Annotated in this window: 834 protein-coding genes, 14 tRNA genes, 3 rRNA genes, 1 other RNA gene, 17 pseudogenes and 4 riboswitches (2 of these 873 running past the window's edge); of the genes and pseudogenes, 519 read left to right on the plus strand and 350 right to left on the minus strand. The window is 65.3% G+C overall.

All coding sequences use genetic code 11. The features are described from left to right. Positions 1-99, plus strand: the 3' portion of a protein-coding gene (locus NIBR502772_RS03435) for a glycerate kinase (RefSeq protein ID WP_141139088.1). It extends 1,026 nt beyond the left edge of the window; the window shows 99 of its 1,125 coding nt (coding positions 1,027-1,125); its start codon lies beyond the left edge, outside the window; it ends in the stop codon at positions 97-99. 95 nt (positions 100-194) lie between these two features. Here the strand turns inward: NIBR502772_RS03435 and NIBR502772_RS03440 are convergent, their stop codons facing one another. Then, entirely contained in the window at positions 195-857 is a 663-nt protein-coding gene (locus NIBR502772_RS03440; RefSeq protein ID WP_141139089.1) for a DUF6766 family protein, read from the minus strand. A 53-nt stretch (positions 858-910) separates the two neighbouring features. Continuing rightward, positions 911-1,402: a DUF6328 family protein gene (locus tag NIBR502772_RS03445; protein ID WP_141139090.1), complete on the minus strand. Its 492-nt coding sequence runs from the start codon at positions 1,400-1,402 to the stop codon at positions 911-913. Positions 1,403-1,545: 143 nt separating this feature from the next. Here NIBR502772_RS03445 and NIBR502772_RS03450 point away from each other — a divergent pair, with 143 nt between their 5' ends. The 3 genes from NIBR502772_RS03450 to NIBR502772_RS03460 all read left to right on the plus strand — a co-directional run bounded on the left by NIBR502772_RS03450 (position 1,546) and on the right by NIBR502772_RS03460 (position 3,662). Next, positions 1,546-1,863: a hypothetical protein gene (locus tag NIBR502772_RS03450; RefSeq protein WP_141139091.1), complete on the plus strand. Its 318-nt coding sequence runs from the start codon at positions 1,546-1,548 to the stop codon at positions 1,861-1,863. A gap of 123 nt (positions 1,864-1,986) precedes the next feature. Continuing rightward, positions 1,987-2,805, plus strand: coding sequence for a GAF domain-containing protein (locus NIBR502772_RS03455; RefSeq protein ID WP_141139092.1), 819 nt, complete (start codon positions 1,987-1,989; stop codon positions 2,803-2,805). Next, positions 2,802-3,662: an SGNH/GDSL hydrolase family protein gene (locus NIBR502772_RS03460; protein WP_141139093.1), complete on the plus strand. Its 861-nt coding sequence runs from the start codon at positions 2,802-2,804 to the stop codon at positions 3,660-3,662. The genes NIBR502772_RS03455 and NIBR502772_RS03460 overlap by 4 nt, the downstream gene beginning before the upstream one ends. Positions 3,663-3,691: 29 nt before the next feature. Here the strand turns inward: NIBR502772_RS03460 and NIBR502772_RS03465 are convergent, their stop codons facing one another. Together NIBR502772_RS03465 and NIBR502772_RS03470 are read right to left on the minus strand one after the other, a co-directional pair. Beyond that, positions 3,692-5,044 (minus strand): uracil-xanthine permease family protein, encoded by a 1,353-nt coding sequence (locus NIBR502772_RS03465; RefSeq protein ID WP_141139094.1) that lies wholly within the window; start codon positions 5,042-5,044, stop codon positions 3,692-3,694. Positions 5,045-5,121: 77 nt separating this feature from the next. Continuing rightward, complete coding sequence (locus NIBR502772_RS03470; RefSeq protein ID WP_141139095.1) at positions 5,122-6,291, minus strand: serine hydrolase; 1,170 nt, start codon at positions 6,289-6,291, stop codon at positions 5,122-5,124. A gap of 233 nt (positions 6,292-6,524) precedes the next feature. Between NIBR502772_RS03470 and NIBR502772_RS03475 the strand changes: the two genes are divergently transcribed. Next, positions 6,525-7,130: a malonic semialdehyde reductase gene (locus NIBR502772_RS03475; RefSeq protein ID WP_141139096.1), complete on the plus strand. Its 606-nt coding sequence runs from the start codon at positions 6,525-6,527 to the stop codon at positions 7,128-7,130. Between the two features lie 119 nt (positions 7,131-7,249). On the opposite strand, the gene pgm is transcribed toward NIBR502772_RS03475, so the two are convergent. After that, positions 7,250-8,920: a phosphoglucomutase (alpha-D-glucose-1,6-bisphosphate-dependent) gene (pgm, locus tag NIBR502772_RS03480; RefSeq protein ID WP_141139097.1), complete on the minus strand. Its 1,671-nt coding sequence runs from the start codon at positions 8,918-8,920 to the stop codon at positions 7,250-7,252. Between the two features lie 288 nt (positions 8,921-9,208). Here pgm and NIBR502772_RS03485 point away from each other — a divergent pair, with 288 nt between their 5' ends. After that, positions 9,209-10,135, plus strand: a complete 927-nt coding sequence (locus tag NIBR502772_RS03485; protein WP_141139098.1) for a nuclease-related domain-containing protein — start codon at positions 9,209-9,211, stop codon at positions 10,133-10,135. A gap of 78 nt (positions 10,136-10,213) precedes the next feature. Continuing rightward, entirely contained in the window at positions 10,214-10,837 is a 624-nt protein-coding gene (locus tag NIBR502772_RS03490) for a DUF4190 domain-containing protein (protein ID WP_141139099.1), read from the plus strand. Between the two features lie 367 nt (positions 10,838-11,204). Here NIBR502772_RS03490 and NIBR502772_RS03500 read toward each other — a convergent pair whose 3' ends face one another. Together NIBR502772_RS03500 and NIBR502772_RS03505 are read right to left on the minus strand one after the other, a co-directional pair. Further along, positions 11,205-12,659, minus strand: coding sequence for an amidase (locus tag NIBR502772_RS03500; RefSeq protein WP_141139100.1), 1,455 nt, complete (start codon positions 12,657-12,659; stop codon positions 11,205-11,207). After that, entirely contained in the window at positions 12,652-13,395 is a 744-nt protein-coding gene (locus tag NIBR502772_RS03505; RefSeq protein ID WP_141139101.1) for a peptidase E, read from the minus strand. The genes NIBR502772_RS03500 and NIBR502772_RS03505 overlap by 8 nt, the downstream gene beginning before the upstream one ends. Positions 13,396-13,506: 111 nt before the next feature. Here NIBR502772_RS03505 and NIBR502772_RS03510 point away from each other — a divergent pair, with 111 nt between their 5' ends. The 3 genes from NIBR502772_RS03510 to NIBR502772_RS03520 all read left to right on the plus strand — a co-directional run bounded on the left by NIBR502772_RS03510 (position 13,507) and on the right by NIBR502772_RS03520 (position 15,145). Continuing rightward, positions 13,507-13,833 (plus strand): rhodanese-like domain-containing protein, encoded by a 327-nt coding sequence (locus tag NIBR502772_RS03510; RefSeq protein WP_056347663.1) that lies wholly within the window; start codon positions 13,507-13,509, stop codon positions 13,831-13,833. A 39-nt stretch (positions 13,834-13,872) separates the two neighbouring features. Then, positions 13,873-14,811 (plus strand): prephenate dehydratase, encoded by a 939-nt coding sequence (gene pheA, locus NIBR502772_RS03515; RefSeq protein ID WP_141139102.1) that lies wholly within the window; start codon positions 13,873-13,875, stop codon positions 14,809-14,811. 124 nt (positions 14,812-14,935) lie between these two features. Continuing rightward, the gene (locus tag NIBR502772_RS03520) at positions 14,936-15,145 is read left to right on the plus strand and encodes a hypothetical protein (RefSeq protein WP_141139103.1); all 210 of its coding nucleotides are present in this window, start codon (positions 14,936-14,938) and stop codon (positions 15,143-15,145) included. Between the two features lie 12 nt (positions 15,146-15,157). Here NIBR502772_RS03520 and NIBR502772_RS03525 read toward each other — a convergent pair whose 3' ends face one another. Beyond that, on the minus strand, positions 15,158-16,216 hold the full coding sequence (locus NIBR502772_RS03525) for a diacylglycerol kinase family protein (RefSeq protein ID WP_141139104.1): 1,059 nt from the start codon (positions 16,214-16,216) through the stop codon (positions 15,158-15,160). Between the two features lie 90 nt (positions 16,217-16,306). On the opposite strand from NIBR502772_RS03525, the gene serS reads away from it, so the two are divergent. After that, positions 16,307-17,587 carry a serine--tRNA ligase gene (gene serS / locus NIBR502772_RS03530; RefSeq protein ID WP_141139105.1) on the plus strand — a complete coding sequence of 427 codons (1,281 nt, stop codon included), beginning with the start codon at positions 16,307-16,309 and terminating at the stop codon, positions 17,585-17,587. Positions 17,588-17,615: 28 nt separating this feature from the next. Here serS and NIBR502772_RS03535 read toward each other — a convergent pair whose 3' ends face one another. After that, positions 17,616-18,659 (minus strand): hypothetical protein, encoded by a 1,044-nt coding sequence (locus tag NIBR502772_RS03535; RefSeq protein WP_141139106.1) that lies wholly within the window; start codon positions 18,657-18,659, stop codon positions 17,616-17,618. Between the two features lie 274 nt (positions 18,660-18,933). On the opposite strand from NIBR502772_RS03535, the gene NIBR502772_RS03540 reads away from it, so the two are divergent. After that, entirely contained in the window at positions 18,934-19,794 is an 861-nt protein-coding gene (locus NIBR502772_RS03540; protein ID WP_141139107.1) for an HAD family hydrolase, read from the plus strand. A gap of 36 nt (positions 19,795-19,830) precedes the next feature. Here the strand turns inward: NIBR502772_RS03540 and NIBR502772_RS03545 are convergent, their stop codons facing one another. From NIBR502772_RS03545 to NIBR502772_RS03570, 6 genes are read right to left on the minus strand one after another with little or no spacing between them, the layout of a single operon-like run. Continuing rightward, the gene (locus tag NIBR502772_RS03545) at positions 19,831-21,597 is read right to left on the minus strand and encodes a beta-galactosidase family protein (RefSeq protein ID WP_141139108.1); all 1,767 of its coding nucleotides are present in this window, start codon (positions 21,595-21,597) and stop codon (positions 19,831-19,833) included. Positions 21,598-21,605: 8 nt separating this feature from the next. Then, entirely contained in the window at positions 21,606-22,331 is a 726-nt protein-coding gene (locus tag NIBR502772_RS03550; RefSeq protein WP_246848678.1) for a hypothetical protein, read from the minus strand. Positions 22,332-22,336: 5 nt separating this feature from the next. After that, entirely contained in the window at positions 22,337-23,257 is a 921-nt protein-coding gene (locus tag NIBR502772_RS03555; RefSeq protein ID WP_141139110.1) for a carbohydrate ABC transporter permease, read from the minus strand. Further along, positions 23,257-24,195, minus strand: a complete 939-nt coding sequence (locus NIBR502772_RS03560) for a carbohydrate ABC transporter permease (RefSeq protein WP_141139111.1) — start codon at positions 24,193-24,195, stop codon at positions 23,257-23,259. The genes NIBR502772_RS03555 and NIBR502772_RS03560 overlap by 1 nt, the downstream gene beginning before the upstream one ends. After that, entirely contained in the window at positions 24,192-25,475 is a 1,284-nt protein-coding gene (locus NIBR502772_RS03565; RefSeq protein WP_141139112.1) for an ABC transporter substrate-binding protein, read from the minus strand. The genes NIBR502772_RS03560 and NIBR502772_RS03565 overlap by 4 nt, the downstream gene beginning before the upstream one ends. Positions 25,476-25,529: 54 nt before the next feature. Then, the gene (locus NIBR502772_RS03570) at positions 25,530-26,543 is read right to left on the minus strand and encodes a hydroxyacid dehydrogenase (protein ID WP_141139113.1); all 1,014 of its coding nucleotides are present in this window, start codon (positions 26,541-26,543) and stop codon (positions 25,530-25,532) included. A 175-nt stretch (positions 26,544-26,718) separates the two neighbouring features. Here NIBR502772_RS03570 and NIBR502772_RS03575 point away from each other — a divergent pair, with 175 nt between their 5' ends. Genes NIBR502772_RS03575 through NIBR502772_RS03590 form a run of 4 tightly spaced genes read left to right on the plus strand, consistent with a single transcriptional unit; the run spans position 26,719 to position 32,726 of the window. Continuing rightward, positions 26,719-28,893, plus strand: a complete 2,175-nt coding sequence (locus NIBR502772_RS03575) for a heparinase II/III family protein (RefSeq protein ID WP_246848679.1) — start codon at positions 26,719-26,721, stop codon at positions 28,891-28,893. Then, complete coding sequence (locus NIBR502772_RS03580) at positions 28,890-30,041, plus strand: substrate-binding domain-containing protein (RefSeq protein ID WP_141139114.1); 1,152 nt, start codon at positions 28,890-28,892, stop codon at positions 30,039-30,041. The genes NIBR502772_RS03575 and NIBR502772_RS03580 overlap by 4 nt, the downstream gene beginning before the upstream one ends. Continuing rightward, on the plus strand, positions 30,038-30,757 hold the full coding sequence (locus NIBR502772_RS03585; protein WP_246848680.1) for a ThuA domain-containing protein: 720 nt from the start codon (positions 30,038-30,040) through the stop codon (positions 30,755-30,757). Before NIBR502772_RS03580 ends, NIBR502772_RS03585 begins: the two co-directional genes overlap by 4 nt. Positions 30,758-30,785: 28 nt before the next feature. Then, a complete protein-coding gene (locus NIBR502772_RS03590) occupies positions 30,786-32,726 on the plus strand; it encodes a DUF2264 domain-containing protein (RefSeq protein WP_246848681.1) in 1,941 nt (646 codons plus the stop codon). A 63-nt stretch (positions 32,727-32,789) separates the two neighbouring features. Here the strand turns inward: NIBR502772_RS03590 and NIBR502772_RS03595 are convergent, their stop codons facing one another. From NIBR502772_RS03595 to NIBR502772_RS03640, 10 genes are all read right to left on the minus strand, one after another. Next, entirely contained in the window at positions 32,790-33,539 is a 750-nt protein-coding gene (locus tag NIBR502772_RS03595) for a ThuA domain-containing protein (RefSeq protein WP_141139115.1), read from the minus strand. Beyond that, the gene (locus NIBR502772_RS03600; RefSeq protein WP_168223601.1) at positions 33,539-34,633 is read right to left on the minus strand and encodes a Gfo/Idh/MocA family protein; all 1,095 of its coding nucleotides are present in this window, start codon (positions 34,631-34,633) and stop codon (positions 33,539-33,541) included. Before NIBR502772_RS03600 ends, NIBR502772_RS03595 begins: the two co-directional genes overlap by 1 nt. Before the next feature lie 86 nt (positions 34,634-34,719). Further along, entirely contained in the window at positions 34,720-35,634 is a 915-nt protein-coding gene (locus NIBR502772_RS03605; RefSeq protein ID WP_141139117.1) for a carbohydrate ABC transporter permease, read from the minus strand. Continuing rightward, on the minus strand, positions 35,631-36,608 hold the full coding sequence (locus NIBR502772_RS03610; protein WP_210412384.1) for a carbohydrate ABC transporter permease: 978 nt from the start codon (positions 36,606-36,608) through the stop codon (positions 35,631-35,633). Before NIBR502772_RS03610 ends, NIBR502772_RS03605 begins: the two co-directional genes overlap by 4 nt. 2 nt (positions 36,609-36,610) lie before the next feature. Further along, on the minus strand, positions 36,611-37,972 hold the full coding sequence (locus tag NIBR502772_RS03615; RefSeq protein ID WP_246848682.1) for an ABC transporter substrate-binding protein: 1,362 nt from the start codon (positions 37,970-37,972) through the stop codon (positions 36,611-36,613). 144 nt (positions 37,973-38,116) lie between these two features. Continuing rightward, on the minus strand, positions 38,117-39,115 hold the full coding sequence (locus NIBR502772_RS03620) for a LacI family DNA-binding transcriptional regulator (RefSeq protein WP_141139118.1): 999 nt from the start codon (positions 39,113-39,115) through the stop codon (positions 38,117-38,119). Positions 39,116-39,255: 140 nt separating this feature from the next. Beyond that, a complete protein-coding gene (locus NIBR502772_RS03625) occupies positions 39,256-39,555 on the minus strand; it encodes an antibiotic biosynthesis monooxygenase (protein ID WP_141139119.1) in 300 nt (99 codons plus the stop codon). Further along, the gene (locus NIBR502772_RS03630) at positions 39,552-40,019 is read right to left on the minus strand and encodes a cupin domain-containing protein (protein ID WP_141139120.1); all 468 of its coding nucleotides are present in this window, start codon (positions 40,017-40,019) and stop codon (positions 39,552-39,554) included. Before NIBR502772_RS03630 ends, NIBR502772_RS03625 begins: the two co-directional genes overlap by 4 nt. A 12-nt stretch (positions 40,020-40,031) precedes the next feature. Beyond that, positions 40,032-41,414 carry an NAD-dependent succinate-semialdehyde dehydrogenase gene (locus NIBR502772_RS03635; RefSeq protein ID WP_141139121.1) on the minus strand — a complete coding sequence of 461 codons (1,383 nt, stop codon included), beginning with the start codon at positions 41,412-41,414 and terminating at the stop codon, positions 40,032-40,034. Between the two features lie 22 nt (positions 41,415-41,436). After that, entirely contained in the window at positions 41,437-42,900 is a 1,464-nt protein-coding gene (locus tag NIBR502772_RS03640; protein WP_371706762.1) for a CitMHS family transporter, read from the minus strand. A gap of 123 nt (positions 42,901-43,023) precedes the next feature. Between NIBR502772_RS03640 and NIBR502772_RS03645 the strand changes: the two genes are divergently transcribed. After that, on the plus strand, positions 43,024-43,743 hold the full coding sequence (locus NIBR502772_RS03645; protein ID WP_141139122.1) for a GntR family transcriptional regulator: 720 nt from the start codon (positions 43,024-43,026) through the stop codon (positions 43,741-43,743). A 3-nt stretch (positions 43,744-43,746) separates the two neighbouring features. Here NIBR502772_RS03645 and NIBR502772_RS03650 read toward each other — a convergent pair whose 3' ends face one another. Then, the gene (locus tag NIBR502772_RS03650; protein WP_210412385.1) at positions 43,747-44,067 is read right to left on the minus strand and encodes a putative quinol monooxygenase; all 321 of its coding nucleotides are present in this window, start codon (positions 44,065-44,067) and stop codon (positions 43,747-43,749) included. 106 nt (positions 44,068-44,173) lie between these two features. Here NIBR502772_RS03650 and NIBR502772_RS03655 point away from each other — a divergent pair, with 106 nt between their 5' ends. From NIBR502772_RS03655 to NIBR502772_RS03665, 3 genes are all read left to right on the plus strand, one after another. After that, a complete protein-coding gene (locus NIBR502772_RS03655) occupies positions 44,174-45,259 on the plus strand; it encodes an Ldh family oxidoreductase (RefSeq protein WP_141139123.1) in 1,086 nt (361 codons plus the stop codon). A gap of 153 nt (positions 45,260-45,412) precedes the next feature. Continuing rightward, positions 45,413-46,297 (plus strand): AraC family transcriptional regulator, encoded by an 885-nt coding sequence (locus NIBR502772_RS03660; protein ID WP_246848683.1) that lies wholly within the window; start codon positions 45,413-45,415, stop codon positions 46,295-46,297. Positions 46,298-46,382: 85 nt separating this feature from the next. Beyond that, on the plus strand, positions 46,383-46,760 hold the full coding sequence (locus NIBR502772_RS03665) for a DUF1761 domain-containing protein (protein WP_141139124.1): 378 nt from the start codon (positions 46,383-46,385) through the stop codon (positions 46,758-46,760). Positions 46,761-46,782: 22 nt separating this feature from the next. Here NIBR502772_RS03665 and NIBR502772_RS03670 read toward each other — a convergent pair whose 3' ends face one another. After that, positions 46,783-47,382, minus strand: a complete 600-nt coding sequence (locus tag NIBR502772_RS03670) for a hypothetical protein (RefSeq protein ID WP_141139125.1) — start codon at positions 47,380-47,382, stop codon at positions 46,783-46,785. 143 nt (positions 47,383-47,525) lie between these two features. On the opposite strand from NIBR502772_RS03670, the gene NIBR502772_RS03675 reads away from it, so the two are divergent. Beyond that, entirely contained in the window at positions 47,526-49,967 is a 2,442-nt protein-coding gene (locus NIBR502772_RS03675; protein ID WP_141141919.1) for a phosphoketolase, read from the plus strand. On the opposite strand, the gene NIBR502772_RS03680 is transcribed toward NIBR502772_RS03675, so the two are convergent. The 3 genes from NIBR502772_RS03680 to NIBR502772_RS03690 all read right to left on the minus strand — a co-directional run bounded on the left by NIBR502772_RS03680 (position 49,964) and on the right by NIBR502772_RS03690 (position 52,651). Further along, on the minus strand, positions 49,964-50,716 hold the full coding sequence (locus tag NIBR502772_RS03680; protein ID WP_141139126.1) for a DUF429 domain-containing protein: 753 nt from the start codon (positions 50,714-50,716) through the stop codon (positions 49,964-49,966). The genes NIBR502772_RS03675 and NIBR502772_RS03680 overlap by 4 nt on opposite strands. Beyond that, entirely contained in the window at positions 50,713-52,068 is a 1,356-nt protein-coding gene (locus tag NIBR502772_RS03685) for a carboxylesterase family protein (protein ID WP_246848684.1), read from the minus strand. Before NIBR502772_RS03685 ends, NIBR502772_RS03680 begins: the two co-directional genes overlap by 4 nt. 94 nt (positions 52,069-52,162) lie before the next feature. Beyond that, entirely contained in the window at positions 52,163-52,651 is a 489-nt protein-coding gene (locus NIBR502772_RS03690) for an inorganic diphosphatase (protein WP_056347687.1), read from the minus strand. A 153-nt stretch (positions 52,652-52,804) separates the two neighbouring features. On the opposite strand from NIBR502772_RS03690, the gene dacB reads away from it, so the two are divergent. The 25 genes and pseudogenes from dacB to NIBR502772_RS03815 all read left to right on the plus strand — a co-directional run bounded on the left by dacB (position 52,805) and on the right by NIBR502772_RS03815 (position 77,841). Continuing rightward, complete coding sequence (gene dacB / locus NIBR502772_RS03695) at positions 52,805-54,301, plus strand: D-alanyl-D-alanine carboxypeptidase/D-alanyl-D-alanine-endopeptidase (protein WP_141139127.1); 1,497 nt, start codon at positions 52,805-52,807, stop codon at positions 54,299-54,301. A 794-nt stretch (positions 54,302-55,095) separates the two neighbouring features. Then, positions 55,096-55,791, plus strand: a complete 696-nt coding sequence (locus NIBR502772_RS03700) for a hypothetical protein (RefSeq protein WP_246848685.1) — start codon at positions 55,096-55,098, stop codon at positions 55,789-55,791. A 132-nt stretch (positions 55,792-55,923) separates the two neighbouring features. Beyond that, positions 55,924-57,057, plus strand: a complete 1,134-nt coding sequence (locus NIBR502772_RS03705; RefSeq protein WP_056347689.1) for a zinc-dependent metalloprotease — start codon at positions 55,924-55,926, stop codon at positions 57,055-57,057. Between the two features lie 96 nt (positions 57,058-57,153). After that, complete coding sequence (gene tilS, locus NIBR502772_RS03710) at positions 57,154-58,215, plus strand: tRNA lysidine(34) synthetase TilS (protein ID WP_141139128.1); 1,062 nt, start codon at positions 57,154-57,156, stop codon at positions 58,213-58,215. Positions 58,216-58,245: 30 nt separating this feature from the next. Next, positions 58,246-58,797 (plus strand): hypoxanthine phosphoribosyltransferase, encoded by a 552-nt coding sequence (gene hpt, locus NIBR502772_RS03715; RefSeq protein ID WP_141139129.1) that lies wholly within the window; start codon positions 58,246-58,248, stop codon positions 58,795-58,797. Between the two features lie 261 nt (positions 58,798-59,058). Continuing rightward, positions 59,059-60,336, plus strand: a complete 1,278-nt coding sequence (locus NIBR502772_RS03720) for an ABC transporter substrate-binding protein (protein WP_141139130.1) — start codon at positions 59,059-59,061, stop codon at positions 60,334-60,336. A gap of 65 nt (positions 60,337-60,401) precedes the next feature. Beyond that, positions 60,402-61,289 (plus strand): carbohydrate ABC transporter permease, encoded by an 888-nt coding sequence (locus NIBR502772_RS03725; RefSeq protein ID WP_141139131.1) that lies wholly within the window; start codon positions 60,402-60,404, stop codon positions 61,287-61,289. Positions 61,290-61,339: 50 nt separating this feature from the next. Beyond that, entirely contained in the window at positions 61,340-62,257 is a 918-nt protein-coding gene (locus NIBR502772_RS03730; protein ID WP_246848686.1) for a carbohydrate ABC transporter permease, read from the plus strand. A gap of 27 nt (positions 62,258-62,284) precedes the next feature. Beyond that, positions 62,285-63,652 carry a right-handed parallel beta-helix repeat-containing protein gene (locus tag NIBR502772_RS03735; RefSeq protein WP_141139132.1) on the plus strand — a complete coding sequence of 456 codons (1,368 nt, stop codon included), beginning with the start codon at positions 62,285-62,287 and terminating at the stop codon, positions 63,650-63,652. Between the two features lie 90 nt (positions 63,653-63,742). After that, on the plus strand, positions 63,743-64,786 hold the full coding sequence (locus NIBR502772_RS03740; protein ID WP_141139133.1) for a LacI family DNA-binding transcriptional regulator: 1,044 nt from the start codon (positions 63,743-63,745) through the stop codon (positions 64,784-64,786). Positions 64,787-64,861: 75 nt separating this feature from the next. Next, positions 64,862-66,409, plus strand: coding sequence for a glycoside hydrolase family 32 protein (locus NIBR502772_RS03745; protein ID WP_141139134.1), 1,548 nt, complete (start codon positions 64,862-64,864; stop codon positions 66,407-66,409). Between the two features lie 176 nt (positions 66,410-66,585). Next, on the plus strand, positions 66,586-68,652 hold the full coding sequence (ftsH, locus tag NIBR502772_RS03750; protein ID WP_141139135.1) for an ATP-dependent zinc metalloprotease FtsH: 2,067 nt from the start codon (positions 66,586-66,588) through the stop codon (positions 68,650-68,652). A gap of 10 nt (positions 68,653-68,662) precedes the next feature. Then, positions 68,663-69,307, plus strand: coding sequence for a GTP cyclohydrolase I FolE (gene folE / locus NIBR502772_RS03755; protein ID WP_141139136.1), 645 nt, complete (start codon positions 68,663-68,665; stop codon positions 69,305-69,307). A 10-nt stretch (positions 69,308-69,317) separates the two neighbouring features. Next, positions 69,318-70,238, plus strand: coding sequence for a dihydropteroate synthase (gene folP, locus NIBR502772_RS03760; RefSeq protein WP_141139137.1), 921 nt, complete (start codon positions 69,318-69,320; stop codon positions 70,236-70,238). Positions 70,239-70,249: 11 nt separating this feature from the next. Next, on the plus strand, positions 70,250-70,609 hold the full coding sequence (gene folB / locus NIBR502772_RS03765; protein ID WP_141139138.1) for a dihydroneopterin aldolase: 360 nt from the start codon (positions 70,250-70,252) through the stop codon (positions 70,607-70,609). After that, a pseudogene (gene folK, locus NIBR502772_RS03770) lies at positions 70,606-71,144 on the plus strand (2-amino-4-hydroxy-6-hydroxymethyldihydropteridine diphosphokinase). Before folB ends, folK begins: the two are co-directional and overlap by 4 nt. Before the next feature lie 3 nt (positions 71,145-71,147). Continuing rightward, positions 71,148-71,681 (plus strand): DUF3180 domain-containing protein, encoded by a 534-nt coding sequence (locus NIBR502772_RS03775; RefSeq protein ID WP_141139139.1) that lies wholly within the window; start codon positions 71,148-71,150, stop codon positions 71,679-71,681. Further along, positions 71,662-72,174: a PH domain-containing protein gene (locus NIBR502772_RS03780; RefSeq protein WP_141139140.1), complete on the plus strand. Its 513-nt coding sequence runs from the start codon at positions 71,662-71,664 to the stop codon at positions 72,172-72,174. The genes NIBR502772_RS03775 and NIBR502772_RS03780 overlap by 20 nt, the downstream gene beginning before the upstream one ends. Then, entirely contained in the window at positions 72,171-73,736 is a 1,566-nt protein-coding gene (locus NIBR502772_RS03785; protein WP_141139141.1) for a PH domain-containing protein, read from the plus strand. The genes NIBR502772_RS03780 and NIBR502772_RS03785 overlap by 4 nt, the downstream gene beginning before the upstream one ends. Beyond that, positions 73,729-74,619, plus strand: a complete 891-nt coding sequence (locus tag NIBR502772_RS03790) for a Rossmann-like and DUF2520 domain-containing protein (RefSeq protein ID WP_141139142.1) — start codon at positions 73,729-73,731, stop codon at positions 74,617-74,619. The genes NIBR502772_RS03785 and NIBR502772_RS03790 overlap by 8 nt, the downstream gene beginning before the upstream one ends. Before the next feature lies 1 nt (position 74,620). Then, positions 74,621-75,547, plus strand: a complete 927-nt coding sequence (locus NIBR502772_RS03795) for a pantoate--beta-alanine ligase (protein WP_141139143.1) — start codon at positions 74,621-74,623, stop codon at positions 75,545-75,547. Between the two features lie 292 nt (positions 75,548-75,839). Beyond that, positions 75,840-76,061, plus strand: a complete 222-nt coding sequence (locus NIBR502772_RS03800) for a hypothetical protein (RefSeq protein WP_141139144.1) — start codon at positions 75,840-75,842, stop codon at positions 76,059-76,061. Beyond that, positions 76,042-76,299, plus strand: coding sequence for a hypothetical protein (locus NIBR502772_RS03805; protein ID WP_141139145.1), 258 nt, complete (start codon positions 76,042-76,044; stop codon positions 76,297-76,299). Before NIBR502772_RS03800 ends, NIBR502772_RS03805 begins: the two co-directional genes overlap by 20 nt. Before the next feature lie 126 nt (positions 76,300-76,425). Then, positions 76,426-77,121 carry a GAF and ANTAR domain-containing protein gene (locus NIBR502772_RS03810; RefSeq protein WP_141139146.1) on the plus strand — a complete coding sequence of 232 codons (696 nt, stop codon included), beginning with the start codon at positions 76,426-76,428 and terminating at the stop codon, positions 77,119-77,121. A 9-nt stretch (positions 77,122-77,130) separates the two neighbouring features. Then, positions 77,131-77,841, plus strand: coding sequence for a GAF and ANTAR domain-containing protein (locus NIBR502772_RS03815; RefSeq protein ID WP_141139147.1), 711 nt, complete (start codon positions 77,131-77,133; stop codon positions 77,839-77,841). A 9-nt stretch (positions 77,842-77,850) separates the two neighbouring features. On the opposite strand, the gene NIBR502772_RS03820 is transcribed toward NIBR502772_RS03815, so the two are convergent. Continuing rightward, positions 77,851-78,132: a hypothetical protein gene (locus tag NIBR502772_RS03820; protein WP_141139148.1), complete on the minus strand. Its 282-nt coding sequence runs from the start codon at positions 78,130-78,132 to the stop codon at positions 77,851-77,853. Between the two features lie 127 nt (positions 78,133-78,259). Between NIBR502772_RS03820 and NIBR502772_RS03825 the strand changes: the two genes are divergently transcribed. After that, positions 78,260-78,892 carry a TetR/AcrR family transcriptional regulator gene (locus NIBR502772_RS03825; RefSeq protein WP_141139149.1) on the plus strand — a complete coding sequence of 211 codons (633 nt, stop codon included), beginning with the start codon at positions 78,260-78,262 and terminating at the stop codon, positions 78,890-78,892. 67 nt (positions 78,893-78,959) lie between these two features. Here the strand turns inward: NIBR502772_RS03825 and NIBR502772_RS03830 are convergent, their stop codons facing one another. Next, positions 78,960-79,934 carry a serine hydrolase gene (locus NIBR502772_RS03830; protein ID WP_246848687.1) on the minus strand — a complete coding sequence of 325 codons (975 nt, stop codon included), beginning with the start codon at positions 79,932-79,934 and terminating at the stop codon, positions 78,960-78,962. A gap of 231 nt (positions 79,935-80,165) precedes the next feature. On the opposite strand from NIBR502772_RS03830, the gene NIBR502772_RS03835 reads away from it, so the two are divergent. Continuing rightward, positions 80,166-81,632 carry a DHA2 family efflux MFS transporter permease subunit gene (locus tag NIBR502772_RS03835; protein ID WP_141139150.1) on the plus strand — a complete coding sequence of 489 codons (1,467 nt, stop codon included), beginning with the start codon at positions 80,166-80,168 and terminating at the stop codon, positions 81,630-81,632. 90 nt (positions 81,633-81,722) lie between these two features. On the opposite strand, the gene NIBR502772_RS03840 is transcribed toward NIBR502772_RS03835, so the two are convergent. From NIBR502772_RS03840 to NIBR502772_RS03850, 3 genes are read right to left on the minus strand one after another with little or no spacing between them, the layout of a single operon-like run. Continuing rightward, positions 81,723-82,553 (minus strand): alpha/beta fold hydrolase, encoded by an 831-nt coding sequence (locus NIBR502772_RS03840; RefSeq protein WP_141139151.1) that lies wholly within the window; start codon positions 82,551-82,553, stop codon positions 81,723-81,725. A gap of 34 nt (positions 82,554-82,587) precedes the next feature. Further along, positions 82,588-83,451, minus strand: a complete 864-nt coding sequence (locus NIBR502772_RS03845; RefSeq protein WP_371706763.1) for an alpha/beta fold hydrolase — start codon at positions 83,449-83,451, stop codon at positions 82,588-82,590. Between the two features lie 36 nt (positions 83,452-83,487). Continuing rightward, positions 83,488-84,372, minus strand: coding sequence for an alpha/beta fold hydrolase (locus NIBR502772_RS03850; protein ID WP_141139153.1), 885 nt, complete (start codon positions 84,370-84,372; stop codon positions 83,488-83,490). Positions 84,373-84,439: 67 nt separating this feature from the next. Here NIBR502772_RS03850 and lysS point away from each other — a divergent pair, with 67 nt between their 5' ends. The 4 genes from lysS (at position 84,440) to NIBR502772_RS03875 (ending at position 88,404) form a co-directional block, all read left to right on the plus strand. After that, positions 84,440-85,972 carry a lysine--tRNA ligase gene (lysS, locus tag NIBR502772_RS03855; RefSeq protein WP_141139154.1) on the plus strand — a complete coding sequence of 511 codons (1,533 nt, stop codon included), beginning with the start codon at positions 84,440-84,442 and terminating at the stop codon, positions 85,970-85,972. 2 nt (positions 85,973-85,974) lie between these two features. Next, on the plus strand, positions 85,975-86,154 hold the full coding sequence (locus tag NIBR502772_RS03860; RefSeq protein WP_141139155.1) for a hypothetical protein: 180 nt from the start codon (positions 85,975-85,977) through the stop codon (positions 86,152-86,154). Positions 86,155-86,298: 144 nt separating this feature from the next. Beyond that, the gene (locus NIBR502772_RS03865; protein WP_104060154.1) at positions 86,299-86,628 is read left to right on the plus strand and encodes an Lsr2 family protein; all 330 of its coding nucleotides are present in this window, start codon (positions 86,299-86,301) and stop codon (positions 86,626-86,628) included. 465 nt (positions 86,629-87,093) lie between these two features. Further along, positions 87,094-88,404 carry an ISL3 family transposase gene (locus NIBR502772_RS03875; protein ID WP_246848688.1) on the plus strand — a complete coding sequence of 437 codons (1,311 nt, stop codon included), beginning with the start codon at positions 87,094-87,096 and terminating at the stop codon, positions 88,402-88,404. A gap of 198 nt (positions 88,405-88,602) precedes the next feature. Here the strand turns inward: NIBR502772_RS03875 and NIBR502772_RS22305 are convergent, their stop codons facing one another. Further along, positions 88,603-89,082, minus strand: a complete 480-nt coding sequence (locus NIBR502772_RS22305; protein WP_168223481.1) for a DUF1772 domain-containing protein — start codon at positions 89,080-89,082, stop codon at positions 88,603-88,605. A gap of 153 nt (positions 89,083-89,235) precedes the next feature. Between NIBR502772_RS22305 and NIBR502772_RS03885 the strand changes: the two genes are divergently transcribed. The 5 genes from NIBR502772_RS03885 to dhaM all read left to right on the plus strand — a co-directional run bounded on the left by NIBR502772_RS03885 (position 89,236) and on the right by dhaM (position 94,950). Then, positions 89,236-91,728 (plus strand): ATP-dependent Clp protease ATP-binding subunit, encoded by a 2,493-nt coding sequence (locus NIBR502772_RS03885; RefSeq protein ID WP_141139157.1) that lies wholly within the window; start codon positions 89,236-89,238, stop codon positions 91,726-91,728. 122 nt (positions 91,729-91,850) lie between these two features. Further along, a complete protein-coding gene (locus tag NIBR502772_RS03890) occupies positions 91,851-92,366 on the plus strand; it encodes an amino-acid N-acetyltransferase (protein WP_141139158.1) in 516 nt (171 codons plus the stop codon). Positions 92,367-92,609: 243 nt separating this feature from the next. After that, entirely contained in the window at positions 92,610-93,611 is a 1,002-nt protein-coding gene (gene dhaK, locus NIBR502772_RS03895) for a dihydroxyacetone kinase subunit DhaK (RefSeq protein WP_141139159.1), read from the plus strand. Positions 93,612-93,613: 2 nt separating this feature from the next. Beyond that, positions 93,614-94,246, plus strand: a complete 633-nt coding sequence (dhaL, locus tag NIBR502772_RS03900; protein ID WP_104060148.1) for a dihydroxyacetone kinase subunit DhaL — start codon at positions 93,614-93,616, stop codon at positions 94,244-94,246. Continuing rightward, positions 94,243-94,950 (plus strand): dihydroxyacetone kinase phosphoryl donor subunit DhaM, encoded by a 708-nt coding sequence (gene dhaM / locus NIBR502772_RS03905; protein ID WP_141139160.1) that lies wholly within the window; start codon positions 94,243-94,245, stop codon positions 94,948-94,950. The genes dhaL and dhaM overlap by 4 nt, the downstream gene beginning before the upstream one ends. 17 nt (positions 94,951-94,967) lie before the next feature. Here dhaM and NIBR502772_RS03910 read toward each other — a convergent pair whose 3' ends face one another. From NIBR502772_RS03910 to NIBR502772_RS03930, 5 genes are all read right to left on the minus strand, one after another. After that, a complete protein-coding gene (locus NIBR502772_RS03910) occupies positions 94,968-95,261 on the minus strand; it encodes a DUF3040 domain-containing protein (RefSeq protein ID WP_141139161.1) in 294 nt (97 codons plus the stop codon). A gap of 132 nt (positions 95,262-95,393) precedes the next feature. After that, positions 95,394-95,888, minus strand: a complete 495-nt coding sequence (locus NIBR502772_RS03915) for a hypothetical protein (protein WP_141139162.1) — start codon at positions 95,886-95,888, stop codon at positions 95,394-95,396. 36 nt (positions 95,889-95,924) lie between these two features. Beyond that, on the minus strand, positions 95,925-96,356 hold the full coding sequence (locus tag NIBR502772_RS03920) for a DUF3592 domain-containing protein (protein WP_141139163.1): 432 nt from the start codon (positions 96,354-96,356) through the stop codon (positions 95,925-95,927). A 3-nt stretch (positions 96,357-96,359) separates the two neighbouring features. Beyond that, positions 96,360-96,791, minus strand: a complete 432-nt coding sequence (locus tag NIBR502772_RS03925; protein WP_141139164.1) for a DUF3592 domain-containing protein — start codon at positions 96,789-96,791, stop codon at positions 96,360-96,362. 65 nt (positions 96,792-96,856) lie between these two features. Beyond that, on the minus strand, positions 96,857-97,846 hold the full coding sequence (locus NIBR502772_RS03930) for an A/G-specific adenine glycosylase (RefSeq protein ID WP_141139165.1): 990 nt from the start codon (positions 97,844-97,846) through the stop codon (positions 96,857-96,859). 152 nt (positions 97,847-97,998) lie between these two features. Here NIBR502772_RS03930 and NIBR502772_RS03935 point away from each other — a divergent pair, with 152 nt between their 5' ends. Beyond that, positions 97,999-98,682 carry a hypothetical protein gene (locus tag NIBR502772_RS03935; RefSeq protein WP_141139166.1) on the plus strand — a complete coding sequence of 228 codons (684 nt, stop codon included), beginning with the start codon at positions 97,999-98,001 and terminating at the stop codon, positions 98,680-98,682. A gap of 84 nt (positions 98,683-98,766) precedes the next feature. Here NIBR502772_RS03935 and disA read toward each other — a convergent pair whose 3' ends face one another. Continuing rightward, positions 98,767-99,843, minus strand: coding sequence for a DNA integrity scanning diadenylate cyclase DisA (gene disA / locus NIBR502772_RS03940; RefSeq protein ID WP_104060140.1), 1,077 nt, complete (start codon positions 99,841-99,843; stop codon positions 98,767-98,769). A 254-nt stretch (positions 99,844-100,097) separates the two neighbouring features. Beyond that, positions 100,098-100,640, minus strand: a complete 543-nt coding sequence (locus NIBR502772_RS03945; protein ID WP_141139167.1) for a TOPRIM nucleotidyl transferase/hydrolase domain-containing protein — start codon at positions 100,638-100,640, stop codon at positions 100,098-100,100. Positions 100,641-100,947: 307 nt separating this feature from the next. Between NIBR502772_RS03945 and NIBR502772_RS22310 the strand changes: the two genes are divergently transcribed. The 3 genes from NIBR502772_RS22310 to NIBR502772_RS03960 all read left to right on the plus strand — a co-directional run bounded on the left by NIBR502772_RS22310 (position 100,948) and on the right by NIBR502772_RS03960 (position 104,363). Continuing rightward, positions 100,948-101,265 carry an N-acetyltransferase gene (locus tag NIBR502772_RS22310; protein ID WP_168223482.1) on the plus strand — a complete coding sequence of 106 codons (318 nt, stop codon included), beginning with the start codon at positions 100,948-100,950 and terminating at the stop codon, positions 101,263-101,265. Positions 101,266-101,513: 248 nt separating this feature from the next. Then, positions 101,514-103,127 (plus strand): peptide chain release factor 3, encoded by a 1,614-nt coding sequence (locus NIBR502772_RS03955; RefSeq protein WP_104060136.1) that lies wholly within the window; start codon positions 101,514-101,516, stop codon positions 103,125-103,127. A gap of 6 nt (positions 103,128-103,133) precedes the next feature. Further along, on the plus strand, positions 103,134-104,363 hold the full coding sequence (locus NIBR502772_RS03960; RefSeq protein WP_141139169.1) for a beta-ketoacyl synthase: 1,230 nt from the start codon (positions 103,134-103,136) through the stop codon (positions 104,361-104,363). A 4-nt stretch (positions 104,364-104,367) separates the two neighbouring features. On the opposite strand, the gene NIBR502772_RS03965 is transcribed toward NIBR502772_RS03960, so the two are convergent. Further along, positions 104,368-104,733 carry a hypothetical protein gene (locus NIBR502772_RS03965; protein WP_141139170.1) on the minus strand — a complete coding sequence of 122 codons (366 nt, stop codon included), beginning with the start codon at positions 104,731-104,733 and terminating at the stop codon, positions 104,368-104,370. 36 nt (positions 104,734-104,769) lie between these two features. On the opposite strand from NIBR502772_RS03965, the pseudogene NIBR502772_RS03970 reads away from it, so the two are divergent. Next, positions 104,770-105,471 (plus strand): annotated as a pseudogene (locus tag NIBR502772_RS03970) (zinc-binding dehydrogenase); the annotation flags it as partial. 10 nt (positions 105,472-105,481) lie between these two features. On the opposite strand, the gene NIBR502772_RS03975 reads toward NIBR502772_RS03970, so the two are convergent. The 3 genes from NIBR502772_RS03975 to NIBR502772_RS03985 form a co-directional block, all read right to left on the minus strand. Then, the gene (locus tag NIBR502772_RS03975; protein ID WP_141139171.1) at positions 105,482-107,155 is read right to left on the minus strand and encodes a cell wall metabolism sensor histidine kinase WalK; all 1,674 of its coding nucleotides are present in this window, start codon (positions 107,153-107,155) and stop codon (positions 105,482-105,484) included. A 71-nt stretch (positions 107,156-107,226) separates the two neighbouring features. Further along, positions 107,227-108,600, minus strand: coding sequence for a DNA repair protein RadA (gene radA, locus NIBR502772_RS03980; protein ID WP_141139172.1), 1,374 nt, complete (start codon positions 108,598-108,600; stop codon positions 107,227-107,229). A 125-nt stretch (positions 108,601-108,725) separates the two neighbouring features. Then, positions 108,726-109,853 (minus strand): aromatic acid exporter family protein, encoded by a 1,128-nt coding sequence (locus NIBR502772_RS03985; RefSeq protein ID WP_141139173.1) that lies wholly within the window; start codon positions 109,851-109,853, stop codon positions 108,726-108,728. A gap of 235 nt (positions 109,854-110,088) precedes the next feature. Between NIBR502772_RS03985 and pstS the strand changes: the two genes are divergently transcribed. The 4 genes from pstS (at position 110,089) to pstB (ending at position 114,218) form a co-directional block, all read left to right on the plus strand. After that, complete coding sequence (gene pstS / locus NIBR502772_RS03990) at positions 110,089-111,210, plus strand: phosphate ABC transporter substrate-binding protein PstS (RefSeq protein WP_141139174.1); 1,122 nt, start codon at positions 110,089-110,091, stop codon at positions 111,208-111,210. A 102-nt stretch (positions 111,211-111,312) separates the two neighbouring features. Beyond that, complete coding sequence (gene pstC / locus NIBR502772_RS03995) at positions 111,313-112,245, plus strand: phosphate ABC transporter permease subunit PstC (protein WP_141139175.1); 933 nt, start codon at positions 111,313-111,315, stop codon at positions 112,243-112,245. After that, positions 112,246-113,358 (plus strand): phosphate ABC transporter permease PstA, encoded by a 1,113-nt coding sequence (gene pstA / locus NIBR502772_RS04000; protein ID WP_141139176.1) that lies wholly within the window; start codon positions 112,246-112,248, stop codon positions 113,356-113,358. Positions 113,359-113,438: 80 nt separating this feature from the next. Then, positions 113,439-114,218, plus strand: a complete 780-nt coding sequence (gene pstB / locus NIBR502772_RS04005) for a phosphate ABC transporter ATP-binding protein PstB (protein ID WP_141139177.1) — start codon at positions 113,439-113,441, stop codon at positions 114,216-114,218. Positions 114,219-114,243: 25 nt separating this feature from the next. On the opposite strand, the gene NIBR502772_RS04010 is transcribed toward pstB, so the two are convergent. From NIBR502772_RS04010 to NIBR502772_RS04020, 3 genes are all read right to left on the minus strand, one after another. After that, positions 114,244-115,257, minus strand: a complete 1,014-nt coding sequence (locus NIBR502772_RS04010; RefSeq protein WP_141139178.1) for an inorganic phosphate transporter — start codon at positions 115,255-115,257, stop codon at positions 114,244-114,246. 1 nt (position 115,258) lies between these two features. Beyond that, on the minus strand, positions 115,259-115,876 hold the full coding sequence (locus NIBR502772_RS04015; RefSeq protein WP_141139179.1) for a DUF47 domain-containing protein: 618 nt from the start codon (positions 115,874-115,876) through the stop codon (positions 115,259-115,261). A gap of 269 nt (positions 115,877-116,145) precedes the next feature. Further along, on the minus strand, positions 116,146-116,805 hold the full coding sequence (locus tag NIBR502772_RS04020; protein WP_056347859.1) for a hypothetical protein: 660 nt from the start codon (positions 116,803-116,805) through the stop codon (positions 116,146-116,148). Positions 116,806-117,010: 205 nt separating this feature from the next. Here NIBR502772_RS04020 and NIBR502772_RS04025 point away from each other — a divergent pair. Continuing rightward, positions 117,011-117,083 (plus strand) — tRNA-Lys (locus NIBR502772_RS04025). A gap of 98 nt (positions 117,084-117,181) precedes the next feature. On the opposite strand, the gene NIBR502772_RS04030 is transcribed toward NIBR502772_RS04025, so the two are convergent. Further along, complete coding sequence (locus NIBR502772_RS04030) at positions 117,182-118,099, minus strand: ANTAR domain-containing protein (RefSeq protein WP_246848689.1); 918 nt, start codon at positions 118,097-118,099, stop codon at positions 117,182-117,184. A 434-nt stretch (positions 118,100-118,533) separates the two neighbouring features. Here NIBR502772_RS04030 and NIBR502772_RS04035 point away from each other — a divergent pair, with 434 nt between their 5' ends. Beyond that, positions 118,534-119,118, plus strand: coding sequence for an HhH-GPD-type base excision DNA repair protein (locus NIBR502772_RS04035; RefSeq protein WP_104063023.1), 585 nt, complete (start codon positions 118,534-118,536; stop codon positions 119,116-119,118). Positions 119,119-119,124: 6 nt separating this feature from the next. Further along, the gene (locus tag NIBR502772_RS04040) at positions 119,125-120,129 is read left to right on the plus strand and encodes a LacI family DNA-binding transcriptional regulator (protein WP_141139180.1); all 1,005 of its coding nucleotides are present in this window, start codon (positions 119,125-119,127) and stop codon (positions 120,127-120,129) included. Positions 120,130-120,153: 24 nt separating this feature from the next. On the opposite strand, the gene NIBR502772_RS04045 is transcribed toward NIBR502772_RS04040, so the two are convergent. The 4 genes from NIBR502772_RS04045 to NIBR502772_RS04060 form a co-directional block, all read right to left on the minus strand. Further along, positions 120,154-121,134, minus strand: a complete 981-nt coding sequence (locus tag NIBR502772_RS04045) for a carbohydrate kinase (RefSeq protein WP_246848690.1) — start codon at positions 121,132-121,134, stop codon at positions 120,154-120,156. Positions 121,135-121,214: 80 nt separating this feature from the next. Further along, a complete protein-coding gene (locus tag NIBR502772_RS04050; RefSeq protein ID WP_141139182.1) occupies positions 121,215-122,009 on the minus strand; it encodes an ATP-binding cassette domain-containing protein in 795 nt (264 codons plus the stop codon). Further along, positions 122,006-123,052 (minus strand): ABC transporter permease, encoded by a 1,047-nt coding sequence (locus NIBR502772_RS04055; RefSeq protein ID WP_141139183.1) that lies wholly within the window; start codon positions 123,050-123,052, stop codon positions 122,006-122,008. The genes NIBR502772_RS04050 and NIBR502772_RS04055 overlap by 4 nt, the downstream gene beginning before the upstream one ends. A gap of 112 nt (positions 123,053-123,164) precedes the next feature. After that, positions 123,165-124,277, minus strand: a complete 1,113-nt coding sequence (locus NIBR502772_RS04060) for a substrate-binding domain-containing protein (protein WP_141139184.1) — start codon at positions 124,275-124,277, stop codon at positions 123,165-123,167. Between the two features lie 164 nt (positions 124,278-124,441). Between NIBR502772_RS04060 and NIBR502772_RS04065 the strand changes: the two genes are divergently transcribed. Then, positions 124,442-125,443, plus strand: a complete 1,002-nt coding sequence (locus NIBR502772_RS04065; RefSeq protein WP_141141924.1) for a LacI family DNA-binding transcriptional regulator — start codon at positions 124,442-124,444, stop codon at positions 125,441-125,443. A 50-nt stretch (positions 125,444-125,493) separates the two neighbouring features. Then, a complete protein-coding gene (locus NIBR502772_RS04070) occupies positions 125,494-125,787 on the plus strand; it encodes a putative quinol monooxygenase (protein ID WP_141139185.1) in 294 nt (97 codons plus the stop codon). Between the two features lie 103 nt (positions 125,788-125,890). On the opposite strand, the gene NIBR502772_RS04075 is transcribed toward NIBR502772_RS04070, so the two are convergent. Further along, entirely contained in the window at positions 125,891-128,371 is a 2,481-nt protein-coding gene (locus NIBR502772_RS04075) for a GH32 C-terminal domain-containing protein (RefSeq protein WP_371706861.1), read from the minus strand. A gap of 466 nt (positions 128,372-128,837) precedes the next feature. Here NIBR502772_RS04075 and malQ point away from each other — a divergent pair, with 466 nt between their 5' ends. Next, the gene (gene malQ, locus NIBR502772_RS04080; RefSeq protein WP_141139187.1) at positions 128,838-131,099 is read left to right on the plus strand and encodes a 4-alpha-glucanotransferase; all 2,262 of its coding nucleotides are present in this window, start codon (positions 128,838-128,840) and stop codon (positions 131,097-131,099) included. Positions 131,100-131,144: 45 nt separating this feature from the next. Here malQ and NIBR502772_RS04085 read toward each other — a convergent pair whose 3' ends face one another. Continuing rightward, positions 131,145-133,970 (minus strand): FAD-binding and (Fe-S)-binding domain-containing protein, encoded by a 2,826-nt coding sequence (locus tag NIBR502772_RS04085; protein WP_141139188.1) that lies wholly within the window; start codon positions 133,968-133,970, stop codon positions 131,145-131,147. After that, complete coding sequence (locus NIBR502772_RS04090) at positions 133,970-135,718, minus strand: L-lactate permease (protein ID WP_141139189.1); 1,749 nt, start codon at positions 135,716-135,718, stop codon at positions 133,970-133,972. Before NIBR502772_RS04090 ends, NIBR502772_RS04085 begins: the two co-directional genes overlap by 1 nt. A gap of 142 nt (positions 135,719-135,860) precedes the next feature. Here NIBR502772_RS04090 and NIBR502772_RS04095 point away from each other — a divergent pair, with 142 nt between their 5' ends. After that, on the plus strand, positions 135,861-136,553 hold the full coding sequence (locus NIBR502772_RS04095; protein ID WP_141139190.1) for a GntR family transcriptional regulator: 693 nt from the start codon (positions 135,861-135,863) through the stop codon (positions 136,551-136,553). Positions 136,554-136,557: 4 nt separating this feature from the next. On the opposite strand, the gene NIBR502772_RS04100 is transcribed toward NIBR502772_RS04095, so the two are convergent. Beyond that, a complete protein-coding gene (locus NIBR502772_RS04100; RefSeq protein ID WP_246848691.1) occupies positions 136,558-139,620 on the minus strand; it encodes an alpha-amylase family glycosyl hydrolase in 3,063 nt (1,020 codons plus the stop codon). Between the two features lie 256 nt (positions 139,621-139,876). Between NIBR502772_RS04100 and NIBR502772_RS04105 the strand changes: the two genes are divergently transcribed. The 7 genes from NIBR502772_RS04105 (at position 139,877) to NIBR502772_RS04135 (ending at position 146,341) form a co-directional block, all read left to right on the plus strand. Continuing rightward, entirely contained in the window at positions 139,877-140,704 is an 828-nt protein-coding gene (locus NIBR502772_RS04105) for a putative protein N(5)-glutamine methyltransferase (protein WP_141139191.1), read from the plus strand. Positions 140,705-140,775: 71 nt separating this feature from the next. Beyond that, on the plus strand, positions 140,776-141,000 hold the full coding sequence (locus NIBR502772_RS04110; RefSeq protein WP_371706765.1) for a hypothetical protein: 225 nt from the start codon (positions 140,776-140,778) through the stop codon (positions 140,998-141,000). A gap of 220 nt (positions 141,001-141,220) precedes the next feature. Then, entirely contained in the window at positions 141,221-142,345 is a 1,125-nt protein-coding gene (chvE, locus tag NIBR502772_RS04115; protein ID WP_141139193.1) for a multiple monosaccharide ABC transporter substrate-binding protein, read from the plus strand. A 109-nt stretch (positions 142,346-142,454) separates the two neighbouring features. Next, positions 142,455-143,984 carry a multiple monosaccharide ABC transporter ATP-binding protein gene (gene mmsA, locus NIBR502772_RS04120; protein WP_141139194.1) on the plus strand — a complete coding sequence of 510 codons (1,530 nt, stop codon included), beginning with the start codon at positions 142,455-142,457 and terminating at the stop codon, positions 143,982-143,984. Between the two features lie 4 nt (positions 143,985-143,988). Beyond that, entirely contained in the window at positions 143,989-145,299 is a 1,311-nt protein-coding gene (mmsB, locus tag NIBR502772_RS04125) for a multiple monosaccharide ABC transporter permease (RefSeq protein ID WP_141139195.1), read from the plus strand. Between the two features lie 37 nt (positions 145,300-145,336). Next, on the plus strand, positions 145,337-145,546 hold the full coding sequence (locus NIBR502772_RS04130; RefSeq protein WP_104063012.1) for a hypothetical protein: 210 nt from the start codon (positions 145,337-145,339) through the stop codon (positions 145,544-145,546). A gap of 204 nt (positions 145,547-145,750) precedes the next feature. Next, positions 145,751-146,341, plus strand: coding sequence for a DM13 domain-containing protein (locus tag NIBR502772_RS04135; RefSeq protein WP_246848692.1), 591 nt, complete (start codon positions 145,751-145,753; stop codon positions 146,339-146,341). Positions 146,342-146,490: 149 nt separating this feature from the next. On the opposite strand, the gene NIBR502772_RS04140 is transcribed toward NIBR502772_RS04135, so the two are convergent. From NIBR502772_RS04140 to NIBR502772_RS04180, 9 genes are all read right to left on the minus strand, one after another. Beyond that, positions 146,491-146,928, minus strand: a complete 438-nt coding sequence (locus tag NIBR502772_RS04140; protein ID WP_141139196.1) for a hypothetical protein — start codon at positions 146,926-146,928, stop codon at positions 146,491-146,493. A 110-nt stretch (positions 146,929-147,038) separates the two neighbouring features. Further along, positions 147,039-147,305 carry a GlsB/YeaQ/YmgE family stress response membrane protein gene (locus NIBR502772_RS04145; protein ID WP_058930334.1) on the minus strand — a complete coding sequence of 89 codons (267 nt, stop codon included), beginning with the start codon at positions 147,303-147,305 and terminating at the stop codon, positions 147,039-147,041. 134 nt (positions 147,306-147,439) lie between these two features. Then, the gene (locus NIBR502772_RS04150; RefSeq protein ID WP_141139197.1) at positions 147,440-148,273 is read right to left on the minus strand and encodes an aldo/keto reductase; all 834 of its coding nucleotides are present in this window, start codon (positions 148,271-148,273) and stop codon (positions 147,440-147,442) included. Positions 148,274-148,301: 28 nt separating this feature from the next. Further along, complete coding sequence (locus NIBR502772_RS04155; RefSeq protein ID WP_141139198.1) at positions 148,302-150,857, minus strand: rhamnogalacturonan lyase; 2,556 nt, start codon at positions 150,855-150,857, stop codon at positions 148,302-148,304. Positions 150,858-150,991: 134 nt separating this feature from the next. Continuing rightward, on the minus strand, positions 150,992-152,035 hold the full coding sequence (locus NIBR502772_RS04160) for an NAD-dependent epimerase/dehydratase family protein (RefSeq protein WP_141139199.1): 1,044 nt from the start codon (positions 152,033-152,035) through the stop codon (positions 150,992-150,994). Next, entirely contained in the window at positions 152,029-153,000 is a 972-nt protein-coding gene (locus tag NIBR502772_RS04165; RefSeq protein WP_141139200.1) for an aldo/keto reductase, read from the minus strand. The genes NIBR502772_RS04160 and NIBR502772_RS04165 overlap by 7 nt, the downstream gene beginning before the upstream one ends. A gap of 90 nt (positions 153,001-153,090) precedes the next feature. Beyond that, complete coding sequence (locus NIBR502772_RS04170; RefSeq protein ID WP_141139201.1) at positions 153,091-153,912, minus strand: aldo/keto reductase; 822 nt, start codon at positions 153,910-153,912, stop codon at positions 153,091-153,093. Between the two features lie 251 nt (positions 153,913-154,163). Continuing rightward, positions 154,164-154,373, minus strand: coding sequence for a dodecin (locus tag NIBR502772_RS04175; RefSeq protein WP_141139202.1), 210 nt, complete (start codon positions 154,371-154,373; stop codon positions 154,164-154,166). Positions 154,374-154,478: 105 nt separating this feature from the next. Next, on the minus strand, positions 154,479-155,183 hold the full coding sequence (locus NIBR502772_RS04180; protein WP_058930326.1) for a FadR/GntR family transcriptional regulator: 705 nt from the start codon (positions 155,181-155,183) through the stop codon (positions 154,479-154,481). 147 nt (positions 155,184-155,330) lie between these two features. On the opposite strand from NIBR502772_RS04180, the gene NIBR502772_RS04185 reads away from it, so the two are divergent. From NIBR502772_RS04185 to NIBR502772_RS04235, 11 genes are all read left to right on the plus strand, one after another. After that, positions 155,331-156,812, plus strand: a complete 1,482-nt coding sequence (locus NIBR502772_RS04185; RefSeq protein ID WP_141139203.1) for a four-carbon acid sugar kinase family protein — start codon at positions 155,331-155,333, stop codon at positions 156,810-156,812. A 27-nt stretch (positions 156,813-156,839) separates the two neighbouring features. Beyond that, positions 156,840-157,739 carry an NAD(P)-dependent oxidoreductase gene (locus NIBR502772_RS04190; protein WP_141139204.1) on the plus strand — a complete coding sequence of 300 codons (900 nt, stop codon included), beginning with the start codon at positions 156,840-156,842 and terminating at the stop codon, positions 157,737-157,739. Between the two features lie 148 nt (positions 157,740-157,887). After that, positions 157,888-159,354, plus strand: coding sequence for a GntP family transporter (locus tag NIBR502772_RS04195; protein ID WP_141139205.1), 1,467 nt, complete (start codon positions 157,888-157,890; stop codon positions 159,352-159,354). Then, entirely contained in the window at positions 159,354-160,205 is an 852-nt protein-coding gene (locus tag NIBR502772_RS04200; RefSeq protein ID WP_141139206.1) for a class II fructose-bisphosphate aldolase, read from the plus strand. Before NIBR502772_RS04195 ends, NIBR502772_RS04200 begins: the two co-directional genes overlap by 1 nt. 38 nt (positions 160,206-160,243) lie before the next feature. Then, the gene (locus NIBR502772_RS04205) at positions 160,244-160,648 is read left to right on the plus strand and encodes a DUF1304 domain-containing protein (protein ID WP_141139207.1); all 405 of its coding nucleotides are present in this window, start codon (positions 160,244-160,246) and stop codon (positions 160,646-160,648) included. A 120-nt stretch (positions 160,649-160,768) separates the two neighbouring features. Next, positions 160,769-162,148 carry an acyltransferase gene (locus NIBR502772_RS04210; protein ID WP_141139208.1) on the plus strand — a complete coding sequence of 460 codons (1,380 nt, stop codon included), beginning with the start codon at positions 160,769-160,771 and terminating at the stop codon, positions 162,146-162,148. After that, entirely contained in the window at positions 162,145-162,477 is a 333-nt protein-coding gene (locus NIBR502772_RS04215; protein WP_104062996.1) for a GNAT family N-acetyltransferase, read from the plus strand. Before NIBR502772_RS04210 ends, NIBR502772_RS04215 begins: the two co-directional genes overlap by 4 nt. A gap of 299 nt (positions 162,478-162,776) precedes the next feature. Then, on the plus strand, positions 162,777-164,423 hold the full coding sequence (locus NIBR502772_RS04220; RefSeq protein ID WP_141141927.1) for an aspartate aminotransferase family protein: 1,647 nt from the start codon (positions 162,777-162,779) through the stop codon (positions 164,421-164,423). Further along, positions 164,420-165,847: a lysine N(6)-hydroxylase/L-ornithine N(5)-oxygenase family protein gene (locus NIBR502772_RS04225; RefSeq protein WP_141139209.1), complete on the plus strand. Its 1,428-nt coding sequence runs from the start codon at positions 164,420-164,422 to the stop codon at positions 165,845-165,847. Before NIBR502772_RS04220 ends, NIBR502772_RS04225 begins: the two co-directional genes overlap by 4 nt. Next, positions 165,844-166,437, plus strand: a complete 594-nt coding sequence (locus NIBR502772_RS04230) for a GNAT family N-acetyltransferase (protein ID WP_141139210.1) — start codon at positions 165,844-165,846, stop codon at positions 166,435-166,437. Before NIBR502772_RS04225 ends, NIBR502772_RS04230 begins: the two co-directional genes overlap by 4 nt. Next, positions 166,434-168,314 (plus strand): IucA/IucC family siderophore biosynthesis protein, encoded by a 1,881-nt coding sequence (locus NIBR502772_RS04235; protein ID WP_371706768.1) that lies wholly within the window; start codon positions 166,434-166,436, stop codon positions 168,312-168,314. Before NIBR502772_RS04230 ends, NIBR502772_RS04235 begins: the two co-directional genes overlap by 4 nt. Before the next feature lie 14 nt (positions 168,315-168,328). Here NIBR502772_RS04235 and NIBR502772_RS04240 read toward each other — a convergent pair whose 3' ends face one another. After that, complete coding sequence (locus tag NIBR502772_RS04240) at positions 168,329-169,576, minus strand: RNA polymerase sigma factor (RefSeq protein ID WP_141139211.1); 1,248 nt, start codon at positions 169,574-169,576, stop codon at positions 168,329-168,331. A gap of 33 nt (positions 169,577-169,609) precedes the next feature. Next, on the minus strand, positions 169,610-170,029 hold the full coding sequence (locus NIBR502772_RS04245) for a YciI family protein (RefSeq protein WP_056347932.1): 420 nt from the start codon (positions 170,027-170,029) through the stop codon (positions 169,610-169,612). Positions 170,030-170,236: 207 nt separating this feature from the next. Between NIBR502772_RS04245 and NIBR502772_RS04250 the strand changes: the two genes are divergently transcribed. Together NIBR502772_RS04250 and NIBR502772_RS04255 are read left to right on the plus strand one after the other, a co-directional pair. Next, positions 170,237-170,464: a VOC family protein gene (locus NIBR502772_RS04250; protein WP_141139212.1), complete on the plus strand. Its 228-nt coding sequence runs from the start codon at positions 170,237-170,239 to the stop codon at positions 170,462-170,464. A gap of 18 nt (positions 170,465-170,482) precedes the next feature. Next, a complete protein-coding gene (locus NIBR502772_RS04255; protein ID WP_141139213.1) occupies positions 170,483-171,250 on the plus strand; it encodes an SDR family oxidoreductase in 768 nt (255 codons plus the stop codon). Here the strand turns inward: NIBR502772_RS04255 and NIBR502772_RS04260 are convergent. Continuing rightward, the gene (locus tag NIBR502772_RS04260; RefSeq protein WP_246848765.1) at positions 171,216-172,295 is read right to left on the minus strand and encodes an FUSC family protein; all 1,080 of its coding nucleotides are present in this window, start codon (positions 172,293-172,295) and stop codon (positions 171,216-171,218) included. The genes NIBR502772_RS04255 and NIBR502772_RS04260 overlap by 35 nt on opposite strands. A gap of 257 nt (positions 172,296-172,552) precedes the next feature. Further along, positions 172,553-174,151, minus strand: a complete 1,599-nt coding sequence (locus tag NIBR502772_RS04265) for an MFS transporter (protein WP_141139214.1) — start codon at positions 174,149-174,151, stop codon at positions 172,553-172,555. Between the two features lie 491 nt (positions 174,152-174,642). Between NIBR502772_RS04265 and NIBR502772_RS04270 the strand changes: the two genes are divergently transcribed. Continuing rightward, the gene (locus tag NIBR502772_RS04270; protein ID WP_056347939.1) at positions 174,643-174,855 is read left to right on the plus strand and encodes a hypothetical protein; all 213 of its coding nucleotides are present in this window, start codon (positions 174,643-174,645) and stop codon (positions 174,853-174,855) included. Between the two features lie 71 nt (positions 174,856-174,926). Then, positions 174,927-175,187: a hypothetical protein gene (locus NIBR502772_RS04275; RefSeq protein WP_141139215.1), complete on the plus strand. Its 261-nt coding sequence runs from the start codon at positions 174,927-174,929 to the stop codon at positions 175,185-175,187. A gap of 127 nt (positions 175,188-175,314) precedes the next feature. On the opposite strand, the gene NIBR502772_RS04280 is transcribed toward NIBR502772_RS04275, so the two are convergent. Then, entirely contained in the window at positions 175,315-177,858 is a 2,544-nt protein-coding gene (locus NIBR502772_RS04280) for an ATP-dependent DNA ligase (protein ID WP_141139216.1), read from the minus strand. Positions 177,859-177,898: 40 nt separating this feature from the next. On the opposite strand from NIBR502772_RS04280, the gene NIBR502772_RS04285 reads away from it, so the two are divergent. Then, entirely contained in the window at positions 177,899-178,903 is a 1,005-nt protein-coding gene (locus NIBR502772_RS04285; protein WP_141139217.1) for a Ku protein, read from the plus strand. 42 nt (positions 178,904-178,945) lie between these two features. Here NIBR502772_RS04285 and NIBR502772_RS04290 read toward each other — a convergent pair whose 3' ends face one another. Further along, complete coding sequence (locus NIBR502772_RS04290; RefSeq protein ID WP_141139218.1) at positions 178,946-179,212, minus strand: Rho termination factor N-terminal domain-containing protein; 267 nt, start codon at positions 179,210-179,212, stop codon at positions 178,946-178,948. A 260-nt stretch (positions 179,213-179,472) separates the two neighbouring features. Between NIBR502772_RS04290 and NIBR502772_RS04295 the strand changes: the two genes are divergently transcribed. Together NIBR502772_RS04295 and NIBR502772_RS04300 are read left to right on the plus strand one after the other, a co-directional pair. Beyond that, positions 179,473-180,318: a class I SAM-dependent methyltransferase gene (locus NIBR502772_RS04295; RefSeq protein ID WP_141139219.1), complete on the plus strand. Its 846-nt coding sequence runs from the start codon at positions 179,473-179,475 to the stop codon at positions 180,316-180,318. Further along, entirely contained in the window at positions 180,318-180,605 is a 288-nt protein-coding gene (locus NIBR502772_RS04300) for an SRPBCC domain-containing protein (RefSeq protein WP_141139220.1), read from the plus strand. Before NIBR502772_RS04295 ends, NIBR502772_RS04300 begins: the two co-directional genes overlap by 1 nt. A 98-nt stretch (positions 180,606-180,703) precedes the next feature. Here the strand turns inward: NIBR502772_RS04300 and NIBR502772_RS04305 are convergent, their stop codons facing one another. From NIBR502772_RS04305 to NIBR502772_RS04330, 7 genes are all read right to left on the minus strand, one after another. Beyond that, positions 180,704-180,982, minus strand: a complete 279-nt coding sequence (locus NIBR502772_RS04305; protein WP_056348975.1) for an HPr family phosphocarrier protein — start codon at positions 180,980-180,982, stop codon at positions 180,704-180,706. 66 nt (positions 180,983-181,048) lie between these two features. Beyond that, positions 181,049-183,085: a fructose-specific PTS transporter subunit EIIC gene (locus NIBR502772_RS04310; protein WP_141139221.1), complete on the minus strand. Its 2,037-nt coding sequence runs from the start codon at positions 183,083-183,085 to the stop codon at positions 181,049-181,051. 2 nt (positions 183,086-183,087) lie between these two features. Then, the gene (locus NIBR502772_RS04315; RefSeq protein ID WP_141139222.1) at positions 183,088-184,083 is read right to left on the minus strand and encodes a 1-phosphofructokinase family hexose kinase; all 996 of its coding nucleotides are present in this window, start codon (positions 184,081-184,083) and stop codon (positions 183,088-183,090) included. Next, positions 184,080-184,883: a DeoR/GlpR family DNA-binding transcription regulator gene (locus NIBR502772_RS04320; RefSeq protein ID WP_141139223.1), complete on the minus strand. Its 804-nt coding sequence runs from the start codon at positions 184,881-184,883 to the stop codon at positions 184,080-184,082. Before NIBR502772_RS04320 ends, NIBR502772_RS04315 begins: the two co-directional genes overlap by 4 nt. A 226-nt stretch (positions 184,884-185,109) precedes the next feature. Beyond that, positions 185,110-185,367, minus strand: coding sequence for a DUF6458 family protein (locus NIBR502772_RS04325; protein WP_056348963.1), 258 nt, complete (start codon positions 185,365-185,367; stop codon positions 185,110-185,112). A 97-nt stretch (positions 185,368-185,464) separates the two neighbouring features. After that, positions 185,465-185,623, minus strand: a complete 159-nt coding sequence (locus NIBR502772_RS22315; protein WP_168223483.1) for a hypothetical protein — start codon at positions 185,621-185,623, stop codon at positions 185,465-185,467. 9 nt (positions 185,624-185,632) lie between these two features. Beyond that, entirely contained in the window at positions 185,633-185,869 is a 237-nt protein-coding gene (locus NIBR502772_RS04330) for an NAD(P)/FAD-dependent oxidoreductase (RefSeq protein ID WP_141139224.1), read from the minus strand. 101 nt (positions 185,870-185,970) lie between these two features. Here NIBR502772_RS04330 and NIBR502772_RS04335 point away from each other — a divergent pair, with 101 nt between their 5' ends. The 3 genes from NIBR502772_RS04335 (at position 185,971) to NIBR502772_RS04345 (ending at position 190,325) form a co-directional block, all read left to right on the plus strand. Further along, a complete protein-coding gene (locus NIBR502772_RS04335) occupies positions 185,971-186,597 on the plus strand; it encodes an alpha/beta hydrolase (protein WP_141139225.1) in 627 nt (208 codons plus the stop codon). Positions 186,598-187,136: 539 nt separating this feature from the next. Then, the gene (locus NIBR502772_RS04340) at positions 187,137-187,901 is read left to right on the plus strand and encodes an HAD family phosphatase (protein WP_141139226.1); all 765 of its coding nucleotides are present in this window, start codon (positions 187,137-187,139) and stop codon (positions 187,899-187,901) included. Positions 187,902-187,982: 81 nt separating this feature from the next. Then, positions 187,983-190,325, plus strand: a complete 2,343-nt coding sequence (locus NIBR502772_RS04345) for a glycoside hydrolase family 65 protein (RefSeq protein ID WP_141139227.1) — start codon at positions 187,983-187,985, stop codon at positions 190,323-190,325. 47 nt (positions 190,326-190,372) lie between these two features. Here NIBR502772_RS04345 and NIBR502772_RS04350 read toward each other — a convergent pair whose 3' ends face one another. Then, positions 190,373-191,725, minus strand: a complete 1,353-nt coding sequence (locus NIBR502772_RS04350; RefSeq protein WP_141139228.1) for an MFS transporter — start codon at positions 191,723-191,725, stop codon at positions 190,373-190,375. A 151-nt stretch (positions 191,726-191,876) separates the two neighbouring features. Between NIBR502772_RS04350 and NIBR502772_RS04355 the strand changes: the two genes are divergently transcribed. Beyond that, complete coding sequence (locus tag NIBR502772_RS04355) at positions 191,877-192,680, plus strand: hypothetical protein (protein ID WP_141139229.1); 804 nt, start codon at positions 191,877-191,879, stop codon at positions 192,678-192,680. Then, positions 192,670-193,419 carry a LamB/YcsF family protein gene (locus NIBR502772_RS04360; protein WP_141139230.1) on the plus strand — a complete coding sequence of 250 codons (750 nt, stop codon included), beginning with the start codon at positions 192,670-192,672 and terminating at the stop codon, positions 193,417-193,419. The genes NIBR502772_RS04355 and NIBR502772_RS04360 overlap by 11 nt, the downstream gene beginning before the upstream one ends. 29 nt (positions 193,420-193,448) lie before the next feature. Here NIBR502772_RS04360 and NIBR502772_RS04365 read toward each other — a convergent pair whose 3' ends face one another. Beyond that, a complete protein-coding gene (locus NIBR502772_RS04365) occupies positions 193,449-194,798 on the minus strand; it encodes a DUF445 domain-containing protein (RefSeq protein WP_141139231.1) in 1,350 nt (449 codons plus the stop codon). Between the two features lie 50 nt (positions 194,799-194,848). On the opposite strand from NIBR502772_RS04365, the gene NIBR502772_RS04370 reads away from it, so the two are divergent. From NIBR502772_RS04370 to NIBR502772_RS04395, 5 genes are all read left to right on the plus strand, one after another. Continuing rightward, complete coding sequence (locus NIBR502772_RS04370) at positions 194,849-195,757, plus strand: glycerophosphodiester phosphodiesterase family protein (protein ID WP_141139232.1); 909 nt, start codon at positions 194,849-194,851, stop codon at positions 195,755-195,757. A gap of 48 nt (positions 195,758-195,805) precedes the next feature. Continuing rightward, a complete protein-coding gene (locus tag NIBR502772_RS04375) occupies positions 195,806-196,291 on the plus strand; it encodes a hypothetical protein (RefSeq protein WP_104062969.1) in 486 nt (161 codons plus the stop codon). Further along, the gene (locus NIBR502772_RS04380) at positions 196,288-197,106 is read left to right on the plus strand and encodes an AzlC family ABC transporter permease (RefSeq protein WP_141139233.1); all 819 of its coding nucleotides are present in this window, start codon (positions 196,288-196,290) and stop codon (positions 197,104-197,106) included. Before NIBR502772_RS04375 ends, NIBR502772_RS04380 begins: the two co-directional genes overlap by 4 nt. Continuing rightward, the gene (locus NIBR502772_RS04385; RefSeq protein WP_141139234.1) at positions 197,103-197,414 is read left to right on the plus strand and encodes an AzlD domain-containing protein; all 312 of its coding nucleotides are present in this window, start codon (positions 197,103-197,105) and stop codon (positions 197,412-197,414) included. Before NIBR502772_RS04380 ends, NIBR502772_RS04385 begins: the two co-directional genes overlap by 4 nt. A gap of 427 nt (positions 197,415-197,841) precedes the next feature. Beyond that, the gene (locus NIBR502772_RS04395) at positions 197,842-198,150 is read left to right on the plus strand and encodes a hypothetical protein (RefSeq protein WP_141139236.1); all 309 of its coding nucleotides are present in this window, start codon (positions 197,842-197,844) and stop codon (positions 198,148-198,150) included. 24 nt (positions 198,151-198,174) lie between these two features. Here the strand turns inward: NIBR502772_RS04395 and NIBR502772_RS04400 are convergent, their stop codons facing one another. Together NIBR502772_RS04400 and NIBR502772_RS04405 are read right to left on the minus strand one after the other, a co-directional pair. Beyond that, on the minus strand, positions 198,175-198,393 hold the full coding sequence (locus tag NIBR502772_RS04400) for a hypothetical protein (protein ID WP_141139237.1): 219 nt from the start codon (positions 198,391-198,393) through the stop codon (positions 198,175-198,177). Between the two features lie 162 nt (positions 198,394-198,555). Then, on the minus strand, positions 198,556-199,191 hold the full coding sequence (locus NIBR502772_RS04405; protein WP_141139238.1) for a TetR/AcrR family transcriptional regulator: 636 nt from the start codon (positions 199,189-199,191) through the stop codon (positions 198,556-198,558). 120 nt (positions 199,192-199,311) lie between these two features. On the opposite strand from NIBR502772_RS04405, the gene NIBR502772_RS04410 reads away from it, so the two are divergent. The 3 genes from NIBR502772_RS04410 (at position 199,312) to NIBR502772_RS04420 (ending at position 200,938) form a co-directional block, all read left to right on the plus strand. Then, entirely contained in the window at positions 199,312-199,635 is a 324-nt protein-coding gene (locus NIBR502772_RS04410) for a thiamine-binding protein (protein ID WP_141139239.1), read from the plus strand. A 77-nt stretch (positions 199,636-199,712) separates the two neighbouring features. Beyond that, positions 199,713-200,390 (plus strand): O-methyltransferase, encoded by a 678-nt coding sequence (locus NIBR502772_RS04415; protein ID WP_141139240.1) that lies wholly within the window; start codon positions 199,713-199,715, stop codon positions 200,388-200,390. A gap of 98 nt (positions 200,391-200,488) precedes the next feature. After that, on the plus strand, positions 200,489-200,938 hold the full coding sequence (locus NIBR502772_RS04420) for a Dps family protein (RefSeq protein ID WP_141139241.1): 450 nt from the start codon (positions 200,489-200,491) through the stop codon (positions 200,936-200,938). 44 nt (positions 200,939-200,982) lie between these two features. On the opposite strand, the gene NIBR502772_RS04425 is transcribed toward NIBR502772_RS04420, so the two are convergent. From NIBR502772_RS04425 to NIBR502772_RS04440, 4 genes are all read right to left on the minus strand, one after another. Continuing rightward, positions 200,983-202,101, minus strand: coding sequence for a YihY/virulence factor BrkB family protein (locus tag NIBR502772_RS04425; protein ID WP_141139242.1), 1,119 nt, complete (start codon positions 202,099-202,101; stop codon positions 200,983-200,985). Between the two features lie 118 nt (positions 202,102-202,219). Further along, positions 202,220-202,828 (minus strand): DUF3618 domain-containing protein, encoded by a 609-nt coding sequence (locus tag NIBR502772_RS04430; protein WP_141139243.1) that lies wholly within the window; start codon positions 202,826-202,828, stop codon positions 202,220-202,222. After that, entirely contained in the window at positions 202,825-203,256 is a 432-nt protein-coding gene (locus NIBR502772_RS04435; protein ID WP_141139244.1) for a phage holin family protein, read from the minus strand. The genes NIBR502772_RS04430 and NIBR502772_RS04435 overlap by 4 nt, the downstream gene beginning before the upstream one ends. Beyond that, positions 203,256-204,011, minus strand: coding sequence for a hypothetical protein (locus tag NIBR502772_RS04440; protein WP_371706770.1), 756 nt, complete (start codon positions 204,009-204,011; stop codon positions 203,256-203,258). The genes NIBR502772_RS04435 and NIBR502772_RS04440 overlap by 1 nt, the downstream gene beginning before the upstream one ends. Positions 204,012-204,409: 398 nt before the next feature. Between NIBR502772_RS04440 and NIBR502772_RS04445 the strand changes: the two genes are divergently transcribed. Both NIBR502772_RS04445 and NIBR502772_RS04450 read left to right on the plus strand, forming a co-directional pair. Continuing rightward, entirely contained in the window at positions 204,410-204,913 is a 504-nt protein-coding gene (locus NIBR502772_RS04445; protein WP_141139246.1) for a hypothetical protein, read from the plus strand. Between the two features lie 111 nt (positions 204,914-205,024). Further along, the gene (locus NIBR502772_RS04450; protein ID WP_141139247.1) at positions 205,025-205,975 is read left to right on the plus strand and encodes a spermidine synthase; all 951 of its coding nucleotides are present in this window, start codon (positions 205,025-205,027) and stop codon (positions 205,973-205,975) included. 28 nt (positions 205,976-206,003) lie between these two features. Here the strand turns inward: NIBR502772_RS04450 and NIBR502772_RS04455 are convergent, their stop codons facing one another. Beyond that, entirely contained in the window at positions 206,004-206,921 is a 918-nt protein-coding gene (locus tag NIBR502772_RS04455; RefSeq protein WP_141139248.1) for a LysR family transcriptional regulator, read from the minus strand. Positions 206,922-207,050: 129 nt separating this feature from the next. On the opposite strand from NIBR502772_RS04455, the gene NIBR502772_RS04460 reads away from it, so the two are divergent. Together NIBR502772_RS04460 and NIBR502772_RS04465 are read left to right on the plus strand one after the other, a co-directional pair. Continuing rightward, positions 207,051-208,433 (plus strand): MFS transporter, encoded by a 1,383-nt coding sequence (locus NIBR502772_RS04460; RefSeq protein WP_141139249.1) that lies wholly within the window; start codon positions 207,051-207,053, stop codon positions 208,431-208,433. Between the two features lie 61 nt (positions 208,434-208,494). Further along, on the plus strand, positions 208,495-209,244 hold the full coding sequence (locus NIBR502772_RS04465; protein WP_141139250.1) for a 3-hydroxybutyrate dehydrogenase: 750 nt from the start codon (positions 208,495-208,497) through the stop codon (positions 209,242-209,244). Between the two features lie 14 nt (positions 209,245-209,258). Here the strand turns inward: NIBR502772_RS04465 and NIBR502772_RS04470 are convergent, their stop codons facing one another. Both NIBR502772_RS04470 and NIBR502772_RS04475 read right to left on the minus strand, forming a co-directional pair. Then, positions 209,259-209,459, minus strand: coding sequence for a hypothetical protein (locus NIBR502772_RS04470; protein ID WP_141139251.1), 201 nt, complete (start codon positions 209,457-209,459; stop codon positions 209,259-209,261). Between the two features lie 261 nt (positions 209,460-209,720). Further along, positions 209,721-210,122: a helix-turn-helix domain-containing protein gene (locus NIBR502772_RS04475; RefSeq protein ID WP_141139252.1), complete on the minus strand. Its 402-nt coding sequence runs from the start codon at positions 210,120-210,122 to the stop codon at positions 209,721-209,723. 123 nt (positions 210,123-210,245) lie between these two features. Here NIBR502772_RS04475 and NIBR502772_RS04480 point away from each other — a divergent pair, with 123 nt between their 5' ends. Beyond that, on the plus strand, positions 210,246-211,109 hold the full coding sequence (locus NIBR502772_RS04480; RefSeq protein WP_141139253.1) for an SDR family oxidoreductase: 864 nt from the start codon (positions 210,246-210,248) through the stop codon (positions 211,107-211,109). Positions 211,110-211,232: 123 nt separating this feature from the next. Here NIBR502772_RS04480 and NIBR502772_RS04485 read toward each other — a convergent pair whose 3' ends face one another. Together NIBR502772_RS04485 and NIBR502772_RS04490 are read right to left on the minus strand one after the other, a co-directional pair. Beyond that, entirely contained in the window at positions 211,233-211,868 is a 636-nt protein-coding gene (locus tag NIBR502772_RS04485; RefSeq protein ID WP_141139254.1) for a LysE family translocator, read from the minus strand. Between the two features lie 8 nt (positions 211,869-211,876). Then, positions 211,877-213,368 (minus strand): annotated as a pseudogene (locus NIBR502772_RS04490) (amino acid permease). Positions 213,369-213,620: 252 nt separating this feature from the next. On the opposite strand from NIBR502772_RS04490, the gene NIBR502772_RS04495 reads away from it, so the two are divergent. From NIBR502772_RS04495 to NIBR502772_RS04515, 5 genes are all read left to right on the plus strand, one after another. Continuing rightward, positions 213,621-214,010 carry a hypothetical protein gene (locus NIBR502772_RS04495; RefSeq protein ID WP_141139255.1) on the plus strand — a complete coding sequence of 130 codons (390 nt, stop codon included), beginning with the start codon at positions 213,621-213,623 and terminating at the stop codon, positions 214,008-214,010. Positions 214,011-214,123: 113 nt separating this feature from the next. Beyond that, a complete protein-coding gene (locus NIBR502772_RS04500) occupies positions 214,124-214,576 on the plus strand; it encodes a hypothetical protein (protein WP_246848693.1) in 453 nt (150 codons plus the stop codon). Next, positions 214,570-214,803, plus strand: coding sequence for a helix-turn-helix transcriptional regulator (locus tag NIBR502772_RS04505; RefSeq protein WP_058930270.1), 234 nt, complete (start codon positions 214,570-214,572; stop codon positions 214,801-214,803). The genes NIBR502772_RS04500 and NIBR502772_RS04505 overlap by 7 nt, the downstream gene beginning before the upstream one ends. After that, entirely contained in the window at positions 214,800-215,771 is a 972-nt protein-coding gene (locus NIBR502772_RS04510; RefSeq protein ID WP_141139256.1) for an NAD(P)-dependent alcohol dehydrogenase, read from the plus strand. The genes NIBR502772_RS04505 and NIBR502772_RS04510 overlap by 4 nt, the downstream gene beginning before the upstream one ends. A gap of 202 nt (positions 215,772-215,973) precedes the next feature. Beyond that, the gene (locus tag NIBR502772_RS04515; RefSeq protein ID WP_141139257.1) at positions 215,974-217,446 is read left to right on the plus strand and encodes an HNH endonuclease signature motif containing protein; all 1,473 of its coding nucleotides are present in this window, start codon (positions 215,974-215,976) and stop codon (positions 217,444-217,446) included. Positions 217,447-217,538: 92 nt separating this feature from the next. On the opposite strand, the gene NIBR502772_RS04520 is transcribed toward NIBR502772_RS04515, so the two are convergent. Next, on the minus strand, positions 217,539-218,357 hold the full coding sequence (locus tag NIBR502772_RS04520) for a GNAT family N-acetyltransferase (protein ID WP_141139258.1): 819 nt from the start codon (positions 218,355-218,357) through the stop codon (positions 217,539-217,541). Positions 218,358-218,630: 273 nt separating this feature from the next. Here NIBR502772_RS04520 and NIBR502772_RS04525 point away from each other — a divergent pair, with 273 nt between their 5' ends. The 4 genes from NIBR502772_RS04525 to NIBR502772_RS04540 all read left to right on the plus strand — a co-directional run bounded on the left by NIBR502772_RS04525 (position 218,631) and on the right by NIBR502772_RS04540 (position 223,361). Beyond that, entirely contained in the window at positions 218,631-219,485 is an 855-nt protein-coding gene (locus tag NIBR502772_RS04525) for an IclR family transcriptional regulator (protein ID WP_246848694.1), read from the plus strand. Positions 219,486-219,670: 185 nt separating this feature from the next. Further along, entirely contained in the window at positions 219,671-221,374 is a 1,704-nt protein-coding gene (locus tag NIBR502772_RS04530) for a urocanate hydratase (protein ID WP_141139259.1), read from the plus strand. Continuing rightward, the gene (hutH, locus tag NIBR502772_RS04535) at positions 221,371-222,963 is read left to right on the plus strand and encodes a histidine ammonia-lyase (RefSeq protein WP_141139260.1); all 1,593 of its coding nucleotides are present in this window, start codon (positions 221,371-221,373) and stop codon (positions 222,961-222,963) included. The genes NIBR502772_RS04530 and hutH overlap by 4 nt, the downstream gene beginning before the upstream one ends. A gap of 161 nt (positions 222,964-223,124) precedes the next feature. Then, complete coding sequence (locus tag NIBR502772_RS04540) at positions 223,125-223,361, plus strand: hypothetical protein (RefSeq protein ID WP_056348863.1); 237 nt, start codon at positions 223,125-223,127, stop codon at positions 223,359-223,361. 130 nt (positions 223,362-223,491) lie between these two features. Here the strand turns inward: NIBR502772_RS04540 and NIBR502772_RS04545 are convergent, their stop codons facing one another. The 5 genes from NIBR502772_RS04545 to NIBR502772_RS04565 form a co-directional block, all read right to left on the minus strand. Then, positions 223,492-223,749 (minus strand): hypothetical protein, encoded by a 258-nt coding sequence (locus tag NIBR502772_RS04545; RefSeq protein WP_141139261.1) that lies wholly within the window; start codon positions 223,747-223,749, stop codon positions 223,492-223,494. A gap of 192 nt (positions 223,750-223,941) precedes the next feature. Further along, positions 223,942-224,343: a universal stress protein gene (locus tag NIBR502772_RS04550; RefSeq protein WP_141139262.1), complete on the minus strand. Its 402-nt coding sequence runs from the start codon at positions 224,341-224,343 to the stop codon at positions 223,942-223,944. Positions 224,344-224,453: 110 nt separating this feature from the next. Further along, positions 224,454-226,067 carry a tripartite tricarboxylate transporter permease gene (locus NIBR502772_RS04555; protein ID WP_104063138.1) on the minus strand — a complete coding sequence of 538 codons (1,614 nt, stop codon included), beginning with the start codon at positions 226,065-226,067 and terminating at the stop codon, positions 224,454-224,456. After that, a complete protein-coding gene (locus NIBR502772_RS04560) occupies positions 226,067-226,579 on the minus strand; it encodes a tripartite tricarboxylate transporter TctB family protein (protein WP_141139263.1) in 513 nt (170 codons plus the stop codon). The genes NIBR502772_RS04555 and NIBR502772_RS04560 overlap by 1 nt, the downstream gene beginning before the upstream one ends. Then, positions 226,576-227,586 carry a tripartite tricarboxylate transporter substrate binding protein gene (locus tag NIBR502772_RS04565; RefSeq protein ID WP_141139264.1) on the minus strand — a complete coding sequence of 337 codons (1,011 nt, stop codon included), beginning with the start codon at positions 227,584-227,586 and terminating at the stop codon, positions 226,576-226,578. Before NIBR502772_RS04565 ends, NIBR502772_RS04560 begins: the two co-directional genes overlap by 4 nt. A 238-nt stretch (positions 227,587-227,824) precedes the next feature. Here NIBR502772_RS04565 and NIBR502772_RS04570 point away from each other — a divergent pair, with 238 nt between their 5' ends. Continuing rightward, positions 227,825-229,402 (plus strand): sensor histidine kinase, encoded by a 1,578-nt coding sequence (locus NIBR502772_RS04570; protein WP_141141932.1) that lies wholly within the window; start codon positions 227,825-227,827, stop codon positions 229,400-229,402. Then, a complete protein-coding gene (locus tag NIBR502772_RS04575; RefSeq protein WP_058930259.1) occupies positions 229,399-230,064 on the plus strand; it encodes a response regulator in 666 nt (221 codons plus the stop codon). Before NIBR502772_RS04570 ends, NIBR502772_RS04575 begins: the two co-directional genes overlap by 4 nt. On the opposite strand, the gene NIBR502772_RS04580 is transcribed toward NIBR502772_RS04575, so the two are convergent. Next, entirely contained in the window at positions 230,061-231,503 is a 1,443-nt protein-coding gene (locus tag NIBR502772_RS04580; protein ID WP_141139265.1) for an NCS2 family permease, read from the minus strand. The two genes, NIBR502772_RS04575 and NIBR502772_RS04580, sit on opposite strands and share 4 nt — an antisense overlap. A 119-nt stretch (positions 231,504-231,622) precedes the next feature. On the opposite strand from NIBR502772_RS04580, the gene NIBR502772_RS04585 reads away from it, so the two are divergent. Then, positions 231,623-234,016, plus strand: a complete 2,394-nt coding sequence (locus NIBR502772_RS04585; protein WP_141139266.1) for an excinuclease ABC subunit UvrA — start codon at positions 231,623-231,625, stop codon at positions 234,014-234,016. A 114-nt stretch (positions 234,017-234,130) separates the two neighbouring features. Further along, positions 234,131-234,760 (plus strand): copper resistance CopC family protein, encoded by a 630-nt coding sequence (locus NIBR502772_RS04590; protein WP_141139267.1) that lies wholly within the window; start codon positions 234,131-234,133, stop codon positions 234,758-234,760. Here the strand turns inward: NIBR502772_RS04590 and NIBR502772_RS04595 are convergent. Further along, positions 234,757-235,389 carry an FAD-dependent oxidoreductase gene (locus NIBR502772_RS04595; protein ID WP_104063146.1) on the minus strand — a complete coding sequence of 211 codons (633 nt, stop codon included), beginning with the start codon at positions 235,387-235,389 and terminating at the stop codon, positions 234,757-234,759. The genes NIBR502772_RS04590 and NIBR502772_RS04595 overlap by 4 nt on opposite strands. 417 nt (positions 235,390-235,806) lie before the next feature. On the opposite strand from NIBR502772_RS04595, the gene NIBR502772_RS04600 reads away from it, so the two are divergent. From NIBR502772_RS04600 to NIBR502772_RS04630, 5 genes are all read left to right on the plus strand, one after another. Beyond that, positions 235,807-236,844: a universal stress protein gene (locus tag NIBR502772_RS04600; protein ID WP_104063147.1), complete on the plus strand. Its 1,038-nt coding sequence runs from the start codon at positions 235,807-235,809 to the stop codon at positions 236,842-236,844. Between the two features lie 25 nt (positions 236,845-236,869). Further along, complete coding sequence (locus tag NIBR502772_RS04605; protein ID WP_141139268.1) at positions 236,870-239,608, plus strand: PEP/pyruvate-binding domain-containing protein; 2,739 nt, start codon at positions 236,870-236,872, stop codon at positions 239,606-239,608. Between the two features lie 100 nt (positions 239,609-239,708). Further along, positions 239,709-241,187, plus strand: a complete 1,479-nt coding sequence (locus tag NIBR502772_RS22690; RefSeq protein WP_246848695.1) for a hypothetical protein — start codon at positions 239,709-239,711, stop codon at positions 241,185-241,187. 74 nt (positions 241,188-241,261) lie between these two features. Continuing rightward, positions 241,262-242,218: an ABC transporter ATP-binding protein gene (locus NIBR502772_RS04625; protein WP_141141933.1), complete on the plus strand. Its 957-nt coding sequence runs from the start codon at positions 241,262-241,264 to the stop codon at positions 242,216-242,218. Between the two features lie 130 nt (positions 242,219-242,348). Further along, complete coding sequence (locus NIBR502772_RS04630) at positions 242,349-243,155, plus strand: ABC transporter permease (protein WP_210412439.1); 807 nt, start codon at positions 242,349-242,351, stop codon at positions 243,153-243,155. Between the two features lie 62 nt (positions 243,156-243,217). On the opposite strand, the gene NIBR502772_RS04635 is transcribed toward NIBR502772_RS04630, so the two are convergent. From NIBR502772_RS04635 to NIBR502772_RS04645, 3 genes are all read right to left on the minus strand, one after another. Then, positions 243,218-244,633 carry a C40 family peptidase gene (locus NIBR502772_RS04635; RefSeq protein WP_141139270.1) on the minus strand — a complete coding sequence of 472 codons (1,416 nt, stop codon included), beginning with the start codon at positions 244,631-244,633 and terminating at the stop codon, positions 243,218-243,220. A gap of 210 nt (positions 244,634-244,843) precedes the next feature. Further along, positions 244,844-245,764, minus strand: coding sequence for a cation diffusion facilitator family transporter (locus NIBR502772_RS04640; RefSeq protein ID WP_141139271.1), 921 nt, complete (start codon positions 245,762-245,764; stop codon positions 244,844-244,846). Between the two features lie 10 nt (positions 245,765-245,774). Beyond that, positions 245,775-246,203 carry a metallopeptidase family protein gene (locus tag NIBR502772_RS04645; RefSeq protein ID WP_141139272.1) on the minus strand — a complete coding sequence of 143 codons (429 nt, stop codon included), beginning with the start codon at positions 246,201-246,203 and terminating at the stop codon, positions 245,775-245,777. A 72-nt stretch (positions 246,204-246,275) separates the two neighbouring features. Here NIBR502772_RS04645 and NIBR502772_RS04650 point away from each other — a divergent pair, with 72 nt between their 5' ends. Then, positions 246,276-246,902 carry a class I SAM-dependent methyltransferase gene (locus NIBR502772_RS04650; RefSeq protein ID WP_210412388.1) on the plus strand — a complete coding sequence of 209 codons (627 nt, stop codon included), beginning with the start codon at positions 246,276-246,278 and terminating at the stop codon, positions 246,900-246,902. Positions 246,903-246,908: 6 nt separating this feature from the next. Here NIBR502772_RS04650 and NIBR502772_RS04655 read toward each other — a convergent pair whose 3' ends face one another. Together NIBR502772_RS04655 and NIBR502772_RS04660 are read right to left on the minus strand one after the other, a co-directional pair. Then, the gene (locus tag NIBR502772_RS04655) at positions 246,909-247,853 is read right to left on the minus strand and encodes a DMT family transporter (RefSeq protein ID WP_141139274.1); all 945 of its coding nucleotides are present in this window, start codon (positions 247,851-247,853) and stop codon (positions 246,909-246,911) included. A gap of 53 nt (positions 247,854-247,906) precedes the next feature. Further along, positions 247,907-248,952 (minus strand): annotated as a pseudogene (locus tag NIBR502772_RS04660) (PHP domain-containing protein). Positions 248,953-249,119: 167 nt separating this feature from the next. Between NIBR502772_RS04660 and NIBR502772_RS04665 the strand changes: the two are divergent. From NIBR502772_RS04665 to NIBR502772_RS04770, 22 genes are all read left to right on the plus strand, one after another. Beyond that, positions 249,120-249,192: transfer RNA gene (locus NIBR502772_RS04665), tRNA-Glu, on the plus strand. A 90-nt stretch (positions 249,193-249,282) separates the two neighbouring features. Further along, positions 249,283-249,356: transfer RNA gene (locus tag NIBR502772_RS04670), tRNA-Asp, on the plus strand. Positions 249,357-249,404: 48 nt separating this feature from the next. Then, positions 249,405-249,480, plus strand: a tRNA-Phe gene (locus NIBR502772_RS04675). A 378-nt stretch (positions 249,481-249,858) separates the two neighbouring features. Continuing rightward, a complete protein-coding gene (locus NIBR502772_RS04680) occupies positions 249,859-250,962 on the plus strand; it encodes a LacI family DNA-binding transcriptional regulator (protein WP_246848696.1) in 1,104 nt (367 codons plus the stop codon). Between the two features lie 78 nt (positions 250,963-251,040). Continuing rightward, entirely contained in the window at positions 251,041-252,714 is a 1,674-nt protein-coding gene (locus NIBR502772_RS04685) for an ABC transporter substrate-binding protein (protein WP_141139275.1), read from the plus strand. 109 nt (positions 252,715-252,823) lie between these two features. Further along, on the plus strand, positions 252,824-253,801 hold the full coding sequence (locus NIBR502772_RS04690) for an ABC transporter permease (RefSeq protein ID WP_141139276.1): 978 nt from the start codon (positions 252,824-252,826) through the stop codon (positions 253,799-253,801). A gap of 8 nt (positions 253,802-253,809) precedes the next feature. Next, complete coding sequence (locus NIBR502772_RS04695; RefSeq protein ID WP_141139277.1) at positions 253,810-254,835, plus strand: ABC transporter permease; 1,026 nt, start codon at positions 253,810-253,812, stop codon at positions 254,833-254,835. Further along, entirely contained in the window at positions 254,832-255,794 is a 963-nt protein-coding gene (locus tag NIBR502772_RS04700) for an ABC transporter ATP-binding protein (RefSeq protein ID WP_141139278.1), read from the plus strand. Before NIBR502772_RS04695 ends, NIBR502772_RS04700 begins: the two co-directional genes overlap by 4 nt. Beyond that, entirely contained in the window at positions 255,791-256,843 is a 1,053-nt protein-coding gene (locus tag NIBR502772_RS04705) for an ABC transporter ATP-binding protein (RefSeq protein WP_141139279.1), read from the plus strand. The genes NIBR502772_RS04700 and NIBR502772_RS04705 overlap by 4 nt, the downstream gene beginning before the upstream one ends. Then, positions 256,840-258,399: a glycoside hydrolase family 32 protein gene (locus NIBR502772_RS04710; protein ID WP_141139280.1), complete on the plus strand. Its 1,560-nt coding sequence runs from the start codon at positions 256,840-256,842 to the stop codon at positions 258,397-258,399. The genes NIBR502772_RS04705 and NIBR502772_RS04710 overlap by 4 nt, the downstream gene beginning before the upstream one ends. A gap of 456 nt (positions 258,400-258,855) precedes the next feature. Further along, positions 258,856-260,451 (plus strand): glycoside hydrolase family 68 protein, encoded by a 1,596-nt coding sequence (locus NIBR502772_RS04715; RefSeq protein ID WP_141139281.1) that lies wholly within the window; start codon positions 258,856-258,858, stop codon positions 260,449-260,451. Between the two features lie 120 nt (positions 260,452-260,571). After that, positions 260,572-262,248, plus strand: a complete 1,677-nt coding sequence (locus NIBR502772_RS04720) for a glycoside hydrolase family 32 protein (protein ID WP_141139282.1) — start codon at positions 260,572-260,574, stop codon at positions 262,246-262,248. A gap of 71 nt (positions 262,249-262,319) precedes the next feature. After that, positions 262,320-262,802, plus strand: a complete 483-nt coding sequence (locus tag NIBR502772_RS04725; RefSeq protein WP_141139283.1) for an Asp23/Gls24 family envelope stress response protein — start codon at positions 262,320-262,322, stop codon at positions 262,800-262,802. Next, positions 262,799-262,990 (plus strand): hypothetical protein, encoded by a 192-nt coding sequence (locus NIBR502772_RS04730; protein WP_111907359.1) that lies wholly within the window; start codon positions 262,799-262,801, stop codon positions 262,988-262,990. The genes NIBR502772_RS04725 and NIBR502772_RS04730 overlap by 4 nt, the downstream gene beginning before the upstream one ends. Further along, on the plus strand, positions 262,987-263,364 hold the full coding sequence (locus NIBR502772_RS04735) for a hypothetical protein (protein WP_141139284.1): 378 nt from the start codon (positions 262,987-262,989) through the stop codon (positions 263,362-263,364). Before NIBR502772_RS04730 ends, NIBR502772_RS04735 begins: the two co-directional genes overlap by 4 nt. A gap of 74 nt (positions 263,365-263,438) precedes the next feature. Beyond that, positions 263,439-264,023, plus strand: coding sequence for a DUF6286 domain-containing protein (locus NIBR502772_RS04740; protein WP_246848768.1), 585 nt, complete (start codon positions 263,439-263,441; stop codon positions 264,021-264,023). Further along, positions 264,020-264,631, plus strand: a complete 612-nt coding sequence (locus NIBR502772_RS04745) for a hypothetical protein (protein ID WP_141139285.1) — start codon at positions 264,020-264,022, stop codon at positions 264,629-264,631. Before NIBR502772_RS04740 ends, NIBR502772_RS04745 begins: the two co-directional genes overlap by 4 nt. Before the next feature lie 105 nt (positions 264,632-264,736). Next, positions 264,737-265,108 (plus strand): hypothetical protein, encoded by a 372-nt coding sequence (locus tag NIBR502772_RS04750; protein ID WP_141139286.1) that lies wholly within the window; start codon positions 264,737-264,739, stop codon positions 265,106-265,108. 286 nt (positions 265,109-265,394) lie between these two features. Then, the gene (locus NIBR502772_RS04755; protein ID WP_141139287.1) at positions 265,395-266,732 is read left to right on the plus strand and encodes an ABC transporter substrate-binding protein; all 1,338 of its coding nucleotides are present in this window, start codon (positions 265,395-265,397) and stop codon (positions 266,730-266,732) included. 93 nt (positions 266,733-266,825) lie between these two features. Then, complete coding sequence (locus NIBR502772_RS04760; protein WP_056348751.1) at positions 266,826-267,791, plus strand: carbohydrate ABC transporter permease; 966 nt, start codon at positions 266,826-266,828, stop codon at positions 267,789-267,791. After that, positions 267,788-268,765, plus strand: coding sequence for a carbohydrate ABC transporter permease (locus NIBR502772_RS04765; RefSeq protein WP_141139288.1), 978 nt, complete (start codon positions 267,788-267,790; stop codon positions 268,763-268,765). The genes NIBR502772_RS04760 and NIBR502772_RS04765 overlap by 4 nt, the downstream gene beginning before the upstream one ends. A 145-nt stretch (positions 268,766-268,910) precedes the next feature. Further along, positions 268,911-269,963: a LacI family DNA-binding transcriptional regulator gene (locus NIBR502772_RS04770; protein WP_141139289.1), complete on the plus strand. Its 1,053-nt coding sequence runs from the start codon at positions 268,911-268,913 to the stop codon at positions 269,961-269,963. Positions 269,964-270,000: 37 nt separating this feature from the next. Here the strand turns inward: NIBR502772_RS04770 and NIBR502772_RS04775 are convergent, their stop codons facing one another. Continuing rightward, entirely contained in the window at positions 270,001-270,999 is a 999-nt protein-coding gene (locus NIBR502772_RS04775; protein WP_141139290.1) for a hypothetical protein, read from the minus strand. A gap of 34 nt (positions 271,000-271,033) precedes the next feature. Next, the gene (locus NIBR502772_RS04780) at positions 271,034-271,840 is read right to left on the minus strand and encodes an exodeoxyribonuclease III (protein WP_141139291.1); all 807 of its coding nucleotides are present in this window, start codon (positions 271,838-271,840) and stop codon (positions 271,034-271,036) included. Between the two features lie 274 nt (positions 271,841-272,114). On the opposite strand from NIBR502772_RS04780, the gene NIBR502772_RS04785 reads away from it, so the two are divergent. The 4 genes from NIBR502772_RS04785 to NIBR502772_RS04800 all read left to right on the plus strand — a co-directional run bounded on the left by NIBR502772_RS04785 (position 272,115) and on the right by NIBR502772_RS04800 (position 276,474). After that, positions 272,115-273,614: a CoA-acylating methylmalonate-semialdehyde dehydrogenase gene (locus tag NIBR502772_RS04785; RefSeq protein WP_141139292.1), complete on the plus strand. Its 1,500-nt coding sequence runs from the start codon at positions 272,115-272,117 to the stop codon at positions 273,612-273,614. Next, positions 273,614-274,696 (plus strand): enoyl-CoA hydratase/isomerase family protein, encoded by a 1,083-nt coding sequence (locus NIBR502772_RS04790; RefSeq protein ID WP_141139293.1) that lies wholly within the window; start codon positions 273,614-273,616, stop codon positions 274,694-274,696. Before NIBR502772_RS04785 ends, NIBR502772_RS04790 begins: the two co-directional genes overlap by 1 nt. Next, positions 274,689-275,603: a 3-hydroxyisobutyrate dehydrogenase gene (gene mmsB / locus NIBR502772_RS04795; RefSeq protein ID WP_141139294.1), complete on the plus strand. Its 915-nt coding sequence runs from the start codon at positions 274,689-274,691 to the stop codon at positions 275,601-275,603. The genes NIBR502772_RS04790 and mmsB (NIBR502772_RS04795) overlap by 8 nt, the downstream gene beginning before the upstream one ends. Positions 275,604-275,697: 94 nt before the next feature. Next, positions 275,698-276,474 carry an enoyl-CoA hydratase gene (locus NIBR502772_RS04800; RefSeq protein ID WP_141139295.1) on the plus strand — a complete coding sequence of 259 codons (777 nt, stop codon included), beginning with the start codon at positions 275,698-275,700 and terminating at the stop codon, positions 276,472-276,474. 7 nt (positions 276,475-276,481) lie between these two features. On the opposite strand, the gene NIBR502772_RS04805 is transcribed toward NIBR502772_RS04800, so the two are convergent. After that, on the minus strand, positions 276,482-277,456 hold the full coding sequence (locus NIBR502772_RS04805; RefSeq protein WP_141139296.1) for an NAD(P)/FAD-dependent oxidoreductase: 975 nt from the start codon (positions 277,454-277,456) through the stop codon (positions 276,482-276,484). 66 nt (positions 277,457-277,522) lie between these two features. On the opposite strand from NIBR502772_RS04805, the gene NIBR502772_RS04810 reads away from it, so the two are divergent. Then, on the plus strand, positions 277,523-278,101 hold the full coding sequence (locus tag NIBR502772_RS04810) for a helix-turn-helix domain-containing protein (protein WP_141139297.1): 579 nt from the start codon (positions 277,523-277,525) through the stop codon (positions 278,099-278,101). Between the two features lie 33 nt (positions 278,102-278,134). On the opposite strand, the gene NIBR502772_RS04815 is transcribed toward NIBR502772_RS04810, so the two are convergent. Continuing rightward, positions 278,135-278,641: a MarR family winged helix-turn-helix transcriptional regulator gene (locus NIBR502772_RS04815; protein WP_141139298.1), complete on the minus strand. Its 507-nt coding sequence runs from the start codon at positions 278,639-278,641 to the stop codon at positions 278,135-278,137. Between the two features lie 2 nt (positions 278,642-278,643). After that, positions 278,644-280,380 carry an AMP-binding protein gene (locus NIBR502772_RS04820; RefSeq protein WP_141139299.1) on the minus strand — a complete coding sequence of 579 codons (1,737 nt, stop codon included), beginning with the start codon at positions 280,378-280,380 and terminating at the stop codon, positions 278,644-278,646. A gap of 163 nt (positions 280,381-280,543) precedes the next feature. Between NIBR502772_RS04820 and NIBR502772_RS04825 the strand changes: the two genes are divergently transcribed. Continuing rightward, positions 280,544-281,677 carry an acyl-CoA dehydrogenase family protein gene (locus NIBR502772_RS04825; RefSeq protein WP_141141936.1) on the plus strand — a complete coding sequence of 378 codons (1,134 nt, stop codon included), beginning with the start codon at positions 280,544-280,546 and terminating at the stop codon, positions 281,675-281,677. Between the two features lie 77 nt (positions 281,678-281,754). Here NIBR502772_RS04825 and NIBR502772_RS04830 read toward each other — a convergent pair whose 3' ends face one another. From NIBR502772_RS04830 to NIBR502772_RS04840, 3 genes are all read right to left on the minus strand, one after another. Further along, positions 281,755-281,958, minus strand: coding sequence for a cold-shock protein (locus NIBR502772_RS04830; RefSeq protein ID WP_013599688.1), 204 nt, complete (start codon positions 281,956-281,958; stop codon positions 281,755-281,757). A 170-nt stretch (positions 281,959-282,128) separates the two neighbouring features. Further along, the gene (locus NIBR502772_RS04835; protein WP_141139300.1) at positions 282,129-282,755 is read right to left on the minus strand and encodes a response regulator transcription factor; all 627 of its coding nucleotides are present in this window, start codon (positions 282,753-282,755) and stop codon (positions 282,129-282,131) included. Then, positions 282,752-284,014 (minus strand): sensor histidine kinase, encoded by a 1,263-nt coding sequence (locus tag NIBR502772_RS04840; protein WP_141139301.1) that lies wholly within the window; start codon positions 284,012-284,014, stop codon positions 282,752-282,754. The genes NIBR502772_RS04835 and NIBR502772_RS04840 overlap by 4 nt, the downstream gene beginning before the upstream one ends. Before the next feature lie 262 nt (positions 284,015-284,276). Here NIBR502772_RS04840 and NIBR502772_RS04845 point away from each other — a divergent pair, with 262 nt between their 5' ends. Beyond that, positions 284,277-284,876, plus strand: coding sequence for a heme-binding protein (locus NIBR502772_RS04845; protein WP_141139302.1), 600 nt, complete (start codon positions 284,277-284,279; stop codon positions 284,874-284,876). A 10-nt stretch (positions 284,877-284,886) separates the two neighbouring features. Beyond that, the gene (locus tag NIBR502772_RS04850; RefSeq protein ID WP_141139303.1) at positions 284,887-285,624 is read left to right on the plus strand and encodes an ankyrin repeat domain-containing protein; all 738 of its coding nucleotides are present in this window, start codon (positions 284,887-284,889) and stop codon (positions 285,622-285,624) included. An 84-nt stretch (positions 285,625-285,708) separates the two neighbouring features. Here the strand turns inward: NIBR502772_RS04850 and NIBR502772_RS04855 are convergent, their stop codons facing one another. The 3 genes from NIBR502772_RS04855 to NIBR502772_RS04865 form a co-directional block, all read right to left on the minus strand. Beyond that, positions 285,709-286,905, minus strand: a complete 1,197-nt coding sequence (locus tag NIBR502772_RS04855) for an acetyl-CoA acetyltransferase (protein ID WP_141139304.1) — start codon at positions 286,903-286,905, stop codon at positions 285,709-285,711. Next, a complete protein-coding gene (locus tag NIBR502772_RS04860; protein ID WP_141139305.1) occupies positions 286,902-287,576 on the minus strand; it encodes a CoA transferase subunit B in 675 nt (224 codons plus the stop codon). The genes NIBR502772_RS04855 and NIBR502772_RS04860 overlap by 4 nt, the downstream gene beginning before the upstream one ends. Positions 287,577-287,647: 71 nt before the next feature. Then, entirely contained in the window at positions 287,648-288,385 is a 738-nt protein-coding gene (locus tag NIBR502772_RS04865; protein WP_141139306.1) for a CoA transferase subunit A, read from the minus strand. A 198-nt stretch (positions 288,386-288,583) separates the two neighbouring features. On the opposite strand from NIBR502772_RS04865, the gene NIBR502772_RS04870 reads away from it, so the two are divergent. Further along, the gene (locus NIBR502772_RS04870) at positions 288,584-289,366 is read left to right on the plus strand and encodes an IclR family transcriptional regulator (protein WP_141139307.1); all 783 of its coding nucleotides are present in this window, start codon (positions 288,584-288,586) and stop codon (positions 289,364-289,366) included. 148 nt (positions 289,367-289,514) lie between these two features. Here the strand turns inward: NIBR502772_RS04870 and nadE are convergent, their stop codons facing one another. Together nadE and NIBR502772_RS04880 are read right to left on the minus strand one after the other, a co-directional pair. Further along, positions 289,515-290,336, minus strand: coding sequence for an ammonia-dependent NAD(+) synthetase (gene nadE / locus NIBR502772_RS04875; RefSeq protein WP_141139308.1), 822 nt, complete (start codon positions 290,334-290,336; stop codon positions 289,515-289,517). 146 nt (positions 290,337-290,482) lie between these two features. Then, positions 290,483-291,499, minus strand: a complete 1,017-nt coding sequence (locus tag NIBR502772_RS04880; RefSeq protein WP_141141937.1) for a LacI family DNA-binding transcriptional regulator — start codon at positions 291,497-291,499, stop codon at positions 290,483-290,485. Positions 291,500-291,721: 222 nt separating this feature from the next. Here NIBR502772_RS04880 and NIBR502772_RS04885 point away from each other — a divergent pair, with 222 nt between their 5' ends. The 17 genes from NIBR502772_RS04885 to NIBR502772_RS04965 all read left to right on the plus strand — a co-directional run bounded on the left by NIBR502772_RS04885 (position 291,722) and on the right by NIBR502772_RS04965 (position 313,841). Continuing rightward, positions 291,722-292,582 (plus strand): sugar phosphate isomerase/epimerase, encoded by an 861-nt coding sequence (locus NIBR502772_RS04885; RefSeq protein ID WP_141139309.1) that lies wholly within the window; start codon positions 291,722-291,724, stop codon positions 292,580-292,582. After that, positions 292,579-293,592, plus strand: a complete 1,014-nt coding sequence (locus tag NIBR502772_RS04890; RefSeq protein ID WP_141139310.1) for a Gfo/Idh/MocA family protein — start codon at positions 292,579-292,581, stop codon at positions 293,590-293,592. The genes NIBR502772_RS04885 and NIBR502772_RS04890 overlap by 4 nt, the downstream gene beginning before the upstream one ends. Positions 293,593-293,785: 193 nt before the next feature. Continuing rightward, positions 293,786-295,312: an ABC transporter substrate-binding protein gene (locus tag NIBR502772_RS04895; protein WP_141139311.1), complete on the plus strand. Its 1,527-nt coding sequence runs from the start codon at positions 293,786-293,788 to the stop codon at positions 295,310-295,312. 116 nt (positions 295,313-295,428) lie between these two features. After that, complete coding sequence (locus tag NIBR502772_RS04900; protein WP_141139312.1) at positions 295,429-296,370, plus strand: ABC transporter permease; 942 nt, start codon at positions 295,429-295,431, stop codon at positions 296,368-296,370. After that, the gene (locus tag NIBR502772_RS04905; RefSeq protein ID WP_141139313.1) at positions 296,367-298,256 is read left to right on the plus strand and encodes a dipeptide/oligopeptide/nickel ABC transporter permease/ATP-binding protein; all 1,890 of its coding nucleotides are present in this window, start codon (positions 296,367-296,369) and stop codon (positions 298,254-298,256) included. The genes NIBR502772_RS04900 and NIBR502772_RS04905 overlap by 4 nt, the downstream gene beginning before the upstream one ends. Then, complete coding sequence (locus tag NIBR502772_RS04910; protein ID WP_305775670.1) at positions 298,253-299,158, plus strand: ATP-binding cassette domain-containing protein; 906 nt, start codon at positions 298,253-298,255, stop codon at positions 299,156-299,158. The genes NIBR502772_RS04905 and NIBR502772_RS04910 overlap by 4 nt, the downstream gene beginning before the upstream one ends. A gap of 47 nt (positions 299,159-299,205) precedes the next feature. Continuing rightward, a complete protein-coding gene (locus tag NIBR502772_RS04915) occupies positions 299,206-300,066 on the plus strand; it encodes a sugar phosphate isomerase/epimerase (protein WP_246848697.1) in 861 nt (286 codons plus the stop codon). Positions 300,067-300,158: 92 nt separating this feature from the next. Beyond that, positions 300,159-301,325, plus strand: coding sequence for a Gfo/Idh/MocA family protein (locus tag NIBR502772_RS04920; protein ID WP_141139314.1), 1,167 nt, complete (start codon positions 300,159-300,161; stop codon positions 301,323-301,325). A 107-nt stretch (positions 301,326-301,432) separates the two neighbouring features. Beyond that, the gene (locus NIBR502772_RS04925; protein WP_141139315.1) at positions 301,433-302,494 is read left to right on the plus strand and encodes a LacI family DNA-binding transcriptional regulator; all 1,062 of its coding nucleotides are present in this window, start codon (positions 301,433-301,435) and stop codon (positions 302,492-302,494) included. Positions 302,495-302,575: 81 nt separating this feature from the next. Continuing rightward, positions 302,576-303,982 (plus strand): glucuronate isomerase, encoded by a 1,407-nt coding sequence (uxaC, locus tag NIBR502772_RS04930; protein ID WP_141139316.1) that lies wholly within the window; start codon positions 302,576-302,578, stop codon positions 303,980-303,982. After that, positions 303,979-305,415, plus strand: a complete 1,437-nt coding sequence (locus NIBR502772_RS04935) for a mannitol dehydrogenase family protein (RefSeq protein ID WP_246848698.1) — start codon at positions 303,979-303,981, stop codon at positions 305,413-305,415. Before uxaC ends, NIBR502772_RS04935 begins: the two co-directional genes overlap by 4 nt. A 261-nt stretch (positions 305,416-305,676) precedes the next feature. Continuing rightward, entirely contained in the window at positions 305,677-307,107 is a 1,431-nt protein-coding gene (uidB, locus tag NIBR502772_RS04940) for a glucuronide transporter (protein ID WP_141139317.1), read from the plus strand. A gap of 45 nt (positions 307,108-307,152) precedes the next feature. Beyond that, complete coding sequence (manD, locus tag NIBR502772_RS04945) at positions 307,153-308,382, plus strand: D-mannonate dehydratase ManD (RefSeq protein WP_141139318.1); 1,230 nt, start codon at positions 307,153-307,155, stop codon at positions 308,380-308,382. Positions 308,383-308,438: 56 nt separating this feature from the next. Further along, a complete protein-coding gene (locus NIBR502772_RS04950; protein WP_141141941.1) occupies positions 308,439-310,706 on the plus strand; it encodes a gluconokinase, GntK/IdnK-type in 2,268 nt (755 codons plus the stop codon). A 151-nt stretch (positions 310,707-310,857) separates the two neighbouring features. Beyond that, entirely contained in the window at positions 310,858-312,147 is a 1,290-nt protein-coding gene (locus NIBR502772_RS04955; protein WP_141139319.1) for an FAD-dependent oxidoreductase, read from the plus strand. A 10-nt stretch (positions 312,148-312,157) separates the two neighbouring features. Then, positions 312,158-312,730, plus strand: a complete 573-nt coding sequence (gene pyrE / locus NIBR502772_RS04960) for an orotate phosphoribosyltransferase (protein WP_141139320.1) — start codon at positions 312,158-312,160, stop codon at positions 312,728-312,730. A 70-nt stretch (positions 312,731-312,800) separates the two neighbouring features. Then, positions 312,801-313,841, plus strand: coding sequence for an alpha/beta fold hydrolase (locus tag NIBR502772_RS04965; protein ID WP_141139321.1), 1,041 nt, complete (start codon positions 312,801-312,803; stop codon positions 313,839-313,841). Here the strand turns inward: NIBR502772_RS04965 and NIBR502772_RS04970 are convergent. Beyond that, complete coding sequence (locus NIBR502772_RS04970) at positions 313,838-314,668, minus strand: HAD-IIA family hydrolase (RefSeq protein ID WP_210412389.1); 831 nt, start codon at positions 314,666-314,668, stop codon at positions 313,838-313,840. The two genes, NIBR502772_RS04965 and NIBR502772_RS04970, sit on opposite strands and share 4 nt — an antisense overlap. A 61-nt stretch (positions 314,669-314,729) precedes the next feature. On the opposite strand from NIBR502772_RS04970, the gene NIBR502772_RS04975 reads away from it, so the two are divergent. From NIBR502772_RS04975 to NIBR502772_RS04990, 4 genes are all read left to right on the plus strand, one after another. Next, entirely contained in the window at positions 314,730-315,413 is a 684-nt protein-coding gene (locus tag NIBR502772_RS04975) for an RNA methyltransferase (protein WP_141139323.1), read from the plus strand. Positions 315,414-315,559: 146 nt separating this feature from the next. After that, positions 315,560-316,816 (plus strand): lipase family protein, encoded by a 1,257-nt coding sequence (locus NIBR502772_RS04980; protein ID WP_141139324.1) that lies wholly within the window; start codon positions 315,560-315,562, stop codon positions 316,814-316,816. Positions 316,817-316,942: 126 nt separating this feature from the next. Continuing rightward, positions 316,943-317,962, plus strand: a complete 1,020-nt coding sequence (fbaA, locus tag NIBR502772_RS04985) for a class II fructose-bisphosphate aldolase (RefSeq protein WP_056348649.1) — start codon at positions 316,943-316,945, stop codon at positions 317,960-317,962. Between the two features lie 2 nt (positions 317,963-317,964). Next, positions 317,965-318,387: a DUF3151 domain-containing protein gene (locus NIBR502772_RS04990; RefSeq protein ID WP_141139325.1), complete on the plus strand. Its 423-nt coding sequence runs from the start codon at positions 317,965-317,967 to the stop codon at positions 318,385-318,387. A gap of 81 nt (positions 318,388-318,468) precedes the next feature. On the opposite strand, the gene NIBR502772_RS04995 is transcribed toward NIBR502772_RS04990, so the two are convergent. From NIBR502772_RS04995 to NIBR502772_RS05005, 3 genes are read right to left on the minus strand one after another with little or no spacing between them, the layout of a single operon-like run. Then, a complete protein-coding gene (locus NIBR502772_RS04995) occupies positions 318,469-319,293 on the minus strand; it encodes an ABC transporter ATP-binding protein (RefSeq protein ID WP_141139326.1) in 825 nt (274 codons plus the stop codon). Next, entirely contained in the window at positions 319,290-320,339 is a 1,050-nt protein-coding gene (fepG, locus tag NIBR502772_RS05000; protein WP_141139327.1) for an iron-enterobactin ABC transporter permease, read from the minus strand. Before fepG ends, NIBR502772_RS04995 begins: the two co-directional genes overlap by 4 nt. Continuing rightward, positions 320,336-321,442 carry an iron chelate uptake ABC transporter family permease subunit gene (locus tag NIBR502772_RS05005; protein WP_141139328.1) on the minus strand — a complete coding sequence of 369 codons (1,107 nt, stop codon included), beginning with the start codon at positions 321,440-321,442 and terminating at the stop codon, positions 320,336-320,338. Before NIBR502772_RS05005 ends, fepG begins: the two co-directional genes overlap by 4 nt. Positions 321,443-321,529: 87 nt before the next feature. Here NIBR502772_RS05005 and NIBR502772_RS05010 point away from each other — a divergent pair, with 87 nt between their 5' ends. Next, the gene (locus NIBR502772_RS05010; protein WP_371706773.1) at positions 321,530-322,594 is read left to right on the plus strand and encodes an ABC transporter substrate-binding protein; all 1,065 of its coding nucleotides are present in this window, start codon (positions 321,530-321,532) and stop codon (positions 322,592-322,594) included. Between the two features lie 93 nt (positions 322,595-322,687). Here the strand turns inward: NIBR502772_RS05010 and NIBR502772_RS05015 are convergent, their stop codons facing one another. After that, a complete protein-coding gene (locus NIBR502772_RS05015; RefSeq protein ID WP_141139329.1) occupies positions 322,688-323,317 on the minus strand; it encodes a uracil-DNA glycosylase in 630 nt (209 codons plus the stop codon). Positions 323,318-323,625: 308 nt separating this feature from the next. On the opposite strand from NIBR502772_RS05015, the gene NIBR502772_RS05020 reads away from it, so the two are divergent. From NIBR502772_RS05020 to NIBR502772_RS05040, 5 genes are all read left to right on the plus strand, one after another. Continuing rightward, on the plus strand, positions 323,626-324,690 hold the full coding sequence (locus NIBR502772_RS05020; RefSeq protein WP_141139330.1) for a M14 family zinc carboxypeptidase: 1,065 nt from the start codon (positions 323,626-323,628) through the stop codon (positions 324,688-324,690). 244 nt (positions 324,691-324,934) lie between these two features. After that, positions 324,935-326,224 (plus strand): adenylosuccinate synthase, encoded by a 1,290-nt coding sequence (locus NIBR502772_RS05025; RefSeq protein ID WP_056348633.1) that lies wholly within the window; start codon positions 324,935-324,937, stop codon positions 326,222-326,224. A gap of 362 nt (positions 326,225-326,586) precedes the next feature. Beyond that, positions 326,587-326,805: a DUF1508 domain-containing protein gene (locus NIBR502772_RS05030; RefSeq protein WP_246848772.1), complete on the plus strand. Its 219-nt coding sequence runs from the start codon at positions 326,587-326,589 to the stop codon at positions 326,803-326,805. Between the two features lie 335 nt (positions 326,806-327,140). Next, positions 327,141-327,692, plus strand: a complete 552-nt coding sequence (locus NIBR502772_RS05035) for an RNA polymerase sigma factor (RefSeq protein ID WP_141139332.1) — start codon at positions 327,141-327,143, stop codon at positions 327,690-327,692. Next, positions 327,689-328,474: a hypothetical protein gene (locus tag NIBR502772_RS05040; RefSeq protein ID WP_141139333.1), complete on the plus strand. Its 786-nt coding sequence runs from the start codon at positions 327,689-327,691 to the stop codon at positions 328,472-328,474. The genes NIBR502772_RS05035 and NIBR502772_RS05040 overlap by 4 nt, the downstream gene beginning before the upstream one ends. A gap of 27 nt (positions 328,475-328,501) precedes the next feature. Here NIBR502772_RS05040 and NIBR502772_RS05045 read toward each other — a convergent pair whose 3' ends face one another. Beyond that, entirely contained in the window at positions 328,502-328,996 is a 495-nt protein-coding gene (locus NIBR502772_RS05045) for a CoA-binding protein (protein ID WP_141139334.1), read from the minus strand. Further along, positions 328,993-329,310, minus strand: a pseudogene (locus NIBR502772_RS05050) (PLP-dependent transferase); the annotation flags it as partial. The pseudogene NIBR502772_RS05050 and the gene NIBR502772_RS05045, both read right to left, overlap by 4 nt. Positions 329,311-329,443: 133 nt before the next feature. Between NIBR502772_RS05050 and NIBR502772_RS05055 the strand changes: the two are divergent. Continuing rightward, the gene (locus NIBR502772_RS05055; RefSeq protein WP_141139335.1) at positions 329,444-329,869 is read left to right on the plus strand and encodes a CoA-binding protein; all 426 of its coding nucleotides are present in this window, start codon (positions 329,444-329,446) and stop codon (positions 329,867-329,869) included. Here NIBR502772_RS05055 and NIBR502772_RS05060 read toward each other — a convergent pair whose 3' ends face one another. Next, positions 329,870-330,898: an isopenicillin N synthase family oxygenase gene (locus NIBR502772_RS05060; protein WP_104062660.1), complete on the minus strand. Its 1,029-nt coding sequence runs from the start codon at positions 330,896-330,898 to the stop codon at positions 329,870-329,872. Positions 330,899-330,943: 45 nt separating this feature from the next. On the opposite strand from NIBR502772_RS05060, the gene NIBR502772_RS05065 reads away from it, so the two are divergent. The 7 genes and pseudogenes from NIBR502772_RS05065 to NIBR502772_RS05090 all read left to right on the plus strand — a co-directional run bounded on the left by NIBR502772_RS05065 (position 330,944) and on the right by NIBR502772_RS05090 (position 334,342). Next, on the plus strand, positions 330,944-331,360 hold the full coding sequence (locus NIBR502772_RS05065) for an MmcQ/YjbR family DNA-binding protein (RefSeq protein WP_104062661.1): 417 nt from the start codon (positions 330,944-330,946) through the stop codon (positions 331,358-331,360). Then, positions 331,321-331,548 (plus strand): annotated as a pseudogene (locus NIBR502772_RS23010) (DUF1990 family protein); the annotation flags it as partial. The gene NIBR502772_RS05065 and the pseudogene NIBR502772_RS23010, both read left to right, overlap by 40 nt. A gap of 80 nt (positions 331,549-331,628) precedes the next feature. After that, positions 331,629-331,922, plus strand: a complete 294-nt coding sequence (locus NIBR502772_RS23015; RefSeq protein ID WP_371706774.1) for a DUF1990 domain-containing protein — start codon at positions 331,629-331,631, stop codon at positions 331,920-331,922. 14 nt (positions 331,923-331,936) lie between these two features. Next, complete coding sequence (locus NIBR502772_RS05075) at positions 331,937-332,563, plus strand: hypothetical protein (RefSeq protein ID WP_141139336.1); 627 nt, start codon at positions 331,937-331,939, stop codon at positions 332,561-332,563. 34 nt (positions 332,564-332,597) lie between these two features. Further along, entirely contained in the window at positions 332,598-332,915 is a 318-nt protein-coding gene (locus NIBR502772_RS05080; protein WP_104062664.1) for a putative quinol monooxygenase, read from the plus strand. A 75-nt stretch (positions 332,916-332,990) separates the two neighbouring features. Next, positions 332,991-333,284, plus strand: coding sequence for a DUF503 domain-containing protein (locus NIBR502772_RS05085; RefSeq protein ID WP_104062665.1), 294 nt, complete (start codon positions 332,991-332,993; stop codon positions 333,282-333,284). 116 nt (positions 333,285-333,400) lie between these two features. Next, on the plus strand, positions 333,401-334,342 hold the full coding sequence (locus NIBR502772_RS05090) for a hypothetical protein (RefSeq protein ID WP_246848699.1): 942 nt from the start codon (positions 333,401-333,403) through the stop codon (positions 334,340-334,342). A 124-nt stretch (positions 334,343-334,466) separates the two neighbouring features. Here NIBR502772_RS05090 and purL read toward each other — a convergent pair whose 3' ends face one another. Genes purL through purS form a run of 3 tightly spaced genes read right to left on the minus strand, consistent with a single transcriptional unit; the run spans position 334,467 to position 337,820 of the window. Further along, positions 334,467-336,797, minus strand: coding sequence for a phosphoribosylformylglycinamidine synthase subunit PurL (purL, locus tag NIBR502772_RS05095; RefSeq protein WP_141139337.1), 2,331 nt, complete (start codon positions 336,795-336,797; stop codon positions 334,467-334,469). Continuing rightward, complete coding sequence (gene purQ / locus NIBR502772_RS05100) at positions 336,794-337,567, minus strand: phosphoribosylformylglycinamidine synthase subunit PurQ (protein ID WP_058930174.1); 774 nt, start codon at positions 337,565-337,567, stop codon at positions 336,794-336,796. Before purQ ends, purL begins: the two co-directional genes overlap by 4 nt. A 1-nt stretch (position 337,568) precedes the next feature. Then, the gene (gene purS, locus NIBR502772_RS05105) at positions 337,569-337,820 is read right to left on the minus strand and encodes a phosphoribosylformylglycinamidine synthase subunit PurS (protein WP_056348600.1); all 252 of its coding nucleotides are present in this window, start codon (positions 337,818-337,820) and stop codon (positions 337,569-337,571) included. Between the two features lie 261 nt (positions 337,821-338,081). On the opposite strand from purS, the gene NIBR502772_RS05110 reads away from it, so the two are divergent. From NIBR502772_RS05110 to NIBR502772_RS05120, 3 genes and pseudogenes are all read left to right on the plus strand, one after another. Next, a complete protein-coding gene (locus NIBR502772_RS05110) occupies positions 338,082-338,267 on the plus strand; it encodes a hypothetical protein (protein ID WP_141139338.1) in 186 nt (61 codons plus the stop codon). Between the two features lie 288 nt (positions 338,268-338,555). After that, a pseudogene (locus NIBR502772_RS05115) lies at positions 338,556-341,518 on the plus strand (exo-alpha-sialidase). Between the two features lie 372 nt (positions 341,519-341,890). After that, positions 341,891-344,989, plus strand: a complete 3,099-nt coding sequence (locus NIBR502772_RS05120; protein ID WP_141139339.1) for a S8 family serine peptidase — start codon at positions 341,891-341,893, stop codon at positions 344,987-344,989. A 169-nt stretch (positions 344,990-345,158) separates the two neighbouring features. On the opposite strand, the gene NIBR502772_RS05125 is transcribed toward NIBR502772_RS05120, so the two are convergent. The 5 genes from NIBR502772_RS05125 to NIBR502772_RS05145 form a co-directional block, all read right to left on the minus strand. Continuing rightward, positions 345,159-346,589 (minus strand): IS1380 family transposase, encoded by a 1,431-nt coding sequence (locus tag NIBR502772_RS05125; RefSeq protein WP_141139340.1) that lies wholly within the window; start codon positions 346,587-346,589, stop codon positions 345,159-345,161. Between the two features lie 204 nt (positions 346,590-346,793). Continuing rightward, positions 346,794-347,147 (minus strand): serine protease inhibitor, encoded by a 354-nt coding sequence (locus NIBR502772_RS05130; RefSeq protein ID WP_141139341.1) that lies wholly within the window; start codon positions 347,145-347,147, stop codon positions 346,794-346,796. Then, the gene (locus NIBR502772_RS05135; RefSeq protein WP_210412390.1) at positions 347,144-348,076 is read right to left on the minus strand and encodes a 3-methyladenine DNA glycosylase; all 933 of its coding nucleotides are present in this window, start codon (positions 348,074-348,076) and stop codon (positions 347,144-347,146) included. Before NIBR502772_RS05135 ends, NIBR502772_RS05130 begins: the two co-directional genes overlap by 4 nt. Next, positions 348,054-348,629 (minus strand): SSI family serine proteinase inhibitor, encoded by a 576-nt coding sequence (locus tag NIBR502772_RS05140; protein WP_141139343.1) that lies wholly within the window; start codon positions 348,627-348,629, stop codon positions 348,054-348,056. Before NIBR502772_RS05140 ends, NIBR502772_RS05135 begins: the two co-directional genes overlap by 23 nt. 40 nt (positions 348,630-348,669) lie before the next feature. Next, the gene (locus NIBR502772_RS05145) at positions 348,670-349,152 is read right to left on the minus strand and encodes a MarR family winged helix-turn-helix transcriptional regulator (RefSeq protein WP_141139344.1); all 483 of its coding nucleotides are present in this window, start codon (positions 349,150-349,152) and stop codon (positions 348,670-348,672) included. Positions 349,153-349,233: 81 nt separating this feature from the next. Between NIBR502772_RS05145 and NIBR502772_RS05150 the strand changes: the two genes are divergently transcribed. Together NIBR502772_RS05150 and NIBR502772_RS05155 are read left to right on the plus strand one after the other, a co-directional pair. After that, positions 349,234-349,476 (plus strand): hypothetical protein, encoded by a 243-nt coding sequence (locus NIBR502772_RS05150; RefSeq protein WP_141139345.1) that lies wholly within the window; start codon positions 349,234-349,236, stop codon positions 349,474-349,476. Positions 349,477-349,608: 132 nt separating this feature from the next. Next, complete coding sequence (locus NIBR502772_RS05155; protein WP_141139346.1) at positions 349,609-349,824, plus strand: hypothetical protein; 216 nt, start codon at positions 349,609-349,611, stop codon at positions 349,822-349,824. A gap of 89 nt (positions 349,825-349,913) precedes the next feature. Here the strand turns inward: NIBR502772_RS05155 and NIBR502772_RS05160 are convergent, their stop codons facing one another. Further along, complete coding sequence (locus NIBR502772_RS05160; protein ID WP_058930163.1) at positions 349,914-351,272, minus strand: aspartate kinase; 1,359 nt, start codon at positions 351,270-351,272, stop codon at positions 349,914-349,916. Between the two features lie 216 nt (positions 351,273-351,488). On the opposite strand from NIBR502772_RS05160, the gene NIBR502772_RS05165 reads away from it, so the two are divergent. Then, entirely contained in the window at positions 351,489-352,460 is a 972-nt protein-coding gene (locus NIBR502772_RS05165; RefSeq protein WP_141139347.1) for an ABC transporter ATP-binding protein, read from the plus strand. Then, the gene (locus NIBR502772_RS05170; RefSeq protein ID WP_141139348.1) at positions 352,457-353,608 is read left to right on the plus strand and encodes an ABC transporter permease; all 1,152 of its coding nucleotides are present in this window, start codon (positions 352,457-352,459) and stop codon (positions 353,606-353,608) included. Before NIBR502772_RS05165 ends, NIBR502772_RS05170 begins: the two co-directional genes overlap by 4 nt. A gap of 134 nt (positions 353,609-353,742) precedes the next feature. Here the strand turns inward: NIBR502772_RS05170 and recR are convergent, their stop codons facing one another. The 4 genes from recR to NIBR502772_RS05190 form a co-directional block, all read right to left on the minus strand. Further along, positions 353,743-354,342: a recombination mediator RecR gene (gene recR, locus NIBR502772_RS05175; RefSeq protein WP_056348564.1), complete on the minus strand. Its 600-nt coding sequence runs from the start codon at positions 354,340-354,342 to the stop codon at positions 353,743-353,745. Between the two features lie 63 nt (positions 354,343-354,405). Continuing rightward, entirely contained in the window at positions 354,406-357,759 is a 3,354-nt protein-coding gene (locus tag NIBR502772_RS05180) for a DNA polymerase III subunit gamma and tau (protein ID WP_371706866.1), read from the minus strand. A gap of 125 nt (positions 357,760-357,884) precedes the next feature. Then, an RNA gene (gene ffs / locus NIBR502772_RS05185) (signal recognition particle sRNA small type) lies at positions 357,885-357,981 on the minus strand. Positions 357,982-358,069: 88 nt separating this feature from the next. Next, positions 358,070-358,396 (minus strand): hypothetical protein, encoded by a 327-nt coding sequence (locus NIBR502772_RS05190; protein WP_141139350.1) that lies wholly within the window; start codon positions 358,394-358,396, stop codon positions 358,070-358,072. Between the two features lie 311 nt (positions 358,397-358,707). On the opposite strand from NIBR502772_RS05190, the gene NIBR502772_RS05195 reads away from it, so the two are divergent. Continuing rightward, positions 358,708-358,795: transfer RNA gene (locus tag NIBR502772_RS05195), tRNA-Ser, on the plus strand. On the opposite strand, the gene NIBR502772_RS05200 is transcribed toward NIBR502772_RS05195, so the two are convergent. Beyond that, positions 358,774-359,784: an oxygenase MpaB family protein gene (locus NIBR502772_RS05200; protein WP_141139351.1), complete on the minus strand. Its 1,011-nt coding sequence runs from the start codon at positions 359,782-359,784 to the stop codon at positions 358,774-358,776. The two genes, NIBR502772_RS05195 and NIBR502772_RS05200, sit on opposite strands and share 22 nt — an antisense overlap. Before the next feature lie 165 nt (positions 359,785-359,949). Here NIBR502772_RS05200 and NIBR502772_RS05205 point away from each other — a divergent pair, with 165 nt between their 5' ends. From NIBR502772_RS05205 to NIBR502772_RS05215, 3 genes are all read left to right on the plus strand, one after another. Beyond that, a complete protein-coding gene (locus NIBR502772_RS05205; protein WP_246848700.1) occupies positions 359,950-361,317 on the plus strand; it encodes a M23 family metallopeptidase in 1,368 nt (455 codons plus the stop codon). Between the two features lie 81 nt (positions 361,318-361,398). Beyond that, positions 361,399-361,926: a glutathione peroxidase gene (locus tag NIBR502772_RS05210; protein WP_141139352.1), complete on the plus strand. Its 528-nt coding sequence runs from the start codon at positions 361,399-361,401 to the stop codon at positions 361,924-361,926. 122 nt (positions 361,927-362,048) lie between these two features. Then, on the plus strand, positions 362,049-362,981 hold the full coding sequence (locus NIBR502772_RS05215; RefSeq protein ID WP_141139353.1) for a phosphodiesterase: 933 nt from the start codon (positions 362,049-362,051) through the stop codon (positions 362,979-362,981). An 81-nt stretch (positions 362,982-363,062) separates the two neighbouring features. On the opposite strand, the gene NIBR502772_RS05220 is transcribed toward NIBR502772_RS05215, so the two are convergent. Next, positions 363,063-364,478 carry a stealth family protein gene (locus NIBR502772_RS05220; RefSeq protein ID WP_141141945.1) on the minus strand — a complete coding sequence of 472 codons (1,416 nt, stop codon included), beginning with the start codon at positions 364,476-364,478 and terminating at the stop codon, positions 363,063-363,065. Positions 364,479-364,760: 282 nt separating this feature from the next. Further along, a complete protein-coding gene (locus NIBR502772_RS05225) occupies positions 364,761-365,690 on the minus strand; it encodes a hypothetical protein (protein ID WP_141139354.1) in 930 nt (309 codons plus the stop codon). A gap of 149 nt (positions 365,691-365,839) precedes the next feature. Between NIBR502772_RS05225 and NIBR502772_RS05230 the strand changes: the two genes are divergently transcribed. Further along, positions 365,840-366,139, plus strand: coding sequence for a type II toxin-antitoxin system VapB family antitoxin (locus tag NIBR502772_RS05230; RefSeq protein ID WP_058930154.1), 300 nt, complete (start codon positions 365,840-365,842; stop codon positions 366,137-366,139). Further along, positions 366,132-366,797 carry a LytR C-terminal domain-containing protein gene (locus NIBR502772_RS05235; RefSeq protein WP_104062683.1) on the plus strand — a complete coding sequence of 222 codons (666 nt, stop codon included), beginning with the start codon at positions 366,132-366,134 and terminating at the stop codon, positions 366,795-366,797. The genes NIBR502772_RS05230 and NIBR502772_RS05235 overlap by 8 nt, the downstream gene beginning before the upstream one ends. A gap of 78 nt (positions 366,798-366,875) precedes the next feature. On the opposite strand, the gene NIBR502772_RS05240 is transcribed toward NIBR502772_RS05235, so the two are convergent. Both NIBR502772_RS05240 and NIBR502772_RS05245 read right to left on the minus strand, forming a co-directional pair. Then, positions 366,876-367,517 carry a TetR/AcrR family transcriptional regulator gene (locus tag NIBR502772_RS05240; protein ID WP_141139355.1) on the minus strand — a complete coding sequence of 214 codons (642 nt, stop codon included), beginning with the start codon at positions 367,515-367,517 and terminating at the stop codon, positions 366,876-366,878. Between the two features lie 123 nt (positions 367,518-367,640). Further along, positions 367,641-368,348: a DsbA family protein gene (locus tag NIBR502772_RS05245; protein WP_141139356.1), complete on the minus strand. Its 708-nt coding sequence runs from the start codon at positions 368,346-368,348 to the stop codon at positions 367,641-367,643. Between the two features lie 180 nt (positions 368,349-368,528). Here NIBR502772_RS05245 and NIBR502772_RS05250 point away from each other — a divergent pair, with 180 nt between their 5' ends. Both NIBR502772_RS05250 and NIBR502772_RS05255 read left to right on the plus strand, forming a co-directional pair. Beyond that, positions 368,529-369,665 carry a glycosyltransferase family 4 protein gene (locus tag NIBR502772_RS05250; protein ID WP_141139357.1) on the plus strand — a complete coding sequence of 379 codons (1,137 nt, stop codon included), beginning with the start codon at positions 368,529-368,531 and terminating at the stop codon, positions 369,663-369,665. After that, positions 369,662-371,809 (plus strand): glycogen debranching N-terminal domain-containing protein, encoded by a 2,148-nt coding sequence (locus NIBR502772_RS05255; protein ID WP_141139358.1) that lies wholly within the window; start codon positions 369,662-369,664, stop codon positions 371,807-371,809. Before NIBR502772_RS05250 ends, NIBR502772_RS05255 begins: the two co-directional genes overlap by 4 nt. A gap of 22 nt (positions 371,810-371,831) precedes the next feature. On the opposite strand, the gene NIBR502772_RS05260 is transcribed toward NIBR502772_RS05255, so the two are convergent. The 5 genes from NIBR502772_RS05260 to NIBR502772_RS05280 are packed head-to-tail and all read right to left on the minus strand — an operon-like array spanning position 371,832 to position 376,460. After that, complete coding sequence (locus tag NIBR502772_RS05260) at positions 371,832-372,365, minus strand: GNAT family N-acetyltransferase (RefSeq protein WP_141139359.1); 534 nt, start codon at positions 372,363-372,365, stop codon at positions 371,832-371,834. A gap of 22 nt (positions 372,366-372,387) precedes the next feature. Beyond that, a complete protein-coding gene (locus NIBR502772_RS05265; protein ID WP_141139360.1) occupies positions 372,388-373,389 on the minus strand; it encodes a sugar phosphate isomerase/epimerase in 1,002 nt (333 codons plus the stop codon). A gap of 1 nt (position 373,390) precedes the next feature. Next, positions 373,391-374,566, minus strand: a complete 1,176-nt coding sequence (locus NIBR502772_RS05270) for a Gfo/Idh/MocA family protein (RefSeq protein WP_141141946.1) — start codon at positions 374,564-374,566, stop codon at positions 373,391-373,393. Between the two features lie 11 nt (positions 374,567-374,577). After that, on the minus strand, positions 374,578-375,699 hold the full coding sequence (locus NIBR502772_RS05275; protein WP_141139361.1) for a Gfo/Idh/MocA family protein: 1,122 nt from the start codon (positions 375,697-375,699) through the stop codon (positions 374,578-374,580). Continuing rightward, positions 375,696-376,460, minus strand: coding sequence for a sugar phosphate isomerase/epimerase (locus NIBR502772_RS05280; RefSeq protein WP_141139362.1), 765 nt, complete (start codon positions 376,458-376,460; stop codon positions 375,696-375,698). Before NIBR502772_RS05280 ends, NIBR502772_RS05275 begins: the two co-directional genes overlap by 4 nt. 174 nt (positions 376,461-376,634) lie before the next feature. Here NIBR502772_RS05280 and NIBR502772_RS05285 point away from each other — a divergent pair, with 174 nt between their 5' ends. Beyond that, entirely contained in the window at positions 376,635-377,846 is a 1,212-nt protein-coding gene (locus NIBR502772_RS05285; protein WP_141139363.1) for an ROK family transcriptional regulator, read from the plus strand. Between the two features lie 14 nt (positions 377,847-377,860). Here NIBR502772_RS05285 and NIBR502772_RS05290 read toward each other — a convergent pair whose 3' ends face one another. Then, the gene (locus tag NIBR502772_RS05290; protein WP_141139364.1) at positions 377,861-378,823 is read right to left on the minus strand and encodes a D-2-hydroxyacid dehydrogenase family protein; all 963 of its coding nucleotides are present in this window, start codon (positions 378,821-378,823) and stop codon (positions 377,861-377,863) included. A gap of 169 nt (positions 378,824-378,992) precedes the next feature. On the opposite strand from NIBR502772_RS05290, the gene NIBR502772_RS05295 reads away from it, so the two are divergent. Then, complete coding sequence (locus NIBR502772_RS05295; RefSeq protein ID WP_246848701.1) at positions 378,993-380,189, plus strand: CynX/NimT family MFS transporter; 1,197 nt, start codon at positions 378,993-378,995, stop codon at positions 380,187-380,189. A gap of 262 nt (positions 380,190-380,451) precedes the next feature. On the opposite strand, the gene aceB is transcribed toward NIBR502772_RS05295, so the two are convergent. Continuing rightward, positions 380,452-382,104 (minus strand): malate synthase A, encoded by a 1,653-nt coding sequence (gene aceB / locus NIBR502772_RS05300; protein WP_141139365.1) that lies wholly within the window; start codon positions 382,102-382,104, stop codon positions 380,452-380,454. A 93-nt stretch (positions 382,105-382,197) separates the two neighbouring features. Next, positions 382,198-383,514: an isocitrate lyase gene (gene aceA, locus NIBR502772_RS05305; protein ID WP_141139366.1), complete on the minus strand. Its 1,317-nt coding sequence runs from the start codon at positions 383,512-383,514 to the stop codon at positions 382,198-382,200. A gap of 152 nt (positions 383,515-383,666) precedes the next feature. Between aceA and NIBR502772_RS05310 the strand changes: the two genes are divergently transcribed. Then, positions 383,667-385,181, plus strand: a complete 1,515-nt coding sequence (locus NIBR502772_RS05310) for an XRE family transcriptional regulator (protein ID WP_141139367.1) — start codon at positions 383,667-383,669, stop codon at positions 385,179-385,181. A gap of 113 nt (positions 385,182-385,294) precedes the next feature. Here NIBR502772_RS05310 and NIBR502772_RS05315 read toward each other — a convergent pair whose 3' ends face one another. Genes NIBR502772_RS05315 through NIBR502772_RS05325 form a run of 3 tightly spaced genes read right to left on the minus strand, consistent with a single transcriptional unit; the run spans position 385,295 to position 388,465 of the window. Continuing rightward, positions 385,295-386,296: a TAXI family TRAP transporter solute-binding subunit gene (locus NIBR502772_RS05315; RefSeq protein ID WP_141141948.1), complete on the minus strand. Its 1,002-nt coding sequence runs from the start codon at positions 386,294-386,296 to the stop codon at positions 385,295-385,297. 34 nt (positions 386,297-386,330) lie between these two features. Next, the gene (locus NIBR502772_RS05320) at positions 386,331-387,800 is read right to left on the minus strand and encodes a HAMP domain-containing sensor histidine kinase (protein WP_141139368.1); all 1,470 of its coding nucleotides are present in this window, start codon (positions 387,798-387,800) and stop codon (positions 386,331-386,333) included. Then, positions 387,797-388,465 carry a response regulator transcription factor gene (locus NIBR502772_RS05325; protein ID WP_141139369.1) on the minus strand — a complete coding sequence of 223 codons (669 nt, stop codon included), beginning with the start codon at positions 388,463-388,465 and terminating at the stop codon, positions 387,797-387,799. The genes NIBR502772_RS05320 and NIBR502772_RS05325 overlap by 4 nt, the downstream gene beginning before the upstream one ends. 251 nt (positions 388,466-388,716) lie before the next feature. On the opposite strand from NIBR502772_RS05325, the gene NIBR502772_RS05330 reads away from it, so the two are divergent. Together NIBR502772_RS05330 and NIBR502772_RS05335 are read left to right on the plus strand one after the other, a co-directional pair. Continuing rightward, positions 388,717-390,108, plus strand: a complete 1,392-nt coding sequence (locus NIBR502772_RS05330) for an MFS transporter (RefSeq protein ID WP_141139370.1) — start codon at positions 388,717-388,719, stop codon at positions 390,106-390,108. Positions 390,109-390,439: 331 nt separating this feature from the next. Continuing rightward, the gene (locus NIBR502772_RS05335) at positions 390,440-391,750 is read left to right on the plus strand and encodes a serpin family protein (RefSeq protein ID WP_246848702.1); all 1,311 of its coding nucleotides are present in this window, start codon (positions 390,440-390,442) and stop codon (positions 391,748-391,750) included. Positions 391,751-391,775: 25 nt separating this feature from the next. Here NIBR502772_RS05335 and NIBR502772_RS05340 read toward each other — a convergent pair whose 3' ends face one another. Then, a complete protein-coding gene (locus tag NIBR502772_RS05340) occupies positions 391,776-392,093 on the minus strand; it encodes a hypothetical protein (protein ID WP_210412478.1) in 318 nt (105 codons plus the stop codon). 98 nt (positions 392,094-392,191) lie between these two features. On the opposite strand from NIBR502772_RS05340, the gene NIBR502772_RS05345 reads away from it, so the two are divergent. Next, on the plus strand, positions 392,192-392,815 hold the full coding sequence (locus NIBR502772_RS05345; RefSeq protein WP_141139371.1) for a TetR/AcrR family transcriptional regulator: 624 nt from the start codon (positions 392,192-392,194) through the stop codon (positions 392,813-392,815). On the opposite strand, the gene NIBR502772_RS05350 is transcribed toward NIBR502772_RS05345, so the two are convergent. Next, positions 392,812-393,708: a hydroxymethylpyrimidine/phosphomethylpyrimidine kinase gene (locus NIBR502772_RS05350; RefSeq protein ID WP_141139372.1), complete on the minus strand. Its 897-nt coding sequence runs from the start codon at positions 393,706-393,708 to the stop codon at positions 392,812-392,814. The genes NIBR502772_RS05345 and NIBR502772_RS05350 overlap by 4 nt on opposite strands. Positions 393,709-393,845: 137 nt before the next feature. On the opposite strand from NIBR502772_RS05350, the gene NIBR502772_RS05355 reads away from it, so the two are divergent. Continuing rightward, complete coding sequence (locus NIBR502772_RS05355) at positions 393,846-394,562, plus strand: queuosine precursor transporter (protein WP_141139373.1); 717 nt, start codon at positions 393,846-393,848, stop codon at positions 394,560-394,562. A gap of 27 nt (positions 394,563-394,589) precedes the next feature. Here NIBR502772_RS05355 and tgt read toward each other — a convergent pair whose 3' ends face one another. The 5 genes from tgt to NIBR502772_RS05380 all read right to left on the minus strand — a co-directional run bounded on the left by tgt (position 394,590) and on the right by NIBR502772_RS05380 (position 399,373). Next, positions 394,590-395,951, minus strand: coding sequence for a tRNA guanosine(34) transglycosylase Tgt (tgt, locus tag NIBR502772_RS05360; RefSeq protein ID WP_141139374.1), 1,362 nt, complete (start codon positions 395,949-395,951; stop codon positions 394,590-394,592). 33 nt (positions 395,952-395,984) lie between these two features. Continuing rightward, positions 395,985-396,710 carry an SRPBCC domain-containing protein gene (locus NIBR502772_RS05365; protein ID WP_141139375.1) on the minus strand — a complete coding sequence of 242 codons (726 nt, stop codon included), beginning with the start codon at positions 396,708-396,710 and terminating at the stop codon, positions 395,985-395,987. A gap of 61 nt (positions 396,711-396,771) precedes the next feature. After that, complete coding sequence (locus tag NIBR502772_RS05370) at positions 396,772-397,824, minus strand: DUF6707 family protein (protein ID WP_141139376.1); 1,053 nt, start codon at positions 397,822-397,824, stop codon at positions 396,772-396,774. A gap of 86 nt (positions 397,825-397,910) precedes the next feature. Continuing rightward, positions 397,911-398,450: an NUDIX hydrolase family protein gene (locus NIBR502772_RS05375; RefSeq protein WP_056349560.1), complete on the minus strand. Its 540-nt coding sequence runs from the start codon at positions 398,448-398,450 to the stop codon at positions 397,911-397,913. Positions 398,451-398,605: 155 nt separating this feature from the next. Then, positions 398,606-399,373: a VOC family protein gene (locus NIBR502772_RS05380; protein ID WP_246848703.1), complete on the minus strand. Its 768-nt coding sequence runs from the start codon at positions 399,371-399,373 to the stop codon at positions 398,606-398,608. Between the two features lie 77 nt (positions 399,374-399,450). On the opposite strand from NIBR502772_RS05380, the gene NIBR502772_RS05385 reads away from it, so the two are divergent. Next, the gene (locus tag NIBR502772_RS05385) at positions 399,451-400,050 is read left to right on the plus strand and encodes a YdeI family protein (RefSeq protein ID WP_141139377.1); all 600 of its coding nucleotides are present in this window, start codon (positions 399,451-399,453) and stop codon (positions 400,048-400,050) included. Positions 400,051-400,071: 21 nt separating this feature from the next. Here NIBR502772_RS05385 and NIBR502772_RS05390 read toward each other — a convergent pair whose 3' ends face one another. The 4 genes from NIBR502772_RS05390 to NIBR502772_RS05405 form a co-directional block, all read right to left on the minus strand. Continuing rightward, a complete protein-coding gene (locus tag NIBR502772_RS05390; protein WP_210412391.1) occupies positions 400,072-401,238 on the minus strand; it encodes an ABC transporter ATP-binding protein in 1,167 nt (388 codons plus the stop codon). Continuing rightward, a complete protein-coding gene (locus NIBR502772_RS05395) occupies positions 401,235-402,773 on the minus strand; it encodes an iron ABC transporter permease (protein WP_104062708.1) in 1,539 nt (512 codons plus the stop codon). The genes NIBR502772_RS05390 and NIBR502772_RS05395 overlap by 4 nt, the downstream gene beginning before the upstream one ends. Before the next feature lie 39 nt (positions 402,774-402,812). Beyond that, positions 402,813-403,862 carry an iron ABC transporter substrate-binding protein gene (locus NIBR502772_RS05400; RefSeq protein WP_141139378.1) on the minus strand — a complete coding sequence of 350 codons (1,050 nt, stop codon included), beginning with the start codon at positions 403,860-403,862 and terminating at the stop codon, positions 402,813-402,815. A gap of 168 nt (positions 403,863-404,030) precedes the next feature. Continuing rightward, entirely contained in the window at positions 404,031-405,194 is a 1,164-nt protein-coding gene (locus NIBR502772_RS05405; protein WP_141139379.1) for a glycoside hydrolase family 76 protein, read from the minus strand. A 103-nt stretch (positions 405,195-405,297) separates the two neighbouring features. Between NIBR502772_RS05405 and NIBR502772_RS05410 the strand changes: the two genes are divergently transcribed. Then, the gene (locus NIBR502772_RS05410; RefSeq protein WP_141139380.1) at positions 405,298-406,122 is read left to right on the plus strand and encodes an SDR family NAD(P)-dependent oxidoreductase; all 825 of its coding nucleotides are present in this window, start codon (positions 405,298-405,300) and stop codon (positions 406,120-406,122) included. Beyond that, positions 406,119-407,384: an acyl-CoA dehydrogenase family protein gene (locus tag NIBR502772_RS05415; protein WP_141139381.1), complete on the plus strand. Its 1,266-nt coding sequence runs from the start codon at positions 406,119-406,121 to the stop codon at positions 407,382-407,384. Before NIBR502772_RS05410 ends, NIBR502772_RS05415 begins: the two co-directional genes overlap by 4 nt. A gap of 78 nt (positions 407,385-407,462) precedes the next feature. Here the strand turns inward: NIBR502772_RS05415 and NIBR502772_RS05420 are convergent, their stop codons facing one another. Continuing rightward, positions 407,463-408,299: a DUF1684 domain-containing protein gene (locus NIBR502772_RS05420; RefSeq protein ID WP_141139382.1), complete on the minus strand. Its 837-nt coding sequence runs from the start codon at positions 408,297-408,299 to the stop codon at positions 407,463-407,465. A 220-nt stretch (positions 408,300-408,519) separates the two neighbouring features. Between NIBR502772_RS05420 and NIBR502772_RS05425 the strand changes: the two genes are divergently transcribed. Both NIBR502772_RS05425 and ppc read left to right on the plus strand, forming a co-directional pair. Continuing rightward, the gene (locus tag NIBR502772_RS05425) at positions 408,520-409,200 is read left to right on the plus strand and encodes an NADPH-dependent F420 reductase (RefSeq protein ID WP_141139383.1); all 681 of its coding nucleotides are present in this window, start codon (positions 408,520-408,522) and stop codon (positions 409,198-409,200) included. 152 nt (positions 409,201-409,352) lie between these two features. Further along, positions 409,353-412,175, plus strand: coding sequence for a phosphoenolpyruvate carboxylase (ppc, locus tag NIBR502772_RS05430; RefSeq protein ID WP_141139384.1), 2,823 nt, complete (start codon positions 409,353-409,355; stop codon positions 412,173-412,175). A gap of 51 nt (positions 412,176-412,226) precedes the next feature. On the opposite strand, the gene NIBR502772_RS05435 is transcribed toward ppc, so the two are convergent. Further along, on the minus strand, positions 412,227-412,733 hold the full coding sequence (locus tag NIBR502772_RS05435) for a hypothetical protein (protein ID WP_141139385.1): 507 nt from the start codon (positions 412,731-412,733) through the stop codon (positions 412,227-412,229). Positions 412,734-412,935: 202 nt separating this feature from the next. Here NIBR502772_RS05435 and NIBR502772_RS05440 point away from each other — a divergent pair, with 202 nt between their 5' ends. Continuing rightward, positions 412,936-413,241: a hypothetical protein gene (locus tag NIBR502772_RS05440; protein ID WP_058930109.1), complete on the plus strand. Its 306-nt coding sequence runs from the start codon at positions 412,936-412,938 to the stop codon at positions 413,239-413,241. Between the two features lie 113 nt (positions 413,242-413,354). Here NIBR502772_RS05440 and NIBR502772_RS05445 read toward each other — a convergent pair whose 3' ends face one another. The 4 genes from NIBR502772_RS05445 to NIBR502772_RS05460 form a co-directional block, all read right to left on the minus strand. Continuing rightward, positions 413,355-413,972 (minus strand): DedA family protein, encoded by a 618-nt coding sequence (locus NIBR502772_RS05445; RefSeq protein WP_141139386.1) that lies wholly within the window; start codon positions 413,970-413,972, stop codon positions 413,355-413,357. Positions 413,973-414,060: 88 nt separating this feature from the next. Next, a complete protein-coding gene (locus NIBR502772_RS05450) occupies positions 414,061-414,738 on the minus strand; it encodes a hypothetical protein (protein ID WP_141139387.1) in 678 nt (225 codons plus the stop codon). 30 nt (positions 414,739-414,768) lie between these two features. Then, positions 414,769-415,482, minus strand: a complete 714-nt coding sequence (locus NIBR502772_RS05455) for a BTAD domain-containing putative transcriptional regulator (protein WP_141139388.1) — start codon at positions 415,480-415,482, stop codon at positions 414,769-414,771. 209 nt (positions 415,483-415,691) lie between these two features. Continuing rightward, positions 415,692-415,895: a hypothetical protein gene (locus tag NIBR502772_RS05460; RefSeq protein WP_141139389.1), complete on the minus strand. Its 204-nt coding sequence runs from the start codon at positions 415,893-415,895 to the stop codon at positions 415,692-415,694. A gap of 212 nt (positions 415,896-416,107) precedes the next feature. On the opposite strand from NIBR502772_RS05460, the gene NIBR502772_RS05465 reads away from it, so the two are divergent. The 4 genes from NIBR502772_RS05465 to NIBR502772_RS05480 all read left to right on the plus strand — a co-directional run bounded on the left by NIBR502772_RS05465 (position 416,108) and on the right by NIBR502772_RS05480 (position 419,666). Then, positions 416,108-416,302 carry a hypothetical protein gene (locus NIBR502772_RS05465; RefSeq protein WP_205630648.1) on the plus strand — a complete coding sequence of 65 codons (195 nt, stop codon included), beginning with the start codon at positions 416,108-416,110 and terminating at the stop codon, positions 416,300-416,302. 60 nt (positions 416,303-416,362) lie between these two features. Next, positions 416,363-416,563, plus strand: coding sequence for a hypothetical protein (locus tag NIBR502772_RS05470; RefSeq protein ID WP_141139390.1), 201 nt, complete (start codon positions 416,363-416,365; stop codon positions 416,561-416,563). A gap of 88 nt (positions 416,564-416,651) precedes the next feature. Then, entirely contained in the window at positions 416,652-419,102 is a 2,451-nt protein-coding gene (locus tag NIBR502772_RS05475) for a hypothetical protein (RefSeq protein ID WP_141139391.1), read from the plus strand. 30 nt (positions 419,103-419,132) lie between these two features. Next, a complete protein-coding gene (locus NIBR502772_RS05480) occupies positions 419,133-419,666 on the plus strand; it encodes an O-acetyl-ADP-ribose deacetylase (protein WP_141139392.1) in 534 nt (177 codons plus the stop codon). On the opposite strand, the gene NIBR502772_RS05485 is transcribed toward NIBR502772_RS05480, so the two are convergent. Next, entirely contained in the window at positions 419,667-420,677 is a 1,011-nt protein-coding gene (locus NIBR502772_RS05485) for an RluA family pseudouridine synthase (RefSeq protein ID WP_141141953.1), read from the minus strand. A gap of 272 nt (positions 420,678-420,949) precedes the next feature. Here NIBR502772_RS05485 and NIBR502772_RS05490 point away from each other — a divergent pair, with 272 nt between their 5' ends. Further along, positions 420,950-421,627, plus strand: coding sequence for a helix-turn-helix domain-containing protein (locus NIBR502772_RS05490; protein ID WP_141139393.1), 678 nt, complete (start codon positions 420,950-420,952; stop codon positions 421,625-421,627). Then, positions 421,620-422,312: an SRPBCC domain-containing protein gene (locus NIBR502772_RS05495; RefSeq protein WP_141139394.1), complete on the plus strand. Its 693-nt coding sequence runs from the start codon at positions 421,620-421,622 to the stop codon at positions 422,310-422,312. The genes NIBR502772_RS05490 and NIBR502772_RS05495 overlap by 8 nt, the downstream gene beginning before the upstream one ends. Positions 422,313-422,434: 122 nt before the next feature. Here the strand turns inward: NIBR502772_RS05495 and NIBR502772_RS05500 are convergent, their stop codons facing one another. Further along, positions 422,435-423,010, minus strand: coding sequence for a TetR-like C-terminal domain-containing protein (locus NIBR502772_RS05500; RefSeq protein ID WP_246848704.1), 576 nt, complete (start codon positions 423,008-423,010; stop codon positions 422,435-422,437). Positions 423,011-423,089: 79 nt separating this feature from the next. On the opposite strand from NIBR502772_RS05500, the gene NIBR502772_RS05505 reads away from it, so the two are divergent. After that, positions 423,090-423,593: a DUF4188 domain-containing protein gene (locus NIBR502772_RS05505; RefSeq protein ID WP_141139395.1), complete on the plus strand. Its 504-nt coding sequence runs from the start codon at positions 423,090-423,092 to the stop codon at positions 423,591-423,593. 17 nt (positions 423,594-423,610) lie between these two features. On the opposite strand, the gene NIBR502772_RS05510 is transcribed toward NIBR502772_RS05505, so the two are convergent. Then, positions 423,611-425,149, minus strand: a complete 1,539-nt coding sequence (locus NIBR502772_RS05510) for a PLP-dependent aminotransferase family protein (protein ID WP_141139396.1) — start codon at positions 425,147-425,149, stop codon at positions 423,611-423,613. A 61-nt stretch (positions 425,150-425,210) separates the two neighbouring features. On the opposite strand from NIBR502772_RS05510, the gene NIBR502772_RS05515 reads away from it, so the two are divergent. Continuing rightward, positions 425,211-425,957 (plus strand): YitT family protein, encoded by a 747-nt coding sequence (locus NIBR502772_RS05515; RefSeq protein ID WP_246848705.1) that lies wholly within the window; start codon positions 425,211-425,213, stop codon positions 425,955-425,957. A 30-nt stretch (positions 425,958-425,987) separates the two neighbouring features. On the opposite strand, the gene NIBR502772_RS05520 is transcribed toward NIBR502772_RS05515, so the two are convergent. The 8 genes from NIBR502772_RS05520 to NIBR502772_RS05555 form a co-directional block, all read right to left on the minus strand. After that, entirely contained in the window at positions 425,988-426,833 is an 846-nt protein-coding gene (locus tag NIBR502772_RS05520) for an Fpg/Nei family DNA glycosylase (RefSeq protein WP_141139397.1), read from the minus strand. After that, the gene (locus NIBR502772_RS05525) at positions 426,826-431,934 is read right to left on the minus strand and encodes a DNA glycosylase AlkZ-like family protein (protein ID WP_141141955.1); all 5,109 of its coding nucleotides are present in this window, start codon (positions 431,932-431,934) and stop codon (positions 426,826-426,828) included. Before NIBR502772_RS05525 ends, NIBR502772_RS05520 begins: the two co-directional genes overlap by 8 nt. 122 nt (positions 431,935-432,056) lie before the next feature. Next, positions 432,057-433,637: an FAD-dependent oxidoreductase gene (locus NIBR502772_RS05530; RefSeq protein WP_141139398.1), complete on the minus strand. Its 1,581-nt coding sequence runs from the start codon at positions 433,635-433,637 to the stop codon at positions 432,057-432,059. A gap of 56 nt (positions 433,638-433,693) precedes the next feature. Further along, positions 433,694-434,317 (minus strand): DUF4232 domain-containing protein, encoded by a 624-nt coding sequence (locus NIBR502772_RS05535; protein ID WP_141139399.1) that lies wholly within the window; start codon positions 434,315-434,317, stop codon positions 433,694-433,696. A gap of 104 nt (positions 434,318-434,421) precedes the next feature. Further along, a complete protein-coding gene (locus tag NIBR502772_RS05540; protein WP_141139400.1) occupies positions 434,422-435,168 on the minus strand; it encodes a YcnI family protein in 747 nt (248 codons plus the stop codon). Positions 435,169-435,256: 88 nt separating this feature from the next. Further along, on the minus strand, positions 435,257-435,880 hold the full coding sequence (locus NIBR502772_RS05545) for a hypothetical protein (RefSeq protein ID WP_141139401.1): 624 nt from the start codon (positions 435,878-435,880) through the stop codon (positions 435,257-435,259). A 74-nt stretch (positions 435,881-435,954) separates the two neighbouring features. Next, positions 435,955-437,301 carry a hypothetical protein gene (locus tag NIBR502772_RS05550; RefSeq protein ID WP_141139402.1) on the minus strand — a complete coding sequence of 449 codons (1,347 nt, stop codon included), beginning with the start codon at positions 437,299-437,301 and terminating at the stop codon, positions 435,955-435,957. A 70-nt stretch (positions 437,302-437,371) separates the two neighbouring features. Further along, positions 437,372-438,478, minus strand: a complete 1,107-nt coding sequence (locus NIBR502772_RS05555) for a nitronate monooxygenase family protein (protein ID WP_141139403.1) — start codon at positions 438,476-438,478, stop codon at positions 437,372-437,374. 419 nt (positions 438,479-438,897) lie between these two features. Here NIBR502772_RS05555 and NIBR502772_RS05560 point away from each other — a divergent pair, with 419 nt between their 5' ends. Both NIBR502772_RS05560 and NIBR502772_RS05565 read left to right on the plus strand, forming a co-directional pair. Then, on the plus strand, positions 438,898-439,242 hold the full coding sequence (locus NIBR502772_RS05560) for a hypothetical protein (RefSeq protein ID WP_308292696.1): 345 nt from the start codon (positions 438,898-438,900) through the stop codon (positions 439,240-439,242). Between the two features lie 102 nt (positions 439,243-439,344). Further along, complete coding sequence (locus NIBR502772_RS05565) at positions 439,345-440,124, plus strand: type 1 glutamine amidotransferase domain-containing protein (RefSeq protein ID WP_141139404.1); 780 nt, start codon at positions 439,345-439,347, stop codon at positions 440,122-440,124. A 220-nt stretch (positions 440,125-440,344) separates the two neighbouring features. On the opposite strand, the gene NIBR502772_RS05575 is transcribed toward NIBR502772_RS05565, so the two are convergent. Next, a tRNA-Ser gene (locus NIBR502772_RS05575) sits at positions 440,345-440,434 on the minus strand. A 229-nt stretch (positions 440,435-440,663) separates the two neighbouring features. On the opposite strand from NIBR502772_RS05575, the gene NIBR502772_RS05580 reads away from it, so the two are divergent. From NIBR502772_RS05580 to NIBR502772_RS05600, 5 genes are all read left to right on the plus strand, one after another. Next, positions 440,664-442,238: an HNH endonuclease signature motif containing protein gene (locus NIBR502772_RS05580; protein WP_141139405.1), complete on the plus strand. Its 1,575-nt coding sequence runs from the start codon at positions 440,664-440,666 to the stop codon at positions 442,236-442,238. A gap of 195 nt (positions 442,239-442,433) precedes the next feature. Then, positions 442,434-443,465, plus strand: a complete 1,032-nt coding sequence (locus tag NIBR502772_RS05585) for a zinc-binding alcohol dehydrogenase (RefSeq protein ID WP_141141956.1) — start codon at positions 442,434-442,436, stop codon at positions 443,463-443,465. Positions 443,466-443,468: 3 nt separating this feature from the next. Further along, positions 443,469-443,864: a 6-carboxytetrahydropterin synthase gene (locus NIBR502772_RS05590; protein ID WP_141139406.1), complete on the plus strand. Its 396-nt coding sequence runs from the start codon at positions 443,469-443,471 to the stop codon at positions 443,862-443,864. Between the two features lie 4 nt (positions 443,865-443,868). Beyond that, positions 443,869-445,161: a glycosyltransferase family 4 protein gene (locus tag NIBR502772_RS05595; protein ID WP_141139407.1), complete on the plus strand. Its 1,293-nt coding sequence runs from the start codon at positions 443,869-443,871 to the stop codon at positions 445,159-445,161. A 3-nt stretch (positions 445,162-445,164) separates the two neighbouring features. Beyond that, positions 445,165-446,433 (plus strand): DNA glycosylase AlkZ-like family protein, encoded by a 1,269-nt coding sequence (locus NIBR502772_RS05600; RefSeq protein WP_141139408.1) that lies wholly within the window; start codon positions 445,165-445,167, stop codon positions 446,431-446,433. 66 nt (positions 446,434-446,499) lie between these two features. Here the strand turns inward: NIBR502772_RS05600 and tadA are convergent, their stop codons facing one another. Continuing rightward, positions 446,500-447,006, minus strand: coding sequence for a tRNA adenosine(34) deaminase TadA (tadA, locus tag NIBR502772_RS05605; RefSeq protein WP_141139409.1), 507 nt, complete (start codon positions 447,004-447,006; stop codon positions 446,500-446,502). 123 nt (positions 447,007-447,129) lie between these two features. On the opposite strand from tadA, the gene NIBR502772_RS05610 reads away from it, so the two are divergent. The 4 genes from NIBR502772_RS05610 to NIBR502772_RS05625 all read left to right on the plus strand — a co-directional run bounded on the left by NIBR502772_RS05610 (position 447,130) and on the right by NIBR502772_RS05625 (position 449,692). After that, positions 447,130-447,822 (plus strand): phosphatase PAP2 family protein, encoded by a 693-nt coding sequence (locus NIBR502772_RS05610; protein WP_371706870.1) that lies wholly within the window; start codon positions 447,130-447,132, stop codon positions 447,820-447,822. A 42-nt stretch (positions 447,823-447,864) separates the two neighbouring features. Continuing rightward, the gene (gene upp / locus NIBR502772_RS05615) at positions 447,865-448,500 is read left to right on the plus strand and encodes a uracil phosphoribosyltransferase (protein WP_056342624.1); all 636 of its coding nucleotides are present in this window, start codon (positions 447,865-447,867) and stop codon (positions 448,498-448,500) included. Between the two features lie 61 nt (positions 448,501-448,561). Further along, on the plus strand, positions 448,562-448,936 hold the full coding sequence (locus NIBR502772_RS05620; protein ID WP_141139410.1) for a VOC family protein: 375 nt from the start codon (positions 448,562-448,564) through the stop codon (positions 448,934-448,936). A gap of 57 nt (positions 448,937-448,993) precedes the next feature. Then, a complete protein-coding gene (locus NIBR502772_RS05625) occupies positions 448,994-449,692 on the plus strand; it encodes an HAD-IA family hydrolase (protein WP_141139411.1) in 699 nt (232 codons plus the stop codon). 87 nt (positions 449,693-449,779) lie between these two features. On the opposite strand, the gene NIBR502772_RS05630 is transcribed toward NIBR502772_RS05625, so the two are convergent. From NIBR502772_RS05630 to NIBR502772_RS05645, 4 genes are all read right to left on the minus strand, one after another. Beyond that, a complete protein-coding gene (locus NIBR502772_RS05630; RefSeq protein ID WP_141139412.1) occupies positions 449,780-450,508 on the minus strand; it encodes a hypothetical protein in 729 nt (242 codons plus the stop codon). A 5-nt stretch (positions 450,509-450,513) separates the two neighbouring features. After that, positions 450,514-450,690, minus strand: a riboswitch (cyclic di-AMP (ydaO/yuaA leader). A 76-nt stretch (positions 450,691-450,766) separates the two neighbouring features. Continuing rightward, the gene (locus NIBR502772_RS05635) at positions 450,767-452,320 is read right to left on the minus strand and encodes a cell wall metabolism sensor histidine kinase WalK (protein WP_141139413.1); all 1,554 of its coding nucleotides are present in this window, start codon (positions 452,318-452,320) and stop codon (positions 450,767-450,769) included. Between the two features lie 7 nt (positions 452,321-452,327). Continuing rightward, entirely contained in the window at positions 452,328-453,068 is a 741-nt protein-coding gene (locus tag NIBR502772_RS05640) for a response regulator transcription factor (RefSeq protein WP_141139414.1), read from the minus strand. A 290-nt stretch (positions 453,069-453,358) separates the two neighbouring features. Beyond that, positions 453,359-453,688 (minus strand): hypothetical protein, encoded by a 330-nt coding sequence (locus NIBR502772_RS05645; protein ID WP_141139415.1) that lies wholly within the window; start codon positions 453,686-453,688, stop codon positions 453,359-453,361. Here NIBR502772_RS05645 and NIBR502772_RS05650 point away from each other — a divergent pair. Continuing rightward, on the plus strand, positions 453,687-454,553 hold the full coding sequence (locus NIBR502772_RS05650; protein WP_141139416.1) for a winged helix-turn-helix domain-containing protein: 867 nt from the start codon (positions 453,687-453,689) through the stop codon (positions 454,551-454,553). The two genes, NIBR502772_RS05645 and NIBR502772_RS05650, sit on opposite strands and share 2 nt — an antisense overlap. A 184-nt stretch (positions 454,554-454,737) precedes the next feature. Next, positions 454,738-455,265: a histidine phosphatase family protein gene (locus NIBR502772_RS05655; RefSeq protein WP_141139417.1), complete on the plus strand. Its 528-nt coding sequence runs from the start codon at positions 454,738-454,740 to the stop codon at positions 455,263-455,265. Here the strand turns inward: NIBR502772_RS05655 and NIBR502772_RS05660 are convergent. Next, on the minus strand, positions 455,243-456,223 hold the full coding sequence (locus tag NIBR502772_RS05660) for a LysR family transcriptional regulator (RefSeq protein ID WP_141139418.1): 981 nt from the start codon (positions 456,221-456,223) through the stop codon (positions 455,243-455,245). The genes NIBR502772_RS05655 and NIBR502772_RS05660 overlap by 23 nt on opposite strands. A gap of 72 nt (positions 456,224-456,295) precedes the next feature. Here NIBR502772_RS05660 and NIBR502772_RS05665 point away from each other — a divergent pair, with 72 nt between their 5' ends. Beyond that, on the plus strand, positions 456,296-457,348 hold the full coding sequence (locus NIBR502772_RS05665) for an EamA family transporter (RefSeq protein WP_141139419.1): 1,053 nt from the start codon (positions 456,296-456,298) through the stop codon (positions 457,346-457,348). Between the two features lie 559 nt (positions 457,349-457,907). On the opposite strand, the gene NIBR502772_RS05675 is transcribed toward NIBR502772_RS05665, so the two are convergent. From NIBR502772_RS05675 to NIBR502772_RS05700, 5 genes are all read right to left on the minus strand, one after another. Continuing rightward, positions 457,908-458,522, minus strand: a complete 615-nt coding sequence (locus NIBR502772_RS05675) for a TetR/AcrR family transcriptional regulator (protein WP_141139420.1) — start codon at positions 458,520-458,522, stop codon at positions 457,908-457,910. A 113-nt stretch (positions 458,523-458,635) separates the two neighbouring features. Then, the gene (locus NIBR502772_RS05685) at positions 458,636-460,672 is read right to left on the minus strand and encodes a YhgE/Pip family protein (protein ID WP_141139421.1); all 2,037 of its coding nucleotides are present in this window, start codon (positions 460,670-460,672) and stop codon (positions 458,636-458,638) included. Beyond that, positions 460,669-461,376 carry an ABC transporter ATP-binding protein gene (locus NIBR502772_RS05690; RefSeq protein ID WP_141139422.1) on the minus strand — a complete coding sequence of 236 codons (708 nt, stop codon included), beginning with the start codon at positions 461,374-461,376 and terminating at the stop codon, positions 460,669-460,671. Before NIBR502772_RS05690 ends, NIBR502772_RS05685 begins: the two co-directional genes overlap by 4 nt. Positions 461,377-461,500: 124 nt before the next feature. Next, positions 461,501-463,006 carry an NAD(P)/FAD-dependent oxidoreductase gene (locus NIBR502772_RS05695; protein WP_141139423.1) on the minus strand — a complete coding sequence of 502 codons (1,506 nt, stop codon included), beginning with the start codon at positions 463,004-463,006 and terminating at the stop codon, positions 461,501-461,503. A gap of 126 nt (positions 463,007-463,132) precedes the next feature. Further along, positions 463,133-463,206 (minus strand) — tRNA-Arg (locus tag NIBR502772_RS05700). A gap of 276 nt (positions 463,207-463,482) precedes the next feature. Between NIBR502772_RS05700 and NIBR502772_RS05705 the strand changes: the two genes are divergently transcribed. Further along, on the plus strand, positions 463,483-465,309 hold the full coding sequence (locus NIBR502772_RS05705; RefSeq protein WP_141139424.1) for a phosphoenolpyruvate carboxykinase (GTP): 1,827 nt from the start codon (positions 463,483-463,485) through the stop codon (positions 465,307-465,309). A gap of 133 nt (positions 465,310-465,442) precedes the next feature. Here NIBR502772_RS05705 and NIBR502772_RS05710 read toward each other — a convergent pair whose 3' ends face one another. The 4 genes from NIBR502772_RS05710 to NIBR502772_RS05725 form a co-directional block, all read right to left on the minus strand. Beyond that, positions 465,443-466,603, minus strand: coding sequence for a globin domain-containing protein (locus NIBR502772_RS05710; RefSeq protein ID WP_104063301.1), 1,161 nt, complete (start codon positions 466,601-466,603; stop codon positions 465,443-465,445). 161 nt (positions 466,604-466,764) lie between these two features. Further along, positions 466,765-467,214, minus strand: a complete 450-nt coding sequence (locus NIBR502772_RS05715; protein WP_104173963.1) for an Rrf2 family transcriptional regulator — start codon at positions 467,212-467,214, stop codon at positions 466,765-466,767. 20 nt (positions 467,215-467,234) lie between these two features. Next, complete coding sequence (locus NIBR502772_RS05720; RefSeq protein WP_141139425.1) at positions 467,235-467,744, minus strand: hypothetical protein; 510 nt, start codon at positions 467,742-467,744, stop codon at positions 467,235-467,237. Continuing rightward, entirely contained in the window at positions 467,731-469,149 is a 1,419-nt protein-coding gene (locus NIBR502772_RS05725) for a phosphomannomutase/phosphoglucomutase (protein WP_141139426.1), read from the minus strand. The genes NIBR502772_RS05720 and NIBR502772_RS05725 overlap by 14 nt, the downstream gene beginning before the upstream one ends. Before the next feature lie 96 nt (positions 469,150-469,245). Between NIBR502772_RS05725 and NIBR502772_RS05730 the strand changes: the two genes are divergently transcribed. Continuing rightward, positions 469,246-471,426 (plus strand): RecQ family ATP-dependent DNA helicase, encoded by a 2,181-nt coding sequence (locus NIBR502772_RS05730; protein ID WP_141139427.1) that lies wholly within the window; start codon positions 469,246-469,248, stop codon positions 471,424-471,426. On the opposite strand, the gene NIBR502772_RS05735 is transcribed toward NIBR502772_RS05730, so the two are convergent. From NIBR502772_RS05735 to NIBR502772_RS05745, 3 genes are all read right to left on the minus strand, one after another. Beyond that, positions 471,350-472,831: an MFS transporter gene (locus NIBR502772_RS05735; protein WP_141139428.1), complete on the minus strand. Its 1,482-nt coding sequence runs from the start codon at positions 472,829-472,831 to the stop codon at positions 471,350-471,352. The two genes, NIBR502772_RS05730 and NIBR502772_RS05735, sit on opposite strands and share 77 nt — an antisense overlap. A gap of 267 nt (positions 472,832-473,098) precedes the next feature. After that, positions 473,099-473,186, minus strand: a tRNA-Ser gene (locus NIBR502772_RS05740). Between the two features lie 135 nt (positions 473,187-473,321). Then, positions 473,322-475,589, minus strand: coding sequence for a prolyl oligopeptidase family protein (locus NIBR502772_RS05745; protein ID WP_141139429.1), 2,268 nt, complete (start codon positions 475,587-475,589; stop codon positions 473,322-473,324). 75 nt (positions 475,590-475,664) lie between these two features. Here NIBR502772_RS05745 and NIBR502772_RS05750 point away from each other — a divergent pair, with 75 nt between their 5' ends. The 6 genes from NIBR502772_RS05750 to NIBR502772_RS05775 all read left to right on the plus strand — a co-directional run bounded on the left by NIBR502772_RS05750 (position 475,665) and on the right by NIBR502772_RS05775 (position 483,437). After that, a complete protein-coding gene (locus tag NIBR502772_RS05750; protein ID WP_141139430.1) occupies positions 475,665-477,701 on the plus strand; it encodes an FAD/NAD(P)-binding domain-containing protein in 2,037 nt (678 codons plus the stop codon). Positions 477,702-478,095: 394 nt separating this feature from the next. Next, positions 478,096-479,214, plus strand: a complete 1,119-nt coding sequence (locus tag NIBR502772_RS05755) for an ABC transporter substrate-binding protein (protein ID WP_141139431.1) — start codon at positions 478,096-478,098, stop codon at positions 479,212-479,214. 3 nt (positions 479,215-479,217) lie between these two features. After that, positions 479,218-480,102 carry an ABC transporter ATP-binding protein gene (locus NIBR502772_RS05760; RefSeq protein ID WP_141139432.1) on the plus strand — a complete coding sequence of 295 codons (885 nt, stop codon included), beginning with the start codon at positions 479,218-479,220 and terminating at the stop codon, positions 480,100-480,102. After that, a complete protein-coding gene (locus NIBR502772_RS05765; RefSeq protein ID WP_141139433.1) occupies positions 480,102-481,025 on the plus strand; it encodes an ABC transporter permease in 924 nt (307 codons plus the stop codon). Before NIBR502772_RS05760 ends, NIBR502772_RS05765 begins: the two co-directional genes overlap by 1 nt. Positions 481,026-481,086: 61 nt before the next feature. Then, positions 481,087-482,064, plus strand: a complete 978-nt coding sequence (locus tag NIBR502772_RS05770) for a TauD/TfdA family dioxygenase (RefSeq protein WP_141139434.1) — start codon at positions 481,087-481,089, stop codon at positions 482,062-482,064. Continuing rightward, complete coding sequence (locus tag NIBR502772_RS05775) at positions 482,061-483,437, plus strand: LLM class flavin-dependent oxidoreductase (RefSeq protein WP_141139435.1); 1,377 nt, start codon at positions 482,061-482,063, stop codon at positions 483,435-483,437. Before NIBR502772_RS05770 ends, NIBR502772_RS05775 begins: the two co-directional genes overlap by 4 nt. 87 nt (positions 483,438-483,524) lie before the next feature. Here NIBR502772_RS05775 and NIBR502772_RS05780 read toward each other — a convergent pair whose 3' ends face one another. The 3 genes from NIBR502772_RS05780 to NIBR502772_RS05790 all read right to left on the minus strand — a co-directional run bounded on the left by NIBR502772_RS05780 (position 483,525) and on the right by NIBR502772_RS05790 (position 489,330). After that, on the minus strand, positions 483,525-488,087 hold the full coding sequence (locus tag NIBR502772_RS05780) for an ExeM/NucH family extracellular endonuclease (protein WP_141139436.1): 4,563 nt from the start codon (positions 488,085-488,087) through the stop codon (positions 483,525-483,527). A gap of 238 nt (positions 488,088-488,325) precedes the next feature. Beyond that, positions 488,326-489,093, minus strand: coding sequence for a VOC family protein (locus NIBR502772_RS05785; RefSeq protein ID WP_141139437.1), 768 nt, complete (start codon positions 489,091-489,093; stop codon positions 488,326-488,328). A gap of 149 nt (positions 489,094-489,242) precedes the next feature. Continuing rightward, positions 489,243-489,330, minus strand: a tRNA-Ser gene (locus tag NIBR502772_RS05790). Between the two features lie 109 nt (positions 489,331-489,439). On the opposite strand from NIBR502772_RS05790, the gene NIBR502772_RS05795 reads away from it, so the two are divergent. From NIBR502772_RS05795 to NIBR502772_RS05835, 9 genes are all read left to right on the plus strand, one after another. Further along, complete coding sequence (locus NIBR502772_RS05795) at positions 489,440-490,423, plus strand: NAD(P)H-quinone oxidoreductase (protein ID WP_141139438.1); 984 nt, start codon at positions 489,440-489,442, stop codon at positions 490,421-490,423. Between the two features lie 120 nt (positions 490,424-490,543). After that, a complete protein-coding gene (locus tag NIBR502772_RS05800) occupies positions 490,544-491,155 on the plus strand; it encodes a PadR family transcriptional regulator (protein ID WP_141139439.1) in 612 nt (203 codons plus the stop codon). Then, positions 491,152-491,889, plus strand: a complete 738-nt coding sequence (locus NIBR502772_RS05805; protein ID WP_141139440.1) for an ABC transporter ATP-binding protein — start codon at positions 491,152-491,154, stop codon at positions 491,887-491,889. Before NIBR502772_RS05800 ends, NIBR502772_RS05805 begins: the two co-directional genes overlap by 4 nt. 142 nt (positions 491,890-492,031) lie before the next feature. Continuing rightward, a complete protein-coding gene (locus tag NIBR502772_RS05810) occupies positions 492,032-494,788 on the plus strand; it encodes a hypothetical protein (RefSeq protein ID WP_246848776.1) in 2,757 nt (918 codons plus the stop codon). Between the two features lie 139 nt (positions 494,789-494,927). Beyond that, the gene (locus NIBR502772_RS05815; protein WP_104063319.1) at positions 494,928-495,212 is read left to right on the plus strand and encodes a DUF1540 domain-containing protein; all 285 of its coding nucleotides are present in this window, start codon (positions 494,928-494,930) and stop codon (positions 495,210-495,212) included. 200 nt (positions 495,213-495,412) lie between these two features. Beyond that, complete coding sequence (locus NIBR502772_RS05820; RefSeq protein WP_141139442.1) at positions 495,413-497,716, plus strand: carbon starvation CstA family protein; 2,304 nt, start codon at positions 495,413-495,415, stop codon at positions 497,714-497,716. Next, positions 497,713-497,916 carry a YbdD/YjiX family protein gene (locus NIBR502772_RS05825; protein ID WP_141139443.1) on the plus strand — a complete coding sequence of 68 codons (204 nt, stop codon included), beginning with the start codon at positions 497,713-497,715 and terminating at the stop codon, positions 497,914-497,916. The genes NIBR502772_RS05820 and NIBR502772_RS05825 overlap by 4 nt, the downstream gene beginning before the upstream one ends. Before the next feature lie 82 nt (positions 497,917-497,998). Continuing rightward, complete coding sequence (locus NIBR502772_RS05830; RefSeq protein ID WP_141139444.1) at positions 497,999-498,691, plus strand: bacterial proteasome activator family protein; 693 nt, start codon at positions 497,999-498,001, stop codon at positions 498,689-498,691. 8 nt (positions 498,692-498,699) lie between these two features. Beyond that, positions 498,700-499,179: a hypothetical protein gene (locus NIBR502772_RS05835; RefSeq protein WP_141139445.1), complete on the plus strand. Its 480-nt coding sequence runs from the start codon at positions 498,700-498,702 to the stop codon at positions 499,177-499,179. A gap of 20 nt (positions 499,180-499,199) precedes the next feature. Here the strand turns inward: NIBR502772_RS05835 and NIBR502772_RS05840 are convergent, their stop codons facing one another. Together NIBR502772_RS05840 and NIBR502772_RS05845 are read right to left on the minus strand one after the other, a co-directional pair. Next, positions 499,200-499,385, minus strand: coding sequence for a hypothetical protein (locus NIBR502772_RS05840; RefSeq protein ID WP_104063322.1), 186 nt, complete (start codon positions 499,383-499,385; stop codon positions 499,200-499,202). 39 nt (positions 499,386-499,424) lie between these two features. Then, entirely contained in the window at positions 499,425-500,411 is a 987-nt protein-coding gene (locus NIBR502772_RS05845; RefSeq protein ID WP_141139446.1) for a hypothetical protein, read from the minus strand. A gap of 63 nt (positions 500,412-500,474) precedes the next feature. Here NIBR502772_RS05845 and NIBR502772_RS05850 point away from each other — a divergent pair, with 63 nt between their 5' ends. Then, the gene (locus NIBR502772_RS05850) at positions 500,475-500,975 is read left to right on the plus strand and encodes a hypothetical protein (RefSeq protein WP_141139447.1); all 501 of its coding nucleotides are present in this window, start codon (positions 500,475-500,477) and stop codon (positions 500,973-500,975) included. Here the strand turns inward: NIBR502772_RS05850 and NIBR502772_RS05855 are convergent. Then, positions 500,972-501,871 carry a DNA/RNA non-specific endonuclease gene (locus NIBR502772_RS05855; RefSeq protein ID WP_141139448.1) on the minus strand — a complete coding sequence of 300 codons (900 nt, stop codon included), beginning with the start codon at positions 501,869-501,871 and terminating at the stop codon, positions 500,972-500,974. The two genes, NIBR502772_RS05850 and NIBR502772_RS05855, sit on opposite strands and share 4 nt — an antisense overlap. A 428-nt stretch (positions 501,872-502,299) precedes the next feature. Between NIBR502772_RS05855 and NIBR502772_RS22320 the strand changes: the two genes are divergently transcribed. Continuing rightward, a complete protein-coding gene (locus tag NIBR502772_RS22320; protein ID WP_168223485.1) occupies positions 502,300-502,440 on the plus strand; it encodes a hypothetical protein in 141 nt (46 codons plus the stop codon). Beyond that, positions 502,437-503,027: a hypothetical protein gene (locus NIBR502772_RS05860; protein WP_141139449.1), complete on the plus strand. Its 591-nt coding sequence runs from the start codon at positions 502,437-502,439 to the stop codon at positions 503,025-503,027. Before NIBR502772_RS22320 ends, NIBR502772_RS05860 begins: the two co-directional genes overlap by 4 nt. Before the next feature lie 47 nt (positions 503,028-503,074). Here the strand turns inward: NIBR502772_RS05860 and NIBR502772_RS22325 are convergent, their stop codons facing one another. Continuing rightward, the gene (locus NIBR502772_RS22325) at positions 503,075-503,230 is read right to left on the minus strand and encodes a hypothetical protein (RefSeq protein ID WP_168223486.1); all 156 of its coding nucleotides are present in this window, start codon (positions 503,228-503,230) and stop codon (positions 503,075-503,077) included. A 209-nt stretch (positions 503,231-503,439) separates the two neighbouring features. On the opposite strand from NIBR502772_RS22325, the gene NIBR502772_RS05865 reads away from it, so the two are divergent. The 7 genes from NIBR502772_RS05865 (at position 503,440) to NIBR502772_RS05895 (ending at position 506,345) form a co-directional block, all read left to right on the plus strand. Beyond that, positions 503,440-503,721 carry a hypothetical protein gene (locus tag NIBR502772_RS05865; protein ID WP_141139450.1) on the plus strand — a complete coding sequence of 94 codons (282 nt, stop codon included), beginning with the start codon at positions 503,440-503,442 and terminating at the stop codon, positions 503,719-503,721. 259 nt (positions 503,722-503,980) lie between these two features. Next, a complete protein-coding gene (locus NIBR502772_RS05870; RefSeq protein WP_141139451.1) occupies positions 503,981-504,133 on the plus strand; it encodes a ribbon-helix-helix domain-containing protein in 153 nt (50 codons plus the stop codon). Then, on the plus strand, positions 504,130-504,402 hold the full coding sequence (locus NIBR502772_RS05875) for a hypothetical protein (protein ID WP_141139452.1): 273 nt from the start codon (positions 504,130-504,132) through the stop codon (positions 504,400-504,402). The genes NIBR502772_RS05870 and NIBR502772_RS05875 overlap by 4 nt, the downstream gene beginning before the upstream one ends. Continuing rightward, a complete protein-coding gene (locus NIBR502772_RS05880; RefSeq protein WP_141139453.1) occupies positions 504,399-504,632 on the plus strand; it encodes a hypothetical protein in 234 nt (77 codons plus the stop codon). The genes NIBR502772_RS05875 and NIBR502772_RS05880 overlap by 4 nt, the downstream gene beginning before the upstream one ends. After that, positions 504,629-504,814, plus strand: coding sequence for a hypothetical protein (locus tag NIBR502772_RS05885; protein ID WP_141139454.1), 186 nt, complete (start codon positions 504,629-504,631; stop codon positions 504,812-504,814). The genes NIBR502772_RS05880 and NIBR502772_RS05885 overlap by 4 nt, the downstream gene beginning before the upstream one ends. After that, on the plus strand, positions 504,811-505,155 hold the full coding sequence (locus NIBR502772_RS05890) for a DUF6221 family protein (protein WP_141139455.1): 345 nt from the start codon (positions 504,811-504,813) through the stop codon (positions 505,153-505,155). The genes NIBR502772_RS05885 and NIBR502772_RS05890 overlap by 4 nt, the downstream gene beginning before the upstream one ends. After that, entirely contained in the window at positions 505,152-506,345 is a 1,194-nt protein-coding gene (locus tag NIBR502772_RS05895; protein WP_168223487.1) for a tyrosine-type recombinase/integrase, read from the plus strand. The genes NIBR502772_RS05890 and NIBR502772_RS05895 overlap by 4 nt, the downstream gene beginning before the upstream one ends. A 50-nt stretch (positions 506,346-506,395) precedes the next feature. Here NIBR502772_RS05895 and NIBR502772_RS23020 read toward each other — a convergent pair whose 3' ends face one another. The 3 genes from NIBR502772_RS23020 to NIBR502772_RS05910 form a co-directional block, all read right to left on the minus strand. After that, positions 506,396-507,088, minus strand: coding sequence for an HNH endonuclease (locus tag NIBR502772_RS23020; RefSeq protein WP_141139457.1), 693 nt, complete (start codon positions 507,086-507,088; stop codon positions 506,396-506,398). 132 nt (positions 507,089-507,220) lie between these two features. Further along, positions 507,221-507,487 (minus strand): helix-turn-helix transcriptional regulator, encoded by a 267-nt coding sequence (locus NIBR502772_RS05905; RefSeq protein WP_141139458.1) that lies wholly within the window; start codon positions 507,485-507,487, stop codon positions 507,221-507,223. A gap of 311 nt (positions 507,488-507,798) precedes the next feature. Next, the gene (locus NIBR502772_RS05910; protein ID WP_141139459.1) at positions 507,799-508,068 is read right to left on the minus strand and encodes a helix-turn-helix domain-containing protein; all 270 of its coding nucleotides are present in this window, start codon (positions 508,066-508,068) and stop codon (positions 507,799-507,801) included. 409 nt (positions 508,069-508,477) lie between these two features. Between NIBR502772_RS05910 and NIBR502772_RS23025 the strand changes: the two genes are divergently transcribed. From NIBR502772_RS23025 to NIBR502772_RS06125, 47 genes are all read left to right on the plus strand, one after another. Continuing rightward, positions 508,478-508,660, plus strand: a complete 183-nt coding sequence (locus NIBR502772_RS23025) for a helix-turn-helix domain-containing protein (protein ID WP_141139461.1) — start codon at positions 508,478-508,480, stop codon at positions 508,658-508,660. 112 nt (positions 508,661-508,772) lie between these two features. Then, positions 508,773-508,997, plus strand: coding sequence for a hypothetical protein (locus NIBR502772_RS05925; RefSeq protein ID WP_141139462.1), 225 nt, complete (start codon positions 508,773-508,775; stop codon positions 508,995-508,997). A gap of 94 nt (positions 508,998-509,091) precedes the next feature. After that, positions 509,092-509,238, plus strand: coding sequence for a hypothetical protein (locus tag NIBR502772_RS22330; protein WP_168223488.1), 147 nt, complete (start codon positions 509,092-509,094; stop codon positions 509,236-509,238). Further along, on the plus strand, positions 509,235-509,510 hold the full coding sequence (locus NIBR502772_RS05930) for a hypothetical protein (RefSeq protein WP_141139463.1): 276 nt from the start codon (positions 509,235-509,237) through the stop codon (positions 509,508-509,510). Before NIBR502772_RS22330 ends, NIBR502772_RS05930 begins: the two co-directional genes overlap by 4 nt. 527 nt (positions 509,511-510,037) lie before the next feature. Then, the gene (locus NIBR502772_RS05935; RefSeq protein ID WP_141139464.1) at positions 510,038-510,412 is read left to right on the plus strand and encodes a hypothetical protein; all 375 of its coding nucleotides are present in this window, start codon (positions 510,038-510,040) and stop codon (positions 510,410-510,412) included. Then, positions 510,409-510,633, plus strand: coding sequence for a hypothetical protein (locus NIBR502772_RS05940; protein ID WP_141139465.1), 225 nt, complete (start codon positions 510,409-510,411; stop codon positions 510,631-510,633). Before NIBR502772_RS05935 ends, NIBR502772_RS05940 begins: the two co-directional genes overlap by 4 nt. Then, positions 510,630-510,803: a hypothetical protein gene (locus NIBR502772_RS22335; protein ID WP_168223489.1), complete on the plus strand. Its 174-nt coding sequence runs from the start codon at positions 510,630-510,632 to the stop codon at positions 510,801-510,803. The genes NIBR502772_RS05940 and NIBR502772_RS22335 overlap by 4 nt, the downstream gene beginning before the upstream one ends. Then, positions 510,800-511,078, plus strand: coding sequence for a hypothetical protein (locus tag NIBR502772_RS05945; protein WP_141139466.1), 279 nt, complete (start codon positions 510,800-510,802; stop codon positions 511,076-511,078). Before NIBR502772_RS22335 ends, NIBR502772_RS05945 begins: the two co-directional genes overlap by 4 nt. Beyond that, positions 511,075-511,278, plus strand: coding sequence for a hypothetical protein (locus tag NIBR502772_RS05950; protein ID WP_141139467.1), 204 nt, complete (start codon positions 511,075-511,077; stop codon positions 511,276-511,278). Before NIBR502772_RS05945 ends, NIBR502772_RS05950 begins: the two co-directional genes overlap by 4 nt. 56 nt (positions 511,279-511,334) lie before the next feature. Further along, positions 511,335-511,526 carry a hypothetical protein gene (locus NIBR502772_RS05955; RefSeq protein WP_141139468.1) on the plus strand — a complete coding sequence of 64 codons (192 nt, stop codon included), beginning with the start codon at positions 511,335-511,337 and terminating at the stop codon, positions 511,524-511,526. 184 nt (positions 511,527-511,710) lie between these two features. Beyond that, positions 511,711-512,394: a lambda exonuclease family protein gene (locus tag NIBR502772_RS05960; RefSeq protein ID WP_141139469.1), complete on the plus strand. Its 684-nt coding sequence runs from the start codon at positions 511,711-511,713 to the stop codon at positions 512,392-512,394. Further along, positions 512,394-512,984, plus strand: a complete 591-nt coding sequence (locus tag NIBR502772_RS05965) for a hypothetical protein (RefSeq protein WP_141139470.1) — start codon at positions 512,394-512,396, stop codon at positions 512,982-512,984. The genes NIBR502772_RS05960 and NIBR502772_RS05965 overlap by 1 nt, the downstream gene beginning before the upstream one ends. Continuing rightward, positions 512,981-513,178, plus strand: a complete 198-nt coding sequence (locus NIBR502772_RS05970) for a hypothetical protein (RefSeq protein WP_141139471.1) — start codon at positions 512,981-512,983, stop codon at positions 513,176-513,178. Before NIBR502772_RS05965 ends, NIBR502772_RS05970 begins: the two co-directional genes overlap by 4 nt. Further along, complete coding sequence (locus tag NIBR502772_RS05975; protein ID WP_141139472.1) at positions 513,175-513,435, plus strand: glutaredoxin domain-containing protein; 261 nt, start codon at positions 513,175-513,177, stop codon at positions 513,433-513,435. The genes NIBR502772_RS05970 and NIBR502772_RS05975 overlap by 4 nt, the downstream gene beginning before the upstream one ends. 2 nt (positions 513,436-513,437) lie before the next feature. Then, positions 513,438-513,908, plus strand: coding sequence for a single-stranded DNA-binding protein (locus NIBR502772_RS05980; RefSeq protein ID WP_141139473.1), 471 nt, complete (start codon positions 513,438-513,440; stop codon positions 513,906-513,908). A 151-nt stretch (positions 513,909-514,059) separates the two neighbouring features. Then, positions 514,060-514,224 carry a hypothetical protein gene (locus tag NIBR502772_RS22340; RefSeq protein ID WP_168223490.1) on the plus strand — a complete coding sequence of 55 codons (165 nt, stop codon included), beginning with the start codon at positions 514,060-514,062 and terminating at the stop codon, positions 514,222-514,224. Then, positions 514,224-514,433, plus strand: a complete 210-nt coding sequence (locus NIBR502772_RS05985) for a hypothetical protein (protein WP_141139474.1) — start codon at positions 514,224-514,226, stop codon at positions 514,431-514,433. Before NIBR502772_RS22340 ends, NIBR502772_RS05985 begins: the two co-directional genes overlap by 1 nt. A 118-nt stretch (positions 514,434-514,551) precedes the next feature. Then, a complete protein-coding gene (locus NIBR502772_RS05990) occupies positions 514,552-514,749 on the plus strand; it encodes a hypothetical protein (protein WP_141139475.1) in 198 nt (65 codons plus the stop codon). Positions 514,750-515,557: 808 nt separating this feature from the next. Next, positions 515,558-515,875 carry a hypothetical protein gene (locus NIBR502772_RS05995; RefSeq protein ID WP_141139476.1) on the plus strand — a complete coding sequence of 106 codons (318 nt, stop codon included), beginning with the start codon at positions 515,558-515,560 and terminating at the stop codon, positions 515,873-515,875. After that, complete coding sequence (locus NIBR502772_RS06000; protein ID WP_141139477.1) at positions 515,862-516,596, plus strand: hypothetical protein; 735 nt, start codon at positions 515,862-515,864, stop codon at positions 516,594-516,596. The genes NIBR502772_RS05995 and NIBR502772_RS06000 overlap by 14 nt, the downstream gene beginning before the upstream one ends. Before the next feature lie 124 nt (positions 516,597-516,720). Beyond that, complete coding sequence (locus tag NIBR502772_RS22695) at positions 516,721-517,164, plus strand: DNA methyltransferase (protein ID WP_246848707.1); 444 nt, start codon at positions 516,721-516,723, stop codon at positions 517,162-517,164. Next, positions 517,121-517,432 (plus strand): site-specific DNA-methyltransferase, encoded by a 312-nt coding sequence (locus tag NIBR502772_RS22700; protein ID WP_246848708.1) that lies wholly within the window; start codon positions 517,121-517,123, stop codon positions 517,430-517,432. The genes NIBR502772_RS22695 and NIBR502772_RS22700 overlap by 44 nt, the downstream gene beginning before the upstream one ends. Beyond that, entirely contained in the window at positions 517,429-518,733 is a 1,305-nt protein-coding gene (locus NIBR502772_RS06010) for a replicative DNA helicase (protein ID WP_141139478.1), read from the plus strand. Before NIBR502772_RS22700 ends, NIBR502772_RS06010 begins: the two co-directional genes overlap by 4 nt. Beyond that, complete coding sequence (locus NIBR502772_RS06015; RefSeq protein ID WP_141139479.1) at positions 518,730-518,927, plus strand: hypothetical protein; 198 nt, start codon at positions 518,730-518,732, stop codon at positions 518,925-518,927. The genes NIBR502772_RS06010 and NIBR502772_RS06015 overlap by 4 nt, the downstream gene beginning before the upstream one ends. Next, positions 518,924-519,595, plus strand: coding sequence for a DNA cytosine methyltransferase (locus NIBR502772_RS06020; protein ID WP_141139480.1), 672 nt, complete (start codon positions 518,924-518,926; stop codon positions 519,593-519,595). Before NIBR502772_RS06015 ends, NIBR502772_RS06020 begins: the two co-directional genes overlap by 4 nt. 330 nt (positions 519,596-519,925) lie before the next feature. After that, on the plus strand, positions 519,926-520,288 hold the full coding sequence (locus NIBR502772_RS06025) for a hypothetical protein (protein WP_141139481.1): 363 nt from the start codon (positions 519,926-519,928) through the stop codon (positions 520,286-520,288). Then, a complete protein-coding gene (locus NIBR502772_RS06030) occupies positions 520,279-520,890 on the plus strand; it encodes a hypothetical protein (RefSeq protein WP_141139482.1) in 612 nt (203 codons plus the stop codon). The genes NIBR502772_RS06025 and NIBR502772_RS06030 overlap by 10 nt, the downstream gene beginning before the upstream one ends. Positions 520,891-521,292: 402 nt before the next feature. After that, positions 521,293-521,363, plus strand: a tRNA-Trp gene (locus NIBR502772_RS06035). Between the two features lie 190 nt (positions 521,364-521,553). Beyond that, complete coding sequence (locus tag NIBR502772_RS22925; RefSeq protein WP_256370772.1) at positions 521,554-521,682, plus strand: hypothetical protein; 129 nt, start codon at positions 521,554-521,556, stop codon at positions 521,680-521,682. A gap of 1,392 nt (positions 521,683-523,074) precedes the next feature. Then, positions 523,075-523,194 (plus strand): HNH endonuclease, encoded by a 120-nt coding sequence (locus NIBR502772_RS23030; protein WP_371706872.1) that lies wholly within the window; start codon positions 523,075-523,077, stop codon positions 523,192-523,194. 9 nt (positions 523,195-523,203) lie between these two features. Further along, positions 523,204-523,686: a P27 family phage terminase small subunit gene (locus tag NIBR502772_RS06050; RefSeq protein WP_141139485.1), complete on the plus strand. Its 483-nt coding sequence runs from the start codon at positions 523,204-523,206 to the stop codon at positions 523,684-523,686. Further along, positions 523,661-525,382: a terminase large subunit gene (locus NIBR502772_RS06055; RefSeq protein WP_210412392.1), complete on the plus strand. Its 1,722-nt coding sequence runs from the start codon at positions 523,661-523,663 to the stop codon at positions 525,380-525,382. Before NIBR502772_RS06050 ends, NIBR502772_RS06055 begins: the two co-directional genes overlap by 26 nt. 15 nt (positions 525,383-525,397) lie before the next feature. After that, complete coding sequence (locus NIBR502772_RS06060; RefSeq protein WP_168223492.1) at positions 525,398-526,729, plus strand: phage portal protein; 1,332 nt, start codon at positions 525,398-525,400, stop codon at positions 526,727-526,729. Between the two features lie 3 nt (positions 526,730-526,732). After that, complete coding sequence (locus NIBR502772_RS06065) at positions 526,733-528,001, plus strand: hypothetical protein (protein WP_141139487.1); 1,269 nt, start codon at positions 526,733-526,735, stop codon at positions 527,999-528,001. A gap of 14 nt (positions 528,002-528,015) precedes the next feature. Then, positions 528,016-528,125 (plus strand) — tRNA-Ser (locus tag NIBR502772_RS22350). 56 nt (positions 528,126-528,181) lie between these two features. Continuing rightward, positions 528,182-528,682, plus strand: coding sequence for a hypothetical protein (locus NIBR502772_RS06070; RefSeq protein ID WP_141139488.1), 501 nt, complete (start codon positions 528,182-528,184; stop codon positions 528,680-528,682). A 3-nt stretch (positions 528,683-528,685) separates the two neighbouring features. Next, positions 528,686-529,078, plus strand: a complete 393-nt coding sequence (locus NIBR502772_RS06075; protein ID WP_141139489.1) for a capsid cement protein — start codon at positions 528,686-528,688, stop codon at positions 529,076-529,078. Positions 529,079-529,090: 12 nt separating this feature from the next. Then, a complete protein-coding gene (locus tag NIBR502772_RS06080) occupies positions 529,091-530,002 on the plus strand; it encodes a hypothetical protein (protein WP_141139490.1) in 912 nt (303 codons plus the stop codon). A gap of 12 nt (positions 530,003-530,014) precedes the next feature. Beyond that, positions 530,015-530,200 (plus strand): hypothetical protein, encoded by a 186-nt coding sequence (locus tag NIBR502772_RS06085; RefSeq protein ID WP_141139491.1) that lies wholly within the window; start codon positions 530,015-530,017, stop codon positions 530,198-530,200. Between the two features lie 16 nt (positions 530,201-530,216). Next, positions 530,217-530,588 carry a hypothetical protein gene (locus NIBR502772_RS06090; RefSeq protein WP_141139492.1) on the plus strand — a complete coding sequence of 124 codons (372 nt, stop codon included), beginning with the start codon at positions 530,217-530,219 and terminating at the stop codon, positions 530,586-530,588. Further along, the gene (locus NIBR502772_RS06095; protein ID WP_141139493.1) at positions 530,585-530,974 is read left to right on the plus strand and encodes a DUF6093 family protein; all 390 of its coding nucleotides are present in this window, start codon (positions 530,585-530,587) and stop codon (positions 530,972-530,974) included. The genes NIBR502772_RS06090 and NIBR502772_RS06095 overlap by 4 nt, the downstream gene beginning before the upstream one ends. Further along, positions 530,971-531,360, plus strand: coding sequence for a hypothetical protein (locus NIBR502772_RS06100; protein WP_141139494.1), 390 nt, complete (start codon positions 530,971-530,973; stop codon positions 531,358-531,360). Before NIBR502772_RS06095 ends, NIBR502772_RS06100 begins: the two co-directional genes overlap by 4 nt. Further along, positions 531,357-531,770 carry a hypothetical protein gene (locus NIBR502772_RS06105; protein ID WP_141139495.1) on the plus strand — a complete coding sequence of 138 codons (414 nt, stop codon included), beginning with the start codon at positions 531,357-531,359 and terminating at the stop codon, positions 531,768-531,770. The genes NIBR502772_RS06100 and NIBR502772_RS06105 overlap by 4 nt, the downstream gene beginning before the upstream one ends. A gap of 205 nt (positions 531,771-531,975) precedes the next feature. Next, positions 531,976-532,485 (plus strand): hypothetical protein, encoded by a 510-nt coding sequence (locus NIBR502772_RS06110; protein WP_141139496.1) that lies wholly within the window; start codon positions 531,976-531,978, stop codon positions 532,483-532,485. A gap of 10 nt (positions 532,486-532,495) precedes the next feature. Then, a complete protein-coding gene (locus NIBR502772_RS06115) occupies positions 532,496-532,813 on the plus strand; it encodes a hypothetical protein (RefSeq protein WP_141139497.1) in 318 nt (105 codons plus the stop codon). A gap of 87 nt (positions 532,814-532,900) precedes the next feature. Continuing rightward, entirely contained in the window at positions 532,901-533,131 is a 231-nt protein-coding gene (locus NIBR502772_RS06120; RefSeq protein ID WP_141139498.1) for a hypothetical protein, read from the plus strand. 61 nt (positions 533,132-533,192) lie between these two features. Continuing rightward, positions 533,193-533,630 (plus strand): hypothetical protein, encoded by a 438-nt coding sequence (locus tag NIBR502772_RS06125; RefSeq protein WP_141139499.1) that lies wholly within the window; start codon positions 533,193-533,195, stop codon positions 533,628-533,630. 290 nt (positions 533,631-533,920) lie between these two features. Here NIBR502772_RS06125 and NIBR502772_RS06130 read toward each other — a convergent pair whose 3' ends face one another. Further along, positions 533,921-534,136 (minus strand): hypothetical protein, encoded by a 216-nt coding sequence (locus NIBR502772_RS06130; protein WP_141139500.1) that lies wholly within the window; start codon positions 534,134-534,136, stop codon positions 533,921-533,923. Between the two features lie 49 nt (positions 534,137-534,185). Here NIBR502772_RS06130 and NIBR502772_RS06135 point away from each other — a divergent pair, with 49 nt between their 5' ends. From NIBR502772_RS06135 to NIBR502772_RS06160, 6 genes are all read left to right on the plus strand, one after another. Continuing rightward, the gene (locus tag NIBR502772_RS06135) at positions 534,186-537,416 is read left to right on the plus strand and encodes a phage tail tape measure protein (protein WP_141139501.1); all 3,231 of its coding nucleotides are present in this window, start codon (positions 534,186-534,188) and stop codon (positions 537,414-537,416) included. A gap of 15 nt (positions 537,417-537,431) precedes the next feature. After that, on the plus strand, positions 537,432-538,343 hold the full coding sequence (locus NIBR502772_RS06140; RefSeq protein WP_141139502.1) for a phage tail domain-containing protein: 912 nt from the start codon (positions 537,432-537,434) through the stop codon (positions 538,341-538,343). A 1-nt stretch (position 538,344) separates the two neighbouring features. Then, complete coding sequence (locus tag NIBR502772_RS06145; RefSeq protein ID WP_141139503.1) at positions 538,345-539,367, plus strand: hypothetical protein; 1,023 nt, start codon at positions 538,345-538,347, stop codon at positions 539,365-539,367. 122 nt (positions 539,368-539,489) lie between these two features. Next, positions 539,490-539,846 (plus strand): hypothetical protein, encoded by a 357-nt coding sequence (locus NIBR502772_RS06150; protein WP_141139504.1) that lies wholly within the window; start codon positions 539,490-539,492, stop codon positions 539,844-539,846. 8 nt (positions 539,847-539,854) lie between these two features. After that, positions 539,855-540,598, plus strand: coding sequence for a M23 family metallopeptidase (locus NIBR502772_RS06155; RefSeq protein WP_141139505.1), 744 nt, complete (start codon positions 539,855-539,857; stop codon positions 540,596-540,598). After that, entirely contained in the window at positions 540,595-540,789 is a 195-nt protein-coding gene (locus NIBR502772_RS06160) for a hypothetical protein (RefSeq protein ID WP_141139506.1), read from the plus strand. Before NIBR502772_RS06155 ends, NIBR502772_RS06160 begins: the two co-directional genes overlap by 4 nt. A gap of 239 nt (positions 540,790-541,028) precedes the next feature. On the opposite strand, the gene NIBR502772_RS06165 is transcribed toward NIBR502772_RS06160, so the two are convergent. Together NIBR502772_RS06165 and NIBR502772_RS22355 are read right to left on the minus strand one after the other, a co-directional pair. Then, on the minus strand, positions 541,029-541,283 hold the full coding sequence (locus tag NIBR502772_RS06165) for a hypothetical protein (RefSeq protein ID WP_141139507.1): 255 nt from the start codon (positions 541,281-541,283) through the stop codon (positions 541,029-541,031). Between the two features lie 200 nt (positions 541,284-541,483). Continuing rightward, entirely contained in the window at positions 541,484-541,660 is a 177-nt protein-coding gene (locus tag NIBR502772_RS22355; RefSeq protein WP_168223493.1) for a hypothetical protein, read from the minus strand. Between the two features lie 96 nt (positions 541,661-541,756). On the opposite strand from NIBR502772_RS22355, the gene NIBR502772_RS06170 reads away from it, so the two are divergent. Both NIBR502772_RS06170 and NIBR502772_RS06175 read left to right on the plus strand, forming a co-directional pair. After that, entirely contained in the window at positions 541,757-542,881 is a 1,125-nt protein-coding gene (locus NIBR502772_RS06170) for a hypothetical protein (protein ID WP_141139508.1), read from the plus strand. Next, positions 542,881-543,534 carry a hypothetical protein gene (locus NIBR502772_RS06175; protein ID WP_141139509.1) on the plus strand — a complete coding sequence of 218 codons (654 nt, stop codon included), beginning with the start codon at positions 542,881-542,883 and terminating at the stop codon, positions 543,532-543,534. Before NIBR502772_RS06170 ends, NIBR502772_RS06175 begins: the two co-directional genes overlap by 1 nt. Here the strand turns inward: NIBR502772_RS06175 and NIBR502772_RS06180 are convergent. Beyond that, positions 543,522-543,953: a hypothetical protein gene (locus tag NIBR502772_RS06180; protein ID WP_141139510.1), complete on the minus strand. Its 432-nt coding sequence runs from the start codon at positions 543,951-543,953 to the stop codon at positions 543,522-543,524. The two genes, NIBR502772_RS06175 and NIBR502772_RS06180, sit on opposite strands and share 13 nt — an antisense overlap. 51 nt (positions 543,954-544,004) lie before the next feature. Here NIBR502772_RS06180 and NIBR502772_RS06185 point away from each other — a divergent pair, with 51 nt between their 5' ends. The 3 genes from NIBR502772_RS06185 to NIBR502772_RS06195 are packed head-to-tail and all read left to right on the plus strand — an operon-like array spanning position 544,005 to position 546,338. Further along, positions 544,005-544,367 (plus strand): hypothetical protein, encoded by a 363-nt coding sequence (locus NIBR502772_RS06185; protein ID WP_141139511.1) that lies wholly within the window; start codon positions 544,005-544,007, stop codon positions 544,365-544,367. A gap of 7 nt (positions 544,368-544,374) precedes the next feature. After that, on the plus strand, positions 544,375-545,085 hold the full coding sequence (locus NIBR502772_RS06190) for a hypothetical protein (protein ID WP_141139512.1): 711 nt from the start codon (positions 544,375-544,377) through the stop codon (positions 545,083-545,085). An 8-nt stretch (positions 545,086-545,093) separates the two neighbouring features. Then, positions 545,094-546,338: an SGNH/GDSL hydrolase family protein gene (locus NIBR502772_RS06195; protein WP_141139513.1), complete on the plus strand. Its 1,245-nt coding sequence runs from the start codon at positions 545,094-545,096 to the stop codon at positions 546,336-546,338. Here NIBR502772_RS06195 and NIBR502772_RS06200 read toward each other — a convergent pair. The 5 genes from NIBR502772_RS06200 to tmk form a co-directional block, all read right to left on the minus strand. Further along, the gene (locus tag NIBR502772_RS06200; RefSeq protein ID WP_141139514.1) at positions 546,335-547,099 is read right to left on the minus strand and encodes an SGNH/GDSL hydrolase family protein; all 765 of its coding nucleotides are present in this window, start codon (positions 547,097-547,099) and stop codon (positions 546,335-546,337) included. The genes NIBR502772_RS06195 and NIBR502772_RS06200 overlap by 4 nt on opposite strands. A 294-nt stretch (positions 547,100-547,393) precedes the next feature. After that, a tRNA-Thr gene (locus tag NIBR502772_RS06205) sits at positions 547,394-547,466 on the minus strand. 107 nt (positions 547,467-547,573) lie between these two features. Next, positions 547,574-549,139, minus strand: coding sequence for an alpha/beta hydrolase (locus NIBR502772_RS06210; protein WP_141139515.1), 1,566 nt, complete (start codon positions 549,137-549,139; stop codon positions 547,574-547,576). A 21-nt stretch (positions 549,140-549,160) separates the two neighbouring features. Then, a complete protein-coding gene (locus NIBR502772_RS06215; RefSeq protein WP_104063327.1) occupies positions 549,161-550,303 on the minus strand; it encodes a DNA polymerase III subunit delta' in 1,143 nt (380 codons plus the stop codon). Then, positions 550,300-550,956: a dTMP kinase gene (tmk, locus tag NIBR502772_RS06220; protein ID WP_141139516.1), complete on the minus strand. Its 657-nt coding sequence runs from the start codon at positions 550,954-550,956 to the stop codon at positions 550,300-550,302. Before tmk ends, NIBR502772_RS06215 begins: the two co-directional genes overlap by 4 nt. 53 nt (positions 550,957-551,009) lie before the next feature. On the opposite strand from tmk, the gene NIBR502772_RS06225 reads away from it, so the two are divergent. Next, complete coding sequence (locus tag NIBR502772_RS06225) at positions 551,010-552,200, plus strand: PLP-dependent aspartate aminotransferase family protein (RefSeq protein ID WP_141139517.1); 1,191 nt, start codon at positions 551,010-551,012, stop codon at positions 552,198-552,200. Positions 552,201-552,209: 9 nt separating this feature from the next. After that, positions 552,210-552,560 (plus strand): DUF2516 family protein, encoded by a 351-nt coding sequence (locus NIBR502772_RS06230; RefSeq protein ID WP_056342490.1) that lies wholly within the window; start codon positions 552,210-552,212, stop codon positions 552,558-552,560. A 118-nt stretch (positions 552,561-552,678) separates the two neighbouring features. On the opposite strand, the gene NIBR502772_RS06235 is transcribed toward NIBR502772_RS06230, so the two are convergent. Continuing rightward, positions 552,679-553,503: a class I SAM-dependent methyltransferase gene (locus NIBR502772_RS06235; RefSeq protein WP_210412393.1), complete on the minus strand. Its 825-nt coding sequence runs from the start codon at positions 553,501-553,503 to the stop codon at positions 552,679-552,681. 78 nt (positions 553,504-553,581) lie between these two features. Between NIBR502772_RS06235 and NIBR502772_RS06240 the strand changes: the two genes are divergently transcribed. Next, complete coding sequence (locus NIBR502772_RS06240; RefSeq protein ID WP_141139518.1) at positions 553,582-554,328, plus strand: phosphoglyceromutase; 747 nt, start codon at positions 553,582-553,584, stop codon at positions 554,326-554,328. Between the two features lie 75 nt (positions 554,329-554,403). On the opposite strand, the gene phoU is transcribed toward NIBR502772_RS06240, so the two are convergent. Beyond that, the gene (gene phoU, locus NIBR502772_RS06245; protein ID WP_141139519.1) at positions 554,404-555,057 is read right to left on the minus strand and encodes a phosphate signaling complex protein PhoU; all 654 of its coding nucleotides are present in this window, start codon (positions 555,055-555,057) and stop codon (positions 554,404-554,406) included. A 202-nt stretch (positions 555,058-555,259) separates the two neighbouring features. Between phoU and NIBR502772_RS06250 the strand changes: the two genes are divergently transcribed. Then, positions 555,260-556,468 carry a cell wall metabolism sensor histidine kinase WalK gene (locus tag NIBR502772_RS06250; RefSeq protein ID WP_141141960.1) on the plus strand — a complete coding sequence of 403 codons (1,209 nt, stop codon included), beginning with the start codon at positions 555,260-555,262 and terminating at the stop codon, positions 556,466-556,468. Next, positions 556,465-557,145, plus strand: coding sequence for a response regulator transcription factor (locus NIBR502772_RS06255; protein WP_056342479.1), 681 nt, complete (start codon positions 556,465-556,467; stop codon positions 557,143-557,145). Before NIBR502772_RS06250 ends, NIBR502772_RS06255 begins: the two co-directional genes overlap by 4 nt. Positions 557,146-557,250: 105 nt before the next feature. Here NIBR502772_RS06255 and NIBR502772_RS06260 read toward each other — a convergent pair whose 3' ends face one another. Continuing rightward, a complete protein-coding gene (locus tag NIBR502772_RS06260; protein ID WP_246848709.1) occupies positions 557,251-557,811 on the minus strand; it encodes a hypothetical protein in 561 nt (186 codons plus the stop codon). 255 nt (positions 557,812-558,066) lie between these two features. Between NIBR502772_RS06260 and NIBR502772_RS06265 the strand changes: the two genes are divergently transcribed. The 8 genes and pseudogenes from NIBR502772_RS06265 (at position 558,067) to NIBR502772_RS06300 (ending at position 565,881) form a co-directional block, all read left to right on the plus strand. After that, a complete protein-coding gene (locus NIBR502772_RS06265; RefSeq protein ID WP_026266570.1) occupies positions 558,067-558,549 on the plus strand; it encodes a CarD family transcriptional regulator in 483 nt (160 codons plus the stop codon). 133 nt (positions 558,550-558,682) lie between these two features. Beyond that, positions 558,683-559,489 carry a 2-C-methyl-D-erythritol 4-phosphate cytidylyltransferase gene (gene ispD / locus NIBR502772_RS06270; RefSeq protein ID WP_141139520.1) on the plus strand — a complete coding sequence of 269 codons (807 nt, stop codon included), beginning with the start codon at positions 558,683-558,685 and terminating at the stop codon, positions 559,487-559,489. Between the two features lie 2 nt (positions 559,490-559,491). After that, positions 559,492-559,989, plus strand: a complete 498-nt coding sequence (ispF, locus tag NIBR502772_RS06275; RefSeq protein ID WP_141139521.1) for a 2-C-methyl-D-erythritol 2,4-cyclodiphosphate synthase — start codon at positions 559,492-559,494, stop codon at positions 559,987-559,989. An 86-nt stretch (positions 559,990-560,075) separates the two neighbouring features. Beyond that, on the plus strand, positions 560,076-561,533 hold the full coding sequence (gene cysS / locus NIBR502772_RS06280) for a cysteine--tRNA ligase (RefSeq protein WP_141139522.1): 1,458 nt from the start codon (positions 560,076-560,078) through the stop codon (positions 561,531-561,533). A 68-nt stretch (positions 561,534-561,601) separates the two neighbouring features. Beyond that, positions 561,602-562,591 carry a 23S rRNA (guanosine(2251)-2'-O)-methyltransferase RlmB gene (gene rlmB, locus NIBR502772_RS06285; protein ID WP_141139523.1) on the plus strand — a complete coding sequence of 330 codons (990 nt, stop codon included), beginning with the start codon at positions 561,602-561,604 and terminating at the stop codon, positions 562,589-562,591. 310 nt (positions 562,592-562,901) lie between these two features. After that, positions 562,902-565,012 (plus strand): annotated as a pseudogene (gene glgX, locus NIBR502772_RS06290) (glycogen debranching protein GlgX). Positions 565,013-565,030: 18 nt separating this feature from the next. After that, positions 565,031-565,516 (plus strand): ribonuclease domain-containing protein, encoded by a 486-nt coding sequence (locus NIBR502772_RS06295; protein ID WP_141139524.1) that lies wholly within the window; start codon positions 565,031-565,033, stop codon positions 565,514-565,516. 8 nt (positions 565,517-565,524) lie between these two features. Then, complete coding sequence (locus tag NIBR502772_RS06300; RefSeq protein WP_141139525.1) at positions 565,525-565,881, plus strand: barstar family protein; 357 nt, start codon at positions 565,525-565,527, stop codon at positions 565,879-565,881. 15 nt (positions 565,882-565,896) lie between these two features. Here NIBR502772_RS06300 and glgP read toward each other — a convergent pair whose 3' ends face one another. Continuing rightward, positions 565,897-568,515: an alpha-glucan family phosphorylase gene (glgP, locus tag NIBR502772_RS06305; RefSeq protein WP_210412394.1), complete on the minus strand. Its 2,619-nt coding sequence runs from the start codon at positions 568,513-568,515 to the stop codon at positions 565,897-565,899. Positions 568,516-568,667: 152 nt separating this feature from the next. Here glgP and NIBR502772_RS06310 point away from each other — a divergent pair, with 152 nt between their 5' ends. The 6 genes from NIBR502772_RS06310 (at position 568,668) to rrf (ending at position 582,214) form a co-directional block, all read left to right on the plus strand. Continuing rightward, a complete protein-coding gene (locus NIBR502772_RS06310) occupies positions 568,668-570,749 on the plus strand; it encodes an alpha-1,4-glucan--maltose-1-phosphate maltosyltransferase (protein ID WP_141139526.1) in 2,082 nt (693 codons plus the stop codon). After that, entirely contained in the window at positions 570,746-572,542 is a 1,797-nt protein-coding gene (gene treS, locus NIBR502772_RS06315) for a maltose alpha-D-glucosyltransferase (RefSeq protein WP_141139527.1), read from the plus strand. Before NIBR502772_RS06310 ends, treS begins: the two co-directional genes overlap by 4 nt. A 1-nt stretch (position 572,543) precedes the next feature. After that, positions 572,544-576,251, plus strand: a complete 3,708-nt coding sequence (locus NIBR502772_RS06320; protein ID WP_141139528.1) for a 1,4-alpha-glucan branching enzyme — start codon at positions 572,544-572,546, stop codon at positions 576,249-576,251. A gap of 468 nt (positions 576,252-576,719) precedes the next feature. Then, a 16S ribosomal RNA gene (locus tag NIBR502772_RS06325) occupies positions 576,720-578,243 on the plus strand. Between the two features lie 480 nt (positions 578,244-578,723). Then, positions 578,724-581,857: ribosomal RNA gene (locus NIBR502772_RS06330) — 23S ribosomal RNA — on the plus strand. Between the two features lie 240 nt (positions 581,858-582,097). Further along, positions 582,098-582,214: ribosomal RNA gene (gene rrf, locus NIBR502772_RS06335) — 5S ribosomal RNA — on the plus strand. Together the 16S, 23S and 5S rRNA genes form the textbook arrangement of a ribosomal RNA operon. A gap of 112 nt (positions 582,215-582,326) precedes the next feature. On the opposite strand, the pseudogene NIBR502772_RS06340 reads toward rrf, so the two are convergent. Continuing rightward, a pseudogene (locus tag NIBR502772_RS06340) lies at positions 582,327-582,611 on the minus strand (ISL3 family transposase); the annotation flags it as partial. Positions 582,612-582,872: 261 nt separating this feature from the next. On the opposite strand from NIBR502772_RS06340, the gene NIBR502772_RS06350 reads away from it, so the two are divergent. Further along, a complete protein-coding gene (locus NIBR502772_RS06350; protein WP_141139529.1) occupies positions 582,873-583,454 on the plus strand; it encodes a dihydrofolate reductase family protein in 582 nt (193 codons plus the stop codon). Between the two features lie 211 nt (positions 583,455-583,665). After that, positions 583,666-584,157, plus strand: a complete 492-nt coding sequence (locus NIBR502772_RS06355; protein ID WP_141139530.1) for an SRPBCC domain-containing protein — start codon at positions 583,666-583,668, stop codon at positions 584,155-584,157. Between the two features lie 66 nt (positions 584,158-584,223). Here NIBR502772_RS06355 and NIBR502772_RS06360 read toward each other — a convergent pair whose 3' ends face one another. Further along, positions 584,224-585,270: a LacI family DNA-binding transcriptional regulator gene (locus NIBR502772_RS06360; protein ID WP_141139531.1), complete on the minus strand. Its 1,047-nt coding sequence runs from the start codon at positions 585,268-585,270 to the stop codon at positions 584,224-584,226. Next, positions 585,270-587,024, minus strand: a complete 1,755-nt coding sequence (locus NIBR502772_RS06365) for a glycoside hydrolase family 13 protein (protein WP_141139532.1) — start codon at positions 587,022-587,024, stop codon at positions 585,270-585,272. Before NIBR502772_RS06365 ends, NIBR502772_RS06360 begins: the two co-directional genes overlap by 1 nt. 196 nt (positions 587,025-587,220) lie before the next feature. On the opposite strand from NIBR502772_RS06365, the gene NIBR502772_RS06370 reads away from it, so the two are divergent. After that, on the plus strand, positions 587,221-588,591 hold the full coding sequence (locus NIBR502772_RS06370) for an FAD-binding oxidoreductase (RefSeq protein WP_141139533.1): 1,371 nt from the start codon (positions 587,221-587,223) through the stop codon (positions 588,589-588,591). Between the two features lie 72 nt (positions 588,592-588,663). On the opposite strand, the gene NIBR502772_RS06375 is transcribed toward NIBR502772_RS06370, so the two are convergent. The 4 genes from NIBR502772_RS06375 to NIBR502772_RS06390 form a co-directional block, all read right to left on the minus strand. After that, positions 588,664-590,085, minus strand: coding sequence for a DUF4032 domain-containing protein (locus NIBR502772_RS06375; RefSeq protein WP_141139534.1), 1,422 nt, complete (start codon positions 590,083-590,085; stop codon positions 588,664-588,666). 124 nt (positions 590,086-590,209) lie between these two features. Continuing rightward, a complete protein-coding gene (locus NIBR502772_RS06380) occupies positions 590,210-591,292 on the minus strand; it encodes an ABC transporter ATP-binding protein (protein ID WP_056346563.1) in 1,083 nt (360 codons plus the stop codon). A 234-nt stretch (positions 591,293-591,526) separates the two neighbouring features. Then, on the minus strand, positions 591,527-592,357 hold the full coding sequence (gene otsB / locus NIBR502772_RS06385; RefSeq protein WP_141139535.1) for a trehalose-phosphatase: 831 nt from the start codon (positions 592,355-592,357) through the stop codon (positions 591,527-591,529). Beyond that, on the minus strand, positions 592,347-593,849 hold the full coding sequence (locus NIBR502772_RS06390) for a trehalose-6-phosphate synthase (RefSeq protein WP_141139536.1): 1,503 nt from the start codon (positions 593,847-593,849) through the stop codon (positions 592,347-592,349). The genes otsB and NIBR502772_RS06390 overlap by 11 nt, the downstream gene beginning before the upstream one ends. A 179-nt stretch (positions 593,850-594,028) precedes the next feature. Here NIBR502772_RS06390 and NIBR502772_RS06395 point away from each other — a divergent pair, with 179 nt between their 5' ends. Together NIBR502772_RS06395 and NIBR502772_RS06400 are read left to right on the plus strand one after the other, a co-directional pair. Further along, entirely contained in the window at positions 594,029-594,919 is an 891-nt protein-coding gene (locus tag NIBR502772_RS06395) for a thioredoxin domain-containing protein (RefSeq protein ID WP_141139537.1), read from the plus strand. Between the two features lie 149 nt (positions 594,920-595,068). Next, positions 595,069-595,142: transfer RNA gene (locus NIBR502772_RS06400), tRNA-Thr, on the plus strand. A 23-nt stretch (positions 595,143-595,165) separates the two neighbouring features. Here the strand turns inward: NIBR502772_RS06400 and NIBR502772_RS06405 are convergent. Then, positions 595,166-595,372 (minus strand): annotated as a pseudogene (locus tag NIBR502772_RS06405) (helix-turn-helix domain-containing protein); the annotation flags it as partial. A 53-nt stretch (positions 595,373-595,425) separates the two neighbouring features. Between NIBR502772_RS06405 and NIBR502772_RS23035 the strand changes: the two are divergent. The 4 genes from NIBR502772_RS23035 to NIBR502772_RS06425 all read left to right on the plus strand — a co-directional run bounded on the left by NIBR502772_RS23035 (position 595,426) and on the right by NIBR502772_RS06425 (position 597,815). Continuing rightward, the gene (locus tag NIBR502772_RS23035) at positions 595,426-595,857 is read left to right on the plus strand and encodes an arginase family protein (protein WP_371706874.1); all 432 of its coding nucleotides are present in this window, start codon (positions 595,426-595,428) and stop codon (positions 595,855-595,857) included. Continuing rightward, positions 595,854-596,174 carry a GYD domain-containing protein gene (locus NIBR502772_RS06415; protein WP_141139538.1) on the plus strand — a complete coding sequence of 107 codons (321 nt, stop codon included), beginning with the start codon at positions 595,854-595,856 and terminating at the stop codon, positions 596,172-596,174. Before NIBR502772_RS23035 ends, NIBR502772_RS06415 begins: the two co-directional genes overlap by 4 nt. Positions 596,175-596,727: 553 nt before the next feature. Continuing rightward, positions 596,728-597,030, plus strand: a complete 303-nt coding sequence (locus tag NIBR502772_RS06420) for a DUF4193 domain-containing protein (RefSeq protein WP_104063859.1) — start codon at positions 596,728-596,730, stop codon at positions 597,028-597,030. 236 nt (positions 597,031-597,266) lie between these two features. Continuing rightward, positions 597,267-597,815 (plus strand): hypothetical protein, encoded by a 549-nt coding sequence (locus NIBR502772_RS06425; RefSeq protein WP_141139539.1) that lies wholly within the window; start codon positions 597,267-597,269, stop codon positions 597,813-597,815. Between the two features lie 105 nt (positions 597,816-597,920). Here the strand turns inward: NIBR502772_RS06425 and NIBR502772_RS06430 are convergent, their stop codons facing one another. The 3 genes from NIBR502772_RS06430 to NIBR502772_RS06440 are packed head-to-tail and all read right to left on the minus strand — an operon-like array spanning position 597,921 to position 601,553. Beyond that, entirely contained in the window at positions 597,921-599,483 is a 1,563-nt protein-coding gene (locus tag NIBR502772_RS06430; protein ID WP_141139540.1) for an APC family permease, read from the minus strand. A gap of 13 nt (positions 599,484-599,496) precedes the next feature. Continuing rightward, on the minus strand, positions 599,497-600,522 hold the full coding sequence (locus tag NIBR502772_RS06435) for an agmatine/peptidylarginine deiminase (RefSeq protein ID WP_141139541.1): 1,026 nt from the start codon (positions 600,520-600,522) through the stop codon (positions 599,497-599,499). Next, a complete protein-coding gene (locus tag NIBR502772_RS06440; RefSeq protein ID WP_141139542.1) occupies positions 600,519-601,553 on the minus strand; it encodes a nitrilase-related carbon-nitrogen hydrolase in 1,035 nt (344 codons plus the stop codon). Before NIBR502772_RS06440 ends, NIBR502772_RS06435 begins: the two co-directional genes overlap by 4 nt. Positions 601,554-601,765: 212 nt before the next feature. Between NIBR502772_RS06440 and NIBR502772_RS06445 the strand changes: the two genes are divergently transcribed. Continuing rightward, positions 601,766-602,245, plus strand: coding sequence for a Dps family protein (locus tag NIBR502772_RS06445; protein ID WP_141139543.1), 480 nt, complete (start codon positions 601,766-601,768; stop codon positions 602,243-602,245). Positions 602,246-602,342: 97 nt separating this feature from the next. On the opposite strand, the gene NIBR502772_RS06450 is transcribed toward NIBR502772_RS06445, so the two are convergent. Continuing rightward, positions 602,343-603,929: an MFS transporter gene (locus NIBR502772_RS06450; protein WP_141139544.1), complete on the minus strand. Its 1,587-nt coding sequence runs from the start codon at positions 603,927-603,929 to the stop codon at positions 602,343-602,345. A 67-nt stretch (positions 603,930-603,996) separates the two neighbouring features. On the opposite strand from NIBR502772_RS06450, the gene NIBR502772_RS06455 reads away from it, so the two are divergent. Both NIBR502772_RS06455 and gcvP read left to right on the plus strand, forming a co-directional pair. After that, complete coding sequence (locus tag NIBR502772_RS06455) at positions 603,997-604,536, plus strand: TetR/AcrR family transcriptional regulator (RefSeq protein ID WP_056347303.1); 540 nt, start codon at positions 603,997-603,999, stop codon at positions 604,534-604,536. 96 nt (positions 604,537-604,632) lie between these two features. Further along, positions 604,633-604,730: riboswitch (glycine riboswitch) on the plus strand. 187 nt (positions 604,731-604,917) lie between these two features. Beyond that, positions 604,918-607,788 (plus strand): aminomethyl-transferring glycine dehydrogenase, encoded by a 2,871-nt coding sequence (gene gcvP, locus NIBR502772_RS06460; protein ID WP_371706777.1) that lies wholly within the window; start codon positions 604,918-604,920, stop codon positions 607,786-607,788. A gap of 27 nt (positions 607,789-607,815) precedes the next feature. Here gcvP and NIBR502772_RS06465 read toward each other — a convergent pair whose 3' ends face one another. Further along, on the minus strand, positions 607,816-608,277 hold the full coding sequence (locus tag NIBR502772_RS06465) for a TspO/MBR family protein (protein ID WP_371706778.1): 462 nt from the start codon (positions 608,275-608,277) through the stop codon (positions 607,816-607,818). A gap of 242 nt (positions 608,278-608,519) precedes the next feature. On the opposite strand from NIBR502772_RS06465, the gene NIBR502772_RS06470 reads away from it, so the two are divergent. The 3 genes and pseudogenes from NIBR502772_RS06470 to NIBR502772_RS06480 all read left to right on the plus strand — a co-directional run bounded on the left by NIBR502772_RS06470 (position 608,520) and on the right by NIBR502772_RS06480 (position 612,522). Continuing rightward, positions 608,520-609,593 (plus strand): peptidoglycan bridge formation glycyltransferase FemA/FemB family protein, encoded by a 1,074-nt coding sequence (locus tag NIBR502772_RS06470; protein WP_246848711.1) that lies wholly within the window; start codon positions 608,520-608,522, stop codon positions 609,591-609,593. Positions 609,594-609,679: 86 nt separating this feature from the next. Further along, the gene (locus NIBR502772_RS06475; RefSeq protein ID WP_141139548.1) at positions 609,680-610,996 is read left to right on the plus strand and encodes a peptidoglycan bridge formation glycyltransferase FemA/FemB family protein; all 1,317 of its coding nucleotides are present in this window, start codon (positions 609,680-609,682) and stop codon (positions 610,994-610,996) included. Positions 610,997-611,035: 39 nt separating this feature from the next. Continuing rightward, a pseudogene (locus NIBR502772_RS06480) lies at positions 611,036-612,522 on the plus strand (threonine/serine exporter ThrE family protein). 27 nt (positions 612,523-612,549) lie between these two features. Here NIBR502772_RS06480 and NIBR502772_RS06485 read toward each other — a convergent pair. Next, complete coding sequence (locus NIBR502772_RS06485) at positions 612,550-613,389, minus strand: siderophore-interacting protein (protein WP_141139549.1); 840 nt, start codon at positions 613,387-613,389, stop codon at positions 612,550-612,552. Positions 613,390-613,403: 14 nt separating this feature from the next. Continuing rightward, a complete protein-coding gene (locus NIBR502772_RS06490) occupies positions 613,404-614,174 on the minus strand; it encodes a uracil-DNA glycosylase (RefSeq protein ID WP_246848712.1) in 771 nt (256 codons plus the stop codon). 133 nt (positions 614,175-614,307) lie between these two features. On the opposite strand from NIBR502772_RS06490, the gene NIBR502772_RS06495 reads away from it, so the two are divergent. The 5 genes from NIBR502772_RS06495 to groL all read left to right on the plus strand — a co-directional run bounded on the left by NIBR502772_RS06495 (position 614,308) and on the right by groL (position 618,868). After that, positions 614,308-614,637, plus strand: a complete 330-nt coding sequence (locus NIBR502772_RS06495; RefSeq protein ID WP_058929987.1) for a DUF3263 domain-containing protein — start codon at positions 614,308-614,310, stop codon at positions 614,635-614,637. Between the two features lie 51 nt (positions 614,638-614,688). Further along, positions 614,689-615,306, plus strand: a complete 618-nt coding sequence (locus NIBR502772_RS06500; RefSeq protein ID WP_141139550.1) for a LytR C-terminal domain-containing protein — start codon at positions 614,689-614,691, stop codon at positions 615,304-615,306. Between the two features lie 158 nt (positions 615,307-615,464). Further along, complete coding sequence (locus tag NIBR502772_RS06505; protein WP_141139551.1) at positions 615,465-615,671, plus strand: cold-shock protein; 207 nt, start codon at positions 615,465-615,467, stop codon at positions 615,669-615,671. 11 nt (positions 615,672-615,682) lie between these two features. Next, positions 615,683-616,948, plus strand: a complete 1,266-nt coding sequence (locus tag NIBR502772_RS06510) for an ABC transporter substrate-binding protein (RefSeq protein WP_246848713.1) — start codon at positions 615,683-615,685, stop codon at positions 616,946-616,948. 291 nt (positions 616,949-617,239) lie between these two features. Further along, complete coding sequence (groL, locus tag NIBR502772_RS06515; protein WP_058929984.1) at positions 617,240-618,868, plus strand: chaperonin GroEL; 1,629 nt, start codon at positions 617,240-617,242, stop codon at positions 618,866-618,868. 76 nt (positions 618,869-618,944) lie between these two features. Here the strand turns inward: groL and NIBR502772_RS06520 are convergent, their stop codons facing one another. Next, complete coding sequence (locus NIBR502772_RS06520; protein ID WP_141139553.1) at positions 618,945-620,255, minus strand: ABC transporter substrate-binding protein; 1,311 nt, start codon at positions 620,253-620,255, stop codon at positions 618,945-618,947. Between the two features lie 210 nt (positions 620,256-620,465). Here NIBR502772_RS06520 and NIBR502772_RS06525 point away from each other — a divergent pair, with 210 nt between their 5' ends. Continuing rightward, the gene (locus tag NIBR502772_RS06525; RefSeq protein ID WP_141139554.1) at positions 620,466-621,533 is read left to right on the plus strand and encodes a ribonuclease HI family protein; all 1,068 of its coding nucleotides are present in this window, start codon (positions 620,466-620,468) and stop codon (positions 621,531-621,533) included. Between the two features lie 20 nt (positions 621,534-621,553). Here NIBR502772_RS06525 and NIBR502772_RS06530 read toward each other — a convergent pair whose 3' ends face one another. The 6 genes from NIBR502772_RS06530 to NIBR502772_RS06555 form a co-directional block, all read right to left on the minus strand. Continuing rightward, positions 621,554-621,841, minus strand: coding sequence for a WXG100 family type VII secretion target (locus tag NIBR502772_RS06530; RefSeq protein WP_056347304.1), 288 nt, complete (start codon positions 621,839-621,841; stop codon positions 621,554-621,556). Between the two features lie 109 nt (positions 621,842-621,950). Then, positions 621,951-623,498, minus strand: coding sequence for a HAMP domain-containing sensor histidine kinase (locus tag NIBR502772_RS06535; protein ID WP_210412395.1), 1,548 nt, complete (start codon positions 623,496-623,498; stop codon positions 621,951-621,953). Between the two features lie 2 nt (positions 623,499-623,500). After that, positions 623,501-624,211, minus strand: coding sequence for a response regulator transcription factor (locus NIBR502772_RS06540; protein ID WP_058929981.1), 711 nt, complete (start codon positions 624,209-624,211; stop codon positions 623,501-623,503). A 114-nt stretch (positions 624,212-624,325) separates the two neighbouring features. Next, entirely contained in the window at positions 624,326-625,969 is a 1,644-nt protein-coding gene (locus NIBR502772_RS06545; protein WP_141139555.1) for a DNA repair helicase XPB, read from the minus strand. A gap of 13 nt (positions 625,970-625,982) precedes the next feature. After that, positions 625,983-628,472 (minus strand): helicase-associated domain-containing protein, encoded by a 2,490-nt coding sequence (locus tag NIBR502772_RS06550; protein ID WP_141139556.1) that lies wholly within the window; start codon positions 628,470-628,472, stop codon positions 625,983-625,985. A 10-nt stretch (positions 628,473-628,482) separates the two neighbouring features. Next, positions 628,483-628,716: a hypothetical protein gene (locus tag NIBR502772_RS06555; RefSeq protein ID WP_058932785.1), complete on the minus strand. Its 234-nt coding sequence runs from the start codon at positions 628,714-628,716 to the stop codon at positions 628,483-628,485. Positions 628,717-628,962: 246 nt separating this feature from the next. On the opposite strand from NIBR502772_RS06555, the gene NIBR502772_RS06560 reads away from it, so the two are divergent. Genes NIBR502772_RS06560 through NIBR502772_RS06570 form a run of 3 tightly spaced genes read left to right on the plus strand, consistent with a single transcriptional unit; the run spans position 628,963 to position 631,281 of the window. Then, positions 628,963-629,346, plus strand: coding sequence for a cold-shock protein (locus tag NIBR502772_RS06560; RefSeq protein WP_018776003.1), 384 nt, complete (start codon positions 628,963-628,965; stop codon positions 629,344-629,346). Between the two features lie 9 nt (positions 629,347-629,355). Further along, complete coding sequence (locus NIBR502772_RS06565; protein ID WP_141139557.1) at positions 629,356-629,901, plus strand: DUF3027 domain-containing protein; 546 nt, start codon at positions 629,356-629,358, stop codon at positions 629,899-629,901. Between the two features lie 45 nt (positions 629,902-629,946). Further along, positions 629,947-631,281, plus strand: a complete 1,335-nt coding sequence (locus NIBR502772_RS06570; RefSeq protein WP_141139558.1) for an MFS transporter — start codon at positions 629,947-629,949, stop codon at positions 631,279-631,281. Between the two features lie 82 nt (positions 631,282-631,363). Here the strand turns inward: NIBR502772_RS06570 and serC are convergent, their stop codons facing one another. Beyond that, complete coding sequence (gene serC, locus NIBR502772_RS06575; RefSeq protein ID WP_058929976.1) at positions 631,364-632,494, minus strand: phosphoserine transaminase; 1,131 nt, start codon at positions 632,492-632,494, stop codon at positions 631,364-631,366. A gap of 277 nt (positions 632,495-632,771) precedes the next feature. Between serC and NIBR502772_RS06580 the strand changes: the two genes are divergently transcribed. From NIBR502772_RS06580 to NIBR502772_RS06620, 10 genes are all read left to right on the plus strand, one after another. After that, positions 632,772-633,467, plus strand: a complete 696-nt coding sequence (locus tag NIBR502772_RS06580) for a metal-dependent transcriptional regulator (protein WP_058929975.1) — start codon at positions 632,772-632,774, stop codon at positions 633,465-633,467. A gap of 129 nt (positions 633,468-633,596) precedes the next feature. Further along, positions 633,597-633,841, plus strand: a riboswitch (cyclic di-AMP (ydaO/yuaA leader). Between the two features lie 3 nt (positions 633,842-633,844). Next, positions 633,845-634,669 carry a M23 family metallopeptidase gene (locus NIBR502772_RS06585; protein WP_141139559.1) on the plus strand — a complete coding sequence of 275 codons (825 nt, stop codon included), beginning with the start codon at positions 633,845-633,847 and terminating at the stop codon, positions 634,667-634,669. Between the two features lie 148 nt (positions 634,670-634,817). Beyond that, a riboswitch (cyclic di-AMP (ydaO/yuaA leader) is annotated at positions 634,818-634,980 on the plus strand. Between the two features lie 70 nt (positions 634,981-635,050). Beyond that, on the plus strand, positions 635,051-635,725 hold the full coding sequence (locus NIBR502772_RS06590) for a C40 family peptidase (protein WP_141141965.1): 675 nt from the start codon (positions 635,051-635,053) through the stop codon (positions 635,723-635,725). 171 nt (positions 635,726-635,896) lie between these two features. Then, positions 635,897-636,643 carry an NlpC/P60 family protein gene (locus tag NIBR502772_RS06595; RefSeq protein WP_141139560.1) on the plus strand — a complete coding sequence of 249 codons (747 nt, stop codon included), beginning with the start codon at positions 635,897-635,899 and terminating at the stop codon, positions 636,641-636,643. 236 nt (positions 636,644-636,879) lie between these two features. Further along, on the plus strand, positions 636,880-637,380 hold the full coding sequence (locus NIBR502772_RS06600) for an HNH endonuclease (protein WP_141139561.1): 501 nt from the start codon (positions 636,880-636,882) through the stop codon (positions 637,378-637,380). 92 nt (positions 637,381-637,472) lie between these two features. Next, positions 637,473-638,180 carry a molybdenum cofactor guanylyltransferase gene (locus NIBR502772_RS06605; RefSeq protein ID WP_168223495.1) on the plus strand — a complete coding sequence of 236 codons (708 nt, stop codon included), beginning with the start codon at positions 637,473-637,475 and terminating at the stop codon, positions 638,178-638,180. Beyond that, positions 638,177-638,470 (plus strand): DUF6457 domain-containing protein, encoded by a 294-nt coding sequence (locus NIBR502772_RS22360; protein WP_056346664.1) that lies wholly within the window; start codon positions 638,177-638,179, stop codon positions 638,468-638,470. Before NIBR502772_RS06605 ends, NIBR502772_RS22360 begins: the two co-directional genes overlap by 4 nt. Next, entirely contained in the window at positions 638,436-639,872 is a 1,437-nt protein-coding gene (locus NIBR502772_RS06610; RefSeq protein WP_141139562.1) for a molybdopterin molybdotransferase MoeA, read from the plus strand. The genes NIBR502772_RS22360 and NIBR502772_RS06610 overlap by 35 nt, the downstream gene beginning before the upstream one ends. A gap of 126 nt (positions 639,873-639,998) precedes the next feature. Further along, positions 639,999-640,910, plus strand: a complete 912-nt coding sequence (gene fdhD / locus NIBR502772_RS06615; RefSeq protein ID WP_141139563.1) for a formate dehydrogenase accessory sulfurtransferase FdhD — start codon at positions 639,999-640,001, stop codon at positions 640,908-640,910. A 139-nt stretch (positions 640,911-641,049) separates the two neighbouring features. Continuing rightward, a complete protein-coding gene (locus NIBR502772_RS06620) occupies positions 641,050-644,085 on the plus strand; it encodes a glycoside hydrolase family 38 C-terminal domain-containing protein (RefSeq protein WP_141139564.1) in 3,036 nt (1,011 codons plus the stop codon). A 263-nt stretch (positions 644,086-644,348) separates the two neighbouring features. Here the strand turns inward: NIBR502772_RS06620 and NIBR502772_RS06625 are convergent, their stop codons facing one another. Then, positions 644,349-645,086, minus strand: coding sequence for a hypothetical protein (locus tag NIBR502772_RS06625; RefSeq protein ID WP_141139565.1), 738 nt, complete (start codon positions 645,084-645,086; stop codon positions 644,349-644,351). Beyond that, positions 645,083-645,829 (minus strand): hypothetical protein, encoded by a 747-nt coding sequence (locus NIBR502772_RS06630; RefSeq protein ID WP_141139566.1) that lies wholly within the window; start codon positions 645,827-645,829, stop codon positions 645,083-645,085. Before NIBR502772_RS06630 ends, NIBR502772_RS06625 begins: the two co-directional genes overlap by 4 nt. Positions 645,830-646,081: 252 nt before the next feature. On the opposite strand from NIBR502772_RS06630, the gene NIBR502772_RS06635 reads away from it, so the two are divergent. Then, complete coding sequence (locus tag NIBR502772_RS06635) at positions 646,082-647,755, plus strand: ABC-F family ATP-binding cassette domain-containing protein (protein ID WP_141139567.1); 1,674 nt, start codon at positions 646,082-646,084, stop codon at positions 647,753-647,755. Then, entirely contained in the window at positions 647,752-649,665 is a 1,914-nt protein-coding gene (locus NIBR502772_RS06640) for an ABC transporter ATP-binding protein (RefSeq protein ID WP_141139568.1), read from the plus strand. Before NIBR502772_RS06635 ends, NIBR502772_RS06640 begins: the two co-directional genes overlap by 4 nt. 9 nt (positions 649,666-649,674) lie before the next feature. Here NIBR502772_RS06640 and NIBR502772_RS06645 read toward each other — a convergent pair whose 3' ends face one another. The 3 genes from NIBR502772_RS06645 to NIBR502772_RS06655 all read right to left on the minus strand — a co-directional run bounded on the left by NIBR502772_RS06645 (position 649,675) and on the right by NIBR502772_RS06655 (position 650,706). Beyond that, positions 649,675-650,094, minus strand: a complete 420-nt coding sequence (locus NIBR502772_RS06645; protein WP_141139569.1) for an NUDIX domain-containing protein — start codon at positions 650,092-650,094, stop codon at positions 649,675-649,677. 19 nt (positions 650,095-650,113) lie between these two features. Next, positions 650,114-650,632: a DUF6314 family protein gene (locus tag NIBR502772_RS06650; protein WP_210412396.1), complete on the minus strand. Its 519-nt coding sequence runs from the start codon at positions 650,630-650,632 to the stop codon at positions 650,114-650,116. A gap of 1 nt (position 650,633) precedes the next feature. After that, positions 650,634-650,706 (minus strand) — tRNA-Arg (locus tag NIBR502772_RS06655). An 83-nt stretch (positions 650,707-650,789) separates the two neighbouring features. On the opposite strand from NIBR502772_RS06655, the gene NIBR502772_RS06660 reads away from it, so the two are divergent. Continuing rightward, positions 650,790-651,554 carry a DUF998 domain-containing protein gene (locus tag NIBR502772_RS06660; protein ID WP_141139570.1) on the plus strand — a complete coding sequence of 255 codons (765 nt, stop codon included), beginning with the start codon at positions 650,790-650,792 and terminating at the stop codon, positions 651,552-651,554. 15 nt (positions 651,555-651,569) lie between these two features. Here NIBR502772_RS06660 and NIBR502772_RS06665 read toward each other — a convergent pair whose 3' ends face one another. The 4 genes from NIBR502772_RS06665 to NIBR502772_RS06680 all read right to left on the minus strand — a co-directional run bounded on the left by NIBR502772_RS06665 (position 651,570) and on the right by NIBR502772_RS06680 (position 654,940). Continuing rightward, positions 651,570-651,980, minus strand: coding sequence for a hypothetical protein (locus tag NIBR502772_RS06665; RefSeq protein WP_141139571.1), 411 nt, complete (start codon positions 651,978-651,980; stop codon positions 651,570-651,572). A 2-nt stretch (positions 651,981-651,982) separates the two neighbouring features. Continuing rightward, positions 651,983-653,455, minus strand: a complete 1,473-nt coding sequence (locus NIBR502772_RS06670) for a hypothetical protein (protein WP_141139572.1) — start codon at positions 653,453-653,455, stop codon at positions 651,983-651,985. A gap of 2 nt (positions 653,456-653,457) precedes the next feature. After that, entirely contained in the window at positions 653,458-654,204 is a 747-nt protein-coding gene (locus NIBR502772_RS06675) for a hypothetical protein (RefSeq protein ID WP_141139573.1), read from the minus strand. A 112-nt stretch (positions 654,205-654,316) separates the two neighbouring features. Then, positions 654,317-654,940, minus strand: coding sequence for a hypothetical protein (locus tag NIBR502772_RS06680; protein ID WP_141139574.1), 624 nt, complete (start codon positions 654,938-654,940; stop codon positions 654,317-654,319). Between the two features lie 32 nt (positions 654,941-654,972). On the opposite strand from NIBR502772_RS06680, the gene NIBR502772_RS06685 reads away from it, so the two are divergent. The 6 genes from NIBR502772_RS06685 (at position 654,973) to sucD (ending at position 662,987) form a co-directional block, all read left to right on the plus strand. Continuing rightward, positions 654,973-655,818: an inositol monophosphatase family protein gene (locus NIBR502772_RS06685; protein WP_141139575.1), complete on the plus strand. Its 846-nt coding sequence runs from the start codon at positions 654,973-654,975 to the stop codon at positions 655,816-655,818. Positions 655,819-655,916: 98 nt separating this feature from the next. Next, the gene (gene pcrA, locus NIBR502772_RS06690; RefSeq protein ID WP_141139576.1) at positions 655,917-658,484 is read left to right on the plus strand and encodes a DNA helicase PcrA; all 2,568 of its coding nucleotides are present in this window, start codon (positions 655,917-655,919) and stop codon (positions 658,482-658,484) included. A gap of 103 nt (positions 658,485-658,587) precedes the next feature. Further along, positions 658,588-659,955, plus strand: a complete 1,368-nt coding sequence (locus NIBR502772_RS06695) for a glycosyltransferase (RefSeq protein WP_141139577.1) — start codon at positions 658,588-658,590, stop codon at positions 659,953-659,955. An 18-nt stretch (positions 659,956-659,973) separates the two neighbouring features. Next, the gene (locus tag NIBR502772_RS06700; protein ID WP_141139578.1) at positions 659,974-660,681 is read left to right on the plus strand and encodes a hypothetical protein; all 708 of its coding nucleotides are present in this window, start codon (positions 659,974-659,976) and stop codon (positions 660,679-660,681) included. 222 nt (positions 660,682-660,903) lie between these two features. Further along, positions 660,904-662,073, plus strand: a complete 1,170-nt coding sequence (sucC, locus tag NIBR502772_RS06705; protein WP_141139579.1) for an ADP-forming succinate--CoA ligase subunit beta — start codon at positions 660,904-660,906, stop codon at positions 662,071-662,073. Between the two features lie 11 nt (positions 662,074-662,084). Then, on the plus strand, positions 662,085-662,987 hold the full coding sequence (gene sucD, locus NIBR502772_RS06710; RefSeq protein ID WP_056346687.1) for a succinate--CoA ligase subunit alpha: 903 nt from the start codon (positions 662,085-662,087) through the stop codon (positions 662,985-662,987). 160 nt (positions 662,988-663,147) lie between these two features. Here sucD and NIBR502772_RS06715 read toward each other — a convergent pair whose 3' ends face one another. Beyond that, a complete protein-coding gene (locus NIBR502772_RS06715; RefSeq protein ID WP_141139580.1) occupies positions 663,148-663,597 on the minus strand; it encodes a MarR family winged helix-turn-helix transcriptional regulator in 450 nt (149 codons plus the stop codon). Positions 663,598-663,766: 169 nt separating this feature from the next. Here NIBR502772_RS06715 and NIBR502772_RS06720 point away from each other — a divergent pair, with 169 nt between their 5' ends. Next, a complete protein-coding gene (locus NIBR502772_RS06720) occupies positions 663,767-664,987 on the plus strand; it encodes an MFS transporter (RefSeq protein ID WP_141139581.1) in 1,221 nt (406 codons plus the stop codon). 40 nt (positions 664,988-665,027) lie between these two features. After that, complete coding sequence (locus NIBR502772_RS06725; protein ID WP_141139582.1) at positions 665,028-665,873, plus strand: aldo/keto reductase; 846 nt, start codon at positions 665,028-665,030, stop codon at positions 665,871-665,873. A gap of 142 nt (positions 665,874-666,015) precedes the next feature. Here the strand turns inward: NIBR502772_RS06725 and NIBR502772_RS06730 are convergent, their stop codons facing one another. Beyond that, the gene (locus tag NIBR502772_RS06730; RefSeq protein ID WP_141139583.1) at positions 666,016-666,498 is read right to left on the minus strand and encodes an SRPBCC family protein; all 483 of its coding nucleotides are present in this window, start codon (positions 666,496-666,498) and stop codon (positions 666,016-666,018) included. After that, positions 666,495-666,854 carry a helix-turn-helix transcriptional regulator gene (locus tag NIBR502772_RS06735; protein ID WP_141139584.1) on the minus strand — a complete coding sequence of 120 codons (360 nt, stop codon included), beginning with the start codon at positions 666,852-666,854 and terminating at the stop codon, positions 666,495-666,497. The genes NIBR502772_RS06730 and NIBR502772_RS06735 overlap by 4 nt, the downstream gene beginning before the upstream one ends. A gap of 171 nt (positions 666,855-667,025) precedes the next feature. Here NIBR502772_RS06735 and NIBR502772_RS06740 point away from each other — a divergent pair, with 171 nt between their 5' ends. From NIBR502772_RS06740 to NIBR502772_RS06780, 9 genes are all read left to right on the plus strand, one after another. Continuing rightward, complete coding sequence (locus NIBR502772_RS06740) at positions 667,026-667,430, plus strand: tautomerase family protein (protein WP_141139585.1); 405 nt, start codon at positions 667,026-667,028, stop codon at positions 667,428-667,430. A 187-nt stretch (positions 667,431-667,617) separates the two neighbouring features. Beyond that, positions 667,618-668,652 (plus strand): 5-dehydro-2-deoxygluconokinase, encoded by a 1,035-nt coding sequence (gene iolC / locus NIBR502772_RS06745; protein ID WP_141139586.1) that lies wholly within the window; start codon positions 667,618-667,620, stop codon positions 668,650-668,652. Continuing rightward, complete coding sequence (locus NIBR502772_RS06750) at positions 668,649-669,572, plus strand: deoxyribose-phosphate aldolase (RefSeq protein ID WP_141139587.1); 924 nt, start codon at positions 668,649-668,651, stop codon at positions 669,570-669,572. The genes iolC and NIBR502772_RS06750 overlap by 4 nt, the downstream gene beginning before the upstream one ends. Positions 669,573-669,607: 35 nt before the next feature. Then, the gene (gene iolD / locus NIBR502772_RS06755) at positions 669,608-671,536 is read left to right on the plus strand and encodes a 3D-(3,5/4)-trihydroxycyclohexane-1,2-dione acylhydrolase (decyclizing) (RefSeq protein WP_141141967.1); all 1,929 of its coding nucleotides are present in this window, start codon (positions 669,608-669,610) and stop codon (positions 671,534-671,536) included. 44 nt (positions 671,537-671,580) lie between these two features. After that, complete coding sequence (locus NIBR502772_RS06760) at positions 671,581-673,092, plus strand: CoA-acylating methylmalonate-semialdehyde dehydrogenase (RefSeq protein WP_141139588.1); 1,512 nt, start codon at positions 671,581-671,583, stop codon at positions 673,090-673,092. 10 nt (positions 673,093-673,102) lie between these two features. Next, complete coding sequence (locus tag NIBR502772_RS06765; protein WP_141139589.1) at positions 673,103-674,014, plus strand: sugar phosphate isomerase/epimerase; 912 nt, start codon at positions 673,103-673,105, stop codon at positions 674,012-674,014. A gap of 59 nt (positions 674,015-674,073) precedes the next feature. Further along, entirely contained in the window at positions 674,074-675,087 is a 1,014-nt protein-coding gene (locus NIBR502772_RS06770) for a Gfo/Idh/MocA family protein (protein WP_141139590.1), read from the plus strand. Between the two features lie 50 nt (positions 675,088-675,137). Next, entirely contained in the window at positions 675,138-676,010 is an 873-nt protein-coding gene (locus NIBR502772_RS06775) for a sugar phosphate isomerase/epimerase (protein ID WP_141139591.1), read from the plus strand. Between the two features lie 32 nt (positions 676,011-676,042). Next, positions 676,043-677,512: a sugar porter family MFS transporter gene (locus tag NIBR502772_RS06780; RefSeq protein ID WP_141139592.1), complete on the plus strand. Its 1,470-nt coding sequence runs from the start codon at positions 676,043-676,045 to the stop codon at positions 677,510-677,512. Between the two features lie 82 nt (positions 677,513-677,594). Here the strand turns inward: NIBR502772_RS06780 and NIBR502772_RS06785 are convergent, their stop codons facing one another. The 3 genes from NIBR502772_RS06785 to NIBR502772_RS06795 form a co-directional block, all read right to left on the minus strand. After that, complete coding sequence (locus NIBR502772_RS06785) at positions 677,595-678,617, minus strand: Gfo/Idh/MocA family oxidoreductase (RefSeq protein WP_141139593.1); 1,023 nt, start codon at positions 678,615-678,617, stop codon at positions 677,595-677,597. 112 nt (positions 678,618-678,729) lie between these two features. Then, positions 678,730-679,749, minus strand: a complete 1,020-nt coding sequence (locus NIBR502772_RS06790) for a sugar phosphate isomerase/epimerase (protein WP_141139594.1) — start codon at positions 679,747-679,749, stop codon at positions 678,730-678,732. Then, entirely contained in the window at positions 679,746-680,933 is a 1,188-nt protein-coding gene (locus NIBR502772_RS06795) for a Gfo/Idh/MocA family protein (RefSeq protein WP_141139595.1), read from the minus strand. The genes NIBR502772_RS06790 and NIBR502772_RS06795 overlap by 4 nt, the downstream gene beginning before the upstream one ends. A gap of 153 nt (positions 680,934-681,086) precedes the next feature. Between NIBR502772_RS06795 and NIBR502772_RS06800 the strand changes: the two genes are divergently transcribed. The 8 genes from NIBR502772_RS06800 to NIBR502772_RS06835 all read left to right on the plus strand — a co-directional run bounded on the left by NIBR502772_RS06800 (position 681,087) and on the right by NIBR502772_RS06835 (position 689,413). Continuing rightward, positions 681,087-682,100, plus strand: coding sequence for a LacI family DNA-binding transcriptional regulator (locus NIBR502772_RS06800; protein WP_141139596.1), 1,014 nt, complete (start codon positions 681,087-681,089; stop codon positions 682,098-682,100). 147 nt (positions 682,101-682,247) lie between these two features. After that, complete coding sequence (locus tag NIBR502772_RS06805) at positions 682,248-683,240, plus strand: substrate-binding domain-containing protein (protein WP_246848715.1); 993 nt, start codon at positions 682,248-682,250, stop codon at positions 683,238-683,240. 53 nt (positions 683,241-683,293) lie between these two features. Beyond that, the gene (locus tag NIBR502772_RS06810; RefSeq protein WP_141139598.1) at positions 683,294-684,343 is read left to right on the plus strand and encodes an ABC transporter permease; all 1,050 of its coding nucleotides are present in this window, start codon (positions 683,294-683,296) and stop codon (positions 684,341-684,343) included. 12 nt (positions 684,344-684,355) lie between these two features. Continuing rightward, positions 684,356-685,282: an ATP-binding cassette domain-containing protein gene (locus NIBR502772_RS06815; RefSeq protein WP_141139599.1), complete on the plus strand. Its 927-nt coding sequence runs from the start codon at positions 684,356-684,358 to the stop codon at positions 685,280-685,282. Between the two features lie 110 nt (positions 685,283-685,392). Further along, positions 685,393-686,391 carry a Gfo/Idh/MocA family oxidoreductase gene (locus NIBR502772_RS06820; protein WP_141141968.1) on the plus strand — a complete coding sequence of 333 codons (999 nt, stop codon included), beginning with the start codon at positions 685,393-685,395 and terminating at the stop codon, positions 686,389-686,391. Further along, positions 686,388-687,449, plus strand: a complete 1,062-nt coding sequence (locus tag NIBR502772_RS06825; RefSeq protein WP_141139600.1) for a Gfo/Idh/MocA family protein — start codon at positions 686,388-686,390, stop codon at positions 687,447-687,449. Before NIBR502772_RS06820 ends, NIBR502772_RS06825 begins: the two co-directional genes overlap by 4 nt. Positions 687,450-687,485: 36 nt before the next feature. Then, positions 687,486-688,601 carry a Gfo/Idh/MocA family oxidoreductase gene (locus NIBR502772_RS06830; RefSeq protein WP_141139601.1) on the plus strand — a complete coding sequence of 372 codons (1,116 nt, stop codon included), beginning with the start codon at positions 687,486-687,488 and terminating at the stop codon, positions 688,599-688,601. Further along, complete coding sequence (locus tag NIBR502772_RS06835; RefSeq protein ID WP_141139602.1) at positions 688,601-689,413, plus strand: TIM barrel protein; 813 nt, start codon at positions 688,601-688,603, stop codon at positions 689,411-689,413. Before NIBR502772_RS06830 ends, NIBR502772_RS06835 begins: the two co-directional genes overlap by 1 nt. Before the next feature lie 9 nt (positions 689,414-689,422). Here the strand turns inward: NIBR502772_RS06835 and NIBR502772_RS06840 are convergent, their stop codons facing one another. After that, positions 689,423-690,445, minus strand: coding sequence for a LacI family DNA-binding transcriptional regulator (locus NIBR502772_RS06840; protein WP_141139603.1), 1,023 nt, complete (start codon positions 690,443-690,445; stop codon positions 689,423-689,425). A 134-nt stretch (positions 690,446-690,579) separates the two neighbouring features. Between NIBR502772_RS06840 and NIBR502772_RS06845 the strand changes: the two genes are divergently transcribed. After that, positions 690,580-691,614 carry a Gfo/Idh/MocA family oxidoreductase gene (locus tag NIBR502772_RS06845; protein ID WP_141139604.1) on the plus strand — a complete coding sequence of 345 codons (1,035 nt, stop codon included), beginning with the start codon at positions 690,580-690,582 and terminating at the stop codon, positions 691,612-691,614. Positions 691,615-691,678: 64 nt separating this feature from the next. On the opposite strand, the gene iolB is transcribed toward NIBR502772_RS06845, so the two are convergent. Further along, positions 691,679-692,572 carry a 5-deoxy-glucuronate isomerase gene (gene iolB, locus NIBR502772_RS06850; protein WP_141139605.1) on the minus strand — a complete coding sequence of 298 codons (894 nt, stop codon included), beginning with the start codon at positions 692,570-692,572 and terminating at the stop codon, positions 691,679-691,681. 14 nt (positions 692,573-692,586) lie between these two features. Next, complete coding sequence (locus NIBR502772_RS06855; protein ID WP_141139606.1) at positions 692,587-693,327, minus strand: GntR family transcriptional regulator; 741 nt, start codon at positions 693,325-693,327, stop codon at positions 692,587-692,589. A gap of 274 nt (positions 693,328-693,601) precedes the next feature. Here NIBR502772_RS06855 and NIBR502772_RS06860 point away from each other — a divergent pair, with 274 nt between their 5' ends. From NIBR502772_RS06860 to NIBR502772_RS06875, 4 genes are all read left to right on the plus strand, one after another. Beyond that, positions 693,602-694,309, plus strand: a complete 708-nt coding sequence (locus tag NIBR502772_RS06860; RefSeq protein WP_141139607.1) for a FadR/GntR family transcriptional regulator — start codon at positions 693,602-693,604, stop codon at positions 694,307-694,309. A gap of 199 nt (positions 694,310-694,508) precedes the next feature. Then, on the plus strand, positions 694,509-695,894 hold the full coding sequence (locus NIBR502772_RS06865; RefSeq protein ID WP_141139608.1) for an MFS transporter: 1,386 nt from the start codon (positions 694,509-694,511) through the stop codon (positions 695,892-695,894). 26 nt (positions 695,895-695,920) lie between these two features. Continuing rightward, a complete protein-coding gene (locus NIBR502772_RS06870; protein WP_058929921.1) occupies positions 695,921-696,694 on the plus strand; it encodes an SDR family NAD(P)-dependent oxidoreductase in 774 nt (257 codons plus the stop codon). Positions 696,695-696,816: 122 nt separating this feature from the next. Continuing rightward, entirely contained in the window at positions 696,817-697,950 is a 1,134-nt protein-coding gene (locus NIBR502772_RS06875) for an LOG family protein (RefSeq protein ID WP_141139609.1), read from the plus strand. Positions 697,951-697,972: 22 nt separating this feature from the next. On the opposite strand, the gene NIBR502772_RS06880 is transcribed toward NIBR502772_RS06875, so the two are convergent. Next, a complete protein-coding gene (locus NIBR502772_RS06880) occupies positions 697,973-699,112 on the minus strand; it encodes a VIT1/CCC1 family protein (protein WP_141139610.1) in 1,140 nt (379 codons plus the stop codon). A 268-nt stretch (positions 699,113-699,380) separates the two neighbouring features. Here NIBR502772_RS06880 and NIBR502772_RS06885 point away from each other — a divergent pair, with 268 nt between their 5' ends. Next, positions 699,381-699,605, plus strand: a complete 225-nt coding sequence (locus NIBR502772_RS06885) for a hypothetical protein (protein ID WP_141139611.1) — start codon at positions 699,381-699,383, stop codon at positions 699,603-699,605. A 135-nt stretch (positions 699,606-699,740) separates the two neighbouring features. Here the strand turns inward: NIBR502772_RS06885 and NIBR502772_RS06890 are convergent, their stop codons facing one another. Continuing rightward, a complete protein-coding gene (locus NIBR502772_RS06890; RefSeq protein WP_141139612.1) occupies positions 699,741-701,282 on the minus strand; it encodes a sodium:solute symporter in 1,542 nt (513 codons plus the stop codon). A 150-nt stretch (positions 701,283-701,432) separates the two neighbouring features. Between NIBR502772_RS06890 and NIBR502772_RS22365 the strand changes: the two genes are divergently transcribed. After that, positions 701,433-701,570: a hypothetical protein gene (locus tag NIBR502772_RS22365; RefSeq protein ID WP_168223496.1), complete on the plus strand. Its 138-nt coding sequence runs from the start codon at positions 701,433-701,435 to the stop codon at positions 701,568-701,570. Beyond that, positions 701,567-702,142: a helix-turn-helix domain-containing protein gene (locus NIBR502772_RS06895; RefSeq protein WP_058929916.1), complete on the plus strand. Its 576-nt coding sequence runs from the start codon at positions 701,567-701,569 to the stop codon at positions 702,140-702,142. Before NIBR502772_RS22365 ends, NIBR502772_RS06895 begins: the two co-directional genes overlap by 4 nt. Here NIBR502772_RS06895 and NIBR502772_RS06900 read toward each other — a convergent pair. The 3 genes and pseudogenes from NIBR502772_RS06900 to NIBR502772_RS06910 all read right to left on the minus strand — a co-directional run. Continuing rightward, positions 702,131-702,610 (minus strand): annotated as a pseudogene (locus NIBR502772_RS06900) (Dyp-type peroxidase); the annotation flags it as partial. The gene NIBR502772_RS06895 and the pseudogene NIBR502772_RS06900 sit on opposite strands and share 12 nt — an antisense overlap. Before the next feature lie 71 nt (positions 702,611-702,681). Continuing rightward, positions 702,682-703,680 carry an aldo/keto reductase family protein gene (locus tag NIBR502772_RS06905; RefSeq protein WP_141139613.1) on the minus strand — a complete coding sequence of 333 codons (999 nt, stop codon included), beginning with the start codon at positions 703,678-703,680 and terminating at the stop codon, positions 702,682-702,684. Positions 703,681-703,706: 26 nt separating this feature from the next. Beyond that, entirely contained in the window at positions 703,707-704,771 is a 1,065-nt protein-coding gene (locus NIBR502772_RS06910; protein WP_168223497.1) for a LacI family DNA-binding transcriptional regulator, read from the minus strand. Positions 704,772-704,940: 169 nt separating this feature from the next. Between NIBR502772_RS06910 and NIBR502772_RS22580 the strand changes: the two genes are divergently transcribed. The 11 genes from NIBR502772_RS22580 (at position 704,941) to NIBR502772_RS06965 (ending at position 719,069) form a co-directional block, all read left to right on the plus strand. After that, positions 704,941-705,291 carry a hypothetical protein gene (locus tag NIBR502772_RS22580; RefSeq protein WP_210412397.1) on the plus strand — a complete coding sequence of 117 codons (351 nt, stop codon included), beginning with the start codon at positions 704,941-704,943 and terminating at the stop codon, positions 705,289-705,291. Positions 705,292-705,362: 71 nt separating this feature from the next. After that, complete coding sequence (speB, locus tag NIBR502772_RS06920) at positions 705,363-706,427, plus strand: agmatinase (RefSeq protein ID WP_056347317.1); 1,065 nt, start codon at positions 705,363-705,365, stop codon at positions 706,425-706,427. Between the two features lie 5 nt (positions 706,428-706,432). Next, entirely contained in the window at positions 706,433-708,127 is a 1,695-nt protein-coding gene (locus NIBR502772_RS06925) for a thiamine pyrophosphate-binding protein (protein ID WP_141139615.1), read from the plus strand. A gap of 184 nt (positions 708,128-708,311) precedes the next feature. Beyond that, positions 708,312-708,818, plus strand: coding sequence for a MarR family winged helix-turn-helix transcriptional regulator (locus tag NIBR502772_RS06930; RefSeq protein ID WP_141139616.1), 507 nt, complete (start codon positions 708,312-708,314; stop codon positions 708,816-708,818). 1 nt (position 708,819) lies between these two features. After that, positions 708,820-710,451 carry an MFS transporter gene (locus tag NIBR502772_RS06935; RefSeq protein ID WP_246848716.1) on the plus strand — a complete coding sequence of 544 codons (1,632 nt, stop codon included), beginning with the start codon at positions 708,820-708,822 and terminating at the stop codon, positions 710,449-710,451. Between the two features lie 248 nt (positions 710,452-710,699). Then, entirely contained in the window at positions 710,700-712,433 is a 1,734-nt protein-coding gene (locus tag NIBR502772_RS06940; RefSeq protein WP_141139617.1) for an ABC transporter ATP-binding protein, read from the plus strand. Then, positions 712,430-714,514: an ABC transporter ATP-binding protein gene (locus NIBR502772_RS06945; RefSeq protein ID WP_141139618.1), complete on the plus strand. Its 2,085-nt coding sequence runs from the start codon at positions 712,430-712,432 to the stop codon at positions 714,512-714,514. The genes NIBR502772_RS06940 and NIBR502772_RS06945 overlap by 4 nt, the downstream gene beginning before the upstream one ends. Before the next feature lie 89 nt (positions 714,515-714,603). Continuing rightward, positions 714,604-715,020, plus strand: a complete 417-nt coding sequence (locus NIBR502772_RS06950) for a thioesterase family protein (RefSeq protein ID WP_141139619.1) — start codon at positions 714,604-714,606, stop codon at positions 715,018-715,020. Between the two features lie 116 nt (positions 715,021-715,136). Beyond that, a complete protein-coding gene (locus NIBR502772_RS06955; RefSeq protein WP_141139620.1) occupies positions 715,137-715,388 on the plus strand; it encodes a PLDc N-terminal domain-containing protein in 252 nt (83 codons plus the stop codon). Positions 715,389-715,459: 71 nt separating this feature from the next. After that, positions 715,460-717,706 carry an McrB family protein gene (locus NIBR502772_RS06960; RefSeq protein ID WP_141139621.1) on the plus strand — a complete coding sequence of 749 codons (2,247 nt, stop codon included), beginning with the start codon at positions 715,460-715,462 and terminating at the stop codon, positions 717,704-717,706. A 121-nt stretch (positions 717,707-717,827) separates the two neighbouring features. Further along, entirely contained in the window at positions 717,828-719,069 is a 1,242-nt protein-coding gene (locus NIBR502772_RS06965) for a restriction endonuclease (protein WP_141141969.1), read from the plus strand. 9 nt (positions 719,070-719,078) lie between these two features. Here the strand turns inward: NIBR502772_RS06965 and NIBR502772_RS06970 are convergent, their stop codons facing one another. Beyond that, the gene (locus NIBR502772_RS06970) at positions 719,079-720,734 is read right to left on the minus strand and encodes a cell wall metabolism sensor histidine kinase WalK (RefSeq protein ID WP_141139622.1); all 1,656 of its coding nucleotides are present in this window, start codon (positions 720,732-720,734) and stop codon (positions 719,079-719,081) included. A gap of 100 nt (positions 720,735-720,834) precedes the next feature. On the opposite strand from NIBR502772_RS06970, the gene NIBR502772_RS06975 reads away from it, so the two are divergent. Then, positions 720,835-721,605 carry a response regulator transcription factor gene (locus NIBR502772_RS06975; RefSeq protein ID WP_210412398.1) on the plus strand — a complete coding sequence of 257 codons (771 nt, stop codon included), beginning with the start codon at positions 720,835-720,837 and terminating at the stop codon, positions 721,603-721,605. Here the strand turns inward: NIBR502772_RS06975 and NIBR502772_RS06980 are convergent. The 3 genes from NIBR502772_RS06980 to NIBR502772_RS06990 form a co-directional block, all read right to left on the minus strand. Next, on the minus strand, positions 721,578-721,988 hold the full coding sequence (locus NIBR502772_RS06980; protein ID WP_141139623.1) for an Hpt domain-containing protein: 411 nt from the start codon (positions 721,986-721,988) through the stop codon (positions 721,578-721,580). The genes NIBR502772_RS06975 and NIBR502772_RS06980 overlap by 28 nt on opposite strands. Positions 721,989-722,236: 248 nt before the next feature. Next, positions 722,237-722,665: a very short patch repair endonuclease gene (locus tag NIBR502772_RS06985; RefSeq protein WP_141139624.1), complete on the minus strand. Its 429-nt coding sequence runs from the start codon at positions 722,663-722,665 to the stop codon at positions 722,237-722,239. Between the two features lie 19 nt (positions 722,666-722,684). Beyond that, on the minus strand, positions 722,685-723,119 hold the full coding sequence (locus NIBR502772_RS06990) for a pyridoxamine 5'-phosphate oxidase family protein (RefSeq protein WP_141139625.1): 435 nt from the start codon (positions 723,117-723,119) through the stop codon (positions 722,685-722,687). Positions 723,120-723,586: 467 nt separating this feature from the next. Here NIBR502772_RS06990 and NIBR502772_RS22370 point away from each other — a divergent pair, with 467 nt between their 5' ends. From NIBR502772_RS22370 to NIBR502772_RS07000, 3 genes are all read left to right on the plus strand, one after another. Next, complete coding sequence (locus tag NIBR502772_RS22370; RefSeq protein ID WP_168223498.1) at positions 723,587-724,015, plus strand: DUF6318 family protein; 429 nt, start codon at positions 723,587-723,589, stop codon at positions 724,013-724,015. 317 nt (positions 724,016-724,332) lie between these two features. Beyond that, positions 724,333-724,941 (plus strand): PKD domain-containing protein, encoded by a 609-nt coding sequence (locus tag NIBR502772_RS06995; protein ID WP_246848717.1) that lies wholly within the window; start codon positions 724,333-724,335, stop codon positions 724,939-724,941. 155 nt (positions 724,942-725,096) lie between these two features. Next, positions 725,097-726,167, plus strand: a complete 1,071-nt coding sequence (locus NIBR502772_RS07000) for an alkene reductase (protein WP_141139626.1) — start codon at positions 725,097-725,099, stop codon at positions 726,165-726,167. 223 nt (positions 726,168-726,390) lie between these two features. Here the strand turns inward: NIBR502772_RS07000 and NIBR502772_RS07005 are convergent, their stop codons facing one another. Beyond that, the gene (locus tag NIBR502772_RS07005; protein WP_056346782.1) at positions 726,391-726,687 is read right to left on the minus strand and encodes a hypothetical protein; all 297 of its coding nucleotides are present in this window, start codon (positions 726,685-726,687) and stop codon (positions 726,391-726,393) included. A 138-nt stretch (positions 726,688-726,825) separates the two neighbouring features. Here NIBR502772_RS07005 and NIBR502772_RS07010 point away from each other — a divergent pair, with 138 nt between their 5' ends. Continuing rightward, a complete protein-coding gene (locus NIBR502772_RS07010; RefSeq protein ID WP_141139627.1) occupies positions 726,826-729,390 on the plus strand; it encodes a Tex family protein in 2,565 nt (854 codons plus the stop codon). A gap of 111 nt (positions 729,391-729,501) precedes the next feature. Here NIBR502772_RS07010 and NIBR502772_RS07015 read toward each other — a convergent pair whose 3' ends face one another. The 4 genes from NIBR502772_RS07015 to NIBR502772_RS07030 all read right to left on the minus strand — a co-directional run bounded on the left by NIBR502772_RS07015 (position 729,502) and on the right by NIBR502772_RS07030 (position 734,007). Further along, positions 729,502-730,953 carry an HNH endonuclease signature motif containing protein gene (locus NIBR502772_RS07015; protein ID WP_141139628.1) on the minus strand — a complete coding sequence of 484 codons (1,452 nt, stop codon included), beginning with the start codon at positions 730,951-730,953 and terminating at the stop codon, positions 729,502-729,504. A gap of 208 nt (positions 730,954-731,161) precedes the next feature. Beyond that, positions 731,162-732,022 carry an SDR family oxidoreductase gene (locus tag NIBR502772_RS07020; protein WP_141139629.1) on the minus strand — a complete coding sequence of 287 codons (861 nt, stop codon included), beginning with the start codon at positions 732,020-732,022 and terminating at the stop codon, positions 731,162-731,164. Between the two features lie 48 nt (positions 732,023-732,070). Then, positions 732,071-732,973, minus strand: coding sequence for a nuclease-related domain-containing protein (locus tag NIBR502772_RS07025; protein WP_141139630.1), 903 nt, complete (start codon positions 732,971-732,973; stop codon positions 732,071-732,073). A 119-nt stretch (positions 732,974-733,092) separates the two neighbouring features. Next, positions 733,093-734,007, minus strand: a complete 915-nt coding sequence (locus NIBR502772_RS07030; RefSeq protein ID WP_141139631.1) for an MSMEG_6728 family protein — start codon at positions 734,005-734,007, stop codon at positions 733,093-733,095. A gap of 189 nt (positions 734,008-734,196) precedes the next feature. Here NIBR502772_RS07030 and NIBR502772_RS07035 point away from each other — a divergent pair, with 189 nt between their 5' ends. Next, positions 734,197-734,799 carry a hypothetical protein gene (locus NIBR502772_RS07035; protein WP_141139632.1) on the plus strand — a complete coding sequence of 201 codons (603 nt, stop codon included), beginning with the start codon at positions 734,197-734,199 and terminating at the stop codon, positions 734,797-734,799. A gap of 196 nt (positions 734,800-734,995) precedes the next feature. Here the strand turns inward: NIBR502772_RS07035 and NIBR502772_RS07040 are convergent, their stop codons facing one another. Continuing rightward, entirely contained in the window at positions 734,996-735,670 is a 675-nt protein-coding gene (locus NIBR502772_RS07040; RefSeq protein WP_141139633.1) for a transglycosylase family protein, read from the minus strand. Between the two features lie 217 nt (positions 735,671-735,887). After that, a complete protein-coding gene (locus NIBR502772_RS07045; RefSeq protein ID WP_141139634.1) occupies positions 735,888-738,491 on the minus strand; it encodes an excinuclease ABC subunit UvrA in 2,604 nt (867 codons plus the stop codon). Positions 738,492-738,539: 48 nt separating this feature from the next. On the opposite strand from NIBR502772_RS07045, the gene NIBR502772_RS07050 reads away from it, so the two are divergent. The 4 genes from NIBR502772_RS07050 to NIBR502772_RS07065 all read left to right on the plus strand — a co-directional run bounded on the left by NIBR502772_RS07050 (position 738,540) and on the right by NIBR502772_RS07065 (position 741,913). Next, positions 738,540-739,709 (plus strand): adenosine deaminase, encoded by a 1,170-nt coding sequence (locus tag NIBR502772_RS07050; protein ID WP_246848718.1) that lies wholly within the window; start codon positions 738,540-738,542, stop codon positions 739,707-739,709. Between the two features lie 240 nt (positions 739,710-739,949). After that, entirely contained in the window at positions 739,950-740,861 is a 912-nt protein-coding gene (locus NIBR502772_RS07055) for a glycosidase (protein WP_141139635.1), read from the plus strand. 156 nt (positions 740,862-741,017) lie between these two features. Further along, positions 741,018-741,563: a YceI family protein gene (locus NIBR502772_RS07060; RefSeq protein WP_141139636.1), complete on the plus strand. Its 546-nt coding sequence runs from the start codon at positions 741,018-741,020 to the stop codon at positions 741,561-741,563. Positions 741,564-741,568: 5 nt separating this feature from the next. Beyond that, entirely contained in the window at positions 741,569-741,913 is a 345-nt protein-coding gene (locus tag NIBR502772_RS07065) for an acylphosphatase (RefSeq protein WP_141139637.1), read from the plus strand. 43 nt (positions 741,914-741,956) lie between these two features. Here the strand turns inward: NIBR502772_RS07065 and NIBR502772_RS07070 are convergent, their stop codons facing one another. Together NIBR502772_RS07070 and NIBR502772_RS07075 are read right to left on the minus strand one after the other, a co-directional pair. After that, positions 741,957-745,631, minus strand: coding sequence for a bifunctional RecB family nuclease/DEAD/DEAH box helicase (locus NIBR502772_RS07070; RefSeq protein ID WP_246848780.1), 3,675 nt, complete (start codon positions 745,629-745,631; stop codon positions 741,957-741,959). 191 nt (positions 745,632-745,822) lie between these two features. Further along, positions 745,823-747,019, minus strand: a complete 1,197-nt coding sequence (locus tag NIBR502772_RS07075) for a TerC family protein (protein WP_141139638.1) — start codon at positions 747,017-747,019, stop codon at positions 745,823-745,825. Positions 747,020-747,155: 136 nt separating this feature from the next. Between NIBR502772_RS07075 and NIBR502772_RS07080 the strand changes: the two genes are divergently transcribed. Next, the gene (locus tag NIBR502772_RS07080) at positions 747,156-749,459 is read left to right on the plus strand and encodes an FdhF/YdeP family oxidoreductase (RefSeq protein ID WP_141139639.1); all 2,304 of its coding nucleotides are present in this window, start codon (positions 747,156-747,158) and stop codon (positions 749,457-749,459) included. On the opposite strand, the gene NIBR502772_RS22585 is transcribed toward NIBR502772_RS07080, so the two are convergent. Beyond that, positions 749,351-749,803, minus strand: coding sequence for a DUF6457 domain-containing protein (locus NIBR502772_RS22585; protein WP_210412399.1), 453 nt, complete (start codon positions 749,801-749,803; stop codon positions 749,351-749,353). The genes NIBR502772_RS07080 and NIBR502772_RS22585 overlap by 109 nt on opposite strands. A 211-nt stretch (positions 749,804-750,014) precedes the next feature. On the opposite strand from NIBR502772_RS22585, the gene NIBR502772_RS07090 reads away from it, so the two are divergent. The 3 genes from NIBR502772_RS07090 to NIBR502772_RS07100 all read left to right on the plus strand — a co-directional run bounded on the left by NIBR502772_RS07090 (position 750,015) and on the right by NIBR502772_RS07100 (position 751,943). Next, positions 750,015-751,205: a serine hydrolase gene (locus NIBR502772_RS07090; RefSeq protein ID WP_168223499.1), complete on the plus strand. Its 1,191-nt coding sequence runs from the start codon at positions 750,015-750,017 to the stop codon at positions 751,203-751,205. 67 nt (positions 751,206-751,272) lie between these two features. Beyond that, entirely contained in the window at positions 751,273-751,626 is a 354-nt protein-coding gene (locus NIBR502772_RS07095) for a GNAT family N-acetyltransferase (protein WP_056346808.1), read from the plus strand. Between the two features lie 101 nt (positions 751,627-751,727). Further along, positions 751,728-751,943, plus strand: a complete 216-nt coding sequence (locus NIBR502772_RS07100; protein WP_104062412.1) for a hypothetical protein — start codon at positions 751,728-751,730, stop codon at positions 751,941-751,943. 28 nt (positions 751,944-751,971) lie between these two features. Here the strand turns inward: NIBR502772_RS07100 and NIBR502772_RS07105 are convergent, their stop codons facing one another. Continuing rightward, positions 751,972-753,156: a metallophosphoesterase family protein gene (locus NIBR502772_RS07105; RefSeq protein WP_141139641.1), complete on the minus strand. Its 1,185-nt coding sequence runs from the start codon at positions 753,154-753,156 to the stop codon at positions 751,972-751,974. A gap of 144 nt (positions 753,157-753,300) precedes the next feature. Between NIBR502772_RS07105 and NIBR502772_RS07110 the strand changes: the two genes are divergently transcribed. Next, on the plus strand, positions 753,301-753,768 hold the full coding sequence (locus NIBR502772_RS07110) for an SRPBCC family protein (protein ID WP_141139642.1): 468 nt from the start codon (positions 753,301-753,303) through the stop codon (positions 753,766-753,768). A gap of 33 nt (positions 753,769-753,801) precedes the next feature. On the opposite strand, the gene NIBR502772_RS07115 is transcribed toward NIBR502772_RS07110, so the two are convergent. Beyond that, positions 753,802-754,299 carry a DinB family protein gene (locus NIBR502772_RS07115; RefSeq protein ID WP_141139643.1) on the minus strand — a complete coding sequence of 166 codons (498 nt, stop codon included), beginning with the start codon at positions 754,297-754,299 and terminating at the stop codon, positions 753,802-753,804. Between the two features lie 112 nt (positions 754,300-754,411). On the opposite strand from NIBR502772_RS07115, the gene NIBR502772_RS07120 reads away from it, so the two are divergent. After that, a complete protein-coding gene (locus NIBR502772_RS07120; RefSeq protein ID WP_104062533.1) occupies positions 754,412-754,735 on the plus strand; it encodes a hypothetical protein in 324 nt (107 codons plus the stop codon). Positions 754,736-754,808: 73 nt separating this feature from the next. On the opposite strand, the gene NIBR502772_RS07125 is transcribed toward NIBR502772_RS07120, so the two are convergent. Genes NIBR502772_RS07125 through NIBR502772_RS07135 form a run of 3 tightly spaced genes read right to left on the minus strand, consistent with a single transcriptional unit; the run spans position 754,809 to position 757,941 of the window. Beyond that, complete coding sequence (locus tag NIBR502772_RS07125; protein WP_141139644.1) at positions 754,809-756,317, minus strand: tripartite tricarboxylate transporter permease; 1,509 nt, start codon at positions 756,315-756,317, stop codon at positions 754,809-754,811. Then, positions 756,317-756,964 (minus strand): tripartite tricarboxylate transporter TctB family protein, encoded by a 648-nt coding sequence (locus NIBR502772_RS07130; protein ID WP_141139645.1) that lies wholly within the window; start codon positions 756,962-756,964, stop codon positions 756,317-756,319. Before NIBR502772_RS07130 ends, NIBR502772_RS07125 begins: the two co-directional genes overlap by 1 nt. Beyond that, entirely contained in the window at positions 756,961-757,941 is a 981-nt protein-coding gene (locus tag NIBR502772_RS07135) for a tripartite tricarboxylate transporter substrate binding protein (RefSeq protein WP_141139646.1), read from the minus strand. The genes NIBR502772_RS07130 and NIBR502772_RS07135 overlap by 4 nt, the downstream gene beginning before the upstream one ends. A 195-nt stretch (positions 757,942-758,136) precedes the next feature. Between NIBR502772_RS07135 and tcuA the strand changes: the two genes are divergently transcribed. Next, positions 758,137-759,630 carry an FAD-dependent tricarballylate dehydrogenase TcuA gene (gene tcuA, locus NIBR502772_RS07140; protein ID WP_141139647.1) on the plus strand — a complete coding sequence of 498 codons (1,494 nt, stop codon included), beginning with the start codon at positions 758,137-758,139 and terminating at the stop codon, positions 759,628-759,630. Between the two features lie 51 nt (positions 759,631-759,681). Beyond that, complete coding sequence (locus tag NIBR502772_RS07145) at positions 759,682-760,371, plus strand: GntR family transcriptional regulator (protein ID WP_141139648.1); 690 nt, start codon at positions 759,682-759,684, stop codon at positions 760,369-760,371. A 5-nt stretch (positions 760,372-760,376) separates the two neighbouring features. On the opposite strand, the gene NIBR502772_RS07150 is transcribed toward NIBR502772_RS07145, so the two are convergent. Beyond that, positions 760,377-760,694 (minus strand): hypothetical protein, encoded by a 318-nt coding sequence (locus tag NIBR502772_RS07150; protein ID WP_141139649.1) that lies wholly within the window; start codon positions 760,692-760,694, stop codon positions 760,377-760,379. 159 nt (positions 760,695-760,853) lie between these two features. Between NIBR502772_RS07150 and NIBR502772_RS07155 the strand changes: the two genes are divergently transcribed. Together NIBR502772_RS07155 and NIBR502772_RS07160 are read left to right on the plus strand one after the other, a co-directional pair. Beyond that, on the plus strand, positions 760,854-761,183 hold the full coding sequence (locus NIBR502772_RS07155) for a helix-turn-helix transcriptional regulator (RefSeq protein ID WP_246848719.1): 330 nt from the start codon (positions 760,854-760,856) through the stop codon (positions 761,181-761,183). After that, on the plus strand, positions 761,173-762,012 hold the full coding sequence (locus tag NIBR502772_RS07160; protein WP_141139651.1) for a TIGR03086 family metal-binding protein: 840 nt from the start codon (positions 761,173-761,175) through the stop codon (positions 762,010-762,012). The genes NIBR502772_RS07155 and NIBR502772_RS07160 overlap by 11 nt, the downstream gene beginning before the upstream one ends. Before the next feature lie 30 nt (positions 762,013-762,042). Here the strand turns inward: NIBR502772_RS07160 and NIBR502772_RS07165 are convergent, their stop codons facing one another. Next, complete coding sequence (locus NIBR502772_RS07165; RefSeq protein ID WP_141139652.1) at positions 762,043-763,200, minus strand: glutamate--cysteine ligase; 1,158 nt, start codon at positions 763,198-763,200, stop codon at positions 762,043-762,045. Between the two features lie 349 nt (positions 763,201-763,549). Between NIBR502772_RS07165 and NIBR502772_RS07170 the strand changes: the two genes are divergently transcribed. Beyond that, positions 763,550-763,930: a VOC family protein gene (locus tag NIBR502772_RS07170; RefSeq protein ID WP_141139653.1), complete on the plus strand. Its 381-nt coding sequence runs from the start codon at positions 763,550-763,552 to the stop codon at positions 763,928-763,930. 130 nt (positions 763,931-764,060) lie between these two features. After that, on the plus strand, positions 764,061-764,405 hold the full coding sequence (locus tag NIBR502772_RS07175) for an iron chaperone (protein ID WP_141139654.1): 345 nt from the start codon (positions 764,061-764,063) through the stop codon (positions 764,403-764,405). Between the two features lie 12 nt (positions 764,406-764,417). On the opposite strand, the gene NIBR502772_RS07180 is transcribed toward NIBR502772_RS07175, so the two are convergent. Then, on the minus strand, positions 764,418-764,855 hold the full coding sequence (locus NIBR502772_RS07180) for a nuclear transport factor 2 family protein (protein ID WP_141139655.1): 438 nt from the start codon (positions 764,853-764,855) through the stop codon (positions 764,418-764,420). A gap of 158 nt (positions 764,856-765,013) precedes the next feature. Between NIBR502772_RS07180 and NIBR502772_RS07185 the strand changes: the two genes are divergently transcribed. The 10 genes from NIBR502772_RS07185 (at position 765,014) to NIBR502772_RS07230 (ending at position 774,127) form a co-directional block, all read left to right on the plus strand. Next, positions 765,014-765,901 carry an alpha/beta fold hydrolase gene (locus tag NIBR502772_RS07185; RefSeq protein WP_141139656.1) on the plus strand — a complete coding sequence of 296 codons (888 nt, stop codon included), beginning with the start codon at positions 765,014-765,016 and terminating at the stop codon, positions 765,899-765,901. Positions 765,902-765,914: 13 nt separating this feature from the next. Further along, positions 765,915-766,421 (plus strand): GNAT family N-acetyltransferase, encoded by a 507-nt coding sequence (locus tag NIBR502772_RS07190; RefSeq protein WP_141139657.1) that lies wholly within the window; start codon positions 765,915-765,917, stop codon positions 766,419-766,421. Positions 766,422-766,483: 62 nt separating this feature from the next. Continuing rightward, positions 766,484-767,134, plus strand: a complete 651-nt coding sequence (locus NIBR502772_RS07195) for a hypothetical protein (RefSeq protein ID WP_141139658.1) — start codon at positions 766,484-766,486, stop codon at positions 767,132-767,134. 127 nt (positions 767,135-767,261) lie between these two features. Beyond that, the gene (locus NIBR502772_RS07200; RefSeq protein WP_141139659.1) at positions 767,262-768,449 is read left to right on the plus strand and encodes a serine hydrolase; all 1,188 of its coding nucleotides are present in this window, start codon (positions 767,262-767,264) and stop codon (positions 768,447-768,449) included. Positions 768,450-768,535: 86 nt separating this feature from the next. Continuing rightward, the gene (locus NIBR502772_RS07205; RefSeq protein WP_056346835.1) at positions 768,536-768,871 is read left to right on the plus strand and encodes a cupin domain-containing protein; all 336 of its coding nucleotides are present in this window, start codon (positions 768,536-768,538) and stop codon (positions 768,869-768,871) included. 45 nt (positions 768,872-768,916) lie between these two features. Then, a complete protein-coding gene (locus NIBR502772_RS07210; RefSeq protein WP_141139660.1) occupies positions 768,917-769,864 on the plus strand; it encodes a 2-hydroxyacid dehydrogenase in 948 nt (315 codons plus the stop codon). Positions 769,865-770,045: 181 nt separating this feature from the next. Further along, a complete protein-coding gene (locus tag NIBR502772_RS07215; RefSeq protein ID WP_058929859.1) occupies positions 770,046-770,948 on the plus strand; it encodes an ABC transporter substrate-binding protein in 903 nt (300 codons plus the stop codon). 6 nt (positions 770,949-770,954) lie between these two features. Beyond that, positions 770,955-771,938 carry an amino acid ABC transporter permease gene (locus NIBR502772_RS07220; protein WP_371706781.1) on the plus strand — a complete coding sequence of 328 codons (984 nt, stop codon included), beginning with the start codon at positions 770,955-770,957 and terminating at the stop codon, positions 771,936-771,938. Positions 771,939-771,949: 11 nt separating this feature from the next. Further along, positions 771,950-772,702, plus strand: a complete 753-nt coding sequence (locus NIBR502772_RS07225; protein WP_141141975.1) for an amino acid ABC transporter ATP-binding protein — start codon at positions 771,950-771,952, stop codon at positions 772,700-772,702. Between the two features lie 108 nt (positions 772,703-772,810). After that, the gene (locus tag NIBR502772_RS07230; protein ID WP_246848720.1) at positions 772,811-774,127 is read left to right on the plus strand and encodes a hypothetical protein; all 1,317 of its coding nucleotides are present in this window, start codon (positions 772,811-772,813) and stop codon (positions 774,125-774,127) included. 189 nt (positions 774,128-774,316) lie between these two features. Here NIBR502772_RS07230 and NIBR502772_RS07235 read toward each other — a convergent pair whose 3' ends face one another. Continuing rightward, positions 774,317-775,240 carry an EamA family transporter gene (locus NIBR502772_RS07235; protein WP_141139661.1) on the minus strand — a complete coding sequence of 308 codons (924 nt, stop codon included), beginning with the start codon at positions 775,238-775,240 and terminating at the stop codon, positions 774,317-774,319. Between the two features lie 45 nt (positions 775,241-775,285). Between NIBR502772_RS07235 and NIBR502772_RS07240 the strand changes: the two genes are divergently transcribed. After that, complete coding sequence (locus NIBR502772_RS07240) at positions 775,286-775,774, plus strand: MarR family winged helix-turn-helix transcriptional regulator (RefSeq protein WP_141139662.1); 489 nt, start codon at positions 775,286-775,288, stop codon at positions 775,772-775,774. A 95-nt stretch (positions 775,775-775,869) separates the two neighbouring features. Here the strand turns inward: NIBR502772_RS07240 and NIBR502772_RS07245 are convergent, their stop codons facing one another. Beyond that, positions 775,870-776,688 carry an alpha/beta fold hydrolase gene (locus NIBR502772_RS07245; protein WP_141139663.1) on the minus strand — a complete coding sequence of 273 codons (819 nt, stop codon included), beginning with the start codon at positions 776,686-776,688 and terminating at the stop codon, positions 775,870-775,872. A 44-nt stretch (positions 776,689-776,732) separates the two neighbouring features. Here NIBR502772_RS07245 and NIBR502772_RS07250 point away from each other — a divergent pair, with 44 nt between their 5' ends. The 6 genes from NIBR502772_RS07250 (at position 776,733) to NIBR502772_RS07275 (ending at position 783,549) form a co-directional block, all read left to right on the plus strand. After that, entirely contained in the window at positions 776,733-777,251 is a 519-nt protein-coding gene (locus tag NIBR502772_RS07250) for a GNAT family N-acetyltransferase (RefSeq protein ID WP_210412400.1), read from the plus strand. Between the two features lie 208 nt (positions 777,252-777,459). Continuing rightward, on the plus strand, positions 777,460-778,545 hold the full coding sequence (locus NIBR502772_RS07255) for an extracellular solute-binding protein (RefSeq protein WP_141139664.1): 1,086 nt from the start codon (positions 777,460-777,462) through the stop codon (positions 778,543-778,545). Positions 778,546-778,604: 59 nt separating this feature from the next. Further along, positions 778,605-779,735 carry an ABC transporter ATP-binding protein gene (locus NIBR502772_RS07260; RefSeq protein WP_141139665.1) on the plus strand — a complete coding sequence of 377 codons (1,131 nt, stop codon included), beginning with the start codon at positions 778,605-778,607 and terminating at the stop codon, positions 779,733-779,735. Next, entirely contained in the window at positions 779,732-781,543 is a 1,812-nt protein-coding gene (locus tag NIBR502772_RS07265; RefSeq protein WP_371706783.1) for an ABC transporter permease, read from the plus strand. The genes NIBR502772_RS07260 and NIBR502772_RS07265 overlap by 4 nt, the downstream gene beginning before the upstream one ends. Positions 781,544-781,553: 10 nt before the next feature. Continuing rightward, the gene (locus NIBR502772_RS07270) at positions 781,554-782,435 is read left to right on the plus strand and encodes a glycerophosphodiester phosphodiesterase family protein (protein ID WP_141139666.1); all 882 of its coding nucleotides are present in this window, start codon (positions 781,554-781,556) and stop codon (positions 782,433-782,435) included. A gap of 43 nt (positions 782,436-782,478) precedes the next feature. Continuing rightward, a complete protein-coding gene (locus tag NIBR502772_RS07275; RefSeq protein ID WP_141139667.1) occupies positions 782,479-783,549 on the plus strand; it encodes a LacI family DNA-binding transcriptional regulator in 1,071 nt (356 codons plus the stop codon). Positions 783,550-783,591: 42 nt separating this feature from the next. Here the strand turns inward: NIBR502772_RS07275 and NIBR502772_RS07280 are convergent, their stop codons facing one another. The 4 genes from NIBR502772_RS07280 to NIBR502772_RS07295 form a co-directional block, all read right to left on the minus strand. Then, positions 783,592-783,861, minus strand: coding sequence for a hypothetical protein (locus tag NIBR502772_RS07280; protein WP_141139668.1), 270 nt, complete (start codon positions 783,859-783,861; stop codon positions 783,592-783,594). A 260-nt stretch (positions 783,862-784,121) separates the two neighbouring features. Beyond that, positions 784,122-784,640 (minus strand): GNAT family N-acetyltransferase, encoded by a 519-nt coding sequence (locus NIBR502772_RS07285; RefSeq protein ID WP_141139669.1) that lies wholly within the window; start codon positions 784,638-784,640, stop codon positions 784,122-784,124. A gap of 73 nt (positions 784,641-784,713) precedes the next feature. After that, positions 784,714-785,229 carry a hypothetical protein gene (locus NIBR502772_RS07290; RefSeq protein ID WP_141139670.1) on the minus strand — a complete coding sequence of 172 codons (516 nt, stop codon included), beginning with the start codon at positions 785,227-785,229 and terminating at the stop codon, positions 784,714-784,716. Beyond that, entirely contained in the window at positions 785,226-786,431 is a 1,206-nt protein-coding gene (locus tag NIBR502772_RS07295) for a serine/threonine-protein kinase (protein ID WP_141139671.1), read from the minus strand. The genes NIBR502772_RS07290 and NIBR502772_RS07295 overlap by 4 nt, the downstream gene beginning before the upstream one ends. A 207-nt stretch (positions 786,432-786,638) precedes the next feature. Between NIBR502772_RS07295 and NIBR502772_RS07300 the strand changes: the two genes are divergently transcribed. From NIBR502772_RS07300 to NIBR502772_RS07310, 3 genes are all read left to right on the plus strand, one after another. After that, entirely contained in the window at positions 786,639-787,043 is a 405-nt protein-coding gene (locus NIBR502772_RS07300; RefSeq protein ID WP_141139672.1) for a VOC family protein, read from the plus strand. Between the two features lie 296 nt (positions 787,044-787,339). Beyond that, positions 787,340-787,642, plus strand: coding sequence for a hypothetical protein (locus NIBR502772_RS07305; RefSeq protein ID WP_141139673.1), 303 nt, complete (start codon positions 787,340-787,342; stop codon positions 787,640-787,642). A 138-nt stretch (positions 787,643-787,780) separates the two neighbouring features. Further along, the gene (locus NIBR502772_RS07310; RefSeq protein ID WP_141139674.1) at positions 787,781-789,103 is read left to right on the plus strand and encodes an alpha-amylase family protein; all 1,323 of its coding nucleotides are present in this window, start codon (positions 787,781-787,783) and stop codon (positions 789,101-789,103) included. Between the two features lie 24 nt (positions 789,104-789,127). On the opposite strand, the gene NIBR502772_RS07315 is transcribed toward NIBR502772_RS07310, so the two are convergent. Beyond that, on the minus strand, positions 789,128-789,718 hold the full coding sequence (locus NIBR502772_RS07315) for a dihydrofolate reductase family protein (RefSeq protein WP_141139675.1): 591 nt from the start codon (positions 789,716-789,718) through the stop codon (positions 789,128-789,130). Between the two features lie 21 nt (positions 789,719-789,739). Further along, positions 789,740-792,433 carry a PEP/pyruvate-binding domain-containing protein gene (locus NIBR502772_RS07320; RefSeq protein WP_141139676.1) on the minus strand — a complete coding sequence of 898 codons (2,694 nt, stop codon included), beginning with the start codon at positions 792,431-792,433 and terminating at the stop codon, positions 789,740-789,742. Between the two features lie 99 nt (positions 792,434-792,532). Between NIBR502772_RS07320 and NIBR502772_RS07325 the strand changes: the two genes are divergently transcribed. The 4 genes from NIBR502772_RS07325 to NIBR502772_RS07335 all read left to right on the plus strand — a co-directional run bounded on the left by NIBR502772_RS07325 (position 792,533) and on the right by NIBR502772_RS07335 (position 794,929). Continuing rightward, positions 792,533-793,360, plus strand: coding sequence for a hypothetical protein (locus tag NIBR502772_RS07325; protein WP_141139677.1), 828 nt, complete (start codon positions 792,533-792,535; stop codon positions 793,358-793,360). Between the two features lie 47 nt (positions 793,361-793,407). Further along, a complete protein-coding gene (locus NIBR502772_RS22375; protein ID WP_156380336.1) occupies positions 793,408-793,551 on the plus strand; it encodes a hypothetical protein in 144 nt (47 codons plus the stop codon). A 111-nt stretch (positions 793,552-793,662) separates the two neighbouring features. Then, entirely contained in the window at positions 793,663-794,049 is a 387-nt protein-coding gene (locus NIBR502772_RS07330) for a hypothetical protein (RefSeq protein ID WP_141139678.1), read from the plus strand. 13 nt (positions 794,050-794,062) lie between these two features. Then, positions 794,063-794,929: an alpha/beta fold hydrolase gene (locus NIBR502772_RS07335; protein WP_246848721.1), complete on the plus strand. Its 867-nt coding sequence runs from the start codon at positions 794,063-794,065 to the stop codon at positions 794,927-794,929. Positions 794,930-795,232: 303 nt separating this feature from the next. Here the strand turns inward: NIBR502772_RS07335 and NIBR502772_RS07340 are convergent, their stop codons facing one another. Then, a complete protein-coding gene (locus tag NIBR502772_RS07340; RefSeq protein WP_141139679.1) occupies positions 795,233-795,931 on the minus strand; it encodes a DUF2306 domain-containing protein in 699 nt (232 codons plus the stop codon). Positions 795,932-796,293: 362 nt separating this feature from the next. On the opposite strand from NIBR502772_RS07340, the gene NIBR502772_RS07345 reads away from it, so the two are divergent. Together NIBR502772_RS07345 and NIBR502772_RS07350 are read left to right on the plus strand one after the other, a co-directional pair. Beyond that, the gene (locus tag NIBR502772_RS07345; protein ID WP_141139680.1) at positions 796,294-797,649 is read left to right on the plus strand and encodes a DUF1524 domain-containing protein; all 1,356 of its coding nucleotides are present in this window, start codon (positions 796,294-796,296) and stop codon (positions 797,647-797,649) included. Positions 797,650-797,827: 178 nt separating this feature from the next. Further along, positions 797,828-798,550: a hypothetical protein gene (locus tag NIBR502772_RS07350; RefSeq protein WP_141139681.1), complete on the plus strand. Its 723-nt coding sequence runs from the start codon at positions 797,828-797,830 to the stop codon at positions 798,548-798,550. A gap of 737 nt (positions 798,551-799,287) precedes the next feature. Here NIBR502772_RS07350 and NIBR502772_RS07355 read toward each other — a convergent pair. Further along, a complete protein-coding gene (locus NIBR502772_RS07355; protein WP_141139682.1) occupies positions 799,288-799,683 on the minus strand; it encodes a hypothetical protein in 396 nt (131 codons plus the stop codon). Between the two features lie 205 nt (positions 799,684-799,888). On the opposite strand from NIBR502772_RS07355, the gene NIBR502772_RS07360 reads away from it, so the two are divergent. Continuing rightward, a complete protein-coding gene (locus NIBR502772_RS07360) occupies positions 799,889-800,437 on the plus strand; it encodes a PH domain-containing protein (protein WP_141139683.1) in 549 nt (182 codons plus the stop codon). A gap of 208 nt (positions 800,438-800,645) precedes the next feature. On the opposite strand, the gene NIBR502772_RS07365 is transcribed toward NIBR502772_RS07360, so the two are convergent. Further along, positions 800,646-802,253 carry a serine hydrolase gene (locus tag NIBR502772_RS07365; RefSeq protein ID WP_141139684.1) on the minus strand — a complete coding sequence of 536 codons (1,608 nt, stop codon included), beginning with the start codon at positions 802,251-802,253 and terminating at the stop codon, positions 800,646-800,648. 186 nt (positions 802,254-802,439) lie between these two features. Between NIBR502772_RS07365 and NIBR502772_RS07370 the strand changes: the two genes are divergently transcribed. Then, positions 802,440-803,159 (plus strand): aminotransferase class I/II-fold pyridoxal phosphate-dependent enzyme, encoded by a 720-nt coding sequence (locus NIBR502772_RS07370; RefSeq protein WP_168223500.1) that lies wholly within the window; start codon positions 802,440-802,442, stop codon positions 803,157-803,159. On the opposite strand, the gene NIBR502772_RS07375 is transcribed toward NIBR502772_RS07370, so the two are convergent. Beyond that, positions 803,156-803,836: a DUF998 domain-containing protein gene (locus NIBR502772_RS07375; RefSeq protein WP_141139686.1), complete on the minus strand. Its 681-nt coding sequence runs from the start codon at positions 803,834-803,836 to the stop codon at positions 803,156-803,158. The two genes, NIBR502772_RS07370 and NIBR502772_RS07375, sit on opposite strands and share 4 nt — an antisense overlap. A gap of 579 nt (positions 803,837-804,415) precedes the next feature. Between NIBR502772_RS07375 and NIBR502772_RS07380 the strand changes: the two genes are divergently transcribed. Further along, entirely contained in the window at positions 804,416-805,516 is a 1,101-nt protein-coding gene (locus NIBR502772_RS07380) for a class I SAM-dependent methyltransferase (protein WP_141141980.1), read from the plus strand. A 328-nt stretch (positions 805,517-805,844) separates the two neighbouring features. Then, positions 805,845-807,344, plus strand: coding sequence for an MFS transporter (locus NIBR502772_RS07385; protein ID WP_141139687.1), 1,500 nt, complete (start codon positions 805,845-805,847; stop codon positions 807,342-807,344). 48 nt (positions 807,345-807,392) lie between these two features. On the opposite strand, the gene NIBR502772_RS07390 is transcribed toward NIBR502772_RS07385, so the two are convergent. Next, complete coding sequence (locus NIBR502772_RS07390; protein WP_141139688.1) at positions 807,393-808,148, minus strand: metalloregulator ArsR/SmtB family transcription factor; 756 nt, start codon at positions 808,146-808,148, stop codon at positions 807,393-807,395. Between the two features lie 69 nt (positions 808,149-808,217). Between NIBR502772_RS07390 and NIBR502772_RS07395 the strand changes: the two are divergent. The 3 genes and pseudogenes from NIBR502772_RS07395 to NIBR502772_RS07405 all read left to right on the plus strand — a co-directional run. Next, positions 808,218-808,805: pseudogene (locus NIBR502772_RS07395) on the plus strand (hypothetical protein); the annotation flags it as partial. Between the two features lie 138 nt (positions 808,806-808,943). After that, positions 808,944-809,375 carry an ester cyclase gene (locus NIBR502772_RS07400; protein ID WP_141139689.1) on the plus strand — a complete coding sequence of 144 codons (432 nt, stop codon included), beginning with the start codon at positions 808,944-808,946 and terminating at the stop codon, positions 809,373-809,375. 132 nt (positions 809,376-809,507) lie between these two features. Then, a complete protein-coding gene (locus NIBR502772_RS07405) occupies positions 809,508-810,869 on the plus strand; it encodes an MFS transporter (RefSeq protein ID WP_141139690.1) in 1,362 nt (453 codons plus the stop codon). A 16-nt stretch (positions 810,870-810,885) separates the two neighbouring features. Here NIBR502772_RS07405 and NIBR502772_RS07410 read toward each other — a convergent pair whose 3' ends face one another. Both NIBR502772_RS07410 and NIBR502772_RS07415 read right to left on the minus strand, forming a co-directional pair. Further along, positions 810,886-812,238, minus strand: a complete 1,353-nt coding sequence (locus tag NIBR502772_RS07410; protein ID WP_141139691.1) for a permease prefix domain 1-containing protein — start codon at positions 812,236-812,238, stop codon at positions 810,886-810,888. Continuing rightward, entirely contained in the window at positions 812,235-812,597 is a 363-nt protein-coding gene (locus tag NIBR502772_RS07415) for a PadR family transcriptional regulator (RefSeq protein WP_141139692.1), read from the minus strand. The genes NIBR502772_RS07410 and NIBR502772_RS07415 overlap by 4 nt, the downstream gene beginning before the upstream one ends. 202 nt (positions 812,598-812,799) lie before the next feature. On the opposite strand from NIBR502772_RS07415, the gene NIBR502772_RS07420 reads away from it, so the two are divergent. Next, on the plus strand, positions 812,800-814,047 hold the full coding sequence (locus NIBR502772_RS07420; protein ID WP_210412401.1) for a glycosyltransferase: 1,248 nt from the start codon (positions 812,800-812,802) through the stop codon (positions 814,045-814,047). A gap of 70 nt (positions 814,048-814,117) precedes the next feature. On the opposite strand, the gene NIBR502772_RS07425 is transcribed toward NIBR502772_RS07420, so the two are convergent. Continuing rightward, on the minus strand, positions 814,118-815,416 hold the full coding sequence (locus NIBR502772_RS07425) for a TrkH family potassium uptake protein (protein ID WP_246848723.1): 1,299 nt from the start codon (positions 815,414-815,416) through the stop codon (positions 814,118-814,120). Between the two features lie 130 nt (positions 815,417-815,546). Further along, complete coding sequence (locus NIBR502772_RS07430) at positions 815,547-816,932, minus strand: amino acid permease (protein ID WP_141139695.1); 1,386 nt, start codon at positions 816,930-816,932, stop codon at positions 815,547-815,549. Positions 816,933-817,292: 360 nt separating this feature from the next. Here NIBR502772_RS07430 and NIBR502772_RS07435 point away from each other — a divergent pair, with 360 nt between their 5' ends. The 5 genes and pseudogenes from NIBR502772_RS07435 to NIBR502772_RS07455 all read left to right on the plus strand — a co-directional run bounded on the left by NIBR502772_RS07435 (position 817,293) and on the right by NIBR502772_RS07455 (position 825,325). Then, positions 817,293-818,204 (plus strand): ABC transporter ATP-binding protein, encoded by a 912-nt coding sequence (locus NIBR502772_RS07435; RefSeq protein WP_141139696.1) that lies wholly within the window; start codon positions 817,293-817,295, stop codon positions 818,202-818,204. After that, positions 818,204-819,823, plus strand: a complete 1,620-nt coding sequence (locus NIBR502772_RS07440) for an ABC transporter permease (protein ID WP_141139697.1) — start codon at positions 818,204-818,206, stop codon at positions 819,821-819,823. The genes NIBR502772_RS07435 and NIBR502772_RS07440 overlap by 1 nt, the downstream gene beginning before the upstream one ends. Positions 819,824-819,933: 110 nt before the next feature. Next, the gene (locus tag NIBR502772_RS07445) at positions 819,934-822,504 is read left to right on the plus strand and encodes a DUF4118 domain-containing protein (protein ID WP_141139698.1); all 2,571 of its coding nucleotides are present in this window, start codon (positions 819,934-819,936) and stop codon (positions 822,502-822,504) included. Continuing rightward, positions 822,501-823,183, plus strand: a pseudogene (locus tag NIBR502772_RS07450) (response regulator). Before NIBR502772_RS07445 ends, NIBR502772_RS07450 begins: the two are co-directional and overlap by 4 nt. A 165-nt stretch (positions 823,184-823,348) precedes the next feature. Next, positions 823,349-825,325, plus strand: coding sequence for an amino acid transporter (locus NIBR502772_RS07455; RefSeq protein ID WP_141139699.1), 1,977 nt, complete (start codon positions 823,349-823,351; stop codon positions 825,323-825,325). A 26-nt stretch (positions 825,326-825,351) separates the two neighbouring features. Here NIBR502772_RS07455 and NIBR502772_RS07460 read toward each other — a convergent pair whose 3' ends face one another. From NIBR502772_RS07460 to NIBR502772_RS07475, 5 genes and pseudogenes are all read right to left on the minus strand, one after another. Continuing rightward, positions 825,352-826,590 carry an MFS transporter gene (locus NIBR502772_RS07460; protein WP_141139700.1) on the minus strand — a complete coding sequence of 413 codons (1,239 nt, stop codon included), beginning with the start codon at positions 826,588-826,590 and terminating at the stop codon, positions 825,352-825,354. Positions 826,591-826,816: 226 nt separating this feature from the next. Further along, a complete protein-coding gene (locus tag NIBR502772_RS07465) occupies positions 826,817-827,761 on the minus strand; it encodes a lipid kinase (protein WP_141139701.1) in 945 nt (314 codons plus the stop codon). 85 nt (positions 827,762-827,846) lie between these two features. Continuing rightward, positions 827,847-828,434 carry a ketopantoate reductase family protein gene (locus NIBR502772_RS07470; protein WP_246848724.1) on the minus strand — a complete coding sequence of 196 codons (588 nt, stop codon included), beginning with the start codon at positions 828,432-828,434 and terminating at the stop codon, positions 827,847-827,849. A gap of 89 nt (positions 828,435-828,523) precedes the next feature. Continuing rightward, positions 828,524-828,742: pseudogene (locus NIBR502772_RS22705) on the minus strand (2-dehydropantoate 2-reductase N-terminal domain-containing protein); the annotation flags it as partial. Positions 828,743-828,936: 194 nt separating this feature from the next. Then, positions 828,937-829,254, minus strand: a complete 318-nt coding sequence (locus tag NIBR502772_RS07475; RefSeq protein WP_141139702.1) for a hypothetical protein — start codon at positions 829,252-829,254, stop codon at positions 828,937-828,939. A gap of 192 nt (positions 829,255-829,446) precedes the next feature. On the opposite strand from NIBR502772_RS07475, the gene NIBR502772_RS07480 reads away from it, so the two are divergent. Further along, positions 829,447-829,734, plus strand: a complete 288-nt coding sequence (locus tag NIBR502772_RS07480; protein ID WP_141139703.1) for a hypothetical protein — start codon at positions 829,447-829,449, stop codon at positions 829,732-829,734. Between the two features lie 560 nt (positions 829,735-830,294). Here NIBR502772_RS07480 and NIBR502772_RS07485 read toward each other — a convergent pair. The 3 genes from NIBR502772_RS07485 to NIBR502772_RS07495 form a co-directional block, all read right to left on the minus strand. Beyond that, positions 830,295-830,759 carry a ketopantoate reductase family protein gene (locus tag NIBR502772_RS07485; RefSeq protein ID WP_168223501.1) on the minus strand — a complete coding sequence of 155 codons (465 nt, stop codon included), beginning with the start codon at positions 830,757-830,759 and terminating at the stop codon, positions 830,295-830,297. A gap of 392 nt (positions 830,760-831,151) precedes the next feature. After that, positions 831,152-833,452 (minus strand): DUF262 domain-containing protein, encoded by a 2,301-nt coding sequence (locus NIBR502772_RS07490; protein ID WP_141139705.1) that lies wholly within the window; start codon positions 833,450-833,452, stop codon positions 831,152-831,154. After that, positions 833,449-835,194, minus strand: a complete 1,746-nt coding sequence (locus NIBR502772_RS07495; protein WP_141139706.1) for a DUF262 domain-containing protein — start codon at positions 835,192-835,194, stop codon at positions 833,449-833,451. Before NIBR502772_RS07495 ends, NIBR502772_RS07490 begins: the two co-directional genes overlap by 4 nt. 96 nt (positions 835,195-835,290) lie before the next feature. Between NIBR502772_RS07495 and NIBR502772_RS07500 the strand changes: the two genes are divergently transcribed. Further along, entirely contained in the window at positions 835,291-836,025 is a 735-nt protein-coding gene (locus NIBR502772_RS07500) for a TIGR02391 family protein (RefSeq protein ID WP_141139707.1), read from the plus strand. A gap of 41 nt (positions 836,026-836,066) precedes the next feature. Here the strand turns inward: NIBR502772_RS07500 and NIBR502772_RS07505 are convergent, their stop codons facing one another. The 3 genes from NIBR502772_RS07505 to NIBR502772_RS07515 all read right to left on the minus strand — a co-directional run bounded on the left by NIBR502772_RS07505 (position 836,067) and on the right by NIBR502772_RS07515 (position 840,828). Next, positions 836,067-837,047 (minus strand): hypothetical protein, encoded by a 981-nt coding sequence (locus NIBR502772_RS07505; protein ID WP_141139708.1) that lies wholly within the window; start codon positions 837,045-837,047, stop codon positions 836,067-836,069. Positions 837,048-838,531: 1,484 nt separating this feature from the next. Next, complete coding sequence (locus NIBR502772_RS07510) at positions 838,532-840,205, minus strand: thiamine pyrophosphate-binding protein (protein ID WP_141139709.1); 1,674 nt, start codon at positions 840,203-840,205, stop codon at positions 838,532-838,534. 119 nt (positions 840,206-840,324) lie between these two features. Next, the gene (locus tag NIBR502772_RS07515) at positions 840,325-840,828 is read right to left on the minus strand and encodes an Lrp/AsnC family transcriptional regulator (RefSeq protein ID WP_141139710.1); all 504 of its coding nucleotides are present in this window, start codon (positions 840,826-840,828) and stop codon (positions 840,325-840,327) included. 92 nt (positions 840,829-840,920) lie between these two features. Between NIBR502772_RS07515 and hisC the strand changes: the two genes are divergently transcribed. Together hisC and NIBR502772_RS07525 are read left to right on the plus strand one after the other, a co-directional pair. Then, positions 840,921-842,018 (plus strand): histidinol-phosphate transaminase, encoded by a 1,098-nt coding sequence (gene hisC, locus NIBR502772_RS07520; RefSeq protein ID WP_141139711.1) that lies wholly within the window; start codon positions 840,921-840,923, stop codon positions 842,016-842,018. A 55-nt stretch (positions 842,019-842,073) separates the two neighbouring features. Further along, entirely contained in the window at positions 842,074-843,486 is a 1,413-nt protein-coding gene (locus NIBR502772_RS07525) for an amino acid permease (RefSeq protein ID WP_141139712.1), read from the plus strand. A 104-nt stretch (positions 843,487-843,590) separates the two neighbouring features. Here NIBR502772_RS07525 and NIBR502772_RS23040 read toward each other — a convergent pair whose 3' ends face one another. After that, on the minus strand, positions 843,591-845,159 hold the full coding sequence (locus tag NIBR502772_RS23040; protein WP_371706785.1) for an endonuclease domain-containing protein: 1,569 nt from the start codon (positions 845,157-845,159) through the stop codon (positions 843,591-843,593). Between the two features lie 461 nt (positions 845,160-845,620). Between NIBR502772_RS23040 and NIBR502772_RS07535 the strand changes: the two genes are divergently transcribed. Together NIBR502772_RS07535 and NIBR502772_RS22710 are read left to right on the plus strand one after the other, a co-directional pair. Continuing rightward, entirely contained in the window at positions 845,621-846,133 is a 513-nt protein-coding gene (locus NIBR502772_RS07535) for an amino acid permease (RefSeq protein ID WP_246848725.1), read from the plus strand. A 285-nt stretch (positions 846,134-846,418) separates the two neighbouring features. Further along, on the plus strand, positions 846,419-846,577 hold the full coding sequence (locus NIBR502772_RS22710) for a hypothetical protein (RefSeq protein ID WP_305775672.1): 159 nt from the start codon (positions 846,419-846,421) through the stop codon (positions 846,575-846,577). Between the two features lie 10 nt (positions 846,578-846,587). Here NIBR502772_RS22710 and NIBR502772_RS22715 read toward each other — a convergent pair whose 3' ends face one another. The 4 genes from NIBR502772_RS22715 to NIBR502772_RS07560 form a co-directional block, all read right to left on the minus strand. Next, a complete protein-coding gene (locus NIBR502772_RS22715) occupies positions 846,588-846,764 on the minus strand; it encodes a hypothetical protein (RefSeq protein ID WP_246848843.1) in 177 nt (58 codons plus the stop codon). Positions 846,765-847,061: 297 nt separating this feature from the next. Further along, positions 847,062-847,553, minus strand: a complete 492-nt coding sequence (locus tag NIBR502772_RS07550; RefSeq protein ID WP_141139713.1) for a hypothetical protein — start codon at positions 847,551-847,553, stop codon at positions 847,062-847,064. A 56-nt stretch (positions 847,554-847,609) separates the two neighbouring features. Next, on the minus strand, positions 847,610-847,846 hold the full coding sequence (locus tag NIBR502772_RS07555; protein ID WP_141139714.1) for a hypothetical protein: 237 nt from the start codon (positions 847,844-847,846) through the stop codon (positions 847,610-847,612). Positions 847,847-848,409: 563 nt separating this feature from the next. Then, entirely contained in the window at positions 848,410-850,773 is a 2,364-nt protein-coding gene (locus NIBR502772_RS07560; protein WP_168223502.1) for a tetratricopeptide repeat protein, read from the minus strand. Between the two features lie 342 nt (positions 850,774-851,115). Between NIBR502772_RS07560 and NIBR502772_RS07565 the strand changes: the two genes are divergently transcribed. Continuing rightward, positions 851,116-852,768 carry a TIGR02391 family protein gene (locus tag NIBR502772_RS07565; RefSeq protein WP_141139716.1) on the plus strand — a complete coding sequence of 551 codons (1,653 nt, stop codon included), beginning with the start codon at positions 851,116-851,118 and terminating at the stop codon, positions 852,766-852,768. A gap of 274 nt (positions 852,769-853,042) precedes the next feature. Here NIBR502772_RS07565 and NIBR502772_RS07570 read toward each other — a convergent pair whose 3' ends face one another. Next, positions 853,043-854,173, minus strand: a complete 1,131-nt coding sequence (locus NIBR502772_RS07570) for a NaeI family type II restriction endonuclease (RefSeq protein WP_141139717.1) — start codon at positions 854,171-854,173, stop codon at positions 853,043-853,045. A 554-nt stretch (positions 854,174-854,727) separates the two neighbouring features. Between NIBR502772_RS07570 and NIBR502772_RS22720 the strand changes: the two genes are divergently transcribed. Together NIBR502772_RS22720 and NIBR502772_RS22725 are read left to right on the plus strand one after the other, a co-directional pair. Continuing rightward, on the plus strand, positions 854,728-855,045 hold the full coding sequence (locus NIBR502772_RS22720; protein ID WP_246848726.1) for a transposase: 318 nt from the start codon (positions 854,728-854,730) through the stop codon (positions 855,043-855,045). A 271-nt stretch (positions 855,046-855,316) separates the two neighbouring features. Beyond that, positions 855,317-855,976 (plus strand): transposase, encoded by a 660-nt coding sequence (locus tag NIBR502772_RS22725; protein ID WP_246848727.1) that lies wholly within the window; start codon positions 855,317-855,319, stop codon positions 855,974-855,976. 286 nt (positions 855,977-856,262) lie between these two features. Here NIBR502772_RS22725 and drmB read toward each other — a convergent pair whose 3' ends face one another. From drmB to NIBR502772_RS07605, 6 genes are all read right to left on the minus strand, one after another. Continuing rightward, positions 856,263-858,089 (minus strand): DUF1998 domain-containing protein, encoded by a 1,827-nt coding sequence (gene drmB, locus NIBR502772_RS07580; protein WP_141139718.1) that lies wholly within the window; start codon positions 858,087-858,089, stop codon positions 856,263-856,265. Next, positions 858,086-861,247, minus strand: coding sequence for a helicase-related protein (locus NIBR502772_RS07585; protein ID WP_141141982.1), 3,162 nt, complete (start codon positions 861,245-861,247; stop codon positions 858,086-858,088). Before NIBR502772_RS07585 ends, drmB begins: the two co-directional genes overlap by 4 nt. Next, a complete protein-coding gene (locus NIBR502772_RS07590) occupies positions 861,240-862,850 on the minus strand; it encodes a nuclease-related domain-containing DEAD/DEAH box helicase (RefSeq protein ID WP_141139719.1) in 1,611 nt (536 codons plus the stop codon). The genes NIBR502772_RS07585 and NIBR502772_RS07590 overlap by 8 nt, the downstream gene beginning before the upstream one ends. Continuing rightward, entirely contained in the window at positions 862,847-867,568 is a 4,722-nt protein-coding gene (locus NIBR502772_RS07595) for a sacsin N-terminal ATP-binding-like domain-containing protein (RefSeq protein WP_141139720.1), read from the minus strand. Before NIBR502772_RS07595 ends, NIBR502772_RS07590 begins: the two co-directional genes overlap by 4 nt. A gap of 68 nt (positions 867,569-867,636) precedes the next feature. Next, positions 867,637-867,891, minus strand: a complete 255-nt coding sequence (locus NIBR502772_RS07600; RefSeq protein ID WP_246848728.1) for a very short patch repair endonuclease — start codon at positions 867,889-867,891, stop codon at positions 867,637-867,639. A gap of 379 nt (positions 867,892-868,270) precedes the next feature. Then, a complete protein-coding gene (locus NIBR502772_RS07605; RefSeq protein WP_141139721.1) occupies positions 868,271-869,383 on the minus strand; it encodes a DNA cytosine methyltransferase in 1,113 nt (370 codons plus the stop codon). 565 nt (positions 869,384-869,948) lie between these two features. Here NIBR502772_RS07605 and NIBR502772_RS07615 point away from each other — a divergent pair. Next, positions 869,949-870,068 (plus strand): annotated as a pseudogene (locus tag NIBR502772_RS07615) (VOC family protein); the annotation flags it as partial. A 14-nt stretch (positions 870,069-870,082) separates the two neighbouring features. On the opposite strand, the gene NIBR502772_RS07620 reads toward NIBR502772_RS07615, so the two are convergent. Then, on the minus strand, positions 870,083-871,477 hold the full coding sequence (locus tag NIBR502772_RS07620; RefSeq protein WP_246848729.1) for a GAF domain-containing protein: 1,395 nt from the start codon (positions 871,475-871,477) through the stop codon (positions 870,083-870,085). Between the two features lie 88 nt (positions 871,478-871,565). On the opposite strand from NIBR502772_RS07620, the gene NIBR502772_RS07625 reads away from it, so the two are divergent. Both NIBR502772_RS07625 and NIBR502772_RS07630 read left to right on the plus strand, forming a co-directional pair. After that, entirely contained in the window at positions 871,566-873,356 is a 1,791-nt protein-coding gene (locus NIBR502772_RS07625; protein ID WP_141139722.1) for an NAD(P)/FAD-dependent oxidoreductase, read from the plus strand. A 52-nt stretch (positions 873,357-873,408) separates the two neighbouring features. Then, entirely contained in the window at positions 873,409-874,464 is a 1,056-nt protein-coding gene (locus NIBR502772_RS07630) for a 2,3-butanediol dehydrogenase (protein ID WP_141139723.1), read from the plus strand. A gap of 103 nt (positions 874,465-874,567) precedes the next feature. On the opposite strand, the gene NIBR502772_RS07635 is transcribed toward NIBR502772_RS07630, so the two are convergent. Both NIBR502772_RS07635 and NIBR502772_RS07640 read right to left on the minus strand, forming a co-directional pair. Beyond that, positions 874,568-875,458 (minus strand): DUF4352 domain-containing protein, encoded by an 891-nt coding sequence (locus NIBR502772_RS07635; RefSeq protein WP_246848730.1) that lies wholly within the window; start codon positions 875,456-875,458, stop codon positions 874,568-874,570. Between the two features lie 228 nt (positions 875,459-875,686). Beyond that, positions 875,687-876,100, minus strand: coding sequence for a hypothetical protein (locus NIBR502772_RS07640; protein WP_141139724.1), 414 nt, complete (start codon positions 876,098-876,100; stop codon positions 875,687-875,689). Between NIBR502772_RS07640 and NIBR502772_RS07645 the strand changes: the two genes are divergently transcribed. Beyond that, on the plus strand, positions 876,099-876,500 hold the full coding sequence (locus NIBR502772_RS07645; protein ID WP_141139725.1) for a hypothetical protein: 402 nt from the start codon (positions 876,099-876,101) through the stop codon (positions 876,498-876,500). The genes NIBR502772_RS07640 and NIBR502772_RS07645 overlap by 2 nt on opposite strands. 39 nt (positions 876,501-876,539) lie before the next feature. Here NIBR502772_RS07645 and NIBR502772_RS07650 read toward each other — a convergent pair whose 3' ends face one another. Continuing rightward, positions 876,540-877,244: a hypothetical protein gene (locus NIBR502772_RS07650; protein ID WP_141139726.1), complete on the minus strand. Its 705-nt coding sequence runs from the start codon at positions 877,242-877,244 to the stop codon at positions 876,540-876,542. 234 nt (positions 877,245-877,478) lie between these two features. Here NIBR502772_RS07650 and NIBR502772_RS22730 point away from each other — a divergent pair. Continuing rightward, positions 877,479-877,657, plus strand: a pseudogene (locus NIBR502772_RS22730) (AraC family transcriptional regulator); the annotation flags it as partial. Between the two features lie 8 nt (positions 877,658-877,665). Here NIBR502772_RS22730 and NIBR502772_RS07660 read toward each other — a convergent pair. Beyond that, positions 877,666-878,262, minus strand: coding sequence for a hypothetical protein (locus NIBR502772_RS07660; RefSeq protein ID WP_168223503.1), 597 nt, complete (start codon positions 878,260-878,262; stop codon positions 877,666-877,668). Positions 878,263-878,378: 116 nt separating this feature from the next. Continuing rightward, positions 878,379-878,648, minus strand: a complete 270-nt coding sequence (locus NIBR502772_RS22735) for an HNH endonuclease (protein ID WP_371706878.1) — start codon at positions 878,646-878,648, stop codon at positions 878,379-878,381. On the opposite strand from NIBR502772_RS22735, the gene NIBR502772_RS22740 reads away from it, so the two are divergent. Next, positions 878,568-878,789, plus strand: a complete 222-nt coding sequence (locus NIBR502772_RS22740; RefSeq protein ID WP_246848844.1) for a hypothetical protein — start codon at positions 878,568-878,570, stop codon at positions 878,787-878,789. The two genes, NIBR502772_RS22735 and NIBR502772_RS22740, sit on opposite strands and share 81 nt — an antisense overlap. 187 nt (positions 878,790-878,976) lie before the next feature. Here the strand turns inward: NIBR502772_RS22740 and NIBR502772_RS22745 are convergent, their stop codons facing one another. The 5 genes from NIBR502772_RS22745 to NIBR502772_RS07690 form a co-directional block, all read right to left on the minus strand. Further along, complete coding sequence (locus tag NIBR502772_RS22745) at positions 878,977-879,402, minus strand: hypothetical protein (RefSeq protein WP_246848731.1); 426 nt, start codon at positions 879,400-879,402, stop codon at positions 878,977-878,979. Positions 879,403-880,426: 1,024 nt separating this feature from the next. Further along, positions 880,427-881,611: a cation:proton antiporter gene (locus NIBR502772_RS07675; protein WP_141139730.1), complete on the minus strand. Its 1,185-nt coding sequence runs from the start codon at positions 881,609-881,611 to the stop codon at positions 880,427-880,429. Positions 881,612-881,650: 39 nt separating this feature from the next. Next, positions 881,651-881,833, minus strand: coding sequence for a hypothetical protein (locus tag NIBR502772_RS07680; RefSeq protein WP_141139731.1), 183 nt, complete (start codon positions 881,831-881,833; stop codon positions 881,651-881,653). Positions 881,834-882,383: 550 nt separating this feature from the next. Beyond that, positions 882,384-882,890: a nuclease-related domain-containing protein gene (locus NIBR502772_RS22750; RefSeq protein WP_246848732.1), complete on the minus strand. Its 507-nt coding sequence runs from the start codon at positions 882,888-882,890 to the stop codon at positions 882,384-882,386. A gap of 538 nt (positions 882,891-883,428) precedes the next feature. After that, complete coding sequence (locus tag NIBR502772_RS07690; protein WP_141139732.1) at positions 883,429-884,154, minus strand: hemerythrin domain-containing protein; 726 nt, start codon at positions 884,152-884,154, stop codon at positions 883,429-883,431. 123 nt (positions 884,155-884,277) lie between these two features. Between NIBR502772_RS07690 and NIBR502772_RS07695 the strand changes: the two genes are divergently transcribed. From NIBR502772_RS07695 to NIBR502772_RS07725, 6 genes are all read left to right on the plus strand, one after another. Further along, positions 884,278-884,547: a hypothetical protein gene (locus NIBR502772_RS07695; RefSeq protein WP_168223504.1), complete on the plus strand. Its 270-nt coding sequence runs from the start codon at positions 884,278-884,280 to the stop codon at positions 884,545-884,547. A gap of 63 nt (positions 884,548-884,610) precedes the next feature. Beyond that, positions 884,611-885,984, plus strand: coding sequence for a hypothetical protein (locus tag NIBR502772_RS07700; RefSeq protein ID WP_141139734.1), 1,374 nt, complete (start codon positions 884,611-884,613; stop codon positions 885,982-885,984). A 163-nt stretch (positions 885,985-886,147) separates the two neighbouring features. After that, on the plus strand, positions 886,148-887,596 hold the full coding sequence (locus NIBR502772_RS07705) for an MFS transporter (RefSeq protein ID WP_141139735.1): 1,449 nt from the start codon (positions 886,148-886,150) through the stop codon (positions 887,594-887,596). Positions 887,597-887,665: 69 nt separating this feature from the next. Then, positions 887,666-888,550, plus strand: coding sequence for an aldo/keto reductase (locus tag NIBR502772_RS07710; protein ID WP_141139736.1), 885 nt, complete (start codon positions 887,666-887,668; stop codon positions 888,548-888,550). Positions 888,551-888,633: 83 nt separating this feature from the next. Further along, complete coding sequence (locus NIBR502772_RS07715) at positions 888,634-888,813, plus strand: nuclear transport factor 2 family protein (protein WP_210412404.1); 180 nt, start codon at positions 888,634-888,636, stop codon at positions 888,811-888,813. Between the two features lie 831 nt (positions 888,814-889,644). Beyond that, positions 889,645-890,898 carry a S8 family peptidase gene (locus NIBR502772_RS07725; RefSeq protein WP_168223505.1) on the plus strand — a complete coding sequence of 418 codons (1,254 nt, stop codon included), beginning with the start codon at positions 889,645-889,647 and terminating at the stop codon, positions 890,896-890,898. Between the two features lie 650 nt (positions 890,899-891,548). On the opposite strand, the gene NIBR502772_RS22755 is transcribed toward NIBR502772_RS07725, so the two are convergent. The 3 genes from NIBR502772_RS22755 to NIBR502772_RS07740 all read right to left on the minus strand — a co-directional run bounded on the left by NIBR502772_RS22755 (position 891,549) and on the right by NIBR502772_RS07740 (position 897,233). Next, a complete protein-coding gene (locus tag NIBR502772_RS22755; RefSeq protein WP_141139738.1) occupies positions 891,549-895,805 on the minus strand; it encodes a PKD domain-containing protein in 4,257 nt (1,418 codons plus the stop codon). A 227-nt stretch (positions 895,806-896,032) separates the two neighbouring features. Beyond that, a complete protein-coding gene (locus NIBR502772_RS07735) occupies positions 896,033-896,974 on the minus strand; it encodes a hypothetical protein (protein WP_246848733.1) in 942 nt (313 codons plus the stop codon). 49 nt (positions 896,975-897,023) lie between these two features. Continuing rightward, the gene (locus NIBR502772_RS07740) at positions 897,024-897,233 is read right to left on the minus strand and encodes a hypothetical protein (protein WP_141139740.1); all 210 of its coding nucleotides are present in this window, start codon (positions 897,231-897,233) and stop codon (positions 897,024-897,026) included. 188 nt (positions 897,234-897,421) lie between these two features. Between NIBR502772_RS07740 and NIBR502772_RS07745 the strand changes: the two genes are divergently transcribed. Beyond that, a complete protein-coding gene (locus NIBR502772_RS07745) occupies positions 897,422-898,159 on the plus strand; it encodes a hypothetical protein (protein ID WP_141139741.1) in 738 nt (245 codons plus the stop codon). Between the two features lie 6 nt (positions 898,160-898,165). Here the strand turns inward: NIBR502772_RS07745 and NIBR502772_RS07750 are convergent, their stop codons facing one another. Then, positions 898,166-898,717: the 3' end of an alkaline phosphatase gene (locus NIBR502772_RS07750; protein WP_141139742.1), read on the minus strand. The gene runs 1,035 nt beyond the window's last position; only the last 552 of its 1,587 coding nucleotides appear in the window; the start codon falls outside the window, past its right edge; the stop codon is at positions 898,166-898,168.

The raw sequence follows: 898,717 nt of genomic DNA on the forward strand, positions 1-898,717 counted from the left end.
GCGCAGCTGCTGGATGTCGCGGCCAGCCCGGAAGACGCCGTCGCCAACGCGGCAAAACACCTGGCCTGGGCTACCAGCCAGGTTCTGGAAGGCGCCTGAAGCCAGCCCCCCGGCAATAAGCGGCCCCGGCGGCAATCGTCCCCGGGCGGCGCTGGGCTTACGGCTTGGGCTGCGGCTGACTCGGCACGCGCCGCTCAGGCCCCGGTCTCGTAATGCGGCTCGGCCACCGGCTTGGACTCCGGTGAGCCCTTTTCTCGGAGGTAGACGGAGGCGCCCACCAGGACGGCCACGGCGAGGAATTCGCTTTGCCAGTTCTGGAAGGATTCGAACCAGAACCTGCTGGTGGCCAAGTACTGGAACAGGGTGACGGTGGGCTGCCCGTGGGTTTGCTGCTCCTCGTTGTAGGCCGACGTTCCGCCGGCGGCGTGCAGGCTGAACGAGGCAACAAACAGCAACAGCAGGAGGATGGACAGGGAGTGCTCATACAGCTTCAGCACCAGGCCGCCGCGCTTCACTGGCCACGGCGTGGCCTCCCTGATGGAGGCATCGCGCGGGTCCTGGTCCTGCGGGGCGGTCTTTCCCATGGGCTTGGATTCGGAGGATCCCTTCTGGAAAAGGAAGACGGTCAGGACCACGTACATGGCCATCTGCAGGAACTCGGACTCCCAGTTTTCAAAGGTGGCTTCGACAAAATCGCCCGTGGACAGGTACTCCAGAACCGTTACGCCCGGCTCGCCGTGGGCCGCCTGATCCTCGCTGTACGCTGCAGCCCCGGAGAGGATCATGCCAATGAAAAACGCCAGGAACAGCCCGGCGTTGGCGAGCAAAAGCCCGTGTTCTTTGACCCACGTGCGCATGTGCACTCCTTCGAATCGATCCCCGGCAACTTGCTGGCTTATTGACCTGGCTATTATTCGGCTGCGCGTCTATTGAGCCGTAGCGGGACGTAGATGAGCAGCACCAGGAGGACCGCCAGCAGGATTCCGCCGGCGGTCAGGCCGGCGGCGCGGCCGGCCGTCACATCAAAGACCAGGGCGGCTGTCCCGACACTGAGCATCCCCACGCCGGCCAAGGCAATTTTGGTAATGGTGTCTGCGCTGGAGACCAGGGTTTCCTTGAGCCTTTGGCGGAAGAGCCGGCGGTGGACGCTGACGGGCAGCAGGATAAAGGCGGTGGTCAGGGTCGCCATCACGACGTTGACGAGGTAGAGGCCCACCTGGAAATTGTCCAGGTCCTCGAACCGCTGCTGGAACGGCAGTGTCAGGAGAAAACCGGCCAGGATCTGGACCCCGGTCTGCAGCATCCGGAGTTCCTGCAGCAACTCAGACCAGTTCCGGTCAAGCTGCTCCTCGCGGGTTTCATTCCGGCCGGTGCTGCCGGTGAAGTCCTCCGCATCCGACATGTTTCTCCTTGCTCCAGGGCTAGGCGTGTGCTCCAAAACTAGGCTGAAGTTGCGCCAACGGCAACGTTTGATAAGTTTACTGATTATTTGCCGATTCAAATGATGAGGGCACGTCAGATTCACATCCGCAACAAGGAGGAACCATGAGTCAGGACAACCAGGGCACGGAACCGGACGAGGAAGTGGGCGGCTACGGCACGCCGACGGCGGAACAGGAGCTGGGCGGCGCGGAGACGAACGCTCCCGTGGTCGAGCCGGGGGAACCGCCCGTCCCGCGCGATGCCGTCGTGCCTTCCGCCGAGGCGGAGATCAACGACGCCAACGCCGATTCGCAGGGTTCTGGACCCTTCTCGTCGGAATCCGGACAGGATGCTGCCGGCCTGCCGGACGGCAGCGGAACCGACCGCGCCAAGAACAAATCACCGAACGACGACGGCGACGAAAGTTTCGACGCCGGGTAAGCACTGTCCTGTGCCCGGACTGCGGCTTTTATGTGGGTGGACCGCGCCCAGGGGGCCTTCACCGGACGTATCCTAGAAGCAGGTTTTGCAGTGGGCCACGCGTTTCGAACCTAGGCGTGGAACATGGCCGCGGAGACACCGGGGGAGCCGGGCTGGGAATCGCTTCCCGACCCCCAGGATGTGGTGTTCGACAGCACGGATGTTGAAGACTTCCTTGCTGCGGTTACCCGCGAGTTCATGCGCGACATCGATGGCGATGCCCGCGGGATCAGCTGGGCTGCCACCTTCTTCCGCCGCGGATCGGCCCGAACCGCCGCCGCCGGCACCCCCGCGGCCCGCGCCGCAGACGAAGAACAGTGCTCGTTTGCAGACGGACCCGTGCTTGAAGCCGTGCGCACGGGGGATTTTGTGCACCTGGCCGACGTCGCCCGCGACCGGCGATGGCCGGGCTATGCCAGTGCTGCCGCGGACCACGGCGTCAGATCGCTGCTGTCAATGCCGATTGCGGCCGCCGCCGGCTGGAGCGCCGCTCTAAGCCTCTACGCGTCCACTCCCCACGCCTTCACCAGCGAGGACATCATCAGGACGCGCCGGTATGCGCGGCAGGTTGCCCGGTCGCTGTGGATGGTGGTACGGGTGGCGGAGCGGGCCGAAGCCGGCGCGCAACTGGCGGTAGCCCAAAGCTCCATGGTGCTTATGGACCTGGCAGTGAGCGCCCTCAAATCCGATTACGGACTCGGCCATGAGGCGGCCCTGCAGTACCTCCGGACCGTCGCGCGGCACACCCGCCAGGGGCTTCGTGAGACCGCCTTGAATATTGTGGCTGCCTCGCGCCTGGACCCGGCCGGACGTGGCCAGGAAAACGCCCCTCTCCGGGGACTCGCTGGAATTGAAACCTCCTCCCTCAGCGAGGGACCCTACAAAACAGGGAGCACGGCATGAACGTCTGGAAACAGGACATTGCAGCCAAGAACACCGCTGTGGATCCGGCGCCCCACCCGTGGCACCGCCTCGTGGCACTGGGCGATTCCTTTACCGAGGGGATCGGGGATCCCGAGCCGCGCAGCGAGGGTGGTATTCGCGGCTGGGCGGACCGTGTGGCCGAGGAGCTCAGTGCGAACCAGCCTGATTTCGCCTACGCCAACCTTGCCGTCCGGGGCCTGCTGGTACAGCAGATCCTCGACCACCAGCTTGCCGCGGCGGTCGCCCTGAAACCTGACCTGGTCACGCTCTCCGCCGGCGGTAACGACATTGTTTTCCGGCGCAGCGATCCTGACCGGCTCGCAGAAAAAATCGACGACGGCGTGGCCCAACTGGCAAGGTCCGGCGCCACCGTGGTCCTCTTTGCCGGGCCGGACTGGGGTGCGACGCCGGTCTTCAGCCAGATCCGCGGCAAAGTGGCCATCTTCAACGAGAACCTCCACGCGGTGGCGGCGCGACACGACGCGGTCATGGTTGACCTGTGGTTCCTGCGCGAACTGTCGAACCCGGGCATGTGGGATCCGGACCGGCTGCACTTCTCGCCGCTGGGGCACCACACCATCGCCGCGGCCGTGCTGAAGGCCCTGGGTGTTGCGCACACCCTGGAGCCGTTGGAGCCTAAGCCACCGCTGCCCCGCAGCTGGAAGGAAGCCCGGACCGAGGACCTCATCTGGGCCCGGGAATACCTGGTTCCGTGGGTGATCCGGCAACTGAAGCACCCCGCAGCAGGGGAGCTGACCGCCAAGCGCCCCGAGCCGCGGCCGGTCTTCGGCATCGGAACCCCGCCCGGACCGTTCATCGGCGGTCACGCGGCCTGACGCAGCAGCCGGACGCAGGTGCGGACGGGTCAGCGCTTCTTATGCGCGCGTTTCGCTGCTGCGTTGACGGCTGCCTTGACGGCGGGAGGCAGGCCCGCATGCTCCGTTTCCGGTTCGGCCACCGAGCCGCGTGCCTTCGCGATGGCTTTCATTCCGTGGTAAATCACCAGGGCGGCGGCGGAGCCGAGGGCGATGCCCGTGAACGTCAGCTCCCCGATGGTCCATGTGTAATCCGCGATGCCGATGATCAGCGCGACGGCGGCGGTGGTCAGGTTCACGGGGTTGGAGAAATTCACCTTGTTCTGCACCCAGATCTTGACGCCCAGGATGCCGATCATGCCGTACAGCATGGTGGCCGCTCCGCCCAGCACGCCCTGCGGGACTGTGGCAATGAGTTCGCCGAATTTCGGCGAGAAGCTCAGCACAATGGCGAAGACGCCGGCAACCCAGTACGCCGCCGTCGAATACACCTTGGTGGCCGCCATAACGCCGATGTTCTCCGCGTACGTGGTGGTGCCTGAGCCGCCGCCGATGCCGGCGAGGACCGTGGCGGCACCGTCGGCCATCAGCGCGCGGCCGGAGACGCCGTCGAGGTTCTGGCCGGTCATGGCCGCCACGGACTTTACGTGCCCGATGTTCTCGGCCACGAGGACCAGCACCACGGGGACAAAGAGGCCAAGCACGCCCACGTGGAATTCGGGGGTCTGGAAGTGCGGCAGGCCGACCCAGGCGGCGGCCTCCATTTTTTCGTAGCTCACTTCGCCGCGCAGCATGGCCACGAGGTACCCCACCACCACGCCCACCAGGATGCTGAGCCGGCCGACAATTCCGCGGAAAAGAACGCTGACCAGGATGATGGTGGCCAGCGTGATCACGGCGGTGACGGGGGCGGCGTCGAAGTTCATTTTCGCCGCGGGGGCAAGGTTCAGGCCGATCAGTGCCACGATGGCGCCGGTGACGATGGGCGGCATCAGCCGGTTGATCCAGCCCGCGCCGAACTTCTGCACGATCGCGCCGATCAGGGCAAGTGCGACGCCGGCGAGCACCACTCCGCCCAGCGCGCCGGGCACGCCGAACTGCTGCTGGGACGCCATGATGGGCGCGATGAACGCGAAGCTGGAGCCGAGGTAGCTGGGAACGCGGCCCTTGGTGATCACCAGGAACAGCAGCGTGCCGATGCCGGAGAAGAAGAGGGTGGTGGCCGGCGGCATGCCGGTGATGATGGGCACCAGGAAGGTGGCTCCGAACATGGCCACGACGTGCTGCATGCCCACGCCGATGGTCAGGGGCCACGCCAGCCGCTCATCCGGAGCAACCACATGGCCGGGCTTAATCGATTTGCCGGTGCCGTGGAGCTTCCATTTCATTCCGAGCATGCTCATGGTCGGGGCCTTTCAAGGGGGTTGCCGCTGGGGCTGGGATCTTCCGGTGCAACAATACCGCGCGGCCCGGTCCGGGTTCAGCAAGTGCTGTCGAGTGCCTTCCGCGCGATCCTCAATACTTCCCAGGCCAGCTCATTGCTGGGCGCGTACGGGGTGAGGTTTAGCGGTCCAGGTGGATACGCCAGATTAATGGTCAACTGGCGCCTGGCGTCCGGGGTTGTCAGGGCCATCGTTCCGTATCCTGCCGTGTCGCCCGGGTGGCCGTAGTAGAAGCCGCCTTCACAGGCGTCGCCCCACCGCTCGAGGCCCAGCCCGTAGCCCTCGGGCGCCAGAAGCATCTCTTTGACGGTGGCCGGCTTCAGGAGCCGCCCGTCCATTAGGGCAGCGTAGAACGTGTTCAGGTCGCCAACGGTCGAGACCAGGCCGGCCGCGGTGTCGCCGATGAGCCCGGCCAGGTACGTCGTGTCGACGCGAACGCCGTCGATGGTGATGTAGCCGTGGACCATGGTTGCGGGTGCCGGGCCGGGTCCCGTCAGGTGGGTGCCGGTCAGCTTGAGGGGTTCGATAGTGTCTGACCGGAGGACCTCGGCGATGGGCTGGCCGCGAAGGCGCTGCACCATGAGGCCAAGGGCAATGTAGTTCGCGTTGGCGTACTGCATGCCACCGCCGGGAGTCAGCACCCAGGGCACGCTGGCTGTCAGGGCAAGAATTTCTTCAGCCGTGATGGGCTGCGTCAGCGCCTGCTGCAGCGTGCGCGACGTCAGCTGCGGGTCGTAATAGTTGGGCATTCCGCTGGTGTGGCGCAGGAGATGCTCCACCGTGACAGGGCCTGGCGGCTTCATCAGGGTGTCGAATTCGGGGAGGTGTCGTCCCACCGGGTCCTGGAGCTGGATGATGCCTTCCTCGACGAGCTTGAGGACCGAAACGGCCACCATGGACTTGGTGACACTGGCGACGTGGACCGGGTCGTTGACTTCGGCCGGCGTCGATGTTTCGAGGCTGCGGACCCCGCGAGCCGATGAAAAGACCTCGCCGTCGATCCGTGCCTCGATCAGGACTGCCGGGGCTCCGAGGTCCAGCATCCTTTTGCTGAATTCCTCAAGGATGGTTCGGTATGTCACGGTCGCTCGGGTGACCTGCACAGGCGCCGGCGGTGCCGCTGTGCAGCCCGTCAGCACGACTGCCACGATGGCGGCCAGAGCGGCGGAGGACCGGATCCATGATGGGCGCTTCCGAGGCTCCGACATGTAATCACGTCCCTGCTGGGGTCGGGCGGCGCAGGGAGCACGATCAGGCAGGCTGCGCCTTTACCGCCCATGTTCCTCAGGCTTTCTGGAGGGGTCAAGCAGAAATCCCGCCTCCGCTGTGGTGAACGTCACCAGCCGTATTGGGAAGAGGTCCGGCCTGCTTGAAGTTACAACTAAGGAAAGCAGACCGCCGGCCCATCATTTGCGATGAGCGGCCCAGCGAAAGGTACGCCATGACTATTGCCCACGAAGAAGCGGTTATCGATTCGGCCGCCGTCGACGCCATTTTTGCCGAGGCCCGCACGGCCAACTCCTTCACCGGTGAGGTGACCGAGGACCAGGCCCGCGCCATCTACGAGCTCACCAAGTTCGGCCCCACGGCTTTCAACTCCCAGCCCCTCCGCGTGACCTACGTCCGCTCGGACGAGGCCCGCGCCACGCTGGTGGACACCCTGGCCAACGGCAACAAGGCCAAGACCGCCTCCGCGCCGCTGGTTGCCATCCTCAGCTACGACACCGCCTGGGCCGAGCAATGGGACAACTTCCTCCCCGAATACAACGCACCCAAGGCCATGTACGACGCCGCCCCGGACCTGGCTGCGTCCACCGGCAACAACAACGCCCACCTGCAGGCCGGCTACTTCATCCTGGCCGTCCGGTCCCTCGGCCTCGCAGCCGGCCCGATGACCGGAGCCGACTTCGGTGCCATCGACGCCGCGTTCTTCCCGGCCGGCGACCAGAAGAGCTTCCTGGTGGTCAACATCGGCCAGGCCGGCGCAGACGCCTGGGGCGCAGCGAAGCCCAAGTTCAGCTACGAGGACGTTGTCCGCACCGTCTGACGCTCTCTTATTTAATGCGGCTTTAACACCGACGCTCTCTCACTTTCCTCAAGAAAGTGAGAGAGCGTCGGTCATTTAAGCGCATCTAGTGAGAGAGCGTCTGGTCTTTTTTGGGGAGGCTAGGCGATGACGCCGTCTACCAGCGCCTTGGCTTCCGCCTGGACCTGCTTGAGGTGCTCCTCGCCCTTGAAGGACTCGGCGTAGATCTTGTAGACGTCCTCGGTCCCGGACGGGCGTGCGGCGAACCAGGCGTTCTCCGTGACCACCTTGAGCCCGCCGATCGACGCGCCGTTGCCGGGCGCCTCGGTCAGCTTGGCGGTGATGGTTTCGCCGGCCAGTTCAGTTGCAGTGACGTCCGACGGCGAGAGCTTGCCGAGTGCCGCCTTCTGCTCCCGCGTGGCTGCTGCATCAATGCGCGCGTAGACGGGAGCGCCGAACTGGTCGGTCAGGCCCTTGTACAGCTGCGATGGCGACTTGCCGGTGACCGCGGTGATCTCCGAGGCCAGCAGCGCCAGCAGGATGCCGTCCTTGTCGGTGGTCCAGACGCTGCCGTCCAGCTTGTTAAAGGAAGCGCCGGCAGACTCTTCGCCGCCGAACGCGCCTTCGCCGGACAGCAGCCCCGGCACAAACCACTTGAAGCCCACAGGGACCTCAACCAGTTTGCGGCCCAGGCTTTCCGCCACACGGTCGATGATCGAGGACGAAACCAGGGTCTTGCCCACCACCGAGTTGGGGTTCCAGCCGCTGCGGTTGCGGTAGAGGTAATCGATGGCGACGGCGAGGTAGTGGTTCGGGTTCATCAGGCCACCCACCCCGTCGATAAGAGGTGTAACGATGCCGTGGCGGTCGGCGTCCGCGTCGTTACCGGTGGCGACGTCGAACGCGGCTGAACTGCCGCCGTCGGACATCCTGTTGATCAGGGAAGCCATGGCGAACGGCGAGGAGCAGTCCATCCGGATCTTCTCGTCCCAGTCCAGGGTCATGAACGCCCACTGGGGATCCACGGTGGGGTTCACTACGGTCAGGTCCAGGTGGTGGCGCTCGCCGATCTCGCCCCAGTAATCCACTGCAGCCCCGCCCATGGGGTCGGCGCCGATGCGGACACCGGCCTCGCGGATGGCGTCCAGGTTCAACACGGACGGGAGGTCGTCAACGTAGCTGCTGAGGAAGTCGAACTTGCCGGTGCTGTCCGCGGCGAGGGCGTCGGCGACAGGGATGCGCTTCACTCCCCGCAGGTCGTTTTCGAGGAGTTCGTTGGCACGGTTGGCGATCCAGCCCGTGGCGTCGGAATCGGCCGGGCCGCCGTGCGGAGGGTTGTACTTGAAGCCGCCGTCTCCGGGCGGGTTGTGGCTGGGCGTCACCACAATGCCGTCCGCTTCCGGAGTGCCGGGCTGGCGGTTGTTGTTGTAGGTGAGGATGGCGTGGCTCAGTGCCGGTGTGGGGGTGTAGCCGTGCCGCGCGTCGACCATCACGTGCACGCCGTTAGCTGCGAGAACCTCCAGGGCGGAGTTCTGCGCCGGCTCGCTGAGGGCGTGGGTGTCCTTCGCCAGGAACAGCGGGCCGGTGATGCCCTGCCCGGCGCGGTACTCCACGATTGCCTGCGTGATCGCGACGATGTGCTTTTCGTTGAACGACGCCTTGAGGCTCGATCCGCGGTGCCCGGAAGTGCCGAACGCCACGCGCTGGCCGGGATCACCCAGATCCGGCGTGATGTCGTAATACGCATCGAGGAGCGCAGTGATGTCAACAAGGTCCTGGGGTTGGGCAACTGTGCCCGCGCGGCTAGCCATGGCACCAGCATGCCAGACGTGGGCTGGAGTCAAAACGCGCGGTCCATAATCCGGTCCCTATGACGCGGAAAAGTCCCCGCCGGACGCTCGGCAGCAAGTAGTTAAAGCAAGTACTGGCCCCAAAAGTACCTATATACCGGCTCCCCGCGGCGCTGCTACGTTCGGAAAAGCTCAGGAAAGACTGCCCGACGGCGGGGAGCGCCGCCGTCGGGCAGTGCGGTAAGTGTCTGGCACTGCAGTAAGTCGCACACTGCGGTGAGTTGGCATGCGGGAGCCAGGGGGTACGTCATGGGGGCAGGAGACGGCGCGGCCGAGCAGTCGAGGCTTGCTGCAGAACGGGTGCAGCGGCTGAAACGCCAACTCGATCAGGCCGAACGGGCCACGAAGCCGTGCGACGCCGGTGCTGTTGGCGAACGGCTCGTGGCGGACAGGTTGGGCCTGCTCATTCCGCACGGCTGGTACCTGCTGAACGACGTCCGCTGGCCCGGGCGCCCCAAAGCCATCCTTGACCATGTGCTGGTGGGTCCCGGCGGGGTGGTGGTGGTCGATGCCAAGAACTGGACCGGCGAGGTCAGTGTCGCCGCCGGGGTCCTGTGGCAGGGCCGGTTTGCCAGGACGCAGTCGGTTGACGGGGCATTGGCGCAGTGCGCCGCCGTCGCGTCCGTGCTGGCGCCGCCCCACCGGCGGTTCGTCCGCCCGTTGATCTGCCTCACCGGGCAGCCGGACTTCTTCGGCATCACCAATTCAGACGTCGCCGTGGCAGGGGCAGACCGCGTTGTTGCTGCCGTCCTGGCGCTGCCCCCGGTGCTGGACCAGCGGACGGTGGTGGGCCTGTATGCGCACCTCGGCGAGCAGCTCACGCAGGAATCTGTGGCGGAAAGTCCTGCGGTGAACTCGCTGACCGTGAAGCCGCTGACCGTGAAGTCACCGACCGTTAAGCCACCGACCGTGACGTCACCGACTGTAGAGCCGGCGGGCGGAGGGCCGCCGGTGGCTGGGCCGCCGCGGTCCGGGCAGACAGGGGGCCGGAGCGGGCCCCGGCAGCCCGCCTATCGCACCCGCCGTGGGGCGCGTAGTGGGACGGGCAGCGGCGGCTCGGGACGCGCCAGGAAGTCGAAGGCGCAGCACGACGCGGCCAGTGGAATGACCCGGCTGATGTTCCTGGCTGCCTTTGTGGTTTTTGCCGTCTACGTGCTGCCGTATTGGGGACGGTAGGGCTGGATGAGGGCGGCTGTAGGCCTGTAATGCAGGCGGCGGTAGGCTGGGAAGCGAAGACTTCGAATGGGGAAAATCATGACTGACCAGCCAACTCCGCGCCCTGATTCGCAAGGGTCCGGTGCGGGACCCGGCGATTCGCCGGCAGGCTACGAGCCGCCGCAGTTTGTGCCGCCCCATGGCCCAAGCATTCCGGCGCCGCCGCCGTATGACCAGAACCCGTACGGCCAGAATCAGTTTGACCAGAACCCGTACGGCCAGAATCAGTTTGGCCAGGACCAGTACAGCCAGAACCAGTACGCCCAGCCAGGCCAGTACAACCAGCCTGGTGCGTACAGCCAGCCTGGCGATCCGTACAGCGCCACATATGCCCAGCCTTCGAGCCCCTACGGCCAGGGTTCCAGCCCTTATGGCCAACCGGCGTACGGACAACCCGCGTACTACGGTATGCCGGCCCAGGAGCCCAAGGGCCTGAGTATCGCCAGCATGGTGCTCGGCATTTCCTCGGTCATCCTTGGCTGGTTCATGATTCCGCAGATCGCCGCAGTCATCACCGGCCATCTGGCCCTCCGCCGTGAACCCTCTGGCAAGGGTATGTCCATCACCGGGCTGGTCCTGGGCTACCTTTGCCTGCTGGGTTACGGAGCGTTCTGGCTGCTCCTGATTATCGGGCTGACATACGCTTCCAGTTACGGGTACTGATCCCGGGCTAAAGCAGGATGCCAGGCAGCGGAAAGGCCCCCGTCAGGGGGCCTTTCTTCAGGTGGGCCTGACTCGCAAAATCAGACTCTCTCGCGCCTGCGCTCAGCGGCCGGTTCCTGGGCTTCGTGGGTCCTCCGGCGACGCGGGAAGGCCCAGAAGGTGAAGTCCTGGGCCGTGTAATGCGGCTCCGGACGGTCCGGCGGTGTTTCCTGGCGCGCTTCGGGTTTCCGGTCGGCTTCTCTCTTGTTACGCCACCCGAAATCCTCCATCGATGAATAGCACATCACAGACCTCCTCATAGTGACTGCCCCTTAATCGTCCTCCGGATCGGCCCCGGAGTCGACACCCGGAGCCGTTCAAACTGGCATCAGAAGCCGAGCTGGGCCGCCACCTGGAGAAGGAGCAGTTCCGATCCCGCCCGCCCTACAAGCTGGATCCCCATCGGCAGGCCATGCGCGGGTTGCCCGCCGGTCCAGTGCACGGGAATGGTGATGGCAGGCAGGCCGCAGACATTCACCATGGAGGACCACGGGGCGAATTCGCACTGCCGGCGGTAGTCGCCGTCGGCGTCCCCGGGCCATTCTGCTGCCGGCCACGGTTCGTCGCCGTGCGTGGCGCCGGTAAACCAGCCCACGGGGCGCGGCGTCTGCGCCAGGGCCGGCATCAGCATCAGGTCCCAGCCGCCGTACTGCGTGATCGTGTCACGTTCGAATTGCCGCAGGAACGCCACCGATTCATTGAGTTTTGCGGCGCTGCGCTGCTGGGCCCGGCGTCTGAAGGTGCGGGTCAGCGGGGCCAGAAGTGCTTCGCGGTGCGGACTGATCCGGGCGGTTCCGACGGCGGCGGTCCACGCGGTGGTGAAGGCGTCCGGGTAGCGGTTGTCGTAGCGGATGGCGGCTTCGCTGACGGCGTGCCCGGCATGCTCCAGCATTTCGGTGCCCGCCTGCAGCGCGGCCAAGGCTTCGGGTTCGGGCGTGAACGGAAATGTGGCGAACCAGGGGCTGTCCAGGGTCAGGCCTATGCGCAGCGGGCGCGGCTCGTGTGCCACGGCGTCGAGATAACTGCTGTCACGGGACGGTGCCAGAGCATCCATCAGCAGGGCCGAGTCGGCTGCGCTGCGGGCCAGGGGCCCCGCTACAACCAGGCGGGCGGGGTCGCCTGAACTCTCGCCCGACGGCACCACGCCGCGGCCGGGTTTGAGTCCCACGAGGCCGCAGGCGGCGGCCGGGATGCGGACCGAACCCCCGCCGTCGGTCCCTGGCGCGAACGGAAGCAGGCCAGCGGCCACCGCGGCAGCGCTGCCTCCCGAGGAGCCGCCGGAACTCCGGCTCGGGGCATGGGGATTGCGCGACGGCGGTGCGATGCGGTTTTCGCTGTAGGCCGTCAGCCCAAACTCCGGAACCTGGGTCTTGCCCAGTGAGACCACACCAGCGGCCTTGAGGACTGCGGCGAGGGCGCCATCGGCGGGCGCCGGTTTGTGGTCAAGTGCAGCGCTTCCATGGGTGGTCACCACGCCGGCGACGTCGGTCAGGTCCTTGAATGCCACCGGCATGCCGTGCAGAAGTGGCAGGGCGCCCGCGCTGCCTCCGGAGTCCCGCGCGGAGTCGTTCCCGGAGTCTTTTCGGAACTGGATGAACCGGGCATCGGCGGCGGCTGCGTCGGTCATCGCCTGATCCGCCGTGACCGTGACAAAGGCGCCCAGCAACGGGTTCTGCTCTGCGATCCGGGCCAGGAAATGGGCTGTGGCTTCCCGCGCTGAAAGCTCTCCCGCGCGGAGCGCATCCCGGAGCCGAACAGCCGGCAGTTCGTGGATGTCAGCCAAGGAAGCGAGGCTCCAGGCGCCTCTCGGAAGCGGTGGTTCCATCCGCTCCACCGGCTTCCGCGGTGACGATGTAAGCGCCCTTGCCCCGTACCTCGGCAACCGCTTCCACAAGTTCCGTGCCGTGGTAGACCAGCCCCACGCCGTCGTCCGTGCAGTGCGTTTCTCCGAGCGTTCCGTCAGCCACGAGCCGGTGCACCAGCGGGCGCCGCCTTTCCTCTGAGTCGTAATGGACGCCATTGGCGTACGGGAGGAAGGCCAAGCCATTGGTCACTGCACGCAGCTCCGGCCCAAACGAATCAGTGGTGCCGCCCTGGAACCAGCAGATTGATCCGGCCGAAACCCCCGCCAGCACAACTCCGTGCTGCCACGCGCGGTGGAGGATGCCGTCCAACCCGTGGGCACGCCAGACGGCAAGCAGGTTCACCACGGAGCCGCCGTTCACCCACACCACGTCCTGTTCCAGCAGATGCGCCTCCGGGTCTGCGTGGTTTGGCATGGTGAAGAGGTTGAGGTGGCTGAAGTCGAAGCCCGCCAGCCGCGCGGCCTCATCCATTTCCGCATTGAACCCTCGTTGATCTCCGGCGGCCGTACCCACGTGGGTGACCCGCGGCGGCCGTCCGCTGGCTCCGGAAAGCTCCACGGCGTAGTGCAGCAGGCGGTCAAACTCCAGGCGTGTTCGAAAACCCTGCCTGTAGCCTCCAGACGTGGCCAAGATGGTGGGCTGCTCAGCGGGCAAGGATCCTCCTACGGGTCTTCAACAGCGTAACTTGTCCCTGGTTTCGGGATCGGCGCGATCGGCTGGCGCTAGGCTGGAAGGAGACCAGTGATTCTCCGAAAGAGGACTCCTATGAGCGATTTTGATACCGTGCCCGTCAACGACGTCCCAGCCGACGCCGTGATTCTGGATGTCCGCGAAGACTACGAATGGGTAGCCGGACACGCCGAGGACGCCGTGCACATTCCCCTGGACCAGCTTCCGGCGCGGCTTGACGAACTGGACCCGGACCAGGACGTCTATGTCATCTGCCGCACTGGCGGACGGTCCTTCCGCGCCGCGCAATGGCTCACCGGACAGGGCTATACAGCCATCAACGTGGCCGGCGGAATGGACCAGTGGCTCGAGTCCGGCAAGCCACTCGTGTCCGACAACGGCCTCAAGCCGCTCATTCTGTAGTTCAGCCCGAACCTGCGTCCCGTCACCACAGAGGAATCCATGCCCGCGACACCTGTTACGTACACCTTCCTCGGGCCTGAGGGGACGTTCACCGAGGCGGCGCTGATGCAGGTTCCGGATGCCGCCGATGCCACCCGCATCCCGGCCTCCAACGTCAACGCTGCGCTGGACATGGTCCGCGATGGCGTTGCGGACGCAGCGATGGTCCCTATCGAGAACTCGGTAGAAGGCGGGGTCACGGCCACCCTGGACGCCATCGCCAGCGGGCAGGAACTGCGAATCATCCGCGAAGTCCTGGTCCCCATCAGCTTTGTCCTGGTGGCCCGACCCGGTGTGGAGCTGGCGGATATTCGACGGATTTCCACGCACGGCCATGCCTGGGCACAGTGCCGTCTCTGGGTGGATCAGAATATTCCAGGTGCAGAATATGTTGCCGGCTCCTCCACAGCGGCGGCAGCCATGGGCCTCCTTGACGGCGACGCCCACTACGACGCCGCGATCTGTGCGCCCATTGTGGCCCAGGAGCAGCCAGGGCTGACAGTCCTGGCGGACAACATCGGCGACAATCCGGGAGCAGTGACGCGGTTCATCCTGGTGAGCAGGCCGGGCGCACTGCCCGAACGGACCGGTGCGGACAAGACCACGGTGGTAGTCCCGCTTCCGGAAGACCGCCCGGGTGCGCTGATGGAAATCCTGGACCAGTTCGCCACGAGGGGCGTGAACCTCAGCCGGATCGAATCCCGGCCTACGGGCCAGTACCTGGGGCACTACTTCTTCAGCATCGACGCTGACGGGCACATCGCGGATGCCCGTGTGGCAGATGCTTTGGCCGGTCTTCACCGCATCAGCCCGGCCACCCGCTTCCTGGGCTCGTATGGACGGGCTGACGCCCAAAGCTCCAGCGTCGCGCAACACACCTCCGACGAGGCATTCCAGGCGGCGCATGAATGGGTGGGGCAGATTCTGCAGGGGGAATGAACGCCGCCTGACGCCGGCTAAGGCTTCGCCCACAGCGTAGGCCAAGGTACTTCCGCGGGATAGGTACTGTGCGTATGCTTGCTTGATCCACTTGGGGGATGGCCCCTAATGAAGGGAACAGGTCATGAGCACCAGCAGCACAGACAACGACGGTCAGGGCATGATCGTTAATCCGAAGCCCACAGCCGACAACCAGGACTGGGACGGGGACGACGCTGACCGCGCCGACCGCCTGCGCTTCGAAGAGGAGCAGGCTATGATCCGCGAGCAGTCCGAGGCACGTGCCGCGAAGGCTGCTGCAGAGGCAGGAACTGCCAAGAAGGCAACCGCCTGAGGCCGGGCCGGCTCAGGCCGGTTGGCCCTTGACCCTTATCAGGAGCGAGCGCGGTTCCACCCGGACGGTGAGCTTGGTGGCCAGCCCGGATGTGTCGCCGTCGATTTGCGTGGGCATGGGCTCCGGGCACTTGATGACGATTCGGCCGGCCCGGTACATCGTCATGATGGGCAGGTTGCCCTTGTGTTTGAACAGGATTTTCGCGTACATGGCCAGCCAGCCGATGGCGCTGCGGGGGCTCATGACCACCACGTCCAGCATGCCGTCATCGATCATGGCTTCCGGGATGAAATCGATCCCGCCCGGGACCAGCCCACAGTTGGCAAAGAGGACGCTGCGGATGTTCCGGACCTGCTCAGGCTTGTCATCCAGCGCGACTGAGACCTTCCTTCGCCGCCCCGGCAGGTGGCGCATTCCGGCTTCGGTATAAGCGAGCCAACCCACGGCTTTCTTTAGGCCGGCATTGGTATCAGCGAGTATTTCGGCGTCCATGCCGATCCCGGCGATCACCAGGAACGCGTGCTCGGAAGAGTGTCCCGTGCGGGAATTCTCGATGCCCATCCGCGCGGTATCGATGTAGCGCTGGTGGCCGAAAAGCGCTGTCTGCACGTTGGCATGGAGGTCGTTGACATCCAGATCCACGTTTCGCGCCAGGAGGTTTCCCGTCCCCAGCGGAATCAGGCCCATGGCCACATCCGTGTGTGCGAGGGACTCTGCCACCACCCGCACGGTGCCGTCGCCACCGCCCACCAGCACGACGTCGGCCTTGTAGTCCAGCGCCGACCGGGCCTGGGAGTATCCCGGGTCCTCGGCGGTGGTCTCCAGGAAGAGGGGTTCGTCCCACCCGGCTGTCAGGCAGGCGCGCCGGATGGCTTCCTTCGCTTCGGGGGCACGTGCCTTGACGGGGTTGAGGATGACGACCACGCGTTGCTGGGTGAGGCCCGTTTCATGCGCTTCTTCATGGACCGCGCTGCGGATGTGCAGGGCCTTGAGCTTCCGGACACCCCACCAGCTGGAGACGGCGAAAGCCAGCGCCGCCGCGCTCAGGACGTAGAGAAGCCAGTCGTTCATGGTGCTTCAACAGTATCCCGGCCGCGGCGCCGCGATTCCCCCCGTCCGGCCGGGCAGTGTTGGTTCCGCCGGATTCGATACTCTTGTCTGGTGATCGACGTAAAAGACCTCAGCGAAAACCCGGACAAGTTCCGTGCCAGCCAGCGCGCCCGCGGCGCCGACGAATCAGTGGTGGACGCGATCATGGCCGCAGACTCCGCCAGGCGTGCCGCCATGATCCGGTTTGAAAACCTCCGCGCCGAGCAGAACGTCTTCGGCAAGAAGGTGGCGCAGGCCAAGGGCGATGAGAAGAAAGCCCTGCTCGCCGAGGTCAAGGAACTGGCCAACACTGTGAAGGCCGCATCGGCCGAAGCAGACGCTGCCCAGGCCAAGCAGGACGAACTGCTGCGCAGTATCCCGAACCTTATTGAGGGCGGCGTCCCCGAGGGCGGCGAGGACGACTACATCGTGGTCAAAACCGTTGGAACGCCCCGCGAGTTCCCCGATTTCGAGCCGAAGGACCACCTGGAAATCGGTGAGCTGATCGGCGCCATCGACATGGAGCGCGGCGCGAAAGTTTCGGGGTCACGCTTCTACTTCCTGCGCGGAGTGGGTGCACGCCTGGAGATGGCGTTGCTGCAGATGGCCATGGACCAGGCCATCGAGGCCGGCTTCGTTCCCATGATCACCCCAACCTTGGTGCGCCCCGAAACCATGCAGGGCACCGGCTTTGATGTAAAGCACGACGCCGAGATCTACCGTCTCGCCGAGGACGACCTTTACCTGGTGGGCACCTCCGAGGTTGCCTTGGCCGGCTACCACGCGGACGAGATCCTGGACCTGACGGCCGGGCCCATCCGGTTTGCCGGCCAGAGTTCCTGCTACCGGCGTGAGGCCGGCTCGCACGGCAAGGACACCCGTGGCATCATCCGTGTCCACCAGTTCAACAAGGTGGAGATGTTCATTTACACCACGGTGGAGAAGGCCGCAGCCGAACACGAACGGCTCCTGGCCTGGGAAGAGGAGATGCTGGCCAAGTGCGAGCTCCCGTACCGCGTCATTGACACCGCCGCCGGCGACCTCGGCATGTCCGCGGCCCGCAAGTTCGACTGCGAAGCCTGGATTCCGACGCAGGGCGCCTACCGTGAGCTGACCTCCACCTCGAACTGCACGACTTTCCAGGCACGCCGCCTGAACATCCGCGAGCGTGTGGTCAACGACGAAGGCGTTGCCAAGGGCACCCGTGCCGTAGCCACCCTCAACGGCACGCTGGCCACCACCCGCTGGATCGTGGCCATCCTGGAGCACCACCAGAACGCCGACGGCTCGGTCAACGTCCCGGCCGCACTGCAGAAGTACCTCGGCGGCATGGAAGTCTTCCCCGTCCTCTAGGCTTCGCTGATCCGAGGAGAAATCCCCGTCACGTGGTCCATTCCCCCGGTAACTCGACGGGGATTAGGCCACGCGGCGGGGATTCTTGCGTAGTGATTCCGGCACGTTCAAGTTTCCGCCGCAATAACTCCGGGTCGGTTACGGCTTTCCAGTCCCAGCGGACAACCTTGTAGCCAAGCGCTCGGAGCCGGTCTTCACGCTTCTTCTCAGCCAGGACGGTTTCCCGTGTGCTGCGGCCGTCCAGGAGGTCGTCGTCGAGATACTTGGCGTCGCCGTCGAACTCCCCAATGACGCCGTAATCCGGCCAGAAAAAGTCTGTCCGCGCAATGAAACCTTCATGGTCATAGAAGGAACGCTGCAGGACCGGAGCCGGAAGCCCCAAAACGTGGATGAGTGCCCTGCTCCGGGACTCCCCGGCGGATTCCGAAGCCGCGTCAGCCAGTTCGAGTACCTCCAGGATCCGACGGCGTTTAGCAGCTGAAGCGAGACCGGCCGCCGCATGCTGCACATCGACTCGTGTGAGGCCTTCGCCTTCTTTGCGCCGGTTCCCCAGCGCAGCGTCCATGATGGCCACGGACTCAGGAAGTTCCAGCCGGCCAACACAATCCATGACCGTCTGAACCAGTGGCGTCACACCGAACCCACGGGTGCCGACGACGTCCGATTGCCAATGATGCCGTGAGATTCCATAGCCCCGCACGTCCTCCAACTCGGTGCGGCCCGTCTTCGGATCCCTTGCGGCCCGGGTAGTCGACGGGAGTTTGCCCGCCTTGTGGGGTGATGGCGTGAGGATGTGGATGTAGTCCGGAACCCGTGGGCTGGGCAATCGCCAGACACGCAGGGCGGTCAGGTAGCAGAAACCTACTGCCGGATCACTAGCCGCCACCGCTGCAACCGTGGCTGCATAGCGTTCCCAAGCTTTGAGTGCGAGCCATGCGGGCTTGCTGTAGTAGATGCCCGTTCGGACACGGACGAGCTCGCCCCTGCCGTAGGCGCGGCTCAAGCCACGGCTGCTTCCGGTGAGGGCGCGCCTGCGGCTGGCGAGGATAAGGGCAGGAGGGGCGGATTCCATGGTCCAATGCTGGTCGGTTCATTCCTAACCAGCCAGACCCGCGCGCCCGGATGTGGATAAGTCCCGGCAAGTCCCCTCAATGTGGACTTTTCCCCGTGGCATGCCGCGGGGAATTGACCATCCGGCGGGGAATCTACGGCCGGCCGGGAGGCGGACAGCGTCCCGAAGGTTAACACTCACACCGGGGATAACCCTGTGAGTATTAACCGGGTGTTCATGCGCGCTGTGGCCTGCGTCCTAGCCGGTTTTAGGGGGTCTCTGGTCTACTGGATGTATGACTACATTGACTGAAACCACAGTCGCTGGCATCGATGACCAGCGGATCGCAAGCGAAAACAGCACCACCAAGTTCATGGTTGCCCTGGACGTGGACGGAACCCTGGTGGACCACGACGGCCACATGTCAGTGCCCGTCCGCGAGGCCGCCCAGGCCGTGGTGGCCGCAGGGCACGACGTCCTGATCGCCACCGGCCGTTCCCTGAACGCCACGCTGCCCATCATCGAGCAGATCGGCATCGACCGCGGCTACGCCGTCTGCTGCAACGGCGGCGTGACCCTCCGGCTGGATCCGGACCTGACCGACGGCTACGAAATCATCCACAAGGCCACCTTCGATCCGGCCCCGGCGCTCCGGGCATTGCGGCAGAAGCTGCCCACTGCGAAGTATGCGCTGGAGGACGAGGACGGCAATTTCCTGTCCACGGAACGATTCCAGGACGCCAGCTTCGGCGTCGAGGCCATCGGCGTCGACTTCCAGACTCTGCTCGAAGCCACGGCCGTCCGCCTGGTGGTGTTCAGCACCGAAAACACCCCGGAAGAGTTCACCGCAACCATCCAGGAGATCGGACTGGCCGGCGTCACCTACTCGGTCGGCTGGACGGCGTGGCTGGACATTGCCGCCGCCGGTGTGACGAAGGCCAGCGCGCTGGAACGGCTCCGTGGCCAGTTGGGGACTGAACCCCACAGCACCGTGGCCATCGGCGACGGCCGCAACGACATCGAAATGCTGGGCTGGGCCGGACGTGGCGTCGCCATGGGCCAGGCCCCGGAGGAAGTCATCGCCGCCGCGGATGAGGTCACGCATTCCGTGTTCGACGACGGCGCCGCCCACGTGCTGCGCAGCCTCCTGCCGTAGGGCTAACTCCTCGACTGCGGACTTCCCCGGGTGGGGCTACTTCTCGTCCGGTCCGAGGTCCGGCCCGGACACAAAGCGGACGTCGCAGGTGGCGCTGCCTTGGAGTTCCAGGATGGCCAGGACGTTGCGGCCTTTCCGGATGAGCGGCCCGGGCACGTAGAGCGTGCGCTGCGGTCCGCGGCTCCAGTAGCGGCCCAGATTGAAGCCGTTGACGTAGGCGTTGCCTTTCGTCCAGCTGTCCAGGCGCAGGTACCGGTCTTCGGGGCCGTCCGCCTCGAACGTCGCGAAGGACAGGGACGGACCGGCAACTCCTCCGGATCCGTCCAGTTCCGCGGCCAACGCCGTGAACGGACCTGCGCCGTCGAAGTCCAGATACTCCAGGTCCAAGGCCCGGATTTGCCATCCGATGAGCTCATCGCCGTCCAGCGCGGCCGGTCCGATCAGCCCTTTGGACTCGCCGATCCGCGGCCCGTAATTCACCCGGCCCTGGTCTTCCACCAGGACCTGCAGCATTCCGCCGCTGGGGATCACGATGGCACGCTCGCCCAGTTCGCGGCTGAGCGTGCCGAGCGGGAGCCCGTCGAGGAAGAACTGCGCCCGGTCGCGGACCTCACTGAAGGCCAGGACGCCGCCGCGGTCCAGGGTGCACTCGTAGAGGCAGAAGCCGCGGTACTGCCCGGTGACTTCGGAGGTCGGCACCGGCCCTGCCACCTCCGGGGCAGAACCGAAACCATCCAAGACGCTGAGCAACGGGAGCGTCGAGCGCACGGTGACGACTGACTCCGGCTGCAGCGGCCGTGCAGCCGGGACCTCGGCGGGCACTGGGAAATGCCTGGCGATGACGTCCCTGAACGCGAAGTACTTGGCGGTCGGGTGTCCGTCCTCGCTGAGCGGCGCGTCGTAGTCGTACGACGTGATGGTCGGTTCGTAGATGCCTTTGTCGTTGGCCCCGTTGGTGAATCCGAAGTTGGTGCCCCCGTGGAACATGTAGATGTTCACTGACGCCCCCGCGGACAGCAGCGAATCGAGCTCGGCGGCGGAAGCAGCGGCGTCGGTGGTGTGGTGGTGGGTGCCCCAGTTGTCGAACCAGCCGTTCCAGAACTCGGCACACATCAGCGGCCCGGTGGGCTGCCGCTCGCGCAGGAACGCAAGGCGCTCAAGGGAACGTGAACCGAACGTCCCGGTTTTGTGCAGCTCGGGCAGCGACCCGTCCTCGATCATGGTGCCGAACGGCTGGTCGCAGGTGAACAGCGGGATGTCCACGCCGTGGCGTTTCACCAGGTCCACGAGGTGCTGCAGGTACGCCTTGTCGCTGCCGTAGGCGCCATATTCGTTTTCAATCTGCAGCAGGATGACCGGCCCGCCGCGCGTCACCTGCCGTTCCACCACGAGTGGCAGCAGGGCGTCGAAGTACGAGCCGACGGCGGCAAGGTAGCCCGGTTCGCTGCTTCGTACACCCACCGTGGGGTCGCTGAACAGCCACGCCGGGAGCCCGCCGTTGTCCCATTCGGCGCAGATGTACGGTCCCGGCCGGACGATGGCCCGCATGCCCTCCGCCGCCACCAAATCCAGGAAGCGGCCCAAATCCAACTGTTCCTCCACCAGGAACGTCCCCGGCGCGGGGGAGTGCTCGTTCCACGGCACGTAGGTCTCAATGGTGTTCAACCCCATGAGCCGCGCCTTGCGGATCCGGTCCTCCCACAGGTCCGGGTGGACCCTGAAGTAGTGGATGGCGCCGGAAAGGATGCGGAAGGGCTCGCCGTTCAGCAGGAAGTGGCGATCGCCGATGGCAAAGGTATCCAAAGAAGGTCCTAAGGGGTCGTCTGAGCTGGTCGGAGGGCGGCATGGAAGGCGAAGGCGGCGTTGCTCCAGACCACAAACAGCAGGGGCGCCGGCGCCAGGGCCACGCCAAGCACCGGCTGGAGCAGCGCGGCCGAGGCGATGATGCCCAGCAGAACCAGCAGGGCCAGGCTCAGGTACCAGCGCTGGACGCACAGGTACAGGGACGCCTTGACCAGGCCCTTGAGACGGGCATCCGGGAGAAGTACGACGCCGGCAATCACCAGCACAGCCACGCTCACCGTTGCTGCCGCGGCCACCACAATGACGGGGACCAGCAGCGCGGCTGCCGGCATCGACTGGACCGCCACGAGGTCCACACCGAGGAACAGCAGCAGTACGACGGCTGCCAGCCCCAGCGGCGCGGTGCGCCGGAAACTGCGCCCATAGCCGCGGAGGAAGGAAGCGAACGGCTTAACCGCGCCGCCGTCGTCGTTCAGTGCCTGGAAGGCGGCGAACAGGCCGGCGAGCGACGGCGGAACCGTCACCGAAAGCGCCAGGAAGAACGGCCAGGCGGCCATGGGGTCAGCCACCAACGCCAGGCAAAGCACCAGCGGGGCATTAGCCAGCGCCAGCATCACATTGCCGGCCAGGAACGTGTACACAAACCCGAAGATGCTGCTGAACGCCTCGAAACCCGGTCCCGAAAAGCGACCTGCCCTCTTATGCCGCTGCTGAAGTGCAATGCGCTCACGCACGACAGTCATCCCTTCATGCCGCTCGTCGCGATGCCCTGGATGAAGTAGCGCTGGCCAATCAGGAAGATGATCAGGATCGGGATCACCGAGATGACGGACCCGGTCATGATCATGGCGTATTCGGCGTCGAACTGGCCCACGAAGGAGCGCAGGCCGAGCTGGACCGTCCACAGCCGGTTGCTGGTCAGGTAGATGAACGGCCCCATGTAGTCGTTCCAGGTGTTCACGAACGTGAGCAGGGCCAGGCTGGCGAGGGCGGGCTTGGACAAGGGCAGGATCACCCGGGCCCAGATGCCGTACTCGCTGAGGCCGTCGATGCGGGCGGCCTCGCAGAGTTCATCGGGGATGGTCATGTAGTACTGGCGCATCAGGAACACGCCGAACGCTCCGAACGCCTGCAGCAGGATGAGGGCGTTGAAGCTGTTGGTGAGCCCCAACTGCTGCATCATGATGTACTGCGGCACCATGTAGGCCTGCCACGGCACCGCGATGGTGCCGATGTAGGCCAGGAACAGCACGTCCCTGCCCGGGAAGCGGACCTTCGCGAAGCCGTAGGCCGCGAGCGAGCCGGTAAGGACCTGCAGGCAGGTGATGATCACCGCGAGGTACAGCGAGTTCTGCAGGTAGCCCATCATGGGGATGCGGGTCCAGATGTCCGTGTAGTTGCTCCAGACGAACTCCGCGGGGATCCACTGGATGGGGACGGTGAGGACCTGGTTGTTCTCCTTTAGGGAGGAGGAGAGCATCCAGATGAACGGGACCAGGAGCGCCACCACCAGGACCGCCAGCACGGCGTAGATGACGGCGTCGGTGGCCCGCGCCTTGCGCTCGCGGGGCGAGCGTCCGCGGGATTCCTGCCGCGCTGCGAGGGCGGCCCCCGCCCGGAACGGTGCCTCGGCTTTGAGGTCTTCGGCCAGGTTGGTCATCAGCGTTCCCTCCGCTGTTGGAGCTTGAATTGCAGGACGGTGACCGTCAGGACGATCACGAACAGCACCAGCGAGATGGCCGAGGAGTAACCGAACTTCCCTTCGCCGATGCCCTCCTGGTAGATGAGCTGAGACAGCACCGTGGTGGCGCGCCCGGGGCCGCCGTTGGTCATCACCACAATCAGGTCAAAGACCTTAAAGCTGGACACGGTCAGCATGACCACCACAAAGAACGTGGTGGGGCGCAGCGACGGCAGGGTGACGTTCCAGAACCGCTGCCAGGGACTGGCGCCGTCCACCTCTGCCGCTTCGTAGAGTTCGGTGGGGATGGCCTGAAGCCCGGCCAAATACAGGATCATGTAGTAGCCCATATCCCGCCAGACGCTGGTGATGATCACGGCGGGCATGGCCCAGTCCGAACTGGAGGTCCAGCCTGGTGCCTCGGCAATTCCAACAGCATGCAGGAGCTGGTTGATCGGTCCGTTGTCCGGGCTGAAGAGCATGTTCCAGACGACGGCCACAGCCACCAGCGAGGTGATGTAGGGAAAGAAGATGGCCACGCGGAAGAAGCCGATGCCCTTGAGTTTCCGGTTCAGGAGCAGAGCCAAAACCAGGGCCAGGGCCATGGTCAGCGGGACGTGTCCCAGGGCGTAGACCACCGTGTTGCGCAGGGCCACCCAGAACGTATCGCTCTGCACCATGCGCTGGAAGTTTGCCAGGCCAACCCAGCGCGGTGCGCTGAATGAGGTCCACTCCATAAAGGACAGGGCAAACGCCGCCAGCACGGGGATGAGGGTGAAAGCCAGAAAGCCCAGGAAGTTCGGCAGGATGAACGTCCAGCCGATCAGCGTATTGCGCCGCGCCTGCTTCCGGTTGCCCCGGCTGTGGACGGCCGGGGCCCCCTTGGCTGTTTCCGGCTGGAGTGTTTCCGTAGTCACTGGCCCAGGACTTCGCTCTTGACGCGCTTGCCCATTTCTGCGATGCCGTCAGCCACGGAGCGTTCGCCCACCATGATCAGGTCGTGCTCCTGGTTGAGGATCTTGTCGGTGGCTGCGGACTTGTCGCTCACAGGCATTTCGAGGGCAACCTCGTCAGGGGTGAACGCCTTCTTGGACAGTTCGTCTGTGGGCAGGCCCTCCAGCTTGAAGTAGGCGTCCGTGACGGCATCGTTCTTCAGGGCAGGGACGACGCCGATCTTGGAGATGGCCTTGGCGCCCTCTTCGCCGGCGGCCCACTCGATGAACTTCTTGGCTTCATCAGAGTGCGAGGCGTTTTTGTTGACGGCGAAGGCCGTGGGTGAGCCGAACGTGGTGACCTTGCCGCCGGAGGTCTTCTGCGGCATGGGAGCCAGGCCCCAGTTGACGTTGGTCTTGCCGTCCTTCTTGGCCTGCAGGACCCCGGCGATGTACCAGGTACCCATCGGCATCATGGCAGCCTGGCCGGTTTCGAACATGGTGCGGTAGCTGGTCTTCTGGCTCTTCGCCGTGCCGAAGTCCAGGGTGGCGCCGCTCTTCTGCAGGTCCAGCGCGGTGTTGTACTGGTCTTCGAAGAAGCCGTAGTCGCCGCCGATCTGGTCGCCGTCGTTCTGGGCAGCAGAGATGGCCTGGATCACGGAACGCCAGATGTGGTGGTAGGTGCCGTAGGAGGTCTTGCCATCGGCGGCCTTTGTGGTCAGCTTCTGGGCCAGGGCGGCGTACTCATCCCAGGTGAGGTTGGCGGGGTCTTCCACGCCTGCGGCCTTGAAGAGGTCCTTGTTGTAGTAGAGCAGCCAGAAGTCCTGGCGGTACGGGGCGGCGTAGTACTTGCCGTCGACGTCGAATGCGTCCAAGCCGGCGAGGTTGTCCCTGTCCAGTGCGTCCACCACGCTGTTGATCTCCTGGAGTTGGCCGTTGCTGGCGTACCGGGAGTAGTCGATGACGTTCTTCATGGTCAGGACGTCGGTGGTGTCGCCGCCGGCCAGCATGGTGGTGACCTTCTGGGGGTAGTCATCGGCCAGGATGTCCACGGGCTCGATGTCCACCGTGGGGTTGGCTGTTTCATAGGCGTCGAAGAGCGCCTTGAATTCCGGGGTCCCTTCGTAGTTCCAGACGGAAACAGTCAGGCGCGTCTTGCCGGCCTGGCCCTGGGGTTCCGCCGGTCCGGCGGCGCCGCCGCAACCGGTCAGGCCGAGCCCGGCCGTTACGGCCAATGCGATCGCGGCGAGGGTTGTGCGCTTCATTGCGTTCTCCTTAGGTGAGGGTGTGTCCGCCGCAGCTGCGGCGCGTGGTGTGGGTCAGGCGCTGAGGGAGAGGTCGTCGTGGACCACCTGGGCGAGGAGTTCCTGTCCGGTCAGGTACCGTTCCAGGTCATCCAGGGCCGCGTCCGACATCCTCCGGGTTTCCGTTCCCAGGGAACCGGCGATGTGCGGGGTGATGATCACGTTGGGGAGGTCGTAGAGCACGGAGTCCGCGGGCAGCGGCTCGGGTTCGGTGACATCCAGGAGGGCGTGGATCCGGCCGGTGGCGCACTCAGCTTCAAGTGCTTTCGTGTCCACCAGGGATCCGCGGGCTGTATTGATCAGAGTTGCATGGTCCTTCATGGCCCGAAGCTCCGGAGCCCCGATCATGTGCCGGGTTTCGGGCAGTGCCGGCGCGTGGACGCTCACAATGTCCGACGCCGGCAGGAGTTCCTCGAGCGGAACAAGCCGGCCGCCCGCTGCTTTGACGGCGAACGGGTCCGCGTGCGGATCGCTCACGAGGACGGTAACGTCCTGCAGTTGCTGGACCAGTTGGACCACTCGCCGTCCGATCCGGGAGAAGCCGATCACGCCGATGACCCGCCCGATGTTGCCGAGCTCGCCACGTTGGGTGGTGTAGCTCCAGTCGTCCCGGTGGGCGCGGGCGTCGTTGGCCAGGACGTGGGCCTTTTTCCCGGCCAGAACGATGGAGGCGAACGTGAACTCTGCGACGGGAATGGCGTTCGCGTCTGCGCCGTTGGTGACCAGGATGCCCCGCTCCCACAGCTCGTCAGTGGCGAAGCTGCGCACAGTCCCGGCGCAGTGGAAAACTGCCCGCAGGCTGGGCATCCGGTCCAGCAGCTCGGGAGCGAGCAGCGGAACCCCCCAGCTGGTGAGCAGGATTTCCACGTTCGCCAAACGCTCGGCCAGCTCCGGGGAATCCAGTGAAGCGGTCCAAGGCTGTTCGCCCAGGTCAACGAGTCCCGCCAGCCGCTGCAAACGCGTGGAATCAAACTGGTCTGCAAAAGTTCCGCTATTCATAACCAACAGCGCATTGGGCTTGGGCGACATTCAGGGGTCCTCCTTTCAGGTTGTTGTCAGTGCCCCGGGGGCGGTGCCCCGAGGTGCGATTTCATGTCTTGCGTCACATCCGGAACTCAGTACATACTCATAAACACCACAGTTCAATCACTCCGTTCAGTCTCGATCCGAAACGATCACACTCGAACAATTGAGAAGAGTCTTAATGAATCCGCTGCCCGTCAGCGCCTCTGCCCGTGTCCTGGGTGGTGGGCCCCTCACAGACGCCTGGGGAATCGGCGCTTCGAGCGCCGGCCTCGAGGGTCTGCTCGCCACAGGCGGGGCCACCATTCCAGGCGGGGCCTGCCGTCCGAACGGGCGTCCGAACGGGCAAGGCCGTTCCGGACTCCGGGTCCGGCCGAAGGGTGACGCGGCGTGGCTCAGCGTCGGTGGCACCGCGCTTGCCGGTCTGGCAGCACAGGCGATGACGGAACGAGGCACCGCCTGGCCGCAGCCCCTGGTCTCGCACTATGCGCGGTACTTTCGGGATGGCAATCGCACGGCCTACGAAGGGCTGGTGGCGGCACGCCAACAGCGTCTGACCCGGGCGGTGGTGATGGCGCTGAGTGCCGGATCCGACGTCAGGATAGGATCCGACGCCGGGGCCGGACCCGGCGAAGACTGGCTCGACGAGGTGATCGACGGCGTCCACCTGCTCTGCGAACAGAGTTCCTGGAGCTGGGCCGCGCATGATGACGTGTTCACGCGCAGCGGCGAGGTGGTGCCGGACAAGTCCCAGCCTTACCTGGATCTTGGGGCCGGCGAGGTTGCCGCGCAGCTCGCGTGGACCGACTACGTCCTGGGGGATGCTCTGGACATCCGGGCACCCGGCCTTCGCCGCAGGATCCGTCAGGAAACGCACGAACGCGCCATCACCCCCTTCCTTGAACGCCTGGACTGGCACTGGCTGGGGCTCGACGGTGATGTCCACAACTGGAACCCCTGGATCCACACCAACCTGATTGCCGCGGCCCTTTTCCTGGTGGATGACCCTCAACGGCAGGCAGCCACGGTTGCCCGGTGCATCGAGGGCCTGGACCGCTTCCTGGCCTCCCTCCCCGCTGACGGGGCCATCGACGAGGGCTTCGCCTATTGGTGGAACGGGGCCGGGCGGGCGCTGGAGGGCCTCGCGCTGCTGGAGGAAGCCACCGGCGGGGCGCTCGACGTCGACCTTCCGGTGATCCGCCAGCTCGTCGCCTTTCCGCACCGCATGCACCTGGGCGGAACTTGGTTTCTCAACGTAGCGGACGGCCCGGCCCGGGCGGCCACCGGGTTGCCGTGGGACATGCTGCACCGCTGGGCCGTGCGCTTGGGCGACCGGGACGCCGCACGGCACGCTGCCTCGTTCGTTTCCGGCCAGCCGGAGGCGACGGCGGGACTGGGCCGGGTCCTGCACTCTCTCTTGGACCCGCCCCGACTGGACCCGCCCCGACTTGACCCGCCCCGACTTGACCCGCCCCGACTGGATGTCGGAACCGCCGGGATCCAGTCCCCGCCGCTGGTTCCGTTCACCTATCTCCCGTCGGTGCAGATCATGGTGGCCCGCGAGACTGCGGGCACCCCGCAAGGCCTGGTGCTGGCGGCCAAGGGCGGGCACAACGGCGAGCACCATAACCACCGCGACGTCGGCTCCGTGGTGGTCGCGGTTGACGGCGTTCCGCTGCTGGTGGACGCCGGCCAGCCCACTTACACGGCCAAGACCTTCGGCCCGGACCGGTACGACATCCGTGCCATGCAGAGTGCCTGGCACAGTGTTCCGGCACCGTTCGGACTGGAGCAGGGCACGGGGAAGGCCTTCGCCGCGGCCGTGTGGCATGCACCCACCGCTGAGAACGCCACACTCCGGCTGGCACTCGGAGCGGCCTATGGCCTGCACCCGGAGCAATGGGTCAGAACGTCCTCGCTGGACCGGGAAGCCCGGCGGGTGGTCGTCGCCGACCGCTGGGACCTTCCGATCTCCCCGGCCAACGCAGCCTCGCTGGACAGCGCCGTCCCGCCTGACCATGCCGTCCCGCCGGAGACCGCAGAGCCGAAAAGATTAACGTCCGACGTCGACATCACCTACCTCGCGGCAGGCACCATCCGCCTGGGCCGGGACGGCTCCGCCATCATCCTGCCCACCGGAATTCCGACAGCCGACGAATCGTCGGCCGGGGACGCCCGGGGAGCGGTGCTGCGCTGGGAGCCGGCCGCCGCCGTCGTACTCGTGGATGAGTGGCCACTGGATGACCCCTTGCTGTCCGGCGTGTGGGGCGCGCGGCTGACCCGGCTGCGCTTCCGCCTGCCCGCAGAATTCAGCGCCGCCGGCGCATTTACCCTGACAGTGGAGGCAACATCATGAGCCCCGACCAACCTTCCGAGGTGGCAGGGAAATCCCTGTTCGCTCTCCAGCGCCGCGAGCGGCTGATGGAGGAACTGCGTGCCCACGGCGCCATCACGGTCCGTGGCATCGCCGTGAAACTGGGCGTCAGCGAGCTCACCATCCGGCGGGACGTGAACATCCTCGCCGACGAGGGCCTGGTCTCGCGCGTCCACGGCGGCGCCACGCTGCCCAGCAAGCTGGACCGGTCGGCCACCTCGGGCCGTCCGCCGCAGCACAGCTACTCCATCGGGATGGTGGTTCCCTCGCTGGACTACTACTGGCCCCAGGTAATCAGCGGCGCCCGGGCGGAGGCGGAGGAGCAGAACCTGCGGATCCTGGTCCGCGGCTCTGCCTACGATGCCGCCGACAACCGCCGGCAGGTCCAGGCGCTGCTCGATACGCAAAACATCGACGGGCTGATCGTTGCCCCGGACCTGACCGGTGAGGTGGGGCAGGAGCTACTCCGCTGGCTGAACGCGTTGCCTATTCCGGTGGTGCTCGCCGAACGGCGCTCGCCGGGGGAAACCCCCGCACACCGCCTCGAATGGGTGGCCACGGACCACGCGTTCGGCGCCGGCATGGCTGTCCGGCACCTGTGGCAGGAGGGCCATCGGCAGATTGGCTGCCTGGCCGATTCCTCAAGCCCCACCAGCCCGCACGTGGTGCGGGGGTGGCGCCAAGCCCTGGCGGCCCTGAAGATCCCGGTGGCAGGCTCCGTCCACGAGGATTCGGCCAAACTGCCCAACGGCGACCGCGCCGCGCACTTTGACCATGTCCTGGAGCTGTGCAGGAAAACGGGGACCACGGCCATGCTGGTCCATTCGGACACGCAGGCGGTGGCCTTTGTGCAGCACTGTGTGGACCGGGGGATCCAGGTGCCGGGGGACATGGCGATCGTGGGCTACGACGACGAAGTGGCCTACCTTGCCGAGCCCGCCATTTCGGCCGTCCGGCCACCCAAGCAGTATGTGGGGAAGGTGGCCGTCCAGCTGATGGCCGCCCGCCTCGCCGAGGGGCGGATGCGGCCGGTGCACCGGATCGAACTGAACCCGGAGCTGATCCTCCGCGAGTCATCGATCGGCGGGCCGCGCTTGCCCTCCGCCGGCCTGCTGCAGGAATCCCTGTGACGGCGGGCAGGCTGACGGAGCCTCGGGCGCTGCTCCTGACCGGCTCCGGGCGGTACGCAGACCCGTGGCACCCGTTCGCCGAGACGTCCGCCGCCTTGGCGGCCCTCCTCCGGGAGGCGGGGTTCGGCGTCGAGACCGCTGACGACGTCGATGCCGCCTTAGCCGGCCTGGTCACCCCGGGTGCCACGGGAGTTTCCGGCGCTGGCCTCCCCGACCTGCTGGTAGTCAATGTGGGCCTGCCCCGGGATGACCTGCCCTCACCCGGGACGCCGGAAGCCGTGGCCGGACTGCGGCGCTGGCTGGAGGAGGGACGGCCCCTGCTGGTGAGCCATGTCAGCTCCACGAGCTTCCTCGATTCCCCCGAATGGGAAGCCGCGCTGGGCGGCCGCTGGATCCGCGGAACGTCCATGCATCCGGCGTACGGACCGGCCGGGATCCACGTTCGCCGGGAATCCGGCCCCGTGGTTGAGGGCATCGCAGACTTCGAGCTGCCGGACGAGCGTTACAGCTACCTGGCCACGGCGCCGGGCATCACCATCCATGCGACGCACACCCACGAAGACCTCGAACACCCCATCATGTGGTCCCTGGACCGGCGGCCTGGGCGGACGTTCTACGATGCACTGGGCCATGACGCCGCCTCCTACCAGTCACCCGAGCACCGCGAAATCCTGCTGCGTGCCGTCACCTGGCTCACCGCCGACCAGCAACTCTGAACGCCAGCCGTCCAACCCCGAGGATCCCATGCCATCCACCATGACGCCCCTTGTCCTGACCCTGCCGGAGCTGGACCGCGACCTCTCGCCCTACACAGGCCTGACCCGCGCGCACTGGTGTGCTTACGCCGATCATTTGCTGCGCTCCGCCCACCGCTACGGCACCGCGGACCACGCCAACATCCATCTGCCCGGAGCCAACAGCGCCTACGGCCCGCGAAGCGATGCGCTGGAGGCGTTCGCCCGGACATTCCTGCTGGCCTCCTTCCGGATCGCCGGCGACCCAGGCGGCACCGGCTGGATCGCGGAATGGTACGCACGGGGCCTCGACGCCGGCACGGACCCGGCGAATCCCGACCGGTGGCCGACCCCGGGGGAGCTGGGCCAGGCCAAGGTGGAGGCCGCTTCGTTGGCAGTTGGGCTGGCCCTGACCCGCGATGTGCTGTGGGACAAGTTCCCGCAGCGGGTCCAGGAACAGCTGGTTGCCTGGTTCGAAACGGTGATCGGCGAGGACTATCCACCCATCAACTGGGTCTGGTTCCAGATTGTGGTGGAAACCTTCCTTGCAAGCGTCGGCGGGCGTTCGTCGGACGCGGACATCGACGCCGGCCTGGCCATCCACGATTCGCTCTACCGCGGCCATGGCTGGTTTGCCGACGGTCCAGAGCGGGCCTACGACCACTACGTGGGCTGGGCCTTCCAGGTTTACCCCCAGCTTTGGGCGCTGATGGCGCCTGGTGATCCGCGCGTGCAGGCCCGCAAGAAGCTCGACGGCGACCGGCTCGCCGACTACCTCGACGACGCCTCCCACCTCGTGGGAGCCAACGGGGCTCCGCTCATCCAGGGCCGCAGCCTCATCTACCGCTTCGCCGCGGCCGCCCCGTTCTGGGCCGGCGAACTTGCCGGCCACACCCGGCTGTCTCCGGGGCTGAGCCGGCGCGCGGCCTCCGGCATGCTGGACTACTTCGCCCGCCGCGGCTCCATCACCAATGACGGGCTGCTTTCGATCGGCTGGCACGGCGAATTCGCCGGCATGAGGCAGTCCTATTCGGGCGCAGGGTCACCGTACTGGGCCGCGAAGGGCTTCCTGGGACTGGCGCTCCCGGCGGACCACCGGGTGTGGACCGCCGTCGAGGAGCCCCTGCCCGTGGAGGCCGGGGACACCCGGCGGCTCATCGCGGCGCCCGGCTGGCAGGTGGACGGAACAGCGGCCGACGGCGTTGTCCGGATCCGGAACCACGGCACCGACCACGCCAATGCTGGAGTGGTGGTCGCCGATTCCCCGCTCTACGCCCGGCTGGGATACTCCACGCACACTTTTCCGGACCTTGAGCCGGAGTCCCTGGACAATGCCGTTGTGCTGGTGGACGCAGAGGGCCGCCTCACTCACCGCACGGGCTTCGAGTTCCTCGGCCAGAAAGATCTGGATGGCATCCTTGCCGGCGCCTCCCGGGCCACGGCCAACTGGATCGCGGTGGATCCCGACGGCGGTCCGGACCATGGCAGCGGGGCCAGTGGAACCGCGACGCCCGGGCCGGAAATCACAGTGGTTTCGCTGACGCGCGGCGCGGTGGAGGTGCGGCTGGTCCGCGTTCAGGGCACATCCCCCGGCACGCCCGCGAGGCTGCGGATCGGCGGCTGGCCCGTGGATGCGGAGTCCCCGACGGAGAGCGAAATCCGTCCCCTTGCCGGCTGGGGCTCACCCCTGGACGACGCCGGAACCTGGCAGCGGGAAGCCCCGCACCCGGTGGGGGAGCGGCTCACTATTCCGTGGATCGGCACGCCGGGCGCGGCCGACGACGGCGACTATGCCGCCGTCGTCGTCCTCGCCGGTGCGGGAGGTGCTGAAGCCGCTGCCGGCGTCCGGTTTGTCCCCGCCCAAGGCGGTCCTGGTGGCGGCGGACGGTTCGAGTTCGCGGACGGAACCGCCGTCGGCCTCTCCGCCGTCTTGGAGTTTTTGTCCAGATAATGTCGCCTGAACGCTCCCCGGAGCGCATTACCTGGACAAAAACTCGTGGGGCCCTGCTAACAGCTACGCCTCCTCGAACCAGCCCCGGCCAGGGTTGCTCACGGCCGGCACGGATCGGTGCAGCTCAGGCTGGGCCGCCCAGCGCACGCCGTTCGCGAGGACCCGCTGGATCTGCGGGTGGTGGTAGACCGGGTATTCCTGGTCGCCGGGGCTGAAGTAGAAAATCCGGCCCTTGCCGCGGGTGAACGTGACCCCGGACCGGAACACCTCGCCGCCGGCGAACGAGCTGATGAAGATCAGGTCGTCGGGGTCCGGGATGTCGAACAGCTCGCCGTACATCTCCTGCTCGGGGATGACGATGGGGCTGTCCACGCCCTCGGCGATGGGATGCGACGGCTTGACGGTCCATACCAGCTCGCGTTCGCCGTCGTTCCGCCACGCCAGGGAGCAGCTGGTGCCCAGCAGCCGCGTGAAAACCTTCGCGAAGTGCCCCGAATGGAGCACGATGAGCCCCATTCCGCCCAGGACGTGCCGGTGGACGCGTTCGACGACGGCCTCGCTCACCTCGGCGTGAGCCATGTGGCCCCACCACAGCAGGACGTCGGTGTCGGCGAGGATGTCCTCGTCGAGGCCGTGCTCATCGTCGGTTGCCAGGACCGCCGTCGTGATCTCGGCGTCCGGGTAGTAGGAGCGCAGCCCGGCCGCGATGGCACCGTGGATGCCGTCGGGGTAGATTTCCCCGATGTGGGACGGCTCGTTGAGGGCCTCGTGGACGCCCTCGTTCCAGACCCGGATTCTCAGCTTGTTGTTCATTAGAGACGAACCTCCCTTTGCTCCTGCGCCGACTGGTAGCAGGCGTCGATGATTTGGGCCCGGTAGAGCGCCTGGGATCCGTCGTGCCGGCCCCAGCCGTCCGCACCGCCGCGCACCGCCGCCACGAAGTCGTCCACCACGGCCTGATGCGCCTTGCCTGGCAGGGCCTGCGGCACGTAGTCGGCGTTTTCGCCGTCCTTTTCCGTGAAGACCCTCAGCTTACCGACAGGTGCCAGCGGGGTGCCTTGGACCTTCAGCTCGGCTCCGCCGTCGGTCCCGTAGACCATGAAGTCCAGCACGTCGTCCGTCTCCCGGTAGCTGGCCCAGCCGGCCTCTATCAGCAGCGTCGCGCCGCCTTCCAGCCGCAGGAACGCGGACGCGAAGTCTTCCACCTCGAACGCGTTGCTGGCAGCCATGGCGGTATAGCGGTTGTTGCCGCCCCGGCCGCGGGGGCCCAGCTCTGAATGGGTGGTGGCGGACACTGCCACCACTTTCGGTTCGCCGAGCAGGTGCAGGGCGTAATCGAGGGCGTGGACGCCGATGTCGGCCAGCGGCCCGCCGCCTGCGAGTTCGGGGTTGGTAAACCAGCTCCCCAGCATCGGGATGCCGGAGCGGCGCAGCCAGGATGCCTTGGCGTAGTACGGGCGTCCCAGGCCGCCGCCGTCGATCACTTCCTTGAGCGCCTGGATATCACCACGGCGGCGGTGGTTGAAGGCGACGTCCAGGACGCGTCCTGCCCCCCGGGCGGCGTCCACCATGGCCTGGCCTTCGACGGCGGTGCGTGCGATCGGCTTCTCGCTCAGCACGTGCAGGCCGCGCTCGAGGGCGGCGATGGCGATGGGTGCGTGCAGGAAGGTCGGCACTGCCACGCTGATAGCGTCCAGGCCGCCGTGCTCCAGCATCTCTTCCCAGCCGGCGAAGGCGTTCGGGATCGAGTATTCGGCCTGCAGGGATTCGCGGAGCTCCTGTTCCATCCCTGCCAGCGACACGATGCGGACGCCTTCCAGGGAATCGTAGGCCTTGAGGTGCTGCTGTCCCGCCCAGCCAATGCCGACGACGCCCACCCTCAGTTCTCCGGCTTGTGGTTCCTTCAGGGAAGCGGCCTGCTGTCCCGGGGACTGCTCGTTGCTCACGGATATTTCCTTTTCTTGTGTTGTTTGGGAACTTGATTGGTGAGGTTTTAGCCCTTGACGGCGCCGGCGGTCATGCCGGACACGATGCGCTTCTGGCACAGGAGTACCAGGATGACGAGCGGGACCGTGATGATCACCGACGCGGCACTGATGGTGCCCAGCGGCTGGTCAAACTCGCTGGTTCCGCTGAAGAACGCGATCGCCACCGGGACCGGACGCGCCTCCGGCGATGTGGTCAGGGTGACGGCAAGCAGGAATTCGTTCCAGACGGAGATGAACACCAGGATCGCCGTGGTGGCAAGGCCCGGGACCGCCAGGGGCAGGATGACCTTGCGGAAGGCCATGAACGGCGTAGCCCCGTCCATGTACGCCGATTCCTCGAGCTCACGCGGAATCTCCTTGAAGAAGGAGGTCAGCGTGTAGATTGCCAGCGGCAACGCAAACGTCAGCTTCGGGATGATGAGGCCCAGGAGCGTGTCGTACAGGCCGATTTCGCGCCAGATCGAGAACATCGGGGCCGCGATGGCGATGGCCGGGAAGGTGGTGACCGAGAGGATGAGGGTCAGGATCATGGCTTTGCGGCGCATCTTCAGCCTGGCCAGGGCGTAGGCGGCGAAGGAAGCGAACACCAGCGCCACTGTGGTGGTGACGACGGCGATGATCACCGAGTTGCGCAGGGCAAGGAGGAACTCGGGGTTCTGGAACACCGCCAGGTAGTTCTCGAACGTGGGCTGGCTCGGGAACAGCTCCCCCTTGGACAGGCTCACGCCCTGCTTGAGGGACGTGTTGACCAGCCAGTAGAACGGTATGAGCGAGAAACCCATAACGGCGAACACGAAGACCCACACGACCGGGTGCAGCTTCGCCTCGCCGCGGAGCCTGCGCCTGGGTGACCGGCGCTTCGGTGCCCCACCGCGGGCGGCGGGTGCCGCCGTCGTGCGCTGTGCAGTCAGGGTGCTCATTGTTCCTCCTTGGCGACTTCACGGATGTTGCCCCCGGCGAAGCGGATGTAGACCACCGAAACGGCCATGACGGTAAGGAAGGTCAGGATGGACAGCGCCGATCCTTCGCCCACCAGGCGGTTTTCGCGCAGCTGGGTGTAGGCCAGCATTGACATGGACTCGGTGCCGTTGGCGCCGCGGGTGAGCACAAACGGCAGGTCGAAGACGCGCAGGGCATCCATGGTGCGGAAAATCGCCGCGAGTACAATCGCGGGACGCAACAGCGGCAGTGTGACGTTGACGAAGGCCTGCCACTTGCTGGCACCGTCGAGTTCCGCCGCCTCGTAGGTCTCGGCCGAAATGACCTGCAGGCCGGCCAGGATGATGAGGGCCGCGAATGGCGTCGTCTTCCAGACGTCGGCCAGGACAATCACGGCCATCGCGTAGCCGTGCTCACCGAGCCAGACGACGTCGCCGCCGGGCAGGCCCAGCGTCGAGAGGACGTTGGTGACGAGTCCCAGGTTGGGCGCAAACATCGTTTCCCAGGTGATGGCGCTGACCACGGTCACCACCGCGTAGGGCAGCAGGACCACGGTGCGCAGGAGTGCGCGGCCCTTGAAGGCGAGGTTGAGCAGCAGTGCCATTGCAGTGCCGAGCACCAGCTCGAGGGAAACCGAAAGTCCCGCGAAGAGGAACGTCTGGCCGAAGGCGGCCCACCAGTGCGGCCCGCTGAGCGCCGTGATGTAGTTTTCCAGGCCGACGAAACGGGACAGCCCGGCGGTGCGGACGCTGTACTGGTTCAGGGACAGCCAGAGCGCGTAGCCGATGGGGACCGCCGCCACCAGGGCCATGAGGACCAGGGACGGCGCGGTCATCCGGAACGCAACGCGCCGCTCCGCCCGGTCGCGGCCGTTCCCGCCGCGGCTCTTCACCTCGCGGCCGTTCAACCCGTGACTGTTCACCCCGCGGCCGGGGGATAGGGATTTGAGTGCCATGATCAGAAGCTCGCCTTTGCGGTCTTGATCTCCTCGGCCATGCTCTTCACGGCGTCCTCGGTGGAGGCGGCGCCGGAGAGGACTGCGTAGACGTTTTTGTAGATCGCCTGCGAGATCTGCGGGTAGACGGGGGAGATCGGGCGGGGCTTGGCGCCCTTGACGGAGGCGAGCAGTTCGGTGGCGAACGGCATCTTCGCCAGGACAGCGGCGTCGGAGTAGGCGGCTTCATTGACAGGGGCCTGCGAGAAGTCCATGGCCACGTGCTTCTGCCAGTCCGGGGTGGTGGCGAAGTCGATGAAGGACACTGCCCCTGCCTGGTTGGTCGAGTGGGCCGAGATGGCCAGGTTCCAGCCGCCCAGGACGCCCGAGGCCTTGCCGCCCTCCCAGGCCGGAAGCGGAGCCACGCCGAAGCTGCCTGCCAGCGGGGTGGCGTTGAGCAGGCGGAATACGTGCGGCCAGTTGCGCTGGTACCCGTAGTTGCCGGACTCGTAGGCCAGCCGGGCCGGGTCCTCGTTGTAGGTCAGCACCGCACGTTCCGCGGAGCCGTCCTTGAGGCCTTGGCTCATGAAGTCGAGCACCTCACGGGTCTCCGGTGAATCGATCTTGACCTCGCCTTTGCTGTCCAGCACCTCTCCGCCGGCGCTGTAGAGCATCTCCAGGAAGTTGACCGTGAGGCCCTCGTACTGCTTGCCCTGGTAGACGAAGCTGTTGCCGGGGGCCGCGGCTGCCTCAGCGTAGAGCTGCTGCCAGGTCTCCGGCTTGGCCACCTTGTCCTTCTGGTAGTACACGAGTCCCGCGTTGGTGAAGAACGGGGAAGCCCAGTACTTGTCCTCGTACTTGGCGGTCTCCACGGTGGAGGGGATGAGCCGGTCCTTGTTGGCCTCGACGAGCTTGGTCTGGTCCAGCAGCCAGCCCTGGGAGGCGAACTCGGACGTCCAGATGACGTCCGTGAGGAAGATATCGCATTCGGTGGACTTGCCTTCGAGCCGCTGCACGGCCTGCGTGCGGGCCTCGTCTGTAGTTGCTCCGATTTCGGTGTACTTGGCAGTGACCTTGCCGTTCGCCGTGGTGAAGGCCTCCGCCGTGCCTTTGTAGATCCCCGAGGCGTCCTTGCCGCCGCAGATGTTGATGCTGCCGGTGGCGCCAGCGGCCGACGCCGGATCGGCAGCTGACGCGTTTTCCGCACCGGGGGTGGCGGCGCCGCCGCCGCACCCGCTCAGCAGCAGTCCCGCAGCCATGGCCGCAGCGGCGACGGCAACGGTGCGCGGACGCCGGGAACTGCGGTGCAGGGCGGTGGTGCGCGCCACAGCCTGGGATGGTGTGGTGTCCTCCTGGAGCGGAGAAGAAGGTCGAATCAAGTCCACGAGTGGCTCCTTTGCCTGGCCGGCTTCTTTTGGAATTCTACTTTTGGAATCGATTCCAAATTGGAGCCAAAGCGCCCCGCCGGAATGCTTGGAATCGATTCCAAAGAAGTGTGACAGGCGCCACGTGAGGCTGTCAACCCCTGCTTAGTTCTTCGTCGAGTCCCGAATTACGAGCTCATGCGGGAGGAAAGTCCGGCCGCGGCGGTGGACCCCCGGCACCGTCATCCTCGCCAGGAGCTCTTCGAAAGCCAGGCGGCCCATGTCATAAGCCGGCTGTCTGATCGTGGTCAGCTCCGGGACGCACATTTCCGCCTGCACTGAGTCATCAAAACCTGCCACGGCGATGTCGTCCGGCACGCGGAGCCCGGCGTCGGTGATTTCACGGACGCATCCGGCGGCGACGGTATCGCTGCCGCAGAACACGGCGTCGGGAAGGGGGTCTGCCTTCAGCAGCTTCCGGGTGAGGCGGCGCCCGGTGTGGAAGTCGAACTCACCTTCCACGAACAGCGTCTGGTCCGGGGATATACCCGCTTCGGCGGCCGCCTGGCGGAAGCCTTCCTCGCGCAGCCGGCCGGAGCGGGCGGCTCTGTTGCCGATCATCGCCAAGCGGCGGCCGCCCGTGTCAATGAGGTGCGTGGTGATGTCGAAGGCGGCCTGCCGGTCGTCGATGGATACGCCGAACGCAGCCTCGGAGTCGGCGATCTCGCAGACCTGGACAACGCTTAGCTGCTCGGCCATTTCGTCGACATCTTCGTCCGGCATCGTCGGCGAAAACATGATCAGCCCATCCACGGATCCGTTGCGGAGCATGTCCACCAGCTGCTGTTCCCGTTCCGGGTCCCCGGCGGTCGGGGCGATGAGGCTGACATAGCCCGACGAGGCCGCGGCGTCGCCGACACCCCGGAAGGCTTCGCTGATGATGGGCGAGTTCAGGTTCTTGGCGAGGGCCAGAATGCGCATGGTCCGGTCCCGGCGCAGGTCGCGGGCAGAGGCGAGGGGGCGGTAATTGAGCTGCCGGATGGCCGCGGTGACCTTTTCCTTGCTCGACTCGCTGACGGCCGGACTCTTGTTCAAGACGCGGGACACGGTCCCTACGGACACCCCTGCTGTCTTGGCGACGTCCTGGACTGTCGCTCGCGCCATTCGGTTGTCCTTCCGCGACCAGTGCTGCTGGTCCTTGCCGCCATGCCCGTGCCGTGCCGTGCTGCGGCCGGTTTTTCCTCAGCATAGCCGCCCGCAGGCCCGGGTCGTCGCCGTGCTGCCTCTGGCCGCAAGCCTGTCAGTTAGAAGCCCTGATAGATGTGTTGGAGGTGTCTGACCATGGGTGGGGCCGCGAAGAATGGTCCGACGAGTTCGCGCCATTGCTGGAATTCCTGCGAACCGCGGAACCCGACGGTGTGGTCCTCGAGGGTTGTCCAGCCGACCGTGAGGGTGTATTGGGCCGGGTCTTCGATGGAGCGCTCGACCATGAAACTGAGGGCTCCGGGCGCCCTCTGGAAGAGCGGGGCCGCTTGGGCGACGGCGGCTTCGAACTCTGTTTCGGAGCCGGGGGTGATGGTGAGGGTTGCGATTTCGCGGATCATCGGGCGGTTCCTGTTCCGGTTTGCTGCAGGGCGGGTTGGTTGGCTTGTTCTTCGTCGATGCGGGTGCGCGCCGTGTCTCCGGCCATGGTGCGGGTCGCGTCGATGGAGGCGTAGGTCCAGAAGATTTTCATCTCTTCGGTGTCCGAGGCGTTGCGGAAGCGGTGGATGATGTTGGCCGGCACAAACGTGGTGTCGTACGTGTTGAGGTAGTGTTCGGTACCGTCGATGTCCACGTAGGCGGTGCCTTCGACGACGGCGACGGATTCGACGCAGTTGTGGGAGTGGCGGCCGATCTCTGCCCCGGGGGCGAAGGTGGTGATTCCGTTCAGGAATGCCGTGGAGCCCATGTGGGATCCGACGAGCGGGACGGTGGAGGCGCCGTTACCGCGGTCCTTGCGGGGCAGTTCGGCCGGGCGGAGGATGACGGCGTCCACTGAACTGGTGCTGGTGCACATGTGTGTCATGGGTGGGTGTCCTTAGCTGGCGTCTGGAGTGGCGGGGCTGGTCCAGAAGGTCTTCATGTTCGTGAATTCCCGGATGCCATAGGAACCGAGCTCGCGGCCGTAGCCCGAGTTCTTGATTCCGCCGAACGGCAGGCGCGGGTCGGAGGCGACCATGCCGTTTACGAACACGGCGCCGGCGTCGATCCTCCGGGCAAGAGTTTTGGCGGCCTCCGTGTCCTGGGTCCAGAGGGCTGCGCCGAGGCCGAATTCGGTCTGGTTGGCCAGCGCGACGGCTTCCTCGGTGGAGGAAACGCGGATGATGGCCGCGACGGGTCCGAAAGTTTCCTCGTCGAAGGCTGCCTGGCCGGGACTTACGCGGTCAATAACGGTGGGCTCGTAGAAGTACCCGGGTCCGTCGACGATGTTGCCGCCGAGGATGATCTGGCCGCCGTTTTCGACCGTTCGCAGGACCTGGTCATGGAGTTCGGCGCGGAGGTTTGCCCTCGCCATGGGGCCGACGGTGGTGGCCCGGTCCGTCGGGTCACCGACGACGAGTTCCCGGGTCCGGGCGACGAACTCGGCGACGAATTCATCGGCGACCTTCTCGTCGACGATGAAGCGTTTGGCGTTCACGCAGGACTGGCCGGCGTTGGTAAAGCGGGCCTTGACCGCGGTCTTTGCGGCTTCCTTGATGTCGGCGTCGGCCAAGACAATAAGCGGGTCCGAGCCGCCGAGTTCGAGAACCTGCTTCTTCAGTGCGGCACCGGCCTGCGCTGCGACAATGCGGCCGACCTGGGTAGACCCGGTCAGCGTCACGGCGGCGATCCGGTCATCGGCGATCAGCCCGGCAACCCGGTCCGATTCGATCAGGACAGTGGCGCAGAGACCCTCGGGCAAGCCTGCCTTGTCCATGATTTCCTGAACGGCCAGCGCAGAGCCGGGGACATTGTTGGCGTGCTTGAGGATCGCGCCGTTTCCCGCGGCCAGGGCGGGGAGGGCAAAGCGGAAGAACTGCCAGAATGGGTAGTTCCATGGCATGATCGCGAGGACCACACCGAGGGGGTCAAACACCACGCCGCTATCGGCGGCGCCGGACTCGATGGCCTCCGGGGCTAGGAAACGGTGCGCATGGTCGGCGTAGTACTCGGCCGTGGTGGCGCACTTCTCGACCTCAGCTTCGGCCTCGGTAATCGGTTTGCCCATTTCCAAGGTGATGAGCCGGGCATAGTCGGGCTTACCCTCACGCAACACCTTTGCGGTGTTCCGCAGGACCTGCACGCGGTCCTCGACCGGCACCAGCCGCCATGCCTTTTGCGCGTCAACAGCCGCCGCGAGGACTGCATCCACCTGCTGCGCAGTATGGGCTTCGAATGTCTGGACTTGCTCACCCGTCACCGGGTTAATAGTGGAAATCACGGTTTTTCCTTCTCTTTGGGTTCTAGAACAGGGGGTATGCGGCGAGGAGCCCGCCGACGAGCAGCATGATCAAGGCGACGATAAGCCCCCGCCAGATGACCTTCTTGAAGTGGTCGCCCAGGTTGACGTTGGCCAAGCCGATCAACAGCAGGAAGGAGGCCACGAGGGGACTGGACTGGTGGAGGGCTTGCCCCACGAGGGACGCGCGTGCCATCTCGACCGGCTCGACGCCGAAGTGTGCTGCCGTTTCGGAAAGGATGGGCAGGACGCCGAAGTAGAAGGCGTCGTTGGTCATGATGAACGTGAGTGGGATGCTGAGGATGCCGGCGATGATGGCCATGAACGGGCCCATGGAATCAGGGATGATCTGGACCAGCCAGCCGGCCATGGCTTTGACCATGCCGGTGCCGTTCATAACCCCGGTCAGGACCGAAGCGGCGAAGACCATGCCGACCACCGAGATGACGCTGGAGGCGTGTGCCTTGATCTGGGCTGACTGTTCGGTGATGCGGGGGAAGTTGAGAACCAGCGCGATGCCTACGGCCACCATGAAGATCAGCGCCGGGGCGACGACGTCAATCACCAGGACGACCATGACTGCCATGGTCAGGATGAAGTTCACCCAGATGAGCCGGGGCCGGGCGTTAGGCCTCTCGATGAACCTGCCGTCCTCGGTGAAGGAGGCGGAGAAGTCGTTGGCGATGATGACCGAGGAGCCCTCGTGGGCGTGGTCGTGGACGGCACCTCCGGTGCCGGACCCGCGAGACGTTGTTCCGGCGTCGGACGTTGACCCGCCCGCTTTCACCAGGACGCTCTCGCGTTCGACGTTGCGCAGGCCCAGGACGCCGCGGCCGTCGTCCAGGAAGACCTCTCCGAGGCGCTTCCGCTCGCTGCGGCCCAGGATGTAGGCGAGAACGAGGACGGCGGCGATCCCTGCAGCGATGGACGGAATCATCGGAACAAAGATGTCGATGGGGGAGACGTTGAGGGCAGCAGCCGCGCGGGAGGTGGATCCGCCCCATGGAACCGTATTGAGGACGCCATTTGAGAGTGCAGCGACGACCGTCAGGACCACGGGGCTCATACCCAGGCGCAGATACAGCGGCAGGAACGCCGAGGTGACGATGATGAACGTCGTGGAGCCGTCCCCGTCGAGCGAAACGATGGACGTCAGCAGGGCAGTTCCGATCACCAATTTCATGGGGTCGTTGCCGGCGAACCTGAGGATCGCCCGGATCAGGGGATCGAAGAGGCCAACGTCGATCATGGTTCCGAAGAAGATGATGGCGAAAAACAGGAGCGCCGCCGTGGGGGCGAGCTTGCCAATAGACTCCATCACCATGTCCCCGATACCGAGTCCGGCACCTGCGAACAGGCCGAAGGCAAGCGGAACGAGGATCAGGGTGGCAATGGGCGTGGCCTTCTTGGCCATGACTAGATACATGAATAAGGCGATCATCAGAAAGCCGAGTGCTACGAGCATCATTGCTCCTTACTAATTACAAAGTGGGACCCGCGGAGGGCGGTAGTGACTGGGCACACACAAAGATTACATGTATACAATGCTGTGCACAAGACCGTACGCAGTCCGGGACATATACTGGGACGCATGGTGGAACACGATGGCGCGAAGCCGCTGGGCAAAACAGAGTCCGTTTACCTTCGACTCAAGTCGGAGATCGAAAACGGCGACTTCCAGCCCGGTCAGGCCCTGACCGAATTCATGCTGGTGGACCACACGGGCGCTTCTCGGACCCCGGTGCGCGAGGCGCTCCGCCGGCTGGCTGCCGAGGGGCTGGTGAACATAGCTCCCCGTGTGGGCGCAACGGTTGCGCGAATATCGCTGCGAAGCGTCCGGGAGTTGTTTGACTACCGCAGGGTGCTGGAGCCCGCGGCGATCCGGATGGTCGTCGAGGAGGCCTCGGCCAATCCAGAAATCGCCCAAACGTTCGGTGGGATCGAGGCCAGGTTTGCCGCGCTGGCCAACGAGCCCCAAGCCAACGACTTCATTGACGAGTACCGCGTGCTGGCAGAGGAGTTCGACGCGGTCTTGAATGACTGCACTCCCAACGAGCATCTGTCGCGAGCGATCCGCGAGCTCCGCCCCCACACGGCGCGGCTGCGGCGTATTGCACATGCGGACCGGGACCGGCTGATGGATGCCATCGAGGAGCACCGGGGCATGTGCCGGGCTATTATTGACGGCGATGCGGCAGCCGCCGCGGAGGCACTGCGGCTCCACCTGGTGCACGTTGATGAAGCGATCTTCAGGGCCCTGCTGTCCCCGGGGCGCGACGCCCGGGGCGGGGATGTTGACCTGGTTTCCTAGTGCCTATTCGGACCAGCTGAACGAACTGCGCAATTCGCCGCCCACGTTGACCTGGCTGCCCGGAACCACCACGCGGGCAGCGATGTCGCGGTAGGTGAAGTAGTGGGGAGCCTGCTTGTGCTCTTTCTCAAACGCGTCCTTGTCCCGATAGATCTCGTAGAACGCGAAACGGTTGGACTCGTAATCTCCCAGTTCGATGACGTCGAACCGGAAGCAGCCTGCCTCGTCGCGAACTGACGCGCGGGCATTCTCTGTAATGGCCTTGAGAAATTCCTCGCGTCCTTCAGGGGTGACTTCAAGGGATACCCAAAGGCTGAACATCATTTTCTCCTTCTCTCGGACTGCTGTTCATGTTATTGTATACATATAGATGTACAGTATGGTGTGTCGCCAAAGACGGTGCCGCCTGCTCCATGAAAGGACACAACCGATGCCGGTCACGCAACCGAAGGTCAGCCGGGACCATTTGGTCCCGCAACACATTGCCGGCCTCGCCGCCGAAATCCTCCTCGCGCATGGTGTTCCGCAGGACGACGCTGATCTTGTGGCGGACAGCCTGGTCCAGTCCGACCTCTGGGGGCACCAGTCCCACGGCGTACTCCGATTGCCGTGGTACGTCGAGCGCATCCGAAAAGGTGCCATGAGCGCGGTGACCGAACCCGAGACGCTGGTGGATACCGGCGCACTCCTGCTTTTGGACGGCAAGGACGGCATAGGCCAGGTCATCACCGAACGGGCCCGCGTTGAGGCCGTTGCCCGCGCCAAAGCGCACGGCGTCGGGGCCGTGGGCGTTCGCAATTCCAACCATTTTGGGACGGCGATGTACTACACGCGCCGCGCTGCCGCCGATGGCTGCGTGGCCATCCTCACTACCAACGCCTCCCCGGCCATGGCGCCGTGGGGCGGCCGGGAGAAACTGATCGGCACCAATCCATGGTCTATCGCCGCCCCTTACGGCGACTCTGCGGTCGCCGTCGACATTGCCAACACTGCTGTGGCCCGCGGCAAAATCTATCTGGCGCGCCAGCGCGGCGAAGCTATCCCTGATTCGTGGGCGCTGACTCCGGATGGCGCGCGGACCACCGACGCCGCTGCCGCCATCGACGGCGTGGTCCTGCCGATGGCCGGCCACAAGGGCTACGCCATCTCCTTCATGATGGACATCCTTTCCGGCGCTTTGACCGGCAGCCAGGTAGGGAAGGGAGTAAACGGCCCCTACATGGCGGACAAGCCCAGCGGCTGCGGACATATGTTCATCGCAATCGACGTGGCAACGCTCGGCTCCCAGGCGGACTTCCAGGCCAGGGTCACGGAACTGATCGAAGACGTCAAAGCAACACCGCTGGCCCAGGACGCGACCAAAATCTACTATCCAGGCGAAATCGAGGACCGGAACGACGTCCGCCACAGGGCTGAAGGCGGGCTGGTGCTTCCGGAACAGACCCTCAGGGACCTGCACCTCCTGGCGGAACAGTCGGGCCTTGATGCCACGGCTGTCCTAGGCGAGCGGCCCTGAGCCCCATCCACAGCGACGCCCTGCCGGAATGAATCCCACCGGGCGTCCCCTCTTCATAGGTGTTCCTCGGCGCACGGCCGCGCGTGGGCGCTCAGGCGCCTTCCCGCATCTGGACTCCCGCCGGTCGTACATTGCTGGTGTGCTCTACGAGGAGTGTCCTGCCCCGGCCCGGCTGCAGCCGTACGTCAGCCGCTTCTGGTTTGTGCGCGGAGCTCTGGCTGCGAAGTACGAAAAAATCCTTCCGGGCCATCCGCACACCTGATTCTCAACCTGTCCTCGACATACCGCCTGATCGACCCGTTTGCCGGGGCCGGGGCCTGGGGGCCTGAACGGGGCGCGACGGTACCGGGCACCACCGAACGGGGCGCCACAGAGGTCGCCGTCGGCTTCTATTCCGGCGTCCAGCGCAGCTACCTCATCAGCGAAAACCCGCCGCAACTGTTCAATATCGGGGCTGTGCTGGAGCCTTACGGCATCGCCGCGTTGACTGACGTGCCGCCGTCGCAACTGCAGGGCACCGTGCAGGACACGGACCGCTTCCTGCCCGGATTTTCGGCCCTGCGTGACCGACTGGCAGACGCCGATCCGGCCGCCGCCTTCGAGGCGCTTGATGCCTTCCTCACGTCCCGGGTCCATGGCGGCGTGCGCCACCGCACGCGCGTGGACGAGCGCACGCAGGCGGCAGTGGCACTGCTGGCAGACGAGGACATCCCGGTGGCCGAGCTGAGCCGCCGCCTGGGCATCAGCCCGTCCACGCTGCAGCGCATCATGATGCGCGACTGCGGGATCACGCCCAAAAGCTACGCCGACGTCTGCCGTTTCTACCGCTTTGTCAACGCCGCAGCCCAGCTGCCCGCCGGCAGTGCAAGCGGCGGCGAGCTCCTGGCCCTGGCCGATTACTACGACCAGCCCCACCTGATCCGCACCTTCCGGCGCTTCAGCGGATTCATGCCGTCGGAATACCTCCGCCTCATCCGCCAACACGGCCCCGATTACGCCACCTTCGTTCCCTTGGAAACCCCGACGGCGGTCCGCTGAGCGGGTGCCCAGCCTGCCCGCCTCGCGGTGCGGCTTTTCTACAAGACCATACGGATTTCCGCCGCTAGCATCGGGCTATCCCCCCTTGAAAGGCGGAGTACTGCTGGCCGCCTTGGCGAGCTTCATCGTGGGAGGGCTCTGGTACTCTGTGCTCTTCGCGAAGGCATGGCAGCGCGAGGCCGGTGTTACGGATGAGCAGCTGAAGCACGGGACCGTGCGGGTTTTTGTGGGATCGGTCCTGCTCGCAGCGGTGATGGCCGTTGTGCTCGCGGCGTTTATCGGCGACGGCGGTGCCGGATTCGGTGCCTTGGCCGGGCTGGCTGCGGGCGCGGCCTGGGTTGCGGCTGCCTTGGGCGTCAACTACCTCTTTGAACGCCGCAGCCTCATGCTGTTCGCCATCAATGCCAGCTACAACATCGTGACGTTCACGGCGATGGGGGCGATCATCTGCGCCATGCAGTAGCGGCGCCGTAAACTCGCTGCGTTCAGCGCACCTCGAGGATGAGCGCCAGCAGCCGTGCGGCGGCGGGACGGGCAGCGTGTTCCTCGTTCCATTGGGACCGGGCCACTGCCTTGCTGACGGCCTGCGTGGTGATGCCGAGTTCCTGGGCCACCGCTTTTTGCTGTCCGCGGACGCCGGGGGTCATGAGGTCCAGGACGCGCCATTCTGCCCCGGATCTGTCCCGCACAATATGGCCCAAAAGCCGCAGCACGGACTCAGCTTCGTAGGCGATGTCCGCCAGCGGTCCTTCCACGGCAATCGGGATGCGTTCCTTGCTGTTCCGGAGCCGGTCCACCGCGCGCCGGGCATAGATCAGGCCGTGGCCGGAGGCATCCTTGATCTGGTTGGGAAGCGGCTCGTTGACCGGCCCGACGCCGAGCCCCACGTACCAGGAGCCGCAGCGCAGGGCGATCAGGGCAGCCTCCACGGCCTGATGCGGGCAGTCCACAATGCCCTGGACTTCATCCTCCACCGACCGGTCGAAATCCAGGCGCGCGGGTATGTGCCGCAGGTCCTTCAGCAGCTGAGGGACGCGGTCGCCGTCGCGCCGGCTGTCGGTCTGGTTGATGGTCAACGTGAACATGTGAAACACAGACTACCGGTTAGTAGTTGGCCCAAGGCAAGTCTGCGAGGAGTCCCTCAGGGGCAGGGTTGTGCAGCGTACCGATAGGTGTTGCGATGGAGGCTCGGCTGCCGACGGCGGCGCGCAGCTACGTGAGGATGGTCATGGCCGGCAGCATGGGGCAGGACAGTTTGGGGCAGGAAACACTGGACCTCGTGGACCGTTGGTGGCGGGCCGCGAACTACCTTTCCGTGGGGCAGATCTACCTGCGCTCAAATCCGCTGCTGCGGGAACCCCTTGCTGCGGACCACACCAAATCCAGGCTCCTGGGCCACTGGGGCACCACTCCCGGGCTGAACTTTGTGTACGCACACCTCAACCGTGTGATCCGCCGGGACCAACAGGAGATGCTCTTCGTTGCCGGCCCGGGCCATGGCGGTCCTGCTGTTGTGGCGAACGCCTGGCTTGAGGGCACGTACTCGGAAATCTACGGCCAGGTGGGCCCCGACGAGGCAGGAATGGCCGAACTCTTCCGCCAGTTTTCCTACCCTGGCGGCATTCCCAGCCACGCGGCGCCGGAAACCCCGGGTTCCATCAGCGAAGGCGGTGAACTCGGGTACGCGCTGGCCCACGCCTACGGGTCCGTGTTCGACAATCCCCAGCTGATCACCGCCGTCGTGATCGGCGACGGCGAGGCCGAAACGGGGCCGCTCGCGGCGAGCTGGCACTCGCACAACTTCCTGGATCCGGCCGCGGATGGTGCCGTTCTGCCCATCCTGCACCTGAACGGCTACAAGATCGCCAACCCCACTATCCTGGCGCGCATGCCGCAGGAACAGCTGGAGCAGCTGCTGCGCGGTTACGGCCACGAACCGTATTTCGTGACCGTCGAGGACCCGAACGACACGGAGCAGGCGCACCGGGACTTCGCGGCCGCCGTCGACACCTGCCTGACCGGGATCCGCGCCATCCAGGACTCCCGCCGGGGCGGGGCGGGCGGGACAGCGGACGACGGCGGCACTGCGGCCGGTGCCGCAGGAAGCGGCGCTTCGCCGCACTGGCCCATGATTGTGCTGCGCTCGCCCAAGGGCTGGACGGGACCGCGGATAGTGGACGGACTCCAGGTGGAGGGCACCTGGCGGAGCCACCAGGTCCCGCTGGCGGAAGTCCGCACCAACGGCGCACACCTGAAACAGCTGGAGGAGTGGCTGAACTCCTACCGTCCGGAGGAGCTGTTCGACGCCGAGGGCAGGCTCAGGCCCGACGTAGCCACGAATGCGCCCACCGGAAACCTCCGGATGAGCGCCACCCCGCACGCCAACGGCGGACTCCTTCGCACACCGCTGAAGCTGCCCGCCTACGCAGCCCACGCCGTCGACGTCGCGGCGCCGGGAACCGAACGGGTCAGCCCCATGATCACCCTGGGCTCGTGGATGCGGGACGTTATCTCTCTGAACATGGAGAACTTCCGCCTCTTCGGGCCGGATGAGACAGCATCCAACCGGCTTCAGGCCGTCTACGAAGTGACGGACAAGGTCTGGCAGTACCGGATTGACGACGTCGACGAGCACCTTGCGCGTTCGGGCCGGGTTCTGGAGGTGCTCAGCGAGCACCTGTGCCAGGGCTGGCTGGAAGGGTACCTCCTGTCCGGCCGGCACGGGGTGTTCAGCTGTTACGAGGCCTTCATCCACATTGTGGATTCCATGTTCAACCAGCACGCCAAGTGGCTCAAGGTCCACCGCAAGCTCCCGTGGCGCCAGCCCGTGGCGTCGCTGAACTACCTGCTCTCGTCCCATGTGTGGCAGCAGGACCACAACGGTTTTTCGCATCAGGATCCCGGCTTCATCGATCACGCGGTGAACAAGAAAGCCGAGGTCATCCGGGTGTACCTGCCGCCGGACGTGAACACGCTGCTCTCGGTCATGGAGCACTGCCTGGCATCCACCGATTACGTGAACATTGTGGTCAGCGGCAAGCAGCCGTCGCCCCCCTGGCTGGGCCCGGCCGACGCAGCGAACCACTGCCGCCGCGGCCTGGGCATCTGGGAATTCGCGGGTTCGGAGGTGCCAGGGGAGGACCCGGACGTTGTTCTGGCCTGTGCCGGGGATGTGCCTACTGTGGAAACAGTGGCCGCGGCCGAACTGCTGAAGCGGGGCGTCCCGGGGCTGAAGGTCCGCGTGGTCAACGTGGTTGACCTGATGCGGCTCCAGGACGTGAGTGAGCACCCGCACGGCCTTCCGGCGTCGGACTTTGACGGCATCTTTACCCCGGACAAACCGATCATCTTCGCCTACCACGGCTATCCCTCGCTGATCCACCGGCTGGCCTACCGCCGGACCAACCAGGACGGCCTGCACGTCCGCGGCTACAAGGAGGAAGGGACCACCACCACGCCGTTCGACATGGCCATGCTCAACGGGATCGACCGCTTCCAGCTGGCCATCGACGCCATTGACCGCGTACCCGGCCTGGCCGAAAAGCACTCGCTGCTGCGGCAGGACCTTCAGGACCGGCGGATCCAGGCCCGCGGACACACCCGCACGCACGGCGAGGACGCGGAGGAGATCCGGAACTGGACGCTGAAGGCCCAAAAGGAAGGCAGCTAGGCCAAGAGATCGGCCAGCTGGCCGGACGGAACGTGGATCCAGCCTTCGGTTAGAGCTGCGGCAGCATAAAGGTCCGGTGGGCGGAGAGTCTGGGTCGCCGCCACGGCGCGGGCGGTCAAAGAGGCGATCACCGCATCAATAAGGTCGTCAGAGGCAGCCAGCCGGTCCTCGTTGCCGGCAAGGTCCAGCCACGGCGCCGCCGCGACCAGCTGCTCCAGAAGCACACCAAGACGCTCGGACTCAGGAGTGCCCCGGCCTTTGTAGCCACGGGCCTGGAGACCCCAGACTTTGAGGGACGCTGCAGGGTAGACCTCGGCTAAGCGGCCGGACCCGTCCCTGGCCTGCGGCCCGTACTCAGCGGCGATCTTGGCCTGTATCACAGCACACCGCATGGCCGGGTGGGCGAGCCGGTCGGCGGAGACGCTTAGCGGAATCAGCCCGGTGTGCCCCGTGACGAAGCGGTCAGTTTCCCGGTAGGCCAGCAGTCGGCGTCCCTCGATGCCGTCGTGGTCCAGGACTGGATGCGCGTCAAAATTCAGGTGTCCTGTCAGGAACGGCAAGAAGGCGTCCGGCCAGCCAACTGGGCAGTCGATCGCGGTCATCGAACTGGCGCCGAACAGTTCCACAATTTCCCTGTCATGCACGTCGAGGGCGAGGTGCTCCAGGCGCGCAATGCCAGCACCCCATTCCAAGACGGCGACGGCCGTCTTTTTGGTCGCCGCTGCCAGATCGACGCCCAGTGTCCTCATCGAGCCGCACGGTACTGCAGCGCGCCGGGAATCCCGCCCGTCTCACCCAATCCGTCGCCGCGGGCAAAGTCAGCCCACAGACGGCGCATCTCGCGGCCCACGGCGTCGATTTCATCCCAGGTTGCGCCCTTGAGGAGCCCTGCCGCGGCCCAGGTCTGCTGGTTTCCGAAGAGCAGCGGCAAATCAACAGTGTGTGCGGCGCGGTAGAAGTTTCCCGGTGCGCCCCAGGACAGCAGGTAGCTGTAGGCCTTGCCTCCCGCGCGGGCGTGGCGGCGGGCAAACTTCCGGGCTGCCCGGCCGTAGACAGCCTCCGTCACCGCCCAGTTAATGGCCCGCACGGCGGCCGCGCCGAGGACCGGGACCTTGCCCAGCCGGCTGACCACCGGACTTCGGGGAAGGAACAGGCGGGCCTCGCCGGAGGTGTGCCCGATCAGCACTTCGATGCCCGGGGCCGTGGCGTTCCAGGCGGCCTCAACGCGTGATTCCGGCGGCAGCGGGGCGTGCCCGTACTGGGTGCCGAACGGCATGGCCGCCATCAGGCCAAACTTCCGGGCCACCTGAGACACGTGGTCTTCGATGTCCACCACGTCCAACATCGGGGTGTCCTCCGTGACGGCTTCGGCGGCGATGCCCATGGCGCGGCTCATCTTGTGCCGGCCGCGGGTGATCCCCAGCGGTGCACTCTGGATGATGGCCCGCTGGAACAGGGACGGCGCCTCCGGAGTGGCCATGAGGTGGGCTACGGAGTCGCCGCCTGCGGACTGCCCGAACGCTGTGACCCGCCCCGGATCCCCACCGAAGGCCGCGATGTTGCGCTGCACCCACCGGAACGCTTCCAGCTGGTCCAGCAGGCCGAGGTTCGCGGGCCGGCCGGTGCCGGTGGCCAGATACCCGAACAGGCCCAGCCGGTATGTAACGGACACCACAATGACCCGGTTCTCGGACACCAGGGACTTGGCGTCAAAGATCGCCAGGTCACCGGAGCCCGACGTGTAGGAGCCGCCATGCAGCCACACCATGACCGGGACCTGCTCGCCGTTGGCAAGCCCGGCCGGAACGGTGATCGACAGGCGCTGGCAGTCCTCACTTCCGGGGAGCTCGCCATACCGGGTGCCCAGGACGTCGTCCAGGAACGGAACGGGGCCCTGCGGGCAGGCGGGCGAGAGGGTGGTGGCGGCATAGCTGGCGGTCCAGTCGGACGCCGCAACCGGAGGTTGAAAGCGGCCTGCAGTTGCATAGGGAATGCCGGTGGCGCGAACCACCTCACCGTCCCGCCACCCTGTGATGGGCCCGCACGGCGGCGCAAAATACGGCGGTTCAAAATACGGGGGATTCGAAGGCTCGGAACTCACCCTCCACCTTAAACCACAACGCGAGGTCACTTCCTGCCCAATTCCGGAGATGGAATGGGCGGGAAGTGACCCCGCGTTGCTGAGACCGCGCGGACTAGTGCGCTGCCGGCACGTAACGCTTGATGGAGGCTTCCAGCTCGGCCTCGGCGGCGGCGCGGTCGCCCCAGCCCTCAGCCTTGACCCACTTGCCCGGCTCCAGGTCCTTGTAACGGGTGAAGAAGTGCTCGATTTCCTTGATCAGGAATTCGCTGACATCGCTGATTTCCTGGATGTGGTCAAAGCGGGCGTCAACCGGGACGCACAGGACCTTGGCGTCGCCGCCGCCGTCGTCGGTCATGTTGAAAACGCCGATAGGGCGGGACTCAACGATGACGCCGGGGTGCAGATCGAAGTCCTGCAGGAGCACCAGTGCGTCCAGCGGGTCGCCGTCTTCGCCCAGGGTGTTCTCGAAGAAACCGTAGTGCGTGGGGTACTGCATGGAGGTGAAGAGGACGCGGTCCAGGCGGACGCGGCCGGTCTCGTGGTCAACTTCGTACTTGACTCGTGATCCCTTGGGGATCTCGATGGTCACGTCATGCTTCATGGAATGCTCCTCGGCAATTGCAGGGGGTTCGCGGCACAGGAGACGAACAACAAAAAGGGTGTCCGTGCCGCCGACTACTATTGAGGATATAGCGAGAGGCCCAGGTTTCAGGAACTTGCGGGGAAATTTCAGGACTTGAGGACCAGCACCAGCATGAAGGAAACATCGCGTCCCGCAGGGATAAGGGCTGCGTTCAGGGGCACGGTCCAGCGCGGACTGCGTGCTTGGCCCACCGCGCTGCTCCTGGCCGTGATCGTTATGCTGGCCCTCCCCGCCGCATGGCTGGTTGCCCCTGCTTTCGTCAGCCCCCCTCCTGCGGCGACACCCGAAGTGCCCGCCTGGCACCAGGCCCCCACCGCGCTTTCCGCCAGAATGGGCCTTTCTCCGCTCACGGAGTCGGCGCCCGTGCCGCTGCCCTCCGCGGTCGCCGCTCAATTGGACGGATTGTTAAAACCCGACGGCGACGGCAGCTTCACGGGGCTGGTCCAGGATGCGCTCACTGGCCAGGTCCTGTTTGACCGCGGCGGTTCGGAGAGCCGGATCCCCGCCTCCAATATGAAGCTGCTCACTGCCGTGGCTGCCCTCCGCGCAATCGGGCCGGACCACCGTTTCAACACCAAGGTCCTGGCCGGGCCCGCTGCCAACCAGGTGGTGCTCACCGGCGGGGGCGACGTCCTCCTGGGTGCCGGGGAATCCGCGCCCAACCAGGTGACGGGCCACGCCGGAATCGCCACCCTCGCCACCGCCACCGTGAACGCGCTCCAAACGGCAGGAACAACCGGCGAGCTGACGGTCCTGGTGGACGACTCGCTGTTCACCGGCCCAACGCTGAACCCCGCCTGGGCAGACGGGGACGTTGCCGCGGGCGAGGTTGCCCCGCTTTACCCGCTTGCGCTGAACTCGGCGCGCTTTGACCCGGCCGTGACCACCGGCCCCCGCCCGCAGGACTCAGCAATCACCGCCGCCGAGGCGTTTGCCGCGCAGCTCAAGACGGCGGGTGCCGCTGCGGGACTCACGGTAGCGGCCGGCGTCGAACGTTACACCGCACCCTCGGGCGATGCGCCCCGGGCAGAAGAGCCGGCGGTCCTTGCCGCGGTCCAGTCCGCCACGGTCGGCCAGCAGGTGGACCTCATGCTGCAGACCTCGGACAACTACCTGGCGGAGGTCCTGGGCCGGATGGCCTCGGTGGCTGCGGGGGAGCCCGCCAGCAACGACGGCGCCACCGGAGCAGTCCGCGCACAGCTCGCGGATTTGGGCATCCCTACGGACACCATGCGGCTCGCGGACGTGTCCGGGCTGGCGCTGGGCAACCAGGTCTCTGCCCGCCAGTTCGCGGAAGTGGTGCGTGCCATCACCAGCGGGACCGACACCCGTTTGCGGGCCGCGCTGGATGGATTTCCGGTCGCGGGGCTGACCGGAACACTGGACACCCGCTATGTCAATGGCTCCACGGCCCGCGGCGCCGGCCTGGTGCGGGCCAAGACCGGGACCCTGAATTCGGTCATCGCCCTCAGCGGCTACGTGGTGGACGCCGACGGCCGGCTCCTGGTCTTCTCCTTCATCGGCAACGACCTGAAGCCTGGCGCCGCCGGGAACCGGGAAGCCCTGGACCGAGCCGCCACGGCGCTCGCCGCCTGCGGCTGCCGCTGACCTGCTCCTACCGCAACCGGGTTCCTACCGTAACCGCTGCCCTGCGCCGCAATAGTGGTGCCGGGCCCCCACCGTTCGTGCGGGTCCGGACCGCTGTTATGCGGGCCTGCTCTTTGTGGGAGCTAGTACTTGCGGCGCGGCGGGCGGAAAAACAAGTACCGGCTACTCGTGACACTTGACGGAGGCCAGCCCTAGGCTCAACCACACGCGGGCTCCGTGTGTTCGGCTACGCAAAGAACATCCGCCGTCGAAACGGCATGAAGGGGGAGGCTGGTGTCCATTTCCGTTCAAATTCCGTGATGCCGCCCCGACCCACTCCCGCCAGGACGCGGAAGGCATGACCTTGTGCTTGAGGCCGCGCGTTCGGCGGCTCGCCGCGCCCCTTAGAGGGCGTCTTCGGATCGCCTCAGATCCGGCGCGGTTTCGACAGCGCTGCCCCTCGGTGGGCTCCGAAACGGGGCGCCCGTGGCAGTTGCTGAAAGCAATTAATTCCGAGAGTGAAGGCCACAATCATGTTCCAGCCAAGTAGGCGACTATTAGCCCTCAGTTCCGCTTTCACGCTGCTCCTGACGATGTCGACTGTGGCGTCGTGCGCGGCGCCGGATGCCGGGCAGGCGCAGCCCAACTCCACCGGCACTTCGGGGCCGGCATCGCCGTCAGGGTCACCGACAGCGACAGCGACGTCGCAGGCGCCAGAGCTGTGCGGGCCAGGGTCTGCGGTCAACTTCGACAAGACCGCCTTCCCAGGCTCTCCGACGATCGATAACAAGTGGTTTCCGCTAAAGCCAGGCACCGTGTACACCACCACCGGCACGGTCGCCGCTGAAGATGACACCACCGAGCGGACGGTTACACACACCGTAACCGGCCTGACCAAGGTCATTGACGGTGTGAAAACCCTGGTGATGTGGGACCGCGATTACCAGGACGGGGCTCTGGTTGAATCGGAGCTGGCCTTCTTTGCCCAGGATAACGCTGGAGCGGTTTGGCTCTTTGGTGAGTATCCCGAGGAGTTCGAAAACGACAAATTTGTTGGGGCGCCCAATACTTTCATCCACGGGATTTCGGGGAGCCAAGCCGGAATTGCAATGCAAGCGCAGCCACGGACCGGCACGCCGGAGTATGTGCAGGCTCACGCGGCTTCAGTGGGTTTCCTCGATTGCGCGCGTGCCTATGAGGACAACGTAGCGCTGTGCGTCCCCACCGACTGCTACGAAGGCGTGCTGGTGATTGATGAGCACAATCCGCTGGAACCGGATGTAGGCCACCAGCGTAAGTTCTATTCAGCCGGCACTGGGCTGGTAAGGGTGACAGCCGAGGGTGGCGTGAAACAGGAAACCCTGGACCTCGAAAAAATCGAACAGCTCTCCGACGCCCAACTGGCCGACGTCAATAAGCAAGCACTTGAGCTCGACCAGCACGGATATGAGGTCAGTAAGGACGTTTACGCTAAGACGGCTCCTGCCGAAGATGCCACCAAGACTCCGTGACGCGAGTGAAGGACAGCGCAACCGGCCGATTTCTGGAACGAACCACAGGCGCAGGTCACCGGATGCCCCGAGCCGTTCGCCGGTCAGCGAACTTAAGGACCATCCGCCGTCCGCTGTGATGTGATGGGGACTATGGAGTCCACTGCGCGTGATTCGTCAGCCCCGGCATCGTCCAGCCCGGCCCAGGCCCTGATCAACTGGGACCTGGCCGCGTCCACGGCGGCCCGGCTGGCCTCGGCGGGGCCAACCCTCAACTCGGCGGAAATCGGCGAAGCCGTGGACAGCCTGCGCCGCCTAGCGGACGCCTCCGTCCCGCATGTCCACGAAATCACGGGCCTCGAAGCCGCACGGGACCTCCGAGACTCCTCTGTCCTGGTGGTGGACCGGGCCAGCTGGGCCAAGGCAAACACACAGAGCTTCGCCGTGATGCTCAAACCCGCCATGGACAAAATGCTCGAAAGCCGCCGCGGCAACGTCAGTCCGGCGGCGGCAAGCGTCAGCGGCGCCATCACGGGCAGCCAGCTCGGCGCTGTCCTGGCGTTCCTGTCCAGCAAGGTCCTGGGCCAGTACGATCCATTCGCCGCGTTGGCCGAGGGTTCCAAAGCGCCCGCCGCCGGCCGCCTGCTGCTTGTGGCGCCCAACATCGTGGCTGTGGAGCGCGAGCTCAACGTCGCACCGGACGATTTCAGGCTCTGGGTCTGCCTGCACGAACAGACTCACCGGGTGCAGTTCGCGGCTGCGCCCTGGCTCCGCCACCACATGCTTTCCGAGATCGACAACCTCAGCGGGCATCTGCTGGGCAACGTTGATTCGCTGATGGAGCGTGCCTCCGCCGCCGCACGTTCCCTCAAGGACCGGACCGCCACCGGCAATACTCCCGGACGCGGCGCCATCCTGGACCTGCTGCAGAACCCCGAGGAAAAGGCGTCACTGTCCCACCTGACGGCCGTGATGAGCCTGCTGGAGGGCCACGCCAACGTTGTGATGGACGCCGTCGACGCCAGCATCGTCCCTTCCGTCAGGACCATCAGGCAGCGCTTCACCGACCGCGGCAAGGACCGCGGCGTGATGGAGAAATTCATCCGCAGCCTCCTGGGCCTGGACGCCAAGATGCGCCAGTATTCCGACGGCGCCAAGTTTGTCCGCGCTGTAGTGGACGTCGCAGGGATGGAGGGCTTTAACCGGGTGTGGGAATCCGCGGACAACCTCCCGACCGAGCCTGAAATCCACGACGCCAAGCTGTGGGTCGACCGGATGGGCTTGTAGGTGTCGCACGCCCCAAAAGTGCCGGAAGCCGGCACGGCTTCAAGCGGACGACGACGGCCTGGCCGGCTCGCGCCCGTCGTCGGCAAGGCGCGCAAAATGGTCCAGAACGCCCTGGCGGACGCCGGCTATCCGGCCCATGTGCTGGTGGCCTGCAGCGGTGGCCCGGATTCGATGGCCCTCGCTGCGGTGGCGGCCTATTTCGCCCGCCGCGGCCACGTTGACGGGCACCCACTGACGGTCGGCGCCGTCGTGGTCGACCACCAGCTGCAGGAGGGCTCGGCCCAGGTGGCTGCGGCAACAGTCCAGACACTGAAGGAACTGGGTCTTTCCCCGGTGGACCTCCGGACCGTCACCGTCGCCAGCACCGGGATGGGCCCGGAGGCCGCCGCCCGGGATGCCCGCCATGCAGCGTTGGAGGCGGCGGCCCAGGAGCACGGAGCCGCGGCCATCCTGCTCGGCCACACCCTGGACGACCAGGCCGAACAGGTCCTGCTGGGTCTTGCCCGCGGCTCCGGAACGCGCTCGCTTGCTGGAATGCGGCCTGCCCGCGGCCTGTTGCTCCGGCCCTTCCTCGGCCTGCGCCGCGCGGACACCCTGGAGATCTGCGACGTTGAGGATCTCGAGCCCTGGCACGATCCCAGCAATGCGGACCCGTCGTTTGCCCGCTCCCGGACCCGGGTGGAAGTACTGCCGATGCTCGAGGAAAAACTCGGGCCCGGCGTGGCTGAATCCCTGGCCCGGACAGCGTCCATCCTGCAGCTGGACGCCGACTATCTGGAGGACGTGGCAGATCGCACATTTGCAGCCTTGGCCGAGCGGTCCGGACCGGAGGTCAGCCTCCCGGAGGAGGCTCTGGGGGAACTTTCCCCGGCCATCAGGTTCCGGGTCATCGCCAAGGCAGCGGCCGACGTCGGGGGCCAACAGCCCAGCTACCAGCGCCTTCTGGCAGCGGAAGCGCTGCTGCGCCGGCAGGGTTCTGCCGGTCCCGTGGAGCTGCCTGGCGGGGTGAGCGTGTACCGGCTGCCCCTCGCCGAGCTGGCCCAGCGGGACGCTGCGGAATCGCGGCCCGACGGTCCCGGCGGCGGCGCCCCCGTTCCCCGTGAAGCGGCCCGCTGTGGGAAGCTAGTATTCCGGCCTCAAAAACCGCCCCAAGAATAGTCGCACCCCGCATCTACACAGGAGCCATTGGTGGATTCAATCGACGTCCAGGCAGACCTCAAGCACGTTCTCTACACCAAGGAACAGATCCAACAGCGGATCGCTGAGCTCGCTGCGCAGATCGACAAGGACTACGAAGGCCGCGAAATCCTTCTGGTCGGTGTACTCAAGGGCGCTGTGATGGTTATGGCCGACCTCGCCCGCGCGCTCCACAGCCACGTTTCGATGGACTGGATGGCAGTGTCCTCCTACGGCTCCGGCACCCAGTCCTCGGGTGTTGTCCGGATCCTCAAGGACCTGGACACGGACCTGATGGGCAAGGACGTCCTGATCGTCGAAGACATCATTGACTCTGGCCTGACCCTGTCCTGGCTGAAGACCAACCTGGAATCCCGCGGTACCGCTTCCGTGGAGATCTGCACCGCCTTCCGCAAGCCCACAGCCGCCAAGGTGGAGATCGACGTCAAGTACGTCGGCTACGACATCCCCAACGAGTTCGTAGTGGGCTACGGCCTGGATTACGCCGAAAAGTACCGCAACCTGGACTTCGTGGGCACCCTCGCCCCGCATGTTTACGAGTAAAGACTCACGCACGGCATTGCCGGCGGCGGCCTCTTCGGAGGCCGCCGCGGGCATTTAAGCTGCCGTGGTCTGCGACGGTCCTGGGGTGCCAAAATCCGCCAGATCAGCCGTGTCTGCAAAAACGATTTTTCGGAAACGAATGTGACTCTTGACACTCGCCTCAAAAGGGGCATACATTGTTGCCAAGTCGTTTTGGCAAAACGATTTTTCACCCCACAGACCGTCTCGCCATTCCGTTCGAGAGAAAGTGAGTCGACAGCGATGTCCACTCGAAAGACAATCAACAGGTTCGCCACCATCGGCGGCCTCTGCACCGCCGTCGCACTTGCGGCCACCGGGTGCGGCGCTGGGGGCCCGACGAACTCGGGTAGCGCCGCCAGCACCGTCAACGTCCTGGTGGAGGCCGGCGGCCACGCCGAGCTGACAGGCGTGGCCGAGCAGTGCAAGAAGGACGCGGGAATCGACGTCAACTTCGTCGAACTGCCCTATGACGGCATGTTCAACCGGCTCTCCAGCGAGTTCTCCTCCGGCAACGTCTCCTTCGACGTCGCTGCACTGGACTCCGTGTGGCTGCCCAGCTTCAAGGACGCCGTCCAGCCCATCGACGAACTCTTCACCGACGAGGCCAAGAAGGACATTTTCCCGGCCCTCGTCAAGGAAGCCAACGTGGACGGCCACTTCATCGGCATGCCCGCCTGGACCAACGCCGAAATCATCCTCTACCGCACGGATCTCTTTGAAGACGCCGCGAACAAGGATGGCTTCAAGGCCAAGTACGGCTACGACCTCGCGGCTCCCACCACCTGGCAGCAGTACAAGGACATCTCCGAGTTCTTCACCAAGGACGGCATGTACGGAACCGACGTCAAGGGCGGCGTCGAGACCGAATGGCTGGCCCACGTCCTTCAGGCCGGCTCCCCGATGGTCCTGGACGAAAACAACAAGGTGGTCATCGACAACGCGGCCCACAAGGAAGCACTGGACTTCTACACCAGCCTGACCAGCTATGCGCCTCCGGGTGCCGCGCAGGTGGACTGGGCCGCTGCGCAGAACCTGTTCAACCAGGGCAAGACCGCCATGACCCGCTTCTGGGCCCACGCCTACCGCCAGATCCCCAAGGATGCACCGGTCGCCGGCAAGGTGGGCGCGGCTCCGATGATCGGCGGCAGCGCCGGCGTGGCCGGTGTTCCCGGTCCCTGGTACCTCTCCGTCCCCAAGGCCACCAAGAACACGGACAACGCCAAGAAGTTCGTCAAGTGCGCCTACGACTACAACAGCCTGGGCATCGAGTCCAGCCTGGGCCTCGCCTCGCGCATCTCGGCCTTCGAGAAGTACCAGGACAAGGCCGGGTATGAGAGCTTCGGCCCGTTGATCACAACACTCAACGGCAAGGCCACGGCCACCCGGCCGGCAACCGAAAAGTGGCAGCAGATCGTCGACACCGTCCTGGTGCCGCTCCTGCAGAAAGCCGTGGCCGGCGGGGACTCCACCGCCCTCCTGGCTGACGCCAAGAAGCAGATCCAGGACCTCCTCAAGTAAGACTCCGCGGCCGGCACCTGCCCAACCGGTGCCGGCCGCGGCCCCAACAAACAGAAGAGAAAACCGTGCGCATCTCCGATCGCCGCTTCGCAGTGTTTCTGATGGCTCCGGCGGCTTTGTTCCTCGCCATCTTCGTGGCCTACCCGCTGTTCCGCCTGGTGGCTGACAGCTTCTTCAAAATCTCGCCCATCGCCGGCGGACCCCGCGACTTCGTGGGCCTGGACAACTACTTCCGGGCCTTCGCTTCCGAGGCGTTTATGGGCGCCGGCTGGCGGACCCTCGCCTACACGCTGGTGGTGGTCACCCTCGAATTCGCCCTCGGGCTGGGCATGGCACTGCTCTTCACGATGCTGGGCCGCAACTCCCAGATCTGGCGGACCGTGTTCCTGTACCCGCTCATGATTGCGCCGATTGTGGCGGGCCTGCTGTGGAAGTTCCTCATGATCGACAACTTCGGCCTGATCGGGACACTTATGCACCAGGCCGGGCTGCTGGCCAACCCCAACCAGATCGGCTGGTTGTCCGACCCCAACATCGTGCTGTTCTCGGTGGCCATTCCGGACATCTGGCTCACCACGTCGTTTATGTGCCTGGTGCTCTTTGCCGGCTTGCAGAACATCCCCGGTGACCTGATCGAAGCGGCCCGCCTGGACGGGGCCCGTGCGCCCGCCATGCTGTTCCGGATCATCCTTCCCCTGCTGCGGCCTGTCATCGCCGTCGCGCTGGTGGTCCGCGGCATCGATGCAGCACGTGCCTTCGACACTATCCTCATCCAGACCAACGGCGGCCCCCAGTCCGCTTCCGAAACGATGAGCCTGCTGATTTACCGCACCATGATCCGCTTCGGTGATCCCGGCCTGGCAAGCGCCATGGGCACCATCTACCTGCTCGCCATGCTCGCCGTCGCCTTCTTCGCCGTCTCCACCATCTGGCGGCCAGGAAAGGACAACTGATGAGCCTCGCAGACCCCCGCCTTCAAGGTCCAGCCGCAATGGAGACCACCATGCCAACCACAACAGCCCCTCCCGCGCTCCCCACCAAGGTTTCAGCAGGCAACGGCGCGCGCCGCCGTCGTCACCACGCCGAGGGCCTTGAAGCGGGGAAGCGCAGCACCAGGACGCTGCTCTGGATCCTCCTCGCGGCGGCCATGATCCTCTACGGCTTCCCGTTCCTCTACCTGCTGTTCACCTCTTTCAAGACGCCGATCGACACCATCGCCGTCCCGCCCACCATCCTGCCCAGGGAATGGACGCTGGAGAACTACACCAACGCCTTGGGACGCAGTGGCGTGCTGGCCTCCTTCATCAACAGCGCGCAGACGGCCATCATCAGCACGGTCCTGTCCCTCGTGCTGGCGGTTCCCGCCGCGTACGGCATCACCCGCTACAAGACACCCAGCGGCCGCGTTTTCATCATGGCGGCCCTCGTCACACGGATGGTCCCGCCGGTGGCCATCGGCATCCCGCTCGCATCGATGATGTCGGCAGCAGGACTAGCTGACACGCCCATCGCCCTGTCCATCGCCCACACCACCATCTCGCTGCCGCTTTCCATCTGGCTGATGTCCAGCTTCTTCGAAGCCGTACCGCAGGACCTGGAGGAAGCGGCCACCGTGGACGGCTGCAGCAGGCTCGGAGCCCTGTGGCGGGTGGTCATCCCGGTGGTGTCCGGCGGCATCGCGGTCACCGCGATCTTCGCCTTCCTCGCCTCCTGGAACGAGTTCCTCTTCGCCCTCCTGATGACCGCCGTCCGGTCCCAGACCACCCCCGTGGTGATCGCGAACTTCCAGACCCAGTTCGGCCTGGACTGGGGATCCATGACGGCACTCGCCGCCGTCTACTCCATCCCCGTCATCCTTCTCACGCTTCTCTTGCAGCGCAAGATCGTCGCAGGCATGACGCTCGGCGCCGTCAAGGGCTGAGACACCACAACACAAAGGGAAGAACCTGTGTCAAGCAACAACTGCTACGACGTGACTACGTGGCCCGTCGGCAATCCGTCCGAGGACGTCGGTGAAGTAATCAACAGCATCATCGCTGACATCAAGGACCGGCAGACGGTCACCGATGCGAACAATGGAGGAAAGCCAGGCGCGGTGATCTACATTCCGCCCGGGGACTACCACCTCCGTACGCAGGTGCTGATCGACGTCAGCTTCCTCAGGATCCATGGCTCGGGACACGGCTTTACGTCGTCGAGCATCCGGTTCAACGTTCCCGAAGACGAATGGCCCGACTTGCATGAGCTGTGGCCCGGAGGGAGTCGCATCATCGTCGACATTCCCCTCGGCGGAGACGGGGAGGAATCCAAGGGAGCCGCCTTCCACGTTGAGCGAAGCGGGAGCCCGCGAATCAGTTCGGTCGAGTTCTCCAACTTCTGCATCGACGGGTTGCACTTCAACTCGGATGGCTCGGGGATGCATCCGGAGAACACCTACGTCAACGGCAAGACCGGTATCTATGTCGCGAACGCCAATGACTCATTCCGCGTAACCGGCATGGGGTTCGTCTACCTTGAGAACGCTCTCACTATCTACAACGCGGACGCGCTTTCCGTTCACGACAACTTCATCGCTGAATGCGGAAGCTGCATCGAGCTGCGCGGATGGGGACAGGCATCAAAGATCACCGACAACCTTGTCGGAGCCGGCTTTAAGGGTCATTCGATCTACGCCGAAAACCATGGCGGGCTCCTGATAACCGCGAACAACGTCTTCCCCCGTGGTGCGAGCAGCGTCCATCTCGAGGGCGTCACGCGTTCAAGCGTCACCAACAACCGTTTGCATTCGTTCTACCCCGGGATGCTGATTCTCGCAGCGAATAGTTCGGAGAACCTCGTGGCCACGAATCACTTCCTGCGTGACCATGAGCCCTGGACGCCCTTCCTGGGAGTCGACAACGGACTGGACGACCTCCACGGACTTCTCTGTGTAAGCGGCAGCAACAACTCCGTCGTCGGCAACCATTTCTCTGAGATCATCGACTCACAGAGCATCCGGCCGGCAGGTGCGACGCCCGTCATCGTCCGGCTGATGGCGGGGGCCGGCAACTTCGTCTCCAACAACCACGTGGTGGCGATGGACGTTCACTCCAAGTCGAGTGACTCCTGCTTCTCGGCTCAGGTGGACGCTCTGTTGACAACCGAGGCATCGGACGGCCTCGCCGTTACGGCCGTCATGGTCGATTCCGAATCAGCCCGGAATACGATCCTTGATTCCGGAAGTGATGCCCAAGTTATCGCAGACAGGGCCGTCAACGCGTTTAGGGCCACACCCACGGTCGGTTTCCAGGCGGCACATGCACTTGTGGCCCAGTAACCCGCTCAGGCTACGGCCACGCCAGGGAAACGATTACTCGTCTGTGGCCATACTGGTACAGCACCAACACCATGAGGACGTGGGAGACCAATGACCAATAGATCAGTCGGTATCAAGGAAGTAGCAGTCGCCGCCGGGGTGTCTGTGACCACGGTTTCCCACGTCCTGAATGACGTGTCGTACGCACGGATCAGCCCGGAAACCAGGGGCAAGGTGAAGTCCGCCGCCGAGCAGCTCGGCTACGGTCCCAACCGCCTGGCCCAGGCGCTCCGTACCCAGCGGACCGGAATGCTTGGCCTGGTCAGCGAGGACATCGCCACCACACCCCATGCGGGACGCATCATCCTCGGCGCAGACGAGGCCGCCCGCGCCCGCGGCTACAACCTGATGATCATCAATACGTCCGGGTCCGCGAGCCCCGAATCCAGGGATGCCGACGTCGAGGCCCTCCTCGAGCGCCGCGTCGACGGCATCCTCTACGCCACCATGTACCACCGCCGCGTGCAGGTGCCGGTCAACCTTGGCAGTGTGCCGTCCGTTCTGGTTGACTCCGTCAGCACCGGCGGCAGCATCACCGCCGTGGTGCCGGACGAGGAGGGCGGTGCCCGTGCCGCCGTCGGAATCCTCCTGGCGGCCGGCCATACCCGCATCGGCTTCCTTAACAACACCGACGACGTCCCCGCCACCTGGGACCGCCTCCGCGGCTTCCGGGCCACGCTGACGGAGGCAGGGCTCGACGGCGACGCGGCACCTGTCGAGTCGGAGATCTCCGAAGTGCAGGGAGGCTATGAGGCGGCCCGCCGGATGTTGGGGCGTGAAGACAGGCCCACCGGGCTGTTCTGCTACAACGACCGGATGGCCATGGGCGCCTACCGGGCCGCGGCGGAGCTGGGGCTGTCCATCCCCGGCGACCTCTCCGTGGTGGGCTTCGATGACCAGGAACTCATCGCGGCAAACCTGTACCCGGGCCTGACCACGGTGGCCCTGCCGCACTACGAAATGGGTGCCTGGGCCGCCGAGAACCTGATCGACGCCATCGAGGGCAAGACGGACCTGGCCCTCATGGCGCTCCACCCGACCATCCTGGACTGCCCGGTGGTGCGGCGCGATTCGGTGGCTGCGCCCGCGCGCTGACCGCTGCTGCGTTACCGCCAGTTCCAAGGGCCAAGGCCAGAACCTACCGACACCAGACCAAAGGACCCACCACTCATGTCCAGTTGCCTTGATGACGCACGCCACGAGACGGACCCGGCCGGAACCCCGCACCTGCGTCCCGCCCTCCACTACACGGCGCGGGACACCTGGCTCAATGACCCCAACGGCCTGGTGTTTTACCGCGGTACGTACCACCTCTACTACCAGAACAACCCGTACGGGACCGTGTGGGGCAACATGTCCTGGGGCCACGCAACGTCCACCGACCTGGTGCAGTGGACCGAGCAGCCCTTAGCCATTGCCTGCGATGATGCCGAGGACATCTACTCCGGCAGCATTGTGGTGGACCATGCCAACAGCTCGGGCTTCGGCAGCGCCGAAAACCCGCCCCTGGTGGCCATCTACACCAGCGCGTTCAAGCCCGGCACCGCCCACGAAGCCACTCAGGCCCAGTCCCTGGCCTACAGCAACGACGCCGGCATGACCTGGACCAAGTTCGCGGGCAACCCCGTCCTGACGCGCGGCTCGGCAAACTTCCGCGACCCCAAGGTCTTCAGTTACCCCGCCCCTGACGGCCTGTGCTGGGTGATGGCCGCTGTCGAAGCGCGGGAGCAAAAGGTGGTTTTCTACCGTTCCACAGACCTGCGCGTGTGGGAGCTGGCCAGCGAGTTCGGACCCGCCAACGCCGCCGGGGGAGAGTGGGAATGCCCTGACCTCTTCCCGCTGCCTGTGGACGGCGATCCGGACAGGACCAAGTGGGTGCTGGTGGTCAACATCAACCCCGGCGCAGTGGCCGGAGGCTCCGGCGGGCAATATTTCGTGGGCGACTTTGACGGCTTCACGTTCACGCCGGATCCGTCATCCTTGCTTGACTCCCCGGTCTACGCAACCAGCGGTGCGGGCGCCGAGGCTGGACGGCTCCGCGAATGCCGCTGGCTGGACTGGGGCCGCGACTACTACGCCGCCGTCTCCTTCAGCAATGTTCCCGACGGACGGCGCCTCATGATCGGCTGGCTCAGCAACTGGGACTACGCCAACAGCCTGCCCACGTTCCCGTGGCGGTCCGGGATGTCGCTGGTCCGCGAGGTCTCGCTGGAAACGGTGGACGGGCGTCCGGCCCTGGTGCAGGCCCCCATTCTTCCGCCCCTTGAGAGTGTCCAGCTCCTGGACGGCCGCGAGCTTCACGGTGTGCTGCCGCTGCCGGAAATCCTGCCAGGCGAAGCGCAGGTCATCGACGCCGAGATTCTTCCGGGCGCCGCGGACCACTGCGGTTTCCGGTTCTGGGAGGATTCCGACGGCGGTGCAGCCGTGCTCGCCTACGACCCCGCCGCCGGGGTGCTGACCCTGGACCGCCAAGATGCGGGGGAAACGGCATTCCACCCGGCCTTCGCGTCCGTGGAGTCCGCCCCCGTCCTGCTGGAGGACGGAGTGCTCACGCTGCGCATCGTCGTCGATCATTGCTCTGTTGAGGTCTTCGCCCAGGGCGGGAAAGTGGTCCTGACCGACCTGATCTTCCCGCGCGTTGGAAACAAGGGTTCGTCCGTGTTCGCCGAGGGCGGCACGGCCATCCTCCGGAAACTGGCTGTCGCCGCAGCCGGCTGACCTGGGGAGTTCCGCGGTACCTTCCAGATCCCGCTACGCCCAGAGGGAACTTTTGCGCGGCACCGTGCGTGAATTACTCCGAACGGTGTATAGCTAGTAGCTGAGGCAGCACCACACGCGCGTAGACCACTCGCCGTGCAGCACTACCAGGAGGGACGGGGCCAGCCCCCGAACAGATGAAAGCTAAGAGTTTCTTCAAGGGCCCGGGCATCTGGATCGTTGTTGTGATCGCCATGCTCCTCGTGGCTTTTGCAACACTGGCTCCCGGCGGTGCGGCACGGATCGACACGGACAAGGGCCTTGAGCTCCTCGCGGACAGCGGCAAGGTTGAGCAGGCAAAGATCTTCGACGGCGAAAACCGCGTTGACCTGACCCTTAAGGACAACCTGGATGTCAATGGCCAGGACAAGGGCAAGAGCGTCCAGTTCTTCTTTGTCGACGCCCGCGCCATCGACGTCGTCAAGGCCGTCACAGCAGCCAAGCCCGCCAACGGCTACACGGACCAGCCAATCGAAAGCAACTGGTTCTCCGGCCTGCTCTCGCTGCTCATCCCTGTCATCCTGCTCGGTGCGCTGTTCTGGTTCCTGATGACCCGGATGCAGGGCGGCGGCTCGAAGATCATGCAGTTCGGCAAGTCCAAGGCCAAGATGGTCAACAAGGACATGCCGCAAGTGACCTTCGTTGACGTAGCAGGTGCGGACGAGGCCGTGGAGGAGCTCCAGGAAATCAAGGAGTTCCTGCAGGAACCGGCCAAATTCCAGGCCGTGGGCGCCAAGATCCCCAAGGGCGTGCTGCTGTACGGCGCTCCGGGAACCGGCAAGACCCTCCTGGCCCGTGCCGTCGCCGGTGAGGCCGGCGTGCCGTTCTTCTCCATCTCCGGCTCGGACTTCGTGGAAATGTTTGTCGGCGTGGGCGCGTCCCGTGTCCGCGACCTCTTCGAGCAGGCCAAGGCCAACTCTCCCGCCATTATCTTTGTCGACGAGATCGACGCCGTCGGCCGGCACCGCGGTGCCGGCATCGGCGGCGGCAATGACGAACGCGAGCAGACCCTCAACCAGTTGCTGGTTGAAATGGACGGCTTCGACGTTAAGACCAACGTCATCCTTATCGCTGCCACCAACCGCCCCGACGTCCTGGACCCGGCCCTGCTCCGTCCCGGCCGTTTTGACCGCCAGATCTCGGTGGACGCCCCGGACCTGATCGGCCGCGACCAGATCCTGCAGGTGCACGCCAAGGGCAAGCCGATGGCCCCGGGCGTTGACCTCAAGGCCGTGGCGAAGAAGACCCCGGGCTACACCGGCGCAGACCTCGCCAACGTCCTGAACGAGGCAGCCCTGCTGACCGCGCGCTCCAACGCCAACCTCATCGATGACCGCGCCCTGGACGAGGCCATTGACCGCGTTATGGCAGGCCCGCAGAAACGCAGCCGCGTGATGAAGGAACACGAGCGCAAAATCACCGCGTACCACGAGGGCGGACACGCCCTGGTGGCTGCCGCGCTGCGGAACTCGGCGCCGGTCACCAAGATCACCATCCTGCCCCGCGGCCGCGCCCTGGGCTACACCATGGTGGTCCCGGAGAACGACAAGTACTCGATCACCCGCAACGAACTGCTGGACCAGATGGCCTATGCGATGGGTGGCCGCGTGGCGGAGGAGATCGTCTTCCACGATCCCTCCACGGGAGCCTCCAACGACATCGAAAAGGCCACCTCCACGGCCCGCAAGATGGTCACCGAGTTCGGTATGAGCGAGCGTGTCGGCGCGGTACGCCTGGGCCAGGGCGGCGGCGAACCCTTCCTGGGCCGCGACGCCGGGCACGAGCGCAACTACTCGGATCAGATCGCCTACGTGGTGGATGAGGAAGTGCGCCGCCTGATCGACCAGGCGCATGACGAGGCCTACGCCATCCTTACCGAAAACCGGGACGTCCTGGACCAGTTGGCCCTGGAACTCCTGGAACGGGAGACCCTCAACCAGGCCGAGATTGCGCACATCTTTACGGACATCCGCAAGCGTGACTTCCGCGAGGTGTGGCTGTCTAAGGAGACCCGTCCGGTCCAGAAGGCCGGCCCCGTGGAATCCCGCCTGGAGAAGTCTGAGCGTGAAGCCCAGGAGGAAGCCAAGCACGCCCGCCTCGAGGAACCGCTGGACGCGCAGCCGCTGCACCCGCAAGGTGTCCCGGATGACGCCGCATTCCAGGGCGGCATCCCCGACTCGGGGCCTGACGCCACGCACGGCTAAGCTTTCTCCTGTGACTCACTTCGACGACGACGACGCTCCCGCCTCCGCCGGACACCCGGCGGAGGACGGCTCCCACCACAAAAAACACGAGAAAGTGGACCGGCCCCGGATCGAGGCGGCAGTCCGTGAAATCCTCATTGCCATCGGCGAGGACCCGGACCGCGGCGGCCTCGTAGACACCCCCAGACGGGTCGCCAAGGCCTACGCCGAGGTGTTCGCGGGACTGCACCACGATCCCGCGGACGTCCTCTCCACCAAGTTCGACCTGGACCACGAAGAACTGGTCCTGGTCAAGGACATCCCGTTCTACTCAACGTGCGAGCACCACCTCGTGCCGTTCCACGGGGTTGCCCACGTCGGCTACATTCCCTCCCATGAAGGCAAAGTGACCGGGCTCAGCAAGCTGGCACGCCTCGTGGACATCTACGCCCGACGCCCCCAGGTGCAGGAGCGGCTCACCACCCAGATCGTCGAAGCAATGGTCAGCCACCTCAAGCCGCGTGGCGCGATTGTCGTTGTCGAATGCGAACACATGTGCATGTCCATGCGCGGTGTCCGCAAGCCCGGAGCAAAGACCGTCACCAGCGCGGTCCGCGGGCAGCTTCATGACCCGGCCACCCGTGCCGAAGCCATGAGCCTCATCCTCGGAAGGTAAGTATCAGACCATGGACTCACTCGCTGCAGCCCCGGGAACCGGGCCCGCAACATCTCCGCTGCCCATCCTGCGCAAACCGCGCCCGGCCGCGAAATTCGCGGACCTGCCCACCGGCCGCACCCTGGTCATGGGCATCCTGAATGTCACCCCGGACTCCTTCAGCGACGGCGGAAAGCACCCGACGGCGGACACTGCCATCGCGGCGGGCCTGCGGATGTTCTACGCCGGAGCGGACATCATCGACGTCGGCGGTGAATCGACGCGCCCCGGCGCGGAGGACGTCAGCCCGGAGGAAGAACTGCGCCGGGTGATCCCCGTCATCGAAGCCCTGGTCAAAGCGGGCGCCCTGGTCAGCATCGACACGACCCACGCCGCCACTGCCGCCGCTGCCCTGAAGGCCGGCGCCGCCATCATCAACGATGTTTCCGGGCTGACCATCGAACCTGAGATGGCCGAACTCGTGGCCGCGTCCAAGGTCCCCTATGTGCTCACGCACCGCCGCGGCGACGCCCGCACCATGGACTCCCTGGCCCAATACCAGGACGTGGCCGGCGAAGTGGTGGCTGAACTGGCCGGCGTCCGCGACAAGCTCTACGCAGCCGGGGTGAGCAAAGAGCAGATCATCATTGACCCGGGCCTGGGGTTCGCCAAGAACGACGCGCAGAACTGGGAGCTCCTGCAGCACCTGGACCAGCTGGGCAGCCTGGGGCACAAGGTCCTGGTGGCCGCTTCCCGCAAGCGTTTCCTGGGCACACTCCTCACGGTCGCCGGCAAGTCCGCCGCCCCGGAGGAACGCGGCGCCGCCACGGCCGCCATTACCGCGATCAGCGCATTCCGGGGGGCCTGGGCCGTCCGCGTGCATGACGTCGCTCCAAGCCTTGACGCCGTCAAGGTGGCCGCGCGGATGGCCGCCGCCCCTACCACCACCTAGGCCGGGCACCCATGGACAGGATCACGCTGAGCGGTGTCACCGCCGTCGGCCATCACGGAGTCTTCGATTTCGAGCGCCGTGAAGGCCAGCCGTTTGTGGTGGACGCAGTGCTGCACCTGGACTTCGCCAAGGCCGCAGTATCTGACGACGTCCGGGACACCGCCCACTACGGCGAAGTGGCTGAGCGGATCAAGGACTGGATCACGGGGGAGCCGCTGAACCTGATCGAGGCCCTGGCCGTCCGGATCGCCGATGGCCTGCTCGCCGAATTTACCGTCCAGGCCGTGGACATCACCGTCCACAAGCCCAAGGCACCCATCGAGGTACCCTTCGGCGATGTGGCCGTCAGCGTGCACCGGGAGCGGCCATGAGCGGCGGGTACACCAAGGCCGTCCTGGCCCTCGGCAGCAACCTGGGCGAGCGGAACGACACCTTGTCCGAGGCCGTTGCCGACCTGGTGGACCCGCCGGAAGTCCGGCTGCAGGCCGTTTCCCCGGTGGTGCAGACCAAAGCCGTGGGCGGCCCGGCCGGCCAGCCCGACTTCCTGAACATGATCATCACCGTGGAAACTACGCTGTCCCCGGAGGAACTGCTGAAGCACTGCCAGGCCGTGGAAAACAAGCACCTCCGCGTGCGTGAAGTGCGCTGGGGGCGCGGACGCTCGACGTCGACATCATCACCTACGGTGACCTCACCAGTGACGACCCGGTGCTGACCCTGCCGCACCCGCGCGCGGCCGGACGCGCCTTTGTGCTGTATCCGTGGTCGCTGATCGAGCCGGCGGCCACCCTGGGCGGGGTACGCATCAGCGAGCTGGCTGCCCGCGCCCCCGACTTTGACGACCTTGCCCCGTTCGACGGTTTCGGCGATTACGACGGCGTCCCCACAGCCGGGGCGGTCGAGTAACCGGTGAAGCCCATCAACTCTGTGCGCCTGCTGCTGATCGGCCTGGTCCTGACCGTGGCGGGCTGGTCCACCACCGTGGTGACCACACGCTACAGCATGGCCACACCGGTTCTTCCGGCTACCGCGCTGGCCACCATGGGCGTGATTGTCGCCATCACCCTGGTGCTTGGCATCCGTGTGCTCCGGTGGCGCAACAGCACCAAACGCAAAAAGGCATTGGACCCGATCCTGGCCGCCAGGACCCTGGTGCTGGCCCAGGCGTGCGCTTACGCGGGCACCGTCCTGCTGGGCTGGCATGTTGGAATCTTTCTGGACCAGCTGCGGATCTGGAACCTGCGCAGCGACCAGGGCATCACCTGGGTGGCAGTAGCTATCGCTGTCGGCGGTCTGGTGATGATCGTCGTCGGCCTGCTAGTGGAGCGGTTCTGCAAGATCCCGCCCGAAGACACCGATGCAACGCCCGGTGAGGGGAAACCTGGCCGCGGCGTACGCGGCGAAGCCGCAGGGGAAGGCGAATATGCGTACGGAGGCGATTGATCCGCCGGGCATTACCTGGCAGCGGGTATCCCCGAAATATGTCACGGTGCGGCTGGTGCAGTGGGCCATCGGGAACCTGGTCACGGTGATCGTCCTGAGCCTGCCCCTCGTTCTTGTCCTGCTCGGCTGGTGGCGCTGGCCCCCGCTGTGGCTGGCCATCACCGTCCCGGCGGTGACTCTGGTTCTGGCCATCTGGCGGCTGCTGCTGATCCCGCGCCAGGTGCGCGCCATCGGTTACGCCGAGCGCGACGATGACCTCCTGATCCGGGGCGGCATCTTCTTCCAACGGACCATGACGGTCCCCTACGGCCGCATGCAATACGTGGACATCGGCGTTGGCCCGGTGGAACGCGGGCTGGGACTCTGCACGCTCAAACTCCACACCGCCTCGCCCGGAACCAACGCCACCATCCCCGGCCTGCCCGCTGCGGAAGGGGCACGCCTGCGCGAGCAGCTCGCCGCCCGCGGTGAAGCGAGGCTGGCAGGGCTGTGACGTCAAACGTTCCGGAGGCCGGGGCACCGAGTGCGGTTCCGGTGGCGCCCGACGGCGAGTGGCTGCGTGTGCACCCGGCGTCCCCGTTTGTGCGCGGCTGGGTGGCCCTGGCGGCCATCGGTTTCTTCTTCGGGCGCGACTTTTTCGAACGGTTGCTGCAGGGCCGTCCTCTGTTCGAGGAGGACTTCGCCGGCCGGGCACCCTGGCTGGTGGCCGGCGGCGGCATCGTCCTTGTGGTGACCGTGCTGGGCTTCATCCTGACCTGGTACTTCACCAAGTACCAGGTCGCCGAAGGGTACGTCCGGGTCAACTCCGGCTTCCTCTTCCGCCAGCAGCGCCAGGCCCGGCTGGACCGCGTCCAGGCCATCGACATCGTGCAGCCCCTCCTGGCCAGGATCTTCGGCCTGGCCGAACTCAAGTTCGAGGTGGCCGACGCCGGTGAATCGGCCGTCAAACTGGCGTACCTGCGGATGGACGACGCCCGCCAGCTCCGGGCCACCATCCTGGCGCGGGCCGCAGGCGTGGTCCCGGACCCGGCCCGGCCGCAGGAGGCCGCACCCGAGGCGCCCGAATATCCCGTGCTGTCCGTGCCGCCGTCGCGCCTTATCGGTTCCCTGCTGCTCAGCGAGCAGAGCTTTTTTGTGGTGGTGGGCGGCATCGCCGCCGTGATCCTGTCCGCCGTGACGGACAACCGGGGCTTCTTTTTCTACCTGATCCCGGCGGTGCTGGGCCTCGCCGCCAGCTACTGGGGCTTCTTTAACAAGGGCTACAACTTCACCGCCGCCATTTCGCCGGACGGGATCCGGCTCCGCTACGGGCTGTTGGACACGCAGGCGCAGACGCTGCCCCCGGGCCGGGTCCAGGCGCTGAAAGTGGCTCAGTCCCCACTTTGGCGGATCTTCGGCTGGTACCGGATCCAGGTCAACGTGGCCGGGTACGGCGCAGTCGGGAGCAACGGCGAGACGTCGTCCCGGACCACGCTGCTGCCCGTGGGCAAGCTGGCCGACGTGATGTCCATGCTCGCGCTCGTGCTGCCGGATCCCGGCACACCTGAACCCGGACGCATCTTCGCTGCCGGGCTCTCGGGGCTGGATTCCGACGGCGGATTTGTCACCACGCCGCACCGCGGCAGGTTCCTCGCGCCGCTGGGCTGGCGCCGCAATGGCTTCGCCACCACTGACACCGCCCTGCTGATCCGCTCGGGCCGGTGGTGGCGGGAACTGGTGGTGGTCCCGCACCAGCGCACCCAGTCAATGGCACTGCATCAGGGTCCGCTCGCACGGCGGTTCCGTTTGGCGGACCTTGTCCTGCACACCACGGCGGGGCCGGTCTCGCCACGGCTCACCCAGGCCGGACTTGACGAGGCCCGGGGCCTTTTTGATGCCCAGTCCGCCCGCGCGCGGCTCGCCCGCAAGCGGCAGACCAGCGAACAATGGCTGGCAACGGTGGCGCCCGCTCCGGTGGCTGAGCCAGCTCCGGTGGTTGAGCCCGCCGAAACCCCTAGTCTGGTGGTTGAGCCCGCCGAAACCAGTCCCCAACAGGAAGGCCCGCAACGTGGCTAAGCCCGGGCGCCTTGGCGTCGGAATCATTGGTGCCGGGAAAGTGGGCGCCGTCCTTGGTGCGGCGTTGCGCTCGGCCGAACACGCCGTCGTCGGGGTTTCCGCGGTGTCCGAGGCAAGCCGTGAACGGGCGGAGACGCTGCTGCCCGGCGTGCCCATCCTGGAGATCCAGGAGATTGTGGAACGGTCTGAACTGGTGCTCCTGGCCGTGCCCGACGACGCCTTGGCCGGACTGGTGGACGGGCTCGCCAAACTCGGGGCGTGGCAGCCAGGACAGATCGTGGCGCATACCTCAGGAAGGTTTGGCGTGGGGGTGCTTCGCCCGGTGCGCGCCGCCGGAGCCATCCCCCTTGCGCTGCACCCCGCCATGACGTTCACGGGCATGAGCCTGGACCTGACACGACTGCTGGATTGCACCTTTGGCGTGACCGCTGATGCAGCGATGCTGCCCATTGCCCAGGCGCTGGTGGTGGAGATGGGTGCCGAACCCGTGGCCATAGCGGAGGCGGACCGGACGCTTTATCACACGGCCCTCGCCCATGGCTCGAACCATATGGTCACCCTGGTGGCGCAGGCTTCGCAGCTGCTCCGCGACGTTGGCGTCGACGCGCCGGAGCGGATGCTGGGGCCTTTGCTGCGGGCCACGCTGGAGAACGCGCTCGCCTCAGGCGAATCGGCGCTGACCGGTCCGGTGGCCCGCGGCGACGTGGGGACAGTGGCGGCCCACGCCGAGGCGTTGCGGGAGTACGACGCCGGTGCGCACGGCGATGTGCTGGAGGCTTACCTCGCCATGGCCCGCGCCACGGCACGGCGGGCAAGCAGCCGGGGGCTGCTCAAAGAGGATCAAGTGGGGGCCCTCCGCGCGGCCCTGGAAGAGGGAAACTGACATGGCCACGCAACTGGTGACAACGGCCGCGGAGCTCCGGGCGGCGAGTGCCCGGCTGCTCGCGCAGAAGGCGGGCAGGTCCCAGGGCCTGGTGCCAACCATGGGCGCGCTGCACGAAGGCCACGCCCGGCTGGCGCGCACCGCCGTCGAACAGAACGACGTAGTGGTGGCGTCCATCTTTGTGAACCCGCTCCAGTTCGGCGATGCGGTGGATCTGGACCGGTACCCCCGCACGCTCGACGCCGATCTTGCCCTGCTTGAGGAACAGGGCGTGGACCTCGTGTTTGCGCCTCCGGTGGAAGAGGTCTATCCCGGCGGCGAGCCGCTGGTCCGCGTGACCGCCGGCTCCCTGGGGGAAAAGTGGGAAGGCGCCTCACGGCCGGGCCATTTCGACGGCGCCCTCACCGTGGTTGCCAAGCTGCTGCACTACGGCATCCCCGGCTCAGGGCTTCCGCCCGCGGGTGCTTTTGCCTCCGGCGGCGGGGGACTGCCGGCCTATCGGGCCTATTTCGGGCAAAAGGACGCCCAGCAGCTGGCGCTGGTGCGCCGGATGGTGGCGGACCTGAATTTCCCCGTCGAAATTGTTGCCGTGCCCACCGTCCGGTCCGAGGACGGGCTGGCCCTTTCCAGCCGCAACCGGTTCCTCTCCGCAGAGGAGCGCGAGGCCGCCCTGGTGTTGTCACGGGCGCTGCGGCTCCTGGCGGAGCGGGCAACTGCCCACCAGCCGCTTGATCTGGAATCGGCCCGGGCCATGGTTGAATTGCAGTCGTTGGTGGGACTGGACTACTTCGACGTCGTGGATCCGCTCACCCTTGAGCCGCTGGCCGAGAACTGCCGGAAAGTCCCGTTCCGCGGCGAAGGCCTGGCTCTCATCGCCGCCAAGGTGGGTCCGGTCCGGCTGATCGACAACGTGCCGCTCAGCAGCTGATAAGTAGGGTCCGCTTCCGGGGCACGCAAGGCCTCGGATCCCTGTCCGTCTGTCTCGGCATCCGCTATGCTGAAATGGTTGCCCCAGACCCTGGCATCGCCTTATTTCGGCGCACCCCAGGAGGACAAATTTCACGCAGGGCACCCCATACTTCTTCCGCAGTTATCCTCGGCCTTTTGTGCTGCCCGGCTCCTGTTTGCCCGGCGCAGCCGCATACACGGCAAGCGGGATGCTCGCGTGCATTCCACATCCCCGTGGCCTGCCGGCCACGCTCAAGTCAGGAGCGAATCCAATGATCCGCACAATCGATGACGGGCTGTCCTATCTCGTCAAAGTGAATCACGCGTCCGTCCTGGACGACTATTTGAATTCGGCCGTCGACCTGGCCCGCCAGTATGCCTCCAGCACTGGCCTGTGCGGGATTCTGGTAACCCGCCACGCGCACGACACCTATACCGTTGCGGTCAGCGAGGCTGTACCTTTCGGAGAGACCCGTGAGCGCCACGATCCCTAAGGTGGAGGAGGCGATGGCCAACCACATCGCAGCTGACGGATTCACGCCGATCGGGTGGCAGGCGTACGAAATTATCTACTCGATCCTGGCGGACCCGGCGCCGGATCTGGCCGAGGTCAAATGGCGCCTTCGCAGGTGTGTGGCCGCCCACCCGGGCGCACCGGAACGGGCGTTGCGTGACCACCTGATGGTCACCTCAGAGATGGCCAATGCCAACGGCCAGGAAGGGCGGGACTGAGGCCCGGTCGGCGACGACGGGCGGGTTCGCCGCAATCTGTATCCTTGAAGTGACAACTCCGCCGTTCCGGTTCAGCCTGCAGCCGGATTTTTCACCGCGGGATGATTCAGGGATCAGAGGCTCACCATGGACATTGCACCCGATATGGTTGCCGGTGACCAGAACGTGTGTGCTCCATATCTGGAGAAGCTGCCCATAACGGGTGCCGCGGTGTCCCTCTTCGGCGGCTCTGCCGCGGAGACCCTGGTCTCCGCCAGCGACGAACTCGCCGCCCGCCTGGACGAACTGCAGTTCAACCTCGGCGAAGGCCCGCGGTGGCGGGCCCACCAGACCCGCTTGCCCGTGCTGATCCCCGACGCACAGTCCACCACCGACGACGAATGGCCCATGTTCCGGCAGGCGATCGCCGGGACGGACGCAGCCGCGCTGTTCGTTTTTCCACTCACAGTAGGCGCGATGGACCTCGGTGTTGTTGAGCTGTATCACGCCGTTCGTGGAAACCTGAACCGGTCGGACCAGTCGATGGCGGCCGTACTTGCCGGGCAGACTTCCTGGTACCTCCTGCGCAAGATCCTGAGCCTCAGCTCACCGGATACGGATCCAGCCCTGGAGCCGGCGCTTATATCGCGCCGCGAGATTCACCAGGCCACCGGGATGGTCCTGGCGCAGTCCGGTGCTACGGCAGCGGAATCCTTGCTTTTGTTGCGTGCCTACGCTTTTGCCAATGACCTCACATTGGGGGAGATAGCCGCCGCTGTGCTCGAAAGAAGGCTCAGCTTCGACACCGACAAGGGTGGGGCCAGCGGACCTGCCCTGCAGTAAAATAGGGCCATGGTAACCAGTACCCGCGCCGAGCGCGCCAGTGTGGCGTTCGTCAAGCTCACTGACACGCTGGTGGCCGACTACGACGTCGTGGATCTCCTGCATGTCCTGGTGGAGGAATCCGTGGGTCTCCTTGACGTCGCAGCCGCGGGTCTGTTGCTTGCCGATCCCAGCGGAGAACTTCAGGTTGTCGCATCCACCAGCGAGCAGAGCCAACTCGTCGAGGTGCTCCAGCTTCAAGCCGGAGCCGGTCCCTGCGTTGAGTGCTACGTGACCGGGTCGGCAGTCTCAGTGGACGACATTGCCGGGCTTACCAAGTGGCTGGGCTTCCGCCAAGCCGCGCTGTCGCAGGGCTTCCGCTCCGTGCATGCTGTGCCCATGCGCGTTCACGGCAGGATTATCGGGGCCATGGGTCTGTTCGGCGCCCGGGAGGGTTTCCTGACTGCAGAGGATGCCGCGATCGGCCAGGCGCTTGCCGACGTCGCCACCATCAGCCTTATGCAGGAACGCACTATCCGGGAAGCGGTACTGGTCAACGAGCAGCTGCAGCTGGCCTTGAACACCCGGGTGCTGATTGAGCAGGCCAAGGGCGTCATTGCGCACACTGCCGGAGTGGATATGGACGCAGCATTCAACCTGCTCCGGAACCATGCCCGCGCCAACAGCCAGAGCCTGCACATGACCGCCGGGCGCATCGTGGACCGCAGCCTCACGTTGTAAGGCCGGCCGTTACTGCGGTGATTCAGCCTGCGGGTCGCGGTTGAGCATCAGCTGCTGAAGGAGGGCACGTTCGGGCTTGCCGGGGTTCTGGGCGACGCAGCGGCGCAACCGGGCCCGGGACAACTCCTCGCCGGGAACTGTTCCGCGGAGCACCTCATCAATGATTTCCTGCGCCTGCCACCGCAAGGATTCCTGGGCGAAGTGCCGGACCTCGGCGGACGCAGCGGCACTCTCTATCCACGGGTCAGTGTCATCGCACTGGATAAAATCGTAGGTTCGCTCTGCTGACATCGGGGCCTCCTTGCACCAAGCCGACGGGCCTTTACGGGGTCCCATCGGCGTCATAGCACTGCGTCTGGGAAGAACAATACAGCGAGTAAGACCGGTCTGTCTGCACTTGGAGTAATCTATTCCTACGATGATTTCGAATGCGGACCACACTGCAGAACCCGCGCTGTCTCCCGCGGATTTACCCGCCGAGGCGGTAGTTGTCCGTGCCGGTTCGCGGGACCGGATCCTGGCAGTGGCCTATCAACTGTTTTCCCGCCGCGGCGTGCGGGACGTAGGCGTGAATGAACTGATTGAGCGCTCCGGCGTGGCCAAGGCAACGTTCTACCGGCATTTCCCGTCCAAGGACGCGCTGGTTCTGGCGTTCCTGGAGCAGCGGGACCAGTTATGGACGGTCGATTCCATCGTTGGCCAGGCCAAACTGCGCGGCACTACCCCCACTGAACAACTTCTGGCCATCTTCGACGTCTTCGGCGACTGGTTCCGGCGCGACGACTTCGAGGCCTGCTCCTTCATCAACATCTTGTTGGAAATGGGCGCAGCCCATCCCCTGGGCCAGGCCAGCATCGACTACCTGGCCAGGATCAGGGGCCATGTGCAGGACCTCGCGGAGCAGGCAGGGTTGGACCGCCCCGAGGATTTCGCCCGCTCCTGGCACATCCTGATGAAGGGGTCCATCGTCTCAGCCACAGAAGGGGACACGCAGGCGGCAAAGCGGGCCCAGCAGATGGCCGGCTGGCTGATCGAGCACCACCGCAGCTGACCTCCCCAGCGCGAACGGACACTTAGGCCCCCGAACCCCGGACGGCACGGAGTCAACAGCGCCGTGCCTAGCGCGTCGGAAAGAGCTGCGTTACGAACGCCCGCGTCAGATCGTGGATCATTTCGGTGCGTTCGGCCTCGTCGGTGCTGTCGGCACCTTCCGTGAAGATCACCAGCGCATACGTTGTCCCGCCATATTCCAAAAGGGCTGCGTCATGGAGGTTTCCTCCAAGCTGGCCGTATTTGTGATAGACGGTAATGCCGGGCCCCGAGGCGGCGGGGATAAGTTCCTCGTTGTTCGTTTTCTGCATGTACCCCAGCAACTTTGCGGTGTCATTGGGCTTAAGCAGCTGTCCGGCGTAAAGCTTCGTCAGGACCTGGGCCACTTCCCCCGGAGTCAGCCGGTTGTCTTCGGGATCGTAGGCTATGCCAATCGAGGCTGCGTACTGGATCAGTCGCTCGTAGCCGATCCTGCCCATCAACAGGAGCCAGGAATCATTGTTGCTGCTGTTGATCATGGACTTGAGCTGGAAAGCGGCAGTGTATTTCCCCAGCGTCTCATCGAGTCGCGCTTCACCGGCCTCCACAAGCCTGAGAAAGGCCGCTGCCGTGATGAGCTTGGCAGTGCTGGCCGCAGTGTAGGCCGCCGTGTCGCCAAAAGTGCGGACCGGTCCGCCCACTGTATCCGCGACGGCCACGCCAACGCGGAAGCCGGAGACCCTGCTGATAATCCTCGCGATGCTCCCGTCCTCGGCCTTGGCACCAACCGCGGCCATGGCGTCAACCTCGGCGCCTGCACCAACCACGGCCATGGAGCCAACCTCGGCCTTGGCACCAACCGCAGCCATGGCGCCAACCGGCCCGGTCCCGGCGAAGGGGGCGTTTACGGTTCCGGTGACGCCCTCAGAGCGGATCATTGCCAAAGTGGCGGCAGCCAGCACAACCATCAAAGCGGCAGCCACCGAGAGAACCAGGGACAACGGGCTTCGGCCATCGCCGTGGTAGTGGCGCCCTGCCGGATATGCGGGGGAGTACGCGTCCAACTGGGGCTCCTGCCTGACCGCTTGCGCGGTCGAACATCACTAGAGGCCCCAGCCCCGACTCATACTCAGTGCGCTGATTAAACCACACCGGCCAGCCAAAACGACCGCCCAGAAAAAGCCCGTGCCGAAGAAAAATCCTGTTCGCCGGAATTACTCCGGCCGGTAGAGTGTTTGAATCTGCAGCGACGATGCTCGCGAGCCACTTCATTCTTACTCCCTGGGGGAACACCCGTGTCTACAGAAGTCTCTTCGAACGCCTCCGGGCGGCCCGGGCCGGTTCCGGCGCCGAAGTCCTCCGTGCCGGAGAAGATGTCCCGCGAATCGGTGACCATCATCGCCACCTTGCTCGTGGCCACCTTTGTGGTGATCCTGAACGAGACCATCATGAATGTTGCCCTGCAGCGGCTGATGGTTGACCTTGGTGTGGACGCGCCCACCGTCCAGTGGCTCTCCACCGGCTTTATGCTCACCATGGCCGTGGTCATCCCCACTACCGGGTTCATCCTCCAAAGCCTGTCCACCCGGGCCGTCTTTATGCTGGCCATGGGACTTTTCGCCGGCGGCACCGCCCTGGCCGCAGTGGCTCCCGGTTTTGAGATCCTGCTCCTGGCCCGCATCGTCCAGGCCGGCGGCACGGCCATCATGCTTCCGTTGCTGATGACCACCATCCTCACCCTCGTCCCGCTGGCCAAGCGCGGCGCTGTGATGGGGAACGTCAGCATCGCCATCTCCGTGGCACCGGCCATGGGGCCGACTGTCTCCGGGCTGATCCTGGAGCACTTCACCTGGCGCTTTATGTTCGTCTTTGTCCTGCCGGTCGCCCTGGCCGCGCTGGCCATCGGCGCCAAGTACCTGACGAACGTGGGCGAAACCGAGAAGACCAAACTCGACTTCCTCTCCGTACTGCTTACAGTTCCTGCCTTCGGTGGCCTGGTGTACGGTCTCAGCCAGATCGGCGGCGGCCAAAGCGGTCCGAGCGCCGTGGCCATCGCCGCGCTGGTCATGGGCGTCGCCAGCCTGACGGTCTTTGTGCTCCGCCAGCTCCGGCTGCAGAAGGCCGAAGCCCCGCTGCTGGACCTCCGCGCCTTCAACTTCAGGATGTTCACGGTCTCCGTCCTGCTGATGGTGGTGGCCATGATGGCGCTCTTCGGCGGCGTGATCCTGCTGCCGCTCTACCTGCAGGAAATCCGCGGCCTGGGGTCGCTGGAGACCGGGCTCGCGCTGCTTCCCGGCGGCCTGGCGATGGGCCTGCTGGGCCCGTTCATCGGCCGGCTGTTCGACAAAGTGGGCCCGCGGCCGCTCACCGTCACTGGTTCCGTGCTCATGGTGCTGGCCCTGTGGCAGTTCTCAACGCTCGACGCCGGCACTCCGGTCTGGTGGATCGTCACCCTCCACGTGGGGCTCAGTTTCGGCCTGGCGCTGCTGTTCACCCCGGCATTTACCACCGGCCTGAACCCGCTGCCGCCGCATCTCTACTCGCACGGCTCGGCGATCATGAGCACCACCCAGCAGGTAGCCGGTGCCGCCGGAACGGCGCTGCTGGTGTCCATCTTCGCCGTCGTCTCGGCCGCGTCGGGGCTCGTTGCCGGGATGAGCGCAGCGTTCCTGACGGCAACCGTCATAGCCCTCGCCGCCGTCGTGCTTTCCGCGATGATGCGCAAAACAGAAGGCGCCGCCCCGGGCCACGGCGCCCACTAGCGGACACCTCCAATCCAACGCGGGGTCACATTGCGCCCTCCCGGACCGCCGGATGGGGCGATAAGTGACCACGCGTTGAAGTGATGGAGGCTAGCCGGCGAAGAAGTCGCTCAGCTCGGCGATGAGCTTGTCCGGGGCGCGGAGGACGCCGTCGTGGCCGGCCCCATGGAGGATGGTGTAGCTGGAGCCGGTCAGGATGTCGTGGATCTGGCCGCAGGCAACACCGAAGTACGCGGGGCTCTTCTCGCCCACAATAATCAGCGTTTCCAGGGGCAGCTCCAGGAACGGCTCGGCCGGCATGTCCGCGGCGATGATCGCCTTGATTTCCCGGACGCCGGTGCGCATCAGTTCACGCTGCTGCTTGCCCTCGGACGTGCCGGCGGTCAGCTTGTTGGCGATGGTGAGCATGGACAGCGGCATCCGTGAGCGGGTGCCCGCCTCAAGGCCGCGCTGCAGCACGGCCAGGGCGCGGTCATCGTCCCCGGCAGCCGTGGCGCGTTCGTATTCAGTGGTCCAGTCGGCCTTCACGCTGTGGTTCACGGACACAGCGGGATCATACACGGCCAGCCGCTCCACCGGAAGGGTCCTGGCCGCGTGCAGGGCCACCGCGCCGCCGAAGCTGTGGCCGAAGACGTCCGTGCTGGAGGTGTGTTTCATCACGGCGTTCAGGTCCCGGATGTCAGCGTCCAGCGTGTAATCCTCGGCCTGCGGCGACGACGAACCCCGGCCCCTGCGGTTGAAGGTGTGGACCGGGCGGCCCAAGGCTGCGCTGAGCTTCTGGGCGAACTTTGTGTAGTCGGCGGCGGTCACCATGGAGGCCGGGACCACAACAACGCCGGAGCCGGCGGACGCCAGTTCAGCACCCGTGGAGTAGAGCTCCAGCGTGCCGCCGTCGGGGGTTTTGATGTTCTCGCTCGTCATGATCCGAGCCTAGCCGAGCAACCTGCGGAAAGCCTTAGCCCCTGAAGTATTCCGCGATGTCAGTGACAAGTTCCTTCACCGCGGCGGGAACGGAGCCGTGGAAGCCTTTGGGTGAGAGCTCGAACGTGCTCCCCGGGACGGCAGCGTGAAGGCGCTGGGCCGTGACCTTGTAGTAGCTCGGGCTCTTCCCGCCCACCATAAAGTGCGTGTTGGCGGGCAGGACGGCGAAGTTCCTGGCATGCTCGGCTTCGTCATACGCGGCACGCAGTTCGCCCACGCCCGTGGGCATCAGCTCCCGGAGCATCCTGTTCACCTTGGTGCGGGACACCACGGCCATCAGCCCCGCAAGGACCGGCTCGGGGATCTTTGAAAGCGCAGTGCCCGGCTGCATGCCTTTTTTCATCCGGGCCATGGCATGACCCACCTTGCCGGCGTTCACCGCAGCCTCGAAGTCGTCCAGCCACGACATGTCAATGCTGCCGTCGATGTTGACGGCAGCATCGTAGACCGCCAGCTTGTCCGGCTCGTACGGAGTCCCCACGAACTCCTGGACGGCGTTCAGCGCCACCGACCCGCCCAGGCTGTGGCCCAGGACGTTGCGGGCGCCCGTGGCATCCATGACCGTGCGGACATCGGCAATCTCCGTGGCCATGGAATAGTCGGCCGGCTGCTCGGTGGAGTTGCCCCTCCCGCGCCGGTCATAGACATCCACTGCCCACCCGTCGCCCAGCCCGTCGGCCAAAGCCATCGAGAACGGCCGGTAGATCAGGGCCGTGAGGAACGCCCCGCCGATGACCACCACCCGGCGCTCTCCCGGCGCATCCTCGGTTCCGTAGCTGTACAAAGCCAGCCTGCCGCCGTCGTGCGTGGGCACTTCCTGCTCGTTCACGCTCCCCATCCTAGGCGCGCGGCAAAGCCCCACCGGCGAAGCGCCCTACCGGCGCCTCCCCAGCCTCCGGACCCGGCTGTCGCTGCCGTTGATGAACCGGGCAATCCGCACGGCGAGCCCCTTGCCGGGACGGATGGGACCCTCGTGCAGCTGGCCGGGGACTACCTGGAAGTTGATGCATGGCACGGCGGCCGCCAGTTGCCGCCCCGTCTCGGCAAAATACGCCGGACTCCAGCCGCCGCTGAGCATCAGGACGGGGGTGGTGAGGGCGGTGAAATGGTCCAGTTCGGCTTCGGCGTCCAGTACGGCACGCATTTCGGTGACGGCCGTGGGCAGCAGCTGCCGCATCTCCGCGCCCAGGTTGGTCCTGGCCGAGAGGATGCTCAGCATCCGCAGCGCGCCGAGCGGGAGGTAGGACAGCGGACCCGCCGTGGCCAGGCCCTGGACCAGGTGCGCCCAGGCGTGGTTGAGCTGGCCCGCAGCGACGGCATCCTCAAGCTCCGGCCGCCAGCGGTGGCTCAGGTTTCCGGACAGCGACACCGCGGCGTCATAGGTCACCAGCCGGCCCACGGGCAGGGTCCGGGCCGCCTGCAGCGCCACGAAGCCGCCGTAGCTGTGGGCCACCACATCCGTCGCGCCGGTCTGGCGCATGACCGCCGCGAGGTCGCTGACCTCCGTCTTCACCGAATAGTCCTCCGGCTGCGGGGCTGACCCCGCCCTGCCGCGCCGGTTGTAGCAGTGCACCGGCCGGCCCAGCAGGACGCTGAGCTTCCGGGCAAAGGGCCGGTAGAGGGCGTCGGTGACCAAAGTGCCGTGGATGAGTACGACGCCGGGAGGTCCCGCCGTCGTCGGGTCCAGCCCCGCGGGGGTGCGGAAGGAGTGCACGTCGAGGCGCCCGCCGTCCTCCGCTTCAACTTTCCACGTCTCCACAGCCCGAGTCTATGCCTGGGCGTCCGCCGGGAGCCGGCGGCGCGAACTCCCGGTAAACTTGGGGATTGTGACTTCCCAAAACACCCCCACCCCAAAAAATGCCCCAGAGCCGCTCGACGCCAGCGAGCAGATGCGCATCCGCATGGACAAGCGTGCAAAGCTGATCGAGCGGGGCACCGAGGCATATCCGGTGGGTGTGGAACGCACGCATTCCCTCACGGAGATCCGCGAAAAGTACGCGCACCTTGAGGCTGACGACACCACGGGCGACGTTGTGGGCGTCACCGGCCGGGTGGTTTTTGTGCGCAATACCGGCAAGCTCTGCTTCGCCACGCTCCAGGAAGGCGGCGTCGACGGCAAAGGCACCCGGCTCCAGGCGATGCTCAGCCTGGCCAACGTGGGCGAGGAAGCGCTCGCGGACTGGAAGGCGCTGGTGGACCTCGGCGACCACGTGTTCATCAAGGGCGAAGTGATTTCCTCCCGCCGCGGCGAGCTGTCCGTGATGGCCGAGTCCTGGTCGATGGCCTCCAAAGCGCTCCGTCCGTTGCCGGTGCTGCACGCGGAACTGAACGAGGAAACCCGCGTCCGCCAGCGCTACGTGGACCTGATGGTGCGCGACGAAGCCCGCGAAATGGTCTACACGCGCGCCGCGATTACGCGTTCCATCCGCGAGAGCCTGCACCGCCACAGCTACGTCGAAGTGGAAACCCCCATCCTGCAGCTGGTCCACGGCGGCGCCCTGGCCCGGCCGTTCGAGACGCACATGAACGCGTTCGACCAGAAAATGACCCTCCGCATTGCCACCGAGCTTTACCTCAAGCGTGCTGTTGTGGGCGGGATCGACCGCGTCTACGACATGGGCCGCGTCTTCCGCAACGAGGGCGTGGACTCCACCCACAGCCCCGAATTCACCACCCTGGAGTGCTACGAAGCCTGGGCGGACCAGTTCGTCATGGCCGAGCGCATCAAGGAGATCATCCTCGACGCCGCGGACGCCGTGGGTGTGGGCCGAACCCTCCAGACGGAAGCCGGGGAAATCAACCTCGACGGCGACTGGGCCTGGGTTTCGGTTTACCCCGGACTGTCCGACGCCGTTGGCCAGGAAGTCACGCCGGACACTTCGCTTGAGGTGCTGCGCGAAATCGCCCAAAAGCACGAGGTCAAGGTGGACCCGAAGTGGGACGCCGAGAAACTGGCCGTGGAACTGTTCGGCGAAATTGTGGAGCCCACACTGCTGAACCCCACATTTGTGTACGACTACCCGCCGTCTGCCCAGCCGCTGGCCCGCCCGCACCGGAACGACGGCCGGCTGATCGAAGCCTGGGACCTCATCATCGGAGGCATGGAACGCGGCACGGCCTTCTCCGAGCTGATCGACCCCGTCATCCAGCGTGAGCGGCTGACTGAACAGTCGCGGCACGCTGCCGCGGGCGATGTCGAGGCCATGCAGCTGGACGAGGACTTCCTGCGGGCCCTCGAATACGGCGCGCCGCCCATGGGCGGCATCGGCTTGGGTATTGACCGGCTGGTGATGTTGTTCACCGGCGCCGGTATCCGCGAAACTATCCTTTTCCCGCTTCTGAAGCCCGAAGGCCACTAATCATGGAATATGTAGCCGTACTCCTGCCCTCGCTTGTGGTTGGCCTGCTTTTCTGGTTCGCCATGAAATCCATCTTCAATGCCGATAAGTCCGAGCGTAAGGCCGAAGCGCGGGCCAAGGCCGAGGCGGAATCGCGTTCCGCAGCGCCATTGAACGAACAGAACCCGGAAACGGACAAATAGCTCGAAAGAGGTTCTGCGGGTTCCTGTGGATTTCCACAGGAACCATCCGACGCTTTGACGCGTTGCCATTAAGAGGTTCATACTTTTAATAGGAACATCCTCATTTTCTGACAACCGAACCTTTCCAAGAGGAAGACATATTTAATGGCACAGAAAGTAAACATCATCCTCGTCGATGATCTGGATGGGGGATCTGCGGACGAGAATGTCCGTTTTGGCCTCGATGGGGTCAGCTACGAAATCGATCTGTCCTCGGCCAACGCGGCCGAGCTCCGTTCTGCCCTGGAGCGCTTTGTTGCCGCCGGGCGCAAGACCTCGGCCGGCAGAGCCACCCGCACCAAAGCGGTAGTAGGCCCCCGCACCAACGACTCCGCGCAGATCCGTCAATGGGCGCGGGATAACGGCTACACGGTTAACAGCCGCGGCCGAATTCAGGCTGAAATCCAGGAAGCCTACCAAAAGGCAAATTCCTGACTTACGCCTCTCCGACGGCGTATTAGGCCCTGTCTTCACCTTCGGGTGGGGGCAGGGTTTTTTGATGCCTTTTTTGAATGCGCAAAGACGGGCTTGGGTATGCGCAAAATCCTTGCTGACTAACGGCCTCCGGGCGCGCCGTTGGGCTAATCGTCGCGCAATTTTCTTGGGATGAGCCTGCGATTCGGTTTGAGCCTTCGGTCCGGGACGCCCGCTCGAATTCGCCCACTCGAATCTTTGCGTGGCGGGAGCCTGGAATGTCTGGAATTCGCGGGTAGTGGCGGTTTGCGGGCCGGTTTACGGGCCCTTCGCAGATGAGCGTGGTTAGGGCGGTCTGAGACTGGCGCCGCGGGGTAGGGCAGTTTCCGGTGCGGCGTGGTGCAGCGGAAAAGAAGTCAGGGCCTCTTTGAATTGGAAGCGACCAAGCAAACCAAAACCAAAAGAGACCCTGACATGAATAACTCTATGTCTTGTTCTGATGGCCGCTGGTGCACGCGCGCGGATGCGCTGCTCGGTGTCGAAGGCGTACACGTCAGCTCCGTCACAGCAACCCCAGGCGGACTGATTCTGAGCGTCGAGACCGGGGAGGACGTCACCGGCTGCCCCGACTGCGGCGTCGTTGCGGTCGGGCACGGGCGCCGGCAGGTTCGGCTCCATGACATTCCCTGTTTCGGCAGGCCGGTGCGGCTGCTGTGGGCCAAGCGTGTCTGGCGCTGCCCGGATCCGGACTGCCCGAGGACGACGTTCACCGAGGAGCACCCGCTGGCCGGGCCCCGGGCGAAACTTACCGACCGTGCCGTGAACTGGGCAACCGACGCGCTGCAGCATTTCGACACCTCGGTATCGGCACTGGCCCACCAGCTCGGCGTCTCCTGGCACACCGTGTGGCACGGGATCCGGGCCGAGGCCGCACGGCGGATCGCTGACACAGGCCGGCTGAAGGGGGTGAATGCGCTCGGCGTCGACGAACATGTCTGGGCCCACACTGGTCCGCCCGGCACCGGGATGGTCACCGGGATCGTGGATCACACCCGCGACGCGGACGGCATCGTTCACGCCCGGCTGCTGGACCTCGTGCCGGGACGCTCCGGCAAGGCCTACGCCGACTGGCTCAAAGACCGCGGCACCGGGTTCACCGCCGGGATCAAGACCGCTGCGCTGGATCCGTTCCGCGGCTACGCGAACGCGATCCGTGACGAACTGCCCGAAGCCATCACCGTCCTGGATGCCTTCCACGTCGTGAAACTGGGTTCGGCCATGGTCGATGAGGTCCGCCGCCGGGTCCAGCAGGACACCCTGGGACACCGCGGCCGCAAGGGCGATCCGCTCTACGGGATCCGCAGGACCCTGCAGATCGGCGCCGAACACCTCAGCGAGAAACAGGCCGCACGCCTCGATGCGAAACTCACCATCGGGGACCCGGACCACGAAGTCACGCTGGCCTGGCAGTGCTACCAGAAGCTCCGCAACATCTACCACGCAAGGCCGGAACGCGGCCGTGAACTCGTCACCGAGGTCATCGCGTCGTTCCCGACCTGCCCCATCCCGGAAGTCGCCCGCCTCGGCCGGACACTCAAACAATGGAAAGCCGCGATCTTGGCCTACTTCGACACCCTCGGCGCCTCCAACGGCCCCACCGAGGCGATCAATGGCGTCATCGAGACCACCCGCAGAATAGCGCGAGGCTTCCGCAACTTCCCCAACTACAGAATCAGATGCCTACTCGCCGCCGGCGGCCACCGTCCCTACCGGGCAAAACAAACCAACCATGCCTAAATGCGAAGGGCCGGTTTACGCAGTCCTGGCGGCGCTCCTATTGTTATTGGCGGCACCCCTCGGTGCTCGTGCCTACGCGGACTCGAGCCGCGTGTCAGTCAGGGTGGCGGTTCCGCGGTTCCTGGCGGCGGGAGCCTGAACGACGGAACAACTCACACGGCGCTGTTCGACTTCCGGAAATAGCGCGCTGGTGCAGTCTCACGGCTGACCCAGCGCTGCCCAGGCAACGCTGAGCGCGACCAGTGCGGCCAGCGACAGCCAGGTGCGGTGGATGTTCCACCGGGTCCACCGGCGTTCGAACGATTTTCTGGCGGCCGCGGCATCTCCAGACGCGGCCGCCAGGTCCAGTGCGTTATTCAAGGGGATGTTCGCGGCGAACGTGATGGCCAGCGTGGCCGTGTAGCAGGTCAGGGAAACAGAGAGGGGGAGTGTGCTGGCAAGCCCGTTGGCCCATGAGAACGCTGCCGAGCCCGCCAAGGAGAGGAAGGCGCCGACGAAACTCAGCGCGAACACCGGATTCTGGATGGCGGTATTGATCCGGGACATGGCACTGACAAAAGTCGCATCATCGGTGGCGCGCAGCCCCGGCATCACCGAGCAGGCGTAGGAGTAATAGAGCCCCCCGATCCCGGCCAGGGCTACGGTCGCGGCGGTCATGAGCAGGGTGATGACTTCCATGACGTTCTCCTTGCTTGAGGTTCTTGCATTGATCCAAGCGGTGCAGGGTGACGGGAGGTTGAACACGTCATGTTTCCCCTGTGGCGAACACGCTCCCCAAGTGGGGGTCCGCCACGTAGCATCAAAGTACGTCGTAGCTAGGAGTGTGGCGAAATGTTTGAGCGATTTACGGACCGTGCCCGTCGCGTAGTTGTGCTTGCCCAAGAAGAGGCACGCATGCTGAACCACAATTACATTGGTACCGAACACATCCTCTTGGGTCTGATCCATGAAGGTGAGGGCGTTGCCGCCAAAGCTCTTGAGTCCTTGAGCATTTCGCTCGACGGCGTGCGCGAGCAGGTACAGGAGATCATCGGCCAGGGCCAGCAGGCCCCGTCCGGCCACATCCCCTTCACCCCGCGCGCCAAGAAGGTGCTGGAACTTTCCCTGCGGGAAGCCTTGCAGCTGGGCCACAACTACATCGGCACGGAGCACATCCTGCTGGGCCTCATCCGCGAGGGTGAAGGCGTTGCCGCCCAGGTGCTGGTCAAGCTCGGCGCAGACCTTAACCGCGTCCGCCAGCAGGTCATCCAGCTCCTCTCCGGCTATCAGGGCAAGGAGACTACCGGCGCCGGCGTCGGTCCGGGCCAGCCCGAAGGCACTCCCGCCGGTTCCGTGGTCCTGGACCAGTTCGGCCGCAACCTCACCCAGGCTGCGCGCGAGAACAAGCTGGACCCGGTGATCGGACGCGAGTCCGAGATGGAACGCGTTATGCAGGTCCTTTCGCGCCGCACCAAGAACAACCCTGTCCTGATCGGTGAGCCCGGCGTCGGCAAGACCGCCGTCGTCGAAGGCCTCGCCCAGGCGATTGTCCGCGGCGACGTTCCGGAAACCATCAAGGACAAGCAGCTGTACACCCTGGACCTCGGTTCACTGGTGGCCGGCTCCCGGTACCGCGGTGACTTCGAAGAGCGCCTGAAGAAGGTCCTCAAGGAAATCCGCACCCGCGGGGACATCATCCTCTTCATCGACGAGATCCACACGCTTGTGGGTGCCGGCGCTGCTGAAGGTGCCATCGATGCTGCGTCCATCCTGAAGCCCATGCTGGCCCGCGGTGAACTGCAGACCATCGGTGCCACCACCCTGGATGAGTACCGCAAGCACATCGAGAAGGATGCCGCACTCGAGCGCCGCTTCCAGCCGATCCAGGTCAAGGAGCCCTCCGTCGCGCACGCGATCGAGATCCTCAAGGGCCTGCGCGACCGCTACGAGGCGCACCACCGCGTCACCATCACCGACGGCGCCCTCGCCTCGGCCGCGAACCTCGCCGAGCGCTACATCTCGGACCGCTTCCTGCCGGACAAGGCCATCGACCTGATCGATGAAGCCGGTGCCCGGTTGCGTATCCGCCGGATGACCGCTCCGCCGGAGCTGAAGGCCATGGATGAGCGGATCGCCAAGCTGAAGATGGAGAAGGAATCCGCCATCGACGCGCAGGACTTCGAAGGCGCCGCTGCGCTTCGGGACAAGGAGCAGAAACTCATTACCGAGCGCTCCGAGAAGGAACGCCACTGGAAGTCCGGCGGCATGGATGACATCTCCGAGGTGGATGAGGATCTCATCGCCGAGGTATTGGCCAACTCCACCGGCATCCCGGTCTTCAAGCTGACCGAGGAAGAGTCCACGCGCCTGCTGAAGATGGAAGACGAACTGCACAAGCGTGTGGTGGGCCAGAACGAGGCCATCAGGTCCCTGTCCCAGGCAATCCGCCGTACCCGTGCAGGCCTGAAGGACCCCAAGCGTCCGGGCGGCTCGTTCATCTTCGCCGGCCCCACCGGCGTCGGCAAGACCGAGCTCGCCAAGGCCCTGGCCGAATTCCTGTTCGGTGACGAGGACGCCCTCATCACGCTGGATATGTCCGAGTACTCGGAGAAGCACACTGTTTCACGGCTCTTCGGGGCCCCTCCAGGCTATGTCGGCTACGAAGAAGGTGGCCAGCTCACCGAGAAGGTCCGCCGCCGTCCGTTCTCCGTGGTCCTGTTCGACGAAGTGGAGAAGGCGCACGCCGACCTCTTCAACTCACTCCTGCAGATCCTGGAAGACGGCCGCCTGACCGACTCCCAGGGCCGCGTAGTGGACTTCAAGAACACCGTGATCATCATGACCACAAACCTGGGCACCCGGGACATCTCCAAGAGCGTTGCCACTGGCTTCCAGTCCGGCACAGACACGCAGACCGGCTACAACCGGATGCGCGCCCGTGTGACGGAAGAGCTCAAGCAGCACTTCCGTCCGGAGTTCCTGAACCGTGTGGATGACGTTGTGGTGTTCCCGCAGCTCACCCAGGACGAGATCATCGAGATCGTGGACATGTTCGTTGGGCGCCTGGAGAAGCGCCTCAAGGACAAGGACATGGGCATCGAGCTCACCACCGCTGCCAAGGTGCTCCTGGCGACCCGCGGCTACGATCCCGCCATGGGTGCCCGGCCGCTGCGCCGCACCATCCAGCGCGAGATCGAGGACCAGCTCTCCGAAAAGATCCTGTTCGGCGAGCTCCACGCCGGCGACATCGTTGTAGTGGACGTGGATGGCGAAGGCGACGACGCCAAATTCACGTTCGCCGGCAACGCCAAGCCGCTCATCCCGGAGATCGCCCCCAGCGTCTAAGGCAAGACAGCAAAGGCCCCGCCCGCTCCGTAAAAGGAGCAGGCGGGGCCTTTGTGCGGTGGCGCGCCCCCAACATAGCCGGGCCGCCCGACCCAGCGTGGCGGCCACCGTAGGATTGTGGGGTGACCGATTCTGACTCCTTCCATATCCGTTCTGCACGTACCACTGACGTGGCCGCCATCAAGCGCCTTGTGGCGCCGTTGGCTGAGCAGCGGATCCTGATGGCGAAAGAAACGGTTGCCTATTACGAGAGCCTCCAGGAGTTCCGGATCGCAGAAGCCGACGACGGCGAAGTCATCGGCTGCGGCGCCCTGCACGTTATGTGGGAGGATCTCGCCGAAGTCCGCACACTGGCCGCATCGGACGCGTGGCGCGGCAAGGGTGTAGGGCACGTGCTGGTTGAAAGCCTGCTGGCCGAGGCCCGTGAACTGGGCGTGGCCCGGGTCTTCTGCCTCACGTTCGAGGTGGATTTTTTCAAGCGCCACGGCTTCGAGGTCATGGCCGACCAGACGGCGGTGGACCCGGTGGTCTACTCCGAGCTGCTGCGTTCCCATGACGAAGGCGTTGCCGAGTTCCTGGACCTGGCGCGGGTCAAGCCCAACACCCTGGGCAACACCCGCATGATCAAGACCCTCTAGGCACCCCCAATCACCCTGCCGCGGGCAACCGCGGGAAGAAGTTACCCTGTGACATAAATAGCTTTATGTCGAATTGATGGATAAACTGACAGGGTTGCAGTGTGGGGCCTGCCGTAAGGGACAGTCATTGGGGGCTGTCCCTTACCGCTTCCGCCGCATCGTCGCAGGCTACCGGACTTCAGGCGCCGGTAGTAGGGTCAAAGTGCATCCTCCAGGACGCACCCACACCCCAGGAGTTCTGCCATGAAAAAGCTCATCAATGATCCCCGTTCCGTGGTTGACGAATCCGTCGAGGGATTCGGTCTGGCCCACGCGGGACTGGTCACCGTCACCGCCGATCCGAAGTACGTCACGCGCAAAGACGCGCCGGTGGCAGGGAAGGTCGGACTAGTTTCCGGCGGGGGAAGCGGCCACGAGCCGCTCCACGCCGGGTTTGTCGGGCTGGGAATGCTCGACGCCGCCGTGCCGGGGGCGGTGTTCACCTCGCCGACGCCGGACCAGATTCTTCCGGCGACGCTCGCCGTTAACTCGGGTGCCGGCGTCGTCCATATCGTGAAGAACTACACCGGCGACGTCCTGAACTTTGAGACCGCAGCGGAGCTGGCGCAGGCCGAAGGTGTGGACATCCGCACGGTCCTGGTCAATGACGACGTCGCGGTGGAGGACTCCCTGTATACGGCAGGCCGCCGCGGAGTGGGCGGCACCGTTCTGGTGGAGAAAATCGCCGGCGCCGCGGCTGAGCGGGGCGATAGCCTCGATGCCGTGGCCGCGATCGGTGACCGCGTCAACAGCAACGTCCGCACCATGGGGGTTGCGCTGACCGCGTGCACAGTACCGCATGCGGGAACGCCCAGTTTCGACCTGGCGGATGATGAGATCGAGATCGGCATCGGCATCCATGGCGAGCCCGGCCGGCACAGAATACCGATGGAGAACGCTGACGGCATCACCGACCGCCTGCTGGACCCGGTCCTCAGCGACCTGGGCATCACCGGCGGCGAAAAAGTACTGCTGTTCGTCAACGGCATGGGCGGAACCCCCCTGAGCGAGCTGTACATCGTCTACCGCCGCGCTGCCCAGGTGATCGCAGAACGGGGAGCCGCCGTCGAACGCTCGCTGGTGGGGAACTACATCACGTCCCTGGAAATGCAGGGCTGCTCCATCTCGGTGCTCCGGCTCGACGATGAACTGACGCAGCTGTGGGACGCTCCGGTGCACACTGCAGCCCTGCGTTGGGGCGTGTAACCGTGGTGCTGGACGTGACGTGGGCCGTCAGATGGCTGACTCTCTGCGCCCAGGCCATGGCGGAAAACCGGGTGTGGCTCATCGAACTCGACCGTGCGATCGGGGACTCGGATCACGGCGAGAACATGGACCGCGGTTTCCAGGCCGTGCTGGAGAAACTGGCCGAAGCGCGGCCGGAGACCCCCGGTGCCGCCCTGAAACTGACTGCGATGACCTTGATGTCCAAGGTGGGCGGCGCCGCAGGTCCCTTGTACGGAACCGCGTTCCTGCGCGCCTCCACCGCGTTGGGCGACGCCGCCGAGATTGATCCGGGGCGCCTTGCCGATGCGCTTGTGGCTGCCCGTGACGGGATCGTGGCCAGGGGCAAGGCCGAGTCCGGCGACAAGACCATGGTTGATGCCTGGACCCCCGCCGCGGAGGCGGCGCAGGCCGCCGCGGCGGACGGCGCAGGCACCGTCCTTGGAGTTCTGGTCGCAGCCGCTGAGGCGGCTGAGGCCGGCGCCGTGGCCACCGAGCCCCTGGTCGCCCGCAAGGGCCGCGCCAGTTATCTGGGGGAGCGGAGCGCGGGCCACCGCGATCCGGGGGCCGCCTCCAGCGCTCTTATACTGCGGGCCGCCGTGGGGGCCGCAGCGTGACGGTGCGCCTGGTGGTGGTGTCCCATAGCGAAAAAATAGCCGACGGCGCCGTGGAGCTTGCCGCCCAGATGGCGCCCGACGTCGTCATCCTCGCCGCCGGGGGCACCGCCGACGGCAGGATCGGAACGAGCCTGGAAAAAGTCATGTCTGCCCTGGACAAGGCGGCCGGCGGCGATGGCGTGGTGGTCCTGACGGACTTGGGATCTGCAGTGATGACGGCGGAATCGGCCCTGGAGCTCGTGGAGGAGCCGGCCGGTGTGCTCCTGGCGGACGCGCCCCTGGTGGAAGGCCTCGTGGCTGCTGCCGTGGCCGCACAGGGCGGCGCCGACGTCAAGGCAGTCAAACGTGCCGCCGAAGCGGTCTACGGATTGGGCCCGGAAGTGGCGGCTGCTTCGCGGGTGCTCGCCGAAAGCACCGTGGCTGAAGGGTCCGTCACCGGTTCAGGGCCGGACTTCACCGGAGACTTCGAACTGGTGAATGAGGCCGGCATGCACGCCCGTCCGGCCGCCAAGATCGCGGGCGGTCTGGCGTCCCTCAACGCCAAGGTCACGGTCAACGGGGTGGATGGCGCGTCAATGACATCCCTGATGACCCTGGCGGCAGGCAAGGGATCCTTGCTCCATATCGAAGCTTGGGGGCCCGACGCCGAGCGTGCCCTGAACTACGTCGGCGGCCTGGTGCAGGCAGGCTTCGGCGAGCCGTAGGCCGTGGCATGAGTTGCCTATTTGACCTGGCTGTTGCGGCCCAGACTAAAGGACCGCTTGTCCACGAGCAGGTACGTGCCGGCTCCCATCAGCAGGAAACCGCCGACGCCGACCGCGATGATCTGCGTGCTGACCCCGGCAATGAGCAACACCAGCCCGAGCAGGCATGCGATGGCACCGAGGTAGATACGGCGCCCAAACCTGAGGCCCACGGAGCCGGTCGAGAGTTCCTCGGCGAGCCTCGGATCCTCTGCGGCCAGGCCAGATTCCAGCTCCTCGAGCTGTTTCCGCTCCCTATCTGAAAGTGGCATCCTTACCCCTTTCCGGCGGGGAACCTGTGCTAAATCCAACGTTGCCGATGCTGGTAATACAGACCGTAGAAGTGTCCTGAGTGGAAGTCAAGGGCGGGTTTGGCGGGGCTTATTTGCCGCCAGCGAGGGCGGTCAAACGGCTTGTCGCAGTCCCTCGGCGTCGAGAATCACCGAAGCCGTGACGAACCTCCCGCAATGCTCACCGTAGGGATAGGCGCCGCGGGGCCGGAAATCCAGGGTGCGCACAGGGAGGGCCGATCCGACGGGAGAAGTACCCGTGGCGGTCAGCGCCATCGGGGCTTCCGTGAGGGACTCGAGCATCAGCATCCCGATCATGGTCCCGTCCGGGGAAGCGGTGGCGGAGCAGGCGCCGTCTGGTGTGCAGCCCTGGTCAATCGAGGCAGTGCCGGGAGAAAGTTCGACGGGGGCTTCCTTGCAGACGCCGTCCTGGCAGGCCTTGAGCCGCAACGATCCCACGTGCGCCACGTACTCCCGGGCCACGGTCACCGAGACCACTGACGCCTGGGCAATCATCGGGCACGGCGGCGGGACGGGGTAGTAGTAGTAGCAACCGGAGGTGAGAACCGCCGTCGTCATCAGTGCCAGAAGTACACCGGGCTTGCCCATACTTCAGCGTAAATCCGGAGCCGGAAGCCGGCACTGCTACCAGGAAATTGATGCAAACATTGTTATGGCTGTTGCGCCGAAGATCACCATAATGAGACCCGTCGCCATCCGGCCCTTGGCAACAACAAAGACCGGCAGCGTGGATGCGGCGGGATTGGCCGGGTTGTAGACCACCGGGATGTGGGTGCCGATGATCGCCTGGTCCTGGCTGTAGATATCGGACTGCCCCAGCCAGCGCTTGCCGCCGGCGTCCGCGAATTCATACGACGGTGCAAACCGGTTCCGGCCGTTGCTCGCGGGTCCGTCCGTGCCGTGGAGGTTTCCCGTGACGGTGGCAGAAGCCCTCTGCCACCCCGCCATGGAACGTTTCCGGCGGAGGGACGCGGCCAGGGACAGCCCCATCAGGATCAGGCCCGCAGCAAGGAAAAGCCCGGGCAGTACGACGAACAGCAGTTTCAGGGAGTCCACGGTTCAGCCCAGCGGGAAGGCGCCGGCGGCCCAGAACAGCAGCAGCGCGAAGAATGCGAAGACCGGCATCAGGCACCCGATCACCATCTTGGATTCGGACGCCACCTGGAACGACTGGGTGGGATTCGCGGGGTTGTAGGCCACTTCCAGGGGCGATCCCGGTACCTGCTGGTTGGCGTACGAGACCTCGGATTCGCCCGCATACAGGGTCCCGTTGGGGTCGGTGAACTGGTAGGTGGGGTAGAAGCGCCGGCTCCGCGTTGAGCCGCCTCCGCCATGTGTCCAGCCCGCCACGTTGCCGGTGACGGTCGCCTGGACCTTTGGCCAGCCGGCGATCAGTTTTTCCTGCCGCTTGGTTTTCTGCAGTGCACGGACCAGTGCAAAAATGACGCCCGCAACAAACAGCGCCCAGATGACGTACAGCACGATTCTCATGAATTTCCCCCGGTTTGAGTCACCAGAAAGTATGCCATCCGTGCGCGGGCCACCCTAAAGGGGCCTCAGGCTGGCAGCCGGTAACCACCCTGGTGCAGCTCGGCCAGCCCGTCGCCGAGGAGGCCGGCAATGGCACGTTCGAGCTGTTCCGGCGCGGAGTTCAGGCGGTGCAGCGCGGACAGCGGCACGCCGATTCCGTCCGCCGCGAAGCCCAAGTCAGCAGGCTCCCGGTGGAACATTTCCGCCGGCACCGGTGCGTCCGCAAGCCGCAGTACAGCCATCACGGCACCCCGGACCTGCCGGTCAGTTCCGTGCCACGCCTGTCCTTTGGGAACGTACGACGGCGGCGGCTCGCCGGCTGCCAGCCACGCACAGGCGTCCCGCACCGGGCAGTCCGCGCACTTGGGCGCCCGCGCCGTGCACACCAGCGCCCCCAGTTCCATAACCGCAGCATTCCAGTGCACGGAGGTCCCGACGTCGTTCGGCAGCAGTTCCGCCGCGAGCCGCATCTCCGCAGCGTTCAGCGATGGTGAGGGGAGCGCGACACCGGATACCAGGCGGGCGTGCACACGCCGGATGTTCGTGTCCACCACAGTCTCCCGGCGTCCGAAGGCAAAGGCGGCAACGGCCGCGGCCGTGTAGCCGCCCACCCCGGGCAGGGCCAGCAGCTCCGTGTAGTTGCCGGGGACCCTCCCGCCGTGGTCGCTGACGATGGCAGCGGCGGCTGCGTGCAGGCGGAGTGCCCGGCGGGGGTAGCCGAGCCTGCCCCAGGAGCGGACGGCTTCCCCTGCAGGCTCGCCGGCGAGGGCGGCGGGGGTGGGCCAGCGCTCAAGCCATTCCCGCCAGACAGGCAGCACCCGCACCACAGGGGTCTGCTGCAGCATGATCTCGCTGACCAGGACTCCCCACGGTGAGCAGTGACGTTCGCGCCAGGGCAAGTCCCTCGCCGTCTCAGCGAACCAGCCGGTGATCCGGCGGTGCAGCGCGGCGAGCTGGTCGGGGCGGAGGTCATCCGTGCCGAACGGGGCCGTAACGGGGGCGCGGTCCGCGCGCATGGCTGGGGAAAGGGTTGTAGCGTCGATCCCAACACTGTAGTGGATTCCCGGGAGCCCGAGCGAAGATGCCGCGGACAAACTGTGACCTAGCGTTGGCCGGGGGACCGGCGTGGTGGAACGGCAGAATCCGGTGGGTTCTCTAGCCTAGAAGGATGGGCAGGCAAGGCAATTCATCACCGCGCAAGACGGCATCCGCATCCGGTTCCCGGGGCATTTCCGGCGCCACCCGGCAGCCGAGCGCAGCCGTGTACCGCCGCCGCCGGCTGTTTGTGGGAACCGCTCTGCTGATGGCGGTGGCGCTCACGTTCGGTGGCTTTGCGGTGGCAGGCGCCTTCAGCGGCACCAAGCAGGCATCCTCCACCGACGGCGCCAGCGAATCCGCCGCCGTCCCCGCCCCCTCGCCGTCGGAAACTGCGGGCAGCGAACCCACCCCCACTCCAACGCCTTCCTGCAACCAAAACCTGGTGACGGTGTCCGCGTCGACCGACAAAGCCGCCTACGGCCCCGAGGAGAACCCGCTGCTCACCCTGAAGGTGACCAACGGCGGAACCATGCCCTGCGAGGTGAACATCGGGACGTCCCAGATGGAGTTCCTGGTGACCAGCGGCGCGGACAGGATCTTCTCGTCCAGGGACTGCCAGGCCGAAAGCGAAGACCTCGTAAAGACGATTGCCCCGGGCGCCAGCGAAACGGCGAACTTCCCGTGGAGCCGGAACCGCACGCTGGAAGGCTGCAGCCTCATCGAGGCCAAGCCAGGAGCAGGCGGGGCATACTACATTTTCACGGCAAAGCTCGGCTCGAGGGCCAGCCCCAAGGCAGTGTTCCAGCTCAGCTGACGCTCATCCATTGCTCCAACAAGGCCCTATTGGGGGCGCTAAAGGGCCCGTGTGGAGCAACGATGTGGATTATCGGTGGGGGGATTAGAGGAAGCGGTCCAGCAGGCTGGCTTCGGCCATCCGGCTCAGGCCTTCGCGGACGGTCCGGGCGCGCTGGTCGCCGATGCCGTCGACGGTCATGAGGTCGTCGATGGTGGCCGCCATCAGGAACTGCAGGCCGCCGAAGTGGTCCACCAGGCGGTCGGCAACAGCCTTGGGGACCGCCTTGAGGCCGGACAGCAGCCGGTAGCCGCGGGGCTGAACCACGGCGTCGAGGTTGGCCTCGCCGCCGGCAAAACCGACGATCCCTGAGATCTTGCCCAGGTCGATCAGCTCCGTGGGGCCGAGGTTCACCAGCGCGCTGACGGCCCGTTCGATGTCCTCCGCGGACGCGTCCGGTCCGGCGTAGTCGCGGATGATGACGTCGCTGCCGGGACCGCGGCCCACTGTCAGCTCATCGAGCTGGAGGGAAAGCAGGCGCCCGTCCTCGCCAAGTTCCAGGACGTACTGCGAGATTTCCTCGGAGATCCGGCGGACCATTTCCTGGCGCTGCAGGGTGACCGCGACGTCGCGGACGGTCACCATGGCCTCGATCTCCAGGGCGGACAGGGAACTGGTCACCTGGTCCAGCCGCGAACGGTACCGCTCCAGCGTGGCGAGGGCCTGGTTGGCGCGGGCCAGGACCTTCTCGGATCCTTCCAGCACGTGCCGGAGCCCGTTCACGTAGAGGGCGATGATCTGCATGGACTGGCTGACGGAAATCACGGGAACGCCGGTCTGGATGGCCACACGTTCTGCCGTGCGGTGCCGCGTGCCGGATTCCTGGGTTTCGATGCTTGAGTCCGGGACCAGCTGGACCGCGGCGCGCAGAATGTTGCCGGCGTCCTTGTCGCAGATGATGGCGCCGTCCATCTTGGCCAGTTCACGGAGCCTTGTGGGGGAGAAGTCGATGCCGATGTCGAACCCGCCGGAGCAGATAGAATCGATGGTTCGGTCCGAGCCCAGCACAATCAGCGCACCGGTCCGCCCCCGGAGGATGCGTTCCAGGCCATCGCGCAGCGGCGTGCCTGGAGCCACTCTGCCCAGAGTCGCCTTGAGCGATTCTTCGGGGCTCCGAGCCATAGGTGTTCCCTTCCAAGGTGCAGACTGCCGCCCGCAGGTATGCCGGTTTTACACTCAGCCGGCAGGATCAAAAGTACTCAGTTTCCCGCATGCTCAATGATAGAGGTAAGAAGCGGCAACAACCGCACGGACAAGCCCCAAAGTGCCCCTTTAATGGGTGCCGCGAAGTGCCTCGGGAACGCGTACGACGGCGGCTGTCCGATGAGCATTTTGTGGCCTTTCACAGAAACAGCCCGCCGGACGGGGTGGTCACATCAGAAGGATGAAACGAGGCGGGCGAGCGGCGGAGGTGCCTGCCCTGCCGGCAAGGCGTCGACGAGCAGTTGCGCGTACCGGAGCTTGTTGCCGCTGCGTCCCCCGAAGAAGCGGCGCAACTGCGCCGTAATCGGCCGCTCTCGCTGTGACGGCTGGCGCTGGAGGATCCGGAACGACGCGAGCTCGCCTTGGGCCGCGATGACGTCGAGCACACCATCGACACCAAGGCAGCGGATGAGTTCGTCCTCCAGGTCGGCGTGACAGACCTGGAACCCAAGCTCGTCCAGCGAACCGGTCCCGACGCCTGCCCGGGCGAGCGCACGGGCGACGACACGGGACTCGCCGGCATCACACAGGCCGAGCAACCGGTGGCCTGCGCCGTCCGGGCCGTAACGGTCGAGGAAATGGACGATGCTGGTGGCGCCTCCCATCGGCACGACCGTCACACGCTCGGCTGTCAGATCATGGCCAAGGCGAAGGGCCAGTGCCTCGACCGCCATCCGGTCACTCTCGCCCTCGACCAACACCGTCGTCGCCTGCATAGATCCAGTATGGCGCGGCCTATGGACGCTATATCGTCACTTCCGCCGGCTGACTCAATGCCTGCTGAAATGTCCTTCCTCCATGTCGTGTCAGGATCGACGGATGAACTCATCACGACTTCCAGACGTTCGTGCGGAGCAGGGAAGTGCCCCCGCCCGGGACGCGGCCGGAATCTGGGCTCGTGCTACCGCTCTGAGGGATCAGCTCCCCGTCATTCCACCGCTCGACGACAAGCTGCCGGGTATTGAATCGGCGCTTGCCTTGGACGGGGCGTCACTACTGATGATGCGAATAGGCGATCGCGCGATGGCGTTCTCGATCGTCGTCCCTCATGCGGATGTCTTGGAAGTGCTCTACCTCGCAGTTGACCCGGAAGCTTGGGGCAAGGGTCTTGCGCGGCAACTCCTTGACCACCTCCGACACCACTCGGTGGAGGCACAGACTCCTATGGAGCTCTGGGTTATCGCCGACAACAAGAGAGCAATCTCCTCCTACGAAAGAGCCGGTTGGATTCCGACGTCCGAGACCAAGGTCCGCAACTCGGCGGGCCGGCTGGAACGCCGCTACATCCTGTCCCCGCAAAAGCTCCCCAAGCGGGACTCCGACGTGGGAGCCAGTGAATGACGAGTCAGAAGGTGCTCCCGGATCCTGCGCAAAGCAAGTTCCAATACGGGCGAGACCCAGGCGCCCCGAGAAGCGAAAAAAGGCGATGTCCGCAGTCTTGAAGTGCTGGTTTCGGGGACGATAAGCTGCCACCTTCGGTGCGGGCCCCCCGCTGCGATAAACTTGGAACTTGGCTGTCACAGAGCCATGCTTCCCCTTGAGGCCTGCCGAGCGCCTTGGGGTAACCCCACCGCAGCGAAAGTAGCACCGTGTCCCAAGATGTCCTTAGCCCCGCCCGGGTCAACGAGATTCACAAACAGGCGGCCCGGCGTCGGACCTTTGCTGTCATTTCGCACCCCGACGCCGGCAAGTCCACCCTCACCGAGGCGCTGGCACTGCACGCGAAGGTGATCGGCACCGCCGGGGCCTCCAGCGGCAAGGCCAACCGCAAGGAAACGGTCTCGGACTGGATGCAGATGGAGAAGGACCGCGGCATCTCCATCAGCTCCGCCGCGCTGCAGTTCTCCTACCGGGACACCGTCATCAACCTGCTGGATACCCCCGGCCACGCGGACTTCTCCGAGGACACCTACCGGGTCCTGGCCGCCGTCGACTGCGCAGTGATGCTCGTGGACGCCGCCAAGGGCCTGGAAACGCAGACCATGAAGCTGTTCGAGGTCTGCAAGGCGCGCAACCTGCCCATCATCACCGTGATCAACAAGTGGGACCGGCCCGGCCTGGACGCCCTGGCGCTGATGGACGAGCTCACCGAGCGCACGGGCCTGCAGCCGATGCCGCTGACCTGGGCCGTGGGCATCTCCGGTGACTTCCGCGGTGTCTGGGACCTCCGCCAGGACCGCTTCGCCCGCTTCCAGCGCAACAATTCCGGCGCCAACATCGCGCTGACCGAGTACTTCACGCCGGAAGAGGCCGAGGAGACGCAGGGCAGCAACTGGACCGACGCCGTGGACGAAGCCGGGCTGGTCATCGAATCCAACCTCGAATTCGACGTCGAAGCCTTCCACGCAGGCACCGCCACCCCCATCCTCTTCAGTTCCGCCGCCCTGAACTTCGGCGTGAAGGAACTGCTGGACGCCCTGGTTGACTTCGCGCCGCACGCCGCACCCCGCCCCGACGTTGAGGGCAGCCCGCGCCCCGTTGAATCGTCCTTCTCCGGCTTTGTCTTCAAGGTCCAGGCCGGCATGAACAAGGCCCACCGCGACCACGTCGCCTTCATCCGCGTCTGTTCCGGAGTCTTTGAACGCGGCATGGTGGTCACCCAGACCCGCACCGGAAAGTCCTTCGCCACCAAGTACGCCCAGCAGGTGTTCGGCCGCGAACGCGAGGTCATCGACGAGGCCTACCCCGGCGACGTCGTGGGCCTGGTGAACGCCTCCACACTTCGCGTGGGCGACAGCCTCTTCCTCGAAGGCGCGGTGGAGTACCCGGCAATCCCGCTGTTCGCCCCTGAACACTTCCAGGTGGCCCGGTCCAAGGACCCCAGCAAGTTCAAGCAGTTCCGCCGCGGCATCGAGCAGCTCGAGCACGAGGGCGTCATCCAGGTGCTCCGCTCCGACGTCCGCGGCGACCAGGCGCCGGTGCTTGCCGCCGTCGGCCCCATGCAGTTCGAGGTGGTGGAGGACCGCATGGCGCATGACTTCAGCGCCCCCATGCGGCTCGAACGCCTGCCGTACTCCATCGCCAGGATTTCGACGGCGGACGCCATGCCCGCGTTGGCCAACGTGCCCGGCGCCGAGGTGCTGTTGAGGTCCGACGGCGAATACCTCGCCTTGTTCAACGACGTCTGGGCCCTGCGCCGGATCGAGAAGAACCACCCCGATCTGACCCTCGTGCCCATCGGCACCCACAACCCCGCAAAGTAGCGACCAATGCCTGTAGACCAACCCCGCGCGCTGATCACCGGCGCCGGCACCATCAACCCGCTCGGCTCCTCTGTGGCGGAAACCTGGACCGGCCTGCTGGCGGGACAGTCCGGCATCACCGCACTGGACGAGGACTGGGCGGAACGACTGCCCGTGCGCATCGCCGGACAGGTCACGGCCGATCTCTCGGAGCACCTCACCACGCGCGAGCTGAAGCGGATGGACCGGTGCGGGCAACTTGCGCTGGTGGCTGCCCGCGAGGCCTGGCAGCAGGCCGGGGCGCCCGACGTCGATCCCGAACGGTTCGCCGTGGTGATCGGCTCCGCCTATGGCGGCCTGGGCTCCACCCTCGAACAGGACCGTGCGCTCGCCAGCGGCGGCCCGCGCCGGGTCTCGCCGCACACCCTCACCCGCCTTATGGTCAACGGCCCCGCGGCCTGGGTCTCCATTGACCTCGGCGCCCGCGGCGGAGCCCGGACCCCGGTCAGCGCCTGCGCGTCCGGCGCGGAAGCAATTGTCCAGGGCGCCGAAATGATCCGCTCCGGCGCGGCCGACGTCGTGATTGCCGGCGGCGTGGACGCTTCCGTCAACGACCTGGTGATCACCGGTTTCTCCCAGATCCGGGCACTCTCCACGCGCAACGGCGAACCCCAGCTCGCGTCGCGCCCGTTCGACGGCGGCCGCGACGGCTTTGTCCTCGCGGAAGGCGCCGGCATTGTGGTGCTTGAGAGTGAAGCCCACGCCCTGGCGCGCGGCGCCGCCATCCTCGGCGCAGTGGCCGGCGGGGCGGTAACCTCCGACGCAAACGACATCGTGGCGGCGGACCCGGCCATGCAGCGGCGGGTCATGCAAAAGGCCCTCGAGTCGGCCGGAATGCAGGCTTCGGAGATCGGCTTCGTCCATGCGCACGCCACCTCCACCCCGGTAGGGGACCGGCTTGAAGCCCAGGCCATCAACGCCATTTTCGGTGCCGACGTGCCCGTGACCTCCACCAAGGGCCACACCGGCCACCTCCTGGGCGGCGCCGGTGCGCTCGCGGCGGTTGTGGTGGTCCAGGCCCTGCAAACCGGACAGCTCCCCGGAACCGCGAACGTCGAGGCGCTGGACCCCGAAGTGAACCTGAACATCGTCACTGAAAATGCCCACACGCTGGCGGCCGGCTCCGCCCCCGCCGGCCTGGTGAACGCTTTTGGCTTCGGCGGACACAGTGTTGCCTTGGTGATCACGGCCGGCTAACCGGTCAGCCGTTGGCGCGGTGGTCCACGTAATTCCTGCGGGGCTGCGCCGCGACACCGCGGGTCATTTTTTTGATCTGTTCAGGCCTGAGCCCCGTCAGGGATGCCAGCTGAAATTCGTCCAGAATCTGCTGCTTGCTGACCTCGGCAAGCAGGTGCAGGCGCTCCGTTTCGACTGCTGCCTTCGAGTCCCCCAAGGCGGTCAGTTCCCGCAGCAGGTGTGAGATCGCACTGAGGTGCTCGGCCGCCGCCAGCCCTGACGGCTGCAGATCGTCGAAGGCGCGGCCGGTCCGCCGCACCGCCAGGGTGGACAGGTGGGTGATCCGGGCCAGGTCCGCGACGGGAGTACCGTCCCGGAGGGCCTGCGCCACCAGTTGGTTGAGGCTTGCCCCGAGAGCCCGGATCCGGCTCGACCGGAAGCGGATGGCGCCCCGCTTGTCCGGTACGTGAACCTGCCCGCGAGGATGCTGCGGGCGCTCCCGGCCGGGGTGGATCTGCGGACCGCGGCACTGATCGAACCCGCCGCCGTGGCCTGGCACGCCGTCGCCCGTGCCGGGGACGTGGCCGGCAAGAGCGTGCTGGTGATCGGCTGCGGCCCGATCGGCGCCCTGGCCGTCGCGGTCCTCAAACGTGCCGGTGCCGCCCGGATCACCGCCGTCGACGTCCATGCCAAACCGTTGGAGATCGCTACCGCCGTCGGCGCGGATCAGACCCTGCAGGCCGTCGACACGGACGCGATCGCCGCTATCCAGGCGGACGTGGTCATCGAGTCCTCGGGCAGCCACCACGGCCTGGCCTCGGCCATTCAGGGCGCGGGGCGCGGCGGGACCGTGGTCATGGTCGGGCTGCTGCCCACCGGACCCCAGCCGGTCCTGATCTCCCTGGCCATCACCCGGGAACTGGACCTGCGCGGATCCTTCCGTTTCAACAACGAGATCGACGACGTCATCACCGCCCTCGCCGACCGCACCCTGAACATCGGCCCCGTCATCACCCATGAATACCCCCTCCACCAAGGACTGGAAGCCTTCGAAACCGCCAAAAACTCCGCCGCATCAGGAAAAGTACTCCTCAACTTCCAACCGGCAGGCGCAGTGGTCCAGCCCTGAGAACTGTCGCTCAGGACGCCGGCAGGACGAATGTCGCCGTGGTACCTGCGCCCGGAGCGCTGGTGAGGCTCATCGAACCGCCGTGGCCCTCGACGATGGTCTTGCTGACGGGGAGCCCCAGGCCCGCCCCGGGGATGGCCGTTTCGCGGGACCGCGCGGAGCGGAAAAATTTGGTGAACGCCTGCTCCTGGTCTTCCGTGCTCATGCCGACGCCGGGATCGGTGATCGAGCAGACGAGGTCCGTGCCGGTGCGGTGCGCCCGGGCGGTGATGCGGCCGCCGTCGGGAGAGTATTTGATCGCGTTGGAGAGCAGGTTGGTGACCACCTGGCGGATCCGCGGGATGTCCATCCGGGCGGTGAGCGACGGCTCCGCCTCGAGGACCAGTTCAAGGCCCCTGTTGGCGGCCTGGGGGAGCGTGAAATCGACGACGTCGGCGAGGAGCCGTGCGAGGTCGGCCTCCTGCAGCGAAAGGTCCACACGTTCAGAGGCCACCGCGATCAGATCGTTCACCAGGCCCAACAGATGCGTCGCGTTCCGGTATACCACCTGCAGTTCGGCTTCGATCCCTTCATGCCCGGGTTCCTCCAGAACGAGTTCGAGGTAGCCGAGGATGGACGTCAGGGGCGTTCGCAGCTCGTGGGAGACGGTGCCAACGAAGTCGTCCTTCGCGGCGAGCGCTGTGATCAGGGCTGTCACGTCCACCAACGTTATGACACCGCCGCTGCGCGCTCCGTCCCTGGAGCAAATTTCGTGCGCGCTGACGGAAAAGGCGCGCTGGTCCTTTTCATCGCCTGCCCAGATCAGCTCGTCCGTGAACACATCGCCCCGGGCAACGCGGGCAGCGGGGAGCCCGCCGGAAGGCACCGGCGTCGCCCGGTCGCTGAGCAGCAACGTGGTAGTGCTCTCCGCTTCGGTCAGTCGGGCCAACGTCGGATCATCGCGCATGGCCCGGTTGATCAGGACATTGTTTCCGTCCTTGTCTACCACCCAGACGCCCACTCCCACCGCCGCAAGCACGGCGTCCAGGAGCCGCTGGCGGTCCACACTCTCAGCAAGCGTTTCCGCCAGGGCCTGGTCTTTCCGCAGCAGCGCTTTCCGCTGCCGGTGGAGTGTTCCTGAGACGATATGCGCGGAGACGGCAATTGCGGCCATCACCAACGGCAGGAAGATGGTCCGGATCATCGACCCCTCGGTGGGCGGGGAGCCCAGGGCCGCGGCCGGGATGACGGTACTGAGCACGACCCCCAGCACAGCGAGGAGCACCCTGCTGCGCTGGCGGCCCACGGACAGCCAGATCACGGGGAAGACAAGCATCAGGCTCAAGACATTGAAGCTTGGCCCGCCAGCTTCCCTCGTAAAGCCAATGGCAAGGCAATCCAGGACCGGAACCACACTCAACACGGGGGCCGGCAGCCTGCCCCATGGGACAGCCACACACGTAACGAAGATGACCGAATGGCCCAGCAGCGCCAGCCTGAAACGCTCATCCACGAGGGTTTCAGGGCTGAACAACGCAGCGGCCGCCACGATGAGGACCACCGTCACGGTCAGCGGCAGGTGGCTCAACACCACCCGCCCGCGGGCGCCAAGGCCCGCGAATAGCGCGTCGATCCTCCCTGCGAGAAGACCGTCGTTTGGCGGTTCCTGGTCCGGCGTCGAGCCATTTCCTTGCGTTTGATGCATCAGTCTGTCCCCCAGACACAGCTGTGATGACCCTCCGGCTGCCTGAAGGTCGTTGTGAAAGCCTAGCTGCCCTACCCGATCAGCAGGCTCAACGCCTCCGTAAGGTGCTCCACTTCCCGGACGGAGAAGCCTGGTGGCACGGGTCCGGGTCCGTTGTGGCTGGCCGGGACCACGGCGTGGGTGAAGCCCAGACGGTGTGCTTCCTGGATGCGCTGGTTGATGCCGGGCACGGGCCGGACCTCGCCGGCCAGGCCCACTTCGCCGAATGCGATCAGCCGGATGGGCAGGGGTTTGCGTGCCTTCGCGGATGCGACGGCAAGGGCAACAGCGAGGTCAGTGGCCGGTTCACTGAGCTTCACACCGCCCACGGTAGCCACGTAGGAATCGTCCTTGTGCAGTAGGCAGCCGGCACGCTGCTGCAGCACCGCCAGGAGCATGGACACCCGTGAACCGTCCAGGCCGCTGGTGGCCCGCCGGGGCTGCGAGTTGGCGCTCTCGGCAAGCAGCGACTGCACCTCGGCCAGCAGCGGCCGCCGCCCTTCCATGGTCACCGTGATGCAGGTGCCTGAAACAGGTTCCTTGGTGCGGCTGACGAACAGCCCGCTGGGGTCCGTCAGCCCTTCGATGCCGTTCTCATTCAGGTCAAAACAGCCGACGTCGTCCGTGGGCCCATACCGGTTCTTCACCGCGCGCAGCATCCGGAGCCGGGAGTGACGCTCGCCTTCGAACTGGCAGACCACATCCACCAGGTGTTCGAGCAGCCGCGGCCCCGCGATTGACCCGTCCTTCGTCACGTGCCCCACCAGCAACGTGGTCATGTTCCGGCGCTTGGCCGCCGCGATGATGGACGCCGCAACCTCACGTACCTGCGAGACGCCGCCGGCGCTGCCGTCCACGTCTGCGCTGCTGAGGGTCTGGACCGAGTCCACAATCAGCAGCCGCGGCTCGATCTTCTCGACCTGCCCCAGCGCCTGCCCCAGGTCCGTTTCGGCGGACAGGTACAGGGAATCGGCGACGGCGTCGATCCGTTCGGCGCGCAGCTTCACCTGTGCAGCGGATTCCTCGCCCGTGACATACAGGACATCCTGGGCAGTGCGGGCAAACTTGGCCGCGACGTCCAGGAGCAGCGTGGACTTGCCCACGCCAGGCTCCCCGGCCAGCAGGATGACCGCGCCCGGAACCAGGCCGCCGCCCAGCACCCGGTCCAGCTCGTCCACTCCGGTGGGCAGGAAAGCCGCCGTAGTGGCATCCACCTCGGCAATCCGGCGGGCCGGCTCCAGAACTGTGGTTGCCGCCGTCGTACGCGCTACGGCGGCGCCGGTTTCCTCAACCGTGCCCCACGCCTGGCACTCGCCGCAGCGCCCCACCCACTTGACCGTGGTCCAACCGCATTCGGCGCACTTATAAGCCGGCGCCTTGGACGCCCGGGAAGTCTTTGTTGCCATGGGTTCCACCCTACTGGCGGGCACCGACAGTATTGGCCCGAGAAAGGGCAGCAGGCAGCGCGGGGGGTGACTTATTCGGAGGGCAGCACCACTGGGTGGCGCGAAGTGCCATTTGGGCGACATCGCTACAACCCCGGCAGCACGTCCCGGGCCTCGCGCGAATCCATGCCGGTGGCCTCCAGGAGGTCCACCATGAGCGGCCGGAACAGCATCACCACAGTCTCACCCTCCAGCCGCTCGACCTCCAGCAATTTGGGGTGCAGCCGCAGCGCGATCTCGCTGAAGTCCTGCCGGGCCGTCCGAAGATGGGCGCGGCGCACGCCGTCGTGCGTTTCCGCCAGGCCGAGCGACAGTTCATCAATCGCGGCCGCGGTTTCCTGGAGCACGTCGGCCATGTTCGCGGTGGCGTTGTCTGAAAGCGCGGCGTGGTTGATGGCGCTGGTCAGCCGGCGTGCGAAGACGCGGCTGTTCCTGAGCGCAAGGTCGATGAAGTCAAGGGAATTCTCAAGCCGGTCCAGCTCGTCGCGGTGCCGGCGGTGGGCCGGTGCGAGGGTGGCCACTTCACCGGAAGCGCGCAGGGAATGGCGCATCGCGTCCACGAGCGGCTGGCAGTTCCTGCCGCGGATCAGCGCGTGCCAGGCTTGCGTGGAGTCGCTTTCGGTCAGGGCGGTGGCGCATTCCCGAAGCACTTCGGCCAGTTCGTGGAGCAGCTTCCGGACATCCTTTCGGGGCTCCCGGCGCGGATCCTTCGGAATCAGGATGGTCACCAGGAGGGCGAAAAGGCCACCCACCACGGCGTCCAGGCTGCGCGTGAAAGGCCCGCCGTCCGGCGCCGGCAGCAGCACCACCAGCAAGGATTGCAGCCCCAGTTGCGTGGTGAAGATGTTACCGCTGTCCAGGAAACGGGCCAGCAGGATGGAGAACAGAAGTACGACGGCGGCCTGCCAGATTCCGCTGCCCAGCCAGTGCAGCAGCAGATCACCGACGGCGATCCCGATGGTGCAGCCGAGGCCCACCTCCATCACGCGGCGCAGCCGCGGGTCACGTGAGAAGCCCAACGCGATCAGTGACGATGTGGCCGCAAAGAGGGGTCCGGAGTGCCCCAGGACATACTCGGCGAAGGCGTACGCCCCCACCGCGCACGCGGTCATCTGGACGGCGGGGACCAGTGAGTTCCGGCTCCGGACCAGGCCGGTGCGGATGCGTCCGCGCAGGAAACGCCTGCTTGCTGAGAGTCCTGCTCCTGCGGCCATGCCCTCCAGTCTATTTGCCGGCCCGGCACCTAAGACCGAAAGTGTGACGCGCGCAATGGTGACGCCGCAGTTGTAAGCCAATATGCCGCCGTCGTTAATCTCCTGTTCACCTTTGGCCGCCCATCGCTTAACCTGCGGGACCTACCTTCGATGAAGGTACAAAACATACGCATCGCGCTGCAGGGCTTCTCCGGGCCCTCCCCGCAACTGAATAACCCTGGAAGGGGTACATCTAGTGAAGGCACTCCGTTTCAGCCGCCACGCGGCTATCGCTGTAATCGCAGCCGGCGCACTCGCGCTCACCGCCTGCGGTTCAGATAACGCCACGGGCAACACGCCTGCAGGCAACCAGACTTCTGCCGGCCCCAAGGTCACCGGCACGCTGACCGGGATCGGAGCATCCTCCACCGGTGCAGCCATGGACGCCTGGAAGGCCGGCTTCGCCGCTGCCAACCCCGGCGCCACCGTGCAGTACTCTCCGGACGGTTCCGGCGCAGGCCGCAAGGCAATCATCGACGGCTCGGCCCAGTTCGCCGGCTCCGATGCGTACCTCAAGGATGAAGAGCTGGCTAGCTCCAAGGCCAAGTGCGGCCCGGAAGGCGCCATCAACATCCCCGTCTATATCTCCCCGATCGCTGTGGCGTTCAACGTCCCCGGCGTCACCGAGCTGAAGCTTGACGCAACCACCGTGGCCAAGATCTTCCGCGGCGAGATCGCCAACTGGAACGACCCCGCCATCGCCGCCCTGAACTCGGGTGTCAGCCTCCCGGACCTGAAGGTCACCCCGGTGAACCGCTCTGACGATTCCGGTACCACCACCAACTTCACCGAGTACCTTGCGGCTGCTGCTGCGGATGTTTGGACCGACAAGGCTGCCGGCATCTGGCCCGCAACCCTGCAGGGCGAAAACGCCAAGGGCACCTCCGGTGTTGTCAAGACTGTCACCGACACCCCAGGCGCCGTGACCTACGCGGATGACTCCGCTGTGGGCGGCAAGCTGGGCACCGCCTCCATCAAGGTGGGCAGCGAGTTCGTCAAGATCTCCGCCGACGCCGCTGCCAAGGCTGTTGAAGCCGGCAAGGCCGTAGATGGCCGCTCCGCTACCGACGGCGCCATCAAGCTGGACCGCAAGACCACCGCGGCTGGCGCCTACCCGGTCGTCCTGGTTTCCTACCACGTTGTCTGCACCACCTACGACAAGCAGGAAACCGTTGACCTCGTCAAGGCCTTCGAAAGCTACGTAGTTTCGGACGCCGGCCAGAAGACGGCTGCTGATTCCGCGAAGTCCGCGCCGCTCTCCTCGGCCCTCGCCGAGAAGGCCGTCAAGGCCATTGAATCCATCAAGGTCAAGTCCTAGTACCTGTCCCTGAACCACGTTCCCCGCCACGCCGAAAGGCGGGGCGGGGAACTTTGGCTTGTAAGCTCGATTTAGGCACCGCCCACAACCGAAGGGTCTGGAATGACCGCCACCCCCCTGAGTAGTTCCCAGGGCGCAGGCCGCGCCGGGGATAAGATCTTTTCCGGCGCCGCCCTGGCCGCCGGGTGCCTCATCCTCGCCGTCTTGTTCGGCGTGGCACTCTTCCTTGTTGTCCAGGCCATTCCGGCGCTCACCGCCCCCGCCGCCGAGATCCAGGGCGGCAAAGGTTTCTTCGCCTACATCTGGCCGATCGTTATCGGCACCCTCATCGCAGCCGTCATCGCACTGGTGATCGCAACACCCATCGCCATTGGCGTGGCCCTGTTCATCTCCCACTTCGCCCCGCGCGGACTCGCGTCCGGCCTTGGCTACGTGGTGGACCTCCTGGCCGCCATCCCGTCGGTGATTTACGGTGCCTGGGGCGCGGCGTTCCTCGCCAAGGAAATCTCCCCTGCCTACAACTGGCTGGCCGGGAACATGGGTTGGCTGCCCATCTTCCAAGGTCCCGCCTCTGCCACCGGCAAAACCATCCTGACCGCCGGCATTGTGCTCTCGGTGATGGTCCTGCCGATCATCACGTCACTGAGCCGCGAAATCTTCCTGCAGACGCCCAAGCTCCATGAGGAAGCCGCCCTGGCCCTCGGTGCCACGCGCTGGGAAATGATCAAAATGGCGGTCCTGCCGTTCGCCCGTCCGGGCATCATCAGCGCCGTCATGCTGGGCCTGGGCCGTGCGCTGGGCGAGACCATGGCAGTTGCCCTGGTCCTCTCCTCCGGTGCCCTGACAGCCAGCCTGATCACGTCCGGCAACCAGACCATCGCCGCGGAGATCGCGCTGAACTTTCCCGAAGCGAGTGGCCTCAAAGTCAGCACGCTGATCGCTGCCGGCCTGGTCCTTTTTGTGATCACCCTGGGAGTCAACATGATCGCCCGCTGGATCATCACCCGGCACAAAGAATTCTCGGGAGCCAACTAAATGTCCTCCACTCTTACCCCCGTGCGCAGTAAGCGTTCAGCCCTCACCAAAGGCCAGCTACCCAAGTACGCGCCGTACGTTGTCCTGGGACTCGCGCTCATCGTGGGCGCCGCAATCCTGGCACTCATCGGGTTCAATGCCTTTGGCTGGGGCATCGTCTCGGCCATCCTCTTCACTGCCGGCCTGGTGGGCTGGAGCGCCGCGGTGGAAGGCTCCCGCAAAGCCAAGGACAAGCTGGCCACCTGCCTGGTGGTGGGCTCGTTCCTGATCGCGCTGCTCCCACTGATCTCCGTGATCTGGACGGTGCTGGTCAACGGAGTCCCCGGCCTCATCTCCCCGGGCTTCCTCACCAGCTCCATGAACGGCGTCACGGGCGTCTACGACAATAAGGCCGTTGAAGAGGGCGCCCCCGTTATCGGTGGCATCTACCACGCCCTGTTGGGTACCATCCAGATCACGCTGGTAGCCACCGTGATCTCCGTGCCCGTCGGACTGCTGAGCGCCATTTACCTGGTGGAGTACGGCCACGACGGCCGTTTGGCCCGCGCCATCACGTTCTTTGTGGACGTTATGACCGGCATCCCGTCCATCGTGGCCGGCCTGTTCGCCGCAGCGTTCTTCTTCGCCGTGGTGGGGCCCGGCACCAAGACCGGTGCCGTCGCCGCCGTCGCACTTTCGGTCCTGATGATTCCTGTCGTGGTGCGTTCCAGCGAGGAAATGCTCAAGATCGTCCCCAACGAACTGCGCGAAGCGGCCTACGCGTTGGGTGTGCGTAAGTGGCGCACCATCCTCAAGGTGGTTATCCCGACGGCGATCTCCGGCATCGCGTCCGGCGTCACCTTGGCGATCGCCCGCGTTATCGGTGAGACTGCGCCCATCCTGGTCACCGCCGGGTTTGCCACCAGCATCAATAACAACGTGTTCGGCGGCTGGATGGCCTCGCTACCCACGTTCATCTATACCCAGATCCTGAACCCCACCTCGCCGGCGAACCCGGACCCGTCCTCGCAGCGGGCCTGGGGCGCCGCCCTGGTGCTGATCATCCTGGTAATGGTGCTGAACCTTGGCGCCCGGCTGATCGCCAGGACCTTTGCGCCCAAAACCGGCCGCTGAAATTTTTTTCAGCAGGCCATTCCGGTCCTCGCGGCCAAACCCTAGACTTCAATCCGTACCCCAGCAAGTGAAGGAACACCATGTCTAAGCGCATCGACGTCAAAGACCTGAACGTGTACTACGGCGATTTTCTGGCCGTGGAGGATGTCACCATCAACATCGAGGCCAAGTCCGTAACGGCCTTCATCGGTCCCTCAGGCTGTGGCAAGTCCACGTTCCTGCGCACCCTGAACCGCATGCACGAGGTTCTGCCCGGCGCCCGCGTCGAAGGCGAAGTCCTGTTGGACGGCGACAACCTCTACGGCCCCGGCGTGGACCCCGTGACGGTGCGTTCGCAGATCGGCATGGTCTTCCAGCGGCCCAACCCGTTCCCCACCATGTCCATCCGCGACAACGTGCTGGCCGGCGTCAAGCTGAACAACAAGAAGATCTCCAAGGGCGAGGCCGACGTCCTCGTGGAGAGGTCCCTGCAGAGCGCCAACCTCTGGAACGAGGTCAAGGACCGCCTGGAGAAGCCCGGGTCCGGCCTGTCAGGCGGCCAGCAGCAGCGCCTCTGCATCGCCCGTGCCATTGCGGTGGAACCGCAGGTGATCCTCATGGACGAGCCGTGCTCCGCGCTGGACCCGATCTCCACGCTGGCCATCGAGGACCTTATCAACGATCTCAAGGACCAGTACACCGTGGTGATCGTGACCCACAACATGCAGCAGGCCGCCCGCGTTTCGGAAAAGACGGCGTTCTTCAACATCGCCGGTACCGGCAAGCCGGGCAAGCTGATCGAATACGGGAACACCCAGACAATCTTCAACAACCCCAACGTGAAGGCCACCGAGGACTACGTCTCCGGCCGCTTCGGATAATCCCCGCGGCGTTTAAGGCTTGCGCTCAGCCCGCCAAAGGTGACATCGCCAGGGCCAGCACGAAGGCCCCGGCCGCGGCTGCAGCAGGGGTGAGGACCCACAGGGCCAGGATCTGCATGACCAGTTTCCGGTTGGTGACTGAGAAGTGCTGGTTCTCGCCGGCCCCCAGCGCGGCCGCGGTGACAGTGTGGGTGGTGGAGAGGGGCCACTGCAACGCGATCGCCCCGAGAAACAGCATCACGCCGCTGAGAGTCTGGGCCACGGAGCCCCGCAACGGGTCCACCCTGGTCATTTTGTAGCCGATGGTGTGGGAGATCCGCCAGCCGCCAAAGAGTGTTCCGGCCGTGATCATCAGGGCGGATACCAGTGCCACCCACAGGGGGATACTCTCGCCGTCGGCGTATCCTGCCGCGACCAGGGCCAGGAGCAGCACGGCGCCCACACGCTGGCCGTCCTGCATGCCGTGGCCGAACGCCACGGCCCCTGCCGCGATGGCCTGGCTGCGGCGGAAGCGCTGGTTGATGACGCTGGGCTGGGCGTAGCGCGCCGCCCAGGTCGTTGGGAATACCAGCAGGTACGCGCCAATGTAAGCGACGGCGGGTGAGAGCACCAGCGGCAGGATGACCTGGACCAGCAGGGAATGGTCAACGCTGCCCACTCCCGCCCCGCCCACGGCCAAGCTGGCGAGCCCTGCCCCGGCCAGCCCGCCCACCAGGGCGTGCGTCGAGGAAGCCGGGATGCCCCGCCACCACATCAGCAGGCCCCAGGCAGAGGCGCTTGCCAGGGACGAAACCAGGATGCTGAGGCCGCTTTCGCCGTCGGGCAGGTGGATCCACGTGTGGCTGACAGCAACCACTGCGGTGGCGCTGATCATGGCGCCCAGGAAATTGAAGCAGGCAGCCAGCAGCACGGCAACGCTGGGTGTGAGCGCCCTGGTGCGGACAGCCAACGCCACGGAGGTGGAGACGTCCCTGAAGCCGTTGAGGAAGGCAAACACTGCGGTCAGCAGGACCACAATGCCGAAAATCACTGCCGTCACGTCAGGATTCCTTGACGATGATGCTGCCTACCTGGGTAGCGATGCGGCGCATGTCCTTGGTAACTTCCACCAGCTGGTTGGCGACGTCGCGGTTACGGGAATACTGCGCCCACTTCATGTCCCGGATCATGTCCGCCACCCAGACCCGGTGGGTCCGTTCCGCGCGTTTGGCGAGCCTGAGGATCTCGATCCAGTAGTCCTCGAGGTCGTCGAGGTTGTCGAGCCGGCGCATGGCGTCCACAGTGAGCTCGGCCTGCCGGCTGATGATCTCGAGCTGGTCGGCCGCCCGCCGCGGCAGGCGGTCCAGCTGGTACAAGAAAACAAGTTCCGCGGCGCCGTCCAGCTTCTCGAGGGCCTCGTTGAGGTAGCGGGACAGCGCGTACATGTCTTCGCGGGGGAGCGGGTTCACAAAGCTCGTGCGCATGTGCGTGAGCAAGGCAAAGTGCAGTTCGCCGGACCTGGCCTCGTGGTTGTGCATGTCGTCCACGAGCTTGGCGTGCTCCGTGGCAGGTACGCCAAGGATCTCTGCCATGGTGGCGCTGGCATGCACAATTTGCTGGGCCATCTGGGACAGCAGGATCAGCCCTGCGGGCTCCTGGGGAAAAAGGCGCAGCTTCACGTTGGGTACCGGTCTCCGGGGATGTGCAGGGGTCGGGGGCCGCCCACTTGTAACTTGACGCAGGCCAGCAGCTGATGTTGATACTACCGGCCCAGTTGCCGCGGCCTGTAAACAGGCGCAAAAAATGGTGCCGAACCGGATACGCCTCTCGGCGGTAGGCCGCTCTAGGCGGCTAATTGTTGAAGCCCGGGGGTTTCGCGGCTCGACACCAGTTTCAGTGTTCTACGTTGCTTGGCCCAAGTCAACATTGACAGATCGGCGCCGGTGGTTCAGTCGAGCTCGCCCAGCCGCCAGGCGTTTGCCGCATGTTCAAGGTCCTCGGCCGTCTTCACGAGCTGGTGCGAGTTGCGCGTGAGCTTGCTTGCGTGGGCCTCGTTGCCGAGCTCGGCACCGTCGGCGATCGTCGCCTGGCCCAGCGCCACCACGCGGCAGAACGCGGCGGAACGTTCCAGCGCGACGTCGAACTCGCCGTCGAACGCTCCGGAGAGAATGGCGTCAGCCATGGTCCGCATTTCCTCGGCTCCCGGCGGTTCAGCGGCGCCGGCCACCACGTTGGAAACCTGCGCGGTGTCCTTGCCTGCCCGGAAGTACACGGAGATCCGTTCGGGGTCCTGGACGGTGGCGGCGCGCAGGGCGTACAGCCGCCAGAGGGCGCCGGGCAGCGAACGCGCCGGGCTTTCCGCCCACATCTCCGCGATGGCCTCCAGGCCCTGCTCGTCGGTCAGCTTGACCAGGCGTTCGGTGATGACGGGATCGTCGCTGTCGCGTCCGTGGCGAACCAGTGCCTGGGCGGCGAGGTGGGCGGCCTCGGAGACGCGCGCAGGATCGGGGCCGCCTGCGAACGGCTCAAAGTCGATGGGGGCGAACGGCTTGGGCTTGTGATGCCGGTTGGCTCCGCCGTAGTGACTGGGTCCTGCTTGTTCGCTCATGCCCCCCACGCTACTCCTGTGCCGCGCGGGAAATCGAGTGCTGTTTGCCGCCAGGATGGACCTCGCCAGCGCGGGTGACGCTGTGCGGAATTCGGAACATACGACGGCGGCGGACAACTTGCGTGCCAAAGCCGCCCCGTGTGTGGGGTAAAGTATTTTACGTCCAGAAATGGACTGGGCTGATCGGTTGTTTGACCGTCGGCTGGGGCCTTTAGCTCAGTTGGTAGAGCATCGGACTTTTAATCCGTGGGTCGTGGGTTCGATCCCCACAGGGCCCACCCACGCGGAAGACCAGAGACACTTCGTCTCTGGTCTTCTTTCGTATACACCCCAGCACGGGCATTGGCGGTGGCCAACGTGGATGACCTGAGGCAGCCTAATGCTCGAAATGCGTGTCCGGTGCTCCCCCTGGCAGGTTCGCCAGGATGCCCTCAGCCACCTTCCGGAGCTTGATGTTCCGGTGGCTGGATGCCTTGGCGATGATGGCAATTGCGTCGTTGTAGGAGCACCTGTTCTGCGCCATGATGACGCCACAGGCAATGTCGATGGACGTCCGGCTTTCCAAGGCTGACTGCAGGTCCGACGCCCTGGTGCTGGCCGACTCCAACTCAAGGGCCAGCCTGAGGCCGCGGGACGCGAGGTCGGTGAAACTGCGCGCCTCGGCGATGACGTGCAGCGGGAACGCCTGGGGGCTGGCTGCGAAGAAGGCCAGGGCGGCCTCCGTGCCCTCATCCAGGGAAAGCCGCAGGCCCAGGACGCTGTCGAACCCGGCATCCTGCAGGTGCCGCCTGTAGCGTCCCCAGCGGAAGTCGGAGGCCACGTGGTTCATGGCCGCGGTCCCTGTGCCGGTGAGGGCTTCGGTCAGGGGGCCTTCGCCGACCTCCTTTTCCAGCCGGGCCAATGTCGCGGTCCGCGTGCCCGTTCCGGCGGTGGATCTGGAGCGTTTGGCCCGGCTCAGGACCAGGGCGCATTCGATGGGAACGCCGGCGAGACGGCTCAGCGTGGCCGCTCCCAGGTGGGCCAGGATCTCCAGGGAGTCAGACAGGTCCTTCGAACCGGTGACCAAATCGGGGATAAGCCCGTCGACGCCGACCATCCCGATGGTGAACGCCTTGGCTGCCGGTTCCGCGCCAGGACGATCGCTCGGTGTTGGGATGGGCCTGCGGTCCGGGATTGCCGCCGGCCCCGGATGCGGGGCTGCATGCTGGGTGGTGTGTTGGGCCGGATGAGCGGGCGCTGGTCTCCTGCCCGCCGACGCGTGTGCCTGGGAAGCCTCGGATCGGGAATACTTCACGTCCGCCTCCCGCCGGGACACCAGGAACTGATTGGAAGCGCTGGATGAATGTGAAGCGTGGGGGACAAAGGGCCGGCGACGGCTGGGGGAGAGGCCTTGGTCTCTAAGACCTCCTCGTCGCCGGCCCCGCTTATTTCCCGGACCCCTTGGAGCGGGAAAACGCGGCTACCGAGTCGTGTATTCATCCTTCCCACAACCCCCTAGTGAGACATCCAAACCAGTGCGGTTTGCGAGTCTTAACTCATTACTCGAAGGTAGTTCTGGCATGGTCCCCGGCAACCGCGTAATCGGTACTTGTTTTTCAAATTAGGTAGTACTTGGTTTTTCGGAAAAACTACTCAACTCCGCGCTGATGAGTTCTCCTCCGCCGGCACGATCACCATGAGCATGGACAAAAACTCCAGGTCATGACGCAGGCCGCGGGAGGTGGAAGGATGAGGGCCATGGAACTGCATATCACAGGTGACCCGGCCGCCGACCAACTGCTGACCGATGACGCGTTTGCGCTGCTGACAGGCATGCTGCTGGACCAGCAGGTAACCATGGAATCCGCCTTTGCCGGGCCGGAGAAGATCCGGGCCCGGATCGGGTCCATCGCCCCGGCCGCGGTGGCCGCGTACGAACCTCAGGCTTTCGTCGACGTGTTCAAGGAACGGCCCGCGGTGCACCGGTTCCCCGGCTCGATGGCGGGACGTGTCCAGGCGCTCGCCGAGACGGTGCAGCATGACTGGGACGGCGACGCGACGCTGATCTGGACCAAGGGCGACCCGGACGGCCCGGAGGTGCTGCGCCGCCTGCAGGCACTGCCAGGATTCGGGGAGCAGAAGGCAAAGATATTCCTTGCGCTCCTGGGGAAGCAGCGCGGGCTGAACGCACCCGGCTGGCGCGAGGCCGCCGGCCACTACGGCCAGGAGGATGCCTTCCTTTCGGTTGCCGACATCGTGAGTCCTGAATCGCTCGCGAAGGTGCGGGCCAGCAAGCAGGCAGCAAAGGCGGCGGCCAAGGCTGCCAAAGGCTGACCGCTCATGGCAGTGACCATGAACGATGTGGCGCGCGTCGCCGGGGTGTCGTTGAAGACCGTGTCGAACGTGCTCAACGACTACGAGTTCATCCGGCCGGCCACCAGGCAACGGGTCCAGGACGCCATTGCCGCACTGGGCTACGAGGCGAACCTGACAGCTCGCAGCCTGCGCTCCGGGAAGACCCACATGTTGGGCCTGGTGCTGTCCGATCTCGCGGCGCCGTACTACGCAGAGCTGGCCTCAAGGGTGATGACGGTGGCGGAGCGGCGCGGCTACCGCGTGCTGGTGGAACAGTCCGGCGCCCTGGAAGCCAACGAACTCGGTGCCCTGCAGGGTCCGCTGCGGCAGCTGACCGACGGACTCCTGTTCACGCCACTCGTCATGAGGGCCGACGCCGTCGCCTCCCACCGCGGCAGCAAGCCGGTGGTGCTGCTCGGCGAGCACATTCAGGATCCCCGGCTGGATCTGGTCACCATGAGAAACCGGGACGCCGCCCACGCCCTCACCGCCCACCTGCTGGCGGGAGGCCGCCGTCGTATTGCCGTGCTTGGCGCCCATCCTGGCGAATCAGCGGGCTCGGCCGGCCTGCGGCTCAACGGTTACAGGAGCGCACTGGAGGACGCCGGTGTCCCGTTTGACCCAGCCCTGGTGGCACCGGGTAAATGGCGCCGCGACGGGGGAGCAGCCGCCGTCGCCGGCCTTCTGGAAAACGGCATTCCGTTCGACGCCGTCTTCGGGCTCAACGACGCCCTCGCCCTGGGCGCCATGCACGAACTGCTCATCCGTGGCGTGAAGGTGCCGCAGGACGTTGCCGTGGCGGGCTTTGACGACATCGACGAGGCACGGTTCGCCTCGCCGTCGCTCACCACCGTGTCGCCCGGCATGGACGAGATTGCGGAACGGTCCGTCGGGTTGCTGATCGACCGGATTGACGGGCTGGAAGCCAGGGAAGACGGCGTTCACGCGGAGGCGGGCTTTGACCTGAAAATCCGGGATTCGGCGCCCTGAGGGCTGCCGCCGGACACCAGTTCCTCAGACCACGACGGCGGCAGTAGCTTTCGTTCCTTGGATCACTTCCGCCCCTGGCAGGTCCGCGGCCAGCTCCACGGCCGTGGGAGGATTCGCGCCCGGCCGGCGGACGGTGATGGCGGCTGCCTTTGACGCCATGCGCCCGATAGTGGTCAGGACGTCCTGTCCCAGGCCCTCGGTGCGGCGCGACAGCAGGCCGTAGATCAGTGCCGCCATGTACGAATCACCCGCGCCGATGGTGTCCGCCACCGTGGACCGGACGGCGGGAATGAAAAGCTGTGTGGCGGGCGTCGCCAACAATGAGCCTTCCCCGCCGCGGGTGACCACTGCCAGTCCGGCGCCCAGCCGCAGGATCCGTTCTGCGGCGTCCTCGAGGCTGACCCCGGGGTACAGCCAGGTGGCGTCCTCGTCGCTGAGCTTGACCACGTCCGTCAGTGGAACCAGGTCCTCGAAAATCCGCACGGCCTCTGCCTGGCTGCCCAGCAACGCCGGCCTGATGTTCGGATCGTAGGTGACCAGGCACTCGCGGTGCGACTGTTCCAGCAGTCCCCGCACCACCGTCGCGCCCGGTGCCAGGAACGTGGCGATGGATCCGGTGTGGAGAACTTTGGGCAGGTGGGCAGGGGCCACGGCCGGCAGTTCCCAGCTGATGTCGAAGTCGTACGTGGCGGAGCCGTCCGCGGCGAGGGTTGCCGTGGCGGACGCGGTGCGCGCCGCGGACTTTGAGCCCGGCAGGAGTTCGACGCCGGCACGCCGCAGGTGCGCCTCTATCGCCTCGCCGCGGGCATCTGCGCCCAGCGACGTCAGCAGGGCGGTGGCAACGCCGAGGCGTCCCAGGCCGTAGGCCACGTTCATCGGTGAACCGCCCGGATGCTCGATGGGGCCGTTGGACGAGGCGACCACGTCAACGAGCGCTTCGCCGATGACGACGACGTCGGGCCCAGACGTAATTTCGGACGTGCGACCAAGGGAATTGCTGTGCACGGGGGAGCCTTTCATGGGGCCGTCCGCGGGCCTGGTGCAGGCCCGCGGACGGCGGTGGGGAGTCAACCTGTGGTGCAGGGTCAGGCGGTGGCTGCGCCGGTCATGATCGCAACCGCATCGGTCATGTTGTGGGACTGCGGCGTGATGGTGGCCGCACACTTGCCGAGGCGCTGGATGTGGATCCGGTCCGCCACGTCGAACACGTGCGGCATGTTGTGGCTGATCAGGATGACGGGCAGTCCCCGGTCCCGGAGGTCCCGAACCAGTTGCAGGACTTGGTTGGATTCCCGGACGCCGAGCGCCGCCGTCGGCTCATCCAGCACGACAACCTTTGAACCGAACGCTGCGGCGCGGGCCACGGCGACAGCCTGGCGCTGGCCACCGGAGAGGTTCTCCACCGGCACTGTCACGTCCTGGAGCGTGGAAATGCCGAGCCGGGTCAGCTCCTGTTTGGCCTTCACGCGCATGCCTTTGGTGTCAAGCATCCGGAACACGCTTCCGAGGAGTCCCGCACGCCGTTCCTCCCGGCCCAAAAACAGGTTGGAGGCAACGTCCAGGGCCGGCGAAACGGCGAGGTTCTGGTACACGGTTTCGATGCCGTGGACTCGGGCGTCCTGCGGTCGCTTGAAATGTACCGGCTGTCCTGACACAAAGAGCTCGCCGGAGTCCGGGACTTCGGCCCCGGTCAGGCACTTGATCAGGGTGGATTTGCCGGCGCCGTTGTCGCCGATGATCGCCAGGACTTCACCCGGGTACAGGTCCAGGCTGACGCCGTCCAGCCCCACGACGCGACCGAAGGTCTTAACCAGGTTCCGGGCTTGCAGGATGGGTTGCCGGACTTCCGTCCCCGCGGACTCCAGATGCATGGCGGTCATGATTTCACCTTTCGGATCCACTGGTCGATGGACACAGCGAGGATGATGAGGACGCCCACTGCGAGGGTCTGGTAGAGCACGTCGAGGCCTGCGAGGGAGAGTCCATTGCGGAAGACGCCTACGATCAGGGCGCCCAGCAGGGTGCCCCAGACTGAGCCGCGGCCGCCAAAGAGGCTGGTCCCGCCTATGACCACGGCGGTGATGGAGTCCAGGTTCAGGTCGACGCCGGCGTTGGGGCTGGCGGCGTTGGTGCGGCCGATTTGGATCCAGGCGCCGATGGCCAGGACGGCGCCAGCGGCGAGGTAAACGCTCATGAGGACTTTGTTCACCGCGATGCCGGCCAGGCGGGCGGCTTCCTTGTCATCGCCTACGGCGTAGACGTGCCGGCCCCAGGCGGTTTTGCCGAGGATGAACGCGATAGCGATGTAGAGCAGGAGCATGACGACGACGCCGGTGGAGATCCTGACCGGGCCCACCGGGAAGGTGGTACCTGTCCAGGTGAGCAAGTCCGGCATGGCCGAGCCGCGCACCGTCGCGCCGTTCGAGTAGAGGAGCGTCAGTGCGATGAAGATGTTAAGCGTGCCCAGGGTAACGATGAACGGCGGGAGCCGGAACCTGGTGACCAGGAATCCGTTGAGGGCTCCCGCGGCGAGTCCGACGACGAGGCCCGCGAGTAGCGCGAGAGGTGCGGGCAGTCCGTTGTTGACGGCGACTTGGGCCACCACCATGGAGGAGAGGATCATGACCGCTCCGACGGAAAGGTCGATGCCTGCCGTGAGGATGATGAGGGTCTGGGCGATGGCGAGGGTGCCGACGACGGAGACCTGCTGGGTAATCAGGGAGAGGTTTTCAACCCGCAGGAATCTGTCATTGAGGAGGCCGAAGACGATCACCGCGATGAGAAGTACGAGGGCGGGGCTGACGGCGGGGTAACGGTGGAGGATATTGCGTATCCGGCTAAGCGGTGTCTGGCGGTCAAGGAATTCCTCCGCCAGGTCGGCATGCCCGGCGCTGGGCGGGCCGGCGGTCTGTTGCTGAGTCACGATTGGTCCTGATCTTCAGTGATGGTTGCTAGAGCGGAGCTAGCTCGGTAGGCAAATGCGGGGAGACCGATAGCGGGCTCCGGCCTCCCCGCCCCGCCGTGAAACTGGGTGCTTACTTTCCCCAGCAGATGTCGGAAGCAGCGGCGGTGGTGATGCTCTTGACGCCGTCGGCGGGCTTGTCAGTGACGAGCTCGACACCGGTGTTGTAGAAGTCCAGGCCCGCGGAGTTGGCAGGCTTCTTGCCGGTCTTGGCCAGGTCAACAATGGCCTTGACGCCCAGTTCGGCCATCTTGACCGGGTACTGCTGGGCGGTGGCACCGATGACGCCGGACTTGACGTTGTTTACGCCCGTGCAGCCGCCGTCAACGGAGACGATGAGGACGTCCTTTTCCTTGCCGGCGGACTTTAGTGCCTCGAACGCGCCGGCGGCGGCAGGTTCGTTGATGGTGTACACAACGTTGATGTTCGGGTTCTTGGACAGAAGGGTTTCCATGGCGGTGCGGCCGCCGTCCTCGGCACCCTGCGAGGCCTGGCTGCCGACGATCTCGTACTCGCCGCCCTTGCCGCCGGTGTACTTGCCGGTCTTGGCCTCGTCGCCGTTCTTCTTCTTATCCGCGGTGTCGATGCCCAGACCGGACAGGAAGCCCTGGTCACGGTTGTAGTCGACCGAGACGACCTTGTCATCGAAGAGATCCAGCAGCGCGATGGTGGCCTTCTTGCCGCCGAGTTGAGCTGCGGTCCATTTGCCGATCAGCTCGCCGGCGGCGAAGTTGTCCGTGGCGAAGGTGATGTCTGCGGCGTCGGCCGGGTCCGGCGGCGTGTCCAGGGCGATGACGAAGAGGCCGGCGTCCTTGGCCTTCTTCAGGGCATCCACGACGGACGGGCCGTTGGGGGTGATCAGAATGCCTTTGTCGCCCTTGGAGATGGCGTTTTCGATGGCCTGGATCTGGGTGTCCTCGTCGCCGTCAGCCTTGCCGGCGGCGAGCTTAAGGTCCACGCCCTCGGCTTCGGCTGCCTTCTTCGCCCCGTCCTGCATAGAGACGAAGAACGGGTTGGTGGTGGTTTTCACGATGAGGGAGACGCCGACTTTTTCACCAGCGGTCCCACTGGCAGACGGGCTGGAACTGCCGCCGCAGGCGGTGAGGCTGAGCGTGCCGAGGGTCAGGACTGCGCCGATGGCCAGCAGGCGGTGCGAAAGCTTGGGGGTGGCTTTGGAACTCAACATTGAATCTCCTACGTTCGTGGCACTTCCCGTGCCTGACAACGATGTCAGAACTCATGTAATCAACGTCACAGGGTAGAGTCAAGGCAAATTCGATGATGAAGGGCGAGTTAATGACAACGATGTCTAATCGTTACAAGGCGGAATCCGCCACGAACCGGCCCACCATGCGCCATGTCGCCGCGCTGGCCGGGGTGGGCATCAAGACCGTCTCCAGGGTGATGAACGACGAACCGGGCGTCTCCGAGGCCACCCGTCAAAGGGTGCTGGGGGCATCCCACCAGCTCAACTACCAGCTGGACATGGCGGCAGGCAGCCTCCGCCGCACAGGCCGCCAGACACTGTCCATCGGGTTACTCCTGCCCAGCGTGGCCAACCCGTTCAGCAGCGAGATCCACCGGGCAATGGAAGACTCTCTGGCGGCACGCGGGATAGCCGTGTTCGCGGCCAGCCTGGACGATGACCCCGAGCGGGAAAAGTCGCTCGTCTCCGCATTCCTCGGCCGGCGCGTGGATGGTCTGGTCCTGACCCCCATTGCCCGGAGCCAGGCGTATGCGATCCCGGAACATTCCCGGGACCTGCCCATGGTGTTCATTGACCGCGAGCCTGTGGGCATCGAGGCCGACGCGGTGGTGACGGACAACGCCGTCGGCGCGGCTCGGGCGGCCGCCCACCTTATGGCTCACGGCCACACGAAGCTTGCCTACCTGGGCGACCGGCCGGACATCCAGACCGCCCGGGAACGGCGTCGCGGCTTCATTGGGGAACTGGGCCGGGCGGGGCAGGCGACGTCCGCTGTGCCGGTCCGGGAGGGGCTTCACGACGAGGAGTCTGCCCGGCTGGCCGCCCTGGAGATCCTCACGGCCGAGAATCCGCCCACGGCCATCTTCTCCAGCCAGAACCTCATCACGTTCGGCGTGATGCGCGCCCTGAAGGAACTTGGTGCCAGCCGCCGCGTGGCGCTGGTGGGCTTTGACGACTTCACCCTGGCGGACATGATGGAGCCCGGCATCACTGTCATCGCCCAGCACCCGGACCGTATCGGGAAGCTTGCCGCCGAGCGGCTGCTCGCCCGGATCGACGGCGACGGCAGCGCGCCGCAGACGTACGTTGTTCCGTCCGAGCTCATCCAGCGCGGCTCCGGCGAACTCCCGCCGCCGGCAGGCTGAGGACAACAATTCAACCACCAGCAGATCCAGGCAATCCAGAGGGGACAACCATGACCAAAACGCTTTACGCCGAATTCACCGTCAAGCCCGGCAGCGAAGACCGGGTAGCCGAGATGATGCGCCAGCTGACCGATGAAGTGAGGCAGGAGCCCGGGAACCAGCTGTTCCTGCCGTATACCCGGGAAGCGAATCCCCGTGAGTACTTCGTATTCGAGGTCTACGCAGACGAGGCCGCCTTCCAGGAACACATCAGCGCGGACTACGGTGCCCGCTTCAACGGCGAGCTCGCGGACCTGATCGAAGAGGACGGTTCGGTGCTCACCTGGCTGCAGCCGGTGCACTGACCACCGCTCTTCAGACAGTCTGCGCAGACGCCAAATCCCGGGCTTGTCCGCGATTCCTAACCTTGAAGGCAGGGTTCAGCGGACAAGCCCGGGACGGTTCAGCCTACTTCTGGCGGTCCCTGACCGGGCTGGTCAACGTGCTGAACATCGACTGCGCCACCGGAGTCACGGTGATTGACTTCAGCTGCGCCGTGCCGCCGTCGGCAAAGAGCGCCACCTGGTTAGCTCCCGCTTCGGGGAACACTTGGTCCGTGATGGTCCGCTGCCCGCCTTGGGTGAAGACCTCCACGGAAGACCTGTCGATATACACCCGCAGGGTAACTGTGCCGTCTGCATCCAGGGTGACGGGCGCGGAGTCCACGGAGGTGAACAGCGGATGGAAGCCGGTGTCTCCCGAATTCTCCCGGTCCACGTACACCTCGCCGGTGGTCCGGTCGTAGCCGATCTCGGTGGCGGTGTTGCCGATCCCCAGTACGGTGATTCCGGCCCGTGAAGCCGTGCCCGGCGCGAGCGTGACGTCGATCCGCTGTACCTGGCCCCAGGCAGCCGCTGGCAGCGCAGTGGTCCCCGGGGCAATGTCCCGGGCGCGCTTCTCGGTGTAGCTCGGCTTCGCAGCCAGGTCATCCACCTGCTTGACAGCCTTCTGGGTGAGGCGCGGTCCGGCCGGAGTCTGCGTCAGCGCGACTTCCCGGGGCAGCGACATGGCGCTGCGCCAGGGCGAGGTGGGAATGGCCTGCGCGTAGTCCCAGTTGTTCATCCAGCCCAGCATCACGCGTTTGTCCTGGGGCATGTTGGCGAACGAAACGGAGGCATAGTAATCCCGGCCGTAGTCCAGCCAGTCGTAGGTCTGGATCCGCGGTGTGGCCGCCTGCTCCGACGCCACGAACTCATCGGCCAGGATGTGGCCCCAGCCGAAACGGTTGTTATCCACCACCCTGATGCTGGCCTGTCGGCCCTTGAATTCGGCAACGTTCCACGAGGCCCAGTCCAGAACCTCGCTGTTGGCGCCGGTGGCGGTCCGGACCACCTGGCCGTCCACCACCAGGTTCACCGTGGTCTCGTCGGACCGCGGCACCGCGGCCTGGTCGGTGAGCATGACGTGGTCCAACGTCAGGTGGCCCCAGCCGCCCGTTGCCTGGTCCACGATCCGCAGCTGGGCTTCCTGCCCCGCGAACTCGGAAACGTCCCAGCCCTTCCAGTTCAGGGCGCCGGCATCGTCCCCGGCCAGCGTCCGGACGACGTTGCCGCCCACCAGCAGCTGCACCTCCAGCTGCTGGCCTGAGCCCGCGGCCCTGTGTCCGCCGCCCACCAGCATGCTCATGAAGTCCCGGGAGAGCGTGAACGACGGCGACGTCAGGGTTCCCTGCCTGTCGTCGCCCGGTGCACCGCCGGTATCAAACGTGTTGATCCGCTTGGCGCCGATATAGAAGTCACCGCCGGAGGTGGCGGGCTGGAACGAAGGTGCGAGGTCGGCGGTTCCGGTCCAGCCGGCGTCGGCCATTGACGTTCCGTCCGGGACCTCGAACCCGTTGAACAGGAGGTCACCGGCCGGCGGGGTGTTGTCCAGCTTGTCCGAGACACGGGGATGCTGGCCGCCGCCCACCAGGAAATTCAGGTAGTCGCTGTTAACGGTGAACTGCGGTGATTCCGCGGTGCCCACTGGCCAGTCGCCGTCGTTGAAGGAGTTGATCAGCCCAGCCCCGGCAAAGCCGCTCACAGTGTTCTGTCCCGGCAGCGAACCGGTGGCTGGCGTATCTCCGAACGGGCCGTTCTTCCAGTTTCCTGGCTCGTTGGCCACGGTCCAGCCGTCGTAGGTGCCGTTGTTGAAGCCTGCCAGCGGGGTTCCGGCGGGGAGGGCATCGCTTGCCTTGGTTGTCTCGGACGTGAAGGTTGTGCCGTCGAAGTCGCCAACAAAGTACTGCCCGGCCGATCCGCCCGCGACGCCGCCGGGGTTGATGTTGACCACCATGACCCACTTGATGTTGGCGGGGTCGCCATCAACAGCCAGCGGGAAGAGGTCCGGGCACTCCCAGAGCCCGCCCGTGGCGTTGGCCGGCCCGAACTCGCTCAGGAGCGTCCAGTCCTTGAGGTTCCCGGATTTGTAGAGCAGAACCTTGTGGTCGGTGGCTTCGACGGCGGCCATCACCCAGTAGCCGCCGCCATCGGGGGTGCTGTACCAAAAGACCTTGGGGTCGCGAAAGTTTGCCGAGTTGCGGTTCAGTACCGGGTTCGCGTTGTACTTGGTCCAGGTCTGGCCGTCGTCCAGGCTGTAGGCGAGCGACTGTGCCTGCAGGCCCTGGTGGGGTGAGCCCGGCTTGTACGCGCTGGTGTAGACGGCGACCAGCGGCGGGTTCTCCGCGGTTCCGAACCCTGTGGTGTTGTCCTTGTCCACCACAACGCTGCCGGAGAAGATGTCCTGCTGGTCATCGGTGGCGATGGCCACCGGCTGCTCCGTCCAGTGCGTCAGGTCCTTGGACGTGGCATGCCCCCAGGACATGTTGCCCCACGTATTTCCCGACGGGTTGTGCTGGTAATACAGGTGGTAAACGCCCTTGTGGAAGACCATTCCGTTGGGATCGTTCATCCAGTTCTGTTTCGGCGAGTAGTGGAAGGCAGGCCGGTACTGTTCCCCGCCGAGGGGCGTTCCGGAGCCGGAGCCAGCGTCGGAAACGGTTCGTGAGGCTGGTGTGGTTGCCGTTTCTGCCGTGCCCCAGGCCGGGGCCGAACCGGCGAGTGTTGCGGCGAGGCTGAGGCCTGCCAGGGTGAGTGCCGAACACGTAAGGACGGTTCGGGATTTGTTGATCTGCATGGATAGGGGTGCCCTTCATCGCGCGTGCCTAGAAATAGACAACGTTGTCAGTGACTGGAACGGTAGGGGATGTCCACAAGACAAGTCAACGGTTCGAAGCGGTCACGTGCCGATGGTGAAGCGGACCGGCGGCGGCCCCTGCAATAATCGGAACCAACGTGTGTCCGGGGCGCAGCGAAGCCCCGGCGTGCAAAGCAGCAATGTAAGTTCGGGCCCATCACACCAGACGAGGCGGACATCCATGAAGGCTCCAGACCAGCAGCACGCTCAAACTTTCGGAACGCCGGTACCGGCCGATGGTGATGCGGGCGGTCATGAGCCCGTGGACCAGCACCTTCTCCAGCGTTTGGCGGACGCACATGGCGTAGGCACCTCGTTCCACGGCTGGGACGGGCTTCCGCACAGCGTCGCCCCGGAGACGCTGACCAAGGTCCTCGCCGCGCTGGGCGTCCCCGCCCACACGAACCAGCTGATCGAGATTGCCCTGGCCGAGGCGGAAGTGGCGCCGTGGCGGCGGATGCTGCCGCCCGCCGTCGTGGTCCAGCAGGGCCAAACCGCACTGGTTCCCGTCCACGTCCGGGACGGTTCGACAGCGCGTCTGACAGTTGTGCTGGAGGCCGGTACGGGCGGGCCCGTGGACGCTGTCCAGCAGGACGTCTGGGTGGCGCCCCAGGACGTGGATGGCGTGGCCACCGGCAGGGCCACCTTCGCCGTGCCGGCGGGGTTGCCGCTGGGTTGGCACACGCTGCAGGCAGAGTCCGACGGCGTCACAGCCGAGGGCACGCTGGTGGTGGTTCCGGCGCGGCTCACCACAGCCGATTCCCTGGCGGAGCGTCGGGGATGGGGCCTGGCCACGCAGCTCTACTCCGTGCGGTCCAAACGTTCCTGGGGGATCGGCGACTTCGCCGACCTCGCGGATCTGGCCACGCTCAGCGGCGCCCGTGGTGCGGACTACGTGCTGGTCAACCCGCTGCACGCCGCTGAACCCGTGCCGCCGGTCCAGCCGTCGCCCTACTCGCCGTCCACGCGGCGCTTCTTCAACCCGCTGTACATCCGGGTGGAGGCCATCCCGGAAATCGCCTACCTGAAGCCGCGTAAGCGCGCGGCGCTGGACAGCTTGCAGGAGCAGGTCCAGGCCCTGAACAAGGACGGCGAACGGCTGGACCGGAACGCCGCATACGCCGCCAAGCTCCAGGCCCTGGAACTTCTCTATCACGCCCGGCGCTCGCCGGCGCGGCAGGCAGCGTTCGACGAATTCTGCCGGATCTCCGGCACCGGGCTGGATGATTTCGCGCTGTGGTCCGCCATCCGGGAAGACCTGGCACCGGACCATCCGGTCTGGACGGACCCGGACTGCGCGCTGGGTTCCCCTGAGGCGGAGTCACTGCGCGGGAAGCTTGCGGACAGGATCGGGTTCCACCGCTGGCTGCAGTGGATCTGTGACGAACAGCTTGAGAACGCGCAGCAGGCGGCGCGCCGGGCGGGGATGCGGTTGGGCGTGGTGCACGATCTTGCCGTGGGCGTGGACCTCAGCAGCGCCGACGCCTGGACCCTCCGCGATGTCCTGGCGCCCGGGATCAGCGTGGGGGCACCGCCGGACATGTACAACCAGCTGGGCCAGGACTGGAACCAGCCGCCGTGGCATCCCACCCGCCTGGCGGAGGCAGGCTACGCACCGTTCCGGAACATGCTCTCCACCGTGCTCCGGCATGCCGGCGGCATCCGGGTGGACCACGTGCTGGGCCTGTTCCGCCTCTGGTGGGTGCCGGCCGGCAATTCCCCGCGCGATGGCGCCTATGTCACGTACGACCACGAAGCACTGATCGGTATCCTGGCGCTGGAGGCCCAGCGTGCCGGCGCCGTTGTGATCGGCGAGGACCTGGGAACCTTCGAGCCGTGGGTGCGCGACTACCTCGCTGACCGCGGCATTCTGGGCACCTCCATCCTCTGGTTCGAGAACGACGGCGATTCACCCCTGCCGCCGGAGCTGTACCGCACGCAGGCACTCGCCAGCGTCAACACCCACGACCTGCCGCCCACCGCCGGCTACCTGGCGGGCGACCATGTGGCGCTTCGCAGCAGGCTGGGCCTTCTGGAACGCCCCGAGGCGGAAGAGCGGGCGGAGCACACGGCCACGCTCGAAAAGATGATGGGGCTGCTGCGGGAACGCGGCCTGCTGCCTGACAGTGGCGCCTCCGCCGACGGGAGCCACGGTGGTGCTGGCGGCAACGGTCCCGACGGCGGCGGCAGCGAGGAACGCACCATAGAGGCGCTGCACCGCCTGCTGGCCCAGACGCCGTCGGTCCTGCTTGGGGTGGCGCTGGTGGATGCCGTGGGGGAGCGGCGGGTGCAGAACCAGCCCGGCACCACCGAGGCGCTGTACCCGAACTGGCAGGTCCCGCTCGGCGGTCCGGACGGTAAGCCGGTGTTTATCGACGACCTTCCCGGAAACACGCGGTTCAACACATTGCTGGGTGCCGTCTCGGAGGCGCTCCGCGGCTGACCGATGCCGCAGCTGACCTCGACCGGTAAGCCGCATTGCCGTGGGTCAGCGGGTAACCTCCTCCAGGAGTTCCAGCACGTGGCGGTACTGCGCGCCGGTTGCCCGCGTCATGCCCAGTTCGCAGGTCCGGTTGCAGGAGGCGTGCGCCGCAGCGCTCATGTCCGCCACTTCCGCGGCCTGCTTTGCGGTAGCTGATGCCGTCAGCTCCGGGTGCAGCATGCCGCGGTCCCCGGCGAATGCGCAGCAGCCCCAGTTTTCCGGGACCTCCACGCGATCGGCGACGGCGCCGGCCACGGCACCGAGGGCATCGTTGAGCCCCATCCGGGTGGAGGAGCAGGTGGGGTGCAGGGCCAACGACTCCAGCTTCCGGTGGTCGGGCAGTCCGGGAAGGATCCGGTCCGCAACGAAATCCACGGCGTCCACCATGCGCAGTGGACGCTGCCTTGCTGCCGGCGTGTCCGATTCGACGGCCTGTCGCAGGCCCTCGGTGCAGGAGGACGCGTCGCAAACGATGGGCAGCTCGCCGTCCCGGGTGGCCGCCCGGAGCGCTGCGAGGGTCTTCTCCCGCATCGTTTCCTTGCCGGCGACCATGCCTTTGGAAGACCAGGGGGTGCCGCAGCAGAGGCCGTCGATCCCTTCCGGGACAAGGAGCAGGAGCCCTGCCCTGGCACAAAGCTGTTCGAAGCTGTACTGGACGCCTTTCCCGGGGCTGTCCTGGGCCGTACCCGCGGGCCCGAACATCGTCCCCACGCACGCAGGAAAGTAGACAGCATCCACTTCGCCCGCCGGAGTCGGACGCTTCCGCACCGGACCGCCGCCCGGCATTTCGGCCGAATACAGCGGGACTGTGTCTGCCCCAAGGACTGCCCGCGCGGCCTTGTTTGGCGGGGCGATGGCGGTGGCCGGGAGTCTGTTGACCACTGTCAGGGCCAGCGAAGCACCCCGGGTGACGCCCTCCCAGTGCTTGGCGGCGGCATTCCACACGCCGTTGGCGAGCGGGCCGGCGTCGGCCTTCCGCAGCTTTTTGACGAGCGATCCGGTGTTGATGTCCACCGGGCAGGCCGTCTGGCACATCCCGTCCACGGCGCACGTATCCACAGACTCGTACTCGTAGTCCTTTTCCAGTTCCTTGACCAGCGCCGTGTTCCCGGCGAGCCGCGCGGATTCGATGGCGCGTAGCGTGACGATCCGCTGCCGCGGCGTCAGGGTGATGTCCTTGCTGGGGCACACCGGCTCGCAGTAGCCGCAGGAGACGCACCGGTCCACCTCCTCGGCGACCGGCGGCGCGGTCTTAATGTGCCGCAGGTGCGCCAGGGGGTCTTCGTCCATAAGCACGCCCGGGTTGAGCATCCCGGCAGGGTCGAACAGCCGCTTGATGCTGCGCATGACGTCATAGAGCTCATCGCCGTATTGCCTGCGGACGTAGGGTGCCATGACGCGCCCTGTCCCGTGCTCGGCCTTCAGCGATCCGCCCCCGGCCAGGACCAGGTCCACCATGTCTTCGGTGAAGGCGCTGTAACGGTCCAGTTCTGCGGCGGTGGCGAAGCCGTCGGTGAGCATGAAGTGGACATTGCCGTCTTTGGCGTGGCCGAAGATCACGCTGTTGCCGTAGCTGTACTTGTCGAAAAGCCCGATCAGTTCCCGGCACGTGCGGCCCAGCACCGGGACAGGGACCACAATGTCTTCCAGCAGCGCGGTGGTGCCCTGGGGGCGCGCACCGGCGACGGAGGCGTAGAGGCCCTTGCGCAACTGCCAGAGCTGGCCGCGTTCGCGGGAATCGCCGGTGAACCGGGCCGGAGCGGACAGTCCGAAGCCCTGGAGGATGCCCTTGCCGTTGACCTGGAGCTCTGCCAGATGTCCGGCGCTGCCGGCGGAGTACTCCACAAGGAGTGCTGCATGCTCCCGGACCGTCAGGTCCTGCACGACGGCGGGAGTTCCCTTGAGCGTCTGGCCCACCTTGAGCGACAAGGCATCCATCAGCTCAATGGTGGCGGCTCCTGTCTCGACGAGGGCGGGCAGCGCCGCGTTGGCGGCCTCAAGGTCCGGGAACACCAGCAAGCCCGCGGCGGCGTGCTGGAGCCGCGGGACGGTGCGAAAAACCGCCTCCGCCACGAAACCCAGGGTGCCTTCGCTGCCGACGATCAGGTGGGCCATGATGTCGACCGGGCTCGTGAAGTCCAGCAGGGAGTTCAGGCCGTAGCCCATGGTGTTCTTCATGGAAAACTGCTGCCGGATCCGGTCGACGGAGTCGGGGTTGTTCCGGACGCGCTCCGCCAACCGGGCCAGGCCTGCATAGAGTTCCGGCTCGAGGGCGCGGAGTTTCCGGTCGGCGTCCGATGCACCGGTGTCGATCACGGTGCCGGAGGGCAGCACCACCGTCAACGACTCCAGGGTGCGGTAGGTGTTATCTACCGTCCCGCAGTTCATGCCGGAGGAGTTGTTCGCCACCACGCCGCCGATCGTGCACGCCGCCTCACTGGCCGGGTCGGGGCCGAATTTCCGGCCGTAGCGGGCGAGCCTCGCGTTGAGGGCCCTGACCGTGACGCCGGGCTGGACGCGGACCCGCGCGCCGTCGTCGAGCACCTCGATGTCCCGGAAGTTGCGGCGCACGTCCACCAGCACGCCGTCGGTGACCGCCTGGCCGCTGAGGCTGGTCCCGCCGGACCGGAACGTCAGCGGCACACCCTGGGCGGCGCTGGCGCGCAACAGTCCGCCTACTTCCGCAGCATTCCCGGCTGTGACCACAGCTTGCGGGATCAGCAGGAAATGCGATGCATCATGGGCGTTCGCGTGCAGGTCGATCGCCCGGGTCTTCACCTGGGCAGGATCCTTTACCGCCGCCCGCAGGCCAGCCAAGTCCAGGGGTGTCATCAGGGGACCATCCAGCCCAGGACGGGGGTGGATTGCAGGAAGATCAGCACGGTGATGAGCGCCAGCAGGCCGAGGCTCCAGCCGAGGAGCTTCCGGAACAGGGTCCCCTCGGCACCGTCAAGGCCCACCGCCGCCGAGGCTACGGCCAGGTTCTGCAGCGACAGCATCTTCCCCATCACCCCGGCGGAGGAGTTGGAGGCGGCCATCAGCACTGGAGACAGGCCGGTCTGTTCCGCTGCGGTGGCCTGCATCTGGCCGAACAAGGAGTTGGAGGATGTGTCGGAGCCGGTGAGTGCCACACCAATCCAGCCGATCAATGGCGAGAGGACGGCGAAGAAACCGCCCGCGGAGGCCAGTGCAAAGCCAAGGGTAGTGGTCTGGCCGGAGAGGTTCATCACGAAGGAGAGGCCCAGCACGGCCGTGACGGTCACGACGGTCCAGCGCAGCTGTACCAGGGTCTCCCGGTAGACGCGCAGGCCCCGTGATGCGGTGATTTTGTACAGCAGCATGGTGAGCAGGCCAGAGAACAGCAGCAGCGTGCCGGTCGCCTTGAGGTGGTCGAGTTTGAACTTGGTGGCTGCGATAGGTTTGCCGGCCGAGTCGGTGATGTCCAGGCCCGGCCACGCGAACGTGACGCTGCCAACCTGGCTCAGCCAGGCCTTGACGAACGGAATCTGAGCCACCGAGAACACCGCGATGATGATCAGGTAAGGGGCGATCGCCATCCAGATCTGCCGCGGCTCGGGCCGCGAGTTATCGGTGGGTACCGCACTGTCAGTTGGTACAGAACTGTCAGCTGGTACAGCGCTGCCAGTTCGTAGGGCACTGCCGGTGCGGGCTTCTGCGCGGGCACCGACGTTTGCGCGGGCGCTGACGGGGGCTGCCTCGGCTGCTTCCGGTGCGGCCTGAACGGCTCCTCCCATTCCGACGGTTTCTTTCGGCTGCCACACCTTCAGCATCAGGAGCACGGCGGCCACTGTTACCACGGCGGCCACAACGTCAGTGAGTTCCACGGCGAAGTAGTTGGAGGTGACAAACTGCGCCGCACCGAAGGTGACGCCTGCCACGAGGGCTATGGGCCAGGTCTGCTTCACTCCGCGCCGGCCGTCGACGATGAACACCAGCAGCAGCGGAACGATCAGGGCGATGAACGGAGTCTGGCGTCCGGCCATCGAGGAGAGCTCGTTCAGCGGCAGGCCGGTAACGCCGTTCAGGGCGATGATCGGCGCGGCCATCGCGCCGAAGGCTACCGGGGCCGTGTTGGCCAGCAGCGAGACAATGGCTGACTTCAGCGGCTTCATTCCGGCAGCCATCAGCATGGCGGCGGAGATGGCCACGGGCGCGCCGAAACCGGCCAGGGATTCCAGCAGGGCGCCGAAGCAGAAAGCGATCAGGATGGACAAGATCCTGAGGTCGTTCGAGATGGAACGGATGGTGCGTCCCAGCACTTCAAACCAAGGCGTGGCCACGGTGAGGCGGTAGATCCACAGCGCATTCACCAGGATCCACAGGATGGGGAACAGGCCGTAGAAGATGCCGGCCACGGTGGCGCTAAGGGCCTGGGCAACCGGCATCTGCCAGCCAACGATGGCAAGCACGAGGGACAGGGCGAGGCTCGCCAGGGCTGCCTTGGGTGCCTTGACCTTGAAAACGCCCAGCAGAACAAATAGCAGGACGAGGGGAAGCGCCGCGAAAAGGGCGGAAAGCACTAGGGACCCGGCAATGGGGTCGAGGATCTGTTGAAACATGTGTCTCCAGATTGTGTTAGGCGTCACAACACCGTGGCGCCCTACGATTGTCTAACAAGTACACATGTTGGTCAAGTGCATATGTTGACTTGTCTGGCAAGATTGAAGGGAAATGGGTTTTTGGTTCGGAGAGGACGCGCGCATGGTCGGCCGTATTGCAGCAGTTTCCATCGTGGACGCCATCGCTGCGGATCTGCGGAGCCGCGTCTTCTCGGGTGACCTGGGTTCCGGCGAGGCGCTCACTGAGACAGACATCGCCACGTCGTATGAAGTGGCACGCCCCACCGCCAAGGCCTCGATTGAGAAGCTCGTGGCGGAGGGGCTGCTGGACCGGGGCACGCACAAGACCGCCCGTGTTGTTGACCTCGGGCCGGAATCAGTGCGGGACATCTATCTGGCGCGTGCCTATCTGGAAAGCGAAGTACTCCGCCGGCTGGCGCGCACCAAAGACGTGCCGCAAGGGGCGGTCCAGGCCAACCGCGACATCGCGGCATTGAAGTCGGGCGCGCCGCTGGATGTGGTCGAACCGGACATGCGTTTCCATACAAGCCTGATCGACGCAGTGGCCAATGAGCGCATCAGCCGGATGTACCGCTCGCTCGTGGGTGAGGTGCGGCTGTGTATGGTCCGGGTCCAGTCGCTGCACCTCCTGGACACGGAGCTGATACTGGCCGAACACCAGAAGATCCTCGAGCTGATCGAGGGCGGCCAGGGCGAGGCCGCCGCCGAACTGCTGGACGAACACCTAGGGCGCGCGCGTGAACGGCTCGTCGCCGCTATGGGGGGAACTGCTGGCCCGGAGGCTGAGTATCCGTCAGGGTTGCTGCCGGAGTAGCCGGCTAGCCCGCCGTGAGCACGTGGGTGGTGTGGTCGTACCGGAAGGTGACCGGGCCGCCGTCGTGCGTGTAGGAGATGTTCCCGCCAGTCGCCGAGCCGCCGGCCCCGTAGCTTTCCTTCCAGTCGCGGTTCAGCGCGGCCTTGAATTCATACGTTCCGGCCGGAAGGGCCGCGACGGACAGCTTCCACACCAGCGTGTCCGGGTCCAGCGTCAGCTGTGCCTGGTCGCAGGCGGGATCCCAGTCGCCGGCGCATCCGAGGAGCGCGTTGAGGGTTCCGGCGACGGCCACGGCCTGCGGCTGCTGTGACGCGTAGACCGCGCTGACGATGTGTGTCCGGTTGTCGTAGCGGAACGTGACCGCGCCGCCGGGATGGTCCAGGGCGATGTTGCTTCCGCCCAGGACTCCATCGGCCCCGTAGCTGACGTCCCAGGTGCCATTGAGTGCAGCCTTGTACTCGTACTGGCCAGGGTCCAGGGTAACCGTCAGCCGCCAGACGTTGTCTGCGGGGTCCAGGACCATGGACGCCTCGGGGCAGGTTTCATCCCAGTTCTTCGGGCAGCCAATCTGCGAGTTGAATGATCCCGCTACGGTCACGGACTCCGGTTGGGGCTCAGCGCCGACGGTGACCGTCCGCGGTTCACTGACCACGGTGGAACCGGGGCCGGCCATTGTTCCGCGGTACTGGATCCGTTGGCCGTCAGTGAGGCCGGAAACGTCATCTGTAACCGAGTACACCGGCGAGGAATCATCGGAGCCCACGGCCGTCCACTCGCCACCGTCTACGCTGCGTTCGAAGGACACCACGTGGGTGGCCTTTTCCGGATCTGCCGTTGCGCTGAGCTCAACGGCCCCCTTCGCACTGCTTCCTTCCAGCGGCGTCTGCAGAGTCAGGACGGGCGCCGGAACGGCGGCTGCCCGGGGCTGGCTGGTGGCTCGGTGGCCCCCGTTGTCCAGCACGGTGGCGCGGTATTCGAGGGCGGTGCCTGCTTCCAAGGCAGCAACATCGTGGAACACCTGGTACGGCGCGGTGTCATCGGTGCCGATCGGTGCCCAGCCACCGCCCGCCGTCCTGGCCTCAAATGTGACCTCGTAGAACGAAGCACCGCCGACGTCGGCCGTTACGTTGATCCGGCCGTTATCCGCCGGTGCCGCGGCAGGTTCCTGGAGTGCGACGGCGGGAGCCGCCTTGGAGTGCGGAATGCGGCCCGATGACTGGTAGACCACGGCCGACAGCGGCGGGACGGTGACTGTCAGCTTTCCGTCCGCTGAGGTCCTCACCTCGTCTGCTCCCGCACCTGTGCTCCCATAAATACGTGTGTAGCTGCGCTTGCCGATGTAGGTGGGCACGTCGGCCGTCTGCGGCTGTTCGCTGTTGTTCAGGGCTACGACATACTCACGCTGGTCCTCCGCATCGGTGCGGGAGAAGGCGTAGATCCCGGGTCCTTCGGAGGCGTAGCGGTGCTGGTGGGCGCCGTCTCGCAGGGCCGGGTGGTCCTTGGTCAGGGCCGCGAGCTGGCTGATCTTGGCGTACAGCGGGTGGCCGGCGTTGAAGTTGTCGGTGGCGTGCGTGGCATCGGTGCCCAGCAGGTCGTCGTCGAGGTACTCCGGCACCTGGCTGGCGAACAGCGTCTGCCGGGCGTCCTGGTCGCCGCCGGGACCCGTGAAGCCCTGCTCGTCGCCGTAGTAGATCACCGGGTTGCCGCGGGAGAAATACATCAGCTCGTGGGCCAGCTGGTCGCGGGCCACCTGCTCCGTGCCGGCTGAACCAGGGTTGTCGGCGGCGATAAAGCTGCCGATGCGGCCCATGTCGTGGTTGCCCAGGAAGGTTGGCAGTTGGTAGACGTTGGAATCGGCGTCGGTGTACCAGTCGTCGCCGGCGAAGAACGTCTCCAGCGAGCGGGTGTCCTGGCTCTTGGACGCGAAGTTCCGGGCGGCCTCCTGGAACGGGAAGTCCAGCACGGCTTGCATCTGGTTGCGGGTGGTGAACTGCGAGGTGAAGGACTTGGTCGTGTCGAAGACTTCGCCAAACATAAAGAACTCGTCCTTGCCCTGCGTCTTGGCGTAGCTGAGCATCTCCGGGCCGAATTCCTGCCAGAACTCGTTGTTGACGTGCTTCATGGTGTCTATCCGGAAGCCGTCCACCCCGAAATCGCCGATCCAGGACTTGTAGATCTCCTCCATACCGTCCACCACTTTGGGGTTCTCGGTGAAGAGGTCATCGAGGCCGAAGAAGTCGCCGTAGTAGGAGTCCTCGCCTACAAAGGTGGTGTCGCCGCGGTTGTGGTACAGCGTGGGATCGTTCAGCCAGGCGGGAACTTTCAGGTTCTCCTCGGCTTTATCCAGAACGGGAACGTAGGGGAAGGACGTCTTGGCATCAAGCTCCGGGAAGTCGTCGGAGCCTGCGAAGTCGCGGTCGTCGAACGCCTCACCCGCCGCGGTCTTATACGGCTCGGCGTCCTTGGAAACGTAGGTCTTGCGGGCGCCCTCTTCGTAGCCGATCACGTCCGCGGTGTGGTTGGTGATGATGTCGAAGTACACCTTCATGCCACGCGAGTGGGCTTCGTCGATGAGGGCCTTCAACTCGTCGTTGGTTCCCAGATGGGGGTCGATCTGGGTGAAGTCGGTGATCCAGTAGCCGTGATAGCCGGCCGAATTGTCCTCGGGCTGCACCGCCTTGTTCTTGAAGCTGGGCGTGAGCCAGATGGACGTGGTGCCGAGGCCCTGGATGTAGTCGATTTTGTCGAGCAGCCCGGCCAGGTCGCCGCCGTTGTAGAAGCCCTTTTTCGTCGGGTTGAAGCCGGACACCATGGGGTCGCTGCCCAGGCCGCCGTCGTCATTGCTCGTGTCCCCGTTGCTGAAGCGGTCGGCCATCACAAAGTAGAAATTCTCGTCCGTCACCGGGGCGCGGAGGGAGTGAAGGGCCGACGGCGACCCCGGGTCCTTCGGGCCAGGCGCCGCGTGCGCCGGGAGGACGGAAGCGGAAGCGACTACGGCTGCGGCGAGCAGCCCCAGCCATGCTGTCAGCGGGTTGTTGAGGCGTTGTCTGCGGGTGCGTGTGTTCACGTCAGGAGACCTTCCTGGTAGCGGCGTTGCTGTACAGGCTGCTGTGGAGTTGCGGGTGGGGCGGCGTCGGTTGGCGGACAGATGTGCGGTTCGCGAAGGCAGTCGAGGAACGATCGCCAGGTGAACCACGGCACACTGTAAGCGCTTGCACTGAATAAATCCAGTCTTTTTAGACAGGCGGCCAGGGGCTACCTTCGCGTACATTCAGAGGCGGGCGACGGCGCTCGGCGCCCATCGGATTGCGGAAGGTGTACCCATGTCAGCCACTGAATTGGATGTTGAGTCCCTTGCTGGGATCGCTGAGCGGCTTCGCTCGGCCGGGTGCGTCTTTGCGGAGGAGGAAGCCGAGCTTCTCCTCGCCGCGGTGTCCGGCCCGGCCGAAATCGCTGCGGCGGTGGAGCGGCGCGCTGCCGGGTACCCGCTGGAGCACATCCTGGGCTGGGCAGAGTTCTGCGGACTCCGGATTGAGCTCGATCCCGGGGTTTTTGTTCCGCGCCGCCGCACCGGGCTCGTGGTGAGTGAGGCCGCAGCCCTGCTCTCGGCGGACCCGAAGCGGAAGCGCCGGGAGAGTCCTGAGCCCGCCGTTGTTGTGGACCTGTGTTGTGGGTCCGGGGCGGTGGGGGCCGCCATCGCCTTCAGGATTCCGGGGCTGGAACTCCATGCGGCGGACATTGACCAGGCCGCGGTGGCCTGCGCCCGCCGGAACATTGGCCGTGTGGGTGGCGAGGTCCACCAGGGCGATCTGTTCGATGCGCTGCCGCGCGCCATCAAGGGACGGATCCGTGTTCTGGCTGTCAACGCCCCCTATGTCCCCACCGACGCCATCGATTCCATGCCGCACGAGGCGCGCGAGCACGAACCGTTGTGGTCGCTCGACGGCGGCGCTGACGGACTCGAATTCCACCGCCGCGTCGCTGCCGAGGCCAACGAATGGCTGCGGCCGGGCGGGTACATCATCATCGAAACCAGCGAGCGGCAGGCCGCAGGGACGGCGTCCACCCTGGAGGGTGAGGGCTTCGCAGTCAGGACTGTCCGCTCGGAAGAACTGGACGGCACCGTTGTAGTCGGACAGGCTGGGCCTTAGTGGAGTTGCTGCCATCCGCGATGCCCAACCGCCTGGTCATCGGGGGCCCACATCGCTGGATTCGTAATCCGATGGCGGTCGCGGGCATTGTCCAGGGCGCCGCGATCGGCGTCATCCTGCAGTCCTGGCTCGTTGTCGCTTCCGAGGTCGTGGACTCGCTGCTGTGGAACTACGCCATCAGGCCAAACGCTCTCGCCGCGCTGCCGGCCCGCGCCGGCTCGACGGCATCCGCACTGGGGCTCGGAGTTCCGAGTGGAGACGCCCGGCGTTTCCGCTCACCAATAAAAGTGATTTGACTCACATGCTACTCTGCAATATCCTGTTGTTAGCGCTAACAAGTATGAGGCGGAACTTGGCTTCCGGCACGCAACCGACCTCCGCTCCTGCCTGTTGGCAGCTCTTCAGATGTCCAGGGCTCGGGCCCTGCACATCAAGGCAGTACCGCTCTACCGGCAAGCGCAGACGCCTGCCGACCCAGCAGCACTTCGCGGACCAGCTTCCGCGGGAGGAGAAATCGTGAGAATTAGGAAATTCCTGGGCGCAGTCGCCGTCGTCCTCGCAGTCACTGTGGGTGCCACAGGGTGCGGAAGCCGGGGCGCAACAGCCACCTCGGAAACCACTGCGAATCCCAGTGAATCCCTGGTGGGTATCTCGATGCCCACCCAGACGTCCGAGCGTTGGATCGCCGATGGCGGAAACGTGGAAAAGTCCTTGAAGGGACTTGGTTACAAGACTGACCTGCAGTTCGCCAACGACGACATCCCCACGCAGGTATCGCAGATCGAGAACATGCTGACCAAGGGTGCCAAGGCGCTCATTGTCGCCGCCATCGACGGCACCACCTTGACCGATGTGCTCGCCAAGGCAAAGGAACAGAACGTCAAGGTCATCGCCTACGACCGCCTCATCAACGGCACCCCGAACGTTGATTTCTACACCACGTTCGATAACTACACGGTGGGCGTGCAGCAGGCAACATCGCTGCTGACCGGGCTGGGCCTGGTTGATGCCAGCGGCAAGAAGGTGGAGGGCAAGGGCCCGTTCAACGTTGAGCTTTTCGCCGGCAGCCCGGATGACAACAACGCCAACTTCTTCTGGACCGGCGCCATGGACACGCTGAAGCCGTACCTGGACGCCGGAACCCTCAAGGTCCCCAGCGGCCAGACCAAGTTCGAGCAGGCAGCCATCCTGCGCTGGCAGGCCCCCGTTGCCCAGAAGCGCATGGAGGACATCCTCACCGCGGCCTACAGCTCCGGGACCAAGCTCGACGGCGTGCTCTCCCCCTATGACGGCCTCTCCATCGGCATCATCTCGGCTCTGACCAGCACCGGCGGCTACGCCAAGGGCGACCTGCCGGTCGTCACGGGCCAGGACGCTGAGAAGGGCTCCGTGAAGTCCATCATCGCCGGTGAGCAGTACTCCACCATCTTCAAGGACACCCGCCAGCTGGGTTCCCAGGCAGTGAAGATGGTGGACGCCCTGCTGAAGGGCCAGGAGCCGGAGGTTAACGACACCAAGACCTACAACAACAAGGTCAAGGTGGTTCCGGCCTACCTGCTCAAGTCCGTGATCATCACTGCGGAAAACTACAAGAAGGAACTCATCGACTCCGGCTACTACACAGACGCCGACGTCAAGTAACTTTTCTTGTGGGGTTGCGGCCGGCCGCACGGCCTGGCCGCAACCCCTTCCCGTAGGCCCTGCAGCCGCAGGCCGGTCCAGTTTTCCAACCAGTCAGTGGGAATTGACGATGAACACACCCATTCTTCAAATGCGAGGAATCACCAAAACCTTTCCGGGCGTGAAGGCCCTGCAGGATGTCACCCTTGACGTGAACCGGGGCGAGGTCCACGCCATTTGCGGAGAGAACGGGGCGGGCAAATCCACCCTGATGAAAGTCCTGTCCGGGGTCTACCCGCACAACTCCTTCGACGGGGACATCCTTTTCGAAAACGAGCCCTGCAACTTCTCCAGCATCAACGACAGCGAGAAACGCGGCATCGTCATCATCCACCAGGAGCTCGCGCTGAGCCCCTACCTCTCGATCGCCGAAAACATCTACCTCGGAAACGAGCAGGCCAAAAACGGCTGGGTGGACTGGCGGAAGACCAACCTGGAGGCCGCGAAACTGCTGGCCCGGGTGGGCCTGAGCGAAAACCCCATCACTCCGGTCCAGCACATCAGTGTGGGCAAGCAGCAGTTGGTGGAAATCGCCAAGGCGCTCTCGAAGGAAGTCAAGCTCCTCATCCTGGACGAGCCCACAGCGGCGCTCAACGACGAGGACTCCGGCCACCTCCTGGACCTGATCCTGCATCTGAAGGGCCAGGGCATCACCAGCATCATCATCAGCCACAAACTCAACGAAATCCGCAAAGTCGCAGACGCCGTCACCATCATCCGGGACGGCAAAACCATCGAGACGCTCCGGCTCGATGAAGGCCAGATCACGCAGGAACGGATTATCCGCGGCATGGTGGGCCGGGACCTGGAAAGCCTCTACCCTGACCGGGACCCGAAGATCGGGGAGGAAGTCCTGCGGATCGAGGACTGGTCCGTCAGGCATCCCCAGGACCACACACGCATGGTGGTGCACAACGCCAGCCTGAACGTCCGCAAGGGCGAAGTGGTAGGCCTCGCGGGCCTGATGGGAGCGGGCCGGACCGAGCTGGCCATGAGCGTTTTCGGACGCACTTACGGCACGGCGATGTCCGGGAAGGTGTACAAGTACGGCAAGGAAATCAACACCTCCACGGTGTCCCAGGCGATCGGGCACGGGATCGCCTATGCCACCGAAGACCGGAAGCACTACGGCCTGAACCTCATCGAGGATATCCAGCGGAACATCTCCATGGCCGCGCTCCGCAAGCTGGTCAAGGGCGGCTGGGTGGACAAAAACCGGGAAACGGTGGTGGCCAACGGCTACCGCAAGAGCATGAACATCAAGGCGCCCTCAGTTGCTGCCATCACCGGCAAACTGTCCGGCGGAAACCAGCAGAAGGTGGTGCTGAGCAAGTGGATGTTCTCGGACCCGGACGTGCTGATCCTCGATGAGCCCACGCGCGGGATCGACGTCGGCGCCAAATTCGAGATCTACACAATCATCGCCAGGCTCGCGGCGGAGGGAAAAGCTGTCATTGTCATCTCCTCGGAACTGCCCGAACTCCTCGGCATCTGCGACAGGATCTACACCCTGTCGGCCGGCCATATCACCGGCGAGGTTCCCATCGCCGAAGCATCCCAGGAAACCCTCATGCACTACATGACCCAAGAGAAGGAATAGGACCATGTCCGCCCTACGAGAATCCCTCGGCTTCCTGACAAGCCGCCTCCGGCAGGTTGGCATCTTCGTTGCCCTGATCCTGATCGTCCTGCTGTTCCAGGTACTGACCAACGGCATCCTCCTGGAGCCGCAGAACGTCACCAACCTGGTGGTCCAGAACAGCTACATCCTCATCCTCGCCATCGGCATGGTCATGGTCATTATTGCCGGCCACATCGACCTCTCGGTGGGATCGATCGCCGGCTTCATCGGCGCCGTCGCCGGCGTCATGATGGTCCACTGGGGCTGGGCCTGGTGGCTGGCCATCCCGGCCTGCCTCCTGGTCGGGGCGCTCGTCGGGGCGTGGCAGGGATACTGGATCGCCTACGTCGGCATCCCGGCCTTCATCGTCACCCTGGCCGGCATGCTGATCTTCCGCGGCCTGACCCTGATCACCCTGAAGAACCAGCAGATCACCCCGTTCCCCTCCGAACTCCGCGCCCTGGGCGGCGGCTTCCTCCCGGACATCTCCGGGGGCACGTCGGTGCTGGAATGGCTGACCGTCATCCTGGGCGTCGGCGCCACGGTTGCGCTGCTTATCCAGGCGCTCAAGGAACGCCGGATCCGCAAGAAGTTCGACCTCGAAAACGAACCGATGGCCTGGTTCGCGACCAAGACCACCTTCGTTGCCCTGCTCATGCTGATCATCACGTTCCTCCTCGCGAGCTACCGGGGCACCCCGATCGTCCTGATCGTGCTGGCCGTCCTGGTGATCGTGTACACGGCGCTGATGAACAACAGCGTCTTCGGCCGCCACACCTACGCGATCGGCGGCAACCTGCACGCAGCAGAGCTGTCCGGGGTGAAGACCAAAGCCGTCACTTTCCGGCTCTTCGTTAACATGGGCGTCCTGGCGGCACTCGCAGGCCTGGTGTTCACGGCAAGGCTCAACTCGGCACAGCCCGCCGGCGGCACCGGCTTCGAACTCGACTCTATCGCCGCGGCATTCATCGGCGGCGCCGCAGTCCAAGGCGGCATCGGCACCGTGGCCGGAGCCATGATCGGCGGCCTGATCATGGGCGTGCTGAACAACGGCATGTCCATCCTGGGTCTCGGCACTGACTACCAGCAGCTCATCAAGGGGCTGGTCCTCCTGCTGGCTGTCGGCTTCGATATTTTCAACAAGAACCGCAGCGGTGGCGGCGGCAGCACCATCGGGAAGAGGTTCAAGTTCAGGACTTCCCCGCCGGCCACGTCGGAATCCCATGCACCCGCGGGGACGAAGGACCAGGCGAAGGATCGCCCTGTCCCCGTTTCGGCGGTCAAGCCTGAGTAACCAGGAAACCCACCCCAACTATTAACAAGGAACCGATATGTCTACGCCCATAGACCGCATTGAGATAGATGTCGCCAGCCGGCACCTTTTGGACGAAGAGCTTGATGCTGCCGTCCGGCGCCTTCAGGAAGTCGCCCTCCTCACAGGCACGCACGGCATCCTGGTGACCCGTGTCGCCCCGGGCCGCTACACCGCAACGCTGTCAGATCAGGTTCCTTTCGGGATGACCCGCGAACTGGTTTCCTGAGGGCTGCCGGAACCGCCGCGGTTCCGGAATCAGGCGCCCCGCCGTCTCGTGACCCTAGGAGTCGGAATCTTTCCTGCGGAACTCGAAGAACTTATCTGACTTCAGAGCACCCGGGTTGGCCTTGTTGGCTTTGGACCGTCGTGGGATCAGGATCGCGACGGCTGGTGCGTTGCGCCGGTCAGCGGATACGCGGACGATGATTGCATGAGCGGAAAGTCCATGAGTGGAAAGCAAAGTCCAAACCGACGCCGGACCTGGATGATCGCTGCGGCGGCCCTTGCAGCGGTAGGGCTGGTGATTGGGCTTGTGCTGTTCAAGCCCTGGCTTCTCTTTGTGGACGTGAGAGTGGATGAACAGCTCCCCATCGTGGCCAGCAGTCCAGCGCAAGCACAACCGACTCCGCCTACACCCTTGGCGCCGACTCCGGCACCTATGCCTGCAGGCCCGGTGCAGCTGGCTGTGGGTACGCTAATCAGCCATGAACACGCCACCACGGGAACTGTCCGGATCGTACAGCAGCCAGACGGCGCCAGGCTGCTCACGCTCGAAAACCTGGATACGTCCAATGGTCCGGATGTGCACGTCTGGTTAAGTGCCGCCCACGTGGTGGAAGGAACGGCCGGGTGGTTCACCGCCGGCTCCGCTGATTACTACGACCTCGGCCTGATCAAAGGAAATCAGGGCAATCAGGTTTACCAGATTCCCGCCGACGTTGACCTGTCGAAGTACCCGTCAGTTGACCTGTGGTGCGTTCAGTTCAGCGTGTCGTTCGGTGCTGCCGAGCTGGTCACCTGAGACGGCATCTGGCCATGACCTGAGACGTGGCTGGCCGCCGCGTCCCCCAAGGAGCGCGGCGGCCAGCAACGACCATTTTAAGCACAATTTCAACGTGGCTTCCGTGTCACACGGCGAATCCCGCGTAACGTCCCTGCAACGATCCCCGATCATTCCCGTCGGGGGTCAACGTTCGTGGCTGCGCCGGCAGTAGTGGCGCCGCCTTCACCGGACCAGTCCTGGCCCTGGTTGTCATTGAACGCGGGGTCTGACTCAACGTCCGATGTCCCCAGGTTCACCGTTTCCGGGTGCTTGCTGTGGGCGGGAACGTGATCGCCCACCGCGGCACTGCCGGACGCGGTGTCGTGGTGCACGGCCGAGCCGATGACTGTGCCCGCCCGGCGCGCAGCCTCACCGAGCTGGTCCGCCACGTCGGGAGCCTTCTCCTTGATGGCCGAAGCGGCGGCACTGACCTTGTCCTGGACCGGCTTACTGTCCCAGATGCTCGCCGCCCTGGCCTTGAGCTTGTCGTACGCAGCCCGGCCGGACCGCGATCCCAGGACGTAACCCGCCGCGATGCCAATACCCAAAAGAAGTTTAGATTTCATAATGAACTCCAGCTCGTTGAGAAGGTGTCAGTCCCCGATCCGCTTGGCCGGGGAAAGAAAACCGGCCCCGGGATGTTGTCCCGGGGCCGGTGTTCATGCCGGTGACGACGCTAGCTGCGAACGCTCCGCTTGGTGACCATGCTGTAAACCAGCAGCACGATGATCGAGCCGGCGATCGCGAGCAGCCAGGTCTGCAGCGAGAAGAACTCCTGCAGCGGCGCGTTGAAGAGCAGCCCGCCAAGCCAGCCGCCGAGGAACGCACCGACGACGCCCAGGATGAGGGTGATGATCCAGCCGCCACCCTGCTTGCCCGGAAGGATCGCCTTAGCGATCGCGCCGGCAATAAGGCCAAGAATCAAAAATGCAAAGAAACCCATTTTGTCGTTCCTTCTTTCCTACATCAGGGAGGTGCCCGGATCCCGGGCACGCTTCATCCCTCTGCCCCAATACTAATCATGCTTACTTTATTTTCGCCACTCTGAATCTCCGCGGAAAGCCTGTTCGGGCCCTCTCAGTGCCCTGTTGCGTCCGAATCGTTACCGGCGCCGGGCCCCTCGTCCAGGATGGCAAGTTCCGCGAGATCCTGCCGATCCAGGGCGAAATCGAAGATGTCCAGGTTTTCCTGCATCCGCTCGGGATTTCCTGATTTGGGAATGACTACAAGTCCCTTCTCAATATGCCAGCGCAGCACCAGTTGAGCCGGGGTCTTGTCGTATTTTTCACCCAGCTGCGCAAGCAGGGGAGCGCCCAACAGGCTTGCCCCCGACCCGCCCAGCGGGCTGTACGATTCCGTGACAATTCCATGCCGGGCGTTGAACTCCCGTTCCGCCTCGCGGGTGATCGCCGGGCTCAGCTGGATCTGGTTCACCGCAGGCACAACGTCGGTTTCGGCCAGCAGCCGTTCCAGGTGTGCCGGTTTGAAGTTGGAGACGCCGATGGACCGGACTTTGCCCTCCGCCTGCAGCCGCTCAAACGTCTTCCACGTCGAGACGAAATCATCGCGCGCAGGGAGCGGCCAGTGGATCAGCAGCAGGTCCACGTAGTCCAGCCCCATGCGCGTCAGCGACCCCTCCAACCCCGCCACCGCGCGGTCCTCGCCTTGGAACTGGCCGTCCAGCTTGGTGGTGACGAAGATTTCGCTTCGGTCCACCCCGCCTGCGCGGATGCCGTTCCCTACGCCTTCCTCATTGCCGTATTTCACTGCCGTATCGATGTGCCGGTACCCGGCTTCCAGGGCCTGTACGACGGCGGTAGCCACCTGTTCGTCGTCCAGCGGCCAGGTGCCGAGCCCCAGCTGCGGAATGCTGTAGCCGTCGTTGAGCATGATGAGCGGTGAGAGAGTCATTTCAACAGTCTGCCGTGCTTTCGCCTGCCTAGCCTTCGAATGCCCGGAGAATATTTCCGGCCTGGTAGTCGAGTACTGTTCGTGCCACGTCGGATACCTGATCTGGCTCCTTTTGCTGGTCCAGGAACTTCACAAAGCGCTGGATGGCCTGTGCCGCTTGGGAAGCATCGCCGTCGTCCACTGCCTTTGCCGCCTCCTGCACACCCGCTGCCAGCTGCTTCGCGACCGGGCCCGCCACGTCGCCGGACTCCACCAGGTCCTCCACAGCCTGTTGGAGGGCTTTCACACTGCCCGGAAGCCAGGCTGCGCGCAGCGGCACGTCACCGAAGTGCATGTCCGAAGCGAAGTAGAAGTCCGTGTAAGACGGCTGGTTGTACGTGGTGTTCTGCCGGGTAACTTCAGCGCGGTACTGCGGGTCGTGCATGAGCGTGTAGAGCTTGTGGTTGGTCACTTCGGTGCTCAGGTACATCCGGAGCGCTGAGCTGTCGGCCGTCCGGACCAGCATTTCCTCGCGCCAGTCACCCACTACGTCTGCAACGAGGCTCGGGGTGCCTTTGGTGCCGTTGTTGGTCCGGGTGTCCGTGGCGGTGAGCAGCCTGCCGCGCTTCCAGTCGTCAATGCTGGGGGTCTGGTCGCCGGAGCCGTTAATGATCTGGGTTGTCATGTCCGCAGCCCACTTGATGCTCATGTTGGTACCCGGACTGGTGGCGGAAAGCTTGTCGCCGTCAGCCGACTGCATGCCAATGGCCCAGTTTTCGATGCCGGGCACTGCAGGATCAACGTCGCCGATCATGCCGCGGCCGGTGTCCTTCCCCGAATAGGCGCCGAACAGTGCCTCGCCGGTGGCGGCGTCGCGCATGGCGTAGCCATAGGGGGCGTAGGTGCCGCCTTCATGCACCGTGAAGATCTCCTTGCCGGGGCGGGCCGGATCAATGTCCGTGACGTGCATGGCATCGCCGTGGCCCAGCCGGGCCTCCTCTCCCGGGGTGGCGCTGCCGGCCGGCATGGTGTCGGACGAGCTGTACAGCAGCGAACCGTCGTCGTCGATGGTGGCCGAGCCGTACACAATTTCCTGCTTGCCGTCACCGTCCACGTCGGAGGCGCTGAGGGAGTGGAAGCCCTGCGTGGTGAGTGTGCCGAACTCGGGGTCCGTCCCGTCCCGGCCGTGCGGGCTGTCCTTGAAGGGGTTGGTCATGGGCGCCCAGCCCGAGTCCACGTTCCACACTGGGGAGAGGTTGGCGCCGTCCCAGGTGTAGGCGGCAAGTGTGCTGCGCGTGTAATAGCCGCGGGCAAACACGGCGGCGGGCTTCTTGCCATCCAAATAGGCGACGCCGGCCAGGAACCTGTCCACGCGGTTGCCGGGTTCGATCCGGGCCATGGCGTAGTCGCCCCACATCAGGCCGTCGTCGTGCCTGCCGGGCTCATACGCAACCGTCTTCAGTTCCTTGCCCGTGGCGCCCTCAAAGACGGTGAGGTATTCCGGGCCGGAAACGATGAACCCCTCAAAGGCGCGCAGGTTGTTCCGCGCGCTGCGGGACGGGGCAAACACGTCCATGAAGTAGTCCGTCACCGCTTCGGCGTCCTCACGCGACAGCGGGTACTGGTACTGGGGCGCGATGCCGAAGGCTTCTTCCAGGGTGGCGGGCCAGTTGCCGGCCTTGACCTCGGGGTGGTCGCTCCAGCCCAGGAACGTGTCCACCATGTGCCGGTGGTAGTCGGCGGCGCTCATCCGGTAATCGTCGGAGTTGGAATAGCCGGCGTCGAGGTCCTTCTGCAGCAGCGGGACGAACGACTCGCCAGCCACCGAGCCGTCCGGATTGTAGGAGAGGGTCTTGGTGCCCGGCGCTGTCTTGAACATCATTTCCGAACGTCCGTCGCCGTCGAAATCGTTCACCAGCATCTGCGTGTAGTGGGCGCCGGACCGGATGTTGACGCCCAGGTCGATCCGGTGGAGCAGCGTACCGTCGGCCTTGTAGGTGTCCACGTAGGTGTTGCCCGTGTAGCCAACCTGGGAGACGTCCTTGGAGTTGTTCGGATCCCACTTGACCACGAACTCGTACTGGCCATCGCCGTCGACGTCTCCCACCGAAGCATCGTTCGCCGAGTAGGTGTACGCCTGGCCGGCGGGCGTCACGCCGTCGGCCGGCTTTTTCAGCGGGATGTCCTTGAAGTTGCCGCCCCACGAGGTGGCAGTGGCGCTCCGGTCCAGTTCAACGCCGCCGACGACGGCACGCACGTCATATGCCGACGACGCGGTTCCGGCGGCGTCAAGGTAGTTCGTGCTGTCTGTGACTGTTGCGAGCTTCTGGCCGTCGCGGTACACATTGAAGTCGGTGCCGGTGAGGCCTGTGGCGGACGAGCCGGTTGCCTCGTGGCCCAAGAGGCGCCAGCTCAGGAAGACGCCCTCGGATGTGCCGGCAGCAACCAGCCCGCGGTCCAGATAATCCAGCTGTACGCCCGCCGTGGCGGGCTTCGCGGAAGGCCCGACGGCGGCTGCCGGGGTGGTGAGGCACCCCACGGTCAGGGCGAGGCCCGCAGCTGTGGCCACCGAAAAACGGCGCACGGATATCCTGCTCGGATTCATCAGTGAATCCTTTCAATTTTGGATTGGGAAAACGCTTCCCCAGTAACCTAGTGGGGGTGTGTGCCACAAATCAACCCTTGCGCCCGGCGGGAATCCCGAGTATTTAGAACGTTGTAAATGATGGCCGGGCGCCGTCAGTCCGCGGCCCTTCGCGCCCACCTGATCAGCCGATCACTCAGATCCATAAAAGACGCGTCCACCACCTGAAGTTCCGGGTGGCTGTCATGCCAGTCAACGATCTCCCGGGTCCCGTCCGCGAAGGGAATGGTGGCGGCAAAGCCAGGCACCAGGGCTTTGATCTTGGCGTTGTCGAAAACTACGGAGTGGGCGCGGTCGCCCAGGAGGCTTGGACCCAGATGGGGGCTGTGCCCGGCGCCGTGCGCGGCGATGGTTTCCGAAGATATGTGGACCAGTTCGGGTTCGGCAACCCCGGCCGCCCGCGCAAACAGGCCATAGATCTGGTTCCAGGGCAGGTATTCATCCGACGTGATGGTGTAGCTCTCGCCCACCGCCTGCGGCCTGCCGAGCAGTCCCACGAAGGCCTTCGCGAAGTCCCTGGCGTGCGTCACGGTCCAGAGCGAGGTGCCATCACCGTGCACCATGACGGGCTGGCCGGTGCGCATCCGGTGGATGTCTGTCCAGCCGCCTACCAGGCCCACCCGCGTGCGGTCGTACGTATGCGAGGGGCGCACCACGGTGACCGGAAAGTCGTCTGACCGGTAGGCGTCGAACAAGAGGTCCTCGCACGCGATCTTGTCCCGTGAATACTGCCAGAACGGATTTTTCAGCGGAGTGGATTCCAGGATCGGCAGCCGGGTGGGCGGCTTCTGGTAGGCCGACGCCGTGCTGATGAACACGTACTGGCCGGTCCGGCCCCGGAACAGTTCCATACTGGAGCGCGCCTGATCTGGAGTGAAGGCAATAAAGTCCGCAACGGCGTCGAACTCCCTGTCCTGCAGCACCGCCCGCACAGTGTCCGGGTCGCGGATATCCGCGTGCAGGACCTCCGCGCCGTCCGGTACCGGCTTGCCGGATTGGCCGCGGTTGAGGATGGTCACCCGGTGTCCCAGTGCGACGGCGCGTTCCGCCGCTGCGGCGCTGATCACCCCGGTGCCGCCCAGGAAGAGGATGCTCCGTGGTGCCACGGTGTCGGCCGCGGAATCCAACGGATTCACCATGCGTAGTCTTCCGGTGCCGGCCGGTGGCCCGGGAAGATGTCGTCGAGCCGCTTGAGCGCGTCGGCGTCGAGCGTGACCTCCAACGCCCGGATGCCGGCGTCGAGCTGTTCCTGCGTGCGCGGCCCCACGATCGGTGCGGTGACGGCAGGCTGGTGAAGCAGCCACGCGAGCGCGATGTCGCCGGGTTCGTGCCCCAGCCCGTCCGCGAGATCCTCGAACTGCTGGATCTGGTCCCGGTGCTGCTTGAGCGTTTCCGCGGCGCGCCCTTCGGTGCGCCGGACGCCCGCGCGTTCCTTCTTCAGGACGCCGCCCAGCAGCCCGCCCTGGAGCGGCGACCACGGGATCAGGCCCAGGCCGTACTGCTGTGCGGCGGGGATGACCTCCAGCTCCACCTCGCGGCGGAACAGGTTGTAGATGGACTGCTCGCTGACCAGCCCGGTGTAGTTCCGGCGGCGGGCGGCTTCCTGTGCCTGGGCGATGTGCCAGCCCGCGAAGTTACTGCTGCCCGAGTAGAGGATCTTGCCCTGCTGGACGGCCACCTCGATGGCCTGCCAGATCTCGTCCCAGGGCGTGTCCCTGTCAACGTGATGGAACTGGTACACGTCGATGTAGTCCGTCTGGAGGCGCTTCAGGCTGGCGTCCAGGGCGCGCCGGATGTTCAGCGCGGACAGCTTGGACTCGTTGGGGCGGTCAGTCATGGTGCCGTACAGCTTTGTGGCCAGGACGGTCCGTTCGCGCCGCTGGCCGCCCTTCGCGAACCAGCGGCCAATGATTTCCTCGGTCCAGCCCCGGTGCCCGCTGCCGCCATAGACGTTGGCTGTGTCGAAGAAGTTGATGCCGGCGTCCAGGGCGGAATCCATGATGCCGTGCGCGTCAGCCTCGTCGGTGTGCGGGCCGAAGTTCATGGTGCCCAGGCAAAGCCGGGAAACTTTCAGGCCCGAACGGCCCAAGTGCGTGTACTGCATACGGAGGGATCCTTCGCTGGTGGTTGGACGTGGCAGAACGCGGTGACCGAGCCCGCCGGAATCGGTGCCGGCAGGCTCGGTCAGCGTTGGCTATAGCTGTGTGAAAGCGGCGACGGCGGGATCGGAACCGATGCGCGCGCCCCGCTCGAGGGCGGTGATGGAGGCGAGCTCGTCGTCAGTCAGGGTCAGGGACGCGGCCGCGAAGTTTTCGCGGATACGGGACGGGTTAACCGACTTGGGGATGACGATGTTGCCGGCGGCCAGGTGCCAGGCCAGGACCACCTGCGCCGTGGTGGCGTCGTGTGCCTTCGCAACGGCGGTGACGGCGTTTCCGTTGAGGTCCCCACCCTGGCCCAACGGGCTGTAGGCCTCCACGGCAATCCCGAGGGCACGGCTTTTGGCGGCTAGCTTGGCCTGCTGGTAGCTGGGGTGCAGTTCAATCTGGTTCACGGCGGGTACGACGTCCGCGGACTCGAGCAGGGTGTCCAGGTGGTCGGAGAGGAAGTTCGAGACGCCGATGGCACGGATCGCCTTGGCGGCGTACAGGGCCTCCAGTTCCTTCCAAGCCTGGACGTAGAGGCCCTGTGACGGGACCGGCCAGTGGATGAGGTAGAGGTCCACGAAGTCAAGACCCAGCGCCTCGCGGGTGTCCTGGAATGCATCCCAGGCCCGGCCCTGGTCGCCGTTGCGGAGCTTGGTGGTCACGAAGATTTCCTCGCGCGGAATGCCCGAGGCTGCGATGGCAGCGCCCACACCTGCTTCGTTGCGGTATCCCGCGGCGGTGTCGATGTGGCGGTAGCCGGCTGCCAGGGCATCCTCAACGATCCGCTGGGTGTCTTCCGGCGGAACCTGGAAAACGCCGAAGCCGAGCTGGGGGATAGTGACGCCGTTGTTCAGCGAGATTTCTGACATGGGTACTCCTCGTAGTGCTGAAGGATGGTTCCTGGCTCGGGATGTCCGGCAGGAAACCGCTTTCGGGAACTGCTCCGGTACGAGCCTATGCACTTTCGCGCCGATAGTCAGTCCTTGACCGTGTTCCTGTTTTTCCTAGGACCGGCAGTCCTACCTTCGTTGTAGGAAGTGCCTGGCAGGGCCGTGCCGAATGGCTGAACAGTGATGGCCGCGCCCAAAGGACGCGGCCATCACTCTTAAACTCAGGTAGGTCAGCTTTCGTGGCGGAAACCGAGCTTGATCCGCACCTGCCAGTCGGCAACCTTGCCGTCTTCGAGGTGACCGCGGATTTCCTTGACCTCGAACCAGTCAAGGTTGCGCAAGGTCTTGGCGGCCTCGGCGATCCCGTTCCGGACGGCCGCGTCCACACCCTCTTCGGAGGTGCCGACAATTTCAGTAATGCTGTACGTGTGGTTGGACAACTTCGCTCCTCGTGATCGCCTTCGATTCCCGGTTGCGGGCCGTCCTTGAACACTAGTGGCAGTTCTCAGGCGTGGCCAGACCCAATACTGCGGAATGGACGCAGGTCAGGGCGCTTCGAGGACCAGGTTCTTGAGGTCATCCAGGGTCTGCTGCATGTGCAGGTCCATGGCTTCCCGCGACCGGCTCGGATCGCGCGATTCCAGTGCCTCGGCGATGTTCTGGTGGTGCCCGATGGCGTGCTCCTGGATGGTGGGCACTGCCGATGTCTCGGCCCGGCGCTTTTCGAGCACGCGGTGCAGCGGCGCGAAAAGGACCGCCACAAAAACGTTCTCCGAGGCGAGGAGGATCAGGTCATGGAATGCTAGGTCAGCCTCCACAAAGGCGGCCACGTCATTGACCTCATGGGCGGCCCGCATCGCCGCTACATGGCCGAACAGCGCCTGGATATCGGCATCACTGATCCGGGCGGCCGCGAGTTCGCACGCCCCGGTTTCCAGCATCCGGCGCAGTTCAATGAGCTGAACGGAGGCGGCGGCTTCGTTCTGGCCCTCAGACGCGGCCCTAAGGACAGCTTCCAGCGAAGCCCAGCGGTTCAGCGGGTTAACGAACGTGCCGCGGCCGCGTTCCACGCTGAGGATCCGCTGCGCTTCCAGGGTTTTCATGGCCTCGCGCACCGTCATCCGGCTCACCTCGTGCCTGGCGCTGAGTTCCAGCTCGCCGGGCACGCTGGATCCTGCCGGAAACTCCCCGGCAATGATCCGGTCCAGGAGCTCGTCTGCAACAACGCCCACCAGTGATTTCCGTGCCATATGTCCCCCTTGCCGCCGTCGCCAGATATGTCTGACAAGTCTACTTGCGCGTTTCTATGTCCTGTGCCACACTAATTTTAAATGTTAGATGTCAGACATCTTACAGTTACCTTAATACTTAGAGATTTCCACACAACGGAGTGCACAGTGACGCTTGAAGCAGACATCCTGGCGGCTTTCCCAGCCGAAGTCCGGATTCCCGCCCGCCTTGTTGCCGACGCCGTCGCCGCGTCCAGCGCGGCGACCCCCCGGATGCTCGTAGTGCTCGACGACGACCCCACCGGAACGCAGTCCGTTGCGGATCTGCCTGTGCTCACCCGCTGGGAAGTGGAGGACTTCATCTGGGCCTTTGGCCAGGCGAAGCCCGCCGTGTACGTGCTGACCAACACCCGCAGCCTGGACCCCGCGGAAGCCGCAGCGCGCAACGAGGAAGTGGTCCGCAACGCACTGGCCGCCGCCGGTTCCGCAGATGCCCTGCGGCTGGGGTTCGTGAGCCGCAGCGACTCCACCCTCCGCGGCCACTACCCGCTGGAGCCCGACGTCATCGCGGCCACTGTTGCTGACGTTAGCGGAGAAGCCACCGACGGCGTTGTGCTGGTGCCGGCGTTCCCCGACGCCGGCCGCGTGACCATCGGCGGCGTGCACTACATGCGCGGCACCGGGGACGACGCCGGCAAGCTCACCCCCGTGGCCGAGACCGAATTCGCCAAGGACGCCAGCTTCGGCTTCGCCAACTCGGACATGACCAAATACGTGGAAGAGAAGTCGCGGGGCCGCTTCGCCGCGGATTCCGTGATTGTCCTGGACCTGAACATCATCCGCGCCTCTGCCGATCCGCAGATCACCGCCAAGGCCATCGCCGATGCCATCGAGCCTGCCACCAACTCCACGCCGATCGTCGCCGACATCGTCACCGAGAACGATCTCCGCGCCCTGTCCCTGGGCCTGGAAGAAGCCGAACGGCGCGGCAAGAAGCTGCTCTACCGCGTGGGACCGCCGTTTGTCCGCGCCCGGATCGGCCAGGAAATCCGCACCGAGCTCACCGGCGCTGAAGCCTACGCAGGCAACACCCCGTCCGAGGCCGGCGGCCTGATCGTGGTGGGCTCCCATGTGGGCGTCACCACCCGCCAACTCAAGGCCCTCACCGAACAGCACAGCGCCGCGCGCATCGTCGAGATCGACGTCGAGAAGCTGCTTGCCGCCGAAACCGAAACAGCCGCGGATGCCTACCTCGACCAGACCGTTGACTCCGTCGTGAAGGCGCTCCACGGGGGAGACGTCATCGTCCACACCAGCCGCCTGCTGATCAAGACCGACGACCCCGCAGCGAGCCTGCGGATCGCACGCACGGTGTCCGCCGCCGTCGTCGCCGTGGTGAACCGGACACTCAAGACCTTCCCGCCGCGGTTCGTCATCGCCAAGGGCGGCATCACGTCCTCCGACGTCGCCGCCCACGGCCTGGAAATCCGCCACGCCATTGTCCGCGGTCCCATGCTGCCGGGCATCGTCTCGCTCTGGGAGCCCGTGGACGGCCCCGCCAAGGGCATCCCGTACATCGTGTTCGCCGGCAACGTGGGCGACGACCAGTCCCTCGCCGACGTCACCCGCAAGCTCAGCAGCACCTTCTAACCCCGCCAGTATTCAAGGAAGAACACCATGACCAGCAACTACACCGTCACCGTCCTGGGCCTCGGCGCCATGGGCCTGCCCATGGCCACCCGGCTGGCCAGCGAGCTCACCGTCCACGGCTTCGACATCGCCGAGCCGCGCCTGAAACTCGCCGAAGAAGCCGGCATCCGCACCTTCGCCTCCGCCCGGGAAGCCTCCAAGGGCGCCGACGCGCTGCTCCTCGCGGTCCGCAACGGCGAGCAGCTCAACGACGTCCTCTTCGGCGAGAACGGCGTGGCCTCCGTGCTGGAGCCGGGTGCCGTCGTCATCCTCGGCAGCACGGTGGGCACCGAAGCCATCCCCGCTACCGTGGCGCGCCTCGCCGAATACGGCGTTGAGCTCGTGGACGCGCCGCTGTCCGGCGGCCCCAAACGCGCCGGTGAAGGCGACCTGCTGATTGTCGTCGGCGCTTCCCCCGAGGCCCGAGAAAAGGCCCGCCCGGCCCTCGACCTGCTGGCCTCCACGCTCACCGTGGTGGGCGACAAGCCCGGCGACGGCCAGGCCCTCAAGACCGTCAACCAGCTCCTCTGCGGCATCCACATCGCGGCCGCCGCCGAGGCCATGGCCCTCGCCGACGCGCTCGGCCTGGACCAGGCCAAGACCCTCGCAGCCCTCGAAGCCGGCGCGGCAGGTTCGTTTATGCTCTCCAACCGCGGCCCGCGCATCCTCGAGGCCTACACCGAGGAAGGCGCCGAGGTCCTGTCCCGCCTGGACATCTTCGTCAAGGACATGGGCATCGTGGGCAAGGCCACCCGCGCCGCCGGCCTGGCAGCCCCCGTCGCCGCCGCCGCCGAGCAGCTGTACCTCCTGGGCCAGGCCCAGGGCCTCGCCGCCGCCGACGATTCCGCAGTCATCAAGGTTGTCGCGCCCACCAAGCGCACCGCCTAGGCAGCCCGGCTAAAGCACCCCCAAAAAACTTACGACGACGGCGGTCCCCCCTCCGCCGTCGTCGTATCTTCCAGCGTTCACAAAGTACAAGAAACAGCGCCCGCCAGCCCGTCTTCTGGAAGACTGGCTTGTCGAAGGAGACACCGCAATGAACCCCCTGACTAACTCGCTGATGGTGCGGGCAGCCGACGCCCCCGCCATCAAACCCGCGGTGGAGCTGGGTACTCCGCTGCTCCTCACCATCGCGGCGATCGGCATCGCCGTCCTGCTGGTGATGATCATCCGCTTCAAGATCCAGGCCTTTGTGGCCCTGCTGACCGTAAGCATCGCCGTGGCCGTGGCCTCGCAGATCCCGCTGAAGGACGTCTTCACCGTCGTCGCCAACGGTGTGGGCGGAACGATGGGCAAGGTGGCCCTGCTGATCGCGCTCGGCGCCGTCCTGGGCCGGATGATCGAGGTTTCCGGCGGCGTCCAGTCGCTGGCCGCGCACTTCACCGAGAAGCTTGGGGCCAAGCGCGTCGCGGTAGCGCTCACCGCCGTCGGCTTCCTGGTGGCCATCCCCGTGTTCTTCGAGGTGGGCATCATTGTGCTCGTCCCGATCGTCTACGCCTTTGCGAAGATCGCCAACGTGCACCCCATCAAGTTCGGCCTGCCGATGGCCGGCATTATGCTCTCCATACACGTCGCCGTGCCGCCGCACCCGGGCATCGTGGCAGGCGCCGGAGTGTTCGGCGCCGACATCGGGCTCATCACGCTGATCTCGCTGATCATCTGCGTCCCGCTCGGATTCCTGTCCTACTGGGTTGCCAGCATCATGAACCGCAAGGAGTATGAGCTCCTCCCCGGCGTCAAGGCCCAGGTGGACGAATTCGGTTCCGACTCCCTGGTCAAGGTCGGCCACCAAGGCCCCGGCGCCGTAGGTATCGCCCCGCCGCGTCCGGCCCTGATCATCTTCCTCATCGCCGCCCCGATCGTGCAGATCCTCATCGGCACCCTGGGCACACTCACCATCCCCAAGGACAACTCCTGGTACGGCCTGGCTGCCTTCATCGGCAACCCGTTCTTCGCCCTCCTGGTGGCCGTTGCCCTGTCCTTCTTCCTGCTGGCGGTCCGCCGCAACTGGTCCCTGAAGGAAACCGGCGAGATCTTCGAAGGCGCCCTGCCTCCCATCGCGTCCATCCTGATGGTTGTCGCGGCCGGCGGCGTGTTCGGTGAGGTCCTGCGGACCTCCGGTATCGGTGCCGCACTGTCCCAGACGCTGGACCACCTGGGCCTGCCGGTGATTGTGCTCGGCTTCGTGATCTCCCTGGCCCTGCGTGCAGCCCAGGGTTCCGCAACCGTCGCCATCGTCACCACCACCGGCCTGCTGACCTCCGCCGTGATGGAAGGCGGCTACTCGCCGGCCCAGATCGCCGTCGTCGTGATCGCCATCGGCTTCGGTTCCCTGGGCCTGTCCCACGTGACCGACGCCGGCTTCTGGACTGTGGTGCGCTACTACGGCCTCACCGTCTCGGACGGCCTGAAAACCTGGACCGTCCTCACCACCGTCCTGGGCGTGGCCGGATTCGTCCTGACCTACGTGGCCTGGATCCTCGTGGGAGGCCTGAGCGTCTGATGCGCACCCGACTCGACCACCTGGTCACCGCCGCCCTCCAGCAGGGCTCGGCCGTTCCCGCCTTCACCTGCTACGACTTCACCACCGCGCTGGCTGTTGTGGGCGCGGCCGAGGACGCGGGCCACGGGGTCATCCTGCTGGTGGCCCCCAAAACGGCCGGCACGTCCAACGGCCTCCGCCTGATCGCCGCGCTCCGCGGGCTGGCAGACGCCGCATCCGTTCCGGTGGCCGTCCAGCTGGACCACGCGATGGACCTCAAGGTGATGGCCGACGCAGTCGCCGCGGGGGCGGATTCGGTCCTTGCGGACGGCTCGTCCCTGCCGTATGAGGACAACATTGCGCTGGTCCGTGAGGCGCGCGCTGTGCTGGGTGCCGGCGTCGTGCTTGAAGCGGAACTCGGCGGCTTGGCCGGCGACGAGGACCGTGCCTTCGGTGCCGACGAAGCCGGTGTGGCAGTGGCCGGCCTGACGGACTCCGCGCAGGTGGAGGACTTTGTGGCCAGGACCGGCGCGGAACTGCTGGCTGTTGCGGTGGGCAACGTCCACGGCAAGTACAAGGGCGAGCCGCAGCTGCGCTGGGACGTCCTGCAGGACATAGCCGTGCGGACCCACATCCCGCTGGTGCTCCACGGCGCGTCCGGCATTCCGGCGGGGGAGCTGGTCAAGGCCGCCGCGATGAACGTGGGCAAGGTGAACTTCAATACCGAGCTCCGCACCGGCGTGCTGTCCACGCTCCAGGACCAGCTGCCGGCGCACCGGGCCGACGGCGAGAACCTCCAGGGGCTGCTGGGCCACTGGAACACCTCGGCCAGGGAATTCGCCACGACGGCACTGGGCATGCTCACCCGGTGACGCATCAGTTGAGTCTTTGGGGAGGCTAGGATCAGCACATGATCCTGGCCTCCCTGCTTTTTGCCTTCCTCGCCGCCGCGCTCCACGTGTACATCTTCACCATGGAATCCCTCACCTGGACTACGCCAGCCACGTGGAAACGCTTCGGCCTCGCCTCCCAGGCTGACGCCGAGACCACCAAACCCCTCGCCTACAACCAGGGTTTCTACAACCTATTCCTGGCCATCGGCGCGTTCATCGGGGTGGGCTGCGTGGCGCTTGGCCCGGACGCCTCGGCGCAGAACGTGGTCGGCTGGACGCTGATCTTCAGCTGCTGCGGGTCCATGCTGCTCGCCGCCGCGGTGCTGGCACTCAGCGGGAAAAAGTACCTCCGCGCCGCGGTTCTGCAAGGCACGACGCCGTTGCTCGCCGTCGTGCTTGGGTTGCTGGCCGTTACCGGCTGACTGACGCTCCTGAGGCGACCACTGCTGAGGCGACGTTGTGCCCGTTTCTGGCCGGGAACACCCTTTTCTGGCCGGGAGCGCATCACGGGCGGACAATTGAGTGAACAACAGCATCGGCGCATGTTGGGACTGCACGTGAGTGGTGTGAAGGAGGCGGGGCCGGCCCCGCAGGGTGAACAGGCGGTGCAGCGCGACCTCGTGATCGACCTCGTCCGGTTCGTCTGCCTGGCCCTGGTGGTGGTGGGCCACTGCATGATGGTCAGCCCCGTCCTGCAAGGGGACGGCACCGTGACCTCCAAAAATACGCTGGGCGATCAGCCGTGGTTCGAGCCCGTGATCTGGATCTTCATGGTGATGCCGCTGTTCTTCGTGACCGGCGGCACCACGGGCCTCCAGTCCTGGCAGCGGCTGAGAACCCGCGGCGGTACGGGCGTCGAGTTTGCCCAGGCCCGGCTGCTGCGGCTGGTCCGCCCGGCGGCGGCACTCCTGGCGGTGATGTTCCTGGGGTTCTGGGCCGCGCTTCTGTTGGGCGTGGACGCCCAGGTGGTGCAGCTGATGACCACCGGAGCGGGCATGCCGCTCTGGTTCCTGGCCGCCTACCTGGCCGCACAGCTCAACATCCCGCTCCTGGCCCGGTTCCATGGGCGCGCGCCCTGGCTGACCGTTGCGGTCCTGGCGGCCCTCGTGGTGGCCATCGACTGCTTCCGCGGAGCCCTGCCCATGCTCGCCTACGCAAATCTTGTTTTCCTGTGGTGCGCCGTGCAGCAGCTTGGTTTCCTGGTGGCCGACGGTCACCTGGCCAGGCTCACGCTCTCCGGCCTGGTGGGGCTCATCCTGGCAGCCAACCTGGTGCTCGGGCTGGTCACTGGCCTGGGTCTCTACTCCGGAAACATGCTGGTCAACCTCAACCCGCCCAACCTCTGCCTGCTGCTCCTGGGCGTGTCCCAGGCTGCCGCGCTCCAGCTTTTCCGGCCGGGGCTCGGCTGGGTTTCCGGCGTGCGCTGGATCCGCTGGGTGGTCATGGTTGCCGGCCGCCGCTCCATGACCGTGTACCTGTGGCACCTGCCGTTGCTCGCGGCCATGTCCGGACTCCTGCTCCTCACCGACTTTCCCAAGCCCGCGGCAGGCACCGCCGAATGGTGGTGGGCCCGGCCGCTCGTCCTCCTGGGGGTTGTGGCCCTCCTGCTCCCGGTGCTGGCCGCGTTCGGCCACCTTGAGGAACGTCCGACGGCGTCTGTCCACACCCGCGGCCGGCCCGCCGCTGCGGTGGTGACGGCCGCCGTCGTCGTCTTCATTCCGGTGGCGGACGCTGCCCTCAACGGCCTGACGCTGGGCCTGCTCGGAGGCGGCGCGGCATGCTTTGTGTTGGCCGTCCTGCTGCTGGGCCGGATGCCCGAACGTGTCCCCGGCGATGTCGGTGCCGAAGGCGTCGCCCACGATGGCAGCCAGTCTGACGGGCCATTGCCAGCGGGGCCAAGTAGTGCCAATGTCGAACCATGACTGAGAACATGATTTCCACAGAGGACAAGTTCAGCCCCGACGTCTCGCTGTCCAGGGATGACGAACATCACCGCTACGAGCTGCGGGTGGGCGGAAAGGTCGCCGTCCAGTCCTTCTTCCGGGACCTGCCCGGACACGTGGATTTCCTCCACACCGACACCGCCGAGGCCTTCCAGGGCCAGGGCCTGGGCAAGGTGCTGGCCCACTTCGCGCTCGACGACGTGGTGGCCTCGGGCAAGCGGATCATCCCGCATTGCCCCTTCATTACCCGCTACCTCCGCGCCCACGAGGGGGGCTACGAACAGCACATCGACTGGCCGGACAACTAGCGCGAACGGTCATTTAAGCCCCCTCGAACCAGCGCGAACGGTCATTTAAGGCCCCGGGAACTCCCTCCGGAGGGCCTCAAGTGTCCGTTCGCGCGGAGTATTTTGCACCCGATTCGCGATCGGGGCCAGTCAATGACGCGCCCGCGACCTGAAGAACTCCCGTATTCCCGCGGCTTAAGATAAATAAGTCACTAAAGTTTGACGAAAAGGTTCACCTAAGTAAGGCTTACCTTGCTAAAGACACCCCTAACGTCGAACTAAGGATGACCACTGTGCCGCTGCTGCCCCGTGTTGATGAGATGTACGTGGATGAAGATCGGGTGGGCGAAACCCTGCCCGGGCAGGATTTCGGCTCCCGCGTGGAGCTGGCCCTCGCTGCCACCAACCATCTGTTCAACACCAGGAACTCCACCCGGTACGTGGCGCAGGTGCTGCAGGGCGTCAACGCCGTGGCCACCAAAATCGACCGCACCACCCGGCCCTTTACCGGCGTCGGGCCCGCCGACATGAAGGCGCGCATCGGTGCCGTTGACCTGGACCAGCCGCTCCCGGACACCGCCGCGGCCCTGGAGGAGCTTGAGACCGTCTACCTCCGGGACGCCATCTACTTCCACGATGCGAAGTACGCGGCCCACCTGAACTGCCCGGTGGTGATCCCGGCGCTGGTGGGGGAGGCCATCCTGTCCGCGGTGAACTCCTCAATGGACACCTGGGACCAGAGCGCCGGGGCCACCATGATCGAGCGCCGGCTCATCGACTGGACCGCCGAACGGCTGCAGCTGGGGGCGGCAGCCGACGGCGTGTTCACCTCCGGCGGCAGCCAGTCCAACCTGCAGGCGCTGCTGATCGCGCGCAACCACGCCGTTGCCGGGCTGCGGCAGGAGCCGGCCAACGCTGGACGCCGGCTGCCCGCCCTGCTGGAAAAGCTGCGGATCTTCACATCAGCAGACAGCCACTTCAGCATCCAGAAGTCCGCGTCCATGCTGGGCATGGGCTTCGACGCCGTCATCTCCGTTCCCTGCGCCGCGGACCACAAGATGGACCCGGCCGCGCTCGCCGAGGCCATGGCGGAAACCCACGACGCCGGGCTGGTGCCGATGGCGGTTGTGGCCACCGCAGGGACCACCGATTTCGGTGCGGTGGACCCGCTCGCAGACCTCGCCGCCCTGGCCCGCGCCTACGGTGCCTGGTTCCACATTGACGCGGCTTACGGCGGCGGGCTGATGGTTTCCGGCCGCTACCGCCACCTGCTGGACGGGACCCGCCTGGCCGACTCCGTCACCGTGGATTTCCACAAAACGTTCTTCCAGCCCGTCAGCTCCAGCGCCCTGCTGGTCCGCGACCGCGCCATGCTCCAGCACGTCACGTACTACGCGGACTACCTGAACCCGGAAAGCGCCGCCCTGGCCGAGATCCCCAACCAGGTGGACAAGAGCATCCAGACCACCCGGCGCTTTGACGCACTCAAGCTGTGGCTGACCCTGCGCATCATGGGCGCGGATGCGATTGGCGCCCTGTTTGACGAGGCCATCGACCTCGTCGCCCGGGTGGGATCCGTGCTGGCGGCCGACGACGACTTTGAGCTCGCCGCCGCTCCGCAGCTCAGCACGGTGGTCTTCCGGTACCGGCCGCGTGTGTCCGGAACTGCTGCTGCCCTTGCCGGCGCCGGTTTAGCCGATGTCGGCATCACCGGCGCTCACGGCCGGCTTTCCGAGGATGCGGCCGACACCCTCAACCCGGCCATCCGCGCGGAGGTTTTCGCTTCCGGGCAGGCCGTCGTAGCCGGCACCAAGGTGGCCGGCCGGCACTACCTGAAGTTCACGCTCCTCAACGCGGAAGCAACCCTGGAGGACATCAGCGAGATCATCGAGCTGCTGCGCAGCACCGGCGTGCAGCTGCTGGCCGGCGCCAACACCAACAACAGCACCAGCGAGGTGTCCGCATGAGCACCTCCACCGAACCGCGCATTTTCGACTTCGCCGGCATCGGCGTCGGGCCCTTCAATCTTGGCCTCGCCGCCCTCAGCGAGCCGGTGGACGGGCTGGATGGCGTCTTCCTGGAGCAACGGGAATCCTTTGACTGGCACCCCGGCATGATGCTGGAGCCGGCCCACCTCCAGGTGCCGTTCATGGCGGACCTGGTGACACTGGCCGACCCCACGTCGCCCTATTCGTTCCTGAATTTCCTCAAGCAGACCGGGCGCCTCTACCGCTTCTATATCCGGGAAAACTTCTATCCGCTGCGCGCCGAGTACAACCAGTACTGCCAGTGGGTGGCCGGCCAGCTGCGGTCCGTTCGTTTTAGCACGGCTGTGCTGGATGTAACGTACGACGCCGGCGTTTACCGCCTTTCGGTGGAAGGTCCGGACGGGCCCGAGGTGCTGCTGGCGCGGCGGCTGGTGCTGGGCACGGGCACCTCGCCGTACGTGCCGGCGTCCTGTGACGGAATAGTCGACGCAGCCGCTGATGGCGGCGGGGGACTTGTCCTCCACAACGCCGATTACCTGTCGAGGAAGAGTGAGCTGCAGGCCAAGCGGAGCATCACCATCGTGGGCAGCGGCCAGAGCGCCGCGGAAATCTACTACGAGCTGCTTCAGGACATCGACACCTACGGCTACCAGCTGAACTGGGTCACGCGGTCCGGGCGGTTCTTCCCGCTGGAGTACACCAAGCTCACCCTGGAGATGACCTCGCCGGAGTACGTGGACTACTTCCACGGGCTGCCGCAGGACCAGCGCGACGGACTCATCAAGAGCCAGAAAAACCTGTACAAAGGCATCAACTCCGAGCTGATCGACGCCATCTACGACCTCCTGTACACGAAGAGCCTCGCCGGCATGGTGGACACCCAGCTCCTCACCCATTCGTCGCTCACGGGCGCCGCGTGGGATCAGGCCGCCGGTTCCCACACCCTGCGGCTCCGGCACGGGGAACAGGGCTCGGATTATGTGCTGGACAGCGAAGCCGTGGTCCTGGCCACCGGCTACACCTACCGGGAGCCGGACTTCCTGGCCGGCATCCAGGACAGGATTGCCAGGGACTCCGCCGGCCGGTTCGCCGTGGCACGCAACTACAGCACCAGCGTCGAACCCGGCGAACTTTTCGTCCAGAATGCCGAGCTGCACACGCACGGCTTTGTCACCCCGGACCTCGGCATGGCCGCCTACCGCAACTCGTGCATCCTGCGCGAGATCGCCGGCCGCGAGGTCTATCCCGTGGAGCGTAGCATCGCGTTCCAGCAGTTCGGCGCGCCCCAGCCTGACGCGCCCCAGCCCGGCCCGGTCTCCGCTTCAGTCCCCGGTTCAGTCTCCGGTCCGGCCGGACGCAGCGCCGAGCCTGTTCCCGCCCAGACGGTGGAGGTGTCCGCATGAGCTTCTCGTTCCGCTGTGTTGACGCCGTTGCCGATGCACCACTCCTCCACAGCTGGGTCACACAGCCTTACGCGTCGTTCTGGGGGATGCTGTCCTCCACAGTTGACGGGGTTGTGGAGGAATACTCGAAAATCCAGGCAACGGGGCATCACCACGCCTTGCTGGGGATCAACGACGACGGCGTCCCCGCCTTCCTGATGGAGGAATACCTGCCGGCCGCCTCGCCACTGGCCGCGGTCTATGCCGTGCAGGAGGGCGACATCGGCATGCACCTGCTGGTGGCGCCGCCGTCGGGAGATCCCCAACCGGGGTACACGGCCGCGGTGATGGACGCCGTGCTGGAGCGGTTGTTCGAAAAACCGGGCGTGGAACGCGTGGTGGTTGAACCAGACGCCAGGAACTCCAAGATCCATGTGCTCAACGAGCGGCTGGGCTTCCAGCCGGCGGGGGTTGTCACCCTGCCGGACAAGGAAGCGCTGCTCAGCTTCTGCACACGCCAGGACTACCTCGCCGCCCGCGCAGCGCTTGGCCACCCCCGAGTCCCTTCCCATGACCTTTCCACCCCGATCCACCAGGGAGCATCACTGTGACCATCATCGAGCTGGACCCCACCGTCGTCGAAATACCGGACAGCACCGCCAACACCGTTCCCCACCTCGCACCCGAACGCTGGGCCATAGCCAACCGCCACCTGGTCCGCAAGGCGCTCGCCGAATTCCTGCACGAACGCATCCTGGAGCCGCAGCGCCTGGGCTCCGGCAGGGGTGCCACGGGTCCGGAGGAGCCCACGGTGTACGTGGTCCGCAGCGACGACGGCCTCACGGCGTACTCGTTCACGGCCTGCGTGCTTGAGCTGGAGCACTGGTCGGTGGACGCCGCTTCGATCCACTGCACACGCAAAGGCGAGGATGCCGCCCCGGACGCCCTGCGTTTCATCACCGAGTTCAGGGACACCCTGGGCATCCGCGAGGAGATGCTCCCGGTCTACCTTGAAGAGATCAGCAGCACCCTGGCCGGCCACTCCTACAAGCAGTGGCTGGGACAGCCGTCCGCCGAGGAACTCGCGGCAGGAGTCACCGGCGGCACGGACCCCGCCGCCGACTTCCAGGCCATCGAACGCAGCATGACGGAGGGCCACCCGTGTTTCGTGGCCAACAACGGCAGGCTGGGGTTCGGCATCAGTGACTACCGGGCGTTCGCGCCGGAGACCGGAGCCCCCGTCCGCCTGGAATGGATCGGGGTGCACCGCAGCAAGGCTGTCTTCACCGCCAGCGCGGGGCTGGACTACCGCGCCCACCTGGAGGCCGAGCTCGGCGCCGCCGCGCTGCAGTCCTTTGAGAGCGAATTCGCGGCGCAGGGTGTGGACCCCGCCCAGTACTTCCTGATGCCGGTGCATCCGTGGCAGTGGGAGAACAAGCTCACCGTCACGTTCGCTGCCGAAATCGCCCAGCAGCACATCATCCATCTGGGGACCGGTGCCGACAGTTACCAGGCCCAGCAGTCCATCCGCACGTTCTTCAACACGGCCGCGCCCGCCAAGAGCTACGTCAAGACGGCGATGTCCGTCCTGAACATGGGCTTTATGCGGGGACTCTCGCCGCAGTACATGAAGGCAACCCCCGCCATCAACGACTGGCTGCGGGACCTGATCCGGTTAGACGAAGCCCTGCGGAAACGCGGCCTGGCCATGATCAGCGAGATCGCGGCCATCGGCTACCACAACGGCTACTACGAGGCCGGGTCCGCCAAGGGCTCGCCGTACCAGAAGATGTTGTCCGCGCTGTGGAGGGAAAGTCCGCTCCCGCTGCTGGAGGACGGCCAGCAGCTTGCCACCATGGCGTCCCTGCTGCACGTCGATTCGACCGGCAAACCGATGGCGTCTGCCCTGATTGAGCGCTCCGGACTGGAGCCTGCCGAATGGCTGCGCCGTTACTTCGAGGCCTACCTCGTCCCGTTGGTCCACTGCCTCTACCGGTACGAACTCGCCTTTATGCCGCATGGCGAGAACGTGATCCTGGTGCTGGATAACGGTGTGCCCGTCCGTGCGGTGATGAAGGACATCGCCGAGGAAATCGTGGTGATGGGGCGCCGGCTGGACCTGCCCGCGGACGTATCACGGATCCAGGTGGACATTCCCGACGGCGAAAAGGTGCTGGCCATCTTCACGGATGTCTTCGACTGCATCTTCCGCTTCCTCGGTGCCCTGCTGGTGGAGGACGGGAAACTCAGCGAGGAGGAGTTCTGGGGCACGGCCGCCCGCGTTATCCAGGAGTACCAGGCTGAACACCCGGAGCTCGCGGACCAGTTCGCCCGCCACGACCTGTTCGCCCCTGACTTTGAACTGTCGTGCCTTAACCGGCTGCAGCTGCGGAACAACCAGCAGATGCTTGACCTCACGGACCCGTCCGGCGGGTTGCAGATGGCCGGCAGGCTCGCCAACCCGCTCGCCAGGTTCGCTGTGGGGTGAGCTCAGCCAGGGAGTCAGCTGAGCTCGTCCACCTTGCGCTGCAGCACCGCGCGCTCGGCGGCGTTCCCGCACAGCGCCACGGCCTGCAGGAGTGCGGACCGTGCGTCGCCACGCCTGCCGAGCCGGGTGAGCATCTCGCCACGGACCGCGGGAAGCAGGTGCGAGCCCGCCAGTTCTCCGCGTGCGGCGATCGCCTCCACCAGCTCCAGTCCGTCCGCCGGGCCGGAGGCCATCGCGACGGCCACCGCACGGTTGAGTTCGACGACGGGGGACGGGGCCAGCCGGCCGAGCGCTTCGTAGAGGATGACGATCCGCTGCCAGTCCGTCTCGGCAACCGAATGAGCCACGGCGTGGCACTCAGCGATGGAAGCCTGGAGACCATAAGCACCCAACCCGCGTCCGGATCCCGCGGCCCGGGCAAGCGCCGCACGTCCGCGGCGGATCGCGGCCTGGTCCCACCGCCGTCGGTCCTGGTCTTCCAGAAGCACCGGGCGGCCCGACGCATCGAGCCGGGCCGGGAAGCGCGCGGCGGTGAGTTCCATCAGCGCAATCAGCCCGAACACCTCGGGCTCCGGCGAGATGCGCACCAGTACACGGGCCAGGCGGCGGGCTTCGCCGGCCAGGTCCGTGCGGATCCATTCCGCGCCGCCCGAGGCAAACGAGCCCTCCGTGAAGATCAGGTAGATGACGTTGAGCACCGAGCTAAGACGTTCAGCCCGCTCGTGCGGCTCAGGCACCGCGAAAGGCACCTGCGCGGCGACCAGCGTCTTCTTGGCACGGGTGATGCGTGCCTGGATCGTCGCCACCGGGACCAGGAAAGCCTTGGCAATCTCGTCGCTGCCCAGGCCGCCCACTACGCGTAGCGTCAACGCGATCCGGGCTTCCTTGGCCAGCACCGGATGGCAGGAGATGAACATCAGGGCGAGCACGTCGTCGTCGATCGCATCGGGGTCGAACAAGGTGTCCGCTCCTGGCTCCTCCGCCGCGAGGTCGCTGGCCAGCAGGGCGTACTTTTCATCCCGTGCCGCCCGCCGGCGGAACGTATCAATCGCACGACGGCGGCCTGTGGTGAGGAGCCAGCCGGCGGGTTCGGCGGGTATCCCGTTGACGGACCAGGAGACGAGTGCTTCGGCGAGTGCCTCCTGGGCGAGATCCTCGGCCAGCGGGAAGTCGCCTGTATAGCGGGCCAGGGCGCCGACGATGCGGGCAGACTCCATCCGCCACACCGCCTCGACGGCGCCCCGCGCCTCAGCACCGCTCATTAACGGTCAGATCTGTCGGTCAGAGCTGCCTGGTCACAGCTGCCCGGTCTGCTCGCGCCAGGCGCGTTCCTTCTGGATCCATTCGTTGTCCTGCGGGAACTCGTCGATGGTGGGCACGCGGCGGATTTCGGTCTTGCGGCCGGCCGTGAGCGGCGCCCGCTTCGCCCACTCGATGGCTTCCTGCTTCGAGGCCACATCGAGGATGTAGAAGCCGCCGAACAGTTCCTTGGTTTCTCCGTAGGGGCCGTCGGTGACCACCGGTGTTTCGCCGGTGAAGTCGACCACAACTCCCTCCTTCGGATCCTCCAGGCCCTCGGCCGCCAGCAGGACGCCGGCGCGGATCAGTTCGTCATTGAACTTGCCCATGGCGTTCATCGCCTCGTCGAAGTCGACGTCCGTGAACTTCGCGAGGGACTCGTCGGTTTCCCGCATGATCAGCATGTACTTGGCCATCTCAATCTTCTCCTTGGTTGTGGAAGGTCGCCCTTCGACCTTCTCATCCATAGGTCGAATGGCGCGAGGCCGGATCGACACAAACCCAGGACTTTTTCCAACCGCTGAGCGGGCCCGCTGACTCTGGACCGGGGTGCGGTGGGGGTTTACGGTGGGCTCAGACGGAGCCCACTCGACCCATCTGACTCCACCTGAAAAGGAGAAGCCATGGCCGGCGAACCAGCGTTCTTTGAAATCGGCGTCGAAGATCCCGAACGGGGCAGGGCGTTCTACGGCGCGCTCTTCGGCTGGGACTTCAGCCCCGGACCGTCCGACCAGGGCGGGTCCATCATCGGCACCCCAGGCAACGAGGACCCGGCGGAGTACGGAAGATTCAAGCTCTGCAAGGACGATCAGGGCTCAACCTTCGGCCTGCACCAGCCGCCGGCGCCGTAACACGGCTAGTCTGGGCGCATGGAGACACCCACCACCGCGCTCGTAACAGGGGCAACCGCAGGGCTGGGAGCGGAGTTCGCCCGCCAGCTCGCGCAGGAAGGCCACCACATGGTGCTGGTGGCCCGCGACGCCGCCCGGCTCCAGCAGATCGCTGACGAACTTGAGCGTGATTACAGCGTTTCCACTGAGGTGCTGCCCGCCGACCTGACGGACGACGCCGGTGTGGCCGCCGTCGTCGGGCGCCTCACGGACGCTGCACGGCCGGTTGAGGTTCTGGTGAACAATGCGGGGATCGGGCTGCTGCATTCGTTCGAAAAAAATTCCTTGGAGGACGAGAAAAGGCACCTACGTCTGCACGTGCAGACCCCCATGGAGCTCTGCCATGCTGCCCTGCAGGGGATGCTGGAGCGGCGCTCCGGCCGGATCATCAACGTGGCCAGCGTGTCGGCTTTCGCCAACCGCGGCAGCTACTCGGCTGCAAAAGGCTGGCAGGTCATCTTCAGCCGCTGGGCCAACCTGGCCTACGGACCGAGAGGCGTGCACGTCACGGCGCTGTGCCCCGGATTCACGCACACCGAATTCCACGACCGCATGGGCATGGACAAATCGGTCGCCCCGCGCTGGCTGTGGCTGCGGGCGGACTGGGTGGTCCGGGACGGCCTCGCCGACAACGCCCGCGGGAAGGGCGTTTCGATCCCCACCAAACGCTACAAACTGGTCGCCGCCATCTCGCGTGTGCTGCCGGCGCGGTTTACGTCCGGACCGCCGCGGCGTCCGAAGCAGTAGCCCTCCGCGGCGCACGGACGGCCACCACCACGACGATACCGATCACGGCGCCCACAAAGGTCTCCACCGCGCGTTCGGTGACCAGCAAGCCTGGGTCTACGGGCGCGGCAAGCTGCGTCATGAGCAGGATCACCGGCGTGAAGAAGACCATGGCCCAGCCGTAGTGCCGCGCCATGAAGAGTTCGGTGGGGAACTGGAATGCGATCACCAGCAGCGCCAGCACCGCGGCCGTGTGGCCGGGGAAATACTGCAGCGGGGACAACGGCCCAGGAAAGAGTACGACGGCGACCAACGCCAAACCGACGAACGTCCCCACGATGCGGTGGATCCCGCGGTGGACGCGGCTGGGCAGGTCGGCCCCCGCGAGCGGGACGGCGGCCGCGGCCATGGCCCAGTGCGGGTGGCCGCTGCCGCTCAGGACGCCGCAGGTTCCGGCGGCACCGACGGCCAGGACATAGCGGGCGGCGTGGACCAGCGCGGCCTGCCGGAGTTCGCTGCTGGGACGCGGAACATCACGCACGGCGCCAGCCTCCCAGGCCCGGACCCGCAGCCAGCCGGCGAAGCCCACCAGGATCGAGAATGCGGCCGAGGCCGCGCCGATCAGCACAGCCGTCAGGAACGGCACGCTCGTCGGGACCGAGGCGCAGGCGCCTAATGCGAGGATGCCGAAGAACGGTCCGTTGGGCTTGAGCCGCACCTTGTCGGAGAACAGGGATCCGAGGCCGGCCAGCAAGGCCTCCACGAGCACCAGCCACCAGGAGTGGATGTGGTTGACGGACAGGAACACGCCCACCGCGATGCCGCTGACCAGGACCAGTGCCGCCTGGGCCTGGTGCTTGAGGCGCAGCTGATGGGATTCCGAGCGCCCGTACATACCGGTCAGGGCGCCGAATACCGCGTACATGGTGAGTTCGGGACGGCCGATGGCCAGGAGTACCAGGGAGGGCACTGCCACGCTGAGGGCAACCCGAACGGCCGAGAGCCTGTCGTTGTTCGCCGGGCCCAGGGCGTGCAGCGTGCGGGCATGGGCCATGACTCTGAACACAGCCAACACCACCTATCCTCAAGCCCTTGTTCGAAAATTAGCAGAAGCCCGGAATGCTGACCATTAGCTGGGTCACAGGGCGTCGCGTGGGCACGGCCGGGCCGGGCTGGGCATGGCCGGAAGGGCGGCGCCGGGCACGGCTAAGGCCCGCCCTGCGTGCTTCCCCCAAGGAAAGCGCGCGGGACGGGCCTTTGAGCGCGGGCTACAAGACGGCCCGGTCAGGCCGGTTTGTTGTTGCGGTGCTTAGGCTGTGGTGCCTAGACTCCGGCCGGAACCTTGGCGGCCGCGGCATCGGTCACGTCCTGGGATTCGAACGGCATGTCGGCCATGTCCAACAGCGGGTTCTCATCCTGCGTGGCAACCAGTTCCTTGGCCTCTGCCTGGGTGTCCACGCTGGGCATGGAGCCGGGCAGCGGACGCTTGGCTGATTCCTTCAGGAAGTAGATGGCCACAACCCCGATGGCTGAGGTGGCCATGAGGTAGTAGGCCGGCATCATGTCATCGCCGGTCGCCGTGATCAGCGCTGCCACGATGAACGGCGTAGTGCCGCCGAAGATGGCAACTGCGAAGTTGTAGGCGATACCCATGGCGCTGTACCTGTTGGCTGTCGGGAACTGTGCGGGCAATGCCGAGGCGAGGTTCGCAACATAGAACGTCACTGGGAAGGCGATCAGCGAGAGGCCTGCCAGCGTGGACCAGACGTCACCGACGCCGATCAGCAGGAATGCCGGCGTAGCCAGCACTACGGTGCTGATGGCGCCGATCCAGAGGACCGGCCGGCGGCCGATGCGGTCGGACAGCTTGCCCGTCAGCGGGATGCACAAGGCCATGATGACCAGCACGGGGATGGTCAGCAGTGTGCCGTGGACGGGATCGTAGCCCTTGGACTCCGTGAGGTACGTCGGCATGTAGGACGTCAAGGCGTACCCGGCGGTGTTGGCAGCGGCCACAAGGATCATGGCCACGATGAGCGAGCGCCAATAGGCCTTGACGATTCCGACCGGACTCTTGGCGGCGTCCACGTCAGCTGCTGCGGCGGCCTGCCCGATGGATTCCTGGGCATCCAGGGTGGCCTGGAACTGAGGGGATTCCTCGATCTTGTTCCGGAAGTAGATGGCGATGAGGCCCAGCGGGCCGGCAATGAGGAAGGGTATGCGCCAGCCCCATTCCTCCATGGCTGTCTGGCCAAGGGTCAGCTGCAGGACAGAAACCAACGCCGCGCCCAGGGCAAAGCCGAGGTAGCTGCCCATGTCCAGGAAGCTTGCAAAGAATCCACGGCGCTTATCCGGGGCGTATTCGCTCACGAACGTGGTGGCGCCTGCGTATTCACCGCCGGTGGAGAAGCCCTGTACAAGCTTCAGGATTACCAGCAGCGCAGCGGCCCAGATGCCGATCTGGGCGTATCCGGGCAACAGCCCGACGGCGAACGTACTGGCAGCCATAATCATCAGTGTTGCGGCGAGTACTTTCTGCCGCCCGATCTTGTCGCCGAGCCAGCCGAACACAACGCCGCCGAGTGGACGGGCAATGAAGGTGGCAGCGAACGTTCCAAGCAGGAACAGCGTCTGGACGGACTTGTCGGCCTCGGGAAGGAAAACAGGTCCCATAGTGGTGATCAGGTAGCCGAATACGCCGACGTCGAACCACTCCATGGTGTTACCCACGATGGTTCCGCCGAGCGCTTTTTTCAGCATGGGCTGGTTTACAACGTTCACGTCGGACTCTTTGAGCCTGCGGCGAGCAAGGATCTTCGGCTTACGCGCACTTGGGAGTGCGTTATTTGGTGCTGCTTCGTTGGGTCGGCTGGCGTTGTTCACGCCTGCTGAAGAGTCGGTCGTGCTTCGGTCTGTGGGCATTTGGGCGACTCCTATGGAGGTCATTTGCTTGCGACTTGTAGCTGCCCCGCTCTGGGCAGGCTTTCAATTTTACGCGGATTCCATGGCAAATGAGAGTTTTATACCGTAAAGTGCCTTCCTTAGAGAGGGTTTCCAGCGGTCTTCAGGTATTTCTTTTGGCTGCTCTCGCCCCGTCATCATTGGGATTCGGACGGTTCGCCGCCATCGTTACCGAATCTTTTTGTTCACGACCCATTTTTTGTGCCATTTTTCCCCTGATTCGCGCGGAAAAGTGACGGCCGCCACGGCCGTTCGGGCACCAGTTCCGGCCGCCACCGTGCCCCATGTACAGGCCGGAAACCGGGGGTTCACAACCGAGCCTGAAACTGCCTATTGTTGATTCATGGGAACACTGATTTTTGAGTAGGCGGACGCCTGCGGCCTGGTACCACGGGCCCCGTCCATGCTGATCTCGTCAGACACACTGATTCTCCTCAGAAAGGTTCCACCAAATGACTGAAAACAACACTCCCAGCCAGCCCGAATCCGCGCAGGACGATGCCGAAGCCAAGGGCATCCGGGCGGGGCTGACCGAAGCGCAGCGGGCCATGCTGGCCAGCAAATCCAGGGGCGGCGACTCCGGGCTGCAGAGCGTCGGCAAGAACCACAAGCCCACCCATGTCAGCGGCAAGCAGGGCCCGGCAGAGAAGAAGGTCCGCTGGTAAATCCAGCGCCAGGACAGCACGCCAGACCTACTATTGGTAACCACTTCATTTCATTGCGGAAGGAAGAAAAAATGGCTGAAAAAAATGCTGGAACAAAGATCGAACCGGAGGTCGCGGACCATCTCGCGGCAGCCATGGACACCTCGTCCATGCCGGGCCCGGCCACCATTGCGGTGACTACGGCGATGGCCGGCGAACGCCACTGGCCGGACGGAAACGGCAAGCGCCGGCACCCCAAAGAGCGGGGCACAGGCCACGGTCGCGTGGGCCAGGAAGCTGCAGTGACGGCCGTGCACCGTACCGGACGCCCGCAGATGCCGCACTCGTCCTAGAAACACCTTGGCTGACGACGCGCATCTGATCTGACGACACACAAAAGGCCTGGCGACACCCGAATTCGGGTGTCGCCAGGCCGTTTGCGTGTCCCGGGAAAATTTGCGCGTCGCCAACACGGCGTCGCTAACCCTCCGGCACCACTTCGTCGGCGTTTTTGTCCAGCCGCCAGCCCCGCCACACCGGATGCCTGAGCTTGCCGCTTCCGGTCCACTGGCCGAAGGTCACCTCTCCGACCAGCCTTGGCGTCACCCAGTGGGCGTCCGAGGCATCCTCGCGGGGAACGTCGTCGAACGGTGACGTCTTGCGCGCCAGACCGTCCACCTTCTGCCGGAGCTCTTCCAGTTCGCGCATGCTGAACCCGCTTCCCACCCGGCCCACATACCGCAGCTGGCTGCCGTCGGGGATGCCCACCAGCAACGAACCCACCGAACCCTGCCGCCCGCCCTTGCCAGGCCGCCAGCCGCCCACCACAACTTCCTGGGTCTGCTCCAGCTTGATCTTGATCCACGTCCGGGTCCGCTGCCCGCTGACGTAGCGGCTGTCGGTCCGCTTGGCCATTACGCCCTCAAGGCCCAGCTCCCGCGCGCTCTCCAGGATGTGTTCGATCTTCTCGTCCAGGACGGCGGACAGCTCCACCGGACACTCCGACGGGTGATGGAACTCCTCCAGCCGCTCCCGCCGCTTAGCGAAAGGCAGCCGGCGAAGGTCCCCGCCGCCGTCGGACAGCAGGTCAAAAAGCATCAGCCGGACAGGGATTGCTGCGCGGGCCTTGGCGACGTCGGCCGGCCGGGTCAGTTTCATGCGTCCCTGGAGCAGCCCGAAATCGGGTCTGCCGGAAGGCCCGACGGCGATAATCTCACCGTCGGCGACGAACGGGCCCGCCGGCCAGCAGGCCCGGTCCGTCAGCTCGGGGTAGGTTGCGCTGACGTCGATTCCGTTGCGGCTGAAGACACGGACCTTCTCTTCGTCCGCGACCAGCAGCCCACGCACGCCGTCCCACTTCAGTTCGAACTGCCAGTCGCTGCCGTGAAGGTCGGCGGCGGTCCCGGACGTTGCCATCATGGGACCGAAATCCTCGGCACGCAGTGGGGAAGGCGCGGCCGCGGCCGGGGAAACGTCCGCGGCCGAGGAAACGTCCGCGGCAGGCTCAGCCCCGGAAGCGTCCGCCGCCGAATTCTCCGCCGCGTCCTCCACCGGTTCATCCTCCACCGGAGCCCGCCGCGGATGAAAAGTGTGGTGGTCCTTGTCCATCAGGTGGATGAGCCATTGTCCTTCGGAGTCCCTGCCCTGCCCGCGGCCGGTGTGGATCAGGGCGAACTTTTTGGTGCCGCCCAGGCCGCCGCCGTCCGCGCCGGTCAGCGTGGCGATGACCTCCCGGCCGTTGATCCATTTCTCCAGTTCATACGTGCCGTGGTCCCAGATGGTCACTTCGCCGGCGCCGTACTGGCCTTTGGGAATGGTGCCCTCAAACGTGGCGTAGTCCAAGGGGTGGTCCTCGGTCTGGACGGCCAGGTGGTTCTTCCCGCCGGATTCAGGGACGCCCTTCGGCAGGGCCCACGACACCAGCACGCCCTCGTGCTCCAGCCGGAAGTCGAAGTGGAGCCTGCTCGCGTGGTGCTCCTGGATCACGAAGGTATCCCCGTTTCCGGACGCGCCGGAGAACGGCTCGGGCGTCGCGTCAGGGTCCCGCATCGACCGGTACCGCTCCAGGCGGGCAGGCGTGCCGCCGTCGTCCGTTCTCCCTTCCGGAGGGATCCCGCCGTCCCGCGGGTGCCCGGCACCGTGTCCGACGGCGGCGAACGGGTCCTTGCCCGCGTTCACCCGGTGCAGCACGGCGTTGTAGTCGAGGTGCTGGAGCTTGGGGGACCCGATCTCCTGCCAGGTCCGCGGGGCGGCCACCGTGGGCGTGAGGCGGCCGCGCAGGGAGTACGGCACGATGGTGGTTTTGGCGGCGCTGTTCTGGCTCCAGTCCACCAGCACCTTGCCTGTGCGCAGCTTCTTTTTCATGTCGCTCACGGCGAGATCCGGGTGGTCCGCTTCCAGGGCGCGGGCCAGTTCGTGCGCAAAGTCCGAGATCTGGTCGGAGGTCTGCGTTCCGTCCAGGCCGGCGTAGAGGTGGATGCCCTTGCTGCCGCTGGTCACCGGCACAGGTTCCAGGCCCACGTCCTGCAGGATGGCGCGTGCCAGCCTGGCAACCTCGGCGCATTCCTCAAGTCCGGCACCGTCGCCAGGATCGAGGTCCAGGACCAGGCGGTCCGGGTTCAGCTGCCTGCCGTGGGAGTCCACCTGCCACTGGGGGACATGGATTTCCAGCGAATTGATCTGGCCGAACCAGGTGAGCGTGGCGGAATCGTTCACCATCGGGTAGTAGATGGTCCGGTCCTTGTGCGTGATGGCGGCGCGGGGGAGCCAGCCCGGCGCTGAATCCTCCAGGTTCTTCTGGAAAAACACCTCGCCGGGATGCCCGGCGGTGCCCACCCCGTTGACCCACCGCTTGCGGGTGGCGGGCCGGTTGGCCGCGGCGGGAATCAGCACATGGGCCACGGCGGCGTAATAGGCCAGGACATCGGCCTTGGTGGTGCCGGTCTCCGGGTAGATGATTTTGTCCAGGTTGGTGAGGGTGAGTTCCCGCCCGGCGACCCTGACGCGCTCCTTAGGGCCGGCCATGGGTCTTCACCTCCGGCCCCGCGTGATGTTCACTTGAGGGATGAGAGCCATCTGGAAAGGTGCCATCGCGTTTGGCCTCGTCAACGTGCCCGTGAAGGTCTACAGCGCCACCGAGGACCACGACATCAGCCTCCACCAGGTCCATAATGCCGACGGCGGCCGGATCCGGTACCAGCGCCGCTGCGAGGTGTGCAGCAAAATCATCGACTATTCGGACATCGACAAGGCGTATGAGGACGAGGGCCGGACGGTGGTCCTGTCCAAGGATGAGCTCAAATCCATCCCGGCGGAGAACAGCCACGAGATCGAGGTGGTCCAGTTTGTTCCGTCGGAGCAGCTGGAACCGATGATGTTCGAGAAGAGCTATTACCTGGAGCCGGATTCCAAGTCGCCCAAGGCCTATGTCCTGCTGCGCCGGGCGCTCGAGGATACGGACCGTGTGGCCATCGTCCAGTTCGCCCTGCGCGAGAAGACACGGCTGGGGGCGCTGCGCATCAAGGACGAGGTGCTGGTGCTGCAGTCCCTGCTGTGGCCCGACGAGGTCCGGGACGCCAGCTTCCCTGCGCTGGATACGTCCATCCGGATTTCCGCCCAGGAACGCGAAATGTCCGCCGCCCTCGTGGAGTCCATGGCCGCGGATTTCGAACCCGAGCACTTCACCGATGACTACCAGGTGCAGCTCCGGAAGCTCATCGAGGCCAAGCTGGAGAAGGGCGATTCGCTCGATACCGACGAAACGTTCGGCGCGGAGGCGGGTGGGGCCGGCAACGGCGAGGTCATCGACCTGATGGAGGCGCTCAAGCGAAGCCTGGAGCGGAAGCGCGGCGGCGGGAAGCCTGCCGCCTCTGAGGATGCGGACGACGCCGGCACAGGAGAAACTGCCGACAGTCCCGGCGGGAAGGCTCCCGCCAAAGCCGGTGCCAAGACTGCGGGGACGAGGACAACGAGTGCCAAGACGGCTGCGGCGAAGTCCTCCGAAGCCAAAACCGCCGCCGCGAAGCCTGCGGCGAAGGCCACCACCACACGGGCGCGAAAGGGTGCCTAAAGCGGTACGCGAACAGTCTGCGGTGGTGGGGATGGCCGCCGCCTAGGAGTTCCGCAGGGCGGAGATAAGCTCGCTCTTCTTTTTGACTGAGTAGCCGGTGAGGCCTATTTCCTTGGCTTTGGCCTTGAGTTGCGGGACGGTCCAGTCCTCGTAGTCGCCGGATTTCCCGCCCTTGCGGCCCACCGCGGAGCGGCCTTTCTTGGCGGCCGCGTTCGAGATACGGGCGGCTTTATGCTTGGATGCGCCGTCCTCGCGCAGTTCCTCGTATAGTTCAGGATCTTTCAGGCTCGGGTTCTTTTTGCCGGGCATGTCGTCCTCCTTCACCGGGACCGGGAAATCCTGGACGCCGAAGCGCCGTAATGGCTGGTCAGGCTTCCACGCTAATTCCGGGGTTGGGGAAACACAAGGAAACCCTAAGTTTGCTTGCCTCCGCGCCGAGTCCTAGCCCCAGACGCTTTACAGCCCGCCCCGCTGCGGCCACAATGGGTCGCATTGCAGCCCTGTGCAACAGCGTGCTGTCACTCGAAGCCTGTCAAGGGAAAAGCCTGTCAAAGGAGAGAGGCGCCACCATGAATGACAAAGTGGACGTAGGCGAGGCCGACCGGGCTCTGAAGCAAAAGCACCGGGCCATGTGGGCTTCAGGGGATTACCCCGCGCTGGCCAGTGAGATGCTCCTGGATCTCGGAGCCATCCTGGTGGATGCGTGCGGGGTCAAAGCCAAGCAGCGTGTTCTGGACGTCGCTACGGGTTCCGGCAACGCGGCCATCCCCGCTGCCATGATGGGTGCCCAGGTAGTGGCCAGCGACCTCACCCCGGAGCTGTTCGATGCCGGGCGCCGGCAGGCAGCCGACCGCGGCGTAGAGCTGGAGTGGATGGAAGCAGACGCCGAGGCCCTGCCGTTCGAGGACGACAGATTCGATGTGGTGACGTCCTGCCTCGGCGTGATGTATGCGCCACACCACCAGGCCGGTGCGGACGAAATCGTCCGGGTGTGCAAACCCGGCGGCACCATCGGCCTGCTCAGCTGGACGCCCGAAGGCTTCATTGGAAGGATGGTTGCCACCATGAAGCCGTTCGCGCCGCCGCCTCCGCCCGGAACCCAGCCGCCCCCGCTGTGGGGCAGCGAAAACCACGTGCGGGAACTCTTCGGCGACAGGATCACCGATATCCAGGCGAAAAAGCGCACGCTGGCCATCCGCAGTTTCCACCAGCCGGAGGACTTCTTGCGGTACTTCAAGTCCCACGACGGTCCCACCATCTCGGTCTATAAGTTCATTGGCGGCGACCAGGACAAGGCTCAGGCCCTGGACAAAGCGATCATCGAACTGGCGGATTCGTTTGGCGAGGCCCACGGTGATGCCGTATGGCAAATGGAATGGGAATATCTGCTGTTGACCGCCAAGGAGGCCCGGTAGTGCCCGTGAACCTCGTAGCCACATCCACCATCACCATTGATGCTCCGGCGGACCGCGTCTGGAAGGTCATCACCGATCCGGCCGCCGTGAAGGAGTTTATGTTCGCGGACCTGGAGACGGACTGGACGGAGGGTAGCCCCATCGCGTGGCGCGGCGAGTGGGAAGGCAAACCCTACGAAGGTAAGGGCCGGATCCTCGAGGTGGATCCCGAAGACGCGACGGAGCACTCCAAGGGCATGTGGGACATGCTCGTGGCGGACGTCAAGAAGATCGCCGAACGGGGCTGACCACCCCAACTTAACCAGCGGCTTAAGAACCAGCGGCCGCCGTCGCACCTTCCCCAAGAGAGGGGACAGGCGCGACGGCGGCCGCTGGTGTGAAGCCGCTACTCGGCGTCGTGATCCGTTTCCAGGATCTGGACCAGGCGCGCCAGGGCGTCATCCGCGCCGGTACCTTCGGCGCGGAGCACCACAACGTCGCCGTGGGCGGCACCCAGGCTCATGAGGGACAGGATGCTCGCGGCGTCCATTGCCTCATCGACAGGCTCGCCCTGGCGGGCGATGGTGATGTCCAGGTCGAACTCGCCGGCGGCCTCCGCAAAGATGGCGGCGGGGCGGGCGTGCAGGCCTACGCGGCTGGCGACGGTTGCGGTGCGTTCTGACATTCTTGCTCCTTTGTCTTTCGGCGCCTTTTGGTTCAGCGCCGTGAATCGTTGTTTGGTAAGGCGGGGTCAGACCGTTGCGGGAACGGTCTCCACGGTAGCAGCGGGCTCGCGGACGGCCCAGCGCTTGAGGGCGATGACTGCCAGCGCGCTGACCACGGTTCCGGCCAGGATGGCGACGATGAACATGATCAGGTTGCCGATGGCGAAGAACACGAAGATACCGCCGTGGGGTGCCTGCGACGTAACGCCGGTGGCCATGCAGAGGGCTCCAGTGAGGGCACCGCCCACCATGCTGGCGGGGATGACGCGCAGCGGGTCCGCCGCGGCGAACGGGATGGCACCTTCGGAGATGAAGGACGCGCCCAGCAGCCAGGCCGCTTTGCCGTTTTCACGCTCAGCCAGGCTGAAGAGCTTCTTGTCGAGCACGGTGGCCAGGGCCATCGCCAGCGGCGGGACCATGCCGGCAGCCATGACGGTTGCCATGATCTGCCACGGCGCCTGGTTGGTGGCGCTGCCAGCGCTCAGGCCGGCAACGGCGAATGCGTAAGCAACCTTGTTGACCGGGCCGCCGAGGTCGAAGCACATCATGAGGCCGAGGATGATTCCGAGGACGACGGCGGACGCGCCGGTCATGCCCGACAGCCAGGAGTTCAGTGCGGTGGTGAGCCCGGCGATGGGGCCGCCGAGAACCAGGAACATCAGGCCGGAGGCAAAGATTGAAGCCAGCAGCGGGATGATCACCACGGGCATCAGGCCGCGGAGCCAGCGCGGCACCTGCCACGTCCCGATCAGGTGGGCCATGTAGCCCGCGAGCAGGCCGCCCACGATGCCGCCGAGGAAGCCTGCCCCCATGAACCCTGCGACGGCGCCGGCAACAAAGCCGGGCGCAATGCCCGGACGGTCGGCGATCGCATATGCGATGTAACCGGCCAGTGCGGGAACCAGGAAGCCCATGGACAGGGCGCCGATCTTGAACATGACCGCGCCAAGGTAGATCGCGAGTCCGCCTTCGGGCAGGTTGCCGAAGTTGTTCTCCACCACCACCTTGTCAGCGACGCCCGTGATGTCGTAGCCGCCCAGCAGGAAGCCCAGGGCGATCAGCAGGCCGCCACCGGCCACAAACGGGATCATGTAGCTGACACCGGTGAGCAGTGCCTTCTTCAGTTTCTGGCCGATGTGCTCGCCCTTTTCGGTGGCCTCGTTCTCGGCCTGTTCCTCGGCCCCGAAGTGGGGGACGCGGCGCGCATTCGGATTGACAGCGGCGGCGAGTGCTTCCTGGACCATCTTGGCGGGCTCGTCGATGCCGCGCTTGACGGGGGCGTTGATGACGGGCTTGCCGGCGAAGCGTTCCTTGCCGCGGACATCCACGTCCACCGCGAAGATCACGGCTTCGGCGGCGGCAATGACGGCAGGGTCAAGCGGCTTGGCGCCGGAGGAACCCTGGGTCTCCACCTGCAGGTCCACACCCATTTCCTGGGCAGCGGCAACCAGTGAGTCGGCGGCCATGTACGTGTGGGCGATGCCGGTGGGGCACGCGGTCACGGCCACCAGGCGCCTGGGACCCGCAGTGGTTGAGCCTGCCGCAACCGCGCCGGCGGCAGCAGCCTCGGGCGCAGCTTCGGAAACCGCAGCAGCCGCGTGGGCTGCCGGCTTGTCCGTCAGGGCGCCGTCCACCAATTCCACGATTTCCTCGTGGGAAGACGCCGCACGCAAGGCCGCAGTGAAGTCCTTCTTGATCAGGGACCGGGCCAGCTTGGACAGCAGCTTCAGGTGCTCCTGGTCCGCGCCTTCGGGGGCGGCGATGAAGAAGATCAGGTCCGCAGGGCCGTCCTTGGCGCCGAAGTCCACCTTGGGGTTAAGGCGGGCCATGGCCAGTGTGGGTTCGAGGACGGCGGCTGAGCGGCAGTGCGGGATGGCAATGCCGCCCGGGATGCCGGTCGCTGTTTTCTGCTCGCGGGCGAAGGCGTCGGCGAAGAGGCCTTCAACTTCTGACGCGCGGCCGGTGGCAGCAACTTTGCTGGCCAGGTGCCGGATCACGTCCTCGGGCGAGGTGCCCAGGTTCTGGTCGAGCTCGACCAGTTCGGTGGTGATGAGCTGAGTCACTGTCAATCCTTTCGAAGGGCCGTGATGGTTACGGCTTCCGGGGTGGTTTGGTGGACTGCCGGGACAGTGGAACCCGGCAGCGAAGCGGCGGCGGCACCATGTGCCACAGCCTGACGGAGGCAATCGGCCGGGGCGGCGCCCTGGCCGTGGGCGAGCAGATAGCCAGCCAGCGATGAATCGCCCGCGCCGACAGTACTGACCGCGGCGACCGGCGGATGCGTGGCCAGCCACGCGCCGTCGGCCGTTACAAGGACAGCTCCCTTGGATCCGAGAGTTGCCAGCACAGCACCCACACCGGAACGCACGACGGCGGCGGCGGCCGCTGCGGCGGCCTCCGGATCCGCTTCAAGTTCGTCTGCGGTGGACGCCGTGGCGAAGCCGGCTGCAGCAGCCAGTTCCGCCAGTTCCTCGGCGTTGGGTTTGAGGAGGTCCGGTTTCCCGGACACACCGTCCGCCGAAGCATCAGCTACGGCAGCGACGAGCGGAGCGCCGGACGAGTCCACGGCGATGAGCGGCGTGCCGCCGTTGGCTGCCGCCCGCAACCGCCGCGTGACGGTGGCGTAGAAGTCGGCCGGGAAGCCGGGAGGCAGGGAACCGGCCAGGACCACCCAGCTGGCGCCGCGGGCGCGTTCCAGCAGCAGGCCGATCAGGGCTTCCTGCTGGATTGCATCCATGATGGGGCCGGGCTCGTTGATCTTGGTGGTCACGCCACCCGGCTCGGTCAGCGCCACGTTGGTGCGCAGCGGTTCGTCGATGGGGAGGGCCGCGAACGGCACGCCATCGTGGAGCAGCCCGGCGAGGACGGGATCACTCGCGGCGCCCGGGAGCACCGCGATGGTTTCCAGGCCGGAGGCAACCAGGGCGCGGGAGACGTTGACGCCCTTGCCGCCGGATTCCTGGCTGACCGAAACGGCGCGCTGGACTTCGCCGCGTTCCAGGGGTCCGGGCAGGGCCACCGTGCGGTCCAGGCTGGGGTTGGCCGTGAAGGTGACGATCACGCGATCACCACGTCGACGCCGGCCTCGGTCAGGGCTGCCGCCAGTTCGGGGGTGGGCTCGCTGTCTGTAATCAAGGTGTCCAGATCTTTCAGGGAGGCGAACTGGACCAGGGTTTCTGCGTCCAGCTTGGAGGAATCGGCCAGCACCACGATGCGGCGTGCCGAATGGACGAAGGCTGCCTTGACGGCGGCTTCTTCAGGATCGGGCGTGCTGAGGCCAAAGGTGGGGTGGATGCCATTGGTGCCGATGAAGGCGATGTCCGGGCGCATCCGCTGCGCGGCCTCCACTGTTGACTGCCCCACGGCGGCCTGGGTGAGGCCGCGCACCCGGCCGCCCAGGATCTGGAGGGCGATTCCGGGAGCGCTGGACAGTTTCGCGGCGATGGGAACGGCGTGGGTGATGACCACCAGTTCGGCTCCACTTCCGCCAGCGGAAGGTTCGACGGCGGCGCGGCGGGAGAGGAGGTCGGCCAATGCTTCGGTGGTGGAACCGGCGTCGAGCAGGATGCTGCCGGACGTGGCCTGGGGGATCAGGGCCAGGGCCGCCTGCGCGATGCGCATCTTCTGGTCCGGGCGCTGGATGGTCCGTTCGTTGATGCTTTCCTCGGTGGTGCTGAATCGGTCGGCCGCAACTGCTCCGCCGTGGACCCGGCGCACGGTGCCGGTGGTTTCGAGGGTGGCGAGGTCGCGCCGGACGGTTTCGGTGGTGATGCGGAAGCGCTCCGCCAGCATGGTCACGCTGACCCGGCCGGTGCCGGCGACTAGCTCGGCGATCTTCTGCTGGCGCTCCTCGGCGAACACGTACCCTCCGTTGCGTAAAGTGCTGAATCCCAGCGGCTGTGAAGTCCAGTGACTGGCATCACATGATGTTGAATTACTTGACTTTATCTTCGCTTATGTTGGTTTGTCAATGGAAACCCACATGAAACAAAGTCTGCCGGCCGGCGTTATGGGTGAGGCGGTCCGGAAACGGAAAAGCCGGGCCGGACCTGTCTGGTCCGGCCCGGCGTCCGGGTGGTTGTGGAGCCTAGATACCGCCGTCGCGGCTTTCGTTGCGGGTGATTCGCTCGCCGGTGTTGGGATCAACCACCGAACGGGTTTCGCTGACCCGGCGGCTGCGGCCCGGTGAGGCCAGGATGAGGGAGGCGATCAGCCCGATCACACCAACGGCCATCAGGATGTAGCCCACCATGACCTGGTCTATGAAGGGGATGAGTCCCGGGGCGACAGCCCAGGCCAGGATGGCGCCGAGTGCTATAAGGAAGATGGAGGAACCGATTCTCATGACTTGCTCCTTGTTGTCCGCTGATCTTGGAGGGGCGGTACTGTGTGCGGCAGTGTCCTGCGCGCCGCATTTGGTAAGCATGCTTTCCAGCGTCAGGCTACCTTATGTGTCCGGTCTTGGGCGGAACGCTGGCCTCAAATCCCGAGTCGTACCCGGCTCCCCAGTCGATGTGGTGACGGTAGGCCCAGCCGAAGTTCTCCGCGGCCTTCCGGGAGAGCGAGCGGAACACGGATTTCAGGATCAGGTACTCAAACACACGCTGGAACTACCCGCGGATCTTTGGCGCCGCGTTGCGCCGGCCCCACTCCACCACGGCCTCGGCGCGTTCGCGGCGCTCGCACTCGTAGCGCGTGAACGCGGCCTCGATGACGCCTGCGGTGGGGGTTTCGGGGCGGATGTCCTGCAATGCCCGGCCCAGGGTGACGGCGTCCTCGAAGGCCATCGAGGCACCCTGTCCGGACGACGGCGAGGCGGCGTGGGCGGCGTCGCCAACCAGGACCATCCGGCCTCAATCAGCGTCCGGACGGTGGACCGCAGCCCGTCCGCGCCGATCAGCAGGGTCGATGCGAGCCGCTGGCCCGCTGGACTGGCTACGCTGATCCGATGGAAACAGTTACGTGGTCCAAGCCGGAAAGTGAACGGGAGGGCACGCCTCTGCTGGTCATGATGCATGGCTACGGCACCGATGAGTCGCGGATGGTGCGGCTGTTCGAATACCTGCCGGCCGAGTTCACTTGTGTTGCCTTGCGCGCACCCATGGTGATCGGCGACCACTATGGCTGGTTCCTGCTGGACTACTTCCTGGCCAACGATTTCGCGGATGTCATCGCTGCCACCAACACCGTCCAGGCGTGGATTAACTCTGTCAGGGGCCAGCACAGCAGCGTAAGTCTGTTGGGTTACTCGCAGGGGATGGCCATGGCCAGCACGCTGCTCCGGCTCCATCCCGCGGATTACAGGGCCACGGTTGGGCTCTCCGGGTTTGTGCTGGAAAACGAGCTGCTGTCCCTGACCGAATCCTTCACGGCCCCGCCGCCCTTCTTCTGGGGGCGGGACAAGGCGGACCTGGTGATCAATGAGGACGCCACGGCCTACACGGGACAATGGCTGACCGAAAACACCCGATTGACCGCCAGGACGTATCCGGGCATGGGTCACGCCATGAGCAAGACGGAGATGGTGGACGTCAGCGCGTTCCTGCGCCACTACGTGCTCGGCTCAACTGCGTAATCGGTTCAAGCGTGTGATCTGTTGAACCCTGTGCCCGGCCGGGCGTGTGCCCCGTATCGCAATATGAGAAAAAACAGTTGCGCGCGAAATTTGTAAGCGCTTACACTCGTCGGTGGCCGGCTCTTGCGGGCCATTGGAAACCGTCGGAAAGGGCAGCCGGACAGATGCCATGTGCCAGGCCTCCATCCAGGCCTCCTGCCCGCCTTGCGCCGCGATGCCTGCTCCGCCAAGTTGTCAGGCCGTGCCAAGGCGCTCATGATGGAAGAAGACGTTAAACAGCAGCCCATCGGCCCGCCGTGGTTTTACCGCGGCCCTTAGCCGTCTCTGCTGACCCGGGCGGCATCGTGGCCGCCCCTCCCCGCTCCTTGCATGGACCCCTCCTTGCTGCCCGCCGCTTTTCTGCCAGCTCTTCCACGTTCCGCCTGTTTGCACAGCCCCCGCTTACATAGCCCCACTACTTACCGCCCAGTGACATCCCGCCCGTGACATCCCGCCCGTGACATCCCGCCTGTTGCCCGCCGTCTGAAAGGACACCGCGCATGACTGACGTTCTGAAAACCCAAAGCACCAGCTGGACCACTGCCTCCGCCATCCTGTTCGACCTCGACGGCGTGCTGACCCCCACGGCCACTGTCCACGAACAGGCGTGGAAGGAACTCTTCGAGGGCTTCCTGGCGTCCCGTCCGGATGTGCCCTGCTACCGCGGGGACGATTACTTCGATCACATCGACGGCAAGCCCAGGTTCGACGGCGTCCGGGACTTCCTGGCCTCCCGCGGCATCGTGCTGCCCGAAGGCGCGCCCAGTGACGGCACCACCGGTCAAGGTCCCATCGAGAACCCCGGGCAGGACGCCACCGTCCAGGGACTGGGCAACCGGAAGAACAAGGTTTTCAACGACATTGTCAGCGCCGGCGTCGAACCGTTTGAAGGCTCGGTGCGCTTCCTGGAAGCCGCCGTGGACCGCGGACTCAAGGTCGCCGTCGTCTCCTCATCCCGGAACGCTCCGGCTGTGCTTAAAGCCGCCGGCCTGAACGGGCACTTCGAAATAGTGGTTGACGGTGTGGTGGCTGCGGCCCAGGGCCTGCCCGGCAAACCGAGTCCTGCCACGTACCAGTACGCCGCGGAACTGCTGGGCCTGCCCAGCGAAGAGTGCGTGGTGGTTGAGGACGCCGTCTCGGGCGTCCAGGCCGGACACGCGGGGCAGTTCCACTCGGTGATCGGCGTGGACCGCGGCGCCGGCCGGCAGACCCTGCTCGACGCCGGAGCCACGAGCGTGGTCAACGACCTCGACGAACTGCTCTAACAGCCATCGCCGCCTGACGCTCCCCGGCCTCAGGCACGAAGCACTTCCCCGCAACGCACAACGCCAAAGGACCCCAACACCATGGCTCTTATCACCGCGGACCGCGAACGGTTCCCCAACACCCCCTGGCAGCTTGTGGAAACACGCCACCAGCCGGGCAGCGCGGGCACCCTTGAGACGCTGTTTGCCCTGGGCAACGGCCATCTGGGCATCCGCGGTGCGCACTGGGCGGCCTCGGACGCAGACCTTCCGGGCAGCTTCATCAACGGCCTCCATGAGATCTGGGACATCAAGCATGCGGAGAACGCGTTCGGCTTCGCCCGGACCGGGCAGCGGATCATCTACATCCCTGATGCGAACAACTTCACGGTGATCATCGACGGCGAGAGCCTGACCCTCGCCGAATCAGCCGTGCTGGACTACCGCCGCTCAGTCGACTTCGCCACCGGCATCTACGAATGCCGGATCACCTGGCTGTGCCGGTCCGGCGCCACGGTGACCACCACCGAACGCCGCGCCGTGGGCTTCGCCTCACGCGGCAGCCTGGGCATCTCGCTCGAAGTAGCTTCGGACCGCGAGGTTTCCGCCGATGTGACGTCCTCCGTCATCAACCGCCAGGACCAGCCTGTGGAGGACCACTCGGCGCATGACCCGCGCCGGGCAGGCCGGCACGCAGGCCGGGTCCTGCTGCCGGTAAGGACCGACGGCGGCGACGGCTCGCTCCGCCTCTCCTGGGAAGCGGCGGAATCCGGGCAGCGCGTGGGAATCGCCGTGGACCACTGGACTTCCGCCGGCCACCAGCCCTTTGAGACTGTGGCAGGCGAAGACGACAGCAGCGTCCGGTACGTCCTTGCCGTCCGCGCCGACGAGCCGTTCCGGCTCGAAAAGAGCGTCAGCTATGCCGCCGGCCGCGGCGTCCAGGACTCGGACCGGGACGCGGCGGAGGCCGCCGAAGCCGGGATCCGGTCCGTGGAGGACATCTTCACCGAGAGCCGCGAGCATTACCGCGCGTACTGGGACACCTCCGACATCGTGGTGGGCGGCCAGCCCGAGCTCCAGCAGGCCATCCGGTGGAACCTGTTCCAGCTGGCCCAGGCCACCGCGCGCGCGGACATCGCCGGCATCCCCGCGAAGGGCGTCACCGGATCGGGTTACGAGGGGCACTACTTCTGGGACCAGGAGGTCTACCTCCTGCCCTACCTCACCTACACAAACCCCGACGGCGCCCGCCAGGTCCTGGAGTTCCGGCACGACATGCTGCCGGCCGCCAAGATCCGGGCCAAGGAGCTCAGCGTGGAGGGCGCACTGTTCCCGTGGCGCACCATCAACGGCCTGGAAGCCAGCGCCTATTACGCCGCCGGCACGGCGCAGTTCCACATCGCAGCGGCCATCGCCTTCGCCACCAACCGCTACCTGTGGGCCAGCGGCGACGAAACCTTCCGCGAGGGTATGGGTGCCGAACTCCTGATCGAAACCGCCCGCATGTGGGCCGCCTTGGGCTTCTTCGGCAAGGCAGGGGCCTTCCACATCCATGGCGTTACCGGCCCTGATGAGTACACGGCGGTTGTCAACGACAACCTCTACACCAACGTGATGGCCCGCTTTAACCTGCGCGCCGCTGCGGCGCTGGACCACCCGGAGATCGACGACGCCGAACGCGAGCTGTGGGAGCAGGCCGCGGCCCGCATCCACCTGCCCTTCGACGAAGACCTGCAGGTCTACTCGCAGGACAACGACTTCATGACCCTGGAGCCGTGGGACTGGACCACCCCCCGGTCCAAATACCCGCTGCTGCTGAACTTCCACCCGCTGGTGATCTACCGGCACCAGGTGCTGAAGCAGGCAGACACCGTGCTGGCCATGTTCCTGCAGTGGCAGGACTTCTCCGCCGAGGAGAAGCGCCGCGCGTTCGATTTTTACGATCCCATCACCACCGGCGATTCCACCCTGTCCGCCTGCGTGCAGGGGATCATGGCCGCCGAGGTGGGGCACCCCGAGGCCGCCCTGGAGCACTTCACGAACGCCGTTTTCATCGACCTGGACGACACCCATGGCAACACGATCGACGGCGTGCACATCGCCTCCGCCGGGGGAGTCTGGAGCTCGCTGGTCTCCGGTTTTGCCGGGCTTCGGGACCAGGGCCAGCTGCCGTTCTTCGATCCGCGGCTGCCGGCCGAGTGGGAGGCACTGTCCTTCCACCTGAAGGTCCAGGGTCGGCTCCTGCTGGTGGAGCTTGACGCCGGGGAACTCACGCTCAGCGTCCGCAGCGGCGAACCGATCGACGTGGATGTCCGCGGCGAGGTTCACACCATTGGTGCAGAAGCGGTTCGGGTTGCCCTGGATCCCTTTGAAGTTCCGGAACGTACTGTCTTCCCCAGCGGGCCCCCGACGGCGAGCCTCCCCATTGTGGGGTTCCGCGCCTGACGTGATTGCGCGCCTGAGGTGATTACGCGCCTGGGTGACGGGGCGCGTCAGTCTCCTGCCGTCGTTTGTTCCACTTCAACTTGCCTGTCCAGCGGGTGGGCCAGTTCGTCGGCGGGCATTCGGGCGGCGATCATGGCGATCACCGCCAGGACGGGGCAGACGACGCCGGCGGCCAGGAAAATTGCCCAGATGGGGAAGACCTCGGCTGCCGGTCCGGCAAGTGCCATGGAGATGGGCATCAGCGCGAGGGACACAAAGAAGTCGAGGCTGGAGACGCGTCCCAGCAAGTGGCTGGGCACGCGTCGCTGCAGCAGGGTGCCCCAGATGACCATGCCCACGCTGCCGGTGGCGCCCCAGACGAACATTGCGGCGGCCACGGTCCAGAAGCTGTCCAGAATGCCGACGGCGGCGAGCGGCAGGCTGCCAGCACCCCAGGACACCATCATCACCGTGAGGTAGCGGCGCGGCAGTTTCAAGGAAGCCGTGACCAGCGAGCCGACGGCCCCGCCCACACCCATCACGGCCAGCAGGAAGCCGAACATTCTTGAGTCGCCGCCCAGCTGGTCGCGGACCACAAACGGCATCAGCACTTCGATGGGACCGATCAGGAAGAGCACGGAAACGCAGGCCCACAGCAAGGTCCACAGCAGCCACGGCGTGCGGACGGTGTAGCTGATGCCCTCGCGGAGGTCGTGGAAGAAGGACGTTTTCGCGTGGCCCGTTGCCCCGGCGTCTGCCCCGGCGTGCACTCCGGTCCCGGTGCTCCCGCCGTGAGCCCCGCCGTCGGCCCCGTTGTGGGGCGCGTCCAGTGCATGGCGCCCCAGGAAGTTCAGGACGATGAACGCCAGTAGGTGGCAGGTGGCCACTCCGGTCACGGCGTGCGACGGCGAGAGCGCGGCCACCACCACGCCCGCGACGGCGGGTCCCGCCGCCTGCTGGAGGATGGGCCGCATGGTCCCCTCCATGCCATTCGCGGCCAGCAGGTCCTCGGGCGGCAGGATGCGCGGCAGGATCGCGGAGTAGGCAGGGAAGAAGAAGGCGGCGCCCACGCCCAGCACAAAGCTGCCCACGGCGAGATGCCACAGCTGCAGCCACCCTGCCATGGCCAGCCCGCTGATCGCCGCGATAACGGCGAGGTTGGCGCCTTCAACGGCAATGATCAGGAGCCGCTGCGGCACGCGGTCAGCGGCGATCCCGCCCGCGAGGACAAAGGCCACCAGCCCGATGCTGCCGGCAGTAGCAACCACTGACAGCTCCAGGGGGCCGCCGCCGAGGTGGATCACCTGGTAGACCATGGCGACAGCCCACATCCCGGATCCGAAAATGGAGATGGCCAGCGCCGCTATGAGGACCCGGTACTCGCGGTGCGCAAAGGGCCGCAGGGCTTGGAGTGTGGGCATAGGGCAAGTCTAGGCTGGGCTGGATTTTGGCGGAACTCAACGCCGGGGCCCGGCGCCGGGACCGCTTTACTCTTAAGCACCCTTAGTGTTAAGGCAGGGCCGCAGCCAAAAACTGCCGGCGGACACAAGCAGTACCGAAGCAGAGGTGACCATGGCCAAGCGCAGCAATCCCGCAGTACGTATCGCACAGGAGACCGCCCACAACGCGGTGTTCGACGCCGACGGCAAGCCGAAACCCGGAGTCCACAACATGCTCCTCCGCGCAGTCGAAATCCAGCGGCCGCTGGTGCTCGCCTACGTCCGGCGGCTGCAACGCAAACACCCGCGCGCCAGCGCCGCCAGGCTCGCGGAGATCCTCGAACGCGACTACCTGCGGGCGGTGACCGGCGGCGGTGCGATCGTCGGGGCAACCGCCGTTGTGCCCGGCGTCGGAACCGTGGCCTCCCTGGGCCTCTCCGCCGTGGCGACCGTTGGCTTCCTCGAGGCCACGGCACTCTATGCCACCTCGCTGGCAGAACTTCATGGCATCCGGCTGACCAACCCGGAAAAGGCCAGCACCATGGTCATGGCCATCATGCTGGGCGAAGAAGGCACCGCCCTGCTGGGAACGCTGAGCGGCCAGGCCATGGGCAAGGGAGCCAGCGCCACCCAGGCATGGGGCAACGTGCTGACCAAGTCCATGCCATCGGGCTTCGGTGCCATTCGGAACAAGATCCAGAAGGCCTTCCTCAAGAACCTGCTCAAACGCCAGGGCACGGCGCTGCTTGGCCGGGCGCTTCCGTTCGGCATCGGCGCGGTGGTGGGCGGTGCCGGTAACCTCATAATGGGCCGTGCCGTGGTGGCCAACGCCAAGGAAGCCTTTGGCCCCGTGCCGGACACCATCCCGGGGGAGCTCAAGGCTGTGGCGGCGGAACCGGAAAAACTTACTTTGGAAGGCAACAACCTTGGATCTTAACGCTGACCTCGGCGAATCGTTCGGCTCGTGGAGCATGGGGGACGACGCCGCCATGTTCCGGCTGGTGACCAGCGCGAACGTGGCCTGCGGCTTCCACGCGGGGGATCCCGTCACCATGCTGGACAGCTGCCGCGCCGCCTTCGAGCTTGATGTCACCGTCGGTGCGCACGTGGGCTACCGGGACCTGGCCGGCTTCGGCCGCCGGTCCCTGGACATGTCCTTCGACGAGTTGTTCGGCGACGTCCTCTACCAGCTGGGCGCGCTCGACGGCGTGGCGCACGCCGTCGGTGCCTCCGTTGACTACGTCAAGCCGCATGGCGCCCTGTACAACCGCCTGGTCCACGACGCCGAGCAGGCCTCCGCCGTGGTTGCCGCCATCCAGGCCTACGACCCCGGCCTGCCGATCCTCGGGCTGCCGGGCTCACAGCTGCTGATCCAGGCCAAGGAAGCCGGCCACCCGGTCTTTGTTGAGGCCATTGTGGACCGTGCCTACCAGGCGGACGGGAGCTTGGTGCCGCGCTCCCAGGCTGGTGCTGTCCTCCACGACGTCGACTCGATCGTTGAGCGCGCAGTGCGGCTCGCGACGAAGGGCGAAGTTGTGGCCGTGGACGGAACGGTGGTTCAGGTCCGGCCCGACTCCCTGTGCATCCATGGCGACACCCCCGGGGCCGTGGAAATGGCCGCCGGTGTTCGCGCCGGGCTCGAAGCGGCCGGCGTGCAGCTGGAGTCCTTCGCGTAACCGCCCCGCGTTGCTTTTGAAGGGCCAGGTCAGCCGAAGACCAGGTGCGCCGCGCTGAAGATGACCAGCCCGGCCAGTGAGCCCACCACGGTGCCGTTGATCCGGATGAACTGCAGGTCCTTGCCCACCTGGAGTTCGATCTTCTGCGACGTTTCCTGGGCATCCCAGCGGGCCACGGTATCGGTGATCACGCCGGCGATGTCGGAGCGGTAGGTCCGCACCAGGTACCCCGCGGCGTCGCCGATCCAGGCGTTGACCTTGCCGGCCAGTTCGGCGTCGTTGACCAGGCGCGAGCCGAAGTCGCGGACGGCAACCTTGAACCGGACCGTCAGTTCACTGTCCGGATCGTCCACCGCAGACAACAGGGCGCTCTTCACGGTTCCCCAGGTGCGGGAGGCCAGCTCGCGGACCTCTGGATCTCCCAGAACCTGTGCCTTGATGTCCTCGGCCCGGGCGATCATCGCGGGATCATGCTGAAGGTCCTGCGCGAGATCGTTCAGGTACTTGTCGATCTGCTGCCGGACCTGGTGGTTCGGATCGGACTGGACGGCGCGCGTGAACTTGAGGATCTCCACGTACACCTTGTCGCCCACCAGCCCGTCCACGAACTGCGGGACCCAGGTGGGGGAGCGGTCCGAGACCAGCCGGCTGACGGTTTCGTGATTGTCGTCCACCCAGTCCGCGGCGCGGTCCACCAGCAGGTCCACCAGCTTGTGGTGGTGCCCGTCCGCAAAAATCCGCTCCGCCATCCTGCCCACCGGCGGTCCCCACGGCGGAGCCAGCAGGTGCTTACGCACCATTCCCTCGATGACCGCTTGGACGTCGTCGTCGTTCAACACCTTGAACGCGCCGCGGATGACGGCGGCACCATCCTTCGCCACGCGCTCGGCGCCACCCGGTCCGGCGAGCCACTGGCCGGCCTTCCGGGCGAGGTCCACCGAAGCGAGCTTCTCCTGGACCACCTGCTCGGACAGGAAGTTGGTCTCCACAAACTCACCCAGCGACGCCCCGATCTGGTCCTTGCGGCGCGGGATAATAGCTGTGTGCGGGATCTTGATGCCCATGGGGTACTTGAACAGCGCGGTCACGGCGAACCAGTCGGCCAGCGCGCCCACCATGCCGCCCTCAGCCGCGGCGCGGACGTACTGCAGCCACGGATACTCTTTCTGCAGCGCGAATGCGAACACAAAAATGACGGCCATGGCAATGAGGAGTCCCAGCGCCACCAGCTTCATTTTCCGCAGCGCTGCCGCCTTTTCGGCGTCCCCGGCGCTGAGTTGATGACCGACGACGGCGGCCCTCGCCTTGGGCGACCGCGGCGCGGGGCCTGCGGGCCGGGACGGGTCCTGGCGGGTAGTTGGCTCAGAGTTCACCTGCATGTGCCCAGCCTAGCGCCGAGCCGCCGGGTGGCGTCCGCTAGCGTGTCCTCATGACATTCGAGGAGTCTGAGCCGCAACGGCCACTGGTTTTTGCCCACCGGGGCGCCAGCGCGGCATTTGCCGAACACACGCGCGCCGCTTACCTCCAGGCCATTGCCGACGGCGCGGACGGGGTGGAGTGCGACGTCCACTTGACGCGGGACCAGCACGCCGTGCTGCTCCATGACGCCAACCTGGACCGGACCTCGGACGGAACCGGACCTGTTGCTGACCGAACACTGGCGGAGCTGCGGCTGCTGGACTTCTCGTCGTGGAAAGGCGCCCGGATCCCGGAGGAATACGGCGCAAAGTCAGAGCAGTTCCTCACGCTCCCCCAACTCCTGGACATCCTGCGCGGCGCTGGCCGGCCCATCGGCCTGGCAATCGAGCTCAAGCACCCCAGTCCTTACCAGCTGAAACTCGAAGACCGTGTGCTGGACGTGCTCCGGGGCGAAGGCTGGGACCCCGGAACTTCTTCGGTGGACAACATCCAGGTGACGTTCATGAGCTTCAGCCCGGATTCCGTAAAGCACCTGCTCCGGAGTGTGCCGGCCGAATTCATCTGCCAACTGGTGGACGACATCGACGTCGACGAACTCCGTGACGAACTCAGCCTCGGCCCCCTGGCTGGCGGCGCCATCGCCAACCTGATGAAGGCGGCGCAGCTGGAAGGCGAACGCATCCTGGACGAGTGCGACGTGGGACTCGCGGGGCCCGGAATCATGTACGTCCGCGAGCACGCCCGGACCGTGCAGCGCTGGCTGGAGTCCGGCCGCCGCTTCCGCGTGTGGACCGTTGATTCGGAGCGGGATGTGGCGCTCTGCCAAGGGCTGGGAATCCACGAGATCACCACGAACAAACCGGCCAGGGTATTGGCGCAGCTGCAATCGAGCGGGCAACAGGTCCAGCTGCCGTCCTGAGTCGCTGCTGTTTAGCCCCCCGGGGCGGCGCTGTGATTGAGTGGACCCATGCCTTTTCGATGGTCCGCCCGGGCCACCCAAACAGTGTCCGCGGCGGCCATGAGCGCGCTGCTGATGACCAGCGCCATGAAGCACTTCCGCGAGCCGCGGTTCTTCGAACAGGTGGTCCCGGATTATCTGTGCCGCGAGACTCCAGGTGCCGGCGAGTCGCCGGCGGGGCGCGCAGTGCCAGCGCCCGACGGCGGTCGGCGGCCCCTGGCGGTGATGTCACGGGAGGAATGGATTGCGGTGAGCGGACTGCTGGAGGCGGGTGCCGCCGTCGGCCTCCTGATCCCGGTGACACGGCGGGCAACCGCCACCGCTGTGACTGCAATGTTCACGGTATTCCTGGCCGGCCACGTGGACGCGCTTCGCCGCGCCTATGGCTCCGCCGGGTCCCCGACGCAGCGCAAGGTACACACCGTCCGGTTTCCGCTTCAGCTGCCGCTCATCCTGTGGGCCTGGAGCCTGCGGAACCCGGGACGACGGCGGTGAAGCTGCTCGCCTCGCCCGCCGTGCGGGTGGGAATCTCGATCAGCATCGCCACCGGCCTCTACGGAGTGTCTTTCGGCGCGCTGTCCGTCACCTCTGGACTTGATTTCTGGCAGACCATGGCGCTCAGCCTGCTGCTTTTCAGCGGCGGTTCCCAGTTCGCGTTCATCGGTGTGGTGGCGGGCGGAGGCTCCGGAATTGCCGCCATGAGCGCAGCCACGTTGTTGGGCATGCGGAACGGCATCTACGGCATGCAGCTCAACGCCCTCCTGCATCCGACGGGCTGGCGGAAGTATGTTGCCGCACAAGTCACCATTGACGAGTCGACCGCCACCAGCAGCGGGCAGACCGACCCCGACGAGCAACGCCGCGGTTTCTGGACGGCCGGCATTGGCATCTACGTACTCTGGAACCTTTTCACCGCCGTGGGGGCCCTCGCAGGAAGCGGATTGGGTGATCCCAAACAGTGGGGCCTGGACGGTGCGGCAGTGGCCGCATTCCTGGCCCTGCTGTGGCCGCGGCTCAAGGGGCGGGAACCGGCGGCGATTGCCGTGGTGTGCGCCCTGGCCACTGTGCTGGCCGTGCCGTTCGTTCCCGCGGGCGTGCCCATCCTGATCGCCGCGGTGGTGGCTGCAGTGATCGGCTGGTTCAGCCACGGACGCAGTGATGAAGGCCTGGAGCCGGACGTGGATCCCTACGACGAGCACCACGGGCGCCGGGATAAAACCCGGGACGCGCACCTGGACAACCAGAGGGACGGCCACGGGGACGGCCACGGGCACGGACCCGGGCAGGCGCCCGGGCAGGCGGGCGCATGAATCTCTGGATCTGGTTGTTGCTGGCGTGCGTCCTTGCCTACGCGTGGAAGCTGGTGGGCTATTTCGTCCCGGCGAAGCTGCTGAAGGACCCCCGGATGTCGCGTATCGCCGGCACCATGACCATCGGACTTCTGGCATCCCTGACCATTGTCAACACTGTGGCGTCCGGCCAGACGCTGGCCGCCGACGCGCGGCTGGGAGCCCTCGCCGCCGCCGCCGTCGCGTTGGCTTTCCGGGCGCCCTTCCTGCTGGTGGTGCTGGTGGGCGCCGGTGCCGCAGCCCTGCTGCGGCTCATCGGATGGAACTGACCGCCGATCTGGTGAAACCGACACCGGAACACTGGTGGTGCGGCTCATATGCGTTATAGCATGGGCCTGGCTATGCAGTTGGCCGTGGACTCTCGTGAGAGCGCTGACCATGGAAATAAGGCTGCACCCAGCCGGTGCGAGACCCGGCAAAACCCGCCGTCCAGCGCGTGACGGTTGGCGCGCCGGGATACCGGTCAAGCGCTTCTTTACCCGGTTCCGGTCCCTGGCAGACGTGCCGCCGGAGGACCTGGTTGTACTCTCCGAGCGGATGAGACTGGCTCTGGACGTCAGCCAGGAAGCAAACATCACCGCCCTGCACGCGGCCGTACGGGCCGAACTCCGAAACCGGGAAACGGAACCTGACGATTGATGGCCGGCCGGTGTATCGGCGTGAGGCTGTCGCTACGGCCTAAAGGAGTCAGTCAAGATGAACGAACAGCCAGAGCCCAACACGCCGGATCCGGACAGCGGAACCGACAACCCCCAGGCTTCAGACCCGAAGCCGCGGCCGGTCTATGACACCACTGTCTCCGAATCGACGCGGGAACTGCGGGATACTTCCCGGCGCCGCCGCGATGCGGAGGAGAAGCTGCAGCAGCACCTGTTGGAGGCCAAGGAGCACGTGCCCCATCACTACGATCATGAGCCTCACAAGCACGGCCAGGTGCCTCCCACGGCGGAGAGGGAAGACCGCGCCGGGCCGCAGGAGGACACGCCCGAAGACCGCCAGCCCTAGGAATCCGGGCGGGGTGAAGGCCGGTCAGGCGGTTTGCTCATCCTCTGGCGACCCGGTCCGGCGGGCGCTTTCCTCGACGGCCAGCTCGTACCACGCCTGTGCACCGAATACCGGGGTGGGAGTGTCGAGGTTTTGGTAGAGAGCGTCCAGCAGATTGGCCAGGTCCTCCGCTGCCAGTGAAGGAAGGATCTCCTCGGGGCCGCGGGGGTCGTGGATAACCTGGGACAAGTGGGTCTGGTTCATCGGCGGACGATGGCGTTGGATTGGCTGCGCTGGGTGTGTTTCAACTGATACTCCTCTGAAGATTCAGAGGCTGGCTGCGTAACCTTACTTGAGTCTAATCCAACGTTTGGACACCAACAATGGGGCGCCCGTGGTGGTGGTCCGGCGGGAGTGCGCGTGCTGTCAGGTGAACTGTGGACCCTGCAGCTGCGGTGCGGGCAGCGGCACATGCGTGGGCAGCGGGCTGTGGGGCCGTTCCGTGCGGATGGCGTCCTCGATCAGGGCAAGCGGGCGGCGCCAGGCATCGGAACCGGGCTCCATGGTGTCCACGACGCCGATCAGCATGGCGAGCAGGCGGAACATGTCAGTCATGGAAATATCCGCACGCAGGGTGCCTTGACCTTGGCCTCGGCCCAGCAGGACGCTCATGGAATCCATCAGTGAGCCGGTGATTCCGGTGAGGAGTTCGCGGCGGCCCGCAACGGCGCCCAGCAGGTTGGCATCGGCACTGGCCGCGGCCATGATGGCCTCGAGGACGCGCAGCAGTCCCGCAGTTGCGTCGATGTCCGCCAACGCGTCCGCCATGACAGGGTCCACCGACTCCCGGAGCTGCCGGTTGAGGGCCGCCAGGACCAGCTCCTCCTTGTCGGCGAAGTTCCGGAACAGGGTGGCCGGGCCAACGCCTGCCGTCAGTGCGATGGTCTGGAGCGGAACCTCGGGCCCATGCTCGCGGAAGCACTGGCGCGCGGCCAGGATGATCTTGTCCACATTCCGGGCAGCGTCTGCGCGTAGTGGCTTGCGGACGACAGCAATGCTCATTCGTTCAGGTTAGCAATGCCGCAGGCAGCCTTCATGGTTACCGGAGGGTAGCAACGTATGTGACGCTTCGCCGGCCTCACCAGACCCGTTTCGGGTTGGGCCACATGGCAGACTTGCCCTATGTTGCTTGCATTTTCAGTCGCCCCGTCCGGTACGCCTGCAGGGGGATCGCGTCCCACCGACGCATCAGTGCACGACGCCGTTGCGGCCGCCGTGCGGATCGTCCGGGAGTCGGGCCTGCCCAACCAGACGGACTCAATGTTCACCACCATCGAGGGCGAATGGGACGAGGTTTTCGACGTCGTTAAGCGCGCCACCGAAGCCGTCGGAGAGTTTGGCAGCCGCGTCTCACTGGTCATCAAGGCAGACATCCGGCCCGGCTATAAGGGCGAGCTCAGCGCCAAGGTGGACCGCCTGGAAGAGGCACTCTCAGACGGTTCCTAATTCCCGTCACGCCAGGCATTCTTTAGGCGCCGGCCGGCCTCCTAGACCGTCGCGTGCCTGCGTGCCAGACTGTGGCCATGTTTGAGCACAAGACCCAGCCGGGGTGGGTGGCAGTGGAAGACTTCCTCACAACCACAGTGGTGCACCCGGACACTGCGCTTATACAGGCCGTGCGCTCCGCCGTCGACGCCGGGATGCCGCCCATTGAAGTGACGCCCAACGCCGGCAAGCTGCTGAAGCTCCTGGTCCAGATGTCCGGCGCCGGCCGGGTGCTGGAGATCGGCACGCTAGCAGGGTTTAGCACCATCTGGATGGCGCAGGGACTGCCCGACGGCGGCCGGCTGGTGACGTGCGAATACCTCGCCAAACATGCGGACATCGCCAGGGCGAATGTGGAGGCTGCCGGCTTGGGGGACAAAGTGGAGATCCGGGTGGGCGCTGCCCTGGACACCCTGGCCGCGCTGCAGTCGGAGGGGCAAGAGCCGTTCGATTTTGTGTTCATCGATGCGGACAAGGAAAACGACGCCGCGTACCTTGAGTGGGCCGTGCGCCTGGGCAGGCCGGGAACCGTGGTGGTCCTGGACAACGCCGTCTGGGAGGGCGCGGTGCTGGATCCTTCCATGGACCAGATCAATGCCCCCGGGATCATCAGCGCCCTGGGACTGCTGGGCCAACATCCGCAGCTCGATGCCACCGTGATCCAGACGGTCGGGTCCAAAGGCTGGGACGGGTTCGCTCTGGCACGCGTCCGCTGAGCGCAGGCGGCGCCCGGTCATTAGTTAATTGCTAAGTATGCTTAGAATGACTGTCCGGCCGATGCCCCGTCCGGAACCGCCTGCACTGGAGGAACACGATGAAAGCGTCACCCACCCTTGCCAGCAATCTTCAGATGGTCCTCACGGACCTGATTGAGCTGCATCTCCAGGCCAAGCAGGCCCACTGGAACATAGTGGGCACCAACTTCCGCGACCTTCACCTGCAGCTCGACGAGATCATCGCCAGTGTCCGGCTGTTTGCCGACCAGACGGCGGAGCGGATGCGGGCCCTGCACGCCCTGCCCGACGGACGGAGCCACACCGTAGCCGCAGACACGCGTCTTGCTGAGCTCACCGGCGGGCTGATTTCCACGAAGGACGCCGTCAAACTGATCACTGCCAGGCTCGAACGGACAGTGCAGACGATGCGGGATGTCCAAAATGAGGGGGCCGACGACGACTGGGGGGACTGGCCTCGGTCTCAGAAGAGGCCACCTCGCCGCCGACCCCGCCTGACACCCGGACCACGGAGGACCCGGGAAAACTGAAGGAATCTGCTGGTATTGATTTTCCTCCAACAGGCGGACCCTGCCTAGTCCCGTCTGTGGCCGTCTGGTCCGGTACCGGTATCTGATCCGGCCTGGTCCGCGCCGTTCCCGTGGCCCTCACGCAGCTCGCGGCCGCGCCGGATATCGTCCTCTTCCTGCTCCTGCATCTTCTCGCTCTTCTTGGTGTCCCGCGGCGGCAGCTGGATGGTCTCCTCGGCCTCGATTCCGGCCTGGAGCTGCCGTCCACGCTCCATTTCGGCGTCGAATTCGGCCCCGAACAGCAGTGACATGTTCAGGATCCACAGCCAGAGCAGCATAACGATCACACCGCCGAGTGCGCCGTAGGTCTTGTTGTAATTGCCGAAGTTCGCCACATAGAAGGCGAAGCCGAGCGAGGCCAGCAGGAAAACCACCAAAGCGATAAGCGAGCCAACGCTCATCCAACGGAACCTGGGCTGCTTCACGTTCGGGGTGGCGTAGTAGAGGACTGCAATGATCGCCATGACCAGGGCCACGATCACCGGCCATTTCGCGATATTCCAGACGGTGAGGAACGCGTCGCTGAGGCCGATGGCCCCGCCTACTGCCTCCGAAACCGGTCCACTCAGCACCAGCATGCCGGCGAGGACGGCCACCGTGACCACTGCCAGCAGCGTCACGGCCAGCATGGTCCCGCGCAGCTTCAGGAAGGGGCGGCCCTCGTCCACTTCGTAGATGCGGTTCATCGCCCTACCGAAGGCGCCAACGTAGCCCGAGGCGGACCATAGTGCGGTTGCGAGGCCGATGAACAGCGTCACCCCGGCCGCAGGTGCGGCGGCCAGCTCCTGGACGGGCCCGCCGACGGTGTTCACCGTGTCCGCGGGCGCGATGCCCCGGACGATTTCGAGTAGCGCCGTGGTTGTTTTCTCAGGGTCTCCGAAGAGACCGATCAGCGAAACCAGTGCCAGCAGCGCCGGGAACAGCGAAAGCACGGCGTAGTAGGTCAGGGCTGCCGCCAGGTCGGGGCATTGGTCTTTGCTGAATTCCCTAAACGTCTTCTTGGCGATGTACTGCCACGACGGTTCGGTGACGTCCGTGGGGCTCTCCGGTTTCCGGGAGTCGTCGGGTGCGGGAGCGCTGCCCGCCTTGGCGGTGCTGGTTTTGGGCGAATCGTGAGCGGCCACGGGGTGTCCTCCCGGGTTGGAACGGAGCAGGCCGGTTCCGTCGGAGGAGGCGGAACCGGCCTGTCTGTGCGCTGCTGTTCTGGTAAGGGCTGGCGCCGCCGCTAGGGGCGTGGCGCCGTTACGTGTTCTGTACGTTCTCCCTGGCGTCGGCGGCCCGTTCCTTGACGTCCGCAGCCGCAACCTGGCCCTCATGCTTGAGATGCTCGGCGGCGTCGACTGCTGTGGCCTTGACGTTCTCCATGGCTTCCCGCGCCGGTTCCTTCAAGCCCTCAGCCATCTCCTTCGCGGCCTCGGTCAGCTCGGCGGTCAACGGTTCGGCGGCGGACTTGAGGGCATCCGCTGCTTCGCGTTCCTTCTCGCTTGCCGGGATCAGCGATGACAAAAGCAGGCCGGCGCCGAACGCGATCAGCCCGGCAGCTAGCGGGTTGCCCTGCGTCTTTGCTTTCACCTGGTGCGGAGTGTCACCAATGGCGGCGCCCGCTTCACTTAGTGCGTTGCCTGCGCTGTCAGTGCGGGCGTGGGCGCCACCGTGCACGCGGGTGGTGACGTCGTCGGCTGTTCCCATGACTTTCTCCTTCACTCCGAACACGGCGTCCTTCACCTTGTCTGTCTGCCGATGGACGATGTTCGATGGCGTCACTTTGTCTGCCACCGCGTCCACGTTCGTGCCCAGACGGGCACGGGTTGCCTCAATATCTGAACGGATATCGTCCGGATTGTCGCTCATGGTTTTACCTCACCGGGTTTTAGGGTTGGGGGAATTTCCTGGAGTGTTTCAGCGGTTTGCGGCATGCCCTTTACAGTTTTGAGCTCATTGCGGCCCATGGACGCCAGCACTGCGGCGATGACGCCCCAGATGACAGCGACCACGACGGCGGACCAGCCGAGTCCCATCAGCTCGCCTAACGCGATCCAGAGGGCGATCGACAGGAACAGCAGTACAAAATGGCCCGCTACGCCGGCGCCGGCCAGCATGCCGCCGCCCCTGCCTGCCTTGGTGGCCGATTCCTTGAGCTCGGCCTTGGCAAGCTCGACCTCCTGGCGCATCAGCGTGGACAGGTCACGGGTCACCTCACCGAGCAGGTCACCCAACGACGTGTTGTCGGCTTTCGCGTGGGCCGCCGACGGGGGAGGCTCAGGTATCTGGCTGCTCATCACAGCCTGCCAGTCTGGCCGTCTGTGGAGCGGTCCCGGGTCAGGGGGTCGTTGGCCATAGGGTCGTCGGCCAGCTCCCGGTCTCCCAGGGGGTCACCGGCAAGGCGTTCGGCCGAGAGGGGCTGCGCTGCCAGTTGGGGGCTGTCCAACGGACTGGCGGGGCGCGACGGGTCCCCGTAGCTGCTCCCTGGCGCACCGCCGTCGAACCCTGCCGTGGTGGTGGCCGGGCCGGGCAGCTGTACGGGCGGGGGTGGGACAGTGCCGCCGCCCGACGGCGTGTAGCCGCTGCCGTATTGGCCACCGGTGCCGTACTGGCCGTCGGCACCGTACTGGCCGCGGGCTCCAGCGGAGTCCGCGGCGGACTCCGGAGCGCCGGCGCTTAGGCTGCGGCTGAGCCGGCCGGCAAGGATGCCAGCCCCCGCGGCCAGCAGCAGGAACGTCCCCGGGCGCTGCCGGGCGAAGCCTTTGATCTCGCTCAAGAGCGATCCCGGGTCCCTGGCGTCCAGCCAGGAGGCGACGGAGGAGGAACGCTCCGCGGCCTGGCGGACCAGGTCAGTGGCCACTCCTGGCTGGCTGGACGCCTGCGCCATGGCGTGCAGTTCGTCCGAGACTGAGCGGAGTCCGCTGGCTACCTTCTGCTGCTGTGCGCTGGCTTGGGCGGTGAGATCGTGGCGGGCCTGGTGGAGGAGGTCCTTGGCATTCGCCTTGGCCTCTGACGCGACGTTGTCCGCCTCCGACTTGGCGGTTTCCGCCACGCTCTGTGCGGAATCCGCCGCTGTCCGCGCGACGTTCCCGGCCTCTTCCTTGACAGCATCCGTGCGGGAGGTCCCGTACGTACTACCCGTCTGCGGCGCCGCTGTGGGCAAAGTGCTGGGGAACGTACTGGGCGCGCGTTCTCCTGTGGTTGCGCGGGTGGCCGGTGGAGCCGGGTTAGCCGGGTCCTCGGGCCATTGGTTCTCTGTCATCTTCGCTCTCTCTTTCCAAAGAAGGCCGGTTGTTGATTAAGAACCAGCGATACTGGCCGTAAAATAGTAAGCATGATTAGTAACGGAAGGTAAGTACCCTTCCTACCTGAATTTCAAAGGGGTTCGTATCGCCTGCCGCCCGGCATCGCAGGGACCCCGTCACAACGAAGTGGAAAGGGTGGGTAGTCGTGGATACAACATCGTGGGTTTGGGTGATTGTTGCCATCGTCGTGCTGGTCCTGATCGTGCTGTGGCTGGTGACCGGGCGTCGCCGTCAGGCCATGCAGCAGAAGCGGGACGAATCGCACCGCGAAAAGGCCGCCGAAATGCGCCGGAAAGCCGAGGACATCGAGCTCGATGCGCGTGAGAACGAAGCCCGGGCCATCCGCGCCCGTGCCGACGCAGAGAAGGCAGAGGTGGACGCTGCGAGGCTGAAGCAGGAGGCCGAGCAGAAGACCGACAGCGCCAGGTCGCTCCGGGAGGACGTGGCTGAGCGCACGCAGAAGGCCGATGCGCTGGACCCGGACATTAATCAGGACGGGGACGGGCGTAGGGATGCCACCCGCACAGACGCCGACGTGAATCCGGAAGGCGACGAGCGAACCGACGCCACTCGAACCGACGCCACCCGGGCGGAGGCACTTCGGCGGGATCAGGAAAGGACAGATCGGGACAGGCCGCTGGCCACCTAGCCCTGCTCCCGCAACCGGCACGGTCCCCGCCCCAGGCCCCGCGACCGTGCCGGACCGCCGGTGCTGGGCAGTCAATTATGGTTGATCCATGACTGAAGCGGCACACGGGTAATGGCAAAACGCGGCAAGTCAGGCGGGCGGAACAGCCAGCGTGCGACGGCGGGTGTCATCGAGGTGCCCAAGGGCACCCGTCCTGAGGGCCCGGTTGAGGGCGTCTACTACGTTGATACCGGCGACTGCGAGCTCATCGCGGACCAGGACAACTCCAACGGTTGGCTCCTGAAGATCAACGGCGTCATGAGCTCCCACATCGACCTTGCGGATCCGCTTTTCCTTGATTTTGAGTACATGCGCTGGATGGCGGCGCTGATTGAGTCACGTTGGCCGCCGAAGCCCGGAAAGGGCGGCGCCAAGGCGGTCGCGCCGACTGTGGGCGGGACCGAGCGGCTGCGTGGGCTGCACCTGGGCGGCGGGGCCTGTTCCCTGGCCCGGTACTTCCACACCGCCTATCCGGACGCCCGGCAGGTGGTGGTGGAACTCGACGGCAAGCTCGCCGAATATGTCCGCGGCTGGTTCGACCTGCCCAAGGCACCGCTCCTGCGGCTGCGAGTGGGGGAGGCCCGCGAGGTCACCGAGACGCTCACGCCTGACAGCCGCGACTTCATCATCCGCGACGTGTTTGCCGGTTCACTCACGCCGCGGACGCTCACCACCGCCGAGTTTAATGACCACATCAAGCGGGTCCTGGCGCCGGGCGGCATCTATGTGGTCAACTCAGGCGACGCCCCGGACTTGAAGAATGCGCGCGAAGACGCCGCCACCATCGCGGCCGCATTCGCACACACCGTCATCATCGCCGACCCCTCCATGCTGAAGGGCCGCCGCTTCGGCAACATGGTCATGGCCGGCAGCGATACCCCGCTGGACGGGGACCCGCAGCTAGCCCGCCGGCTGCTGGGCGGCGCCGTCCCGGCCCACATCTGGAACGACGCCCAGGTGCGCGCCTTCGCCGCGAACTCCCCGGTGCGTCACGACCCGGCAGCACCGTCGATTGCTCCGTAGGCGCCCTTTTGGGCCCCGAAAACGGCGGTTATGGAGCAGCCGATGGGGTCTGAGCGCGACCCAGCAGGGCGTCCCGGTGCGCCGCCGTCTGGTCGCGCAACGCTTGCACCACGGCGGCCACGGCAGGGCGGCGCATCGAATCGGGGCGCAGCACCATCCAGTAAGGGAGCAACTCGGCGAAGTCGTCGGGGAGCAGCCGGACCAGGTCGCTGTGCAGATTGCCCATGAAGCACGGCAGGAATCCGATGCCAGCGCCGGCGCGGGTGGCCTCCACATGGACAAACACGTTGGTGGACGTCAGCCCTTCGCGCATGGCCGGCACCAGCCGCCGGGGAGCGTCCAGGTCGTCCACCTGCAGCATCGAATCCACAAAGTACACCAGCGGGTGCTCCGTCAGCTCAGCAACGCTCGCCGGCGTCCCGTTCTCGGCAAGGTAGGCACGCGAGGCGTACATCCCCAGCATGTACTCGCCCAGTTGGACGGCTTCGGCCCGGTGGACCTGCGGTTCGCCCACCACTACCTCGATGTCCAGCCCGGAGCGCTGCTGCAGCGCCCGGCGGGTCATCGTCACCACTTCCACGCTCAGTCCCGGGTGTTTCCGGCGCAGCCGTGCCACAGCGGGCGCGGCGATGTAGGCGCTGAAGCCGTCGGTCGCCGTCATGCGCACGACGCCGGTAATCGGGTCGGGTGCCTGGCCTGCCGGGCCCAGCGCACTCACCGCTGCCTCCACCTGTTCGGCGACCCGGACGGCCTCCGTGCCCAGCTCCGTCAGTTCCCAGCCGCCGGCCGCCCGTGCCAGGACGCGGCCGCCCAGCGCCTTCTCCAAGGCGGCTATCCGACGCGAAACGGTGGTGTGGTTCAGCCCCAACACTTGCGCCGCCGTCGTAAATTTGGCCGAGCGGGATACCGCAAGCAGGACCAGGAGGTCATCGGGATTCGCCTTCATATCTGCAATTGTGCACACAGCAGGTGCCGGATTGGGCATTGAAGGCGCATGTTTGTGCAGTAATACTCAGTGGAGCCATTAGTGCTGTGGATCACAGCGCGTGTCAAAGTGGACACTAAGGAGAAACTCATGAGCGTAGAGCAGCGCTCGGCAGACAATGCCGCCGGATCCGCACCCAAGGGATCCGGGCTTAAAAAGATTGTGGCCGCGTCGATGGTGGGCACGGTGGTGGAATGGTACGAATTCTTCCTCTACGCCACCGCCGCCACCCTGGTCTTCGGGAAGTACTTCTTCCCCGCCACCGGCAACGAGCTGGACGGCATCATCCAGGCGTTCCTCACCTACGCGGTGGGCTTCGTGGCGCGCCCCCTCGGCGGCATCGTCTTCGGCCAGATCGGCGACAAGCTGGGCCGCAAGCCCACACTGCAGCTGACCATCGTGATCGTCGGCGTGGCGACGTTCCTGATGGGCTGCCTCCCGGGCTTTGCCGACATCGGCTACCTGGCTCCGGCCCTGCTGGTGGCCCTCCGCTTCATCCAGGGCTTCGCGCTCGGCGGCGAATGGGGCGGCGCCGTGCTGCTGGTTGCCGAACACAGCCCCAACAAGTCCCGCGGATTCTGGTCCAGCTGGCCGCAGGCCGCAGTGCCGGTGGGCAACCTGCTGGCAACGCTGGTGCTGTTCATTATGTCCACCGCCCTGAGCCCGGAGGCATTCCTCGGCTGGGGCTGGCGCGTGGCCTTCTGGCTCTCCGCCGTGATCGTCTTCGTTGGCTACTACATCCGCACCCACGTCACCGAGGCGCCCATCTTCCTGGAAGCCAAGGCCCTTGTGGAGAAGGAGCAGGCCGTCAGCTACGGCGTCTTCGAGGTGGTGCGCAAGTACCCCAAGGGCATCCTGCAGGCCATGGGGCTGCGCTTCGCGGAGAACATCATGTACTACCTGGTGGTCAGCTTCGCCATTGTCTACCTCAAGAGCGTGCACAAGTACGACACGTCCTCGCTCCTGCTCGCACTCCTGATCGCCCACGTCATCCACTTCCTGGTCATCCCGCAGGTGGGACGGCTCGTCGACAAGCTGGGACGCAAGCCCGTCTACCTGATCGGGTCCATCTCCGGTGCGGCCTGGCCGTTCTTCGCCTTCCCCATGTTCGATACGCGCAACGCCGTGGTGATTGTCCTGGCTGTGACCATCGGCCTCTGCCTGCACGCGTTTATGTATGCTGGCCAGCCCGCCATCATGGCCGAACTGTTCCCCACCCGCATGCGCTACTCGGGCGTTTCGCTGGGCTCGCAGGTCACCTCGATCTTCGCCGGTTCGCTGGCCCCGCTGCTGGCCACCCAGTGGCTCAAGGACACCGGTTCCTGGCTGCCTACGGCCATCTACCTTTTGGTTGCCTGCGCGATCACAACGGTGGCGGTGCTGAGCCTGAAGGAAACCAAGGGCATCGCGCTGGAGGAAGTGGACAAGGCCGACGCCGCCCGCGAGGGACTGCTCCCGGCGGCCTCACGCTGAACTGCCTGAGCAGTTCACCGCAGGGAAATTGAGCGCGCACACGATGGGAAGCAGATCTGCAATGGAAAACACACTGAACGGCCGCAAGGCCGTGGTGACCGGCGGCGCCAGCGGGATCGGGGCTGCCTGTGTCCGGGAACTGGCCGCCCGCGGGGCGAAAGTGGTGGTGGCCGACGTCGACTCCGCCGGCGCTGCCGCCCTCGCCGATGAAGTGGGCGGCACGGCCTGGGCCGTGGACCTGCTGGACGTGGACGCGCTCGCCACCCTGAGCCTGGACTGCGACATCCTGGTGAACAACGCCGGGATCCAGAGCATCAGCCCCATCGAAGCGTTCGATCCGGCGGACTTCCGCCGGATCATCGCGCTGATGCTCGAGGCCCCGTTCCTGCTGATCCGGGCCTCGCTGCCGCACATGTATGCCAACGGCTTCGGCCGCATCATCAACGTGTCATCCGTGCACGGAATCCGGGCCTCCCCGTTCAAAAGCGCGTACGTTTCCGCCAAGCACGGCCTGGAAGGGCTGAGCAAGGTGACGGCACTTGAGGGCGGGGGGCATGGAGTCACGTCCAACTGCATCAACCCGGGCTACGTCCGGACCCCGCTGGTCGAGAAGCAGATTGCGGACCAGGCCAGGGTGCATGGCATCCCCGAGTCCGAGGTCCTGGCCAAGGTGATGCTCACCGAGTCCGCCGTGAAACGCCTGGTGGAACCGGAGGAAGTTGCCTCCCTGGCGGCCTGGCTGGCGTCCGATCACGCCGGCATGGTCACTGGGGCCAGCTACGCAATGGACGGCGGCTGGTCGGCGCGGTAGCCGGGGCCGGTTGCCTACTCCTGCCGTCTGACGTGGCGGGGATCAAAGTAGACAACGCCCTCTGCGGCTCCGATGCCGACAGAGCCGGGGGTCCGTGAGACCACCACACCCTCGTGCCGGCCGTTGAAGGGATCGTCACCCACCACGGCGTCACCGATCTTGTAGGGGCTTGCTGGGCCTGGCACCGCGCGGACGCGGTTCCAGGCCCTTGCCATGAGGCGCGGTTGTCTCGGATTACTGGCAGCGTTGACCATCGGAACAACTCCTTCAGGGCGGCGCTCGTCCGCTCACTGTCGGCGCGCTTGCCGGAACGCTCCCAGCAGAGGATGGTCCTCCAATTCCTGGCTGGCACCTTACATTTACACTAGGCGCTATTCACACCAGTCACACCAGTAACATGTACTCGACTTCGCGGGCGAATCCTACTTAGGTGATTTAGGGGTCGGCGCTGGCCGGGAATCATCGTTGTCCGGGAATCAGCGCTGGCCGTTGAGGATGTCGTCGGCGTTGTTGTAGGCCCAGGTGGCCAGGGGGACCAGCAGGCCGGACAGCTCATGGCCGCGTTCGGTCAGGCTGTAGTCCACGCGGGGCGGGATGACGGGCTGGGCCTTCCGCAGCACCAGGCCGTCGCGCTCCAGGGTCTTGAGGGTCTGCGCCAGCATTTTTTCGCTGATGCCCTCTGCCCGGCGCCGGAGTTCGCTCCAGCGCTGCTCACCTTCGGAGAGCGCCAGGAGGATCAGGACCCCCCATTTGCTGGTGATGTGGTCCAGGACGGTGCGGCTGGGGCACCCAGCCGGGAACACGCCGTCGGCCGATCCTTCCGGCAGGTGTGCCCGGAGATCTTCCGGCAGGGTGGTGGGCCATCCAGTCGCTTCCATACCCATAACTTACCAAAAGGTGAGTACCTTACCTAGAAGTGCGTACTGTCTTTCAGGAAGTAATTGGCGGGGCGGCTGGTTGTGGAAGGTGACCCCCTAAGAAATGGTGAAAGGAACCAACCCATGAGCATCGTCATCACCGGAGCAACCGGACAGCTTGGCCGCCACGTCGTCGAGGCCCTCCTGGAGCGCAACGTTCCGGCAGCGCAGATCGTGGCCACCGGCCGTTCCATCGAAAAACTGGCGGACTTCAAGGCGCGCGGTGTGCAGGTCAAGCCGATGGACTACTCGGACCCTTCGTCTGTGGCGCTGGCCCTGCAGGGCGCCAGCAAGGTTCTCCTGATTTCCGGCAGCGAGGTTGGCCAGCGCGTGGACCAGCACCGCACGGTGATTGAGGCAGCCAAGTCTGAAGGCGTGGAGCTGCTGGCCTACACAAGTGTCGCCAACGCTGACACCACCAGCATGAAGCTGGCCGCTGAGCACCAGGCAACCGAGGCCATCCTGAAGGACTCGGGGGTTCCATTCGCCATTCTCCGCAACAGCTGGTACCTCGAAAACTACACCGACCAGCTGCAGGGCACCCTTGCCCAGGGTGCGCTTGCCGGCAGCGCCGGTGAAGGCAAGGTCAGTGCCGCGGCCCGGGTGGACTACGCCGAGGCAGCGGCAGCCGTGCTGGTTGCCGAGAATCAGGCCGGCAAGGTCTACGAGCTCGGCGGAGACCACGCCTTCACGCTCACCGAACTGGCCCAGGAAATCAGCGCCGCGGCCAACACGCCCGTGGTGTACCAGGACCTTCCTGCCAGCGACTACGCAGGACTCCTCGCCGGATTCGGCGTGCCGGAGCTCTTCGCCGACATCCTGGCGGACTCGGACCTCGGCATTGCCCGTGGCGACCTCCTGGTCAGCGGCTCGGACCTCCGCACCCTGATCGGCCGGCCCACAACGCCGATGCCGGCCGCGGTCCGCTCGGCGATCGCCGCCGTCTGAGCACGAGCGCAACTCCCGGACGCTCTCTCACCTAATGCACGTTTTGGGCAAACGCTCTCTCACCTCATGTGAGAGAGCGTCGCGCCAAATCGCCCCAAAAGTGAGAGAGCGCCGGTGTGGTCCCTAGGACTTGCTGCCGGTCAGGGCCAACGTTCCGCCGAGGCCGATCATCAAGGCCCCGCCTGTTGCCTCCACCGCTGAAACCCGGCGGGGCGAACGGGCAAACCATTGGCGGGCTGAACCCGCGGCGACGGCCCAGAGGCTATCTGACACTACGGCGATCAGCAGGAACACCGCCCCCAGCAGCGCCAGCTGGAACGGAATGGCCCCGGAAGGGTAGTCAACAAACTGCGGAAGCACTGCCACGAAGAAGACCACCGACTTGGGGTTGGTGATACCCACCACCAGGCCTTCCGCCACCAGCCGCCGTGGCGAGGAAGCCGCTGGCTGACGATCCGCGAATGAGTTGTGCCGACGGTTCCGGATGGCTTTGATGCCCAGATAGACCAAGTAGGCGGCCCCGGCCAGCTTCACCACGCTGAAGAGGACCACGGACTGCGCCACAATAATGCCCACGCCGAGCGCGACTGCAGCCACCTGCACCAGTTGCCCGGTCGCGTTGCCCAGCACCGTCAGGACGCCGCCCTTCCAGCCAAGGGCCAGGGAACGGCCGATCACGAACAGCACGCTGGGTCCGGGGACAGCGATCAGCACCACGGATGCCAGCGCAAACGCCAGAAGGTTTGAGAGGGGAACCATGCCTGATCTTAGCTCCGGCGGGCTGAGGCGACCACCGGGAGCGGTGAGGTTTCGTCCACAAGTTCGGCCCGGCGTCGTCCGTTACCTCTGACCCACAGGCGGTAGGCGAGGACCAGCAGCCCCAGCCACGCCGCGCCCACGTACAGCGCCACGCGGGTGTCCTCGAAGGCGCCCAGGACGGCGATGATCAGCGCCATAAACGCGATGGTCAGGATGGATGCCGCGGGCCACCACGGGGAGGGGAATTCCGACGCCGGCAGTCCATTCCGCGCGATCTCCCGCTTCATCGCCACATGGGAGGCAAGGATCATGACCCACACCCAGACGGTGGCGAAGGTGGCGATCGAGGCGATCAGGATGAAGACGTCTTCGGGAATGACGGCGTTCAGCACCACGCCCACCAGGAGGATGCCGGCCATCATCACCACCGTCATCCACGGCACGCCATGGCGCGAGACCTTACCGAAAACTGCCGGCGCGTGGCCTTGCCCGGACAGCCCGAACAGGATGCGGCCGGCGCCGAAGATGTCGCTGTTGATGGCGGAGAGCGCGGCGGTGATCACCACGGCGTTGAGGATGTGCGGTGCGGCCGGGATGCCCAGGCCGCTGAAGATCTGAACGAACGGGCTGCCGTTGCTGCCGATTTCGTTCCACGGGAAGAGGCTCATCAGCACGCCGAGGGTCAGGACGTAGAACAGCAGGACGCGGACCGGCACCGTGTTCACCGCCTTGGGGATAATCTTCTTGGGGTCCGCGGCCTCGCCGGCGGTGATGCCAAGCGTCTCGATCCCGCCGAACGCGAACATCACGACGGCGAACGAGGCCAGGAGCCCTTCGAAGCCGTTGGGGAACAGCCCGCCGTGCTCCACGAGGTTGCCGAGGCCCGGGGGCCACGGTGGACCCGCCGGCCTGGAAACCGAACGCGATGATGGCGGCGCCGCCGGCGATCATGGCGATGATGGCCACCACCTTGATCAGCGAGAACCAGAACTCGAGCTCGCCGAAGACCTTCACGCTGAGCAGGTTCAGTGCGGCCAGGAAGCAGATGATGGCCAGGATCCAGATCCAGCGGTCCACCTGCGGAAACCAGAAGCCCATGTAAATGCTGAAAGCCGTCACGTCCGCGATGGCCACGATCGCCATCTCGAAGACATACGTCCAGCCGGTCACAAACCCCGCCAGCGGGCCGAGGTAGCGGCTGGCGTACTGGCCGAACGAGCCTGAGACAGGGTGGCGGACGGCCATCTCGCCGAGGGCCCGCATGACCATAAACACCGCCGCGCCGCCGATGATGTAGGCGAGCAGGACGGCCGGGCCCGCCTTCTGGATGGCGGAGGCCGAGCCGTAGAACAGGCCGGTTCCGATCGCCGAACCCAGGGCCATGAAGCGGATGTGCCGGACGTTCAGTCCCCGGTTCAGGACCTGCGCGACGCCGGATCCTGGCCTGGGCTTTTCGGCCGGGCTTGCGTCTTGCCTGGTGGCGCTTGGTGCTTGCTGCATACAAATACCTTCTCGTCATTGGGAGGGGGATCGCTAACCAGCAGACCATTTCCGGGCCTGCTGTGATGGGCTTCACGACATTTCGCTGTCTCGGTTCTCAGACGATGAGAAGCCCGCGTGACGGGTGGGTGGCTGGCATCGGGGGTGTGCCGGAGCCGGATCGGGAGGAAAATTGACCATAACGGATCACGTTCGCGGCCCAAAGGCGGCCCTTGGCACGGGCGTTGACGCGGTTTTAACGGGAGGGATGGCATGGATGAGTTCATCGCATACCTCGATACGTCTGAGGTCCGCCCCGGCAGGCTCGAGGAGTTGAAGGCTGCCATGGCGGAGTTGAGCTCATTCGTCGAAATGAACGAGCCTCAGATCCTCGCCTACCGCGTCTATTTCTCAGAGGACGGCTCCACGATGAGCGTCATGAACCTCCACGCGGATCTGGCCTCCTTGGAGTTCCACATGAAGGTCGCCGGCCCCAAGTTTCCTCCTATCGCGCCCCTCATCACGTTGCGGACCATCGAAGTATTTGGCCGTCCCAGCGAGGAGCTCTTGGCGCGGCTTCGGGCCAAGGCCCAGGTCCTAGGTGGTGGGGCTGTCATTGTCCATGACGTCCACGCTGGGTTTGCCCGCTTTTCCCGCATCTAGGTGGGCTGGCTTCTCACAGATCATTTGCAGGGCCGACACCTGCCCTGGCAGGTCAAGAAACCTTGACTCGATGTCTGCTTTCTTTTACATTGAAAATGTCAAGTTTGGTTTACATGCATGCATCACAGGGAGTGGAGATGTCCTTCGAAGAGAAGAGTGCCTGGATCATGGGGGTGGTGGCCACGGGCTCTTATGGCGTGTATCTGGCCATCGTCCTGGGCATGGCCGGCACAATGCCCCTTGCTGAGGTTCCCTACGTGGCTCCACTGCTGTGGACCATCGGGGCATCCATTGCTGCGTCCATCGCGCTGCACATACTCTTGGGCATTATTTCGCCCAAGGAGGCCGGGAAGAAGGATCAGCGCGACAGGGAGATCTACCGTTTCGGCGAGTACATCGGGCAGTCGTTTGTGGTCATCGGCGGCGTCGCGGCGCTGCTCCTGGCGATGGCCGAGGTGGACCACTTCTGGATCGCAAACGTCATCTACCTGACGTTTGTGTTGTCCGCGATCCTGGGCTCCGTGGCCAAGATCGTCGCCTACCGCCGGGGGTTCCAGCCGTGGTGAAGCCAACGCGGGTGACCAATTCCATCCGCCGCCTGCGGTTCGAACGGGGCGAGATGACGCAGGCCGAACTCGCCGAACGTGTGGGCGTCACCCGCCAGACCGTCATCGCCATAGAACAGGGCCGGTACTCACCGTCCCTGGAGATGGCGTTCCAGATCGCCCATGTGCTCAGCGTGCCGCTTGAGGACGTGTTCCAGTACCCGAATCATCAAGGAGACGCATCATGAAAGCTATCGTGCAGGACGTTTACGGGAATGCCGACGTGCTCCAACTAAGGGATATCCCTCTGCCGGTGCCGGGTGATCGGGAAGTGCTGATCAGGGTCCGCGCGGCCGGCGTCGACCAGGGTGTGTGGCACCTTATGGCCGGGCGGCCGTACCTGCTCCGCCTCTTCGGCTTCGGGCTGAAGAAGCCCAAGTTTCCGGTCCGCGGCCGTGAGGTTGCCGGCGTCGTGGAGGCCGTGGGGGCTGGCGTTACACGCTTCCAGCTTGGCGACGAAGTGTTCGGCACATGCGAGGGGTCCTTCGCGGAATTTGTCTGCGCCAGGGAGGGACGTGTGGCCACGAAGCCCGCGAACCTCACGTTCGAGGAAGCTGCGGTGGCACCCATTTCGGGTGTAACCGCGTTGCAGGCTGTCCGCGATGCCGGACAGGTGACGACCGGCCAGAAAGTGCTGATCATCGGTGCTGGCGGAGGAGTCGGGTCCTTTGCGGTGCAGGTGGCGAAGGCATTCGGGGCAGAGGTCACTGGAGTCTGCAGCACCGGAAAAGTGGAGCTGGTCCGGTCCCTCGGCGCTGATCATGTCATCGACTACACCCGGGACGATTTTGCCCGCGCCGGGCAGTATTACGATGTCATCCTGGATACCGCCGGCAACCGGCCGCTCGCGGTTCTGCGGCGCGTGCTGACCCCGCGGGGCACGCTGGTGATCGTCGGCGGCGAGGGCGGTGGGAACCTGACCGGCGGGTTTGAGCGTTCGATGGGTGCGCCGCTGGTGTCACTGTTCTCCGGGCAGAAATTCAAGGGGCTTGTTTCGACGGAAAACTACCGCGATCTCGAGGCGCTGACCATGCTCATTGAAGCCGGCAGTGTGAAGCCTGCCGTGGACAAGGTCTACGCGCTCGTTGAGGCGCCGGCCGCCGTCGAATACATGCACGAAGGGCGCGTCCGCGGCAAGGTTGTTGTCAGCATCTGAGGCTCTTCGACCGCCCCCTATTACCAGGCGCGAAGGGACACTTAAGCCCCCGGCCCGAGGGGACACATAAGCGCCCAGCGCGCGAGGGGACACGTAAGCGCCCAGCTCCGCCGACGCTCTTCGACAATGACGTCAAGCAGGGTTATGCACATAGCCGTTTAGCCTCGCCGTTATTGTCAGTCCCTCGCGGGATGATTTGGGTATGGATAGCAGAGCAGCGGTGGCGACGGCGGAGGCCCTTGCGGTGTCCTTCGCTGAGCTTGCTGTGGTGCTCCGGGACGGGACCGATTCCGGCTGTTCCGGGGACGCTGATCCTATGCGTCGGCGGGCAGATGGTTTCCTGGACGGGCTGGCCGAGATCTCACGGCTGGACGCGAAAAGTGCCGCCCTGAAGGCCTGGCTGGCCGCCGGTTACAACAGCGCTGCCGAGGCTTTGGCGGGCCCTGCAGCGTCGCCCGAGGACAATACCGGGCAGGAGATGGCCGTGGTCGCGGAGGTCGCGTGTGTGCTGACGGTCAGCGAACGGGCCGCCGGCGCCCTCCTCGCCGAGGCGCGCTTCCTGACCACTGCCCTGCCTTTGACGTTGTCCGCGTTGCAGGCCGGGACGATTTCGTGGCAGCACGCCCGGATCATGGTCGACGAAACCGTGAACTTGGACCCTGCCGGCGCCCAAGCCCTCGAAGCGCATTTCCTGGACCCCCACGCGGTGAATCCGGCACGCGGCTTCGCCGGTGAGCTCATCCCCGGCAGGTTCCGGCACAAGGCCCGCACCTGGCGCGAACGCCACCACCCGGTCAGCATCGAAAAACGCCACATCAAGAGCGCCGCGGACCGGCGCCTGGAGTACGCCCCGGACCGGGACGGCATGGCCTGGCTCAGCGCATACCTCCCCGCGGACCAGGCGGCCGCGATCTGGGACCGCGCCACCACCGCAGCCCGTGCCCTCCAAGGACCGGACGAGGACCGGAACCTCAGCCAGCTCCGCGCCGACACCCTTGCCACCTGTCTCCTGACCAACAACATCACCGGCGGCGGAACCGGTGATGAGGGTAGGGAAAAGACCGGCGGTATTCCATCCCCGCGGGCGCAGGTGTTGATCACGGTCCCGGTCATGGCGCTGCTGGGTGTCACGGATGAGCCGGCCATGCTCGACGGATACGGGCCGATCCCGCCGTCCATGGCCCGCCACTTGATCGCCGACGGCGCCGAATCCTTCCACCGCGTCCTCATCGATCCCCGCGACGGAGCACCGCTCGAGATCGGGCGGACCAGCTACCGGCTCACCAAAGCCCAACGCCAATGGCTACGGTTACGCGACGGGAAGTGCCCGTTCCCCGGCTGCAGCAACCACTCCCTCGACAACGAAGCGGACCACCTCCTCGCCTGGGCCCACGGCGGCACCACCGGGATCAGTAACCTCGGCCAGCCATGCCGCAAGCACCACAGGCTCAGACACATCACCGGTTGGAAACCCACCACCGCCACCAAGAACGAACCACCCGGCTGGATATCACCCACCGGACGCCACTACCAAAGCGAACACCCAGACTGGGAACCACCCCACTGGCCGCCGGAGCTTCTCGAAGAGCTCAGACTTCAACACGTTGGCGCGGTTTCTCCGGACCTGCCCGTCGACTCATCGCTGCCCAATGGCCAGCTGCAGGATCATCAGTGAAAGAAGGTACCTTCCCAGATTGGGCGCTGGTTTGAGTCACGGGAGCGCAGTTGGTGGTGCAGCATGACATTTCGTCCTTGCGGGGGCGGGCTCTACCCAGCTGCTCCAGGGCTATCGCCCCTCACAGGAGGAGTCCAAACAAACGGAGTGGCGGTGGTGATGGCCCTGAACCCCAACCTTCGCAGGATCGGCTCACTGTCAGCAGACGCGTCCACCTGCAGATATTTCACTCCACGGGCGGCCGCCACCTGGGCGCGTGCGGAAACCAGAGCCTTATAGATCCCGCGCCCGCGCCATGCAGGCAAAGTTGACCCGCCCCACAAACCGGCGAAGTCCGTGTCCGGATTGATCTCCAGCCAGGCCGCCGACACCACTTCGCCCGAGGCCTCCGCTACGAAGACCACCAGGTTTTCCGGGTCAGCGGCGAGCCGGTGATGCAGGTCAGAGGCCACCCAGCTGTAGTCAGCGCCCCACACCATGGACTTCATGCGCGCAATCCGCTCCAGGTCGCCACGTTCTGAGACTGGCCTCACACGGATGCCTTCGGGGACCGCCGGATCACCGGCCATCGCTGCCGTCTCACCCACCAGGACGGTCTCGCGGTCTTCCGGTGCGAAGCCCGCGGCCAGAAGCCGGGACTCAATATCAACCGGGAGGTCATGCGCCCGTATCTTCCACTCGACGGCTTCCCCGCGGCCGGCAAAGTAGTCACGCTGCTCGACGATCAGTCTGTCGAGCATTCCGCCCTCCACGCCGGCATCACGAGCCGACTCGATGAAGCCCCGCCGCTGTCCGGTCACGCGAAGCAGGGGGCCTAGCAGTTGATACTCGTGGCCTGCCGGAACCGCTGGCGGAACCAGTCGGCGGAGCTGGGAATCGTACGCGGCAAGAATATCGCTGGTTGAGGCCATACGCTTCAGCCTACGACCAGCTCCGACGACCAGCGGCTCCAGCCCACGCCTCCGGCCCACGCAGCCGGACCCGATCCAGCTGCCCCGGCGGGCCAGGGCGGGCCCGAGCGGCCGGGAAGCCAGCCTAAGCCCAAACAACTCCGGACCGACCCGCATCGAAGGCAAGTGTCTGGCATCCCGGACACCGGCCGTGTTTTGATGGCAGTGAGGGGACCGGTCGTAGGCGCAAGGTTAAGTACGGGATCCCGGACATGGCCGGAAGCCTCACGAGAAATGACGGAGGGCACAGTGGAGTCGAGTGCAGTGTTGCCGAGCGCGGAAGCCAGGCCAGAGGCGGGCACTGAACCAAGGGTGACGTCCAAAGTCCCCGCCGCCGAGAACACCCTGCGTATCCTCAAGCTGCTGGCCTCGAAGCGGGGGCCGATGGCGGCGTCGAGCATTGCCACATCCTTGGGGTTGCCGCGCTCCAGCGTCTACCACCTCCTGGGGGTGATGGAGGCGAACGGCTTTGTCCTCCATCTGCACGAGGAGCAGCGCTACGGGCTGGGCATCAGTGCCTTCGAGCTGAGCTCGGCGTATTCGCGGCAGGAACCGCTGTCCCGCCTGGGCCGGCCGCTGCTGGCGTCGCTGGTGGACGTCATCGGTGAGAGCGCGCACCTGGCCGTGCTCCACGGCCGCGACGTGCTCTACATCGTGGAGGAACGGGCCAAGAACCGCCCCTCCCTGGTGACCGACGTCGGCGTCCGGCTTCCCAGCCACCTCACCGCCAGCGGCCGCGCCATTCTCGCCGCACTGCCCAAGTCGCAGGTCCGGGCGCTTTACCCGAATGCCGAGGCCTTCACCGCCCGGCATGAAGTGGAGGGCGCCATCATGAAGTACTCCGCGCTGTCCTCGCACCTGGACCAAGTGAGGCAGCGCGGCTACGCCACCGAACATGGCGAGGTGACGCCCGGCTTCGGCTCGATCGCCGCCGCTGTCACGGACCACGTGGGATGGCCGACGGCGGCAGTCGCCGTCACGTTCCTCGAGGACAAACTGCCGGCGGACCAATGGCCGGCGCTCGCCGCGCGGGTCCAGAAAGTAGCGGACGAACTCTCCGTCCGCATCCACGGCCGCCCTGCCAAGTAGTGCTGCCCGCCGTCGGCTGGCTCTGCCTCCCCGACGGTCCGACAGGAACTCGCAGCAGTCTGGAATCCCGGACACCACCCCTCCGAAAGCCCTGTCCGGCCCCGCCCGGAACGGCTTTAGTTGATACAGAACCTCTTCCCAACACCGCGAACCTCATACTCGCCCAGAACACAAAGGAGCCCCTCATGGCACCCGCCGATTTCACCACCGGTGCCCGCCCGGTCAAAGCTGCCCGCGGCACCGAGCTCACCGCCAAGAGCTGGCAGACAGAAGCCCCGCTGCGCATGCTCATGAACAACCTGGACCCCGAGGTCGCGGAGCGCCCGGATGATCTGGTGGTTTACGGCGGGACCGGCCGCGCCGTCCGGTCCTGGGCGGCGTTCGATGCGATCACCCGCACCCTCGAAACCATGGAAAGCGACGAGACGCTGCTGGTCCAGTCCGGCAAGCCGGTCGGTGTGTTCCGGACCAACGAATGGGCGCCGCGGGTGCTGTTGGCGAACTCGAACCTCGTGGGCGACTGGGCCAACTGGCCCGAATTCCGCCGTCTCGAGGCCGAGGGCCTCATGATGTACGGCCAGATGACCGCCGGGTCCTGGATCTACATCGGCACCCAGGGCATCCTGCAGGGCACCTTCGAGACCTTCGCCGCGATCGCCCGGAAGCTCACCGGCGACGAGGACGGCACCCTCGCCGGGACCCTGACCCTCACTGGCGGCTGCGGCGGCATGGGCGGTGCCCAGCCACTCGCGGTCACCCTGAACGAAGGCGCCTGCCTGATCGTCGACGTTGACGAAAGCCACCTGCGCCGCCGCGCCGGCAAACGCTACCTCGACGAGGTCGAAACCGACCTCGACACCGCCATCGCCAAGGTCCTCAAAGCCAAGGAAGAGCGCCGCGGCTGGTCCGTCGGGTACGTCGGGAACGCCGCGGAGGTCTTCCCCGAGATCCTGCGCCGCCACCGTGCGGGCGAGCTCACGGTCGATATCGTCACGGACCAGACCTCCGCCCATGACCCGCTGTCCTACCTCCCCGAAGGCATCACGGTCGCCGAGTGGCACGCCGAGGCCGCCGCCGACCCGGAAGGCTTCACCAAAAAGGCCCAGGCCTCCATGGCGAAGCACGTCCAGGCCATGGTCGAGTTCCAGGACGCCGGCGCCGAGGTCTTCGACTACGGCAACTCCATCCGCGACGAGGCCCGCAAGGGCGGCTACACCCGCGCGTTCGAATTCCCCGGCTTCGTCCCGGCCTACATCCGGCCGCTGTTCTGCGAGGGTCTGGGCCCGTTCCGCTGGGTGGCACTCTCCGGTGACCCCGAGGACATCGCGGTCACCGATGCGGCCATCAAGGAACTCTTCCCCGAGAACAAGCACCTGCACCGCTGGATCGATGCGGCCCAGGAACGGGTGGAGTTCGAAGGCCTGCCGGCCCGGATCTGCTGGCTCGGCTACGGCGACCGCGCCAAGGCCGGCCTGCTGTTCAACCAGCTCGTCAAGGACGGCAAAGTCAAGGCACCCATCGTGATCGGCCGCGACCACCTCGACTCCGGCTCCGTCGCCTCCCCCTACCGCGAAACCGAAGCAATGGCCGACGGCTCCGACGCCATCGCGGACTGGCCGCTGCTCAACGCCCTGCTCAACACCGCCTCCGGCGCCACCTGGGTCTCCATCCACCACGGCGGCGGCGTCGGCATCGGCCGCTCCATCCACGCCGGCCAGGTCTCCGTCGCCGACGGCACCGACCTCGCCGCCCAGAAACTCGAACGCCTCCTCACCAACGACCCCGGCATGGGCGTCATCCGCCACGCCGACGCCGGCTACGACCGCGCCACCGACGTCGCCAAAGAACGCGGCGTCCGCATCCCCATGCAAGAAGGAATCACAAAGTGACCATCACCACCCACTCACCGCTCACCGTCACTCTCGGCTCCAGCGGCGTCACGCCCGAGGACGTTGTCGCCGTCGCCCGCCACAACGCCCAGGTGACCATCGCCCAGGAGGCGCTGGACACGGTGGCGAAGGTCCGCGCGCACATCGACGAACTCGCGCACAGTGAGACCCCCGCCTACGGCATCTCCACCGGCTTCGGCGCGCTGGCCAACCGGCACATCCCCAGCGAGCTGCGCACCCAGCTGCAGAAATCGCTGATCCGAAGCCACGCCGCCGGCATGGGCCCGGCCGTGGAACGCGAGGTGGTCCGCGGCATTATGTTCCTGCGGGCCAAGACACTGGCCTCTGGCCGCACGGGCGTCCGCCCCGTCGTCCTGCAGACCATGGTGGACGTACTCAACGCCGGCATCACCCCGGTGGTCCGCGAATTCGGCTCGCTTGGCTGCTCCGGCGACCTCGCCCCGCTGTCCCACTGCGCCCTGGTGCTGATGGGCGAGGGTGAAGCGGAAGGGCCCGACGGCGTGACGTACGGCGGGCGGGGTGAGGCGCCTGTCGCCGAGCTGCTCGCCGGGCACGGCATCGAGCCGGTCACCCTCGCCGAAAAGGAAGGCCTGGCGCTGGTCAACGGCACCGAGGGCATGCTGGGCATGCTCCTGATGGCCATCGCGGACCTTCGCCAACTGCTCACGACGGCGGATATCACCGCCGCGCTCAGCGTCGAGGCGCTGCTGGGTACGGACCAGGTTTTTGTGCCGGAGCTGCATGCGGCCTTGCGTCCGCACCCCGGCCAGGCCGCCAGCGCGGACAACATGCTGCGTGTGCTGTCGAACTCGCCGATCGTGGCCTCGCACCGCGTGGGGGATTCCAAAGTCCAGGACGCCTACTCGCTGCGCTGCGCGCCCCAGGTGGCCGGGGCCGCGCGGGACACGGTGGACTACGCCGCCCTGGTGGCATCCCGTGAACTGGCCGCGGCCATCGACAACCCGGTGGTCCTGCCGGACGGCCGGGTCAGTTCCAACGGCAACTTCCATGGCGCACCGGTGGCTTATGTCCTGGACTTCCTGGCCATCGCCGTCGCCGACCTGAGTTCGATCGCCGAACGCCGCACGGACCGGATGCTTGACCCGGCGCGTTCGCACGGGCTGCCGGCGTTCTTGGCCGCGGATCCGGGTGTGGACTCGGGGCTGATGATCGCCCAGTACACGCAGGCCGGGCTGGTCTCGGACAACAAGCGGCTGGCCGTCCCGGCGTCGGTGGATTCCATCCCCAGCTCCGCCATGCAGGAGGACCACGTGTCCATGGGCTGGCATGCGGCCCGTAAGCTGCGCAAGGCCGTGGAGAACCTCCGCCGTGTCCTGGCCATCGAACTGGTGACGAGCGCCCGCGCCATCGACATGCGGACGCAGCTGTCCGACGGCGAGCTCCTCCCCGGCCCGGCAGGCGCTGCCGTGATCGGGGTGCTGCGGTCCGTCGTCGAAGGCCCCGGAACCGACCGGTTCCTGTCACCTGAGCTGGAGGCGGCTGACCGTTTGGTTGCCTCCGGCAGGGTCCGGGAGGCCGCCGAATCCGCCGTCGGAATTCTTGCCTGAGCGGGAATATCCTTCGGTCCTGCCGAGAAATTCGGCCAATGTCGAAATATGGTGCAACACGAACAATTCGACGCCGGGAAGTGTAGTAGAACTGAAGGTGTAGTGAAAGTCACATCAAAGAGGCTGTGGCGCAGAACGTATACAAAGGGGTAGTAGTTCAAATGAAAGCACGTGGGGCTGTCCTGTCGAGGCGCAATGTCCACTCGGCCACCATCTCGGAGTGGGGAACGCTCAAAGCCGGGGACCGGGTGGAAATCATCAAACACGCGCACGTCATTGCGGCGGGCGAAGTGGAAGAAGTATCGCAGAGCGGGAACGTGCTGTGGCTCGTGCCGGCCACTCCGTCAGAAAAGGAACTTTTCCTTAAATCCGACGGTGTAGAAGTCCGCAGGAGTTAGGAACACAAGACCAAATAGCAAAGAGTCCCCGACTTCCTGTAACGGAAGTCGGGGACTCTTTGCGTGGATCGCGTGGATTGCGGGCGGGATCGACGCATCGATCGAAGCCCGGATCCAAGGCCGGATCAGCTCAGGCTGCAATGCTTTCGTACGTTTCACCAAAGGGGACCGATTCGTCCAGGGCCACGGTGAAGCGTCCCGGGCGCAGGCGCGTCACAAGGATGCCGCAGGCCGCGTCTTTCGCCGGCTCGATCAGCGTGGCGACAGCGTTGTCCAGTCCTTCGTGCATCTCGTGCGCTGTGGAAAACTGCAGGTCGATGGACAGCGAAGCCGCGGCTTCGACGGCCGCCACGGAGGCCAGGGGGCGTTCAAGAAATGCTGTAGTCATGTGCCGAACTTTCTGTGTCTCGTGCCAAAGGGCTCGATCCACTGTACCGGCTACAGGACCTAGGATGTCAGATGACTGCTGTCTCGTCCGCCGAGACGCCAAAAATCCGAAGCTTGTTCGCCGGCCCACACCGTCAGGGCGGGGTCCGGCGAACAAACTTCGGATAGAAGGTGGCGCCCGGATCCGTCCGGATCAGCCCGCCATGCCCGCTTTGACGGCCAGAACGGGACAGTCCGCCTCGAGCAGGATCCGCTGCGACGTGCTGCCCATGATCAGTTTGCCCACCGGGGTGCGGCGGCGCAGACCGATCACGATGAGCTCGGCGTTGTGCTCCTCCGCGGCATCAAGAACCTCCGCTGCCGCATCGTGGCCGCGGACCGGCTGCTTGATCACGTGGTCGATCCCGTGGGCGGCCAGGCGCGCGTCGATGCCCTGCATTTCGGACTCCTGGGCGTACCGGTTGTCCACCAGGGCATCACCCTTGGAGGAGTTGATGACCAGCAGGGTGGTATTGCTCTTCCTGGCCTCGGCGATGGCCTGGGTCAGGGCCGCTTCGCCCTCCGGGGTAGGGACGTATCCCACCACAATCGTCATGGCTGTACCTCTTTTTCTGTCAGTTGATCTTCTGCTGTGGGGCGGATGCGGGGGCGGGCCGATGCGGGGCCGATGCCCAGGACCGGGTAGCCGACCGGGTAGCCGGCTGGTTAGCCGTCGCCGTCCCCGTCGCCGCCAGTGGTGGCACGGTGGCTGCCCTGGCTGGCGCTGCCACCCGAGGCATCCGTCGGTTCGGATGCGCCGGAGCGGGTGGCGGGCACCCCTGCCGGCACTGCTGCCGGCCGGTTCCGGCGGATCAGCTTGAACAGCAGCGGCCACAGGAGGATCAGGGCGATGATGATGTAAATGCCGACGGCGATCGGCTCACTCCAGAGGCCGGCGGGGTCGCCGGCGCTGAGCTGCAGCGTCTGGCGGAGCTGCTTTTCGATGCGCGGTCCGAGGATGACGCCGAGGATGAGCGGCAGGACGGGAAGCCCGAAGCGCCGCATCATGAAGCCCAGCGCGCCGAGCGCCAGCAGGAGCACCAGGTCGAACGCCTGCAGGTTCACGGAGTAGGCGCCCAGGGTGGCAAAGAACAGGATGCCGGCGTACAGGTAGGGCCGCGGGATCTGCAGGAGCTTCGCCCACATCGGTGCCAGCGGCAGGTTGATGATCAGAAGCAGGAAGTTGCCGATGAACAGGCTCGCGATGAGGGCCCATACCAGCGGTCCCTCGCTTTCGAACAGCTGCGGCCCTGGCTGGATGCCGTACTGCGTGAACGCTGCCAGCATCACGGCGGCCGTGGCGTTGGTGGGCAGGCCCAGGGCCAGCATGGGCGTCAGCGTGCCGGCTGCGGCAGCGTTGTTGGCCGCTTCCGGACCGGCCACACCCTCGATGGCGCCTTTGCCGAACTCCTCTGGGTGCTTGCTGAGCTTCTTCTCGGTGACATAGGAGAGGAACGTGGGAATCTCGGCCCCGCCGGCCGGAAGTGCACCGAAGGGGAAGCCGAAGGCGGTGCCGCGGAGCCAGGGCTTCCAGGACCGCTTCCAGTCCTGCTTTCCCATCCACGGTCGTCCCACGGGAATGACCTGCAGGGGGTTGCGGCGCAGGTGCGCGGCAACCCACAGTGCCTCGCCCACGGCGAAGATGGCCACCGCAACCACCACGATGTCCAGACCGTCCGCCAGGAGCGGCACACCGAAGGTGAGCCTGGCCTGGCCCGTGACCACGTCCAGGCCCACCAGGCCGATGGCGAGGCCAAGGCCAAGGGATGCGAAGCCCCGAAGCCGCGAGGAGCCCAGGACAGCGGTGACCGCCAGCAGGGCCAGGACCATGATGGCAAAATAGCTGGGCGATCCCAGGCTGACGGCGAACTGCACCACCACCGGCGCGCAGACTGCGAGGAGGGCGGTGCCGATGGTGCCGGCCACGAACGAGCCGATGGCCGCCGTCGCCAGCGCCTGCGCGGCCCTGCCGGCTTTCGCCATCTTGTTGCCTTCGATGGCCGTGACCACGGACGACGATTCACCCGGCGTATTCAGCAGGATGGAAGTGGTGGAGCCGCCGTACATGCCGCCGTAGTAGATGCCGGCGAACATGATGAAGGCGCTGGTGGGTTCCAGGGCGTACGTGACCGGAAGCAGGAGCGCAACGGTCATGGCCGGGCCGAGGCCCGGGAGGACGCCGACGGCGGTACCCAGGACGACGCCGATCACGGCGTAGAGGAAATTCATGGGGGTGAGGGCGGTGGCAAAGCCGTCCATCAGGGAGGAGAAGACATCCATCAGAGAATCCCTTCCAGGAGGCCGGCGGGCAGGTTAATGCCAAGGCCAAGGTAGAAACCGTAAAAGGTCAGGAGGGACATTGCCACCGAGATGAGTCCGTCGCGGATGTAGTTCCGGCCGCCCAGTGCCCAGACGCTGCCCCAGAACAGGATGGTGCCGGAGATGACCCAGCCGGCCCAGTCGATCAGCAGGATGTTCGCGATGAAGGCGCCTGCCAGCGGCAGGACCGTCTTCCAGTCGGCGGGGTGGGAAAGGTCCACGTCCTCGCCGCCTTCCGCCTCGCCTTTGCCACCGCGGAGTACGTTGACGGCCAGCATCACGGCGCAGACCAGCAGCAGGCCGCCCACGATGAACGGCAAGGTCTTAGGTCCTACGGGATCAGACTGGGAGTAGGTGGTAGCGACGCGCGTTGCGTCCCAGATGACCAGGGCCCCGGCCGCCCCGAGCAGGAGGGCAACCCCCAGCTCGGAGCGGCCTTTGAGCCGTGAGGCCAAAGTTGGTGAGGAGCTCACGCCAGGCCAAGCTTCGTGAGGACGTCCGCCACCCGCTTGTCCTGCTCGGCCAGGAAGCTATCGAACTCGGCGCCGGTGATGAAGGCGTCGCTCCAGCTGTTGGTCTTCAGGGCTTCCTTCCACGCGGCCGTGCCGTGCATCTTTTCGAGAGCCGCGATCAGCTTGGCCTTGTCAGCGTCGGTAATGCCCGGAGGGGCCACGATGCCGCGCCAGTTGGTGAACACCAGGTCGATGTTGGATTCCTTGAGGGTGGGAGCGTCCACGCCGTCGAGCCGCTTCTCGCCGCTGGTGGCCAGGACACGGACCGCACCGGATTCGATCTGCTTGAGGTATTCGCCTGCGCCGGAGGCGGCGAAGCCCACCTTGTTGCCCAGGATGGCCGGGAGGAGGTCTCCACCGCCGTCGTAGGACACGAAGTTCACCTTGGTGGCGTCGATGCCCAGGGCTCCGGCCAACTGCATGGGCAGCAGGTGGTCAGGGCCGCCGGGGGAGGAACCGCCGCCAACGCTGATGGAACCCGGGTCAGCCTTCCAGGCGGCGACCAGGTCATCGATGGTTTTGTAGGGCGAATCCTTGTTGACCATGATGGCGCCGGGTTCTTCGATGAGCCGGGCCAGGGGGGTGGTGGCCGTCAGCTTGGACTCGGACTTGTTGGTGTAGCTTGCGCCCACCACGCCCAGGCCCATAAGCATGGTGAGGTCGCCGTTGCCCTTTTCGTTGACGATGCGGGCCAAGCCCACGGTTCCGCCGGCGCCCGCGAGATTGAAGACTTCGGGGTTCGTGGCGATCTTCTCGTCTTCGAGGACTTTGGCCGCCACGCGGGCGGTGGTGTCGTAGCCGCCGCCTGCAGTGTTGGGGACCATGATCTGGAGCCCGGTCAGCGGGCCGGCGGGGGCGCCGGAGCTGGCTCCGTCAGTAGAGCTCTTCCCGGTGGCACCGCAGCCGGTGGCCATCAGGGCGATGCCGGCGGCGACGGCGGCAATTCGCAATGCGCGGATCTGGCGCATGGTGTTCCTCTTCTCTAAATCTGATCAGCAAGAAACTGACTGGTGATCCGATGCTAGGCCCCTAAGTGACGGGCATCACTCTTGTGTACGCAGAGAAAGTTAAGTTCATTGCGTTCACGTTTCCGGTGGCCAACCGGCGCCATGCGGCGCCCATAGTTCAGGTAGCCTGACCACGAGAGGCCCGACAATCAACACCACGCAACCAGAGGAAAGAACCACAGTGACTCGACGAAGAGGCATGTCCCTTGCGGGGCAGTACCTGGTTCTGCAGTTGCTCATCGTTTTCGCCGTCCTGGTGGCCGTGGTGGCCATCTCCCTCGCCCAGTCCGCTGCGGCGTTCGAACGGGTTGAGGGCCGACGGGCGCTGTCCGCTGCCGAAGCCCTGGGTGCCAATCCCACCGTCCGGGCGCTGCTGCCCGGGGCCGAGCCCCGCGGCGGCTCAGCCCTTCCCGCCGTGGCCGAGTCGGTGCGGACGGTGTCGGGGTCCTCGCACGTGGCGCTTGCGAAGCTCGACCGTACGGTGGTTGCCTCCTCCAATCCCAGTCTGTTGGGCCAGCCCTTGGAACTCGGCGCCAGCCGTGTGCTCGAAGGCCGCGCGTGGACCGGTGTGGTGGACGGATCCGGCACGGAGGAACTGACCGCCCATGTTCCGGTCCTCGACGACGCCGGAAAAATGATCGGCATCGCGTCCATCAGCCGGAACTACCCGTCCACGCTGGAGCGGCTGGGGGATGCCGTGCCCAACCTCCTCACCTATCTCGGTGTGGCCAGTGTGCTGGGCGTTGCCGGCTCGCTGCTGCTCTCCCGCCGGGTCAAGCGGCAGACCCTGGGCATGGAACCGAGCGAAATCACCGGCCTGGTGGAAAACCGCGAGGCCATGCTGCATGGCCTGAAGGAAGGCGTCGTGGCGCTGGACCCGCACGAGCGCATCACCGTGGCCAACGACAGTGCCCGCGCCCTGCTTGGCCTCCCCGCCGACTGTGTGGGCAAGCGCCTGGCCGGCCTGTCCGTGGAGCCGGCGCTCAAGGAAGTCCTCACCCGCGAGCAGCCGGGGCCGGACCAGCTGGTACTGGTGGGAGACCGGCTGGTAGTGCTGAACCGGGTTCCCATCCGTTCGCGCGGCCGCGACATCGGCTCCGTCACCACGCTGCGCGACCGCACGGAACTGTCCGCACTCGAGCGGGAACTCGGCGCCACCCGGACGGCCACCGACACCCTCCGGGCCCAGGCCCACGAATTCGCCAACCAACTGCACGTGATTTCCGGCCTCATCCAGATCGGGGAATACGATTCCGTGGTCCAGTTCGTCAACGGCGCCACGCTGGACAGGACCCGGCTCAACGACGAGGTCACCAGCCGCATCCAGGACCCGGCGCTCGCCGCGCTCCTCATCGCCAAGTCGAGCCTCGCCACCGAACGCGGAGTCACCTTGCAGCTGGACCCGGAATCCGGGCTGAAGCGCGTTGACGATGAGCTGTCCCGCGACCTGACCACCGTCGTGGGGAACCTGGTGGACAACGCGTTCGACGCCGTCACCGGGCTTCCGGACGCAGCCGTCAGGGTGCTCGTGGAGGACACAGCCGACGGCGTGACGGTCACCGTAAGCGATTCCGGCCCCGGCGTCGCCGGGGATCCGGGGGAGATCTTCCAGCAGGGTTTCACCACCAAGGACCCCGGCCCCGGCGGCAGCAGGGGCTTCGGCCTGGCGCTGTCCCGGGTGGTCTGCCGGCGCAGCGGCGGCGACCTCACGGTAACCAACAACAACGGGGCGGTCTTCACCGCCCGGCTGGAACGAACACGGAGAATGCAGCAATGATCAAAGTCCTGATCGTCGATGACGACTTTATGGTGGCCAAGGTCCACGCAGGGTTCATTCAGCGCACTCCCGGGTTCGCCGTCGTCGGGGTGGCCCATACCGGCGCCCAGGCGGTCATCGAAACGGGGCGGCTGCAACCGGACCTGGTGCTGCTCGATATCCACCTGCCGGACATCAACGGCCTGGACCTGATGCACAAACTGCGCGAAGTGGCCCCCGAACTGGATGTCCTGGTGATCAGCGCCGCCCGTGAAGTGGACACGGTGCGCAAGGCCCTCCGCGGCGGGATTGTGCACTACCTCATCAAGCCCTTCTCGCAGACTGACCTGCAGGAACGGCTGGAGCACTACCGCAGCGCCTACCAGGGCCTCGACTCGGCCAAGGATGTGGCGGAGCAGTCGGACGTGAACCGCGTGTTCGGGCTGGACCGGACCGATCGGCCGCTGCCGAAGGGCTGCAGCATCGAAACGCTGAAGCTCGTGGAAGCTGCCCTGAAGGAGGCCGACGGCGACCTCTCCGCCGCCGAAGTGGCCGTCCAGTTGGGCACGTCCCGGGTCAGTGCGCGCCGGTATCTGGAGTACCTCCACGATGAAGGCGTGCTGGAGGTCCGGCTTAAGTACGGCGTGGGCAGGCCCGAGCGGCGGTATGTGCTGAAGGGCTAGGGCATGCCCAGTGCGGCCTCGATGGGACCCACGGCGAAGAACAGCAGGAACGCGCCGGCCACCGCCCACATCAGCGGGTGGACGTCCTTGATGCGGCCCTGGAACGCCCGGATCAGGACATAGGCGATGAAGCCCGCGCCGAGACCGTTGGCGATGGAGTACGTAAACGGCATCAGGGTCATGGTCAGGAAAGCCGGGAGGGCGATTCCCCAGTCTTGCCAGTCGATCTTGCCCACCTGGGAGACCATCATGAAGCCCACCACCACCAGGGCCGGGGCCACCGCCTCGAACGGAACGAGGTTGATCAGCGGGGTGAAGAACATGGCCACCAGGAACAGCAGGCCGGTGACGATGGACGCCACGCCCGTCCGGGCACCCTCGCCGATCCCGGCGCCGGCCTCAACATAGATCTGGTTCGAGGAGACGGACGCGCCGCCACCCACGATCGCGCCGAGCGCGTCCACCTGGAGCACGCGGTCCACGTCCGGGATGTTGCCGTCCTTGTCCACCGTGCCGGCCTCGTTGGCCAGGCCCACCATGGTGCCCATGGCATCGAAGAAGATGCTGAGCAGGATCACGAATGCCAGCAGGGTGGCGGCCACAAAGCCCAGGTGTTCAAAAGCGCCGAACGGGTTGGCCTTGCCGATCAGCGACAGGTCCGGGGCGCTCCACCCCGTAAAGGACGGCGCCACTAGGGACCAGCCCTGCGGGTTGGCGGTTGTGCCGTCAAAGCTGGGGCCGATGTGCAGGGTCATTTCCAGGATCACGGAAATGACGGTGGAGGCGATGATGCCGATCAGGATGGCGCCCTTGACCTTGCGGACCACCAGGGCGATCGTGAGGATCAGGCCGAACACAAAGACAGCCGTGGGCCAGCCCAGCAGCTTCCCGTCGAAGCCCAGGCCCACGGGAACGGTGGTGCCGGCAGCGTCCGGGATCCGGCGCACAAAGCCGGCATTCACCAACCCGATCAGGGCGATGAACAGGCCGATTCCCACTACGATCGCGGTCTTGAGCCCGTCCGGGACGGCCCTGAAGACGGCTGTCCGGAAGCCGGTGAGGACCAGGATCATCATGGTCACGCCGGACAGGACCACCAGGCCCATCATGTCCGGCCACGTCAGGCCCGGGTTCGTGGCGACCGTGACGGCCACAAACGCGTTCACGCCCAGCCCCGCGGCCAGCGCGAAGGGGTGCCTGCCCCAGGCGCCCATCAGGATAGTGAGGATGCCTGCCACAAAAGCCGTCACAGCGGCCACTGCGGCAAAACCAAGGGTGTTGCCGCTGGAATCCGGGCCGGAGAGGATCAGGGGGTTAAGCACCACGATGTAGCTCATGGCGAAGAACGTGGCAAAGCCGCCGCGGATCTCGCGGGAGAGGTTGGACCCCCGCTCGGATATCTTGAAGTACCGGTCCAAGGCAGAGCCCTGCTTAAGCATTAGTCCTCCGGGATGTGTTGTTGGGGTTACTTGATCCTAGAGGGCAGGGACCGGGCCCAGTGTGCGCGCCTAGAATGTCTGTCAGGAACCTCACAATGCCTAGCAATGTTGGAGACACCATGACTACTGACACATCGACAGTCCAGCAGCTCCCCGCGACCCACGTTGCCGACAGCCACGATCTGATCAGTGTGCAGGGCGCCCGGGAGAACAATCTCAAGGACATCAGCATCGAGATCCCCAAGCGGCGCCTGACGGTGTTCACCGGGGTGTCAGGATCGGGCAAGAGCTCACTGGTGTTCGCGACGATCGCGGCGGAGTCCCAGCGCATGATCAACGAGACCTACAGCGCCTTTGTGCAGGGGTTCATGCCTAACCTGGCGCGGCCCGACGTGGACCACCTCGACGGGCTGACCACGGCGATCATCGTTGACCAGGAGCGGATGGGCGCGAACCCCCGTTCCACGGTGGGCACTGCCACGGACGCCAACGCCATGCTCCGGATCCTCTTCAGCCGGCTGGGCACGCCGTACGTCGGGCCGCCCACGGCATTTTCCTTCAACGTCCCGACGCGGAAGGCCAGCGGTGTGATGAGCACCGAGAAGGCCGGCGGCCGGGTGGAGAAGGCCGTGGTGCAGAACGTTGTCTATCTGGGCGGCATGTGCGCGCGCTGCGAGGGTATGGGCTCGGTCTCCGACTTCGACCTCACGGCCTTGTACGACGACAGCAAGTCGCTCGGCGACGGTGCACTGACCGTCCCCGGGTACAGCATGGACGGCTGGTACGGCCGGCTGTTCGAGGGCATGGGACTCCCGATGGACAAGCCGATTGCCACGTTCACGAAGAAGCAGCTTGAGACGATGCTGTACTCCGAGCCCACCAAGATCAAGGTTGAGGGCATCAACCTCACGTTCGAGGGCATCATCCCGAAGATCCAGAAGTCCATGCTGTCCAAGGACGTCGAGGCGATGCAGCCGCACGTGCGGCGCTTCGTGGAGAGTGCCATCACTTTCCAGGCCTGCCCCGAGTGTGAGGGCACGCGGCTCAGCCCCGAGGCCAGGTCCTCAAGGATCCAGGGCAAGAACATCGCCGACCTCTGCGAGATGCAGATCAGCGACCTGGCCGAGTGGGTCCGCGAATTCGACGAGCCGTCGGTTGCGCCGCTCCTCAAAGGCCTGCGGCACCTCCTTGACTCGTTCGCCGAGATCGGGCTGGGTTACCTCTCCCTCGACCGCCCGGCCGGCACCCTCTCCGGAGGAGAGGCCCAGCGCACCAAGATGATCCGGCACCTGGGGTCGTCCCTCACGGACGTCACCTACGTCTTCGACGAACCCACCATCGGCCTGCACCCGCACGACATCGAGCGGATGAACCAGTTGCTGCTGCAGCTGCGGGACAAGGGCAACACCGTGCTCGTCGTCGAGCACAAGCCCGAGACCATCGCCATCGCGGACCACGCGGTCGATCTCGGTCCCGGCGCCGGCACCGCGGGCGGCAACGTTTGCTTTGAAGGCAGCGTGGAGGGGCTGCGCGCGAGCGACACCATCACCGGCCGCCACCTCGATGACCGGGCCAAGGTCAGGGAATCAGTCCGCAAACCGTCCGGCGTCCTTGAAGTGCGTGGCGCCTCCACGCACAACCTGCAGAACGTGGACGTCGATGTTCCGCTCGGCGTGCTGTGCGTGGTGACGGGTGTGGCCGGTTCCGGCAAAAGCTCGCTGATCCACGGCTCCGTGGCGGGACGCGACGGCGTTGTGGTGATCGACCAGGGCGCCATCAAAGGCTCCCGCCGCAGCAACCCCGCCACGTACACGGGCCTGCTCGAGCCGATCCGCAAGGCGTTCGCGAAGGCCAACGGCGTGAAGCCGGCACTGTTCAGCTCCAACTCCGAAGGTGCCTGCCCCACCTGCAACGGCGCGGGCGTCATCTTCACCGAGCTCGGCGTGATGGCCACCGTCGAGTCCACGTGCGAGGACTGCGAGGGCCGGCGGTTCCAGGCGTCAGTGCTGGAATACACGCTGGGCGGCCGCAACATCTCCGAAGTGCTGGCCATGTCCATGACAGAGGCAGAAGTGTTCTTCAGTGAAGGGGAGGCCCGCACGCCCGCCGCCCACAAGATCCTGGGCCGGCTCGTCGACGTCGGGCTCGGTTACCTGACGCTCGGCCAGCCGCTCACCACCCTGTCCGGCGGCGAGCGGCAGCGCGTCAAGCTGGCCACGCAGATGGCCGAGAAGGGCGACGTCTACGTCCTCGACGAACCGACCACCGGCCTCCACCTCGCCGATGTCGAGAACCTGCTGGGCCTCCTTGACCGGCTTGTTGAGTCCGGCAAATCGGTCATCGTCATCGAGCACCACCAGGCGGTCATGGCGCACGCCGACTGGATCATCGACCTGGGTCCCGGTGCAGGGCACGACGGCGGCAAGGTCGTTTTCGAGGGCACGCCCGCAGAGCTTGTGGCCGCCAAGTCCACGCTCACCGGCAAGCACCTCGCGGCTTACGTCGCCGGCTGAATGCCCGTGCCCGGGAAGAGTGCGCGGGAAACGTGCCTGGGAAGCGTGTGCTGCCGCTGCCCATGGAAGTTCGCCTAGGCTTGAAGGACGCCAACCCTAGGGAGCAGTACACCCATGCGATCCATCCGCCGCCAGTTGCTGAGCGTTGTGCTCGGGACCTTCGTTCTCGCCGCCGCGCTGCTGGGGGTTTCGGCCCCGGCGTCGGCACATGATGCCGCCGAGTCCAGCAGCCCCGCACAGGGCGCCACGGTGGCCACAACGCCGGAACAGGTCTCCGTCACCTTCAACAAGAACCCGCTTGGCATCGGCGCACAGTTCTCCGTCAAGGATTCCGCCGGGGCTGAGTGGGCGGACGGGGCTGTGGAGATCGTGGACAGCACTGCCACCCAAAAGCTCAAGGCCGGTGCTCCGGCGGGGGCGTACACGGTGGCCTGGCGGGTGGTCAGCTCGGATTCCCACCCGATCGAGGGGACGTTCGGCTTCACGGCGACCGCCGCGGCGGCGGGAGCCGCGCCCTCGGGAACATCGTCGGCGGGAGCATCGCCGTCGGCCGCTGTTCCCACGATGGGAACCGCGCAGCCGGGAACCGTGGCAGCTCCGGCCCCGGCAGAAGACGCGTCCGAACCGTTCCCCTGGAGCCTGGTGATCTTTGCCGCAGTGGCCGTCGGGCTGCTGGTGGCCATCGGCATCCTCGCGAAGCGCCGCCTCGACGCAGGCAGCGACGACGAAACCGAACAAGCCTAGACGGCGGCGGCGCTTTCCGGGTGGACCGTGGCCTGGACCGTTGCTGAAATGGCCTGGCCCACGGTCTTCGCCTGACGCAGGACTTCCTTGGGTGAGGGCGTGATGAGCTCGCCCACTCCTACGAGGTAGATGCCGATCTGCCGCATGGCTGCCACCAGGTTGCGGCCAACTGTGATGCCGAAGTCGCTGAGCATGCGCCGCAGCTGGCTGTGCGCGCACCGGGTCAGCACAATGTTGTCAGCCAGCAGGATTCCGTTGGGCGTATGGACTTCCCATTTGCCGGACGGGGAGCCCGCAGCTGTTCCCGCAGTATTTCCGCCTGGTGCGCCGCCCACCATGGTCAGCTGAACCGCCCGGGTGGTGTTGCGGACATCCATGTGGTGGCTGGCGGCGTAGTTGCGCAGATGGCGGAGGATCTCGTTGCGCTCCCGGAGGGAGTCGGAGTCGGCTGCGTCGCAGCGCTGCAGTGAAGCGGTGTTGGCCGGTTGTCCGGCGCCGAGGATGTCGAGCCCGTCCACCACAATCGCGTCCACGCCGCGGCGGCGCAGTTCTGCGCCAACAGCCAGGCCTGAGAGCCCCGTGCCGATGATCACCGTGGTGGTCCGTTCGGTCCCGCCATTCAGAGGCATGCTTGACACTACAGTTTTCCTCCTTCAAAGGCTTCGGATGCAGGCAGCGTTGCCCCGCATGCGTTCCGTTACCCCCAAAGTCCGGCCGCAGCACCGGCCCGGGACGCTCCTGAATTGGGCGTCGGCGGACCGGCAGTGCCTCGAAGACTACAGAACATTCAGGGCCGTGGATAGCCCAAACACAAACATTCTTCTTATCGTTGAATTCGGTTGCCACTCCGTTTGCCACGGGCTGTGGATAACCCGCCATCCAGCGGTCCGCAGCCGCTTGCTAAGTGTCTGCGGACCGAGAATAGTGAGAAGCGGAAGCAGGGTTCTCCAGCCCGTCGGGGCGCACATCGCGGCCGGTGCGGGCGGAGGGCGCCGCTTCTGGCAGAATAGCCGCAACATAAGGCAGTATCGCGAGGAGGCGGCCCGATGGGCGCACAAGAGATGCATCCGGATCCGGAACAGGACCGGGCCGGAAATTCGGCTGCTCCGGTGGGAATTGTTGTGGGGGTGGATGGTTCCGACCATGGCCAGTGCGCTTTGGTGTGGGCTGCCCGGGAAGCCGAGCGCCGCCGTCGGCCGTTGCATATTGTCACCGCGTATTCAGTGCCGATCTTTGCGGCGTCCGGGCTGGACGGCGGGTACGCCACCGTGGATGATTCCGTGATCCGCGAGGGCGCTGAAGCGATCGTCAAGCAGGCGCTGGACAAGGTTTCGGGCTACAACATCGAAGTTGACGGCTCCGTGGAGAACGGCGACGCTTCAGGCGTGCTCCTGGAAATGTCCGAGACAGCCGATCTGCTGGTGTTCGGCACCCGCGGCCGCGGCGGATTTGTGGGACGCCTGCTGGGCTCGGTGAGCAGCGCCCTGCCGGCTCACGCCAAGTGCCCCACGGTCACGGTGCCACTGGTGTGTTCGGACCGGCTGGGCGAAACCACCGAAGACAAGCGCATCAGGGCCGAGCAGGCCAAGCCGGGGCACAAGCAGGTCGAGAACGTTGTGGTGGTGGGCGTGGACGGGTCCGAACAGGCACGCATCGCCGTGCTGGAGGCTGCGGACCAGGCTGAACGGCTCGGGGCAACCCTGCGCGTGATCTGTGCGGTGCCGCAGTTCAGCGGCTCGCTGGCCTGGGTTCCGGCCCCCATGGACCGCAAAGCCCTCTTCGATGACATCCGGGTCCAACTTAACGCCGGGATGGCCTGGCTCAAAAGCCACTACCCCAACCTTTCCGTGGAGTCGGAACTGCTGGACGGTTCGGCCGTGGATGTTCTCGTTGAGGCCAGCCGGCACGTAGAACTGGTGGTTGTGGGCACCCGGGGCCGTGGCGGGTTCACCGGCATGCTCCTGGGCTCCACGTCCGGCGGCGTGCTCCACCACGCCAAGAGCCCGGTCCTGGTGGTTCCGGACCGCGACGATCCGCGGCTGGCGGACCGGGCGCAGTTCGGACCGATCCCCGGCGCAGCCTGACCCATCACCTTCCGCAGCAGGAGGCATGAAAATGCCTGACACCGGCAGTTCGTCTCCCATCCTCGGATTGGAGGCGGTCACCGCAGCAATGGTTCCCCTGGTGGGTGGCAAAGCGGCCAACCTGGGGGAGTTGCTCGCCGCCGGCCTGCCCGTGCCTGACGGATTCTGCCTCACTACGGAGGCCTACCGCCAAGCGATCGCGGGCCACGCGCATCGAACGGACGGCATGCTCGCCGACGTCCACTCTGCTCTTCAGGCAACGCCCGACGGCGACCTCCCCGCCCTGGCGGCGCTGGCGTCCCGGGCCCGGGGTATCATCCAAAACGCCCCGGTCCCCACCGAGGTGGCCGCCGCCGTCGAACAGGCCTATGCAGCCCTGGGGGACAACGTTCCGGTGGCCGTCCGGTCCTCAGCCACTGCGGAGGACCTTCCGTCGGCGAGTTTCGCCGGCCAGCAGGACACTTATCTGAACGTGGTGGGCGCTGCCGCCGTCGTGGAAGCCGTGCGCAACTGTTGGGCCTCGCTCTGGACGGACCGGGCGGTCAGCTACCGGGCAAGCCGGGGGATCGACCCGGCCGCGGTGGCGCTGGCCGTGGTGGTCCAGCGGATGGTGGATGCCACCGCCGCCGGTGTGCTTTTCACCGCGAACCCGCTGACGGGCCGCCGGAAGCAGGCCGTGATCGATGCCAGCCCGGGTTTGGGGGAAGCGGTGGTGTCCGGGGCCGTGAACCCGGACCATTTCGTCGTGGACCCGCTCACCGGGCGCGTGCTGGAACGCCGGCTTGGAGACAAACGCATCGCGGTCCGGCCCATCCCCGGCGGCGGCACACGGACTCTGGCCATCAGCAACGGCGGGGCCGCGGCGTGCCTGACGGACAAGCAGGCCGCCGAACTTGCAGCCTTAGGCCACCGGGTGGAGGGTCACTTTGGCTCGCCGCAGGACATTGAATGGGCCATTGCCGGCGATGGTCATTTCTGGCTGACCCAGTCGCGGCCCATCACCACGCTGTTCCCCGTACCGCAGCGGGCCGCCGGCGGGGAGGGCACGCGCGTTTACCTTTGCTTCAGCCTGGCGCAGGGCCTGACCCGCCCCATCACGCCCATGGGCCTGGCAGCCTTCCGGCTTATTGCCTCTTCGGTGGCCCGCGCGGCGCAGTTCGATGTGCCCGAGCCGCGCAAGGGTCCGTCCCCTTACGCAGCGGCGGGGCAACGCATCTACCTCGACCTGACCGCCGTAGCCCGCAGCACCACCGGCCGGCGGATCATCCCGCGCGTCTTTGACGTGATGGAAGCCCGGTCGGCCACGGTGCTGCGCCGGGTTTTCGAGGACCCGCGGTTTTCCGTGACGCGCAGGACGCCGCTGGGTTTGCTGCGGCACGTGGTCCCGGCTGCGGTGCATGCCAGGGTGCCGGAGACGCTGCTTCGGGCCGTTTTCCGCCCGGACGCGGCCCTCCGAAGGACCAACCGACGGGCGCGCGAGTTCGCCGACTCCCTCGAACCGCCCGCCGGCCTCACCCCGCTGCAGCGCCTGGACCACGTCGAACACGTACTCGGCACCCGCATCTTCTCGGTGGTGCCGTCCATCCTGCCGCTCCCGGCTCTTGGGTTCGCCGCCCTGGCGCTCGCCGGAAAACTGCTGGGCGGCGGCCGGTGGGATGACCTGCAGGTGGTGCTCCGCGGGCTGCCCAACAACGTCACCACGGAGATGGACTTGGAGCTGTGGCGCCTCGCCCAGGTGATTAAGAACGACGGCGGTTCCCGCGCCGCCGTGACGGACCGGAAACCCGCCGAGCTGGCCGAAGACTTCCGCGCGGGCCAGCTGCCCGCGGTGCTGCAGTCCGGGCTGGCGCGGTTTATGGGCCGGTACGGTCACCGGGCGGTGGCCGAGATTGACGTTGGCATGCCGCGCTGGTCTGATGACCCCACCCATATCCTGGGTGTCCTGGCCAACTTTCTCCGGCTGGAGGGTTCCGCGCTGGCGCCGGATGTCCAGTTCAGCAACGCCGCCGAGGAAGCGGACGCCTGCGTTGACCGTCTCGTCGCGGAGGCGCGGAGCCGCGGCCGGCTGCGCGGAACGGTGGTCCGGGCCGCGCTGCGTCGGGCCAGGCTGTTCGCCGGGCTGCGCGAGCTGCCCAAGTACCAGCTGGTGGTGGGCCTCGCCGAAGTGCGGAAGCAACTGGCCTTGGCCGGCGCGGCTCTGGCTGCGGCAGGGGTGGTAGCCGACGCGGATGACGTCTTCTTCCTGGACCTGGATGAAGCCCGGACCGGCCTCGATTCGGGAGCAGCCCGCCGCGCCGGAAACGCTGACCTCCGGGACCTGGTGGCGCAGCGGCGCGCGGCCTACGCCGTGGAACTTGAACGGCGCCACATACCCCGGGTGCTGCTGTCGGACGGCACGGAGCCGGAAGCCATTCCATCCGGCGACGCTGTGACGGCATCCAAGGTGCCGGGGGCACTGAGCGGGAGCCCGGCGTCGGCCGGTGTTGTCACAGCGGCCGCCCGTGTGATCCTGGACCCGGTGGGTGCGCATCTGGAACCGGGAGAAATCCTGGTGGCGCCGTCCACGGACCCCGGCTGGACGCCGTTGTTCCTCACCGCGGGCGGACTGGTGATGGAGATGGGCGGACCAAATTCGCACGGGGCCGTGGTGGCGCGGGAGTACGGCATCCCGGCGGTGGTGGGCGTCCCGGACGCCACGCTCCGGCTCTTCACCGGGCAGGAAATAACGGTCGACGGCGGCGCCGGAACCGTGGTGCCGTCGTAGCCGGAGTGCCCCTCGGCATGACTTCCAGACGGGGACGTGTGCCGCGGCGGTCCCCAGGCGTAACCTGAAGTATGGGCTCCAAGGATGAAGCGGGGCTGGCATGAACCGCGCATGGCTGCGCTGGGTGCCTGCCGCAGCTGTACCCGCAGTGATCGCCGCCGGTGTGCTGGTGGGATCCATTCCGGCGCGGGCCGGCGATCCGCTGCCACAAAAGTCTCCGGCTGAGGTCCTGACCCTCCTGGGCCAGCACAACACCAGGTCATTCTCCGGAACAGTACAGCAGTCCGCCGAGCTGGGCCTGCCCGAACTGCCGGCCGCAGGTCCCAGCTCCGGACCGGTGTCGGCCGGCGGGGCCGCGTCGGTCGTGGAGTTCCTGACCGGCGAACACACCGCCCGGATCTTTATGGACGGGCCAACCAAGATGCGGGTCCAAGTGATGGACCGGCTGGCTGAACGCGACGTCATCCGGCGGGACAACGACGTGTGGTTCTACAACTCCAAGGACAACAGCGCCGCCCACCTGGCCCTGCCGGCGTTCGCCAGCGACCTGCCGCTGCCTGTGCCCGGAGTTCCCGCCCTGCCTGAACCTCCCGCCCTGCCTGAACCTCCCGCACTGCCTGAACCTCCTGCGCCGCCCGGCGACCTGCCGGGCCGGGACCTGCCGGGTCCGGATCTTCCGAAGCCCGACTTGCCCTTGCCCATCCTGCCCGGCGAGATCCTGCCCGGCCCGCCAGTGCCCCCCGTAATGCCGACGCCCGAGGATCTGGCCCGGAAGTTCCTCGCCGTCGTGGACAGTTCCACCGAGGTGACGGTGGGTCCGGACGTCGAAGTCGCCGGCCGGTCCGCCTACAGCCTGGCACTGGCGCCAAAGACTCAGGGAACACTGCTTGAGAAAGTTGCCATCGCCGTCGACGGCGAGACAGGAATGCCACTGCGCGTAACTGTGGTGGCACGCGGCCAGGCGGAACCGGCTTTTGAGGCCGGCTTCACCAGCCTGTCCCTGGCAGCTCCGGACGACTCCGTGTTTACGTTTGTTGCCCCGCCGGGCGCGACGGTCAAAGAGCTGCCAGTGCCGCCCGTCCCGTATATGCCCGGCAGGCCAGCCCTCCCGCCCGCGCCCGGAGGGATTACGCCCGGAGTGGTTCCAGACAGCGGCCCGGACCAGCCTGCGGCCCCGGACCAGCCCACCCCGCCGGACCAGGTTCCTCCGGACGCGGTTCCCCCGGACCAGCCCACCGCCGTGCCGGACCAGCCCGCCGCCCCGCCGAAGCAGGTCCCCGCCCCGGACAAGGTTCCCGGCAGCGACGCCAGCCTGCGGCACCGTGATGCACCGCGGCCCACGGTGACCGGCAAGGGCTGGGAAACCGTGATCGGGTTCCCCGCGGCACCCGGCGGGCAAGGGGCTGCCTGGACTGAATCCTTGCTGAAGGATCCGCTCCTGTCCCAGGCCGCCGTCGTCGTTCCCGGCGGACGGCTCCTGTCCACGGCACTGGTCAACGTCCTCCTGACGGACGACGGCAGGGTCTTTGTGGGGATGGTCCCGGCCGAGCGGCTGCAGGCCGCCGCCGGCGCAGCGTGACCGCGGCCGGGGGGACGGCTGCCGCCGGGATAGCCGCGGCCCGGACCCCTTCCGCAGGGAACGGGACAGCCGGGCTGACCATCGAGACCCAAGGCCTGACCAAGCGTTTCGGCCACCAGCTGGCGGTCGACAACGTGGACCTCGCCGTTCCCCACGGCTCCGTGTTCGGGTTCCTGGGCCCCAACGGGTCGGGCAAAACCACCACCATCCGGATGCTGCTGGGCCTTGCCGCGGCGTCGGCCGGAACCGTCAGCGTCCTGGGCCTGCAGATGCCGCAGCGCCTGCACGATGTCCTGCCGCGCGTGGGTGCGCTGGTGGAGGGGCCGGCGTTTTATCCGTTCCTTTCCGGCACCGCCAACCTGCACCGCCTGGATGCTGCCAGCCGGCATGCGGCGCCCGGTACCCGGACTGCCCGAGTGGCCGCCGCGCTTGAGCGGGTGGGCCTCTCACACGCCGCCGGCAAGCGTGTCCACGCCTACTCCCTGGGCATGAAGCAGCGGCTGGGGATCGCCAACGCATTGCTGTCGCCGCGGGAACTGCTGGTGCTCGATGAGCCCACCAACGGGCTGGACCCGCAAGGAACACGGGAAGTGCGGAGCCTGGTCCGGTCGCTGGCCGCCGACGGCGCCACCGTCTTCGTCTCCAGCCACCTCCTGGCAGAAGTGGAACAGATCTGCACGCACGCGGCCATCATGAGCGCCGGGCGGCTGGTGGCCCAGGGGCCGCTGGCGGAGCTCCGCCAGGCCGGTGAGACCCGGATCCGACTGTTAACGCCCGACGCCGGGACGGCCAGTGAGGTCCTGCTGCGGTTGGGTATGTCCCCGGAGAGAAGCCCTGAGGCCAGGACGCCTGAACCGGACGGGGACGTGCTGACCGCCGCCGCGGCTGCATCCCGGCTGGCGGCCCCGGAGGACATTGTGGCGGAGCTCGTGGCGGCCGGGGTGCGCGTGCGGGGCTTTTCCGTTGAGCGGGAGAGCCTGGAGGAGCGCTTTGTGGCGCTGACGGGGGAGGGGTTCGACATTGCCCAATAGTGCTTCCGACGCCGGCGGTTTCCCTTCAGCCAGCAGCGCTCCCGATGCCCGCAGTGGTTCCGAAACCAGCAGTGGTTCCGATGCCACCAGCGGTTCTGGGCTAAGGGGCGCTCCAGATGCGCCGTCCAGCCTGTCCCTGCTGGCATCTGAGCTGAAGACGCTGTTCCGGCGTCGCCGGACCGCGGCCATGCTGCTGGCGCTTGCCGCGATACCGGTGCTGATCGCCGTCGCCGTCCGGCTCTCGTCATCCGTTCCTCCCGGAAGGGGACCTGCCTTCTTGGACCGGATCAGCCAGAACGGGCTGTTTGTCGCGGTCACGGCGATGCTGGTCTCGGTGCCGCTGTTCCTGCCCCTGACCATTGGCGTCGTGGCGGGCGATACCATTGCCGGCGAGGCCAGCCTGGGCACGCTGCGGTACCTGTTGGTGGCGCCCGCCGGGCGTGTGCGCCTGCTGCTGGTGAAGTACGCGGGAGCGCTGGCGTTCTGCCTGGCCGCTCCCGTCACCGTTGCGCTGGCCGGGGCAGCGATCGGAGCTTCGCTCTTTCCTATTGGGCCGGTGACCCTCTTGTCCGGCGACGTCGTCCAGCCCCCCGAGGCCGCGCTGCGGCTGGTCCTGATTGCTGCCTACCTTGCGGTATCCCTGGCAGGACTCTCGGCGATCGGCCTGTTCCTGTCCACCTTGACGGTAGTTCCGGTGGGCGCCATGGCCGCCACTGTGGTGCTGTCAGTGGTCTCGCAGGTCCTGGACCAATTGCCGCAGTTGGAATGGCTGCACCCTTGGCTGTTTACGCATTACTGGTTCGGCTTCGCGGACGTCCTGCGCCAACCGGTGCTGTGGGACTCTTTTGCCAGCAACGCGCTGCTGCAGGCGGGCTACATCGCTGTCTTCGGGGCGCTCGCCTATGGCCGGTTCGTCACCAAGGACGTTCTGTCCTGAGGCTGGATGCCCTGAGCCTGGATGCGCTGCGCCTGGAATCCCGGGCCGGAGCCCTGGCCCGGTCAGTAGCGGGCTGCGTAAGGGTGGAGCTGCATCCCCGCCATCCAGCTCAACTGGGTCACGCCGATGCCCTCGTCCGGATTCAGCGCCTGCACCACTTGGCCATTCCCCAGGTAGATCGCCACGTGATAGAAGCCCGGCGCTGAGCCCCAGACCAGCAGGTCTCCACGCCGCGCCTGGGAGATCGGCACGTGAACGGGAGCTGCCGCGTACTGCTGGGCAGCGGTGCGCGGCAGGTACTTGCCGGCGGCGGCGAAGGCTGTCTGCACGAGGCCGGAGCAGTCAAAGCCGTTGGGGCCGGTCCCGCCGTACTCGTAGAAGTACGGCGGCCCCACCTTGGACATCGCCACGGAGATGGCAGTCTCATTGGAACCGCCCGGCGATGGGGCTGGAGCCGGGGTTGGCGCAGGCGCTGGTGCAGGCGCTGGGGCCGGCGCAGGTGCAGGTGCAGGTGCAGGCGCGGGTGCTGGAGCCGGGGCTGGTGCAGGCGCGGGAGCTGGCGCCGGTGCTGGAACTGGGGCGGGTGCCGGTGCGGCAGGCAGGTTCCCGCCAGCGGCCGGTCCGGCTGCGGGCCGGTCTGGCGCTGCTTGGGCCGCAGCCCGATCAGCAGCCGCAGTCAGTTCGGCGAGCCTGGCGTCCTCGCGCTGCCTGTCCAAGGCGTCAATGCGAGCCGATTCGAGGGCAACAGTGGTGTTCCGCAGCTGGGCCAGCTGATCCACCAGGATTGTCCGCTGCGCCGCGGCTTCGGCTACGGCCTTGGCCTGGGTGGCGTTGGCCTGTTCGGCCTCTTCCTTGCGGGCTTGTGCCTTCTGGGCGGCGTCATCGGCGGCCCGGTTGGCGTCGTAGGCGGCCGCCGTCAGGGACTGAGCCGCGGACGCTGCGGAGGCGGCTGCTTCGAAGGCGCGGCTCCGGCTGGCCGAAATGGCTTCCAGCGTCGCGGCCTGGTGCAAAGCTTCGGCATTGCCGCTGACGAAGGTGCCCAGCGTCGGGTTCAGCCCGCCGTTGCGGTAGAGGTCGCCGGCGAGCTGGCCTACCTGCTTCCGGGTCCTGTCCTGATCTTCCTTCGCAGCAGTGGCCTTGGCCGTGGCCACTTCAGCAGCCGTCCTGCGGTCCTGCAGTTCAACCAGGGCTTCGCCGTAGGCGTTGTTGGCTTGCAGCGACAAGGCAAACGTGGCTTGCTGGGCGCTGGTGGCGTCGGCCAGGAGGCGTTCGATGACGGCGACCTGATCCGCCGTCGCGCGTTCACTCGCCTTGGCTGTGGCGATGTCCTCCGGGGTGGGAAGTTCCGGCGACGCCGGACGCTGGACTGTTGGAGCCTGCGGTAGCGGCGCTGCCTGGGCGGGGAGGGTCATGGTGCCGAAAAGTACGACGGCGGTGCACAGTACGGCGGCCTTCAGGCCGGATCCGGTCAAACCCATTCGCAGAACCTCGCACGCAGTAAGGCTGGGGGAGCGAGGTCTGGTGGCGGCACAAGGAGCCCCTCTGCTGATCTCCCAGCAGTCCGAGGCTACGTGAGCGTGTGCACTTTGGCAACACTGGTCACATCAATAACATAATCAACAAGAGTGCGATTCCTGCGCATCCGGACCGGCGTGTCGCGGAATCGGCTCCCGCTCCCCAACGCCCTACTACGCGTGCTGGCGCGATTCGTGTTCCGAGTGGCTGGCGGGTTCCAGCTGGAAAGTGCAGTGCTCAGTGTCAAAGTGGGAGCCCAGGCAGGTGGTGAGCTTGTCCAGGAGCTGGTCGGCGCCGCGGGCATTAAGGACGCCGTCTTCCACCACCACGTGGGCCGAAAACACCGGCACGCCGGACGTGATGGTCCAGATGTGGATGTCATGGACGTCAACCACTCCTTCAACGCTGAGGATGTGTTCGCGGATCATCTGCACCTCCACGCCTTTGGGGGTCGCCTCCAGGAGGACGTCCACCACATCGCGTAGCAGGCTCCAGGCCCGCGGCAGGATCATCAGGGCGATGACCACGGAGGCGATCGTGTCGGCGGCCTGGTAGCCGGTGAACATGATGACCAGTGCAGCAACGATGACGGCGACTGAGCCCAGCAGGTCGCCCAGCACCTCGAGGTAGGCGCCCCGGACGTTCAGGCTGTCCTCGTGCGCGCCGCGCAGGATCAGCAGCGAGACCAGGTTGGCCACTGCTCCCAGGATGGCGGCGAAGAGCATGATGTCGGTGTGGACCTCGGGCGCCGAGCCGATCCGGCGGATGGCCTCAGTGAAGATGACCACCGAGATGACAACCAGGATCAACGCGTTCGCCAGGGCAGCCAGGACCTCGGCGCGCTGGTAGCCGTAGGTCCGCTGATCGCTCGCGGGGCGTCCTGCAATCCAGGCGGCCAGGAGCGCGATGGTCACGCCTGCCGCGTCGGAGAGCATGTGGCCGGCGTCCGCCAGCAGGGCCAATGAACCGGACAGTGCCGCCCCGATCACCTGGACCACCACCACCGCCAGGGTGATGGCCAGGACGGCGATGAGCCGTTTGCGGTGGCGGCCTGTCGCCGTGATCCCGTGTGTGTGGCTGTGGTCGTGTCCCATGCCTACAAGGCTAGTCCCAGCCGAGCTCGTGCAGCCGCCGGTCGTCGATGCCGAAGTGGTGGGCGATCTCGTGCACCACCGTCACAGCCACCTCCTGGATCACCTCGTCGCGGGACCCGCAGATGTCCAGGATGGGCTGGCGGAAGATGGTGATCCGGTCCGGCAGCGAACCGGCATCCCACCATGAATCCCGCTCCGTCAAGGGAACGCCCTCGTAGAGGCCCAGCAGCACGGTGTCCGGATCCTCTCCCGGGCCGGGCGCATAGTCGTCCTCGACAAACACCGCCACGTTGTCCATGGCCGCCGCAAGCTTTGCAGGGATCAGGCCCAGGGCATCCGTGACGGCGGCCTCGAAATCGTCAGCGGACATCTCAAACGGACCGGACTCTTGCGGGCCATCCGGGATGATGGGCAGGCCTGGCGGCAGGTGGGCGGGCATAAGCAGACTCTAGTCCGCAGCCGGGTTGGCGCGCATACTGATACCGTCCCTGACCGCCCTATGAGGAGCCGGATGTCCGTTCACCATCGCCTTTTTGCCGCCACTTACGACGCGTTGTCGGCCTCTGTGGAGCGCAGGGAGCTCGCTCCGCGCCGGGCGCGGCTGCTTTCCGGGCTGACGGGAACCGTGGTGGATGTCGGCGCCGGCACCGGGGCGAACCTGCGGCACTTCCGCGGCGCTGAGCGGGTCATCCTCGTGGAACCGGACCGATACATGAGGGCAAGACTGAGCGCCCGACTTGGGGAGTCGTCGGTTCCGGTGGAGGTTTCCGACGCCGATGCGGAGCACCTGCCGCTGCCGGACGGCGCGGCGGACGCCGTGGTGTTCACCCTGGTGCTGTGCTCGGTGCCGGATCAGCGGCTTGCCCTGTCGGAGGCCCGCAGGGTGCTCAAACCCGGCGGGACTCTCGCGGTGCTGGAACATGTCCGCGGACAGGGCCGGGCGGCCCGCTGGCAGGACCGGCTGGACGGTTTTTGGGGCGGCTGCGTGGCGCCCGGGTGCCACCTCAACCGGAACACGGTGGCATCCATCGGCGAGGCCGGGTTTGAATTCACGGAAGTCAGCAGATTGGAGGCCCCGGCTGTTGCCCTGGCCACGCCGATCATCGCGGGCACAGCAGTGAAGCGATCGGAACCCTGAGAGCCCCTACCGGGACCTGCGGCGCGTCAGGCCCACGCCCACCAGGCAGACCACCCCGCCCACGAGGCCCAGCACGGCGGGGACTTCGCTGAGGACCAGCCAGGAGATCAGGATGGTGGTGCCCGGCACCAGGTATGTGGTGGCCGCCAGTTTTCCGGCGTCAATCAGGGACAGTGCGTAGGCCCAGGTAGTGAAGGCGATGGCGGTGGGGAAGACGCCCAGATACACCAGGCCCAGTGTTGCCGGCAGCGGGGCGAACTGCAGTTCGGACACCAGCTGGCCGCTGAAGGGCAGGCAGCAGACCGCCCCCACCATGATGCCGAACCAGGTGGCCTGGCCCGCCGGGAACTTCCGCAACACCGGCTTCTGGATGATGACGCTGACGGCGGCGAGCACGGCGGCAAGGAGGCAGAGCAGCACGCCCGCCACATCCGCCGTCGAACGTTCCCCGGAACCTGAGCCGGATCCGAGCGCGATCAGAGCAACCCCGCCGAACGCCACCAGGCTGCCGATAATCAGCCAGCGCGGGAAGCCCTCCTTCAGGAAGAAGCCGGCCATGATGGCAACGAGGATGGGGTTGACGTTGATCAGCAGCGCGGCGGTCCCGGCGTCCAGCAGGTGTTCCGCCGCGTTCAGGGCCACGTTGTAGCCGCCGAACCACATCACGCCGTACCCCAGGATGGGCCACCATTCGCGGCCTTGCGGCAGCACTCTGCTCTTGGCCAGCTGCGGCAGCACCAGTGCACCGAGCACGACGGCGGCAACCGCCAGCCTGCCCAGGGTCAGGGATCCGGGGGAGAAGGTGGGGCCGATGGCCCGGATCCCCACGAACGCCGAAGCCCAGAGCACTACGGTGACCACCACGGCGGCGACGCCGAGCGCGTTAGTGCGGCCAGGTGGTGGGCGAAGCGCCGTTGTTGTTGCTGCGCTGGGAGGGGTGCTTGAAGCCATGCTGCCAATCTATCCCCGGGGCGACGCCGGCGGCTGGCGGGAATCGGTCACGTCTAGTCGAGTTTCTGCCAATCCCGGGCCGACCACTCCAGCAGCCGTTCCAGGGGCCAGGTGGTCACGATGCGCTCCGCGGGAATGTTGTTGTGCGCGGCGCGGCAGCCCCGTACTGGAGGAAGTCGAGTTGGCCCGGAGCGTGGGCGTCGCTGTCGATCGAGAACAGGCAGCCGGCGTCGAGGGCAAGCTGGATCAGGTCATCCGGCGGGTCCTGCCGCTCGGGGCGGGAGTTGATCTCTACCGCCACGTTGTATTCCGCGCACGCCGCGAAGACCTCCCGGGCGTCGAAGTCCGATTGCGGACGCGTGCCGCGGGAGCCTTCCACCAGGCGTCCGGTGCAGTGGCCCAGCACGTTGGTCCGGGGGTTCTGGATGCCCTGGAGCATCCGCCGCGTCATGGTGGCGCGGTCTGCCCTGAGCTTCGAATGGACACTGGCCACCACAATATCCAGCCGCGCCAGCATGTCCGGTGACTGGTCCAGTTCGCCGGATTCCAGGATGTCCACCTCGATGCCGGTCAGGAGCCGGAATCCGTCCTTCTTGCCGTCAACTGCGGCGGCGTTGATGGTAGCCACAACGTCGAGCTGTTCGGTCAGGCGCTCGGCGCTGAGCCCGTTGGCGATGGTCAGGTTGGGGGAGTGGTCCGTCAGGGCCAGGTACTCGCGGCACAGCAGGCGCGCGGCGTCTGCCATGAGCTCGATGGGGGAGCCGCCGTCGGACCAGTCGCTGTGGCTGTGGAGGTCGCCGCGGAGTGCTGCGTGGAGCTCGGCCCCGCCGTCCGCCAGGGGCGCCGCGCTGCGCTGGCGCAGGTCCTCAAGGTACTCGGGCACGTCGCCGTCCACTGCCTGCAGGACCACCTGGTAGGTCCTATCGCCGATGCCTTTCATGCTCTTGAGCCTGCCGTCCCGGGCCCGGGCAGCCACCTCGGAAGGATCAAGCCCGGCGATGATCCCCGCCGCCTTCCGGAAGGCCTGGACCTTGAACGTGGCAGCGCGTTCCCGTTCCAACCAGAAAGCAATTTCATTGAGTGCGGCGACGGCATCCATCTGTCCATCTTCGCCTGTTCCGGCCGCTTCAGTCAGGTGTCTGCGGGCCGATTTTGAGTTATTCCCGCCGAGGCCCTATAGTTTTAGAGTCCAGTTCGGAGCAACTGCAAAAGACAAGACTGAGAGCCTCGGCTCGAAGCCTTTTATTTTGTGCCGAACGGGTTCTGGCCCCCATCGTCTAGCGGCCTAGGACACCGCCCTTTCACGGCGGCGGCACGGGTTCGAATCCCGTTGGGGGTACGCAAGGAACTGGTCTGGCAGGCTGAAAACGTCTGGTAAGCTGGAAGCCTTGAAAAAAGCGGTAGCGATGCCGCAAAGCAAGAAAATCAAGGCCCTGTAGCGCAGTTGGTTAGCGCGCCGCCCTGTCACGGCGGAGGTCGCGGGTTCAAGTCCCGTCAGGGTCGCTCTGATTGCCGGAAGAAATTCCGGCGGTCAAGGTGACATGTCACCTAGGCTCTGTAGCTCAGTTGGTAGAGCGTTCGACTGAAAATCGAAAGGTCACCGGATCGACGCCGGTCGGAGCCACCACTGGGAAGCATCAGTTCTTCGGAACTGGTGCTTTTCTTCTTTAACCGCATCATCGATTGCTCCGTGGTGGCCCGTTTCTCTCCCCTTCGACGCGCCCCCGTCCCTTCGACGCGCAAATGCTCCTTCGACGCGCGTATTCGGGCGTCGCCAGGTCTTTTCCGTGTCCGTGGCGAATTTGCGCGTCGTAAAGGAAGCCCGCACCGGGCGCCTGACCCGGCGAGGCCGAGCACGCGGCGTTCTGAAAGTTCTTCACGCCAGCCGTTGACAGGATCCTACTAACGCGCGTAATCTAAATCACACGTCGCAGGTAACGCGCGTTAGTTAAAAGAATCCGGCCCGTCACCTGACGGGCCCCACGCAGAAGTCCCGGAGCATTCAATGGCGAACAGCACCCAACCCGCACCGGCAGCGAAGACAAACGCAGCCGGTACGACGGCGGCGGTCCCCACAAACCGTGGCGTCACCATGGCGGACGTGGCCAAGCACGCCGGAGTGTCCCGCACCGCCGTTTCCTTCGTCCTCAGCAACCGGGAGAATGCCAGCGTCTCGCAGGAGACCAAGCATCGCATCCTCGAAGCGGTCCAGACGCTCGGCTACCGTCCCAACGCCGGCGCCCGGGCCCTGGCCTCCCAGCGAAGCGACTGGTACGGCATTGTCACGGAGATCGTCACGGCACCGTTCGCCGTCGACATCATCAAAGGCGCGCAGGACCAGGCCTGGTTGGACCGCCGGTTCCTGCTCATCGCCCCTTCAGACCAGGCCGATGCCGTAGGACCCAACCAGGGGATGGAGGATGCAGCATTTGAAAAGCTGCTGGAGCAGAGGGTGGAAGGGCTTCTGTATGCGGCCACCTTCCACCGGGGCGTGCATGTTCCGAAAAGCGCCAATGAGGTGCCCACTGTCCTTATCAACTGCTTCGACGCGGACGGGAAGCTGCCCTCGATCGTCCCGGACGAGCGTGCCGGCGGGCGCGTCGCCGTCGAACGTTTGCTCCAGGCCGGCCACTCCAGGATCGGTGTCATCAACCTGGATCCGAACATCCCCGCCGCCATCGGGCGTTTGGAGGGGTGCCGCGAAGCACTCGCCGGGGCAGGGCTGGAACTCGATCCTGATCTTGTAGTCCCGGGATACGCGACGGCGGACGGCGGCTACGAGGCAGCCTGCCAGATTCTTGACAAATATCCCGCCGGGGCAGGCAGGCCAACCGCACTGTTCTGCCTCAACGACCGGATGGCCATGGGCGCCTACGACGCCATCAAGGAGCGCGGGCTCGCCATCCCCCAAGACATCGCCGTGATCGGCTTCGACAACCAGGAACTCATTGCGGCCTACCTCAGGCCGAAACTGACCACGGTTGCGTTGCCCTTCGAGGAGATGGGTGCGCTGGGTGTCCAGACACTCGCAAGCCTTACAGCAGGACAGCCGATCATCGCCCATCAGCAAATGGTCGACTGTCCGCTGCTAGAACGCTTTTCAGTCTGACGGCAAATCATTACCTGAAAAGCAAACCCCAACCACACCTTCACCTTCAGCGATGAAGAGAGGAAAGAGATACCCATCATGACACAACAGCGATTCTTCAGGGCTGCCCGCATCACGGCGGCCAGCCTGGCCGTAGGGGCCCTACTGCTCACCGGCTGCTCAGCCAACCAAGGCACAACGGGAGCCACCGGCGCCTCGGCCGAGAGCGCATTCCTGACCATTCCCCGCGAGGACATGGGCACGTTTGTCCAGAACTTTAACCCCTTCGCACCCACGGTGAACCCGATGGTGCAGCAGTCGATCTACGAGTCCCTTCTGATCTTCAACCCGGCCAAGGGAGACACCGTGCCGTGGCTCGCCACGGAGTGGCAGGCGGCCGGCGACGGCAAGTCCATCACCTTCACCCTTCGCGACGGCGTGAAGTGGTCCGACGGGAAGCCGTTCGTCGCCGAGGACGTGGCCTACACGTTCGAACTGCAGAAGAAGATCAAGGGCGGCTATGAATACCTCGAAACGGTGACCGCCGAGGGCGCCAACAAGGTCACCTTCAGCTTCAACAAGCCCTGGTCGCCGGCCCTCTACGACCTGGGCCAGCTCACCATCCTGCCCAAGCACATCTGGTCCGCACTTGCCGACCCTGGCAAGGACGCCAACGCCACGCCTGTGGGTACCGGCCCGTACACCGAGGTGGACAGCTTCCAGGCCCAGTCCTTCGTGCTGAAGAAGAACCCCAACTACTGGCAGCCGGAAAAGCAGAAGATCGCCGGCATCAAGATGCTTGCTTTCGCCGGGAACGACGGCGCCAACCTTGCCGCCGCGAACGGCGACGTCGACTGGGCGCCGCAGTACATTCCGAACATTGAAAAGACCTTCGTCTCAAAGGACAAGGAACACCGCCAGTACTGGTTCCCCGCCACGGGCGCGATGATCAACTGGCAACTCAACACCACCAAGGCACCCTTCAACGACGTTGACGTCCGCAAGGCACTCAGCATGGCCGTGGACCGCGACCAGGTGACCAAAATCGGCATGAGCGGCTACGCGAAGCCGGCCGACTGCACGGGCCTTTCCGGCAACTATGAAACGTGGAAGAACGCCGCCGTCAAGGACAACTGCACGTGGACCAAACTCGACGTGGACGCCGCGAACCAGCTGCTGGACAAGGCCGGCCTTGCCAAGGGAACCGACGGCAAGCGCACGCTGAAGGACGGCAAACCTTTCGAGTTCAAGATCTCCGTGGGCGCTTCTTCGTCCGACTGGCTCTCCGTGGCCAACGTGATTTCCCAGAACCTCGCCGAGGTCGGCGTGACCGCCAAGGTTGACTCCCCGGACTGGGCCGCGGTTGTAGCCGGCTACGAGACGGGCGACTTCGATTCGGGCATCGTCTGGAGCGCCAACGACCCCAGCCCGTACAAGTACTTCAACACCTCCATGGGCACGACAACGGTCAAGCCGGTGGGCACCAAAACCTTCGACAACTACCACCGCTTCGGGGACGCCAAGGCAGACGCGCTGCTCGCCGAGTTCGCCGCTGAGGCCGACGAGTCCAAGCAGCAGGACATCGCCGACAAACTCCAGGAAGAATACAACGACGTCGCACCCTTGGTGCCGCTGTTCTCCGGCCCGGAATGGGGCGCCTTCAACGACACGCGGTTCACCGGCTGGCCCACCCAGGACAATCCCTACGCGACCCTCTCGGTGAAGTCGCCCACGACGGTCCTGGTCCTGACGTCGCTGGAACCGCGCAAGTAACCATCTTTCTCGCGGCCCACCCGCCGCCACTTTGATCCGCACACCCGGCGCTGTTTCCGGCGCCGGGTGTGCTCCCAAACTTTCCGTAATTCCCGAATGGAGGGAAACCGTGCGCTTTATCCTGCGCCGCCTGGGTTTCTACCTGATTGCCTTCTGGGTGTCCATCACCCTGAATTTCCTGCTCCCGCGCTTTATGCCCGGCGACCCCGTCTCCCGGATGTTCGCCCGGAACCAGGACCGGATGCAGCCCGAACAGATCGAGCAGCTGCGCAAACTGCTCGGCGTGGACGACCGGCCCCTCTGGGAGCAGTACTTCGGCTACCTCCAGAACATGCTGACCGGCCAGATGGGGGTTTCCATGTCCCGCTTCCCCGCTCCCGTCACGGAAGTGATCGGCTCGCAGGTGGGCTGGACGCTCCTGCTGGGCGGGACCGCACTGGTGATCGCCGCCGTCGTGGGCAACCTGCTGGGAATCCTGGCAGCGTGGCGCCGCGGGGGAGCCGTTGACTCGGCGCTCCCGCCGCTGCTGATCTTCATCGGTTCCTTTCCCTACTTCTGGCTCGCCATGGGCGCCCTCTACCTGTTCGGCGTCACGCTGGGCTGGTTCCCCATCCGGCACGCCTTCAGCGACACCATCGCGCCGAGCTTCAGCTGGGAGTTTGTGTCCGACGTCGGCATGCACCTGGTACTTCCTGCCCTCACCATCGTGCTGGTGTCGATCGGCGGCTGGATGCTCGGAATGCGCAACACAATGATCGCCACCAACGCCGAGGACTACATCACCATGGCCGAGGCAAAGGGCCTGCGTCCTGGCCGGATCATGTTCCGCTACGCCGCCCGCAACGCGATGCTGCCGTCCGTGACCGCCTTCGGCATGAGCCTGGGCTTTGTGGTGGGCGGTGCCCTCCTGACCGAGGTGGTGTTCGCCTACCCGGGCGTCGGCTACCAGCTGCTGGCCGCCGTGCAAGGACTCGATTATCCGCTCATGCAGGGCCTGTTCCTGACCATCACGGCCGCCGTGCTGCTGGCCAACTTCCTGGTGGACATCCTCTACGTCCGCCTCGACCCGCGCGTGCGCAGCAACTAGGACTGATCATGACCACTTCCATCGCAAACACCGCTTCCAGCCTGCCCGGCGAGACCCTCGCAGATCCGCTCACCGGCAAAACGCCCGACGGCGGTGCCGGGCTTCCGCCTGCGGTTTCCGTCCGGCAATCCAACCGGAGCCTCCTGCACGGGCTGCTGACCAACAAGAAGGCCATGACCGGCGCGGCCATCTTGTTTGTCTTCATCGCGCTGGCGCTTCTGGCCCCGGTGCTGTTCCCGGACAACCCGTCCAAGATCACCGGCATGGCATCACAGGAGCCCGACGCCGAATTCTGGCTGGGCACCACGGCCAAGGGCCAGGATGTCCTGGCCCTGACCATCCACGGTTCCCGCAGTTCGCTGTTTGTGGGCCTGACCGTGGGGTTCGCCTCCACGTTCATCGGCATCCTGGTGGGCCTGGCCTCGGCGTACTTCGGCAAGTTCATCGACGAGGCCCTGTCCCTCACCACCAACGTGTTCCTGCTGCTGCCGGGCCTGCCGCTACTGGTGATCCTGGCCGCATTCCTGCCGCCCGGGCTCGGCACCGTCATCCTGGTCCTGGTGGTCACCGGCTGGGCCGGCTCCGCCCGGGTGCTGCGCTCACAGGCGCTGTCCATCCGGTCCAAGGACTTCGTGGCCGCTGCCGTGGTCACCGGCGAACGGCCGCTCAGGATCATGTTCGGCGAAATACTGCCGAACATGGCCTCCATCGTGATGGGCACGCTGCTGGCCTGCATCATCTACGGCATCGGCGCCCAGGCCGGCCTGGAGTTCCTGGGCCTGGGGGATGTCAGCACGGTCTCGTGGGGCAACAACCTCTACTGGGCCGGCAACGAAGGTGCGCTGCTGACCGGCAGCTGGTGGGTCTTTGTGCCGTCCGGCGTGTGCATCGCGCTGGTGGCCTTCTCCCTGGCGCTGATCAACTACGCGGTGGACGAAGTCACGAATCCCCGCCTCAGGAAAATCAAGAAACCCAAGCCCGTCAAACCCCAGCCCACCAAGCCCGTCCCCACCGGAAAGCGAGCAGCGGCATGACCGTCTCCCAGACCTCCCTCGGCTCGCACCAGCCCGTCCTGGAGATTAAGGACCTCACCGTGAAGTACCGCGGCGACACCCGGTCCACCACCGCCGTCGACCGCGTCTCCTTCAGCATCGGCGCCGGCGAGATCTTCGGCCTGGCCGGCGAATCCGGCTGCGGCAAATCCACCATCGCGAACGCCATCATGCGGCTGCTGCGCGACCCCGCGGAAATCGCAGGCGGCAGCATCCGCTTCGGCGGCAGGGACGTCCTGGCGCTGGACAAGGAAGAGCTCCGCCGGTTCCGCTGGCAGGACGTGGCCATGGTGTTCCAGTCGGCCATGAACTCGCTCAACCCGGTGATGACCATCGGCGACCAGATCGTCGACATCTTCACGACGCATGCCGGCTACTCCCGCAAGGAGTCCCTGCGCAGGGCCGCCGAACTGCTGGAACTGGTCCGGATCGATCCCGCCCGGCTGAAGTCCTACCCGCACCAGCTGTCCGGCGGCATGCGCCAGCGCGCGGTCATCGCCATGGCCGTGGCGCTGAAGCCCTCGCTCCTCATCCTCGACGAGCCCACCACAGCCCTGGACGTGGTGGTACAGCAGGAAATCATGGCCCAGATCAAGGACCTGCAGCATCAGCTGGGCTTCTCCGTCCTCTTCATCACACACGACATGTCCCTCATGGTGGAACTCTCGCACCGGATGGCGGTGATGTACGGCGGCAGGATCGTGGAAACGGCCAAGTCCCGGGACATCCATACCGCCCCGCACCACCCGTACACGCAGGCGCTGATGGGAGCGTTCCCACCCCTGACGGGACCTCGCGTGCCGCTCACCGGCCTGGCCGACGGCGTGAAGTTCAGCAACATCGCCGACCTCCGGGAAGTAGCTCCCGGGCATTTCGTCGCCCCGGTTTCCCGGGATCAGACAGTCCAGAACCAGCCTGCCCTGGAAGGAGCCCACTCATGAGCAAGCACAGCGAAACACCGGCCCTGGACGCCCCGGCCCTTGAGGTACGGGGCCTGGTGAAGGATTTCCACAGCGGCGGCCTGTTCTCCCGGGCCACCGTGCGGGCCCTCGGCGGGGTGGACCTGAGCATCGGCAGGGGCGAAATCGTGGCCCTCGTGGGGGAGTCTGGCTCCGGGAAGAGCACCCTCGCCCGCTGCATTGCACGGCTGGAACGGCCCACCTCCGGCCAGATCCTGCTGGACGGCAAGGACGTCCTGAAACGGGACCGGTTCCAGGCATCCAAGGAATACCGGGCACAGGTGCAAATGGTGTTCCAGGACCCCTTCGGCTCCCTGAACCCGGTCCACAGGATCGAACACTTCCTGACTCGTTCCCTCACCGTGCACGGAAAAGCCGGGACCCCGGACCAGCTGCGGACCAGGCTGGACGAACTGATGACCACCGTGGGACTCACCCCGGACATGCTCAATTCCTACCCGCATGAGCTCTCCGGCGGCCAGCGCCAGCGCGTGGCCATCGCGCGGGCCCTGGCAGTGGAACCCGAGGTGATCCTGGCCGATGAGCCCACCTCCATGCTGGATGTTTCGGTCCGGATCGGCATCCTCAACCTGCTGCGCGGGCTCCGGGACGAGAAGGGCATCTCCATGCTCTACATCACCCACGACCTCGCTTCGGCGCGCTACCTCGCCGACCGCATCGCCGTGATGTTTGCCGGTGAACTCGTGGAGGAAGGTGAATCGCTGGACCTCCTGGCGAACCCGGCCCACCCCTACACCCGCCTGCTGGTATCGGCCGTACCGGACCCGGCCCGCACCGGATCCTACGATCCGGCCGAGCGGGCCGAGCTGCGGGCGGCGGTGATGGAACCGGCGTCGTGCGCTTACGACGGCGACCCGCAGCAGCGCTGCTCCTCCGCCGAACCCGTGCGGCACCAGGTGGGCGATCCTGCCCACCGGCACTGGGTCCGCTGCCACCTGTACCGGCCGCCGGCCGCCGCAGCCGGCCACGCGCTGGCGACCGACCCCCTGGAAGAAAGGGTTTCCGCATGACCGGCCTGACCCATCCGCTGGCCACCGTGCCGCAGGACGAACTCGTGGTCCGCGCCGAGGCGGACCCGCACCGGCCGCGCTTCCACTTCGTCTCGCCAGCGGGCTGGCTCAACGATCCCAACGGCGTCAGTCAGTGGAACGGCACCTACCACCTCTTCTACCAGTACAACCCCGAGGGCGCCTTCCACCACCGCATCCTGTGGGGCCACGCCACCAGCACGGACCTGGTCACCTGGACGGACCAGCCAATCGCGCTGGAACCCACGGACGGGCAGGACTCGCCGGACGCTGACGGCTGCTGGTCCGGGGTGCTGGTGAACGACGGCGGCACGCCCACCCTGGTGTATTCTGGCCGGCGCGGGGAACACGAACTTCCGTGTGTGGCCGTCGGCTCGCCGGACCTGCTCACCTGGACCAAGGTCCCGGAAAACCCGGTGATCGCCGCCCCGCCGGCCGGGGTGGACGTCACCGCCTACAGGGACCACTGCGTGTGGCGCGAGGGCTCCCGCTGGCGCCAGCTGGTGGGCTCCGGCATCCGGGGCCGGGGCGGCACGGCGTTCCTCTATGAGTCGGCCGACCTCCGGACTTGGGACTACATCGGGCCGCTGTTCATCGGCGACGCGTCCGCCGGCGATCCTGCGGCGACGGACTGGGAAGGCACCATGTGGGAGTGCGTGGACCTGTTCCGCGCCGGCCCCGGGGTGCTCGGTTCCGACGGCGGTGCGGCCGACGATGTGCTCGTCTTTTCCGCCTGGGACGACGGCGACACCCGGCACCCGCTGTACTGGACCGGGCGGTATGCCGGAGATTCGTACACCCCGCGGCAGCTGCGCCGGCTGGATTACGGGGGCAGGTACTTCTACGCGCCCCAGTCATTCGCCGACGACGCCGGCCGCCGCGTGATGTTCGGCTGGCTGCAGGAGGGCCGGACGGACGAGGCGATGGTGGAGGCCGGCTGGTCCGGCGTGATGAGCCTGCCGCGCGTGGCGACCCTCGACTCCGAAGGGGAACTGGCCTTTGCGCCCGTCCCGGAGATCGAGTCGCTCCGCCGGGACCACATCATGATCGGGCCGCGCGAAGTGGCCGGCTGCGACGTTCTCGCCGGCGTGTCCGGCAACCAGCTGGACCTCGAACTGGACGTTGAACTGGAGCCGGGGAGTGTCTTCCGGCTCGGGATCCTGGCTTCCGGCGCTACTCCGGCCGGAACCCAAAGCCCCGCCGAGGAGACGGTCATCGAGGTGGGCCGCGCCGCTGGAGGCAGCGGGGAATCGTGGCTGCGGCTGGACCGCTCGGGCAGCAGCCTGGACCACTCTGTGGATGCGGAGGAGCGGTCAGGACCGGTAAAGCTTCCCGGCGGCAAACTCCACCTTCGGGTCCTCGTGGACCGCTCCGCCGTCGAGATCTTCGCCAACGGCAAGCCCCTGACCGCCCGGGTCTATCCCACCCTTGGCGGGACAGCCGTGCGGCTGTCCGCCGACGGGAACGTGCGCCTGCGGCGGCTCGACGCCTGGCGGATGGACGACGTTTTTCGGGGGCCGCGCCCGCTGTTCCCCTAGCCACCCACTGCCGCCCGGCACCCCATCGCTTGCTCCGTAGCGGCCCTTTTGGGGCTTCAAAACGGCCGTTACGGAGCAACCGATGGGGAAAAGCAGGCAAACGGCACGTGAATCTTCTCACCAAAAGAGATTCGAACCGAAACATTTGACGCTGGCAAACCAATGTGTCACGCGCGCGCAATCAGCTAATGTAAGCGCTTGCATCAAATGTCTGACATGTGGCATTTCGGTCGTGAAACACGGTTTGGCAGGCCCTCGCCGGGTGCCTAGCGTAGAGGCGGGCCAGGGAAGAGATATCGTTCCTGGCCACGCACGGGGCCCTACCCAAGCCCCGTATCCCTCGATACAACGGCGTCCTCGATGACGCCTGTTGTGTCGTCGGGTCGCTGGAGTTTCGGGGAACAGGGCACCAGCCCGCCTTCCACGAATAGTTACAACTCCGCGAGAAGAGCAAAAATGCACAAGCACCCCCAACCTGTCCGGATGCTGCGGTGGCGCCCTGCCGCCGCGGCACTGGCTGCAGCCGTAGTGGCATCGGTCTTCCTGGCCGTTCCCTCAGCGCAGGCCAACGAGCCGGCGGATCCGCCGGCCGCGCAGCAGATGCCGGCCCCCACCCCGGGCTTCCCCCTGCCCAGCACGCACAGCCAGCAGGCCTATGACCCGGCGTCGGACTTCACCTCGAAGTGGACCCGCGCGGACGCCAAGCAGATCATGGCCCAAAGCGACTCCACAGTGGCTCCCGGCGTGAACTCCATGAGCCCGGACGTCACCATGCCGGAGATCCCCGAAGACTTCCCCGCCATGAATGACGACGTCTGGGTCTGGGACACCTGGTCCCTCACGGACGAAAACGCGAACCAGATCAGCTACAAGGGCTGGGACGTCATCTTCTCCCTCGTCGCCGACCGCGACGCTGGCTACGGCTTCGACCAGCGCCACTGGAACGCCCGGATCGGCTACTTCTTCCGCAAGACCAACGCTGACCCGGCCACGGACAAGTGGAACTACGGCGGACACGTCTTCGCTGACGGCGCGTCCATCGGCAACACCGAGTGGTCCGGTTCCACCCGCCTGATGCAGGGCGACCACGTCAACGTGTTCTACACGGCCACCACGTTCTACGACGTGGCCGAGCGGAACGCCGGCGGCGGCGGCATCGCCCCTGACGCTGCCATCGCCAAGGCGCTCGGCAACATCCACGCCGACCAAAACGGCGTCACCTTCGACGGTTTCACGCACACCAAGCTCCTTGAGCCCGACGGCGAGATGTACCAGAACAAGGCCCAGAACCCCGGCTTCGCCTTCCGCGATCCGTACACGTTTGAGGACCCGGCACACCCCGGCAAGACCTACATGGTCTTCGAAGGCAACACCGGCGGCACCCGTGGAGAATACGAGTGCAAGGCCGAGGACCTCGGCTACCAGCCGGGAGACCCCAACGCCGAGAGCCTCAACGAGGTCAACAGCATCGGGGCCTACTACCAGACAGCCAACGTTGGCCTGGCAGTCGCGGACAACAAGGACCTGACCAAGTGGTCCTTCCTGCCGCCTATCCTGTCCGCGAACTGCGTCAACGACCAGACGGAACGCCCGCAGATCTTCATCCAGAACGAAGGCGGCAAGAACAAGTACTACCTGTTCACCATCAGCCACCAGTTCACCTACGCGGCCGGAATGCGCGGCCCTGACGGCGTCTACGGCTTCGCCGGCGACGGCATCCGGTCGGACTACCAGCCGATGAACAACAGCGGCCTGGCCCTGGCCTCGCCGACGGACCTGAACCTGCCGTCCGAATCCCCGGAAAGGCCAACCCCCAGCCAGAATGGCCGGCAGTTCCAGGCCTATTCGCACTACGTGCAGCCGGGCGGCCTCGTGCAGTCCTTCATCGACAACGTGAACGGTGTCCGCGGCGGATCCCTGTCACCCACCGTGAAGATCAACTTCCGCGACGGAATTTCACAGGTTGACCGCACCTTCGGCCAGAACGGCCTTGGCCCGTTCGGCTACCTGCCCACCAACCTCAACGTCGGCGGTGCCGGCCACTACAAGTGACCGGCATTACCGGTGACCGGCACCAGCAGTAGCCAGCACCTCCCCTGACCGGGGCGAAATCAGTAAACGGGGACGTCCGTGACATTCACGGGCGTCCCCGCCTCAAATTTTAGGATCCCCATGCTTTTCTTCGCCGCTTCCCGGCCGCACCTGAGCAGCCCGGACAGACGCAGGTCCAGCAGACCGGCCCTTTCCGCCGTCGTCGCCCTGCTCCTGGCGGTGACAGCCGCCGGCTGCACCCCTGATTCGCAGAACGTGAATCCCGACGCCGGGAGCCACCCTCCTGAGGGTTCCTCCCAAGGTGCCGCAACGCCGTCGGCCGGCGATCCCTGGCGTCCTGCGGCGCACCTGACGCCGTCAAAGAACTGGATGAATGATCCCAACGGCCTGGTGTACGAAGACGGCACCTACCACGCGTTCTACCAGTACAATCCGAAGGGCAACGACTGGGGCAACATGTCCTGGGGCCATTCCACCAGCACCGACCTGGTGCACTGGGAGGAAGAACCGGTGGCCATGGAGGCCACGGAGACCGAGGAAATCTTCTCCGGCTCGATCGTGGTGGACACTGACAACACCTCGGGGCTGGGCAGCAAGGACCAGCCGGCCATGGTCGCCCTATATACGAGTGCGTACAAGGAAAATGCCCCGCTGCCCAAGGGCTCCCAGGCCCAGTCCGTCGCGTACAGCCTTGACCACGGCCGCACCTGGAAGAAGTACCAGGACAATCCGGTGGTGGATCTGCAACCCTCTTCGCTGAACTTCCGCGATCCCAAAGTCACCTGGTACGAGCCGGGACAATACTGGGTCATGACCACCGTCGTGGCCGACGACCACGTGGTGAAGCTCTATAAATCCAAGGACCTGCTGCACTGGGACTTCCTCAGCGACTTCTCCGGTGTCGGCGCCCAGGGCGGACTGTGGGAGATGCCTGAACTCCTGGAGGTTCCCGTCGAAGGGACCAACGAGCGGCGCTGGGTCATGCTCCTCAGCATCAACCCAGGGGGCATAGCCGGCGGCTCAGGGATGCAGTACTTCACGGGAGAGTTCGACGGCGTGACGTTCCGCGCCCAGGGTGCCGCCAGTCCGGACGCTCCGCTGCAGGACCACCAATGGGTGGATTACGGCGCGGACTTCTACGCCGCCACCACCATCTCCGGAGCCCCCGGCGGCAAGCCCGTCCTCTTCGGCTGGATGGGGAACTGGGACTACGCCCAGAAGATGCCCACCACCCCGTGGCGCGGCGCCATGGCAATTCCCCGCGAACTGACGCTCTCCGGTGGCAGCAGCAACGGTAACGACGACGGCGGCAGGCCCGCCTTGCGCTCGTCCATCGCCGCTGCCCCCGCTGGAGTTTTGTCCAGCGGAGCTGCCTCCGAGCGGCAACTCACCGTTGCCGATGAAAGCAAGCCGCTGGGGGAGGACTTCTCCTCCAGGTCCCAACTCCTTGATGTTGAACTGACACCGGACGGTGCTGCGGAGGCCGGAATCAACCTGCGCGGGCTCAAGATCCGCTACCAGGCGCAGTCCGGCACGCTGACGGTTGACCGGTCCGGGGCAGGGACCTCAAACTTTTCGGACAAGTTCAGCCCCTACCACCAGGTGAGCGTCCCACTGGTGGACGGAAAACTGAAGCTGCGGATCCTGCTCGATACCTCCTCGGTGGAAGTGTTCGCCCCCGGAAGCGGCACTGTTGTCACAGACCTTTTCCTGCCCGACTGGTCCACCACTGACACGTCGGTGTTCAGCGAAGGCGGAAAGACCGGATTCACGCTGACCGGCCGGAAGCTGGCCTGACTCGCCACGGATTCCCGTGCGTTCCCACACGCAGGGGATAGGGTTGGGAACAACAGAAGGGGAAGTGTCTGATGGAATACCAGAACCCACAACCCGATGCGGGCGTCGAGCGCCAGCATGCTAACAGCAACCATGCCGCCAGCCAGGCGCCCGTTCCCGGTCACGGCCGCACCGTGATCGCTGAGACCGCCGTGGCAAAAGTTGCCGGCATTGCTGCCCGTGCCGTGCCCGGCGTCTATTCTTTGGGGTCGGCTCCGTCGCGTGCGCTGGGAGCCATCCGGGACGCCGTCGGCAGTTCGGACCACGCTGCAGGCGTCCGTGCCGAGGTGGGTGAGACGCAGGTGGCGGTGGACATCAGCCTGGTGGCCTCCTACGGGTCGCCCCTGCATTCGCTGGCCGATCAGGTCAGGGCAGCCGTTTACCGCGCGGTCGAGGAACTCGTCGGCCTGCAGGTCATTGAGGTGAACGTCGAAATAACCGATGTCTATGTGGCGCCGCCGGCGAAGGCCGGAGCCCCCGCCATCGCCGTCGCCGAGAGGGAGGCACTGCTGTGAATCTGACCGTTGTGGGCATCGCCATGGGCGCCTTCGTGGCGTTTATGTCCTTCCAGTTCGGGCTGTGGGGCTTCCTGGTCTCGCTCCTCTTTATGGCCATCGGCGCCCTCCTGGGCCGCGCAGCGGAAGGGAAACTGGACCTGCGCGGCGTCCTGGATGCCATCATCGGCCGGCGCTCCTCGTCATGACGTCAGCCGCACCGATCCAGGGCCGGGTCCTGAGCGGCCACAACCGCATCAGCACGCAGGCACTGACCAGCCTTGCCAGGACAGCGGCCGCGGAGGCCCTCGGTGTGGATCCCCATGATGTCCGGGCGGACTGGACGGACGACGACGGTCTGCTGGCGTTATCGCTGGTGTCACCTATCAGGATCCCGCCCCTGGCCACCGTGCTCAGGGACGCAGGCCGGGTCGCCACATTCGGCGGTTCCATTTGGGACCGGACGGTTGATGCCAAAGCCAGGATCCTTTCGACGGTCACGGCCCTCAGCGGTGCCCGTCTGAGCAGGGTGGATATCCGTATCAGCGGCGTTAAGCCGATCGAGGGAGGCAGGGTCCAGTGAGCGGCGGAACAGTGGACGGGGACCTGGCGGATTCGAGGCCAACAAGCCGCGCCCGGGCCCAGCCGCAACCTGACATGCGCAGGGTCGTTTACCGGGAAACCCATTCCACCCGGGCAGCGGTGGCAACAGTGGCGGCCGTACTGGTAATGGGACTGGCCGGCTACGGTCTTCTCGAAGCGGCCGTGCACGCCATCGGACAGCCGGCTTGGCTGATCGAACCACAGCTGGCGGCGGAGCGCATCATTGCACTTCCGGCGGGTATCCCGCCGTTGCTGCTCGGTGCGAGCGGCGCCGTCGTAGCGATGGTGGGACTGTTTTTCCTGCTCAACGCCATCCTGCCGGGAAGACGCGCCCGGCACGTGCTGAACGGCACCACGCTGAACGGCACCGGATCTTCGTCCGCCGTGGTGGTCGATGACGAGGTCATCGCTTCCGCCCTGGCACGCAGCGCACGGCTCGTTGCCAATGTCACCCCGGAGCAGGTCATGGTGGTGGTGTCCCGGCGGCAGATTATCGTCAACGTGCGCCCCACCTCAGGGGTTCCAGTAGCGGAAGCGGCGGTGCTGGCCGCAGTCCAGGACGAACTCAGCGGGATGTCTCTGGTCCCGGAACCTGACGTCCGCGTGAACATTTCCACCGTAGGAGTGATTGGAGCATGACCGCCACACCCACGCTCCTCAACAGGATCCTGCTGGGCATCCTCGGACTCAAGCTGCTTGCCGTGGGCATCCTGCTCGTCCTGCTGGCCACCGTTCCACCCGTGGCAATCTGGTGGCATGCCTGGTCCGGATCAGCCTGGCGCAGCGTCAGCCAGGCCTTCGACAACACCCGCTTTCCGGGACGTCCGGAAAGCTGGCTCTGGATTGTGATGGCGCTTGCCCTGGTGGTTCTGATCGGCCTGATGGTTGCCTGGATCGCGCAGCAGGGCAAAGGCCGGAGCAACTTGCTGGTGGCCGAGTACGATCCCGGGACAGTTGCCGGGGATGTCCGGATCAGCGGTGGAGTAGCGGAACAGGCGTTGAAGCACGCCTTGGCTGAACGGCCCGATCTGGCGGGTGCCACGGTGGCTACATACGATGTCCAGGGCGGCCCTGCCTTGAAAATCCGGCTCCAGCCGCGCCAGGGCGTGGCGCCGCATCTCCTTGCGGCCGAGGTCTCTGCCCTGGTGGACGCCTTGGACCAAGTGGTGGGAAAACGGACACCCGTCCTGATTCACATTGGTGCTGGGGCCAGGACACGGTTCAGCCGCGCTGAGCGCGTCCGTTAGTGTGATCCGGGGGACATCTGTTCGTGCCGATGCCGGCGAATTTAGCCAGGCAACGGGCCACCACCACTGCCCGGATGGAATAACCGGGGAATCAAGGAGAACACCATGAGCGAGCAAGTAACTGGCAGCGGAGCGGCAAACGAAGGCGCGGCAGAAAAGGCCAAGGTATTCGCTGGCGAGGCTGCGGAGAACGTGAAGGAATTCGCTGGCGAGGCTGCGGAGAACGTGAAGGAATTCGCTGGCGAGGCTGCGGAGAACGTGAAGGAATTCGCTGGCGAGGCTGCGGAGAACGTGAAGGAATTCGCGGCCGAAGCTGGAGAAAACGTCAAGGAGTTCCTCGACGGCGACGTGGCTGAGAACGCCAAGGAACTCGCTGGCGATGTTGCTGAAAATGCCAAGGAACTGGCCGGCAGCGTGACCGAGAACGTGAAGGGCTTTGGCGCAAAGATCGCCGGTCTGTTCAAGGGCGGCAAGTAGGCCCAAGAGTAGAACAACGGGCTCATATTCCGCGAGCGTAACCGATTGCCGTACCGATATGCCCCTTCAGGAAGTCCTTCCTGAAGGGGCATATCTCTGCTCTGGGGACAACTTGAGGTGCCCCCTTCCGCAGTTCTCCGTCCTAGATCTCCTTTCGGACACGACGTGTGTAAGCGCTTGCATTCCTGGCCTGGGCTCGATTAGTGTGTGATTCACACCACGTGATGACGTACGTCACCTTAGTCTCACCTGTTGAAGTTCTGTAACTCACCGAGGAGTCCTCAGCATGAAAAACCGCAAATACCTGCTTCCGGTTGCTGCCACCGGAATTCTGGCACTGTCCCTGACAGCCTGTAGTCCCGGCGGGGGCGGTGGCGGCACCACCGGCAGTGACTGCTCTCCCTACGAGAGTTACGGCAAGCACGACGGCAAGACCGTCTCCGTCTACTCCACCATCGTGGACATCGAAGCTACCAATCTGGAAACCGCCTGGGCAACGTTTGAGGAATGCACCGGCGCAACCATCAAGTACGAGGGCAGCAAGGAATTCGAGACCCAGATCGGTGTCCGGGCCAAGGCTGGAAACGCCCCGGACGTCGCCATCTTCCCGCAGCCAGGCCTCCTGGCCGATCAGGCCAAGGCAGGCGGCCTGAAGCCGGCTCCGAAGGCAGTCTCGGATCTTGTGGACAAGAACTGGTCCGCTGACTGGAAGAAGTACGGCACGGTGGACGGGACCTTCTATGCGGCACCGATGCTCGCGAACGTCAAGGGTTACGTCTGGTACGCCCCGAAGACGTTCAAGGACAAGGGCTGGGAAGTTCCCAAGACCTGGGACGAAATGCTGACACTGTCCAAGAAGATCGCCGATGACGGCACCATGAAGCCGTGGTGTGCCGGCTTCGAATCCGGCGAAGCGACTGGCTGGCCGGGCACTGACTGGGTCGAGGATGTTGTCCTCCGCGCCCAGGGCCCCGAGGTCTACGACCAGTGGGTCACGCACGGAATTCCCTTCAACGACCCCAAGATTGTGGATGCGCTGAACCAGACCGGCGAGATCCTCCTGAACTCCGACTATGTCAACGGCGGATTTGGCGACGTTCGTTCAATCCTGACCACCGGCTTCGCGCAGGCAGGTCAGCCCGTCCTCGATGGCCAGTGCGCCATGCACCACCAGGCCAACTTCCAGGCAGCCAACTGGCCGGAAGGGACCGCTGTGGCTCCCGATGGCGACGTCTGGGCCTTCATGACGCCTCCGATCGACCCCAGCAAGGGCCAGGCAATCACCGGCGGCGGCGAGATGGTGGGCGCTTACAAGGACACCCCGGAGACGCAGGCCTTCCTGGCTTACTTGGCCAGCGCCGAGTTCGCCAACAACCGCGTCAAGCTCGGTGGCGTCATCAGTGCCAACAAGGGACTGGACCCGGCGAGTGCCCAGACGGAACTCGACAAGCAGTCCATCGCACTGCTCCAGGATCCGGACACCGTCTTCCGCTTCGACGGCTCTGACCTGATGCCGGGCGCTGTAGGCTCCAACTCCTTCTGGAAGGGCATCGTTGCATGGATCAACGGCACTCCCGCCCAGCAGGTTGCCGACAGCATCGAAGGCAGCTGGCCTAAGAGCTAACCTCCTTCGCATCGCGCCCTTGGGACATCAAGTCCCAAGGGCGCGATGTCGATTCCGAACAAACAGATCCACGCACACCACGGAGGTTGGGCAATGGAGTTTCTTGGAGGAAAATTTCTTCAAGTTTTTATCGCCTTGGCGGTTTTTGCCGCGCTAATTGGGCTGATCATGCTGATTGTGGACAGGGCTCCCAAATCAGTCAAAGACAAACTGACGATCGTTGGCTTTTTGGCGCCGGCGGCAATCCTGATGCTGGTCGGCCTGGTTTATCCCGCCGTGCAGACATCATTCCTGGCATTCACGAATGCCTCCGGCCAACCCAACGGAGTCGATAACTTCGTCTGGATGTTTACCCAGCCCGAGGCGCTGGCCACCCTCCGCAACACGGTGATCTGGACCGTTCTGGTGCCGTTGCTGTCCACGGTGTTCGGTCTCGCTTACGCGGTGTTCATTGACAAGGCGCGCGGCGAAAATGCCCTCAAAGCTTTGGTCTTTATGCCGGTGGGCATCTCGATGGTGGGCGCCGGCATCATCTGGAAGCTTGTGTACGACTACCGCGGCCCCGGCATTGAACAGACTGGCGTCGTTAACGCTGTGCGGGTTGCCCTGGGCATGGACCCCAAGCAATTCCTTCTTGATGCCCCGGAAAACACCATCTTCCTCATCATCGTGATGGTTTGGATCCAAACAGGCTTTGCCATGGTGATCCTCTCCGCTGCCATCAAGGGCGTGCCGGTGGAACTGGTTGAGGCGGCGCGCCTGGACGGTGCCAACCCCTGGCAGCAGTTCCGCAATGTGACGGTTCCCGGTATTCGGGGCGCTTTGGTGGTGGTGCTGACAACCATCACCATCGCCACCCTGAAAGTCTTCGACATTGTCCGCACCATGACGGCGGGCAACTATGACACGTCCGTGATCGCCAACGAGATGTACACACAGGCCTTCCGCGCCGGCGAACCGGGCAGGGGTGCGGCGCTGGCCCTCGTCCTGTTCCTTCTCGTCCTGCCCATAGTGGTCTACAACGCCCGCGTACTTCGTCAGCAAAGGGAAATCCGATGACCGTCATGCCAGCGCCGGATGAGGCGGCCAACTCTTCCCGGACCCAGTCACGCAAAGACAAAGGCCGTCCCGCGACGCCGGAGGATTCCGCACCGATCATGCGGCGCGTCAAGACCAAGCTCACGTCACGCTGGGCCACTGCGGCCGCCGTGATCATTGCGACGATCTGGACCGTGCCCACCTTCGGTCTCCTGGTATCCTCCATCCGTCCCGCGGCCAAGCAGGTGGGCCCGCGCTCGGATGGCTGGTGGAACTTCTTTGCCGACTGGGATTTTACTTTCAAGCACTACGTCGACGTCACGGCAGCAGCCGGATCGCAGTCTGCGAACCTTTCGCAGTACTTCATCAACTCCCTGGCGATTGTCATCCCGGTGACCGTCTTTGTTCTGGTGCTCGCCTCCATGGCGGCCTACATCTTCGCCTGGGGCAACTTCAGGGGCCGCGAGGCTACGTTCATCTTCGTGTTCGCGTTGCAGATCATTCCCCTGCAGATGGCACTCATCCCGCTGTTGTCATTGTTCACGCAGGTCCTGAAGCTCCCGCCCGGGTCCTATGCCCAGCTGTGGATCGCCCACACCATGTTTGGACTCCCGTTGGGCATCTTCCTGCTGCATAACTTCATCTCGGAGATCCCGGGCGAAGTGATCGAGGCCGCGAAGGTGGACGGGGCAGGACACACCACCATTTTCTGGCGGATCATCCTGCCGTTGTCCGTGCCGGCTCTGGCATCCCTGGCCATCTTCCAGTTCCTGTGGGTCTGGAATGACCTGCTGGTGGCCTTGGTGTTCTCGGGTGGAACGGCGGACGTAGCGCCCATCACCCAGCGGCTCGCTGAGATCTCCGGTACCCGCGGCAACAGGGACTTCCTGAACCCTGCCGCCGCGTTCGTCTCGATCATTGTCCCGCTGGCGGTGTTCCTTGGCCTGCAGCGCTTCTTTGTCCGTGGTCTCCTGGCCGGCGGCCTCAAGGGCTGACCGGGCTATGGGCTGATCCGCGTAGGCTGATCGGACGCAAGGGGAGGCAGGCAGGTAACACTGTAACGTCGGGCGGCCCGCAACCTAGCATGGCTTGGGGGCAACTGCATAGCGGAAATTAGGTTGGAACCCATGAGGGGAAACGGTGGCACGCATGGCTGAGAGGTCTCAACGGGGTGGCCACAGCGGCGTCAGCATTGAGGACGTGGCAGCAGCCGCAGGCGTCTCCACCGCCACCGTTTCCCGGGCCGTACGCGGGCTTCCCAGAGTTTCGCCCGCCACCAGGGAGAAGATCCTCGAGGTGGCGGGTGCTTTGGGTTATGTGGCGTCGTCGTCCGCGTCAGGTCTGGCCACCGGCCGCACCAAGACCATTGGCGTCCTGGCACCGTTCGTGAGCCGCTGGTTCTTCTCCAAGGCCATTGAGGGCGCGGACCGCGAACTTCACGCCCGCCACTACAATCTTTCCCTCTTCAACCTGGGCGGTCACGGCAGCAACCGGGAACGCCTGTTCAGCAAGACCATGGTTTACAAACAGATTGACGCCCTGCTTGTCCTTTGTATGGCGCTCAGCCACGAGGAGCTGGACCATCTCCAGAAGATTGATATCCCGCTGATCGTGGTGGGCGGTCATGTCGAGGAGTGCGCGTACATCGGCATCGACGACTACGCCGCTGCCTCCACCGCCGTCCGGCACCTGATCGACCTCGGCCACCGCGACATTGCCCTCCTGCACGGCGACGACGAAACGGACCTTAACTTCGACGTTCCCCGCGTGCGGATCCTGGCTTTCAAGGACGTCATGGCAGGAGCCGGGCTGCCCACCCGCCCCGAGTGGGACGAATGGGGAGACTTCACGGTCCGCAGCGGTCAGGAGGCCTTCCGCCGCCTCTGGGCCCGGTCAGGCCCCAAGCCAACCGCCATCTTCTGCGCCTCCGACGAAATGGCCATGGGCGTCATCTTCGAAGCCACACGCGTAGGCGTGCGGGTCCCTGAGGACCTCTCGGTGGTGGGCATCGATGACCACGATTTCGCCGACGCGATGGGCCTGACCACAGTGGGACAACGGCCCGACGAACAGGCCGAGCTGGCCACCAAGATGCTCATCGATGAACTGGACGGCACAGTCGGGGCGGTCCGGTCCGCCGTCGCGCCCCACCAGCTAATCGTCAGGAGTACGACGGCGCCGCCTCCTTCGTGAGGAGGCGCGGCGCCGCATCTGATCCAGGAAGCCTCGGTCAGGACGCGCGGGCGAGCTGCCGGATGGGAATCCAGCGGGAAGCCAGCCTGCGGTAGGCCGCCGCGGCGCCCGTCATGTCGCCCTCTGCCAGGCATTCGATGCCCAGCCGGATGTCCATGGGCGACTCGTCCGGGTACACCTTGTCCGCCACGGCGCCGTAGTCGAGTTCCACCATGGAATTGACGTGGAACTGCTCCAGCCATTCGGTCAGCTGCGCGAGGTCGTCCAGCATGTCCAGGTCCGGGGCCGCCAGCGCCAGGTGGGCCACGGCGTACCGTGCCCGCTCCATGGCTTCGGTGATGGGAGCCCACACCCGGACGGTGAGGATGCGCCCGCCCGATTCCACCACGTCCTTATGGTCGCCTTCCATAAACAGCGAGAACCAGCTGAAGGGGATGCCCCACGTGGAGGCGCGGGTATGCACACGGATGGCGCCGTCACGGGCTTTGACCTGGTCAATGCGTTCCTGGTGCTTGTCCCGCTGCTCCTCCGGAATCAGCATTTCGGCCAGCGGGCCGTGGATGCCTTCCATGAGGGCATTGGCGGCGAGGCCGGCGCGCAGGACCAGCTGGCTGGGGCAGTACAGCAGGACGCGCCCGGACCCAGCGTCACCCCCACTGTCGCCCCCAGCGTCAGGCCCAAGGCCGGAACCGGCGCCTATCCCGGTACCCAAGCCTGACTCGGCACCCGGGCCGGCGGCAGCACCGGCGTCGGACGTTCCTGGCTGCGGGGTCCGCCCGGGGGGTACACCGGGGATGCTCGTGACCCGGACCAGATCCGTCCGCCCGGTGGGGAAGGGATCCCCGCCGGAGCGGGTGATCCGGCCCAGCGAGGCCAGCAGTTCGGCGTTTTCGACGGCGGCCCGCGAGGCTGTGCGGGCACCGGCGGTCCGGATGGCCTCCCGCTGTCCTTCCGGGAAGGCTTCCAGCGGTTCGTAGACGCGCAGGGTGGAGGAGAACGGCAGCCCGGCCTGGCCCCGGTAGAGGTTTCCCGTCATTACAGTCTCCCTTCCTGGGCCCCGGCCGCAGCCGTCAGTCCGCCAGTTCCACCAGAACGGGGGCGTGGTCCGAGGCGCCCTTGCCCTTGCGTTCCTCGCGGTCAATCGACGCGCCCGTGACGCGGGCCGCCAACGCGGGGGAGCCCAGGACAAAGTCAATGCGCATCCCCTCCTTTTTGGGGAAGCGCAGCTGGGTGTAATCCCAGTACGTGTACACGCCGGGACCGGGGGTGTACTCGCGTGCCACGTCCTTGAATCCGGCCTCTTCAAAGGCGTGGAACGCAGCGCGTTCCGGCGGGCTGACATGGGTGTACTTGTTATTGACGAAAAGGTCGATGTCCCAGACGTCGTCGTCGAACGGCGCAATGTTCCAGTCGCCCATGAGGGCTACCTGAGCTGTCGGGTCGGCGGCCACCAGGCCCTGGGCGTGGGTCTTCAGGGATTCAAGCCACTTGATCTTGTACGGCATGTGTTCGTCGTCCAGGGAGCGGCCGTTGGGCACGTAGAGGCTCCAGACCCGGACGCCGCCGCAGGTCGCGGCCATGGCGCGGGCTTCCTGGACGGGGTCCTTGCCTTCTTTCCCGAACGGAGGCTGGTCCAGGAAGGTGCGCTCGACGTCTTCCAGGCCTACCCGGGACGCGATGGCCACGCCGTTCCACTGGTTCACACCGAAGTGGGCCACCTCGTAGCCCATGCGTTCGAAAAGTTCCCAGGGGAAGTTTTCGTCCTTGCATTTGGTCTCCTGGATGGCCAGGACGTCGCAATCGCTGCGCTGCAGCCAGGCCTCCACACGGTCGGCGCGGGCACGGAGGGAGTTCACATTCCAGGTAGCAATCTTCACAGTCCCTAACTTACCGAACTTGTTGCCCGGAGGCGTTGCCGTGGCTGGAACGTGCCCGCGAAGACGGGGCACTATGGCGCGGACACGCCGTCGAATCGCGTTTTGAGGGCCCAGATCCACGTCAAAGTGCCCCGGGACGGTGTGCCGCAACAAATGCCGACGACGGCGGCAGCGTGTGCCACGAGGGTTTTGGGGCAGTCTGGAATTTAGTAGGAAGTCCGAGTATATTCGCTTGCAGAGATGACCTGGATCACATGCGAAGGAGCATTGCATCATGGTGCGCGAACTATCCCATTACGTAGACGGCCAGCGGGTGACGGGGACCTCCGGCCGCTACAGTGACGTTTTTGACCCCTGCACGGGCCAAGTGCAGGCGCGCCTGCCCCTCGCCAGCGCGGAGGAGGTCCGGAACGTGGTGGCTGCCGCGGAGAAAGCGCAGGTCCAGTGGGGCGCCATGAACCCGCAGCGCCGCGGCCGGATCTTGCTTAAGTTTGTTGACCTCGTCAACGAGAACATGGACGAACTGGCCACCCTGCTCTCCTCCGAACACGGGAAGACCTTCGCCGATTCCAAGGGCGATATCCAGCGCGGCATTGAAGTGGTGGAGTTCGCGGCGGGCGCCCCCCACCTGCTCAAAGGCGAGTTCTCCGACGACGCCGGTGCAGGCATCGACGTCCACTCGCTGCGCCAGCCACTCGGGGTGGTCGCGGGTATCACCCCGTTCAATTTCCCGGCCATGATCCCGCTGTGGAAGTCCGGTCCGGCCCTCGCCGCCGGCAACGCCTTCATCCTCAAGCCCTCCGAGCGGGACCCCTCGGTTCCCCTGCGTCTGGCCGAACTGTTCACCGAAGCCGGGTTGCCGGACGGTGTGTTCAACGTGGTCAATGGGGACAAGGAAGCCGTTGACGGGCTGCTGGAAGATCCCCGTGTGAAGGCCATCGGCTTTGTGGGTTCAACGCCCATCGCCCAGTACATCTACGCCACCGCGGCCGCCCACGGAAAGCGCGCCCAGTGCTTTGGCGGGGCCAAGAACCACATGGTGATCATGCCGGACGCGGATCTGGACATGGCCGCCGATGCCCTGATCGGCGCCGGATTCGGTTCCGCGGGCGAGCGCTGCATGGCCATTTCCGTGGCCGTCCCGGTGGGGGAGAAAACCGCGGACGCCCTGGTATCCAAGCTGACAGAGCGCGTGAAGCACCTGCGGGTGGGCCACAGCCTGGACAAGGACTCGGACTTCGGGCCCGTGGTGGCGGCGAGTGCCAAGGAACGGATCGAGGGCTACATCCAGTCCGGCGTGGACGAGGGTGCCACCCTGCTGGCCGACGGGCGCGGCCTCACGGTGGAAGGCTATGACGACGGCTTCTGGGTAGGCCCCACGCTCTTCGACCACGTCACCAAGGACATGAAGATCTACCAGGAGGAAATCTTCGGCCCCGTCCTCAGCGTGCTCCGCGCCGCCGATTACGACGAAGCCCTCCGGCTGTGTTCCGAGCACGAATTCGGCAACGGCGTGGCCATCTTCACACGCGACGGCGACGCCGCCCGGGACTTCGCCAGCCGGGTGGAGGTGGGCATGGTGGGCATCAACGTCCCCATCCCCGTCCCCATCGCCTATTACACGTTTGGCGGCTGGAAAGCGTCCGGTTTCGGCGACCTGAACCAGCATGGCGCCGATGCGTTCCGTTTCTACACCAAGACCAAAACGGTCACCACGCGCTGGCCGTCGGGGATCCGCCAGGGCGCCAGCTTCATCATGCCGGAAGGCAGCTGATGACAGAGGTTCTGTTCGAGAAGCGCGGCCACCTGGGCATCATCACGCTCAACCGGCCCAAGGCCGTCAACGCCCTGAACGCCGGCATGGTGGACGCCATGCTGGCGCAGCTCACTGCCTGGGCGGACGACGACGGCGTGGCCACAGTCCTGGTGCGCGGCGCCGGTGAGCGTGGCCTCTGCGCCGGGGGTGACATTGTGGCGATCTACCGGGACATCCTCGGCGGCGGTGCGGAAACTGCTGACTTCTGGCAGAACGAATACCGGCTGAACTCCCTCATCGCCGCGTACCCCAAGCCCTATGTGGCCTTTATGGACGGACTGGTGCTCGGCGGCGGCGTGGGAATCTCCGCGCACGGCTCCGTGCGGGTGGTCACCGAACGGACCCGGACGGGAATGCCGGAGACCACCATCGGGTTTGTGCCCGACGTCGGCGGGACCTGGCTGCTGGCGAGGTCACCTGGAGAGACCGGCACCCATGCCGCGCTGACCGGAGCCCACCTGACCGGGGCGGATGCGCTGTTCCTGGGCCTCGCGGACCACTTTGTCCCGTCCGGGAGCCTGCCGGAGCTGGCGGCCGCGCTCGAACACGAAAGTGCGGAAGCCGCCGTCGTACGTTTTGCCCAGAGCCCGCCGCCCTCCGGGCTGGAGGCGCAGCGCGGCTGGATCGATGCCGCCTACGCCAGTGACGACGTGGAGGACATTGTCCGGCGGCTGCGGACGCTGGATGAGGCCCCGGGCGGTGCGTCGGGCGGGGAGCCTGCGGCCGAAGCGGCCGAGGCCGCCACCACCATCGAAGCGAAGTCGCCGACGGCTGTGAAGGTGGCCCTGGAGTCCCTCCGCCGGGCCAAAGGACTGACGTTGGACGAGGCGCTGGCGCAGGAATACCGCGTGGGGCTCCGGTTCCTGGTTGCGCCCGACTTCCGCGAAGGGATCCGGGCGCAGGTGGTGGACAAGGACCGCGATCCGCATTGGAAGCCGGCCACGCTGCACGAGGTGCACGCGACGGACATCGAACGGTTCTTCGCGCCGCTGGGGGACCGGGAACTCAACCTGCACACAAAGGAGCCGGACAATGCCTGAACAAACCACCGTCGCTTTCCTGGGCCTGGGCCACATGGGCGGGCCCATGGCAGTGAACCTGGTCCGGGCCGGCTACACCGTGGCGGGCTTCGACGTGGTCCCCGCCGCGCTGGACGCCGCCCAAACACACGGCGTCCCCACGGCGGCCAGTCCGCTGGACGCCATCGCCGGTGCCGCCGTGGTGCTGACCATGTTCCCCAGCGGACAGCATGTGCTGGACGCCTACCGCGGCGCGGAGGGACAGCCGGGCCTGCTGGCCGAGGCCAAGCCGGGGACCATGTTCCTGGACTGCTCCACCATCAACGTTGACGAGGCACGCGAAGCCTCCGCACTCGCCATTGCGGCCGGCCACCGTGCCGTGGATGCCCCGGTCTCGGGCGGTGTGGTGGGTGCGGAAGCCGGCACGCTGACCTTTATGGTGGGCGGCGAAACGGAGGACTTCGAGGCGGTCCGGCCCCTGCTCGAGGTGATGGGAAAACGGGTGGTCCACTGCGGCGGGCACGGCGGCGGCCAGGCCGCCAAGATCTGCAACAACCTCATCCTGGGGGTCTCCATGATCGCGGTCAGCGAAGCCTTTGTGCTGGGCGAGAAGCTGGGCCTGACGCACCAGGCGCTGTTCGACGTCGCCTCCAACGCCTCCGGGCAATGCTGGGCCCTGACTACCAACTGCCCCGTGCCCGGACCGGTCCCCACCAGCCCCGCCAACCGCGACTACCAGCCGGGCTTCGCGGGGGCGCTGATGGCCAAGGACCTGCGGCTGGCGCTGAATGCGCTGGAAAGTACCGGGGTGGCGGCCCGGCTGGGACCGCTCGCCTCGGAAATCTACGATACGTTTGCCGCTGAAGGCGGAGCCGGCCGGGACTTCTCCGGAATCATCACCGATATCCGCGACAAATCGCAGCACTAGCACCATTTCCAGCACTGGCAACACGCGAAAACCATCTGCAGCACTGGCAACTCTGCAGCACGAACAACACGCGAAAACAGCTGAAAGGTCAGGCATGACGGAGTACACGAACATCCTTGTGGAACAGCGCGGCCGGGTAGGGCTGGTCACGCTCAACCGGCCGGAGGCGCTCAACGCCCTGGACAAAGCCACCATGGACCAGCTCGTGGCAGCCGTCGCCGCCATGGACGCCGACCCCGGCGTGGGCGCGGTGGTGATCACCGGCTCGACCAAGGCGTTCGCCGCGGGTGCCGACATCAAGGAAATGGCCTCGCAGGGCTACATGGACATGTACGCCGCAGACTGGTTCCGGGGCTGGGAGGACTTCACCCGGCTGCGGATCCCGGTCATCGCGGCCGTGTCCGGCTTCGCCCTGGGCGGCGGCTGCGAGCTGGCCATGATGTGCGATTTCATCATCGCCGGGGACAACGCCAAGTTCGGCCAGCCGGAGATCAACCTCGGCGTGCTGCCGGGCATGGGCGGTTCGCAGCGGCTCACCCGCGCCGTGGGCAAGGCCAAGGCCATGGACATGATCCTCACCGGGCGCTTCATCGGCGCCGAGGAGGCTGAACGCTCCGGACTAGTCTCGCGCGTGGTGCCCGCGGAGAATGTGGTGGAGGAGGCGCTGAAGGCCGCGGAGGTCATCGCGTCCAAGTCCAAGCCCGTGGCCATGCTTGCGAAGGAAGCCGTCAACGCGGCCTTTGAAACGGGACTCGCCCAGGGTGTCCTGTTCGAACGCCGGATCTTCCACTCCCTCTTTGCCAGCGAGGACCAGAAGGAAGGCATGGCCGCCTTTACGGAAAAACGGCAGCCCGAGTTCACCCACCGCTGACCGGTAATTACCGGGCAACCGACAGGGATTCCCGGTGGGCCGCGACGTCTGCGGCCAGTTCCTCGGCCATCAGATGGTTGTTGATCACGACGGCGGTCCACGCACCAGCCGCCGCCGAGGCCAGGACCTGCGCACGCATGTCCGTCACGTTGCCCGCCGCCCACACCCCCGCCACCGCGGTGGCGCCGTCGGCATCGGTCTCCAGGAAGTCCCCGATCCCCAGGGGATGGGGTGCCGGCTCGAGGCCAAGTCCGGCGAAGGCGCCCAGCCGTGCGCGCACCTGGGGTCCCACCACTACCGCGTCCACGGCGATCTCGGGTCCACCGGCCAAGGCGACACCGCGCAGGACGTCCTGCTCCACCCGCAATGATTCAACGGCGCCCGCCACCACGCTGATGCCCCGGGCGGCCAGCTGCTCCAGCTCGTCGTCGGTGGGCAGGGTCAGGTCGTTCAGGAACAGGGTGATGTTGCCGCTCCACTGCCGGAAGAGCAGGGCCTGGTGCACGGACCAGGGCCCGTTGCCCAGGATGCCGATGGCCTGATCCTGCACCTCCCAGCCGTGGCAGAACGGGCAGTGCAGCACGTCCCTGCCCCAGCGCTCGCGGAGCCCGGCAATCCCCGGCAATTCGTCCACCAGCCCGGTGGTGATCAGCAGGCGGCGCCCGCGGATCACGGTGCCGTCCGCCAGGGTCACGGAAAAACCGTCGGCCGCATTGCCCGCAGCGGCAACAGCCTCGCCCTCCACTATCCGTGCGCCGTAGTGCTCGGCTTCGGCACGTCCGATCCTCAGGAGTTCGGCGGGGCCGACACCATCGCGGGACAGGAATCCGTGGACCCCCTGGGCGGGGGCGTTGCGGGGTTCGCCGCTATCAACCACCACCACGGAACGGCGCGACCGGCCCAACATTTGCGCGGCGCTCAGGCCGGCGGCCCCTCCACCGATGATCAGGACGTCGCAGGTGCTTTCATTGTGTGTTCTCATGCCTCCATGCTCCGCGGCACCTGCTCAGGGTGGCAAGGAAAGTTGCTGGAATGGCAAACTGGGCCAATGGATGAAGAATTCGACGACGTGCTGGCAGCGGTGGGGCCGCGGCTCAGGACCCTCCGCCTCAACAGCAACACCACCCTGGCGGCCCTCGCCGAGGCCACCGGGATTTCGGTCAGCACACTTTCACGGCTGGAATCCGGGCAGCGCCGCCCCAACCTGGAGTTGCTGCTGCCGCTGGCTAAAGCGCACCGGGTCCCGCTGGACGAACTCGTCGGGGCTCCCGCCACGGGCGATCCCCGCCTGCACCTGCGCCCCATGGTCCGGCACGGCATGACCATCATCCCGCTGACGAGGCGGCCCGGCGGGATCCAGGCCTACAAGCACATCCTGCCGGCCGGCACGCCGGACCAGCCGGACCCCCAGGTCCACGACGGGTACGAATGGCTGTATGTGCTCAACGGAAAACTCAGGATGGTCCTGGGCGGCCGGGACCTGGTGATGGGGCCCGGCGAAGCAGCCGAATTTGATACCCGGGTGCCCCACTGGTTCGGCCGGGCGAACACCGAAGCGGTGGAGTTCCTGAGCCTCTTTGGAACCCAGGGCGAACGCATGCACGTCAGAGCCAAGCCGCGCTCCTAGACCCGTTGGGCCGCCGAGCGCTAAGGGACGCCCCTAGTCCGCAAAGTCCCCGGCGTTGCGGCGGAACGTGCCCAGGATGCGGATCAGCTGGTCAACATCGGCTGCGTCGAAACCCGACTGGCCAAACACCTCGGTGTTGAGCACCGCCGTCGCCCGTTTGGCAACGATCCGTCCCTCCGCGGTGAGCTCGATCAGGGTGGTGCGGCCGTCCGTGGGATGCGGCGAACGGGTCACCAGTCCCGAGCCTTCCAAACGGTCGACGGCGTTCGTCACCGAGGTGGGATGGACCTGGAGCAGGGCGCTCGCCTTGTTCATGGGCAGCGCACCGCTGCGGGCGAAGCTGAGGAGCGCGAGCAGTTCGTAGCGGGAGAAGGTCAGCCCGAACGGTTTCAGGGCACCCTCGATCCGGGCCAGCAGGATCTGCTGCGTGCGCATGATCGCGGTGATCGCAGCCATGGGGGCGGCGACATCGGCCCAGCCGTGCTCCTCCCAGTTCCGTTGGGCGTCCGCGATGGGGTCCCGGGGCAGTGGCGCGGCCATCCTCAGCCCTTCAGCCCCGGGAAATCCGCCTCGGAGTACTCCACACCGAAGCCGTCCGGGTGCGCGCCCCCGCCATGCCGGAGCACCTCATTGTGCCGCAGCTCCACACGGCGGATTTTGCCCGAGATGGTCTTGGGCAGCGCCGCGAATTCCAGCCGCCGGATCCGTTTGAACGGCGCCAGGTGTTCGCGGCAGTACCGCAGGATGTCCTCGGCCAGCTCCGGCCCCGGCTCCAGCCCGGACACCAGCACAACATAGGCCTTGGGGACCGAAAGCTTGACCGCATCCGGCGACGGAACCACCGCCGCCTCGGCCACGGCGGGGTGTTCCAGCAGCACGCTCTCCAGTTCGAACGGCGAGAGCCGGTAGTCGGAGGATTTGAAGACGTCGTCGTCGCGGCCCACGTAGGTGATGACACCGTGTTTGTCCCGGCTGGCCATGTCGCCCGTGTGGTAATAGCCGCCGCGGAACGCCTCGGCGGTCCGTTCCGCGTCCCCGTAGTAGCCCTTCATCAGCCCCACCGGCCGGGGGTCCAGGCGGAGGCACAGCTCGCCGTCTTCGGCTTCTTCCCCCGTGTTCGGATCCACCAGCACAACGTCGTAGCCGGGAAGCGGCCGCCCCATGGCGCCGATGGTGACCGGCTGGCTGGGCGTGTTGGCCACCTGGACGGTGGTTTCGGTCTGGCCGAAGCCGTCCCTGATGGTCTGGCCCCAGGCGCGCTGGACCTGCTCGATCACTTCGGCGTTCAGCGGTTCGCCCGCGGAGACCACCTTGGTGGGTGGGGTCTTCAGCACTTTCAGGTCCGCCTGGATGAGCATCCGCCAGACCGTGGGCGGGGCGCAGAAGCTGGTGACATGCTCGCGGTCCATCTGCTCCATCAGGGCACGGGCGTCGAACCGTGCGTAGTTGTAGACAAATACGCACGCCTCCGCGATCCACGGGGCGAAGAAATTGGACCACGCGTGTTTGCCCCAGCCCGGCGACGCCACGTTCAGGTGCACGTCGCCGGGTTCCAGGCCGATCCAGTACATCGTGGAGAGGTGCCCCACCGGGTACGACGTGTGGGTGTGCTCCACCAGCTTGGCCTTCGACGTGGTTCCGGAGGTGAAATACAGCAGCAGCGTCTCGTCCGCGTGGGTGGGGGCGTCGGCTGTGAAGGTGACTGCCGCCGTCGTCGAATCCGTGTATTGGAGGGCACCCGCGGTGGCCGTGGTTGTTGCGGCGGTGCCGATCCCGCCGATTTCGATCAGGCGGTAATCGCCGGGGACGCCGGCAAACTTACCGATGTTGGAACGCCCGACGGCGGCCCAGCCCGCCTCGCCACGCTCCACGCGTTCGGCCAGGTCCTCCGGACCCATCAGGGTGGTGGTAGGGATCAGGACAATGCCCAGCTTGATCCCGGCCAGCATTAGCTCCCAGAGCTCCACCTGGTTGCCCAGCATAACGATCATGCGGTCCCCGCGGCGCATGCCCTGGCTTCTCAGCCAGTTGGCCACCTGGTTGGAACGGGCGGCCAGGTCCGCGAAACTCCGGCGGGTAGCCGATCCGTCCTGCTCCACGATGACCAGGGCCGGATTGCCCGCCTTCTCAGGATCGGCGGCGATCTGGTCGAACCAGTCGAGGGCAAAGTTGAATTCCGTGAAGCGCGGCCACACGAACTCGCGCCTGGCCTGGTGGTAGTCGGAATGCAGGGTCAGCAGGCGGTCGCGTGCCTCGCGGAAGTCATCGGTGACTGACATGGGGGACACCTTTCGTCCAGTGATGCGCATCACTAAGAATCCATCCCTGTGCAATATACTAGGACATCCAAGGGTTTGGAAGACCGAAGGGATATGAAGCGTGCAGCCACAAGGACGTGAGCGTGTTGTGACCGAAGCCCCGCCCTATCCAGAGGCAGACCTGATGCACATCGTGGACCTCCTGCCCGCGGCGGAACGTGAGCGCTACCTGGAGATCCGGGCGTTCCTGCAGTCCACCGTGCGGCAGGCCTCCATTGACTACTGGAACCGCGAGGAATTCCCGTTCGGGCTGCTGGCGGAGATGGGCAAGCACGGGCTTGGCACCTTGCAGACGGACGGCACGTCCAAGCTCTTTAAGGGCCTGATGTACGTCGAAGTGGCCAGGGCGGACGTTTCACTGTCGGCACTCGTGGGGATCCACAACGAACTGATCGTGGGGATGATCGACGCCCTCGGTTCCGAGGAACAGAAGCAGCGGTGGCTGCCTGGCCTGAAGAACTTTACCCAGCTGGGCGCCTTCGCCCTGACCGAACCGGAGCACGGCTCGGACATCGCCGGCGGGCTGGAAACATCCGCGCGGCTGGAGGGCGGCGAGTGGGTGATCAACGGCGCGAAGCGCTGGATCGGCTCCGGGACCATCGCGGACTTTGCCCTGGTATGGGCGCGCGACGCTGCGGACGGGCACATCAAAGGCTTCATTGTGGAGACGGACCGCGCTGGCTACCGGGCAACCAAGATTGCCAACAAGATCGGCCTGCGGATCATGCAGAACGCTGACATTGTGCTGGACAACGTCAGGATTCCGGCGTCCAACATGCTGCCGGGCGCCACGGACTTCTCCAAAGCCAACGACCTCCTGCGGGATTCGCGCGCCTGGGTTGGCTGGCAAGGTGCCGGGATCCAGCTGGCCGCCTTCGACGTCGCCCGTTCCTACTCCCTGGAACGCAAGCAATTCGGCAAGGAACTGGCATGCTTCCAGCTGGTCCAGCAGCAACTGGCGGAGATCCTGGGCAACGCCTCCGCGTCACTGGCGTTGATGGCCCAGCTCGCCCGGATCCAGACGGACGGCAAGCTGGAGATGGCGCAGGCGGCCATGGCAAAATCCACGTGCACCCGGCTGGCCCGCGCGTCGGTGGCGATGGGACGGTCGCTGCTGGGCGGCAACGGGATCAGCTCGGACTTTGAAATGGGCAAGCTGTTTGGTGATGCCGAAATCCTCTATACCTATGAGGGCAGCTACGAAATCAATTCGCTGATTGTTGGCCGGGCCGTTACCGGAAAATCGGCCTTCGTCTAGCAATTCACCGGAAAGAACTTAAGAAAAAACTGCCCTGGCCATGCTTTGCAGCACGGTCAGGGCAGTTGATCAGAACCTTAGAGCGGGCGAATATTCTCTGCCTGCGGGCCCTTGGGGCCCTGGGTCACATCGAATTCGACTTTCTGGTTCTCATCCAGCGAGCGGTAGCCGCTGCTGGCGATTGCGGAATAGTGCGCGAAAACATCGGCGGATCCGTCGTCCGGAGCGATGAAACCAAAGCCCTTTTCAGCGTTGAACCATTTAACTGTGCCTGTTGCCATTGCTAACTTCCTTTGTAACCCTTTTCTGGTCCTGCTCGGACGGCAGGCAGACGCGGAGTCTGTAGTCCGCTGTCTCAAACCTAGGGGCTGCGCGGTGGGCGTGCAATAGCTGCAGTCATCAAGTGTCACCGCTGTTACAGAAGTGGTACACGGGAATTGACCGCTGCGGGCTAGCGCATGCCCTCCCGGCGGATGGCCGTGGCGATCGCCGCGGCGCGGGTCTCCACCCCGAGCTTGGCGTAGATATGCGCCAGATGGGTCTTGACGGTGGCCTCCGAGATGAAGAGCCGCTGGCCCAGTTCCCGGTTGCTGAGCCCCTCGGTCAGGAGGCTCAGCAGCTCCGCCTCCCGGGGCGTCAGGACCTCGTCGGGATTGCGCAGCTGCTGGAAGAGCCGGGAGGCCACGGGGGCGCTCATGACGCTCTTCCCTTGCACGGCACCGCGGATGGCGGCGAAGATTTCGTCCGGGGCGGCGTCCTTGAGGAGGTAGCCCATGGCACCGGCGTCCACCGCCCGGACGATGTCCGCGTCGGAATCGTAGGTGGTGAACACCAGGATGGCCTGCCGGCTGTTGCGCTGCCGCACCTGCCTGATGGCCTCGATCCCGTCCATTCCGGCGCCCATGGCCAGGTCCATCACCACGACGTCAGGGGAGTGGTGTTCCACTAGCCCCAGCGCTTCCTCGCCGGAGGCGGCCTCGGCCACCACGTCAAAGTCAGGCTGCGTACCCAGCAGCGCCTTCAGTCCGCTCCGGACCACCAGGTGGTCGTCCACCAGGAGGACAGTGATGGTAGTCATTCGTCCTCCGCTGTCATCTGCTGGCCAGGTGGCGCTGACTGCACCCGGGCCGGCACCTGTGCGGCCACGATGGTCCCTTCGCCGGGGGAACTTTCCACCGAGAATACCCCGCCCAGCTGCTCCACCCGCTGGCGCATGGCCCGAAGCCCGTAGCCTCCGGCGTCCGACGGCGGTGCTGCCGCCGACGGGTCAAAGCCCGTCCCGTCGTCGTAGATGTCCAAGGTGACGGAGCCGGGAAGGAACCCCAGCGTCAGGGTTGTGGTGGCGGCGTTTGCGTGCTGCTGGATGTTCGCGGCCGCGCTCTGGACCACCCGCAGCAGGGCGTGCCGGACGTCCGCCGGGACGTCCCTCGGTTCGCCGGTGACCAGGAGCCGGGCGTGCGGGACGTACTGGGCGGCCGCCTGGTGCAGGGCTTCGGGAAGCGTCGATGCGTCGAGGCCCGGGGAGGCGAGCTCGTGGACCAGATTGCGCGTCTCGGAGAGATTCCGGCGCAGCAGTTCCGTAGCCTGGTTGAGTTCCTGGCGCGATGCCTGGCCTGGCCACGAATGGCCAGCGGCCTCCAGGAGCAGCAGGCTGCTGGCCAGGCCCTGCGTCACGGTGTCGTGGATCTCCCGCGATACGCGCTCGCGTTCGGCGATGGTGCCGGCCAGGCGCTCGCTGGCCGCCAGCTGCCCGTGTGCCAGCGATACCTCCGCATGGAGACGGCGCTGCTCCGCGGCGTCGTGCTCGATCCGGTCATAGATCAGCGTCAGCATCACGCCGACGGCGAGCGGCCCCAGCAGCATCGCCAGGTCCGTCCCGTCGCTGAGCCGGAACAGCCCGACGGCGGTGGCGGCCGCCGTCGCGCTTGCCGCCACGTAACCCACGACGCCCGTAAAGGCTGTCCGGCACAGGAAGAGGATCGCAAAGGAACACCAGGCGAAGCTGGGTGCGGCGATGACCAGTGCTGCCCAGACGGCCACAAACACGAGCATCCAGACCGCCCAGGGGCGTCTCTGCCGGGCCAGTACGGCGATGACGGCGTAGAGCGCGCACACCGTTCCAGCCAGGCCGAGGACCAGCAGGTTGTCCTGCAGGCTGTGCCGCATGGCATAGCGGACGGCCGAAGCAACGAGCAGGACAGCGAAGCCAAGGTGGACGGCGGTGTCGATCCGGCCGAACTGGCCAGGGGCGCCGGCCGGTCCACGAGGCTGGGCGGGTCCGGTGGTCGGCGGGGATCCGTCGGTCAGGGTTTTACGGGGAGTGGCTGGGGAGGGCATGGGGTCCGGTTCAGGTCAGGGGCGTTCTATCCCATGCTATTGCCCGCGCCGTTGCTGGTCTCTCCGCCTTTTGGCTGATGCTGCTGGCCATCCGGGGGAGCGGGGCGTGGCCGAAGGCCCGATGTTTGTTCCGGCGGGGCTGGACAGGATGGATGGAGTCGATGCCCATCAGGGCATTCCGCCAACGTGGGTCCCATTGCGCCAACGTGCGTCCAACAACGTGCGTCCGTCAACGTGAGTCCATCAACCCGAGGAGATCACCATGAAGAAGTCCAACAAGATTGCCGCCGCTGCCGCCGCCGGAGCTTTGCTGCTGACCGGAGGGCTGACCGTTGCAGCCAATGCCGGGACCAACCCGGCGGGCGCCCCTGCCGCCGTGCCCGCCCCCGCTGCGGTGCCCGCCGCCGATATTCCGCAGGCGCCGGAAACCGCCGTGGCACAGAACCGCATCACCGTGGGAGCCTCGTCCGACGCCGTCCGTGCAGCCCTCGCCAAATGCCAGGTGGACAAACTGCCGTTCGTCACGGTGGCCCTCGTGGACAGGTTCGGCACCGTCCAGGCGCTCCTGCGCGGGGACAACGCCGCCGAGCACACGATCGAAGCAGCCAAGCAGAAGGCCTACACCGCGGCCGCTTTCGGTGCACCGACGAGCGAGCTGGCCAAGCGCGTCAACGGCAACGGGCCCAGCATTGCGGACCTCCCCGGCACCCTGTTCCTGCCCGGCGGCGTTCCGCTCAAGGTCAATGGTGTGTCCGTGGCAGGCATCGGCGTGGGCGGTGCCCCCGACGGCAACCTGGACGAGGCCTGCGCCACCGCCGGCGCCGAGGCCATTGCCGCTGCTGCTGCCGGCCCGGCCAAGTAGGCTCGGCTCCATGAGGCGCTTCAGGACCTGGCGCCGGGCACGCAGGGCGGCGGCAATCCTCTTTCTGGCGGGCGGTGTATCAGCTTACCTGGCCGCCTGCCAGGCGGGTCCCGGCGAGCCGCAACGGCAGGAGTCGCCGCCGTCGTCCGTCCTGGAAAGTCCGGAGCCCCCGCTTCCGGCCACCTCCACGCCGTCCGCATCACCGTCTGCCCCCAACCCGGCTCCCACCACGCCGCCAGCCTTGTCGGCGCAGGCCCAGACCCGGCTCGACCAGGAGCTTATCGCCGCCGCGAAGGCCAACAATGTGGCGCTGGTTGGTGAGCTGATCGGCCGCGGCGCCAACGTGAACGCCAAGGACGCCATCCAGGATTCCGCGTTCCTCTATGCGGGGGCGGAGGGATTCAACGAGGTGCTCCAGCTGACGCTGGCGGCCGGTGCGGACGTTTCCAGCACCAACCGCTATGGCGGGACGGCACTGATCCCCGCCAGCGAACACGGCCATGTGGAGACCGTGCGCATCCTCCTGGCCGCCGGAGTGCCCGTGAACCATGTGAACAACCTGGGGTGGACCGCCATGCAGGAGGCCATCCTGCTCAACAACGGCGGCCCCAGGCAACAGGACGTGGTCCGGCAGCTGTTGGCGGCCGGCGGGGACCCCAACATCCGGGATCCCCAGGGGCGGACCGCCCTGCAGAACGCCGAACGGCTGGGCTTTCTGGAAATCGCCAGCCTGATCCGTGCCCGCTAGCCGCCCTCGTACCTTCATCGATTGCTCCGTAACGGCCCTTTTGACAGCTCAAAACGGCGGTTACGGAGCAGCCGATGGTGGTGGCTAGACGGCTTCCAGGACGCTGACGTAATTGGCGATGCCCACACCGCCCATGTTCTGGACGGCGGCGCGGCGGGGGTTGGCGAGCTGCATGTCGCCGGCGGTCCCGGTGAGCTGCATGGCGGCGATGACGTGCTGGGATACGCCGGTGGCGCCGACGGGATGGCCTTTGGCCTTGAGTCCGCCGGAGACGTTGATGGGCAGCTTCCCGTCCTTGAAGACCCAGCCTTCCTGCACAGCGCGTGCGCCCTGGCCCGGTTCGGTCAGGCCCATGGCCTCGTACATGAGCAGTTCGGCGATGGTGAAGCAGTCGTGGACCTCAGCGAAGTCCAGGTCTTCAAGCCCGACGCCGGCCATCCCCAGCGCGCGCTGCCAGGACATGCGCGTGGCGGCGAAGGCGGTGGGGTCCCGGCGTTCGGCCGGGAAGAAGTCGTTCGCCTGGCCGAAGCCGGCGAGCCTTACCGGCGCAGTGGCCCCGCCGGTTGGCGAGGTGCTGAGCACAACGGCAGCGGCGCCGTCGGACACGGGGGAGCAGTCGGTGCGGCGCAGCGGATCGGCCACCATGGGGTTCTTGTCCGAGACGGTGCGGCAGAAGTCCTCGCCGAGATCCTTGCGGAGCTGGGCGTAGGGGTTGTCCACGCCGTTGAGGTGGTTCTTGGCCGCGATAGAGCCCAGCAGGTCGCCCAGCTGTCCGTCGCCGCGACCGTAGCGCTTTTCGTAGTGCTTGGCGACGTCCGCGAACAGGCCAGTGAAGCCGGTGGTGGACGTCTGGCCGGCCATGTCGTAGTCAGCGCCCAGCAGGGCGGCCCCCACAACGTCGGCGCCGGCGTGGGTCATCTTCTCGGCGCCGATCACCAGCACGGTCTTCGCTGTCCCGGCCAGCAGCGACTTAGTGCCCTGCTGGAACGCGGCCGACCCTGAGGCGCAGGCGTTCTCCACACGCGTGGCGGCGACGTTGGCCAGCTGGTCCGAGACCTGCAAGGCCAGCGAGGACGGGAACGCCAGCGGCATCATGCCGGAGTTGAACTGGCCCAGGTAGATCTCATCGATCTGGCCTGGCTCGATCCCGGCGTTGCTGATTGCCTCGGTGGCCACCTGGACGATCAGGGACTCAAGGGTTTCGTCCGTGAGCTTGCCGAACCGGCTGTGGCCCCATCCGGTGAGCAGGACATCCTTGCCGAACTGTTCCTTGAGGCTCATGCTGCCACTCCTGCGGTTTCAAGCTGGACGTCGAATGCGGCTTCGGTCTTGTCGCGAATTTCCTCCACGGTGACCCCCGGCGCAAGGCGGGACAGCGTGAGCTGCCGCCCGCCGTCGTCGTCCGCTTCTTTAAGGTCAAAAACCGCGAGATCACTGATGATCCGGTCCACGCAACGCAGGCCGGTGAGCGGCAGGGTGCACTCGGTGACGATCTTGGCCGTGCCGTCCTTGGCGTTGTGCTCGGTCAGAACCACCACGCGCGGCGTGCCGGCCACCAGGTCCATGGCACCGCCCATGCCCTTGACCATCTTGCCGGGAATCGTCCAGTTGGCGAGATCGCCGTTGCCGGAGACCTGCATGGCGCCCAGGATGGCCACCTTGACGTGGCCGCCGCGGATCATGCCGAACGATGTGGCGGAGTCGAAGATGCTGCCGCCGGCTAGGACCGTGACGGTCTGCTTGCCGGCGTTGATGAGGTCCGCGTCTTCGTCGCCCTCATAAGGGAACGGGCCCATGCCGAGCAGGCCGTTTTCGCTCTGCAGGACCACGCGGACGCCGTCGGGCAGGTTGTTGGCCACCAGCGTGGGGATGCCGATGCCCAGATTGACGTAGTCGCCGTCGTTCAGTTCCTCGGCCGCGATGGCAGCCATTTCATCCCTGGTCCAGGCCATGGGTTTCTCCTTGGGGTTCAAAGTTTTGCAGGGCTTAAGTGTTCGTTCGCGCTGTCTGTGTGGCCGGCGGGTCAGGCGGACACAGGTGTTGAGGCGGGGACTGCTGCGGTTTCCCGGGAGCGGACGGTGCGCTGTTCAATGTCCTTGACCCGGCCGCGCGCCTGAACCAGGTGCTGGACGTATACGCCCGGAGTGACGATGTGGTTGGGATCCAGTGCGCCGGGCTCCACGATGACTTCGGCTTCGGCGATGGTCACCAAGCCGGCGGTGGCCACCACGGGGTTGAAGTTCCGGGCCGTGTAGCGGTAGATCAGGTTGCCGTCCGTGTCCGCGGTGTGCGCGTGGACCAGCGCGACGTCGGCGCGGATGGCGCGCTCCTGGACGTACGTTTCGCCGTCGAACTCTGCGAGCGGTTTGCCTTCGGCCACCAGCGTTCCCACGCCGGTCTTGGTGTAGAAGGCGGGGATGCCGGCGCCGCCGGCACGGAGGCGCTCGGCCAGGGTGCCCTGCGGGGTGAACTCCACCTCAAGCAGGCCCGCGAGGTACTGCTCGGCGAAGAGTTTGTTCTCGCCCACATACGATGCGATGACCTTGCGGACCTGGCCGGCTTCGATCAGCACGCCCAGGCCTTTCCCGTCCACGCCCATGTTGTTGGACACCACGGTCAGGTCGCGCACACCGGAATCACGCACGGCCTCGATGAGGTCCGCCGGGATGCCGCTCAGGCCGAAACCGCCGACGGCGAGCGTCATGCCGTCCTGGAGCGTTTCCGCCAGGGCCGCGGCGGCGTTGGGTTTCAGTTTGGACATTCCGTCTCCTCGTCATCGAGCGTGCAGAGCCGTTCGGGGTATCCACTTTGTGGACATAGGGCCTAGGGAAGGAGCCTAGGGCGCTCGCTGAAGCTGGTCAATGACGCAATCATGCCAGCAAGGCAGATATTTCACAGCGTGGACGGTAGGCTTTGCGGTGTCCACATTGTGGAGGATTTTTGAGAGTTGGTGGTCAGAATGGCAAATCCAGTCCAAGGGGCGCAGGTAGTGGGCCGCGTGGCGTCACTGCTGCGGCTGGTCGGCCGGAAGCCGGAGGGCAGCTCGATTGCCGGGCTGGTCCGGGAGTCCGGGCTGACCCGCCCCACCGTCCACCGGCTCCTGGCCTCCCTTGCCGCGGAAGGCCTCCTGGACCACGATGCCCGCAACGGAAACTGGATCCTGGGGCCTGAGATTTTCCTGCTGGGATCAGTGGCAGCGGCCCGCTTCCCGTTTGAAGACCTGGCCCGGCCAAGTCTCCGCCGCCTGGCGGAGGAGACCGGCGAGAGCGCGTTCTATTCCATCCGCAGGGGCCAGGAGACGGTCTGCGTGCTGCGGGAAGAGGGCAGCTTCCCGGTACGCTCCTTCGTGCTGCACGAGGGAGTCCGCTTTCCACTGGGAGTGGCCTCGGCCGGGACCGCCATCATGGCGTTCCTCCCGGACGAGGAACAGGAGGCCATCCTGTCCGGCTGGGACCAGCACGCCGGCAGCTTCGCGGCAGGCCACAGCATGGACGTGGTCCGCCGGAATCTGGAACGGACCCGGCTGCATGGCTTTGCAGTGAATCCCGGCCTGGTGCTTGAGGGTAGCTGGGGAATGGGGGCTGCCGTCTTCGACCAGCTGGGCAGGCCCGTGGGCGCGCTTTCACTCACCGGCATCGAACCAAGGTTCCGGCCGGAACGGCAGGAGTTCCTCGGCAAACTGCTGATGGAGGAAGCCCACCGGATCACGTCGCTGCTGACCCGTTCGCCGGGCTCCGCCTGAACTGCTCGGCACTGCGCGGCGTCGTGTGGCTGACCCCGTTGTCGGGCACATTGACACGGACACGCCGTATTCCGGGCGGGATCGGACCGGACAGGGTTCAAAGTGCCCCGGTTCGGCTGATAGCCCGACCGGGCCTACGTCGGCTCAGCTATTTCCACCACGTATCGAAGATAGTGACCGGCACGGTGCGCTTGTGGCGTGTGCGGAGGTACTTCTCTTCGATCAGCTCGGCCGCCGCTTCGGGGATCTCCCGGCCTTCGAGGTAGTCATCGATCTGGTCGTACGTGATTCCCAGTTCGTCCTCGTCGGTGCGTCCGGGCCTGCCGTCCAGGAGGTCCGCGGTGGGTACTTTTTCCCAGACGCGCGCAGGGGCGCCCAGTTCGGCCAGCAGTTCACGGTTCTGGCGTTTGTTGAGGCCGAACAGCGGCAGGATGTCCGCGCCGCCGTCGCCGAATTTCGTGAAGAACCCGGTGACGGACTCTGCGCCGTGGTCGGTGCCGATCACCAGGTAGTTGTGCTCCCCGGCCAGGGCGTACTGCGCGATCATCCGCGTGCGTGCCTTGGTGTTTCCCTTGTGGAAATCGGAGATGCCGTTCCCCACCGTCTTCTCGAATTCGTCCTCGAAGCCATCCACGGCGGCCGAGATGTTGAAGGTCCATTCCGTCTTGGCCTGGATGAAGTCCAGGGCGGCCCGGGCGTCGTCCTCGTCGTGCTGGACGCCGTACGGAAGGCGGACCGCCACGAAGTTGGCCTCCACGCCTTCGGCCTCCAGCTCCTCCACGGCCAGCTGGGCCAGCCTGCCGGCGAGGGAGGAGTCCAGCCCGCCCGAGATGCCCAGGACAAAGCCCTTGGTATGGGTTGCCCGGAGGTAATCCTTCAGGAAATCCACCCGCTTGCGCACCTCCCCGAGGGGGTCGATCCGGGGCTGCACGCCCATTTCTTCGATGATGGTGGCCTGGAGTTCGCGCATGTGATCCAGCCTAGTCAGCCCTGTCAACAACGCTCAACTGTGTCCACCCGAACCACCCACGTGTCCACCCGCGAACGGACACTTGGGGCCCCGGCGCGAACGGACAATTGAGCACTCAGCGCGAACGGACACTTGGGGCCCCGGACCTACAGCGTTCCCGGTGCCGCTCCGGTGGAGCCGCGGACCGTGAGATGCGTAGGCATCAGGGAACGGCTGCGGCTGCCACCGCCCGCCAGCGGGTTGAGCTGGGCCAGGAGCATGGACACGGCCACCCGGCCGGCCTGTTCGATCGGCGATGTCATGGTGGTCAGCGGGGGATTGCAGAAGTCCGCGCCGAAGATGTCGTCGCAGCCCACCACGCTGATGTCCTCCGGGACCCGGATGCCGCGTTCGCGCAGCCGCTGGAGCATACCGATGGCGATGAGGTCGTTGAAGGCAATGCATGCGGTGACGCCGGAGTGCACGGCCGCATCTGCCGCGGCAGCACCTGATTGTGTCTTGGGGGCGAACGGGCCCAGCCTGCGCACTTCCACGCCGCGGTCCTCCGCGGCAGCCGACAGCGCATTCCATCGAAGAGTGCTGGATTGAGACGTGAGGGGGCCGGCCATGTAGGCGATGCGGGTGTGGCCGAGGGAAATCAGGTGGTCCAGCGCCTGGCTGGTGGCGGACGGCGTGTCAATCACGACGGCGGGAACGCCGGCTACGTCGCGGTTGATTGTCACCATGGGAATCTTGGCGGCCGCGGCCAACAGCGCCTCGTCGCTGAGCCTGGACGCGGCGACGATGATGCCGTCAGCGCTTTTGCGCAGCTGCTCCATGGTGGAGGCCTCCACCTCGTCGGACTCTTCCGTGTCCACAAGCAGCTGGGTATAACCGGCCGCCTTGAGCTGCAGCTGGGTGCCCCGGATGAGGTCAAAATAGAACGGATTGGTGATGTCAGGCACCAGGACGCCGACGGCGCCGGTGCGGCCGGAGCTCAGCGCCTTCGCCTGGCTGTTCGGCGTGTAGTTCAATTCGGCGGCCGCGGCTTCGATCCGTGCACGCGTCCGGATGTTGACCCGGTCGGGAGTGGAAAGTGCGCGGGACACGGTGGACGCGGCCACGCCGCAGATTGCGGCGATGTCGTGGATGGTGGCAGGACGGTCTGTTCCGGCTGCTTGCATCGCCATGGCGCGCTCCTCACTGAACGGGATGACAGGGGGCTTGTGATGGTTGCCACAGCCCTGTAGCTCCTAGATTGCCACAGCCTGCAATCAATTGGCAATCGGTTGTCATTGACAGTTGACGTGTCTAGACTTAGGGCAGCACTTTTTGTGAACTGAGTCACCCGCGCGCCGGAGCGGCACCAAGGCTGTCCCGTGGCGGGCATACCTAAGGAGATTCCCGTGACCGAAGCAACAACCGAAGCAGCCAGCACAGTCTGGACGCTCTCAGGATTCGGCGATGAAGTGGATACGGACCCCGCCATCCAGGCCGCTGTCCTGCTGGCGCTTGGCGCGAACTACATTGAAGTACGCAGCGCCTGGGGCGTCAACGTCTCCGAACTGACGCCGGGGCAGGTATCCGAGCTCAAGGAACTCCTGGACGCCAAGGGCCTGAAGGTCTCAGCCGTGGCCAGCCCCATCGGCAAGGTAGACATCGGCCTGCCCGTGGAGCATGAGGTGGAGCGCCTCCGCCAGATCATCTCCGTGGCCAAGGGGCTGGATACCAAGTACATCCGGGTCTTCTCGTTCTACCGGAGTGAAACCCAGACGCCGGAGGAAATCCGCGACGACGTCATCACCCGCATGCGGGCACTGGCCGCTGAAGCCGCAAGCGCCGGCGTCGTACTCCTGCACGAGAACGAGAAGGACATCTACGGCGATACGCCGCTGCGCGTCCTGGACATCATGGAGTCCGTGGACTCGCCAGCGCTTCGCGTCGCCTGGGACAACGCCAACTTCGTCCAGGTTGGCGTCCGGCCCTACACCGATGGCTACGCCATGCTCCGCCCCTACCTCGAATACCTCCAGGTCAAGGACGCCATCATGGCCACGGGTGAGGTTGTGCCTTCCGGCCATGGCGACGGCGAACTGGACGCCACCATTGCCGCCCTGAAGGCAGACGGTTACGCAGGCTTTGCCTCACTCGAGCCGCACCTCGCCAGCCACCACGAACTGGGTGGCTTCTCCGGGCCGGTTGCCTTCGGCATGGCCGCGCGCGCCTTCGCGGTCCTTGCTGCCAAGAACGGAATTGAACTGTCGTGACGGGCCTCAAGGCCGCAGTTATCGGTTGCGGCGATGTGTCGGCGGTGCACTTTGAGGCCATCGCAAAGCTCGACGGCGCGCGGCTGGCCGGGGTCTGCGACTCGGATCCCGGCCGCCTTGCGGCTGCTGTGGCCGCCTATGGTGTCCCCGGGTTCCCTGATCACCTCAGCCTGCTCGAGGCCGTGGGACCGGATGTTGTGCACGTTACGACCCCGCACAACATGCACGCCTCCATCGCGGCGGACTGCCTTGAGCGTGGTGTGAACGTCATTGTTGAAAAGCCGCTCGCGCATACGCTCGAAGAAGGCCGCCGGCTGGTGGAGACTGCCAAGGCCTCCACTGCCAAGATCGCCGTCTGCTTCCAGAACCGCTACAACGCCACCTCGCAGGCCATGCACGCACTGCTTTCCTCCGGCGAGCTGGGTGCGGTAGTAGGGGCTTCAGCTACGGTGCTGTGGCACCGCGACGCCGACTATTACCTCAGCCGGCCGTGGCGCGGAACCTGGGCGGGGGGCGGTGGCGGGCTCATGATGAACCAGGCCATCCACACCGTCGACCTGCTGCAGTGGCTGGTGGGTGACGTCGTTTCGTTATCCGGCAACGCGGCCACCAGGTTCCTGGGGGAAACCATCGAGGTGGAGGACACCGCTGAGTTTGTTGCCGAGCATGCCAACGGTGCGCGCAGCGCCTTTTATGCCACCCTGGCCAACGCCGTCAATGCGCCGGTCACGCTGGACATCGTCACGGAAAAAGCGACTCTCAGCCTTCGTGGGGACTTGACCGTCACCTATGCGGACGGGCGCGTGGATGTGGTCCCCGAGCGTGTAATGGAGTCCGGCGGACGCGCCTACTGGGGGGTCTCACACGAGCTGCTCATCAATGACTTCTATGCCCGGCTCGGTGATGAGGGCCCGTTCTGGATCGATCCTGAAGAAGCGGAGAAATCGCTGAGGATCGTCAAGGAGATTTACCGCCAGAGCTACAAGGACGCTGTGGCGACGGTTTCCTAGTCTTCTCGTGGCAACCGGTTGGATACCCTTGAATTGTTTCATTTGCGGCCATTTTCGCTAAGATTGCAACAATTCTGACAATCGATTGCCAAAGTTGGCAATTATGCGTACTCTGAATCTCGAAGGCCGGTGTGGTCCACGCCACATCGGCCGAATTCGCAACTCTCACGTTCCACAGATTCAGGAGCCAACAATGAAGTTAGGTCCCAAGGCGGCAGCAGCTGCTATTCTCGTCAGCGCTGGACTGGCGCTGACGGCCTGCGGCGGCGCCGCAGGTGGCACCGGTACGGCAGCAGCCAAAACAACAACGCTGACCCTCGGAGCCGTTTCGGAAATCCGCTCCTGGGACCCGGCCCAGGCCCACGTTGGGCACGCCCTGCAGCCGTACCAGGCAGCGTATGACTCCCTGCTCCTGCGGCAGCCGGACGGCAAGCTCAGCCCCATGCTGGCCACCGAGTGGAAGTACAACGACGCCAACACTAAGCTCACCGTTGACCTCCGTACGGACGTGACCTTCAGCGACGGCGCCAAGTTCGACGCCGAAGCGGCCAAGGCGAACCTGGACCACTTCAAAAAGGCCAACGGTCCGCAGATGGCCCAGCTGACCGCGGTCTCCGACGTCGCAGTAGTGGATGCTGACACCATCGAACTGAACCTGACTACTCCGGATCCCTCTTTAGAGTTCTACCTCAGCCAGGCTGCCGGCCTAATGGGCAGCCCCAAGGCGCTGGGCACCGAAGCCATCAAGACCGAGCCCGTAGGCAGCGGACCGTATGTCATGGACAAGGCCGCCACAGTGAAGGACTCGCAGTCTGTGTTCACCGCCCGCAAGGACTACTGGAACAAAGACCTCCAGAAGTTCCAGAAGGTCACCTTTAAGACCCTTATTGACCTGACCGCCCGCACCAACGCCCTGGTTTCGGGACAGATTGACGCCACCCTCCTGGATCCCAAGACCGGCAAACAGGCCGAAGGCGCCAAGATGAAGTTGGTAGCCACCGAGGTGGACTGGCAGGGCCTCCTCTTGCTGGACCGCGACGGTACCAAGAACCCCGCACTGGCGAACGTCAAGGTCCGCCAGGCCATCAACTACGCCTTTGACCGCAAGACCATTGTGGAACAGGTCCTCCTCGGCCAAGGCACCCCGACGTCGCAGCCGTTCGGCAAGGCCAGCGGGGCCTGGACCGAAGAGCTGGAGAACTACTACAGCTACGATCCGGCCAAGGCCAAGGCCCTCCTGAAGGAAGCCGGCTACGAGACCGGCGTTGTCCTCGACATCCCGTCGGTTCCGGGCTGGGAAACCCAGCTCGCGGTGATCAAGCAGCAGCTGGCGGACGTTGGAATCACCGTGAACATTGGTGCCGCCATCACCAACACGTTCACCAGCGATGTCGCCGCCCAGAAGTTCACCACTATGTTCTTCTCCCTCTTCCAGGGTGAGCCGTGGGTTGCTACCAACCAGATCATCTCCACGAAGGCCCTCTACAACCCGTTCAAGAACACCACTCCCGAGCTGCAGGCCAAGATCGATGCAGTCGAGAAGGGCGGCAAGGACGCTGGCAAGCTGGCCCAGGAAGTCAACAAGTACGTAGTGGAGCAGGCCTGGTTCGCCCCGATGTTCCGCGTGAACCAGATGTACTACCACAACGCCAAGGTCACGGTGGAACCCCAGGTCCAGCAGGCCGTTCCGTCGATCTACAACTACTCGCCCGCCAAGTAACCCGCAAAGAAGCACCGGGCACGTAGCCACACAAATTCAGGCGCAGGTCCGGTAGCCCACCAACGGTGGGCTACCGGATCGGGCAACCAATCCATGCCAGTTCAATGGAGCCAGCAATGATCACTTTCATCCTTAAACGCCTCGGCAGCGGACTCGTAGTCCTGTTCGCCGTCTCGATCCTCGTTTTTTCCCTGCTCTACGTATCGAGCGGCAGCATTGCGCGGAACATCCTGGGCGACCAGGCCACGCCGGATCAGCTGGCCGTGAAGGAAGCCGAGTTGGGACTCGACCAGCCCATCATCACCCGCTACTTCAGCTGGCTCGCGGGCGCCTTACAGGGGGATCTGGGAACATCCTGGTTCACCTCTGAGCCCGTCGCCCACGCGCTGGCCACGCGCATCCCGGTCACCATGACCATGGTGATTGCGGCCATGCTCCTGATCTCCATCATCGCCACCCTCATCGGCGTGGCCGCTGCAGTGAAGCGCGGCTGGGTGGACCGCGTGGTCCAGATCGGTGCCATCATCGGCGACTCCGTCCCCGGCTTTGTCATCGGCATCATCCTGGTGACCATCCTTGCTATCCAGATGGGCCTTTTCCCCGCCACCAGTACCATCTCGCCCGGTGTCGGCGCGGACGCCTGGGTGCTTTCCCTGACCCTTCCGGTGATCGCCCTACTGATCAACGGAGTGACCGGCGGTGCCCAGCAGATCCGAAGCGCCGTCATCAAGCAGCTCGAACGCGATTACGTGCGCACACTGCGCAGCCGCGGCATCGGTGAGCGCGAGGTCCTGTTCAAGCACGTCCTGCGAAGCGCCGCCCCGGCGGGACTAACCGTGCTCAGCCTGCAGCTGATCGGCATGCTCGGCGGTGTGGTCATCATCGAGCAGATCTTTGCTCTCCCCGGCATGGGGCCATTGGCCGTAGCCGCCACCAGCCAGAGTGACCAGCCAGTGGTCATGGGCGTTGTTATGTACACCGTCGCCGTTGTCATTGTGGTCAACCTCATCGTTGACCTGCTCAACGGCTGGCTTAACCCGAAGGTGCGTGCCTCGTGACCGAGTCCGTCGAAACCTCAGCCCTGACACCCGCACCCGGTACAACTGCACCGGGTACGTCAGGCCAGACCGGAACTGTCGTCCGGTCAACAGTCCTCAAACGGCTGTTTAAGAATCCCATGGGCATCATCGCCATCGCCATCCTTCTGACCATGGCCGGCATGGCCGTCTTCGCCGATGTCCTGGCCCCGTTCGATGAAAACTTCGCCAACATCTCCAAGACTCTCGCAGCCCCCGACGCGGTTAACATCCTGGGCACTGACAGCTCTGGCCGTGACGTTTGGAGCCGGCTGCTCTTCGGGGCGCAGCTGACCCTCAGCTCTGCGCTCCTGTGCGCCGCCGTCGCCATCGCGATCGGCCTGCCCGCCGGCCTCGTGGCCGGCTACTACGCCGGCAAGTTCGAAGCCGTCTCCAACTGGGTGGTCAGCATCCTCATGAGCCTGCCTGGCCTGATCGTCCTGCTGACTATCCGGGCCGCTTTCGGTCCGTCAGTCTGGATTGCCATGATCGCGTTCGGTGTGCTGATCAGCCCCTCCTACTTCCGCCTGACGCGCTCAGCGGTACAGTCGGTCCGCAACGAGCTCTACGTTGATGCCGCCCGCGTCTCCGGGCTGTCAGACCTCAGCATCATCACCCGCCACATCTTCTCCGTGGTCCGCGCGCCCATCATCATCCAGACGGCCGCGATCGCCGGCGTCGCCATCGCCATCCAGTCCGGACTCGAGTTCCTGGGCCTGGGCGATCCGGCCAAGGCCACCTGGGGTGTGATGCTCAGCGAAGGCTTCAAGAACGTCTACCTCACCCCGACGCTGCTTTTCTGGCCTGCATTTGCCATGGCGCTGACCATCGGTGCACTTGTCCTCTTGGGCAACGCCATCCGCGACGCCCTCGAAGACGGCGAAAAGATCAAGCACCGCAGGCAGAAAGCCCATCAGGCCGAAGATGCTGCCGCAGCCAGCGCCGCCAAGTCAGCGCGCAAGACCATCGCCGCCGTCGAGGCCGGAACCGAACACCACCTCGTGAAGGTGACCAACCTCGGCGTCGGTTACCCCCAGGCGGACGGATCCATCAAGAAGGTCGTGGACGACGTCTCGTTCCATGTGGATCGCGGCGAAATCCTCGGCATCGTGGGCGAATCCGGTTCGGGTAAGTCCCAGACCGCCTTCTCCATCCTGGGCCTGCTGCCGGACACCGCACGCATCGTGGGCGGGGCCATCCAGTTCGATGGCAACTACACCGTCGCGCCAGGCGACGAAAAGGTGAACCAGGAACGACTCTCCAAGCTGCGCGGCAAACGCATCTCCTACATCCCGCAGGAACCCATGAGCAACCTGGACCCCGCGTTCACTATTGGCTACCAGTTGGTGACGCCCATGGTGCGTGTCCTGGGAATCTCCAAGGCAGAGGCCACAGTGCGGGCCATGAAGCTGCTGTCCGACGTCGGCATCGTCAGCCCGGACCGGACCTTCAGGGCGTACCCCCACGAGGTCTCCGGCGGCATGGCCCAGCGCGTGCTGATTGCCGGCGCCATCAGCTGCGAACCGGACCTCATCATTGCCGATGAGCCCACCACGGCACTGGACGTTACGGTCCAGGCCGATGTGCTGGACCTGCTGCGGGATCTCCAGCGCCGGCTCGGCGTCGGCATCATCCTGGTGACCCACAACTTCGGCGTGGTGGCTGACCTCTGCGACCGTGTAGTGGTCATGCAGAACGGCCGGCTGGTGGAGGAAGGCCCCGTGCGGGACATCCTGCGCGAACCCAAGGAAACCTACACCCAGACCCTGCTGGCATCCATGCTCGAAGGCAAGGAACCCATGTCCATGCTCGTGCCCGCCACCGCGTCTGCAACTGCGTCGTCAACTGCCAAGGAGAACGTACTGTGACCGAAACTGCAGCCTTGCGCGCCGCGGAGTCAGCCCCGGCACGCCGAGAACTTCTTCGGGTGGACAACCTGGTGGTGGAGTACGCCGGCAAGGGGTTCAGGGCACGGAAATTCCGTGCCCTGACGGATATCAACATCAGCATCGGCCAGGGCGAGACCCTGGGCCTGGTAGGGGAGTCGGGCTCCGGCAAGACCACCCTCGGCCGGGCTGTGCTGGGACTCGCGCCCGTGAGCGGCGGCAAGATCACCTTCGAAGGCCAGGACATCAGCCACGCCACACGCAAACAGCGCCGCGTCCTGAGCCGCGACATGCAGGTGGTCTTCCAGGATCCGTACACCTCCTTGAACCCCGCCCTGGAGATCGGAGACATCCTTGCCGAACCGCTGGGCGTCCAGGGCATGGAACAAGCAGCAGCCAAGAAGCGTGTCAAAGAACTCCTGGACCAGGTGGGCTTGCCGTCAGACGCCATCCACCGTCTCCCGCGGGAATTCAGCGGTGGCCAGCGCCAGCGCGTGGCCATCGCCCGTGCACTGGCCCTGTCCCCGAAGCTCATCGTCTGTGATGAGCCTGTCAGTGCCCTGGACCTCTCCACCCAGGCACGGGTCCTGGATCTGTTCCTGCAGATCCAAAGAGACACCGGGGTGTCCTACCTTTTTGTCTCCCACGACCTTGACGTGGTCCGCCACATCAGCCACCGTGTAGCCGTGATGTACCGCGGAGAAATTGTGGAGCAGGGCCCGGCCGACGTCGTCACCCGCGACCCCGAACACCCCTACACCCAGCGGCTGCTGCTCGCTTCCCCGGTGCCGGACCCGGACCGCCAGGAAAAGCGCCGCGCTGACCGGCACCGGCTGCTTGAAGAGCAGCGCATACAGGCCGAACAGGCTGGCGTCCCCGCCTAAGGCCGGACCAGACTTTATACAACAGCGAACAAACCATGGAGGAAAAAGTGGCCAAAATTGGCGTACAGGCAATGATGCTGAAGGACAGCTTCACCGAAATCGGGGCGTTCGAAACGCTCCGCAAGGTCAGCGGGATCGGCTACAACGCCGTCGAGATCTCCCAGATCCCGATGACGCCGGAAAACGTCGCCGAGCTGGACCGCTCCCGCAGCGAGCTGGGCATGGACATCGCGGCCCTGTCCGTGGCCATGGAAACCCCCAAAGGTCGGCCCGGCGACTCCCTGGCAGAGCACTTCGACAAGATTGTGGACGATGCCAAGCGGCTGGATTCGAAACTGCTGCGGATCGGCATGCTGCCGTTCCCCGCGATGAAGTCGATCGGCGCCGTGGTTGACTTCGCCAAGCAGGCCAACGAATACGCCGAACGGCTGCAGGAGCAGGGCCTGGGCCTGTACTACCACAACCACCACATCGAGTTCGCGAAGTTCGACGGCAAGTACATGCTGGACATCATCGCCGAGAACTCCCCGGCCATGGGCATGGAAATCGATGTGCACTGGGTACAGCGCGGCGGCCTGGACCCGGTCCGTACCCTCGAGAAGTACGCCGGCCGCACGGCCATGGTCCACCTCAAGGACTACCGCATCGGCGAACTGCCCGAGTCGGCCTTCGGGTTGCTGGACTCAGGGGACGTCGCCGGATTCATGGCGGAGTTCAAGAACGTCGTCCAGTTCGCCGAAGTTGGGGAAGGCAACCTCGACTTCGCCTCCATCATCCCGGCCGCGCAGGCCGCCGGCGCGCAGTACCTGCTGGTGGAGCAGGACGAACTCTACGGCCGCACGGTCTGGGAAGCGCTGCAGACCTCCTACGACAACCTGGTTGCCATGGGCCAGTCCGAACTCTTCTAACCAGACCGCTTCTGGTTTCGACAAGTTCAACCAACGAAACACAAGCTCAACCGACGGAACACAAGCCCACCAACGAAGAAGGATAAATAACTGTGAGCAAGAAAGTACGCCTCGGCATCATCGGCCTGGGCCAGCAGGGCGGCGCCTACGCCAAGTTCATCACGGACGGCATGGTCCCCAACATGGTGATCGGGGCCATCTGCGACACCGATCCGGCCAAGAAGGAACTCGCCTCCGCCACGTACCCGGACGCTCCCTTTTATGACGACTACATCGCCATGCTGGAAAGCGGAGACGTTGACGCCGTCGTGACCTGCGTGCCGCACTTCCTGCACCCGGAAATGGGCATCGAGACTCTCAAGCGCAACATCCACGCGCTGGTGGAGAAGCCGGCAGGCGTCTACACCAAGCAGGTCAAGGAACTGAACGAGTTCGCGGCCTCCAAGCCGGAACTCTCCTTCGGCATCATGTTCAACCAGCGCAACAACCCGCTGTACAAGAAGCTCAAAGAGATTGTGGAAAACGGCGAGATCGGCAAGATCCGCCGCAGCAACTGGATCATCACTAACTGGTGGCGCCCCCAGGGCTACTACAACTCCAGCGAGTGGCGCGCAACGTGGGGCGGCGAAGGTGGCGGCGTCCTGGTCAACCAGGCTCCGCACCAGCTGGACCTGTGGCAGTGGATCTGCGGCGTGCCGAAGTCCGTCTACTCCAAGGTTTCCTTCGGCTTCCGCCGCGACATCGCCGTCGAAGATGAAGTCACCGCAGTAGTTGACTACGGAGACGGCGTCACCGGCGTATTTGTCACCGCCACGCACGATCTGACCGGGACTGACCGCTTCGAGATCCTGGGCGACCAGGGCAAGATCGTCGTCGAGGGCAGCAAGACCGCCACCGTGACGCGCCTGCACAAGCCGGAGCGCGAACTCAGCGACGGCATGGGCATGGACGATGTCCGCAAGCTCTTTATGGGCGAGCTGAACCCGGAGCAGTACTACACCACCGAGGTCATCGAATTTGAGTCCGTCTGGGGTGGGCAGCACGCCGGTGTCCTGGAGAACTTCGCCGCAAACATCCTGGACGGCACACCGCTGCTGGCTCCGGGCTCGGACGGCATCAACGGAGTCCGCCTGGCCAACGCCATCCACCTCTCCGCCTGGACCGGTAAGGAAGTTGGACTGGACTTCGACGAGAACGAGTTCCTCGCCGAGCTCAATAAGCGCATCGCCGAAGAGGGCAAGTTCCCGCAGCGCACGTAACGTCCCGGGTCAGCAGCGAAGCTGAGGTAGCAGCTGTGGCCGTTTTGGACCATCAAAACGGCCACAGCTGCGACCTGCTTGAGTGGTTTCATCGTTAGGATGGGGCGGTGACTGAACCCCAAACGCCGGACGCCGCCCCATCAACGGGGTCGGTCAAAAAGCACGGCCGCGACGGCAAATCCAACGCCACCATCTACGACATCGCCAAGAGGGCCGGCGTCAACGCGTCCACGGTTTCGCGGGCGCTCAGCAAACCGGGCAGGGTCAGCTCCAAAACACAAAAGCTCATCGAGGATGCGGCCGCCGAGCTGAACTACCAGGTCAATCCGTTCGCGCGCGCGCTTCCCACGGGCAAGACCAATACGTTCGGCCTCATCGTCGCGGACATTACCAACCCCACCTTCTTTAACATCATCCGCGGCGCCGAGACCACTGCAACCAGCCGGGACTACACCCTGGTGCTCGCCGAGTCGGCGGAGTCCTCGGCAACTGAACTGACTGCCGCCCGGCGGCTCATGGCCACCGTGGACGGCCTTATCCTGGCGAGCCCGCGCATGGACGATGACAACATCCGCGCCCTGGCCCAAGACAAACCCGTGGTGGTCATCAACCGCGAGGTGGAGGGCGTGCCGTGCGTGGTGCCGGACGTCAACAAGGGGATCAGCGAGGCGGTCCGCAGCCTGGCCGCCAACGGCCACACGAAGGTTGCCTATGTGGCGGGGCCCCCGGAATCCTGGATGTCCGAACGCCGGTGGGAGGGTGTGCAGGCAGCCTGCGACTGGTCCCGGCTCGAGGCAGTGCGGCTCGAATCCACGAAACCAACGGTCGACGGCGGCCGGAAGACTGCGCGTGATGTCCGCGCCAGCGGCGCCACCGCGGTCCTGACGTACAACGACCTGCTGGCCATTGGGCTCATGCAGGAGCTTCAGGCTGCCGGCGTGGTGGTGCCCGACCACATCAGCATCATCGGCTTTGATGACATTTTCGGCGCGGATTTCACGACGCCACCGCTTACCACCGTGCGGTCGCCGCTGGGGGAGTGCGGCGAGGCAGCCGCCAAGCGCCTGCTGGACTTTCTTCACGGAAGCGGGGAACAGTCCGGCACCTTGAGCGTCGAGACTGAGCTGGTGCTGCGCGGGTCCAGCGGTAGGATCCTGCCCGCGAAGTGAGTCCGGGCAGGGCCCATTCCATCGTTTGGCAAATCATGGCAACCGGTTGACAAAACTCGGCGCCCGGCAGATTATTGATCTATGTCACAGTCGATTGCTGCCAACCCAGACAGGCTCCTGCCCGCCGACCCAGGAACGCGCAGCATTGCGCGGGACCTCCTGGCGCGCGTGCAGGACCTCCCCATCATCTCCCCGCATGGCCACGTTGACGCCGCCGTCATCGAGCACAACACCCCGTTCCCTGACCCGGCAGCGCTGCTCGTCAGTCCGGACCACTACGTCACGCGCCTGATTCATGCCAACGGCGCGTCCCTGGACAAGCTGCGGGCCGGCGGTCCCACCGCGCCCGAGTCACGCGAAATCTGGCACACGTTCGTGGAGGCCTGGCCGCTCTTCGAGGGCACGGCCTCCGGCTACTGGTTGCGCCATCAGTTCGACAGTGTCTTCAACCTGGGCGCAGACCTGGGCGAGATGTCCGCCGATGCCAGCTATGACGCCATCGCCGCCAAGCTCGTGGAGCCCGGTTTCCGCCCCCGCCAGCTTTTCAAGGACTTCAACATCGAGGTCCTGGCCACCACGGACGATCCCCTGGACACCCTCGCCAGCCACAAGGCAATCGCCGAGGACTCCAGCTTCAACGGCCGCGTCCTGCCGACGTTCCGCCCGGACGCCTACCTCAATATCGCGCACCCCACCTGGAGCGCCAACGTTGACCGCCTGGTTGAAACCGCCGGTGACGGCGCCAGCGGTTACGCGGGCTACATCACGGCCCTGGAAAACCGCCGCCGCTACTTCGTGGAGCACGGCGCGGTCTCGGCAGACCACGGTGTGGCCACCCCGGCAACGCTCAAGCTGGACCGCGCCGAGGCCGAGCGCATCTTCGAACTCGCCCGCGCCGGCAAGGCCACGGCCGAGGACCGCAACACCTTCGAAGCCCACATGATGTACCAGATGGGCCGCATGTCGGTGGAGGACGGCCTGGTCATGACCATCCACCCGGGCTCCTTCCGGAACCACCACACGCCCACGTTCGAGGCCTTCGGCGCCGATACGGGCCACGACATCCCGGTCGCCACCAACTACACCGAGGCCATCCGGCCGCTGCTGCAGGACTTCGGCACGGCCAAGGACTTCCACCTGGTGCTGTTCACCCTGGACGAGACCGTCTTCTCCCGCGAACTCGCACCGCTGGCCGGCTTCTACCCGTCCGTCTACCTGGGCGCACCCTGGTGGTTCCTGGACGCCCCGGATGCCATGCTCCGCTTCCGCTCCGCCGTGACCGAAACGGCCGGGTTCTCCCGTTCCTCCGGTTTCATCGACGACACCAGGGCCTTCTGCTCCATCCCCGCCCGCCACGACGCGTCCCGCCGGATCGAAGCCTCCTTCCTGGCCCGCCTCGTGGCCGAGCACCGTGTCAGCGAAGACCGCGCCCACGAAATCATCGTGGACACCGTCGATTCCTCCCCGCGAAGGGTTTTCAAACTGTGAGTATCGAACAGGCCGACGCCACAGGCAAGGCTGTGGAATCCCTTCCGCAGCTGAACCGGAGCACGCACGCCGCCGCCAAACCGCCGGTGCGGATCGTCCACCTGGGACTTGGTGCGTTCCACCGCTCGCACCAGGCCTGGTACACCAGCCAGGCCAGCGACGCCGCCGACTGGGGCATTGCGGCTTTCACCGGCCGGCGCCCGGACGCTGCCCTTGCCCTTGCCGAGCAGGACGGCCTCTTCACGCTCGTGGAGCGCGCCGACAGCGGCGACTCCTTCGCCGTCGTCGGCAGCATTGTTGAAGCCGTGGACGGCGCGGATGTAAAACGGCTCGCAGAGCTCCTTTCGGCGCCGGCCACCGCGGTGGTCACCCTGACGGTCACCGAAGCGGCGTACCGGCTCGGTGCCGACGGACAGCTGGACACTACGGCGTCCGACGTCGCCGGCGACCTTGCGCTGCTGGCTTCCGGCAGCGGAAACCCGACGACGCCGCTGGGCCGCCTCGTGTTCGCGCTCGCCGCGCGCCGTGCTGCCGGCGCCGGGCCGCTCGCCGTTGTGTGCTGCGACAACCTCGCCAACAACGGCCTGGTGGCCCGCAACGCCGTGGCGGGTCTGGCGCAGGCCTGGGACGCGGAGCTCGCTGCCTGGGTCGATGAAAACGTCAGCTTTGTCAGCACGTCCGTGGACCGCATCACGCCGCGCACCACGGAAGCGGACATCGCCGCCGTCGAGGCCGCCTGCGGCTACCGCGACAACTCGCCAGTAGTGGCTGAGCCCTTCGCCAACTGGGTGCTCAGCGGCGACTTCCCGGCCGGCCGTCCGCGCTGGGAGGATGCCGGTGCGGTCTTCGTTGACCATATCGAGCCCTACGAGAACCGCAAGCTGTGGCTCTTGAACGGCGCCCATTCCCTGCTGGCCTACGCCGGCCAGCTCCGCGGACACACCACGGTGGCGCAGGCCCTCGCGGACCCGCAGTGCCTGACCGCCGTCGAAAGCTTCTGGGACGAAGCCGAGGCGAACCTGTCCGGTGCCGCGGCCGGTGGCGCGGACCTGCAGATCCCGGCGTACCGCGCTGCCCTCCTGGCCCGCTTCAGCAATGCGCGAATTGCCCACCACCTGGCCCAGATTGCCATGGACGGGAGCACCAAGCTGCGCATGCGGGCCGTGCCCGTCCTCCTGGCCGAACGCGCCCAGGGCAGGTCCGGTGCCGCCGCGGCACTGATGATCGCGGCCTGGATTGACTTCAGCGCGGCGGCCGGGACGTTCCACGATCCGCTGGCAACTGAAGTGGCCGCGGCCAACCAGCTGGAAGGCGCAGAGCGCGTGCGGGCGGTCCTGGCGCTGGTGGATCCTGCCGTCGCAGCGGACGACGCCGTCGTGGAACTCGTTTCCGGGCTGCTCGGCACATTCCCGGCGGACGCCAGCAACGGCTGACCTATTTGCTGTTCGAACTGCCCGGTCCGGCATCCCGGACCGGGCAGTTTCGTGTTTCATGAAGTTTCAACAGAAATTAATGGCAACCGCTTGCCATTCTATTGCCAAGTGACTAGGATTACAGACAACGAGAAACACGCGGCGGTACGCCCGCCGGATGCGGATTCTGCGGAATCCGGCATCACCAAAGACTTACTGCTTCATAGCATTTCAATAATTTTCGCTGGCCAACACGGCGGCAAGGGTAAAGGAGCCCAATTCATGAAAAAGCTAAACAAGCTCAGCATCATCGGCTATGGCGCCGGCGATGCAGCCAACAACCTCGCCTTCACCACCGCCACCATGTTCCTGCTGGTGTACTACACGGACGTTGCCGGCATCTCCGCAGCCGCTGCCGGAACCCTGCTGCTGGTGGTCCGGCTCTTTGACGCTTTCGCTGACGTGTTCGCCGGCCGGATGGTTGACCGGACCTACAGCAAGCGCTTCGGTAAGTTCCGTCCCTTCATCATGTTCGGCTCCATCCCGCTGCTCCTCCTGAGCGTGGCGACGTTCTCCGTGCCGCAGCTGGGTGAATCCGGCACACTGCTGTACGCCTACGTCACCTACGCGGCCTTTGGCCTTGCTTACAGCCTCGTGAACATTCCGTACGGCTCGCTGGCCGGCGCCATGACGCAGGATCCGGGAGAGCGCGCAAAGCTGGGCTCGGCCCGCATGGTGGGCGGCCTCCTGGTGGGCTCTTCGCTGGGTATCTTCGTTGCACCACTGATCAAACCCGGCGCCGACCTCCAGTCGATGTTCACCACCATCACCCTGGTCTTTGTGGTCATCGGAGCGGCGCTGTATTTCTTCACCGCGTTGACCGCCAAGGAACGCGTGCACCGCTCCGTCCCCAAGGTGACGTTCAAGCAGAGCGTGGACACACTCAAAGGCAACAAGCCCCTCCTGATGCTGTGCCTGAGCTCCTTCTTCTTCCTCTCCGGTTACCTCGCCCTGACCTCTGTGCAGCTGTACTACCTGCGCGACGTCCTGGGCCGCCTGGACCTGTACCCGGTACTGTCCATCGTCCAGCTGGCGCTCACGTTCTTCCTGGCCGCCTTTATGCCCAAACTGGTCCGCAACGTGGGCAAGAAAAGCGTCTACATTTACTCTTCGCTGGTAACTGTCCTCGGCGGCGCGATGATCTTCTTCGCCCCGGCCGGGCAGGTCTGGCTCGGCTTCACCGGCCTCGTCATCAGCCTGGTGGGTGTCCTTGCCGTCAACATCGTGGTGTGGGCCCTGGAAGCCGACACGGTGGAGTACGGCGAATGGCGGACCGGTGTCCGCACCGAGGGAATCACCTACGCCCTGTTCTCCTTCACCCGCAAGTCCGGCCAGGCCGTGGGCGGCGCCCTGGCGGCTTACGCCCTGGCCCTGGGAGGTTACAAGTCCGGGGCAGCCCAGACAGCGGACGCACTGTTCGGCATCCAGCTGGCCGCAGGCGCAATCCCGGCCGTACTGACTATCCTTGCGGTATTGGTTATGACCAAGTACACACTGACGGACGCCAAGCACGCGGAAATCCTCAACGAGATCCAGGAACGCCGGACCAAAACGGTGGGCGCCGGCGAACCTGCTGACGCCTCCGCCGCTGGCGCCGGCACCACTGCCGATGCCGGCACGCCGGTTGGCGCCGGCAAAACTGCCGGCCACTAACTTCCAGCACCACCATCTGACCAGAAGTCCCCGAAAGGATCTGCCGTGAAAATCATTGCCGCTGAAGTCTTCGTGACAAGCCCGTCACGTAACTTCGTGACCCTGCGCATCACTACGGACGACGGAGTCACCGGCATCGGTGACGCCACCCTGAACGGCCGCGAACTGGCTGTTGCCGCGTACCTCAAAGAGCACGTGGCCCAGCTGCTGATCGGCAAGGACCCGCACAAGATCGAGGACACCTGGCAGTTCCTGTACCGCAGCTCCTACTGGCGCCGCGGGCCGGTGACCATGGCGGCAATCGCCGCCGTGGACATGGCCCTGTGGGACATCAAGGGCAAAATGGCGAACATGCCGGTCTACCAGCTCCTGGGCGGCGCTTCACGCAACGGCCTGCGCGCTTACGGCCACGCTTCCGGCGCTGACCTCGAGTCGCTGTTCGACTCGGTCCGCGAGCACCTGGAACTGGGTTACCAGTCCATCCGCATCCAGACCGCTGTCCCCGGCATTAAGGCTGTCTACGGTGTGGCCGCGCAGGCCCAGGCCTCGGGCGAGCGCTACGACTACGAACCCGCCGGCCGTGGCGCGTTCCCGCAGGAAGAGGACTGGGACACCCGCGCCTACCTGCGCCACCTGCCCACCGTCTTTGAAGCCGTGCGCAACGAGTTCGGCCCGGAAATCCCGCTGCTGCACGACGGCCACCACCGCATGACGCCCATCCAGGCCGCCAAGCTCGGCAAGGCCCTGGAACCGTACGACCTCTTCTGGCTCGAGGACTGCACCCCGGCCGAAAACCAGGAGGGCCTGCGCCTGGTCCGCCAGCACACCACCACGCCCCTGGCCATCGGTGAAATCTTCAACACGGTGTGGGACTACCAGACCCTGATCAAGGAACAGCTGATCGACTACGTCCGCGCAGCCTCCACCCATTTCGGCGGCATCTCCCCGCTGAAGAAGGTCATGGACTTCGCCGCCCAGTACCAGATCAAGTCCGGCTTCCACGGCCCCACGGACATTTCCCCGGTGGGCTTCGCCGCGCAGCTGCACGTTGGCCTGGCCATCCATAACTACGGCATCCAGGAATACATGCAGCACTCGGACAAGACCAACGAGGTCTTCGAGCAGTCCATGACCTTCAAGGACGGCTACCTGCACCCGGGCGACAAGCCCGGCATCGGCGTCGAATTCAACGAGGAAGCCGCGGCAGCGTACCCGTACCAGCAGGCTTACCTGCCGTACAACCGCCTGGTGGACGGAACGGTGCACGACTGGTGACCGCCGCGACATCGCCCGCCCCAGCAGGAGGAGCTACAGGTCCCCGCGTCATCGTGATGGGCGTCTCCGGCTGCGGCAAGACCACCATCGGTGACCTGGTGGCCCGCGAGCTGGGCGTCCAGTTCCTCGACGGCGATTCCCTCCACCCGGTGGAGAACGTCGCCAAGATGGCGGCGGGCACTCCGCTGACCGACGAGGACCGCTGGCCGTGGCTCGCCACGGTGGGCAATGAACTGGCAGCTGCCAAGGGCGGCCTGGTTCTGGCCTGCTCGGCTCTTCGCCGCAGCTACCGCGACGCCATCCGTGCCAAGGCGCCGGATACGGTGTTCCTCCACCTGCACGGCAGCAAAGAGGTTCTCAGGGCACGGACTGAAGGCCGCTCCGGGCACTTCATGCCGCCCGCGCTGCTCGAATCCCAGCTGGCCACCCTCGAAGCGTTGGAAGCCGATGAGGCAGGCTTTGTGGTGGACATCGCCGCTCCAGTGGACCAGGTCGTGGCCGACGCGCTGGCGGGCATCGCAGCTGCGGTGACTGCCGCCGTCGGAAGCCCCGCCCATGGTGCCACTGGCACCCCAGGGCGCCAGTTCGACGTCGACCTCCAGGCCGCGCCGTTCAACCTCGACGACGCAGCGATCACCTGGGTGAACACCACCCTGGAATCGATGACGCTTGAGGAAAAGATCGGGCAGCTCTTCATCAACCACAACAACGACTACTCCCCGGAGTATCTCGATGGTGTGCTGGAGAACTTCCACGTGGGTGGCATGCGGTACCGGCCGGGCCCGTCCGCCGCCGTGCAGGAACACATCCGGCACGCGCAGTCGAAGTCCAAGGTGCCGCTGCTGGTGGCGTCCAACCCGGAAATGGGTGGCGCAGGCAGCTGCGATGACGGCACGTTTGTGTCTACGCATCTGCAGGCAGGTTCGCACCCGGACAAGTCCATCGCACGCCAGATGGGGCAGGTTGCCGGCGTTGAAACCGCAGCTCTGGGCTGCAACTGGGCCTTCGCCCCGATTGTGGACATCCACTACAACTGGCGGAACACGGTCATCTCCACCCGGGCCTTCGGCAACACGCCGGAGATCGTGGTGGAACGGGCCAAGGAGTACTTCGACGGCATCAGTGAATCACCCACTGCCTGTGCCATGAAGCACTTCCCGGGCGACGGCATGGACGAGCGCGACCAGCACGTGGTCACGTCCTACAACACCCTCGGCTACGACGAGTGGAACAAGACGTACGGCCACGTGTACCGCGAAATGATCGGGCACGGCGTGCAGTCCATCATGATCGGGCACATCGGCGCGCCGGAACTTTCCCGGCACTTCCGCCCGGGCCTGGCGGACAAGGACATCCTGCCCGCCACCCTGGCCCCGGAGCTGCTCCAGGACCTGCTGCGCGGCGAGCTCGGCTTCAACGGGCTCATCCTCACGGATGCCTCGCAGATGATCGGGCTCACCCAGGCCATGAAGCGCAAGGACCTGGTTCCTGCGACCATTGCCGCCGGCTGCGACATGTTCCTGTTCTTCCGCAACGCCGACGAAGACTTCCAGTACATGCTGGACGGCTACAAGTCCGGCGTCATCACGGAGCAGCGCCTGCATGACGCCCTGCGCCGCATCCTGGCACTCAAGGCCTCGCTGGGGCTGCACCTCAAGGACCGCAACGAACTGGTTCCGCCGGTGGAAGCACTCGCTGTGATCGGCAGCGAGGCGCACCGGGCCATCGCGGCGGAGATCGCGGACAAGACCGTCACCCTGGTCAAGGACACTGCCAACAACCTGCCCATCCGGCCGGAAACGCACCAGCGGATCCGCCTGTACGGCATTTCGGGCGGCTCGGACTTCACCCGGGCGGACCCGCTGGCGTACCTGGACACGGTCAAGGACGAGCTGGAAAAAGCCGGCTTCGAGGTGCACCTGTTCAAAACCGCCGCTCAGCGCGAAGCCGCGGGGGAGACGGGCGTGAACTTCATGTCCATCATCTCCGAGGAAGCCACCGGCGACTACGCGGACAAGTACGACGCCGCGTTTGTCTTCGCGAACGTCAAGGGCTTTGCCCAGGAAGCGGCCATCCGGATCAAGTGGTCCACCCCGATGGCCGCGGAAATCCCGTGGTACGTTACCGAGGTTCCCACGGTGTTTGTGTCGCTGAACCAGCCCAACCACCTCATCGACGTGCCGATGGTCAAGACCGCCATCCACGCCCATGCGGGAACTGTGGAGGCCATCCGCGCCACGATCGAGAAGATCATGGGCAAGTCGGAGTTCCAGGGGACGTTCAACGAGAACGTGTTCTGCGATTCCTTCGACACGCGGCTCTAGGGTTATCGCTGCGGTTTTAGGCTGACGACTCGCAGATGGAATGGCGCTACGCGGATACGCGTAGCGCCGTTCCATTTCTGCGTCACAGGGCCATTTCCGCGTCCCAATCCAGGCGAGTGCGGCCACGACACGTGCGGCGTACCGTTAGTGCATGGAGCGAACGGTGTGCGCCGTTGTGGGCGGAGGGCCGGCGGGCATGATGCTGGGGCTGCTGCTGGCCCGGGCAGGCGTGAAGGTCACGGTCCTCGAAAAGCATGGCGACTTCCTGCGGGATTTCCGCGGCGACACCGTGCATGCCTCCACCATCAGGCTGATCGACGAACTGGGACTGGGCGACAGCTTCCGTCAGCTTCCGCAGAGCAGGCTGAACAACGTTGCCATCCCCATCCCGGGCGCCGGCTTGGTCACGTTCGGGGATTTCGCGTCCCTGAAGCCCCCGTACAACTACATTGCCATGATGCCGCAGTGGGACTTCCTGAACTTCCTGGCCACGGAGGCCGCGCGCGAACCCACCTTCACGCTCCTGATGCAACACGAAGCAACGTCGTTAATGTTCGACGGCGGACGTGTCGCCGGCGTGCGCTACCGCACACACGACGGCCGTGAAGGAGCACTCCTTGCGGACCTCGTGGTGGCCACTGATGGGCGCCATTCAGTGCTGCGCCGGGCCGCCGGGCTGAAGCCAACGAACTACCCCGTCCCCTTCGACACGTGGTGGTTCAGGCTTCCGCGCCATGCGTCGGAGAAGGGCGCCGTGGCGGGCATCGTCCCGGCATTCCGAGACCGGGAAGCCATGATCGCCCTGTTCCGTGACGACTATTACCAGATGGGATATCTCGGCCCCAAGGGAGAAGACGCGCGGATCCGGGCCGAGGGCGTGGAACGCTTCAGGCAGCGCGTTTCCGGACTGCGTCCTGACCTGGCTGACCGGGTGGATTCGATTCGGTCCCTGGAGGACCTGCACTGGCTGGATGTGCGGCTGGACCGGCTGCGGCGCTGGTACGTGGACGGGCTGTTGTGCATTGGCGACGCTGCCCATGCCATGTCCCCGGTGGGTGGCGTGGGCATCAACCTTGCCATCCAGGATGCGGTAGCGGCAGCGGGCCGGTTGGCGCCGGCACTGCTCCGGGGGCACGTATCCGTGCAGGATCTCGCCGGAGTGGAACGGAGGCGCAGGATGCCCACCGTGGTTGTCCAGACGGTGCAGCGCATGCTGCACCGCGCAGTGTTCGTCCCATTGTTCGCCGGAAGGAGGACGGAGCCCCCGCGGGCCCTGCTGTTTGTCGTCCGGCACGCCCCGATGGTCCGGCGGCTGATGCCGCGGCTCATCGCGTTCGGACCCCGCCCGGAACATGCACCGTCCTTCGCCCGCCCCGTTCAGCAGCAGCAAGCAGCAAAGCCGCCCGGTTTGGCGCGCCGTCACAAATCGGGGAACCACTAAACTGGACACCATGACTTCCCCTCTTGACGCTGCCGCTGCCCGTGCCCGCCTGCTGGAACTGATCAAGGAACTTGCCGTGGTCCGTGGCAAGGTAATCCTGTCCAGCGGCGCCGAGGCCGACTACTACATCGACCTGCGCCGCATCACGCTGCACCATGAGGCCTCCAAGCTGGTGGGCCAGGTCATGCTGGCGCTGACGGACGACGCCGGGATCGACTTTGAGTGCGCGGGTGGCCTGACCATGGGTGCTGACCCCGTGGGCACCGCCGTTATGCACGCTGCGGTGGACGCCGGCCGCACCGTGGACGCGTTTGTGGTCCGCAAAGCCCAGAAGTCCTATGGCATGGGCCGCCAGGTTGAAGGTCCGTCGGTTGACGGCCGCAAGGTCTTGGTGCTGGAGGATACGTCCACCACAGGCGGCTCCGCCCTCACCGCTGTTGAGGGTGTCCGGAAAGCCGGCGGCAACGTGGTGGCCGTGGCCGTCATTGTGGACCGGGACACCGGTGCCAAGGAAAAGATCGAAGCCGAGACCGGCGTGCCCTACCTGTTCGCCTTCGGCAAGGACGAGCTGGGCCTCTCCTAGCGGGTTCACGCCAGGGGTTTCACGGCCCCGGGGTTGCAGCGGCGGCTTCCGCTGTGGCTACGGTAGAGGTGTGCCGTACAGGGGGGAAGCAGATCCGCAGGAACAGCCAGGAGCTCATCAAGCCCGGCTGCTGGCCAATGCCGCCGCACTCAAGCGGTTTTCGCGCCGCGGGTTCCTGGCCGGCACGGGCGCCTCGGCCCTGCTGGCGGCGGACATGCTGGTCACCCGCCATGTCCAGGCGGAGCGGCAGGTCAACCGGATACTGCAGGTCGCGGACGACTTCGCCGACGCCTACTACCCGAACGCCAGCTGGTTCCTCTTCCCCGGCTACAAAACAAGCTGGGAAGAGGCGCTCTGGATCCTGAACGCAATGCGTGGTGCGCTGAACAAGCGCGGCCAGCTGGCTGCCGTCGGCTATTCCAACCTAGGGCTGGACATCGACGAGGTGGTGATCGCCGTCATCGAACATGTCCGGGCGAAAAAGCTGACCAAGCTTTTTTTCTACGGCCACAGCTTCGGCGGCATGGTGGCCACCCAGGTGGCCGCGCGGCTCAGGGAATTCCACGGCGTGGAGGTTGACTTCATCCTGCTGGACTCCAGTCCCTACAGCCGGAGCGACGTGCTGGACGAGAGCTGGTTCGACGGCGTGGTGTTCCTGTATGAGAGCGGCTTCCGGGTCCCGTCCGTGGTCCGTGGCAGCTACGAACTGGGGGAGCGCGTCATCCACAAGGACGAGCGGACCTGGCGGCAGATCCTGGACCAGACCATGGAGCAGCTGTCGCCGATCGCCCCGTCCAGTGTGCTCATCCAGTCCGAGTCGGCCTACATCTACCACTTCGACGGAAACCGGTTTGTGGACAAGCTCGGCGCCACGCGGATGGCGTACATCGGCAACCCGAAGGACCGCACAGTCCGGTACCAGACGGCCAAGGACGCGTGGTCGGCAGCGTTCCAACCCCACATGGTCTCGATGGACCTGCAAACGGACGGTGCCCTGCCGGCGCACGCGAGCCCGGGCTGGAATCCGCTCATCTACCGGCCCATCGTGGAGCGGCTCATGGACGACTTTTTTCCGCTGCCCCGCGGCGGCTCGAAGGTGACGGTCTTCTAGATCTGGTTCTTCAGGTCGGCCACGGAGTTCAGCACCTGGTTGGGCCGGAACGGATAGGCGGCAATGTCTTCGCGCTGCGTAATGCCGCTGAGGACCAGGACCGTGTGCAGGCCTGCCTCCATGCCGGCGATGATGTCGGTGTCCATCCGGTCCCCGATCATGGCCGTGGTCTCGGAGTGCGCATCGATCTGGTTCATGGCGGACCGGAACATCATGGGATTCGGCTTGCCCACAATGTACGGTTCCCGGCCGGTGGCCTTCGTGATGAGCGCGGCGATGGCGCCCGTCGCGGGCATCGGGCCGTCCTTGGACGGGCCGGTGGCGTCCGGGTTGGTGGCAATAAAGCGGGCCCCGGCCAGGATCAGGCGGATGGCCATGGTGATGGCCTCAAAGGAGTACGTACGGGTTTCGCCGAGCACCACATAGTCCGGGTCCTGGTCGGTGAGGATGAAGCCTGCCTCGTGCAGCGCCGTCGTCAGCCCTGCCTCGCCGATGGTGTAGGCGCGGTTCCCGGAGCCGGAACCCCGCACCTGGTCCTTGAGGAAGGTGGCCGTGGCCAGTGCGGACGTCCAGATGTTCTCCTCGGGGATCTCCAGCCCGGAGGCCCGGAGCCTGGCGGCCAGGTCGCGGGGCGTGAAGATCGAATTGTTCGTCAGCACCAGGAACCGCTTGGACGTGTCCACCCAGCGCTGGATCAGTTCGGCGGCCCCTGGGACGGCTTGGTTTTCGTGGACGAGTACGCCGTCCATGTCTGTCAGCCAGCATTCGATCTCCTGGCCGCTGCGGTAAACCGCCGGTGAACCCTGTACCTGGTCTGCTTCTGCCACGTTTACCTCCGCCGGTGATGAATGCTCCAGTGGTCCAGTCTAGTGTTGAGGGGTGAAACAAATGCCCGGAAACCCAGTCGAACCTCTTCCGATTCCAGTCGAGGAGCCAGCGCCCGGGGAGGCGCCGGAGCCAAAGGCGGAGGTCGGCGTCGGGCCCTGGGACGGTGAGCTGCCCGCTGGTGACCACTGGGATCCGGAATTGCTCGCTGACGGCGACCGCCGCAACGTGGTGGACCAGTACCGCTACTGGAAGCATGACGCGATCGTGGCGGACCTCGATTCGAAGCGGCACAACTTCCACATCGCCATCGAAAACTGGCAGCACGACCTCAACATCGGCACCGTGGTGCGCACCGCCAACGCGTTCCTCGCCAAGGAAGTCCACATCATCGGACGACGCCGGTGGAACAGGCGCGGGGCGATGGTCACCGACCGTTACCAGCACGTCCGCCACCACCCCACCGTGGAGGACTTTGTGGTGTGGGCGCAGGGGGAGGGGCTCGCGATCATCGGGATCGACATCTTCCCCGACTCCGTGCCCCTGGAGACGTATGAGCTGCCCAAGGACTGCGTCCTGGTGTTCGGCCAGGAAGGGCCCGGGCTGACGCCGGAGGTCCACGAGGCGGCCCTGGCCACCCTGTCCATCGAGCAGTTCGGCTCCACCCGCTCCATCAACGCCGCCTCCGCCGCCGCGATCGCCATGCACGCCTGGATCCGCCGGCACGTCTTCAGCCAGCCCGTCTGACCCGCTGCAGGCGCGGCTGGCCCCGGCGTTGAATCCGAGACGAAACTATCGGTAATCTTCGCGAATCCCTAGGCCCACAAGTTACCCGCCAGTAGCATGTGGCTGGATCACACTCACTGGCGAGTGTGGCCCTGACTGGAGGTTCAATGAAGCATCCTTCTGTACGCGTCTGTGCGGCCATTGTGTTGGCCGCGGTTCTCACCTTCGGTTGTGGCGCGGTGGCCCAAGCCGCTCCGGCACCTGCCCTAACGCCGGCGACGACGGCCAACCCGCTCGACTTCTACAGCACCCCCGCCTCGCTTCCGGCCAACAACGGCGACCTGGTCCGGACGGAGCCGTCTGTCTTCTATGTCGATCCCCCCAAGACCATCCGGGCCCAGGCCTCCGTGCAGCGCATCATGTACCGGTCAGTGAACAGTTCCGGAGCGCCTGTCGCCGTGACCGGCACAGTGCTGGTGCCGTACGCGGCCTGGACCGGGTCCGGCCCGCGTCCGCTGGTCAGCTACGCCGCCGGAACCCAGGGGCAGGGGGACCAATGCGCACCGTCCCGGGCCATGGCCACCGGCGAGGAATACGAGGGGATCTTCATTGCCGGGCTGCTGGCGCGGGGCTACTCCGTAGCGGTGACCGACTATGAGGGTCTCGGCACGGCCGGCAGCCACACCTACATGGCGCGCGAATCGCAGGCACACGCCGTCCTCGACGCCGCCCGTGCCGCCCAGCGGTTGGGGAACCCTCAGATCGTCCCCGGCGGCCCGGTGGCGCTGGCCGGCTACTCCCAGGGCGGCGGCGCCTCTGCAGCCGCCGTCGAGCTTGCACCCCAATACGCTCCGGAATTGAACCTTAAGGGCGCGTACGCGGGGGCGGTCCCCGCTGACCTTCCCGCCGTTGGACGAAACCTCGACGGCGGCCTGTACACCGGGTTCCTGCTCTACGCGGTGACGGGCATGGGCGCCGCCGGCGGACTGGACCTGAGCCCCCACCTCAACGCCGCAGGGCGGGCGAAGCTGGCGGCGACAGACAACGAATGCACTTTGCAGTCGCTCGCCTCAAGCGGCTTCCTGAACACCGCGCAGCTCACGGTTTCGGGGCAGAAGCTGAGCTCGCTGCTGGAGCTTCCCGAGCTAGAAACCGTCGTTGCCGCACAGACGATCGGCAACGGCCGGGCGCCGCAGGTCCCCGTACTGCTCTCGCACAGCGTCCTCGATGACGTCATCCCCTACGACCAAGGCAGGCAGCTGGCCAAGCGCTGGTGCGCCGCCGGATCGTCGGTGTATTTCGATGTCACGGCCGGGGCCACCCACATCGGCGGCTACGCGGCCGCCATCCCGCAGGCGTTCATCTTCCTGGAGCACCGCTTCTCAAACCGGTCCGCAGTGAGCAACTGCTGGCTGTACGGCTAAGTGTTACCGGCCCGCGTGACCCGAAACACTGCCCCTGCACAGAAATGGCTAGGATGGTTGCTAGCCGTAAGAGGTCTACTCTCCAGGGTCACAACCCATAGACGAAAACTCAGCATAGGAGTCACCATGCCCATTGCAACCCCAGAGATCTACTCCGAGATGATCGACCGTGCCAAGGCCGGAGGCTATGCATTCCCGGCCGTCAACGTCACCTCCTCGCAGACGCTGAACGCCGCACTGCGCGGCTTCGCCGAGGCTGAGTCCGACGGCATCGTCCAGGTGTCCACCGGCGGAGCCGCCTACTGGTCCGGCGCGGCCACCAAGGACATGGTGGCCGGTTCGCTCGGCTTCGCCGCGTTCGCCCGGGAAGTTGCCAAGAACTACGGCGTCAACATTGCCCTCCACACCGACCACTGCCCCAAGGACAAGCTGGACGGCTTTGTCCTGCCGCTGCTCGCAGCTTCGGAGGCCGAGGTCAAGGCCGGCCGCAACCCGATCTTCAACTCGCACATGTGGGACGGTTCGCACGAGCCGCTCAACGAGAACCTCAGCACCGCGCGCGAACTGCTGGAACGCACCGCCGCCGCGAAGATGATCCTCGAAGTTGAAATCGGCATCGTGGGCGGCGAGGAAGACGGCGTGGAAAACGCCATCAACGACAAGCTGTACACCACGGTGGAGGACGCTCTGGCCACCATTGAAGCCCTCGGCGCCGGCGAGAACGGCCGCTACATCACGGCCCTGACCTTCGGCAACGTGCACGGTGTGTACAAGCCCGGTGGTGTGAAGCTGCGCCCGGAGATCCTCAAGGACATCCAGGCCCAAGTGGGAGCCAAACTCGGCAAGAACAGCCCGTTCGACCTCGTGTTCCACGGCGGCTCCGGTTCCTCCGACCAGGAGATCGCCGACGCCGTCTCCTATGGTGTGATCAAGATGAACATCGACACCGACACCCAGTACGCGTACACGCGTCCCGTGGTGGACCACATGTTCAAGAACTACGACGGCGTGCTTAAGGTTGACGGCGAAGTGGGCAACAAGAAGCTCTACGATCCGCGCGTCTGGGGTGCCTCCGCCGAGGCGGGCCTGTCCGCCCGCGTCGTCGAGGCAACCAAGCAGCTGGGTTCTGCTGGAAAGACCTTCTAGGAATGTCCGACGAGTTCCGCAAGAACCTCATGGGCCCGGAGCCAACGCTCCTGCCTGCCGAGACCGACGTCTACGCGCAGCTGGACGCCGGCGCCGAAGCCCTGGACCTGGTGGAAAAGCACCCCACGTCGTCGCTGTTGTGGGCTGTCCTGGCGGAGGAGGCGTGGTCTGAGGGCCGCACCATCGATTCCTACGCCTACTCGCGCGTGGGCTACCACCGCGGGCTGGACTCCCTGCGCCGCAACGGCTGGCGCGGCGTGGGCCCCATCCCGTGGGAGCACGAACCCAACCGCGGCTTCCTGCGCGCGCTCTACTCGCTGGGCCGCGCGTCCGCGGCCATCGGCGAAGCCGAGGAACCGGAACGCATCGAGAAGTTCCTTAACGACTCGGACCCGGCAGCCAAGGCAGCCATCGAGGGTAAGTAGTAGAAGAACGACGGCGGGCGGTCACCTTTTCAGAAAGGTGGCCGCCCGCCGTCGTAATTTCCGGCGGTTGGGGAGCGAAACCTACCCGGCCATTTCGGCATGTGCTGGCCGGCCCAGCGGGATGACCAGCGGGGTGAGCGAGACGGGGTCTTCGATGACGCGGCAGGGCAGCCCGAAGACTTCCTCCACCAGTTTCTCGGTAATGACGTCGGCCGGCGCGCCCTCGGCCACTACCCGCCCGTCCTTCATGGCCACGATGTTGTCCGCGTAACGGCTGGCGTGGTTGAGGTCGTGGAGTACCGCCACCAAGGTATAGCCACGGGTGCGGTTCAGTTCGCGGAAAAGTTCGAGGAGCTCGATCTGGTGGGCGATGTCCAGGAACGTTGTGGGTTCATCCAGCAGGAGCAGCGGGGTTTCCTGGGCCAGCACCATGGCAACCCAGACGCGCTGCCGCTGCCCGCCGGACAACTCGTCCACCAGCGTGGCGGACAGCGCGGTCACGCCGGTCATGGCCATGGCTTCCGTTACGGCCGCCTCATCCTCCTTGCTCCACTGGCGCAGCAGCTTCTGGTGCGGAAAGCGGCCGCGGGCCACCAGCTCGGCCACGGTGATGCCGTCGGGGGAAATGGACGACTGCGGCAGCAGGCCCAACGTGCGGGCCAGTTCCTTGGCGGGGATGGCGGAGATGGAGCGGCCGTCGAGGACCACCTCGCCGGCGTGCGGCTTGATCAGGCGGGCCAGGGTTTTCAGCAGCGTCGACTTGCCGCAGGCATTCGGTCCCACGATGACGGTGAAGCGGCCGTCGGGGATGGCGAGGGAAAGTTCCCTGCTGACGATTTTCCGGTCGTACCCTGCACTGAGCCCGCGGGCCTGCAGTTGCGCGGGAGCCTTGGTGGAGATGCTCACGACTTCCTCGCTTCCCTGGCCAGCAGCCAGATGAGATAAATACCGCCGATGGATACGGTGACGACGCCCACGGGCAGTTGAATGGGCGAAAACAGGCGTTGTGCCGCGAAGTCGCTGGCTGCCAGGAGCAGCGCCCCGACCAGGGCCGACGGCAGCAGGGCGATACCGGCACTGGCGGTCATCCGGCGGGCCAGTTGCGGGGCGGCCAGCGAAACGAAGGCAATGGGACCGGCGGCTGCGGTCACGGCGGCGGTAAGTCCGACGCCGAGCACCACCAGGGCGATCCGCACCGGTTCGGCGCGAACTCCCAGTGCCCTGGCAGCGTCGTCGCCCAGTTCCAAGGTGCGCATGGAGGGCACCACGAAGACCGAGGCAAGGAGTGCGACGGCGATGACGGCTGCCGCGGGCCAGGCCTGCTCCCAGCTGATGCCGTTGAGGGACCCCGCGCCCCAGACGGCGGCGCTCATGGCCACCTCAAGCTCAGCCTGCAGCACGATCCAGTGATTGACCGAGGCCAGCACGGCGCTGACGCCGATGCCCACGATGATCAGCCGGAAACCCTGGATGCCGCGGCGGTAAGCAAGAAGGTAGACGCCCAGGGCAGTCAACAGCCCGCCGACCAGTGCGCCGCCGGCGATCTGAATGGCACTGCCTCCCATGGTCAGGATGACCAGCAGCGCGCCTGTGTAGGCTCCGGTGTTGAATCCGATGATGTCCGGGCTGCCCAGTGGGTTGCGGGTCAGCGACTGGAAAATTCCGCCGCTCACGCCCAGTGCCGCGCCGAACAGCACCGCCATCAGGACACGCGGCAGCCGCCATTCCATAACGACGGTCTGGGCCATGCTTTCCGCTGTCCCCGTGAAGGCGCGCAGGACCTGCTCAACGCTGATCTCCAGTGCGCCGCTGGCGAGGGCCATGACAGATACCGCGATGGTGAGGAGTACCACCGGAATGCCCACGGCGACTGTCCTGCGGCTGATGCGGAGGCTGATTCCGCCGCCGGGGGTGCGGATCTGCCAGGCGGTTTTTCCGAAATCGACGCTCACAGTGCACTGGCCTTCCGGCGCCGGGCGAGGGCCACCAGCACGGGCGCGCCGATGAAGGATGTCACGATGCCCACCTGGAGCTCGCCGGGTACCACTACCCGGCCCAGGACATCAGCAACCAGCAGGAGCAGTGGTGAAAGGACCAGGGTGTACGCCATGATCCAGCGCTGGTCCGGCCCGATCAGCCAGCGGGCCACATGCGGAATCATCAGGCCGATGAAGCCGATGGGGCCGGCCGCGGCGGTGGCTGCACCGCTGAGCAAGGTGATGGCGACGAGCCCCAGGATGCGGGTCCGGTTCGAGTTGGCACCCAGCGCGGTGGCCAGTTCGTCGCCCAGCGACACCGCGTTCAGGCCACGGGTGGTGACCACGGCTATCAGCAGGCCCGCCCCGATGAACGGCGCCGCCACCAGGACACCGTCCATGGACCGGCTGTCCAGCGAGCCGATGCTCCAGGACCGCAGCTGGTCGAAGGCCCGGGGGTTAATGAGCGTCAGCCCGGAGGAAATGCCTGTCAGCACCGCCCCCAGCGCCACGCCCGCGAGGGTGATCCGCACAGGGTTCACGATGTTCCGGCCGGCGCTGCCTATGAAGTACACAGCCGCGGCTGCCAGCACGGCGCCCCCCAGCGCGAACCACACGTATCCGCTCATTGTGGAGACGCCAAAGACGCCTACGGCTATCACAATGGCAAAGGTCGCCCCGGCGTTAACACCCAGCACGCCCGGGTCAGCGAGCGGGTTGCGTGTGATGGCCTGGATCAGTGCGCCGGCCGCTCCCAGGGCCATCCCGGCGATGATGCCCAGCAACGTCCGCGGCAGGCGGTTCTCCAGGATGATGGCGTGGTCCGCGGTATCCGCATAGGCAAAGAAGGCCTGCAGCACCGACTCCAGCGGAATGGACTTGGCGCCGATGGCGAGGCTGAGCAGCGCGGCGCCGGTGAGGGCGCCAACTGCGGCCAGCAGCAGGGCCAGCCGCCAGCTGCCCCGCCGCACCGCGCCCGGGCTGGGCGGCATCTCTGCCGGGACGCCAGCCGCGGCGGTGACAGTGAAGTGCGTGCCGGCGTTCGGCCGTGATTCCCCGGGGATGGTGTCTTGTTGCATGGGTATAGGGCGCTCCGGCACGGGTTGGGGACCTTCCGGGCAGCACCCGGATCAAGGATCACATTCTAATTAGGTTATCCTTACTTCGTGAAAATTGACGATTCAGTGACGGAGCACGACTCCGCACGCACCCGCACTCGCGTACGAAGCACCAGCCTCAAAGTCGCCGGTGCCCTGCTGGTTCTTGGCATGCTGGCCGGCTGTGGCAGTGCCACCACCGCTTCCGGCACCGCCGGCAACGCAGAAGTCGCCACCGGCGGATCCAAGTTCACCACGGCCGACGCCGAGACTGCCAAGCTGGGCAGCGACGCCGAGGCCAGCGAATTCCCCCGCGTCATCAAGCACGCCAATGGCGAGACCACCCTCGACAAAAAGCCGGAGCGCATCGTGGTCCTGGACACCGGCGAGCTCGACGCCCTGGTGTCCCTGGGCATCACTCCGGTGGGCATGCCCACCACGGAAGGTGCCAACGCGGTCCCCGGCTACCTGGCTGACAAGGTGGCCGGCGTGGAAACTGTGGGCACTATCCAGGACCTGAACCTCGAGGCGATCGCCGCACTGAAGCCGGATCTCATCATCGGCAGCAAGCTGCGCGCGGACAAGCTCTACCCGCAGCTTTCCCAGATTGCTCCCACCGTCTTCAGCATCCGCCCGGGCTTTCCGTGGAAGGAAAACTTCCTGCTGGCCGGCGAGGCGCTGGGCGAGGAGACCAGGGCGGTTGCCGCCCTCAACGCCTACCAGGCCAAGGCCGACGAACTGAAGGCTGCAGTCCCGGACGACCAGAAGGTTTCCTTGGTCCGCTTCTTGCCGGGCAAGATCCGCCTCTACGCCAACAAGTCGCTCATCGGCGTGATCCTGAAGGACGCCGGCATCGCCCGGCCGGAGAACCAGGACATTGACGAGCTGGCCGCGGAGATCTCCGCCGAGAACATCGGCGACGCCGATGCCGACTGGATCTTCTACAGCAGCTACGGCGAGCCCTCCGCCACCGGGGAAACCTCTGTTGTTGAGGGCGCCGTCTGGCCCCGCCTCGAGGCCGTCAAGTCCGGCCACGCCAAGGCCGTCAGCGATGACACCTGGTTCCTGGGCCTCGGTCCCACCGGCGCTTCGCTGATCCAGGACGAACTCAAGGACCTGCTTACCGCGGGCTGAGAAGTCAGCACAAGTACTTAAGGAAGTACGACGGCGGGCGGTCACCTTTAGAAGAAAAGGTGACCGCCCGCCGTCGTTATCTCCGGTGGTTGGTTAGACCTTCGCGAGCCCCGTGCGGGCCATGGCGTCGGTGTAGACGACGCGCATTTCCTCGAGGTACTGTTCCTGCCGCGCGGGCGTCCCGGCGAACGCACGGCCGCTGAGGGAGCGGACCTTGTAGGTCTTCAGCCCGCGGCGCCAGAGCAGCGGAACTTCGGTCTTCAGCAGCAGGTTGGCCAGGCGGTTGGCTTCGGTGCCGTGGGCCACGATCACCGAGGCGCGGGGAACCACGGCGAGGAACTTCAGGAGCGGCTTGAGGCCGGCGGAAATCTGGTCCGGCGTGAACTTGCCGTTGACCTCGCCGGGGGTGTGCCACGGGTGTACGTTCCAGGGCATCACGAACTCGGGGCGCAGGCCCAGCTTCCACTGGATGCCGAGCATGCGGGTGGCGGCTTCTTCGTCGCCGGCGGTGATGAAACCGGACGGGTCAGCCTCACCGATGTTGGAGTAGAGGCTGATGATGCGGCACTCGTCCACGTCGTGCATGGGGTCGACGTACGGGACTTCGGTGTGGGGCTTGACGCTCTGCAGGGAATCGCACAGCTCGTTCACGGCGGCAACGTTGGGCTCGTAGCGGCGGCTCAGGAGCTGTTCACGGAGGGATTCTGGGGCCAGGGCTGTCATATAGTGCAATGTCTCCTGCGGGGCTCGGCGATGCTGCCAATCCGGAAAATGGGCGCGTGATGGGCGCGCCCGTCCGGCGTGGTTTGAAATGTGGTGTGGACCGATTCCTGGTCGATCACTATCAGTTTAGCAAGCCCCGCGAAATGCGGGGCCCGGCCCTAACCTCCCGTGATGGACGGCACAGGGCGATCGGTCTTTGTCAAGTTAATTGACAGCTTTCGTTTAGCTTGATTGGCTTCTGTGACAGCCCGCAATAAGGACGTTGCGGCTGGTCGCACCCTCCATGCAGTCGAAAGAGGTAACGTACCGTGAACAAAGCCCTGGCAACTATAAGGACCGCGGCCGTATCCGGAGCCCTGGTTCTGGCGGCACTCGCCGCGCCGGCACCGTTGGCCCATGCCGTGGGCGAAGGCCCCAACTATGACGGCAATGGCCAGATCACCACCTCGAAACTGGCAACCTATGACGAGTTGGTCTCCTTCCTGAAGGATCAGGACACCCGCCAGCCAGCCATGGAACTGGAGGTGATCGGCCAGACTGTCAAGGGCCGGGACATCCACCTGGTGAAGTACATTTCGGACCCGGCCAAGCCCACCATCCTGTACCTGACCCAGCAGCACGGAAATGAGCAGCTGACCACCGAGGGTGCCATGGCATTCGTGAAACACCTGGGGACCGGGAAATCGGGGGACATCCTGGACGGAGTGAACATCCTCATCGTTCCCATGCTCAACGCCGACGGCGCGATGGGAGATGTGAACTTCCCGCTGGATGACTACCTGGCCAAGGGCGACCGCCACATGACGCGGTACAACGCCGAGGAGGTGGACCTGAACCGCGACCACGTCGCCAAAATCCAGCCCGAAACCCAGGCGCTCCACACCAACGTTATGCGCAAGTACAACATTGACTACATGATCGACCTGCACCACCAGGGCACCCGGAGTGAACGCGACGGAAAGCTGGTCTCCGGGTCCATCCTGTACCCCACCACGCCCAATGCCGATCCGGCTGTTGTGGAAATGTCCAAGCAGTTGGGCGCCGTGGTCTTCAACAACGTCGACTCCACCGGCTGGGGCCACCTGGGCAAGTACGTGGGCGGCAGCGCCGAGACCATCAGCCGCAACGGCATCGCAGTGGAGTACGGGATTGCCACCCTGCTCTTCGAAATGCGTGGCATGTCGGATCACTATCTGGACGGCTACGCCCTCGGGCTCCGCAGCAACGGTTACCTGATCCAGCAGACAGTGACCACGCTGACGGCCACTGCGGCGGCCATCGCTGACGGTTCGATTGCCGACGCCGATACGTCGTTCTGGGACAGCCTGGACACCCAGACGTCCCGTCCCGGCGAGGAAGCTGACGACGAGTAGCAGATCGTGGCAAGTCTGCCCGTGGTCCTTTGCCGTGCGCGAAGGGCCACGGGCACCCCATTGAGTGGACAAAGTCCGTGATCGGCTAAACTTGGGTGGTAAGAGCCCCGGACTCTTGCGTGGCTGGCCGCCGTAGCGGTCCGGCCAGGCTATGGCCTTCGGGGCATTCTCATGAACGGCGCTACGCAGGCCTGCCATTTCGGTGGACGGACCTGTGCGGCCCGAACGAATGGGGGAGGATCCCATGCCAGCAATCGTGATCGTAGGAGCCCAGTGGGGCGACGAAGGAAAAGGCAAGGCCACCGATCTTCTGGGCGGCCGCGTTGACTACGTCGTAAAGCCCAACGGCGGCAACAATGCCGGGCACACCGTCGTCGTAGGCGGTGAGAAGTATGAGCTCAAACTCCTTCCGGCCGGCATCTTGAGCCCCAACGCGATTCCGATCATCGGCAACGGCTGTGTGGTGAACCTCGAGGCCCTGTTCCAGGAGATCGAAGGCCTGCAAGCCCGTGGCGCGGACACGTCCAAGCTGCGCATCTCCGCCAACGCGCACCTTGTGGCGCCCTACCACCAGGTCCTGGACAAGGTCACCGAGCGTTTCCTCGGCAGCCGCGCCATCGGCACCACCGGCCGCGGCATCGGCCCGGCCTACATGGACAAGGTGGCCCGCCTGGGCATCCGCGTCCAGGACGTCTTCGACGAGTCCATCCTCCGCCAGAAGGTGGAAGGATCCCTGCGCCAGAAGAACGAACTCCTGGTCAAGGTCTACAACCGCCGCGACATTGTGGTGGACGAGATCGTGGACTACTTCCTGGCTTTCGCCGAGCGCCTGCGACCGCTGGTCATCGACAGCACGCTGGTCCTCAACAACGCCCTGGACGAGGGCAAGGTTGTGCTTATGGAAGGCGGCCAGGCCACGTTCCTGGACGTGGACCACGGCACGTACCCGTTCGTGACCTCCTCCAACCCGACCGCCGGCGGCGCGTCCGTTGGCTCGGGCATCGGCCCCACTAGGATCTCCCGCTCCATCGGCATCATCAAGGCCTACACCACCCGTGTTGGCGCCGGACCGTTCCCCACCGAACTGTTCGACGAGATGGGCATGTACCTGCAGAAGACCGGTGGCGAGTTCGGCGTAAACACCGGCCGCCCGCGCCGCTGCGGCTGGTACGACGCCGTCCTGGCACGCCACGCTTCCCGCGTGAACGGCTTCACGGACTACTTCGTCACCAAGCTGGACGTCCTCACCGGCATCGAGCAGATCCCGGTCTGCGTTGCCTACGACGTCGACGGTGTGCGGCACGACGAAATGCCCATGACGCAGACCGAGTTCCACCACGCAGTGCCCATCTTTGAGTACTTCGACGGCTGGACCGAGGACATCACCGGTGCCCGCACCCTGGAGGATCTCCCCGAGAACGCCCGCAACTACGTGCTGGCCCTCGAAAAGCTCTCCGGCACGCGCTTCTCCGCGATCGGCGTCGGCCCGGACCGCGACCAGACCATCGTGGTCCACGATCTGATCAACGACTAGCAGCCTGTAACGCACGACGACGGCGGGTCACCTGGAAGGGTGGCCCGCCTTTGTCGTCTGCTGGCCCAAGTGACTCGCAGTTAACGTCACTTGGGGGAATTTACACAGGCTTAACGCAACCGGTCTTGTGAGGCTGTAGACGGGCCGGACAGACTCTTAAGCACACCCTGAACTGATCAGTTGATCATTCGACCAGACCCGCAGGTGCCGGATGCAGCGATGCTCCGGGACCGCCCGAGGCGAAGATGCTGCCCGGACGGGACCCCAGACCGGAAGGATTTATCATGGCCGGGAAGTTTGAAGTTTTCTTGGATTCGGATTCACAATTCAGGTTCCGCCTCACGGCGCCGGATGGCACGGTGATGGCTGTGTCGGGGGCTTTTGAGAACAAAGCCGCCGTGGTTGCCGGTATCGCCGCCGTCCGCGAATGCGCCGGGACAGGGCTGGTCACCGATCTCTGCCCCGCCGCCAAAGTTTCGCCGACTGCCCCCGCCCCACGTCCGTGGTGGTCCCCGCCCAACTCCAGCCGAACTGCGGGGACCAACGCGTCCCCGCCACCAGGGCGCACACTTTTGTCATAGCCAAGGCACCGCGCCTGGGGGTGGCCGCCCCGCGCTGGATTTGAGGCGCGCTGGGCCTGGGCTGGGCTGGGCTGGGCTGGGCCCGAACGCGCTGGACGTAGCCAGCCCTGCCCGACGTTACGCTCCCGGAAAGTTTTTTGTCCGACGGCGTAACCCCTGCGGTGCCAAGAGCGATTACCCCTATGAAGCGCCGGCCTGGAACTTGTCCCCCATCATGTTCCAGGCCGGCTCTTTTGTTACTGAAGGGTAAAGTTGGCTGGCGAGGGCATTCCGCGTGCGATGTGCGGGCCCCAAGCTGAGCAAGCCCAGTCCCCTCCACCGAAGGCCCTGTGTCCGTGACCGATGCACTGACAGACGACGTTCTGCGTGCGCGCGCCCGCGATCCGGAGCTCTTCAGTATCGTGTACCGAACGTACGCGCCACAGGTCCTGGGCTACCTCACAGCCCGCGGGGTAGAAGATCCGGAGGCGGTTATGCAGGAAGTCTTCATCGCCGTCCTGCCACGGCTGCAGAAGGTTACCGGCGGCGTGGCCGGGCTGCGCACGTTTGTCTTCTCCGTGGCACACGCCAGGATGGTTGACGATCACCGGAGACAGCAGCGCACCCCCAGTAAGCTCCCGTTCGAACCCGACCTCGACGGACGCGAGGAGTCCTCGGCCGAGACTGAAGTGCTGCACCGGATCTCGCCGCAGGAAGTGGCCGATCTCCTCAACGAATTGCCGGATGAACAGCGGGAAGTGCTGTCGTTACGCCTCGTCTCGGGCCTCACGGTGGACCAGGTGGCCGCTGTGATGGGCAAGAGTGCCGGCGCCGTCAAACAGCTCCAGCGCCGTGCATTGATCCGGCTGCGCGAGCAGTCCGGAGTGAAGGAGTACGTGGCGCCATGACCTCCAATGCCAGCTCCCTGATCCGGACCATTGATGAAATGCTCCTTGACGCCGGTGTGGACGATTCCGCCGGCCTCCGCGAAACCCTGCTCGCGCTGGGCTCCCTCGCCTCCCTGCCGGTCCCCGAACCCGGCCCCGAACTGGCCGCACTCCTGTCTGGCCAGACCCACCAGCTCGCCCGGCACCGGCTCCTCCGGAAGCACCGGACCACTGTTGTGGGCCTTGCCGTCATCGCGGGGATGGGGCTGGGCGTCACCGGGGTGGCCGCCACCGGCACCGCTCCGGACGCGCAGGCCAGCAGTTCCATCCAGAAGTTGTTGCAGGACTGGGCTCCCGGCTGGTCCATCGCAGGGACTCCCGCCGCCAGCGGGACCGCCGCAAATCCGGCGGAGGTGCAGGTGCCCGCGGATCCTGCAACCAACGACAATCCAGCGCAGGCACAGCCCCAAACTGTTGAACGGGAAACTGCCCCGCCGGCGAACGGTCCGGAAGACGCAGGCCAGAACCGGGGCGCGGAGCCGGCCGGCCGCGGAACCGGCACGCCGTCCGGCACGTCAAAGGCGGACGACGGCGGCGCGCCGCGGAACGCTGCGGGCGTCACCCGTGACGCCGCTGCCGAACTCGACAAGGCCGGAAAGCTGGTTGCCGGTACCCTGGCCGAAGCCGGAACAGCGGCGGGGGAGTCCCTGACGGCAGCCATCGTCCCCCCGGCAATGACAGAAAGAACCGGGGCCGGCAAGGCCGGACCCGGTTCAATCTGGCTGAAGAAGTTCACCCGCTGATCAGGTTTGCTTCAGGAAGCATCTCCGTCAGGAAAGCAGCTGCCGCTTGGAGGAGATCACGCCGGTGTCGAAGCCGGCCAGGTGCAGCCCGCCGTGGAACCGGGCATGCTCGATCTTCACGCAGCGGTCCATCACCACGTTGAGCCCGGCGGCTTCCGCGCCCGCGGCCACGTCCTCATGCCAGGAGCCGAGCTGCAGCCGGAGGGTTTTGGCGCCGGCCGCGACGGCTTCGTCCAGGACGCCCGGGAGGTCGTCGTGCTTGCGGAACACATCCACGATGTCCGGGCTTTCGGGAAGATCGGCCAGTGAGGCGTAGGTCGGTTCACCAAGGATCTCCTTGACCACGGGGTTCACGAAGTACACCTTGTACCGCGTGGACGATTGCAGGTAGGTTGCCACAAAATAGCTGGCCCGGGTCGGCTTGTCCGAGGCGCCCACGATCGCAATCGAGGTGGCTGCGCGCAGCAGGTTCAGGCGCTCCGGAGCGGAAGGTCCGGTCCAGATACGTCCGTCGGTGCTCATACGTTCGCTCTAACAATGCAGGAATCCGCTTCGGTGGTTGAGCCCGCCTCGGTGGTTGAGCCCGTCGAAACCGAGGCAGCGTCCAGTGCCTGGTCCAGGTCCCACAGGATGTCGTCGATGTCCTCCAGACCCACGGAAATGCGGACCAGGTCCTCGGGGACGCCCGCGGACTCCAGCTGGACCGGGCTCAGCTGCTGGTGCGTGGTGGAACCCGGGTGGATCACCAGGGTGCGGGAAACGCCCACATTGGCCAAGTGCGAGGCCAGCTGCAGGGATTCGATGAACTTCTGCCCGGCCGTGCGGCCACCCTTCACCACAGCCGAACCGCACGCCCTGCGCCAAATCATGCTCTGTGGGACGTAATATTCGCCCACGCCCGGCGTTGACGCCTGCCCGTCAGTCAAATATTCGATCAGGGCCGCTCAGGGGACGATGTACGCTTGCATCATGGTCCACGTCAACGATCCTGCCGTTATTGAGCGCCTGATGCGAAACAAAGGGCGGTGGGCTATCGTGGGCCTGACCACCAACGAGTGGCGCGCAGCCTACGACACCTCGCTGTTTATCCGCGACCGGCTCGGGATGGAGATCATCCCCGTCAACCTTCCCGGCGATGCCGTCCACGGCGAAACCGGGTACCGTACCCTGGGTGAAATTCCCCCTGAAAAGCAACCCCTCGACGTCGTCGACTGTTTTGTGAACTCGCAGAAGGTCGGGGCGGTGGTGGACCAGGCAATTGCCGTGGGCGCCAAAGCCGTGTGGCTGCAGCTGGGTGTTATCGACGAAACGGCTGTGGACCGTGCCAAGGCCGCCGGCCTGGACGTGGTGATGGACGTTTGCCCCGCCCAGCAGGCGTGGAAGTACAACCTCTGATCAGCGCTGCATGAGTTCCGGGTAGTGGCGTTCGGTCACATCGGGGTGCGCGCGCATGCGGCCCTTGAGCATGTTCAGGCCAAAGGACGCGAGCATCGGGTTGGACGGATCGTCGGAGATGCCACGTGCCTGGGCTTTGAGCTCGGGAGGCAGGGGCACCGGATCAATGACGGCATCCAGCCGCGGCGACCAGAAGAACGGGACTGAGTAGCGGTCCACGCCCGGTGGCGGCGCCTTGACCCGGTGGATCGTGGCGGCAAGGAAGCCTTCCGTGGCCACCTCCAGCATTTCGCCCAGGTTCACAACGAGTGCCCCGGGAACAGGCTCAACCGGCGCCCATTCAGTTGTCCCGGGCGGCAGCACTTCGAGGCCGCCCACCTCGTCCTGGAGGAGGAGGGTGACAAATCCGTAGTCAGCGTGGGAGCCCACGCCCTGGTTCCCGGCCGCCTCCACCACACCGCCGACGTAATGCACCAGCTTGCCCATCCATGCGGGTTCGTTGCCGAAGGGCTCGTCGAAGTGGTCCTCCGGCAGTCCCAGGGAAACCGAGATGCCCCGCAGCAGTTCCATGCCCACACTGGACATCAGGTCGGCCCAGGCCATGGCCGCCGGCTTGAGCTCCGGCAACGCCTCATCGGGCCACATGTTGGGCCCCTGGAGGAGCCAGTACGGCTGGTCGGCCGGGTAATTGTGGACGGGCTCGCGCTCGGGGGAGTAGTCGATCTGCTCGCGGGCGTCGGCCCGTCCCTGCGTGACTTCGGTGCCCATCCGGGTGTAGCCGCGGAAGTGCGGGGAAATCCTGTTGTCCAGCTTCATCCGCTCCTCGAGGGGCAGGTCGAAGAAGCGTTTGATGAGGGCCAGCAGCTCCTCGGCCTGGCCGGGGGCGGCGCCGTAACCGGTGATTTGGAAGAAGCCCACGTTGTGGGCGGCGTCCCGCAGCTGGTCGATGAATTCGGGGCTGAAGGAGCCGTACGGCTGGCGTGCGGCGCTCATGTCCAGAACGGGGATGGTTGCCTGATCGGGTGACATCTTCGCAGACTAGCACCGCCGGGAAGGGCTTTGTAGGCTCGGTCCATGGACGCAGCCCAACTCAAGGCAATATGCCTGTCATTTCCCGGTGCCTTCGAGGATTTTCCCTTCGGTCCGGAGACCTCCGTGTTTAAGGTCCGGGCTGCCGTGGCAGGTGGCGCGCGGCATGAAGCCAAGATGTTTGCGGCGTCCGCCATGAACCCCGACGACTGGTCCGTGAGCCTGAAATGTGAACCCGCCCTGGCTGAGCAGCTGCGGGCCGCCCACCCGGAAATCACCGGCGCGTGGCACATGAACAAGACCCATTGGAACGGCGTGCGGCTGGACGGAAACCTGCCCGATGCCATGGTCCGGGACATGGTGGAGGATTCCTACGACCTGGTGGTGGCCTCCCTGAGCCGCAAGCAACAGGAGCAGCTGGGATGGGCGCGGCTGTCCGGTTCTTCGGGCGGGCCCCGTTGACCGGGAAGCGCCTGGCTGCCGGCGGCCTCAACTACCCGGGCATCGGCTCCACCGAGCACGGCCGGGCGCCGGAAGGCTACCCCTGCCTCGTATCGCGGGAGTACCTTGGCGATGGACCGGCGGTCTACCGCCGGGTGGCGAACGCAATCCTTACCTGGGAACTGCAGCGTCGGTCCGGACTGCGCGTCCGGACCGAGTCCGACGTCGTGATCCCCGGCGCGCGCGTGGTGAGCGGGTTCGGCGTCGGGCCTTTCCGTATTAATGCCCCGTGCGAGTTAATGCCCCGTGCGAGGTGGTCTGGGTGCGGCGGCCGGTGCCGGGAGACGGCCCCCAGTCAGCGGGCTTCGGCTACGGCACGCTGCCCGGCCATCCTGAACGCGGCGAAGAAGCCTTCGAAGTTGAGATCGGCGCTGACGGGCGGGTGTTCCTGAAGATCACCGCCTTCAGCAGGCACGCGAACTGGTTCTACCAGGCGGGAGGCCTGCTGGCCCGGGCGGCGCAACGGCACATCACTTCGCGATACGTTGGAGGGGCACGCCTCCTCGCCGCAGGTGAAAGCTGATCAGGAGAAGGTACATGCTGGACCAATCGACCCTTGACCGCCTATGGAACTTTGGGGATCCCGAGCTGTCCGAACAGCGCTTCCGGGACGCCCTTGCTGACCCAACCTACGACACCTACGAAAAGGCCGAACTCGCCACGCAGCATGGCCGGGCCATTGGCTTGCAGGGCCGCTACGAGGAGGCGGATGCCTTGCTGGACTCCGTGGACGGCGAGGAAGAACCCACCGTCGGCGTGCGGATCCTGCTGGAACGCGGACGCGTCCTGAACTCCAGCGGCCACGCCGCCATGGCCGTACCCCTGTTCGAACAGGCAGCCGAGCTCGGCGACCACTTCGGCGAGGAGTTCCTCGCCGTCGACGCGCTGCACATGCTGGCCCTGGCAGACTCCACCCACGCTGAACTGTGGACCCGGAGCGCCCTCGAATACGCGTCCACCGCCCACGATCCGCACACACGGCGCTGGATGGTGGCGCTGCACAACAACCTCGGCTGGACTTTCCACGGCGCCGGCCGGTTCACAGAGGCTCTGGTGGAGTTCCAGCTGGCCGAACAGTGGGCCGAACGGGCAGGAACCCCGGCGCAGCAGCAGGCCGCACGTGAGGCCATCAAGGCCTGTGACCTTGCCCTGGCCGCAGGCTGAACAACCCACACCCCCGCAACGGAAGGAATACCGCATGATCTTCATCGTCGTGAAATTCAAGGTCAAACCCGAGTGGTCCGAGCGCTGGCTGGGCCTCGTTGACGCTTTTACCCAAGCCACACGGGCGGAGCCCGGCAACCTGTGGTTCGACTGGTCCCGCAGTGTGGATGACCCCAACGAGTTTGTCCTGGTGGAAGCCTTCAAGGACGACGCCGCCGGGGAACACGTCAACAGCACGCACTTCAAGCAGGCCATGGCGGACATGCCGCAGGCGCTGGCCGAGACGCCGCGCATCATCAGCCGCCAGCTCGACGGCGACGGCTGGGACCGGATGGGCGAACTCACCATCTGACCCCATCGATTGCTCCGTAACCGCTCTTTTGACCCCTCAAAACGGCGGTTACGGAGCAGTCGATACGATTACTGCATGTGGATCGGCTGGATTGAATTCGACATCCTCCTTGGCGACGTCCAGAGCCTGAAGGAGAAACGTTCCGTCATCAGGCCGCTGCTGGCCGAGCTCAAGCGCCGCTTCGACGTGTCCGTCGCGGAGGTGGGGGACCACGACCAGTACCGCCGCTCGCAGGTGGGCGCCGGGCTGGTGGCAGCAGACCGGGCGCACGTCGTGGAGGTGCTCACCGCCGTCGAACGCTTTGTGGCCGCCCGGCCCGAATTTGAGCTGCTCAGCTCGAGGCAGCGGGAGCTCCGCAGCGACGACTGACTCATCGACTGCTCCGTAGGCGCCCTTTTGAATACCCAAAACGGCGCCTACGGAGCAATCGATGAGGGCTGTGGATAACTTCTGCAGCGCACGCCGTATTCTGCTCTGATGAATCCATGAAGACCCCACGCCCGCTGCCCGAGGAACTGCAGGACCGCCCGTTCACAGTTGTCGAGGCGGCGCGCGCCGGAGTGTCGCACAAGCGGCTGCGACACCGGACACTGCATCGGCTCGGCAAGGGGATCCGGTCGGAAAGCCCGACGGCGGAACTCCCCTTGGGTGACAGGGTCCGGCCCTTCATCGAGGTCAATGAGCGATGCGCCGCGTCGCACCTCACCGCGGCGGAGATGCTTCTGCTGCCGCGACGTCAGCAGAAGGGGACTCCAGAGATGTTTCATGTCATCAGGCCTGAGGGATCGGCACACCTGAACAGGCCGCACGTAATTGTGCACCGCATGAAGCTTTACAGCGATGAGGTCACCACAGTTGACGGGATTCCAGTGACTACCCCGGAGCGGACCTGGCTGGACATGGCGGAAATGCTGTCAGTGGACGAGCTTGTGGCCATGGGGGACAGCTGTGTGCGCGTGCCGAGGGCGGCGTTTGAAGGCAGGGACATGCCGCTTTGCAGCTTGGCTGATCTGCAGCGAATGATCGACAGGCACAAGGGAAAGCGCGGGCTGCGCAGGGCCAAGGAAGCCATCAAACTCATCCGCGTGGGATCTGACTCGTCGCAGGAGACGCTGTTGAGGCTGGCCATGGTGAGGGCGGGGCTGCCGGAACCGGAATTGAACGTGCCAATCATCGGCGACGACGGAATACGCCATCATGAGCCGGACCTGTCCTACCGCAAGTACCGGATCGGAATTGAGTACGAAGGTGAACAGCACGGCGATGAAGGGCAGGTCGTCCGGGACATCACCCGTTCGGAGAGGTACGGGACGCTGGGGTGGAGGGAAGTCCGCATTTCCAAGCGGCACATGGTCAACGAAGCGAAGCCTGCTATTTCCAAAATCCGCACAGCCCTGGTCCAGGCGGGGTGGCGCATGGGCCGTTAAGCATCGATTGCTCCGCAACCGCCTTTTTGAGGGTTCAAAAGGGCGTTTACGGAGCAATCGATGGCTGGGCCCACGCCGCCAGGGTTCCCTGGCCGAGCTTGCGAGGCTAGGGCGGCGGTGGGGACTAGCCGAAGTACTTCGGCAGGGTCGCCTCGTGGGCTTCGCGGAGGGCGTCCAGCGACATGGTGTCCACGCCGTTGATCTCCAGGTTGCCGCTGGCCGCGTCCACCACGCCGATGCGGGTGTGGGCAAAGCCACGGGCCGTGCACATGTCCTTGAACCGGACCTCTTCCGAGCGGGGCACGCCGACAACCGCGCGGCCCTGGGACTCGGAGAACAGTGCCGTGAACAGGTCCACGCCGTCGCGGTCCAGGACATCCTGCAGGGCGATCCGGGCACCCACGCCATAGCGCAGTGCGGACTCCACCAAGGCTGCCGCAAGGCCGCCCTCTGAGAGGTCGTGCGCGGAGTCCACCATGCCGTCGCGGGATGCGTTGATCAGGATTTCACCCAGCTCGCGTTCGGCGGCGAGGTCAACCTTGGGCGGCAGTCCACCAAGGTGGCCGCGCATGTTGGCCCACTCGGAACCGTCCAGCTCGGCCGCCGTCGTGCCCAGCAGGTAGATGGCCTGGCCGTCTTCACGCCAGCCCGACGGCGTGCGGCGGGCGACGTCGTCGAGCTTGCCCAGCACTGCCACCACGGGGGAGGGGTGGATGGGCGTGGTGCCGGTCTGGTTGTACAGCGAGACGTTGCCGCCGGTGACCGGGATGCCCAGCACCATGCAGGCATCGGACAGGCCGCGGATGGCCTCCGCGAGCTGCCACATGACGTCCGGGTCCTCGGGGGAGCCGAAGTTCAGGCAGTCGCTGACGGCCATCGGTACCGCGCCGGAGGTGGCCACGTTGCGGTAGGCCTCGGCCAGCGCCAGCTGTGCGCCGTGGTACGGGTCCAGGTAGGTGTAGCGGCCGTTGGCGTCGGTGGCCAGGGCAACGCCCAGGCCGGTTTCCTCGTCCACGCGGACCACGCCGGCGTCGTCCGGGAACGCCAATGCGGTGTTGCCGCCGACGTACCGGTCGTACTGGTTGGTGATCCAGTCCTTGCTGCACATGTTCGGTGAGGCCACGAGCTCGGTTACGGCGGCAGCCAGTTCCGCGGGGGCGGAGGGGCGGCCGGCGTCCTGGACGGATCCGGTGAAGGAATCGGCCTGGACGGAGTCCTGCCACTCGGGGCGGGCGTACGGGCGGTCATACACGGGGCCGTCGTGGGCCACGGTGCGCGGGTCGACATCCACGATGACTACGCCGTCCCAGGTGATGATCAGGCGGCCGGTGTCGGTGACCTCGCCGAGCCAGGAGTACTCCACGGCCCACTTGTCCATGACAGCTTCGAAGGCGGCGATGTTCTCCGGGGTGACCACGGCCATCATGCGTTCCTGCGACTCGGACATCAGGATTTCGCCCGGGGTCAGCGTGGGGTCGCGCAGCAGGACGGAGGTCAGTTCGACTTCCATGCCGCCGTCGCCGTTGGAGGCGAGCTCGGACGTGGCGCAGGAGATGCCAGCGGCGCCGAGGTCCTGGATGCCCTCAACGAGGGAACCCTTGAAGAGCTCCAGGCAGCACTCGATCAGGACCTTCTCGGCGAAGGGGTCGCCCACCTGGACGGCGGGGCGCTTGGACGGCTTGGTGTCGTCGAAGGACTCGGAGGCCAGCACCGAGGCGCCCCCGATGCCGTCGCCGCCGGTGCGTGCACCGAACAGGACCACCTTGTTGCCCTTGCCGGACGCGTTGGCGAGGCGGATGTCCTCGTGGCGCATCACGCCGACAGCCAGCGCGTTAACCAGCGGGTTGCCCTGGTAGACGGAATCGAAGACCATTTCGCCGCCGATGTTGGGCAGGCCCAGGGAGTTTCCGTAGCCGCCGATGCCGGCCACGGCACCGTGCATGACGCGGGCGGTGTCCGGGTGGTCGATGGCGCCGAAACGCAGCGGGTCCATCACGGCAACCGGGCGGGCGCCCATGGAGATGATGTCACGGACAATGCCGCCGATGCCGGTGGCAGCACCCTGGTAGGGCTCCACGAACGACGGCGAGTTGTGGGACTCGATCTTGAACGTCACGGCCCAGCCGTCGCCCAGGTTGGTGACGCCGGCGTTTTCGCCGATGCCCACCAGCATGTCCTTCTTCATCTCGTCGGTCACCTTTTCGCCGAACTGGCGCAGGTGGTTCTTCGAGGACTTGTAGGAGCAGTGCTCGCTCCACATCACGGAGTACATGGCCAGCTCGGCGCCGGTGGGACGGCGCCCCAGGACCTTCACTACCTCATCGAACTCGTTCTGCTTCAGGCCCAGTTCGGCCCACGGGAGTTCGGTGTCCGGCGTTTTGGCAGCGTTCTCGACGGTGTCGATATTGAACTTCTTGGTCTCGACAGGCTCGACCACCGAATTGATCTCGGTCATTTGTTGCCTCCCACAATCTTGTTCAGTACGGAGGTGAAGAAACCCAGTCCGTCGGTGTCGGACCCGCCGATCCCGTCCAGGGATTCGGGGCCGAAGCCAACTTCCACCGCGTGCTCGGGGTGGGGCATAAGTCCCACCACGTTGCCAGCGGCGTTGGAGATGCCGGCGATGTCGCGGCGGGAGCCGTTGGGGTTGAAGCCCACGTAGCGGAACACCACGCGTCCTTCAGCTTCGAGCGCGTCCAGGACCTTTTCGTCGGCGATGTACTGGCCGTCCTGGTTCTTCAGCGGAACCGTGATTTCCTGGCCGGCCTCGTAGTCCAGGGTCCAGGCGGTGTTGCTGTTTTCCACCCGCAGGACCTGGTCGCGGCACATGAACTTCAGGTGGTCGTTCTTGATCATGGAGCCGGGCAGCAGGTGCGACTCGGTAAGGATCTGAAAGCCGTTGCAGATGCCCAGCACGGGCAGCTTGGCATCGGAGTTGGCGGCGTCGATGATTTTGGACATCAGCGGCGCGAAGCGGGCAATGGCGCCGGCGCGGAGGTAGTCGCCGTAGGAGAAACCGCCGGGAATAACGACGGCGTCCACGTCACCCAGGGTGGTGTCTGCGTGCCAGAGCGGCACTGCGGTGCCGCCGGCGAGCCGGACCGCCCGGGCGGCGTCGCGGTCGTCAAGGGTGCCTGGGAAGGTGACGACGCCGATCCGGGCACCGGCGAGCCGGGGCTCGGCGGCGACGGCGATGGCCTCGCCGATCAAGGGAAGTTCAGTCATCTCAGGCCTCGACGACCTCGACGTTGACGACGTCTTCGATCACGGGGTTGGACAGCAGGGTCTCGGCGGCTTCGCGGGCCTGGGCCAGGATTGCGTCGGTCACCTCGCCCTCAACCGTCAGTTCGAAGCGCTTGCCCTGGCGGACAGAGCTAAAGCTGGTGAAGCCCAGACGGGGGAGTGCACCCACGATGGCCTTCCCCTGCGGGTCCAGAATCTCGGGCTTGGGCATGACGTCAACAACGATCCGGGGCATCCGGCAACTCCTGTGCGTGAGCATTGGGTAAGGGCGCAGCGGAGTCACGCCGTCTTACGCCGTTCCGGGATGCTGGGGACGTTCTTTTTCGAACGGTGTGGACGGGCGCTCCGCGAGCTTGCTAGGCCATTCTACCGGGCCGAGCGCCGCACCCTGTATTCGGTGGGATCGGCCACAGTCATCGCGGCGGGGCGGGCTTTCGGGAGGTAGAGGACGACGGCGGCTATGGCCTCGCGGAGCAAGCGTCACTAGGATTACCGCATGGCTGAAAAATCGAAATCTCTGCTGTTGCCGATGATGGCCGTGGCCGTTTTTGCCGGGTTGGGCCGGATGGTTATGCAGAAGATCAAGGCGGACCGGGCTGCCCGGGAAACGCGCCTGGCCGGCCCCGTGGACGAAAAGACCCGCCAGTGGATCAGTGACGTGGTTCGGACGCCCAGGCAGTAGGCGCCCAGTCTTTGCCCAAACCTCAACCGGGCGTCCCTGAACGGGGGCGCCCGTTTTTGCGCCCCGCCGCACGTGCCCCTGCGCCGGCTGCCCTGCTGAAAATGTACTAATCCCGAACGCCCTGTCCCGGGCCCTCCCAAGCTTCTTTCGGAAAGTCCTAGCCACGTGACGTTCTACACACTAGGGTCATAGGACGTCGTATGTGGCAGGTGGTATCCCATCGGATGCCGAGACCGCCCTCACGGCCGAATTCTCCCGATCCGCCGCCCCGCGGCGCCTTGAAAGGATATGGATTTGCGAATTTCTACTAAGCGGAACAGGCACCGAAGTATTGTCCGGACCGCAGGAGCCGGGCTGGTAGCGCTGGCGCTGCTGGCCGGATCCGGGATCGCCGCGCAGGCGGCACCGATCCCCCGAACAACCCCAGCGCTCCTCCCGGCTCGTTCGCGGAGGCCAACATCGGCGCCGACCGGACTGCGGCGAACTTCTTCTACCGAATTCCGGCCCTGACCTACCTGGGCAACAACGTGGTGCTCGCCTCGTGGGACGGCCGCCCCGGCAGCGCCGCGGACGCTCCGAACCCCAACTCGATCGTGCAGCGCCGCAGCACCGACGGCGGCCAGACCTGGGGGCCCGTTCAGGTCATCGCCGCCGGCCACGTGGGCGACGCCACGGGCCCCAAATACGGTTACAGTGATCCGTCCTACATCTACGACGCCGAGGCCGGCAAGGTCTTCGCGCTGTTCGTGTACTCCAAGGACCAGGGCTTCTTCGGCAGCCAGTTCGGCAACGACGACGCCGACCGCAGCGTGATCTCCTCCGCCGTGATCGAATCCTCCGACGGCGGCGTCACGTGGACGCAGCCAAGGCTCATCACGAACGTCACCAAGCCGGGCACCAGCAAGACCAGCCCGGTGGCCGGCGATATCCGCTCCAACTTCGCCTCCTCCGGCGAGGGCATCCAGCTCAAGTACGGCCAGTACAAGGGCCGCCTGATCCAGCAGTACGCCGGCGATGTGCGCCAGGCCGACGGCACCAACAAGATCCAGGCCTACAGCGTCTACTCGGACGATCACGGCGTGAGCTGGCACAAGGGCGCCAACGTGGGCGACCGCATGGACGAGAACAAGACCGTGGAACTTTCCGACGGCCGCGTACTGCTGAACTCGCGCGACAACGCCAACCAGGGCTACCGCAAGGTGGCCATCTCCACTGACGGCGGCGCCACCTATGGTCCGGTCACCCAGGACACCGAACTGCCGGACCCGGCAAACAACGGTTCCATCGCCCGCATGTTCCCGGCCGCGGCTCAGGGCTCAGCGGACGCCAAGAAGCTCATCTTCACCAATTCCAACTCCAAGACCGCCCGCGAGAACGTCTCTGCCCGTATCTCCTGCGACGACGGTGCCACCTGGCCCGGTGTACGCACCATCCGCTCCGGTTTCTCCGCTTACTCCACCGTGTCCCGGCTCGAGGACGGCAAGTTCGGTGTCCTGTATGAAGGCAACTACACGGACAACATCCAGTTCGCGAAGTTCGACGACGCCTGGCTGAACTACGCCTGCGCCCCGCTGTCCGCACCGGCACTCACCACCACCCCCGGCGCCACCAAGCAGGTAGCGGTCACCGTGACCAGCCAGGAGGCCACCACGCTTTCCGGCGCCAACGCCACGGTCTACACTCCCACCGGCTGGACCGCCACCACGGTGCCCGTGCCCGACGTCGCGCCCGGTGCCTCGGTGACCGTCAACGTGGACCTGACCGCACCGGCGAACGCCAGCGGCCCGCAGAACCTCAACGCCGCGTTCACGACGGCGGATGGCCGGGTTTCGCAGTTCACGTTCACCGCCACCGTTCCGGCAGCTCCGCAGGTGGGCCTCACCATCACCGGAACGGCTCCGGCCCGCGACGTCATCGCCAGCCCCTACCAGACGGGTGACGTCCTGGGCTACACGTTCAACGTCAAGAGCACCGCCAACGTCACGGCGAACTCCGTGCCCGTTTCGGGGACCTTCGACGCCGGCTTCCTGCCGCCGTCGGCTCCCAACTGCCGGTTCAACAGCCTGGCCGCGGGTGCAAACTACAACTGCACCACGGCCAAGCACACGCTGACGGCCGGGGACATCGCCCGCGGCTATTTCGTCCCCGAGGCGAGTTTCACCGTCACTGCCAGCGCGACGCCGTCGCTCACCAAGACGGTTGCGTTCACCGGCGCCGCGGTGGCGCTGCGTGACGGACTTGTCTCCGCCACGATTGCGGGAGCCCGCGGCGACGCCGGGCGCGACCTCGCCACCCAGCCGTACGCCGCCGGCGATGCTTTTCCGTACACCTTCAGCGTGAGCAACACGAGCCCGCTGGTGGAAAAGGTGGTTCCCACCGCCGGTAACTTCAGCCCGTTCGTTCCCGAAGGCCCGGGCAACTGCCGCTACGGCGTGCTGCCGGCCGGCCAGGGCTACACCTGCGCCACGCCGCGCCACACCGTGACCGCTGTCGAGGCAGAGCAGGGCTACTTCGTTCCGAAGACCACGTGGGAAGTCAGTTCCGCAGGCCAGAGCAGCAAGGTCTACACGGTCGACGGTGGCGAAGTGGACCTGAAGGTCCGCGACGCCAAGCTGGAAGGCACCGTAGCCGCCGAGTGGAACGACGCCAACGGAGACCGTTTCGCCAACGAAGGTGATACCGTCTCATACGCCTACACCGTAGGCAACGCCGGCAACGTTGCCCTGACCGGGCTCAGCGCCCCGGACGCGTCCATCAGCCAGGACGCCCTGGCCGTGGGCGGGACCGTGACGGCAACGCGCGAGCACGTCCTGACCGCAGCCGACGTCGCGGCAGGCCGGCTCGACGCGGTCTCGTTCGCGGCAACTGCCACCAACGGCGCCAAGGAAGTCACCGCCACGGTGACCGGCGGCGCGCTGGTGCTGGCTCTCCAGCCGTCGCAGCCCGAGACGGTCCCCGTCCTCGCCGTCCAGGACCTCGAGGAACAGACGGCTCCGTTCGACCTCGGCACGCAGGACAAGTACCGCAACGGCCAGAAGGTGACCCTGAACGGTCTCGACTACAGCCAGTGGTATTACGTGTACCTGAACAAGAAGAGCTACCGGCTCGGCTGGATTTTCCCCACCACCGACAACACAGTGGAGTTCATCCTGCCCTCAGATGTTCAGAGCGGCCGCGACGACGTGGTGGTGCTGGACAAGGACGGCAAGCAGGTCTCCTTCGACCGCCTGCAGGTGACGCCCAAGGGCTGAGCCAGGTGATTTCCTAGCACCAAAGAAGACCTCCGCGCGGAGCCGGACATTTCCAAAGTCCGGCCCGCGTAGGGGTCTTTCTTTTGTGCCTTCCCGGCCCCGCCTTGTAGCTGCATGATTGACCTATACACCTGATGTGTCCTATGTCATATTCAGCTCTCAGTCTGTACTGTTTGTAACGGCTGGTCACAGCATTACAAAATCTGTAATGTCGTGTGCCGTTCCCAGCTGCTCCAGACCGGCAACGTGGCCGGCCGTTCCTCGTGAAAGGTGTAGTCGCTCGTGAAATCAACTGGAAAAAGCCCCATTCGGGGCGGGGGACTCCGGAAAGCAGCGGCATTGGCCGTGGGCTTGCCGCTTCTCCTTTCTTCGATGGCGATGAGCCCCGCTACCGCGGCGCCCGCTGAAGCAAACACGGCAGTTGCCTCAAAGAAGATCAACCCCGGCGACTACCCCGCCGGCCGCTACATTGTGGTCCTGGCCGAGAAGCCGGCGGCCACCTACGACGGCGGGACTCCCGGACTCGCAGCGACGAAGCCCCAGACGGGCCGCAAGCTTGACGCCGACCGGCCCGAAGTCCAGCAGTACCAGGCGCATCTCGAGGGCAGGCAGAACGCTGTGGCCGGGTCCGAAAGCGTCCGGATCAAGCGCCAGTACACAGCTGCCATCAACGGGTTCTCGGCCGATCTGACCGCCGACCAGGCCGCTAAGCTCGCCAAGGACCCGGCCGTCATCATGGTGGCACCGGACACGGAGAACGCGCCGGATTACTCAAGCACGGACTTCCTTGGGCTCAGCGGTGAAAACGGCCTCTGGAAGACTGCCTTCGGCGGGCTGGAAAACGCCGGCAAAGGCGTCGTGGTTGGCGTTATTGACTCCGGCTACACCCCCTCCAACCCGTTCTTCGCCGGGGACGACGTGCAACCCCTCGCCGGCCAGGCCCAGGTGGGCGCCCCGTACCGCACCGCGGACGGCAACATCGCCATGCTCAAGTCCGACGGAGACACCTTCGTCGGAGAGTGCCAGAAGGGCCAGGGAACCGGGGCGGCGTTTGACGGCAGTGCCTGCAACTCCAAAGTCCTGAGTGCCCGCTACTTCGCTGACGACTACATGGCGTACGTGGCGCCGGAGAACCGCGCGCCCGAAGAACTGATTTCGCCTGTGGATGTGGGAAGCCACGGGACGCACACCGCCAGCACCGCCGCGGGCAACGCGAACGTCCGGGCCAACCTTGGTGCAACCGATATGGGCATCACCGGCGGCGTGGCGCCGGCGGCAAAGATCTCCGTCTACAAGGTCTGCTGGGAGGATGACAACCCGGCGACGGGCGGGTGCTACAGCTCCGCGTCCGTGGCCGCGATCAATCAAGCCATCCTGGACGGGGTGGATGTGCTGAACTACTCCATCTCCGGCAGCACCTCAACCACCACAGACCCGGTGTCGCTGTCCTTCCTCTCCGCGGCCTCTGCCGGAATCTTTGTTGCAGCCTCCGCCGGAAACTCGGGGCCCACGGCAAGCACCGTAAACCACGGCGCGCCGTGGCTGACCACGGTGGCAGCGAGCTCCTTCTCCACGGAGTTGCAGGGAACCGTCGAGTTTGAGGACGGAAGCAAGTACCGCGGCGCCAGTCTTATGTCCGCTCCCGTTCCTGCGAGCAACGTTGTGCTGGCGGCAAGTGCCGCAGCCGCCGGCGCAGCCAACCCCGAACTGTGCGCACCCAATGCGCTGGATCCCGCCAAGGTGACAGGGAAGATTGTTGTCTGCGACCGCGGGGTGGTGGACCGCGTAGCCAAGAGCGCCGAGGTGCAGCGCGCCGGCGGCATCGGCATGATCCTGGTCAACGTAACCACCTCCTCCGAGGACCTTGACCGCCACGCAGTCCCGACAGTGCACGTGAACCCGCCGGCCACGCAGCAGATCAAGGACAAGATCATCGCCAACCCCGGCATCAAGGTCTCCCTGGTGAACACAGACACCACCGGCCTTCCGCCCGCGCCGCAGCCGCAGATCGCCGGCTTCTCCTCCCGGGGCCCGCTGCTCGCTACCGGCTCAGACTTGCTCAAGCCTGACGTGGCGGCACCGGGTGTGGCAGTGCTGGCAGGCGTTTCGCCCATCGGTTCCGGCGGCGACCAGTTCGGCATGATGTCCGGGACGTCAATGGCCGCGCCGCACGTGGCCGGATTTGGCGCCTTGATCCTGGCCAAGAACCCCACATGGTCTCCGGCCACCGTCAAGTCAGCCATGATGACCACGGCAGCTGATATCAAGAACGCAGACGGCAGCCGGAACGGTGACGTGTTCGCCACCGGCGCCGGCCAGGTGGACATTGCGCGGGTCCTGGATCCCGGCCTGGTCTATGACAACTCCGAGGATGACTACCTGAAGTTCATCCAGGGAACGGGCCTGGACCTGGGCATCCCGGGTCTCGGAACAACCGCACCGCGGGATATGAATGTTGCCTCGTTCGCGCTGGGGGCACTTACCGGCAAGACAGAGGTCACCCGGACTGTCACCGCGCTGACCCCAGGCGTTTACCGGGCCAAGGCCAGCGTTCCCGGCGTCAAGGTGACGGTCACGCCGTCGATCCTTAGCTTCAACGCTGCCGGCGAGAAGCGCACCTTCCAGGTCAAGTTTGAGAACACCAGCGCTGCTTTGGGGCAGTTTGCCATGGGCAACCTCGTCTGGCAGGGTGCCGGCAAGAACGTGGCATCGCCGGTGGCTGTCCGCCCGCAGTCCGTGGTGGCGCCGGCGAACCTGGCGTTTACCTCGGAAGGAGGCCAGGGGCAGGGTGACATTCCGGTGGTTTCGGGCACCAATGCGCCCGTGAAGATCACCCTGGACGGTCTGTCCAAGGCTGACTCCTCGGCCATCGAGCTGGTTCCCGGACCGCTCGCCCTGGGAACGGACGCGTCCAACTTCGCCAAGGAGGTCACGGTTCCGGCAGGATCGCCGTTGGCAAAGTTCTCCGTCTTTTCCTCGGACGAGGCCGCCGACTTCGATATGGTGGTCTTCAACCCGGCGGGACAGGCCCTGCTGGCCCAGACGGCCTCTGCCAGTGAATCAATTTCGGTTCCGAACCCGGCTCCGGGCGTGTACACGATTTTTGTGAACCTCTACGCAAGCCCCAATGGGCAGCCCACGAAGGCGTCCGTGGACGCGGCGGTGTTGGGAGCCAACGTGGGAAATGCCACGGTGACCCCCAATCCGCTGCGGCTCGGGAACGGCCAGCCGGGCATTCTGAAGCTCCAGTGGAAGGATCTCGCTGAAGGCTCCTATATCGGCCGGGTGACGTTCGCCGGTTCGAGCGCGCCCACCTTCGTCTCTGTGGTTGTCACACCAGGCAGTGCTTTGGTGGTCCCTGCTGATGAAACTGCCGGTGACCCTGCCAACGACAAGAAGGACAAGGTCAAAAAGGAAAAGAAGAAGCAGGAGGTCCCGGAGTTCTCCGGAAACCGCAACATGGATCTCTAGCCTCGATTTTTCATGATGGTCGGTGACCGTCGCGGATTTGTGCCAGCGGCCGATGCGTGGTTGTTTTCTGTTTTCGGGCAGGCTGGTGTGGCCTGTTGGTTCGCCTGGTTTGGCGCCGGTTCCACTTCCGGTGATGGGGCTGCTCGTCGGGACGGGATGAGTGCCCGGCTCAGCCGGTAGAAGGAACGAGCCCTTTGGTGAGGCGGGCGGTGTTCTCCAGGAGAAGTTTCAGGAGGTCTTTCTCCGGCGCTGATTCCGGGAGCAGGAGCTGGTTGCGGCGGGCGCGGGTGATGATTTTCCCTGCGGTCGCGAAGAGCCGGTAGCGCCAGCGTTTGATGTCCCAGGCCTTGGCCCGGTGTCCGTCCGGCAGGGCAGCGAGCTGGAGCCAGGACACGAGGTTGAAGGCCAGTGCGGCGATGTTCGCCCAGGCCTGGTTCGCGGCGAAATCGAAGAACGGCAGCTTGCCCAGGCCGGTGTTTTTCAGGGTTTTGATCCGGTTCTCGCACCGGCCGCGGGCCCGGTGCCTGGCGTCGAGGAATGGTCCGTGCCAGCGTGGTGAGTTGGTCAGGAACGCGGTGATCCGGTGCCCGTCCGTGTCGAGCAGGGTCGGCTGCGCACCGGGGTGCAGCGGCTCGGCGCGGAGGAACAGTTTCGTGCCGGGCGGGTAATCGGTGAGCGGGATGACGTCGGTGGCGTTGATGACCCACGCGTCCGTCCGGTCGTTTCCAGTCTGGTCTAGGGCCGGCTGCCAGTACTCTTTGTCGCTGATCCAGTCGATCATGTGTGCCTTGCCGAACGGGAGGGTATAGCTGGTGGAGAACTGCACGCCGAGGCTGTGGAGGTGCCAGAGGAACTTCCTCGAGGCCCCGGCGCTGTCGGTGCGGACCAGGACCTTCTCCCCGGCCAGGGCCCCGGTTCCGTCGTAGAAGCTCTGGGGCAGTTGGGTTGTGGCGGTGTGGAAGACCCGGATGTGGTCCTCGGCGCTGTTTGCTCCGGCGTTGCCGGGCCGGAGCACGGCGGCGAGGATTTCCCCGGCTCCGTTGCCGTTACCGTAATCGGCGCTGGCGATGAACGGGGCGAATCCGTAGCCGCCTTTGTAGGTTCCGGCGACGTTTTCCTTATCGGAGTGTGAGGTCACCAGGGTCGCGTCGATGTCGATGATGAGCGGGTCCGCGGCTGTTGCGGTCAGGGCCGGGTTCCGGTTCCCGGCGGCGTTCCAGGCGCGGGTGCGCAGTTCCTGGGTGAGGGTCTCGAATCCGTAGCTGAACAGTTCCGGGTTTGCCACGGTGCGTTCGAAGAACCGGGAGACGGTAGCGTTCGAGGGCAGCTGACCGAAGGCCCCGGGTGAGGAGCGCAGGATGTCCAGGTCCGATGCGTGTTCGCCTCCGGCGGCGAGCATCGCCGCGAGGGACCCCACCAGCCGGCCGGGCCGGTGTTTCGCGCCGGAGGGAACGAACTGGCCGAGTCTGTCTTCGCACAGCCTGCCGAAACCCAGGGCGTCCATGAAGCCGGTGAGGACCGAAACTCCGGCGTGGGAGATCAGCGACTGGCCGGTGAAACTGACCGGCAGGGACGGAAAAACAGCGGTAGACTTCTGCATCGAAAGGGTGCTCCCTCGCTCGGCAAATAACGGTCTCGACAACCACTATTTTCCCAGTTCAGAGCACCCTTTCCCTGATTAACACGCCAACCCCACGGACCCGCCATGAAAACCCCGGGCTAGCCCTTCAGCAACAGCATGGGAACGCCGCCGGACCGCTTGGTTCCGGCGGCGTTCCCGTTTTGCGGATGCTGCCGCCGATGGTCAGATTTCGCCGCGGGAACCAGCTGTCCCGCCGAGCAGGGGAGCCATGGCGCGCCAGCGGGAGATTTCACAGCCATCGGTTCGCCGGAAAGTCACACTGACGGGACGGCCGTTGATGGAGCCGGTCACAACGGCCACCTGCGGACCGCCGTATTGCTGCGTGCAGAGTTTCGGGGGGCCCGGTTTAGGAAAGAAAATGTCCTCACCGAAGCGTTCCATCGCTGACAACGCTGCTGCGGGATCGGGCACGGTGCAACCGTCAGCAGGGCGGCCATCGCGGACAATGAGCCGGAACTCGTACTCGGGGGAGCCGGGGTCTTCCGTGACCCTGATGGTCAGCTCGAGGTCCTTCATACCGTCCCCGCAGTTCGAAGCGGTGCCAAGGCCTGCGCCAGGCGCCCTCGGAGCGCAGCAGCCTCACCGGCGAAGGCGCGCTGATGCTCAACGTAGGCCGCTTTGCCTTCCGCGGTTTCGATCCGAATGGGCGGGTAACCCCACTCCGCGAGGTCGTAGGGGGAGGCCTGCATGTCCATGGCCCGGATCCGCCAGGACAGTTCGAAGCAATCCATGACCAGTTCGCTGGGAAGCGCGGGCAGCAGTTTGTACGCCCACTTGTAGAGATCCATGTTGGCGTGCAGGCAGCCCGGCTGTTCCATATGCCGCTGGTTTTCGCGGCTGGGCGCCAGTTCGTTCAGTGCAATCGCGTCGGGCGTGTAGAAGCGGAAGGCGTCGAAGTGTGAGCACCGGATCCGGTTGTCCTCCACCACTTTGTCCGTGCCGGCCGAACCCAGCCTCAGTTGCAGGTATTCATGGCGCAGGTCGAATTTGTCCTGTCGGTAGACCATGGCCCATTCGTGCAGCCCGAAGCAGCCGAACTGCGCGGGCCGGGCAGCGGTGCCGCGAAGAATGATGTCCGCGAAGGCCACAGCCTCGTGCCGGTCGGCCAGGAACCGGGCACGGTCAAAAGTCACGGCAGGGGTTCCTAGCGGCAGCCCAAGGGAGGCGAGTTCGCCGTCGTCGAGCGTTTGGTAGTGCTTCCAGCCCATGCGGGCGGACGCCGCTTCAGCGGTCAGTACGACGCCGGCTCCCGGGTGCCAGCGCAGCAGCTGGCCAGGCTTCTGGGTGTAGTAAGTGAAAAGAAAGTCCTCCACCGGGTGCTTCCGACCTGCCGAGCGGCGGGCAAGGTAGGGATCCGAGTAACGGCGGACGCGTTGGGCGTGCGCTTCCTCGCGGGCACGCCAGGCGTCGGCCGTCAGCAGGCTACGTTGCTCCACCGCTGGCACCCAGGACGTCCTGGGCTGCGTTCCAGGCACCGATTTCGCAGCCGTTGGTGCGCGCGAACGTGGCATCCACGGGGGTATCGTCCACAATCCCGGTGACCGTGGCGGTCTGCGGGCCGCCGTATTGTTCGGTGCAGGCCACGTCTTTGCTCCTGGGGGCCGGGCTGAGGAGCGCAGCGTTGTTCTTGAGGGCAGCGCACGCAGCCTCCGGCCTGGGGTGCTTGCTCTCAGCCGTGGGGAGGCCGCCGCGGCAGACCAGCGTGTAGTTCACTGCCGCTTCAGTGGGAGAGGGCCTGACCATGATGGCAAGCTCGGCGTTGCCGGCGCCGGTGCCTGCCGTCGGGGCCGGGGGTGCGGAAGGTGACGGCGCAGGGACGGTGGTCTCGGTGTCCGGAGCGGGGGACCCGGAAGTGTCCGGGCTGGCGGAGGAACTGGTCGTGGGGCTAGCTGTGGGGCTGGCGGATGAAGTCCCGGTCCCGTCAGGCGTGCCCGTACAGGCGGCGAGCCCGGCAATGGCGAGGACCGCCAGCAATGGCCGTACTGTTCGCAAACGCATGGACCCTCCTAGGTTGCTGCCATTTTACGCCTTGCCGCATTTACTCCCCGACGGGTTGCCCGTTGGATCCGGCGGAGGCGGCTATGAGCCCCATCATGGATTTGTGCAGCGCCCCCACCTGCTCACGGGTCAGGCCCAGGCGTTCCATCATGGTGCCCGGGACGGCAATGGCCTGCTGACGCAGCGCGGCGCCGGCCGGGGTCAGGCCCACGGCAAGGGTGCGTTCGTTTCCGTCCACCCGCTGGCGGGTGACAAAGCCAGCCTCCTCCAGCCGCCGAAGAAGCGGTGAGATGGTGGCCGGGGCCTGCGCCAGGGCCTCACTGATGCTGCGCAGGGTGCGGGGTGCTGATTCCCACAGGCACAGCATCACAAGATACTGAGGGTGGGTGAGTCCGAGCTTTTCGAGGACGGGCTTGTAGGCGCCCACCACGCTTCTGGATGCCACGGTAAGGGCAAAACAGAGCTGTTGCTCCAAGAGGAGGTCATCGTCCTGCTGCCGCGCGGCGCCGGCCCGTACCGCCATAACATTCCTCCAATAGTTAGTGCACTAATTGTTAGCGTACACTGGAGCGGGTAATGGGGTTCTATCGAAGGGGTCACTTTCATGGGCAAAGGCAAGTCAGGCGACAAGGGCAGCGCATCCCAGCGGTTCATGCGCGCAACCGGCAAGCTCAGGGCGATTTTCGGCCCGGCCAACCGCAGTTCCCTGGTGCATGACATGACCGAAGAGAACCGGGCACTCCTGGTTCAGCGCGAGCGGGAAACCCAGCAATGGGAAACGGTCACCCGCCCGGACGGCAGCACCTATGTTGTGCCCAGGAACCCGGACGACCAGTCCCTCCGCTGACCCTCTCCGGCCTCCCCGCCATGCCCAACCTCACCAGACCAATTTTCGGGCGGCGGGCGTAAAATAAGGGCACTGACTCCACAAGGAGGCAGTGGCTCTTTCGCCCGCAACGCGGGAAGGGGGGTGGAAACAATGGGACATGCGCTCACCGGTTTTATGCACGCGACTGACAGGCTCCGCTTTGTCTTCGGGCCGGCAACGCGTCTGGACACGGATTCGCCCGTGGTCCACAAGCATGATGAGTTCGAGCAGGCCTCTAACGAGGACCTTTCCCACTTCGTGGTGGAAACCGATTCCGAAGGTCATCACTACGCCGTGCGCCGCGAAGAATTGGACAAACAGGGCTGAGCTGTCCGCTTTGGCCAAAAAGAAAATGTTCTGGTGGCCGGCAGAACCGGCCCCCAGAACATCCTTTTATGGTGTGGCAGGGCTGAGAGCTAGCGCCCGGTGCCGCCGTAGACCGTTGCCTCGTCCTCGCTGTCCAGGTCGAAGGCCTTGTGGATTGCCCGGACGGCGTCATCGAGGAGATCGGCGTGCGTCACCACGGAGATCCGGATTTCCGAGGTGGAGATCATGTTGATGTTGATCCCGGCGTCGGACAGGGCCTTGAAGAACGTCGCGGAGACGCCCGGGTGTGACCGCATGCCGGCCCCGATCAGGGACAGTTTGCCGATCTGTTCGTTGTATTCGATGTTCTCGAACCCGATGTCCGGCTGTGCGGCCTTGAGCGCTTCCAGGGCCTCCGCGCCTTCGACGATGGGGAGCGTGAAGGAAATATCCGTCCGGCCCGTGCCGTGCGTGGAAACGTTCTGCACGATCATGTCGATGTTCGAGTGGGCGTCGGCAATGACCTGGAAGATCGCGGCAGCCTTGCCGGGGATGTCCGGGACACCCACCACAGTGACCTTGGCTTCGGAACGGTCGTGTGCAACGCCGGAGATGATTGGCTGCTCCAAGGCAACTCCCTCTTGAGTGGTGATCTTGTCTTCGGCGCTGGGGATGACCCAGGTGCCTTCGTTCTGGCTGAATGAGGACCGGACATGCAACGGCACACCGAACCGGCGCGCATATTCAACGCAGCGCAGGTGCAGGATCTTCGCACCGGACGCCGCGAGTTCCAGCATTTCCTCGCTGGAGATGGTATCGATTTTCTGGGCGGAAGGCACCACGCGAGGGTCCGCGGTATAGATGCCGTCAACGTCCGTGTAGATCTCGCAGACATCGGCGTCGAGTGCGGCCGCAAGCGCGACGGCGGTGGTGTCCGAGCCGCCGCGGCCCAAGGTGGTGATCTCGTTGGTGCTCCGGCTCATGCCCTGGAAGCCGGCGACGATCGCGATGTGCCCCTTGTCCAGGGCCGTGCGGATGCGGTGCGGATCGACGTCGATAATGCGCGCCTTGCCGTGGATGCCGTCCGTGATCATGCCGGCCTGGGAGCCGGTGAAGGACTGTGCTGAGGCGCCGAACTTGTTGATGGCCATGGCGAGCAGGGCCATGGAGATGCGCTCACCGGCCGAGAGGAGCATGTCCATCTCGCGGGCAGGGGCGGAATCTGTCACCTGGGCGGCGAGGTCCAGCAGTTCGTCGGTGGTGTCGCCCATGGCGGAAACGACCACCACCACTTCGTTGCCGGCCCGCTGCGCGTCGACCACTCGCTTTGCGACGCGCTTGACGCCCTCGGCATCCGACACGGAGGAGCCGCCGAACTTCTGCACAATCAGCTGTTTGGTCACGGCAGTGCCTTCGGGCAACTCCTGTGGCTGCGTTGCTGTGTGCACTTCGGAAGTGGGCGTACTCATGCGCGTACCTTCACTGGATCAATCGGAGTTCTGGAGGTCAGGCACGGCCTTGCTGCTGGACGGCGTGACGTGTCAGCCCAGTTTATCGCCGCCTGTGGCCGGACGCGGAATTGTGTCCAAATCTCAGCCTTCCGGCGGATACTGCGCCCGTCGGCTCAGGCGTAGGCTCATATAGTCAGTATGCATGAACGGCTTTGGGGGACAGGTGCTCGGGACATGACAGAAAACTGGGACAGAATAGGCATTCCGGCCCAGCCGGAAAGCCCGCGCCAGGACGGCATCAGCGCCACCGCGGTGAGCCGCAGCTTCGGGCAGGTGCACGCCGTCGAGCACATGGATTTCCATGCTCCGGCGGGAAAAGTCACCGCACTGATCGGCCCCAACGGTGCCGGCAAAACCACGCTGTTGCTCATGCTGGCTTCACTGCTGGCGCCGGATTCCGGCACTGTCACGGTGGACGGGCTGGATCCGCAGCACCACCGCGCGGAAGTGCGGAAAAGGATTGGCTGGATGCCGGACACCCTGGGCGTGTGGGAGTCCCTGACCGCCCGTGAGATCCTCACCCAGATAGCCCGTTTCTACCGGCTGCCCAAGGCCGGAATCCCGCAGCGCGTCACAGGGATGCTGGACCGGGTCCGCCTGAGTGACCTTGCAGACCAGCCGGCCCGTGTACTGTCCCGGGGGCAGCAGCAGCGCCTCAGCCTGGCCCGCGCACTGATACACGATCCGTCCGTGCTGCTGCTCGATGAGCCGGCGTCGGGCCTGGACCCGGGATCGCGGGTGGAGCTGCGCGTGATGCTGCGGCAGCTTGCGGCGGAGGGGAAGTCCATCGTTGTCTCCTCCCACGTGCTCAGCGAGCTGGACGAAATTGCGGACGCAGCGGTGTTCGTCAACCGCGGGAGGACGGTCCGGCACCAGACCACGGACGCGGCTGCCGCCTCCGGCAGGCGCTACGCCATCTCGGCAACCGACGGCGCAGCGCTCGCCGCCAAACTCACGGACTTGGGCCTGGCGTTCCGGGTTGAGGACGGCCGCCGGCCGGCCATCAGCCTGGTGTTGCTGAACGACGACGACGCCGCCAGCCTCCTGCGCGACCTGGTGCTGGCCGGCGTCGGGGTCAGCTCCTTTGCCCCCGCTTCGGGTGCCCTGGAAGAGACTTACATGAACCTTGAGGGGGAGCGGCGATGAGCCAGCTGACAGAACCAACGCAGCGCCCGCCGGCTTCCGGCATTGTTGCCGGCTACCTTGCCGGCATCCGGGATGTGGTGGTCCTGGAACTCAAGCAGCGGCTCCGGTCCCGCGGCTGGTACATCATGCTGGCCATCTGGTTCATCCTGACGGGCCTGGTGACCTGGCTGACGTGGGCCAGCTGGAACGCCCAGCGCGAAGCCCAACGGGCCTACTCGAGCTTTATGCCGCCCGACACCGGTCCGGGGTCCATGATCTTCGAAGTGGTCCTGGCCTTTGTCCTCCTCTTCGCACTGCTGGTGGCGCCCGCACTGTCTGCCAATGCCGTCAACGGCGACCGCGCCGGCGGGACCCTGGCCATCCTGCAGGTGACCCTGCTCCGTCCCGGACAGATCCTGTGGGGCAAGTTCTTCGCCGCGTGGGCCGCCGCCCTGGCCTTCCTGGTTGCCAGCACGCCGTTCCTGGTCATCGGAGTGGCCCTCGGCGGCATGACGCCCGGCCACGTCATCGTGGCCCTGCTGATGCTGGCGGTTGAGGTGGGCGTGGTGTGTGCCATCGGCGTCGGAATTTCCGCGCTGGCGGGGCGCCCGCTGTTCTCGATTGTGGTCACGTACCTTGCCGTGGCCGGGCTGGTTTTCGGTTCCCTGATTGCCTTCGGCCTGGGCACCGGGCTCTCGCAGGGCACCGTTATGGCCAACCAGGCGCAGTACCGCAATGTTGAACCGCTGCGGTCGGTACCCGACGAAACGGCGCCGCAGGAACCGGAGTACACCTGCTCCGGACCGCTGCGTGCCCAGCCAGCAGTTCGCACCGAAAGGGTGGCGTGGATGCTGGCCATGAACCCTTACGTGGTGGTGGCCGATGCCATCCCCTACACGGTCCGAGTCAACAGTGGCCTCGGAATGTCGTCGCCGGTGGGGGCCATCGAGTCCATCAGCCAGGGTGCACGCTACGCCATGGCCGGTCCGGAGGGCACCTACCCCTGCGCCAACGGGGAGGCCAAGCCGCAGTACCTGGCACAGTCCACTCCCCTGTGGCCGCTGGGGCTCGGCCTGCAGCTGCTGCTTGCCGGGCTGCTGATGTGGCTGGGCTGGCGCTCGCTGCGCACCCCGGCACACAGGCTGGCACGCGGAACCCGCATCGCCTAAGCCGGTGTGCCCGACGACGGCTCAGCCCGGCCCCCTGAACCCAGGCCGGGCCGGGCTGGGCCAGGCCGGGTCGCCGGTCTTCCTTAGCCTGTTGCCTTAGCCTGTCGGCCTGACCAGGTCAGGGGCAGGTCCGCTCAGGTCAGGGCGTTGCGGCGGCCTTCGAATGCACGCCCGAGGGTGACCTCGTCGGCGTACTCAAGATCGCCGCCCACAGGCAGCCCGGAGGCCAGACGGGTCACCACGATGCCGATTGTCTTCAGCATCCTGGCCAGGTACGTGGCCGTTGCTTCGCCTTCGAGGTTGGGGTCGGTGGCGATAATGACTTCCTGGATGGCGCCGTCGTTCAGCCGTGTCAGGAGTTCCCGGATCCGCAGTTGTTCGGGCCCAACGCCGGCAATGGGGTTGATGGCTCCGCCCAGCACGTGATAGCGGCCGCGGAAGGACCGGGTGCGCTCCACGGCGAGGACGTCCTTAGACTCCTCCACTACACAAATGACTGACGGGTCGCGCCGGGGATCCCGGCAGATGTTGCACAGTTCCTGCTCGGTGACGTTGCCGCATACCGTGCAGAACTTCACGCGTTCCTTCACCATGGTGATGGCTTCCACGAGTCGCTTCATGTCCTGCGGGTCCGCTTCGAGGATGTGGAAGGCAAGCCGCTGGGCGGATTTGGGACCGACACCGGGAAGCCGTCCGAGCTCGTCGATCAGCTCCTGGACTGCACCTTCGTACACGTTTTCCTCTTTTGGCTTGGCTTGGGTGGTGAATGGAGTTGCGGGAGTACGTGCGCCAGGTGCCTAGAACCTCGCAACGATGGGGCTTCCGTCCGGGGACCGCTCCTCGATCAGCTTCCCGCCCAGAATACGCTCGACGGCGGCGCGTCCAAAGACACCGGATTCCTCAATGGTTTCATCATCCGCGCTCGGTATGTCCTGGACGTAGGTTGCGGCGGCAGCCCTGGCCGGCGCCTTGGCACGCCCGGCTTCGGCCTCGGGGCTGTTGGACAGGCGCTGGTAAAGACTCTGCCGGGCGGCAGCAGCGGACTCGGACGTCGCCGGTGCCGGTTGCAGGGGTGCGGCAGCGGGAGCAGTCGATGCCATGGCGTACTCACGAACTTCAGCCGGTTCGGGAACGGCTGCTTCCGCTGGCGGGACTGCCGGAGCTGCCGGGGCTTGGCTGGCTGACGCCGGGTTGTTGGGCGCCGCGGATTCTGGTGCGGGGCCTTGTAGTGCGGGGGTCTCTGGCGCGGAGCTCTGCGGTGCAGCTGAATGTTGTGCGGCTGAAAATGGTGCGGGGATTTCGGTGGTTGCGGTGGGGGCTACGGGCGGCAAACCCCAGCTGGCGTCGGCATCGGACTGGCTCACGACAGCTGACGTCTTGGGGACCTGGGCGGTGGCGGGCTCGTAGCTGGGCGCAGGAGCGGTTTCCGTGGCCTCTTCCGGGACGGGCGTGTTCAGGCTTTTGCCAACATTGGGCTCGGTGCCAACCACCCATACGCCCGGCGCCTGCTCGACGGCCCGGCCCCACGGATCCAGTGCCGGATCGGGTTGTGAAGGAGCGGCCGATGCCGCACCGGAGGACCTGCTAGATGGGGACGTCTTTGCAGCTGCGGCCTTTGAAGCACCTCGAGCGGGCCGCTTGGCGGGTGCGGCCGCTGAAGGCTCAGGCTGTGAAGGCGACAGTCGTGGGGTAGCCGCAGCCGAGGGATCCCAGTCCATGGGTGGTTCCTCGTCCAGTGGCGGAGCATCTTCGTCGCGCGGGGGACCCCAGTCGTCATCGGAGTAGGCATACGAACCGGCGGTGGCAAGCGGCTCAGCTGGTACCGACTCTCCTTGGGCGGCTGGTACCTGGGCGGCTTCAGTGGCTGCCGACGCGCTGACGTCGCCGGTGTGCTGGACAGTTTCTGCAATAGCTGCCGCGCCTGCAGTCGGCGCAGGTGCAGCAGTGGCAGGAGGCACGCCCGGTTCGGGAGCACGCGTCGCGGGGGAGGGGGCTGGCGAAGGTGCCGGCGCGGTGGCCAGGACCTCAGGCGTGGAAACGGCGCTGGCAGGAGCCAGGCCCCACGCGACGTCGGCTGAACTGGCCGGAGCTTCCGGGCTGGCTTCCGGACTAGTGGGAGCTTTTGGGTTTGGCTCAGCGCTCGCTGCCCTGTTGGCGCCACCCGCGACTGCGGTGATCTGGCAGTCGATGCCCACTGTTTTGTGGATCGCCTGCCGCAGGTTTTCAGCGTGATCAGCCCGGCCGAAGGCGCCAGCCAACCCGGTAGTGCTGAACGACAGTGTCAGGACCTGGCCGTCAAAGGCACCCACCTGGGCGTTCGGCTCAACCAGGGCCCACGTGCTGCGCTTGATCTTGGAGAGTGTCTGCAGAACTTCCGGCCAGGCACGGCGCAGGACTTCGACGTCGCCTGTCCCGGCCGCCCCAGTTCTTGCCGCGCCAGTTCCTGTCGCACCGGCCGGTGCAGCAGTGGCAGGGGCATGGCCAACCGAAGCGGGCGCAGCCGGGGCAGGTGCAGCGGTGGCAGGAGCCGTGTCAGCGCCGGTGCCTGCAGACGGGGTGGCCGGGGAAACTGCGCGGGGGGCGTCTTCCCCGGTCTCTCGGGTGGCCTGACCGGATGCCTGCGGTGTGGGCGCGGGCCGCCTGCCTGTGGACTCGTCGACCGGCCAGTCGTTGGTGCTGACCCTGGGCGGCGTCAGCGACGGCCTGGTCTGTTCGGCTCCGGTTGCCGGTGGCCGGGCCGACCCTGGACCGGCAGCCGCTGGCCCTGAAGGCTGCTGCGCAGCAACCGGCGCCGCAGCAACTTGCTGTGCTGCGGCCGGAACCGCAGCAATCGGAAGTGCCGCAGCGGGCGCCTCAGAAACGGCTGGCGCAGAAACTGGTTGTACGGAAACGGGTGCAGCAGGAGCTGGCGCGGAAGCTGCTGGTACGGAAACAGGTGCAGCAGGAGCCGGCATTGCCGCTGCCGGCACCGCGGAAACCGCAGCGGGTCCACCCGAAACCGCAGCACCAGCCGGAGCGGGAGCGCCGACGTCGTTCCCGGCGTAATTCAGGCGCCGCTCCACGCGGTCGATCCGCGCAGCAATGCCGCGTTCCGTCTGTTCCGAACTGGGGAGCAGGATGCGGGCGCAAAGAAGCTCAAGGTGCAGGCGCGGAGAAGTGGCGCCGGTCATCTCGGTCAGCGCAGTGTTGGTGACATCAGCGGCGCGGGAGAGTTCGGAAGCCCCGAGGTTGTGCGCCTGGTTCTGGAGCCGGGCGATCTGGTCCGCAGGCATGCCGCGGAGGATGACCTGGGCACTTTCGGGCATGGCCTGGACGATGACGAGGTCGCGGAAGCGTTCCAGCAGGTCCTCGACGAAGCGGCGGGGATCGTGGCCGGTCTGCACAACGCGGTCCACAGCCCGGAAAACGGTGGCGGCATCTGAGGCGGCCACAGCTTCCACCACGTCATCCAGCAACGATGCGTGGGTGTAGCCGAGGAGGGCTACGGCAAGTTCGTAGTCGAGGCCGTTGGGTCCGGCGCCGGCCATCAGCTGGTCCAGCACAGACAGGGAATCGCGGACGGAGCCGCCGCCGGCCCGGACCACCAGGGACAGAACGCCGGGAGCCACGGGAACGTTTTCCTGGTTGCAGAGCAGCTCCAGGTACGCCATCAGCGGCTCCGGCGGGACAAGCCGGAACGGGTAGTGGTGCGTGCGGGAGCGGATGGTGCCGATGACCTTGTCCGGCTCCGTTGTGGCGAAGATGAACTTGATATGTTCTGGCGGTTCTTCAACGATTTTCAGCAGGGCGTTGAACCCGGCCGAGGTGACCATGTGGGCCTCATCGATGATGAAGATCTTGTAGCGGTCGCGGACCGGAGCGTACGTTGCGCGCTCGCGGAGGTCCCTGGCGTCGTCCACGCCACCATGGCTGGCGGCGTCGATCTCGATGACATCCAGGGAGCCTGAGCCGCCGCGGGCCAGTTCAATGCAGCTGGGGCACGTACCGCAGGGCGTATCCGTGGGGCCTTGGGCGCAGTTGAGGCAGCGGGCCAGGATGCGGGCGGAGGTGGTCTTTCCGCAACCGCGTGGGCCGGAGAAGAGATAGGCGTGGTTGACGCGGTTTTTCCGCAGTGCCGTCATCAGCGGCTCGGTGACATGTTCCTGCCCGATAACGTCAGCGAAGGAGTCCGGGCGGTATCTACGGTAAAGGGCGGTGGTAGTAACAGTCACGAGAAAACCCTACCAATCCGGGCAGACAATCAGGATCCCTCGCGGACGGCCGCCCTGTGGGGGAATAGTAAGACCCCCCATGCACCCGCCAGAGCCCGTTTACCCTTGCTACCTTCCGGTCCTGGGGGAGTTCAACAGGATGACGCCACATGAGGGGCCGCAGACAAGTTTACCCGAAGATTCAGGAAGGTCCGGACGGCCGCGAAAGCTGGCGCAAAGGCGAAAGCGGGTTCAAAGGCCCGGACGCCAGCTAGCGTCGCCAGCCGTCCACCGGCCAGGTCATGAATGCGGGCTCCTCGTAAGGGTGCGCCGCGCGCAGGGCCAGCACAACGGCGTCGAGCATCTCTTCCTCCACAACGCACTCCACCCGGGTTTCCGGCACGCGTTCGACCGCACCGACGGCCCCGATGAACGGCCCGGCACCAGGCAACGGAGTGAAGCGCCCGGTGCCGGGGGAGGTGAACGTGCAGTGCGAATAGTTCCCGATCCTGCCCGCGCCGGCGTCCCCGATTGCCGCGAGCAGCGGCTCCGTGTGTGTCTCCGGAACGTAAACCACCAGGGCGTGCAGCTGTGTCATGGCCTCATCCTGCCAAGAAGGCAGGCTAATGGGCAGCGATTTTCATTGCTTATCCGGCGGGTAGGGCCGATCATGGATATGTACACCGATTGGGGCAATCTCAAGGTTGTGAGCTGCGGGGCCTGGCTGGAGGGCCGGACCCGGCAGCTCAACGGTGTATCGGAGGAATGGGCGCATTGGGGGCGTCCATTTTTACCTTGACGGGCCAGCTGGAGCCCGGATTGCCGCGTGCGGTAACAGTCCGCCGGCCCAATTGGGCGATGCCGGAATGTTCAGGTAGTCTAGTATCTGCTTTTGATTCGAAAGCAGCTGGAGAATTCGCCTAGCGGCCTATGGCGCACGCCTGGAACGCGTGTTGGGTTAACGCCCTCGGGGGTTCAAATCCCCCATTCTCCGCCAGCCAGAAACCCGGTTCTGACCTCGTCAGGGCCGGGTTTTTGCTGTTCTCCAGCCCGTTGACCCATGGCTGGGAGCCCAGCTGCCCAGCCCAGGCGGCGGAGGCGCTCCCGGGCCGCTTGTTCGCTGGGTCCCGGCCCGCGTCCAAGGGCCAGATGTACGACGCCGAGAGCCACCTTCGTTGCCAGCCTCACGGGGAGCGGGAACGGCCCCAGCCGGGGGACCTGGAGCCCCAGCATGCGGCGGTACTTCGGCTCAAGGCTGTAGACGGCGCCGGCGAAGATGATCCGGTAGCCGGGGCGCAGCAGCGGATGCAGTGGCGGGTTGCGGATGAACTCAACGGTCTCGGCAACCCTGCTGTCCGCCACCAGCTCACCGTTGTTATACCAGCGGTCCAGTTGCTCCCGCATTTCGGCCTCGCTCAGGGGCAGATCCACCACGCCCATCAGCCGTCCGGCCTGGGCCCACTCGCGGACATAGGCGTCGGGGCCGCCGGGGATCCCGGCACCCCAGATTTTGTGGGCCGAGAGGAAGGCGTCCACGAACGCGATGTGGACCCAGCGGGCGAGTTCCGGATCGTTGGCCGAGTAGCTCCGCTCGCCGCCGTGCCCGTCACTGTAGGTCCCCTGTACAGGCTCATGCAGGCGACGGACCCGGGCGGAGGCCTCGTCGGCGGCGGCCTGTGGGCCATAGGTGACGGTGAAGATCCAGCGGATGGTCCGGGCCAGCCGGCTGAGCGGATCTGCGCGGAAGTCGGAGTGCTCGTGGATTCCCGCCAGTGCCCCTGGGTGCAAGGCCTGCATCAGGAGCGCGCGGACCCCAGCCACAATGGTAGCCATGGAGCCGTGCACCGCCCAGACGGCCGAGCCGGGAAGGTGATAGCCGGCGTCGTCCCCTTCGGCCAGCCGCGAAACCCAAGCGGGCTGACCGTCAGTGCTGCCGGTGAATACCCGTTTGATTTCGCCCTGCCATTCCCTGAGGAAATTTCGCATGCCACTATTCTCGTCCAGAAGCCGCGGGCACGGTTCTGAGGGGTGAACCACATAATGTCCGCAGCGGGACCGGCGCGGGGGTTCACAGGCCCGGGTCTTTGTGGTCCCATGAGATGGTAAGTCCGTCTGGAACCGGGGTCTGGCGGGCCAACCCGGGAGTAACGAGTGGGCAATCATCGGGGATCCGGCCGGGAGAAGGAGCCCGCGGGCGGCTGCGCCATAGCCGTGCGCGTGCTGGCCGCCAGCGCCGTTGTTGCCGCGTCACTCTTCGCCGTCGGCCTCCCTGGATCCTTCCCCGTTGAACCCCGCCCGGCAGCTTCGCCGGCGGGTGCCGGACATGTTGGCCTGCCTGGGCTGGCCGGTGCTTTCCTGACGGACAGCCGGGCCTTGGTTCCGTTTAACCGCACACTGGTCAGGACGATCGCCAAAGGCGGGAGCGCTCCGCTCGACGTGGCCGCTGCCGGGCTCACCCGTCCCCCGGAGGGGTCCCTCATGGCGCCCCTTGAGCTCCTCACGTCAAGCTCTCCATTCGGGTACAGGGTCAGTCCTATCACCGGTGCGGGCGGCGATTTCCACCTGGGCCAGGACTTCGCTGCAGGCTGCGGCACCAGGGTTTATTCGGCCGACGCAGGCGTGGTCCGGGCCGCCGGGTGGCATCCCTGGGGCGGCGGCAACCGCGTGGAACTAGACCACGGCAACGGGCTGATCACCACGTACAACCACTTGGAGGCTGTGGCGGTCCGGACGGGGGACTCCGTGCAGGTGGGCCAGGTCATTGCCCGTGTGGGCACCACGGGATGGTCCACCGGCTGCCATCTGCATTTCGAAACCATCCTCAACGGCAAGCACACCAGCCCGCTGAACTGGACACTTCTGCGCATTCGGCAGTTGGACGAACTCGAGGACATAGCCATGGTCAGCTATGAGGCCAAACCCGTGGACGTCGGCGCGCAACGCTGGGCCATCCCGGTTGCCGAGGACAACAGCCACACGGTCCTTGGCGGCGAAGAGGAACTGTCCGAACCGCCGCCGGTGGAGGGATCAGTGACAACGTCGGAACCGCCGGACGAGGCACCCACGGAAGAGCCGTCGTCGGACGCTACCTCGCCTGAATCCGCATCTCCGGACACGACTGCGACTGAAACAGCGACGGAAACAGCCACTTCGACGGCATTGCCCTCCCCAACGCCTTCCACGCCCCGGGCAACGCGGACGCCGACTGGAACCTCAAGCGCCACGCCGACGACGACGTCACCCACCCCCACGGGCACCTCACCTGCCCCCACGGGCACTTCGCCTGCGCCGACGACGAGCGCGTCGCCGTCTCCGACGCCCACTGTTTCCAGGTCGTGGCCGTTCAGGCCTACCTCGCGCCTGACGCCGACGCCGGCGCCAACGGTGGAGCCGACAGCAACAACGAGTAGCGGGTCCTCAGCCGCAACAGCGTCGCCCTCGCCCTCGTCTTCTACGACAGCTACAACCACCGCCACGCCTACCGACACCGCAACAGGGTCCGAGCCGGCGGGACCCTGACAGAGAACTCCCAGACTGTACCCGTACCCTTGATGGTTGGCAACGAATCACCTGCATGACCAACCTTTCAAGGACGGCGCTGTGACAGACCTGTACACCATTCCCCTCACTCTCAACGACGGCACCGAAACCGACTTTGGCCGGTTCAAGGGCAACGTGGTGCTGGTGGTGAACGTGGCGTCAGAGTGCGGTTTCACTCCGCAGTACGCGGGCCTGGAGACGCTATACGAAAAGTTCCGCGACCGCGGCTTCGATGTGCTCGGAGTTCCGTGCAACCAGTTCGCCGGCCAGGAGCCAGGCAACGACAGCGAGATCGCCGAGTTCTGCGAGCGGAATTTCGGTGTCACTTTCCCGCTGACGGCCAAGGCCAACGTGCGTGGTAAGGACCAGCATCCGCTCTATGCCGAGCTGACAAGGTTCAAAACCAGTGTGCTGCCTGGCCTGGTGAAATGGAACTTCGAGAAGTTCCTGGTCAACCGCGAGGGCGAGGTGGTGGCACGCTTCGCACCCACCGTCGAACCGGACTCCGCCGAGGTCATCGACGCAATTGAAATGGCACTGGCAGAATTTGACGGACCGGCGGCCACAATCGAACTTTCCAAGGCTTAATTCTTTAGTTTTTTCCAACTTGGCCGCAACAATTTACCCACAGTTTGCCAATTATCTGATTGGATAATAGTTACTGAAGGGTAGAAGGGAAACGCCGTTTCCCACCAACCACAGAGGCAGCAATGAAGCACATCGAGGCCGAACACCCCCGGCCACGCCACTTCCTTCTCCACCTGAGCGACCCCCACCTGTTGGGAGGTCCGGATCCCCTTTACGGCGCAGTTGACAGCGAAGCCAAGCTCATTCAGCTTTTCGACGAGGTCAGGGCTTCCGGTGCCCGGCCCGAGGCCGTGATCTTCACGGGTGACCTCGCCGACCAAGGCGACCCTCAGGCCTATGCAAAGCTCCGGGCAATTGTTGATCCCGCCTGCGAAGACATGGGCGCCCAAGTCATCTGGGCCATGGGCAACCACGACAACCGCGCCAACTTCCGGACCGGGCTGCTGGACGAGCCTGCCAGTGACGCACCGGTGGACCGCAGCTACTTCATCAACGGCCTGCGCATCATCACCATGGACACGTCGGTCCCGGGTTACCACCACGGCGAGCTAAGCCCGGCCCAGCTGGGGTGGCTCACCCGCCAGCTGGATACCCCGGCCCCCGACGGCACCATCCTGGCGCTCCACCATCCGCCGGTACCGTCGGTCCTGGACCTTGCCGTGCTCGTGGAACTGCGGGACCAGGCAAGCCTGGCCTCCGTGGTCCGCAACTCCGACGTCCGGACTATTCTGGCCGGGCATCTGCACTACTCGACCACCGCCACCTTTGCGGGGATTCCTGTCTCCGTGGCCTCGGCCACGTGCTACACCCAGGACCTCAACGTCGCCGTCGGCGGTACCCGCGGCCGGGACGGCGGGCAGGCCTTCAACCTGGTGCACGTCTACGAGCACACCATTGTCCACTCCGTGGTTCCGCTGGGGAACGCGGCCACCGTAGGGGAGCATGTCACCTCGGAAATGACTGCTGAGCGACTGGCCGCCGCGGGTGTCAGCATCCCTGACAACGCCAAAACAGGAGGCGTCAGGAAGGTATCCCTTCCGAACTACGCTATCTAGCCTGACACAGCCCGGCGGGTCGGAGAGCTCCCGACGCCGGAGCTCCCAACGCCGGCCCAGCCAGCGTCAGGGCCATGAGCGTCAGAGCTCCCAGGGCGCCTTGATGGGGTAGTACTTCTCCAGGAAGTCTGTCACGAGCTCGGCGCGCTCGTCCGCGGGGACTTCGGGGAAACTGCCGTCGTTGAGGCAGAAGAAGTCCATGTTCCGCTTGGCCAGCAGCTTGGGCAGGGTGTTCAGCCCGGCGCGGGCGGTGGTGTCCACGTACCGCACCTTGGCTGCGGTCTGCGTGACCGCACGGCCTGTCAGCAGCGCGTAGTAGTGGTAGAAGGAGTTCGTGACCGAGATGTTGTCCGCGGCGCGGAACCTGCTCGCCGCCGTCTTCTGGAACTCCTCCGGGAACTCACGCTCCATCCTGGCCACAACGCTGCGCCGCAGCGGGGCGGCGGTGTGCTCCAGGTGCCGCGTGGTGATCCGACCGAACCGGTTCCAGAGCAGCTTGCGGTTCACGCGGGCGGCGTTCTCGAAACCACTGCGCTCGGCATCGTTGTCGCCCAGCCCGATCCGTGTCTCGGCCTCGATGAACTTCGTGACGCCCCCCGGGGTGAAGAACATGTCCGGGCCCACCGAGCGGCCGAAGAACATGTCGTCATTCGAGTAGAGGAAGTGCTCGGAGAGGCCCTCGATGTGGTGGAGCTGGCATTCCACTGCCTGCGAATTGTGCGTGGGCAGCACTGCGGGATCGGCGAAAAACTCATCGCTGCGGACAATGGTCACCGACGGGTGCTCCGCGAGCCACTCCGGGGCGGGGGAGTCCGTGGCGATAAAGATGCGGCGGATCCAGGGCGCGAACATGTAGACGGAGCGCAGGGCGTATTTGAGTTCGTTGATCTGCCGGAAGCGGGCTTCGTGGTCGTCGCCTTCGCCCAGAACCACACCCTGCTGCTGGGCACGGCGGGCCGCGATGTATTCGGGAGAGCTGCCGTCAACCCACGAAAACACCAGGTCGATGTCGAAGCTGATGTCGCTGGCATGGTCGGCGAACATGTTCTCGATGGTGGGCCAGGTGTGGCCGTACCGTTCAACCGTCCCGCGGACAGCGTCCTGGGACTGCATGGTGCGGCGGGTCAGGGAGTTTTCGATCGGGAGGATCAGCTGATCGCCTTCAAAGCTCCAGAGCTCAATCTGGACGCCGGCGGAGGAACCGAACTCGAAACCGCCATCGGGTTCAACCCGCGGACGGTAGAGGCGGAAGATGCGGGCCTGACGGTTGGGGGAGAGATCCCCGTCGGCAACCAGCACGGAGGACTTCTTTTTCGCGTCCACGGTCATGGAGTACACGGGCTCGTTGCGGCAGGCCTCCACCAAGGCCGCCCGCAGCTTCTTGCGGTCTTTCCAGTCCAGGGCGATGACCGGACGGTCGTTGTTGCCGCGCACCAAAAGGTAGTCCAGTCCGGCCTCCGCGAGGACGCCCCGCAGGAACAGCAGGTCCTCAACCATGGCCTGGTACGGCGTCCGGTTGTGGTTTATCAGGGCATACCTGCCCTTGTGCCGGACGACGTCCGGCCGGTGCTTGAGCCGGGCCTCAGCAGCCGGAGATGTCACCTCCGCATGGGTGCGCGGTTCTACGGACGCCTGGCCGCCGTAGTAGATCTCGTCCTGGACAGGTGCTTCTGTAATGGTTGTCTCCGTCGCGGCTAAATGGTAAGCGTTCTTATCTGAATAATAGCGCGACCCCCAAAATGGCAGGCCTCAAACGGGCGCCGCCGGCCGGGGACGGGCTCAGCCGACCATGGCCTCCCGCCAGCTGCGCAGGTAAGCTCCGCCGGCGTCGTCGTGAATGACATCCTCCCCAAGCCCGAGATCGGTGGCGGTCAACACGTCATAAGGCTTGACCGGAACGCCGTCCGCCGGGCGGACATCAACGTGTTTTACGGGGTGGTCATTGTGGTGGAGCCAGTCCGCCATGGCGTAGTCCGTGCGGGAATCACCTACCGTCCGCCACGCCAGCGGCGTGATGCCCTGTGCCGCCAGCAACTCCACGGCGCGGCTGGCGCCGAGGTCTTTACCGAGCCGCACTGACTCAATATCGGTGGAAATGATGGTGGGATCGACGCGGTAGTCCACCTCGTCGTCGGAATTCGGTGCGTGGTGCTCCAGGCGGACCACGCCCATGCCGTGGCGGGTCATGAGGTCCATGGCGTCGGAGTCGAAAAGCTTCTGTTCGGCCAAGTAGTCGGCGGAGGGCACCTCGATGTGCTGCTCAACGGACACCATGGCACGTTTCGTCTCGTCAAAAAACATGTGCCTGGAGTAGTCCTCGGCTACGAGCCGGCGGACGTCATCGCCGTAGGCCTTGGGCACGGCCAGTTCGTGATCCACGTGGATGGGGCCGGGCCCGGCGGCGGTGTAGCTGAACCACACGGCGCCCTTCTCGCAAATGGCGTGGATGACTGTCCCAGCGGGAATGCCGGCGGCGATCATCGGCTCCATGACCTGCTCGCGGATGAAGGTATCGGAGCGGCCGGTATTGAAAATGACCGGAATTCCGGCAGTGGCCAGCGCCACCAGATCGGCAATGATGCCGGGTTTCACGTCCCGGGTCACGGGGCTGGCCACGGGTCCGTCAACGTCGAGCAGGAGGGCGAGGGGCGGGGTGGACGGCAGGCGGACGCCGGGCGCGGTGCTGGCAGGGAATTCGGGTGCGGTCATGGCTCCATTGTGTCAGCCACGGGCCTCTGATCCTGCGCCGGCGGCGCAATGTCCACGGCATGTGACAGATGGTCACTGTTTGGCTACAACCTTAGGATGCTGCGGGCCGGACACTTCTCTTGGGCCCCCAAGCTGCCTAGGGTGGCATAGTGATCTTCAAAGCTGTGGGCGAGGGACGCCCGTATCCCGACCATGGTTTCAACACGCCCAAACAGTGGGCGTCGCTGCCGCCGCGACCTGTCCGCCTGGATGAACTGGTGACGACCAAACGGACGCTCGACCTCGAAGCGCTCCTGGCCGAAGACTCCACCTTTTTTGGAGACCTCTTCCCGCACGTGGTGCAGTACCAGGGAACCCTGTACCTGGAGGACGGGCTGCACCGCGCCGTCCGGACAGCGCTGCACCAGCGGACCGCCATCCACGCCCGCGTGCTGGTCATAGATGGCTAGGAAACCCAAGGACGCCAGCGTCCTGCATGGCCACCACGTGGTCACCGGCCCCGAACTGCGGGCCACGTTTGAGGCTGCCGGCGACCCCGACAACCCGGTGCGGGTGCGCCGCCGCGTGGTGCATGGAGTGGTCCTGGTATTGCTGCTGGGCCTCATTGCCGGCGCCATCATCGTTGCGTTGGCCATCATGAGCGGACAGCTGAAGCTTCCGACGACGGCGGGCAGCGATGAGCCCCGGACCACCTGTCCCGGGGCCACCTTTGACTACACCCCCAACGACAAAATCAACCTCAACGTCTACAACTCCACCAGCCGCCCCGGTCTGGCTCGCTCTGTGGCGGATGAGTTGCTGGTCCGGAAGTTTGTGGTGGGTGCCGTGGCCAACACGGATGCCGGCTTCCGCGGTGTGGCTGCGGTGGTTTCAGGGGCTGCCGGGCAGTCTGCGGCCTTCAGCGTCCAACGGAACCTGCCCGGCTCCGACTACTTCCAGGACGGCCGGACGGACGCCAGCGTTGACGTGATTATTTCCAGCGATTTCAAGGAGCTGGCCGCCGCGGACCGGGTAGACCAGACGCCCGGGACGCTCAGCTGCCCGCGGGAAAGCCGGCGGATCGCAGACGATGCCAAGTGGCCGGTTATTCCGACGGCCGGCCCCTGACCTGTTGCCGTTGCTCTATCACGTCTGGTCGCTAAACCAGGCGGATGACGACCGGAAGTGATAGAGCAACGCAGGGGTTTACGGCAAGGGGAGGCTGACGCGCAGGGGTGCGCCGTCGTCGTCGAACCTTGCTCCGGCGCCGAGCTGGATGAACCGCACGGTCCGGGCGATCCTGGCCTCAAGTTCTGCGGGCTCGTTGCTGCCGCGTGCGGCGCTGGAGGAGAGTGTGCCGTGGATGAGCTGCGCCTGCTGGCCAATGTCCGCTTGCGGCAGGTATCCCTGTGCCATGCCGTCCCGGAGGATGCCCTGCAGCAGGACGCTGAGTTCACCTACGTGGTCGGCCAGTTTCGCAAAGGACGACGGCGACAGCACCGCCGCCATCGCCGGTCCGGGCGGGAGATGGCGGCGGCTGAGGTCCTCCACCTGGGTGCGCACGTACAGGGCCAGCCGTTCGACGGGGTTCTCGAGCTTGCTCAGTGACTCCCGGAGTTCGGCGAGGAAGCGCTCGGTCTCGTCCAGGGCGTAGGAGATCAGCAGTTCTTCGATGTCGGCGTAGTAGTTGTACACCGCGGTCCGCCCCACCCCGGCATGCCGGGCGACGTCAGTCATGGTCAGTCCGGGCAGGCCGTGGGTGAACAGGAGCTCCCCGAACGCTGTCAGGACCCGGCGTTGCGTCTCGGCGCGTTGCGCGGCGTTGTTGGCCGCCGAAATCCTGGGCATGCGGACACTTTACCGCGATGTGTCAGTAAACCCGGAGTCTTCGTCCAGATAAACCCGCTTTTGGTGGCCGCTGGGTGGATTATCTGGACAAAAACTCAGCGGGCCGCGTCAGACAGAGCCGTGTCAGACAGCGCAGCCGTCCGGGCCGCAGGCCTCGCCGTCGTTGCCGTCCGCGGCAGTGACCAGAACCAGGGGGTTGGTCTCCTGCCAGGCCTGGTTGAGCGCCGCCGTGAACGTTTCGGCAGGTTGGGCGCCGGAGAGCCCGAACTTGCGGTCAATCACAAAGAACGGGACGCCGCTGATGCCCAGGCCGCGGGCTTCCTCGAAATCGAAGCGGACGTCGTCGGCGTATTTGTCCGTAGTGAAGAGTTCGGCGACTTCATCGGTGTTGAGGCCCAGCTCCTGGCCCAGGGTAGTGAGGTACTCGGCGCTTCCGATGTCCTTGCCGTGTTCGAAATGATCGCTCAGCAGGCGTTCCTTCGCGGCATCCTGCTGTCCCTGCTGGGAAGCGAGGTGGATCAGGCGGTGTGCGGTGAAGCTGTTGGCCACCACCACCTGGTCGAACCGGTAGTCCAGGCCCTCGCCCTTGGCCTGCTCGGTGACGTGGTCAAACATCTGCGAAACCTGCCCCGGGGCCATGCCCTTGCGGGTGCTCAAGTACTCCAGTTCGGTGCCGTCGTAGTGCTCGGGAAGGGTGGGGTCCAGCTGGTAGCTGCGCCACTTCACCTCCACAGCGTCGCGGTGCGGGAACTCGGCCAGGGCCGCCTCGAACCGGCGCTTGCCGATGTAGCACCACGGACACGCGACGTCTGACCAGATCTCAATCTTCATGCTTGCCACAACTGTGCAGGTCAGACACCCATTCCGCGCGGGCAGTGTCGGATTTGTCACATTGGGCCTTGAAATGGCTCCCGCGCGGGGCGATAGTCGAAGCAGCGGGTTAAGCAGAGGCCATTCTGAACACATCAGTCGGTCGGGGGACTCGGACTTTGATCCTCCCGGAGGCACAGTATGCGGATAGGACTTGTCGCGGCACCATGGATTCCGATTCCCCCGGCCGGGTATGGGGGCATCGAAAGGGTTGTTGACTCCCTTGCCCGGGGATTCATCGCCGCAGGGCACGAGGTGTTGTTGGCTGCAGCGTCGGACAGCACGTGTCCGGCGCCGAGAGTGCCGGGGATGAGGCCATCCGAGCCGGCTGCATTGGGGTTCACACTCTCGGAGCTCAGCCATGTCATCAGGGCCTATGAAGGACTGGGGGACGTGGACATCATCCACGACCACACACTGGCTGGGCCGCTGCTGGCCCGACGAAGGTCCGCCGCCCCCGTGGTGACCACGATTCACGGCCCCCTCACCCCGGCGTCGGCGGATTTGTACCGCGCGATGGCTGCCGATACGGCCATCATAGGCATCTCACGTGACCAGGCTTCCCGTGTGCCGGATGTTCCGATCACCCGCGTGATCCATCACGGAATGGACGTCTCTGCCGTCCCGGTCGGTTCCGGCGCAGGCGGGTACGTCTGCTTTGTCGGCAGGATTTGCCCGGATAAAGGCGTTCTCGAAGCCATCCACATCGCGCGCAGGGCTGGCATTCCGCTGCGGATCGCAGCCAAGATGCGCGAGCCGGAAGAGATCGCGTACTTCCGCTCCGTCATTGAGCCGCTCCTGGGGTCCAACGAGGATTTTATGGGCGAGCTGGAGGACACCGACAAGTTTCAGCTCATGGGTGAGGCGATGGCGTTCCTGAACCCCATCCAATGGTCCGAGCCGTTTGGGCTGGTGATGATCGAATCCCTTTCAACCGGAACTCCAGTAGTGGGAACTCCGATCGGATCCGCACCCGAGATTGTGGACCATGGAAAGACCGGCTACCTTGCGCCCACGGACAGCCTGCACACCTTCCTGCCCCTTGCGGCACAGCTGGACAGGGCGCACTGCCGGGACCGGGCCCTCAAACTGTTCAGCACCGAACGGATGGTGGGCAACCACCTGGACCTCTACACAAAACTGCTGGAAACGAGCCCGCTTCCCAGGGTTCCGGATGTTTCCCATGTGGGCCAGAATCAAACAGGGAGAGCAGTTATCGGGGCGTCGGATCGGGCCCGATCTCTAGCGGGCGGTCATGAGGAAGGAGCGCATCCATGACTGCATGGAACGCCGACACTGAGGCTGATGTCGGCGGGGCTGAGGCCATCACGGTGGTGGAAGGGTCTTCCTTCTGTATCTCTACCCGGAGCGGCGACATCCGTGCCGACGGTGAAACGAATGGCGCGTTCTACCAGGACACCAGGATTGTGTCCCGGTGGATACTGCGCATCAACGGCGCGCTCCGCGAGCCGCTGGTGGCGCAACGGCCCAACTCCTACGAGGCCACGTTCGTGGGCCGCGCCCAGTGGCCCGGCGGCAGGTTCGACAGTCCGCTGGTGGTCCGTCAGGTCCGTCATATCGGACCCGGGCTGCAGGACGACATCACCCTCGAAAACTACTCAGCGGAAGCCGTGGACTGCGATATCGAACTGTTGGTTGACGCCGACCAGGCCGACCTCTTCGACGTCAAGGGCGGCCGGATTCCGCACGGCGCGCGGGTGAGCCGCACGGTCAGCGACGGTGGGATGCTGATCGAGGCCCTCCGTAACGGCCAGCGGCGCGGCTCCGCCATCCGCGCAGCCGGCGCCGAAATCTCCACCGAGATGCTTCGCTTCCACGCAACCATTCCGGCGCGCGGCGAGTGGTCCACCAGCGTGATTGTGGTCCCGCTCATCAACGGTGTGGGACCCGCGGCGCCGTTCACGCAAGAGGGACAACCGCGCGGACGCGTGGGCGTGCAGCGGCACTTGGCATGGGAAGAACATATTCCGCGCATCAGCGTCGCGGACGGCAATATCGAGGCCACCCTGCGCCGGAGCCAAAGCGATCTGGGGTCCCTCCGGATTTTCGACGCCGAGCACCCGGACCGTGCGGCCGTGGCCGCGGGAGCACCCTGGTTCATGGCACTCTTTGGCCGGGATTCACTGCTGTCTTCCTACATGTCATTGCTGGTTGACCCCACGTTGGCGGCCGGAACCCTCCAGACGCTGGCAACCCTCCAAGGCACGAAGGTGGATCCCGACTCCGAGGAAGAGCCGGGACGCATCCCGCACGAGGTTCGGCTGGGCGTGACGGCGGGGCTGTCCCTGGGCGGGACCGCCTATTACGGCACGGTGGACGCCACCCCGCTCTTTGTCAGTCTCCTGGGCGAACTGAGCCGCTGGGGACTGTCCGAGGACATCATCGATTCGCTGATTCCCCATGCCGACCGCGCCCTTGACTGGATCGAAAAATACGGCGACCGTGACGGCGACGGCTTTGTGGAATACCTTCGCCCCAACCAGCACGGTCTCCTCAACCAGGGCTGGAAGGACTCCTGGGACGGGATCAACTTTGCCGACGGGCGGATGGCCGAACCACCCACTGCCCTGTGCGAGGTCCAGGGCTACGTCTACTCCGCCTATGTGGGACGGTCCCTGCTGGCGCGCTGGGCCGGGGATCCTGAGACAGAGCACCACTGGGCCGAGCGTGCAATCGCCCTGAAGGAGGCTTTCAACGAGAAGTTCTGGCTGCCGGACAGGGGCTACTTCGCCATCGCGCTGGACAAGGACAAGACTCCGGTTGACGCGTGCACTTCAAACATGGGCCACTGCCTGTGGGTGGGCATCGTGGACGAGGAAAAAGCCCCGTCAGTGGCGGAGCGCCTGATGTCCCCCGAACTGTTCACCGGCTGGGGGATCCGGACCCTGGCTTCGGACATGGGCGCCTACAACCCTGTCAGCTATCACAACGGATCGGTGTGGCCGCACGATACGGCGATCGTGGCCACAGGGCTGATGCGCTATGGATTTGTTGATGAGGCCGTGAAGATCGCCAGCGGGATCCTGGACGCCGCCGAACACTTCGACGGCCGGCTGCCGGAGCTGTTCTGCGGGTTCGACCGGTCCGAATTCCACGGCCCTGTCCCGTACCCCACGGCATGCTCGCCCCAGGCCTGGGCCGCGGCAGCTCCCATCCAGCTTGCCCGGATCCTGCTGCGCTTCGACCCGGACTTCACGCGCAACGTGGTCCATCTCGCACCGATCCTCCCGGAGGAAATCGGGGACTTCAGGGCCGAGAACGTCCTGCTGGGGACTTCGCGTGTGGCCATCAGCGCGCGCGGGAGAGAAGGCCGCATCGACGGCCTCCCAGCGCGGCTGAAGCTGCTGAAGGAACCGCGTCCGCCCCTGGACGAACGACTGGGTGGACGGGCCGGAGACTAGCGGCAGGTTTCTCGGGGAGCGCTTAGGGCAGGGCCCGCTCAAGGACGAAGTCGTGCTCCACGGTGGTTCCCAGCCGGAAGGACTTACTGCCCACCTTGCGGAAACCGGACTTTTCGTAGAACCGGATGGCCCGGGCGTTCTGGCTGTTGACCCCCAGCCATACTCCGGCCGCGCCCGCTTCTGCCGCCGCCCGGAGGCTGGCGTGCATCAGTTCGCCAGCCGCGCCCAGGCCGTGGTGTTCGGGGTGGACGTAGCATTTGCTGAGCTCCATGGTGGGCAGCACTTTCAGCGCCGCCGCCACATCCGGATCCTCTGCTGGCCGGTTCACCAGCAGGCTGTAGCCGCGGAGCGCCCCGTCCGCGTCAATGACCAGGATGGTGACATCAGGGTCTGCCAGGTACTCCCGGAAGTGACGTTCGCTGAGCGTGTTTGCCACGTGCGCGGCAATATCCTCCGGTGACGACGACGGCGGGCACGCCAGCGGGAAGGTGACGGCCGCCAGGTCGGCGAGCGGGCCGGCGTCGTCCGTTGTTGCCTTTCGAATCGTGTGGGTCATGCAGGGATTCTACGTGCGCTTCCTAGGGCTTCGTGCTGAAGGCGGCGTCGAAGCTGGTCCGGGAGGCGGGGAAGTCGAACTTCTTCAGGGCGGCGAGCGCTTCGGGGGCGCCGTGGAGCCGGTCCATGCCGGCGTCTTCCCATTCGACGGAGATGGGTCCGGTGTAGCCGATCGCGGCCAGGGCGCGGAAGGATGATTCCCAGGGGACGTCGCCGCGGCCTGCCGAGACGAAGTCCCAGCCCCGGCGCGGGTCGCCCCACGGCAGGTGCGAGCCCATGACGGTGTTCCGGCCGGTGGGGCGTAGCTTCGTGTCCTTGCAGTCCACGTGGTAGATCCGGTCCTTGAAGTCCCAGATGAACGAGACGGGGTCGATGCCCTGCCACATGAAGTGGGAGGGGTCCCAGTTCAGGCCGAACGCTTCGCGGTGGCCGATCGCTTCGAGGGTGCGGACGGTGGTCCAGTAGTCGTAGGCGATCTCGGAGGGGTGGACTTCGTGGGCGAAGCGGACGCCGCATTCGTCGAAGACGTCCAGGATGGGGTTCCAGCGGTCCGCGAAGTCCTGGTAGCCGGCCTCGATCACGGCGGCGGGGACGGGCGGGAACATGGCCACATACTGCCAGATGGAGGAGCCGGTGAAGCCGACGACGGTGTCCACGCCGAGTGCCTTCGCCAGCCGGGCGGTGTGTTTCATTTCCTCGGCGGCGCGTTGGCGGACGCCCTCGGGATCGCCGTCGCCCCAGACCTTCGCACCGACGATCGCTTCGTGCCTGAAGTCGATGGGGTCATCGCAAACGGCTTGGCCCTTGAGGTGGTTGGAGATGGCCCAGACCTTGAGGTTGTACTTCTCCAGGACGGCGAGTTTGGATTCGACGTAGCCGGGTTCGTCCCAGCGCCAGGCGTCCAGGTGGTCCCCGGAGACGGCGATTTCGAGGCCGTCGTAGCCCCAGCCGGAGGCCAGGCGCGCGACTTCCTCGAACGGGAGGTCGGCCCACTGGCCGGTGAACAGGGTATAGGGGCGGGGCATGTCAGGCTCCTTCAGAAACGGTGGTGTGGGCCAGCGGGATGGTGGAGCTTTTCGCGGCGGCGGACTCTTCGATGGCGTTCAGGATCCGCTGCACCTCGAGGCCGTCCTCGAACGACGGCGACGGCGGCGTTCCGGTGCTGATGGCGGTGAGGAAGTCGCGGATCTCATGCGTGAACGTGTGCTCCCAGCCGATGATGTGGCCCTGCGGCCACCAGGCTTCAAGATACGGGTGCTCGGGCTCGTTGACCAGGATCCGGCGGAAGCCCTGCTCGCGGGCGGGTGCGGTGGCATCGAGGAGGTGGAGTTCGTTAAGGTTTTCCAGGTCGAATAGCAGGGAGCCCTTGTCCCCGTAGATCTCCAGGGTCAGCGCGTTTTTCCGGCCGGTGGCCACCCGGGAGACCTCCACTGAGGCGATGGCCCCGGAGGCGAGGGACAGCGTGGCCCAGGCGGCGTCGTCGACCGTTACATCCTCCATACCCGCTGCCCCGGGGCGGCGCGTGGTGAAGGTGTGCAGGCGGCCGGAAACCTCGGTCACCCGGTCTCCGAGCAGGAACAGAACCTGGTCGATGGCGTGGGAGGCGATATCCCCGAGCGCCCCGGAACCGGCGGTTTCCTTGTTCAGCCGCCAGGTCATGGGCGCCGTTTCGTCCGCCAGCCAGTCCTGCAGGTAGGCGGCCCGGACGTGCCGGACGGTGCCCACCCGGCCGTCCGCGATGAGTTCCCTCGCCAGCGCCAACGCGGGCACCCGCCGGTAATTGAAGCCGATCATCGACTGGACGCCCTGTGCCCGGGCTGCCTGGGCGGCCGCCGTCATGGCCTCGGCCTCGGCAAGCGTATTGGCGAGCGGCTTCTCCACCAGGACATGTTTGCCTGCCGCGAGCGCGGCGATCGCGATCTCGGCGTGCATCCAGCCCGGGGCGCAGATGTCCACGATGTCGATGTCGTCGCGGTCCAGGACGGCCCGCCAGTCCGTCGCGGTCTCGGCCCACCCGTACTTGGCAGCGGCTTCCTCCACCCCGGCGGCGTCCCGGCCCACGAGTAGTTTCTGCTCGAAGGCCGGGACGTCGAAGAAGCTGGCCACATTGCGCCAGGCATTGGAATGGGCCTTGCCCATAAACGCGTAGCCGACCATCGCGACGCCGAGCGGGCGATTGGTGGCTGATTCAGGTGAGGTCATCATCGTCGCTCCTAGAGCGTTGCGGTTTCCGGCGCCCAGTCCTCGGGCAGGGCCGGCGAGACCGGGGCGGAGCTTTCGACGTCAACAAACGTGCCGGAATCCATGGATTCGGTGATTGAGACCATGCTGTCCACGACGTGGTAGGCCAGGTTGCCGGTGGCGCGGTGGGGGACGCCCGCCCGGAGCGAGCGGGCCATGTCCAGGACGCCCATGCCGCGGCCGCTGGCGGGTCCGGTTGCGGGAACCGTGGTCCAGTCCTCGTCCCCTGCGCGCCAGAGCCGGATGTCGCCGTCGAAATTATTGGGGTCCGGCAGCGAAAGTGTGGCTTCGGTGCCCGTGATCTCCACGAAACCCATGTTCACGCGCGGGGACTCAAAGGAGAAGACGCTGTGCGATGACGCGCCGCTTTCGAATTGGGCCATGGCGCTCACGTGGGTGGGCACCTCGACGCTGAACTCCTCGCCGGCCTTGGGTCCGGAGCCGATAACGCGGAAGTCCCTGGACCTGGACCCGACGGCGGCGACCTTGCGGATGGAGCCGAACGTCTGGACCAGCATGGTGAGGTAATACGGGCCCATGTCGAAGAGCGGCCCGGCCCCGGTCTGGAACAGGAAAGCCGGGTTGGGGTGCCAGGATTCCGGGCCGGGGGTCTGGAAGGTGGTCATGGCCGTCAGTGGGGTGCCGATGTCGCCGCGTTCGATCAGCCGGCGTGCGGTCTGCAGGCCGGCGCCGAGGAAGGTGTCCGGGGCGCAGCCGAGGCGGATGCCGGCGGCGTCGGCGGTTTTGAGCAGGCCGAGCCCGGAGGCGCGGTCCAGGGAGAAGGGCTTCTCGGTCCAGACATGCTTGCCAGCGTTGACGGCGGCGGTGGCCACCTCAACGTGCGCCGCGGGGATGGTCAGGTTCACGATGATTTCGACGTCGGGATGGTTCAGTGCCGCGTCCACGCCGCCCCACTCCGCGATGCCGTATTCCTTGGCCCGGGCCTCGGCGGCCTTTTCGAAGAGGTCGGCGATGACGAGGACTTTCAGGTCCGGGAACACGGTGAGGTTGTCCAGGTATTCCTTGGAAATGTTGCCCGCGCCGATGACGGCAACGCCCACGGGGCCGCGGCGGGTCGACGCTGCGTGGCTCATGCGCGTGCTCCGGCGGTGCCCGTGCCCGTGCGCTGTGCGGCATTGAGGTAGGCGAGGCTCTCGGCGATGCCCTCGAAGATGTCGCCGGCGTAGTCATCGAATTCCACGACGCCCACCTCGAGGGACCTGGCGGCGGCAATGACGTCCAGCACGGCGACCTTGCCCTGGCCCGCAGGCTGCTGCGCTTTGGTGTCCGTATTCAGGGGTCCGTCCTTGATGTGGATGAACTTCACCCGGTCGCCGAGCCGCTCCAGCACCGCCACGGGATCCTGGCCGCCCACGGCCACCCAGTACGTGTCCACTTCGAGGACAACTTCGGGATCGAGGAGGTCCGCGAAGTACTCCAGCGCGGTGCGTCCCTCGATGGTGGACTCCAGCTCCCACTGGTGGTTGTGGTAGCCCACGCGGATGCCGTATTCGGCGCCCTTCCTGGCTGCGGCGTTGAGGCCGGCAGCGGTGGCCTGGATGTCCGCCGCGGACTGCCAGCGGTCAGCCGCGATGAACGGATCGATCACCGTGGTGATCCCCAGTTCCCTGGCCGCGGCGAAGATCTCATCCTGGTCCTGGCTCAGCAGCGGTGCGTGTCCGGACGGAGCCGTCAGGCCGTTCTCCCTTAGCGCAGCACCGAGCTCTTTGGCCGTGGCGACAAAGTTGTACGGCTCAACCTTCGTGAAACCGATCTCCGCGACCTTGCGGATGGTGCCGGGAAGGTCCGCCTGGATCTGGTCCCGGAGTGTGTAGAGCTGGATCGAGTAGTTCATTGGTTCTCCTGATTGCAGACGAATCCACGTTGATTGGGTGCTGCGGTGCTGAGGGCGATGCCACTGCCACTAAAGCTAGAATGACTTTTGCCGATCGTCAAGCAAAAGTTGCGCGAAAACAGATATTCTTTGTTCCGCGTGACAGGCAGAAGTTCCATGTGTTATTCATAATCCATGAGCCTTAGCCCCGGAACAGAGCACGCAGCCCCAGACCACGGCGTGAGCCTGGCGCGCGCCGGCGACCTCTTCCAGCTGCTCCGGGACGGCCAGGCGCGGACGCGGGCAGAGCTGGCCCTGACCACCGGTTTGGCGCGTTCCACCGTCGCTGCGCGCATTGACGCCCTGATCGCCTCCGGCCTGGTGGGCGCGGCGGGTGAGGCGAACTCCAGTGGCGGCAGGCCGCCGTCGCGCTTTGCCTTCAACCCGGCCGCACGCGCCGTGCTGGCGGTCGACGTCGGCGCTACCCACGTGATTGTTGCCGTCACCGATCTCAGCGGCCGTGTCCTGGCCGAGCGGCGGCTGGCCCAGGATGTGGCGGCTGGTCCGGAAGCGGTGCTCGGCCGGGTGATCAAGGAGGGCCGGGCGTTGCTTGAGCAGGCCGGACGGGGCCCGCGCGATCTCGCCGGCATCGGAATCGGCCTGCCGGGGCCCGTGGAGCACGCCACCGGAAAGCCCGTCAAGCCGCCCATCATGCCGGGGTGGGACGGGTTCGACGTCGTCCCTTACGTCCAGCGCTCGCTGCCAGTGCCGGTGCTGGTGGACAACGACGTGAACATCATGGCGCTGGGGGAGCGGTCGGCGCACTGGGCGGACCACAGGAATTTCCTGTTCATCAAGGTTGCCACCGGCATCGGATCCGGGATCATCAGCAACGGTGAACTGCAGCGCGGCGCCAACGGAACGGCGGGCGATCTGGGCCACGTCCGCGTGCCGCGCGGCGATGACGTGCTGTGCCGCTGCGGCAACTACGGCTGCCTCGAGGCGCTGGCGTCCGGACCGGCCCTGGCCGCTGAACTGGAGCGGCAGGGTGTGCCGGCGCGCAAGGGCAGTGATGTGCTGCGGCTGGTCGGCGAGGGCAACCCGCAGGCCATCCACGCCCTGCGCCAGGCCGGCCGGGATGTGGGCGATGTGCTGGCCACCGTGGTCAACCTGCTGAACCCGTCCGTCATTGTCATCGGCGGGAGCCTGGGCCAGGCCGGGGAACACCTGATGGCCGGCGTCCGCGAAGTCGTCTACCGGCGGTCCCTGCCGCTGGCAACCAGCCACCTGCGGATCGCCCTGTCCGTGGCCGGGGACCAGGCGGCGATTCTTGGTGCGAGCCAGATGGTCACGCAGTACGTGTTGTCACCTGCAGCCATTGAGGCGACGCTCCAGGCGGCAGGTTAGGCGGCTTTCGGCAGTCACCCCGCCGTGATCACGCGGACCGGCGAACCCTCCAGCCAGGCCTTGACGTCCTCGAACGCGCCACCGTAGAACTGCCGGTAGCTCTCGGCCGTCACGTAGCCGAGGTGCGGGGACAGCACAGTGTTGGGGGCGCTGAGCAGCGGGTGGCCCGCGGGAAGCGGTTCCTGGTCAAAAACGTCCAGGGCCGCGCCGCGGATCCAGCCCTCGTTCAAGGCCCGCACCAGGGAATCCTGGTTCACCAGCGGACCCCGCGAGGTGTTCACCAGGATGCCTTCCGGCCCCAGGAGCCGCAGTTCCTGCTCACCCACGATGTCCTCGGAACGGGGAGACAGCCGCAGGTGGAGGGACACGACGTCGGAATTCTCGAAAAGTTCCTCCTTGCTGACCTTCTGAACGCCTGCCTCGGCGGCGGCCTCATCGGTGAGATTCTGGCTCCAGGCGAGCACTTCCATGCCGAAAGCCTGCCCGTACGCCGCGATCCGCCGCCCGATCTTGCCCAGGCCCACGACGCCCAGGGTCTTGCCGGACAGTTCCATCCCCACCGACGTCTGCCACGTGCCCGCGCGCAGCGAGTTCTCCTCGGCCGGGAGGTTGCGGGCGATCGCGAGCAGCAAAGCCCAGGTCAGCTCGGGTGCGGCCGTGGGGGATCCGGGTGTGCCGCATACGGTGATGCCGAGTTCGGTTGCTGCGGCCACGTCGATGGAGGCATTGGCCATGCCGGTGGTCACCAGCAGCTTCAGCCCCGGGAGACGTTCCAGCACGGTGCGGGGAAACGGGGTCCGCTCACGCATCGCTATGACGATCTGGCAGTTGGCGAGGGCTGCCGCCAGGGCGTCCTCGGACTGGAAGGGCTCGCGGAAGACGGACGCTGTAACGCCGGCCTGTTCCAGGGCGGCCCAGTCGGCGAAACCGTGCGCCACGCCCTGGTAGTCGTCGAGGATGGCAAGCCGTTGTTGCATGTCTGTTCCTTCGTCCGGGGTGAGCGGCTTCTGTACCCTCACGTTGGGGCCCGCCGGTGTGAGCTTCATCGTATGCCAGGGCGCCATGACGTTGCCTGAGGCGTCCGGGGCAATACGCCGTGATAGCAATGGAAGTGATGAAATCGTATTTAGCCACCGCGGAATCCTTGTGAGCGGACAGTTCCTGGCCAAAGTTCCCAAGGGCTGGATCCTCCTGGCCTGTATCGGACTGCTGGCGCTGAACCTGCGTGGGCCCTTCGTTGCCGTTGCCCCGGTGGTTGACCTGATGCAGGCCGACCTCGGATTTACCCCCGTGATGTTGGGCCTGCTGACGAGCATCCCGGTGCTGTGCTTCGCGCTCGCCGCGTCGCTGGCGTCTCTGACCACGAGGAAACTCGGCGCGGAGTTCGCCGTTTCGCTGACCATCCTTGGCGTCCTGGCTGGCGTGATTGTGCGCTCGGCTGGCGGCCCGGGACCGGTGGTGGTGGGCACGGTGATGATCGGCCTGGCCATCACGGTGGGCAATATCGCGGTGCCGTTGATTATCCGCCGCGACTTCTCCCCGATGCGCCAGGGGACCGCCATGGGTGTGTACACCGCGGCCCTGAACATCGGATCATTCCTGACCTCGATGGTCACGGCGCCCCTGGCAGAGCTGGCCGGTTGGCGTGTGGCCTTGGCCGCCGTGGGCATCCTGGCTGTGATTGCCATCGTTTTCTGGACCCTCGCCGTGGGCGCCCGCACCGCGTTTGTGCCCTCCCGCACCGTGGTGGCCGGCGGGCAGGAACACCCGGCCGTCAAGGGTTCCGGCTGGATTACCGCCGGGCTCACCGCAGGCTTCGCCGGGCAGGCGTTTTCCTACTACGCGGTGACGGCGTGGCTGCCGAGCTACCTCAACGACGAACTTGGCATGTCCGCCTCAGCCGCCGGGGCAGGCTCATCGCTGTTCCAGATCTTCGCCATCGTTGGCGGCTTGGGAGTGCCGTTCGCGGCCAAATATTTCAGCACGACGACGACGGCAGTCACCGTGGGGTTGCTGTGGACGGCCGTGCCGGCCGGGCTGCTGCTGGCGCCGGAACTGTGGTGGCTGTGGTCCACGTTCGGCGGCATCGCGCAGGGCGGCGGGATCACGCTGATCTTCATCGCGATCATCAAGCTGGCCCGGGACCAGGTGTCCGCGGGCCGGATGTCCGCCACGGTCCAGGGGCTCGGTTACTGCTTCGGCGCGGTGGCCCCGCCGCTGGTGGGCTTCGTGCGCGACGCCTCGGGTTCCTGGACCCCCGCGCTGCTGGTGATCCTGGGCTCGGTGCTGATGTTCTTCGTCTGCACAACCCTGGCCGTGCGGCTGGTGCCGAAAGGACGCTGACGCGTCCCGCCGTCGTACGTTCTTTCCTTCCCGCATGATTGCCAACGCTCTCTCACTTAACGCAGCTTAACGACGGACGCTCTCTCACTATCTTGAGGATAGTGAGAGAGCGTCCCGGGTTTTCTCGCATTATGTGAGAGAGCGTCCGCGGGTCACACGGGGTGTTCCGTCGCCGGGCCGGCTCCCCGGATCTCGGGGGTGCCTGTTGCGAAGGGCATGCCTGCCCGGCGGACGGAAGTCTATTCAGTGAGCCTGCTGCAGCCTAGGCCGCCGCGAGCTCCTCTTTGGTTGCCTTTTCGCGGGCTTCGGTGAGGTAGCGGGCGTAGGCGGGGAGGGTCAGGAAGGACGGGAAGTCCTGGCTGAGGGTGACTTCCTCGAAGATGTCGCGGGAGTCTTCGAAGCGGTCGCCGTCGAAGCGTTCCAGGCGGGCGAACTCTTCGTCGAGCAGTTCCTCGATCCACTGGTGGGTGATGATTTCGCCGCGGTCGGTGATGGCGCTGGCGTACATCCACTGCCAGATCTGCGAGCGGGAGATTTCCGCGGTGGCGGCGTCTTCCATGAGGTTGTGAATGGCGACGGCGCCGTTCCCGCGGAGCCAGGACTCGATGTAGCGGATGCCTACCTCGATGTTGTTCCGGATGCCCTGCTCGGTGATGGTGCCTTCGGTGGCGGCCACATTGATGAGTGCGCGGTCATCGGGGATGACGTCCTCGCGGGTGCGGTCCAGCTGGTTGGGGCGTTCGCCGAGGGTGGCATCGAACACTTCGCGGCAGACCGGAACGAGGTCCGGGTGGGCCACCCAGGAGCCGTCGAAGCCGTCGTTGGCCTCGCGGGTCTTGTCGGCACGCACCTTCTCGAACGCGTTGGTGTTGGCAGCCTCGTCCTTGCGGTTGGGGACGGCGGCGGCCATGCCGCCGATTGCCATGGCGCCCCGCTTGTGGCAGGCACGGACCAGCTGTTCGGTGTAGGCGCGCATGAACGGCTGCGTCATGGTCACCTGGGCGCGGTCCGGCAGGACGAACCGGGGGCCGCGGGTGCGGAAGTTCTTGATCAGGGAGAAGATGTAGTCCCAGCGGCCGGCGTTCAGGCCCGAGGCGTGATCCCGCAGTTCGTAGAGGATCTCCTCCATTTCGAACGCCGCGGTGATGGTCTCGATCAGCACGGTGGCGCGGATGGTGCCCTGCGGGATGCCCAGCAGGTCCTGGGCGAGGATGAAGATGTCATTCCACAGCCGTGCCTCGAGGTGGTTCTCGATCTTGGGCAGGTAGAAGTACGGTCCCTTGCCCTGGGCCAGGAGGCGCCGGGCGTTGTGGAAGAAGTACAGGCCGAAGTCCACGATGCCGCCGGCCACGGGGGCGCCGTCGATGATCATGTGCTTCTCGGGCAGGTGCCAGCCCCGGGGGCGTACCACGATGGTGGGCAGCTCGCCGGCCGGGCGGAGCTTGTATTCCTTGCCCTCGGGGGAGGTGAAATCGATCCGGCGTTCCAGCGCGTCGGTGAGGTTCAGCTGGCCCTTGATGACGTTCCGCCAGGTGGGCGTGGAGGAGTCCTCCATGTCAGCGAGCCACACCTTCGCGCCGGAGTTCAGCGCGTTGATGGTCATTTTCTTGTCCACCGGGCCGGTGATCTCCACCCTGCGGTCCTCCAGGCCCGGGGCCGGGGGAGCGACGCGCCACGACGGGTCGTTGCGGATGTCCTCGGTTTCGCGGAGGAACCTGGGGTCCTGACCGCCGGCGATGTCCGCCCGGCGGGTCCGGCGTGCCTGCAGCAGTTCCTGCCGGCGCTCGGCCGTTGCCCGGTGCAGCTTGGCGACAAACTCCAGTGCATCCGGAGTAAGAACCTCGTCCTGCCGGCAAATAGGCTGCGCGGCCAAAGTGATCCCGTTGATGGTGAAGCTGTCAGTGAAGGTGTTCATTTCAATCTCCTGGAGCTGTGCCCAAACTGGGTAGCAGTAAGTGTCGTTTTGAGCCTCCAAAACGACACTTAGTGCTACTTACTTGGGGAAAATTTAGTGGAACTGGCCTTCTTCGGTGGATCCCACCAGTGCCAGGGTTGATGCGTTCGGGTTGAGCGCAGTTGCGATGTCGTCGAAGTAGCCGGTGCCGACTTCGCGCTGGTGCTTGGTCGCGGTGTAGCCGCGGGACTCGGAGGCGAATTCCTTTTCCTGCAGCTCGACGTAGGCGCTCATGCCTTCACGGGCGTAACCGTGGGCGAGATCGAACATCGAGTAGTTCAGGGCGTGGAAGCCGGCCAGGGTGATGAACTGGAACGTGAAGCCCATGGCGCCGAGTTCACGCTGGAACTTGGCGATCGTGGCGTCGTCCAGGTGCTTGCGCCAGTTGAACGACGGCGAGCAGTTGTAGGAGAGCATCTGGTCCGGGAAGTCAGCCTTGACGGCCTCGGCGAACTTGCGGGCCAGCTCCAGGTCCGGGGTGCCCGTCTCCATCCAGATGAGGTCGGAGTACGGTGCGTAGGCCTTGGCGCGGGCGATGCAGGGTTCGATGCCGTTGCGGACCTTGTAGAAGCCTTCCGGGGTGCGTTCGCCAGTGACGAATTCCTGGTCGCGGGGATCGACGTCGGAGGTGATCAGCGTGGCTGCCTCGGCGTCGGTGCGGGCGATGACCACCGAGGGGGTGCCGGCGACGTCGGCCGCCAGGCGGGCCGCGTTCAGCGTGCGGACGTGCTGCTGCGTGGGGATGAGGACCTTGCCGCCGAGGTGGCCGCACTTCTTCTCCGAGGCGAGCTGGTCTTCCCAGTGCACGCCTGCCGCGCCGGCCTGGATCATGGATTTCATGAGCTCGTAGGCGTTCAGCGGGCCGCCGAAGCCGGCCTCGGCGTCGGCAACGATCGGCACCATCCAGTCCTCGACCGTCTGGATGCCTTCGGAGAATTCGATCTGGTCCGCACGGAGCAGGGCGTTGTTGATGCGGCGGACCACTGTCGGAACCGAGTTGGCCGGGTAGAGGGACTGGTCCGGGTAGGTGTGGCCGGAGTTGTTGGCGTCGGCGGCAACCTGCCAGCCGGAGAGGTAGATGGCGCGGAGGCCGGCCTTGACCTGCTGCACGGCCTGGTTGCCGGTCAGGGCGCCCAGGGCGTTGGTGTACCCGCCGGTCTTGTGCTCTTCGGTGAGCTGCTTCCACAGCTTCTCGGATCCGCGGCGGGCCAGCGTGTGCTCTTCGGAGACGCGGCCGCGGAGCTTGACGACGTCCGTTGCCTTGTAGTCACGGGTCACACCTTCCCAGCGGGGGTTGGCGGCCCACTCAAGCTCCAGGGCGGCGGCCTGCTGTTCGGGCGTCTGCTGGGTGGGCTCAAATGCTGCAGTCATCGTTGTCTCCTTGATTGAGCTCCGGGTGGTTATCTGCCGGCCGAAGCTGCTTCCTTGCAGCTCCGACCAGCTTCCCGGTGCGGTGTTTCTTTCCGTGATTACTACTTTTCAGCACTTCGCAACACTTCTCTAGGGGAAAACCATGGAAAGAAATGCATTTCTTCGCGTATGCTCAAGAAATGACGCCTGGAAGCTGGAACCGCGAAGTCGCCCTACCGCCGTCGTCCGCCGCCTCCCCGGAACTGGACGTCATCAGCCTGGGTCGCCGCGTGCGGCATCTGCGCAAGCAGGCCGGGTACACACTCGATGACCTGGGCGCCGCCGTCGGGACGGCCCCCAGCCAGTTGAGCCTGATCGAAAACGGCAAGCGGGAGCCTAAACTTTCCCTGCTGCAGGGGCTGGCCGCGGCTCTGAACGTGAGCATCGACCAGTTGCTTGGCGCCGAGCCGCCGAGCCGCCGCGCGGCCCTGGAGATTGAGCTGGAACGCTACCAGCGCGGGCCCCTGTACGAGTCCCTTAATCTGCCCAAAATCCGCATCAGCTCGCGGCTTCCGGTCGATGTGTTGGAGGCGCAGGTGGGGCTGCTGCATGAACTCGAACGCAAGCTGAACGAGCAGGTGGCGACGCCGGAGGAAGCCCGCCGCGCGAACGGTGAGCTGCGTGCCATGATGCGTGAGCGCGGCAACTACTTCCCGGAGTATGAGGCCGAGGCCCAGAAGGTCCTGGGACTGGTGGGGTACACGGCCGGGCCGCTGAGCCAGCACGTCATCGCCGACATCGCCGAGAAGCTCGGATTCACCCTCCATCACGTGAGCGACCTGCCGCATTCCACCCGTTCAGTGACAGATTTGAAGAATCACAGAATTTACCTGACGCAGAGCCAGCGGCAGGACCACGACCCCCGCTCGGTGCTATTGCAGGCGCTGGGGCACTACGTCCTGGGGCACGAGACGCCGAAAAACTACGGCGACTTCCTCGGCCAGCGGGTGGCCACCAACTACTTCGCGGCCGCGCTCCTGCTGCCCGAGCAGGCCACCGTGGACTTCCTGCAGAAGGCCAAGGCGGCCAAGGAAATCGCGGTTGAGGACATCCGTGACGCCTTTGCCGTCTCCTACGAGACCGCCGCGCACCGCTTCACCAACCTGGCCACGAAGCACCTGGGCATCACCACCCACTTCCAGAAGACCCACAAGAGCGGCATCATCTACAAGGCCTACGAGAACGACGGCGTGACGTTCCCGATGGACCACACCGGCGCCATCGAGGGCCAGCCGTCGTGCAAGGCGTGGACGTCGCGGGCGGTGTTTGATGTGCCGGACAAGTTCAGCGCGTACAGCCAGTACACCGACACTCCGTCCGGCACATATTGGTGCACGGCCCGGACCGAGCGATCGGCCAACGGCGAGTTCTCCCTGAGCATCGGGGTGCCGTACCAGCACGTGAAATGGTTCCGCGGCCGGGAAACCACGGCGCGCGAAAAGTCCACATGCCCCGACCCGAACTGCTGCAAACGGCCCCCGGCAGCACTGGCCTCCGAGTGGGCTGGAAACGCCTGGCCGGCGGCTCGCGCCAACACGCACCTGCTGGCCGCGATGCCGCCCGGCGCGTTCCCCGGCGTGGACGAGACCGAGGTCTACTCGTTCCTGGCTGCGCACTCGGGGAGCTGACCCGCAGGACGCTCTCTCACTTAAGGCGGGTTCTTCCCGGACGCTCTCTCACTTTCTTGGAGCAAGTGATAGAGCGTTCACGTATTTGCCGCAGCAAGTGATAAAGCGTTTCCTTACCCGTGGAGCTCCCGGTACGCCGCGACGGCGCCGGGGTGCAGGGGCAAACCCGCGGTGTTGATCAAGGATTCGGGGCTCAGGAACTGTACGCCCAGGCTGGAACGCGGGATCAGTTCCTCGGCATGGCCCACCAGCAGTTCGACGGTCCGCTTGACGGTCCGGTCATCAAGATCGCTCCGGCACAGCAGCAGGTTCGCCACGCCCACGGTCCAAACAGCCGGAATGCCCGCGTAGGCGCCCGCCGGGATCAGCACCCGGTCGTAGAAGACGCCGTATTTCGCCCGCAGTGCCGGCAGCAGCGGCGACAGATCCAGGAAACCCAGCCCGACGTCGTCGTTCGCGGCGGCAATGGCCGCAGTCGGCACGCCGCCCGACCAGAACAACGCGTCCACCGTTCCGTCCCGCAGTGCCGCGAGGCCCTCATTGAGGCCGAGGCTCAGCACCGTAACGCCGCCAGCGGTGCCCGCAGTGGTGCTCAGCCCGGCAGCCTCGAGCAGCCGCGGAGTGGTCAGCGACGTCCCCGAGCCAGGCTCGCCGACAGCCACGGTCCGGCCGGCAAGCCCGCTAATGTCCCGGATTTCGCTGTTGTGCCGGATGACGCAGTGGACGTAGTTCTCGTACACCTTTCCGACGGCGGAAAGTCCGACGGCGGGCGGCTCACCCGCCGCTGTGCTTTGGGCAGCCGAATCCGCGAGCGCGACGGCGAACGTGGCTTTGCCGGTCAGCAGATGTTCGAGGTTGTCCAGGCTGCCGCCGGTAGTCAGCGCCGTGGCTTGGCCTGCAACGCCGTGACGCTGGAGGGACGCCGCCAGCAGCTCGGCGAACTCGAGGTAGAAGCCTCCGGGCTCGCCCCCGGCCACGGTCACGGTGCCCGGGCGGTCCGTCGGCGTACACGCACCCAGGCCCGGCAACAGCAGCCCGGACAACCCGGCCGCGAGTCCGGCCTTGAGGACGGTCCGCCGCGGGGGATCAGGGGGAAGCGGGGGACTCGGGGGCAGGGCCCGTGCTCCGGACAACCGCCCCCCGAACACGTCACCCACGCGGAGCCGCCTGCTCCGGCCCGGTCTGCTCTGGCCCGGCAAAACTTCCCGGCAGCTCCGCGGCCCACGGAAACTCGAGCCGCGCAATCAGGCCATGCGGCGAGGCCTCGGCGAGCACCAGCCGGCCACCGTTGGCCGCTGCCAGCTTGTCCACGATGGTCATGCCCAGCCCGGTCCCGCGGATGCTCCGGTGCGCCGGGGACCGCCAGAAGCGGCTGGTGGCCGCTGCCCGTTCGTCGGCGGAAAGCCCGGGGCCGTCGTCGGACACTTCGATGATCACCATGCTTTGGCGCTCGCGGGCAGCCACCGAGATGTGGGCGCCGGGAGCGTACTTGATGGCGTTGTTCAGAAGTTCGCCCACCATCTGGGCCAGCTCTGCGGCGCTGCACGCGATGTGCACGGCGGGGGCCGGCGGACCTGCCAGCAGGATCGATGCTCCGCCGAGCTGGGCGGCGGGGCCCGCCCGTTCGGTTTCTTCCTGCAGGACCGGGTACGGATCAAGCGGCGCCTGTGCCGCGGGCGACGGGGTTCCCAGCGGGCCACGGGCGGAGTCCTCGGATGCCCGGTGCTCGGCGGCCGCCAACCGAAGTACTCCGTCCAGGATCTCCTCCACACGTTCAAGCTCGGCCAGCACGCCTGCGGCGGCGTCGTGCTCCCGGGCGGTCCTCAGTTCCAGCTGCAGCAGATCGATCCTGAGCCGCAGGGCGCCCACGGGATTGCGCAGTTCGTGCGATGTGTCCGCTATCAGTTGCCGCTGCGAATCGAGGCTTTGGCTGACGGTCTGCGCCATGGTGGTGAATGAACGGCTCAGTTCCCGAAGTTCCGGCGGCCCGGCCTCGGGAAGCTTGCCGGTCCGGCCTGTTGCCTCAAGCTCCGTGACGGCGGCGTTCAGCCGATGCACCGGGCGCAGCACCCACTCGGTCACGCGGGCCGCACCAAGCAGGAGCACAGCGGCCAGGACCGCCGCCGCCAATGCCACGATGAGCCACCGTTCCCGCAGTTTCTGCCGGGCCGGGTCCAGGTTGACCTCGAGGACGGCCTCGCCCAGGACCTGGCTCGCGCTGCCGAAGGAGCGGGAGATCACCTCGGAGGAAGGCCCGAACGGCTGCAGCGGGCTGAGCGTGGTGTCGCTGAGGTTCAGGTTCGCCCTGGCCACGGCGTCACGGACGTCCGGCCGGTCCTCGCTCAGGCCGCCGGAGCGCAGGGTTCCCTGCTGGAGACGGATCAGGACTCCCTCGTCGTAGAGCTCGGAATACCTGTCCATTTCCGTCTGCAGTTGTGCGGTCTCGCCGGCGGAGGCTGCGTCGAACGCCACCTGTGCCAGGCGGTTGAGCGACGCGGCCCGGTTGATCTGGAGTTCCTGCGTCAGTTCCCGGCCGGCCGAGGTCAGGATCACGTTGGACGTGATGATGACGATAAGTACCGCCAGGACACTCAGGATGCCCAGGACGCGCAGTTTCACGCCGGGTCCGCCTCGACCCGGTAGCCGACGCCGCGGACGTTGATGATGAAGCCCGGTAACTGGAGCTTCGCCCGCAGCGCGGTCAGGTGCACGTCAAGGGAACGGGAAGAGGCCACGAAGGCGTCGCCCCACAGCGCATCCAGGATCTGTTCGCGGGTGACCACGGAGCCGGCGTGGCTGGCCAACAGTGCCAGCAGGTCGAACTCGGTGGCCGTCAACGGCAGCACCTCGGAACGGAGGGCGGCCACGCGCCGCTCGAGGTCGATCTCAAGATCACCCAGCACCACGCTCTGCTGCCGCGAGCCGCCATAGCGGCCGGCACGCCGGGTGACGGCTTCGATGCGGGCAAGAAGTTCCACGAGCTTCACAGGCTTAACGAGGTAGTCGTCCGCTCCCGACCGCAGGCCGAGCACTACGCTGCGTTCGTCGTCGCGCGCGGTAAGAATCAGGATGGGCACCGGCGTGACCTGGCGCAGTTTCCGCAGCACCTCCAGCCCGTCCATATCGGGAAGGCCGAGGTCCAGCAGGATCACTTCGAACTTCCGGTGGACCAGCAGGGCGTCTGCTCCGCGGGCAACCCGGGTGGGGTTGTGCCCCGCGGTCGCGACGGCGGCGGCGAGGGCGGACGCCATGGCGTCGTCGTCCTCGACGATGAGCAACTCCATGGCCTGGTTCCCTTATTCGCTGAGCGGGCAACGCAAACTGCCCGCTTTGGAGATTACCCCGTCTCCCGCCGAAACCTAAGGAAGTGTTAGGAAATGCCCTCCCACGTTGGATGTGCCTTGCATCACGCATAACTTGGATGAGGCCCTCGGCGTTTGAGGGGGGCCCGTCAACGTCGAGGAGGAACCATGGGCAACGTAGCCATGGACAGCACGAAAGCAAGAACAGCGCCGCAACCCGGGGAGGTTCAGCGATGAGCGCCCAGCACGCGGTCCAGAGCGAGGCCGCACAGACCCGTCGGGCCGTGAGCAACATCCTCAAGGGTTCAGCGGGCAACCTCGTGGAGTGGTACGACCTCTACGTTTACACAGTCTTCGCGGCGTACTTCCAGTCGCACTTCTTCAATTCCCAAGACGACCTGCAGGCCGGGCTCGAGGCCATGGCCGTCTTCTCGACGTCGTTCCTGATGCGTCCGGTGGGCGCCTGGTTCTTCGGCCGCTATGCCGACCGCAAGGGCCGCAAGGCGGCCCTGACGCTCAGCGTGACGATCATGTCCGCCGGTTCCTTCGCCATCGCCATCCTGCCGACGACCCAGCAGATAGGCGTCTGGGCGCTGATTCTGCTGATCCTTGTGCGGCTGGTCCAGGGCTTCTCCGTGGGCGGCGAATACGGCACCAGCGCCACCTACATGTCCGAGGCCGCCACGTCCAAACGCCGCGGCTTCTTCTCAAGCTTCCAGTACGTCACGCTGATCGGCGGCCAGATGCTGGCCCTGCTGGTGCTCGTCATCCTGCAGAACACCATGGACAAGGGCGCCCTGACTGAGTGGGGCTGGCGCATCCCCTTCGCGATCGGCGGCGTCGCCGCGCTCGTGGTCCTGTGGCTGCGGCGCTCGATGGAAGAAACCGTGTCCGCCGAGCAGGTCGAGGCCGCCAGGGTTCCGGCCGTGGCCGGCGTTGCCCAACCCGGCACCATGAGGTTGCTGTTCACCCAGCACTGGAAGCCGCTGCTGATCTGCATCGGCGTCACCCTCGGCGGTACCGTGGCGTTCTACACGTACACCAACTTCATTCTGAAGTTCATGAACGATACCTCCGGGATCGCCAAGACCGACACCTCCGTGATCAACTTCTGGGCGCTGTTCATCTTCATGCTGCTCCAGCCGGTCTACGGGATCATCTCGGACAAGGTCGGGCGCCGGCCGCTGCTGCTCTGGTTCGGCATCACGGGTGTGTTGTTCACCTGGCCGCTGCTATCCACCCTGTCCAACACCAAGGACCCGTTCACGGCATTCCTGCTGATGCTGGGCGGCCTGCTGATCGTCGGCGGCTACACCTCGATCAACGCCCTCGTGAAGGCCGAGCTGTTCCCGGCCTCCATCCGCGCCCTCGGCGTCGGCCTGGGCTACGCGATCGCCAACTCGCTCTTCGGCGGCACCGTCCCGCTGCTTGGTGCGGCGTTCCAGAAGGCCGAGCGCGTGGACCTGTTCTTCACGTACGTCACGGTTGCCATCGCTATTTCGCTGTTGGTTTACATCTTCGCCCTGAAGAACAAGAAGACCACCCACCTGGACCGCGAACAGGGCGACGCCTGGAACCGCCCGGCCAAGGACGACGACAAGGACAAGGACCTCATCAACGCCTAGCGCTGTGGGCAGCTCCAGTGGGCGTACGACGGCGGGTGGCCACCCGCCGTCGTACGCTCACCGCGCCGCCCCCGCACCCCGGACGCTCTCTCAGATAATGCGGCAAATCCCGGGACGCTCTCTCACTTTCTTGAGGAAAGTGAGAGAGCGTCCCGGGTTTTCTTGCGGTAAGTGAGAGAGCGTCCCGGGTTTTCTTGCGGTAAGTGAGAGAGCGTTTGAATGAGACCAAAATGAGTGCAAAGCGTGACCGTTCAGGCATCGTCTCGCGCCGCCGTCGCTGGTTCACTGGGAGCAGGCGGATTCCCGCCCTTGTGTGCCGGGGGAGGCGACAGTGGTGTTTCGTTTTCAGCGGGCGGTGGCCTTGGGTGCGGTGCTGGGACTGGCAGCATGTGCGGCCCCGGCCCCTGCGCCTCCGGAGCTCCTGACGGCCGACGGCGTGGAGCGGGTTTCGGTGGACCGCGCGGCTTATGCCGCTGAACTGCGCTCCTTCCGGGCTTCCGCCCTGGGCCTTGGCGAGGCGCTGCTGGCGGACGGCGGAGACGGCGCCAACGGGAACGTCGTGTCCTCGCCCGGGAGCCTGCTGATTGCCCTCGCGATGCTTCGCTCCGGCGCGTCGGGCGAGACTGCGGCGGAGATGGACAGCGTCCTGGGACTCCCCGCAGAGAATCGCGACGAGGCCATGAACGCGGTCCTCAGCTCACTTGCGAAGTTCGACGGCGACCCCGGCGCAGTGGATGAGGACAACCCGCCGCGGAAACCGATCATGCATGCCGCCAACGGGCTGTTCGTAGACAAGGGTGTGACCACCGGCGAGTCCTTCCTGGACACGCTGGCCCGGCACTACGGAACCGGCGTGTATCCCGTGGACTTCAGCGATGAGGGTGCCACGAAGCCCGCCATCGATGCCTGGGTCAACAGGAACACGGGCGGCAGGATCAAGGAAGCCCCGGCAGAGTACGACCGCCGGAACACCTTCAGCCTCCTCAATTCCCTGTATTTTGCCTCCGCCTGGAGCGCGCCGTTTGACCCGAATGCCACCTCGGACCTCCCCTTCACCACAGCTGCCGGCGAGGAAATCGATGCGCCTGCCATGCACAACGAGGCGGAGATGAAGTACGCGGAAGGTGCAGGCTGGCGGGGCGTGGACCTTCCCTACGCCGACGGTTTCGTCATGCGTCTGGTCCTGCCGGGGGCCGGATCCGACGCGGTCGCCGGGGCCGGGTCCCGCCCCGCCTCGGCTGCCTTCGGTGCGGAAACGCTAGCGGAAATCGCGGACGCCTTCGACACCGCAGCGCTGGAGACAGTGCAGATCCAGCTGCCCCGTTGGGACCACAAGTGCAGCTTTGACCTGCGGAAGGTGTTTGGGTCCCTGGGACTCAAGAAGACGCTCGACACCACGGAGGATTTCAACAACATCCAGCCCAGGATGGCGATCACCCAGGCCGCGCAGGCTGCCAACATCACGGTCGCCGAAAAGGGCACCATCGCAGCCGCGGTGACCCAGATCAACGGAGCTGTCACCAGCGCTCCGCCGCAGCCTGAGCGGTCCATCAGCTTCGACCGGCCGTTCCACTACCAGATCGTCCATGTGGAAACCGGCCTGCCGCTGTTTATGGGAACGGTGGCCGACCCGCGCTCGTGACCGCGCCTCCCCGGGCTGAGCCTAACTAACTGGTCCTGCGGGAATTGCGGCGGCGCAGCAGGGCGCCATAGCCGGCAAAGAGCCGCGGCACCACGATATAGACAGCAACCGGAACCACCACGAGCGTCAGGACGAGTGCCCGGAGCGCTGGATGCCAGCCCTCGGTCAGGGGTGCCACAACCATCATGCCCACGGCCACCAGCGGAAAGATGGCCAGCCACGTGATGACGGCGCGGACGTGGATGGACGGCGCCTGCGGCACCGGTCCGTGAGAAGTGACCGAAGCCTGAGTTGGGGCGGCTGGCGCGGGAGCAGTTGCTGTGGGGCCGAGGGTGCTGTTCATGGCTAACTCCAACTAGTTGGTTGCTTTTGATGAAAGCGAGACTAGTACGGGCTCCGTAAAAGTGCAACTAGTTGGTTGGAAACGGGTAGGATCGTGACATGGCCTGGAACACTGACCGCACCAAAGCGCTGCTGCTGACTGCCGCCACCGAGGAGTTCAGTGACAAGGGCCTTGCGGGGGCGCGCGTGGACCGCATTGCTGCCGCGGCGGGCGTGAACAAGGAACGCATCTACCAGTACTTCGGCAAGAAGGATGAGCTGTTCGACGCCGTCCTGGCCGCTGAACTGGTGCGGGTGATGTCCGAGGTCCCCATCGAAGGTCATGGCGCGGCGTCCATCGGAGAGTACGCCGGCAAGCTTTTTGACCGTCACACGAACGACGGCGCCCTGGCCCGGCTCCTGTTCTGGGAAGGCCTGGAGCGCGGGAGGAATACCGTGGACCGGGCCACACGCGCGGACCACTGCGCCACAAAAGTGGACCAGATGCTGGCAGTTCTGCCCGGAATCGACCGCACGGATGCGGCCGACCTGGTCCTCACCATCGTGACCCTGTGCGACGGCTGGACGGTGCTGCCCCAGATCGACGCCCTCTTGGCGGGCTCCGCTCCGGACCGCCTGGACCGCCGTCGGGCCTTTATTGTGCGGACGGCCACGCTGGTAGCCGACGCCCTGCTGGAAGAGGCCCGGCTGGAAAAGACGCCGTTGGAAGACTCAAGAAGCTAGCGCGCGCCGCCCTGCCAGAGGGCGTCGAACGGCGCACCGGAGGCCACACGGTTGCGGATCCCCGCGGTGACAAAGTCCTTGGCGGCCCGGGCAGCCTCCAGCGGCGTGGCGCCCTTGGCCAGCTCGGCCGTCACCGCCGCGGCGAGGGAGCAGCCGGCACCGGACACGGCCACCTCGCCCACCTTGGGAGCGCTCAGGACCTCAAGGGTCTCGCCGTCGTAGTAAACGTCGACGGCGTCCGGGCCTGCCAGCCGCACCCCGCCCTTGGCCAGGACCGCGGCGCCGCTGAGCTCGTGGATGCGGACTGCTGCGGCTTTCAGGGACTCGACGTCGGTGATCGCCAGGCCGGACAGCGATTCGGCTTCGAAGTGGTTGGGTGTGACAAATGTGGCCAGCGGCAGGATCTGCGCCTTCAGGGCCTGGTCCGTGTCCAGTGCGTGGCCCGGCTCCTGGCCCTTGCAGATCAGCACCGGATCCAGCACTACATTGCGGAACCGGCCCGATTCCAGCGCCGCGGCGACCGTGCTGATGGTGGCCGGGCTGCCCAGCATGCCGATCTTCACGGTGTCCAGGACCGGACGGCCCGGAGCTGACGGCTCGCCCGAGGCACTCTCGGAGGCGGCGCCAGATGCCGGACCGTAGGCCGCCGTCGTGGCTTCCAACTGGTCCGCAATGACCTGCTGGTCCACCGGCACAAAACGGTGGTTCCAGTTGTCGTTCGGATCGAAGGAGACGATGCAGGTCAGGTTGGCGATGCCAAACACGCCCAGCTCCTGGAACGTCTTCAGGTCGGCCTGGGCTCCGGCGCCACCCGTGGCTTCGGATCCCGCGATGGTCAGGACGACGGCGGGAGCGGACACGGGGGGCTGGAGGGCAGCTGAAGCTAAAGTCATGGCACTATCCTGCCATCCGGCGTCGGGCCCTATTGTTCGGTGGGAGAATGGCGTGACAGTGCTAATACAGCCGGCGGCCCGCGCAACTTTCGTTGCGGGAACGGTACGCCGAGCGAACCACTACGAATGGAATCCCCATGCCTTCCTCCTCAGGCCCTGACGCCCAGCCCATCGCCGACTCCGCCCGGACGGCGCCGAAATTCGCATCGATCGGTTCGCCGTACTTCGGCATCATGCTGGCGTTTATGGCCGTGGTGCTGATCCTGTCCAACATCGGGGCGTCCAAGGGCGTCGCGATCGGTCCGATCATCACCGACGGCGGCTTCTTCCTCTTCCCGCTCGCCTACATCCTGGGCGACGTCATCAGCGAGGTCTACGGTTTCAAGGTGGCGCGCAAGGCCATTTTCACCACCTTTGCACTGTCCGTCTTCGCCTCGGTTTGCTACTGGGTGATCATCGCACTGCCCGGCTTTGATGACGATTTCGGCACGGCCAAGCAGGCCGCCCTTGAGGGGGCCCTTGGTCCGGTGCCGCAGATTGTGCTCGCCTCGTTGTTGGCATTCCTGGCCGGCCAGACCATCAACTCGTGGATCCTGGTGAAGATGAAGGCCCGCTCCGGGGAGAAGTCACTCTGGGCGCGGCTGATGGGTTCCTCAGGCGCGGGCGAGTTCGTGGACACCCTGATTTTCTGCAGCATCGCCGCCTCCGTCATCGGCATCACGGACTTCGGCACGTTCCTGAACTACGTGGTGGTGGGCTTTGTTTACAAGACACTCGTGGAGTTCCTGTTTGTGCCGGTAACGTCCCTCGTGATCGGCTGGATCAAGAAGCGCGAACCGAGCTACGGGGTCTGAACGGGCGGGCAGCGGGCCGGGCACGCATTAGCGGTAGTACTGCGCCAGGGTTTCGGCCTTGAACTCGAAGAAGGACCCGGCTTCGATGGCCAGCCGGGCATCGTCCACCATCTTCACCACAAAGCGCTCGTTGTGGATGGAGATCAGCGTGGCCGAGAGCATTTCCTTGGCCTTGAACAGATGGTGGATGTAGGCCCGCGAGTAGTTGGCGCAGGCGTAGCAGTCGCAGCCGTCCTGGAGCGGGCCGAAGTCGCGCTTGTACTTGGCACCGGAGAGGTTGAAGCGGCCAGCTGGCGTGTAGAACGCGGAGTTGCGGGCCACGCGGGTGGGGGAGACGCAGTCGAAGGTGTCCGCGCCGTTCTCGATGGCCGTGAAGATGTCGTCCGGTTCGGAGATGCCCAGCAGGTGCCGCGGCTTGTCCTCAGGCAGTTCCTCGTTGCACCAGCGCACAATCGTGCCCAGGTTTTCCTTCTCCAGCGCCCCGCCGATGCCGTAGCCGTCGAAGTCCATGGCGCCAAGGTCCCGGCAGGCCTTCCGGCGCAGGTCCTCGTACTGGGCACCCTGGATCACGCCAAAGAGGGCCTGGTACGGCTTCCCCACCCGCTCGGACGTCAGACGGAAATGCTCCTCCAGGCAGCGCAGGGCCCACAACCGCGTGCGCTCCAGCGATTCCTCCTGGTAGCCGCGGGAGTTCTGCAGCGTGGTCAGCTCGTCGAACGCGAACATGATGTCCGCGCCGATCTGGTGCTGGACCTGCATGGAAATTTCGGGGGAAAACCGGTGGCGGTCACCGTTGAGATGCGATTTGAACCAGACGCCGTCGTCGTCGATGTGGGCCAGGCGTTCCTTGCCCGGAGCCACGGCGTCGTCCGGCCCGGAGGTGTCGACCGACTTCATGTCGATGACCTTCTTGAACCCGGACCCCAGGCTCATCACCTGGAACCCGCCGGAGTCCGTGAACGTGGGCCCGGACCAGTTCATAAACGCGCCCAGCCCGCCGGCCTCGTCCAGGATGTCCGCCCCGGGCTGGAGGTACAGGTGGTAGGCGTTGGCCAGGAGCGCCTGCGCCCCGAGGTCCGCCATGGATTCCGGCAGGACGGACTTCACCGTGGCCTTGGTCCCGACGGCGATGAACGCCGGGGTGCGGATCTCACCATGGGGCGTGGTGATGGTCCCCGTGCGGCCCAGGAATTTTCCGCCGTTGGCAGCTGCCTGCGCGGCCGACGGCGCACAGCTGTCAGCAAGGCGGGTGCCAACGGTGAAGGCGAACTGCGACTGGTCGGCTGCAGCGGCGGAGCCGGCCGCCGCCGCCGAGGCTCCCGGTGCGACGGAGTCAGCCGGGACTGCCGAAACGGAGACGGATGGCGCGGGGGCGGGGTTGGCTGGCACGGTTCCAGTGTGCCAGCAAACGCCGCCGATCCCTCAGTGGGCCGCTTCCGATGTGGGGTAGTTCTCAGCCCGCCAACTGTCCCAGAGCGATCGGATCGACTCCAGTTTGTGGGCACCCAGATCGAACGTCGACGCGATCACCATGGCGCCACCGTGGGGCCTTACACCTTCAATGACGGGCTGGTCCGCCACGATCAGCAGGCCGTCCCCGTGCTCCGCGTAGCTGTGGACAGTGAGCCCTACCTGGTGGTTGCTGCGGAACCAGACCTTCCCGGTGATCTCCTCGCCTGTGGACAGCGTCAGCTTGTACGTCTCACCCGGCGCAGGCACGTCCGACAATCCCAGCTTTTCGATGGCGGAAGCCGGCTCGCCGGGAAATTCGAAGAACATCGTATGCCGCTTGCCGTGCGGGTGGTGTTCCAGCGCGAAGCGGAGTTGCTGCAGGAACGTCAGCCAGCCCTGGGTGATGTCCTCGTCCCAGGCCGCCCACTCAGAGTTGTGGTCCAGGGCTGCCCGCGTGACACTGACCAGCGTCCCCGCGGACACCGGTTTCAGGTCGAAAACGTCGCCGCCATTGGTGGTCAGGCTGGTGTGGTCCGGGGCTTCAACCACGTTGCTGCTGAAGTAGATCCCGTCAATCTCATCGGCCAGTTCGTCAGCCTCCCAGCCGTGCCACTGGGCAACTTTGGCCGGTTCACGCAGCATGGTCCAGACCTGCGGCGCATCAGCATTTATCACCACGCTCAGATTGTTCGTCATAGCCCGAATCTACAACGCGGGCGCAGCCCCGGGTAGGGGGCAATTCCCCCACCCCGACTGCTTAGGCCCGGACAGCCTCGAGTTCGTTGCTGATCCGGCGCTGGAGCTCGCCGACGCCGATCGTCTCAGACCCGCCGTGTGCGCGCAGGAACAGCAGGGATTCGAGGCGCAGCAGCCGCCACTCCCGCTCGGCCTCGTGGTTTGAGTTGTCGATCGAGCGGAAGATCTCTTTGTCGTACAGGTTGGGTTCGTTCAGCGAACGCTGGCGCACCTTGGCATTCATCCGCGCCTTGAACGGGTCCGTTTCCTGGGTTTCCGGCAAACGCAGCAGCTTTTCATAGACTTCGGCGCGCTCCTCCTGCCGCTCCTGGCGGCAGATGAAGCTGGACAACGCCAGCGACGCCTCCACGGACGCCCACCGGCCCGGGTTGCCGTCGAACGGGAGGACGTTGAGCAGGTCCGCCACGGTGAGCGCCCCGTCCGGATCCTTGAGCGTGATGAACAGCTCGTGGGCCAGGTCGCTGAGGTCCTTGAGGCAGCTGCCGGACTTGAAGTTGATGCCCTTGGCCAGCTTGTCCGCCAGCAGCAGCACGCCAACGGCGTCCGGGTGGGCTTCCGCGGCAGCCTCCACCACCGCTTCGGGTGTGCCCTGCGGCGCCGGAATCAGCGCCAGTTCTTCCGCGGACGGGCCGCTTATCGCGGGCGGGATGGCCGGCGGGGGAGGTACGACGACGGCAGGAGCCGCCGGGGCAACGTCCGGTTCGCCGGTGTGCTGGGGCTGTTCGGCAGGGGGTTGCGCCGCGACCGTAAGCTGCGTGACGGCGTCGGGTGTTGTGTCCTGAACGGGGGTGCCCCGAACGGTGGTGTCCGGAACCGTGATGACCCGGACTGTTGTGTCCAGGATCTTCACGGTGGAGCCGGCCGCGATGCGGAGGGTGCCGCCGCCGGTGAGGTTTGCCAGGACCACCGCGGGGGTCCCGAAATCATCCGGTTCAAACTCCACGTGCTGGATTTCGGCGGTGCGTTCACCGTCGGGGAGGAGGAGCTGATCGCCGGTGGTCAGAGATCCAGCCTGCTGTTCGCTGTAGTGCCTGGCGGCTGGGGTTTCGGTCATGGGAGTCCTTAAGTTCTCTTGCGGTCCGCCCTACAGTCTACAAAGCGGGGCGCCGGAAGTCGGGGACGCCGGGGAACCCGCGGGCGTCAGTGACCCACTCCCGCAAAGGCCAGCGCCTGGCGGACCAGGGCGCCGCGGCCGCCGCTGAATTCGAGCTGGACGTCGGGGCTTAGCACTTCCGCAGGGGTCATCCAGGTCAGTTCCAGGGCGTCCTGGCGGGGTTCGCATTCGCCGGTCACGGGGATGACATACGCCAAGGACACGGCGTGTTGGCGGTCGTCGGTGAAGCCGGTCTGGGACGGGGCCGGGAAGTATTCGGCCACCGTGAAGGGGACCGGGCTGATGGGGAGCTGCGGAAAGGCGAGCGGCCCCAGGTCCTTTTCCATATGGCGCAGGAGTGCGGCGCGGATGGTCTCGCGGTAGATCACGCGGCCAGACACCAGCGACCGGATCATGTTCCCGTCCTCGTCGGCCTGGAGCAGCGTGCCAACCTCGTTCACAAAACCCAGCGGATCCAGCCTCACCGGCACGGCCTCCACGTAGATCATGGGGAGCCTCCCGCGGGCCTCAAAGAGGTCTTCTTCGGAGAGCCAGCCGGGATTGGGGTCAGGAGTGCGAACGTTCATGGTTAAGTTCTACCCCATCGGGCGGCCTCGGACCGCTGAGGGGTGAGCTATCAGCGTAAAGCGGCGCCCAAAGCGCCCCAAAGCGCCGGAATCTCACCCCTCGGGCCGCTCATCCGCAGAGCCAGCCCGGGCACCCCGGTCCGGAATGAAGCGGATCACGGCGCGGCGCGGCGCTGCGAGATCCAGAGGGTGGGCGGGACATGCGGGGCGGTTGTGGCTGCGGCTGTGTCGGCGGTACCTGCGCTGCCTTCGGCGTCGGGGTTGGCCACGTGCAGGGTCCGGCCGAAGGCTTCTTCGGTTTCGCTGACGTCCAGCCCGGCGGCGGTGAGCCGGTCCCGCAAGGCGCCCAGATCGCCGTCGTACTCAAATCCCAGGCCGGACCGCGGTGGCCCGGATGCCGGCCGCACCATCAGCACCCCGCCGTTCTTGGCGGTGAAGTCGGCGGTTTCGTCGGCGTCCGGGACGGGGCGGAACCTGGCGCCGATGTCCTGCAGGGTCACGGCGGCGGCGCCGGGATCCTCCGTAAACCAGACCCCGACGACGGTCAGCGCCGGATCAGCGTCCGCCGCGTTCGTCTCCCGGGCGCCTTTGTCCGCCAGGAAGCTGAAGCCGTCCCGGCCGGTGATGCGGCACGACTCGCCGTGGTCGGCGGCGATGAGCTCGGCGACCGTGTTCCCGGATTCCTCCGCGGCCAGGGCGGTGCGCCGGGCGAATTCCGCCAGATCGCCCACCTCCACGCCCAAGGCAGTGGTGCCGTCGTCCGTGGCGCCGGTGTCGGCCACATGCAGGGCCAGCCGGCCGGAACCGGCGTCGAACTCCCGCCACGGGCCGTCATCGACGGTCTTGGCCAGGCCCAGGGCAGTCAGGAGCTGTTCCCAACTGTCCGGCAGGGAGGTGAAATGGACGGGTCTGACACGCAGCATGGGTTCCTCCTCGAAACCAGGACAGGTCGGCTACCGCCATCATGCCACTTCCAGCAGAAGGCGGGCAGAATAGGGCCATGGCCATTGAACTCGAGGAACTGCTGGTAGCGGATGCGGCGGAGTGGCGGCTGTGGCTGGAAAAGCACCACGCCACCAGCCCCGGCGTGTGGCTGGTGCTGCATAAGAAGGGTGGCAACACCACGGAACTGGACTACGACGCTGCACTGGATGAGGCGCTGTGCTTCGGGTGGATCGATGGCCAGGTGATTAAGCGCGACGCCGACAGCTACAGCCAGCGCATGACCCGCCGCACCCTCAAGAGTCCGTGGTCAGCCCGGAATGTTGGGCATGTTGCCCGGCTTGAAGCCGCGGGAAAAATGACCGACGCCGGCCGCGCCGCCGTCGACGCCGCCAAGGCGGACGGGCGCTGGGAGATCGCCTATTCCGGGCAGGCATCGGCCGAAGTCCCGCCGGATCTGGCCGCCGCCATCGCTGCCGTCCCCGAGGCCCAGGCCATGTTCGACGTCCTCACCTCCGTGAACCGGTATGCCCTGATTTACCGGACGAATTCCGTGAAGCAGGCGTCCACGCGGGAACGGAAAATCTCCGGCTTTGTGGAAATGCTGGCCCGGGGCGAGGCACCGTATCCGCAGAAGAAGAAGCCCCCCGGAGGATAGTAGCGGCGGATTTCGACGGGCTCAATCACAAGCGGGGTCCAGCGGGAAGGCGACGGCTTCGCCCACCACCCGCAGGCAGAGTTCCATTCCCGGCCGGGCAATGGAGGCGTTCCAGTGCCGGATGGTGATGACTTCGCCGCCGCCGGGGTAGCGGTGGTCGGCGCGGTCGGCCAGTTCGGGTGGCACAGAGAGTTTGAGGCGCACGGTGGTTTCCGGGCCGAAGTAGTCGGTGTCCACCACCACGCCGCGGATGGGGCCATCCTCGGCAATGCGGATCTGCTCAGGACGCAGCATCAGCTGCACCCGGCCCTGGGCCGGCGGGCGGCGGACAGGAACTTCGCCCAGCGAGCACGTGGCAAGCGAGCCTTCCATCCAGGCGTCCAGGATGACGGCGTCGCCCAGGAATTCCGCGGTGGCGCGGTCGGCGGGGCGGGTATAAACCACAAACGGGTTGCCGATCTGGGCCAGCTTGCCGCCGCGCATCACGGCCACCTGGTCCGCGAAGGACAGGGCCTCGGCCTGGTCGTGGGTGACCAGGACGGTGGTGACGCCGGCTTTGTTGAGGACCTTGGCCACGGCCCGCCGGGTTGCCATGCGCAGGCCGGCGTCCAGGGCTGAAAAGGGCTCGTCCAGCAGCATCAGTTCGGGTTCGCGGGCTAGTGCACGGGCCAGGGCCACACGCTGCTGTTGCCCGCCGGAGAGCTGGTGCGGCCGCCGCTTGGCCATGGAGGCGTCCAGGGAGACCATGTCCAGCAGTTCGCTGATGCGGCCCGCGGCCCCGCGGCGGCCACCCGCGAGCTTGGCCGTGTCCAGGCCGAACGCGATGTTCTGGCCCACCGTCAGGTGCGGGAAAAGCGCCCCGTCCTGAGCCACGTACCCCACCTGGCGCTTGTGCGCAGGCAACCACACGCCGTCGCCCGCAACTTTGGTGCCGTTGAGTGAGATGCTGCCGGTGGCGGGGTGTTCAAAGCCGGCGATCAGCCGCAGGAGGGTGGTTTTTCCCGAGCCGGAGGGTCCCACGATGGCGGTGGTCCCGCCCTTGGCCACGGATAGGTTGACGCCTTTGAGGACGGCCTGGGAACCGAAGTTCTTGGTGACGTCGGTGATCTGCAGATGGCTGTTGGTGGTGGGTGCCACCGACGGCGCGATCCGCGGTTCCGGAAGCCTGGCGGGGGATTGTTCGGTCACTGTCCGGCCACTTTCTTGGACTGCTGGAAGAGAAGGTAGGTCATGGGCGCCGAGAGCAGGATCATCAGCAGGGCATACGGGGCTGCGCCGGCGTAGTCGATTTCGCTGCTCTTGCTCCAGAACGCGCTGGCCAGGGTTCTGGTCCCGTTGGGGGAGAGCAGCAGCGTGGCGGTCAGTTCGGTCACGACGGCGAGGAACACCAGCGCTGCGCCGCCGGCGGCCGCGGGAGCCGTGAGGCGCAACGTGATCTTCAGGAAGGCATTGAACGGAGACCTGCCCAGGGCGCGGGCCGCTTCGTCCAGTTCCTTGGGGGCTTGTGCCAGCCCGGCGCGGATGTTCACCAACGCGCGCGGAATGAACAGCAGCACGTATGCGGCTACCAGCAGCCCGGTGGTCTGGTAGATGTCCGGGGCAACGTTGATGGCCACGGTGACGAAGGCCAGACCCACCACGATGCCGGGCATGGAACTGGTGACGTAGTTGGAGAGCTCCAGGGACTTGCTGAACCACCCTGGATGCCGGACGGCCAGATACGCCATGGGGAAGGCGACGACGGTCGCGGCCACTGCGCCGGCAAGGCCCAGCCCCAGGGTCTGCAGCAGTGCGGGGACAAACTCGTCCACGTCCCAGATCTCGACGCCGCCGGCCACGATCCAGCGGATCACAAACCACAGCGGCAGGCCGAACGCCAGGCCAGTGAGCGCCATCAGTCCCAGCTGGGCGGGAACCTGGTAGCGGTGTAGGGGGAGCCGCAGGGGCTTGGACTGGGCGCCGGAGCCGATCCGCGCGTAGCGGGCCGTGCCGCGGCTGCGGACCTCCAACACCAGGAGTATCAGGCAGAAGAACACCAGGACGCTGGCCAGCATGTTTCCGGCCGTGCCGTTGAACGTGGAAGCGTACTGCTGCATGATCGCCGTCGTAAACGTCTCAAAGCGGATCATCGCGAAGGCGCCGTACTCGGCCAGCAGGTGCAGGCCCACCAGCAGGCCACCGCCGGTGACGGCGATGCGCAGCTGGGGCAGCACCACGCGGAAGAAGACCTGCCAGGGGCCCAGGCCCAGGGACGCCGCCGACTGCTCGATGGCCGGATCCAGCCGGCTGAGCGTGGCAGCGGCCGGAATATAGACCAGCGGGAAGTAGGACAGAGTGGCGATCAGCGCGCCTGACCAGACGCCTTCCAGGGAAGGGATGGCGGACACCCAGGCGTAGCTGTTCACAAACGCGGGAATGGCCAGCGGCGCCGCCAGGAGCACGGCCCACCACTTGTGGCCCCGCAGCTTGGTGCGTTCCACCAGCCACGCGCCGCCCACGCCCGCCACCAGGGTTGCGGGCACCACGATGAGCATCAGCAGGAGGGTGTTGACCAGCAGTTCGCCCACCCGGGGGCGGAAGATCAGCTTAATGCTGGTATCCCAGCCAGTGACCGCCGTCATGTAGATGACATAGCCCAGCGGGATGAGGGCGAACAGGGCCAGCAGTGTGGCCAGGAGCGCAACCGCCAATGGCGGGCGAGGGCTGTTGCCCTTGCCCGCCATCGCCGCTTTGGCCGTTAGTTCTGGGGTTGAAACCAAAAGCTAGAGCAGACCGGCCTTGGTCATCAGCTCCGTGACCTTCTTGGAGTTCAGTTTGGAGGAGTCAACTGTCGGTGCCTGAAGTTCGGCCAGCGGCACCAACTTGTCGTTGGATGCCACGCCGGCGCCGACGGTGTACTCGAAGTCCTTGCCCGTCTGCAGCTGCTCCTGGCCCTTCTTGCCCGTGATGAAGGCGAGGAACGCGTCGGCAGCGGCCTTGTTCTTGGAGGACTTCAGCACGCCACCGCCTGATATGGAGACAAACGCGCCCGGATCCTGGTTCTTGAAGTAGTGGCTGGCCACGTTCTTGGAGTTCTCGCCGGTCTTGGCCTGGTCACCGAAGTAGTAGTAGTGGTAAATAACGCCACCTTCGATTTCACCGGCGTTGACAGCCTTCATGACCGCACCGTTGCCCTGGTAGCCCTTGAAGTTTTCCTTCATGGCCGTGAGCCACTTCTCGGTTTCGGCCTCGCCCTTGAGTTCAAGGTAGGCGGATACGATCGCCTGGAAGTCGGCGCCGGACGGCGATGCGCCCCAGCGGCCCTTCCACTCCGGACCGGCCAGGTCAGAGAGGGACTTGGGCAGCTTATCTTCGGTGAGCTTTTCCTTGTTGTACACGAACACGGTGGAGCGGGCTGCGACGCCGGTCCACTTATTGGTGGACGGGCGGTACTCGGCCGGAACCTGCTTCTTGACCTCGTCGGTGAGATCGGCGAACAGGCCTGCGTTTTCCACCTGGGTCATGGCGGGGGAGTTCTCGGTGATGAAGACGTCAGCCGGGGACTTGTCGCCCTCCTGGATGATCTGGTTGGACATCTCGGTGTCCTTGCCCTGGCGCAGGGTCACCTTGATGCCGGTCTCCTTGGTGAACTCTTCCACCCAGGCCTTGGTCATGGATTCGTGCTGTGCGTTGTAGACCGTGATCTCGCCGGACACCTTGGCGTCTGCAGAGGCGGAACCGGTGGCTGCCGGGGTGCCGCCGCAGGCGGTCAGTCCCAAGGCTGCGGTGGCGGCGAGTGCGATGCCGGCCAGAGCGCTGTTGCGGATCTTCATTGAGTGCTACTTTCTGGGGAAAAGTGTGTGGACCGACGGTCCTGGTGAGCTGGGGATAAGGGGTGGCTCACCCGAGAAACTGTAGGTTAGCCAAACCTAAGACACCAAGCGGCACGGCCCTTAAGTGATCAGGATCACATGCATTACGGAACTGTTGCGTGCCCTAATTCATTCATCGCTTCTGTGGATGGCCGCTGCAGCCTCCAGCGCCATCCAGGCCTGCAGCTGGGTGGAAAGTTCGACGGCGGCACCTGGCGGGTAGGTTGTGTCCGCCGGTTGTGCCGCGTGGATGGAGAACAGGACGTTCCCAGCCGTGGCTGATGCCGCTCCGCGGCCGGCCTGCCGGCGGCCCGCCCAGAAGGCTTCGGCAGTAGCTGTCACGAGCTCCTTCGCGGTGTTCCGGGCGGACTCCGGGAGCCGGGCATCGACGGCCGCGAGTGCCAGGTACCGGCAGAGAATCCCGGTGAAGAGTCCGCCGTCGCCCGTTCCATCGCAGCGGAGGATGCGCTGCCCCGGTACGGTGAGCCGCTTTGCGACCGCGGCCACCAGTGCCGCGGCCCTGGCGAGGTTGGCGTCGCCGCCGAGCTCCAGCAAGGCTCCCAGTACGGGGCCTTGGTTGTAGGTGTAGAGGGTGTTCTCCACCAGCACTTCGCCGGCCGGGCTGAGCCGCGCCCCGTCAACATAGAGGCCCCGGGCATCATCAAAGAGCACGGCATTGAGCCAGTCCACCAACCGCTGCGCCTTGGCTCGCTGGCCTGTCCGGGCGTAGTAGAGCGCCACGGGGGCGGTGGCCGGGGTGTTCTTGAAGTCGCGCTTTTTGCTCCAGAAGGTCCCGCCGCCCAGGTCATCGGTGGAGGCGGAATCGAACTGCAGGGTGAGGGTCTTCTGGACCCTGGCGTTGCGGCGGCGTCCGGGTTTGCGCGTCTCCTCGGCCAGGCTTTGCAGGCGGTGCGTCGCCAGTGCCAGCCAGGCCATGTCGTCGTAGTAGTTGTTGACGAAGGTGAAGGCGTTGCGCAGCCGGATGCCCGTGACCAGCCAGGACGCGAGCCTGCCGGCACTGGGGTGGTCCGGGCCGTTGAACCTTGCGGCGGGGGTGGCTCCGTTGCCCAGTTCGCGGCGCCCGGCATCCACCAGGCAGTCCACGTAGTGCGCCTGCCACCAGTAGTGCCAGGGGTGGAGGAGGTTCTTCAGGTGTTTTGACGGCCATTGCACGGCGGCCAGGTGGGTTCCCGGCAGGAACAGCAGCCGCCGGCCGAAGAGTCCGGTGACGGAGCGGGCCGCCACGTTGGCCCGGTCCTGCCAGTGGGCAGGTTCGGCATCCGGCATGGTCATCCGTTCAGCCTAGTGGGTGCGGCCCACAGGATTTTCAGTTAACATGCACTAACTAATGTTCCGCGCCGGTCTTATGGTGTTGGGGCCGCATCAAGGAGGATGTATGGACGTCTTGGGTACTGTCGCGCTGATTACGGGTGGGGCTTCCGGGCTCGGCGCTGCCACAGCGAAGCGCCTGTTCGACGCCGGCGCCTCGGTGGTGCTGATCGACCTGCCGTCCTCTGCCGGTGCAGCCTACGCCGCCGAGCTCAACGCCTCAGCGCTGAACGTGGCAGCGCTGAACGCCGCCGGCGGTTCGGGGGCACAAGCGGCCTTTGTCCCCGCGGACGTCACCAATGAGGCTGAGGTGCAGGCCGCCGTCGACACTGCCGTGGCGCTGGGGCCGCTGCGCATTGTTGTGAACTGCGCCGGCGTCGCCACGCCGGGCAAGGTCCTGGGCAGGGACGGCGTCCTTCCGCTGGACACGTTCAACCGCGTCATCCAGGTCAACCTCATCGGGACGTTCAACGTGCTGCGCCTGGCCGCCGCGGCCATGGTATCCACCGAACCGATCAGTACTGAGCTCGGCGGCCCCGAACGCGGCGTCATCATCAACACCGCCTCCGTGGCAGCTTTCGACGGGCAGATCGGCCAGCCCGCCTACGCCGCTTCCAAGGGCGCCGTCGCCGCCATGACGCTGCCGCTGGCCCGTGAGCTGGCCCGCTCCCTGGTGCGGGTGGTGACCATCGCCCCGGGCATCTTCGAAACACCCATGATGGCAACGCTCCCGCAGGACGCGCAGGATTCGCTGGGCCGGCAGGTCCCGCATCCGTCGCGCCTTGGCCGGCCCGCCGAATACGCCAGTCTGGTGGCCCACATTGTGGAAAATGCGATGATCAACGGCGAAACCATCCGGCTCGACGGTGCCATCCGAATGGGGCCGAAATGAGCCTGCCGGGCACGTCCGAGCCCTCCGCCACTGAGCCCTCGGCCACGGCGCCCTCGATCGACGAGCTGCCCACCGCCGATTTTTTCGCGTTCGAGTCACTCCTCAGTTCGAAGGAGCGGGCCAAGCTGGCCGAGCTGCGGGAGTTTCTGGCCACGGAGATCGCCCCCTACGCGTCGGACTGGTGGAACAAGGCGGAGTTCCCGGCGCACATCCTGCCCAAGCTCGCCGCGCTGGAGCTGAGCACACCGGCGCAGCGCGGCTACAGCAACCTGTTCGCCGGACTGGTCATCGCAGAGATGACGCGCGTGGATACCTCGATCGCAACATTTTTCCTGGTCCACCACGACCTTTTTGTGGAGTCGCTCTACGGTTTCGGTTCGGCCGGCCAGAAAGAGCGGCTGCTGGCGGACGCCTCAAGCCTGCGCATCACGGGCGCCTTCGCGCTCACCGAACCCGGCCACGGTTCCGACGTCGCCGGCGGGATGGAAACGAGTGCCCGGCGCATCTCCAGCGCAACGGGAGAGCCCGACGACGACGGCGACGCGTGGGTGCTCAACGGCGCCAAACGCTGGATCGGGAACGGGACGTTCTGCGACTACATGCTCGTGTGGGCCAAGGACGAGGCCGTGGCTGCCAACGGGCAGGGCGCGGTCCGAGGGTTCATCGTTGATGCTTCCTTGCCGGGCGTGAGCCGGAGCCGGATCGAGAACAAGATTGCGCTCCGGACCGTGCAGAACGCGGACATCGTGCTTAAGGATGTCCAGGTCGCCGAGGCCGACCGATTCGCCGGCATCAGCAGTTTCGAGGACACCAACCAGCTCCTGCGCGGTTCGCGGATCATGGTGGGGTGGCAGGCGGTGGGGCAGCAGCTGGCGGCGTTCGACGTCGCCCGGCAGTACGCCGTCGAACGCCACCAGTTCGGCCGGCCGCTGGCGAAATTCCAGCTCATCCAGCAGCAGCTGGTCACCATGCTGGGCAACGCCGTAGCCAGCATGGCCATGATGGCGCGTATTGCCCAATTGCAGGACGACGGCGTGGCGGACATGCCGCAGGTGGCCCTCGCCAAGTCCTACACCAGCGCCCGGATGCGCGAGACAGTGGCGCTGGGCCGGTCCCTCCTGGGCGGCAACGGCATCGTGACCGACTACCGGATGGCCAAAATCTTCGCCGACGCCGAGGCCATCTACACCTACGAGGGCTCGTTCGAAATCAACACGCTCATTGTGGGCCGGGCGGTCACCGGCGTCTCAGCGATCGTCTAGGCAGCGAGACCAGGATTTCGACAGGCTCAATCACCGGGCGGGTCGGATTTCGACAGGCTCAATCACCGGGCACGGCGCTCAATCAGCGAGGAGAGGCTGCTTTTCGCCGGCCTCGATTCTCGCATCGAGGCTGTTGTTCTTCACGGGCATGGGGCAGGTGCCGAACGGGGTGAAGGCGCTGGGGTAGTTGATGGCGCGGTTGAAGTCCAGGACCACCGTGGCCTTTCCGGCCGCGTCAATGCGTGGCCGGGGCGTGGATACCTTCCGCCACTCATCCGTTGATTCGCCGTTGGTCCCGTCATGGAACGTGATGGTCAGCGCGCCCAGTTTTTCCTCCTCGGCGTGCAGCCGGTACTCATGGTCGATCCCCGGCAGCCGGAAAACCAGTTCGCCCACCGAATAATGGACGCCGTCCACCAGCGGATTGGCCGTTCCGATCGGGACGGCCACCGGTTCCGGGTACGCCTCGTAGGCTGCTTTAATCACGAGGTCCGGGTTGTAGTCGAAGGTGGGAACGCCGTCGAACTCCGTCAGCACCGGCGAGCCGGAATCGCGGGTTCGGATGGCGTACCGGTCTGCGCGCATGGCGAGTTCCACCACTACCTGCTGCCCGTCCGCGCCGCCGAACTGCACCCACATCAGGGATTCCTCGTTGGCGAGGGAGGCGGTAATGGTCCCGTCAACAGGCTCGCCGGTTTCCACCAGCGTCAGGCCGTCGTGCGCCGCAGCGGTGAGTGTCGCCGTCGTGCCGTCCGTTGACCAGAGGCCGGGGGCGAGTTCGACGCCGGCGGGCCGGGATTCCAGCCACTGGAAGGAGGTGAGCGTCAGCCAGCCGTGGCGGGTGGCGAGGGCCTTGTTCCGGTTCGTGCGGAAACGCTGCCAGCGTTCCAGCTGCGCGGTTGCGGTGGTGTCCATGGTTCCTCCAAAAGGGGTTCTGATTCCCCGGCTAGGACGTCAGGGTTTACAACCCGGCGCGGACGCTGTCCATTCCACCACGGACCGCCACGGACCGCCGCGGAGCCACGGACCTCGCGCCGCGTTGCTGCCGCCGCCCTTGTCTTGCCGGCGGCGGAGAGTAACGTCGAAGGCGACGGAACCTCGTTTCCGGACTCCCACGGCTGACCTTGGAGGAACCATGAAAATCGCGGTCCTGGGCACGGGTTTCGCAGGCCGGACCCTCGCAGGCGCGCTGTCCGCGCTGGGACACGACGTGGTGGTGGGCACCCGCGACCCGGGGGAGACTCTCGCCCGCAGCGCGCCGGACGCCATGGGCACCCCGCCCTTCAGCGAATGGCACGCGGCGAACCAGCACATAGCCCTGGAAACATTCGCGGAGGCAGCAGCCGCGGCGGAACTAATAGTCAATGCAACAAACGGAGCGGGCGCACTCAGTGCCCTCAGTGCCGCGCGTTCGGCCAACCTGTCGGGGAAAGTGGTGGTGGACGTTTCCAACCCGCTCGACTTCTCCCAGGGCATGCCCCCGGTGCTGAACCCGGTCAACACGGACAGCAACGCCGAACGGATCCAGCACGCCTTCCCGGAGGCGCGGGTGGTCAAAACCCTGAACACCATGAACGCAGGGCTGATGGTTGACCCCGGACGGCTGGGCGGCGGGGACCACTCGGTGTTTGTCTCCGGCGACGACGCCGATGCCAAGAGCACCGTGACGGCGCTCCTCCGGGAGCTGGGCCACCGCGATATTATTGACCTCGGAGACATCACCACCGCCCGGGGAGCGGAGATGATGCTCCCGGTGTGGCTGCGCCTCTGGTCGGTGCTGGGGACCCCGGATTTCAATTTCAAGATCGTCCGCTGAAGTCCGGCGCGGCAGGGGCGGAGACCTGCGCAATATCTGAGACGGATTCCGCCTTCGCCATCCCGTGCAGGTAGCATCGATAGCTAGTAACGTGGCTCACAGTATCCAGCGCAGTGTACGAGCCAAGTCCGAACCCTCGAAAGACAGTTTCCATGGCTAACACTGCAATGAACTCCTCAACCGACCTCGCCTCTGAACTGAGGGCCGACGTCCGGCGCGTCTCCACGCTGCTGGGTGAATCCCTGGTGCGCCAGCACGGCCCCGAACTCCTTGCTCTTGTGGAGCAGGTCCGCCTCCTTACCAAGGAGTCCAAGGAAGCCGCCCGCGGCGGTGCCGATGCCACCGGCCCATGGAGTGCGCACGACGTCGTCGAGCAGGTCCGTGAACTGCTCGGCTCCCTGCCGATCGAGCAGGCCACCGACCTGGTGCGTGCGTTCGCGTTCTACTTCCACCTTGCCAACGCGGCCGAGCAGGTCCATCGGGTCCGCGGCCTGCGGACCCGGCAGGAGAAGGACGGGTGGCTGGCCAAGGCCGTCACCGAAATCGCCGCCAAGGCGGGGCCCGAAGTCCTGCAGGAAGTGGTCAACGGGCTGGACGTCCGCCCCATCTTCACGGCCCACCCCACCGAGGCGTCGCGCCGTTCCGTGCTGGACAAGATCCGAAAGCTCTCTGATGTCCTGGCCGAGCCCACGAAGGAAGGCACCTCCGCGCGCCGCCGGCAGGACCGCCAGCTTTCGGAGGTCATCGACCAGATGTGGCAGACCGACGAACTGCGCCAGGTCCGCCCCACCCCGGTGGACGAGGCCCGCAACGCGATCTATTACCTCGGCGGCATCCTGACCGACGCCATGCCCGAGATGCTCTCGGATTTCTCGGAACTGCTCGGTGAGCACGGGGTCAGCCTTTCGTCCCAGGACGCACCCATCCGGTTTGGGTCCTGGATCGGCGGCGACCGGGACGGCAATCCCAACGTCACGGCGGCGGTCACCCGGGAAATCCTGCAGATCCAGAACCAGCACGCCGTCCGCATCAGCATCGCGATGATGGACGAGCTGATCTCCATCCTGTCCAACTCCACCGCCTTGTCCGGCGCGGACCAGACCCTGCTGGACTCCATCGACGCGGACCTGAAGAAGCTGCCGGGCCTGGACCGGCGCGTCCTGGAACTCAACGCCCAGGAGCCCTACCGCCTCAAGCTCACCTGCATCAAAGCCAAGCTCATCAACACGGGCAAGCGGGTTGCCGCGGACTCCACGCACGAGCACGGCCGTGACTACAGTTCCACCGAGGAACTCCTCAACGACCTCGAACTGCTGGAGCTGTCCCTCCGCAACCACTCGGCGTCGCTCGCTGCCGACGGCGCCCTGGCCCGTGTCCGCCGCGCCGTCGCGTCCTTCGGCCTGCACCTGGCCACCCTGGACATCCGCGAGCACGCCGACCACCACCACGACGCCGTCGGCCAGCTGATGGACCGGCTGGGCGGCCCCGGCATCCGCTATGCCGAACTGAGCCGTGAGGAACGCTTCGAGGTGCTCGGCTCCGAGCTCGCCTCACGCCGGCCGCTGTCCGGCCACCCGATTAAGCTCGACGGCGTCGCTGACGGCACGTACGACGTCTTCCGTGAGATCCGCCGTGCCCTGCGCACGTACGGTCCGGACGTCATCGAGACCTACATCATTTCCATGACCCGCGGCGCGGACGACGTCCTGGCCGCGGCCGTGCTGGCCCGCGAGGCAGGCCTGATCAACCTGTTCGGCGACGCCCCCTACGCCAAGATCGGGTTCGCGCCGCTTCTGGAGACCGTGGAGGAGCTGCGTGCCTCGGCGGAGATCGTGGACCAGCTGCTGTCCGTTCCGTCCTACCGCGACCTGGTCCGGCTGCGCGGCGACGTCCAGGAAATCATGCTGGGCTACTCGGACTCCAACAAGGAATCCGGCGTGATGACCAGCCAGTGGGAGATCCACAAGACCCAGCGCAACCTGCGCGACGTTGCGGCCAAGCATGGCGTCCGTGTCCGGTTGTTCCACGGCCGCGGCGGCTCCGTGGGCCGCGGCGGCGGACCCACCTACGACGCCATCATGGCCCAGCCCAACGGCGTGCTGGAAGGCGAGATCAAGTTCACTGAACAGGGCGAGGTCATCTCGGACAAGTACTCGCTGCCGGAGTTGGCCCGGGAAAACCTGGAGCTGTCACTCGCGGCAGTGCTCCAGGGCTCGGCCCTGCACCGGGATCCGCGCACGTCGGACGACCAGCGCGAACGGTACGGGCACGTCATGGAAATCATCTCCGACGGCGCCTTCGACCGGTACCGGAACCTGATCGACCATCCTGACCTGCCCGCGTACTTCCTGGCCTCCACTCCGGTGGAGCAGCTGGGCTCGCTGAACATCGGCTCCCGCCCGTCCAAACGCCCGGACTCCGGGGCGGGGCTTGGCGGCCTGCGTGCCATCCCGTGGGTGTTCGGCTGGACCCAGTCCCGGCAGATCGTCCCGGGCTGGTTCGGTGTGGGCTCGGGCCTGAAGGCTGCCCGCGAGGCCGGAAACTCCGCGCAGCTCGTGGAGATGATGGAGAACTGGCACTTCTTCCGGTCCGTTGTTTCCAACGTGGAGATGACGCTGGCCAAGACGGACATGGACATCGCCGGGTACTACGTGGCCACCCTGGTTCCCGAGGACCTGCACCACATTTTCCGGGCCATCCGTGAAGAGTACGAACTCACGGTCACCGAGATCCAGAACCTGACTGGCGAGAACGTGCTCCTGGACGCGCAGCCGACGCTCAAGCGGTCGCTGGAGATCCGGGACCAGTACCTGGACCCCATCAGTTACCTGCAGGTGGAGTTGCTTCGCCGCGTGCGGGCTGCCCAGAACGCCGAAGGCGGGAGCATCAGCGGCGCCGAGATCGACGAACGGCTCCAGCGGGCCATGCTGATCACCGTCAACGGGGTGGCGGCCGGCCTGCGCAACACGGGATAGGATCCATGTTGCACAGCCAGCAGCCCGCTGACCTCGCCGAACGGATCGCTCTTACGGTTCGGGGCAGTAAACATTCGGGTTGTAGGTTGCCAGGACGCCGTCCGGATTACCTTGCCACAGGTATGCATGGAGGTCGTAGTGGATCGGCATGCCGGGAGCGTGCCCGAGCATCGGTCCGTCGAATGCCTTGCCGAACATGCTCGGCCGGTCTGTGTCGGTCGCCAGGTCCTGGTCGGCGTCGACCTTAAACCACTCCGCTGCGACCAGTCTGAGCTGGCCCGTTTTGTTCGCTGCATACGTCAGTGCGTCCGGGACCAATGGATCCATCTGACCGAACTGACTGAAGTTGACGTAGTGAAAGCCCATGCCTGGAACGCACTCACCCACGGGCTGGTAGCCCGCGGCAATGGCCGCACTAACGTTGTGATATTGGGTTGTGGCCTGTCGCACTTCGGCCAGGTCATTCCGGCTGTCGGCGGAAGCGACGCCGATCCCTAACATTGATGCCAACATGCCTGCCGATACCGCCGCAATCACTCGCATTGTGGTCCGTCTCATGTTCGGTCTTCTTTCTTGATGATTGTCAGGTGTGACTATGAGACCGCGGCCACATCCTAGTCCTGTCCCGCGCGGAAAACCATGGTGGTGCGGTTCCTGACAGACCTCGGCAGCTGCTTGAGGTTCTTTGCCTGCCGCTGGCGCTGTCCCGCTATCCCACTACAGGGAAGGGACCAGGAACACCCCGTATTAGGGTTGACGCATGCCTTCGTTCCAGACCCGCCTGAAAATCACCGGACTGAAGCCTGGCAACCCGCCGGAAGCCGTGATGGCCGCCGCGGTCGAGGCATTGGAGACCCGTCACCATGTGGAATCCAACCAGATCGAACTTGCCGCCGGCGTCCCCCAACTGAACCTCCGCTTCCTCGTGGAGGCGACCGAATACAGCGGTGAGAACCAGCAGGCGCGCGAATCGGCAGCGATGATGCGCGACGCCGTCGAACGCGTTGCGCTCACCGGCTCACTGACGGTGCTCCGCCGCAACCGCGGGCGCTGGGCGCCCGTTTGAACGGGTGGTCGAGCTGGGCCCACGACCGCAGGGTTCCCTGTCCGAGCTTGCGAGGATTAGGGAGCGGTTGGGGAGCGAGACCTGATTTCGAGGCTCAATCACCGGCCGCATGCTCACTCGCCGGGGGCAGGCTCGTCCACCGGTGAGCGAGTGCCGCGCCGGCGGGTGACAATGATGCCGACGGCGGCGCCGATCACCAGGCCCAGCACCACGCCTATCAGCGAACTCGCCCAGAACGGCAGCTTGGTTGCCGATCCCGTGAAGTAGCCCAAGCCCACCAGCCAGCTGGCCCAGAGGACCGCGCCGAGGCCGGCGCACAGGCTGAAACCCCGGGCCGAAACGTCGGCAATGCCCGAAGCCGCCGACGTCGCCAGCCGCCCGCCGGGGATGAAGCGGGCGCCGATGATGGCTCCGTAGGTGGAGGAGCGGCCGGCCCTGGCGATGGCCGCATGGATGCCGTGGTGGACTTTCCGGCCCCAGCGCCAGCGGTCCAGGACGTGGCTGAGCCGGCGCTTGAAGAGCTGGAATACCACCATATCGCCGGCCCAGGAGGCTACCGCGGACAGTGCCCCCACCAGGAAGACGTTGGCCCGGCCGTCGGCCGAGAGGGCGCCGCCGGTAATCACCACCATCTCTGAGGGGATGGGCGGGAAGATGGCATCGCCGAGGACCACAGGGATGATCCAGAAGTAGATCGCCGCCCCCCAGCTGTCGGCGTTGCCAAAGTCCATGGCCACAAAGTACCGCATTTTTGCGCGGCAGCACGGCCTGAGCCGGCCGGCGGCACGGACTTGCCGGGCGTTGGGTTCAGTAAGTGCTTCAGTACCCGCTGCCGATGTTCCGACGGCGTGGACCTGGGGCTCCGCCGGGAACTTCCCTGGGGACGTGGCTGAGGTGCCCGGCCGCGAGGAAATACCAGTACGGCCAGGCGACCCACGCTGTGGCGCCAAAGGCTATTCCCGCCCCGCCGATGCCCCAGCGGATCCAGGCCGGCGCCTGTTCCACCGCGGTCAGCGCCGCCAGGGGCAACGCCACCACCAAGGCGCCGCCAATGAACTGTCCCAGCTTCGCGAGATCCCGGGGGTAGCTGCCCCTCTTGAGCAGTGCCCGGTGGGCCAGCAGGAACCAGCCGGCCTGGACCACCATGGCCCCCACCGAGATGCCAGTGGACACCGTGAAATCGAGCTTCTTCGCGACCAGGAGGAAGGAGCTCGCTGATCCTGCGCCGCTGGCCCCGATCACCAGCCATTTGGCGGCCTCGGAGCCGGGTGTGCGGCGCAGGCGCCGGTGAACCTGGACAATCACCGGAATGATCACCAACTGGAAGACGCCGCCGGTGGCATCGTTGATGGTGCCGAAGACGTAGGGTCCGTTCTTTGGCACTTCGATGGCGTACATGGCGCCCAGTGTTGCCACGCCTACGACGCCCAGGCCGGCGGCCGCGTAGGCGAACTTGGCAGCCGTGCGGTCTCCGGGGATTTCGATGAGGGTATCCATGATGATTCCTCGATCAGTGCAGATGCTTGATCAGTGCGGATGGAACGCGGACACAAGCTCGCTCAGCTGGCTTGAGGGCAGGACGCCGAGTTCGCCCTCCAGGCGGCTGGCAAACATGGTGTAGGCGCGGACCGCGGCGGCCCGGTTCCCGGCGGCCAGATGGGCCTGGACCAGCAGCAGATGGGCCGATTCCCTCAGCGGTTCGATGCTTGCCGCAGACAACGCCGCGATGACAGCTCCGCCGGGTTCGCCAGCCGCCAGATGCTGCCGTGCCATGAGCTCCAGCGCGCTGAGGCGCAACTGCCGCAGCCGCTCCTGTTCGAAGACCACCCAGTCGTCGTACCAGCCGGGAAGCAGGTCAGCGCGGCTCAAGTCGTCCAGATAGCTGTCAGGAATCCGGGCTTCAGGCTGCGACTGCAGGGTGGCGACGTGGTGCTGCAATGCCGTGACATCGACCCTGACCCCCTCGTGAAGCTCCAGAGTGTCCGGGCCGGTCCGGAGAAGGTGCGGGAAGGCGTGGGAGATGCACCAGACGGTGGTGCGCAGGTTCCCGGCTGCCTGCGTTTCGCTGCTTTTGGGCCACAGCAGGCCGGCCAGGAAACTCCGGTGCCTGCAGCCCAGGAGTCCCACACAGGCGATGAGCCGCTGTTCCCGGCTGGCCACCGTCACGGTATTGCTGCCGCGGCGCAACCGCCAGGCCCCCAGCAGGCTTAAATGCCAATCCTGTGCGAGAGCCACCGTCATGCCTATCCCCTTCAAGCGACCGGACAACACGCGATACCCCAGATAACCATCGTGGCACTGGGGCGCATCAAGTCAAGCCAATTTAGAAAGAGGGGGTTTTTGGGGTGATATACCGGGAATAGGTCCACATGCCCGTCAATCCACATGGCGCCGGTTGTCATTCAAGATGGGTTTGCTGGAATCAGCCCAGCCGATTAGGGAACTTCGGGTTATGCGCTGGCAGTGCTTTCTGAGGCTTTCAGCACATCCAGCCAGCGCTGCACAGCCATAATGATTTCTTCTTCATCGCCGGCCGTCTCCACAATTTCCTGGTCCTGGCCCGGATGGCTGGAGATCAGGCGCGCCCTTACGCGGTGGTTCTGGGCAGGCTCCGCCCACGCGCGGATGACCATGGTGCCTTCAATGTCCGCCATGAATCGGCGCCTGCTTTCCTTGTCTGCAATTTCCGTCGTCCAGGAACATTACCGTCCAGTATGACCATCCTAGGCAAAGATTATTCGGCGCCCAAGTCAAGACTGCCACCATATTAGTTTCATGAAACAACGGAAAAATAACAGCCCAGTAACGAAGCCGCAACGGGACGACGCGTTGACTGATCGAGGGACGTCGAAAGGGGGTGATTGACATGATGAAGGAACTTACCGTTCACGAACTGGAAAGCCAGAAGGTGGAGCTGTTGCCTTCGCGGGAGACCCTGTTTCTGGACACAAACTGGGCGGGTGTTTACGCAAGCAACTCGTCTGTGGCCCTGAACGCTGCCTCGTTCTTTGCGGTAGCACACAGCACTGCGCTTCAGAACATCGCCGTAGTCCAGGGTTAAGTCCGTCTATCATCCGATATCTGGACCCTGGGATTGCCCGGGGGAGAGAGGTGAGGTGCTATGACGGCATCAACCGCGCTATTACCGGTGGATCTCGACGCCGAGGTTGCAGAACTGCTTCCAATGAGGGAAACGCTGTTCTTCAACATCAACGTTGCTCCCGTGATCGCCGTGAACCTGTCGTTCGCCATCAATGCGGCCTCGATCGGTTCAATCGCGAACTCGGCCGCCTGGCAGGAAGTGATCGTCCTGCAGCAGTAGGTCCGCAGGATCAACAGGAAACCCGGAGGGCATGCTTCAGCATCGGAGCATGCCCGCCGTTCTTAGTGGCTCAACCTAGGTGGGGACCGTGACCACAGCACCCGAAGCCGACTTTGTCCGGCATTGGTCGCCGTCACCCGGGCTTGTTTTCCTGGGACCGGTTGAGGGGTCTGGCCTGAAGGGCCGCAGCTACCTGCTGCAGCGCGGAGACGGGCAGATTGTCCAGCTGTCGGAGCTTCTCCAGCTGGTCATGGCCACCGTCTCGCCGGAGAAATCCGCTGATGAGCTGGCGCGCGATATCAGCGACGCCTACGGCCGCGAACTCAGTGTGAGCGGACTCCTTCACCTCATCGACACCAGGCTGGCGCCGATGGGCCTCGTTCACGACGCCGGTAAGGACGCCGCTGATGCCGTGACCCCGCCAAGGGCGGACCCGTTATTGGCCCTGCGGCTGCGGGGAACCCTGCTGCCGGAAAAGGCGGTCAACACGCTGGCCCTGATCCTGGCCCCGCTGTATTGGAATCCGGTGGTGGCCACCGTCCTGGTGGCGCTGGCCGCCGTCGACATCCTGGTCTTCGCCAAGGGTGACCTCCTGGCTTCCCTGGAGCAGGTACTTCTCACGCCGGCGCTGCTCCTTGGCATCTTCGCGATGCTGACGGCGGGAGCCGTGATCCACGAACTTGGGCATGCCACTGCGTGCCGGTACGGTGGCGCCAGGCCCGGAGTGATCGGCGTCGGCGTTTATCTGGTCTTCCCGGCATTCTTCACCAACGTCACCGACTCCTACCGATTGGGCCGGGCGGGCAGGATCCGTACGGACCTTGGCGGGCTGTACTTCAACTGCCTGTGCCTGATCGGCCTGGGCGGCGCCTACCTTTTGACAGGGCAGGGCTTTTTCCTGCTGGCGGCGGCACTGATGCATTTCGAGATGATCCAGCAGCTGGTGCCGACGCTGCGCTTCGACGGCTACTTCGTCCTGGCCGACATCGCCGGTGTCCCCGACTTGTTCAACCGCATCCGCGCGGTTCTGCTCAGCCTCATTCCCGGACGCGCGGTGGATCCGCGGGTTGCCGAGCTCCGGACGTTCGCGCGCCGCATCGTCACCATCTGGGTAGTCACGGTGGTGCCGCTCCTGTGCCTGGCGCTTGGCTGGATGTTGCTGAACCTCCCCATGATCGTCGGGCAGACCGCTGACGCCATCCGGCAGCACACGGGGCTCGCCAGCGAGGCCATCGCCGCCGGCGACCCGGCGGCCGCTGCGCTCTCCATCCTGTCCATCCTGATGCTGTCGCTGCCGGTGATCGGCCTGGCCATTTTGCTGTACCGGCTGCTGCTGGTCCTCCTCGACCTGCTTGGCCGCCTCGGCAGGCGCCTGTGGCGAATGACGGCGGAGCCGGAAGCTGTGGTGCCACGGCACCTCCGGGCAGTGAAGCCGCAGGCGGGGAAGCCATTACAGATGGGGCAGCCACTACAGAAAGGAAGGCCCGCCATGGCTATCGCAGTCCCTCCCGCGGCCGTGCCCGACGAGGTCCCCCCGGCGCCATTGCGTGCTCCCGCCCATTTTGAAGCCCGCGCGGCCCTCCCGGCTGGAGCCATTCCCGACGACGTTCCCACCCTCCAGGACTTCCTCGCCGACAGGCCCACCCAGCCCGCCCCGCTCGCCGAATTGGGCTGGCAGGGCGCCGTCCGGCGGCTCAGCCGCAATTCCCTGAGCCTCGGTCCCGGCAGGCGGGAACTCGCCCACCTGGACGCCGTCGAAGAGGTCCAGCGGCGCCTGGACGGCCCCCGGACCGTCGTCGTGGTTAACCCCAAGGGCGGCGCCCACAAGACCACGGCAACCCTGCTTCTGGCCGCGACGCTGGGCATCCAGCGCGGCGGGTACACGCTTGCCTGGGACAACAATGAAACGCGCGGAACCATGGGGTGGCGGGCGCCTCTGGCCGGGCACGCCGGCACTGCTGTTGACCTGATGAGGGAAGTGGACCGCTTCGAAGATCCCGTCCTTGGCCGGATCGGGGACCTGGACCGCTTTGTGCGCTACCAGGGGTCGGCGCAGTTTGACGTGCTGGCCTCGGACGAGGACGCGGCCGGGGCCGCCACCATCGGCAGCCGTGAATTCGACCGGCTGCACACGGCGCTGCGCCGCTTCTACCGGATCATCATGGTGGACACCGGCAACAACATGCGGTCCTCGAACTGGGAAGCCGCTGTGGCGGCGGCGGATGAGCTCGTCATTGTTTCCACGGTCCGCGAAGACACGGTGGCCAGTGCGGTCTGGCTCGTGGATGGGCTGCGTGAACGCGGCTACCAGGACAAAGTCAGCAACGCCGTAACCCTGCTGGCCGCGCCGTCACTGCGCACCGATCTGCAGCTTCATGACCGGACCCGGACCCACTTCGAGACGCTGACAAGGGAAGTCCTCGACGTTCCCTATGACAAGTCCCTCGTCTCCGGCGGGCCGCTCAACTACCAGGCGCTGATGCCCGCCACCCGCGAGGCCTGGTTGCGTGCCTCGGCTGCGGTGATGCGGGGCCTATGAGCCGCACCCCGTAAGTGGGAAACTGGCGGCATGCGGATCACCATCTTCCAAGGCGACATCACCACCCGCACGGTTGACGCGATCGTGACCGCGGCCAACTCCAGTTTGCTGGGCGGTGGCGGTGTGGACGGGGCCATCCACCGGGCCGCCGGGCCGGAACTGCTGGCCGCCTGCCGCGAACTGCGCGAAACGGATCTGCCGCATGGGCTGGCGCCCGGAGCCGCCGTCGCCACTCCTGGATTCCGGCTGCCGGCACGCTGGGTCATCCACACTGTTGGGCCCAACCGGCACGTGGGGCAGACCAACCCGTCGCTGCTGGTTTCGTGCTTCAGCGAAAGCCTGCGGCTGGCGGACTCGCTGGGCGCGGCTACCATCGCATTCCCGGCGGTGGGTGGGGGAGTGTACGGCTGGCACGGGCGCCAGGTGGCGGAGGCCGCGTACGACGCCGTCACAGGGTTTGGTGCCTCACATCCGGCCAGCGCGCTCGAGTTGGCGGAGTTTGTGCTGTTCAGCCTCGAGATGGAGCAGGCCTTCAGGACGGTGTTTGGTCAAGACGGTGTTTGATCAGCGCGGTGCTTGAGCAGCCTCGCTGAGGTTCAGCTTGCTGCGGTATTCCACGGGCTTTTTGCTGATGGGATCCACAAAGCGGATGCCGCGGGCCAGGAGCTGGAGCGGTTTGGAGTAGTCGTCCGGCGCCTTGTCCAGCAGGTCCGGATAAAACGAGTCATTCACGATGCCCAGCCCCAGCGAGGCCATGTGCACCCTCAGCTGGTGCGTTTTTCCGGAGTGCGGCTCCAGCCGGTACCGCGCCAGCCGGGCTGGGTTGGTTTCGGCTGCCGTGGCGCCGACGGCAGGGGTGCCAGGCGCGCGGGTGCCGGCGGCACCTGCTGAAGTGCCGCCGTCGAACGTTTCCAGCCGTTCGATCCGGGTCTCCGCGTTCGGCTCGCCGTCGATCACTTCGGCCAGCAGGTAGCTGCGCGACTTGGTCATCCGGTTCCGGACCACCACGGGGAAGTCGACGTCGGGGTGTCCGGCGGCGGGCTCCGCGGCGGAGACGCACTCGTATTCCTTCTGCACCTGCCGCTTCTCGAAGAGCACCTGGTAATTTCCGCGGGTTTCCGGGTTGGTGGACAGCAGCAGCACGCCGGCGGTCATCCGGTCCAGGCGGTGCATGGGGATCAGGTCCGGCAGGCTGAGCTGGTTCCGGAGCCGGACGAGCGCCGATTCCTGGATGTAGGTGCCGCCGGGGGTGGTGGGCAGGAAGTGCGGCTTGTCCACGACGAGGAGGTGGTGGTCCTGGTGCAGGATGCTGATTTCCACCGGGATACGGGTCTCCGGCGGCAATGAGCGGTAGTACCAGATAAAGGTGTGGTCCTCGAGCTTGGTGCGGCGGTCCAAGGGGATGCCGCCCTCGCCCACGATCTCGCCGGCGTCGAACCTGTCCTCGATGCCCTGCGGATCGATGTGGCCCCACCGGTGCATCATGTAGTCCATCGCGGTGGTCCACGGCCCCTCGCCCGGGAGGCGCAGGCGGGTGGCGTTCACGCCGTCGCGCACGGGGAGGGGGGATTGCATCACCGGTCCATTCTACTTTGCCGGCTCCCTTGGCCCCGCCCCGCCCCCGTTCCCAGCTGTGCCCTGCCGCGCCCAGCCCGCCCCACCCGCGCCCGTTCCCCACCGGCGCCCGTTCCCCACCCGCGCCCGATTCGATGGTTCCCTGCGCAGACGATGGTTCGAATCATCGATCGGGCAGGGAACCATCGAATCGGAGCAGGCCTCCGGCCAAGTCGGCGCCGACGGTATAAAAGTTCTTGACAAGAAAAGTTGTCGGTTGGCAAGATGGAAGCATGTTGGACATCGAAGTGATCGAGGACCCGGCCGCGGCGGAAGCGTCGTTGGACCCGATCCGGACGCGCATCCTCCGGGAGCTCGCGGAGCCGGGGTCGGCCACGCAGCTTGCCGCCAAGGTGGGCCTGCCGCGGCAGAAGGTCAACTACCACCTCAAGGCCCTCGAGCGGCACGGGCTGGTGGAACTCGTGGAGGAGCGGCGCAAGGGGAACGTCACCGAACGCGTCCTCCAGGCGACGGCGGCTTCGTATCTGATTTCGCCCGTGGCCCTCGCGTCGGTGGCCCCGGATCCGCACCGGTTCTCCGACCGGTTCTCGGCCTTCTGGCTGCTGGCGCTCGCCGGGCGGATGGTCCAGGAAGTGGGCAAGCTGATCGCCGGCGCGGCCGCTGCCCGGCAGAAGCTCGCAACGTTCGCGATCGACGGCGAGATTACCTTCCGGACGGCCGCGGACCGGGCCGCGTTTGCCGAGGAACTCGGCGTCGCCGTGACCCGCCTGGTGGATAAATATCACGACGGCGGCGCGGTCGCCGGCCCGGGCGACACCCCGGCAGGCGGCTCGCCCCCAAGTGGCACTTCGGCGGGCGGCGGACGGAAGCACCGGCTCGTCGTTGCTCTTCACCCCGTTCTCAAAACCCCCATCAAACCCCTTTCAGCGAAGGAGCAGGACAATGACTGACAACCGCGAATTTGAGATCGTGTACGACACCGACCTGCCCGGGACGCCCGAGCGTGTCTGGGAAGCTGTGACAAGTGGAACGCCGGCGTGGATGTTCCCTACGGACCAGTGGCCGGACGTCAAGACCGTGCAGGAGCACCCCACGCATCTCGTATCACGGATGGACGGCCCGGATGGCTGGTTCAACCAGCTGGAGCACATCCTGGAACCGCTCGACGGCGGCCGCACCCGGCTGCACTATGTCCACAGCGGGATCTTCGCCGACAACTGGGACGAGCAGTACGACGGCGCCAGCAAGCACACGGCGTTCTACCTGCACACGCTGGGCCAGTACCTGCAGCACTTCGACGGCAAGCCGGTCGTGTTTACGGACATCCAGTCTCCGGCAGCGTCGCAGACCCCGGACGGTTTCGACCGCCTGAAGAAAGCTATGGGCGTGGATTCTGCGGCGCAGGGTTCCGCTGTTGAGCTGGAGCTCGACGGCGTGGGGCGGCTGTCCGGGGAGCTGGACTTCTCCAACGAGAACTTCCTGGGCCTGCGGACCTCGGATGCGATGTACCGGTTCTTCGGCCGCAACGCCTTCGGCGCCCCGGTGGGTATGACTGTGCACGACTTCAGCGGCAGCGGTGACTCTTCATCGACCGCCGAGGCCTGGGGCGGCTTCCTCGAAAAGGTCTACGCGTAGGTTGGCTTGAGGCCGGCACCCGAATATCGACTCGCACATTATCTGGCGCACCGGGAAATCCACCTGCGTCAGATAATTTGCGCGTCGCGGGCGGATCGGCACGTCGGGAAGGTCAGGTCGCGTCAGGCGGCCCAGCCGCGGGCGACGGCGTCGAGGGCTGCGTTGTATGCGGCAGCCCAGTCTGCGTCCGGCGGGCCCACCTGGGCCAGTTCCAGGCTCACGAGGCCGTGGACCTGGCCCCAGATTGCGACGGCGACCATTTCCACGGGTGCCTGCAGCACGGTGCCCGCGGACTGGGCGGAGGCCACTGCTTCCATCAGGGGCTCCATGGCATCGGCGGCAGCATCGGGGCTTGGCTGGCAATCGACGTAGGCTGCCAGCGCGCCGCCGAACATCAGCCGGTAGAGCGCCCGATGCTCCAGCGCCCAGGTCCGGTAGGCCTCGCCGAGTCCCCGAAGCCCGCCCGGGGCCGCGGCCACCTGTGAGTCGCGGAAGGACCGGAACCCGTCGTCCACAACGGCCGTCAGGAGCTGGGATTTTCCGCCGAACAGCGAGTAGACGGCCGTAGTGGACGTGCCGGCGGCCGCTGCCACATCCCGCAGATTCACGCGTGCAGGACCGTCACGGTCCACCAGGTCAGCCGTGACGGCCAGCAGGCCCTGCCTGAGGGAATCGTTATGCACTACGGGTCTTGCCATGGAGTCCATTGTTTCATAACCTTGTTTCGTAACGGTGTTATGAAACAAGGTTATGAAACCGCGAACCGAAGGAGTTCCCATGGCGCAGAAGCTATTTCCGGGCCGGTACACCGCTGACCCGGGCCGCGAATCGGTGACGGTCTTCCTGATCGGCATGCGGGCGAACCGATGGTGGAAGGTCGTGACCGTCGGCAAGGTGGCTGCCGCCATGCCGCGGATGCTCCAGCACCTTGCCGCCGACCCCGCGGCGGGAATGCTCGGCTGCGAGCAGTGGTTCGGACGCACCACCATCCTGCTCAGCTACTGGGAGAGCCCCGAGCACCTGCGGAAGTTCGCGGCGGACCGGGAGTCCCCGCACCTGGAACCGTGGCGACGATTCATGAAGGAACTCTCCGGGACTGGCGACGTCGGCGTCTGGCATGAGACGTACCAGGTGCCGGCCGGCGGGATCGAGGTTGTCTACAACGGGATGCCGGAGTTTGGGCTGGCCAAGGCGACGGCTCATGTCCCGGTCGGGGCCGGGACCAATACGGCCAAGCAGCGGATGGGCCGGGCCGCAGGCCGCGGTGCCAGCGGCACGTGATCCCGAAAGCCCACGCGTCACGCAATAGCCAGGGCCGGCGCGTTCTTCAGGGTCCGGCGGAGCTGCGGGGCGGCATCGAGCCGGTCCTGGGCTGAGCGCAGGGCCAGAACGGCGGTCTCCAGCTGGTCCGGCGGCAGGGTGAAAGGTACCCGGAGGTAGCGTTCGAACGCGCCGCCGACGCCAAACCGCGGCCCGGCGGCCAGCCGGATACCAAAGTCCGGAGCGATCATCGTCAGCGCCGTGCTGACCGGTGCTGGCAGCCTGCACCAGACGGACAGTCCGCCGGCCGGGCGTGCCGTTTCCCAGTCCGGCAAGTGTCCGGCAAGGAGCTCCAGAAGTGCAGCGCGGTTGTCCCGGAGGGCGCTGAGCCGGGCGGGAAGCGGCTCGTCGAGGGCGCGGACCAGGTGGGCCGCCGCCAACTGTTCCATAAGCGGTCCGCCCAGATCCAGGGACGTCCGTGCCGCCGCAAAGCGCTGGATCATGGCTTCGGAGGCGCGGATCCAGCCTGTCCGAAGTCCGGCCCAATGGGATTTGCTGAGCGAGCCGATGGTGACCACTGCGGGACCGAATGCTGCCACGGGACTGGTTTCGGCGCCGTCGAGATTCAGCTCACGGAGGGTTTCGTCCACCACCAGAACTGTCCCCGCCGCCGCGGCCGCCCGGACCAGCTGGCGGCGCTGGACATCAGGCATCAGCTGCCCGGTGGGGTTATGGAAGTCCGGCACCACGTACGCCATCCTGGGTCGCTGCTGTACCAGGGCGGCCTGCAGGGCGTGCATGTCCCAGACCAGGGCGGGCGCACCGCCGTCGGCCTCTTTGGTGCTGTCGCCCTGGGCTGTGGTGAATGCCACCGGGAGGGGCCGGCAGCCGGCCGCGCGGATGGCATCCAGGGCGTTCGGATAGCTGGGGTGTTCCACCAGCACCCTGTCCTGCCGGCCCGCCACGGCGCGGATGATGATGTTCAGGGCGTGCTGCGCGCCCGAGGTCACCAGGATCTGTTCGGCGGTGGTCGGCACGCCGGCCGCCGTATAACGCGCCGCCACCGTCTCGCGCAGCGGGAGCAGACCCATCGCGTCATAGCCGAATCCCGGCAGCAGTGCCGGAAGTTCGGTGAGGGCTGCCGCGAACGCGCGGTGCACCACCTCGCCGCTGGCGGGCAGCGACGCGTAGGCGAGGTCAATCAGACCCTCCGGCGCCGCGAGCCCGGGAGACGTTGTTCCGGGCGTCCGCCCCGCGGTTGTCAGGCCCGGCTCCGTGAGCACCGTGGTACCCAACGCCGTCAGGCGCGGAATCCGGGTCCGGCCCCTGCTGCCCTGCCCGCTGCTGAGGAAACCCTGCTCGCGGAGGTGGCCGTAGGCGGCTGTGACGGTGGTGCGGCTGACACCCAGCGCCTCAGACAGTGCCCGCTCGCTGGGCAGGGCCGTGTCCAGGGCCACCCGGCCGTCCAGGACCAGGAGGCGGACGACGTCGGCCAGCTCGCGGTAAGCGGGAGCGACGCCGACGTTCCACTCACCCAGGAGACGGGCCAGCGCAGGCGGGTTCAGCGAAGGGGACATGATGCCAGTATCTCAGACTGGCTATGTAATTCAATGCCAGTTACCTGTCAGAGTGGTCGTTATGTTGACTCGCAGACTACTCCAGCTCTTTACCGGCCTCGCCATGTACGGCATCTCCCTGGCCATGTTCATCCGTGCCGGACTTGGACTGGATCCGTGGGATGTCTTCCATCAGGGAGTGTCCGGCCGGACTGGGCTGAGCATCGGTGTGGTGGTCATCATTGTGAGTTTCCTGGTGCTGCTCCTCTGGATCCCGCTCCGGCAGTGGCCAGGGTTCGGCACGCTCTGCAACGCCGTGCTGGTGGGCGTCTTCGCGGACATCGGCCTCGCTTTGATCCCCGCGTTCTCGCATCTTGGCGGCCAGATCGGCATGCTTGCCGGTGCCGTGCTGCTGAACGGCATCGCGTCCGCCTGCTACATCGGCGCACGGTTCGGTCCGGGGGCCAGGGATGGCCTGATGACCGGGCTGGCACGGCGCACCGGCTGGTCCGTGCGGGTCTCGCGCACCCTGATCGAAGTTGTGGTGCTGGGAGTCGGCTGGCTGCTGGGCGGTTCCGTGGGCGTGGGCACGGTGGTGTACGCCCTCGCCATCGGGCCGCTGGTCCAGCTGTTGCTTCCGCGGTTTATGGTGCCCGCAGATCTGGCAGCCGAGGCCGCAGTCCTCGAGCAGGATGCCGTTGAGTTGGACGCCGGCGAGTTCGATGCCGACGAGTTGGACGCCGCCGAGTTCGATGCCGTCGAGTTGGACGCTGGCGGGTCGGACACGGACGAGCCGGTCGCCGTCGAACGCGTGGCCAGGACTTTCTAGGACTCCCTAGGACCGCTCAGGACATGACGCCTAGGGCAGGACCGGCTGGCACTGCGGGCAGAAGTAGATGTCCCGTTCCTCTTCGCCGTTGGGTTTGCCCAGCACGCCGCGGCGGATGGGGGTCCGGCATTTCAGGCACGGCTGGTGTTCGCGCCGGTAAACCCAGTAGCCCGGGCGGCCCGCCATCCGTCCCACGGGCATGCCTCGCGGGTTGAGGACGGTCACCCGGCGTGCCGGGCCCAGGTTGGCTTCCAGCAGCTGCTTGGCATCGGTCATCAGGGTCCGGACGTCGTGGACAGCTGAGACCGGAGTCGCCGGGTGCACCCCGGACAGGAAGCACGCCTCGCAGCGATAGATGTTGCCGATGCCCGCCAGGTTGCGCTGGTCCAGCAGGGCGACGCCGATGGGCACGTCGGGTGCCGCGCGGATCCGCTGCTCCGCTTCGGCCGGGTCCCAGTCCGGACCCAGCAGGTCCGGACCCAGATGGCCCACTATGGTGTCCTCGTCCGCGGTGCGGACCACTTCCACGATGCCCAGGGAGAACCCGACGGCGTCCGCTGCCGCCGTGCGCAGAACGCACCGGGCGGTGAATCCAGGCTTCCGCCAGCGCCCGCCCGGCGGATAGACCTGCCAGGTGCCTTCCATCTTCAGGTGCGAATGGATGGTGAGCTTCCGCTCCTCCGGTCCATTCCCGTCCGGTCCCAGCACGCGCATCAGCAGGTGCTTGCCGCGCGGGACCACCTCCGCCACGGTCCAGCCGGCCAGGTTGAGCGTGGCGAACCTCGGCACGCGGAAGTCCGATGCCGTCAGCGTTTGTCCAGCCAAGGCCTGGTGGAGTTCGGCGGCGGCCCGCCAGACGGAGTCGCCCTCAGGCACGGATCCTCAGACCCTTGGGCGTTGAGTATGCCCCGGCGGCCGCGAGTGCGGCCGCCACGGGCGTGTCCAGGATGCCGTGGCCGTTGACCTTTTCCATGATGAGCTTGTCCACGGCTCCCCGGGTGACGACACCTACCAAAGCCGCGCCGGCGGCTGACAGCACGGCTGTGTCCTCGCTGAAGGCCAGCAGGGTTTTGCCGCCGCGCTCCACATAGAGGACCAGGGCGCCGTCCACCATGACCACCAGGGCCCCGGCTTTCCGCCCAGGCCGGTGGCCCGTTCCGGCCTCCACGTCGAGGGCAGGCCAGGGCAAAGCAGCCCCATAGGGGTTGGCGGGATCCGTGGCCGCAAGGGCCAGTGCCATTGGTTCGGGCTTGGCCAGCTGGGTGTCCTCGGAATAGGAGCGCAGCCGGTCCACGGTTGCGGGGACCGCGAACTGGGCGGCCCCGAGGTGCTCGATGAAGTACCCGCGGCGGCAGCGGCCGGCCTCCTCCAGCCGGGCCAGCACCTTGTACATCAGGCCGAACCCGCCCAGGATCTGCTCCGCCATGACCGATCCCCGGGTCACCACGCCATACCGGTCCAGCAACAGCTCAGCCGTGGCACGGGCATGGATGGTGGCATCCAGCTCGGGCGAGGGCAGGGCAGACCAACGCCCGGCGGCCAGCGGAGGTGTGGCCGCCGTGCCCGACAACGAGCCATACCGTCCGCCGCCCAGCGCAGGGGACCCCAGCCCGGGCGATCCCAGGAGTCCGGTGCCGTGCGAGCGGCCGAGCCGGCTCAGCCTGGGGGCACGGGCGCGGGGCGGGCGGGCCACTTGTCGGTGCGCCGTGTGGCCGCCGGCGATGAGGGCGCGGACCGGGGCGAAAGTGTCGCCGGTGATGCGGCCCGCCCATGCTAGATCCCACAGCGCGGACACCACTTCCTGGTCGCTGAGCACCGAGTCCATGCCACCAGCCACGTCCTTCAGCTGGCGGAAGAAGTAACCGCCGCCGTTGTTCCTCAGGTGGTCAAGCAGGCGTTGCTGCGCGTCGCCGGGTTCGTATTCGACGGCGGGATTCAGCGTCAGTTCGGCGGAATCGGCCAGGTGGAGGCTGACCCAGCCGTCGTTTCCAGGCAGTGCCCCCGTCCCGGACCAGAGGACCTCGCCGGCGGCCATAAGCTCGTCGAGCATGGCGGGCTGGTAGTTCGAAACCCTGCTGGCCAGGACCAGCGGCTCCCACGCCGAAGCCGGTACCGGCACGCCGGAAAGCTGGTCGATCGCGGTGACAATACCGTCCAACCCCCGCAGTGACGGCTGCCCGCGCCCGGCTCCCGGAGTGCGGACATGCTGCCAGGCCGGCAGGAAGCGCCCATAGGCGGCGGCGTCCACCGGTTCCACCTCGGCGCGCAGTGCTGCGAGCGAACGACGCCGGAGCTTGCGGAGCACTTCGGCGTCGCACCATTCGCTGGTGGAGGGGGCGGGAAGATGCGTCTGCGGGGGCTCTGCCGCGAGCGGCTGACCCGTTTGGACATCCTCAATCGGTGTTTCGTCCGGTGGCCCATAGCTGGCCGTCTGTTCCGCTGGAGCGGCGTGCGGCCGGAACTCGCCTTCCACCACCCGGCCGTCCGCGGCGAGCCGTTTCAGTGCGGTGCTGACCACGGCGACGCCGAGCCCCAACCGGGCCGCGGCTTCCGCCGACGTGAACGGTCCGTGCGTACGCGCGTACCGGGAAACCAGGTCGCCCAAGGGGTCTGCAACCGGTTCGATGAAGGCCAGGGGAACGCCCATGGGAAGCGGAACGCCGATGGCATCACGAAGCCGGGCGGCATCCTCGACGGCGGCGTAGCGTTCGGCCCCGCCGATGTTGACTCTTATGGCCCGGTTGGCCCGCAGCAGGGCGGTCAGGTGCGTTATGGCCAGAGGAGTGTCGGCATGTGGGGTTTCGACAGGCTCAACCACCGGCGTTTCGGTGGGCTCCGGGATTTCGACGGGCTCAACCACCACCGCAGGCTCCACCACCGGCGCAGCCTCCAGGCGGGCGGCGACCTCGTCCGGCGTCAGGGGACCCAGCAACCTGAGCAGGTCGGCGACGCCTTCCATGCCGCGGGCCCTGCGGTCCGGCGCAAGGCGCTGGAGTTCAAGCTCGGTGGCCTCGATGACCTTGGCGTCCAGCAGTTCACGGAGCTCAACGCGGCCGAGCAGCTCGTTCAGGAGTGTCGAGTCCAGGGCCAGCGCCGCGGCCCGGCGCTCGGCCAGGGGCGAGTCCCCTTCATACAGGAACTGGGCCACGTACCCGAACAGCAGGGACTTGGCGAACGGCGACGGCTGCTGCGTGGTGGTCTGCACGATCCTGAGTTCACGGCGTTCCACCGAGGCCGCAATGTCCTTCAGGGCCGGGAGGTCGTACACGTCCTGCAGGCATTCACGGACGGTTTCCAGCACGATCGGGAACGTGGGGTATTTCCGGGCGACGTCGAGCAGCTGCGCCGACCGCTGGCGCTGCTGCCAGAGCGGCTGCCGCTTGCCGGGCGTTTGCCGGGGGAGCAGCAGCGCACGCGCTGCACACTCCCGGAAACGCGAGGCGAACAGCGCGCTGCCGCCCACCTCGGCGGTGACAATCTGCTCCAGCTCGTCGGGATCAAACAGGAACAGCTCGGCACCGGGCGGCTCGTCCTCCATCATGGGGACCCGCAGCACGATGCCGTCATCGGCGGCCATGGCAGACCCGTCCAGGCCGTACCGCTGCTGCAGGCGCTGCCCGACGGCGAGTGCCCAGGGAGCGTGCACCGGCATCCCGAACGGGCTGTGCAGGATCACCCGCCAGTCGCCCAGTTCGTCGTGGAAGCGCTCCACCACCAGCGTGGTGTCGCAGGGGACCACCTCAGTGGCGAGCTTCTGTTCACTGAGGTACTGGATCAGGTTGTTCGCGGCGAATTCATCCAGCCCGCTGGCCTTGCAGCGTTCGGTGGCAGGGCCGACGTCGGACGCGGACAGTTCACGCACGAAGGCGCCCAGCGCACGGCCCAGGTCAACGGGCCGCCCCAGCGAGTCCCCCTTCCAGAAGGGGAGTTTGCCCGGCTGGCCGAAGGCGGGGGAGACCAGGACGCGGTCGTGGGTGATGTCCTCGATCTTCCAGCTGGTGGCGCCCAGCGCAAAAATGTCACCCACCCGGGACTCGTAGACCATTTCCTCGTCCAGCTCGCCCACGCGGCGGCCGCCTTTGGCCGGTGACGCGGCGGGTTTGCCGTCCGAGCCCGGCGTGCCGGAGCCCTCCACCTCCGTGCCGATGATGTAGACACCGAAAAGGCCGCGGTCCGGGATGGTGCCGCCGGACGTCACGGCAAGCCGCTGGGCCCCGGGCCTGCCTTCGATGGTGCCGGCGTTCCGGTCCCAGATGATCCGGGGCCGCAGTTCCGCGAATTCATCGGACGGGTACCGGCCGGCCAGCAGGTCAAGGGTTGCCTCGTAGGCGGACCGGGGGAGGGATGCGAACGGGGCGGACCGGCGGACGGTGGCGAACCATTCCTCCACATCGATGCTGCCCAGGGCGGTGGCCGCGACGGTCTGCTGGGCCAGGATGTCCAACGGATTGGCCGGGACAAAGAGCCGCTCGATCTTCCCTTCGAGCATCCGCTCCACGGTGATGGCCGTGTGCACCAGGTCTGCGCGGTGCTTGGGAAACAGCACTCCCTGCGAAATTTCCCCCACCTGGTGCCCGGCACGGCCCACACGTTGGAGCCCGCTGGCCACCGACGGCGGTGATTCCACCTGCACCACGAGGTCCACAGCGCCCATGTCGATGCCGAGTTCCAGGGACGAAGTGGCCACGACGCAGCGCAGCCGGCCGGACTTGAGATCGTCCTCAATGAGCGCCCGCTGGTCCTTGGAAACCGATCCGTGGTGGGCGCGGGCCAGCAAAGGATCGGCTCCCGCCGTGCTGCCGGCCTGCGCCATCATGTGGGCCGGCGTCGCGGTGGACGCAGGCGTGGAAGCCGGGGTGGAGGCAGGACTGAAGGCAGGACTGAATGCCCCGTCGCTGGACGGAAAACCTGGATCTGCGGCACCGGCGTCAGGCGAGTCCCAGCCTCCGCCGACCGCGATCAGTTGCCGTTCGGCGTAGATCTCGTTGAGCCGCGCGGTGAGCCGTTCAGCCAGGCGACGGGAGTTGGCGAAGACGATGGTGGACTGGTTGGCCAGCACCAGGTCAACGATCTTTTCCTCCACATGGGGCCAGATCGAGGCCTGGGGCTGCAGCCCGGATGCCGGACCGGAGTCGAAGGCGCCTGCGGCGCCCGGGAGGTCGGACATGTCCTCCACCGGGACGGATACGGTGAGGTCCCAGTTTTTCCGTGACGTCGGGGCCACGATTTGCACCGGCGCAGCACCGGCCAGGAACTGGGCCACTAACTCGCGCGGCTCCACCGTTGCGGAGAGGCCGATCCGCTGGGCGGGCTTGGACAGCAGCGCATCCAGCCGTTCCAGCGAGACCGCCAGGTGCGCGCCACGCTTGGTTCCGGCGACGGCGTGGACCTCGTCAACGATGATGGTGTCCACCTCGGTGAGGGTCTCGCGCGCCTTGGAGGTGAGCATCAGGAACAGCGATTCCGGCGTGGTGATGAGGATGTCCGGCGGGTTGCTGAGCAGCGCGCGACGGTCCGCCGTCGTGGTGTCACCGGACCGGACCCCCACGGTGATCAGGGGCGCCGGAAGTCCCAGCCGCTTGGCAGTCTGGGTGATCCCGATCAGCGGCGAGCGGAGGTTGCGTTCCACGTCCACGCCGAGGGCTTTCAGCGGCGAGATGTACAGGACGCGGGTCTTGCGTTTGGGCGGGCGGGGGCGCCGTCCTTTGGCTTGCCCTTTCACCGCCCCTTTGACCGATACAGCATCCAGGCCGGGCAATACAGGGTCACCCGGTTCCGGACCCGGGTAAGGAGCCTCAACAAGCAAACGATCCAAAGCCCAGAGGAACGCCGCGAGCGTCTTGCCGGACCCGGTGGGTGCCACCACCAGCGCATGCGAGCCGGACGAGATGGCGTTCCAGGCGCCAGTCTGGGCAGGGGTGGGCTCCGCAAACGCGCCCAGGAACCAGTCCCGCGTGGGCCGGCTGAAACGGCCCATGGGTTCCTCTTTGCGCCTGGCCGGGCGGGCTGCGTGGCCCGCTTCCGCTGGCTGATCCTCCTGCATTCCTCCATCATGCCCTACCCCACCGACAGTATTGCCGGCACCGTTGGAGGCGCGGATCAACCCTGCTCGAGCCTCGGAAGATCGTGGGTAGATGGTCCTTCGAGGAGCTTGCCGTCGGGGCTGAAGCGCGAGCCGTGGAGCGGGCAGTCCCAGGTCAGTTCGCTGTCGTTCCAGTGGACAATCCCACCCAGATGGGTGCAGACGGCGGAGAGCCTGCACGTGGTGCCGTCCACCGTGGAGACCGCCGCCGGCCGGGCGCCGTCGCGGTACACCGTCGCGTCGCCGTCGGCCGGTACAGGACCTCCGGGGGGTGGGCCCGTCGGCACCCCGGTTTCGACAGGCTCAATGACAGGCTCAACCACCGGCCTGCCACTCACCGACTTGCCAACCGCCAGCTTCCCCCAGTCGGCGGCCAGCCGCGCAGCCACGCCAGCGTTGACGGCGACGGCGGTCATTGCCCCGCCCGGAGACGTCACGCGGTGGTGGATCGTGTTGGCCCAGCGGAGGCTGCCGCCGAGGATGTCCGCGGAGATGCCAAGGGCGGCGGCAACCGCGTTGGTCATGCCCCACTTGTTGTAACCGGTGCCGAAGAAGATGTGGCCCCGGCCCCGTGGCAGTTTGCCAAAGAAGGGCATCAGGTTGGTGGCCTGGTAGTCCTGGGCCGACCACGTGTGGGTGGTAACCGCACCCGGGAAGTGCTCCGTGGCCCAGTCCAGCAGCCCCGACAGATGGGACTTTTCCGATCCGGTCCGCCCCACCTGATGCCCGTGCCCTCCCACCAGTAGGTACTTGCGGCCGTCAGCCTCATATTCCCGCAAGGAGTGGGTGGGTTCCTCGGCCGAGAGGTACATTCCGGGCGGCGCGGTGACTCCGGCAGGCAGCGCCAGGGCCGCGGCATAGGAGCGTAAGGGCTTGAGCTTGGTGAAGTAGAGCCCGCGGTCCAGGACCGGGATTCCGGTGGCGAGAACAACGTTGTTGGCGGTGACGGTGCCCTGGTCGGTGTGGACAGTTAGCGGCCCGCTTCCGGAGACATTCCGCAGCCGGGTCCCGCCCACCACGCAACCGCCGCGGGCGCGGACGTCCCCGAGTAAGGCTTGCACGACATCCATGGGATTGATCTGGGCCTGATTGGTCAGGAGCAGGGCGCCCTGGATGGGGAAGGGGAGGCGTGCGTCGCGCACGTACTCGACGTCCAGGCCGGTGGTGGTCGCCGCGCCGAGTTCCTCAAGCAGCCGCTCCGTCCCCTGGGCGGTGGTGGCGTACGTGTAGGCATCCCGGCGCTGATACGGCACGTGGTGATCGTCGAGATAGCGGAGCAGCCAGGACTGCCCCTCCCGGTTGGCCTCAACGTAGGCGCCAACCTGCTTCTGCGCGTACTGCCTGGCCAGGGCAGCCAGGACGGTCCCCTGCAGCAGGCTGACTTTCGCCGTTGTGTTTCCGGTGGTCACAGCCCCGGGAAACCTGGCCTCCAGGACCAGGACTCGCTGCCCCGAGCGCGCCAGCAGCAGTGCGGTGACCAGCCCCGTCAGCCCGGCCCCCGCCACCACGGTGTCGTAGCTGCTGCCTGCCTCGAACATGTCAGTCTCGAACGTGTCAGTGCTGAAGGATTGCCCGCGGTCCAACCAGAGCGACGTCATGGAAGCTAAGTGTAATTATCATGACTCGTCAGGCCCAGATCGTCGGGCCTTGAGCATCAGGCCGGCTGGAAGGCTCCAACGCTCAGGAGCGTGATGTTCGCGTTGCTGCACGCGCTGGTGGGCTGCGGCAGGAACAAGGATGCTGTGTCCTCCGGCGGGTAGATGCGGTAACCGGCCGCGTCCGTCAGCGTGCAGTCGCTGTAATTCGCGGCCTGGGTGTAGCGGAGCACGGCGGTTCCGGCCTGGCCCGGCGCCAGCAGGACGTCCGCGACGGGGGTGGTTTCGTCGCGGGTCGCCGCCGCGCCGATCGGTGCACCGTCGGCGTTGGCGGTCAGCGATACCCCCGGGTAGCCCTTGAGCAGGCAGGGCGCCGTGCCCGTATTCGTGAGGTTCAGCTTCATGTAGACGCTGCCCGCCGCGCCCCCGCCGGACGCATCGGTAGCCGCCGACAGGGTGGCCGCTTTGCAGAGCGCGGGACCGGCCGGAGTTGCGGCGGACGACGACGGCGACTGGGACGCGCCCGGAGACGCCGGCGTGGTGGACGGGCTGGCGGAGTTGGTCCCCGGCGTCGTCGTCCCCTGCGTCTGCGGCTGGCCCGGTCCGCAGGCGGTGAGCATCAGCGCCGCCGCCGCGACCGCCGTCGTAAAAACAAACCCTTGGGAAATGCGCAGAGACGTCATGGCATAACCTTTGTTGCTGCTGTGACGGGAGTCAACGATGCCACGGGCCATCGGGAGGATTTGATGCCCGGATCGTGATCATCCGGGCATCAAATCCCGCGATGTTACGTGGCGGAGTCCTGCCGGCGCTTTGAGTTGCTGCGCGCGAAGGCCACCCCGCCCAGGGCGAGTCCGCCGAGGCCGGCGGCAAGCCCCGCCCAGCTGCGGGCGTCCGCGCCGCTGTCGGTCACGGCGGCTGCTTGCTCGGTGGCCGGGGTTTCGGTGGTGTGCGCCGCGGAAGCAGCGCCGTGGCCGTCTGCGCTGGCCGGCTCGGTGATGGTGATGGAAGGCGCCGGCGCCTTCAGCGAATGCGGGTCCTGGCCGTCCTTGGCGATCTCCGACCAGTCAGTCTGCCCCGTTTCGCACGACTGCAGCGTGGGGAAGTACAGCGTGGAGCCGGCCGCGTCAGGCAGCTTGACCGACAGCACCAGGGCATCGCGAAGCTCATGCTCCAGCGGGGCTTTTGCCGTGTACACAATCTGGCTGGTGCGCTTGGTGATGGACGTGCCGTCGGCCAGTTTTTTCGGCTCGGCGAGCTGTTCGGTCACCTTTTCCACGGTCCAGTTGGGGTTCACCGTGGGCTGGGCGTCGTTGAGTTCGGCCGGGAGGGTGATGGCCACCTTGGTGGTGCCGGACTCCTCGCAGCCGTGCGGAATACCGAAGGTCAGCAGGGCATACGAGTTGGCGTCAGTCTTGTCCGGCTTGACGGCGACGTGGGCGGACGCCCCTGCTGCTGCGGTCAGGATCAGGACGGCTGCGCCGCCGGTGGCTGCCGCAGTGGTGAGGGTGCGGCGAAGGAATGTAGTGGTCATGGGGTTGCCTTTCGGTCGCACGCCGGATGGGGGCGTGCGGAAGTACGGGGTGGGGCCCGCGGCCTGCGGAAGTGCGGTGCGGGCGGAGTCAGGAAAGTACGACGGCGGAAGGCGGGCCGCGTCGGCTGTGTTGCCTGAGGTTCCGCCAGGGGCGGAGGGGGAGAACCGCTGGAGGGCCGGGCGCCGCACGCGGTGTGCCGGCGTCGGGCGTTACTGCTTCGGGGAGCCGGACGAGGGGCCTCAGCCACGCGGCCAGTGCCCACAGCGCGGCCTCGCCCTTGGCAAGCAGGAGGGCGCACGCGCCGGTGGCGAGTGCGTGGGTCAGGAGCATCAGGATCCCCGCTGAGCCGGAATCGTGGACGTGTCCGACGGACGCGATGGCGGGGGCGGCGGCGCCGGACAGGTGGGCGTTATGGAGCCCGGGGGCAGCAGTGCTCACAGCGGTACCTGAGGAACTGAAAGCCGTGAAGGCGTCGTGCAGGATGAACTGGCCCGCGCCGAGGACGCCGAGCAGAGCTGGAAAATTGAGCCGCAGCCTCGTGGCGGAGGTGGCTGCCAGCACTGTCAGTGCGAGCACCGCCAACATGATGCCTGGGGCGGGAAGGTCGCCGCCGCCGGCCACGTGGGCGCCGGCGGCAAGAGTCAGGACCCCCGTGGAGAGGGACGCGGCGCGAAGGAAATGGAAGGGTGGCCGGGCGTGGTTGGTGCGCACGGATCCTCCTTATTTCGGTCGCCGGTGACGTTTTCGGTCGCGTTCTTCCAGTGGTCTTCGGCGACGTTCAGATTCTACCGGCCTTTGGGCGGGCCACCGGTGTGTGACGGTCCGTGCAGCGCGATCACGTTGGACGGATATTCTGTCGTTTCGGATGGCTCGGCTGGCAACTTCAAGAAACCCATGGCCAGGTCGAGGCACTGGATGGCGACCGGGGGAACGCGGTAATCGGCCGCCGCCTCCACCAATCCGAGTTCGGCGAGAAGGGTCAGCTTCTGCTGTGCCTTCAGGGCCGCGAACGACGCGTAGATCTCTTCGAGGCCCGTTTCTTCGAGTTCCGTGTCTTCAAGGTCTATGTCCTGAAGCAAGGCGCCCTCAAGGTCCGGCGACGCCATCCGTTCGAGTTCCGCCACGGGCATCGGTTCATCGGTGGTGCCATAGGTGAGGACGGCCAGCAGTGTCCCGGCTACCGCTTCCTGGTCCCACACCTGGTCCTCGTCGGTGAGCACTCCGACCAAAAGGACCACCGACAGCATCCGGCGGATGTCCAGCCGTGCCTCAGTATTCGTGCTGTTCCAGGCGGCCACTTCCGGGCCGGGAACGGCTTTGGTGGCTCCGAGCCTGATCAGGTTTGCCCCCACCAGGGCTGACCAGATCTCGCGGAGCACCGGTACGTCGTGCATGGTTCCGACTTCCAGCAACGTTTTGGGCCGGCTCTCGGCAGTTTCCAGATCGAAAAGTGGGAGGGTCCGGCTCGCGGCCCGCTTTCCGCGGGCATGTACTCCTACGGCTGCGGCTGCCGGCTCGATGTCCTTAAGCCGCAGGGCACCCGTGCTGGTGATTTCCTTGCCGGTTCCGATCCAGTCCAGCAGGGAGGTGGCATGTTGGATCAGCGGCATGGCACTGAAGGCAGCCTCCTGGTGGTCGTCGGTGAGGTCAGGTACCTGGATAACCGGCAGTTGCGGGACTGCCGCCGCGATGCCGGTCCCGAGCGCTGAATGGAGTTCCTCGAAGTCGGCGTCCGTGCCGGTCCATCGGCCGGTCCCTTTCAGGAAATGGATGTACGAGTGAAGGGCGAAGTAGATGTCGTCGAAGGCCTCATCCATGTCGTCGGGGTCCAACGACGCCGCAATGGCGCCGGCCGCTTGCTCCACGCCTTCACTGTCGATAGCGGTGGCCGAACTCGAACCGTGGATGGCGTGCTGGGCCGTGAGGAAGAGCTTGACCAGTTCGAGGCACTCGAAGGCGCCGGCAGGATCAGGGTCTTCCGTCGCATGCCATTGAATGAAGTCAAGAGCCATCGAATCAATCACCCGATGGTTCAGGACCAGCTGCAGCGGCATCTTGGGGGCCGAAGGTACCGCCTTGAGGTGCCGCCGGTCCTTGTTTCTGCTCTTGGATTTGCCGGTCTTTTTGGTCAAGGATTGCCTCCGGTGTCAACGGGCGATCGTCCCACATTCGATGGCTGGGATAACCGCGGATGTATCGAGCTTACAAAGCCGACCCGCCGGCTAGCAGTTCCGACAGGACATCAGCGGCGGAGTCATGCCGGATCAGCGGTGTGGCCTGCCCCGCCCACAGCGACATAAGCTCCGTGTTTCCACGGGCGGCTGCCTGTGGGCGGAAGCGGCCGGTGAGCCAGTTCTGGACGGGGAACGGGGCTATTCCGGCTTCCGAGAGTCCACCCGCCACCAGTTTGGCCTCTGACAGTTCGGCGATGATGCGGTTGGGGATGCCGCGGGCAAGCCGTCCGCTGAGGGCTCGTGTCAGCACTGTTTCCCGCGCGGCCGGGCTGTGGAGGATGGCCCGGTAGGCAGGCACGGCCGCGGATTCGCGGGTGGCCAGGAACGCCGAGCCCACCTGGACCGCGTCGGCGCCGAGGGCTCGTGCAGCAGCGTAGCCGCGGCGGTCCGCAATGCCGCCGGCGGCGATGACCGGAATTCCGATGGCGTCAACCACCTGCGGAACCAATGCGAAGGTTCCGATCAGGGACTCCTCCGCGGGCTTCAGGAACGAGACGCGGTGGCCGCCGGATTCCATGCCGCTGGCAACCACGGCATCCACGCCGCCTGCTTCCAGGGCAACGGCTTCCGCGACTGTGGTGGCAGTTCCCACCACCACGATTCCACGCCCCTGCGCCGCCTCAACCAGTTCCGGCGCGGGCACACCGAACACAAAGCTGACGACGGCGGGACCCGCCTCCAGGGTTGCCTCCACCTGCTCGTCGTAGTCGGGCAGGTAGCGGTCCGGCATGAGCGGAAGCGGCAGGCCCAGTTCGTCAAAGTACGTCTTCAGGGTCCCGACGTAGTGGTCGAAATCCGGCTGGGGGAGCGAAGTGGTTTCGTCGCCGGTGGGAATCCAGAGGTTGAGGGCGAACGGCTTCGCCGTTGCCTTCTTGAGCTCGGCAGCTGTGTTCCGAATGGCGTCGGCACCGTAACCGTAGAGGCCGTAGGAACCCAGCCCGCCGCCGTCGCTCACGGCTGCTGTCAGCTCCACGGAAGAGACGCCACCGAAAGGGCCCAGCACCACCGGAACGTCCGTGCCGAACAACTCGGTGATGCGGTTTGAGCTGGCTGAAGTGCTGTTCTTGAGAGTCATGCGGTGGCTCCTGGCAGATCGACGTCGGCTTCAGGACCAGTCTCGCAGGGCTGGCGGCCGCTGCCCAACCTGTGGCTGGGTTCAGTCTGTCTCCGGGCCTGAGCAGTAATGGCAGTCGTCGGGGCAGGTTTCGGTCACGGCTGGCTCCAGGGGATTTCGAGGTCTTCGCAGACCTGGAAGAGTCTGCGTCCGCCCATTGGCGCGATTCGTCATCGAAGTCACGGTTGGTCCTTAAAGATCGGGTGCCGGTCAGGTATGCCGGTCCAATTCATCCAACCCGAAGGGCACTGGTCTGCTCAATGGAGGATGTGACCACGGTTGCCGCACCCGTTTGTGCAGGCATCCAGTAGGACCATGTACCGCGACATTGGGGCGGGGCTAGACTGCTGGCGTAAGTCGCCAACCACGTCAGGGAGCACATGATGAACTACTCAGGAACTGGCAACGAAAAAGCCACCCCGGCCAGCGAACTCAACAGGACCCACGTGGGTCAGACCGTCAGTTTTGAGCCAGACGAATTCACGCTGGTGTTCGGAAAAATCGCGGCCATTGCGCGCAAGGAAGGCGGCGTGACCATCGCACTGCAGGGCGTCGAAGGAAGTGGCGGCCTGCAGTCCAGCTACAGCCTCCCGGGCAGTCAGCACGTCTACCTGCAGCCGGACATGCTCACCAATACCGAGTCCACCATCAAGGACCTCTTCGGCAAGGTCCAGGAAAACCTGCGCGGCGGGCACAAGGGCGATGACAGGACGGACAAGCTCTGACGGAGGAGCTGTCCGCCGACGACCCTCCCATCGTCCAAGACGGGCAGGGAGGGCCCGAATGTGGCTAGGCGTAGGGTGGAAGTCAGACGGAAGGAGCACTTCATGAAGAAAATCCTCATGGTACTGACCAGCGTTTCCGAGATCGGCGATACCGGAGAAAAGACCGGGTATAACGTGGCCGAGGCTGCACATCCCTGGAAGGTCTTCAAGGATTCAGGGCATTTCGTCGACTTCGCGTCCATCCAGGGCGGCCAGCCCCCGCGCGACGAGGTGGACTCAAAAGATCCCATCCAGGTCGCCTTCACGGAGGACGAGACCACGCGCGCCGGTCTCTACAACACTGCCCGCGTCGACGTCGTTGATCCCGACCAGTACGACGCCGTCTTCCTCGTGGGAGGGCACGGCACCATGTGGGACTTCCCGGACAGCGAAGGCTTGCAGAACCTCGTAGCCAGCGTCTACAACGCCGGCGGCGTGGTGGGCGCTGTCTGTCACGGGCCGGCCGGACTGCTGAACGTCGAGTTGGCCAACGGCTTTCGGCTGGTCGAGGGCAGGAAGGTCGCTGCCTTCACCAACGACGAGGAGGTTGCCGCAGGGAAGGACAAGGTCATCCCGTTCTTTCTGGCAGACCGGCTTGAGGAACAGGGTGCCACCCATGTCTCCGCTGGTGTCTTTGAGGAAATGGTGGTGGTCGACGACCGGCTGGTGACCGGCCAGAACCCGGCCTCAGCCGCTGGCGTGGCCAAGGAGATGGAGAAGCTCCTGGCAGAGGTCATCCACCAGGAAAAAGCCGAGGAACAGCACGAGGCGGAGGCGCTGCGCGCCGAAAAGGACGCCGAGAAGAGCGCCAAGAAGGCTGCTGCGGCAGGTACCGAGCACTAACGCCCGCAGGGGCACTGAAACTGGCGGCCGCCCCGCGACGGGGCGGCCGCCAGCAGCCGTACGTGCGCCGGCGACCATACTGTCCAACGCATCGCCGACCTGCTTCAGGTTCCGCGCTCCACGATGTACGGCCACCTCAACAAATCAAGGGGCCAAGCTTGCGGCAAAACAAAACCCCCGCTTCCCTTTGTTTATGAAGGGAAGCAGGGGCCTTGCCAATTGGCGGTGACGGTGGGATTTGAACCCACGTTGGCTTTGACACCAAACAACATTTCGAGTGTTGCACCTTCGGCCGCTCGGACACGTCACCAACCTGAATAGGTTACCGGAGCATACCGCCCATCCACAAAACGGCAGGCATTCAGCCCCGGATGGTGCAAAGGGACATCTATGCCCACGCCAGCGTCCGAGGACACCATGGGCCGTGCAGCGTCGCCGCTGTCGGTTCGGATGGCAACCTTGAGGTTCGGGTGATCAGAGTTATGCACATAGCCCTTCAGCCTCGCCGTTATTGTCACACCCCCGGGGATGATTTGAGTATGGATAGCAGAGCGGCTGTAGAGACGGCGGAGGCCCTGTCGGTGTCCTTCGCTGCGCTTGCTGTGGTGCTCCGTGAGGCTGTCGAAGCCCCGGATCCGTGTGCTGACCCGCTGCATCGGAGGTCCGAGCTCGCCCTGCAGACGCTGGCTGCCGTGGCCCGCGGGGAGGCGAAGATGGCGGCCCTGAAAGTCCAGGCGGTCGCCGACTATGACGACGCTGCCCAAGCCCTGGCGGGTCCGGCCACGTCACCAGAGGACAACACAGGGCAAGAGATGGCCGTAGTCGCGGAGGTCGCGTGCGTCCTAACAGTGAGCGAACGGTCCGCTGGGGCGCTGTTGGCCGAGGCCCACCAACTCACCACCAGGCTGCCCCTGACGTTCTCCGCGCTGCAGGCCGGGACGATTTCGTGGCAGCACGCCCGGATCATGGTCGATGAAACCGTGAACTTGGACCCTGCCGGCGCCCAGGCCCTCGAGGCACATTTCCTGGACCCTCACGTGGTGAATCCGGCACGTGGCCCGGCCGGCGAGCTCATCCCCGGAAGGTTCCGGCACAAGGCCCGGACGTGGCGGGAGCGCCACCACCCGGTCAGCATCGAAAAACGCCACATCAAGAGCGCAGCCGACCGACGCCTGGAATACGCCCCGGACCGCGACGGCATGGCCTGGCTCTCCGCCTACCTCCCCGCCGACCAGGCGGCCGCGATCTGGAACCGCACCACCACCGCAGCCCGTGCCCTCCAAGGGCCTCATGAGGACCGGAACCTCAGCCAGCTCCGCGCCGACACCGCCGCCACCTGGCTCCTCGGCGGAACCGGTGACCAGACAGATATGGACGGCGGCAGCGTGGCTGCTGGTGTTCCGTCACCGCGGGCGCAGGTGTTGATCACGGTCCCGGTCATGGCGCTGCTGGGCCAGACCGACGAACCCGCCATGCTCGACGGATACGGCCCGATCCCGCCGTCCATGGCCCGCCACCTGATCGCCGACGGCGCCGAATCCTTCCACCGCGTCCTCATCGACCCCCGCGACGGCGCACCGCTCGAGATCGGGCGGACCAGCTACCGGCTCACCAAAGCCCAACGCCAATGGCTCAGACTTCGCGACGGGAAGTGCCCGTTCCCCGGCTGCAGCAACCACTCCCTCGACAACGAGGCCGACCACCTCCTCGCCTGGGCCAAAGGAGGCAGCACCGGCATTTCAAATCTCGGCCAGCCATGCCGCAAGCACCACCGACTCAGACACATCACCGGGTGGAAACCCACCACCGCCACCAAGAATGAACCGCCAAGCTGGATATCACCCACCGGACGGCACTACCAAAGCGAACACCCCGACTGGGAACCACCGCAGTGGCCAAAACCCTGGCCGGATGATCCTGTTTCGGAGCCTCAACCGTCCGGCCTTCCTCTACCCGGCAATGAACTGCCCGACTGTGGGCTGCCATCGGACGACATCGTCCCAGACGAGGCGCTGCCGGACGGGCCAATGCCCGAAGACCCCTATCCGAACTGGGACTTCACTGCCCACAGCACTGTCCGGCCGCCAGCGCCAAGCGACGCCAGCGCCAAGTGACGGCAGGGCCAACGTGGGCAGGGTTAGGGCACTGGCAGGGCCAAGACGGGCAGAATTCGGCTTCTCTGCCATCAGGCTCTCCTCTCATCAACGGAGCGAACGGACAGTTATGACCCCGATTTCAAGGGCCGCAAGTGTTCGTTCGCGCCGGGCGGGTGTCGCGGAGAGCCCCGGCGGACTAGATTCATGAGCAAGATGACCAAGTCACGCAAAGAAGCGCAGGCGACCGCATACTGGACCACGGGCCCGGAACACGGCGAGCTCCGCAACGAGGCCCTGCCCGCTCCCGGGCCCGGCGAAGCCTTGGTCCGCACGCTGTATTCAGGCATCAGCAAGGGCACGGAAATTGTGGTGCACAAAGGCTCCGTCCCGCCCCGAGTGGCTGCGGAAATGCGCGCCCCGCACCAGGAGGGTACCTTCCCGTCGCCCGTGAAGTTCGGATATCTCTCGGTGGGCGTTGTGGAGGTGGGGCCCGAAGGCTGGGCGGGCCAGAAAGTCTTCTGCCTCAATCCACACCAGGACCGCTACGTCATTTCCACCGACGCCCTCACCAGGATTCCCGACGGCGTCCCCGCCCGCCGCGCCGTCCTCACCGGCACCGTGGAAACCGCCGTCAACGCCCTCTGGGAAGCCGGACCGAGGCTGGGCGACCGGATCGCCGTCGTCGGCGCGGGCCTGGTGGGTGGCATGGTGGCTGCACTGCTGCGGACTTTCCCGCTGGCCCGCCTGCAACTCGTGGACGTGGACCCGGAACGCAAACAGTTGGCGGACAGGCTCGGCGTGGAGTTCACCCGCCCGGATGATGCCAAACCCGACTGTGACATCGTGTTCCACTGCTCCGCTTCCCAGGAAGGCCTCGAACGCAGCCTGCAGCTGGCCGGCGATGAGGGGGAGATCATCGAGATGTCCTGGTACGCCAACCGCAAGGTCACGCTTCCGCTGGGTGAAGATTTTCACGCACGCAGGCTCTCCATCCGGGCCAGCCAGGTGGGCGTGGTTGCCCGGGCACGGCGGCACCGCCGGACCACGGCCGAGCGCCTGGAATTGGCTGTTGAGCTCCTCAAGGACCCGGTCTTCGATGCCTTCCTCACGGGTGCCTCCCCGTTCACGGACCTGCCGGCCGTGGTGCAGAACCTAGCCGACGGCACGCTCGAAGCCCTGTGCCATGTGATCGAATACCCCAACGCAGACAGCCCCGCGGACGCCAACCCCAAAGACAGGAAATAGCCCGTGTTCAGCCTGACCGTCCGACGCCACTTTATGATCGCCCACAGCCTCCCGCGGGAGGCCTTTGGCCCGGCCCAGGCCCTCCACGGGGCGACGTTCGTGGCGGAGGCGACGTTCCGCCGTCGTGCGCTGAACCCGGACTCGATCGTCCTGGACATCGGAGCCGCCGGCGGCATCATCGAGAACGTGCTGTCCGGCCTCAACTACAAAAACCTGGACGAACACCCGGACTTCGAAGGCAAGCTCAGCACCACCGAGGCGCTCGCGGAATACATCGCCCGCGCCGTCGCAGCCAAGCTCACGGATGACGACGACGGCCGCGAGCTCGCGGGGATCGACGTCACCCTGCGCGAAAATCCGGACGCGTGGGCCACCTACACCCTCGACCTGTCCGCCTGATCCCATGCTGGTCAGGTTCCTGGTCCCCGCCAACATCCGCCACAACTCCGGCGGCAACGTCTACAACGCGCGGCTCACCCAAGGCCTGAGATCGTTGGGGGTTGCCGTGGAGATGCTGGCGGTGGAAGGTTCGTGGCCTGACGCCAGCGCTAGGGACCGACGGCGGCTGGGCGGCCTGCTGGGCGCCTGGGACCCAAGGCCGGACTCATCGCAGTCGGACATCACCCCGGAAACGGTCACCCTCGTGGACGGGCTGATTGCGTGCGGTGCGCCTGGCGAACTGGAGTACGCCGCGGCCGCCGGACAACACCCGTGGGTCCTGCAGCACATGCCGTCGCCCAGCCACCCTTCCGGCGAAGGGCGGGCACTGCGGGCGGCCGCCGGAGTGATCTGCACCAGTTCGTCCGCAGCGGCCTCGGCCGCAGAAAAGCACGGGCTCCGCGCCAGCCGGGTTGTCCTGCCCGGGACGGACACGGCACCGGTGGCGTCAGGTTCGGCCCCGCCCCACATCATTGCGGTGGCCGCGCTGCTGCCCAACAAGGACCAGTTGCTGACCGTGGCCGCGCTGTCCCGGCTCCGGGACCTCGCCTGGACAGCGTCGCTGGTGGGAACGGACGACGCCGATCCCGCCTATGCGGCACAGGTCCGGGCAGCCATTGCCTCCCTTGGAATGGAGGACAGGGTGCGCGTGACCGGCCAGCTCGCCGGGACCGAACTGGCGGACGAGTGGAGCCGGACGGACCTGAGCCTTCTTGTGTCCCGGGCCGAAGCCTTTGGGCTTGTGGTGACGGAATCGCTGGCCCACGGGATTCCCGTCATCGTGCGGGAGGGGACCGGCGCCGTGGACGCCCTGGGCCTCGCCGGAAGACTCGCCGGCAGGCTCGCGCAACGAGTTGGCAGGCTCGCGGGAAAACCGGACGGCGAGCGTGGTGGTGAACGTGATGGCGGGACATATGCCGTGCCAGGTGCCGCCGTCGGACTCGCCGGACCCGAAGGCGACGCACCTCGTGGCAACGGACCTGAAGACCACCACGCGGACGTGCTCGCTGCCGTGATCCGGCAGTGGCTGGTGGACGAATCCCTCCGAGCCGGCTGGCGTGCCGCTGCCCTGGCGGCACGGGAACAGCTGCCCGGCTGGGACTCCACCGCCCGGAACGTCCTGGAAATCCTCGGCGTGCCTGCCAAAACGCCTCCTGCCAAAACGCCTGCTGCCAAAACGCCTGCTGCCAAAACGCCTCCTGAAGAAACCCCCGCCGCGGGGATGCCTACCGCTGCGGGTACGGCCGGTGGACAATAAGCCATGACCACGCTCCCGACCTCCGCCGCCGTATTGACCCAACAGGCCGTGACCCCCAAAGCCCTGAGCCAAGATGCCCCGGATCCGCAGGTGCTCACCCCAGAGCTCCTCAGGGCATGGGCCTGGCACAAGCAGGGCCTCGACGGCACACTCCAGGGCGCGGATGCCGCCGACGTGTTTAGCAGAGCCGGCTGGGCCCGTTCCGTGGGCGGCGCCAACCCGTACCTCACGCTCTTTGCCCGCGCCGGCACTAGCCGCGCGCAGGCGGACGCTGACGTCCTGTCGCTGAAAATCCATGAGCTGCCCACCGCCCGTGGCTGCACCTATGTGCTGGGACAGGATGACTTTGCGTGGGGCCTCCAGATCGGCCGGGACGCCGCCGTGGCGCCGTTCCGTGTGCTGGCGAGAATGGGCGTCGAGCGCGGCGAGATCACGCTGCTGGAGGAGGAGATCCTCCACGCCCTGGCCGAGGCCGGCAACCCGCTGGACCCCAAACAGCTCAAGGATCTCCTGGGCGATTCGGTCCGGAACCTCGGCGAGGAGGGCAAAAAGAAGGGCGCCGCCACCACGTTGCCCACGGCCTTGGGCCTCCTCCAGGCGGACGGACGGATCCGGCGCGTGCCCGCCAACGGCCGGCTGGATCAGCAGCGCTACGCCTACACGCTGTGGGGTTTGCCGCCCACCGCCATGGAGGACGACGCCGCCCGCAGCCTCCTACTGCAGCGCTATCTTGGCTGGACTGGCGGTGCCACGGTCAAGCAGTCGCAATGGTTCACCGGATTCACCCTGGCCCACACGAAGGCAGCGTTGGCCGCCACTGGGGCGGTGGAGGTTCCCACCGCCAACGGTGAGGTGCTGTGGATGATGCCCGACGACGTCGGGCGGCTTGCGTTGTTCGAGGCGCCGGCGGAGGAACAGATTCAGCTGCTGGCCGGCACGGATTCATTGGTCCTGCTCCGCAGGAACTCAGGGGAGCTGTTTGCCGAGGAGGACAAGGGAAAGCAGGTCCTGGGGTCCACGTTGGCGTTGCAGGCTGACTTGCCGGACCATCCGATCTTCGACCGCGGCCGGATCATCGGGCTGTGGCAATACGATCCCGGGAAATCACGGATTGCCTATTGGCTCTTTGGCGGGGCCACGCCCGCAGTATCCCGGCGCATCGCCGAGGTAGAGGCCTGGATCCGGGACGAACTGGGGGACTTCCGCTCGTTTAGCCTGGACTCGCCGGCCTCGCGCCAGGACAGGATCGACGCCCCGGATGCCGCAGGCTGAGGGTCGTGCAGGCAGGTGAGAGCGCTACAGCAGGCCCGAGACGAATTGCAGCCCGCCTACGACCCGTTACAGCCGGCTGCGGTGCGCTGCGAAGAAGTCCCTGAGGACCGCACCGCACTCCTCTTCCCGGACGCCGCCGTAGACCTCAACCCAGTGGTTGAGCCGGCGCTCGCGGAGGATATCGAATACCGAGCCCGCCGCTCCGGCCTTCTCATCCCAGGCACCGAAGACCACGCGGGGAATCCTGGCCAGGACCACGGCGCCGGCGCACATGGCGCACGGCTCCAGAGTCACCACGAGCGTGCAGTCGGCCAGCCGCCAGCCGTCCCCGGTGCCGCCGTCGAGTTTGGATAAGGCACGCAACCGGTCCGCCGCCTGCCGGATGGCCACTATCTCTGCGTGGGCAGTGGGGTCTCCCAGCTCTTCCCGCTGGTTCCGTCCGGAACCCAGCACGGCGCCGTCGGGCCCAATCACCACGGCGCCGATCGGCACGTCCTCGGTGGCCAGCGCGCGCCGGGCTTCGTCCAGGGCAAGACCCATCCATTCGAGGTGGTTCTTTTCTGCGGCGACCATGGCTCAATGATAGTTTCGAAGGATATCCAGCCTGCAAAGCATTAACGCCGGGGAGGCATAGTGGACACGTTCAGGGACCGTCTGGGCCAATGGTTCAAACCGTACGCCGCGCTGTGGATCACCATGCTGGTTGGGGGAGCGCTGGTGGTGACCATGGCGCTCCTGGGTGCCGAGGTTTACAACAACGTGGTGGATGAAGAGGGACTGACCGCCCTGGACCTGCCCGCGCTGGAGCTGTCCCAGGGCCTGCGGAACCCCGCACTGGATGCCGGGGTGACGGCTTTCACCAACATCGGCGGAGGCATCGGCATGCCCATCCTTGCAAGCATACTTACGGCCTGGCTCACGTTCCTGAGCCGGACCTGGCGGCCCATCATCCTGGTGGGCGGCGCCGCGGCCGTCTCCACGCTGGCCACCACGGTGGGCAAGCGGCTGGTGGGCCGCACTCGCCCGGACCACGCCGAAGCTGTCCCTCCGTACGAGACTTCGCCGTCGTTCCCAAGCGGCCACACCCTGAATACAACGGTGGTGATCGGTGTGCTCGTGTACGTCATGTGCCTCCAGTTCGAAGTGCTCTGGGCGCGCATCACGGCCATCACCGCCGGGGTGATCTTCATCATCGCGATGGGCCTGAGCCGGGTGTTCCTGGGCCACCACTGGCTGACGGATGTGATGGCCGGCTGGTTCCTGGGCCTTGCCTGGGTGGGCATCGTGATCCTGGCGCACCGGCTGTTCCATGTGCTGCGCAAACGCGAGCACGCGGGCCCGGCACCCACGTTCGAACACCCCGCCCTGCGGGACGATCCGTCGAGCTGATTCCCTGCCGGACGCTGCCCGGGCGGGTGATAGTTTTGACGCATGCGCACTCTCGTTGTGGACCACCCGCTGGTCGCCCATAAGCTCACCGTCCTGCGGGACAAGAACACTCCGTCACCGGTCTTCCGGCAGTTGACGGAAGAGCTGGTGACCCTCCTGGCCTACGAAGCCACCCGTGAGGTCCGCACCCAGCCGGTCACCATCGAGACGCCGGTCAGCACCACAGTGGGCACCGCTTTCACCAAGCCCACGCCTCTGGTGGTTCCCATCCTGCGCGCCGGGCTCGGCATGCTCGAGGGCATGACCAAGCTGGTCCCCACCGCTGAGGTGGGTTTCCTGGGCATGGCCCGCGATGAGGAAACCCTGGACATCATCACGTACGCGGAGCGGCTCCCTGAGGACCTGACGGACCGGCAGATCTTTGTTCTGGATCCGATGCTTGCCACCGGCGGAACCCTGCGCGAAGCCATCAAGTTCCTGTTCAAGCGCGGCGCCTCAGACGTCACGTGCATTTGCCTCCTGGCCGCGCCGGAAGGCCTGGCCAAGCTCGAAGAGGAACTGGCCGAGGCCAACGTGACCATCGTGCTGGCTTCCATTGACGAACGGCTCGACGAGAAGTCCTACATCGTTCCCGGGCTCGGCGACGCCGGCGACCGCCTGTACGGCATCGCCGGCTAGTACGGGCTGCTCCAGAATGTAAGTCTTCCGCTTTCCTGCCGCCGCCGTTAGCCTGTGGCGCATGGACTGGAAACTTGAACTCGTTTTTGTGCCCGTATCCGACGTGGACCGGGCCAAGGATTTCTACGTCAACAAAGTCGGATTCAACCCGGATTTCGACGAGCGGCCCATGGATGGCATTCGCTTCGTCCAGCTGACCCCGCCGGGATCCGCCTGCTCCATTTGTATTGGCGAGGGCCTCAATGACGCCCCTCCGGGCACAGCCCCAAGCCTGCAGATGGTGGTCAGCGACATCCAGGCTGCCCACGACCACCTCAAGGGCAACGGTGTGGAGGTCAGCGACATCGACATCCAGGACTGGGGGCACTTCGTCTACTTCGCGGATCCCGACGGAAACAAGTGGGCGGTGCAGTACATCCCGGGCCGTGACGCCTGAGGGCGGCGCCCGGGTCGCGACGCCTGAGCCGGTAACGCCTAAGGCAAAATAGGCAGCATGAACATCCCCACACCTACCGCCACACGAGCACCTGCCGCCGCACGAACACTGACCTGCCGGGCCGTCCTTTTCGATATGGACGGCACACTGGTGGACTCCACGGCAGTAGTGGAGGAGGTCTGGGGAGAATTCGCGGCCCGGTACGGCCTGGACATCGCCGAAATCCTGCGCACTTCGCACGGCGTCCAGGCTGCCGATACCGTGCGCCGTTTCGCGCCGGCGGGAGCGGACGTCGCGGCCCTCACCGAGGAACTGGGTGCGATGGAACGGGTGCGGACGGCCGGTATCATCGCGTTGCCGGGGGCTGCCGACCTGCTTCGCAGCCTCCCGGCCCAGGCAGTGGCGCTGGTGACTTCAGCGGACAGGACCCTGGCAGACATCCGCATGGACGCTGCCGGGCTGGACATGCCGGCCACGGCCGTGACGGCGGACCTGGTCACACGGGGCAAGCCGCACCCGGAAGGCTATCTGATGGCCGCCGGGCTGCTGGGCGTGAAACCGGATGACGCCGTGGTGTTCGAGGATGCGCCCGCCGGAATCGCGGCAGGCGTTGCTGCGGGTATCCGGACGGTGGCCGTGGGTCCGAATGCGGGCGAATTGCCAGCAGGCGTGCTGCATATCGCGGATTACCGTGCCGTGACGGCCTCCGTGGAAACGGACGCCGCGGGACGGCAGCTCATTTCTTTCCGGCTTTGACTCTTTCCGGCTTTGACGCCGGCGGATCACTTTCGTGATCCGCCGGCGCAGCTCAGCGACGCCGGCCGCCGGCGCCGCTCGGTCGGCCTAGTACCAGTTGTGCGACAGGTGGAAGTTCAGCGCCCCGCACGGTGACTGGTAGCGCTCCTGGATGTAGTTCAGGCCCCAGTTGATCTGCGTGCGGTAGTTGGTGATGTAGTCCGCGCCGGCGCTAGCCATCTTCTCAGCAGGCAATGACTGGACGATGCCGTACGCGCCGCTGCTGGCGTTGGTGGCCGTGGTGGTCCAGTCGGATTCCTTGGTCCACAGCGTCTGCAGGCACTGCATCTGGTCAGCGGACCAGCCGTACGTCGCCAGCTGGCCGGCAGCGTAGGCCTGCGCTCCTGCGGGGTCGTTGACTGCCACAACAGGCGCGGGCGCAGGTTCCGGGGCCGGAGCCGGAGCGGGCTCCGGGACCGGGGCAGGTGCCGGTTCGGCGGCCTGGGGCGCGACGTTGATCTCGGCCGGCGCAGCTTCCGGGGAGGCCGGGGGCTGGATCTCGGCTGTCTCGAAGCTCAGCTTCGACTGGGCGCTGGCTTGTTCGGCGGCCTGGTCCGCGCTGGCCGCAAGCGACGCAGACTCGGAAGCGTGTGCCGCGGCGCTGACGCCGACCAGCAGGGCGCACGCCGTCGCGAACACCGCGACGCGCTGGCCCACGGAGGGAATCCGCGCGGCCTTGGACAATGGGGACATAGCTGCACCGAAGCGCGTCTGCTTGCGGTGGCTGTGGGACTTTGTGTCGCCCTGCGGGCGCGTTTGTACCTTGAATTCAGACATGATGGATCGCCTCTCACACCTGCGGAGTTAGCTGTCGGGTTCGGATGAGGGCATCCGGCCACACGGCACAATCACGTGTTGGCTTAACCCCAAAGGGCACTTGGTGCCCGGGACGGTGGGTCCCCCGCCTCTGCCTCTGAAAACGGAATCCGGGAAGCGGCAGAGCTTGGCGTCATCCGGATATGCGGCCCAAACGGGAACCACACGTCATCGACGCTACAGGAGCTGGAACCTTAAGTCACATTTTGGTAACGGGAATCACGGCGATGGTGTGTCGCCTTGCTGCGCTCGGGCGTCAGTGGGTTGCGCCAGCGCGCCGGCAGGGAAGAGCAATGCGAACTCCGTCCGTCCGGCCCGTGATGTCACTTCCACGCTCCCGCCATGGGCCTCCATGATCGACTGGACAATGGCCAGGCCCAAGCCACTTGTGCCTTCGGACGCCCCGGCGCCCGAGGCCGGCGCCGTACCCTTGCGCGCCGCGTCTGCGCGGGCAAACCGGGAGAAAACGTGGTCAACGAACTCCGCAGGGATGCCCCCGCCGTCGTCCGTTACCGTCACCGCTGCGCCGCCATTGGCAGACTTCGTGACAGCGGTGACCACGGTGGTTCCCGGCGGCGTGTGCTTGCGCGCATTGGATAGCAGGTTGACAAGCACCTGACGCAGTTGGGATGCATCACCCGTGACGGCGAGCGGCTCGTCAGGCAGTTCAAGGCGCCATTGGTGGTCCGGGGCGATGACCTTCTCGTCACTGACGGTTTCGATCACGAGTTGTGTGAGGTCAACTTCGCTGAGCTTCAGGGGCTGGCCCTCATCGAGCCGGGCGAGCAGGAGCAGATCCTCCACCAGGGTGGTCATGCGTTCGGACTGGCTTTGGACCCGGGCCAGGGATTTCCGGCCGTCCGGCGTGAAGTCCTCGGTCATCCGCATCAGCTCCGTGTACCCGCGGATGGCGGTCAGCGGGGTGCGCAGCTCATGGGAAGCGTCGGCAACGAACTGCCGCACCTTGGTCTCGCTCCGCTGCCGCGCCTCGAGGGCACTGGCGACGTTGTCCAGCATCAGGTTCAGGGCGTGCCCTACGCTGCCCACTTCGGTTCCGGGGTTGGAGTTCGACGGCGGGACGCGCACCGCGAGTGCCACCTCGCCCGCGTCCAGCCGGAGCCGGGCCACCCGGGTTGCCACCTCGGAAAGCTGCTCCAGCGGCTTCATGGTGCGCCGGATCAGCACGGTTCCTGCCAGTCCGATCAGCGCCAGGCCGCCCAAGGAGACAAACACAAAGGTCCACACCAGCGATGCCAGCGTGCTCTCCTTGGCGGCGAGCGGAAGGCCCGTGACAAGGACATCGCCGTAGCCGGTTTGGACGGCCACAATTCGGTAATCCCCGTTGGACAGCGAGCGGTTCACGGGGATGCCGTTCTGCGTCAGCGCCAGCAGGGTCTGCTTGTCCTCGGAGTCGAGGGGTAGGCGTGTGGTGTCCGAGTCCAGGAAACCGCCACTGGGGATCTGGCCGTTCAGGATCCGCGCATTCAGCGTTCCGACACTCTGCCCGCGGGAGTCAAGCGGGTCCGGCCTGCCGTTGAATCCGCCCAGGGGCGGGCGGCCCGGACCGTTCGAGAGTTTGGCGGCCTGGCTCAGCTGTTCATCCAGCTGACCCGTGAGAAAGGAATCCATGGAGGCGTAACTGAACAGCCCCACGGCGCCGCAGATGGCCACCAGCAGGGCCATGGCCAACAGGATCAGGCGCGTGCGCAGATGCCAGGTGTCCGGTTTCAGCCAGCTCCGGGCTGGTGCTGGGGTTGCTCGCGGCGAGGACATGGAGCTGCTACTCAGCCGGTTTGATGACGTAGCCGGCGCCCCGCACGGTATGGATCATGGGCGGGTGCACTGCATCCACTTTCTTGCGCAGGTAGGAGATGTAAAGCTCCACAATGTTGGCCTGGCCGCCGAAGTCATAGTTCCAGACACGGTCCAGGATCTGGGCTTTGCTGATGACGCGTTTGGGATTCTCCATGAGGTACCGGAGCAGCTCGAACTGGGTGGCGGTGAGCAGGAGGGCGTCGCCCGCACGGGTCACTTCGCGCGTGTCGATGTTGAGGACAAGATCGCCCACCACAAGTTCGGCAGTGTCCATCGCGGCAACGCCGGAGCGCTGGACCAGGCGGTGCAGCCGCAGCAGGACCTCTTCCATACTGAACGGCTTGGTCACGTAGTCGTCCCCGCCGGCCGCCAGGCCCACGATCCTGTCCTGGACGGCGTCCTTGGCCGTCAGGAAAAGCGCAGGTACCTCCGGCGCGAAGGCGCGGATCCTGCCCAGCAGCTCAACGCCGTCGAACCCTGGCAGCATCACATCCAGCACCAGGACGTCCGGGCGGAACTCCTTGGCAAGCTTGACGGCCTCCGGGCCATCCGAAGCCACCGCAACGGACCAGCCGGCCATGCGCAGCCCCATGCTCATGAGCTCGGAAAGGCTGGGTTCGTCGTCAACCACCAGGGCGCGGATGGGGGAGCCGTCCGGGTGGGTCAGTTGTGGAAGGTTGTTGGTCATGGAGTGCGAAGTGGCCATGGGACAACTCTCCGATCATTCGGTTAGCCCGCGCTATGGGGTTCCTGTGCGCACGCTGTGAATCCCAGCCTAGCGAGCTGGATGGGCGATCTGGGGGCCGGGCGGGACGCCGACAATCCGCCGGCGGACGCCTTCTCCGCTGGACAGGCGACAAAACCCGGCAGGGAATCTCGGCAAGTCATTGGCCGGTGAATTTCAAGGTCTTGATATGGCGAAAGGGCGAACATTGTTCGCCGGAGAGGGCCATTTGCGCACCCATGGCGGACAACAACTCCTATTTTGCCGCCAAATCAGAATGGTGATCTGTAACACAAATCCGTATTTTGTCTCAGTATGCGGAACGTTGCACCCATTGTTACTTGCAAGTTTTCATTGTTACGTTGCACACTTTCAATTGTGAACAAGAACTCAACAGCACCTGCAGCCGCAGAATATTGGCCCAGCACATCCGCTGCTGCCGACATGCGCTGTTGTCGAATGCACGCCTGATCTTCAGACCCCACGAAGTTCTTAGGCATTCGCCCCCAGCCCAGCGTAGGGCGCCATCCCCAGATTTCATTGCGGGGACAATCAGCATTCGAGCCGCGATGACGGCCATTCACATTGAGGTAAGCATTCATGTCAGTTGCATCCGGATACGTCCACATCTCCGTCCGTAACGCAGGCAAGGCCGGCCAGGCTTCCGGCCTCCGCCAGGGGTTCGGTGCCCGACCGGCGTTCGCCCCGGCTGCACCCGGGGCCAGCTTTCCTGCCCCCGGCTACGCACCCCAGGGCTACAACCCCAGTTCCTACGGCCAGCTCCGCGCCGTCCAGCCTGCCGAAGCCGCGCCGCTCACCGCGCCCACTCCGGTGATCGCGGGACCCAACAGTGTACGCCCGGTCGCCAATGACACCGTGGCCCGCGGATTTGTCCTCTACATGGGCATCGACGAGGAGACCGCAGCGGCTGCCGGAACCTCCATTGCCAAGCTTGCCCAGGAAATCCGCGCTTACGCACAGTCACTCGTGACCGGTGCTGAAAGCTACGCGGCCGTGGCCGTGGCGCCGGCCGGCACCCCCGGTTCCGCGCTCGACGTCGTCCGTTCCACCTTTGGTGACCCCACCGTGAACGCGCAGAAGCGCACCGAGACTGCCCGGCTGCAGCAGCCCCAGGACCTGCGCCCGTCCGGCGTCCTGATCGACCTCGCCCGCCGCGAAGTCCACCTTGACGGCGAATCCCTGAACCTGACCTTCAAGGAATTCGAACTCCTGAACTACCTGGTGGAAAACGGCACCCGCACGGTTGGCCGCGATGAACTGCTTGAGGGCCTGTGGCGCAACGCCGAGGAAGTCCCCAACGAGCGCACCATCGACGTCCACATCCGCCGTCTCCGCTCCAAGCTGGGCCGCCTCGCCAACACCGTCCGTACCGTCCGCGGCCAGGGCTACCGCTTCTACGAGCACCCCGAAGTTATTGTCTGGGCCGCTCCGGAATACTCGATCTAGTCCTTACTTCAGTACCGCCAAAAGGCGGCACGATCCCTCTGCGCCTGCGCTCGTACCTCACGCAACAACGGCGCTTTCGGGATGTGCCGCCTTTTCGCGTTCAGTCCGGCCCCGCGAGTGTTGGCCTCCGCGGCTGATGTTCGACGGCGGCGCGGCCCACCTGTGTGGGCGTTAGGCTTGGGGGATGAGCGACCACCACATCAAACGCCTGGTGATCATGCGGCACGCCAAGTCCGACTGGCCCGGCGGTGTGGCGGATCATGAGCGGCCGCTGGAGGAACGGGGACACCGCGAGGCGCCCCTGGCCGGCAAGTGGCTGGTCAAACACGGCATCTTCCCGGACTTCATCCTCTGTTCCAGTGCGCTGCGCACCCGCCAGACCTGCACGTGGGTGTGCTCTGAACTGGGGGACAAGGCCCCGACGCCGAAACTTGAGGACGGCCTCTACGCCGCCTCTGCGCTGCGGATGCTCGCCGTGGTCAACCACGTGCCTGACACCGTCACCACACTGATGCTCATCTCGCACATGCCTGGCGTCCAGGACCTCGCCATGCACCTGGCCTCACGGGACTCAAACCACGACGCCTACATGGACGCCGCCACGCGTTACCCCACCAGCGCCCTCACGGTGCTGGAAACGGAAAAATCCTGGGCCGAACTGGACGGGCAGGACGCCCGGCTGACCAAGTTCAAGGTCCCGCGAGCGCACTAACGCCACGGGACCCAGTGACCCCATTGGACTCACTGACCCTATGGGACTCACTGACCCCATGGGACCCGGCGACCTCCCGCAGCAGTCCGGCGACGTACTGGATGCCCGGGCTGGCCGCCATGGTGCGGCGGTACACGATGCCCACCTGCCTGACCTGCATGGGGTTGACCAGGGGCAGGCCGACGACGTTCGCAGGAAGCGCGGGCCGGCCGAGGCGGGGGACCAGCGCCACCACGGCTCCCTGCTCCACCAGTGCGATGTGGGTTGCGAAGTCTGGATCGTAGACCCTGATGTCCGGCACCCGGCCAAGGTCGGCGAAGATCCTCAGTAGGGCCTCGTTGCAGATGGCTCCGTGCGGCGTGCTGATCCAGCGCTCGTCCACCAGATCCGCCGGCTCCACCTGGCCGCGTCCTGCCAAGGGATGGTCGCGGTGCACCAGGACGTCCGCTACGTCCTCGCACAACCACTCGAGGTTCATGTGCTCCGGTATGACCAGCGGGACGGAGTTCCAGTTGTGGACCACGCCCAGGTCCGCCTCCCCGTTGGCCACCCGCGCCACGGCTTCCCGCGGGTCCTCGGCCAGCACGCTGAGGTCCAGGTCCGCTCCGGATGAGGCCAGCCGTCCCAGCAGCGGCCCCACGAGGCCCCTGCAGGCCGTGGAAAAGGCAACAACCTTGAGGTGCCCGGTAGGTTTGGCCGGATCCGCCAAGAGCGTGGATTCCAGCTCCTCGAGCTCTGACAGGATGCGCCGGCCGTAAGCTGCCAGGGTGAGCCCGCGCTCCGTCAGCAGCACCCCGCGGCCGCGGCGCTCCAGGACGGGGAATCCGGTCTGTTTCTCCAGCTTCTTGATCTGCTGGGAGACGGCCGACGGGCTGAAGCCCATCACCTCCGACGCCGCGATGACCGAACCGTGCTGTTCAATCGCCGTCAGTGCCCGCAGCGAACCGATCTCAATCATGAAGCAAACGTACATGATTCGACGCAGAATTCAACGCTGGTGCTTCATCTGCCGGTCTGCAAGAGTGGGACCGTGAATCTCCGACACTCCCTCCTTGCTGCCTTGGTCGCCGTTCTCTGGGGCCTGAACTTCGTGGCCATCGACTTCGGCCTGCATGCGAACGGCCGTGAGGTTTCCCCGCTGCTGTTTGTGGCCATGCGGTTCCTCCTGGTGGTCTTCCCCTGGATCTTCTTCATCAGGAAGCCCGACGTCAGCTGGAAGGCGATCATCGGCGTCGGCGTCTTTATGAGCGCGGGCCAGTTCGGCCTTCTCTACCTGGCCATGGCGCTGGGCATGCCGGCCGGCCTCGCCTCCCTGGTCCTCCAGGCCCAGGTGCTGCTCACCGTCCTCCTGGCCGCCGGGTTCCTGCGCGAGCGGCCCAGCCGGAGCCAACTGGCCGGCGTCGTTCTTGGCGTTGCGGGGCTGGCCGTGGTGGCCGTCGGCCGCAGTGCCGTGGCCCCGGTGCTCCCGCTCATCATCGTCCTGGGAGCCGCGCTGTCCTGGGCGGCCGGGAACGTCATTGCGCGTCAGGCCAAGGCCGCCTCCGGGCTGGGGCTGGTGGTCTGGTCAGGCGCAGTGGTTCCCCTGCCCCTGGCCGGGCTGTCGCTGCTGGTGGACGGGCCGGACGCGGTGTTCGGCACGCTGGCAGACCTCCAGCCGGCCACGATCCTGAGTGCCCTGTACACGGCCATTTTCGCGTCGCTGGTGGGGTATGGGATCTGGAACCGGCTCCTGGCCAGCTATCCGTCGTCCGCCGTGGTGCCCTTTACCCTGCTGGTGCCCGTGGTGGGCATGAGCGCGGCCTGGCTGGCGTTGGGGGAGGTGCCCACGCCGGCGGAACTGGCTGGCGGGTTGCTCCTCCTGGGCGGGGTGGCGACTGCCGTGCTCACCGGCCGAGGCCGGCTGAATCAGCGGCAGGTTCTGCGGTTGGGTCAGCGGCGCGGCGCCGGTTTGGCGCCCGTCTTGGCGCCCGTCTTGGTGCCCGGTTTGGGTGCCGGTTTGCGGACCGGGGAGGCGGACGACGACGGCCGCTTGGCTGCCGAGGCTGGCATCCGGGCGGGTGCGCGGGAGCCCGACGCACGCTGACCGGTGGCGGCACCCCGGGGTGCCGCGCCCCCGGTTGACGCGCCCCGGGCCGCGGTGGCTCCAGTTGCCGGGCGCCGCGCGGCAGGGCGGCCAGTGCCGGAAGCGGGCCGCCGCTTGGCTGGCGCGGGCCTCCGTTTGGCAGTCCCCAACCGCCTGCCCGCCGGCCAGACTGCGCCAAGGAACAGGACCGCCAGCGTGGCCACCGCTGAGGCCCCACCCCAGTAGAAGTAGTTGTCCGGATCCCCGGTGGGGAGCGGTGTGCCGAAGATCGAGGACTGCTCGGCGAAGGCAAGCTCCCAGGTGCTGACGAAGGCAAGGGAGAAGGCAATGGTGAGGCTGGATCCCACAGCGGTGGCCACCAATACAAAGTGGCGCCCGCGGGCCAGGACCTCCGCCACAGCCGCAACATAGGCCAGCGCAACCAGGCCCAGGAACGTGACCATCACGGCCTCTTCCAGGGTGATGGCGGTGAGCACCAGCATGCCCACGGCGGCGACGGCCGCGATCACGGCGAACTTCCCGCTGTTACCCATGTGGCGCATGTGTCCAATCATCCCTGCTACTTCACGACATAGCCGCGCATGATTGCCATGATTGCTGCAACGCTTTGGTCACGGGTGCGTTCCGGGTTGTAGGTCTGCCGGTCCAGCCCCACCACAAAGCAGGCGCCAAAGATCGCCGTTTCGAGGCTTCCCCGCGAGATCGATTCGTCCACCGGATAGACGGCAGCCACGTTCTCTATGGCAGCGCCGATGACCGCCAGGAGTTCAGAACGGAGGACCGCGAACGTGTCCCGCCATTCGCTGGGAGTCCGCCAGTTTTCGCTCACCCACAAACGGGCGAAGGACGGGTAATCGTCCATAAAATCCATGGCCTGGCCGATCATGGCCTCCATGGCCACCAGTGGATCGGCACCGGGCTGCCCGGCCTCGCTAAGCAGGCGTGCCTTCAGGATGTCCACGCCGTGCCGCAGCAGCTGCGCGATCAGGTCCGACTTGCTGCCGAAGTTGTAGTAGACAGTGCCCTTGGAGACGCCCGCCGCCGCGGCGATCTCGTCCACAGTGACACCCGCTGCGCCACGCTGGCCGATCAGCTCCATGGACGCGTCGAAGAGCTTCTGCCGGGTGGCATTAGTCCGGGCCGGGCGGAGTTTCTTCTCGGCGGGACCGTGCATGGCGGGATCGTGGCCCACGGGATCATGCACGCCCGGAACGTGCACCCCAGGCTCAGGCACGCCAGGACCATGCACGCCAGGATCGGGCACCCCAGATCCCGGCGCGGGCGGGCTCATACCGCGATCTCCGGCTTGAGCGTTTTGAGCGTCCAGTACTTGTGCTTCCGGACCGCAAACGTGGACATCGCCGCGCCCAGCAACGTGTAGCCGAGCAGCCCCAGGACAGTGGGCACGATCCCGGACAGGTCCGCGCCGTAGATGAGGTGCCGCATGCCCGTGACCACGTAGCCCATGGGCAGGATTTCGTGGACAACATGGAGCGGCTGCGGGGTGGTCTGCCAGGGGAACGTGCCACCCGAGGACACCAGCTGTAGCACCAGCAGGATCAGCACCACCAGCTTGCCGGGTGACCCCAGCAGCGCCACGATGCCCTGGATGATGGCGCTGAAGGCCATGGCCGCGGCCAGCATAAACAGCCACATCAGCACCGGATGCGCGGGGTTGAGGCCCAACGCCAAGTTCACCACGAGGGTCAGCAAGCTCGCCTGCACCACCGAAACGGCCAGGAACGGAAGCCAGCCGCCGACGGCGATTTTCCAGGCCGGGGCGTTCGACGCCAGGGCCCGCTGGGTGATGGGCCGCATCGCCTGGACCAGCATGAAGATGCCGATCCACAACGCGAGCGTCAGGAAGAACGGTGCCAGCCCCGCGCCGTAGGAGTCCGCCTTTGCCTGGGAGACATTGCTGACCGCAACAGGATCGGCGATCACCTCTGAGAGGCTGCTCTTCTGCGAATCGTCCGGGTTGGGCACCTGCCCGGCTCCCTTGGAAATTTCGTCGGTCAGCGTCCGTGAGCCGTCAGCGGCGGTGCCGGCCCCGGCTTCCAGCTGCCCCGCACCGGCGTCGAGCGTTTGCGCCCCTTCCGCGAGGCGTCCGGCGCCGTCGAGCGCAGTCTGCTCGCTGGTGGCCAGCGTGGCCGCCCCGGTGTGGAGCTGGTCAGCGCCACCGGAAGCCTGAACAATGGCGTCCTTCAGCGCGGGGGTGGCCGTGGCCAGCTGGGCTGCGCCGACGCTCACGGCTTCGGAGCCGTCCGCGAGCTGCTGGATCTGGGTGGCGTCGGTCTGGATCCGGGTTTTCGCCGCGGCCACGGGGCTGGAGGCTGCCACCGTATCGAAGTCGGCCAGGATTTTGTCTGCCTGCACCTGGGTGATGACTTCGGAGGCGACCAGGCGGGCATTCGATTCGATCACGCGCGTCCGGAGTCCCTGGTCCGCGGCATCAAGCTGCGTGACGACGTCCTGGACCTTGGTGTTCAGCTGCGCGTTCCCCGCAGCCACCTGGGCCGCGCCGTTGGCCAGCGTCCGGGTGTCGGTGGGCAGCGTGGCGGTGCTGTCCTTCAGGACGGAGAGCCCGCCGCTGAGCTGCCCGGCGCCGTCAGTCAGCTGATTGGCCCCGTCACGCAGTTTCAGCTGCCCGTTGTAGAGCTCGCCGGCTCCCGCGCTGAGCTCGCTGGTGCCCGTATGCAGGGTGACGGTCCCGTCGCGGAGGGTGGCCACGCCGTCCGCCAGCTGCCCGGCGCCGTCGGCGGCCTTGAGCATCTGGGCGTGGATGGTGCCGAACCCGGTCAGCAGCTGGTTCGCCGTCTCTTCGCCCACTTCCTTGGCCACAGTTGTGTGCACCGCGGTGGTCAGCTTGTCCACGATGGTGCTCAGCAGGTAGTTGTTGGCATCGTTGGTGGTGACATTCAGCATCGCCTGGCTGGCTGAATCGAAGCTGCCAGGTGAGACCAGGTTCGTGGAGAATTCTGCCGGGATTTTCAGTGCAAACGCGTACTTGCCGCTGCTGACCCCTGCGTCGGCCTCGGCCGCCGAGGGGACCGCCTGCCAGTTGAAGACGTTCCCCTCCACCAGGCCGTCCGCCACCTTTTTGCCCGCCTGGAGCTCGGTGCCGTCGCTGGACGTGGCGCCGGTGTCTTCCACCACCAGGGCGGCCTCGATCTGGTTCAGGTTCCCGTAGGGATTCCAGTTGGCGTACAGGTACACGGCCCCGTACAGGAGCGGCACCATGATCAGGGCCAGGATGGTCAGCTTCGGCAGCAACCCACCGGTCATCCGCTTGAGTTCGGAACGGGCCAGCCGCAGCACGGTCACTTGGCATCCTCGGTTTCGAGTAAGAGGGATTCGGTTTCTTCGTCTGTGAGAGCCGGCGCATCGGACGCTTCGTCCACGTCAGCGACGGCGTTGCCGATCACCGTGGCCGGTCCCGTCCACCCTGCCGGGAGGGCAGTAACGGTGACGACGACGGCGAGCGGCCGGCCGGCGTCGTACGCCAGCTCCTCAAGCCGCGGGAGCCAGTCCGCAGCGTGGGCACCGTGCCTGTCGGGGGAGTCCACCACCAGGAGGTCGGTGTGCGGGTTGGCGAGGGCCAGTGCCGTCAGCAGTTCAATGCGCCGGTCCGGCGCCAGCTGCTCCGTCCACAGGTCCGCGATGTCCTCGAAACTATTGACTTTGAGCCAGGGCTTGCTCAGCAGCGCGCCCCGGTAGCGGCGGGGGATCAGGGCGAGGTCCTCGGTGACAAGGTCCCGGACACTGAGGTGCTGCTCGGGCTCATTTACGTTGGGGGAATCCACCAAGGCGCTCGCGAGGCGGAGGGATTTGATGCGTTCGTTGGCGTCCCAGGACATCCGGCCACCAGTGGGTTTCATGCGCCCGCTGATGGTCAGGGCAAGGGCTGTCCGCTGGTCCTGGCGTTCGGCGGTGACGAGGAGGAGCTCACCCCGGCCGACCCGCAGAGAGGTGGGCGGAAGCAAATCGTCGCGCCGGCCCTTCACAAGGAGCTGCTGTACGGAGAGCAAAAATGGCCTTTCGACGGTGTATGTCCACCTCCAGCCTAACTGAACTGACTGGTCAGTTCAAATAGTGCGGGTGGAGGAGGCGCGCGTGAAGCAGGCCAGCGCGAACTGACACTTGCGGTCCCTCCTACAAGCCGTACTTCTCCAGGAGCCGCAGCCACACCTCGCTGACCGTGGGAAACGATGGCACCGCATGCCACAGCCGCTCCAGCGGGACCTCGCCCACTACTGCGATGGTGGCCGCGTGCAGCAGTTCGCCCACGTCCGGGCCCGCGAAGGTGGCGCCGAGCAGGACCCGCCGGTCCTCGTCCACCACCAGCTGCGCCCAGCCTTCGTAATGTTCCGAATGCAGGGACGAACCCGACACTTGGATTGGCAGCTCCACGGACGACACGTTGTAGCCGTCCCGCTTTGCCTGCTCCACCGAGCGCCCCACGGCCGCCAGTTCGGGATCCGTGAACACCACGTTCGGGACAGCATGCTGGCTGGCGGTCTGGGCGTAGCGGCTCCAAGCCTCGGGGGCGCCGCTGAGTTCGCCCTTGGCGCGGGCCGCGATGGCATCGCCGGTAGCCCGGGCCTCGTACTTGCCCTGGTGCGTGAAGAAATTTCTGCCTGCGGCGTCGCCAACAGCGTAGAGCCAGGGATCCTCACCTTCCTCGCCCTTCTCACCCGGGGTGCCCGGGACGTCCTGGACGCCCTGGACTAGTCCAGTGGAGTCGGTGGTGAGTTTCAGCGGCTGCCCGTCCTGCGCCTCGAAACCCAGGCTTTCCAGGCCGAGGCCTTCGAGGGCGGGATGCCGGCCTGTTGAAACGAGGACCTTGTCCGCAATGACGGTGGTGCGGACGTCCGGCGTCTGATCCTGAAGTGTCAGGGTGAACGTGCCGTCGTCGTTTTCCCGGACACTTTCGGTGGACGTATTGAGGCGGACCGCCACGCCGTCCGCGCGCAGCCCCGCGACCACAAGTTTGCTGGCCTGTGCGGGGAACGTGCCCAGCAGGCCGCTCCTGGCCACCAGCGTCACGTCCGAGCCCAGGCGTGCGAATGCCTGCGCCAGCTCGCTGCCCGCGACGCCCCCGCCGATTACAGCCAGGCGCTCCGGTACCTCCTTGGCCGAGGTGGCTTCGCGTGTGCCCCAGACCTGCAGGTCCGCCAGGCCCTCGATGGGAGGTGTGGTTGGCGTGGAGCCGGTGGCGAGTACGACGGCGTGACGCGCCTTGAGTTCATAAGTGTTGCCGTCCAGCCCGGCTACTTCAACGGTGCGCGGCGCGGTGATCCAGCCGTGGCCACGGATCAGCTCAATCCCGGTATCTTCCAGCCACTTCACCTGGCTGTCGTCCTGCCAGTTTGCGGTGAAATAGTCCCGGCGCTTCAGGACTGCCGCTGCATCCAGTGTCAGGGTGACGGCTTCCGCTGCGCCGGGTACCGTCTGTGCGCCGTGCAGGGCTGTGCCGGGGCGGAGCAGGGCTTTGGACGGAATGCAGGCCCAGTACGAGCATTCGCCGCCCACCAGTTCGGCTTCAACAAGGACAGCCGTCAGGCCGCCCTGGACCACCCGGTCGGCGACGTTTTCCCCCACGGCACCAGCGCCGATCACAATGACATCGAATTCACGTTGCAGCGTTTCAGGCGTCATTCGTCCAGCGTACGCCCGCCTCGCGGGAGGCGGGGAGCGCCGTCGTCGTCATTCCGGTGACTGCAGAAAGGGGTGACTTAAACGACAAAAGGCCCGTACCGGCGAACCGATACAGGCCTTTCTCTGTGCGCCCAGAGGGATTCGAACCCCCGGCCTTCTGTTCCGTAGACAGACGCTCTATCCAGCTGAGCTATGGGCGCATTTTGTGTTTCGCGGAGTTTCTTGCTCCCCGAACCTCGAATTACTTTACGCGAGGGTTGCCCGGAGTACCAAATCGAGAAGCATGTAATCTAGCCGACTAGACCGGTCTAGGTGACCTTCGTCACTTAAATACGGCCGTTTGGGCGTGGTTTTCCTTGAATTTGCGCGGTTTTCGGCTCCAACGATCACGAACGTGCACCGCTGACCTCCCATGACGCCCTTGGGCGGCCAATAGCATTTAGTCCACACCGATGACCCCGAGGAAGGGAACCGCAATGGGCGATCTCGCAAGACTGCCGCTGCTTGAGAAAGCACCCACCACGCATGCTGGCCTGCTGGCATGGGTCGAAGAGGTTGCTGGACTCACGCAGCCCGACCGGATCCACTGGGTTGACGGGTCCGAACAGGAAAACACGCTTCTTACCGATGAACTCGTCGCAGCAGGAACGCTGACGCGCCTGAACCAGGAACTGTTCCCCAACTCTTTCGCTGCATTCTCTGATCCCGCAGACGTAGCCCGCGTGGAAGAGCAGACCTACATCTGTTCCGAGAAGGAGCACGACGCCGGCTTCACCAATAACTGGATGGCCCCGGCTGCGATGAAGGAAAAGCTGCGTGGGCTGTTTGCCGGCTCCATGCGCGGACGCACCATGTACGTCATCCCGTTCGTGATGGGGCACCTAGACGCTGAGGATCCCAAGTTCGGCGTGGAGATCACCGACAGCGCCTACGTTGTTGCCTCGATGCGCATCATGGCCCGCATCGGCACCGACGTGCTGGACCGCATCACCGAGACCAACGCATTCTTCGTGCCGGCCCTGCACTCCCTGGGTGCGCCGCTCGAAGCAGGCCAGGCTGACGTGCCGTGGCCGTGCAACCCGGACAAGTGGATCGTTCACTTCCCCGAGGAGCGCTCCATCTGGTCCTACGGCTCCGGCTACGGCGGAAACGCGCTGCTGGGCAAGAAATGCTACGCACTCCGCATCGCCTCCGTGATGGCCCGCGACGAAGGCTGGCTGGCTGAGCACATGCTCATCCTGAAGCTGACGTCCCCGGAGCAGAAGACGTACTACGTCTCGGCTGCCTTCCCGTCCGCCTGCGGCAAGACCAACCTCGCGCTGCTTGATCCCACCATCGAAGGCTGGAAGGTGGAGACCCTGGGTGACGACATCACCTGGATGCGCTTCGGCAAGGAAGGCGAGCTCCGCGCCGTCAACCCCGAGGCCGGCCTCTTCGGCGTGGCCCCGGGCACAGGCTGGGGCACCAACCCCAACGCGATGCGCGCCATCGCCAAGGGCAACAGCATCTTCACCAACGTGGCACTGACCGACGACGGCGGCGTGTGGTGGGAGGGCATGACTGAGGAAGTGCCCGCTCACCTGACCGACTGGCAGGGCAACTCCTGGACCTCGGATTCGGACAAGCCGGCAGCCCACCCCAACTCGCGCTTCTGCACGCCGATCGACCAGATCGACATGCTGGCCGAGGAGTACCACAGCCCGAACGGTGTGGAGCTTTCCGCGATCCTCTTCGGCGGCCGCCGCAAGACCACCATCCCGCTGGTGACCGAGGCGCGCAGTTGGTCAAACGGCATCTTCATGGGTTCCACGCTGTCCTCCGAGACCACTGCCGCGGCAGCCGGTGAGGTGGGCGTAGTCCGCCGGGATCCGATGGCCATGCTGCCCTTCATCGGCTACGACGCAGGCGATTACCTGAACCACTGGGTCAACCTGTCCGCCAAGGCCAACCCGGAGCGCCTGCCCAAGATCTTCTTGGTCAACTGGTTCCGCCGCAACTCCGAGGGCGGCTTCGCCTGGCCCGGATTCGGTGACAACGCCCGCGTCCTCAAGTGGGCCATCGAACGCCTCGAAGGCAAGGCTGACGCCGTGGAAACCCCCATCGGATTCGTTCCCACCGGCGATGCGATCGACCTCAAGGGGCTGGACATGACGCCTGCACAGGTCGAAGAAGCAGTCCGCGTCGACCCGGCCGAGTGGGCCACCGAACTCGCCTCCATCGAGGAATGGTTTGCCAACTTCGGCAGCTCGCTGCCCGAGGCGCTGCAGTCCGAGCTCGCTGGCCTGAAGGCCCGCCTGGGCTGACACTCCTGTAAGCACGACGGCGGCCCCGCACCTTTCCCCCTGGAAGGTGCGGGGCCGCCGTCGTGCTTTGCCTCTTGATGCGCGAACGGACACTTAAGCCCCGGGGCTTAAGTGTCCGTTCGCGCATCTGTCTTTAAGACGCCAGCCAGATGTCCGGGCCGAAGACTTCGTAGTGGATCTTCGTGGCGGGGATTCCGGCGTTGATGGCCTCGTTGCGGATGTGCTTCATGAACGGCAGCGGCCCGCAGAGGTACAGCGACGCATTTGCCGGCAGGTCCACTTCACGCAGCGACATGAAGCCTGCGTTGGAGCCGGCCTGCGGTTCTTCCAGCCAGAGCTGAAGGTCGGCACTCTTGAGGCGTTCGACGTCGTCCGTCATCTGGGAGCGCAGCGCCCAGGACTCCAGATCGCTTTCCGCGTGCAGGACCAGGACCTGGCGGTCCGAGCCGGCTTCCGCGAGGGAGCGCAGGATGGACGCGGTGGGCGTGCAGCCAATGCCGGCGGAGGCCAGGACCACCGGGCCCTCGCCTTCCTTGAGCGTGATTTCACCGTAGGGGTTGGAGATTTCGAGGACGTCGCCCACCTGGACGGTGTCGTGCAGCACGGGCGAGACTTCGCCGCCGTCGTCCTTCTTGGTGGTGAAGCTGCGGCTCGTGCCGGCGTCGCCGGAGAGCGAATACTGGCGGACCTGGCGCAGCCCGTCCGGGAGGGTGACCTTGACGCTGACGTACTGGCCGGGCAGGGCGGGAGTGATGGGGGTGTCGTCGGCCGGTTCCAGGGTGAAGGTTATCGAGCCGGTGCCGGCGGGGGTCTTGGCGGCGACCTTCCAGGGGCTCCACATCGTGCCGTTGGCCTGTGCGGCGTAGAGGCCCTTTTCGAGTTTGATCAGGGCGTCCGCCATCAGCCAGTAGACCTCGGTCCAGGCCTCGGCGATTTCCGGTGTGATGACCTCGGCCAGGTCTTCGGCGATGGCGGCGAAGAGGTGCTCGTAGACCACCTGGTACTGGGGTTCGGTAATGCCGAGGGAGGCGTGGCGGTGAGCGATGCGGGCGAGTACCGTCTCCGGCAGGGTGCCGGGGTTGTTGACCAGGTGGGTGGCGAAAGCGGCAATGCTTCCGGCCAGGGCCTGCTGCTGGTTGCCGTTGCGCTGGTTCGAGCGGCTGAAGAGCCCGTCCAGCAGCTCCGGGTGCGCCGCGAAGAGCCGGGCGTAGAACTTGGGGGTGATTTCGCCGATCCGGGAACCGACCAACGGGAGGGTGGCCTCAATGACGGGGCGGGATTTGTCCGAGAGCATGCGTACTCCTGAGGTAGGGGCCCGGGGCGTACATCCGGACCGCGGTCAATACATGTATTTGAAATACAAGTATTTATACTTAAGTTCTACACTTCGTAGAAGAGATATCAAAATTGGGGACTACGGATCCGGAAATGCCCGGGCTGCAGGGGAGCCGGGAGTCAGAGCCCCGGGCGGAGCCCGATCGCCTGGAACACGGGCGCCATCTGGCGGGATCCGGGAAGGGTGGACACCACGATGTCGTCGAGTTCCCGGTAAAAGGCTTCCCGGGCGCGCGAAAGGGCACCGCGAAGCCGGCATTCGTTGATGAGTGGGCAGTCGCCGTTCAATGAATGGCAGTCCGCCGGATCCACCCGGGTGTTCAGGAGCCGCAGCAACTGGCCCACGGTGGCCTTGCGTCCGGCGTCGTTGAGCCTGGAGCCGCCGTTGCGGCCGCGTTCGACGTCGATCACGCCAAGTTCACGGAGCTTTGCCATGGCCTTGCTGACGTGGTTGTACGGGGTGCCCACGGCATCGGCGATGCTCTGCGTGGTCAGCAGGTTGCCGTCAGGGGCTGCGGACAGCACCATCATGGCCCGCAGGCTCACATCCGCGAAGGCATTGATCTTCATGTCATCAACCCAGTGGAGGTCTAGTCCACCCAGACGGTGGGTTCGCTGGTGTCAGCGGCGAGCTGGCCAAACTCCCATTCGTGGGTCCCGGTGTTGGCGGCGTAGGGGAGGACCGCGGCGAAGACGGATCCGTCGCGGTGTTCAGCGGCTACATGGATGGCATCTGTTTCTTCCTCCACCAAGAGGATGTCGCAGACAATAGCGGCCGCGCGGAAATCAGCCCGGTTCTGCCGGAGCAGTTCGGTGAGGTCGCTGATCATCGTGTCCGCGTCAAAGTCACCGTCGGAGCCGTCCTCGGCATCAGCCGGCGTGACAGCCACCAGCCGGACCTCACCGTCGTTCTCCACTACCAGTGCGAACGGCAGGAAGCCGCCGTTTCGCTCGAGCTGTTCCTGGGCTGCGCCGATGCCTGTGCCCAGCAGGTTTTCCAGGTCCGTGGCCGAGGCCTCCGGAACGGAATCCCGCCACGAAGCCACCGCAGCCGGGCCGTCCGTGGCTTCGTGGGCCACTTCCGGCTTAGCGCCTGACATTGGAGAGCACGCGGTCGCGGACGCGTTCCATCGTGGCCCGGTCCGTTGCTTCCACATTCAGGCGGAGGAAGGGCTCCGTGTTGGACGGGCGCAGGTTGAACCAGAAGCTGCCGTCATTTGCCGTGAAGGTGCTGCCGTCCATGGTGTCCTCGGTGATGTCCTCGGCGGCAAAGTCGGTGCGGACGCGCTCAACGGCTCCCGCCTTGTCCTCGATTTCCGAGTTGATTTCGCCTGAGGAGACATAGGGCTCGTACTCGCGGCCGAGTTCGGACAGCGGACCGTCTTGCTCGCCGAGGGCAGCGAGCACGTGCATTGCCGCGAGCATCCCGGTGTCTGCGTTCCAGAAGTCGCGGAAGTAGAAGTGGGCAGAGTGCTCGCCGCCGAACACGGCACCTTCCTCGGCCATGACTGCCTTGATGAAGGAGTGGCCCACGCGCGTGCGGACGGCACGGCCGCCGTCGTGCTCTACCAGTTCGGGCACTGCACGGGAGGTGAGCAGATTGTGGATGACGGTGGGCGTTGCCTCGCCCTGCGCCTGGGCGCGGGCGATTTCGCGGCGTGCCACCATGCCGGTGACGGCTGATGGCGACACGGGCTCACCTTTTTCGTCGATGACGAAGCAGCGGTCGGCGTCGCCGTCGAATGCCAGGCCGATATCGGCGCCGTGCTCAATGACGGCGGCCTGCAGGTCGCGGAGGTTCTCCGGCTCGAGGGGGTTGGCCGGGTGGTTCGGGAAGGAACCGTCCAGCTCGAAGTAGAGGGGAATGATCTCGAAGGGCAGCTTGGGCAGCAGGGCGTCGCCCAGCACCGCCGGGGTGGTGAGGCCGGCCATGCCGTTGCCTGCGTCCACAACTACCTTGAGCGGCCGGGATCCGGAGAGGTCCACCAGCTGGCGGAGGTACTCGGAGTAGTCCTTCAGGATGTCGTGGACGCCGATCAGGCCGCGGGCGGGGGCCGCCGGGATGGAGCCTTCGTTGAGGTACTTCTCGGCGAGGGCCTGGATCTCTTTGAGGCCGGATTCGGAGGAGATGGGCTGCGCGCCGGGCTTCGACATTTTGATGCCGTTGTATTCGGCAGGGTTGTGGCTGGCGGTGAACGTGGCGCCGGCGGCGTTGAGGGAACCGCAGGCGTAGTACAGCTCGTCGGTGGAGATCAGGTCAAGGAGCTTGACGTCGGCGCCGCGGGTGGCTGCGCCGTCAGCGAAAGCCTTGGCGAACTCGGGGGAGGAGGGACGCATGTCGCCGCCTACCAGGATCGTCTGGCCCTCCAGTTCCAGCACATCAACGAACGCGGCGCCCACGGCTTCGACGATTTCAGCGGTGATGGATTCGCCCACGATGCCCCGGACGTCGTAGGCCTTGAAGGATGCCGAGAGGTCAAAAGTCTTTGTCTGTTCGCTAGTCACGGGTTTTATCTTACGTGGAGCCGCGGACGTTCATGGTTGTCCACATACGGCGGTCCCGGCTTTTTGGGTGTCGGTGGGGGCTGGGATACTGAATCAATGGTCGATACCCAGAACGCCGCCCTTCTTTCCGTTTCACCTGACTCAGCCTCCGCCACAAAAAGCCAGGCGCTGGAGGTTCTCCGCGAACTTGTGGGGCATCCGGCGGCGGATTTCCACGACGGACAGTTTGAGGCGATTGAAGCACTGGTCGACGGCGGCCGGCGGGCTTTGGTGGTCCAGCGCACCGGTTGGGGAAAATCGGCCGTGTACTTTGTGGCGTCCCTGCTGCTCCGGCGCCGCGGCGCCGGCCCCACCCTGATCGTTTCGCCGCTGCTCGCCCTGATGCGGGACCAGGTGGCTGCCGCCGCCCGCGCCGGAGTGCGTGCCGTGGCCATCAACTCGGCGAACCAGCTGGACTGGGACACCGTCAGGGAACAGCTCGCCGCCGATGAAGTCGACGTGCTGCTGGTTTCGCCGGAACGGCTCACCAACCCGTCCTTCCGTGAGAACCAGCTGCCGGAGCTCATCCGGCGGACGGGCCTGCTGGTGATTGATGAAGCCCACTGCATTTCGGACTGGGGCCACGACTTCCGGCCGGACTACCGCCGGATCGCTGACCTGATCACCCAGCTGCCGGAGTCCGTGCCTGTCCTTGCCACCACCGCAACGGCCAACTCGCGCGTGGTCCACGACATCGAGGAACAGCTGGGCGCGGGCGTCCTCACCATCCGCGGCACCCTTGGCCGGGATTCCCTGCGCCTGGGTGTCCTCGCCCTCCCGAATTCCCGCGAACGGCTGGGCTGGCTCCTGACGCACCTGGCCGATCTGCCCGGCAGCGGCATCATCTACACACTGACCGTCTCCGCAGCGGAGGACACCGCCCGGCTTCTCGCCGAAGCCGGGCACATAGTGCAGGCCTACACCGGCAGGACCGATCCCGCGGACCGTGAGCGCGCAGAGCAGATGCTCAAGGACAACCAGGTCAAGGCGCTGGTGGCCACCTCGGCGCTCGGTATGGGCTTCGACAAACCGGACCTTGGCTTCGTCGTCCACCTCGGAGCACCGTCGTCCCCGGTGGCGTACTACCAGCAGGTGGGCCGTGCGGGCCGTGGCGCGGCGAACGCTGATGTGCTGTTGCTGCCGGGTTCTGAAGACCGGGATATCTGGCAGTACTTCGCCACCGCCTCCATGCCGTCCGAGGAGAAAGCCACAGCGGTGCTGACAGCGTTGGCCGAGGCCGGAACTGCCGTGTCAACGGTGGCGCTGGAGGCCCGGGTTGATCTCCGCCGCACCCCGCTGGAGCTGCTGTTGAAGGTCCTGGCCGTGGATGGGGCCGTGGAACGTGTCGGCGGCGGGTGGCGTTCCACAGGCCAGCCCTGGATCTACGACGCCGAGCGTTACCGCCGGATCGCCGAGGCCAGGGTGGACGAGCAGGACTCCATGGTGATCTACCAGGACACCGCCGGGTGCCGGATGGAATACATCACCTCGGTCCTCGATGACGAGACCGCGCACGCCTGCGGGAAGTGCGACAACTGCGCGGGCCGCTGGTTCCGGGCCGATATCGCTGAGGACGCCACGGTAGCGGCGGGTCAGACGCTCACCCGCGCCGGTGGTGTCCTGGAGGCACGGCTGCAGTGGCCCAGTGGCATGGACCGTCTGGGCGTTCCGGTCAAGGGCAAGATCAAGCCTGACGAAGGACTCGCTGACGGCCGCGTGCTGGCAAGGCTTACCGATCTCGGCTGGGGCGGGGCGCTGCGGGAACTCTTTGCGGCCGGCGCCGCAGACCGGCCGGTGGATCCTGCCATGCTGCAGGCCTGTGTCCAGGTCCTGCGGGAATGGGCTACCGGTGACGGCCGGAACCCGGGCTGGAGCGGTGCAGGCCGGCCGGCCGCGATCGTCAGCATGCCTTCCCGCAGCAAGCCTGAACTGGTGCGCTCCCTTGCCCAGGGAATTTCGGAAATCGGCAGGATCCCTTACCTCGGCGAGCTGGACCTGGGCCACGGCGGACCCACTGGAAGCCGTGGCGGGAACAGTGCATACCGGTTGGCGGGCGTTTGGGACCGGGTCATGGTGGGCCCGGAGTTGGAGGCCGCCATGGCGTCACTTCGCGGCCAGGGCGTGATGCTGATCGACGACCTCGTGGACAGCCGGTGGACCGTTACCGTGGCTGGACGCGCCCTGCGCCAGGCGGGGGCGGGGGCTGTCCTTCCGCTCGTGCTTGCCCAGGCCGGCTGACCTCGGCGCCGGCGTGCCGGTGCAGTGACAGGCTGTCCGCCGTACTGAAGAGCATCAGGACGGCCATGGTGAGGAAAGCTCCGCGGAAGGGGCCAGCGTGATCCGTGGGGAAGGCCGCCACGCCGTCGAAAATCCGGATCAGCAGGGCGCCAACGGCGATGCCGGCGCCTGCGGCGAGCTGCACCAGGGTCGCCGACACGGAATTGGCCGAGGTCAGCTGGGAGGGTGCAATGTCCGCGTACTGCACCGACGCGTAGGCGGAGAAGCCAATGGAGCGGAACGCCCCGCTGCACACGAGCAGGGCGAAGATCAGGGCCTGCGGCGTGTCCGGAGTGAGCAGGGCGCACAGGGCGAAGGTCACCGCCGATGCCAGAGAGCCGAAGACCAGCATGGCCCGGAAACCGAAACGCCGGATCAGCGGCGTGGTGGCCGGCTTGATGCCGATGTTGCCGATGAACACGGCCGCCACCATGATTCCGGCGTGCAGCGGTGACCAGCCGAAACCGGTCTGGAACATCAGGGGCAGGAGGAACGGCACCGAACTGATGGTCAGGCGGTAGACGAACCCGCCGGTGGCCATGGCCCGGAATGTGCGGGTGGAAAAAACACTGAGATCAAACAGAGGGTTTTTGGCCCGCGTCATCCACAGCACGGCGCCCGCGAGGGCGCATACCCCTGCAGCAGCGCCGATAGCTGCCCATGGACCGTCGGGGTGGGCAGTGGCCAGCTCCAGGCCCACCACCAGGGCGCCCACGCCGGTGGTGGTGAGGAGCAGGCCCAGCCAGTCGAGCCTGCGTGCCCTGTCTCCGGCGCCGGCTGGTACCAGACTGAGTGCGGCGATGAACGCGGCCGCCCCCAGTGGCAAATTGATGAGGAAGATCCAGTGCCACGACAGGTAGGTGGTCAAGGCGCCGCCTACCAGCGGCGCCAGTACGGGCGCCAGCAGCGCGGGCCACACCAGGAAAGCCGTCGCCCGGAGAAGCTCCGATTTGGGTGTGCCGCGCAGTACCAGGAGGGTGCCGACAGGAACCATCATGGCCCCGCCGACGCCCTGCAGGATCCGGCTCAGAGTCAGTACAGTCAGGTCGGGGCTGATGGCGCAGGCCAGTGAAGCCAGTGTGAACAGGGCGATCGCGAAGCAGAATACTTTGCGGGCCCCCACGCGTTCAGCAAGCCAGCCGCTGAGCGGGATGCCCATGGCCACGGTTATGAGGTAGGCCGTCATGGTGATGTTGACGTCGGCGGCTGGAACGCCAAAGTCGCCGGCGATGTTGGGGATGGCGGTGGTGAGGATAGTGCCGTCCAGGAACTCCATAAAGAACGTGGCAGCCACCAGTAGCGCCAGGCGTGGATTCCACGCCTGGCTTGTGCTGGTTTCCTCGCCCGGGGAATTGCTAACTGCCATTCCACCATCCTGCCACCGCCGCCCCGGGAGAAGCCTCGTGCGTCCGCACCCCGGACCGCCAGCCTGTCCAGCCCACCCCACTCTCCACGCGCCAGGCACCGCCTCCCACCTACGCACCACGCCCGCCTCCCGCCCATGGAGGTAGCAGTAACTGTCGTTATGAGCGCTCATAACGACAGTTACTGCTTTCTAGTTTGGGTTTGGTGGCATAAAAAAGCACTTGGCCAGGGAACGCAAAAGGCCCCGGTCCAGGACCGGGGCCAAACGCGGAGACGGGGGGATTTGAACCCCCGGTGGAGTTGTGCCCCACACTTCATTAGCAGTGAAGCCCATTCGGCCGCTCTGGCACGTCTCCAATGGCTATTACTAGCCCACCAAGGATACGCAGAACGGGGCACGCAGTGCAAAACGGCCCGTGAGCGCTTGTCTCAGGCCCGGCGCCCTGCCCCACGGTATGCCTCGCGCCGGGCCCAGGAACAGTGCCCTGGGCTCAACCGCCAGCCAGCGTCCGCCATAGGAAGTGCTGGCTGCGGGCCTGCAGCGCGGCGGCCTGCCGGTTGTCCGAAGCTCCGGCGTGGCCGCCTTCCAGCGCTTCGTGGAACCAGACATTCGGGATGCCCATCGCTTGCATCCGGGCGGCCATCTTGCGGGCCTGGACCGGTCCCACCCTGTCGTCCGACGTGGCCGTCCAGATGAATGTTTCGGGGTACTCCACGCCGTCCTTGAGCAGGTGGTACGGGGAGAAGGTCTTGATGTACTCCCATTCCGCCGCCACGTCCGGGTCGCCGTATTCGGCGATCCAGGAGTGCCCGGCGGAGAGTTTCGTGTAGCGCCTCATGTCCAGCAGCGGAACGCCGCAGGAGATAGCCCCGAAAAGTTCCGGGTAGGTGGTGAGCATGTTGCCTACCAGCAGCCCGCCGTTGGACCCGCCCACGCAGCCAAGCCGCTCCCGGGAGGTGACGCCACGGTGGACGAGGTGCTGCGCCACGGCGGCAAAGTCCTCGAAGGCGCGGTGCCGGTTTTCCTTGAGCGCGGCCCGGTGCCAGGACGGCCCGTATTCGCCGCCGCCGCGGATGTTGGCCACAACGTAGACGCCGCCGCGGGAGTGCGCTGCCTCGCCGGGCCTGCCGGAGGTGGCTGTCCTGCGCTCGAGCCAAGCCCTGCCGACGGTTCCGCTGTACGCAGGGGTCCGGGAGACTTCGAAGCCGCCGTAGCCGGAGAGCTGCGTGGGGTTCTGCCCGTCCAGGACAAGGTCCCGCGAGGCCACCTGGAAGTAAGGGACGCGGGTGCCGTCTGCGGAGACGGCGAAGTGTTGCTGCACCTCGTACTGGTCGTCATTAAAGAACGACGGCGACGCCTTGACTGCCGCATGGCTGCTCACCACGCAAGCCGTCCCGGCAACGCCCCTGGCGGAGCCAGCCGTCCCGGCAGGATCCCGCGTGAGGCTTCCGCGCATCAGTGTGCTGGGGGTGGTGAATCCGGTGGCGACCAGCCAGAAGTCGTCGCCCGCACCGCCGCCGTCACCGCCGTCGGCCGGTCCTTCATCTTCGTCGTCCACCGCGTAGGCGTTGACGTCGTGCAGCGGCGGGCAGGCATCCAGCAGCGACGAAGCCCAGTCGCCACCGGCAGCTGCACCCCCGTCGGCCGCAACGCCGGGAACAGAGGGATCCAGCACCCGGATTTCGGACGAGACGTCCCGCAGCAGGTTCAGCAGCAGGAAATTCCGCGTCCAGCTCCACGACTGCAGCGACGTGTGCGAATCCGGCGTAAACAGCACCAAGAGATCCCGCGCCCCGGCAAGGTAGTCCTCGAACTTCGCGGCCAACAGGGACCCGGCGGGGTACGTGTTGCCCTCAAGGGACCAGTCCTGCTGAGGTCGGAACAGGAGCCATTCGCGGTGCGCACTGAGGTTAACATCTGTCGGCGCATCGATCTCGAGCCAGGCGTCGTCCCAGCGGATGAACGTGCTGCGGTTGTAGAAATCGATGTAGTCCACGGCGAACGTGCGCTCGAAGCCCGGAGTGGAGTCGTGCGCCACCACGGCCATCATGTGGTCCTCGGGCACCTCAAAAAGCCGGGCGGCCGCGGAGAGGGCCTCGCCGCGTCGCAGGGTGACAGCCGTCCGGGCATACGAGGATGCGGTCCGCGGCAGGTCCCCGGCCGTGGAGGCGACCAGCAGCGTGTCCGCGTCCAGCCACGAAACGTTCCCCTTCGCCGTCGGCAGGTCGAAGCCGCCGTCGGCCTGGTCAACAAAGGTGCGGGTCCCGACGTCGAACTCGCGGTAGCGGTTGGCGTCGCCGCCGTCGGGGGAAAGCGCCAGCAGCGCGAGGCGGTACGGGTCGCCGGCGGCGGGACGAAGGAACGTGGCACCGTGGAAGACCCACTCCTCACCTTCGGCGGCGGCGAGGGCATCCACATCCAGCAGCACGTCCCAGTCGGGGGAGTCCGTCAGGTAGCTTTCCCAGCTGGTGCGGCGCCACAGCCCCTTCGGGTTCGCCTGGTCCTTCCAGAAGTTGTAGTACCACTCGCCGCGCTTGCCCACCATGGCGATCCGGTCCGTGGAGTCCAGCACCTCCAGGATGCTTCCTTCCAGGCCTACGTAATCGGCGTCCTCCAAAAGGTCCTCAGTGCGGGCGTTCTGCTCCCGGACCCAGGCAAGCGGTGCCTCGCCGTAGATCTCCTCCAGCCAGACGTTCTCGTCAGTGGGTTCGGGGGCGGGCGATGAACCGGGCGCTTGATCAGCTGCAGTGGTGGTCATGCGCCCCATCCAAACAACATTTTCGCGCCGCAAGCAAGTCAAGTGCCTGTGGCGCATGCCGATACTCTGGATGCCGTGGGTAAATCGAAGAGCATCCGGACAGCCATCATCGGCGCCGGACCGCGGGGAACCAGTGTGCTGGAGCGCCTGCTCGCACACGCCGCCGCACACGCCGCCGCCCACGCTGCTGCCCACTCCGGCCCCGCATCCCTCCACATCGACGTCGTCGACCCCTATCCGGCGGGTCCGGGGCACGTGTGGCAGCCCCGTCAGTCCCGGCTGTACCTCATGAACACCCAATCCTTCTATCCCACGGTCATCCCTGAAGACCCCCGGCTGGCGCCGCCCGTCGCGGGCACCACGTTCGACCGCTGGCGTGCCCAGCAGCAGCGTGAGCCGATGCCGGCCCTGACACTGGACGAGCGGTCCGAACTGGCTGCCTTGGGATCGCGGGACTTCCCCAGCCGGGCGCTGTACGGCCGCTACCTGCGCTGCACGCTGGACGAGCTGACGGCAAAACTGCCCGACGGCGTCACCGTCAATTTCCACGAAACGACGGCCGTGTCGGTGCGCCCGTCGCGCGACGGAACAGCGGGGACGCCAGGGGACGGCGCCCCGGGGGACGGTTCTCAAGGGGACGGCACCCCAGGCGGGACAACCCTTAGTACCGGAACGTTCGACGTCGGACTCGCCGGCGGCGGTTCCCTCACGGTCGATTCCGTGGTCCTCGCCTTGGGGCACCTGGCGTCCCGGCTGAACCCGGAACAGCGGGAACTCCAGGCAGCGGCCGCTCAGCTGGGCCTGAGCTACTTCCCGCCGGCCGTCCCGGCGGACGTCGACTGGGCCGCGATTCCGGCCGGCGAACCGGTCCTGGTCCGGGGCATGGGGCTGAACTTCTTCGACGCGATGGGCCAGCTCACGGAGGGCCGCGGCGGAAAGTTCATCGACGCCGGAATCCGGCTCGAGTATCAGCCTTCCGGCCAGGAGCCCGTGATCATTGCAGCCTCCCGCCGCGGCACCCCGTACCGGGCCAAGGCCGCGCTGGCCGGCTACTACCCGGCGTCGGTCACCCTGCGGTACCTGACCGAGGCCGCGCTGGAACGGTTCGCTGCCACCGGAATCCGCCCGGGTTTCGACCACGATCTCTGGCCCCTGCTGCACCGCGACACCCTCTGGGCCTACTACTCCACCCTGGTGCGCTCGCAGCCTGCGGCCGTCCCCGATGCGTCCGAGTTCCTGGCCGCGCTGGAGGATGCGCTGCGGCCGCATGCCCACAGCGCCGCCAACTGGGAGGCCGCGGTGGAGAGCGTCCTTGCAGTGCACGTCGGGCCGCGGCACCGGCTGGACCTGCCGGGCCTCGCGTCTCCCCTGGCGGGCAGGTCCTTCGGATCGCGCGCTGAACTGGATGCCGCCGTCGTCGAGTACCTGCTCGATGACGCCCGCCGGTCCGCACTGGGCGAGGAGGATCCGGTGAAGATGGCCATCGGCGCGCTGCATCACGGGCGCGCGGTGCTGAAAACGGCAGTGGCCGACGGCGGTATCACCGATGAGTCCTGGGTGGCCGGCCTGCGGGGCTGGTTTGAGTCATTTGTGGAGGGCCTGGCCAGCGGGCCGCCCGCGCTGCGCGCTGAACAGCTGGCTGCCCTGGCGCGTGCCGGCGTGGTCAGCTTTGTGGGGCCCGACCCCCGGTTCAGCGTGGACCGCCGATCAGGCCGCTTTACCGCCGTCTCGCCCTGGGTGAACGGTCCGCCGGTGGCGGCGAAGACCATGGTGGAGGCCCTCGCGCCGGCCAACCGCGTGTCCGCGAACGATTCACCGCTCCTGGAACAGCTCCTCGCGGACGGGATGGTGCGGCCCCGGCTGATGATGACGGCGGAAGGTGCGCCGGTGCAGGCCACCGGGCTGGACGTTGCGCCGCACCCGTACCGGCCGGTGGCGGCCAACGGCTCGGTGACCGAGGGTCTCTATGTGTTGGGCCTCCAGCTTTCGGCCACGCAGTGGGGCACTGCCATCGCCGCGGAAGCGCTCCAGCCGGGCGGCCCCTCGTACGCCAGCGGGCAAAGGACACTCCGCGACGCCGACGAAATCGCGCAGGCGATCCTCGGGCACTGAGGATCCCCGCCGCAGCGAAATATTCGTCCTCGCGTCCACTGAATTTTTTGTCCAGATAACGTCCCCTGAGCATTCGGCAACGCCGATTATCTGGCCAAAAACTCCGAAATGTTGAGCCTCCGTGTCCTGGCGTTGAGCTTGATGACTTCCCAAAGTCGCGGTCCCCGACGGTCCCGGCCGCATTGTTGCGCCCTGTTGTGGCGGATGACGCGGCGTTGCCTCGTGCGTCCGGATTGCCCCTTGCTACGCCCCATGGACCGCCGTGACGTGCGGTTTCGCGCTGTGAACCCCGCCCTTTTGCCGCCCCTGCATCTCTGTTCTAGTGGTTGCCACAAGCCAGCCGGCCCGGACCCGCATCACCGGTTCCACACCTCCAGCGCAGAAAGATCCAGCCATGAAATTCCGAAAGCCATCCGCACGAACCGCCCCCGCTGCAGGCAGGGCTGCAGTGCCTGCTGCAGGAAAGGCAGCAGGCACTGCGGCCGCCGTCGCCGCAACCCTGGCGCTGTCGCTGGTGCTGACGGGTTGTGGCGGCGCAGCGACGGCCCAGTCCGGAGGCAGCGGCGCCAGCGCCGAAGTAAAAACCATCCGGTACCAGGGTTCGCCCAACACCGTGGCTTTGGTTGAAGTGGCGGAGGACCTCGGTTACCTGGGCGACGTCAAGCTCGAGTGGGTCAGCAACACCACCAGCGGGCCGCAGAGCATCCAGTCCGTGGCCACCGACCAGACCGACATCGGCGGAGCGTTCACCGGTGCCGTCATCAAGCTCATCGAGGCGGGCGCGCCTGTCCAGGCCGTCATCAACTACTACGGCGAGGACAAGGAAACGTTCACCGGTTACTACGTGGAAGAGGGCAGCCCCATCAGGACGGCCCGGGACCTGATCGGCAAGAAGGTCGCCGTGAACACCCTGGGCGCCCACCACGAAGCCATCATCAACACCCACCTGAAAAACAGCGGACTGACCCCGGAGGAGATCAAGCAGGTCCAGCTGGTGGTGGTGCCGCCGAACGAAACCGAAGTGGCCCTCCGCAAGAAGCAGGTGGACGTCGGCACGCTCGGCGGCGTGCTCCAGGACCGGGCGCTCGCCGAAGGCGGCGTACGGGCCCTGTTCACCGACGTCGGGGTGATCCGCGGCCCGTTCGACGCCGGCCAGTACGTCCTCCGCAAGGACTTCCTGGCCAGGAACCCGGAAACCAGCCGCACCGTGGTCACTGGAATCGCCAAGGCCATCGAGTGGGAGCGCACCACACCGCGGGAGCAGGTGATCGCCAAGTTCAAGGAAATCATCACCAAACGCGGCCGCAACGAGAGCACGGAAACGCTGAAGTACTGGAAGAGCGTGGGCGTGGCATCGCCGGGCGGCCGGCTCCAGGACAAGGACTTTACCCGCTGGGCCGACTACCTGAAGTCCGCGGGAATCATCACCGGCGACCTGGACACCAAGAAGCTCTACACGAATGAGTTCAACCTGCTGGAAACGCCAGCACCGGCCGCAACCTCGAAAGGATAGAAGATGACACCCAAGATCAGTCTCAGGAACGTCACCAAGGAATTCACTGTCCGGCCGGGCAAGGGGGCGGGCAGGAACGCCAGGACGGAAGCTTCCGTCCTCACCGCCTTGGATGACCTCAGCCTGGACGTAGCTGCCGGTGAATTCCTCACCCTGGTGGGCCCCAGCGGCTCCGGCAAGACCACGCTCCTGGACCTGCTGGCCGGCCTTTCCCGCCCCACCTCGGGGAAGGTCCTGGTGGACGGCAAGGAAGTGACGGGGCCCGGCCAGGACCGGGCGGTTGTTTTCCAGCAGTACGCGCTGTTCCCCTGGCGCACGGCGTCGGCGAACGTGTCCATCGGCCTCGAGAACACGGGCCTGTCGAAGAAGAAAAGGGCGGCGAAGGCCAGCGAGTTCCTCGACCTGGTGGGCCTTGCCGGGTTCGAGGACCGCTATCCGCATGAACTGTCCGGCGGTATGAAGCAGCGCGTGGCCATCGCCAGAAGCCTCGCCTATGAGCCGGACGTCCTGCTGATGGACGAGCCCTTCGCCGCCCTCGACGCCCAGACCCGCGAACAGCTCCAGGACGAGCTCCTGCGGATCTGGAAGGCCACGGGCAAAACCATCGTTTTCATCACCCACGGGATCGACGAGGCGGTCTACCTCGGCCAGCGGGTAGCGGTGCTCAGCGCCCGCCCCGGCAGGCTCAAGGAAATAGTGGACATCAACATCCCCGACCGCGACGGCGACGCGGACATCCGCTCGCATCCGGCCTTTGTGGAACACCGGCACCAGGTCTGGTCGCTGCTGCACGACGAAGTCCGCCTGGCCCAGAACTCCGGCCACCGGAAGATCCTCCCGGACGGCACTGCCCCCGATGAACAACCCCTCGAAAGGAGCGCGGCCTGATGAGCACTGTGTTGACCCGACCGCAAGAGGCGGCTGCCGCCGTCGACCGTTCACTGGAAGCTGTTTCGCAGCAGGCCGGACCGTCCGGACCGTCCGGTTCAGGGCGAGGGCAACGCCCGACGGCGGGTGCCAGGCTGGGTGCCGCAGCCCGCCAGGCGGGGCGGGCCGGCTGGAAATCGCTCGCCGTTGTCCTGTTCCTGGCACTGTGGGAAGTGGGCCCGCTGTACCTGGCGAGCCCGGCCACGCGGGTGTTTTTGCCGCCGCTGCATGAGGTGCTGGCGGCCGGAGCCAAGCTCCTGGAGAACGGGCAGCTGCAGAGCCATCTGCAGGCCAGCCTGACCCGCTCGGCGTCCGGTTTTGGCATCGCCGTGGTGTCCGCCGTCGTCCTGGGGCTCCTGATCGCCTGGTACGGCTGGCTGAATTCGTTCCTCAACCCGCTGCTGGAGCTCTTCCGCAACACGGCAACGCTGGCCCTGCTGCCCGTATTCACCCTGCTGCTGGGCATCGGCGAGGAATCGAAGATCACCATCGTGGCCTACGCCGCGTTCTTCCCGGTCCTGCTGAACACCATCGCCGGCGTCCGGACCGTGGACCCGCTGCTGATCCGGGCCGCGAAATCCCTGGGACTGAACAGCTTCCGGCTCTTCCAGAAGGTGATCCTGCCGTCGGCGGTCCCCACGATCTTCACCGGCATCAGGATGGCCGGAACCTCCTCCATCCTGGTGCTCATCGCGGCCGAGATGGTGGGCGCCAAAGCCGGCCTGGGCTACCTGATCGTCAACGCGCAGAGCAGCTTCCTGATCTCGGACATGTACGCCGGCATCCTGACCGTCTCCGTCGTCGGCCTGCTGGTCAACACGGTACTCGTGGCACTGGAACGGCACTTCTCACGCTGGCGCACCGCCGTCGGCTCCGACAGCTGACCGCTCCGCGTCTCAACCAATAAGCACCTAACTGCCCCTTCTGAACTGCAAAGGAAACACCATGACCGTCATCACCGAAACCAAGCTCCAGTTCACCAAGCTCAGCTCCCGCATCGGCGCCGAAATCCGCGGCCTGGACCTCAGCGCAGACCTGTCCCCGGACACCGTGGCGCAGCTCCGGGCCGCCCTGAACACACACAAGGCACTGGTCTTCCGGGAAGCGAACATCCGCACCGACGAGGACCAGGTGCGTTTCGCCAGCCGCTTCGGCCCGCTCACCAACGCCCACCCCACAGTGGCCTCCGTGGACGGAAAGCCAGCGGTCCTGCCCGTGGACAGCGAAAACGGCAGCGCCAACAACTGGCACACCGACGTGACCTTCGTGGTGAACCCGCCGCAGGCCTCAACCTTGCGCAGCATCACCCTGCCGGGCTACGGCGGGGAAACCCTGATCGCGTCCTCGGCCGGGGCCTACCAGGACCTGCCGGAGGAGCTGCGGAACTTCGCCGACACCCTCTGGGCCATCCACACCAACGACTACGACTACTCCGTGCCCAAGAACCTCGAACACGCCAACGCCGACGAACGGCGCAAGGAGTTCACCAGGATCCACTTCGAATCCGCCCACCCCGTGGTGCGGGTCCACCCGCTGACCGGGGAGCGCGGATTGTTCATTGGGGGCTTCGCGCAGCGGCTGCGGATCGTTGGCCTGTCCAACACGGAGTCCAAGGACATCCTGCGGCTCCTGCAGGCCTACATCACCCGCCCGGAGAACGTGGTGCGGGTGAACTGGGAGCCGGACCAGCTGGTGCTGTTCGACAACCGCATCACCCAGCACTACGCCCCGGACAACTACGACGGCCAGCCCCGCCAGCTCAACCGCGTCACCATCGCCGGCGACCTTCCCCGCGGCGTCGACGGACGCAGCAGCACCTCCATCAAGGGCGACTCGTCCGCCTACTCCGAGACCGTCGTCGTTCCTGAAGCAGTTGCCCGCGAAGCAGCCGGGGTTCTCGAAGCAGCCGGGGTTCTCGCATGAGTGCCGCGGTTGGCGGCGCCAGGCAGCTGCACCTGAACGCCTTCCTGATGAGCACCGGCCACCACGAGGCGTCGTGGCGCCTGCCGGAGAGCAACAGCTTCGCCGGCACGGACGTGGCCCACTTCCAGCGGCTGGCGCAGACGGCAGAGCGCGGCAAGCTGGACTCGATCTTCTTCGCCGACTCCCCGGTGCTGCACGGCAACGTGGCCCAGCGGCCCTACGGCAGCCTCGAACCCACCGTGTTGCTCGCCGCCATCGCAGCGGTCACGGAGCGGATCGGGCTGATCGCCACCGCGTCCACAACCTACAACGAGCCCTACAACCTGGCGCGGCGCTTCGCCTCCGTGGACCACATCAGCGGCGGCAGGGCGGGCTGGAACGTGGTGACCACGGCGGGGGACGCGGCCGCCAGGAACTTCTCCCTCGCCGGCCAGCCAGCCCATTCGCAGCGGTACGAGCGGGCGGCGGAATTCCTGGATGTGGCCAAGAGGCTCTGGGACAGCTGGGAGGACGACGCCGTGGTGGCGGACAAGGACGCAGGTGTGTGGGCCGACAGTTCGCGAGTGCATCCGGTCAACCACCAAGGCCGGCATTTCCAGGTGGAGGGCGGCCTGGATGTGCCCAGGTCCGTCCAGGGGCACCCGGTGATTGTCCAGGCCGGTTCGTCCGAGAACGGCAAGGACTTCGCGGCCCGGTACGCGGAGGCGGTCTTCACGGCGCACCAGACCCTGGCGGATGCCCAGGACTTTTACGCCGACCTGAAAAGGCGGACGACGGCGGCGGGCCGGGACCCGCAGTCCATCAAGATCCTGCCGGGCATCGTTCCGGTCATCGGGGCCACGGAGGCGGAGGCGTTGAGGCTGGAACGGGAGCTGGATGAGCTTATCCTGCCGGAGCACGCGGTGCGGCAGCTGGCCAACCTGCTGCGCGTCCCGCCGGAATCCCTGAAACTCGATGGCCAGCTGCCGGCCGGCCTCCCGTCGGAGGATGAGATCGAGGGTGCCAAGAGCCGTTACACGCTGGTGGTGAACCTTGCCCGCAGCGAACACCTGACCGTCCGGCAGCTCATCGGCCGGCTCGGCGGGGGCCGCGGGCACCGGACCTTCGCGGGAACGCCGGAGCAGGTGGCCGACGCCATCCAGCACTGGTTCCAGGCCGGCGCCGCGGACGGGTTCAACATCATGCCGCCCGTGCTGCCCTCCGGCCTGGACATCTTTGTGGACCAGGTGGTTCCCATCCTCCAGGACCGAGGGCTGTTCCGGCGCGAATACACCGGGCGCACGCTCCGCGAGCACTTTGGCCTGGCCGTCCCGGCAAACTCCTTTACCGAAGTCCGTGCACAGGTGCCGGACCGCGTGCCGCAGCCTGCCTGACACCCCGGCTGATGCATAAACGCAGAGGTGCCCTTCCCCAGCTGATTCAGCCGGGGAGGGGCACGTCTGTTTAACGCGTGTCTGCTATTAGCCGCGCAGGCACTGCTGGTACTGGATCCAGGCAACGCCGTAACGGATCCACCCCAGGACGTCGTACCACTTGGTGGGCGGTACCGGTGCCGTGCAGACCGGCGGAACGGGTCCGTTGGCAGCCACCTGGACAGCAGCCTTCACCACGGTGCCGGACTCGGCGGCCGTGAGCGCCAGAGTTCCTGCCCCAGCAGCAGCGCCGGCAGGAACGGCGAGGTTCACGGCGGCAGCGCCCGCCGACACCGGCACCGTGCCAAGATCCGTCACAGTCCCGGCGCTGTCGGTGAACACCGCAGCCAGCGACGTATTCACCGGGCTGCCCAGCGAGGTGAGGTCCAGTTTGGAAACCGCCAGGATGATGGCGTCCCCGGCCTTGACCTCGGCGGCCGTCGTGTCCACGGCGGCCACCGTCCGCCGGGCGAAGTCCGGCGACACGGGGTTGTGCGCCTGCAGGTACGTGATCCAGGCGTCCCGGTCCACGAGACCCGAATCCCTGGTGTCCGCGCCATCGAGGAAGACCCGGAAGTTGTCGCCACCGGTGGCCAGGAAGCTGAACGTCCCGATCCGGTAGGACTTCGCCGGATCGATCAGCGCACCGGCCACCCGGATGGAGGTGATCCGGTCACCGGCGGCACGGGTGGCGTCGTACGTGTAGTTGACGTTCCTGGACAGGCCCAGCTGCTGGTAGGCGCGGCTGGGGACCGTGCCGTCGGCGTTGGTCTGCCACTGCTGCTCCAGAAGTGCCTTGAACTGCGCACCGGTCAGGGACGTGGTCCACAGGTTGTTCACAAACGGCAGGACCGAGTTGGCCTCCGCGTAGGTGATGGTGCCGTCCGGGGCGTAGTACAGCTCGTTGCGGAGGCCGCCGGGATTGACGACGCCGATTTCCGCGGCGCCCAGCTCAGCCGGCTGGAGCGACTCCAACAGCGAGTCGGCCACCAGATTGCCCAGCGTGGATTCGCTGGCACGGTCATCGCGCTTGGCGGGTCCGCCGGCGGGGTCCGCGTTGAACGCCGTGGTGATATCCGCGGTCAGCGCACCGACCGGCTGGTTGCCGATCGCGGCGGCGTCCGCCAGTGCCTTCTTCACAATGGCATCAACCGCTGCAACCCGCGGGTACGCGTTCACCAGGCCGCCGGCGGCATCCGTGGTCCGCCTGACGTTCCCGGCCTTCGAGGCGGTGACTTCCTTGCTGGCCGTATCCACCGTGAGCTGGATCTGGCCGATGTTCTCGCCGTAGTTGCCGGTCTGGACAATCGGACGGGTCTTGCCGTCGGCCCCGGGGACCGGTGCGTTCCAGGCGTATTCCTTGTGCGTGTGGCCGGTGAAGATGGCGTCCACGTCGGCCGAGGTTTCGGTGACCAGCTTCGCGAACGGGCCGCCCGCTGCCACTTCCTGCTCCAGGGTGGCGCCGTCCGGCGTCCCTGACCCGGCGCCGTCGTGGTTTTCCGCAATGATCACGTCGGCGATGTTCTCCGCCGTGATCCTGGCAGCCACGCGGTTGATGGCGTCCACGGGATCGCCGAATTCAAGATCCGCGATGCCGGCGGGCGTCACCAGCGACGGGACTTCCCGGGTGACGGTGCCGATGACGGCGACCTTCACGCCGTCCATGTCCAGCAGCGTGTATTCCGGCAGGACCGGTTCGGTGGTTCCCTTTTTGTAGACGTTCGCCCCGAGCAGCGGGAACGTGGCGTTGGTGCCGCCAGCGATGACGCGGTCGCGCAGGTCCGCCCAGCCGCCGTCGAACTCGTGGTTGCCCACGGCGGAAGCGTCCAGCTCCAGCGCGTTCAGCACATCGATGGTGGGCTGGTCCTTGGCAACAGCCGAGGCGAACAGCGATGCCCCGATGTTGTCGCCGGCAGACAGGAAGGCCGTGGCCCCGGGGGCGGCGGCGCGCAGCTTCTCGATGGTGCCGGCGAACAGCACCGTGTTGGCGTCGATGCGGCCGTGGAAATCGTTGATGCCCAGGAAGTTCAGCTCAACACTGGCCGGCGTGACCGGGCCGGCCGGCAGGTCCAGGCCCACCACCACAGGATCGTGGTCGCTGGCGCGGAACTGGTCCGGCGCATAGTAGTTGGTCACATTGTTGTTATACCTGCTGTACTCCAGCGCCACGGACTCCACGGAGTTGATGTTCCAGATGTCCGCGCCGGTGACCACTGCATCAGCGCCCGGGGAGGCCAGGATGTGGTCCAGCGAACCCACCAGGCCGCCGAAAAGGTAGGAGTGCTTCGCGGAGCCGTCGGCGTTCCTCGCCTTGCCGTCCTGGTTGACATAGCCGGCGTCCGTGAAGACGTTCATCGGGTCTTCCTGGGCGTAGGAGTTGAAGTCGCCGATCAGGAAAACCTTGTCCGTGCCCTTTGTTGCCTGCAGCCCGGCGGCGAAGTCCAGGAGCGACTTGGCCTGGGCGGTGCGGGCGAGGTTGGACGCGCCCTGGCCCTTGTCCGTGTCATCCGGCGTTGCTGCCGAACCCTTGGACTTGAAGTGGTTGGCGATGGCGATGAATTTCTTGTCGTCCCCGGCGCCTACCGGCTTGAAGGCCTGCGCCAGCGGCTTGCGGGCGTTGGCGAAGGCGACAGTGTCGTTGTGGATGATGGACTCTTCCACAGGTTCGGCCACGGCCTTCTTGAAAATGAACGCGGTGCGGATCATGTCCTCGTCGGCCAGCGGGGGAGCATTGGCGGGTGTCCGCACGTAGTCCCAGATGCCGGGGGTCGCGATGTTGAGGGCGTCCACCAGTTTGGCCAGGGCGTCATCGCGGTCCTTGCCGAACTGGGCGGAGTTTTCAATTTCCATGAGGGACACCACGTCGGCGCCGGTCTTGGTGATCGCAGCGACGATCTTGTCCTGCTGGCGGAGGAAGTTCTCCGCGTTTGCTGCCCCGCGGGCATCGCAGCCGCCCTGGACCGTGATGGGGTTGCCGTCGCGATCCTTGTAGAAGGAACAGCCCGTGAGGGTGTCGCCGGTGGTGGGGAAGTAGTTCAGGACGTTGAAGGAAGCGATCTTCAGGTTGCCGCCCACCGCGGCCGGGGTTTCGGTCCGGGTGGCGCCGAAGCTGGCCGGCTGGACCGTGCCCTTGTTGACCTCGGTGAGATGGGTCAGCGGCTGGAACTTCCAGGCGTTGTTGGCGTAGCTGAGCACCACGTTGGTAGCGAACGTCACCGGTGATCCCACGCGGACCGCGTCCGTGGCCGTCAGGTAAGGCAGGACCTGGGCCTTGGTGGTGGCGTCCTTGAGGAAGTTGGTGGTGGAGCCGTCGTCGAGCTTGATGCCGCGGGCAGCGTTGTCCGCCACGGCGGCCTGGTATTCGGCCGAGCCGTAGCGCGCGACGGCGGTGGGCTGCACCAGCGTGGTAGTCCCGCCCGAGAGGCCGATTTCGCCGTACTGGTTCAGCGCGTAGTTGTCGGTGACGGTGACGGGCCCTTGCGGTGCCAGCAGCATGCCCTCAAGTGCTTCGCGGAAGGACTCGGCCGCCGGGAGCGTGAAGGCGGTGGCCTTCACCTCGGGCGCGGCGGCGTCGGTGAGCTTGGTCAGCCCGGCGGCGTCCGCCACACTGACCTGGGTCAGGCCGAAGAACTCGGAAACCGTGCCGGAGACTTCCACGAAGTCTCCGATCTGCACGGAGCCTGCGGTGGCCGGGGAGTAGACAAAAACAGCGTCCGACGCCGTGTGGCTGGCCGGGGTGAGGTCGCCGCCGGTGCCGGGGGTCTGGACGTAGTAGCCGGCGAAACCGCCGGTGGGGAAGGCCGCGGTGACTTTGCCGCGCGTTGTTACGGCAGTGCCGGCCAGCGGACTGGCGGTGCCGGTGCCCTGGATTTCGGCGATAGTTTTGGTGCCCGGGACAGGTGTCGGCGTTGGATCGGGGTCCGGCGTCGGATCCGGGATGGGGTCCACGGGGCCGCCCGCCGCCGTCGGCGTGACGGCGGTGTTCAGCGTGAAGTCCGCCCGGTTGCTGTTGCTGTCCGTCCCGGCGCTGCGGTTCAGGCTCTTGACGTCGGTGTTGCTGGCGGGCGCAACGGCGGCCTGCGTTTCAAAGGTGTTGGAGGAACCGTAGCCGAGGAGGTCTGCCACGCCGGCCGGTTCAATAACCGAGCCGGTGGCGAGCGGGGCGGCGGTGGCCTGCTTCGCCAGGATGATGGTTCCGGCGGAGCCGCTGAAGTTCAGGGAGGTTGCCACAAGGTCTGCTGTGGGCAGGTCCGCACCTTCAACCCCGCCGTTGTTGCTGCCGCCCTTAATGAGGTAGTGGCCCTTGGCCGGGATGGAACCGGTGAGGGCAGCCACGCTGGTGGGCGCTGCAGTTCCGGTGGCCGACCGGTACTGGACGGACCAGCCGGCCAGGGAGACCGCGGCGTCGGAGGTGTTGTAGAGCTCCACGAACTTGCTCTTGTAGGCTGCGCCGGCACTGCCGCCGCTCAGGTAGGCCTCGTTGATGACAACGGGTGAAGTGCCTGCGGGTGCTGCGTCGACGGCGAAGGCGGGGACCGCTGCCAACGGAGTGGCGATAAGCCCCGCAGACAACGCTGTTCCCAGCGCTAATTTCCATGGTGAATGGTGCATCCGCTCTACTTTCATAGGGGTGTCCCGGTAGGGGACCCGATGGAGTGTGTCCGGGTTGTACCTACGGACAGTGTCCGGACTCCACGCTTGATCAGGTGGTGTCCGGCACAGCAAAGCAGCGCCGCATGAACGCAAGGTTGATGGTGAGTGCATTTGGCGAAACGTCCGTGGGGCAAAACAATACCGGCCGGTAGCTTTAATGAAAGCTGCCAGCCGGTATTTCGTCGAAGGAATTTACTTATGCGATGATCTTGAACATTGCTCCGGTGGGGTCGGCCAGCGAGGCGAGCCGGCCGAACGGAGAGTCCTCCGGCCCAGCAATGACGGTGGCTCCGAGCGAAACGGCCTTCTCAACCGAAGCGTCCGCATCTTCGACGTTGAAGTAGACCTGCCAGTTGGACGGAACGTCGGCCGGCAGATACCCGGAGGCGTCCATGATGCCGGCCTTGGCGGAGTCCCCGGCGCCCAGGGTGGTGTACCGGAAGTCCGGTGTATCGCTCATAACATCCGTATCCCAGCCGAACACCTCCTCGTAGAACTTCACGGCGGCGTCGTAGTCCTTGGTGTGGAGCTCGTGCCAGGCGGCGGCGCCGGGCTCGGCTACGAGCTCGTATCCCTTCATCTCGCGCGGCTGCCACACGCCGATTGCCGCGCCGGCGGAGTCGCCGAAGATGGCCATGTGGCCCTGTTCCGGAACATCCATGGGCGGCATGTAGACCTGGCCGCCGTTCGCAGTGACGGCGGACGCGGTGGCGTCGGCGTCGTCCGAGCGGACGTACGTGGACCAGACGTCAGGCATGCCTGCCTGGTCCTCGTCCTTCTGCATAAGCCCGGCCACGGTCTTGCCGTTCTTCCGTGCGGTGGTGTAGCCGCCGTACTTCTCCTCGTCGCCGGTCTCGTATTCCCAGCCGAAGAGTTCGCCGTAGAACTGGCGCGCTTTGGTGATGTCTGAGGTCATGAGGTCGATCCAGCAGGGTGCGCCGGGGGTGATCTCGGGTGCAGGCATGATGGGCTCTTTCTGTCGATGGGTGGCAACAGGAGTGACCCTATGTCCGGGCTCCGACAGTTTCAATGGTTCGGCCCCGGCGGCCTGTGGGCCGGGTTAAACGAAGAAGCCCCGGTCCGCCACCATGTGGCGTACCGGGGTTCCATTCGCGGAAGGTAAGAGATTCGAACTCTTGGTACGGGGTTACCGCACACTAGTTTTCAAGACTAGCTCCTTCGGCCGCTCGGACAACCTTCCCTAACGAGTAGTGTTTCATAGGCAGTTGGCTGCAACAAAACAGAGTCTGCCGTGCGTCCGGTGCACACTGGTTCTGGGGCACGAATCAGCTAGAAAACGGGAGTTCTCCATGAAAGCCGTCTACATTGCAGAACCCGGTGGTCCGGAGGTTCTGGAGGTCCGCGAAGTGGACGCGCCGGTGCCCGGGCAGGGCGAGGTGTTGATCGACGTCGTCGCCGCCGGCCTGAACCGGGCGGACGTGCAGCAGCGCAGGGGCTTCTACCCGCCCCCGCCCGGCGCGTCCGAGATCCCCGGGCTGGAAGTGTCCGGGCGGATCGCCGGCTTCGGTCCCGGCGTCACCAAGGCATTCTCCGTGGGTGACAAGGTGGTGGCGCTGCTGGCCGGCGGAGGCTATGCGGAGCAGGTTGCGGTGCCGGCGGAGCAGGTCCTGCGGATTCCCGACGGCGTTGATGTGGTCACCGCTGCCTCGCTGCCGGAAGTCGCAGCCACGGTCTACTCCAACCTGATCATGACGGCGCAGTTGCAGGCCGGTGAAACTGTCCTGATCCACGGCGCCACCGGCGGGATCGGCACCATGGCCATCCAGCTGGCCAAGGCCTTCGGCGCCAGGGTCGCCACCACCGCGGGAAGTGCGGAAAAGGTGGGGACCGCGAAGGCTTTCCTGGGCGCGGACATCGCCATCAACTACACCGAAGAGGACTTCCCCGAAAGCCTCCGGCGGCAGAACGGCGGCAAGGGCGCCGACGTGATCCTCGACGTTGTGGGTGCCAAGTACCTGGCGCAGAACGTTGATGCGCTCGCGGACTACGGCCGGCTTGTTGTCATCGGCCTGCAGGGCGGGGCCAAGGGGGAGCTGGATCTTGGCCAGCTCCTGCGGAAGCGCGCGGCGGTGGTTGCCACGGCACTGAGGCCGCGCCCGGTGGCGGAAAAGGGCGCCATCATGAACGCCGTGCGGGAATCCGTGTGGCCCCTTATCACGGACGGCCGGATCCGCCCGCTGGTGGCCAAGACCTTCCCGCTGGACCAGGTCGCGGCCGCCCACCGGTACTTCGACAGCGGCGACCATGTGGGCAAGATCCTGCTGGTCATGTAGGCCGGGTAGATACTGAGTATTGCTTTGCGCCGCGGACTGGGTTAGCCTCACTCTATACGCGGTATGCACGGGTCTTGGGGGTCCGTGCATACCGACGCTGACGCCACCGCTAGGAGCATCATGTCCATCCGCCACAGCCTCCTTGCCCTGCTGCAGGACCAGCCGCGTTACGGCTACCAGCTCAGGGTTGAGTTCGAGAACCGCACCGGGTCCACTTGGCCCCTGAACATCGGGCAGGTATACACCACGCTGGACAGACTGGAACGCGACGGCCTGGTCAGCAATGACGGCAGTGACGGCGAAGGCCACGTGGTCTACAGCATCACCCACGCCGGCAAGGCGGAGGTGCGGCACTGGTTTGCCGCCCCCGTGGAACGCAACAACCCGCCCCGGAACGAGCTGGCCATCAAACTGGCGCTCGCGGTCACGCTGCCGGGCGTGGATGTGGAGGCCATCATCCAGGCCCAGCGGGTGGCGTCCATCCGTGCGCTGCAGGACTACACCAAGGCCCGCCGCGACACGGCCGCCAACCAGCGGGCTGCGGATACCGCCTGGCTGCTGGTGCTGGATTCGCTGATCTTCCAGACGGAAGCGGAGGTCCGCTGGCTGGACCTTTGCGAGGCGCGGATGCTGCAGCAGGCGCAGACCGCGGGCCAGGCCGCACCACGCAAATCGTCCAACGGGGTCACTGTGGAAGAGGCTGCCCCGCTCATCGCGGATAGCCGCCGGTGAGCGTCCAGAGGCCGCAGCAGGTCCTGGAGCTCGCCAAGGTCAGCAGGACGTTCGGTGAAGGCGCGACGGCGGTCGCCGCGCTGCGCGAGGTAGACCTCAGTATCAGGGCCGGAGAGTTCGTCGCAGTGATGGGCCCGTCAGGTTCCGGGAAATCCTCCCTCCTGGCGCTGGCCGGGGGACTTGACCGGCCGACGTCGGGCGGTGTCTTTGTGGAATCGACCCCACTGGGCGGGCTAGGACTGAACGAACTCGCCCGGTTGCGCCGCCGCGCCGTCGGCTACGTCTTCCAGGACTTCAACCTTGTCCCCACCCTGACGGCTGCCGAGAACGTGGCGCTGCCGCTGGAGCTGGACGGGACGGCCACCAGGAAGGCGCAACGCCAGGCCCTCGATGCGCTGCGGCAGGTGGGCATCCCGGAACTCGCGGACCGCTTTATGGACCAGATGTCCGGGGGACAGCAGCAGCGCGTGGCCATCGCACGGGCCATCGTGGGCGACCGCCGGCTGATCCTGGCAGACGAACCCACGGGAGCCCTGGATTCCACCACCGGCCACGGCGTGATGGAGGTGCTCCGCGGACGTGCCGATGCCGGTGCGGCCGTGATGCTGGTGACCCATGAGGCTCGGCATGCCGCGTGGGCTGACCGCGTGGTGTTCCTCCGGGACGGCCGGATCGTGGACCAGGCGGCTGCCATGCATGATCCCGCCATGCTCCTCACGCAGGCCGGCCACTGACGTGGCGCTCTCCCTCGACCCGGCGCCCGGCGGGCGCCGGCAGGCTTTCCGCGTCGCCGTGCGGATGGCGCGGCGCGATATCCGCCGCCACAAAGGGCGTTCCCTTCTGATCATTTTGTTGATCATGCTCCCCGTGGCCGCAATGACAGGCGCGGTCACCCTGGTCCAGAGCACCCAGGAAACCGCCGCAGAGCGAGTTCAGTACGAGCTCGGCACCACGCAGGCTCGGTTCCGGCCCATGCCCATGGCCAACGGCGTTATGGTCCAGCACCCGGTCGAAGAGCTGCAGATCACCACCAGCGACTGGGACAGGAAACCTGGCTTCACGGCCACTGATCCGCAGGACGCGATTCCGGCCGGCTACGACGTGCTCACGGAATCCACCATGGACCTCACCGCCGCGTCGGGTGCGGCGGACGTGCGGGTTATGGGCCGCGCGGTGGACGCCATGGCCCCGGCATTTGCCGGAAAATACACGCTGATGGACGGCAGGGCCCCCGAGACTGAAGCCGAGATGTTCGTATCGCCGGGGCTGCTGGAGCGGTTCGGGCTGGAACTGGGGGAAGAGCTTGCGACGTCGGCCGGGACGTTTGTCGCGGTCGGAACGCTCCGCGATGCGGCCTATTCGGACAGCAACTCCATCGTCTACCTCAGGCCCGGCCAGGGCAGCGTTGGCGCCCCGGCACCTGCCTCCACCGGTCCGGCGCCGACCGCGCCGGCCATCACGGCCACCATGTATTACCTGGTGGGTTCCGAGCCGGTGACCTGGAGCCAGGTCCTTGAGGCCAACGCCGTCGGCGTCACCGTGCTGTCCAGGTCCGTGGTGCTGAATCCGCCGTCCCAAGAGGAGCGCGGGCCGGAGGGCGCAGGGACCCCATCCAGCGCGGCGCTGCCGCTCACCACCTACGCGGCCGGGGCGCTCCTGGGCGCCCTCGCATTGCTGGAGGTGGGCCTGCTGGCGGGAGCCGCGTTCGCCGTGGGCGCCAAGGGGCAGGTCCGGGAGCTGGCCCTGCTTGCCGCGACGGGGGCCGAAAGTCCTACCATCCGTTCGGTGGTGATGGCGGCTGGCCTGTGGCTCGGCGGCCTTGGCGTGGTGGCCGGCGCTGCGGTAGGGCTGGCCGCGGCCGCCGGGGTGGTGATCGTGGCACGCCTGAACGGATCGGTCCGTTTCCCGGGATTCCATCCGGACGCTTTGTTGACGGTCCTGGTGATGGTCATGGGCTACGTGGCGTGCCTGCTGGCTGCCTTGGCCCCTGCGCGGCAGGTGGCGCGCCAGGCCGTTCTGGGCGCACTCAAATCGGGGCGGGCGCCGGCGTCGGCCGGCAAGGCGTCCACCGTGGTGGGTACTGTCCTGCTGGGAGTGGCTGCCGTGTCACTTGCCGTCGGCACATGGCTTGCCGTCAGCAGCGAAGACCCTGATGTGTTCTTCTCAAGGACGCCGGTGATTCTCTGGTTCCTGTTGGGCGGCGCGGTACTGGGCGTTGCGTCCTTGGTCCTGTTGACCGGCAAGGTGGTGGCATTCCTTGGCAAGCGTGCCGGACGTCTTCCGCTGGCTGCGCGCATGGCCGCCCGGGACTCTTCCCGCAACCGCGGCCGTACTGTTCCAGCTGTTGCCGCCGTCCTTGCCGCCGCCACCCTCGCCAGTGCCGGCATGGTGCTGGCCGCCAGCCAGCAGGCGAACGAGCAGCAAAACCACTACTGGTCCGCGTTGCAGAACCAGGCAGTCCTGCCGTTATCTGTGTGGCAGCCTCCACTGGCTGACGGAACAATGCCGGACCCACTGCGGATCGACCCCGCAGAGGTGGTGTCCGCCCTGAATGCAGCAGTGGACACCGTCGAATGGACCAGCGTGCTCCGCACGGCCGCCATCCGGAACTGCGACATGCGGCCCGAACTTGCTGACGCGTCGCCAGCGCAAACGCCGACGACGAGCTGCCTGCAATATTCGCTGGCCACACCCGAGGGTAACGCGTGCCCCGTGACCGCCGGCCACCAGCGCGTCCTTGATCCGGAGGATTGGCGCTGCCAGGGAGCGATGCGTCCGTACGAGACGCAGGGAAGTACTAACTCCGTCATCGTCGGAACGGCCGATGACGTGGAAAGGCTGTTCGGCACGGTGCCCACGGCCGAAGCCCGCGACGTGTTGGCGGCCGGTGGCATGGTGGTGACCAACCCCGTGTTCGTCCGCGACGGGCACGCGTCCCTGGTGGCGAAGGACATGCGGAAGCCCGCGCCGGGCAATCCGGCCACTGGAGTCTTCCAGGGCTACGTGGAGACGGGACAGACGGAAGTTGCCGCGGCCGTGCTGGAGCCGGCAGTTAAGGTGCAGTACTACGGCGTAGTTTCCCCCGAGGCGGCAGCGACGGCCGGAATGCGCGTGGATGACAGCGCGCTGCTGGTCCAGTTCAGCGCCTACCCTGATGCCGTCCAGATGGACAAAATGTCCGAAGCGCTCGCCGGAATCTACAAGGACCGCTACGGGACCCCGCTTATCGAGCGCGGACCGGAGCAGGACGACTCGCTGATCCTCTGGTCCATCGTGGGCCTGGGCGCGCTGATCACGCTCAGCGCGGCAGGCATCACCACGGGCCTGTCCATGGCGGACTCGCAGAAGGACCACGTGACGCTTGCCGGCGTGGGTGCGGCCCCGCGTCTGCGGAAGGCGCTCGCAGGTTCCCAGGCGCTGATGACGGCGGGGCTCGGAACCGTGTTGGGAAGTGTTGCCGGGATAGTGCCCGCCGTGCTGCTGGTGACGGCCACCGGGATGGCGCGGACCGCCGTCGTTCCCTGGCTCCAGCTCGCGGCGCTGCTGATCGCGGTGCCGCTCACCGGTGCGGCCCTGGCGTGGCTGTTTACCCGGGCGAGGCTTCCGGTGTCCCGCCGGGAGGTGGGGACCTGAGCGGTACGGCGCGGCAGCTGAGCGGGGGAGCGCCGGAATTAGGTCACACAGTTGGGTCTTTTTGATTGGGCCCAACAGGCCTACCGTGGGGCCTAGGACGCTGTCCGTCCCGGACGGCCGAAATACGGAGGGACCTCTTATGACAACGCATGTTGCCGATTGCAGTGTTACCCGTTGCTCGTTTAATGACCACGAAGGCTGTACGGCCCACGCCATCACGGTGGGCGGAAGCAAAGACCACGCCAGCTGCGCCACGTTCATCGACACGGGCACCCATGGCGGGCTGCCCAAGGTCCTGGCAGATGTCGGAGCATGCCAGCGCTCCGAGTGCATCCACAACGACCACCTGATGTGCAACGCCGCCGAAGTCCATGTGGGCCCCGGCGCTGACAACGCGGACTGCCTCACTTACGCACACGCGTAGCCACGGCTCCCGCACGGGATTAGTCACGAAGGCCTCCGTCCAGGAAACCCTGAACGGGGGCTTTTGTGCGCTCGGCGCCACCCGCTGGCCGTTCACCGCAATGACACACGGCGCGGGCAGAATGCCGCCTCCTCGTTGGTGCGGCGTTGGTAAGGTGCCTTTGAGCAACTCACTGAAGCACCAATTCTCAAGGAGGAGACATGGCCAGCAGGCCTGACGAACCGGTACGTGCAGCGAAAGGAAGCGGCCCACTGACCGCCGATCCGAAGCTTCCGCCAACGGCAGTGGATGAGGCCGTCCGCGAAGCTGAAGACAAGAAATGGACCCCGGCCAAGATCGCCCTGTGGGCAGCCATCGCACTGCTCGGCGGCGTCGCCTGGTTCATGCTGGCCATCGTCCGGGGCGAAACCGTCAATGCGATCTGGTTCGTTTTTGCCTCGGTCTGTACCTACCTGATCGGTTACCGCTTCTACTCCAAGGTGATCGAACGCCTCATCACCAAGCCGGATGACCGCCGCGCCACGCCGGCGGAATACAAGGCTGACGGCAAGGACTATGTCCGCACGGACCGCAACGTGCTGTTCGGCCACCATTTTGCGGCCATCGCCGGCGCCGGCCCGCTGGTCGGACCCATCATCGCGGCCCAGATGGGCTACCTTCCCGGCACCATCTGGATCATCATCGGCGTTGTGCTCGCAGGTGCCGTCCAGGACTACCTGGTGATGTTCTTCTCCATGCGCCGCGGCGGCCGTTCCCTCGGCCAGATGGCCCGCGAAGAACTGGGCGTCATCGGCGGCACGGCAGCACTGATCGCCACGCTGCTCATCATGGTGATCATTGTGGCGATCCTCGCGCTCGTCGTCGTCAACGCCCTGGGCGAAAGCCCGTGGGGCGTGTTCTCGGTGGGCATGACCATCCCGATTGCGCTGTTTATGGGCGTCTACCTGCGCTACATCCGGCCGGGCAAGATCATGGAAGTCTCCCTGATCGGCTTTGTGCTCCTGATGGCCGCGATCATCGGTGGCGGCCTGGTGGCGGAAACCGAATGGGGCTCCGCGTTCTTCACCCTGGACAAGGTGACCATTGCCTGGGGCCTCATTGTCTATGGCTTCATTGCCGCCATCCTTCCGGTCTGGCTGCTCCTGGCCCCCCGCGATTACCTCTCCACGTTTATGAAGATCGGCGTGATCGTGATGCTGGCACTGGCCATCATCGTGGTCCGCCCGGAGATCACTGTCCCGGCCTTCAGCGAGTTCGCCAGCCGGGACAACGGGCCGGTCTTCCCCGGTGCCCTGTTCCCGTTCCTGTTTGTCACCATTGCCTGCGGGGCGCTATCCGGCTTCCACGCCCTGATCTCCTCGGGCACTACCCCGAAGCTGATCGAGAAGGAACGCCAGACGCGCTTCATCGGCTACGGCGGCATGCTGATGGAGTCATTTGTGGCCATCATGGCGCTGGTCGCGGCCATCTCCATTGACCGGGGCCTCTACTTCGCCATGAACGCCCCCGCGGCCCTGACCGGCGGCACGGTGGAAACCGCGGCCGCCTGGGTCAACGGCCTTGGCCTGTCCGGGGTCAACATCAGCCCGGCCATGCTCGCGGAGACGGCAGCCAACGTCGGTGAGCACAGCATTGTGTCCCGGACCGGCGGCGCGCCCACACTTGCCGTGGGACTCGCCCACATCATGCAGCAGTTCATCGGCGGCACGGCCCTGATGGCCTTCTGGTACCACTTCGCCATCATGTTCGAGGCGCTGTTTATCCTCACCGCGGTCGACGCCGGTACACGCGTTGCGCGCTTTATGCTGCAGGACTCCATCGGCAACTTCATCCCGAAGTTCAAGGAGCACTCGTGGCGGCCGGGGGCCTGGCTGTGCACCGCCGTTATGGTGGCCGCCTGGGGTGCCGTGCTGCTCATGGGCGTGACCGATCCGCTGGGTGGCATCAACACGCTGTTCCCGCTGTTCGGCATTGCCAACCAGCTGCTGGCCGCGATCGCGCTGTCCGTGTGCCTGGCCATCGTCGCCAAGCGGGGGAGCTTCAAGTACCTCTGGATCGTGGCGGTACCGCTCGCTTTCGCGGCGGTGGTGACCATCACCGCGAGTTACCAGAAGATCTTCTCGTCGACGCCCGCCGTCGGCTATTTCGCCAACAATGCCGCCTTCAGCAAGGCACTCGCGGACGGCAAGACGGAGTTCGGCTCAGCCAAGAGTGTTGTCGCCATGGAAGCAGTGGTGCGCAACACCGCGATTCAGGGCTGGCTGTCCGTCATCTTTGTGGTGTTGAGCATCATCGTCATCGCCATGGCTTTGGTGGCCACCATCAAGGCCTTCCGCAACCATTCGGCTGGGTTGCCGAACGTTGACAACGAGGACGAGGCCCGGCCGTCGAAGGTCTTTGCACCCGCCGGGCTGATCCCCACACCCGCGGAACGTGAGCTGCAGGCCGAGTGGAACAAGCTGCCGGCCGAGTTGCGGTTCGAAAGGGCAGGTCACCACAAATGAGCCCCGGTCTGGCCGCGGTCGCAACAGGGTTCTGGGGTTTCGCCCGGTACCTCGGCGGCGTGCTCGGTGCTGATGCGTACACCAAGTACCTGGAGCACCACCACGCGGCCGGACATGGGGAACCACCGCTGACGGAACGCGAGTTCTGGCGGGACCGGACGGACCGCCAGGACTCCAACCCGCAGGGCCGGTGCTGCTGACGCTGACTGCCGGCCAGCCTTCATCGGCTGGCCGGCTTCATCAACTGGACTGCCGGTCCTCGGCTCGTGAGAGTATGAACGCATGAGCGATCCGACAGACACTCAGCCTGATGATGTCCCCGTTGAGGGCAGGACCCTCGACAACGGCGAACCGGCCATGCCGGCTGTGCCCATCCCGGCTGGAGCCGTCACCGGCCCCGGCGCTGCACGTCCGGCCACTACCGGCCCGGCGGCGTCGAGCACGTCACTCGGGGGCAAGGCCAAGGGCAGCAACCTGCAGGACCTTGTGGACGAGCCCGCGAAAGTCATGCGGATCGGCACCATGATCCGGCAGCTCCTGGCAGAGGTTAAGTCGGCCCCGCTGGACGACGCCGCGCGCGAACGCCTTGCCGAGATCCACGAACGTTCCATCAAGGAGCTGGAGGACGGGCTGGCACCGGAGCTCGTTGAAGAACTGGAACGGATCAGCCTGCCCTTCCCGGAGAACACCACACCGTCCGACGCCGAGCTTCGGATCGCCCAGGCGCAGCTGGTGGGGTGGCTGGAAGGCCTCTTCCACGGTATCCAGACGGCCATCGCCGCACAGCACGCTGTACGGGAGCAGGCCGCCGCGCAGCTGCACCTGAAGCAGCTTCCGCCGGGCACCATGATCGCCCCTGGCGTGGTTATCGGGGAGAACGGCGAGCCGCAGCGGGCCGCCGCCGGCCAGCATTCCGGTTCGGTGCCGTCAGGCCGGCCGGAGGACCCGGACCACGGTCCCGGCCAGTACCTCTAGGTTCCTGCGTGGGATTCTTTACTGCCGCCCGGCAAGGGCGCAAGGACGATGCTGAGCTGGGCAAGGGCCTTTGGCGCCGTGCCCACGATCGTTTCCACCGTGGCCTGGACCGCTATCACCAGGTCCTCGAAGGCGTCGAAGACGAACAGCTTTATGCGGAACTCGTAGAAGTCGCGAATGAGCTGGCGGGGCTCCTGGAACGTGTCCGTGGTGTTTGCGTCGAGGCCCAGCGACGTTCGCCCAGCGAGGGGCTGGACATTCCCGGGGACCTGGCCGGTGTGCACCGGTCGTTGTCGAAGGCAGGCAATTCACTGGCCACCACTGCCGAGGCTGCAGCCATGCTGCGGCTCGCCGTCGGTCCCGTCCCGGTGGGGGCGGCCTCGGTACGCCGCCGCGCGGAATCAGTGTTTGAGCAGGTGGCCGACGCCGAACGCCGGCTCGCCGAGGATGCCGCCGCCGGCGGCCAGCCCGAAAGCCGTTCCGGCTGAGCGGTATTTCCGGCTGAGCCTCAGGCGGCGATCCGAGCCTGCTCTATGGCAACAGCGTCGATAACGGCCCACGATTCCTCGGTGCCGCAGTTCCGGCTGGCGAAACGTTCGGCGTCCTTCAGAGAATCGAAGCTTTCACTGCTGATCCGGCCGCTATCGGCGTCGAAGTACGTAACGTGAAATTCCTGTGCAAGTTGGTTTTCCATAAATCCAGTCTGCAACCGGGGTCTGACATTAACCGTTCATCAGTCCCGCGTGTTGCCCAGGCGTAGCACCCGCTCCTGCGCGAGCATGGCCGAACGTTTGGCCTTGTCGGCTGCCCGGGCCGCCTGCTTGGCCTCGGCGGCCGCCGTGCCCAGGTTTTTCCTGGCGCTGTCCAGCTGCTCCTCCGCGGCTTTGAGCCGGTCGCGGAGCTCACGTGTTTCACGGGTCAGGTCCGCGACTTCGGCCTCCGTGTCCGCCAGCTGACTTTGCCGGTCCGCGGCCAGCCGGGCGGACGCCTCTTCGGCTGCCATGGCCTCGCCCAGGGCAGCGTTGGCTTTCTCCAGCGCCGAGGGGGACGCCGGCCGCGGAGTCTCCCGGACAGCCTTGAGGCGCGGCTGGTCCGCGGGTTTGCGCGTGCCGGGTTCCGCCGTCGTCTGTTCTTCCTCTGCTTCTTCCGGCACAGTGGCCGGTTGCTGTTTGGGACGGCCGGGTGTGGTGGCGCGCGGCGCCGGCACGGCCGCGGGCACCGCTACGGCCCCATCGAGATCAACCGTGTCCACGCCGTCGGCGGACAGCGACTGGACCAGCAGTCCGCTTTGGACGGCGGCAGTGGCACCTTCGTCGGCGGTCATCGCCTGCAGGGTGCGCTCGACGTCGGCGGCGATGGTGGCGCTGATGCTGCGCCCCTGGCGTTCTGCAACGGCGCGGGCGGTCTCGACGGCGGTCGCCAGCAGGGTGCGGCGCTCCCGCGCCAGTTCCCGGAGGGCGGCGGCGTCGAGGGATGCCTGGGCCGACCGCATCCGTTGGCCGAGCTCGGAAAGCTGCGCGAGCACTCCTGGCTCATGGATGGCCAGCATGTTGACCGCCCAGGCCGCCGCTGACGGTTTTGGCAACGCCTTGACGGCAGCCGGGAGATCCTTCCCGGAACCGGCGGCTGCCTTGGCTGCGGCGGTCCGGGCAGCCACAAACTCCTCGATAGGCAGGGCGTACAGTTCGAACGCGATAGCCGTCAGCGCCTTGTCATCCATGCTCGCCATCATAGGGGGCGGGCTCCGGAGCCGAAGGGTCTGTGTGCCGCCTAGACTGGCCGCATGAGAAGAGTGTGGGGGCTCCTTGTCCGGCCGGCCGTTCTGATGGTGGCAGTCTGCATCCCGGTTGCCGGCTGCTCGAACGTCTGTCCGGCCATCGGGTGGGTCAACTCCATCACGGTTGAACTGGCGGGTGACGTCTCGCGTGTGGATACCGTGCAGCTGTGCGCCGATGGCGCTTGTTCGGAGTTGCGACCGGAGCCTGGGACGGCAGCACCGCGCATTGTCGTGACAACACCGCTGGATGCCAGGGCTCCGCACACCCCGGAAGCCCAGCCCACCATGGCCCCGTTCTACGCTGAAAGGATCGACGCCGATACCTGGCGGTTCACCGTCAGCATGAGCTCTCCTGACCACGTGACCGCTAAAGCGCTGTCTGCCACGGGCGACGTCCTCGCCGAGAAGGAATCCGACCTGGACTGGAAGCGGGTGGGCGGCTCGGCTCAGTGCGGCGGTCCCGTGGAAGCTTCGCCGGTCGAGCTCACGGTCAGGCCGCGGCTCTAGTCTCCGTTCAGATCGAAGTCCAGGTCCAGGTCCTCCGGGGACACGAGCGTCCGCCACGTCGACTTCACCCGGGCGGTGGGTAGTTCTGCGGCGATGGGCATCCGGTCAACGGCCACTAGCTGGTCCAGATCCAGGCCGGTGACGGCGGCGATATCGCGGACGGGGACCTGAAAGGTCCGGAACGGGCCCAGGGGCGGAGCCTCGTCCACGGCGCCCGGGCGGGGCACATCGGGCAGGTCGGCCAGCTGTGGTGTCTGGTCCACGATGTAGCCGGTGGCCGCAAGCTCCCCGTCCTGGAGGAATGCGGCGACCTTGAAGAACAGCAGCGGAATCTCCACGCCGCGGTACACCGGGTCACTGTCCCCGAAAATGGGTCCGCTGAACACGATCAGCCGCCGGCCGTGGTCGGCGGCATGCTCCAGCAGGTAGGACTCCAACCCGAGCCACAGGTCCAGGCTCTGGTTGAACTTCGAAGCCTGGGGCACGGCGTTCGTGTAGTGGAACGTGTCCTCATTCGCTTGGGCGGCCTCCTGCCGGGTATCACCCCAGACGGCTGAGGCGCGCCGGACCAGGTGTCCCCTATCAAGGTCGTTCCGGGCGTAGAGCTGCTCACCGGTCTGCTGGTCCTCGGCCAACCTTGGATCCAGCTGCCATTGGATCCCGGATCGGTCCAGATCCATCAGCTTCTCCCCGTCGATGCCGAGGGCCGTGACGGCGGCCAGGCGCTTGTCCAGCCGCATGAGCACCGAGAAATGGGTGTAGGGCAGCAGGATCGTTTTCGTGTCGGCCAGAATCGGCACAGGAACCTGTACACCCAGGAAGGTGACGTCGTACCCCGACCGGTTCGACAGATCGCGTGCAGCAGCAGAACCCGGTACCAGCAACAGTTCGTCCATGGCCGGACATTAGCAGTGGAAGATGACGGCGGGATGAATTTCGGTGGACCACAGGGAAACTGCCGTCGGCGTCCCAGCTCAATGCGGCGGGCTGTCGAAGGGCTTAACCAGCGAAAAACCCCGTATCATCGTCGAAAACAACGACAATACGGGGTTTATCCCGAGCTTCCTATCAGAATCGAACTGATGACCTTTTCATTACGAGTGAAACGCTCGGTATTTAATCCATTCGATTTACTACTGATATGGCGGGAAATATGGCTAGATTCCGCGGAATCTAGGGGAGTTGCAAGGGCTCCCGAACTGACCATGCTGGACTGTGCTGGAATAATCATGGGTAAAGTAATGGGTATAGTTGCTTGTAATGGGTGTCCGGACAGGTTAATATGGATGTATCGGACAAGCCGTTACAAGCAGGGGGAACCAAGATGATCGCCACATGCCACACATGCAACTGGGAAAGCCTCACCTACGCGCACAAGGGCTGGGCCGAAAAGTCCGCCGACAAGCACCAGCACATCTACCACCGCGGGCAGTCGAACATCATCGCAATCAAGGATGCGAAGTGACTGAGCAAGAGCCGACCCACACTGACTGGGAATGGGTCAAAGAAGTTCTGGCGGTCAAAGAGCGCGCCGCAATGTTGGAACTCGTCCCGTCGCAGGATGTCAAGTTCCTTCTAGGCGAGTTAGCCAAGTACAAGCGCGGCGCGAAGACGCTCGGGGAGATCATTGAGAAGCAGTGCCGTGATGTCCTCGAAGTCACCGGCCTGCACCACTTAATCAACGAGGACGGCGATGGGGCGTGGGATGTCGTCTGGATGCGCCTGTTCGAGATGCGCGAAGAATTGAAAGACCTGAAGGAATCGACCATCGCACGCGAACGGAAGCGCGGCGACGCGTGGCGGGACCGGGCGCAGGAAATGGATTCCCGGGCGCAGTCGCTTGAGGCCGAACTCCAGGCCGCAAAGCCGCAGCAGATTACAACCGCTGTAGAACTCGCCGCGCTGCCGAGGTTTACCGTGATTCGTTCCGCCGAGGGATCTGTGTTCGAGCGGCAAACGATGTGGCATGAAGCGGGAAGCCGTGACCTCAAGTATTGGACAGACATCGCACTTCCCGCGACAGTACTGCAGATGGGGTGGGGCGAAGAATGATCAACGAACCGGCTGAAACCGTCATCCGCGACTCGTCGGGGCATGTCCTAGATCGGTGGGTTGAGTCGGATAATGACGATGACCCATGCTGCGAAGAGTGCTGGGCGTGGGCGACTGGCGCGGATGTAGATGAGCAGACCAAACAGTCCGCGCTCCAGGACGCCATCAACGCGGCCCACGAAAGGCAGCGGTGGGCGCGACAAGGCGTCTTCCTAAGGAAAGAGAAAGAGAGACGAAACATGATCCCGGATGAAGCAGTAGAAGCCGCTCTAGCGGCGTGGGGTGGATGCCCCGTTGGTACCTCGCCGAAAGAGCAAGTTATTAGGATGCTGGAAGCTACTGCCCCCATAATCTTGTCGCACGAAGCTGACCGTGCGCGACTGGAGCGGATCGAATCTCCATGGGGCAACCGATGATCCCGAAGCAAGCCATCATCGCCGCCAGGGAAGCTATGCGCGAGGTCACCCCACCGCCCGGTGTGAGTAAGGCCGACTGGCTGGCTGAGTATGGGTCCGTCGCGCTCATCGCAGGAGCCATTGCTGCGGCAGCCCCGTACATCAAAGCGCAAGCGATAGACAAGGCTGTGGAGGATGCCGAGGGGCTAGGCATGGAAGAGGTCCCGGTGCACTCCCTCCGCTTTCGTGCGGACTGCTATAGGAATATAGGCGCCAACCTCTATGGGGGCAAGGCGTGATCTCTGACGAGGCAATAGAGGCTGCCGCTGAGGCCTTGGTCGGATCCACGCTGGGGGACCGCGACGGTATCAAATGGGAAGAGTTCTTTGAAGCAGCCCGCCTAGCCCTCAACGCAGCCGCTCCATACCTTATGGCTCGAGCTTTTGATGAGGGCCAGAAGTCGGGGATGCGGCATGCTGACCGACTTGTAGCTGCGGCAAGGATCGGCAAGCCTGAACTGCCGGGGCCCATAAGCCCTAACGCCTATAGGCCAACCCTATGAGTAAGGGCACGAAGATGCGGTACATCCGCATCCCCGACGAGTTGTGGGACCGCGTGAAAACCGAAGCCGCACAACAAGGCACCAACGTATCCGACCTGATCCGCGGGATGCTGCGGGAATGGTTGGGGAGTAAGGAGGGGGAGAAGTGAACCAGGACAAGCCGAATGATGGGGGCAGGGCAATGGATTTGAGCGCCGAATACGCCGCAGCGCTAGACCATCTCGGAGAAAAGCGGGCCGAGTTCGACTTCCTAAAGGACGCACACAATGCGCTCCTCGACAACCCCAGCGCGGCGGATGCCAACCTCGCTGCGGCGAGGCGCCTCATGGATGTTGCATGGAAAGCATCATTCGCGGCGGCGCGAGCCAAGGAAGAAGCCGAGATGAAACTCAACTTAGAATGGGCGGCGACGCGATGAGCGAATTACCTAAAGCCCTGCGGGATCTAATGCACGAGCAGATAACCGCCGCACAGCAGGACGGCATGCGGCTGGGCAGTAGGTTCGGCGCGAAGACCCTGCGGGATATTGCGGACGGACTTGATGGTGAGCCGAACATAGCCCCCGATTACATCCGCGGAATGCGCGATGCGGCAATCTTTATCGAACGCTTTGCCGAGGACATCGACCGGGCCGGGGATGCCAAGTGACCGCCCCCGCCCCGGACTTCGACGCTGCACGGGAGGCGTACGAGGCGGCGCGGCTTGACTTGAATCGGCTAATCATCAACCCCGAGAAGCACCTGACCGTCAAGCAATATCGGACACACCTACTCGCGCTGGCCAACGTCGTGGATGCCGCACACAATAAGATGCTGGAGGCGTGGAAGTGACTATCACCGAGTTCCTGGAGGCGCGCATTGAAGAAGACGAGATGCGGGCTGGTAGTGGCTGGGCGCGGCTCGGTGACACGCGCTGGGAGACGGACAACTATGGGCGTGACACCCTAACCCCATCCGCCGTCCTAGCTGAGTGCGCGGCTAAGCGGGCGATCCTCAAGGAGCATGAGATTGACCTTCACATGAGCCAGCCCTATTGCGATACCTGCGCCGAGTGGTGGGCTTCGGAACTTGGCGAAGGTCCACCGCCCGTAAAGTTCCCATGCCCGACGATCCGCGCCCTCGCCGCCGTCTACAAGGACCACCCGGACTATCAGAAGGAGTGGAAGCAATGACCCGCGGCAAGGGCGAGGGCTCGGTGTACAAGCGCGCCTCTGACGGCCTGTGGTGCGTGCGAATCGAACTGCCGCCGGGACCAGGAGGGAAGCGACGGACGAAGGTGGTTTGTCGGCGCGAGAAGAAGGACGCGCTCGAACAGATGGACGCACTCAAAGCCGAGCTCAAAAAGCACGGCAACCTACCCACCCGTAGCCTGACCGTTGAACGCTGGCTGCGAAAGTGGATTGACGAGATCGCGCCCAAAGAGATCCGGCCGAAGAGTTACGCCGCGTACAAGAGTACGGTGGACGGCTGGCTGATCCCGCTACTTGGCCGGCACAAGATTGACAGCCTCAACGCGGATCACGTCCGCGAAATGTTCAAGCACATCGCCGCGACACCCAAGAGCCAGAAGCTCAGGGGAGTGGACCCGAAAGACTGGCCCGAGGGAACTGTCATGGTCGGGGCTGACACCGCGATCAAGTGCCACGCCGTGCTTAGTAGCGCGCTCAAGACTGCCATGCGCGAGGGGAAGGCGACACGGAACGTTTGCGAGATGGTGGACCCGCCGCGGAAAGCGAAGGTTGCGCAGGGATCTCTAACCGCCATTCAAGCACGCCAACTCCTGACCCACCTGACGACCCGTGAGGACTGCGCACTATGGTCGGCGTACATTCTTACCGGAGCCAGGCGCGGCGAGCTCCTGGGGCTAGAGGTGGACCGCGTGAGTGATGTTCTGGACCTGAGCTGGCAACTGCTCAGGATTACCGACATCACCACGGCGCCGGCTGACTACGAATACCGGCATCAACAGGGCACGATGTACTTGACCCGCCCGAAATCCAGGAGCGGCACACGAGAAGTCCCGCTCGTGGAACCGTTGCGCTCCATTCTCGCGCTGCACATGCAGGGGATGACTGACGGGCTCGTGTTCACTCGGGAAGACGGTTCGCCATGGGATCCAGACACCGCAACAAGGACGTGGGCGAAGGTACTCAAGGAAGCCGGGATGCCCTCTAACGTCGTACTGCATGGCGCCCGACACACTGCGGTAGAAATGATGAGTGCGGCCGGGGTTAGTTGGGATGACATCAAGGATCTCGTGGGCCACTCCACTGTGCAAATGTCGCTCGACTACCGGAGCAAGCCAGACCAAGCCAGGCTCACCGCGGCGATGGAGCTCAATAGCCGGATGCTCGAAGGGTGACGCGCCCCCCGATGGCCCCCATATCAGTGCCGTCGGGGGCCGTCTTGGTCCTAAGCGACCCTAGCCCATGTCTTCCCGCGGATGGCAAAGTTCATTCCAGATGTCGAGACTCCATACGCCTGGGCTAGTTCCCTATGGGAGAACTTGCCCGTTGCATAAGCGGCCCTAGCGGCGCGAACGTCGGACTCGGTCAACTTATGAATGCCCTGTCGTTCCCCGTGAGCGCTGCGATTCTTTTTCGCGGCGTCTTCCGAGTTCTCTTTAGGGGTTCCGGCGAATAGGTGCGCGGGGTTAATGCATGGCGGGTTGTCGCAGCGGTGGCAAGCAAACCGCCCATCGTCAAGAGGTCCGACCCACGCGAGGTATGCGATGCGGCTAGCATGGTTGGTTTTATTGTTCCCGACGCTGACCAGTCCGTAGCCGCCCCTATTGCGCCCACCGTCCCATTCCCAGCAGGGTCCAAGTTCCGTCCGGCGTAACACTTCCGTCCAGCCCGTGTACTCCAGGCGCTCGGCAAGGTCAGCGTCCCGTGGCGTGCGCAGCGTAACGCTCGGGTCGCCGTGCCGCCTGAGTCGGGTGTAGTGCCTGTCGCACATACTCTTTGCGGTATTAGGAAGGTCGCATCCGTCGACCTTGCAGGTGCCTCGAAGTTTCGGGCCAACGCGGACGTAGTGCACATAGCATTTGCCGCGGAAGTAAATCTTGCGGGCGCATTCATCTGTGGTGCATGTAGAATCTGTCATATCGGCACTCCCTTATGTGTCGGTCACGCTCCCGGATGCCTGCAAGCATCGCGGGAGTTTCTAATACCTTAATTGTACCTTGAAATCAAACAGCCCCCACCCTCAAGTCGAGAGTGGGGGCCTTTCTTTGCGTTAAGAGCCGCGTACCGTTCGGGCTGCACGGATGACTAGCGCGAGTAGATCCTCATCGAGCGCCAGGCAGATTACTTCCAGATCGTTTGCCGTGAATGAACTCTCATTTCGCAGCCGCTTCGAGATGTAACTTTGCGACTTGCCCGCCAAGACGGCGAGCTGGGAACCGCTAACCCGGTGCCGCGTCATGGCAAGGCGGACTTCGTCACTGATGGCGACGGCAAACTTGCCGGGCTTCGGCTCGGATCCACGGGGCACGTCCGCCATGCTATCGCTCCAATACGCTAAACAACCCTCTGACCTGCATCGATGCTCTATATATCGCGAATGAACCTATATAGAGCAGGTCTAACAGGAAACGCTACCCTCCAGTAGCTCACGCAGGCAATGGACTAGGTTCATCCAGCCATTTTATATAGGGTAGTTTTGTCCGAAACGAGCACCAAAAAGCACGCATCCTATATGTCGGATACGTGCTGTAAGGTTCGAATACATTTCCGAACAACCTGCCTGGGGGCACCATATGAAGCAAGCGCACATCGAAGCTATGACGGTTCGCGAATTCGGCAATGAAGCCGTTATGCGTGGCGTAACTCCGTCTGCTCTTCTGGCTGGATCCGGGCCTCTGCGCGCTGCATCAGAACCATTGGAGTCAGCCCCAGGACTTCCGCAACCCTAAAGAAGGTTGGCATCGGCATTGACTGGTGCCCCTTGAGGTAGCGGTTCATTGCAGGGCGACCGACGCCGGCAGCCTCTGCAAGTTCCGACTGGGTCATGTCGCGCTCCACGAGCTCTACCTTGATCTGAATGGCAAGCGCCGCTTCTAGACGTTCTCCGTAGGTGTTCATACGGACAACGTTAGTTGCTATGCCGTACTACATGCAACAACTTGAGCAAATCTTTACCATATCGGATACATAAATCACAAATCCTTGACAAACACTTGAGAAGTATCCGTTTCGGGGTTGCGTGTATCGGATCGGACACATACAGTGTTCCTATGACTACAACACAGGCCGCTGGGGCCAGTGCGGCAGACGCAGAGATTGCCTCCCGCATAACCAACGCACTCATCGTAAAAAACATCTCAGCCCGGCACGTATCGGACCAAACCGGCATCAGCTACCCAACATTGCGAAGAAGCCTAAAGGGTGGACGAAGCCTCACCTTCCTAGAGTTCCACAAGATTTGCGGAGTAATCGGAGTCCCGCCCTCCTCGCTCCTCCCGGACTCACTCGCAGACCGGAGCGCAGCCTAATGGCACAGATCAGTTACACGGTAGCCGAAGCCGCGAAAGCCGTAGGACTCTCAGAGAGAAGCGTCAGAGACGCAATCAAAGACAGTTACCTCACCGCAAGATTTTTCAACACGAAGGCCCTGATCCGGCACGAAGACCTCGAAGCCTGGATCGATAAGCTCCCTTCCGAATCACCCCGCTAGTCCCGCACCACCCAGCCGCAGCCTAAGCGCCGGCCACCGCAACACCGTCGCCCGACTCAGGGCAAACACACCCCCATCCACCCCTACTGACTTTTTAGTCGGAGGTTTTCCCGTGCTACTCCATGCCCTTTTGCAGGAGGCGCTCGAAGGAATGGACAAGAAGTCCGCCGTCGATCACCTCCATGAACTCTTCCCTACTAACTCGAAGTCGTTCTTCAACCGCAACTATCTGCACATCCTCACGCTGGACCCCATCGGACTATCCCGAATCTTGGGCCACAGCGACCCCACCGCCGACAAGGCAATCCGCAACATCGAACGGAGCGCAGCAGCATGACCATCACCCAGGAAACTCGCATCGAGTGGACGGGCAACATCCAGGTTCACCACCCCGTCACGGTCCACGCAACAGCCAAGGCGTTCGCGGTGATGTGTGCGTGACTGACGGCGACAACTGCAAGATCAGGCCCGGAACCTGGGGGCTCTACATCCACCACGACTGCGAGGCGCACAAGTACGACACGTACCCCGAGTACATCCCCTGCACGTTCGACTCACGAGATAAGAGCGCCGCATGAAGGCCGCCGCCCTAGAGGACACCACCTGGTCCGAGGACGCCGTAGCAACCATCATCGGCATCTCCCACACGCAGGAGATATTCACGGCCGACGACCTCGCTAGGGAACTCCGCAAGGCACCCTTCCCCAACGCGGTAGGCATCGCATTCAGTCAAGCACGCCGCGCCGGATACATAGAGCCGGTCAGCTACACCACATCAAGTCAGACCGCCCGCAAGCACGGAGTTGTGCGGACGTGGCGCCGCAAAGTCAACGAAGGGTTCTCGCTGTGAACTGGACACATTTCCTCGGCCTCGTCCTCTGTATCGGCTTTGGTGTCGCCGCACTCCGGGCCATCCGCCTTGATCGCGCCGACGAGTACCACCTTATGCACGGACCCAAGTCCGGCTGCGTCGATTGCGCGGCGAAGTAATGACCGCCGTAGCTCTGGACATCGCCGCAATCGTGGGTGAAATGGAAGACCAGCCATGCGAGAGCTTGCAGCACGGCGTGGTGGATGAATTTCATGACGACGGCCCCGCTACACATTATGGGCGAGTCCACTGCCAGTCATGTGGCCTCGATGTTATCAAGTCATACTGCGCACAGTTCATCCGGTGCGTCTTCATATTGCCAACTTCTGAGTGCATCTGCGGGGCATCGTTTCCCACGCCTGAACTGGTGACGATCCTAGGTCCGGTCAGGCCATGAACCCGGATCGCTACCTAGAAGAACCCGAGCCCACCGATTACGAAGCGCTCGACGCCGAGCAAGATACCCGCGCCGCCGATGATGCGGACGCAGCCCGAAAGGAACGATCATGACCACCAACACCCACGCCGCCCCCTGGACCCTGACCCGCTACATAGCTGACCTGTTCTCGCCGCCCACCAAGCGTGACAAGGATTTCGCTGTCATCATGTCCGGTCGCGAGTCTGCGGCCCGAGCTCTATTTAGCGAGCAGGTAAATGGATCGAAGCTCGACATGCTCGAATACGACAACTCCCCCCTCCTCCGCGGTGGCTGGCTCGCTGAGGCTGACCGGCGGATTGCGGGCGGTGTGAAGGTGGAGCTGTCCGAACTGCTGATCCTGCGCCACTGGGGATACACGCCCGCCGAATGGGTTGCGCTGCCTAACGAGGTACGTGCGGCCAAGAGGGACGGCTATTACGAGGCGAAGGGGTTGGGGGCATGAGGGAGCGGGACCCTATCGAGAATGCCGACCAGCCTCCCGAAGTTGACATCCACGGCGGCCGGGACAAGCAGCTACCGCCCGCCGAAGCCGCAGCGACTCGCATCCGTGAGTTCGTTTCATGGTTCGGCGACGGGCAGGTCTATACCGGCGACGTCAACAGCCCGCCGCTCTACGCCCGAGACCTCGAAGCCCTCGCTCGGAACATATTGGGGCAGCCATGATCCGCACCGAGTACGCCGCCCGCCTAGCAAGTGGCTTGATCTACCTCAAGGACTGGTCAGCACCGTTCGTCGCCAAGTTCGTAACCGACATGGCCCCGATCACCCCCATCCACATGGTCACCCGCACATGGGTTGGCGACGTGCATTCGGATTGGGAGCGTGCGGCGTGAAGGCGCTCGAACTCACCATCTACCCGCCGATCCATCGCCCACGCTACGGCTACGGAATCGACCCCTACCGCGAGCAGTGGAAACGGGAACGCAATATCATCGAGGCCAAGCGCCTCACGGACGCCGAACTTGCCGCCGAGTACTGGCGGTCTACGTGGGACGCCCAGAGCTGCTACCACGACGGCAGCGACGAGGACATAACCGCAACCCGCAAAGAATACGAAGCGCTCGAACGTTTCGCAACCCTCCCCCACTACGACGAGGACCCAAGATGACCATCACCGACCTGAACGCACTATCCGCCGAACTCACCGAGGCCACGCAGCAGGTCGAGGGTGCGACTGAGCAGGTCCGCATTACGGGGCTTGTTTTTGAGTATGATGCGCCGCTGCCCCCGCTCAAGCAGCACCCGCGCACCAAGCTATGGGAACCGGCGTCGGTTGGGTTCAGGGATCTGCCTGAGGCTGGGTCATGAGCCACCTAAGCGGCTTCGGACTGCCGGGGCGGGTGAAGCCACGCAAGCGACACCCCATGACCCCCCGCCAAGCCCAGCGTCTCCGGTTCGGGATCCTCGCCGCACGCCACGCACTCGAACGCGACCGGCTCACCGACGACCAGGTTGACTACCTCGAAAACTGCCGCGACATCGGCTGGCGGAAAGAGGACGCATGGAAGGCGTACCGGCGGGAAGCGATCAACTTTCAAAGGAGGCGGCATGCCTAATGGACCACGACGCCAAGAAAGAAAACTGGTCAAGGGCGACTAATCGGTACTGCGACTGCCCACCATTCCGGTTTTCGCCAGCGCACAATCACAAGCGCGAGACCAACCCAGACTGCCCGGAACACGGCAGTAACCACGACGGAGCCTAGGCGGGCTCCTTTTTTATTGCCCATAGGGGGACAAATTGACCTTGCATATTTACAACGACGTCGAACAAGGTTCGGACGAATGGCACCAAATGCGACGAGGGATCGCGACCGCCTCAGTAGTGGGGCAGCTCATCACGCCCAAAACAATCAAGCCCGCAGCCAACGACACGTCACGCAGCCTCGCTGCCACGCTGGTAGCCGAGCGCATCACTGGATTCACTGAGCCGTTCCACGAGACCGCAGATATGGAACGCGGCACCTTGGATGAGCCCTACGCCCGAGAGATCTACGCCGAGCACTACGCGCCGGTTACCGAACTTGGCTTCATGGTCCGCGATGACTGGGGATTCAAGATCGGATACTCACCTGACGGACTCGTTGGCGAGGATGGCTTGATTGAGATCAAGTCACGCAAGCAGCGGATCCAGCTACAGACCATCCTTGACGATGAAGTGCCGCTGGCGAACATGGCGCAGATCCAATGCGGACTACTCGTCTCCGGGCGTAAGTGGCTGGACTACGTGAGCTATTCCGGTGGGATGCCGCTCTACGTCAAGCGGGTCCTGCCCGACCCTAAGTGGTTCCACGCGATCTTCCAGGCTGTCGATGCCCTCGAAGAATCTGCCGCCACAATGCTCGACACCTACACGGCAGCCATCGATGGCAGGCCCGCAACCGAACGCATAGACCACTTCGCAGAACTGGAGTTCACCTTCTGATGGATATTTCAAAGGCACTACTAGCCAAGTCGGACCAGCTGAATGCGGCCGACCTGACCGGAGCCCCAATCGTGGCGACCATATCGGCGGTGGTTGGCGAGCCGACTAAGCCGATCATCGAACTCGAAGGCATGGATGGCCGGCCCTGGAAACCCGCAAAAGGGATGCTTCGGGTGATCGCTAGGGGTTGGGGCACTGAGACGGATGCATTTGTTGGCCGTCGCGTGAAGCTCGTCAACAATCCCGAAGTGATCTACGCGGGCGAGAGGGTCGGCGGCGTCGAAGTTGTCGCAATGTCACACATCGACGGCGCATTTACCATGCCGGTCCGCATCAGCCAGAAGAAAGTAAAACAGCACACCGTAGAAGTGCTGTCCGAGCCGCCGACCGAGCCTTGGATAGCGCAGTGGCAGGCAATCAAGAACGCACTCACCGCCGCCGGGTATGAGGGTGACGGGCCAGCGATGCTCGCCACGGCCGGGCAAGTCATCGGCGCCGCATGGGAACACCCGAACAAGATCAGCGCCGAGGATGCGCAGAAGATTCTTGCGGTAGTACGCGAAGACAACCATCAGGAGCAGACAGCATGACCAACCACCGCACCACCGGCAACGTGTCCGTCTCGGTCCTCGCCGGCCACATCAAAGCCACATCCCAGCCGATCCACCCGGAAATCGGGCAGCAGGTCAGCATGGGTGACGGGCTTTACTTCTCAATCACCCCGGCCATTGCTAAGCAGTGGATCGAAACCCTAACCCCCATTGCAGAGGAACGCACCGCATGACCCGCATAATCACCATCTACACGCAGCCATCCTGCCAGCCATGCAAGGCGACTAAGCGCTGGTGGGATCGGCGCGGCATCCGATACCAGGAAGTAGACATCACCACCAGCCCGAAGGATGCCGAAGCGATCCGAGCCCTCGGATTCAAAGAAGCACCCGTCGTCATCGTCTCGACCGGCGACGCGGAAACCGACCTCATGTGGTCCGGTTTCGACCCGAACAACCTCACCAAATACACCACAACGGAAGCAGCATAGACATGGCAGACATCAAATTCACCGGGAATGTTGGCAAGGACGCGGAACTCAGATTCCTCCCCTCGGGCCGTGCTGTGCTCAACTTCAGCGTGGCCGATTCCAAGTCCAAGAAGCTCGATAGCGGCGAGTGGGAAACGCTCGCTGAGCAGTGGCTCGACTGCGCTATATGGGGCGAACTTGCAGAGTTCTACGCGGAGAAAATCCGGCGTGGCGCCCGCGTCACGGTCTACGGCGACTTTATGTCCCGCAAGTACGAAGCCAAGGACGGATCGAAGGGGACCAGCCTGGATGTCAACGTGAAGGGCGTGGAAATCTACCCGCCAAAGAATGGCGGCGGTTCTAGCCAAAGCGGCAATCGCTCGAATGGTGGTTCCGTTGGTTCTAGTGCGCAAGAAGACCCGTGGGCGACTCCCGGCGTATCCAACGCGGGCGGCTGGGGTAACAGCCCTGCCACTGGGGAGCCTCCGTTTTGATCGCCCGCTACGAGATGGCGCACCTGTTGTTCATCACGGACAACAGGAGGGCTAGGGACGCTGAACGGGAGTGGCGCGACGCTGAACCTCAGCACCTTCTCCCGTATTACGTCATGGCCGATGCGCTCATTGCGGCCGGATGGGAGAAGCCATGAAAACCAAACCCAAGGGCATCCACGCCAATTTCCGCACAACCTGTGGATGCGGCGCCGAGATCACCATCACGAACGGGCGCGTGGACTTTCACGAGTGCGAACGAATCACCGGGACGCTCGATGAAGTCCTAGCCGCGCTCGACAACCGACAGGAACCATAATGGCAACCATCAAACCCCTGCTCGCAAAGATCCTCATCCAGGTAGGCGCCGACGAGCCCAAGGAAATCGGCACCATCGAGATTCCGATCAACGTCTCCATTCCCGGGCCGAGCGTAATTCACCGATATGACACAACGATCAACGTATCAACCCAGACCCCCGAAGTGATCGCGGCAGAAGTCGCGAAGAGATTCAAGCCCCAACCGTAGCAATCCGCACTCCCCAAGCCGCGCACACCGCGGCTTTTTTCATGCCCGAAACAGTGCCCGGCGCCCGACCCTCACCCGGTTGGGCGCCGCTGGCCAGTACCAGGAAGGACCATCCGCCATGAGCGACGCCAAGTACACCGAACTCGCGCAGCAAACAAAGTACCTCGCCAACTTCCGCGCCTACCGCAACGAGGCCAAAACGAGGCGCGATGAAGCGATAGCCGAAGAAGAAGAGACCATCCAAATGGAGACTAAGCGCATCGAGGCGGCAGAAGCTCGGATCCGGGAGCTCGTCGCGGAACTGGGGCTCGCATGAACAGCCCCGCCGCCAACCCGCGCACCAAGGAATGCACCGGCCTCGTGACCTGCCCCGCACGCGCCCACCTACAGGCCTGCTACGTGGCACTGAGGGAGCGCTAGGCATGGCGTATATTTTCCGCGGCACGAACCGCGACATTGACGTTCCCGAGAAGTGCGGCACACGAGCTGGACACGCAGCACACTTCACTGCCGGGACGAAACCATGCAGCCCGTGCAACGAAGCCCATAGCGCCTACATGCGCGATTGGCGGCGGAATAAGAAGATCCAGATGCGGACCTCATGCGGAACCTACGCCGGCTACATGCGACACAAGCGGGCTGAGGGCTACCCCTGCGAGTACTGCTTACGGGCATATGCCGAATACATGGCCGAGTATCGCGCTAACCGAAAGTTGGTGGCCTGATGGGGTACGTCTACCGCGGCACGGACTTCTCCATACCCGAACCCCTGGTCGAACCGAGGAAGCGGCAACCGCGCATCCCCGGCCCCGCGCAATGCGGAACCCGCAACGGATATGCCGCGCACTTTCACAAGAAGGAACCGTACTGCGACCCATGCCGGGCTGCGAATAGTGCCTACACCGCGGAATACAAGCAGCGCTTGAAGGCAAGGCAGATCGCATGATCGATCCATGCTGCGCGCTATGCAAGGGCCCGCATGACATCTGCCTCTCACGGCATTCCTGCCAGCACCACAAGATCGCACAAGCGCAGGACGACGCCAATCATCAAGCCCGGCAAACGGTACGCAGGCCAACCGAAGACCAGGCAATCCGCAACATTATGAGCAGGGGGCGCGGGTCATGACGTACATCTACCGAGCCGACGAAGACATCCAGCGAGAACCAACCGTGCCATACATCTACCGCACCATCGAACTTCCACCCGAAGTCACCTATCCCGAGCGCAAGAAGTTCAAGCCTGAACTCTGCGGCACTCCATCGGGCTACCAGCAACACGGAAGATTCAACCAGGAACGATGCCCAGACTGCCTAATCGCCTACAGCGAATACCAGCGCGAATATCGGGCGGCGAGATTGGCACCGGAAATTAGTCCGAAAGCTTCCACGATTGGAAGTGATAACCCCAAAGAAAAAGGAGTGCGGAATGGCACGCATTAGGACCATCAAGCCGGACTTCTGGACCGATGGAAACATGGTCAAGCTTTCACCGTTTGCGCGGCTGCTCTACATCGGAATGTGGAACTTCACGCTATGCGATCACGGCCATGTTGCCGATGACGCAATGAAACTGAAGCTTCAGATACTCCCAATGGACAACGTGGACATTGACGCGCTGCTGGCCGAGATTATGAATCAGGGCCGCGTCGTGCGGGTTGAGGATGGCGACGGTAGGACATATCTGCTGGTCAAACGCTTTGAGGACCACCAGAAGATCGATCCTCGCTGGAAAACACGGTGCCCCGCGTGCGCTCAAGTGGACTCACTCACCCTCACGGAAACTCCGGTGAGTTTGGGTGAACTCACCGTAACTCCCGAACTCTCACCTGATCTCACCCTAGGAAGGGAAGGGATGGGAAGGGATGGGAAAAAGAACCTCCCATCAAAGCCTGCGGCTTCGACGGACTTCGACACCTTCTGGGCTCAGTACCCGCGCAAGGTCGGAAAGATAGCCGGGAAGAAGGCTTTCGACAAGGCAATCAGGCTCACCTCTCTAGAGCAGCTTCTTTCAGGCGTTGAACTACTCAAGCGCGAAACCGCAGGCAAAGAACTTGAGTTCATCCCTCATCCCGCTTCCTGGCTTACTGCCGGCCGCTGGGATGACGAGCCATCCACAAAACCCGCCGCATCCAGCCCATGGAGTAAGGACTTCCACAAATGAACGATCCGACTTACGACGCCGAGTGCTACCGGTGTGATCTGGACATCCATTATTGCGGCGGCTGCGGCGATCCTCTAAGGCATGACGGCAAGGAATTTGACGGCACGAAGCATAAGGAATGCACATGAGCCCCTACTATCAAGACGAAGAAATCACCCTCCATCACGGCGACTCGATAGCAGTCGCCGTTTCGCTGCCATCACTTTCCGTCAACTCGATCATCACAAGCCCGCCATACTTCGGCTTGCGTGACTACGGGGAGGATGGGCAGCTTGGGGCTGAGGCAACAGTTGAGCAGTATGTCGGCAACCTCGTGACCCTCTTCCGCGAACTGCGGCGCGTGCTGGCTGACGACGGCACTCTATGGCTCAACCTCGGAGACTCTTACGCCCGCGGCTTCGGCGGCGGCTCACCCGGCAAGAAGTCTGCGAGCAACGCGGGCTCATACCAGGGCCGCGCTCCGGGAAGGAAGCCTGCTGGACTGAATGGCAAGGACTTGATCGGGATCCCTTGGCGGGTTGCACTTGCCCTACAGGCTAGCGGGGGCGGACGGCAAGCCAAGGAATAAGCGGACAGTCTGGAGCCTGCCCACGCAGCCATTCCCCGGCGCCCACTTCGCCACATTCCCGCCCGCACTAGTCGAGCCGTGCATATTGGCATCGACTAGACGCGATGGGGTCGTGCTTGACCCATTCAGCGGCTCTGGTACTACGGGCATGGTCGCAAGGGATTTGGGGCGCCGATATGTAGGCGTGGACCTGAATGCCGACTACCTGAAACTCTCGCTCGATACGCGGCTGCAAAGCGCTGCGCTGGACCTTGGAGCAATAGCATGACCGAACCAACCACCCACGACGCCGTAGCCGAGCAATCAGTCCTTGGCGCGATGCTCATCAGCCGTGACGCTATCCCGGACATCGCGGACATTCTGGATGGCGGCGACTTTTACCGGCCGGCGCACGAGACGATCTACCGAACGATCCTGGACCTTCACGGCTCAGGTAATCCGGTGGACGCGATTACGGTCAACGACGCGCTGACGCAGATGGGCGAGATTGCCCGCGTAGGTGGCGTGATGTACGCGCACGAACTGGCGGGCATCGTCCACTCAGCGGCCTCCGGTGCCTACTACGCGGAAATAGTCGCACACGCAGCCACACGTAGGCGTCTCACCGCTGCTGGGCGGAAGATCCAAGACCTAGCCGGGAACGGTGGCGACGTTGACGAGTTGGTTGAGGCTGCACGGCGCGAAGTTGACCAGACCTCACGCGCTACCGGATCCACCGTCTCATTCTTTGGCGAAACCATTGACGCGATGCTCGGGACGTTGGATGAGGAAATCAACCACCACCCCACGCCATGGGCCGCGCTGAATGACATTATCGGCGGACTAAGGCCGGGGGCACTGTACGTAGTCGCGGCTAGGCCATCAGTGGGCAAGTCGGTCATTGCGCTGAACCTGGCGCAGGGGCTACTTGAACACGGCTCGGTGGCGTTCTCATCGTTGGAAATGTCCAACAACGATGTGCAGATCCGGGCAGTATCGTCCGACCTGAATCTCGACGTGTCCCGGCTGATCGAGCGGAACCTTACGCCGGGAGACTGGGCAAGGATCCGTGACCGTAGAGCGGTCTGGGGCGATGTCCCGCTGGCTGTGGACGACCGCTCCGGTGTCACCATTACCGACATCAAGCGATTTGCCCGCAGCGTGAACCGACGCAAACCATTGGCCGGGATCGTCGTGGATTACTTGCAACTCATGTCCCAGCCGCACGGAGACAAGCGCCCCCGTCACGAGTTCGTCGCGGACATGTCACGGCAACTCAAAATCATGGCAATGGATATGCAGGTGCCCGTTATCGCCCTATCCCAGCTCAACCGAGGATCCACCCAGCGCGAGGACAAGATGCCACAGATCAGTGACATGCGGGAATCCGGCGCCATCGAGCAGGACGCTGACGTAGTGATCCTGCTGCACCGCGAAATCATGGGCGACAACCGGAATGACCTGTCGATGCTGGTTGCCAAGAATCGGCACGGCGCGACAGGACTGGCCGAATTGCAGTTCTGGGGGCATTACTCGAAAGCCCTTGACCGCGGACTCACGCCGCAAGCCGCGCTCAGGCAAGCCGCATGAACCCCCACCCAACCCACATCGAAGCCGTAGCGGACACTGCGGCTTCTTCTATGACCGGAGAGAACATGACGGCCAAGATCGCAAGCCTTGGCGCCTTCTGCGATAAGTGCGGATGGGGCCTCAGCGACAGTCCCGTGATGATGCGCAATTGGGTTTACCTGCACAACCAGAACTTTCACCAGGAGGAATCATGAAACTTCTCGACTTATTCTGCGGCGCTGGTGGTGCCGGCCGTGGCTACATGGATGCCGGGTTCGACGTGACCGGCGTGGACATCGAACCGCAGCCCGACTATCCGGGCACGTTCATCCAGGGTGACGCAATCGCCTACCTTGCCGCGCATGGGCACGAGTTCGATGCCATTCACGCGAGCCCACCCTGCCAAGCCTCCAGTGCGCTCACTAAGGGCACGAACAAGGGCAAGGTGTACCTGAACCTCATACCGGCGACACGGGCTCTCCTGGCGCTGCATGACAAGCCGACCGTGATTGAAAACGTGCAGGGCTCGGACCTAAGGCGCGACCTCACGTTGTGCGGGGAAATGTTCGGGCTGGGGGTCATTCGGCACCGATACTTCGAGACGTCCGGGTTTACGCCTATCGCACCGGCGCATAAGCCTCACCGTGGACGCGTCGCCGGCTGGCGGCACGGCGTCTATTACGAAGGCGTGTACAGGCAAGTTTACGGAGCCGGGGGAGGCAAGGGCACCGTAGCTGAGTGGCAGGAAGCCATGGGGATGTTCCACACGAACAACCGGAAGTCCATCGCAGAAGCGATCCCGCCGCAATACGCCAGGTTTGTGGGCGGGCAGATAATGCAGCGTCTCGAATCCGAAGCCGCCATCCGTGGGCTGGCCGCGTGATCTTCCCGTGCACGCCATGCCAGACGCTCTACGACGGCTGGACGACCTACCAGCGCCCGGCGGCGCGCTGGATCCAGTACATGAACGTGACGCGCTCAATCGAGGCGCGCAAAACGCAGATCCTCGAACACTACGAACTCATCAACCGACAATGCGCGGCCATCAAAGACTCATGCCGCCGTAAGTGCAAACACCTGGAGGCACCATGACCTGCCAATGCAAGAGCCCCCGCGAGCAGTGGTCATTCACCGGCCGGGAAGTGCACTGGGGTTACGTCTATTTGGTCTGGACCCGCGACGACGGGAAACGGTTCGTGCGGTGGGTGCGACCATGATCCTCACCATTCCCGCGCCCTGCCAGTTCATCAACTCAAACCAGCGGCTACACCGGATGGCCCAAGCCAAGCTCACTAAGACTTGGCGCCAAGCATCCGCCGCCGCGGCACAAGGGCTCGAACCATTCAGCCCGCCCGTCCACATCACCGCGCACATCTGGAAGCCACGCGCCGGCCGATACGACCCGAACAATCTGGCGCCCACGACCAAGGCGATAGTCGATGGGCTCGTGGACGCCGGGTTGCTCGCTGACGATTCCGTGGAGTATGTCGTCGGTCCGGACCATCGTCATGGCGGGAAAGGTGCGGCTGAGATCGTGCTCGAAATTACCGAAATCAAAGGGGAATCATGGGCTTGAAAGATAACGCGCACAGGCTTAGTCGCGAGCACTTGAAGATGGACAAGGACGGCAAGGCGCATAAGGTGCCTGCACTCATTACTGACCTACGTGGAGCAGTAACACCGGGACGCAACAGCTCAGGAGGTGGCGCGAGTGGTCCGCCGATCCCGATTGACCCCGACGCGCTGGACCTGCTGCGGGAGATCGAGACGGAAGCGCGCAGGGACTATAATGAGATCAGCGGCGACTACTGGGCTGACGATCTTGAGGCGCTGGTGCTACATCTGGCCGGGATGGATCTCACGCCCGAGTGGGACAATTACCTGGCTCACGTGACGCTCGACTTTGTAGACCGCATCACGGCGATGTTGTGGCCAGTCAAGCCACGCCGGAAGCTGGTTGGCAAGGTGTGCCCGTCGTGTGGCTGGGCGACGTACGGCGAGGAACGGAAGACATGCCTAAGCCTTGGTTGCTGGAATGACGAGGGCGGGATGCGGGCTATCGGAACATGGGACATCGCCTGCGGATCCTGTGAGGCCGAGTGGGTGGGCGATCAGGTTGGATTCCTACTGGTGGCATTGGACGCGCCGAGTGGTGAGGTATTAACACAGGCCAGTTAAGTTGGTGTATGCTTAGTCCTAGCTGCGCAGTTCCAGCTAAATTTTCAGGTCGATCTTCGGATCGGCCTTCTTTGTTTAAACACTTGAGGCCCGCGCCAATCCCCCATATGGCTGCGGGCCTCAACCTTTACCGAGTCACGGCGGTTGACCGTGGCGCATAAGTTCACAGGCCCCGCTAATCCTTCAGTGTGGTGGTCAGGTGCCTGATGATGGATCCCACCCTTGGAACGGTGGGCGCGTGTTCGACTCACGCCGGCACTACGCGAAAGCATGACGGCAGGTAGGTCCGCATGGGGCGCTACCGAAGCAGTGGACACGCTGCCATGTAGGTCATGTGAGTAGAACCCCACGCCCTCTGTTCCGCATAGTCTTTCGAGGCGCCGCGGCTCAAGATGTGGGCCTGTTGAGTTGGTGCAGTGGTAGCACGACGATCTCCAAAATCGTAGACGCGGGTTCGATTCCTGCACGCAGCGCTGGCACGAACGCACTCCCGGTCAAGTTACGCACTGACGTACATAGCGGGTTAGCAAGTAGAGCCACCTTGTAACCCGCTGACCGCTAACCCGGAGGCGGGCGAACACCCGCGAAGATACTGCCGGTAAACCTGTAGGCCGGACGCAGCGGGCAAACTTAGCTACACCCCTTCAATGCCAGGAGGTTGCCTTGAGAATGTACCGAGCATTGTGCGGCGTCATCGAGGCATACGCCGAACGCCTGCGAACCGACACCATCGCGCAGGAGTTCGAGAATGCCGATTGGGCGCTCATGTCTGGCGATGACGACGATGACTGAGACATGCGACCGCCACCCAAGCGCGAGGGCACAGGCGCGGGTGCTGCTGCCTAGCCTTGGCGAGCTGTACTTCTGCGCACATTGTGCCAAGACTCTGGACTTCGGGGCTGACTTCTTTATTGAGTACGAGACGGTGAAGGTGTAGTGCCACGCGCCCACAAGAAGCCATGCTCGGCTGCTGGCTGCGGTGAGCTGGTCAGTAAGGGACGCTGTGACTTCCATGCAGCGCAGGCCGACAAGATGCGCGGCACGGCAAGGCAGCGTGGATACAAGAGCCATGGTCACCGCGAGTTCAGAGTCAAGGTACTGAAGCGCGATCCGGTCTGCGTCCTCTGTCGTCAAGCTATGGCAACCGAGGCTGACCACTACCCAACCAGTCGCATCGACCTAGCCGAGCAAGGGCTCAACCCAGACGACCCACGCTATGGCCGCGGCCTCTGCCTCACATGCCACTCACGCGAGACCGCGAAGCACCAGCCTGGTGGATGGAACCGACCTCAATAGAGTCTGTGGATAACCTGAACTCAGCCTGTGGATAACCCGGGCACCGACCCTTCCCCCCACCCCCAAACGGCACCGCCGGTGAGAGAAACGCTCACGGCCGCGAAACTGAGCGTTTGTGTGGGAACGGTTCGCAATAACGATTTTGAACACAAAAGAGCCCCGCGAGTGGGCTAACACTCCGGGGCTTCGGCAACCACTTTAGGGAGTGGCTACATGAATGATGCTACATGCTCAGTCGACGGATGCGGAAGCGCAATCTATGTCAAGAAGAGTCAACTTTGCAAGCGGCACTATAACCGCCGGATCTACACGGGGAGTGTGGATCTCCCGCACCAGCATGAAACCTGCGTCGGTTGCGGCAGATCAACCCCGCCCGCTGGGACCTTTGGACCTCGGGCGAAGTACTGCACCGATAAGTGCCGGCGCCTAACTTATGAGCGAGAACGGGTCGCTGATGGCAGGTATGCCGCCGAACTTGAAGCGAGGCGCCTGGTTACGGCCACTCGCGAACTTCCGGTGCATACCTGCTTGCAGTGCGGCGGATCTTTTGAGAGCACGCATCGCACCAGCAAGTTCTGTTCCCCGAGGTGTGTCAATAAGCACACCGACGCCAATAATCCGAAGCGCTGCGGTGAGCCAGATTGTGACCGCGGCGTCAGAGCCAAGGGTATGTGCTCGATGCATTGGCGCCGCAAGGCGCGTGCGGATGGCCGTGAGGCTAATCCGGCATGGACTGAATCCCGCAAGGCCAACTACCACAAGCGCCGTGCACAAAAGCTTGGCACTCAAGTTGAAGACCTGCGGCCCATTGATATTTACGAGCGCGACATCTGGCTCTGCGGTCTTTGTTCGACGCCGGTTGACCCTGACAGCGCATGGCCGGATCCAATGAGCCCCAGCCTGGACCACGTCAAGCCCTTATCGCTTGGCGGCACTCACACTTACGAGAATGTGCAACTTTCCCATCTTGTATGCAACGTCTCGAAGGGTAATCGAGTAGCGGCTTAGGAGGCTTGCATGGCGACTGTAGGCCGCAAGCCAAAGCCGACACTTCAAGTCGTCCGCGAGGGAAACCCCGGCAAGCGTCCCGTCAAGGATTCCGTAAAGTTCTCCCCGTCCGATCTAAACGAACCTGACTGGCCGAGCGTCTTTCCCGGCAGTTCTGCGGATGAGTTGCGGTGTCGCGAGACGGCAGGCGCGTTGTGGCGGAAGCTCGCACCAACACTTTCCCGCTCTGTCGGGCTGGTGGGCGAGCAGCAGGAGTCGCTCGTGGACTACTGCGTTACATGGGCGCGCATTGAGCAGGGTGAGCGAGCACTGTCCCTCGAGGGAATGATCGTAATGACTGAGCGCGGCCAAGTGAAAAATGCCTGGACGACGATCCTAAATGCCTACCGGTCACATTTGCGTTCACTGATTGGTGAGTTGGGCCTATCCCCGTCAGCCGCAACACGGCTTGGCGGGAAGGCTACCGATGACGAAGACGATCCATTCGACTGAGAATCTGCCGGCGCCTTATGACGCGCTGATTGAGCTTGGCATGACGCATGAGCAGATCATGGACGCCGTCGATAAGACCCCGCTTGTCGTTGCCTTTCAGGCGGACAAGCATCCTGGCGCATGGTTTGACGTTGCGCGGGCGCGTAAGGCGCTGAATGCGATGGGCGCGTTCCGGCACACTAAGGGCCGCTGGGCTGGCGTGCCAATGCGTCTCGGGCAGGGCCTGGATCCTTGGCAGGTTGTATGGGTACTCGCCCCGGTCTTTGGCTGGGTGTACCACGACGAAGAGATTGACACCATCGTCCGCGTCATCCGCTCAGTATGGATTGAGATCCCGCGCAAGAATGGCAAGTCCACCTTTGCCTCTGGCATTTCCGGCGTGCTGCTTCTGGCGGACGGCGAGATGGGCGCTGAGGTTTACAACGCCGCCGGCTCAACGATGCAGGCCGCTCGCGTCTTTGATGATGCAAAGAATATGCTCATGGCGTCCCCGGCTGCCCGTAAGCGCATTGAGCCGCTAAAGGAAGTCATTCGGGTTCCCAAGACGGGCTCCATTCTGCGCGTCCTATCGCGTGTCGCTGAGACCGCCCATGGCTTGAACGTGTCTGGCGCAACGATTGACGAGATCCACACGCTGAGGTTGCAGCGCAAGCTTGTTGAGGCCATCGAAACCGGCGTGGGCGCCCGCGATCAGCCGCTAATTGTGTTCATCACTACCGCCGACGAGGCGGAAGAGGGCACGATCTACGACGAGAAGCACACGTATACACGGAACGTCGCCAACTTTGTCGTCACGGACCCTGGCCATTATGGCGTCATCTGGGCCGCCGATGATACTGACGATCCATTCTCTGAGGAAACGTGGCGCAAGGCTAATCCCGGCCTTGGTAAGTCCCCCACGCTCGCCTATATGCGGCGTGAGTCGAATAAGGCGCAGTCTTCGCCGTCGTACTTCCCGACGTTCTGCCAACTGTCACTGAATCGTCGTGTGCGGAATCAGTCGCGGTGGGTGGACCTGGGCAAGTGGGATGACTTGGGCGGCGCTGAGCGGCAGAAGCTCCGCGGCAGGCGAGCGTGGGGCGGTATCGACCTCTCGGCCGTTTCTGACTTCACGGCATGGTCTGTTTGGGCCGAATCGAACAGACCCGGCTTTGAGCTTGACCTGTTCACGCGTCTATGGGTGCCCGGTGAGCGCATTGAGGATCTCGAGAAGCAGTTGCAGATTCCCTTGCAAAAGTGGATCGATGACGGCCATGTGCACGCTACCGAGGGTGACGTTATCGACTATGGGGCCATCAAGTCGGCCGTAATCGGTGACTGTAACCACTTTGACATGCAGCGCGTTTCCTATGACCGCATGTTTGCCGGCCAGTTGGTGCAAGAACTTGACGAGGAATTGAAGGGCGTTGAGGTTGTGCCGGTTGCGCAGACATTCATGGGCTTATCTCCTGCATCTAAGGAGATGGAGCGCTTGTGGTCTAACGGCGCAATGCGCCACGAGGCCAATCCCGCTATGCGATGGATGGCTTCAGTGGTGGAAGTCAAGAATGACGGGCTGGATAACATCCGCCCCGTGAAGCCTGACCGGAGAAAGTCCAGCGCTCGTATCGATGGCTTTCAGGCTGCCGTTACCGGGCTGGATGGCGTCATCCGTTCCAAGCTCACCAAACCGAAGCGCCGTGTTGTTGTTTCCTAAGAGATGGAGGGCCTAATGGCTGTTTCTAGTGCCCTTGTCCGATTGGACGCGAAGCTTGCCGCAGGTATTCCCGGACTGGACAAGCTGGACAAGTATTTCGAGGGTGAGCAGCCGTTGAAGTACATGGCTGCGGCGATGCAGGCGGAGATTGGCGACCGGGTGTCGCAGCTCGTGCTCAACTGGCTGCGGTTCGGGGCTGAGGCTTACGAGAACCGTCTGGATGTCGAGGGTTTCCGCTATCGGGGCTCAAATTCTTCGGATGATGATCTGTGGGCTACTTGGCAGGCGAATGGGCTGGATGAGCAGTCGCAGCAGGCGCACCTTGACTCACTGGTTCTGGGGCGCTCGTACGTAATCGTGGGCTCACCTGACGCTGCTGGCGACGAGCCTATTGTGTCGGTCGAGTCGCCGTTTCAGGTGTTTGCTGAGCGTAACCCGCGAACCCGACGCGTTTCTGCTGCTGTGAAGCGATGGCAGGAGGGTGAGGGTGAAGATGCGGTCCAGTGGGCGACGCTGTATCTGCCTGATTCGACGGAGACGTTTGCTTTCGCCAAGGAGTGGAAGTCTGCCGGTTCTGCCGATAATCACGAACTCGGCGTCGTTCCTGTCGTTCCGCTGGTGAATCGTCCACGGATTCTGCGGCCTGACGGGCTGTCTGAGTTCCAGGACGTTATCCCGGTGGCTGATGCCGCCAACAAGATGGCTACGGACATGATGGTGTCCGGCGAGTATCATGCGATGCCACGCCGCTGGGCTTCGGCTCTAAAGGCTGACGATTTCGTTGACCCGAACGGCAATCCGATCAATGTTTGGTCACGCGACGCCGGCCGACTATGGGCGACCGAGTCAGCGGAAACCAAGTTCGGGCAGTTCCAAGAGTCAGATCTTGCGGTCTTCCATAACTCGATCAAGCTTTTGGCGCAGCTTGCGTCTCAGATGCTTGCACTCCCGCCGCACTACCTGTCTTTCGTTGGGGATAACCCGGCATCGGCTGATGCTATCCGGTCTTCGGAAACTCAGCTCGTGAAGCGGGTTGAGCGGAAACATACCTACCTGGGCGGTGCTTGGGAGGATGTGCAGCGGCTTGTGCTGCGGTTCAAGACGGGCAAATGGGATCCAGCAGCGCAGGGCCTTGAAACCCAGTGGCGTGATCCTTCCACGCCGACCGTTGCGCAGAAGGCTGACGCTGTTGTGAAGCTGGTCCAGACGGGAATCCTGCCGATTGAGCAGGCGCGCCAGGATCTCGGCTACACGCAGGAGCAGCGCAACCGAATGGTTGAGATGGATGACCGCGCCAAGTCGAATCCTGACATTGCGAACCTGGCTAGGGCTGTGAACGGGGAGTAGCTAATGGTGCCTGATGCCGCTGTGAAGCATTACGAGCAGATGCAGCGGCTCCAGGCGCTTGTCGTCCTCGCGGGCGCTCAGTTGTGGTCTGAGGTTAGTTTGACGGACCTTTCTGGCTCGTGGGCGGCGCAGGTTCCGCTACTGGTTCCCGTGCTGTCTGGCGTGCAGGTGAAGGCCGCATCAGCCGGTGCCTCTTACGGCGCTGCAACACTCGCCGAGCAGAGCTTGTATGAAGCTCCCCAGCATTTCGTAAACCCTAAAGGGTTTAGCGGCATCGCTTCCGATGGGCGCTCGCTTGAGGGGGCGTTATATTCGGCGGTTCCGTACGTCAAGAACCTTATTGGCGGCGGGATGGCACCGGCCCAGGCCCTAAAGTCTGGCGGGTCTTTCTTGACGACGATCACGCGGACGCAGGTTGCGGACGCCGGGCGTGGTGCGGCTGGTGTTGACACGGTGACTCGGAACCGAGTTTCTTATGTCCGAATGCTCAATCCGCCGTCATGCTCGCGGTGCTCGATCTTGGCTGGCCGCGTATACCGCTGGAACGCTGGATTTAGACGCCATAATCGCTGCGACTGCATACATGTTATGACGACGGCAAGGGCTGCGGCTGAGACTGAGGGTCTAATCCATGACCCATACGAGTACTTCAAGTCACTATCCCCTGAGGATCAGGACAAGAACTACACGAAGGCGGGCGCTCAGGCGATCCGCGACGGCTCGGACATCTTCCAGGTGGTCAACTCCCGGCGCGGCATGAAGCCGGGCGGGCTAATGACTACTGAGGGTACGACGAAGCGCGGAAACTTCCGGGCGACGGCCGGCGACTCTACCCGCGGCCGGCGCCTGACTCCCGAGGCGATCTACAAACTGAACGGCGATAACCGCGCCGGCGCCTTAAAGGACCTTGAGAAGTACGGCTACATTCTGCCAGGTGGTCAGAATCCTTTGGGCTCGATCACTGGTCAGCGTGAGGGTTTCGGCGCTCTTGGTCATGGCGGCGCGCATCCGGCGGCTCGCAAACGTGTTGAGGATGCCATCACTAACGGCCGAGATCCCGCAGTGCGAGCAACAATGACCGAGTCTGAGCGCCGCCTATTCGACGCTAAGGCGCGGTGGGAGCTTGTGCAGCAGGGTGTGAACCCTTACGGGGCGCCGTCCATGACGCCTCGCGCCAAGATCAACACTTCGCCACTTACCCCACAGATATCGGCGCAGGTCGAAAAGGACTACCGCCGCTGGGTAGCTACTGGCGGGCAAGTCTTCAAATAACCGGCTATCAAGCCGGGGCTGTAGTGCAGAGGCCTAGCACTTCGCGAGCAGTAGGGATCGAGTCCCGCCGAAAGGCAAGTGGCCACGCACGCGGCAACGTCGGTTCGAATCCGGCCAGCCCACTTTCCTACTCCGGGATGGATGAGGAATGACGAAAAACGATCAGATCAGGAGGCCGTGATGGCTGACGAACTAAACCCACCCGTAGACCCGGTTGAACCGGCTACACCCACCTCCGCAGAGCCGGCAGACCCGCCGGCCGAACCAATTGCGGACGCTACGCCCGACCCTGCCGAGCTTGAACGCCTCCGGGCGGCTCTCGCGAAGGCAAACAAGGAAGCCGAGAAGAATCGGCTTCGCTTGAAGGAAGTTGACGACGCGAAACTGTCAGAGATTGAGAAGGCGCAGCGCGATGCTGCCGAAGCCTCCCAAGAACTGGCAAGCCTCCGCCGTGACAGCCTCCGCCAGAAAGTGGCGCTTGATGCTGGCCTGCCAGCCAAGTGGGTGGCTCGCCTTCACGGCGACGATGAGGGATCACTCCGGGCGGATGCCCTGGAGATCCTCGCTGATCTGAACAAACCACGGATACCCGCCCCCGACGCCTCACAAGGCGCCAGGACTTCGGCGCTCTCCGCGGATGACCAACTCTACGAATCCATCTATGGAAAAAGGAAGGCCTAAACAATGGCTGAATATCTTCCGGTTAAAACCCCGGGGCAGGCGCTGCCGCTCGCAGCGTCCGCAACTATCACGGCCGGCCAGCTTGTAGCTGTCTCCGGCGTTTCCACTGTCGCCGCTGCTGGCGCTAACGCTACCAACTGGCTTGGTGTGGCTGCGTTCGATGCAGCCTCCGGCGACGTCGTCACCATCTTCTCGGGCGGCGTGCAGGAGCTTGTCACCACGGGCACCGTCACGGCTGGCGACCTTGTTGTTGCTGCCGCTGCTGGCACCGTTTCGACGCTGGCCGCTGTCACTACCCCGACCGCTGCTGACGTGACCAACACCCGCGCCATCCTTGGCGTTGCCCTGACCACTGCTACGACCGGGCTTAAAGTCCAGGTCAAGCTCGACCGCTAAGGACGCGCCTAAATGTCTTATTCTTACCCCCCCGTCGCGCCGACTTTCTCGGGCGACAACGAGACCATTTCCCGCTTCCTGAACACCCCGACGCTCGTTTCACGCCGCGTTCAGGACATCACTAGCAACCGGTTCATCGCGGATGTGCTACTCACGGGCCGCACTGACGTTTCCGGTGGCGCCATTACTTACGACGTGGACGAGGACCTGTACACGGTTCGCCCGATCACCGCCGTTTCTCCCGGTGGCGAGTACGACATCACCACGCTGACGAACGGCACCCCGCAGGTTGCCAAGGTCACCAAGTGGGGCCAGGACACCATCGTGTACGACGAGGCCGTGAAGCGTCAGAACTTCGGCGCCGTCGATAAGGGTCTGGGCAAACTGTCCAACACTCTGGTCAAGAAGGTTGACTCGATCAGCCTTTCCCTGATCGCATCGACCGTTACCGCTACTCAGGCCGTCACTTCTGGTGCATGGTCTGTTTCCGGTACTGCCGCGATCCTGCGCGACATCATGCTCGCGAAGTCGAAGGTCACCGCCCTGAACAAGGGTTATGACCCGAATGTCCTGGTTGTGGATGACACGACCTGGGCTTACCTGGCTTCTGATGTTGCTGTGCAGACTGCACGCGGCCGTGAAGATGCCAGCAACCCGATCTACTCGGGAAACTTCCTGACCATCGCCGGCCTGACGGTCCTGCCTACCCCGAACATTCCGGGCGGTTCCGGCGCGTGGCTGGTTGACACCAGCGCTCTCGGTGGCATCGCTGACGAGGATCTGGGTGGCGGCTACGTCGGCACCATCGTTCAGACGAAGGTCATGCGTGAGGACGCCGTTGACGGCTGGCGCCTGCGTGCCCGCCGCGTGTGCGTGCCTTACGTGACCGAGCCCGGCGCTGCCATCAAGATCACCGGCGTTTAGTAGGAGGCCCAGATGGCTCACAAAGTTGCTGCCGCGCTGGTTTCCGTCAAGGATCCGGCCGGCAAGAACACGTATTTCTATGAGGGCGCAACAGTGCCCGACGGATTCGACAAGGACGACGTCGATCGTCTTGTTGAGTCCGGGATGCTCGAAAAGGTTGGGCCTGAGGCTAAGCCTGCTGCTCGACCGGCCAAGTAGTTAGAGAGGGGACGTCATGGCAATTTATGTGCGACCGGAGGATGTTGCCGCCGGGTGGCGTCCCCTCACTGACGGCGAGACTGTCACCGCTCAGGGCTTGATTGATGAGGCTACGGTGCTACTGCGGGTACTAGTGCCCAACGTTGACTCGCTGGACGAAGCGCTCGTGCGATTCGTTGCGGTGCGGATGATCCGCAGGGTGATGAAAAACCCTGAGGGTTACCGCGTCCGCAACGAATCCATCGATGACTATTCGGACGGCGGCACCATTGACTCGTCACTATCGACCGGCGAGTTGTACGCGTCGGACCAGGAGCTTGGGTGGCTGGGCGTCAAGCCTGCGTCTGAGACTAAGCGGGCGTTTGAAGTTCGGCTCGGTGGCTCATGACGGCACTTGACGCGACACTACGCGGACGCGAAGCCGCCGAGTCCCTAATGCTAGACACCTGCACCATTACCCGCCCCGGCACCCCAGTAACGGACCCGGACAGCGGCAACGTAACCAACCCCTCAACCGAGGTCTACACCGGCCGCTGCAAGGTCCAATCCAAGGACTCAGCCACGTCCAACCCCGAGGCTGGCGAGGCAACCTTCACCGTCGTATCGCGCCAGGTTCACATCCCAGCAAACTCCGCGGACGTGCAGGACGGCGACGTAATCACCATCACGGCGTCACGGCTGAATGCGTTCACGGTGGGTAAGCAGTACCGCGTCGCCGGGTTTGAGCCTGACAGCTTCGACACCGCGGCCCGATTGCCGGTGAAGATCCTATGAGCGCCGATACGTCGGACCTTGACGGGCTGGCTCGGTCCTTCCGCGCTATCCCTGCGCTGATGGTTCCGAAGCTAAAAGGCGTGGTTGCCAAGTCTGCGCTGAACACCAAGAAGATCATGCAGGCGGACGCTCGCAAGTCGCGGCACTTCAAGCAACTGTCGCGGGCGATCAGCTTTGACCTGAAGGTGTACGAGTTCGGCGGCGACGGCGTTATTGAGGCTGAGATTGGCCCGACTACTGGTGGCGCTGGTTCTCTCGCTGGCATCGCGTACTTCGGTACGTCGAAGCCTGGTGGTGGCACTGTCCGCAACCCTGAGGACGCGATGCTTGAAGAGGCCCCGAACTTCTACGAGTACGCGTTCAAGGCGACGGAGGGGCTGCTGTGATCAAGGAACACTACGACGCGGTGAAGGCTCTCCTGCCGGGCACTGTGCGGGTTCACATGTGGAACGTTCCGGCGGATCCGGTTTACCCCTACGTGGTGCTGTGGGGCGATCTTGGCGAAGAGTCCTCGGGCGGTCCTGATGGCGACTCGCTGCGGGACGATCCCGACGTGCTGTCAATCCGGATCCGCGCTACCTACGTGGGGCTCAATGGAGACTCGATGCTGATCGTGGCAAGGAACGCACGAGCCGCACTGAATCGCAAGACGCCCGTAGTCGCAGGCTGGCATCCGAACCCGCTACGGCAGGCGGTCCTAATGGACGGCCAAGTAGACACGGACGTAACCCTGACCGGCGGCGGGAATCCCACCTACGCCGTGGACGAGTTCGCGCTCGTCTCCCACAAGCTCTAACCCCTACCCATCCACAGCGCCTCTCTGGGGCGCTTTTCTTATGCCCTGGAGGCGCCATGTTTGTCGATGCCCTGAATGTGCACGGTGAGGTTCAGACCGTACCGGCGCACTACCTAGAAGCTTTCCCGGACCAGTTCAAGCCGATTGATTCCGAACCCAAACCAACCCCGCCGGCTAAGGCCGCAACCTCGAAGGAGTCCTGACCATGGGCGTTCGCGTACTTGCTGACGGCAAGACAAAGTTCACTATCCTGACCACGAAGCCCGCTAATGTTCTCGCGCCTACCGCTGCTGAGTTGAACGCTGGCATTGACCTGTCTCTGAACGTACTGTCTTCTGACTTCTCGTTCGCAGCCGCCGATTCCGACAAGGTTCCGGAGAAGCCGCTCGGCAAATCCGGCAACGCTAACGCCATTGGTGCATCCAACTGGCTGCTGGCGTTCACCGTCTGGCGGAACTTCCTTACGGGCGGTGGCTTCGATACCGCCGCTGAAGCCGGGTGGGCTGCCGTCAAGGTCAAGGGCGCAACCCTTTGGGCCTATGCGCGCCAGACGGACAAGGCCGCAACTGCCGCTTGGGCTGCGACGGATGAAATTTACCTCGGCGCCGAGTTCACTACCGACAACCCCCAGCGCACGGATGGCACCGGCTTCATCAAGTACCGCGTGCCCACTGAGGTCCAGGACGGCTACCCGTTCATCACTGTGGCTGCGTAGGGGGGACTAGATGGCTATCGCTAACTATTCCGTCCCTGTACTGGCAGGCACTCCGCCTACGTTCGCCGCGCCTGCCACTTCTGACACGGTCCAGGTTGGTTCGACGCTGGTTGTGAAGAACGCTTCCGGCGTATCGGTCACGGTCACGTTGGTCACGCCGGGCAATCTCCCCACTGGTGACGCTTACCCGGATCGCGCCTACACGGTCACTGCTGGTGCTGAGGCGTGGATCCCGGTCCTGTCTGAGTACCGCAACACTGCTGGCGTTGCCGCAGTGACGTTCTCTGCGGTGACTTCGGTAACTGCGGCGTCCATCACCCACAGCTAGTGAGACCGGATGGCGGCGCGTGATTAGGCTCCGCGCCGCCATCCCCACCAATCAACCGAGCCTATACCTAGAAATGGAGCCTATCCAATGAGCAAAGTAATTGAGGGCGTGCCCGAGTCGATCACTCGCGCCGCCTACATCAAGCTATTCGAGTCCATCGGCATCGACCCGCGCCAGACGTTGGAGATCAGCTTAAAAGCTGACGGCGTCTATGCAACAGTCTTTGCGCTCAACGAGGAGAGCATTAGGACCATTGACAATGCTGGCAATGGATTCAATAAGCACATCATCTACATCCCCGTGAAGGACGAAGTATGAGCACCCCCAGGATTTCGACATTGACGCGTGGCTGGAAGATGCCGAGCGCCCCGCACGTAGCGTGACCGTCTACCAGAAGGCGGGCCTGATCGCGGACCTTGACGCGCTGGCTGAGCGGATCGAGAACGAGGACGGCGAAGAGGTTGACGGGCCGTCGATGGGTGGCGGCAATCTTCGCGCCAAGTACGCGGATCTCGCGCAGAAGTTCCACGACTCCGCGCTGACGATCCGCATTGAAGGACGCAGTGAGCGCGAGCGTGAGGATGTGGTTCTGCGCGTTCCTGGCTTGACCCCGGATCAGCGCGGCGCCGTGGTGCTGGCAGACGCGATCACTTCCCCGAAGTTCACTCCCGCGCAGGTTGAGAAGCTCGCGGCGAAGCTTGGTGAAGTTCAGTTCTCGCGGATCGTGACTCGCTTCCACGAGGCGTGCGAAGACATGCCCGCCGTGAGCGCAGATTTTTTGCCGAAGCGCTCTACTCCGGACGATGGTGGCGAGTAGTCGCAGCCCTCAAGACGGCTGAGCGTTTCCAGCGCCAGCCGTCCGACTACCTGGGCCCCTTGCCTGAGTGGAAGGACCGGCTACTGGAGTTCGCTTACACGCTGTACGTAGAGGGCATGTGCGGCTGTGGTCGGCCTAAGTCTGAGTGCCGGAACGATGCTAACCGCGGACTATACGAAGTCGCGGACATAACCTGTCACGCGCAGGCTGCCGTCGAGGAACATACCGGGCAAGAGAAGTTCAAGGCCGATCCAGGCCAACGGTTCTACGCGACCGAGATTGACGAAGAGCTAATCACTCGCAGGACGTTCGCGCCACTTTCCGAGGCCAACAATCGCGGTAATGAAACCGGCCAGCGCGACGGTAGCAGCGAACCCACTTAGGCCCATGTTGCCACCCTCGCCCGCCGTGGCTATGGCGATAACGACGCCAAATACGAGCATGGCCGCGCCGGTCTTCATCGCATTGGCGCCGCGCTTTTTGTGAATATCCCCCGAAGTAGTCATGCCCGCGAGTGTACCGCACCCGTTCAAAACAAAATAGTGGAGGTATCCCGTGGCGGATCGCCGTGTCAAAGTCGTATTCAGCGCGGAGATCCAGAACTTCAAGTCAGCAATGGACGCCGCGGCGACCGCAACGCAGAAAGCCAAGACGGCGTCTGAGGCGGCCGGCAAGGCTGCGGACAAGAGCGCCGAGGACATACAGAAGCAGGCTCTCGCGCATCACGCTGCGGCGAAGGCTGCGGGCCTCCAGTATGACAACACGGGCCAGCTCGTAACGATGAACGGCAAGGCTGTTAGCTCGCAGCAGGCGGCTACTCATGGGCTTCAGACGTTCTCGGCAGAGGCGTACCTTGCGGGCCGGGCGGCTGTCTCTGCAGGCGAGGATGCGGAGGCTGCGGCTCAGGTTGCGGCTGACGCGCAGGCCGCAGCGGCGGATGCGGCGGCTGAGCACGCGAGTGCGCTTGAGGAAGTGGCGACGACCGCGGGGCTTAGTGGCGCGGCGGTGGTTGCTGGTGTTGGGCTGGCGGTCAAGGCTTACGCTGACTTTGATAAGCAGATGTCAGTGGTGGACTCTGCAACGCACGAAACTGCCGGGAATATGGATCTGTTGCGGCAGGCGGCGATTGATGCCGGCGCCGACACGGCATTCTCCGCGGTTGATGCTGCGCGTGGCATTGAGGAAATGGCTAAGGCTGGCGTCACTACCGCCGATATTCTCGGCGGCGGTCTAAAGGGCACGCTTGCGCTGGCTGCCGCTGGCGCGCTCGACGTGGGCGACGCCTCGGAAATTGCCGCTTCGGCCATGGTTCAATTTGGGCTCAAGGGCAAAGATATTCCGCATATCGCAGACCTGCTCGCCGCTGCTGCCGGTAAAGCCCAGGGATCGGTCCAGGATATGGGCCTTGCCCTTTCCTATGCTGGCGTCCCGGCTGCTGGCCTCGGTATCTCCATTGAGCAGACCACTGGCACTCTTGCCATGTTCGCCAAGGCGGGCATTGTTGGCGAGAAGGCTGGTACTGCGCTACGGGCCATGCTCGTGTCGATGGTCAAGCCTGCTGACGTTACGCAGAAAACGATGGACAATCTGGGGATCTCGTTCTCGGACGCCAGCGGCGAGTTTATCGGGCTCGACGGCGCCGGGGCGGTATTGCAGGAGCGGCTTGGCGGTCTGGATGAGATGACGCGAAACGCCACGCTTGCGCAGATTTTCGGCAACGAGGCGCTCGGCGCCGCTCAGACGCTCTACAATAACGGCGCCGAAGGCGTCCGGGAAATGACTGCCGCGGTCGATGAGTACGGCTATGCGACCGACACTGCCAATAGGATGCAGAACAACCTTACTGGCGACCTGGAAAAGCTGGGCGGCTCGTTCGACACGGTCCTAATCCAGTCCGGCTCTGGCGCTAGTGAGGTGTTGCGCGGGCTTGTGAAGGGCCTCAATGGGCTCGTTGATGTCGTCGGGTCTATTCCTGCGCCAACGCTGTCCGTAGGCCTTGGATTAGCTGGTGTGGCTGGCGGCGCGCTTGTGCTTGGCAGTGGACTCGTGGCACTCAACGCGAAGATTGCGACCACAAGCGCAGCTCTCGCGCTATTGGCCCCGGCTGGCACTAGGGCGGGCACGGCGCTGGCTATGGCGGGCACAGCCGCGAAGCTAGCTGGCGTTGCCGCAGGCTTGGCTGTGGCGACTTTTGCTATCGCTAAATTGGCCGAATCTGACTACATGTCCAAGATCGATACGGGTATGGGTAGGGTTGCGGATTCACTGGCCGAGGTTTCGACCAACGGCCCCGCTGCCGGCTCTGCGCTTGACCAGATATTCAAGGACCGTGATGGCGGCGACCTAATCAATACCGTCACGGATCTTGACTCGGCAATCAAGCGGACCTTTAATCGCGACGCCGGGCAGCAGTTTAACGACTGGGGCGAGGCTGTCGTCAATGGAATGACCGGGGTCAAGGGCTCGTCCCAGATCCTTGGCGAGTCATTTGGGCGGCTGGATAAGGGTCTGGCTGAACTTGTCTCGGGCGGCAAGGGTGATGATGCGGCTAAGTCGTTCGAACGAATCAAGAAGGCTGCTGCCGATCAGGATGTAAGCGTTGAGGAACTCACCAAGAAGTTCCCGCAATACGCGGACGCGTTGAAGGCTGCTGAGGCTGCGGCTAAGACCGCCGCTACTGAGACTGACGGCGCAAAAGATGCCATTAAGGGCGCGGGCGACGCAGCGGCGGATGCTGGCCCATCAGCCGAGGATCTGGCGAAGCAGCTTGAGGATGTAGGCCTGCGCGCCGATGCGTCCGTAGAGAACCTTGACAAGTTCACGCAGGCACTCGTCAATGCTGGCCTACTCACTCTTTCGGCACGTGACGCCACGGCTAAATTTGAGGAAGGGTTGGACGGACTCAAGGGCAAGATCGACGAGATCATGCTTACTGAGCAGGCTCACGGCGGTGTGCTCAACGAGAACCGGACCGACTTTGATTTGTTCTCAGAGGCCGGTCGAGCCGCTAATGACGTACTGGCTGACATGACCCAGCGAGGCATTAGTGCCGCCGAGGCTATGGCGAAGAATGGCGCGTCGATGCCAGAGGTTCAGGGGCAGCTCACTAAGACCTATGACGCTATGGTTCTGACCGCTAGGGGCTTCGGACTCGGCAAGGACGAGGCGGAAGCCTTGACCAGATCCATACTTCACATCCCGCCGGGCGTGGATATCAACACGTGGATGTCTGACGAAGCCAAGCGCATGGCAGACGCTACCAAGAAGGCCATTGACGACATCCCGGCCCGCAAGGATGTCCAAGTCAACATCACCGAGTCAATCAATCGACAGGTGAAGAACTCTGCCTATGCGGATGATCCGTCAATGGTTGCGCTGGATCCAGCGAACCACGCTACCGGCGGACGTATCCCTGGCTATGCGGACGGCGGGCAACTGCCAACCTCCGGGCCTGGCACTGGCATGACTGACGGGTTCCTTGGGATCTCATCGGCCGGCGTTCCAATGGCTCGGGTGGACGCTGGTGAATGGATCATCAAGCGCTCATCCAGTGACCGCTACCCCCGCGAACTGGCAGCCATCAACGCTGGCACCTTCCCTAAGATGCCCGGCTACGCGAGCGGCGGGCGCGAGTACTCGGCGCAGTCGTTCGGCCACGCACCATATCGGGCATCGGCTCAACCTGCCGCCGGGATGCATATCGACAAGGTCGAAATCAACCAGCAGCGGGATCCGGGCGCGACGTTCGCGGAGTTTGCCCGTAGAACAAATGCCCTCAACCCCTAACAGAAGGAGGCTGGGATGCCTTATCCGAGTCCGATAACGTATCCCAGCCCTTCCCTCTACCCCGGCTTCAGCTTCGGTGGAGAGGGGCGGCAGGTTGCGCTTACTCCAGACTTCATCCTTGGTCAGACAGACGCTTTCGGTGTCCGCTGGTCCCTGACGACCCTAGACGGCTACGACGGATCACCATCGCCCACACTGAACCTGACGCAGCGGGCGCGTGGGCATGGCGCTACTGGCTCAGAATCGTTCCTGACGGCGCGGATCCTAACCATGGGCGGGCTGATCCACGGCGCGGACACGGCGGCGATTGAGGCCGCGTTCGACCGGCTGAATGCGGCGATCAAGCTGGAGCCGTTCGAGATTCTCGTGCTTGAGTCCGGGCGGATCCGTAACGCCATGGTGCAGCGCCAGGGTGAGGTTATCCCGACGTGGCACTCTGACAAGCTCGCCGCATATTCGGTTCTCGTCTCAGCCAAAGACCCCCGCAAGTTCGGTGACCTAGTCACAGCAACGACCCGCCTCCCGTTCTCTGAGGGTGGACTAACCTTCCCAGTCACATTCCCGATCACGTTCACTGGCGTATCTGGCACAGGCAAGGTGACGATCAATAACCCCGGCAACACGCAGGCCCCGGTCTGGTTGAGGATCGACGGTCCCATCCCGGCTGGTGGCTGGACCGTGACGCACATTGGCAAGAAGCAGTCGCTCACGTTCGCCACGGCCCTTGAGCTTGGCACTGGCGAGTTCGTGACGGTGGACATGGACCGCCGCGAAGTCCTCGCGCAGGGTCAGGCGCCGCGCTCGGGTTACGTCACTTCCCGTGGCTGGTTCTCACTGGACCCCGGCGATAACGAGATTGCTTTCTCGGCTCAGAACTATTCATCCACGGCGAGCCTGTCGCTAACCACCAAGCCAGCATGGAGTTGACATGACGATTACTTTCCTCGCCCCTGATGGGGTTGCGATCACGGCGCAGCAGTTCCGGCAGGCTCAGGCTGCGACACATGGCGGCGGTTCCGGCCGGCGTCTGGGCGTGCGCTCCGGGTTCCGCGTAGACACCCCCAGTAACGTCCTCACGGCCACGTCCACAACATGGACGCTCACCCCGTGCGCTGCTGAGATTGACCCCGGCGCGACGACCCATCAGGGCGGCTATGGCTGGTCCTCGGATGCGAACGTGACCGGATCCGTAACCGCTGCTGATGCGACGTACGCCCGCAAGGACATTGTTTACATCCAGGTCAACGACTCGTCCGCGGGTGATGGTTCCGGCGCACTGTCTGCCCCGGTCCTGTATCTCGCTGGCGTGGCGGCTGCTACCCCAGTGGCCCCAACCCTCCCCGCCCGCTCCTTCCTCGTCGGCACCATCAGCGTCCCGGTTGCTGGCGGCGGCTCACCCACGGTGGTCCTGAACCCGGCCCGGTATGTGGCGGCTGGTGCGATTCAGCCGGTGTGGTCACTGGCGGAACGTGACGCGCTGGTGCAGTACTCATCCTTGACCGTGCGGCGCATGGACGTGGCAGGCTTCCCGTTGGAAGTCAGCGACGGGACAGCCTGGAAAGCTACCCCAATCTCGGCCATCTACACGGCGCCGGCACTGAACATCTCCACAGCAGGCGGCGGGCCCGGACCACTGACTCTGGACGCTGCGAACTCGCAGAACCCCGGCACGATCACATCCCCAGCGTCCGGTCAGATCCAGGTGGCCGACTCGGGCGTGTACGCGTTCAACATGCACTGCCAGTTCGCACCGAACGTGTCCGGCTACCTGGCGGTCAAGAACCAGGCAGGGACCGGCACTTACGCGCTAACCAACTTCCCGGCCGGTGGTGAGCAGTCCATCGGGTTGCCGAACCTGTACCTCGCTGCGGGCGCTGTGGTGTCGTTCGTGATCGCCCCGTCTGCGCTGACGGCAACAACGACCACGATCCGTATCACAAAGATCGCCTAAGTTTTAGCGTGCAGCGATGAGGTAACAGCCTCATCGCTGCACTACCCACACGAACACGCCTAAATAGGAGGCCGCCCGCATGGGTGCATTAACCATAGTCACATTCACCGAAGGCAGTGAACATGAGTGAAGAAACATTGCCGCGCATGGCCGAATCCGTGCCTGTAGTTCTCGCCCGCATGGAGGGCAAGCTTGACAACCTCAGGGACAGGGTTACGGAGCTGGGGCCGCGAGTCGCCAAGCTTGAGGACCGAACCAAGGTGCTTGAAGATGTCACACTGAGTCTCGCCAAGGACGCGGCGGCTGAGGAGCAGAAGAAGATTGCCCTTGCCCTGGCCCTCAAGGAAGCGGACGAGACGCGCCGGAACCAGTCAGAGCAGACGTGGACCCCGGTACAGCGGGTTGGGGTGGTCCTCGGTGGACTCGTCGGCGCTGCGGCACTGGCGATCCAGTACTACTCAACCGTCAACGGCGGTTAGGAGTCACTATGAGGCACCCAGTTGATTACGCGCCATCGCAGGACTTTGGCGACAATCCCACGGCAGGACTCCCCGCGAGTCACTGGATCATAAAGCAGTTCGGCAACTACCAGCCGGACGGGCATACAGGCACCGACTACCCATGTCCTGTCGGTACGCCTGTCCGGGCTGTCGCTGATGGGACCGTACTGCACGCCGGATACTACGGCGGCACCTACGCTGACAACCCCTTCTGGATCTCGCCAGGGTTCGCCGGCTACTGCTACGTAGTGGATCACGGCGCATTCATTGGCATCTACGGCCACTGCCGGGATGGTGGCGCGCTAGTTCATGTCGGGCAGCGCGTTACTGAGGGGCAGATCCTCGGGCCGTCCGGGAACACTGGCGCATCCACTGGCCCACACCTTCACTTCGAGGTACTGCCTGACGGGTATGTCCTCAACTCCTATATGTACGGGCGGATCAATCCGGCCCGACTCTTCGCGGGCATCACCGCCCAATCCGCGACCATCACCCCACTGGAGGACGATATGACCCCGGAAGAACGCACCACACTCTTTGCAGTGCTGGACAAGATCAATGGCAACACTGACGCGCTGCCCAAGCCGCAGTACTGGAATGACCTGATCAACGCTGTGGCCCGCGTGGATGCCTCCGCATCAGCCCCGCAGCTCGCCGCGCAGATCAACGCCGCTGGCCTCGCGTCAGCCGTCCGTGACGAGCTCGTGAAGCTGATCGGGGGCGCCAAGTGAACATCACCAACCCGAAGACCCGCGCTTACATCTACGGCATCCTCGTTGCGGCTGGTGCTGTGGCGCTCGTGTATGGCCTCGTGAACGCCGAACAGCTCGGCGTGTGGCTGGCACTGGGCGGCGCGGCACTGGGGCTGTCCAACGGCCTCGCGCTGGCGAACGTGGACAAGCCGGGGAAGCATGAGGCTTAGCTAGACCTGCCGATATGTCGATTTCCTATAAGGGTTGGCGCCCTCATTCGGCCATTCAGCGGCAGTCGTGAAACCTTCATCCCACGCGTCGGCTCGTACCGAATTCAGCCCCTCCATATACGCCCGTAGCGCGTCCCGGATCACGTCCGACAGGTGGATGCCCTCGGCCTCAGCTTTGGCTTTAGCTGGGAGCCAGAGGGCATCCTCCACCCGCACGGCGCGGGGCGTCGTGCCCTTACTCATTCGGCGGGCTCATGTTTCGCGTCAATCTTTCCTGCCCTATAGCCCGCCGCCCATGATGCGTCCGTGGCAAGCTGTATCCGACGCTCGACCCCAAGCAGCATGTACGGTACCGCAACCTCAAGCATTGCGCGGGCCTCTGCGCGGTGGTGCTTATTGGGCGCATATGTACTTGCGATACCTTCTCGAACGTCGTATCGGTGTATCGCCTTAGCAACCACCTCGACAGCATCCTCCGGGATTTCGTTAGTCATGGCTTCCTTTCGTTGCGCGTTCCCATTGCTCAATAAGCCATGCATCCGCCTCAGTGTGATCCGTTGCCCCGTAAGCATCCTGCCACGCTTCGCGGCGCCTCGTCATGTGGCCATTCCAGAGCCTTGATCGTTCCGGCCCGCTCTCCATATTGACGACCCATGACGCGGCCTGCTGGGCTGGCGACTTGACGGCCCCCACCTCATGCAACCTTTGCGCCGTGACCGAGGCCGGTAGCCGCTACCACGCGGTACATGGTGCCGAGCTTACTGCTGGCTTCAAGAGCCGTGGCGCGGTCCATGTCCTTCCAGAACACCTTGTTGAAAGCATCCAGGATGTCGAAGCTTTCAACTTCGGTGGAGAGGGAAAGAACCTGCATGGCTGCCTCCTGGCGGCTCGGTATCGGCTTGTTCCGATAAGACAACTCTAGGGTGTAAATACACCGGTGTCAATACACCCATAAAAGGAGATCCGAATGGCGCTCACCTGGCTATCCGTAAATGCCAATACTGGCGCCATCACTGCCGACCTCCCCACGCTCAAAGCAGACGGCGCACTGAAGGCGACGCTGATGCGGTATGAGTCACAGACGGTCAGCCTGCCGACGTGGGCGGAAGGCACGGACGACGCGCCGCCGCCTAACTGGATGAACGCAACACGTGAGGGTGCCGTGTTCCTCGTGGCGCTGGGCGAGGCTGAGGAACATGAACCACGCGGCCTGCCACTCTGGGGCGGCATGGTGGTTCGGCGTACCCGGATCCCTGGCGGCGGCGTGAAGATGTCACTCGTCACGGCTGAGGGATACATGGACCGCGTCTACGTGGGGGACGTGCTCTATAACGACTGGCCGCAGAATCATATTGCGCAGAACCTAGTCGAGCTCTACGCCCGAACCAACGAGGGATCGCCCGGCCTGCCACTCCGTGTCGAAGTCATCGGAGCTGGCGGGCAGATCCGCAACCGCAACTACAAGGACACCGAAGACAAGACGCTCTACTCGGTCCTCACTGACCTGTCAGGCGTCATTGACGGACCCGAGTGGACTATCACCTGGGAATGGGTGGACGAGCAGAAGCTAGGGCTTGTGCTGACCGTCAGTGACCGCATAGGCTCACCCCCGCCGGCTGGCCTGAATCCCGGCGCGCAGTTCTACCTTCCCGGCTCAGTCTCGGAAGCGGAACTCGTAGAAGGCTACGGCGCGGACGAAGGCGCTAACGACATCATGGCAGTGTCTTCCGGCGTGGAGGACGCCCGGCCGCAGTCGCCGCATCAGACGAACGCGACGGACCAGCGGCCCCGGTTTGAATACCGATGGACCCCGTCAACATCCATCAGCGACGTGAACACCCTCACCGCCCACGCACAACGCGCACTCGCCGCGATGAAGGACGGGTCACTGGCACTAACTCTCACGGCGAACCGGGAAGAAGCGCCACGACTTGGCCGCGACTGGAACATCGGTGACGACATCGGGTTCAGCATCGAGGCGCCCGAGTTCCCCGGCGGACTCGTTGGCACTGCCCGTTGCGTCGGCTGGGAACTGACCGACACCACCGTTACGCCACTCATCGACGTGACCAATATTGAAGGCGGCATCTAATGGCGCAAGGGCTACCGGGCAGTCAGTTTCCAGGCGAGGATGCGCAGGGCCGCGAAGTCAAAGACCTCAAGCGCACCGTGCAGCAACTCGCCGCAGCTAACCCGCTGGCAACGGCTGGGATTAGCGCGGTAGAAGGCGGGATTATTGTTGAGGGTTCCGAAACTGTCAATGGCCCGCTAATCATCAACGGCCCCGCGACGATAACCGGTGCGCTCAACCTGCCTGCGGGGATCATCGGCAACGACGCGCTTGCCAATCCGATGATCGTTGAAGCAGCGAGCAACTACCTCAACAACTACGCGGTGGGCACGACATCGACTGCCCGAGCCACGGTCACGCTGGGAGTTCCGGACGGATTTACGACGGCCGTTGTTATGACCAACGCGACCGCCATGGCTCAGAACAGCACTGCCACTACTGACTATCTCTATGTGCAAGCCGTCGTGGATGGAGTCAGTGGCGGAGAAATGTATACGTCAGCAGGACCGGGGCTGGCAGTAGGCATCGCATCGCCGTTCAACACGACAATTTACGGCCTCGTGAACGGCCAGGATATTACGGTTTCCGTAGCGACTCGCACGGGGTTCGCTACCTGGACGGCATCAACAGCCAATCAGGCGAACATCTACGTTACGGTGCTTTACTTCCGGTAGTCGATAGCTCCACCCGGCGGTACACCCGGCAGGATCGGGTTGGGAACACCGGGGGCAACCACTGGCGGGGCCTCGAATGTCTGAGCGGGCCCGGCGGGTGCGACATAGGCAGGGGCGGGTGGCGTGTAGATCGGCGCTGGCTGCACAACTACCGGCGCGGGCGCCTCGACTACGGGAGCAGGCTCAACCACAACGGGCGGCGCGACAACGGGCGCAACCACCACGGGCTCGACGACAGGCTCTACTACAGGTTCGCTCACAACGGGCTCCGGGGTTGGTTCGGGTGCCACGGTGGTGGCGACGGTGGTCATTGCGGGGGCGGGCTGGTTGTCAGCGTTCGCGATGCCAATGAGCCCGAAGGCTAGGCCTCCCGCGAGAAGCATTCCGGCGGCCCCCAAAACTGCGGATTTTGTTTCCATTCCCTGAGTGTATCCACATGACCACTGAATTAATAGCCGAGGGAGAAATTGATGGCCTTGAAGGACTGGGCGAACGGGGTTTTGGGCGGAACTCCGCTTGATGCCACGCGCCTGAATGACCGCGATACGAAGCTGGAGCAGGCGTTATTCCAGCTCGCACGCAACCCGGAAGCCTTGTTTGCCGGGGCTGTCACGTATGACGGGAACGGGGCCGCAACGTCGGCTGTTATCGAGTGGCCTGATGGTGTGACGGGCAACTATTCCGGCACCGCATCAGTCAGCTTCCCCGGCAGTGTCTCCGCGTACACCGTGACCCGCGCAGGTTCGCCAACTGTCACGTTCACCCAGCCCGCAGTGACACGGGACGCCACTACCGGCAACGTCACGAACCGCCCACCCATCACGGTCACTTAGGAGCATCATGGTACTACCGGCAGGCGTTACGACGTGCCTGGTTTTCAAGAAAGCGCCCGTGAGTTTCGGTGGCACTTCGGGCGGCGTGGAGATTGAGATAACCCCGAGCGTGCGGCTGGTCCACACCGAGACGGGCACGCCACTGGTGGACTTCATCGAGTCCGTGGCGCCGTCCGAGGGTGGCATTGCGCAGGTCATGCTGCCACATACGGATCAGACCGGCTTCCAGGATGAGGCTGGCAACGCGTTCATCAACTGGCACTACACGGCAAGGGTTCGGCTGAAGAAGACCGGGCATCAGCCGAAGCATCAGCCGTTGTTCGACTTCCAGATTCCGTCCGGGCAGGTGACTGGACTCGACCTGTCGCTAATCCCGTCCGGTGTCGCAGCCCTGCCAACGTCAGCGCCGATCCTCACCGTGACGAGCATCAACGGGCAGACGGGCGCGGCGGATACGTACATGCAGCTTGCCCGCACGCCTGAGTTGCTGATCGTCGGGGCAATCACGCGGGACTCTGGCGGCGCACCAACATCTGCCGCCGTCGTCTGGCCTGACGGGACCGCCGGCACCTTCACCGGCACACCCTCCGCGACGTTCCCCGGCTCGCTCGACTCGTACACCATCACCTACGGGACCACCCGCACCTACACCCAGCCAACCGTCACCCGCGACGGAACCGGCACCATCACCAACCAGCCCGCGATAGTCCTGAGCTAGGAGCCAGCATGTCAGATTTCCTCGGGCCTAAGCCCCTCACTGCGGCCAGCATCGACGCCGCCATTACCGGCAAGATCACCACCCCCGGAAGCGCCACCGCAACGGCACTTACTGCCACTTATGCCAGCAGGGCAGTTGCCCGTGAAGCCCGCGCCGGCTCGCGTGGGTTCGCGTTCATCGGTGACTCCAACACGGCATCAGGCGTTACCGGGTCAAGCGCCCTGCTCCTGGCCCCGGTGATCTATTTTGAGAATCCGTCATGGGTTGGCTGGGCTGTTGTTACCGGGGCAGGGCGCTACCATGCAGCGGCTCACGCCGCAGAGCCGGGCATCACCCCGGCAGGCTGGGTCACCAAGTACCTTGCCGGTGTCATCGCCGCAGCACCTTACGCCGTCGTTGACGCGCTAGGAACCAACGGGCTCACCACCCTCGCCGCCCAACAGGCCGCACTCACAACCATCTACGACGCCTGCGACAACGCCGGGATCAAGGTCATCGTCTGCTCCATCCCGCCCAAGTCAACCGAAGGTGCGGAAGTGGCCCGGATGAACCGCTGGAAGCGGGTCATCGCACGCAACCGGGGCTACCTGTTTGTGGACAACTACGCGACACTCGTGGACCCTGCCACCGGGACCATGCAAGCCGCATACAACAGCGACGGAACACACTTCAACGCGGTAGGTGCCCGCGCCCTGGGCATCGCGTTCAACACTGCGATCAATGCCGTGTTGCCTGATGTTTCCATGCTCGCCCTGGCGCAGCCTGCACCCGCCGACTTGGTCAACAAGCCGCTCCTGCTGGTGAAGTCAGGATTTGTCCCCGAGGACTGGACCAGCCTTGGGTTTGGTTCCGCGTCAACGTCGGTTGATACCGTCGCCGGGGTTGCGGGCAAGATGTTCACGGTCACGCAGACCGCCGAAGGGGTCAACACATCCAGCGCCATAGCCCTCAACGCCGATCTGATCCCCGGACGGCGCTACCGGGTGGAATACAAGTATCAACTGACCGTGGTGGGCACTGCCCCAACCGCAGCATCCGTCCGTCTCGTTGTCACTACGGGCGGCGGCACTACGCTCACGTCGATCAACACTCAGCAGAGCGTGCCGCTCTCCACTGTCACGCATGAGTTTGTTTGCCCGACACTCCCGAACTACAACTACCGACTGAACATGACCATGAACGGCGGCGGCGTCGGCACCAAGCAGCAGATCGGGCAGGTCACTATCACGGACCTCACCGCAGCCGGGCTCTAGCGGACGGCAATCTCGGATTGCTGGAGTAGTCCTAGTTTGGCTTCAAAGATGGCGGCGTGCCCCGCAGCGTTCGGGTGCACGCCGTCAGACCCTACGAGTCCCTCAACCTTGGCGAGTGGCTGTTGGGCGTCAAGGTAGATCCCGCCCACCGACTCAACCGACTCCTTCACAACGGCGGACATCGCGGGCACGGACTCGGGTGGCGTGCGGTTGTCCCAAAGCACGTTGAATGCCACGATCTTGGCGGCGGGGGCTTCGGCCCGCAGCGTCTCATAGAAGGTCCGGACGGCCTCAGCCTCATCGGCGGCGGGCACGAGCGCGTCATTGCGCCCGCCAGCAACAAGAATCAGGGTGGGGTTAGTCTTGACGGCCTCAGCGATCATCTCGGGGTAGGACGGGCAGTAGTCCAGTGCGCAAGCTTTCTGGGCGTTCGTCGTTACGGACGTTGAATATCCGGTGCCGCCGCGTGCCAGGTTGGTGACGTCCCAAAGTTGATTGCGAGTCAGGCGCCCCACCCAGCCCATAGCCGGGTCCCCGGCTCCGGCCCCCGCTGAATACGAATCGCCAATGACAGCCACCCGCTGCGGCTCAACCTTAGTCACAGTGGGCGGCTGATAACTGGCGACACTATCGGCTGCGGGTGGCGGGCTTGGCGGGGCCATGAATGCGAAACCCACAACCCCGGCAGTCACGACAGCCAGGGCACCAAGCCCGATGTACTGCCAACTAGCCGCCAGCTTGAGCTTCTTCTTCTTAGCCATTCGTCCCCCACCTAGTCCTAAGCCAACCTGCCCATTCTATGGGGCCAATAAGACCGGCTTTGTTCACTAACTGAGTTGCCCTGATTCGAGCATGAAAACGGCGCCATCCTCACTCCCGAGGATGGCGCCGTTTTTGTCGTCTCTTTGTAGCTATTCCACAACAGTCCCGCGCATGCCTGCGTGTGCAGTCCTGGCGATAATGAGTACAGCGACGAGTACAGTTGAGCCATATTTGCAACATTCACTCCAGCGAAAAACCCCCTAGAAACCAAGGTTTTTAGGGGGTTTATCCCGAGCTTCCTATCAGAATCGAACTGATGACCTTTTCATTACGAGTGAAACGCTCTACCGACTGAGCTAAGGAAGCACCGCACAATTCGCCCGGCGTAACCGGGCGGTTCATGCAAGAGTCAACTGTAATAGAGTCCCTGCGCCCGGGTCAAAATGGGCGCCCAAACACCCCAGCAGAAGTCTTCAGCAGACGGTGTTGTCGGCAGGAACCGTTCCGTCCACAAGGTACTTGTCCACAGCGTCTTCGAGGCAGCTGTTAGCCCGGCCGTAGGCGGTGTGGCCCTCTCCCTGCCAGGTCAGCAGCGAGGCGTTGCCCAGCTGTTTGCGCAGGGATGCGGCCCATTCCACCGGGGTGGCAGGGTCGCCGGTGGTTCCGACCACCACGATCGGGGCTTCGCCGGTGTATTCCACCGGGGCGGGGGTCCGCAGGTTCTTGTACGGCCAGTCCACGCAATTGGTGCCGCCGTAGGCGAAGAAGTAGCCCAGGGTGGGGGAGGCCTGCATAAGCCGTTGCTGTTCCGCGCGCATGGAGGCAGTATCGGACACCATGGGGTAGTCCAGGCAGTTGATGGCGCCGAAGGCGAAGGTGGAGTTGGACGTGTACTTCCCGTCGGCGCCGCGGTCAGCGCCGAGGTCCGCCAGACGGAGCATCAGGCTGGCGTCACCGTTCAGTGCAGCTTCGAGGGCCTGGGTCAGGGCGGGCCAGCTCTGGTCGTTGTACAGCGGAGTGATGAGGCCGCTGACGAACATCGTGGCGTTCACCAGGCGGCCGTCCTTGGCCTGCCACGGGGTGTTCTGGACGGCGGTGATGAGGTCGCGGATCTGCTGGACCCCGCTGTCCACGTTCCCGCTGAGCGGGCACGAGGATTCCTGCTGGCAGCTGGCCACGTAGGCCCTGATGGCTTTTTCGAACGCCACGGCCTGGCCGCTGGTCAGCTCCTCGTTGCTGATGGACGGATCCAGGGCGCCATCCAGGACCATACGGCCCACATTCTCCGGGAACAGCGAGGCGTAGGTTGAACCAAGGAACGTGCCGTAGGAGTACCCCAGGTAATTGAGCTTCGAGTCATTGACCACGGCGCGCAGGATGTCCAGGTCCTTGGCCGCGCTGACCGTGTCGACGTGGCCCAGTACCGGACCCGTCTTGGCGGCGCACTGCGCGGCGATTGCCTTGTTGTCGGCCAGCGCGGCGGCAAGCCCGGCGTCGGTCTCCAACGCGTAGACCTTTGCCCGGGACGCGTCCCGTTCGGCATCCGCCAGGCAGGTAACAGGGGCGGAGCGTTTGACGCCGCGCGGATCAAAGCCCACCAGGTCATAGTTGGCCCGGACAGACTGCGAGAAGTGCGTCGCGGACGCATCCTTGACGAAGTCGTAGCCGGACCCGCCCGGACCGCCCGGGTTGACCAGCAGGGTGCCGGTTTTCTTGCCCGTGCTGGGAGCCTTCAGCGCGGCTATCTGGATCTTCTCGCCGTCCGGCTTCCCGTAGTCCACGGGCACGGTGACCTTGGCGCACTGGAAGCCGTTTTCGCAGGGCTCCCACACAACCTCCTGGGCGTAGAAGGTGTCCAGGCCGGCGGGCGCGGACGCCACGATGGCAGGGTCTGCCTTCGCCGTGGCGGGGGCCGCGTCCGGGGTGTCCCCGCCAAAGAGGCCGCACGAGGCCAGCGTCAGGGCCAGGATCAGGGCGCCGGCAGCCCGCAGCCCAATCACCAGGGATCGGGAGCGTGCGGGCAGGGGGCGTGCAGTCATCGAGCGGTCTCCTAGTAGTTGCTAGATCAGGCTGGCTGCCATGGACTCAATGGTCAACAGCGGTGCAACGTTGGTGGTGGTGATGCGTTGGCGGGCTTTGTTGATGGCGTCCATGCGGGCGAGGGTGGTCTCCGGGGCAGACCGGGCGGCGAATTCCTCCAGCTCACCCCTGAGCTCAACGTTTACCAGCTCCACGGCGTTCCCGAGCTGGATGATCAGCACATCCCGGTAGAACGACAGGAGGTCCGTCAGCGTCCGGTCCAGCGAGTCCGTGATGGATCGCTTGGCCCGTCGTTTCTGGTCGTCTTCAAGCTGCCTGACCTGGCTGCGCATGGTCGGCGGGAGCGTCCCTGACTCCGGGGCACCCAGAGTGGCCAGCAGCGCAGCCTTCTCGGCGGCGTCGCGCTCTTCATTGGAACTGTTGGCTTCGGCCGTGGCGATCTTCACCAGCTTGTCCGCCATCATCACTGCTGCGGTCACGCCGCGCAGACCCAGGGGGAACCTCACCGTTTCCAGCCGGCGTTCCCTCGCCTCGGGGTCCCGCGCCAGCCGGCGGGCGATCCCCACATGGCTTTGCGCCGCGCGGGCAGCGCGTTCGGCGAGTGCCGGGTCCACGCCGTCGCGCTTGACGAGCAAAGCGGCGACGTCGGCGGCCGGCGGCAGCCGCAGGGCCACGGCCCTGCAGCGCGAACGGATGGTCACCAGGACGTCAGCGGGCGACGGTGCGCACAGCATCCAGATGGTCCGCGGCGTGGGTTCCTCGATGGCCTTCAGCAGCACATTGGTGGTCCGCTCGGCCATGCGGTCGGCGTCTTCCACCACAATGATCCGCCAGCGCCCGGACGACGGCCGGTTGCCCGCCTTGGATACCAGGTCGCGGGCTTCATCGATGGTGATGGTGACCTTCTCGGTCCTGACGTACGTCACGTCCGAATGGGTCTCGCCGAGGATGGTCAGGCAGGCGGGACACTCCCCGCAGCCGCGCCTGGCCACGTCGTCCTGATCGCAGTTGAGGGCGGCCGCGAAGGCCTTTGCGGCGTTGGAACGCCCGGATCCGGGCGGGCCCGTGAACAGCCAGGCATGGGTCAGTCCTTCGCCCCTCGAGGCAAGGCGGAGCTGTTCGACGACGGCGGGCTGGCCCTGAAGGTCGTCCCAGACAGTCATGCGGCGCCCCGGCCTGCAGACGCGAGCAAGGCATCAACGCGGGTGAGGATCCGCGCGGCCAGTTCGTTGACGGGCAGATCCGCCGGCAGGACCAGATACGTATCCGGCCGGCTGGAGGCCAGTTCGAGGAACGCCCCGCGGATTGTTGAATGGAACTCATCGGCCTCTGACTCAAGGCGGTCTTCGGCGGCGTCGCCGGCTGTGCGGCGGCGGCGGCCGTCAGCGGGGTCCACGTCCAGCAACACCGTGAGGTCGGGCTGCAGCCCGGACGTCGCCCATTCGTTGAGCGTACGCACGGCGTCGGCACCCAGATCGCGGCCGGCCCCCTGATATGCCACGGACGAATCAATGTAGCGGTCCGTCAGGACAACCTCGCCGCGTTCCAGTGCCGGGCGGATCACCTGGCTGGCATGGGCCGCGCGGGAGGCAGCAAAGATGAGTGCCTCGGTGTGGGCGTCGATGTGGCCATGGCCGTGGTCCAGGACCAGGGAACGCAGTTTTTCGCCAATGGGCGTCCCGCCGGGTTCGCGGGTCCGCAGGACCGTCAGGCCACGTGTTTCCAGAGCCTCGGCAAGACGGGCCGCCTGGGTGGACTTGCCGGCGCCGTCGCCGCCCTCGAAGGCGATGAAAAGTCCAGGGCTGTTGGTGGTCACTGGTCTAGACTACCGACTTCGGGAGCCGCCGCACGTCCAAGTACGCTTTCTCCATGAGTCTCTCGGAACAGTATGCAGCGTCCCTGTCGGCCGAAACCGTGGTGGTTGCCGCCGGCCGGCCGGCACGTGAGCGGGACGAGCCCGTCAACCCGCCCATCGTGCTGTCCTCGACGTACTTCGGCACGGGAGCGCTGGGTGACGGGGATCGGGGCTACGGCCGCTATTCCAACCCCACCTGGGATCCCTTTGAGGAAGCCCTGGGCCAGCTTGAAGGATCTGAACTGCCCGGCCTGCTCTACGCGTCCGGACTCGCGGCCGTCAGTTCGGCACTGTCCCTGCTTCCCGCCGGCGGCGTCCTGGTGATGCCGTCGCACAGTTACGCGGGTTCGCTGGTGATGGCCACGGAGTTGGCGCAGAAGGGCTTCCTGGAACTGCGGACTGTGGACATCACGGACACTGACGCAGTCAAAGCACAGATCGCGCCGCAGGGACCGGACGCGAAAGCGGCCAGGATGCTGTGGCTTGAGAGCCCCACCAACCCGATGCTGGGCATCGCCGATATCCGCGAACTCACTGCGGCGGCCCACCGGGTGGGCGCCATTGTGGTGACGGACAATACGTTCTCCACGCCGTTGGTCCAGCAGCCACTGAGCTTGGGTTCCGACGTCGTTCTTCACTCGGTGACCAAATACCTGGCCGGACATTCCGACGTCGTCCTCGGCGCCTTGGTGACGTCCAACCCGGACATCCGGGCGGCGCTGCTGCACCACCGCATCATTCATGGCGGTATCGCCGGGCCGTTCGAGGCATGGCTGGCGCTGCGCGGGCTCCGGACCCTTGCGCTGCGTGTGGAACGGTCTCAGGCTTCTGCCGCGGTCCTGGCCGAACGCCTGAGCACACACCCCCTGATCGATAGCATCCGGTTCCCCGGCCTCCCCACGGATCCCGGCCATGAACGGGCCAAGACCCAGATGTCGGGCTTCGGTTCGATTGTGTGCGTGCAGATCGCGCCGGTTGCCGGCCTGAGCGGAGCAGACGCCGCGGACAAACTGGTCCGCGCGCTGCAGTTGTGGCTGCCAGCCACATCCCTGGGCGGGGTGGAATCGCTGATCGAACGGCGCCGTCGGCACGCCGCCGAGCCGCTGAGTGTTCCGGACAACCTGGTGCGGCTGAGCGTCGGCATAGAAAATATTGAGGACCTCTGGGCCGATTTGAAGCAGGCACTCGACTCGCTGGGCCGCTAGGCTTGGACGGTGGACGGTGAACTGATAATTCGGCCTGTAGAGCTGGCAGTGTTTTTTATCCTTGCCCTGGTGGCATTCGGACTTGAAGTGTGGGCTCTGCTGGACTGCGTCAGGCACAAGTCCGCCGCCTTTGAAGCGACCGGAAAACGAACCAAGACCTTCTGGCTGGCACTGACCGGCGGCGCCACCCTGATCGGCGCCATCTCGCTCTTCAGCAGCGGCGGAATCTTCGGCACGCTTGGCCTCTTTGGGCTCGCCGCCGTGGTGGCAGCGTCCATTTACCTCGCAGACGTCCGGCCAGCGGTCAAGGACGCTGGCCGCGGCGGTAGCCGTAATACGGGGCCATACGGCGGCTGGTAATCCCCACCGGCCCCCTCAGCTCGCAAGCTCGCTTAGGGAACCCTGCCGGCGTGGGCCCAACCACCGGGCCCCTCAGCTCGCAAGCTCGCTCAGGGAACCCTGCCGGCGTGGGCCCACACTAGACCGACGGTGCCACAGCTTCCCAGGCCACCGTTAGTTCGCCCAGGCGCCACCGCGCCGGGCCGTCCTGAACCGGCCACCCGCCGTCGGACAGTGTCCTGCACATGGCGTGCCAGCGCTGCCTGTTGCCGAATGACGCCAGCGGCGCCGACTCCAGCCAGGCCCGGTCCATGGCCTGCATCAGCCGGTGGACAGGCTCTCCCGGAACGTTGCGGTGGATCAGCGCCTTCGGCAGTCGCTCGGCAATTTCCGATGGCAGGTCAAAGCTGCCGAACCGCACGGACATGCTCAGTGACAACGGCCGCCCGGCGTCGAGGGCAACCCACGTCACCCGCCGCCCGATCTCATCGCAGGTACCGTCGATAAAGAGCCCGCCGGGGGCGAGCCGGCCCTGGACCAGCCGCCAGATCCCCGCCACATCGGCCTCTTCGTACTGCCGCAGGACGTTGAAGGCGCGGACCAGCACGGGGCGCCCGGGCAGCGGCAACTCGAAACCGCCCACCTGAAAGCTGAGCCCCGGCCGCTCGAGCGCCTTGGCGATCCGGACGCGCTCCGGCTCGATTTCGATTCCGCACACGCGGACGTCCGGCCGGACTGCGCGGAGACGTTCAAAGAGTTCGACGGCGGTGGCCGGCGTTGCGCCGTAGCCCAGGTCAACCACGAGGGGGTCGTCGGCAGCGCGCAGGCGCCAGGCCTGGGGACCGGTGAGCCAGCGGTCCACCCGCCGCATCCGGTTGGGATTGGTGGTGCCCCGTGTGACGTTTCCGACCGGCCTGCCGCTCCGGCCATGGGGAGCGCTCACGCGTTCAGCTTTTTGCACCACGGCCCAACCCTATCGTTGTAACGCAGGGCTCTTGTAACGCAAGGCGGGCGGCGCCGTGCCTCGGCTAGGATAAAAATCATGACTTACAAGCTGATTCTGCTGCGCCACGGCCACAGCGAATGGAACGCCAAGAACCTGTTCACCGGCTGGGTGGACGTTGACCTCAACGACCAGGGCCGCGAGGAAGCGGCACGCGGCGGCGAGCTCCTGGTCGAGAACGATCTTCTCCCGGATGTCCTCTACACCTCGCTCCTGAAGCGGGCCATCAACACGGCCAACATTTCCCTGGACAAGGCCGACCGCGGCTGGATCCCCGTCAAGCGGGACTGGCGCCTGAACGAACGTCACTACGGTGCCCTGCAGGGCAAGGACAAGGCACAGACCCTGGCCGAATACGGCGAGGAGCAGTTCATGGAATGGCGCCGGTCCTACGACACCCCGCCGCCGCCCCTGGACGACAACAGCGAGTTCTCCCAGGCCCACGACCCCCGCTACGCCGACCTCGGCGACGCGCTGCCCCGCACCGAGTGCCTCAAGGATGTCCTGGTCCGCCTGCTTCCTTACTGGGAATCGGACATCAAGGAAGACCTCAAGGCCGGCAAGACCGTCCTGGTCACCGCCCACGGCAACTCGCTGCGCGCCCTGGTCAAGCACCTGGACGGCATCAGCGACGACGCCATCGCCAGCCTGAACATCCCCACGGGCATCCCGCTGGTCTACGACCTGGACGAGGACTTCCAGCCGATCAAGCCGGGCGGCACCTACCTGGACCCGGACGCCGCTGCGGAAGCCATCCTGGCAGTGGCGAACCAGGGCAAGAAATAAATCAGTAGTTAACGTTCGACGGCGGGCCGGTCACCTGAGGTGACCGGCCCGCCGTCGTATGTGGTTTGGGAGCGGCTAGAAGCCCTGCCCCTGCCATTCGCCGGTGACGAGGTAGGTGACCTTGCGGGCCACGGACACGCCGTGGTCAGCGAACCGTTCGAAGTAGCGGCTGGCCAGGGCCACGTCCACGGTGGTGGCGGGGGACTCGGCCCAGTCCGGGGAGGCGATCGCCTTGAACACGCTCAGGTGGAGATCGTCGATGGTGTTGTTGGCCTTGTGGATGTCGCGGGCCACTTCGAGGTCCCGGGATTCCAGCAGGACAATAAGCTTGTCGGCGATCAGTTGGTCCTGCTCGGCCATTTTGTTGAATGTTTCCGTCATGGATGCAGGGATCACGGTGGCCGGGAAACGCAGCCGGGCCAGCTGGGCAATGTGGCGGGCCAGGTCCCCCATCCGCTCCAGGGAAGCACTCATGCGCAGGGAGCCCACGATCATCCGCAGATCGCTGGCCACCGGCCCCTGCAGGGCGAGGATGTCGATAGCACGTTCATCCAGGCTGGTCTGCAAAAAGTCGATACGGGCGTCCGCGGCGATAACGTCCTCTGCCAGATCAACGTCGGCAACCCGGAAGGACGTCGAGGCTTTCGCCATTGCCTCGCTGACCAACCGCGAAATCTCCACCAGCTGCTCACCCACCTGGGTCAGCTCTTCCTGAAAAACCTTACGCACGTGGGCGTCCTTTCTGTGGAACTCCGCCCCTCGGGTGGCAGACGGAACTCATGTCGCCATTCGGCACTCCAACATACAACTTTGTCAGCGTGCGGTAAACGATTAGTCGGTTGTAGATGAACGTTAGCTGAACCGTCCCCGTAATGGGCCAGGACGCACCGTCCCGACAGGAACCACGGCCTAAGCTGGAGTTGTGGATCCTATGCTCATCGGTGTCATCGCCGGCCTGGTCGGCCTGTCGCTCGGCACTTTTGGCGTGCTCGCCTTCAGGATCAGTGAAAAGCAGCGAAAGCTTGTTGATGTCGACGTGGACGAACTCGCTTTGCCGGCCGGCGCCGCGGAAGTGCTGGCGGTCGTCGGACGGGCTTTTGTGGTGGTTGACGCCGTGGACGGTGTGGTGCGCGCCAGCCCGGCAGCGTATGCGTACGGACTGGTTCGCGGCCACACGGTGGTCCACAAGGAATTGCTGGACATGACGGCCGGCGTGCGACGCGACGGCGTGATCCTGGAAAAACGGCTGGAGCTGCAGCGCGGTCCGCTGGGCCACGGCACCATCATCGTGCAGGTCCGGGCGGCCATGCTCGGCGAGGAATATATCGTGCTTCTGGCCGACGACCGCACCGAAATTACCCGCACGGAAGAGATCCGCAACGACTTCGTGGCCAACGTGTCCCACGAGCTGAAAACCCCGGTGGGCGCAATTTCCCTGCTGGCCGAGGCACTGGAGTCCTCGGCCGACGACGAACAAGCAGTTCGCCGGTTCGCCAAGCGCATGCACAAAGAATCAAGCCGGCTGGCCGCCCTGGTCCAGGACATCATCGAGCTGTCTCGCCTCCAAGGTGCCAGCGTCTCCCAGGAGGGCAAGGCCGTGGACATCAACACGGTCATCACTGAAGCGGTGGACCGTTCCCAGCTCCCTGCTGAAAGCAAGAACATCCGGATCGTGGTGGGGGAGCCGGTTGACGCCACCGTTTATGGTGACCGGGACCTGCTGGTTACCGCTCTGCGTAACCTGATCGACAACGCCATCCGCTATTCCCCGGAGAACACCAGGGTGGGCGTGGGCGTCCGGTCAAAGGACGGGCTGATCGCCGTGTCGGTCACGGACCAGGGTGAGGGCCTGACCCCGGAGGACCAGGAGCGCGTGTTTGAGCGCTTCTACCGGGTGGATGCGGCGCGTTCGCGCCACACGGGCGGAACGGGCCTGGGCCTTAGCATCGTCAAACACGTTGCCTCCAACCACGGCGGTGAAGTGACGTTGTGGTCACGGCCCGGCCAGGGTTCCACTTTCACCCTGCGCCTGCCGGAGATGGAAAGCCGGGACGCACCGGATACCGCAGGTGTCAAAGAACCAGCCATACCCGTGCGCAGAAAAGAACGCGGCGTACATGAGCAAGGAGCTAGCGCTTGAGCAGGATTTTGATTGTCGAAGATGAAGAATCGTTCAGTGATCCGTTGTCCTATCTACTGGGCAAGGAGGGGTTCGAGGTAGAAGTGGTGGACAACGGCCTCGACGCCATCACCGAATTCGACCGGAACGGGGCGGATCTGGTGCTGCTGGACCTGCAGCTCCCCGGCCTGTCAGGTACGGAGGTCTGCCGCCAGCTGCGGCAGCGCTCCAGCGTTCCGGTCATCATGCTGACGGCCAAGGACTCCGAGATTGACAAGGTGGTTGGCCTGGAGCTGGGCGCTGACGACTACGTCACCAAGCCCTATTCCTCCCGCGAGCTGGTGGCCCGCGTCCGGGCCGTACTCCGCCGGCAGGGTGAACCTGAGGAGCTGATCTCGGCCACAGTCCAGGCCGGCCCTGTCCGGATGGACATCGAACGGCATGTGGTCAGCGTGGATGGCCAGCAGGTCCTCTTGCCGCTGAAGGAGTTCGAGCTGCTGGAAATGCTGCTGCGCAACTCCGGCCGCGTACTCACCCGCGGCCAGCTGATCGACCGGGTCTGGGGTTCGGACTACGTGGGGGACACCAAAACCCTGGACGTGCATGTCAAGCGGCTGCGCGGCAAGATCGAGCCCGACCCGTCCATACCGCGTTTCCTGGTAACCGTCCGCGGCCTGGGCTACAAGTTCGAGCCGTAGGCCTCTCCGCCGTCTGGCACGCCGGGCATCAGGCGCACCAGACTTCAAGTGCACAAAAGGAGGGGCTCCCCGCGGGGAGCCCCTCCTTTTGTGCTTTGCTGCTGCCTAGTGGGCCGCACCGGTGCCGGTGGCCGACGGCGACGGGCTGGGTGTGGCGGATCCGGTCGGTTCGCTGCCGGCCGGCAGGTACTCCTTGTACTCCGCGAGGGAAGCATCCAGGACAGGGATCTTCACGGTCTTGCTCACGTTGGTGCCGTCTTCAGTGACCTTGACGTCCACCATCGAACCGGCGATGCCGCCGCTCGTGCTGAGGATGGCTTCATCCGTGGAGTCGTTGAGCAGGGTGTAGGAGTTGGCTTTCACCGGCACCTGCGTCTGTGAACCCTCGGCCCCGTTGACCGTGAGCTTGACATCCTGTGAAGAGGAGTTGTAAATGGCGCCGAGCAGGCGGCCGGGCTTGTCTGCGCCGGCGGAGACAATCAGCATGTTGCGCAGCTGCAGCGGACCCAGGTCGGCGCGGATACCGTCCGACGCCGCGTACTGGTGAGAAGTCTGCTGGGGGTTGATGTAGCCACACCCGGTCATGGTCGCCAGGGCGAGGGCCAGGGAACCTGCCGCCAGTGCCAGTTTGCCGCCCTGGGCCCGGTTCATCGCAGTGAAACGCACGTCACGTACTCCTCGAGAGTCTTGAAACATTATTCAGCCATAGCCTAGCGGCAAACCGGCCCAAACGAGGATTCCGTGCGGTCATGTTGCCCTTGGCAGCAGGCCGCACATGCACTATTATCTGCATTCGTCAAGGGGGCGAAGGGGGTCTATTCTGCCCATTTTCCGCGTATTTCCGGGGTTCCGGGGCCGGTTCGAGGCCAGTCATATGCCTGAATCGTGATAAACTGGTCTGCGGGAAAGGGGAATGTCCACATGGTATTTGAGGTCGGCGAGACAGTAGTTTACCCTCACCACGGTGCTGCAAAAATTGAAGAAATCAAGATGCGCACTGTCAAGGGCGAAGAGAAAATGTATCTCAAGCTCAAGGTGGCTCAGGGTGATCTGACCATTGAAGTTCCAGCAGAGAACGTTGACCTTGTTGGGGTCCGTGACGTAGTGGGCAAGGAAGGTCTGGAGCACGTATTTGATGTTCTCCGGGCTGAGTTCACTGAAGAACCCACCAACTGGTCGCGCAGATACAAGGCAAATCTGGAGAAGCTTGCTTCCGGTGACGTCATCAAGGTAGCAGAGGTTGTTCGCGACCTCTGGCGCCGTGATCACGATCGGGGCCTTTCCGCAGGTGAGAAGCGCATGCTGGCCAAGGCCCGTCAGATTCTGATTTCAGAACTTGCACTGGCTGAAAAGACTGATGAAGAGAAGGCTGCAAGCGTTCTCGACGAGGTCCTGGCTTCCTAAGAATTGAGCCCCGGGGGTACGCAAGTACCTCCGGGGTTTCTTTTTGCCCTTTTTCGGTCCAGCCCTCAGCGGCAGGCGCGTCGCGCGGGTGGGATTCGGCACGCCGGGCAGGCAGGCACGTAGGCTGGACCGCATGAACAACGGACTTCCCCGCCCCGTCACCGCCGTCGTCATTGTGGCCGCAGGTTCCGGTGAGCGGCTGGGTTACGGCATGCCCAAGGCGCGCGTGCCGCTGGGGAGTGATGCCATACTTACGCATGCCCTCAGGGGCGTCGCTGCCGCCGGAGTCGCACGCCAGATCTGTGTGGCCCTGCCGCCCGGAGATGCGGTCCTGCAGGAATTGTGCGCGGCCTTCGCCGAGGAACTCCGGGCGGGGCACGATGCCAACCAGGAGAACCCGCTTCCCGTGCTGACAACGGTCGACGGCGGTGCCACCCGTGCCGCTTCCGTCCGGTCGGCGTTGGCAGCCCTGCTGGACGGCACGGAAGCTGTGCTGGTCCACGACGCCGCCAGGGCGCTGACGCCGGAGTATGTCTTCCACCGTGTCGTCGATTCCCTGGCGGCCGGCGCCGTTGCAGTGATTCCCGCCGTACCGGTGGTGGACACGGTGAAGATGGTTACCCCCACGACCGGTGACGACAGCAGCATCGCCCCGGAACTCGTGACCGGGACCGCGCCGCGGGAGGAGCTCCGTTCGGTCCAGACGCCCCAAGGGTTCCGTCTGTCCACACTGATCCAGGCCCATCAGGCAGCCGCGGACTTTGACGAGAAACAGTCTGCTGCGGTCACCGATGACGCCATGCTGGTAGAACTCCTGGGAGTCCCCGTGCACGCCGTCCATGGCTCCACCCAGTCATTAAAAATCACCACGCCGCTGGACCTGATCATTGCCGAGGGGCTGCTGGAAGGCCCACTGGGCATCCGCTGGGTGGAGGGTTAGGCATGAGTGAATTCAAGATGATCCTGCCGCGCACGGGTATCGGCCTGGATGTCCATGCCTACGCGTCCCCTGACCTTCCCCGTCCGCTCTGGCTGGGCGGGCTGTTCTGGGAAGGCGAGCGTGGACTGGCCGGGCATTCGGACGGGGACCCGGTGGCCCACGCCGCCGCCGACGCCCTGTTCTCGGCCGCCGGCATCGGGGACCTCGGCACGCATTTCGGCACCGACCGTCCGGAGTTCGCCGGAGCCTCCGGCGTCACGCTCCTGACCGAGGCGGCGAGGATTGTCCGTGCGGCCGGCTTTGAGATCGGCAACGTGGCAGTGCAGTTCGTGGCTACCCGGCCCAAATTCGGCCCGCGGCGGGAAGAGTCCCAACGCGTGCTGAGCGAGGCGGCAGGGGCGCCGGTCAGTGTCACGGCCACCACCAGCGACGGACTCGGTTTCACCGGCAGGGGCGAGGGCATTTCCGCCGTCGCCACCGCTTTGGTCTATCCCCGTTGACTCACCCCGCGGATTCAACCCGGCGCTGTTCAGGCCGGATAACGCGCGGGGGCCGGCACGCAGGCCTTTTCCGCTAATCTGGAGCGGTGACTCTCCGCTTCTATGACACCGCGTCCGCCGAAGTCCGTGACTTCGTTCCCCTCGTCCCGGGAAAAGCGAGCCTGTACTATTGCGGAGCCACCGTGCAGGGCCTGCCCCACGTAGGCCACATCCGCTCGGCGATCGCCTTTGACCAGCTCACCCGCTGGCTCGAGTACCGGGGGCTGCGGGTCACCGCGGTCCGCAACGTCACGGACATCGACGACAAGATCCTCGCCAAGTCTGCCGAATCGTTCAGCCCGGACTTCGAAGCCGGACCGGACGCTGTCCGCGAGGAGGAATGGTGGGCCCTGGCCTACCGCTACGAGCAGGCGTTCCTGCAGGCCTACGACACGCTCGGCGTTTCCCGGCCCACTTATGAGCCACGGGCAACCGGCCATATCCCCGAAATGCATGCGCTGATCCGGCAGCTGATCGACCGGGGCCACGCCTACCCGGCGCTGGACGATTCCGGCGACGTCTACTTCGACGTGCGGTCCTGGGACAAGTACGGGTCACTGACGCGCCAGAACATTGACGACATGCAGGGTGCCCCGGACGCGGATCCCCGCGGCAAGAAGGACCCCCGCGACTTCGCGCTGTGGAAGGGCTCCAAAGAAGGGGAGCCGACGACGGCGAGCTGGGCCTCGCCCTGGGGCGCCGGACGTCCGGGCTGGCACCTGGAATGCTCCGCCATGGTCACCAAGTATCTCGGCACCGAATTTGATATCCACGGCGGGGGACTGGACCTGCGGTTCCCACACCACGAAAACGAAATGGCGCAGTCCCAGGCCGCAGGGCACGGGTTCGCCAACTTCTGGATGCACAACGGCATGGTCACGTACCAGGGCGAGAAAATGTCCAAGTCCATCGGCAACACCATCAGCCCCTCGGAGATGCTGGACATCGCGTCGCCGCGGGTGGTCCGCTACTACCTCGGGCAGGCCCACTACCGCTCAGTGCTGGACTACCGCCCCACATCGCTCGACGAGGCCGCCGCCGCCGTCGAACGCATTGACGGCTTCATCAGCCGCGCCGTTCGGGCCCTCGCCGCCGGTGGGAACTACACGTTCGCCACCTATGGCAAGGTTCCCGAGGCGTTCGAGAGCGCCATGGATGACGATCTCAACGTGCCGCAGGCCCTCGCCGTGCTCCACGAAACAGTCCGTGCCGGCAACACTGCCTTGACGGAGGGGAAACTGGAGGACGCACAGCAGGCCCTGCACAGCGTGCATGACATGCTGCGGGTCCTGGGCCTGAAGGCGGTGGCGTCCGGCCCGGCGTCGGACGCCCGGGAATCGGCGGCCCTCGACGTCCTGGTGGAAGCCCAGCTCGCTGCCCGCGCGCAGGCCCGGGCCACCAAGGACTGGGCTGCCTCCGACGCCATCCGCGACACCCTGAAGGCGGCCGGCGTCGTCGTCGAGGATGGCCCGGATGGCGCCACCTGGAGCCTGCAACGGGACTGAACCGGCGATTTTACTTGATTCAGTAGACTGGTAAGCAGACTCAGTCAAACAATCAAGGGTGGAAAATCATGGCCAACAACGGTCGCCGGTCGGTCAAAGCAAAGAAGGGGCCAACCATCGGAACCGGTGGTCATGGCCGTAAGGCCCTGGAAGGCAAGGGTCCCACGCCCAAGGCGGAGGACCGCCCGTACCACAAGGCGCACAAGAGCAAGCAGCTGTCCGAGCGTTCGGCCGCCAAGCGCGGCACGGGTGCCCGTAGCGCCGGCGCCTCCCGCACGGGCCCCAAGGGCCGCGCCACCGAGGAAGTCGTCACCGGCCGCAACTCCGTGGTGGAAGCCCTCCGCGCCGGGATCCCCGCCAAGGCCCTGCATATCGCCATCCGGATTGAAATGGATGACCGTGTCAAGGAGTCGCTGAAGATCGCCGCCGAACGCGGTATCCCGCTGCTTGAGACCGGCAAGCCCGAACTTGACCGCATGACGGACGACGCCATCCACCAGGGCCTGGTCCTGCAGATCCCGCCGTACGAGTACCAGGACGCTTATGACCTGGCCGAGGAAACCGTGGAACGCTGGAAGAAGGGCCACGTATCCAACGCCCCGCTGTTCGTTGCCCTGGACGGCATTACGGACCCGCGCAACCTTGGTGCCATCATCCGCTCTGTCTCGGCCTTCAGCGGCCACGGCGTCGTCGTCCCGGAACGCCGCTCCGTGGGCGTCACCGCTTCGGCTTGGAAGACCAGCGCCGGCGCTGCCGTGCGTGTTCCGGTGGCACGTGCCGCGAACCTGAACAGTGCCCTGAAGCAGTTCAAGAACATGGGCATCTTTGTCCTGGGGCTCGACGGCGACGGCGACGTTTCGCTGCCTGACCTCACCCTGGCCGCCGAGCCCGTCTGCATTGTGGTCGGTTCCGAAGGCAAGGGCCTGAGCCGCCTGGTCCGCGAAAACTGCGACCAGATCGTCTCCATCCCGATCAACTCCGCCATGGAATCGCTCAACGCCTCCATGGCCGTCGGCATCTCCCTGTACGAAATCTCGAGGCAGCGCGCCGTCAAGTAGTCCTGGGTGCGGCGAAGGCCGGACTTTTGCCGGCTGCTGCGCTCGTTCCTCCCCACAGTCTCCCTGCCCTCGCAAGCTCGGAAAGGGAACCCGGACTGTGTGGGCCCAGCAACAACGCAGCCTACGCAAAAGCCCCGCCTCCGCCGCGACTGCCCCTCGGTGGTCGAGCCTGTCGAGACCCCTTTTGCCACATCACGGCATGAGGGGTCTCGCTGTTGGTCAGAAATCCCGGCGGTTCGCCAGGACCCTATGATGTCGTCATAAAAGCGCCGGTGCAGCTCAACAGCCGCTGGCCGCTACCATGGACGTGATGGTCATGCCGCTTTTCGATACCGCTTCCACCAGGGATGCCTCTTCGGCATATCCGCTCGGTGTCAGCGTCCCGCGCCCGGGATCGGGAGCGGATTACGGCGTGCAGTCCAGCGCCAACGTGGCCGTGTACGCCCCGGCTGTGGAGAACCTTGAGATTGCCTACAAGGCCCCGGGCAGCGAGTGGCATCTGCAGACCCTGCCCAATGTCACGCATGGCGTGCATCATGGAATTGTTGAGGATTTCCCGTACGGATCGCTGTACGGTTTCCGCGCCACGTCCAAAGCGGACCCGTTGCCGCTGGCGGTCCCCATCGTGGACCTGGACGACGACGGCGGGCAGCCTCTTTTGCTCGATCCTTACGGCCGGGCGGTGGACCAGCGGGAGGGTTTCCTGACGAGCGTCCGGATGGCCGGCGATTTTGACTGGGGCACCGACGAACGTCCCCGGACGCAGTGGCGGAACACCATCATTTACGAGGCCCATGTCCGCGGCCAGAGCATGCTGCATCCCGATGTCCCCGAGGAGCTGCGCGGCACCTACGCCGGAATGGCCCATCCGGCCATTATCGAGCATTTCAAGAGCCTGGGCATTACCGCTGTCCAGCTGCTCCCGGTGCACTTCCACCTCGATGAGCTGCACCTGCAGAACCTCGGCCTGACCAACTACTGGGGTTACAACACGGCCGCGTTTTTCGCACCGCACGCAGCCTATGCGACGCAGGCGGCGCAGAATGCCGGACCGCACGCCGTCCAGGACGAGTTCAAGGGAATGGTCAAGCTGCTCCACGCGGCAGGGCTGGAAGTGATTCTCGACGTCGTCTATAACCACACTGCCGAGGGGGGCCCGGACGGCCAGGCCATTAGCTTCCGCGGACTCGGTGAGGACACGTACTACCGAACGGATGGCCACGGGAAGTACATCGACACTACGGGCTGCGGCAACAGCCTGAATTTCGGCCAGCCCAGGGTGGTCCAGTTGGTGCTGGATTCCCTCCGATATTGGGTGGACGAATTCCACATCGATGGCTTCCGTTTCGACCTGGCCGTGACGCTCTGCCGGAACGCGGACAACGAGTTTGACCCCCGGCACCCGTTCCTGGTGGCTGTGGCCGCCGATCCGGTGCTGTCGGACGTAAAACTGATCGCTGAGCCCTGGGACGTCGGCTACGGCGGCTGGCAGACGGGACGGTTCCCGGGCGGCTGGGTTGACTGGAACGATCACTTCCGGGACGGCGTCCGCTCCTTCTGGCTGGCCGACCGGGCGGCCATCGAGGCCGGCGGCCATGGCGGGTCCGTGGCGCGGCTTGCTGATGCCTTGTCCGGATCGGCCGGGCTGTTTGAAGCGTCAGGCCGCTCCAGGCTGGCGTCAGTCAACCTCATCACGGCACACGACGGCTTCACGCTCAACGACCTTGTGTCCTACGACCGTAAACACAACGAGGCCAACGGCGAGCAGAACCGGGACGGGCACGGCGACAACCGCAGTTACAACCACGGATTCGAAGGCCGGAGCGAGGATGAAAGCATCGTGGCGAAGCGGGCGCAGTCCCGGCGGAACCTGATGGCGTCCCTGATGATTTCCCTCGGCGTGCCCATGATCACCGCGGGTGACGAGCTCGCGCGCACCCAGCAGGGCAACAACAACGCCTACTGCCAGGACAACGCCCTGGCCTGGCTCGACTGGACGCGCACCCCGGAATCCGCGGAGATGCTCCGCAGCACCAAGCGCTATGTCCGGCTGCGCAAGGAGTTCCTGGCAGGCCAGCCCCATGATTTTCCGGCCCGTGATGAACAGTCCTACATCTACTGGTTTGATCACGCCGGGCAGCCCATGTCAATGGACCAGTGGAATGATCCCCGGCACCGGGTCATGCAGCTCCTGCTCGGCTCTGACGACGGCACCATGGGGGCCTCGTGGTGGTCAACGGCAGCAACGCCGATGTGAAGATCACCCTTCCCGAACTCAAGAACGACGACGGAACGCCCCGCAGGATGTTCGAACTCCGGCTGACCACGTCGCCGCTTCACGAGCTTCGACAGGGCGGCCGCGTGGCGTCCGGCGAGACGGACAGCATCGAGGCGAACTCCATTAACATCTACCGCACGTAGCTGCGGAGGGGACCAAACTTGCGCAACCGCTCCATTGCCCTGCTGCTGACCGGGCTGCTGGCCATAGCGGTGTTCGCTTTCGGCGGCCCCGGGCTCCTTGAGACTCTAACGGGAAGTACGACGCAGGCCGCCAGTTCCAGCGCGGCCCCGGTCCCGGGTGCTCCCGTCCCGGGTCCTGCGGAGGTTCCGGCCCCGGCGGTAGTTCCCGCCAACCCGTCCGGGCTGCCCGCGATCAAGGAATCCCAGCTGCCGGCCGAAGCGCGGACTACCCTTGCTGCCATCCGTGGCGGCGGCCCCTACCGCTACAGCCAGGACAACAGGACGTTCGGCAACTTCGAGCGCATTCTCCCGCGGCAGGGCTCAGGCTACTACCGCGAGTACACCGTGCCCACCCCGGGCGAATCCGACCGGGGAGCCCGCCGCATCGTCACCGGCTCCGAGGGCGAGAAGTACTACACGCAGGACCACTACGACTCGTTCAAATTCATCGCAGAAGGCAGCTGAACACGCTCATGAAAATTTACTCCGCCGACACCTGGACCATCGAAGAACTCCAGGAACAGGTTGCCGACGCCGGCCGCCGCAGCCTGGTGGTCCCCGCCGCCGACAGCAAGAAGGCTGTCCTGGAAACCTTCGGCGAAGTGCTCGCGTTCCCTGAGCATTACGGCGTGAACATGGACGCCCTGAACGACTCCCTGCACGATTTTGCTGACAGCATCGGCGAGAACGGTAGCGCCCCGGTCACAATCCTTTGGCAGGTGGCCGCAGTGTTCCGGGGGGACCGGTCCTTCGGGATCATCTGCGAGGTCCTCCAGGATGCCGAAAGCTACGCCGGCCGTGACCTCGCGGTCACGGCCGTGCTGCTCTAGGTATGACGGCGGGGCTCAGGCGTTGACGATCAGCCCCAGCTCGGCCTTGGAAGCCAGCGCCTCGTGCCGAGGCAGGACGCGGACGGTGTAGCCAAAGGGACCGGAGCGGTCGATGACCAGCGAGCCGCTGAACAGGTGGCGCCCCTCGCCCAGGTCCTCTTTCGAGTTCAACTCCATCAGGGTGACGTCCGCCAGGGTGTCGCTTTCCTCGGCACGGCCATAAGCCACCTCCACGGACACGTCCTCCGGTGAGAGGGTATGCAGCGCGATGTAGGCGTTCACCTGCAGGGTGTCCCCGATCTGCGGGTCCTCGGAAACGCCCACGGAGTCCACATGCTCAACGTGCAACAGAGGCCACGCTGAACGCACTTTGGCCGTCCAAGCTGCCAGGACACGGGCCTGGGCGTAGGAGTTGGCAACGGCCCTGCGTCCGGCCTCGGCGGCGGGCCGGTAGAGCACGTTGACGTAGTCGTGCAGCATGCGCTCCGCGGAAACGGCCGGTCCCAGATGGGACAGCGTGTGCTTGATCATTGACACCCAGTGCGTCGGGACTTTCTCGGTGCCCGTGGTGGACGGTCCGGCAGCACCGGCGCTGTCAGACACCGTGTTCCCGTAGAAGCGTGGCGCCACCTGGGTTTCCAGGAGTTCGTACAGCGCCGCAGCCTCGATGTCGTCCCGCTCTTCGGGGGACGCGTCGTTGTTGGCGGTGGGGATCGCCCAGCCGTTCTCGCCGTCGTACATTTCATCCCACCAGCCGTCCATCACCGAAAGGTTCAGCGAACCGTTGATGGCGGCCTTCATGCCCGACGTACCGCACGCCTCCAGGGGGCGGAGCGGGTTGTTGAGCCACACGTCGCAGCCGGGGAACAGCGTCCTGGCCATCGCGATGTCGTAGTTCGGCAGGAAGGCGATGCGGTGCCGGACCTCGGGGTCGTCGGTGAAGCGGACCAGATCCTGGATCATCTTCTTCCCGGCGTCATCCGCCGGGTGGGACTTGCCGGCGATCACCAGTTGGATGGGGTGTTCCGGATGCAGCAGCAGCGCCTTGAGCCGGTCCGGCTCGCGAAGCATCAGCGTCAGGCGCTTGTAGGTGGGGACGCGCCGGGCGAAGCCGATGGTCAGCACGTCGGGGTCCAGGACGCTGTCGGTCCAGCCCAGCTCGGCGTCGGCGGCGCCACGCTTCTTCCACGCAGCCCGGAGCCGGCGGCGTACGTCCTCCACCAACGCTGTGCGCATTTCACGACGCAGCGCCCAGACGTCGGCATCGCTGACGTTGTAGGCAAGGTCCCAGCGGCCCAGGGCTTCGGCCTCGGTGCCGAACTGTTCCCTCGCGAGCCGGGAGATGCGCCCGTCGACCCACGTGGGCACGTGCACGCCGTTGGTGACGGAGGTGATGGGCACCTCAGAGTGGTCGAACCCGGGCCACAGGGCCGAGAACATCCCGCGGGATACCTCGCCGTGGAGCTTGGCGACGCCGTTGGCCCGCTGTGCCAGCCGGAGTCCCATCACCGCCATGTTGAAGACTGACGGGTTGCCGTCGGCGTAGTTTTCCCGGCCCAGTTCCAGGATCCTGTCCACGGGTACTGCGGGCGCCAGCCCGGCTTGGAAGAAGTGGTGGATCTGGGAAATCTCGAAACGGTCGATGCCGGCCGGAACGGGAGTGTGGGTGGTGAATACCGTGGACGCCCGGCCCGCGGCGAGGGCTTCGTCGAAGCTGAGGGCGGCGTCGCCGGCCATCAGTTCCTGAATGCGCTCAATCCCCAGGAAGCCGGCATGGCCCTCGTTGGTGTGGAACACCTCGGGCGCGGCGGTTCCGGTGAGCTGCTGGTACGCGCGTAGCGCCTTGACTCCGCCCATCCCCAGCAGGAGTTCCTGCTGCAGCCGGTGGTCTCCGCCGCCGCCGTAGAGGCGGTCGGTGATGCCGCGCGCGGCGTCGTCGTTGCCGGGAACGTTGGAGTCCAGCAGCAAGAGGGGAACGCGTCCGACGTCGGCACGCCAGATGTGTGCCAGCAGCCGGCGCCCGTTGGGGAGCGGGAGTGAGATCTGCAAAGGGCGGCCGTTGCCGTCGGCGGACGGCTCACGAAGCAGTGTGAGGGGGAGGCCGTCAGGGTCGAGTACCGGGTACGTTTCCTGCTGCCAGGCGTCGCGGGAGAGTGACTGCTTGAAGTAGCCGGCCTGGTACAGCAGGCCAACGCCGATCAGGGGAACACCCAGGTCCGAGGCGGCCTTGAGGTGGTCGCCGGCCAGGATGCCCAGGCCGCCGGAGTACTGCGGCAGGACTTCGGTGATGCCAAATTCGGGGGAGAAGTACGCGATGGCGGCCGGGGCATCCTCGCCGAGGCTCTGGTACCAGCGGGGCTGCTCAAGGTACCGGTCAAGGTCCTCGGCTGCGGCGCGGACCTGGTTCACTACCGAGGGGTCGGCGGCGAGGCGCTGGAACTCTTCGCGGCTGACCCGGCCCAGGAAACTGACGGGATCCTGGCCGGATTCCTCCCAGATGCGGGGGTTCAGGCCAGCGAAAAGTTCACGCGTGGGCCGGTGCCAGGACCAGCGCAGGTTGGTGGCCAACCGGGCCAGCGGCCTGATGGGTTCCGGGAGGACTGTTCTGACGGTAAATCTGCGGATTGCCTTCACCTGCGCCACACTAACCGACAACATCAACGTCTGGAACCGCTTTGGCTTTCTTTTAGGTAAATGACAGTTGGCGTGGCGGATAAGTCGAATCGCCGCGACAAAAAGCAGCGCAGGCTTAGCAATCTGGGCCATTTCTCGATAACGTCGAGCCTGTGACGACTAACTCAGTAACCCCTGCCGCCTCAAAGAAAAAGCCGAAAGGCAAAATCACCGACGGGCTAAGATTTGGCCGTTTTCCGATCACCGCCGTGCAGCCTGTGGTGGAGGGTGGGAAGTATCCTGCCAAGGCCTTGCCGGGGGAGGGAATTGTGGTGGGCGCCACCGCCTTCCGGGAGGGGCATGACCAGCTGGGTGTCAGCGCGGTCCTCCTCGATCCCCGCGGGAAGGAACGCCAGCGCGTCAGGCTGGCGCCGCCCAGGGGGGAACGCGGCCTCGGTACCGACCGCTGGGAGGGCATCCTCACGCCGTCGGCCGTTGGAAACTGGACCTTTTTCATCGAGGCCTGGCACGACCGCTACGGAACCTGGCACCACAACGCCGAGGTCAAGGTGGCGGCAGGCATCGACGTCGAGCTGATGCTCGCCGAAGGCTCTGCGCTGCTCTCGGACGCGGCCGACGACTCCTCCCGCAATGCGTCCGACAGGCGTACCCTCCGGATGGCGTCTTCCATTCTGGGCAACGGGTCCCTTACCGATGAGGAGCGTCTGGCAGCCGGCTTCGGCGCGGACGTCGCCGCCATCGTGGACCGCCAGCCAATCCGCGAACTGATCACGGTTTCCGAGCAGTTCCCGCTGCTTGTGGAGCGCGATCTCGCAGGCCGCGGAGCCTGGTACGAATTCTTCCCCCGGTCCGAAGGCGCCGTCAGGAACGCCACCACCGGGGCATGGACGTCCGGGAGTTTCCGGACCGCGGCGATGCGGCTGGAAGCGGTGGCGGAAATGGGCTTCGACGTAATCTATATGCCGCCGATCCACCCCATCGGTATCCAGCACCGCAAGGGCCCCAACAACACACTGATTGCCGGCCCGCATGATCCCGGCTCTCCCTGGGCCATCGGCGCCAAGGAGGGCGGTCACGACGCCATCCACCCGGAACTGGGCACGTTCGAGGACTTCGACGCCTTTGTTGCCCGTGCCAACGAACTGGGTCTGGAAGTCGCCCTGGACCTGGCGCTGCAGGCCGCGCCGGACCACCCCTGGGTGCAGTCCAACCCGGAATGGTTCACTACCCGGGTTGACGGGAGCATCGCGTACGCGGAAAATCCGCCCAAGAAATACCAGGACATATTCCCGCTCAATTTCGACAATGATCCGGAAGGGCTTGCGAAGGAAATCCTGCGGGTCGTGCTGCTGTGGGTCAGCCATGGCGTGAAGATCTTCCGGGTGGATAATCCGCACACCAAACCGGTGTGGTTCTGGGAATGGCTCATTGGCCAGGTCAACAAAAAGACCCCTGGCGTTGTGTTCCTCGCGGAAGCGTTCACGCGCCCTGCGATGATGCACGCCCTGGGCCGGGCGGGCTTCCAGCAGTCCTACACCTACTTCACGTGGCGGAACACCAAAAAGGAACTCGAAACCTACTTCACTGAGGTCAGCCACGAGTCGCCGGCGTACTTCCGGCCCAACTTTTTTGTCAACACGCCGGACATCCTCACGGAATACCTGCAGTTCGGCGGTCCGGCGGCGTTCAAGATCCGCGCCGCGTTGGCCGCCACCGCCAGCCCCCTGTGGGGCGTTTATGCCGGCTACGAACTTTATGAGCATGTTGCCCGCCCCGGCGCGGAAGAGTACATCGACAACGAGAAATTCGAATACAAAGCCCGTGACTGGGATGCTGCCGCTGCCTCAGGCCGGACCCTGGCGCCGTACCTGACCACGCTCAACGCGATCAGGCACAACCACCCGGCGCTGCTGGACCTGCAGAATCTCACGGTCCACCACAGCACCGACGACGCCACGGTGGTGTACTCCAAGCACAAGACCCTGCCGGACGGCACCAAGGACACCATCATTGTGGTGGTCAACGTTGATCCGCACGGCATCAGGGAGAGCACCATTTCACTGGATCTGGCTGCGCTGGAACTGGACCCCGAGGATCTGTCGCCCAACGGCGGGTTCCGGGTGGATGACCTCATTTCCGGCGAATCCTGGGAATGGGGCGAATACAACTACGTCCGCCTGGACGCACACGTTGAACCCGCCCACATCCTGAGCGTGAGGAGATTGCATCAGTGAGCTTTAACCCGCAGAGTTCCAGCCAGCATTTCACCCCCAAGAGCACCTTTGAGCTGAACGCCCCTGGCCTGGCCCACGATCCGCTCTGGTATCGGAAAGCTGTGTTCTATGAGGTGCTGGTGCGGGCCTTCGCGGATGCGAACGGCGACGGTTCGGGGGACTTTTCCGGCCTGATCGACCGGCTGGACTACCTGCAGTGGCTCGGCGTGGATTGCCTGTGGCTGCCGCCGTTCTTCCAGTCGCCGCTGCGTGACGGCGGCTATGACATTTCGGACTACAACTCCGTCCTGGATGAGTTCGGCACCATCAGCGACTTCAAGCGGCTGGTGGCCGAGTCCCATGCCCGCGGCGTCCGGGTCATCATTGACCTGCCGCTGAACCACACCTCGGACCAGCACCCCTGGTTCCAGGAATCGCGCAAGGACCCGGACGGTCCCTTTGGCGACTTTTACGTGTGGAGCGACACTGACGAGAAGTACCAGGACGCCCGCATCATCTTCGTGGACACGGAGGAGTCCAACTGGACCTTCGACCCCATCCGCCGGCAGTTCTTCTGGCACCGTTTTTTCAGCCACCAGCCTGACCTGAACTTTGAGAACCCCAAGGTCATCGAAGCGCTCTTTGACGTGGTCCGTTTCTGGCTGGACCAGGGCATCGACGGTTTCCGGGCGGACGCCATCCCGTACCTCTTCGAGGAAGAGGGGACCAACTGCGAAAACCTGCCGGCCACCCATGACTTCCTGCGCAAGCTGCGGGCCATGGTGGATGAAGGCTACCCGGGCCGGGTCATCATCGCCGAGGCCAACCAGCCGCCCAACGAGGTGGTGGAATACTTCGGAACAGCGGAAGAGCCCGAATGCCACATGGCCTTCCACTTCCCCATCATGCCGCGCCTCTACTACGCCCTGCGGGACCAGAAGGCCGCTCCGATCATCGAGACCATGCATGACACCCCGGAGATCCCCGAAGGAGCTCAGTGGGGGACGTTCCTGCGCAACCACGATGAACTGACGCTGGAGATGGTCACGGCCGACGAGCGTGCGGCAATGCTGGGCTGGTATGCCCCGGACCCCCGGATGCGCGCCAACATCGGGATCCGGCGCCGGCTTGCGCCGTTGCTGGACAATTCGCGGGCCGAGATCGAACTGATCAATGCGCTGCTGCTGTCGCTGCCTGGCAGCCCGTTCCTGTACTACGGGGACGAGATCGGCATGGGGGACAACATCTGGCTCGACGACCGCGATGCTGTGCGCACCCCCATGCAGTGGAACCCGGACCGGAACGCAGGATTCTCCAGCGCTGATCCCGGCAAGCTCTACCTGCCGGTCATCCAGTCGCTGGTGTACAACTACGCCATGGCCAACGTGGAAGCCGAGGCCGCCCACTCCGGTTCCCTGCTCCGCTGGACCCGGCAGATCCTCAGCGTCCGCAAGAACCACCCTGCCTTCGGGCTGGGCGCGTTCAAACACGTCGAAGCCGACCACGACGCCATTGTGGCGTATATCCGGGAACTTTCGGAGGACAACACTGCGGGGCTCCCCGGCGAATCCATTCTGTGCGCGTTCAACCTCTCGCAGCACCCCGTCGCGGTAAAACTGCGGATTCCCCAGTTTGCCGGCCGCGGACTCCGCGATGTGTTCGGCGGTCAGCCGTTCCCCGGGATCGACGACAACGGATCGCTGACGCTGACCCTGGGAAGCCACGATTTCTTCTGGCTACGGATCCGCTCTGCGACGTCCAACCCGGCCTCCCCGTACACGCAGGCACTGCCCATCCTGTCCATCGAGAACTGACATGGCCCAGCCCACCCTCACAGCCCCACTAAGCGCCGTCCTTCGAGAATGGCTTCCGCACCAGCGGTGGTTCCCCGTGAAGACAGCCGACTTTTCGCTGGAACAGGCAGGCAGCCTGAGCCTTGAAGATGCCGCCGGGCAGGCCCGGCTGGAGATCTTCCTGCTGTCTGTTTCCTCCCGGACGGCCGACGGCGGACTCCGCACTGACGTGGTCCAGGTCCCGCTGAGTTACCGGGCAAGTCCGCTTGCCGGAGCGGAGCGGGCACTGGTGGGCCAGGCTCCCGGGGCCGGCATGGCCTGGATCTACGACGCCGTGCATGATCCCTCCTTTGTGTCCTCCTGGCTGGAGCTGATCCGGTCCGAAGCGTGCTCGAGCACGGGTTCGGCGACGGGCCACCGCACGCGGTCGGAGCACCGCCTGCCTACCGCCCACGGAATGGTCAAAGTCCTGTCTGGCGAGCAGTCCAACAGCTCTGTCATTGTTGACGACGGCGAGTCCGCAGCGATCGTGAAATTCTTCCGCGTCCTCTCCGAAGGGATCAACCCTGAGGTCGAGGTAGGGGCGGCACTGACGGCCCAGGGCACCTTCGAGGTTCCGGCCACGCTCGGGTGGGTCCGCGGGGAATGGCAAGCGCCGGTGTCATCGGAGCTCCCGGCACAGGTGCCATCGCAGGGCGAGCTTGCCGTAGCCCACGAATTCCTCGCGGGCGGCCGCGATGCCTGGCGCCTGGCCGTGGATGCCGCGCGCACCGGTGCTGACTTCACCGCCGAGGCGCATGCCCTGGGAGCGGCCACAGCCACAGTCCACCGGCGGCTGGCGGAAGCACTCGGCACAGCGGTTGAACCGGCCCCGGGTCAGCTCATTGCGCCCGTAGTCGCCCAGCGGGTCCGGCAGGCATGGGGGGAAGCCAGAGCCGCCGTCGGGCCTTACGACGACGCGCTTGAGGCTCTGCTTGGCGAGCTCGACGGCGTGCCGGCAGGGCCGCTGCAGCGGATCCACGGCGATCTCCACCTCGGGCAGATCCTGCAGGTCCCCGGCCACGGCGGCCAGCCCGGCCGGTGGGCCATCCTTGATTTTGAAGGTGAGCCACTGCGGCCCATCGCCGAACGCAACTTCCCCGATGTGCCGCTCCGGGACGTGGTGGGAATGCTGCGTTCCTTCGACTATGCGGCAGGGGCGGCGGAACGCGAATATCAGGGTGCCCGCGTACCGGCGTCCTGGGTCGATGATTGCGCGGACGCGTTCCTTGCCGGCTATGCCGCAGTCACACCCGGCACCATCGACCGGACTTCACCGCTCTTTGTGGCATTGTGGCTGGACAAGGCCCTTTACGAAGTCGTATATGAATTGCGGAACAGACCTGACTGGCTGGCCATTCCAACGAATGCGTCCAGGCGGCTCCTCAGCGTTAAAGGCTCCGGCGATCAGGCCGGAGCAGCATCGGAAGGTATGAAAATGACAGGCTCAGCACGTACAGACCGGCCCCGGGTGCCTCTTCACGTGGACCCGGACACGTTGGCCCGCGTGGCGAACGGCGAACACCACGCGCCGCACTCAGTGCTCGGCGCCCACCTGGACGACCACGGCCATGTGACGGTCCGGACGCTTAAGCACCTCGCGGAGGCAGTGAGCGTGGTGACTGCCGTGGGCTCAGTGCCCATGACCCACGAAAACAACGGGGTATGGGTGGCAGTCCTCGAACCGCTGCAGGCCGGCCACGTCCCCGACTACCGGCTGGAAGTCACCTACGCCGGTGCCGCGCCCCTGACGGTGGATGAGCCGTACCGTTACCTGCCCACCGTGGGTGAAGTGGACCTGCACCTGATCGGCGAGGGCCGGCACGAGAAGCTCTGGGAAGTCCTGGGCGCGCACGTCCAGCACTACAAGTCCTCGCTCGGCGATGTTGACGGCGTCTCCTTCGCCGTCTGGGCACCGAACGCGCAGGCGGTCCGCGTCAAGGGCGATTTCAATGCCTGGGACGGCCGCGAAAATTCGCTCCGCTCGCTGGGGTCATCGGGCGTGTGGGAAGTCTTCCTTCCAGGCGTTTTAGCAGGAGCGTGCTACAAATTCGAGATCAAATCCAAGAGCGGGCACTGGGTCGAAAAGGCGGACCCCTTGGCCTTCGGCACCGAAGTCCCGCCGCTGACGGCGTCTCGCGTGGTGGAACCGTCCTACGTTTTCAAGGACGCCGAATGGATGGCGGCACGCGCCCAGCGTGACCCGCACAATTCGCCGATGAGCGCCTACGAGGTCCACCTCGGATCCTGGCGCCTTGGCCTGGGCTACCGCGAGCTCGCCAAAGAGCTGGTGGACTACGTCAAATGGCTGGGCTTCACGCACGTTGAGTTCATGCCCGTGGCCGAACATCCCTTCGGCGGCTCCTGGGGCTACCAGGTGACGTCCTACTTTGCGCCGACGTCGCGCTTTGGCCATCCGGACGAATTCCGGTTCCTGGTGGATTCCCTGCACCAGGCCGGAATCGGCGTGCTGCTGGACTGGGTCCCGGCGCACTTCCCCAAGGATGCCTGGGCGCTGGCCCAGTTCGACGGCGAACCCCTGTACGAGCACGCCGACCCGAACCTGGGCGAGCACCCCGACTGGGGAACGCTGATCTTCGACTTCGGCCGCACCGAGGTGCGGAACTTCCTGGTGTCCAACGCGCTGTACTGGCTTGATGAGTTCCACATCGACGGACTCCGGGTTGATGCGGTGGCCTCGATGCTGTACCTGGACTATTCGCGCGAAGACGGGCAGTGGTCGCCCAACCGCTTTGGCGGACGCGAGAACCTGGAAGCCATTTCCTTCCTCCAGGAAGTCAACGCCACCGTCTACAAGACACACCCGGGCGCGGTGATGATCGCCGAAGAGTCCACGGCTTTCCCCGGTGTCACCGCCCCCACAAGCCACGGCGGCCTGGGCTTCGGGCTCAAGTGGAACATGGGTTGGATGCACGACTCCCTCAAGTACGCCTCCGAGGACCCGGTCAACCGGAAGTGGCACCACGGTACCTTGACGTTCTCTATGGTCTACGCGTTCACCGAGAACTTCCTGCTCCCCATCAGCCACGACGAAGTAGTGCACGGCAAGGGCTCCATGCTCCGGAAGATGCCGGGGGACCGCTGGCAGCAGCTGGCCAACCTGCGCGCCTTCTTTGCCTACCAGTGGGCGCACCCGGGAAAGCAGCTCATTTTTATGGGCACCGAATTCGGCCAGGAGGCTGAATGGTCCGAGCAGCACGGGCTGGACTGGTACCTGGCCGACATTCCGGCGCACCGCGGATTGCAGCTCCTCACCAAGGACCTCAACGAGCTCTACAGCTCGACGCCGGCCCTCTACGCGCGGGACAACGAGCCCGGTGGGTTCCAGTGGATCAACGGTGGGGACGCCGACCGCAATGTCCTGACGTTTGTCCGCTGGGACAAGGACGGCAATCCGTTGGTGTGCGCCGTCAACTTCTCCGGCGGGCCGCATGTGGGCTATGTCCTCGGCGTTCCCGCTGCCGGGGGCTGGACCGAAGTGCTCAACACTGATGCTGCGGCCTATGGCGGTTCAGGTGTTTTGAATAGCGGTGAGCTGATTGCCCTGGACGAAGGGCTTGATGGCCAGCCGGCATCGTTGACCGTGACGCTGCCGCCCCTGGGTGCGGCGTACTTCAAGCCCGTTCCTTTGGCGGCCGGCGGACCGAAGAGTGTGAACCCGCTCTCTTAAGTGCGCGCCGAAAAGCCCGGAATTCCTTGAGATTCCGGGCTTTTTGCTGCCCTCAGGGTGGGGGTGCAGAGGGCTGTTTGGGGCTTGGTTGGCCATCCCGGCAAAGTGGTGGTAGAGTTTATTTCCGCGCTGCTCCACGGAGTCAGACCGAAAAAACCGACACGAAAGCCTCAGGCTGAGAACGTCGCGGATGCCGGTTTGACAAGAGTGAGACCAGCGGGTAAGTTTGAAAAGTTGCTCCGGAGCGATCCACGGCCATTGAAGTGGTTGTGGTGGTGCCGGGTGTGTCTGTTGTTTGAGAACTCAATAGTGTGCCAAGTTTGTTGATACCAATTTATTGTATTGAATTGGTTGAATTGACTGGATCCGCCACCCCGTGGTGTGGTCTGGTTTTTACAGCTGGTTTCAAATTTTGTGCAGCCATTTTATCCTGTTATTTCCGGGGTTGGTGGTTGTGTCTGTTTTACTTCAACGGAGAGTTTGATCCTGGCTCAGGATGAACGCTGGCGGCGTGCTTAACACATGCAAGTCGAACGATGATCCCAGCTTGCTGGGGGATTAGTGGCGAACGGGTGAGTAACACGTGAGTAACCTGCCCTTAACTCTGGGATAAGCCTGGGAAACTGGGTCTAATACCGGATATGACTCCTCATCGCATGGTGGGGGGTGGAAAGCTTTATTGTGGTTTTGGATGGACTCGCGGCCTATCAGCTTGTTGGTGAGGTAATGGCTCACCAAGGCGACGACGGGTAGCCGGCCTGAGAGGGTGACCGGCCACACTGGGACTGAGACACGGCCCAGACTCCTACGGGAGGCAGCAGTGGGGAATATTGCACAATGGGCGAAAGCCTGATGCAGCGACGCCGCGTGAGGGATGACGGCCTTCGGGTTGTAAACCTCTTTCAGTAGGGAAGAAGCGAAAGTGACGGTACCTGCAGAAGAAGCGCCGGCTAACTACGTGCCAGCAGCCGCGGTAATACGTAGGGCGCAAGCGTTATCCGGAATTATTGGGCGTAAAGAGCTCGTAGGCGGTTTGTCGCGTCTGCCGTGAAAGTCCGGGGCTCAACTCCGGATCTGCGGTGGGTACGGGCAGACTAGAGTGATGTAGGGGAGACTGGAATTCCTGGTGTAGCGGTGAAATGCGCAGATATCAGGAGGAACACCGATGGCGAAGGCAGGTCTCTGGGCATTAACTGACGCTGAGGAGCGAAAGCATGGGGAGCGAACAGGATTAGATACCCTGGTAGTCCATGCCGTAAACGTTGGGCACTAGGTGTGGGGGACATTCCACGTTTTCCGCGCCGTAGCTAACGCATTAAGTGCCCCGCCTGGGGAGTACGGCCGCAAGGCTAAAACTCAAAGGAATTGACGGGGGCCCGCACAAGCGGCGGAGCATGCGGATTAATTCGATGCAACGCGAAGAACCTTACCAAGGCTTGACATGAACCGGAAATGCCTGGAAACAGGTGCCCCGCTTGCGGTCGGTTTACAGGTGGTGCATGGTTGTCGTCAGCTCGTGTCGTGAGATGTTGGGTTAAGTCCCGCAACGAGCGCAACCCTCGTTCTATGTTGCCAGCGCGTTATGGCGGGGACTCATAGGAGACTGCCGGGGTCAACTCGGAGGAAGGTGGGGACGACGTCAAATCATCATGCCCCTTATGTCTTGGGCTTCACGCATGCTACAATGGCCGGTACAAAGGGTTGCGATACTGTGAGGTGGAGCTAATCCCAAAAAGCCGGTCTCAGTTCGGATTGGGGTCTGCAACTCGACCCCATGAAGTCGGAGTCGCTAGTAATCGCAGATCAGCAACGCTGCGGTGAATACGTTCCCGGGCCTTGTACACACCGCCCGTCAAGTCACGAAAGTTGGTAACACCCGAAGCCGGTGGCCTAACCCCTTGTGGGAGGGAGCTGTCGAAGGTGGGACTGGCGATTGGGACTAAGTCGTAACAAGGTAGCCGTACCGGAAGGTGCGGCTGGATCACCTCCTTTCTAAGGAGCACCTACAACCACCCTGCCGGATGCAATGTCCGTGTGGTGGGGTTGTCAGGAGTATATGCCCGTTGCGCAGACGATTGTTCTGCGGCGGGTGCTCAAGGGTGGAATATCAACGAATAGCGGCCGCTTGTTTCTTTCCTCGCCCAGTACGGATGGTTTCCTCGGAAGCTTCTCCTGGATCGGTGTGGGTTGGGGGTGGGTGGTTTAGTGTTTGGCACACTGTTGGGTCCTGAGGCAACAGGGCCGGGTTTTCCCGGTACTTGTTTGTTTCTGGTTTCCTGGCTGCATCGAGCGCGCACTTTTTTGTGTGTGGGGTGTGTGGTTTGGGGTTGTTGTTTGAGAACTACATAGTGGACGCGAGCATCTTTTATAAGAAGCAATTTCCAAGAATTATGAACCTGGATCTGTCTGCACTCTTTTGGGTGTGGGTGGTTTTCATGGTTCTCTCGAAAATTAGCGTTTTTGATCTTTTGTGGTCAAGTTTTTAAGAGCACACGGTGGATGCCTTGGCATTAGGAGCCGAAGAAGGACGTAGGAATCTGCGATAAGCCTGGGGGAGTCGATAACCGGACTGTGATCCCAGGGTGTCCGAATGGGGAAACCCCGCCAGGGGCGCGAGCTGCCTGGTGACCCGCATCTGAACACATAGGGTGCGTGGAGGGAACGCGGGGAAGTGAAACATCTCAGTACCCGCAGGAAGAGAAAACAATAGTGATTCCGTCAGTAGTGGCGAGCGAACGCGGATCAGGCTAAACCGTTCCATGTGTGATAGCCGGCGGGCGTTGCATGGTCGGGGTTGTGGGACTTTCCATACCAGTTCTGCCGGACTGGTGAGGTGTGATGTGCAGGCATAGGTGAACGGTCTTGAAAGGCCGGCCAGAGAGGGTGTGAGCCCCGTAACCGAAATGTTTTGTGCCGCCTGGAGAGTATCCCAAGTAGCACGGGGCCCGAGAAATCCCGTGTGAATCTGTCAGGACCACCTGATAAGCCTAAATACTCCCTAATGACCGATAGCGGACCAGTACCGTGAGGGAAAGGTGAAAAGTACCCCGGGAGGGGAGTGAAACAGTACCTGAAACCGTGTGCTTACAATCCGTCGGAGCAGCCTTGTAGTTGTGACGGCGTGCCTTTTGAAGAATGAGCCTGCGAGTTAGTGTTACGTCGCGAGGTTAACCCGTGTGGGGAAGCCGTAGCGAAAGCGAGTCTGAATAGGGCGTTGCAGTGGCGTGATCTAGACCCGAAGCGAAGTGATCTACCCATGGCCAGGTTGAAGCGACGGTAAGACGTCGTGGAGGACCGAACCCACTTCAGTTGAAAATGGAGGGGATGAGCTGTGGGTAGGGGTGAAAGGCCAATCAAACTTCGTGATAGCTGGTTCTCCCCGAAATGCATTTAGGTGCAGCGTTGCGTGTTTCTTGCTGGAGGTAGAGCTACTGGATGGCTAATGGGCCCTACAAGGTTACTGACGTCAGCCAAACTCCGAATGCCGGTAAGTGAGAGCGCAGCAGTGAGACTGTGGGGGATAAGCTTCATAGTCGAGAGGGAAACAGCCCAGACCACCAACTAAGGCCCCTAAGCGTGTGCTAAGTGGGAAAGGATGTGGAGTTGCGAAGACAACCAGGAGGTTGGCTTAGAAGCAGCCATCCTTAAAAGAGTGCGTAATAGCTCACTGGTCAAGTGATTCCGCGCCGACAATGTAGCGGGGCTCAAGTACACCGCCGAAGTTGTGGATTTCAGATATTAGCTAAGCCGCCCCTTGTGGGTTGGTTCAGGCGTCTGGAGTGGTAGGGGAGCGTCGTGTGGGCAGTGAAGTCGCGGTGTAAACCAGCGGTGGAGCCTACACGAGTGAGAATGCAGGCATGAGTAGCGAAAGACGGGTGAGAAACCCGTCCGCCGAATGATCAAGGGTTCCAGGGTCAAGCTAATCTGCCCTGGGTAAGTCGGGACCTAAGGCGAGGCCGACAGGCGTAGTCGATGGACAACGGGTTGATATTCCCGTACCGGCGAAAAACCGTCCATGTTGAACAGGGGATACTAACCGCCCGAAACCTGCCTGACCGCCCTTGTGGTGGAAGGGTTTTGGTGGAGCGCGGGACCTGATCCTGGGAGGCAAGCGTATTAACAGGTGTGACGCAGGAAGGTAGCCAAGCCGGGCGATGGTTGTCCCGGTCTAAGGATGTAGGGCGAACGGTAGGCAAATCCGCCGTTCATGATACCTGAGATCTGATGGGACCCCCTCACGGGGGGATTTGGTGATCCTATGCTGCCGAGAAAAGCATCGACGCGAGGTTTTAGCCGCCCGTACCCCAAACCGACACAGGTGATCAGGTAGAGAATACTAAGGCGATCGAGAGAATTATGGTTAAGGAACTCGGCAAAATGCCCCCGTAACTTCGGGAGAAGGGGGGCCCCAACCTTGAACACCACTTGCTGGTGGGAGGGGATCGGGGCCGCAGAGACCAGGGGGAAGCGACTGTTTACTAAAAACACAGGTCCGTGCGAAGTCGCAAGACGATGTATACGGACTGACTCCTGCCCGGTGCTGGAAGGTTAAGAGGACCGGTTAGCCTTACGGCGAAGCTGAGAATTCAAGCCCCAGTAAACGGCGGTGGTAACTATAACCATCCTAAGGTAGCGAAATTCCTTGTCGGGTAAGTTCCGACCTGCACGAATGGAGTAACGACTTCCCCGCTGTCTCAACCATAAACTCGGCGAAATTGCAGTACGAGTAAAGATGCTCGTTACGCGCAGCAGGACGGAAAGACCCCGAGACCTTTACTATAGTTTGGTATTGGTGTTCGGAGTGGCTTGTGTAGGATAGGTGGGAGACGTTGAAGCCCGGACGCCAGTTCGGGTGGAGTCATCGTTGAAATACCACTCTGGTCACTTTGGACATCTAACTTCGGCCCGTAATCCGGGTCAGGGACAGTGCCTGATGGGTAGTTTAACTGGGGCGGTTGCCTCCTAAAAAGTAACGGAGGCGCCCAAAGGTTCCCTCAGCCTGGTTGGCAATCAGGTGTCGAGTGTAAGTGCACAAGGGAGCTTGACTGTGAGAGAGACATCTCGAGCAGGGACGAAAGTCGGGACTAGTGATCCGGCGGTACATTGTGGAATGGCCGTCGCTCAACGGATAAAAGGTACCTCGGGGATAACAGGCTGATCTTGCCCAAGAGTCCATATCGACGGCATGGTTTGGCACCTCGATGTCGGCTCGTCGCATCCTGGGGCTGGAGTAGGTCCCAAGGGTTGGGCTGTTCGCCCATTAAAGCGGTACGCGAGCTGGGTTTAGAACGTCGTGAGACAGTTCGGTCCCTATCCGCTGCGCGCGCAGGAAATTTGAGAAGGGCTGTCCTTAGTACGAGAGGACCGGGACGGACGAACCTCTGGTGTGTCAGTTGTACTGCCAAGTGCACCGCTGATTAGCTACGTTCGGATGGGATAACCGCTGAAAGCATCTAAGCGGGAAGCTCGCTTCGAGATGAGATTTCCATACACCTTGTGTGTGAGAGGCCCCCAGCCAGACCACTGGGTTGATAGGCCGGATGTGGAAGCGAGGACTAACGACTCGTGAAGCTGACCGGTACTAATAGGCCGATAACTTACACCACACACCACCCCCGCAAACGGTTCAAAAGCGTTTGCAACCACGGGGTGGTAAAAAGAAAACAAGACTGCTTGCGTCCACTATGTGGTTCCCAAACAACAAACCCAACACCACGGGCTTGTTGCACAGGGAACAAAAAACACAACACAATAACAACACCACACCTGCCTTAACCGGCAGGAGCATGTTGTAACCACAGATTTCCCACCCCCAGCCTCAAAACTGGCGGGCCGGGTAGAAGGGTTACGGCGGTCATAGCGTGGGGGAAACGCCCGGTCCCATTCCGAACCCGGAAGCTAAGACCCACAGCGCCGATGGTACTGCACCCGGGAGGGTGTGGGAGAGTAGGTCACCGCCGGAACATCATTACAGGTCGAGAGCCCCCCAACCACCAGGTTGGGGGGCTCTCCCACGTTAACCACCACACCACAAAACACCCCTCTCACTTAATCGGCCCGTCGCCCGTTGATCGCCTCGCTCAGCGCAGCGGGAACGCCTGCGCTGACCGACCCGATCAGGTTCTGCATCAGCTCGCGCCTTCGTTCGATCCGGGTGACGGTAGGCGGGCGATCATCCGCTGGTAAATCCCCCACGTCGCCTCGACTTCGACATGCTCCTCGGCGGCAAACAGGGCGGTGAACCGGTCCTTCTGCTCGCCGGTGAGTAGGTCGGCGCCGGTGTGCAGGTTCCTCCTGGCGGCGTAGAGGGTCGTCCTTGTGACCGCGGAGGCCGTGGATCGCGAGTTGGACCCGTGTTCTCGATCAACCCCGCCGGACCGATCGACTGGGGTGACCTCGCCGGTGGCGCAGGCTACTTCGACCAGGCCCACTTCGGCCAAGAGTTCCGGGCCTTCACCGGGCTCACGCCGACCCGGTACTTCGAAGTCAGGCGGCGGTTCCTGCGCGAACATCCCGGCCACGCGCTGGACGGCTGGCCGCTGCCAGCCGATTTGAATTCCTACAAGAGCGACAACTCACGACTTGCTAATATGGGGGCACCCCAAAGCAAAGGAGAACCCCGTGGGCAAGGTGGTCATGTACAGCTCGGTGTCGGTGGACGGTTTCATCGCGGACGAGAACGACCAGCCCGGACCCTTGTTCGACTGGTTGACCAGCGGTGATGTCCCGTTGGACGGGAGCGGCGAGTTGAAGGTGTCGCAGACGTCCTACGACTACACCCGGCCGTACTGGGACCAGATCGGGGCGACAATCGCCGGCCGCCACGTCTTCGACCTGACGGACGGCTGGGACGGCAAGCCTCCGGGCGGGATCGACCACGTGGTCGTCGTAACGCACCGGCCGAAGCCCGAGGACTGGGACCCCGAGGCGCCATTTCACTTCGTCGACAGCGTTGAGGCGGCCGTGGCCAAGGCGCAGGAGCTCGCGGGTGACCGCATCGTCGAGGTCGCCGCTGGCGACGTCGGTGGCCAAGTGCTTGCCGCGGGACTGGTCGACGAGGTGCGCATGGACGTCGTACCCGTCGTGTTCGGGTCCGGCAAGCGCTACTTCGGGTCGGTCCAGGCACAGCACCTGTTGGAGGATCCCGACGTGGTGATTCAGGGCAACCGGGTGCTTCACCTGCGCTATCCGGTGCGCCGTTGACCGATCTGAGCGGGTACGCGAAGAAGTCCACTGCGAACGGTGACACAGGATCGGGCCTCCGGCTGCGGTTGCGCATCGCTGCCCCGGGACCGACGCGCCAGCCAACATCCAGCCAGCGATTACACCCTCAACTGTGACGAGCCCTGAAACCCGCAGAAAGTGAGAGAGCGTCGACTGTGGCGGACGCTGGAGCCGCGTAGAGTTGGCGTCCATGGATAACCTTTTCAGCCACGCGGACGACGCCCTCCCCGCTTCAGTTGAGCCCGCAGAGAACCTTGAACCTGTCATCTGCACTGTCACAGTGCCGGGGCCGGTGGCGCAGGCGTTCGCCGGCTTCACGGACCACACGCACTTGTGGTGGCCGCTGGATTCACACGGTGTGTACGGTGCAGGATCTTACGTTGAGTTTGAAGAGAACCTCATCGTGGAGACAGCTGACGACGGCAGGACCGCCGTCTGGGGTTCCATAGATGACTGGCAGCCGCCGCTTTCCTTCCATGCGTCCTGGCATCCCGGGACCACCGCCATCTGGTCCACCGAGCTGCGAGTCGCGTTCAGGGCCGTGGAATCCGGGACCGAGCTGCGCCTGGTCCACAACGGCTGGGAAGGTGCGGAGGATCCTGCCGCAGCGCGCGCCGACTATGCTGCCGGCTGGCCGAAGGTGCTGGACTGTTTCGTGAGGTTCATGGGCGGGGAAGCTTAGGCCTGACGGCCGGCCCTGAATAGCAGCTTGGGACGGACCCGGCTCAGAATGGACTGAGGGCCACGGTCAGGCCGGCGGGACGGCCGTGCTGTTCCGGACGAGGAACTCCGTAGGGTACTCCCGGTCGGTGGCCGCTGCTGACGGTGGCGTGCCCTTGGCAGGCCGCTTCGCGCCGGCGTCGAGCGTTTCCAACAGCATGCGGGCCGCCAGGGCGCCTTGGCCGCGTGCATCCTGGTTGATGGTGGTCAGCCCGAAAACCTCGCCCAGTTCGTGCCCGTCCATGCCGATCACGGAGAGATCCTGCGGCACGCGCAGGCCGAAATCGCGGGCGGCAAGGATGGCCCCGATCGCCATCTCATCGGAGGCTGCAAAAACCGCAGTGGGCCGCCCGGCTGCGGAGGCCAGGAGATTACGGGCACACACATAGGCGCCCTGGATAGTGAAGTCCGCGGACACTACCCATTCGGGGCGGACAGCATGCCCCGCAGCCTGCATTGCTGCCTCAAAGCCAGCGCGGCGTATCCCGGGGAGTTTGAAGTCCTGGTTCAATTCGGCATCGCCGGTGATGTGTGCGATTCGCGTGTGGCCCAGCCCGAGGAGATGCTCGGTGGCTGTCCTGGCCAGGCGGGCGTCATCAATCCTGATGGTGGATGCGCCGGCCAGGGCACCGCCGATGCCGACGATCGGACGGTGGATTGCCAGGAGCTGTTTGATTTCTGACTCGCTCAGGACCAGCGCCACAGCGATGACCGCATCCAGCCGCTTGCGGAGCAGGAAATCGTTCAGGACGCTGTGGCGGCGTTCCGGCCGGTCACCCACGTTGTACAGGGTGAGGTCGTAGCCGGCGTCGAGCAAGGTGCCGGACACGCCCTCCACCACGGACGAGAAGTACCAGCGGTGGATGGACGGGACCACCAGCCCCACGTTGTGGTTACGGCCTGAAGCCAGGCTGGACGCGTGGTAGGACGGGACGAAGCCCAGTTCGTCGGCTGCCGCCTTTGCCAGCTGGCGGCTCTTGGCCGACACATTCGCCTTGCCGCTGAGCGCCCGTGACACAGTGGCGATCGACAGCCCGGCGCGGTCGGCAACGTCCTTGATGCCCGCAGGTCCCACTATGCCGCGTCGCCTCCGCCAACCCGCAGCCAGGCGGTTTCCCCGGACGCCAGGAAATGGGGTGCATCCGAGCCGGAGCCGAACTCAGAGTCAGAGCCGGCGCTGCGGACGAGGACGCTGCCTGCCGGCATCTCCAGCGGTTCGTGGTTGAGGTTCATGAGCACCAGCGTATCGCCGTTCAGGTACGCCAGTGACGAACCGCTGCACCAGTCCTCGGCCCAAGCCAGTGACCCGCGGCCCAAACCCAGTTCGCGGCGCAGCGCCAGCATGTTCCGGTACAGGGAAAGATGCGACGACGGCGATGCGGCCTGTGCGTCCCGTGCCAGGTCCGCGAAGCTCGCCGGCAAGGGAAGCCAGGGATCCTGGCCGGAGCCAAAGCCCAGGTGCCGTTCTGTGCTGCGCCACGGGAGGGGAACCCGGCAGCCGTCGCGGCCCAGCCGGGCCCCTCCGGTGCGTGCGAACGTGGGATCCTGCCGCAGGTGCTCCGGAATATCGATGCCGTCCGGCAGCCCAAGCTCCTCACCCTGGTACAGGTAGGCGGCGCCGGGCAGTCCCAGCATAAACAGGGAGGCGGCGGCTGCACGCCGGCGGCCCAGGGCTGTATCCGGCTGCGGATCGGCCGCACCGATGCCGTCGCCATCGCGCGGACCGGACCCGTTGTAGCCAAAGCGGCTGGAATGCCGGACCACGTCGTGGTTGGAGAGCACCCAGGTGCTCGGTGCGCCCACGGCATCCAGCGCCGTGAGCGAATCGCTGATGACGGACCGGAGCCGGTACACGTCGAGGCCGGCGTGTAAGAACGGGAAGTTGAAGGCCTGGTGCATCTGGTCTGGCCTGACCCAGTTCGCGAGCCGCGGGAGCGGATCCACGTTGGCCTCCGCACACAGAATACGGTCGGGCCCGTACTGGTCAAGAATGACGCGCCAGGCACGGTAGATGTCGTGCACAGCAGGCTGGCCGAACATCGGGGCCTCATGGCCCGGGAAGCCGTGCGAGCTGCCGCCGTCGGCCCGTCCACCCCAGGAAGGCAGGCCCGGTGCCTTGACCAGCGCGTGGGCGACATCCACCCGGAAGCCGGAAACGCCACGGTCCAGCCAGAAACGGAGCACCCGCTCAAATTCGGCGTGCACGGCCGGGTTGTCCCAGTTGAAGTCCGGCTGGGAGGAATCAAACAGGTGCAGATACCACTGGTCCGGCTGGCCGTCGGGTCCGGTGACCCGGGTCCAGGCCGGACCGCCGAAGTGGGACTGCCAGTTGTTGGGCGGTTCGTGGCCTTCATGTCCGTTGCCGTCCCGGAAAATGAACATGTCGCGCTCCGGGCTCCCTGCAGGGGAGGCGAGGGCTGCCTGGAAAGCAACGTGCTGGTCCGAGCAGTGGTTGGGAACCAGGTCCACAATGACCCGCAACCCCAGACGGTTGGCCTCGGCAATCATGACGTCGAAGTCACCCAGGGTGCCGAAGATCGGATCCACGTCGCAGTAATCGCTGACGTCATAGCCGGCGTCGCGCTGGGGGGATTTGTAGAAGGGCGACAGCCAGACGGCGTCCACATCCAGCTCGGCCAGTTGCGGCAGTTCCGCGGTAATCCCGGCGAGATCGCCGATGCCGTCGCCGTTGAGGTCCCGGAAGGACCGCGGGTACACCTGGTAGATGACGGCGGAGCGCCACCAGCCGGGGGCATTGTCGGCATCGTGGATGAGGGTCAGCGGACCTGCCAGCGGAGCTGCGGTGGTGATCATGGAATCAACAGACATGCTGATCAGCTTAGTTGAGCAGCGTCATGATATGGAAACGCTTCCAGCATGTATTTGCTGATGCAATTCGGTGTTCTAGGAGAAATGGGTCTGACCTGTGGAAACGCTTGCAGCAGCCCGGGATTGTGACGCGTTTGCGACGTCGTGGCCCGCCCTAGACTGGGGAGAACGACAACGACGACGAACGGGAGGCTGCGTGGGCAGCTTGGTTGAAGGGCTGGTGGGCGCCCTCGGGTCAGGGCAGGTCAGTACCGAAGAGGAGCTGCTCGCGAGGTATGCCGTGGACCAGGCCCCCATCACGGATTTCCAGCTCCCCGAAGCGGTGGTCTTCGCCGGGTCTGTGGCGGACGTGCAGGCCGTGGTCAGGCTGTGTGCGGCCCTCAACGTCGCCGTCGTGGCCCGCGGAGCCGGAACAGGCGTTTCCGGGGGCGCGCACGCGAGCAGGAACTGCGTAGTCCTGTCCCTGGAACGGATGAACCGCATTCTTGACCTCAACCCTGACGACGAGACCGCCGTCGTCGAACCCGGCGTGGTCAACGCCGCCCTCAACGAGGCCGCCGCAGTGCATGGCCTGATGTACGCGCCGGATCCGGCAAGCTTCCGTTCCTCCACGATCGGCGGCAACGTTGCCACGAATGCCGGGGGACTGCGCTGCGCCAAGTACGGCGTCACCCGCGACTCGGTGCTGGGGTTGGATGTTGTCCTGGCCGACGGGTCCCTCATCCACACCGGCCACCAGACATTCAAAGGCGTGGCGGGCTACGACCTCACGGGCCTGTTTGTTGGTTCCGAGGGCACTCTGGGGATCGTGGTGGGGGCAACCGTCCGGCTCAAGTACCTGCCCCGTGACGTGCACACCATCGCCGCGTTCTACCCGGACTTCAGGCAGGCCGCTGCCGGCGTCCTGGCGGTGGGCCGGGCCCGCGTGCAGCCGGCCATCATGGAACTGCTCGACGGCGGGACGCTGGCCCAGCTGGACGAACTCCACGGCTCCGACCTGAGCTCCCGCGGCCGTTCGCTGCTCCTGATCCAGACCGACGGGTTCGGGGCAGCGGCGGAGGCCGACGTCGTGCGTTCCGTCCTAGCCGCCGGCGGGGCAACGGTGAGCACGGAATCCACGGCAGAAGCCGAGCAGCTCGTGGAGCTCCGCCGGAACAGCCGTGGCGTGGAAGTGGATGACGAATACCGTGTGGGCGAGGACGTGGCCGTGCCGCGCTCACGCCTGGTGGATTACGTGGCGGCGTTGGAAGACCTCGCGGCAACACATGGTGTGAGCCTGAAGGTGGTGGCGCACGCGGGCGACGGCAACCTGCACCCCACGTTCTGGATCGACCGCCAGGACAGCGCGGTGGATGCTGACGCCATGGCCCGGCTGAATCTTGCCCTGGATGCCTCCATCGAGGCTGCGCTCGAAATGGGTGGCACCATCACGGGCGAGCACGGGATCGGGCAGTACAAACTGCGCTGGCTGGGCCTGGAGCAGGCGGAACCCGTCAGGGAGCTCCAGCGCAGGATCAAGGAACTCTTTGACCCGGCCGGCATCCTGAACCCGGGCAAGGCCATCTAAAGTCCGCTACCTAGTTGGGGGTGTTAACACAGCCGTGCTGCCACCGCGGCCCGGCAGCGGCTCCCGGTCCGGTCAGTCGTCGACGTCGGGGTACTCTTCGATGGATTCGTCGGCACCATAGCGGGAGGACTCCTCGGTTTCCACTTCGAGGATCTTCAGCATCGCAGTATCCGGGTTGAGCATGATGGCGGCCTCGTCCCGGCGGTGGCGCAGGACGGACTCGATGTAGGACTGCACTGCCTCGGCAAGCGGAATGTGGCGGGCCTGCTCCTCGGACATGTACCAGCGGTGCTCCAGCACCTCGTGGACCGCCTCCGCCGGCTCCAGCTTGCGGGACAGGTCGCGGGGGATCGAACGCACGATGGGTTCGAAGACCTGGCTGACCCAGAGGTGCGCGCTGTATTCCTCGTCCATCCCCGGGTTGTTGTCCGCCCGGAAGGAGTCCATGTCATTGAGCAGGCGCCGCGCCTGGTTCTCCTGGGCGTCCAGTCCGGTCAGGCGCAGCAGCCGGCGCTGGTGGTGTCCGGCGTCGACCACCTTGGGCTGGAGCTGGATGGTGGAACCGTTCTGGGTGGTCTTGATGGCGTATTCCTCGACGTCGAACCCCAGCTCGTTGAGCTTCCGGATCCGGGCGGCCACGCGCCAGCGTTCGCCGATTTCGAAGGATTCCTTCTCGGTCAGTTCCGTCCACAGGCGCCGGTAGCTCTCCATGATGAGTTCGCTGGTGGCCACCGGGTCCACCTTTTCCTCGATCAGGCCGCCGTCCAGGAGGTCCATCAGCTCGCCGGCGATGTTGACCCGGGCAATCTCGAGATCGTACTCGCGCTGGCCGGTGGAAAGATCGGGATACAGCTCGCCGGTTTCGGCGTCCACCAGGTAGGCGGCGAACGCGCCCGCGTCACGGCGGAAGAGCGTATTGGAGAGGGAGACGTCGCCCCAGTAGAAGCCGATGAGGTGCAGCCGGACCATCAGCAGGGCCTGGGCGTCGATGAGCCTGGTCAGTGTGTCCTTGCGCAGCATCTGCGAGAACAGGGCCCGGTACGGCATGGAGAATTTCAGGTGGCGGGTGACCAGGACGGGGTTCAAGGGCCGCCCATCCAGGGTGGTCCGGCCGGTGATGACAGCAACGGGGACAACGCACGGGACGTCCAGGCGGGCCAGCTTGCGGAGCATATGGTACTCGTGGCGGGCCACATGCTCGGACGTTTCCTTGATGGCGATGACGGAGCCGCCCAGGTGCGCGAAACGCACAATGTGCCGCGAGATGCCGCGGGGGAGCGCTGCCAGGTTCTCGGCCGGCCAGTCCTCCAGGGCGATGTGCCAGGGCAGGTCCAGGAGTTCGGGATCCGCGGACGCCGCCGTGATGTTCAGCGAGCTGGAAGCGGCAAGGACCTTGTCATCCTTGGCGCTCGCTGCCTCGAAGCGCGGAAGTTTGCCGACCTGCGCGTAGTCCGTGGGCTCGTCGTGCCACTGTGCACTGTTTTCGTCGGTCATGGATCAATTCTTTCGTACAGAGGGGCGGCTGGCCTAAACCTCGGGCTTAAACGCCGACGGCGGCCCGTCCAGTCAGGAGGGCCGCCGTCGGTTAGATCTCGACAGGCTCGATCATCGGTGGGGACTAGTCGCCCAGGCGCAGACCGGTCTTGGTGTCAAACAGGTGCACGTGGCCCGACTGCGGACGGACGTAGATGGTGTCGCCCTTCAGCGGGGGACGGCGGCCGTCGACGCGTGCCACGATGTCGTGGTCCTTGCCGTCCAGCGTCGTGTGGCCGTAGACGTAGGCGTCGGCACCGAGTTCTTCAACAACGTCGACCTCGACCTGGAGACCCTCACCGTGAGAGGCCTGCTCAAGGTCCTCGGGGCGGCTGCCCAGGGTGACGGTGCTGCCGTGGGCCTCTTCGAGGATGTTGCGCGGCACGGGGTAGACCGTTCCGCCGAACTGAACGCCGCCGTCGACCACGGGCAGTTCGAGCAGGTTCATGGCGGGGGAGCCGATGAAGCCGGCAACAAAGACGTTCTTGGGCTTGTCGTAGAGGTTGCGCGGGGTGTCAACCTGCATCAGCAGGCCGTCCTTCAGCACAGCCACGCGGTCACCCATGGTCATGGCCTCGACCTGGTCGTGGGTAACGTAAACGGTGGTGACGCCGAGGCGGCGGGTCAGGGATGCGATCTGCGTACGGGTCTGGACACGGAGCTTGGCGTCCAGGTTGGAAAGCGGCTCATCCATGAGGAACACCTGCGGGTTACGCACGATGGCGCGGCCCATGGCAACACGCTGGCGCTGGCCACCGGAGAGTGCCTTCGGCTTGCGGTCCAGGTACGGCTCGAGGTCAAGAAGCTTGGCGGCCTCACGGACACGCTCGGCGCGCTCTTCCTTGGAGACGCCGGCGATCTTCAACGCGAAGCCCATGTTGTCTGCAACCGTCATGTGCGGGTACAGCGCATAGTTCTGGAAAACCATCGCGATGTCGCGGTCCTTCGGCGGAACATCGGTGACATCGCGGTCGCCAATAAGAATCCGGCCGGCGTTGACGTCCTCAAGGCCTGCGAGCATGCGCAGGGAGGTGGACTTACCGCAACCGGAGGGTCCTACGAGGACCAGAAATTCGCCATCGGCGATTTCGATGTTGAGCTTGTCAACAGCGGGCTTCTCTGTGCCCGGGTACAGACGCGTAGCGTTATCAAAAGTAACTGTAGCCACAGTTATCAATCCCTTCACCGGCAGGTACGTGCCGGACGATCCGTTGTGAATGGTTCATGTAATTCAGTTATCCACGGCATTGCAGCCGTGTACTCCCCGGCCGAAGCCGAGGAGTATCACGTGACGCCGCACGGTTCCTGTGCGCCACATCACAACCAAGAGTATGTCAGACGATTGGCGTTTTGGTGCAAATGTTACGGAGGTCACATGTGAGGTTGGACATGTCCCCGAGGTTCAGTCACTGCCGGGCTCTTCTTCGGCCACCACCAGGCTCCGTTCCTGCAGGAGCGCTTCGAGCAGTTCTGCCACGTGGGCCGGTGCTTCCACCCGGAACTCGGCCTGGGTGAAGTCCAGGCCCACCTTGACGCCCACATCGCCGGTTTCCAGGCGCGCCAGGGCGTCCTCGTCCGTGACGTCGTCGCCGGCAAAGAGGACCGCAGTGGCCCCGGTGATCTGGCGCAGGAACGTCAGGCCCTCACCTTTGGAGGCGTTAACCACCGAAGTTTCCAGGACCCGTTTGCCGTTCTTCAGGAAAACGCCTTTGCGGTCCTGGAGAACGGAACGGGCCGCAGCCACCGCGTCCTCGGCAACATCGTCCGTGGCCAGCCGGGTATGCAGGACTACGCCTGCGGGCTTGTCTTCGAGGAGCGTGCCAGGTGCCTGCTCAACGATCTCCTCCAGGACGCCTCGGACTTCGGCCAGCAGCTGGCGCTGGGCCTCGTCCAGCGTCAGCTCCGTGGAGCCGGGGCCCAGCCACGCCTCGGCGCCATGGCTGCCGATCAGCAACGTGTCCACCGGGGGCGAGGCGACCGCGCGCAGGCTGGCGAGGGCCCTGCCTGAGAGGAGTGCCGTCGTCGTGCGTGGAAGGGCGGCGAGCCCGGCGAAGGCGGCGGCCGAGCGCGGAAGCGGGCGGGCGTCGTCGGCGCGGTCAACCAGCGGGGAAATGGTGCCGTCGAAATCCATGGCCACCAGCAGGTGTTCCGTCTGGGCGATGCGCCGAGCGGCCTGCCGGAGTTCAGGGGACAAGGTGAGCGGGCCCTTGGCGGGCCGGGCGTCAGGAGTCATCGCGTACAACTTTCTCGTTCAGGGCGGCCAGGAAGTCAGCTGACCAGTGGTCGACGTCGTGTTCCAGGATCTGCTTGCGCATGGACCGCATGCGTCGCGCGGCGTCTTTGGGAGGCAAATCGACGGCCCGCATGATGGTGTCCTTGAGACCGTCGATATCGTGCGGGTTCATCAGGAGCGCCTGCTTGAGCTGGTCCGCGGCACCGGCGAACTCGCTGAGGACCAGCGCGCCGTCGTTGTCCTTGCGGGCAGTGACGTATTCCTTGGCCACGAGGTTCATGCCGTCCCGCAGTGCGGTCACGAGCATAACGTCGGCGGCGAGGTACAGCGCCACCATCTCCTCCACGGGGTAGCTGTGGTGCAGGTAGCGGACGGCCGTGTTCTGGATGGTGTCGTAGGTGCCGTTGATGTGGCCGACGGTGCCTTCGATTTCCTCGCGCAGGAGGCGGTACTGCTCAACCCGTTCGCGGCTGGGGCTGGCAACCTGGATCAGCGTTGCGTCGCCGACCGTCAGCTTGCCTTCGTTCAGGAGTTCCTCGAACGCCTTGAGCCGGTGCCGGATGCCCTTGGTGTAGTCGAGCCGGTCCACGCCCAGGAGGATGGTCTTGGGGTTGCCGAGATCCTGGCGGATCTGGCGTGCACGCTCGATGATCTCGGGGTTGTGGGCCAGTTCGTTGATCTGGGCTACGTCGATGGAGATGGGGAAGGCCTGGGCCCTGGCGATGTGCGTGATTTCGCCGTCCTTACCCTTCACATGCACCTGCTGCTGCTTGACGCTGGCGCCGAGGAACCGGCGGGCGGAGCGCATGAAGTTGCCGGCGTCGCTGGGGCGCTGGAAGCCCACGAGGTCTGCACCCATCAGGCCGTCAATGATGGCATGCCGCCACGGCAGCTGGGCGAAGATTTCCGGCGGGGGGAAAGGAATGTGGTTGAAGAACCCGATCCGCAGGTCCGGCCGCGCTTGGCGCAGCAGCCGCGGCACCAGCTGCAGCTGGTAATCCTGGACCCACACCGTGGCACCCTGGCCGGCATGGCGTACGACGGCCTCGGCGAACCTTTGGTTGACCCTGCGGTAGGCGTCCCACCAGGTTCTGTGGAACTCCGGCGGGGCGATGACGTCGTGGTACAGGGGCCACAGGGTGGCGTTGGAGAAACCCTCGTAGTAGAGCTCAACGTCGTCGTTGCTCAGCTGGACGGGCACCAAGTCCATGCCGCCGTGGCTGAAAGGCTCGACGGTTTCGTCCGGGGCGCCGTGCCAACCCACCCACGCGCCGTCGGTCTTGGTCATCATGGGCGCGAGGGCAGTCACCAGGCCGCCGGGGGAGCGGCGCCAGCCCGAGCCGTCGTCGCCGCTCTCACCTGGCGCGCAGCGGTCAACGGGCAGCCTGTTGGAGACAACCATAAAATCGTACGTGGCGGCCGTGCTGTTGCTGCTCGCGGCGGCGCCGGTTGCAGGTACAGCTGATGGTTTTTCTTGGACGGGTGTTTGCATTGCGGCCCCCTGGGGTTGCTTGTGCCTTTAAGCCACCTTAATAGGATGGAATCTTCGGGGCCATTCGTCCGTTGGTTATTCGGGCGGAATAGTTGAAAGCGCAAGCTCTCAGGTTTGTCCCCTAAAATGGTGGAGTCGCCACAGAGTGGTCCCCCTATGTCGATCGACCCAAGGAACACATGAGCCCCGCAAATGAAATACGTAAGTCCAAGGCTGAGCGAACCTCGGAGGCGCGCGAGAAGGCACGCCTGATCCGTGAGGCGCAGCTGGCGAAGGACAAGCGCAACAAGCTGCTGATCGGCTGGGGCATTGTGGTGGCCGTGGTGGCCATCCTTGTGGTGGTGGGGCTGGTGGTGACCACAACGATGCGGCAGAACGCCCCGATCGCTGACCAGGGGCCGACGCCGGCCAACGGTAACGTCAACGGTGGCATCACCTTGCTGGCCAATACCGACGTCGCGAAGCTGGAAGCAGCCACCGTGGACGCAGCCTCCGTGGGGGAGCCCCCGAAAACCGCGCCGGCTGAAGTGGTTGCCCCCGGTGCCGAAGCTGAGGCAGGAAAGCCGGTCAAGGTGGTCCTGTACGTTGACTTCATCTGCCCGGTTTGCAAGAACTTCGAGGCACAGTACAACGAGCAGCTGACGACGCTGCGCAACGAGGGCAAGATCACGGTGGAATACCGGGCGCTCGGGTTCCTGGACAACAGGTCCTCCACGAACTACTCCTCCCGTGCAGCCAACGCCGCCGCGTGTGTTGTGAATGAGTCTCCGGAGAAGTACGCAGAGTTTGTGGACTCGCTGTTCGCCAACCAGCCTGCCGAAGGTACCGCCGGTCTTTCCGACGACAGGCTCAAGACCATGGCCACGGACATCGGCGCCAAGAACATTGACACGTGCATCGACGAGAAGACCTACCGTCCGTACGTGAAGTTCACAACCAAGCAGGCCGCGGCGATCGGCGTCACCGGCACACCCTCGGTGTTTGTGGACGGCCAGCAGTGGGGCAAGGGTGCCAGCGCGCAGACCCCGTTCCCTGACTTCCTGCAGGCAGCGATCACCGCGAAGGGCTAGTCCTTCCACCCAGAGGACCTGCTTCCGGATCACTTCCGGAAGCAGGTCCTTAATTTTTGCCCTGGTTCGCCCTGGCCGGCGTTTTTACGAGCGGGCGGACTTGGGCTAACCTTATCTAGCGCCGTTGCGGCGCACGCCCCCTGGGGCGCGCCTCCTTAGCTCAGTTGGCCAGAGCACCGCTCTTGTAAAGCGGGGGTCGTCGGTTCGAATCCGACAGGAGGCTCCGATTGTGTCTCTGCCGCAGGTTCAGGCTTGAGGGCGCGTATCCAGCGGTGCGCTGCCGCCGACCTCCATCGCCTCATGGATCTGCAGGGCAAACCAGAGCTGGGCCATGGTTGACGTTTCGGTCACGTCCATCCCTATCAGCTCACTGATCTTACGGATCCGGTAAATGATGGTCTGCCGGTGCGCGAACAGGGCGGTTGCCGTCTTCTGCCAGGACCGTTGCATGTCTGCACTCCCGTGAGCTGCTTGCCCTCTTGAGGGGCCTCAACGGTATCAACATCGTGGGGGCCGATGTCGTCGAAGTAGCCCCCGCTTACGACCACGCAGACATCACCACTCTCGCGGCAACGACTCTGGTCTTTGACCTTCTCGGGCTGATGGTGAACCGCTCCGAAGGAGCGACGAGAACAGGCGCCGAAGCGCTGGAAGCCGCGGCGGTTTACGCCCCATGCCCTTGCTGGCCCGCGGACGCCGTGGGCCAGCAACGGCGCCGGAACGGCCCCTCGAATACAAGCCCGCGACCGGCTTCGTTGCCATTGCCGGATGAAGGCTGGACCGTGGGTACAACCGACCGTTGCCAGTTCCCGGGGGAGGGCCTAGACTCGGCCCACAACCCCAGCCGGGGAGAACTCCAGAACCCTTCACTCATCCTCTGTTCTGGGCGTGCGGATAGGTTCGTGTTCTGGGCAAAGCAGAACAGGAATCGACCATGACTAAGTATCTTTTCCAAGCAAATTATGTGGGTCAGGGCATCAAAGGCCTGATGCAGGAGGGTGGGTCCAAGCGTCGGGACGCGGTTGTAAAGGCCTTGGAGTCGGTTGGGGGATCACTGGAATGCATCTACTACGCGTTCGGCGAGACGGATGTCCTTGGGGTCTTCGACGTTCCCGATCAGCCGAGTGCTGTTGCCCTTTCCCTGATGATCAATTCCACCGGCGCCGTGGACCTTCATCTCACGCCGCTCATGACTCCCGAGGATATTGACGCAGCTGTGGGCAAGACTCCTGTCTACCGGGCCCCTGGTCAGTAACGGCTTCGACTGGGCTGCCTCGTGCAGCGCCAGTCGAACCTTCGGTCACTAGAAGGGACGGCCGGCAGGACCCACCAGGGAGCCGCAAGTTCCCTTCAGAGATATCCGAAAAAATCCTGTCTGGTTTCGGCGTCCAACCCTTAGGATCAGGAAAGTGCCGGTAGGCACCACCTGACTACCGAAGCTGCGGTAGCTACGGCCGCACCGGATGCGATGCGGGCCGCCCGCCGGGTGGGATGAACGGCAGGCGAGCGCGTCGCGTCGGCCGGCGGGAGGGGCAGCGCGGTATCCACAGCGGCCTCCTCGGGTGGGTTTTGCAGGCCTCAGCGGCCTGCGAATCCATCCTGTAGGCGCCTTCTCAGATTTCGCCCCCGGATACGGTCAAGGTTGCATCAATACGGTTCCGGCCGCGCCTTGGACAAATCCCGTAGACGGCGAACCAACGAAATCTGTCTGGTTGGCCACACTGTTGCCCAAGTAGCGGCATAATGACCTAAACTGCTTCACTGAGGTGCCTGAAATGGTGCCGTGCAGCGACGAAAGTGAACACGCCATGGCTACCGATTACGACGCTCCACGCAAGACTGACGACGAGGCTTCCGCCGAGTCGCTGGAGGCCCTGCAGGCATCCCGCAGCGGCAGTGCCCAGACCGCAGTCATCGACGTCGACGAAACCGACACCGCCGAAGGCATCGACCTTCCCGGAGCCGATCTCTCCGGCGAAGAACTGACCGTCATTGTGGTTCCCGAACAGTCCGATGAGTTCACCTGCTCATCCTGCTTCCTGGTCCGGCACCGGTCCCAGATTGCACGCGAAAAGAACGGCCTGAAGTACTGCATCGAGTGCGAAGGCTGAACGGCCGACGGCGGCACTCCGGTGAGGTGCACCGGCGTCGTTATTGTGCATAACGGCAGGGTGCAGAAACGGTGTTAAAAGCGTTTCGATTGCCCCGCAAAGTGCTTCAGAATTACGCCCGCGTGACCGGAACCAAGGCCGATTAACGGTTCCGTGCCGAAGCGGCAACAACCCTTTTGAGTGGCCTTGGAGACTCCTACGCTTGAGCTACCTAATCACTCGAAGGGTGGCCCACAATGAAAAAGATTCATACGTGGCTGACAGTCATTTTGATGGCTGTCGGATTGGGTTTCCTGGCTCCGGGGCCCGCCTCGGCAACCACATCGTATTGCGGACTCGTATGGGGATCGCTGGCTGAATCAGACCCGGCCATGAGCACCGCATCCGTCACCAACGTCCGGACAGGGCAGCACTACTGCTTTGACCGGATGGTGGTTGATCTCAACGGCCCTGTTGCCGGCTACACGGTTCAGTACGTTCCGACCGTGGTCCAGGACGGTTCAGGTTTTGAAATCCCACTGTTGGGCTCAGCATTCCTCCAGGCAACTGTGAACGCACCGTCCTATGACAGCAATTACAACGTCACCTACAGCCCGGCGGCAAAGGCCGAACTTTCGAACGTGTCGGGATACCAGACCTTCCGGCAGGTGGCCTACGCAGGCAGCTTCGAAGGCTACACCAGCATCGGACTGGGCGTCCGTGCCCGGCTCCCGTTCCGGGTCTTCACCCTGGACGGCCCCGGATCCGGATCCCGCATGGTGGTGGATGTAGCGCACTTCTGGTGACCCGCGGTTCGCTGCTGAACCGCCGTTGAGGCAAGATCAGGAAACCAAAACGGCGCCCTGCTCCGGAGACTTTCCGGGCAGGGCGCCGTGCTGTGGGTGGGGCAACTACTCCGGGACCACTAGTGCAGGAGTGTCCCGGCGGATGGTTTCGCCGCGGAAGAACCCCGGGCGGAGGCGTGCCATGATCACCATCAGCACAGCCCCGAGCGCCAGGATCCCGATGCCCAGGACAAAGACCAGCCCAACCCCGAAGACCTCGGAGCCGCTGCCGAACTCCGGCGCCCAGCTGTCGATGGCTGTCTGCAGGAAAACCACAAACAATCCGACACCGCCCGCTACCGGGCAGAGCAGCCGCAGCATGAAGTTGCGGACGCTGCTGAACACGCTGTTCCGGAAGTACCAGGCGCAGGCGATCGCGGTCAGGCCATAGTAGAAGCAGATCATCAGGCCGAGGGCCAGGATGGTATCGTTCAGGACGTTTTCGCTGATCACATGCATCACCGCGTAGAACCCAGCGGACAGGATGCCCGCCGCCACTGTTGCGAAGCCCGGCGTCGAGAAACGCTTGCTGATGTGGCTGAACGGCGCAGGCAGCGCGCCGTAGTGGGCCATGGCCAGCAGGCTGCGCGACGGAGACGTGAACGTGGACTGCAGGGACGCGGCGGAACTGGACAACACCGCGAGCGACATCAGGATGGCGAACGGCCCCATGATCGGCGAGGCCAGCGCCGTGAAGAGATTCTCGTGGTTCTCAGCGTTGTTCAGGCCAATCCCCGTATCGCCGACGCCGGCGAACATCATGGTGGAAATGGTCACCAGCAGGTAGATCCCCAGGACAACGACGGCGGTGAGGGTGCCCGCCAGTCCGGCCGTCTTTTTGCCGTTGGCGGTTTCCTCATTCACAGTCAGGCACACGTCCCAGCCCCAGTAGACAAAGATCGACAGCGAGATGCCGGCAGCGATCTGCCCGAACGTCTCGATCCTGGTGACGTCGAACCACTCCCAGCTGAACGGGATGGCCGTTTCCGACGTGGACCAGTTCGCGAACGCCATGGCCACGAAAAGCCCCAGGACCAGCAGCTGGAATCCGACGAGTCCGTACTGGACCAGCTTGGTGGTGTGCAGGCCGCGGTAGCTCACCCACACGGCGAGGGCCACGAACACGAAGCACGTCAGGACGTTCAACGGTTTATTGGCCGCGAGGTCCGCGAGTTCAGGCGCACCCGTCAGCTGCGACAGGAAGAGATAGAAGAAATCGACGGCCACGCCCGCAAGGTTGGACAGGACGATGATGTTGGCGGCGAGCAGTCCCCAGCCGCCCATCCAGCCCACCCAGGGGCCAAACGCTTTGGTGACCCAGGTGAACGTGGTGCCGCTGTCCGGGGAATCGGCGTTGAGTTCCCGGTAGGCGAGTGACACCAGGATCATGGGGATGAACCCGATAAGGAAAATGACGGGCAACTGGAGCCCCGCCTCATTAACGGTGGGGCCCAGGGCGCTGGTCAGCGTGTAGGCCGGTGCGATGGTGGAAATGCCGAGAACGACGACGGCGAGGAGGCCCAGCTGCCCGCCCTTCAGTCCTTTTGCGGTGATGCCGTGTGCCGAGCCGGCCGGGTCGGTCCCGGATGGCTGGCTTGCGGGGGTGCTCGTACGGGTGGTTTGAGTCATTGTCCAGCGCTTTCTACGAGGCAGCAGGCTGCTGTTGGGTGATGCAGTGGATGCCGCCGCCGCGGGCGAAGAGCTCACGGGCGTCAATGCCGACCACACGCCGGCCGGGGTAGGCTTCCGCCAGGATCTGCAGCGCCTTGTCATCGTTGGGGTCCCCGAAGGTACAGGCGATGACGCCGCCGTTGACCACGACGTGGTTGATGTAGCTGTAGTCGACAAAGCCTTCGTCATCCCAGAGCACTTCAGGGGCGGGGACTTCGATGATGGTCCACTCCCGTCCGGCCGCGTCCCTCGTGGTGCGCAGGTGCTCGATGATGTCGCGGCTTACCTGGAAGTCCGGGTGGCGGGGGTCCTGCTGGGAATGCACCAGCAGCGTGCCGGGGGAGGGGATGGCGGCCACGATGTCCACATGACCGCGCGTGCCGAACCGTTCCGAGTCGCGGGCCAGCCCGCGCGGGAGCCAGACCACGTGGGTTGCGCCGATGGTCCGGGCGAGCTCGGCCTCGACGTCGGCGCGGCTGAGTCCCGGGTTGCGGCCCGGATCCAGCTGCACGGTTTCGGTCACCAGCACGGTTCCCTGGCCGTCCACCTGGATGCCGCCGCCTTCGTTGACCAGCGCGGACACGATGTGCATGGCGCCGGCACGGCCCGAGACTTCGGCGGCGATCACCGCGTCCTTGTCCCAGCGCGCCCAGTCCTGGGCGCCCCAGCCGTTGAAGACCCAGTCGACGGCGCCGAGGCTCCCGTCCTGGTCCAGCACAAACGTGGGGCCGATGTCCCGCATCCATGCATCGTTGAGCGGGGCGGCAAGTACCTCGACGTTCCGGTTCAGATAGCGGGCGGCGATGCCGACGTCGTCGGGGTCCACCACCACGGTGACCGGCTCAAATTCGACGGCGGCGTTGGCCACCGCTGCCCAGATGGACCGGGCAGCGTGGGCATCCTCCTCCGTGTCGCCCAGCGTGTAGCCGCCGGTGGGAAAGGCCATCCAGAGCCGCTCCTGCGGGGCGGTCTCGGCGGGCATGCGCCACGTGCTCATGCGGTCACCTGCGCGGATGCGAGGACTTCGCCGCCGAGCGGCTGGTCACGGCGTACGGGTTCCGTAAGCCGGCCGTAGGTATCGGGGCGGCGCGTGGACAGGAAGGGGAAAAGCGTCAGCCAGTCCCGCCGCTGGTCCAGGTCGAGGTCTGCCACCAGCACTGCGGAGGCGTCACGCGGGGCCTGCACGAGGACGCGGCCGTAGGGGTCGGAGATGAAGGAGGAGCCGTAGAAGTTCAGCGTTCCTTCACTGCCCCAGCGGTTGGGGGCGATCATAAAGAGCCCGTTGGCGATGCCGTTGCCCACCATGACCTGCTGCCACAGCGGCTGGGTGTCGAAGTCAGGGTGGTCCGGTTCGGAGCCGATGGCGGTGGGGTAGACCAGGATCTCTGCGCCACCGAGGGAGTAGAGCCGGGCTACCTCCGGGAACCATTCGTCCCAGCAGGTGGGCATGCCCAGCCGGGCGCCGCCCAGTTCTGCCGGCGCGTGGACCTCGTAGGCATCCGCGGCCGCCGGCCCCTGGCGGAAGAACTTGTCTTCGTAGTAGCCAGCGGTGACCGGGATGTGGAGCTTGTGCGTGCGGGCGAGCAGTTCGCCCTCGGACGACACCAGGATGGCGGTGTTCAGCCCGAGGCCGTCGTCGCTGCCGTCCGGGTTCGGTGCCTGCTGGTACAGCGAGGCATGGACAGCGACGCCGTGGCGGCGGGCTGACTCGGCAGCAAAACGGAAGGTGGGTCCGGTCAGCAGGTCCTCAGCGGTGTCCGACGGCCGGGGCCGCACCGCGCCAGGGCGCGTGGTGTCATTTTCGGGGCGCGTGTCCGCGGGGTAGCGGGAAAGCGTGAGTTCGGGGAGGAATACGACCGTGGCACCGAGCCTGGCGGCGCGGCCGATTCCTTCATCGAGTTCCGCCTGCAGGACGGCAATGTCTGCATGCCAGCGGTGCTGCACAACGCCCACCCGCAGGGCAGGGCGGACGGACGGCGTTGTCCGGGCCAGGGACGTGGGTGAGTCGAGGCAGGAAATTTCAATCATGTGCTTACTTCCAGTGAGACGACCGTCACTAAATGAATGACGTTCATTTAGTATGGAGGGTGGACGGCTTTCGCGCAATGGTTTATATGAATTCCATTCTTTTGTCTTGCTCCGTGAGATTAGTAAGCTCACTGAGAAATTTGGTTTCGGCCTGCCGCGATCGATCCCGCGGCTGATAGCGTCGGGACTACTGGACCAATCGAGGAGGATTCATGAAAGCTTCACCGACCCTGACCAATAACCTGCAGGCCGTACTTGCGGACCTGATTGAGCTGCACATCCAGGGCAAGCAGGCCCACTGGAACATTGTGGGGACCAACTTCCGCGACCTTCACCTGCAGCTGGACGAAATCGTGGATGCCGCCCGGCAGTTCGCGGATGATATGGCCGAGCGGATGCGCGCCCTGCATGCCCTGCCGGACGGCCGCAGTGCCACCGTGGCCAAGTCCACCAGCCTCGCGCAGTTCCCCGAAGGCCTCATTAACACGAAGGACGCCATCGAGCGGATCGTCGCCGCGCTTGAGGGTGCCGTGGGCACCATGCGCAAGGTCCATGACGAAGTGGACGAAGAGGATCCCACCACCGCGGACCTGCTTCATGAATTCATCGCCAAGCTGGAGCAGTACGCGTGGATGGTGAACGCCGAGACCATGAAGGCCTCCGCCAGCGTCACCGCCCCTGACGCCAAGTAGTCGCCGGCCCATAGTGAGGCCACAAGCGCCCGGCGCCGGAATGACTTCCGGCGCCGGGCGCTGTTTATGCGCTCGCCGGCCTGCCGGAGACGAGCGCCTAGTCCGCCGTCGGAACTTTCCGGAGTACGACGGCGGCAAGGGCTGCCGCGCCCGCCATCAGTACCAGCGCAATCGCCGCAGTGGTGTGGACGCCCGAATCAAACGCCAGGCGTGCTGCGCCGCGGAGGGCTTCGGCCAGCGGAGCAGGCAGGCCGGCGGCCAGTTCCACGGCGCCCGCCAGAGTTTCACCCGCCTGGTGTACTGCAGTGCCCGACGCCGTTTCCTCCACCCCGGCCGGAAGCCGGAGATTGTGCTGGTAGGAAGCGGTCAGGATGGAGCCCAGCACCGCCGTCCCCAGCAGTGACCCCACCTCATAGCCCGTTTCGGAGATGGCGGCCGCCGCTCCTGACTTCTCCGCTGGAACGGAGCCCAGGATGAGGTCATTGGAAATGGTTTCCGCTGTGCCCACGCCCAGGGCGAGGATCAGCAGCGCGGCCAGCAGGAGGGCCGGCCCGGAGCCGTGGTCACCGAAGACTACGATTCCGTAGCCCGCGGCGCTCAGGGCCAGGCCACCCGCCACCACAAAGCCCGGACGCACCTTCCGGACCAGCGGCACCACTGCCAGCCCAGCCAGCACTGTGGCCACCAGTGCCGGGATCATGGCAATTCCGGCGGCCGACGGCGTCATTCCGTCCAGGAGCTGCAGGTGCTGGGCGAGGAACAGGATGAAGCCGTTGAAGGAGAACAGGGCCAGCACGTTTGCCGTGATGGCAGTGCTGAAGACCCGGTTGCCGAACAGGGACATGTCCAGCAGGGGGCTGGCCAGCCGCTGCTGGCGGCGGACAAAGACGACGCCCATGGCCAGGCCAAAGGCAACAAGACCCACAGGAGTGGCCCCGAAACCATCGGTCGCCAGCTCCTTGATGCCATACACAATGGGCACCATTACCAGCAGGGACAGGGCGATGCTGGGCACGTCCACCCGGCCGGGGCGCGGATCTTTTGATTCCGGGATGAATGCAGGGCCGAACGCCAGCAGGGGCAGCATGATGGGCACGGCGACCAGCAGGATGGCGCCCCACCAGAACTGCTCCACCAGCCACCCGCCGAAGATGGGACCCAGGGCGGCGCCGCCGGAGAAGCCGGCAGCCCAGATGGCAACGGCCAGCCGACGCCGGTTTGGGTCCGGAAAAATGTTGCGGATCAGGGACAGGGTTGAGGGCATCAGCATGGCCCCGAAGAACCCCAGCAGGGCCCGTCCCGCTATCAGCCACTCCGCGGTGGGGGCAAAGGCTGTTGCCGCTGAGACCGCGGCGAAACCAACACTGCCGGCCAGCAGCAGCCGGCGGCGCCCGATCCGGTCGCCCAGGCTGCCCATGGCGACCAGCAATCCGGCAAGCACCAGGGGATAAGCGTCCACAATCCACAGCAGCTGGACTCCGGTTGTCTCCAGGCTGCTCGCAATGGCCGGAAGCGCGAACGTCAACGCAGTGTTGTCCACCGCAACCAGGAGTACCGGAAACATCAGCAGAGCCAGCGCGAGCCAATCGCGCCAGGGCGCCTTGGCGGGCCCTGACGGCCTGAAATCGGCGGCCGTGGTGGATGTGCTTCGGGTGTTCTGGTTGGACTGTGCGGACAACGTCATGCTGATAACTATACCGTCCAGACGGTACAGTTAAGAAACGGGACCCGGAGCGTGCATGATTGAAGCCATGGCCAGAAATCCCGTCGCACGCGACGCAGTCCTCGACGCTTTTGAAGAACTCCTGATCGACGTGGGGGAGCGGGCTGCCACTTTGGATGCTGTGGCCAAGCGGGCAGGCGTGTCCAAGGGCGGGCTGCTCTATCACTTCCCCAACAAGGAGGCGCTGATCGCTGCGGTGCTGGAGCGGCTGGACCGACTGGCCGTCGAGGACCTCGCGCTGATGGCCGCAGCAGCCGAAGGTGCGGCGGCCTACTTCATCCGTTCCTCGCTCTGGTCCGACTCGCCCATGGACCGGTCCTTCGTGGCCGCCACGCGCCTGGCTGAAGTGGCCCATGAAGAGGCCCGGCGCCGCTTTGCCGCCATCCAGCAGCAATGGTTGGACCTGATCGCGGCCGACGTCGGCACGGCCATGGCGAAAGCCGTGCTGTATATGGGGGACGGTCTGTATTTCAACGCCATGTGGGAAAGCGGCACCACCGGGGACGGCAGGGGCAGGCACGGAGACATTGAGGAGCTCCTCGCTGCCGTGGAGCGGCTTCGCGGCTGAACCCGCCGACCTCATTTGCCCGGTGGCCCGGGGCGTAGGAGAATTGGACGGCGTGGCGACCATCTGCGGCCGCCACAAAATCTGAATATATGCCTTTGATCTGCGGCGGGAGAGTTCTGTTAGCAGGTACAACAGGCGCCGTAGGAGCAAATCCTCCCCAGGAATCTCTCAGGCCCACGTACCGCCGCGGCCAGGCAACTCTGGAAAGTGGCAGGCCGTCCGCCTGAAGCGTCCCGGATCACTCCGGAATGTCAGGACCGCTGTGCCCACCGACGGTGCAAGCGCAGCCCAGCGGAAGCAGGCTGCGCGGAAACTCTCAGGTCCCAGACAGAGCGGGGAGGAACCCGAGTCGATGTGGCGCACCCTGCGCCCGCCTTAGTAATGGAGTTCCTTGTGAGTGTTAATTCGGCCTCGGCCACTTTCGTCGACCGGCATATTGGCGCCCGCCGCCAGGCCGATATCGACTCCATGCTCAAGGCCGTCGGCTACGGCACTGTGGACGCGCTGGTGGATACTGCCGTCCCCAACGGCATCCGGCAGGATGCGGCCCTCCGCCTCAAGGACGCCCTGAGTGAGGTTGAGGTCCTTGCCGAGCTGCGGAAGCTCGCGGCGAAGAACAAGACTGCCGTGCAGATGATCGGCCAGGGCTACTACGACACCGTCACCCCGGCCGTGATCCGGCGGAACATCCTCGAGGCCCCGGCCTGGTACACCGCCTACACCCCGTACCAGCCCGAAATTTCCCAGGGCCGGCTCGAAGCGCTCCTGAACTTCCAGACCATGGTCCAGGACCTGGTGGGCCTGCCGATCGCGAACGCGTCGCTGCTCGATGAAGCCACCGCCGTCGCCGAGGCCGTTCTGATGATGCGCCGCGCCAACAAGAACAAAGAAGCCCGCGACGGCAAGACCGTCCTCGATGCCGACTGCCTGCCGCAGACCATCGCGATCGTCAAGGGCCGCGCCGAAGCTCTCGGGTTCGAGGTGGAGGTCGCCGACCTGTCCCAGGGCCTGCCCGACGGCGTTATCAACGGTATTGTGCTGCAGCAGCCTGGTGTTTCCGGCCGGGTCTTCAACCACGCCGACGTCATCAAGGAAGCCAAGGAACGCGGCGCCCTCGTCACCGTGGCCGCTGACCTGCTGGCGCTGACGCTGATCACCCCTCCCGGGGAGCAGGGCGCGGACATCGCCGTGGGTTCGACCCAGCGTTTCGGTGTGCCGCTGTTCTTCGGCGGCCCGCACGCCGCGTACATGGCCGTAGCCAAGGGTCTCGAGCGGTCCATGCCGGGCCGCCTCGTCGGGGTCTCCAAGGACGACGCCGGGACCCCCGCCTACCGCCTGGCGCTGCAGACCCGTGAGCAGCACATCCGCCGCGAGAAGGCCACGTCCAACATCTGCACCGCGCAGGCGCTGCTGGCCATCGTCTCCTCCTTCTACGCCGTCTACCACGGCCCCGACGGCCTCAAGGCAATCGCGGAGACCACCCACAGCCACGCTGCAACCATCGCCGCGTCCCTGAAGGCGGCCGGCCTGGACGTCCTGCACACAAGCTTCTTCGATACCGTCACGGTTTCCGTGCCCGGCAAGGCTGCGGCCATTGTTGCCGCCGCGGAAGCCCAGGGCATCAACCTGCGCCACATCGACGGCGACACCGTCGGCGTTTCCGCCGATGAAACCACCACCCCGGCCATTGTTGCCGGTGTGCTGGAAGCCTTTGGTGCCGCGGCGGTGGACGCGGCCGCCGGGACTGACACTGAGTTCGCGCTGGATGCCGCCGTCGAGCGTTCCTCCGGTTACCTGCAGCACCCGGTGTTCAACACGCACCGTTCCGAGACCCAGCTGCTGCGTTACATCCGCAGGCTCAGCGACCGGGACCTGGCGCTGGACCGGACCATGATCCCGCTGGGTTCCTGCACCATGAAGCTGAACGCCACGGCGGAGATGGAAGCCATTTCCTGGCCGGAGTTCGCCTCCATCCACCCGTTCGCCCCGGACTCCCAGACCGTGGGCTGGCGCGAACTCATCGCCGATCTCGAAGACCAGCTCACCGAGATTACGGGCTACGATCAGGTCTCCCTGCAGCCGAACGCCGGGTCGCAGGGTGAGCTCGCGGGCCTGCTGGCCATCCGCGGCTATCACCACTCCCGCGGAGACCAGCAGCGCAATGTCTGCCTGATCCCGGCCTCGGCCCACGGCACCAACGCCGCCTCGGCTGTCCTGGCCGGCATGAAGGTGGTTGTTGTCGCGACGGCTCCTGACGGCAGCATCGATCACGTTGACCTTGACGCCAAGATCGAGGCGAACAAGGATGTCCTCTCGGCGATCATGATCACCTACCCGTCCACGCATGGTGTGTACGACGCCGATGTCCGTGAGGTGTGCGATTCAGTGCACGCCGCGGGCGGTCAGGTGTATGTGGACGGCGCCAACCTCAACGCGCTCGTTGGCTTGGCGCAGCCGGGCAAGTTCGGCGGCGACGTCTCGCACCTGAACCTGCACAAGACGTTCTGCATCCCGCACGGCGGCGGCGGCCCCGGCGTTGGCCCGGTCGCAGCCAAGGCGCACCTGGCACCGTTCATGCCGGGCAACGCGGCTACCTGGACCGAAGGCAACGACGTCCCGATCTCCGCATCACGGTTCGGTTCTGCCGGTGTCCTGCCGATCTCCTGGGCATACGTGAAGCTGATGGGTGCCGAGGGCCTGACCGACGCCACCAAGTCCGCGCTGCTCGCTGCGAACTACGTTGCGGCACGGCTGAACGAGTACTTCCCGGTCCTCTACACGGGCGAGGGCGGGCTGGTGGCACACGAGTGCATCCTGGATCTTCGCGGGCTGACGGCGAAGACCGGCGTCACCGCGGAGGATGTGGCCAAGCGCTTGATCGATTACGGTTTCCACGCCCCCACCCTGGCGTTCCCGGTGGCGGGCACGCTGATGGTGGAACCGACGGAGTCCGAGGACCTGGTGGAGATCGACCGGTTCATCGATGCGATGATCACCATCCGGAAGGAAATCGACCAGGTCGCCAACGGCGACTTCACCGTGGAGAACAGCCCGCTGCGCCACGCACCCCACACCGCGTCCGCCGTCGTATCTTCCGACTGGACCCGTCAGTACCCCCGTGAGCAGGCCGCCTTCCCGGTCCACCACCTCAAGCAGGACAAGTACTTCCCGCCCGTCGGCCGCATCGACGGCGCAGCAGGGGACCGCAACCTGATCTGCTCCTGCCCGCCGCTGTCCGAGTTCGAAGACTAGGCCCGCCGGCTTCCCGCACCCCAGGGGCTAGTTATTAAGCGCGGCCCAGAGGTTGAGGGACGACGCGAACACAACCCAGGTGATGTAGGGCAGCAGAAGTATCCCGGCGGCCCGGCTGATCGGGCCGAAGCGGACCACCGTGACAGTGACCGCCCCGATCAGCCCAAGGATGACTGCAAAAGCCAGCCACAGGGCGGCCGTGCCGAGCAACGGATACAGGCTGAAAAAGGTGGGTGTCCACAGCAGGTTGAGGCACAACTGGATTCCGTAGCTGACCAGCGCGGGCCGCGACTCCGGGGTGTGGCGGCGCCAGACCAGCCAGGCGGCCACCGCCATGGCAGTGTAAAGAGCTGTCCACACTGGACCGAACAACCAATTCGGTGGTGACCAGGGGGCTTTGTCAGCGCCCACGTACCAGCCGTTCACGTTGTTGACAGTGGCAAAAGCACCCAGCCAGGCGACTACGGCGGAACTTGCCAAGAAGAGCATGAGCGCAAGCACCTCCGCGCGGCGACGGTGCTTCCTGCCGGGACTTCCAGGCCCAGTGTCGGACTTTTTCGGGACCAACTCCATGGGTCAACCCTTGCGGCGCGCCGCCCGCGAGTCAAGGCGCTCCGCGGTCCTGTCTGGACTGCCCCCACCCGATCAGGCTTTAGACTTGTGGCTACATGTCCGCACGTAACTACGAGTACAGAACCGCGCACAAACCCCTGAGATTGGACACGGCCCCCTTGCGAGAATTCACCGCCCGCTTTGCCACAGCGGAGGAAATTGAGAACTGGGACAAGCACGTCACGGCCAACCCGAACGGCGGCAACATGCTGCAGTCCGCTGCCTACGCGTCCGTGAAAAACGGCAGCGGCTGGACCGCCCGCTTCCTGGTCCTGGAGTCTGCCGGGACCGCCAGCTACAACCTGGTGCTGGAGAAGAAATTCCCGGTGCTGGGCCGCCTGTGGTACCTGATCAAAGGTCCGGACCTGGGTGCCGTCGAGGACCTGAAGCCGGCCCTGGACGCGTGCGCTGCATTCGCCCGGAGCCGGAAACTCAATGTCTTCACCATCAAGATTGAACCCGACATCGTGAGCACCCCGGAAGCCCGGGCACAGCTCGCCGCCGCCGGCCTGGTGAAGGCCCCGAATATCCAGTCCAACGACTCCACGGCGCTCCTGGACATCGCGGCACCGGAGAACCAGGTGTTTCGGTCCATCTCCTCCCGCGCCCGCAACGCGATCCGCCGGGCAGAACGCGAAGGCTGCGCCGTGGTGCAGCAGGAGCCAGGCCCGGAAACGTACCGGGCGCTGTATGACCTGATGGCAGACACGGTGAACGCCAAGGGTTCCATGCCGTTGCGCAGCCTCGAGTACTACACCCAGTTCTGGGACGAATTCTGCACGCGCGGACAGGGCAGCTTCTTCTTCGTTTACGAAGACGGCAAACCCAGCGTGGGCGCCTTTGTGATCAACTACGGATCCAAGGCAACCTACAAGGACGGCGGCTCCACCCAGAACAGGAAGCAGTACGGCGATTCGCACCTGGTCCAGTGGCAGGCCATCCGGAGAATGCAGGAACTCGGCTGCACCGAGTACGACTTCTGCGGCACGCCGCCCTCTGGCCTGATCAAGGACAAGACCCACCACCTGTACGGCATGGGAATGTTCAAAACGAGCTTCACCAAGACGGTGACGGACTTCGTCGGCTGCTACGACCACGTGCTGTCGCCCGTCAGGCACACCCTGTGGGTCAAGGGCGCGGAACGGGTCTTCCGCCGGCTTGAAACCGCACGCACCGGCCAGCAGTTCTACTGACCGCCCACCAGCCACTCTCACCATCCACACCACGAAGGCCAGCGCCTGCCCCAGTCGGCAGCCCAGCCATAGATGAGGTTATTTCCGTGAATCCAACCAAGGCCGGAGCCGGACTCGAGCTCAGCGTCCTCAGCGATGCCGAGTTTGAGTCCTTCTCCCTCAAGCATCCGCAAAACAACTTCATCCAGTCCGCTGACTTCACCCGTTTCCAGCGCGCCCGCGGTCAGTCAGTGGAACTGTTCGGTGTAAGGCGTGACGGCGACCTGGTCGCCGCCGGGAAACTGAACTTCACCACCAACCGCTGGGGCTACAAGGTGTGCGAGTGCGCCAAGGGCCCCCTCCTGGACTACACGGACGCCGCACTGGTGCGTGACGTCGTCGGACTTCTCAAGGAACGCGCCACGGAACGCAAGGCCGCCGAACTCCGGATTTCCCCGAACCTGACGTACATCGCCCGCGATGCCGACGGCGCCGAACACCCCGAGATCGTGGACAACAGGCCGCTCGTGGCGGAACTGGCGGGCCTTGGTTTTGAACACCAGGGCTCCGACATGAACTTCGCCAACGTGAACTGGATGTTCATCAAGCGGCTCGACGGCATCGCGGACGCCGAGGAGCTCATCATGGGTACCAGCTACCGGACACGGAAGGCCATCCGGAAGGCTGAAAAGAACGGTGTATTCCTGGAGCAGGCCACGTTGGAGACCCTTGACGAGTTCTACGACGCGCTGAGCACAGCCGGGGACGAGAAGGGTTTCTTCTACCGCGAACGCGAATACTACGAACAGCTCCTGCGGACCACCTCGGCCGAGTTCACCAAACTTATGATGGCCAAGATCGACATCCCCGCGTACCGGAAGTCCATCACCGAACGCCTGGAAGCGGAATCCGCGTCCGCAGCCGAACTCCGCCGTGAAGTCGAAGAGACCGGCAGCAAGAAGAAAGCCAACCGGCTCAAGGTTGTCCAGGACCTCGTGGACAGCTACGAGCGCAGCCTCAAGGACATCGAGCGGTTCCCGGACTCGGTGGGTGTGGCTACAGTGGCCGCCATCCACTTCGTCTGCTTCGGCGACGAGGTGGTCTGCGTTATCGGCGGCACCAAGCAGGACTACATCTACTTCAACGGCGCCACGTCCCTGTACTGGGGAATGATGCTGCACGGGCTGGACAAGGGCTACTCGCGCTACAACTTCTACGGCACCTTCGGCATCCAGGGACAGGACGAAGAAGGCCACGGCGGCTACGAGTTCAAGAAGGGCTTCGGCGGCGACGTGGTTCAGCTCTTGGGTGACTTCGTGATGCCGGTGCGGCCGGCAGCCTTCCAGGCCAACCGCCTGGTCCGCGCGGCCATCGCGGCGGCGCGCACCCTGCTGGGCAAACTGCCACTGAAGCGCCAGGCCTAACACCAAACCACGAACTGCCAGAAAGGGAGGAGCACCAAGGTGAACGATCGACCTGAAAACCCAAGGCGCAGGCCTCCCACCGACAGCCTGCCCAAAACAGAGCCGCTCACCCCCTCCCAGCTCCGCCAGGATGCCGCGGCCAAGCGGATGCTGCGGCGCCTGGTGCGGGGGGAGAACCCGCCGACGGCGCCACTGAGCATTGTGGACAGGCTCGCCGGAAGCCCCTACGCCAACCCCATGATCCAGGTGGGAGGCGTGGACACGTCCGCACGCAAGACCCTGGACTTTTCCCTGCACCTGGCCGAGACCATGTTCCGGTACGGGGCCGGCGCCCTGGAAGTGGAGACGAGCATTATTGCCGTCACCGCGGCGCTGGGGCTGAAAAACATCGAAGTGGACATCACCAACCAGTCGGTGGCCATTAACTATGCGCCCAAGGACCAGACGCCCATCGCGCTGCTTCGGGTGGTGCGGTCATGGACAAACAACTATGCCGGGCTGGCCAAAGTACACCGGCTGGTGACGGACATCGTGGCCGGGGAGTGGGCCGCGATGAGGCGATCCGCCGGCTGGACGAGGCCATCACCAGCCCCAAACCGTTTCCACGCTGGATGGTCACTGTTGCCTTCGGCGTGTTCGCCGCAGTCTTTGTGGGCGTACTCGGCGGAGGTCTGGTCTCCTCGGGCATCGCCTTTGTTGCCAACATCGGCGTCAGCCTGCTCGCCCGCCAGTTGGGCCGGTGGAGGGTTCCGGACTTCTTCACGACGGCGGCATGCTCCTTCGGCGTTACGCTCACCGCGTTGCTGCTGTGGCGCTTTGACCTCACTAACGCACCGGCGATTGTGGTGGTGGGCGGCATCCTCCTGCTCCTGCCCACCGGACGCCTCGTCTCGTCGGTCCAGGACGCCATCAACGGGTTCCCCGTGACGGCCGCGGGCCGGTTCCTGTCCACCCTGCTGACGTTCGGCGCGATTGTGGCCGGGATCGCGGTGGCCTTTGTGATCGGTTCGATGACCGGGATGCAGCCGATTAGCGTCACGGAGACGTTCCCGCCTGCCTACGACCTCTGGGTCCTGGTGATCCTTATCGCCGTGGCAGTGATGGCCATCGGCGTGACGGAGCAGACCTCGTGGGAACTGCTGCTGCCCACCGCAGCCGTGGGCGTGGTGGGCTATTTTGTACTGCTTGGCGCTGCTTCCCTCGGCGTCGGTGACCGGTTTTCCCCGGCGGTCGCGGCCGTTGTGATTGGACTATTGGCGCGGGTGGTGGCGCTGAAAATGGGCGCTCCCCAGCTGGTGGTGGCCGTCCCGGCGGCCCTGATCCTGCTGCCTGGACTGACCATCTTCCGCTCGATGTATGTGCTGACCATCGAGGAATCCGAAGTCCTGCTGGGAGCTGGCGGCATGCTCAACGCCGGCGCGATCGTCCTGGGCACGGCCGCCGGCATTGTCCTCGGCGACACCCTGGCCCGGCCGCTCACGCGCAGCCTGGCCAGCAACGAACGCCGCCGCGCCCGCCGCCGCTAGCCGCGTGTCGCCGTCGGAAAATCCCGGTCAGATCTTCCCGACGGGCAGTTTCTTCTCGGCCTGGAAGTCGTCCTCCACCCGGCCCTGGGCCCAGTAGCCGGACAGCGAAACCTGGCTCCGTTCCAGGCCGCGCTGGACGAAAAACACGTCCCGCAGCCGCTTCATGTAGCCGCGCTCGCCATGGGCAAAAACGTCAACGCGGCCAGTGGGCCATTCGGCGTCGGCCACCGCTGAGACGAGGAGGTCCCCGGCGCCGGCCGGCGCGCCCTGGCGGCGTAGCCAGGTCACCTTAACGCCCGCCGGGGACGCAAGGGGCTGGATGTCGGCGTCGCTGTCCACCTCGATAAACGCCAGGCCGGCCGCTTCAGCCGGCAACGATTCGATGGCGGCGGCGATCGCAGGAAGTGCGGCTTCATCGCCGGCAAAGAGGTACCAGTCAGCGTCAGACGCCGGGTTGTAGGCGCCGCCCGGGCCGGTGAAGGTGAAGGCGTCCCCGGGCTTGGCGGCAGCCGCCCAAGGGCCGGCCAGCCCTTCGTCGCCGTGGATCACAAAGTCGATGGCGAGTTCCTGGGCCTCGGTGTCCACCCAGCGGACCGTGTAGGTGCGGGTGAAGGGCCACTGCTCGCGGGGCATGGTTTCGCGGATGGTCCACAGGTCCAGGGGCTGGGCATAGTCAACGCCGGGCTGCGGGAAGACGATTTTGACGTAGCGGTCCACGAAGGTGTTGTTCACGTAGGCGGCAAAGCCTTCGCCGCCGGCCACGATCCTGACCATGTGTGGCGAGAGTTCTTCCCGTCGGATGACAGTGAGATCGATCTGCGGACGTGTATTTTTCGTGGCGTTGGTGGCGGCCGGAAGAGTGCTCATAAGGCAAGCCTAAGCTAAGGGACCGGAGGGAGTTCCCAGGTTACGCCGGGGCATCCCTGGTCCTGCAGCAGTTGGTTGATGGTGCTGAAGGGCCGGGAGCCGAAGAATCCGCGCGACGCCGACAACGGGCTGGGGTGGGCGCTGGACACGACCGCCGCCCCGGGCAGGAGGGGCCGGACGCTCTCCGCGTCCTTGCCCCACAGCACCGCCACCAGCGGCGACGGCCCGCCGTCGGAAGTGCGCCGGCTGGCCACCGCGGTGACTGCCGCCGTCGTGATGGCCTCCCAGCCTTTGCCCCGGTGGGAGCCGGCTGCCCCGGCCCGGACGCTCATGACCCGGTTAAGCAGCAGGACCCCCTGGCTGGCCCAGGCGGACAGGTCGCCGTGGACGCGCGCCGGAAGGCCGAGGTCGGACTCCAGCTCACGGTAGATATTCGCCAGGCTCCGCGGGATGGGGCGGGTCCGCCCGTCAACGGCAAAGGACAGGCCGATCGCGTGGCCCGGCGTCGGGTAGGGGTCCTGGCCCACTACCAGGACCTTCACGCCGGCCAGCGGCTGCCGGAAGGCGCGCAGAACGTTCGACGGCGCCGGCAGCACCCGGTGCCCCGCGGCAACTTCGGTGGCCAGGAAGCCTAGGACGCCGCGCAGCTCACTCTCTACGGGGCTCAGCGCCTTCGCCCAGTCGGCAGCCATCAGCTCACTGAGCGGCAAGACGGCCATCTCGGCAAAGCCAACGGCCTCCGCCGGGTCCGTCGTCAGTTCGAACAGCGCGTCAGATTCAAACACGCTCCCATTCTCGCAGGGTTGCCGGACGCTGCGGCCGGGGCGCAAATGACAACCGTGTTATTCACGCCGTAGCATGGGGAGGAGATTTTGTAACTTGACCGGTGATTCAGCGAGACCAGCGAAGGGGTGCGTCGTGGCGGAACCTGCTCGGGAACATATGCCGGAGCCGGAGGAGCGCGGTTCTTTGCTGGCTGACTTTACCCTCCGTGACTCCCCGTTGAGCGAGCGCGACCAGCAGATGCTGGCACTCGAGCGGCAGTGGTGGAAGTACGCCGGGGCCAAGGAACAGGCCATCAGGGAGCTGTTCGATCTGTCCGCAACGCACTACTACCAGCTGCTCAACGCCCTCATCGACACCGAGGCCGCACTGGCCCACGACCCCATGCTGGTCAAGAGATTGCGTAGACTACGTACGTCGCGTCACCGGGCACGCACTGCACGACGCCTGGGTTCCGACGCCTGACCACGCTCGTGCTGAGCCATCAGCAGCAATCAACAAGGACGTCTCCCCATCATGACCAAATACGCTCGGGATGAATTCGACAAGGTTCCGGAGTCCGCCTCACGGCAAGGCGTCCACCGTGCGGCCTCGGCGCCTGCCCGCCGCAAGCTGTGGCCCATCCTCGCGGTGGGGATTGTGGCATTGGCCATTGGAGTGGTGTCCTTCCTGATCCTTCCCAAGCTCGGGTTCACCCAGGCCGGCAGTGATGCCTCCACCAGCCTGGAATCGGCCGCGGCCCCCGAGGCAAGCGCGGCACCGTCGGCCACCGCTGAAGCCTCCACGGACCCGAAGCCCTCTAATAGCCCTGACGCCGAGCCCAGCGCTTCGCCCAGTAACATTCCCTCCGCGGTTGTGCTGGACAAGACCCAGGGCGTGGCCATCTACAACGCCGCCGGTAAGGCCGGGCTCGCCGGACGCATCAGCTCTATGGTCCAGGCCGATGGCTGGACGCTGGGCCAGGTGGGGAACTGGGGCGGCGCTCCGCAGCAGACATCCGCAATCTTCTATTCAGGACCGGCGCAGAAGGCCAACGCCGAAGCACTCTCCGAACTCCTGAACATCCCTACCCTGGTGGAGAGCCAGGACTTCCAGGTGCCGTTGGTTGTTGTCCTGGGGCCGGGCTACCAGTAGCGTCTCGCGGTCACGCCTGAGTAACTTTTGGGCACCGGAGCGGCCGTGTGGTTCGGCCCGCCGGATGGCTTGTCGCTAGAGTGATTTCAGGCTTCGGTCCGTAACAAGCGGCACACTTCCGACGGGGACCGACGGCACGACGGAAAAGAGTGGACATCATGGCATTGGGAACGGTTAAGTGGTTCAACGCCGAAAAGGGCTACGGCTTTATTACGGTGGACGGCTCCGGGGACGATGTCTTTGTGCACTGGTCGGCCATTGAGGGCGAAGGTTACCGGGCGCTGGATGAGGGACAGCGCGTGGAGCTTGAAGTCGGTGAAGGCGAGAAGGGCCCGCAGGCAGAAAACGTCCGGCCCGCGCAGTGATCTCCCGCAGCTTGCGTTCAACAATCGTCCGCACAATCACAGGGGCGGGCCTCCTGCTGGCACTGGCTGGCTGTGCCGGAGCCGGCGGCAATGCCCGCGTTGAATCCGCTGAAGCATCCGGTGACGGCACGCTGCGGATCGGGCTGATCCAGGACAGCACAGGGAAGCAGGCCTTCCTCAATGACTCGCAGCTTGCCGCGGCCCAACTTGCAATCAAGGAAATAAATGCGGCCGGCGGCCACAAGGGCAGGCCTGTGGATCTGGTGGTAGGCGCCGGTGATGGCGCCGACGCGCAGGCCAGGAATCTGGCCTCAGCCAAGGTTGACGCGGTCATTGGACCCACGGATTCGAGTCACGCCACCGCTGCCATCGACGTCCTCTCGGCCGCCCGGGTCCCCCTCGTCTCGCCTGCAAACTCCGCTGCCGGCCTGTCCCGCTACAAGAGCGGCGGCTATTACTTCAGGACCGCCGCGGCGGACGTTGCCCAGGCATCGGTGCTGGTGAAGCTGGCCAAGGACGGCGGCGCCAAGAGCCTTGCCGTGGTCCACCAGGACTCTAGCTACGGAAAGGACGTAGCTGCCGCGGTGGCCGGCGCCGCCAAGAACGCCGGCCTGGAAACTGTCTCAACCACCGCCTTCAAGCCCGGCGACGCCGGGAACGCCGCAGCTGCAGCCAAGGCCGCCACTCCTGATGCTGTGGTGCTGATCGCCAGGGACGACGCCCAGGGCGCCATCGCAGAGCTCAATAACGCGGGACTTTCGGGCAAGAGCATCATCCTGAGCGACGGCGCCTTCGCCCAGTACGGTTCGGGACTTGGATCCAAGGCGCTCGACGGCGCGCGTGCAGTGGTGCCGGGCCTGTTGCCGTCTGCGGACTTCCAGGCCCGTCTTGTGTCGGTCAACCCTGCCCTGAAAGACCTTTCGTTCGCCGCGGAGACCTACGACGCCGTGAACCTGGCGGTCCTGGCGGCAGCGAAGGCTGACGACGATGCCGGCCGCTCCATCGCCGCCAACCTGATCGCCGTCTCCGGCGGGACTGCAGGCGGGCAGGCCGCCGCGCAGGCCTCAGGCCCGGCCACCAAGCCGTGCCTGTCCTACACCGGCTGCCTCGCGGTCCTGAAGACCGGGGCAGGCATTAATTACGACGGCGAATCGGGGCCAGTTGCCTTCGACGCCAACGGTGACATCACCACGGCCAACTACATGGTGTTCACCTACGGCGCAGACAACAGGGCAGTTCTCAGCGGCCATGAGGCGGCAGGCCGGGCCGCAGGCTGATCGCCGATGGCGAACGGGCCTCCCTGACAGGGCGATTTGGGGGACCTTTCGCTTGCACTCTCACCTAGGGAGTGCTAATTATTGAGTTAGCACTCCTACGTACCGACTGCTAAAGCAACGTCCGGTTTGTCCGGCATCGAGGCTTGGCGGCGGTCGTGGAGCGAGAGAAATACCTAGCTGGAGTGAGATCCCCAGCCGCGGCATACAGAGGCCGCCGGTGAAGGATCGTCCGTCGCGGGCACTGCAGTGAGGTTCATTCTTAACGACTGTCCCGAAAGGACTACTGCCGTTATGGCCAAGATCATTGCATTTGATGAAGAGGCACGCCGCGGTCTTGAGCGGGGCCTGAACATCCTCGCCGACGCCGTCAAGGTCACCCTCGGCCCGCGTGGACGCAACGTCGTCCTCGAAAAGAAGTGGGGCGCCCCCACGATCACCAACGATGGTGTTTCCATCGCCAAGGAGATCGAGCTGGACGACCCTTACGAAAAGATCGGCGCCGAGCTGGTCAAGGAAGTTGCCAAGAAGACGGACGACGTCGCTGGCGACGGCACCACCACGGCTACCGTGCTGGCGCAGGCCCTGGTCAAGGAAGGCCTGCGCAACGTCGCGGCCGGCGCTGACCCGCTGTCCCTCAAGCGCGGTATCGAGAAGGCCGTAGCGGCCGTCACGGTTGAGCTGCTGGCCTCTGCCAAGGAAATCGAAACCAAGGAAGAGATTGCGGCTACTGCCTCCATCTCCGCCGGTGACGACGAAATTGGCGCCCTGATCGCTGAAGCCCTGGACAAGGTGGGCAAAGAAGGCGTCATCACCGTCGAGGAGTCCAACACCTTCGGCCTGGAGCTCGAGCTCACCGAAGGCATGCGCTTCGACAAGGGTTACATCTCCGCGTACTTCGTTACCGATACCGAGCGCCAGGAAACGGTCCTTGAGGACCCGTACATCCTGATCGTCAACTCCAAGATCTCCAACGTCAAGGAACTGGTTGCTGTCCTGGAAAAGGTCATGCAGTCCAACAAGCCGCTGCTGATCATTGCCGAGGACATCGAGGGCGAGGCCCTGGCCACGCTGATCGTCAACAAGATCCGTGGCACCTTCAAGTCCGTTGCCGTCAAGGCTCCGGGCTTCGGTGACCGCCGCAAGGCCCAGCTGGCCGACATCGCTGTACTCACCGGTGGCCAGGTCATCGCCGAGGAAGTCGGACTCAAGCTGGAGACCGCCGGACTGGAACTCCTGGGACGCGCCCGCAAGGTTGTTGTCACCAAGGACGAGACCACCATCGTTGAAGGTGCCGGCGACGCCGACCAGATCGCTGGCCGCGTTTCCCAGATCCGTGCCGAGATCGAAAACTCCGATTCGGACTACGACCGCGAGAAGCTGCAGGAACGCCTGGCCAAGCTGGCCGGCGGCGTTGCAGTCATCAAGGCCGGTGCCGCAACCGAGGTTGAGCTCAAGGAACGCAAGCACCGCATTGAGGACGCTGTCCGCAACGCGAAGGCTGCTGTTGAAGAAGGCATCGTCGCCGGTGGCGGCGTTGCGCTGATCCAGGCCGGCGCCAAGGCGTTCGCGAACCTGAACCTGACCGGTGACGAAGCAACGGGTGCGAACATCGTCCGCGTTGCCATCGACGCCCCGCTGAAGCAGATCGCCTTCAACGCCGGCCTCGAGCCTGGCGTTGTTGTCGACAAGGTCCGCGGCCTGCCTGCAGGCCACGGCCTGAACGCAGCAACCGGCGAATACGTCGACCTGCTGGCTGCCGGCATCAACGACCCCGTCAAGGTAACCCGCTCTGCCCTGCAGAACGCGGCGTCCATTGCCGGTCTGTTCCTCACCACCGAGGCCGTTGTGGCCGACAAGCCGGAGAAGAACGCTCCGGCCATGGGTGGCGGCGACGACATGGGCGGCATGGGCGGCTTCTAGTCCCCAGCGCCCGGACTACGTTCCGCGCAAACCATAATGCGGCCCCCTCCACTGGAGGGGGCCGCATTTGTGTGCGCTACTTGCGGGCCGTGGCCAGCATTCCTTCGACTTCCTTCTTGAACGCGTCGGCGGCCGCCTGCGGAGTCAGCCGGTCGTACAGGACTTCGTCGGTGAACCGCTTGATGACGTTCTGGACGCTGCCGGCACCCACCGGCGGGACGGGAGGCGCGTCGGCGATGTCCGGCGCAATGTCCTTCAGGAAGGCCACCACAGTGGTGTCTGCCGGCTTGAGCGCCGGTGTGATGCCCTCGACGATCTCAGAGTTGCTGGGGACTCCGCGGTCTGTCATCAGGATGGCGCCTGCCGCGGGGCTGTTGGCCAGGTAATTGATGAAGGTCGCGGCGGCTTCCGGGTGCTTCGACCGTGAGGACGCGGACCAGAACATGGTGGGCTTGTAGTACATGCCGTTGTCCGCAGACTTCCCGTCGGTGCTGGGGGCGCGGAGCATCTTGATGCTGCTGCCCGTGGTGGTTTCCAGCGATCCCAGCTGGTTAGTCCACCACCAGGCCATACCTACCCGGTTGGTGCCGAACAGGCTCTCCTCAAGGCCTGCGCCGGAGTCCTCGGTGGCCACCGTGGCCGGCGGGCTCGCCTGGGAATCGCGCTGTTCCTTCAGCCGTTCCCAGAACGAAGCGGCCGTAGCGGTGTCGAAGTCCAGTTTTCCGTCTTGGGAGTAGAGGTTCTCGCCGTGCTGCCGAAGCCAGATGATGAGGTCCGCCTCGTTGCTGCCATAGGCTGCGCCGTAGCTCTTCCCGTCACCGGCCGCGCTGAGTTTCGCGGCGGTGTCCATGAAGTCGTCCCAGGTCCAGGTGGTGTCGTCGGGGAAGGGCACGTTTGCTGCCTCAAAGACCTTGGTGTTTGCCATGATGACGTAAGCGTTCTTCCCGGTGCTCAGCCCGTACTGTGCGTTGTCGTAGTGGCCGGACGCCAGTGATTCCTTGTCCAGCTTGGAGGTGTCGATCCCGCCCTGTTTGGCCAGGTCCAGCAGCGCCCCGCGGCCACCGTACTCGGCGATGTATTTCTGGTCCATCTGGATGACATCCGGTGCGTCATTGGCAGCGGTCGTGGTGGCCAGTTTGTCCCAGTAGCTGGCCCATTCGCCCGGCTCGGATTCGATCTTGATGTTGGGATGTTCCGCCTCGAACGCGTCGATGACTCTCTCTGTTTGCGCGTTGAGGTACTCATTGCCCCACCACGCGAACCGCAGGGTGACTTCGCTGTTTTCGCTGGAGCCGGCGGGTGCACCGCAGCCTGTGGCGAGCAGGGAGAGGGCGACGGCGACTGCGCCGAACTGGAATCTCCTGCGGCTAATGGCCCGAATCTTCATTGATGTGCCTTCCTCAAAAGGGTGGAGGTCCACCCCGCGCGTGTCCCGTGACGGCGTCGGTGCCGGTGGGGAAGCTTCGACTGAGAAAGCGCTTTCCCGGTCAGGATTCCGATTCTGCCGCGCTTCGACTTCGGCGTCAAGGCTTTTCGGTAAGCGGTTTCCCGAACGCTGGCTGAACCGGTTGTCGGCGCTGTCTGGCAGGATGGTTAGGTGACAATTACTGCAGCGGCCGACGGTTCGGCTTTAGGAAATCCCGGCCCGGCCGGTTGGGCCTGGTATGTGAACGACGACTGCTGGCGCGCCGGGGGATGGCCGCACGGCACCAACAACCAGGGCGAGCTGATGGCCGTCCTGGATCTGTTCCGTGCCACCGCCCACGTCCCGGAGGAGGACCTGAGGGTCCTGTGCGACAGCCAGTACGTGATCAACTCCATCACAAAGTGGATGCCGGGCTGGAAACGCAAGGGCTGGCGGAAGGCCGACGGCAAACCTGTCCTGAACGTTGAGCTGCTCAAGGAACTTGACCGGGAGATCGCCGGCCGGAAATACACGTTCGAATGGGTCAAGGGCCACGCAGGCCACGACCTCAATGAGGCAGCCGATGTCCGCGCGCGTGCGGCCGCCACCGCGTACCAGCAGGGTGTGGCAGCGCGTTCAGGCCCGGGTTTCGCGGGAGCCCCGGCAGCGGTTGGCCCAGCAGCTGATAGCCGGGTTGCCGTCAGCCCTGGGGCAGGCGCCGCACTGACCAGCCCCGGCGCCGCCACTGCAGTCGCTGCAGCCAGCCTTCAGGCCGCCACCACAGCCGGCGGTGCTGGCTCCGGCGGTCAGGGCTCGTACGGCCAGGACCTTTTCAACCAAGGCCCCTACGAGGAGCCGGACCTCTTCAGTGAGCTGGAGAGCGACTCCTTCATCCCGTCGGAGTCCGCCGGGGCCGAGATGAGCCCCGAAGCGATCGTCGAGGCCCTCGAACGCGAGTTGTCGGCCCCCGACATCCGTGGCGACATCGGCCGCACCGGCGTCCTCCTGCACCCTGACTTTATGGAGATCGGAACCTCGGGCAGGGTATGGACCCGGGACGCCACGATGATGGCATTGGAAGAGGAACCGGGGCAGCACACTGAACTGGAGATCCTGGGTGCGGACCGCATCGGCACCAGCGCGATCCTGCTGACGTGCCGAAGCTACTCGCGCTCAGGCACGGCTCTCCATAGCTCACTGTGGGTCTTGGACGGCAACAGATGGCGGCTCCGATTCCGCCAGGGGACGCCGGAGGCGTAGACGCCATTTCGGCCGCGGACTCAGCTGAAGCGCTGCGTGTTGCCCTGCTCGGCCTGGGCGTAGGTGGACGCTGCTGATGCCAGGGCCATGTTGATGGATGCCAGCGATGCCTCCACCTTGCCCTGGGTGAGTGTCCACTCGGTCACCAGGGCCTGGAAGTTGTTGGCAGCCGAGCCCCGCCAGGTGGACTGCAGTTCGTCCAGGCCGCGCTTCATGGCCTGGACGTCTGAGCTGATCCGGTCCACGGTTGCTTTGACGTTGGCCGACTTCAGCTGAAGGAGTTCGGTGTCGACGGAAATGATGCTCATGGCTTGTTGCCTCTCGAAGTAGTGGGACAGCATGTGCTGCCCGCCCGGCTGCTCCGGGCCACTACTGCGAGCCTACGGACGGGCACTGCCCGCACGCCACGCTCCATGGCTATATGTGGATAACCTTGCCATCTCCGCGGCCTCCGTCCAGGGGATCGCCATCCTGCGTGGCCGCTGCGCCCGGGTGGGCTTCCCCCAGGTGGTCATCGCCGGCGTGAGCCTCATCGGTGGCGTCGTCCCGGACGGGCAGGCTGACCACCAGCGTGGCCCCGCCGCCGTCGGTCTTTTCCACCCTGACGGACCCGCCGTGCGATCCCACGATGGCCGCGACAATCGCGAGCCCCAGGCCGCTGCCGCCGGTCTCGCGCGTCCGGGACGTGTCCGCGCGGTAGAAACGCTCGAACACCTTGGACGCGTCCTCTTCGGAGATGCCAGGGCCGTGGTCACGGACCTCGATCACGGCGAGCGGCTGCCCGCCGTCGGAGGTCCGGACCCCGACGGCTAGTTCGATCGGGCTGCCGTCCGGCGTGTAGCGCAGGGCGTTCCCCATGAGGTTCCCCACCACCTGCCGCAGTTTTGCTTCGTCACCGAGCACCGGCGCGGGGGCGGCCGGATCGTCACCAAGGCCGGTCAGGGAGATGGGGCGCGAGCGGTCGCTTGCTTGCGTGTCCACCACCGCATCGTGGGCAATCAGCTGCAGGTCCACGGGCTTTTGCTGGAGCGGGCGCTGTTCGTCCAGGCGCGCCAGCAGGAGGAGGTCCTCCACCATAGAGCCCATCCGTTTGGCTTCGCTTTCGATCCGCCCCATGGCCGTGGCCACGTCCTCGTCGGTGGCTAGCGCGCCATGGCGGTAGAGCTCGGAGAAACCCCTGATGGTCACGAGCGGGGTACGCAGCTCGTGGGAGGCGTCGGCCGCGAACCGGCGCATTCTGCCTTCAGAGGCTGTCCGGGCGGCGAAGGCCGTCTCGATATGCGCCAGCATGGCGTTCAGCGAGCTGCCGAGCCGCCCCACTTCAGTGCCGGGATTTTCGACATCCACACGCCTGGAAAGGTCGCCCGCGGCGATGGCGGCTGCGGTCTTTTCCACCTTGGCCAGCGGACGGAATGACCGGGATACGGTCCAGCTGGCGATCAGGGAGGCCAGCAGCAGGGTGAGCAGGCCGACGCCGGTGACCACCAGGGTGGCGTGCTTGAGGACATCGTCCACGCTTTGCAGCGGCAAGCCGATGACAACAACGGCGGGTTGGCCGATATAGAGCACGGTCACCGCGACCACCCGCCAGTTCTGGCCGTCCGTGCCGCGCACCTGGTAAGGACGCGCGCCCTTGTCCTGGGCGTCCTGGACGGAGACGGTTGCGATGTCCGGGCGCTCATCCGGATCGCCGCCCAACAGCTGGGGGCTCTCACCAGGGGTGTAAAGGATCAGCGAGTAGTCAGTGGGGACCATCGGGTTGGGTGCCTGCAGCTGGGTGAACGAGCGCTGCTTGCTGGCGAGGTCGACGGCGGCGTACAGCTTGTCATCCACCTGCCCCTGGAGGTAGCTGTGCAGCAGCGTGAGGGTGCCGGCGCCGGTTGAGGTCAGCGCAACAATCAGCAGTGCCATGATCATGGCCACCAGCTGGGACCTCAACGAGGCCGATTTCCACCGCTGCAGCAAGGTCAGCGCTTCTCTGCCGTCCGGAGCACGTAGCCGACTCCGCGTTTGGTCTGGATCAGTGCCGGTGCGTCCGGATCAATGTCCACCTTGCGCCGGAGGTAGGAGATGTAGGACTCCACGATCGAGGCGTCGCCGTTGAAGTTGTACTCCCAGACGTGGTCCAGGATCTGGGATTTCGACAGCACCCGGTTGGGGTTCAGCATGAGGTACCGGAGGAGCTTGAATTCCGTGGGGGACAGTTCGATCACGGTGCCGCCGCGGCGCACTTCGTGGGCGTCGTCGTCGAGCTCCAGGTCGTCCACCCGGATCACGGCGTCGTCGTCGAGCAGGGGCTGCGTGCGGCGAAGGACGGCACGGATGCGGGCCACTACCTCGTCCAGGCTGAACGGCTTGGTGACGTAGTCATCCCCGCCTACTGTGAGGCCGGTGACCTTGTCCTCCGTGTCGTCCTTCGCCGTGAGGAAAAGGACCGGAAAGTGCTTACCCGAGGCCCGCAGCTTGCGGGTGACGGTGAAGCCATCCATGTCCGGCAGCATCACGTCCAGCACCGCCAGATCGGGCGCGTGGAGCTCGGCGGCGGCCAGCGCGTCACGGCCGTTGGCGGCAGAGACCACCTCGAAGCCTGCGAAGCGGAGCGAGGTGGACAGCAGCTCGCGGATGTTGGGTTCGTCATCAACAACTAGCAGCTTGGCTTCTGGGCCGGTCTTCTTCATGCTCCCATCATGCTCCCAGAAACTGTGAGTTTTCTGGATGGATGGTGGGTGTTCCATGGGGAGCCCGCCGTGGCATGGCCATCCCCATCGCCGGACAGGAACACCGGGTGACCGTTAGACGGCGCCGACATCCTTGGCGTCCATGATCCGGTAGGCATAGCCCTGCTCTGCCAGGAAGCGCTGTCGCTTGGCCGCGAAATCCTGGTCCAGGGTGTCCCGGGCCACCAGCGAGTAGAAGCGGGCCGCCCGGCCGTCCTTCTTGGGGCGGAGCAACCGGCCCAGCCGCTGGGCTTCCTCCTGCCTCGACCCAAAGGAACCGGAGACCTGGATGGCCACCGAGGCCTCGGGCAGGTCGATGGAGAAGTTGGCCACCTTGGAAACCACCAGCGTGTTCACGTCGCCGGCCCGGAATGCATCGAAGAGCTTCTGCCGTTCCTTGACGGACGTATCGCCCTTGATGACGGGAGCCTGCAGGCGCTCGCCGATCTCGTCCAGCTGGTCAATGTATTGCCCGATCACCAGCAGCTGCTCGCCCTGGTGCCGGGCCACCAGCTGTTCCACGATCAGGGTCTTGGACTCGGACGTGGCGCACAGCCGGTACTTGTCCGCGTCCTCGGCCATGGCATAGGCCACGCGTTCGTCCCGGGGCAGGTCTATGCGGACCTCCACACAGTCCGCGGGGGCGATGTAGCCCTGGGCTTCGATGTCCTTCCAGGGCGCGTCGTACCGTTTGGGCCCAATGAGGCTGAAGACCTCGCCTTCGCGGCCGTCCTCGCGGACCAGGGTGGCGGTGAGGCCCAGCCGGCGGCGGGCCTGCAGGTCCGCGGTCATCCGGAAGATCGGCGCCGGCAGGAGGTGCACTTCGTCATAGATGATCAGGCCCCAGTCGTGGCCGTCCACCAGCTCCAGGTGCGGGTACAGGCCGCCGCGTTTGGTGGTGAGGACCTGGTACGTGGCGATGGTGACCGGGCGGACCTCTTTGACCGCGCCCGAGTACTCGCCGATTTCGTCCTCCGTCAGGGACGTCCGCTTGAGCAGCTCGTCCTTCCACTGCCGGGCCGCCACCGTGTTGGTGACCAGGATGAGGGTTGTGGTGGAGCTCGTGGCCATGGCCGCGGCACCCACCAGCGTCTTCCCGGCCCCGCAGGGCAGCACCACCACGCCGCTGCCGCCGGCCCAGAAATTCTCGGTGGCGAGCTGCTGGTACGGGCGGAGCTTCCAGCCGTTCTCGTTCAGGGCGATCAGGTGGGGTGTGCCGTCCACGTAGCCGGCCAGATCCTCCGCCGGCCACCCGATTTTCAGGAGCAGCTGCTTGAGCTGGCCGCGCTGTGAGGAGTGGACCACAATGGTTTCGCCGTCGATCCGCGGCCCCAGCAGGGGCTGGATCTTTTTGGCCCGGATGACCTCCTCCAACACCGGGTAGTCGTCCGTGCGCATCACCAGGCCGTGCTGCGGGTCCTTCTCCAGCCGCAGCCGCCCGTACCGGGACATGGTCTCTTCGACGTCGATCAGCAGCGAATGCGGCACGGGGAACCGCGAGTATTTGAGCAGCGTGTCCAGGACCTTCTCGGCGTCCAGGCCGGCGGCGCGTGCGTTCCACAGGCCCAGGGGCGTCAGCCGGTAGCTGTGCATGTGCTCCGGGGCCCGTTCCAGTTCGGCGAAGGGGGCGATGGCGTGGCGCGCTTCGGTGGCCAGTTCGTGGTCCACCTCGAGCAGGATGGTTTTATCACTTTGGACGATCAGCGGGCCGTCGTTCACGCGGGGGAGTCCTTCACTGGCGCAGTTCTTCCGCGGCCTCAATGTCGATAATGCGGTGGATGGAGAGGACGCGCTCGGTTTCCTTGGCAGGATCAAAGACCCTGACGCGTCCGCCGTTTACAGAAAGGGGAACAACTGTCTCCATGCAGGAATTCCCCTGGCTGTCCACCACGTTCATGCTCACGCGCTGCTTGAGCCGGATAGCCCGTTGCAGCGTCTCCAGCCCAAGCTGGGTCGCAGCTTCGCCGGAACCAGCCACGGGGCCTGCGTGGTTTCCGGAGGCTTCAGCCCGCCTGTTCCGCAGGACGGCCAGCTGCGCGGCGACGTCGTCCTCTGCGGGTGCGGTCCGCGGCGCCGTGTAGACGGGGCGGGCGCTGCCGTGAACATTGTTGGTGCGGCGGAGCCGGACCACTCCGGGCTCGGCCTGGTCCACCGACGGCGAGAGGCCCAGTCCGCGCAGGACCTGGGCTGTCTCCCGCGGCGGAGCGGTGGAGATCAGGACCGTCGGCGCAATGCGGGCCAGCCCCAGGCCGGCCGCTTTGGACTCCGCCGCCAGCTCCAGCACCGTTGCCTCATCATCGCTTTGGATAAAGCTGGCGGCCATTCCCACCCGGAGCCGGCCGTGCCGGGACGCGGTGTCCTCCACCAGGTATTCCAAGGGCTGGGGCACGGCCGTGGCCGAATGCTCACGCAGGAACTCCAGCAGGCTCGAGGCGTCATGCCCGGCGTCCAGCGCCCGCCGGACCGAGTTGGCGGAGAACCGGTAGATAGTGGCGGGCCCGTGCCCCTCGGCGTCGGCCATCACCAGTAGTTTTTCGGCCAGCTCCGGAGCCAGGTAGCCCGGGGCAACTGCGGTCAGGTCCGCCTGAAGCAGGACGTGGTTCAGTGCCGCAGGCAGATGCTCGCCCAGGATGCCCAAGGCTTCGTCGGGGTTGTCTTCGGCAATGGCGCTGCCCAGCTGGCTCAACGCACCGGAGCCGATCAGTCCGAGCAGCTCCGCTTCCGCGAGCACACCCCTGATCAGGGAACTGAACCGCCGGGCCATCCGCGGCTGCGTCCATTCAGCCCGCTGGAGGACGGCCGCAGCATCCAGGACCGGTGCCGTGCCGTCCGCAGCGGCAGCCTCCTGGGTGAGTTCCTCCAGGATTTCCAGGATCCTCTTCCTGACCACGGGGGCGTCCGGCCTCTGCGCCTCTGCCGAAAGGGCATTAACGGTGTTCCCGGCCAGGGCGCGGTGTGCGGCGGGAACGCCGCTGGGGCCGTTGGCGGGCTGACCCACCAGTGAAGGCACACGCTCGCTCGCGAGCCAGGCATTGACCAGCCACAGCCACTGCTCCTGGCGGGGGAGGGCCAGCCACTCCAGCTGCGGGGGCTGCACCCACGAGGACGAGTCCACATCGAGGCGCAACAGGCCAGCGAGGGCGCTGAGCTCCAGCAGCAGGCCCGCCCGGTGCTGGTCGATGCGAAGAGTCTCGGCAAGCCGCTTCATTTCCCGGACACCTACGCCGCCGCTGCGCAGCGTGGCCAGCGGCTGTTCGCGGACGGCGTGGAGGAGGTCACCCACCAGCCGCAGGGTTTCGGCGATGGCGCCCAGCGCAGCGTTCCGGCGAAGCGCAGCGGTGGTGCTGCCCAGCTCCGGAACCGGCGGGGACAGGGAGAAGTCATTGATGATGGCCCCGCCGCGCAGTGACAGGCCCACGCTGTGCGGCAGTTCCACGTGTGCGGCGTCCAGGGGGACCAGCAGGCCCCGGGCCAGGAGCCAGTCAACGGGCCCGACGTCGGCGCCCTGGTTCGAGACCGACGCTTTCCGTTGCGCCTGGGGGACGGCACCCATGGCCCAGTTGCGGAATTTGGCGAGCAGCGCCGTCGTGCGTTCCGGGGCTCCGGCCAAAGCCTCGCCGAGTGCCTCGGGCGAGGATGTCCAATGCTGCAGCGCGAGGGCGGCCTCCATGGGGGTGGTGGCGTTCTGGATGGAGACGCCGCTGCGGCGCAGCTCGGCAACGAGCTGGACTGCCCGCTGGGCAAACGCGGGCTGGAGCCTTACCAGCTCGGTGTAGCTGCGCCCCAGCCCCGCGGGATAGATTCCCACCACGTCCTTGAGGCTTCCCACCGGCAGGTAGTAGCGCTGGCGGTGGCCCGAAACCGCCGTTCCATGGGGCGGCTCGGCCCGGTGCACCAAAGCCAGTTCCTGGAGCGAGGCCAGGATGCGTTCCAGCGCCGCCACCGTGGACCCTGCAATGAGTTTCCGGATGCCCGCCGCCGAGGCGCTGTGTTCGGTGTCCGTGTTGGTACACAGATGCAGCGTTTCCAGCACCTGCATCTGTGGCCGGTTAAGCCGCTCGAGCGCACGCTGGACGCTGACCCGCGCACTTGCACGCGCGGCCAGGGCGGCAAAGTCAGGAACGGCGGGGGACATAAGGTCCGGCCGCGCTGCAAAGAGCGCCCGCAACGAGTCATCGCTGCGTGCTTCCAGTTCTTTGCTGAGCGCGCGAATAAGGGACATCAGTCCAACGTTACCGCCCGCCGGACTTTCCTGCCCGGCGCCGGCCCGCCACGCTGTCCAGCACCAGGAAAAGCATCAGCAGGAACGCCACAGGCAAGCCGTACAGGGCAGTGGCAGTGACCCAGGCCGGAGCAGCGGAGCCTGCGAAGGCCAGTGCCATGACGGCTCCCACCGCCACGAGGGAAAGCATGGCAACAACCGCTGCGCAGATCATCAGTGGGCGCCGGTATCGCGAGGGTGTCATGCAGGCAACGCTAACAGCCGGTCGGCCGGTGGTGGCGCCACAGGCGGCCGTGAGCGGCGGGCACACAGCCGCAGGCAGGCGGCAGGACGAAGGGTGCGTGAAAGCAGGATTCCGGCCCCCGGCAGGATAACCTTGAAGAACAGACCAACACGGTCCGTCGCTGTCATACCCTGAACCCGCACATCAGTGCGGATGCGGTGACTGCCGGCCGTGTCAGAAGACGTCAGAACGAAGAAGGTTGATTACGTGCCTACCGGCAAGGTCAAGTGGTATGACAAGGAAAAAGGTTTCGGATTCCTCGCAGGCGAGGACGGCCAGGAAGTCTTCCTGCCCAAATCAGCGCTGCCCGAAGGCATCACGGAACTGAAGGCCGGCACCCGGGTTGAGTTCGGCGTTGCCGACGGCCGCAAGGGTGCACAGGCCCTGGGCCTGCGCGTCCTGGACAAGACGCCGTCCATCGCCAAGGCCAAGCGGCCCAGCGCCCGGGACCTCGCGCCCCTGGTCCAGGACCTCGTCAGCGTGCTGGACAACCTCTCCGGAACCCTGTCCGCGGGCAAGTACCCGGAAGGCAACAAGGGCAAAGCCATCGCGGCTGCCCTGCGTAAGGTTGCCGACGAGCTGGACGTTTAGGTCTTGGCCATGAACGCGGACGCTGAACAGCCGGACACCACAACAGCGGAGAAAATAGGCGCAAAAGCCGAGGCCAAGCGCCGCGCAGGCGTGCCCGTGTGGCGCACCGGAAAGCCGGATGCCTTCCTCGCCGCTGCCGTTGGCGAGGCGCGAACCGCCATCGAAGGGATCGCGGCGGCGTCGGACATCGGTGCGCACTTGGCTGCCAAAAGTGAGGGCGACCGCCTGGTCACCCACCTCTTCGAATCAAGGATGGCCGGCTACCACGGCTGGCAGTGGTACGCGGTCCTGACCAGGAACTCCCGCTCCAAGGTGGTCACGGTCAGCGAGCTTGGCCTCCTGCCGTCGGAGGACTCCATCCTCTCCCCGGAGTGGGTGCCGTGGGCCGAGCGCGTCCGCCCCGAGGACGCACAGGCCGCAGAGGAAGACGAGCCGCGCGCAGCTGTTGCTTCGGCTGCGGAGCCGGACACTTCGCACGCCGAGGCTGACACTCCCGGGTCCGAGGACCGGGACGAAGAATCCGAAGACGACGACCCCGCCGGCGAGGCTGACTAAGCAGTTGCCAATGCGCAGGGTTGAGAACCAAGAAGGCCGGCACTGATGTCCACCTTCAAATCCCTGCACATCCTCAACTACCGGATCTGGTTCCTCGGCGCACTGGTTTCCAACATCGGAACCTGGATGCAGCGGACGGCCCAGGACTGGCTGGTGTTTGACCACCTCACCGATCACGACGCCGGGGCCATGGGGATCACCATGGCGCTGCAGCTGGGGCCGCAGCTCTTCCTGGCGCCGGTTGCCGGCCTCGTGGCGGACCGGTACAGCCGCCGGCAGCTGCTCATCATCACCCAGTCAATGATGGCCCTTCTGAGCACCGGCCTGGGCATCCTCGTGGTGGTCGGCGCCGGCCAGCTGTGGCACGTCTACGGCTTCGCCCTGCTGCTGGGCATGGTCTCCGCCCTCGACGCCCCGGTACGGCAGACCTTTGTTTCTGAACTGGTGCGGGACGACTACCTGCCCAACGCCGTGGCCCTGAACAGCGCCTCCTTCAATGTCGCCCGGATGATCGGGCCCGCCGTGGCCGGCGTCCTCACCGTAGCGGTAGGTCCCGGCTGGGTGTTCCTGATCAACACCTTCACGTTCCTGGCCATGCTCCTGAGCCTGTGGAAGATTCCGACGGCGTCACTGCGCCAGCTTCCCCGGGCGGCTCCGGGCAAGGGCCGCATCCGGGAGGGGCTGCGCTATGTGCGGTTCCGGCCCGACATTGTGGTGGTCCTGGTGGCCGTGTTCATCGTGGGAACACTCGGCCTTAACTTCGTTCTGTTCATCGCCGCGATGGTGGGCACGGAATTCGGGCTGGACGCCAGCGCCTTTGGGCTCATGAATTCCATCATGGCCATCGGTTCCGTGGCGGGCGCGCTGCTCTCCGCCGGCCGCGGCAAACCCCGTTTGCGGATGATCTTCGGCGCGGCGGCTGCCTTTGGGGTGACCTCGGGACTGGCCGCGCTTGCCCCGGACTACTTCTGGTTCGGCGTGGCGCTGGTGCCCGTGGGCCTGTTCGCAATCACCATGATGACCAGTGCCAACGGCTACGTCCAGACCACCACCGATCCCGTCATGCGGGGCAGGGTCATGGCCCTGTACATGGCCATCTTTATGGGCGGCACACCCATCGGCGCGCCGTTGGTGGGATGGGTGGCCAACGTCGCCGGCCCCCGGTGGTCACTTTCCGTTGCGGCCGCCTCCGGGATCATCGCCGCCGTGATCGGAATGATATGGATCATCCGCGCCCAGCGGCTCCGGCTCACCTTCAACCGGCGCGCCCGTGGCCTGCGCTACTTCGGCGTCGTCTCCCACCTGGGCGTCCAACAACCGGGGGACAACGTCAACGGCGCCGCCCCGGACGAAAACCCGGACGACGCCGTCGGACGCTGACAAGTGGCCTCACCACAAGACAGCGCGAACGGACACTTGGGCCCCGGTTCCTGGGCCCCAAGTGTCCGTTCGCGCGGGTACGCTACTTGCGCAGCTCGCCCACCACGTAGTCGATGCTTGCCAGCAGCGCGGAGACGTCAGCCGGCTCGATGGCCACAAACGTGGCGATCCGGAGCTGGTTGCGGCCCAGCTTGCGGTACGGCTCGGTGTCCACGATCCCGTTGGCGCGGAGCACCTTGGCGATCGCGGCGGCGTCGATCGAGTCGTCGAAGTCGATGGTGGCGATGACGTTGGAACGGTCCTCCGCCTTTGCCACAAACGGGGTGGCGTACTCGGAGGCCTCGGCCCAGGAGTAGATCCGGCCGGCGGAGTCAGCGGTGCGGGCGGACGCGAAGTCCAGGCCGCCGTTGGCGTTCAGCCACTGCACCTGCGCGTCGAGGGTCACCAGGGTGGAGAGCGACGGCGTGTTGTACGTCTGGTTCAGCTTGGAGTTGTCGATGGCGGTCTGGAGGTCCAGGAAATCGGGGATCCAGCGGCCGCTTGCCTTGACCCGGGCGGCGCGTTCCAGCGCGGCGGGGGAGAAGAGCCCCAGCCACAGGCCGCCGTCGGACGCGAAGTTCTTCTGCGGGGCGAAGTAGTAGACATCGGCCTCGGAGACGTCCACGTCCAGGCCGCCGGCTGCGGAGGTGGCGTCCACCAGGACCAGGGAACCGGCGTCGGCGCCCGCGACGCGCTTGACCGGAGCCGCGACACCCGTGGAGGTTTCGTTCTGCGGCCAGGCGTAGACATCCACGCCAGCCTCGGCGGCCGATACCGGGCGCGTGCCGGGCTCGGACTTGATGATGGAGGAGGCGTCCAGGAACGGGGCCTTGTTGGTGGCTGAGGCGAATTTGGAGCCGAACTCGCCGAAGGACAGGTGCTGGGCCTTCTTTTCCACCAGGCCGAAGCTGGCGACGTCCCAGAAAGCGGTGGAGCCGCCGACGCCGAGGACCACTTCGTAGCCTTCGGGGGCGCGGAAGAACTGGCTGAGGCCTTCACGGACGGAGCCCACGAGGTTCTTGACCGGAGCCTGGCGGTGGGAGGTGCCCAGGATGGTCTTGGACGCCGCTGAGAGCGCTTCGAGCTGCTCCGGCCTGACCTTGGAGGGTCCTGCGCCGAACCGTCCATCCTTTGGCAGGAGGTCGGCGGGAATAGTGATGCTGGTTTCGCTCACGGGGGCTCCAATTTCGGCATGGACGTGGCTCACGTCCGGGCGGTGGGGTGGCCGGTAGTCGGCGGTGACTGCATAAGGACCTCCCTTATTCTGCCTGAACCCTCGATTGGGCGGGGAACCGGGGCCGTCATAGTCCGGCCAATGAGACTCTTTGTCTCCGCCCGGGCATTATCCAGACAAATTCAAAATAGGCTAAGCTTTTTAGCGGACCTCGCCGCTGAGCGGGACGCGATACGGTGGGACAACGCAAGGTACTGCGCTCGAGGAGCTGAGCTGGATGACGGATCTGATCGATACTACGGAGATGTATCTTCGGACCATTTTGGAGCTTGAAGAAGAGAACATCGTTGCTCTTCGCGCACGCATCGCCGAACGGCTGCGGCATTCCGGACCCACGGTGTCCCAAACCATCGGCCGGATGGAACGCGACGGACTGGTCGTGGTCTCCGGAGACCGCCACCTGGAGCTCACGGAAGCCGGGCGGAAACGCGCTACGGAAGTGATGCGCAAGCACAGGCTCGCGGAACGGCTCCTGGCGGATGTGATTGGCCTGGACTGGGCCTATGTCCACGATGAAGCGTGCCGCTGGGAGCATGTGATGAGCGAACGTGTAGAGCAGCGCATCTACGAATTGCTCAACCACCCCACCGAGTCTCCGTACGGCAACCCCATCCCCGGGCTGGCCGCCCTGGGCGGGCCGGCGCCCGCGCTCCCAGACGCCGGTGTGATTAATCTCCTGGATGCGATGCAGGGCTACGGGCCAGCGTCGAACGTGACAGTCAGCCGGCTGGCTGAGCCCATCCAGGTGGAACCTGAGCTGCTGGTCCAGTTGGATGAAGGCGGGATCAGGCCCGGTGCCACGGTGTCCCTGGAGCGCGTAGGGGAGTACATTTCGGTGCGCGTTCCGGGAATCGAAGGGGCGCTCGAGCTGCCCCCGGAAGTGGCATCCCACGTCTTCGTTTCCGTCAGCTGACGGGAAGGCGGTCCGCCGTGTGGGGCCGTTCCATAGCGCAGCGACGCAAGGTTCCGCAAAGGTAACGGAATTGTTACTGTCCAAGTTAATCACCTATAGTTGAAACTCAGCGTCGATACAAAAGCGTTACCTGATCCGGAGCCGAGCTCTGCCAGCGGATCAGGTGCATCAGTCACCAACTGGCAGAGGCGGGGGAACCACAACCGGCAGTCGTAAGACTGCCTTGGGGTTAAGTCCGTCAGCAGCAAGCCTCTTCCAGCGAAGGATCCTCACGGGATATCTCTGCGCCAAAGTGCTTGTCACGGCGGACCGGGTCTTTGAACTCTCTGACCCGAATCCGACAGCTAACTTCGCAGGCTACCCAGAGAGGAACATTCTTGACCACGCAATACTCCAGGGGCCGCCGTCGCGCGGTGGGTCCCGCCTCGGCGCCCAGAGTGGCCGAGGATTTCAGCGCGGAGAGGCCCCGCGACCCACAGCGGGAAGCCCGCCGCCGCCGGGGACCCTTCCGGCAGATGACGGATTTCGCCGCCGCCAGTGGCCTCGGCCAGAAGGCCGGCATCGCCTTGGCAGCAACAGGCCTTGCTCTCACTGTGACGGTTCCTGTGACCGGCCCCGTGATGGCCACTCCGGCACCCGGCCAGGCTGCATTAGCCGTTTCCGCTGCTCCGCAGCCCGAAGTGACCGCCGAAGCCGCCGCCCAAATTGATTTCAGCCGCTCGTCCGTGGTGACCCAGGGTGATCCCGACGGCAAGCTGAAGCAGCTGTTGAGCGCCCAGTCCGCGGGATCCATTACCCGCGCCGCCTCTGCCGGAAGCCTTGGCTCGCCGCTGGCCCAGCTGGTTACGGCCTCACCCTTCGGGTTCCGGGTCAGTCCCATCACCGGCGGCTCCGGCGACTTCCACCGCGGCCAGGACTACGTGGCACAGTGCGGAACCTCCGTCATGGCCGCTGCCAGCGGCACCGTGACCTTCGTTGGCTGGCACCAGTACGGCGGTGGCAACCGCGTGGTGGTGGATCACGGCAATGGCCTTGAAACCACCTACAACCACCTCTCCTCCGCCAGCGTCAAGGTAGGCCAGACGGTCAGCCGCGGCGACGTGGTTGCCCTCAGCGGCACCACGGGCGCGTCTACGGGCTGCCACCTCCACTTCGAGGTTCAGATCAATGGCGAAGTCGTCGACCCCACCGGCTGGCTCTGACCCAAATGATGGCCAACTCTCGAATCGTAGCAACATGCCGTGACCTGAATGTGACATTGGCTCGGAACTCCTGTAACGTCTAAAGCGCGTCAACTTTTCCGAAGTTGACGTTCTTGAGTGGATTGCCTAGCTCTGCCACCGCTCAAGGTCCGTTCGCATGACATCGTCTGGCAGGGGCGGGGGAACCAATTTTGGTCTTCGATTCTGAAGGCCTTGGGGTTAAGTCGCAAAGCTTCCACTGTGAAGCAGCGCGGCCGGGTGACTCCCATCCGAATCCGACAGCTCACCTCGCAGGCATTGGGAGAGGCTACCTTCGTGTCTTCACGCCATACTTCTGCGCGTCACCGCGCACAACCGGTTCGCACTAACCCCTTGGGCTCCGTGTCCAAGGCCGTCAGTGCCAATGCCGGGACCGTAGGTCGCCAGGCTGCTGTTATCGCAGCTGCATCAGGTCTGATCCTGAGCATGGGGCTTCCGGCCAACGCCGCGGATTCCACCGCCGGCGTTTCCGCCTCTACCGAGTCCGGTTCTGCGCAGACGGCACTTGCCGTCACTGCCGCGCCCACGGCTACCGTTTCCTTCGAACGCCCCGTCATCAAGACGACGCCGGCGCCGAAGGTTGAGAGGGTCCGCGCGCAGTCCACGGCTTCCGAAACCGGGGCTCAGGGTGCTGCCGCAACCGAGGCCGCGGCCTCCAAGCTCGCTGACACTGTCTCCTCTGCTGCTGCTTCGGGTCTGGCAGCACTTGCCTACACCGGTATCGGTCACCCCTACCTCTGGGGCGGCACCACTCCCAACGGCTGGGACTGCTCCGGCTTCACGCAGTGGGTCTACGCCCAGGCCGGCATCAGCATTCCCCGCACCAATGCCTGGACGGCCATGCGGCCCACCGCCACACCGGCTCCCGGTGACCTGGTCATGCAGAATGGCGGCGCCCACGTTGGCATTTACGTCGGCAACGGCATGATGATCAGCGCACTGAACCCGTCACAGGGCACGCTGCTCCACTCCGTGGCATCCACGGGCGGCGGATCCTTCTTCACGCTGGCCCCGTAGTTCCTGCAATCCGGCAGTTCCTGAAGCCCTGTGCTGCCGGAACCGATTCTTCGCTGGAAACTTTTCGCTAAATCCCCGTTCGGGATGTGCCGGCGTACCCCCAAGATGCCGGCGCCTCCAACGCCCTTGGACTGCCTACGCGGTCCTGAGGAAAACGAAAGAGAGAAATTAATGACTACACGTGCAACTGTTGCACGGCACCGCGCCGAGGTCACCAAGACCAACTCGCTGGCTGTCATTGCCAAGGCCGTCGGCGACAACGCCGGCGGCATGGGCCGCCAGGCTGCGGTTATCGCTGCTGCTTCCGGCCTTGTCCTGACCAGTGGTATCGCCGCGAACGCGGCAGACACCGGAGTCCAGCACGAAGGTGCTTCCGCTTCGAACCTTGAGGCTGAGGTTTCCGCTCCGGCCATCATTTCCGCTGCTTCCACCATTGCCATTTCCTACGAGAAGCCGGCCGTGACCACCACGCCCGCTCCGGTTGAGGCTCCCGAGCCGGTTGTCGAAGCTCCGGCTCCGGCCAAGGCCGCGGCAACCATCACGGTAGCGTCGGCCACTCCGGCTGCTCCCTCGGCTCCGGTCGCCGCCAGCGGCAAGGGTGCTGCCATCCTGTCCGCTGCTTACGCACAGCTCGGCGTCAGCCAGGACTGCACCATGCTGGTGACCAACGCCCTGGCCGCCGTGGGCATCAACTACCACGGCTGGCCCGCCGGCTACCTGTCCCTGGGTAAGACCGTGAGCGCCGCCGAGGCCCAGCCCGGCGATCTGATCTACTACGCCGACGGCGGCGCGGGCATGGCCCACATCGCCGTATACGCCGGCAACGGTCAGGCAGTCCACGGCGGTTACAACGGCAACCAGACCGTTGTATTCAGCGCCAATGTTGGCTCAGGACCGGTCTTCATCCGCGTGTCCTAGCAGCAGCTTCAGTGTTCAAAGGACCCCCGCCTCACGGCGGGGGTCCTTTGCTGTCTCCGGCCTGTCGTACCGATCCGGACAGCCGCCCAGGCCCGACACGTGACCCCGGTTACTTCCGGGATTAGCTGATCCCGGGATTCTTTGTTTACTCTTGTGGTGTCGATCCATAGCCCGGATATGCCGGGGGCAGCCGGCCCTCGTGCCCCTGACGGGTGCGGCCACAAAGAGGTACGTGCATGCGCACTCTCGTTCTGAATGCTGGATATGAACCGCTGGCGGTAGTCACCTTCCGCCGGGCGCTGGTGCTTGTGCTCACGGGCAAGGCCAGTGTTATTGCCGAGGGCGATGACCCTGTGGTGGGGCCTCAGGAGATTTTGGGCCGCCCGTCCGTGATTCTCCTGAACCGCTACATCCGCCCCAGATACAACCAGGGCACCGCTGTCAGCCGCCGCGGCGTCCTGCGGCGGGACGGACACCGCTGCGCGTATTGCGGCAAAGGGGCCCACACCATCGACCATGTGCAGCCCAAGTCGCGTGGCGGCGCCGACTCCTGGGAGAACCTGGTGGCCGCGTGCCTCCGCTGCAATAACACCAAGGGCGATCACACCCCGGCTGAAATGGGCTGGAAGCTCAGGTTTGATCCGGAACCGCCGCATGGCACCATCTGGCAGATCAAGGAACTTGAGAAGCCCACGCCGGACTGGGATCCGTTCCTGCTGCCTGAGCGGGCTGCCTGAGCGGGCCGCCTTGTTCCGGGCTGCCTTGTTCCGGTCCGCGCGGTAGTTCCAGCCCGGCGCAGTATTCCAGCCTGCGCGGTTAAGCTGGGAGGGTGGACGCTGACCCCCTCGACTTCGATGCCGTCATCCTCGCCGGCGGCCGTTCGTCGCGGCTCGGTGGCGTGCCCAAGCAGAGTCTGACGTACGACGGCGACTCCCTGCTGCGTCGCTCCGCCGCCGCTGCGAGGGGAGCCCGGGCCGCCGTCGTGGTTGGTCCGGACACCGGGGAGGTGCCGGCCGGCGAAATCCCTGGATTTCTCCGTTGCCGCGAAGAACCCCCCTTTAGCGGTCCCGCGGCCGCCATTGCGGCCGGGCTTGCGGCCCTGTCCGCGGCGGGTGGCAGCCGCCCCAGGCTGACGCTGGTGCTGGCCTGCGACATGCCCAACGTGGGGCAGGCGGTGGCGGCGCTGAAGGCTGCGTTGCGTGCGCGAGGACCCGCTGCCGGAGCGCCCGCGGGCTTGGCACCGGACGGCGTGGTGGCCGTCTCGGAGGAAGGCCGCCGTCAGCCGCTGGTCGGTTTTTATAGCACGGCCGCGCTACAACGTTCCGTGGCGGAACTGGAAAGCACAGGACGCTTAATCAACGGTTCGGTGAGGGCACTCCTTGCTAGTCTGGACGTGCAGCTTGTCGCCGTTCCGGCTGGCTCCACGGCAGACGTGGACACCTGGGACGATGCCGCCGCACTTGGAGTGGCCGGTCCGGATCCCCTAGCCGGGTTCCGGGGCAACACTGCCGCAGACGATTTGGGAGGCAGAGCGTGAAAAGCCAGGAAGAGACGCTGGAAGAATGGTGCAGGTCCTTGCTCCAGGCGTATGAACTGGAGGACGTCCAGATCGACGTCAACACCATCCTGTCGCTGGCCGGCGTGGCAGCCCACTCAGTGGTCCGCCCCGCCGCCCCGCTCACCACCTTTATTGCCGGTTTCGCCGCCGGCCTGGCTGCGGGAGCAGGGCAGGCCACCAACGCCGCCGCCATGACCGCTGCCATGGACCGTGCCCGCACCCTGGCTGCTGACTATGACGCCGAATCCGCCGGGACCCCCGTCGAATGACTCCCGTTCAGTGACCGCCGCCCCCGGCGACGTATCCGAAAATCCCGGGCAGCAGACAGCCCCGGCAAAGCACCTGGCCCACACCTGGGAAGAGGCGCGCAAGGCCGCTTTTGATATCGCCACGCCAATTCCGCCGGGCCGGGTTCCCCTGGGCCAAGCCCTGGGCAGGGTCCTGGCCGAAGACATCACCGCGTTGCACGACATGCCGCACTACGCGTCGTCTGCGATGGACGGATGGGCCGTCAACGGCAGCGGTCCGTGGATCGTGGCAGACGCAGGCATGCGGCTGGCACCCCACCAGGCCAGCCCCATCGTCACCGGCGGACTGATCCCCCCCGGCGCCAAAGCGGTCCTGCGCAGCGAAAGTGCCGTGCTTGGAACGGACGACGACGGCCTGCCGCTGTTGATGACCGGCGGCGCCGCCCGCCCCGGCGAGCCCGGGAACGGCCAGCACATCAGGAAGGCCGGCGAGGAAGCCGCCGCGGGAGAGGTGCTGGTCAAGGCCGGCGTAACACTGAACCCGGCCCATCTGGCGGTCGCGGCCCTGGCCGGGCACGATGACCTTCTGGTCCAGGGCAAGCCGGTGGTTAAGCTCCTGCTGACCGGCTCCGAAGTTGTGGCCCACGGGCTGCCGGTCCCCGGACAGGTTCGGGACACCTTCGGTCCGCAGCTCGCGGCCGTTGTGGAAATGCTCGGCGGTATTAACGGCGGCCAGGAGCGGATCGGCGATTCCTACGCTGAGTGGCTGGACGGCCTGGCCGACCTCCCGCCCGAGGTGCCGGACCCCTCCGCGCTGCCTGCCGACGTCGTGATCACCACCGGAGGTACTGGCGTCTCGGACACCGACCACCTCCGCCGGGCTGTGGCGGAACTGGGCGGGCGGCTGGTCATCGACGGCATCGCCATGCGCCCCGGCCATCCGGCTGTCCTGGCCGAACTCCCCGACGGTCGCTTTGTCCTGGGGCTCCCCGGAAACCCGCTGGCCGCCATGATGGCACTGTCCACGGTGGGCGAACCGCTGCTGGCGGCGCTGGGCCACGGCACCATGCCGCCGGTGCAGGAGGTCCCGTGCGGGACCACCATCGAGCCTGAGCCGGGCCGGACCAGGCTGATGCCCTTCCGGCTGCTGTACGGGATGGCTTCACCGGCCAAGCACACGGGTCCCGGGATGATGCGCGGACTGGCGTCGGCGCACGGTGTGATGGTTGTTCCGCCGCATGGCGTGCAGCTGGGCGAACCAGTCCCGGCGTTCGCTTTGCCGTGGGGGCCGCCGGTGCCCGCGCCCGCGCAGCCGGGTACCAAGCCCAAGGGCCGGCCCGCCGCTAAGCCGGCAACCCGGGCAGCTGGCAAGGACGCTGCGAAGCCCGCCGGTCCGGTGGACTGGAGTGCCCTGCTGGGGTAGGCGCCGTGCTGCGGAACCACGTACGCCACAGCCCGGCCAGTGGTGCAATGATGGACTTATGAACAGCGCCAGCCGGCAGGTCCGGAACGTCCACGGGGCCCTTCAAGACAGTCTGGCGGTTCGCTGATGGGGCGCGTGACGCAGCGCCGCAAGGTGCACAAGTATGTTTTGGATGGCTCGCCCAATGCCCTTGAGTTCCCGGTCCGCCACCGCGAGGACGTCCTCGCCGTCGAAGAGCCGCTGGAAATCCGGATCGGTGCACTGTCATTCTCGGTGACCATGCGGACGCCCGGGGACGACTTTGATCTGGTGGCCGGCTTCCTGGTGTCCGAGGGGATCATCTGGGCTCCGGAGCAGCTGGTGTCGTTGCGGTTCTGCGCCGGCGAGGACGAAGACGGCGTCCAGACGTTCAATGTGGTGGAAGCCCAGCTGCGGCCCGACGTCGAACTCCCTGCGAAGGGTCGGAACGTCTTCACGTCCAGCTCCTGCGGTATCTGCGGCACGGACTCGATCGAGGCAGTGCGCAAGTCCTCCCATTTCAGCCCGGCGGCGGATCCATTGACCGTGCCCGCCCATGTGCTGGCATCCCTGCCCGGGCGGCTCCGCGAAGCGCAGGACGTTTTTGACGTCACCGGCGGAGTGCACGCCGCGGGCCTCTTCCGCATAACGGACGACGGCGGCGTGCAGCTTTTGTGCCTGCGCGAGGATGTGGGACGCCACAACGCCGTGGACAAGGTGGTGGGCTGGGCCCTGCGGGAGCGGTTGCTTCCGCTCGCAGGGCTGGTCCTGCAGGTCTCGGGCCGCGCATCGTTTGAACTCGTCCAGAAGGCAGCGTTGGCGGGCATTCCCGTGCTGGCGGCGGTGAGTGCGCCGTCGAGCCTTGCCGTGGAGCTGGCGGAGGCCAGCGGCATGACCCTGGCAGGATTCAGCCGGGGCACCAGCCTGAATATTTACGCTGGACAGGGCAGGATTACGCTGCCCGCCGCGCCGGTTCCGGGGGAGGGCGCGGCAGGGTTATGCGCGAACGCGCCGGGATAAAAACGGCGCCAGCACACTTCGGCGAAGATTTCCGGTGACGCTTGGCTATTGAGCTACCAGCCGGTAGATTTTATCCATCGATTGGACGCGTTTGGTCCGGATTCGAGTACTCCAGTTCAAGCACCTAAGAGGGTTTACATTGCATGACGACCGCCGGATCACCGAAGTCCGCCTGGACCGGTTTGTCCGCGAGCGGATCATTCCCGGCGTTTACGCCCGCACCGTTCCGCTGAACCTGAGCAGCTGGGATGCACCCGGCGAACCGGTGTCCGTGATGGATGCACTGCGGAATCGCTTCGAGCCGCAGGAACACGGTGCTGCCTGGGGCAAGCCGTGGGGGACCAAGTGGCTGCGCCTGCAGGGCGACGTCCCGGAGGCCTGGGGCACCGGCCCGGACACCGCCGTCGAAATCGTAGTGGACCTTGGCTTCATCAACGAAGCCCCCGGATTCCAGTGCGAGGGAATCGCCTGGCGCCCGGACGGCACCATCATCAAGGCTATTTCGCCCCGGAACCAGTACATTCCCCTGAAACTCCTGGGCAGCGGCATGTCCGTTGACTTCTACGTTGAAGCGGCCGCCAACCCGGACATGGCACAGGGCTGGACGTTCGCCGCCACACCGTACGGGGATAAGGCAACAGCAGGCACGGCGCCGCAGTACCGGCTGGGCAGGATCGCCATCGCCGAACTCAACCAGACAGTCTGGGAACTCCAGCAGGACATCTGGACCCTCGCCGGGCTGATGCACGAACTCTCCCCGGAGCAGCCGCGGCGCCATGAGATCCTCCGTGCGCTGGAGCGCATGATGGACCAGATGGATCCCGACGACGTCCCGGGCACCGCCGCAGCCGGGCGGGCAACCCTGGCTGAGGTCCTGTCCAGGCCCGCCTACGCTTCCGCCCATCAATTGGTGGCTACGGGCCACGCCCACATCGACTCCGCCTGGCTCTGGCCGGTGCGTGAAACCATCCGCAAATGTGCCCGGACGTTCTCCAACGTGGTGGCGCTGATGGATGAGGATCCGGGCTTTGTGTTCTCTTGCTCCTCAGCCCAGCAGCTCGCCTGGATGAAGGAGTCCTACCCCGAGCTTTTCAGCCGGATCCGGGAGAAGGTCAAGGCCGGGCAGTTCGTTCCGGTGGGCGGCATGTGGGTCGAGTCGGACACCAACATGCCCGGCGGTGAGGCCATGGCCCGGCAGTTCATTGAGGGCAAGAACTTCTTCCTCGACGAGTTCGGCGTCGAATGCCGCGAAGCATGGCTCCCGGATACCTTCGGCTACTCGGCGGCCTTGCCGCAGATCGTCAAGGCGGCCGGCAGCCGCTGGTTCCTCACGCAGAAGATCTCGTGGAACCAGGTCAACCGCATGCCGCACCACACCTTCAACTGGGAAGGCATCGACGGAACCCGGCTGTTCACGCACTTCCCGCCCGTTGACACCTACAACGCCGAGCTCAGCGGACGCGAACTGGCGCACGCCGAGCGGAACTTCCGCGACCACGGGCGCGGCAACACCTCGCTCGTCCCGTTCGGCTACGGCGACGGCGGCGGCGGGCCTACGCGGGAAATGCTGGCTGCTGCCAGCCGCACCGCCAACCTCGAAGGCTCGCCCAAGGTCCGCGTGGGTTCCGCCGAGAGTTTCTTTACCCAGGCGGAGGAAGAGTATTCCTCCCTGCCTGTCTGGGTGGGGGAGATGTACCTGGAACTCCACCGCGGCACGTACACCAGCCAGGCCCAGACCAAACGCGGCAACCGGCGCAGCGAACACCTGCTCCGCGAGGCCGAGCTCTGGTGCACCACCGCTGCTGTCCGCGGCGCCGGCTCCTTCGAGTACCCGGCGGCGGAGCTGAAGCGGCTCTGGCGGCTGGTGCTCCTGCAGCAGTTCCACGACATCCTGCCCGGCAGCTCCATCGCCTGGGTCCACCAGGACGCGGAACGTAATTACGCCGCGATCAGTGCCAGCCTCGAAAACCTTATAGCGCAGGCAGCGGCCGCGCTCCTCGGCGAGGGATCGCGGACCTTCCTGCTCAACGCCGCACCGCACGCGCGCAACGGCGTTCCGGCCTTGGCTGCCGCAGAGCGTTCGCCGACCGACCAGCCGGTCCAGGCGACCGCTCTGGATGGCGGCTACGTGCTGGACAACGGCATCATCCGGGCGGTACTGGATGCCGATGGCCTGCTGGCCTCCCTCACCGACTACGTCACGGGACGCGAAGCAATCGCTCCCGGAGAGCGCGGCAACCTGCTGGAACTGCACCGGGACACGCCCAACGAGTGGGACGCGTGGGACATCGATGAGTTCTACCGGCGCAACGTCACCGCCCTCACGGCGGCGCAGGGCATCCGGCTGGAGCAGACCGGAACCAGTGCTGTTGTTGTGGTGGACCGGGTTGCCGGCTCGTCACCGCTCACCCAGCGGATCGCGCTGGATGCAGGCAGCTGCTCCCTCACTATTACCACAGCCGTTGAGTGGCAGGAGAGCGAGAAGCTGCTCAAGCTGGGCTTCCCGCTGGACGTCAGGGCGGACCGCTCCGCCTCGGAGACCCAGTTCGGCCATGTCTTCCGCCCCACCCATGTCAACACCTCGTGGGAGGCCGCCAAGTTCGAGATCTGCGCGCACCGCTGGATCCACGTGGCCGAGCCCGGCTACGGCGTCGCGATTTCCAACGCGGCCACCTACGGGCACGATGTCACCAGGAGCGTACGGGATTCCGACGGCGGGACCACCACCTCGGTGCGCCTCTCCCTGTTGCGCGCACCGAAGTTCCCGGACCCGACCGCGGACCGCGGCCACCAGGAACTGACCGTGACCATCCGCCCCGGAGCCGGGATCGCCGACGCCGTGGAGGAGGGGTACCGCACCAACCTCGTACTCCGGCTGGTGAAGGGCACCCGCGGTGTGGAGCCGCTGTTCGCCGTGGACAACCCGGCCCTGGTTATCGAGGCGGTCAAGCTTGCCGAAGACGGGTCCGGCGATGTTGTGGTCCGCCTTTATGAGTCCCTGGGGCAGCGGTCCGCCGGCGTGATCACGGCCAACTTCCCGGTCACGGCCGTCCTGGCCACGGACCTGCTGGAGCGCGCCACCAACGCGCCGGGCGTCAACACTGCCGCAACGGAGCAGTCGGTGGAGCTTTCGCTGCGCCCGTTCCAGCTGGTCACCCTGAGGTTCGCGCGCTAACACCCATCGACTGCTCCGTAGGGGCCGTTTTGCAGGCTCAAAAGGGCCGTTACGGAGCACTCGATGATGGTTGGCGGGACCTGGCCGTTAAATGGCTGAGTGGGGGCGGTCCCCAACGGCCCGCCACCACTCATCCCCCCAAAGTATGCAAAGACTCAACGGGCCCGGCGTCCAGGAATCTATCCCCGTTCGCGAACACCGGCACCCAACTTCACACATTCATGATTGTGCCATGTCTAATGATTTTGTGAAAGTAGGGAAGGCTACTTTGCAGTAGAAGTCCTTAGCCGAGGGCCTCCCCGCCCGTGCCGGAGCCTGGCCACCGCGATCAAAGCCAGGCCAACGACAAAGCAAAGAATTGCCGTGTAGTTGATCAGGAACGTCGCTGGTCCCCAGCTGGGCGGATAGAAGGGGAAGAGCAGAGTCAGGGGGATGGCCACCGAGCCTACGCCCAGCAGGAAGGCGGCGATCCGAACCAGGGCGGGCAGCGTGCTGCGCACCGCGAGCACCATGGCCGGCAGCAGGACCAGTGAAACATAGGCCGGATAAGCGCGGCCGGCGGCCCCGTAGTACTGGACCAGTAGGGCATTCCCGTCATCCTCGCCTGTCATGGCAACCAATCCCGCGGACGAGCCGGCAGTGTCCATCATCAGGAACACCACAAGCACGGTCAGCGAGGTCAGCGCCAGCACAGCCATTCCGATCCGTCCGGTGAGCATCCGGTAGGCGTCGTCGGCCCCAAAGCCGCGGGTGATGCGGATGCCCACGAAGAAGATGGCGGCGAAAATGACATAGCGGAGCAGGAGGTTGGTCGCATTAACACCGCCGAGCGCCTGGTCAATGGCGAGGTAGGGTGCTTCGATGCTGAGGAGAGTGGCCAGGGTCAACAGCGCAAAGATGTAAAAGAGTGTCCTGTTCCTCCCCCTCAGGGCACTGGGAACCCTCGCGACGGCCACCAAGCCGGAGACAGTCAGCGTGGACCACTGCAGGATTTCGATCATCCCAGGTTCTCCCAGATCTTTTCGGTTTTCTCGTGGTCGTGTTCCTGCCGGCGGAGGGCCCTGCCGAGAGTCTGCAGCCGGTCACCGGCCAGAGTGGTCAGCTCGCCGTCGGACAGGCTGTCCAAGGCGGCCTGCCGGGCTCCGGGAGGCCAGCCGGCCTCCGCCTCCGTGACCAGCCCGGTGGCCACCAGGCCGCTGGCCGGGGCGACGCCGGCGGCAAGGGAGGTGGCAACGGCCAGCTCGGGGGCCAGCCGGTTTGCGGTCAGTTGTGCCGAATAGTTCTGCGGAGCGATTCCAGTGGCGGCGGAGACCCGGTGCCGCAGCTCGCCGTCGTCGATTGCCTCCACCCAGTTCTTGACCGAGGTGGCGTGCGGTGCCGGCTCCAACGCCGGCGAACCGGCCAGCGCGGCGGCCGCCGGCACGCCGCCCGGGTCCGCGGCGGAACGGGCCAAAACTGCCCGCAGGAGGTCCGGAGTGGAGATCTGGCTGACCAGTTCGGACCTGCTGGGCGGGCGCGTGTCCGTGAGCTGGCTGTAGGCGTCGAACGCCGCCAGCGCCGAAACGGGATTGACGTTGTACGCCCGGCTGATGCTCACCACCGTAGTCTCTGCCACCTTGCCCCGGACAAGCTGCTGGGCAAGGGTGGTCCGCTTGATGCCGGAGACGCGGCAGATATCGGACGTGCTCGTGTTGGGGGCGATGCCGTGCAGCCAGCGCTGGAACGCTTTGGCAGGAATTGGCATATCGGCTCTCTGCTGAACGGATGATTGCCTTTTGATTTTAGCCTGACCTTTCGGAGGCAGTTTGGTGCGGCGTGCTGAGTCGACTATGCTTGATGGTCGAGCCCGTTGGTCCGTACACCCCCCAAGTCCGGACCAGCGGGCTCTTTAGTGCCCCGGCACTTTTCGGGGCGGCACATTGCGGATTCACCGCAGTTTCGGGCCGATTCAGGCGGGCTCCTCCGGCCGGGCGGCGGCGAGAGGATGGACCAACCTATGACTGCAACCCTTGTTGCCAAAGACCTTTCCGGCGGCCACGACCACCGGACGCTGTTCGCCAAACTTTCCCTCACGGTGGCCCCCGGCGACGTGGTGGGTGTGGTGGGCGCCAACGGCGCCGGCAAGTCCACCCTGCTGCGCCTGCTGGCCGGCGTGGACCAGCCCCAGGGCGGCAGCGTCAGCCTCGCCCCCGCCGACGCCTTTGTGGGCTGGCTGCCCCAGGAACACGAGCGCGTCGCCGGCGAGACCGTGGCCGGCTACATCGCCCGCCGGACCGGCTGCGCCCAGGCCACTGTGGAGATGGAGTCCACCGCGGAGGCCTTGGGCTCCGGCGCACCGGGAGCCGATGATGCCTACTCGCTGGCCTTTGACCGCTGGATGGCGTCAGGCGCGGCAGACCTCGACGAACGCATCCCGCCCGTCCTTGCCGACCTCGGCCTGGACACCGGCGCGGACGCCCCCATGACCGGGCTCTCCGGCGGCCAGGCGGCCCGCGTGGCCCTCGCCGCGCTCCTGCTCAGCCGGTTCGACGTTGTGCTGCTCGACGAGCCCACCAACGACCTTGACCTGGCCGGCCTGGCCAAACTGGAAGCTTTTGTCCAGGGCCTGCGGGGCGGTGTGGTGCTCGTGTCCCATGACCGCGAGTTCCTGGCCCGCTGCGTGACCACCATCGTGGAACTGGATCTGGCGCAGAATTCCGTGGCGGTCTACGACGGCGGCTATGAGGCCTTCCTGGAGGAGCGCGCCGTGGCGCGGCGCCACGCGAGGGAAAAGTTCGAGGAATTCGCGTCCACCAAGGCAGACCTGGTCTCCCGTGCCCGGACGCAGCGCGAGTGGAGCTCCCAGGGCGTGCGGAACGCCATGAAGAAAAGCCCGGACAATGACAAGATCCGCCGGGCCGCCAGCACCGAGTCATCGGAAAAGCAGGCCCAGAAGGTCCGGCAGATGGAATCCCGGATTGCCCGGCTGGACGAAGTGGAGGAGCCGCGGAAGGAGTGGCAGCTGCAGTTCACCATTGGCCAGGCGCCCCGCTCCAGTGCGGTGGTGGCCACCTTGCGTGACGCCGTCGTGAAGCAGGGAAGCTTCACGCTGGGCCCGGTGAACCTGCAGCTCAACGCGGGGGAGCGGATCGGCATCACCGGCCCCAACGGAGCCGGCAAGTCGACGCTGCTGCGCCTGCTCCTGGGCGTGCAGGCGCCCGACGCCGGCAACGCCGCCATGGGTGCCTCGGTGGCCATCGGCGAAATTGACCAGGCCCGCGGACTGCTGGCCGGCCACCTCAACCTTGCCGACGCCGTCGAAGCCGTGCTCACGGACCTGACAGCGGCGGAGGTCCGCACCCTGCTGGCCAAGTTCGGGCTGAAGGCGGACCACACCACCCGCCCTGTGGATTCCCTGTCGCCGGGCGAACGCACCCGCGCCGCACTGGCGCTGCTGCAGGCGCGAGGGGTGAACCTGCTGGTCCTGGACGAACCCACCAACCACCTGGACCTGCCCGCCATCGAGCAGCTGGAAGAGGCGCTGGGAAGTTATGAGGGCGCTTTGCTGTTAGTAACCCATGACCGGAGGCTGCTCGAGAACGTGCAGCTGGATGTCCGGTGGAATGTAGACAACGGAATGGTAACTGAACTGATGGCAGACGATTCCTCACAGGCGGGGCACCAGCGATGAGCATGGACGGCGTCGCCTGGCACTCCCTGTACAACATCTCCCGGGCCAAGAACGGCTCCCGGCCCTTCTCCAAGGCCACCCTGAAACGGGTCCTGGGCTTCGCCCGCCCGCACCGGACAAAGCTGATCGCGTTTGTGGCGCTGTCCATTGTGATGGCGTTCCTGGCCGTGGCCACGCCCGTGCTGGCCGGCCAGGTGGTTGATGCCATCGTGGCCAAGGCGGGTACGGACGAGGTGATCCGGCTGGCGCTGCTGATCGCCGTGGTGGCCGTTGCCGAAGCCGGCCTGGGGCTCGTGAGCCGCTGGCTGTCCTCCACCATCGGCGAAGGCGTGATCGTGGACCTGCGCACCAGGGTCTTTGACCATGTGCAGAAGATGCCCATCGCGTTTTTCACCCGGACCCGCACCGGCGCCCTGGTCAGCCGCCTGAATAACGACGTCATCGGCGCGCAGTCCGCCTTCGCCGGCACCCTGTCCGGTGTGGTCAGCAACGTGGTGGCACTGATCCTGACGCTGATCGTAATGCTCGGGACTTCCTGGCAGGTCACCGTGCTCGCCATGATCCTGCTGCCGATCTTCCTGATCCCTGCCCGCCGGATGGGCTCCAAGCTCGCGGACCTGCGGCGTGAGGCGGCAAACCACAACGCGGCCATGGGCACCCAGATGACCGAGCGCTTCTCCGCTCCGGGCGCCACGCTGGTGAAGCTTTTCGGCCGGCCGGACGAGGAATCCCGCGAGTTCGCGGTCCGCGCCGGCCGGGTCCGGGACATCGGTGTCCGCACGGCCATGCTGCAGTTCACCTTCGTCACCGCGCTGACGCTGGTGTCCGCACTCGCCCTGGCCCTGGTCTACGGCCTGGGCGGCTGGCTGGCCATCGGCGGTCAGCTCGCCGCGGGCGACGTTGTGGTGCTGGCCCTGCTGCTGACCCGCCTGTACGCCCCGCTCACCGCCCTGTCCAACGCCCGGGTGGAAATCATGAGCGCGCTGGTCAGCTTCGAGCGGGTTTTCGAGATCCTGGACCTCAAGCCCCTGATCCAGCAGAAGCCCGACGCCGTGGCCATCCCGCCGGGAAACGTTTCGGTGGAGTTTGACGACGTCCGCTTCGCCTACCCCTCGGCGGACAAGGTCTCGCTGGCCTCGCTCGAGGAAGTGTCCACGCTGGACACCCGCGGCGGCGAAGAGGTGCTGCATGGCATCAGTTTCCGGGTGGAACCCGGGCAGACCGTCGCCCTGGTGGGTTCCTCCGGTGCCGGAAAGTCCACCATCGCGCAGCTGCTTTCCCGGCTGTACGACGTCGATTCCGGCGCCGTGCGGCTCGGCGGCACTCTGCCCGGCTCGGGGCTGGACGTCCGGGACGCCACCTTCGATTCCCTGCGGGACACGCTGGGGATGGTCACCCAGGACGGACACCTCTTCCACGAATCCATTGCCTCCAACCTCCGGCTTGCCCGGCCGGACGCCACGGAAGAGGACATGTGGGATGCCATCCGGCAGGCCCGCCTGGAAACCATGATCCGGTCCCTGCCAGACGGCCTGGACACTGTGGTGGGGGAGCGCGGTTACCGGCTCTCCGGCGGTGAACGCCAGCGCCTCACCATCGCCCGGCTGCTGATTTCCCAGCCCCGGGTGGTCATCCTCGACGAGGCCACCGCCGCACTCGACTCCACCAACGAAGCCGCCGTGCAGGCGGCCCTGGGCGCCGCGCTCGAGGGGCGCACCGCCGTCGTGATTGCCCACCGGCTGTCCACCATCCGTGCCGCCGACGTCATCCTGGTGGTCGAGGACGGGCGGATCGTGGAACGCGGGAACCATACCGATCTGCTCGCGGCCGAGGGCCGGTACGCCGAGCTGTACCAGACGCAGTTCGCCGAGGCCACGGCCGTGGCAGCGGAAGCCATTCCGGAGTACTAGCCCCACTCCTTAGCGGCGCAGGGTGGCCAGTTCGGGCAGGATGTGGTCCGTCAGGAGCGGGGCCAGGTCCGCTGGCAGCGGCGCGCCCCGGTCCAGCGCCGCCAGGTCCAGCCAGCGGATCTCGGCGATCTCAGCCGAGGGGTGCGCGGTCCAGGTTCCGGGCGCGGTAAACACCGTGGCTTCGATGTCCGTGGCGGCCTCGTTGGCGGCGTCGGCGATCCAGACGCCCATCAGCTCCAGGTCGCGCGGATCCACCACGATCCCCACTTCCTCCTGAAGTTCCCGCGCAGCGGCGTGGACGGCGGTTTCGCCGGCTTCGGGCTTGCCGCCGGGGTGCATAAACATGCTGGTGCCGCGCTTGCGGACGGTCAGGAGCCGGCCCGCGTCATCGAAGACACAGACGGCGGAGACAACAATGCGGGATTTCACGGTTCCGAGCCTAGCGTGTTCAGTCGTGCCGCTTCAGACCTGGCGCTTCAGACTCGCCGACTCCGACCTGCCGCTTCAGGGCGGACTTCAGCAGCAGGTCCTTGCGCGGGCCGGTCACATCCCACGTGTAACTGAATGTGTCCGGGCCTTCGTAGTTGTAGGCCACGCGGTACGTATCGGGATCGCACCAGTGCCGGTCCAGGTTCGCCTCCGGCGTGAAACTCATCCGGTGGAAGGGCCGCCCGTCGGCAAAAAATACGTCCAGGGCGTCGGGCCGGTCGGCGGGTTTCAGGACGTATTCACGCGAGGCGGGGCCGGTAAAGGTGGGCCAGCGCATGGTGCCTTCTTCACGGAAGGCCAGGCCGCCGTCGTCCGCGGGGGAAAAATGTACGACGCCGGCAAAGGTTCCGTAGGTGCCCGTGGACCGGTCCAGCAGCTGCCGTTCAACGGCCCAGCTTCCCTGAATGGAGAAGTTCCCGGCCGGCGAGGGGCCGATCAGGTAGGCGCGGAGGTCGAACTCCGGTGAAGGAAGATTCAAGTGCCCTCGATTGGAATCGAACCAACGACACCGGCTTTAGGAGAGCCGTGCTCTATCCACTGAGCTACGAGGGCGCGTGTCCGCTGGTCCGGCAGGGCCGGTCCGTCCGGACACGGATACAAGCATACAAGGTGGGAGGCCGTACTACGCTCTTGGCATGAGATCAGCCCCGACGTCCGCCCCCGCCGTGGCCTACCTCCCGGACACCGCCTCGACCCGCCAGTACATCGGCGCCTGGTCCGTCCTGAGTGTCCTGCAGTATTTTGTGGCGGAAGCGGCCGTGATCGGCGCCTGGGGCGGGCCGCAGCCCTACGACCGCCGGACCGGATACATCAGCGACCTCGGCGCGCTTCACTGCGGGATCTACGACGGACGGGATGTGTGTTCGCCGCTGCATTGGCTGATGAACGCCTCCTTTGTGGTCCAGGGGCTGGGCATGCTGCTCGGTGCGCTGCTGCTGGGTTCCGGGCTGCTGTGTGTCGCCGCCCGGGCAGGGGCCCGGGTCCAGCCTGCGCGCCAGAAGCCTTGGCTGGCCGCGGTCTGCGTCCGGATCCTGACCGGCGCCGCCGGTGCGGGGACCATGATCGTGGGCCTGGTGCCGGAGGATGTCGGCTCCGGCTGGCACTTCGCTGGCGCGGTGGTGTATTTCCTTGCCGGCGCGGCGGCCCTCGTGGTGCTGGGCATCCTGTGGCTGCGGCAGACGCCCCTGGGGTGGTTTGTCCTGGTGTGCGGGCTGGTGTCGCTCGCCGCGCTGGCGACCGGCGGTCTCACGGGGATGGACGTCCCGGAGCCGGGGACGCTTGAAAGGCTGATGGGCTACCCCGTCACTGTGGGTGTTGCTGCCTCAGGTCTGGTGATCGCACAGCGGGTCCACCGGCACCGGAAGGAAGTACGATCGGCCGTGTCTGCAGATGGCCGCTGACGTCCCGCCGGTTGTCTAATTGACGAAGAATTCGCGGAAGTTGCGCAGCGATTTCCCCCCGGAGTAGCCGAGCGCGTCGGCCCCGGCGGACACGGCGTCGTCCGGTGAGAAGATGCTGATGGCGAAGGAGCCTGACTCAAGGTCTTCGGTTTTCTCCAGCATCGGCGGGAGGGCCTCGCCGAGCACCTCCGCGAGGGCGGCCTCGTCATTGCTGGTCCCCACCAACTTCACGTTGATGAAGTTTCCGGACGTGTTTATGTTGACGTTGACCTGGGCCGATTCAACTCCAGGAACCGACATCGCGGCGTCCTGCATATCCTTTTTCAGGCGGTCAGCCGGCGACGCGCCTGACACGACGCAGGCTGAGAGGCCAAGGACGGCCATCGCCAAGGTGAGCGCTCCGGCAACGGTTTTGAGTCGGTGCATTGTTACTGCTTTCGGGAGATGTTAGACACTGTCGAGGTGACTTGGCTAGCGTCCGAGGTCAGGAACCTTTGGGTTGATTGCTGTTGACTGTACTGGGCAATCGGTCCTCCGGCCTCCTGCTGGCTGACTGAATCCACGTAACGGTTGGCGTGGTGATACTCGATCCCGGCAAACCCCGGGTCGACGTCAGGGTTGGGCATGGTGACGATCGTGGCGCCGTTGTCCTGGCTGGCGGAGATGGTGCCGTCCGGCCACGCGGTCGCGTCTCCCAGGTCCACCTGCGGAACGGGGTCGCCATCGTGCTGCAGTGCAAGGACATCGATGGACGGCGGGATGGGCGTGGAATCCACGGGTGAACCGAACGTGACCACATTGGTGACATTGAAGCGGTCTGTGAAACCGCTGTCCGAAGCCAGGGCCGCGGCGATCATTCCACCTTGGGAGTGCCCGGAGAGCATCACCGGTGCGCCTTCGGGAATGCCTGCCTGTTCCATGGCCAGCCGAACGGCCTCCGCGGCGGTGGACAGGTTGCCGCCGGCCAGCTCAAGGTTGCCCGTCAGGTCCGTCGGATTTGCGGCTCCGTCCGGCTCCCACCGGGTGGTGCCTGGAATGCTGATGATATACGCGGGCGGCTGGCCTGGCTTCTCGACTGTGGTGATCCGGACGCCTGTATCGGGCGTACCGGGCATGCCGGGGTCGCTGTAGGCCGCGTCTGTGGTGGACAGGATGGCGCTGATGGTGGACGGGACCGGCGTCTGCGTCCGTCCGTTGTCGTCTGTGTCCTCCGGGTTACCCACTCCGACGGGAAGGGGATCCCCTGCGACCGGCCGGCCGTCGTCGAACAGATGCGGGTTGGAAAAGCCCAGCGTGAAAGTGGCCTGTTTGAGGTTCTCGAAGGAAGCTGCCAGCAATACGCTGTTGGAGACAAGCTCTGTGATGGATGGCGGTTCGCCCGACGTCAGCCATCGCCAGCCCATCTCCGCGACGTTGCCGGCTTGGCTGAAGACATTTCCCTGCGCATCCAGGATGTTCCTGATGGGAAGCGGAGCGATGTCCTGGACGGAGTGCCACGTGTTGCTGACTGTGTCCCCGACAGCATCCGTAACTTCTCCGGCGGTGTCCCACAGGTCCTCTGCGGCGTCGGCTCCGGACTCAATCAGCTGGTCAAAGATTGAGGGGCCGCCGGTAGCTTGGGGTGCCGCGCTTGCCTCCAAGCGGCGGCTGGCTGCCACTTGTTCCTCAACATTCTGTTTGACGGCGTTGGAAGCGGCCGCGAGCGCATGGGCAGTCCCGAGCAGCTGCCGCCGGTAGCCAACCCACTCCTCCGTGAACCGCTTCCCGTCGTCTCCTTTCCATGGCGCGCCTGTAATCAGCGGAGTCAGGCTGCCGCTCAGGGCCAGCAGCCGGTCACTGGTGCGGGCAAACTCTTCGCTGAGGCGCCGCCCGCTCTCCACGTCCATTCCGTACAGGGCCATGGTCACGCCGCCTTTTCCGCAGCGCTGGCGAGGTACTCGCGGGCTCCGAGCACACGCCACGCAACCTCGCGGCTGAGGTCAGCAATGGAATAGCTACGCTCCGCCAGCGCCCAGGCGTCTCTACTGACATGGCCCGGGTGATGTCCCTGGTCCGCAACGGGCACGGCCGCGGACACCTCAAGATGGAACGTATGGGTGGCGCCAGGACCGGTTTCCCCGACGACGGCATCCGGTGCTGCCTGCCGTTCCGCGGCTGCGGGCAAATGGCGCCGGATGGCAGCCCAGGCATCTTCCTCGCGGAAGAAGGAAATTTCGACCGCGTTGCGGACTTCCGTCACGGCCACACCGTCCACACTGTGCCGGATCCTGCGGTAATAGGTGATTCCAACGCCCCGCCCGCCGGTGAGTCCAAGCTCGGTGTGGACGGAGAGGTCCTGTGACTGGACCACCGCCGCGGCCTTCACGGGAGCAGACGCCGCAATCCACACTGCGAGCACCCACTGCCGGGTGATGGCGCCCTGCCCGTCGACAATTCCTGCCCGGCGCAGCTCGGCTTCCATGGCCTGGGGGTCTTCAGCCTCCAGTTGGCGGCTGGCCTCGGCCTGGGCCGACTCCCGGTACGCAGAAACGGCCGCCTCGGCTTCCGGTTCACCCGCCAGAACTTCCGCGGCCTTGTGGACCGTCAACGCCCAGGCCAGTCCGCTGATCTCAACGATATTGAGAGCAGGATCCGTCCGTGATTCCCCCATGGATTCCCCCGATGTTTAAGATCCCCGGCATCAAATGCCGGCACTGGACACACTATCGGGGTGTCCGGCAGGAAGGGTATGGGGAGAACTCTCCGGAGGTACGGGCGGGAGCCTACTGTTGGCGCGGCCGTTTGCGCAGGAACACAGCCGTAGCCCCGGCCAGCAGGCTGACGACGAACAGCACCCACCCGGCAACGGTGAGCCCGGACGCCAGGGCGACCTGGCCGGCGTCGGCCGTTTCCGATCCCAGCGCGGCGTCGATGGCGACATTGCCCCACAGCCGGACCACCACAAACAGCAGCGGGAGGGCCCAGAGTGACCAGCGGAGGGCCTTCTTGGCGACGTTGGTCCCGATCAGGAGCAGCCAGGTGAAGCCGAAAATGAGCGGGAACAGGGTGCCGGCTGTCTTGTGGACGTAGTTGAGCTGGCCGCGGGCGTCGTTGTCCATGGCGGCGTTCAGTTGGCCGACGTAGCCGGCGTCAAAACCTCCCAGGAGCGAGTCGGGCATGGCCAGGCCGCCGGAGAGCTGGGTGAGCTGCTGGAGCGTGAGCAGGTGGACATACCAGAACAGGAACAGGCTCACTGTCACGCCCGCGATGAGGATCAGGTTGGTGTTGCTCTGGGCCTTCTGCGGCGAACGTTTGGTGGAGGGGTTGATGACCGGAGGGAGGCTGTGCTGCGGAACAGCCGCCTTCGAGCCGTGCTTCTTGATCCGCTGCGCTGGGGTTTTGGCCATGGCACCATTATCCCGCCACCTAAACTGGGTCCATGACCACTGGCCGGCACAGCGCCCTTGAACTTGACCCCGCCCTGGACGACTATCAGCTGGCATCCGCGCTGGTGCGCGAAGCCGGGCAACTGGCGCTCCTGATGCGCATGGCCGGGCTGCAGTCCCAGCAGAAAACCTCCATCTCCGACGTGGTGACCGCCGCGGACCACGCTGCGGAAGCCTACGTGCTGGGGCAGTTGCAGCGCTGCCGGCCGGAGGACGGCATCCTGGGGGAGGAGGGCACCTCTGTGGCCGGCACCAGCGGCCGTACCTGGGTGATCGACCCCGTGGACGGCACCTACAACTTCCTGCACGGATCCACGTACTGGTGTTCGGCCCTCGCGCTGAAGGACTCGTCCGATGTGCTGCTCGGCGCGATTTTCCAGCCGGAGGAGGACAAGCTCTGGCTCGGCGGCACGGCCCACGCAGCCACGCTGAACGGCGAGGTACTGACTGCCTACCGGGACACGAACGCTGTCCAGGACGGCGGGGCGCGCAACGCAACCGCGCTCGCCGAACTCGGCGCAGCCACCTACATCCACCCCACCTGGCTCATGGATCCGCTCTGCGCCATGCCCTGGCACGCTGCGGCCACCTCCGCCGCGGCGCTGCGGATGTTCGGCTCCGGGTCCTGCGACCTGGGCCGGGTGGCCGATGGCCAGCTGGGATGCTGGTTCCAGCACAGCTGCCCGGAATGGGACTGGCTGCCGGGCAAGGCGATCGTCCGCGCCGCCGGCGGCGCCACGGACACGGTCCGGATCAACGGCCTGGACTGGTTTATGGCGGGAGGCACGACGGCGGTCCGGGAGTTGCGTGCGGCCCTCGAGTCGGGCTCGGTGGCCTGAGCCCGGGCCACCTTTTGCACGCTTCCCGGGTGGGGAGCACGGTGTTATCCACAGGCTGGACCTGACTGTCAGCCCCACCGCCTAGACTTGTAGGCACCATGGATATGTTGTTTGACCCGTACTCTGACGGACCGTTCAAGGCCGCCGCGCCAGCCTCCGCCCGCACCAAGTCGCGCCCGGAAGGCCTTGCCGCGGCCGCCGAGTTCGGTGGCGGCGGGCCGGGCGGCGGCTCCGAACACGCAGCAGAACAGGGCGCCCAGCGCACGGGCGGCTGGGCCAACCAGCAGCCCTCTCATGACGGCAACGGCGAGCCGGCCCACCACCGGCCGAATGCCGAGGAACTCCTGGAGGGGCTTAACCCGCAGCAGGAGGAGGCCGTCAAGCACGCCGGCGGCGCCCTGCTCATTGTGGCCGGCGCCGGCTCGGGAAAGACCCGCGTCCTCAGTAACCGGATCGCGTACCTCATTGCCACGCACCGCGCGCATCACGGTGAGATCCTGGCCATCACGTTCACCAACAAGGCCGCCGCCGAGATGCGGGAGCGCATAGCGGCGCTGGTGGGTGGACGGGCCAAGATCATGTGGATCTCCACGTTCCACTCTTCCTGCGTGCGGATCCTGCGCCAGGAGGCCGCGAACGTCGGCCGGAAGTCGAACTTCTCCATCTACGACTCCGCGGACTCGCTGCGGCTGGTCATCCAGGTCTCCAAGAGCCTGGACCTGGATCCCAAGAAGTTCGCGCCCAAGGCCATCCAGCACAAGATCTCCGCGCTCAAGAACGAACTCATCGACGCCGATTCCTACGCGTCCTCCGCGAATTACAACGATCCCTTCGAGTCCGCCGTGGCTGACGTCTTCAAGGGCTACACCCAGCGGCTGCGCCAGGCCAACGCCATGGACTTCGATGACCTCATCGCCGAGACCGTCTACATGTTCCGAGCCTTCCCCGCGCTCGCCGATTCCTACCGGCGGCGGTTCCGGCACGTCCTCGTGGACGAGTACCAGGACACCAACCATGCCCAGTACGCCCTGGTCCGCGAGATAGTGGGGGAGGGCCCTGGTGCGTCCGAGCTCACCGTCGTGGGCGACTCCGACCAGTCCATCTACGCCTTCCGCGGCGCCGACATCCGCAACATCGTGGAGTTCGAAAAGGACTATCCGGACGCCCGCACCATCAAACTGGAGCAGAACTACCGCTCCACGCAGAACATCCTCAGCGCGGCCAACTCCGTGATCTCACGCAACCCCAACCGCCCGGACAAGCGGCTGTGGACCGCCGAGGGCGAGGGCCACAAGATCATCGGCTATGTGGGCGAGAACGAGCACGCCGAGGCCCAGTTCATTGCCAAGGAGATTGACCGGCTCCAGGACGAGGACAACCTCCGCCCCGGTGATGTTGCCATTTTCTACCGCACCAACGCGCAGTCCCGTTCCATTGAGGATGTGCTGGTCCGGGTGGGCCTGCCGTACAAGGTGGTGGGCGGCACGCGCTTCTACGACCGCAAGGAAATCAAGGACGCCCTCGCGTACCTCCGCGTTCTGGTGAACCCGGACGACGACGTCAACCTGCGCCGGGTGCTCAACGAACCCAAGCGCGGCATTGGTGACCGCGCCGAAGGTGCCGTGGCCGCACTGGCCGAGCGCGAACGGATGTCGTTCATGGCCGCCGCCCGGCGGGCTGAAGAGGCTCCCGGCATGGCCACCCGTTCCGTCAACGCCGTCCTCGGGTTTGTGAAACTACTGGACGACCTCGCAGAGGTTGCCTCCGGTTCAGGCGCCGCCGCCGCGCTGGAGGCCGTCCTGGAACAGACCGGCTACCTCGCCGGGCTGCGTTCCAGCACTGATCCACAGGACGAGTCCCGCGTGGAGAACCTGGCGGAACTCGTCGCCGTCGTGCGTGAATACGAACAGGAGAACCCGGAAGGTTCCCTGGGTGCGTTCCTGGAACAGGTGTCGCTGGTCGCTGATGCGGACCAGATCCCGGACGCCCCCGGTGCGGACATCGACGCCGCCGTGGCCGAAGCTAAACGCCTGGGCGTGGTCACGCTGATGACCCTCCACACCGCCAAGGGGCTCGAATTCCCGGTGGTGTTCCTGACGGGCATGGAACACGGGCTGTTCCCGCACCAGCGCTCGGCCACGGACCCCAAGGAACTCGCCGAGGAACGCCGGCTTGCCTACGTGGGCCTGACCCGCGCGCGCAAGCGCCTCTACGTCACCCGGTCCGAAGTCCGCAGCATGTGGGGCCAAAGCCAGTACAACCCGGCCAGCCAGTTCCTCGAGGAAATTCCCGCAGAGCTGCTGGAGTGGAAACGCGAAGGCACCAGCCGGCAGCCCGGCGGGTGGGGGAGCAGCAGCGCGTCGATCGGGTCCAGCCGTTACGGCGGATCCTTCTGGGGCGCCGGCACGTCCCGCGGCGCGGCCGCCGATTCCTCGGCGGGCTTCAACGCGGACGTTCCCGCAGCGATCGCCAAGAACCGGGTCCAGCCGCAGAAGGAGATTGTGGCCGTCAGTGTGGGCGACAAGGTCAACCACACCAGCTTCGGCAACGGCACGGTGCTGGCGCTGGAAGGCGCGGGGGACAAAACAGTGGCCAAGGTGAAGTTCAGCGTCGGCGAGAAGCGACTGCTGCTCCGCTACGCGCCACTCACGAAGCTCGACGCCTGACCACGCCTGCCCTTGTCCGGGCACCGCGGCTGGCTTACAGTTCAGGAACGCGCGGTACCCGGGAAACAGCCGGTAGCCGGGGAACCGGTGCAGCGCAGGCCACTTGAGCACAGCAGAACTTGAGCACAGCAGATTCGGGGGCACCACTGTGAAGATCCTGTTCGCCAGCCAGGCCATTGACGGCCATTTCAACCCCATGACGGGCGTGGCAATGCGGCTCAAGGACCGCGGCCACGAGGTGGCCTGGTACACGGGTCCCGTCTATGCGGACAGGCTCGCCGGCATGGGAATCCAGCACTTCCCCTTCCGCAGGGCCATCGAGCACCGCGCGGACAACCTCAATGAGCTCTATCCGGAGCGGGCCAGGCTCAAGGGCCCACGGGCCATCGGCTTCGACGGCGAGAAGATTTTCGCCAGCAACGTCAGCCACTTCTTCGAGGACATCCGCAAGGTCGCGCAGCAGAATCCCTTCGACGTTCTTGTGGCGGACAGTTCCATGTTCATTCACCGGCTCGTCTCCCACTTGATGGGCAAGCCGGTGGTGAATTTTGTTGCGATCCCCAACATGGAAAGCGACCCGCAGGTCCCGCCGCTTTTCTTCGGGTTCCGGCCGCCCCGCAATCCCGCGGAGAAGGCGGTCCAAGGCCTGGCGGGCCTGCTGTCCGACAAGGTCATCCTTCGGCCTGCCAGTCAGAGCTACCGCCGGCAGCATGCCGCCTACGGCCAGCCTGTTCCGCGGGAAGGCCGGCTGACGGACGAACCCTATCGGTGCTCGGACGCCATTATCCAGACCGGCACGGAATCCCTCGATTTCCCGCGGCGCCGGGTCAATGCCAAAGTGCACTACGTCGGGGCGCTCCTGCCATACCGGTCGCCTGGCCAGGCGCCCGGCGGTTCCGGTGAGGCCGCATCCGGTTCCGGTGGGGACGGCGGCTTTCCCCGGTCCTATCCCGCAACGCTCGTTGTCACCCAGGGAACAGTGGACAACCTTGATCAGGACAAACTCATCGTTCCGTCGCTTGAGGCGGTCAAGGACATGGATGCGTTGGTCATCGTGGCAACCGGCGGGCACGGCACCGAAGCGTTGAAAGCCCGGTACACGCAGCCCAACGTGGTGGTCCGGGACTACGTGGACTTCGCGGAGGTCTTTGACTTCACGGATGTCTTCATCACCAACGGCGGATTCGGCGGTGTGCAGCTGAGCCTGTCCAAGGGGGTTCCCTTGGTGGTTTCGGGCATCAACGAGGGCAAAAGTGATGTTAACGCCCGGGTGGAACATGCCGGCGTCGGCATTAACCTCAGGACGGAGTCACCCAAGCCCGCGGACATAGCCGGTGCAGTTCGAAAGGTCCTGGCGGATCCTGGCTGGAAATCCCGCGCCCGGACCATGCGGGAGCAGTTCGACCGTGAGGATCCCGCCGAAGCTGCTGCCGCCGTCGTAGAGGCCGCCGGGACGCGCCCGACGGCCTGAGACCGCTGCCGGGGCATAATGGAGGCCATGCGACGGACTGTATTGGGGATCCTGGCCGCCTTCTTCCTGCTGGCAGGCACTGCCTGCAGCATCACCACCGAGGACCCGGGCTATGTGGCTCCGCCGCCGCTGCCGGCCATGGAACAACTGGAACAGGCAGCGCTGGCCGACCCCGCCGCGTTCAGGGCCAGCGGGGACGTCCTGTCCTTCATCACGGAGGACCGGAACATTGTGTGTTCCCTGACGTCGGCCCGTGGGGAACACCTTGACCTCCCGTATGAGTCGAACAGCTTCAGTGATGCGGCCAACAACAAGCTCGCCACTGTCCCGGTGGCGCATTGCGAGCTTGCCGGATACCCCAAGCCTGCCGCGGGCGACATCAAGGACGACTGCGCCGGCACCGGCCTGGGCTATCTGGGCGGAGCGGCGCTGCTCAGCCCGGACAGGGCAACGTATGGGGAGTGCCGTTCCGGCGTCACACAAATGGAGGCAGCCTACGGACCCAAGGGAAACAAGAGCGGCCCGCTGACGGAACTGCGGGTCCTCGCCGAGGGCCAGAACCTGGAACGGAACGGGCTGCGCTGTTCGGCCCATAACGGCGGCGTGGCGTGCGGAAACGTCTCGGCCGGCGTCGGATTCTTTGTGGCCCGGGACCGCTACGAAGTTATTTCCAAGGACGCGGCAACAGCCTCCCCGGCACCCGCGGAGGCCTCAAAAACCCCGTAATCTAGGCGTTTTTCTACGCTCCATAGAATAGTGTCGTTACTCACATAAGCGGTAGTGTGGAACGGGCCGGTCCTCTGAGAGGGCTAGAGTTCCGAATGGAGCATTGCGCTGTGGGGCCCGTTTCCGGACTGGTCGCAGGTGCAGGCAATCCGCAGCCCGGTCATCGTCTTCGGCGGTGCCCGACTGTACAGAAACTACTTCGACGTAGAAGGACACTAAACCGTGGACCTGTTTGAATACCAGGCGCGCGATATGTTCGAGGCGCACGGTGTACCCGTGCTTGCCGGCATCGTGGCGTACACCCCAGAAGAAGCAAAGGCAGCTGCCGAGAAAATCGGCGGCGTAACTGTCGTTAAGGCCCAGGTTAAGGCCGGTGGCCGCGGTAAGGCTGGCGGCGTCAAGGTTGCCAAGACCGCCGATGAGGCGTTTGAGCACTCCACCAACATCCTGGGCATGGACATCAAGGGCCACACCGTTAACAAGGTGATGATTGCCCAGGGTGCCGACATTGCCGAGGAGTACTACTTCTCCGTGCTGCTGGACCGGGCCAACCGCAACTACCTGGCCATGTGCTCGGTAGAAGGTGGCATGGAAATCGAACAGCTCGCCGTCGAACGCCCTGAGGCGCTCGCCAAGATCGCCATCGACCCCGCTGTGGGCATCGACCAGGCCAAGGCCGACGAAATCGTCGCAGCTGCAGGCTTCGATGAGGAACTGCGCGGCAAAGTCGCCGCCGTGATCCTCAAGCTCTGGGACGTCTTCAAGAAGGAAGACGCCACCCTCGTTGAGGTGAACCCGCTGGTCAAGACCGGCGCCGGCGACATCGTGGCACTGGACGGCAAGGTCTCCCTCGACGAGAACGCCGGCTTCCGCCACGCCAAGCACGCCCTCCTCGAAGACAAGGACGCTGCAGATCCGCTTGAGGCCAAGGCCAAGGCGCAGGACCTGAACTACGTCAAGCTGGACGGCTCCGTGGGCATCATCGGCAACGGTGCAGGCCTGGTCATGTCCACCCTGGACGTTGTCGCCTACGCCGGTGAAAACCACGGCAACGTCAAGCCCGCCAACTTCCTGGACATCGGTGGTGGAGCTTCCGCCGAGGTCATGGCCGCCGGCCTCGACGTCATCCTGGGCGACCCGCAGGTCAAGTCCGTATTCGTGAACGTCTTCGGTGGCATCACCGCGTGTGACGCCGTCGCCAAGGGCATCGTTGGTGCGCTGGCCGAGCTGGGCCACTCCGCGAACAAGCCGCTGGTAGTCCGCCTCGACGGCAACAACGTTGAGGAAGGCCGCCGCATCCTGGCCGAGGCCAACCACCCGCTGGTTACCCTGGCCGCCACCATGGACGAGGGCGCCGACAAGGCCGCCGAGCTCGCCAACGCAGCTAAGTAAAGGGACGCACCATGTCTATCTATCTGAACAAGGACTCCAAGGTCATCGTCCAGGGCATCACCGGCGGCGAAGGCACCAAGCACACCGCCCTGATGCTGAAGGCCGGCACCAACATTGTTGGTGGCGTCAACGCCCGTAAGGCCGGCACCACGGTCCTGCACGGCGACACCGAGATCAACGTTTTTGGCACCGTCAAGGAAGCCATTGCCGAAACCGGCGCCGACGTCTCCATCGTCTTTGTCCCGCCGGCATTCACCAAGAACGCCGTGGTTGAAGCCATCGAGGCAGGCATCGGCCTGGTCGTTGTCATCACCGAAGGCGTGCCCGTCCAGGACTCCGCCGAGTTCTGGGCACTGGCCCAGTCCACGGTTGACGCCGACGGCAAGCAGGTCACCCGCATCATCGGGCCGAACTGCCCCGGCATCATCACCCCCGGCGAAGCGCTGGTTGGCATCACGCCGAACAACATCACGGGCAAGGGCCCCATCGGCCTGGTTTCCAAGTCCGGAACCCTGACCTACCAGATGATGTACGAACTGCGCGACCTGGGCTTCTCCACCGCCATCGGCATCGGCGGCGACCCCGTCATCGGTACCACGCACATCGACGCCCTGGCCGCGTTCGAGGCTGACCCGGAGACCAAGGCGATCGTGATGATCGGCGAAATCGGTGGCGACGCCGAAGAACGTGCTGCCGACTACATCAAGGCACACGTCACCAAGCCGGTTGTTGGCTACGTTGCCGGCTTCACCGCTCCCGAAGGCAAGACCATGGGCCACGCCGGCGCCATCGTCTCCGGTTCCGCCGGAACCGCCCAGGCCAAGAAGGAAGCCCTCGAGGCTGCCGGCGTGAAGGTCGGCAAGACGCCGTCCGAGACCGCCAAGCTGCTGCGCGAAGTCTACGCAGCGCTCTAGTAGGTCAGTAAGTACAACGCGGGGTCACTCCCTGCCCGTTCCAGAGGTTGGATCGGGCACGGAGTGACCCCGCGTTGTTTGTTTAAGCGCGTTTTTGGTTAAGTACGACGGCGGACGGTCACCTTCTCCTGGAAGGTGACCGTCCGCCGTCGTACTTGAACTAGGCGTTCGCGTGGAGCCGGGGGAGTGCGTCCACCAGCGCGGCCAGCTCGGGAATCGCCTGGGCCTCGGCCAGGGCGCGCTCCAGCGTGGCGTCATGGACGGGCCGGGTTTCCTCCAGCAGGGCGATGCCGCTGGGCGTGAGCTCGGTGTAGATCCCGCGGCGGTCGTCCGCGCAGAGGATCCGGGTCAGCAGGGCCCGGTCCTCAAGCCGGTTGACCAGCCGGGTGGTGGCGCTGGCGCTGAGCGCGGTGGCTCGGGCGAGCTGCTGCATGCGCATGTGCCAGCCGTCCTGGCGGCTGAGCGCATCCAGCACGGTGTACTCCACCACTGACAGCTTTGATTCGGCCTGCAGGGAGCGTTCCAGCTCGCCCTCGATCAGGCCGTGCAGCGCCGCGAGCGTGCGCCAGCCCTGTGCCCGGACCTCCACGGCGTCGTCCTTGATGCCCATCTGTCTTTCCTCTCGCGGGTGCTCCGGCCGCCTGGCGGCGAAAGGCGGAGCACAATCGATAATAGTTGCTTGCGCGGCGTATCTGCTTGTGCAACAATAAATAACGCGTCTGCAACTACTAGCTTACGCGTCCTATCTCATTCCGTACAGTTTTCAAAGGAGCATCCCCATGCCCATTGGCCTGATAGCCCTCGCCCTCGGCGGGTTCGGCATCGGACTCACCGAGTTCGTGATCATGGGCCTGCTGCCCGAGGTTGCCGCCGACTTCCAGGTCAGCGAGGCCACGGCAGGCTGGCTGATCTCCGGATATGCCCTGGCCGTGGTGGTCGGCGCATTGGTGCTGACCGCGGCGGTGACCGGCTTCGAACGCAAGCCCGTCCTCGCTGTTCTGCTGGTGCTGTTCATCGCCGGCAACCTGGTCTCCGCCATCGCTCCCGATTACGGAATGATGATGATCGGCCGGGTCATCGCCGCCCTGGCGCACGGTGCGTTCTTCGGGATCGGAGCCGTGGTGGCCGCTGACATGGTTGCCCCCACCAAAAAGGCCGGCGCCATCGCCATCATGTTCACCGGGCTCACCGCAGCCAACGTCCTGGGCGTGCCGTTCGGCACCATGCTGGGACAGGCCGCGGGCTGGCGCTCTACGTTCTGGGCCATCACCGTCATCGGGGTCATCGCCCTGGCGGGAATCCTGGCGCTCGTTCCGAAGACCGGCCATGGCGACACCACGCCCGGAACCCTGCGCGGCGAACTGCGCGCCTTCCGCTCCGGGCAGGTGTGGCTCTCCATCCTGGTCACCATCCTCGGCTACGGCGGGATGTTCGGCGCCTTCACCTACATCGCCTTCACGCTCACCGAGGTCTCCGGCTTCGCGGCCTCCACCGTTCCGTGGCTGCTGATCGTCTTCGGCGTAGGCCTCTTTATCGGCAACACCATCGGCGGCAAGGCTGCGGACCGCAATGTGGACCGCACGCTCGTGGTGGTGCTCTCCGTGCTGGTGGTGGTGCTCGTCGGTTTTGCCCTGACCGCCGGCAACCAGGTGCTCACCGTTGCGTCCATCGTCCTGATGGGCGGCTTCGGATTCGCCACCGTGCCGGGACTGCAGATGCGCGTGATGAAGTACGCCTCCAGCGCCCCCACCCTCGCGTCCGGCGCCAACATCGGTGCCTTCAACGTGGGCAACGCCCTCGGCGCCTGGCTCGGGGGAGTGACCATCACCGCGGGACTCGGCTACACCTCGCCCATCTGGGCCGGCGCCGGCATCACCCTGCTGGGGCTCGTGGTGATGATCATCGCCGCCGCCGGAGCCAAGCGGGCCGTCCGGCAGGCCTCCGCCAACGCCGGTCCCGGCGGACGTGTGGCCGCCGAACCTGTAGCCGTCCTCCACTGAGCCTTCAAACCCCGATCCTCAACCTGCAACAGGAGAACCCATGACTTCCACCCCCATCACCACGTCCATCCCGGAGATCACCCTCAACAACGGCGTGCGGATGCCGCAGCTGGGGTTCGGCGTCTTCCAGGTGTCCGACGACGACACCACCGCCGCGGTCAGCCACGCCCTCGCAGCCGGCTACCGGAGCATCGACACCGCCGCCATTTACGGCAATGAGGCGGGTACCGGACGTGCCATGGCCGAGTCCGGCATCGACCGCGAAGAGCTGTTCATTACGTCCAAACTGTGGGTGGCCGACCTCGGCTACGACGCCACGCTGGCCGCGTTCGAGGCCAGCCTGGACAAGCTGGGACTGGACTACCTGGACCTCTACCTCATCCACTGGCCGGCGCCGGCAACCAACCTGTACCTCGAGTCCTGGCGGGCGCTGGAGCACCTGCTGGCCAGCGGCAAGGCACGGGCCATCGGCGTCTCCAACTTCCTCCCCGAGCACCTGCAGAAGGTCATTGACCTGGGCGGCACGGTCCCGGCCATTAACCAGATTGAGCTCCACCCGGCCCTGCAACAGCGGGACATTGCAGACTTCAATGCCGCACACGGGATCGCCACGGAGGCCTGGAGCCCGCTCGCGCAGGGTGCCGTGCTGGCAGATCCGGCCGTTGTGGACATCGCGGCACGGCATGATGTGAGCCCGGCGCAGGCCATTCTTCGCTGGCACCTGCAGCAGGGCCGGATCATCATCCCCAAGTCCGTCACCCCGCAACGGATCCGGGAAAACCTGGACGTCTTCGGCTTCGACCTGACGGCCGACGAACTCACTGTCATCGACGGCCTGGAGCGGGACGGCCGCACCGGTCCGCACCCGGCGGAGTTCAACGGCTAGGAAAAGCCCACCCTCGGGTCTCGACGGGCTCGACCACCGGAGCAGCGACGGGTCTCGACGGGCTTGACCACGAGTACGACGGCGGCCGGTTACCTTCTCCAGGAAGGTAACCGGCCGCCGTCGTACTCGTTTAAGGGCTGTTCTAGACCTTGGCGCCGCTGAGCAGTTCGTCGAGCCGCTCGTAGCCCTCGGTCATGCCGCCTTCCATGCCGGACTGCGCCATGCCGTCGCGGGCCTCCTGGGTGGGATAGACGGAGTGGCCCCGGACGCGGGACCGGCCGTTGCCGAGGTCCTCGAAGGTCAGGAACTCGATGCTGACCACGTCGGGGTAGCCGCCGAATTCGAAGGTCTGGATGGCAAATTCGTTCTCGCGGACGGTGTGATAAACGCCGCTGAATTCGTAGGCGACGCCGTCGGGCCCGGTGTGCAGGTAGCTGTAGCTGCCGCCGGTGCGGAAATCGAAGTGGTTGATTTCCATCTTCATGCCACGCGGGCCGAGCCACTGGACGATGAGGTCCGGGTCCTTGTGAGCGCGGAAGACGTCCGCCACCGGGAAGTCGAACTCCCGCTCGAAGTCGATGAAGGGGAGTCCTTCAGGAATAGTGAGGTTCAGCGGATTGCTCATGATGATTCCTTTGGGTGGTTGCCGCTGTTCGCGGCATTGGATCTGAGCACGGCGTCAAGGCTGCGGAACTGCTCTTCGCGGACCAGCCGGTACTGGTCGATCCACGCTGTGAGAGCCTCCAACCGTGCGGGATTCAGGTGGACGGGCCGGCGCTGGGCTTCCCTGCTGCGGGTGACGAGCCCTGCCTGCTCGAGGACCTGGATGTGCTTCGAGACCGCCTGTTTGGTGATCGCGAAGGGTTCCGCCAATTCGTTGACTGTGGCCTGCCCGCGGCTGAGCCGGGCGATGATCCGCCGCCGCACGGGGTCGGCCAGGGCCATAAAGGCCGAGTCCAGGGTGCTGTCGTCGGGGTTCATCGTGCTGCAGGCCTTTCTCGATCAATTAATCAACTGATTCATTGATCAACTATCTGGTTGTTTAACCATACCCCCGGCCCCGCCTGGGCGGAAGGGGTGTAGGGGATTTTCCTTGCGGACCATCTCGAAAGTTTGTTAGTATGTCAGGACAAACTTCAGGGAGATGGAAAAATGCCGCTGGTACGAATCGATGTTAATCACGGGCGCACCGCTGAACAGTTGCAGCGCCTGAGCAGAGGCATCCACGATGCCATTCTCGCGGAGTATGCCATCCCGGAGCGCGACTACTTCCACGTTCTCACGGAGCATCCGCAGGGCCAGATTGTCGCCCAGGATGCTGGACTCGGCTTCGAGCGCACCCCCGATGTGGTGATGATCCAGATCTTTACCCAAAGCGGCCGGAGCCAGGCGGCCAAGCAATCGCTGTTTGCGGCGATCGCCGACCGGCTGGCGGAACTTGATGTTGCCGGCGAGGACGTGTTTATCGGATACGTAGAGAATGCCCCCGGCGACTGGTCCTTCGGCTTCGGGCGGGCGCAGTATGTCACGGGCGAGCTGGCGGTCCCCCGGAAGTAATCCCGAGGGTGTCAATTCGGCACCTTTATGCAGGTTGTAAATATGTCAGTACAAACCTTTGACAGGACAATGATTCTAGGGCAAGGTAGTGGTTGTGGCCCCGCTCACGGGGGCCCGGCCAGGAACCCGAGCCCTAGCTCTTGCTGTACAGGGTATGGAGCTCAAACCAGAAAGGTCCGCGATTACCGTGACCCACGAACTGCTCACGATCGGGCGCATCAGTGTCGATATCTACCCGAACGACATCGGGGTGGATCTGGAGGACGTCACGTCCTTCGGAAAGTACCTCGGAGGTTCCCCTTCCAATGTGGCCGTGGCCGCGGCGCGGCATGGCCGCAATGCAGGCGTGATCACGCGCACCGGCGACGACGCCTTCGGGAAATACCTCCACCGTGAACTGCGCAAGTTCAACGTGGACGATACGTTCGTGACGCCGGTGAAGGAATGGCCCACCGCGGTGACGTTCTGCGCCATCATGCCGCCGGATGATTTTCCGCTCTACTTCTACGGGCGTTTCCCCACGGCGCCTGACCTGCAGATCAAGGCCGCGGAGCTGGACCTGGACGCCATCCGTGAAGCCGGGATCTTCTGGTCGACGGTGACCGGTCTGTGCCAGGAGCCCAGCCGCGGAGCCCACCTGGCCGCCCATGCCGCCCGTCCCCGGACCGGTCTCAAGGAAGGCCAGTACACCATCCTGGACCTGGACTACCGGCCCATGTTCTGGGCCTCCGAAGAGGATGCCCGGACCGAGGTTGCCAAGATCCTGCCGCACGTCACGGTTGCCATCGGCAATGACAAGGAATGTGCCGTCGCCGTGGGCGAAGGAACCCCTGACGAGCAGGCCGACCGGCTGCTGGCCGCCGGCGTCGAGATCGCCGTCGTCAAGCTTGGGCCGGAGGGCGTGATGGCTAAGACCCGCACCGAACGCGTTGTCTCCGCGCCGGTCCCGGTGGAAACCCTCAACGGCCTCGGTGCCGGCGACTCGTTCGGTGGGGCCTTCTGCCACGGACTGCTGTCCGGCTGGCCGCTGGCCCAGGTCCTGGACTACGCCAACGCCGCCGGCGCCATTGTGGCCTCCCGCCTGTCCTGCGCCGACGCCATGCCGACGCCGGAGGAAGTCACCTCGCTGCTGGCCGAACGCGGCCGCCTGGTACCTGCCCTGGCCGGTGCCGCCGCCTCACGCCCATCCCACACCACAGTTTCCGAAGGAGCAGCGTCTTGAGCGCCAACGACGATCCCCGCCGCTACCAGCACCTGAGCGCCCTCCGGCTCGAAGACCCCGACGCCGTTGCCCGCGCGGCAGCCACGCGCCGGCGCCATCCGGGGCTGAAGTACGGTGTGCAGAACTTCATCGTTGCCGCCGACCACCCCGCCCGCGGAGCCCTCTCCGTGGGAAACGATCCGGTGGCCATGGCGGACCGCCGCGATTTGCTGGACCGCCTGCAGATCGCCCTGGCGAATCCCGCCGTCGACGGTGTCCTCGCGTCCCCGGACATCATGGACGACCTGCTCCTGCTGGGGGCGCTCGAAGGCAAGCTGGTCTTCGGCTCGATGAACCGCGGTGGCCTGGCCGGGCTCGTCAACGAAATCGATGACCGTTTCACCGGCCACACGGCTGCAGCCCTGGAAGCCCTGGGGGCCGACGGCGGCAAGATGCTGACCCGTATCTGCCTCGGCGACCCGGACACCGTCTCCGCCCTGGAAGCCACGGCGCGGGCCGTCGACTCCCTCGCCGCACGCAAGCTGATCGCCATGGTGGAACCGTTCCTCTCGATCTGGCAGAACGGCAAGGTCCGCAACGACCTCAGCCCGGACGGGGTCATCAAGTCCATCGCGATCGCCCAGGGCCTGGGCTCCACGAGCGCCTACACCTGGATGAAGCTGCCCGTGGTGGCCGAGATGGAACGCGTCATGGCGGCCACCACGCTGCCCACCGTGCTCCTCGGCGGGGACCCGGAAGGCACCCAGGACGAGGTCTTCGCCAGCTGGCAGGCCGCCCTGGCCCTGCCCGGCGTCCAGGGCCTCACCGTGGGCCGGACGCTGCTGTACCCGGCCGACGGCGATGTGGCCGGCGCCGTCGCCACCGCCGCCTCGCTGCTCAAGACGCCCGTGCTGCAGTCATCAGCGAAAGTATCGGAGTAGTCATCCCAATGAGCACAGGAACAGCAGCACGCAGAATGACAGTCGCCCAGGCCGTCGTCGAGTACCTTTCCAAGCAGTACACGGTGGACCGCATCGGCACTGAGGACTACCGGGAGCGGCTGATTCCGGGGACGTTCGGCATCTTCGGCCACGGCAACGTCGCCGGCGTCGGCCAGGCGTTGAAGCAGTACCAGGCCGCGGACCCGTCCATCATGCCGTACTACCAGGGCCGGAACGAGCAGGCCCAGGTGCACCAGGCCGTGGGCTACGCCCGGCACACCCGCCGCCGCCAGACGTTTGCCATCAGCACCTCAATCGGTCCGGGATCCTCGAACCTGCTCACCGGCGCCGCGCTGGCCACCACCAACCGCCTGCCCGTGCTGCTGCTGCCCAGCGACACCTTCGCCACCCGCGCCGCGGACCCGGTCCTGCAGCAGCTCGAGCAGCCCTACGCCTACGACATCACCGTCAACGACGCTTTCCGGCCGCTGTCCAAGTTCTTCGACCGGGTCTCCCGCCCGGAGCAGCTGTTCTCGGCGTTCCACCACGGCCTGCGGGTCCTGACGGATCCGGCCGAGACCGGTGCCGTCACCATCTCGCTGCCGCAGGATGTCCAGGCTGAAGCCTTCGACGTGCCTGCGGAGTTCCTGGCCGAACGGGAATGGCGCATCCGCCGTCCCGAGGCCGACGACGAGGACATCCGCCGCGCCGCCGAGGCCATCCGTGCCGCGAAGCGCCCGCTGATCATCGCCGGCGGTGGCGTCCTGTACGCCTACGCCAACGAGGAACTCGCTGCATTTGCTGAGTTGACGGGCATCCCGGTGGGCAACACCCAGGCCGGCGTCGGCGTCCTGCCGTGGGACCACAAGTTCTCGCTCGGGGCCATCGGCTCCACCGGCACGACGGCGGCGAACGCCATCGCTGCCGAGGCGGACCTGATCATCGGTATCGGTACGCGCTATGAGGACTTCACCACCGCCTCGCGGACCGCGTTCCAGAACCCGGACGTCAAGTTCATCAACATCAACGTCGCCGCCATCGACGCGTACAAGCATGGCACGTCGCTGCCGATCGTGGCGGACGCCCGCAAGGCACTGGTCAAGCTGAACCAGGCCCTGGGCGGCTACCGTATCGGAGCGGACCTCGAAGCGACGATCGCCGCGGAGAAGAAGCGCTGGGACGCCACGGTGGACGAAGCCTTCGATACCCGCTTTACGCCGCTGCCGGCCCAGAACGAGATCATCGGCGCCACGTCCCGGGCCATGGACGCGGCTGACGTCGTTATCTGCGCGGCTGGTTCCCTGCCCGGTGACCTGCACAAGATGTGGCGCGTCCGGGACCCGTTCGGCTACCACGTGGAATACGCGTACTCCTGCATGGGCTACGAAATCCCGGGCGGACTCGGTGTTAAGCGCGCCGCGCTCGCAGAAGCCGCGCGCGGTGGCGAGCAGCGCGACGTTGTGGTCATGGTGGGGGACGGCTCCTACCTGATGATGCACACCGAACTGGTCACCGCCGTCGCCGAACGCATCAAGCTGATCGTGGTCCTGATCCAGAACCACGGTTACGCCTCCATCGGCTCGCTGTCCGAGTCCCTGGGTTCGCAGCGTTTCGGTACCCAGTACCGGGCGCTGAATGAGGAACAGCACAGCTTCGACGAGGGCGAAACCCTCCCGGTGGACCTGGCCCTGAACGCGGAAAGCCTCGGCGTGAAGGTGATCCGGATCGAACCGGGGGAGAAGGTCATCGCCGAACTTGAGCAGGCCATCCGGGACGCCAAGGCTGCTCCTGAACGCGGCGGGCCCATCCTGATCCACGTTGAATCCGACCCCCTGCTGGATGCTCCAAGCTCCGAGTCATGGTGGGACGTTCCCGTCTCCCAGGTCTCGGACCTCGACTCCACGCAGCAGGCCTTCAAGACCTACACCGACCACAAGAACCGCCAGCGCAAACTGCTCGGCTGATTTCCCAGACACACAGCCCCCACAGACCAAGGAAGTCCAACACCATGTCAACGACGACCGTCACCACCACCATCAACCACTTCATCAACGGGGCCGAAACCGCCGGCGTTGGTACGCGTACGCAGCCCGTCTACAACCCCGCCACCGGTGCCGTCTCCGCGGAGCTGCGGCTGGCCAACCGGGCGGACCTGGACGCCACAGTCGCAGCCGCCCGCGCCGCCGCCGACACCTGGGGCGACATCTCCCTGGCCAAGCGCACGAATGTGCTGTTCAAGTTCCGTGAACTCGTCGCCGCCCACGTGGACGAGCTCGCCGAACTGATCACTGCCGAGCACGGCAAGGTCCTCTCGGACGCCAAGGGCGAGATCGGCCGTGGCCTCGAGGTCATCGAGTTCGCCTGCGGCATCCCCACCCTCCTCAAGGGCGACTACTCGGACCAGGTCTCCACCGGCATCGACGTCTTCTCCTTCCGCGAGCCGCTCGGCGTGGTCGCCGGGATCACCCCGTTCAACTTCCCCGTGATGGTGCCGCTGTGGATGGCCCCGATGGCCATCGCCGCCGGCAATACGTTCATCCTCAAGCCCTCCGAGCGTGACCCGTCCGCCTCGATGCTGCTGGCCAAGCTGTGGAAGCAGGCCGGCCTGCCCGACGGCGTGTTCCAGGTCCTGCACGGCGACAAGGAAACCGTGGAGGGGCTCCTGACCCACCCGGACGTGGACGGCATCTCGTTCGTTGGCTCCACGCCGATCGCCCAGTACGTCCACGAGACCGCCACCAAGCACGGCAAGCGCGTCCAGGCCCTGGGCGGGGCCAAGAACCACGCGATCATCATGCCCGACGCCGACCTGGACAACGCAGCAGACCACCTCGCCGCCGCCGCCTTCGGCTCCGCGGGTGAACGCTGCATGGCCATCTCCGTGGCCGTCGCCGTGGGTGACGCCGCGGACCTGCTGGTCAAGAAGGTCGAGGAGCGCGCCCTGGCCGTGAAGGTCAACAACGGCACAGCGCCCGACGCCGAAATGGGCCCCGTGATCACGCCCGCCTCCAAGGAACGCATCGTAAAGATCGTCACCGAGGCGGAAGCCGCCGGTGCCGCGATGGTGGTGGACGGCCGCGACCTGGTGGTCCCCGGCCACGAGGAAGGGTTCTGGGTAGGCCCCACGGTCATCGACCACGTCAAGACCGAAATGACCGCCTACACCGAGGAAATCTTCGGACCGGTCCTCGTAGTGGTCCGCGTCCAGGACCTGGACGCAGGCATCGCCCTGATCAACGCCAACCCCTACGGCAACGGCACCGCCATCTTCACCTCCTCCGGCGCGAACGCCCGCAAGTTCCAGCGCTCCGTGACCGTAGGCATGATCGGCATCAACGTGCCGCTGCCCGTCCCGGTGGCCTACCACTCCTTCGGCGGCTGGAAGGCATCGCTGTTCGGCGACAAGCACATCTACGGCCCGGAAGGCGTCTCCTTCTACACCCGTGGCAAAGTAGTCACGTCCCGCTGGCCCGAGCCCACCCACGCCTCGGGTGCCTCCTACAACTTCCCCTCCAACTAAGGAAGCGTCAATGACTGAGAACAAATTGAGCATCGGCACGGCGCCGGACTCCTGGGGCGTGTGGTTCGCCGATGACCCCCAGCAGACTCCTTGGGAGCGCTTCCTCGACGAAGTGGCCGAATCCGGATACAAATGGATCGAACTGGGTCCGTACGGCTACCTGCCGAACGATCCCACGCGGCTGGCCGAGGAGCTCAAGGCCCGCGATCTGAAGGTCACCGCAGGGACGGTCTTCACGGCATTCCACCGCGGCGCCAAGCAATACGACGAAGCCTGGGAGCCGGCCCGCAAGGTGGCCGAACTGACGGCAGCCATGGGCGGCGAGCACATTGTGGTCATTCCGGCCATGTGGCGCGATGACGTCACCGGTGAGGCGGTGGAAAGCGGCGAGCTTTCACAGGAACAGTGGGCGGACCTCTTCGCCGGCCACAACCGCATGGGCAAGGTCCTGCTGGAGGACTTCGGCCTGAAGCAGCAGTTCCACTCGCACGCCGATTCGCACGTTGGTGCGCAGCAGGACATCGAGACACTGCTGGCCGCGACGGACCCCGAATACCTGAATCTGTGCCTGGACACCGGCCACGCCGAGTACTGCGGAGCGTCCAGCCTGGAGCTCATCAAGAACTATCCGGACCGCATCGGCTACCTGCACCTGAAGCAGATCAACCCGGACGTCCTGAAAAAGGTCAACGAAGAAAACATGACCTGGGCAGCAGCCAACCTCGCCGGCGTTATGACCGAGCCCCCCAACGGCCTCCCCGACCTGCGCGCCGTCATCGAGGCAGTGGAAGGCCTGAACCGGCCGATCTTTGGCATCGTGGAACAGGACATGTACCCCGTGGATTTCGACGTGCCGATGCCCATCGCCAAGCGAACCCGCAACTACCTGCTCTCCTGCGGCTCCCGCACCACAGTCAGCTAGAAGCATCACCGTCAGCTAGCACCACGTACAGCTGGCCCCCGATACCTAAGGACAGAACAATGACTGACATTCTCCGCGTTGCCGTCATCGGCGCAGGCCGCATGGGTGCGGACCACATCAAGCGTCTCAGCACCCGCATCCACGGCGCCGAAGTGGCCGCCGTCGTCGACGTTGACCTCTCCCGTGCGCAGGCCGCCATCGAAGGCATCGACGGTGCCGTGGCGCTTGCCAGCGCCGACGAGGCGCTCAACAACGGCGACGTCAACGCCGTGCTGATTGCCACGCCGGGCTTCCTCCACGAGGAAATCCTGTACAAGGCGCTCGAAAAGGGCTTCCCGATCCTCTGCGAAAAGCCGCTCACCCCGGACGCCGAAAGTGCCTGGAAAGTTGTCCAGGCCGAAACGGCCCTGGGACACAAACGCATCCAGGTGGGCTTCATGCGCCGCTTCGACGCCGAATACGCGGCGTTGGGCTCCGTAATCCGCGACGGCGAACTGGGCGAGCTGCTGATGCTCCACCACCAGCACCGGAACCCCACCACGCCCGCCGGCTTCACGAACGAGATGCTGATCAACGACTCCGTGGTCCACGAGTTCGACGCCATCCGCTTCTTCACCGGCGAGGAAATCACGTCCGTGCAGGTCCGGCTGGGCAAAGCCACCCGCAACGCCCCGAACGGCCAGCACGACCCGCAGCACGTCCTGCTCGAAACCGAGTCCGGTGTCCTGGCCGACGTCGAGATCTACGTCAACGCCAAGTTCGGCTACGAAGTGGCCACCCAAGCCTCGTTCGAGGACGGCATCGTGAACATCGGCGGCGACAGCGGCCCGTACATCCGTACATCCGGCCGCTGGGGCGGTGCAGTCACGCCCGGCTTCGAGGAGCGCTTCGGCGCCGCATACGACGTCGAGGTCCAGGCCTGGGTGGACGCCGCCCGCCGTGGCGAAATCGGTGGCCCCACCGCCTGGGACGGCTACGCCACCGCAGCGTGCTGCGAGGCCGGCGTCGAAGCCCAGAAGTCGGGAGAAAAGGTCAAGGTCCAGCTGAATGCCAAGCCGGACCTCTACACCTAAGCCCCGCCCGCACTCAGTTAGATCACTGACTCATTCACAAAGGAGTGACCATGAAAATCGCCCTGGACCCCACCCCGTTCCACCACAGCCACAGCCTGCTGGAATTTCCGCGCGTGGCCGCCGATCTCGGTTACAAGTACCTGCAGCTGACTCCGCATGCGGACATGATCCCGTTCTACAACCACCCCAAAGCCGATGATGAGCTTGTGGCCCAGATGAACAAGGCCTGCAAGGATGCCGGCGTCGAAATCGCATCGGTGCTTCCCGTGCTGCGCTGGTCCGGTCCGGATGAGGATGCCCGCGAAGCAGCGGTCCGCTACTGGAAGCGTGCCATCCAGATTGCCGTGGACCTGGGCGTCAGCACCATGAACACCGAATTCAGCGGCCGCCCCGAAAAAGCCGAAGAATCCGAGCGCGCCTTCTACCGCTCCATGGAAGAGCTGCTGCCCATCATCGAGCGTGAAGGCCTGGATGTCCTGATCGACCCGCACCCGGACGACTTCGTCGAAGACGGCCTCGCCGCCATCCGCGTCATCCGCGGCATCAACTCGCCGAACATCGGCATGGTCTACGTGGCCTCGCACTCGTTCCACATGGGCAACAAGCCGCTGGAGATCATGCGGGCCGCCGGGGACAAGCTCCGCCTGGTCCACGTCTCGGACACCATGGACCACCACGCCTCGCACGGCCTGCGCTACATCACCAACCCGCCCGGAAACGCCGTGCGGGTGCACCAGCACCTGAAGATCGGCGACGGCGACGTCAACTGGGACGAGTTCTTCGGCGGGCTCAAGGAAATCGGCTTCCTGGACAAGGACAACACCGTGATGGTGTCCAGTGTCTTCGCCGAAGACGACAACGCCGAGGACGTGTCCCGCTACCAGCTGGAGACGATGCGCCACTACGTCGACAAGGCCAAGTAGTGGTGGGGAAGACGGACCAAAGCAACGGAACCATGACGAATCCCGGCACAGTCCAGTCCGACGCGCCCGGCAGCACCAAGCCGAACAACCCGGCCACGCCGGCCAACCCCACCAACCCCACCAAACCGGCCAACCCGAAGAAGTTCATGCGGAAGGTGGCGCTCTTCTCCACGTTCGGCGGACTCCTGTTCGGCTACGACACCGGCGTCATCAACGGCGCCTTGCCGTTTATGCAGCGGGACCTCGGACTGACGCCGCTCACCGAAGGGCTGGTCACGTCCACGCTCCTGTTCGGCGCTGCCTTCGGCGCCATCAGCGCAGGCCGGCTCTCGGACCGCTTCGGCCGGCGCAAGACCATCATGGGACTGGCCCTGATCTTCGTTGTGGCCACCATCGCCTGCACCCTCTCACCAAGCACGGAACTGCTCATCGCGGCGCGCACCCTGCTGGGCCTGGCCGTGGGCGGCGCCTCCGTGATTGTCCCCGTATACCTCGCCGAAATGTCCCCGGCGGCCCAACGCGGCCGCATCGTCACCCAAAACGAGCTGATGATCGTCACCGGCCAGTTCCTCGCCTTCACCTTCAATGCGGTGCTCGGCAACGCCTTCCCCGAGGAAACGCACGTGTGGCGCTGGATGCTGGTCATCGCCACGCTCCCGGCAGTCATCCTGTGGTTCGGGATGCTGGTCCTGCCGGAGAGCCCCCGCTGGCTGGCGTCGGCCGGCCGTTTCGGGGCCGTCCTTGAGGTGCTGCGGTCCACCCGTGCCGCCGGCGACGTCTCGGAGGAGTTCGATGAGGTACGGCAGGCAGCCCGCGAGGACTACCAGGCCAGGATGGGCACGTTCAAGGACCTCACCGTTCCGTGGATCCGCAGGATCTTCGTGGTGGGCCTGGGCATGGCCATCATCAACCAGATCAGCGGCGTCAACGCCATCATGTACTACGGGACGTCCATCCTGTCCTCGTCCGGGTTCGGCGACCAGGGCGCCCTGATCGCCAACGTCCTCAACGGCGTCACGTCCGTGGCGGCTGTGATCGTCGGCATGTATCTGATGACGCGGGTGCCCCGCAAGCCCATGCTGATCGTGGGACTGTGCGGGACAGCCACTTCCCTGACGGCCATCGCGCTCGTCTCCATGCTCCTGCCGGAGAGCACGTTGCGCGGCTACCTTGTGCTGCTGTTCATGGTGACGTTCCTGGCGTCCATGCAGGGCTGCATCGGCACCGTCACGTGGCTGACCATGTCCGAGATCTTCCCCATGCACGTCCGCGGCATCGCGATGGGCATCTGCGTCTTTGTGCTGTGGATGATCAACTTCCTGATCGGGTTCTTCTTCCCGCAGATGGTCTCCTGGATCGGGGTTTCGGCGACGTTCTTCATCTTCGTGGCACTGCAGCTGGGTGCCATTGTCTGGGTCAAGCGCGTCGTTCCGGAGACAAAGGACAAATCCCTGGAGGAGCTCGAGCACCTGTTCAAGCAGCGCTCAGGCGTGTCCGTCTAAGGGACGCAAAAACCAAGGTGACACGAGAACGCCCGACGCCGGCCCGGCGTCGGGCGTTTCTGCGTCCCCTTTTGGGGGACTTCTAGAGTGCGATCACCGCTCTCTCCAGCGAACTGCGGCGGGCCGCATCCAGCACCTCCAGCGTCCGGATTCCTTCCGCCGCCGGTACGGGTTCAGGGCCGTCGCCGCGGACCGCGCGGGCGAACTCGGTATAGAAGCCGGCATAGTTCCCCTGCGCCGAGGCAATGGCCTCGCGGCCGTACTTCGTGGACAGGGTGCCCCAGTTTTCGGCCGCGTCGATGCCCCACGTTGCCGGGTCCTCTACCGGACGGCGGCCCGACATCAGGGCGTCGGCCTGAACGTCGGCGCCGGAGGCGATGTAGCTGCCCCTGCTGCCGTAGGCCCGCAGCTCCCGGGTGGTGGAATGGTTGAGTTTGCTGGCGGACACCGTGGAGACGGTTCCCGACGCATGGGTCATGGTGACAACAAAGCCGCAGTCCGTCCGTTCGCCGAAACGGTCCGTCCAGTCCAGTGTCGCGTGCACGTGGCTCGCCGGTCCCAGCAGCCACAGCATCTGGTCAACCAGGTGGCTGCCCAGGTCCCGCAGGAGGCCGCCACTGGCACCAAGTTCAAGGCTGTCGGCGTTGTCCTGGTCCATGGTCGAATGCACCCGCCACATCTCACCCAGTTCCCCTGAGGCCAGCACGTTGGCGAGCGTGAGGATATCCGCGTCGCGGCGCCGGTTGTGGTAGACGTTCAGGACAACGCCAGCCCGCGTGGCGGCCTCGGCGAGTTCCCGCGCAGCCTCCGCCGTGGGGGCAAAGGGCTTGTCGGCCACAACGTGCACGCCCGCTGCGATGGCTTCGATAACCAGGTCACGGCGGGTGTGCGGCGGCGTGGTGATGGTCACCGCGTCCACGCCGGCGTCGAGCAGACCGGCAAGACTCCCATAAACAGGCAGCCCCGGGAAGTCCGCTTCTGCCTGAGCCCTTTTCGCTTCCGAACGGGCCACAATGCCCACCAGTTCGACTCCCTCGGCCGCCTCGATGAACGGGGCATGGAAGTACCTGCCGCCTGCTCCGTATCCCACAATGCCAATACGCATGTTTCGCTTCCTTCTGTCTTAGGGCCGGCCTCGGGGGACAGCAAGGGGGCGACGCATGTGCGCCGCCCCCTTGCTGTCTGTCACAGGCCTTTGCTGACTGGTTGGCTGACTACTAGGCCGTCAGGTTCAGCGAAGACCTGAGCGCAGCGTCAGCATCCCGCAGCACCTTGGCCGCCACCTGGAGGCCCTCGATCCGGCCCAAGGACGTGTCCTCGTGCTCGATGTTGACCAGCATCTCCGGGTCTACTTCGTGCAGGGCGCGGAGAAACTCCGTCCAGTAGGCGGTGTTATGCCCGCGGCCCAGGGCCACAAAGTCCCAGGCAGAGTTCTTGGGCCACTCGTTGGCCCACTCGTCGCCGCCGAGGTTGGTGCGGTTTTCCTCCGGCGCGAGCCGGCGGAAGCTGTTGTCCAGCACGCCGTAGAGCGCAGCGTTTTCGGTGTTGACGCGGACGTCTTTCGCCGCTGCCTGGAAGACGAGCGGCCCGAGTTCGCGCACCACGGCGACCGGATCCATCTGCTGCCAGAACAGGTGGGAGGCATCCAGTTCGACGCCGACATGCGTTGCCTTGGTCAGCTCGATCAGCTTGCGGACGTCGGCAGTGTTGAAGACGAGGTTCTGCGGGTGCAGTTCGAGGGCCACCTTGACGTCGTGGTCAGCCGCCAGGCGGTCGGTTTCCTTCCAGAATTCCGCAGCCACGCCCCACTGGTAGTCCAAGACGTCCAGTGCTGCGGAGTTCCAGGCGTTGACCACCCAGTTGACGGTGGTGGCTCCGGGCTCTCCGCCCGGCAGGCCGGACATGGTGACCACCCGGTCCTGGCCGAGGCGGCTGGCCAGCCGGATGGAGCGGCGGATGTCCTCGGCGTGCTTCTCGCCGATCTCACGGTTGGGGTGCAGCGGGTTGCCGTTGCAGTTAAGGCCCGCGATGGAAACCCCGGTGCCCTCGAAGATCGCCAGGTAGTCATCGCGGGCGGCGTCGCTTTCCAGGATCTGGTCCATGGTGGGGACGTGCACCGCGGGGAGGAACCCGCCGGTGTTGATCTCGATGCCGGTGAGGCCGAGCTCGGCGATGACCTTCAGTGCTTCGGGAAGCGGCCGGTCGTGCAGGACCGCGTTGTAGACGCCGAGCCTCATAGCGTGATCTTCTTTCCGTTGTTCAGGGCGGACTCGGTGACTGCGCCGAGCAGTTCCATGTTGCGCACGCCTTCGTCGAAGGTGGCGCAGCGGGGGAGGGACTCTTCCTCGCTGAGGCCGGCGACCTCTTCGAGGAACGCGCGAGCCTGGTAGCCGAACGCGTCGTTCTGGCCGAAGCCGACTTCGGGGGCGTCCATGGCCAGGCCGCCGGCGATGTAGGGGTGGCCCGGGCCGAGGATGACCTGGCGGTACCCGTTCTCGTTGCCGGAGCCGTCGTTGAGGAACAGCTGGATTTCGGCGGGGCGGCGCTGGTCAAACTTGGCGGCACCGTTCTCGCAGAACACCTCGAACTGGAGGCTGTTGGCGTGGCCGGCTGCAACCCGCGAGACTTCAAAGCTGCCGGCGCCCGTGCCGAACTCGGCATTAAATGCTGCGTAGTCGTCGTTCTCGACGGCTTCGAAGGTATCGCTGACGGCAACGTGGTCGTGGCCCATCACGGCCGCGAGCGGCAGGGGCCGCTTGTCGATCACGGTGCTGAGGCTGCCGCCCGTGACCGACTTGATGTCGCCGCAGAGGAACTCGGAGATGTACGTCAGGTGGCTTCCCACATCGGCCAGCGCACCGGATCCGGGGCCGCCCTTGTAGCGCCAGCTCATGGGAGCGGCGGGGCTGAAGCCGTAGTCGGTCCAGTAGCGGCCGCTGAAGTGCAGGACGTTGCCGAGCACGCCGTTGCGGATCAGGTCCCGGATGTACGCGATGCCGGGGGTACGGCGGAAGGTGAAGCCAATGCGGGCGATCGTGCCGCCGGCCTCAGCCACGCGGGCTACCTCGGCCATGGCGCGTGCGTCTGCCAGGGAGTCGCTCAGCGGCTTCTCGCACAAAACGTGCTTGCCGGCAGCGAGCAGGCCTTCCACGACTTCGCGGTGGAGCGAGTTGGCGATGACCACGCTGACGACGTCGATGTCATCGGCTTCGGCGATTGCCTGCCAGGACGTGTCGTTGCGCTCGTATCCGAAACGGCGGGCGGCCAATGAACCGAATTCGGCGTTGACATCGCCGATCGAGACCAGGCGCACCGGGGGAAGTACCGGGCTGTAGAGGGCAGACGCGGTGCGGTATGCAGCAGCGTGGGCCTTGCCGGCCATGCCTGCACCGATGACGGCGACGCCTAGGCTTTCAGCCATTGATTTCTCCTTTGAAATTCAGCCGTGGCGGGAAGCTCCAACGGCATTTTGTAGCGCTACAATTTAGTGCGTTGGAACTGAGCGTATCCATGTATGTATGTCCTGTCAATCACCTGCGGATATCCTCAAGGGCAGACACGAAAGGCACCCCGAATGACGTTGCATAGCCCCAAGACCCGACGCCCGACGATCTATGACGTGGCGAAGCAGGCGGGCGTCTCGCCGTCGTTGGTTTCACTCGTACTGCAGAATCCGGCACGGGTGAGCGACAAGCGCCGGGAAGCTGTCCAAGCGGCAATTTTGGACCTCGGGTACCGCCCCAGCCGTGCCGCCACCACGCTCGCCAGCAGCCGGACGAAGAGCATCGGGCTGGTGATCGACGACTACCGGAACCTGTGGTTCGTCGATCTGCTGCGGGGGATGGAATCTGCGCTGACCGAACATGGCTACCAGGTGATGCTGGCTGATTCCCGCCCCGGGGAGAACCGCATCCAGGAAGCTGCCGACGGTTTGCTTGCCATGCACGTTGACGGACTGGTGATAGCGGCAGAGCCAAGCGCGTCAATGCTGGCCGGGGCGGGGGTTCCGACGGTAGTGGCGGGGTGGCGCGCTGGCGTGCCGGCCGGCGCGGACCTGATCACCAACGACGACGACGGCGGCGGCGGTATGGCGGCCAGCCACCTTCTGGGGCTCGGCCACACGCGGATAGGCCACCTTTCCGGCTCCGGCGGTGCCGCAGCACACCGGCGCGCCGGCTTCCAAGCCCGGCTCCAGGAGTCCGGCGTCGAACCCCGGATTGCGGGGGAGCAGGGCGGCACGTCCGAGGAAGATGGCTACGCCTCGACGTGCTGGCTGCTGGACCACTTTCCGGACACCACCGCCATCTTCGCCGCCAACGACACCATGGCGTTGGGTGCCTTGGGCGCCATCAAGGCGCGCGGGCTTGCGGTCCCGGCGGACATCTCGGTGATCGGCTACGACAATTCAACCCTGGCCAAGTCGCGGTATCTGGAGCTGACCTCGGTGGACAACCGAAGTGACGTGGTGGGCGTGGATGTGGCAAAGGCGCTGCTGGCGCGCATTCACGACTCCTCGGTTGGCCCGCAACGCAGGCTGATCGAGCCCGCCCTGGTTGTCCGCGGAACCACGGCGCGACCGGCACTTTAGGCGGCCACAGCAAGCTCCCCACGTCAAAACATCCTAATGTCAGGACAAACTATTGACATTCGTGAGTTGAATCACCATGATCGAGGTAGACAGTGCTCCGGCGGTTGCAGAGTGGCAGCCCGGAACCTGAGATCAAAGGAGATTAACGTGGCTAATTTTTCTTGGCGCAAGGCGGCTCTCGTTGCGGCAGTTGTGCCGATGATGGCGCTGAGCGCCTGCTCAAGCACCGGCGGCAAGCCCGCCGATACCGGCAATGCCGGCGGCGGACAGGTCGCCACAACGGATCGGATCAAGATTGCCTTGATCGCCCATGCCCCCGCCGGTGACACATTCTGGGACACCGTCCGCAAAGGCGCCGAGGAGGCTGCGGCGAAGGACAACGTCGAGCTGCTGTACACCTCCGATCCCGAAGCCGGCAGGCAGGCCCAGCTGATCGAGCAGGCCGTGGATCAGAAGGTGGACGGCATCGCCGTGACCCTGGCCACGCCTGAGGCTTTGAAGGGTGCGCTGAAGAAGGCCGCTGATGCGGGCATTCCGATTGTCAGCTTCAACGCCGGCGAATCGGCCTCCGCGCAGCTCGGAGCGTTCACCCACTTCGGTTCCAACGAGCAGCTCGCTGGCCAGGCCGTAGGCACAAGGCTCGCAGAGGGTGGATACAAGCACCCGGTCTGTGTGATCCAGGCGCAGGGACACGTGGGCCTCGAAGCCCGCTGTGCCGGTGTGAAGGCCAAGGTGCCCGGGACGGAAATTTTGTACGTCAACGGCGCCGACATGACGTCCGTTGAATCAACGGCAACCGCCAAGCTGCAGGCCTCAAAAGACGCTGACGTGATCATCGGCCTCGGTGCCCCGATCACGCTGACCCTCCTGAAGTCCGTTTCCACCGCCGGCAGCGCCGCCAAGGTTGCCAGCTTCGACCTGAACAAGGAACTGGCCCAAAAGGTCTCCGACGGCAGCGTGCTGTTCACCGTTGACCAGCAGCCGTGGCTGCAGGGCTACAGCGCCGTGGATGCGCTGTGGCAGAACAAGCGCGGCGGATTCAAGATCGGCGGCGGCCAGTCGGTCCTGACCGGCCCGGCAATCATCGACAAGTCCAACGCGGCCGAAGTCCTGAAGTTCGCCGAACAGGGTATCCGCTAAACAGCCCGCTGGCCGGGCCGGCCAACGCCGGCCCGGCAGCAAGGAGAATCATCATGACCATGACCCAGCCCAAGCTCAAATTACCGGCGATTGATGAACGCGTCGCCAAGCGCAGCCCGTTGCAGAAGCTCCTCAGCCGGCCCGAGGTCGGTGCCCTCGTGGGCGCAATCGTCCTTTTCGTCTTCTTCGCGTTTGTTTCCCCGACGTTTACCCAGCCCAACGCCCTGGCCACCATCCTGTACGGCAGCTCCACGATCGGGATCATGGCAGTGGGGGTGTCCCTGCTGATGATCGGCGGGGAGTTCGACCTTTCCACCGGCGTCGCCGTGATCTCGTCGGCGCTGACAGCGTCGATGTTCAGCTGGTACTTCAGCACAAATGTCTGGGTCGGCGTTGTCCTGGCGCTGCTGGTCTCCTTGGCCATCGGCTTCATCAACGGCTGGATCCTGATGAAGACCAAGCTGCCCAGCTTCATCGTCACCCTGGCCACCTTCCTGATGCTGACCGGCCTGAACCTTGGCCTGACCCGCTTGATCGGCGGCTCCGTGTCATCGCCGTCCATTTCTGTCATGGACGGCTTCGACTCCGCCCGCGCAGTGTTTGCCTCCTCCGTCACCATCGGCGGCATCGACGTCAAAATCACGGTCTTCATCTGGATCGCCCTCGTCGCCGTGGCCACCTGGGTGCTCATGCGGACCCGTGTGGGCAACTGGATCTTCGCCGTCGGCGGGGACGAGAACGCTGCCCGCGCCGTAGGCGTCCCGGTCAAGGGCACCAAAATCGGACTCTTTATGGGAGTGGGTTTCTGCGGCTGGATCCTGGGCATGCACAACCTCTTCGCCTTCGATACCGTGCAGTCCGGTGAAGGCGTGGGCAATGAGTTCCTCTACATCATCGCCGCGGTCATCGGCGGCTGCCTCCTCACCGGCGGCTACGGCTCGGCCATCGGCGGCGCGATCGGCGCGTTCATCTTCGGCATGGCCAACAAGGGCATCGTCTACGCGCAGTGGAACCCGGACTGGTTCAAGTTCTTCCTGGGCCTGATGCTGCTGCTGGCCACGATCGTCAACCTCATCGTCAAACGCCGCGCGGAACTCAAGTAAGGGGCCGGAGAAATGAATGCCAACGAAATCGACCAGCAAACGCTGCTCCAGAACGAAAAAGATCCCCTCACCCACACGCCCGTGCACCTGCTCTCCCTCGAGGGAGTAGGCAAGCATTACGGCAACATCATCGCCTTGTCCGACGTGACGATGGCCGTGGACAACGGCCGCGTCACCTGCGTGCTGGGCGACAACGGTGCCGGTAAGTCCACGCTGATCAAGATCATCGCCGGCCTGCACCAGCACGACGCCGGAGTCCTGAACATCATGGGCGAGGAACGGAAGTTCACCTCGCCCCGTGACGCGCTCGACGCCGGCATCGCCACGGTCTACCAGGACCTCGCGGTTGTCCCGCTGATGCCGATCTGGCGGAACTTCTTCCTCGGTTCCGAGCTGACCAGCGGCTTTGGCCCGTTCAAGAGCCTGGACGTCGAGAAGATGAAAGCCATCACGCTCAAGGAACTCGCCGAGATGGGCATCGACCTGCGCGATGTGGAGCAGCCCATCGGACAGCTCTCCGGCGGTGAACGCCAGTGTGTGGCGATCGCCCGGGCCGTGTACTTCGGCGCCAAGGTCCTGATCCTGGACGAGCCGACGGCGGCCCTCGGCGTCAAGCAGTCCGGCGTGGTGCTGCGCTACATCCTGCAGGCCCGCGACCGCGGCCTCGGGGTCATCTTCATCACCCACAACCCGCACCACGCCTTCCCCGTCGGGGACCGGTTCCTGCTGCTCAAGCGCGGCAAGTCGATCGGTTACTACGACAAGAAGGACATCTCCCTCGACGAGCTCACCGCCCAGATGGCCGGCGGCGCCGAACTCGCCGAACTGGCGCACGAGCTCGAACAGCTCGGCGGCCACAGCGAAGCCCTGAAGGAAGTCAAAGCCGAAGTGGCCGACGTCGCTGACGCCGTCCAGGCAGGCGCCCCAAGACACGCCTAGCCGCGCCGGCCCGAAGGGGCCCTCCGGCGGACTGCCGGCGGGCCCCAGCCTTGCCATGGGGCAGCCATCAAAACGACGTGCAGAATCACGATGGACAGGACAGGACCAACATGCCGATCCGGGTAGGCGTCATCGGCGCCGGAATCATGGGCGCCGACCACATCAGGAACCTCTCCACCACTATCGGCGGCGCGGAAGTCACCTTTGTGGCAGACCTCGACGCCGGCCGTGCCGCGGCCGCTGCACCTCCGGCCGCCCGCATCACCACCGATCCCTCCGAGCTGATCCACTCCAAGGAGGTGGACGCCGTCGTGGTTGCCTCCCACGACTCCACCCACGCCGGGCTGGTGCTTGAGTGCTTCGAGGCGATGACCCCGGTGTTGTGCGAAAAGCCGCTGGCACCCACACTCCTGGAAAGCCTCGAGGTGGTAGCGGCGGACGCCGACATTGTGGCCGCCACCGGCGCATCCCTGCTCTCACTTGGCTTTATGCGGCGCTTCGACCCCGGCTACGTGGCCCTGCGCCAATCCGTGCAGGACCGGAGCCAAGGTGAGCCCCTGATGGTGCACTGCACCAGCCGCAACGCAGCTGCGGGCCCCGGCACCACCTCGGAATCGGCCATCACGAACTCGGCCATCCATGAGCTGGACATCATCCCTTGGCTGCTGGACTCGCGCATCGTGGAGGTGTCATGGCAGGCCGGGCGGAGCTCACGCCATGCCGACGGCGGCCTGCAGGACCCCGCCTTTATGATGCTCCGCACCGCCGACGGGACGGTGACCACGCTGGAGCTGTTCCTGAACGCCCGGTACGGCTACACCACGCGCTGCGAGGTTGTCTCAGAACGTGGCACCACCGGCCTGAACGATTCCGCACTGCTGGGCGTCCAGCAGGCGGGCCTCAGCCAGACGGCGATACCCGCAGACTGGCGCCCGCGCTTCGCCGACGCGTACCGCCTGCAGCTGCAGGCCTGGATCTCGGCATTGGCACAGGGGGAACAACCACCCTTGGCCGGGGCGCAGGACGGCCTCAACGCCTCGCTCGTGGCCCAGGCCATGATCCAGTCCCTGCACAGCGACGGCGCCTACACGAAAGTGAGCTACTCGTGAGCTTTTCCGCCCTGCCGGTCTCCCGCGTGCCCGGTCCGCGGGATGCCCCCGTGCTGCGTTGGGGCATCATGGGACCGGGCTGGATCGCCGAACGCTTCACGGAATCCGTCCAGGCGCACACGGACCAGGTGATCGCCGCCGTCGGGTCCCGTTCGCTGAGCCGGTCCAAGGCATTCGCGGACGCTTTCGACGTGCCCGCGGCCTACGGCAGCTACGAGGAGCTGGCAGCCGCCCCGGACATCGACATCGTCTACGTCTGCACGCCACACAACTTCCACCACCAGGCCGCGGTGCTCGCCCTCGACGCCGGCAAACACGTTCTGGTCGAGAAGCCGATCGGCCTCAACGCGGCGCAGGCCCGGGACATCGCCAAACGGGCTGAAGCCGCCGGGGTGTTCGCCGCCGAGGCCATGTGGAGTTTCTTCCTGCCCAAGTTCGACGTGATCCGGCAGATCCTCGACGCCGGGACCCTGGGCACCGTGACCACGGTTTTTGCCGAGTACGGCGAACACTTCGAACGCGGCCACAGGATCTTCGATCCCTGGCTGGCCGGCGGCCCGCTGCTGGACCTCGGCACGTACCCGCTGGCCCTGGTCACCGAGGTCCTGGGCCCGCCGGAAGAGCTGCACGCCATCGGCCAGCCCCACGAGTCCGGGGTCAACGCCCAGCTGTCCGCCATCATGCGGTTCGCCGGCGGCGCGCAGGCCGTGGTGAACACCCACCTGCATAACTTCACGCCCACTGCGGCCACGATCGTCGGTTCGAAGGCCACGCTGACCATCGACGGTCCCTTCAACATGCCCGGCGGCTTCGAGGTCCGCTTCCCGGACGGGGCCCGGGTGTGCCATGAGGAACCGCCCGGCGGCCACTTCGAGGGACTGCACTACGAAGCGGCGGCCGTGGCCCGTGCCGTGGCCGCCGGGCAGACACAGGCCGGCCAGCGGACGCTGGCAGCATCCATCCGCACCTTGGACGTGGCCGACGAGATCCGCCGCCAGCTGGGAGTCGTGTTCCCGGGCGAAGAAACGTTGGCGGACGAGGACGCGGCACGGCTCTGATTCATTTTTGTTTTTGACGATCGAAAGGACGGGCCAATGGCCTACATCGAACAGCACTCCGCAGGACTCTCCGCACCCGTGAAGGTCGGGCTCATCGGCTCCGGCTGGATGGGGGCGTTCCACGCCGAAAGCATCGCCCGCCGCGTCCCCGGCGCCATCCTGGCGGCCATCGCCGACCCCAACGTGGAATCCGCGCAGGCCCTGGCCCAATCGCTGGGCACCGCAAAGGTCACTGCCGACGCCGCGGACATCCTGGCCGATCCCGAGATCGACGCCGTGGTCATCGCGAGCCCGGCCCGCTTCCACTCGTCACTGATCACCCAGGCCGCCGCCGCGGGGAAGCACGTCTTCTGCGAGAAGCCCGCGGGCCAGGGCCTGGAAGAGCTTGACGCCGCGCTTGCCGCCGTCGAAAAAGCCGGGGTGCATTTCCAGATCGGCTTCAACCGGCGCTACGCGGATGACTTCCAGTCCGCCAAGAAAGACCTTGCGGCCGGTATCGCCGGGCAGCCGCAGCTCCTGCGCTCACTGACCCGCGATCCCGGCAACGGCAGCATCCCGAATGCGGCCAGGGTCCCCGCATGGACGGTCTTCCTGGAAACGCTGATTCACGACTTCGACACCCTGAACTGGTTCAACGAAGGCGCCGAGCCGGTGGAGGTCTATGCCGTGGCCGACGCCCTCGTGGAACCGGAGCTGCGCGATCAGGGCTTCCTGGACACCGCGGTGGTGACCATCCGCTACAACAACGGCGCCATCGCCGTGGCGGAAGCAAACTTCAGTGCCCTCTATGGCTACGACATCCGCGGAGAGGTTTTCGGCTCGAAGGGCATGGTCCAGGCCGGCCGTGCCACCGAGACGGCGGCCCGGCGTTACACGGCGGAGGGACTGTCCGCGGACACCCCGCGCCTCAACGTGGAACTCTTCCGGCAGGCCTACACGGACGAACTCGCCGATTTCGCCGCCACGGTTCGTGCGCAGCGGGACGGAACCCCGCCGCCGTCGGGCGCTTTCACCCTCACCCCCGGCGCCGCAGACGCCCGCCGCGCGCTGGCCATGGCGCTGGCGTGCATCGAATCGGTCAAGCAGGGCGGTCCGGTGGCTGTGGCTGCTGCCCCGGTGGCGCTTCGTGACGACGCCCGGGCGGGCGTCTGATGCGGCTGGCCGTCTGCGCGGAAATGGTCTTCACGGACCTGCCGTTTGTGGAACGGGTGCAGCGGATCCACGACGCCGGATTCGACGTCGAGATGTGGGACTCCAGGGGCAAGGACCTGGCCGCGCTCAAGGCCACCGGCGCGGTGTTCTCCTCCATGACCGGGTACACCTCCGGAAGCCTGGTGGACCCCGACACGGCCGACGACGTGGTGCGGACGGCCGAGTCACTGATTCCCACGGCCCTGGAGCTCGGCGTCAGCCGCATGGTGGTGCACTCCGCTGAGCTCATCGATGGCCAGGCGGCCCGCCCCCTCTACCGGTCCACCGGCCGCATGTGGAGCACCGGGGCGCGGACCCTGGAACGACTCGGCAACTTGGGGGAGAAGTACGGCGTGACGTTCTGCCTGGAGAACCTCAACACGATCCTGGACCACCCCGGCATCCCGCTCGCCCGCGCCAAGGACACCCTGGCGCTCGTGGAAGCAGCCGGGCACCCCAACGTGAAGCTCATGCTGGACCTGTACCACGCACAACTGGGCGAGGGGAACCTCATCGAGCTTGTGCGGACCGCCCTGCCGCACATCGGCGAAGTCCAGGTTGCCGACGTACCGGGCCGCTGCGAACCCGGAACCGGGGAGATCAATTACCGGGCCGTGGCCAGGGCGCTCGCGGAAGCAGGCTACGAGGGGACTGTGGGTATGGAAGCCTGGGCCAGCGGTGACGACGAGGAAGCCCTAGCGGCCTTCCGGGCGGCGTTCACCGTGCAGGACGCCACGGTGCAGGACGCCAGCGTCCGGATCGCCTCGGCATAGGCGTGCCGTTCAGGGGTGAGGGGCGGCGGTGCTGCCCCTCACTTCCAGCGTCGGCACCAACAGCTCGTCTGGGGGCAGCGTACTGCCTGGCTCCAGCCGTGCGATCAGGAGTTCGGCCGCCCGTTGCCCGGCGGCGAAACTGGCCGTGTCCACGGAAGTCAGGCTGATCCGGCGCAACCGCGCCAGCGGGGTGTTGTCGTAGCCGGCCACCGAAAGATCGGCAGGCACGGCGAGCCCGCATTCCTCGGCAGCCGAGAGGACCCCCAGCGCCGCCATGTCGTTGACAGCGAATACCGCTGTGGGCCGGTCGCCACCTGACAGCAGCTCGAGTGCGGCACGGTGGCCGCCCTCTTCGCTCAGGTCTCCCGGCACGGTCCGGATGAACTCCGCCAGGCCGGCGGCCCTCATCTCAGCCTCATACCCCCGACGGCGGGCAATCCCGACTGCGGTGGCCGGTGCCCCCACATGGGCGATGCGGCGGTGCCCCAGCGCCATCAGATGGGCCACCGCGAGGCGCGCCCCGGCGTCGTCGTTGTTGGTCACGACGGTGACGTTGGCACCCGGGCCGGTGGGCGCTCCCAGCGCGATGGTTGGCACCTGCAAGGCTGCTGCCGTCAGGCCGGGGCTCTCCGGCATGGTCCCCACGAGCACCAGGGCCTCGATGTTCATCTCCAGCAGCTTCTTCAGCAGGGATTCGCCGCTGCGGCTGTCCAGGCGGAAGTCGCCCATCAGCATCTGCAGGCCGCGCTCGTTGAGGGTGCTGTTGAGCCCTTCCACCGCGCTGACGAACCAGGGGTTCCGCATGTCGTTGAGTACCACGCCCACGGTGCGGCTCCGCGATTCGCCGAGGGCCCGGGCGGCCGCGTTCGGCCGGTAGCCGAGTTCCAGGACAGCATGCTCGACGGCGGTGCGCTTGGCCGCGCTGACGTAGCCCGTACCACGCAGCACGAGGGACACCACCGACTTGGACACACCCGCGGCGGCGGCCACGTCCAGGATGGTGGCCGCGCGTTTGCGTTCGTGGGCAGTCACAGCGTCCTCCAGTTTGTTAGTACAAAGTCTTGACTCCGTTTGCGGATTCACCTACTCTAGCAAGACAATGATGGAACGTTCCAACATTGTTTGTCTGCCCGGATTCCGGGACCGCTACTGCATGCGAGGGAACTATGAAGGACGTCATTCTCGGTCTGGTCGGAGTGGGGCGCATCGGCGTGATGCACGCGAACAATATCGCCGCGCTCAACGGAGTTCTCAACCCGGAGGGCGTCAACGTCAGGCTCCTGCTCACCGACGTCGCCGAGGACCACGCCAAGGGCATTGCTGCCGGCCTCGGTGCCGGCTTCCTGCCCTCGGTGGAGGACCTCATCGCCGCCGGCGTGGACGGACTGGTCATCGCCACCGGAACCGGCACCCACCCCGACCTGATCAAGGCCGGCGTGGACGCCGGAATCCCTGTCTTCTGCGAAAAACCCGTGGCCATGAACGTGGCTGACGCCCTGCCCGTGCTGGACTACATCCGCGACAACAACGGCGTGGTGCAGATCGGCCACCAGCGCCGCTTTGACCACGGCTACCTCGAAGCCAAGCGTGCCTATCAGGCGGGCGAGCTGGGTTGGATCCACTCCCTGCGCGCCGTCACCTGCGACATGGCGCCGCCGCCCGTGGAGTTCCTCGCCAGTTCCGGCGGCCTGTTCCGCGACTGCTCCGTCCACGACTTCGACATCCTCCGCTGGCTGACCGGCCGCGAGATCGTGGAGGTCTACGCCAAGGGCTCCAACAACGGCGACCCGGCCATCGGCGCCGTGGGGGACGTGGATACGGCGCTGGCACTGATCACGTTCGACGACGGTACGGTCGGTACCGTCTCAGCCACCCGCTACAACGGGGCCGGCCACGACGTCCGCCTGGAAATCCAGGGTTCCAGCCGTTCGCTGATGGTTGGGCTCGATGAGCAAACGGCCATGGTGTCGGCCGAAGCCGGGATCGATTTCCCCGCCGGTGAGCCCCACCGGACCTTCGCAGAGCGCTTCGACCAGGCCTACCGGTCAGAAATGGCCGCGTTTGTGGAGCTGATCCTGGGCCGCCGGGAGAATCCCTGCACCCCGGAGGACGCCGTGGCCGCCTCCCGCGTGGCGGACGCCGCCCAGGAATCACTGGCAACGGGCGTCCCGGTCAGGGTGGCCATCAGCGTCGCCAGGTGAGCGTACCGCTGCCATGAAAAATGCCCCTCCGGAATCCGTTCCGGAGGGGCATTTTTCTTGATCTCTACGCGCCGAACGGCAGCCGGGGATCGATGTCCTGGCCGTCCCAGCTTTGCCGGACCCAGCCGTGGTGCGGGTCGTCGCTGATGAGCCATTCACGGACGGGACCGGGGCCGGCCATCACGTTGAGGTAGTACAGGTCGTAGCCCGGGGCCGCCATGGCGGGGCCGTGCCAACCGTAGGGGACCAGCACAACGTCCCCGGTGCGGACCTCGGCCGCCACGTCGATGGGACGCTCATCCGAGGCGTAGACGCGCTGGTAGCCGATGGCGTCGGCGTCGGCGGGTGCCCCGGAACCGGCGGCCACCTGCGTCTCGAAGTAATAGATCTCCTCGAGGTTCGTTTCGCCGTCCTTTTCCTCATCGTGCTTGTGCGGCGGGTAGGAGGACCAGTTTCCGGCGGGGGTGAGGACTTCGCACACGATGAAACGGTCAGCTTCGAGAGCCGCAGGCGTGCCGAAGTTGTGGACCTGGCGGGAGCAGTTGCCTGCCCCGCGCAGTTCCACGGGTGTCTCTGCCGCCGTGACCAGGCGCGTGGGGTAGGAGGCCTTGGCCGGAGCCGTGGCGACCGCCACCCGACCGCCGTCGGACGAGCTGATGGTGACGGTCCGGCCCGTGCCCGAGTACAGCACGTCGCTGGGGCCGTGGAACACGGACGCCCGGCCCGCCAGGACATAGTCTTCACCGTCCACAGAGACGGTGAAGGAGCCGTTGAGCGGGACCACAATGCGTTCCTCGTCCGCTGCGGGGAGCACGACGGCGGCACCTGCAGTTAAGGTGGCCACCTTCAGGCCCGTATGGGCCCAGCCGTCCACGGTCCGGGTTGAATCGGAGGTTCCGAGCGAGATGTCCCAGCCGCCGTCGGCGGCGCTGCCCAGGGGGTAGACCCAGTTAGTCATAGATATTCCTTGCGCTATCGCTGTACGAGTGTCATTTCAAAGCTGTACGAATCCGCCCGGTACACGTGGTGTCCGGTTTCCACCCGGCGGCCGGCGTCGTCCGTTGCGGTGCGCTCCATGGTGACCAGGGCGGAATTGACCTCGGCCTCCAGCAGGCGGGCCTGGTAGTCGTTGGCGATCATCGCGCCGATCCGTTGCGAGGCCAGGCGGAAGTTCACACCGCCGCGGCGGAGAATGGCGTAAAGCCCCTCAGCGGCCAGCATGGCTTCGTCCATGGTGGCGATGTCGTCCCGGACCCAGTTCTCCATCAGGGCCAGGGGCTTGCCGCCCACTTTGCGCAGGCGGGTGAAGTGGTACACCTTGGAGCCGGCCGGCAGTTCGAGGGTGGCGAGCGTCGCAGCGTCGGCCTCCATGTGGGAGAAGGTCAGCACCTGGGTGGTGGGCTTCTTGCCGTTGTTGGAGAGGTCATCAAACAGGCTGGAGAGCTCCAGGGGGCGGCGGACCTGGCTGGAGACCACCTGGGTGCCCACGCCGCGCTTGCGGACCAGCAGCCCCGAGCGGACCAGCTCGTCCATGGCTTTGCGCATGGTGGGCCGGGAGAGGTTCAGCTGGGCCGCGAGATCGATTTCGTTTTCCAGCCGGCTGCCGGGTTCCAGGATTCCGCTGTGGATGGCGGCCTCGATGCCCTGTACCACCTGGTGGTACAGGGGTACGGGCGAGGAGCGGTCGATGATGAGACCAAGTTGATTCGCCACTGGATATTCCTCGTTCCATGCCGGAAGCTGGTGCCCGCCCGAGGCCCGGGAGAGAATCCATGTCCTACTATGTTCGCTTGATAGGACATACTGCCTTTGTTGATAATATCAGCCGAACTTTGGCGGTCAAGGCTACGGCCCGCTTTGGCATGGAAATGACCTGAGAGGCCGCTTTAGCGGGCGGTGAAGCTGGCGGGGGTCCCGGTCCGTACGGCGGCTTCTGTAATGTGGATGGCACCCGGAGTACGGGGCAAGACTAAAGGTGGGAAGCACGATGGGCCGCAGGACACTTGTTGACGACCTTGTCGACGGCCTGCTCGAAGACATCCTGGACGGCAAACTGCAGCCCCATGTAGCCTTACCGCCCGAAGCCGACATCGCCAAAGCCTACGACGTCAGCCGCCTCACGGTGCGCGAGGCACTCAAGGCCCTGCGGGCACAGAACATCCTCTACGTTAAAGCCGGCCGCGGGACCTTCGTCAACCCGACCGACAACTGGACCGGCCTGGACGCGATCTTCAAGGCCGCTTCGCACGACAACGGGGCGGAGCAGGTCGCAGTGGGGTTGATCGAGATGCGGCGCATGGTGGAAACCGGGGCGGCTGCGCTCGCGGCCAAACGCCATACACCCGAGCATGCGCAGCAGATGCGCGAGTGCATTGCGGACATGCAGCGCTTCCATGATTCCGGCGACCTCGATGGCTTCGTGGCGGCAGACATCGCCTTCCACGACGCAGTGTTGAAGGCTTCCGGCAATCCATTTGTCCGGGCGCTGTTCGCGCAGCTGGGTCAGCTCCTTTACGTAAAACGGCGTGAAACGTCCGCCGTCGAAGAGATCCAACTGCACGCCATTGAGTACCACCAAAAGGTCATGGAAAGCATCCTCAGTGGCGAGGCCGAGCTGGCCCGCCGCACCATGGACGAGCATATGGACCAGACATACCGGGACTACGAACGCTACGTGCACCACGCAGCATCCTGACGTTGCAGCCCGCACCAAGCAGGTCTTGACGTAATCCGCATCACTAATCTATGCTTTTTCTCAGTTGTTCGATCAGATGTCTGACATCTGACTCAATCGCATTGATCCCGTTCCCCTTTTGGACTGGGCCTCCCAAGATATCCGCACGGATTCCCGCCACCACCGCCGGTGCCGGACTCCGTTAGACAGAAGGTCGAAGATGACTTCACTCTCCTTAAAATCCGCAGGGCTCGGCGAGCTTGGCGAGCGCACGCTCCGCAAGGTCCGCCGCCGGGTTATGCCACTGATCGTCCTGCTCTATTTCGTTGCCTACCTTGACCGCAACAACGTGGGCTTCGCCAAGCTCACCATGAGCGAGGACATCGGCCTGAATGCCGCAGCTTACGGGCTCGGCGCCGGCATCTTCTTCCTCGGCTATGCGCTCCTCGAGGTGCCCAGCAACGCTGGCATGTACCGGTTCGGCGCACGCAAGTGGCTGGCGCGGATCCTTATTACGTGGGGCATCTTCGCCACGGCCATGTGCCTGGTGAACGGTGAAACCACCTACTACATCATCCGTTTCCTGTTGGGGGCGGCAGAGGCTGGATTCTTCCCGGCCATCCTTTTCTACCTGACGCTGTGGTTCCCCGCCGCTCAGCGCGTCACGGTACTGGGCATCTTCATCCTCGCCCAGCCCATCTCCAACGCCCTCGGCGCCCCGGTCTCCGGACTGCTGCTCCAGATGGACGGCGTCATGGGCCTGCAGGGCTGGCAGTGGCTGTACATCATCGAAGGTATCCCGGCCATCATCCTGGGCTTGCTTACCCCCATCCTCATGACCGACCGCCCGCGGGATGCCAAGTGGCTCAACCCGGACGAGCGCGAATGGCTTGCCACCACCATGGACAAGGAGTTGGCCGTCAAGTCCAGTTCCGGCAGCCACAACTTCCTATCCGGCCTCAAGGACAAGCGCACCCTGACCTACTCGGCCCTGTACTTCGGCCTGGTCTGCGGCATCTACGGACTGGGTCTCTGGATGCCCACCATCGTCGCCGCTTTGGGCAAGTTCTCCACCGCCCAGGTCGGGTTCATCGTCCTCATTCCCTACTCCGTGGCTGCAGTCTTTGTGTACTTCTGGAGCAGGCGTGCGGACAAGACCGGAAAGCGGGCCTGGCACAGTGCGGTCAGCATGGTCCTTGCCGGCATGGGCCTCCTTGCTGCAGGCTACATGCTCCCGGTCAACCCCATACTGGCCCTCATTGCCCTGACCGCCGCGGCCATGGGTATCTACGGCGCCATCGCGCCGTTCCTGTCCATGCCGTCCGCGGCGCTCACCGGGGCAGCTGCTGCTTCCGGCCTCGCCCTGATCAACTCACTGGGTAACCTCGGCGGTTTCGTGGCCCCGTACGCTGTCGGCCTGCTGAACGACGCCACGGGCAACAACCAGAGCGGCCTGCTGTTCCTGTCCTTCTGCCTCTGCGTCACGGCGGTTGCCACCTACCTTTATGCACGCAAGCGCCCCGAAGGCGATGCCGCGCTGGATCCCGCAGTTGCCGCGGCTGCCGCTGTGGCCCCTGATTCCACGCACCCCGCCAAAATCTCCTGATCTCGAAACCCCTGAAGGAAAACCTCATGACTACCAGCAACTTCCCTTCCGAACGCACCGTTGTCCTGACCGGCGCCGCGTCGGCCCGCGGCATCGGCCGCGCCGCCGCTGACCGGATGGCCAGCGAGGGATGGTCAATCGCCATCCTGGACATCAATGCGGAGGACGCCAAGGCCGCCGCCGCGGAGATCGGCTCCAACCGTGCCGTCAAGGCCATTGGCGTTGGAGCCGACGTGTCCGACGAGGCGTCCGTTGACCGGGCCATCACCGAGATCGAAGACGCGCTTCCCCCGATTGTTGCGCTCGCCAACCTCGCCGGGATCAGCTCCCCGACGACGTTCATGGAAACCACCGTGGCGGAGTGGGACAACGTCTTCGCCATCAACATGCGCGGTACCTTCATCGTTTCCCAGCGGGTCCTCAAGGGCATGATCGAGCGAAAGCTCGGGCGCATCGTGAGCATCTCGTCCATCTCCGCCCAGCGCGGCGGCGGAACGTTCTCGAAGGTTGCCTACAGCGCTACCAAAGCCGGAATCCTCGGGTTTACCCGCGCCCTGGCCCGCGAAGTCGGCGAGTTCGGCATCACGGTCAATGCGATTGCCCCCGGCCCGATCGACACCGACATCATGGGTGGAACCCTCACCGATGAGCGCAAAGCGCAGCTGTCCGAGGGCATCATGATGGGCCGCGTGGGCACCCGCGAGGAAGTGGCAGCCTTGATCGCCTTCCTGTTGGGCCAGGACTCGGGCTATATCACCGCCGCCACCTACGACATCAACGGCGGCCTCCAGGTTTCCTGACCGGGAACCGGACCAGGCACGGGCACCCCCTCCGGTTTTCCGGCGGGGGTGCCCTCGTGCCAGTGCAGTGCAGTGATGTGCAGTGCCGTGCCGGAGCCTCGGCCGAAGTCTAGGCTGGCACTATGAACCCCTCCGGCGGCCTGGTGCCCAGCCCTCGGACCCTTGAGGTTGAGAGCCTGGACGCGTTCGACCGGCTGGTCGCCGCCGGCGCGGTGGCCATGCACGGCTGGCACGCCCAGTCCCTGGACCTGCGCGGCCGCAAGGCAGCACTTGAGGCGCTGGACGTGGAAGGTGCCATTTTCCTGGGCTGCACCTTCGACCAGGGCGTTGAAGACGGGCTTCGCCGCCGCGGCGCACTGATCTTCCCCAGGTTGCAGGGTGTGCCGTTCGATCCCTACCGGGCCCGGCTCTACACGCCGCAGGAACTTTACGCCGGCCTGGAAAACTCACCGTATGAGGAGCTGCCTGACGCCCTGGTGTACCAGTGGAGCATCCGCCCGGGGCAACGCAACCGGCTGGACGCCACACTGGCCTCGGCGCTGCATGACCACGCCATCGGCGACGCCTTGGACGGGTTCACTCACTCGGACCCCTACGCCGGCCGCATCACCGTGGGCGTGATGGGCGGGCATGCCGCCCTGCGGGGAACCCCGGACTTCGCTCAGGCAGCCGAGCTGGGCAGGCTCCTTGCGCAGAGCGGGCGGATCGTTGCAACCGGCGGCGGCCCGGGTGCCATGGAAGCGGCAAACCTCGGCGCCTATCTGAGCCGCGTTCCGCACGCGGAGTTCACGGCGGCACTCGCCGGCTTTGGAGCCGTCCCCGGCTTCCGCCCCTCGGTGTCCGCGTGGGCACGCGAGGCGGCCGCCGTCGTCGAACGCCAACCCGGCGGAACGCCGTCCCTAGGGATCCCCACCTGGTTCTACGGGCATGAGCCGCCGAACTACTTTGCCACCCACATCGCCAAGTACTTCGCCAACGCCATCCGGGAGGCGATCCTGCTGGAACTGTGCGACGGCGGCATCGTCTTCCTGCCGGGAGCGGCCGGTACCGTGCAGGAAATTTTCCAGGACGCCTGCGAGAACTACTACAGCGCCCGCGAAGCCGTGACACCGATGGTGTTGGTGGGGCGGCAGCACTGGGAGCACGAGTATCCCGCGTGGCCCATGCTCCGGCGGCTCGCTGCCGGACGGGCCATGGAGGACCGGATCTTCCTGGTGGACAGTGTGGACGAGGCGCTAGCGGTGCTGGGCGGCTGACTATTCCGGCGTCCGGCCGTTGCTAACCCACCACGGTGCCGAAGGCGAGGCCCAGCACATAGGTTACGGCGGCGGCGCCCAGGCCGATGCCCAGCTGGCGGAGCCCGCGCGTCAGCGGCGACGTCCCGGACAGCAGGCCCACGATTCCGCCGGTGGCCAGCAGCGCCAGCCCCACCAGTACCGCTGCCACCACCAGGGCGGCCAACCCGGTCAGGCCGAACAGGAACGGCAGGATGGGGACCACGGCGCCGGACGCGAAAAAGCAGAAGCTGGACAGCGCCGCCCCCCACGCGGTGCCCACGGCCTCGTGCTGGTCCTCAGTCTCCGGCACCTCGGGCTGGAGCGACAGGCTGGGATCGCAGTCGCAGCTCAGCCGCCCCATGCGTTCGGCCACGCGGTGTGCGGCCGCTTCGTGGGACATTCCGCGCGCCAGGTAGACGAGCATCAGTTCGTTGTGTTCGATGTCCAGTTTCGGGGCGGCCGCGAGGGTGATCTGGGTGGGACGCGTGGCCGCCAGGAGCTCGCGCTGGGACCGCACGGAGACAAACTCGCCCGCGGCCATGGACATGGCACCGGCGAGGAGCCCTGCCACACCGCTGAGCAGCACCACCCCGCTCGCCACTCCGGAAGCGGCCATGCCCACCACTAGTGAGAGGTTGCTGACCAAGCCATCGTTGGCGCCAAAAACGGCGGCACGGAACGTCCCGGCGAGCCGGTTGCGGCCACGGGTTGCCAGGCCTCGGACAACTTCCTCATGGATCTGTTCATCCGCTGCCATGGCATCCGTGGCGTTGGGATCCAAGGCGTAGGGGGAGCGGCCTTCAGCGCGCTGGGCGAGGGCCAGGACGAAAACGGAGCCGAAGTGGCGGGCCAGGAAGCCCAGGAATTGGCTGCGGAGGGACGCCGGCCGGGACTTTTGGGCGTGGTCGCCGAGGAGGTGCAGCCAGTGGGCCTCGTGCCGCCCCTCGGCTTCGGCGAGGGCCAGCAGGATGGCACGTTCTTCGCCGTCGCGGTTTTGGGCGAGATCGCGGTAGACGGCGGCCTCTGCCCGTTCGTCCGCGAGGTACTGGCGCCACCGGCGGATGTCGGCCGGCGTAGGCTGCGGCGCGGATGGATGGGGTTCCGCGGGCCGGGCTTGGCTGGGATTGGGGTGCTGAGACACGCAAGGCTCCTGTGCTGGATGGGCATGGTTCGGCCCCATTGCAACGCCCAGCTTACCGCGGAATTCCGCGGATTTTCGGCTGGCTGCCCTCAGTGCGGAGTTTCGGTTTCCCTCAAAATTCCGCGGTCTGCCGCGTGTGCCCGGACGGGTTGCGCCGGCTCTTGACCGGGCCCACCGGCGGTGCTGTGATGAAGGAGTGGCGTCCGCCTGCGCCCACCGGCGGCGCCCATCAACAAAGCACGTCAGGCGAACAAACGGAGGTCGAATCATGAGCACCACCGGACAGCACCCGGACATGCCGCACCTGGAATCTGTTGAATCGGATCCCGCTTACGACTACGCCGAGGACGTCCCCGTCAGCGTGGACGACTGGGACGCCGAGGACGAATTCCTGGACGCCGAAGAGGTGGTGGTTCCCACGCCCCCGGTGGCAGTCGACGCCGAGGAGCGCGTGGTTCCACTCGATGAGGACGAGTTCCGCGGAACCGAATAGAACGAACGACGGCGGCACTCCGGTTCGCGGGGAAGCGAAGGGGAGTGCCGCCGTCGTACTTAACTCAGTGAAGCTGCGGGCTCAGTGGCCGCCGGTGATCGAGCCTGTTATCTCCGGTGATCGAGCCTGTCGAGATTAGTGGCTCGAGTGGCTGGCGACCGGGTGGGCCTCCATGGGCAGCTCTTCGGTGACTGCTCCTGCGACCCGCTTCTCCCAGGCCTCGCGGACCTCGGGGTCCGTGGGAGGCGTGAGCAGCGAGATCACGATGTACGAAACCAGCGAGGCGCCGAGGCCCCAGTAGATGGGTTCGTTGGCGTAGACGCCGTCAACGCTGGGGATGACCCCTGCGGCGTACATGATCAGCAGTGCCAGGGTAAGGACCGAGCCAACGGCCATGGACCAGGCGGCTGCAATGCCAGTGCCGCGCTTCCAGACCAGGCCGCCGAGGATGGCCACCAGCAGGCCGCCCACCAGGATGTCGTAGGCGATGGTCAGTGCCACCACGACGTCCTGTGCCGCCATGGAGATCAGCACAGCCACGATGCCCAGGCCCAGGACCCAGTAACGGTTGGCCTTGACGTCGTGCTCGGGGTTTTCGGTGTCGTCGGTGTTGATCGTCTTGCCGAACCAGCTGGCCACGAACGGCACCACGTCGGCGCGGGCCACCGTGGCGGCGGCGATGAGGGCGCCGGAGGCGGTGGACATCATGGCGGCGACTGCGGCGGCCATGACCAGGCCGCCGATGCCGATCGGCAGGATCTGGGTGGCGACCTCGGCGTAGACAACGTCCTTGCCGAGGTTGGCGACGTCGATGTCGGGTAGGGCCACGCGGGCGGCCAGGCCGATCAGGGCGCCGGCGACGCCGTACAGGATGCAGTAGACGCCGGCCGTTGCGCCGCCCCAGCGCGCCACGGTGGGGGTCTTGGCGGTAAAGACGCGCTGCCAGATGTCCTGGCCGATGAGCAGGCCGAGGGTGTAGACCACGAAGTACGTGATGATGGTCTGCATCCCGATGCCATCGAGCTGGAAGAAGCTGGCGTCAACGCGGCTGCGGATGCCGTCGAAGCCGCCGGCGGCGTTGAGCGTGAACGGCAGCATCAGGGCGAAGATGCCCACGGTCTTGATGATGAACTGCACCTGGTCGGCCAGGGTGATGGACCACATGCCGCCGATGGTCGAGTAGACCAGGACGATGGCGCCGCCGACTGCGATGGCGAGCCAGCGCTCCCAGTCGAACAGGACAACGAAGATGGTGGCGTAGGCGCCGGTGGAGGTGGCGCAGAGCATCAGGGTGTAGGCCAGCATCACGATGCCGGAGGTCTGGGTGGCGCGCTGGCCGTAGCGCAGGCTGAGCATCTGGGAGACCGTGTAGATCTTCAGCCGCTGGATGGTGCCGGCGAAGAGCAGGCTCAGGAGGAGCACACCCGCGCCGATGGCGACCACCAGCCACATGCCGGAGATGCCGAACTTGTAGCCCAGGCCGACGCCGCCGACGGTGGAGGCACCTCCCAGGACGACGGCGGCCATGGTGCCGGTGTAGAGCAGGGGGCCGAGGCGGCGGCCGGCAACCAGGAAGTCGCTGTTGTTCTTGGTGCGGGACTTGCCCCACCAGCCGAAGGCCAGCATGGCGATGAGGTACACCACCACGATGGCGATGTTGACGAAGTTAGCGTCCATTTGGGGCTCCTTGGAGCTGATCTGCAGTGTTTCTGGAATCCCGGCGGCGCTGCTGGGGAAGCCGGTATTCCGCTGCTCTTGTGGAATTGGGAGGAAGAGTTCATGAAATATTGCCTCAGGGGCAACACTTGTTGCCTAAAAGAGTATGCTGTGACCGACGCAACAGTCAAGGTCCGGCCGCACTGCCTGGTGTTCGCTGCCGTGGTTGCCGTGTCACGTCTGCTGCTGGCCATTAGGATTGCTCCAGAGATGGGGCCGCACCGCCGGCCACGAAAGGTCTGCACATGAAGGCACTGCCAGTTGAGCCGAGCAACGTTCCCGTTGCCATCGGTTCCCGAATCCGTGCCGCCCGGCAGTCGCAGCGGCTGACCATCGAGCAGGTTGCCGACGCCACCGGCCTGACCAAGGGCTTCCTCAGCCGCGTGGAACGTGACCTTACGTCGCCGTCGGTCGCGTCCCTGGTGACCCTGTGCCAGGTCCTGTCCATCTCCATTGGCGACCTGTTTGTGGCCCCGGAAACCCACCTGACTAAACGGGACGAAGGCCCACGGATCTCCCTGGGCGGCGAAGGCATCGTGGAGCGGCTGCTGACCGCCCGTTCCGAACGGCGCATCCAGATCATCCAGGCCGTCATCGAGCCGCATGGCCGCGGCGAGGCTGAGCTTTACGCCGTGGACTGCGACGTGGATGTGCTCCATGTGATCAAGGGGCGCATCCGGCTGATCCTGACCAACGAGGAATACGAGCTCAGCACCGGCGACACCGTGACCTTCCCGGGCCGCGAACCGCATACGTGGGTCAATCCCACCGACGAGGCCGTCGAGGTTCTCTGGGTCCTGGTCCCCGCCGCCAGCCGGTAGGTTGCTGATTCCCGCTCGCCAGCGTTGCTGCGCTCCTGCCCGGCGGAGCATCCGCACGCCGTCGTCCTGGTCCGCGTGGGCGAGCCGGACATGCGACTCCATGCCCATCAGGGGTTCGCCGTCCTTGCCCTTGATGGTGAAGTCCGGGGCGGTGAATTCCTTGCCGCCGGAGAGCGGCGCGCCTTCGGATTTTGTCCGCCCGATCAGCAGTTCCTGTTCCCGCAGCGACGTGCGGTCCCAGATTTCGATCTGCATCCGGATCCGGGGCGCCACCAGGTAGCTGCCGCCCTGCATCCAGGCTTCCTCCGGGCGGGAGGCTTCCCCGGCCCAGACGTGCTCCGTCAGCAGCTCGGTGTCTTCGGCCTTGAGGTTGTTGGTGCCGTCCTTGAAGCCGAACAGGTTGCGGGGGGTTTGCTGGCTCCGGGAAGTGGACGCGGTACGGCCGAACCCGAGCTGGGACCAGTTGACAGAGTATAACGCGCTGCGGATCCACACTTCCAATCCGGCCCGTAGCGCTTGCGGGCCACTGCCTCTTTGCGTCAGGGGCGGATCAGGAAGGACTCGACTTTTCCGGGATCCCTTTCGATGACGGGTTCCAGGATGGCATCGATCCTGGTCAGGAGGTCGGCTTCCAGTTTCACTCCGACTGCGGTGGCGTTGTCCACGAGCTGTTCCGGGCGTGAAGCTCCGACGATGGCGGCAGAGACGTTGGCGTTCTGAAGGACCCAGGCCAGCGCGAGGGCCGCCATGGACAGGCCTGCTTCCTCGGCGAGGGGTCTGAGCTGCTGGACGCGGGCAAGAACGTCGTCGCCGAGGTAGCGGTGGTCGGTCTTGAGGGCGCCGTCATCCGTGGTGAACCGCGATGCGGACGGTGCGGGCTGCCCGGGCACGTACTTGCCGGTGAGGACGCCCTGGGCCATGGGTGACCAGCAGATCTGTCCAAGTCCCAGTTCCTCGCTGACGGGGACGATTTCTTCCTCGATGACGCGCCACAGCATGGAGTACTGCGGTTGGTTGGAGATCAGCTGGATGCCCAGTTCCTTGGCCAGCATGGCTCCCGCCCGGATTTCGTCCACGGTCCATTCGGACACCCCGATGTAGAGGGCCTTGCCCGCACGGACGATGTCCGCGAACGCCTGCATCGTCTCTTCAAGGGGCGTTTCATAGTCATAGCGGTGGGCCTGGTAGAGGTCCACATAGTCGGTCTGCAGGCGTTGCAGGGAGCCGTTGATGGACTCCATCACGTGCTTGCGGGACAGTCCGCGGTCGTTCTTGCCTTCACCGGTGGGGAAGTAAACCTTGGTGAAAATCTCCAAGCCCTCGCGGCGCACCCCCTTGAGTGCTTCCCCGAGGGCCGTCTCCGCTTTGGTTCCTGCATAGGCGTCGGCTGTGTCGAAAGTGGTGATGCCCAAGTCCAGTGCCTGGCGGACGCAGGCCGTGGCGGCTTCCTGGTCGATCTGCTCTCCATGGGTGACCCAGTTGCCGTAGGCGAGTTCGCTGATGTACATGCCGGATGAGCCGAGTTTGCGGTATTCCATGTGCAGTTCCTTCGATTGTGGGTTTGCTATCCGACGTGCCTTTGGAGTCTGTTTTTGCTACGCAGCGGCCGCGGCGGCGCCGTGCTGCCACGGACGACCAGCGTGGCCGTGATGGTCAGCGAGCCGGCCGCAGGGTCGGTAGCTTGGAGGTCGGTAGCGTGGAGGTTGGCGAGCAGGAGCCGTGCGGCCTCGCTGCCCTGCCGCGCGACGGAGTGGTCCATGGTGGTCAGGTCAAGAAGTTCGGCGAGTTCATGGTTGTCGAATCCGATCACTGACACATCATCAGGGATGCTGATTCCCGCATCGCGAAGTGAGCGCAGAGCGCCGAAGGCCATTTCGTCGGAGGCAACAAACACTGCAGTGGGTGGGTTGCCCGCGCACAGGAGTTTGGCCATGGCGGCTGACCCTCCGGATACGGTGTTCTCGTCGAAGACTTCATTGCCGGGATCCGGCTCGAGTCCCGCCTCCGCAAGGGCATCGCGGTAGCCGAGGTGCCGTTGCGCGGGTGGAACACCGCCCAGCGTGCTGCCGACCTGTTCCTGGATTCCGATGAAGCCGATCTGTTCATGTCCCAGGTTCAGCAGGTGACGCACCGCCGACAGGCCGGCAGCCCTGTCCTCCACGCTTACGCCGGCAAGCCCCGGCTGATTGGACCCCAGAACCGCGATCGGCAGTCCCTGCCTGTCCAGCGCCGCCAGTTCTTGCGGACTGGGCTGCAGGGCGAGGATGAGGACACCATCAGCGCGGCCGGCCAGCCCGGGCCCGGCGAAGAAACGATCCCGGGAGCCCGGGTCAGCCAGTTCGTAGAGAAGCACGTCATACCCTGCCTCGCGGAGCACGTTGCCTGCAGAGCTCAGGACCTGGCCAAAGAACCATTTTGACAGGCTGGGGGTCAGAATCGCCACCGTTCGCGTCTTTCCGGTGGCAAGCCGGGATCCGGCCAAGGAAGGAACATAGCCCAACTCCAAGGCAATCCTTTGCACGCGCTTGCGAGTCTCGATCGAAATGCCAGGAATATCGCGAAGGGCGCGGGAAACCGTAGACACTGAGACGCCAGCACGTTCGGCGACGGTTTCCACGGAAGAAGGCATGGGCATAAAATTAGCTTCTTTTACAGAAATTCGCAAGCGCTTGCGATGCTTCACCCAGCGGAAGAGTTTCGCCGCTGCCCGTTCCAATCGCAGTCCAGGGATCGACAAAAGTCGCGGGCCGCTTTCGGTCGCCGGGACGTTCCAGGAAATCGAGCCGGGCAAGCGCATCGTGTTCACCTGGGGCTGGGAGTCCGCCACGGACCTGCCCGGCGACCACTTCCTGGGACGCCTGGTCGCGGAGGCGTCGACGGATTCCGGTGCCGGCCCGGACGAATGGTCCGCTGCCCCGGACCCCATCGACCACCTCATCGCCGCCGACGCGTCGCTGGCAGTCCTCCTGGGGGTCCTGCGTAAGCTCACCCCGGAAGACCGGGAAAAGCCGACGCCGTGGCGGTGGCATGGGTCCTGGCGAACCCGAACGTGTTCCCATCAACTTTGGGACGCGATCACCGGTCTCTGCCCTGTTCTCAGCTCGACAAGGTTGAGGAGCGGCGGTGAGGGTGGTGTTGTAAACAACTGATGCGCATAAGAAAACTCCAGGGTATGATGGCTGTCACACCCGCCGATCAATCCTCGAAGGAGAGGCTCATCTTGAAAGAGCTGCGCATCGAAGCCAACGGCAACCTTGGCCCCATCGATTCATCCCGTATCCCGCGCTATGCCGGCGCTGCAACCTACGCCCGCCTGCCGCGCCTGGACCAGGTGGCCAAGGCTGACGTGACGGTGGTGGGAGTGCCCTTCGACTCGGGTGTTTCGTACCGCCCGGGTGCCCGTTTCGGGTCCAACCACATCCGGGAAGCGAGCCGCCTGCTCCGGCCCTACAACCCGGCCTGGGACGTCAGCCCGTTCGAAAACATCCAGGTGGCTGACGCCGGCGATATGGCGGTCAACCCGTTCAACATCAACGAAGCCATCGAAACCATCCAGCAGAACGCCTTGGACCTCACCGCGGCCGGCAGCAAGCTGGTGACGCTCGGCGGGGACCACACCATCGCCCTGCCGCTGCTCCGTGCGGCTGCCGAGCGGGCAGGCGGGCCCATTGCCATGCTGCACTTTGACGCCCACCTCGACACCTGGGACACCTACTTCGGCGCTGAATACACCCACGGCACCCCGTTCCGCCGGGCCGTTGAGGAAGGCATCCTGGACACGGAAGCGATCAGCCACATCGGCACTCGCGGCCCGCTCTACGGCAAAAAGGATCTCGACGACGACCACCGCTTCGGGTTCGGCATCGTCACGTCCGCGGACGTCTACTACCAGGGCGTCCTGGAGACCGTTGCCAAGGTCCGCGACCGGATCGGCAACCGCCCGCTCTACATCTCCGTGGACATCGACGTCCTGGACCCCGCACACGCCCCGGGCACCGGAACCCCCGAGGCCGGCGGCATCACCAGCCGCGAACTCCTGGAGATCATCCGGGGCTTCCGCGGCATGAACCTGGTGGGCGCCGACGTCGTCGAGGTTGCTCCTGCCTACGACCACGCCGAAATCACCGGCGTGGCAGCCAGCCATGTGGCCTATGAACTGATCACCCTGATGGCGGACAATGCTGTTGAAGGTGACCGGTTCGGGACCGCCAACGGCTACGCCGCGCAAGCTCTCGGCCAAGAAGCCCGCCAACCTGCCGGTTTCGCCGCCGGAACCAAGGAGTAGCCACCATGATTGATTTCGATCCGGGCACAGCAGCACCTACCAAGGGGACCAGCCAGCGCAACGGCGGGGACCTCGTCGTCGAAACCCTTGAAGCGCTCGGCGCCAAGACCGTCTTCGGCATCCCGGGCCAGCACGCGCTCGGCCTGTTTGACGCCATGGGCCGCGGCAATCTGCACTTCGTGTCCTCCCGCGTGGAGAACAACAGCGCCTTCGCCGCGGACGGGTACTCCCGCGCCACCGGCGAAGTGGGTGTGCTGTTCCTGTCCACCGGTCCCGGTGCGCTGACGTCCCTGGCCGGCCTGCAGGAGGCCTACGCCACGGGTGTGCCCATGGTGGTGGTGGCCAGCCAGATCCCGCTCGAAGGACTCGGCGCCCGCCGCAAGGGCATGCTCCACCAGCTCGATGACCAGAAGGCCTCGGCCGCGAACGTCACCAAGAGCCAGCGCCTGATCCAGCACGCGTCCGGTATTCCGTCGGCCATCCAGGATGCCTGGACTGAAGCCATCTCCTCGCCGCAGGGCCCGGTCTGGCTGGAAATCCCGCAGAACGTGCTCCTGGACCCCATCATGGTGCCCCCGGTGGAGGACGCGCTCGCCGAAGCAGCGGACAACCCGCCCCGTGTGGAGCTGGTCCGGGAAGCAGTGAAATGGCTGTCGACGGCGGAACGTCCCGCCATCATCGCCGGTGGCGGTACCCGGCGTGGCCGGGCCGAAAAATCGCTGCTCTCGATTGCCGAAAAGCTGCGGGCGCCGGTCATCTGCACACCTGGCGGCAACGGCGCCTTCCCTTGGACCCATGAGCTCTCGCTGCAGTCCTGGATCGAGGACCGGCACATGACGGACCTCCTGGAGGACGCCGACGTCCTGATTGTCATTGGCTCCTCCCTCGGTGAAGTCACATCCAACTACTTCACGTTCGCGCCCCGCGGCCGCATCATCCAGATCGACGCCGAGCCGCGCGTCCTCGAATCGAACAGCCCCGGCCTGGGTATCCGTGCCGACGCCGGCCAGGCGCTCGCCGCCCTCGACGATGCCCTTGTGGCGCCCGTCGACACCACCCGCAGCTGGCACGGGACCGCCCCGGAGGACCTGGTGAAGGACTCGCTCGCCAAGGTCAAGGCAAGGCTGGAATCCCAGGACCTGGGCAAAGAGCTGAAGTTCATGTCCGACATCCGGGAAGCCGTCCCCGCGGACATGCAGACCTTCTGGGACATGACCATTTCCGCGTACTGGGGCTGGAGCTGCTGGGATGCCCGGCAGGGCCAGTTCCACTCCGCCCAGGGTGCCGGCGGCCTGGGCTACGGCTTCCCGGCAGCCATCGGCGGCGCCGTCGGGCTGGAAACAGTCGGCAAACCCAGCCGCGTCCTCGCGGTGTCCGGTGACGGTTCATCCATGTACTCCATCTCCGAACTCGCCACCGCCAAGCAGCACAACATCCCCGTGACCTGGCTGATCGTGGACGACGGCGGCTACGGCATCCTGCGTGAATACATGGTGGGCGCGTTCGGCAAGGCCACGGCCACCGAGCTTGCGCGCCCAGACTTCGTCAAGCTCGCCGAAGCATTCGGTGTGCCGGCCACGCGGGTGGCCCCCGAGGACGTCGGGGACGCGCTCAGGGCGGGCTTCGCGGCGGACGGACCCAACGTCGTCGTCGTCGAAACCCTGCTCAGGATGTTCGGCCCCACCCACCTGGACGACTGAACACCCAGCACCAAAGCACGCGCGAACTGGCAGCTAATACCCTCCCCAAGCAAATTTGAGGGTATTAGCTGCCGGTTCGCGCTTGGCGTTTAAGGCCAGTGACCCCTGCCATCTCTTCTTTAGTTTCCTAAAGCAACCATTTATGTATATAGTTGCCTTAGGCAAATAAAAGAGGAGCTCAACCATGGCAGTCGCCCCCGACACCGCAGCGGACCTTGTCTACCGCATCTTCGACCTCCAACGGGTGGTCCGATGCGTCGCCGCGGCGAGCTTCCGCGGACAGGACACCGGGGTTGCGCTGCAGGGCGTCCTCAGGTTCGTGGGGGAGGGGGAGTCCCGCGCCACCCAGCTTGCGGAGCGGCTCGGTGTCAGCGCCCCCGTCCTCAGCCGCCACATCGCGGACCTTGAAGAGCAGGGTTACGTCATCCGGCGGCAGGATCCCGACGACGGCCGCGCCCAGTTGGTTGCCCTGTCGCCGGCCGGCGCTGACAAGCTCCGGAAGATCGAAGAGCGCCGCACGGCCACGCTGCAGGAGTACCTCAGCGACTGGAGCCAGGAGGATGCCGAAGACACGGCACGGATCCTGACAAAGCTCTCGGAGTCCCTCAAGCATTCAGCCCGGGCACATGCAGTCCCGGCACTTTCAACCGCGGCACCAGCCGCCGCACCCCAGACCCTCCAGGAGCACTGATATGTCGAGCCAACCCGCCGCACCACCCTTGGCGATGACCCACCGCCAGATTATGGAAGCCCTGACCGGGCTCCTCGCGGCGTTCTTCACCGCCATCCTCAGCAGCACCATCGTGGCCAACGCGTTGCCCACCATCATGTCCGATCTGCACGGCACCCAGACCGACTTCGCCTGGGTGATCACCGCCGCGCTCCTGGCCAACGCCGTCACCACCCCCATCTGGGGCAAGCTGTCCGACCTCTTCAACAAGAAGCTCCTGGTCCAGCTGAGCATTGTCATCTTTGTGGCCGGCTCGGTCATGGCCGGACTCTCCGAGACCATCCCGCTGCTGCTCACCGCCCGCGTTATTCAGGGCGTGGCCATGGGCGGGCTCACAGCGCTGGCGCAGGCCATTATCGGCACCATGATCCCGCCGCGGGACCGCGGCAAATACTCCGGCTACATGGGCGCCGTGATGGCGGTAGGCACTGCCGGCGGCCCGCTGCTCGGCGGATTCATCGTGGACAGCCCGCTGGGCTGGCGCTGGACCTTCTTCGTCTGCGTGCCGCTCGCCGTCGTCGCGCTTATCCTGCTCCAGATCACCCTGAAAATCGAGCACATCAAACGCCACGTCAAGATCGACTGGCTTGGCTCCATCCTGCTGACCTCCGGCGTCAGCCTGCTCCTGATCTGGGTTTCCTTCGCCGGCAACCCCGCCTACTACGACTGGGTTTCCTGGCAGTCGGCCGCCATGGTGGGCGGCGGTGTGGTGCTTCTGGCCCTGCTGGTGCTGGTGGAGTCCAAGATGGAGCAGCCCATCATCCCGCTGAAGATCATTTCCGAACGCACCACCGCTTTGGCCATCATCGCTTCAGTGGCCGTGGGCATCGCGATGTTCGGTTCAACCACCTTCCTTGGCCAGTACTTCCAGGTGGCCCGCGGCGCCACGCCTACCGAAGCCGGGCTCCTGACGCTGCCGATGATCGCCGGCAACCTGACCGGCTCCGTCGTTTCCGGTCTGCTCATCAGCCGCACCGGCAAGTGGAAGGGCTACCTGATCGGCGGGTCCATCCTGCTGATCGGCGGCCTCGGCCTGGCCGGCACCATGGACCACACCACCGAACTGTGGCAGGCCGGGATCTTCACGGCAATCCTCGGGGTGGGCCTCGGCATGCTGATGCAGAACCTGGTCCTGGCGGTGCAGAACACCGTCCGGGCGTCCGATATCGGTTCGGCGAGCGCGTCCGTGGCATTCTTCCGTTCGGTGGGCGGCGCAATCGGTGTGTCCGTGCTCGGCGCCATCCTCAGCAGCCGGGTCAGCGAACTCGCCACACAGGGCCTGGCCGCGGCCGGCATCCCGGTGGAGGGCGGGTCCGCAGGAGCCAGTATGGACCTCGTTGACATGCCCGCACCGGTCCGCGAGATCATGCGCGCCGCTTACGGCGACGCCACCGCCGAGGTCTTCCTGATCTCCGCCGGTGTTGCGGTGATAGCCCTGATCTCGGTCCTGTTCATCAAGGAGCGCCCGCTGCGGCGCACCGTTGACATCCTGCCGGAGGCGCAGCCAGGGGCGGGGACCGGCGCGGGGGAAAGCGCCGCAGAAAGCGCCAACGCTGAAAGCACGACGCCGGAACTCGCCTCCGCGAGCCGCTGACCAAAGCACGGCTACTGACAGAGGCGCGAACGGACACTTGAGGCCCCCGCGATCCGGGACCGCAAGTGCCCGTTCGCGCACGTGGGTGGGGAAGAACGTGTGGGGGCGTACGCCGATCGGATGATCTTTGCCGTAGATGTTTCGCCCGGGCAACGGATTTCGTAGAGTAGGTAGGCTGAGAAATGTCGGCCCCGTCTGTTACTACTTATCCTCATCATTTCGCGCTCTCTTCCTAAGGATTCACGGGCATGCTACTCACCCTCATACGGCGCTACTCCAAACCGTATATGCCATACATCGTGGCCGTCGTAGTGTTCCAACTGGCATCCACCATCGCAGCGCTCTACCTTCCCAGCCTCAACGCCCAGATCATCGATGAAGGCGTTTCCCGCGGGGACACGGACTTCATCTGGCGGACCGGTTCCGTGATGCTGCTGGTGGCCATTGTCCAGGTGGCCACGGCCATCGCCGGCGTCTTCTACGGTTCCAAAACAGCCATGGCCGTGGGCCGCGACCTGCGCCGCGGGGTGTTCCGCAAGGTCACCAGTTTCTCCGCCAAGGACGTGAACACGTTCGGCGCCCCCACCCTCATCACCCGCGGCACCAACGACGTCCAGCAGGTCCAGATGCTTGTGCTGATGGGACTGAACTTCATGGTGGCCACCCCCATCATGTGCATCGGCGGCATCATCATGGCGCTGCGCGAGGACATCAGCCTCTCGTGGCTGGTCTGGGTCTCCGTGCCCGTGCTGATCGTGGTGGTGGGCTACCTGGTGGTCCGGCTGATGCCCCTGTTCCGCTCCATGCAGAAGAAGATCGACCGCATCAACGCCGTCCTTCGCGAGCAGATCATCGGCATCCGGGTCGTCCGCGCCTTTGTCCGCGAACCCTATGAAACCGAGCGTTTCGGCGTCGCCAACAAGGACCTGACCGACGTGTCCCTAAAAATCGGGGCCCTGTTTGTCCTGATGTTCCCGGCCATCGGCATGATCCTGCACCTGTCCACGGCCGCGGTGCTGTGGTTCGGCGGCCAGCGCGTGGATTCGGGCGAAATGCAGGTGGGCGCCCTGACCGCCTTCCTGCAGTACCTGCTCCAGATCCTGATCGCCGTCATGATGGGCACGTTTATGGCCATGATGATCCCGCGCGCCTCCGTCTGCGCGGACCGCATCGGTGAAGTGCTCGACGTCGAACCCTCCATCCACGATCCCGAACATCCTGAGACTCCCGCCACGCTGGCCGGGGTAGTGGAATGCCGGAACGTCACCTTTGCCTACCCCGGTGCCGAGACGCCGGTGTTGAGCAACATCAGCTTCACCGCCAAGCCGGGGGAGACCGTTGCCATCATCGGTTCGACCGGTGCAGGCAAGACCTCGCTGCTGGCCCTGCTGCCGCGCCTGTACGACATCGCCGAGGGCGAAGTCCTCCTGGACGGCGTCTCCGTCAGCAACCTGGACCGTGCCGAGATCACCAAGCGCGTGGCCCTGGTGCCGCAGCGGCCGTACCTCTTCTCGGGCACCATCGAGCACAACCTGCGCTTCGGCAAGACCGAGGCCACGGACCAGGAACTCTGGGACGCGCTGCAGATCGCCCAGGGCGAGGGCTTTGTCCGCGAGAAGAAGAACGGACTGAACGCCCGCATCGCGCAGGGCGGCACCAACGTCTCCGGCGGCCAGCGGCAGCGGCTCTGCATCGCCCGGGCGTTGATCACCAAACCCAAGGTCTACCTCTTTGACGATTCGTTCTCGGCGCTGGACGTCGCAACCGATGCCAGGCTCCGCGCCGCGCTGAAACAGACCACCGCCGACGCCACCGTGATCATCGTGGCCCAGCGGATCTCCACCATCACCGACGCAGACCAGATCCTGGTCCTGGACAACGGCCGGATCGTGGACCGCGGAACGCATGAGGAACTCTTGGAAACCTCACCCACCTACCAGGAAATTGTTGAATCCCAGCTGAGCGTGGAGGAAATGGCATGAGCGCCGCCAAGAAGGTCTCGACAGGCTCGACCACCGAAACGACAGGCTCGACCACCGAAACGAACCCGGATTCCGTAACCCCCGAAGACCTCCTGGAGGACGACGATTTCTTCGAGGAGGAATACAAGCCCTCCGAGGCCGACGGCGACATGTTCGGCGGCATGCCCGCCAAAAAGGCAGAGCACTTCTGGCCGTCGGCGAAGCGCCTGATGGGCCTCCTGAAGCCTGAAGCTGTGGGCATCTACGCCGTGGTGGCCCTGGTGGTGGTCTCGGTGGTCCTGAACGTCATCGCCCCCAAGATCCTGGGCCAGGCCATGGACGTTATCTTCGGCGGCGTAGTGGGCAAACAGCTCCCCGCTGGCGCCAGCAAGGACGAGTTCGTGGAAGGCCTGCGGCAGCAGGGGCAGGACAACTTCGCGGACATGGTGTCCCGGATGGAGCTGGTTCCCGGCACCGGGATCAACTTCCAGAAACTCTCGGTCCTGATCGCCATCGTCTTGCTGATGTACTTTGTGGCCAACATCTTCCTGTGGCTGCAGGGCTACGTGCTGAACCGCATCGTCATGAAGGTCATCCGCCGGCTCCGGGACGACACCGAAAAGAAGCTGAACCGGCTCCCGCTGAACTACTTCGACACCCGCCAGCGCGGCGACGTCCTCTCCCGGGTGACGAACGACGTCGACAACGTCCAGCAGGCGCTGCAGCAGGCGTTCGCACAGCTGATCAGCTCGCTGCTGACAGTGATCGGCATCGTCATCATGATGTTCATCGTCTCCTGGCAGCTCGCCCTCATCGCCCTCGTGGCGCTGCCGCTGTCCGGTGTGGCTGCCGGCCTGATCGGCTCGCGCAGCCAGAAGCTCTTCGCCGCCCAGTGGAAGAACACGGGCGAGCTGAACGGCCAGATCGAGGAATCCTTCTCCGGGCACGATCTTGTGCGGGTCTTCGGCCGTGACGCTGACATGCTGGAACGCTTCGAAGAGCGGAACGAGGCCCTCTACAAGGCCAGCTTCGGAGCCCAGTTCGTCTCCGGCATGATCTTCCCCGTTATGCAGTTCGTTTCCTACCTCAGCTATGTGGGCATCGCCGTCGTGGGTGGCCTCCGGGTGGCCTCCGGCTCGATGTCCCTGGGCGATGCCACCGCGTTCATCCAGTACTCGCGAGAGTTCACGCAGCCGCTGGGCCAGATGGCCGGCATGGCCAACATGCTGCAGTCCGGCGTCGCGTCCTCGGAGCGCGTCTTTGAATTCCTCGACGCCGATGAGCAGGACTCCGAGACCGCCACCGAGCACCTGCCGGCCAAGACCGACGGGCATGTGGAGTTCAAGGACGTCACGTTCAGCTACACGGAGGACAGACCGCTGATCGAAAACCTGTCCTTCACGGCGGAACCGGGGCACACCGTGGCAATTGTTGGTCCCACGGGGGCCGGCAAAACCACCCTGGTGAACCTCGTGATGCGCTTCTACGAGCTCAACTCCGGGTCCATCACCCTGGACGGCGTGGATGTCACGCACCTGAGCCGGTCCGAGCTGCGGTCCAAGGTGGGCATGGTGCTCCAGGATGCGTGGCTGTTTGGCGGGTCCATTTTCGACAACATCCGGTACGGCAACCTGGACGCCACCGAGGAGCAGGTCATGGCAGCCGCCAAGGCCACCTTCGTGGACCGCTTTGTGCGCGCCCTGCCGGAGGGCTACGACACCGTGATCGATGAAGAAGGCAACAACGTCAGCGCCGGTGAAAAGCAGCTCATCACCATCGCCCGCGCATTTGTGGCCAACCCGTCGCTGCTCATCCTGGACGAGGCCACCAGCTCCGTGGACACACGCACCGAGCTGCTGGTCCAGAAGGCCATGGCGGCGCTGCGGACGGACCGCACCAGCTTTGTGATCGCGCACCGGCTCTCCACCATCCGGGACGCCGACACCATCCTGGTGATGGAGAACGGCAAGATCGTGGAGCAGGGCAACCACAAGACGCTGCTGGCGGCTGAGGGTGCCTACTACCGGCTGTACATGTCCCAGTTCGCCGGTTCCGATGTTGAGGAAACCGTTGTGGACGATTCGACGGCGGTCCACAGCTGAGCGCCCTGGGAACCGACCACGCGTCTGAGAACACGTCCGGCCGCGGTCCAAGCACTCCGGAATCCCGGCGCATCGAGGTCCTGGTCCCGATGCGCTGGGGCGACATGGACGCCTATGGGCACATCAACAACGTCCAGATTGTCAGGATGCTCGAGGAGGCCCGTATCGCAGCGTTCGGGCCTCCCCGGGGTGCCGGCCTGCCCGGCATCGAACCGGAAGTGTCGCTCTTCAACGACGTTCCGGAGGGAACTCTTGCGCTGGTGGTGGACCACAAGATCCGCTACGTCAGGACGTTGGAATACCGCAACATCCCGGCATTGGTCCAGGTGTGGATCGGCGCGGTGAAGGGCGCCAGTTTCGACATCCACTATGTAGTGCAGGACCCGGTGACGCGGGAGGAGTGCGTCCGGGCCAGCAGCCATCTGGCGTTTGTGGACGAAGCTTCCGGCCGCGTCCTTCGCCTGACGCCGGAGCAGAAGGAGCGGCTGGCGCCGTTCACCGCTTGAGCCGTTCACCGCTTGAGCCGTTCACGTTTTGAACCGTACGGCGCCGTGCCTGCACACCTGTTGCGCAGGCACGGCGCACACCGGAAACTGGAAATACCCACTAAGGAGCGTTGACCATGGCCAAGAAAAACAAAAAGACCTGGAAAGAGATGTCACCGGCGGCACGGGCGGGATTCGTGGTCATCGGGATAGGGCAGGTGGCGCTGATGCTGGCCGCCCAGCGTGACATCTCCAAGCGTCCGGCGGCGCAAATCAACGGGCCGAAGGCAGCCTGGCGGGTGGCCGCCCTGATCAATTTCATCGGGCCGATGGGCTACTTCATTCTGGGGCGCAAGCGGCCCGGAGCCGGACTCGGGGCAGTTAAGTAGCAGGCCTCGGATCTGCACACCGTCAGGGTCTTCGGAGCGGGCATCCAGTTTGAGCCTGTAAATTTGAACCCATGACCCCAAATCCCAAGACTGCCATGCACCGCGCCCTCGGTGTCTCAAAGGAGATCGAGGACGCGGCCTGGTTTGTGCTGGGTCCGGGCCTGCAGGGCAAGCCGTCGGCCCTGGACGGGAAGACCCTGACCTGGACAGCGGAGGCCGCGGCGGAGCTGCTGGAGCGCCTGGACCGGGGAGCCGCGGACGCCAAGGCGCCCATGATGACCAACCTCCGGCAGAACCTCGAGGACGCCTCCCGGGAGGCCAAGCAGCTGGCCGTGGAGCTGCTCTTCCTGCAGTCACTGCCCCTGGCCCACGAGGTCAAGTCGCTGAAGGTCAAGCGCGCCCGGGTGGCGGAGGCCGCGTCCTGGCTGGAGACCGCGCTGGAGCCGCCGCTGGAGCTGCCCGAGGAACTCTACAAGGGCATGACGGACCACGGCGTGATCAGGGACCGCACCGCCGAATTCAACTGGACCATCTGGGACCACCTGAAGTGGCTCTGCCGGTTTGTGCAGCATGTGGACCAGCAGGTTCCGGCGGCCATCGCCAAGGCGCTGAAGGACCCGCTGAAGTTTCACGACCTCGCCGCGGGCACCCCGGCGGACCAGCCCGCCATCCGCCGCAGCATCGAGTACCTGGCATGGCCCAGCTACTTCGAGCCGGTAGTGGCGGACGTGGAGCGGCAGGAAATCCGCGACGCCTTCGCCTCCCTCGTGGGCGGGGCCAAGGGGGATTCCGACGAGGAAATCACCGCGGATATTAACCGCATCCGCCTGCACCTGGATGAACAGGCGGGCCAGCGCATCGACTGGTACGCCCGCCAGCTGGTCAGCCAGTGGCGCAAAGTGGGGGACCCCGGCCGACGCGCGTGGCTGCTGCGTACCCACAGCGACAACGCTGACCTCCTCACCGCATGGCAGGACGAGGAGAAGGTGACGCTCGACGTCGAACATCTCCGCCACCTGGACCCGGGCGTGACCGCGGGCCTGGTGCAGCACGCCGTGGACGAGGACTACAAGCATCTCGGCTACGTCGAGCGGGAGGACACCAAAACGGCGGTGTTTGCCTTCCTCACCGTCATGAAGCCGGGCGACCTGGTCCTTTACCAGCACGCCGGCACGGTGCGGCTGGGCGTGGTGCTGGGCGAGCCTGAGCACAACGACGACAACCGCCGGCTGCGGCGCAAGGTGCGCTGGCTGGACGACGACGGCCACGCCACCGCGGAACTGCCCCGCCACGTCCAGCGCCAGCTGGCCACCTCGGGGATCGTGGTTGACGTGACCCGGGTGGTGCAGGCGCTGCAGGCGCTCGTGCCGGCCGAGGCGGAACCGGAGGACGACGACGCCGACGCGCCTGCCGCCGTCGTGCCCCCGGTGCAGGAGGGCTTCCGCCCGCTGAGCCGCGACTTCGCGGATTCGCTGCACATGGACCTGGAGCCGCTGCAGGAGATCGCGGAACTGCTGGAGGAGAACCGCCAGCTGGTCCTGTACGGGCCGCCCGGAACGGGCAAGACGTACCTGGCCAAGCATCTCGCGGCGGAGCTGGCCCAGGACAGCACGGACGAGCGGGTGAAGCTGGTGCAGTTCCACCCGTCGTACGCGTATGAGGACTTTTTCGAGGGCTACCGGCCGGACAAGACGGACGAAGGCCAGGTGTCCTTCAAGCTCGTGGCGGGGCCGCTGCGCCGGCTGGCCGAGGAAGCCGCCAAGCCCGGGAACGAAAAGAAGCCGTATTTCCTTATTATTGACGAGATGAACCGCGCCAACCTGGCCAAGGTGTTCGGCGAGCTCTATTTCCTGCTGGAGTACCGCGATGACCGGATCTACCTGCAGTACAGTCCCAACGAGCCGTTTACGCTGCCGGACAACCTGTACATCATCGGCACCATGAACACCGCGGACCGGTCCATCGCCATGATGGATGCCGCCATCCGACGCCGGTTCGCGTTCATCGAGCTGCACCCGCAGACGGAGCCGGTGAAGGGGTCGCTGCTGCGGTTCCTGCAGGTGCGGGACCTGGACACCACACCGGCGCTGCTGCTCGATGCGCTGAACGCCGCCATCGACGAGTGGGACCGGGACCTGATGATCGGCCCGTCGTACTTCATGAAGACGGCCGCCCAGACGCCGGGCGGGCTGCGCCGGATCTGGAAATACGAGCTGATGCCGCTGCTGGAGGAGCACTACCACGGCCAGTTGACCCGGGCGCAGCTGGAGGAGCGGTTCGGGCTGGAGCAGCTGCTGGGACGCCTTGTTACCAGCTAAGCCAACCCACACTCCCGCGCACGGCGGCGCGGTGCACGGCGGCGGCGCGTTGGTTGGCGCCGCGCCGGGCGCGGCGGGCGGCGGTGCAGCCCAGCGCGGCCGTGCACCGGCAGCGCGCCATCTGGTCCTTGACGAGCTGTCCAAAGGCGCCGTGGAACGCCTGGATGCCGCCAGCGCGGCCTTCGTGAACGCTAGCGGGCTGGCCAAGGCGTCCCCGATGGGTATGGGTTTGTACCGGATCGAGCCCGCGGGCAAGGTGGGGTCGGTCCGCACGGCCACGCTGCAGCTGGATGTGCGCCCCAAGGACCGGCTGGGGCTGAGCAGGCTCCTGTTCCTCCTCAGCTATGCCGGCAACCAGGGCTTCCGGGCCGATTCCGTGGCGGCCACCGAGGACCGCGAACTCTGGAGCGCGCTGGCCGAATCCCTCGCCCAAATGGCGGAGCGTGCGCTTGGACGAGGAGCCTTGCAGGGCTACCTCACCGTTGACGAGTCCCTCCGCACGGTCAAGGGGCGCATCCGGATTTCCGACCAGATCTCGCGCCGCCCCGGCATGCTGGTGCCGCTGGAAGTGTCCTATGACGAATTCACTGAGGACATCGCCGAAAACCGGATCCTGCGGGCCGCGCTGGAGCGGATGGGACAGGTTCCACGCGTCCGGCCGGAAGTGCTGAGCCGCCTGCGTCAGCTGAAGGGAAAGCTCGACGCCGTCACCCGCCTTGCAGCCGGCGCGCCCCTGCCGCCGTGGACCCCCAGCAGGATGAACGTCCGCTACCAGTCAGTGCTGCGTCTCGCTGAGCTGATCCTGCGGAATGCCTCCGCGGAGGCGGGGGAGGGGAAGCAGCAGACGGCGTCGTTTGTGGTGGACATGGCCCAGGTGTTCGAGGATTTTGTGGGCACGGCACTCCGCGAGGCGATGGCTGCGTATCCGGGGGAAATGCGGCTGAAGTACAACGCTCTCCTCAGCGAGGCTGTCCACGATTCCGACAGGCTGTCCGTGCGTCCGGATGCGGTGCACCTTTTGGGCGGCCGGCCGGTAGTGGCCTACAACGCGAAGTACAAGGCCGCCGCTGACCTTGGCGCGTCCCTGACCGCCGACCACTACCAGATGCTTGCCCACTGCACCGCCCTGGGTGTGCCTACCGCCTGGCTGGTCTATGCGGGGGCGGGCGAGATGAAACTGCGGCGGATCCTTAACACTGACATCGACATCGTTGAGTTTCCGCTGGATCTGTCGCTGCCGCCGTCGGACATCCTGGCAGCTGTGGGCGAGCTGGCGCGGCAGTCCTGGGGCGAAGTGGTCCCCACCCGCCCCCTAACCTCGCAAGCTCGGCCAGGGAACCCGGCGGGCGTGGGCCCAGCCTAGGCCGGGAGGCTAAACCGGCACCCGGAACGTGAACGTGGTTCCCTGGCCCAGTTTGCTTTCCACCTGGATGGTTCCGCCGTGGGCCTCCACGATTGCCTTGCTGATGGGCAGGCCCAGGCCCACGCCGGGAATAGAGGTCCGGCGGACGTTGCTGGTCCGGAAGAACTTGGCGAACACGTGGGCCTGGTCGTCGGCGCTCATGCCCATGCCGGTATCGCTGACGCGGCAGGCGACGTGGCCGCCGTCGTGCTCCAACGACACCAGGACGTTGCCGCCGTCGGGCGAGTATTTGATCGCGTTCGAGACAAGATTGTCCAGCACCTGGGATATGCGAGGGCCGTCCACGTGGGCCTCCAGACTTGCGGGTATATCGGCTTTCAGCGCCACGCGGGAGGCGTCGGCCCGGGGCATCGCGGCGGACACGCTGGCCCGCACAAGTTCAGCGACGTCCACGGCATGGGGGGTCACGATCAGTTGCCCGTTCCTGGTGGCGAGGAGGTCGGACACCAAGGTGAGGAGCCGTTCTGAATTGCGTTTGATGATGTTCAGCGGTTCCAGTTGGTCGTTGCCGGGATCGTCCTCAAGGAGGAGTTCCACGTAGCCCAGGATGGAGGTCAGGGGAGTCCTGAATTCGTGGGACACACTGGAGACGAAATCATCCTTGGCGGCCAGGGCGTCCACCAGGTCTGTCACATCACTGAACACGATCACCGAGCCGGCGAACGTCCCGTCCGGGTCCTTCATGGCCCGGGCGCTGGTGGTGATGGCCCGCTGCTTCTTGCCTTCACCGAGCCAGACCAGGTAGTCGGTGAACGTTTCGCCGAGGACAGCCCGGCGTACGGGGCGTTCCGCCACCGAGACTGGGGTGGTACGGTCTGCGGCGAAGACCAGCAGTTGGGACTCGTTCGGATCGTCGATGTCCTTCGGGCGGGCCAGTTCGTGGTTGGCGCGCTGCTTCCGGTTCATCAGGATGTCGTGTCCGTCCGCGTCGACGGCGAGGACGCCCAGGTGCACAGTTTCAAGAACGGAGTTGAGCAAGGCTTCCTGCTGCCTTGTGCTGCGCAGGCTGGCCTGGAGCTGCTCGTCCTTCTCCTCCAGGGTGCGCTGCTGCCGCATCATGCTCAGGGTCAGGACACTGACTGATACGCCGATCCCGAGCATCATGACAGGGAGGAGCAGGGATTTGGCCAAGCTGGGGCCCGATACATCCCCGTGAACCAGCAGCGGAACCCAGATGATGGCCAAGGGTCCGACGAACGATAACCACAGGGAGGCGCGCGGATAATAGCCTGAGGCGCACAGCCAGATGACGGGGAAAACCGCCAACAGGCTGATGCCGGTCAGGCCCTCCTGGCCGCCCTCCCTGCCCAGGGCGATGGAGACAAAGTCCAGGAGCGGGAGGACGAGGAAGCTGGTGTAGGGCAGGCGGTCCCACGGGACGAAGTAACACAGAGCCATGATGGCCAGCTGGGAAACGAGGAAGGCCACGAAGAGTGGGTTGTCCATCGTCCCCGGGAAAAACGCCCACATCAGCAATGCCGTCAGGATGGTGGTGACGAACAGCGGCATCTGGCTCAGGGCCACCCTGTCCGTCAGCCGGTATTCGTGGAAGGGCCGCCGAAAAAACTTCAGACGGCCCGTGGCCCACGTTAGGGGTTCACTCATGAACGGCGGCCTGAAGTGGGAGTATAGGGGGATGCATACCAGCAGGATATCGGCAGCGGGCTATACTTCTCACGGTGTCAAGCTGGCGGAGGGGGCTGGTATGAGTGAAGCGCGAGTGGGTCTGGTCATCGAGGATGATCAGGATATCCGCGAGTTGGTACGCACGGTTCTGACTCAGGCGGGGTTTGACGTCACTGTCGCGGGCAGCGGATCCGAAGGGGTTAGGGCTGCGAGAATCTTGAATCCTGACGTTATAACGCTTGATTTGGGGCTGCCGGATATCGACGGGTTCGAGGTCTCCCGCCAGATCCGCGAGTTTTCAGATGCTTACATCGTGATGCTCACGGCACGGGCTGAAGAACTGGATACTTTGATTGGCCTCGAGTCCGGTGCAGACGACTACCTCACCAAGCCCTTCCGCCCCCGCGAACTCCGCGCGCGGATAGCGGCGATGATGCGCCGGCCCCGGTCGGTTCCGGACGCGGGGGAGAGCGCTCCCGTTTCTGATCGCCCGGCGGAGGCCGTTAGTGACAGCGGAAACGGTCATTACAGTCACAACGGACTGGAGCTGAGTTACGCCTCACGGTCGGTCAGCGTGGACGGCCAGGAGCTCAACCTGACCCGGACCGAGTTCGAACTCCTGTATGCCCTGCTCGAGGCGGGACGGACTGTCCGGACCAAATCGGACTTGGTGCGTCGGCTCCGGGACGAGGATTACGACGTCGGAAGTTACATCAGCGAGGCGGACGAACGTTCCGTGGAGGTGCACATGGGCAACCTCCGGAAGAAACTCGGTGATTCACCGCAGCAACCGCGCTGGCTGCAGACGGTCCGCGGCGTGGGCTACCGTTTGGCGCCTGGCGGGCGCTGAGCCTGGAGCCTGTGCAGGGTCTGGCGGCTGCACAGGTTGATCGGCCGGAGGTAGTTGACGGCAAGCTGCGGCAGTGCAACGGAAAGTTCCGCACTCGGTGACTCGTCCCGGATTGAACGTTCAAGGTCCATGGCCAGGCCCGCCAACCGTTCCGCACCCACCATCTGGCTCGATGTCTTGAGGCTAAGGATCGCGTCCACGGCCCCATCCAAGTCTCCGGTGGTCAAGGCCAGCCGCAGCTTGCCGATCCGGTGCGGCAGGCAGTCGATGAAGTTCCCTACGAAGACGCTGCAATAGCCCTCGTCCTCGTCGAGTTCGACCCGCAGCCGGTCAAGTACGGAGGGATCTACCAAGGGGCGCCCTGCGTCATCGGATGGTGCCATTTCCGTCCCTTCCGCTCGTGCCTGCCGCCCCCATAGCGGGATATGACCTGGTTTTGTGTCCACTTTCAGAGTAAATCTGTTACTTGGGGATGCAGCCGATCGGGAAAAGGACTGCGGGATTCCTGAGGAGACTGCGGGTTTTTCATAGGAGTTCATCTTTGCGGGCGCCGATCAATTCGGGAGGCGGCAAAGGCTCAAGTTTGACTCAAGTTCCGGCTGGCGTTCTTGCCTGCCGCCGGCTTGCCGGGCTATTTGCTGGCGCCGAGGAACTCCACCAGGTGGGCTTCGAGGGCGGAGCCGTCCTTCAACTCGCACTCCCACACGGTGAGCACCTCCCACCCGGCGGCCAATAACTGTTGGCGCTGGTCGGCGTCGCGGTCTTTGGTGCGCGTGCGCTTGGCCTCCCAAAAGGCGGCATTCGCCTTGGGCGCGTGCTGGCCTACGCGGCAGTCGTGGAAGTGCCAAAAACAGCCGTTGATGAAGATGACCTTTCGCCGGCCGGCGAATACCAGGTCCGGGCGGCCGGGCAGGCGGCTTTTGCCGGCGGTGCCGTGCAAGCGGTAGCGGTAGCCCTTGGCATGGAGGAGGCTGCGCACCAGCAGTTCCGGCTTGGTGTTCTTGCCCCTGATGCGGGACATGTTCCAGCTGCGCCGCTCGGGAGTGAGCCTATCCGCCATGATTCCAGCCTACGGGCTCCTAGATTTCGTGCTCCGGCTGGTCGCCCAGCTCGAAATGGCGGCCGCTGACGGACGTGGGCACGATCTCCACGTAGAAATCCTTCAGCGTCGGCACCCAAGATTTCAGGCCGAGCTCTTCGACGGCAGCGAGCTCGGCTGAGCTGGTGAGGACGCGCGCCGTTCCCCGCAGCACCACGGACCAGGCTTCGTCCGAGAGGATGCCGTCCGATTCAAGCAGCACCCTTGAATTGATGGTGAGCTGCGCCAGCTTGTTGCCCGGCGCGGTGCGGAGGTAGATCTTCCGGTCCGAGGTGAGGTAGTTGACGGGGAATATATCCGGTTCGCCGGCAACGGAAACTACCAGCCGGCCGTGGCTGGTAGCTTCCAGGAGTTTCCAGGACTGCTTGTCGTCGAGTTCCAGAACGGGGTTGCCATCTGCGTGGGTAAACATCATAAATCCTATTCTTCTACGTTCGGTAGAAGAATTCTAGGGGTTGCGCGTGGGAATCCGGTTCGCACGGGGCTGGGAGGGCGATTGTCCGTGTGACTTTTTATTGGTCCTTCGCGGTGGTAGAACCGATGGCGGGTGGCTGTGGATAACTTTCATTGCTCAAATGTGTCCTGGGCTACCCTTAAGGTCATTGTTCGGAGCGAGGCGTCTTGAAACTATCGGGGGATTAGCTGCCCATGACATCGCACATCACTTCCACTACTTCGCGACGTTCGCGCCTGCACCTTGTTGCTGCTGTTGCCGCTTCCGTTTTGCTGTTGACCAGTTGCAACTCGGGTGGCGATCCTAACAGCGGCGGGACATCTTCCGCGTCTCCGTCTCAGACTGTTAGTCCAAGCGCAACGCCAACCCCGACGGCGACTCCCGCCTATGTGCCCGCCTCGGCTAGCGGCCGTGCTCAGAACGTCCCGGTGCCGGTGTTGCCGGAGGTTGCGAAGACGGAGACGAAGGAGGGGCTCGAGGCGTTCGTTTCGTATTGGTACTCGACTTTGAGCTACGCCTACGAGACTGGTGATACCAAGCCGCTGGAGTCGGCCTCAGGGCCGTCCTGCGGTAGCTGTGCGAAAGTTAGGACCGAAGTCACGGAGTGGCATTCGGATGGACGCTGGATGGCTGGCGGCAAAATGCACGTGGAGGGCGTTCATTCGGACTTTATCGAGACCGCCCCCGCTGAGTATCAAGCCGTAGTCCAGGTGTATCAAGATACGACTGACTACTATCTAGCGGATGCCACGCCCAAGGGGAGTGTGCCCAGACAGCCGGCCATTGGTGACATTGTCATTGCCGTTTTCGATGGAAGTGGATGGAAAGCCAACACTGTCGAACACCTGGTGAAATAATGGCAAGCCATGCTCCAGCGCGGCCGAGGCTGCTGGCCGTGATGGCCTGCATGGTCCTGATGCTGTTTCCGGGGCCGACAGCCATTTCAGACTCCGCCGATTCGCCGGCGATTGGGACTGGCTGGGCTGGCAACGGCGCGACCGCCGTTGGCTGGTTTCAAGATCCTCAGAGCAATTCATGGACTTCGGTGCCGGTCGGGCTTCCGGATGACCCCTTCAAGTACAGATCCAAACACGTATGCAGAGCGGACCCCAAACTCGACGGGTCGAACTGTGCAGGGCCCGATATCGAATGCACCGATGGGGATAACGGCCGCGTGGTTAACTGGTATAGATCTCTGAAGGCGCTGAACGTCTACACGTTTTTCGCGGGACCGACCTGCATTTATGACGAAAAGCCCGTCGATGTCCTGGAGCAAATAGCGGCCCAGATCCAGAGGCAGTTCGAGAGCCTGCCCATCAGCGCAGGAACGGTGGTCGCGCAGCCCAACCCCAACACGCTCCGCGGGGCCGAGACAAACTTTTATGCTGACGCTTCCGAGCAACAGTTTGACGTGACGATGCTCGGACAGCAGGTGCACGTGGTCGCCACGCCGGTTCAGTACACCTGGAATTACGGCGACGGAACGGTCTTCGGTCCGCAGCCTTCCATGGGAGGGCCGCTGCCGCAGGACCGCTGGGGTGAAAAGACCCGAACGAGCCACGTCTACGCGGACACTGGCGACTTCCAAGTCGTCCTCACGACGTCCTTCCGAGGCACGTATTCCGTGAACAACGGACCGCCGCTGCCCATACCGGGCCAAGGCCAGTTCAGCGCACCACCGCAGACCATCAGCGTCTGGCGATCCATCACCCGGAACTACGCCGACGACTGCAACCAGAACCCGCAGGGACAAGGTTGCCCCGGCGTGGCATCGTCCCGGTAGGAAGTATCAGACGACGCCTATGAGGCGGCCGGCAACCGCGCCCGGAATCCAGACAAGCCACCCCCGCAGAGAGTGATCCGCGCCTCAACCGGAATACTTGCACGCGCCGGGCAGTTGGGAACAGCAGTACCAATTCACCTCGAAAGGAACTGCGCATGCTGTTTTCCCCCTTGACTCTTGGCGAGCTTGAACTGCCCAACCGCCTGGTAATGGCACCCCTGACCCGTCTCCGCTCAGGCGAGGACGGTGTTCCGGGTCCCTTGGTTGTGGAGCACTACCTGCAGCGCGCATCCCTGGGACTCATCGTCAGCGAAGGCATCTACCCGAGCCCCGCCGGACGCTCCTACCCGGGTCAGCCCGGTCTCGTCACCGCGGAGCAGATTGCCGCCTGGAAGAAGGTCACCGACGCGGTGCACGCTGAAGGCGGCCGGATCTTCGCCCAGATCATGCACGGCGGACGGGTTTCCCATGCGGACATCACCGGCGGCCACACCATCGTGGGTCCGAGCGCCGTCGCCATCGACGGCGAGGTCCGCACCCCGTCCGGCAAGCAGCCGTACCCCGTCCCGCACGCGCTGACCATCGGTGAGCTGCCCGTCGTGATGCAGGAAATCGTCACCGGCTCGATTAACGCCATCGAAGCGGGATTCGACGGCGTGGAGCTGCACTCGGCCAACGGCTACCTTCTCCACGAATTCCTTGCCCCGAACTCCAATGTCCGCGACGACAGCTACGGCGGTTCACCGGAGAACCGGGCCCGCTTTGTGATCGAAACAGTCAACGCCGCGGTGGCCGCGGTGGGTTCGAGCCGCGTGGGCATCCGCATCTCGCCGGAGCACAGCGTCCAGGGCATCGCCGAAACGGATGCGGCCGATGTCCGCGCCACCTACGAGGTGCTGGTGGACAGCATTGCCCCGCTCAACCTCGCCTACGTCAGCATCCTGCACCACGAGCCCACGAGTGAGCTGGTCCAGGATCTCCGGGCGCGCTTCAACGGCACGTTCCTGGTGAACTCCGGCTTCGGCACCATGACAACTCGGGAGGAAGCAACCGCCTTGGTGGCGGACGGCCATGCAGATGCTGTGGTGGTGGGGCGCCCCGCCATTGCCAACCCGGACCTCGCGCGCCGCTGGAAGGAAAGCCTTCCGCTGAACGAACCGGACCCGTCCACGTTTTATGCAGACGGCTCCATAGGCTACACGGACTACCCCGCGTATTCGGCTTAGCGGTCAATGCTGGCCCCCGGCCAGAGATTAAACGACGACGGCGGCACCCGGCTTGGGTGCCGCCGTCGTTGGCTGCTCGGTGTGCTGTCCCGGCAGCGCGCGCCAAATTAGCCATCCGACGGCTGTTTTGGCTCATCTTTCAACGTTGGCCCGCCCAGGTTCACAAGCGCTGAGCGGTAAACACCAGAATACTCCAGTGAATGGATTATTGCTAGGGAAATAGCTAAAGGTATGCTTCCCGGCCCGTTCCTTCGCGCATCACCAGCTTGTCGTCCTCAATGGAGACGAGCAGGCTTTTGGGCTTTCCGCTGACTTTGGTAATGGCTTTCAGGCCGCGGTTGGTGACTTCCACTCCCACCTGCGCCCCCTTCGCGGGCAGCTCCACGGACGTTTCGTAGGCTTCTCCCAGCAGCGGGTTGGTGGACACGCCCATGTCGCGGCGGACCTCCTTGCCGTTGACCATGACGGTGATGTTGGCCTCGTCGAATCCTTCCTGAAAGACGATGAGCAGTTCACGCATGGTGGCCCTCTTCCTCGAAGTGATTGCCTGTGACGGCATATCAACTACAGCACTTCACGGCCCGGAGCGGAATACCCCGGCCGGCTGCCCGGCCGGGCGCCGCTGGAGACGACCAGGCCCGTAGGGCAAAATGTTCAGGTGACCCAACTCCCGCACGTCCCGTCCGCCCCCACGTCTGCCCCAACTCCGGACAGCGCCATCCACGCCCAGATCGCCGCCGAGCTTGGCGTGAAGACCTGGCAGGTCAAGGCTGCAGTGGACCTGCTCGACGGCGGATCCACCGTTCCGTTCATCGCCCGGTACCGCAAGGAAGCCACCGGGACGCTGGATGACACGCAGCTGCGCGAGCTCGACGAGCGCCTGCGCTACCTCCGCGAACTTGAGGACCGCCGTCGTACTATCCTCGAAGCGATTGCCGCGCAGGGGCAGCTGACCCCCGAGCTGCAGGCAGCGATCCTCGCCGCGGATACCAAGTCCCGGCTGGAGGACATCTACCTTCCGTTCAAGTCCAAGCGCCGCACCAAGGCCCAGATCGCCCGTGAAGCCGGGTTGGAGCCGCTCGCCGATGCGCTGCTGAAGCGGCCCGACCTGGACCCGGAACGCGAGGCTGCCAGATACCTGAACGCCGAACACTCCATTGATGACGCGGACGCCGCGCTCGCCGGCGCCCGTTCCATCCTCGTCGAGAGGGTTGCGCAGGATCCGGACCTCGCCGCAACCCTGCGTGAGCGGCTTTGGACGCAGGGGCGGATGGTGTCGCGGGTCAAGAAGGGCAAGGAGGCCGACGGGCAGAAGTTCGCCGATTACTTTGAGTTCGCCCAGGCGCCCACCGGAATGCCCTCGCACCGCGTGCTTGCGCTGCTGCGCGGTGAGAAGGACGGCGTCCTGGAGCTGGATCTCGCCGAGGCGGATCCGAACGACGACGACGCCCTTGCCGCCGCGCGTTCCCGTTACGAGTCCGCGGTTGCCAGGTGCCTCGGGGTCGCCGACCGCGGCCGTCCCGCCGATTCGTGGCTGATCCAGACCGCGCAGCTTGCCTGGCGCTCGCGCGTGCTGGCCCGGCTGACCGCCGACCTCCGCGGACGGCTGTTCACCGACGCCGAGGACGAGGCTGTCCGGGTGTTTGCCGCCAACCTCCGCGACGTCCTCCTGGCCGCACCCGCCGGAAACCGCGCCACTCTTGGGCTGGACCCGGGACTGCGGACCGGTGTGAAAGTTGCCGTTGTGGACGGGACTGGCAAGGTGGTTGCCACCGACACGGTGTATCCGCACGCGCCTGCCCGGAAATGGGACGAGGCCCTCGCCACCTTGGTGCGGCTGGCCCGGAAGCACAACGTGGAGCTGGTGGCCATCGGCAACGGAACCGCGTCCCGGGAGACGGACAAGCTTGCCGCGGAACTGATCAAGCTGCTGCCGGCCGCGGAGACGAAACCGCAGAAACTGGTGGTTTCCGAGGCCGGGGCGTCGGTGTATTCCGCGTCGGCGCTGGCCTCGGCGGAGCTGCCGGGCATGGATGTGTCCCTGCGCGGAGCCGTTTCCATTGCGCGGCGGCTTCAGGATCCGCTGGCCGAACTCGTGAAGATCGATCCCAAGTCCATCGGCGTGGGGCAGTACCAGCACGACGTCACGGCGTCGAAGCTGGACCGCAGCCTGGATGCCGTGGTCGAGGACTGCGTGAACGCGGTTGGCGTTGACGTGAACACTGCTTCGCCGGCGTTGCTGAGCCGCGTGGCCGGCGTCGGACCTTTGCTGAGCGAAAACATTGTGGCGTACCGAAACGAACACGGGCCGTTTGCCAAGCGCAGCGAGCTCAAGAAGGTGCCCCGCCTGGGTGCGAAGGCGTTTGAGCAGTGCGCCGGCTTCCTGCGGATCACCGGCGGAGCAGAGCCGCTGGACGCGTCGAGCGTGCACCCCGAGGCGTATCCGATTGCCCGGAAAATCCTGGTGGCCGCGGGCTCGGCGCCGGCGTCGTCACTTGATCCGCGCGCTTTCGTCGACGGCACCTTTGGTTTGCCCACGGTCCAGGACATCCTGGCGGAGTTGGACAAACCAGGCCGCGATCCCCGACCCGCTTTTGCCGCGGCCACCTTCTCCGAAGGCATCGAGAAGATCTCCGACCTCAAGCCCGGCATGGTGCTTGAGGGGACCGTCACCAATGTGGCCGCGTTCGGCGCATTTGTGGACGTCGGAGTGCACCAGGACGGCCTGGTTCATGTGTCGGCGCTGGCCAACCGCTTTGTCTCCGATCCCCGCGAGGTGGTGAAGTCCGGGCAGGTTGTCCGCGTGAAGGTTCTGGAAGCCGATCCGGAGCGGAAACGGATTTCGCTCACGCTAAGGCTCGACGACGAGCCGTCGCCTTCGGGTGGGCGGGCGCAGGGCGGGCGTTCGGAGAGTACGCGTTCGGCGGGTGGGCGATCGGAAGCCGGGCGTTCGGAAGGGGGGCGTTCGGAAGGGGGGCGGCCTGAAAGCGGTCGGCCAGCTGGGGGACGCCCAGCAGGGGGCCGTCCGGCAGATGCGCGGCGAGACTCGAATGGACGCGACTCTGGTGGTCAGCGCGGACGCGGGGCCTCGAGCCCGGGCGACAACGCATCGACGTCGAAGCCCGATCCGAAGTCGTCCGGCGGCCGGCCGCCGGCACCGAAGCCGGCGCCTGTAAACACCGCCATGGCAGAGGCCCTCCGCAAGGCTGGCCTCGGCAAATAGACACGTGTTGATTGGCGCCCACTCGGAGTAGCTCGCTCAGTCAGCGGCCATGTTGGCCGTGGGAGGTCGTCGTCAGGCAACGGCTCGCGCATTGCGAGGTCACGGTCCAGCTCACGGTGTTCGGACAGGACTCGGTCCCGGGATCGCTGGCTCCGGATGTTCGGCCAGATATTTGACCATATCGTCGGCCATTGCCTGGAAGTCGTCTGGCCAGTGGGGTGGTTCCCAGTCGGGGTGTTCGCTGGCGTAGTGCCGTCCGGTGGGTGATATCCAGCCGGGTGGTTCGTTCTTGGTGGCGGTGGTGGGTTTCCAACCGGTGATGTGTCTGAGTCGGTGGTGCTTGCGGCAGGGCTGGCCGAGGTTACTGATCCCGGTACGGCCGCCGTGGGCCCAGGCGAGGAGGTGGTCTGCTTCGTTGTCGAGGGAGTGGTTGCTGCAGCCGGGGAACGGGCACTTCCCGTCGCGTAACCGTAGCCATTGGCGTTGGGCTTTCGTCACGCGGTAGCTGGTCCGCCCGATCTCGAGCGGTGCTCCGTCGCGGGGGTCTGTCAGGACGCGGTGGAAGGATTCGGCGCCGTCGGCGATCAGGTGGCGGGCCGTGGATGGTGGGATCGGGCCGTATCCGTCGAGCATTGCCGGCTCGTCCGTGAGGCCCAGCAGCGAGAGGACGGGGACCGTAACAAGAACCTGAGCCCGCGGTGACGGAACACGGTCATTCCCATTTATATCCCCGGCCGCATTATCTGTGGCACTGAGGAGCCAGGTGGCGACGGTGTCAGCGCGGAGCTGGCTGAGGTTCCGGTCCTCGTCCGGTCCTTGGAGGGCACGGGCTGCGGTGGTGGCGCGGTCCCAGATCGCGGCCGCCTGGTCCGCGGGGAGGTACGCGGAGAGCCAGGCCATGCCGTCGCGGTCCGGGGCGTATTCCAGGCGCCGGTCGGCTGCGCTCTTGATGTGGCGTTTTTCGATGCTGACCGGGTGATGGCGTTCCCGCCAGGTCCGGGCCTTGTGCCGGAACCTCCCGGAGATGAGCTCGCCGGCGCGGCCGCGTGCCGGATTCACCACGTGAGGGTCCAGGAAATGCGCCTCCAACGCCGCCGCGCCCGGCCTGTCGAGGTTGGTGGTTTCGTCGACCATGATCCGCGCGTGCTGCCACGAAATCGTCCCCGCCTGCAGCGCGGATAAGGTCAGGGGCAGTCTGGTGGTGAGTTGGTGGGCCCCGGCCAACAGTGCCCCAGCGGACCGTTCGCTCACCGTTAGGACGCACGCGACCTCAGCGACTACGGCCATCTCCTGCCCGGTATTGTCCTCGGGCGACGTTGCAGGGCCTGCCAAAGCCTCGGCAGCGCTGTTGTAACCGGCGGCCAGCCAGGCCTTCAGGGCGGCACTCTTGGCGTCCAGCCGTGAGATCTCGGCCAGCCCGTCCAGGAATTCATCTGCCCGCCGACGCATAGGATCAGCGTCCCCGGAACAGTTCGAATCGGTCCCGTCCCGGAGCACCACAGCAAGCTCAGCGAAGGACACCGAAAGGGCCTCCGCTGTCGCCACAGCCGCTCTGCTATCCATACCCAAATCATCCCGCGAGGGTCTGACAATAACGGCGAGGCTGAAGAGCTATGTGCATAACTCAGCGAAGCAACGATCAGGCCCCTCGTGCGGGGTCGTCGGTGGCGGAGGGGCCTCAACTGTCCCCTCGCGCGGGGTGGAGCCGAAGCGTCCGTTCGCGCGGGTCGTCGGTGACGGTGGGCCTCAAGTGTCCGTTCGCGCCCTGAAGCTACGCGTGGCGGACTGCGGTGCGCGCCAGAACTGCCCGGTACCCTTCCCGGAACGTCGGGTAGGTGAACTCGAGCCCGGTCCCGCGGAGCAAAGCGTTGCTGCAGCGTTTATTGCCGCCGCGGGCCTCGCCTGCTGGTCCGATGGGCGGTTCCGGATAGCCCATTTCCAAGGCCAGAAACCGCAGTACATCCCCAAGTTCAGCGGGAGAGTTGTCCACACCGACATATACCGGCGCAGGCATAGTTTCCATGGTGGCCAACTGGACGATCGCCGCAGCGGCGTCGTCCCGGTGGATCCGGTTGGTAAAGCGTGGTTCGTCGGGAACCACGGCATTCCCGCTGCGGACCTGGTCAATCAGCCGAGTCCGGCCCGGACCGTAGATCCCACCCAGCCGCAGCACAACAGGCGAGGCACCAGTGCCGCGCAGCCGCGAAACCAGGAGTTCCTCCGCCTCGAGGAGGATACGTCCCGAGAAACTGCCAGGTGCCGCCGTCGTACTCTCATCGACCCAGCCACCGCCGGCGTCCCCGTAGACAGCGGTGGAGGACACAAAAAGCACGCGCCGCGGCGTCACGCCGTCGCGCTCCAGGGCGTCCAGGACATGCGTCAGACCGTCCACGTACGCGGCACGGTAGGCCGCTTCCGTGGGTGAGTCGGCCGCTACGGCCACGACGACAGCCGTGGTGTCCGCCGGGACAATGGGCAGGTCCGTGGAGCCAAGGTCCGCCGCCACGCCTTCGATGGCAGAGGGCAGTTTCTCGGGAGACCGGCGCCAGCCCACCACCCGATGCCCAGCCGCGGTGAAGCGCAGGCCCGCTTCAGTGCCCAGATCGCCGCAGCCGGCCAAGAGAATCGTCATGGTGAAAGTCTGCCACTCCCGCCGCCGTGACTCGCATTTGCGGTCTGATCAGGGCGCTGGAAGGGTGGAAACTACCGCTGTCGTGGGAACCGGGACTCTCTGCGGCTGGGGCGAAAGTTGTGAGAGCACGCCGGAGAGCACGCCGAGGGCGAAAATGACCAGTGCCAGCCGGAAGAGCACCCCCAGGCAGCTCGTCCTTTTCCTGCGTGCAGGCTTTTGTCGAACGCTAACTGGAGGGCGTATGGTGCGCGGGTCATCGGAGGGGTCACGTGCAGTGCGCCAGCGTGCCAAGGATGTGGCAGGGCCTGCAGCATGCATGAAATCCGAAGGCCCGGTCGGAACACTTCCAGTGGTTAGAAGCGGTGGACTTGAGGTTCCGGCAAGCATGTTGGTCAGGAATTGGTGAATGGCTTCAACAGTGTTCGCATCAAGCACTGCCGGCACAGCGCCTATGGCGCGGCATACGGTGTCGATGCCCTGGACCCGCGCACCGCTGGCGGTGGTGCCCTGCAGATCAGGTTGTCCAACCATGCACAGCCACGCTTGAACGTAGCGGCGGTGCCGCGGTTCCAGGAGGGCTGCCACAGCTGAGCACTGCTCTACCACCCCGGAGACTTCCCGCTCACGGGAGTAACCGTTTTGCCGCAGGACGCCGTTCCGGAGATGGATGTCGCCGGACCAGTTCTTCGCATCGATCACAATGATGCCGCCCGGGCCCACCAAGACATGGTCCAAATTGGCTTTGGGCCGCCCTGGCCAATGCACGTCGTGAAGGGCCATCCAGCCCTGGACCTCAAGCGTGTCCAACATCGAGGCAACCCGGGCTTCACCAGCGGCACCCGCGGCCCACGCCCGTTCAGCCCGTTCTGCGTAGTCGAGCTGGCGCCTCAGTTTGGCCGCTCGTTCCGCCGCAATACGCGCCTGCTCAGCAGCGCCGTCGCCTGCCCCCATTTTCGCTCCCAAGCTGTTGGTGCTTGCTGCCAGCACTCACCGATCACTGTAAGGGAAAAGTTGCGCGGGCGTGCAGGAGCTTAGGCGTCCTCAGTGGCACGAGACCCCGGCGTGGCCACTCAGGGAGCGGGAACCGGGAAGAACACCCGGGGGTCCTGCAGGAGCGCGGGGTAATCGAAGGCGGACCGGTCGATCACCTCGGTGACGCTGAACGTGCGGCCGAACCGGCCGTCGGCGAGTGTGATGGGACGGCCCAGCACCTGCCCGACGGCGAACTTTTTGCCGTCCTCAAACGAAACCGCGACGGCGGTCTTGCCGGGGAGGGTGGCGAAAGCTTCCTCCTGCGCCTGGCGCTTCCGGGTCGGCTTCTTCACGAGCTGCTTGGGCGGCAGCTTGCGCGGCTGCTTGGACGGACGGCGGGAGCCGTCGTCGACGTAAACGGGGGAGTAGCCGTCCTCAGGGGCGGAGGGCGCAACAGCGCCGCCGCGGCGGATCGGCGGCAGTGCCACAGTATCCAGCGTCTGCGGATCGATTTCGGCGTGCGGGTCGCGGAGGATCCAGAGGATATCGCCCTCGGGTTCTGCCGGATAGAACTCGTGCTTGGGCTCAGGCCAGATGAAATCCAGGTCCAGGTCGGCGTCCGGGAACACCGTCTTGTAGAACTTCGGTTCCTTGCGGAGCAGCTTGGCGCGGTGGCTCAGGTGGAAATCAGGGTTTCCGAGCCACTCCGGCAGCGGGATCTTGGCCGCGTAGTCCGGGTGTGCTGCCTGGGGCGCGAACTCGGTGATGTTGGCGCGCGTGTTGTCTTCATGGCCGCGGTTGGTCCATTCGTCCACCATCGCCAGGCCGTACATGGTAAGCGCCGGAACGTGGCCCATCCACATGCGGACGGCGGGATGGTCCAGCCAGCCGTACTCGGGAATCACCAGAGCCCGGAGGGTTTGCAGCGCCTCGACACGCTGCTTGCCAAGCCTGGCGGTGTCCAGTGCTGCGGCGCTCTGCCGGAAATCGGGATACGGAAGGAAGGTTTGCATCCCTTCAGTCTGACGGCATGCGGCGGATGTGCCAATTGCAGTGCCCGGCGCCACACGCGCGGGATCCCTGGCAGCGCCCCTCAACCGCGACAGGGCAACGGAATAGTTCACATAGTGGACCGATGCATACAGCGGATACCGCTAACCACTAAGATCACCGAAACGCCCCACCGTCCCGGAAGCCCCCTCATGACAATTTCACCTGAAGTGACCGCCGGTTCAACGCAGCTGTTTGTGCCCAAGTTTGGGCAGATGCTTGATCCGGAGGCCAAGGGCATCCTGGTCCTTGATGAATTTACCCTTGACCCCGCCGCGGCCCGCCACGAGCAGCACGGCTTTCGTGCGGCGATGGCCTCAGTGGCCCTGACCCTTCGCCGGATCGTCGCGCTGCGGATCGTGATTGCGCTTGTGGCGATCGGCAACCTGCCCCTGTTCCTGATGTCCAGCGGCTGGTGGATCTACGCTGTCTCCCTCGCGTTGGTGATCGGTGTGCACCTCGCCGTCTCCTGGCTCAACAAGCACGAGCCCAAGGTCCGCCAGCGCCAGATGCTGGAACTGCACCTGCACCGCGAGAAGAGCGCCAACTACCGCAAGGTCCGCGACGCCGTGAAGTACATGATCGACACCCCCAGCCGCATGAACGAGCACCTCTACCTTGAACTGCTGGCGGCCAAGCGTGTGGCACTGAACCTCGCCCACGGCACGGTGGCCCTGCTGGACACCAGCGACGACGCCGCGTGGAAGGTCCGCATCATCCGCGAGATTCCGTCCGCGGCCAAGGCAGCAGCCTAAGCACCAAGGATCGCGGACGGCAGGAAGATCTGGTCCCTGCCGGCCATTCAGAACACAACAACGGACGACGCCGGAGCTCCCCAGCAAGGGGCGCTCCGGCGTCGTTGTTTCCCGGGGTTGTTGCTGCCGGGCTTTTGTTGTTTCCGCGGGCCGTCGTTCCTGGGGAAAGGGGCGGTCCCGCCGAAAGTGTTGAAGCTTAGGCGGGAAGCTGGAGGACCTGCCCGGAGAACACGAGGTCCGGGTTGGCAATGGTGTCCAGGTTGGCGTCCGCCAGGCTCTGCCAGCCGCCCTCAACGCCGAGCTTGTCGGCGACGGTGCTCAGGGTGTCGCCGGGCTCCAGCGTGTAGGTCTCGCCACTCAGTTCCACGGGCGCGGCGTGCTGCGGAGCCGTCACGGCATCCGTTGCGGCCGGCACGGCTGGTGCCTGCTCCACAGGCGCCTGGACCGGCACGCTCTCCACGGGTGCCTGGACCGGCGCACTCTGGACGGGCGCGCTCTGGGGAGTCACCGCCGTCGCGCCCCCTCCGCCGCTCAGGCCAAGCTCCGCGGCGCAGGACGGCCACGCTCCCCAGCCCTGCGATGCCTGGATCTGTTCGGCCACGGCGATCTGCTGCTCGCGGCTGGCGTCGGCCGCGGAACCGGTGCCGCCGTAGGCTGCCCACGTGCTGGCGCTGAACTGCAGGCCGCCCGAGTAGCCGTTGCCGGTATTTGTGGCCCAGTTTCCGCCGCTCTCACACTGCGCCAGCGAGTCCCAGGTTGCGCCGTCGGTGGCCGCGTTTGCTGCGGTGACGGAGAGTGCAAGGCCGGCCGCGGAAATGGCGGCGACGGCTACTCCACGGCGTGCGGCAGTACGAATGGTGGTGTTGTTCATGGTGTGATGCTCCTGAAGGCCACCAGCGCTCGGTCCGTCCCCGGAGGTTATTGCGCCACTGCCCGCCCCTGACGATATAGAGGTCAATTTTCGGTGTCTGCCGGCCGGGCAGTTCTGGTGGAGGCAGCACCGGGCATTCATGTCGCCCGCTTGGCGGGCTTACGTTTCACGCTAGGACATCGCCGGCCCGTTATCAAACCGAGATGATTCCTGGTGGTCAGCTGGTGACGAGCAGGGGCAGCGCAGCCGCCAGGTACGGCGCGGTGCGGCTGTGCCGGGAACGGGCGACGCTGGCGGCGGTTCCGGCGGCGACGATCCGGCCGCCTGCGTCCCCACCAGAGGGGCCCAGATCAATGACCCAGTCCGCCGCCGCCACAACGGCCATTTCGTGTTCCACCACCACGACGGTGTTGCCGCTGTCCACCAGGCCGTGGAGTTGGGCCATCAGGAGTTCGACGTCGGCGGGGTGGAGCCCGGTGGTGGGCTCGTCCAGGAGGTAGAGGGTATGTCCCCGCTGGGCACGCTGCAGTTCGGTGGCCAGCTTGATGCGCTGGGCCTCGCCGCCGGAAAGCTCCGTGGCTGGCTGGCCCAGCCGGAGGTAGCCCAGGCCCACGTCCCCGAGGCTCTTCAGGCTGCGGGCCGCGGCCGGGATGTCGGCCAGGAACGTAGTGGCCGCATCCACCGTCATGCGCAACACTTCCGCCACATTCCTGCCCCGGTACGACACCTCCAAGGTCTCGGGGTTGTAGCGGGACCCGTCGCACTCAGGGCACGGCCCGTAGCTGCCCGGGAGGAAAAGCAGTTCAACCGCCACAAAGCCTTCGCCCTGGCAGGTTTCGCAACGGCCCCCTGCCACGTTGAAGGAGAACCGCCCGGCACCGAACGCGCGTGCCCTGGCCTGCTCCGTGGCCGCGAATTCCTTGCGCACCGCGTCGAACAGGCCAGTGTAGGTAGCGAGGTTGGAGCGGGGGGTTCGCCCGATGGGTTTCTGGTCCACCGTGACCAGCCTGTCGATCCGTTCCGCGCCGCTGACCGGTCCCACAGACAACGCCGTGGCCGGGGCCGCATCATCAGGTTCGGATAGCTGCGGAGCCTGGTGGTTCTTCAGCCCGGATCCCACAACTTCGCCGAGGACATGCGTCACCAGGGTGGACTTGCCGGAGCCGGAAACCCCCGTGACTGCGGTGAGGACGCCCAGCGGGAACCGCGCATCCAGGTCCTTGAGGTTGTGCCGGCTGATCCCCGCGAGCTCCAGCCAGCCGTCGGGCTCCCGGACCTGACCGGCGCGAGGCGCGGTGCCTGCACGAGGTGCCTCGCCGCCGTCGGAAGTCCTGCCGTCGGAAGTCCTGCCGTCGGACGTCCCGCCGTCGTCGAACAGGAAGGGCCGGGTGACCGACGCCTCGATGGCCGCGAGCCCGGCAACCGGCCCGCTGTAGAGGACCTCGCCGCCGCCTTCTCCGGCGCGCGGACCCACGTCCACCAGCCAGTCGGCCCGGCGGACCACGTCCATGTTGTGTTCCACCACAAACACCGAGTTGCCGGAGGCCTTGAGCTGGTCCAGGACCGCCAGGAGCGGTTCGGCGTCGGCCGGATGGAGGCCGGCGGACGGTTCGTCGAGCACATAGATCACGCCGAACAGTCCCGACCTGAGCTGGGTGGCGATCCGGAGCCGCTGCATCTCGCCGGGGGAGAGGGTGGGGGTGACGCGGCCCAGCGCCAGGTATCCGAGGCCCAGATCCAGGAGCACGGTGATGCGCTGCAGGAGGTCGGCGGTGATGGCCACTGCCACCTCGTTTTCCTCGCCGGAGGACCGCCGGCGCGACGCGGTTCCGGCTTCCTTGAGCCCGGCGGTGGGCCGGATGATTTCGGCGAGCTCCGCCATCGGTGTGGCGTTGAGGTCGGCGATGTTGCGGCCGCCGAAGGAGACCGCGAGTGCTTCGGGCCGGAGTCCGGTGCCGCCGCAGCGCGGACACGGGCCGGACTCCATAAACGCCAGGACGCGCTCGCGCATGGCGGCGCTCTGGGAGTCCGCCAGGGTGTGCAGGACGTAGCTTTTGGCGCTCCAGAAACGCCCCTTGTACGGCTTGGCCACGCGGTCCCGCTCGGGCGTGACTTCCACAACGGGCTGTTCGTCCGTGAACAGGATCCAGTCCCGCTGCTTCCTGGGCAGCTTCCGCCAGGGCACGTCCACGTCGTAGCCGAGGTGGCTGAGGATGTCGCGGAGGTTCTTGCCCTGCCAGGCACCGGGCCACGCCGCGATGGCACCTTCCCGGATGGTCAACGCCGCGTCCGGCACAAGGGATTCCTCGCTGACGGTGTGCGCGACGCCCAGCCCGTGGCATTCAGGGCAGGCACCGGCCGCCGTATTCGGCGAAAACGCGTCGGAGTCCAGCTGCTCGGCGCCCGGCGGGTAAGTGCCGGCCCTCGAAAACAGCATGCGGAGCGAATTGGAGAGCGTGGTCACCGTGCCCACGGTGGAGCGGCTGCTGGGCGCACCGCGGCGCTGTTGAAGCGCGACGGCGGGTGGCAGCCCGGAGATCATCTCCACCTTGGGATTGTGGCCCTGCTGGATGAGGCGGCGCGCGTACGGGGCCACGGACTCGAAGTACCGGCGCTGGGCTTCGGCGTAGATAGTGCCGAAAGCGAGGGAGGACTTCCCCGAGCCGGACACCCCTGTAAAAGCCACAATGGCGTCGCGGGGCACATCCACGTCCACGTTCCGCAAGTTGTTCTCCCGCGCGCCCCGGACCCGGACGAAGCCGTCCACCAGATGGCCGGGAGTGGGATGGGAAAGATCGTCAGCCTGTTTAGGGTTCCGCATCGATCCGACTCTAGCCGCGAACCGGCCGGCGGGCGATATCCTGACCCGATGGACAACAACCGGGACACCGCCGCCGATCCGCTGCCACAGACGGGACTGCCAGCCACGGAAGTGCCCGTGACGGGACTTCCAGGGACGGGACTGCCAGCCACGGAAGTGCCAGGGACGGAACTTCCAGACACGGAACTCCCCGGGACAGAACCTTCGGAGACGGACCTGCCCGAAACCGAAGCGGCTGTCAGGAACCTCCCCGTCGCGGAACTGCACCTGCACATTGAGGGCACACTGCAGCCGGAACTGATCCTCGAACTGGCCGAACGCAACGGCATCACCCTCCCGTACTCCGGCCTGGAGGAGCTCCGGGGACTGTACGAGTTCACGGACCTGCAGTCCTTCCTGGACCTGTACTACGCCAACATGGCGGTGCTGCAGACCCAGCGGGACTTCGCCGATATGACCCGCGCCTACCTCGCCCGCGCCGCCGCAGTGGGGGTCCGGCACGCGGAGATCATGATGGACCCGCAGGCCCACCTGTCCCGCGGCGTCAGCCTGGAAACCTGCGTCAACGGCGTGGCCTCCGCCCTGGCCACCTCCCAGGAGGACTTCGGCATGTCCACCCTGCTGATTGCCGCATTCCTGCGGGACCAGTCCGAGGAATCGGCGCTGGAGGTTCTGGACGGCCTGCTGGCCATGAATGCCCCCATCGCGGCCATCGGCCTGGATTCGGCCGAGGTGGGCAACCCGCCGGCCAAGTTTGAGCGGCTGTTCGCCAAAGCCCGCGAAGCGGGCCTGCGGCTGACCGCGCACGCAGGCGAGGAGGGACCGCCGTCGTACATTATCGACGCGCTGGACATCCTGGGAGTGGAACGGATTGACCACGGCATCCGCTGCATGGAGGACCCGGACCTGGTGGAGCGGCTGGTGGCGGACCGGATTCCGCTGACGGTCTGCCCGCTCTCGAACGTCCGGCTGCGTGCCGTGGACACCCTGGCAGGCCATCCCTTGCCGGCCATGCTCGCCGCCGGGCTCAACGTCTCCGTGAACTCGGATGATCCGGCCTACTTCGGTGGGTACGTGGACGACAACTTTTCCCAGCTGAAGGCCGTTTTTGACCTTTCAGACTTCGACAGGTCACGGCTCGCGGCCAATTCCATCCATTCGTCGTTCGCCTCCGAGGAGCGAAAAGCAGAGCTTCTGGACGAACTGAACCGCGGGTAGCTACGCGCGTTCGCACTCGCTACACTTATGCCCGAGCGCGTCCGGGAAGAGTCCGGCGATACCCGGAATTTGCGCTCCAGGGTTGAGTAAACAGCCCCCTAGCCGAGACTCCTGCCTCACTTGTGCTGTAATCCGCGTCATAGTCGGTCATGACACGAAGAGTTAACCAATTCAAGTCGCGCGATTTAACAGGATCTTGGCAGGATGCCTAGTGACAGATCGCATTACGCAAGGGGAATCATGGCCAAGTCCATCGCAGATAACACCGACCTCCGGCTCAAGACCGTGCTGCACGTCCTGACGGAAGGCGTCTGGTCCGGCGGATCACTCAATGCCGGCGAGGTTCTGGCGGAAGCCACCGCGCGCGTGCCGTTCAGTGATCACGAGGCCACGCTGCTCAGCGGCGGCATTCCGCGTGGACACAAGACGCTCACGTCCGCCACGGCCAAGCTGGTCAAGGCCGGCTGGCTGGTCAAGGGCCGTTCCGGCTGGACCATCACCGATGACGGCATGCGCGCCACGGTAGCGTTCCCCGATGCGGATTCCTTCGCCACAGCGCTCGACGCCGGCACTCCGGTTCCTGCCGACGTCGCCATTCCGCCGGCGCCGGCACCCGCAGCGGCAGCGGCACCGGCAGCCAAGGCGGCTCCCGCCAAGAAGGCCCCGGCAAAGCGGACTCCCGCGAAGAAGGCCGCCGACGCCGTCGGGAAGGCCGCGAAGGCAATCGAGGACGCCGTGGAGCCCGTGGTCAAGGCGGTCCGCTCGCGCAAGGCAGCGCCCACGGCAGCGGCTAAGGCTGCCACCAAGGCTGCGCCCAAGGCAAAGGCCGAAGCGCCCGCTGTGGAGACTTTCCCGCAGCCCGGGGCCGTGGCGGTTGCCGGCGACTTCAACACCATCCTGGGCGCGCCGGAAAACTGGGCCCCGCAGTACGACGAGGCCCAGCTGACGCTCGATGCCCTGGACCAGCTGTGGAAGATCAGCGCCGACCTGCCCGCCGGCTCGTACACGTTCAAGATCGCCCTGAACCGCTCGTGGGATGAGAACTACGGCGCGTTCGGCACGTTTGATGGCCCCAACCACGAACTGCACCACGACGGCGGCACGGTCACCATCCGCTACGACCACCGCACGCGGGACATCACCATCAACTGACCGGGCCCCTCGCCTGCTGAGTTTTCGTCCAGATAACGGCATCTGCGGGCGGATTTAGGGTCAGTATCTGGACAAAAACTCCGGAGTGAAGCAGTGTGGAAACCGGTCGTCCTGGCCGGTTTCCACAGCACTGTTTCCCACAAAGGAGATGTAAAAGTGACCCTACCTTCAGGCCTTACCTCGGGCGTCTGGACGCTGGACATGTCGCACAGCGAGATCGGCTTCACTGTCCGGCACGCGGGCATCAGCAAGGTCCGCGGACGTTTCACGGACGCCTCGGCCGAAGCCCGCGTTGGCTCATCCCTCGCCGACGCTTCGCTTCACGCCACGGTCAAAACGGCCAGCTTCGATTCCGGCGACGCCAACCGCGACGGGCACGTCAAGGGCGCGGACTTCTTCGATGTGGAGGAGTACCCCGAGATGACGTTCCGGGCCACCGCGGTGGAGGGCGACGGCGAGGATTACACGCTCACGGGCGATCTCACCATCCGCGGAATCACCAAGCCGGTGGAGCTGGAGGTCGAGTTCACCGGGGTAGCTGTGGACCCCTTTGGTGCCACCCGCGCAGGATTCTCCGCGGAGTGCGAGATCAGCCGCAAGGAGTTCGGCCTGACCTGGAACGCCGCACTGGAAGCCGGCGGCCTGCTGGTCAGCGACAAGGTGAAGATCAACGTCGAAGCTGCGCTGGTTAAGCAGTCCTGACTGCCATGAGTTTTTCCTGGCGCCGCGATGACTCCGGCCGGGACAACCCTGGCCGGGATAATCTGCGCCGGGATAACGGCGATATCCGGCTCTCTGCCCGCGTCTTTGGCGTGGTGCAGGGGGTCGGATTCCGTTTCTGGACGATGGGCAAGGCCGACGAACTGGCCCTCAAGGGTGTGGTGAGGAATCTCGACGACGGCTCGGTGTCCATCGTGGCTGAGGGGCCTGAGCAGCAGATCCAAAAGCTCCTGGACTGGCTGAGGTCGGAGAAAGCCCCCGGCCGGGTGGAACGCGTGGAGGAGTCCATCTCCGCGGCCGATGGATCGTTCCGCGATTTCAGGGCCCGCTGAGAGGGCCCCGCTGACAGGCTCCCCGCCAGCCCCTGCCCGGGGGCTATGCGGAGGTTGGTGACGTTTTCTTCGGCGCCGCCTGGGGTGTTGCGCGGCTGTGAGTAAGCACACTGTGGATACCCGCGCTTAGGCCGATAAAAGCGCCAAGTTCCTCGAGGCCGGCCGGTTTGGCCGGCATGTAATTCGTGAGCTCGGGGGAGCGGATGATCACGGCCCGCCACTGGCCCCGCGACACGGCCACGTTGATCCGGTTCCGGTTCAGCAGGAATTCGGCCCCGCGCGGAGCCTCGGCAACCGCGGAGCAGGCCATGGACACCAGGACCACCGGCGCCTCCTGGCCCTGGAACTTGTCCACCGTGCCCACCCGGACACCCGGCAGCCCGGCGTCGTGCAGGGCCTGCCGGATCAGCTGGACCTGGGCGTTGTAGGCGGCCACCGCCAGGATGTCTTCCGGGGTCAGCGGCCTGGCCGGCTTGTCGTCGCCGGGAAGCCATTTCAGCCCGATGTGCCGCTGGGCCTGACGGACCACCTCGGCAGCTTCCTCGGCGGAGGACTTCGTGTTCCCGCTGTGGTCCACAAAGACTGTTTCCACCCCGGCCGGCAGTTCCGCGAGGCTGCGGAGGGATGCCGCAGGCGCAGCCTCGAGTTTTCCGTCGTAGCTGAGGACGGACACGGCCCGGCACAGGTCGGGGTGCATGCGCCAACTGTCCGCCAGGAAGTAGCCCAGTTCGCCGGGGAGGGTGGCGTGCCCGGCAGCGAGCCAGCCCAGGGCAGACTCGTCCACGGGCTCCGGGTGCGAGCCCTGTGTGACCTGCGGCAGCTGCTGCGGGTCACCGAGGAGCAGGAGCCGCTTGGCGGCGCGGGCCACGGCCACGGTGTTGGCAAGCGAGAACTGGCCCGCCTCGTCAATGACCAACAGGTCCAAGGATCCGGCGGGGACGGACCTGCCCGTCATGGTCCAGGCGGTGCCGCCCACCAGGCAGCCGCCGGGGGAGGCGAGCAGCGCGGCGACGTCGTCGTCTGAGGTGCGGTGCCACAGCACGGGGTGCGGGGCGGCCAGCTTCTTCGCCACCCGCGCCGGATCCACACCGGCGGTTTCGATCGCGGTGCACAGCATGTTCTCCACCACTGCGTGGGACTGCCCCACCACCCCGATTTTCCAGCCCTGCTCCACCAGCCGGGCGATGACATGCGAGCCGACGTAGGTCTTGCCGGTCCCGGGAGGGCCCTGCACGGCAAGGTACGAATGATCGAGGTCCAGCAGCGTGGCGGTGATCGCCGTGGCGTAGTCGGCTGCGCCAGCGACGTCCTTGCCGACGGCGGCGGGACCCGGCATCGACTGGAAGCGCGGCGGCAGCTTGCGCAGGATGTCGACCCCGGGGTGTTCCGGAAGGACGGGGACCGAGGCGCCGACCCTCTGGGCCAGCTCGGCCAGCGCGGCTTCGATGCTGGCGGTGCGGATGGGCTGGTCCTCGGTGAGCGCCACCGGAATGTGCGGGTAGGCGGGGACCTTTCCGGTTTCCCGTTCTTCGATGGTGATCATGGTCTGGCCGGCCACCCGCGGGTGGTCCTCCACAGCGGTCACCAGCGTGCCAAAGGTGAAGCCGCGGCCCGTGGTGGTTCCCAGCGGATCGTCCAGGCCATCAGGGACCGGGGAGTCGTAGAGCCGGCACCAGGTGCTCCCGGGTTTGAACTCCGACCCTTCGCTCATGACTCCGGTCAGCCTCAGCGTGCGGGTGCGCATCCGGGCCGTGGGCTTTGCGAGCTCCCAGTCGGTCAGTATTTCCGCGGTATCCACCACAAACACGTTGCGGTGCTCGGACCAGTGGTCGATCTCGGACTCGGCGCGGTCGAAGTGTTCCCACCAGAACTGCTTGCGCTCGCGGCGGTGGTATCCGGTGGCGGCGGCCACCATGGCGATGGCCCGTTCGTCGTTGGTCCACGGCCGGTTGTCCGGGAGGCCGGCCAGGTAGGCCTGCAGGCGGCGCTCCTCCGGTGTTGGTTCGGGTTCCGGAATTGGTGGCGGGGCAGCAGCTGCGGACGGCGCCGGCCGCCCGCCGTCGTCGGCTGTTCCGGTTGACGGCGCGCGTGAGGCAGACGTCCCGCGCAGGCCAAGCAGCCAGTCGCGGAGGCGGAGGGTGGAGAGGCAGTCGTACTCGTTGTAGTCGGAGATGGAGGCCAGGATGTGGGCGGCCGTGGCGGCGTCGCCGTCGTCCCGGGCGGCGCAGTAACCGGCATATGCCACTACCGAGGCTCCGGCGTCCTTCACGTCCCCGGAGCGGAGGTTGTCTCCCATGTACAGGGGCTCGAGCTTCTTGATGGAGTAGGACGGCTCGGAGATCCGCAGCGAATGCCGGGCGGTGGCGTAGAGGTCCACCAGAAGGCCGTCGCGGAGCCAGTTGTCCACGATGTCCTCGCCGGCGAGGTGCGTGACGGACAGGTTCCGCAGCGCCGATTTCTCGTAGGCGGCGTAGTGGTAGACGTGCATGTCCGGATACTTGGCGCGGCGCTCTTCGACGTAGGCGAGGAAGTCCAGGAAGGCCTGCCGCTCCTCGTTGCGCGAATGCGCCCAGAAGGGCCGGAACACGGGCTTGTCGGCGGCGTGGGCGTCAGCAGCGTCACCGTCAAACACAGGCGCCTCGATGACGCCGAACAGGTACTCCAGCCCCCACTTGCCGGTGGCGGGGTCCTGCCAGAGGGGATCGCCCTCGAAGTCGAAGAAGATGTCGCCGGGACTGGGTTTCGGAATCTCTGCCAGGGCGTTCTCCGGCAGCACCTTGAACGTGACGGTGTGCTCCTCGCCGTCCTTGGCGAAGGTGCGGGAACCGTCCGGAACGTCCCGGCCCAGCTGCATCCTGGCCTGGTCGCGGAGCCGGGCCACCGAGCCGGTGGCCTTGCTGAGCGGGAGATCCGCCAGAGCGTCGATGGTGGTGATGTGATCGGCGATGAGTTTCTTCCGCCGGAGAGTGGTCATGCCGCCCACCATCAGGAGGTCCCGGTGGGACTGGACCTGCTCGGCGCAGTAGTTGCACCGCCCGCAGAACGCGACGCCGGGCTGTTGCCACTGCACCGCAGAACCGGCCTCCCGGTGGGCGGTGGTCAGGGTGCGGAAGCGGTCGCGGCGCTCGCGGAAGACCGGCAGGAGGTCCGGCAGGGAGTGGTGGCTGCGGACGTAATCGCCGTCCACCACGGCGCCCAGCACCAGCGTGACCCGGGGCGACGGGTCCAGGCCCATGCCGATGAGCTGGTCGCCGTAGGCGGCGAGCTGCAGGAGAGCGCCAACCTTGGCGTGCCGTGCCAGCTTGGTGTCCCAGACCTCATAGCGCCCCGGGTTTCCGGTGCCGGCGGCCTCGTTGACGATGAAGTCGGCGTAGCCCAGGAACTCGCCGTCGAAGAAGGTTGCCTGGAAAACGACGTCGGCTCCGGCTCGGAGCGCCAGTTCCGTTTCGGCGTGCTTGGCCAGCAGCTCGCCGCGCGTGTTTTCCCCGCGCTTGATCGAGTACACCCCGGCCCCGCGGCTGGCGTCCCAAGCGCCGTACTGCGCGATCAGGCCGGCCAGGACCTTGGCCTCGTGCTTGTCACCGAGCGCCCCGGCACGGCGCTGCATTTCGTCGTCGGGAAACTGCGCCTTGGGGGTCCGGCCCAGTTTCTCGTCCAGGACGCGGAGCGTGCGGTACTCACATTCGCTGGCGGCCACCAGGTCGCTGGCGGAAAACACCAGGTCCTGCGGCGCGCCGGAACCGGAATCCGCCCGGCGGGGATCAGCGAGGCGCGGATCAACAGTACCGGGATCAGCGCTGGCTGGATCGAGCAGAAACACGGGGCCTCCCCATTGACGTGCCTGGCCGGAGGACAGTTCCCCTGACGCTGGTTTGAATCTAGCAAGAGGGGCTGACAATCAGGCCCCGGCTACTCCTGGGCTGCCCGGACCTGGGCCTGGTCGTGCTCGGCGCGGGCTTTGCGGAGGAGGTCCATAAATTCGGTTTCGTTGCGGATGAGCCGTTTGTACTTCTCCGGAAGCTTGCGGATTTGGTCTTCCTCGCGGACCATCCTGGCGAAGATCAGGTCGCGCTCGGCGATGTCCGTCTCGTAGTTGAGGTCCAGGTATTCGGTGGCGTGCCGCCTTGCTCCGGACACAGCGTTCTTGGCCTTGCCTTTGGGGCTGAAGATCGAGGCCAGGACGGTGACCGCCAGGACGCCCAGGATCACGGTCAGGGAAACGCCGGTGCTGACTTCGATGACGTTGACGTGCCCGCCGTCGTTGATGAACGGCAGCGTGTTCTCGTGCAGGGCATGCAGGATGAGCTTGACGCCGATGAAGCCGAGGATGGCGGCGAGACCGTAGGCAAGGAAGATTAGCCGGTCCAGCAGTCCGTCGATCAGGAAGAAGAGCTGGCGCAGGCCCATGAGCGAGAACGCGGTGGCCGTGAAGACGATGAAGACGTTCTGCGTGAGGCCGAAGATGGCGGGGATGGAGTCCAGTGCAAACAGGATGTCGGTGCCGCCAATGGCCAACATCACCAGGAGCATCGGGGTGAGGACGCGTTTGCCGTTCTCCTGGGTGAAGAGTTTGTCGCCATCGTAATGGGCCGACGCCGGGAGGTACTTCTTGGCGAGCCTGACCACCAGGCCTTCGGCGTCTTCGTCGTGGCCGTCGGGCTTGAGCAGGTTCCCCGCGGTGATCAGCAGGATGAGTCCAAAGAGGTAGAACACCCAGGCGAAGGTGTTGATCAAAGCGGCGCCAAGGAAAATGAACGCCGTCCGGGCGATCAGCGAAAATACGATGCCGAAGAGCAGCACCTTCTGCTGGTCCGCGCGGGGGACCTTGAAGCTGGCCATGATGATCAGGAACACAAAGAGGTTGTCCACGGACAGGGCCTTCTCCGTGATGTACCCGGCGAAGTACTCGGTGCCCATGGTGGTGCCGCCGAACCACAGTACGCCCAGGCCAAAGAGGAGGGCGATCCCCACGTAGATGGAGGACCAGATGGCCGATTCCTTCAATGAGGGCGTGTGGGCTTTCCGGACATGGAAGAAGAAATCGAAGGCCAGCAGGCCCACGATTCCTGCGATGGTCAAGGTCCAGACAAAGGGAGGGACGTCCATCTGTCCACCCTACCTAGGCGTTTGCCGTTAGTCCTGCTTGACTTGGATAACCCCCTGAACAAGGGTGGACTGGGACCGTCAAACCGCTGAAAACCGGTGCGTTGACGGTGAGGGCTTGAACCAAGGAGAGTGCAACGTGGCACGCAAGAACCCGCACGTGGAAGAGGCCAACGAGGCTGACATCGAGGTCAGCGGCCACCCCAAGACGTGGGCCGCCGGAGTCCCGGGCGTCTACCACTCGTTGGAGCCGGCCGTGCAGCACATGGGCCTGGTCAGGACCGGGAAAACCCTGCTCGCCCTGAACCAGAAGGACGGTTTCGACTGTATGAGCTGCGCGTGGCCGGACCCGGGGCACCGCAAGACGTTCGAGTTCTGCGAAAACGGCGCCAAGGCTGTCACCTGGGAGGCCACTCCGGTGGTGATCGGTTCCGAATTCTGGGCCGAGAACCCGGTCAGTGACCTGCGGCAGCGGTCCGAGTACTGGCTGGGGATGCAGGGGCGCCTCACCGAGCCTGTCCACAAGCCGGCGGGGGAGGACCACTACCGGCCGGTCAGCTGGGAGCAGGCGTTCACCATCGTCTCCGACAAGCTCAAGGGGCTGCCGAGCCCGGACCAGGCCGCCTTCTACACCAGCGGCCGAACCTCCAACGAGGCCGCGTTCCTCTACCAGCTGTTTGTCCGGGCCTACGGGACCAACAACCTGCCGGACTGCTCCAACATGTGCCACGAGTCCTCTGGCTGGGCCATGGGCCAGACCATCGGCATCGGCAAGGCCACCATCTCCTACGATGACTTCGCCAAGGCGGACCTGATCATCGTGATGGGCCAGAACCCGGGCACCAACCACCCTCGGATGCTGACCGCGCTGGAGGAAGCCAAGGAGGCGGGAGCCAACATTGTGGCCGTGAATCCGCTGCCGGAAGCGGGCCTGATGCGCTACAAGAACCCGCAGAAGGTCAAGGGGATCATTGGCCGCGGCACGGAGATCGCCGACCAGTTCCTGCAGGTCCGCATCGGCGGGGATATGGCCCTGCTCCAGGCCGTCTCCAAGCGGGTCCTGGACGCCGAAGCTGCGAATCCGGGCACGGTGCTGGACCACCCGTTCCTCGCCGAACACTGCGAAGGTCTGGAGGAGCTTCGCGAGCACCTTTCCCAGCTGGACGAAGCTGCCGTGCTGGCGGCCACCGGCCTGCGGACCGAGGATATCGACGAGCTCGCGGACCGCTATCTCAGGGCGGAGAAGGTGATCATCACCTGGGCCATGGGCATCACCCAGCACAAGAAGGGCGTGGCCACCATCAAGGAGATCATCAACCTCCTGCTGCTCCGGGGCAACATCGGCAAGCCCGGCGCGGGAGCCTCTCCCATCCGCGGTCACAGCAACGTCCAGGGCGACCGCACCATGGGCATCTGGGAGCAGATGCCGCCGGCATTCCTGGACGCCCTCGGCAAGGAATTCAGCTTCGAACCGCCGCGCGAACACGGCGTCGACGCCGTCGAAACCATCAGGCAAATGCGCGACGGCGGCATCAAGGTTTTCGTGGCCATGGGCGGTAACTTCGTGGGAGCCATTTCGGACACCCACGCGGCGTTTGCGGCCATGGAGAACACCGAGCTCTCGGTCCAGATTTCCACCAAACTCAACCGCTCGCACACGGTCACCGGCGCCGAGGCGCTGATCCTGCCCACGATGGGCCGCACGGAGATTGACATGCAGGAATCGGGTCCGCAGTTTGTGTCCGTGGAGGACACGGTCTGCGCCGTGCATGCCTCACACGGGACGGTGGAGCCGGTGGCGCCGGGCCTGCTGTCCGAAGTGGCAATCGTCAGCAGGCTGGCCCAAAAAGTGGTGGGTGACTCCGTGCAGGCGGACTGGGCCGGGTTCGAGAAGAACTACGACCTCATCCGGGACCACATCTCGCACGTGGTCAGCGGCTGCGAGGACTACAACGGGAAGATCCGGCAGGACGGCGGTTTTGTGCTCCCGAACGGGCCACGGGATTCGCGGACGTTCACCACCCCGACGGGCAAGGCCATGCTCACCGTCAACGAGCTCGAACATATGGAGCGGCCGGCCGGAACACTGATCCTGCAGAGCATGCGCTCGCACGACCAGTTCAACACCACCATCTACGGCAACAACGACCGCTACCGGGGCATCAAGAAGGGCCGCGAAGTGGTGTTCGTCAGCCCCGGGGACCTCGCCGAACTGGGACTCGGCGACGGGCAGCACGTGGATATCCACGGCGTGTACCAGGACAACGTGGAGCGGGTGCTGCGGAACTTCCGGGTGGTCTCCTACCCCACGGCGGCCGGCTGCGCGGCAGCCTACTACCCTGAGGCCAACGTGCTGGTGCCGCTGGACAGCGTGGCCGAGGGCAGCCAGACGCCGGCGTCGAAGGAAGTGATCGTCCGGCTGGAGCCCGTAGCCGGTGGTTGAGCATGTCGAAACCCGCTACTGACCGGTGTCCGCCCAGCCCCAGCCGCCGGGCCGCCGTCGTGCCCGTCCTCGCACAGCCGGAAGGCGACGTCGGCCGCCTGGGTGACTGCCGCCGTCGACTTTTCCTTGGATCCGGCGCTGCCGTTGCCGGCGGCGAGCCCTGCGGCGTAACCCACCAGGAACGTGGTGACCGGTGCAGCCGCATGGATCACCGAGCCGGCAGACTTCCTGGCCAGGTCAAGGAGGAGTTCCTGATCCACCTCCAGGTCCAGGATCTGCAGTGCCTGGGCCAGTCGCTGGGTCCACTGGTCCAGGACCTGGGCTTCGTTCTCGTCAACAGTCATGTTCGCTCCTAGGTTGCCGGTTCGCTGCTGGTGGGCGGCAGGGGGAGTCCTTGCCCATTGCCCACGACACTACAAGGCCTGGGCGGCTGCGTCACCGGCTGCGGCAGCGTCCTTGACACTCCGGTTTGCCCTGAGGAATATCGAAGGTGCCGGGGCAGCTGGCGGTCTCTTGGGAGTTCAGTTGCTGACCGGCCCCGTGAAGGGACGTGGGATGCAGGCAGCCGCTCATGGTTTCAGCTCCTTCGGCCTTGCGGTCGCCGTGGCAGCGGCCGCGCTGGTGGCCTCGCTCGCAGGCTGCACCGGCGCCCCGGATCCGCCAGATCAGCAGTCCCCGACTGTTCAATCCACGACGGCGGCGTCCGCCACTGCCCGGGCGCCGCGGGCTTTTGTGGGAGTGCTGGAAAAGTACAGCGCGGAAATGCGTGCAGGGGGAGCGACGGCCGTCATCATCCAGCTGAAGTCAAGGCTGGGCGAATGGTCCTCGGCCGAAGGCGTCCGCAGCCTTGAAACCCAGGAACCCGTGCAGTTGACGGACCAGACCCATATCGGCGACATCACCACCACCATGGTGGCGGTGTCCGTCATGAAGCTGGTGGAGGAAGGAAAAGTCCAGCTGGATGACCCTATCCAGAAGTACCTGCCGGACTTCGAGAACGTCATCAAGCCGCCTGGACCCATCACCATACGCAGCCTCCTCAGCCACCGGTCCGGGATGCCCGACTATTGGGTATCGCCCATTCACATGGGTGACGGGCCCTTCACCCATGAACAACGTGTGTCGTTCGTTGCGGGCATGCCCTGGACCGGCGGATCGGGCAGCCTGTACAGCTACTCCGCCACGAATTATTCGGCGTTAGCCCTCCTCGTCGAGAAGCTGCGGGGCAAGGACATCGGAGCGGTCATTCACGACGACAACGTGGTGCCCTTGGCGCTGCAGGACACCCTGATGACGGGGGAGGAGCCGGGCCCGCAGCGGATGCTCCACGGCTACACGCGGACGGAAACCGGCGAGCTGGAGGACAAGGCCCTAGTTCCGTTCCACAACGGTTCCCCCGACACCGGGATGATTTCCACCGTCCCGGAACTCAACACCTATTTCGCCGCCCTGCAGAAAGGGACCCTGCTGACGCTCCAAAGCGTGCAGGAGATGCATCATCCGAAGTACGAAACGTTCGGGCTTGGCCTTGTGAGGCAGTACGACGAGTGCTCCAACAACGACTATTTCGGCCATGTCGGTGTGGTGCGGGGATACGCGGCACTCGCGCTGATCAGCGCAGACGGGTCCCGGCAGGTGGCCATGGCGGTGGCCCGTGAACCCGTCCCGGACCCGGTTGGTTTCGAAGACTGGCGGTCGCTCGAGATGGCCGAAGCAGCCGTGAACGCGCTCAACCTTGCCTGTTAGCGGGAGACGAAATAACGGCGGGGGTACCGAGGTTAGGCTGTACGAGAAGCCGAACCGAGGAGATCCCGTGCACGATGTCACCATCCGCCACAACCCGGAGCGCCAGCGCTTCGAAGTGCTGACCGGCGGGAACGTCATTGGTAAAGCCGTGTACAAGGAGTACGACGGCGGCGGCTCGCCGCAGCGGATTTTCTACCACACGGTGATCAATGAGGAATACGGCGGCCAGGGACTTGCGGGCAAGCTCGCCAAGGTGGCGCTCAATGAAACGGTTGACGAGGGCCGCGCCATCGTCCCGGTCTGCCCCTTCATCAAGAAGTACGTCCGCAAGCACCCGGATTATGCGGCGGCCGCGGTGGCCATCACGCCGGCGCACCTGGAGTTCCTGAACACCGCCTTGGCCCCGCGGGCCCGGGCGTAGCAGTCAGTTGCCGGCCGCGCTCAGCCGAGCCGTGCGTTGACCGCGGAACCCTGGGAAAAGCGCACGGGGTGCGATGCCGCCGCCGGGCTTATCGTGGAGGTATGGACTCGCCAAAGGTGCAGCTGTATTTGGATATCACCGCTAAAGGCCTGTGCCTGCTGGGCGTTGCGCTGATGATCTTCGGCCAGGGTGGATGGTTCTATGTGGGTGTCGCAACCGTGGTCCTGGGCGTGCTGTTCATCGGCGCCTCGCTGATGGCCACCCGCAACCTGCGGCACAGGGGATGGGACGGCAGGAACCGGCCAACCGCCGGATAGCCCGCCCCACCCCCTCGCTTGCGCGTCCCTAGGCCTGGGCCGGGTCCAATGGCAGGGGAACGATCGGCTGGTCGTTGGCCGTCAGGTCGATGCCCATGTCCTTGGCGAAGACCAGCCGGGTGTCCTTGTAGATTCCGGGGTGGTTCTCATCCAGCTCAAAGACCCGGGCGCCGCGCAGGCGGTTCCGTTCAGCGCCGGGGAGCCCATAGGCGCCGAATCCGGTTCCGGGGGCGTAGCCGAGCTGCACCCCGTAGTAGTTGCCCACGTAGGTATTGACGTGATCGTGGCCCACAAAGTAGCCGAGCACATCCCCGCGTTCCAGGAAGGCGCTGAACAGGCCGGAGTTGATGGGGCCGGGGCACTCGTCCTCGTTCCGTTCGCCGACGATGTTGTGCTTCGTCAGGGCCCGGGTGTGATCGGCGTCCGTCCGCGAGTCGAGGCTGGCGAACCACATGTTGCGGTGCTCGTGGAGCGCGATGTGGCCCCACATGAGGGAGGGGACCTTCTTGCCGTACTTCTGCTCCGTGGCGATGGACAGGTTGCGGTACCAGGTGACCTGGTCCATGCGTACCCAGTCCCAGTCGGGGTAGCCTTCGAAGTCCTGTCCATTGATGGCGTCCGGGGCATATCGGCCGGTGTCGATAAGCCACAGGCCGAACGCCGGCTCCTTGGACTTGGCCGACTGCACGAGCAGCAGCGAGTTCGACGTTCCGGTGAGCCCCGGCGTGGAGTCGCTGTTCATGTTGAATTCGTAGGTCTGCAGGAACTGCAGCATTTTGGCCTCGGTCATGCCCGTCCGTGCCACGGAATCCTCGTCGTGGTTGCCGAACGTGACGGCCCACGGGATCTGCCGGCGCTCCATGGGCTGGACCACGTGGTTGAGTGCCTGCTTGACCTCCAGCTCAGAGTCGCAGCCGCCATTGATCACATCGCCGTTGATCACCACAAAGTCCGGCTTCTCCGCGTCCAGGGTCTTGTCCATGAGCTCGATCGTGCGGCGGTCCGTTTGCTCGTCGTCCTGGGTGTCGTTGAACTGGATCACTTTGAAGCCGCCGTCTGGGCGGAAGGCGAGTGCGGGCTTGGGTGCCTTCGCCCCCGGTGCCGCGTAGCTTCCGGCTGCCGCGGACACTGTCAGTCCCAGCGCGCCAAGGGTTCCGGCGGCGGCCAGCGCGGCCCGCCGGCTGAGGGTGGGCTGGTGGATTCCGGTGGTCATTGATGCCTCTTTCACTGATGCGGCCGTACCCCCGGCCGTCGATCCTGCGACAGTACGCAAGACAGGTATCGGGTTCCGGAACACTTGGTGAACGCCACATGCGGGACCCGCTGAATATCGGCCCCCTCCACCTATGATTGCGGCATGTCAACTTACGAAGTCACTCGCAGCGCCCTTATTCCTGCCCCCGCAGAAGACGTGTTTCCGCTGGTCAACAGCTTCCTGGAGTGGACCAAATGGTCGCCCTGGGAAAACGTGGACCCGGAACTCAACCGCTCGTATTCGGGCAATGACGCCGGTGTGGGGGCCAAGTATGCCTGGAGCGGCAACCGCAAAGCAGGCAGCGGAAACATGGAGATCGTCGAGTCGGATGCTCCCCGGAGCATCAAGGTCCGCCTTGAGTTCACAAAGCCGTTCAAGGCGGTGAATCCCACCACGTTTACGTTCACACCGGCCGACGGCGGGACCCAGGTCACCTGGCGGATGACCGGCGAGAACAAGGGGCTCGCGAAGATTTTCGCCATGATCGTGAACATGGACAAGATGGTCGGCGGCGACTTCGAGCGCGGGCTGGCCGCCCTCTCGGCCGCCGCGACGGCCAACAAGGCCTGACCCGGCGCTGCTGACGCCGGCGCTTGCCCGGCGTCAGCCGTTGAGGATCTGCTCGCGCAGAATATCGGCGTGCCCGCAATGCTGGGCGAACTCCCGCAGCACGTGCAGGTACACCCAGTGCAGCGGGAGCGGGCCGCGGCGGTTGCCGGGGAGCACATCGTCGAGACTTAACAACGATGTCGCCTGGCGCGATGCCTCGCAAGCCTCCCGGTGCGCCCGACGGACGCTGGCGATGGTGTCCTGGTCCGTGAGGATGAACGACTCGTCAGGTGTTGCCGGGATGCCGCTCTCGGTGCGCGGCCGGCACGTGATGGCCTCGTCGAACCAGACCTTCTCCACAAAGGCCGCGTGCTTTACCAGGCCCAGCAGAGTGGTGCGGGATGCCACTAGCGAGCGGCGCGCCTGCTCCTCGGTGAGGCCGTCCAGGCAGGCGTTGAGCATGTTCCGGTGGTCATCGATGAAGGCCTCGAACTGGGCGCGCACGGGCTGGCGGATGGCGTTCTCGGCGAACGCGGCTGAAGGAGCAGACATCCCCGAAGTATTGCAGGCAGGGGTCGCGGGGCAATGCGCGGCTCGCTGGGGAAGGCCCGACGTCGGCCGCTCACCCATGGTGATCGCCGCGCCGCGCGCCTATGGTGAAGTCATGTCTGATTCCTTTTCGTCCTTTGTGGACACCTTCAAAAACATTGGCGTCACCAAGGCCTATGGCCCGGCCGTCCAGGTGGGCGGGGAAGAAATCATCCCGGTTGCCCTGGTGTCCTTCGGGTTCGGGGGAGGCGGCGAAGCCGGTGACGGTGCCTCCGGCGGGGGTGGCGGCGGAATGGTGCTGCCGCTGGGTGTGTACCGGACCGTCGGCGGCCGCGCGGCGTTTCGCCCCAACACGGTGGTCACCCTGATGTGCCTGGTCCCGGTAATCCTGGCCGCCGGCGCCGCTGGGGCCCGGGCTATCCGCGCCGCGCGGTCATAGCGGGAGCGAGCCCCTGCCTCCACGGCCCGGTGGGCAGCGGAGGCAGGGGCTCCCCTATGGTTAGGTCCCGCAATCAGGCTTTCCGGCTGGCCCGGTGGCGGAGGTGTTGGACGGCGCTGAGGGCGAGGGCGCCGGCGAGGACCAGATACAAGGTCACGGTGATGGGGCTGTCCACCAGGATGCCCAGGTTCCCCTCGGAGACGGCCAGCGCGCGGCGCAGTTCGGTCTCCGCCATCGGCCCCAGAATCACGGCGATCAACACTGGCGCCAGCGGGATGTTGTAGCGGCGCATCAGGAATCCGGTGAGTCCGATCGCGATCAGCAGCCAGAGGTCCAGCACCGCGGAGCTCACCGCGTAGACACCGAGCATCGAGAAGACGGTGATGCCGGCGTAGAGGTAATGCTTGGGGATGCTCAGCAGCTTGGCCCAGACGGACGCGAACGGAATGTTGATCATCACCAGGATCACCAAGCCGATGAACAGCGAGGCCAGCAGCGCCCAGACCAGGTCGCCGCTTCGTTCGAAGAGCAGGGGGCCGGGCTGCATGCCGTACTGCTGGAAGGCCGCGAGCATGATGGCCGCGGTGGCCGACGTCGGCAGCCCCAATGCGAGCAGGGCACCCATGGCAGTGCCGGCCGTGGCGTTGGCCGCGGCTTCGGGAGCTGCCAGGCCGCGGATGGAACCGGTGGTGCCGAACTCGGGATCGTTCCGGCGCTTGGCCAGCTGTTTCTCGGTGCCGTAGGCCAGGAAGGTGGGTACTTCAGCGCCGCCGGCGGGGATCAGCCCGAACGGGGCGCCGAACGCGGTGCCGCGGAGCCAGGCGGGCAATGCCTTCTTGAAATCAGCGAGCGTAAGCCGTGCCCGGCCCTTGGTTTCGATTTGGGTGGCAGCGGGGTCGCGGTGGATGCGGGAGGCGATGTGGAACACCTCGCCGAGGGCCAGCAGCCCCACCGTGATGACGATGACAGAGATCCCGTCGAAGAGCTGGGGCATGCCCAGGGTGAACCGGGCCGTGCCGCTGGGACCGTCGATTCCCACGAGGGCGAGGGCCAGCCCGATCCCCAGGGCCGCGATGCCGCGGATAACAGATTCGGAGACGACGGCGGAAATGGCCAGGAACGCGAACACTGCCAGGGCGAAATACTCTGCCGGGCCGAAGACGGTGGCCATTTTGACCAGGGTCGGCGCGAAGAACACCACCAGGGTTGTGGCGATCAGGCCGCCGATGAAGGCGCCGATGGCGCACGTGGCTAAGGCTTTGGCGGCCTGACCGTTCTTGGCCATCCGGTGGCCCTCGAACGTGGACGCGATGGCGGACGAGTGGCCCGGGGTGTTGAGCAGGATCCCGGATGTGGAGTCGCCGAAAAGGCCGCCGAAGTAGATGCCGGCGAACATGATGAACGCTGCCGTCGGTTCCAGTGAGAACGTCACGGGCAGTAGCAGTGCCACCGCCATGGCGGAGCCAAGCCCGGGAAGGACGCCAACGGCGGTGCCCAGGATTGCGCCGATCAGTACCCACAGGAGGTTGATGGGTGTCAGGGCGCTGGCGAAGCCGCCCATCAGGAGTTCGAGTTGTTCCATTAGAAAATCCCTCCCACGATGCCGGACGGCAGGCTGAGGCCCAGCCCGGCGCCAAAGGCCAGTTGCGTAATCGACGAAAAGAGCAGGCCAACGCCGATGTCAAAGACCTGGCGGCGGCTGCCGAGGGCGTAGGCAACAACCCAGAACAGCATTGCGGCGCTGATGATCCAGCCCAGTGGGTTGAGCAGCAGGACAAAAGCAACGACGCCGGCCAGCAGCAGGCCAACCGTCCGCCAGTCCGAGTAGGTCTTCCAGGTTTTTGCCGGCGCCAGGGATTCCGCCTCTTCGCGGGCTTCATCCTCTTCCTTCCCCAGATGGCCAAGGTCGTGAAGCATGTCCGCGGAGAACTGCCCGCTCCCGGGATGGATGGCATTGTCAGGGACCTTCGGTGAACGAATGATCTGGATCGCCAGGAGGGTGGCCACCAAGTACAGGACTATGCACACCAGGATGGGGAAGAATTGCGGTCCGGGAGCTGACTTGCCCTGCACATTCATGGTCGCAGTGCCTACGGTGAGGAAGATGGCCACTGCGTACAGCACGGCGACCACAACGAATTCACTGCGGCCGGTCCCGAAGCTTGCTTTTGGTTGGCTTTGCGGCTCCGTAGCGGATCCTGTTTCTTGTTGGTGCTGGGTGAGGCTCATAGGCCGAGGTCCTTTACGATTTCTTGGGCCGTTGCAACTTCGTTGTTGATGAACTGTTCGAACTCTTCGCCGGTTGAGAAGGTGTCCGTCCAGTTGTTGCGCTTCAGGGCTTCCTGCCAGTGGGCGCTGCTGCGCATCTCGGTGACGATCGCGATAAATTCCGCTTTCACTTCGTCCGTTGTTCCGGGCGCGGCCACAAACCCACGCCAGTTGGACATGGCTGCGTCCACGCCCTGTTCCTTGAAGGTGGGAACGTCCACGCCCGCCAGCCGCTCCTCCGAAGAGATTGCCAGGGCGCGAAGCGTTCCCGCCTCGATTTGGTCGCTGACCTCGTTGTAGCCGGACATGCCGGCGGACGTGGTGTGGGAGAGGAGGGAGGTCAGGGCCTCCCCGCCTCCGGAGTACGCAATGTAGTTCACATCTTTGGGATCCACGCCTACGGTTTTGGCTACCATCGCGCTAAGCAGGTGGTCAATGGAGCCCAGGGAGCCGCCACCGATCGAGGTTCCACCAGGATCCTTCTTCCAAGCGGCCAGGAATTCATCGAGGGTTTTGAACTCGGAATCGGCAGGGACCACCAGCGCCGCATAGTCATCGGCCAGCCGGGCGATGGGAACAACGTCAGCCATCGACTCCGGATTGTCGCCGAGCTCGATGGCCCCCACCATCACGCCACCGGTCGCCAGGAGCGCGTCTTCGCGCCCCGGGGTCTGAACGAACTGGCTCAGGCCGATGGTCCCGCCGGCCCCGGGCACGTTGACCACCTGGGCGTTATTGACGACGCCGCCGCTCTTGAGTGCCTGCTGCCCTTCGCGGGCAAATCCGTCCCACCCGCCGCCCGGGGCCGCGGGTGCGATCAGGGTCAGTTTGTTCCTGGCCGTGCTCGTTCCACCGGCGGTGCCGGCATTCACGAACGCAAGCGCGGCGATGACGGCCACGACCAGGCCGAACACGGCATTGCGTAGGGGATTTTTCATGGTTCTCGTTCCGTAACGACGTTGTTGTGCGGGGCGAAAGTGCTTGGCATCAAATCGAATACCGTTGTACACAATGAAATGCAGTTATACCTGTGATGATGGTCACCGGCAAGTTTCGAGGCGCAAGAACCATCTTGCGCCTATTGAATACCTTTGTATACAGTTGGATTCATCAATCCAGTGAAAGGACAGCTAATGTCTATCGGTAATGGAGCCGGACCTCAGAGTGCGGACAGCGTTGACGTAATTGTGGTGGGCGGCGGAAACGCCGGTTTCACGGCGGCGCATGCCGCGGCGGAACGCGGGCGGCGCGTTGTGCTGCTGGAAAAGGGCGAGAAGGACATGGCCGGTGGCAACAGCTTCTATACCGCCGGCGCCACGCGGATTGTTCACAACGGGCTGGATGACCTGCAGGGCCTCCTGGAACCGGATGAGCGGCACGGCCAGACCGTGGTCCCCCCATACAGCGCTGAGGATTATGCATCGGACCTGGAAAAGGTCACCGAGGGCCGGAACGACCCCGCGCTGACTGAGGTTCTCATCGCCGAGAGCCAGTCCACCCTTCGGTGGCTCAATGGCCTGGGCCTGAAGTACCGCCTGATGTACGAGCGTCAGGCGTACGAGCGCGCCGATGGGTCCTACCTCTTCTGGGGCGGGCTGCACGTGGGGAATGTGGGTGGTGGCGAAGGCCTGATCGAGGACCACGCCCGGGTTGCAGGCGAACTGGGAATCGATGTCCGCTACGGCCATGCAGCGCAAAGCCTCATCGTGGAGAACGGGCGCGTTGCCGGCGTCGTCATCAAGACCGCTGAAGGCGAGCAGCGCATCATGGCCGAATCCGTGATCCTCACCGCGGGCGGTTTCGAGTCCGATCCTCAATGGCGGCAGGAGCATCTCGGTGACGGCTGGGAGAACGCCAAGGTCCGGGGAACCCCGTACAACACAGGTGACATGATCGCTGCTGCACTGGAGATCGGCGCCACCAAAAGCGGCGACTGGAGTACCTGCCATAGCGTGCAGTGGGACGCTTTCACGGCCACTAACGAAAGCAACCGTGAACTCACCAATCGGTTGACCCGGCAGAGCTACCCGTTTGGCATCATTGTGAACACCGACGGCAAACGTTTCCTGGATGAGGGCGCGGACTTCAGGAACTACACCTACGCCAAGTACGGCAAGGAAATCCTCAGGCAGCCCGGATCGGTGGCATACCAGATCTTCGACGCAAACCTTCGTCCGATGCTGCGAAGCGAGGAATACGACATGCCCGGCATTTCGGTGGAGGTGGCGGACACGATCGAAGACTTGGCCGCCAAGATCGGCCTGGACCCGGAGAGCCTGGCCAAGACCGTGACGGACTTCAATAACTCCATCGACCGCTCCATCCCGTTCGACCCCACCATAAAGGACGGGCGGAGGGCAGCCGCCGAACCGGTCAAGAGCAACTGGGCCGCCGCCATTGAGGCGGGCCCCTTCTACGCCTACGGCGTTACGTGCGGGATCACTTTCACCTTCGGAGGCATTAAGTCGGACACCCACGGCCGCGTCTTGAACGCTGACGGCAGGCACATCGAAGGACTGTTTGTGGCAGGTGAAATGCTCGGTGGACTGTTCAGTGTCAACTACCCGGGTGGCACCGGCCTTGCGGCGGGGTGCGTCTTCGGCCGGCGGGCAGGCGTTCTGGCGTAAAGTTCCTTTCGAACAAGCACCAATCACTCCCAGGCATCAAGGACCACTCAAGTGACGGAACCAGCAACCCCACGCATTGACGGAGAGAGCATCTTCCGGACCCTGCGCAGCGAAATCCTGTCCGGAGTGCACCAGCCTGGCACTGCTATTCGAGAGACGTCACTTGCTACGCGTTTCGGCGTCTCCCGGACACCCGTCCGGGAGGCGCTGTCCCGCCTGCAGCAGGAAGGGCTCCTCGAGCGTGTCGCCCGGGGCCTGCAGGTTCCTCAGGTTGACCCACAGCAGGTCATCCAGATCTATGACATGCGCATCCTCCTTGAGGAAGAGGCAGCGCGTCAGGCGGCCCGGGCCAGGCAGTTTCCGGACCTGATGCGGCTTGAGGCTTTGCTCCAGCGGGACCGTGAACTCCAGGAGCCGGATGACCACACCCGAATCACCACTAACCTTGAGTTCCACGCCGCTGTCTGGAACTGCGCCCACAACCCTGTTCTGAGGGACCTGCTGGACCGGCTGTCAACTCACCTCATCCACGCGCCCCGGTCCACCCTCTCCACGGGGAACCGCTGGTCGGAATCGCTGGATGAGCATGAAGCCCTGATCCATGCCATCGAGCAGCAGGACAGCGATGCCGCCGGAAAAATAGCCCGGAGCCACATGGAAACAGCGCGGACTCTTCGTCTGCAGCTGCTCCGGGAGACGGCGCTGCAACAACCGCTGAGCAACAGCAGCACCCGCCGCTAAGGCACCTAGCCGGAGACGCGGCGGTCGCGCGCCTGGCGTGCCAGCCGGATGAACCCGTAGACGAACACGGCCTCGATCAGCACCATCAGCCCGAGCAGCAGCCACTGCCCCTGGGCGATGAAGACCACGGCGCCGGTGAGGACCAGCATGGTTCCCAGCGCCAGCGCGTACACGGCGAAGCCGAGGGCCACTTTGGCGCTGCGTACACCCGTCCGGAAGCCAAAGCCCACCGGTTCGCCGCCGGGATAGCCGGCCACACGGTCCGGGACTGCGGGCTTGAGCCTGTCGAATTCCGCCCAGGGGTCCGGGTCCTGATTGCTCATGCTTCCATTATCCCGCGGTTCCCGGCCCGCCCGCCCTGTTGTTGCTCTGTCACGTACGGCTGCTAAACCGCGGTTTTGGCGACCATAAGTGACAGAGCAAACGGGGGAGACGCATCTATGCTGTTGCATAATGCGTTAGCAGTAACTAACGTATCTCTGGTGCCTGATCTTCTCGAAACTGCTGCGGAACCGAACCGGCGCCGCCTGCTCCAACTGCTGGCCCGGGGCGAGCAGTCCGTCAGTGAACTGGCGGCCAACTTTGCCGTCAGCCGGTCGGCGGTCTCCCAGCACCTGCTGCTGCTGGCCGACGTCGGACTGGTGCGTGCCAGGAAGGACGGACGCAACCGGTACTACAGTCTCGACTCCGGAGGAATGAGGAGTCTCAGGGCATCCCTGGACATTTTCTGGACCGACGAACTGGATTCACTGGTGGCCGATGCCACCGCCCTGCAGCATCCACATCACAAGGAGAACCCTGATGACCATTGACAAATCCGTCTTCATTCCGGTCGACCCGGACGCTGCCTTCGCCCTGATCACCCGGCCCGAACGGCTGCGGCGCTGGCAGGCCGTCGCCGCGCGTGTGGACCTCCGGGTGGGTGGAGAGTACCGCTGGACCATCACGCCGGGGCACTCCGCGGCGGGCAACAAGGTACTCGGCCCGGAGGCTGAGGCCGGCCACACCGAGGGGTGGAACCACTACTTCGAGCGCCTGGTCACGCTGGCCACAACGGACGACGCCGGCGCGGACGATTGGGCGGCGGCTCCGGATCCGCTTACGGAGCTCGTCAGCGCCGAGGCCACTCTCGCGATCGTCCAGCGTGTCCTGCGGACTCTGACACATGGTGACGCGGACAAGCCGACGCCGTGCGAGGACTTCACCGTGAGGGAGCTCGTGGAACACCTGGTGGGCTCCATTACGGGAATCGCGAAGTCCTTGGGCGTCGCCGTCGTCGATCAGCCGGAGGCTGCACCGGAGGTCCGCATCGCGGACGCCGCCCAGCCCACGCTGGAAGCGTTCCAGGCCCGAGGCCTGGAGGGGACCGTCGACATGGGCTTCGCGGAACTGCCGGCCTCCATGGTGGCCAACATCCTGAACCTGGAATTCCTGGTCCACGCCTGGGACTTCGCCACGGCCACCGGCCAGGACCTGGACGTTTCGCCGGTGCTGTCCGACTACGTCCTGGGCCTGGCACACAACACCATCAGCCCGCAGATGCGCGGAAAGAGCTTCGCCGACGAAACCCTGGTGGAAGAATCCGCGGCAAGCATGGACCGGCTGGTGGCATTCACGGGCCGCCAGGTCCTGGCCAACTGATCGCCGGGGTTGCTCTATCAGCTTTGGTCGCTAAACCACGGGGTTGGGGACCAAAAGTGATAGGTCATCCGAGGTGCTCGGCTCGTAGAAGGCCGGCTCCTGGTGGGTAACTACGACGGCGTCGCTCACCACGTCAGCCAGCCTGCCGTGGCGGGCGTAGGCCTGCCGCTGCAGCTTGGCGCCGGTGCCGTTGCTGAAGATCCGTTGCAGGGATGCCTCGACGTAGGCTTCGTCGCCCGCCTCGACCAGGGCGTCGCGGACATGGTTGTGGAGCGCGGCGATGACCTTGCGTGCTGACTCCGGCTTGTGGGTCAGCGGGTTCAGCAGCTCGCCCTGGATTCCCCACCGGCTGGCCAGCCAGGAACCCTGACGCAGGATGATGGCCGAAACCATGTCCGGCGCATGGCCGGATTTCCATTCCCGGGAAGCGGTCTCCACCAGACCGCGCACCAGGGCAGCGATCAGGACGGTGTCGCGGGGATCGAGGCAAACGTCGGACACCCGGATCTCCACGGTGGGGTGGCGGGCGGAGAGGCGGGCATCAAAATCAGGGTTGTTTACTACGCCCGTTGCGGCCAGATCCGCTACCCGCTGGTGGTACGCCTGGGCAGAGCCGAAAATTTCCGTCGGCCCGGCGGAGGACCATCGGTTCCAGGCCTGGGTGCGGTAGCTGGCATAGCCGCTGTCAGCGCCGTCCCAGAACGGGGAGTTGGAGGTCAACGCCATCAGTGGCGGCAGCCAGGACCTGATGCGGTCCAGGATCGCGACGCCCTCCTCGTCAGAGTCAACGGAGACATGGATGTGGCAGCCGCAGGTCAGCTGTTTGCGGGCCGTTACAGCAAACTTTTCCAGCAGCGCGTCATAGCGGGGGTCGCTGGTGGAATGGGGTGTCACTGCCAGCGGGGACGTGGCGAGGGCGGCGATCCGGGCGCCCGCCTTCCGGGCAAGCGAGTCCGCGAGGGCTCGGCCGGACAGGATCTCGGCGGAGAGCCCGGTCAGGGTGCTGTGCGGGTGGGTGATCACTTCGATCTGTTCCTGGTGGAGCTCGACGGCGAGCATCGGGTGCGTGGAAAGGTCGCCAGGTTCGCCCGGGTCCTGGAGACGCAGCAGGTCTGCGGCCAGGGGCAGGGGACTGCCGTTGGAGGGATCAACGATCAGGAATTCTTCTTCTACACCAAAAGTACGCACTAACTAAGTGTGCGGCACTAAAAGCAGCCCCAGATCCACACTTGCTCGCGGCATCCGTGGGGGCATCCGTGGGGGCATCCGTGAGGGCACAGCGGGGCATCCGGGAGGGCCGCCTGAAGCAGTTGAAATCCCCTATATCCGCGGGTGCCCATTCAGTTCCATAATGGCCACATAAGCTTCGGGGACCCTCGTGCCGATGATGGCTGGCGCGGCGCAGGGGAGTCCCAGGTGACCGCTCCGGCACTTGGCGCAAGGGGCGGCCACGCGGCACCGGACAACGATGTTCCGGATCCGCCCCCGGGGGAGAGCATCGCCACCAACGCGAAAGCAAGGCACAAAGGAAACCATCATGCTCAAGGATCGAACCATCATGGCTGTCCTTCCCGCGAAGGACATCAACAGGGCGAAGGATTTCTATCGGGACAAGCTGGGCCTGGAACCGTCCGATTCCATGGAGGACGACAGCCTGTTCTACAGCGGCGGCAACGGAACGGGTTTCCTGATCTACCAGACAGAGAACGCCGGGACGGCCAAGAACACCCAGATGGGCTGGGAAACGGACAACCTCGAACGCGAGATGGAGGAACTGCGGGGCCGCGGCGTCGTCTTTGAAGACTACGATTTCCCCGGCCTGAAGACGGAGAACGGCGTTGCCGATAATGACTGGGGGAAGGCCGCCTGGTTCCTGGACAGCGAAGGGAACATCCTCAACATCTCCCAGCGCAAGTAGCCAGGCGCGGGCTGAATGAAGCAGGCTCATTGGCGCACCAAGGGGCCGCACTTGCCGCAAAGGCAGGTGCGGCCCCTGGCGCGCCACGCTCAGGAATCGACGCGCCGCCTTCAGGAATAGAATGGGCGCCATGGGCACCGTTGACGATTCCTTGGCCGATCTGCCTGAGCCCGACCGCGGCTGCCTGCAGCATGTGATCGAGGTTGCAAGGGCCGTTGTGCCGGAGGCCGAGGAGGGGATGAGCTACGGGATGCCCGCCCTGAAATTTGAGGGAAAGCCGCTCGTGGGCGTCGTCCGGGCAGCCAAGCACCTCTCCGTCTTCCCGTTTTCCCCGGCGGTGATTGACGCCGTCGCCGGCCGGCTTGGAGGGTACTCCCTGTCCAAAGGGACCATCCGGTTCACGGCGGCGCATCCCCTCCCCGACGACGTGCTGGAGGACATCGTCCGGCTGCGCCGTGCCGAGATCCTCAAGTAGGGCCGGCGTCGGTCAGTGTTTGGACAAGGACTCTGGAAGCAGTCCGAGCTGTCCGAGGAACTCCAGCTGGTCGAAGTAGAAGTGGTGGCTGGTGATTTCGCCTCCCTCGACCCTGGCGACGTCGCAGCTTCTGACCCTGAGCTCCTTGCCGCTGGCCGGGAGGCTTTCGCCGGTAGGCAGGCTCAGCGGCCCGGTGTTGGTTCCGGCCACGAAGCCCTCATCGATCGCGACCTCCCCGGCCTCGTGCTTGTCCGTGTACTCATACCTGACGTCCGGGATGGCTTCCCAGAACTTGAAGAAGTACTTGGTTATGGCGTCACGCCCGGTGAGCTCGCCTTCATCTGGAGTGAAGGCCACGGCATCAGCGGAGTAGCAATTCGCCAGGGTTTCCTTGTCCTTTGCTGTCATGGCCGTGGTCAGACGGTCCATGACCTCGCGTGCCTGTCCCATTTCGACCTCCATTTTGTTCAGGGCGGCCTGACGGAACTGCGGGCCGCTTCGTGGTTTTGGCCTGCTGGTGCAAGGGCCAATTTAAGTACACGTCCGCCGTAGAAGAGTGTCAACGAACGGGGATACCCTCTGTGAATACCGCGGAGGAAGAGGAATCCATGGGCACAAAAACAGACGCAGAAACAGTTGAGGCAGTTCTCCATGACGGCTCAACCATCCCGGTCACGGTCCAGGGAGACGGACCCGGCGTCCTCCTGCCGGTCAGCCTGGCCCTGCACACGACGGCCGAAGCGGAGACGCTGCGCCAGTGGGGCGGGGACCCGGACCTGGGACCAAACCTCATCAACGGACTGGCACCAACCAACCGCGTCATAGCCGCGGACTACGAAGCGCACCGCATGGCCCACCCGGCGCCGCAGACGCTCAGCCCGGGGAACATCGCGAAGGATCTGCTGGCAATTGCCGGTGCCGCTGGCGTCGACCGTTTTGCCTATTACGGCTACTCCTGGCTGGCGCTGTGCGGCCTGCAACTGGCACTCCGCACCGACCGTCTGCGGGCGCTCGCCATGGGCGGGTTCCCGCCGCTCGAGGGTCCGTACCGAAGCATGCTGGCGGTCACCCGCGCCGCGCATGCCATGTCCGTGCAGAAGGCCGGCGAATCGGCCGGCGAACCGGCAGGCCCGGTCCCGGAACCCGAACCGGGCGACTGGGATTCGGTGTCGGTCCAGACCACCGAGGCGCAGACGCAGCAGTTCGTCACGCTGTACGAAGCGCTGCAGGATTTTGACGATTCCGCCGCCATACTCCCCGCCGACCTGCCCAAACTCGCGTTCGCCGGCGCCGAGGACCAGATCGACTACAAACCGGTCTGGGGCGGTGTGCGCGTGTCCATCGGGGAGCCCCTGGCGAGGCATCAAGCGGCCCTGACCAAGGCCGGGTGGGACGTCCGTGTCCTGCCGGGCCTGGATCACATGGGTGCGATGCACAGCCCGGTGGCGCTGCCCATCCTGGCAGGCTGGCTGCGGAAGGTGGGCTGGGTGAAGTAGCTAGGCTGGGGCCATGGACTTTCTCATCAGGCAGGCCGCCCCCGAGGACGCTGAAGCCGTGGTGCATATGCACACCCTGTCCCACGAGGAAACCTATGGTGAGCGGCTGTCAGCGGAGTTCTTCAGGGCCCGGAGGGCCAGCATTCCCGAACGGGTGGAACGCCGTCGACCATTCCTGGCCGGCAGCGATCCGCGCATCATTGCCGTGGACGCCAACCATGAAGTGGTGGGTTTCGCCGACTCGGGTCCCGCACGGGATGAGGACGGCCCGGAGGCGCTGGAACTGTATTCGCTGTACACACTCCGGCGGACGCACGGCAGCGGGCTGGGGGCCGCGTTGCTGAGCGCGGCCATCGGTGAGAGCCCGGCGTATCTCTGGGTGCTGGAGAACAATCCCCGTGCGCAGGCCTTCTACGTCAAACACGGCTTTCGCCCTGACGGCACGCGCGGCCAGCTGCCATTCGAGTGGGAAGAACTGCCCGAAATCCGGATGGTCCGTCCGGGGCGGGCCCGGTCATGACTATGCGGACAGGATCCTTGCCGGATAAGGGGCCGCCACCGCGCTGGGCCAGGATCGCTGTCGTGGTTTATCTGTCCGGGACGGTTGCCAATATTGGCGTTGCGCTCCTCGCCGGATCCCTCGACCTGGATCTGGATGAGACGGTCCGGGAGTGGCTGGTGCGGTCCTTGGTGGTCCTGACGCTTCCCGTTTCGGCAGCGTATTTCGCCGTGGTCTTCCTCCTTGATTCCTCGGGTCCGCCGCCGCAGGGTGGGTTGAGGCCGACGGCGGTTCTCTTCTATCTGGGTTTCCTCGCCCTTGCGGTGGTCAACGCAGCGCTCTTCCGGTGGATGGTTCTAAACACCCGGAAGCCGGTGCCGGCCGCCGTCACGCCTGCCCCTGTGCCTCAGGATCTGGGAGTGAGCATTCACGGGGTCACTCGGTATGTCCGGCATCTTCGGTGGACGGTACCTCTGGCAGTTTTGCTGAGCCTTCCGCAGTGGTTCGTGGCCGGTTTTGCCTGGTGCGGGATCAGCGGTTGCAGCGGAGGAGGCTTCGGCGTGTCCACCGGGACCGAATGGCTTGCGGTCATTATGAGCGTGGTGAACGGATTCATCCTCGCGGTGGCTGTCTTCGTCGTGCCCTGGCTGTATCCCACAGGGAAGCGGGCCCTGATAGCCTTGGCGGCCGGAACGCTGTTCGGGCTTCTGGGGGCGGCAGTCACCCACGGCTGAGGCCTGCGTTCACCGGGGCGCGGGTTTGCCTTGACGCTCCGCGAGGGGTTGAGGAACATGGGCGGTATCGGCGCAGTCTGCCCGTCCGAGCTCCCGGCGCCTCCCGAACCACAAGGGACGTGCTGACATGTCGGAGCCCGCCAAACCCGGTTCAGTGAAACTCCTGCCGCCGCTCCGGCGCTTGCTGGTCCTGGCCGCCATCCTCGCTGTGATGCTGACCGGCTGCACCGGATCCCCAACGGCGCCGGTGCAGACTACCCAGGCCGCCGCGAAGTACAGGACCGGTCTGGAGGATTTCAGCAGGCGGATGCTGGACCTCGGGGCTCCGGCCGTCCTGATCGAGGCGCGGATCAACGGCGAAGTCTGGTCACACGCCGGTGGGGTCCGCAGCCTGGGCAGCGCAGCGCCGGCTGAAGCCTCGGATTCCACGCACATCGGCAGCGTCACGAAATCCATGGTGGCAGTTTCGGTGCTCAAGCTCGTGGAGGACGGCCTCGTACAACTGGACGATCCGGTGGCGAACCACCTCCCCGACTTCGACAGTCTGGTGAATCCCCGGGGCGCCGTCACGGTGGCACATCTCCTGCGGCACGAAAGTGGAATCCCCAGCTACGAAGAGGAACTTTTCAGCTCCCGGCCCATCCGCCAGGCGCTGACGCAAAAGTTGTCGCTGGGTGAGAGCCTGGCCTTGTCAAGAGCAATGCCATGGGTGCGGACGCCCGGCAGCGGCGCGGACTACTCAAACTCGAACTACGTCGTGCTCGGCCTCCTGCTGGAGCGCCTTCGCGGCCGGCCAGTGGCCGAGATCCTGCGAAACGATGTGTTTGAACCACTGGGAATGAAGGACACGCATTTGACAGGCACCGGCACGCCTCCGTCCACCATGATCCACGGCCAACTTGAAGTTGACGGCGAACGGCTGGACTCGGCCTATTTGGGTGCAATCGTCGGCAACCCCGCGGGCGGCGTCGTCTCGACTGTCGGCGACCTGAACACGTTCTACGCCTCGCTCATGGAGGGGCGGCTCCTGAAGCCGGCCACCCTCCAGCAGATGCAGCTGGCCCCTTTCGGCTTCTTCGGAATGGGCCTGCTGCGATGGAAGGACCTCTGCGGTGGCTTCTACTACGGGCACGACGGCGACTGGGCCGGGTACCGGACCATGGTGGTTACCAGCGCGGACGCCAAGCGGCAGGTGGCAATTGCCATTACGTACCCGCCGGAATCGTGGGACCCTGCGGCATACAGTCCCGACAATCCTGTCGGACCGGACGCGCTGTACAGGGCCGCGCGGACGGCCCTCGATGTCAACTGCTAGTGCGGTGACCACAGGCATAAGCCATGGGCTAAGACAGTGGGCGAACAGCCCTCGGCAACGCCGGCAATCATGGGTACGGTAGCGTCATGCAAAAGATATCGATTGAGGCTTTGGCCCGTCAGCAGATCGCTGCCGCTGTTGCGGCGCCCAGCGGGCGGGCAGCCGATACAGCGTTCGGCGGGCATGAGAAGAAACTGCGCCAGACCGTCATGGCCTTCCGTGCCGGCACGCAGCTCAGCGAGCACCAGAACCCCGGCGAGGCAACGGTCTATGTGCTGAAGGGATCGGTCTGGTTGAGGGCTGGCGGGGAGTCGTGGCAGGGCAAGGCAGGGGATCTCCTGATCGTGCCGGACGGGCTGCATAGCCTGGAAGCGGAAGAGGACTCGGCGGTGCTGTTCACGGTGGTCAAGACCGACAGGTAGCCCGGGGCTGGTTAACTGGCAGGGAAGTCGAGAGAAGGAGCACCCATGCCCGGTTTGCCCGCATCACCGAAACTACGGGTAAGTCTGCCCAGCCAGAACCTGGTGGACGCGCTCGCGCCGTCCGCCGGCGTCGAACTCTTCCTGTGGGACCTGACCGGCCCGGCGCCGGCCGACCAGTTCGACATTGTGGTGCCGCCCTACATGGGCGGGGTAGGGGCGCTGGCTGCGCTGGACTCCGTGGACGTCGGCCTGGTGCAGAGCCAGCTGATCGGGTACGACGGCGTCGAGGCGGTTCTGCCCGCGGGGTGCCTGTTCGCCAACGCGGCCGGAGTGCATGAGACGTCGACGGCGGAACTTGCGTTGGGCATGATCATCGCCAGCCAGCGGGGGATCCCGGACTTTGTGCGGAATTCGGCGACGGGGACCTGGGACCACCGCGAGCGCCCCAGCCTGGCCGACAGGCGCGTTTTGCTGGTGGGCTACGGGGGAGTGGGGAAGGCGATTGAGGCCCGGCTGCTGCCGTTCGAGACCGAGGTGACGCGGCTGGCCAGCCGCGGCCGCGACGATGAGCGCGGCAGGATCCATGGGATTGATTCCCTGTACGAGCAGCTGCCGCTGCACGACATTGTGGTGGTCAGCGTCCCGCTGAGCGAGCAGACCCGGCACCTGGTTGACGCCCGGTTCCTGGCGGCGATGCCGGACGGCGCACTGCTGGTGAATGTGGCCCGCGGGCCGGTGGCTGACACCGAGGCCCTGCTGCGCGAGACGTCGTCCGGCAGGCTCCGGGCCGCCCTGGACGTGACGGACCCGGAACCGCTGCCGCGCGATCATCCGCTATGGACCGTACCCGGTGTCCTGATCACCCCGCACGTGGGTGGGGCGAGCACCGCCATGCTGCCGCGGGTGGCGCGGCTCATCCGGAAGCAGATCGGGTTGCTGCAGGCCGGGCAGGAACCGGTGAACGTGGTGCTGGGTGGGGCCGCCGGGCGGTAGCTGAGGCCGGCGCATTCCGGGGGCGAGCCGTGTCTTTGGCCTTTTCTCCAACGACTTGCGCCTAGCATGACGCTGGTAGGCGCATCCACTATCTCCGAGTTGAAGGCCAGAGGCCCGGAAGCTATCCGTGACTTACGGAATGCGGGTGCCGGACCTTCATCTTCAACCACTTAAGGATCCAATGCGCAACCGCTATTTAATCCCTGCCCTGACCGCTGCAACAGCACTCATGCTTTCGGGTTGTGTGGACAACAGCGCCCCGGCGGCGGCGGATAAAGCGTCTTCTTCCGCGGACACCGCAGTCCAGAAGAATGAGGAACTTGCGGCTTTGCTGCCGGAGAAAATGAAATCCGCGGGCGTCCTGAACGTGGGCATGGCCAACAATTACCCGCCCAACGAATTCAAGGATGGCAACGGCGCCCCGGCCGGCTGGTCGGTGGACCTCACCAATGCGTTGGGGGCCTCGCTCGGGCTGAAGGTCAACTTTGATATCGGCACGTTCGACAACATTCTCCCGTCCGTCAAGGCGGGCAAGGACGACATGGGCATGTCGTCCTTCACCGACACTCTGGAACGCGAAAAGCAGGTGGATTTCGTGAACTACTACTCGGCGGGCATCCAGTGGGCGGCGCCGAAGGGCAAGACCGTGGACCCGGACAACGCCTGCGGACTCAAGGTTGCCGTCCAGGCCACCACGTATGAGGACACCCACGAGGTGCCGGCCAAGTCCAAGGCGTGCACGGATGCGGGCAAACCCGCCATCGAAATCTTCAAGTACGACGCCCAGGACCAGGCGACCAACGCGCTGGTGGTGGGCCAGGTGGACGCCATGAGTGCGGACTCGCCGGTGACCCTCTACGCGATCTCGCAGACGAAGGAGAAACTGCAGACCGCCGGGGATGCCTTTGAAGTGGCGCCCTACGGGATTCCGGTGGACAAGGGGAGCGCGTTCACCCCGGTGCTGCAGAAGGCACTGCAGGCCCTGATCGACGACGGAACCTACAACAGGATCCTGTCCAAGTGGGGCGTGGAAAGCGGCGGCGTGAAGACGGCGGCGCTCAACGTGGCGTCGTCGGCCAAGTAACCAGCCGTGACTCTTCCCAAACACGCCGCCATGGCGCGCCCCAACCCCGCAACAGGCGGAACTGACGCGCAGGGCGACGCCATCGTGGCGGTTCCCCTGCGCCACCCGTGGCGGATCTCGATCGCCGTCGTCCTGGTGTTCCTGCTGGCGCTGTTCATCGTGGATGCTTCGCAGCGGCCGGACTACGGCTGGGCGGAGGTGGGCAAGTACCTCTTCGACCGCCGGATCAGCCAGGCGGCCTGGGTGACCCTGACGCTCACCATCTACGCCATGATCGGCGCCATCGTCCTCGGGCTGCTCCTGGCCATCATGCGGCTCTCGCCGAATCCTGTGGTCAAGAGCATTGCCTGGCTGTACCTGTGGATCTTCCGCGGGACCCCGGTCTACGTCCAGCTGGTGTTCTGGGGCATCGTGGCGCTCATCTACCCCGTGTTCACCATCGGGATACCGTTCATGACGCCGTGGATCACCATTCCCAACGACGTGTTCACCAACCTCTACATCACGGCGGTGATCGGGCTGGCGCTGAATGAGGCCGCCTACATGTCCGAGATTGTCCGCGCCGGACTGCTGTCCGTCGATGAGGGCCAGGAGGAGGCGTCGACGGCGCTCGCCATGTCGTGGGGCCAGACCATGCGTTACGTGGTGGTTCCGCAGGCCATGAAGATCATCATTCCGCCCACGGGCAATGAGGTGATCTCCATGCTAAAAACCACCTCGCTGGTGGCGGCCATTCCGCTCAGCATCGACCTCTATGGGGTGTCCCGCGGCATCTCCGCCGTGACGTTCACCCCGGTGCCGCTGCTCATCGTGGCATCGATCTGGTACCTGCTGTTCACGTCTGTCCTGATGGTGGGGCAGCACTTCATCGAGAAGCGCTTCTCCCGCGGTACGGGACGGCGGCAGGCGGGACCGGCGTCGGAAACTGAAACTGGGGCGGCGGCAGTGACTGCCGCGCCGCTGGGCAATGACTTGGGAGGCAAGGGATGAGCGCTACTGCGATGGTGACCGCGGACCGGATCTCCAAGAGCTTCGGTTCCAACAACGTGCTGCGCAGCATCAGCCTGGAAGTCCAGGCGGGCGAGGTGCTGTGCATCGTGGGGCCCAGCGGCTCCGGCAAGTCCACGTTCCTGCGCTGCATCAACCACCTGGAAAAGATCGACGCCGGCCGCCTCTTCGTGGAGGGGCAGCTGGTGGGTTACCGGCAAAAGGGCGACAAACTCCATGAGCTCAAGCCCAAGGAAGCAGCGCTCCAGCGCCGCGACATCGGCATGGTGTTCCAGCGGTTCAACCTCTTTCCGCACATGACCGCGCTGGAAAACATCATCCAGGCGCCCATGCGGGTCAAGCGCATTCCGAAGGCCAAAGCCAGCCTGCGCGCCCTGGAGCTGATGGAGCGCGTGGGGCTGGGGGACAAGGCGGACCACTACCCGGCGCACCTGTCCGGCGGGCAGCAGCAGCGCGTGGCCATCGCCCGGGCGCTGGCCATGGATCCGAAGCTGATGCTCTTCGACGAACCGACCAGCGCCCTGGACCCGGAGCTGGTGGGCGAGGTGCTGGACGTGATGAAGGAGCTGGCCACGAGCGGCATGACCATGATCGTGGTGACCCACGAGATGGGCTTTGCCCGCGAAGTGGCGGACTCCATCGCCTTTATGGACGGCGGCGTGGTGGTTGAGTCGGGCCCGCCCCGCGAGCTGCTGGGCAATCCCCAGCAGGACCGGACCAAGGCGTTCCTCTCAAAGGTGCTGTAGGCGCGGGGCCGCGACGGCAGCCGGAAGACCCCGCAGGGCTAACGCCGGCAGGTCCGGCAGGTAGGATCGGAACACTGCCGCAGGGCATTCAAGGTTTTGGGGGAACTTGTGAACAACTTTCTGATGCACCGCGCCGCCTGCGGTCCGCGAGATCCTGGCGGGAACGCGAAAACTCTTCTGCGCGCCGGGGTGGCGTTGCTGGCCGCGGCCGGGCTCCTGCTGGGCCCCGCCGTCGTCGCCGTTCCGGCGTCCGCTGAAGACGCGACGGTGACTGGCCCGACCGTGACTGACCCCACCGTCACAGACTCAACCGTGATCGACGCCGGCATCCAGCCCTTGGGCGTGGCGGCCGCGCCGGACGGCACCCTGTACGTCAGCGATTACCACTGGGCGGGCGGCATCAGCGTCTTCCAGCCCGGCGAAACACGCGCCTCGCGCACCATCAAGGTGGGAGGTCTTCCCTCGTCACTAGCGGTGACGACGGACGGGACCCTCTATGTGCTCCAGTCGACCGAGTCCGGGCAGGCCCAAATCGGAGTTGTAGCCCCCGGCGCGGCCGAAGCGGGCTTTGCGATCGCGGTGAGCCCGGGCGCGCACTGGCTGGCGGCCGGACCGGACGGATCGCTCTACGCGACCAACCCGGCTGAAGGGACCGTGTCGGTGGTGCCGCCCGGCGCTGTCTGGACCCAGCGCTCCATCCTGGCGGGGCCTTACCCTGTGGAGGTGGCCCTGGCGAAGGACGGGACCGCGTACGCCACCAACGAGTACGAGGGCACTGTCACCGTGGTGCCCGCCGGTTCGCCGAGCCCCTCCCACACCATCACCGTGGGCGCGAAGGACCACCCGCACGGGATTGCCGCCGCGCCGGACGGAACCGTCTATGTGGCAAACATCCTCAGGAATGACGTGGCGGTCATCGAATCCGGCGGAACCACGGTGGCGCGGCGGATCCCGGTGGGCGGTGCACCGCAGGAGGTGGTGGCCGCTCCGGACGGCACGATCTACGTGACGAACAGTGCGGACAACACGGTCTCGGTCATCCCGCCCGGGGCTACGGCCGCGGCGGAGACGATTCCCACCGGTGAGGACCCCGGCCGCATGGCTGTCCGGGCCGACGGCTCCGTGGTGGTGGTGAACAGGGGCGGCAGGTCCCTGACGGTGATCGCCGCGGCAGGTGCGCCCGCGCCTGGTGCCGGAACGTCCGACGGCGGGGAGGCCAGCGCGGAGTCCCGGGGGTCAGGCGGAGGTGCTTCAGCCGGAGGTTCTTCAGCTGGGGGTGCCACTGGCGGGGCCTCCGGGCCCGGGCTTCCTGCGATTGCCGCCGGGGCGGCGGCGCTGTTGCTGGGCGGCGCCGGTGCCCTGATCGTGGTGCTGCGGCGGCGACGACAGGGCAGGGCAGAGTCGCCTGCCTGGACGTTCAACTAGGGACGAATCCGTCTCCGACCCAGCCGCGATTGCAATCGCCCCAGCCAAGAGTGCGGCATTGGCCCCAGAAGATTCCGACGACACCCAGCGGAGCAGCCAAGGCCCCGACGCCGAGGGGAAGGCTGATCTGGGCCAGCTGGTTGACGGTCATTCTCAGTCCGAGGGCAGCACCATGCAGCGAAGGCTTCGTCAGGGAGGCGGGGCGACTGGCAAAGAGCCTCTTTCGTCGGCGGGCTCTTTGTTGATACCAGAAGGCTTCACGTTCTTGGTGACGATCGCGGCCGAGATGGAGCCGAGGACCATGAGGATTCCTGCGGTCTGCATCAACGTGAAGTCTTCGCCGGCAACCACCCACCCAAGGATGATGGCCGCGACTGGACTGAGTAGCCCGAGGAAGGCTGTGGTGCTTGCGGGAAGCCCGGCGACGCCGCGGAACCACATGACGTAGGCGAAGGCGGTGCCGACGACAGAAAGATAGGCATAGCCGACAAGGTTCGACGGCGTCAGCGGAATGACGGGAAGCCCCTCGACCGCGAGCATGACGACCGCGAGAGTGAGGCCTCCCGTGATGAGCTGCCAGGCCGTGGTGGTTAGCGGGGCCGCGGGCTGTCCCCACTTCTTGGAAAGCACCATCCCGGACGCCATGGAAAGGGTTCCGCCGATTGCGGCGAGGACTCCGATGGCATCCAGGCGGGCTTGAGCCTGAAGCGTTATGAGGCCCACGCCGAACACGGCTGTCACGCCGGCCACTACGATGCGCGGGGTCAGCCGTTCGTGGAGGACCCTGCTGGCCAGGAGTGCGACAACGAGCGGCTGGATGCCGCCGACGATCGCCGCCACACCGCCGGGAAGCCGGTACGCCGCGATGAAGAGCAGCGCAAAGAACGCCCCGATGTTGAGAATCCCGAGGACCCAGGACTTCCACCACCACTCACCGCGCGGCAACTGGCGGCAAACCAATAGGAGCAGCACTCCCGCGGGGAGCGCGCGCAACGTAGCGGCCAGCAGCGGACGATCTTCGGGCAGGAACATTGTGGTCGTAAGGTACGTGGTGCCCCACAGAGCGGGCGCCAAGGCAGTGGTCCGGATGAGGAATCTACGATTGCTAAGCACTTAGCTATTCTAGCTAAGTGCTTAGCAATTGCCTAGGCTTGGCCCATGGCAGACAATGTGGATCGCATCCTTGAACAGTGGCACGCCGAGAAGCCGGGCCTCGACGTCTCGCCGATGGCCGTCATTGGCCGGTTGAGCCGCACCGCAACCGCCGTGGAATCGCGTTTGGCGGACACCTTCGCGCGGCATGGCCTGGATGCGTCATCGTTCGACGTGCTCGCCACGCTGCTGCGCAGCGGCGCCCCGTATCGAATCACGCCGGCGGAACTGGCGCGCGACTCAATGATCTCTACGAGCGCCGTAGCGCAGAGGCTGAACAAGCTGGAAAGCCGCGGGTTCGTCAAGCGCGAAGCAAACCCTGACGACGGCCGCGGCACAGTCGTTGCGCTCACCGGTGCCGGGAAGGGACTCATCGAGAAGGCATTGCCTGACCATCTCGAAACCGAACATGTCATCGTCGCAGCACTTAGCGTCAAGGAACAGGCGCAACTTGCATCGCTGCTACGCCGGATCGAGGATGCGGCTGGTTCCTGAGGACGACGGCAACCCCGGCGAGCTGTCCGTTGGCCGTCCGGTTCGGGAACAGCTCGCCGCGAGCACCCTACCTTTCGTCGTGGAATGGCTCCACCCTATCGCCAGGTCCCCAGGGTGTAGGACCCGAGGGAGGCGAGGAACGCCGTCGTATCTTCTGCCACGCGCTCCGGGCACTCCCACAGCACCACGTGCGCCACATCGGGATAGACCTTCAGTACGGAGCCGGGGATCCGGGCTGCCAAGATTTCCTGGTCGCCGCGTGGCAGCAGGTTGTCCTGGCCGCCCCACAGGATCAGCGTGGGCACGTTGATGGTTCCCGATTCCGTGGGCGGGGTGGCCTCGCACAGTCCGCTCAGGATGCCCTTCCAGGCGCGGGCCGGCATTCTGAGACCGTCGCGCACGCGGTCCTCGAGGAACCGCTGCGGAACATCGTGCAGCAGGGTAAACCAGGACAGGGAATCCCGGACCCAGGCCTCGTCGAGGGGGTCCGTCAGGCGGTCCACTTCGTCGGCGAAGGGTGCCCGCCCGCGGAGGCTCAAGGGTGCGCCCGCCAGCACCAGCGCCGCAACCCTTTGCGGATGGGCGATGGCCAGCTGCTGGGCGACGTAACCGCCGCTTGAAGAGCCGACGACGACGGCGCTCGGCACATTGAGGGCGTCCAGGATCGCTGCTGCGTCCTCCGCCTGTTCCGCCAGGGAGTAGCCGCCCTCCGGTTTGTCCGCCTCGCCTTGCCCGCGGAGGTCGGGAGCATAGATTCTGCAGCCGGTCAGCAGGGGAATCAGGCGGTCAAAGCTGCCGCTTGATTCGCCCCACGCGTGCAGCAGCAGCACCGGTTTCGCATCGGCGTCGCCGTGGATGAGGCACGGAACTGAGATGCCGGTGCGGAGCGTGAGGTAGCGGACCTCGGAGTCCATGGATTCAGGCTACGCTGTGGGCCGCTCTCTGTAGAGTTTCGCTTATGGATAGCCCGGTGAGGGTCCGCTACGCGCGCGTCGAGGACTCGGCCGAGATGGCGCGCGTGAATGTGCGGTCGTGGCTTGAGACGTACCGCGGAGTCATGGCGGACCACGTCCTCGATGACCCGGGGTTGCTTGCTGCCCGGGAGCGGTTCTGGACCGCCATGCTCAGCGATGAGCGCTACCGCGCAAACCGCGTGGCGGTGGCCGAGCGCAACAGCGAAGTGATCGGGATCGCGATGGCAGGGCCTCCGCAGAGCCCCGGGGCGGAGTGGGGCACGCACCTCTACGTGCTGTACGTCGTGGCGGCTGAGTACGGGACTGGCATCGGGGCCGCCCTCCTGGACACCGTCGTCGGACCTGACGATTCGGCAGCGCTCTGGGTGGCCGATCCAAATCCTCGGGCGCAGGCGTTCTACCGCAAGCACGGGTTCGTGGCGGACGGGACCGTGAATGTGGAGGACGGCGTGCGCGAGATCCGCATGGTGCGGATCTCCTCCGGGAAGCCTCGCCGGTCCTGACTCGCTGCAACGTGAGACCGGTGTTCACTTTCGGTTAACCGGGGATTGGCCACGCGGTTGAATACTGCCTACACACTCGATATGAACGCGCGATCATTCGAGTGCATCCCACAAATAAAACGGTGCGGAGAAAAGTCTGCCCAATGATGATCGCGCGTACATTCAGACTTTTGGATACACCCGACAAGCGCAGAAACCGGAGCAAGCAATGAAAGTCCCACCCTTCGCGAAACACCGCATCCTCACGGCGGCATCCGCACTTATCGCAGGATCGTTCCTGCTGACCGCCTGCGCGCCGGGCGCCGGGGAGTCCGCCGCCAACGCGGACGGCAACGCCACCCTGGTGGTCTACAGCAACTCCGTCTCCGACGGGCGCGGCGCATGGCTGACGGCCCAGGCCGCCCAAGCGGGCTTCGATCTGGAGCTGGTGGACCTCGGTGGCGGCGACGTGATGAACCGCCTGACGGCCGAGAAGAACAACCCGATTGCGGACGTGACGTTCGGCATGAACAACGTGTACTTCGAGAAGCTCAAGGCCCAGGACGTGCTGGAGCCGTACACGCCTGCCTGGTCCGCCGAGGTGGACAGCGCGATGGGCGACGAAGAGGACAAAACCTTCTGGCCGATTGTCCGCGAGCCCATCATGCTGGTCTACAACGAGGGTGCGTACCCATCCGCCGATGCGGCCCCGCGGGACTGGACCGATCTCTGGACCAAGGACCAGTTCAAGGGTCGCTACGAGGTGCCCGGGGCCTCCACCGGTGCCACCACCCAGATGGTCTACTCCGGCATCCTGGCCCGCTACGCCGATCCGAAAGGCGAGCTGGGCATCAGCAAGGAAGGCTGGGACCAGATGGCCGCCTACTTCGAGCACGGCAGCACCGCGGTCAAGGGTGAAGACCTCTACGCGCGGATGAAGGCCGGTACTGTCGACGCCGGCCAGATGTGGCTCGCCGGCAAGAACAGCCGCGAAGCCGAGTACGGCGTCGCCACCAAGGCCGTCCAGCCGGAGGTCGGTGTGCCGTTCGCCGTCCAGCACGTGGCCATGGTCAAGGGCACCGACCAGGCCGAGGCCGCGCAGGACTTCATCGACTGGTTCGGCAGCGCCAAGGTGCAGGCCGCCTGGTCCAACGAGTTCTTCACCGCACCGACCAACACCCAAGCCCTCGCTGATGCCAACAAGCAGGCCATCGAGCAGACCGAAGCCTTCACGCCGCAGGACATCGACTGGGCCCTGGTAGCCGAAAATATCGACGCCTGGGTTGAAAAGATCGAACTCGAGTACCGGAAGTAGGAAGTTCCCGCCCCCGGGTGCCCGGAGGAATCCGGGCACCCGGGCCAAGGACCATCGCCATGATCACCTATAAGAACATTGACGTTGTTTTTGACGACTTCCACGCGCTCCCCGGGTTCAACCTGACCATCGAGGAGGGCGAGTTTTTCACCCTGCTCGGCCCCTCGGGCTGCGGCAAGTCCACGGCCCTGCGCACCCTGGCAGGCTTTATCGATCCCACCGCCGGCGATGTTTACGTCGACGGCGCCCGGGTCACCCACCTGCCCAGCCAGCGCCGCCAGATCGGCATGGTCTTCCAGAACTACGCCCTTTTCCCCACCATGACGGTCCGGGAGAACATCGCCTTCGGCCTCAAGGTCTCAGGCGTGTCGAAAGCCGAGACCACCCGCCGCGTGGACGAGATCGCCAACGCGGTGGAACTCGACAGCGTCCAGCTGGGAAAGGGCGTTACCGAACTTTCCGGCGGCCAGCAGCAGCGCGTCGCGATCGCCCGCGCCCTGGTGCTGCGCCCCAAGATCCTGCTGCTCGACGAGCCGCTCTCCAACCTCGACGCCAAGCTCCGCCACCAGTTGCGCGGCCAGCTCAAAGAACTGCAGGAGCAGTTCGGCATCACCACGGTCTACGTCACCCATGACCAGGACGAGGCGCTGACCATGAGCACCCGGATCGCGGTGATGAACAAGGGCCGGATCGAGCAGGTGGGAACCCCGCAGGAGGTCTACATGCGCTCCGCCACGGAATTCGTCTGCAACTTCATCGGCGACGTTAACCGGCTCGCCGCAGGAACGGTCGCCGCACTCTCCGCCCACCCGAGCGGCACCAGGGGGACCGCCCCGCTCAACCCTGCATCGGCGTCGTACCTCAGGGTGGAGAAGGTGGGGCTGCACGCCCCGGCAGGAAACGCGTACGACGGCGGCGCCCGGCTTACGCTGCCCGGCACCGTGCGCTCGCGCCAGTACCACGGCGTCTACAGCAGCTACCGGGTGGAGCTGGACGTGCGCGACGGGGGAGTGGCCAAGGGGATCATCCAGGAGTCCGGGCACCCCGGCTTCGCCCCCGGCGACAGGGTTGACGTCAGCATCGATCCGGCGGACGTGCTGCAATATCCGGCCGCCAACGCGCAGGAGCCGGTTCAGACGCTGCAGGAACAGACGCCGCAGGCTCCCTTACCCGCAGGGGCGTCCCGGTGAACACGTCCGTACGCAAGATGCTGCGCTCGCCGCTGTTCCTCGTGGTCGGTGCCGCGCTGCTGTGGTTCTCCGCGGCCTTCCTCGTCTGGCCGAACGTGCGGCTGTTCGGCGAAGTCTTTATGCCCGACGGCGAGCCGTCCTTCCGCGCCTTGGATCGGCTGGGATCCTCGCGGCGGGCCATGGACTCGCTGCGCAACAGCTTCCTGCTGGCGGTGGTGCTCTCCGTGACGGTCAACCTGGTGGGCGTCTTCATTGTGCTCGCGACCCGGTACTTCGACATCAGGGGCGCTCGCATTCTCTACCTGGGCTACGCCACGACGCTGATCTACGGCGGGATCGTCCAGGTGGCCGGCTACAAGATCATCTATGGCGAGCACGGCTTCGTGACCAATCTGCTGGCTGGCGCGTTCCCGGACATGGACCGGGCCTGGTTCACCGGCATGGCCGCCGTCGTGTTCGTGATGACCGTTGCCGGCACCGGCAACCACCTGCTGTTTATGACCAACGCCCTGGCCCGGGTGGACTTCCAGACCGTCGAGGCGGCCAAAATGATGGGCGCCTCCACCTGGCGGGTACTGCTGACCATCGTGCTGCCCACCATCCGGCCCATGCTCTACGCCATCACCATTCTGACCTTCCTGGGCGGGCTGGGTGCGCTGGCGGCGCCGCAGGTACTCGGCGGCACCGGTTTCCAGACCATCACACCCATGATCCTGACCTTCGCCAACTCCCCGTCGTCCCGTGACCTCGCCGCCACGCTGGCCATCGTGCTCGGCGTATCCACCATGGTGCTGCTGGCCGTCCTGAACCGGATGGAGAAGGGCGGCACATACTTCGCGGTCTCCAAGGTCCCCACTGCGATGAAAAAGCAGAAGATCGGAAACCGCTGGGCCAACGCGGCCGTCCACGCCGCCGCCTACGCCCTGCTGGCCGTCTACGTGGTGCCGCCGCTGCTGATTGTGGTCTTCTCCTTCACCAGCGCCTCGTCGATCAGCTCCGGAACCCTGACGTGGGAGAGCTTTACCCTGAGGAATTACGCGCTCGTGTTCAGCGACTACAAGGCGTTCTGGCCGTTCCTGGTGTCCCTCGGCTACGGCGCGTTCGCGTCGGTCACGGTGGTGGCGGGCATGCTGTTTGTGGCGCGCCTGCTGCAGCAGCACCGGAACAAGGTGACCGCGTGCATCGAATTCGTACTGCACATCCCGTGGATCCTGCCTTCGACGCTGATCGCCCTGGGGCTGATCATCGCCTACGACCACGCCAGCTGGATCATGGGCAATGTCGTCCTGACAGGCACTGTGGCGCTGTTGGGCATCACGTACGTGATCCTCAAGATCCCGTTCACGCTTCGGATGCTTAAGGCGGCCTTCACTGGCGTGCCGGACCAGCTCGAAGAGGCGGCGGCGATCCTGGGAGCCGGGCCGCTGACAACCTTCCGCCTGGTGCTGCTGCCCGTGGTGTTACCCACCGCGGCAGCCATCGCGGCGCTGAACTTCAACAGCCTGCTGGACGACTACGACACCGCCGTGTTCGTCTCGCACCCGCTCTACCAGCCGCTGGGCATCGTCATCAAGAACGCCACCGGTGAGGACACGCTCAATGACGGCACGGCGCTGACGTTCGTCTACACGGTTCTGCTCATGCTGATCACCGCGACCACCATGTGGCTGGTCTACGGCCGTCCGTCCGCCGGGCGCCGCCCAGCCAGCCGCCGCCCAGCCAGCCGCCGCTCCGCCAGCCGCCGGAAACGGGCGGCAGCCGAACAGCCGGCGAGCACCGCCGTCGAACCCGTCACGACACAAAACTAAAGGAACAACCATGTTTGGACAGAGCATCTACGCCTCGATCAACGAGCCCCTCAACGCAGCATTTGCCAGGCGGCGGCCACTGATCGCGGTGCACCGCGGCACCGGGCTGGGCACCATCGCGGAGAACACAGAGCCCGCCATCACCGCCGCGTTGGCCCAGGGCGCGGACATGGTGGAGATCGACGTCGTCGAATCCACGGACGGTGACTTCTTCCTGTTCCACGACGGCTACGAGTCGATGCACTTCGGCATCGCCCAGAATATCGGGACGCTGTCCACGGCGCAGATCCTGGACCTGAGCTACCAGTGGTGCACCCACCAGGGCGCCCCCTATGGGGTGGCGCGGCTGGAAGACGTGCTCCGGTCGCACCCGAAGACGCTGTTCAATGTGGACCGTTCCTGGGGCTCGTGGCCGCGGCTGCTGCCGTTCCTGGACCGGAGCGCGGAGCCGGGCCGGCTGCTGTTCAAGTCGCCGGTCGATGTGGAGCTGCTGGACGTGCTCGCCGCGCATCCGGTGAAGTATCCGTTCGCGCCGATCGTCAGGTCCCACGAGGAGGTGCTGCAGGTGCTGGCCGCTGACGGAATCAACACCGTCGGCATGGAGCTGCTGGCCCCGTCGCCGGACCACGAGTTCGCTGACGCCGGCTACCTCGACTGGCTGCACGGGCAGGGTCTCTTTGCGCTGCTGAACGCGATCAACCTCAGCAACAGGGTGCCGCTCTTCGCGGGCTGGGATGACGAGGCTTCCGTGCTGGGATCGCCCGCCGACGGCTGGGGCAAGCTGATGACGCTGGGGGCCGGGATCATCCAGACGGACTGGCCGGGCCTGCTGGTTCCCTACCGCAACCGGCAGCAGGCGGCGCTGGCACTGGCCGGGGCGGGGACGCAATAGAGTGAGGACCGGATCGAACGAGCAAGGGTAAGGGGAGCCGAAAATGCCGAGGACACGGACGACGGCGGGGGACCGGTCGCGGGAGGACGCGGAGGTACCGCGCGAGGGACTGAAGATCCGGATGGAAGACGTGGCGCGGGCCGCCAACGTGTCCCGGGCAACAGTCTCCCGTGTTCTGGTGGGCAACCCGCCGGTCTCCGCCGCGACTCGGGAGAGAGTTTTCAGGGCCGTGCGCGAACTCGGCTATGTTCCCAATGCCATGGCGCAGGGGCTCTCCAAGCGAAGCTCCGACCTGGTGGGCCTGCTCCTGCGCGACCCCCGCAATCCGGCGTACGGCCGGCTGCACTCCCTGGTGCAGGAAGCGGTGAGCGGCCACGGGCTGGAGCTCATCACGGCCGTGCCGCACTGGAAAGAGGGGGCCGAGGACGAACTCGCCGCCCTGCGCCGCATGCTCGGACTGCGCGTGGGCGGACTGCTGGTCTCCACCGGTGTCATCAAGGCCGCGGACCTGGAACCGTTCCTGGACAGCGTGCCGGTGGTTTCGGTGGGCAGGGTGGAGGACCATCCCCGGATCCACGGGGTGTCTTACAACGAGGACGTCCACGGGGCCATGCTCGCAGACAAGGTGGCCTCGGCCGGGCACAGGTCCGTGGCCGTGCTGATTCCGACAGCGTCGGTCTCCACCGCCGAGAACCGCCGAGGCCGGTCCATGGCGGTCCACCTGGAAGGCCGCGGGCTGACGGTCCACCGAATCGAGACCGACGCCTTCGGCCAGCCGGAGGCAGGCATCGCCCGGATCCTGGACCTTGTCCGCGACGGTGGGGTCACAGCCGCCATGTTCCCCAACGACATCAGGGCCATGATCTTCCTCCGGGCCGCCCGCGCCGCCGGCCTGGATGTCCCCGGCGACGTATCTGTAACGGGCTGCGACGGCATCATCCCGGGCCTGGACCTCATTGGACTGGCGACGCTGCGCATCCCGGTGGAACAAGTCGCGGCGCGCGGGGTCGACGTCCTGGAGAGCCTCATGAGCAACCGCGGCGGGACCCAGGTCCGGCACGAAAAGTTCACCGGTGAATTCGTACCCGGGGCAACGCTGGGCCCGGCCGCGTAAACGAAAGCCTCGCCGGGGTTTGTCGTCTCAGTTGCAGTCGCGTCAGTTGCTGGGGCGTGCCCTTCGGCGCAATGCGTCGATGGTGGTCTCCGGCGAGGTGTTGAAGCAGAACACGATGCCGGGGACGAGCTCGCTAAGCAGGTTGACGACGCGCTCGAACAGCAGGGTGTGCTCCTCGGCCATCCGCACACCCGCGCCGATCATGGCCACCTGGACGGGTCGGACGGCGAGGCATTCGCGGACCATCTTTTCGGACTCGTCAGGGTCGGCTGAAACCTGGCACGGCACGATGTCGAACCCGGCCTCGCGCATTGCCGCCTCGCCCGCCGCGATCCGGGTCGCAGTGGGCCACGCACCTCTACGGGTTGTACGTCGTGGCGGCTGAGCGCGGAACCGGCATCGTGGCCGCCCTCCTCGGGCGCAGGCGTTCTATCGCAAGCACGGGTTCGTGGGGGACGGGACCATGAATGTGGAGGACGGCGTCGCGAGATCCGCATTGTGCGGATTATTCTCTGGGAGTGGCTCGCGTTCTCCCTCGTAATTGCGCAGGTGTCCAGGCTGCGTTCAACCGGTCAGACGGTATTGATCCAGTAGCGTCGTTTGCCGTTGCGCGTATCCTCCCAGACGCCGCCGTTCTTTTCGATGGTCGCCCGGGAGCCGGCGTTGTCCTCATCGCAGGTGAGAAGCGCCCGGCGGATTCCCAGGTCCCGGGCCATCGGCAGGGCGTGGGCCAAAGCGGCCGCGGCGTGGCCGCGGCGCCTGGCAGAGGGCCGCACGCTGTAGCCGATGTGCCCGCCCTCGTTGAGGAGGTGATCGTTCAGCTCGTGCCTGATGGCCAGCGAGCCAAGGAACGTGTGACCCTCCACAATCCACAAGTACGTGCAGGGCACGTGCTCCGGCTTGCGCGGGGTCTCCGGCAGGGCATCTTTGATGCGGGCATCGACAAAGCGCCGGAACGTCGGGGCATCGTTGAGTTCTTCCAGGGACCAGTCCACGGGGCCCGCGCCGCCCCGGTTGGCGCCGTCAAATTCCGCGGATCCTTCCAGCCAGGAGGCATGATAGGCGACGTCCGGAGCGATAAGAACAGGCATCTCACGAGCGTAGTCCGGCTCGTCGTCCTGGAAAAATCGGCATGGCGCTGGCCAGGGCGGTGCCGTATCCTCGTCAGCCGTTCTTGTTCTTGCCTTTCCCCTGTTCCGGTGCGGGGGCTGGCACCGGAACTGCGGCCGGTGCCGGTGCCGGTGCGGGCGTACTGTTTTCCTGGGCGGCCTGCGTGGCCTGCGCGGCGGCTTCCGCGGCGGCCTTGGTCTTCTCCGCTGCTGCTTCTTCAGCTGCTTTCGCTGCCACGGCGGCTTCTGCGGCAGCATTGAGGTCGGACCTGACGGCGGTGATGCCGGCCATGATGCGCCGGCGCCGTTCCTCGGAAACCTGGCCGCTACCGGCCGCAGATGCCACGTCCGCCTCCAGGCTCTCCAGTGCCGTGAGCGCGGCGGAGTGATCGTTGGCGGCCGCAGCCTGGCTCACGCCGAGCACGACTTCCTGGAGATGGGAGGCCGTGTCGCGCTGCAGGCCGGTAGCGGCCGGGCCGCAGCCGGCGAGTGATGCCGACAGCATCAAGGCGGCGGCAAGGCCGGCTCCCCACGATCGGGCGCTTTGGTTCTTGGACCGAAGCGGGGTCATGGTTCCACACTCTTCTGAAGTTCCTGAAGGTGGTCACCCAGGGTGCCGCTCACCGCAGGGTAAGGCACGACGCCGGGTGGGGACTCTGGCGCCTGGCCCGCTGTCAGGGCCGCGGCCCCGCCTGCCAGCGCAACAAGGATAAGGATGGCCAGCACCGGGAGTCGCATCTTCTGTCCCGCACGAGCCGGCCTTCGCCGGCGCGTTCCCCGGGGTCTGCTGGGCTGATCGGAACCAGGCACCGGCCTTGCCCGCAGATCAGGGGAGGGTGATTCTGCGGTGACGGACGGCGTCCTGAACGGCATGGCCGGCAGCACACGTGTGGTTTCCGGGGCAAGTCCGCCGGGAGTGGATGTCGGCGAGACCAGGGCCTGCCGCAGCGCCGTCTCGATGTCCGCAGCTGTCGGTCGTTCCAGCGGCTCGATTGCCGTCATCGAACGGATGAGGTCGGCCCACTCCGCTGGGAGATCCGCGGGAATTCTGGGCGCGCGGTGCAGCCTGGCCACGGCGGATTCCACAGCGCTGCCGGGGTATTCCATCGACTGCTTGATGCATTCGAGCAGGACCAGCCCCAGCGAATAGATGTCTGTGGCAGGGGTGAGCGGGGAGCCCATGGCCTGCTCTGGGCTGAGGTACGCCGCGGTGCCCACCATTGCTCCGGTTGCGGTCAGGCGGGTTGCGTCAGCGATTCGTGCGATGCCGAAGTCGGCCACCTTGGCCCGCAACGGCTCACCGGGCCGGGTCTGTACCAAGAGGATGTTGCCCGGCTTGATATCGCGGTGGAGGATGCCAAGGCCGTGGACATAGGCCAGTGCGTCAGCGATGCCGGCTCCTATGACGGCGAGTTCGTCCAAGGGGACTTGGCTGTGTCTGATCCGGCTGCGCAGATCCTGGCCCTCCACCAGTTCCATCGTCAGGAACGGCCGGGGCTCCTCCGGGACGCGTTCGTCGACGCCGACATCGAACAGGGTCACGAGGCTGGGGTGGTTCAGCGTCGCCAGCAGCGTAATTTCAGCTTCCTGTCGTTTCAACGCGTCTGCGTCGGGAGTCTGGGGTGCGAAGAGCTTCAACGCCACGTCCCGGCCCAGGTTTTCGTCCCGAGCGCAGTACACGGACGACATGCCGCCGCGACCGATCACTTCGCCCAGCCGGTAACGTCCGCCGAGCACTTCAGTCCTGATGGAGCTGGGCGATTCCGCCACCATATCCGTTCCTCCCGGTGCGCTGCGGCACTGTCACCTAAAATCATAAGGCAACTTACTATGTTCCGCCTGCCTATGTGTGATGTACTCGAAGTACACGCGCTTCCTTGCCGAATGCATCACTGTCGAGCCAGCCGAGCCTGGCCTGAGGCCTAACGCCAGTCAGTGTTCGCAGCGCACGGTACATCCGGTGGCGGTACTGTGAGGCGCATGGAGATGCGCCTTGAAGTTGTGCAAGTACCTGTGGCCGATGTCGACCGGTCGAAGTCGTTCTATACCGAGAAGCTGGGCTTTGTCCTTGACCACGACGTGGAGCACATCCCGGGAATGCGGGTCGTGCAGCTGACGCCGCCGGGTTCGGCTGCCTCGATAGTCATTGGTACAGGAATGACGAGCATGAAGCCGGGCAGCCTCGAGGGCCTGCAGCTTGTGGTGCCCGACATTGGCGCGGTCCGAGCCGAGCTCGTCCGCCGGGGCGCCGATGTCAGCGAAATACAGGACATGGGTGGAGTGCAGTTTGCGTACTTTGCTGACCCGGATGGCAACCGCTGGGTCATTCAGGGCGCAACACCATCTGACGTCCGGGATGCACACCTGAACGAGCCCGCATCCTAGCCGGCCGGATCCGCCGGGAGCGTAGGATAATGACGCGCATTCGGTTCTGGCAATGCATAGTTCCATCCCTACTTTTCACCATGCTGCTGACGTCATGCGGCGACAAGCTGACGGGCGGACCGGGAACTGCGGAACCCACGGCGAACTCCACCAGCTCCGCTGCCCCCAACAACTCCCCAACGCCCACCGGTTCAAGCCTTGGTTCAACGAGCAGTCTCGTTCCAAGCGCCGGCCCCTTCGCATGCGTTGACTGGGTCCGGTTCGAGACCCCTCAAGGCCAATACGACAATGCTGGCGTGGTGCTCATCGGAAAGCCTGTAAGCCGGGCCGGTGAGACCAGGATTTACGGTCACAAGGCCACGACCCACCTTGTGGAAGTCGAGCAGGTACTCAAAGGTGATCCCGGAGATGGGAACCTGCGCATCTCCTCCATGCCCCCGACATGCACTGGAGGAGAGTCCTACCCGGACGGCGATCCGCTCGATCCCAATCAGAGAGTCATCATTTTTGCCACCATGCAGGGCGGCGACTGGTTCACCATGACCCCCGCACAAGGAGTGTTGCCTTTCCAACAGGGCACAGAGCTTCCCTTTCACTAATGTGAGTCCAGCCGATCAGGCCCTCAGTTGCGGTCAGCCCGCGTCCTGGCCGATATAGGCTGGACGGGACGCCGGCCCGCCCGGGCTAGCCTGCCGCCTTCCCAGGCGGCCAGGAACGGACGGAAGGGTATCAGCGCCATGAACGAACCTGACTGGGTCCAGCACGCCATCTGGTGGCAGGTCTATCCCCTCGGTTTTGTCGGCGCGGAGAAGACCGCCACGCCGGATCCCGCCGCTGACCACCGGTTGCTGGACATTGTCCCGTGGCTCGACTACGCGGTGGAACTCGGGGCGTCGGGGCTGGCCCTCGGCCCCATCTTCGCGTCGGAGACGCACGGGTACGACACCACGGATTACTTCCGGATCGATCCCAGGCTCGGATCCGAGCAGGACTTCGACACCCTGGTGGCAGAGGCACACCGTCGCGGACTGCGCATACTGCTCGACGGCGTCTTCAACCACACCGGGCGCTCCTTTGCGCCGTTCCAAAATGTCCTCGCGCGCGGGCCGGAGGCGGACACCGCCTCCTGGTTCTCGCTGGAGTGGCCCGACGGTGCCGCTCCCGGCGTCGAACCCGAGTACCGCGACTTCGAGGGCCACCACCACCTCGTGGCGCTCAACCATAACGAGCCGGCCGTCGCCGATTTCGTCGTAGAGGTCATGGAGCACTGGCTGCGCCGGGGTGCGGACGGCTGGCGACTCGACGCCGCCTATGCCGTCCCGTCGTCGTTCTGGGCTCCGGTCACCGCGCGCGTCCGGTCATCCCATCCGGACGCGTACTTCGTGGGCGAGTACATCCACGGCGACTATGCAGCGGAGGTCCGGTCCGGCGGACTCGATTCCGCCACGCAATACGAGCTCTGGAAGGCTGTCTGGAGTTCGCTCAATGACGCGAACTTCTTCGAACTCGCAGCCGCACTCGAGCGACACAACGCGCTCCTGGGCTCTTACGCACCGCTCACCTTCATCGGCAACCACGACGTCACCCGCATCGCGAGCAAGCTCACCGATGCCGCACTCGTGCCGCACGCCGTCGTCGTCCTGCTCACGGTCGGCGGAACGCCGTCCATCTACTACGGCGACGAGCAAGGCTACCGGGGCGTCAAGGAGGACAGGGCAGGGGGCGACGACGACGTGAGGCCGCTGTTCCCGTCCGCTCCCGACCAGCTCTCGGCCGTGGGAAGGCCCATCTTCGCAGTGCACCAGGAGCTCATCGGGGTGCGGAGACGGAACCCCTGGCTGCACCGTGCCACCACGGAGGTCCTCCAGCTCTCCAACGAGGTGCTTGCATACCGCATCGCGGTTGACGCCGATGCGCTCGTGGTCGCACTGAACCTCTCGCCCGACACCCAGCGGATCAGCGCCGCCGGCGCCACCTCCGTCGTCGCCGGACAGGCGACCGTCGATGTCGGTGCGAACGCCATCCTGGTGCCGCCGCGGGGGTGGGCCGTCCTGGGCTAAGCCAGCTGCGGGAGGACGCTCTATCTAGCGGATCACCCGGTAGCGCACGTGAGTGACGAGGGCGGTCCCGCTCACTTCCGTCGGCTCCAGCGTGAGGTTCCCGACGCCGTCGAGCAGCCGTTCGCCCGCTCCCAGGATGATGGGCGCGGTGTGGAGCCGCAGCTCATCGATCAGCCCTGCCGAGAGGTATTGCCGGGCGGTCTGCGCTCCGCCGGCGATGGCAACGTCCTTGCTCCCGGCGGCCTCCCGCGCCCGGGCCAGCGCCGATTCGATGCCGTCGGTCACGAAGTTGAACGTGGTGCCGCCCTGCATCTGCAGGGGCTCGCGTGGCTGATGGGTGAGCACGAAAACCGGTGCGTGATAGGGCGGCTCCTCACCCCACCATCCCCGCCAGTCCTCATCCCACGCCCCGGGACCTGCGAACATGTTCCGTCCCATGATGTAGGCGCCGGCTTCGAGGATGCCTTCTATCGCGGCCGCGTTGGCCTCGGGTTCCTCAAACATCCACCGGTGCAGGAGCTCGCCGTTCTCGCCCAGCGGCTCCGCAGGGCTTTGGTTCGGACCGGCGAGGAAGCCGTCGAGGGAGATGGTCAGATCGCACGTGACTCGGCTCATGCGCCCCATCATGCCACCGGGTCATGGCCCTTGAGTAGGGCCCGGCTGCTCGATGGTGACGGTGCCGGCGTCGCCGTCCACGCGGATCTGCTGGCCGCTGGTGAGCCGCTGGGTGGCCACTCCGGTGCCGAGCACGGCCGGGATGCCGTACTCCCGGGCCACGATGGAGCTGTGGCTCAACGGGCCGCCCACATCGGTCACCACGGCGGAGGCCATCGCGAACAGAGAGGTCCAGGCGGGAGTGGTAATGCGGGCCACCAGGACCTCTCCGGGCTCCATCAGGGCGAAATCCTGCGGCCCCCGCAGGACACGGGCCGGGGCGGTGACCCGGCCCGCGCTCGCGCCGGTGCCCGTGATGATGTCGCCGAGTTGGTGCTGCGAGCCTGCAGGCATCATGGACCCGAAGGCCTTTTCCATCCACCGGCTCTCCGGGAGCAGTTGCGGGGCAGCGGCCTTCACCTGGCCCCGCCACAGCATCTTGCGCTCCTCGACGGCGGCGGCGCGGACGGGCCGGTCGGCTCCGGTAATGGCCACGGCCGCCGGTGCGCCCGGTGCGCCCGGCGCGGCCAGGCCGAACTCGACGGCGCTGCGCAGCTCCTGGTGCCGCAGCCAGAACACGTCGGCGGGCTCGGCGATGACCGCGGAGTCCACCAGCCGCTGCCCGAGTTCCAGCAGCATCCGCCGCAGCAGCGGCCAGGCCAGGCCGACGTCGGCCAGGGCATCTTCGCGGATCGGGGCGGTGTTCTGTGCCCACCGGAGCAGCCGGAGGAACGCGGCCCGGCGGCGCGGCCCGAGCCGGGTGAAGATCCGGCTGGTGGCGATCTCCCTGCGGTCGGCCGACAGCCGCTGCCGCTCGTGCGGGTCGGTGCCCTTCCCCCGCAGGTAGAACTTCACAGTGCCCAGCAGCGCTGACGGATCGTCGGCCGGCACCGGGCTGGCGAAGTCCAGGTTGTACACCGCGTGGCCGAACCGGCGGAGGTGGTCCTGGAAGCGCGGACGCCACAACTGCCACAACGGCTCACTGAACCCGGCAGGCGGGAAGCCCGTTCGCTGGGACTCGGCCAACGCCGTCGTCGGTTCATGCAGGATCGCAGAAGCGAGCCCGGGGACGCCGCGGGCCCAGGCTGCCAGGTCGTACAGCGACTTCTCCGCCCGGATGGGTTCGCTGTCGTAACCGAGGATGAACGTCAGGGCGGGGGGATCCCCCTCGCGCCGGACGAACGTGTCGTAATACGCACCGAAGGAGATTTCGCTGGTTGCGGCGAGCGGAATGACTGACTGCACGGCTGTGTAGTACACGGTGCCGGCGTCCAGCAGCGCCTGAACACCCTCGAGCAGTTCCGCACCGGAGAGCTCCGCAACGGGCTTCGCGGACCAGTCCTTGATCACGCGTTCGTAGCGGGGATGCGAGAATTCGCGCCAGCCGGCCACTCCCATGTGCGCCTGGCCGCGGGCCAGCGCGCGTACCGCCTTCAGCGCCTTGCCCATCACCCGCCACATCCCCGAGGTGCGGTAGTAGTAATAGGCGTAGCCGTTGATGGTGGGCAGTCCCACGTCGTCCTCGCGGATAACGTTCGTGCCCACGGCCTCGTTCATCAAGGCCCGCAACGAGCGGGACACCGAGCCGTCAATCAGGTCGGCGAAGAGCGGCGAGAGCGGGTCCGGCAGCTGTTCCACGATGCTCGCCCGGAAGTACATCCCCTTCGGGTACGGCACGGGCCAGGTGTCCGGGGTGTCGGCCGCCGGTTCGGGCAGCGCCGTGATGGGGCGGGACTGCAGGATGAAGAACCCGTCGCCGGTCCGCGCCCACTCGATGTCCTGCGGTGCCCCGAAATGATCCGCACTCCGGGTTCCGTGGCGGGCCAGTTCGGCTGCTGCCCGGTCGTCCAGTACGGGCGCACGACGGCGGGCTGCCGCCACCGGCTGCTCCCGGGTGCCGTGCTCGGCGTAGACAGTCATAACCGCCTTGTCGGCCGTGTGCCGCGACAGCACGGTGCCAGTCCCGGCGTCGACGACGAGGTCATCCGTGGTGACCGACCCGCTGACCACGGATTCGCCCAGGCCCCACGCGGCGCTGATGGCGATCTGGTCGCGGCGCCCGTTGGCCGGGTTGGCGGTGAACATCACCCCGGCGGCCTCGGCCTCCACCATCCGCTGGACCACGACGGCGAGGCGCACCGAGTCCGGTCCGATGCCTTCGCGGGCGCGGTAGGCCATGGCGCGCGCCGTCCACAGGGAGGCCCAGCATTCGATCACGGCCGCGGACAGCGCCTCGGCCCCGCGGACGTTCAGGTAGGTTTCCTGCTGCCCGGCGAAGCTGGCTGCGGCGAGGTCCTCGGCCGTGGCGGAGGAACGCACCGCAACGGCCGTTTCCCCGCCGTCGTCGAGACGCGCGTCACTGAGGCGCCCGTAGGCGGCGCCGAGTTCCGCTGCGATGTCCGCCGGCATGGTGCCGGCCGTGACCAGGGTGCGGATCCGCTCCGAGGCGTCCGCGTAGTCCTTGGGCGACGCCTGCGGTGACAGGGTGGCCAGTTCCTGGATGCGGGCATCAAAGTGGTTGGCCTCCACAAAATGCGAATACGCTGCGGTGTTCAGCACAAACCCGGGAGGGACCGGGAGACCGGCCTGAAGGAGGCCGCCCAGGCCCACGGCCTTGCCGCCGGCCATGGCGATGTCGGCTGCTCCCATATCGGCCAAACTGTTGACGTAGGTCATGACCGCGCGTCCTTACTGCCCGGTTATGGGGCGCCTGCAGCGAACCTGATTCTCCACATACTGGCACTGCCGCAGACAAGAGGCCATAGACTCGGGGTCATGTCAGCTCTTTGGGGGATGCAGACTCGGCACGGACGAGTCCTGTTGGTTGTGGCCGTTCTCGTCGTTCCGCTTGCGGGGTGTGAGTACAGCGGCCCGGATGAGCGGCCGGCTCAACCATCCTCGCCGGCAGCGACACCCCAGCCCCGGTCCTTCGATGAAAATGCCGCTGAAGTGGCGCGTCTGCTCGGGGCACCGGCATCGGATCCCGGCATGCCGTCGGAAGCAGAGCCGGCCGGGAAACTTTCCCTTGTTCTGGCGCCGGGAGACTACACGGTCACGGGCGCCTGTGCCGGCGTTTACGGGGCCAAACTCACCATGGTGAAGGCTGACGGCATACCGGAGGCCGCGAGCTTTGAGTGCGACGCCCCGCTGGACCGGTTCATGAGGCACCCCGGCGGGCCCATCACCATCAGCGCGGTCCCGCCGACGGGCAGGCCGTCCGCAACTGGGGTCAAAGTGCAGGCCAACACGGACCCGCGGGCTTCGGAGATGGAGGACTTTTCAGAGTGGTCGGTGCAGCAGCTGCAACCGTATTTGCCCGGTGAGTTGCGTGGTTCCATCAGCGCGAACTCAACCACCACCGGAACACTCATGGCCAAACCGGGCCAGTACGAACTGCATTTCGTCTGCGCAGGACCACCAGGGGCCGAGCTGTCGGCGGCCACTGCGGCGGGTGCTGAAGTTCTGGCCCCCGTGCAGGTCCCGTGCAACGGTCAGGTGTTCACGGCGCCCGTGGTGCTGCCCACCGAGGGAGTGGACCTGACCATGAGCACGGGCGGTGGCCTGGACGGCCGCTTCACCTACAAGCTGGTTCCAGCCGCGTAGCCGTGTCTTTGGATTCACTCCCGCCGTGGCGCACATAAGCTCGATACATGGGCAAAAACCAGCACAGCGAGTTGGAAGGGCAGACGTCGATTAACGAGCTGCTCGACAAGCCCATCGGCGACACCCACATCCAGCTGGTGCTGCCCATCCACGTCCAGCTCCGGCCAGGGGAATTCCGCCGCGTGTCCTGACGCGGTGGAACAGGATCGCAGAGCACGACGGCGGCACCCGGGTTGGGTGCCGATGGTCGCCTTGGCGCATGAGCCAGCACCGAAATCCGGACAATCCGACAGGGGACAACCATGAGCTATGTGCGAAAGCTGACCTTCAACCTCAGAGTGGGTGGATTGTCGGAACCGGAGATCGCCGACGTACTGGATGACGTGCGGGCGCATGGGGCCGCCACCGGGACTGCTGCGGAAGCCACCTTTGGCACAGCCGAGGAGTACGCGAAGCAGTTTCCCAAGAAGAAGAGGCGGACACGCGGGAGCATCATCACGATGGTGGGCTTAGGGATAGCGCTCGCCTACGTCCTCGTTGTGGTCCTCCTGATGCTGCTCTTCAGGAGCGACGTCCGCGATTTCGTCGGCCCGGTATCGCTCCTGCCAGCCACGGGGGTCATTCTGGCATGTGTCCTGGCTGGGTTCCTGACCGATTACTTTCAGCCTGCGCAGAGCTCCCGCGGCTGAGGTGAAGCTTTCAATGATGCATTCCGTTGAATTTGGATCCGGCACTCCGATCCTGATGATCCATGGCTTCTGCGTGGATCATCACCTGTTGCTGGGGCTCGATTCCGTTTTTGCCCTGCAAGGACGGTGGAGACGCGTTTATGTTGACCTTCCGGGCATGGGCCAGTCCCCAGCAGGGCCCGAGGTTGACAGCGCAGATGCCGTCGCGGAAGCCGTTGTCTCCTTCGCACGGACAACTTTCGGAGACGAAAAATTCGCGGTCCTGGGCAATTCATTTGGCGGGATGATCGCCCGGCACGTTGTGGCTGAATTCGGCGACCAGGTCCTGGGCCTCGCACTCCTTTGCCCGGTGGCAGTGGCCGAGCACGGGGCACGAACTGTGCCGGCCCAAACTGTCCTGCAAAAGGACCAGGTCCTTGTGGCGTCCTTAGACCCCCGGGACGCGGCGGACTACGAGGAGATGGCAGTGGTCCAATCTATGGAGAACTGGCTCCGGTTCCGCGAATCCGTGCTCCCCGGCTTGCGGGCCTTTGACCAGGCGGCCGTCCAACGAATTTCGAGCAGTTATGCCCTGGGTCGAGAGCCAGAGCATCGATCCCCGAAGTTCCAACGCCCAACCGTGATTATTACGGGACGCCAAGACCACGTGGTGGGGTTCCAGGACCAGATCGCCCTTTCCGGCCACTACGTGCAATCCACGTTTGCGGTTCTCGACCGGGCCGGCCACAACGCACATCTTGACCAGCCGGCACTCACCGGTGCCCTCCTCGGCGAGTGGCTTGTCCGTATGGAGGATGGGATGCGAGACGATCCGTCTGGCGCTAGGGCTTCGTTGCCTTCCACCCGATTATCGCCAGGCATCAATGGCGGACCTTCCTGACTCTCAGGCCGCGTCGTCTCGACGGAGTTCCAGTGTTCTGGTCCGCGATCCGGCGGAGGCGGCGCCAGCGGATGCCGTTACGAAGGTGAGCCTGGTCAGTGGGATGCGCCGGATGCACCGGCCTCGATCCACTCCTACGGTGGCGAGTCCGGAGGATAACCACCAGCGTCACGCCCAGCCAGGCAAACGCTGCCCCGATGACGAGGAAAACCGCCGGGATCGTGTCCATGATTAAGTTTAGATCCCAACCCGTAAGCGCACTTACTAGACCTTAGGCACCCGGCCAGCGGCCGCCGTCGGGAATTACGACGACGGCGCACGGCTTGGGAGCGCCGCTCGCGTTGGCACTTGGGCGCGCCGGTGGATGAAGTATTCGGCGACCGCCAGGCTGAGTACCCATGATGCGCCAATCAGAAGCGCCCGGGTCAGTTCGTCAACCGGCCCCACCAGGAGAATCCACGGAATGGTCACCACAACAATGGTTCCCTGGGCGATGCCGATGGCGTACGCCCGCGACATCCATTCGCTGTGCCGGACGTAGTTCCGGCGCCGCACGGCGATAAATCCCAGGACAATGAACGCCACCATGGCGGACCCGAAGGCCAGCCGAAGGACGAGCAGCAGCGGCCCGTCCAGGGGCGGGAGATCGTAGAAAACTGCCATCCACAAACCCGACAGGGCGGCGAGCAGGCCGGTGGGGGCAAGAATGCGTCCCGCGATTTTGTGCCAGCTGGCCCTGCCGCGCTTGCCCCGTCGAAGCGAGGGAACGAACTGAAACGCCCCCAGCACCAGGTACACCGTGACGGTGGGGATATGGATCAGGACGGGGACTGGCGAATCGAAGAACCGCGCGTTATCCGGCGTGATCTGACCTCCCGAGAGCTCGGTCAGTCGCACGGTCCCGGCGATGACCGGGACGAGGCTGAGGAGGATCAGGGCGGCAGGTACGAGCCAGCGGGCCCGGGGGCTTTGACGGGAGCGGGGAAGGGTTGCAGATTTCATGAGTTCGCTTCTCTGGATCGCAATTTGGAGAGTTGGCGCCGGAATACGGTGCCCAGCACCACGCTATTCGTACGGCCAACGTACTGCATCCGGTCCGGATAGACGATAGGCACGAGGCCTCTTCGTAAATATGGGAAAACAGCAAAGTACGTCCTCCCTTAGCACCTATTTCGATTATTAAGCCCCGAATTCCCCGATCGACGAACCGCTCAAGATTAGCTCAAGACCGGATCAATGTTGTGCCAGGATCCGCGAAGTATCCGCCGTTCGCAGCCGCCGCAGAAATAGGGTCTTCAGTGACGCAAGCGTCGACAGGGTAAAAGCCCGGCTAATTGTCGGGCTTTTATTATTTGGGGGAAATAATGTCGAACAATGGAGTGCTCTGGGCTCCGGGCGCAGCTGGTCCCGGGCCAAGACCACCAGGCAGGCCACGTGCTTCCACGTTTATTGTCGGAGGCATTACTGCGCTCTTTGTGATCATCGGGGCGTTCAGCGGCGGAGTTGGAGGCGCGCTGGTATTCCTGGCCATCTCCGGTGGCCTTACCGGCCTCTACATTTTGGTGACCGGGCGGCGTTCCTGGGCGTGGCTTCCCGCCAAGCGGAGGTCAGGGGCCATAGCCCTTGCGGTCTCCTTCGCTCTCTTCATCGGCGGCGCCGTCGCGCTGCCGCGTACGAACGCGGAGGACCTTCAGACAGCTTCCTCGGACTGGAATGCCTCGCCGGGAACCGCCACAGCGAGCGCATCTGCAAAAGCGACGCCGACGCCGTCGTCCGTTCCAACCGCGCAAGCCACGGGCGCCCCGCTTGATCCTGAGACTCCAAGCCTCGTGGCGAACGACGTCACGGCTCCGAAGACGCAGCCCGCCTTTGCTACCAAGGCGATCGACCTGCTGGCAACCCTTCCCATCAAGGGCCGGGCGCCGAAGACAGGATATGACCGCGCGCTCTTTGGGCAGGCCTGGGCAGACGTAGACCGTAACGGCTGCGACACGCGGAATGACACGCTCAAGCGCGACCTTACGGGGATCACTTACACCAACAGCGTGCCTTGCAAGGTGCAGTCAGGAACTCTGGCGGATCCTTACACGGGTACTTCCATCGGCTTCCTGCGGGGGAGTGCTACCAGCAGCGCCGTCCAGATCGACCATGTTGTTGCCCTCAGCGACGCCTGGCAGAAGGGCGCGCAGCAGCTGACCACGGAGCAGCGGACAGCCTTCGCGAATGACTCCCTTAACCTCCAGTCCACGGATGGTCCCACCAACATGAAAAAGGGCGACGGCGACGCAGCCACCTGGTTGCCGCCGAACAAGGGCTTCCGGTGCGAGTACGTGGCCCGGCAGATTTCGGTCAAGGCAACGTACGGCCTGTGGGTCACCCAGGCGGAGCACGACGCGATGGCCAGGATCCTGGCCGACTGCTCCGGGCGGCTCGCACCAACTAACCAGCAGGCACCAGTCGCCGCGGCACCAGCGCCTGCACCGGCGGTGGCAGCTGCTCCGGTAGCTCCCGCTCCTGTCCCGGCGGCCGTGGTGCCGGCCCCTGCCCCGCTTGCTCCCGCGCCTGTTGTTCCGGCACCTGCTCCTGCAGCTCCGGCCGCCGCATACTACGCCAACTGCACGGCGGCCAAGGCCGCTGGCGCCGCACCGATCTATGCCGGCCAGGCCGGCTACCGGGCCGGGCTCGATCGCGATTCCGACGGCGTGGCCTGCGAGAGCTAGCCATTCCCAAATTACTTCACCAATTTAGAAAATTTTCCAAGGGGGAAAAATGGTAAATAGTCCAATTCCTGCGGCCAGCCCTAAGCGCCGCTGGAATCCGTCTCTGCTTTTCTGGATCGTCGCGGCGGTAGTACTGCTTCTGGTCATTCTTTTTGCATTCGCAGGTGGGATTGGTGCTGTGCTGTTAATTCTAGGACTAGTAGCCCTGCTCACCGGGCTTTATGCGTTGCTCTTCAAACGTCGGTCCTGGGTTGGCCTGCCGCACCGGAAATCGGGCGGGCTTGTGGCTGTTGCCGGATTTGTCGCCGTGATTGTGGGCGTGGGAGTGGGAGCCGCAACCGCCGCTCCGGGTGGGACGGCCGACAAAGCTGCTTTGGTAAGTCCTGTTCAAACGTCGGCAACGCCCACGCCAACTGCAACGAACCCCACAAAGTCCGCCTGCCTCACGGCTGCTGAGACGCGCCAGTACAACAACCAGACCTTGGTTTGCACCATGGGCAGCGATCAGCGTTTGGTGTGGATGACGGAGTCAGACTCCAAGCGGGTTGTGGCCGAGAAAGCAGCGGCTGACAAAGCCGCTGCTGACAAGGTGGCAGCTGAGAAAGCGGCTGCAGAGAAGGCGGCAGCAGAGAAGGCGGCAGCGGACAAGGCTGCAGCAGATCAGGCAGCCGGGCAGTTGGCCGCCGAACAAGCTGCAGCTCAGCAGGCCGCCGCCGAACAGGCGGCAGCGGCGCAGCAAGCAGCCCAACCACCCGCGCAGCAGGCACCCGCCGCTCCCGCGGCGCCGGGCTACGTCACGCCTGGGGCATTTTGCAGTGGCGGAACTGGCGTCAGCAAAACGGGCAAGCCGATGGTTTGTGCACCCGCCAAGGACGGACGCATGCGCTGGCTGGGGGCGTAGATATCGCAGTATTCGGCAAACGACAGCCTTGATATCGGGCCCCGCTGGCCAGCCCTGCGGGGCCCGACCGATCGCCGTTCGACTTGCCCCCGTGAGAGTCGATCCAGTTCCTTAGTGAGTCCTATCTAGGCGGTCAATCTGCCGTTCGATTCGCCCCAACGTGCAGCGACCGGGTGCTTCTATAGCGGCTGGCCATAGGGGTAGCCCACCCACGGCCACCCGCCCTCACGGGGGCAGGCATTTTGCGCGGCATGCTGCACATGCCATCTGTCTACCGGTTAGCGCCCGCGAGGGCCTGGCCGGTGAGGTCGGTCTGAATGCCGCCCAGGTCTTAGGGTTACCTAGCTTCGCGAACACCTAAATCCCATCGATGCCACGGTCTTTGTGTTGAGGGGATCGGGTCTGGCTGAATCTGGCCGGGAAGCATGGCAGGGCAAGCCGGGGGACCTCCTGATCGTGCCAGTCGGGGGTTCACAGACTAGAAGCTGATGAGGACACCGCGGTGCTGTTCACGCCGATCAAGACGGACCGCTTACGGGGAAGGCCCTGCTGCAGCTTCGAGAAGCTGCAGCAGGGCCTTCTCTGGACGCTCGATGTGAGCATGGACTGCGCCTTAGGCTGCTAGTTCCCCAACATGGAGCCGTTGGCACGACGTAATGAAGCTGCCGATATTCGCTGCGACGTTACGGCGGATGCTTTTCATCTTGCTCAGAGGCTCCATCCTTTAGTGCGACTTACTATTTGGTGACGTGGACAACGACTCCCTTGGAAGTCGATTGCTCGCTTCCGGCATTATCAACACCGGTGACGGTCCAGTTGCTGAGCAAAAGAACGGTCTTGCCGGTATCAGAGTTATAGATGATTTTTTCGAACCCCAGCGCCGACAGCTCGTCATCGAGTGCCTCTGCGTTCATGCCCGCTACGTTGACAGGAATGACCGCAGTAGCGGGAATCGCTGGAGCAGCCGCTGGAGCGACAACTTTGGCTGGGGCTGGGGCTGCTGTAACGATGGCGGTAGCAGTCTGCGTGACGGTATGGGTAACGGCGGGCGCTGCCTGCGGAGATCCCGACGCGCATCCGGCCAAGGCCATGCAGAGAAACGTGCTGGCAGCCAGCGTTGTTTTCGTTTTCAAAATTTACTTCCCCCTGAGAACTTTGCGTATTCGAACAGACTCATTATTTGCCATCCGAGAAGTTAGTCGGCTCAATTATGCAGATCCTCGGCAAACATTGCGCCTACCTTGATCAGCAATTCTGGTATTGACGAGAACTCAACCTTCCAGTTAGCTGGAGTCCAGCCCGGCAGACCGCCCGGCCGGCAAAACATATGGGGGCACCATGGCAGTGGACCAGCTTCGTGACGACATCCAGCAGGCAAAGGATAAAGCGGGGATTACTTGGGGGAGCAACAGAGAGTTCCGAAAGCTCGAGTCCCATCTTTGGGAGGGTGAGAGAGTTGAACAGATTTTGACCGGTCAATACGCTGGAGGTCTAGGTATCCTGGTGCTATCGGATCGCCGGATTTTTTTCCTCAAAGATGGCGTCATGAAGCAGGTCTCTGAAGATTTTCCTTTTTCTAAGATCTCCTCCATGCAGTGGAACTCCGGCCTTGCCTTGGGTGCTGTAACCGTTTTTGTGTCGGGCAATAAAGCGGAAATCACGAACGTCGCCAAGCAGTTGGGCAAGGCTTTTGTCGATGCTGCAAGGGACCGGATCGCGCCTTCTGCCCCACGGGCTTCTGAAAGCCAGGTCGCAGCACACCCAGCGGTTCAGGAAACTGAAGACGTTTACGCAAACCTTGCAAAAATAGGACAACTGCGAGACGCCGGCGTCCTTACGCCGGAAGAGTTTGAAACGAAAAAAGCAGAACTCTTGGCCCGTATCTGAAAAGCACTCCCGAAACGTGGGAATATTCAAACCGGCTCCCGCCCAGGAAAACGGGAGCCGGTTGCGCAGTAGGTTCGGCTAACAGGAAAGCTAGCTAGCTAGCTGTTGGCCTGGTCCGTCACGGTATCGGATTCAGCGAGGGCGAACAAAGAGTAACTCCTGGCCAGGGACCTTCCACTTCGACGCGCCTCCGTGGCTTCGTTGGTGCTCACTTAAAGTGAACACTTGGTTCAATCTGGGTCCGCAAGATTGGCCAGTCGGCCCGCAGCCGCGCAAGTAGCCAGACCGTCCGCGGGATGGGCCAGAGGACTGCCAGCGCAAGCACCGGTATCAGCGAAACGCCGACGTCGGGAAACTGGCGGATGATCACAAACAGGTGGGTATCGAACCGGGCCGGAGCGTATACCAGGCACAGCCACAGAGCGAACCCGTCGAGCGCGAGGGCCGCGGCGCCCCATGCCACGGGAGTCCAGCGTTTCCGGGAAGGGGCCCGCCGGAGCAGGAACCGCAGCGCCAGCCCCAGGCTCACCAACTCCGCCAGCAGCAGCGCCAGCGAAACCGCCCAGCTGTAGCGCTGCAGCCAGTCCTCGAACACAACCGCCGGCACGGGGGAGTGCCCGTGGAGGATTCGCAGGACGTTGGTGTCGATGGCCTTCAGCCGCGATGGGGCGGCGGTGTCATTGCCGTTGATGACCAGCGCAACGCCAAGGCCGGACTCCGGAACCATCGCCAGGTAGGTGTGGCTGTTGCCCCATTCGCCCTGATGCTCCAGGAGGAGCGGCAGGTCCGCTTCCGGGACAGGCGGTGCCGCGGGATCGGCGGACTCCACGAGCGGGCGGGTGAACCATCCCATCGCGTACTCTTTGGACCCGTCCACCTGCACGAGAGGCTCGAACATCGCCGCCACGCTCTCGGGCCGAAGGATTTGGGCATCGCCGTATCGCCCGCCGTCGAGCAGTGCGATCAGCTGATGGCCCAGGTCCTCGGCGGACGAGTACAGGGTGGACGACGGCATCCCGGTGGTTGGCGCGGGCACATCGGTCGGGCGCCAGAACGAGCCGAACCACAGCGAGTAGCCGGCGGCCGCATTGTCCGCGCGTGCGGCAGCCTGGGTGGGATGGCTGTGCGTCATCTCCAGCGGCCCGAAGACATGCTGCTCCAGGTACTCGCTGAACGGCTGGCCGGAGACTGTCTGCACCAGGAGGCCCAGGATGTTGAAGTTGGCGCTGGCGTAGTGGAAGGCCTCGCCGGGTTCGCCGGCGAGCGGGGCACTTGAGAGGGCCCGGACCCCTTCTTCGAGAGCCTCCGGGCCCTGTGCGTCGGAGGCTTCGAAGGCCGTGTCCTTGGATGACATGCCGCTGGCCTGGTGGAGCAGGTGGCGGACCGTGATGGCTTGCGAGCGGCTGTCGTTCAGCGTGAACCAGGGCAGGTAGGTCTGCACCGGCTCATCCAGGCGCAGGCGGCCGGCCTCCACCTGCTGCATCACGGCGATGGCCGTGAGGGACTTGCTGGTGGAGGCCAGCAGCACCGGGGTCTGGGCGGTCATCGGCCGACCGGAGTCGTCGGCGCGTCCGAATGCTGCGGAGTGCACCTGGACGCCGTCCCGGACGACGGCGATGGCGGCCCCCGGAATCCCGAGGGTGTCCAGTTGCTCCCGGAGGAAGGTGTTCAGCGCGCTGTAGGTCTGCTCGGGGCTCGCGGGTCCTGTGGCCGGCGGGTCGGCAGGGTTAGGTGCCGGCGGGGTGGCGCCGCCGAGGATCCCCACGGTCAGCAAGCACAACAGGAGACAGCGCGCTGACCAGGAAATAGCTCGCATGCCCGCACCTGCACTTCGGCTGACCGTCCCTTCACGGTATGGCCTCGCCTGGGGGAAAACAATGCAACGCTCCCAAAGCAGGGTCGCCAATGCAGCCCCTGATCCAGAGCAGAACTCCTACCGACGGCCCCGGCAACCCCTCGGCTGCTGGACATCCTTGAGCTGGCCGGCGTCGTGGTTGTTCCCGTGGCGACTGACGCTGACGGACCCATCGCGGAGTCCCTCAAACAGGCCCTCACCAAGCAGCCCGTGGCGTTCATTTATGAACCATGCGCTAACTCCCGGTCGGGCACAAACATGACGCCCGAGCGTCGGGATTTAATTGCTGAGGTACTGCGGGATACGCGGGTGCTCATCATTGAGGATGACGGACTGGGGGACCTCGCCCTCGGACCGTATGCGGGCCTGGGCGCGCTTCTTCCGTCGCAGACCGTGCTGGTCCGCAGCTACTCCAAATCCCACGGTCCGGACCTCCGGCTGGCCGTCGTGGGCGGACCGGCCGAGCCGATGGAAAGGGCCAGGCTTTACAGGCAGTTCGGGGCGGGTGGGACCAGCCGCACGTTGCAGAATGCGCTGGCATGGATGCTGACAAGCGATGCAGTGAGGGCGCAGGTGCAGCGTGCGCGCACCGAATATGCTAAACGACGAACCCAGATGGCGGAACTTCTCGCCGACCGCGGTGTCGTGGTCGAAAGCCATGATGACGGGCTGGGTTTATGGGTGCCGGTGCTCAATGAGCAGCAGGCGCTGCTGGTGCTGGCATCGCACGGTGTCGCGGCGGGCGGCGCCTCGGGCGGAGCTATCCGCAGTGGCCATCGGCAGAGCATCCGTCTGGCGATTGGAAAGCAGCTGGAGCGGCCGGACGAGGTTGCCGACCTGTACGCCATGGCTTCCCGGGCCCTTTAGTGCCTGCCTGCACCGTCCGCCGCTGGCCGTTTCCACAACGCCACCGCGAGGACCGCCACCCAGAGCAGAAACGCCCCGATGCTGATCCGTTCGCCGATGCCCAGCACGAGGTTCGGTCCCGGGGCCGCCACAAACGCCACCACGCCCATGCCCGCGCAAACAGCGAGCGAAACGAACGAGTAGACACGCATCCTGCCGTGGAACCCCACTGCCACGAAGCACATTGCCGCGACCATGAGGGCAAGCTGCACGGTGGTGGCCACGATATGCATGGGAATCGACGCTTCTTCACCGAGCGTCAGCGGATAGAAGCCGCCCACGATGTTCCACAACCCGTACCCGATGAGCAGGCCGCCGCCGATCCGCAGGGCGCGGTGGCCGCGCGCAGAAATCCAGACGCCGACGCCGAATGCCGTGAACAGCAGCGCGTAGAGCCACATGAAGGGGACCAGGACGTCCCGGCCGGGGGAGCCGACGGCGAACAGTTCGCTCACCATCTGTTCAGTGCGGCGGTAACCCTCCCACCGGGCCGCCGCCAAACCGTCGGTGGCAACCACGTATGACAGCGAGGACAGAGCCCCTGCCGCGAGCAGCCCCCGGCGGAGAGGCTCACCACGTTGGCTTCGGGGCTTGGCAGCCCGCCTGAGCTGCGGAAGCCGATGCTTATCGTTTGACATTTCCGGATGTCCTCAGAGCCCGCGGCCTGGCCGGTCGTTGGCGTCGGGGCCCGCGGGCGTTTGCCCCCACGCGTCTTCGCCTACCGGTACAACCCTGCGCCGGGTTGGTGGAACGCCGCTAGGGGCGAACGTCCCTGGCCTGCGGCCATAGGCCGAAAGGCCCTATTGGCCCGTTTTGAGGACAGCGCCACCCAGCTTTCGCTGGATGAGGTTTGGGTCAGGGGATACATCGGTCCAGTTCTTGCCGACACTGATTGGACCCCGGTCAAGCGGCTGCCAGAAATCCAGCTGTGACTCCAGACGGAACATGACGCCACGAAAAGAGCGGTGATAGCTAGGACGGCCCCATTCCCCTCCGCGGTCTGACCAGGATCGGGCGGTGGGGGCCGCCACGGCACCCCTGTATCCTGACAAGGCAGGGTGGATGGCCATATTGGCCCGCCGCAATCGTCACTCGCCGGACCGGCCCCCGGACTCTTGGAATGGATCCAAATCACTACCGACACACCAGCTCCCGTGGGAATCCCGACGTCGGCCGTCAAGCCGTCGCGCACAGCTGCGGTGGATGATCCCGCCGTCGTGTCCTGGGTCGAGGCTGGCGAGAGCAACACCGCGCGGTGGCGCTCGGCGAACGGCAGGCCGGCGCCGGCGCGCGTCGAAGTGGTCACCGACTCCCTCACGGCCGATGAGGCGAACCGGATGGCGTCACAGGGGATCGCGATGCTCTGGCACGGTGACTTCCACAACGCGCGGCAGATCCTCAATGCCATGGACCGGCGCGTAGGCGCCGGAAAGAAGATCGCAGGAACTCCGGCCGAAAAGTTCTACCGGCATCGCCAGTCCCGCTCGCACCGCGCACGCATTCTTGGCCTGCTGCTGATTCCCCTTGATCCGGGCCCTGTGGTGCCGCTGCGCCGCGCACCGGATATCCGGGAGGCTGCCGCTGAAGCGTACGGCGATATCGGCGAATCTTCCGTGGTGTCCCTGCATGAGCTTGTCGGGGCAATTGGCGCCCACGAGTGGCGACGGAACGGCGTCTACGTCGATGCCCTGCAGGGCCGCATCCACCCGCACTACGGCACGTTCTTCCCCACCCGGAGTGAGTATGTGGATCTCGTGGCCGCCGCGCCGCTGCCCGCTGACACGCTGGCGTTCGACGTCGGAACCGGCACCGGGGTGCTCGCTGCCATCCTCGCGCGCCGTGGCGTCCACCGCGTGATCGGGACGGACAATGAACCGCGGGCCATCGCCTGCGCCGGTGAGAATTTCCGGAACCTCGGTGTCCAGGACCGTGCTGAGGCCGTCCTGACCGACATGTTCCCGCCCGGACGGGCGCCGCTCGTGGTGTGCAACCCGCCCTGGATTCCGGCCACGCCGCATTCCACCCTGGACAGCGCCGTCTACGACCCCGGGAGCAGGATGCTGTTCCGCTTCCTGAACGAACTCCCTGACCATCTGGAGCCGGGCGGTGAGGGCTGGCTTGTCCTCTCCGACCTGGCCGAGCACCTTGGCCTGCGGTCGCGTAACGATCTGCTGGCCGCCATCAACGCGGCCGGGCTGACGGTGGTGGATCGGCTCGACACCAAGCCGACGCATCCGAAGGCATCGGACCGGGACGATCCTCTGTTCGAGGCGCGCGCGGCCGAGGTCACGTCCCTGTGGCGGCTTGTTCCGCGGTAGCCACAAGCTTCTGAACGGCCCCCTGATGAACCCTTTTCTCACCGAATTTCATTGCTGTGCCCGGGCGGCGGTGCCAAAATGGTCGGAGTACCTTAAATGAGCCGGAATGACCCATGGGACAGGACCTAACACAGGGCGCTTTCCCCACGATCGGACCTCCGACTCTTCTCGACAGCCCGGCACGATTGCCGGGCACCTGGGCTCCGCCGTCGCGGTGAGTCCACGCCAAAGACGGCGCCATCCGTCGGTGGCGTGTGACCTCCATCGGAGGAACCAAAGTGTCTGTATGCCAGCTGATGAGCCCCTTCAATGTGGGGGTGGGGCGAGCATGACCCAGCAACCTCTCAAGAAACGCCGTCTCCGCGTTTCCGACGTCAATGTTGTTAACCACCGGACCCTCAGGAAAGCGCTCGGCGGGACCATCGTCGGCAACACCATGGAATGGTACGACGTCGGTGTGTTCGGTTATCTGATCACCACCATGGGCCCGGTGTTCCTGCCGGAAGCGGACAAGGCCGTGCAGAACCTGTTCCTGCTGGGAACCTTCGGAGCCACGTTTATCGCCCGCCCGCTGGGTGGCGTCTTTTTCGGCTGGCTGGGCGACAAGATCGGCCGCCAGAAGGTCCTGGCGATGACCCTGATGCTTATGGCCGCGGCGACCTTCGTCGTCGGTCTCCTCCCGGGGTACTCGGTGCTGGGCATCTGGGCTGCCGTGCTGCTGGTGGTCACCAAGCTGGTGCAGGGCTTTTCCACAGGTGGCGAGTACGCGGGCGCGACGACGTTCGTCAGCGAGCACTCCCCGGACCACCGCCGCGGCTTCTTCGCCAGCTTCCTGGACATGGGCAGCTACCTGGGCTTTGCCATAGGGGCGGCTTTGGTGTCCGGTCTCCAGCTGACCCTGGGCCAGGCCGGGATGGAGGCCTGGGGCTGGCGCATTCCGTTCCTGATCGCCGGGCCCCTCGGCATCATCGCGATCTACTTCCGGATGAAAATTGAGGAATCGCCCGCGTTCCAGGCAACCCTCGAGGCAGAGGCCGAAGTGGCCAGGCATCCCGAAACCGGTGAGGTGCTCGGCCCCATGGGCCCGGTGGGAATCTTCAAGGCCTACTGGCAGAGGATCGTGCTGGCCATGATCCTCGTGGCCGCTGCCAATACGGTGGGCTACGCCCTGACGTCCTACATGCCCACGTACCTGACCACCAACAAGGGGTACGACGAGATCAACGGGACTCTCCTGACCATCCCGGTCCTGGTGGCCATGTCCCTGTGCATCCCGCTGACCGGTCATCTCTCGGACCGGATCGGCCGGCGCCCCGTGCTGTGGATCGGTGCCATCAGCACGGTGGTGCTGTCGCTGCCAGCGTTCATTCTGATCGATATCGGGACCATCCCGGCCACGCTCACCGGCCTTGCCCTGGTCGCCTTCCCGGTCACGTTCTACGTTGCCAATCTCGCCTCGGCGCTGCCGGCGCTGTTCCCCACGGCCCACCGCTACGGGGCCATGGGCATCGCCTACAACTTCGCCGTGGCGATTTTCGGAGGCACCACGCCGTTCATTATTGCGAGCCTGATCCAGGTGACGGGCAACGACATGATGCCCGCGTACTACCTCATGGCCACCTCGGCAATCGCTGCGGTCACCATCTACTTCCTGCCGGAATCCGCCCGGAGGCACCTGCCAGGGTCGATGCCCAGCGTGGATTCGGACAGAGCCGCCCGCGAACTGGTGGCAACCCAGGACGATAACCCCATGCTGGACATGGACACGCTGCCCTTCGGCGCCAGCTATGAGGCCGCCAAGGCGGCACACGCGGGACCTGAAAAGTAGGGCGGGGGAGTACGACGGCGGCGCCCGGGTTTGGCGCCGACGGTCGCCTCAGGTGTACATGAGTGAGCCGGGGGTGGTGAGCTTTTCGCCGGTTTCGAGCCAGGTCTTCAGGCCGGAGAGGATCATCGGCCAGCCGCCGTAGAGCTGGTCGTTGGCGCCTTCGCGGAGCTGGTCGTGGGTGACGGTGAGGTGGCAGGAATCGCCCACGGGTTCGATCTCCCAGGTGATGCGTGAGGTGCCTTCGGCCTTCACGTCCTCGCCCCAGAGCGCGGTCATGGTCTGGACGAGTTTGCGTGGGGGATCGACTTCGATGTTTTCGCCTTCGCCCAGGAGTGCGCCGTCGGCCTTCGGGTTGCCCATCTCGAAGCGGCTGCCCGTGGTCCAGTCCGATTTGATGCTGTTGCCGAACTGGTACTTGCTGCGGATATCGCTGTCCGTGATAGCTTCCCAGAGCCGCTCCGGGGTGGTCTTGATGTAGATTTCGAAGATCTTTTCCATGGGACTTTCCAATCTGGTTTTGAGGTCGCTGAGTGCAGCGGCCCATGGTTGTGCATACTTGCTGACCCAGCGGTCGTGGACCAGGCGGATGGGCACCGGATTGAGGAAATGGAGTTTCTCGCGACCCCGACGGCGGGTGACCACCAGGCCGGCTTCCTCCAGCAGCTTGAGGTGCTTCATGACCCCATAACGGGTCATCTCGAAGTGGGCCTCGAGTGCATGGAGGGTCTGCCCGTCCTCCCGGAAGAGCTCATCGAGCAGGTCCCGGCGGGTGGGGTCGGCGAGGGCCTTGAATACGGCGTCCACAGTTCAAGGATAGGTGACCATTTAGTCACATGTCAACGGGTTTTGGATGTCGTTCCTACGAAGACCTGATGGTCCAAGGCCAGTGAACGCCGGCACCGTCGGCGTCTGGAGCTGTACAAGCTCAAGAACCAGGCGGTGCAGGCGGAACAAGCCAGCCAGGCCCAGGTCGCTGCCCTGATGGCAGCGCACGACGCCGTGAACCGGCGGTGGCTGGACTACGAGCTTGACGTGGGAAAACTCATCGACTTCCCGGTCATGACGGATGTGCGCGAACCTCTGACGGTCGCCTTCCTCCGGGCCAAGCGCGAGGCGGACGGTTTGCGGCCGGCCAAGCCGGAGGAGATTACGACGGCGGCCCGGCTGGCGGAATACCGGGCGGCCGTGCACGGCTTCGAGCTGGCGTTCGACGTTGCGGAGCGGGAAGCCAAGCGGATCAAGGACAGCAACTTCACGGGGCCCGAACGCCAGCGGCTGGCAACGGCCAGGAAGCTGCTCAACATCGCCTCCGACAACGCGGCGACACCTGCCGAACGGCAGACCGCGTACAAGCGCGCCCGGCGCGAGCTGGACGGTCTCATCGTCCTGCCCGAGGCCACGGTGGCTGCGCTGGAAGTAAAGATTGCCGGCGAACTGAACGCACCACACGCCCCGGAGTAAGGGAGTGCGACGGCGGTACCAGGGTTGGGTGCGGGCGCCATCCGGCTGACCTGCGCCCAGGTAGCAACTAACCATTGACTACGGGTTCCAGCGGTCTAGCATGAGGCGCATCAGGACATTTGAAGGAGGAGATGTGTGATGTCACGCGCCGAAGTAGAGCAGCTTGACGACCGCGGAATGGCCGCCTGGGACCAGCACGATACGGCGGCGTTCGCCGACCTGCTGGCCGATGATTTCACCTTTACGGATGTAATGGCCCCCGAGCCGTTCCGCACGCGGGAGCAGGTCCGGGCCTACATGGACACCTGGTTCATGGCGTTTCCGGATATGCGCGTCAGGACCACCCGGCGGGTGGTCAGTGATGACGAGGTGGCGGCGGAAGTGGAATTCACCGGCACAAACACCGGGCCGATGCGGATGGGGGACCAGGAAATTCCGGCCACGGGCAAATCCGTAGTGGGAACAGGAACCTATTTCGCTTCCGTCGCCGACGGAAAGATCGCCTCGTTCCGCGCCCATCCGGATGTTGCCGCACTGATGGGGCAGCTTGGGCTGATGCCCGGGATGTGACCGGGGCGCGAGGCTGGCCAGCGCCGGCGCCCAGGGGGTGGTGAGCGTTTCGCCGGTTTCCGGCGAGCTCGACTCGCCGCGCGCCCCGAGTAGGTTCGTGACCCAAAGCAACTATGCACCAGACTTAGGGGCGTGACGAACAAACCCCGTCCCGGGCTCGCGATCGCTGCGCTCAGCCTCGGCACCTCCCTGAACCCGCTGAACTCGTCCATGATCGCTGTCGCGCTGGTGGTTTTGCGGGAGGATTTCGCGCTCGACGTCGCCACCGTCACCTGGGTGATCACCTCGTTCTACCTTGCGTCCGCGGCCGGGCAGCCGCTGATGGGCAGGCTCGCGGACCGTTTCGGGCCGCGCCGCCTGTTCACATTCGGGATGGCACTGGTGGCGGTGACCTGCGCGCTGGCGCCGTTCGCGCCCAACTTCGCACTGGTCTGCGTGGCCCGCGCGCTCATGGCCGTGGGGACGGCGACGGCGTACCCGTCCGCCGTCGTGATGGTCACCGAACTGAGCCGGCTGGCGAAGCTCCCGCCCACCCGACCGCTGGGCCGGATCCAGATGGCGAACACGTCGGCGGCCGCGGTGGGACCCGTCGTCGGCGGTTTGCTGGTGAGCCTGCTGGGCTGGCAGGCGCTGTTCGCCGTCAACGTACCGCTCGCGCTGCTGGCGCTGATTGTGGTGCACCGGACCGCGCCGGCCGACGCCGGACGCGAAACCGGGAAGCTCTCCACCCTGATCCGCGACTCCGACATCCCCGGCATCCTGGCCTTCGTCGCCTCGCTGATGCTCGCAATGATGGCGCTGCTGAACGTGATGCCGGGATACCGCTGGTGGCTCCTGGGCGCGGCGACCGTCATTGCCGCGCTGTTCGCGTGGCGGGAGCTGCGCTTCCGTCCACCGTTCCTGGACCTGCGGCTGCTGGGCCGGAACCGGCCGCTGCTGCTGGTGTATCTGGTGTTCGTCGTCTTCAGCGGCGTGTACTACTTTGCGTTTTTCGGCCTGCCTCAGCTGCTGCAGGAGGCAGGACATTACGACGCCGGGCTGGTGGGCCTGCTGATGTTCCCCCTGGCGGCGATGTCCGTGCTGGTCACGCCGGTGACGGTGCGGCTGATTGAGCGGTTCGGCGTGCGTTCGGTGTTGATCGCCGGTGCGCTGATCCTGCTGGTTGGCTCGGGCGGGCTGGGGGCGTTGACGATGTCCCTGTGGCCGCCCTTGGTGTTTGTGCTGACCGCGTTGCTGGGTGTGCCGTACGGAGTGGTGAGCACGGCGTCGAACCAAGGCCTGTACGTGTCCGCCCGGCCGGAGGAAAGGGGAGTGGCGGCCGGTATTTTCCAGACCTGCCGCTACCTTGGCGCCATCGCGGCGACGGTGCTGATCGGTGTGCTGTACGGGCCGGGCGTAAACCAGACGAACTGGGGGCTGATGGTTCTGGTGATGCTGGGGCTGGGCGCCGTGGTGCTGGGGTTGTCAGTGGCGTGGAAGCGGAAGGGCGTTTAGGTGTGTTCGTGCTGATTCATGAGAAGCCGAAGACCAGCGGGAAGACCACAACCACCATCGCTGCCCAGGCGCCGTAGACCGGCAGGTACCGCGTCTGCCAGCGCTCGAGCTGTGAGAAAGGGCGTCGGCGCCGCAGGAATCCGACGGCGAGCCAGGCCGCCCGGACCAGGTGCACCAGCAGCAGGAGGTTCAGGCCGAGGGCCGCGACCTTGTTGGGGCTGAAACCGAATTCGGCAATGCGGGTCAGCATCGCGGTCAGCATCACAGCGTCCACCGCGAGGGCCGCGACCACAAGCACCAGCTGCAGCGCATCCGCCAGCCTCGGCGGTGCGAGCGGATCGCGGGCGGAAATCGAGTAGAGCAGCAGGCACAGGACCAGCACGAGGATCGCGTCCATGAGGATCAGCAGGTCCCGGTTGACGTCGGTGAGTCCGCCGGCAGCCGCGAATACGCCCAGGAGGGTCAGCAGCATGATGATCGTCAGGGGCGTGAACACCCGCGTGAGGACGGGGGCGATGTTCTCGACGACGTTCTGCTTGGCCTCGACGAGCCACGCGGCGACGATGAGTGCCCCCGGCATCGCGAAAGGCAGGATCCACTCCGCCAGGATGGGCTCCAGGTCGACGCCGACAACCTGCAGGGCCGCGAACGTGAGCCCCACCAGGACGGCGCCGCCCAGCGCCAGGAGCGTGTAGTAGATCGCGAGCTCACCGGTGAACCGGGCGAAGTCCATGCGCCGGCTGTCGGAACGCCACCTCCCTCCGGCATACGCCACCCCGGCCAGCAGCCACAGGGCGACGGGGGCGTGCAGGATGGCGAGAAGCTCGGTGGAACCGCCGGAGGCGAAGGGGTAGACGTTGACAACCACCGCCAGCGCGGCGAAGGGGACGAGCAGCATCGCCGCCACGCGCGGCGTGAGCCGGCGGGTCCACACGAAGTAGCCGGCGAGGAACGGGAAGACCAACAGGCCGAGGTTGCGCGCCTGGGCTGCGCCGTCGTCGAGCCAGGCCAGTCCGGCCTTGACCGCAATGCCAGCCCCGACGGCGAACGCGAGAACCACCGCCAGCTCGCGCCACGGTGGCGCCCCGCCGTCGTCGGAGCTTTCCGGGACGAGAACGAGCTGCTTCCAGAGCCGGTCTGAGTGCTCGCGGGCAAACTCGCGCGAGACGGCGTCCAGGTTGCCCAGGCGCTTGATCGCGACGAGGAAGGCTTCCTCGTCATCGAGCCCGGTCGCTTGGCGGTCGGCGATCTGCCCGCGCAGATGGTCCTCCAGCTCGTCGATGTCGGCGGCGGAGATCGCCTGGCGGCGCTGGACGTATCCGCGCCACTGTTCGATCTGGGCCTCCAGTTCCGCGTGCGGCTCCATCATGCCCATCCCGCGGCCGGGGCTGGCGGTTGCTGGGCCGTCTGCCACACCTGGCGCAGTGCCGAGGCGACGACGGACCACTGCTCCTGCCTGTCGGCGAGTGCATCCCGGCCGGCCGGCGTGATCGCGTAGTGCTTGCGCCGGCGCCCGGCCTCGGAGGTGCCCCACAACGACGACACGTAGCCGAGCCGTTCCAGCCGGTGAAGCAGCGGATAGAGCATGCCGTCGGTCCATTGCATGCCCCCGCCCGACAGCTCACTCACGCGCTTGAGGATCGCGTAGCCGTACAGATCGCCCTCCGTCAGTATCCCCAGCACGAGCGGGGTTGCCGACGCGGCGACCAGGTCCTTATCGATGCGCATGGCACCTCCTATACATAGAACTGTAAGGCATTGGAGCATAGCAGTTCTAGGTATAGCAAGCGGCGTCGTAAGATCGAGTTAGTGCGTGCCCGCCCGCTCCTCGATGGGCCGCGGCGGCCGGGACCAGCAGCGGTCATGCGGAGTGAGGCGTTCACCATCGCTACCTCACCTGACAGGAGACTTACCATTGAAGGTATTGATCATGACGCTGGGGACGCGCGGGGATGTCCAGCCGTTCATAGCGCTGGCTCGGGGATTGCTCGCTGCCGGGCACGAGGTGGTGCTCGCCGCGCCGCAACGGTTCGCCGGATTCGTCGCCGGTCATGGCGTGCCCTTCGCTGGAGTGGATGACGGCCCGATGCGGTTGATGGACGACCCGGCAATGGTGATCGAGGGCGGTGTGCGCGCACGGCTGCGACAGGTGCGGACCATGCCGGCCATGTTCACCCAACTGCTGGCCGACTGCTGGGCTGTCGCTTCGCAAGGTGCGGGTGCTGGTGCGGATGTCGTGGTGCACAACGGCCAGATCATCGCCGGGCAGCACGTGGCCGAGAAGCTCGGTATCCCGGCGGTGCTTGCTCTGCCGATTCCGATGTACGTGCCGACCAGGGAGTTTCCGTGGCCGGGCGTGGGCATGCCGTCCTGGCTGCCTGCCTCGGCAAATCGGGCCACGTTCGCGGGGATGAAGGCCCCTGCGGCAATATTCGGCCGGGTCGTCGACCGGTGGCGCGAAGACACACTCGATCTTCCGCGCCGCCGCGGACGGCACGACCCGCTGCGCCGACCGGACAACGGCCAGGTGCCGGTGCTGCACGCATTCAGTCCCTCGGTGCTGCCCCGGCCAGTGGACTGGCCGGACTCGGTGCACACTACCGGCTACTGGTTCCTTCCGCCCTCGGATGAGGCGCTGCCGCCGCAGGTCGAGGACTTTCTTCGTGCCGGCGACCCACCGGTGTTCGTCGGATTCGGCTCAATGTCCGGCAGGGACCCCGCGCGCAGCACCGCCATGGTGCTGGAGGCCGCACGCCGTGCTGAGAAACGCCTGGTGATCGGCGTGGGATGGGGCGGACTGGAGAGCAGTATGTCCAGTGATGACGCTTTTGCCGTGGAGGACGTCGACTACCTGAGGTTGTTCCCGCGGATGGCTGCCGTGGTGCACCACGGGGGTGCAGGCACAGCCGGCACCGCATTCGCCTCCGGGCGCCCGCAAGTGGTGTGCCCGTTCGTCGCCGACCAGCCGTTCTGGGCCCGGCTGGCGCACGACCGCGGTGTCGCTCCCGCGCCGCAGCCGCAACGCCACCTCACGGCACCCGGCCTCGCCTCTGCCATCACCACCGCCGCCACAGATCCCGATATGGCGCGCGCCGCCGAAGAGCTGGGCCACCGTGTACGCGCCGAGGACGGAATATCCGCAGCGGTGACCGCACTGGAGCGCATCGCGGAGCCATAAGCACGGGGCGCGTGGCGGGGGTGTGCCAGCTCTGGCTTGCTGGGTGTTTCCCATGGTGCGAGGCGCGAGGCTAGCCGATGATGGGTCGTTCTTCCGGGAGCTGGTAGAGGCGTGGACGGGAAGACAGTGCCAGGGCGGAGGCGACGGTGATGGTGCCGATGCGGCCGGTGAACATAAGAGCCATGAGTACCCATTGGGCGTTGGGTGGAAGGCTGGCAGTGATGCCGGCGCTCAGTCCTACGGTGGCGAACGCGGAAATAGATTCGAAGAGGACCTTGTCCAGGCTGTGGTCCGTGAACATGAGAAGCAGCAGGGTGCCGCTGACCACCGCGGCGACACCGAGAAGTGCGACGGACAGGGCCTGGCGTTGCACGGAAGAGCTGATGGAGCGGTGGGCAATGGTGACGTGATCGCGGCCCCGGATCTCGTTCCAGATCGCGAACCCAAGGACCAGGAAAGTGGTGATCTTGATGCCGCCGGCGGTGCCTGCACTGCCGCCGCCGATGAACATCAGAACATTGGTGACCATGAGGGTTTCAGGGGTGGCGGAGGCGTAATCAATGCTATTAAAGCCTGCGGTGCGCGGGAAGACACTCCCTGCCAGGGTCGCGAGGAGTTTCCCGCCCACCGACATCGGCCCCAGAGTCTCCTCGCGGTTCCATTCAAAGGCGCCGAAGAGCGCGAACCCGGCCGCGAGGAGTACGAGCGTGCCGTAGACGGTCAGACGAAGGTGGACGGTCCAGTCTTTTATCCTGACACCGCCCCTCAGGAGGGCGATGAGTACGGGGAATCCGAGCCCTCCGGCGATCACCGCCATGCAGACCGGGATGATGATCCAGGGGTCGTCGGCGAAGCTGATCAGGCTGTCGCTGTAGAGGGCGAAGCCGGCGTTGTTGAACGCTGAAACAGCATGAAACGTCCCGTGCCAGAGGGCTGTGCCCGGGTTGTCGTCGTAGGCAAACCAGAAGCGGATGGTGAGAACGGCAGCTGTGGCCGCTTCGAAAACCACCATGATCCGGGCGACCCTGAAAAGGACGGAACGGACGTCGCCGAAGTTCAGGGTGTGCGTTTCGGACTGTGCGACGAGCTGGCCCCGGAGCCCGATGCTTTTGCGCACGAGCAGCGCCAACAACGTTGCCAATGTCATGATGCCGAATCCGCCGACTTGTATCAGTCCGAGGATCACTGCGTGTCCGAAGGGCGTCCAGAACGTTGGGGTGTCGACGGTGATCAGTCCTGTGACGCAGACAGCCGAGACGGCGGTGAACAGGGCCGGAAGGACCGGGTCGGCCTCTGCCGCCGTCCGGGCGGCGGGCAGCATCAGGAGTCCTGAGCCCAGGAGAATCACGGCGAGGAACGCCAGGGGCACTGAGCGGACGGGATGCAGCAGCCCGCGTCCGATACTGTCGCCTTGGGCTTTGATCAGGGACTGAATTCGTTGGCCGCCACTCTCGGGGCGGCGTTGCGGGTCTTCAGACCCTTTTCTCTTCCGCCGGACTTCACTCTGGCACCTCCTCGGCTTCTGCTGCGACGTTGCGGATACCCCTCGGCCGCCCGGCCTTGACCCACGCCCCATACAGGACTGCGGCGATGATCAAGGCCGAGGCCAGGCTGATAATCGGCAGGCCCCGGGAGAGATTGGCGATCAGGGTGAACGCCACCACCGCGGCACCCGCGACATTCATGATGAGGTAGCCGCGGCGGTGGTCACGGTGGGAAAAGAGGGCCATCGACAGCAGGCCGGCCAGGAAGCTCAGGAAAACCGACACAGCGTAAAAGAGCACAAGTTCCTGGTCGAGGCCGCCGGCCGCGGCGGTGACGGCGCATGCCAGAGCGGTGAACAGCATCACGCCCCAGTAGGGAGTGTGGTGGGTGTTGGTGCGTCCCAGCACGGGAGGAAGGATACCGACGGTAGCGCCCTGCCTGTTGGTATGGCGGGCGAGGGCCTTGAGCAGACCGGGGCCTGCCTGGAACGAGGAGCTGGCGGCGGAGAGAAGCAGCAGGGCGGTAACGAGCTGGAAGGCGGCAAAGACCGGGCCGGGGGCCGCGAGCCGGGCCAGTTCAGCGATCTGGGTGCTGTCCTCGGGCGGGATGCCAACCTGCAGGTGCGCCGCTTCCAGGGTCAGGCCCAGGGTGATCGATCCGACGATAGCGAGTGTCAGCCACAGGGTGATGCGCCCGAAGCGGCTCCGCCCGGCGTCATCGAGTTGGCCCAGTTGGGCGATCGCCGACGACGGGGCTTCCACGCCCGTGGCCAGGGCCATGGCCACGGGGAAGGCCAGTACGACGGCGATGACCGGGGTGTGTCCGGGGGTGTCGGTGATGGTCCCCACCGGGTGCGGGGTGGCGCCCAGGCCGTAGAAGAGGACGAGGGCGGAGACGATGATGAACCCCACGGTCATCGCGGCGAACACCAGCCGCCCCAGATGCCCGAACCATGTTGCGGCGCCGACAAGGATGACAAGTGCCAGGGCGAGCAGCAGCCGCCAGGGCGCGAGGGCGGGAAAGTATGCGATTGCCGCGGACGCCCCGGCCGAGACGCTGATGGCGATCGTGAGGACGAAATCGACTACCAATGCGCCGATGGGTATGAAGGACCAGCGGTCTCCGAAGGCTTCACCGACTGCTGCCGACGCTCCGCCGCCTTGCGGGTAACGGATCACCAGTTGCCGGTAATTGAGGATCACCAGGGCGATGATCGCCACGACGAGAATCATGGTGGGCACGAGCAGGGCGAGGTCGCCGTTCAGTGCGCGGAGCGCAGCTTCAATGGCGTATGCGACTGAAGACACGGGGTCGGCCATCACGGCAAACGAGAATGCCAGCAACAGCGCTGTCCGGGACCGGAGTCCGCGCCCTGGGGCTACCTTGTCAGGTGCCGGCATCGGATGGTTCCTTTCCGCTCGTCGGCCCGCCCTGCCTGTACCGGTCTGTGCACCGGCCGTCCTGCCGAGAACATCACGGAGCGTAACACCGGAAATTGCGAGCACCGCCGCCTACTGCGGAGTATTTACGAATCCTTAACGCCGCTGCTCAACGGGCCTGCAAAACCTTGACTGCTCTGCCTCAGTAATTTCGCACCCCCGGGCCGGGGGAGAATTGTGCTGCTCTTCCGAGTCCGTTGGGGTGCTTGTATGCTGTGGATCGGAGAGCCGGGAAGCCTGGTCGGCCCGTGGGCGATGCCTGCGGAACGCCCTGGCGACCGCCTCGGGTGTTCGTGTGATGACCTGAGGAGCGGACGGCTCATGAATGCAGCAGCACCTGTTATTGAAACTCTCGGCCTCGTGAAGGATTTCGGCAGGACACGGGCACTGGACGGCCTGGACCTGAGCGTCGCCGCCGGTGAAATTCACGGATTTCTGGGCCCCAACGGTGCGGGGAAATCCACAACGCTGAGGATCCTCCTGGGCCTCATCCGCCCGACGACCGGTACCGTCCGGGTGCTCGGGATGGATCCCTGGGGCGACCCCGTCAGCACGCACCGGGACATTGCCTACGTTCCCGGTGACGTGAGTTTGTGGCCCAACCTTTCCGGTGGGGAAGTCATCGACCTGCTCACCGGCCTGCGCGGCGGTGCCGACGAGACGCTGCGCCGTGAGCTCATCGAGGAGTTTGAGTTCGATCCGCGGAAGAAGGCCCGCACTTACTCGAAGGGCAACCGGCAGAAGGTCGCCCTGATCGCCGCGTTCTCCCGCCCGGCACGGCTGTATCTGCTGGATGAGCCCAGCGCGGGTCTGGACCCGGTGATGGATGCCGTGTTCCGCCGCCAGATCGAAAGGGTCAGCAGGGACGGGGCGACCGTCTTGCTCTCCAGCCACATTCTCAGCGAGGTAGAACAGCTTTGTGACCGGATCACCATCATCCGGTCCGGAAAAGCGGTCGAGAGCGGGACCCTGGGCGAACTCCGGCACCTGAAACGGACACATTTCCGGGTCACGGGACTGGCCGAGCCGGCACAGCTGGCGGCTCTGCCCGGCACACACGGGATCAGCATAAACGGCGCCTCCGCCGAGTTCGACGCCGATGCCGCCGACCTGGGTGCTGTCCTGGCCGGCATCGCCGAGCCAGGGATCAGCGGGCTATCCGTCGCACCCCCTTCCCTGGAGTCCTTGTTCCTGCGCCACTACAGTGACCGCAATGACAGCGAGGTTCGGTGATGCCCGGGGTGCTGCGGCTGGCACTGTTCCAGGCACGCAGGGACCGGGTGACGCTGCCCGTCTGGATCCTGGGTATCACTCTGCTGGGCTTTGCGACCTCCACCGCGGTCGTCACCCAATTTGGTGACGAGCCCTCGCAGGCTGCGATCCTGACCCTGGCAGCTACGAACCCTGCGTTCCTCTTCCTCCGCGGCCTGCCCGACGGCACCGGCATCGGGCCGGTCGTGTTCTTCCAGGGCTACGCCTTCACGGCCGTGCTGGCGGGACTGATGAGTACTTTCTTGGTGGTGCGGCACACCCGCACCGATGAAGAGCTGGGACGGGCCGAACTCCTCAGCTCGGTCCCGCTCCCGCGGGCAGCATCCCTGGCGGCGACGCTTCTGCTGGGCGCGGCCGCGAACCTGCTGCTGGCCGTGTTCGTTGCCGCCGGTTTCGTCGCGGCCGGGCTGGACGTTCCCGGCGCAGCGGGCGCGGGTGCAGCCGTCGGCGCTGTCGGTCTCATCTTTGTGGGCCTTGCCGCTGTCACTGCCCAATTCCTGCCCACGGGCCGGAGTGCCAACGGTGCCGCCGCGGGCGTGGTGGGGGCGGCGTATCTGCTCCGGGGTGTGGGGGACGCGTTGGGGACTCCGGCGGCGGACCTGCTGCACGTGACGAGCGCGTGGCCGTCGCTGCTCTCGCCCATCGGCTGGGGCCAGCGATCACGGCCGTTCACCAGCCTCGACCTGTCCGCGCTGCTGGTACTCCTCGCCGCCGCAGTGGCCTTGGGAGCAGCCGCCACGCTGATCCGGCGACGCCGGGATATGGGCGCCAGCCTCCTGCCCCAGCGTGACGGCAGGGAGCGGGCCGGAGCCGGAGGCACCTCGTTCGTGGGCCTGGCCTGGCGCCTGCAACGCTCAACCCTGGCCGGATGGTGCATCGGGGCAGCGACATTGGGCGCCGTGGCGGGCGCCCTGGGTCCCCTGGTTTCGGAGACGGTGTCCAGTGTGGCGCCGCTGCGGGACCTGATTTCCCGGCTCGTGCCCGGCGGCCAGGCCGGCCTGATCGACGTGTTCGTTACGGCCCTGCTTGGCGTGGCCGGCGTGTTCGCGGCCGCGGCAGGCATCCAGGCGGTGCTGCGGATGCGGGCAGAAGAGGCCGAGGGCAGATCCGAGCTCCTTCTGGCCGCGCCGCTGTCCCGGGCCCGGTGGCTTGGTGCGAACGTGGTCATCGCGGCCGTCTCCGCTGTCGTGGTCGCGGGAACAGCCGGCAGCGCTGCCGCCCTCGGTCTGGGACTCTCGGGCGCGGCCAACGGACCCGCCGGGTACTTGGTGGCCGCAGCGCTGGCGCACGTTCCGGCCGCACTGGTGTTCCTGGCCGCGGCCTCTGTGGTCTTCGCGTCCGTACCGCGGCTCAGTATTCTGCTGGGTTGGGGGATGCTGGCGGCAGGGCTCGTCCTGGGCGAATTCGGGGAGTTGTTCGGCCTGCCGTTGTGGCTGCAGGACGTGAGCCCGTTCCGGCATTCTTCGGCCATGCCCGTGGAACCGTTCGACCCGGCAGGGGCGCTGGCCATGGCCGTCATCGCGGCGGCCTTGGCATCCCTGGCTGCCTATTGCGTCCAGCGCCGTGACCTCACCGCGTGAAGGGCGTCATGTGCGAACCTCCCGCCGGGGTCAGGACTGGACGGCGAGTAGCTCCACAGCGCCGGGGTGACCATGACTTGGACCGGGTTGGGAACTGACAGACTGTGGATATGGCAAGGGGAACTCTTCGCATTTTTCTGGGGGCAGCGCCGGGGGTGGGCATGACTTTTGCCATGTTGCAGGAGGCCCACCAGTTGCTCGGCGGCGGCAGGGATGTTGTTGTCGGCATCGCCGTGGACCATGGCCGGCTGGAAACGCGGGAACTCATGACAGGGCTGGAGGTCATTATCGCGCGGCTGGCGGAGCCCGACAGCCTTGGCGTGCAGGAGATGGACGTGGATTCAGTGTTGGCCCGGCACCCTGAGGTTGCCGTCGTTGATGAGTATGCTCATGCCAACGCTCCTGGGAGTCGGAACGCTCAGCGGTGGCAGGACATCGAGGCGCTGCTTGACGCAGGCATTGATGTGCTCTCCACCGTTAACGTCCAGAACCTTGCCTCTCTGGGGGACGTCGTGTCCGCCATCACCCAGGTGCCTCAGAACGAATCGATTCCTGATGAGGTCGTGCGCAGGGCAGATCAGATCGAACTCGTGGACATTTCTCCGGAATTGCTGCGCCAGCGGCTCGCTGATGGAAACATCTATCCCAGAGACAGAGTTGACGCTGCCCTGGCAAATGAATTCCGGCTCGGCAACCTCTTCGCGCTGCGGGAGGTCGCCCTGATCTGGCTGGCAGACAGAGTCGATGAAGGGCTGGCGAAATACCGGGCCAGCCAGGGCATCACAGCAAACTGGCCGGCGCGCGAACGGGTGGTCGTCGGCCTCACAGGGGGCCCGGAGGGCGAGGTGCTCGTCCGGCGGGCATCGAGGATTCTATCGAGGGTAAATGGCGGAGACCTTTTGGCTGTTCATGTTCGCCATTCTGACGGCCAACCTGCGGAGTCGCCGCTGGCTCTGGAGGCTCAGCGCCAGCTTGTGACCGATCTGGGCGGAAGCTACCACACGGTATCCGGCGACGACATAGCAGAGACTTTGCTGGAGTTTGCCCGTAGCGTCAATGCAACCCAGATTGTCGTGGGGGTCTCCCGGGGCCGGCTGAGCAGCCGGCTGCTGGGCAGCGGCGTGGGGTCCAAGGTGGTTAGGGGCTCCGGCGACATCGACGTTCACATGGTCTCCCACCCCCTGGGCAGTCGCGGACTGCCCAAGGTCAGCTCCGGAGGGCTGGGGCGGGCCAGAACTACCGCGGGCTTTGTCTTGGCGGTACTCGTCCCTGTCCTGGCCACCGCGTTGATGTCGCTTGGCCCGGAGTTGAACTTTGCCACTCATGTGCTGGTCCATCTGACCGGAGTGATGGCGGTGGCATTCATCGGGGGTCTGTGGCCCGCAGTGCTCGCTGCGATTCTGGACTCGTTGCTGCTCAATTACTTCGAGACTGATCCCGTCGGGAGCTTCAGCATCAATGACCCGCAGAATCTGTTCGCTTTGCTCGTGTTCGTGGGTGCTGCCATTGCTGTGTCCCTGGTCGTGGGTCTCTCGGCCAAGCGGGCACAGGAGGCTGCCCGTGCCCGTGCCGAGGCGGCGACATTGGCGGACCTGGCCAGGGACGCCCTGATCGAAGATGACACCATTGCGGCATTCCTGGACAAGGTCCGTGAGACCTTCCAGGTCCGCTCCGCCGGACTGTTCACCAGAGCTGCGGACGCTGGTGGCTGGGATCTTCAGGCGCATTCAGGAGAAGCGCCGCCGCCGGCTCCAGGGTCGGGGGAATCCGACGCCGATGCGTGTGAAATCGCAGATCCGGAGACCGCACTGGTGGTCTCGGGCAGGACGCTCACCGCCGGGGAGCGGCGGTTGCTGACAGCACACGGGGCACACCTGCTCTTACTCCGGCAGCGTCATGCACTCCACCTCAGACTAAAGAAGACCACGAAACTGGCGGAGGGCAACAGCATCCGGACGTCCATTCTGCGTGCGGTCAGCCATGACCTTCGGACACCGCTGGCGGGAATCAAGCTTGCCGTCACCGCTCTGCAGCGCCAGAAGCGACGGCTTCCTGAAGAGGTACAGGACGAAATGCTCAACACCATCGAATCCTATTCCGATCGGCTCGATGCCCTGATCGCGAACCTCCTGGACATGTCCCGAATATCCAGCGGATCCACCGCCCCGCTCACATCTCCGGTGACCTGGCGTGATGCCATCGAAGACGCGCTGCGGGGGCTGCCGGAAGGAGCCATACGGATTGATCTTGCTCCGAACATGCCAGCCATCGATGCCGACATTGGCATGCTGGAACGCGTTATCGCCAATATCGTGGAGAACGCCCTGAAATACGCCCCCGGCTCTGACATTGTCATCGTCGGACCCTCCAGCGGATCAGGGGCCGCCACCATCGAAGGACGTCCCTGCGGAGAACTCCGGATCGTGGACCACGGTCAGGGTGTGCAGGCAGCGGACGTGGTCGCCATGTTTGAGCCGTTCCAGCGCCTCGATGATGCGCCGGAAGGCCTCGGCATAGGGCTGGGGCTGGCTGTCGCGAAAGGTTTCACCGAAGCGATGGGTGGACTGCTGACGGCAGAACCGACGCCAGGGGGAGGACTGACGATCGTGATCCGGCTCCCTCTTTCCGCCGGATGGAACTCGCATCTCAATTCCCGCGATGGCGAAAGAGATGAGCCATGAGGACCATACTTGTCGTAGATGACGAACCCCAGCTCCTGCGAGCGTTGCAGGTAAACCTGCACGCCGAGGGATACCAGGTGCTGACCGCGCTGGACGGGACCATGGCTCTTCAGCACGCCGCGAGCCACCATCCGGATCTCATCGTTCTGGACCTTGGACTGCCCGACATCAATGGCGTGGACGTCATCACCAAAATTCGCCGTTCCAGCAGCACGCCGATCATTGTTCTCTCTGCCCGGCACGGGTCCGTGGACAAAGTCAGGGCCCTCGACGCGGGAGCGGATGACTATGTGACCAAACCTTTTGGTCTGGATGAACTTCTGGCACGGTTGCGCGTTGCCGAACGCCGCCTCGGAACATCCGACGGAGACGAACAAGACCTGACAGTCGATGTAGGGGACTTCGAAGTGGACCTCGCAAACCAGAAAGTGACCCGCGATGGTGCCCCGGTCCGGCTCACCCCCGCGAATGGGCAATTCTGCAACTGCTGGTCCGCAACCCGGGACGGCTCATCACCCAGCAGCAGATGCTGGCGAAGATCTGGGGCCCAGGTTACGACGGCGAAACTCAATACCTGCGTGTCTATATGGGACAGTTGCGCCGCAAGCTTGAAGCTGACCCGGCTCGGCCCCGCCACCTTCTCACCGAAGCCGGAATGGGATACCGCTTCGAGCCTTAGTCCGCCTCTGAACGGCGGCCGCCTCGAGATCCGGCGTCGGTCTGAGGTCCCGGACGTGGCGGCGTAAAGGATTCATCAAAAAACGCCCCTTTCTCGGTCCGCGGTTCGGCGCCGGTGTTAGTTTCGCTCTGGTTGCGGTGCAAGTTGCCGTGCGGAAAGGAACCAATGACCACGTTGAGCAGGCCACCGGCTGACCACTCGTCCCCCTCGTCGGACGGGAAGCCGACGCTGAAGAGTTGGCTGCTCTTCGGCCTCCAGGACAGCAAGGGCTCACACCCGGGCCCAGGTGGTGTGACTTCGCCTCAGGAAAAGAAGCATCCCTGGTGGCAGGTGATGTGCCTGACAGGCGTGGACTACTTCTCCACCCTGGGCTACCAGCCGGCCATTGCAGCCTTGGCTGCCGGTGTCATCTCTCCCTTGGCCACAATGGTGCTGGTTGCCGTCACTCTTTTCGGCGCCCTGCCCGTTTACCGGCGGGTTGCCGGCGAAAGCCCCCGCGGCGAGGGGTCCATCGCCATGCTCGAACGGCTGGTTCCGAGCTGGGGCGGCAAGCTGTTGGTCCTGGTACTGCTTGGGTTCGCCGCCACTGACTTCATGATCACCATGACACTGTCGGCCGCCGATGCCAGCGAGCACCTGATCCACAACCCCTTGGTTCCCGCCTGGTTCCAGGGACAGAACGTCCTCGTCACGCTCTTCCTCCTGGCACTCCTCGCGGCCGTGTTCCTGCGCGGCTTCAAGGAAGCCATCGGAGTCGCCGTCGCAATTGTTCTCGTGTACCTCAGCCTCAACGCCGTGATCGTGGTCGTAGCAACCGTTCAAGTCTTCACCCACCCAGTAGCCGTCACTGACTGGTCCACGGCACTGTGGACTGCCCACGGCGATCCCCTCATGGTGATCGCGTTCGCCTTGCTCGTCTTCCCGAAACTGGCACTGGGACTTTCCGGATTCGAAACCGGAGTCGCGGTTATGCCACAGGTCAGGGGCGACGAGGAGGATACCGAGGAAAACCCTGCGGGCCGCATCCGCGGAACGCGCCGTATGCTGACGACGGCCGCCGTAATTATGAGTTCCTTCCTGATTACCACCAGCTTCATCACAGTGGTGCTCATCCCGGAGCAGGAATTCCAGGACGGCGGACAGGCCAACGGTCGCGCCCTGGCCTACCTCGCCCACGAATACCTCGGCGTCGGATTCGGCAGCATCTACGACATCAGCACCATCGCGATCCTCTGGTTCGCCGGTGCTTCCGCAATGGCTGGGCTGCTGAACTTGGTCCCCCGATACCTTCCCCGGTATGGGATGGCCCCCGGATGGGCCAAAGCAGTCCGCCCCCTCGTGCTCGTCTTCACGCTGATCGGGTTCCTGATCACCTACCTCTTTGACGCTGATGTGGATGCCCAGGGTGGGGCATATGCCACAGGCGTGCTGGTACTGATGACCTCGGCAGCTGTTGCAGTCACGCTCTCGGCCCGGCGCCGGAAACAGCGAAAGCGCACCATCGGATTCGGCTCGATCGCCGTGGTGTTCACCTACACCACCATTGCCAACATCATTGAACGTCCGGAAGGAATCAAGATCGCAGGCATCTTCATCCTGGGCATCATTGTGATCTCAATGCTCTCGCGGATCCGACGCTCCTTTGAACTGCACGCCACCCGGGTTCATCTTGATCAGGAAGCGCTGCAATTCATGTCCGCCGACCTCGAAGGGCCAATAGCGATCATCGCCCACGAACCACGCCGCATATCCGCCGAGGCCTATCAGGACAAGCTCAGATCCGCGATCGAGGTCAGCCATCTGCCCCTCGAACACGAGGCTCTTTTCCTGGAAGTGATCGTGGATGATTCCTCCGACTTTGAAACGGAACTGCAGGTGCGCGGCGTGATGCGGCACGGGTACCGCATCCTGGAGGTCCATGGCCCTGTCGTGCCGAACACCATCGCTTCCGTGCTGCTTCATATCCGCGACGTGACCGGCCTGATGCCTCACATCTACTTCCGCTGGACTGAAGGCAACCCGGTGATAAATCTCCTGCGGTTCCTCTTCCTTGGCGAAGGCGAAATCGCTCCCGTCACCCGGGAAGTACTGCGGGAAGCGGTGCCCGATGTCACCCAACGCCCGTGGGTCCACGTCGGCTGACTGTGGACCAGCACATGCCATTCGAGTTAGCGCCTGCCCGCCCGCTCCTCGATGGGCCGCGGGTTCTTCCACACCGACTCGCGCGGGCCGGGCGGGTACGCCGCCGTCTTTCCGGCCCAGGCGATCACCAGTGCGGCGATGACAGGGAGGGCCGCGGCGGCCGGGACCAGCAGCGGTCCGGCCACCACCAGGGCGGCGGAGCCGTAGAGGGCGCCGATGGTGATGCCCAGCTGGATGGTCAGGACCGTGAGCCCGTTGGCGGCGTCCTTGTTCTCGCGGCCGGCACGGAGGATGGCCGACTGGTTGTAGATGCCGATGGCACCCAGACCGGCGCCCCACACCGACATCAGCACCAGGGCGAAGGCGAGGCTGCCGCCCACAAACGGCAACAGCAGCATCGAGACGGCGATCGCCGCCGTCGTGATCAGGAGCGAACGGCGCGGGTGCGAGTCGACGGTGAGCCCGGCGATCCAGATGCCCAGCAGGCCGGTGACGCCCAGGACGGTGAGGGAGAGGGTGATGGCGTAGTCGGGCAGGCCGGCGTCGCGGATGTACGGGGCGATGTAGGTGAAGAGCGCGAAGTGGGCCAGGACCAGCAGCGGCCAGGCGATGGCCACGGGCTTCACGCCGGGCTGGGCGATGGCAGCGCGCAGGGAGGGGCGGGCCTCGCCGGCGACCTGCCGGACGGACGGCAGCAGGAAGAATCCGACGACGGCGAGGAGCAGGCTGAAGCCGGCGAGGGCCAGAAACGACGCGCGCCAGCCGAGGAAGCCGCCAAGTGCGGTGCCGATTGGGGCGCCGACGGCCAGGCCCAGGCTGTTGCCGCTGAAGACGATGGCCAGGGCCTTGCCCACCTTGGCAGCCGGGACCACACGCGCGACATAGGGGGCCATGGTGGTCCAGAGCAGTCCGTGGGCCAGGCCGCCCACCAGCCGCGCGATCATGGCGGAGGTGAAGTCGGGCGCGAGGCCCACCATGGCATTGCTGAGCGCGAACGTCAGCACGAGCGCCACGAGCAGGGGGCGCTTCGGGACCTTGCCGAGCAGCCGTGCGGCGGGCACCACGGTGACCACGATGACGGCGGCGTAGGCGGCGGCGAGGTAGCCGGCCACCGGTTCGGAGACGTTCAGGCCGGTGCTGATCTGGGGGAGCAGGCCGGAGGGGAGCAGTTCGGTGGTGATGGCGGTGAAGGCGATGGTGGCCAGGACCATCATGGCGGCCAGCGGGAAACGCTGGGCGGCCGGCGCGGAAGTCGCGGAGGACATGGGGGAGTTGTTCCATTCAAGGAGGAGGGGGCTGGAACCGGGCTCTGCGGGCCGAACAATTCCTCCATAAGTTTACCGGGTGAACGAGGTTGTTACGTGCAGGTTCGGGCACCAGGAAACTCGTTCACGGGCCGTCGGCGGCGGCAGTCTTGGAGGGAAGTACGACGCCGGCTGGCAGCTTTGGGAGCTTCACTCCGGGGGGAGCGGCAAGACTAAAGCCGGACCGCTAGGGCGGGGCGCCCGGTCCGTCGAACAGCGCGCTGGTGCTGCTCTGGGGCACCACGACGTGGACGGCGTTGCGCTGGACGGTGAAGTCGGTGGGCGTGGTGGTCGCGATCTCGCCGTCGAGGTTCACCGGCAGCGGCTGGTCGGTGACCAGCCGGACGCGTCTGGTGGTCAGGTGGTACACCCGGTCGTGTTTGATGAAGCTTCCGTCCTTGAGCAACCGTGCGATGCTCACGTGCTCCCGGAGCGGGCCGGCCAGGATGGCGTAGATGTCGAGGGTGTGATCGTCGATCCCTGCCGTGGGGGAGACCGTGTTGCCGCCGCCGTAATGCCGGCCGTTGCCGACGGCCACCTGAAGCAGGTTGTCGAGCTCCATCGGCTCGTGGTCCCCGTCGGAGAACTCGAGACGGGCCCGGAACGCCTTGTGCCCGGTATAAGCGCGCAGGGTGGCAATGCCGTAGGCCAGCGGCCCGAGAAGCCGCTTCAGGCGGGGGCTGAGCGCTTCGGTAACAGCGACCGACAGGCCCACGGACGCGACGTTGAGGAATGGCTCGCCGTTGGCACGGCCGAGGTCGATGTCCACCACCTTTCCTTCCGCGACGGCAGCGCAGGCTTCGGCAATGTTGTTGGGTATCTCCAGCGTGCGGGCGAAGTCGTTGGCGGTGCCCAGCGGAAGAACGCCGAGCACAACGTTGGTGCCGGCAACGCGACCGGCGGCATAGGACACAGTCCCGTCGCCGCCGCCGACAACCACCAGGTCGTGCCCGTCCGCCAGCACCCGGTCAAACGTTCCGACCAGGTCTGCCCCCGAGTGCACATGGTGCACGGCGGAGACCGGCACGCCTGCCTTGCGCATCGTGTCCACGGCAACTTCGTGTGCCGCCCCTCGGCGTGATCCGGCGTTGATCACAACGGCGGCAGAGCGTGCGTCCCGGGCAGCTTTCATGTGGGCCATGTTAGGCGGTGGACCTGTGAACCAGCCCGCCACCGCAGCCTTCGCCTTCGCCGCCTGCTGGCCGCGCCGGAGTGGTTCAGGTTGGAAGGCCGGCCCTGATCTGGATGAGGGTGAGCTCCAACAGAGGCGTAGGGACGTTGAGGCTGCGGGCTCTGCCGGCAAGGTCGCCGAGGATGTGCTCGGCCTCCGATGGGAGCCCTGCGCTGAGGTCCCGGTACAGGGAGGAAGTGAACGCCGATCCCGGTTGAGTCAGGATACCGACCGCCTGTGCATGACCGGCGTCGGAAACGGGATGTCCTGCCGCCGCCGCCACCGCTTCGGTTTCACTGATGGCCTCCAGGATCCTGGACCGCCCGCCGGCGTCGATGATCCGTCCAACCGGCGCCCGGAACAGGCAGTTGACGATTCCTGCGGCCGCGATGAATACCCATTTCTCCCACAGGGCGCCGGCTACGTCGTCCACTACCGAGAAGTCGACGCCGGGCACGTCCAGAGCTTCGGAAACATCCGTAGGGACAGGGTTTCCGCTCAGCCCGCCCACCGTGAGGGAAGTGAGGGGCATCTGCTGGCGGACCACATCGCCGTCAAGAGTGGCGACGATCCGGGCCAGGCCGCCGAGCACCTGGCCCGGGTACAACTGCTCAAGCCGGTCCACATGGGCCATGCCGTTGAGGATGGGAATGATGCTGGTTCCCGCCCCACGAAAGCGCCAATCTCGCCGAGGACGCCCTCGAACGCGGTGGCTTTGACCGTGACGAGGATCAGGTCGAAGGTCTCTGACCCGTCCGGGGCGGTGATGGTTTTTACCGGGTGTGTCCGGTCAGCGGTGGGGGAGATGAAGCGTAACCCGTCGCGGCGAAGGACCTCCTGCTTGCGCGGACGCACCAAATAGGTGACATCCCGTCCCGCTTCCTGCAGGAGCGTGCCGAACGCCCCGCCTGTGGCTCCGGCTCCGACGACGAGTACCCGCATTGGTGCATGCCTTTCCGGGGTGGTTTTCAAGGATTGTCCGGACACAGGAGCCTGGGAACAGCAGAGGAGGCTTTGTATCCGATCTTCCAAGGCTAGAGGGTTTCAGCATGACCTTTACACCGGTGGCGAACTGGGTTCGCCACTGTTCCGGGAAGGTTGCGCCGGCGCCCCGTCAGGCGGCCTGCTGAAGCTGGCTAGCCGTTGCCCGCGCCGTTTCCGGTGTCTTCCCACATGACATCCAGATTGTGGAAGATCACGGGTCCATCGCACAGTTCCGCCATTTTGGCAGCGAACTCCGACGTTTCCGGCCGGCCGGAGTTCTCCATCGCCGACTCAAACGATTCGAAGTCGACGATGGTGAAGTAGGTGCCCGGGTGGTCCCTGTCCGCCGTGGCAACAATCCGACGGAACGTGGCCGGAGCGCTCCCATCGGTTCTTGAGGGACGGCCCAGTTCTTCAATCTCCTTGATACGGGAGGTCTTGAATTCGATGATCTGCACAAACCCGGCCATGACGGCTCCTTGACGGCGGTGGACGTTTATGCGGATCAGACTAGTCCCCGCATCGGACGGCGAACAGGGCCTGGCGTATGACGTGAGCCCTGCCACCTTATTTTGAGTAGCTCACATTAAGCCGTAAAATTGGGTATAGGCCACCGTAGCCCTTGAGTACCGCACCTTATCCCGAAACCCCACGGAGAACTCATGACTTTGCTGACCGAACGCCCCGAAACCTTCTCATCCACCACCGAAACCACCCTCAAGAACGCTACCGGGATCACTGTCGCTGACACCGCAGTGCGCGGCGGCAGCTACGTGACTCTCCCCGCCGGCAGCGTCCCCGTCGGCGTCGAGGGCAGTTATGGCACCGTCGCTGGCGGCCGAAACCTGCGCCCCGTCACCCGTGGCAGCTATGTCACAGTAGACGGCACTCCCGTTGTTGCCGCCAGCGTCATCGAGGGCAGCTACGTATCGCTTCCAACGGCGGCATAGAGCCCCAGCGCCCTGCGGGGGATAGCACCACTGCGCGGGCATAAAAGGAGGCCGACGGCGACACTGGGTGTCGTCGTCGACCTCCTTTTTCGTGCCAGTCGGCAGTTAGCCTGCCACCGCCGCCTTCGCCTCCTGTTTGGCCGCCATCCATTCGCTCAGCCACGGGGCCCGGTGGCAAGCGGCCGGGTCGTGAATTACGACGGCGGCCCGCTGGCCGGTGCGGCAGGGTTGCCGCTGTTATATGACGGCTTCGCACGGGATGGCGGAGGAGCATACGGAAACTGATTCCCACCCAGCCCAGGGGCCCTCAATCGGCGACTATTTCATTGGTGTTCCTGCCGGTTAGTGCCGCTTCAGAACGCTGCTGGATCCTCCCCGCGGCGTCCCATAGTCTGCGACGACGCCTTGGCTGCCTGACCGGCCAGTTCCTAGACGCGAGTTCTGCTGGGAAGAGGGTCTTGTCCGGTCTTTCGGCAGCGGGAAGAGCACGGCGTCGCCGGTTGATCAGCTCGCCCGCTCCGGTCCCTGGCTCCGCCGCCTGCTGGCCGCGCCGGAGTGGTTCAGGCTGGAAGGCCGGCCCTGATCTGGATGAGGGTGAGTTCCAACAGAGGCGTAGGGACGTTGAGGCTGCGGGCTCTGCCGGCGAGGTCGCCGAGGATGTGCTCGGCTTCCGAGGGGAGCCCTGCGCTGAGGTCCCGGTACAGGGAGGAAGTGAACGCGGATCCCGGTTGAGTCAGTATGCCGACCGCTTGTGCATGCCCGGCGTCGGACACGGGATGTCCTGCCGCGGCCGCCACCGCTTCGGTTTCACTGATGGCCTCCAGGATTTTGGGCCGCCCGCCGGCCTCGATGATCCGTCCAACCGGCGCCCGGAACAGGCAGTTGACGATTCCTGCGGCAGCGATGAATACCCATTTCTCCCACAGGGCGCCGGCTACGTCGTCCACTATCGAGAAGTCGACGCCGGGCACGTCCAGGGCCTCGGAGACATCCGTAGGGACAAGGTTTCCGTTGAGCCCGCCCACCGCCGGTTCCGCCAGTTCCAGTCCGGCTGGCCGGGGGAGACAAGGTGCAGGCCTTATACCTAGTCCGACGGCGTGGTGGCGACGATCCCGCCGTCGAGGTTCACCGGCAGCGGCTGCTCGGTGTCCAGCCGGTCACGTTGATCGCTGCTGTCGGCGAAACCGTGTTTGCCACCGCCGTACTGCCGGCCGTTGCTGGAGCTCGAGGCGGGCGCGGAAGGGCTCGTGGTTGGCCCGGCCTAGGACGTGCAAGTCTGGCTCTGCTTAGAGAACGATGCCGAGGAGAAGTCCCCTAGCTGCAACGGTCTCAATCACCGGTCGACGTTCCCAAACGAACGCCCGCCATTTACCGCCGCCTCCCAGCTCGAGGCGATGACCGCGGCACGCCGTTGAGTTTAGATTCCCGCTTCGACCAGCGCCCGCACGAGTGCCGCACCTACGACGACCCGATCCTCCGCATCGATCAGTTCTCCATCGACCTCCACCTGGCGGACGGGGAGGAACTCCGCACCTGTGGCGCCGTGCGCCCGACAAATAGCGTGAAAGCGGTTCGAAGCGTCGGCATCCTGGGGCGCTGCCAATTGGAAGCCTTCTTCGACACACCGGATGCCGCCGCCGCTCCGCGAGAGCTGAAGCCATCGCGGCGCCGTCTCGTAACCTCGAAACCAAGGGTCGTTGATTCGGTCCTCGACCGCGCTGGCGCGATAGATCGCGAGTAGGAAGGGGTCTCGGTAGTAGGCGCTTCCCGTCAACGAGGCGGTGCGGAGCATGCACATCGAGTAGCCCCAAATCCCCCTAATGGGTCGGTGCTCGCCGTAGTAGATCCCCGTTTCGCCTTCGCGCATTGCCGGGTAGGCGACCAAGTAATAGCGCCAGTCGAGCCTGCCTGATGCGTGACGGGAGGTGACGAACTCAGCGGCAGCGCGCTCCAGGCTGCTCAGCGTGGGTTCGTCCGAGGCGGAGACCTCGTCAAGTAGGGCGGCAAGTGCCGAACGCAGTTCGCCGTTTCTCCCGCGGCCGGAGTGGGAGAACACTTCCCGCCATCGCGACGCCTGGTTCGCCGCGCGTGTTCCGAATTGTCTGACACGCCCGCTGCCGAGGTCGAAGCCATAGTCACCTTTGGCGAGCAGTGCGGCAGCGAAGAGTCCCCACGCATCCGGTTCGGTAACGCGTACGAATTCATTGGCGCGCGCCGGAAGCGTTGCTGATTCTAGATCGAACGCGAAGATTCGCCCGCGGAGAAGCGGATGATCTTCAAGGCGATGAATCACCACCTCGAGATCAGTGCCCTTGAACGCTTGCTTTGCCTGCTCGTCACGGACTCGATCGGGGTTGAAACCACGAAGCTCCTCGAGCGACGCGCCTCTGATTAACAGCTCGACCCCCGGAACGAGGTCGGTCATGCGAGCTTCACGGACCTCGTCATCCGCTAGGTCGATGAGGTTGCGTAAGACGCGAACCCGCGTCGCGAAATCATCGGTCCGGTACTGCCGATGGACAAGCACGGCGAGCAGGAACAGCGTCTCCGCCAAGGAGAATTGACGGTTACGCCCACGCTTAATACCATAACGACGCAAACAGGACGCAAACAGGTTGATGTCGGTGGCGTCGAAAAGCGGGACCTTTTCCTGGTCGGCTGCCGTTTGTGCGCTATCCGACTCGGCGAACACGCTCGCGAACAATTCGCGGACGTCGTCAACACCCACCCACGTGTCGAACGCGTGTTCCATGAAGTCCAGGTGCGACTCACGTCGTGGATTCGCGGGTCCGAAAGCCCGCTCCGTGCGCTGGAGCAGAGTTGCGCTTTGCATCGTCTCACCGTCCCGCCACTCACACACTTCGACAACAAACTCGAAGTACCGAAGAAACTCGTCGTCGACGATGTCGTCGCCACCGTCGAACTGCCACAGGACGTCAGTCCAGGCGCCATCGATCTTGTGAATAATGCGGTTGAACCTCTCCGCGTCGGTCCCGTCCGCGAGTAGCTTCTCGAATCGGGCCTTGAAGTTCTCGAAGCCAGTCAGCGGTTTCCCGCGGGAGTTCATCTTGATGTACAGCTCGTCCCCAGAAGGCATGTCATCGATGGGGAGGAAGTAGAACGAGACCGCCGGCCGATCCTTGGCGATCAGGCGCGACCACGCCTCCTCGAGATCGACCTGCGCTTGGCCGAGTCGATCGTGGATGGCGTCCAACATGACGAGCATCGCCTGGACCGTCGGATCGTGCCGCCATGCATATAGGTACCACGACTGGTTCGTGATCCATTCGGATGGCACGGCGAAGTCGTCGGTCAGTGGATGATGCGGGTTCACGAGCTGCCGACAGAAGAGCTCCGCTGTCGGGCGAGTCGCGTACGTCAACTTGAGGATTCCTTCCGCGTCACCCAGTCGATCGGTTCGTGCCGCGAGGTACCAGTGCAGGAGGAAGAGCGTCGTAAGGCGTTGCTGTCCGTCCAACGGCTTGAGCGCCGAGTCCTCTATCTCCCCGTAAACGAAATCGAGATCCAAGGGTTCGCCGCCGCCAACCGCCCCGATGACTGCATCAAGGAAGTCGTGTCGAATCGTCTCGACGAGTGCCCCTGTCCTACCTTGCGCGTAGTCGCGCTGGATGAGGGGGATTTCGATTCGCGCGACGCTCGGCATTTCACCCGCCGCGTCGCCGAACATCCCGGCGAATGTCGTTTTGTGTCCTTTCACGCGACGAACTCCTTTTCGTTCAACTCGGGGTCGGGCCTCAGGTACGGCTGAATCGCCGCGAGAATCGCGTCCAGATACGCCTCTCGGTCCTGAACTCCCCAGAAATGGATCTGCTGGTCGTCAGCGTCGGTGTAGTACTTCAGGAACACGTTGCGGGTGCAAGGGGGGATGTAGGAGCCCGTTTTGTCGCGACCGATGATCTCCCTCCGCTTCACTTCGAATGTCGAGTTCGACAGGGCACTGTTATCGCCGCTCGCAAGCAACGCAAGGTTGGAAATCGTATGCACGCCGTCGTCGCCATCAGCTTTCCCCTCGGTTAGCGCAGTCTCGACGAGGGCTTTGGTCTGATCGAACTGGGTGCCCACCCCGACGATCCGAGGGTCGGCGATCGCCGCGAGGACGCCATCGATTTCGGCCAAGAGGTAATTGCGTAGGTCCTCGTCGATATTCGGGACGTCGCTGATGGCGCCGCGGTGAAGCCGGAGCCATTCGGTCCACACCTTCTCGTCGCGCTTGAGGTCAAGGGCGTTCTGCGCGTGTATGTGTTCGAGCGACCAGACGCCACGTGAGTGCGCATGGAACGAGTAATGCTCCGTAGAGTCGGATCGGAGGCGGACTGTCTCCACATTCATCAGAAGGAGGACATCCGAGCATCTCGAACCCGACTTCTGGTAGTCGAGGTCAGCTACCTGGCCAGCCGTGAGGTTCAGATGCTTGGCGATGAGTTCATCGAGCACGGCCTGGAGCGCGGGCCTAGTCAGCCCGGTCACTGCTTCGAGAAGGCCCGCGAACGTGTGTTTGCGGGTCGCCACCAGGTAGCCCACCTTGTGGAAGATGTCGCGATCCTCGTACCAGCCGACGATGAGAGAATGCAGCTGAACCACGGCGTCCCAGAATGCCTGCGGGTCGTCGTCGATCACTGGCCGCAGAGTCTCGAACGTGTAGTACGGCGGCCGATGCCCGCCGGGTGGTGTGCCTCCGCGACGATCGGCGAGGGTATCCAAGATTAAGCTAATTCGCGTTGGTTCATCCTCGCTAAGCGTGGTCACGAACGACCAGACCTCCGGTACTCGGAGTTCACGTTCGAACTGGTCCCACTGAGCGGCGGTCTGCTCGCTGCGGTCAGAGAACCCCGCGCGATGCTGGAGTTTGGCGAGCAATTGAGCCTTAACGAGTTCGGCATCCGAGAGCGGGATCCGTCCAACGTTCAATCGCGTGAAGAGCGCGATGGAGTCAAGTTCCTTCGCGGCTTCATACCAGATCACTCGGACCGACTCGAAAAGGTAGTCGTAGAACCGGTTCGCGGCCCATTGCTTGCGGTGCTCGTGCTGATCGAACCATTTGTTGATGTGCGCATAGGCGGCGAAGATGTGATGGAAGTCAATGTTCTCGCGTCGGCGCTTTTCCGTCGGATTGCCCAGGAAATCTGCGCTTCCGCTTCGCGTCTCGTACTCGATCGTGAATCCTGCACCGGCGTTCTGTAGGCCCTCGCTCCGCATGTACTGGAATATGAGAAACAACGTGGTCAACCTCTGTTGGCCGTCGATCAACTCCCACCTGCCATCCCCCATCGGCTTCACCACGACTGGCTGCAGGTAGTAGGGGTCGCCGTTACTCGCCCAAATGTCGTCGAGCAAGCGCCCGACCTCCTCAGTCCCCCACCGATAGCCGCGCTGGTACGCGGGAACGAAGAATGATCCCGCGATGTCTCCGACGGCACGTCGCTCTAGTATTGCGTCCATGCACCCACCATATTCGAGTGCCGTGTCGACGAGTTGCGCGACACATTTTCATGAGTCCTGCTTAGAGATGTCGGCGTGACACGGCAGGATGATTGCATGAGCAAGCTGAATCCTGAATGGGCGATCAAAGAGATTGACCAGTTCCTCCACGTAACCGATCAGGTCGCCTACGACAATAGCGACGGCGGGGTTTTCATCATTGGAACATATACGCGCGGATCAGAGACTGAAGCATCTCAGCGCGCGCACGTAGTCGAGCAAATTCTTGATCGTGTTCTGCCGGGTTGGAGGCAAGAACGACCTGCGAAAGATCAAAGTCACGCTTGGCTCCGTGATCAAGCTTCGAGAGCCAAGGCCGCGTTACATCGGGCAGCCGAGCTGGCTGAAAACCTAGGAGATAACGCGCCAGATATGGACGCCGCCAATCTCCACCCTTGGGCGTGGGACAATGGCAGGTCCTATTGGAACACCGGCCACTATCACCAGGCTGTAATGCAGGCTGCGATCCGTATCAACGCTGAGGCTCAAGCAAAGCTGGGGCGGATGGACGTATCGGAGACGGTGCTTTTCAACGAAGCGTTCTCACTGGATGCGCCAAAAGAGGGTGCACCGCGGCTCAGGTTGATGAAGAACGACGGCGGAAGGACATATCAGAACCTTCACAGAGGTGCTCGATCCTTTGCAGACGGTCTCTACACAGCGATCCGTAATCCTGGGATGCATCAGCCTCGAGAAGGCGACGGGGGCGAAGAGCAGCTTGCTCTTGAACAGCTGGCGGCCTTCAGCCTTCTAGCACGTTGGATAGACCAAGCTGACGTCGACAACCCATGAGAACCTGACCCTCTGGGCCTCAACTAGTCCCTGCACGGCCACTATGTTATGAGTCTTGCAAGTGAGCGAACCGCGTTTGTGAACTGCTCGAAGCTCAACCGAATGTGACCATTTTGCAGGCCACGGGTGCTCCGGACGAGCTCGTTTGCTTTGAGCTCAAGCAAATCATCCGGGACGAAGCGTGGTTTGGTCTGGCTCACCCATGGCCAGCGATCTGCCTCCTGACCTCGCTCGTCGACGTAAAACTTGGGCAGTTCTTCGGGCTCTGAGGTCACTTCTACGACGGCGTAGCAATCCCTGGTTTCGGCACAGATCAGAACCAGGTCCCCAGGCTTAATGCTTGGCCGCCCCTTGCCTTTTCCTTTTTGGGGGCTGCCGAAGAACCATTCATTGCGCCACTGGTCCAACGCGGGGGCGCCGTACTCGGATTTCAACCAAAGGGTCCGCTCACCATCGCGAGCGTCCAACAAGAGTTGCTCCACAAGTGCCAGCCCGGCGACACTGTCCATGCCGCGTGAGGAAGGTCTTGCTGCCTGGGTCAGCTGCTGTGCTTGTGCGTGAAGCTCTTTGAGGTCTTCCGCAGTGATTTCGCGACTCGACCACTCCTCCATGGCCACCCTGACGGATACGACCTGGGCAACTCCCAACTCAACACCCAGCTCCACGTTTGGCGCCGCTGAGCTACCCAGTCCGGCACCGGTCAGGTTTGCCGATCCGAGGAAGCCCCGCCCGCCGACAATGAACGTCTTGGCATGCAATCTGTCTACGTGGCGAACGTTGACGCCACCGTGCATTAGTTCCGTCAAGCCATCTGTCCGCAAAAACCCGTTTGCCACGGCGCTGGGGTCAAGGCATGTAAAGAGCTGCCACTTGTACTCCGATCGGCAGGCCACCTGCGCCAACCGTCGGCAGACGTCGTAGGACAGGTAGGGACTAGCCAGCAGGACGTCTCCCTCGACGCGTTCGATGGCTTCATACAACCAGTCAGCAGCCTTGGTGTGGACTGCACCTTCATTCATCACGATGATGACCTTACGATGTACCGGCACTCAGCCCAGCATCGAACCCTGGAATTTCCAGAGTTCCTTTGTCTGCCAGCACGGATGAGTCGACCGGTTCCGAACAGAATCTTCGCCGACGGCTACATTGTGGCGCAGGTGAAGTTCCCCGGGCGCCTTTACTGGGCGATACCACCGTCTTCCAGCATTACCTCGGAAGAAAAGGTCGGTTGCTTTCGGAAATACCTGGCACGGGCTGCATCGGCAGCCACTTTTTGTCATCCGCTGGGATGGCGGCGAAAGAAGCCTTTCCCTCATTGAGGTGCGGGAAATGACCCGCGATCTCCCATATTGGCGGATCAGAAGAGTTCTGAATTATGACCACGTGCATGGGGGTTTTCGAGTCGCTCGACGGTGCAGGTGGTGTTCATGGTAGGTATCGATTCTTCCCTCTGTGGTGGATTCAAATTTTGCCATCCTGATCAGAATCCTGTTGGCATTCACCCAGTCGATGGCTAAAGCTGATTACGGTAACTGCCACCCGTGAAACCCCTCCCATCCTCATCGGCCGGGGTTTTCGCTGTCGTCTTATCGGTATCAGCTCACTTTGAGCCGTCTGCCTCCGGGCAGCTTCTCTCCCCACACCGGGTACATGTTGCCCTTGTCGCTCAGAAGCTATCGGCCAAAGCTTCAGGACACCACTGCCACGTCAATAGCGCGCCCACTAGAACGTGAGATCAACTAAGCGTCGCGAACGCGGCAAGGCTTCGCCTGGGTCTCCTGCCAGGTGTGGTGGGGACGGTCGGATACATCATTTCGGTAGATGGGTCAGTGACCGGGGCTTCCAGGCCGTCGAACTAGGCCCGAAAATCCACACCTTCAGCTGTCTCCACGGTAGAAATCATGGTGAGCGCTCCAATTTCGGTTCCATCCGCAAACAAGAAATCTTGCCAAAGTGTCTGGCCTTCAGGCTGCCAGCTTTAGGCGTGGTCCAGCCTTGGATGCCGCAAGGCTTATCCGTATGGTCGAGCGTTGGGGCGCACGACGGGCACGTGTTGTGGGTCCTTTGCCCCTCCACCTCGGCGCGCGTCAACATTCTCAGCATTTGCAATAGCGTTGTCGCTGCCGTGCCAGTCACGCACCCTTCCAAATGCCTTAGGTAGGGCGCCCAGGCGGAGTCACGGTCAACGAATTGACGCATGCTTGGACACAGTGGTAAGTGGACCTTGCGGAAGGAGAAGAGAACCAAGCAATCTCCAGAATCCAGCCAGCGATTCACTGATGCCTTCTCCTTTTGGAGCGTAGCAAGGAGCTGCTGGGTCAATTATTCGCCGCTAAGGAAGCCCAAGCGCCTCAGAAATCCTCTTGCTGGTATAACGCCTGGAATGCTGCCGCTCGCTCTCCTGAACGGTCTCTGTCATCCCGTCCATACTTTAAGTGTCGGGCTTCCCCTTAACTGGGGGAGGAGCCCTTCGAGGACGCGGCGCCCGGCTCTGTCCAGGAGCTGCCTACCCCGCCACCGCCGCCTTCGCCTCCTGCTTGGCCTTCATCCACTCGCTCAGCCACGGGGCACGGACGCTCGACGTGATCCGGCAGTCGGCCACGAAGGTTCCCTTCGCGCCGGCGTCGATCCAGTCCGTGAGCGCGGCGAGGTCCGCCAGTGAGCGGATGATCGCCGACTCGGCGCCGAGCGCGCGGGCGATGCCGCTGAAGTCCACCTCGGGGATCAGCATGGGCTTTTCGGTCAGGCCCTGGGAGCCGTACTGGTGGATTTCGGCTCCGTAGGCGGCGTCGTTGTAGATCACGACGACAGCGCTGCTCGCCGCGCCAATGAGCGATTCGAGGTCGGACAGGCCCATCAGGAAGCCGCCGTCGCCGGAGGCCAGCACCAGCGTGCGGCCGTCCTCCACTGCGCGGGCTGCCCCGACGGCGCTGGCAAGGCCCAGCCCGATGGCCTGGTAGGCGGTCCCCACCATGACCAGGTCCTGTGGCCTCGGGATGCGCCAGTACATGGGTGCCCAGCCGACGAAGTGCCCGCCGTCCTGGACCACCGTGCGGCGCTCCGGCAGCACCGCATCCAGTGCCGTGGCAAGGGAGCGCGGGTCCAGCCGGCCGTCCGGGGTCTCGTCGGAGCCTGGGTGGGGGGCCGCTCCTTCGGCCAGCCGCCTGCGGGCTTCTGCGCGCCAGGCTTCTGCGCGGCCGGCGTCCGGTGAGGCCGGGCCGTCCAGCATACGCAGGATGTGTCCCGCAGCAGACTTCACGTCCGCGCTGACGAACGTGTCCACCCGGGGGTGCGTCGGCTGCAGGGCGGTGTCGATCTGGATGACGGTGCTGTCCGGGCCGAGCAGGTGCCCGAACCGCATGGTGAAGGGGCTCAGGCTTGCCCCGGCCACGAGGACCACGTCAGCCTCACCCATGAGCCCGGCCGCGGTGTCCGCGCCGAAGCCGCCCGCGACGCCGAGGTATCCCTCGCCTTGGAGGAGGTTGAGCGCCAGGGCGGTTCCGGCGGTCAGCGCGCCCAGGCGGTCGGCGAGCTCCCGGAGCTCCGGGCCGGCTCCGGCGAGATGCGCACCGCGGCCGGCGAGGATCAGCGGCCGCTTCGCCCCGGCGAGCAGGCGGGCTACCTGCCCAAGGCCGCCGTCGACGTCGTCCGTCACCTTAGGTGCGTGCGGCGCCGGAAGGTCCTCGTCCGCCGCCTCGAGTGCCGCGAGGTCGCAGGGAATGGCAATGACGACGGCGGTGCGTCTGGTGAGTGCGTACTCCACCGCCTGCTGCGTGATGGAGCCTGCGGCGTCGCGGGTGACGGTGAAGGTCGCCGCGCCGAGGGCCGCTGCGATGGCCGCCTGGTCCACGTCCTGAGGCCGGGCGCCGCTGCTAGGAGCGTCCCCGGTGACCAGCACGACGGGGATCTGGGCCTGGACCGCCTCTGCGAGGGCGGTGAGCGCATTGGTGTAGCCGGGACCGTAGGTCGTGGTGCCCGCGGCCAGACGTCCTGAGGCCCGGTAGTAGGCGTCGGCCGCGGCGATGGCGGCGCCTTCATGGCGGACGGGGGAGAAGCGGAGGCCCAGCTTTTCCGCGGCGTCCAGGAAGTAGACGTTTCCGTTGCCCATGACGCCGAATACATCGCTGAGGTAGCTGCTGAGAACCTGCGCCACGCGGCCGGAGACGGTAAGTGAAGTCATGCAGGAAGCTTGTGGGATGGTCAGCAGATAGGCAAGAGAGTCGAATTCGATTGGGATATTTGGCAAGAGAAGCAGCCAGAAGTGAAAATATGCGCAGATATGGTGTGCGTCACCCACGTTTAGTTAGAAGGGCGGGATTCCTGCTCCGAGAGCCGGCTTAGGAGGCCGTCGTAGCGGGGCGGCATGAGTTCCAGCACGGAAATGGCCGTGCTGGTCCGTTGGATCCCCTCGATTTCCAGGATCTGGTTGGTGATGCGGTAGAGATCGGCCGTGCTGCGGGCCACCACCTTGGCCATGAGGTCCGCGTCCCCGGTGGTGGCGTGCACCTCGATGACCTCTGGAATCGCGGCGAGCCCGTCTTCCACCGCACCTGTCCGGGTCTGGCTGATGGACAGTGAGAGGAAAGCCATGAGGTCATAGCCAAGCGCGGCGGGATCTAGTCTCCGGCTGAAGGAGCGGAGGGCGCCGCTGCGCTCGAGCCGTGCCAGCCGGGCGTGGACCGTGTTCCGTGCGACGCCGAGCGTCCGCGAGAGTGCCAGGGCGCTGGCTTCCGGATCCTTGTCGAGGGCCAGGATGATCCTGCCGTCGAGCGAATCCACGGTGCGAGGGTTCGGGATGGTCATATTTTCACCACAGACAGTAGAAGTTGAGCAGAAGTCCCAATGGGTTGAGCGTATCTTGCATTGTGGGCCGGGTCACAACATGATCGTTCCTCATGACCCGTGATCAGCTCCTGACCGCACCGGACACCGCGCTTCCCACCCTTCGCGGCGCTGTGTCCGGCCTCCCGCCCTACGTCCCGGGCCGGCGCAGCGCCGGCTTGGACATCGCAGCGCTCGCCAGCAACGAAAGCCACTACGAACCGCTGCCCGCTGCCGCCGCCGCGGTGGCGGCGGCAGCCGGTACGATGAACCGCTACCCTGACTCGGCCGCCGTCGAACTCCGTGAACGGATTGCGCAACACCTCGGCGTCACGGCCGGAGAGGTCGCGGTGGGCCCCGGCAGCGTCGGCGTCCTCCAGCAGATCATCACCGGCCTGTGCGACGCTGGCGATGAAGTGATCTTCGCGTGGCGCTCCTTCGAGGCCTACCCCCTCCTGGTTGAGCTGGCAGGCGCCCGGCCGGTCCGCATCCCGCTGGACGACGTGGAGGGCCACGACCTCGATGCCATGGCCGCGGCCGTCACTGCCCGCACGAAGGTGATCCTGCTCTGCACCCCCAACAATCCGACCGGCGTGCCTATCAGCCATGAACGGATCGAGGCCTTCCTGCAATCCGTCCGCTCCGACATCCTCGTGGTGATCGACGAGGCCTATGTGGAATACGCCGAAGCGGGCAGCGGCCCAGATTCCCTGGCCCTCTACCGCCGGTACCCGAACGTCTGCATCCTGCGCACCTTCTCGAAGGCCTACGGACTCGCCGGCCTGCGCGTGGGATACGCCGTGGCGGCGCCGGGCATCGCCGAGGGACTGCGCCGGACAGCCCTTCCCTTCTCGGTGAGCGCGCTGGCCCAGAAGGCGGCCGTCGCCTCGCTCGACGCCGTGGAGGAGATGGAAGCCCGGGTCGCCGCGGTCAGGCAGGAGCGTGCACGGATGGCCGCGCAGCTGGAAGCCCGGGGCTGGAAACTGCAGGCGAGCCAGGGCAACTTCCTGTGGATCCGTGCGGATGACGATCTCTGCGCGAGGCTGGTGGACGCGTTTGACCGCGCGGGCATCCTGGTCCGGGCGTACCAAGGGGACGGTGTGCGGATCACCGTTGCCGGCCCCGCCTCCAACGATCGCGTGCTCCGGCTTCTGGAAGCCCACGCAGCCTGAAAAACCGACTGACCTGAAACCCCAATCCGTTCCACCTACAACCAGAGGACTCCCCATGGAACAACAGACAATGACGTCTGGCCGCGCACTGGGCGCCGCACTCAAACCCCGCCAGCTGACCATGATGGGGCTCGGAAGCGCCATCGGAGCGGGCCTCTTCATCGGCTCCGGCGCCGGCATCCAGGCCGCCGGCCCGGCCGTGCTGATCTCCTACCTCGTGGCCGGCACCCTCATCATCCTGGTGATGTGGGCCCTCGGCGAGATGGCCGCCGCCAATCCGGACAGCGGTGCCTTCTCCGTCTATACCGCCAAGGCCTACGGGCCGGTGGCCGGCGCCACGGTGGGCTGGCTCTGGTGGCTGCAGCTGGTGGTGGTCATCGCGGCCGAAGCGCTCGGTGCGGCAGGCCTGCTGTCCACCATCTTCCCCGCCCTCCCGGTGTGGCTGATGGCCTTCGTGTTCATCGTGGTGCTCACCGCTGTGAACCTCACCAGCGTGAAGAACTTCGGCGAGTTCGAGTTCTGGTTCGCTTTGCTCAAGGTGGCAGCAATCGTCGGGTTCCTCCTGGTGGGCGCTGCCCTGCTCTTCGGCTGGCTGCCGGGCGTGCAGTCGCCGGGCCTGGCCAACTTCACCGGCGACGGATTCGCGCCCGATGGCTTCGCCGGGATCGCCACGGCACTCTTCGTGGTGGCGTTCGCGTTCGGCGGCACCGAGATCGTGTCCGTGGCGGCAGCTGAGACCGCCGAGCCTGCCCGCAGCGTGCGGACAGCGGTCCGGACGGTGCTGTGGCGCATCCTGGTCTTCTACATCGGTGCGATCTTCGTTATCGCAGCTGTGGTTCCCGTGGGTTCGGCAGGGCTGAAGAGCCCGTTCGCCGCAGTGCTGGAGGCCGCCGGCATGCCGGGCGCCGCCACCGCCATCACTCTGGTGGCCGTCGCAGCATTGCTCTCCGCCCTCAACGCCAACCTCTACGGTGCCTCCCGGATGGCGTTCTCCCTCGCCGAGCGGGGTGAAGCGCCGCGGCTGCTCGCTTCCGTGTCCAAGGCCCGGGTCCCGGTGGTCGCAGTCCTGGCCAGCGTCGCTTTCGGCGTTGTCACGGTTGTGCTGGAGCTGGCTTTCCCCGAGCAGGTCCTTCCCGTCCTGCTCAACATCGTGGGCTCGACCTGCCTGCTCGTGTGGACGTCCGCGCTGCTCGCCCAGCTCGCGCTGCGCCTCCGCGCCGACCGCGAAGGGACGGAGCTTCCGCTGAGGATGCCCGGCTTCCCCTGGCTCACGGGCATGGGTCTGGTAATTCTTGCGGCGATCTTCACGGTGGGATTCATCGGCGAGGATTCCCGTCCCCAGCTCCTGAGCACCTTCGCACTCGTGGCGCTTCTGGCGGTGGGGTGCTGGGTGCACCACCGGAAACGGGACAGCCAGCCGCGAGTCGAATCTCCGGAGGGTGACAAGCAGCCGGCGCTTGTCGACTGAACCAGGTGCGGTGAACCACTTCGTGGGGGTTCGCAGGAACGATGGGCGCGTCCGGCTTGGTCGGCCGCGCCCATCGACGCACACCAGAAGGCGTTGTTCAGCCCTCAAGCAACGGACATGGCGCCAGAGAGTCCATCGTCATCATCATCATCGACCCTGCCAGATCTCGATTCGCCAGCGTCAAGTACCGCCTCGAGGGTTGGAACCCTAGGTGTGATTACTCCGCCTCCGCTGAGGTACTCTGCACCCCTCAACAGCGACTGAATGTTGTCGCGAAAGAGCCCAAGGCCGCGATTGCAGTCGGGGCAAAGGAGTCCTCGAATACATTTCCCGCACGAAAGGGTTCCCGGGCAACAAGCGTGGTCATGGTCTATGGACAAGCGAAGACCGTCAGCCCTTGCAGTTGCTGGGCAAATGGCACATTGCCCTCCCTGGGCTTGCAACAGCGCTTCGAACTCGCCTAGATCAATGCCGTACTTCGCCTTCTTTTGAGCCGATGCATGACAACGCCTGCACCGACCGTTCAGCCCGTCGCTGGACCTGGAGTTCTTGGAGAAGTCATGCTCAGGCTTCCACTCGCCGCAGGGCGGACACAGCTTGTTTCCATACATGTCACGGACGAGCACTAGGCGACCGCGGTTCGGAGTTCCCTTAAGGGGGACAAGCTCATGGCCCAGGAACTGCTGGCGCCAATGGTGGCGACAGTAACCATTGCCGTCCGGAGCATCAAGGTACCTGCAACCAGGAAAATTGCAGGGAGTAGATAGTCCCCGCTTCCTGCTTTTCTTGAGCGGCGTCAGGACGTCCCCACGATGCTGTTGGGCATAATGGCCGCCACAGAGCTTCAGGGACTTGTTTTTCATCGGCCGCCCGCATGAGGTCGCTCCGTCACCTGGACCTCCGCAAGGGCCGTCTGGAGTGTTGGTACGGCGTATCGGCTTAAGATTCCCGGTTTTGCGGAACTGCCGGTCGTGCGGGGCGCAGTATCCGGAGCCGTATTCGGCCTTCCGGCCACAAGTCGGGGATCCGTCTTGCCCAGGTCCCTGACAATCGGAATCAGCAACTGGGGCGGGCTTCGGTGCTATGGTCCCCAACCAACCCCGGCGCTTCAATTGGTCGTAATGTGATTTGCAGACCCCATCATCCTGTCCTGGATCCCGGAAATAGACCCGACGGCCACAGGCCTCGCCATCGGGGCCGGGACCCACGCAAGGAGCCTTGCTTTTCCGCGTTCGCAGGGGTTTTAGCTCGCCCCTCAGGCGTAGTTGACGGTCGTGGGAGGCACACAGCTTGGCAGCCTGCCTCACTGCGGGGTTACCGCACTTCACCTCGCCATTTCGACCAGGTCCAGCGCAGGTCGGCCACGGCGTCCGGGGGTTCGTGCCGTCCCCGCGGGAGTCAGGCATGACTGACGGTGGGGGGCCTGGCACATCCGATGGGGAGAAACTTTGCGCATGCGCGTCACCTTTCAGCGCATGCTCACCTTTTTCCACATTATCTGATCCAGAAATCATGAGGGAATCTGTCCTTCGCATTGAGTCAAAAAATAACCACTGATATTTGATGACCATCAACGTAGCAGCATTTTTTGAGAATGAAAACCCAACCTTTCTTATGACCGCCGACGCAAAAGTGGCCTCAATGTACAGGGTTATGGCATAAGTACCAACCATCCTTTGAGGCTGACACAAGGTTGTGTTTATATACGTAACTCAATCTTTGTTCGGAGGTGTCGGTGTGTTGTGTTTATATACGTAACTCAATCTTTGTTCGGAGTGTCGGGGGGGTGTGTTTATATACGTAACTCAATCTTTGTTCGGAGTGTCGGGGGGGTGTGTGTATGTGTGTAACTCAATCGTTGTTCAGAGGTGTCCGTAGGTTATGTGTAGATATGAAGTTCAGCTTTTCTGGTCTATGCATGACTGTGAAGTGTGCATAGCGCTGTGTCAGTCGTTCACGGGTTGCGTTCGTGGGCATCATCGATTGCCACACTGCTGAACATCCTGAGCGTCAAGGTGGCGGACTTGGCCAACTACGTGCTGATGGCGTTCCAGCTGCTAGTCCTCGTGTTCTTTGTGGCGCTGGGCATCGGCAGCGTGGTGTCCGCCAACGGCGCCGGGGAATCGGCCAGCGTGTGTTCGAGGACTCGGCCTCCCCTGCCAGCTCAATCGCCCTGCAGATCGGCGGGCAGCTGTTTGGCGACGCATTCCTGGCTGTTCTGGTGGTGGCGCAATCCGCCTACGGCTTTGCCGGACAGGCCAGCGCGTCCCGCCTGCTGTACGCGATGGGCCGCGACCTCGTCCTGCTCAAGGCCGTCTTCGGCAAGCTCAGCGAGAAATTCCACACTCCGGTGGCGAACCTGGTGGTCACCGGCATCGTGGGCCTGATCGCCATGTTCCTGGACGTGGCCACGTCGACGTCGTTCATCAACTTTGGTGCTTTCACCGCCTTCACGCTGGTGAACGCCTCGGTGGTGTTCCACTATGTGCGCCAGCGCCGGGCCTGGCACCAGCTGAGCCCGGTGTCCTACGTGGTGGTCCCGATGATCGGTGCCATCATCTGCACCTACCTGCTCTCCCAGCTGGACAGCAACGCATTACGCTGGGAGTCTCCTGGCTGGCGCTGTGCGTGGTGGTCCTGGCCCTGATCACCCGCGGCTTCAAGGCCTCGCCGCCGGAGATGACGGCCACGGAGAAGGCGACGGTTGAGGCGGCCGCCTGAGCCTGGGCTCTGCTGTATTCGGGCTGGTGACCTGCTACGACCTGCGGTTCCCGGAACTGGCCAGGTCGCTGGCCGACGCCGGCGCGTAGGTCCTGCTGGTCTGCTCGTCCTGGGTGCCGGGCGAGCACCAGACGGAGCAGTGGCTGGGGCTGAACGCTGCACGGGCGATCGAGAACAGCGTGTACGTGGCGGGGTGTGCCAGGCGCCGCCGGTGTCGGTGGGGCGGAGCGTGCTGGTGGACCCGATGGGGGTTGTGGAAGCGGACCTTGGGCTGGAGCCGGGGGTGCGGTCGGTGGAGGTTTCCCTGGAGACGGTGGAGCGGGTGCGGGAGTCGTTCCCGATGTTCCGGCAAAGAAGGTTGCAGGACTAATTGCTGGCCGTCAAAGCCGCAGGGCATAAGGCGGCAGCCATCTTGACCTGCGCGTCCATGGTCTCGGGCCAGTCAGCGGTGATGCCGGGCCCATTCGCCGGCCGCCTTCGTCGGCGCCGCTGCCGGTGATCTCCATCCGGTAGACCACCTTGATCCGGTCCTGGTCGTTCTGCTCGATGCGGTGCATGGTTCGAAGCAGCAGGTCGCCGAACCGGGCCTCATCAACGAAGCGTTCGTTTTTGACTGCCTCGGCGATGATAAGGGGATCGGATCGTCGCCAGGAGGGGTCATCAGGATCTGCGTTCCGGTGGCGAACAGGCCGTAATTTCGATCCTGTTGATCACCGCGTCCAGATTGCCTCCCGAGCCGAAGTGGTCTCGATGCTGTTCTCGTACTGCGGCAGAGCTTCAACGCAGCGAAGGCTCCGTCCTTTTAGACGGAGCCTTCGTCAATCAGCTGGAACCACGACTCATGGGTTTCCTCGTTAGGAAGCGGGCTCGATTAGACGCTTCTTGAACTGAATAACCTGGTTATCGACGTAAGTCTGACCTGTAGGCGTCAGTCCGCCGCCCGGGGGTAGTGTTATATCGAAGCCATTCCTAAAACTAAGCACCGCGCTTGTAGCAACGTCGTCGGCCCAGTCGCTCGTCAACCGTTTAGCGGTCAGAACTTCTAGTCCCTCGAAGTGACTTTTCGGTATGACTTTGAAACTCATGGTCTCCATCGCACCCTCGCCGTAGACCAGGTAGTTTTCAGCGATAACGACAATCTTTCCTGTCCCGTGCCCGTCGCCTTCCTCATAGGATGCAAAAACGGCGCCTGGTTCATCGGCACCGAGGATAAACAGGATCTTGTTGAGAATGGTCCATTTGGAGCCATATCCATTGTTCTTGTAGGTTCGCCACCCGGTCGAGACCTCTTTAAAGGCCTCATCTAGGTTTCTCGCTTTTTGGTCTTGCTCTTCAGCGGTGAGCATTTATCCCCCCATTTTTGGATTGTTGGCAAAATCCGATCCTAGCTTATGACGGGGGTTCACTCCCCGTCTGTTGCCCTCAGAGCAGCCCGCTTTTCCTCAATGAACTTGAGCCTTGCCAGGTGCTCATCCGGGGTGCCGATCATCATCTTTCCGATAGCGGCCACGTCTTCCTCGGTGAAGCTCACTTCTAGCCCGTCGCGCTGGTGCGGCCAGGACTGTAGTTCGCGGAATGCGTCACTGGGGCTGATGCCTAGGCGTGCCGCTCCGTCAGACAGCCTGAAGGTCTTGCTCATTCTGTCCCCCGGGCATTGTGTTGGTGCAACAGGTAGAGACCAATTGCATCCCGTCGCTTGGATCATGGCAGCGGCGTTAGTTGATTACGCGCAGACCCTTCCGGGGTAACTGCTGACGGCAACCGCCCTCGGGCGTGACCCGCACTCCGAACTGGGATACCTGCCACACCTTCTTCCAAGGCAGGATAGTCCGTGCGTGTCATACACCCCATTCCTCGGGCATCTGGGCGGGCACCAGAGGCACCGGGCGGTAGCGGTGCAAGTGCGCCCTTGGCGGGTTTCTGCGGCGACGTTGACACGACATCAAATGCAGCTGATCAAGGACTGCTGTGCCCGCTACGATCCGCGGCTGGCGAACTTGATCGGGTCGGTGCGGGACCGGTTGTTCTTGCACTACTTGAGGAGACGGGCCTTCGACTCGGCGAGGCGCTGTGCCTGCAGCACTTCGACTGGCACAGCGGACAGGGCGAGTACCCCTTCATCGAAGTCGCGCCACGGGCTCATCCGCACGGGGCGCGGGTGACTGGTGGGATCTACCGAAAAATCTACATCTTAGGTGAACTTTATCGTTCGTCCCGCCAGCGCTCGTACTCTTTAGCAGCTTCCGGCTGGCCCTGTCGATGGTGAACCGCAGCCATATTGTGAAACACTTGGCGTTGACCAGCGACGTGGCCAACTTTTTCGAACAGCGCTAAAGCTTTTTCGTAGAAATCCAATGCTTTACCGGAGTCACCTAACAATGCGTGTAGGTTGCCGAAATTCATCTGCGTCATGGCCAGGCCCACAAGATCCTGCACATCTTTGTAAGCCTCAATTGCTTCTTGAAAAAGGGATATGGCTTCTTTTGTATTGCCAACCTGATTCAAGGCTGTAGCGAGCTGCGCGAGCGTTGACGCTTCCGCTCTCTTGGACCTGCTCGCGCGGTGAACCTCAAGTGCCGACCTCAAAGTATGAATAGCTTCTCCGTAGCGACCACATTCTCGAAGGGTTATACCGATGTTGGTAAGCACGTAACCCATGCCCGTGAGGTCGCCGGCTTCTTGACGAAGCTTTGCTGCGCGTTCCAGGGCATGCAGCGCAGCCCCTGTCCCGAATGTCTGTCGATAGACCGCAGACAGCCCAATCCATGCGGCCGCCTGATCTTCGAGGGAACCGCCCGAAGACGCTGCCCGGATGGCTCTTTGGAAAGTTCTTGTCGCCTCATCTAGCCGATCCAGAGAAGTCAGGGTGAGGCCAGTATTGTTCAAAGCCTTCGACAACCTGATTTGGTCATCTTCTTGTTCCGCCGCGTTCGTAGCGACCGCCAAGACCCTTAACGCTACCGCGAGGCTGCGCTGTACATCGAGGATTGGTACCAGGCTCATCCCCAGACGCCAGGCGGCGTCAGTGTGCCCCAGTGATTTCGCCAGGAATGCGCTTCCCACTAGGTTTGGGAGTTCTCGGTGCATCCAAGCTAAAGCGCTCGATCGACTCTCGGCCTGCTTGTACTGAGATTGAACAATTCCGTCTATCCATCCGGCGGCGTCGACTACTATGTCGGCGTAGAACTCCAGGAGCCGCCCTTGGGCCTCTTGGCGCGCTTCGGGCGCTTCCTGCGCTTCGGAAAGTTCTCGACTGTAGAGCCGGACTAAGTCATGCATGCGCCAGCGGTTGGTGTCGGCCGCATCCTCCAAAAGATGTCGATCACGCAGACGGCGCAGAGCCCTGGCTGTAGCAACGTGCTTGTCAGCCATCATATGCGTGACGGCTTCGGTGGAAAACTCGGCAGAAGGGTGCGCAGAGGCGTACTTGAAGTGCAGTAACTCAGAACTCGACAGGCGATCCACTGACATTTTTATGCTTGCACGGACGGCGAGATTTCCGTATTCCAGTCCTTCTAGGCGGTCACTCTCTTCTTTGAGCTCTTCGATCAGGTCGCGTACATTTAATCTTGCGTCTGATCTCAAGATAGCCGCACATATGCGAAGCGCCAAAGGCAGATCTCCGCAGACCGCAGCTAGCTCGGCAAATTCAGACGGCACGGCGCCCTGGTTGCTGGCCGTTCCCGAGTCTCGGAGCAATAGGTCCGCGGCGTCAGGATTCGCCAGAGGGCCAATACGCATGGACGTTGCATTCTGCAATTCGGCGGCAAGTGATTCACGGGAGGTGATTACCACTCGATGAAAAGGTGATCGCGGGAGAAGCGGACGCACCTGTTCTACAGCGAATACATTGTCTAAGAGTAGAAGCAGCCGCTCTTCTCTTTCTGCCGCCCAGTCTAGTGCCTGATGGTACTGGGTCCCTTGCTGACCGAGATCCGCTGAAATGTCGGTTACACCCAGCGCACGAAGTGCGCTTGCGAATACTTGATTGGCAGTTACCGGCGACTCATCAATATCGTAGCCGCGCATGTCGACGATCAACGATCGATAAACCCGGTTCTTGCTGCTCGCTGATCGGCAAGCCCAATCAGCCAGGGTGGACTTTCCTGAGCCAGGAAGTCCTGTCAAAACGAGAATTTTGCCGTCGGTAGCCGTCTCCCCGCTGGCATTCCAAAGTTTCTCGAAGAGGGCTTTCTCATCAGTCCGAGCCACGATCTCCGGCACCCCGGCGGTAGCACGGGATAGTGCTGTGACGATAACGGGAGAACGAGGATCCGTTGGATCTATCTGTAAAAATTGCGTCCTGACGCTTGCCATCATGGGCATGTCTAGGATTGAAACAACTCTCTCAAGGTGGTACAAGTCAAGGGCGCCAGACACTGTTTCGCTGAGAATGCGCCGCTCTCCAATAGAGATTTCTTGGTTTGTTATAAAAGCTAGCCCGTGCGCTTTATGTTTGCCAACCCCCAGGTAGTCGCCCTCCAACTTCGCCTTGACGGCACTGAATGCTTGCTGACCTCGAGGGAAGTATGCGGCCATGATCCACTTTTCGCCGTCCCGCTGCATGACAGCATCTTTGGCCCCATCGGGACCACCGAGTGGATGGCTTGGGTCGATAGCTTCGTAACCGGACTGATGAAGCACTTGAACGGCAAGGCGTTCTGAGGGGGCTTGACCGTTCGTCCAGTTGCTCAGTCTGTGCCACGTCTCGTCCCAGCGGGTCAACATGACTAGAGTCTGCCCTAAAACGCCTACCGAGGGTATAAAGGCTCACGGAGAAAGTAGGTTCACGCAAGGACACGCGGTACGACACTGGTCCTTGATAGCCCAGCGACTAGGATTTCAGCTAGATGACTGCTGTCGGGCCCTCAAGGCGCTCTTACAACTGAATGAAAACGGAATCGCGCGATGACAAATGACATTAAGCTAGAATTTGAACCACGTACTATTGAGCATTTGGGACTACAAATGTATTCGCATTTGCCGAATGCTATTGCCGAGCTAGTGGCCAATTCGTACGATGCCGATGCGACAGAAGTGACAGTGCAAATACACAACGTTGGCGGAAAAGAAGAAGTTCTGGTCATCGATAATGGCCACGGCATGTCCGAGGGCGACCTGGCCACTAAATACCTTCGAATTGGGAGGAATCGCAGGATCGATCCTGATGGTGGTAAGTCTGAAAGTGGACGCAGGCTGGTCTCCGGCAAAAAAGGGATAGGTAAACTGGCTCTATTTGGAATTGGGACAACGATTCGTCTTGAGACCAAGAGGAGTAAAGGCCTGTCTTCTATGGTCTTGAAGCTGGATTGGGATGAGATGCTCGAATCCTCGGGTTACTACTATCCAAAGGTAAGCAAGAGCGATAAGCCCGCTAGTTGGAGTGGAACAATAATTTCACTAGGTGGACTACGTCGTGCAAGCAAGGTAGATGCAGAGGCGCTGGCGAGGGGGCTGTCCAGACTTTTCAACTATGGCGATTCCGAGTTCAAAATCACGGTGATATCCGCTTCCGGGCAACAGTACCAAGTAACACGTGACCTCCGGATAAATGCTGATAACGTTGATTTTTCTTGGACAATTCCTGGTTCGTTTGGATCTGCAGTAGATGCTTACGTGGCCGAGAAAAAAATTACCGGATTGGTAGTTGCTTCAAAGAAGCCGCTCCGCCAAGCAATGCGCGGAGTAACATTGTACGCAAATGGTCGACTTATCAATGAGCCTGAGTTCTTTGGGTCTGCAGAGTCGAGCTTTGCCTTCTCGTATTTAACAGGCTACATAGATGTTGACTTCCTCGATGAACTTGTGCCGGATGTCATAGCCTCGGACCGCCGTGCTATCAATTGGGAGTTAGAAAGTACGAACGAGCTGCGGCTCCGACTTGTGGACCTCTTGACGGTTGTCGCCAGCGAGTGGCGAACCGAACGCACCAAGAGGAAGCGGGCGAGAGCGGAAGGTAGACAGGACAAAAGCTTTGAATCCTGGACGTCAAGCGTCAAAGGTCCGGAGCGGCAACCCCTTGAACGTATGCTGTCGACTATCGTTTCTCCTGATGTTGACATCCCCGAGAATCTCCAGGACGAACTGGTCGAAGACCTCGAAAGAATAGCTCCTCCATTCGCCGATCTGCTTTGGCGGCACTTACACCCTGATGTGCAGGGACCTGCCCAGGCGGACTATGAATTGGGACGATACTTTCACGCTATAGATGAGGCAATAAAAAGATATGTCACGGATGTGGAGATCAAGTCTCAAATTAGTGATCAGTCGGCTTACTCGTTGATGATGAGCGCATTCGGCCACGCAAAATCAAAGCTCCATGTCTTCCATAAATATTTTGCAATTTCAGAAAATCATATTTCTCCAAGTACGGCAGAAAACGTTGAAGAGGGTCATAAATTTCTTTCGGCTGGACTGATCCGTGCAGTACGCAACCCTCTCGCTCATCAAGAGAAGGAAAAGTTGCTTTCTTGCGGTGCTTTCACCCATGAAGACTGCCTGGATGCGCTCAGCCTGCTATCGCATCTTCGACGGAGGCTCGACGACTCGGTAGTGGTATAAGGCGTAAGGATTTTGACAGACAACCGCATCCTGCAATTAAGCTGAAGATTTTCGAAGCTTCCTAGTTTGCTATGTTGTATGCGCACCTAAACGCGTATGCTGACCTACTTTGGGGTATTGTTAGGCTGGTGACTGCAGGGTCTGGGTTTCTGAAGGCAGAAATGCGATCAGGGTTTTGGTCATTTGTACGCCCATCAGGAAGCATGCCTTCGGGTCACGTCACCGGACTTCCAGTGACATCACTCGGACCTTGTCCTCTAGCACTATTGGCTGATCAACGCTTCTCAGGATGGCGTTTTTTTCTTCCTAGAACGGGCAGCACTGGTGCCATGGTGACCGGATCACCTGGGACGGCAAGACGCCACCTACCACCGTCGATCTCCGCGCCGATTCCGACTTCCCCGGCTTCCATGGGGGCCAAACGGTGACTCACGAAGGTTCCCGCTCGTGGGGACGGCAGCCCGAGTGCGGCCGCGATTTCGGGTTGAGGATGATAGTGCCCCAGAATGACGATCCCCTCGTTCCTCAGCTGTTCGCGAGCCTCACGGACCCGCTTCGAGGAGTCGATCTGCTGGGCGACCGTCTCCACGGCGGAATGTTGAACCAGCTCACCTTGTAAATGACGGAACAACATGTTGACGGCTTTCTGGCCCGAGGATTGACTTACGGCCGCCATGGCCGTTTCGGGATGCTTAACAAGTACGTTGGCCGGTAGGGAACAACCGTCGAAGACCCATAGAACCTGGTCGATCCCGACCTGGGACAAGCGGGGGCGTCCCCGGTCCATCGATGCCACTCCTCGCGAGTCAATGCCGGGGCGAAGGATCCCCAGGCTGAATCGTGAGGTCTCCTCGTTGGCCCATATCACCAAGTATGGCAATTCACGTTGTTCGGGGACGGGGCGGTCGAGTGTCCAGCCGTCGATCCGCTCACTCCATGTACAGGCGACGTCGTACCCGGCGATCTGGAGCGAGGTAGTGATGCCGTCTTCGAGATCGAGTACCCGTTGCAGCCAGACTTCGATGAGTGGTCCGATATGAGCTGTTTCTGCTTTCGTCAGCTGGGTTAGGTCCCACCGCCCTGTCCGTCGACCGTCGTAGGCTTGGTCGAGAGCGTTTCGGATAGCACGGCCGCACCGAGTGCCCTCGGGGTCGACTGCTTGAATCGAGCCCTTCATGTGGTGGATTTCCGGGTCCTGGGCGGGAGCAGGTGGAACAGCTGTCGTCCTGCGGGGACGCGACTTCAGAGCCGGATCGGGTCGTTTGTCCGGGTCAGGGGAAGTGGGACGGGCCCGTCGTGTCCTCCGGGATCTAACAGTGTCTTCCGCATTCCCTTGTTCTTCTGCTGCCCATTGCGGGTCGTCGTCGAAGAGAGTGAACGGGTCATTGGAGGCGTTAGCAGTCATCGTCCATCACCTTACATGCACAGGGAAATGCTCATCCTCCAAACGGGGGGGATGACGTCCAGGTGTTTGGGGACCGATGTCGGTAGCCCTTCCCTGGCCCCTTAATCCGCGGCGTTGGGGATACTCGCATCGAATGCGAAACCCTCAGTGGAGCCAATCCTCCACCAGTGACACGTAGGTCGTGCCAGCTCCGTCCGATCGTGGGACGCTACGACCGCCGTCTTAGACTCGACCGCGCGCCCACCTTGAACCTCTTACTGGCCTGGTGGAAACCCAACCTAAGTCCTCCGGCTTTCACGAAAAGGGTCTGACAGTAATGATGGAATTGGCTTGTGCCGCGGTGTGGCTCTGGGTCCGACTGACGCCCTGCGAAGGGTTTGTCTTGAAAATGATCTGTCCGCCGCCGGCACAGGCTGCAGTAAACGCGGCGGCCGGGTGGACATGACCTTATAGGAGCCTGCTCGAAGAATCCCATTACTGTCTTGTCTGCCCACCCGGCCGGCGTGCCCCTTGGTGTCCCACCGCACGCAACGGATCGCAGGGCCAGTTTCATCATGACAAACCAGCATCTGAAAGTCATCGCCGGGATCGATACTCACTCCGACACCCACCACGTCGCAATCATCGACGAGACCGGCAGACACATCACGGACAAAGAGTTTCTCGCTGTGGGTTCTGGCTACCGGAGCATCGCGGCCTTCGTGACGGGGTTCGGCCCAGTCCTTGCCGTCGGAGTGGAGGGCACCGGCAGCTACGGTGCCGAACTCGCCCGCGTCCTGACCGCGGAAGGTATCCGGGTCCTGGAGGTCATGCGCCCGAACCGGCAGGGGCGCCGGCTCAGGGGCAAATCGGACCCTCTGGACGCTTACTAGGCGGCGGAAGCAGCCCTGGCCGGTCGGAACGTCGCAACACCAAAATCCCGGGACGGCGCGGTGGAATCCCTGCGGGTCCTGCGCGCGGAGCGGGCCACGGCGATGCGCGCTCGGGTAGCGGTCATGACCCAGATCAAAAGCATCCTCACCGCAGCACCCGAGGCGCTCCGGGCCAAATACCGGCGACTGACCCGCGCCGCGATGATGGCCGCGCTGGAGAAAACCCGCCCCACAGGGCACATGACCGAACCCCCTGAACGCCACCGCGGCCGTGCTCAAACGCCTCGCCATCCGCTACCGCATCTTGCACCAGGAACTGGCCGTCATCGACGCCGATCTCGACGCCGTCATCACCGTCCACGCCCCGATGCTCCGCGACCTCAAAGGCGTGGGAACGGACGTCGCCAGCCAGCTCCTGGTCACCGTGGGCGACAACGCCGAACGGGTCACCACGGAAGCCAAATTCGCCGCCCTCGTGGGCGTCGCACCGATCCCCGCGTCCTCCGGAAAAACCATGCGGCACCGGCTTAGCCGCGGCGGCGACAGGCAGGCCAACAAAGCCATCCATCACGTCGCCCTGGTCCGGATGAGGACCGACGCCCGCACCAGGAACTATGTCGACAGACGCCGGTCCGAGGGCAAAAGCACCACCGAAATCATCCGCTGCCTCAAACGCTACATTGCCCGGGAAATCTACGATCAGCTCATCCATCCACAACCGGCACCGGACGCCGGGGCCCTCCGGGCACTGCGCAAGACCAAGAACATCACCCTCCAGGCCGCAGCGGACATCCTGCACGTCTGGCCCACAGCGTTGTCCCGCCTCGAACGCGGGATTACCCGCAACGACGACTTCTACCAACGCTACGAAGACTGGCTCAACTCACCATCGGCAGAGGCCGCAAAGACACCTTCAGTGCTGCGCAACTGATCGCCCAGAGGTCCCGGCGCCCCCGCGATCCCTGCTCTCAAGACCGGGGCAGCTCGGGGGGTCAAGGGCGGCCGCAGGCCGTCGCGCAGCGATCGACAGACCCTTGACGCCGGAGCTGCCAGCTCCCGGTCACCTACACGATGCCGGGGGCGCCGGGACCTATTGACACCAATAGGAGCATCACTTGATTGGGGATCCCACCAACCCCGAGGTCCTCGCAGTACCGGAGCGTTGGGAGGCGGACCGACCCACCAAAGTTCCCCACCCCATCCCTCCGGAGTACAACCTAGATGCTCGCCCGGGCATCCATCAGGACCGTGCGGAAAAAGCCGGGCACGGACTCATCCCCCACCAGGAGCTTACGATCCAAATAGATGTTGTTGCGCTCGCAGGAGGTTTCGGAGGTAAGGCTGCATGCGTGGCAGGCGGCCAGGTTGAGGCTGTTCATACCTTGTCCCCGACTCTCGGCGCATACGGGGTTGTTGGAGCACCGGTCTGCGTCCTCCACCGCACCCAGGAGCAGCCGGGAGAAGTACCGGGCCTCGCCCAAACGGACAAGTCCACCGAGGGTGCCCTGGGCGTCCCCACTGCTGGTGTAGATCAACAAACCGCCCTGCGGGTCCGGGCCATCGTTTGAAGCGTAAATACGTTCGGACAGGGACGACGCGGAGTACCCGCTTTGGAACTCCAATCGGCGCATTAACAGGTGTGCCAGGGTGTGCAGGAGCACGTAGCGGGGGTGGAGATCGGAGATGACAACTCTACGGTTCGCAAGCTTCGCCCCTCGATCAATCCAGTGCCGTGTCCGCCGCTGGACGGAGGGCTCGGCCTCCCAGGTGCGCAGGGCCTCTTCGTCGAAGCGTAGGAAGATTCCCTCTCCGAACTGTTCGATGGCCGGGTACCACTTGAGGCCGTCGATACTTCCGAGGTCTACACGGGTGAAGTCCTCCTGCTCGTAGCGGCGGAAACCCCGCAGGGCTCGGACCTCCCGCAGTCGACGGACCAGCCCGACGTCCGAGACCAGTCCGGCCAGCGCCGGCAGTACGCCTGGTTCTCGGGGGTAGTCGGAAGGGTGCACGTCGAAGTCGGGATTCGTCACATCCGCGTCCCCGGCCAGGACCCTGTCGAACGCCGCCCATTCTCCTGAGTGGAGGGTGCTCTGCAGGTGTGAGGTGTCTGAGGCGGGGTCGGTCGTCAATAGTCGGCGGACCATGTGCTCCGGGGCTCCGGTCTGGGTTGCGATGAGCGGAACCGCAAGATCGAACAGCGGGCCCTGCTGCTGCCCGAAGACGCCCTTGAACATGTCGTTCTGGAGAACGCTGTTACGCAGGGCTTGTGTAGCCGATTCCACTTCCGGGATGTCGATCGCCGACGCTGTTTCTGCCTGGTAGACGCTGGTGGACCCTCGTTGAACGACCCGCAGTTCACTGGTGCACTCCTTGGTGGTGTCCTGCGGCTCCCACGGCTGCCGGCCCCAGCACTTGTACCCTTCCTCGGCTAAAGATGTCTCCCGACCCAGCGACCCGAGGTTCCTCGCTGAGTCACAGGAGCGACATATGACTCGCAGCGAGCGCAGTCCTTCGCCTGCTCCCGGGGTGGTCCGCAGTTCCAGGTGCTCGAAGTCCCTGCACTGGTGTTGCTCGTCGTTGGAGGACTGGAAATGGGACCACCGCCGCCAATCGACGTCCTGAATGTGGCCTCCGGCTTTGCAGACGGCGATGAAACGCATCGGGACCATCGGTCCTGAGCAGCGGGAGCAGTTGTTGGTACTGGCGCCGTTCTTGTGATGGACCCGGTCGGACATCAGGGTACAGTCCTGGCAGAAACGCCATTTCGGGAAGCGTCGGTAGGGCAGGGCGAAGCTCGGGTTGCGGCTGAATTCTCCGGCGGTCGGGGGGCGACGCAGCTGCAGGACCCCCAATGCCCGTTCCAGCGGCGGGCAGGACAAGGGCTCGCAAGTCTTCTCGTTCCACGTGGCTGTGTCCATGCCGATGAACGATTCGCTCTTGATGTCGACGATGGCGCCGACCCCGAACGGGTATATGGTCTCCTGCAGTCTGAGCTGACGCATCTGCGGTGTGTTGCCCTGCCCTGCCGTGGCTTTGGGATTCATGCCTTTTCCCCGATGATCTTCATGTTGATGTTCAAATCGACGCTACGCATCGAGTTCATGACCGCCCATCCTTCTCGGTCCTCGTCGAAGGCGCGCATCAGAGCTGGCTCGTCGTGTTGTGCCCGTAGGGGCTGGTACCGCAGCGTCGATACTCCGGTATCGGGGTCCGGTGACGTACGGATGCGCCATTGGTCGATTAACCGGTCGAGATGCTCTTCTGTAGCCTGGTACTCGTCGGGGTCCGAACGTTCCACGACCTCCAGAATCGTCTCCCGGACGTTACGCACCACGTTGGAGTCGGCTCGGAAGAGTACTGCCTGGGAGTCCTCGCGCCATGAGCTCAGGTGCCTGACCATGGTCACCAAGACTGCTGCCAAGGAGCGGTGCCTGGACGCGGTGGACCATGGGGTCACACTGGTCGGTTCCACACTGCGGTAGAGCGCCTGGTGGTAGCCGAGGAACGATTCGTAGTGGGAGCGATCGCGGGGGCGGGTCGCGCGGTACAGCGTGACGATGACACCCGGGACATCGCCGCGTCCGACGCGACTGGTGGCCTGGATGTACTCAGAGGTGGTCTTGGGTTGACCGTTCATGAGCATAAGGGCCAGCCGTGGGATGTCGATACCGACCGAGAGCATGTTCGTGCAGGCGACAACGTCCACAGCGTCACCTTCGTCGAGGCCGCGTCCGAGTCGTTGCAGGGCCTTGGGAAGGTCCTCGGCATCCACGCGGCTGGTCAGCTCCACCATCCCGTCACCACGGATCTGACGTGTGCGGCCTTCGGGTCCACGCCGGGTGGCGAGCAGACTGTTAACGTCGTCGCGGATGAGGGTGACGGTACGCCCGAGTTCGCGCAGGCTGTTGTGGTAGGCCACGGCCGTCCAGTAGGCGTCGGTGCCCCTCACATCTTGGGGTCCTTGTGCGGCCCGGGCGGGTGCTTCGAGCATGGCGACCATCGCACGCACCACGGAGGTGGATTGAGTAAAGGCCTGAGGCATGAGCCCGATGTAAATCCTGCCGGGGGCGTTGGGGTCCTCCGTGGGGCGGGCGAAGTAGCTGTCTTCCTCGTTGAGCCCTGAGGGTGGGAACAGTTGGACCTTCCGGGCCATGAGGCCCTTGACCTGATCATCGGCGGAACGAATTGTCGCGGTGGAGGCGACGATTTTCGGGCGCCCGCCGACTTCCCCGATGATGCCCAGGACGGCAGCGTCATAGATCGCGACCGTGGTGCCCAGGGGGCCGGAGAGTAGATGCATCTCGTCCTGGAGGATAAGCGACGGCGGTTCGTTCGCCCCGGCGCCAGCGCCGAGGAGGACCCCCGCCTCCTGCTTGAAGGGCAGTCGCGCGAACTTGTCGACGGTCGCCAACAGGATAGTGGGCGGGTACTTGTAGATCCTCTCGTCGACGACCTCGACGGGAAGCCGGTCGTGGAAGCGGCAGGTTCGGTCCGGGCAGCGGAGCCAGATGTCTCCGGCGGAGTGGTCTGCCCCGTAGGCCTCGGCGTTCTCGGATCTGGTCGCAGGCATCATGCGGTGCCCACACCAGGGGCATTCGGTGAGCTGGAAGGGGTTGTCGGGGATTTCCCGTCGCCTGGTGGCCTCCAAGCGGTTGATCGCCTCTTTCTGCGTGCCGGGGGTGGTGGCGTTACCGACCCAGAGGCCGATGGTGAACGGTGCCATGCCCCGGGCAAGTGGATCGGTCACCCGGAGGCGTTCCATGGCGCACACGAGGGTCGCGGCGCGTTGGAATTGTTGTGTCGTGAGCAGGCGCAGGGTGTAGCGGGTGATGACGGCTGTACCGCCTCCTCTGATCCCGTGCTCGATGCGGCGCCGGAAGATTTCGAAGGCCGCCAACCCGAGGTAGGCCTCGGTCTTGCCTCCACCGGTGGGGAACCAGATCAGGTCCACGAGGTCCCGGTCCCGGTGGTCGGCAACCGCGGTGCTGGTGAGGGCGACGAGGATGAACCCCAACTGGAACGGCCGCCACGTCGGTTCGCGCCGCGGTGTGTCTTCCTCAGCCCCGGTGGCTTTCGTGCGATTCGATTGGAGCATCTGCTCGTGCATGGCGGCCATGGCCAGACGGAAGGCATCCCTGGCGCTTGAGGATTCCTCGAGCAGGGTGATGCCTTCGTGCATGCGCTCAACGGCGTCGCTCTGTCGGTCGGTGATCCGACCGGCCGCCGGACGGTGGTGGTCGGGGAGCCCTTGTGCCTGGTCCTGTTGTTCCTGGGTCCAGTGTCGGTAGTCGTCGACGAAGGTCCGAAGTTCGGTTAGGACGTTCGCGGTGTCGTCCTGGATCCAGGTAAGACGGCCCAGCCGTAAGATGTCGGCGGTACTCTTCTTGGCCTCAACGGTCGGGACAGTGTAGCGCGGTAATGGGTCCAGGGACACGGAGGCGCACCCGCCGGTGTCGTCCTGATCCCAGCGCACCGAGGTGCCGTGGCCGACTGCGAAAACCTGTCGATGTCGGTAACGTACCGCCAGTTCTTCTTGTTCTGAATCCAGTCTGAGGTCTTCGACCGACCGGTAGGGCAGGATCCGGCCCCCGACGGAGCGCACGGTCATACCGACCTGGTAAAGGGCGTCCTCGGTGTGGAGCTGTCCTACTCCTTCGTCGTTCTTCGGGGCTTCGCGGGTGTTGCTGATGGCCACAGTGACCAGTGAACTGTTCTGGCCGAACGGTCGGCATCGTACGTCCAGGGCCACGCGCCCGTCCCCAGGGCCCCCCGAGACGGTTCCTTGCTCCCAGCGGATGCCGGTGAGGTGGTGGCCGTGACGCCGCCAGGCGGTGTGGGTGTCGGTCCTCTCCTCGGTGTAGGTGGCGTATCCCAGGTCGATGTCCACGGAGTCTCCGTCGTGGATGAATGACAGGGCGCTGGAGGAGGGCTGGTAGGCGTTCGCCATGTCGATGGAAGGTTCCTCGGTGCCGTCGGTGCTGTCCTCGGCGGTGGTCGCCTCCACAGCGAGTTGTACCTTCTCCTCCTCGTCCTCGGTTCCGGTGCCGATGCCGATGCCGATGCCGACGGGGTAGAGGACTCCGACGAGGTAGGTGGCGTTCGGTTTGTTCCTGAGCAGTTCCTCCGGTCCGTCGATCGGGCCGAGGTAGTGCTGTTCGAGGTGCTCGACGACGCGTTGTTGGCGTCCGAGGGCTTCATGCATTGTGGGCACCGGCCTTTCCTACTTGTTGCTGGAGGTACTGGAGCGCGTTCCGTCCCATGATCTGGTACGCGCCGGGGGAGCTGATGACGTAGAGGGAGTACCTGGGGCGGGTCATCGCGACGTAGGAGCCAGCCCTACCCCCGGTTGTGTCTAGGTCCTCGACGTCCACGACGATGACGTGTTCGCGTTCGAGGCCTTTGATGTCGGCTGCGGTGACCACCTCGTAGGACTGGTTGCCAGCGGTGTAGGCGGCCGGCATTCGGCCCTCGACGGTAAGAATCGACGTTGAGGGGTCGGTGGCGGCGCTGATGATGGTGATCTTCCTCCGGGCAACACCTTTGTCCCGGAGGGTGGTTAAGCGCCCGTCCAGGAGACGGTGGGCTTCGTCAGAGGTGCGGGCCTGCACGATCGACGCATCAGGCCCTTCCCCGATGCGGGGGCTTCCCAGGTCCACCCCGAGATGGGACTGCACCGCGGTCACGACGGTGCGGGCGTTCCTGACGTTCCTGGTCAGGTCGACGATGATCGCACCGGCCTGGATCTCCTGGTACACGCCTTCGTCGAAGACCCCGTTGAGGTGGGTTTGGTTGTTGGGGTCCAGGAAAATCCACCACCGGCCCTCCTGCAACCCGCCGCGCAGGGATTCGGAGAGCCGGCTCATATCCTCCAGATTCAGTAGGTCCTGGGCTTCGTCGACGACGACGACGTCGAAGACGGGGGTGTCGGGGATCGCATCGAAGGGCACCACCTGGACAGGACTGTCGTCCAACAGCTCAGAGGCGAACTTGATGATGCCGGGTGAGCCGCAGACGAAGGCCACCGAGCTGCCGTCTGCGACCGCCCGTCGTGCCGCTTCGATCGCGACGACGGTCTTGCCCGTCCCGGCCCCGCCCAGGACCAGGACCCGTCGGTTGCGTTCGAAGGCCCGCATGGCGTCGACCTGTTCGTCGGTCATGGTGACGATGTTCTGGTCGATGAGCATCTCGGTGTCCGGGACGGTGCGCATGGCGTCGACCTCGCGGCGCAGGTGGGTGACGACCCTTGAGAGGTTCCCCATTGGTCGCAGGGCCTGGCGTCTGGGGTGCTCGGGGTCATCGGGTGGTGTGCGGGCCAAGCGGGCCAGCGCGTCTAGGCTGCGCTCAAGTCCCGTCGGGGTCATCCTGTCCAACCCGATGTGTTGTTGCGGGACCCATTCCGTGTCCGGGGGCAGGTTCTGGTCGGGGGTCACCACGGCGTAAGCGAACGGCCATCCGCCCTCGTCCGAGTGCCTGGTGAGGATGTCCAGGAGGGCGAACGCGGCGTCCTTGGCCTGCACCCAGGGGCTGCGTCGTAGGGGATGGTGGGTGCCTTGACGGTCTATGGAGTACCAGACACCGTCCTCGGTCCGTCCAGTCCGCCCTCCTTTGACCTCCAGGACGAGGATCGCCCCCTTCCACAGGACCACGAAGTCCGCCTCGCCCATCACCTGTTTGCGGTGCCTTGGGAGGTGGACCGAGTGGTAGGCCACGCCGTCATCGGAGCGGATCGCTGTGAGTAATTCGGCGACCTTGCGTTCGGCGCGGCTATGGGCGTCGATGTACTCGGTTGGTGGGATCAACCTCATGAGACCTCAACCCCCCAGTACTGGGTGAATCCTCGGTATGCCAAGTCCACGTCGACGTTCTCGATGGTGTCCTCGAGGTTCACCACTAGGCACCGTTCGGATCCACGGTTTTTGGGTCCGCGTAGTCCACGACCGACCATCTGCACGTACTGGCTCTCGCTCAACGTCGGTCGGGCGACGTAGAGGGCTTGGATCTGCGGTGCGTCAAAGCCTTGCGTCAACAGGTCACAGTTGACCAGGACCTGGAGGGATCCGCGCTTGAAGTCGGAGATCACCTTCGAGCGTTCACCACGCGAGCTCCGGCCGCTCACCGACGCGGCCTGGACGCCCTCGTTTTTCAAGATCGTTGCCAGGACTTGGGCCGAGAGCACCGAGGGCATGAACACCAGGACCTGCCAGTCCTCGGGTAATGCCAGAATGTGCTTGACGATGCCCTTGGTCCGCTCCCGGTCCGCACCCACCTTGTCCAACGTGTCCTGGGACAGGTTGTTGCGATTCCTCTCCGAATCACCAAGGGTCAACCGGGTACCCGGAAGGACCTGATGATCGATTCGTGCCAGAACCTCGCGATCCTGGAGTTCCTTGATCGGATCGGGGCCCAATGTCTGCACGAGGTTGTTACCGAACCGTCTGGCCAGCAGAGCCGTCGCCTCGGCGTTCCTTCCTCGGTAAGGAGTGGCCGACAGGCCGATCAGAGGGCGCTCACGGTTCCCGAGATCCACTCCCAGACGTTGGAAGAGCCTCCTGTACGTCTTGTTGTCCGCCGCCCGATGTGCCTCGTCGACGATCACGGCGACAGGAGCATAGATCCAGTCGTAGGAATCATCGTCGATGTGCTCGTAAAGCATTGCGTCGGTCGCCACGACCACGCTCAACTCCAACTCGGGTGCCTGTGGCCGGTGCGTCCCGAAGAACCGGTTAATACTCAACGACCTCTCGTCGGAGAGTTCCCGCCACACCTCGCTCCACGTCGTGATCGCCTGCTCACACAGCTCCTCCGACTGTGCGATCCACAACACAGGACCAACAGCCGCGAAATCGTTGTTCAAGAACGCCATGACCAACGACTCCACAGCCACCCGGGTCTTGCCCGCACCGGTCGGCAACTCCAACAAAGCCTTATCGGCGTGGCCGGGATTCGACCGCAGACAGAACCGCAGCTGCTGCAAAGCTTCTTTCTGATAATCGTGCAACGCACCGAGGCCCGGCTTACCCATTACGGTCTCCGCCGCCGGCCGCGAGGGTTTGGACGTCCCCGCGAAATCCGGGGTGAATCCCAAATCCGTGACGAACCGACGCGCTGGCCCCAACCCACCCCACTTCTCAGGAGGCGTCAGTCCCAGGGCCCTCAACTCATCGGTGATATAGCTCAAACTGTCTGTACCGTACGAATCGAGGAACAACCGCGCCATGTCCTGCGCTCGCACGTCGGTCCCCATCGCACCGAGGGTCCCCGTCAGACCATCCGGGAGCTTCGCATCCAACTGCTGCGGCGACGCCAACACCCTCAACCGGTCCTCGTTCGACACCGCGGCACGACAACGTTCTCGCACCTCATTCGCATCAGCAGCAGCGAGCGCCTGCACCACACCGTCGATATCCGCGGCACTGAGCCCCAGACCGACTTCCTGATTTATCCAGGTCAACAGGTCATGAACACCCCTCCTGTCGGAAGGATCACCGGTCACGTAAATCGTCCCGTCATGAAGCACCCGCCCCAGGAGCTGCTCCTGCGCACCGGTCGGCGTCATATGACGCGCCACGATCCCAGCGCACTCCGTGATCGTGAGCCGCCGATCCTTCCGGTCCAACAAACCCTGCAACGTCGGCACACAGTCCGTGAGCAACACCGCCTCAGCTGGCTGCTGCGCGATCACCTCGAACCGGATGGCGCTTGCGGCATCCTGAAAGTCCGCGTGCTCGAAGAGGACGTCGCGGAGGGTCTCGTCCTCTACGAAGAGGTAGGGGTTCTTCGATCGCCGCAGGACGTTGACCTGCTCTTGATCGGATGCGATGAAGATCTGCCGTGCCGGGACCAGATCGATCACCTGGCCCAGTACGGCCGGGAGCTCACCTGTCCACCGCTGTTCCCCGCGGATCCTCGGTAGGACCGCGGACAGTAAGGTCAGGAGAGAACTGGTCAGGGCGCCAGTGGCCTGCATGCCCCGGCCCGCTCTCATACCTTCCACAAGGATGTCGATGTCGACGTCCTCGATGGATTCGGGCAACGGCAGGATCCCGAAGTGTGAGTTCTTGGGTAGAGGAACCCAGGGGAAGAACGGTTGCAGGACAGGTGACACCAAGCGTGCTGCGGGTACGACAACCCCGAGCAAGGTGTCCGCCAGTCCCCACGCCCGCGCAGCCCACAGGTGCGGGGCTGTCACTGAGAAGGTCTCTAACCCATCAGGGCTGTATAGGGTCCATTCTCGGGTCGCATTCACCCGGAGCAGGGCTTCGGTGATCTTCACCAGGTCATCGGTCAGGCTGGAGCCAAGGGCGGACAGGTTATGAAGCAGACCTATGGGGCCTGCGCCTCGTTCCTCCGCGAAATACCACTCCTGGGGCGCTGAATCCCTATCCTCGACCTGCGCCTTCCGAACTTCGTCCACCGCCCAGGCACGATACTGCGCGAACTCGGGTTCCTCGATCACCGGGTACCGGGCCGAGAAACCCGTCACAATCCCCAGCACCTTGATGACGTCCTGGGTGGCGAAGTTAGCCGCCAGCACACGATCCGGCCAGGGAAGGTTTACGGCAGGGCTTTGAAGCGCGAAGACTTCCTCGCTATCGCGCCATGTCGAGGCCTTCGTCCTGACCTTGACGATGTTGCCCTCACGCCGCCACTGCTCCAACTGCAGCACCAACCGGCGCGGCTCCAGATTCAGCGACAAGTCCCACAACTCCTCCCACTGACCATCCGTCGACTCAAGCCCCATAGTCGAGAGCGTGGACGCGAAAACGAGCTCCGCATCCAACGTCTTGAACCCGAACTGCCCTAAGACCCTACGACAGACCGCACTCGCGACGATGTCATCCACCACCAGTTCATACCCCGACACCTCGGCGCCGCCCTCAGGAGGAAGATGAACCTGCCCATGCTCCTTGAGAGCAACCCGCCGACCTCTGTCCGTGGGCACGATCCGAGCGGAGGCCACAATCCCACGAATGGTGTCCGAGCCGATACCCGAAACGATCTCCAGCGCCGTTCTCGAATACCTCACATTGTCGACATCGCCGAGCATGCTCAACCACTTTGACGCATCGAGCTCATTGTTCGACGCGGGAAGATCTCTTTGGAGAAGGGCCGGGGCATCAGCGAACGCTCTTCGATGCATGTCCCGCAGGCGTACCCGGATAGCCCCGCTTTTCTCATCCTGATAACACGACACATGCGGCACATTCTCAGGAGTATGAGGAGCAGCAGCCCACTCGGCCATGGCCCCCGCTGGGAGAACGACAGCATAGTCCAATGCGATGATCTCGGATCCGTGGCGTAGCCGGCCGGTGGAGTCGGGGATGAGAGCCGCTTCCGAGGCTTTGCGATGGATGTGTGAGATTAAGGCCTTATCCGCTGGGGAGTAGGACTCCTGAGGTCGACTGGGGAGGTAGCGAAGATGCCGCGCGGGTTGTTCCTGTGTCCGGAGGTTTGGCAGGGAATCGACGAACAGTTGAGCCAGGGTTTCGAAAATTTCGGCGTTGTACTTCTTCTCGGTCAGGATGTGACTGCGATCCTCACTGAGCGCCCAGGGAGCGTTGAAGATCCCTACGGCGGAGGTCCGTTCGGAGAGGGGGAAGTTGGCCCAGAACTCGCCTTCTTTGCCTTGCGCGTCCAGGGGCATGGCGCAGGTGACGAGGATCGATTTCCGGGCAATTGCATCGTCGACCTCTCGTCGTGCCGCCAATGACGGTTGGTGCTCTCTCTTGAAAATCGCCCATTTCTGGGTACCGAGTCGGGGCCCCGTCAGTTCATAAACCGATTGCCCCGATGATCGGCACAAGTGCTGGACATCCTGGTCGGCGCCATCACGTCTTATGGCGATAGACAGTTCCTCGACGTGGGGTGTGAAGATCAGAAACTGAGTCTGGAAACCGAGGAGTTGTGCCTCCAGGTCCACATGCTGCTGTAGCGGAAGTCGCACAACCGTGCTCGCCCATTCCGTAAGCTCCTGCAATATGACGTCGTCGTCGATCGCCTCCACCGCATTCAGGGCCGTGGGCAGGCGGAGTATCGGCGGGTCCTTCTCGCACGCGCCAACCCCAGCCAGAATCGCACGAGCCTCCGGTGCCCCAAAGTGGAAGCTGACCGAACGGCTGAAGACCTGCGGGTTGTCGGTTACGGCTAGGACGGACTTAAAGCCGAGGCCATATCTACCAATCTCTTCGCCTCTCTTATCGCTGAGGTAGGCATGAGTAATCGCATCAATTCCCGCCTTGTCGAACTCCTTACCGTCGTTCGCGCAGTAGAGGTAGCGATCAGTCAGGATGAGCTTGATTCTTCCCGTTTTTCCCGATCTGAGAATCGCGTCGGCCGCGTTCTGGACCAGTTCGGTGATCTGACGACGTGAGTAGCCACTCGTACGGAACGAGTTCTCCTGCCCCACATGCTCCTCGAGCATCTTCGGATCTTCCCGGTAGATCCGCGGGACCACCGAGCGCCATGTCTCCAGGAAGTCCAGGAGCACTTGATCTGGCTCGCTCCATAAGAAATCGTGCGTCATTGCTGTTTCCTTCCCCAAGCCGATTCCTCGATCCTAACGAGGTCGACAAGCTTTCAAGAAAACACCTCTTACGCGCGCCTCGTGGCGCTTCGCTGCTCACCCGTGCGGAGGACCGGCTCGATGGCCTCTGCCGCTGAGTTCATGTTCTCTTGCTCGCAGAAGCGCAGGACCGCCCGCTCAATGGCCAGCAGATGGCTGTCGGTCCCGCGGTCCCCAGACACATTCTTCCCGAGCTTCGCGACCCACCGGTCATGGTTGATCCGCGGCACTGTCCCGGCGAGAGGGCATGACTGCCAGAAACAGCCGTCGACGAACACCGCCACGTGTCTCCGGAAGTACATCCGCACGACGACGGGTCATCCCGGGTAGTGGGGCACTGGCCTCATAGCGCAACCCCCGAGCGAACACGGACTTCCACAACCGCGACTCCCGATTCCTTCGGCGCTGCGTCGACGTCTGGACACCGACCGAATAAGAGACAACCGCAACACCGCTCGGATCGCCGCTCATGGGATCAGGTTCTTCCCGCCACCCTCTGTCCTCTTCCGTCCAAGGTTCATATCATCACGTCCAGCGCCGTCGGTCCCTACTGGTTTTGATTCTCGACGTAGTCACCAGCGACCGTCTCTGGTTTCGGCGAATTAGGATGGGCGAGATCCGAGAAACACCTCCGGAAAGGGGATCCTTACACTGAGGGGAAACTCAGAGCTGTGACGACACGAGGCTAGGTGCGCCATCGCTGATGTTCATGACTAGGTTGTCGGTGTCGATCCATCGTGTTCTTATCATCGTGTCGAGGAAATCCGGGGCGAGTTCTCGACCAAGAGCTGCAGCCAGGACGTGAGCCGCGAGACGCGGCGGAATGGCGTTACCGACCTGTTGGGAAACATCCTTGCCCGACCACGGGTAGTCAGCGGGGAACGTCTGGAGCCGGCCCGCCTCTGAAACTTTGAGGCGATCGAGTTCACCCCTGTCTGAGAACAGGCGATTCCGGGAGACTTTCCCCGTAACCGTGAAAGCCGGTTCCTTGGAAGTGCGCCGACCGCGGGCCTTCGGGTCACCGCCGGTTCCATAATTGGAGACCATTACGAAGGGCTCTACCCGGTCCAGGGTCTCGCCAATGCTCTGGTATGGCAGCAACGCAGATCGGTCTGTGGAGACTTTCATGTCTTTTTTCCTGAACCTGTGGTGCGTTGGGGCAGGTAGTACGGGGGTGCGGTTCCGGTTCGCTATTAGGATCGCGCGGCGGCGGGTCTGCGGAACCCCGTACTCCTCTGCATGGAGTATGCCGGTAACGGTCTCGTAACCGAGTGGTTCCAGAACATTCGCCATGGCCTCCCACACGGGCAGGACCGCCGGCACCTGCTCTAAGACGATCACCTCGTAGGCGTTCCCTGCCTGATGGGCCTCCAGCGCCCATCGCAGCGGCTGCAGGACCAGCCCGGTTCGTTCATCATCCAAAGCGGCTAGCTCGGTGGTGACGTCGTCGCCACCGACCATGCGCGCAATGAAAGACAGGACCTGGTCCAGTGCCTTGCGACCGGCACCTGCCCCGGCAACGGTATAGGTCTGACACGGAGGCCCCCCTGTGAGGATCGTCGCATAAGGAAACTCGGCCGGACCGTGCTCGCGTACGTCACCCTGCACGGTTTCCAGCCCGGCAGTCCGTCTGGTTGCGCAGGCATTTTCGTCCCACTCGATACCGGCCGCGGACAATCCCAGCCAGCGTGCAGCGACATCCAATCCACCAGGACCGGCGAAGAGATCCACCATTTGAGCGTCAGAAGGAGATTGGTCCGATTGCACGAAGGTCATGGGACACGATCTTATCGGTCGACAGGTCACCGACGGACCAGATGCCCGGCGTTCTCACCCATCATGAGCAATTATTGTCCGGGCCTATGATGCAGTGACCTACGGTGATGATGGTAGCGTGCGTGACTTCAGTGTGCCTCCAGCAAGCCCTGCCGACTCTGGGATGGATCACCCGCCGGGAAAACCTCCTCTGCGGACCCTCCGGACCGGCAAGACGTTCGTCCTCGAAGCCGTCGGCCAGCAAGCCGTCGGAGCCCGGATACAGGTCGGCTGGTTCAGACTCTAAAACCTTGGAGTCTTCATCAGCGCCCACCGCACCGACGACAGCGTCACCTGCGCCGGGATCGTCGTCATCGACGATATTGGCCTGTTGCCCGTGGCACGGACGCCGCCGAAGGCCTCCGCCGGGTCGTGGAGGCAGCCTACGAGAAACGCCCCTTGCGATCGGCTCTAACCTCCACCGCACCGGCTTCGACGAGCTCATGCCAAAACCCTCGCCATAGCCACCGTTGACCGGCTGCTGCACTACGCTCACGTCTGCTAAACCGGCCCTTCGCAGTTAGGCGTGGTTGCCCTTGGGGCCCGCCCGGCCGACATCGGGCAGACAGGCAGCGAGCAGTGGCACGTCCTGGCTGACCCTGAAGGCAACGAGTTCTGCCTCCTTCGCAGGCGGCTTGACCCCTGACCGGCCCGCCGGGGCTAACCCAACAAGTTTCTCCCCGTTTCGCTCGTGCCAGCCCGGAACGCCAAATACCGCGCATCCCCGCGACCCACCAGCCGTCCCAATGCCTCCACCGCCTGCGAATCCGCAGCCCCCATATCCGTGGACAGCCACCGCACCAGGAGCCCGGCATCGCCGCTGGACCGCACGGCCGATCCCAGGGCAAGGTCCAGCTGGTCCCGAAGCAGTTGAACGGCCATGGCTCCTGATCGGCTGAGCAGGGGAGCCGGGTACGCCTCGAGCGCCTCTGCGACCTGTCCTTCGCGCAGCAGCCGCAGGACCCGCCCCGAATCCGAACGTCCGCTCAGGCCGGCAACGAACCGGTAGGGGTTCGACTCCACGGCATCGCCCAGCATCGAGCGGACCCGGAACATCTCGGTGCGGATGGCCGCCGTGGTGCCCGCATCGCCGTAGAGCTCGTAGGCGAGTTCCTCGGCGGTCCAGCCCTGGGTCCGTGAATCTAGCAGCGCCAGGATTTCCGCGCGGCGCAGCGTCAGCGGCACGCGGCTGCCGTCCCGGAACACCGCGGCAGGCTTGTCCCCGAGCAGCTCCAGTGATTCAACGGCCGCAACCGGCCGGTGGACGGCCTGCCGGGACGCACGGGCTGGAGCTGAAGCACCCAAGGAGGTCCCGCCGTCGGGCGTTCCCAACAGCGCCTCCGCCACCCGGACGGCGCACCGCACCATGCGCAGCGTGTCGGCGCTGAGGGTGTCCAGCGGTCCGGAGACGTCGAGCACGCCCAGCAGCCTGCCCGTGGCCGGGTCCGTGATGGGCGCCGCCGTGCAGGCCCACTCATGGTGCGTGCGGACCAGGTGCTCGGCGGAGAACAGCTGCACCGGCCGGCCGGTGACCAGTGCTTCGCTGATGGCGTTGGTGCCGATCCCGGCCTCGGACCAGTCGGCCCCTTCGGAGAACTCCAGTCGGTCCGCCCGCCGCAGCACCTCCTGGCTGCCCACCCGCCACAGGATCTCGCCGCGGGCGTCGGTGAGCACCAGCAGGTGCCGGCCGGAAGTTGAATCGTCGGCCAGCAGGTCATGGAGCGCCGGCATGACCTGCTGCAGCCGGTGCTCCCGCCGCAGCTCCAGGACGTCGGCGGCGTCGTGCAGGTGCCGCGGGCTGTGCTGGTCCGGGCTGATGCCCAGGGCCATGGAGCGGCGCCATGAATCCGCCAGGTCGTTGGGGATCTCCGGGCGCGGGACGCCGGAGATGACCAGTTCGTGGGCGCGGCGCAGGGCGCGCGAATACTTCGCCGGGTCCGAAAACCTCAGGCCGTAGTCCAAAACAGTGTCCTCCTCACCGGCGGCGTCCTTGCCGGCAGTGCCCGTGTAACGCGGTTGAAACCCCCACTGCGTTGCAATGGTGATGCAGCTCACGCCCGTCCCAGCATATCGCAGGGGATTCCTGCGGGACGGGCCGCCGGGACCAACAGACACACGGACCATCTGACACAAGGGAGTGGACATGACCGAAACACCCACCGCAGCCGCGCAGGCCTGGCTGACGGAACTGGATACCGCCCTGCAGAGGCGCGACGTGGATGCCGCGCTGGAGCTTTTCGAGGACGACTGCTACTGGCGCGACTTCGTGGCGTTCACCTGGAACCTGAAGACGCTCGAAGGCAAGGCGGACATCCGCCAGATGCTCGAGGCCACGCTGGACCACGTGCAGCCTTCTGGTTGGGCGCTCTCGGAGGACGCCACGGGCGACGCCGGCGCTACGGAAGCCTGGATCACGTTCGAAACCGCCGCCGCCCGCGGCTACGGCCACCTCCGGCTGCGGAAGGGCAAATGCTGGACGCTGCTCACCACCATGCAGGAGCTGAAGGGCTTCGAGGAGAAGAAGGGGACCCGCCGCGAGAAGAGCGTGGCGCACGAAATTATCAAGGGCCGGCGCTCCTGGCTGGAACAGAAGGAGGAGCGCGAGGCGCGGCTCGGCTACGACGAGCAGCCCTACACGGTCATCATCGGCGGCGGGCAGGGCGGCATCGGCCTCGCGGCCCGGCTGCGGCGCCTGGGCGTCCCCACCCTCGTCATCGAGAAGAACCAGAAGCCGGGCGACTCCTGGCGGAACCGCTACAAGTCCCTGCACCTGCACGACCCCGTCTGGTACGACCACATGCCCTACCTGAAGTTCCCGGACGACTGGCCCGTTTTCGCCGCCAAGGACAAGATTGGCGACTGGCTGGAGCACTACACCCGCATCATGGAGCTGAACTACTGGGGCGGCACCGAGTGCGTGGGCGCCGAGTACGACGACGGCACCCAGGAATGGGTAGTCAGCGTGGTTCGTGATGGGTCGCCGGTGACCTTGAGGCCAAAGCAGCTGGTGTTCGCCCTGGGCGTCTCGGGTTACCCGAACATTCCCGCGTTCGACGGCGCGGGGTCCTTCCTGGGGGAGCAGCGCCATTCCTCGCAGCACCCGGGCGGCGGGGACTGGGCCGGGAAGAAGGCCGTGGTGATCGGCTCCAACAACTCCGCGCACGATATCTGCGCGGACCTGTGGGAGCACGGCGCCGACGTCACCATGGTGCAGCGGTCCTCCACTCACATCGCCCGGAGCGAGTCGCTGATGGACCTGGCGCTGGGGGACCTGTATTCGGAGAAGGCTTTGGCGGCCGGGGTGACCACCGAGAAGGCCGACCTGCTGTTCGCGTCGCTCCCGCTGCGGATCCTGCCCGAGGCGCAGGTGCCCGTGTACCAGGAGATGGCTGCCCGGGATGCCGACTTCTACTCCCAGCTGGAGGCCGCCGGGTTCGATCTGGACTTCGGTGTGGACGGGTCCGGGCTGTTCGTGAAGTACCTGCGGCGCGGCTCCGGCTACTACATCGACGTCGGCGCCTCCCAGCTGATCATCGACGGCCGGGTGCAGCTTCGCTCGGGGGAGGTTTCCAAGATCACCGGCAACGCCGTGGTCCTTGATGATGGCACTGAGCTGGAGGCCGACCTGATCGTCTATGCCACCGGCTACGGCTCCATGAACGGCTGGCTGGCGGACCTGGTTTCTCCCGAAATCGCGGACAGAGTAGGAAAATGTTGGGGGTACGGCTCGGACACCCCGAAGGACCCGGGCCCCTGGGAAGGGGAGCTGCGCAACATGTGGAAGCCCACCAACGTGCCCAACCTCTGGATCCACGGCGGCAACCTGCACCAGAGCCGGCACTACTCCTCGTACCTGGCCCTGCAGCTCAAAGCCCGGATGGAAGGGCTGGAAACACCGGTGTACGAACTGCAGGCGACGCACCACACGCGCTGACACCGGCCCCGGTGGTTGCGCCTGTCGAAACCCGTTCAATTCAGGAGGAATCATGAAAGCAGCACGTTTTCACGGCAGGAAAGACATCCGGATCGAGGATGTGCCGGAGCCGGAGCTCCGCGCCGGGGCCGTCAAGATCGACGTCGCCTGGTGCGGCATCTGCGGAACCGACCTGCACGAGTACCTCGAAGGACCCATCTTCGTCCCCGCCCCGGGGCATGCCCACCCGCTCTCGGGGGAGGAGGCTCCGGTGACTTTGGGGCACGAGTTCTCCGGTACTGTGTCTGAAGTCGGCGAAGGGGTGACGGGCCTCGCGAAGGGGGACAACGTCGTCGTCGAACCCTATTTTGTCTGCGACGAATGCGATTCCTGCCAGGCGGGCAATTACCACCTGTGCCGCAAGATGGGGTTCATCGGGCTCTCCGGCGGCGGGGGAGGCCTGAGCGAGAAGATCGTGGTGGACGCCCGATGGGTGCATCCCATCGGGGACATCCCGCTGGACGAGGCGGCCCTGATCGAGCCGCTGTCCGTGGCGCACCATGCGGTGGCGCGCAGCGGTGTGAAGGCGGGCGACGTGGCCCTGGTGGGCGGGTCGGGGCCGATCGGGCTGCTCACCGCGGCCGTCCTCAAGGGCATGGGCGTGACTACGATCGTCAGCGAGCTGACGCTGGCCCGCAAGGAGAAGGCGGTTTCCAGCGGCGTGGCGGACCATGTGCTGGACCCCAGCAAGGAGGACGTCCCGGCGCGGGTGCTGGAACTCACCGGCGGTACCGGTGCGGACGTCGCCTTCGAATGCGCCGGCGTGAACGCTGTGCTGGACACCATGCTCGACGCCGTCCGGCCGGCGGGTGTGGTGGTCAACGTGTCCATCTGGGGTGCGCCTGCCACGGTGGACATGCAGAAGCTGGTCCTGAAGGAGATCGACCTGCGCGGGACCATCGCCTACGTCCGGGACCACGCTGCCGCCATCAAACTGGTGCAGGAAGGCAAGGTGGATCTGAAGCCGTTCATCACCGGCAGGATCGCGCTGGAGGACCTGGTGGAGCAGGGCTTCGACACGCTCATCAATCACAAGGAGACGGCGGTGAAAGTGCTGGTGCACCCGTAGGAGTGCTTGAGGCTACGCGGAGGAACTGCACCGAAACAGTTGCGGAGCGCGGCAAAGCAAAGCCCCCGCCTCTGGCGGGGGCTTTGCGAACTTCCTATGAGTGTTATTTGGCTGCGACGAATACCTTGTCACCGAACATGCCCGCCCTGACGGCGAGAACGCCTTGAGCCGCGGTGGCCGACGGCACTTCAAAAGCCTGATTGCCTGTTGCAGAGCCGCCGTTATAAAGCGCGTTCGAGCTGATAGGATCCGGTTCTACGACGGACTTGTCGTAGCTGTTCACGGTCCTGCCGTCTGCTGTCACGTATTCGACTGACACGAACGAAGGCGTCTGCCCGTTAGCGTCATCGCCGATGTAGGTGGCGGAGTAGTTCACGAGGATGTACTCCGAACCCGCGGCAGGCGGGTCGTTGAATTGGTTGGCAGCGACAACAGCGTCTGTGGCGGCAAGGGTGACTGAGTTGACCACAACGCGCCAGTCCTTGGACTCAATGACCGAGCCGATCGGATGGGGGGTCTCGCGGGTTCCAGTTTTGGCAGCGGGAGCTTCCGCTGCCCCGCCGTTAGTGGCACCTGCATCCCCGGACGGTGCTACGACTTTGGTGTCGCCGCTGCCGAGGGCGTTGTCGATCGACGACCCGACGGCGCCAAAGAACACGACGACCCCGACAATTGTTCCAACGATTGACAGGATCAAGGCAGTGATACCCATCCCCTTGGGCTTGTCCCTTTGGAACAGGGAGACGAGAGCCAGAACGAATGCGATAGGCAGCAGTATCCAGCCAACGATGAGCGCGCCGGGCATACAAGCGAAGATGAAGCCGAGCACTGCTGTGATGAGGGCGATGAGCCCGACGACGTTTAATGGCTTCTTTGCCTTCGTCGGCCGGGGCGGGAGGGTCGGCGTTGACGCCTCGTAAGCCGACTGCGCGACAGGTGGGTGGTTGGGCGAAGTCTGCTGTGAGCCCGCCCCAGGGAACTCTGGTGTAGTCATGGCTCAAATATGACAGACGAAAAAGCATTCAATGTGTTACGACAAGACGCAACTTCAATATGACAAGCATGATTGGTACCTCGTGTGGAGGGACCAATAGCCATATAAAGTTGAACCTTTAACTTTGGAGTCAGTTGGCCTTCAAACTCGCCCGCACAACCTCAAAGCCCAGCCCCCCGAATCTTCCGGGCAGCGGTCTCGTCGAGGCGGGCGTCGCTGATGATGACGTCAAGCTCTTCCAGGGAGAGGACGCGGTATTTCGCGTGGTGCTCGAACGTGCTGCTGTCCGCCAGCAGCAGGGACTTCTCGGTTGGATGGCTCCACCACGTCGGCGCTGCTCTGCATGGTCTGCAGGTAGTGCATGCATCTGCCGTTCTGGAGCGTGGCCAGGGTGGCTGGCCTGTCCACGGTCCAGCTGATGTCCGGCATCTTCGCTTCCAGTGCTGCAATGAGTTCTGCATGGAGGGCATCGTATTTGGGGAGGCTGCCAGCTACCGGCGCGGGGGCCTCGGCGACCGGAGGGGCACGACGGCGGCGCGCACCTGGGTGCGTACCGACGTCCTGCGCGGGAAACCATTGCCCGGTTTCCTCGGGTAGCGGTACGCTCTTCGTCCCGGCCGTGCCCCAGGAAGGATCAATCATGAAAGTCCTGGCTGCAGTCTCGCTGATAGAGCTGATCCTCCAGCTCATCGGAGCGCGGAAAGCCATCCGGGACGGGATCCCTTACGACGCGCCCATTGGCCGGGGCAAGCCCGAAGACGTGGCGCGCGACATGTGGGCCATGGGCAGCGGGCTGTCAGCGCCGTGGCACACGCTAGCCGCCCACGCGGCAGGGACCGCTTTACTGATTGCCAGGCCGCGGCCGTGGGTCAGGCGGGCGGTCGGCTTGCTGGGCGCCCTCTACATTCTGGGCATCTCGTGGGAGCGGATCACGCGGGAGTCGTTCCGGCACCCGGACCGGGAGACCACCCCGCTGATAGCTTCAGGGCTTGCGCTGTCCGTTGCCATGGCACTGCTTGGGTTCGGACGGAAGCGTCTGTAGCCGGTCTCACCCTTCGGCCTTCGCGCCAGCCTGTCGTTTTCAGAGGTCGTGGGGACAAATTTCAGTGCCCGCCAGCCCAGGAATTCCCTGTCCGTATGCGGGGTGGTCGTCACTTCCGGCCCAGACGGCACCGCCGCCAGGGCAGGGCATCACCTGGAACGCCAGGCCGTCACGCTGGGCCCGCAGGTGGCGCCCGTCATCCTCGACCACTTCCCAGCCCGCCGCTGGCAGCGCTGCACGATAGTGCTGCAACACATCGACGTCTCCCGAGAGCACAAACCAGCGGGTACAGCCGCCCACACCACTCACGCCGCCACCGCTGTAAAGGCCGATGTGTTCGATGGAATCGAACGCCCGCTGGGACTCGCGGTCTGCACTGGCCATGGGCTCATCCGTACCCTCGGTCACGCACTGCGGAGAGGAGTCGTACTTCCCGGTCTTCTGCCCCAGGGCCAAGGGGGTGACAGCGAGCATCACGAGCAGCATGAGGACCGGGATGGCCACGGCCGTCAGTCGCATCCACAGTCGTGGCGAGAGGACCAAACCGACCACGGCAACCACCGCGACCAGACCGAGCGCCATTCCGGAAGGACCTGCCGTCAAGGCCCAGGTGAGTCCTTCGAACGCGGTATCGGCAACACGGCCGTACACCGCCATGAAACCGTGGTGGACCAGCACGGCCAGCAGTGCCAGTCCTGCCTCGACGGCGAGCAGCACCGTAACGGAGACAGCTCGGCCGGTCATGGGCATGGCTCATTGTAGGTTCGGCCTGACCTGCTGTACATGGGTCGACGCTCGCAGCGCCCTCGGCCGATGTACACCACCCCCAAGGGCAATTCCTGGCACTACATCTGGGATTGGGACGGTCAGCGCTACTCCATGACCCCCGAGGTCGCTCGGCGCTTGCGCACGGCCGCCGGTAACTGACAGCAACGAACCTTCCCACCGAGGGCAGCGAGCGGACCTACCTGCACGGCGTTCCGCACCACCGGACCATACCCGGCGGCCCTCCAGTCCAGGTGGGCGGCCAGCCGCTGACTGGTTCCCCTCCAACCACTGGCGGCTGAGGCCTTGCCCCTCGGTCGTTGCCATTCTGGACCGCCGCCGACTTCAGCACCGCAACCACCGAGTTGCGGCTGCCGGTGGAAAGCGCCTGACAGAATTATCAGCCCGTCTGTCTGTGCCGCACGTTACTGACCTCGCCCTCTGCAGGGAGCGCCGTGTCAACGACACTCCCTGACGAGATCTGCCGCTTGACCTGCTCAAGCTCTTCTTTGAGCCGGTCAACGGTGGCGCGGTACCTTTCAAAGTCCGCCGCTCGGCGTCGAGCCACGGCGTAACTGACGACGGCGGCGACAATGGCGAGCGGGAACGACAGGAGCAGGGCCCAGCCGGACACGGCAAGGAAGTCCAGCGCTATGGGAAGTGCCTGCTTGAATGCCAGGAACTCGTTCACGCCACCGACCACCCCGTTCAGCGCGGAGTCCAGGGGGCCCAGATACTGGCCCACGATTGGCGTCCCGGAGAACGACGGGACGGTCAGCGGCGGTTCCCCTCCTGCGGACCATCGGGAATCACGGAATTGGCTCAGGACATAGATCCCGGCACCCGCGTTGAGGGCCGCAAAGAGCAGGACGGAACCAAGCGCTGTCCAATGAAACCTGCGCGGACGCCAGAGGCCGGCCACCAGCGCGAAGACGGCGGCAGCAATCCAGGGAAAGAAGCGGAGTTCGTCGCGGCTCAAGCCACCCAGTAGATCCAATGAATTCCTCGCTCCTTGCCGCCGGAGCCATGCATGCCCCGGTCCCAGGCGAGCCTATCCCAGTCGCACCGGGCATTCCGCGGCAGATGTATAACTGTCGTGCACGGCGGAGCGGGTCAGCGAAGCGGCTGCCGTTCGCCGACGCTAACCGAACCTTCGGGCATGAAGTAGTCACGCCGTCGTCGTTCTATCCGTTCCTGTTGGCCTGGCGAAGGAATCCTGGCGCCCTTCGCCCGATTGCACCTGGCGCAGGCGGCGACGAAGTTCTGCAGGCTGGTGGATCCGCCTTTGGACCAGGGGTAGAAGTGGTCGCCGTGTTCGGCGGGCCGGGAGCAACGGCGCCGGAATCCGGCCTCCATTTCACACAGGCCGGCAGCTCGGGCCATGCCTTCGCGGCGCTGCTGGCGGGTGAAACCTCGTACCCGGTCCCGGCGTCGGAGGTCGTGGCGGTGGACCACGGCAGCAATGATGACCAGGACCACAAGAAATGCGCCGGGCAGGGCAGCCGCAGCCAGAACACTTTCTAGCATTCCGCGCAGGACCTCGGTCACCGAGGAAATACCAGTCCCGGAAACGACTTTCGGCTTTGGCATGAGGGCCAGGAAAACTGAGATGCTTAGCCACATCATTACGGCCGTATATGCCAAGCGCAAAGCCTTACGGCTCCAGTAGACGCGCTTCAGTTCCATCATCGGGTGGTCCCCACCTCGCTGGTTACCCTTCGCAACCCACACCGTCCCCGTCGCGGTCCAGACCATAGATGTCAGATCCAACGACCGTGACGGGTCCTCGCACATACGCGGGACCGTTTCCGCTCCCTCCGGCGCAATCGACGTCAGATGCAATGGGCACACACGCTCCCGCGTAGTTCGAGTCGCATCCGGACGGCGCTGCGGGGGCGGCAGGCCGCACGGGCGCCGGGACTTGTGCAGCTGCCGCGGCGGCTGCTGCAGCAGCGGCCTGCTGCTGGCGGGCCGCTTCAGCGGCAGCAGCTTCCTGACGGGCCGCCTCCGCAGCGGCCTGCTCTGCGGCAGCCTTTGCAGCAGCGTCTTGCGCTGCTTTGTCTGCGGCCGCCTTCTCTGCCGCGACCTTCGCTGCCGCTCGCGCGTCCGTTACCCGTTTCGATTCCGACTGCTCCATCCACTGCAGTTTTCCGGCGTCGGTCTTGGTGCAGATGAAGATCTTCGGCAGGTACTTTTCAGTCGCATTCTCGGTGAGGCAGGCGGAAGAAGCGGGCGCTGTTGGAGTGGGTGTCGGCGTTGCCGTCGCGGATGCGGACTCACTGGGAAGGGAAGCACCGATAGAGGCCGCCGATTGACCTCCGCAGGCCGTCGCTGAAATGACTATGGCGACCGCGAGAGCCCCACCAGCCACTCGCCGTCGGGAAATCCCTGATCCCGGTGAAGTCCGGATCACATGGCCAACTTCATTGTTGACCGGTTCTCGTGCTTCATGGCGTCGAAAAAGTGTATTCATTTATTGCCCCCACAAAATAAAGCATTGATGATGCGAAAGTGCTCGCCGAGCGTAACCCAGTAGCCTGATGCAAAAGGCAGGGCGACGGAGGCAATTCTGACCGCCCTGCATCAAGGCCTCCGCAAGTTCTTCCCAGCTTTGGCGCAGGAACACTCACCACTGAAGACTTCGCGTTCTTCCCTTCAGCCGGCACATAGTTTGCGGGGTGACTTTCGAGGAAGGCGCTGCCCGACGGGCATGCGCATGTATAGCCCGCCGGGGTTGGCGTCGTCGACGCTCGCGGTGGCTGTCTCGGAGTCACTTGCTAACGCGGCTAAGGGAACGTGCCACAGATTGTCCTCCCAGGCCCAATATCTCGTTCGGGAGCGTCGTACCGGGGTTTCGACAGGCTCCACCACCGCGGGTTTCGACGGTTTCGACAGGCTCAACCACCGATAAGACCCGGTAGCCGTCCTGGATCGCGAAGGAGGCCTTAGTGCTGATGGGGGATCCCGGCGTCGTGACGTAGTCCAGCGTCCGGAAGTCGGCGGTGAGGGCGTCCTGGGCGGTGAGGGCGTCCTGTCAGCCGGTTGGCTGGGCAGCTTGGTTGTCCTTGCTACCGGCTACGCTGCCATTGTCTTCTTTGCCCACCGTCCGCTCCAAAGCCCGCGCCGACCGGTTCCCTAGGGTCCGTGCGCACCGGCATTGGCTACGGAGCCACGGTCGGGCCGCCCTCGGATGGCTTGTCTGCCGGCGCTGGCGCGGGCTGCGTAAACGTGCGGGCGGCCAGTGAGCCCGCGATTGTGCTCGCCCCGATGCTGATGAGGGCCCCGAGGATAATGGCCGCGGCTTCTCCCGGTTCCAGCAAGTGCAATTGGGAGCCGATTGTGGCGGCGGCAACCGGCACTCCCAGCTGGGATGCTGCAAGAACTGCGAGCGGCAGAGGCTGGCCGAGTAGCCGCAGGCTTCCATGGACCAGCAGCGTTCCAAACCCTAGGCAAATCCCGAGGAGAATCATAGTGGGGCTTCCCGCAAGGGTGCGTAAGTCAAGCGATGCGCCCAGCCATACGAAGAACACCGGCCCTAGAAAGCCATCGCTGACGGCGAAGAGTTGATGGGCCAGTCGCCGGGGTTCTCCTACCGCTGCGACCACCAGGCCGAAGGAGAACCCGGCCAGCATGATGGACACGTGGCCCGCGACGGCAAGCCCGGAGAGCGCGAAGAGCAAGGCAAGCTGGATCCTGAGCTCCAGGGCGAACTTCCGGTCCTCGGACACGTCATGCATCCGTCCGCGCGTGCCGTTGCGCTCCAGCCAGCGAAGGACAAAGAACAGGACCGCAGCGCACGCCGCGACGACGGCTGCCCCGACGGCTGCCCGCGGTGCATTGGGTGGGTCGACAGCAAGCGGAAGTGCCACAATGCAGGCGATGTCTGCCACCGCCACCTGCGCCGTCGTCGTCAGGACCTTTGGTCCCGTCAGCCGCAGCGAATCGACGATCGGCAGCACCAAGGCTGCGGAAGAGGAAGCGAGCAGAACGATGTAAAGGGGAGCATGTCCGGTGCCAAAGGCAAAGGCAATGACGATTCCGACGGCGGCCGCGAGCACTGCGGCGATGCCGGCACGCAGGGCGCCACCACCCAGTGCGGGGCGGATGGCTTGGTCCCGCACGGGGACATGCGTCCCGGCGACGAACATGATGAGGGCGAACCCGACGTCGGCCACAAAGGTGAACGTGGGATCCGAGGAGTCCACTAGTCCCAGACCCGTGCGCCCGATGGCGATACCAGCCAGCAACTGCCCCAGCGCCACGGGAAGGTGCCATTTCTGGGATAGCGCCAGCAGCGGACCTAGGAGCGCGACCGCGCCGATCAGCGAAAGCTGAAAGAACGACACGTCCCTCCTTCTACCGGCGTTGCGGTTCGTTTGCGGCGGTTAGCGGGGCGCGTCGGCCAGTTTGAGTGGAATGTCGGTGTTTTCGTCCGTGCAATAGCTTGCGCACACCCGGTGGTAGCCATCGGCCACCTGCGCGGGAATCCCCCTGGCCAAGTCACCCCTGACCATCAGGATGGTCAAGAGCTTCATGCCTTCCCTGATCTTCTTCAGGTTCGATGCCACGTGGGCGCAATTGCCGCCCATTGCTGCCTTTCCACGGCGCGTATGGATAGTGGACTCATGCTGTCACACCCGCGCCGCGCCTGGCCATGGCCACAGCAACCCGTAGTGGGCGCATGACGTTGAGCGATACGCGGTTCCTGTGGCGGCCACTGGAAGTGGATGGTGGCTAAGGACGAGGACTACATCAAGGGCGAGGCTGTTGTTCGGAGCCTCTACGCCTCACCGACGACGGCTTCGTCAGCAGGACGGGGCGGGCCCGAGCAACCCTGAACTGGCACCTGCCGCCCCGGACTGACAGTTAGAGCTAGGACCTCCCAACTGCCTGTCCCATCAATTCCATCCCGGTGACTGCGTAGATGGCATTGCGGGCGTAGCCGATCCCTTACCGTGCTTCGGAACATTGATTGCTGTCACGCAGACTTAAACCGCGAGGCTATCAACTCACGCATCGCCGCCACATCAACGTCGCCGGCTGTCTGGTCCGTAAGCACTTTGGCTAGCCGTTTCGGCCAGAGCACGTGAACGTCGCGAGTGGCGAATGCGCCCCCGATCAGAGGCCAGTCTGCTTCGACGAAGCACAGCGCCCCGGTGACCGGAACATCCCAACGAGGTCGCGCACGATGTCGACCTGTTTGAGCGCCCCTTCGACCAGTTTCGTGCAATCACGCCGGCCAACGAGGAGCCTCTCAACGCGTGGGCGAAGGATGCCACCCTCAATCTTCAGTTCAGGCCGTCCCTTGTACCGCTTGGCATCGATCACCCAGATTCCACCGGGGGTGATGGCGATATGGTCAATGTTTGCCTTCGAGCCGGGGATTCGCCGGTCGTGGAGGACAGCCAGGCCATTGGCGCCCAGAGCATTCAGACGAGCGCCGAGGCGTTCCTCTCCTACCGCGCCTCGATCCCAGGCCTTGGTGGGCTGGCGCTCGTCAGATAGGGCGACTGCGAGGCCGCCGAAGCGGCCCCACTTCTCGCGGATCTTTTCCTCGTCCTTCGCCTTGCGGCGCTCATATTCGCGTCGTGCGGACGACCCGGCTACTCCGGGCTCAGTGGACAACGACTCCTCACAAGGTGTTTCCAGTCCGGGGGACATGGTTTCCATGGCCTCGATGGGGCACTGCAAACAGCGGACGGTCTTGGTCTCGCTCTCATAGATTGCCTCAGTCCCGGCCGGAAGAGACGCACCGCAGAGCCGACACGCTCCGGAATACCGGAGCTTCATCTGCTTCAAGAGGCTGGAACTTGGATCGCCGGAACGGACGGAGGCTGCTTGTAGATCGCGGCGGTTAGGCCTCGGATGCGCTTTCCCATGGCTCAATCCTCACTCACCGCAAGAATTTTCAGGGTGTGCCGCGCTCCGGACCTGCGAACGGCGAGCAAAGCCGCCCAAGACTGACTTCGCACCCGGAACGTCCCGCGCGACTCAACAGCCGCCGTCGGCCGTTCCACCGCTCCGTTCCGGGCGCCGAACCGGCCCCGAGACACCCCGGCCTCGCGCCTTCGGGCGTCGCCAGCAGCGCCTCCGCCATGTCCGTCAGGATCAGCAGGTGCTGTCCGTCGCCGGCTTCATCGGCCGACGTGGTGGCAGGCGGAAGCTACAGGGTCTCGGGAACTTCGCGTCCCGGGAACAGCATGGAGTACTGCTTCCGATACATCCTGCGCCCCACAAGCTTGTAGGCGAGGCGGACCGGCGCGGGGATCTCCTTGAACAGTTCCTTCCGGTCTGCGGGCGGATTCGTGGCCAGCACCATCCCCAGGTAGGCGACCATGAACTTCTTGTCGAACTTCTTGATTCCGTGCTGCCCTACCGCGTTCATTTCCTCCTCGGTCATCACCCTGTCCACGGCGGGCATGATCTCGGTGACCTCGCGGCGCAGGTGCACATTGAGGATGGCGGACAGCTCCTCGTAGCGTTCCGCGAGTTCCCGGCCGGTTTCTGCGTCTGCGGTCCGCAGCCAACGAAGACGTACAGGTTCGATGACCTCCAGCTTTTCTGTGACCTGCCTGTGTTGGGCGATCATCTGCCCGATGTGCAATGCGCACGCCGGTGCCCTCTCTCCCAGCGGCGGGTACATCAGCAGGTCCTCGCCCTCGTGGTGCGTGTGGAGTACTTTGTCGAAGTTCCCCAGGACTTCGCCCACGTAAGCGGCACGGGCGGTATCTCCGGGCGCGACCGAACGCACCAGCCCGGGCGCCTCGTCATACGCCCACAGGAAGAAACGGTGGATGCGCCGCATGGCCGCCGTCCCGGTGCACAGAACGGGCCCTGGGGGCAGGGGAGCAGCGGTCTCACCGGGCTGCATGGTGAAGAAGTCGGTCATTGCTGGGCCCCTAACACTCGTTGCGGCAGACGAGGACCTCTCCCCGGCAGCATCGTATCGGCTGCCCCCATGGGGCACAATGGGATCCGGATTCCGACGGCGGGCGTACAGGCAGGGGAACGCATGGCGACGTTCGAGGCCCTGTCCCGGGAGCTCCTATCCTCCGTCCGCACTATCCACCGGGTGGACCCCGAAGCTCTGGAGCTTGCCCGGACCGCGTACGCGCAGATTGTGCTCGGCGAGGACCCCCTTGCCGGCGTGAAGGACCAGCGCCGCCACCGTCCGCGGGGTGCGTTTCGAAGGTCACCGACAACGGCGGTCCTTGCCGACGGCACCGAGCTGGAAGCGGACCTGATTTGTATACGCTACCGGCTACGGCTCCATGAACGCTGATTGGAGGATCCGGGCTCCACTTTTGCCCTTACAGATTGTCGGTGCCAGGTGGGATCATGCAGCATGGCACGTAAACGTCGTCGCTCAGCTAGCGCTGGTGCCGGTGGGCTTGGCCCCTTCGGCATCTTCCTCGTTCTCGTCGCGATCGGGGTCCTCATCAAGTACTGGTGGGTTCTCCTGATCGTTCTCGGTGTGGTTGGGCTGACCGTGGCAATCGTCCACTTCGCCAGGACTCCGGCCCCTCCGGTCATGGCGCGCTCGCCGAAGCCGGCCCGTCCAGTCGAGCCCCCACCGGTCATGGCCCCGCGCAGCCCGGCCCTCGCCAGTGAAGATCTCGCGGACCAGCTGCGTGCCAGCAAACAAGTCCGCCACATACGGGACATGCAGGAATGGGACTACGAGTGGATCCGGCTGACCCACCCGGAAAAGAGCAGCCGGGATCTCAGTGACATCGCCAACGCCCACTTCGCGCGGGGGCGGTCGATCGGCGTCAACTACGAGTGGGCCCTTCTTGATTCCGGATCAGACCAGCCAGCTGAGGGCGTTGGCGTGAGTCCGGAGGCCCCCAAGCGCATCCCCCCGGACACGGACCATACGGCGAAGGCCGAGCCCGGGGAGCTTCTCGCACGCGACCCACGCACCATGTGGGCGTGGGCCGACTATCTGGAGGGGCGGCTCTCCCTGCCTGTCAGCGACGAGGACGCGCGGCAGGTCCTGGCAGCGATCCCGCCCGGCGACCACGTCGAGATCTTCGGTGCGGTCGCCATCGGGGCAGGCCTTCTCGGGGCCACGGACACGCTCCCGCACGAGGCCAGATTCGCCGCGAGGACATTCGACCGCTGGATCCTGCCGTGTCCGGGGCGTCTGGCCGTGATTATCCCCGCCTCCAGTACCAGGCACTACGCGACGGCCAGGCCGGTCGATGTGGCCCGCTGGATGGAACAGAGCAACTTCGCCGTGGCCGATGGCCGGCACCTGCGGGCCTACTCCGACCGGATACGCGTCGATCGGTTCGACGAGGGCGCCGGGCTGTGCATCCTCAGGCTTCCCGACAACCCCTTCGCGCCAGTTCCGCCAGGGCTCGGCACAGGAGGCGAGGACGCCCTGGTGGCGGAGTACATCAAATCCGTCACCGACCGCGTCCGCCAGGCGCAGGCCAACTACGGCGCCAACGACGCGAGGCGGGCCCTCCATGAAACATACGGGGAGAACAAAGACAGGCTCTCACGGGCCGAAAACTACTTGAAGGGCGCGGTGGTCGACATAAAGGGACGCCCCCGAATCGGAGCCGAGACTCACAAGGCTCTCGTCAGCCACTTCCGCAACGCCGACCTGAAGGCTGCCTTCTTTTGCCTTGCCCTCGGCCTGCCCTATCCCGGAGACAAACCACTAAGCAGGGCCCAAATACGCCGCCCTACACCAGCCGACTTCTACTGACGCGTGGGGTGCGAAGTCCACCAGGTGTCAGGAACTTCCGCACGTCCTCGCTGCGTGTCATGGCGTCCACGCTACGCGGCCGCCCCAGGACGAGGGAGGGACTGGCGGTACCCGGAACGACAGTGACTCCCGGCCATGCGTAGAACACGGTTGCATGGAAAGCATGAAACCTGAACCCGCAACCGCTCCCCATCCGGCAGCGATTCTGGCGATCATCCTCGCCAGCTACTTCATGATCCTGCTGGACAACTCGGTCATCTTCACTGCCCTGCCCAGCCTGCAGGAAGACCTCCAGTTGAGCACCGGCGAGCTTTCCTGGGTTCAGAATGCATACACGCTGGTCTTCGGCGGCCTGCTGCTCCTGGGGGCCCGGGCAGGTGACCTGCTCGGACGCCGGCGGGTTTTTGTGTTCGGGCTGGCGGTGTTCTCCATCGCGTCGCTGCTGATCGGACTGGCGCCGGAGGGCTGGTGGGCGATCGCCGGCCGCGCCGTGCAGGGTATCGGGGCGGCGATCGTCGCGCCCGCCTCGCTGTCCCTGCTCACGGCGAGCTTCCCGGAGGGCCGTGAGCGCACCCGGGCCGTCGTTTTGTACGGTGCTACGGCAGGGATTGGTGCCAGCCTGGGCCTGGTCATCGGCGGGGCGCTGGCCCACTGGATCTCCTGGCGGGCCGGGTTCTTCGTGAACGTGCCCATCGGCGCCGCGATGATCGTCCTCGCTCCACGGTTTCTCCCGGAAACCGGCCGGTCCCGGGGCCGCTTCGACGTCTTCGGCGCGCTCAGCGCCACGCTGGGTGTCGGCGCTCTCGTGTTCGGCATCATCAACACCGCCGACGCCGGATGGGCCTCGCCTGTCACGCTCACGGCCGTCAGCGCCGGCGTCGTGCTCCTGGCCGTGTTCGTGCTGATCGAGCGCAGGGCGGCCCAGCCGATCATGCCGCTGCGGCTGTTCGCGAGCCGCCGCCGCACCGGCGCCTACATCGCCCGCCTCCTGTACCTGGGCGCGATGATCGCCTTCTTCTTCACCACCCAGTTCATGCAGGAAGTACTGGGCTTTGACCCGCTGCAGGCTGGCATCGGGTTCCTCCCCATGACGGCGGTCAACTTCGCCATCGCGATGAGCATCCCGCGGCTCGTGGGCCGGATGCCGGGCTCGGTCCCGCTGCTGGCCGGTATCCCGCTCACCCTCGCCGGGATGTTTTGGCTCAGCCGCGTGGGCATCGACTCCTCCTACCTGACGGGGGTGGCCCTGCCAATGATCCTCATAGGCGCCGGCCAAGGCCTGGCCTTCGCGCCACTGACCTCGTTCGGCATCGTCGGTGCCCCGCCCGCAGACGCCGGGGCGGCATCGGGCCTGGTGAACACCTTCCACCAGATCGGCACCTGCCTCGGGCTTGGTATCGCAGTCGCTGCCGCAGCAACCGTCCCGACCACGGGTTCCGCCGTAGCGCACCTGGCCGCCGCGGTCAGCGCCGCCCTCACGGCAGGCAGTGTCCTCCTGCTTCTTGCCCTGACGGTCGCCGCGGCCCTCATTTTGCCCGCAGATTTGGCTGCCCGCCGAACCAGGGCACCCCGGATGGCCGTGCCCGTACCGGAGGCGCAGCCCGCCCGCTGAACCGCACGACCACTGAGCCCCAGCCCCTCCCACATCCCCGCACATCCGAATACCGTGAAAGGCATGATCATGGAACTTACACTCAACAACGGCGTCACGATGCCAGCCCTCGGCCTGGGCGTCTTCCAGAGCCCACCCGAGCAGACGACGGCGGCCGTCGAGGCTGCGCTCGCAGCCGGCTACCGGCACATCGACACCGCCGCCGCATACGGCAATGAGCGGGAGGTGGGCCAAGGCATCCGCGGCTCGCGTCTGGACCGTTCTGACGTGTTCATCCAGACCAAGGTCTGGGTGAGTGACTACGGCTACGACCAGACGCTGCACGCCTGGGAGAAGGCTGCTGGCAAGCTCGGCGTCGACTACCTTGACCTGCTCATCCTGCATCAGCCGGCCCCCGACCGGTTCGACAAAACCATCGCCGCGTACAAGGCGCTGGAAACGTTGCTTGCCGACGGGCGGGTACGGGCGATCGGCGTCAGCAACTTCATGCCACACCACCTGAAGCAGCTACTGGCAGAGACCCACGTCATCCCGGCGGTCAACCAGATCGAGCTGCACCCGTACTTCAGCCAGCCGGACGTCCAGGCAGCCGACGCCGAGCACGGGATCCTCACCCAGGCCTGGTCACCGATCGGCGGCATCACTTTCTACCCCGGGTGGGGCGGCAAGGACCGTCGGAACGTGATGGAAGACCCGACGATCGCCGCCATCGCGCGGGTGCACGGGAAGAGCCCGGCGCAGGTCATGCTGCGCTGGCATTTGCAGCAGGGCCGCTCAGCCATCCCGAAATCAACAAACCCTGGCCGCATTGCCGAGAACTTCGACGTGTTCGACTTCGAACTCAGCGTCGACGAACTGGCCGCCATCGACGCGCTCGACTCCGGTGTGCGCAACGGACCCGACCCCGACGAGGCGCGGCTGGAGCGCTTCTCGATGGTCATCCCCGAAGCCTAAGACAGAAAGAAGATCAGCTTGGAATACTGCACCAGCCACGGTGCACAGGAACTCACAGCACAGGCACGACGACGGATGAAACCGTGACCGCCACGGACCTGGAGGGGCTCCACAACGCGTTGTGCGAGGCGATGGTTGCCGGGGACCTGGCAGAACTCGGCGTCATCCTTGCCGACGACTTCACCCTTACGCACATGACCGGATCCGTGCAGGCCAAGGCGGAATGGCCACAATCTGGGGATCCACGGCAACATGGCGCCTGACGTTGCGCTCCTGGTTCGAGCCGCGCGGAGACGGCTGGGCCATCACCCGCACCGTCGCATCAACCTGGTGACAACCCCATATGCCTCGAGTGGTTGAGCTTGTCGAAACCCGAGGTCTCGACAAGCTCAACCACCAGGAGCGGCTAGGGGAGCGGCTGCCGCTCGCCGACACTGACTAAACCGTCGGGCGTAACGTAGTCCCGTCGTCGTCGTTCAATCCGTTCCTGCTGACCCGGGGAAGGAATCCTGGCGCCCTTCGCCCGGTTGCACCTGGCGCAGGCGGCGACGAAGTTCTGACCAGGCCCACAACGAACATTCCGGGCAGGGCAGCCGCAGCCAGAACGCTGTCCACCATTCCGCGCAGGACCTCGGTTGCGGCGGAGATACCAGCCCCTGACGCTTCCCCCATCCTTCTCCAGCTTCAAGGAGCGTACCGCTCAAACAACGGGGAAACCCCAAGCCGAGCGAACTCGGATGGGGGTTTCGAGGGTTCGGGAAGGTTCTAGATGGCGACCAGCCCCGGAACTCCGTCCTGGATCGCGAAGGAGGCTTCGTGCTGACGGGATCGGGAACTCGTGACGTAGTCCAGGGCCCGGAACTCCGCGGTCATCGCCTCGCGGGTGATGGTGCGGTCCGCGGCGAGGTGCTCTTAGGCAAGATGTTCGTGCCGGACCATAATGTTCGACAATCAGTCCGCTGAGGTCTAATATCTGGAACCTCGCCGTTATCATTTGTATGGCACACGGAAAGTGCAGCTTCTATTAATGCTCGGTAATCACTTATGGCTGCTCCCGCGGTAAGAGGCATCCTTCGTACGAAAGAACAGTGCAGATGTCCACACCGCCGTATTTCCTTAAAGCCGCGGCATCCGTATTCCTTGCCTCAATGGTTCCATTTCTGGCCCCTGCTGTTGCTCATGCTGATCTTGCAACTGATCCGCCATCTGCCACTGTTCCTTCTCCTTCGCCCTCTGCTCCACCCGCAGGAGAGCAAAGGTACATCGTGAAATATGGCAATGATGTGAATGCAGAAGCGGAGTCTACGTCCCTGCGGCAACAGGGGATTGAAGTTAAGGCGACTCTTTCCCATGCAATGAAAGCTTCGGTAGTTGTAGCGACACCGAAGGAAATGGAGTCCCTGAAAAGATCAGAAGACGTGGCCTCAGTTGAACTTGACACTCCCGTTTCAATCTCTGGTGCCACATCTATTTGGGGGCTTGACCGGGTAGATCAGCGATCAGGGCGAGATGGGCAGTACAGCATCGGCAATGAAGGTGCGGGCGTGAACATCTATGTTGTTGATACCGGGCTGCATGTTTCCCATACGGAATTTTCCGGGAGGATTCCTGCAATCTGGTGGGGAGTTCATGATGGCAATGGAATCAATGACTGTAATGGTCATGGGACGCACGTCGCGGGAACCGCCGCCGGAACAACATACGGCGTTGCCAAGAAAGCCAGCATCATCCCCATCCGGGCGCTTGAGTGTGATGGAAGCGGCTGGGCGTCAACAATCATGGCAGGGATTGACTGGTCAGTTCAGCACCACGTGGCCGGTCAGCCAGCAGTACTGAACCTCAGTATTGGCGGTTTCACTAATTCTTCATTTGACGAAGCCGTTCAAAGTGCTGTTAACGACGGGATGACGGTAGTCGCATCAGCAGGCAACGCCGGCGCTGATGCCTGTGCTGCCTCTCCTGCTCGAGTTCGGTCTGCCATTACCGTTGCAGCTACGGATATTAACGACGCTCAGGCGTCATGGTCCAACTACGGCTCTTGCGTTGATATTCAAGCACCGGGAATATCCATCAGGTCTGCTTGGAACAACGCTGCTACCGGCTACAACACTCTGGACGGTACTTCAATGGCCGCTCCACACGTTTCCGGTGCGGCTGCAGTCCTGCTTTCCCGTGACCCTTCGTTATCCCCGGCACAGGTTCACCAGTCGATGACCAACAACGCGGTGACGGGTGTCATCAGTGCCAATAAGGGCGCAACCCCTAACAGGTTGCTATTTATCCCCGCGCCTAATCCACCTGTTCCCTCCTGCTCCAATCTCCAGGCTGGTGATGCATGGGCGGGGTAGGTACGCATTGCGGGTTGCAGGGATCAGCAGCTTCTACCCCGTCTACCGCTGAAGCTCCCCCCGTAACCGCTGATGAAGCTCCCGCTCCCCTTGCTACGACCAATGCCGCCCCGGCACCTGCTGCAACTGCCCCAGCTCCAGGGCCCGCACAACCCGATCCCGCGCAACCGGCTCCCGAACCTGCTGATGCTCCCTCCTGGCAGGCTGCAGCCGCTTCGCCCCTAAATAAACCTGCCGCTGCGAATGCGGCGCAGGCAGCGGCAATTGCTGAACCTGGCGTGATCTCACCTCAGCCGGTGGCGGACGAAGCCACTCAACGACCCGAAACCACATCTTCGGAAACACCGGCAACAGTGGCAGCGAACTCCAACCCTGCCCCATTACCAAGTGGCGGTGCCACCATTGCCTCTGCAGCGGATACATTCGACGACGCTGCGGCGGATACCGTGACCGCTGCAGCGAACAACTCGCTCTGGGTAATCACGATCGGACTGGTCCTTGGTGGCATGGCTGCTGCATATGCAATCAGGAGGCTGAATCACCGACGGCGGCTGACAGTATGACCTCAACTTCTGTTTGATTTGTGACGGTCAGACACGGAACGGCTGAGGTCTCGTTTCTGCAGGAAGGTATGCCGCGCGATTCGAGGATCAGAAGCCCGACGCCGTCCCGGAGCCGGAGGGTTTGGTTCCGAGCGGGACTCCGTTCATGTCGGTTGCGATGCCGGGTTGGCCGTTCGCGGTCCCCTCGTACGTGGGGGTGCCGGCGATGACGCCCGTGGCCCGGGTGCCGCTCTTGAGGGCTCCGAGGGTGATCGTGAGGGTCTTGCCGTCCGCGCTCAGCGAGACGGAGGACCGTTGGACGGTGCTGCTGCCCTTGAAGGTGAGGTTTCCGCCGGTGCTGGTGGTGTAGCGGGCGCCGAGGTTGACGGTGCCGAAGTTGCTGGTCGTGCAACCCGTCGTGAGGGTCAGGGTGTCGTTGGGTGCGGAGGTGTTGCGGCTGATGAGTACGCTGACGCTGCTGCTCAGATGCGTCCACGGCCCTGTGGGGCTGGTCCAGGTGCTGCAGAACGAGCTCGGGCTCATCGGCTCGTTGAACACGACCACGACCTTGTCGTTGGTGTCCGCTTTGCCGGCGATTCCGCCGTTCTGGAGCGTGACGGACACGACCCCCGGGCCGATGCGGCTCGTCGCCGTCATCACCGTGCTGATGTTGCCGTAGGTGTCCGTGGCCTGGGCCGAGAACGTGACCAGGCCCGAGTTGAGGGTGCTGAGGTTCATCGTCGCGGACCAGTTTCCCGAGCCGTTCGCGGTTGCCGTGGCCGATAGGCTGTGATTCCCCGAATCGGTGGCCGTGAGCGCCACGGCTGCCCCCGGATCGGAGGTCCCCTCGAATGGCACGGCGGTCACCGTGTCGCCCGTGATCTGGGACGGCACGCTCGTGAACTGCGGTGCCGTTGAGGTCGTCTTCTTCGTTCCGGTCTGCGCTGCGGACGCACCGGTGTTACCGGACGTATCGGTCGCGGTTGCGGTGTATGTGAGCTGGCCGTCGCTCAGGCTCGTCAGGTTCAGTGGCGTTATGGACCAGTTCCCGGTTCCGTCCGCGGTAGCGGTCGCGGTGACTGTGTGAACGGTGTCGGCGTCAGTGATGTTGAGCGTGACGGTGGCGTCTGCCTCGGCGCTGCCGCTGATGGTCACGGTCGTGGCGGTCGCGGCGGTGACGGTGGCCGGGGCCGTCAGTGTCGGGGCGGCGGGGGGTGCGGTGTCCTTGGGGGCCGTTGCTGTCGTCGCCGGGCTGACGTTGCCCGCCGTATCGGTCGCGGTGGCGGTGTATGTGAGCTGGCCGTCGCTCAGGCTCGTCAGGTTCAGTGGCGTTATGGACCAATACCCGGTTCCGTCCGCGGTCGCGGTCGCGGTGACGGTGTGAACGGCATTGGCGTCCGTGACGTTGAGTGTGACGGTCGTGCCGGCCTCGGCGCTGCCGCTGACCGTCACGGACGTGACGGTCGCGGCGGTGACTGTGGCGGGGGCCGTCAGCGTGGGCGCGGCGGGGGGCGCGGTGTCCTTGGGGACCGTTGCCGTCGTCGCCTGGCTGACGTTGCCCGCCGTATCGGTTGCGGTTGGGGTTGCGGTCAGTGTCACGGTGCCGTCGTTGAGGCTCGAGAGGTTGAGTGTCGGAAGGGACCAGGCTCCGGTCGAGCTGGCCGTGGCCGTTCCGCTCACGGCATTGCCCGCGTCGTCGGACGCTGTGACACTCACGGTGCCCGTGTCCCCGGCGATGCCGGAGACGGGCACGGCATCGACGTTGGCCACGTTGACGACGGAGGGTGCGTCCAACGTGGACGCGGCGGGGGGCACAGTGTCCTTGGGGACCGTTGCCGTCGTCGCCGGGCTGACGTTGCCCGCCGTATCGGTCGCGGTTGCGGTCAGGGTCACGGTGCCGTCGTTGAGGCTCGTCAGGTTGAGTGTCGGAAGGGACCAGGCTCCGGTCGAGCTGGCCGTGGCCGTTCCGCTCACGGCATTGCCCGCGCCGTCGGACGCTGTGACACTCACGGTGTCCGCGACTCTGGCCCTAGCGGTGCCGGAGACGGGCACGGCATCAACGTTGGCAACGTTGACGACGGAGGGTGCGTCCAACGTGGGCGCAACGGGGGGCGGTGCCGGGATGACCGTGATGGTCGAGGTGGTTGAACTTGAGCCGGTGTCGTTGGTGACGGTCAGGGTCGCGGTGTAGGTTCCGGCGGCGGTGTAGGTGTGGGCCGGGTTCTGTTCGGTGGACGTGTCGCCGTCGCCGAAGGCCCAGGACCACGACGTCGGCGAGTCGGTGGAGGTATCGGTGAAGGCCACGTCCAGGGGCGCGGTGCCGGAAGTGGGGGTGGCCGTGAAGGAGGCAACGGGCGGTGGTGCCGGGCTGACCGTGATGGTCGAGGTGGTTGAACTTGAGCCGGTGTCGTTGGTGGCGGTCAGGGTCGCGGTGTAGGTTCCGGCGGCGGTGTAGGTGTGGGCCGGGTTCTGTTCGGTGGACGTGTCGCCGTCGCCGAAGGCCCAGGACCACGACGTCGGCGAGTCGGTGGAGGTATCGGTGAAGGCCACGTCCAGGGGCGCGGTGCCGGAAGTGGGGGTGGCCGTGAAGGAGGCAACGGGCGGTGGTGCCGGGCTGACCGTGATGGTCGAGGTGGTTGAACTTGAGCCGGTGTCGTTGGTGGCGGTCAGGGTCGCGGTGTAGGTTCCGGCGGCGGTGTAGGTGTGGGCCGGGTTCTGTTCGGTGGACGTGTCGCCGTCGCCGAAGGCCCAGGACCACGACGTCGGCGAGTCGGTGGAGGTATCGGTGAAGGCCACGTCCAGGGGCGCGGTGCCGGAAGTGGGGGTGGCCGTGAAGGAGGCAACGGGCGGTGGTGCCGGGCTGACCGTGATGGTCGAGGTGGTTGAACTTGAGCCGGTGTCGTTGGTGGCGGTCAGGGTGGCGGTGTAGGTTCCGGCGGCGGTGTAGGTGTGGGCCGGGTTCTGTTCGGTGGACGTGTCGCCGTCGCCGAAGGCCCAGGACCACGACGTCGGCGAGTCGGTGGAGGTATCGGTGAAGGCCACGTCCAGGGGTGCGGTGCCGGAAGTGGGGGTGGCCGTGAAGGAGGCAACGGGCGCCCGGTCGTAAAAGTGCCAGTACTGGCTGGTGGCGTTCACATCGGCGAGCACCAGCAGACCGCTGTTGGCCGTGCCCCGCGCCGCACTGTTGAGGTTCTGCTTCGTTGACGTCACGTTGTGGACATACTGGTCGGCGTCCACGATACGAGCCGTCTTCGCGGTGGTGAAGCTGATGTTGTCCAGCGGCGAGGACTTCTCGTAGATGGCGCCCCCGGAGTTACTGCAGACACCAGCGTTCGTCGTGCCATTCGGCTTCGGATAGGAAGCGAAGGTACGCAGTCTCTGCGTGCTCTCATCAATCAGGACGAGCACCCGGTTTGGGCACTCCGACACAGTCGCGATCGGGTGCGACGACCAGGTCGTGCCATTCAATGCCAACAGCTGGATCAGCGGTTGGGGCGCGGACGTGAACGACGTCTTGACAGCGGCGAAAACCCGATCACCCGAGGAGTCCAGCCACTTCAAGTTCATATGGTCATCGCTGCTGCCCTGCCCCGACACCGCCGCCACAGGTTCGCTCCAGTCTGTGTCCGACGCTCCATCGACGTGGTAGCTCCAGTACATGCCGTCCGTGGCGTCACCGACCTCCCGGCTCCACATCAGACCCATCTTGCCGGGTCCGAACGCGATCACAGCCGACGTGTCGTCCACAGACACGTTGCTCAACGACGCAGGATGCGGGAACGGCGTGCCCCATGTTGTGCCGTCCGTGCCAGTGACGTTCAGATAGATCTTGTTCCCCTGCTGCCACGTGGCCCACACCCGACCCGTCGAGTCCTTATCGATGGTCAGGGTCTCAACCTTGTAGTTGTTGATGTTTGTAGAGGACAGCAGCGAGTACGTCTTGGTACTCGAGTTGTAGCTGTAACTTCGCATCGTCGTCGGGAAGTTCGGCACAGCCGGCAGGTTGTCGGCGACGAACCGGTAGCTCGCCACATACAGCGTCGTCCCGTCCCACAACACGTCATGATGGGTGCCCGCCCGATTGTCCGTCGCCACGCCCGTATTGACCCACGAGCTCGTCGCGGCATTGAACCGGAAGATATGAAAATCCGAGCTGGCAGTGTCCCACAGGTTCCCCCACCAGAGCCCGTCGTTGAACCACAACGAACTCGTCGCCCGCTTCGTACCCGTCGGGGTCCCCGTCCCCGAATGCGACGGACCCTCAACCCCAACATCACCCTCAGCAGCCGACGCCGCAACCGGCACCACCACAACACTACCCAGCGCAAGCAGCAGCGTGATGAACGCGAGCAGGGTCTTTCTCATGATCTCTTCCCGGCGGATAGTGGATTCTTCGGTTGCCGCCGCTGTCACCGGCGACGGGCATCAGGTTCCATGAAATTCTTCTCCCTTCGGTTTTTGTCAGGCGTCGCGGCAGGCGTCTGGTCAGTGTATTCCCGGGTCAGGAGGCCAACCAGCGTAGTGAGGGGCTGCCGTGTACTCGTATTTCTCGCAGGCGCTACCCGTCTTTCAGCCCGGACTACCCGGCTTTACTACGGTGCGGAACGCGTACCGGCGTCTGTGTCCGACCCCGACGTTGGAACGAAGTTCCAGTCGAAGGACCCGTCGTCTCGGAGTGTCATCTGAAGGAACCCGTGGGTGTCGCTGAACCGCTTCACGATGTACGGCGGACGGCTGGTGAAGGGACGGAGACCGATACCTCCCGTGGAAACCTGGAACGCCGTCATCCCGTCATTGACGCACTGATCAGCGTTGTTCACCGGACATGACCGTTCGTAGTTGTGTTGTGACCCTGACAGGGTCAGACGGACCCGGTGCTTCCACATCACGTCAATCCATGGCTTGTGGTCAGCGGCCCGCTCATGTTCGTTCGTGTTCGACGTGAAGTACGGTTCGTGATGAACTACCGCCAGGTGCTTACCCGCCGCCTTGGCAGTAGCGAGGTCGTTGTCCAGCCACGCCGTCAACGCCCGAGCCTGCGTGGGGTTGTACCGCCAGAGCGCGGACGACAGGAACGCGAAGTGCCAGTTCCCGAAGTCCTTCGAGTACGGTTCCCCGTTCCCGATGAACCCACGCTCCTGGTTGATCGCAGCCTTTTCCCGAGACCCCGGGCATTGGCCATTCATGAAGTTGTCGAGGTCTTCGTTGTGGCCGGGTTCCCAGTCGTGGCTGGGGGCGGACACCCAGTACAACTTGGGCATCGTGCCACCCCACAACGGCGTCCAGTAGTTCACGTAGTCATCGCAGTACGCCGTGTCGTACTGGAAGTCCCCGAGCCCTAGGAACGCGTCAATGTCGTTGTTCTGCACGAGCCGCGTGATCGCCGCACCGTTCCGACCGGACGGGCTATCAGGCGCATAGTTCTTGACGCCGTTCATGTCACCGACAGCAGCGATCCGAACACCAGGCGGCTCCGGAGCGCTGGCGCAACCCGCGGCAGATACCGCCAGGAGGGCTGCGGCGGTTGCGGCCACGCTCCGGAAGGATCTGAAACGAGTGAGCGCTGACTGCATCCGATAACCCTCAGATGTGTCGGTACCCGAGGTACTCGGTGACCTCGAGGACGGTGGTCTGCTCGGCGGACCGGTCGTGCGCGGGACTGGAAGACAACTCACCTTCGAACACCCCGGGGGCGGAAGCGAACATGCCCGGCGACTTGCCTGACCGCTGCCACCTCGTGTGGAAATCGGCCACGAAGGCCTCGATCCTGCCGCGTACCTCGTCCTGGGCCATGCGGCACATCCTACCGCCCCACGGTGGCCCCCCTTCCTAAGCCCGACGAGCGTGCCGTGGGTCCGCCGCCGTCGTACAGGGGGTTCAGGTTCACGACGGACTGCACTACCTTTCTCCTATGGCCATGGGCAAGCAATGGTGCTCTGACCCCCTACAGGAATTTCTACTCAGAAGGAGTGGGATAGGTCATGAATCAACGATCCAAAATATTCTTTGCTCTCGTCGTCCTGTTGCTTGTTGTTGGCGGGGCGACACTTTTTGTCTTCGACAACACAAAAAGAAGCAGGGCCGCGGAGTACGATCCGCAGATCAACCCGGCCGATTTCACCACCAAAATTACCAATCAATATTTCGCCCTCCCCGTCGGCAAGAAAATGACTTACGAAACGACCGAGCAAGGACGCGTCACCGAGAGGATTGAAATCGAAATCCTGCAGGAAACCAAGACCATAGAGGGCGTTGAGACGGCCATCTACCTGGACAAGGAATACAAGAACGGGCAGCTCGTAGAGGAAACCCGGGATTACCTGGCACAGCACAAGAACGGTGACGTGTGGTACTTCGGCGAGGACGTGAACAACTATTGGAACGGGATGTTGCTGGACCACTCCGGCAGCTTTCTCCACGGAAAAGATGGCGCAAAAGCCGGCATCTGGATGAAGGCCGAGCAGCGCACCGGCGATTCCTATAGGCAGGAATTTTACGTTGGTCATGCAGAGGACATGCGGGACACCGTCGCCACCGGCGAGACCGTCTCCACGAAAACCCGCACCTACACCGGCTGCGTCAAGGTTTATGACTGGACGCCGCTAGAAAAGAATTCCCGGGAGCATAAGTATCACTGCCCCGAGGTCGGTGCGCTCGTCCTGACCGAGGACCTGCAGACCGGAAAACGGTCAGAACTCGTGAATGTGGTTCAGCCCTAGACAGGCTCAACCACCGACCAGTCCCGGGACTCCGTCTTGGATCGCGAAGGTGGCCTTCGTGCTGACGGGGGATCCCGGCGTCGTGACGTAGTCCAGGACCCGGAAGTCGGCGGTGAGCGCGTCCTTGGTGATCTTGGTGTTCACGTAGCCGCGGTTGTCGTTGTAGAACTTCAGGTGCGGGTTCCAGGCCATGACGGGATCCACCGTTGAGCCGGTGCCGTTGCCGGTGGAGCTGATGGACGTGCACACCAGTTCGGAGCCGACGACGGGGGAGGCCGGGTCCCTGTAGTCGACCTTGATGTCGTTGGCCCAGTTGCGGTGCACGTCGCCGGTGAGTACGACGGCGTTGCGGACGTTCGCGTCCACCCAGCCCTGGGAGATGCGGCGGCGGGAGGCGGCGTAGCCGTCCCACCCGTCCATGGAGACGTCGTCGATCTCGGGGGCCTTGTTGCGGTCCTTTTCGGCGAAGAAGACCTGCTGGCCCAGGATGTCCCAGCGCTGGGTGGAGTTCTTGAAGCCGTCCAGCAGCCACTTCTCCTGCTCGGCGCCGGTGATGGT

The organism is Pseudarthrobacter sp. NIBRBAC000502772 (assembly GCF_006517235.1).
In the GTDB taxonomy this organism is placed as follows: Bacteria; Actinomycetota; Actinomycetes; order Actinomycetales; family Micrococcaceae; genus Arthrobacter.

What these genes read in the sequence shown, in the direction of transcription:
- NIBR502772_RS03440 (WP_141139089.1), bottom strand. Translation starts at nt 857, where the DNA reads ATGCGCACGTGGGTCAAAGAACACGGGCTTTTGCTCGCCAACGCCGGG.
- NIBR502772_RS03445 (WP_141139090.1), bottom strand. Translation starts at nt 1,402, where the DNA reads ATGTCGGATGCGGAGGACTTCACCGGCAGCACCGGCCGGAATGAAACC.
- NIBR502772_RS03450 (WP_141139091.1), top strand. Translation starts at nt 1,546, where the DNA reads ATGAGTCAGGACAACCAGGGCACGGAACCGGACGAGGAAGTGGGCGGC.
- NIBR502772_RS03455 (WP_141139092.1), top strand. Translation starts at nt 1,987, where the DNA reads ATGGCCGCGGAGACACCGGGGGAGCCGGGCTGGGAATCGCTTCCCGAC.
- NIBR502772_RS03460 (WP_141139093.1), top strand. Translation starts at nt 2,802, where the DNA reads ATGAACGTCTGGAAACAGGACATTGCAGCCAAGAACACCGCTGTGGAT.
- NIBR502772_RS03465 (WP_141139094.1), bottom strand. Translation starts at nt 5,044, where the DNA reads ATGAGCATGCTCGGAATGAAATGGAAGCTCCACGGCACCGGCAAATCG.
- NIBR502772_RS03470 (WP_141139095.1), bottom strand. Translation starts at nt 6,291, where the DNA reads ATGTCGGAGCCTCGGAAGCGCCCATCATGGATCCGGTCCTCCGCCGCT.
- NIBR502772_RS03475 (WP_141139096.1), top strand. Translation starts at nt 6,525, where the DNA reads ATGACTATTGCCCACGAAGAAGCGGTTATCGATTCGGCCGCCGTCGAC.
- pgm (WP_141139097.1), bottom strand. Translation starts at nt 8,920, where the DNA reads ATGGCTAGCCGCGCGGGCACAGTTGCCCAACCCCAGGACCTTGTTGAC.
- NIBR502772_RS03485 (WP_141139098.1), top strand. Translation starts at nt 9,209, where the DNA reads ATGGGGGCAGGAGACGGCGCGGCCGAGCAGTCGAGGCTTGCTGCAGAA.
- NIBR502772_RS03490 (WP_141139099.1), top strand. Translation starts at nt 10,214, where the DNA reads ATGACTGACCAGCCAACTCCGCGCCCTGATTCGCAAGGGTCCGGTGCG.
- NIBR502772_RS03510 (WP_056347663.1), top strand. Translation starts at nt 13,507, where the DNA reads ATGAGCGATTTTGATACCGTGCCCGTCAACGACGTCCCAGCCGACGCC.
- pheA (WP_141139102.1), top strand. Translation starts at nt 13,873, where the DNA reads ATGCCCGCGACACCTGTTACGTACACCTTCCTCGGGCCTGAGGGGACG.
- NIBR502772_RS03520 (WP_141139103.1), top strand. Translation starts at nt 14,936, where the DNA reads ATGAGCACCAGCAGCACAGACAACGACGGTCAGGGCATGATCGTTAAT.
- NIBR502772_RS03525 (WP_141139104.1), bottom strand. Translation starts at nt 16,216, where the DNA reads ATGAACGACTGGCTTCTCTACGTCCTGAGCGCGGCGGCGCTGGCTTTC.
- NIBR502772_RS03535 (WP_141139106.1), bottom strand. Translation starts at nt 18,659, where the DNA reads ATGGAATCCGCCCCTCCTGCCCTTATCCTCGCCAGCCGCAGGCGCGCC.
- NIBR502772_RS03540 (WP_141139107.1), top strand. Translation starts at nt 18,934, where the DNA reads ATGACTACATTGACTGAAACCACAGTCGCTGGCATCGATGACCAGCGG.
- NIBR502772_RS03555 (WP_141139110.1), bottom strand. Translation starts at nt 23,257, where the DNA reads ATGACCAACCTGGCCGAAGACCTCAAAGCCGAGGCACCGTTCCGGGCG.
- NIBR502772_RS03565 (WP_141139112.1), bottom strand. Translation starts at nt 25,475, where the DNA reads ATGAAGCGCACAACCCTCGCCGCGATCGCATTGGCCGTAACGGCCGGG.
- NIBR502772_RS03570 (WP_141139113.1), bottom strand. Translation starts at nt 26,543, where the DNA reads ATGTCGCCCAAGCCCAATGCGCTGTTGGTTATGAATAGCGGAACTTTT.
- NIBR502772_RS03575 (WP_246848679.1), top strand. Translation starts at nt 26,719, where the DNA reads ATGAATCCGCTGCCCGTCAGCGCCTCTGCCCGTGTCCTGGGTGGTGGG.
- NIBR502772_RS03580 (WP_141139114.1), top strand. Translation starts at nt 28,890, where the DNA reads ATGAGCCCCGACCAACCTTCCGAGGTGGCAGGGAAATCCCTGTTCGCT.
- NIBR502772_RS03590 (WP_246848681.1), top strand. Translation starts at nt 30,786, where the DNA reads ATGCCATCCACCATGACGCCCCTTGTCCTGACCCTGCCGGAGCTGGAC.
- NIBR502772_RS03595 (WP_141139115.1), bottom strand. Translation starts at nt 33,539, where the DNA reads ATGAACAACAAGCTGAGAATCCGGGTCTGGAACGAGGGCGTCCACGAG.
- NIBR502772_RS03605 (WP_141139117.1), bottom strand. Translation starts at nt 35,634, where the DNA reads ATGAGCACCCTGACTGCACAGCGCACGACGGCGGCACCCGCCGCCCGC.
- NIBR502772_RS03610 (WP_210412384.1), bottom strand. Translation starts at nt 36,608, where the DNA reads ATGGCACTCAAATCCCTATCCCCCGGCCGCGGGGTGAACAGTCACGGG.
- NIBR502772_RS03620 (WP_141139118.1), bottom strand. Translation starts at nt 39,115, where the DNA reads ATGGCGCGAGCGACAGTCCAGGACGTCGCCAAGACAGCAGGGGTGTCC.
- NIBR502772_RS03625 (WP_141139119.1), bottom strand. Translation starts at nt 39,555, where the DNA reads ATGATCCGCGAAATCGCAACCCTCACCATCACCCCCGGCTCCGAAACA.
- NIBR502772_RS03630 (WP_141139120.1), bottom strand. Translation starts at nt 40,019, where the DNA reads ATGACACACATGTGCACCAGCACCAGTTCAGTGGACGCCGTCATCCTC.
- NIBR502772_RS03640 (WP_371706762.1), bottom strand. Translation starts at nt 42,900, where the DNA reads ATGATGCTCGTAGCACTCGGCTTTCTGATGATCGCCTTATTCATGTAT.
- NIBR502772_RS03645 (WP_141139122.1), top strand. Translation starts at nt 43,024, where the DNA reads ATGGTGGAACACGATGGCGCGAAGCCGCTGGGCAAAACAGAGTCCGTT.
- NIBR502772_RS03650 (WP_210412385.1), bottom strand. Translation starts at nt 44,067, where the DNA reads ATGATGTTCAGCCTTTGGGTATCCCTTGAAGTCACCCCTGAAGGACGC.
- NIBR502772_RS03655 (WP_141139123.1), top strand. Translation starts at nt 44,174, where the DNA reads ATGCCGGTCACGCAACCGAAGGTCAGCCGGGACCATTTGGTCCCGCAA.
- NIBR502772_RS03670 (WP_141139125.1), bottom strand. Translation starts at nt 47,382, where the DNA reads ATGTTCACGTTGACCATCAACCAGACCGACAGCCGGCGCGACGGCGAC.
- NIBR502772_RS03675 (WP_141141919.1), top strand. Translation starts at nt 47,526, where the DNA reads ATGGCCGGCAGCATGGGGCAGGACAGTTTGGGGCAGGAAACACTGGAC.
- NIBR502772_RS03680 (WP_141139126.1), bottom strand. Translation starts at nt 50,716, where the DNA reads ATGAGGACACTGGGCGTCGATCTGGCAGCGGCGACCAAAAAGACGGCC.
- NIBR502772_RS03690 (WP_056347687.1), bottom strand. Translation starts at nt 52,651, where the DNA reads ATGAAGCATGACGTGACCATCGAGATCCCCAAGGGATCACGAGTCAAG.
- dacB (WP_141139127.1), top strand. Translation starts at nt 52,805, where the DNA reads ATGAAGGAAACATCGCGTCCCGCAGGGATAAGGGCTGCGTTCAGGGGC.
- NIBR502772_RS03705 (WP_056347689.1), top strand. Translation starts at nt 55,924, where the DNA reads ATGGAGTCCACTGCGCGTGATTCGTCAGCCCCGGCATCGTCCAGCCCG.
- tilS (WP_141139128.1), top strand. Translation starts at nt 57,154, where the DNA reads ATGGTCCAGAACGCCCTGGCGGACGCCGGCTATCCGGCCCATGTGCTG.
- NIBR502772_RS03720 (WP_141139130.1), top strand. Translation starts at nt 59,059, where the DNA reads ATGTCCACTCGAAAGACAATCAACAGGTTCGCCACCATCGGCGGCCTC.
- NIBR502772_RS03730 (WP_246848686.1), top strand. Translation starts at nt 61,340, where the DNA reads ATGCCAACCACAACAGCCCCTCCCGCGCTCCCCACCAAGGTTTCAGCA.
- NIBR502772_RS03740 (WP_141139133.1), top strand. Translation starts at nt 63,743, where the DNA reads ATGACCAATAGATCAGTCGGTATCAAGGAAGTAGCAGTCGCCGCCGGG.
- NIBR502772_RS03745 (WP_141139134.1), top strand. Translation starts at nt 64,862, where the DNA reads ATGTCCAGTTGCCTTGATGACGCACGCCACGAGACGGACCCGGCCGGA.
- ftsH (WP_141139135.1), top strand. Translation starts at nt 66,586, where the DNA reads ATGAAAGCTAAGAGTTTCTTCAAGGGCCCGGGCATCTGGATCGTTGTT.
- folP (WP_141139137.1), top strand. Translation starts at nt 69,318, where the DNA reads ATGGACTCACTCGCTGCAGCCCCGGGAACCGGGCCCGCAACATCTCCG.
- folB (WP_141139138.1), top strand. Translation starts at nt 70,250, where the DNA reads ATGGACAGGATCACGCTGAGCGGTGTCACCGCCGTCGGCCATCACGGA.
- NIBR502772_RS03780 (WP_141139140.1), top strand. Translation starts at nt 71,662, where the DNA reads ATGCGTACGGAGGCGATTGATCCGCCGGGCATTACCTGGCAGCGGGTA.
- NIBR502772_RS03795 (WP_141139143.1), top strand. Translation starts at nt 74,621, where the DNA reads ATGGCCACGCAACTGGTGACAACGGCCGCGGAGCTCCGGGCGGCGAGT.
- NIBR502772_RS03800 (WP_141139144.1), top strand. Translation starts at nt 75,840, where the DNA reads ATGATCCGCACAATCGATGACGGGCTGTCCTATCTCGTCAAAGTGAAT.
- NIBR502772_RS03810 (WP_141139146.1), top strand. Translation starts at nt 76,426, where the DNA reads ATGGACATTGCACCCGATATGGTTGCCGGTGACCAGAACGTGTGTGCT.
- NIBR502772_RS03815 (WP_141139147.1), top strand. Translation starts at nt 77,131, where the DNA reads ATGGTAACCAGTACCCGCGCCGAGCGCGCCAGTGTGGCGTTCGTCAAG.
- NIBR502772_RS03820 (WP_141139148.1), bottom strand. Translation starts at nt 78,132, where the DNA reads ATGTCAGCAGAGCGAACCTACGATTTTATCCAGTGCGATGACACTGAC.
- NIBR502772_RS03825 (WP_141139149.1), top strand. Translation starts at nt 78,260, where the DNA reads ATGATTTCGAATGCGGACCACACTGCAGAACCCGCGCTGTCTCCCGCG.
- NIBR502772_RS03840 (WP_141139151.1), bottom strand. Translation starts at nt 82,553, where the DNA reads ATGACGAGCGAGAACATCAAAACCCCCGACGGCGGCACGCTGGAGCTC.
- NIBR502772_RS03845 (WP_371706763.1), bottom strand. Translation starts at nt 83,451, where the DNA reads ATGGGGAGCGTGAACGAGCAGGAAGTGCCCACGCACGACGGCGGCAGG.
- NIBR502772_RS03860 (WP_141139155.1), top strand. Translation starts at nt 85,975, where the DNA reads ATGGAATATGTAGCCGTACTCCTGCCCTCGCTTGTGGTTGGCCTGCTT.
- NIBR502772_RS03865 (WP_104060154.1), top strand. Translation starts at nt 86,299, where the DNA reads ATGGCACAGAAAGTAAACATCATCCTCGTCGATGATCTGGATGGGGGA.
- NIBR502772_RS03875 (WP_246848688.1), top strand. Translation starts at nt 87,094, where the DNA reads ATGTCTTGTTCTGATGGCCGCTGGTGCACGCGCGCGGATGCGCTGCTC.
- NIBR502772_RS22305 (WP_168223481.1), bottom strand. Translation starts at nt 89,082, where the DNA reads ATGGAAGTCATCACCCTGCTCATGACCGCCGCGACCGTAGCCCTGGCC.
- NIBR502772_RS03885 (WP_141139157.1), top strand. Translation starts at nt 89,236, where the DNA reads ATGTTTGAGCGATTTACGGACCGTGCCCGTCGCGTAGTTGTGCTTGCC.
- dhaK (WP_141139159.1), top strand. Translation starts at nt 92,610, where the DNA reads ATGAAAAAGCTCATCAATGATCCCCGTTCCGTGGTTGACGAATCCGTC.
- NIBR502772_RS03910 (WP_141139161.1), bottom strand. Translation starts at nt 95,261, where the DNA reads ATGCCACTTTCAGATAGGGAGCGGAAACAGCTCGAGGAGCTGGAATCT.
- NIBR502772_RS03915 (WP_141139162.1), bottom strand. Translation starts at nt 95,888, where the DNA reads ATGGGCAAGCCCGGTGTACTTCTGGCACTGATGACGACGGCGGTTCTC.
- NIBR502772_RS03925 (WP_141139164.1), bottom strand. Translation starts at nt 96,791, where the DNA reads ATGAGAATCGTGCTGTACGTCATCTGGGCGCTGTTTGTTGCGGGCGTC.
- NIBR502772_RS03930 (WP_141139165.1), bottom strand. Translation starts at nt 97,846, where the DNA reads ATGCGCGCGGACCGCGCCCCCGTTACGGCCCCGTTCGGCACGGATGAC.
- NIBR502772_RS03935 (WP_141139166.1), top strand. Translation starts at nt 97,999, where the DNA reads ATGGGCAGGCAAGGCAATTCATCACCGCGCAAGACGGCATCCGCATCC.
- disA (WP_104060140.1), bottom strand. Translation starts at nt 99,843, where the DNA reads ATGGCTCGGAGCCCCGAAGAATCGCTCAAGGCGACTCTGGGCAGAGTG.
- NIBR502772_RS03945 (WP_141139167.1), bottom strand. Translation starts at nt 100,640, where the DNA reads ATGCAGGCGACGACGGTGTTGGTCGAGGGCGAGAGTGACCGGATGGCG.
- NIBR502772_RS22310 (WP_168223482.1), top strand. Translation starts at nt 100,948, where the DNA reads ATGGCGTTCTCGATCGTCGTCCCTCATGCGGATGTCTTGGAAGTGCTC.
- NIBR502772_RS03960 (WP_141139169.1), top strand. Translation starts at nt 103,134, where the DNA reads ATGCCTGTAGACCAACCCCGCGCGCTGATCACCGGCGCCGGCACCATC.
- NIBR502772_RS03975 (WP_141139171.1), bottom strand. Translation starts at nt 107,155, where the DNA reads ATGCATCAAACGCAAGGAAATGGCTCGACGCCGGACCAGGAACCGCCA.
- radA (WP_141139172.1), bottom strand. Translation starts at nt 108,600, where the DNA reads ATGGCAACAAAGACTTCCCGGGCGTCCAAGGCGCCGGCTTATAAGTGC.
- NIBR502772_RS03985 (WP_141139173.1), bottom strand. Translation starts at nt 109,853, where the DNA reads ATGGCCGCAGGAGCAGGACTCTCAGCAAGCAGGCGTTTCCTGCGCGGA.
- pstC (WP_141139175.1), top strand. Translation starts at nt 111,313, where the DNA reads ATGACCGCCACCCCCCTGAGTAGTTCCCAGGGCGCAGGCCGCGCCGGG.
- pstA (WP_141139176.1), top strand. Translation starts at nt 112,246, where the DNA reads ATGTCCTCCACTCTTACCCCCGTGCGCAGTAAGCGTTCAGCCCTCACC.
- pstB (WP_141139177.1), top strand. Translation starts at nt 113,439, where the DNA reads ATGTCTAAGCGCATCGACGTCAAAGACCTGAACGTGTACTACGGCGAT.
- NIBR502772_RS04020 (WP_056347859.1), bottom strand. Translation starts at nt 116,805, where the DNA reads ATGAGCGAACAAGCAGGACCCAGTCACTACGGCGGAGCCAACCGGCAT.
- NIBR502772_RS04035 (WP_104063023.1), top strand. Translation starts at nt 118,534, where the DNA reads ATGAGGGCCATGGAACTGCATATCACAGGTGACCCGGCCGCCGACCAA.
- NIBR502772_RS04040 (WP_141139180.1), top strand. Translation starts at nt 119,125, where the DNA reads ATGGCAGTGACCATGAACGATGTGGCGCGCGTCGCCGGGGTGTCGTTG.
- NIBR502772_RS04050 (WP_141139182.1), bottom strand. Translation starts at nt 122,009, where the DNA reads ATGACCGCCATGCATCTGGAGTCCGCGGGGACGGAAGTCCGGCAACCC.
- NIBR502772_RS04060 (WP_141139184.1), bottom strand. Translation starts at nt 124,277, where the DNA reads ATGTTGAGTTCCAAAGCCACCCCCAAGCTTTCGCACCGCCTGCTGGCC.
- NIBR502772_RS04065 (WP_141141924.1), top strand. Translation starts at nt 124,442, where the DNA reads ATGCGCCATGTCGCCGCGCTGGCCGGGGTGGGCATCAAGACCGTCTCC.
- NIBR502772_RS04070 (WP_141139185.1), top strand. Translation starts at nt 125,494, where the DNA reads ATGACCAAAACGCTTTACGCCGAATTCACCGTCAAGCCCGGCAGCGAA.
- NIBR502772_RS04075 (WP_371706861.1), bottom strand. Translation starts at nt 128,371, where the DNA reads ATGAACGATCCCAACGGAATGGTCTTCCACAAGGGCGTTTACCACCTG.
- malQ (WP_141139187.1), top strand. Translation starts at nt 128,838, where the DNA reads ATGAAGGCTCCAGACCAGCAGCACGCTCAAACTTTCGGAACGCCGGTA.
- NIBR502772_RS04085 (WP_141139188.1), bottom strand. Translation starts at nt 133,970, where the DNA reads ATGACACCCCTGGACTTGGCTGGCCTGCGGGCGGCGGTAAAGGATCCT.
- NIBR502772_RS04090 (WP_141139189.1), bottom strand. Translation starts at nt 135,718, where the DNA reads ATGTTTCAACAGATCCTCGACCCCATTGCCGGGTCCCTAGTGCTTTCC.
- NIBR502772_RS04095 (WP_141139190.1), top strand. Translation starts at nt 135,861, where the DNA reads ATGGTCGGCCGTATTGCAGCAGTTTCCATCGTGGACGCCATCGCTGCG.
- NIBR502772_RS04105 (WP_141139191.1), top strand. Translation starts at nt 139,877, where the DNA reads ATGTCAGCCACTGAATTGGATGTTGAGTCCCTTGCTGGGATCGCTGAG.
- NIBR502772_RS04110 (WP_371706765.1), top strand. Translation starts at nt 140,776, where the DNA reads ATGGCGGTCGCGGGCATTGTCCAGGGCGCCGCGATCGGCGTCATCCTG.
- mmsA (WP_141139194.1), top strand. Translation starts at nt 142,455, where the DNA reads ATGAACACACCCATTCTTCAAATGCGAGGAATCACCAAAACCTTTCCG.
- mmsB (WP_141139195.1), top strand. Translation starts at nt 143,989, where the DNA reads ATGTCCGCCCTACGAGAATCCCTCGGCTTCCTGACAAGCCGCCTCCGG.
- NIBR502772_RS04130 (WP_104063012.1), top strand. Translation starts at nt 145,337, where the DNA reads ATGTCTACGCCCATAGACCGCATTGAGATAGATGTCGCCAGCCGGCAC.
- NIBR502772_RS04135 (WP_246848692.1), top strand. Translation starts at nt 145,751, where the DNA reads ATGAGCGGAAAGTCCATGAGTGGAAAGCAAAGTCCAAACCGACGCCGG.
- NIBR502772_RS04140 (WP_141139196.1), bottom strand. Translation starts at nt 146,928, where the DNA reads ATGAAATCTAAACTTCTTTTGGGTATTGGCATCGCGGCGGGTTACGTC.
- NIBR502772_RS04145 (WP_058930334.1), bottom strand. Translation starts at nt 147,305, where the DNA reads ATGGGTTTCTTTGCATTTTTGATTCTTGGCCTTATTGCCGGCGCGATC.
- NIBR502772_RS04150 (WP_141139197.1), bottom strand. Translation starts at nt 148,273, where the DNA reads ATGACTCTCTCACCGCTCATCATGCTCAACGACGGCTACAGCATTCCG.
- NIBR502772_RS04155 (WP_141139198.1), bottom strand. Translation starts at nt 150,857, where the DNA reads ATGAATCCGAGCAGGATATCCGTGCGCCGTTTTTCGGTGGCCACAGCT.
- NIBR502772_RS04160 (WP_141139199.1), bottom strand. Translation starts at nt 152,035, where the DNA reads ATGGTGAATCCGTTGGATTCCGCGGCCGACACCGTGGCACCACGGAGC.
- NIBR502772_RS04165 (WP_141139200.1), bottom strand. Translation starts at nt 153,000, where the DNA reads ATGCAGTACACGCACTTGGGCCGTTCGGGCCTGAAAGTTTCCCGGCTT.
- NIBR502772_RS04170 (WP_141139201.1), bottom strand. Translation starts at nt 153,912, where the DNA reads ATGTCAGAAATCTCGCTGAACAACGGCGTCACTATCCCCCAGCTCGGC.
- NIBR502772_RS04180 (WP_058930326.1), bottom strand. Translation starts at nt 155,183, where the DNA reads ATGGCACGGAAATCACTGGTGGGCGTTGTTGCAGACGAGCTCCTGGAC.
- NIBR502772_RS04190 (WP_141139204.1), top strand. Translation starts at nt 156,840, where the DNA reads ATGACCAGCAACTACACCGTCACCGTCCTGGGCCTCGGCGCCATGGGC.
- NIBR502772_RS04195 (WP_141139205.1), top strand. Translation starts at nt 157,888, where the DNA reads ATGAACCCCCTGACTAACTCGCTGATGGTGCGGGCAGCCGACGCCCCC.
- NIBR502772_RS04200 (WP_141139206.1), top strand. Translation starts at nt 159,354, where the DNA reads ATGCGCACCCGACTCGACCACCTGGTCACCGCCGCCCTCCAGCAGGGC.
- NIBR502772_RS04205 (WP_141139207.1), top strand. Translation starts at nt 160,244, where the DNA reads ATGATCCTGGCCTCCCTGCTTTTTGCCTTCCTCGCCGCCGCGCTCCAC.
- NIBR502772_RS04210 (WP_141139208.1), top strand. Translation starts at nt 160,769, where the DNA reads ATGTTGGGACTGCACGTGAGTGGTGTGAAGGAGGCGGGGCCGGCCCCG.
- NIBR502772_RS04215 (WP_104062996.1), top strand. Translation starts at nt 162,145, where the DNA reads ATGACTGAGAACATGATTTCCACAGAGGACAAGTTCAGCCCCGACGTC.
- NIBR502772_RS04220 (WP_141141927.1), top strand. Translation starts at nt 162,777, where the DNA reads ATGTACGTGGATGAAGATCGGGTGGGCGAAACCCTGCCCGGGCAGGAT.
- NIBR502772_RS04225 (WP_141139209.1), top strand. Translation starts at nt 164,420, where the DNA reads ATGAGCACCTCCACCGAACCGCGCATTTTCGACTTCGCCGGCATCGGC.
- NIBR502772_RS04230 (WP_141139210.1), top strand. Translation starts at nt 165,844, where the DNA reads ATGAGCTTCTCGTTCCGCTGTGTTGACGCCGTTGCCGATGCACCACTC.
- NIBR502772_RS04240 (WP_141139211.1), bottom strand. Translation starts at nt 169,576, where the DNA reads ATGAGCGGTGCTGAGGCGCGGGGCGCCGTCGAGGCGGTGTGGCGGATG.
- NIBR502772_RS04245 (WP_056347932.1), bottom strand. Translation starts at nt 170,029, where the DNA reads ATGGCCAAGTACATGCTGATCATGCGGGAAACCGACGAGTCCCTCGCG.
- NIBR502772_RS04250 (WP_141139212.1), top strand. Translation starts at nt 170,237, where the DNA reads ATGGCCGGCGAACCAGCGTTCTTTGAAATCGGCGTCGAAGATCCCGAA.
- NIBR502772_RS04255 (WP_141139213.1), top strand. Translation starts at nt 170,483, where the DNA reads ATGGAGACACCCACCACCGCGCTCGTAACAGGGGCAACCGCAGGGCTG.
- NIBR502772_RS04265 (WP_141139214.1), bottom strand. Translation starts at nt 174,151, where the DNA reads ATGCCCACAGACCGAAGCACGACCGACTCTTCAGCAGGCGTGAACAAC.
- NIBR502772_RS04270 (WP_056347939.1), top strand. Translation starts at nt 174,643, where the DNA reads ATGACTGAAAACAACACTCCCAGCCAGCCCGAATCCGCGCAGGACGAT.
- NIBR502772_RS04275 (WP_141139215.1), top strand. Translation starts at nt 174,927, where the DNA reads ATGGCTGAAAAAAATGCTGGAACAAAGATCGAACCGGAGGTCGCGGAC.
- NIBR502772_RS04280 (WP_141139216.1), bottom strand. Translation starts at nt 177,858, where the DNA reads ATGGCCGGCCCTAAGGAGCGCGTCAGGGTCGCCGGGCGGGAACTCACC.
- NIBR502772_RS04285 (WP_141139217.1), top strand. Translation starts at nt 177,899, where the DNA reads ATGAGAGCCATCTGGAAAGGTGCCATCGCGTTTGGCCTCGTCAACGTG.
- NIBR502772_RS04290 (WP_141139218.1), bottom strand. Translation starts at nt 179,212, where the DNA reads ATGCCCGGCAAAAAGAACCCGAGCCTGAAAGATCCTGAACTATACGAG.
- NIBR502772_RS04295 (WP_141139219.1), top strand. Translation starts at nt 179,473, where the DNA reads ATGAATGACAAAGTGGACGTAGGCGAGGCCGACCGGGCTCTGAAGCAA.
- NIBR502772_RS04305 (WP_056348975.1), bottom strand. Translation starts at nt 180,982, where the DNA reads ATGTCAGAACGCACCGCAACCGTCGCCAGCCGCGTAGGCCTGCACGCC.
- NIBR502772_RS04325 (WP_056348963.1), bottom strand. Translation starts at nt 185,367, where the DNA reads ATGAGAATCGGTTCCTCCATCTTCCTTATAGCACTCGGCGCCATCCTG.
- NIBR502772_RS04330 (WP_141139224.1), bottom strand. Translation starts at nt 185,869, where the DNA reads ATGGTCCTGGTTGGCGACGCCGCCCACGCCGCCTCGCCGTCGTCCGGA.
- NIBR502772_RS04335 (WP_141139225.1), top strand. Translation starts at nt 185,971, where the DNA reads ATGGAAACAGTTACGTGGTCCAAGCCGGAAAGTGAACGGGAGGGCACG.
- NIBR502772_RS04340 (WP_141139226.1), top strand. Translation starts at nt 187,137, where the DNA reads ATGACTGACGTTCTGAAAACCCAAAGCACCAGCTGGACCACTGCCTCC.
- NIBR502772_RS04345 (WP_141139227.1), top strand. Translation starts at nt 187,983, where the DNA reads ATGGCTCTTATCACCGCGGACCGCGAACGGTTCCCCAACACCCCCTGG.
- NIBR502772_RS04350 (WP_141139228.1), bottom strand. Translation starts at nt 191,725, where the DNA reads ATGCCCACACTCCAAGCCCTGCGGCCCTTTGCGCACCGCGAGTACCGG.
- NIBR502772_RS04355 (WP_141139229.1), top strand. Translation starts at nt 191,877, where the DNA reads ATGGCCAAGCGCAGCAATCCCGCAGTACGTATCGCACAGGAGACCGCC.
- NIBR502772_RS04365 (WP_141139231.1), bottom strand. Translation starts at nt 194,798, where the DNA reads ATGCAGGTGAACTCTGAGCCAACTACCCGCCAGGACCCGTCCCGGCCC.
- NIBR502772_RS04370 (WP_141139232.1), top strand. Translation starts at nt 194,849, where the DNA reads ATGACATTCGAGGAGTCTGAGCCGCAACGGCCACTGGTTTTTGCCCAC.
- NIBR502772_RS04375 (WP_104062969.1), top strand. Translation starts at nt 195,806, where the DNA reads ATGCCTTTTCGATGGTCCGCCCGGGCCACCCAAACAGTGTCCGCGGCG.
- NIBR502772_RS04385 (WP_141139234.1), top strand. Translation starts at nt 197,103, where the DNA reads ATGAATCTCTGGATCTGGTTGTTGCTGGCGTGCGTCCTTGCCTACGCG.
- NIBR502772_RS04395 (WP_141139236.1), top strand. Translation starts at nt 197,842, where the DNA reads ATGAACGAACAGCCAGAGCCCAACACGCCGGATCCGGACAGCGGAACC.
- NIBR502772_RS04400 (WP_141139237.1), bottom strand. Translation starts at nt 198,393, where the DNA reads ATGAACCAGACCCACTTGTCCCAGGTTATCCACGACCCCCGCGGCCCC.
- NIBR502772_RS04405 (WP_141139238.1), bottom strand. Translation starts at nt 199,191, where the DNA reads ATGAGCATTGCTGTCGTCCGCAAGCCACTACGCGCAGACGCTGCCCGG.
- NIBR502772_RS04410 (WP_141139239.1), top strand. Translation starts at nt 199,312, where the DNA reads ATGTTGCTTGCATTTTCAGTCGCCCCGTCCGGTACGCCTGCAGGGGGA.
- NIBR502772_RS04415 (WP_141139240.1), top strand. Translation starts at nt 199,713, where the DNA reads ATGTTTGAGCACAAGACCCAGCCGGGGTGGGTGGCAGTGGAAGACTTC.
- NIBR502772_RS04420 (WP_141139241.1), top strand. Translation starts at nt 200,489, where the DNA reads ATGAAAGCGTCACCCACCCTTGCCAGCAATCTTCAGATGGTCCTCACG.
- NIBR502772_RS04430 (WP_141139243.1), bottom strand. Translation starts at nt 202,828, where the DNA reads ATGAGCGACAATCCGGACGATATCCGTTCAGATATTGAGGCAACCCGT.
- NIBR502772_RS04435 (WP_141139244.1), bottom strand. Translation starts at nt 203,256, where the DNA reads ATGAGCAGCCAGATACCTGAGCCTCCCCCGTCGGCGGCCCACGCGAAA.
- NIBR502772_RS04450 (WP_141139247.1), top strand. Translation starts at nt 205,025, where the DNA reads ATGGCAAAACGCGGCAAGTCAGGCGGGCGGAACAGCCAGCGTGCGACG.
- NIBR502772_RS04455 (WP_141139248.1), bottom strand. Translation starts at nt 206,921, where the DNA reads ATGAAGGCGAATCCCGATGACCTCCTGGTCCTGCTTGCGGTATCCCGC.
- NIBR502772_RS04460 (WP_141139249.1), top strand. Translation starts at nt 207,051, where the DNA reads ATGAGCGTAGAGCAGCGCTCGGCAGACAATGCCGCCGGATCCGCACCC.
- NIBR502772_RS04465 (WP_141139250.1), top strand. Translation starts at nt 208,495, where the DNA reads ATGGAAAACACACTGAACGGCCGCAAGGCCGTGGTGACCGGCGGCGCC.
- NIBR502772_RS04470 (WP_141139251.1), bottom strand. Translation starts at nt 209,459, where the DNA reads ATGGCAAGGGCCTGGAACCGCGTCCGCGCGGTGCCAGGCCCAGCAAGC.
- NIBR502772_RS04475 (WP_141139252.1), bottom strand. Translation starts at nt 210,122, where the DNA reads ATGGAAGCGACTGGATGGCCCACCACCCTGCCGGAAGATCTCCGGGCA.
- NIBR502772_RS04480 (WP_141139253.1), top strand. Translation starts at nt 210,246, where the DNA reads ATGAGCATCGTCATCACCGGAGCAACCGGACAGCTTGGCCGCCACGTC.
- NIBR502772_RS04485 (WP_141139254.1), bottom strand. Translation starts at nt 211,868, where the DNA reads ATGGTTCCCCTCTCAAACCTTCTGGCGTTTGCGCTGGCATCCGTGGTG.
- NIBR502772_RS04495 (WP_141139255.1), top strand. Translation starts at nt 213,621, where the DNA reads ATGGATGAGTTCATCGCATACCTCGATACGTCTGAGGTCCGCCCCGGC.
- NIBR502772_RS04500 (WP_246848693.1), top strand. Translation starts at nt 214,124, where the DNA reads ATGCATGCATCACAGGGAGTGGAGATGTCCTTCGAAGAGAAGAGTGCC.
- NIBR502772_RS04510 (WP_141139256.1), top strand. Translation starts at nt 214,800, where the DNA reads ATGAAAGCTATCGTGCAGGACGTTTACGGGAATGCCGACGTGCTCCAA.
- NIBR502772_RS04515 (WP_141139257.1), top strand. Translation starts at nt 215,974, where the DNA reads ATGGATAGCAGAGCAGCGGTGGCGACGGCGGAGGCCCTTGCGGTGTCC.
- NIBR502772_RS04520 (WP_141139258.1), bottom strand. Translation starts at nt 218,357, where the DNA reads ATGGCCTCAACCAGCGATATTCTTGCCGCGTACGATTCCCAGCTCCGC.
- NIBR502772_RS04525 (WP_246848694.1), top strand. Translation starts at nt 218,631, where the DNA reads ATGACGGAGGGCACAGTGGAGTCGAGTGCAGTGTTGCCGAGCGCGGAA.
- NIBR502772_RS04530 (WP_141139259.1), top strand. Translation starts at nt 219,671, where the DNA reads ATGGCACCCGCCGATTTCACCACCGGTGCCCGCCCGGTCAAAGCTGCC.
- NIBR502772_RS04540 (WP_056348863.1), top strand. Translation starts at nt 223,125, where the DNA reads ATGAAAGCACGTGGGGCTGTCCTGTCGAGGCGCAATGTCCACTCGGCC.
- NIBR502772_RS04545 (WP_141139261.1), bottom strand. Translation starts at nt 223,749, where the DNA reads ATGACTACAGCATTTCTTGAACGCCCCCTGGCCTCCGTGGCGGCCGTC.
- NIBR502772_RS04550 (WP_141139262.1), bottom strand. Translation starts at nt 224,343, where the DNA reads ATGACGATTGTGGTGGGATACGTCCCTACCCCGGAGGGCGAAGCGGCC.
- NIBR502772_RS04555 (WP_104063138.1), bottom strand. Translation starts at nt 226,067, where the DNA reads ATGGATGTCTTCTCCTCCCTGATGGACGGCTTTGCCACCGCCCTCACC.
- NIBR502772_RS04565 (WP_141139264.1), bottom strand. Translation starts at nt 227,586, where the DNA reads ATGCGCCAGATCCGCGCATTGCGAATTGCCGCCGTCGCCGCCGGCATC.
- NIBR502772_RS04570 (WP_141141932.1), top strand. Translation starts at nt 227,825, where the DNA reads ATGTCCCTTGCGGGGCAGTACCTGGTTCTGCAGTTGCTCATCGTTTTC.
- NIBR502772_RS04575 (WP_058930259.1), top strand. Translation starts at nt 229,399, where the DNA reads ATGATCAAAGTCCTGATCGTCGATGACGACTTTATGGTGGCCAAGGTC.
- NIBR502772_RS04580 (WP_141139265.1), bottom strand. Translation starts at nt 231,503, where the DNA reads ATGCTTAAGCAGGGCTCTGCCTTGGACCGGTACTTCAAGATATCCGAG.
- NIBR502772_RS04585 (WP_141139266.1), top strand. Translation starts at nt 231,623, where the DNA reads ATGACTACTGACACATCGACAGTCCAGCAGCTCCCCGCGACCCACGTT.
- NIBR502772_RS04590 (WP_141139267.1), top strand. Translation starts at nt 234,131, where the DNA reads ATGCGATCCATCCGCCGCCAGTTGCTGAGCGTTGTGCTCGGGACCTTC.
- NIBR502772_RS04595 (WP_104063146.1), bottom strand. Translation starts at nt 235,389, where the DNA reads ATGCCTCTGAATGGCGGGACCGAACGGACCACCACGGTGATCATCGGC.
- NIBR502772_RS04600 (WP_104063147.1), top strand. Translation starts at nt 235,807, where the DNA reads ATGGGCGCACAAGAGATGCATCCGGATCCGGAACAGGACCGGGCCGGA.
- NIBR502772_RS04605 (WP_141139268.1), top strand. Translation starts at nt 236,870, where the DNA reads ATGAAAATGCCTGACACCGGCAGTTCGTCTCCCATCCTCGGATTGGAG.
- NIBR502772_RS22690 (WP_246848695.1), top strand. Translation starts at nt 239,709, where the DNA reads ATGAACCGCGCATGGCTGCGCTGGGTGCCTGCCGCAGCTGTACCCGCA.
- NIBR502772_RS04635 (WP_141139270.1), bottom strand. Translation starts at nt 244,633, where the DNA reads ATGGGTTTGACCGGATCCGGCCTGAAGGCCGCCGTACTGTGCACCGCC.
- NIBR502772_RS04640 (WP_141139271.1), bottom strand. Translation starts at nt 245,764, where the DNA reads ATGGGACACGACCACAGCCACACACACGGGATCACGGCGACAGGCCGC.
- NIBR502772_RS04645 (WP_141139272.1), bottom strand. Translation starts at nt 246,203, where the DNA reads ATGCCCGCCCACCTGCCGCCAGGCCTGCCCATCATCCCGGATGGCCCG.
- NIBR502772_RS04650 (WP_210412388.1), top strand. Translation starts at nt 246,276, where the DNA reads ATGTCCGTTCACCATCGCCTTTTTGCCGCCACTTACGACGCGTTGTCG.
- NIBR502772_RS04655 (WP_141139274.1), bottom strand. Translation starts at nt 247,853, where the DNA reads ATGGCTTCAAGCACCCCTCCCAGCGCAGCAACAACAACGGCGCTTCGC.
- NIBR502772_RS04680 (WP_246848696.1), top strand. Translation starts at nt 249,859, where the DNA reads ATGGCGAACAGCACCCAACCCGCACCGGCAGCGAAGACAAACGCAGCC.
- NIBR502772_RS04685 (WP_141139275.1), top strand. Translation starts at nt 251,041, where the DNA reads ATGACACAACAGCGATTCTTCAGGGCTGCCCGCATCACGGCGGCCAGC.
- NIBR502772_RS04695 (WP_141139277.1), top strand. Translation starts at nt 253,810, where the DNA reads ATGACCACTTCCATCGCAAACACCGCTTCCAGCCTGCCCGGCGAGACC.
- NIBR502772_RS04700 (WP_141139278.1), top strand. Translation starts at nt 254,832, where the DNA reads ATGACCGTCTCCCAGACCTCCCTCGGCTCGCACCAGCCCGTCCTGGAG.
- NIBR502772_RS04705 (WP_141139279.1), top strand. Translation starts at nt 255,791, where the DNA reads ATGAGCAAGCACAGCGAAACACCGGCCCTGGACGCCCCGGCCCTTGAG.
- NIBR502772_RS04710 (WP_141139280.1), top strand. Translation starts at nt 256,840, where the DNA reads ATGACCGGCCTGACCCATCCGCTGGCCACCGTGCCGCAGGACGAACTC.
- NIBR502772_RS04715 (WP_141139281.1), top strand. Translation starts at nt 258,856, where the DNA reads ATGCACAAGCACCCCCAACCTGTCCGGATGCTGCGGTGGCGCCCTGCC.
- NIBR502772_RS04720 (WP_141139282.1), top strand. Translation starts at nt 260,572, where the DNA reads ATGCTTTTCTTCGCCGCTTCCCGGCCGCACCTGAGCAGCCCGGACAGA.
- NIBR502772_RS04725 (WP_141139283.1), top strand. Translation starts at nt 262,320, where the DNA reads ATGGAATACCAGAACCCACAACCCGATGCGGGCGTCGAGCGCCAGCAT.
- NIBR502772_RS04735 (WP_141139284.1), top strand. Translation starts at nt 262,987, where the DNA reads ATGACGTCAGCCGCACCGATCCAGGGCCGGGTCCTGAGCGGCCACAAC.
- NIBR502772_RS04740 (WP_246848768.1), top strand. Translation starts at nt 263,439, where the DNA reads ATGCGCAGGGTCGTTTACCGGGAAACCCATTCCACCCGGGCAGCGGTG.
- NIBR502772_RS04745 (WP_141139285.1), top strand. Translation starts at nt 264,020, where the DNA reads ATGACCGCCACACCCACGCTCCTCAACAGGATCCTGCTGGGCATCCTC.
- NIBR502772_RS04750 (WP_141139286.1), top strand. Translation starts at nt 264,737, where the DNA reads ATGAGCGAGCAAGTAACTGGCAGCGGAGCGGCAAACGAAGGCGCGGCA.
- NIBR502772_RS04755 (WP_141139287.1), top strand. Translation starts at nt 265,395, where the DNA reads ATGAAAAACCGCAAATACCTGCTTCCGGTTGCTGCCACCGGAATTCTG.
- NIBR502772_RS04760 (WP_056348751.1), top strand. Translation starts at nt 266,826, where the DNA reads ATGGAGTTTCTTGGAGGAAAATTTCTTCAAGTTTTTATCGCCTTGGCG.
- NIBR502772_RS04765 (WP_141139288.1), top strand. Translation starts at nt 267,788, where the DNA reads ATGACCGTCATGCCAGCGCCGGATGAGGCGGCCAACTCTTCCCGGACC.
- NIBR502772_RS04775 (WP_141139290.1), bottom strand. Translation starts at nt 270,999, where the DNA reads ATGACGGGAAACCTCTACCGGGGCCAGGCCGGGCTGCCGTTCTCCTCC.
- NIBR502772_RS04785 (WP_141139292.1), top strand. Translation starts at nt 272,115, where the DNA reads ATGGTGCGCGAACTATCCCATTACGTAGACGGCCAGCGGGTGACGGGG.
- NIBR502772_RS04790 (WP_141139293.1), top strand. Translation starts at nt 273,614, where the DNA reads ATGACAGAGGTTCTGTTCGAGAAGCGCGGCCACCTGGGCATCATCACG.
- mmsB (WP_141139294.1), top strand. Translation starts at nt 274,689, where the DNA reads ATGCCTGAACAAACCACCGTCGCTTTCCTGGGCCTGGGCCACATGGGC.
- NIBR502772_RS04800 (WP_141139295.1), top strand. Translation starts at nt 275,698, where the DNA reads ATGACGGAGTACACGAACATCCTTGTGGAACAGCGCGGCCGGGTAGGG.
- NIBR502772_RS04805 (WP_141139296.1), bottom strand. Translation starts at nt 277,456, where the DNA reads ATGAGAACACACAATGAAAGCACCTGCGACGTCCTGATCATCGGTGGA.
- NIBR502772_RS04810 (WP_141139297.1), top strand. Translation starts at nt 277,523, where the DNA reads ATGGATGAAGAATTCGACGACGTGCTGGCAGCGGTGGGGCCGCGGCTC.
- NIBR502772_RS04815 (WP_141139298.1), bottom strand. Translation starts at nt 278,641, where the DNA reads ATGGCCGCGCCACTGCCCCGGGACCCCATCGCGGACGCCCAACGGAAC.
- NIBR502772_RS04820 (WP_141139299.1), bottom strand. Translation starts at nt 280,380, where the DNA reads ATGTCAGTCACCGATGACTTCCGCGAGGCACGCGACCGCCTGCTGACC.
- NIBR502772_RS04825 (WP_141141936.1), top strand. Translation starts at nt 280,544, where the DNA reads ATGCACATCGTGGACCTCCTGCCCGCGGCGGAACGTGAGCGCTACCTG.
- NIBR502772_RS04830 (WP_013599688.1), bottom strand. Translation starts at nt 281,958, where the DNA reads ATGGCAACAGGCACAGTTAAATGGTTCAACGCTGAAAAGGGCTTTGGT.
- NIBR502772_RS04835 (WP_141139300.1), bottom strand. Translation starts at nt 282,755, where the DNA reads ATGACTACCATCACTGTCCTCCTGGTGGACGACCACCTGGTGGTCCGG.
- NIBR502772_RS04840 (WP_141139301.1), bottom strand. Translation starts at nt 284,014, where the DNA reads ATGCCCTCCCCAGCCACTCCCCGTAAAACCCTGACCGACGGATCCCCG.
- NIBR502772_RS04845 (WP_141139302.1), top strand. Translation starts at nt 284,277, where the DNA reads ATGAAGAAGTCCAACAAGATTGCCGCCGCTGCCGCCGCCGGAGCTTTG.
- NIBR502772_RS04850 (WP_141139303.1), top strand. Translation starts at nt 284,887, where the DNA reads ATGAGGCGCTTCAGGACCTGGCGCCGGGCACGCAGGGCGGCGGCAATC.
- NIBR502772_RS04855 (WP_141139304.1), bottom strand. Translation starts at nt 286,905, where the DNA reads ATGAGCCTCAAGGAACAGTTCGGCAAGGATGTCCTGCTCACCGGATGG.
- NIBR502772_RS04860 (WP_141139305.1), bottom strand. Translation starts at nt 287,576, where the DNA reads ATGGCCTGGACCAGGGATGAAATGGCTGCCATCGCGGCCGAGGAACTG.
- NIBR502772_RS04865 (WP_141139306.1), bottom strand. Translation starts at nt 288,385, where the DNA reads ATGTCCAAACTGAAACCCAACGCCGCCGCGGCCCTGGCGGAAACGCTC.
- NIBR502772_RS04870 (WP_141139307.1), top strand. Translation starts at nt 288,584, where the DNA reads ATGGCAAATCCAGTCCAAGGGGCGCAGGTAGTGGGCCGCGTGGCGTCA.
- nadE (WP_141139308.1), bottom strand. Translation starts at nt 290,336, where the DNA reads ATGCGCGAACTCCAGGCCACCATCATCGAAGAAATGGGCGTGCAGCCC.
- NIBR502772_RS04880 (WP_141141937.1), bottom strand. Translation starts at nt 291,499, where the DNA reads ATGCAAGCAGCCGGAACAGACCGTCCTGCCACCATCCACGACATCGCC.
- NIBR502772_RS04895 (WP_141139311.1), top strand. Translation starts at nt 293,786, where the DNA reads ATGAAGTTAGGTCCCAAGGCGGCAGCAGCTGCTATTCTCGTCAGCGCT.
- NIBR502772_RS04900 (WP_141139312.1), top strand. Translation starts at nt 295,429, where the DNA reads ATGATCACTTTCATCCTTAAACGCCTCGGCAGCGGACTCGTAGTCCTG.
- uxaC (WP_141139316.1), top strand. Translation starts at nt 302,576, where the DNA reads ATGTCACAGTCGATTGCTGCCAACCCAGACAGGCTCCTGCCCGCCGAC.
- uidB (WP_141139317.1), top strand. Translation starts at nt 305,677, where the DNA reads ATGAAAAAGCTAAACAAGCTCAGCATCATCGGCTATGGCGCCGGCGAT.
- NIBR502772_RS04950 (WP_141141941.1), top strand. Translation starts at nt 308,439, where the DNA reads ATGGGCGTCTCCGGCTGCGGCAAGACCACCATCGGTGACCTGGTGGCC.
- NIBR502772_RS04955 (WP_141139319.1), top strand. Translation starts at nt 310,858, where the DNA reads ATGGAGCGAACGGTGTGCGCCGTTGTGGGCGGAGGGCCGGCGGGCATG.
- pyrE (WP_141139320.1), top strand. Translation starts at nt 312,158, where the DNA reads ATGACTTCCCCTCTTGACGCTGCCGCTGCCCGTGCCCGCCTGCTGGAA.
- NIBR502772_RS04975 (WP_141139323.1), top strand. Translation starts at nt 314,730, where the DNA reads ATGCCCGGAAACCCAGTCGAACCTCTTCCGATTCCAGTCGAGGAGCCA.
- NIBR502772_RS04980 (WP_141139324.1), top strand. Translation starts at nt 315,560, where the DNA reads ATGAAGCATCCTTCTGTACGCGTCTGTGCGGCCATTGTGTTGGCCGCG.
- fbaA (WP_056348649.1), top strand. Translation starts at nt 316,943, where the DNA reads ATGCCCATTGCAACCCCAGAGATCTACTCCGAGATGATCGACCGTGCC.
- NIBR502772_RS04990 (WP_141139325.1), top strand. Translation starts at nt 317,965, where the DNA reads ATGTCCGACGAGTTCCGCAAGAACCTCATGGGCCCGGAGCCAACGCTC.
- NIBR502772_RS05005 (WP_141139328.1), bottom strand. Translation starts at nt 321,442, where the DNA reads ATGCAACAAGACACCATCCCCGGGGAATCACGGCCGAACGCCGGCACG.
- NIBR502772_RS05015 (WP_141139329.1), bottom strand. Translation starts at nt 323,317, where the DNA reads ATGACAGCCCTGGCCCCAGAATCCCTCCGTGAACAGCTCCTGAGCCGC.
- NIBR502772_RS05025 (WP_056348633.1), top strand. Translation starts at nt 324,935, where the DNA reads ATGCCAGCAATCGTGATCGTAGGAGCCCAGTGGGGCGACGAAGGAAAA.
- NIBR502772_RS05030 (WP_246848772.1), top strand. Translation starts at nt 326,587, where the DNA reads ATGGCTGTGTCGGGGGCTTTTGAGAACAAAGCCGCCGTGGTTGCCGGT.
- NIBR502772_RS05040 (WP_141139333.1), top strand. Translation starts at nt 327,689, where the DNA reads ATGACCTCCAATGCCAGCTCCCTGATCCGGACCATTGATGAAATGCTC.
- NIBR502772_RS05045 (WP_141139334.1), bottom strand. Translation starts at nt 328,996, where the DNA reads ATGAGCACCGACGGACGTATCTGGACCGGACCTTCCGCTCCGGAGCGC.
- NIBR502772_RS05055 (WP_141139335.1), top strand. Translation starts at nt 329,444, where the DNA reads ATGGTCCACGTCAACGATCCTGCCGTTATTGAGCGCCTGATGCGAAAC.
- NIBR502772_RS05060 (WP_104062660.1), bottom strand. Translation starts at nt 330,898, where the DNA reads ATGTCACCCGATCAGGCAACCATCCCCGTTCTGGACATGAGCGCCGCA.
- NIBR502772_RS05065 (WP_104062661.1), top strand. Translation starts at nt 330,944, where the DNA reads ATGGACGCAGCCCAACTCAAGGCAATATGCCTGTCATTTCCCGGTGCC.
- NIBR502772_RS05075 (WP_141139336.1), top strand. Translation starts at nt 331,937, where the DNA reads ATGCTGGACCAATCGACCCTTGACCGCCTATGGAACTTTGGGGATCCC.
- NIBR502772_RS05080 (WP_104062664.1), top strand. Translation starts at nt 332,598, where the DNA reads ATGATCTTCATCGTCGTGAAATTCAAGGTCAAACCCGAGTGGTCCGAG.
- NIBR502772_RS05085 (WP_104062665.1), top strand. Translation starts at nt 332,991, where the DNA reads ATGTGGATCGGCTGGATTGAATTCGACATCCTCCTTGGCGACGTCCAG.
- NIBR502772_RS05090 (WP_246848699.1), top strand. Translation starts at nt 333,401, where the DNA reads ATGAAGACCCCACGCCCGCTGCCCGAGGAACTGCAGGACCGCCCGTTC.
- purL (WP_141139337.1), bottom strand. Translation starts at nt 336,797, where the DNA reads ATGACCGAGATCAATTCGGTGGTCGAGCCTGTCGAGACCAAGAAGTTC.
- purQ (WP_058930174.1), bottom strand. Translation starts at nt 337,567, where the DNA reads ATGACTGAACTTCCCTTGATCGGCGAGGCCATCGCCGTCGCCGCCGAG.
- purS (WP_056348600.1), bottom strand. Translation starts at nt 337,820, where the DNA reads ATGCCCCGGATCGTTGTTGACGTCATGCCCAAGCCCGAGATTCTGGAC.
- NIBR502772_RS05110 (WP_141139338.1), top strand. Translation starts at nt 338,082, where the DNA reads ATGGCTGAAAAATCGAAATCTCTGCTGTTGCCGATGATGGCCGTGGCC.
- NIBR502772_RS05120 (WP_141139339.1), top strand. Translation starts at nt 341,891, where the DNA reads ATGGCGATGAGCCCCGCTACCGCGGCGCCCGCTGAAGCAAACACGGCA.
- NIBR502772_RS05125 (WP_141139340.1), bottom strand. Translation starts at nt 346,589, where the DNA reads ATGCAGAAGTCTACCGCTGTTTTTCCGTCCCTGCCGGTCAGTTTCACC.
- NIBR502772_RS05130 (WP_141139341.1), bottom strand. Translation starts at nt 347,147, where the DNA reads ATGAAGGACCTCGAGCTGACCATCAGGGTCACGGAAGACCCCGGCTCC.
- NIBR502772_RS05140 (WP_141139343.1), bottom strand. Translation starts at nt 348,629, where the DNA reads ATGCGTTTGCGAACAGTACGGCCATTGCTGGCGGTCCTCGCCATTGCC.
- NIBR502772_RS05145 (WP_141139344.1), bottom strand. Translation starts at nt 349,152, where the DNA reads ATGGCGGTACGGGCCGGCGCCGCGCGGCAGCAGGACGATGACCTCCTC.
- NIBR502772_RS05150 (WP_141139345.1), top strand. Translation starts at nt 349,234, where the DNA reads ATGGGCAAAGGCAAGTCAGGCGACAAGGGCAGCGCATCCCAGCGGTTC.
- NIBR502772_RS05155 (WP_141139346.1), top strand. Translation starts at nt 349,609, where the DNA reads ATGGGACATGCGCTCACCGGTTTTATGCACGCGACTGACAGGCTCCGC.
- NIBR502772_RS05160 (WP_058930163.1), bottom strand. Translation starts at nt 351,272, where the DNA reads ATGAGTACGCCCACTTCCGAAGTGCACACAGCAACGCAGCCACAGGAG.
- NIBR502772_RS05165 (WP_141139347.1), top strand. Translation starts at nt 351,489, where the DNA reads ATGACAGAAAACTGGGACAGAATAGGCATTCCGGCCCAGCCGGAAAGC.
- NIBR502772_RS05170 (WP_141139348.1), top strand. Translation starts at nt 352,457, where the DNA reads ATGAGCCAGCTGACAGAACCAACGCAGCGCCCGCCGGCTTCCGGCATT.
- NIBR502772_RS05190 (WP_141139350.1), bottom strand. Translation starts at nt 358,396, where the DNA reads ATGACACAGCTGCACGCCCTGGTGGTTTACGTTCCGGAGACACACACG.
- NIBR502772_RS05200 (WP_141139351.1), bottom strand. Translation starts at nt 359,784, where the DNA reads ATGCGAAATTTCCTCAGGGAATGGCAGGGCGAAATCAAACGGGTATTC.
- NIBR502772_RS05215 (WP_141139353.1), top strand. Translation starts at nt 362,049, where the DNA reads ATGAAGCACATCGAGGCCGAACACCCCCGGCCACGCCACTTCCTTCTC.
- NIBR502772_RS05220 (WP_141141945.1), bottom strand. Translation starts at nt 364,478, where the DNA reads ATGGTTGAGGACCTGCTGTTCCTGCGGGGCGTCCTCGCGGAGGCCGGA.
- NIBR502772_RS05225 (WP_141139354.1), bottom strand. Translation starts at nt 365,690, where the DNA reads ATGACCGCACCCGAATTCCCTGCCAGCACCGCGCCCGGCGTCCGCCTG.
- NIBR502772_RS05235 (WP_104062683.1), top strand. Translation starts at nt 366,132, where the DNA reads ATGGCTAGGAAACCCAAGGACGCCAGCGTCCTGCATGGCCACCACGTG.
- NIBR502772_RS05240 (WP_141139355.1), bottom strand. Translation starts at nt 367,517, where the DNA reads ATGCCCAGGATTTCGGCGGCCAACAACGCCGCGCAACGCGCCGAGACG.
- NIBR502772_RS05245 (WP_141139356.1), bottom strand. Translation starts at nt 368,348, where the DNA reads ATGAAGATTGAGATCTGGTCAGACGTCGCGTGTCCGTGGTGCTACATC.
- NIBR502772_RS05250 (WP_141139357.1), top strand. Translation starts at nt 368,529, where the DNA reads ATGCGGATAGGACTTGTCGCGGCACCATGGATTCCGATTCCCCCGGCC.
- NIBR502772_RS05255 (WP_141139358.1), top strand. Translation starts at nt 369,662, where the DNA reads ATGACTGCATGGAACGCCGACACTGAGGCTGATGTCGGCGGGGCTGAG.
- NIBR502772_RS05260 (WP_141139359.1), bottom strand. Translation starts at nt 372,365, where the DNA reads ATGACCCACACGATTCGAAAGGCAACAACGGACGACGCCGGCCCGCTC.
- NIBR502772_RS05265 (WP_141139360.1), bottom strand. Translation starts at nt 373,389, where the DNA reads ATGCCCCGCCCCTATACCCTGTTCACCGGCCAGTGGGCCGACCTCCCG.
- NIBR502772_RS05270 (WP_141141946.1), bottom strand. Translation starts at nt 374,566, where the DNA reads ATGACCTCACCTGAATCAGCCACCAATCGCCCGCTCGGCGTCGCGATG.
- NIBR502772_RS05275 (WP_141139361.1), bottom strand. Translation starts at nt 375,699, where the DNA reads ATGAGCCACGCAGCGTCGACCCGCCGCGGCCCCGTGGGCGTTGCCGTC.
- NIBR502772_RS05280 (WP_141139362.1), bottom strand. Translation starts at nt 376,460, where the DNA reads ATGAACTACTCGATCCAGCTCTACACACTCCGGGACCAGATCCAGGCG.
- NIBR502772_RS05285 (WP_141139363.1), top strand. Translation starts at nt 376,635, where the DNA reads ATGAGCCTTAGCCCCGGAACAGAGCACGCAGCCCCAGACCACGGCGTG.
- NIBR502772_RS05290 (WP_141139364.1), bottom strand. Translation starts at nt 378,823, where the DNA reads ATGCAACAACGGCTTGCCATCCTCGACGACTACCAGGGCGTGGCGCAC.
- aceB (WP_141139365.1), bottom strand. Translation starts at nt 382,104, where the DNA reads ATGAACACCTTCACTGACAGCTTCACCATCAACGGGATCACTTTGGCC.
- aceA (WP_141139366.1), bottom strand. Translation starts at nt 383,514, where the DNA reads ATGACTGCAGCATTTGAGCCCACCCAGCAGACGCCCGAACAGCAGGCC.
- NIBR502772_RS05310 (WP_141139367.1), top strand. Translation starts at nt 383,667, where the DNA reads ATGCATTTCTTCGCGTATGCTCAAGAAATGACGCCTGGAAGCTGGAAC.
- NIBR502772_RS05325 (WP_141139369.1), bottom strand. Translation starts at nt 388,465, where the DNA reads ATGGAGTTGCTCATCGTCGAGGACGACGACGCCATGGCGTCCGCCCTC.
- NIBR502772_RS05330 (WP_141139370.1), top strand. Translation starts at nt 388,717, where the DNA reads ATGAGCGCCCAGCACGCGGTCCAGAGCGAGGCCGCACAGACCCGTCGG.
- NIBR502772_RS05340 (WP_210412478.1), bottom strand. Translation starts at nt 392,093, where the DNA reads ATGAACAGCACCCTCGGCCCCACAGCAACTGCTCCCGCGCCAGCCGCC.
- NIBR502772_RS05345 (WP_141139371.1), top strand. Translation starts at nt 392,192, where the DNA reads ATGGCCTGGAACACTGACCGCACCAAAGCGCTGCTGCTGACTGCCGCC.
- NIBR502772_RS05350 (WP_141139372.1), bottom strand. Translation starts at nt 393,708, where the DNA reads ATGACTTTAGCTTCAGCTGCCCTCCAGCCCCCCGTGTCCGCTCCCGCC.
- NIBR502772_RS05355 (WP_141139373.1), top strand. Translation starts at nt 393,846, where the DNA reads ATGCCTTCCTCCTCAGGCCCTGACGCCCAGCCCATCGCCGACTCCGCC.
- NIBR502772_RS05365 (WP_141139375.1), bottom strand. Translation starts at nt 396,710, where the DNA reads ATGACGAACAATCTGAGCGTGGTGATAAATGCTGATGCGCCGCAGGTC.
- NIBR502772_RS05370 (WP_141139376.1), bottom strand. Translation starts at nt 397,824, where the DNA reads ATGACCGAAACCCCAGCCGCCAGGCACTACAGCGAACAGCAGGCTGGA.
- NIBR502772_RS05375 (WP_056349560.1), bottom strand. Translation starts at nt 398,450, where the DNA reads ATGAACGTTCGCACTCCTGACCCCAATCCCGGCTGGCTCTCCGAAGAA.
- NIBR502772_RS05380 (WP_246848703.1), bottom strand. Translation starts at nt 399,373, where the DNA reads ATGCTGCGTGTCAGACCCGTCCATTTCACCTCCCTGCCGGACAGTTGG.
- NIBR502772_RS05385 (WP_141139377.1), top strand. Translation starts at nt 399,451, where the DNA reads ATGGCCATTGAACTCGAGGAACTGCTGGTAGCGGATGCGGCGGAGTGG.
- NIBR502772_RS05395 (WP_104062708.1), bottom strand. Translation starts at nt 402,773, where the DNA reads ATGGCGGGCAAGGGCAACAGCCCTCGCCCGCCATTGGCGGTTGCGCTC.
- NIBR502772_RS05400 (WP_141139378.1), bottom strand. Translation starts at nt 403,862, where the DNA reads ATGAAGATCCGCAACAGCGCTCTGGCCGGCATCGCACTCGCCGCCACC.
- NIBR502772_RS05405 (WP_141139379.1), bottom strand. Translation starts at nt 405,194, where the DNA reads ATGACCATGCCGGATGCCGAACCTGCCCACTGGCAGGACCGGGCCAAC.
- NIBR502772_RS05410 (WP_141139380.1), top strand. Translation starts at nt 405,298, where the DNA reads ATGGACGTCTTGGGTACTGTCGCGCTGATTACGGGTGGGGCTTCCGGG.
- NIBR502772_RS05415 (WP_141139381.1), top strand. Translation starts at nt 406,119, where the DNA reads ATGAGCCTGCCGGGCACGTCCGAGCCCTCCGCCACTGAGCCCTCGGCC.
- NIBR502772_RS05420 (WP_141139382.1), bottom strand. Translation starts at nt 408,299, where the DNA reads ATGGACACCACCGCAACCGCGCAGCTGGAACGCTGGCAGCGTTTCCGC.
- NIBR502772_RS05425 (WP_141139383.1), top strand. Translation starts at nt 408,520, where the DNA reads ATGAAAATCGCGGTCCTGGGCACGGGTTTCGCAGGCCGGACCCTCGCA.
- ppc (WP_141139384.1), top strand. Translation starts at nt 409,353, where the DNA reads ATGGCTAACACTGCAATGAACTCCTCAACCGACCTCGCCTCTGAACTG.
- NIBR502772_RS05435 (WP_141139385.1), bottom strand. Translation starts at nt 412,733, where the DNA reads ATGAGACGGACCACAATGCGAGTGATTGCGGCGGTATCGGCAGGCATG.
- NIBR502772_RS05440 (WP_058930109.1), top strand. Translation starts at nt 412,936, where the DNA reads ATGCCTTCGTTCCAGACCCGCCTGAAAATCACCGGACTGAAGCCTGGC.
- NIBR502772_RS05445 (WP_141139386.1), bottom strand. Translation starts at nt 413,972, where the DNA reads ATGGACTTTGGCAACGCCGACAGCTGGGGGGCGGCGATCTACTTCTGG.
- NIBR502772_RS05450 (WP_141139387.1), bottom strand. Translation starts at nt 414,738, where the DNA reads ATGGATACCCTCATCGAAATCCCCGGAGACCGCACGGCTGCCAAGTTC.
- NIBR502772_RS05455 (WP_141139388.1), bottom strand. Translation starts at nt 415,482, where the DNA reads ATGACGGTGGCTCTCGCACAGGATTGGCATTTAAGCCTGCTGGGGGCC.
- NIBR502772_RS05460 (WP_141139389.1), bottom strand. Translation starts at nt 415,895, where the DNA reads ATGGCGGACATTGAAGGCACCATGGTCATCCGCGCGTGGGCGGAGCCT.
- NIBR502772_RS05465 (WP_205630648.1), top strand. Translation starts at nt 416,108, where the DNA reads ATGATGAAGGAACTTACCGTTCACGAACTGGAAAGCCAGAAGGTGGAG.
- NIBR502772_RS05470 (WP_141139390.1), top strand. Translation starts at nt 416,363, where the DNA reads ATGACGGCATCAACCGCGCTATTACCGGTGGATCTCGACGCCGAGGTT.
- NIBR502772_RS05480 (WP_141139392.1), top strand. Translation starts at nt 419,133, where the DNA reads ATGCGGATCACCATCTTCCAAGGCGACATCACCACCCGCACGGTTGAC.
- NIBR502772_RS05485 (WP_141141953.1), bottom strand. Translation starts at nt 420,677, where the DNA reads ATGCAATCCCCCCTCCCCGTGCGCGACGGCGTGAACGCCACCCGCCTG.
- NIBR502772_RS05490 (WP_141139393.1), top strand. Translation starts at nt 420,950, where the DNA reads ATGTTGGACATCGAAGTGATCGAGGACCCGGCCGCGGCGGAAGCGTCG.
- NIBR502772_RS05495 (WP_141139394.1), top strand. Translation starts at nt 421,620, where the DNA reads ATGACTGACAACCGCGAATTTGAGATCGTGTACGACACCGACCTGCCC.
- NIBR502772_RS05500 (WP_246848704.1), bottom strand. Translation starts at nt 423,010, where the DNA reads ATGGCAAGACCCGTAGTGCATAACGATTCCCTCAGGCAGGGCCTGCTG.
- NIBR502772_RS05505 (WP_141139395.1), top strand. Translation starts at nt 423,090, where the DNA reads ATGGCGCAGAAGCTATTTCCGGGCCGGTACACCGCTGACCCGGGCCGC.
- NIBR502772_RS05510 (WP_141139396.1), bottom strand. Translation starts at nt 425,149, where the DNA reads ATGTCCCCTTCGCTGAACCCGCCTGCGCTGGCCCGTCTCCTGGGTGAG.
- NIBR502772_RS05515 (WP_246848705.1), top strand. Translation starts at nt 425,211, where the DNA reads ATGTTGACTCGCAGACTACTCCAGCTCTTTACCGGCCTCGCCATGTAC.
- NIBR502772_RS05525 (WP_141141955.1), bottom strand. Translation starts at nt 431,934, where the DNA reads ATGGGCCGTTTCAGCCGGCCCACGCGGGACTGGTTCCTGGGCGCGTTT.
- NIBR502772_RS05530 (WP_141139398.1), bottom strand. Translation starts at nt 433,637, where the DNA reads ATGACGTCGCTCTGGTTGGACCGCGGGCAATCCTTCAGCACTGACACG.
- NIBR502772_RS05535 (WP_141139399.1), bottom strand. Translation starts at nt 434,317, where the DNA reads ATGACGTCTCTGCGCATTTCCCAAGGGTTTGTTTTTACGACGGCGGTC.
- NIBR502772_RS05540 (WP_141139400.1), bottom strand. Translation starts at nt 435,168, where the DNA reads ATGACCACTACATTCCTTCGCCGCACCCTCACCACTGCGGCAGCCACC.
- NIBR502772_RS05555 (WP_141139403.1), bottom strand. Translation starts at nt 438,478, where the DNA reads ATGACTCTCAAGAACAGCACTTCAGCCAGCTCAAACCGCATCACCGAG.
- NIBR502772_RS05560 (WP_308292696.1), top strand. Translation starts at nt 438,898, where the DNA reads ATGATGAACTACTCAGGAACTGGCAACGAAAAAGCCACCCCGGCCAGC.
- NIBR502772_RS05565 (WP_141139404.1), top strand. Translation starts at nt 439,345, where the DNA reads ATGAAGAAAATCCTCATGGTACTGACCAGCGTTTCCGAGATCGGCGAT.
- NIBR502772_RS05580 (WP_141139405.1), top strand. Translation starts at nt 440,664, where the DNA reads ATGGATAGCAGAGCGGCTGTAGAGACGGCGGAGGCCCTGTCGGTGTCC.
- NIBR502772_RS05585 (WP_141141956.1), top strand. Translation starts at nt 442,434, where the DNA reads ATGACCAAGTCACGCAAAGAAGCGCAGGCGACCGCATACTGGACCACG.
- NIBR502772_RS05595 (WP_141139407.1), top strand. Translation starts at nt 443,869, where the DNA reads ATGCTGGTCAGGTTCCTGGTCCCCGCCAACATCCGCCACAACTCCGGC.
- NIBR502772_RS05600 (WP_141139408.1), top strand. Translation starts at nt 445,165, where the DNA reads ATGACCACGCTCCCGACCTCCGCCGCCGTATTGACCCAACAGGCCGTG.
- tadA (WP_141139409.1), bottom strand. Translation starts at nt 447,006, where the DNA reads ATGGTCGCCGCAGAAAAGAACCACCTCGAATGGATGGGTCTTGCCCTG.
- NIBR502772_RS05610 (WP_371706870.1), top strand. Translation starts at nt 447,130, where the DNA reads ATGCTGGTTGGGGGAGCGCTGGTGGTGACCATGGCGCTCCTGGGTGCC.
- upp (WP_056342624.1), top strand. Translation starts at nt 447,865, where the DNA reads ATGCGCACTCTCGTTGTGGACCACCCGCTGGTCGCCCATAAGCTCACC.
- NIBR502772_RS05620 (WP_141139410.1), top strand. Translation starts at nt 448,562, where the DNA reads ATGGACTGGAAACTTGAACTCGTTTTTGTGCCCGTATCCGACGTGGAC.
- NIBR502772_RS05625 (WP_141139411.1), top strand. Translation starts at nt 448,994, where the DNA reads ATGAACATCCCCACACCTACCGCCACACGAGCACCTGCCGCCGCACGA.
- NIBR502772_RS05630 (WP_141139412.1), bottom strand. Translation starts at nt 450,508, where the DNA reads ATGTCTGAATTCAAGGTACAAACGCGCCCGCAGGGCGACACAAAGTCC.
- NIBR502772_RS05635 (WP_141139413.1), bottom strand. Translation starts at nt 452,320, where the DNA reads ATGTCCTCGCCGCGAGCAACCCCAGCACCAGCCCGGAGCTGGCTGAAA.
- NIBR502772_RS05640 (WP_141139414.1), bottom strand. Translation starts at nt 453,068, where the DNA reads ATGGCCACTTCGCACTCCATGACCAACAACCTTCCACAACTGACCCAC.
- NIBR502772_RS05650 (WP_141139416.1), top strand. Translation starts at nt 453,687, where the DNA reads ATGTCAGTTGCATCCGGATACGTCCACATCTCCGTCCGTAACGCAGGC.
- NIBR502772_RS05645 (WP_141139415.1), bottom strand. Translation starts at nt 453,688, where the DNA reads ATGAATGCTTACCTCAATGTGAATGGCCGTCATCGCGGCTCGAATGCT.
- NIBR502772_RS05655 (WP_141139417.1), top strand. Translation starts at nt 454,738, where the DNA reads ATGAGCGACCACCACATCAAACGCCTGGTGATCATGCGGCACGCCAAG.
- NIBR502772_RS05660 (WP_141139418.1), bottom strand. Translation starts at nt 456,223, where the DNA reads ATGATTGAGATCGGTTCGCTGCGGGCACTGACGGCGATTGAACAGCAC.
- NIBR502772_RS05675 (WP_141139420.1), bottom strand. Translation starts at nt 458,522, where the DNA reads ATGCACGGTCCCGCCGAGAAGAAACTCCGCCCGGCCCGGACTAATGCC.
- NIBR502772_RS05695 (WP_141139423.1), bottom strand. Translation starts at nt 463,006, where the DNA reads ATGACGCCTGAAACGCTGCAACGTGAATTCGATGTCATTGTGATCGGC.
- NIBR502772_RS05705 (WP_141139424.1), top strand. Translation starts at nt 463,483, where the DNA reads ATGGGCGATCTCGCAAGACTGCCGCTGCTTGAGAAAGCACCCACCACG.
- NIBR502772_RS05710 (WP_104063301.1), bottom strand. Translation starts at nt 466,603, where the DNA reads ATGCTCTCGGACAAATCCCGCCCCGTCATTGAGGCCACCCTCCCGTTG.
- NIBR502772_RS05715 (WP_104173963.1), bottom strand. Translation starts at nt 467,214, where the DNA reads ATGAAGATCAATGCCTTCGCGGATGTGAGCCTGCGGGCCATGATGGTG.
- NIBR502772_RS05720 (WP_141139425.1), bottom strand. Translation starts at nt 467,744, where the DNA reads ATGTCAGGCGCTAAGCCGGAAGTGGCCCACGAAGCCACGGACGGCCCG.
- NIBR502772_RS05730 (WP_141139427.1), top strand. Translation starts at nt 469,246, where the DNA reads ATGGTCGATACCCAGAACGCCGCCCTTCTTTCCGTTTCACCTGACTCA.
- NIBR502772_RS05735 (WP_141139428.1), bottom strand. Translation starts at nt 472,831, where the DNA reads ATGGCAGTTAGCAATTCCCCGGGCGAGGAAACCAGCACAAGCCAGGCG.
- NIBR502772_RS05745 (WP_141139429.1), bottom strand. Translation starts at nt 475,589, where the DNA reads ATGACCACCACTGCAGCTGATCAAGCGCCCGGTTCATCGCCCGCCCCC.
- NIBR502772_RS05755 (WP_141139431.1), top strand. Translation starts at nt 478,096, where the DNA reads ATGAAATTCCGAAAGCCATCCGCACGAACCGCCCCCGCTGCAGGCAGG.
- NIBR502772_RS05760 (WP_141139432.1), top strand. Translation starts at nt 479,218, where the DNA reads ATGACACCCAAGATCAGTCTCAGGAACGTCACCAAGGAATTCACTGTC.
- NIBR502772_RS05765 (WP_141139433.1), top strand. Translation starts at nt 480,102, where the DNA reads ATGAGCACTGTGTTGACCCGACCGCAAGAGGCGGCTGCCGCCGTCGAC.
- NIBR502772_RS05770 (WP_141139434.1), top strand. Translation starts at nt 481,087, where the DNA reads ATGACCGTCATCACCGAAACCAAGCTCCAGTTCACCAAGCTCAGCTCC.
- NIBR502772_RS05775 (WP_141139435.1), top strand. Translation starts at nt 482,061, where the DNA reads ATGAGTGCCGCGGTTGGCGGCGCCAGGCAGCTGCACCTGAACGCCTTC.
- NIBR502772_RS05780 (WP_141139436.1), bottom strand. Translation starts at nt 488,087, where the DNA reads ATGCACCATTCACCATGGAAATTAGCGCTGGGAACAGCGTTGTCTGCG.
- NIBR502772_RS05785 (WP_141139437.1), bottom strand. Translation starts at nt 489,093, where the DNA reads ATGCCTGCACCCGAGATCACCCCCGGCGCACCCTGCTGGATCGACCTC.
- NIBR502772_RS05795 (WP_141139438.1), top strand. Translation starts at nt 489,440, where the DNA reads ATGAAAGCCGTCTACATTGCAGAACCCGGTGGTCCGGAGGTTCTGGAG.
- NIBR502772_RS05800 (WP_141139439.1), top strand. Translation starts at nt 490,544, where the DNA reads ATGTCCATCCGCCACAGCCTCCTTGCCCTGCTGCAGGACCAGCCGCGT.
- NIBR502772_RS05810 (WP_246848776.1), top strand. Translation starts at nt 492,032, where the DNA reads ATGACAGGCGCGGTCACCCTGGTCCAGAGCACCCAGGAAACCGCCGCA.
- NIBR502772_RS05815 (WP_104063319.1), top strand. Translation starts at nt 494,928, where the DNA reads ATGACAACGCATGTTGCCGATTGCAGTGTTACCCGTTGCTCGTTTAAT.
- NIBR502772_RS05820 (WP_141139442.1), top strand. Translation starts at nt 495,413, where the DNA reads ATGGCCAGCAGGCCTGACGAACCGGTACGTGCAGCGAAAGGAAGCGGC.
- NIBR502772_RS05825 (WP_141139443.1), top strand. Translation starts at nt 497,713, where the DNA reads ATGAGCCCCGGTCTGGCCGCGGTCGCAACAGGGTTCTGGGGTTTCGCC.
- NIBR502772_RS05830 (WP_141139444.1), top strand. Translation starts at nt 497,999, where the DNA reads ATGAGCGATCCGACAGACACTCAGCCTGATGATGTCCCCGTTGAGGGC.
- NIBR502772_RS05840 (WP_104063322.1), bottom strand. Translation starts at nt 499,385, where the DNA reads ATGGAAAACCAACTTGCACAGGAATTTCACGTTACGTACTTCGACGCC.
- NIBR502772_RS05845 (WP_141139446.1), bottom strand. Translation starts at nt 500,411, where the DNA reads ATGGATGACAAGGCGCTGACGGCTATCGCGTTCGAACTGTACGCCCTG.
- NIBR502772_RS05850 (WP_141139447.1), top strand. Translation starts at nt 500,475, where the DNA reads ATGAGAAGAGTGTGGGGGCTCCTTGTCCGGCCGGCCGTTCTGATGGTG.
- NIBR502772_RS05855 (WP_141139448.1), bottom strand. Translation starts at nt 501,871, where the DNA reads ATGGACGAACTGTTGCTGGTACCGGGTTCTGCTGCTGCACGCGATCTG.
- NIBR502772_RS22320 (WP_168223485.1), top strand. Translation starts at nt 502,300, where the DNA reads ATGATCGCCACATGCCACACATGCAACTGGGAAAGCCTCACCTACGCG.
- NIBR502772_RS05865 (WP_141139450.1), top strand. Translation starts at nt 503,440, where the DNA reads ATGATCCCGAAGCAAGCCATCATCGCCGCCAGGGAAGCTATGCGCGAG.
- NIBR502772_RS05870 (WP_141139451.1), top strand. Translation starts at nt 503,981, where the DNA reads ATGAGTAAGGGCACGAAGATGCGGTACATCCGCATCCCCGACGAGTTG.
- NIBR502772_RS05880 (WP_141139453.1), top strand. Translation starts at nt 504,399, where the DNA reads ATGAGCGAATTACCTAAAGCCCTGCGGGATCTAATGCACGAGCAGATA.
- NIBR502772_RS05895 (WP_168223487.1), top strand. Translation starts at nt 505,152, where the DNA reads ATGACCCGCGGCAAGGGCGAGGGCTCGGTGTACAAGCGCGCCTCTGAC.
- NIBR502772_RS23020 (WP_141139457.1), bottom strand. Translation starts at nt 507,088, where the DNA reads ATGACAGATTCTACATGCACCACAGATGAATGCGCCCGCAAGATTTAC.
- NIBR502772_RS05905 (WP_141139458.1), bottom strand. Translation starts at nt 507,487, where the DNA reads ATGGCGGACGTGCCCCGTGGATCCGAGCCGAAGCCCGGCAAGTTTGCC.
- NIBR502772_RS05910 (WP_141139459.1), bottom strand. Translation starts at nt 508,068, where the DNA reads ATGAACACCTACGGAGAACGTCTAGAAGCGGCGCTTGCCATTCAGATC.
- NIBR502772_RS23025 (WP_141139461.1), top strand. Translation starts at nt 508,478, where the DNA reads ATGGCACAGATCAGTTACACGGTAGCCGAAGCCGCGAAAGCCGTAGGA.
- NIBR502772_RS05930 (WP_141139463.1), top strand. Translation starts at nt 509,235, where the DNA reads ATGAAGGCCGCCGCCCTAGAGGACACCACCTGGTCCGAGGACGCCGTA.
- NIBR502772_RS05935 (WP_141139464.1), top strand. Translation starts at nt 510,038, where the DNA reads ATGACCACCAACACCCACGCCGCCCCCTGGACCCTGACCCGCTACATA.
- NIBR502772_RS05940 (WP_141139465.1), top strand. Translation starts at nt 510,409, where the DNA reads ATGAGGGAGCGGGACCCTATCGAGAATGCCGACCAGCCTCCCGAAGTT.
- NIBR502772_RS22335 (WP_168223489.1), top strand. Translation starts at nt 510,630, where the DNA reads ATGATCCGCACCGAGTACGCCGCCCGCCTAGCAAGTGGCTTGATCTAC.
- NIBR502772_RS05950 (WP_141139467.1), top strand. Translation starts at nt 511,075, where the DNA reads ATGACCATCACCGACCTGAACGCACTATCCGCCGAACTCACCGAGGCC.
- NIBR502772_RS05955 (WP_141139468.1), top strand. Translation starts at nt 511,335, where the DNA reads ATGACCCCCCGCCAAGCCCAGCGTCTCCGGTTCGGGATCCTCGCCGCA.
- NIBR502772_RS05965 (WP_141139470.1), top strand. Translation starts at nt 512,394, where the DNA reads ATGGATATTTCAAAGGCACTACTAGCCAAGTCGGACCAGCTGAATGCG.
- NIBR502772_RS05970 (WP_141139471.1), top strand. Translation starts at nt 512,981, where the DNA reads ATGACCAACCACCGCACCACCGGCAACGTGTCCGTCTCGGTCCTCGCC.
- NIBR502772_RS05975 (WP_141139472.1), top strand. Translation starts at nt 513,175, where the DNA reads ATGACCCGCATAATCACCATCTACACGCAGCCATCCTGCCAGCCATGC.
- NIBR502772_RS05980 (WP_141139473.1), top strand. Translation starts at nt 513,438, where the DNA reads ATGGCAGACATCAAATTCACCGGGAATGTTGGCAAGGACGCGGAACTC.
- NIBR502772_RS22340 (WP_168223490.1), top strand. Translation starts at nt 514,060, where the DNA reads ATGAAAACCAAACCCAAGGGCATCCACGCCAATTTCCGCACAACCTGT.
- NIBR502772_RS05985 (WP_141139474.1), top strand. Translation starts at nt 514,224, where the DNA reads ATGGCAACCATCAAACCCCTGCTCGCAAAGATCCTCATCCAGGTAGGC.
- NIBR502772_RS05990 (WP_141139475.1), top strand. Translation starts at nt 514,552, where the DNA reads ATGAGCGACGCCAAGTACACCGAACTCGCGCAGCAAACAAAGTACCTC.
- NIBR502772_RS05995 (WP_141139476.1), top strand. Translation starts at nt 515,558, where the DNA reads ATGACGTACATCTACCGAGCCGACGAAGACATCCAGCGAGAACCAACC.
- NIBR502772_RS06000 (WP_141139477.1), top strand. Translation starts at nt 515,862, where the DNA reads ATGGCACGCATTAGGACCATCAAGCCGGACTTCTGGACCGATGGAAAC.
- NIBR502772_RS22695 (WP_246848707.1), top strand. Translation starts at nt 516,721, where the DNA reads ATGAGCCCCTACTATCAAGACGAAGAAATCACCCTCCATCACGGCGAC.
- NIBR502772_RS06010 (WP_141139478.1), top strand. Translation starts at nt 517,429, where the DNA reads ATGACCGAACCAACCACCCACGACGCCGTAGCCGAGCAATCAGTCCTT.
- NIBR502772_RS06015 (WP_141139479.1), top strand. Translation starts at nt 518,730, where the DNA reads ATGAACCCCCACCCAACCCACATCGAAGCCGTAGCGGACACTGCGGCT.
- NIBR502772_RS06020 (WP_141139480.1), top strand. Translation starts at nt 518,924, where the DNA reads ATGAAACTTCTCGACTTATTCTGCGGCGCTGGTGGTGCCGGCCGTGGC.
- NIBR502772_RS06025 (WP_141139481.1), top strand. Translation starts at nt 519,926, where the DNA reads ATGATCCTCACCATTCCCGCGCCCTGCCAGTTCATCAACTCAAACCAG.
- NIBR502772_RS06030 (WP_141139482.1), top strand. Translation starts at nt 520,279, where the DNA reads ATGGGCTTGAAAGATAACGCGCACAGGCTTAGTCGCGAGCACTTGAAG.
- NIBR502772_RS23030 (WP_371706872.1), top strand. Translation starts at nt 523,075, where the DNA reads ATGAGCCCCAGCCTGGACCACGTCAAGCCCTTATCGCTTGGCGGCACT.
- NIBR502772_RS06050 (WP_141139485.1), top strand. Translation starts at nt 523,204, where the DNA reads ATGGCGACTGTAGGCCGCAAGCCAAAGCCGACACTTCAAGTCGTCCGC.
- NIBR502772_RS06055 (WP_210412392.1), top strand. Translation starts at nt 523,661, where the DNA reads ATGACGAAGACGATCCATTCGACTGAGAATCTGCCGGCGCCTTATGAC.
- NIBR502772_RS06060 (WP_168223492.1), top strand. Translation starts at nt 525,398, where the DNA reads ATGGCTGTTTCTAGTGCCCTTGTCCGATTGGACGCGAAGCTTGCCGCA.
- NIBR502772_RS06065 (WP_141139487.1), top strand. Translation starts at nt 526,733, where the DNA reads ATGGTGCCTGATGCCGCTGTGAAGCATTACGAGCAGATGCAGCGGCTC.
- NIBR502772_RS06070 (WP_141139488.1), top strand. Translation starts at nt 528,182, where the DNA reads ATGGCTGACGAACTAAACCCACCCGTAGACCCGGTTGAACCGGCTACA.
- NIBR502772_RS06075 (WP_141139489.1), top strand. Translation starts at nt 528,686, where the DNA reads ATGGCTGAATATCTTCCGGTTAAAACCCCGGGGCAGGCGCTGCCGCTC.
- NIBR502772_RS06080 (WP_141139490.1), top strand. Translation starts at nt 529,091, where the DNA reads ATGTCTTATTCTTACCCCCCCGTCGCGCCGACTTTCTCGGGCGACAAC.
- NIBR502772_RS06085 (WP_141139491.1), top strand. Translation starts at nt 530,015, where the DNA reads ATGGCTCACAAAGTTGCTGCCGCGCTGGTTTCCGTCAAGGATCCGGCC.
- NIBR502772_RS06090 (WP_141139492.1), top strand. Translation starts at nt 530,217, where the DNA reads ATGGCAATTTATGTGCGACCGGAGGATGTTGCCGCCGGGTGGCGTCCC.
- NIBR502772_RS06095 (WP_141139493.1), top strand. Translation starts at nt 530,585, where the DNA reads ATGACGGCACTTGACGCGACACTACGCGGACGCGAAGCCGCCGAGTCC.
- NIBR502772_RS06100 (WP_141139494.1), top strand. Translation starts at nt 530,971, where the DNA reads ATGAGCGCCGATACGTCGGACCTTGACGGGCTGGCTCGGTCCTTCCGC.
- NIBR502772_RS06110 (WP_141139496.1), top strand. Translation starts at nt 531,976, where the DNA reads ATGGGCGTTCGCGTACTTGCTGACGGCAAGACAAAGTTCACTATCCTG.
- NIBR502772_RS06115 (WP_141139497.1), top strand. Translation starts at nt 532,496, where the DNA reads ATGGCTATCGCTAACTATTCCGTCCCTGTACTGGCAGGCACTCCGCCT.
- NIBR502772_RS06120 (WP_141139498.1), top strand. Translation starts at nt 532,901, where the DNA reads ATGAGCAAAGTAATTGAGGGCGTGCCCGAGTCGATCACTCGCGCCGCC.
- NIBR502772_RS06130 (WP_141139500.1), bottom strand. Translation starts at nt 534,136, where the DNA reads ATGACTACTTCGGGGGATATTCACAAAAAGCGCGGCGCCAATGCGATG.
- NIBR502772_RS06140 (WP_141139502.1), top strand. Translation starts at nt 537,432, where the DNA reads ATGCCTTATCCGAGTCCGATAACGTATCCCAGCCCTTCCCTCTACCCC.
- NIBR502772_RS06145 (WP_141139503.1), top strand. Translation starts at nt 538,345, where the DNA reads ATGACGATTACTTTCCTCGCCCCTGATGGGGTTGCGATCACGGCGCAG.
- NIBR502772_RS06150 (WP_141139504.1), top strand. Translation starts at nt 539,490, where the DNA reads ATGAGTGAAGAAACATTGCCGCGCATGGCCGAATCCGTGCCTGTAGTT.
- NIBR502772_RS06155 (WP_141139505.1), top strand. Translation starts at nt 539,855, where the DNA reads ATGAGGCACCCAGTTGATTACGCGCCATCGCAGGACTTTGGCGACAAT.
- NIBR502772_RS06165 (WP_141139507.1), bottom strand. Translation starts at nt 541,283, where the DNA reads ATGACTAACGAAATCCCGGAGGATGCTGTCGAGGTGGTTGCTAAGGCG.
- NIBR502772_RS22355 (WP_168223493.1), bottom strand. Translation starts at nt 541,660, where the DNA reads ATGCAGGTTCTTTCCCTCTCCACCGAAGTTGAAAGCTTCGACATCCTG.
- NIBR502772_RS06170 (WP_141139508.1), top strand. Translation starts at nt 541,757, where the DNA reads ATGGCGCTCACCTGGCTATCCGTAAATGCCAATACTGGCGCCATCACT.
- NIBR502772_RS06175 (WP_141139509.1), top strand. Translation starts at nt 542,881, where the DNA reads ATGGCGCAAGGGCTACCGGGCAGTCAGTTTCCAGGCGAGGATGCGCAG.
- NIBR502772_RS06180 (WP_141139510.1), bottom strand. Translation starts at nt 543,953, where the DNA reads ATGGAAACAAAATCCGCAGTTTTGGGGGCCGCCGGAATGCTTCTCGCG.
- NIBR502772_RS06185 (WP_141139511.1), top strand. Translation starts at nt 544,005, where the DNA reads ATGGCCTTGAAGGACTGGGCGAACGGGGTTTTGGGCGGAACTCCGCTT.
- NIBR502772_RS06190 (WP_141139512.1), top strand. Translation starts at nt 544,375, where the DNA reads ATGGTACTACCGGCAGGCGTTACGACGTGCCTGGTTTTCAAGAAAGCG.
- NIBR502772_RS06195 (WP_141139513.1), top strand. Translation starts at nt 545,094, where the DNA reads ATGTCAGATTTCCTCGGGCCTAAGCCCCTCACTGCGGCCAGCATCGAC.
- NIBR502772_RS06200 (WP_141139514.1), bottom strand. Translation starts at nt 547,099, where the DNA reads ATGGCTAAGAAGAAGAAGCTCAAGCTGGCGGCTAGTTGGCAGTACATC.
- NIBR502772_RS06210 (WP_141139515.1), bottom strand. Translation starts at nt 549,139, where the DNA reads ATGACTGCACGCCCCCTGCCCGCACGCTCCCGATCCCTGGTGATTGGG.
- NIBR502772_RS06215 (WP_104063327.1), bottom strand. Translation starts at nt 550,303, where the DNA reads ATGACTGTCTGGGACGACCTTCAGGGCCAGCCCGCCGTCGTCGAACAG.
- NIBR502772_RS06225 (WP_141139517.1), top strand. Translation starts at nt 551,010, where the DNA reads ATGAGTCTCTCGGAACAGTATGCAGCGTCCCTGTCGGCCGAAACCGTG.
- NIBR502772_RS06240 (WP_141139518.1), top strand. Translation starts at nt 553,582, where the DNA reads ATGACTTACAAGCTGATTCTGCTGCGCCACGGCCACAGCGAATGGAAC.
- NIBR502772_RS06250 (WP_141141960.1), top strand. Translation starts at nt 555,260, where the DNA reads ATGCTCATCGGTGTCATCGCCGGCCTGGTCGGCCTGTCGCTCGGCACT.
- NIBR502772_RS06265 (WP_026266570.1), top strand. Translation starts at nt 558,067, where the DNA reads ATGGTATTTGAGGTCGGCGAGACAGTAGTTTACCCTCACCACGGTGCT.
- ispD (WP_141139520.1), top strand. Translation starts at nt 558,683, where the DNA reads ATGAACAACGGACTTCCCCGCCCCGTCACCGCCGTCGTCATTGTGGCC.
- ispF (WP_141139521.1), top strand. Translation starts at nt 559,492, where the DNA reads ATGAGTGAATTCAAGATGATCCTGCCGCGCACGGGTATCGGCCTGGAT.
- rlmB (WP_141139523.1), top strand. Translation starts at nt 561,602, where the DNA reads ATGGCCAACAACGGTCGCCGGTCGGTCAAAGCAAAGAAGGGGCCAACC.
- NIBR502772_RS06300 (WP_141139525.1), top strand. Translation starts at nt 565,525, where the DNA reads ATGAAAATTTACTCCGCCGACACCTGGACCATCGAAGAACTCCAGGAA.
- NIBR502772_RS06320 (WP_141139528.1), top strand. Translation starts at nt 572,544, where the DNA reads ATGGCCCAGCCCACCCTCACAGCCCCACTAAGCGCCGTCCTTCGAGAA.
- NIBR502772_RS06355 (WP_141139530.1), top strand. Translation starts at nt 583,666, where the DNA reads ATGGATAACCTTTTCAGCCACGCGGACGACGCCCTCCCCGCTTCAGTT.
- NIBR502772_RS06365 (WP_141139532.1), bottom strand. Translation starts at nt 587,024, where the DNA reads ATGTCTGTTGATTCCATGATCACCACCGCAGCTCCGCTGGCAGGTCCG.
- NIBR502772_RS06375 (WP_141139534.1), bottom strand. Translation starts at nt 590,085, where the DNA reads ATGACCGACGAAAACAGTGCACAGTGGCACGACGAGCCCACGGACTAC.
- otsB (WP_141139535.1), bottom strand. Translation starts at nt 592,357, where the DNA reads ATGACTCCTGACGCCCGGCCCGCCAAGGGCCCGCTCACCTTGTCCCCT.
- NIBR502772_RS06390 (WP_141139536.1), bottom strand. Translation starts at nt 593,849, where the DNA reads ATGCAAACACCCGTCCAAGAAAAACCATCAGCTGTACCTGCAACCGGC.
- NIBR502772_RS06395 (WP_141139537.1), top strand. Translation starts at nt 594,029, where the DNA reads ATGAGCCCCGCAAATGAAATACGTAAGTCCAAGGCTGAGCGAACCTCG.
- NIBR502772_RS06415 (WP_141139538.1), top strand. Translation starts at nt 595,854, where the DNA reads ATGACTAAGTATCTTTTCCAAGCAAATTATGTGGGTCAGGGCATCAAA.
- NIBR502772_RS06420 (WP_104063859.1), top strand. Translation starts at nt 596,728, where the DNA reads ATGGCTACCGATTACGACGCTCCACGCAAGACTGACGACGAGGCTTCC.
- NIBR502772_RS06425 (WP_141139539.1), top strand. Translation starts at nt 597,267, where the DNA reads ATGAAAAAGATTCATACGTGGCTGACAGTCATTTTGATGGCTGTCGGA.
- NIBR502772_RS06430 (WP_141139540.1), bottom strand. Translation starts at nt 599,483, where the DNA reads ATGACTCAAACCACCCGTACGAGCACCCCCGCAAGCCAGCCATCCGGG.
- NIBR502772_RS06435 (WP_141139541.1), bottom strand. Translation starts at nt 600,522, where the DNA reads ATGAGCACGTGGCGCATGCCCGCCGAGACCGCCCCGCAGGAGCGGCTC.
- NIBR502772_RS06440 (WP_141139542.1), bottom strand. Translation starts at nt 601,553, where the DNA reads ATGATTGAAATTTCCTGCCTCGACTCACCCACGTCCCTGGCCCGGACA.
- NIBR502772_RS06445 (WP_141139543.1), top strand. Translation starts at nt 601,766, where the DNA reads ATGAAAGCTTCACCGACCCTGACCAATAACCTGCAGGCCGTACTTGCG.
- NIBR502772_RS06450 (WP_141139544.1), bottom strand. Translation starts at nt 603,929, where the DNA reads ATGACGTTGTCCGCACAGTCCAACCAGAACACCCGAAGCACATCCACC.
- NIBR502772_RS06455 (WP_056347303.1), top strand. Translation starts at nt 603,997, where the DNA reads ATGGCCAGAAATCCCGTCGCACGCGACGCAGTCCTCGACGCTTTTGAA.
- gcvP (WP_371706777.1), top strand. Translation starts at nt 604,918, where the DNA reads ATGGAGTTCCTTGTGAGTGTTAATTCGGCCTCGGCCACTTTCGTCGAC.
- NIBR502772_RS06465 (WP_371706778.1), bottom strand. Translation starts at nt 608,277, where the DNA reads ATGCTCTTCTTGGCAAGTTCCGCCGTAGTCGCCTGGCTGGGTGCTTTT.
- NIBR502772_RS06485 (WP_141139549.1), bottom strand. Translation starts at nt 613,389, where the DNA reads ATGAGCACTCTTCCGGCCGCCACCAACGCCACGAAAAATACACGTCCG.
- NIBR502772_RS06500 (WP_141139550.1), top strand. Translation starts at nt 614,689, where the DNA reads ATGACCAAATACGCTCGGGATGAATTCGACAAGGTTCCGGAGTCCGCC.
- NIBR502772_RS06505 (WP_141139551.1), top strand. Translation starts at nt 615,465, where the DNA reads ATGGCATTGGGAACGGTTAAGTGGTTCAACGCCGAAAAGGGCTACGGC.
- groL (WP_058929984.1), top strand. Translation starts at nt 617,240, where the DNA reads ATGGCCAAGATCATTGCATTTGATGAAGAGGCACGCCGCGGTCTTGAG.
- NIBR502772_RS06520 (WP_141139553.1), bottom strand. Translation starts at nt 620,255, where the DNA reads ATGAAGATTCGGGCCATTAGCCGCAGGAGATTCCAGTTCGGCGCAGTC.
- NIBR502772_RS06530 (WP_056347304.1), bottom strand. Translation starts at nt 621,841, where the DNA reads ATGAGCATCATTTCCGTCGACACCGAACTCCTTCAGCTGAAGTCGGCC.
- NIBR502772_RS06540 (WP_058929981.1), bottom strand. Translation starts at nt 624,211, where the DNA reads ATGAAGAAGACCGGCCCAGAAGCCAAGCTGCTAGTTGTTGATGACGAA.
- NIBR502772_RS06550 (WP_141139556.1), bottom strand. Translation starts at nt 628,472, where the DNA reads ATGTCCCTTATTCGCGCGCTCAGCAAAGAACTGGAAGCACGCAGCGAT.
- NIBR502772_RS06555 (WP_058932785.1), bottom strand. Translation starts at nt 628,716, where the DNA reads ATGACACCCTCGCGATACCGGCGCCCACTGATGATCTGCGCAGCGGTT.
- NIBR502772_RS06565 (WP_141139557.1), top strand. Translation starts at nt 629,356, where the DNA reads ATGAACGCGGACGCTGAACAGCCGGACACCACAACAGCGGAGAAAATA.
- NIBR502772_RS06570 (WP_141139558.1), top strand. Translation starts at nt 629,947, where the DNA reads ATGTCCACCTTCAAATCCCTGCACATCCTCAACTACCGGATCTGGTTC.
- NIBR502772_RS06580 (WP_058929975.1), top strand. Translation starts at nt 632,772, where the DNA reads ATGACGGATCTGATCGATACTACGGAGATGTATCTTCGGACCATTTTG.
- NIBR502772_RS06595 (WP_141139560.1), top strand. Translation starts at nt 635,897, where the DNA reads ATGACTACACGTGCAACTGTTGCACGGCACCGCGCCGAGGTCACCAAG.
- NIBR502772_RS06600 (WP_141139561.1), top strand. Translation starts at nt 636,880, where the DNA reads ATGCGCACTCTCGTTCTGAATGCTGGATATGAACCGCTGGCGGTAGTC.
- NIBR502772_RS06610 (WP_141139562.1), top strand. Translation starts at nt 638,436, where the DNA reads ATGACGCCGAATCCGCCGGGACCCCCGTCGAATGACTCCCGTTCAGTG.
- fdhD (WP_141139563.1), top strand. Translation starts at nt 639,999, where the DNA reads ATGGGGCGCGTGACGCAGCGCCGCAAGGTGCACAAGTATGTTTTGGAT.
- NIBR502772_RS06625 (WP_141139565.1), bottom strand. Translation starts at nt 645,086, where the DNA reads ATGATCGAAATCCTGCAGTGGTCCACGCTGACTGTCTCCGGCTTGGTG.
- NIBR502772_RS06630 (WP_141139566.1), bottom strand. Translation starts at nt 645,829, where the DNA reads ATGCCAATTCCTGCCAAAGCGTTCCAGCGCTGGCTGCACGGCATCGCC.
- NIBR502772_RS06635 (WP_141139567.1), top strand. Translation starts at nt 646,082, where the DNA reads ATGACTGCAACCCTTGTTGCCAAAGACCTTTCCGGCGGCCACGACCAC.
- NIBR502772_RS06640 (WP_141139568.1), top strand. Translation starts at nt 647,752, where the DNA reads ATGAGCATGGACGGCGTCGCCTGGCACTCCCTGTACAACATCTCCCGG.
- NIBR502772_RS06660 (WP_141139570.1), top strand. Translation starts at nt 650,790, where the DNA reads ATGAGATCAGCCCCGACGTCCGCCCCCGCCGTGGCCTACCTCCCGGAC.
- NIBR502772_RS06665 (WP_141139571.1), bottom strand. Translation starts at nt 651,980, where the DNA reads ATGCACCGACTCAAAACCGTTGCCGGAGCGCTCACCTTGGCGATGGCC.
- NIBR502772_RS06670 (WP_141139572.1), bottom strand. Translation starts at nt 653,455, where the DNA reads ATGGCCCTGTACGGAATGGACGTGGAGAGCGGGCGGCGCCTCAGCGAA.
- NIBR502772_RS06675 (WP_141139573.1), bottom strand. Translation starts at nt 654,204, where the DNA reads ATGGGGGAATCACGGACGGATCCTGCTCTCAATATCGTTGAGATCAGC.
- NIBR502772_RS06680 (WP_141139574.1), bottom strand. Translation starts at nt 654,940, where the DNA reads ATGGCCAAAACCCCAGCGCAGCGGATCAAGAAGCACGGCTCGAAGGCG.
- NIBR502772_RS06685 (WP_141139575.1), top strand. Translation starts at nt 654,973, where the DNA reads ATGACCACTGGCCGGCACAGCGCCCTTGAACTTGACCCCGCCCTGGAC.
- pcrA (WP_141139576.1), top strand. Translation starts at nt 655,917, where the DNA reads ATGGATATGTTGTTTGACCCGTACTCTGACGGACCGTTCAAGGCCGCC.
- NIBR502772_RS06700 (WP_141139578.1), top strand. Translation starts at nt 659,974, where the DNA reads ATGGAGGCCATGCGACGGACTGTATTGGGGATCCTGGCCGCCTTCTTC.
- sucD (WP_056346687.1), top strand. Translation starts at nt 662,085, where the DNA reads ATGTCTATCTATCTGAACAAGGACTCCAAGGTCATCGTCCAGGGCATC.
- NIBR502772_RS06715 (WP_141139580.1), bottom strand. Translation starts at nt 663,597, where the DNA reads ATGGGCATCAAGGACGACGCCGTGGAGGTCCGGGCACAGGGCTGGCGC.
- NIBR502772_RS06720 (WP_141139581.1), top strand. Translation starts at nt 663,767, where the DNA reads ATGCCCATTGGCCTGATAGCCCTCGCCCTCGGCGGGTTCGGCATCGGA.
- NIBR502772_RS06725 (WP_141139582.1), top strand. Translation starts at nt 665,028, where the DNA reads ATGACTTCCACCCCCATCACCACGTCCATCCCGGAGATCACCCTCAAC.
- NIBR502772_RS06730 (WP_141139583.1), bottom strand. Translation starts at nt 666,498, where the DNA reads ATGAGCAATCCGCTGAACCTCACTATTCCTGAAGGACTCCCCTTCATC.
- NIBR502772_RS06735 (WP_141139584.1), bottom strand. Translation starts at nt 666,854, where the DNA reads ATGAACCCCGACGACAGCACCCTGGACTCGGCCTTTATGGCCCTGGCC.
- NIBR502772_RS06740 (WP_141139585.1), top strand. Translation starts at nt 667,026, where the DNA reads ATGCCGCTGGTACGAATCGATGTTAATCACGGGCGCACCGCTGAACAG.
- iolD (WP_141141967.1), top strand. Translation starts at nt 669,608, where the DNA reads ATGACAGTCGCCCAGGCCGTCGTCGAGTACCTTTCCAAGCAGTACACG.
- NIBR502772_RS06760 (WP_141139588.1), top strand. Translation starts at nt 671,581, where the DNA reads ATGTCAACGACGACCGTCACCACCACCATCAACCACTTCATCAACGGG.
- NIBR502772_RS06765 (WP_141139589.1), top strand. Translation starts at nt 673,103, where the DNA reads ATGACTGAGAACAAATTGAGCATCGGCACGGCGCCGGACTCCTGGGGC.
- NIBR502772_RS06770 (WP_141139590.1), top strand. Translation starts at nt 674,074, where the DNA reads ATGACTGACATTCTCCGCGTTGCCGTCATCGGCGCAGGCCGCATGGGT.
- NIBR502772_RS06775 (WP_141139591.1), top strand. Translation starts at nt 675,138, where the DNA reads ATGAAAATCGCCCTGGACCCCACCCCGTTCCACCACAGCCACAGCCTG.
- NIBR502772_RS06780 (WP_141139592.1), top strand. Translation starts at nt 676,043, where the DNA reads ATGACGAATCCCGGCACAGTCCAGTCCGACGCGCCCGGCAGCACCAAG.
- NIBR502772_RS06785 (WP_141139593.1), bottom strand. Translation starts at nt 678,617, where the DNA reads ATGCGTATTGGCATTGTGGGATACGGAGCAGGCGGCAGGTACTTCCAT.
- NIBR502772_RS06790 (WP_141139594.1), bottom strand. Translation starts at nt 679,749, where the DNA reads ATGAGGCTCGGCGTCTACAACGCGGTCCTGCACGACCGGCCGCTTCCC.
- NIBR502772_RS06795 (WP_141139595.1), bottom strand. Translation starts at nt 680,933, where the DNA reads ATGGCTGAAAGCCTAGGCGTCGCCGTCATCGGTGCAGGCATGGCCGGC.
- NIBR502772_RS06800 (WP_141139596.1), top strand. Translation starts at nt 681,087, where the DNA reads ATGACGTTGCATAGCCCCAAGACCCGACGCCCGACGATCTATGACGTG.
- NIBR502772_RS06810 (WP_141139598.1), top strand. Translation starts at nt 683,294, where the DNA reads ATGACCATGACCCAGCCCAAGCTCAAATTACCGGCGATTGATGAACGC.
- NIBR502772_RS06815 (WP_141139599.1), top strand. Translation starts at nt 684,356, where the DNA reads ATGAATGCCAACGAAATCGACCAGCAAACGCTGCTCCAGAACGAAAAA.
- NIBR502772_RS06820 (WP_141141968.1), top strand. Translation starts at nt 685,393, where the DNA reads ATGCCGATCCGGGTAGGCGTCATCGGCGCCGGAATCATGGGCGCCGAC.
- NIBR502772_RS06830 (WP_141139601.1), top strand. Translation starts at nt 687,486, where the DNA reads ATGGCCTACATCGAACAGCACTCCGCAGGACTCTCCGCACCCGTGAAG.
- NIBR502772_RS06835 (WP_141139602.1), top strand. Translation starts at nt 688,601, where the DNA reads ATGCGGCTGGCCGTCTGCGCGGAAATGGTCTTCACGGACCTGCCGTTT.
- NIBR502772_RS06845 (WP_141139604.1), top strand. Translation starts at nt 690,580, where the DNA reads ATGAAGGACGTCATTCTCGGTCTGGTCGGAGTGGGGCGCATCGGCGTG.
- iolB (WP_141139605.1), bottom strand. Translation starts at nt 692,572, where the DNA reads ATGACTAACTGGGTCTACCCCCTGGGCAGCGCCGCCGACGGCGGCTGG.
- NIBR502772_RS06860 (WP_141139607.1), top strand. Translation starts at nt 693,602, where the DNA reads ATGGGCCGCAGGACACTTGTTGACGACCTTGTCGACGGCCTGCTCGAA.
- NIBR502772_RS06865 (WP_141139608.1), top strand. Translation starts at nt 694,509, where the DNA reads ATGACTTCACTCTCCTTAAAATCCGCAGGGCTCGGCGAGCTTGGCGAG.
- NIBR502772_RS06870 (WP_058929921.1), top strand. Translation starts at nt 695,921, where the DNA reads ATGACTACCAGCAACTTCCCTTCCGAACGCACCGTTGTCCTGACCGGC.
- NIBR502772_RS06875 (WP_141139609.1), top strand. Translation starts at nt 696,817, where the DNA reads ATGAACCCCTCCGGCGGCCTGGTGCCCAGCCCTCGGACCCTTGAGGTT.
- NIBR502772_RS06885 (WP_141139611.1), top strand. Translation starts at nt 699,381, where the DNA reads ATGAGCACCACCGGACAGCACCCGGACATGCCGCACCTGGAATCTGTT.
- NIBR502772_RS06890 (WP_141139612.1), bottom strand. Translation starts at nt 701,282, where the DNA reads ATGGACGCTAACTTCGTCAACATCGCCATCGTGGTGGTGTACCTCATC.
- NIBR502772_RS06895 (WP_058929916.1), top strand. Translation starts at nt 701,567, where the DNA reads ATGAAGGCACTGCCAGTTGAGCCGAGCAACGTTCCCGTTGCCATCGGT.
- NIBR502772_RS06905 (WP_141139613.1), bottom strand. Translation starts at nt 703,680, where the DNA reads ATGGAATACCGCAAACTCGGCTCATCCGGCATGTACATCAGCGAACTC.
- NIBR502772_RS06910 (WP_168223497.1), bottom strand. Translation starts at nt 704,771, where the DNA reads ATGCCTTCTTCCGTGGAAACCGTCGCCGAACGTGCTGGCGTCTCAGTG.
- NIBR502772_RS06925 (WP_141139615.1), top strand. Translation starts at nt 706,433, where the DNA reads ATGATTGATTTCGATCCGGGCACAGCAGCACCTACCAAGGGGACCAGC.
- NIBR502772_RS06930 (WP_141139616.1), top strand. Translation starts at nt 708,312, where the DNA reads ATGGCAGTCGCCCCCGACACCGCAGCGGACCTTGTCTACCGCATCTTC.
- NIBR502772_RS06935 (WP_246848716.1), top strand. Translation starts at nt 708,820, where the DNA reads ATGTCGAGCCAACCCGCCGCACCACCCTTGGCGATGACCCACCGCCAG.
- NIBR502772_RS06940 (WP_141139617.1), top strand. Translation starts at nt 710,700, where the DNA reads ATGCTACTCACCCTCATACGGCGCTACTCCAAACCGTATATGCCATAC.
- NIBR502772_RS06945 (WP_141139618.1), top strand. Translation starts at nt 712,430, where the DNA reads ATGAGCGCCGCCAAGAAGGTCTCGACAGGCTCGACCACCGAAACGACA.
- NIBR502772_RS06950 (WP_141139619.1), top strand. Translation starts at nt 714,604, where the DNA reads ATGCGCTGGGGCGACATGGACGCCTATGGGCACATCAACAACGTCCAG.
- NIBR502772_RS06955 (WP_141139620.1), top strand. Translation starts at nt 715,137, where the DNA reads ATGGCCAAGAAAAACAAAAAGACCTGGAAAGAGATGTCACCGGCGGCA.
- NIBR502772_RS06960 (WP_141139621.1), top strand. Translation starts at nt 715,460, where the DNA reads ATGACCCCAAATCCCAAGACTGCCATGCACCGCGCCCTCGGTGTCTCA.
- NIBR502772_RS06970 (WP_141139622.1), bottom strand. Translation starts at nt 720,734, where the DNA reads ATGAGTGAACCCCTAACGTGGGCCACGGGCCGTCTGAAGTTTTTTCGG.
- NIBR502772_RS06975 (WP_210412398.1), top strand. Translation starts at nt 720,835, where the DNA reads ATGAGTGAAGCGCGAGTGGGTCTGGTCATCGAGGATGATCAGGATATC.
- NIBR502772_RS06980 (WP_141139623.1), bottom strand. Translation starts at nt 721,988, where the DNA reads ATGGCACCATCCGATGACGCAGGGCGCCCCTTGGTAGATCCCTCCGTA.
- NIBR502772_RS06985 (WP_141139624.1), bottom strand. Translation starts at nt 722,665, where the DNA reads ATGGCGGATAGGCTCACTCCCGAGCGGCGCAGCTGGAACATGTCCCGC.
- NIBR502772_RS06990 (WP_141139625.1), bottom strand. Translation starts at nt 723,119, where the DNA reads ATGATGTTTACCCACGCAGATGGCAACCCCGTTCTGGAACTCGACGAC.
- NIBR502772_RS07000 (WP_141139626.1), top strand. Translation starts at nt 725,097, where the DNA reads ATGCTGTTTTCCCCCTTGACTCTTGGCGAGCTTGAACTGCCCAACCGC.
- NIBR502772_RS07005 (WP_056346782.1), bottom strand. Translation starts at nt 726,687, where the DNA reads ATGCGTGAACTGCTCATCGTCTTTCAGGAAGGATTCGACGAGGCCAAC.
- NIBR502772_RS07015 (WP_141139628.1), bottom strand. Translation starts at nt 730,953, where the DNA reads ATGGATAGCAGAGCGGCTGTGGCGACAGCGGAGGCCCTTTCGGTGTCC.
- NIBR502772_RS07020 (WP_141139629.1), bottom strand. Translation starts at nt 732,022, where the DNA reads ATGACGATTCTCTTGGCCGGCTGCGGCGATCTGGGCACTGAAGCGGGC.
- NIBR502772_RS07025 (WP_141139630.1), bottom strand. Translation starts at nt 732,973, where the DNA reads ATGGGGGCAGGCGACGGCGCTGCTGAGCAGGCGCGTATTGCGGCGGAA.
- NIBR502772_RS07030 (WP_141139631.1), bottom strand. Translation starts at nt 734,007, where the DNA reads ATGCAAACCTTCCTTCCGTATCCCGATTTCCGGCAGAGCGCCGCAGCA.
- NIBR502772_RS07035 (WP_141139632.1), top strand. Translation starts at nt 734,197, where the DNA reads ATGACAATTTCACCTGAAGTGACCGCCGGTTCAACGCAGCTGTTTGTG.
- NIBR502772_RS07040 (WP_141139633.1), bottom strand. Translation starts at nt 735,670, where the DNA reads ATGAACAACACCACCATTCGTACTGCCGCACGCCGTGGAGTAGCCGTC.
- NIBR502772_RS07045 (WP_141139634.1), bottom strand. Translation starts at nt 738,491, where the DNA reads ATGCGGAACCCTAAACAGGCTGACGATCTTTCCCATCCCACTCCCGGC.
- NIBR502772_RS07050 (WP_246848718.1), top strand. Translation starts at nt 738,540, where the DNA reads ATGGACAACAACCGGGACACCGCCGCCGATCCGCTGCCACAGACGGGA.
- NIBR502772_RS07055 (WP_141139635.1), top strand. Translation starts at nt 739,950, where the DNA reads ATGGCCAAGTCCATCGCAGATAACACCGACCTCCGGCTCAAGACCGTG.
- NIBR502772_RS07065 (WP_141139637.1), top strand. Translation starts at nt 741,569, where the DNA reads ATGAGTTTTTCCTGGCGCCGCGATGACTCCGGCCGGGACAACCCTGGC.
- NIBR502772_RS07075 (WP_141139638.1), bottom strand. Translation starts at nt 747,019, where the DNA reads ATGGACGTCCCTCCCTTTGTCTGGACCTTGACCATCGCAGGAATCGTG.
- NIBR502772_RS22585 (WP_210412399.1), bottom strand. Translation starts at nt 749,803, where the DNA reads ATGACTGTTGACGAGAACGAAGCCCAGGTCCTGGACCAGTGGACCCAG.
- NIBR502772_RS07090 (WP_168223499.1), top strand. Translation starts at nt 750,015, where the DNA reads ATGCAGGCAGCCGCTCATGGTTTCAGCTCCTTCGGCCTTGCGGTCGCC.
- NIBR502772_RS07100 (WP_104062412.1), top strand. Translation starts at nt 751,728, where the DNA reads ATGGACTCGCCAAAGGTGCAGCTGTATTTGGATATCACCGCTAAAGGC.
- NIBR502772_RS07105 (WP_141139641.1), bottom strand. Translation starts at nt 753,156, where the DNA reads ATGACCACCGGAATCCACCAGCCCACCCTCAGCCGGCGGGCCGCGCTG.
- NIBR502772_RS07110 (WP_141139642.1), top strand. Translation starts at nt 753,301, where the DNA reads ATGTCAACTTACGAAGTCACTCGCAGCGCCCTTATTCCTGCCCCCGCA.
- NIBR502772_RS07115 (WP_141139643.1), bottom strand. Translation starts at nt 754,299, where the DNA reads ATGTCTGCTCCTTCAGCCGCGTTCGCCGAGAACGCCATCCGCCAGCCC.
- NIBR502772_RS07120 (WP_104062533.1), top strand. Translation starts at nt 754,412, where the DNA reads ATGTCTGATTCCTTTTCGTCCTTTGTGGACACCTTCAAAAACATTGGC.
- NIBR502772_RS07125 (WP_141139644.1), bottom strand. Translation starts at nt 756,317, where the DNA reads ATGGAACAACTCGAACTCCTGATGGGCGGCTTCGCCAGCGCCCTGACA.
- NIBR502772_RS07130 (WP_141139645.1), bottom strand. Translation starts at nt 756,964, where the DNA reads ATGAGCCTCACCCAGCACCAACAAGAAACAGGATCCGCTACGGAGCCG.
- NIBR502772_RS07135 (WP_141139646.1), bottom strand. Translation starts at nt 757,941, where the DNA reads ATGAAAAATCCCCTACGCAATGCCGTGTTCGGCCTGGTCGTGGCCGTC.
- tcuA (WP_141139647.1), top strand. Translation starts at nt 758,137, where the DNA reads ATGTCTATCGGTAATGGAGCCGGACCTCAGAGTGCGGACAGCGTTGAC.
- NIBR502772_RS07150 (WP_141139649.1), bottom strand. Translation starts at nt 760,694, where the DNA reads ATGAGCAATCAGGACCCGGACCCCTGGGCGGAATTCGACAGGCTCAAG.
- NIBR502772_RS07160 (WP_141139651.1), top strand. Translation starts at nt 761,173, where the DNA reads ATGACCATTGACAAATCCGTCTTCATTCCGGTCGACCCGGACGCTGCC.
- NIBR502772_RS07170 (WP_141139653.1), top strand. Translation starts at nt 763,550, where the DNA reads ATGCTCAAGGATCGAACCATCATGGCTGTCCTTCCCGCGAAGGACATC.
- NIBR502772_RS07175 (WP_141139654.1), top strand. Translation starts at nt 764,061, where the DNA reads ATGGGCACCGTTGACGATTCCTTGGCCGATCTGCCTGAGCCCGACCGC.
- NIBR502772_RS07180 (WP_141139655.1), bottom strand. Translation starts at nt 764,855, where the DNA reads ATGGGACAGGCACGCGAGGTCATGGACCGTCTGACCACGGCCATGACA.
- NIBR502772_RS07185 (WP_141139656.1), top strand. Translation starts at nt 765,014, where the DNA reads ATGGGCACAAAAACAGACGCAGAAACAGTTGAGGCAGTTCTCCATGAC.
- NIBR502772_RS07190 (WP_141139657.1), top strand. Translation starts at nt 765,915, where the DNA reads ATGGACTTTCTCATCAGGCAGGCCGCCCCCGAGGACGCTGAAGCCGTG.
- NIBR502772_RS07200 (WP_141139659.1), top strand. Translation starts at nt 767,262, where the DNA reads ATGTCGGAGCCCGCCAAACCCGGTTCAGTGAAACTCCTGCCGCCGCTC.
- NIBR502772_RS07205 (WP_056346835.1), top strand. Translation starts at nt 768,536, where the DNA reads ATGCAAAAGATATCGATTGAGGCTTTGGCCCGTCAGCAGATCGCTGCC.
- NIBR502772_RS07210 (WP_141139660.1), top strand. Translation starts at nt 768,917, where the DNA reads ATGCCCGGTTTGCCCGCATCACCGAAACTACGGGTAAGTCTGCCCAGC.
- NIBR502772_RS07215 (WP_058929859.1), top strand. Translation starts at nt 770,046, where the DNA reads ATGCGCAACCGCTATTTAATCCCTGCCCTGACCGCTGCAACAGCACTC.
- NIBR502772_RS07225 (WP_141141975.1), top strand. Translation starts at nt 771,950, where the DNA reads ATGGTGACCGCGGACCGGATCTCCAAGAGCTTCGGTTCCAACAACGTG.
- NIBR502772_RS07240 (WP_141139662.1), top strand. Translation starts at nt 775,286, where the DNA reads ATGGCAGACAATGTGGATCGCATCCTTGAACAGTGGCACGCCGAGAAG.
- NIBR502772_RS07245 (WP_141139663.1), bottom strand. Translation starts at nt 776,688, where the DNA reads ATGGACTCCGAGGTCCGCTACCTCACGCTCCGCACCGGCATCTCAGTT.
- NIBR502772_RS07250 (WP_210412400.1), top strand. Translation starts at nt 776,733, where the DNA reads ATGGATAGCCCGGTGAGGGTCCGCTACGCGCGCGTCGAGGACTCGGCC.
- NIBR502772_RS07255 (WP_141139664.1), top strand. Translation starts at nt 777,460, where the DNA reads ATGAAAGTCCCACCCTTCGCGAAACACCGCATCCTCACGGCGGCATCC.
- NIBR502772_RS07260 (WP_141139665.1), top strand. Translation starts at nt 778,605, where the DNA reads ATGATCACCTATAAGAACATTGACGTTGTTTTTGACGACTTCCACGCG.
- NIBR502772_RS07270 (WP_141139666.1), top strand. Translation starts at nt 781,554, where the DNA reads ATGTTTGGACAGAGCATCTACGCCTCGATCAACGAGCCCCTCAACGCA.
- NIBR502772_RS07275 (WP_141139667.1), top strand. Translation starts at nt 782,479, where the DNA reads ATGCCGAGGACACGGACGACGGCGGGGGACCGGTCGCGGGAGGACGCG.
- NIBR502772_RS07280 (WP_141139668.1), bottom strand. Translation starts at nt 783,861, where the DNA reads ATGCGCGAGGCCGGGTTCGACATCGTGCCGTGCCAGGTTTCAGCCGAC.
- NIBR502772_RS07285 (WP_141139669.1), bottom strand. Translation starts at nt 784,640, where the DNA reads ATGCCTGTTCTTATCGCTCCGGACGTCGCCTATCATGCCTCCTGGCTG.
- NIBR502772_RS07290 (WP_141139670.1), bottom strand. Translation starts at nt 785,229, where the DNA reads ATGACCCCGCTTCGGTCCAAGAACCAAAGCGCCCGATCGTGGGGAGCC.
- NIBR502772_RS07295 (WP_141139671.1), bottom strand. Translation starts at nt 786,431, where the DNA reads ATGGTGGCGGAATCGCCCAGCTCCATCAGGACTGAAGTGCTCGGCGGA.
- NIBR502772_RS07300 (WP_141139672.1), top strand. Translation starts at nt 786,639, where the DNA reads ATGGAGATGCGCCTTGAAGTTGTGCAAGTACCTGTGGCCGATGTCGAC.
- NIBR502772_RS07310 (WP_141139674.1), top strand. Translation starts at nt 787,781, where the DNA reads ATGAACGAACCTGACTGGGTCCAGCACGCCATCTGGTGGCAGGTCTAT.
- NIBR502772_RS07315 (WP_141139675.1), bottom strand. Translation starts at nt 789,718, where the DNA reads ATGAGCCGAGTCACGTGCGATCTGACCATCTCCCTCGACGGCTTCCTC.
- NIBR502772_RS07320 (WP_141139676.1), bottom strand. Translation starts at nt 792,433, where the DNA reads ATGACCTACGTCAACAGTTTGGCCGATATGGGAGCAGCCGACATCGCC.
- NIBR502772_RS07325 (WP_141139677.1), top strand. Translation starts at nt 792,533, where the DNA reads ATGTCAGCTCTTTGGGGGATGCAGACTCGGCACGGACGAGTCCTGTTG.
- NIBR502772_RS22375 (WP_156380336.1), top strand. Translation starts at nt 793,408, where the DNA reads ATGGGCAAAAACCAGCACAGCGAGTTGGAAGGGCAGACGTCGATTAAC.
- NIBR502772_RS07330 (WP_141139678.1), top strand. Translation starts at nt 793,663, where the DNA reads ATGAGCTATGTGCGAAAGCTGACCTTCAACCTCAGAGTGGGTGGATTG.
- NIBR502772_RS07335 (WP_246848721.1), top strand. Translation starts at nt 794,063, where the DNA reads ATGATGCATTCCGTTGAATTTGGATCCGGCACTCCGATCCTGATGATC.
- NIBR502772_RS07340 (WP_141139679.1), bottom strand. Translation starts at nt 795,931, where the DNA reads ATGAAATCTGCAACCCTTCCCCGCTCCCGTCAAAGCCCCCGGGCCCGC.
- NIBR502772_RS07345 (WP_141139680.1), top strand. Translation starts at nt 796,294, where the DNA reads ATGTCGAACAATGGAGTGCTCTGGGCTCCGGGCGCAGCTGGTCCCGGG.
- NIBR502772_RS07360 (WP_141139683.1), top strand. Translation starts at nt 799,889, where the DNA reads ATGGCAGTGGACCAGCTTCGTGACGACATCCAGCAGGCAAAGGATAAA.
- NIBR502772_RS07365 (WP_141139684.1), bottom strand. Translation starts at nt 802,253, where the DNA reads ATGCGAGCTATTTCCTGGTCAGCGCGCTGTCTCCTGTTGTGCTTGCTG.
- NIBR502772_RS07375 (WP_141139686.1), bottom strand. Translation starts at nt 803,836, where the DNA reads ATGTCAAACGATAAGCATCGGCTTCCGCAGCTCAGGCGGGCTGCCAAG.
- NIBR502772_RS07385 (WP_141139687.1), top strand. Translation starts at nt 805,845, where the DNA reads ATGACCCAGCAACCTCTCAAGAAACGCCGTCTCCGCGTTTCCGACGTC.
- NIBR502772_RS07400 (WP_141139689.1), top strand. Translation starts at nt 808,944, where the DNA reads ATGTCACGCGCCGAAGTAGAGCAGCTTGACGACCGCGGAATGGCCGCC.
- NIBR502772_RS07410 (WP_141139691.1), bottom strand. Translation starts at nt 812,238, where the DNA reads ATGATGGAGCCGCACGCGGAACTGGAGGCCCAGATCGAACAGTGGCGC.
- NIBR502772_RS07415 (WP_141139692.1), bottom strand. Translation starts at nt 812,597, where the DNA reads ATGCGCATCGATAAGGACCTGGTCGCCGCGTCGGCAACCCCGCTCGTG.
- NIBR502772_RS07420 (WP_210412401.1), top strand. Translation starts at nt 812,800, where the DNA reads ATGACGCTGGGGACGCGCGGGGATGTCCAGCCGTTCATAGCGCTGGCT.
- NIBR502772_RS07430 (WP_141139695.1), bottom strand. Translation starts at nt 816,932, where the DNA reads ATGCCGGCACCTGACAAGGTAGCCCCAGGGCGCGGACTCCGGTCCCGG.
- NIBR502772_RS07435 (WP_141139696.1), top strand. Translation starts at nt 817,293, where the DNA reads ATGAATGCAGCAGCACCTGTTATTGAAACTCTCGGCCTCGTGAAGGAT.
- NIBR502772_RS07440 (WP_141139697.1), top strand. Translation starts at nt 818,204, where the DNA reads ATGCCCGGGGTGCTGCGGCTGGCACTGTTCCAGGCACGCAGGGACCGG.
- NIBR502772_RS07445 (WP_141139698.1), top strand. Translation starts at nt 819,934, where the DNA reads ATGGCAAGGGGAACTCTTCGCATTTTTCTGGGGGCAGCGCCGGGGGTG.
- NIBR502772_RS07455 (WP_141139699.1), top strand. Translation starts at nt 823,349, where the DNA reads ATGACCACGTTGAGCAGGCCACCGGCTGACCACTCGTCCCCCTCGTCG.
- NIBR502772_RS07460 (WP_141139700.1), bottom strand. Translation starts at nt 826,590, where the DNA reads ATGTCCTCCGCGACTTCCGCGCCGGCCGCCCAGCGTTTCCCGCTGGCC.
- NIBR502772_RS07465 (WP_141139701.1), bottom strand. Translation starts at nt 827,761, where the DNA reads ATGAAAGCTGCCCGGGACGCACGCTCTGCCGCCGTTGTGATCAACGCC.
- NIBR502772_RS07470 (WP_246848724.1), bottom strand. Translation starts at nt 828,434, where the DNA reads ATGGCCCATGTGGACCGGCTTGAGCAGTTGTACCCGGGCCAGGTGCTC.
- NIBR502772_RS07475 (WP_141139702.1), bottom strand. Translation starts at nt 829,254, where the DNA reads ATGGCCGGGTTTGTGCAGATCATCGAATTCAAGACCTCCCGTATCAAG.
- NIBR502772_RS07480 (WP_141139703.1), top strand. Translation starts at nt 829,447, where the DNA reads ATGACTTTGCTGACCGAACGCCCCGAAACCTTCTCATCCACCACCGAA.
- NIBR502772_RS07495 (WP_141139706.1), bottom strand. Translation starts at nt 835,194, where the DNA reads ATGGACGCAATACTAGAGCGACGTGCCGTCGGAGACATCGCGGGATCA.
- NIBR502772_RS07500 (WP_141139707.1), top strand. Translation starts at nt 835,291, where the DNA reads ATGAGCAAGCTGAATCCTGAATGGGCGATCAAAGAGATTGACCAGTTC.
- NIBR502772_RS07510 (WP_141139709.1), bottom strand. Translation starts at nt 840,205, where the DNA reads ATGACTTCACTTACCGTCTCCGGCCGCGTGGCGCAGGTTCTCAGCAGC.
- NIBR502772_RS07515 (WP_141139710.1), bottom strand. Translation starts at nt 840,828, where the DNA reads ATGACCATCCCGAACCCTCGCACCGTGGATTCGCTCGACGGCAGGATC.
- hisC (WP_141139711.1), top strand. Translation starts at nt 840,921, where the DNA reads ATGACCCGTGATCAGCTCCTGACCGCACCGGACACCGCGCTTCCCACC.
- NIBR502772_RS07525 (WP_141139712.1), top strand. Translation starts at nt 842,074, where the DNA reads ATGGAACAACAGACAATGACGTCTGGCCGCGCACTGGGCGCCGCACTC.
- NIBR502772_RS23040 (WP_371706785.1), bottom strand. Translation starts at nt 845,159, where the DNA reads ATGGTTGGTACTTATGCCATAACCCTGTACATTGAGGCCACTTTTGCG.
- NIBR502772_RS22715 (WP_246848843.1), bottom strand. Translation starts at nt 846,764, where the DNA reads ATGCACCGCATCGAGCAGAACGACCAGGACCGGATCAAGGTGGTCTAC.
- NIBR502772_RS07550 (WP_141139713.1), bottom strand. Translation starts at nt 847,553, where the DNA reads ATGCTCACCGCTGAAGAGCAAGACCAAAAAGCGAGAAACCTAGATGAG.
- NIBR502772_RS07555 (WP_141139714.1), bottom strand. Translation starts at nt 847,846, where the DNA reads ATGAGCAAGACCTTCAGGCTGTCTGACGGAGCGGCACGCCTAGGCATC.
- NIBR502772_RS07560 (WP_168223502.1), bottom strand. Translation starts at nt 850,773, where the DNA reads ATGCAGCGGGACGGCGAAAAGTGGATCATGGCCGCATACTTCCCTCGA.
- NIBR502772_RS07565 (WP_141139716.1), top strand. Translation starts at nt 851,116, where the DNA reads ATGACAAATGACATTAAGCTAGAATTTGAACCACGTACTATTGAGCAT.
- NIBR502772_RS07570 (WP_141139717.1), bottom strand. Translation starts at nt 854,173, where the DNA reads ATGACTGCTAACGCCTCCAATGACCCGTTCACTCTCTTCGACGACGAC.
- NIBR502772_RS22720 (WP_246848726.1), top strand. Translation starts at nt 854,728, where the DNA reads ATGACAAACCAGCATCTGAAAGTCATCGCCGGGATCGATACTCACTCC.
- drmB (WP_141139718.1), bottom strand. Translation starts at nt 858,089, where the DNA reads ATGAATCCCAAAGCCACGGCAGGGCAGGGCAACACACCGCAGATGCGT.
- NIBR502772_RS07585 (WP_141141982.1), bottom strand. Translation starts at nt 861,247, where the DNA reads ATGCATGAAGCCCTCGGACGCCAACAACGCGTCGTCGAGCACCTCGAA.
- NIBR502772_RS07590 (WP_141139719.1), bottom strand. Translation starts at nt 862,850, where the DNA reads ATGAGGTTGATCCCACCAACCGAGTACATCGACGCCCATAGCCGCGCC.
- NIBR502772_RS07595 (WP_141139720.1), bottom strand. Translation starts at nt 867,568, where the DNA reads ATGACGCACGATTTCTTATGGAGCGAGCCAGATCAAGTGCTCCTGGAC.
- NIBR502772_RS07605 (WP_141139721.1), bottom strand. Translation starts at nt 869,383, where the DNA reads ATGACCTTCGTGCAATCGGACCAATCTCCTTCTGACGCTCAAATGGTG.
- NIBR502772_RS07625 (WP_141139722.1), top strand. Translation starts at nt 871,566, where the DNA reads ATGACCGAAACACCCACCGCAGCCGCGCAGGCCTGGCTGACGGAACTG.
- NIBR502772_RS07630 (WP_141139723.1), top strand. Translation starts at nt 873,409, where the DNA reads ATGAAAGCAGCACGTTTTCACGGCAGGAAAGACATCCGGATCGAGGAT.
- NIBR502772_RS07635 (WP_246848730.1), bottom strand. Translation starts at nt 875,458, where the DNA reads ATGACTACACCAGAGTTCCCTGGGGCGGGCTCACAGCAGACTTCGCCC.
- NIBR502772_RS07645 (WP_141139725.1), top strand. Translation starts at nt 876,099, where the DNA reads ATGAAAGTCCTGGCTGCAGTCTCGCTGATAGAGCTGATCCTCCAGCTC.
- NIBR502772_RS07640 (WP_141139724.1), bottom strand. Translation starts at nt 876,100, where the DNA reads ATGATTGATCCTTCCTGGGGCACGGCCGGGACGAAGAGCGTACCGCTA.
- NIBR502772_RS07650 (WP_141139726.1), bottom strand. Translation starts at nt 877,244, where the DNA reads ATGACCGGCCGAGCTGTCTCCGTTACGGTGCTGCTCGCCGTCGAGGCA.
- NIBR502772_RS22735 (WP_371706878.1), bottom strand. Translation starts at nt 878,648, where the DNA reads ATGGCCCGAGCTGCCGGCCTGTGTGAAATGGAGGCCGGATTCCGGCGC.
- NIBR502772_RS22745 (WP_246848731.1), bottom strand. Translation starts at nt 879,402, where the DNA reads ATGGAGCAGTCGGAATCGAAACGGGTAACGGACGCGCGAGCGGCAGCG.
- NIBR502772_RS07690 (WP_141139732.1), bottom strand. Translation starts at nt 884,154, where the DNA reads ATGACCGACTTCTTCACCATGCAGCCCGGTGAGACCGCTGCTCCCCTG.
- NIBR502772_RS07695 (WP_168223504.1), top strand. Translation starts at nt 884,278, where the DNA reads ATGGCGACGTTCGAGGCCCTGTCCCGGGAGCTCCTATCCTCCGTCCGC.
- NIBR502772_RS07700 (WP_141139734.1), top strand. Translation starts at nt 884,611, where the DNA reads ATGGCACGTAAACGTCGTCGCTCAGCTAGCGCTGGTGCCGGTGGGCTT.
- NIBR502772_RS07705 (WP_141139735.1), top strand. Translation starts at nt 886,148, where the DNA reads ATGAAACCTGAACCCGCAACCGCTCCCCATCCGGCAGCGATTCTGGCG.
- NIBR502772_RS07710 (WP_141139736.1), top strand. Translation starts at nt 887,666, where the DNA reads ATGGAACTTACACTCAACAACGGCGTCACGATGCCAGCCCTCGGCCTG.
- NIBR502772_RS07725 (WP_168223505.1), top strand. Translation starts at nt 889,645, where the DNA reads ATGTCCACACCGCCGTATTTCCTTAAAGCCGCGGCATCCGTATTCCTT.
- NIBR502772_RS22755 (WP_141139738.1), bottom strand. Translation starts at nt 895,805, where the DNA reads ATGAGAAAGACCCTGCTCGCGTTCATCACGCTGCTGCTTGCGCTGGGT.
- NIBR502772_RS07740 (WP_141139740.1), bottom strand. Translation starts at nt 897,233, where the DNA reads ATGGCCCAGGACGAGGTACGCGGCAGGATCGAGGCCTTCGTGGCCGAT.
- NIBR502772_RS07745 (WP_141139741.1), top strand. Translation starts at nt 897,422, where the DNA reads ATGAATCAACGATCCAAAATATTCTTTGCTCTCGTCGTCCTGTTGCTT.